Annotated in this window: 924 protein-coding genes, 6 tRNA genes, 1 other RNA gene, 4 pseudogenes and 1 riboswitch (1 of these 936 running past the window's edge); of the genes and pseudogenes, 595 read left to right on the top strand and 340 right to left on the bottom strand. The window is 44.8% G+C overall.

The window, feature by feature from the left end:
• Positions 1-33: 33 nt before the first annotated feature.
• Entirely contained in the window at positions 34-168 is a 135-nt protein-coding gene (locus tag PNUC_RS11175) for a hypothetical protein (protein WP_256205790.1), read from the bottom strand.
• Positions 169-494: 326 nt separating this feature from the next.
• Here PNUC_RS11175 and PNUC_RS10655 point away from each other — a divergent pair, with 326 nt between their 5' ends.
• From PNUC_RS10655 to PNUC_RS10645, 3 genes are all read left to right on the top strand, one after another.
• Positions 495-1,601, top strand: coding sequence for a patatin-like phospholipase family protein (locus PNUC_RS10655; RefSeq protein ID WP_011903894.1), 1,107 nt, complete (start codon positions 495-497; stop codon positions 1,599-1,601).
• Positions 1,602-1,734: 133 nt separating this feature from the next.
• On the top strand, positions 1,735-2,601 hold the full coding sequence (locus PNUC_RS10650; RefSeq protein ID WP_011903893.1) for an ion channel: 867 nt from the start codon (positions 1,735-1,737) through the stop codon (positions 2,599-2,601).
• 14 nt (positions 2,602-2,615) lie between these two features.
• Positions 2,616-3,200 (top strand): uracil-DNA glycosylase family protein, encoded by a 585-nt coding sequence (locus PNUC_RS10645; protein ID WP_011903892.1) that lies wholly within the window; start codon positions 2,616-2,618, stop codon positions 3,198-3,200.
• A gap of 131 nt (positions 3,201-3,331) precedes the next feature.
• Here the strand turns inward: PNUC_RS10645 and PNUC_RS10640 are convergent, their stop codons facing one another.
• Both PNUC_RS10640 and PNUC_RS10635 read right to left on the bottom strand, forming a co-directional pair.
• Positions 3,332-4,186 (bottom strand): DUF6671 family protein, encoded by an 855-nt coding sequence (locus tag PNUC_RS10640; RefSeq protein WP_011903891.1) that lies wholly within the window; start codon positions 4,184-4,186, stop codon positions 3,332-3,334.
• Positions 4,187-4,203: 17 nt separating this feature from the next.
• Positions 4,204-5,163 carry a sodium-dependent bicarbonate transport family permease gene (locus PNUC_RS10635; protein WP_011903890.1) on the bottom strand — a complete coding sequence of 320 codons (960 nt, stop codon included), beginning with the start codon at positions 5,161-5,163 and terminating at the stop codon, positions 4,204-4,206.
• 84 nt (positions 5,164-5,247) lie between these two features.
• On the opposite strand from PNUC_RS10635, the gene PNUC_RS10630 reads away from it, so the two are divergent.
• The 10 genes from PNUC_RS10630 (at position 5,248) to PNUC_RS10580 (ending at position 12,938) form a co-directional block, all read left to right on the top strand.
• Complete coding sequence (locus PNUC_RS10630; RefSeq protein WP_011903889.1) at positions 5,248-6,141, top strand: LysR family transcriptional regulator; 894 nt, start codon at positions 5,248-5,250, stop codon at positions 6,139-6,141.
• 143 nt (positions 6,142-6,284) lie between these two features.
• The gene (locus PNUC_RS10625; protein WP_011903888.1) at positions 6,285-6,704 is read left to right on the top strand and encodes a CHRD domain-containing protein; all 420 of its coding nucleotides are present in this window, start codon (positions 6,285-6,287) and stop codon (positions 6,702-6,704) included.
• A 19-nt stretch (positions 6,705-6,723) separates the two neighbouring features.
• Entirely contained in the window at positions 6,724-7,713 is a 990-nt protein-coding gene (locus PNUC_RS10620) for a catalase family peroxidase (RefSeq protein ID WP_011903887.1), read from the top strand.
• 91 nt (positions 7,714-7,804) lie between these two features.
• Positions 7,805-8,377, top strand: a complete 573-nt coding sequence (locus PNUC_RS10615) for an SRPBCC family protein (RefSeq protein ID WP_011903886.1) — start codon at positions 7,805-7,807, stop codon at positions 8,375-8,377.
• Positions 8,378-8,771: 394 nt separating this feature from the next.
• Entirely contained in the window at positions 8,772-9,533 is a 762-nt protein-coding gene (locus PNUC_RS10610; RefSeq protein ID WP_011903885.1) for a YoaK family protein, read from the top strand.
• 113 nt (positions 9,534-9,646) lie between these two features.
• Positions 9,647-10,297, top strand: coding sequence for a carboxymuconolactone decarboxylase family protein (locus PNUC_RS10605; protein ID WP_011903884.1), 651 nt, complete (start codon positions 9,647-9,649; stop codon positions 10,295-10,297).
• A 560-nt stretch (positions 10,298-10,857) separates the two neighbouring features.
• On the top strand, positions 10,858-11,307 hold the full coding sequence (locus PNUC_RS10595; protein WP_011903882.1) for an EipA family protein: 450 nt from the start codon (positions 10,858-10,860) through the stop codon (positions 11,305-11,307).
• 108 nt (positions 11,308-11,415) lie between these two features.
• Positions 11,416-11,775 carry a DMT family protein gene (locus PNUC_RS10590; protein WP_011903881.1) on the top strand — a complete coding sequence of 120 codons (360 nt, stop codon included), beginning with the start codon at positions 11,416-11,418 and terminating at the stop codon, positions 11,773-11,775.
• A 70-nt stretch (positions 11,776-11,845) separates the two neighbouring features.
• Positions 11,846-12,529, top strand: coding sequence for a haloacid dehalogenase type II (locus PNUC_RS10585; protein WP_011903880.1), 684 nt, complete (start codon positions 11,846-11,848; stop codon positions 12,527-12,529).
• Between the two features lie 10 nt (positions 12,530-12,539).
• A complete protein-coding gene (locus tag PNUC_RS10580) occupies positions 12,540-12,938 on the top strand; it encodes an MAPEG family protein (protein WP_011903879.1) in 399 nt (132 codons plus the stop codon).
• A gap of 86 nt (positions 12,939-13,024) precedes the next feature.
• Here the strand turns inward: PNUC_RS10580 and katG are convergent, their stop codons facing one another.
• Entirely contained in the window at positions 13,025-15,178 is a 2,154-nt protein-coding gene (gene katG / locus PNUC_RS10575) for a catalase/peroxidase HPI (RefSeq protein WP_011903878.1), read from the bottom strand.
• Between the two features lie 202 nt (positions 15,179-15,380).
• Here katG and PNUC_RS10570 point away from each other — a divergent pair, with 202 nt between their 5' ends.
• From PNUC_RS10570 to PNUC_RS10565, 4 genes are all read left to right on the top strand, one after another.
• Positions 15,381-16,424 carry an alpha/beta hydrolase gene (locus PNUC_RS10570; RefSeq protein ID WP_011903877.1) on the top strand — a complete coding sequence of 348 codons (1,044 nt, stop codon included), beginning with the start codon at positions 15,381-15,383 and terminating at the stop codon, positions 16,422-16,424.
• A 54-nt stretch (positions 16,425-16,478) separates the two neighbouring features.
• Positions 16,479-16,628, top strand: coding sequence for a hypothetical protein (locus PNUC_RS11060; protein ID WP_167523322.1), 150 nt, complete (start codon positions 16,479-16,481; stop codon positions 16,626-16,628).
• 74 nt (positions 16,629-16,702) lie between these two features.
• Positions 16,703-16,855: a hypothetical protein gene (locus PNUC_RS11055; protein ID WP_167523321.1), complete on the top strand. Its 153-nt coding sequence runs from the start codon at positions 16,703-16,705 to the stop codon at positions 16,853-16,855.
• Between the two features lie 99 nt (positions 16,856-16,954).
• Positions 16,955-17,917, top strand: coding sequence for a tripartite tricarboxylate transporter substrate binding protein (locus tag PNUC_RS10565; RefSeq protein ID WP_011903875.1), 963 nt, complete (start codon positions 16,955-16,957; stop codon positions 17,915-17,917).
• A gap of 32 nt (positions 17,918-17,949) precedes the next feature.
• On the opposite strand, the gene PNUC_RS10560 is transcribed toward PNUC_RS10565, so the two are convergent.
• The 4 genes from PNUC_RS10560 to PNUC_RS10545 all read right to left on the bottom strand — a co-directional run bounded on the left by PNUC_RS10560 (position 17,950) and on the right by PNUC_RS10545 (position 20,109).
• Entirely contained in the window at positions 17,950-18,720 is a 771-nt protein-coding gene (locus PNUC_RS10560; RefSeq protein WP_011903874.1) for a MipA/OmpV family protein, read from the bottom strand.
• A gap of 34 nt (positions 18,721-18,754) precedes the next feature.
• On the bottom strand, positions 18,755-19,399 hold the full coding sequence (locus tag PNUC_RS10555; protein ID WP_011903873.1) for a histidine phosphatase family protein: 645 nt from the start codon (positions 19,397-19,399) through the stop codon (positions 18,755-18,757).
• A 21-nt stretch (positions 19,400-19,420) separates the two neighbouring features.
• Positions 19,421-19,816, bottom strand: a complete 396-nt coding sequence (locus PNUC_RS10550) for a GNAT family N-acetyltransferase (RefSeq protein WP_011903872.1) — start codon at positions 19,814-19,816, stop codon at positions 19,421-19,423.
• 113 nt (positions 19,817-19,929) lie between these two features.
• A complete protein-coding gene (locus PNUC_RS10545) occupies positions 19,930-20,109 on the bottom strand; it encodes a hypothetical protein (protein WP_048812169.1) in 180 nt (59 codons plus the stop codon).
• A gap of 127 nt (positions 20,110-20,236) precedes the next feature.
• Here PNUC_RS10545 and PNUC_RS10540 point away from each other — a divergent pair, with 127 nt between their 5' ends.
• Positions 20,237-20,470 (top strand): DUF2798 domain-containing protein, encoded by a 234-nt coding sequence (locus PNUC_RS10540; protein WP_011903871.1) that lies wholly within the window; start codon positions 20,237-20,239, stop codon positions 20,468-20,470.
• A 34-nt stretch (positions 20,471-20,504) separates the two neighbouring features.
• Positions 20,505-20,738: a hypothetical protein gene (locus PNUC_RS10535; protein WP_048812168.1), complete on the top strand. Its 234-nt coding sequence runs from the start codon at positions 20,505-20,507 to the stop codon at positions 20,736-20,738.
• A 10-nt stretch (positions 20,739-20,748) separates the two neighbouring features.
• Here the strand turns inward: PNUC_RS10535 and PNUC_RS10530 are convergent, their stop codons facing one another.
• Positions 20,749-22,377: a peptide chain release factor 3 gene (locus tag PNUC_RS10530; protein WP_048812167.1), complete on the bottom strand. Its 1,629-nt coding sequence runs from the start codon at positions 22,375-22,377 to the stop codon at positions 20,749-20,751.
• Positions 22,378-22,435: 58 nt separating this feature from the next.
• Positions 22,436-23,173, bottom strand: coding sequence for a pseudouridine synthase (locus PNUC_RS10525; protein ID WP_011903869.1), 738 nt, complete (start codon positions 23,171-23,173; stop codon positions 22,436-22,438).
• A gap of 101 nt (positions 23,174-23,274) precedes the next feature.
• On the opposite strand from PNUC_RS10525, the gene PNUC_RS10520 reads away from it, so the two are divergent.
• Positions 23,275-24,603: a dicarboxylate/amino acid:cation symporter gene (locus tag PNUC_RS10520; protein WP_011903868.1), complete on the top strand. Its 1,329-nt coding sequence runs from the start codon at positions 23,275-23,277 to the stop codon at positions 24,601-24,603.
• Positions 24,604-24,609: 6 nt separating this feature from the next.
• On the opposite strand, the gene PNUC_RS10515 is transcribed toward PNUC_RS10520, so the two are convergent.
• The 4 genes from PNUC_RS10515 to can are packed head-to-tail and all read right to left on the bottom strand — an operon-like array spanning position 24,610 to position 28,385.
• Positions 24,610-26,028, bottom strand: coding sequence for a serine/threonine-protein kinase (locus PNUC_RS10515; RefSeq protein WP_011903867.1), 1,419 nt, complete (start codon positions 26,026-26,028; stop codon positions 24,610-24,612).
• 7 nt (positions 26,029-26,035) lie between these two features.
• Positions 26,036-26,788 carry a metallophosphoesterase family protein gene (locus PNUC_RS10510; protein WP_011903866.1) on the bottom strand — a complete coding sequence of 251 codons (753 nt, stop codon included), beginning with the start codon at positions 26,786-26,788 and terminating at the stop codon, positions 26,036-26,038.
• A 25-nt stretch (positions 26,789-26,813) separates the two neighbouring features.
• Positions 26,814-27,713: an LpxL/LpxP family acyltransferase gene (locus PNUC_RS10505; protein WP_011903865.1), complete on the bottom strand. Its 900-nt coding sequence runs from the start codon at positions 27,711-27,713 to the stop codon at positions 26,814-26,816.
• Positions 27,714-27,719: 6 nt separating this feature from the next.
• The gene (can, locus tag PNUC_RS10500; RefSeq protein WP_011903864.1) at positions 27,720-28,385 is read right to left on the bottom strand and encodes a carbonate dehydratase; all 666 of its coding nucleotides are present in this window, start codon (positions 28,383-28,385) and stop codon (positions 27,720-27,722) included.
• A 22-nt stretch (positions 28,386-28,407) separates the two neighbouring features.
• On the opposite strand from can, the gene PNUC_RS10495 reads away from it, so the two are divergent.
• On the top strand, positions 28,408-28,704 hold the full coding sequence (locus PNUC_RS10495; RefSeq protein WP_011903863.1) for a DUF167 domain-containing protein: 297 nt from the start codon (positions 28,408-28,410) through the stop codon (positions 28,702-28,704).
• A 15-nt stretch (positions 28,705-28,719) separates the two neighbouring features.
• On the opposite strand, the gene PNUC_RS10490 is transcribed toward PNUC_RS10495, so the two are convergent.
• Positions 28,720-29,622 (bottom strand): aspartyl/asparaginyl beta-hydroxylase domain-containing protein, encoded by a 903-nt coding sequence (locus PNUC_RS10490; RefSeq protein WP_048812315.1) that lies wholly within the window; start codon positions 29,620-29,622, stop codon positions 28,720-28,722.
• Positions 29,623-29,772: 150 nt separating this feature from the next.
• On the opposite strand from PNUC_RS10490, the gene PNUC_RS10485 reads away from it, so the two are divergent.
• Complete coding sequence (locus tag PNUC_RS10485) at positions 29,773-30,138, top strand: hypothetical protein (protein ID WP_011903861.1); 366 nt, start codon at positions 29,773-29,775, stop codon at positions 30,136-30,138.
• A 77-nt stretch (positions 30,139-30,215) separates the two neighbouring features.
• Entirely contained in the window at positions 30,216-30,536 is a 321-nt protein-coding gene (locus tag PNUC_RS10480; protein WP_011903860.1) for an HU family DNA-binding protein, read from the top strand.
• Between the two features lie 75 nt (positions 30,537-30,611).
• Here PNUC_RS10480 and rodA read toward each other — a convergent pair whose 3' ends face one another.
• The 5 genes from rodA to PNUC_RS10455 are packed head-to-tail and all read right to left on the bottom strand — an operon-like array spanning position 30,612 to position 36,185.
• Positions 30,612-31,763, bottom strand: a complete 1,152-nt coding sequence (gene rodA / locus PNUC_RS10475; RefSeq protein ID WP_011903859.1) for a rod shape-determining protein RodA — start codon at positions 31,761-31,763, stop codon at positions 30,612-30,614.
• Entirely contained in the window at positions 31,745-33,652 is a 1,908-nt protein-coding gene (mrdA, locus tag PNUC_RS10470) for a penicillin-binding protein 2 (RefSeq protein ID WP_011903858.1), read from the bottom strand. Before mrdA ends, rodA begins: the two co-directional genes overlap by 19 nt.
• An 8-nt stretch (positions 33,653-33,660) precedes the next feature.
• Complete coding sequence (gene mreD, locus PNUC_RS10465) at positions 33,661-34,185, bottom strand: rod shape-determining protein MreD (RefSeq protein WP_011903857.1); 525 nt, start codon at positions 34,183-34,185, stop codon at positions 33,661-33,663.
• Positions 34,182-35,117, bottom strand: a complete 936-nt coding sequence (gene mreC, locus PNUC_RS10460) for a rod shape-determining protein MreC (RefSeq protein WP_011903856.1) — start codon at positions 35,115-35,117, stop codon at positions 34,182-34,184. The genes mreD and mreC overlap by 4 nt, the downstream gene beginning before the upstream one ends.
• A 24-nt stretch (positions 35,118-35,141) precedes the next feature.
• Positions 35,142-36,185, bottom strand: coding sequence for a rod shape-determining protein (locus PNUC_RS10455; protein WP_011903855.1), 1,044 nt, complete (start codon positions 36,183-36,185; stop codon positions 35,142-35,144).
• Positions 36,186-36,246: 61 nt separating this feature from the next.
• Between PNUC_RS10455 and gatC the strand changes: the two genes are divergently transcribed.
• The 12 genes from gatC (at position 36,247) to PNUC_RS10395 (ending at position 47,568) form a co-directional block, all read left to right on the top strand.
• On the top strand, positions 36,247-36,540 hold the full coding sequence (gene gatC, locus PNUC_RS10450; protein WP_011903854.1) for an Asp-tRNA(Asn)/Glu-tRNA(Gln) amidotransferase subunit GatC: 294 nt from the start codon (positions 36,247-36,249) through the stop codon (positions 36,538-36,540).
• Positions 36,537-38,054, top strand: a complete 1,518-nt coding sequence (gene gatA / locus PNUC_RS10445) for an Asp-tRNA(Asn)/Glu-tRNA(Gln) amidotransferase subunit GatA (protein WP_011903853.1) — start codon at positions 36,537-36,539, stop codon at positions 38,052-38,054. The genes gatC and gatA overlap by 4 nt, the downstream gene beginning before the upstream one ends.
• Positions 38,054-39,523, top strand: a complete 1,470-nt coding sequence (gene gatB, locus PNUC_RS10440) for an Asp-tRNA(Asn)/Glu-tRNA(Gln) amidotransferase subunit GatB (protein ID WP_011903852.1) — start codon at positions 38,054-38,056, stop codon at positions 39,521-39,523. Before gatA ends, gatB begins: the two co-directional genes overlap by 1 nt.
• Before the next feature lie 27 nt (positions 39,524-39,550).
• Positions 39,551-40,225, top strand: a complete 675-nt coding sequence (locus tag PNUC_RS10435) for a DUF484 family protein (protein ID WP_011903851.1) — start codon at positions 39,551-39,553, stop codon at positions 40,223-40,225.
• Positions 40,206-41,207 carry a tyrosine recombinase XerC gene (locus PNUC_RS10430; RefSeq protein WP_011903850.1) on the top strand — a complete coding sequence of 334 codons (1,002 nt, stop codon included), beginning with the start codon at positions 40,206-40,208 and terminating at the stop codon, positions 41,205-41,207. Before PNUC_RS10435 ends, PNUC_RS10430 begins: the two co-directional genes overlap by 20 nt.
• Before the next feature lie 69 nt (positions 41,208-41,276).
• Positions 41,277-42,338: a CobW family GTP-binding protein gene (locus tag PNUC_RS10425; RefSeq protein WP_011903849.1), complete on the top strand. Its 1,062-nt coding sequence runs from the start codon at positions 41,277-41,279 to the stop codon at positions 42,336-42,338.
• A gap of 223 nt (positions 42,339-42,561) precedes the next feature.
• On the top strand, positions 42,562-42,939 hold the full coding sequence (dksA, locus tag PNUC_RS10420; protein ID WP_048812312.1) for an RNA polymerase-binding protein DksA: 378 nt from the start codon (positions 42,562-42,564) through the stop codon (positions 42,937-42,939).
• A gap of 13 nt (positions 42,940-42,952) precedes the next feature.
• Positions 42,953-43,855 carry an acetylglutamate kinase gene (gene argB, locus PNUC_RS10415; RefSeq protein ID WP_011903847.1) on the top strand — a complete coding sequence of 301 codons (903 nt, stop codon included), beginning with the start codon at positions 42,953-42,955 and terminating at the stop codon, positions 43,853-43,855.
• Positions 43,856-43,873: 18 nt separating this feature from the next.
• Positions 43,874-44,524 (top strand): nucleoid occlusion factor SlmA, encoded by a 651-nt coding sequence (gene slmA / locus PNUC_RS10410; protein WP_011903846.1) that lies wholly within the window; start codon positions 43,874-43,876, stop codon positions 44,522-44,524.
• Entirely contained in the window at positions 44,521-45,660 is a 1,140-nt protein-coding gene (gene metX, locus PNUC_RS10405) for a homoserine O-succinyltransferase MetX (RefSeq protein WP_011903845.1), read from the top strand. The genes slmA and metX overlap by 4 nt, the downstream gene beginning before the upstream one ends.
• Positions 45,657-46,250, top strand: coding sequence for a methionine biosynthesis protein MetW (gene metW, locus PNUC_RS10400; RefSeq protein WP_011903844.1), 594 nt, complete (start codon positions 45,657-45,659; stop codon positions 46,248-46,250). Before metX ends, metW begins: the two co-directional genes overlap by 4 nt.
• Positions 46,243-47,568 carry an AmpG family muropeptide MFS transporter gene (locus PNUC_RS10395; protein ID WP_048812165.1) on the top strand — a complete coding sequence of 442 codons (1,326 nt, stop codon included), beginning with the start codon at positions 46,243-46,245 and terminating at the stop codon, positions 47,566-47,568. Before metW ends, PNUC_RS10395 begins: the two co-directional genes overlap by 8 nt.
• Here the strand turns inward: PNUC_RS10395 and PNUC_RS10390 are convergent.
• Entirely contained in the window at positions 47,565-48,347 is a 783-nt protein-coding gene (locus tag PNUC_RS10390; RefSeq protein WP_011903842.1) for an exodeoxyribonuclease III, read from the bottom strand. The two genes, PNUC_RS10395 and PNUC_RS10390, sit on opposite strands and share 4 nt — an antisense overlap.
• A gap of 8 nt (positions 48,348-48,355) precedes the next feature.
• On the opposite strand from PNUC_RS10390, the gene pyrE reads away from it, so the two are divergent.
• Positions 48,356-49,024 (top strand): orotate phosphoribosyltransferase, encoded by a 669-nt coding sequence (gene pyrE, locus PNUC_RS10385; RefSeq protein WP_011903841.1) that lies wholly within the window; start codon positions 48,356-48,358, stop codon positions 49,022-49,024.
• An 18-nt stretch (positions 49,025-49,042) separates the two neighbouring features.
• Here pyrE and dapF read toward each other — a convergent pair whose 3' ends face one another.
• The 3 genes from dapF to PNUC_RS10370 are packed head-to-tail and all read right to left on the bottom strand — an operon-like array spanning position 49,043 to position 51,820.
• Complete coding sequence (gene dapF, locus PNUC_RS10380) at positions 49,043-49,897, bottom strand: diaminopimelate epimerase (RefSeq protein WP_011903840.1); 855 nt, start codon at positions 49,895-49,897, stop codon at positions 49,043-49,045.
• A 58-nt stretch (positions 49,898-49,955) separates the two neighbouring features.
• On the bottom strand, positions 49,956-50,855 hold the full coding sequence (locus PNUC_RS10375) for an LpxL/LpxP family acyltransferase (protein ID WP_011903839.1): 900 nt from the start codon (positions 50,853-50,855) through the stop codon (positions 49,956-49,958).
• Positions 50,856-50,872: 17 nt separating this feature from the next.
• Positions 50,873-51,820 carry a lysophospholipid acyltransferase family protein gene (locus tag PNUC_RS10370; protein ID WP_011903838.1) on the bottom strand — a complete coding sequence of 316 codons (948 nt, stop codon included), beginning with the start codon at positions 51,818-51,820 and terminating at the stop codon, positions 50,873-50,875.
• A 118-nt stretch (positions 51,821-51,938) separates the two neighbouring features.
• Here PNUC_RS10370 and metK point away from each other — a divergent pair, with 118 nt between their 5' ends.
• The 3 genes from metK to metF all read left to right on the top strand — a co-directional run bounded on the left by metK (position 51,939) and on the right by metF (position 55,653).
• Entirely contained in the window at positions 51,939-53,105 is a 1,167-nt protein-coding gene (gene metK, locus PNUC_RS10365; protein ID WP_011903837.1) for a methionine adenosyltransferase, read from the top strand.
• Positions 53,106-53,172: 67 nt separating this feature from the next.
• Positions 53,173-53,278: riboswitch (S-adenosyl-L-homocysteine riboswitch) on the top strand.
• 61 nt (positions 53,279-53,339) lie between these two features.
• Positions 53,340-54,785, top strand: a complete 1,446-nt coding sequence (gene ahcY / locus PNUC_RS10360) for an adenosylhomocysteinase (RefSeq protein ID WP_011903836.1) — start codon at positions 53,340-53,342, stop codon at positions 54,783-54,785.
• Positions 54,786-54,822: 37 nt separating this feature from the next.
• Positions 54,823-55,653: a methylenetetrahydrofolate reductase [NAD(P)H] gene (gene metF / locus PNUC_RS10355; protein ID WP_011903835.1), complete on the top strand. Its 831-nt coding sequence runs from the start codon at positions 54,823-54,825 to the stop codon at positions 55,651-55,653.
• Positions 55,654-55,681: 28 nt separating this feature from the next.
• Here the strand turns inward: metF and PNUC_RS10350 are convergent, their stop codons facing one another.
• Complete coding sequence (locus PNUC_RS10350) at positions 55,682-56,299, bottom strand: 5-formyltetrahydrofolate cyclo-ligase (protein WP_223245985.1); 618 nt, start codon at positions 56,297-56,299, stop codon at positions 55,682-55,684.
• A gap of 154 nt (positions 56,300-56,453) precedes the next feature.
• Here PNUC_RS10350 and PNUC_RS10345 point away from each other — a divergent pair, with 154 nt between their 5' ends.
• From PNUC_RS10345 to PNUC_RS11170, 3 genes are read left to right on the top strand one after another with little or no spacing between them, the layout of a single operon-like run.
• Positions 56,454-58,340, top strand: coding sequence for a lytic transglycosylase domain-containing protein (locus PNUC_RS10345; protein WP_011903833.1), 1,887 nt, complete (start codon positions 56,454-56,456; stop codon positions 58,338-58,340).
• Positions 58,341-58,368: 28 nt separating this feature from the next.
• Positions 58,369-59,277 (top strand): complex I NDUFA9 subunit family protein, encoded by a 909-nt coding sequence (locus PNUC_RS10340; protein WP_011903832.1) that lies wholly within the window; start codon positions 58,369-58,371, stop codon positions 59,275-59,277.
• Positions 59,277-60,407: a polynucleotide adenylyltransferase gene (locus PNUC_RS11170; RefSeq protein WP_011903831.1), complete on the top strand. Its 1,131-nt coding sequence runs from the start codon at positions 59,277-59,279 to the stop codon at positions 60,405-60,407. Before PNUC_RS10340 ends, PNUC_RS11170 begins: the two co-directional genes overlap by 1 nt.
• A gap of 3 nt (positions 60,408-60,410) precedes the next feature.
• On the opposite strand, the gene PNUC_RS10330 is transcribed toward PNUC_RS11170, so the two are convergent.
• Positions 60,411-61,598: a class I SAM-dependent methyltransferase gene (locus PNUC_RS10330; protein ID WP_011903830.1), complete on the bottom strand. Its 1,188-nt coding sequence runs from the start codon at positions 61,596-61,598 to the stop codon at positions 60,411-60,413.
• Positions 61,599-61,623: 25 nt separating this feature from the next.
• Between PNUC_RS10330 and PNUC_RS10325 the strand changes: the two genes are divergently transcribed.
• The 8 genes from PNUC_RS10325 to PNUC_RS10290 all read left to right on the top strand — a co-directional run bounded on the left by PNUC_RS10325 (position 61,624) and on the right by PNUC_RS10290 (position 73,243).
• Positions 61,624-62,445 (top strand): SDR family oxidoreductase, encoded by an 822-nt coding sequence (locus tag PNUC_RS10325; RefSeq protein WP_011903829.1) that lies wholly within the window; start codon positions 61,624-61,626, stop codon positions 62,443-62,445.
• Positions 62,446-62,472: 27 nt separating this feature from the next.
• On the top strand, positions 62,473-62,868 hold the full coding sequence (locus tag PNUC_RS10320; RefSeq protein ID WP_011903828.1) for a dihydroneopterin aldolase: 396 nt from the start codon (positions 62,473-62,475) through the stop codon (positions 62,866-62,868).
• Between the two features lie 38 nt (positions 62,869-62,906).
• The gene (gene ttcA, locus PNUC_RS10315; protein ID WP_011903827.1) at positions 62,907-63,815 is read left to right on the top strand and encodes a tRNA 2-thiocytidine(32) synthetase TtcA; all 909 of its coding nucleotides are present in this window, start codon (positions 62,907-62,909) and stop codon (positions 63,813-63,815) included.
• On the top strand, positions 63,812-65,332 hold the full coding sequence (gene glmU, locus PNUC_RS10310) for a bifunctional UDP-N-acetylglucosamine diphosphorylase/glucosamine-1-phosphate N-acetyltransferase GlmU (protein ID WP_011903826.1): 1,521 nt from the start codon (positions 63,812-63,814) through the stop codon (positions 65,330-65,332). The genes ttcA and glmU overlap by 4 nt, the downstream gene beginning before the upstream one ends.
• On the top strand, positions 65,332-67,164 hold the full coding sequence (gene glmS / locus PNUC_RS10305) for a glutamine--fructose-6-phosphate transaminase (isomerizing) (protein WP_011903825.1): 1,833 nt from the start codon (positions 65,332-65,334) through the stop codon (positions 67,162-67,164). The genes glmU and glmS overlap by 1 nt, the downstream gene beginning before the upstream one ends.
• A gap of 185 nt (positions 67,165-67,349) precedes the next feature.
• Positions 67,350-68,891 carry an efflux transporter outer membrane subunit gene (locus tag PNUC_RS10300; protein ID WP_011903824.1) on the top strand — a complete coding sequence of 514 codons (1,542 nt, stop codon included), beginning with the start codon at positions 67,350-67,352 and terminating at the stop codon, positions 68,889-68,891.
• A 169-nt stretch (positions 68,892-69,060) separates the two neighbouring features.
• A complete protein-coding gene (locus PNUC_RS10295; protein ID WP_011903823.1) occupies positions 69,061-70,200 on the top strand; it encodes an efflux RND transporter periplasmic adaptor subunit in 1,140 nt (379 codons plus the stop codon).
• 7 nt (positions 70,201-70,207) lie between these two features.
• Entirely contained in the window at positions 70,208-73,243 is a 3,036-nt protein-coding gene (locus PNUC_RS10290) for an efflux RND transporter permease subunit (RefSeq protein WP_011903822.1), read from the top strand.
• Positions 73,244-73,289: 46 nt separating this feature from the next.
• Here PNUC_RS10290 and PNUC_RS10285 read toward each other — a convergent pair whose 3' ends face one another.
• From PNUC_RS10285 to PNUC_RS10275, 3 genes are read right to left on the bottom strand one after another with little or no spacing between them, the layout of a single operon-like run.
• Positions 73,290-73,952, bottom strand: coding sequence for a glutathione S-transferase family protein (locus PNUC_RS10285; protein ID WP_011903821.1), 663 nt, complete (start codon positions 73,950-73,952; stop codon positions 73,290-73,292).
• A gap of 28 nt (positions 73,953-73,980) precedes the next feature.
• Positions 73,981-74,523, bottom strand: coding sequence for a flavin reductase family protein (locus tag PNUC_RS10280; protein WP_223245984.1), 543 nt, complete (start codon positions 74,521-74,523; stop codon positions 73,981-73,983).
• Positions 74,492-74,788, bottom strand: a complete 297-nt coding sequence (locus PNUC_RS10275) for a hypothetical protein (RefSeq protein WP_011903819.1) — start codon at positions 74,786-74,788, stop codon at positions 74,492-74,494. Before PNUC_RS10275 ends, PNUC_RS10280 begins: the two co-directional genes overlap by 32 nt.
• Positions 74,789-74,875: 87 nt before the next feature.
• Here PNUC_RS10275 and acuI point away from each other — a divergent pair, with 87 nt between their 5' ends.
• Positions 74,876-75,859, top strand: coding sequence for an acrylyl-CoA reductase (NADPH) (acuI, locus tag PNUC_RS10270; RefSeq protein ID WP_011903818.1), 984 nt, complete (start codon positions 74,876-74,878; stop codon positions 75,857-75,859).
• 8 nt (positions 75,860-75,867) lie between these two features.
• Here acuI and PNUC_RS10915 read toward each other — a convergent pair whose 3' ends face one another.
• The gene (locus PNUC_RS10915; protein WP_080512740.1) at positions 75,868-76,122 is read right to left on the bottom strand and encodes a DUF1289 domain-containing protein; all 255 of its coding nucleotides are present in this window, start codon (positions 76,120-76,122) and stop codon (positions 75,868-75,870) included.
• On the opposite strand from PNUC_RS10915, the gene PNUC_RS10265 reads away from it, so the two are divergent.
• The gene (locus tag PNUC_RS10265) at positions 76,081-77,166 is read left to right on the top strand and encodes an MBL fold metallo-hydrolase (protein ID WP_011903816.1); all 1,086 of its coding nucleotides are present in this window, start codon (positions 76,081-76,083) and stop codon (positions 77,164-77,166) included. The two genes, PNUC_RS10915 and PNUC_RS10265, sit on opposite strands and share 42 nt — an antisense overlap.
• On the opposite strand, the gene PNUC_RS10260 is transcribed toward PNUC_RS10265, so the two are convergent.
• Positions 77,078-77,533 carry a PhaM family polyhydroxyalkanoate granule multifunctional regulatory protein gene (locus tag PNUC_RS10260; protein ID WP_048812164.1) on the bottom strand — a complete coding sequence of 152 codons (456 nt, stop codon included), beginning with the start codon at positions 77,531-77,533 and terminating at the stop codon, positions 77,078-77,080. The genes PNUC_RS10265 and PNUC_RS10260 overlap by 89 nt on opposite strands.
• A gap of 73 nt (positions 77,534-77,606) precedes the next feature.
• On the opposite strand from PNUC_RS10260, the gene PNUC_RS10255 reads away from it, so the two are divergent.
• Positions 77,607-78,671 (top strand): homocysteine S-methyltransferase family protein, encoded by a 1,065-nt coding sequence (locus PNUC_RS10255; protein ID WP_011903815.1) that lies wholly within the window; start codon positions 77,607-77,609, stop codon positions 78,669-78,671.
• Positions 78,668-81,418 carry a methionine synthase gene (metH, locus tag PNUC_RS10250; protein ID WP_011903814.1) on the top strand — a complete coding sequence of 917 codons (2,751 nt, stop codon included), beginning with the start codon at positions 78,668-78,670 and terminating at the stop codon, positions 81,416-81,418. Before PNUC_RS10255 ends, metH begins: the two co-directional genes overlap by 4 nt.
• On the opposite strand, the gene PNUC_RS10245 is transcribed toward metH, so the two are convergent.
• Positions 81,415-81,732, bottom strand: a complete 318-nt coding sequence (locus PNUC_RS10245) for a DUF1840 domain-containing protein (RefSeq protein ID WP_011903813.1) — start codon at positions 81,730-81,732, stop codon at positions 81,415-81,417. The genes metH and PNUC_RS10245 overlap by 4 nt on opposite strands.
• A 35-nt stretch (positions 81,733-81,767) precedes the next feature.
• On the opposite strand from PNUC_RS10245, the gene argS reads away from it, so the two are divergent.
• From argS to PNUC_RS10230, 3 genes are read left to right on the top strand one after another with little or no spacing between them, the layout of a single operon-like run.
• Complete coding sequence (gene argS, locus PNUC_RS10240; protein WP_011903812.1) at positions 81,768-83,495, top strand: arginine--tRNA ligase; 1,728 nt, start codon at positions 81,768-81,770, stop codon at positions 83,493-83,495.
• 35 nt (positions 83,496-83,530) lie between these two features.
• Positions 83,531-84,148, top strand: coding sequence for an SPOR domain-containing protein (locus tag PNUC_RS10235; protein WP_143070088.1), 618 nt, complete (start codon positions 83,531-83,533; stop codon positions 84,146-84,148).
• Between the two features lie 13 nt (positions 84,149-84,161).
• Positions 84,162-84,809: a thiol:disulfide interchange protein DsbA/DsbL gene (locus PNUC_RS10230; protein ID WP_011903810.1), complete on the top strand. Its 648-nt coding sequence runs from the start codon at positions 84,162-84,164 to the stop codon at positions 84,807-84,809.
• Positions 84,810-84,832: 23 nt separating this feature from the next.
• Here PNUC_RS10230 and PNUC_RS10225 read toward each other — a convergent pair whose 3' ends face one another.
• From PNUC_RS10225 to PNUC_RS10205, 5 genes are read right to left on the bottom strand one after another with little or no spacing between them, the layout of a single operon-like run.
• A complete protein-coding gene (locus tag PNUC_RS10225) occupies positions 84,833-85,609 on the bottom strand; it encodes an SDR family NAD(P)-dependent oxidoreductase (RefSeq protein ID WP_011903809.1) in 777 nt (258 codons plus the stop codon).
• A complete protein-coding gene (locus PNUC_RS10220) occupies positions 85,606-86,901 on the bottom strand; it encodes an SAM-dependent methyltransferase (protein ID WP_011903808.1) in 1,296 nt (431 codons plus the stop codon). The genes PNUC_RS10225 and PNUC_RS10220 overlap by 4 nt, the downstream gene beginning before the upstream one ends.
• Positions 86,898-87,683 carry a DUF1365 domain-containing protein gene (locus PNUC_RS10215; RefSeq protein ID WP_011903807.1) on the bottom strand — a complete coding sequence of 262 codons (786 nt, stop codon included), beginning with the start codon at positions 87,681-87,683 and terminating at the stop codon, positions 86,898-86,900. The genes PNUC_RS10220 and PNUC_RS10215 overlap by 4 nt, the downstream gene beginning before the upstream one ends.
• Complete coding sequence (locus PNUC_RS10210; protein ID WP_011903806.1) at positions 87,684-89,072, bottom strand: NAD(P)/FAD-dependent oxidoreductase; 1,389 nt, start codon at positions 89,070-89,072, stop codon at positions 87,684-87,686. It lies immediately after the preceding gene.
• The gene (locus PNUC_RS10205) at positions 89,069-89,650 is read right to left on the bottom strand and encodes a glutathione peroxidase (RefSeq protein ID WP_011903805.1); all 582 of its coding nucleotides are present in this window, start codon (positions 89,648-89,650) and stop codon (positions 89,069-89,071) included. Before PNUC_RS10205 ends, PNUC_RS10210 begins: the two co-directional genes overlap by 4 nt.
• A gap of 91 nt (positions 89,651-89,741) precedes the next feature.
• Here PNUC_RS10205 and rfaE2 point away from each other — a divergent pair, with 91 nt between their 5' ends.
• Complete coding sequence (rfaE2, locus tag PNUC_RS10200; RefSeq protein WP_011903804.1) at positions 89,742-90,230, top strand: D-glycero-beta-D-manno-heptose 1-phosphate adenylyltransferase; 489 nt, start codon at positions 89,742-89,744, stop codon at positions 90,228-90,230.
• Between the two features lie 8 nt (positions 90,231-90,238).
• Here rfaE2 and PNUC_RS10195 read toward each other — a convergent pair whose 3' ends face one another.
• Positions 90,239-91,051, bottom strand: coding sequence for a type III pantothenate kinase (locus tag PNUC_RS10195; protein ID WP_011903803.1), 813 nt, complete (start codon positions 91,049-91,051; stop codon positions 90,239-90,241).
• The gene (locus tag PNUC_RS10190) at positions 91,048-91,836 is read right to left on the bottom strand and encodes a biotin--[acetyl-CoA-carboxylase] ligase (protein WP_011903802.1); all 789 of its coding nucleotides are present in this window, start codon (positions 91,834-91,836) and stop codon (positions 91,048-91,050) included. The genes PNUC_RS10195 and PNUC_RS10190 overlap by 4 nt, the downstream gene beginning before the upstream one ends.
• Positions 91,837-91,873: 37 nt before the next feature.
• Between PNUC_RS10190 and PNUC_RS10185 the strand changes: the two genes are divergently transcribed.
• Genes PNUC_RS10185 through PNUC_RS10155 form a run of 7 tightly spaced genes read left to right on the top strand, consistent with a single transcriptional unit; the run spans position 91,874 to position 96,559 of the window.
• Positions 91,874-92,968 carry a VanZ family protein gene (locus PNUC_RS10185; protein WP_011903801.1) on the top strand — a complete coding sequence of 365 codons (1,095 nt, stop codon included), beginning with the start codon at positions 91,874-91,876 and terminating at the stop codon, positions 92,966-92,968.
• Positions 92,969-92,984: 16 nt separating this feature from the next.
• Complete coding sequence (locus PNUC_RS10180; protein ID WP_011903800.1) at positions 92,985-93,293, top strand: (2Fe-2S) ferredoxin domain-containing protein; 309 nt, start codon at positions 92,985-92,987, stop codon at positions 93,291-93,293.
• Positions 93,294-93,323: 30 nt separating this feature from the next.
• A complete protein-coding gene (locus PNUC_RS10175; protein WP_011903799.1) occupies positions 93,324-94,040 on the top strand; it encodes an alpha/beta hydrolase in 717 nt (238 codons plus the stop codon).
• 17 nt (positions 94,041-94,057) lie between these two features.
• Positions 94,058-94,324 carry a YbeD family protein gene (locus PNUC_RS10170; protein ID WP_011903798.1) on the top strand — a complete coding sequence of 89 codons (267 nt, stop codon included), beginning with the start codon at positions 94,058-94,060 and terminating at the stop codon, positions 94,322-94,324.
• A 9-nt stretch (positions 94,325-94,333) separates the two neighbouring features.
• Positions 94,334-94,978, top strand: coding sequence for a lipoyl(octanoyl) transferase LipB (lipB, locus tag PNUC_RS10165; protein ID WP_011903797.1), 645 nt, complete (start codon positions 94,334-94,336; stop codon positions 94,976-94,978).
• On the top strand, positions 94,975-95,985 hold the full coding sequence (lipA, locus tag PNUC_RS10160; RefSeq protein WP_011903796.1) for a lipoyl synthase: 1,011 nt from the start codon (positions 94,975-94,977) through the stop codon (positions 95,983-95,985). The genes lipB and lipA overlap by 4 nt, the downstream gene beginning before the upstream one ends.
• Complete coding sequence (locus tag PNUC_RS10155; protein WP_011903795.1) at positions 95,978-96,559, top strand: hypothetical protein; 582 nt, start codon at positions 95,978-95,980, stop codon at positions 96,557-96,559. The genes lipA and PNUC_RS10155 overlap by 8 nt, the downstream gene beginning before the upstream one ends.
• Positions 96,560-96,583: 24 nt before the next feature.
• Here PNUC_RS10155 and PNUC_RS10150 read toward each other — a convergent pair whose 3' ends face one another.
• Positions 96,584-96,841, bottom strand: a complete 258-nt coding sequence (locus PNUC_RS10150) for an accessory factor UbiK family protein (protein ID WP_011903794.1) — start codon at positions 96,839-96,841, stop codon at positions 96,584-96,586.
• Positions 96,842-97,104: 263 nt separating this feature from the next.
• Between PNUC_RS10150 and PNUC_RS10145 the strand changes: the two genes are divergently transcribed.
• The 8 genes from PNUC_RS10145 to ptsP all read left to right on the top strand — a co-directional run bounded on the left by PNUC_RS10145 (position 97,105) and on the right by ptsP (position 104,640).
• Positions 97,105-97,941, top strand: coding sequence for a TorF family putative porin (locus tag PNUC_RS10145; RefSeq protein ID WP_011903793.1), 837 nt, complete (start codon positions 97,105-97,107; stop codon positions 97,939-97,941).
• Positions 97,942-97,965: 24 nt separating this feature from the next.
• On the top strand, positions 97,966-98,304 hold the full coding sequence (locus tag PNUC_RS10140; RefSeq protein ID WP_011903792.1) for a P-II family nitrogen regulator: 339 nt from the start codon (positions 97,966-97,968) through the stop codon (positions 98,302-98,304).
• A 13-nt stretch (positions 98,305-98,317) separates the two neighbouring features.
• Complete coding sequence (locus tag PNUC_RS10135) at positions 98,318-99,802, top strand: ammonium transporter (RefSeq protein ID WP_011903791.1); 1,485 nt, start codon at positions 98,318-98,320, stop codon at positions 99,800-99,802.
• A gap of 105 nt (positions 99,803-99,907) precedes the next feature.
• The gene (gshA, locus tag PNUC_RS10130; RefSeq protein WP_011903790.1) at positions 99,908-101,206 is read left to right on the top strand and encodes a glutamate--cysteine ligase; all 1,299 of its coding nucleotides are present in this window, start codon (positions 99,908-99,910) and stop codon (positions 101,204-101,206) included.
• A gap of 28 nt (positions 101,207-101,234) precedes the next feature.
• Positions 101,235-102,176 carry a glutathione synthase gene (gene gshB, locus PNUC_RS10125; protein WP_011903789.1) on the top strand — a complete coding sequence of 314 codons (942 nt, stop codon included), beginning with the start codon at positions 101,235-101,237 and terminating at the stop codon, positions 102,174-102,176.
• A gap of 1 nt (position 102,177) precedes the next feature.
• On the top strand, positions 102,178-102,600 hold the full coding sequence (locus PNUC_RS10120; RefSeq protein ID WP_011903788.1) for a PTS sugar transporter subunit IIA: 423 nt from the start codon (positions 102,178-102,180) through the stop codon (positions 102,598-102,600).
• A gap of 16 nt (positions 102,601-102,616) precedes the next feature.
• On the top strand, positions 102,617-102,886 hold the full coding sequence (locus tag PNUC_RS10115; RefSeq protein WP_011903787.1) for an HPr family phosphocarrier protein: 270 nt from the start codon (positions 102,617-102,619) through the stop codon (positions 102,884-102,886).
• A 2-nt stretch (positions 102,887-102,888) separates the two neighbouring features.
• Entirely contained in the window at positions 102,889-104,640 is a 1,752-nt protein-coding gene (ptsP, locus tag PNUC_RS10110) for a phosphoenolpyruvate--protein phosphotransferase (protein WP_011903786.1), read from the top strand.
• 4 nt (positions 104,641-104,644) lie between these two features.
• Here ptsP and PNUC_RS10105 read toward each other — a convergent pair whose 3' ends face one another.
• Genes PNUC_RS10105 through gpmA form a run of 3 tightly spaced genes read right to left on the bottom strand, consistent with a single transcriptional unit; the run spans position 104,645 to position 107,560 of the window.
• Positions 104,645-105,397 (bottom strand): HesA/MoeB/ThiF family protein, encoded by a 753-nt coding sequence (locus PNUC_RS10105; RefSeq protein ID WP_011903785.1) that lies wholly within the window; start codon positions 105,395-105,397, stop codon positions 104,645-104,647.
• 26 nt (positions 105,398-105,423) lie between these two features.
• Complete coding sequence (locus tag PNUC_RS10100; protein WP_011903784.1) at positions 105,424-106,857, bottom strand: S41 family peptidase; 1,434 nt, start codon at positions 106,855-106,857, stop codon at positions 105,424-105,426.
• A gap of 13 nt (positions 106,858-106,870) precedes the next feature.
• On the bottom strand, positions 106,871-107,560 hold the full coding sequence (gpmA, locus tag PNUC_RS10095) for a 2,3-diphosphoglycerate-dependent phosphoglycerate mutase (protein ID WP_011903783.1): 690 nt from the start codon (positions 107,558-107,560) through the stop codon (positions 106,871-106,873).
• Between the two features lie 22 nt (positions 107,561-107,582).
• On the opposite strand from gpmA, the gene PNUC_RS10090 reads away from it, so the two are divergent.
• From PNUC_RS10090 to PNUC_RS10075, 4 genes are read left to right on the top strand one after another with little or no spacing between them, the layout of a single operon-like run.
• Positions 107,583-107,996 carry a rhodanese-like domain-containing protein gene (locus PNUC_RS10090; RefSeq protein WP_011903782.1) on the top strand — a complete coding sequence of 138 codons (414 nt, stop codon included), beginning with the start codon at positions 107,583-107,585 and terminating at the stop codon, positions 107,994-107,996.
• A gap of 10 nt (positions 107,997-108,006) precedes the next feature.
• Positions 108,007-108,261, top strand: a complete 255-nt coding sequence (gene grxC, locus PNUC_RS10085; RefSeq protein ID WP_011903781.1) for a glutaredoxin 3 — start codon at positions 108,007-108,009, stop codon at positions 108,259-108,261.
• A 24-nt stretch (positions 108,262-108,285) separates the two neighbouring features.
• On the top strand, positions 108,286-108,807 hold the full coding sequence (secB, locus tag PNUC_RS10080; protein WP_011903780.1) for a protein-export chaperone SecB: 522 nt from the start codon (positions 108,286-108,288) through the stop codon (positions 108,805-108,807).
• A 24-nt stretch (positions 108,808-108,831) separates the two neighbouring features.
• Entirely contained in the window at positions 108,832-109,854 is a 1,023-nt protein-coding gene (locus PNUC_RS10075) for an NAD(P)H-dependent glycerol-3-phosphate dehydrogenase (protein WP_011903779.1), read from the top strand.
• Positions 109,855-109,869: 15 nt separating this feature from the next.
• Here PNUC_RS10075 and trmL read toward each other — a convergent pair whose 3' ends face one another.
• Together trmL and PNUC_RS10065 are read right to left on the bottom strand one after the other, a co-directional pair.
• Positions 109,870-110,340, bottom strand: coding sequence for a tRNA (uridine(34)/cytosine(34)/5-carboxymethylaminomethyluridine(34)-2'-O)-methyltransferase TrmL (trmL, locus tag PNUC_RS10070; protein ID WP_011903778.1), 471 nt, complete (start codon positions 110,338-110,340; stop codon positions 109,870-109,872).
• 18 nt (positions 110,341-110,358) lie between these two features.
• Positions 110,359-110,970 carry a ComF family protein gene (locus tag PNUC_RS10065; protein WP_201721400.1) on the bottom strand — a complete coding sequence of 204 codons (612 nt, stop codon included), beginning with the start codon at positions 110,968-110,970 and terminating at the stop codon, positions 110,359-110,361.
• Between the two features lie 74 nt (positions 110,971-111,044).
• Here PNUC_RS10065 and PNUC_RS10060 point away from each other — a divergent pair, with 74 nt between their 5' ends.
• The 7 genes from PNUC_RS10060 to PNUC_RS10035 all read left to right on the top strand — a co-directional run bounded on the left by PNUC_RS10060 (position 111,045) and on the right by PNUC_RS10035 (position 116,735).
• A complete protein-coding gene (locus PNUC_RS10060) occupies positions 111,045-111,926 on the top strand; it encodes a methyltransferase domain-containing protein (protein WP_223245983.1) in 882 nt (293 codons plus the stop codon).
• Between the two features lie 180 nt (positions 111,927-112,106).
• A complete protein-coding gene (gene coxB / locus PNUC_RS10055; RefSeq protein ID WP_011903775.1) occupies positions 112,107-113,264 on the top strand; it encodes a cytochrome c oxidase subunit II in 1,158 nt (385 codons plus the stop codon).
• 40 nt (positions 113,265-113,304) lie between these two features.
• Positions 113,305-114,936 (top strand): cytochrome c oxidase subunit I, encoded by a 1,632-nt coding sequence (ctaD, locus tag PNUC_RS10050; protein WP_011903774.1) that lies wholly within the window; start codon positions 113,305-113,307, stop codon positions 114,934-114,936.
• A complete protein-coding gene (locus PNUC_RS11165; RefSeq protein WP_208974593.1) occupies positions 114,836-115,048 on the top strand; it encodes a cytochrome oxidase small assembly protein in 213 nt (70 codons plus the stop codon). Before ctaD ends, PNUC_RS11165 begins: the two co-directional genes overlap by 101 nt.
• Positions 115,049-115,063: 15 nt before the next feature.
• Positions 115,064-115,645: a cytochrome c oxidase assembly protein gene (locus PNUC_RS10045; RefSeq protein ID WP_011903773.1), complete on the top strand. Its 582-nt coding sequence runs from the start codon at positions 115,064-115,066 to the stop codon at positions 115,643-115,645.
• 8 nt (positions 115,646-115,653) lie between these two features.
• Entirely contained in the window at positions 115,654-115,851 is a 198-nt protein-coding gene (locus tag PNUC_RS10040; protein WP_011903772.1) for a DUF2970 domain-containing protein, read from the top strand.
• Positions 115,852-115,880: 29 nt separating this feature from the next.
• Positions 115,881-116,735, top strand: a complete 855-nt coding sequence (locus PNUC_RS10035) for a cytochrome c oxidase subunit 3 (RefSeq protein WP_011903771.1) — start codon at positions 115,881-115,883, stop codon at positions 116,733-116,735.
• A 52-nt stretch (positions 116,736-116,787) separates the two neighbouring features.
• Here PNUC_RS10035 and PNUC_RS10030 read toward each other — a convergent pair whose 3' ends face one another.
• Complete coding sequence (locus tag PNUC_RS10030; RefSeq protein ID WP_011903770.1) at positions 116,788-117,000, bottom strand: twin transmembrane helix small protein; 213 nt, start codon at positions 116,998-117,000, stop codon at positions 116,788-116,790.
• Positions 117,001-117,014: 14 nt separating this feature from the next.
• Between PNUC_RS10030 and PNUC_RS10025 the strand changes: the two genes are divergently transcribed.
• The 5 genes from PNUC_RS10025 to PNUC_RS10005 are packed head-to-tail and all read left to right on the top strand — an operon-like array spanning position 117,015 to position 121,080.
• A complete protein-coding gene (locus PNUC_RS10025; RefSeq protein ID WP_223245982.1) occupies positions 117,015-117,809 on the top strand; it encodes an SURF1 family protein in 795 nt (264 codons plus the stop codon).
• 2 nt (positions 117,810-117,811) lie between these two features.
• Positions 117,812-118,468, top strand: coding sequence for a hypothetical protein (locus tag PNUC_RS10020; RefSeq protein WP_011903768.1), 657 nt, complete (start codon positions 117,812-117,814; stop codon positions 118,466-118,468).
• Positions 118,468-119,598: a COX15/CtaA family protein gene (locus PNUC_RS10015; RefSeq protein ID WP_011903767.1), complete on the top strand. Its 1,131-nt coding sequence runs from the start codon at positions 118,468-118,470 to the stop codon at positions 119,596-119,598. The genes PNUC_RS10020 and PNUC_RS10015 overlap by 1 nt, the downstream gene beginning before the upstream one ends.
• Positions 119,595-120,488, top strand: a complete 894-nt coding sequence (gene cyoE, locus PNUC_RS10010; RefSeq protein WP_011903766.1) for a heme o synthase — start codon at positions 119,595-119,597, stop codon at positions 120,486-120,488. Before PNUC_RS10015 ends, cyoE begins: the two co-directional genes overlap by 4 nt.
• Position 120,489: 1 nt before the next feature.
• Positions 120,490-121,080, top strand: coding sequence for an SCO family protein (locus PNUC_RS10005; protein ID WP_011903765.1), 591 nt, complete (start codon positions 120,490-120,492; stop codon positions 121,078-121,080).
• Positions 121,081-121,101: 21 nt separating this feature from the next.
• Here PNUC_RS10005 and rpoH read toward each other — a convergent pair whose 3' ends face one another.
• Positions 121,102-122,031 (bottom strand): RNA polymerase sigma factor RpoH, encoded by a 930-nt coding sequence (gene rpoH / locus PNUC_RS10000; protein ID WP_011903764.1) that lies wholly within the window; start codon positions 122,029-122,031, stop codon positions 121,102-121,104.
• 92 nt (positions 122,032-122,123) lie between these two features.
• Positions 122,124-123,014 carry a signal recognition particle-docking protein FtsY gene (gene ftsY / locus PNUC_RS09995; RefSeq protein WP_011903763.1) on the bottom strand — a complete coding sequence of 297 codons (891 nt, stop codon included), beginning with the start codon at positions 123,012-123,014 and terminating at the stop codon, positions 122,124-122,126.
• Positions 123,015-123,077: 63 nt separating this feature from the next.
• On the opposite strand from ftsY, the gene PNUC_RS09990 reads away from it, so the two are divergent.
• From PNUC_RS09990 to PNUC_RS09970, 5 genes are read left to right on the top strand one after another with little or no spacing between them, the layout of a single operon-like run.
• A complete protein-coding gene (locus PNUC_RS09990) occupies positions 123,078-124,445 on the top strand; it encodes a M16 family metallopeptidase (RefSeq protein WP_011903762.1) in 1,368 nt (455 codons plus the stop codon).
• The gene (locus PNUC_RS09985; RefSeq protein ID WP_011903761.1) at positions 124,445-125,782 is read left to right on the top strand and encodes a M16 family metallopeptidase; all 1,338 of its coding nucleotides are present in this window, start codon (positions 124,445-124,447) and stop codon (positions 125,780-125,782) included. The genes PNUC_RS09990 and PNUC_RS09985 overlap by 1 nt, the downstream gene beginning before the upstream one ends.
• Positions 125,783-125,801: 19 nt before the next feature.
• The gene (gene rsmD / locus PNUC_RS09980) at positions 125,802-126,392 is read left to right on the top strand and encodes a 16S rRNA (guanine(966)-N(2))-methyltransferase RsmD (protein WP_011903760.1); all 591 of its coding nucleotides are present in this window, start codon (positions 125,802-125,804) and stop codon (positions 126,390-126,392) included.
• Positions 126,393-126,428: 36 nt separating this feature from the next.
• Positions 126,429-126,926, top strand: a complete 498-nt coding sequence (coaD, locus tag PNUC_RS09975) for a pantetheine-phosphate adenylyltransferase (RefSeq protein WP_011903759.1) — start codon at positions 126,429-126,431, stop codon at positions 126,924-126,926.
• A gap of 17 nt (positions 126,927-126,943) precedes the next feature.
• The gene (locus PNUC_RS09970; protein WP_011903758.1) at positions 126,944-127,210 is read left to right on the top strand and encodes a YfhL family 4Fe-4S dicluster ferredoxin; all 267 of its coding nucleotides are present in this window, start codon (positions 126,944-126,946) and stop codon (positions 127,208-127,210) included.
• Between the two features lie 5 nt (positions 127,211-127,215).
• On the opposite strand, the gene pth is transcribed toward PNUC_RS09970, so the two are convergent.
• From pth to PNUC_RS09940, 6 genes are all read right to left on the bottom strand, one after another.
• Positions 127,216-127,806 (bottom strand): aminoacyl-tRNA hydrolase, encoded by a 591-nt coding sequence (pth, locus tag PNUC_RS09965; protein ID WP_011903757.1) that lies wholly within the window; start codon positions 127,804-127,806, stop codon positions 127,216-127,218.
• Between the two features lie 85 nt (positions 127,807-127,891).
• Positions 127,892-128,533, bottom strand: coding sequence for a 50S ribosomal protein L25/general stress protein Ctc (locus PNUC_RS09960; RefSeq protein WP_011903756.1), 642 nt, complete (start codon positions 128,531-128,533; stop codon positions 127,892-127,894).
• A gap of 135 nt (positions 128,534-128,668) precedes the next feature.
• A complete protein-coding gene (locus PNUC_RS09955) occupies positions 128,669-129,634 on the bottom strand; it encodes a ribose-phosphate pyrophosphokinase (RefSeq protein ID WP_011903755.1) in 966 nt (321 codons plus the stop codon).
• A gap of 54 nt (positions 129,635-129,688) precedes the next feature.
• A tRNA-Gln gene (locus PNUC_RS09950) sits at positions 129,689-129,765 on the bottom strand.
• A gap of 5 nt (positions 129,766-129,770) precedes the next feature.
• Positions 129,771-130,655 (bottom strand): 4-(cytidine 5'-diphospho)-2-C-methyl-D-erythritol kinase, encoded by an 885-nt coding sequence (gene ispE / locus PNUC_RS09945; protein WP_011903754.1) that lies wholly within the window; start codon positions 130,653-130,655, stop codon positions 129,771-129,773.
• Entirely contained in the window at positions 130,648-132,132 is a 1,485-nt protein-coding gene (locus tag PNUC_RS09940; RefSeq protein ID WP_011903753.1) for an outer membrane lipoprotein LolB, read from the bottom strand. Before PNUC_RS09940 ends, ispE begins: the two co-directional genes overlap by 8 nt.
• 35 nt (positions 132,133-132,167) lie before the next feature.
• Here PNUC_RS09940 and mutM point away from each other — a divergent pair, with 35 nt between their 5' ends.
• Positions 132,168-133,004: a bifunctional DNA-formamidopyrimidine glycosylase/DNA-(apurinic or apyrimidinic site) lyase gene (gene mutM, locus PNUC_RS09935; RefSeq protein WP_011903752.1), complete on the top strand. Its 837-nt coding sequence runs from the start codon at positions 132,168-132,170 to the stop codon at positions 133,002-133,004.
• Positions 132,989-134,134 (top strand): A/G-specific adenine glycosylase, encoded by a 1,146-nt coding sequence (gene mutY, locus PNUC_RS09930; RefSeq protein ID WP_011903751.1) that lies wholly within the window; start codon positions 132,989-132,991, stop codon positions 134,132-134,134. The genes mutM and mutY overlap by 16 nt, the downstream gene beginning before the upstream one ends.
• On the opposite strand, the gene rapZ is transcribed toward mutY, so the two are convergent.
• From rapZ to PNUC_RS09885, 9 genes are all read right to left on the bottom strand, one after another.
• Positions 134,079-134,969, bottom strand: a complete 891-nt coding sequence (rapZ, locus tag PNUC_RS09925; protein WP_011903750.1) for an RNase adapter RapZ — start codon at positions 134,967-134,969, stop codon at positions 134,079-134,081. The genes mutY and rapZ overlap by 56 nt on opposite strands.
• Positions 134,970-134,972: 3 nt before the next feature.
• Positions 134,973-135,959: an HPr(Ser) kinase/phosphatase gene (hprK, locus tag PNUC_RS09920; RefSeq protein WP_011903749.1), complete on the bottom strand. Its 987-nt coding sequence runs from the start codon at positions 135,957-135,959 to the stop codon at positions 134,973-134,975.
• A complete protein-coding gene (locus PNUC_RS09915; protein ID WP_011903748.1) occupies positions 135,956-136,417 on the bottom strand; it encodes a PTS sugar transporter subunit IIA in 462 nt (153 codons plus the stop codon). The genes hprK and PNUC_RS09915 overlap by 4 nt, the downstream gene beginning before the upstream one ends.
• 33 nt (positions 136,418-136,450) lie before the next feature.
• On the bottom strand, positions 136,451-136,774 hold the full coding sequence (gene hpf / locus PNUC_RS09910; protein ID WP_011903747.1) for a ribosome hibernation-promoting factor, HPF/YfiA family: 324 nt from the start codon (positions 136,772-136,774) through the stop codon (positions 136,451-136,453).
• A gap of 182 nt (positions 136,775-136,956) precedes the next feature.
• Complete coding sequence (lptB, locus tag PNUC_RS09905) at positions 136,957-137,724, bottom strand: LPS export ABC transporter ATP-binding protein (protein ID WP_011903746.1); 768 nt, start codon at positions 137,722-137,724, stop codon at positions 136,957-136,959.
• Complete coding sequence (locus PNUC_RS09900) at positions 137,721-138,284, bottom strand: LptA/OstA family protein (RefSeq protein ID WP_223245981.1); 564 nt, start codon at positions 138,282-138,284, stop codon at positions 137,721-137,723. Before PNUC_RS09900 ends, lptB begins: the two co-directional genes overlap by 4 nt.
• 10 nt (positions 138,285-138,294) lie before the next feature.
• Positions 138,295-138,936: an LPS export ABC transporter periplasmic protein LptC gene (lptC, locus tag PNUC_RS09895; protein ID WP_011903744.1), complete on the bottom strand. Its 642-nt coding sequence runs from the start codon at positions 138,934-138,936 to the stop codon at positions 138,295-138,297.
• A gap of 3 nt (positions 138,937-138,939) precedes the next feature.
• Positions 138,940-139,512, bottom strand: a complete 573-nt coding sequence (locus tag PNUC_RS09890) for a KdsC family phosphatase (RefSeq protein ID WP_011903743.1) — start codon at positions 139,510-139,512, stop codon at positions 138,940-138,942.
• 29 nt (positions 139,513-139,541) lie between these two features.
• Positions 139,542-140,534 carry a KpsF/GutQ family sugar-phosphate isomerase gene (locus PNUC_RS09885; RefSeq protein WP_011903742.1) on the bottom strand — a complete coding sequence of 331 codons (993 nt, stop codon included), beginning with the start codon at positions 140,532-140,534 and terminating at the stop codon, positions 139,542-139,544.
• Between the two features lie 11 nt (positions 140,535-140,545).
• Here PNUC_RS09885 and PNUC_RS09880 point away from each other — a divergent pair, with 11 nt between their 5' ends.
• On the top strand, positions 140,546-142,528 hold the full coding sequence (locus tag PNUC_RS09880; protein ID WP_011903741.1) for a monovalent cation:proton antiporter family protein: 1,983 nt from the start codon (positions 140,546-140,548) through the stop codon (positions 142,526-142,528).
• Positions 142,529-142,556: 28 nt separating this feature from the next.
• Here PNUC_RS09880 and uvrA read toward each other — a convergent pair whose 3' ends face one another.
• Positions 142,557-145,445 carry an excinuclease ABC subunit UvrA gene (gene uvrA / locus PNUC_RS09875; RefSeq protein WP_011903740.1) on the bottom strand — a complete coding sequence of 963 codons (2,889 nt, stop codon included), beginning with the start codon at positions 145,443-145,445 and terminating at the stop codon, positions 142,557-142,559.
• Between the two features lie 37 nt (positions 145,446-145,482).
• Here uvrA and PNUC_RS09870 point away from each other — a divergent pair, with 37 nt between their 5' ends.
• Positions 145,483-146,667 carry an MFS transporter gene (locus PNUC_RS09870; RefSeq protein ID WP_011903739.1) on the top strand — a complete coding sequence of 395 codons (1,185 nt, stop codon included), beginning with the start codon at positions 145,483-145,485 and terminating at the stop codon, positions 146,665-146,667.
• A gap of 81 nt (positions 146,668-146,748) precedes the next feature.
• The gene (gene ssb / locus PNUC_RS09865) at positions 146,749-147,204 is read left to right on the top strand and encodes a single-stranded DNA-binding protein (protein ID WP_011903738.1); all 456 of its coding nucleotides are present in this window, start codon (positions 146,749-146,751) and stop codon (positions 147,202-147,204) included.
• A 72-nt stretch (positions 147,205-147,276) separates the two neighbouring features.
• Here ssb and queF read toward each other — a convergent pair whose 3' ends face one another.
• Genes queF through ilvA form a run of 3 tightly spaced genes read right to left on the bottom strand, consistent with a single transcriptional unit; the run spans position 147,277 to position 150,571 of the window.
• A complete protein-coding gene (gene queF, locus PNUC_RS09860) occupies positions 147,277-148,104 on the bottom strand; it encodes an NADPH-dependent 7-cyano-7-deazaguanine reductase QueF (protein ID WP_011903737.1) in 828 nt (275 codons plus the stop codon).
• A 17-nt stretch (positions 148,105-148,121) separates the two neighbouring features.
• Complete coding sequence (locus PNUC_RS09855; RefSeq protein ID WP_011903736.1) at positions 148,122-149,039, bottom strand: 5'-nucleotidase; 918 nt, start codon at positions 149,037-149,039, stop codon at positions 148,122-148,124.
• Positions 149,040-149,050: 11 nt separating this feature from the next.
• Entirely contained in the window at positions 149,051-150,571 is a 1,521-nt protein-coding gene (gene ilvA, locus PNUC_RS09850; RefSeq protein ID WP_011903735.1) for a threonine ammonia-lyase, biosynthetic, read from the bottom strand.
• Between the two features lie 134 nt (positions 150,572-150,705).
• On the opposite strand from ilvA, the gene PNUC_RS09845 reads away from it, so the two are divergent.
• From PNUC_RS09845 to rnpB, 13 genes are all read left to right on the top strand, one after another.
• Positions 150,706-154,545 (top strand): DUF3683 domain-containing protein, encoded by a 3,840-nt coding sequence (locus tag PNUC_RS09845; RefSeq protein WP_011903734.1) that lies wholly within the window; start codon positions 150,706-150,708, stop codon positions 154,543-154,545.
• Positions 154,545-154,931, top strand: a complete 387-nt coding sequence (locus tag PNUC_RS09840) for a gamma-butyrobetaine hydroxylase-like domain-containing protein (protein ID WP_011903733.1) — start codon at positions 154,545-154,547, stop codon at positions 154,929-154,931. The genes PNUC_RS09845 and PNUC_RS09840 overlap by 1 nt, the downstream gene beginning before the upstream one ends.
• Positions 154,931-155,674 carry a bifunctional demethylmenaquinone methyltransferase/2-methoxy-6-polyprenyl-1,4-benzoquinol methylase UbiE gene (gene ubiE, locus PNUC_RS09835; RefSeq protein WP_011903732.1) on the top strand — a complete coding sequence of 248 codons (744 nt, stop codon included), beginning with the start codon at positions 154,931-154,933 and terminating at the stop codon, positions 155,672-155,674. The genes PNUC_RS09840 and ubiE overlap by 1 nt, the downstream gene beginning before the upstream one ends.
• A gap of 67 nt (positions 155,675-155,741) precedes the next feature.
• Entirely contained in the window at positions 155,742-156,653 is a 912-nt protein-coding gene (locus tag PNUC_RS09830) for a Tim44 domain-containing protein (RefSeq protein ID WP_011903731.1), read from the top strand.
• 53 nt (positions 156,654-156,706) lie between these two features.
• On the top strand, positions 156,707-157,327 hold the full coding sequence (locus PNUC_RS09825; RefSeq protein WP_011903730.1) for a ubiquinone biosynthesis accessory factor UbiJ: 621 nt from the start codon (positions 156,707-156,709) through the stop codon (positions 157,325-157,327).
• 3 nt (positions 157,328-157,330) lie between these two features.
• Positions 157,331-158,917 (top strand): ubiquinone biosynthesis regulatory protein kinase UbiB, encoded by a 1,587-nt coding sequence (gene ubiB, locus PNUC_RS09820; RefSeq protein WP_011903729.1) that lies wholly within the window; start codon positions 157,331-157,333, stop codon positions 158,915-158,917.
• A 52-nt stretch (positions 158,918-158,969) separates the two neighbouring features.
• Positions 158,970-159,623 carry a DUF502 domain-containing protein gene (locus PNUC_RS09815; RefSeq protein ID WP_011903728.1) on the top strand — a complete coding sequence of 218 codons (654 nt, stop codon included), beginning with the start codon at positions 158,970-158,972 and terminating at the stop codon, positions 159,621-159,623.
• Between the two features lie 16 nt (positions 159,624-159,639).
• Positions 159,640-161,439, top strand: coding sequence for an aspartate--tRNA ligase (gene aspS / locus PNUC_RS09810; RefSeq protein ID WP_011903727.1), 1,800 nt, complete (start codon positions 159,640-159,642; stop codon positions 161,437-161,439).
• 31 nt (positions 161,440-161,470) lie between these two features.
• Positions 161,471-161,929 carry a dihydroneopterin triphosphate diphosphatase gene (gene nudB / locus PNUC_RS09805; RefSeq protein WP_011903726.1) on the top strand — a complete coding sequence of 153 codons (459 nt, stop codon included), beginning with the start codon at positions 161,471-161,473 and terminating at the stop codon, positions 161,927-161,929.
• Positions 161,930-161,938: 9 nt separating this feature from the next.
• Positions 161,939-163,762: an ABCB family ABC transporter ATP-binding protein/permease gene (locus PNUC_RS09800; RefSeq protein WP_011903725.1), complete on the top strand. Its 1,824-nt coding sequence runs from the start codon at positions 161,939-161,941 to the stop codon at positions 163,760-163,762.
• Between the two features lie 9 nt (positions 163,763-163,771).
• Positions 163,772-165,124 carry a glycerate kinase type-2 family protein gene (locus tag PNUC_RS09795; protein WP_011903724.1) on the top strand — a complete coding sequence of 451 codons (1,353 nt, stop codon included), beginning with the start codon at positions 163,772-163,774 and terminating at the stop codon, positions 165,122-165,124.
• A 1-nt stretch (position 165,125) separates the two neighbouring features.
• Complete coding sequence (gene pyrC / locus PNUC_RS09790; protein WP_011903723.1) at positions 165,126-166,184, top strand: dihydroorotase; 1,059 nt, start codon at positions 165,126-165,128, stop codon at positions 166,182-166,184.
• 57 nt (positions 166,185-166,241) lie between these two features.
• Positions 166,242-166,548: RNase P RNA component class A (gene rnpB, locus PNUC_RS10840), an RNA gene on the top strand.
• Here rnpB and PNUC_RS09785 read toward each other — a convergent pair.
• Positions 166,549-166,971, bottom strand: a complete 423-nt coding sequence (locus PNUC_RS09785; protein WP_011903722.1) for an OsmC family protein — start codon at positions 166,969-166,971, stop codon at positions 166,549-166,551. It abuts the RNA gene before it with no gap.
• A 409-nt stretch (positions 166,972-167,380) separates the two neighbouring features.
• Here PNUC_RS09785 and rplM point away from each other — a divergent pair, with 409 nt between their 5' ends.
• The 4 genes from rplM (at position 167,381) to erpA (ending at position 169,834) form a co-directional block, all read left to right on the top strand.
• Positions 167,381-167,809, top strand: a complete 429-nt coding sequence (gene rplM, locus PNUC_RS09780; protein WP_011903721.1) for a 50S ribosomal protein L13 — start codon at positions 167,381-167,383, stop codon at positions 167,807-167,809.
• A gap of 9 nt (positions 167,810-167,818) precedes the next feature.
• Entirely contained in the window at positions 167,819-168,220 is a 402-nt protein-coding gene (gene rpsI, locus PNUC_RS09775; protein ID WP_011903720.1) for a 30S ribosomal protein S9, read from the top strand.
• A gap of 112 nt (positions 168,221-168,332) precedes the next feature.
• Positions 168,333-169,391: an N-acetyl-gamma-glutamyl-phosphate reductase gene (gene argC, locus PNUC_RS09770; protein WP_011903719.1), complete on the top strand. Its 1,059-nt coding sequence runs from the start codon at positions 168,333-168,335 to the stop codon at positions 169,389-169,391.
• A gap of 68 nt (positions 169,392-169,459) precedes the next feature.
• Positions 169,460-169,834, top strand: coding sequence for an iron-sulfur cluster insertion protein ErpA (erpA, locus tag PNUC_RS09765; RefSeq protein WP_011903718.1), 375 nt, complete (start codon positions 169,460-169,462; stop codon positions 169,832-169,834).
• 12 nt (positions 169,835-169,846) lie between these two features.
• Here erpA and PNUC_RS09760 read toward each other — a convergent pair whose 3' ends face one another.
• Positions 169,847-170,974, bottom strand: coding sequence for an anhydro-N-acetylmuramic acid kinase (locus PNUC_RS09760; RefSeq protein ID WP_011903717.1), 1,128 nt, complete (start codon positions 170,972-170,974; stop codon positions 169,847-169,849).
• 76 nt (positions 170,975-171,050) lie between these two features.
• On the opposite strand from PNUC_RS09760, the gene tyrS reads away from it, so the two are divergent.
• On the top strand, positions 171,051-172,283 hold the full coding sequence (gene tyrS, locus PNUC_RS09755) for a tyrosine--tRNA ligase (RefSeq protein WP_011903716.1): 1,233 nt from the start codon (positions 171,051-171,053) through the stop codon (positions 172,281-172,283).
• A gap of 15 nt (positions 172,284-172,298) precedes the next feature.
• On the opposite strand, the gene ruvB is transcribed toward tyrS, so the two are convergent.
• The 10 genes from ruvB to PNUC_RS09705 form a co-directional block, all read right to left on the bottom strand.
• Positions 172,299-173,369: a Holliday junction branch migration DNA helicase RuvB gene (gene ruvB, locus PNUC_RS09750; protein ID WP_011903715.1), complete on the bottom strand. Its 1,071-nt coding sequence runs from the start codon at positions 173,367-173,369 to the stop codon at positions 172,299-172,301.
• Positions 173,370-173,386: 17 nt separating this feature from the next.
• Entirely contained in the window at positions 173,387-173,968 is a 582-nt protein-coding gene (gene ruvA, locus PNUC_RS09745; RefSeq protein WP_011903714.1) for a Holliday junction branch migration protein RuvA, read from the bottom strand.
• Between the two features lie 29 nt (positions 173,969-173,997).
• Positions 173,998-174,516 carry a crossover junction endodeoxyribonuclease RuvC gene (ruvC, locus tag PNUC_RS09740; protein WP_011903713.1) on the bottom strand — a complete coding sequence of 173 codons (519 nt, stop codon included), beginning with the start codon at positions 174,514-174,516 and terminating at the stop codon, positions 173,998-174,000.
• A gap of 6 nt (positions 174,517-174,522) precedes the next feature.
• Complete coding sequence (purH, locus tag PNUC_RS09735; RefSeq protein WP_011903712.1) at positions 174,523-176,103, bottom strand: bifunctional phosphoribosylaminoimidazolecarboxamide formyltransferase/IMP cyclohydrolase; 1,581 nt, start codon at positions 176,101-176,103, stop codon at positions 174,523-174,525.
• Positions 176,104-176,147: 44 nt separating this feature from the next.
• Entirely contained in the window at positions 176,148-176,387 is a 240-nt protein-coding gene (locus tag PNUC_RS09730) for a helix-turn-helix domain-containing protein (protein ID WP_011903711.1), read from the bottom strand.
• A 50-nt stretch (positions 176,388-176,437) separates the two neighbouring features.
• Positions 176,438-177,454: a tRNA dihydrouridine synthase DusB gene (dusB, locus tag PNUC_RS09725; RefSeq protein WP_011903710.1), complete on the bottom strand. Its 1,017-nt coding sequence runs from the start codon at positions 177,452-177,454 to the stop codon at positions 176,438-176,440.
• Positions 177,455-177,606: 152 nt separating this feature from the next.
• The gene (locus PNUC_RS09720) at positions 177,607-178,764 is read right to left on the bottom strand and encodes an FAD-dependent monooxygenase (RefSeq protein WP_011903709.1); all 1,158 of its coding nucleotides are present in this window, start codon (positions 178,762-178,764) and stop codon (positions 177,607-177,609) included.
• A gap of 15 nt (positions 178,765-178,779) precedes the next feature.
• Entirely contained in the window at positions 178,780-180,156 is a 1,377-nt protein-coding gene (gene pepP, locus PNUC_RS09715) for a Xaa-Pro aminopeptidase (RefSeq protein WP_011903708.1), read from the bottom strand.
• Positions 180,143-180,853 (bottom strand): N-acetylmuramate alpha-1-phosphate uridylyltransferase MurU, encoded by a 711-nt coding sequence (gene murU / locus PNUC_RS09710; RefSeq protein ID WP_011903707.1) that lies wholly within the window; start codon positions 180,851-180,853, stop codon positions 180,143-180,145. Before murU ends, pepP begins: the two co-directional genes overlap by 14 nt.
• Before the next feature lie 13 nt (positions 180,854-180,866).
• Positions 180,867-181,868: an aminoglycoside phosphotransferase family protein gene (locus PNUC_RS09705; protein ID WP_011903706.1), complete on the bottom strand. Its 1,002-nt coding sequence runs from the start codon at positions 181,866-181,868 to the stop codon at positions 180,867-180,869.
• Between the two features lie 33 nt (positions 181,869-181,901).
• On the opposite strand from PNUC_RS09705, the gene PNUC_RS09700 reads away from it, so the two are divergent.
• From PNUC_RS09700 to rsmA, 4 genes are read left to right on the top strand one after another with little or no spacing between them, the layout of a single operon-like run.
• Entirely contained in the window at positions 181,902-184,421 is a 2,520-nt protein-coding gene (locus PNUC_RS09700) for an LPS-assembly protein LptD (protein ID WP_048812162.1), read from the top strand.
• A 29-nt stretch (positions 184,422-184,450) separates the two neighbouring features.
• Positions 184,451-185,875, top strand: a complete 1,425-nt coding sequence (locus tag PNUC_RS09695) for a peptidylprolyl isomerase (RefSeq protein ID WP_233424072.1) — start codon at positions 184,451-184,453, stop codon at positions 185,873-185,875.
• Positions 185,850-186,857 carry a 4-hydroxythreonine-4-phosphate dehydrogenase PdxA gene (gene pdxA / locus PNUC_RS09690; protein ID WP_011903703.1) on the top strand — a complete coding sequence of 336 codons (1,008 nt, stop codon included), beginning with the start codon at positions 185,850-185,852 and terminating at the stop codon, positions 186,855-186,857. Before PNUC_RS09695 ends, pdxA begins: the two co-directional genes overlap by 26 nt.
• A gap of 3 nt (positions 186,858-186,860) precedes the next feature.
• A complete protein-coding gene (gene rsmA / locus PNUC_RS09685) occupies positions 186,861-187,637 on the top strand; it encodes a 16S rRNA (adenine(1518)-N(6)/adenine(1519)-N(6))-dimethyltransferase RsmA (protein ID WP_011903702.1) in 777 nt (258 codons plus the stop codon).
• Positions 187,638-187,654: 17 nt separating this feature from the next.
• Here rsmA and PNUC_RS09680 read toward each other — a convergent pair whose 3' ends face one another.
• The 9 genes from PNUC_RS09680 to PNUC_RS09640 form a co-directional block, all read right to left on the bottom strand.
• Positions 187,655-188,389 carry a lysophospholipid acyltransferase family protein gene (locus tag PNUC_RS09680; RefSeq protein ID WP_011903701.1) on the bottom strand — a complete coding sequence of 245 codons (735 nt, stop codon included), beginning with the start codon at positions 188,387-188,389 and terminating at the stop codon, positions 187,655-187,657.
• 7 nt (positions 188,390-188,396) lie between these two features.
• Complete coding sequence (gene gmhB, locus PNUC_RS09675; protein ID WP_011903700.1) at positions 188,397-188,969, bottom strand: D-glycero-beta-D-manno-heptose 1,7-bisphosphate 7-phosphatase; 573 nt, start codon at positions 188,967-188,969, stop codon at positions 188,397-188,399.
• On the bottom strand, positions 188,966-191,104 hold the full coding sequence (gene glyS / locus PNUC_RS09670) for a glycine--tRNA ligase subunit beta (RefSeq protein WP_011903699.1): 2,139 nt from the start codon (positions 191,102-191,104) through the stop codon (positions 188,966-188,968). The genes gmhB and glyS overlap by 4 nt, the downstream gene beginning before the upstream one ends.
• A 31-nt stretch (positions 191,105-191,135) precedes the next feature.
• Complete coding sequence (glyQ, locus tag PNUC_RS09665; RefSeq protein WP_011903698.1) at positions 191,136-192,020, bottom strand: glycine--tRNA ligase subunit alpha; 885 nt, start codon at positions 192,018-192,020, stop codon at positions 191,136-191,138.
• A gap of 60 nt (positions 192,021-192,080) precedes the next feature.
• Entirely contained in the window at positions 192,081-193,556 is a 1,476-nt protein-coding gene (gene lnt, locus PNUC_RS09660; RefSeq protein ID WP_256205796.1) for an apolipoprotein N-acyltransferase, read from the bottom strand.
• A 44-nt stretch (positions 193,557-193,600) separates the two neighbouring features.
• A complete protein-coding gene (locus PNUC_RS09655) occupies positions 193,601-194,440 on the bottom strand; it encodes an HlyC/CorC family transporter (RefSeq protein WP_011903696.1) in 840 nt (279 codons plus the stop codon).
• A 54-nt stretch (positions 194,441-194,494) separates the two neighbouring features.
• Complete coding sequence (gene ybeY / locus PNUC_RS09650; protein WP_011903695.1) at positions 194,495-194,962, bottom strand: rRNA maturation RNase YbeY; 468 nt, start codon at positions 194,960-194,962, stop codon at positions 194,495-194,497.
• Positions 194,952-196,298: a tRNA (N6-isopentenyl adenosine(37)-C2)-methylthiotransferase MiaB gene (gene miaB, locus PNUC_RS09645; protein ID WP_011903694.1), complete on the bottom strand. Its 1,347-nt coding sequence runs from the start codon at positions 196,296-196,298 to the stop codon at positions 194,952-194,954. Before miaB ends, ybeY begins: the two co-directional genes overlap by 11 nt.
• A 67-nt stretch (positions 196,299-196,365) precedes the next feature.
• A complete protein-coding gene (locus tag PNUC_RS09640; protein ID WP_011903693.1) occupies positions 196,366-197,628 on the bottom strand; it encodes a putative Na+/H+ antiporter in 1,263 nt (420 codons plus the stop codon).
• A 58-nt stretch (positions 197,629-197,686) separates the two neighbouring features.
• Here PNUC_RS09640 and PNUC_RS09635 point away from each other — a divergent pair, with 58 nt between their 5' ends.
• Together PNUC_RS09635 and PNUC_RS09630 are read left to right on the top strand one after the other, a co-directional pair.
• Complete coding sequence (locus tag PNUC_RS09635) at positions 197,687-198,097, top strand: rhodanese-like domain-containing protein (protein WP_011903692.1); 411 nt, start codon at positions 197,687-197,689, stop codon at positions 198,095-198,097.
• 37 nt (positions 198,098-198,134) lie between these two features.
• Positions 198,135-198,524: an OsmC family protein gene (locus tag PNUC_RS09630; RefSeq protein WP_011903691.1), complete on the top strand. Its 390-nt coding sequence runs from the start codon at positions 198,135-198,137 to the stop codon at positions 198,522-198,524.
• A gap of 44 nt (positions 198,525-198,568) precedes the next feature.
• Here PNUC_RS09630 and PNUC_RS09625 read toward each other — a convergent pair whose 3' ends face one another.
• Complete coding sequence (locus tag PNUC_RS09625) at positions 198,569-198,856, bottom strand: glycine zipper domain-containing protein (RefSeq protein WP_011903690.1); 288 nt, start codon at positions 198,854-198,856, stop codon at positions 198,569-198,571.
• Positions 198,857-198,900: 44 nt separating this feature from the next.
• On the bottom strand, positions 198,901-199,263 hold the full coding sequence (locus PNUC_RS09620) for a Rap1a/Tai family immunity protein (RefSeq protein ID WP_011903689.1): 363 nt from the start codon (positions 199,261-199,263) through the stop codon (positions 198,901-198,903).
• A 77-nt stretch (positions 199,264-199,340) separates the two neighbouring features.
• Here PNUC_RS09620 and PNUC_RS10980 point away from each other — a divergent pair, with 77 nt between their 5' ends.
• Together PNUC_RS10980 and PNUC_RS09615 are read left to right on the top strand one after the other, a co-directional pair.
• Positions 199,341-199,469, top strand: coding sequence for an ammonium transporter (locus PNUC_RS10980; RefSeq protein ID WP_143070085.1), 129 nt, complete (start codon positions 199,341-199,343; stop codon positions 199,467-199,469).
• 44 nt (positions 199,470-199,513) lie between these two features.
• Positions 199,514-200,038 carry a gamma carbonic anhydrase family protein gene (locus PNUC_RS09615; RefSeq protein WP_011903688.1) on the top strand — a complete coding sequence of 175 codons (525 nt, stop codon included), beginning with the start codon at positions 199,514-199,516 and terminating at the stop codon, positions 200,036-200,038.
• A 21-nt stretch (positions 200,039-200,059) separates the two neighbouring features.
• Here the strand turns inward: PNUC_RS09615 and maiA are convergent, their stop codons facing one another.
• Positions 200,060-200,752 (bottom strand): maleylacetoacetate isomerase, encoded by a 693-nt coding sequence (gene maiA, locus PNUC_RS09610; protein ID WP_011903687.1) that lies wholly within the window; start codon positions 200,750-200,752, stop codon positions 200,060-200,062.
• 89 nt (positions 200,753-200,841) lie between these two features.
• On the opposite strand from maiA, the gene PNUC_RS09605 reads away from it, so the two are divergent.
• Both PNUC_RS09605 and PNUC_RS09600 read left to right on the top strand, forming a co-directional pair.
• On the top strand, positions 200,842-201,471 hold the full coding sequence (locus PNUC_RS09605; RefSeq protein ID WP_011903686.1) for a trimeric intracellular cation channel family protein: 630 nt from the start codon (positions 200,842-200,844) through the stop codon (positions 201,469-201,471).
• 280 nt (positions 201,472-201,751) lie between these two features.
• Positions 201,752-203,422, top strand: a complete 1,671-nt coding sequence (locus PNUC_RS09600; RefSeq protein WP_011903685.1) for an MFS transporter — start codon at positions 201,752-201,754, stop codon at positions 203,420-203,422.
• 53 nt (positions 203,423-203,475) lie between these two features.
• Here PNUC_RS09600 and PNUC_RS09595 read toward each other — a convergent pair whose 3' ends face one another.
• Together PNUC_RS09595 and PNUC_RS09590 are read right to left on the bottom strand one after the other, a co-directional pair.
• The gene (locus tag PNUC_RS09595) at positions 203,476-204,087 is read right to left on the bottom strand and encodes an MOSC domain-containing protein (protein WP_011903684.1); all 612 of its coding nucleotides are present in this window, start codon (positions 204,085-204,087) and stop codon (positions 203,476-203,478) included.
• An 18-nt stretch (positions 204,088-204,105) separates the two neighbouring features.
• Positions 204,106-204,426, bottom strand: coding sequence for a DUF6150 family protein (locus tag PNUC_RS09590; RefSeq protein WP_011903683.1), 321 nt, complete (start codon positions 204,424-204,426; stop codon positions 204,106-204,108).
• Between the two features lie 56 nt (positions 204,427-204,482).
• Here PNUC_RS09590 and PNUC_RS09585 point away from each other — a divergent pair, with 56 nt between their 5' ends.
• From PNUC_RS09585 to PNUC_RS09575, 3 genes are all read left to right on the top strand, one after another.
• A complete protein-coding gene (locus PNUC_RS09585; protein WP_011903682.1) occupies positions 204,483-204,914 on the top strand; it encodes a hypothetical protein in 432 nt (143 codons plus the stop codon).
• A gap of 67 nt (positions 204,915-204,981) precedes the next feature.
• Positions 204,982-205,058 (top strand) — tRNA-Met (locus PNUC_RS09580).
• A 187-nt stretch (positions 205,059-205,245) separates the two neighbouring features.
• Positions 205,246-206,658: a tyrosine-type recombinase/integrase gene (locus PNUC_RS09575; protein WP_011903681.1), complete on the top strand. Its 1,413-nt coding sequence runs from the start codon at positions 205,246-205,248 to the stop codon at positions 206,656-206,658.
• Between the two features lie 392 nt (positions 206,659-207,050).
• On the opposite strand, the gene PNUC_RS11050 is transcribed toward PNUC_RS09575, so the two are convergent.
• On the bottom strand, positions 207,051-207,194 hold the full coding sequence (locus PNUC_RS11050) for a hypothetical protein (RefSeq protein ID WP_161485586.1): 144 nt from the start codon (positions 207,192-207,194) through the stop codon (positions 207,051-207,053).
• Positions 207,191-207,637, bottom strand: a complete 447-nt coding sequence (locus PNUC_RS09565; protein WP_011903680.1) for a DUF6641 family protein — start codon at positions 207,635-207,637, stop codon at positions 207,191-207,193. Before PNUC_RS09565 ends, PNUC_RS11050 begins: the two co-directional genes overlap by 4 nt.
• 144 nt (positions 207,638-207,781) lie before the next feature.
• Between PNUC_RS09565 and PNUC_RS09560 the strand changes: the two genes are divergently transcribed.
• Both PNUC_RS09560 and PNUC_RS09555 read left to right on the top strand, forming a co-directional pair.
• Complete coding sequence (locus PNUC_RS09560; RefSeq protein ID WP_048812160.1) at positions 207,782-208,303, top strand: hypothetical protein; 522 nt, start codon at positions 207,782-207,784, stop codon at positions 208,301-208,303.
• A gap of 146 nt (positions 208,304-208,449) precedes the next feature.
• Complete coding sequence (locus PNUC_RS09555) at positions 208,450-209,025, top strand: hypothetical protein (protein ID WP_011903678.1); 576 nt, start codon at positions 208,450-208,452, stop codon at positions 209,023-209,025.
• 29 nt (positions 209,026-209,054) lie between these two features.
• On the opposite strand, the gene PNUC_RS09550 is transcribed toward PNUC_RS09555, so the two are convergent.
• The gene (locus PNUC_RS09550) at positions 209,055-209,537 is read right to left on the bottom strand and encodes a hypothetical protein (protein ID WP_011903677.1); all 483 of its coding nucleotides are present in this window, start codon (positions 209,535-209,537) and stop codon (positions 209,055-209,057) included.
• A gap of 11 nt (positions 209,538-209,548) precedes the next feature.
• The gene (locus PNUC_RS09545) at positions 209,549-209,743 is read right to left on the bottom strand and encodes a hypothetical protein (RefSeq protein WP_011903676.1); all 195 of its coding nucleotides are present in this window, start codon (positions 209,741-209,743) and stop codon (positions 209,549-209,551) included.
• A gap of 392 nt (positions 209,744-210,135) precedes the next feature.
• Here PNUC_RS09545 and PNUC_RS09540 point away from each other — a divergent pair, with 392 nt between their 5' ends.
• A complete protein-coding gene (locus PNUC_RS09540; protein ID WP_011903675.1) occupies positions 210,136-210,717 on the top strand; it encodes a tyrosine-type recombinase/integrase in 582 nt (193 codons plus the stop codon).
• Here the strand turns inward: PNUC_RS09540 and PNUC_RS09535 are convergent.
• Genes PNUC_RS09535 through PNUC_RS09520 form a run of 4 tightly spaced genes read right to left on the bottom strand, consistent with a single transcriptional unit; the run spans position 210,714 to position 213,151 of the window.
• Positions 210,714-211,118 carry a hypothetical protein gene (locus tag PNUC_RS09535; RefSeq protein WP_011903674.1) on the bottom strand — a complete coding sequence of 135 codons (405 nt, stop codon included), beginning with the start codon at positions 211,116-211,118 and terminating at the stop codon, positions 210,714-210,716. The genes PNUC_RS09540 and PNUC_RS09535 overlap by 4 nt on opposite strands.
• Entirely contained in the window at positions 211,111-211,446 is a 336-nt protein-coding gene (locus tag PNUC_RS09530) for a hypothetical protein (protein ID WP_011903673.1), read from the bottom strand. The genes PNUC_RS09535 and PNUC_RS09530 overlap by 8 nt, the downstream gene beginning before the upstream one ends.
• Before the next feature lie 2 nt (positions 211,447-211,448).
• Positions 211,449-212,078: a hypothetical protein gene (locus tag PNUC_RS09525; protein ID WP_011903672.1), complete on the bottom strand. Its 630-nt coding sequence runs from the start codon at positions 212,076-212,078 to the stop codon at positions 211,449-211,451.
• Positions 212,075-213,151: a hypothetical protein gene (locus PNUC_RS09520; protein ID WP_011903671.1), complete on the bottom strand. Its 1,077-nt coding sequence runs from the start codon at positions 213,149-213,151 to the stop codon at positions 212,075-212,077. The genes PNUC_RS09525 and PNUC_RS09520 overlap by 4 nt, the downstream gene beginning before the upstream one ends.
• 281 nt (positions 213,152-213,432) lie before the next feature.
• Here PNUC_RS09520 and PNUC_RS09515 point away from each other — a divergent pair, with 281 nt between their 5' ends.
• The 8 genes from PNUC_RS09515 (at position 213,433) to PNUC_RS09480 (ending at position 221,758) form a co-directional block, all read left to right on the top strand.
• Entirely contained in the window at positions 213,433-213,966 is a 534-nt protein-coding gene (locus PNUC_RS09515) for a DUF2878 domain-containing protein (RefSeq protein ID WP_011903670.1), read from the top strand.
• A 118-nt stretch (positions 213,967-214,084) separates the two neighbouring features.
• Entirely contained in the window at positions 214,085-215,176 is a 1,092-nt protein-coding gene (gene recA / locus PNUC_RS09510) for a recombinase RecA (RefSeq protein WP_011903669.1), read from the top strand.
• A 4-nt stretch (positions 215,177-215,180) separates the two neighbouring features.
• On the top strand, positions 215,181-215,699 hold the full coding sequence (gene recX / locus PNUC_RS09505; protein WP_011903668.1) for a recombination regulator RecX: 519 nt from the start codon (positions 215,181-215,183) through the stop codon (positions 215,697-215,699).
• Between the two features lie 187 nt (positions 215,700-215,886).
• Entirely contained in the window at positions 215,887-217,056 is a 1,170-nt protein-coding gene (sucC, locus tag PNUC_RS09500; protein ID WP_011903667.1) for an ADP-forming succinate--CoA ligase subunit beta, read from the top strand.
• A gap of 15 nt (positions 217,057-217,071) precedes the next feature.
• Complete coding sequence (gene sucD / locus PNUC_RS09495) at positions 217,072-217,965, top strand: succinate--CoA ligase subunit alpha (RefSeq protein WP_011903666.1); 894 nt, start codon at positions 217,072-217,074, stop codon at positions 217,963-217,965.
• 87 nt (positions 217,966-218,052) lie between these two features.
• Positions 218,053-218,763, top strand: coding sequence for a TerC family protein (locus tag PNUC_RS09490; protein ID WP_011903665.1), 711 nt, complete (start codon positions 218,053-218,055; stop codon positions 218,761-218,763).
• A gap of 117 nt (positions 218,764-218,880) precedes the next feature.
• Positions 218,881-219,393, top strand: coding sequence for a pilin (locus PNUC_RS09485; RefSeq protein WP_011903664.1), 513 nt, complete (start codon positions 218,881-218,883; stop codon positions 219,391-219,393).
• A gap of 79 nt (positions 219,394-219,472) precedes the next feature.
• Entirely contained in the window at positions 219,473-221,758 is a 2,286-nt protein-coding gene (locus PNUC_RS09480; RefSeq protein WP_011903663.1) for a tetratricopeptide repeat protein, read from the top strand.
• 14 nt (positions 221,759-221,772) lie between these two features.
• On the opposite strand, the gene PNUC_RS09475 is transcribed toward PNUC_RS09480, so the two are convergent.
• Entirely contained in the window at positions 221,773-222,747 is a 975-nt protein-coding gene (locus PNUC_RS09475) for a glycosyltransferase family 4 protein (protein WP_011903662.1), read from the bottom strand.
• A 145-nt stretch (positions 222,748-222,892) separates the two neighbouring features.
• Here PNUC_RS09475 and PNUC_RS09470 point away from each other — a divergent pair, with 145 nt between their 5' ends.
• Complete coding sequence (locus tag PNUC_RS09470; protein WP_011903661.1) at positions 222,893-224,464, top strand: tetratricopeptide repeat protein; 1,572 nt, start codon at positions 222,893-222,895, stop codon at positions 224,462-224,464.
• Positions 224,465-224,479: 15 nt separating this feature from the next.
• On the opposite strand, the gene moaC is transcribed toward PNUC_RS09470, so the two are convergent.
• Complete coding sequence (gene moaC, locus PNUC_RS09465) at positions 224,480-224,956, bottom strand: cyclic pyranopterin monophosphate synthase MoaC (protein ID WP_011903660.1); 477 nt, start codon at positions 224,954-224,956, stop codon at positions 224,480-224,482.
• A 32-nt stretch (positions 224,957-224,988) separates the two neighbouring features.
• Here moaC and PNUC_RS09460 point away from each other — a divergent pair, with 32 nt between their 5' ends.
• Positions 224,989-226,677, top strand: coding sequence for a M48 family metalloprotease (locus tag PNUC_RS09460; RefSeq protein ID WP_011903659.1), 1,689 nt, complete (start codon positions 224,989-224,991; stop codon positions 226,675-226,677).
• A gap of 1 nt (position 226,678) precedes the next feature.
• Here PNUC_RS09460 and PNUC_RS09455 read toward each other — a convergent pair whose 3' ends face one another.
• The 5 genes from PNUC_RS09455 to PNUC_RS09435 are packed head-to-tail and all read right to left on the bottom strand — an operon-like array spanning position 226,679 to position 229,980.
• The gene (locus PNUC_RS09455; protein ID WP_011903658.1) at positions 226,679-227,299 is read right to left on the bottom strand and encodes a DUF2946 family protein; all 621 of its coding nucleotides are present in this window, start codon (positions 227,297-227,299) and stop codon (positions 226,679-226,681) included.
• A 9-nt stretch (positions 227,300-227,308) separates the two neighbouring features.
• Complete coding sequence (locus PNUC_RS09450) at positions 227,309-227,743, bottom strand: YybH family protein (protein WP_011903657.1); 435 nt, start codon at positions 227,741-227,743, stop codon at positions 227,309-227,311.
• 22 nt (positions 227,744-227,765) lie between these two features.
• Entirely contained in the window at positions 227,766-228,797 is a 1,032-nt protein-coding gene (gene waaF, locus PNUC_RS09445) for a lipopolysaccharide heptosyltransferase II (protein WP_011903656.1), read from the bottom strand.
• A 46-nt stretch (positions 228,798-228,843) separates the two neighbouring features.
• The gene (locus tag PNUC_RS09440; RefSeq protein ID WP_011903655.1) at positions 228,844-229,032 is read right to left on the bottom strand and encodes a zinc-finger domain-containing protein; all 189 of its coding nucleotides are present in this window, start codon (positions 229,030-229,032) and stop codon (positions 228,844-228,846) included.
• A gap of 24 nt (positions 229,033-229,056) precedes the next feature.
• The gene (locus PNUC_RS09435; RefSeq protein ID WP_011903654.1) at positions 229,057-229,980 is read right to left on the bottom strand and encodes a branched-chain amino acid transaminase; all 924 of its coding nucleotides are present in this window, start codon (positions 229,978-229,980) and stop codon (positions 229,057-229,059) included.
• 193 nt (positions 229,981-230,173) lie between these two features.
• Here PNUC_RS09435 and PNUC_RS09430 point away from each other — a divergent pair, with 193 nt between their 5' ends.
• Genes PNUC_RS09430 through PNUC_RS09400 form a run of 7 tightly spaced genes read left to right on the top strand, consistent with a single transcriptional unit; the run spans position 230,174 to position 237,648 of the window.
• A complete protein-coding gene (locus PNUC_RS09430; protein ID WP_011903653.1) occupies positions 230,174-231,385 on the top strand; it encodes a phosphoglycerate kinase in 1,212 nt (403 codons plus the stop codon).
• A gap of 2 nt (positions 231,386-231,387) precedes the next feature.
• Positions 231,388-232,824 (top strand): pyruvate kinase, encoded by a 1,437-nt coding sequence (gene pyk / locus PNUC_RS09425; protein WP_011903652.1) that lies wholly within the window; start codon positions 231,388-231,390, stop codon positions 232,822-232,824.
• 40 nt (positions 232,825-232,864) lie between these two features.
• Entirely contained in the window at positions 232,865-233,929 is a 1,065-nt protein-coding gene (gene fba, locus PNUC_RS09420; RefSeq protein ID WP_011903651.1) for a class II fructose-bisphosphate aldolase, read from the top strand.
• 7 nt (positions 233,930-233,936) lie between these two features.
• A complete protein-coding gene (locus PNUC_RS09415; protein ID WP_011903650.1) occupies positions 233,937-234,833 on the top strand; it encodes a phosphoribosylaminoimidazolesuccinocarboxamide synthase in 897 nt (298 codons plus the stop codon).
• Between the two features lie 40 nt (positions 234,834-234,873).
• Positions 234,874-235,368, top strand: a complete 495-nt coding sequence (purE, locus tag PNUC_RS09410) for a 5-(carboxyamino)imidazole ribonucleotide mutase (protein WP_011903649.1) — start codon at positions 234,874-234,876, stop codon at positions 235,366-235,368.
• Between the two features lie 4 nt (positions 235,369-235,372).
• Positions 235,373-236,557, top strand: a complete 1,185-nt coding sequence (locus tag PNUC_RS09405; protein WP_011903648.1) for a 5-(carboxyamino)imidazole ribonucleotide synthase — start codon at positions 235,373-235,375, stop codon at positions 236,555-236,557.
• Positions 236,558-236,559: 2 nt separating this feature from the next.
• Entirely contained in the window at positions 236,560-237,648 is a 1,089-nt protein-coding gene (locus PNUC_RS09400; protein ID WP_011903647.1) for an L-threonylcarbamoyladenylate synthase, read from the top strand.
• Here PNUC_RS09400 and dacB read toward each other — a convergent pair.
• Genes dacB through PNUC_RS09380 form a run of 4 tightly spaced genes read right to left on the bottom strand, consistent with a single transcriptional unit; the run spans position 237,594 to position 243,077 of the window.
• Positions 237,594-239,135, bottom strand: a complete 1,542-nt coding sequence (gene dacB, locus PNUC_RS09395) for a D-alanyl-D-alanine carboxypeptidase/D-alanyl-D-alanine endopeptidase (RefSeq protein ID WP_011903646.1) — start codon at positions 239,133-239,135, stop codon at positions 237,594-237,596. The two genes, PNUC_RS09400 and dacB, sit on opposite strands and share 55 nt — an antisense overlap.
• Before the next feature lie 48 nt (positions 239,136-239,183).
• Complete coding sequence (locus tag PNUC_RS09390) at positions 239,184-241,604, bottom strand: ATP-binding protein (RefSeq protein WP_011903645.1); 2,421 nt, start codon at positions 241,602-241,604, stop codon at positions 239,184-239,186.
• A 7-nt stretch (positions 241,605-241,611) separates the two neighbouring features.
• Positions 241,612-242,235, bottom strand: a complete 624-nt coding sequence (locus PNUC_RS09385) for a response regulator transcription factor (protein WP_011903644.1) — start codon at positions 242,233-242,235, stop codon at positions 241,612-241,614.
• Entirely contained in the window at positions 242,235-243,077 is an 843-nt protein-coding gene (locus tag PNUC_RS09380; protein ID WP_011903643.1) for a diguanylate phosphodiesterase, read from the bottom strand. Before PNUC_RS09380 ends, PNUC_RS09385 begins: the two co-directional genes overlap by 1 nt.
• A 315-nt stretch (positions 243,078-243,392) precedes the next feature.
• Between PNUC_RS09380 and PNUC_RS09375 the strand changes: the two genes are divergently transcribed.
• The 3 genes from PNUC_RS09375 to PNUC_RS09365 all read left to right on the top strand — a co-directional run bounded on the left by PNUC_RS09375 (position 243,393) and on the right by PNUC_RS09365 (position 246,149).
• Positions 243,393-243,683 carry a co-chaperone GroES gene (locus PNUC_RS09375; protein WP_011903642.1) on the top strand — a complete coding sequence of 97 codons (291 nt, stop codon included), beginning with the start codon at positions 243,393-243,395 and terminating at the stop codon, positions 243,681-243,683.
• 28 nt (positions 243,684-243,711) lie between these two features.
• Positions 243,712-245,364 (top strand): chaperonin GroEL, encoded by a 1,653-nt coding sequence (groL, locus tag PNUC_RS09370; protein WP_011903641.1) that lies wholly within the window; start codon positions 243,712-243,714, stop codon positions 245,362-245,364.
• A gap of 89 nt (positions 245,365-245,453) precedes the next feature.
• Complete coding sequence (locus PNUC_RS09365) at positions 245,454-246,149, top strand: hypothetical protein (RefSeq protein ID WP_011903640.1); 696 nt, start codon at positions 245,454-245,456, stop codon at positions 246,147-246,149.
• 63 nt (positions 246,150-246,212) lie between these two features.
• Here the strand turns inward: PNUC_RS09365 and PNUC_RS09360 are convergent, their stop codons facing one another.
• Complete coding sequence (locus PNUC_RS09360) at positions 246,213-247,016, bottom strand: DUF5672 family protein (RefSeq protein ID WP_011903639.1); 804 nt, start codon at positions 247,014-247,016, stop codon at positions 246,213-246,215.
• Between the two features lie 13 nt (positions 247,017-247,029).
• Positions 247,030-247,863, bottom strand: coding sequence for a glycosyltransferase family 17 protein (locus PNUC_RS09355; RefSeq protein ID WP_011903638.1), 834 nt, complete (start codon positions 247,861-247,863; stop codon positions 247,030-247,032).
• Between the two features lie 89 nt (positions 247,864-247,952).
• Here PNUC_RS09355 and PNUC_RS09350 point away from each other — a divergent pair, with 89 nt between their 5' ends.
• Positions 247,953-248,792, top strand: a complete 840-nt coding sequence (locus tag PNUC_RS09350; RefSeq protein ID WP_011903637.1) for an alpha-1,2-fucosyltransferase — start codon at positions 247,953-247,955, stop codon at positions 248,790-248,792.
• Positions 248,793-248,809: 17 nt separating this feature from the next.
• Here PNUC_RS09350 and PNUC_RS09345 read toward each other — a convergent pair whose 3' ends face one another.
• From PNUC_RS09345 to PNUC_RS09330, 4 genes are all read right to left on the bottom strand, one after another.
• Complete coding sequence (locus PNUC_RS09345) at positions 248,810-249,601, bottom strand: DUF5672 family protein (protein WP_143070229.1); 792 nt, start codon at positions 249,599-249,601, stop codon at positions 248,810-248,812.
• Between the two features lie 193 nt (positions 249,602-249,794).
• Complete coding sequence (locus tag PNUC_RS09340; RefSeq protein WP_011903635.1) at positions 249,795-251,162, bottom strand: NAD(P)(+) transhydrogenase (Re/Si-specific) subunit beta; 1,368 nt, start codon at positions 251,160-251,162, stop codon at positions 249,795-249,797.
• A gap of 33 nt (positions 251,163-251,195) precedes the next feature.
• Positions 251,196-251,534, bottom strand: coding sequence for a proton-translocating transhydrogenase family protein (locus tag PNUC_RS09335; RefSeq protein ID WP_011903634.1), 339 nt, complete (start codon positions 251,532-251,534; stop codon positions 251,196-251,198).
• 24 nt (positions 251,535-251,558) lie between these two features.
• On the bottom strand, positions 251,559-252,689 hold the full coding sequence (locus tag PNUC_RS09330) for a Re/Si-specific NAD(P)(+) transhydrogenase subunit alpha (protein ID WP_011903633.1): 1,131 nt from the start codon (positions 252,687-252,689) through the stop codon (positions 251,559-251,561).
• Between the two features lie 177 nt (positions 252,690-252,866).
• Here PNUC_RS09330 and mnmA point away from each other — a divergent pair, with 177 nt between their 5' ends.
• On the top strand, positions 252,867-253,979 hold the full coding sequence (gene mnmA / locus PNUC_RS09325; RefSeq protein ID WP_011903632.1) for a tRNA 2-thiouridine(34) synthase MnmA: 1,113 nt from the start codon (positions 252,867-252,869) through the stop codon (positions 253,977-253,979).
• A 75-nt stretch (positions 253,980-254,054) separates the two neighbouring features.
• Here the strand turns inward: mnmA and PNUC_RS09320 are convergent, their stop codons facing one another.
• Entirely contained in the window at positions 254,055-254,669 is a 615-nt protein-coding gene (locus tag PNUC_RS09320; RefSeq protein WP_048812304.1) for a glutathione S-transferase, read from the bottom strand.
• A gap of 95 nt (positions 254,670-254,764) precedes the next feature.
• Between PNUC_RS09320 and purB the strand changes: the two genes are divergently transcribed.
• Positions 254,765-256,144, top strand: coding sequence for an adenylosuccinate lyase (gene purB, locus PNUC_RS09315; protein WP_011903630.1), 1,380 nt, complete (start codon positions 254,765-254,767; stop codon positions 256,142-256,144).
• An 8-nt stretch (positions 256,145-256,152) separates the two neighbouring features.
• Positions 256,153-257,502 (top strand): 3-deoxy-D-manno-octulosonic acid transferase, encoded by a 1,350-nt coding sequence (locus PNUC_RS09310; RefSeq protein WP_011903629.1) that lies wholly within the window; start codon positions 256,153-256,155, stop codon positions 257,500-257,502.
• On the opposite strand, the gene secF is transcribed toward PNUC_RS09310, so the two are convergent.
• From secF to queA, 5 genes are all read right to left on the bottom strand, one after another.
• Entirely contained in the window at positions 257,499-258,473 is a 975-nt protein-coding gene (gene secF / locus PNUC_RS09305; RefSeq protein ID WP_011903628.1) for a protein translocase subunit SecF, read from the bottom strand. The two genes, PNUC_RS09310 and secF, sit on opposite strands and share 4 nt — an antisense overlap.
• Before the next feature lie 3 nt (positions 258,474-258,476).
• Positions 258,477-260,336, bottom strand: coding sequence for a protein translocase subunit SecD (secD, locus tag PNUC_RS09300; RefSeq protein WP_011903627.1), 1,860 nt, complete (start codon positions 260,334-260,336; stop codon positions 258,477-258,479).
• A 25-nt stretch (positions 260,337-260,361) separates the two neighbouring features.
• Positions 260,362-260,688, bottom strand: a complete 327-nt coding sequence (yajC, locus tag PNUC_RS09295; RefSeq protein WP_011903626.1) for a preprotein translocase subunit YajC — start codon at positions 260,686-260,688, stop codon at positions 260,362-260,364.
• A 134-nt stretch (positions 260,689-260,822) separates the two neighbouring features.
• Positions 260,823-261,980 carry a tRNA guanosine(34) transglycosylase Tgt gene (gene tgt, locus PNUC_RS09290; protein ID WP_048812159.1) on the bottom strand — a complete coding sequence of 386 codons (1,158 nt, stop codon included), beginning with the start codon at positions 261,978-261,980 and terminating at the stop codon, positions 260,823-260,825.
• Complete coding sequence (gene queA / locus PNUC_RS09285) at positions 261,977-263,023, bottom strand: tRNA preQ1(34) S-adenosylmethionine ribosyltransferase-isomerase QueA (protein ID WP_011903624.1); 1,047 nt, start codon at positions 263,021-263,023, stop codon at positions 261,977-261,979. Before queA ends, tgt begins: the two co-directional genes overlap by 4 nt.
• A 30-nt stretch (positions 263,024-263,053) precedes the next feature.
• Between queA and recG the strand changes: the two genes are divergently transcribed.
• Together recG and ubiA are read left to right on the top strand one after the other, a co-directional pair.
• Positions 263,054-265,123, top strand: coding sequence for an ATP-dependent DNA helicase RecG (gene recG / locus PNUC_RS09280; RefSeq protein WP_048812158.1), 2,070 nt, complete (start codon positions 263,054-263,056; stop codon positions 265,121-265,123).
• Positions 265,124-265,132: 9 nt separating this feature from the next.
• Positions 265,133-265,996 carry a 4-hydroxybenzoate octaprenyltransferase gene (gene ubiA / locus PNUC_RS09275; RefSeq protein WP_011903622.1) on the top strand — a complete coding sequence of 288 codons (864 nt, stop codon included), beginning with the start codon at positions 265,133-265,135 and terminating at the stop codon, positions 265,994-265,996.
• A 23-nt stretch (positions 265,997-266,019) separates the two neighbouring features.
• Here ubiA and proC read toward each other — a convergent pair whose 3' ends face one another.
• Genes proC through PNUC_RS09250 form a run of 5 tightly spaced genes read right to left on the bottom strand, consistent with a single transcriptional unit; the run spans position 266,020 to position 271,547 of the window.
• On the bottom strand, positions 266,020-266,889 hold the full coding sequence (proC, locus tag PNUC_RS09270; RefSeq protein WP_011903621.1) for a pyrroline-5-carboxylate reductase: 870 nt from the start codon (positions 266,887-266,889) through the stop codon (positions 266,020-266,022).
• Positions 266,886-267,611: a YggS family pyridoxal phosphate-dependent enzyme gene (locus PNUC_RS09265; RefSeq protein WP_011903620.1), complete on the bottom strand. Its 726-nt coding sequence runs from the start codon at positions 267,609-267,611 to the stop codon at positions 266,886-266,888. The genes proC and PNUC_RS09265 overlap by 4 nt, the downstream gene beginning before the upstream one ends.
• The gene (gene glcF, locus PNUC_RS09260) at positions 267,608-268,888 is read right to left on the bottom strand and encodes a glycolate oxidase subunit GlcF (RefSeq protein WP_011903619.1); all 1,281 of its coding nucleotides are present in this window, start codon (positions 268,886-268,888) and stop codon (positions 267,608-267,610) included. The genes PNUC_RS09265 and glcF overlap by 4 nt, the downstream gene beginning before the upstream one ends.
• A gap of 8 nt (positions 268,889-268,896) precedes the next feature.
• Positions 268,897-270,042 (bottom strand): glycolate oxidase subunit GlcE, encoded by a 1,146-nt coding sequence (glcE, locus tag PNUC_RS09255; RefSeq protein WP_011903618.1) that lies wholly within the window; start codon positions 270,040-270,042, stop codon positions 268,897-268,899.
• Positions 270,042-271,547 carry an FAD-linked oxidase C-terminal domain-containing protein gene (locus PNUC_RS09250; protein ID WP_011903617.1) on the bottom strand — a complete coding sequence of 502 codons (1,506 nt, stop codon included), beginning with the start codon at positions 271,545-271,547 and terminating at the stop codon, positions 270,042-270,044. Before PNUC_RS09250 ends, glcE begins: the two co-directional genes overlap by 1 nt.
• 27 nt (positions 271,548-271,574) lie before the next feature.
• Here PNUC_RS09250 and PNUC_RS09245 point away from each other — a divergent pair, with 27 nt between their 5' ends.
• A complete protein-coding gene (locus PNUC_RS09245) occupies positions 271,575-272,144 on the top strand; it encodes a cob(I)yrinic acid a,c-diamide adenosyltransferase (RefSeq protein WP_011903616.1) in 570 nt (189 codons plus the stop codon).
• A 34-nt stretch (positions 272,145-272,178) separates the two neighbouring features.
• On the opposite strand, the gene PNUC_RS09240 is transcribed toward PNUC_RS09245, so the two are convergent.
• Genes PNUC_RS09240 through PNUC_RS09225 form a run of 4 tightly spaced genes read right to left on the bottom strand, consistent with a single transcriptional unit; the run spans position 272,179 to position 279,826 of the window.
• Entirely contained in the window at positions 272,179-273,303 is a 1,125-nt protein-coding gene (locus tag PNUC_RS09240; RefSeq protein WP_011903615.1) for a 3-deoxy-7-phosphoheptulonate synthase, read from the bottom strand.
• 19 nt (positions 273,304-273,322) lie between these two features.
• Complete coding sequence (tldD, locus tag PNUC_RS09235) at positions 273,323-274,813, bottom strand: metalloprotease TldD (RefSeq protein ID WP_011903614.1); 1,491 nt, start codon at positions 274,811-274,813, stop codon at positions 273,323-273,325.
• 25 nt (positions 274,814-274,838) lie between these two features.
• Positions 274,839-275,672 (bottom strand): carbon-nitrogen hydrolase family protein, encoded by an 834-nt coding sequence (locus PNUC_RS09230; protein ID WP_011903613.1) that lies wholly within the window; start codon positions 275,670-275,672, stop codon positions 274,839-274,841.
• Complete coding sequence (locus tag PNUC_RS09225) at positions 275,672-279,826, bottom strand: YhdP family protein (protein ID WP_011903612.1); 4,155 nt, start codon at positions 279,824-279,826, stop codon at positions 275,672-275,674. Before PNUC_RS09225 ends, PNUC_RS09230 begins: the two co-directional genes overlap by 1 nt.
• Before the next feature lie 76 nt (positions 279,827-279,902).
• Here PNUC_RS09225 and glnE point away from each other — a divergent pair, with 76 nt between their 5' ends.
• Positions 279,903-282,716, top strand: a complete 2,814-nt coding sequence (glnE, locus tag PNUC_RS09220; protein WP_011903611.1) for a bifunctional [glutamate--ammonia ligase]-adenylyl-L-tyrosine phosphorylase/[glutamate--ammonia-ligase] adenylyltransferase — start codon at positions 279,903-279,905, stop codon at positions 282,714-282,716.
• Here the strand turns inward: glnE and recN are convergent.
• Complete coding sequence (gene recN / locus PNUC_RS09215; RefSeq protein WP_011903610.1) at positions 282,713-284,383, bottom strand: DNA repair protein RecN; 1,671 nt, start codon at positions 284,381-284,383, stop codon at positions 282,713-282,715. The two genes, glnE and recN, sit on opposite strands and share 4 nt — an antisense overlap.
• 26 nt (positions 284,384-284,409) lie before the next feature.
• The gene (locus PNUC_RS09210; RefSeq protein WP_011903609.1) at positions 284,410-285,315 is read right to left on the bottom strand and encodes an NAD kinase; all 906 of its coding nucleotides are present in this window, start codon (positions 285,313-285,315) and stop codon (positions 284,410-284,412) included.
• A 37-nt stretch (positions 285,316-285,352) separates the two neighbouring features.
• Here PNUC_RS09210 and hrcA point away from each other — a divergent pair, with 37 nt between their 5' ends.
• From hrcA to dnaJ, 5 genes are all read left to right on the top strand, one after another.
• Positions 285,353-286,363 carry a heat-inducible transcriptional repressor HrcA gene (gene hrcA / locus PNUC_RS09205; RefSeq protein WP_011903608.1) on the top strand — a complete coding sequence of 337 codons (1,011 nt, stop codon included), beginning with the start codon at positions 285,353-285,355 and terminating at the stop codon, positions 286,361-286,363.
• Between the two features lie 44 nt (positions 286,364-286,407).
• Complete coding sequence (gene hemH / locus PNUC_RS09200) at positions 286,408-287,508, top strand: ferrochelatase (protein WP_048812157.1); 1,101 nt, start codon at positions 286,408-286,410, stop codon at positions 287,506-287,508.
• A gap of 63 nt (positions 287,509-287,571) precedes the next feature.
• A complete protein-coding gene (grpE, locus tag PNUC_RS09195; protein ID WP_011903606.1) occupies positions 287,572-288,126 on the top strand; it encodes a nucleotide exchange factor GrpE in 555 nt (184 codons plus the stop codon).
• A gap of 147 nt (positions 288,127-288,273) precedes the next feature.
• Positions 288,274-290,208, top strand: coding sequence for a molecular chaperone DnaK (dnaK, locus tag PNUC_RS09190; protein ID WP_011903605.1), 1,935 nt, complete (start codon positions 288,274-288,276; stop codon positions 290,206-290,208).
• Positions 290,209-290,308: 100 nt separating this feature from the next.
• Positions 290,309-291,451 carry a molecular chaperone DnaJ gene (dnaJ, locus tag PNUC_RS09185; protein WP_011903604.1) on the top strand — a complete coding sequence of 381 codons (1,143 nt, stop codon included), beginning with the start codon at positions 290,309-290,311 and terminating at the stop codon, positions 291,449-291,451.
• A 7-nt stretch (positions 291,452-291,458) separates the two neighbouring features.
• Here the strand turns inward: dnaJ and panB are convergent, their stop codons facing one another.
• From panB to PNUC_RS09155, 6 genes are read right to left on the bottom strand one after another with little or no spacing between them, the layout of a single operon-like run.
• A complete protein-coding gene (gene panB, locus PNUC_RS09180) occupies positions 291,459-292,277 on the bottom strand; it encodes a 3-methyl-2-oxobutanoate hydroxymethyltransferase (RefSeq protein ID WP_011903603.1) in 819 nt (272 codons plus the stop codon).
• Positions 292,278-292,294: 17 nt separating this feature from the next.
• Positions 292,295-292,822, bottom strand: a complete 528-nt coding sequence (folK, locus tag PNUC_RS09175; protein ID WP_011903602.1) for a 2-amino-4-hydroxy-6-hydroxymethyldihydropteridine diphosphokinase — start codon at positions 292,820-292,822, stop codon at positions 292,295-292,297.
• A gap of 52 nt (positions 292,823-292,874) precedes the next feature.
• Entirely contained in the window at positions 292,875-294,278 is a 1,404-nt protein-coding gene (pcnB, locus tag PNUC_RS09170) for a polynucleotide adenylyltransferase PcnB (RefSeq protein WP_011903601.1), read from the bottom strand.
• A complete protein-coding gene (locus tag PNUC_RS09165; RefSeq protein WP_011903600.1) occupies positions 294,275-294,955 on the bottom strand; it encodes a histidinol-phosphatase in 681 nt (226 codons plus the stop codon). The genes pcnB and PNUC_RS09165 overlap by 4 nt, the downstream gene beginning before the upstream one ends.
• Before the next feature lie 19 nt (positions 294,956-294,974).
• Positions 294,975-295,730, bottom strand: a complete 756-nt coding sequence (hda, locus tag PNUC_RS09160) for a DnaA regulatory inactivator Hda (protein ID WP_011903599.1) — start codon at positions 295,728-295,730, stop codon at positions 294,975-294,977.
• A gap of 10 nt (positions 295,731-295,740) precedes the next feature.
• A complete protein-coding gene (locus PNUC_RS09155) occupies positions 295,741-296,730 on the bottom strand; it encodes an AI-2E family transporter (protein WP_011903598.1) in 990 nt (329 codons plus the stop codon).
• A gap of 72 nt (positions 296,731-296,802) precedes the next feature.
• On the opposite strand from PNUC_RS09155, the gene purM reads away from it, so the two are divergent.
• Positions 296,803-297,855, top strand: coding sequence for a phosphoribosylformylglycinamidine cyclo-ligase (gene purM, locus PNUC_RS09150; RefSeq protein ID WP_011903597.1), 1,053 nt, complete (start codon positions 296,803-296,805; stop codon positions 297,853-297,855).
• Between the two features lie 10 nt (positions 297,856-297,865).
• Here the strand turns inward: purM and miaA are convergent, their stop codons facing one another.
• Entirely contained in the window at positions 297,866-298,867 is a 1,002-nt protein-coding gene (gene miaA, locus PNUC_RS09145; protein WP_011903596.1) for a tRNA (adenosine(37)-N6)-dimethylallyltransferase MiaA, read from the bottom strand.
• 58 nt (positions 298,868-298,925) lie between these two features.
• Between miaA and PNUC_RS09140 the strand changes: the two genes are divergently transcribed.
• Complete coding sequence (locus PNUC_RS09140; RefSeq protein WP_048812300.1) at positions 298,926-299,564, top strand: VTT domain-containing protein; 639 nt, start codon at positions 298,926-298,928, stop codon at positions 299,562-299,564.
• Positions 299,565-299,602: 38 nt separating this feature from the next.
• On the opposite strand, the gene PNUC_RS09135 is transcribed toward PNUC_RS09140, so the two are convergent.
• Positions 299,603-300,445: a SirB1 family protein gene (locus PNUC_RS09135; RefSeq protein ID WP_011903594.1), complete on the bottom strand. Its 843-nt coding sequence runs from the start codon at positions 300,443-300,445 to the stop codon at positions 299,603-299,605.
• A 5-nt stretch (positions 300,446-300,450) separates the two neighbouring features.
• Positions 300,451-302,004: a murein biosynthesis integral membrane protein MurJ gene (murJ, locus tag PNUC_RS09130; RefSeq protein ID WP_011903593.1), complete on the bottom strand. Its 1,554-nt coding sequence runs from the start codon at positions 302,002-302,004 to the stop codon at positions 300,451-300,453.
• Positions 302,005-302,155: 151 nt separating this feature from the next.
• On the opposite strand from murJ, the gene rpsT reads away from it, so the two are divergent.
• A complete protein-coding gene (gene rpsT / locus PNUC_RS09125; RefSeq protein WP_011903592.1) occupies positions 302,156-302,422 on the top strand; it encodes a 30S ribosomal protein S20 in 267 nt (88 codons plus the stop codon).
• 87 nt (positions 302,423-302,509) lie between these two features.
• Here rpsT and PNUC_RS09120 read toward each other — a convergent pair whose 3' ends face one another.
• On the bottom strand, positions 302,510-302,812 hold the full coding sequence (locus tag PNUC_RS09120; RefSeq protein WP_011903591.1) for a DUF3579 domain-containing protein: 303 nt from the start codon (positions 302,810-302,812) through the stop codon (positions 302,510-302,512).
• Between the two features lie 151 nt (positions 302,813-302,963).
• On the opposite strand from PNUC_RS09120, the gene argF reads away from it, so the two are divergent.
• From argF to ppnP, 3 genes are read left to right on the top strand one after another with little or no spacing between them, the layout of a single operon-like run.
• Positions 302,964-303,911: an ornithine carbamoyltransferase gene (gene argF / locus PNUC_RS09115; RefSeq protein WP_143070082.1), complete on the top strand. Its 948-nt coding sequence runs from the start codon at positions 302,964-302,966 to the stop codon at positions 303,909-303,911.
• A gap of 38 nt (positions 303,912-303,949) precedes the next feature.
• Entirely contained in the window at positions 303,950-305,182 is a 1,233-nt protein-coding gene (locus PNUC_RS09110) for an argininosuccinate synthase (protein ID WP_011903589.1), read from the top strand.
• A gap of 30 nt (positions 305,183-305,212) precedes the next feature.
• The gene (gene ppnP / locus PNUC_RS09105) at positions 305,213-305,518 is read left to right on the top strand and encodes a pyrimidine/purine nucleoside phosphorylase (protein WP_011903588.1); all 306 of its coding nucleotides are present in this window, start codon (positions 305,213-305,215) and stop codon (positions 305,516-305,518) included.
• A gap of 79 nt (positions 305,519-305,597) precedes the next feature.
• Here ppnP and PNUC_RS09100 read toward each other — a convergent pair whose 3' ends face one another.
• Positions 305,598-306,050, bottom strand: coding sequence for a DUF192 domain-containing protein (locus tag PNUC_RS09100; protein WP_011903587.1), 453 nt, complete (start codon positions 306,048-306,050; stop codon positions 305,598-305,600).
• 83 nt (positions 306,051-306,133) lie between these two features.
• Positions 306,134-306,337: a cold-shock protein gene (locus tag PNUC_RS09095; RefSeq protein ID WP_011903586.1), complete on the bottom strand. Its 204-nt coding sequence runs from the start codon at positions 306,335-306,337 to the stop codon at positions 306,134-306,136.
• A gap of 275 nt (positions 306,338-306,612) precedes the next feature.
• Here PNUC_RS09095 and clpS point away from each other — a divergent pair, with 275 nt between their 5' ends.
• The 5 genes from clpS (at position 306,613) to PNUC_RS09070 (ending at position 312,502) form a co-directional block, all read left to right on the top strand.
• Complete coding sequence (gene clpS, locus PNUC_RS09090; RefSeq protein WP_011903585.1) at positions 306,613-306,969, top strand: ATP-dependent Clp protease adapter ClpS; 357 nt, start codon at positions 306,613-306,615, stop codon at positions 306,967-306,969.
• The gene (clpA, locus tag PNUC_RS09085) at positions 306,966-309,272 is read left to right on the top strand and encodes an ATP-dependent Clp protease ATP-binding subunit ClpA (RefSeq protein WP_011903584.1); all 2,307 of its coding nucleotides are present in this window, start codon (positions 306,966-306,968) and stop codon (positions 309,270-309,272) included. The genes clpS and clpA overlap by 4 nt, the downstream gene beginning before the upstream one ends.
• Before the next feature lie 27 nt (positions 309,273-309,299).
• The gene (locus tag PNUC_RS09080) at positions 309,300-309,533 is read left to right on the top strand and encodes a hypothetical protein (RefSeq protein ID WP_011903583.1); all 234 of its coding nucleotides are present in this window, start codon (positions 309,300-309,302) and stop codon (positions 309,531-309,533) included.
• Positions 309,534-309,841: 308 nt separating this feature from the next.
• Positions 309,842-311,251, top strand: a complete 1,410-nt coding sequence (locus PNUC_RS09075) for an aspartate ammonia-lyase (protein ID WP_011903582.1) — start codon at positions 309,842-309,844, stop codon at positions 311,249-311,251.
• A gap of 12 nt (positions 311,252-311,263) precedes the next feature.
• The gene (locus PNUC_RS09070) at positions 311,264-312,502 is read left to right on the top strand and encodes a dicarboxylate/amino acid:cation symporter (RefSeq protein WP_011903581.1); all 1,239 of its coding nucleotides are present in this window, start codon (positions 311,264-311,266) and stop codon (positions 312,500-312,502) included.
• Between the two features lie 22 nt (positions 312,503-312,524).
• On the opposite strand, the gene PNUC_RS09065 is transcribed toward PNUC_RS09070, so the two are convergent.
• Genes PNUC_RS09065 through PNUC_RS09040 form a run of 6 tightly spaced genes read right to left on the bottom strand, consistent with a single transcriptional unit; the run spans position 312,525 to position 319,110 of the window.
• Positions 312,525-313,085, bottom strand: coding sequence for a nucleoside deaminase (locus PNUC_RS09065; protein ID WP_011903580.1), 561 nt, complete (start codon positions 313,083-313,085; stop codon positions 312,525-312,527).
• Positions 313,086-313,087: 2 nt separating this feature from the next.
• Positions 313,088-313,537 carry a dUTP diphosphatase gene (gene dut / locus PNUC_RS09060; protein ID WP_011903579.1) on the bottom strand — a complete coding sequence of 150 codons (450 nt, stop codon included), beginning with the start codon at positions 313,535-313,537 and terminating at the stop codon, positions 313,088-313,090.
• A gap of 42 nt (positions 313,538-313,579) precedes the next feature.
• Positions 313,580-314,791 (bottom strand): bifunctional phosphopantothenoylcysteine decarboxylase/phosphopantothenate--cysteine ligase CoaBC, encoded by a 1,212-nt coding sequence (gene coaBC / locus PNUC_RS09055; RefSeq protein WP_011903578.1) that lies wholly within the window; start codon positions 314,789-314,791, stop codon positions 313,580-313,582.
• 9 nt (positions 314,792-314,800) lie between these two features.
• Complete coding sequence (gene lspA, locus PNUC_RS09050) at positions 314,801-315,289, bottom strand: signal peptidase II (protein WP_011903577.1); 489 nt, start codon at positions 315,287-315,289, stop codon at positions 314,801-314,803.
• A gap of 16 nt (positions 315,290-315,305) precedes the next feature.
• Positions 315,306-318,185, bottom strand: coding sequence for an isoleucine--tRNA ligase (gene ileS / locus PNUC_RS09045; protein ID WP_397428501.1), 2,880 nt, complete (start codon positions 318,183-318,185; stop codon positions 315,306-315,308).
• Complete coding sequence (locus PNUC_RS09040; RefSeq protein WP_011903575.1) at positions 318,160-319,110, bottom strand: bifunctional riboflavin kinase/FAD synthetase; 951 nt, start codon at positions 319,108-319,110, stop codon at positions 318,160-318,162. Before PNUC_RS09040 ends, ileS begins: the two co-directional genes overlap by 26 nt.
• Positions 319,111-319,149: 39 nt before the next feature.
• On the opposite strand from PNUC_RS09040, the gene purN reads away from it, so the two are divergent.
• The 3 genes from purN to PNUC_RS09025 are packed head-to-tail and all read left to right on the top strand — an operon-like array spanning position 319,150 to position 322,564.
• Positions 319,150-319,779 carry a phosphoribosylglycinamide formyltransferase gene (purN, locus tag PNUC_RS09035; RefSeq protein WP_011903574.1) on the top strand — a complete coding sequence of 210 codons (630 nt, stop codon included), beginning with the start codon at positions 319,150-319,152 and terminating at the stop codon, positions 319,777-319,779.
• Positions 319,776-321,335 carry an RsmB/NOP family class I SAM-dependent RNA methyltransferase gene (locus tag PNUC_RS09030; RefSeq protein ID WP_048812155.1) on the top strand — a complete coding sequence of 520 codons (1,560 nt, stop codon included), beginning with the start codon at positions 319,776-319,778 and terminating at the stop codon, positions 321,333-321,335. Before purN ends, PNUC_RS09030 begins: the two co-directional genes overlap by 4 nt.
• 29 nt (positions 321,336-321,364) lie before the next feature.
• The gene (locus PNUC_RS09025; RefSeq protein ID WP_011903572.1) at positions 321,365-322,564 is read left to right on the top strand and encodes a DesA family fatty acid desaturase; all 1,200 of its coding nucleotides are present in this window, start codon (positions 321,365-321,367) and stop codon (positions 322,562-322,564) included.
• 113 nt (positions 322,565-322,677) lie between these two features.
• On the opposite strand, the gene rpmG is transcribed toward PNUC_RS09025, so the two are convergent.
• The 3 genes from rpmG to radC all read right to left on the bottom strand — a co-directional run bounded on the left by rpmG (position 322,678) and on the right by radC (position 323,957).
• Complete coding sequence (rpmG, locus tag PNUC_RS09020) at positions 322,678-322,845, bottom strand: 50S ribosomal protein L33 (RefSeq protein WP_011903571.1); 168 nt, start codon at positions 322,843-322,845, stop codon at positions 322,678-322,680.
• 11 nt (positions 322,846-322,856) lie between these two features.
• Positions 322,857-323,090 (bottom strand): 50S ribosomal protein L28, encoded by a 234-nt coding sequence (gene rpmB, locus PNUC_RS09015; protein WP_011903570.1) that lies wholly within the window; start codon positions 323,088-323,090, stop codon positions 322,857-322,859.
• Between the two features lie 147 nt (positions 323,091-323,237).
• Positions 323,238-323,957, bottom strand: a complete 720-nt coding sequence (gene radC / locus PNUC_RS09010) for a RadC family protein (RefSeq protein ID WP_011903569.1) — start codon at positions 323,955-323,957, stop codon at positions 323,238-323,240.
• A gap of 3 nt (positions 323,958-323,960) precedes the next feature.
• Here radC and PNUC_RS09005 point away from each other — a divergent pair, with 3 nt between their 5' ends.
• From PNUC_RS09005 to PNUC_RS08975, 7 genes are all read left to right on the top strand, one after another.
• Positions 323,961-324,407, top strand: a complete 447-nt coding sequence (locus PNUC_RS09005; protein WP_011903568.1) for an FKBP-type peptidyl-prolyl cis-trans isomerase — start codon at positions 323,961-323,963, stop codon at positions 324,405-324,407.
• 9 nt (positions 324,408-324,416) lie between these two features.
• Positions 324,417-325,352, top strand: a complete 936-nt coding sequence (ispH, locus tag PNUC_RS09000; protein WP_011903567.1) for a 4-hydroxy-3-methylbut-2-enyl diphosphate reductase — start codon at positions 324,417-324,419, stop codon at positions 325,350-325,352.
• Between the two features lie 53 nt (positions 325,353-325,405).
• On the top strand, positions 325,406-326,563 hold the full coding sequence (locus PNUC_RS08995; protein ID WP_397428500.1) for a branched-chain amino acid ABC transporter substrate-binding protein: 1,158 nt from the start codon (positions 325,406-325,408) through the stop codon (positions 326,561-326,563).
• Positions 326,564-326,630: 67 nt separating this feature from the next.
• Entirely contained in the window at positions 326,631-327,566 is a 936-nt protein-coding gene (locus PNUC_RS08990) for a branched-chain amino acid ABC transporter permease (protein WP_011903565.1), read from the top strand.
• Entirely contained in the window at positions 327,559-328,650 is a 1,092-nt protein-coding gene (locus PNUC_RS08985; RefSeq protein WP_011903564.1) for a branched-chain amino acid ABC transporter permease, read from the top strand. The genes PNUC_RS08990 and PNUC_RS08985 overlap by 8 nt, the downstream gene beginning before the upstream one ends.
• Positions 328,647-329,420 (top strand): ABC transporter ATP-binding protein, encoded by a 774-nt coding sequence (locus PNUC_RS08980; RefSeq protein WP_011903563.1) that lies wholly within the window; start codon positions 328,647-328,649, stop codon positions 329,418-329,420. The genes PNUC_RS08985 and PNUC_RS08980 overlap by 4 nt, the downstream gene beginning before the upstream one ends.
• On the top strand, positions 329,420-330,133 hold the full coding sequence (locus PNUC_RS08975) for an ABC transporter ATP-binding protein (RefSeq protein ID WP_011903562.1): 714 nt from the start codon (positions 329,420-329,422) through the stop codon (positions 330,131-330,133). The genes PNUC_RS08980 and PNUC_RS08975 overlap by 1 nt, the downstream gene beginning before the upstream one ends.
• A 22-nt stretch (positions 330,134-330,155) precedes the next feature.
• Here PNUC_RS08975 and PNUC_RS08970 read toward each other — a convergent pair whose 3' ends face one another.
• Together PNUC_RS08970 and PNUC_RS08965 are read right to left on the bottom strand one after the other, a co-directional pair.
• Positions 330,156-331,349: an acetylornithine transaminase gene (locus PNUC_RS08970; RefSeq protein WP_011903561.1), complete on the bottom strand. Its 1,194-nt coding sequence runs from the start codon at positions 331,347-331,349 to the stop codon at positions 330,156-330,158.
• Between the two features lie 61 nt (positions 331,350-331,410).
• Positions 331,411-332,451, bottom strand: a complete 1,041-nt coding sequence (locus tag PNUC_RS08965) for a CDP-6-deoxy-delta-3,4-glucoseen reductase (protein WP_048812297.1) — start codon at positions 332,449-332,451, stop codon at positions 331,411-331,413.
• 27 nt (positions 332,452-332,478) lie between these two features.
• On the opposite strand from PNUC_RS08965, the gene PNUC_RS08960 reads away from it, so the two are divergent.
• Positions 332,479-333,375, top strand: coding sequence for an SDR family oxidoreductase (locus PNUC_RS08960; protein WP_011903559.1), 897 nt, complete (start codon positions 332,479-332,481; stop codon positions 333,373-333,375).
• Here PNUC_RS08960 and PNUC_RS08955 read toward each other — a convergent pair.
• The 3 genes from PNUC_RS08955 to PNUC_RS08945 form a co-directional block, all read right to left on the bottom strand.
• Positions 333,356-335,128: a glutamine--tRNA ligase/YqeY domain fusion protein gene (locus PNUC_RS08955; RefSeq protein WP_011903558.1), complete on the bottom strand. Its 1,773-nt coding sequence runs from the start codon at positions 335,126-335,128 to the stop codon at positions 333,356-333,358. The two genes, PNUC_RS08960 and PNUC_RS08955, sit on opposite strands and share 20 nt — an antisense overlap.
• Before the next feature lie 84 nt (positions 335,129-335,212).
• Positions 335,213-336,715 carry a tripartite tricarboxylate transporter permease gene (locus PNUC_RS08950; RefSeq protein WP_011903557.1) on the bottom strand — a complete coding sequence of 501 codons (1,503 nt, stop codon included), beginning with the start codon at positions 336,713-336,715 and terminating at the stop codon, positions 335,213-335,215.
• Between the two features lie 20 nt (positions 336,716-336,735).
• Positions 336,736-337,194 (bottom strand): tripartite tricarboxylate transporter TctB family protein, encoded by a 459-nt coding sequence (locus PNUC_RS08945; protein ID WP_011903556.1) that lies wholly within the window; start codon positions 337,192-337,194, stop codon positions 336,736-336,738.
• Positions 337,195-337,317: 123 nt separating this feature from the next.
• On the opposite strand from PNUC_RS08945, the gene alaS reads away from it, so the two are divergent.
• The gene (alaS, locus tag PNUC_RS08940) at positions 337,318-339,942 is read left to right on the top strand and encodes an alanine--tRNA ligase (RefSeq protein ID WP_011903555.1); all 2,625 of its coding nucleotides are present in this window, start codon (positions 337,318-337,320) and stop codon (positions 339,940-339,942) included.
• 14 nt (positions 339,943-339,956) lie between these two features.
• Complete coding sequence (locus PNUC_RS08935; protein WP_048812295.1) at positions 339,957-340,184, top strand: sulfurtransferase TusA family protein; 228 nt, start codon at positions 339,957-339,959, stop codon at positions 340,182-340,184.
• Between the two features lie 17 nt (positions 340,185-340,201).
• On the opposite strand, the gene galU is transcribed toward PNUC_RS08935, so the two are convergent.
• Complete coding sequence (galU, locus tag PNUC_RS08930) at positions 340,202-341,092, bottom strand: UTP--glucose-1-phosphate uridylyltransferase GalU (protein WP_011903553.1); 891 nt, start codon at positions 341,090-341,092, stop codon at positions 340,202-340,204.
• A gap of 31 nt (positions 341,093-341,123) precedes the next feature.
• Complete coding sequence (locus PNUC_RS08925; protein WP_011903552.1) at positions 341,124-344,015, bottom strand: valine--tRNA ligase; 2,892 nt, start codon at positions 344,013-344,015, stop codon at positions 341,124-341,126.
• 24 nt (positions 344,016-344,039) lie between these two features.
• On the opposite strand from PNUC_RS08925, the gene PNUC_RS08920 reads away from it, so the two are divergent.
• On the top strand, positions 344,040-346,403 hold the full coding sequence (locus PNUC_RS08920) for a UvrD-helicase domain-containing protein (protein WP_011903551.1): 2,364 nt from the start codon (positions 344,040-344,042) through the stop codon (positions 346,401-346,403).
• Here the strand turns inward: PNUC_RS08920 and PNUC_RS08915 are convergent.
• From PNUC_RS08915 to PNUC_RS08905, 3 genes are read right to left on the bottom strand one after another with little or no spacing between them, the layout of a single operon-like run.
• On the bottom strand, positions 346,400-347,176 hold the full coding sequence (locus PNUC_RS08915) for a BPSS1780 family membrane protein (protein WP_011903550.1): 777 nt from the start codon (positions 347,174-347,176) through the stop codon (positions 346,400-346,402). The two genes, PNUC_RS08920 and PNUC_RS08915, sit on opposite strands and share 4 nt — an antisense overlap.
• Positions 347,173-348,150 (bottom strand): homoserine kinase, encoded by a 978-nt coding sequence (locus PNUC_RS08910; protein ID WP_011903549.1) that lies wholly within the window; start codon positions 348,148-348,150, stop codon positions 347,173-347,175. Before PNUC_RS08910 ends, PNUC_RS08915 begins: the two co-directional genes overlap by 4 nt.
• Positions 348,151-348,189: 39 nt before the next feature.
• Positions 348,190-348,603 (bottom strand): hypothetical protein, encoded by a 414-nt coding sequence (locus PNUC_RS08905; protein WP_011903548.1) that lies wholly within the window; start codon positions 348,601-348,603, stop codon positions 348,190-348,192.
• 82 nt (positions 348,604-348,685) lie between these two features.
• Between PNUC_RS08905 and polA the strand changes: the two genes are divergently transcribed.
• From polA to PNUC_RS08890, 3 genes are read left to right on the top strand one after another with little or no spacing between them, the layout of a single operon-like run.
• Positions 348,686-351,517 (top strand): DNA polymerase I, encoded by a 2,832-nt coding sequence (gene polA, locus PNUC_RS08900; protein WP_011903547.1) that lies wholly within the window; start codon positions 348,686-348,688, stop codon positions 351,515-351,517.
• A gap of 15 nt (positions 351,518-351,532) precedes the next feature.
• The gene (locus PNUC_RS08895) at positions 351,533-352,408 is read left to right on the top strand and encodes a dienelactone hydrolase family protein (protein WP_011903546.1); all 876 of its coding nucleotides are present in this window, start codon (positions 351,533-351,535) and stop codon (positions 352,406-352,408) included.
• A 4-nt stretch (positions 352,409-352,412) separates the two neighbouring features.
• Complete coding sequence (locus tag PNUC_RS08890; RefSeq protein ID WP_011903545.1) at positions 352,413-353,186, top strand: ZIP family metal transporter; 774 nt, start codon at positions 352,413-352,415, stop codon at positions 353,184-353,186.
• On the opposite strand, the gene PNUC_RS08885 is transcribed toward PNUC_RS08890, so the two are convergent.
• A complete protein-coding gene (locus PNUC_RS08885; protein ID WP_011903544.1) occupies positions 353,183-354,013 on the bottom strand; it encodes a sulfurtransferase in 831 nt (276 codons plus the stop codon). The two genes, PNUC_RS08890 and PNUC_RS08885, sit on opposite strands and share 4 nt — an antisense overlap.
• 52 nt (positions 354,014-354,065) lie before the next feature.
• Positions 354,066-355,172 (bottom strand): aromatic ring-hydroxylating oxygenase subunit alpha, encoded by a 1,107-nt coding sequence (locus PNUC_RS08880; RefSeq protein ID WP_011903543.1) that lies wholly within the window; start codon positions 355,170-355,172, stop codon positions 354,066-354,068.
• Positions 355,173-355,334: 162 nt separating this feature from the next.
• Here PNUC_RS08880 and xseB point away from each other — a divergent pair, with 162 nt between their 5' ends.
• Genes xseB through folE2 form a run of 4 tightly spaced genes read left to right on the top strand, consistent with a single transcriptional unit; the run spans position 355,335 to position 359,254 of the window.
• Complete coding sequence (gene xseB / locus PNUC_RS08875) at positions 355,335-355,568, top strand: exodeoxyribonuclease VII small subunit (protein ID WP_011903542.1); 234 nt, start codon at positions 355,335-355,337, stop codon at positions 355,566-355,568.
• A complete protein-coding gene (locus tag PNUC_RS08870; protein ID WP_011903541.1) occupies positions 355,569-356,483 on the top strand; it encodes a polyprenyl synthetase family protein in 915 nt (304 codons plus the stop codon).
• A 16-nt stretch (positions 356,484-356,499) separates the two neighbouring features.
• A complete protein-coding gene (dxs, locus tag PNUC_RS08865; RefSeq protein ID WP_011903540.1) occupies positions 356,500-358,401 on the top strand; it encodes a 1-deoxy-D-xylulose-5-phosphate synthase in 1,902 nt (633 codons plus the stop codon).
• A gap of 25 nt (positions 358,402-358,426) precedes the next feature.
• Positions 358,427-359,254: a GTP cyclohydrolase FolE2 gene (folE2, locus tag PNUC_RS08860; RefSeq protein ID WP_011903539.1), complete on the top strand. Its 828-nt coding sequence runs from the start codon at positions 358,427-358,429 to the stop codon at positions 359,252-359,254.
• A gap of 35 nt (positions 359,255-359,289) precedes the next feature.
• On the opposite strand, the gene tsaD is transcribed toward folE2, so the two are convergent.
• Positions 359,290-360,363: a tRNA (adenosine(37)-N6)-threonylcarbamoyltransferase complex transferase subunit TsaD gene (gene tsaD, locus PNUC_RS08855; RefSeq protein ID WP_011903538.1), complete on the bottom strand. Its 1,074-nt coding sequence runs from the start codon at positions 360,361-360,363 to the stop codon at positions 359,290-359,292.
• A gap of 78 nt (positions 360,364-360,441) precedes the next feature.
• Between tsaD and rpsU the strand changes: the two genes are divergently transcribed.
• The 8 genes from rpsU (at position 360,442) to PNUC_RS08810 (ending at position 371,356) form a co-directional block, all read left to right on the top strand.
• Positions 360,442-360,654 carry a 30S ribosomal protein S21 gene (gene rpsU, locus PNUC_RS08850; RefSeq protein ID WP_011903537.1) on the top strand — a complete coding sequence of 71 codons (213 nt, stop codon included), beginning with the start codon at positions 360,442-360,444 and terminating at the stop codon, positions 360,652-360,654.
• A gap of 116 nt (positions 360,655-360,770) precedes the next feature.
• Entirely contained in the window at positions 360,771-361,217 is a 447-nt protein-coding gene (locus tag PNUC_RS08845; RefSeq protein ID WP_011903536.1) for a GatB/YqeY domain-containing protein, read from the top strand.
• Positions 361,218-361,244: 27 nt separating this feature from the next.
• Positions 361,245-363,182, top strand: coding sequence for a DNA primase (gene dnaG, locus PNUC_RS08840; protein ID WP_011903535.1), 1,938 nt, complete (start codon positions 361,245-361,247; stop codon positions 363,180-363,182).
• Positions 363,183-363,405: 223 nt separating this feature from the next.
• Positions 363,406-365,952: an RNA polymerase sigma factor RpoD gene (gene rpoD / locus PNUC_RS08830; RefSeq protein ID WP_080512739.1), complete on the top strand. Its 2,547-nt coding sequence runs from the start codon at positions 363,406-363,408 to the stop codon at positions 365,950-365,952.
• A gap of 597 nt (positions 365,953-366,549) precedes the next feature.
• Complete coding sequence (locus PNUC_RS08825; protein WP_143070228.1) at positions 366,550-367,305, top strand: hypothetical protein; 756 nt, start codon at positions 366,550-366,552, stop codon at positions 367,303-367,305.
• A gap of 135 nt (positions 367,306-367,440) precedes the next feature.
• Positions 367,441-369,366: an AAA family ATPase gene (locus PNUC_RS08820; protein WP_011903532.1), complete on the top strand. Its 1,926-nt coding sequence runs from the start codon at positions 367,441-367,443 to the stop codon at positions 369,364-369,366.
• A 13-nt stretch (positions 369,367-369,379) separates the two neighbouring features.
• Positions 369,380-369,898: a hypothetical protein gene (locus PNUC_RS08815; RefSeq protein ID WP_011903531.1), complete on the top strand. Its 519-nt coding sequence runs from the start codon at positions 369,380-369,382 to the stop codon at positions 369,896-369,898.
• A gap of 54 nt (positions 369,899-369,952) precedes the next feature.
• The gene (locus tag PNUC_RS08810; RefSeq protein WP_011903530.1) at positions 369,953-371,356 is read left to right on the top strand and encodes a tyrosine-type recombinase/integrase; all 1,404 of its coding nucleotides are present in this window, start codon (positions 369,953-369,955) and stop codon (positions 371,354-371,356) included.
• Between the two features lie 87 nt (positions 371,357-371,443).
• Here the strand turns inward: PNUC_RS08810 and PNUC_RS08805 are convergent, their stop codons facing one another.
• The 4 genes from PNUC_RS08805 to PNUC_RS08795 are packed head-to-tail and all read right to left on the bottom strand — an operon-like array spanning position 371,444 to position 372,969.
• Complete coding sequence (locus PNUC_RS08805) at positions 371,444-371,908, bottom strand: hypothetical protein (protein ID WP_011903529.1); 465 nt, start codon at positions 371,906-371,908, stop codon at positions 371,444-371,446.
• 46 nt (positions 371,909-371,954) lie between these two features.
• Positions 371,955-372,317, bottom strand: a complete 363-nt coding sequence (locus PNUC_RS08800) for a DUF6876 family protein (protein ID WP_011903528.1) — start codon at positions 372,315-372,317, stop codon at positions 371,955-371,957.
• 2 nt (positions 372,318-372,319) lie between these two features.
• Positions 372,320-372,466 carry a hypothetical protein gene (locus tag PNUC_RS11045; RefSeq protein ID WP_161485406.1) on the bottom strand — a complete coding sequence of 49 codons (147 nt, stop codon included), beginning with the start codon at positions 372,464-372,466 and terminating at the stop codon, positions 372,320-372,322.
• Positions 372,467-372,525: 59 nt separating this feature from the next.
• Positions 372,526-372,969, bottom strand: coding sequence for a DUF6641 family protein (locus PNUC_RS08795; protein ID WP_011903527.1), 444 nt, complete (start codon positions 372,967-372,969; stop codon positions 372,526-372,528).
• Between the two features lie 378 nt (positions 372,970-373,347).
• On the opposite strand from PNUC_RS08795, the gene PNUC_RS08790 reads away from it, so the two are divergent.
• Together PNUC_RS08790 and PNUC_RS08785 are read left to right on the top strand one after the other, a co-directional pair.
• On the top strand, positions 373,348-373,869 hold the full coding sequence (locus tag PNUC_RS08790) for a hypothetical protein (protein WP_011903526.1): 522 nt from the start codon (positions 373,348-373,350) through the stop codon (positions 373,867-373,869).
• A gap of 271 nt (positions 373,870-374,140) precedes the next feature.
• Positions 374,141-374,713, top strand: a complete 573-nt coding sequence (locus PNUC_RS08785; RefSeq protein WP_011903525.1) for a tyrosine-type recombinase/integrase — start codon at positions 374,141-374,143, stop codon at positions 374,711-374,713.
• Positions 374,714-374,730: 17 nt separating this feature from the next.
• Here the strand turns inward: PNUC_RS08785 and PNUC_RS08780 are convergent, their stop codons facing one another.
• The gene (locus PNUC_RS08780; RefSeq protein WP_011903524.1) at positions 374,731-375,648 is read right to left on the bottom strand and encodes a hypothetical protein; all 918 of its coding nucleotides are present in this window, start codon (positions 375,646-375,648) and stop codon (positions 374,731-374,733) included.
• Positions 375,649-376,012: 364 nt separating this feature from the next.
• Here PNUC_RS08780 and PNUC_RS08775 point away from each other — a divergent pair, with 364 nt between their 5' ends.
• The 9 genes from PNUC_RS08775 to PNUC_RS08735 all read left to right on the top strand — a co-directional run bounded on the left by PNUC_RS08775 (position 376,013) and on the right by PNUC_RS08735 (position 385,267).
• Positions 376,013-376,387, top strand: coding sequence for a hypothetical protein (locus PNUC_RS08775; protein WP_011903523.1), 375 nt, complete (start codon positions 376,013-376,015; stop codon positions 376,385-376,387).
• 24 nt (positions 376,388-376,411) lie between these two features.
• Positions 376,412-377,431, top strand: coding sequence for a hypothetical protein (locus PNUC_RS08770; protein WP_011903522.1), 1,020 nt, complete (start codon positions 376,412-376,414; stop codon positions 377,429-377,431).
• A gap of 63 nt (positions 377,432-377,494) precedes the next feature.
• Complete coding sequence (locus PNUC_RS08765) at positions 377,495-378,220, top strand: AAA family ATPase (RefSeq protein WP_011903521.1); 726 nt, start codon at positions 377,495-377,497, stop codon at positions 378,218-378,220.
• A gap of 21 nt (positions 378,221-378,241) precedes the next feature.
• Complete coding sequence (locus PNUC_RS08760; RefSeq protein ID WP_011903520.1) at positions 378,242-378,568, top strand: hypothetical protein; 327 nt, start codon at positions 378,242-378,244, stop codon at positions 378,566-378,568.
• Positions 378,569-378,653: 85 nt separating this feature from the next.
• A complete protein-coding gene (locus tag PNUC_RS08755) occupies positions 378,654-379,058 on the top strand; it encodes a hypothetical protein (protein WP_011903519.1) in 405 nt (134 codons plus the stop codon).
• A 277-nt stretch (positions 379,059-379,335) separates the two neighbouring features.
• On the top strand, positions 379,336-379,743 hold the full coding sequence (locus PNUC_RS08750; RefSeq protein ID WP_011903518.1) for a hypothetical protein: 408 nt from the start codon (positions 379,336-379,338) through the stop codon (positions 379,741-379,743).
• Positions 379,744-379,806: 63 nt separating this feature from the next.
• Entirely contained in the window at positions 379,807-380,913 is a 1,107-nt protein-coding gene (locus tag PNUC_RS08745; protein WP_011903517.1) for an efflux RND transporter periplasmic adaptor subunit, read from the top strand.
• Positions 380,913-384,041, top strand: coding sequence for an efflux RND transporter permease subunit (locus tag PNUC_RS08740; RefSeq protein WP_011903516.1), 3,129 nt, complete (start codon positions 380,913-380,915; stop codon positions 384,039-384,041). Before PNUC_RS08745 ends, PNUC_RS08740 begins: the two co-directional genes overlap by 1 nt.
• The gene (locus PNUC_RS08735) at positions 384,038-385,267 is read left to right on the top strand and encodes a TolC family protein (RefSeq protein WP_011903515.1); all 1,230 of its coding nucleotides are present in this window, start codon (positions 384,038-384,040) and stop codon (positions 385,265-385,267) included. Before PNUC_RS08740 ends, PNUC_RS08735 begins: the two co-directional genes overlap by 4 nt.
• 156 nt (positions 385,268-385,423) lie before the next feature.
• Here the strand turns inward: PNUC_RS08735 and cadR are convergent, their stop codons facing one another.
• Complete coding sequence (gene cadR / locus PNUC_RS08730) at positions 385,424-385,822, bottom strand: Cd(II)/Pb(II)-responsive transcriptional regulator (protein ID WP_011903514.1); 399 nt, start codon at positions 385,820-385,822, stop codon at positions 385,424-385,426.
• Positions 385,823-385,920: 98 nt separating this feature from the next.
• Between cadR and PNUC_RS08725 the strand changes: the two genes are divergently transcribed.
• The 14 genes from PNUC_RS08725 (at position 385,921) to PNUC_RS08660 (ending at position 401,183) form a co-directional block, all read left to right on the top strand.
• Positions 385,921-388,101 carry a heavy metal translocating P-type ATPase gene (locus PNUC_RS08725; RefSeq protein WP_011903513.1) on the top strand — a complete coding sequence of 727 codons (2,181 nt, stop codon included), beginning with the start codon at positions 385,921-385,923 and terminating at the stop codon, positions 388,099-388,101.
• Positions 388,102-388,142: 41 nt separating this feature from the next.
• Positions 388,143-388,655 carry a hypothetical protein gene (locus PNUC_RS08720; protein WP_011903512.1) on the top strand — a complete coding sequence of 171 codons (513 nt, stop codon included), beginning with the start codon at positions 388,143-388,145 and terminating at the stop codon, positions 388,653-388,655.
• A gap of 168 nt (positions 388,656-388,823) precedes the next feature.
• A complete protein-coding gene (locus tag PNUC_RS08715) occupies positions 388,824-389,174 on the top strand; it encodes a hypothetical protein (RefSeq protein ID WP_011903511.1) in 351 nt (116 codons plus the stop codon).
• Between the two features lie 71 nt (positions 389,175-389,245).
• Entirely contained in the window at positions 389,246-389,527 is a 282-nt protein-coding gene (locus PNUC_RS08710) for a copper-binding protein (protein WP_011903510.1), read from the top strand.
• Positions 389,524-390,162 carry a hypothetical protein gene (locus tag PNUC_RS08705; protein ID WP_011903509.1) on the top strand — a complete coding sequence of 213 codons (639 nt, stop codon included), beginning with the start codon at positions 389,524-389,526 and terminating at the stop codon, positions 390,160-390,162. Before PNUC_RS08710 ends, PNUC_RS08705 begins: the two co-directional genes overlap by 4 nt.
• A gap of 22 nt (positions 390,163-390,184) precedes the next feature.
• Complete coding sequence (locus PNUC_RS08700) at positions 390,185-390,511, top strand: heavy-metal-associated domain-containing protein (RefSeq protein WP_011903508.1); 327 nt, start codon at positions 390,185-390,187, stop codon at positions 390,509-390,511.
• Entirely contained in the window at positions 390,508-390,903 is a 396-nt protein-coding gene (locus tag PNUC_RS08695; protein WP_201721399.1) for a hypothetical protein, read from the top strand. Before PNUC_RS08700 ends, PNUC_RS08695 begins: the two co-directional genes overlap by 4 nt.
• 844 nt (positions 390,904-391,747) lie before the next feature.
• The gene (kdpF, locus tag PNUC_RS08690) at positions 391,748-391,840 is read left to right on the top strand and encodes a K(+)-transporting ATPase subunit F (RefSeq protein ID WP_048812150.1); all 93 of its coding nucleotides are present in this window, start codon (positions 391,748-391,750) and stop codon (positions 391,838-391,840) included.
• The gene (gene kdpA / locus PNUC_RS08685; RefSeq protein WP_011903506.1) at positions 391,837-393,627 is read left to right on the top strand and encodes a potassium-transporting ATPase subunit KdpA; all 1,791 of its coding nucleotides are present in this window, start codon (positions 391,837-391,839) and stop codon (positions 393,625-393,627) included. The genes kdpF and kdpA overlap by 4 nt, the downstream gene beginning before the upstream one ends.
• Before the next feature lie 18 nt (positions 393,628-393,645).
• Complete coding sequence (gene kdpB, locus PNUC_RS08680) at positions 393,646-395,721, top strand: potassium-transporting ATPase subunit KdpB (protein ID WP_011903505.1); 2,076 nt, start codon at positions 393,646-393,648, stop codon at positions 395,719-395,721.
• 30 nt (positions 395,722-395,751) lie between these two features.
• Positions 395,752-396,321, top strand: coding sequence for a potassium-transporting ATPase subunit KdpC (gene kdpC, locus PNUC_RS08675; protein ID WP_011903504.1), 570 nt, complete (start codon positions 395,752-395,754; stop codon positions 396,319-396,321).
• Positions 396,322-396,326: 5 nt separating this feature from the next.
• Positions 396,327-399,020 (top strand): DUF4118 domain-containing protein, encoded by a 2,694-nt coding sequence (locus PNUC_RS08670; RefSeq protein WP_011903503.1) that lies wholly within the window; start codon positions 396,327-396,329, stop codon positions 399,018-399,020.
• A 19-nt stretch (positions 399,021-399,039) separates the two neighbouring features.
• Positions 399,040-399,732, top strand: a complete 693-nt coding sequence (gene kdpE, locus PNUC_RS08665) for a two-component system response regulator KdpE (RefSeq protein WP_011903502.1) — start codon at positions 399,040-399,042, stop codon at positions 399,730-399,732.
• Between the two features lie 170 nt (positions 399,733-399,902).
• Positions 399,903-401,183, top strand: coding sequence for an MFS family transporter (locus PNUC_RS08660; RefSeq protein WP_011903501.1), 1,281 nt, complete (start codon positions 399,903-399,905; stop codon positions 401,181-401,183).
• 138 nt (positions 401,184-401,321) lie between these two features.
• Here the strand turns inward: PNUC_RS08660 and speG are convergent, their stop codons facing one another.
• Positions 401,322-401,849, bottom strand: a complete 528-nt coding sequence (gene speG, locus PNUC_RS08655) for a spermidine N1-acetyltransferase (RefSeq protein ID WP_011903500.1) — start codon at positions 401,847-401,849, stop codon at positions 401,322-401,324.
• Positions 401,850-402,178: 329 nt separating this feature from the next.
• On the opposite strand from speG, the gene tcuC reads away from it, so the two are divergent.
• Positions 402,179-403,456: an MFS transporter gene (gene tcuC, locus PNUC_RS08650; RefSeq protein ID WP_011903499.1), complete on the top strand. Its 1,278-nt coding sequence runs from the start codon at positions 402,179-402,181 to the stop codon at positions 403,454-403,456.
• A 132-nt stretch (positions 403,457-403,588) separates the two neighbouring features.
• Here the strand turns inward: tcuC and PNUC_RS08645 are convergent, their stop codons facing one another.
• The 3 genes from PNUC_RS08645 to egtD are packed head-to-tail and all read right to left on the bottom strand — an operon-like array spanning position 403,589 to position 406,890.
• Positions 403,589-404,725, bottom strand: a complete 1,137-nt coding sequence (locus PNUC_RS08645) for a MalY/PatB family protein (RefSeq protein WP_011903498.1) — start codon at positions 404,723-404,725, stop codon at positions 403,589-403,591.
• Positions 404,715-405,953, bottom strand: coding sequence for an ergothioneine biosynthesis protein EgtB (egtB, locus tag PNUC_RS08640; RefSeq protein WP_011903497.1), 1,239 nt, complete (start codon positions 405,951-405,953; stop codon positions 404,715-404,717). The genes PNUC_RS08645 and egtB overlap by 11 nt, the downstream gene beginning before the upstream one ends.
• Positions 405,943-406,890 carry an L-histidine N(alpha)-methyltransferase gene (egtD, locus tag PNUC_RS08635; protein ID WP_011903496.1) on the bottom strand — a complete coding sequence of 316 codons (948 nt, stop codon included), beginning with the start codon at positions 406,888-406,890 and terminating at the stop codon, positions 405,943-405,945. The genes egtB and egtD overlap by 11 nt, the downstream gene beginning before the upstream one ends.
• A gap of 95 nt (positions 406,891-406,985) precedes the next feature.
• Here egtD and PNUC_RS08630 point away from each other — a divergent pair, with 95 nt between their 5' ends.
• Positions 406,986-407,267: a DUF427 domain-containing protein gene (locus PNUC_RS08630; protein ID WP_011903495.1), complete on the top strand. Its 282-nt coding sequence runs from the start codon at positions 406,986-406,988 to the stop codon at positions 407,265-407,267.
• Between the two features lie 63 nt (positions 407,268-407,330).
• On the opposite strand, the gene PNUC_RS08625 is transcribed toward PNUC_RS08630, so the two are convergent.
• The 6 genes from PNUC_RS08625 to PNUC_RS08600 form a co-directional block, all read right to left on the bottom strand.
• Positions 407,331-408,098 (bottom strand): ABC transporter permease, encoded by a 768-nt coding sequence (locus PNUC_RS08625; protein ID WP_011903494.1) that lies wholly within the window; start codon positions 408,096-408,098, stop codon positions 407,331-407,333.
• Positions 408,088-409,029, bottom strand: a complete 942-nt coding sequence (locus PNUC_RS08620) for an ABC transporter ATP-binding protein (RefSeq protein WP_011903493.1) — start codon at positions 409,027-409,029, stop codon at positions 408,088-408,090. Before PNUC_RS08620 ends, PNUC_RS08625 begins: the two co-directional genes overlap by 11 nt.
• Before the next feature lie 74 nt (positions 409,030-409,103).
• Positions 409,104-409,178, bottom strand: a tRNA-Cys gene (locus PNUC_RS08615).
• Between the two features lie 147 nt (positions 409,179-409,325).
• Entirely contained in the window at positions 409,326-409,730 is a 405-nt protein-coding gene (locus PNUC_RS08610) for a dihydroneopterin aldolase (protein ID WP_011903492.1), read from the bottom strand.
• An 18-nt stretch (positions 409,731-409,748) separates the two neighbouring features.
• Complete coding sequence (locus PNUC_RS08605) at positions 409,749-410,750, bottom strand: NAD(P)/FAD-dependent oxidoreductase (RefSeq protein WP_011903491.1); 1,002 nt, start codon at positions 410,748-410,750, stop codon at positions 409,749-409,751.
• Positions 410,743-411,372: an alpha-ketoglutarate-dependent dioxygenase AlkB family protein gene (locus tag PNUC_RS08600; RefSeq protein ID WP_011903490.1), complete on the bottom strand. Its 630-nt coding sequence runs from the start codon at positions 411,370-411,372 to the stop codon at positions 410,743-410,745. The genes PNUC_RS08605 and PNUC_RS08600 overlap by 8 nt, the downstream gene beginning before the upstream one ends.
• A gap of 83 nt (positions 411,373-411,455) precedes the next feature.
• On the opposite strand from PNUC_RS08600, the gene PNUC_RS08595 reads away from it, so the two are divergent.
• Complete coding sequence (locus PNUC_RS08595) at positions 411,456-411,860, top strand: MAPEG family protein (RefSeq protein ID WP_011903489.1); 405 nt, start codon at positions 411,456-411,458, stop codon at positions 411,858-411,860.
• Positions 411,857-412,033: a hypothetical protein gene (locus PNUC_RS11040; RefSeq protein ID WP_167523319.1), complete on the top strand. Its 177-nt coding sequence runs from the start codon at positions 411,857-411,859 to the stop codon at positions 412,031-412,033. Before PNUC_RS08595 ends, PNUC_RS11040 begins: the two co-directional genes overlap by 4 nt.
• A 23-nt stretch (positions 412,034-412,056) precedes the next feature.
• Here the strand turns inward: PNUC_RS11040 and PNUC_RS08590 are convergent, their stop codons facing one another.
• From PNUC_RS08590 to PNUC_RS08580, 3 genes are read right to left on the bottom strand one after another with little or no spacing between them, the layout of a single operon-like run.
• On the bottom strand, positions 412,057-412,434 hold the full coding sequence (locus tag PNUC_RS08590) for a DUF4149 domain-containing protein (RefSeq protein ID WP_011903488.1): 378 nt from the start codon (positions 412,432-412,434) through the stop codon (positions 412,057-412,059).
• Between the two features lie 17 nt (positions 412,435-412,451).
• On the bottom strand, positions 412,452-413,312 hold the full coding sequence (locus PNUC_RS08585; RefSeq protein ID WP_011903487.1) for an oxygenase MpaB family protein: 861 nt from the start codon (positions 413,310-413,312) through the stop codon (positions 412,452-412,454).
• A 4-nt stretch (positions 413,313-413,316) separates the two neighbouring features.
• Positions 413,317-413,961 (bottom strand): LON peptidase substrate-binding domain-containing protein, encoded by a 645-nt coding sequence (locus PNUC_RS08580; protein WP_011903486.1) that lies wholly within the window; start codon positions 413,959-413,961, stop codon positions 413,317-413,319.
• Between the two features lie 131 nt (positions 413,962-414,092).
• Here PNUC_RS08580 and PNUC_RS11035 point away from each other — a divergent pair, with 131 nt between their 5' ends.
• Positions 414,093-414,242, top strand: coding sequence for a hypothetical protein (locus PNUC_RS11035; protein WP_155763322.1), 150 nt, complete (start codon positions 414,093-414,095; stop codon positions 414,240-414,242).
• A gap of 8 nt (positions 414,243-414,250) precedes the next feature.
• On the opposite strand, the gene PNUC_RS08575 is transcribed toward PNUC_RS11035, so the two are convergent.
• Positions 414,251-414,796, bottom strand: a complete 546-nt coding sequence (locus PNUC_RS08575; RefSeq protein ID WP_011903485.1) for a DUF4149 domain-containing protein — start codon at positions 414,794-414,796, stop codon at positions 414,251-414,253.
• 35 nt (positions 414,797-414,831) lie between these two features.
• On the opposite strand from PNUC_RS08575, the gene PNUC_RS08570 reads away from it, so the two are divergent.
• The 4 genes from PNUC_RS08570 (at position 414,832) to PNUC_RS08555 (ending at position 418,508) form a co-directional block, all read left to right on the top strand.
• Positions 414,832-415,419, top strand: coding sequence for an RrF2 family transcriptional regulator (locus PNUC_RS08570; protein ID WP_011903484.1), 588 nt, complete (start codon positions 414,832-414,834; stop codon positions 415,417-415,419).
• A 19-nt stretch (positions 415,420-415,438) separates the two neighbouring features.
• The gene (locus tag PNUC_RS08565; RefSeq protein WP_011903483.1) at positions 415,439-416,839 is read left to right on the top strand and encodes a 3'-5' exonuclease family protein; all 1,401 of its coding nucleotides are present in this window, start codon (positions 415,439-415,441) and stop codon (positions 416,837-416,839) included.
• A gap of 122 nt (positions 416,840-416,961) precedes the next feature.
• Positions 416,962-417,564, top strand: a complete 603-nt coding sequence (locus PNUC_RS08560) for a nitroreductase family protein (protein ID WP_011903482.1) — start codon at positions 416,962-416,964, stop codon at positions 417,562-417,564.
• A 125-nt stretch (positions 417,565-417,689) separates the two neighbouring features.
• On the top strand, positions 417,690-418,508 hold the full coding sequence (locus PNUC_RS08555) for an alpha/beta hydrolase (RefSeq protein WP_011903481.1): 819 nt from the start codon (positions 417,690-417,692) through the stop codon (positions 418,506-418,508).
• Between the two features lie 53 nt (positions 418,509-418,561).
• Here PNUC_RS08555 and PNUC_RS08550 read toward each other — a convergent pair whose 3' ends face one another.
• The 3 genes from PNUC_RS08550 to PNUC_RS08540 are packed head-to-tail and all read right to left on the bottom strand — an operon-like array spanning position 418,562 to position 420,824.
• Positions 418,562-419,008: an acyl-CoA thioesterase gene (locus PNUC_RS08550; RefSeq protein WP_011903480.1), complete on the bottom strand. Its 447-nt coding sequence runs from the start codon at positions 419,006-419,008 to the stop codon at positions 418,562-418,564.
• Complete coding sequence (locus PNUC_RS08545) at positions 419,005-420,156, bottom strand: iron-containing alcohol dehydrogenase (RefSeq protein WP_048812148.1); 1,152 nt, start codon at positions 420,154-420,156, stop codon at positions 419,005-419,007. The genes PNUC_RS08550 and PNUC_RS08545 overlap by 4 nt, the downstream gene beginning before the upstream one ends.
• 11 nt (positions 420,157-420,167) lie before the next feature.
• The gene (locus tag PNUC_RS08540) at positions 420,168-420,824 is read right to left on the bottom strand and encodes a DsbA family oxidoreductase (RefSeq protein WP_011903478.1); all 657 of its coding nucleotides are present in this window, start codon (positions 420,822-420,824) and stop codon (positions 420,168-420,170) included.
• Positions 420,825-420,945: 121 nt separating this feature from the next.
• On the opposite strand from PNUC_RS08540, the gene PNUC_RS08535 reads away from it, so the two are divergent.
• Positions 420,946-421,617, top strand: a complete 672-nt coding sequence (locus PNUC_RS08535) for a DUF2461 domain-containing protein (protein ID WP_011903477.1) — start codon at positions 420,946-420,948, stop codon at positions 421,615-421,617.
• Between the two features lie 69 nt (positions 421,618-421,686).
• A complete protein-coding gene (locus PNUC_RS08530) occupies positions 421,687-422,478 on the top strand; it encodes a substrate-binding domain-containing protein (protein WP_048812147.1) in 792 nt (263 codons plus the stop codon).
• A 247-nt stretch (positions 422,479-422,725) separates the two neighbouring features.
• On the opposite strand, the gene PNUC_RS08525 is transcribed toward PNUC_RS08530, so the two are convergent.
• Entirely contained in the window at positions 422,726-423,622 is an 897-nt protein-coding gene (locus tag PNUC_RS08525; RefSeq protein ID WP_011903475.1) for a DMT family transporter, read from the bottom strand.
• Positions 423,623-423,761: 139 nt separating this feature from the next.
• Between PNUC_RS08525 and denD the strand changes: the two genes are divergently transcribed.
• A complete protein-coding gene (gene denD, locus PNUC_RS08520) occupies positions 423,762-424,742 on the top strand; it encodes a D-erythronate dehydrogenase (RefSeq protein ID WP_011903474.1) in 981 nt (326 codons plus the stop codon).
• Here denD and PNUC_RS08515 read toward each other — a convergent pair.
• Complete coding sequence (locus PNUC_RS08515) at positions 424,739-425,539, bottom strand: FadR/GntR family transcriptional regulator (RefSeq protein ID WP_011903473.1); 801 nt, start codon at positions 425,537-425,539, stop codon at positions 424,739-424,741. The genes denD and PNUC_RS08515 overlap by 4 nt on opposite strands.
• A gap of 192 nt (positions 425,540-425,731) precedes the next feature.
• Here PNUC_RS08515 and PNUC_RS08510 point away from each other — a divergent pair, with 192 nt between their 5' ends.
• The 8 genes from PNUC_RS08510 (at position 425,732) to PNUC_RS08475 (ending at position 433,045) form a co-directional block, all read left to right on the top strand.
• Positions 425,732-427,033 carry an MFS transporter gene (locus tag PNUC_RS08510; protein WP_011903472.1) on the top strand — a complete coding sequence of 434 codons (1,302 nt, stop codon included), beginning with the start codon at positions 425,732-425,734 and terminating at the stop codon, positions 427,031-427,033.
• A 66-nt stretch (positions 427,034-427,099) separates the two neighbouring features.
• Positions 427,100-427,999 carry an L-threonate dehydrogenase gene (gene ltnD / locus PNUC_RS08505; protein WP_011903471.1) on the top strand — a complete coding sequence of 300 codons (900 nt, stop codon included), beginning with the start codon at positions 427,100-427,102 and terminating at the stop codon, positions 427,997-427,999.
• A 27-nt stretch (positions 428,000-428,026) separates the two neighbouring features.
• Positions 428,027-429,304: a 3-oxo-tetronate kinase gene (gene otnK, locus PNUC_RS08500; RefSeq protein WP_011903470.1), complete on the top strand. Its 1,278-nt coding sequence runs from the start codon at positions 428,027-428,029 to the stop codon at positions 429,302-429,304.
• A complete protein-coding gene (otnC, locus tag PNUC_RS08495) occupies positions 429,301-429,963 on the top strand; it encodes a 3-oxo-tetronate 4-phosphate decarboxylase (protein WP_011903469.1) in 663 nt (220 codons plus the stop codon). The genes otnK and otnC overlap by 4 nt, the downstream gene beginning before the upstream one ends.
• Positions 429,964-429,977: 14 nt before the next feature.
• A complete protein-coding gene (gene otnI / locus PNUC_RS08490; protein WP_011903468.1) occupies positions 429,978-430,754 on the top strand; it encodes a 2-oxo-tetronate isomerase in 777 nt (258 codons plus the stop codon).
• A 29-nt stretch (positions 430,755-430,783) separates the two neighbouring features.
• Positions 430,784-431,362: a DJ-1/PfpI family protein gene (locus PNUC_RS08485; RefSeq protein WP_011903467.1), complete on the top strand. Its 579-nt coding sequence runs from the start codon at positions 430,784-430,786 to the stop codon at positions 431,360-431,362.
• A gap of 17 nt (positions 431,363-431,379) precedes the next feature.
• Positions 431,380-432,270: a methylglyoxal synthase gene (locus PNUC_RS08480; protein WP_011903466.1), complete on the top strand. Its 891-nt coding sequence runs from the start codon at positions 431,380-431,382 to the stop codon at positions 432,268-432,270.
• A gap of 175 nt (positions 432,271-432,445) precedes the next feature.
• Positions 432,446-433,045 (top strand): copper-binding protein, encoded by a 600-nt coding sequence (locus PNUC_RS08475; protein WP_011903465.1) that lies wholly within the window; start codon positions 432,446-432,448, stop codon positions 433,043-433,045.
• A 150-nt stretch (positions 433,046-433,195) separates the two neighbouring features.
• On the opposite strand, the gene PNUC_RS08470 is transcribed toward PNUC_RS08475, so the two are convergent.
• Complete coding sequence (locus PNUC_RS08470; RefSeq protein WP_011903464.1) at positions 433,196-433,777, bottom strand: histidine phosphatase family protein; 582 nt, start codon at positions 433,775-433,777, stop codon at positions 433,196-433,198.
• Between the two features lie 145 nt (positions 433,778-433,922).
• Here PNUC_RS08470 and PNUC_RS08465 point away from each other — a divergent pair, with 145 nt between their 5' ends.
• The 4 genes from PNUC_RS08465 (at position 433,923) to PNUC_RS08450 (ending at position 437,818) form a co-directional block, all read left to right on the top strand.
• Positions 433,923-434,456: a superoxide dismutase family protein gene (locus PNUC_RS08465; RefSeq protein WP_011903463.1), complete on the top strand. Its 534-nt coding sequence runs from the start codon at positions 433,923-433,925 to the stop codon at positions 434,454-434,456.
• A 111-nt stretch (positions 434,457-434,567) separates the two neighbouring features.
• The gene (locus PNUC_RS08460) at positions 434,568-434,996 is read left to right on the top strand and encodes a DUF2244 domain-containing protein (RefSeq protein ID WP_011903462.1); all 429 of its coding nucleotides are present in this window, start codon (positions 434,568-434,570) and stop codon (positions 434,994-434,996) included.
• Positions 434,997-435,205: 209 nt separating this feature from the next.
• Positions 435,206-437,074, top strand: coding sequence for a carbon-nitrogen hydrolase family protein (locus tag PNUC_RS08455; protein WP_011903461.1), 1,869 nt, complete (start codon positions 435,206-435,208; stop codon positions 437,072-437,074).
• Positions 437,075-437,338: 264 nt separating this feature from the next.
• A complete protein-coding gene (locus PNUC_RS08450; RefSeq protein WP_011903460.1) occupies positions 437,339-437,818 on the top strand; it encodes a hypothetical protein in 480 nt (159 codons plus the stop codon).
• A gap of 557 nt (positions 437,819-438,375) precedes the next feature.
• Here PNUC_RS08450 and PNUC_RS08445 read toward each other — a convergent pair.
• Positions 438,376-439,239 carry a hypothetical protein gene (locus PNUC_RS08445; protein ID WP_011903459.1) on the bottom strand — a complete coding sequence of 288 codons (864 nt, stop codon included), beginning with the start codon at positions 439,237-439,239 and terminating at the stop codon, positions 438,376-438,378.
• 58 nt (positions 439,240-439,297) lie between these two features.
• Between PNUC_RS08445 and PNUC_RS08440 the strand changes: the two genes are divergently transcribed.
• The 12 genes from PNUC_RS08440 (at position 439,298) to scpB (PNUC_RS08390) (ending at position 451,011) form a co-directional block, all read left to right on the top strand.
• The gene (locus tag PNUC_RS08440) at positions 439,298-440,308 is read left to right on the top strand and encodes a CorA family divalent cation transporter (RefSeq protein WP_011903458.1); all 1,011 of its coding nucleotides are present in this window, start codon (positions 439,298-439,300) and stop codon (positions 440,306-440,308) included.
• 142 nt (positions 440,309-440,450) lie between these two features.
• Entirely contained in the window at positions 440,451-440,693 is a 243-nt protein-coding gene (locus tag PNUC_RS08435; protein ID WP_011903457.1) for a hypothetical protein, read from the top strand.
• Positions 440,693-441,385, top strand: coding sequence for a CDP-diacylglycerol diphosphatase (locus PNUC_RS08430; RefSeq protein ID WP_011903456.1), 693 nt, complete (start codon positions 440,693-440,695; stop codon positions 441,383-441,385). Before PNUC_RS08435 ends, PNUC_RS08430 begins: the two co-directional genes overlap by 1 nt.
• A gap of 247 nt (positions 441,386-441,632) precedes the next feature.
• Positions 441,633-443,090: a class II fumarate hydratase gene (locus PNUC_RS08425; protein ID WP_011903455.1), complete on the top strand. Its 1,458-nt coding sequence runs from the start codon at positions 441,633-441,635 to the stop codon at positions 443,088-443,090.
• 39 nt (positions 443,091-443,129) lie between these two features.
• The gene (locus PNUC_RS08420) at positions 443,130-443,510 is read left to right on the top strand and encodes a cupin domain-containing protein (RefSeq protein WP_011903454.1); all 381 of its coding nucleotides are present in this window, start codon (positions 443,130-443,132) and stop codon (positions 443,508-443,510) included.
• 15 nt (positions 443,511-443,525) lie between these two features.
• Positions 443,526-445,028 carry a malate dehydrogenase (quinone) gene (gene mqo / locus PNUC_RS08415; protein ID WP_201721433.1) on the top strand — a complete coding sequence of 501 codons (1,503 nt, stop codon included), beginning with the start codon at positions 443,526-443,528 and terminating at the stop codon, positions 445,026-445,028.
• 31 nt (positions 445,029-445,059) lie between these two features.
• Positions 445,060-446,514: a cytochrome ubiquinol oxidase subunit I gene (locus PNUC_RS08410; protein WP_011903452.1), complete on the top strand. Its 1,455-nt coding sequence runs from the start codon at positions 445,060-445,062 to the stop codon at positions 446,512-446,514.
• A complete protein-coding gene (cydB, locus tag PNUC_RS08405; protein WP_011903451.1) occupies positions 446,504-447,490 on the top strand; it encodes a cytochrome d ubiquinol oxidase subunit II in 987 nt (328 codons plus the stop codon). Before PNUC_RS08410 ends, cydB begins: the two co-directional genes overlap by 11 nt.
• A complete protein-coding gene (locus PNUC_RS11205) occupies positions 447,487-447,618 on the top strand; it encodes a DUF2474 family protein (protein ID WP_080512738.1) in 132 nt (43 codons plus the stop codon). The genes cydB and PNUC_RS11205 overlap by 4 nt, the downstream gene beginning before the upstream one ends.
• 25 nt (positions 447,619-447,643) lie before the next feature.
• A complete protein-coding gene (locus PNUC_RS08400) occupies positions 447,644-448,909 on the top strand; it encodes a threonine/serine exporter family protein (protein WP_011903450.1) in 1,266 nt (421 codons plus the stop codon).
• Positions 448,910-449,038: 129 nt separating this feature from the next.
• Positions 449,039-450,199 (top strand): CaiB/BaiF CoA transferase family protein, encoded by a 1,161-nt coding sequence (locus PNUC_RS08395; protein ID WP_011903449.1) that lies wholly within the window; start codon positions 449,039-449,041, stop codon positions 450,197-450,199.
• Positions 450,196-451,011: a methylmalonyl-CoA decarboxylase gene (scpB, locus tag PNUC_RS08390; RefSeq protein ID WP_011903448.1), complete on the top strand. Its 816-nt coding sequence runs from the start codon at positions 450,196-450,198 to the stop codon at positions 451,009-451,011. Before PNUC_RS08395 ends, scpB (PNUC_RS08390) begins: the two co-directional genes overlap by 4 nt.
• 98 nt (positions 451,012-451,109) lie before the next feature.
• Here the strand turns inward: scpB (PNUC_RS08390) and PNUC_RS08385 are convergent, their stop codons facing one another.
• Positions 451,110-451,412, bottom strand: coding sequence for an HNH endonuclease signature motif containing protein (locus PNUC_RS08385; protein ID WP_227717082.1), 303 nt, complete (start codon positions 451,410-451,412; stop codon positions 451,110-451,112).
• 140 nt (positions 451,413-451,552) lie between these two features.
• On the opposite strand from PNUC_RS08385, the gene PNUC_RS08380 reads away from it, so the two are divergent.
• From PNUC_RS08380 to PNUC_RS10865, 3 genes are read left to right on the top strand one after another with little or no spacing between them, the layout of a single operon-like run.
• Positions 451,553-451,822, top strand: coding sequence for a TIGR03643 family protein (locus PNUC_RS08380; RefSeq protein WP_011903446.1), 270 nt, complete (start codon positions 451,553-451,555; stop codon positions 451,820-451,822).
• Positions 451,819-453,354 (top strand): cryptochrome/photolyase family protein, encoded by a 1,536-nt coding sequence (locus PNUC_RS08375; RefSeq protein ID WP_011903445.1) that lies wholly within the window; start codon positions 451,819-451,821, stop codon positions 453,352-453,354. The genes PNUC_RS08380 and PNUC_RS08375 overlap by 4 nt, the downstream gene beginning before the upstream one ends.
• Before the next feature lie 8 nt (positions 453,355-453,362).
• Entirely contained in the window at positions 453,363-453,524 is a 162-nt protein-coding gene (locus PNUC_RS10865) for a DUF2256 domain-containing protein (RefSeq protein WP_011903444.1), read from the top strand.
• A gap of 22 nt (positions 453,525-453,546) precedes the next feature.
• Here the strand turns inward: PNUC_RS10865 and PNUC_RS08370 are convergent, their stop codons facing one another.
• Positions 453,547-454,242: an SDR family NAD(P)-dependent oxidoreductase gene (locus tag PNUC_RS08370; RefSeq protein WP_011903443.1), complete on the bottom strand. Its 696-nt coding sequence runs from the start codon at positions 454,240-454,242 to the stop codon at positions 453,547-453,549.
• Between the two features lie 61 nt (positions 454,243-454,303).
• Between PNUC_RS08370 and PNUC_RS08365 the strand changes: the two genes are divergently transcribed.
• The 10 genes from PNUC_RS08365 (at position 454,304) to phoR (ending at position 462,556) form a co-directional block, all read left to right on the top strand.
• Positions 454,304-454,705 carry a thiol-disulfide oxidoreductase DCC family protein gene (locus tag PNUC_RS08365; RefSeq protein ID WP_011903442.1) on the top strand — a complete coding sequence of 134 codons (402 nt, stop codon included), beginning with the start codon at positions 454,304-454,306 and terminating at the stop codon, positions 454,703-454,705.
• An 8-nt stretch (positions 454,706-454,713) separates the two neighbouring features.
• On the top strand, positions 454,714-455,268 hold the full coding sequence (locus tag PNUC_RS08360; RefSeq protein ID WP_011903441.1) for a chalcone isomerase family protein: 555 nt from the start codon (positions 454,714-454,716) through the stop codon (positions 455,266-455,268).
• On the top strand, positions 455,268-455,816 hold the full coding sequence (locus tag PNUC_RS08355) for a DUF3833 domain-containing protein (protein ID WP_011903440.1): 549 nt from the start codon (positions 455,268-455,270) through the stop codon (positions 455,814-455,816). The genes PNUC_RS08360 and PNUC_RS08355 overlap by 1 nt, the downstream gene beginning before the upstream one ends.
• Positions 455,817-455,953: 137 nt before the next feature.
• The gene (gene pstS / locus PNUC_RS08350) at positions 455,954-456,976 is read left to right on the top strand and encodes a phosphate ABC transporter substrate-binding protein PstS (protein ID WP_011903439.1); all 1,023 of its coding nucleotides are present in this window, start codon (positions 455,954-455,956) and stop codon (positions 456,974-456,976) included.
• A gap of 72 nt (positions 456,977-457,048) precedes the next feature.
• Positions 457,049-458,035: a phosphate ABC transporter permease subunit PstC gene (pstC, locus tag PNUC_RS08345; RefSeq protein WP_011903438.1), complete on the top strand. Its 987-nt coding sequence runs from the start codon at positions 457,049-457,051 to the stop codon at positions 458,033-458,035.
• On the top strand, positions 458,032-458,898 hold the full coding sequence (gene pstA / locus PNUC_RS08340) for a phosphate ABC transporter permease PstA (protein ID WP_011903437.1): 867 nt from the start codon (positions 458,032-458,034) through the stop codon (positions 458,896-458,898). The genes pstC and pstA overlap by 4 nt, the downstream gene beginning before the upstream one ends.
• Before the next feature lie 56 nt (positions 458,899-458,954).
• The gene (gene pstB, locus PNUC_RS08335; protein WP_048812292.1) at positions 458,955-459,743 is read left to right on the top strand and encodes a phosphate ABC transporter ATP-binding protein PstB; all 789 of its coding nucleotides are present in this window, start codon (positions 458,955-458,957) and stop codon (positions 459,741-459,743) included.
• Between the two features lie 12 nt (positions 459,744-459,755).
• Positions 459,756-460,463, top strand: coding sequence for a phosphate signaling complex protein PhoU (gene phoU, locus PNUC_RS08330; protein ID WP_011903435.1), 708 nt, complete (start codon positions 459,756-459,758; stop codon positions 460,461-460,463).
• Positions 460,464-460,478: 15 nt separating this feature from the next.
• Positions 460,479-461,192 carry a phosphate regulon transcriptional regulator PhoB gene (gene phoB, locus PNUC_RS08325; protein ID WP_011903434.1) on the top strand — a complete coding sequence of 238 codons (714 nt, stop codon included), beginning with the start codon at positions 460,479-460,481 and terminating at the stop codon, positions 461,190-461,192.
• Between the two features lie 65 nt (positions 461,193-461,257).
• A complete protein-coding gene (gene phoR, locus PNUC_RS08320; RefSeq protein WP_011903433.1) occupies positions 461,258-462,556 on the top strand; it encodes a phosphate regulon sensor histidine kinase PhoR in 1,299 nt (432 codons plus the stop codon).
• Here phoR and PNUC_RS08315 read toward each other — a convergent pair.
• Together PNUC_RS08315 and PNUC_RS08310 are read right to left on the bottom strand one after the other, a co-directional pair.
• Positions 462,553-462,753: a hypothetical protein gene (locus tag PNUC_RS08315; protein ID WP_048812146.1), complete on the bottom strand. Its 201-nt coding sequence runs from the start codon at positions 462,751-462,753 to the stop codon at positions 462,553-462,555. The genes phoR and PNUC_RS08315 overlap by 4 nt on opposite strands.
• Before the next feature lie 83 nt (positions 462,754-462,836).
• Positions 462,837-463,313, bottom strand: a complete 477-nt coding sequence (locus tag PNUC_RS08310; protein WP_011903432.1) for an MgtC/SapB family protein — start codon at positions 463,311-463,313, stop codon at positions 462,837-462,839.
• A gap of 432 nt (positions 463,314-463,745) precedes the next feature.
• Between PNUC_RS08310 and PNUC_RS08305 the strand changes: the two genes are divergently transcribed.
• The 6 genes from PNUC_RS08305 to PNUC_RS08285 all read left to right on the top strand — a co-directional run bounded on the left by PNUC_RS08305 (position 463,746) and on the right by PNUC_RS08285 (position 470,248).
• Positions 463,746-464,249, top strand: a complete 504-nt coding sequence (locus tag PNUC_RS08305; protein ID WP_011903431.1) for an arsenate reductase ArsC — start codon at positions 463,746-463,748, stop codon at positions 464,247-464,249.
• A gap of 53 nt (positions 464,250-464,302) precedes the next feature.
• Positions 464,303-465,733: a DUF2252 domain-containing protein gene (locus PNUC_RS08300; RefSeq protein ID WP_011903430.1), complete on the top strand. Its 1,431-nt coding sequence runs from the start codon at positions 464,303-464,305 to the stop codon at positions 465,731-465,733.
• A gap of 95 nt (positions 465,734-465,828) precedes the next feature.
• On the top strand, positions 465,829-467,574 hold the full coding sequence (locus PNUC_RS08295; RefSeq protein WP_011903429.1) for an alkaline phosphatase: 1,746 nt from the start codon (positions 465,829-465,831) through the stop codon (positions 467,572-467,574).
• 17 nt (positions 467,575-467,591) lie between these two features.
• Positions 467,592-468,308, top strand: a complete 717-nt coding sequence (locus PNUC_RS08290) for an MgtC/SapB family protein (protein WP_011903428.1) — start codon at positions 467,592-467,594, stop codon at positions 468,306-468,308.
• A 54-nt stretch (positions 468,309-468,362) separates the two neighbouring features.
• A complete protein-coding gene (locus PNUC_RS10905) occupies positions 468,363-468,575 on the top strand; it encodes a GDCCVxC domain-containing (seleno)protein (RefSeq protein ID WP_011903427.1) in 213 nt (70 codons plus the stop codon).
• 134 nt (positions 468,576-468,709) lie between these two features.
• Positions 468,710-470,248 (top strand): Ppx/GppA phosphatase family protein, encoded by a 1,539-nt coding sequence (locus PNUC_RS08285; RefSeq protein WP_048812290.1) that lies wholly within the window; start codon positions 468,710-468,712, stop codon positions 470,246-470,248.
• 56 nt (positions 470,249-470,304) lie between these two features.
• Here PNUC_RS08285 and PNUC_RS08280 read toward each other — a convergent pair whose 3' ends face one another.
• From PNUC_RS08280 to PNUC_RS08265, 4 genes are read right to left on the bottom strand one after another with little or no spacing between them, the layout of a single operon-like run.
• Positions 470,305-471,228 carry a GNAT family N-acetyltransferase gene (locus PNUC_RS08280; protein WP_011903425.1) on the bottom strand — a complete coding sequence of 308 codons (924 nt, stop codon included), beginning with the start codon at positions 471,226-471,228 and terminating at the stop codon, positions 470,305-470,307.
• A gap of 41 nt (positions 471,229-471,269) precedes the next feature.
• A complete protein-coding gene (locus PNUC_RS08275) occupies positions 471,270-471,674 on the bottom strand; it encodes a diacylglycerol kinase (protein WP_011903424.1) in 405 nt (134 codons plus the stop codon).
• Positions 471,675-471,686: 12 nt separating this feature from the next.
• A complete protein-coding gene (locus PNUC_RS08270) occupies positions 471,687-472,715 on the bottom strand; it encodes a glycosyltransferase family 4 protein (RefSeq protein WP_011903423.1) in 1,029 nt (342 codons plus the stop codon).
• Positions 472,712-473,521: a UDP-2,3-diacylglucosamine diphosphatase gene (locus tag PNUC_RS08265; protein ID WP_080512737.1), complete on the bottom strand. Its 810-nt coding sequence runs from the start codon at positions 473,519-473,521 to the stop codon at positions 472,712-472,714. The genes PNUC_RS08270 and PNUC_RS08265 overlap by 4 nt, the downstream gene beginning before the upstream one ends.
• A gap of 104 nt (positions 473,522-473,625) precedes the next feature.
• On the opposite strand from PNUC_RS08265, the gene PNUC_RS08260 reads away from it, so the two are divergent.
• Together PNUC_RS08260 and ppk2 (PNUC_RS08255) are read left to right on the top strand one after the other, a co-directional pair.
• A complete protein-coding gene (locus PNUC_RS08260) occupies positions 473,626-474,393 on the top strand; it encodes a lysophospholipid acyltransferase family protein (RefSeq protein WP_011903421.1) in 768 nt (255 codons plus the stop codon).
• 50 nt (positions 474,394-474,443) lie between these two features.
• The gene (ppk2, locus tag PNUC_RS08255) at positions 474,444-475,349 is read left to right on the top strand and encodes a polyphosphate kinase 2 (protein WP_011903420.1); all 906 of its coding nucleotides are present in this window, start codon (positions 474,444-474,446) and stop codon (positions 475,347-475,349) included.
• Between the two features lie 4 nt (positions 475,350-475,353).
• On the opposite strand, the gene ppk2 (PNUC_RS08250) is transcribed toward ppk2 (PNUC_RS08255), so the two are convergent.
• Together ppk2 (PNUC_RS08250) and PNUC_RS10975 are read right to left on the bottom strand one after the other, a co-directional pair.
• Complete coding sequence (ppk2, locus tag PNUC_RS08250) at positions 475,354-476,127, bottom strand: polyphosphate kinase 2 (protein WP_011903419.1); 774 nt, start codon at positions 476,125-476,127, stop codon at positions 475,354-475,356.
• On the bottom strand, positions 476,127-476,408 hold the full coding sequence (locus PNUC_RS10975) for a hypothetical protein (RefSeq protein ID WP_011903418.1): 282 nt from the start codon (positions 476,406-476,408) through the stop codon (positions 476,127-476,129). Before PNUC_RS10975 ends, ppk2 (PNUC_RS08250) begins: the two co-directional genes overlap by 1 nt.
• 216 nt (positions 476,409-476,624) lie before the next feature.
• Here PNUC_RS10975 and PNUC_RS08240 point away from each other — a divergent pair, with 216 nt between their 5' ends.
• The 12 genes from PNUC_RS08240 (at position 476,625) to PNUC_RS08185 (ending at position 487,376) form a co-directional block, all read left to right on the top strand.
• The gene (locus PNUC_RS08240) at positions 476,625-476,954 is read left to right on the top strand and encodes an ArsR/SmtB family transcription factor (RefSeq protein WP_011903417.1); all 330 of its coding nucleotides are present in this window, start codon (positions 476,625-476,627) and stop codon (positions 476,952-476,954) included.
• On the top strand, positions 476,951-477,430 hold the full coding sequence (locus tag PNUC_RS08235; protein WP_011903416.1) for an arsenate reductase ArsC: 480 nt from the start codon (positions 476,951-476,953) through the stop codon (positions 477,428-477,430). Before PNUC_RS08240 ends, PNUC_RS08235 begins: the two co-directional genes overlap by 4 nt.
• Entirely contained in the window at positions 477,427-478,473 is a 1,047-nt protein-coding gene (gene arsB / locus PNUC_RS08230; protein WP_011903415.1) for an ACR3 family arsenite efflux transporter, read from the top strand. Before PNUC_RS08235 ends, arsB begins: the two co-directional genes overlap by 4 nt.
• Positions 478,474-478,535: 62 nt before the next feature.
• Positions 478,536-479,426, top strand: coding sequence for a TorF family putative porin (locus PNUC_RS08225; RefSeq protein ID WP_011903414.1), 891 nt, complete (start codon positions 478,536-478,538; stop codon positions 479,424-479,426).
• 159 nt (positions 479,427-479,585) lie between these two features.
• Complete coding sequence (locus tag PNUC_RS08220; RefSeq protein ID WP_161485405.1) at positions 479,586-480,695, top strand: linear amide C-N hydrolase; 1,110 nt, start codon at positions 479,586-479,588, stop codon at positions 480,693-480,695.
• 110 nt (positions 480,696-480,805) lie between these two features.
• Entirely contained in the window at positions 480,806-481,468 is a 663-nt protein-coding gene (locus tag PNUC_RS08215; protein WP_011903412.1) for a cupin domain-containing protein, read from the top strand.
• A gap of 38 nt (positions 481,469-481,506) precedes the next feature.
• Positions 481,507-483,003 carry an acetamidase/formamidase family protein gene (locus PNUC_RS10835; RefSeq protein ID WP_011903411.1) on the top strand — a complete coding sequence of 499 codons (1,497 nt, stop codon included), beginning with the start codon at positions 481,507-481,509 and terminating at the stop codon, positions 483,001-483,003.
• Positions 483,004-483,219: 216 nt separating this feature from the next.
• Entirely contained in the window at positions 483,220-483,633 is a 414-nt protein-coding gene (locus tag PNUC_RS08205) for a hypothetical protein (protein ID WP_011903410.1), read from the top strand.
• 231 nt (positions 483,634-483,864) lie between these two features.
• Positions 483,865-484,491, top strand: coding sequence for a paraquat-inducible protein A (locus PNUC_RS08200; protein WP_011903409.1), 627 nt, complete (start codon positions 483,865-483,867; stop codon positions 484,489-484,491).
• A 77-nt stretch (positions 484,492-484,568) separates the two neighbouring features.
• Positions 484,569-485,138 (top strand): paraquat-inducible protein A, encoded by a 570-nt coding sequence (locus PNUC_RS08195; protein ID WP_208974591.1) that lies wholly within the window; start codon positions 484,569-484,571, stop codon positions 485,136-485,138.
• Positions 485,131-486,747, top strand: coding sequence for a PqiB family protein (locus PNUC_RS08190; RefSeq protein WP_011903407.1), 1,617 nt, complete (start codon positions 485,131-485,133; stop codon positions 486,745-486,747). Before PNUC_RS08195 ends, PNUC_RS08190 begins: the two co-directional genes overlap by 8 nt.
• The gene (locus PNUC_RS08185; protein ID WP_011903406.1) at positions 486,747-487,376 is read left to right on the top strand and encodes a PqiC family protein; all 630 of its coding nucleotides are present in this window, start codon (positions 486,747-486,749) and stop codon (positions 487,374-487,376) included. The genes PNUC_RS08190 and PNUC_RS08185 overlap by 1 nt, the downstream gene beginning before the upstream one ends.
• Positions 487,377-487,431: 55 nt before the next feature.
• Here the strand turns inward: PNUC_RS08185 and PNUC_RS08180 are convergent, their stop codons facing one another.
• A complete protein-coding gene (locus tag PNUC_RS08180) occupies positions 487,432-488,220 on the bottom strand; it encodes a bestrophin-like domain (protein ID WP_011903405.1) in 789 nt (262 codons plus the stop codon).
• A 193-nt stretch (positions 488,221-488,413) separates the two neighbouring features.
• Here PNUC_RS08180 and otnI (PNUC_RS08175) point away from each other — a divergent pair, with 193 nt between their 5' ends.
• The gene (gene otnI / locus PNUC_RS08175; RefSeq protein WP_011903404.1) at positions 488,414-489,190 is read left to right on the top strand and encodes a 2-oxo-tetronate isomerase; all 777 of its coding nucleotides are present in this window, start codon (positions 488,414-488,416) and stop codon (positions 489,188-489,190) included.
• Between the two features lie 44 nt (positions 489,191-489,234).
• Here the strand turns inward: otnI (PNUC_RS08175) and PNUC_RS08170 are convergent, their stop codons facing one another.
• The 4 genes from PNUC_RS08170 to PNUC_RS11030 are packed head-to-tail and all read right to left on the bottom strand — an operon-like array spanning position 489,235 to position 491,217.
• On the bottom strand, positions 489,235-489,630 hold the full coding sequence (locus PNUC_RS08170) for a hypothetical protein (RefSeq protein ID WP_201721398.1): 396 nt from the start codon (positions 489,628-489,630) through the stop codon (positions 489,235-489,237).
• A 23-nt stretch (positions 489,631-489,653) separates the two neighbouring features.
• On the bottom strand, positions 489,654-490,487 hold the full coding sequence (locus tag PNUC_RS08165; protein ID WP_011903402.1) for an FAD:protein FMN transferase: 834 nt from the start codon (positions 490,485-490,487) through the stop codon (positions 489,654-489,656).
• Positions 490,484-491,026 (bottom strand): FMN-binding protein, encoded by a 543-nt coding sequence (locus PNUC_RS08160; RefSeq protein WP_011903401.1) that lies wholly within the window; start codon positions 491,024-491,026, stop codon positions 490,484-490,486. Before PNUC_RS08160 ends, PNUC_RS08165 begins: the two co-directional genes overlap by 4 nt.
• Positions 491,027-491,043: 17 nt before the next feature.
• Entirely contained in the window at positions 491,044-491,217 is a 174-nt protein-coding gene (locus tag PNUC_RS11030; protein WP_155763321.1) for a hypothetical protein, read from the bottom strand.
• Between the two features lie 199 nt (positions 491,218-491,416).
• Here PNUC_RS11030 and PNUC_RS08155 point away from each other — a divergent pair, with 199 nt between their 5' ends.
• Complete coding sequence (locus tag PNUC_RS08155) at positions 491,417-491,761, top strand: DUF1622 domain-containing protein (RefSeq protein ID WP_011903400.1); 345 nt, start codon at positions 491,417-491,419, stop codon at positions 491,759-491,761.
• Positions 491,762-491,846: 85 nt separating this feature from the next.
• Here PNUC_RS08155 and PNUC_RS08150 read toward each other — a convergent pair whose 3' ends face one another.
• The gene (locus PNUC_RS08150; protein ID WP_011903399.1) at positions 491,847-493,724 is read right to left on the bottom strand and encodes a propionate--CoA ligase; all 1,878 of its coding nucleotides are present in this window, start codon (positions 493,722-493,724) and stop codon (positions 491,847-491,849) included.
• Positions 493,725-493,925: 201 nt separating this feature from the next.
• On the opposite strand from PNUC_RS08150, the gene PNUC_RS08145 reads away from it, so the two are divergent.
• Positions 493,926-495,596, top strand: a complete 1,671-nt coding sequence (locus PNUC_RS08145; RefSeq protein WP_011903398.1) for an MFS transporter — start codon at positions 493,926-493,928, stop codon at positions 495,594-495,596.
• A gap of 70 nt (positions 495,597-495,666) precedes the next feature.
• On the opposite strand, the gene PNUC_RS08140 is transcribed toward PNUC_RS08145, so the two are convergent.
• Positions 495,667-496,533 carry a LysR family transcriptional regulator gene (locus tag PNUC_RS08140; RefSeq protein WP_048812144.1) on the bottom strand — a complete coding sequence of 289 codons (867 nt, stop codon included), beginning with the start codon at positions 496,531-496,533 and terminating at the stop codon, positions 495,667-495,669.
• A 150-nt stretch (positions 496,534-496,683) separates the two neighbouring features.
• On the opposite strand from PNUC_RS08140, the gene PNUC_RS08135 reads away from it, so the two are divergent.
• From PNUC_RS08135 to PNUC_RS08115, 5 genes are read left to right on the top strand one after another with little or no spacing between them, the layout of a single operon-like run.
• Positions 496,684-498,186 (top strand): CoA-acylating methylmalonate-semialdehyde dehydrogenase, encoded by a 1,503-nt coding sequence (locus tag PNUC_RS08135; RefSeq protein WP_011903396.1) that lies wholly within the window; start codon positions 496,684-496,686, stop codon positions 498,184-498,186.
• Positions 498,187-498,195: 9 nt separating this feature from the next.
• A complete protein-coding gene (locus tag PNUC_RS08130) occupies positions 498,196-498,972 on the top strand; it encodes an enoyl-CoA hydratase (protein WP_011903395.1) in 777 nt (258 codons plus the stop codon).
• A gap of 17 nt (positions 498,973-498,989) precedes the next feature.
• Positions 498,990-499,886 carry a 3-hydroxyisobutyrate dehydrogenase gene (mmsB, locus tag PNUC_RS08125; RefSeq protein ID WP_011903394.1) on the top strand — a complete coding sequence of 299 codons (897 nt, stop codon included), beginning with the start codon at positions 498,990-498,992 and terminating at the stop codon, positions 499,884-499,886.
• 21 nt (positions 499,887-499,907) lie between these two features.
• Positions 499,908-500,960, top strand: a complete 1,053-nt coding sequence (locus PNUC_RS08120) for an enoyl-CoA hydratase/isomerase family protein (protein WP_011903393.1) — start codon at positions 499,908-499,910, stop codon at positions 500,958-500,960.
• Positions 500,961-500,981: 21 nt separating this feature from the next.
• Positions 500,982-502,133, top strand: coding sequence for an acyl-CoA dehydrogenase family protein (locus PNUC_RS08115; protein ID WP_011903392.1), 1,152 nt, complete (start codon positions 500,982-500,984; stop codon positions 502,131-502,133).
• 102 nt (positions 502,134-502,235) lie between these two features.
• Here the strand turns inward: PNUC_RS08115 and PNUC_RS08110 are convergent, their stop codons facing one another.
• Both PNUC_RS08110 and PNUC_RS08105 read right to left on the bottom strand, forming a co-directional pair.
• Positions 502,236-502,997: an SDR family oxidoreductase gene (locus PNUC_RS08110; protein WP_011903391.1), complete on the bottom strand. Its 762-nt coding sequence runs from the start codon at positions 502,995-502,997 to the stop codon at positions 502,236-502,238.
• A gap of 103 nt (positions 502,998-503,100) precedes the next feature.
• Positions 503,101-503,565, bottom strand: coding sequence for an Lrp/AsnC family transcriptional regulator (locus PNUC_RS08105; RefSeq protein WP_011903390.1), 465 nt, complete (start codon positions 503,563-503,565; stop codon positions 503,101-503,103).
• A 34-nt stretch (positions 503,566-503,599) separates the two neighbouring features.
• On the opposite strand from PNUC_RS08105, the gene aceF reads away from it, so the two are divergent.
• From aceF to PNUC_RS08080, 5 genes are all read left to right on the top strand, one after another.
• Positions 503,600-505,018 (top strand): dihydrolipoyllysine-residue acetyltransferase, encoded by a 1,419-nt coding sequence (gene aceF / locus PNUC_RS08100; protein ID WP_011903389.1) that lies wholly within the window; start codon positions 503,600-503,602, stop codon positions 505,016-505,018.
• A gap of 27 nt (positions 505,019-505,045) precedes the next feature.
• Positions 505,046-507,685 carry an alpha-ketoglutarate dehydrogenase gene (gene mdeB, locus PNUC_RS08095; protein WP_011903388.1) on the top strand — a complete coding sequence of 880 codons (2,640 nt, stop codon included), beginning with the start codon at positions 505,046-505,048 and terminating at the stop codon, positions 507,683-507,685.
• Between the two features lie 66 nt (positions 507,686-507,751).
• Positions 507,752-509,092, top strand: a complete 1,341-nt coding sequence (locus PNUC_RS08090) for an NAD(P)H-dependent oxidoreductase (RefSeq protein ID WP_011903387.1) — start codon at positions 507,752-507,754, stop codon at positions 509,090-509,092.
• A gap of 140 nt (positions 509,093-509,232) precedes the next feature.
• The gene (locus PNUC_RS08085; protein ID WP_011903386.1) at positions 509,233-510,411 is read left to right on the top strand and encodes an ABC transporter substrate-binding protein; all 1,179 of its coding nucleotides are present in this window, start codon (positions 509,233-509,235) and stop codon (positions 510,409-510,411) included.
• Between the two features lie 80 nt (positions 510,412-510,491).
• Positions 510,492-511,355 (top strand): alpha/beta fold hydrolase, encoded by an 864-nt coding sequence (locus PNUC_RS08080; RefSeq protein ID WP_011903385.1) that lies wholly within the window; start codon positions 510,492-510,494, stop codon positions 511,353-511,355.
• Positions 511,356-511,358: 3 nt separating this feature from the next.
• Here the strand turns inward: PNUC_RS08080 and PNUC_RS08075 are convergent, their stop codons facing one another.
• Positions 511,359-512,228: a DMT family transporter gene (locus tag PNUC_RS08075; RefSeq protein WP_011903384.1), complete on the bottom strand. Its 870-nt coding sequence runs from the start codon at positions 512,226-512,228 to the stop codon at positions 511,359-511,361.
• Complete coding sequence (locus PNUC_RS08070; protein WP_143070074.1) at positions 512,225-513,121, bottom strand: LysR substrate-binding domain-containing protein; 897 nt, start codon at positions 513,119-513,121, stop codon at positions 512,225-512,227. The genes PNUC_RS08075 and PNUC_RS08070 overlap by 4 nt, the downstream gene beginning before the upstream one ends.
• A 148-nt stretch (positions 513,122-513,269) precedes the next feature.
• Between PNUC_RS08070 and PNUC_RS08065 the strand changes: the two genes are divergently transcribed.
• Positions 513,270-514,109 carry a class II aldolase/adducin family protein gene (locus PNUC_RS08065; RefSeq protein ID WP_011903382.1) on the top strand — a complete coding sequence of 280 codons (840 nt, stop codon included), beginning with the start codon at positions 513,270-513,272 and terminating at the stop codon, positions 514,107-514,109.
• 46 nt (positions 514,110-514,155) lie between these two features.
• Here the strand turns inward: PNUC_RS08065 and PNUC_RS08060 are convergent, their stop codons facing one another.
• Positions 514,156-514,821 carry a GntR family transcriptional regulator gene (locus tag PNUC_RS08060; RefSeq protein ID WP_011903381.1) on the bottom strand — a complete coding sequence of 222 codons (666 nt, stop codon included), beginning with the start codon at positions 514,819-514,821 and terminating at the stop codon, positions 514,156-514,158.
• Between the two features lie 125 nt (positions 514,822-514,946).
• Between PNUC_RS08060 and PNUC_RS08055 the strand changes: the two genes are divergently transcribed.
• The 8 genes from PNUC_RS08055 to PNUC_RS08020 all read left to right on the top strand — a co-directional run bounded on the left by PNUC_RS08055 (position 514,947) and on the right by PNUC_RS08020 (position 523,194).
• Complete coding sequence (locus PNUC_RS08055) at positions 514,947-516,506, top strand: Rieske 2Fe-2S domain-containing protein (RefSeq protein ID WP_011903380.1); 1,560 nt, start codon at positions 514,947-514,949, stop codon at positions 516,504-516,506.
• A gap of 65 nt (positions 516,507-516,571) precedes the next feature.
• A complete protein-coding gene (locus PNUC_RS08050) occupies positions 516,572-517,546 on the top strand; it encodes a PDR/VanB family oxidoreductase (protein ID WP_223245977.1) in 975 nt (324 codons plus the stop codon).
• A gap of 27 nt (positions 517,547-517,573) precedes the next feature.
• On the top strand, positions 517,574-518,509 hold the full coding sequence (locus tag PNUC_RS08045; protein ID WP_011903378.1) for a ketopantoate reductase family protein: 936 nt from the start codon (positions 517,574-517,576) through the stop codon (positions 518,507-518,509).
• Positions 518,510-518,620: 111 nt separating this feature from the next.
• Positions 518,621-519,424, top strand: coding sequence for an SDR family NAD(P)-dependent oxidoreductase (locus tag PNUC_RS08040; protein WP_011903377.1), 804 nt, complete (start codon positions 518,621-518,623; stop codon positions 519,422-519,424).
• Between the two features lie 124 nt (positions 519,425-519,548).
• Entirely contained in the window at positions 519,549-520,562 is a 1,014-nt protein-coding gene (locus PNUC_RS08035) for a TRAP transporter substrate-binding protein (RefSeq protein WP_011903376.1), read from the top strand.
• Positions 520,563-520,564: 2 nt separating this feature from the next.
• Positions 520,565-522,430: a TRAP transporter large permease gene (locus tag PNUC_RS08030; RefSeq protein WP_048812285.1), complete on the top strand. Its 1,866-nt coding sequence runs from the start codon at positions 520,565-520,567 to the stop codon at positions 522,428-522,430.
• Between the two features lie 145 nt (positions 522,431-522,575).
• Positions 522,576-522,881, top strand: a complete 306-nt coding sequence (locus PNUC_RS08025) for a hypothetical protein (protein WP_011903374.1) — start codon at positions 522,576-522,578, stop codon at positions 522,879-522,881.
• 52 nt (positions 522,882-522,933) lie between these two features.
• Complete coding sequence (locus PNUC_RS08020) at positions 522,934-523,194, top strand: hypothetical protein (protein WP_048812143.1); 261 nt, start codon at positions 522,934-522,936, stop codon at positions 523,192-523,194.
• A 110-nt stretch (positions 523,195-523,304) separates the two neighbouring features.
• Here the strand turns inward: PNUC_RS08020 and ahpF are convergent, their stop codons facing one another.
• A complete protein-coding gene (gene ahpF, locus PNUC_RS08015) occupies positions 523,305-524,885 on the bottom strand; it encodes an alkyl hydroperoxide reductase subunit F (protein ID WP_011903372.1) in 1,581 nt (526 codons plus the stop codon).
• A gap of 100 nt (positions 524,886-524,985) precedes the next feature.
• On the bottom strand, positions 524,986-525,549 hold the full coding sequence (gene ahpC / locus PNUC_RS08010) for an alkyl hydroperoxide reductase subunit C (protein ID WP_011903371.1): 564 nt from the start codon (positions 525,547-525,549) through the stop codon (positions 524,986-524,988).
• Positions 525,550-525,738: 189 nt separating this feature from the next.
• On the opposite strand from ahpC, the gene PNUC_RS08005 reads away from it, so the two are divergent.
• The 4 genes from PNUC_RS08005 to PNUC_RS07990 all read left to right on the top strand — a co-directional run bounded on the left by PNUC_RS08005 (position 525,739) and on the right by PNUC_RS07990 (position 528,974).
• Positions 525,739-526,575, top strand: coding sequence for a hypothetical protein (locus PNUC_RS08005; protein WP_011903370.1), 837 nt, complete (start codon positions 525,739-525,741; stop codon positions 526,573-526,575).
• A gap of 176 nt (positions 526,576-526,751) precedes the next feature.
• On the top strand, positions 526,752-527,567 hold the full coding sequence (locus PNUC_RS08000) for a hypothetical protein (protein ID WP_011903369.1): 816 nt from the start codon (positions 526,752-526,754) through the stop codon (positions 527,565-527,567).
• Positions 527,568-527,612: 45 nt separating this feature from the next.
• Positions 527,613-528,257 (top strand): lipid-binding SYLF domain-containing protein, encoded by a 645-nt coding sequence (locus tag PNUC_RS07995; RefSeq protein WP_011903368.1) that lies wholly within the window; start codon positions 527,613-527,615, stop codon positions 528,255-528,257.
• A 168-nt stretch (positions 528,258-528,425) separates the two neighbouring features.
• Complete coding sequence (locus PNUC_RS07990; RefSeq protein WP_011903367.1) at positions 528,426-528,974, top strand: phasin family protein; 549 nt, start codon at positions 528,426-528,428, stop codon at positions 528,972-528,974.
• Here the strand turns inward: PNUC_RS07990 and PNUC_RS07985 are convergent.
• Both PNUC_RS07985 and PNUC_RS07980 read right to left on the bottom strand, forming a co-directional pair.
• Entirely contained in the window at positions 528,971-529,870 is a 900-nt protein-coding gene (locus tag PNUC_RS07985; protein WP_011903366.1) for a histone deacetylase family protein, read from the bottom strand. The genes PNUC_RS07990 and PNUC_RS07985 overlap by 4 nt on opposite strands.
• The gene (locus tag PNUC_RS07980) at positions 529,867-530,241 is read right to left on the bottom strand and encodes a DUF2237 family protein (protein ID WP_011903365.1); all 375 of its coding nucleotides are present in this window, start codon (positions 530,239-530,241) and stop codon (positions 529,867-529,869) included. Before PNUC_RS07980 ends, PNUC_RS07985 begins: the two co-directional genes overlap by 4 nt.
• Positions 530,242-530,389: 148 nt before the next feature.
• Here PNUC_RS07980 and PNUC_RS07975 point away from each other — a divergent pair, with 148 nt between their 5' ends.
• From PNUC_RS07975 to PNUC_RS07845, 27 genes are all read left to right on the top strand, one after another.
• A complete protein-coding gene (locus tag PNUC_RS07975) occupies positions 530,390-530,827 on the top strand; it encodes a DUF2452 domain-containing protein (protein WP_011903364.1) in 438 nt (145 codons plus the stop codon).
• 34 nt (positions 530,828-530,861) lie between these two features.
• Positions 530,862-531,842, top strand: a complete 981-nt coding sequence (locus PNUC_RS07970) for a quinone oxidoreductase family protein (protein ID WP_011903363.1) — start codon at positions 530,862-530,864, stop codon at positions 531,840-531,842.
• 127 nt (positions 531,843-531,969) lie between these two features.
• On the top strand, positions 531,970-532,377 hold the full coding sequence (locus PNUC_RS07965; RefSeq protein ID WP_223245975.1) for a carboxypeptidase regulatory-like domain-containing protein: 408 nt from the start codon (positions 531,970-531,972) through the stop codon (positions 532,375-532,377).
• A 119-nt stretch (positions 532,378-532,496) separates the two neighbouring features.
• On the top strand, positions 532,497-533,354 hold the full coding sequence (locus PNUC_RS07960; RefSeq protein ID WP_011903361.1) for a metal-dependent hydrolase: 858 nt from the start codon (positions 532,497-532,499) through the stop codon (positions 533,352-533,354).
• Positions 533,355-533,470: 116 nt separating this feature from the next.
• Positions 533,471-533,884: a MarR family winged helix-turn-helix transcriptional regulator gene (locus tag PNUC_RS07955; RefSeq protein ID WP_011903360.1), complete on the top strand. Its 414-nt coding sequence runs from the start codon at positions 533,471-533,473 to the stop codon at positions 533,882-533,884.
• Between the two features lie 36 nt (positions 533,885-533,920).
• Positions 533,921-534,475, top strand: coding sequence for a flavodoxin family protein (locus PNUC_RS07950; RefSeq protein ID WP_011903359.1), 555 nt, complete (start codon positions 533,921-533,923; stop codon positions 534,473-534,475).
• Positions 534,475-535,023, top strand: coding sequence for a cytochrome b (locus tag PNUC_RS07945; RefSeq protein ID WP_011903358.1), 549 nt, complete (start codon positions 534,475-534,477; stop codon positions 535,021-535,023). Before PNUC_RS07950 ends, PNUC_RS07945 begins: the two co-directional genes overlap by 1 nt.
• Positions 535,010-535,588 carry a YceI family protein gene (locus tag PNUC_RS07940; RefSeq protein WP_011903357.1) on the top strand — a complete coding sequence of 193 codons (579 nt, stop codon included), beginning with the start codon at positions 535,010-535,012 and terminating at the stop codon, positions 535,586-535,588. Before PNUC_RS07945 ends, PNUC_RS07940 begins: the two co-directional genes overlap by 14 nt.
• Before the next feature lie 51 nt (positions 535,589-535,639).
• Positions 535,640-536,215, top strand: coding sequence for a YceI family protein (locus PNUC_RS07935; RefSeq protein ID WP_011903356.1), 576 nt, complete (start codon positions 535,640-535,642; stop codon positions 536,213-536,215).
• Between the two features lie 205 nt (positions 536,216-536,420).
• Entirely contained in the window at positions 536,421-537,068 is a 648-nt protein-coding gene (gene ccmA, locus PNUC_RS07930) for a cytochrome c biogenesis heme-transporting ATPase CcmA (RefSeq protein WP_011903355.1), read from the top strand.
• Entirely contained in the window at positions 537,065-537,730 is a 666-nt protein-coding gene (gene ccmB, locus PNUC_RS07925; protein ID WP_048812141.1) for a heme exporter protein CcmB, read from the top strand. Before ccmA ends, ccmB begins: the two co-directional genes overlap by 4 nt.
• The gene (gene ccmC, locus PNUC_RS07920) at positions 537,727-538,497 is read left to right on the top strand and encodes a heme ABC transporter permease CcmC (protein ID WP_011903353.1); all 771 of its coding nucleotides are present in this window, start codon (positions 537,727-537,729) and stop codon (positions 538,495-538,497) included. Before ccmB ends, ccmC begins: the two co-directional genes overlap by 4 nt.
• A complete protein-coding gene (gene ccmD, locus PNUC_RS07915; RefSeq protein WP_011903352.1) occupies positions 538,497-538,685 on the top strand; it encodes a heme exporter protein CcmD in 189 nt (62 codons plus the stop codon). Before ccmC ends, ccmD begins: the two co-directional genes overlap by 1 nt.
• Positions 538,682-539,116, top strand: coding sequence for a cytochrome c maturation protein CcmE (gene ccmE, locus PNUC_RS07910; RefSeq protein WP_011903351.1), 435 nt, complete (start codon positions 538,682-538,684; stop codon positions 539,114-539,116). The genes ccmD and ccmE overlap by 4 nt, the downstream gene beginning before the upstream one ends.
• A complete protein-coding gene (locus tag PNUC_RS07905) occupies positions 539,113-541,032 on the top strand; it encodes a heme lyase CcmF/NrfE family subunit (RefSeq protein ID WP_011903350.1) in 1,920 nt (639 codons plus the stop codon). Before ccmE ends, PNUC_RS07905 begins: the two co-directional genes overlap by 4 nt.
• Entirely contained in the window at positions 541,029-541,559 is a 531-nt protein-coding gene (locus PNUC_RS07900) for a DsbE family thiol:disulfide interchange protein (RefSeq protein WP_011903349.1), read from the top strand. Before PNUC_RS07905 ends, PNUC_RS07900 begins: the two co-directional genes overlap by 4 nt.
• Positions 541,556-542,038 (top strand): cytochrome c-type biogenesis protein, encoded by a 483-nt coding sequence (locus PNUC_RS07895; RefSeq protein ID WP_011903348.1) that lies wholly within the window; start codon positions 541,556-541,558, stop codon positions 542,036-542,038. The genes PNUC_RS07900 and PNUC_RS07895 overlap by 4 nt, the downstream gene beginning before the upstream one ends.
• The gene (gene ccmI, locus PNUC_RS07890; RefSeq protein WP_011903347.1) at positions 542,035-543,222 is read left to right on the top strand and encodes a c-type cytochrome biogenesis protein CcmI; all 1,188 of its coding nucleotides are present in this window, start codon (positions 542,035-542,037) and stop codon (positions 543,220-543,222) included. Before PNUC_RS07895 ends, ccmI begins: the two co-directional genes overlap by 4 nt.
• A 49-nt stretch (positions 543,223-543,271) precedes the next feature.
• Positions 543,272-544,573: a TAXI family TRAP transporter solute-binding subunit gene (locus PNUC_RS07885; RefSeq protein WP_011903346.1), complete on the top strand. Its 1,302-nt coding sequence runs from the start codon at positions 543,272-543,274 to the stop codon at positions 544,571-544,573.
• Between the two features lie 11 nt (positions 544,574-544,584).
• Entirely contained in the window at positions 544,585-545,553 is a 969-nt protein-coding gene (locus PNUC_RS07880) for a Bug family tripartite tricarboxylate transporter substrate binding protein (protein WP_011903345.1), read from the top strand.
• Between the two features lie 31 nt (positions 545,554-545,584).
• Positions 545,585-546,820 (top strand): MFS transporter, encoded by a 1,236-nt coding sequence (locus PNUC_RS07875; RefSeq protein ID WP_011903344.1) that lies wholly within the window; start codon positions 545,585-545,587, stop codon positions 546,818-546,820.
• Between the two features lie 272 nt (positions 546,821-547,092).
• Positions 547,093-548,391 carry an isocitrate lyase gene (gene aceA / locus PNUC_RS07870; RefSeq protein ID WP_011903343.1) on the top strand — a complete coding sequence of 433 codons (1,299 nt, stop codon included), beginning with the start codon at positions 547,093-547,095 and terminating at the stop codon, positions 548,389-548,391.
• 106 nt (positions 548,392-548,497) lie between these two features.
• Positions 548,498-548,938: an HIT family protein gene (locus tag PNUC_RS07865; protein ID WP_011903342.1), complete on the top strand. Its 441-nt coding sequence runs from the start codon at positions 548,498-548,500 to the stop codon at positions 548,936-548,938.
• 67 nt (positions 548,939-549,005) lie between these two features.
• Complete coding sequence (locus tag PNUC_RS07860; RefSeq protein ID WP_011903341.1) at positions 549,006-549,677, top strand: 3-oxoacid CoA-transferase subunit A; 672 nt, start codon at positions 549,006-549,008, stop codon at positions 549,675-549,677.
• A complete protein-coding gene (locus PNUC_RS07855; protein WP_011903340.1) occupies positions 549,674-550,336 on the top strand; it encodes a 3-oxoacid CoA-transferase subunit B in 663 nt (220 codons plus the stop codon). The genes PNUC_RS07860 and PNUC_RS07855 overlap by 4 nt, the downstream gene beginning before the upstream one ends.
• A gap of 23 nt (positions 550,337-550,359) precedes the next feature.
• Complete coding sequence (locus PNUC_RS07850; RefSeq protein ID WP_011903339.1) at positions 550,360-551,532, top strand: thiolase domain-containing protein; 1,173 nt, start codon at positions 550,360-550,362, stop codon at positions 551,530-551,532.
• Positions 551,529-551,930, top strand: coding sequence for a Zn-ribbon domain-containing OB-fold protein (locus PNUC_RS07845; RefSeq protein ID WP_011903338.1), 402 nt, complete (start codon positions 551,529-551,531; stop codon positions 551,928-551,930). Before PNUC_RS07850 ends, PNUC_RS07845 begins: the two co-directional genes overlap by 4 nt.
• Positions 551,931-551,933: 3 nt before the next feature.
• Here the strand turns inward: PNUC_RS07845 and PNUC_RS07840 are convergent, their stop codons facing one another.
• The 5 genes from PNUC_RS07840 to PNUC_RS07820 are packed head-to-tail and all read right to left on the bottom strand — an operon-like array spanning position 551,934 to position 556,275.
• Positions 551,934-552,359 carry a DUF1841 family protein gene (locus PNUC_RS07840; RefSeq protein WP_048812281.1) on the bottom strand — a complete coding sequence of 142 codons (426 nt, stop codon included), beginning with the start codon at positions 552,357-552,359 and terminating at the stop codon, positions 551,934-551,936.
• On the bottom strand, positions 552,352-553,008 hold the full coding sequence (gene nth, locus PNUC_RS07835; RefSeq protein ID WP_048812140.1) for an endonuclease III: 657 nt from the start codon (positions 553,006-553,008) through the stop codon (positions 552,352-552,354). The genes PNUC_RS07840 and nth overlap by 8 nt, the downstream gene beginning before the upstream one ends.
• Complete coding sequence (rsxB, locus tag PNUC_RS07830; RefSeq protein ID WP_011903335.1) at positions 553,008-553,700, bottom strand: electron transport complex subunit RsxB; 693 nt, start codon at positions 553,698-553,700, stop codon at positions 553,008-553,010. The genes nth and rsxB overlap by 1 nt, the downstream gene beginning before the upstream one ends.
• Positions 553,701-553,754: 54 nt before the next feature.
• Positions 553,755-555,044: a polyhydroxyalkanoate depolymerase gene (locus PNUC_RS07825; RefSeq protein ID WP_011903334.1), complete on the bottom strand. Its 1,290-nt coding sequence runs from the start codon at positions 555,042-555,044 to the stop codon at positions 553,755-553,757.
• A gap of 31 nt (positions 555,045-555,075) precedes the next feature.
• On the bottom strand, positions 555,076-556,275 hold the full coding sequence (locus tag PNUC_RS07820; protein WP_011903333.1) for an amino acid aminotransferase: 1,200 nt from the start codon (positions 556,273-556,275) through the stop codon (positions 555,076-555,078).
• 159 nt (positions 556,276-556,434) lie between these two features.
• Here PNUC_RS07820 and uvrB point away from each other — a divergent pair, with 159 nt between their 5' ends.
• From uvrB to sorB, 10 genes are all read left to right on the top strand, one after another.
• The gene (gene uvrB / locus PNUC_RS07815) at positions 556,435-558,591 is read left to right on the top strand and encodes an excinuclease ABC subunit UvrB (RefSeq protein ID WP_011903332.1); all 2,157 of its coding nucleotides are present in this window, start codon (positions 556,435-556,437) and stop codon (positions 558,589-558,591) included.
• Between the two features lie 136 nt (positions 558,592-558,727).
• Positions 558,728-559,297 carry a Fe-S cluster assembly transcription factor gene (locus PNUC_RS07810; RefSeq protein ID WP_011903331.1) on the top strand — a complete coding sequence of 190 codons (570 nt, stop codon included), beginning with the start codon at positions 558,728-558,730 and terminating at the stop codon, positions 559,295-559,297.
• Positions 559,298-559,326: 29 nt separating this feature from the next.
• The gene (locus PNUC_RS07805) at positions 559,327-560,586 is read left to right on the top strand and encodes an IscS subfamily cysteine desulfurase (protein ID WP_011903330.1); all 1,260 of its coding nucleotides are present in this window, start codon (positions 559,327-559,329) and stop codon (positions 560,584-560,586) included.
• Between the two features lie 32 nt (positions 560,587-560,618).
• Complete coding sequence (iscU, locus tag PNUC_RS07800; RefSeq protein ID WP_011903329.1) at positions 560,619-561,005, top strand: Fe-S cluster assembly scaffold IscU; 387 nt, start codon at positions 560,619-560,621, stop codon at positions 561,003-561,005.
• Between the two features lie 18 nt (positions 561,006-561,023).
• Positions 561,024-561,347, top strand: coding sequence for an iron-sulfur cluster assembly protein IscA (gene iscA, locus PNUC_RS07795; protein ID WP_011903328.1), 324 nt, complete (start codon positions 561,024-561,026; stop codon positions 561,345-561,347).
• A complete protein-coding gene (gene hscB, locus PNUC_RS07790) occupies positions 561,325-561,852 on the top strand; it encodes a Fe-S protein assembly co-chaperone HscB (RefSeq protein ID WP_011903327.1) in 528 nt (175 codons plus the stop codon). The genes iscA and hscB overlap by 23 nt, the downstream gene beginning before the upstream one ends.
• 28 nt (positions 561,853-561,880) lie before the next feature.
• Positions 561,881-563,746: a Fe-S protein assembly chaperone HscA gene (gene hscA, locus PNUC_RS07785; RefSeq protein ID WP_011903326.1), complete on the top strand. Its 1,866-nt coding sequence runs from the start codon at positions 561,881-561,883 to the stop codon at positions 563,744-563,746.
• A 30-nt stretch (positions 563,747-563,776) separates the two neighbouring features.
• Positions 563,777-564,115, top strand: coding sequence for an ISC system 2Fe-2S type ferredoxin (gene fdx, locus PNUC_RS07780; RefSeq protein WP_011903325.1), 339 nt, complete (start codon positions 563,777-563,779; stop codon positions 564,113-564,115).
• A gap of 266 nt (positions 564,116-564,381) precedes the next feature.
• Positions 564,382-565,602, top strand: coding sequence for a SorA family sulfite dehydrogenase catalytic subunit (sorA, locus tag PNUC_RS07775; protein ID WP_011903324.1), 1,221 nt, complete (start codon positions 564,382-564,384; stop codon positions 565,600-565,602).
• 10 nt (positions 565,603-565,612) lie between these two features.
• Positions 565,613-565,924, top strand: coding sequence for a SorB family sulfite dehydrogenase c-type cytochrome subunit (gene sorB / locus PNUC_RS07770; RefSeq protein ID WP_011903323.1), 312 nt, complete (start codon positions 565,613-565,615; stop codon positions 565,922-565,924).
• A gap of 55 nt (positions 565,925-565,979) precedes the next feature.
• Here the strand turns inward: sorB and PNUC_RS07765 are convergent, their stop codons facing one another.
• The 8 genes from PNUC_RS07765 to PNUC_RS07735 all read right to left on the bottom strand — a co-directional run bounded on the left by PNUC_RS07765 (position 565,980) and on the right by PNUC_RS07735 (position 572,582).
• The gene (locus tag PNUC_RS07765; RefSeq protein WP_011903322.1) at positions 565,980-566,336 is read right to left on the bottom strand and encodes a Rap1a/Tai family immunity protein; all 357 of its coding nucleotides are present in this window, start codon (positions 566,334-566,336) and stop codon (positions 565,980-565,982) included.
• A gap of 45 nt (positions 566,337-566,381) precedes the next feature.
• Complete coding sequence (locus tag PNUC_RS07760; protein ID WP_011903321.1) at positions 566,382-567,593, bottom strand: DUF3300 domain-containing protein; 1,212 nt, start codon at positions 567,591-567,593, stop codon at positions 566,382-566,384.
• 103 nt (positions 567,594-567,696) lie between these two features.
• Positions 567,697-569,040: a sulfate adenylyltransferase subunit 1 gene (locus tag PNUC_RS07755; protein WP_011903320.1), complete on the bottom strand. Its 1,344-nt coding sequence runs from the start codon at positions 569,038-569,040 to the stop codon at positions 567,697-567,699.
• Entirely contained in the window at positions 569,040-569,963 is a 924-nt protein-coding gene (gene cysD / locus PNUC_RS07750; RefSeq protein ID WP_011903319.1) for a sulfate adenylyltransferase subunit CysD, read from the bottom strand. The genes PNUC_RS07755 and cysD overlap by 1 nt, the downstream gene beginning before the upstream one ends.
• Before the next feature lie 22 nt (positions 569,964-569,985).
• Positions 569,986-570,714 carry a phosphoadenylyl-sulfate reductase gene (locus tag PNUC_RS07745; RefSeq protein WP_011903318.1) on the bottom strand — a complete coding sequence of 243 codons (729 nt, stop codon included), beginning with the start codon at positions 570,712-570,714 and terminating at the stop codon, positions 569,986-569,988.
• Positions 570,711-571,505 carry a sulfite exporter TauE/SafE family protein gene (locus PNUC_RS07740; protein ID WP_011903317.1) on the bottom strand — a complete coding sequence of 265 codons (795 nt, stop codon included), beginning with the start codon at positions 571,503-571,505 and terminating at the stop codon, positions 570,711-570,713. The genes PNUC_RS07745 and PNUC_RS07740 overlap by 4 nt, the downstream gene beginning before the upstream one ends.
• Positions 571,506-571,523: 18 nt before the next feature.
• Positions 571,524-571,688 carry a hypothetical protein gene (locus tag PNUC_RS11025; protein ID WP_167523318.1) on the bottom strand — a complete coding sequence of 55 codons (165 nt, stop codon included), beginning with the start codon at positions 571,686-571,688 and terminating at the stop codon, positions 571,524-571,526.
• A gap of 117 nt (positions 571,689-571,805) precedes the next feature.
• On the bottom strand, positions 571,806-572,582 hold the full coding sequence (locus PNUC_RS07735; RefSeq protein WP_011903316.1) for a ferredoxin--NADP reductase: 777 nt from the start codon (positions 572,580-572,582) through the stop codon (positions 571,806-571,808).
• A 151-nt stretch (positions 572,583-572,733) separates the two neighbouring features.
• Here PNUC_RS07735 and PNUC_RS07730 point away from each other — a divergent pair, with 151 nt between their 5' ends.
• Complete coding sequence (locus PNUC_RS07730) at positions 572,734-573,213, top strand: disulfide bond formation protein B (RefSeq protein WP_011903315.1); 480 nt, start codon at positions 572,734-572,736, stop codon at positions 573,211-573,213.
• Between the two features lie 15 nt (positions 573,214-573,228).
• Here PNUC_RS07730 and def read toward each other — a convergent pair whose 3' ends face one another.
• Positions 573,229-573,774: a peptide deformylase gene (def, locus tag PNUC_RS07725; RefSeq protein WP_011903314.1), complete on the bottom strand. Its 546-nt coding sequence runs from the start codon at positions 573,772-573,774 to the stop codon at positions 573,229-573,231.
• Between the two features lie 178 nt (positions 573,775-573,952).
• Here def and cysK point away from each other — a divergent pair, with 178 nt between their 5' ends.
• The 4 genes from cysK to PNUC_RS07705 all read left to right on the top strand — a co-directional run bounded on the left by cysK (position 573,953) and on the right by PNUC_RS07705 (position 576,588).
• Positions 573,953-574,927 (top strand): cysteine synthase A, encoded by a 975-nt coding sequence (cysK, locus tag PNUC_RS07720; protein ID WP_011903313.1) that lies wholly within the window; start codon positions 573,953-573,955, stop codon positions 574,925-574,927.
• Positions 574,928-575,134: 207 nt separating this feature from the next.
• Positions 575,135-575,488, top strand: a complete 354-nt coding sequence (locus PNUC_RS07715) for a hypothetical protein (protein WP_011903312.1) — start codon at positions 575,135-575,137, stop codon at positions 575,486-575,488.
• Positions 575,489-575,572: 84 nt separating this feature from the next.
• Positions 575,573-576,064, top strand: coding sequence for a peptidoglycan-associated lipoprotein Pal (gene pal, locus PNUC_RS07710; RefSeq protein ID WP_011903311.1), 492 nt, complete (start codon positions 575,573-575,575; stop codon positions 576,062-576,064).
• Positions 576,065-576,081: 17 nt separating this feature from the next.
• Entirely contained in the window at positions 576,082-576,588 is a 507-nt protein-coding gene (locus PNUC_RS07705) for a hypothetical protein (RefSeq protein WP_011903310.1), read from the top strand.
• Between the two features lie 469 nt (positions 576,589-577,057).
• On the opposite strand, the gene lysS is transcribed toward PNUC_RS07705, so the two are convergent.
• The 4 genes from lysS to PNUC_RS07685 form a co-directional block, all read right to left on the bottom strand.
• The gene (lysS, locus tag PNUC_RS07700; RefSeq protein ID WP_011903309.1) at positions 577,058-578,602 is read right to left on the bottom strand and encodes a lysine--tRNA ligase; all 1,545 of its coding nucleotides are present in this window, start codon (positions 578,600-578,602) and stop codon (positions 577,058-577,060) included.
• A 38-nt stretch (positions 578,603-578,640) separates the two neighbouring features.
• A protein-coding gene (prfB, locus tag PNUC_RS07695; RefSeq protein ID WP_143070072.1) for a peptide chain release factor 2 occupies positions 578,641-579,745 on the bottom strand; the annotation gives its coding sequence in 2 pieces (ribosomal slippage) (positions 578,641-579,663 and positions 579,665-579,745; 1,104 coding nt in all).
• Between the two features lie 34 nt (positions 579,746-579,779).
• On the bottom strand, positions 579,780-581,540 hold the full coding sequence (recJ, locus tag PNUC_RS07690) for a single-stranded-DNA-specific exonuclease RecJ (RefSeq protein WP_011903307.1): 1,761 nt from the start codon (positions 581,538-581,540) through the stop codon (positions 579,780-579,782).
• Complete coding sequence (locus tag PNUC_RS07685) at positions 581,537-582,496, bottom strand: hypothetical protein (RefSeq protein WP_227717081.1); 960 nt, start codon at positions 582,494-582,496, stop codon at positions 581,537-581,539. Before PNUC_RS07685 ends, recJ begins: the two co-directional genes overlap by 4 nt.
• A 70-nt stretch (positions 582,497-582,566) precedes the next feature.
• Here PNUC_RS07685 and PNUC_RS07680 point away from each other — a divergent pair, with 70 nt between their 5' ends.
• The 5 genes from PNUC_RS07680 to PNUC_RS07660 are packed head-to-tail and all read left to right on the top strand — an operon-like array spanning position 582,567 to position 588,270.
• A complete protein-coding gene (locus tag PNUC_RS07680; protein ID WP_174249841.1) occupies positions 582,567-583,826 on the top strand; it encodes a lipoprotein-releasing ABC transporter permease subunit in 1,260 nt (419 codons plus the stop codon).
• Positions 583,827-583,830: 4 nt separating this feature from the next.
• Positions 583,831-584,517 (top strand): ABC transporter ATP-binding protein, encoded by a 687-nt coding sequence (locus PNUC_RS07675; RefSeq protein ID WP_143070071.1) that lies wholly within the window; start codon positions 583,831-583,833, stop codon positions 584,515-584,517.
• A gap of 11 nt (positions 584,518-584,528) precedes the next feature.
• Positions 584,529-585,365, top strand: a complete 837-nt coding sequence (locus tag PNUC_RS07670; RefSeq protein ID WP_011903303.1) for a TatD family hydrolase — start codon at positions 584,529-584,531, stop codon at positions 585,363-585,365.
• A 4-nt stretch (positions 585,366-585,369) separates the two neighbouring features.
• On the top strand, positions 585,370-587,850 hold the full coding sequence (locus PNUC_RS07665; protein WP_201721431.1) for a DNA internalization-related competence protein ComEC/Rec2: 2,481 nt from the start codon (positions 585,370-585,372) through the stop codon (positions 587,848-587,850).
• 48 nt (positions 587,851-587,898) lie between these two features.
• Complete coding sequence (locus tag PNUC_RS07660; protein WP_011903301.1) at positions 587,899-588,270, top strand: hypothetical protein; 372 nt, start codon at positions 587,899-587,901, stop codon at positions 588,268-588,270.
• Positions 588,271-588,368: 98 nt separating this feature from the next.
• On the opposite strand, the gene PNUC_RS07655 is transcribed toward PNUC_RS07660, so the two are convergent.
• Positions 588,369-588,445: transfer RNA gene (locus tag PNUC_RS07655), tRNA-Met, on the bottom strand.
• 256 nt (positions 588,446-588,701) lie between these two features.
• On the opposite strand from PNUC_RS07655, the gene PNUC_RS07650 reads away from it, so the two are divergent.
• The 3 genes from PNUC_RS07650 (at position 588,702) to radA (ending at position 592,468) form a co-directional block, all read left to right on the top strand.
• Positions 588,702-590,543, top strand: a complete 1,842-nt coding sequence (locus PNUC_RS07650) for a potassium transporter Kup (protein WP_048812277.1) — start codon at positions 588,702-588,704, stop codon at positions 590,541-590,543.
• 74 nt (positions 590,544-590,617) lie between these two features.
• Complete coding sequence (locus tag PNUC_RS07645; protein WP_223245969.1) at positions 590,618-591,049, top strand: hypothetical protein; 432 nt, start codon at positions 590,618-590,620, stop codon at positions 591,047-591,049.
• Positions 591,050-591,103: 54 nt separating this feature from the next.
• The gene (gene radA, locus PNUC_RS07640) at positions 591,104-592,468 is read left to right on the top strand and encodes a DNA repair protein RadA (RefSeq protein WP_011903298.1); all 1,365 of its coding nucleotides are present in this window, start codon (positions 591,104-591,106) and stop codon (positions 592,466-592,468) included.
• A 12-nt stretch (positions 592,469-592,480) separates the two neighbouring features.
• Here radA and prmB read toward each other — a convergent pair whose 3' ends face one another.
• Genes prmB through dapD form a run of 3 tightly spaced genes read right to left on the bottom strand, consistent with a single transcriptional unit; the run spans position 592,481 to position 595,404 of the window.
• A complete protein-coding gene (prmB, locus tag PNUC_RS07635; protein WP_011903297.1) occupies positions 592,481-593,377 on the bottom strand; it encodes a 50S ribosomal protein L3 N(5)-glutamine methyltransferase in 897 nt (298 codons plus the stop codon).
• A gap of 37 nt (positions 593,378-593,414) precedes the next feature.
• The gene (gene dapE / locus PNUC_RS07630) at positions 593,415-594,566 is read right to left on the bottom strand and encodes a succinyl-diaminopimelate desuccinylase (protein ID WP_011903296.1); all 1,152 of its coding nucleotides are present in this window, start codon (positions 594,564-594,566) and stop codon (positions 593,415-593,417) included.
• 10 nt (positions 594,567-594,576) lie between these two features.
• A complete protein-coding gene (dapD, locus tag PNUC_RS07625) occupies positions 594,577-595,404 on the bottom strand; it encodes a 2,3,4,5-tetrahydropyridine-2,6-dicarboxylate N-succinyltransferase (RefSeq protein ID WP_011903295.1) in 828 nt (275 codons plus the stop codon).
• Positions 595,405-595,578: 174 nt separating this feature from the next.
• Here dapD and smc point away from each other — a divergent pair, with 174 nt between their 5' ends.
• Genes smc through PNUC_RS07605 form a run of 4 tightly spaced genes read left to right on the top strand, consistent with a single transcriptional unit; the run spans position 595,579 to position 602,656 of the window.
• Positions 595,579-599,100, top strand: a complete 3,522-nt coding sequence (gene smc / locus PNUC_RS07620) for a chromosome segregation protein SMC (RefSeq protein ID WP_011903294.1) — start codon at positions 595,579-595,581, stop codon at positions 599,098-599,100.
• Positions 599,101-600,177, top strand: coding sequence for a cell division protein ZipA C-terminal FtsZ-binding domain-containing protein (locus tag PNUC_RS07615; protein WP_223245968.1), 1,077 nt, complete (start codon positions 599,101-599,103; stop codon positions 600,175-600,177).
• 9 nt (positions 600,178-600,186) lie between these two features.
• A complete protein-coding gene (ligA, locus tag PNUC_RS07610; RefSeq protein WP_011903292.1) occupies positions 600,187-602,202 on the top strand; it encodes an NAD-dependent DNA ligase LigA in 2,016 nt (671 codons plus the stop codon).
• A gap of 43 nt (positions 602,203-602,245) precedes the next feature.
• On the top strand, positions 602,246-602,656 hold the full coding sequence (locus PNUC_RS07605; protein ID WP_011903291.1) for a DoxX family protein: 411 nt from the start codon (positions 602,246-602,248) through the stop codon (positions 602,654-602,656).
• Between the two features lie 77 nt (positions 602,657-602,733).
• Here the strand turns inward: PNUC_RS07605 and PNUC_RS07600 are convergent, their stop codons facing one another.
• Together PNUC_RS07600 and map are read right to left on the bottom strand one after the other, a co-directional pair.
• A complete protein-coding gene (locus PNUC_RS07600) occupies positions 602,734-605,331 on the bottom strand; it encodes a [protein-PII] uridylyltransferase (protein ID WP_011903290.1) in 2,598 nt (865 codons plus the stop codon).
• Positions 605,332-605,334: 3 nt separating this feature from the next.
• Positions 605,335-606,234, bottom strand: a pseudogene (map, locus tag PNUC_RS07595) (type I methionyl aminopeptidase); the annotation flags it as partial.
• 205 nt (positions 606,235-606,439) lie between these two features.
• Here map and rpsB point away from each other — a divergent pair.
• The 17 genes from rpsB to PNUC_RS07510 all read left to right on the top strand — a co-directional run bounded on the left by rpsB (position 606,440) and on the right by PNUC_RS07510 (position 622,783).
• The gene (gene rpsB / locus PNUC_RS07590; protein ID WP_011903288.1) at positions 606,440-607,189 is read left to right on the top strand and encodes a 30S ribosomal protein S2; all 750 of its coding nucleotides are present in this window, start codon (positions 606,440-606,442) and stop codon (positions 607,187-607,189) included.
• Entirely contained in the window at positions 607,189-608,073 is an 885-nt protein-coding gene (tsf, locus tag PNUC_RS07585) for a translation elongation factor Ts (RefSeq protein ID WP_011903287.1), read from the top strand. Before rpsB ends, tsf begins: the two co-directional genes overlap by 1 nt.
• Before the next feature lie 196 nt (positions 608,074-608,269).
• Positions 608,270-608,980: a UMP kinase gene (gene pyrH / locus PNUC_RS07580; RefSeq protein WP_011903286.1), complete on the top strand. Its 711-nt coding sequence runs from the start codon at positions 608,270-608,272 to the stop codon at positions 608,978-608,980.
• A gap of 11 nt (positions 608,981-608,991) precedes the next feature.
• Positions 608,992-609,552, top strand: a complete 561-nt coding sequence (gene frr / locus PNUC_RS07575) for a ribosome recycling factor (protein ID WP_011903285.1) — start codon at positions 608,992-608,994, stop codon at positions 609,550-609,552.
• A 24-nt stretch (positions 609,553-609,576) separates the two neighbouring features.
• Positions 609,577-610,350 (top strand): polyprenyl diphosphate synthase, encoded by a 774-nt coding sequence (uppS, locus tag PNUC_RS07570; protein WP_011903284.1) that lies wholly within the window; start codon positions 609,577-609,579, stop codon positions 610,348-610,350.
• Positions 610,351-610,379: 29 nt separating this feature from the next.
• Positions 610,380-611,207, top strand: coding sequence for a phosphatidate cytidylyltransferase (locus tag PNUC_RS07565; RefSeq protein WP_011903283.1), 828 nt, complete (start codon positions 610,380-610,382; stop codon positions 611,205-611,207).
• 5 nt (positions 611,208-611,212) lie between these two features.
• Positions 611,213-612,391, top strand: a complete 1,179-nt coding sequence (ispC, locus tag PNUC_RS07560) for a 1-deoxy-D-xylulose-5-phosphate reductoisomerase (RefSeq protein WP_048812276.1) — start codon at positions 611,213-611,215, stop codon at positions 612,389-612,391.
• 21 nt (positions 612,392-612,412) lie between these two features.
• A complete protein-coding gene (locus PNUC_RS07555; RefSeq protein WP_011903281.1) occupies positions 612,413-613,546 on the top strand; it encodes a M50 family metallopeptidase in 1,134 nt (377 codons plus the stop codon).
• A 68-nt stretch (positions 613,547-613,614) separates the two neighbouring features.
• On the top strand, positions 613,615-615,891 hold the full coding sequence (gene bamA / locus PNUC_RS07550) for an outer membrane protein assembly factor BamA (RefSeq protein WP_011903280.1): 2,277 nt from the start codon (positions 613,615-613,617) through the stop codon (positions 615,889-615,891).
• An 18-nt stretch (positions 615,892-615,909) separates the two neighbouring features.
• Positions 615,910-616,437: an OmpH family outer membrane protein gene (locus tag PNUC_RS07545; protein WP_011903279.1), complete on the top strand. Its 528-nt coding sequence runs from the start codon at positions 615,910-615,912 to the stop codon at positions 616,435-616,437.
• 5 nt (positions 616,438-616,442) lie between these two features.
• Positions 616,443-617,510, top strand: a complete 1,068-nt coding sequence (gene lpxD / locus PNUC_RS07540; protein ID WP_011903278.1) for a UDP-3-O-(3-hydroxymyristoyl)glucosamine N-acyltransferase — start codon at positions 616,443-616,445, stop codon at positions 617,508-617,510.
• A 46-nt stretch (positions 617,511-617,556) separates the two neighbouring features.
• Positions 617,557-618,006, top strand: a complete 450-nt coding sequence (gene fabZ, locus PNUC_RS07535) for a 3-hydroxyacyl-ACP dehydratase FabZ (RefSeq protein WP_011903277.1) — start codon at positions 617,557-617,559, stop codon at positions 618,004-618,006.
• Positions 618,006-618,803 (top strand): acyl-ACP--UDP-N-acetylglucosamine O-acyltransferase, encoded by a 798-nt coding sequence (gene lpxA, locus PNUC_RS07530; protein WP_011903276.1) that lies wholly within the window; start codon positions 618,006-618,008, stop codon positions 618,801-618,803. The genes fabZ and lpxA overlap by 1 nt, the downstream gene beginning before the upstream one ends.
• A 7-nt stretch (positions 618,804-618,810) precedes the next feature.
• Entirely contained in the window at positions 618,811-620,022 is a 1,212-nt protein-coding gene (gene lpxB, locus PNUC_RS07525) for a lipid-A-disaccharide synthase (RefSeq protein ID WP_048812275.1), read from the top strand.
• Positions 620,019-620,609: a ribonuclease HII gene (gene rnhB, locus PNUC_RS07520; RefSeq protein WP_011903274.1), complete on the top strand. Its 591-nt coding sequence runs from the start codon at positions 620,019-620,021 to the stop codon at positions 620,607-620,609. Before lpxB ends, rnhB begins: the two co-directional genes overlap by 4 nt.
• A 5-nt stretch (positions 620,610-620,614) precedes the next feature.
• On the top strand, positions 620,615-621,439 hold the full coding sequence (locus PNUC_RS07515; RefSeq protein WP_011903273.1) for a TrmH family RNA methyltransferase: 825 nt from the start codon (positions 620,615-620,617) through the stop codon (positions 621,437-621,439).
• 42 nt (positions 621,440-621,481) lie between these two features.
• On the top strand, positions 621,482-622,783 hold the full coding sequence (locus PNUC_RS07510) for an alpha/beta fold hydrolase (protein ID WP_011903272.1): 1,302 nt from the start codon (positions 621,482-621,484) through the stop codon (positions 622,781-622,783).
• Positions 622,784-622,797: 14 nt separating this feature from the next.
• On the opposite strand, the gene ppsR is transcribed toward PNUC_RS07510, so the two are convergent.
• Complete coding sequence (gene ppsR, locus PNUC_RS07505; RefSeq protein WP_011903271.1) at positions 622,798-623,625, bottom strand: posphoenolpyruvate synthetase regulatory kinase/phosphorylase PpsR; 828 nt, start codon at positions 623,623-623,625, stop codon at positions 622,798-622,800.
• 106 nt (positions 623,626-623,731) lie between these two features.
• Between ppsR and ppsA the strand changes: the two genes are divergently transcribed.
• The gene (ppsA, locus tag PNUC_RS07500) at positions 623,732-626,137 is read left to right on the top strand and encodes a phosphoenolpyruvate synthase (RefSeq protein ID WP_011903270.1); all 2,406 of its coding nucleotides are present in this window, start codon (positions 623,732-623,734) and stop codon (positions 626,135-626,137) included.
• 83 nt (positions 626,138-626,220) lie between these two features.
• Here the strand turns inward: ppsA and PNUC_RS10900 are convergent.
• From PNUC_RS10900 to smpB, 6 genes are all read right to left on the bottom strand, one after another.
• Positions 626,221-627,581, bottom strand: a protein-coding gene (locus PNUC_RS10900) for an IS3-like element ISPlsp1 family transposase (protein WP_143070014.1) whose coding sequence is annotated in 2 segments (ribosomal slippage) — positions 626,221-627,122 and positions 627,122-627,581 — 1,362 coding nt in all. Because the reading frame shifts where the segments join, the coding sequence is not laid out codon by codon here.
• 98 nt (positions 627,582-627,679) lie between these two features.
• Positions 627,680-628,558 (bottom strand): proteasome-type protease, encoded by an 879-nt coding sequence (locus PNUC_RS07485; protein WP_011903269.1) that lies wholly within the window; start codon positions 628,556-628,558, stop codon positions 627,680-627,682.
• Positions 628,559-628,614: 56 nt separating this feature from the next.
• Positions 628,615-629,412: a transglutaminase family protein gene (locus PNUC_RS07480; RefSeq protein ID WP_011903268.1), complete on the bottom strand. Its 798-nt coding sequence runs from the start codon at positions 629,410-629,412 to the stop codon at positions 628,615-628,617.
• A gap of 18 nt (positions 629,413-629,430) precedes the next feature.
• Complete coding sequence (locus PNUC_RS07475; RefSeq protein ID WP_011903267.1) at positions 629,431-630,408, bottom strand: alpha-E domain-containing protein; 978 nt, start codon at positions 630,406-630,408, stop codon at positions 629,431-629,433.
• Positions 630,409-630,421: 13 nt separating this feature from the next.
• A complete protein-coding gene (locus PNUC_RS07470) occupies positions 630,422-631,834 on the bottom strand; it encodes a circularly permuted type 2 ATP-grasp protein (RefSeq protein WP_011903266.1) in 1,413 nt (470 codons plus the stop codon).
• Positions 631,835-631,974: 140 nt separating this feature from the next.
• Positions 631,975-632,427, bottom strand: coding sequence for an SsrA-binding protein SmpB (gene smpB, locus PNUC_RS07465; protein ID WP_011903265.1), 453 nt, complete (start codon positions 632,425-632,427; stop codon positions 631,975-631,977).
• A 25-nt stretch (positions 632,428-632,452) separates the two neighbouring features.
• Here smpB and PNUC_RS07460 point away from each other — a divergent pair, with 25 nt between their 5' ends.
• The 12 genes from PNUC_RS07460 to PNUC_RS07405 all read left to right on the top strand — a co-directional run bounded on the left by PNUC_RS07460 (position 632,453) and on the right by PNUC_RS07405 (position 643,069).
• On the top strand, positions 632,453-632,884 hold the full coding sequence (locus PNUC_RS07460) for a type II toxin-antitoxin system RatA family toxin (RefSeq protein ID WP_011903264.1): 432 nt from the start codon (positions 632,453-632,455) through the stop codon (positions 632,882-632,884).
• Positions 632,877-633,227 (top strand): RnfH family protein, encoded by a 351-nt coding sequence (locus PNUC_RS07455; RefSeq protein WP_011903263.1) that lies wholly within the window; start codon positions 632,877-632,879, stop codon positions 633,225-633,227. The genes PNUC_RS07460 and PNUC_RS07455 overlap by 8 nt, the downstream gene beginning before the upstream one ends.
• Before the next feature lie 26 nt (positions 633,228-633,253).
• Positions 633,254-634,717, top strand: a complete 1,464-nt coding sequence (gene guaB / locus PNUC_RS07450) for an IMP dehydrogenase (RefSeq protein ID WP_011903262.1) — start codon at positions 633,254-633,256, stop codon at positions 634,715-634,717.
• A 36-nt stretch (positions 634,718-634,753) separates the two neighbouring features.
• Positions 634,754-636,361 (top strand): glutamine-hydrolyzing GMP synthase, encoded by a 1,608-nt coding sequence (guaA, locus tag PNUC_RS07445; protein ID WP_011903261.1) that lies wholly within the window; start codon positions 634,754-634,756, stop codon positions 636,359-636,361.
• Between the two features lie 22 nt (positions 636,362-636,383).
• A complete protein-coding gene (locus tag PNUC_RS07440) occupies positions 636,384-637,181 on the top strand; it encodes a ferritin-like domain-containing protein (protein WP_011903260.1) in 798 nt (265 codons plus the stop codon).
• Positions 637,182-637,190: 9 nt separating this feature from the next.
• Positions 637,191-639,089: a B12-binding domain-containing radical SAM protein gene (locus PNUC_RS07435; RefSeq protein ID WP_011903259.1), complete on the top strand. Its 1,899-nt coding sequence runs from the start codon at positions 637,191-637,193 to the stop codon at positions 639,087-639,089.
• 38 nt (positions 639,090-639,127) lie between these two features.
• Positions 639,128-639,856, top strand: coding sequence for a hypothetical protein (locus PNUC_RS07430; protein WP_201721396.1), 729 nt, complete (start codon positions 639,128-639,130; stop codon positions 639,854-639,856).
• A gap of 28 nt (positions 639,857-639,884) precedes the next feature.
• The gene (queE, locus tag PNUC_RS07425; protein WP_011903257.1) at positions 639,885-640,538 is read left to right on the top strand and encodes a 7-carboxy-7-deazaguanine synthase; all 654 of its coding nucleotides are present in this window, start codon (positions 639,885-639,887) and stop codon (positions 640,536-640,538) included.
• 34 nt (positions 640,539-640,572) lie between these two features.
• Complete coding sequence (gene queD / locus PNUC_RS07420; RefSeq protein ID WP_011903256.1) at positions 640,573-641,037, top strand: 6-carboxytetrahydropterin synthase QueD; 465 nt, start codon at positions 640,573-640,575, stop codon at positions 641,035-641,037.
• Complete coding sequence (gene tadA, locus PNUC_RS07415) at positions 641,038-641,496, top strand: tRNA adenosine(34) deaminase TadA (RefSeq protein ID WP_011903255.1); 459 nt, start codon at positions 641,038-641,040, stop codon at positions 641,494-641,496.
• A complete protein-coding gene (locus tag PNUC_RS07410) occupies positions 641,493-642,437 on the top strand; it encodes an LD-carboxypeptidase (protein ID WP_011903254.1) in 945 nt (314 codons plus the stop codon). Before tadA ends, PNUC_RS07410 begins: the two co-directional genes overlap by 4 nt.
• Before the next feature lie 68 nt (positions 642,438-642,505).
• Positions 642,506-643,069: an SOUL family heme-binding protein gene (locus tag PNUC_RS07405; RefSeq protein ID WP_011903253.1), complete on the top strand. Its 564-nt coding sequence runs from the start codon at positions 642,506-642,508 to the stop codon at positions 643,067-643,069.
• 7 nt (positions 643,070-643,076) lie between these two features.
• Here PNUC_RS07405 and PNUC_RS07400 read toward each other — a convergent pair whose 3' ends face one another.
• From PNUC_RS07400 to PNUC_RS07380, 5 genes are all read right to left on the bottom strand, one after another.
• Positions 643,077-643,946, bottom strand: coding sequence for a 23S rRNA (adenine(2030)-N(6))-methyltransferase RlmJ (locus tag PNUC_RS07400; RefSeq protein WP_011903252.1), 870 nt, complete (start codon positions 643,944-643,946; stop codon positions 643,077-643,079).
• 6 nt (positions 643,947-643,952) lie between these two features.
• A complete protein-coding gene (locus PNUC_RS07395; protein WP_011903251.1) occupies positions 643,953-644,744 on the bottom strand; it encodes a phosphatase PAP2 family protein in 792 nt (263 codons plus the stop codon).
• Positions 644,745-644,749: 5 nt separating this feature from the next.
• Positions 644,750-646,009: a glycosyltransferase family 9 protein gene (locus tag PNUC_RS07390; protein ID WP_011903250.1), complete on the bottom strand. Its 1,260-nt coding sequence runs from the start codon at positions 646,007-646,009 to the stop codon at positions 644,750-644,752.
• Positions 646,010-646,027: 18 nt separating this feature from the next.
• Complete coding sequence (locus PNUC_RS07385; RefSeq protein ID WP_011903249.1) at positions 646,028-647,071, bottom strand: lysylphosphatidylglycerol synthase transmembrane domain-containing protein; 1,044 nt, start codon at positions 647,069-647,071, stop codon at positions 646,028-646,030.
• Positions 647,072-647,135: 64 nt separating this feature from the next.
• Positions 647,136-648,617 (bottom strand): glycosyltransferase family 39 protein, encoded by a 1,482-nt coding sequence (locus PNUC_RS07380; protein WP_011903248.1) that lies wholly within the window; start codon positions 648,615-648,617, stop codon positions 647,136-647,138.
• A gap of 47 nt (positions 648,618-648,664) precedes the next feature.
• On the opposite strand from PNUC_RS07380, the gene PNUC_RS07375 reads away from it, so the two are divergent.
• Positions 648,665-649,477, top strand: coding sequence for a DUF3047 domain-containing protein (locus PNUC_RS07375; protein WP_011903247.1), 813 nt, complete (start codon positions 648,665-648,667; stop codon positions 649,475-649,477).
• Positions 649,478-649,493: 16 nt separating this feature from the next.
• Here the strand turns inward: PNUC_RS07375 and PNUC_RS07370 are convergent, their stop codons facing one another.
• A complete protein-coding gene (locus PNUC_RS07370) occupies positions 649,494-651,770 on the bottom strand; it encodes a heavy metal translocating P-type ATPase (protein ID WP_011903246.1) in 2,277 nt (758 codons plus the stop codon).
• Between the two features lie 51 nt (positions 651,771-651,821).
• Here PNUC_RS07370 and PNUC_RS07365 point away from each other — a divergent pair, with 51 nt between their 5' ends.
• From PNUC_RS07365 to PNUC_RS07300, 14 genes are all read left to right on the top strand, one after another.
• On the top strand, positions 651,822-652,016 hold the full coding sequence (locus PNUC_RS07365) for a heavy-metal-associated domain-containing protein (RefSeq protein WP_011903245.1): 195 nt from the start codon (positions 651,822-651,824) through the stop codon (positions 652,014-652,016).
• 67 nt (positions 652,017-652,083) lie between these two features.
• On the top strand, positions 652,084-652,731 hold the full coding sequence (locus PNUC_RS07360) for a DUF47 domain-containing protein (protein WP_011903244.1): 648 nt from the start codon (positions 652,084-652,086) through the stop codon (positions 652,729-652,731).
• 11 nt (positions 652,732-652,742) lie between these two features.
• Positions 652,743-653,753, top strand: coding sequence for an inorganic phosphate transporter (locus PNUC_RS07355; protein ID WP_011903243.1), 1,011 nt, complete (start codon positions 652,743-652,745; stop codon positions 653,751-653,753).
• Between the two features lie 138 nt (positions 653,754-653,891).
• Positions 653,892-654,980, top strand: a complete 1,089-nt coding sequence (apbC, locus tag PNUC_RS07350; protein WP_011903242.1) for an iron-sulfur cluster carrier protein ApbC — start codon at positions 653,892-653,894, stop codon at positions 654,978-654,980.
• A 6-nt stretch (positions 654,981-654,986) separates the two neighbouring features.
• Positions 654,987-655,520, top strand: a complete 534-nt coding sequence (locus PNUC_RS07345; RefSeq protein WP_011903241.1) for a DUF3305 domain-containing protein — start codon at positions 654,987-654,989, stop codon at positions 655,518-655,520.
• A complete protein-coding gene (locus tag PNUC_RS07340; protein WP_011903240.1) occupies positions 655,520-656,074 on the top strand; it encodes a DUF3306 domain-containing protein in 555 nt (184 codons plus the stop codon). The genes PNUC_RS07345 and PNUC_RS07340 overlap by 1 nt, the downstream gene beginning before the upstream one ends.
• An 11-nt stretch (positions 656,075-656,085) precedes the next feature.
• Positions 656,086-658,176 carry a 4Fe-4S binding protein gene (locus PNUC_RS07335; protein ID WP_011903239.1) on the top strand — a complete coding sequence of 697 codons (2,091 nt, stop codon included), beginning with the start codon at positions 656,086-656,088 and terminating at the stop codon, positions 658,174-658,176.
• Positions 658,173-658,823: a TorD/DmsD family molecular chaperone gene (locus PNUC_RS07330; RefSeq protein WP_011903238.1), complete on the top strand. Its 651-nt coding sequence runs from the start codon at positions 658,173-658,175 to the stop codon at positions 658,821-658,823. The genes PNUC_RS07335 and PNUC_RS07330 overlap by 4 nt, the downstream gene beginning before the upstream one ends.
• Before the next feature lie 115 nt (positions 658,824-658,938).
• Positions 658,939-659,160, top strand: coding sequence for a hypothetical protein (locus PNUC_RS07325; RefSeq protein WP_048812137.1), 222 nt, complete (start codon positions 658,939-658,941; stop codon positions 659,158-659,160).
• A 67-nt stretch (positions 659,161-659,227) separates the two neighbouring features.
• Positions 659,228-662,206 (top strand): formate dehydrogenase subunit alpha, encoded by a 2,979-nt coding sequence (locus PNUC_RS07320; RefSeq protein WP_011903237.1) that lies wholly within the window; start codon positions 659,228-659,230, stop codon positions 662,204-662,206.
• 27 nt (positions 662,207-662,233) lie between these two features.
• The gene (gene fdh3B / locus PNUC_RS07315; RefSeq protein ID WP_011903236.1) at positions 662,234-662,890 is read left to right on the top strand and encodes a formate dehydrogenase FDH3 subunit beta; all 657 of its coding nucleotides are present in this window, start codon (positions 662,234-662,236) and stop codon (positions 662,888-662,890) included.
• The gene (locus PNUC_RS07310) at positions 662,890-663,126 is read left to right on the top strand and encodes a hypothetical protein (RefSeq protein ID WP_011903235.1); all 237 of its coding nucleotides are present in this window, start codon (positions 662,890-662,892) and stop codon (positions 663,124-663,126) included. Before fdh3B ends, PNUC_RS07310 begins: the two co-directional genes overlap by 1 nt.
• A gap of 47 nt (positions 663,127-663,173) precedes the next feature.
• The gene (locus PNUC_RS07305) at positions 663,174-664,235 is read left to right on the top strand and encodes a formate dehydrogenase subunit gamma (RefSeq protein WP_011903234.1); all 1,062 of its coding nucleotides are present in this window, start codon (positions 663,174-663,176) and stop codon (positions 664,233-664,235) included.
• A 4-nt stretch (positions 664,236-664,239) separates the two neighbouring features.
• On the top strand, positions 664,240-664,551 hold the full coding sequence (locus PNUC_RS07300) for a hypothetical protein (protein ID WP_011903233.1): 312 nt from the start codon (positions 664,240-664,242) through the stop codon (positions 664,549-664,551).
• Here the strand turns inward: PNUC_RS07300 and PNUC_RS07295 are convergent, their stop codons facing one another.
• Entirely contained in the window at positions 664,552-665,259 is a 708-nt protein-coding gene (locus PNUC_RS07295; RefSeq protein ID WP_011903232.1) for an ATP-binding cassette domain-containing protein, read from the bottom strand.
• A complete protein-coding gene (locus tag PNUC_RS07290) occupies positions 665,252-665,947 on the bottom strand; it encodes an ABC transporter permease (RefSeq protein ID WP_011903231.1) in 696 nt (231 codons plus the stop codon). Before PNUC_RS07290 ends, PNUC_RS07295 begins: the two co-directional genes overlap by 8 nt.
• 67 nt (positions 665,948-666,014) lie before the next feature.
• Here PNUC_RS07290 and PNUC_RS10895 point away from each other — a divergent pair, with 67 nt between their 5' ends.
• From PNUC_RS10895 to cls, 3 genes are read left to right on the top strand one after another with little or no spacing between them, the layout of a single operon-like run.
• Positions 666,015-666,215 carry a (2Fe-2S)-binding protein gene (locus PNUC_RS10895; RefSeq protein ID WP_080512735.1) on the top strand — a complete coding sequence of 67 codons (201 nt, stop codon included), beginning with the start codon at positions 666,015-666,017 and terminating at the stop codon, positions 666,213-666,215.
• Positions 666,215-666,967 carry an endonuclease/exonuclease/phosphatase family protein gene (locus PNUC_RS07285; protein ID WP_011903230.1) on the top strand — a complete coding sequence of 251 codons (753 nt, stop codon included), beginning with the start codon at positions 666,215-666,217 and terminating at the stop codon, positions 666,965-666,967. The genes PNUC_RS10895 and PNUC_RS07285 overlap by 1 nt, the downstream gene beginning before the upstream one ends.
• Positions 666,964-668,442 carry a cardiolipin synthase gene (gene cls / locus PNUC_RS07280; RefSeq protein ID WP_011903229.1) on the top strand — a complete coding sequence of 493 codons (1,479 nt, stop codon included), beginning with the start codon at positions 666,964-666,966 and terminating at the stop codon, positions 668,440-668,442. Before PNUC_RS07285 ends, cls begins: the two co-directional genes overlap by 4 nt.
• On the opposite strand, the gene PNUC_RS07275 is transcribed toward cls, so the two are convergent.
• Together PNUC_RS07275 and PNUC_RS07270 are read right to left on the bottom strand one after the other, a co-directional pair.
• Complete coding sequence (locus PNUC_RS07275) at positions 668,439-669,623, bottom strand: CaiB/BaiF CoA transferase family protein (protein ID WP_011903228.1); 1,185 nt, start codon at positions 669,621-669,623, stop codon at positions 668,439-668,441. The genes cls and PNUC_RS07275 overlap by 4 nt on opposite strands.
• 12 nt (positions 669,624-669,635) lie before the next feature.
• Positions 669,636-670,805 (bottom strand): acyl-CoA dehydrogenase family protein, encoded by a 1,170-nt coding sequence (locus PNUC_RS07270; RefSeq protein WP_011903227.1) that lies wholly within the window; start codon positions 670,803-670,805, stop codon positions 669,636-669,638.
• A 202-nt stretch (positions 670,806-671,007) separates the two neighbouring features.
• Here PNUC_RS07270 and PNUC_RS07265 point away from each other — a divergent pair, with 202 nt between their 5' ends.
• From PNUC_RS07265 to PNUC_RS07245, 5 genes are all read left to right on the top strand, one after another.
• Positions 671,008-671,511: a YqaA family protein gene (locus tag PNUC_RS07265; protein ID WP_011903226.1), complete on the top strand. Its 504-nt coding sequence runs from the start codon at positions 671,008-671,010 to the stop codon at positions 671,509-671,511.
• A gap of 55 nt (positions 671,512-671,566) precedes the next feature.
• A complete protein-coding gene (locus PNUC_RS07260; RefSeq protein ID WP_011903225.1) occupies positions 671,567-672,343 on the top strand; it encodes a 3-hydroxybutyrate dehydrogenase in 777 nt (258 codons plus the stop codon).
• A 221-nt stretch (positions 672,344-672,564) separates the two neighbouring features.
• A complete protein-coding gene (sodB, locus tag PNUC_RS07255; protein ID WP_011903224.1) occupies positions 672,565-673,143 on the top strand; it encodes a superoxide dismutase [Fe] in 579 nt (192 codons plus the stop codon).
• Positions 673,144-673,176: 33 nt separating this feature from the next.
• Positions 673,177-673,770 (top strand): urate hydroxylase PuuD, encoded by a 594-nt coding sequence (locus tag PNUC_RS07250; protein WP_011903223.1) that lies wholly within the window; start codon positions 673,177-673,179, stop codon positions 673,768-673,770.
• Between the two features lie 180 nt (positions 673,771-673,950).
• Positions 673,951-674,514, top strand: a complete 564-nt coding sequence (locus tag PNUC_RS07245) for a 3-keto-disaccharide hydrolase (protein WP_048812136.1) — start codon at positions 673,951-673,953, stop codon at positions 674,512-674,514.
• Between the two features lie 26 nt (positions 674,515-674,540).
• Here PNUC_RS07245 and PNUC_RS07240 read toward each other — a convergent pair whose 3' ends face one another.
• Positions 674,541-675,371 carry a DsbA family protein gene (locus PNUC_RS07240; RefSeq protein WP_011903221.1) on the bottom strand — a complete coding sequence of 277 codons (831 nt, stop codon included), beginning with the start codon at positions 675,369-675,371 and terminating at the stop codon, positions 674,541-674,543.
• 219 nt (positions 675,372-675,590) lie between these two features.
• Here PNUC_RS07240 and PNUC_RS07235 point away from each other — a divergent pair, with 219 nt between their 5' ends.
• The 3 genes from PNUC_RS07235 to PNUC_RS07225 all read left to right on the top strand — a co-directional run bounded on the left by PNUC_RS07235 (position 675,591) and on the right by PNUC_RS07225 (position 679,745).
• A complete protein-coding gene (locus tag PNUC_RS07235; protein ID WP_011903220.1) occupies positions 675,591-677,870 on the top strand; it encodes a type II and III secretion system protein in 2,280 nt (759 codons plus the stop codon).
• A 75-nt stretch (positions 677,871-677,945) separates the two neighbouring features.
• Positions 677,946-678,761: a hypothetical protein gene (locus PNUC_RS07230; protein ID WP_011903219.1), complete on the top strand. Its 816-nt coding sequence runs from the start codon at positions 677,946-677,948 to the stop codon at positions 678,759-678,761.
• Between the two features lie 159 nt (positions 678,762-678,920).
• Positions 678,921-679,745 carry a hypothetical protein gene (locus tag PNUC_RS07225; protein WP_011903218.1) on the top strand — a complete coding sequence of 275 codons (825 nt, stop codon included), beginning with the start codon at positions 678,921-678,923 and terminating at the stop codon, positions 679,743-679,745.
• A gap of 79 nt (positions 679,746-679,824) precedes the next feature.
• Here PNUC_RS07225 and PNUC_RS07220 read toward each other — a convergent pair whose 3' ends face one another.
• From PNUC_RS07220 to PNUC_RS07210, 3 genes are all read right to left on the bottom strand, one after another.
• Entirely contained in the window at positions 679,825-680,994 is a 1,170-nt protein-coding gene (locus tag PNUC_RS07220; RefSeq protein WP_011903217.1) for an NAD(P)/FAD-dependent oxidoreductase, read from the bottom strand.
• Between the two features lie 42 nt (positions 680,995-681,036).
• Complete coding sequence (locus PNUC_RS07215) at positions 681,037-681,204, bottom strand: rubredoxin (protein ID WP_011903216.1); 168 nt, start codon at positions 681,202-681,204, stop codon at positions 681,037-681,039.
• 61 nt (positions 681,205-681,265) lie between these two features.
• Positions 681,266-681,751 carry a rubrerythrin family protein gene (locus PNUC_RS07210; RefSeq protein ID WP_011903215.1) on the bottom strand — a complete coding sequence of 162 codons (486 nt, stop codon included), beginning with the start codon at positions 681,749-681,751 and terminating at the stop codon, positions 681,266-681,268.
• Positions 681,752-681,903: 152 nt separating this feature from the next.
• Here PNUC_RS07210 and PNUC_RS07205 point away from each other — a divergent pair, with 152 nt between their 5' ends.
• Together PNUC_RS07205 and PNUC_RS07200 are read left to right on the top strand one after the other, a co-directional pair.
• Positions 681,904-682,839, top strand: a complete 936-nt coding sequence (locus PNUC_RS07205; RefSeq protein ID WP_011903214.1) for a hydrogen peroxide-inducible genes activator — start codon at positions 681,904-681,906, stop codon at positions 682,837-682,839.
• A gap of 79 nt (positions 682,840-682,918) precedes the next feature.
• Positions 682,919-684,019, top strand: coding sequence for an alkene reductase (locus tag PNUC_RS07200; RefSeq protein WP_011903213.1), 1,101 nt, complete (start codon positions 682,919-682,921; stop codon positions 684,017-684,019).
• Positions 684,020-684,076: 57 nt separating this feature from the next.
• Here the strand turns inward: PNUC_RS07200 and PNUC_RS11020 are convergent, their stop codons facing one another.
• The 5 genes from PNUC_RS11020 to PNUC_RS07180 all read right to left on the bottom strand — a co-directional run bounded on the left by PNUC_RS11020 (position 684,077) and on the right by PNUC_RS07180 (position 687,037).
• Positions 684,077-684,253: a hypothetical protein gene (locus tag PNUC_RS11020; protein WP_167523316.1), complete on the bottom strand. Its 177-nt coding sequence runs from the start codon at positions 684,251-684,253 to the stop codon at positions 684,077-684,079.
• Positions 684,254-684,268: 15 nt separating this feature from the next.
• Complete coding sequence (locus tag PNUC_RS07195; RefSeq protein ID WP_011903212.1) at positions 684,269-684,811, bottom strand: cytochrome b; 543 nt, start codon at positions 684,809-684,811, stop codon at positions 684,269-684,271.
• Between the two features lie 64 nt (positions 684,812-684,875).
• Positions 684,876-685,067, bottom strand: a complete 192-nt coding sequence (locus PNUC_RS07190; protein ID WP_048812135.1) for a hypothetical protein — start codon at positions 685,065-685,067, stop codon at positions 684,876-684,878.
• A 23-nt stretch (positions 685,068-685,090) separates the two neighbouring features.
• Positions 685,091-685,837 (bottom strand): bestrophin-like domain, encoded by a 747-nt coding sequence (locus PNUC_RS07185; RefSeq protein ID WP_456107039.1) that lies wholly within the window; start codon positions 685,835-685,837, stop codon positions 685,091-685,093.
• 54 nt (positions 685,838-685,891) lie between these two features.
• Positions 685,892-687,037, bottom strand: a complete 1,146-nt coding sequence (locus PNUC_RS07180) for an alpha-hydroxy acid oxidase (RefSeq protein WP_011903210.1) — start codon at positions 687,035-687,037, stop codon at positions 685,892-685,894.
• Between the two features lie 142 nt (positions 687,038-687,179).
• On the opposite strand from PNUC_RS07180, the gene PNUC_RS07175 reads away from it, so the two are divergent.
• From PNUC_RS07175 to PNUC_RS07160, 4 genes are all read left to right on the top strand, one after another.
• Positions 687,180-688,070 (top strand): DMT family transporter, encoded by an 891-nt coding sequence (locus PNUC_RS07175; RefSeq protein ID WP_011903209.1) that lies wholly within the window; start codon positions 687,180-687,182, stop codon positions 688,068-688,070.
• A gap of 74 nt (positions 688,071-688,144) precedes the next feature.
• Positions 688,145-689,074 carry a fumarylacetoacetate hydrolase family protein gene (locus PNUC_RS07170; RefSeq protein WP_011903208.1) on the top strand — a complete coding sequence of 310 codons (930 nt, stop codon included), beginning with the start codon at positions 688,145-688,147 and terminating at the stop codon, positions 689,072-689,074.
• 3 nt (positions 689,075-689,077) lie between these two features.
• Positions 689,078-690,025, top strand: a complete 948-nt coding sequence (locus tag PNUC_RS07165) for a tripartite tricarboxylate transporter substrate binding protein (RefSeq protein ID WP_011903207.1) — start codon at positions 689,078-689,080, stop codon at positions 690,023-690,025.
• 53 nt (positions 690,026-690,078) lie between these two features.
• Positions 690,079-691,227 carry an aminotransferase class V-fold PLP-dependent enzyme gene (locus PNUC_RS07160; protein WP_011903206.1) on the top strand — a complete coding sequence of 383 codons (1,149 nt, stop codon included), beginning with the start codon at positions 690,079-690,081 and terminating at the stop codon, positions 691,225-691,227.
• A gap of 63 nt (positions 691,228-691,290) precedes the next feature.
• Here the strand turns inward: PNUC_RS07160 and PNUC_RS07155 are convergent, their stop codons facing one another.
• Positions 691,291-691,920, bottom strand: coding sequence for an FABP family protein (locus tag PNUC_RS07155; RefSeq protein WP_048812273.1), 630 nt, complete (start codon positions 691,918-691,920; stop codon positions 691,291-691,293).
• A gap of 80 nt (positions 691,921-692,000) precedes the next feature.
• Here PNUC_RS07155 and PNUC_RS11015 point away from each other — a divergent pair, with 80 nt between their 5' ends.
• The gene (locus tag PNUC_RS11015; protein WP_011903204.1) at positions 692,001-692,282 is read left to right on the top strand and encodes a hypothetical protein; all 282 of its coding nucleotides are present in this window, start codon (positions 692,001-692,003) and stop codon (positions 692,280-692,282) included.
• Between the two features lie 14 nt (positions 692,283-692,296).
• On the opposite strand, the gene PNUC_RS07145 is transcribed toward PNUC_RS11015, so the two are convergent.
• Positions 692,297-693,274: a DMT family transporter gene (locus PNUC_RS07145; RefSeq protein ID WP_011903203.1), complete on the bottom strand. Its 978-nt coding sequence runs from the start codon at positions 693,272-693,274 to the stop codon at positions 692,297-692,299.
• Positions 693,275-693,280: 6 nt separating this feature from the next.
• Positions 693,281-694,165 carry an NAD(P)H-hydrate dehydratase gene (locus PNUC_RS07140; RefSeq protein WP_011903202.1) on the bottom strand — a complete coding sequence of 295 codons (885 nt, stop codon included), beginning with the start codon at positions 694,163-694,165 and terminating at the stop codon, positions 693,281-693,283.
• A gap of 64 nt (positions 694,166-694,229) precedes the next feature.
• On the opposite strand from PNUC_RS07140, the gene PNUC_RS07135 reads away from it, so the two are divergent.
• Positions 694,230-695,645 (top strand): MBL fold/beta-CASP domain-containing RNA metallo-hydrolase, encoded by a 1,416-nt coding sequence (locus PNUC_RS07135; RefSeq protein ID WP_011903201.1) that lies wholly within the window; start codon positions 694,230-694,232, stop codon positions 695,643-695,645.
• Positions 695,646-695,655: 10 nt separating this feature from the next.
• Here the strand turns inward: PNUC_RS07135 and PNUC_RS07130 are convergent, their stop codons facing one another.
• Together PNUC_RS07130 and PNUC_RS07125 are read right to left on the bottom strand one after the other, a co-directional pair.
• Positions 695,656-696,393: an ABC transporter substrate-binding protein gene (locus tag PNUC_RS07130; protein WP_048812133.1), complete on the bottom strand. Its 738-nt coding sequence runs from the start codon at positions 696,391-696,393 to the stop codon at positions 695,656-695,658.
• 126 nt (positions 696,394-696,519) lie between these two features.
• Positions 696,520-696,723: a hypothetical protein gene (locus tag PNUC_RS07125; protein WP_011903199.1), complete on the bottom strand. Its 204-nt coding sequence runs from the start codon at positions 696,721-696,723 to the stop codon at positions 696,520-696,522.
• 173 nt (positions 696,724-696,896) lie between these two features.
• On the opposite strand from PNUC_RS07125, the gene PNUC_RS07120 reads away from it, so the two are divergent.
• Genes PNUC_RS07120 through PNUC_RS07110 form a run of 3 tightly spaced genes read left to right on the top strand, consistent with a single transcriptional unit; the run spans position 696,897 to position 699,539 of the window.
• Positions 696,897-697,754 carry an LOG family protein gene (locus tag PNUC_RS07120; protein ID WP_011903198.1) on the top strand — a complete coding sequence of 286 codons (858 nt, stop codon included), beginning with the start codon at positions 696,897-696,899 and terminating at the stop codon, positions 697,752-697,754.
• Between the two features lie 39 nt (positions 697,755-697,793).
• A complete protein-coding gene (locus PNUC_RS07115; RefSeq protein WP_011903197.1) occupies positions 697,794-698,306 on the top strand; it encodes a hypothetical protein in 513 nt (170 codons plus the stop codon).
• A 3-nt stretch (positions 698,307-698,309) separates the two neighbouring features.
• Positions 698,310-699,539 (top strand): BaiN/RdsA family NAD(P)/FAD-dependent oxidoreductase, encoded by a 1,230-nt coding sequence (locus PNUC_RS07110; protein WP_011903196.1) that lies wholly within the window; start codon positions 698,310-698,312, stop codon positions 699,537-699,539.
• On the opposite strand, the gene PNUC_RS07105 is transcribed toward PNUC_RS07110, so the two are convergent.
• A complete protein-coding gene (locus PNUC_RS07105) occupies positions 699,523-700,290 on the bottom strand; it encodes a TerC family protein (RefSeq protein ID WP_011903195.1) in 768 nt (255 codons plus the stop codon). The two genes, PNUC_RS07110 and PNUC_RS07105, sit on opposite strands and share 17 nt — an antisense overlap.
• Before the next feature lie 124 nt (positions 700,291-700,414).
• Positions 700,415-700,804: a group II truncated hemoglobin gene (locus tag PNUC_RS07100; RefSeq protein ID WP_011903194.1), complete on the bottom strand. Its 390-nt coding sequence runs from the start codon at positions 700,802-700,804 to the stop codon at positions 700,415-700,417.
• Positions 700,805-700,909: 105 nt separating this feature from the next.
• On the opposite strand from PNUC_RS07100, the gene PNUC_RS07095 reads away from it, so the two are divergent.
• A complete protein-coding gene (locus PNUC_RS07095; protein ID WP_011903193.1) occupies positions 700,910-701,437 on the top strand; it encodes a hypothetical protein in 528 nt (175 codons plus the stop codon).
• Between the two features lie 47 nt (positions 701,438-701,484).
• Here PNUC_RS07095 and PNUC_RS07090 read toward each other — a convergent pair whose 3' ends face one another.
• Both PNUC_RS07090 and PNUC_RS07085 read right to left on the bottom strand, forming a co-directional pair.
• Entirely contained in the window at positions 701,485-701,706 is a 222-nt protein-coding gene (locus PNUC_RS07090) for a TIGR02450 family Trp-rich protein (RefSeq protein ID WP_011903192.1), read from the bottom strand.
• A gap of 27 nt (positions 701,707-701,733) precedes the next feature.
• The gene (locus PNUC_RS07085) at positions 701,734-702,015 is read right to left on the bottom strand and encodes a hypothetical protein (RefSeq protein WP_143070068.1); all 282 of its coding nucleotides are present in this window, start codon (positions 702,013-702,015) and stop codon (positions 701,734-701,736) included.
• Positions 702,016-702,154: 139 nt separating this feature from the next.
• On the opposite strand from PNUC_RS07085, the gene PNUC_RS07080 reads away from it, so the two are divergent.
• On the top strand, positions 702,155-703,204 hold the full coding sequence (locus tag PNUC_RS07080; protein WP_011903190.1) for a fumarylacetoacetate hydrolase family protein: 1,050 nt from the start codon (positions 702,155-702,157) through the stop codon (positions 703,202-703,204).
• 22 nt (positions 703,205-703,226) lie between these two features.
• Here the strand turns inward: PNUC_RS07080 and PNUC_RS07075 are convergent, their stop codons facing one another.
• Positions 703,227-704,813, bottom strand: coding sequence for a rhodanese homology domain-containing protein (locus PNUC_RS07075; protein WP_011903189.1), 1,587 nt, complete (start codon positions 704,811-704,813; stop codon positions 703,227-703,229).
• Positions 704,814-704,851: 38 nt separating this feature from the next.
• On the bottom strand, positions 704,852-705,826 hold the full coding sequence (locus PNUC_RS07070; RefSeq protein ID WP_011903188.1) for a Bug family tripartite tricarboxylate transporter substrate binding protein: 975 nt from the start codon (positions 705,824-705,826) through the stop codon (positions 704,852-704,854).
• 160 nt (positions 705,827-705,986) lie between these two features.
• Between PNUC_RS07070 and PNUC_RS07065 the strand changes: the two genes are divergently transcribed.
• The gene (locus tag PNUC_RS07065) at positions 705,987-706,175 is read left to right on the top strand and encodes a hypothetical protein (RefSeq protein WP_011903187.1); all 189 of its coding nucleotides are present in this window, start codon (positions 705,987-705,989) and stop codon (positions 706,173-706,175) included.
• Positions 706,176-706,235: 60 nt separating this feature from the next.
• Here the strand turns inward: PNUC_RS07065 and PNUC_RS07060 are convergent, their stop codons facing one another.
• Positions 706,236-706,529 carry a DUF1330 domain-containing protein gene (locus PNUC_RS07060; protein ID WP_011903186.1) on the bottom strand — a complete coding sequence of 98 codons (294 nt, stop codon included), beginning with the start codon at positions 706,527-706,529 and terminating at the stop codon, positions 706,236-706,238.
• A gap of 56 nt (positions 706,530-706,585) precedes the next feature.
• Between PNUC_RS07060 and PNUC_RS07055 the strand changes: the two genes are divergently transcribed.
• Positions 706,586-706,855: a cupin domain-containing protein gene (locus tag PNUC_RS07055; protein WP_011903185.1), complete on the top strand. Its 270-nt coding sequence runs from the start codon at positions 706,586-706,588 to the stop codon at positions 706,853-706,855.
• A 13-nt stretch (positions 706,856-706,868) separates the two neighbouring features.
• On the opposite strand, the gene selD is transcribed toward PNUC_RS07055, so the two are convergent.
• The 7 genes from selD to PNUC_RS07020 form a co-directional block, all read right to left on the bottom strand.
• Positions 706,869-707,933 carry a selenide, water dikinase SelD gene (gene selD, locus PNUC_RS07050; protein WP_011903184.1) on the bottom strand — a complete coding sequence of 355 codons (1,065 nt, stop codon included), beginning with the start codon at positions 707,931-707,933 and terminating at the stop codon, positions 706,869-706,871.
• Positions 707,934-707,960: 27 nt separating this feature from the next.
• On the bottom strand, positions 707,961-708,506 hold the full coding sequence (locus PNUC_RS07045; protein ID WP_011903183.1) for a TlpA family protein disulfide reductase: 546 nt from the start codon (positions 708,504-708,506) through the stop codon (positions 707,961-707,963).
• Positions 708,507-708,534: 28 nt separating this feature from the next.
• Positions 708,535-709,644, bottom strand: coding sequence for a transglutaminase-like domain-containing protein (locus tag PNUC_RS07040; protein WP_011903182.1), 1,110 nt, complete (start codon positions 709,642-709,644; stop codon positions 708,535-708,537).
• A 51-nt stretch (positions 709,645-709,695) separates the two neighbouring features.
• Complete coding sequence (locus tag PNUC_RS07035; protein WP_011903181.1) at positions 709,696-710,976, bottom strand: DEAD/DEAH box helicase; 1,281 nt, start codon at positions 710,974-710,976, stop codon at positions 709,696-709,698.
• A gap of 127 nt (positions 710,977-711,103) precedes the next feature.
• Entirely contained in the window at positions 711,104-711,682 is a 579-nt protein-coding gene (locus PNUC_RS07030) for a cysteine dioxygenase family protein (protein WP_011903180.1), read from the bottom strand.
• Between the two features lie 11 nt (positions 711,683-711,693).
• Positions 711,694-712,122 (bottom strand): hotdog domain-containing protein, encoded by a 429-nt coding sequence (locus PNUC_RS07025; protein WP_011903179.1) that lies wholly within the window; start codon positions 712,120-712,122, stop codon positions 711,694-711,696.
• A 30-nt stretch (positions 712,123-712,152) separates the two neighbouring features.
• Positions 712,153-712,593 carry a GNAT family N-acetyltransferase gene (locus PNUC_RS07020; protein ID WP_011903178.1) on the bottom strand — a complete coding sequence of 147 codons (441 nt, stop codon included), beginning with the start codon at positions 712,591-712,593 and terminating at the stop codon, positions 712,153-712,155.
• Between the two features lie 146 nt (positions 712,594-712,739).
• Here PNUC_RS07020 and PNUC_RS07015 point away from each other — a divergent pair, with 146 nt between their 5' ends.
• On the top strand, positions 712,740-713,321 hold the full coding sequence (locus tag PNUC_RS07015; RefSeq protein WP_011903177.1) for a hypothetical protein: 582 nt from the start codon (positions 712,740-712,742) through the stop codon (positions 713,319-713,321).
• A gap of 82 nt (positions 713,322-713,403) precedes the next feature.
• Here the strand turns inward: PNUC_RS07015 and PNUC_RS07010 are convergent, their stop codons facing one another.
• Complete coding sequence (locus tag PNUC_RS07010) at positions 713,404-713,628, bottom strand: TOBE domain-containing protein (RefSeq protein WP_011903176.1); 225 nt, start codon at positions 713,626-713,628, stop codon at positions 713,404-713,406.
• 30 nt (positions 713,629-713,658) lie between these two features.
• The gene (locus PNUC_RS07005) at positions 713,659-714,483 is read right to left on the bottom strand and encodes a substrate-binding domain-containing protein (RefSeq protein ID WP_011903175.1); all 825 of its coding nucleotides are present in this window, start codon (positions 714,481-714,483) and stop codon (positions 713,659-713,661) included.
• Positions 714,484-714,560: 77 nt separating this feature from the next.
• Here PNUC_RS07005 and PNUC_RS07000 point away from each other — a divergent pair, with 77 nt between their 5' ends.
• The 3 genes from PNUC_RS07000 (at position 714,561) to modA (ending at position 718,090) form a co-directional block, all read left to right on the top strand.
• Complete coding sequence (locus PNUC_RS07000; RefSeq protein ID WP_011903174.1) at positions 714,561-715,583, top strand: substrate-binding domain-containing protein; 1,023 nt, start codon at positions 714,561-714,563, stop codon at positions 715,581-715,583.
• Between the two features lie 37 nt (positions 715,584-715,620).
• Positions 715,621-717,258: an OFA family MFS transporter gene (locus PNUC_RS06995; protein ID WP_011903173.1), complete on the top strand. Its 1,638-nt coding sequence runs from the start codon at positions 715,621-715,623 to the stop codon at positions 717,256-717,258.
• A gap of 73 nt (positions 717,259-717,331) precedes the next feature.
• On the top strand, positions 717,332-718,090 hold the full coding sequence (modA, locus tag PNUC_RS06990) for a molybdate ABC transporter substrate-binding protein (RefSeq protein ID WP_011903172.1): 759 nt from the start codon (positions 717,332-717,334) through the stop codon (positions 718,088-718,090).
• A 5-nt stretch (positions 718,091-718,095) separates the two neighbouring features.
• Here the strand turns inward: modA and PNUC_RS06985 are convergent, their stop codons facing one another.
• Complete coding sequence (locus PNUC_RS06985) at positions 718,096-718,719, bottom strand: FMN-binding negative transcriptional regulator (protein WP_011903171.1); 624 nt, start codon at positions 718,717-718,719, stop codon at positions 718,096-718,098.
• A gap of 35 nt (positions 718,720-718,754) precedes the next feature.
• A complete protein-coding gene (locus PNUC_RS06980; RefSeq protein ID WP_161485404.1) occupies positions 718,755-720,143 on the bottom strand; it encodes a carbohydrate porin in 1,389 nt (462 codons plus the stop codon).
• 199 nt (positions 720,144-720,342) lie between these two features.
• On the opposite strand from PNUC_RS06980, the gene PNUC_RS06975 reads away from it, so the two are divergent.
• The 7 genes from PNUC_RS06975 to PNUC_RS06945 all read left to right on the top strand — a co-directional run bounded on the left by PNUC_RS06975 (position 720,343) and on the right by PNUC_RS06945 (position 727,208).
• Complete coding sequence (locus PNUC_RS06975) at positions 720,343-720,588, top strand: FeoA family protein (RefSeq protein WP_011903169.1); 246 nt, start codon at positions 720,343-720,345, stop codon at positions 720,586-720,588.
• Complete coding sequence (gene feoB, locus PNUC_RS06970) at positions 720,581-722,494, top strand: ferrous iron transporter B (RefSeq protein ID WP_011903168.1); 1,914 nt, start codon at positions 720,581-720,583, stop codon at positions 722,492-722,494. The genes PNUC_RS06975 and feoB overlap by 8 nt, the downstream gene beginning before the upstream one ends.
• Positions 722,495-722,584: 90 nt before the next feature.
• A complete protein-coding gene (locus PNUC_RS06965; protein WP_048812132.1) occupies positions 722,585-723,628 on the top strand; it encodes a fumarylacetoacetate hydrolase family protein in 1,044 nt (347 codons plus the stop codon).
• A 123-nt stretch (positions 723,629-723,751) separates the two neighbouring features.
• Entirely contained in the window at positions 723,752-724,549 is a 798-nt protein-coding gene (locus PNUC_RS06960; protein WP_011903166.1) for a class II aldolase/adducin family protein, read from the top strand.
• 18 nt (positions 724,550-724,567) lie between these two features.
• Positions 724,568-725,377, top strand: coding sequence for a hypothetical protein (locus PNUC_RS06955; RefSeq protein WP_011903165.1), 810 nt, complete (start codon positions 724,568-724,570; stop codon positions 725,375-725,377).
• 110 nt (positions 725,378-725,487) lie between these two features.
• On the top strand, positions 725,488-726,480 hold the full coding sequence (locus PNUC_RS06950) for a Bug family tripartite tricarboxylate transporter substrate binding protein (RefSeq protein WP_011903164.1): 993 nt from the start codon (positions 725,488-725,490) through the stop codon (positions 726,478-726,480).
• A 5-nt stretch (positions 726,481-726,485) separates the two neighbouring features.
• Positions 726,486-727,208, top strand: coding sequence for a haloacid dehalogenase type II (locus PNUC_RS06945; protein ID WP_011903163.1), 723 nt, complete (start codon positions 726,486-726,488; stop codon positions 727,206-727,208).
• A gap of 17 nt (positions 727,209-727,225) precedes the next feature.
• Here the strand turns inward: PNUC_RS06945 and PNUC_RS06940 are convergent, their stop codons facing one another.
• Positions 727,226-728,227, bottom strand: coding sequence for a Bug family tripartite tricarboxylate transporter substrate binding protein (locus tag PNUC_RS06940; protein ID WP_011903162.1), 1,002 nt, complete (start codon positions 728,225-728,227; stop codon positions 727,226-727,228).
• Between the two features lie 72 nt (positions 728,228-728,299).
• Between PNUC_RS06940 and PNUC_RS06935 the strand changes: the two genes are divergently transcribed.
• The 4 genes from PNUC_RS06935 to PNUC_RS06920 are packed head-to-tail and all read left to right on the top strand — an operon-like array spanning position 728,300 to position 730,971.
• Positions 728,300-728,593 (top strand): SemiSWEET transporter, encoded by a 294-nt coding sequence (locus PNUC_RS06935; protein WP_011903161.1) that lies wholly within the window; start codon positions 728,300-728,302, stop codon positions 728,591-728,593.
• Between the two features lie 30 nt (positions 728,594-728,623).
• Positions 728,624-729,316, top strand: a complete 693-nt coding sequence (locus PNUC_RS06930; protein ID WP_011903160.1) for a fumarylacetoacetate hydrolase family protein — start codon at positions 728,624-728,626, stop codon at positions 729,314-729,316.
• Positions 729,317-729,325: 9 nt separating this feature from the next.
• On the top strand, positions 729,326-730,363 hold the full coding sequence (locus tag PNUC_RS06925) for an alpha/beta fold hydrolase (RefSeq protein WP_011903159.1): 1,038 nt from the start codon (positions 729,326-729,328) through the stop codon (positions 730,361-730,363).
• Positions 730,364-730,413: 50 nt separating this feature from the next.
• Positions 730,414-730,971 (top strand): lytic transglycosylase domain-containing protein, encoded by a 558-nt coding sequence (locus tag PNUC_RS06920; protein WP_011903158.1) that lies wholly within the window; start codon positions 730,414-730,416, stop codon positions 730,969-730,971.
• 60 nt (positions 730,972-731,031) lie between these two features.
• On the opposite strand, the gene PNUC_RS06915 is transcribed toward PNUC_RS06920, so the two are convergent.
• Positions 731,032-731,811 carry an enoyl-CoA hydratase/isomerase family protein gene (locus tag PNUC_RS06915; RefSeq protein WP_011903157.1) on the bottom strand — a complete coding sequence of 260 codons (780 nt, stop codon included), beginning with the start codon at positions 731,809-731,811 and terminating at the stop codon, positions 731,032-731,034.
• Between the two features lie 92 nt (positions 731,812-731,903).
• Here PNUC_RS06915 and PNUC_RS11010 point away from each other — a divergent pair, with 92 nt between their 5' ends.
• The 7 genes from PNUC_RS11010 (at position 731,904) to PNUC_RS06880 (ending at position 737,504) form a co-directional block, all read left to right on the top strand.
• Positions 731,904-732,062 (top strand): DUF5993 family protein, encoded by a 159-nt coding sequence (locus PNUC_RS11010; protein WP_155763319.1) that lies wholly within the window; start codon positions 731,904-731,906, stop codon positions 732,060-732,062.
• Between the two features lie 8 nt (positions 732,063-732,070).
• Entirely contained in the window at positions 732,071-732,634 is a 564-nt protein-coding gene (locus PNUC_RS06905; RefSeq protein ID WP_011903156.1) for a disulfide bond formation protein B, read from the top strand.
• Between the two features lie 34 nt (positions 732,635-732,668).
• A complete protein-coding gene (locus tag PNUC_RS06900; protein WP_011903155.1) occupies positions 732,669-733,673 on the top strand; it encodes a tripartite tricarboxylate transporter substrate binding protein in 1,005 nt (334 codons plus the stop codon).
• Positions 733,674-733,722: 49 nt separating this feature from the next.
• A complete protein-coding gene (locus PNUC_RS06895; RefSeq protein WP_011903154.1) occupies positions 733,723-735,429 on the top strand; it encodes a COG3014 family protein in 1,707 nt (568 codons plus the stop codon).
• An 87-nt stretch (positions 735,430-735,516) separates the two neighbouring features.
• Positions 735,517-735,798 carry a YcfL family protein gene (locus PNUC_RS06890; RefSeq protein ID WP_223245987.1) on the top strand — a complete coding sequence of 94 codons (282 nt, stop codon included), beginning with the start codon at positions 735,517-735,519 and terminating at the stop codon, positions 735,796-735,798.
• Between the two features lie 23 nt (positions 735,799-735,821).
• Entirely contained in the window at positions 735,822-736,412 is a 591-nt protein-coding gene (gene lpoB, locus PNUC_RS06885) for a penicillin-binding protein activator LpoB (RefSeq protein WP_011903152.1), read from the top strand.
• A gap of 3 nt (positions 736,413-736,415) precedes the next feature.
• Positions 736,416-737,504 carry a hypothetical protein gene (locus PNUC_RS06880; protein WP_011903151.1) on the top strand — a complete coding sequence of 363 codons (1,089 nt, stop codon included), beginning with the start codon at positions 736,416-736,418 and terminating at the stop codon, positions 737,502-737,504.
• 6 nt (positions 737,505-737,510) lie between these two features.
• On the opposite strand, the gene PNUC_RS06875 is transcribed toward PNUC_RS06880, so the two are convergent.
• From PNUC_RS06875 to trxA, 5 genes are all read right to left on the bottom strand, one after another.
• A complete protein-coding gene (locus PNUC_RS06875; protein ID WP_011903150.1) occupies positions 737,511-738,902 on the bottom strand; it encodes an MATE family efflux transporter in 1,392 nt (463 codons plus the stop codon).
• Positions 738,903-738,906: 4 nt separating this feature from the next.
• Positions 738,907-740,625 (bottom strand): ArnT family glycosyltransferase, encoded by a 1,719-nt coding sequence (locus tag PNUC_RS06870; RefSeq protein ID WP_011903149.1) that lies wholly within the window; start codon positions 740,623-740,625, stop codon positions 738,907-738,909.
• Positions 740,626-740,724: 99 nt separating this feature from the next.
• Positions 740,725-741,072 carry a type B 50S ribosomal protein L31 gene (locus PNUC_RS06865; protein WP_011903148.1) on the bottom strand — a complete coding sequence of 116 codons (348 nt, stop codon included), beginning with the start codon at positions 741,070-741,072 and terminating at the stop codon, positions 740,725-740,727.
• A 154-nt stretch (positions 741,073-741,226) separates the two neighbouring features.
• The gene (gene rho, locus PNUC_RS06860; protein WP_011903147.1) at positions 741,227-742,489 is read right to left on the bottom strand and encodes a transcription termination factor Rho; all 1,263 of its coding nucleotides are present in this window, start codon (positions 742,487-742,489) and stop codon (positions 741,227-741,229) included.
• A 296-nt stretch (positions 742,490-742,785) separates the two neighbouring features.
• Entirely contained in the window at positions 742,786-743,112 is a 327-nt protein-coding gene (gene trxA, locus PNUC_RS06855; RefSeq protein ID WP_011903146.1) for a thioredoxin TrxA, read from the bottom strand.
• 120 nt (positions 743,113-743,232) lie between these two features.
• Between trxA and PNUC_RS06850 the strand changes: the two genes are divergently transcribed.
• The 12 genes and pseudogenes from PNUC_RS06850 to rlmD all read left to right on the top strand — a co-directional run bounded on the left by PNUC_RS06850 (position 743,233) and on the right by rlmD (position 761,960).
• On the top strand, positions 743,233-746,217 hold the full coding sequence (locus tag PNUC_RS06850) for a PD-(D/E)XK nuclease family protein (protein WP_011903145.1): 2,985 nt from the start codon (positions 743,233-743,235) through the stop codon (positions 746,215-746,217).
• Positions 746,218-746,219: 2 nt separating this feature from the next.
• Positions 746,220-749,777: a UvrD-helicase domain-containing protein gene (locus PNUC_RS06845; RefSeq protein WP_011903144.1), complete on the top strand. Its 3,558-nt coding sequence runs from the start codon at positions 746,220-746,222 to the stop codon at positions 749,775-749,777.
• A 101-nt stretch (positions 749,778-749,878) separates the two neighbouring features.
• Positions 749,879-750,700, top strand: a complete 822-nt coding sequence (locus PNUC_RS06840) for a tetratricopeptide repeat protein (RefSeq protein ID WP_201721395.1) — start codon at positions 749,879-749,881, stop codon at positions 750,698-750,700.
• A 58-nt stretch (positions 750,701-750,758) separates the two neighbouring features.
• On the top strand, positions 750,759-751,262 hold the full coding sequence (locus tag PNUC_RS06835) for a DUF1993 domain-containing protein (RefSeq protein ID WP_011903142.1): 504 nt from the start codon (positions 750,759-750,761) through the stop codon (positions 751,260-751,262).
• Between the two features lie 332 nt (positions 751,263-751,594).
• Positions 751,595-753,112 carry a TolC family protein gene (locus tag PNUC_RS06825; RefSeq protein WP_011903141.1) on the top strand — a complete coding sequence of 506 codons (1,518 nt, stop codon included), beginning with the start codon at positions 751,595-751,597 and terminating at the stop codon, positions 753,110-753,112.
• A 9-nt stretch (positions 753,113-753,121) separates the two neighbouring features.
• On the top strand, positions 753,122-754,381 hold the full coding sequence (locus tag PNUC_RS06820) for an efflux RND transporter periplasmic adaptor subunit (protein WP_011903140.1): 1,260 nt from the start codon (positions 753,122-753,124) through the stop codon (positions 754,379-754,381).
• Positions 754,382-757,459 carry an efflux RND transporter permease subunit gene (locus PNUC_RS06815; RefSeq protein WP_011903139.1) on the top strand — a complete coding sequence of 1,026 codons (3,078 nt, stop codon included), beginning with the start codon at positions 754,382-754,384 and terminating at the stop codon, positions 757,457-757,459.
• 2 nt (positions 757,460-757,461) lie between these two features.
• Positions 757,462-758,247 carry a 5'/3'-nucleotidase SurE gene (gene surE, locus PNUC_RS06810; protein WP_011903138.1) on the top strand — a complete coding sequence of 262 codons (786 nt, stop codon included), beginning with the start codon at positions 757,462-757,464 and terminating at the stop codon, positions 758,245-758,247.
• A 29-nt stretch (positions 758,248-758,276) separates the two neighbouring features.
• Positions 758,277-758,900, top strand: a pseudogene (locus PNUC_RS06805) (protein-L-isoaspartate(D-aspartate) O-methyltransferase); the annotation flags it as partial.
• Positions 758,897-759,709: a peptidoglycan DD-metalloendopeptidase family protein gene (locus tag PNUC_RS06800; RefSeq protein ID WP_011903136.1), complete on the top strand. Its 813-nt coding sequence runs from the start codon at positions 758,897-758,899 to the stop codon at positions 759,707-759,709. The pseudogene PNUC_RS06805 and the gene PNUC_RS06800, both read left to right, overlap by 4 nt.
• Before the next feature lie 6 nt (positions 759,710-759,715).
• The gene (locus PNUC_RS06795; protein ID WP_011903135.1) at positions 759,716-760,537 is read left to right on the top strand and encodes a 3'-5' exonuclease; all 822 of its coding nucleotides are present in this window, start codon (positions 759,716-759,718) and stop codon (positions 760,535-760,537) included.
• Entirely contained in the window at positions 760,530-761,960 is a 1,431-nt protein-coding gene (gene rlmD, locus PNUC_RS06790; RefSeq protein ID WP_011903134.1) for a 23S rRNA (uracil(1939)-C(5))-methyltransferase RlmD, read from the top strand. Before PNUC_RS06795 ends, rlmD begins: the two co-directional genes overlap by 8 nt.
• A gap of 332 nt (positions 761,961-762,292) precedes the next feature.
• Here the strand turns inward: rlmD and PNUC_RS06785 are convergent, their stop codons facing one another.
• Positions 762,293-762,994, bottom strand: coding sequence for a Bax inhibitor-1 family protein (locus PNUC_RS06785; protein WP_011903133.1), 702 nt, complete (start codon positions 762,992-762,994; stop codon positions 762,293-762,295).
• Positions 762,995-763,274: 280 nt separating this feature from the next.
• Between PNUC_RS06785 and ndk the strand changes: the two genes are divergently transcribed.
• The 15 genes from ndk to PNUC_RS06710 all read left to right on the top strand — a co-directional run bounded on the left by ndk (position 763,275) and on the right by PNUC_RS06710 (position 780,259).
• Positions 763,275-763,700 carry a nucleoside-diphosphate kinase gene (gene ndk, locus PNUC_RS06780; protein WP_011903132.1) on the top strand — a complete coding sequence of 142 codons (426 nt, stop codon included), beginning with the start codon at positions 763,275-763,277 and terminating at the stop codon, positions 763,698-763,700.
• 34 nt (positions 763,701-763,734) lie between these two features.
• Positions 763,735-764,943, top strand: coding sequence for a 23S rRNA (adenine(2503)-C(2))-methyltransferase RlmN (gene rlmN, locus PNUC_RS06775; protein ID WP_011903131.1), 1,209 nt, complete (start codon positions 763,735-763,737; stop codon positions 764,941-764,943).
• 13 nt (positions 764,944-764,956) lie between these two features.
• Positions 764,957-766,228, top strand: a complete 1,272-nt coding sequence (ispG, locus tag PNUC_RS06770; protein WP_011903130.1) for a flavodoxin-dependent (E)-4-hydroxy-3-methylbut-2-enyl-diphosphate synthase — start codon at positions 764,957-764,959, stop codon at positions 766,226-766,228.
• A 24-nt stretch (positions 766,229-766,252) separates the two neighbouring features.
• Complete coding sequence (gene hisS / locus PNUC_RS06765; RefSeq protein WP_011903129.1) at positions 766,253-767,581, top strand: histidine--tRNA ligase; 1,329 nt, start codon at positions 766,253-766,255, stop codon at positions 767,579-767,581.
• A gap of 59 nt (positions 767,582-767,640) precedes the next feature.
• Positions 767,641-768,300 (top strand): YfgM family protein, encoded by a 660-nt coding sequence (locus PNUC_RS06760; protein ID WP_011903128.1) that lies wholly within the window; start codon positions 767,641-767,643, stop codon positions 768,298-768,300.
• Positions 768,300-769,466: an outer membrane protein assembly factor BamB gene (gene bamB, locus PNUC_RS06755; RefSeq protein ID WP_011903127.1), complete on the top strand. Its 1,167-nt coding sequence runs from the start codon at positions 768,300-768,302 to the stop codon at positions 769,464-769,466. The genes PNUC_RS06760 and bamB overlap by 1 nt, the downstream gene beginning before the upstream one ends.
• Positions 769,463-770,827, top strand: a complete 1,365-nt coding sequence (gene der, locus PNUC_RS06750) for a ribosome biogenesis GTPase Der (protein WP_011903126.1) — start codon at positions 769,463-769,465, stop codon at positions 770,825-770,827. Before bamB ends, der begins: the two co-directional genes overlap by 4 nt.
• Positions 770,828-770,989: 162 nt before the next feature.
• Entirely contained in the window at positions 770,990-771,232 is a 243-nt protein-coding gene (hfq, locus tag PNUC_RS06745; RefSeq protein WP_011903125.1) for an RNA chaperone Hfq, read from the top strand.
• Positions 771,225-772,466: a GTPase HflX gene (hflX, locus tag PNUC_RS06740; protein WP_199920189.1), complete on the top strand. Its 1,242-nt coding sequence runs from the start codon at positions 771,225-771,227 to the stop codon at positions 772,464-772,466. The genes hfq and hflX overlap by 8 nt, the downstream gene beginning before the upstream one ends.
• Entirely contained in the window at positions 772,456-773,967 is a 1,512-nt protein-coding gene (gene hflK / locus PNUC_RS06735) for an FtsH protease activity modulator HflK (protein ID WP_011903123.1), read from the top strand. The genes hflX and hflK overlap by 11 nt, the downstream gene beginning before the upstream one ends.
• The gene (gene hflC / locus PNUC_RS06730; protein ID WP_011903122.1) at positions 773,967-774,836 is read left to right on the top strand and encodes a protease modulator HflC; all 870 of its coding nucleotides are present in this window, start codon (positions 773,967-773,969) and stop codon (positions 774,834-774,836) included. Before hflK ends, hflC begins: the two co-directional genes overlap by 1 nt.
• 20 nt (positions 774,837-774,856) lie before the next feature.
• Positions 774,857-776,020, top strand: coding sequence for an ATP phosphoribosyltransferase regulatory subunit (locus tag PNUC_RS06725; RefSeq protein WP_011903121.1), 1,164 nt, complete (start codon positions 774,857-774,859; stop codon positions 776,018-776,020).
• A 56-nt stretch (positions 776,021-776,076) separates the two neighbouring features.
• A complete protein-coding gene (locus PNUC_RS06720; protein ID WP_011903120.1) occupies positions 776,077-777,417 on the top strand; it encodes an adenylosuccinate synthase in 1,341 nt (446 codons plus the stop codon).
• Positions 777,418-777,477: 60 nt separating this feature from the next.
• Entirely contained in the window at positions 777,478-779,691 is a 2,214-nt protein-coding gene (locus PNUC_RS06715; RefSeq protein WP_011903119.1) for a malate synthase G, read from the top strand.
• A 73-nt stretch (positions 779,692-779,764) separates the two neighbouring features.
• On the top strand, positions 779,765-780,259 hold the full coding sequence (locus PNUC_RS06710; RefSeq protein WP_011903118.1) for a hypothetical protein: 495 nt from the start codon (positions 779,765-779,767) through the stop codon (positions 780,257-780,259).
• On the opposite strand, the gene PNUC_RS06705 is transcribed toward PNUC_RS06710, so the two are convergent.
• Complete coding sequence (locus PNUC_RS06705; RefSeq protein ID WP_201721394.1) at positions 780,246-780,707, bottom strand: hypothetical protein; 462 nt, start codon at positions 780,705-780,707, stop codon at positions 780,246-780,248. The genes PNUC_RS06710 and PNUC_RS06705 overlap by 14 nt on opposite strands.
• Before the next feature lie 125 nt (positions 780,708-780,832).
• On the opposite strand from PNUC_RS06705, the gene PNUC_RS06700 reads away from it, so the two are divergent.
• Genes PNUC_RS06700 through PNUC_RS06680 form a run of 5 tightly spaced genes read left to right on the top strand, consistent with a single transcriptional unit; the run spans position 780,833 to position 784,349 of the window.
• The gene (locus tag PNUC_RS06700) at positions 780,833-782,065 is read left to right on the top strand and encodes an MFS transporter (protein WP_011903116.1); all 1,233 of its coding nucleotides are present in this window, start codon (positions 780,833-780,835) and stop codon (positions 782,063-782,065) included.
• Between the two features lie 10 nt (positions 782,066-782,075).
• On the top strand, positions 782,076-782,759 hold the full coding sequence (locus PNUC_RS06695; RefSeq protein ID WP_011903115.1) for a dienelactone hydrolase family protein: 684 nt from the start codon (positions 782,076-782,078) through the stop codon (positions 782,757-782,759).
• Between the two features lie 23 nt (positions 782,760-782,782).
• Complete coding sequence (locus tag PNUC_RS06690; RefSeq protein WP_011903114.1) at positions 782,783-783,280, top strand: hypothetical protein; 498 nt, start codon at positions 782,783-782,785, stop codon at positions 783,278-783,280.
• 8 nt (positions 783,281-783,288) lie between these two features.
• The gene (locus PNUC_RS06685; protein WP_011903113.1) at positions 783,289-784,014 is read left to right on the top strand and encodes an AzlC family ABC transporter permease; all 726 of its coding nucleotides are present in this window, start codon (positions 783,289-783,291) and stop codon (positions 784,012-784,014) included.
• Positions 784,014-784,349, top strand: a complete 336-nt coding sequence (locus tag PNUC_RS06680; RefSeq protein ID WP_011903112.1) for an AzlD domain-containing protein — start codon at positions 784,014-784,016, stop codon at positions 784,347-784,349. Before PNUC_RS06685 ends, PNUC_RS06680 begins: the two co-directional genes overlap by 1 nt.
• 36 nt (positions 784,350-784,385) lie before the next feature.
• Here PNUC_RS06680 and PNUC_RS06675 read toward each other — a convergent pair whose 3' ends face one another.
• Both PNUC_RS06675 and PNUC_RS06670 read right to left on the bottom strand, forming a co-directional pair.
• Complete coding sequence (locus PNUC_RS06675; RefSeq protein ID WP_011903111.1) at positions 784,386-785,681, bottom strand: APC family permease; 1,296 nt, start codon at positions 785,679-785,681, stop codon at positions 784,386-784,388.
• Positions 785,682-785,798: 117 nt separating this feature from the next.
• Positions 785,799-785,885: transfer RNA gene (locus PNUC_RS06670), tRNA-Leu, on the bottom strand.
• A 157-nt stretch (positions 785,886-786,042) separates the two neighbouring features.
• Between PNUC_RS06670 and rnr the strand changes: the two genes are divergently transcribed.
• From rnr to PNUC_RS06640, 6 genes are all read left to right on the top strand, one after another.
• Positions 786,043-788,430, top strand: coding sequence for a ribonuclease R (gene rnr / locus PNUC_RS06665; RefSeq protein ID WP_011903110.1), 2,388 nt, complete (start codon positions 786,043-786,045; stop codon positions 788,428-788,430).
• Positions 788,431-788,449: 19 nt separating this feature from the next.
• A complete protein-coding gene (rlmB, locus tag PNUC_RS06660; RefSeq protein WP_011903109.1) occupies positions 788,450-789,205 on the top strand; it encodes a 23S rRNA (guanosine(2251)-2'-O)-methyltransferase RlmB in 756 nt (251 codons plus the stop codon).
• 16 nt (positions 789,206-789,221) lie between these two features.
• Positions 789,222-789,407 carry a YgaP family membrane protein gene (locus tag PNUC_RS06655; RefSeq protein WP_011903108.1) on the top strand — a complete coding sequence of 62 codons (186 nt, stop codon included), beginning with the start codon at positions 789,222-789,224 and terminating at the stop codon, positions 789,405-789,407.
• Positions 789,408-789,518: 111 nt separating this feature from the next.
• Complete coding sequence (locus tag PNUC_RS06650; RefSeq protein ID WP_011903107.1) at positions 789,519-790,919, top strand: GntP family permease; 1,401 nt, start codon at positions 789,519-789,521, stop codon at positions 790,917-790,919.
• Positions 790,920-791,024: 105 nt separating this feature from the next.
• Positions 791,025-792,971 carry an acyl CoA:acetate/3-ketoacid CoA transferase gene (locus PNUC_RS06645; protein ID WP_048812128.1) on the top strand — a complete coding sequence of 649 codons (1,947 nt, stop codon included), beginning with the start codon at positions 791,025-791,027 and terminating at the stop codon, positions 792,969-792,971.
• Between the two features lie 61 nt (positions 792,972-793,032).
• Positions 793,033-794,376 carry a metal-dependent hydrolase family protein gene (locus tag PNUC_RS06640; protein ID WP_011903105.1) on the top strand — a complete coding sequence of 448 codons (1,344 nt, stop codon included), beginning with the start codon at positions 793,033-793,035 and terminating at the stop codon, positions 794,374-794,376.
• Between the two features lie 66 nt (positions 794,377-794,442).
• Here the strand turns inward: PNUC_RS06640 and tal are convergent, their stop codons facing one another.
• The gene (gene tal / locus PNUC_RS06635) at positions 794,443-795,420 is read right to left on the bottom strand and encodes a transaldolase (RefSeq protein ID WP_048812127.1); all 978 of its coding nucleotides are present in this window, start codon (positions 795,418-795,420) and stop codon (positions 794,443-794,445) included.
• A 92-nt stretch (positions 795,421-795,512) separates the two neighbouring features.
• Between tal and rpiA the strand changes: the two genes are divergently transcribed.
• Positions 795,513-796,223 carry a ribose-5-phosphate isomerase RpiA gene (gene rpiA, locus PNUC_RS06630; RefSeq protein ID WP_011903103.1) on the top strand — a complete coding sequence of 237 codons (711 nt, stop codon included), beginning with the start codon at positions 795,513-795,515 and terminating at the stop codon, positions 796,221-796,223.
• A 259-nt stretch (positions 796,224-796,482) separates the two neighbouring features.
• On the opposite strand, the gene PNUC_RS06625 is transcribed toward rpiA, so the two are convergent.
• Together PNUC_RS06625 and argA are read right to left on the bottom strand one after the other, a co-directional pair.
• Positions 796,483-796,755, bottom strand: a complete 273-nt coding sequence (locus PNUC_RS06625) for an oxidative damage protection protein (protein WP_011903102.1) — start codon at positions 796,753-796,755, stop codon at positions 796,483-796,485.
• 14 nt (positions 796,756-796,769) lie between these two features.
• Positions 796,770-798,134 (bottom strand): amino-acid N-acetyltransferase, encoded by a 1,365-nt coding sequence (gene argA / locus PNUC_RS06620; RefSeq protein ID WP_011903101.1) that lies wholly within the window; start codon positions 798,132-798,134, stop codon positions 796,770-796,772.
• A gap of 17 nt (positions 798,135-798,151) precedes the next feature.
• On the opposite strand from argA, the gene hrpA reads away from it, so the two are divergent.
• From hrpA to xth, 10 genes are all read left to right on the top strand, one after another.
• Positions 798,152-802,192 carry an ATP-dependent RNA helicase HrpA gene (gene hrpA / locus PNUC_RS06615; RefSeq protein ID WP_143070066.1) on the top strand — a complete coding sequence of 1,347 codons (4,041 nt, stop codon included), beginning with the start codon at positions 798,152-798,154 and terminating at the stop codon, positions 802,190-802,192.
• A gap of 59 nt (positions 802,193-802,251) precedes the next feature.
• On the top strand, positions 802,252-803,289 hold the full coding sequence (locus PNUC_RS06610; RefSeq protein WP_011903099.1) for a YVTN family beta-propeller repeat protein: 1,038 nt from the start codon (positions 802,252-802,254) through the stop codon (positions 803,287-803,289).
• Between the two features lie 9 nt (positions 803,290-803,298).
• Positions 803,299-804,078 carry a polysaccharide deacetylase family protein gene (locus PNUC_RS06605; protein WP_011903098.1) on the top strand — a complete coding sequence of 260 codons (780 nt, stop codon included), beginning with the start codon at positions 803,299-803,301 and terminating at the stop codon, positions 804,076-804,078.
• Positions 804,079-804,081: 3 nt separating this feature from the next.
• Positions 804,082-805,053 carry a sterol desaturase family protein gene (locus PNUC_RS06600; RefSeq protein ID WP_011903097.1) on the top strand — a complete coding sequence of 324 codons (972 nt, stop codon included), beginning with the start codon at positions 804,082-804,084 and terminating at the stop codon, positions 805,051-805,053.
• A 30-nt stretch (positions 805,054-805,083) separates the two neighbouring features.
• On the top strand, positions 805,084-805,953 hold the full coding sequence (locus PNUC_RS06595) for an EI24 domain-containing protein (RefSeq protein ID WP_011903096.1): 870 nt from the start codon (positions 805,084-805,086) through the stop codon (positions 805,951-805,953).
• Positions 805,946-806,809, top strand: coding sequence for a competence/damage-inducible protein A (locus tag PNUC_RS06590; RefSeq protein WP_011903095.1), 864 nt, complete (start codon positions 805,946-805,948; stop codon positions 806,807-806,809). Before PNUC_RS06595 ends, PNUC_RS06590 begins: the two co-directional genes overlap by 8 nt.
• Positions 806,810-807,015: 206 nt before the next feature.
• On the top strand, positions 807,016-808,431 hold the full coding sequence (gene glnA / locus PNUC_RS06585) for a type I glutamate--ammonia ligase (RefSeq protein ID WP_011903094.1): 1,416 nt from the start codon (positions 807,016-807,018) through the stop codon (positions 808,429-808,431).
• 29 nt (positions 808,432-808,460) lie between these two features.
• Positions 808,461-809,579, top strand: a complete 1,119-nt coding sequence (glnL, locus tag PNUC_RS06580) for a nitrogen regulation protein NR(II) (RefSeq protein ID WP_048812264.1) — start codon at positions 808,461-808,463, stop codon at positions 809,577-809,579.
• Complete coding sequence (gene ntrC / locus PNUC_RS06575; protein ID WP_011903092.1) at positions 809,576-811,030, top strand: nitrogen regulation protein NR(I); 1,455 nt, start codon at positions 809,576-809,578, stop codon at positions 811,028-811,030. The genes glnL and ntrC overlap by 4 nt, the downstream gene beginning before the upstream one ends.
• The gene (gene xth / locus PNUC_RS06570) at positions 811,023-811,871 is read left to right on the top strand and encodes an exodeoxyribonuclease III (RefSeq protein WP_011903091.1); all 849 of its coding nucleotides are present in this window, start codon (positions 811,023-811,025) and stop codon (positions 811,869-811,871) included. Before ntrC ends, xth begins: the two co-directional genes overlap by 8 nt.
• A 64-nt stretch (positions 811,872-811,935) precedes the next feature.
• Here xth and PNUC_RS06565 read toward each other — a convergent pair.
• Positions 811,936-812,214, bottom strand: a pseudogene (locus tag PNUC_RS06565) (IS30 family transposase); the annotation flags it as partial.
• A gap of 81 nt (positions 812,215-812,295) precedes the next feature.
• Between PNUC_RS06565 and PNUC_RS06560 the strand changes: the two are divergent.
• On the top strand, positions 812,296-813,582 hold the full coding sequence (locus tag PNUC_RS06560; RefSeq protein WP_011903090.1) for an IS110 family RNA-guided transposase: 1,287 nt from the start codon (positions 812,296-812,298) through the stop codon (positions 813,580-813,582).
• 225 nt (positions 813,583-813,807) lie between these two features.
• Here PNUC_RS06560 and PNUC_RS06555 read toward each other — a convergent pair.
• A pseudogene (locus tag PNUC_RS06555) lies at positions 813,808-814,482 on the bottom strand (IS30 family transposase); the annotation flags it as partial.
• Positions 814,483-814,600: 118 nt separating this feature from the next.
• On the opposite strand from PNUC_RS06555, the gene PNUC_RS06550 reads away from it, so the two are divergent.
• From PNUC_RS06550 to PNUC_RS06535, 4 genes are all read left to right on the top strand, one after another.
• Positions 814,601-815,296, top strand: a complete 696-nt coding sequence (locus PNUC_RS06550) for an outer membrane protein (protein WP_011903088.1) — start codon at positions 814,601-814,603, stop codon at positions 815,294-815,296.
• Between the two features lie 321 nt (positions 815,297-815,617).
• A complete protein-coding gene (locus PNUC_RS06545) occupies positions 815,618-817,339 on the top strand; it encodes an ArnT family glycosyltransferase (RefSeq protein WP_011903087.1) in 1,722 nt (573 codons plus the stop codon).
• The gene (locus PNUC_RS06540; RefSeq protein WP_011903086.1) at positions 817,336-818,589 is read left to right on the top strand and encodes a sialidase family protein; all 1,254 of its coding nucleotides are present in this window, start codon (positions 817,336-817,338) and stop codon (positions 818,587-818,589) included. Before PNUC_RS06545 ends, PNUC_RS06540 begins: the two co-directional genes overlap by 4 nt.
• Positions 818,586-819,206: a hypothetical protein gene (locus tag PNUC_RS06535; RefSeq protein ID WP_011903085.1), complete on the top strand. Its 621-nt coding sequence runs from the start codon at positions 818,586-818,588 to the stop codon at positions 819,204-819,206. The genes PNUC_RS06540 and PNUC_RS06535 overlap by 4 nt, the downstream gene beginning before the upstream one ends.
• A 66-nt stretch (positions 819,207-819,272) precedes the next feature.
• On the opposite strand, the gene PNUC_RS06530 is transcribed toward PNUC_RS06535, so the two are convergent.
• From PNUC_RS06530 to fabI, 7 genes are all read right to left on the bottom strand, one after another.
• Positions 819,273-820,265: a tripartite tricarboxylate transporter substrate-binding protein gene (locus tag PNUC_RS06530; protein ID WP_011903084.1), complete on the bottom strand. Its 993-nt coding sequence runs from the start codon at positions 820,263-820,265 to the stop codon at positions 819,273-819,275.
• Between the two features lie 91 nt (positions 820,266-820,356).
• Entirely contained in the window at positions 820,357-821,205 is an 849-nt protein-coding gene (locus PNUC_RS06525) for an HpcH/HpaI aldolase/citrate lyase family protein (protein ID WP_011903083.1), read from the bottom strand.
• Positions 821,206-821,230: 25 nt separating this feature from the next.
• Entirely contained in the window at positions 821,231-822,607 is a 1,377-nt protein-coding gene (locus tag PNUC_RS06520) for an MmgE/PrpD family protein (RefSeq protein ID WP_011903082.1), read from the bottom strand.
• Positions 822,608-822,631: 24 nt separating this feature from the next.
• A complete protein-coding gene (locus tag PNUC_RS06515) occupies positions 822,632-823,516 on the bottom strand; it encodes an FAS1-like dehydratase domain-containing protein (protein WP_011903081.1) in 885 nt (294 codons plus the stop codon).
• A gap of 27 nt (positions 823,517-823,543) precedes the next feature.
• Positions 823,544-824,497, bottom strand: a complete 954-nt coding sequence (locus PNUC_RS06510; protein WP_011903080.1) for an IS30 family transposase — start codon at positions 824,495-824,497, stop codon at positions 823,544-823,546.
• Between the two features lie 104 nt (positions 824,498-824,601).
• The gene (gene chrA / locus PNUC_RS06505) at positions 824,602-825,930 is read right to left on the bottom strand and encodes a chromate efflux transporter (RefSeq protein WP_011903079.1); all 1,329 of its coding nucleotides are present in this window, start codon (positions 825,928-825,930) and stop codon (positions 824,602-824,604) included.
• Positions 825,927-826,712, bottom strand: coding sequence for an enoyl-ACP reductase FabI (gene fabI, locus PNUC_RS06500; RefSeq protein ID WP_011903078.1), 786 nt, complete (start codon positions 826,710-826,712; stop codon positions 825,927-825,929). The genes chrA and fabI overlap by 4 nt, the downstream gene beginning before the upstream one ends.
• 50 nt (positions 826,713-826,762) lie before the next feature.
• Between fabI and PNUC_RS06495 the strand changes: the two genes are divergently transcribed.
• From PNUC_RS06495 to PNUC_RS06475, 5 genes are all read left to right on the top strand, one after another.
• Complete coding sequence (locus tag PNUC_RS06495) at positions 826,763-828,631, top strand: extracellular solute-binding protein (RefSeq protein WP_011903077.1); 1,869 nt, start codon at positions 826,763-826,765, stop codon at positions 828,629-828,631.
• Positions 828,632-828,642: 11 nt separating this feature from the next.
• The gene (locus tag PNUC_RS06490) at positions 828,643-829,707 is read left to right on the top strand and encodes a microcin C ABC transporter permease YejB (protein WP_011903076.1); all 1,065 of its coding nucleotides are present in this window, start codon (positions 828,643-828,645) and stop codon (positions 829,705-829,707) included.
• On the top strand, positions 829,704-830,729 hold the full coding sequence (locus PNUC_RS06485; RefSeq protein WP_011903075.1) for an ABC transporter permease: 1,026 nt from the start codon (positions 829,704-829,706) through the stop codon (positions 830,727-830,729). The genes PNUC_RS06490 and PNUC_RS06485 overlap by 4 nt, the downstream gene beginning before the upstream one ends.
• Complete coding sequence (locus PNUC_RS06480) at positions 830,726-832,363, top strand: ABC transporter ATP-binding protein (RefSeq protein ID WP_011903074.1); 1,638 nt, start codon at positions 830,726-830,728, stop codon at positions 832,361-832,363. Before PNUC_RS06485 ends, PNUC_RS06480 begins: the two co-directional genes overlap by 4 nt.
• A 136-nt stretch (positions 832,364-832,499) precedes the next feature.
• Entirely contained in the window at positions 832,500-833,144 is a 645-nt protein-coding gene (locus PNUC_RS06475) for a C40 family peptidase (RefSeq protein ID WP_011903073.1), read from the top strand.
• 48 nt (positions 833,145-833,192) lie between these two features.
• Here PNUC_RS06475 and PNUC_RS06470 read toward each other — a convergent pair whose 3' ends face one another.
• Positions 833,193-834,098, bottom strand: a complete 906-nt coding sequence (locus PNUC_RS06470; protein ID WP_011903072.1) for a patatin-like phospholipase family protein — start codon at positions 834,096-834,098, stop codon at positions 833,193-833,195.
• A 151-nt stretch (positions 834,099-834,249) separates the two neighbouring features.
• Between PNUC_RS06470 and scpB (PNUC_RS06465) the strand changes: the two genes are divergently transcribed.
• The 8 genes from scpB (PNUC_RS06465) (at position 834,250) to typA (ending at position 844,887) form a co-directional block, all read left to right on the top strand.
• Positions 834,250-835,014, top strand: a complete 765-nt coding sequence (gene scpB / locus PNUC_RS06465) for an SMC-Scp complex subunit ScpB (protein ID WP_011903071.1) — start codon at positions 834,250-834,252, stop codon at positions 835,012-835,014.
• Positions 835,015-835,020: 6 nt separating this feature from the next.
• A complete protein-coding gene (locus tag PNUC_RS06460) occupies positions 835,021-836,784 on the top strand; it encodes a pseudouridine synthase (RefSeq protein WP_011903070.1) in 1,764 nt (587 codons plus the stop codon).
• A gap of 172 nt (positions 836,785-836,956) precedes the next feature.
• Complete coding sequence (gene rimP / locus PNUC_RS06455; protein ID WP_011903069.1) at positions 836,957-837,448, top strand: ribosome maturation factor RimP; 492 nt, start codon at positions 836,957-836,959, stop codon at positions 837,446-837,448.
• Positions 837,445-838,926, top strand: a complete 1,482-nt coding sequence (gene nusA / locus PNUC_RS06450; RefSeq protein ID WP_011903068.1) for a transcription termination factor NusA — start codon at positions 837,445-837,447, stop codon at positions 838,924-838,926. The genes rimP and nusA overlap by 4 nt, the downstream gene beginning before the upstream one ends.
• Before the next feature lie 13 nt (positions 838,927-838,939).
• Positions 838,940-841,702 (top strand): translation initiation factor IF-2, encoded by a 2,763-nt coding sequence (infB, locus tag PNUC_RS06445; protein ID WP_011903067.1) that lies wholly within the window; start codon positions 838,940-838,942, stop codon positions 841,700-841,702.
• A 20-nt stretch (positions 841,703-841,722) separates the two neighbouring features.
• Positions 841,723-842,091, top strand: a complete 369-nt coding sequence (rbfA, locus tag PNUC_RS06440) for a 30S ribosome-binding factor RbfA (protein WP_011903066.1) — start codon at positions 841,723-841,725, stop codon at positions 842,089-842,091.
• 3 nt (positions 842,092-842,094) lie between these two features.
• Complete coding sequence (gene truB / locus PNUC_RS06435) at positions 842,095-843,003, top strand: tRNA pseudouridine(55) synthase TruB (protein WP_011903065.1); 909 nt, start codon at positions 842,095-842,097, stop codon at positions 843,001-843,003.
• 66 nt (positions 843,004-843,069) lie between these two features.
• Positions 843,070-844,887: a translational GTPase TypA gene (typA, locus tag PNUC_RS06430; protein ID WP_011903064.1), complete on the top strand. Its 1,818-nt coding sequence runs from the start codon at positions 843,070-843,072 to the stop codon at positions 844,885-844,887.
• Positions 844,888-844,946: 59 nt separating this feature from the next.
• Here typA and PNUC_RS06425 read toward each other — a convergent pair whose 3' ends face one another.
• On the bottom strand, positions 844,947-846,128 hold the full coding sequence (locus tag PNUC_RS06425; protein ID WP_011903063.1) for an MFS transporter: 1,182 nt from the start codon (positions 846,126-846,128) through the stop codon (positions 844,947-844,949).
• Positions 846,129-846,184: 56 nt separating this feature from the next.
• On the opposite strand from PNUC_RS06425, the gene PNUC_RS06420 reads away from it, so the two are divergent.
• Positions 846,185-848,539, top strand: coding sequence for a Tex family protein (locus PNUC_RS06420; protein ID WP_011903062.1), 2,355 nt, complete (start codon positions 846,185-846,187; stop codon positions 848,537-848,539).
• Positions 848,540-848,568: 29 nt separating this feature from the next.
• The gene (locus tag PNUC_RS06415; RefSeq protein ID WP_011903061.1) at positions 848,569-849,396 is read left to right on the top strand and encodes a sterol desaturase family protein; all 828 of its coding nucleotides are present in this window, start codon (positions 848,569-848,571) and stop codon (positions 849,394-849,396) included.
• 5 nt (positions 849,397-849,401) lie between these two features.
• On the opposite strand, the gene PNUC_RS06410 is transcribed toward PNUC_RS06415, so the two are convergent.
• From PNUC_RS06410 to PNUC_RS06400, 3 genes are read right to left on the bottom strand one after another with little or no spacing between them, the layout of a single operon-like run.
• A complete protein-coding gene (locus PNUC_RS06410) occupies positions 849,402-850,325 on the bottom strand; it encodes a transglutaminase family protein (protein WP_011903060.1) in 924 nt (307 codons plus the stop codon).
• Between the two features lie 12 nt (positions 850,326-850,337).
• Positions 850,338-852,926, bottom strand: coding sequence for a circularly permuted type 2 ATP-grasp protein (locus PNUC_RS06405; RefSeq protein WP_227717080.1), 2,589 nt, complete (start codon positions 852,924-852,926; stop codon positions 850,338-850,340).
• 35 nt (positions 852,927-852,961) lie between these two features.
• Positions 852,962-856,369 (bottom strand): transglutaminase family protein, encoded by a 3,408-nt coding sequence (locus PNUC_RS06400; protein WP_011903058.1) that lies wholly within the window; start codon positions 856,367-856,369, stop codon positions 852,962-852,964.
• Positions 856,370-856,542: 173 nt separating this feature from the next.
• Between PNUC_RS06400 and PNUC_RS06395 the strand changes: the two genes are divergently transcribed.
• From PNUC_RS06395 to PNUC_RS06360, 8 genes are all read left to right on the top strand, one after another.
• A complete protein-coding gene (locus PNUC_RS06395; protein WP_011903057.1) occupies positions 856,543-857,202 on the top strand; it encodes a glutathione S-transferase family protein in 660 nt (219 codons plus the stop codon).
• A 2-nt stretch (positions 857,203-857,204) separates the two neighbouring features.
• Positions 857,205-857,642, top strand: coding sequence for a cupin domain-containing protein (locus PNUC_RS06390; RefSeq protein ID WP_011903056.1), 438 nt, complete (start codon positions 857,205-857,207; stop codon positions 857,640-857,642).
• On the top strand, positions 857,633-857,968 hold the full coding sequence (locus PNUC_RS06385; protein ID WP_011903055.1) for a hypothetical protein: 336 nt from the start codon (positions 857,633-857,635) through the stop codon (positions 857,966-857,968). The genes PNUC_RS06390 and PNUC_RS06385 overlap by 10 nt, the downstream gene beginning before the upstream one ends.
• A complete protein-coding gene (locus PNUC_RS06380) occupies positions 857,965-859,182 on the top strand; it encodes a polyhydroxyalkanoate depolymerase (protein ID WP_048812122.1) in 1,218 nt (405 codons plus the stop codon). Before PNUC_RS06385 ends, PNUC_RS06380 begins: the two co-directional genes overlap by 4 nt.
• A gap of 15 nt (positions 859,183-859,197) precedes the next feature.
• Positions 859,198-859,413 carry a hypothetical protein gene (locus PNUC_RS06375; RefSeq protein ID WP_011903053.1) on the top strand — a complete coding sequence of 72 codons (216 nt, stop codon included), beginning with the start codon at positions 859,198-859,200 and terminating at the stop codon, positions 859,411-859,413.
• Between the two features lie 47 nt (positions 859,414-859,460).
• Complete coding sequence (locus PNUC_RS06370; protein WP_011903052.1) at positions 859,461-860,360, top strand: pseudouridine synthase; 900 nt, start codon at positions 859,461-859,463, stop codon at positions 860,358-860,360.
• A 77-nt stretch (positions 860,361-860,437) separates the two neighbouring features.
• The gene (locus tag PNUC_RS06365) at positions 860,438-860,755 is read left to right on the top strand and encodes a hypothetical protein (RefSeq protein ID WP_048812121.1); all 318 of its coding nucleotides are present in this window, start codon (positions 860,438-860,440) and stop codon (positions 860,753-860,755) included.
• Positions 860,752-861,594 carry a GGDEF domain-containing protein gene (locus PNUC_RS06360; RefSeq protein WP_011903051.1) on the top strand — a complete coding sequence of 281 codons (843 nt, stop codon included), beginning with the start codon at positions 860,752-860,754 and terminating at the stop codon, positions 861,592-861,594. The genes PNUC_RS06365 and PNUC_RS06360 overlap by 4 nt, the downstream gene beginning before the upstream one ends.
• Here the strand turns inward: PNUC_RS06360 and PNUC_RS06355 are convergent.
• A complete protein-coding gene (locus PNUC_RS06355) occupies positions 861,591-863,231 on the bottom strand; it encodes an FMN-binding glutamate synthase family protein (RefSeq protein WP_011903050.1) in 1,641 nt (546 codons plus the stop codon). The genes PNUC_RS06360 and PNUC_RS06355 overlap by 4 nt on opposite strands.
• 140 nt (positions 863,232-863,371) lie before the next feature.
• Between PNUC_RS06355 and PNUC_RS06350 the strand changes: the two genes are divergently transcribed.
• The 21 genes from PNUC_RS06350 to PNUC_RS06250 all read left to right on the top strand — a co-directional run bounded on the left by PNUC_RS06350 (position 863,372) and on the right by PNUC_RS06250 (position 881,766).
• Positions 863,372-863,755 (top strand): hypothetical protein, encoded by a 384-nt coding sequence (locus PNUC_RS06350; protein WP_011903049.1) that lies wholly within the window; start codon positions 863,372-863,374, stop codon positions 863,753-863,755.
• Positions 863,756-863,780: 25 nt separating this feature from the next.
• Complete coding sequence (locus PNUC_RS06345; RefSeq protein ID WP_011903048.1) at positions 863,781-864,035, top strand: hypothetical protein; 255 nt, start codon at positions 863,781-863,783, stop codon at positions 864,033-864,035.
• 228 nt (positions 864,036-864,263) lie between these two features.
• Positions 864,264-864,596: a hypothetical protein gene (locus tag PNUC_RS06340; protein WP_011903047.1), complete on the top strand. Its 333-nt coding sequence runs from the start codon at positions 864,264-864,266 to the stop codon at positions 864,594-864,596.
• Between the two features lie 28 nt (positions 864,597-864,624).
• A complete protein-coding gene (locus PNUC_RS06335; protein WP_048812120.1) occupies positions 864,625-866,088 on the top strand; it encodes a DUF1800 family protein in 1,464 nt (487 codons plus the stop codon).
• A complete protein-coding gene (locus tag PNUC_RS06330; protein WP_011903045.1) occupies positions 866,085-867,293 on the top strand; it encodes a DUF1501 domain-containing protein in 1,209 nt (402 codons plus the stop codon). The genes PNUC_RS06335 and PNUC_RS06330 overlap by 4 nt, the downstream gene beginning before the upstream one ends.
• Positions 867,294-867,296: 3 nt before the next feature.
• Complete coding sequence (locus PNUC_RS06325) at positions 867,297-867,602, top strand: hypothetical protein (protein ID WP_011903044.1); 306 nt, start codon at positions 867,297-867,299, stop codon at positions 867,600-867,602.
• Positions 867,603-867,862: 260 nt separating this feature from the next.
• Positions 867,863-869,167, top strand: a complete 1,305-nt coding sequence (locus PNUC_RS06320) for a lipase family protein (protein ID WP_011903043.1) — start codon at positions 867,863-867,865, stop codon at positions 869,165-869,167.
• Between the two features lie 667 nt (positions 869,168-869,834).
• A complete protein-coding gene (urtA, locus tag PNUC_RS06315) occupies positions 869,835-871,094 on the top strand; it encodes an urea ABC transporter substrate-binding protein (RefSeq protein WP_011903042.1) in 1,260 nt (419 codons plus the stop codon).
• Between the two features lie 53 nt (positions 871,095-871,147).
• A complete protein-coding gene (gene urtB / locus PNUC_RS06310) occupies positions 871,148-872,731 on the top strand; it encodes an urea ABC transporter permease subunit UrtB (RefSeq protein WP_011903041.1) in 1,584 nt (527 codons plus the stop codon).
• A 2-nt stretch (positions 872,732-872,733) separates the two neighbouring features.
• The gene (gene urtC, locus PNUC_RS06305) at positions 872,734-873,876 is read left to right on the top strand and encodes an urea ABC transporter permease subunit UrtC (protein WP_011903040.1); all 1,143 of its coding nucleotides are present in this window, start codon (positions 872,734-872,736) and stop codon (positions 873,874-873,876) included.
• On the top strand, positions 873,873-874,670 hold the full coding sequence (gene urtD / locus PNUC_RS06300) for an urea ABC transporter ATP-binding protein UrtD (RefSeq protein WP_011903039.1): 798 nt from the start codon (positions 873,873-873,875) through the stop codon (positions 874,668-874,670). The genes urtC and urtD overlap by 4 nt, the downstream gene beginning before the upstream one ends.
• Before the next feature lie 2 nt (positions 874,671-874,672).
• Complete coding sequence (gene urtE / locus PNUC_RS06295) at positions 874,673-875,365, top strand: urea ABC transporter ATP-binding subunit UrtE (protein WP_011903038.1); 693 nt, start codon at positions 874,673-874,675, stop codon at positions 875,363-875,365.
• Positions 875,366-875,370: 5 nt separating this feature from the next.
• Positions 875,371-876,276: an urease accessory protein UreD gene (locus PNUC_RS06290; protein ID WP_011903037.1), complete on the top strand. Its 906-nt coding sequence runs from the start codon at positions 875,371-875,373 to the stop codon at positions 876,274-876,276.
• A gap of 18 nt (positions 876,277-876,294) precedes the next feature.
• A complete protein-coding gene (locus PNUC_RS06285) occupies positions 876,295-876,597 on the top strand; it encodes an urease subunit gamma (protein WP_011903036.1) in 303 nt (100 codons plus the stop codon).
• A gap of 23 nt (positions 876,598-876,620) precedes the next feature.
• Positions 876,621-877,241 carry a HupE/UreJ family protein gene (locus PNUC_RS06280; RefSeq protein WP_080512743.1) on the top strand — a complete coding sequence of 207 codons (621 nt, stop codon included), beginning with the start codon at positions 876,621-876,623 and terminating at the stop codon, positions 877,239-877,241.
• Positions 877,238-877,576: an urease subunit beta gene (locus PNUC_RS06275; protein WP_011903034.1), complete on the top strand. Its 339-nt coding sequence runs from the start codon at positions 877,238-877,240 to the stop codon at positions 877,574-877,576. Before PNUC_RS06280 ends, PNUC_RS06275 begins: the two co-directional genes overlap by 4 nt.
• Positions 877,576-879,279 (top strand): urease subunit alpha, encoded by a 1,704-nt coding sequence (gene ureC / locus PNUC_RS06270; protein ID WP_011903033.1) that lies wholly within the window; start codon positions 877,576-877,578, stop codon positions 879,277-879,279. Before PNUC_RS06275 ends, ureC begins: the two co-directional genes overlap by 1 nt.
• Positions 879,280-879,287: 8 nt before the next feature.
• Entirely contained in the window at positions 879,288-879,884 is a 597-nt protein-coding gene (gene ureE / locus PNUC_RS06265; protein ID WP_011903032.1) for an urease accessory protein UreE, read from the top strand.
• The gene (locus PNUC_RS06260; RefSeq protein WP_011903031.1) at positions 879,874-880,566 is read left to right on the top strand and encodes an urease accessory protein UreF; all 693 of its coding nucleotides are present in this window, start codon (positions 879,874-879,876) and stop codon (positions 880,564-880,566) included. The genes ureE and PNUC_RS06260 overlap by 11 nt, the downstream gene beginning before the upstream one ends.
• A gap of 11 nt (positions 880,567-880,577) precedes the next feature.
• Positions 880,578-881,198, top strand: coding sequence for an urease accessory protein UreG (gene ureG / locus PNUC_RS06255; protein ID WP_011903030.1), 621 nt, complete (start codon positions 880,578-880,580; stop codon positions 881,196-881,198).
• Between the two features lie 304 nt (positions 881,199-881,502).
• Positions 881,503-881,766 (top strand): ATP-binding cassette domain-containing protein, encoded by a 264-nt coding sequence (locus tag PNUC_RS06250; protein ID WP_143070065.1) that lies wholly within the window; start codon positions 881,503-881,505, stop codon positions 881,764-881,766.
• On the opposite strand, the gene PNUC_RS06245 is transcribed toward PNUC_RS06250, so the two are convergent.
• The 5 genes from PNUC_RS06245 to PNUC_RS06225 form a co-directional block, all read right to left on the bottom strand.
• The gene (locus tag PNUC_RS06245) at positions 881,763-882,188 is read right to left on the bottom strand and encodes a lipocalin-like domain-containing protein (protein WP_011903029.1); all 426 of its coding nucleotides are present in this window, start codon (positions 882,186-882,188) and stop codon (positions 881,763-881,765) included. The genes PNUC_RS06250 and PNUC_RS06245 overlap by 4 nt on opposite strands.
• A gap of 5 nt (positions 882,189-882,193) precedes the next feature.
• On the bottom strand, positions 882,194-882,964 hold the full coding sequence (locus PNUC_RS06240) for an ABC transporter ATP-binding protein (RefSeq protein WP_011903028.1): 771 nt from the start codon (positions 882,962-882,964) through the stop codon (positions 882,194-882,196).
• Complete coding sequence (locus tag PNUC_RS06235) at positions 882,961-883,734, bottom strand: ABC transporter permease (RefSeq protein WP_011903027.1); 774 nt, start codon at positions 883,732-883,734, stop codon at positions 882,961-882,963. The genes PNUC_RS06240 and PNUC_RS06235 overlap by 4 nt, the downstream gene beginning before the upstream one ends.
• Positions 883,735-883,736: 2 nt before the next feature.
• Complete coding sequence (locus PNUC_RS06230; RefSeq protein ID WP_011903026.1) at positions 883,737-884,732, bottom strand: ABC transporter substrate-binding protein; 996 nt, start codon at positions 884,730-884,732, stop codon at positions 883,737-883,739.
• 67 nt (positions 884,733-884,799) lie between these two features.
• The gene (locus PNUC_RS06225; RefSeq protein WP_011903025.1) at positions 884,800-885,978 is read right to left on the bottom strand and encodes an amidase; all 1,179 of its coding nucleotides are present in this window, start codon (positions 885,976-885,978) and stop codon (positions 884,800-884,802) included.
• A gap of 47 nt (positions 885,979-886,025) precedes the next feature.
• Here PNUC_RS06225 and PNUC_RS06220 point away from each other — a divergent pair, with 47 nt between their 5' ends.
• The 8 genes from PNUC_RS06220 to PNUC_RS06185 all read left to right on the top strand — a co-directional run bounded on the left by PNUC_RS06220 (position 886,026) and on the right by PNUC_RS06185 (position 893,635).
• Positions 886,026-886,841: an alpha/beta hydrolase gene (locus tag PNUC_RS06220; RefSeq protein WP_011903024.1), complete on the top strand. Its 816-nt coding sequence runs from the start codon at positions 886,026-886,028 to the stop codon at positions 886,839-886,841.
• Positions 886,842-887,041: 200 nt separating this feature from the next.
• Positions 887,042-887,830 carry an ABC transporter ATP-binding protein gene (locus PNUC_RS06215; protein WP_011903023.1) on the top strand — a complete coding sequence of 263 codons (789 nt, stop codon included), beginning with the start codon at positions 887,042-887,044 and terminating at the stop codon, positions 887,828-887,830.
• Positions 887,827-888,642, top strand: coding sequence for an ABC transporter permease (locus tag PNUC_RS06210; RefSeq protein WP_011903022.1), 816 nt, complete (start codon positions 887,827-887,829; stop codon positions 888,640-888,642). The genes PNUC_RS06215 and PNUC_RS06210 overlap by 4 nt, the downstream gene beginning before the upstream one ends.
• A 28-nt stretch (positions 888,643-888,670) precedes the next feature.
• On the top strand, positions 888,671-889,642 hold the full coding sequence (locus tag PNUC_RS06205; RefSeq protein WP_011903021.1) for an ABC transporter substrate-binding protein: 972 nt from the start codon (positions 888,671-888,673) through the stop codon (positions 889,640-889,642).
• Positions 889,643-889,705: 63 nt separating this feature from the next.
• Complete coding sequence (locus PNUC_RS06200; RefSeq protein WP_011903020.1) at positions 889,706-891,007, top strand: amidase; 1,302 nt, start codon at positions 889,706-889,708, stop codon at positions 891,005-891,007.
• Positions 891,008-891,059: 52 nt separating this feature from the next.
• A complete protein-coding gene (locus tag PNUC_RS06195; RefSeq protein WP_011903019.1) occupies positions 891,060-891,878 on the top strand; it encodes a sulfite exporter TauE/SafE family protein in 819 nt (272 codons plus the stop codon).
• 524 nt (positions 891,879-892,402) lie between these two features.
• Complete coding sequence (gene dusA / locus PNUC_RS06190; protein ID WP_071540456.1) at positions 892,403-893,491, top strand: tRNA dihydrouridine(20/20a) synthase DusA; 1,089 nt, start codon at positions 892,403-892,405, stop codon at positions 893,489-893,491.
• Positions 893,492-893,559: 68 nt separating this feature from the next.
• Positions 893,560-893,635, top strand: a tRNA-His gene (locus PNUC_RS06185).
• Between the two features lie 55 nt (positions 893,636-893,690).
• Here the strand turns inward: PNUC_RS06185 and PNUC_RS06180 are convergent.
• Entirely contained in the window at positions 893,691-894,182 is a 492-nt protein-coding gene (locus tag PNUC_RS06180; protein WP_011903017.1) for a hypothetical protein, read from the bottom strand.
• 90 nt (positions 894,183-894,272) lie between these two features.
• On the opposite strand from PNUC_RS06180, the gene PNUC_RS06175 reads away from it, so the two are divergent.
• From PNUC_RS06175 to PNUC_RS06145, 7 genes are read left to right on the top strand one after another with little or no spacing between them, the layout of a single operon-like run.
• A complete protein-coding gene (locus tag PNUC_RS06175) occupies positions 894,273-895,502 on the top strand; it encodes an HD domain-containing phosphohydrolase (protein ID WP_048812118.1) in 1,230 nt (409 codons plus the stop codon).
• 11 nt (positions 895,503-895,513) lie between these two features.
• Positions 895,514-896,338, top strand: a complete 825-nt coding sequence (locus tag PNUC_RS06170; RefSeq protein WP_011903015.1) for a GGDEF domain-containing protein — start codon at positions 895,514-895,516, stop codon at positions 896,336-896,338.
• A gap of 29 nt (positions 896,339-896,367) precedes the next feature.
• Positions 896,368-896,712 carry a diacylglycerol kinase gene (locus tag PNUC_RS06165; RefSeq protein WP_011903014.1) on the top strand — a complete coding sequence of 115 codons (345 nt, stop codon included), beginning with the start codon at positions 896,368-896,370 and terminating at the stop codon, positions 896,710-896,712.
• Positions 896,712-897,413, top strand: coding sequence for a hypothetical protein (locus PNUC_RS06160; protein ID WP_011903013.1), 702 nt, complete (start codon positions 896,712-896,714; stop codon positions 897,411-897,413). The genes PNUC_RS06165 and PNUC_RS06160 overlap by 1 nt, the downstream gene beginning before the upstream one ends.
• Before the next feature lie 6 nt (positions 897,414-897,419).
• Entirely contained in the window at positions 897,420-900,149 is a 2,730-nt protein-coding gene (locus tag PNUC_RS06155) for a glycosyltransferase family 2 protein (protein WP_011903012.1), read from the top strand.
• Between the two features lie 4 nt (positions 900,150-900,153).
• Positions 900,154-903,969, top strand: a complete 3,816-nt coding sequence (locus tag PNUC_RS06150) for a cellulose synthase subunit BcsC-related outer membrane protein (protein WP_011903011.1) — start codon at positions 900,154-900,156, stop codon at positions 903,967-903,969.
• An 11-nt stretch (positions 903,970-903,980) separates the two neighbouring features.
• The gene (locus PNUC_RS06145; protein WP_011903010.1) at positions 903,981-904,355 is read left to right on the top strand and encodes a tetratricopeptide repeat protein; all 375 of its coding nucleotides are present in this window, start codon (positions 903,981-903,983) and stop codon (positions 904,353-904,355) included.
• On the opposite strand, the gene bcsG is transcribed toward PNUC_RS06145, so the two are convergent.
• Entirely contained in the window at positions 904,352-905,896 is a 1,545-nt protein-coding gene (bcsG, locus tag PNUC_RS06140) for a cellulose biosynthesis protein BcsG (protein ID WP_011903009.1), read from the bottom strand. The genes PNUC_RS06145 and bcsG overlap by 4 nt on opposite strands.
• Position 905,897: 1 nt before the next feature.
• Positions 905,898-906,911 carry a glycosyl hydrolase family 8 gene (locus tag PNUC_RS06135; RefSeq protein ID WP_011903008.1) on the bottom strand — a complete coding sequence of 338 codons (1,014 nt, stop codon included), beginning with the start codon at positions 906,909-906,911 and terminating at the stop codon, positions 905,898-905,900.
• A 118-nt stretch (positions 906,912-907,029) separates the two neighbouring features.
• Here PNUC_RS06135 and PNUC_RS10830 point away from each other — a divergent pair, with 118 nt between their 5' ends.
• From PNUC_RS10830 to PNUC_RS11180, 3 genes are read left to right on the top strand one after another with little or no spacing between them, the layout of a single operon-like run.
• Positions 907,030-908,340 carry an HD-GYP domain-containing protein gene (locus PNUC_RS10830; protein ID WP_052294000.1) on the top strand — a complete coding sequence of 437 codons (1,311 nt, stop codon included), beginning with the start codon at positions 907,030-907,032 and terminating at the stop codon, positions 908,338-908,340.
• On the top strand, positions 908,337-909,890 hold the full coding sequence (locus PNUC_RS06125) for a bifunctional diguanylate cyclase/phosphodiesterase (protein WP_011903006.1): 1,554 nt from the start codon (positions 908,337-908,339) through the stop codon (positions 909,888-909,890). Before PNUC_RS10830 ends, PNUC_RS06125 begins: the two co-directional genes overlap by 4 nt.
• A gap of 36 nt (positions 909,891-909,926) precedes the next feature.
• Positions 909,927-911,264 carry an ATP-dependent DNA helicase gene (locus tag PNUC_RS11180; RefSeq protein ID WP_011903005.1) on the top strand — a complete coding sequence of 446 codons (1,338 nt, stop codon included), beginning with the start codon at positions 909,927-909,929 and terminating at the stop codon, positions 911,262-911,264.
• A 7-nt stretch (positions 911,265-911,271) separates the two neighbouring features.
• On the opposite strand, the gene PNUC_RS06115 is transcribed toward PNUC_RS11180, so the two are convergent.
• The 4 genes from PNUC_RS06115 to PNUC_RS06100 all read right to left on the bottom strand — a co-directional run bounded on the left by PNUC_RS06115 (position 911,272) and on the right by PNUC_RS06100 (position 915,181).
• On the bottom strand, positions 911,272-912,861 hold the full coding sequence (locus PNUC_RS06115) for a gamma-glutamyltransferase family protein (RefSeq protein WP_011903004.1): 1,590 nt from the start codon (positions 912,859-912,861) through the stop codon (positions 911,272-911,274).
• Positions 912,862-912,908: 47 nt separating this feature from the next.
• Complete coding sequence (locus PNUC_RS06110; RefSeq protein WP_011903003.1) at positions 912,909-913,901, bottom strand: Bug family tripartite tricarboxylate transporter substrate binding protein; 993 nt, start codon at positions 913,899-913,901, stop codon at positions 912,909-912,911.
• Positions 913,902-914,115: 214 nt separating this feature from the next.
• Positions 914,116-914,841, bottom strand: a complete 726-nt coding sequence (locus PNUC_RS06105) for an LrgB family protein (protein WP_011903002.1) — start codon at positions 914,839-914,841, stop codon at positions 914,116-914,118.
• On the bottom strand, positions 914,834-915,181 hold the full coding sequence (locus tag PNUC_RS06100; RefSeq protein WP_048812117.1) for a CidA/LrgA family protein: 348 nt from the start codon (positions 915,179-915,181) through the stop codon (positions 914,834-914,836). Before PNUC_RS06100 ends, PNUC_RS06105 begins: the two co-directional genes overlap by 8 nt.
• Before the next feature lie 133 nt (positions 915,182-915,314).
• Here PNUC_RS06100 and PNUC_RS06095 point away from each other — a divergent pair, with 133 nt between their 5' ends.
• Genes PNUC_RS06095 through soxA form a run of 6 tightly spaced genes read left to right on the top strand, consistent with a single transcriptional unit; the run spans position 915,315 to position 920,060 of the window.
• Positions 915,315-915,764 (top strand): (2Fe-2S)-binding protein, encoded by a 450-nt coding sequence (locus tag PNUC_RS06095; protein WP_011903000.1) that lies wholly within the window; start codon positions 915,315-915,317, stop codon positions 915,762-915,764.
• Positions 915,765-915,773: 9 nt separating this feature from the next.
• Positions 915,774-917,990, top strand: coding sequence for a xanthine dehydrogenase family protein molybdopterin-binding subunit (locus PNUC_RS06090; protein ID WP_011902999.1), 2,217 nt, complete (start codon positions 915,774-915,776; stop codon positions 917,988-917,990).
• A gap of 57 nt (positions 917,991-918,047) precedes the next feature.
• Entirely contained in the window at positions 918,048-918,470 is a 423-nt protein-coding gene (gene soxX / locus PNUC_RS06085; RefSeq protein WP_223245965.1) for a sulfur oxidation c-type cytochrome SoxX, read from the top strand.
• A complete protein-coding gene (locus tag PNUC_RS06080) occupies positions 918,467-918,952 on the top strand; it encodes a SoxY-related AACIE arm protein (protein ID WP_011902997.1) in 486 nt (161 codons plus the stop codon). The genes soxX and PNUC_RS06080 overlap by 4 nt, the downstream gene beginning before the upstream one ends.
• Entirely contained in the window at positions 918,949-919,278 is a 330-nt protein-coding gene (locus tag PNUC_RS06075; protein ID WP_011902996.1) for a thiosulfate oxidation carrier complex protein SoxZ, read from the top strand. The genes PNUC_RS06080 and PNUC_RS06075 overlap by 4 nt, the downstream gene beginning before the upstream one ends.
• On the top strand, positions 919,275-920,060 hold the full coding sequence (soxA, locus tag PNUC_RS06070; RefSeq protein ID WP_011902995.1) for a sulfur oxidation c-type cytochrome SoxA: 786 nt from the start codon (positions 919,275-919,277) through the stop codon (positions 920,058-920,060). Before PNUC_RS06075 ends, soxA begins: the two co-directional genes overlap by 4 nt.
• Before the next feature lie 3 nt (positions 920,061-920,063).
• Here soxA and purU read toward each other — a convergent pair whose 3' ends face one another.
• From purU to PNUC_RS06050, 4 genes are all read right to left on the bottom strand, one after another.
• Positions 920,064-920,918: a formyltetrahydrofolate deformylase gene (purU, locus tag PNUC_RS06065; protein WP_011902994.1), complete on the bottom strand. Its 855-nt coding sequence runs from the start codon at positions 920,916-920,918 to the stop codon at positions 920,064-920,066.
• Between the two features lie 50 nt (positions 920,919-920,968).
• Positions 920,969-921,337 (bottom strand): hypothetical protein, encoded by a 369-nt coding sequence (locus PNUC_RS10965; RefSeq protein ID WP_011902993.1) that lies wholly within the window; start codon positions 921,335-921,337, stop codon positions 920,969-920,971.
• Positions 921,338-921,349: 12 nt separating this feature from the next.
• Positions 921,350-921,760 (bottom strand): surface-adhesin E family protein, encoded by a 411-nt coding sequence (locus PNUC_RS06055; RefSeq protein WP_011902992.1) that lies wholly within the window; start codon positions 921,758-921,760, stop codon positions 921,350-921,352.
• Between the two features lie 65 nt (positions 921,761-921,825).
• On the bottom strand, positions 921,826-922,746 hold the end of the coding sequence (locus tag PNUC_RS06050; protein ID WP_011902991.1) for a penicillin acylase family protein. 1,539 nt of this gene lie beyond the right edge of the window; only the last 921 of its 2,460 coding nucleotides appear in the window; its start codon lies beyond the right edge, outside the window — the gene reads right to left on this strand; the stop codon is at positions 921,826-921,828.

Below are 922,746 nucleotides of genomic sequence, written 5' to 3'. Positions count from 1 at the left end.
AAAGATGGTTACTGCGAGAAAACTGTTCTTATCTTAATTTGAGCAAGCTTGATTTAGGTAAGTAATTACACCATCTTTAGTAAAACCAATCTTGGCCACATCCAATGTTGATGCGCTTACGACACCGACAAACAATCCAATAACAAACCCGACAACTAAATGTTTCATCCCCATTTTCTTCTCCCACAATTATGTTGTTAGCGGTGAGCCAATACTCTACTTGTGCGCATGAGAAAAACTTGTTCTAAGTCAATTTTCTTGCCAAGAGTAGGTAGTACTTTAGTTGTACTGATGATTTTTAGTACTAAAAAACGCTATGAGGATTTTTATTATTGCGGTGCGTTAAAGAATATTTTTAATATCGACTAAGGATTAGACACCCTTGGCCCTGGCCGATTCCGCCCCAGGCCACCAAGAGACACCAAAACGACCTTCGGGTGGTTTTTTCATTTGTGTGATCTGCTATAAATTGATTAATCATCAATGGAGTTGATATGACCCAATCTTCGCGCCGTAATTTCTTAAAAACATCAGCTATTAGTTCTGTGGCTATTGCTGGGAGCTCTGAGCTTGTTATTGGTTATGCTCAAGCACAGACAAAAACTTCAAAATCCAGCATTGATCAAAAAGCAGCAGAAATATCTAAAAAATTATTTTCTACTGATGGCCTAGCAATACCAATTGCCGACAAGCCCACTGTTTCAAAGCTAGCAAGGGGCTTAGATCGCACAATGGTGCTTGGTGGTGGCGGAGAATATTACATCGCTTGGTATTGTGGATTTTTTCATGGGCTATATGAGGCTGGATTGGATATGGCTCAAATACCAGAAATGGTTGTAGGTACCTCTGCCGGCTCCTACGTGGGATCATCGCTACTATCTGGTGAGTTTTATCGCCTGCGTAAAGAGTTTGATTTTTTTGGAAAGTTCCCGGAAATATTTTCTCAAATAGCGCCGTTGGCGACTCCCAATATTAGCCAGATGAGAGCCGATCAAATTAATATGAGTGCTACTGATGGCAGTATTGAGACACGCAAAATAATTGGTGCCGCCGCCTTAGCCGCTGACAATAAATTAAATAGTAATCACATCGAAAAATTAGCGGGACTATTAACAGGCGATAGCAAAACAAATTGGCCGGCTAGTAGGATGTTTACAACGGGGATAGATTGCTATTCAGGCGAGCGTTTGGTTGTAGGCCAGCAGACTGCCCAAAAAAATAATATTGCTTTAGCACATGGCGCGGCGGCAAGCAGTTCATTGCCAGGAGTTGCTGGACCAACATTATTGGGTCAGCGCTATGTCATGGATGGAGGTATTTGTTCTAATCCTGCCCATGTAGATTTGGTAGCTGGATCCAAGAGGGCACTAATAATTACATTGACAAACGGCTCTACAGGAGCAATTCTGACAACAATTCCACACCCAATTGCCCAAAATATTAAAGACGTTGAGAAAACGGGCACAAAGGTAAAGTGGATTATTGCGGGTACGCCTCCAGGCATCAATCTTCTTGATCCTAAGCAGATTGAAGGCGCGTTACGAACTGGGTATGAGCGCTCAAAAATTGAGGCCTCAGGTATTAAGGCATTTTGGGCGTAGGATTAGCACCCAAGATCCTGGTCCATTCCACCCCCAGGCACCAAGAAACACCAAAATCACCTTCGGGTGGTTTTTTCATTTGCGTCTTAGTGTTTCGAATGTGCTGAAAGACGCTATGGGTTAAGCTATTTCCATGGATAAAAATAATTTCATGACTACGCCTGTTAAGAGATCTTCAAGATCGTTGTTTTCAAATGCGTTTATAGATTTCTACCATTTAGTGGTGCGGATGACATGGCCTCGCTTTTTAGCTTCTTTCGTTGTTATATTTTTAGCAATCAATTTATTTTTTGGTTTTTTATATTCTCTTCAAAGCGACTCCATTGGCGGACTAAAGGGCATTGGGTTTCTAGAATATTTTTTCTTTAGCGTTCAAACCTTAGCGACTATTGGTTATGGAAGCATGTATCCCCAAACACTCTACGGACATATTTTGGTCACTATTGAGGCGATGATTGGGTTGTTAGGTGTCGGCATGTTTGCGGCTCTCGCATTTGCCCGAATTTCATTACCAAGGTCGCGAGTGATTTTTAGTAATACAGCTGTAATAAATAATTTTGAGGGTCAGCCCGCCCTCATGTTTAGAATGGCCAATGAGAGAAACAACCGCATCATTGGCGCTGAAGTAGAGTTGAGTCTGTTCATACAGGAGACCACCAAAGAAGGCCAAAGTATGAGGCGGATATATGACTTAAGTCTAGCCCGTAACCATACGCCTATGCTGGCTCTAACATGGCTTGTGATTCACCCGATTGATGAGAAGAGCCCTTTATCAAAGCTGTCTCAAGAGAATCTATCTAAAGCAGACTTTGCTTTTGTCGCAACCGTGAAGGGTTTGGATGAGACAGTTTCACAAACAATTCATTCCAACCACACCTATACATTTGAAGATATTCGGTGGAATCATCGCTTTGTGGATTTGTATCGTAAAAATGAGTCGGGCAAGAAAGTTCTTATTGATCAGACTTTGATTCACAATACGATAGAAGAAGCAAGATAGCCTAATCTCAATTGATGAGTCAAACCCTCGCCAAGCTCGTTAAAGAAATTCGTTCCTGTAGTTTATGCGCTGATCATCTGCCTTTAGGCCCCAGACCCATTATTCAGGTTGGTAGTTCAGCGAAGATTCTTATTGTTGGCCAAGCCCCTGGTAGCCGAGTTCATGAAACAGGAATTCCATTTAATGATCCTAGTGGCGATAGATTAAGAGAATGGATGGGCATTGATAAAGAAGTGTTTTATGACGAAAAGAAGATTGCTTTAGTTCCCATGGGCTTTTGTTTTCCCGGAACGGGCAAGTCAGGCGATCTGCCGCCCAGGCCAGAATGTGCGGACACATGGCGAGTCAAACTATTAGAGCAATTACCCAATATCAAGCTAACCATCATTGTTGGGCAATATGCTCAAGCATGGCATTTAGACAAAGGCAATAAAGACAATTTGACTGAAACAGTTATGGCATGGAAGAGCTATTGGCCCAAGGCAATTCCTTTGCCACATCCAAGCCCCAGAAACAATATTTGGCTAAAGAATAATCCTTGGTTTGAGGAAGAGGTTTTACCCTCGCTCAGAAGGAAAGTGAAAGCTGTATTGAAGTAGGGTTGGGCATTCTCGGCTCTAGTCGATAGCCCACCTATTGGACTATTTTCTTTTGTAACATGGCGGGGTTGGGCCCGATTAATCTTTGATTTCCCCATCAAAAAGCGTCCTTTAAAACGACAAATCAATATTCAAGGATTGCAGCAATTACACCTTGATGGATCAGCAGATATCTGATTGGCAATTACTACTTCTTTTTTGCAGCCACACCTTACGCATGACCATATATTGGCGACTGGTAAATTTGTAGGCATTCCACAATGAGAGCAAGGCAATCCTTTCTTGGTCTCGGTTATTGCGAAGCCGGGAGATGCGCACTCTGGGCAAAGGCAAACCATTTTCTTGGCTAGATTTTGGGTTGCTTTCAAGATATTTGCCATACGAGTTGGATTAGTGTGTGCCCGTAAATCATTCTCCACAAATACATCACCTTTTTTAGAGAGATTGGTTGCCCAGTCGTATGCCTCTCTCAGCATTTCAATTGTGCCAATTCCTTTGCGGCACTCAAGATGGTATTCATCATCAGGCCTAATTACCAATTGATGACTAGGAAATTGGGCTTCAGATAAGAAGGCAGTAATCTCATCCCAGCTCGATATTTGCTTGCTCGCACTCTGCGCCTCTCCTCCATAAAAACCAGCAATTTCTAGATTGCGAGTGTCATCAACCAAAAGGACTAATTCATAATTCCAAGGAAGTAGTCCTGTGTATGGATCATTTGCAAATGCCCCTTCACTGGCAATGCCTATCTTGGTGTCCGAGAGTTCCATGCCAACTCTGGCCTTCTTTCTTGCGGCATCTAGTTGCGAACCCTGTCTGGGAATATCGCGTGCAAAGGTTCCCAGTCTATCTGTGTCATAGCCTGTGACATGAATGACTTCTAGGCTATTAGTATGCAGTAGTTCGGGACAAACAACAGACTCTTTGCCGTGTTGTGTCAGTAGGCTCGCTTTTAATCCGGCATAGGGCTTGAGATAGTTTGACATATTGAATTTGTAATCCTTTAAGCAAAATAGTTGGCAATCGCACTATAGATGGGAATTCCTAAAATGATGTTCAGGGGAAAGGTGATGCCTAGCGACATTCCCATATACAAAGCAGGATTAACCTCAGGCATGGCATGACGCAGAACCGCCGGTACTGCAATATAAGAGGCGCTTGCCGCAAGAATCATTAATAGAATCGTGTCACCGAGCGGTACATGAAACAGGTGGCACAAACCAAGAGCAATCAGGGCGTGAGTGGGTGGCGCTATGAAGGCATATGCCAGTGTGATGGGGGGCTTTCCTTTGAGTTCGCCAATGCTTCTAGCGGCAACTAAGCCCATGTCTAATAAAAAGAATGCCAATAACCCTTTGAATAAATCAATCGAGAATGGGGCCATGACTTTGTGGCCTGAATCGCCAGATATCAGCCCTACCATCAACGATCCCAGCAGTAGAAGCTGTCCGCCATCGGTAAACGATTCATGAAGCACTTTCGCTAAAGATGTCTGCGAAGCTGTGGTTCCTGAGCGATGTTGCCGAATCCGATTCGCAAGAACAATTGCAATGATGATTGCAGGCGACTCCATCAGAGCCATTGCCGCGGCCATGTGTCCGCCATAGCTAATGCCGCTTTGATCTAATACTTGGGTAGTAGTAATAAAAGTTACCGCACTAATAGATCCATAGGTCGCGGCAATTGCGGCAGCATCCAGTTTATCGAGTTTGTGTTTTAGTAAGTTGTAGCCAAGCAGTGGAATGGCTATAGCTAAAGAGATTGCCAACCCAAGACTAATCGCAATCTCAGGAGTAAATCCTGATTTGTTTAAAGCAAACCCACCCTTTAATCCCAGTGCCATCAGCAGGTACAAGGATAAAAAACGAGAGATTGGTTGGGGGATTTCTAGGTTGGATTTAACGAGTCCAGCAAATATGCCGAAGATAAAAAATAGAATCGAAGGGTCTAGTAAGTTAGTCATGCGCTTTCCTTTAAATTTGATTCTAGGAAAATTAATATATAAAGTAAAATCGGAAATAAGACATTTATATATAGATAAAAACCTATGAATATTACTTTTAGACAATTACGCCTTTTTATGGCTTTAGCGGAGACTGGAAGCGTCAGTGCGGCCGCCCGTAAAGTTCATGTAACCCAACCAACGGCTTCGATGGGGTTGAAGGAGATAAGTGATGTCATTGGGGTGCCCCTCTATGAGGTGGTAGCCAGGAAAGTACATTTAACTCAAATGGGTCACGAGTTAGCCAAAACAGCTAGAGCGATTTCTGGCGAATGGGAATCTTTTGAACAGCAGGTGAATAGCGTCAAAGGATTAACCCGGGGAAAATTAAAAGTAGCCGTGGTGAGCACTGCCAAATATTTCATTCCCAGAATATTAGGTGCCTTTTGTGCGAAGTATCCACAAATAGATATTTCTTTGGAAATCCTCAATCGCGATGGCGTGGTGAAAAGATTGGAAGAGAACTTAGATGATCTTTGCATCATGTCTCAGCCCCCACTTCATATGGATATAGATGACGAAGTGTTTATGCCAAACCCTTTGTTATTGGTTGCCTCAAAAGATCACGTGCTTGCCAAAAAAAAGAATTTTGATATCAGTCTATTAAAGAATGAAAAGTTTATTTTTAGAGAAAAGGGCTCTGGTACCCGAATGACAACAGATGCTCACTTTAAAAGACTGAAGTACAGGCCAGATGTCAGGCTGGAGCTTGGAAGTAACGAGGCAATTAAACAGGCTGTTTTAGGCGGTCTCGGTATAGCCGTTCTTTCTAAGCATTGTTTGGGTGATAAATCTGAAGAAGAGGCTGCCATCTTGAAATGTAAAGAATTTCCCATTGAATCAAGCTGGCATATTGTGAGCCCTAAAGGCAAAAAGCTATCTCCGATAGCTACGATATTTAAGAAGCATTTATCTCAACAGGCTAAAGACTGGAAATAGAGCTGGGCATTCAAGGCCCTGGTAGATTCGGCCTTGGACCACCAAGAGCCTCAGAAACCCACTTTTTTAGACTATTTTTTAATTTAACCAATCAGCCTAATTGTGATAGCCTGAACCTAGAACTAAACCAATAGGAGATGCAAATGAAGATAGCTCATGTTTTGGCAAAAGTTGTTTTGGGATTGTGTGTTGGCGTTGCTTCATTAGCCGCTTCAGCACAGTCAATGAAGGTAACTCTTATTGGCTCTCAAGAGGTGCCTCCAGTGATGACCTCAGCTTCTGGGGTAGGCGCAATCATGGTTGCTCCAGACGGTGCGGTGTCGGGAACCATCACAACGACAGGTATTGAGGGAACCATGGCGCATATTCATGAGGCACCGATGGGTCAAAATGGTCCAGTTATTGTTCCGTTTGCCAAGACTTCAGATAATGTTTGGACTGCCCCCGCTGGTGCCAAATTAACGGATGCCCAGCTCCAAAGCTTGAAAAGCGGCAATCTTTACCTCAATGTTCATAGCGCCACTAATAAATCTGGTGAAATCAGAGCTCAGCTAAAGCCGTAAATATTGAGGCACTAAAAATATGAACCGCGCCAAACTTGGCATTTTTCTTTTCACCGTTCTTTTATCCGGTGGTGGGTTTGCAGAAGAGTCAGTTACCGCCGATCAAGTGGTGACTGGCATTGAGCATCAGTTTGGGGTTACCCCAGGGCAAAGACGAAACCATATCAATGGAGTTTGCGTCGCGGGAAGCTTTGTTGGGAATAAAGCGGTTCAGCCTTATTCCATGTCGCCATTATTTTCAGGGAAAGTCATTCCAGTCCTTGGCCGATTTTCTTTAGCTGGAGGCAGCCTCAAGATTCCGGATACCGCTAAAAACCCTCGTGGAATGGCTTTGGAGTTTAGGCTACCTGATGGGCAAGTTCAGCACTTTACGATGCTTAATGTCCCGGTATTTGGCGCCGCTACACCCGAATCTTTTTATGATGGCGTGGTCGCGAATACTCCTGATCCGGCAACTGGCAAACCAGACCCTGAAAAGATGGCTGCTTATAAAGCTAGTCACCCCGATGCTAAAGCTTTAGGTGAATACTTGGGCAAAAATAATCCTATTGCAAGTTATGCCAATAGTGATTTTTATAGCGTGCACACTTTTAAATTCATTAATAAAAATAATAAGAGTACTTTGGTTCGCTGGCGTTTTGTACCGCAAGATGGCGTGAAGAGATTAAGTGACGAAGAACTTAAAACAGCACCAACTCGTTTTTTAGACCAAGACATTATGAACAAGACCCAAGCAGGCGTGGTCCGTTGGGATATGGTGCTGGTAATTGGTGATCCCATGGATGAGCAAACTAATCCAACAATTTACTGGCCAGTCGATCGTAAAGAAATTAAAGCAGGTGTTTTGGCTTTGACCTCGGCATCACCTCAACAAGGTGGGGCTTGCGAGAAGATTAATTTTGATCCTTTGGCGATGACATCCGGTATTGCACCAACTAATGATCCTGTACTTTTATTCAGATCTCCTGCATATGCCAATTCCTATGCCAAACGATTAACTGGACAGTAATCGCTCACAATAGGCACCCAATACCTCGAGCGCCCCTTAACTCGAGATGTCGTATAAAGCGACAAAATCCATAAGCCCCTAAAATCTATTAATGAAATGGATGTTCACGCTCGTCTTAACCTTCTTTTTCTTTATCTCTCAAAGCTTTGCACAAGAGAATTCCAACCCTTTTGATGTTCAAGTAGGCGTGACGCCTATTGATGGGCGGTTTCATGTCCAGGCAAGCTATTCTGTGCCAATGAATATTTGTAGCGCCTATACTTTTATTACGGACTATGAGGGCTCAAAAAATATCCCAGGAATAGTTGAGGCAAAAGTTATTTCAAGGGTGGGCAATAAGGTACGCGTGTATAGAGTGATAGAAGAGCAAATTCTCTTTTTCCCTATTGAGATGAAATCTACAGTGGAATATACAGAGCTGCCTAATAGATCATTAACTTTTGAGCAGATTAGTGGCGATACCAGATCTTACAAAGGCACCTGGAAATTAGTCGAGGAAAAAGAAAAGACACTATTTAAATACGACGCTCAAATAGAGCCCAACTCAATCATTCCCTCAGCCATCATTGAATATTTTATAAAAAACAGTATGCGAGGCCGATTTGAATCCATGGCACAAAGAGCCAGTGAATATAAACCTATTCAAACTGTAGCCTGTAAATAGTGGGCACACTTTCAGTAAGTATTGGGAAGCCTATTTTTATCTTGTTCTGATTTTTTGAGTTGCCTCGGCAGGCATTGTCACGATACAAAAAAAGGGGGGAATGAAAATTTGGCGATTACTGGCTGTAAGTTAGAAAGCAGAAAAACTTCTTACTTATCGCATCCTCTTATGTCTGCTTGACCATCCCTTCAACTACTTTATAGGATTCATTTCAAAACTAATGTTCTGCAGCACACATGCTCCTTTATTCATGGAGCCTGATGGTTGAGGTTAAGACCTCAATTCTGCTCCCTCCATGCCACAAAGAAGTAAGAAAGCTAACTTTGGGTGTTTTTTTCATAAAGCGACGATCAATATATCGGCAAATAAAGCTCAGTCGTAGAATGTAGCTTCAATGCCAATTCAGTTCATTCAACTTTTAACCAGCACACATAGGTCTCATAAGACCAATATTCAATTGGGCGCCTATATGGCATTCGTTGCTGGTGCGGTAAATGCGGGTGGATTTCTGGCGATTGCTCGTTACACCTCTCACATGAGTGGCATCATTTCTGCGATAGGTGATGATCTAGCTCTCAATGACTTGATTTCTGTTTTGGGCGGCATATCACTTTTGCTTTCATTTCTATTTGGGGCGGCAACTACTGCCATCATCGTTAACTGGGGGCATCGAAGAAAAATTCATAGTGAATTTGCTTTACCCTTATTGGTCGAAGCCATCTTGCTCTTGGTGTTCGGTTTGGTTGGGGCCAACTTGAATCTGTATTTGCCTTTAACTGTTCCAGCAATTGCCCTTCTTCTATGTTTTGTTATGGGCTTACAAAACGCTATTGTGACCAAGGCTTCTAGAGCTGAAATTAGAACTACGCATATGACAGGCGTAATTACCGATATTGGTATCGAGCTGGGTAAATTGATTTATTGGAATAAATCACAAGAGGCCAATCAGGTTAGGTATGTCAAAGCCAACAGGGAGAAACTAACATCCCATCTATTTATTTTTGGCATGTTTTTGATTGGTGGAATTATTGGGGCTGTTAGCTTTAAGAAAGTTGGCTATATTTCAGTAGTGCCCCTGTCCTTTTCTCTTATATTAATAGCGGGCCTACAGATTTATCGAGATATTAGAGTTATCTTGAAAGATCGGATATCTTAGGCGCTGGATGATTCCACCCCGAGACCAAAAGAATTCATAGGACATTAAAAAAGTTAGTCAAGACTGCAATATATTCAGTATCCTCCAGATATATTCATAAAAAGAGAGACAGAATGAAACCAGCCATCATGAGATTGATCCAGATTTGCGCCTTCACTTTAGGAATGGCATCTCTTACTATGGCGCAAACGCCACCCACTCCGGGTGAGCCAAAGCGTTTTCCGCAAATTACCTTAGAGCAACTTCCGCCAGATGCGCGACCTTTGGGCGAAGAAATTATTGCTATCTCAAGCGTTGGATTGGGTGGCCCGTATAACGTGATGCTTAGAAGCCCAGTTTTCGCAGATCGCATGAAACGTTTATTAGATTATTTACGCTTCAATACCTCCCTGCCGACCCGTTTGAACGAGTTTGCCATTCTGATTCAAGGTAAGGTATGGAGTTCTCAGGTGGAATGGTACGCTCATTACCCATTGGCATTAAAAGCAGGCTTGCCTCAGCAGGTGGCTGATGATCTCAAGTCAGGTATTCGCCCAAGAGATATGAAGCCCGATGAGGCAGTGGTGTATGACGTTTCCATGGAAATGATTCAAAATCATCAGATCAGCGATGCATTGTTCCAAAAGTCTAAAGCGATTCTGGGTGAGCAACAGTTGGTAGATCTGGTGGCAGTGAGCGGCACTTATGTCACGGTGGCAATGCTGCTGGCCCTTGGCCAAGAAATGCCGCCCGCAGGCAAACCATTGCCCTTTCCACCGAAGTAAATTAAAAGCATTATTCGTTCCGTCAAAGGTCGCATAGGATCAAATGGGCGTTAGCTAAGCAAAGTGAATAAGCTACTCATTTTTTGTCTTGTGCTTTTTTTGAGCGCCTGTACTAGCCACCAACCTGTGGAGCAAAGCAGAATAGGTGCCCAGGGTGACAAGTTTTGGACTTTAGATTTTTTTCACTTTTATATGGGTAAACAAACCCATACAGAGCGCTTCCAATTTACCAAGAGAAGAGATTGTTTTGATACTTTGTATCAAATGCAGGTCGACTCTAAAAAACAAATCTTTCACAGCGGCGCAGGAATATGTACAAAGCTTTTTGTCGAGGGACAAAAGCGAACCTCAGATGACGTATTGGGATATAGATAGAGCAGCCTTGAGGGTAGGGCTACCCTCTAAGTCCCGGTTGAGTCTGCCTCAGAGCGCTAAGAAGCTCTAAAACTACCTTCTGCCGGTTTTTCATTTGTCTTGCTCGCATAACCGGAGTAAGCTTTAGTTTGCAATATTGCTAATTCCATAATCATTTTATGGACTTCAACAAATGGAGAAGTTATATGACAAGTATTCGCAAGTTCCTTTCCCTGCTAATTTTGGGATTAGCTGTTTTAAGTTTTGGCGCTAGCGCTGCAGACGCCCCTAAAAAGCCATCGGGCACCGTCAGCATTAATGAAACTCAATTTGCTTTAATTGTTGGTGGTAGTACTGGCGGTGGCGTTCTGACTTATCAAGGCAAGAAATATCCATTTAAGATTGGTGGAATGAGTCTTGGGGCTAATGTGGGTGCGTCTAAATTAGCAGCAACTGGTGAGGTATATGACCTAACTGACGTATCTAAATTTCCCGGTACCTTTACCAAGTTAGAGAGCAGTATTACTTTAGGTGGTGGAGTTGGCGGAACTGTTTTGAAGAATGAAAATGGCGTCATCATGCGTCTCACTAGCACTTCTGAAGGTCTGCAATTTAACCTCAGCGCAAGTGGAGTTACCGTAAAGCTTGATAAGTAGTATAGGCGAACCAACCCGGTGGCTTCAACGCTGGGCTGGTGGTAGACACCTAAACCACCTTCGGGTGGTTTTTTCATTTAGATTGGCATAACTCATTAAGATGGGTCTATGCCTAATCCATCTAATTTCTTTGGCCCACTCTCCTTTATTGGACTTTTGGCTCTTTCCAATGTTTTTATGACATTTGCTTGGTATGCCCATCTCAAGAATTTATCTTCTAAGCCCTGGTGGGTTGCGGTGTTTGCAAGTTGGGCAATTGCTTTGCTTGAATATGCTTTTCAGGTCCCAGCAAATAGAATTGGTTATCAATATTTTTCGTTAGGACAACTTAAGATAACTCAAGAGGTTATTACGCTCACCGTATTTGTGCCGTTTGCTATTTTTTATATGGGCGAACCATTTAAGACGGATTACATATGGGCAGGACTTTGCTTATTGGGCGCAGTCTATTTTATGTTTAGAGCTTAATCTCATGTTTGATATAAAAAATGTTGATGAGCATATCGTATAAAAATTTACAAAAAAATTGGGAGACAGCATGTATAAACTCGTAGCCTTTGATGCCTATGGAACATTGTTTGACGTGTATTCCATGGGTCAGTTGGCAGATGAATTATTTCCGGGGCATGGCCAAGCTCTTGCTCTGATGTGGCGCGATCGCCAAATTGAATACACCCGCTTGGTAACTATGAGTGATCCTAATCCCAATGGTAGTAAGCACTACCTACCATTTTGGGAGCTAACCATTCGATCACTTCGATATGTGTGTAAACGAATGGACATAAATCTAACCCCCGATTACGAGAAGCGACTGATGGATCAGTATGCCAAGCTTACTGGTTTTGATGATAGCCTAAATGTGCTCAAGACAATTAAACAAAAAGGTATCTCTACCGCGATTCTTTCTAATGGCAGTAGAGAGATGTTGGCCACGGTAGTGGAAAGTAATGGCTTGAAGCCATACTTAGATAAGGTGGTCACTATTGAAGATGTGCGCCTATTTAAAACTGCGCCCCAAGCATATGAGCTTTTATTAAAAGCATTTCCGGTCAAGAAAGAGGAGATTCTGTTTGTATCCAGTAACGCATGGGATGCTCTAGCGGCCAAATGGTATGGCTTTGATGTGTTCTGGGTAAATCGACTTGGGCATCCATTTGAAGAAATTGGTGATAGCCCAAGCTATGAAGGCAATTCTTTAAGTAGAGTCTTAGAAGTTATCTAAGGAGAAATAAATGCTATTGATCACCTCAATCATCGCAGCCTTTTTAACCATTATTTTTGTAAAGCTTTCTTTTGCTGTGATTGGCCTTAGAAGAAAGAATCGGGTTGGCCTTGGAAGTGGTGGCAACGAAGATCTTGAGCGAGCGATACGAGCTCAGGGCAACTTTGCTGAATATGTTCCTTTTGGGCTGATATTGATAGCCTGCTTAGAGCTTAATGGGGCGCCATGGTGGTTGGTTGCCATCCCCGGCGCTACGCTGATTATTGGGCGCTTGATTCACGCTAAAGGAATGAATGTGCCTCCGCCTGATTTCAGTAAACGCGTATTGGGCATGATGTTTACTTTTGGAACGCTAATTACATTGGTTATTTTGAATTTGGGCTGGGCTGTTTACAAGCTCTTCTTTTAGGCTTCATATTTTTTATTCTTTGATTATTTCTAATCAAAATAAGAGGAGCGATAGCCCCTCTTATTAGCCAAACTAGTCACTAAATATTAATTAAATAAATCTGCATTCATTACTTTAGTCCAGGCAGCAATAAAGTCATTAACAAACTTTTCTTTATTGTCGTCTTGTGCATAAACTTCTGCATAAGCGCGCAAAATTGAGTTGGATCCAAATACGAGATCTGCTCGAGTGGCGGTCCACTTTGTCTTTTCTGTATTTCGCTCAACAATGTCATAACTATTTTGACCTGTTGGCTTCCAAAGGTAGTTCATATCCGTTAGATTGACAAAGAAATCATTGCTGAGCACGCCCTCTTTTTCGGTGAATACACCTTGTTTAGATCCGCCATAGTTTGTTCCCAGTACGCGCATGCCGCCTATAAGAACAGTCATCTCTTGTGCTGTGAGCCCCATCAGCTGGGTACGGTCTAAGAGCAGCTCTTCGGGCGTTACAACATAACTCTCTTTTAGCCAATTGCGAAAGCCATCCGCTAGCGGTTCAAGGACTTCAAAAGACTCTACATCTGTCATTGCTTGAATCGCATCACCGCGTCCTGATGTAAATGGCACCTTCACATCAAATCCACCAGCTTTAGCGGCTTGCTCAATCCCAATATTGCCACCAAGGATGATGGTGTCGGCAATACTAATACCGCACTCTTTACCAATTTTTTCGTAGACTGCAAGCACTCTTGCCAATCGTTCTGGCTCATTGCCCATCCAATCTTTTTGTGGTGCTAAACGTATGCGTGCGCCATTTGCTCCCCCGCGTTTATCTGATCCCCTGAAAGTGCGAGCGCTATCCCAAGCCGTTGTCACCATATCACTCATTGATAGTCCGCTAGCCTTGATCTTGGCTTTAACGGCATCAATGTCATAAGATTTTGGGCCAGAGGGTATGGGGTCTTGCCAGATCAGCTCTTCCTTTGGAACATCTGGGCCAAAGTATCTTGCCTTGGGGCCCATATCTCGATGGGTTAGCTTGAACCAAGCTTTAGCAAACGTTTCTGAGAAATACGCTTGGTCCTTAGAGAATCTTTCTGAGATCTTGCGGTATTCAGGATCCATCTTCAGGGCAATATCTGCATCCGTCATCATCGGCATACAACGGATGGAAGCATCTTCAACATCAACGGGCTTATCTTCTTCTTTAATGTTGATGGGCTCATACTGGTGCGCGCCTGCTGGGCTCTCTGTCAGTTTCCAATCGTAATTAAGAAGCAAATTAAAGTAACCGTTATCCCACTGTGTTGGATGTGTCGTCCAGGCGCCCTCGAGTCCGCTGGTAACGGCGTCTCTGCCAATGCCGCGCGTCTTATGATTCATCCAGCCAAGACCTTGCTCATCAATTGGGGCAGCCTCTGGGGCTGGCCCTAAGTTAGCAGCATTACCATTGCCATGTGCTTTGCCCACAGTATGGCCGCCGGCAGTAAGGGCAACGGTTTCTTCATCATTCATGGCCATGCGAGCGAAAGTCACCCGCATATCTTGAGCTGTTTTTAATGGGTCTGGTTTGCCGTCGACGCCTTCGGGGTTTACATAAATTAAGCCCATCATGACTGCCGCCAATGGATTGCTTAACTCGCGCTCACCCGAATAGCGAGAGCCTTTACCACCACTTTTTTGAAGCCATTCTTTTTCAGAGCCCCAGTAAATGTCTTTTTCTGGATGCCAGATGTCTTCGCGGCCGAATGAGAAGCCGAATGTTTTTAGGCCCATAGATTCATAAGCGATAGTGCCCGCTAAGATCATGAGGTCAGCCCAGCTAATTTTGTTACCGTATTTCTTTTTGATAGGCCACAACAGGCGACGTGCTTTATCTAGGTTGGCATTATCTGGCCAAGAATTGATTGGAGCAAACCGTTGATTGCCTGTACCCGCTCCGCCACGACCATCTGCAATTCTGTAGCTGCCTGCAGAATGCCAAGCCATCCTAATCATTAAGCCACCATAATGCCCCCAGTCTGCCGGCCACCAATCTTGACTATTGGTCAACAGATCTTTCATATCTTTTTTGAGTGCCCCAACATCCAGCTTTTTTAATTCATCTCGATAACTAAAAGAAGAGCCCATTGGGTTTGTCTTTGTATCTTGCTGATGAAGAATGTCCAGATTAAGCGCTTTTGGCCACCAGGCCATCGGGGTTTCGCTTGCTTCAGTATTGGCCCCGTGGGCAACGGGACACATTCCTTTTGACGTCATTTGGACCTCCTTTTAGGTAAAGCAATTTGTTTTGGTAGACCGACAGAATTAGCTTAACTGATAAACCCTTTGTTTGTCTGTGCTACCTTGAGGAGTTATTGTTTAGGGCTTGTAACGCCTATATCTTCAGCCCCAATTTTCTAATAGGCAATAGTAAGATGTGGCAATATAAAAAAATAATTAAAAGTACACAGGAGACATCATGAAAAGCACAACAAAGGTTTTAATGGCCCTAATCGCTTGTATTTCCTTTGGCCAAGCATATGCAGCTGGTCAGATTGAGATGAGTGAATATATGGTACAAAGCGATACCCCGGGAATCTCACTCTATGTTCGCAATAAACATTTAGGCGGGATGAATAAATTTACCGCTGAAAAAACCTTGCTATATGTGCACGGCTCTACTTATCCCGCCGAAACAGCATTTGACTTATCTTTAGGTGGCACATCTTGGATGGAGTACATGGCTGCAAGGGGCTACGATGTTTGGCTTGTAGACTTACGTGGCTATGGAAAATCAACGCGCCCACCAGAGATGGATCAGCCAGCAGACCAAAACCCACCGCTAGTACGAACAGATGTAGCAGTCAGGGACGTCTCTAGTGCAGTGAATTATATTTTGAAAAAGCGCAGCATTAATAAAATGAATTTGCTCGGTTGGTCTTGGGGCACAACCATTATGGGTAAATACACAACTGAGAATAATGAAAAAGTAAATAAGCTGGTTCTCTATGCTCCCCAATGGTTAAGACAAGGCGGCGCACCCCTCACCGACAAGGGTGGTCAATTGGGGGCCTATAGGGTTGCTTCCGTGGCTGATGCAAAAAATCGTTGGTTAACTGGCGTGCCTGAAAACGCAAAAGACAGTCTTATTCCTCAGGGGTGGTTTGAAAAATGGGCTGACGCTACTTTTGAAACAGACCCATGGGGAAAAACCCAGTCACCTAAAAAATTACGCGCACCCAATGGCACTGTTCAAGATGCGCGCGATTACTGGACCGCAGGTATTCCTCTTTATCAGCCCAAAGATATTCGTGTACCAGTGATGTTGGTGCATGCTGAGTGGGATGCTGATTTGCCTAGCTACATGATGTATGAGTACTTCACTAAGCTAGAAAATGCACCTTATAAAATTATGTTGCAAATTAGCGAGGGCACACACACTATCATTATGGAAAAAAATCGCATGCTGATGTTCGCTGGCGTACAAGAATTTTTAGATAGTAGTTTTAAGCCTGAAAAGTAATCAGGGTTAGCTGCACGTTAAAATGAGTATTGATAAGCTCGAAAGGTTCTTGAAATGAAAAGATTGGGATTAATAATTTCTATGGCTTTAGCCATGATGGCTTTGATGGGGTGTCTTGCCAGCACCAAATCTCCGGATGGTGTTGTATGTAAGTCAGGCATACCTGTTGAGAATGAAAACCCAGATTGCACTGGTGGCGGTTAAAGCTCTTGATTTTGGCCCATACTTCATCAGAATCGTGGCAGAATAAGAGACCAATAATGAATGTGCAGGAATATATGAAAAAACTATTTGCGCTTATTTCCGTGTTTGTATTGGCTTTAGGTTTAGCGGGATGTCTTGCAAGCACTACCTCTCCAATTGGATTAAATTGCGATTACAGCAAAGGAATACCAATTCCAGATATGCCGGTGGATTGCCAGGGCCACTAGTCTAGTTAAGACTCAATCAAAACCACCTTCGGGTGGTTTTTTGTTCTCAGAAATAATGGCTGGATATACTGACTGTATGCACAAAAGAAGAGGTGTTGGATGAGTAGATTTTTAAAAATAGCCTTTGCATTAATCGCCTTCATTAATTTTAATTGCGCAATCGCAGACAATGTCTGGCCTACTCACCCCATTAAATTTATTGTTGGGTTTGGTCCTGGCGGCGCAAATGATTTAGTAGCGAGAACAGTAGCGGAGGCTGCTTCAAAGCAGTTGGGACAACCCATCATTGTTGAGAACAAGCCTGGCGCTGGTTCTGTCTTGGGCGCAGACTTTGTAGCGAAAAGTCCACCTGACGGCTATACATTCTTTGTAAGCGCCGGAGGGATTGTGACCAATCCCATGATTAAGGCAAGCATGCCATACAAGGAAGGCGACTTAGTTCCGGTTAGCTTGTTGACTATTAGCCCATCGATTGTTGTGGTTTCTGCAGACTCCAAAATGAATAATCTCAAAGATCTTTTGGCGCTTGCACATGAGCCGAATGGTCTGAATTTTTCCACTGCAGGAACAGGCAGCACTCCACATTTCGTTGCCGAAATGCTCAAGGTAAAAGCTGGCGGAAAATATGAAATCATTCCCTATAAAAGTGGTTCAGAGGGAATGGTAGCAGTCATCTCCAATCAGGTTGATGCTACATCGGAGGCGAGTGTCGTAGTGATTCCACAAATCCAGGGTGGCAAATTAAAGGCGATTGCTTCGACTTGGAATAAGAGAATTGCTGCCTTACCCAATGTACCCACTACTAAGGAGCAAGGTTATCCTGAAGTGCTTATTGGTCACTGGGCTGGAGTCTTTGCTCCCAAGGGTACGCCGGATGCGATCCTGGATAAAATGAACAACGCCATCAATGCAGCCTTGAATAGTCCCAGCGTTCAAGCTCGGCTTACTCCGCAAGGCATTGAGCCTGCGCCAGGTAGCAGAGCATCTTTTTCTAAATTTTTAGCAGATGAAAAAGGACGCTTAAGCCCTATAGTTAAAAGAGCCAATATGAAAGAGGACTAACAAGATAACTTTTGGCATCTTGTTAATTCAGCTTACTTAAATCGATATGCCAGTGCGGCAAAGAGATTGTCTTGAAATGAGCGATTCATGACAGGGCTATTGTTAATGCCGCCGCCCATCCATTTGCGTTTTCCATAAATATTGAAATACCAGTTATCAACTACTGGGATTTCAATCATTAGGCCGGCAATGAGATTACTTGTCGCAGGGGCCGTGTAGGCACTGTAGCCAGTCTGCAATGAATCACTGCCACTAATTCCATAGTAGTAATTAGCATATTGACTCGACTGTCTTTCAACTCCGAGTTGCGGATATAGCGTTACTTTTTTATAAGTTTCGATTTCAGCAAAATAGAGCAACTCATAAAGTGCACCATGTGATTTTCCGAAGTCATGATACGCATTCACAAAAAATCCACCAACTGGCGTTTCTTGAAAGGTGCCTATGCCTAATGGGATGGGGTCGGTACGATTTAGTGTGGCTCCATTAATTGGGGACTTCACTTTATATGAATCTAAGTTTATTTTCCCAATCACTTCTAGATAACCATAACCCATCTTCAAAGTTTTTATACCCACTTCATCTATTCGAACGAAGGCTCGTTTGTAGTCAACAAAGGCATAGGGAAGGGGAAGCGTTTGCACGCCTTCTGTACCAATATGAAGGTTAGTTGTGTAGGTTGCGATTCCTACATCTCCTACCAAATGGTCAGGCAGGCCATCAGGCACATCTTCGTCCGCATATAGCGACGTTGATAGCAGCACAATAAAAAGGCAAACAAGGGTTTTCTGAAAAAGCTTCATGCGCTAATCATGGGTGATTGAGATTGGGCCATTATTAAAGGTCTAGATTATCTAGAGCGAGCCCTTCTAGATGGCTAACATCAGCCCAATTATCTACCTTCCAGGATTGCCCATCATGACTGATCCAGCTCAAAGAAGCATTGGGGACGGATATCGCTTTATCTGCATCTAAGGCTTGATTGCTGGCGATGCGATACATCATATCCAGCGCTCCGCCATGACTGACTAATAAAACAGTTTTGCCCGCATGTTTTAGGCAAATTTGCTCTAAGGCATCTTTGATCCTGTTGGCGAATTGAGCGATACTCTCACCGCCACGTAATTCCTCATGAAGTGATCTTCTCAGGTGCGTATTCCAAAGTTCTGGCTCTAAGTCTGGAGCTTCCTGCGTTGTGAGTCCTTGTAGGGCGCCTAGGTTCCGCTCTCGCAATGCTTTATGGGCAATTGCGGAGACGCCGAACACCTTTTCAATAGCCTGTGCGGTTTGAGCTGCACGTTGTAAATCGCTGGCATAGAGCACATCAAACTGAAGATCAATGGCTTGAAGAGCGCTTGCCATTTGGTTTGCCTGCCGCACTCCTTTTTCATTTAAAGGGATGTCTGTAAAACCTTGGAGACGACGCTCAACATTCCAATCGGTCTCACCATGGCGCACTAAGCAAAAACGGGTTGTAGTCATTTGCTAATGATATAGGGGCAATTATTTTTTATGCGTCCATGCTCTCGGATTGTGTTCAAAGCCAATGTGTTCGTAATATTCGTTTGCATTTGGTGCGGCGAGCAACACTGTCATGCATTCAGGCCCCAAGCGCAACTTTGTCTCAGCAATCAGATGCTTGCCAATGCCGTTTCGTTGATATTGTTGATCTACTGCTAAATCGGCTAAATAGGCCACATAAGCAAAATCAGTCAGCGTTCGTGCAATGCCAATGAGATTTTCACCATCCCAAGCGGTGATGGTAATGTCAGCATGTTTTAGCATTGCCTCAAAAGTATGTTTATTGTGAATGGGACGACGCTCACCAAGGGTTGAGCGCACGTAAAGCGCAATGGCTTCATCTGCAGATATATTCGCATCGTCGCGGTAACTAATCATCTGTTCCTTAAAAGCATGCTCTTGCTACATTCAAGTATTTACATCTTACCTGTACTCGATTAGTACACATTCTGACGGACATAAAAAAGCCCCGAAATATCGGGGCTTGGTATTTACGCCGGAACTTGTTGCTTGTTAAGCGCTCGTAGTATTTTGCCTTTTTCTTTTGCTTTAGTGCTCGTTTCCATGAGTTTGGTGAGCTGTGCAGTATTGAGGGGCCCTAGGCGTGTTTTGCCTGTTTTTGTGAGCATGGGATCGTTTTTGCGGTTTTTTTGATTTTGGCCTACAGCCATTAGTTTTCCTAGAGTGGTGGAATGATGAACCAAAGAGCCGTGCTCAAAAGATCCCCCTAAGTAGGGTGCAGAATAGCGATCACAGTTCAGAATAACAGCTAAAAAGACCAGGCGCTATGATTGAGGGATGATTAATCTTCCGGGTTTTATTTTTTCTCTGGTGATGGGGTTTTTAATGTCCTTAAGCATCACTTTCGCAACCACCTTTGTGCGTGTTGGCAGAGCGGATACTTTCTTCTCTGTGTGGTTTGAAGTATGGTCTGTTGCCTATCCAGTAGCCATCATTTGTATCTTAATTTATCGGCCTATCGCCACCAGGGTAACAAATACATTGCTAGAGAAATTGAGCCGTAGTAATTGATCGCACTACTTCACCAAAAATAAAGGGCCATTAAATGAAAACACCATTACTGACAGTTCTTACGAGCGTGTTTTTAGGGGGATGCGCTGCAGTCTATACCGACGCCTCTGATGCTAACCAAGTTACCTTCTTAAATAGTAGTGGCGAGTCTATGGAGCAATTAACTCAGAAGGCGCAGAACTATTGCGCACAATACGGCAAAACAGCGACTTTCAGAAATGCAGACACCCAATTGGTTGTGGTGTTCGATTGCAAAGTACCACGGTAATAGGCGGTAATTAGCCTGCTAGGTCAGATTGGTATATGAGGCCAGCATGCTCTCTTAAAGCGTGAAATTGAATCGATTCCCAACGTTGCTGAGCAACATCCAATTCTGATTTGTGGGATGCCAAGAAAACTGAAGCGCCTACTACGTCTTCAGCCATGCGATGAATATTTTCTTGAATAAATTTTTTCAGAGCAACGGGATCTTCAGAGCTAACCCATCGAGCTAAGTTATATCGTGCTGGGAGCAAACGCACCTCCGCACCATATTCGGTTTGTAGGCGATGACTGACCACCTCAAATTGCAGTTGACCAAAAGCACCGAGCAGCATTGTTCCACCGGTCATAGGACGAAATACCTGAATAGCGCCCTCTTCCCCAAGCTGCATGAGGCCGGTTCTGAGTTGTTTTGTCCGCAATGGATCTGCTGACTCCACCATGCGGAAGATTTCTGGGGCGAAAAAAGGAAGCCCTGTAAATTGAAGCTGTTCACCTTCGGTGAGCGTATCACCAAGGCGTAACAGGCCATGATTGGGTAAGCCAATAATGTCACCCGGGAAGGCTTCATCCAAAATGTCACGTCTTTGCGATAAGAAAGATAGCGCATTATTGGTACGCGCTTCTTTGCCGTTACGACTAATTTTGAGTTTCATACCGCGCTGAAAATGTCCGGAACAAATTCTTAAAAATGCTACGCGGTCGCGGTGTGCAGGATCCATATTGGCCTGAATCTTAAAAACCACTGCAGAGAATTTATTTTCCGCGGGACTTACTTCGCGCTGCAAGGCCTTACGAGATCCTGGTGAAGGCGCAAGTTCAACCAGTGTATTCAAAATTTCACGTACACCAAAGTTGTTAATAGCTGAGCCAAAGAAAACAGGTGATTGACGCCCAGCCAAAAAGGCTTCGCGATCGAATGCTGGCATTGCCTCTTTAATGAGCTCTACTTCTGCCAGTGCATTTTCTAAATCGCTTCCCAAGCGCTCTTTTAGGGCTGGATCATTGATGTCAACCACAGCATGTGAATCTTCGGTCACGCGGTCTTCACCTGCTTTAAACATGCGCATCCGAGAGTTGGCTATATCAATAACGCCTGCAAAGGATTTGCCCATGCCAACTGGCCAAGTGAATGGCACCACTTCAATTCCTAATGCTGTTTCAATTTCATCCATTAATTCCATGGGCGGCTTTACTTCGCGATCCATCTTATTGATGAAGGTAACGATAGGTGTATTGCGCGCGCGACATACTTCGAGCAAGCGTAGGGTTTGTGATTCCACTCCGTTAGCAGCATCAATCACCATTAATGCAGAATCAACAGCCGTTAATACTCGGTAGGTGTCTTCAGAGAAATCTTGGTGGCCTGGGGTATCTAAAAGATTAATAATGCAGTCACGATATTCCATCTGCATTACTGAGCTAGCTACGGAGATTCCGCGTTGCTTTTCAATTTCCATCCAATCAGAAGTTGCATGCCTGCTCGCTTTACGCGCTTTAACGCTGCCTGCGATTTGAATTGCGCCCGCGTATAGCAGCAACTTTTCAGTGAGCGTTGTTTTACCGGCATCTGGGTGAGAGATGATGGCAAAGCTGCGACGTCTAAGAACTTCTGCGGCTGGAGTACTGGAGGTATTGGTATCGATGGTAATTCTGCGCTTATGAATATCTATTTTGAATGCAATTATAAGCGGGTAAGCCTACTTAGAATTGCTCTTCAGGCCTTACAAAACGCCATTGTCCTGGGGGAAGGGGGCCTAAAGAGATCCGACCTATCCTCACCCGTTTTAATCCTATGACCTTAAGGCCAACCATTTCGCACATGCGACGAATTTGACGCTTACGACCCTCTCGCAAAACAAAGCGCAACTGATCTTCATTTTGCCAGCTCACTTGTGCAGGCTTCAGAACAACGTCGTCAAGTGTGAGGCCATGTCTTAATTTATCTAGATCCTCAAACGAAAGCTTGCCTTCCACGCGCACTAAGTATTCTTTTTCAATCGGACTGTTTTCGCCAATGAGTAATTTAGCAATGCGCCCATCTTGAGTTAATACCAGCAAGCCTGTTGAGTCGATGTCTAAGCGCCCCGCAGGAGCCAAGCCTTTGGTATTAAAGCGTGGGTTTCTACCTTTATCTAGCGGACTAGCAAAGTAATTATCAGGAGTAATTAATGATGCGGCCGGCTGATATTCTTGCTCATCATCAAAATGAGAGATATAACCAACGGGCTTATTGAGGATCACAGTGATGCGTGAGGCTTGTTGCGCCTTTGCTCCAGATTGCAATTCGATTTTTTGATGGCGGTAGGCGCGTACGCCCAGTTCATTCACCACCTCGCCGTCCACGGTGACCAAGCCTTGCTCAATATAGGAGTCAGCTTCACGACGTGAGCAGAGGCCCAGTTCAGATAGTAATTTGGAAACGCGTACTTTTTCTTCCATGAGCCCATTATCGAGCATTAGGCTCATTTCTTGAGTTGGATTAATATCTAGGCTATTGATTCCACAGAGTGTCGAACAACTATTAAATAAAGGAAGACAACATGACTGCCACCTTGAAGAAGCCCCCAATTTATAAAGTCCTTTATTTTCAAGTACTTACGGCTGTTGTAATTGGGGTTTTGTTAGGCCATTTTTACCCTTCCTTGGGCGTAGATATGAAGCCTTTCGGGGATGCCTTTATTAAGGGCATCAAGATGTTAATTGCCCCGATCATTTTTTGTACGGTTGTTCTTGGCATTGCCGGCATGGAAGACATGAAAAAGGTTGGAAAAACAGGCGGCCTTGCGCTTTTGTACTTTGAGATTGTCAGCACAATTGCATTAATGGTCGGATTGGTTGTTGTGAATGTGTTGCAGCCTGGTGCGGGAATGAATATTGATCCAGCAAGCTTAGATACCAAAGGTATTGCCGCTTACACTGGCCCAGGAAAAATGGGGACTACCACTGAGTTCCTACTCAACATTATTCCAAGCAGTGCAGTCGATGCATTTGCTAAAGGTGAAATCTTACAAGTTCTCTTCATTGCAATATTGTTCGGTTTCGCATTACATAAGTTCGGTGGTCGCGGAACAATGGTGTTTGATTTAATTGAAAAAACATCCCATGTTCTTTTTGACATGATTGCCATCATCATGAAATTTGCGCCAATCGGCGCTTTTGGTGCAATGGCATTTACGATTGGAAAATATGGCATAGGCTCATTATTCTCATTGGGTAAATTAATGGGCTCGTTTTATTTAACTTGCTTGCTCTTCGTATTTATTGTTCTTGGGATCATCGCGCGACTCAATGGGTTTAATATTTTTAAATTCGTGCGCTACATTAAGGAAGAGCTTTTAATTGTGCTGGGCACCTCTTCTTCCGAGTCAGTTTTGCCACGCATGATGGAAAAGATGGAGCTTTTAGGTGCTAAGAAAGCCTGCGTTGGCTTGGTGATTCCAACTGGCTATTCATTTAATCTGGACGGCACTTCGATTTATTTAACAATGGCTGCAGTATTTATTGCGCAAGCTACAAATACGCCGATGACCCTCCTACAAGAAGTTACTCTCTTGGCAGTGTTATTGCTTACCTCTAAGGGAGCCGCCGGTGTAACTGGTAGTGGATTTATTGTGTTGGCAGCCACTCTTTCAGCGGTAGGAGACGTGCCAGTAGCAGGCTTGGCAATCATCTTAGGCATTGATCGCTTTATGTCAGAGGCGCGTGCATTGACTAACTTGGTCGGTAACGGAGTAGCTACTATTGTGGTTGCTAAGTGGACAGGTGAATTAGACCAAAAGCAATTAACTCGCGCATTAAATCGGGATGACTGGATTGAGGCTCAAGAGCCAGAAATGATCTTGGATCATCAACAAGACAAAATGCGCTGAGACGTATTAAGTTCTGACAATGTGAACGCTACAGGGGGCTTCTTCGACGATCTTTGTCATAGAAGTTCTCCAGGGCGTTACTTTGTTCGGCAGCTTATGTGATGCGCCAATCAAAATGAGCGAAGCATCGTTATCCTTGGCAAATTCGACGATGCGTGAGGCAGGATCAAGCGCCTCTAGCACGTGATACGAAATACTTTCTGGTGGTAGCTTGAGGGGTTTTGCCCACTCCATGAGCTGAACTAAATGTCCACGCACAATTCCGCTGGCTGTTTCACTTTCGTGATTGCCTTCATAGGTTGGTGTGCTGGCTATGGTGCTAATGCATACCAAGCGACTTTCTGGATAAGCTTGCAATAATTTTTTAGCAGTTTGCTGCATCCGTTCGCGTAAATCTTCGTCGGATTGACGTGTATCTATTGCCGCAATCATCAATGGGGCATCTTGATTGCCCATACTAGGGCGCGGGCTTGGAGAAGGCTCATAGCCGGCAGCCTTAAGCCATTTTTTAAAACTCTCCCAAAAGCTGGGGGGCTCAACTCGCTCACCGCGCTCAGTAATTCTGACTCCTTCGGGGTCACGTAATACCTGCCGAAGTTGAGTGGCGCTTTGGTAGCGATCAGCAGCTCTAGACTCTAGGCAACGCAACACAGCCTCTTGCAGCCAGCGAGGAATTTCTTTACGAATCGCCCGGGGCGGAAAGGGGTCTGCCCACATCCGTTTGCGCAGCCCGCTCATTGACTGGGGGTTGCCAAAGGGAAGCTCCCCAGTCAGCAACTCATACATGATGACGCCAATGGAAAAAATATCACTACGTGAATCAGAGCGAACACCAGCCACTTGTTCTGGAGAAATGTAGGGTGCAGAGCCAATTCCCTTGCGCATTTCTTCTGCTAACAAATCTGGATACCGTGCATGATGAGATAAGCCAAAATCAATCAAGGTCAACTTACCCTTGTCATCAATCAAAATATTCTCGGGTTTGATATCTAAGTGAATGGCATCTTGTGCATGAAGAGATTGAACTGCTTGCGCAAGATCGGCACCAATGCGCACCACCTCATCAATAGTAAATTGCTTGCCTTCTCTAATAAGGTCTTCTAAAGGTCTACCTTCAACCCTTTCCATTGCAATATAGGGGCGGGTAGCCATATTGCCAGAACCCAAATACTTAGGAACATATGGACTTTTAAGTGAACGTAAGATCGTGAGCTCGGTTTCAAACCCAATCAAACTTTCAACGGGTTGGTCTCGTCCAACGCGTGGGATCTTGAGCAAAATCGGAATGTCGATGCCATCTTTGGTTGCAGAGAATAAGCTAGCCATACCGCCTCGGTGCACTTCTTTTCCAAGGACAAAACCATCAACTACCTTGCCTTCTTGGAAGATGTCGTCAACAGCTTCTATATCGGTTTTAAGCACCATGGTTTAATTACTTGCCAGTAATTAAACGAGTGGCTAGATCTTCTGGCAACCCAGCGCGCCGCACTTTTTCGGCCGCGGTATAGTGATCATATGGTGTGCGATGAAACGTTAGCACTTCAGACTCTGGTTCAAACACAGCAAAGCATGCTTCGGGATTTCCATCGCGAGGTTGACCCAATGAGCCAACTACGCCTACCCATTGGCGATGGGGTAATACCGGAATTTCATCACCAGGGTGAGGTGCAAAGCGAATGAGCTTTCCAACCACACTTTGATAAAACAATGCTTGCTCATGTGCGTGCCCTACAAAGGTATAGTTTTTTCCAGAGCTTTGCGCACAACGCCAGGCACTCATACTTTCGGTTACATAATTCCAGTCAGGTGGGTTATATGCAGAGGCATGTACGTAACAAATTTTTTCTTCATTCACCATCAGAGGTAAATTCTTTAAAAATTCAACATGACTATTGTTGAGTTGTGTCTTGGTCCACTCGATTGCTGCATTCGCACTGGCATTCATCTTATTGCGGCTATCTTTAAAAACAGCCTCATCATGATTACCAAGAATTGCGATGGCCTTTTTATTCTCTACTAAAGCTGCTATTCGATCTATCAGTGCTACTGGGTCCGCGTTGTATCCCACTAGGTCCCCTAAAAAGACCATACGGGTAACGCCAAGCTCTTCAGCCTTATCCATGCAGGCATCAAAAGCTTCTAAATTACTATGAAGATCGGCAAATAGCCCAATACGCTCAGTCATCCTCTAATGATAGGACAAAAGTCTTTTAGATAGAAGGGTTATAGGGATTAGGCTCGTTATCTGGACGATTTTTGAAGCGTTTATGAACCCAATAATATTCAGCAGGACGCAAGCGAATTTCTTTTTCAAAGCATTGATTTAGGCGGGCGGTATCCGCCTTAGGGTCGCCACTTGGAAAGTTTTCTAAAGGCGCACTAATTTCACACAGATAACTAGACTCATCTGCCTTTAGGGTGGTTGTCATCATGCATACATCCGCGCCAGTGATTTTTGCTAAGCGCGAAATTGTGGTGATCGTATTTGTTTCGATATTAAAAAAAGGAACAAATTCTGAATCTTTTAGACCCAAGTCAATATCAGGTGCAATGATGATGAAGTCGCCATTACGAATTTCACGAATGATCGCCTTGGCATTTCCTTGTCGATCAATAGAGTTACCCCCAAACCGATTGCGCCATTCAACAATGCGTTTATTGAAGAAAGGATTTTTCATTCTTTGAAAAAATCCTGAGGTGCGAGGCCAGTCCATGCGCTTTGCAAGGGCGCTCAAAATAATGCTGCCCTCTATTCCTGTGAAGTGCATATTGACCAGAATGCGCGGTTTTTGACTAGAAAGATCTACGGCAGATTTAACTTCTATCATGTCATTCAATTGTTTTTCACTCCCAAACCAAATGACACTTTTTTCAACAAGACTACGCCCTAATAAACGCCAGTGTTGTTTGCTAAGACGCTCAACCTCTTCATGACTTAAATTCGGAAAGCAGAGCTCTAGATTTTTTTTGACGACTCGATTTCTATCACCAGGTATTCTTGCCGCAATAAAGCCTAAGCCATAGCCGATGGCGACGAGAAGCTTATATGGAAGTATTGAGAGTAGCTTTAGAAGGGCTACTCCTCCGAAATTCGCAATCGATTTGAACAATTAGCTCTACTCTGAATCGTAACGCTTAATTGATTTAGCGTAACGCTCCTTCATTTCTTCAGAGGAGCTGCTAGACATACCCAAATCATTTACGAGTCCAGTGTCCAGGCGATATGTCCATCCATGAACTGTTAAATCTTGGTCGCGCGCCCACGCGTCTTGAACAATGGTAGTTTCGCAAACGTTTACCACTTGTTCGATTACATTGAGTTCACATAAGCGATCTTGGCGTTTGGCAGTTGGCAACACGTCACCCAAATAGCGCTCATGTTTTTGGTGTACATCTTTTACATGACGTAACCAGTTATCAGCAAGCCCTACTCTTCGGTCGCTCAGCGCAGCATGAACACCCGCACATCCATAGTGACCAACCACTAAAATATGTTTTACCTTAAGAAGATCGATCGCAAACTGAATAACCGATAAACAGTTGAGGTCGGTGTGAACAACAACGTTTGCTACATTGCGGTGAACAAAGAGCTCACCAGGCAATAGATCAACGATCTCATTTGCTGGAACGCGACTATCTGCACAACCAATCCAAAGATATTCTGGCGCCTGTTGGTTAACAAGCCGTTTGAAGAAATCAGGGTCTTTAGCAATCATGCCTTCGGCCCATTCGCGATTGTTTGCGAAAAGGTGTTCTAGGGCTTGAGAATTTTTGTAGGGCATAGTTTAAGTTTAAAGTACTTTAATGATGCCCATTTGGTTAAAACAAACCCCCACCGGAATTACGTTAAATCTGCACTGCCAGCCAGGCGCTAAGGTGACGAAAGTCGTAGGCTTGCATGACGGCTGCCTAAAAATCTCTCTTCAGGCGCCAGCTATAGAAAATAAGGCCAATGAGCTTTTATTGGGGTGGCTTTCAAAGCAGTTAAAAATACCGCAAAAACAAATTCAGTTCATATCAGGACAAAACAGCCGCATAAAACGGGTTGAAATCTGGGGCTCAATTACCCCTGAACAAATTACCCAAATACTTCAACCTTAATTACATGATTTTGAGTTACCAAAAAATAGCCCACAAAATACCTAAAATTAGGACCCATTTTCCGATGTAGTAAACGCGGCGATGTTTTGCTTTCAGCTTTTTTGCCTGAGCTCGCAGATGATAGAAGTAGGTAAATAAGATATTTACAAAACCTACTTTTTCACCAGCTACATTTTGTGAAGCTGCCGCACTCATCACATAACGACCAAACCAACGGTTAATGCATTGCACCACTTTTGTATTTACGGGACGCTCCACATCGCAAAATAAAACAATGCGCTGCTGGTCTGTTTCGTTGGCTGCAAAGTGGATATAAGTCTCATCAAACATCACTGGTTCTCCATCTTTCCAAAAATAGCGCTCACCATCAACCTCAATAAAGCATTTGGGGTCATTTGGGGTCACTAGGCCAATGTGATAGCGTAGGGATCCGGCGTAGGGGTCGCGATGCCTTACCAGCGTTGCTCCTGGGGGCAGGGAGGCGAACATCGCTGCCTTAATCGAGGGAATCGATTTGAGTAAAGCGACCGTCTTTGGGCAGCTATTTTGAGCTGACGGAATGTCCTTTCCGTACCAATAGAGATAAAAACGCTTCCAACCTGTTCGAAAGAATGAATTAAAGCCAATATCGTTATAGCCTGTTGCTACAGTAATTCCGCCATCAGCATTTAATGCAAGCGCTTCTTGGCGAATAATTTCCCAGTTGTCTTGTATCGGCTGCATTTGAGGAAATTCACTTACAGGGATAAAAGCGCCAGCTTTTACTTTTGAAAATAAATAGAGCAATGTATTAATGGGAGCTAAAAGTACCTGATAGTCAGTAAGAGATCTAACTACCCCAAAACGTACCTTACCCCTGAAATACACATAAATTGCTGAGGCAATAAAGATAAAAAAGATGATGTGACGAGCTTGCATGGAATTTGCCATTCAAAAGTAATGCTTATATTTTAATTTGTAAGGAAGTTGCGAATAGACTATTTCTGTAGGATGGTTCCTCATATACTTGAGTGAGCGAATATAGGCACCCACTAAGGGTTTCTTTGGATATGAGACGAGGAAGATCGTATGAATAGCTTTATAAAGTGGCTCTTAAGCCTTGTTTTAATTGGCTTAGTGGGTCTTGCAGCTTATACCTGGGTAATGTTTACTTGGAGTTACGGCAGCGGAGAGCGTGCTGGTTATGTGCAGAAATTCTCCAATCGCGGTTATATCTGCAAAACTTGGGAAGGTGAGTTGGCGATGGTATCGATGCCCGGGACCATGTCTGAAAAATTCTTCTTTACGGTGCGCGAAGATGCTGTGGCGCAAAAAATAAATGCAAATTTAGGAAAAAAAGTGGCTCTTAAATACCAACAGCATATTGGTCTTCCAACTAGCTGTTTGGGAGATACCGAATATTTTGTTTACGATATTACCGTTTTGGATGAATAATCGGTAGGAGCAGTACAAAATTACTTTGTCTTAGCTTTATTTTTGTAATTTTTTGTGGTTAAAATCATGTAAGCGCAATGTGCGCCGACATCAATATTTATAAGGAGCTTCACTTGAACAAAGCCGAACTAATCGCAGCGATTGCTGACGACGCGGAGATCTCAAAAGCCAAAGCAGAATTTGCATTGAATTCAGCTATCGACACAATCATCAAAGCTGTTACTAAGGGTGACTCAGTACAACTGATCGGCTTTGGTACTTTTGCATCTGGTAAGCGTGCTGCACGTATGGGTCGTAACCCAAAAACTGGCGAGCCACTCAAAATTGCTGCTGCAAAAACTGTTAAGTTTTCTGCTGGTAAAGCATTTAAAGATTCAGTTAACAAGCGTAAGAAGTAATTCTTGCTTTGTTGATAAAAAAGCCCGGCATGCCGGGCTTTTTTATTGCTTAGGATTTGAAATAATTCCCCTGTATTAGCTTTGCACTAAACGGCGATGGCGATGAATGCTCATCAGAATGCCAGCCCCAAAACCTAATGTCACTAAAGCAGTTCCTCCATAGCTAATGAAGGGTAATGGGACCCCTACCACCGGTAGTAGGCCACTCACCATGCCGATATTTACAAATGCATAAGTAAAGAAAATTAATGTCACTGAAGCGCCTAAGAGGCGTGTAAATAAATTGGGTGCGCTTGCTGAAATCGCTAAACCTCTTTTGATAAGAGCATAGAACAGCGCAAGCAATATGAGATTTCCGAGAAGGCCAAACTCTTCTGAGAAAACGGCAAACACAAAGTCAGTGTGTTTCTCAGGAATAAATTCTAAGTGCGCTTGCGTTCCCTGGAACCAGCCTTTTCCAAAAAATCCACCCGAGCCAATTGCGATCATGGATTGAATTGTATGAAATCCTTTTCCTAGTGGATCACTACTTGGATCAAGCAAGGTACAGATGCGGTGCTTTTGATAATCATGTACAAATGGCCAAACTACATCATGTGCACAAATGGTTCCACCAAAAATGATGATGAGAAGAATTCCAATTACGCCGATAGCTACAAAAGGCAAAATCCACTTCCAAGGCAGTCCTGCCAAGATGATGACATATAGGCCGGCTGCAAATACAAGTAACGCAGTCCCAAGATCTGGCTGTCTAGCAATTAAGAAAACGGGAATTATCAAAATAATCACGGCTACTGCATAGTCCCAAGATTTTTTTAAGCCCTCACGCTTTTGAAAGTACCACGCCAACATCAGTGGCATTGCGATCTTCATGATTTCAGAGGGCTGAATAACAACCCCAATATTGAGCCAGCGACGTGCGCCTTTTTTAATTAAGCCAAACACCGCCACTGCCACTAATAAGGCTACACCAAGACTATAAATCCAAACGGCACCCATCTCCAACCACTTGGGTGGAATCCGCGAAACAAGCCACATCACTACAAATGACAAAGCAAGGTTGCGAAGTTCATCGGTAATTTGAACGGGAGTATTTTGACTTGCAGATAAGAATGTAAAAAATCCAACTGCCGCCAAGCCAAGAAGAATAAGGCCTAGCTGCCGATCAAGTCCTGAGAAGAGGCTGAAGAAAATAGATTGAATTTTTTTTACGGGGCTCTTTTCCATTCGGGAACCTCCTTAGGCCATTTGCCCTCTATGTAATAGTCCAATGCTTTACGTGCGATCGGTGCTGCATACTGCGCTCCAAATCCAGCATTCTCCACAACCATTGCAATCACGATTGTTGGCTTGTCTGCAGGAGCAAATGCAATATATAAAGCATGGTCACGCAAGAACTCTGCAGTCGCTCCATGTTTGTAATCTTTTGAGTTCAAGCTAAATACTTGTGCGGTACCGGTTTTGCCACCAGCTACATACCCCGCCCCCTGAAATGCTGCCGCAGATGTTCCGGAGCGATTTACTTCTACCATCGCTTTTTTAATAACCTCAATATTTTCGGGATTGAGTTCAATGCGATAGCTTTCTTTTGGGGTAGTAAGCGCCTTGTTGCGGGTAAATGGATCCTCAATAGCTTTGACTAAATGAGGTTTCATCACAACGCCATTGTTGGCGAGATTCGCCATTGCGTGCGCTAGCTGCAAAATCGTAAAGGAGTTGTAGCCCTGTCCAATTCCTAATGAAATGGTTTCTCCTTCATACCATTTCTGCTGCTCTGGTTTTTTAAAGGTATTTTGTTTCCATTCGGTCGAAGGCAAAACCCCCTTAGACTCGCCTTGCAAATCAATTCCAGTGATTTGGCCAAAGCCAAATGGCTTCATGAAGTTCGCAATCATGTTTACACCCATGTCGCGTGCAAGCATGTAGTAATAAGTATCACAAGACTCCACAATAGACTTTTGCATATCTACAGTGCCGTGACCACCTTTTTTATCATCTCGGAATGTGTGGTTACCAAAATCAAAATAACCTGGATCAAAAATAGTTTGTGTCGGCGTACGTTTTTTATTTTCTAAAGCGGCGAGCGCCATGAAAGGTTTGTAAGTGGAGCCCGGCGGATAAATGCCTTTGAGCGGGCGGTTATAGAGCGGTTTTTGCGGAGAGTCATTAAGCTCTTTCCAGGTAACGGCATCAATACCTTCAACGAAGTCATTAGGGTTAAAGTTTGGCTTAGATACAAAAGCCAAAACGTCACCAGTTTCTGGTTCGATCGCAACAAATGCTCCGCGGAAATTTCCATACAACTGCTCGACTAAGTATTGCAATTTAAAGTCGACTGACAGCACAATGTTTTTACCGGGAACTGAAGGTGAGCTGGAAAGAGTACGAACTGGTTTTCCGCCTGCAGTAATTTCAACTTGATCGTATCCGGGTATGCCACGCAAAACACTTTCATAGCTTTGTTCCAGACCAATTTTTCCAACATACTGAATGCCTGGCAAAAATGAAGTCTGCAGTGCGTCAGGATCATCTGCTTTGGAGTTCTCAATTTCAGCCTGCATGCGTTCCTTATCTTTCTGAGAAACGCGACCAATATAGCCAATTAAATGGGACCCCAATTCGTTATAGGGATACTCCCGAAAGCTCCTGGCACGTATTTCTACCCCTGGAAAGCGGTAGCGATTAGCCATAAAACGGGCAGTTTCAGTCTCATTAAGCATCGATCGCAGGGGGATGGTGCCCATATTGCGAGAATCTTCTAAGGAGCGCTTGAAGTTACGGCGATCTCTAGGGGAGATATCAATGATTTCTGAAAGATCATTAATTAACTGATCTACATTACCTTTTACTTCTTCGGCATTCACATCCAGGGTAAGTGCAGAATAATTCCTACCAATCACGATGCCGTTACGATCAATAATGAGGCCGCGGTTTGCTGGAGCAGGCACTAAAGCAATCCGATTACTCTCTGCCAGCAGGGCATATTTGCCATGGCTAACGAGCTGTAACCAAACAAGGCGAGTAATTAATAGCAAAAAACAGAATGTGACAAATAAAGTCGCAATATGAATGCGCTCTTGAAATGAGTCTAGGTCAGCCCTTTTAAAAGAAACCATACAGCTTCTTATAGGGGGCGATTATGGTCAACGTCAATGGGTCGACGTTGCGGGGCTAGCAGAATGCGCGTAGCAAGCGGCCAAAGCATGGCTTCAATAAAAGCTTGAACTGCGCCCGTTAAGGCCCACCAATACAGTTCACCGCTGAGCGCCCAATGTACTAAGACTGGAAATAGCGCCACTAGCAGGAAGACGGGTAGCAAATGAACTGCTTGGGAAAGCACTGTTAGCGCCACAATTCGCCTATGCCAAGAGATGGCTACATACGCAACCAATGAATAGCTAAAGGCGTGCAAGCCTAGTAGATCGGAGTTGTGCACGTCCATCATTAGACCCAGTATGAAAGCGGTAATCACGCTCACATAACGATGTTGGTGAATATTCCAAAAGACCATGCAGATGATGAGCCAGTCGGGTACCCAACCATAGTTTCCAATGGGCAATAGATTTAAAAGCAGCGCACAGAATAAGCTGAAATAAATAAATACCGGATTGACCGGGCGCAGAATATAACCGCTTTGGAAATCGATCATTGCATTCCTCGCGCTCGCGTTTGGCGTCGGCCAGGATTGTTTGTTAAAGGTGCGCCAGTGGCAGACTTAGTATTATTGCTTGCTGCCTTTGCATCAAATTGCGGGTCATATAAAAGAGCTAAGGCTTGGCGGTAGCGATTGACTGCCGCTACAGGAACACAAAAAACATTGGAAGAATTTTTGTCGGCGTTACGCTCGATTTTGCTAATCACGGCCACCGCGAAACCAGGGGGATAAACTCCATCAATTCCAGAGGTTAGCAGGATGTCGCCCACTTCCAGATCGCTCGCAACTGGTAGATAACGAAGTTCCAGAGGGTTGCCGCGTCCTGCGCCAAACACGGCAGCACGCAAACCATTGCGAGCCACTTGCACTGGAACCGCAAAATCCCGATCTTCCAGCAAAGAAACCTCGGCAGAGCGCTCGTATAGGCGTACCACTTGACCCAAAATGCCTGAATCGTTGGCAATAGGGTTGCCTAGCTTAAGGCCATCATTGCTACCGCGGTTTATCACAATGCGTTGTGAAATTGGATTGGGTGGATTAAATAGAATTTCTACTGGCAAAGTTTTAAAAGGAACCTGTTTTTGAAGCGCCATAAGCTCGCGCAGATTTTGGTTTTCCACCATAAGAAATTCAGATTGATTTGCCAGCAAAGAAAGCTCTGCTTGACGAGCCTTCATCACTTGGTTTTCTTGATCAAGAGTTGAGCGCGTGGTGAAATAGTCTGAGCTTGCTTCAAATGCATTGCGCGGCGCCATCATGACATATTCAAGTGGACGCAAAATCCAATTCACATTGTTGCGGATAGGATCGAGTGCTTTGAAACGAAAATCGATCAGCATCAGAGCGATGCTGATCGACAGACAGACAATCAGTTTAAGTAAGGCTGGTATGCCCTGTCTGAAAAGTGGTGGAGCGCTATGTTGCAATTCCCTGGTCGACGTGTAGGTCGCTTACTCGTGCGAGAACACTCCGCCTAACTTATCCATACGCTCAAGAGCGATACCGCAACCGCGGGCAACGCAAGTCAACGGATCTTCTGCTACATGAATTGGCAAGCCAGTTTCTTCAAGCAAGAGGCGGTCTAGGTCGCGCAATAAGGCTCCGCCACCAGTAAGCATCATGCCGCGCTCGGCGATATCGGATGCTAGCTCTGGTGGGATTTGCTCGAGAGCAGCTTTTACAGCAGTCACGATTTGATTCAGTGGATCTGTCAATGCTTCCAAAACTTCATTGCTAGTTACAGTGAAGCTACGTGGAATACCTTCAGAAAGATTGCGGCCTTTAACTTCCATCTCGCGCACTTCTGCGCCTGGAAATGCAGAGCCAATTGTTTTCTTAATCAACTCAGCAGTTTGTTCACCAATCAACATGCCGTAGTTACGACGAATGTAATTAGTGATTGCTTCGTCAAACTTGTCACCACCAACGCGTACTGAGCCTTTGTAAACCATGCCACCTAAGGACATCACACCAACTTCAGTTGTACCGCCGCCGATATCGACAACCATCGAACCAGCTGCTTCAGAAACCGGCAAGCCAGAACCAATTGCCGCAGCCATCGGCTCTTCAATCAAAAATACTTGTGATGCACCAGCACCTAATGCAGATTCGCGAATCGCACGACGTTCAACTTGAGTGGAGCCGCAAGGAACGCAAATAATGATGCGTGGACTTGGCTTTAATAATTTGCTTTCATGCACAAGCTTGATAAATTGCTTGAGCATTTGTTCGGTAATAGTGAAATCGGCAATAACGCCGTCTTTCATAGGGCGAATCGCCTCAATATTCCCTGGAACGCGCCCCAACATGGCTTTTGCCTCTTTGCCGACGGCCAAAATAGTCTTTTTGCCGTTTGGACCACCTTCTTGGCGAATTGCCACCACGGAAGGTTCGTCGAGCACAATACCCCGCTCACGCATATAAATTAAGGTGTTGGCGGTTCCTAGGTCGATGGCTAGGTCATTGGAAAAGTAGCTGCGGAAAAAACCAAACATGATGTAGTGGGAAAATAGAAAGTGTTAATGAAAATATATAGGAATGATACTCTAGCGCCCCATGAAACTTGATGATGTCCAGCGCATTGCGCACCTATCTAGGCTTGAGTTAAATCAGGCAGAAGCTGAGGCAGTTTTGCCTCAATTGCAGGCCATCTTTTCCTTGGTAGAGGAAATGCAGGCTGTTGATACAACTGGTCTTGAGCCGTTGGCTCACCCAATCCTCTTTATACGGGATTTGGCACAGCCTATGCGTGCTGACCAAGTCACCGAAACTGACCACCGTTCCGAAAACATGCAGTCAGCCCCTGCTCAGCAGGAAGGCTACTTCCTAGTGCCAAAGGTGATCGAATGAGTTGGCACAACACCCCTATCGCCTTAATGGCAAAAGCACTTGCTGCAAAAGAGGTCTCTAGCACTGAGTTAACCCAGCACTTCTTGGGCCGCATTGAGGCCGGAAAGCGGTGGAATGCTTATCTTGATGTGAATGCTCACTTAAGCTTAGAACAAGCATCTAAAGCAGATCAGCTAATTTATTCCGGTAACGCCGGCAAGTTAACTGGCATTCCAGTGGCCCACAAAGATGTCTTTGTAACCCGTGGCTGGAAGTCAACGGCAGCATCCAAAATCTTGGTTGGATATCAGAGCCCTTTTGATGCCACCGTAGTTGCCAATCTGGGAATTCCAGATGAAAACAATCCCCATGGCGCTGGCATGGTTTGCTTGGGTAAAACCAATATGGACGAGTTTGCAATGGGCTCCTCCAATGAAAACTCTGCCTTTGGCCCAGTCTTAAACCCTTGGAATGCTGCTCACGTAGCAGGCGGCTCCTCGGGTGGCTCAGCCGCCGCTGTAGCGGCAGGATTGGCCCCAATTGCTACTGGTACTGATACCGGTGGCTCGATTCGCCAGCCAGCCGCATTTTGTGGTCTGACCGGAATTAAGCCTAGTTATGGGCGCGTGTCGCGCTACGGCATGATTGCCTATGCCTCTTCGCTCGATCAAGCGGGCCCTATGGGCAAGACTGCAGAAGATTGCGCCCTGCTGCTATCAGCGATGTCTTCGCATGATCCACGTGACTCCACTTCTTTGGCTGATTCTGGGGAGGACTACGGTCGTTACCTCAATCAATATTGGCAAGAGGGAAGTGCAAACCCTGCAAAACCATTAGAAGGTTTGCGCGTTGGCTTACCAAAAGAATTTTTTGCTGAAGGCTTAGCAAGTGATGTGGCCAAATCAGTGAATGAAGCAGCCAAACTTTTAGAAAATTTAGGTGCCACATTAGTTGAGGTGAGCTTGCCTAAAACCAAGTTATCAATTCCTGTGTATTACGTTTTAGCACCCGCAGAAGCATCTAGTAATTTGAGTCGTTTCGATGGTGTGCGTTATGGATATCGCGCCAAAGAATATCGTGATCTTGGCGACATGTATTCCAAGTCACGTACTGAGGGTTTTGGTGCAGAGGTAAAACGCCGCATCATGATTGGAACTTACGTTCTTTGTCATGGTTACTACGATGCGTACTATCTTCAAGCACAAAAAATCCGTCGCATTATTGCGGCAGATTTCCAGGCCGCATTTAATCAATGTGACGTCATCCTGGGGCCTGTAGCCCCTGATGTGGCCTGGCGTTTGGGTGAAAAATCAAAAGACCCAGTACAAATGTATTTAGAGGATATTTACACGCTTTCAACAAACTTAGCAGGCTTGCCAGCGATGAGCGTTCCCTGTGGGTTTAATGCAAACAACTTACCAATTGGCATGCAATTAATCGGCAACTATTTTTCCGAAGCGCGCCTATTACAGGTTGCCCATCAATATCAGCAAGCCAGCGATTGGCATTTGCGTTCAGCAAGTGAGGTGGCATGATGCAATGGGAAGTTGTTATTGGTCTAGAGACCCACGCACAGTTACAGACACAATCTAAGATTTTTAGTGGTGCGAGTACACGCTTTGGTGCCGAGCCAAATACTCAAGCATGCGCAGTTGATTTGGCGCTGCCTGGTGTACTGCCAGTCCTCAATCGTGAGGCTGTTGAGCATGCCATTCGTTTTGGTTTAGCAGTGAATGCAAAAATTTCGCCAGCGAGTATTTTTGCTCGCAAGAATTATTTCTATCCCGACTTACCTAAGGGTTATCAGATTAGTCAGATGGAAATCCCAGTAGTCGTTGGTGGCCATGTGGAAATTCTGGTTGGTGATGAAGTAAAAGTAGTCGAGCTGACTCGCGCCCATATGGAAGAGGATGCAGGTAAATCGGTCCATGAAGAGGACTTTACTGGCCCTTATGGTGAACCCTCTAGCGGTATTGATTTAAATCGCGCAGGAACACCTCTATTAGAGATCGTGACTGAGCCGGTAATGCGCAGCGCTGCCGAGGCGGTTGCCTATGCCAAGGCCCTGCATGGCTTGGTTGTGTGGCTAGGGGTATGTGACGGCAATATGCAAGAAGGCTCTTTCCGCTGCGATGCTAACGTTTCGGTGCGCCCAAAAGGTCAGGTTGAGTTTGGTACCCGTTGTGAAATCAAGAATTTGAATTCCTTCCGCTTTTTGGAAGAGGCCATTCAGTATGAGGTACGTCGTCAAATCGAATTGATTGAGGATGGTGGAACCGTTGTTCAAGAGACGCGTCTGTATGATCCCGATCGCGGGGAAACGCGCAGCATGCGCAGTAAAGAAGACGCCAATGACTATCGCTACTTCCCTGACCCAGATTTATTGCCAGTAGTGATTGATGATGCTTGGATTGAAGATGTGCGTAGCAAGATGCCCGCACTACCTGCGCAATTGCGTGAACAGTGGCAAAGCGAATTTGGCTTAAGCGCATACGATGCGCAATTGCTGACTCAAGACCGCGATACCGCAAAAGTATTTGAAGAGTTATTAGCAATCGTAGGCAAACCCTTGGCAAAAGCGGCCGCTAATTTAATTACTGGTGAATTCGCTTCTTCTTTAAATCGTGCTGGCATTGCTGCAGCAAATGCACCATTAAAAGCGGAGCATTTAGCGTCGCTTTTGACTCGTGTAGCAGATGGCACTATCTCCCATAAGATTGCCAAAGACATCTTTGCCATTCTGTGGGAAGAGGCTATTGCAGGCAAGGCTATTAGTACAGTTGATCAAGTGATTGAAGCTAAAGGCTTAAAGCAAATTAGCGATAGTGGCGCCATCGAGGCCATCATTGATCAAGTATTGGCGGTTAATCAGAAGTCAGTTGAAGAATTCCGCTCTGGTAAAGAGAAGGCCTTTAATGCGCTCGTAGGCCAGATCATGAAGGCTTCTCAAGGCAAGGCAAATCCCGGTCAAGTAAATGAACTGTTGCGTAAAAAGCTCGGTTAATTAAAGAACACATTTAGAAAGAAATTCATGAGCGCCATCGATCCAAAGCAAGCCGAGCAAGAAGAATTAGTTGCTGAATGGTTGCGCGTTACCCCAGGCTTCTTTGAGCGCTATGCCGATCTCTTTAATGAGATTCGCATTAAGCATCCGCACGAAGATCGTGCGATCTCTTTGCAAGAGCGTCAGATGACCGTATTGCGCACACAAAATCAAGAGCTCAATCGCCGTCTAAGCGAGATGTTGCATTTTGGCAGTCGTAACGATAAAACCCAACAAAGTTTGGTCGCCTGGTTACTGCGTTTAATGAAGGCAAATAACAAGGCCGATGTGGAAGCGGCAATTACCTCGGGCTTGTCAGAAGTTTTTGAGGTGGAGTCGGCACAATTACTATCCCCGAACTCAGCGTTTGGTCCATGGGTAGATACACCTTTATGCGGTTCAGCAAAAGAATTGGCCGCAGCCAGTGTAGATTTACTCGCCAGCCAAACCACGATTGATCCTGAGTGGCAAAGCATGGTGGCTATTGGCCTACCTCTAGGTAAAAGCCTTGACGCCTCTCAATCCCCGGCAGTGTTGTTGCTAGCAAGCAAGGATGAATCGCGCTTTACAGCCGATATGGGTGCTTTCTACTTACGTCAGATCGCTGAATTAACCGCTGCAGCTTTGGATCGTATCCAGGCTTATGAAATTAAAGGCAACTGATCTTCATCCACTCATGCAGGAGTATTTGCATGAGTTGCATGTGTTGCGTCAACTTTCGCCGCATACGCTTAAAGCGTATGGGATGGATCTAAGTGATCTACAAAATTTCGCCCTTGAAGATTCCGTTGAATTATTAAAGGTCAGCAATGGGCATGTGCGCCGATGGGCTGGCCGTTTGCATTCCAAAGGTAAATCCTCTAGAAGTATTGCAAGAGCGCTTTCTGCATGGCGCGGTTGGTATGACTGGCTTACTGAGAAAGATGCGAGACGTGATGCGCGTGCAGGCAAAGTAACCAATAACTTGATTGCTAATCCGGTTGATGACGTCAAGGCTCCAAAGCGTTTGAAGTCTTTGCCTAAAGCCTTATCGGTTGAGCAGGCGCTTGCCTTGGTAAACCAGGCGGTAAAAGAGGCTGAAGAAAAAAAGGATTTGGAATCGATTCGTGATGCCGCGATTATTGATTTGCTCTATTCGTCGGGCTTGCGTCTTTCAGAGTTATTGGGAATAGATGTGATGCAAAGCAAAGATCGCCAACATGAATCAGCTGGCTGGTTAGATTGGGATGCTGCAGAGGTCACCGTTTTGGGTAAGGGCGGCAAACGACGCTCTGTTCCTGTTGGTGTTCCTGCCATGAAATCTCTGGCAGTATGGCGTGAGCTACGAGATGCCGGCAGCTACTCTGAAGAGTCGATTGCTCTCTTTTTATCTGCTACGGGTAAGCGTCTATCGCCACGAACCGTGCAGGCTAGATTACGCACCCTGGCTATGCGAGCAGGCCTTCCTACCCATGTGCACCCTCATATGATGCGCCACAGCTTTGCGAGCCATGTCTTGCAATCCTCGCAAGATTTGCGCGCTGTTCAGGAGATGTTGGGGCACGCTAGTATCGCTAGTACCCAGATTTATACCTCCCTGGATTTTCAGCACCTTGCTCAGGCATACGATAAAGCGCATCCGCGTGCAAAGGCTGGTAAAGGCTGAGGAACTCGGTAAGATAGAAGGTTTCCCGCTTTGGGAACTTATGGCTTTTAGATTTTGATTGGATCATTCATGGCATTAATTCCGGTAACCATTTTGACGGGCTTCTTAGGAAGTGGCAAAACAACATTGCTCAAACACATTTTGACTGAAGAGCATGGTAAAAAAATTGCCGTGATTGAGAATGAGTTCGGCGAAGAAAATATTGACAACGATATTTTGGTTCAGGACAACCAAGAAAATATTGTGCAAATGAGCAATGGTTGTATTTGCTGCACTATTCGTGGCGATCTGGTAGATGCATTAAATGAGCTTTGGGAACAACGCAAAAATAAAAAGATCAGCTTTGATCGCGTTGTCATTGAAACCACTGGTGTTGCCAATCCAGGCCCGGTAGCCCAAACTTTCTTTATGGATGATGACGTTGCCGACCACTATGTTTTGGATGCTGTGGTGACTTTGGTGGATGCCAAACATGGCCAACAACAGCTTAATGAGCATGAAGAGGCTCAACGCCAAGTTGGCTTTGCAGATCAAATTTTTATTACCAAGACAGACTTGGTAACTCCTGCTGAAGTAGATGCATTGCGCAATCGCCTTATGCACATGAATCCTAGGGCACCTATTGCAGGCATTTCTAAGGGTATCGTGCCTTTGAATGCAGTTTTGGACCTCAAGGGCTTCAATCTGAATGCCAAGCTGGACATTGACCCTCATTTTCTCGAGCAAGATGACCACGATCATGCTGATTGTGGTCACGACCATAGTCACGATCACGATCACAGCACCTGCGGTCATGACCACAGTCATGACCACCATCATGGCCATGCAGGCCACACAGACCGCATCCAATCCTTCGTTTTTCGTAGTGATAAACCCTTTGACCACAAAAAGTTGGAAGACTTCTTGGGGGGCATTTTGGAGGTCTTTGGGGAGAAGATGTTGCGCTATAAAGGCGTGCTCTATGTAAAGGGAAGTAACCGAAAAGTCGTGTTCCAGGGCGTTCATCAGATGATGGGCAGCGATTTAGCTGGTCCATGGGGTACTGAGCGTAAGCAAACCCGAATGGTCTTTATCGGTATCGATTTACCTAAGGACACCCTACTGGCTGGGCTTGAGGGATGTTTGGCTTAGCTAGATTCGGGTACAATCCGCCGCCACGGGCAATATTGATGAATATTGATTAAGTGGTAGTAAAAGTTTGGCAGAATGAGGCAATAATGCTTCAAATCTAGGAAAGAATGAAATGACGGTAAAAACAGCAACAAAACCAGCAACTGCGGCAAAAGCTAGCAGCAAAGCTGCGAGCGCCAAAGCCGTAAAAGGTGCGCCACTCACTGAAGCAGAATTGCTCAAGATGTCTGATAAGGACTATATGAATGCTGCCCAGTTGGATTTTTTCCGTCAAAAATTACTCACCCTTAAAGATGACATCTTGAAGAATGCTTCCGAGACAACAGAGCATCTGCGTGAAAATATTTTGGTGCCTGATCCGGCAGATCGTGCAACGATTGAAGAAGAACATGCATTAGAATTGCGTACCCGCGATCGTGAACGCAAGCTGCTTAAAAAAGTAGAACAAGCATTAGCGCGCATTGAATCTAGTGACTACGGTTGGTGTGAAGAAACCGGTGAGCCCATTGGCTTAAACCGTTTAATTGCAAGGCCTACAGCCAATTTATCTCTTGAAGCTCAAGAGCGTCGTGAACTCCGTCAAAAATTATTTGGCGAATAAATTTTAAGTAGCGATGACTAAGCATTTACCAACTATTAGTGATATCTCCCCTTTATTAAAGGCGGAGATTCTTGCTGAAGCGCTGCCTTACATTCGCGCGTATCACGGCAAGACTATTGTGATTAAGTACGGCGGAAACGCGATGGTAGAAGAGCGCCTCAAAGAAAGTTTTGCGCGCGACGTTATCTTGTTAAAACTCGTCGGTATGAACCCTGTAGTGGTTCATGGCGGAGGCCCACAAATTGATGAGGCCTTGAAGAAGATTGGTAAGACCGGTACTTTTATCCAGGGTATGCGCGTAACCGATGAAGAAACCATGGAAGTAGTGGAATGGGTTCTAGGTGGTGAAGTGCAACAAGACATTGTGATGTTGATTAACCACTTTGGTGGCCAGGCTGTTGGCCTCACTGGTAAAGACGGTGGATTGATTCATGCTAAAAAAATGATGATTCCGAGTGATGCAGAGCCAGGTAAAAAAATAGACATCGGTTTTGTTGGTGAAATTGAGGCAATTAACCCTGCTGTTGTTAAGGCCCTCCAAGATGATGCATTTATCCCGGTGATTTCTCCTATCGGTTTTAGTGCAGAAGGTCAGGCTTACAACATCAATGCTGACTTAGTGGCTGGCAAGATGGCTGAAATTCTGCACGCAGAGAAGTTGGTCATGATGACCAATATTCCTGGCGTGATGGATAAAGACGGAAAGCTGCTGACAGATTTAACTGCGCGAGAAATTGATGCACTGTTTGCTGACGGTACGATCTCGGGCGGTATGTTGCCGAAAATTTCTTCTGCATTAGATGCGGCCAAGAGCGGTGTCAATTCAGTGCACATTATTGATGGCCGTATTGAGCATTCCTTATTGTTAGAAATTCTGACCGAGCAAGCTTTCGGTACGATGATTCGCTCTAGATAAGTAGGCATCTAAATAAGCATGCGTGAATCTTTAGATCCAGCAAACATCAACGACAGCAATGCTGACGCTGGTAAAGCTCGTAAGCGACCACGCCCAGGCGAACGCCGTCTTCAAATTCTGCAAGTGCTAGCAGAGATGTTGCAGAACCCTAAGGGTGAGCGGGTTACTACCGCAGCCTTAGCTGCCAAGATTGATGTTTCTGAAGCTGCCTTGTATCGGCATTTCGCTAGTAAAGCGCAAATGTTTGAGGGGCTGATTTCTTTTATTGAGCAAACTGTTTTCGGCTTGATTAATCAGATTAATCAAAAAGAAGAATCGGGTCTTGCGCAGGCACGAGGCATCTTGCAGATGCTCTTGTACTTTGCAGAAAAGAATCCAGGCATGACGCGTGTTTTATTGGGCGATGCTTTATTACAAGAAGACGATCGCTTGCAGGAGCGTATTACTCAAGTGCTGGATCGTGTTGAGGCTTCTCTTAAGCAGGCCCTGCGCATTGCTCAAACCCAAGGTGGTAACTGGGCGCAGCTGGGTCAAGAAGAGGTTAGTATTCGCGCTGCCATGTTGATGAGTTTTGTTTTAGGCCGTTGGCATCGTTTTGCGCGTAGCGGATTTAAGAAGCTCCCAACGGAAGCCTCCGATGTTAGTTTGCGCCTTCTATTGTCAGAATGAGCGAGTTACACCTCTCTAGAAATACCATTCATTTTGCTGAGCCCCTCCCTTTGCAGAGTGGCGCCATGTTGTCTGGCTATGACTTAGTCATCGAAACCTACGGCAAACTCAATGCGGATAAAAGCAATGCAGTTCTGATATGTCATGCATTAAATGCGTCTCATCATGTAGCAGGCCCTAGCCCTGATGATCCTGCTGATATTGGTTGGTGGGACAACATGATTGGGCCGGGCAAGCCTGTAGACACTGATCATTTTTTTGTCATTGGCATTAATAATTTAGGCTCTTGTTTTGGCTCTACTGGGCCAATGAGCATTAATCCGGGAACAGGCAAGCCTTACGGCGCTGATTTTCCGGTGGTGACGGTAGAGGATTGGGTGAATACCCAAGCCCGCCTTGCTGATAAATTAGGTATTCGTAAATTTGCTGCAGTGATGGGTGGAAGTCTTGGCGGCATGCAGGCTATGGCTTGGGCCATTCAATTCCCCAAGCGCATAGACCACTGTGTTGTGATCGCATCTACCCCTAAATTGAGTGCGCAAAACATCGCATTTAACGAAGTGGCACGCAATGCCATTTTGTCTGACCCTGATTTTCACGGGGGAAACTATTACGAGCATGGCGTTGTACCAAAACGTGGTTTGAGATTGGCGCGGATGGTTGGCCACATTACTTATTTATCAGATGACGATATGGCCGAGAAATTTGGCCGCGAATTGCAACGCCCTAATGGCGAGTCTAATGACTATCGTTTTAGTTTCGATGTGGAATTTGAGGTTGAAAGTTATTTGCGTCATCAAGGTGATAAATTCTCAACTTACTTTGATGCCAATACTTATCTACTTATTACTCGGGCCCTAGATTATTTTGATCCATCACGCCGTTATGAGGGCAGCCTCAATCGTGCCTTAGCTGAAGTGCAAGCTAAGTTTTTGGTTGTGAGCTTCTCAACAGATTGGCGCTTCCCGCCAAATCGTAGTCGTGAAATTGTGCAATCTTTGCTGAGCAATAAGAGCGAAGTCAGTTACGCTGAAATCGATGCACCACACGGTCATGATGCTTTCTTATTGGATGATGAGCGATATCACAATCTCGTCAGGGCATATTTCAAGCAAATGCGTGAGGTTCAATCGTGAGTAGCCTGAATAAACGCGCTGACTTTGCGGCTATTGCCAATTGGATTGCCCCCAATAGCCAGGTACTTGATTTGGGCTGTGGCGATGGCAGTTTTTTGGATTTCTTGCACAAACAAAAACCAGTACATGCCTACGGAGTAGAGATTGATGATGCACGCGTTTTATCGTGCGTACAAAAAGGCTTGAATGTCATTCAACAAAATCTTGAAGGCGGATTAGCGCTTTTTGAGGACAACAGTTTTGATACAGTGGTTTTGTCACAGACTTTACAGACTATCCATCAAACTGAAAAAATCTTGCGTGAAGTGGTGCGTGTGGGCAAAGAGTCTGTAGTGTCATTTCCAAACTTTGGCCACTGGTCTCATCGTTTAGCGGTAGGGCTTGGTCATATGCCGGTATCTAAAAGCCTGCCTTATCAGTGGTACAACACTCCTAATGTGCGCGTTCTTACTGTGGCTGATTTTGAAAAGTTAGCGTCTAGTCTTGGGCTAAAAATAGTGGATCAATGCATTTTGCATGAGGGTCGACAAGTCACTTTGCTGCCAAACCTTTTTGGTAGCCTAGCGCTATTCCGCGTACGCCGTGCTTAATAAAGCATTACTGGTGGTTCAATCGTATTTCAAAGACTTTCGGGTTTATCTCGAATGGCCTTGTTTACGCATGCTCTTTTTGGGTTTCTCTGCTGGCTTACCACTCTTATTAATTCTGGGAACTTTGAGCTTTTGGCTTAGAGAGGCGGGGATTGATCGGAGCACGATTGGCTATCTCACTTGGGTTGGATTGATTTATGCCTTTAAGTGGGTTTGGGCGCCTTTAGTTGATCGTTTAAAAATTCCTTTTCTCACCAAGCTCTTGGGTCGCAGAAGAAGTTGGTTGATCTTTGCCCAGGCCCTCATCATTTTGGGTTTGGTCAGTATGTCTACGATGGATCCAAAGTTGGCTCTCAACTCGGTGGTCTGGTGTGCCTTACTCGTTGCTTTTGGTTCTGCTACTCAAGACATTGCATTGGATGCTTTCCGAATCGAATCGGCCAATAGTGATCATCAAGCCGCTTTAGCCGCAACCTATCAAACAGGATATCGACTGGCTTTAATTTGGGCGGGTGCCGGTGTTTTATGGCTCGCCGCACGAGTTGAGACTGGCGGTGGTTACGATGCGAGTGCCTGGCAATTTGCTTATTTATGCATGGCTGGATCAATCGGGGTTGGGGTCTTAACAACCCTGTTTAGTAAAGAGCCAGTTCAATATGAGTTAGCAAAAGCGCGCAATGCCAAAGCATGGCTCTATCAAACATTGGTTGAGCCCTTCGCTGAATTTATTCAGCGCTACCGCTGGCACGCCGTTTTGATTTTGTCTTTGATTGCTATTTACCGAATTAGCGATGTGGTGATGGGCATTATGGCGAACCCGTTCTATGTAGACATGGGCTATACCAAGGATGAAGTCGCCGCAGTCAGCAAAGTATTTGGCGTGGTGATGACTTTAGTCGGAGCCTTTGTAGGTGGTGTACTTACTTTACGCTTTGGTGTATTAAGAATCTTATTTGTTGGCGCCATTCTTTCAGCGGTCAGCAATTTATTGTTTGCATGGCTAGCAACCCAGGGCCATGATTTACATGGTTTGATTTGGGTTATCTCTGCGGACAATCTCAGCTCAGGTATTGCTAGCGCAGCCTTTATAGCGTTCTTGTCATCTCTTACCAATATTCGGTATTCAGCAACGCAATATGCCTTGTTTAGCTCGATGATGTTGCTGTTGCCAAAATGGCTAGCGGGCTTCTCAGGGGTGTTCGTAGATAACTATGGTTATCAGACTTTTTTCTACGGTACAGCGATTATTGGCGCCCCCGTCTTGGTATTAATTTGGCTCACAATCCATTTCAAGATCGTTCAAATCAAGCAAGATTAAAGCTTCCAGTCGTAATCTACCGTGAGTGGTGCGTGATCTGAAAATTTCTCATCTTTGTAGACTGCTGTTTTTTTAGCGCTAGCTGCTATTGAAGGTGTGCTGATGTGATAGTCAATGCGCCACCCCACGTTTTTTGCATAAGCCTGGCCACGATTGCTCCACCAGGTATAGCAAGTTTCTGTTGCTTTAGGTTCTAGCTCGCGATATACGTCAACATATCCCACTTGATCGAAGAGATTGGTAAGCCATGCCCGCTCTTCTGGCAAGAAGCCGGAATTCTTGAGATTACCTTTCCAGTTCTTTAAATCAATTTCATGATGGGCAATATTGACGTCGCCACAGAGAACGATTTCTCGACCAGAATTTTTAAGTGCAATCAGGTGTGGCAAGAAGCTGTCGAGATAGCGATATTTGGCCTCTTGTCGTTCTGGTGAGCTTGAGCCAGAGGGCATGTATACCGAAATCACAGATAAGCCTTTAAAGCGTGCCTCTACATAGCGGCCCTCAGCATCAAACTCTTCATTGCCGTAGCCATATAAGACCTCATCAGGCTTATGGGGTGTATAGATGCCGCAGCCGCTATAGCCTTTTTTCTCGGCATGATGAAAGAAGCCATGGAGGCCATCTGGATTGAGGATGGCGTCCTCTAAATCATCGCGTTGCGCTTTGAGCTCTTGCATGCAGATAAAGTCTGCCTTTTGTTTAACTGCCCATGGCAAGAAGCCTTTTTTGACTGCTGAACGGATACCGTTGAGGTTCGCGGAAATGATGCGTAACATGTAGGCCTATGAGCTCAAATAATTCAAATCAAGATAACTTTATTCGTTTTGCCTTAGAGGCAAAGGTTTTGTCCTTCGGAGAGTTTAAAACTAAAGCAGGACGTCTCTCGCCTTATTTCTTTAATGCCGGTGGATTTAATGATGGTGCACGACTGAGCGCTTTGGGTCGCTACTACGCAAAAGCGTTGCAAGAGTCGAATATTCAGTTTGATATGTTGTACGGCCCCGCATATAAAGGCATCACCTTAGCTGCCGCGACAGTGATCGCATTGGCTGATGCTGGTCTCAATGTGCCTTATGCCTATAACCGCAAAGAAGCAAAAGATCATGGCGAAGGCGGTGTATTGGTAGGTGCGCCCGTTAAAGGCAAAGTGGTCATTATTGATGATGTGATTTCTGCAGGTACCTCAGTACGCGAGTCAGTAGATCTGATTCGTAAGGCTGGAGCTGAACCGACTGCTGTGTTAATTGCCTTAGATCGCATGGAGCGATCAGGGACCGCAGCGGAGATTGGCGCAAAGTCTGCAGTTCAAGCTGTTGAAGAAGAATTTGGGCTGCCGGTGATTTCGATTGCCAATCTCACGGGCGTAATGTCATTCTTAACTGCTTCGAGTGATGTCCAGCTCAGTAATTATTTGCCAGCGGTAAAAGCATATCGAGATAAATACGGCATCTGATTGCAAGATCCGCAGTTCTTAGATTTCAGTTTCGCCTTCGAAGACTGTAGTGGCTGGACCAGTCATGATGACGGGATGTGCCACTTCATCTATAACTCCGCCCCAAACGATCTGGAGATCACCACCACGGGTATGCACCTTCACTGGCGAATCTAATAGGCCTCTGCGGATTCCTGAAACAACGCCTGCACAAGCGCCTGTGCCGCACGCTAGCGTTTCTCCTGCGCCTCGCTCATAAACACGCAACTTGATTTCATTGCGATTGAGCACTTGCAAGTAGCCTACATTCACCTTGTTAGGAAACGCTGGATGTCTTTCAATCGCAGACCCCTCTTCTAAGACGGGCGCGCTATCTACATCTCCAACTACCTGGACTGCATGAGGATTGCCCATGGAGAGAACGCCAACCAGGCTGTCATGAGTTGCTGGCAGATCTATTGGAAGTGCATAAAGCATTTCATGAAACTCTTGCATGCTGGCTAAACCATTTGCATTAAATGGAATAAGGTTGTGATCAAAAATCGGCGCACCCATATCAACTTCTACCTGACCATCTGGATGAGATTTGAGGGTGAGAACGGTATGCGCTACTTCAACGCGTAATGGATTTTTAGATGACAAGCCTTGATCCAAGACGAAACGGACAAAACAACGCGAGCCATTACCACATTGCTCTACTTCCCCGCCATCAGCATTAAAAATACGATAGCGAAAATCAGCATCAGGGCGAGTTGCTTTTTCAACTAATAAGATTTGATCTGCACCAATCCCAAATTGGCGATGTGCTAAGGCTTGCCATTGCTCACGTGTAATTTCACTAAGGTCTTGATCGATGCCATTGAGCACAATGAAATCATTGCCAGCACCATGCATTTTGGTGAAGCGAAGTTTGCGTTTAGCGTTGCCTGTTTGTGTGCTCAAGAAATTCTCATTACTCGTAAAGATTGGGTTCGCCCGGAGGCCTGTGTTTAAAGCGCTTATGAACCCAATAGTACTCTGCGGGCCTTTCACGAACAAGCTCCTCGATGTATTGATTTAAGCGTGCGGTATCTTTTTCAACATCATCGCTTGGAAAGTTTGGCAAAGGTTCGCTAATACGACAGGTATAGCCCTTACGATCTGGGTTAAGTGTAGTGGTCATCAGGCACACCTCTGCCCCACTGAGTCTAGATAGGCGAGATACAGAGGTAATCGTATTGGTTTGAATGCCAAAGAAAGGTACAAATACAGAATCACGAGGACCTAGATCGATATCGGGGGCAATAAAAATAAAGTTACCGGTTTGAATTTCACGAATCAGATCTCGCAAGCGACTTTGCCGTTCAATTGATTTACCCCCAAAACGATTTCTCCACTCAATCATCTTTTGATTAAAGAACGGGTTCTTCATATTTTGATAAAGCCCAGCGCCACGTGGCCAGTCATATTGACTAGCTAAAACAGAAAGAGCCATAAAGCCACCTTCAAGCCCAACAAAGTGTGGGTTGATGAGAAGGCGTGGCTTACGATCGCCCAAGGTGATGGCTGATTCAATCGTCACGATATCAGTGATTTGTTTGCCGCTTCCTAGCCAGATACGGCTTCTTTCTAGAACGCTACGCCCAAATAATTTCCAGTGTTCAAGGGCTAATGCATCGATTTCTTTTTCGCTCAGATTGGGAAAGCACAAACGTAAATTGGTTTTGACTACATGCGTGCGACTATTCGGTATATGGGCAGCGAGCCAGCCTAAGCCGTAACCAACGTGAACAGTAATGGTGTACGGCAAGAAAGCAAATAAGCGCAAGAGATTGAGCGCAAGAAAATTGAAGAGGTTTTGTAACCAGGTCATTTCAAAAAAAGATCTCTTTATAAATTACTTGGAGGTAATTCTGCACCAGTTGGATGCTTGTAGCGGTTATAAGACCAAATAAACTGTTCAGGCGCCACTAACACTGCATTTTCAATAGCGACATTGAGCTCTGCAGCAGCGATAGTGGCATCTTCAGAAAGAGGTGCAAGACGGGTTGCTTGCATTAGCCAGCCTTGGCCAATTTTTTTGCGCTTTGCCGTGAACATCACTACCGGAGTGTTGTTCCGATTGGCGAGTCTTGCGGGCAGCGGTGTTGTATAAGCAGGGCGTCCAAAGAAGGGCACCCAAACACCTTCTCCACCACTGGGTACCTGATCTGGCAGGATCCCGATGGCCTCACCACGTGTCAGGGCCCTTGTCATTTGACGTACGCCATTGAGGTTGGTGGGTACGAAATGCATATTAGGATAGGCCCGACCTTCCTCCACGACTTCATTGAGCCATTCTTGACGTGATGGACGATACAAAATGGTGGCAGGAAAATGTTGAGCTAATACTCGCGGGATGATTTCAAAGCCACCGAGGTGAGGGGTGAGCATGACTAAGCCATGGCCCTCATTGATTGCAGACTCTACTAAATCCCAGTTTTGTACTTCTACTAAACAGAGTGCCTTAGCTGGATTGCGCCAAATCCATAGGCTGTCAGAAAACAGCATGCCTGATGCCCGAACTGCCTCCCAGAGTTTTAAAGGCAGGCAATAAGAAGTGATGACGGCCTCATATTGCGGTCTGAAGAGTGAGCGGTATTGCTTAGAGCCCACATAGGCTAAAAGCCCCAAAAAGGACCCAATGACCTGCACTAGAGCAAGGGGAAGAGCGGCAAGCGTATTGAGGCTGAGCTTGAGAATGAGTTTTCGCACCCCCCAATGATATTCAATGATGCCGAAGGGGCCAAATTTCAATCCAGCTTGATGAAATAGGCCTTTTTCAGATAAAATGGCCACATCGCTGAGTTAAGGCAACTTGCAGGGCGATTCATAAATTCTGCTAAAGCGTCGCCGTTGTGGTTCCTGGCACGTCGAGTTGTCCCAATGATCGTGTTAATTTTTAAAGGAATATGCAATGGCAAACGATTACTTCTTCACCTCAGAATCCGTTTCTGAAGGTCACCCCGATAAAGTAGCAGACCAAATTTCTGATGCAATCTTGGACGCCATCTTGGCCCAAGATCCTACTGCACGTGTTGCAGCAGAAACTTTATGTAATACCGGTTTAGTGGTTCTTGCTGGTGAAATTACTACCCACGCTAACGTTGATTACATTCAGGTAGCACGCAATACATTGCGTGAAATTGGTTACGACAATACAGATTACGGTATCGATTACAAAGGTTGCGCAGTGTTAGTTGCTTATGACAAGCAAAGCCCCGATATCGCACAAGGTGTTGATAAGGCTCATGATGATGGTCTTGACCAAGGCGCTGGCGACCAAGGCTTAATGTTTGGCTATGCATGCGACGAGACTTCTGAGCTCATGCCTATGCCAATTCATTTGTCACATCGCTTAGTAGAGCGTCAATCACAATTGCGCCGCGACGGCCGTTTGAACTGGTTGCGTCCTGATGCAAAGTCACAAGTGACATTGCGTTATGTGGATGGTAAGCCTGACTCAATCGATACAGTTGTTTTGTCAACTCAACACGATGAAGAGATTTCTCTCGAGAAATTGCGCGAAGCGGTTATTGAAGAAATCATCAAACCAGTATTGCCTAAGCATTTAATCAAAGGTGCGATCAATTTCTTGGTTAACCCAACGGGTCGTTTTGTTATCGGCGGCCCACAGGGTGATTGCGGTTTAACTGGCCGTAAGATTATTGTGGATACTTACGGCGGTGCAGCCCCTCACGGCGGCGGCGCTTTCTCTGGTAAAGATCCATCTAAGGTTGACCGTTCTGCTGCATACGCTGGACGTTATGTTGCAAAGAACGTAGTGGCTGCAGGTCTAGCAAGCAAGTGCTTGATTCAGATCTCTTACGCTATTGGTGTTGCTAAGCCAACTTCAGTGATGGTGAGTACATTCGGTACAGGCAAGATTTCGGATGAAAAGATTGCTCAATTGGTTTCAGAGAATTTTGACTTGCGTCCAAAAGGTATCGTGAAGATGCTGAACCTCTTGCGCCCTATCTATCGTAAGACTGCTGCTTATGGCCACTTTGGTCGTGAAGAGCCAGAATTTACTTGGGAGCAAACAGATAAAGCAGCTGCATTACGTGCGGCAGCAGGCCTGTAAGTAGGAAATACGCAGTTTGTAGGTGTATTGAGGCGAAATATGCCGTAATTGTTTACAATTACGGCATACCTTCAAGGAGCGTTGCAAGGATTGCTGAGACCCAGCACTTCCCCAGGCTTGAAGGGAGTGGGCTCCTAAACGGAGTTTGCTAATTGCAACCGCGCTCGCTAACCCATGATTCAATGGCTAGCGAGTTTCTACTCCAGCATTGGATCGTATTTAGCTGGAGCATTAATGAATACCGTATCTGATTTAAATAACTTTGTAGCAACTCGTTGCGCAATTGCTGATATTTCATTGTCCGATTTTGGTCGTAAAGAAATTGCGATTGCCGAGACTGAGATGCCGGGCTTGATCGCCATTCGTGATGAATTTGCTGCACAACAGCCATTACGTGGTGCACGCATTACTGGTTCATTGCATATGACCATTCAAACTGCGGTATTAATCGAGACGCTTGAGGCGCTTGGTGCTGAAGTGCAATGGGCTTCTTGCAATATTTTCTCTACACAAGACCACGCAGCGGCAGCCATTGCTGCTAACGGCACACCAGTATTCGCAATTAAAGGCGAAACCCTCGAGCAGTACTGGGACTTCACCCATCGTATTTTTGAGTGGGCTGATGGCGGTTACACCAATATGATTTTGGATGACGGTGGCGATGCTACTTTGTTATTGCACCTTGGTGCACGCGCTGAAAAAGATCAAGCTTGCTTGAATAATCCAACTAGCGAAGAAGAAACCATTTTGTTTGCAGCCATTAAGAAAAAATTGGCGCAAGATCCAACTTGGTATTCAACACGCTTAGAAAAAGTGAAGGGCGTGACTGAAGAAACTACTACCGGTGTACATCGCTTGTATCAAATGTTTGCCAAGGGCGAATTGAAGTTCCCCGCGATTAACGTCAATGACTCTGTGACTAAAAGTAAGTTCGATAATCTCTATGGTTGCCGTGAGTCCTTAGTTGATGCGATCAAGCGTGCAACAGACGTGATGGTTGCAGGTAAGGTTGCAGTAGTTTGCGGCTACGGCGATGTGGGTAAAGGCTCAGCCCAAGCATTGCGTGCACTATCTGCTCAAGTATGGGTTACTGAAGTAGATCCAATCTGCGCATTACAAGCTGCCATGGAAGGCTATCGTGTTGTAACAATGGATTACGCTGCTGATAAAGCTGACATCTTTGTTTCTGCAACTGGTAACTACCACGTGATTACACATGACCATATGGCCAAGATGAAGAATCAAGCCATCGTTTGTAATATCGGCCACTTCGATAATGAGATCGATGTTGCGGGCATTGAAAAATATAAATGGGAAGAGATCAAGCCACAAGTTGACCATGTGATTTTCCCGGCTGCCAATGGCAAGCCTGAAAAGCGCATCATCATTTTGGCCAAAGGTCGTTTGGTGAATCTAGGTTGCGGTACAGGACACCCTTCTTATGTCATGAGCTCTTCATTTGCAAACCAAGTGATTGCACAGATTGAATTGTGGAATGCAGTAGGTACAGATAAATACCCAATTGGTGTTTACACATTGCCTAAGCATTTGGATGAGAAGGTTGCCCGTTTACAGCTCAAAACTCTCAATGCAGAATTAACTGTGTTATCAGATCAGCAAGCTTCTTACATTGGTGTGACAAAGGAAGGCCCATACAAGGCTGACCACTATCGTTATTAATCTAATTACTGTTCAATAGATATCTAGGCCCAAAATCATGGAATTAAGCGTCGAATTCTTTCCTCCAAAAACACCTGAAGGTGAGAGTAAGCTGCATCTGGTGCGCGAGCGCTTTTCAGAAACGCTCAAGCCATCGTTTTATTCTGTGACCTTTGGTGCCGGTGGATCTACCCAGTCTGGCACATTAAAAGTGGTGAGCGACATTCATGCTGCCGGCGCAGCAGTTGCTCCTCACTTATCTTGTGTTGGTAGCTCACGTGAAAGCGTGCGTGAAATGCTCAAGCAATATCAGGCTTTAGGTGTGAAGCGCATTGTGGCTTTGCGCGGTGACTTGCCATCTGGCATGGGTCAGTATGGCGAGTTTCATCATGCCAATGAGTTGGTGGAATTTATTCGCGCAGAAACCGGTGATTGGTTTCATATTGATGTGGCTGCATATCCAGAAACTCACCCCCAAGCGAAGTCACCGGCAAGCGATGTCGATTTTTTTGTTCAGAAAATTAAAGCTGGTGCTAATTCTGCCGTGACTCAGTATTTTTACAATAGTGATGCGTATTTCCGCTTTGTAGATGAGGCTTATGATTTGGGTGTCACCCAGCCCATTATTGCGGGCATCATGCCCATTACCAATTGCACTCAGTTGTTGCGCTTCTCAGATACATGTGGTGCTGAAATACCACGTTGGATTCGCTTGCGTCTTCAGTCCTATGGCGATGACATTGCTTCCATTAAAGCCTTTGGCGAAGAAGTGGTTACCGACCTGTGCGATCAGCTCTTAACTGCTGGCGCTCCTGGTTTGCACTTTTACTCACTAAACCAAGCAGATGCTGTATTGGCTATTGCGGATAATTTAGATTTAACTAAATAAGTTAAATCAGATGATTTGTAAGGACTGCCTAGCCAAGCAGTCCGGTTTCAGTTAACAAGAGGTCCAGCGGCTCATCATGAGTTTGCGCCGCCCACTGATCATCATTCAGTTTTTGCCAATCAAAGCCCACTCCAATACAAATGAGCTGCGGCTGGTCTTTGCGTAACTGGGCTAGTGTTCTATCAAAATAACCTCCGCCGTAACCTAAGCGCCAGTAGTGGGTTTTGCCATTTAGCATGGAAGATGACCAGCCAACGCAGGGAATGAGGATGCAATCAGGCATGGCCTGTGGCCTTGAGGTGTTATCTGGGTTTGGCTCAGGCACTCCATGTTGGCTTGGAATCAATATATCCCCTTCAGCCCATTGATAAAAATCGAGATGCTTATCAGGGCGAGCATAGGGAAGGCTTATTTGGCGGCTGGAATCGCTATTTGCCCATGCCAGCAGCGTAGGACGTAAATCCACTTCATTTTGAATCGGCCAATAAGCAGCTATTGAACGCAAGGCTTGGCCCCGTGTTGCAAGAAAGTCATTTAGATGACCTATTAAGCAATCTTGTTTTTCACGGTAATTATGCTTAGCCGCAAATTCTTTGCGTTGTAATAGCAGTTCTTGGCGAAGAGTTTTTGGCGAATTACCGTGCATATCGTTCATTATCAGGCGAAAATTAGGAGATATAGTAAACAAATTAGCACCCAGTAAATACGCATAAGGTTAGATAGTGAAAAAGATGTTTCAAGCGCGGAAATACAATTTTTATCAGTGGGCTCAGTTTTTCATTTTGGGGCTGGCGCTGGCCATGCCCAGCGCCTTCGCTGAGAAATTAAAGAAACCAAGTTTGCCAAAGTCTTATGAGAGCAAAGCAGCTCCTGCCGAAATCACCGACACCGATCGGATGTTTATTGATTTACGGGAGGCCGCCAAAAAGAATGATATCTTTCGTACACAGCAGCTTTCTTCAAATTTGGCGAATTATCCATTTGATGACTATGTGGCTTATTTTCGAATTAAGCCGCAATTATTTGACAGTGGCGGTGCGGCACGTGGAGACTACAGTGCTGACTCACAAGTGATTGCCTTCTTAAATCAATATCAAGGTACTGCGTTGGCAGACCGAATGCGCAATGATTGGTTGCTAGTTTTAGGTAAGCGTAAAGATTGGTCGCGCTTTGATATTGAGTATGCCAAGTTTGTATTGGATGATGATACGCAAGTAAAGTGCTATTCACTTTTATCAAAATTGTCACAAGGCGAAAACCCAACTAAGCTAGGTATTGACGCTCGATCAGTGTTGTTGGATCCCAGCTATTTTGGCCAAGCCTGTCAGGAATTGGTACCTTCATTAGTGGCTGCTGGCGGTATGAATCCTAGCGAGGCCAAAGCAATTGGCCGTGCTGCTAGCGAAAAAGGATATGACACGATGGCTCGCCGTCTCGGCGGCGAAGATCCAATTGCAGATGTTGTGAAATCTGCTAAAGCCGATCCATCTAAAGCGTATAAAGATTTTTCACAGAATGCTTCTCGCTATAGCAAAGAGAACCAAGCTGTTGCTTGGGGAGTCATTGGACAATTTTTAGCAAAGAAATTAGATCCTAATGCGGATGACGCCTACCGTTTACAACAAGACCTTGGTTATAACGAGCTACTTTCTGTTGAATCACAGGAGTGGAAGGTGCGTGCCGGCTTACGTGCTAAAGATTGGGTCTTGGTAAAGAATGCCATTGATGGTATGAATCCCGCAGTACGAAGCAAAGATCCAGCATGGACCTATTGGTACGGACGCGCATTAAAAGCCGAGGGCCAAGAGGCTAAAGCGAGAGAGAACTTTGAACTCATTGATGAGCAATACAACTTTTATGGTCAACTTGCACGTGAAGAGTTAGGCAAGTCGAATCATGCGCCTGCACGAACTAAGGTCACTGACCAAGAGATTGATGTAATGGCTAGCCGTAAAGGATTTATTCGCAGTGAGCGTTTATACGCCATGAACCTGCGCTTTGAAGGTAACCGCGAATGGAATTGGGAGCTACGTAATATGTCGGATAAGCAATTGCTTGCCGCAGCGGAATATGCCAAGCGAATTAATTTGTATGACCGTGTTGTGAATACTGCCGATCGTACAAAACAAGAGCATGATTTCAGCTTGCGTTATCCAACGCCCTACCGTGATGAGCTTTCTCCAATTGCCAGGCAGATCGATTTAAACCTAGCTTGGGCTTATGGCTTGATTCGTCAGGAGTCCCGCTTCATTATGAATGCCTCTTCATCGGTGGGTGCTTCTGGTTTGATGCAAGTGATGCCAAGTACTGCTAAGTATGTTGCCAAGAAAATTGGGATGATCAATTACACCAACGATAAGTTAAGTGATACCAACACCAATCTCACTTTGGGTAGTAATTATCTTAATATGGTTTTGATTGATTTGGATGGCTCTTGGGTATTAGCATCTGCGGCATACAATGCTGGACCTGCACGTTCAAAAGCATGGCGAGAAAAATTAAATGGGCCTACTGAAGGCGCTATTTTTGCTGAGACCATTCCCTTTCCAGAGACGCGAGTCTACGTCAAGAACGTGTTATCAAATGCTAATTACTATTCATCTGTATTGAATGGACAGAGTCAATCTTTAAAACAGCGTTTAGGAGTTATTACGCCTAAGGCCGCTACTCCATCTGAATTACCCTAAGCGCTGATATACAGCGAGAAAAGCCCCCATGAAATATGACATTCTTCTGATTGGCGGTAATGGATTTGTGGGGCGCGTAATAGCGGCTCAGTTACAGGCAGCTGGTTATTCGGTATTAATCCCAACTAGCCATGTTGTTGCGGGTCGAGAGTTACGTCTGTTGCCGAAGGTACATCTCGAAGATGCGGATGTTCATGACTTTGATGAATTGCAAAATCTCTGTGGTCGCATTCAGCTAAGAGGGGCAGTCATTAATTTAGTAGGCGTGCTGCATGACAAGGAAGCTCAGCCTTATGGAAAAGTGTTTAAGGCTGCGCATGTAGATCTCCCTAAAAATATTATTACTGCGATGCAGTTGCATGGCCTTAAGCGTTATCTTCATATGAGCGCCTTAGGTGCGAACTCACAGGGGCCATCGATGTATCAGCGTAGCAAGGGCGATGGAGAGTTGGCTGTTAAAGCAAGTTCACTCGATTGGACAATTTTTAGGCCATCAGTCATTTTTGGTGCGCAAGATCAGTTTATTAATTTATTTTCCAAGCTTACTAAATTATTTCCAGCACTACCTTTGGCAAATTATCAGGCGCAATTTCAACCCGTTAGCGTAGATGATGTAGCTAGTGCATTTGTAGGTGCACTGACGATGCCACAAACGATTCATCAAGTCTATGACCTGGTTGGCCCGACTGTTTACAGCATGAAGGAGATTGTGGAATTGGCTGCACGCAAGGTACATACAAAATGCGTCATTATTCCTGTCCCCGCATTTGTTGGATATTTACAGGCATTGGCATTTGAGTTTTTGCCTGGTCCCACTTTGATGTCACGCGATAATATTGCATCAATGCAAGTTCCCAATGTTCTGCCCGTAAATGCAGTAGATGCATTACCTGATGTATTCAAGATAAGTCGACGCAGTCTAGAGGGCATGCGGTAATGAAGATCTATGCCGTCGGCGGCGCAATTCGCGACACCTTGATGAGTTTACCGGTTCACGATATTGACTATGTTGTTGTGGGCTCGAGTGTTGAGGAGATGGTTGCTAAAGGCTTTCGACCAGTTGGTAAAGATTTTCCTGTTTTTTTGCATCCAGACACACAGGCTGAATATGCCTTAGCCCGTACCGAAAGAAAAACAGGTAAAGGGTATAAAGGTTTTCATTTTTATGCTGATCCATCGGTAACTCTAGAGCAAGACCTAGAGCGTCGTGATTTAACCATCAATGCAATGGCGCAAGAAGTGGGGCTAGATGGAACATGGATTGGGCCGATCCTAGATCCCTATAACGGACAAGAGGATTTAGCTGCCAAAGTATTTAGACATGTATCAGATGCATTTGCAGAGGATCCATTGCGTCTTTTACGCATCGCACGCTTTGCTGCTCGCTTTCCAGAATTTAGCGTTGCCGATGAAACGATGATCGCTTTGAAAGCCATTGTTCAATCGGGTGAGTTAGCGGCTTTATCGGCAGAGCGTATTTGGCAAGAGTTAGCCAGGGGAATGACTGCGGCAAAGCCCATGCATATGTTTCAAGTCTTATTGAATACGGGCGCTGCAAAGACTTTCCTGCCGGCCACATTAACCAATCAACTTGCACAAGAAGTATTCCGTGAAGAGTTGATATCTCATTATGAGTTAGTTGGGAATTATTTAGAAGAGCGTTGTGCTGTAACGCTGATGAGGCTACCTTCAAGTGAGATTCGTTCATGGGCAGACTGTGTTCGCATGCCAACAGAGGTGCGTGATTTTTCCGAGATCTTTAGTGAGCTCAATACACTCATCCTGAAAACTACTGAGGGTAAATTTCAGGCTGTTGATGTTTTAGCTTGGTTCAATCGTGCCGATGTTTGGCGTAAGCCAGATCGTGGTCAAGCTTTATTAAGGTTGGCCGAACAATTAGGCCTACCTGTTTCCACCCTGATTCAATCAATGAGAAATGCTCAGGCTATCAATACGGCAGAGATCATTGCTACTGTGGCAGCAGAAGATCGCTCTAACGGTGATCGTATTGGGAGTGCTTTTTGGGCAGCAAGACTGGCAGCGATTTCTGCCGCGCTCCAGTCTTAGTTATTAAAGGCGATTTCTCCCACGCAGACCTGGAAGATCTTCCAGTGTGTAGCCTGGCAATAGAGAGTCTAGATTTTTTGAGAAGGCAAAAGCTTTAAATAATTCACCCATCTCTGCTTCCGACAATAATTTTTGTAATGAATTCGAAATCGGCAAAAAAGTCTCTGGATTGCTTGGGTCACCAATCTCTAAGGCAATATCACCAATGCCGGCATCCAGTAGATAAGCGGCTTGATTGGTGAGATAGACATCATCCGCATTTTCAGTCAGTGCGCTACGAGCAATTTGTGACCACTCCACGTGAGTGGTGATATCACATAAGCCTGGTAGATAAAACGGATCTTGAATTGCGTGATGACGGTGATGTGCCATGAGAGTGCCTTCCAGTCTTTGCGGGTGGTAATACTCGCCTTCAGGAAAGCCATAATCAAAAGTTAAAAACAAGCCAGAGTCTAAATTTCTCGCCACTTGACGCATCCAGTCATTCGCTGGCGCATGAAGTTCGGTGACGTAACTTTCTGAAAAGCTAGCGCTCAATAAACTCTCAGGTAGTAAATCCTGCTCTACCGGAGATCCCGTCTTCCAAATCAGCTTGCCATCATTTAGTGCCACTCCATACCAATACCAAAATCCATTTTGATAAACAATTGCGTCACAAGGAATCGCATCAATGACTTCGTTTGCAAGAATCACTCCCTTGAAATTCTGCGGCAATGCTTTCAACCAGTCACACTGAGTAGATGAGTTCAGTTGATCAACTGTTTTGCTAATGTGTTCTTTTTGACGCTGCGCCAAGTCAGGAGAGATTTCTAGGATGTCGTATCGATCCAGGCTGAAATCGAGGTCATGAAGGCGAGTCAGAATCGAGCTAGCCAATTTGCCCGTCCCTGCGCCAAACTCCAGAATTTGCGTAGGTAGACCCTGTGCTTTGAAGCCTTCCAGTACTGGTAGTAGGGTTGAACAAATCGCAGCCCCAAATAAGGGGCTTAGCTCGGGAGCCGTTGTGAAATCACCCCCTGATCCCAGCTTATGGGCCCCGGCGCTGTAATAGCCCATTGCAGGCTCATATAGGGCCATTTCCATAAAACGGGAAAAGGGTATCCAACCGCCCTCTGAGTTGATCTGAGAGCTTATTTTGGCCCTGAGGAGCTCGCTATGCTCCGTTTCTAGGCTGGTCAAGGTAATATCCATAGCTCGCTAGTCTAAGAGAATTTAATTGAACCCTCGTTCAAACACCCCATCCGAGTATCCAAGAGCGGTTTTAGTGACCGGCGCTGCTAAGCGCTTGGGTCGGGAAATCGCCTTGCAGTTTGCCCGCCAGGGTTGGGATGTAGCCATTCATTATGGGCGCTCTGAGCAGGAAGCTCAAAAAACACTGACTGATATTCAAGGTCTTGGGGTCAAGGTAGCCTTGTTTCAGGCAGACTTGGCCGACGAGGGGAATATTGAAAAGTTATTTTCTGCTGTCACCCAAGAATTTCCACATTTGCATTGCCTAGTAAATAGCGCCTCGATCTTCGAATACGATCGCTCTAATTCCGCTTCACCTCTGACTGCAAAAATCCTGCAGTCCCACATGCAAGTAAACCTGACTGCACCTATCTTATTGTCACAAAAAATGTTTGAGTTTCAAAAGGGTAGGACTGAGAAAAATCCGTCAGCAGATAGTGGCCTTCCTTCTGTCATTCAATTGCTTGATCAAAAGCTGATCAACCTCAATCCTGATTATTTGTCATATACCCTATCTAAGGCTGCGCTTCTGACCTCGGTTGAATTGCTTGCGGTGGATTTTGCTCCGCACCTCAGGGTAGTTGGGCTAGCACCCGGTATCTCTTTACCATCAGGCGATCAAACAGATGATGGTTTTTCTAAAGCGCATCAAATGACGCCGCTAGAAAAATCTTCGACGCCGCAAGATATTGCCAAAGCTGCAATATTTTTGGCTGATGCTAATGCCATTACAGGTACCACCTTATATGTCGACGGCGGACAACATTTACTTCCTTCATCACGTGATGTGATGTTCAAGACAAATTAGAACTAAAACCATACAAAGAAATTATTTATGCACGCAATTCTTTCTCATCCTGCTTTAATTGATTGTCGTCGTTTATTTTTGCGCGACTATGAAATCTATATCAATATTGGGGTGCATGATTTTGAGAAAAAAGCAGAGCAGCGCGTCATTCTGAATGTGGACTTATATATTCCCTTGGCCATGAATACGCCCATGCAAGATCAGCTAGATGAAGTCGTGGATTACGACTTTATGCGCGAAACTATCAAGGCCCGTGCTTCTCAAGGGCATATTCACTTGCAGGAAACCTTTTGTGATGACATAGCAACAGCCATGTTGGTTCACCCGAAGGTATTGGCTGCGCGGGTGAGTACAGCCAAGCCAGATGTGTATCCCGATTGCCATTCTGTCGGTGTTGAAGTGTTTCGCATTAAGCAAGCTTAAAACGCATTGAGAACAGATCAGAAAATAATTAGATAGTTATGGGTGATATTCGTAAAGTCGTCTTCGAAGAAAATAAGCTGGAGAAAAAACTCTGTCGCTTAGTGGGCCAGGCTATTGGTGACTTTGGCATGATTGAAGATGGCGATAAAGTGATGGTCTGCGTATCAGGCGGCAAAGATAGTTATGCCATGCTCGATATTTTGATGAAGTTGCGAGAGCGCGCACCAATTGATTTTGAGATTGTTGCTGTTAACTTGGATCAAAAACAACCAAATTTCCCTGCAGAGACTTTACCTAATTACCTAAGGAGCTTGGGCATTCCTTTTCATATTGAAGAGCAAGATACCTATAGTATTGTGAAGCGCGTAATCCCAGAGGGTAAAACGACTTGCGGCTTATGTTCTCGTTTGCGTCGCGGCATTTTGTATCGCGTGGCTGATGAGCTAGGCGCTACCAAGATTGCTTTAGGACATCACCGTGATGACATTCTTGAAACGCTCATGCTCAACATGTTTTATGCGGGTAAATTGAAGGGCATGCCACCCAAGCTGCGCTCCGATGATGGCAAACATATTGTTATTCGTCCTTTGGCCTACGTTCCTGAAAAATTACTTGAACGATACGCAATTGATATGAATTTCCCCATCATTCCTTGTGATCTATGCGGTAGCCAGCCCAATCTTCAGCGCCAAGTAATGAAAGAAATGTTGCGTGATTGGGAAAAGAAACACCCTGGTCGCGTAGAGAATCTCTTCCGGTCCATGCACCACATCGTGCCCTCACATTTGATGGATGGCGAGGCATTTGATTTCAAAAATCTAGAGATTTCTACTGAGCTATCCGGAATTGCCGCAAGATCGAGTGGCGATCGGGCTATCGATGAGGCAGATTTGGATGAATTGGCTTGTGGAACCATGATTCAGGGGACTTATAATCCCTCTTTATGAATATCGTCATATTGGCTGCTGGGCAAGGAAAGCGGATGAAATCCGCCCTGCCCAAAGTACTGCAAACTTTGGCAGGCAAACCCCTCTTACAACATGTACTCAATACTGCCCTCGCATTGCAGGGCCCAAAGGGTAAAACTGGACCCGTAGTAGTTGTGGGTCATGGTGCCGCTGATGTAAAAACATTCTTACTGAATGTCAGCAAAGAAGATTCTCGGTTTAGCAAAGTGACCACCGCGCTTCAGGCTGAACAAAAAGGTACGGGACATGCTTTATTGCAAGCCTTACCAAAACTAGACGTACAAGAGCCAACTCTAGTTCTCTATGGTGATGTACCGCTTACTAGCGTGAAGACGCTTGGTAAGTTAGCAAAATTAGCTGATGGTGTAAGGGGTCAAGATTCTGCATTGGCATTATTGACTCAAAACCTGAGCAACCCAATGGGATACGGCCGCATTGTGCGTGATGCTGATGGCTCAGTAAAAGCAATTGTTGAAGAGAAAGATGCAACGCCAGCACAGCAGGCCATTGAGGAAATCAATACCGGCATCATGGTGCTGCCTACTAATTCTTTAAAGAAGTGGTTGAAAGCTTTACGTTCAAGCAATGCTCAAGGTGAATACTATCTAACTGATGTGATAGCGATGGCTGTTAAGGATGGTGTTCCGATTCGCACTACACAAGCTGATCATGAGTTTGAAACCATTGGCGTCAATAGCCGTGATCAACTTGCCAGTTTGGAGCGCACACTTCAACTCAATGTTGCCGATCAATTAATGGATGCAGGGGTATCGCTTGCTGATCCGGCACGTATCGATGTGCGCGGCATTTTAGAGTGCGGCACTGATGTAGTGATTGATGTGGGCTGCATATTTGAAGGCTGCGTTACTTTGGCTTCAGGTACAAAAGTTGGGCCTTACTGCATCATTCGCAATAGCGTTATTGGCAAGGGCGTAACGATTCACCCATATAGCCATTTAGATAGCGCTAAGGTTGGTGATCAATCCGTGATTGGCCCCTATGCTCGCCTACGCCCAGGCGCTGACTTGTCCAACGATGTGCATATTGGTAACTTCGTGGAAGTGAAGAATAGCAAAATTGCTGCCAATAGCAAAGCAAACCATTTAGCTTATGTTGGCGATTCCATTGTGGGTTCACGCGTCAATATTGGCGCTGGCACTATTACATGCAATTACGATGGTGTTAATAAGCACCAGACCATTATTGAAGATGATGTTTTCATTGGTTCTGATACTCAGTTAGTAGCACCAGTACGTGTGGGGCGTGGCGCTACTTTAGGTGCGGGTACGACACTAACAAAAGATGCGCCTGCAAATCAATTGACTGTTTCTAGAGCAAAGCAAATTTCATTGCAATGGCAGCGTCCTGTAAAGCAAGAGAAAAAAGTGGCCACGAAAAAGGCGGTAGCTAAGAAGCTAGCCATTAAGAAAGTGACAAATAAGAAGCCTGCCGTTAAAAAATTCGCAGTAAAAAAATCCACAAAGGGTAAAAAATAATGTGCGGCATCGTCGGCGCAGCATCTCATCAAAATATTGTTGATGTATTGGTGGAGGGCTTGCGCCGCCTGGAGTACCGCGGCTATGACTCTTGCGGTTTTGCTGTAATCAATGGCAACGATGCCAAACACCCCATTGAAAGAGCTCGCACCACTGCTCGAGTATCAGAGCTGAGTGAGCAAGGTAAAGATTTTTTCGGCACTCTGGGAATTGCCCATACCCGCTGGGCAACACATGGTAAGCCGGATACACAAAATGCACATCCGCATATCTCCAATAATTTGATTGCAGTTGTTCACAACGGCATCATTGAAAATTATGAAGTTCTGCGCACTGAACTCAGTGCTGCTGGTTATATTTTTACTTCTGAAACCGATACCGAAGTAATCGCTCATTTGATTCATCAGCAATATATTGCTAGTGGTCAAAAGGATATTGCTCAATCCGTTAAGGCGGTGTTACCTAGATTGTTTGGGGCTTATGCCATTGGCGTCATTGCCCAAGATAATCCAAATACTTTGGTGGGCGCGCGCGTTGGCTCACCTCTAGTAGTAGCGCTAGGTGATAAAGAAAATTTCTTGGCATCAGATGCTTTAGCGTTGGCTGGCCGTGCTCACTCCATGATGTATTTGGAGGAGGGTGATGTTGTCGTTCTAAAGGCAGATAGCGTTCAGGTCATTCAACAATCAGGACAATCGGTTGAGCGTGAGCGTAAACCCATGCCTACTCAAGCCGAGTCAGTGGATCTAGGTCCATACCAGCATTACATGCAAAAAGAGATCTTTGAGCAGCCCGGAGCAGTAGGCGATACCCTAGCTAGCATTGCCTCCTTCGGTCCTGAATTATTCGGCGCAAGCCCTGAAGATTGGAGCGCCTTTGATCAGATATTGATCTTGGCTTGCGGAACAAGTTACTACTCTGCCTGCGTTGCTAAATATTGGCTTGAAGATATTGCAGGTATTCCAACACAAGTTGAAATTGCTAGTGAATACCGTTATCGCATCACAGTACCTAATCCTAAAGCTTTGATTGTGGTGGTTTCTCAATCCGGTGAAACTGCTGATACCTTGGCGGCATTGCGCCATGCTAAGAGCTTAGGTCATCGTTTTACTTTGGCTATTTGTAATGTTGCTAGTAGCGCTATGGTTCGAGAAACGGATTGGCATTTCTTGACTAAGGCGGGTGCTGAGATTGGTGTTGCTTCAACTAAGGCATTTACTACCCAACTGTTAGCCCTGTATCTCGTGGCGGTGTCTATAGCGAAACGTGCTGGAAGACTTACTGCAGATAAAGAAAAAGAAATTCTTCGTCAATTGCGTCATTTGCCAAAAGCACTCAATGCGGTGCTCGCACTAGAGCCGCAGATCATTGCTTGGAGTGATGCCTTTGCTAAGTGTGAGAATGCCTTGTTCTTGGGTCGGGGATTGCATTACCCGATTGCCCTTGAGGGCGCACTGAAGTTAAAAGAGATCTCCTATATTCATGCAGAGGCTTATCCAGCTGGTGAGTTAAAGCATGGACCGTTAGCATTGGTAACCGATAAGATGCCGGTGGTCACCGTTGCGCCGAACGATGTTTTATTGGAGAAGTTGAAATCCAATATGCAGGAAGTCAAAGCGCGCGGTGGAAAACTATATGTGTTTGCCGATCAAGATACTGAGATCGTTAATAGTGATGGCATCAATGTGATTCGATTGCCTGAGCACTATGGAAGCCTCTCACCCATTTTGCACGTAGTCCCCCTGCAGCTCTTGGCGTATCACACCGCATGCGCACGCGGCACAGATGTGGACAAGCCAAGAAACCTAGCAAAGAGCGTTACGGTCGAATAAAAATATACTTCAGTGCCGAGAGTTCATTGCGCTTGGCATATTATTTTTTTCATCTGTGGGTTTTACGTTTGACATTTTCATCAAGCTGTGGACAAAATTAGGTAGATAAATCAGGGCGTTACGAAGCCCCGATTGTATTTTTGTGTTCAAATAACTCCTGTAAAAGAGGATATTTGTTGCAATTCATGTTTTCGTCGAAAGCCCTTCTAATTTCTCGTAGCTATTTCTTTCCGTTGATTTGTGCGGGAGTACTTTCTGCGTGCGCGGTAGGGCCAGACTTCAAACAGCCTGACCCACCTAAGACGAGTACCTATACCGAGACCACCTTATCAAAGCAATTGGTTACTGCACCAGGCGTTCCAGGCGGATCTTCACAGGAATTTATTGAGGGTGCTGATATTGAAGCCCAGTGGTGGGAGTTGTATAAGTCACCCGAACTCGATGCTTTGATTAAGAAGGCGCTCGAGCAGAATCCAAACTTAGGCGCTGCAGATGCTGCTCTGCGCGTTGCCCAAGAAAACGTAAACGCACAAATTGGCGGACAGTATTTTCCTTCAGTGAGCGCGAGCGGTTCAGCCACTCGTCAATTGCAACCTTCTGCTATTTATGGATTGCCCTACGGCTCAGATACTTACAACCTATACAACACCTCAATTAATGTGACATATAAGTTGGATGTATTTGGTGGCGCACGTCGTGCAGTTGAAGGTGCAAGAGCACAAGCTGAAGTAGCGCAATATCAGCTAGAGGGCGCTTACCTTTCTTTAACAGCCAATGTAGTGACAGGCGCTGTTAAAGAAGCAGCTCTACGCGCACAGATGCAAGCTACAGAAGAAATTCTGAAAGCACAAACCAATCTGGCTGAGGTTACCGAGAAACAATTAACGATAGGCACAGTATCTAAAGTAGATGTGACATCACAAAGAACTTTGGTTTCTAACTCTCAAGTGGATTTATTCACTTACGAAAGAAACCTTGCATTCGCGCGCAATCAACTCGCCGTGCTCGTTGGTGAGCTGCCAAGCAATGCCAATATTGCAAAATTTGATTTATCCACTTTGCAATTGCCGCAAAAATTACCGCTGTCTGTGCCCTCTAGTTTAGTGCGTCAGCGTCCTGACGTTCGTGCTGCAGAGGCTCAACTGAAAGCGCAGAATGCCTTCGTAGGTGTTGCTACTGCTAACTTATTGCCGCAATTTAATATCACTGGATCGATTGGTTCTGCAGCACTTACTTCAGCTGCATTGTTTGGCCCTAACTCTGCCTTATGGGCAATTGGCGGTGGTATTTTGCAACCACTCTTTCAGGGTGGTCAACTCTTGGCACAACGTCGTGGTGCGATTGCTAGCTATGAGCAAGCTGCATATCAATATCAGGCAACTGTTTTAAATGCATTTCAAGAAGTTGCTAATGCATTACGCGCTCTGGAGACTGGAGCCCAAGCCTTAAAAGCCGCATCTGATGCAGAGCGCTATTCCTATGAAACATTGGACTTGGTTCAGCATCAATATAAATTAGGCACTGCCAGCTATCTAGCAGTTCTCTACTATCAAAATTTGTATCAGCAGGCGAAAGTGAAGTCTGTATCGGCACAAGCAACCCGTTTCTCGGACACGGCCGCCCTATTTGCAGCATTGGGGGGCGGTTGGTGGAATCGTGAGGGCCCTGCTTTCAAACCAAAAGACATAGCGAGCAAAGATCAAAATGAAACTTCTGGAAACAATTAAAAGCAAGCTGATTGCTGCTGTTCTTGCCGCATGGGCATGGACCAAGCTCAAGGCTGTGCAATGGAAATTGCGTGAGAAAGCGATTGCGCTTTGGGAAAAAGCAAAAGCGTTTTGGGCACGCAGGGAGCAGAAATGGCGCAGCTCGAAGGCATACGCAAAGCTCATGGCGATGGAGCCATTGCCACGTCGTATGACCATTATGTTGTGCGGTGTAGTGTTATTGCTTGGCTTAATTTTTTCTTTTAATCAATTGAAGACAATCATGATTAAGCATTTCATATCCGGAATGGGCTTGCCACCAGCAACTGTTTCAACGATGGTTATTGAAACTTCTGAGTGGCAGCCTAAGCTCACTAGCGTAGGTAATGTGCGCGCATTCCGGGGCGTGGAGTTGAGTACTGAAATTGGCGGATTAGTACAAACCGTTCCGATTAAATCAGGTCAAGATGTAAATGAAGGTGATTTACTCATTAAGTTAACTGATGCTTCTGATGTTGCACAACTCAACTCTTTAAAAGCCCTTGCCGATCTTGCAAAAGTCATTAATGAGCGCGATAAACAGCAGTTGGCCATTCAGGCAATTAGTAAAAACGTGTTTGATACCAGCAAAGCCGACGCTAAATCTAAGCAGGCTCAAGTCGAGCAGCAGATTGCTTTAGTCGCTAAGAAGAATTTAAAGGCGCCATTTAGCGGTCGCATCGGCATTGTTTCTATTAACCCGGGCCAATATGTAAATCCGGGCGACAAGCTGTTAACTCTGCAGACCTTAGATCCTATTTTTGTCGATTTCAACTTGCCACAAAATAATGCAGAGCAAATTCAGGTCGGGCAAGATGTGACTGTGACTACTGATGCATTTAAAGATGCGAGCTTTACTGGCAAGATTACTGCGGTAAGTCCCAAGGTTGATACCAATACTCGGAATATTCAAGTAGAAGCGCAGATTGCTAATCCTGATAAGAAAATTCTTCCAGGAATGTTTGCTAATGTAAATATTCAAATTGGTGGCCCCGTAAAACTGCTGACCCTGCCACAGACATCAGTGACCTATAACCCTTACGGCTCAACAGTATTCATTGCTAAGCCTACAGGTAAAAAAGATAAACAAGGTAACCCTGCATTAGAGGCTCAACAAGTATTTGTGACAACGGGTGCAACCCGTGGCGATCAAGTCTCGATTTTGAAGGGTGTTGATGAGGGCGCTACTGTCGTGACTAGCGGACAGTTAAAGTTGAAGAACGGTACTCCTTTGATTATCAATAACAAGGTGCAACCTGCTAACTCACCTAATCCTAAGCCACAGGAATAGTTAGCCCATGAAATGGACTGATCTATTTATTCGCAGGCCAGTGCTCTCGCTGGTGGTGAGTGCGCTTGTCCTGGTGTTTGGCTTGAAGGCGATTGGCTCATTGCCGGTCAATCAATATCCGCAGACGCAAAATGCGATTGTCACGATTACTACTGCCTATTATGGCGCAGATCCAGAGACGATTGCAGGCTTCATTACGCAACCTCTAGAGGCATCTATTGCGCAAGCACAGGGTATTGATTACTTGTCTTCAACTAGCGTGAGTGGTGTATCGACCATCATTGCTACCTTGAAGCTGAATTACGACTCCAATGCGGCATTGACTCAGATTCAGACGCAAATTAGCGCGGTGAAGAACCAACTGCCACCACAAGCACAACAACCTGTTCTTACAGTTCAGGTCGGTCAGTCCACTGCAGCGATGTATATGGGTTTCTACAGTGATGAGATTCCTAATAATGCGATTACCGATTACCTCTTAAGGGTCGTTAAGCCAAAGCTGGATTCAGTTGAGGGTGTGCAGAATGCGGAGATCACAGGAGGTCGTAAATTTGCATTACGCGCTTGGCTAGATCGCGAAAAAATGGCTGGTCTGGGTGTAGGGGCTGATGATGTCTTTAGCGCTATGTCTGCCAATAACTACTTATCTGCAGTGGGAAGCACCAAAGGCGATATGGTTTCTGTCGACTTAGTTGCAGGAACAGACTTACATACATTGGATGAGTTTCGTAAATTGGTCATCAAGAATGATGGCGTTAATATCGTCTACCTTGATCAGGTGGCGACAGTCACTTTAGGTTCGGAAGACTACAACACCAATGTGGCCTTTAGCGGCAAGAAATCGGTATTTATTGCGATCAAAGTTGCCCCACAAGCTAACTTATTGGATGTCGCGCAGCGGGTGCGTGATGTAGTCCCCAGCATTCAGAAGCAACTTCCTATCGGAATGACGGGAAAGATTGTTTATGACTCCACGATATTTATTACCAGCTCTATTGATGAGGTGGTCTCCACTTTGCTTGAAGCCTTATTTATTGTGACGGTGGTGATTTATCTCTTCTTGGGAAGCGTGCGTGCAGTAGCTGTTCCGGTAATAGCAATGCCCCTGTCATTAATTGGCACTTTCTTCTTAATGCAGATTTTGGGCTATTCCATTAATTTGCTTACCCTCTTGGCCTTGGTTCTCGCAATTGGTTTGGTGGTGGATGACGCCATTATTGTGGTGGAAAACGTTGACCGTCATATGAAGGAGGGCAAGTCTCCTTTAGAGGCGTCTTTGATTGCCGCACGAGAATTAGGCGGCCCAATTTTGGCGATGACAGTCGTCTTAATTGCTGTATATATTCCGATTGGATTTCAGGGTGGTTTAACAGGAGCCTTATTTACTGAGTTCGCCTTTACCTTGGCTAGTGCAGTTGCAGTATCGGGTTTGATTGCCTTAACGCTTTCCCCTATGATGTGCTCCCGCATCTTTACTGAAGAGCAAGAGGCCTCTCCGTTTGTGCAAAAGATCGATAAGATCTTTGATAAGGTACACCATAGCTACCAATCGACTCTGCGTGAATTGCTCAGTACCTGGCAAGTCATTATTGTGATGGGGGCAATTTTATTGGGTGGTGTTGCGTATCTCTATTCAACTGCTCGTTCAGAATTAGCGCCTACAGAGGATCAAGGCATTGTCTTGATGCAAGCCTCTGGCCCTCCCAATAGCACCGTGACTCAAATGCAAACGTATGCGGATCAGATTTATGCAATTGCTAGCGCTGAACCCGAATATGAACAGGCATTCCAAATTACCAGTCCAACGTCTAGCTTTGGCGGAATCTTGCTAAAAGACTGGAGCTCACGTAGTCGTAATGCAACCAAGTTCCAAGAAGATATGCAGCAAAAGTGGAATACGATTGCAGGCGCTAGGGTAGCTGCTTTCCAGTTTCCTGCATTACCAGGTGCTCAGGGCTTACCGGTGCAAGTAGTTATTAATACGACTGAGTCCTACGAGCAGCTTAATGAAGTATCTCAAGCTGTTTTAGATAAAGTACGACGGAGTGGCAACTTTTTCTTTGTGGATTCCGATTTAAAGATTGATAAGCCACAAGACGTATTAGTGATCGATCGAGAGAAGGTAGCCGCCTTAGGAATGACTCAGCAACAAGTGGGCTCCGCCCTCTCTGCAGCATTGGGTGGTGGGTATGTGAACTACTTCTCAGTAGCGGGCCGCTCTTATAAGGTAATCCCTCAAGTAAAACAGGTAGATCGCTTAAATCCAGATCAAATCTTGGATTACTACATTCGTACCCCTAGTGGCGCCATGGTTCAAGCGCGCACGATTGCCAGCATCAAACAAAAAGTAGTTCCACAATCGATTAACCACTTTCAGCAACTGAACTCAGCAACGATTTCTGGAGTAAGTACACCATTTATTTCGCAGGCTGACTTGCTGGAATATATGCGCCAGACCTTGAAAGAAGTTGCCCCTAACGGCTACAGCATGGACTACGCTGGACCCTCTCGTCAGTTCATGGCTGAGTCAGGCGGCTTCTTGGTAACGATGTTCTTCGCGATTTTGATTGTGTTCTTGGTGCTTGCTGCGCAGTTTGAAAGCTTCCGCGATCCTATCGTGATCTTGGTCTCTGTACCGATGGCTTTATTTGGCGCATTAATTTTTATTAATTTAGGTTTTACGACGCTTAACGTGTATACGCAGGTCGGTTTGGTAACGCTGATGGGCTTGATTAGTAAACACGGAATTTTGATTGTCGAATTTGCCAATGAATTACAAGAAGCTGGGCGCAGCAAATTAGATGCGATTGTGGAGGCTAGTAGCGTACGTTTGAGGCCTATTCTGATGACCACCGCAGCCATGGTATTGGGCGTCTTACCTTTGGTGATTGCTTCTGGGGCAGGTGCTGCAGGTCGACAGTCGATGGGCATTGTGATCTTTACCGGCTTATCTATTGGTACCCTGTTTACTTTATTCGTGGTGCCTGCGATGTATCTATTTATTGGCGCAGACCATCATCAAAAGAAATTTAAAGAGACTTGAGAAGGCTTTTAAGTTCACACCACTGAATGCGCGTCAACTTAAAACACTACACAACAATATTGAGTTCTTTGTCTGCAAACTCTAGGAAGTGAGTTTGTGTCTCTAGTTGTTTGAGCCAGCGGGTAACATTCTTAAGATCTGCTTTTGGCCCTGTTTTTTCCGGGAAAGCCTGGTGGAGTAAAACCCAGCGATGTACACATAAAGCAAGAGCAATGTCACCAATCTGAAAATGATTGCCCGCACTGAAATCTTGAGTAGCAAGCACTGCATCAAGCAATCCAAATAATTGATTTGCTTCTTGGTAACCCTTTTGAATTGCTTCGTAATTGCGCTCAGCTTCTGGTACGCGTGTCAGACCTAAAAAGGTAGTCCGCAAAGGAGGCCACATAGAGGCCAGTTGCCAATCAAGCCACTTTTCTGAGCTGTACTGACTTTTGACATCTGTTGGAAAGCGTTTCACTTTGTCATGCATACGCACCAGGTAACGCATGATGGTATTGGATTCCCAGAGAACCACATCGCCATCTTGAAGCGTGGGAACTAGGCCATTGGGATTGAGTTTTAGAAACTCAGGGGAGCGATTGATGCCAAATTGAAGGCCTGCATCGATACGTTCAAAATCTTGCCCTTCTTTAAGGCCAAGCTCTGCAAGACACCACAATACCTTTTGGACATTGATGGAACTTTTGCGACCCCATAAACGCATCATGGCATTTCCTTAAATAGATTGAGAGCTTTTAGCCGAATTGAAGTTCAGAAAAATCGAGGCCTAAGAATTTGCTACGTGCAAAGATGAGAGGTTCTTTTTCAGGATGATTTTTTAGATTAATAACTTTGGCAACAATGATGTTGTGATCACCGCCAACGTGGATAGAAACCGTTTCACATTCGTAGTAGGCAACGCAGCCCTCAATTTGAGTAAGGCCGCTGTTTGCTAATTGATGGGCTACACCCTGAAATTGATCTTGCTTCACAGTAGCAAAGTGCATCGCCAAATTTTCTTGGGAGCGTTCTAGTACATGGATCAAATGCTTTTTACCCACATCAACCCAAGGAGTTAAGCGGGAATGTTTTTTAAGGCTCCACAAAATAAGGGGCGGCTCTAGAGAGACTGTGTTGAATGAGCTAATGGTGATGCCATGGGCACTTTGCGCTTCATCCATACAAGTGATTACAGTGACCCCAGTTGCAAATGAAGCGAATCCTTTGCGAAGCTCTTGAGAGGTAAAAGGGGTCATTAGATTGAATTTACTTTGCTTGTGCTGTTGCTTCAGGCTCAATTACTGTTCCTGGAATAGGAATCAGCACTTCATTTTCTTCGGCTTGTACACATTTAAAGCGATATTCCTTGCCTGCCTTGGATATAAAGCTGGCGCCTTGGTAAAAATCATTCTTACAGACATTGGTTGCGTAGTTCATCACATCTTGAGGGGCGGCGCTGGAATTAATTAAGCGCATATTTCCCATAGACATACTGAGCTCTGTGGAATAGCACCCAACTAGTAATGAGCTAGAAATCGCAGTTAAGAGTAGAATTTTTTTCATGGAAACCTCCATAATTGTCAATGCTCGTTAGGATAAACCTATTAGGGAATCATTGTGGGGAAACCACCCCTATTTAAAGGAAGAGACATGTTTAAAGCGATATTAGTAAATAAGGATGAGCAAGGTTATCGGGCTGAGCTCTCGGAAGTAGATGAAGCCAGCCTGCCAGAAGGCGATGTTCGGGTCAAAGTGCTCTATTCCACCTTGAATTACAAGGATGGCCTGGCAATTACTGGTAAAGGACCTGTTGTTAGAAAGTTTCCCCTAGTCCCCGGTATTGATTTTGCTGGTGAGGTTCTGGAAAGCAGTAGTCCCGACTATAAAGTCGGGGATATGGTGCTTCTCAATGGCTGGGGTGTTGGAGAGGGTCATTGGGGTGGACTGGCTCAACAAGCGCGAGTGAAGTCTGAGTGGCTGATACCTTTACCTAAAGGACTTACAGCAAAACAAACCTTAGCAATTGGTACGGCGGGATATACCGCCATGCTTGCAGTAATGGCATTGCAAGGCCATGGTCTAAAGCCAAGCGATGGAGAGGTTCTTGTTACTGGCGCGGCAGGGGGAGTGGGAAGTTTTGCAATTACTTTGCTGCACAAATTGGGCTTTTCTGTGGTGGCCAGTACTGGGCGCGTATCCGAAGCTGAATATTTAAAGAAATTAGGCGCAGCTGAAGTCATTGACCGCGCAAGCTTGTCAGAGCCTGGAAAGCCCCTTGCTAAAGAGCGCTGGGCTGCCGTAATTGATAGCGTAGGTAGTCATACTTTGGCAAATGCGTGCGCACAAACCAAGAGTGATGGCGCTGTTGCCGCTTGCGGTCTTGCGCAAGGAATGGACTTTCCTTCAAGCGTGGCACCATTTATTTTGCGTGGTGTAACTTTGTATGGAATCAATAGCGTCACAGTCCCTCGCGCCAAACGCATTGCGGCGTATGAGCAACTCAGTAAATTATTGGACTTGAAAACTCTTGATGAGATTTCTCATGAAATTACATTAGAGGAGTCAATCAAGTATGCGAAAGAGTTGATGGCTGGAAATGTGCGCGGACGATTAATCGTTGACGTGAATCGATAAGTAAGTACCTATTGGGGAGCTTGGGGTTTGCGTTTAGACAGTTGCGACCAAACCGCAAGCTTTTCCATATTAGATAAATCAGACCAGTCTGCGATTTCATTGAGCGTGCGATAGCATCCTCGACAGTAACCATTTTCGGGATTCATGTCGCATAAGTTGATGCAAGGTGATGGAACTGAAGTCAAAGTAAATCCAAGCGATATATAAATAGATAAATAACGATGAACGCAAAAACACAATCCAGTACTGCGAGTGATATTCATTATCCCTTAGGCGAGAGTTTGCCTGAGATCGGCGCAACCATAGAGGTGGCACCTGGAGTTCGCTGGCTTAGAATGCGTCTGCCATTCGCTTTGGACCATATTAATTTATGGATGCTACGTGACCAAATTGATGGGGTAAATGGCTGGACCATTGTGGATTGCGGCATTGCAAATGATGAAACTAGGGCTGCTTGGGAAGCCATTTTTGCAACGCAATTAGACGGTATGCCAGTGCTCCGTGTGATTGTGACCCATATGCATCCTGATCATGTAGGCTTATCGCAATGGCTTTGTGAAAAATGGAAGGTGCCATTATGGATTTCAATGACGGACTACCTCACCGCTCAATGGCTTAGCTGCAAAGAGGGCGGTGCTGCGATTGGTGCGCGCGCTGGTGGCGGTGGTTCAGCAGACCATTTTCAAAGGCATGGTTTAACCACGCCAGAAGATTTAGAAAAAATTCGGGCGCGCTCGAATTACTACAGCAATATGGTTCCCGGAGTTCCACGCCAATATCGCCGTATTCTTGATGGTGAGTTGATTGAGATTGGCGGGCGAACATGGGAGGTCATCATGGGTTATGGCCACGCCCCGGAACACGCTTCGCTTTTTTGCAAAGAGTTAAATGTATTAATTTCTGGTGATATGTTATTGCCACGCATCTCTACTAACGTCAGTGTTTATGATGCCGATCCTGATGCAGACCCGCTAGGTTTGTATTTGCAATCACTCGACCGTTACTTGCCGTTACCTGACGATGCTTTGGTATTGCCTTCCCATGGCAAGCCTTTTACCGGCATGAAGCCGCGTATTGCCCAGTTAAAAGCCCATCATGATGAGCGTTTGGCAGAAGCGCTCGGCGCATGTAAAAAACCGGCGCATGCTCGAGAGATAGTGCCGGTTTTATTTAAGCGTGAATTAGATATTCATCAACTGACTTTCGCCATGGGCGAAGCTATTGCTCATCTGAATTACCTACTTCGTCAAGGAAAGTTGCGTCGCCAGCTTTGCGAGGACGGCGTGTTGCGGTTTTCCGTGGTTTAGCGCTCGTAGTCCTAGTTTTGGTGCTGGTTTCTTCGCTAGTGCCAGTGGCAGCAGCGCCTGCTGCAGAGACAGCATCACCAAAGGACTTTAGTGCCATCATGGTGGCATGCTGTACCTCTAGACCCTGAATGGTAGATTTCAGGATATTGAGGTTTAGATTTAGCCAATTCTCAACGCTTTTCAGGTCTTTAATGCGTTTTTCAAGTTCGTCTACATCTAGACCAGGAAATGCTGATGCAAAGCCTCCAGCGGCCTTAGAAGCGTCAGCAGTGAAGGGAAATTGCCCAGCCTGACCCGCTGCGCCTTGTCCCCACATGGTTTTAAACATTTCAAGGCTTTGATTGAATTCAGGAATGGTTCCAAACATAAGGGCTCCAGGGTAAATTTAAAGTGGCTTTTCCAATAGAATAAGGGATTCTAGAGATTATTCCCGGCTAACAATGCAATTTAATGGTTTATCCCAGCCCTACACCCGCGGTCAAGCGCTTCCTGAGCTCTTAAAGCAGCGCATCCTCATATTGGATGGCGCTATGGGGACCATGATTCAGCAATATAAATTAGGTGAGGCCGATTACCGCGGCTTACCCACCAATACTCGTTTTGCAGGCCATCCTGGCGATATCAAAGGCAATAACGAATTATTAGTTTTAACTCAGCCACAGATCATTAGCAAAATTCACGAGCAATATTTAGATGCTGGTGCTGACATTATTGAAACCAATACTTTTGGCGCCACATCTGTTGCTCAAGAGGATTACAAAATGGCCGGCTTAGCACGTGAGATGAATGAAGTCTCTGCAAAATTAGCCCGTGCTGCTTGTGAAAAATACAGCACTCCTGACAAGCCACGCTTTGCAGCGGGCGCAATTGGGCCCACACCAAAGACCGCCAGTATTTCCCCTGATGTAAATGATCCAGGCGCTCGTAATGTTACGTTTGATGCTTTGCGTGCCTCTTACCGCGAGCAGATTGAAGGCTTATTTGCAGGTGGTGTTGACTTATTTTTAGTGGAAACTATTTTTGATACGCTCAATGCTAAAGCGGCATTGTTTGCGCTCGATGAATTTTTTGAAGAAACCGGAGAGCGTTTACCAGTGATGATTTCCGGAACAGTAACCGATGCTTCTGGACGAATTCTTTCTGGTCAAACGGTAGAAGCGTTTTGGAATAGTTTGCGTCACATTAAACCCCTCACCTTTGGTTTAAATTGTGCGCTGGGTGCCGCTCTGATGCGTCCATATATTGCAGAGTTGTCCCGAATTTGCGATGCCGCAGTTTCTTGCTATCCCAATGCGGGCTTGCCTAATCCAATGAGTGATACTGGGTTTGATGAGACTCCTGATATCACCTCTAGTCTGGTCGATGGTTTTGCTAAAGACGGCTTAGTCAATTTAGTTGGCGGTTGCTGCGGCACTACTCCGGATCACATTCGTGCAATTGCTAATGCAGTTGCTAAGCGTAAGCCCCGTGCCTTCTATCGTGAAAATACAGAGGAGTCTGTATGAGTCAGATAGATAAAAAATCCGTGCCAGCTATGAAGCTCTCTGGACTTGAGCCATTCAATGTCACCCCAGCTGTTGGCTTTGTCAATATTGGTGAGCGCACCAACGTGACAGGATCTAAAGCATTTTCTCGCATGATTTTGAATAATCAATTTGATGAAGCACTTGCTGTCGCTCGTCAGCAGGTTGAAAACGGTGCTCAAGTCATTGATATTAATATGGATGAGGCAATGTTGGATTCAGAGGCAGCGATGACGCGCTTCTTAAATCTGATTGCTTCAGAGCCAGATATTGCTCGCGTTCCTATCATGATCGACTCCTCCAAGTGGAGTGTTATCGAAGCGGGATTAAAGTGTATTCAGGGCAAGCCAATCGTAAACTCCATCTCCTTGAAAGAAGGAGATGAGCCTTTCCGCAGGCAGGCGCGCCTTATCCGTCGTTACGGTGCAGCTTCCGTGGTAATGGCTTTTGATGAGGTAGGTCAGGCTGATACCTTTAAACGTAAAACTGAAATTTGCAAACGTTGCTATGACATCTTAGTCAATGAGATTGGCTTTCCTGCTGAAGATATTATTTTCGATCCCAATATCTTTGCAATTGCTACTGGTATTGAAGAGCATGACAACTATGCAGTCGACTTTATTAATGCCACGCGTTGGATTAAAGAAAACCTTCCTGGCGCAAAGGTAAGTGGTGGCGTATCGAATGTAAGCTTCTCCTTCCGCGGCAATGACCGTGTGCGTGAGGCTATTCATACAGTGTTCCTGTATCACGCCATCCAGGCGGGTATGGACATGGGTATTGTGAATGCTGGTCAGTTAGGTGTCTATGCCGATCTAGATCCTGAATTGCGCGAGCGCGTAGAGGATGTAGTGCTTAATCGCTTTAAAGAAAAAGATGGCAAGACGCCAACAGAGCGTCTGCTCGATATCGCTGATCAATTTAAAGGTGGTGGCGCAAAACAGGTTGAGAATTTGGTGTGGCGTGAAGCGCCTGTGCGTGAGCGGCTGACACATGCCTTAGTTCATGGGATCACTAATTTCATCGAAGGCGATACTGAAGAGCTGCGTGTAGAGATTATGAGTGCAGGTGGCAGACCTATTGAGGTCATTGAAGGCCCACTCATGGATGGTATGAACGTTGTCGGCGATCTATTTGGTGCCGGCAAAATGTTTTTGCCTCAGGTAGTGAAGAGTGCTCGTGTCATGAAACAAGCTGTTGCGATTTTAATTCCCTATATTGAGGAAGAAAAGCGTCAGCACGTTGCCGCAGGTGGTGAAGCAAAAGCCAAAGGCAAGATTGTGATGGCTACCGTGAAGGGCGACGTTCACGATATTGGAAAAAATATTGTGACGGTGGTGTTGCAATGTAATAACTTTGAAGTTGCCAATATGGGTGTGATGGTTCCTTGTGCTGAAATTCTGAAGCGCGCCAAAGAAGAGAAGGCAGATATTGTTGGTCTCTCAGGTTTGATTACCCCTTCTTTGGAAGAGATGACTTATGTTGCGCAAGAGATGCAACGTGATGACTATTTCCGTGAACGCCAAATTCCATTGATGATTGGTGGCGCAACAACCTCGCGCGTTCATACTGCTGTGAAGATTGCTCCGCACTATGACGGTCCAGTGGTCTATGTTCCTGATGCTTCACGTTCGGTATCTGTTGCCTCTAGCTTGCTTTCTGACGAAAGTGCCAAAAAATTTATTCAAGACTTACGCGATGACTATGTCCGCATTCGTGAGCAGCATGCCAATAAAAAAGCGGCGCCAACTATCTCTTTAGAGGCTGCACGCAAGAATCGAGAAATGATTGATTGGGCTGCTTATGTGCCCGAAAAGCCTAAATTTATTGGCCGTCGAGTCTTTAAGAATTTCGCCTTAAGCGACATAGCTAAATATATCGATTGGACACCATTTTTCCAGACCTGGGACTTGGCTGGCAAGTTTCCGGCAATCTTGGATGATGAGGTTGTTGGCGTTGAGGCACGCAAAGTATTTGAAGATGCACAGGCATTGTTAGATAAGTTAATTAAAGGCCAATGGTTGCAGGCGGATGCAGTAGTCGCTTTCTATCCTGCTAATACGATTGGCGACGATATCGTGTTGTATAGCGATGAAGCACGCCAACATCCTCTCTTTGTATGGCATAACTTGCGTCAACAGTCTGAGCGACCCATTGTGGATGGTGTTCGCAGACCTAATCGTTGCCTTGCTGATTATGTGGCACCAAAAGATTCGGGCGTGGCTGACTATTTAGGTTGTTTTGTAGTTACCACTGGTCACGGCGTAGAAAAGAAAGTTGCTGAATTTCAGGCAAAGCATGATGACTACAGTGCAATTATGTTGAAGGCTTTGGCTGATCGCCTAGCAGAGGCATTTGCTGAGTTGATGCACCATCGTGTGCGTACTGATCTCTGGGGTTATGCGACTGATGAGATTCTGACAAATGATCAAATGATTAATGAAGAGTACCGCGGTATTCGTCCAGCGCCTGGCTATCCTGCCTGCCCAGCCCATGAGGTAAAGCAAGATCTATTGCGAGTTATTGGTTCTGAAGATATTGGTATGACGTTAACTGAATCAATGGCCATGAATCCTGCATCCAGCGTGAGCGGGTTTTATTTGGCTCATCCTGATGCTCGGTATTTCAATGTTGGTAAGCTTTCAAACGATCAGGTGGAAGATCTTGCGAAGCGCCGGGGTCAATCAGTTGAAGATACGCGCCGTCAACTTGCGAGCTTATTGGATTAAACACCCCACATTACTGGTTCGTTTTTTGCTTTAGCTTGCTTCATGAGCTCAAGGAAAGGGTAGGCCCTTTGACCAAGTCGATCTGCTAATTTGGGTTTTTCAGCCAGCTCTTCATTTTCACCTTTTGCTTTGGAGCGCTCCTCAAGATCTTTTAGGATGGCTGTTTCTAGGGAGGTAATGAGTTCAGGCAGTTGCTCTACAGTAAGGATGCCTCTGGGTTCCAGTGGGCGTCCCAAAATATCAAAGATTCTCTTAGTCAGATCGGCCAGCATGATGACATCTGGACCAGCTTTAGAGCGGAATTGATAGATCATTTCGATAGCTTACCACCTGATAAACTCACTTATCTATGTTGCTGACTAATAAAAATCGTTTAATTGAAATGCTGAGTGCTGCCCTTCAGGGCTTGGCTCAGGAGCGTGGCCTGGATGAGGCGCCAACCCCCCGTTTAGAGCGCCCTAAGGCTGTAGATCACGGTGATGTCGCTTGTAATATTGCCCTCCAGCTCTCTAAGCCTTGGAAACTAAATCCGCGGGAGTTGGCCCAGTCTCTAGTCGAGCACTTACAAAAACAGCCTGGTTATGGGGAGCTCATTGCATCTTGTGAAATTGCTGGCCCTGGGTTTATTAATTTTCGTTTGAGCAATGCCGCTAAAACTGCAGTAGTAAGTGAAATTCTGGGTTCTGGAACCCATTTTGGCCAGCTGACACCAGCTTCAGGCCCCGCGGCAAGTGCCATGATCGAATTTGTTTCAGCCAATCCTACTGGACCGCTTCACGTGGGTCATGGGCGCCAAGCTGCTTTGGGTGATGCGTTAGCAAACTTATTGGCAACGCAAGGAACTAAAGTGCATCGTGAGTTTTATTACAACGATGCTGGTGTACAAATTGCCAATTTGGCTCTTTCTGTTCAAGCACGTTTGCAGGGCTTTAAACCAGGCGATCCGCAATGGCCTGAGCAAGCCTATAACGGCGAATACATTGCTGAAATTGCTGCCGCATTTAAAGTATCACCAGATTACAAAGATGATCTTGAGGCGATTCGTAAATTCGCAGTTACTTATTTGCGTAATGAGCAAGATATTGATTTAAAAACCTTCGGCGTTCAATTTGATTGCTATTACTTAGAGTCTTCCTTGTACACCGATGGCAGCGTAGCCCAGATTGTTCAAGATCTTCAGAGCATTGGCAAGACTTATGAAGCAGAAGGTGCTTTGTGGTTAAAGACGACAGATGATGGCGATGATAAAGATCGCGTGATGCGTAAGTCTGATGGTAGCTTTACTTATTTTGTACCAGATGTTGCTTATCATGCCAGCAAGTGGAATCGTGGTTTTCAGAAAGTGATTAATGTGCAGGGTAGTGACCATCATGGCACGATCGCCCGTGTGCGCTCTGGCTTGCAGGGCGTTGCTCAAAAGCGCGGTTGGGATATTCCGAAAACCTATCCCGATTATGTTTTGCACAAGATGGTTACTGTGATGCGTCATGGCGAAGAAGTGAAAATTTCTAAGCGTGCTGGCTCTTATGTGACTGTGCGCGACTTGGTTGAATGGTCTGGTGGCGTTACTTCAGAAATGACTCCAGAAGAGCGTGAGTTGGCATTGCAACGTGGTCGTGATGCTGTACGCTTTTTCTTAATTTCCAGAAAAGCAGATACAGAATTTGTATTTGATATTGATTTAGCATTGCAACAAAACGATGAGAACCCGGTGTTCTATGTGCAGTATGCTCATGCGCGTATCTCCTCTATCCTGCTGCAATGGGACGGAAAGCCTAGTGATTTAGCTGGTGCAGATTTGTCTCTCTTGCAAAGCAAAGCTTCAGATCATTTGTTAAGACGTCTGGCTGAATATCCTGAAGTATTGACGGATGCGGCTGCAGAATTAGCTCCACATGCGCTCGCTTTTTACTTACGTGATTTAGCAGGAGATTTCCATACCTTCTACAACGCAGATCGGGTATTAATAGATGATCCAGCATTGAAATTAGCGCGTCTTGCACTGCTATCTGCTACTCGGCAAGTGCTTCAAAATGGTCTAAGGGTATTAGGGGTCTCTGCACCCGCAAAGATGTAGTAGTAATGTATGAGGTGAAAATGTAAGATGAGGACATGATGAATAAACCGAATCAACAAACTGGCTTCATGAAGCAGGAACAAGACAAGATCCCTAGCGATGCACAATATGGCGGCACTATTTTGGGCTTTATCTTTGGCCTAGCAGTAGGTCTTGGCATTGCTTTCGTTATTGCGTTTTATCTTTCTAAAAATACACCTCAAGAGCGGCCTGGAGTGCGTGCACCGAATCTACCCCTCACCATTAAGCCTTCAGCCGCTCCCACTGAAGGAGAGCCTGCTGCACCAGTAGAACCATTGGACCTAAATAAACCTTTGCAAGGTAAAGCACCTGCCCCAGCTTCGTCGGATCCTATCGGCGATTTAGTAAATGGTAAAAAATCGGCTGATACTGCTGCTACCCCTACACCAAAGACGGAAGCTATTTACTTCTTGCAAGTAGGCGCATTTGCCAAGCGCGCTGATGCGGATGCACAAAAAGCGACGTTGGCAATTCAAGGAATTCAAACGCAATTGAGTGAACTGACCAGCGATGGCAACACTCTTTGGCGCGTACGTACAGGCCCATACAACAGTGTGGATGAGAGTAATGCTGTGCGCGATAAATTAAGTGGTATGGGTATTAAGCCAACCTTGATTAAAACTAGTAAATAAAAAATAATCCATCATGATCTCACTAAGCAAAAGAATTTTTGTTTTCACAACCTTTCTATTTTTAAGTGGCCTTGCAAACGCGCAAGGTCAAAAAATGGAAGAGGGCTTTGACTACCGTATCTTGCAAGCGCCTCAACCAGTAGAGGTCAAAGGGAAGGTCGAAGTTATTGAATTTTTTTGGTATGGATGCCCACATTGTTATGACTTTGAGCCTGACCTGAGTGCTTGGGTGAAGCGTCAACCAAAAGATGTTGTATTCCGCAGAGTGCCAGTGGCATTTCGGGATGATTTTTTGCCGCACAGCCAGTTGTTTTATGCGCTTGAGGCAATGGGCAAAGGTGAGGCAATGAATGAAAAAGTCATGTATGCCATGCATAAAGAAAACAAGCGCTTAATGACTGAGACAGAAATTGCTGATTGGGTTGCCTCACAAGGTATTGATAAGAATACTTTTTTAGCAACCTATCGTTCTTTTGCTGTGGTGTCTAAGGCACGCGCAGCAAAACAATTAACAGAGGCTTATCGCATTGAAGGTGTTCCTACGATTGTGATGCAGGGAAAATATGTCACCTCTCCCTCTATCGCTGGCAGCAAAGCGAAGGCCATTGCCGTAATGGATTATTTGGAAGAAAAAATTCGTAAAGATAAGTACAAGCAGTAAATCTTTACTGAGGAATGCGCTGCTTAGATTTTGACAAAGCGGCGCACAATCCAAAAATACACTGGGTAAGGCAGGATTCTGAGAAACTTCAAGAATCTTGAAAATCGTTTAGGGAAGTGAATATCAAATTCACCTTCTTGTATCCCCTTCAGTATTTCATTTGCAGCTTCTTCGGCACTTATTAAGGCAGGCATTTCAAAGTCATTTTGAGCGGTTGCCTCGGTAGCCACAAATCCAGGAGAAATCATATGAACGCTTACGCCTTCTGGCAGTAAGTCGTAATACAAATTCTCACAGAAATTAATGATGGCGGCTTTACTTGGCCCATAGGCAAGGGCTTTAGGCAGTCCGCTATAGCCTGCAACACTGCCAACGATGGCGATATGCCCACTATGTGCTTTGAGCATTTCAGGAAGTACAAGAGATACTGCGCGCATCGGACCAAGTAAATTGGCATCAATCGTTTGCTCGGCTATCTGGAAATCAAATTGATCAGCACGCAGAGGAACATACATGCCCGATACAAATAGCAAAATATCAATTCCACCCCAGCCATTCAGAATGCAATCGTAAGCTGCTTTTAATTGATCTGTTTGGGTGACGTCTAAGGGAAAAACTAAAGCCTGATTTGTGGAGGCGGATTGAGCAATGACATTTAATCGTTCTACTCGTCTGCTCGAAAGAGCTACCTTTGCACCTGCTTGGATGAGGGCTTTAGCGCAAGCTTCACCAATACCGCTGGAGGCGCCAATAATCCAAACCCGTTTGCTGGCAAACTGATCAACTCCTTTTTGCCTCATGCTTTGATCGCATCCCTAGATGCTGTGTTGGTCTGATGGCTTAATGTGAACTGCACCACATCAATATTACGCTCTGCAAACCCTGCGGCGCAATACATGAGATAAAAATTCCAGAGTCGAATGAAGGCTTCGTCAAATCCTAGTTGACGAACTTCTTGAACTTTTGAATTAAAGCTATCTCGCCATAAGCAGAGGGTTTTGGCATAGTCCACCCCAAATGCAAATTCATTCTCAATCTGAAGCCCGGCCTTTGCGGCACTTGCTTTAAAGCTAGCGCGCGAGGGCAGCATGCCTCCTGGAAATACATATTGCTGAATAAAGTCAGTATTGTGTCTATAGCGCTCGAAGAGTTCTTCAGCAATCACAATGGTTTGTACGCATGCTTTGCCGCCAGTCTTCAGGCATTTGGCAATCGTCTGAAAATATTCAGGCCAATGTTTTTCACCAACGGCCTCAAACATTTCTACTGATGCAATTCCATCAAACCGCTCTTGGCAATCTCGATAATCCTGAAGACGTACTTCGAAGTGTTTGGCATTGGATGTTTGTGAAGACACATTGGCAAGTCTTTTTTCCGCATAAGCTTTTTGCTCGGTTGAAAGAGTAAGCCCAGTAATCGCAGTCTCGTTACGTAGGGCTTCTTCCATTACACCGCCCCAGCCACAACCAATCTCTAAAATATGGTCACCGGGATTGGTATCAAGAGAGGTAAGAATACGTTTAATTTTGGCGCGTTGAGCTTCAGCCAAAGTTTGCTTGTCCCCATCTGAGAACCATGCGCTGGAGTAGCTCATTGTTGGATCAAGCCACAGACTATAAAAGGCGTTACCTAAATCGTAATGTGCATGAATATTCTTACGGCTACCTGCCTTTGAGTTATCACGTAGGCAATGTTTAAGGCGATACAGAATCGATCCAAGCCAACTTCCGTAGATTGCTTTCTCCAGAATGGTGCGATTACGAATCGCTAATTCCAGAATCGCTTTTAGGTTAGAAGTATTCCATTCGCCGCGAATATAGCTTTCGGCAAAGCCAATATCTCCATGGGATAAGAGTTGCTTAAAGAATGACCAGTCCAACACTTGAATGTCGGCGTGTAAAGCATCTGCTGTATTGCCAAATTTATTTACCTCGCCATTCGGTAAAGTAATTGTTAAATGACCACTACGTAGTTGAGACAAGATACCTAAGACAGTTTGTGCGCTAATGGGTACTTGGTTCGTTGAATGTGTTGATTTCTTTGGCCCTGAAAAGTTGAGCCGCGAGAGTAAGGTGTGTCCGGGACGATTCATTTACTGACTTCTAATTCAGGTGGATTTGGCTTTGAATGAAAGGGTACACCTTTTAGCCATAATTTCAATGCCTGCCAATGAATGCGGAAAATTACTCCCCAACTCATCAGGGGGTAGCGCATGAAGGCAAGCAATAAAGCGGATTGGCTTAGTGGGCGACTGGTACCGCTAATACTGGTATGGATGAGTGGGAGTTGGTCTTCATGTAGTTCAATGCGGTAAACAGCATTGTTTTTACTGAGACTATCTTGGGGAAAGAGGAAGCGAAAACGATACTCCCCTTGAACCTCGCAAAACGGAGACACGTGAAATACTTTTTTACTAGTGAGTGTTTCTCCTGAGCGGAGGGGCTCATTAGAATCTTTATGTAATAGATAACAGTGACGTTCTCCAAAAGTATTGTTCACTTCTGCTAGCACCGCAATCACTTGCCCATCTGTTTGAGTGCATACCCAAAAACTCACAGGATTAAATACATACCCCAGAACTTTAGGAAAAGTATGAAGCCAAATTTCACCATCGTCATGATGAATGCCATTGTCTTTTAAGATTTTTTCAATCCATGCCAAGCTATCTGAACCACCCAGCCCATGGTCTTTATCAAAAAAAGAGAATAGACCGCTACGGTTGTCTTTGAGGCCGCGCTCACTTAGAATTTCTGGATGTATTTTGCGAGTACGCATTGGTATAGACAGTGTAAAAACACCATAACCAAATGCATTCGAGGCCGGTCTAAAGCGACGATGTTTCACTACTCCAAAGTTAATCTTTGGCTGATTCATTTATTGCGTATCTTGCTTGGGGATGGATTGAATTGGCAAACGCATGCTCTCAATCAAGGCTTCTGCTACCAGTTCTCCAGAGCGCAATCCATCCTCATGAAAGCCAAATCCAGTCCATGCACCACAGTACCAAATCGAAGAGACGCCTTGAATGAGCGGTAGCTCTTTCTGTGCCTGTATAGCATGCATATCAAATACCGGATGTGAATAGAAAATTTCTTTGTGAACCAAGTTCGGGTCGGGGTCGGTAGAGGGATTTAAGCTCACAATAATTGGTGTATTTTGAAGCTCTTTTGGAAGGGGCTGCAAGCGATTGATTAAATAGTTCACACTGACGTGCTGTTTTGATGATGGCGCAATTCCAGATTTGGCTGTGTAATTCCACGCAGCCCAACAGCGCTTATTTTCTGGAAGAAAGCGGTTATCGGTGTGAAGAATGGCGCGATTTTTTTGATATGGAATTGCTGACAAAATATTTTTTGCTTGAGCGCTCATTCCATGCACAAGGTCTAATGTTTGATCGCTATGACAAGCCATTACTACTTCATCAAATAGGCTTGATCCTGAAGTGCTCACAATTTCGACGGGAGCACTTCCATCCTGGGTAACATTGATACGCAGCGCTGCTTCGCGTCTAATAGTGATGCGATGGTTTTCTAAGGCTTTGACAAGGCGTTTGACGTATTCGCGTGAACCGCCTTGTATCGTCAGCCATTGGGGTCTATTTTGAATCTGCAATAAACCGTGATTGTGGCAAAACCGAATCATGGTTTGGATTGGGAACTCCAGCATCTGCTCGACTGAGCAAGACCAAATAGCGCCAATCATTGGTAAAAAATAGTTTTCTTTAAAGCTTTGGCTAAAGCGATTTCTTTTCAGGAATTGTGCAATCGTTTCATCTGGTTTTGCGTATTGATGCCCCGCGTCTATTTGTTCCTGTGCTAATTTGGTTGCCAAGCGATTAAAGCGCAAGATGTCGTAAGCCATTCTCCAGAACGATGGGGATAGGAGATTGGATCTTTGTCCAAAGAAGGAGTTTAGGTCGTTACCGGCCCATTCAATATTCCGATGCCCATGAGTTTTCTCTGAGGCATCAATAGATACCGAGAAGGACATTTCAGAGGGTGATACTGGGGCCTGAATTTCTTCAAAAAGACGCACCAAGCGCGGATAGGTCTTACGATTAAATACTAGGAAGCCCGTATCAACTCCATGAATTACTTCTTTGCCATCGATAGTGCAAGTCAGGTCTACGGTGTTGCTATGCCCACCTATGTGATCACCCGCTTCATAAAGCGTGATTTCAATACCCGGATGTTGACGTAATGCATAAGCACAGCCTAAGCCAGAGATACCTGCGCCAACAATGGCAATCCGCTTTTTGCTCATTGCGGTTTTTCTTCTAACAATTTTTCAATTTCATTGGTGACGTTGGGGCTAGTAGGTTTCGTCATACTATTAAATGAGTTGACCACTTCGCCATTTCGATTGATGAGGTATTTGTAAAAATTCCACTTTGGCGTAGTGCCCGTCTTAGCGATCAACATTTTAAAAAGTGGGTTTGGATTATTTCCTGATACTACGCTTTTAGCGAACATGGGAAATTTGACGTCATACGTGTTTTTACAAAAGTCAGCAATTTCTTTATTGCTTCCAGGTTCTTGTTGTCCAAAGTCGTTTGAGGGGAATCCTAAAACGACAAAGCCTCGATCTTTATATTTAGCGTAAATTTTCTCGAGACCTTCATATTGGCTCGTAAATCCACAAAAGCTGGCTGTATTAACGACCAAAATGACTTTCCCTTGATATTGGCAAAGATTCTGTGGCGCTTCATCTTGTAGGCGCAAAAAAGTATGAGATAGCAGCGGGCTACAGGCCGGCGCAGCTATAGCGCCCTCCATTGCCACGCCTAGAATAAGAAAGGAGCAGGCAAAGTAAGCCAATTTGGCGAGTATTTTGCGGATCATATTGCCTTTTTTTGTTCGAATATTGAGTACCCAAGTCTAAGACATTATCGGTAATATCGCTTGCACCACACAATGCCATTAATATTGCGTAATGAGCTCTTTACTCCCACCCTCTTTTGAAACAAAAGTGTGTTCCCAGGAGCAGCTTGTGGAACGCATTGCTAAGCTACCAAGACCCCTTGTGTTTACTAATGGGGTTTTCGATATCTTGCATCGAGGTCATGCCAGTTATTTGGCTCAAGCACGTGCACTTGGAGCAAGCTTGGTCGTCGGAGTGAATTCAGATACATCAGTCAAGATGTTGGGTAAAGGCGATGATAGGCCTATTAACTCAGAGGCGGATCGTCAAGCACTATTGGCAGCCTTGGAAAGCGTTGATATGGCTGTTTTATTTACAGAACAAACTCCAGTCAATCTCATCGAAAAAATACGCCCCGATATTTACGTTAAGGGCGGTGATTATGAAATTGACACATTGGCAGAAACCCATTTGGTGAAGACCTGGGGTGGTAAAGCGATTGCGATTCCATTTTTATATGAGCGATCTACAACTACTTTGCTCGGCAAGATTCGCTCTTGATATTTTCTTTAGGGATTATTCAGAAGCCACGCCCAGAGACCTCTTAGCACCAATCCTTCTGAGGGCTCAATCGTGAGCGACTTGAGTTTCCCCAAGCGGTTTATTTCGCTTGCAATCACTTTAGAGTTTCCACCATCAAGCCAAATTCTTTCGACTGGATGATTCAGATCTTTAGCAACATCAATTGCAAATTGAATGGCGCCAAGTTGAGCGGCATCACATCCACCAATAATGGCATCATTTGTGGAACGCCCAAAGCCTAGTGGTGCATCCCCACGAACCGCTAGCGGTAATTGCGCTGTATTGGCTTCCAAGCTTTTTTGCATGAGTCCTAAGCCTGGTAGGATCCAGCCGCCATAGTGCAGGCCATTCGAGCCCAGTAAATCAATCGTAGTAGCGGTGCCGGCATTGATGATGAGAGTATTGCTCTTTGAAAGTGCGCGCGCTCCAATGACAGCAGCTAAACGGTCAGCCCCCAATTTACTAGGGTCTTGATATAACGTGCGTATCCCTTCATAACTACTGTCTCCGCGTAATTGTTTCCACTCGATATCCCCCCATTGTGGAAAAAGGGATTTGAGATTATCAATGGCATCTGCCCCGGCTACACAGCTAAATCCAATAGCATCTGGTTTCGGTAATGTTTTAGCGATGTAATCTGCTAGCTCGGCTTTGTGTTCCGGAGATTGCAGGGATTTGCTGCTAATAGAGCCTGAGTAAGCCCATAACTTTTTTTGTTGATCAGATGGCTTTTGAGAAGATTCAACAGCCGCCCATTTCAGACGGGTATTGCCAACGTCAAATAATAGATAGAGACTCATGGTTTGGCTCGCAAAGATACATCACCGGCATAAACACAGATTGTTTCATGTTCATTCTCTAATAGGAGAGCGCCATTCGCATCAACACCTTTGGCAGTTCCAATAATGGAGTCTTTCCCTGCGCCGGAGATGCAAACCACTTGTCCTGCGTATGCATCCCATCTAGACCATTGCGAATGAAATGATCCAAAGCCAGATTGGGCAAATTGCTTGAAATACCCCTGAAGGGACTCTAACAACTTGATCCACACATATTCCATATCAGGGGGTGTGATCGAACTTGGAAGGAGTTGATCTAGCGAGCCAATCTTTTGCCCCAGCCCCACTTCAATCTCTTTTGCGTTGCGCAAATTAATGCCGATACCCACAATCATCCAAGTGGGGTCGCCGGATTTAGCCTGACCCCCTTCAATCAAAATCCCGCCCAATTTGGCGTTATTAAGCAATAAATCATTGGGCCACTTTAGTCTCAGGCCCGCATCAAAAAATGTGGCCTCCGAAAGATTACAGGCTTGAGCGAGCCCTGAAATCACTGCTAGCCCAACCAATAAACTCAATCCTGAAAGTTCAGCAGGGCTCTGATGGAAGGGGAAGGCCAAAGAAAAGCAGATGGTGTCCTCAGGATTAGCCAGCCAAGTTCTTCCAGCCCTACCTTTGCCCGCAGTCTGTTTGTAAGCGATGCGTGCCACGGGGTCTATAAGGCTGCCAGCTCGCCAACGCTCTAATAGATCGTCGTTGGTTGATCGAGTCTCAGCTACACGCTCAAGAATGCAATTCACAGTCATTTCGCCATTGTAGAAAGGTCTGACCTAGAATTGTGGAATGCAACACAAAGCTCAGCGCCCTCGCAAATTAGTATGGCCTATGCAGGCTATGCCTTTAGCCAGAGTAATTAGTCTTAGTTATGCCTTGCTGATCCTCTATATCAGCCTCAATCCATTTGATTTCGACTTTCAGAATGGAATCGAGGTATGGGCATGGCTTGCCGCCCCATTGCCTCGATTTATCACCCTGTTTGATGTAACGGTCAATATATTGGCCTATATCCCCTTCGGCTTCCTATTGGTTTTTGCTGCCTATCCTCGTTGGCGCAATTTTCGGGCACTTAGCATTGCGTTGGCATTAAGTGCTCTATTAGCATTGGGTGTTGAAACACTCCAGTCATGGGTGCCATCCCGCGTTCCTAGTTTGATGGACTGGTGGGCAAATGTATCTGGCGGTCTATTGGGTGGTTTATTGGCGATTCCCTTGGGCCCGCAATGGTTGTCCGGAACCGCCATTCGGAGACGCTTTGATCAATGGTTTGGTTTGAATTGGGTTGCCTGCGCCTTGTTTCTGCTGTTTCCATGGTCGCAGATTTACCCCCAGAGTTCATGGCTGGGTACTGGTGTTTGGGGCCATGTCATCTTTGGCTCCATAGACTGGGGAACGACTGTAATTAACCAGGTAGCACAAGAAACCTTAATCACTGGCCTATGCTGGCTTGGGGCTGGCCTGTTACTTTCTTTAGGCATGCGTGCCAAGGCACCTCAATGGCAGATTTTGAATGGTTTACTTTACCTTACGGTGCTGCTCAAGACTTTATTTACCGCACTGCAGTTTGGAGTCGAATTCAGTTTTATTTGGTTAACGGCCGGTGCATTCTGGGGAATGCTTTTTGGAACGATTGCATTACGCTGGTCTTTACGTCTTAGCCAAAGAGCTAAGGCCGGCTTAGCTTTGCTATGCCTCATTATCGCTACGGTAGCAATTCATATCTTGCCTGATAATCCTTATTTCATTCTGACTCTGAGACACTGGCAACAAGGACGCTTATTGCATTTTAATGAGCTAATGCAGTGGGTTTCAGTCATTTGGCTGCCTTTAGCTTTTATTTGGATGATGCGCAATTCAGCGGATCTTCGGGTAAAACATTGATGAATATAATTTTTATATGAGCTTTTCACACCACCTATTTTTTTGCTTAAATCAACGAAGCAATGGCGAAGATTGTTGCGATCGACATAATGCATTTGCATTATTTGAATACGCTAAGAACAGAGTCAAAGAATTGGGACTTTCTGGTCCTGGCAAGATTCGCGTTAACAAAGCAGGTTGCCTTGATCGCTGTGCAGATGGTCCGGTGATGGTGGTTTATCCGCAGGGGGTTTGGTATACCTTGGTTGATCAAGATGACGTAGAAGAAATTATTCAATCGCATTTAATCAATGGTCGCCCGGTAGAGCGGCTACAGTTAACGTAGATATTCTTAGTTATTGTTGAAAGTATTCACATGAATAGCCGTACCAAAGTCATTCAGATTGATGGAGTTATTGGGTTAATGGAAATGTCCATTGATCTTCCAGATGAGCTCAAAGCCAACCCTGAGTTTGCTGTGCGTGGCTTAGCACTTGTAGCTCATCCACATCCGCTGATGGGTGGAACAATGGATAACAAAGTAGCACAGACAATGGCGCGTGCATTTAACCAATTGGGCTATGTTAGTGTGCGGCCTAACTTTCGTGGAGTGGGCGGTACTGCTGGTGTTCATGACAATGGTGTTGGCGAATTAGAGGATTTATTGCATGTCACTGATTGGATGCGTACTCCCTCTAGTTGGGCGCAATTCGAGGCCACTGCTAATCAGTCTTGGGTGGCTAATGCGAATACTTTGCCTCTAGTTGTTTCTGGTTTTTCCTTTGGAAGCTTCGTGGGAAGTCACTTAGTACAAAGACTTGCTGAGCTAGGGCGACCAGCAGAACGCTTGGTTATGATTGGTAGCGCAGCAGGTAAGTGGACGCTCGCTTCAGTTCCCGCAGATACCCTAGCAATTCATGGTGAGCTGGATGAAACGATCCCATTGACTGATGTTTTGGATTGGGCGCGACCACAAGAGCTGACTGTCCAAGTTGTACCAGGCGCTGATCATTTTTTCCATCGTCGCTTGCACTGTATTCGCAACATTATTACAAGCGCCTGGTTAGGTATGCCAGATCATCGAAAGAATTAAGAAGGCCCTGAAAAATTATGACCGAAGAAAAATCCCTGATTGAATACCCATCACTTTTTCCAATTAAAGTAATGGGCAAATCAAACCCAGAGTACTTGCCAGCAATTATTCACATTGCTAAACAGTTTGATCCTACATTTGATGAGAGCAAGGTTGAGCAAAGACCATCAAAAGATGGAAACTATTTGGGAATTACTTTGCCAATTACCGCTACTAGCCGTGAACAGTTAGACGAGTTGTATCGCACGCTCTCAACACATCCACTTGTGAGCGTCGTTCTTTAACTTTAGTTGATGACTGTATTGGTTAAACATCTAGGAGTAGTAGATTACGTATCAACGTATGAAGTGATGCGCGCATTCACAAAAGAGCGCAATAGCACTACACCAGATGAAATTTGGATTTTGGAGCATCCACCAGTATTTACATTGGGCCTTGCTGGTGATGCCGGTAATTTACATTCACCAAGCAATCAAATTCCGTTAGTGCAGGTGGATCGTGGTGGTGAGATTACCTATCATGGGCCAGGCCAAATCGTGGTCTATCTCTTGCTTGATTTGAAGCGGCTGGGGATTTTTGTAAAAGAGCTGGTCTCGCGCATAGAGCAAGCCCTAATTAATACTTTGGCTGATTTTGGTTTGGTGGCCGAAAGACGTTCTGGGGCGCCCGGCATCTATGTGTCTCTACAACCTGGTATATCACCCGAATGGATAGGGGCTAAAGTTGCCGCTTTGGGCCTTAAAGTCTCCAAAAGCTGCTCTTATCATGGCCTAGCCTTGAATGTAGCCACTGATTTAGAGGCTTTTGGGCGCATCCACCCTTGCGGGTATGAGGGCTTAAAGACGGTCGATATGCAAACTCTCGGGATCAAGGACAATATAGACACTATTAGCCAAAGGCTTTTGGAGCACCTACAAAAGCAACTCATGCCAACATGACTATCAATAAAACAGACCCCAACAATACTGCGCAAGAGCGTCAAGACATGCAATATGACGCCACTCGCAAACAAAAGTCGAGCGAGAAGACCGCGCGTATTCCAATCAAAATTGTTCCCCTGTCAGAGGTATTAAAAAAACCAGATTGGATTCGAGTTAAAGCGGCATCAGGTAATTCTCGTTTTGCTGAGATTAAAAAGATTTTGCGTGAAAACGAATTGGTAACAGTTTGTGAAGAAGCGAGCTGCCCAAATATTGGTGAATGCTTTGGTAAGGGCACTGCAACCTTCATGATCATGGGTGATAAGTGCACACGTCGTTGCCCATTTTGTGATGTAGGGCATGGCCGACCTGATCCGCTCGATACAAAAGAGCCCGCTAACTTAGCGCGGACTATTGCAGCGCTCAAATTAAATTATGTGGTGATCACCAGCGTTGATCGTGATGACTTGCGCGATGGTGGCGCAATGCATTATGTGGATTGCATCTCGCAATCACGTGGTCTCTCGCCTAGTACTCGGATAGAAGTTTTAGTGCCTGATTTTCGTGGTCGCTTAGATAAAGCTTTAGATATCTTTTCACAGCACGCACCAAAAGGTTTGCCAGATGTGATGAATCACAATTTGGAAACAGTTCCCCGTTTATATAAACAGGCGAGACCAGGGGCGGACTACCTACATTCTTTAAAGTTATTGAAGGATTTCAAAGAGCGCTTCCCTAATATTCCTACTAAGAGTGGATTGATGGTTGGGCTGGGCGAGACGGATGAAGAAATCCTCGAAGTAATGAAAGACATGCGTGACCACAATATCGACATGCTCACGATTGGTCAGTACCTTGCGCCTTCAGGACACCATTTACCGGTTCAGCGTTATGTGCATCCCGATGTATTTAAGATGTTTGAAGAGAAGGCATATGCCATGGGCTTCTCACATGCGGCAGTAGGTGCCATGGTGCGCTCTAGTTACCATGCCGATCAGCAAGCGCACGGAGCAGGTATTGTTTAAAAATGTTTTAAGAATTGGTTGTTTTGCGACACTTGTTTTTTTACTAGCCTGTAGTCCAAAACTTAACTGGCGCAATGTCCAAGCTCCAGACCAACACTACACCGCGCTCTTTCCTGGTAAACCAGAAAAGATGGAGCGTCAACTTCCTTATCAAAATCAAGAGCTCAAGCAATCGCTTGAGGCTATCAAAATTGATGATGATATTTATTCAATTAGCACCATCAAGCTGCCCGCAAATACAGCCTGGGAAGCCTCAAAAATAGTCTTCCAGTTGCAGAGCAATTTGCTTGATAGAGCAAAGGCCTCAGGGGGTATTGCTAATGTTGAAGAGACCACATATCAAACAGTTGATCATCAGAAATTCGCTAGTAAAGATTATTTCATTACATTTAAAGCGAATGAAAAAATCCAGCAAATGATGCGAGTTCGTTGGATTACTCGATTTTCTGGAAATGGTGATGTATGGATTTATCAGATATCAGTGCTGCATACCAATCCAAATTCGGACGATTCAAAAATACTTTTATCTAAAGAAGAATACGAAACTTTCTTTAATGAGTTTTATCCAGATTAAAGTCGAAGACTTCAAGGCGAAGTATTACTGACTTTTTTCTAGGGCCGCCACTTTGGCTTCAAGCGCCTCTAACTTTTCTCTTGTCTTGGCTAGCACTTTAGTTTGCAGTTCAAATTCTTCGCGGGTAACCAAGTCTAGCTTCTGAAAACCTTGGTTCATCATGGCCTTCACATTCTTTTCAATTTCTTGAGCTGGCGAATTTCGGATTGCGTCGCCCACTTTATTTTGCATATCGCTGGCAATGCGTTGGATTTGCTCGAGGATTTCACCTGGTTTTTGCATGATGGGGTTTTCTATTCCTTAGAGAGTTGTATAAAACACACACATTCATATTTTAAGTTGAGACCCAAAAAGTCTGTAAAAAGCCTAGAAATGGCTAAAAAGACCTTAAATTCCCTGATATGGTGCAATATAAAGCACTATAGAGGTGCATAAGCATTATTAAGGGGAATTGGCCGAAATCCTCATTTAGCGCTCCCTTCATGATCACCCCATGCAATTAAGCATTTAACCCATTTTTTATTACAACCAGTAAGGAGTAGTTCATGAAAACTTTACACAAGAAGGCAATGTCAGTAGCTGCAGTCGCATTGTTAAGTGGCTTGGCGTGTTCTTCAGTATTTGCAGAAGAAGCCGCAGCTGCAGCAGAAGCACCAGAAGTTAGCCCCATCACTGCTAACGTAACCGTAACTAATAACTATATCTATCGTGGTCTAACACAATCAGACTACAAGCCAGCCATTCAAGGTGGTTTTGACTACGCTCATGAAAGCGGTCTTTATATTGGTAACTGGAACTCCTCTATTAGCTGGGTTTCTGATCAAGGTCTTGCGAAGAGTGCACCTATTGAGATGGACTTCTACGGTGGTTTCAAAAAGGAGTTGATCGCAGAAGGTTTTGCTTCTGACTTCGGTGTTTTGCAATACTACTATCCAACTTCACAAATTACTGGGACCAACCCAAATACAACTGAGTTGTACATCGCACAAAACGCTACATTTGGCCCAGTAACTGGTTTTATTAAGTTCTCCTATGCCTTGAGCAATACTTTTGCTGCTCCATCTAGTACTGGTTCTAACTACTCTGACATAACAGCCAATTACGATACAGGCTTTTGGGGTATCACTTTAAATGGCCACTTTGGATATCAAAAGATTGCAGGTCAATATATACAAGCCGGACAAGCTTCAGCTAGTTACGCCGACTGGAAATTGGGTTTAACTAAAGACTTTGGCGGAGGTTTATCTGCCTCTGCGGCTTATGTTGGCACAAACGTTAAACAAGGAAGTGGAAATTATTCTGGTGTGTATGCTTATGCAACACCAACCGGCAGAAATATGGGCGGCCAAACAGGTCTAGTTTCTTTGACCAAAACTTTTTAATTATTTCCCTGAACGGAGAAACATATGAAATTAATTACCGCAATCATCAAGCCCTTCAAGCTTGACGAAGTGCGCGAGGCTCTCTCGGAAGTGGGAGTTTCGGGCATTACCGTCACTGAAGTTAAAGGCTTTGGTCGTCAAAAAGGTCACACCGAGTTGTATCGCGGTGCTGAGTATGTTGTTGATTTTTTACCTAAGGTAAAAATTGAAGCTGCTGTTGAAGATGGCATCTTGGAGCGTGCGATTGAAGCAATTGAAAAATCTGCACGTACTGGCAAGATTGGTGATGGCAAGATTTTTGTCTCCCCAGTTGAGCACGTCATTCGTATTCGTACCGGTGAAACCGGCGCGTCAGCACTTTAAAGAGAGGTTCAAAATGTTAACTTGGATGAAACGACTTGTTGCTGGTGGTGCGATGGCCTTGGCTATTGGCGCTACTGGTGTAATAGTGACTTCACCAGCGCATGCTGATGAAGTTAAAAAACCAGCAGTTACTGCTCCTGCCGCAACTCCAGCAGCCGCAGAACCTGCACCCGTTCTTTGCTCTGAAAAGTGCAATAAAGGTGATACTGCCTGGATGATGGTTTGTACAGCGTTAGTGTTGTTGATGACGCTTCCTGGCTTGGCTTTGTTCTACGGCGGCTTAACACGTAGCAAGAATATCTTGTCTATCTGTATGCAATGTTTCATGGTCTTTTCTATGATCACAGTGTTATGGGCTATCTATGGCTATAGCTTTGCGTTCACGGAAGGCGGAGCATTCGTTGGTGGATTAGATCGTCTGTTCTTGGGTGGTATGAATCCAGATTCAGTAGCAGCAACCTTTAGTAAAGGTGTTGTGATTCCTGAATACGTATTCATGGCTTTCCAAGCAGTGTTCGCAACCATCACTTGCTGTTTGATCATTGGTTCTTTTGCTGAGCGCGCTAAGTTCTCTGCAATCTTAGTATTCATGATCATTTGGTTCACATTTAGCTACTTGCCAATCGCTCACATGGTTTGGTTCTGGCCTGGTCCTGATGACATCAAAGATGCTGCATCACTCGAAGCAATTACTGCTCGTGCTGGTTGGTTGTGGCAAAAAGGTGTTCTCGACTTTGCTGGTGGTACTGTTGTGCATATCAATGCTGCGGTCGCTGGTTTGGTTGGCTCCTTTGTTATCGGCAAGCGTTTGGGCTACGGTAAAGAAGCAATGAAGCCACACAACTTAGTTTATGTAATGACTGGCGCTGCTCTCTTGTGGTTCGGCTGGTTTGGTTTCAATGCTGGTTCAGCACTCGAAGCAAACGGTAGCGCTGCATTGGCTTTCGTAAATACTTATTTAGCAACTGCTGCTGCTGTATTGGGCTGGTCTGTAGCTGAGTGGGTTCTCAAAGGCAAGCCTTCGATGTTGGGCGCTGCTTCTGGTTGCGTAGCTGGTTTGGTTGCTATTACTCCTGCAGCTGGTTTTGCTGGCCCAATGGGCTCAATCATTATTGGTTTAATCGCTGGTGTAGTTTGCCTCTGGGGTGTTACTGGTCTCAAGAAGATTTTGGGTTCAGACGATACTTTGGACGTATTCGGTGTTCACGGCGTAGGCGGTATTACTGGTGCATTGTTGACTGGTGTATTTGCTGATCCAGCATTGGGTGGCTCTGGCATTTGGGATTACGTAGCAAATGCAGTTGCTCCTGACTACTCTATTGCTAGCCAATTGTGGATTCAGGCGCAAGGCGTGATTACCACTGTTATTTGGTCAGGCGTAGTTTCTTTCGTAGCCTTCAAATTGATCGATATCGTGATCGGTTTGCGTGTAAAGGAAGAAGAAGAGCGCGAAGGCTTGGATATCAGCTCACATGGTGAGTCTGCTTACGAGTCTTAATCTGTAGATTTACCCCTCACTGGGCGGCTTTGGTTAGCTGCCTAGTTTTAAGCGCGGGATCCTAGGATCCCGCGTCTTTCTTTTAAAAAATCTTACAATGGTGGAATGGTTCCACATCTAATTACTGCCCTAAGTGGCCCTTTGCTCGAATTAGAGTCAAAGGTTCTTGAAGCAACCCCGACGATTGAGCGCTGGTTTAGGCTTGAATGGCAAGAACATACTCCGCCTTTCTATTGTTCGGTCGATCTCCGGAACTCTGGCTTTAAGCTAGCTCCTGTAGATACCAACCTTTTTCCTGGCGGCTTTAATAATTTATCGCCCCAAATGTTGCCTCTGGCGGTTCAAGCTGCAATGGCAGCGATTGAGAAGATCTGCCCAGAAGCCAAAAATTTACTGTTGATACCAGAGCGCCATACTCGCAATACTTTTTATTTGCAAAATATTGCTCGCTTATCTTCTATCCTGCGCCAAGCCGGACTCAATGTTCGACTAGGAACCTTTTCAGAAGAAATTAAAAAACCTACTTGGATTGAGTTGCCTGATGGCAACCGTTTGTTAATGGAGCCTTTGTCTCGCTTGGGTCTTAAGAACCAGCGCTTGGGCTTAAAAGATTTCGATCCTTGCTCTATTTTGCTCAACAATGATTTGTCTGCTGGGATTCCTCCTATCTTAGAAAACATTCATGAGCAGTACCTCTTGCCTGGGCTCCATGCCGGCTGGCATGTGCGTCGCAAGTCTAATCACTTTGCAGCTTATGAAGAGGTGGCAAAGAAGTTTGCTAAGGTGGTTGATATTGATCCATGGATGATTAATCCTTACTTTACAAGTTGCTCGAATATTAATTTCCATGAGCGCAAGGGTGAGGACGAGCTTCAAGCAGCTGTCGAGCAAGTGCTGAAAAAGACTGCAAAGAAATATCGAGAATATGGCATCAAAGACAAGCCGTATGTCGTAGTTAAAGCTGATGCAGGTACCTACGGTATGGGTGTGATGGTTGTTAACGACCCTGCACAACTCAAAGGCTTAAACCGCAAAGATCGTAACAAGATGAGCGTGGTTAAAGAAGGTCTTGAGGTAAGTGATGTATTGATTCAGGAGGGTGTATATACCTTTGAGAAGGTCAATGAAGCCGTTGCTGAGCCTGTGGTGTATATGATTGACCGCTATGTCATTGGCGGCTTCTACAGAGTGCATACAGACCGCGGTCCAGATGAAAATCTGAATGCCCCTGGTATGCATTTTGTTCCGCTCGCATTTGAACAGAACTCGATGCCCGACATGAGTGCTAAGCCAGGTAGTGCGGCGCCTAATCGCTTCTATTTGTATGGTGTTGTGGCCCGTTTAGCTTTATTGGCCTCATCCCTCGAGCTTGAGAGAACAGACCCCGATATGGAAGTTTCCTAAACAGCAGTTGTTACACCCGCTAAAGCCCATGAATCTTTTATTTATTGCCGATCCGCTTGAATCTTTCAAGATTAAAAAAGACTCCACTTTGGCAATGATGCGTGTTGCGCAAGAAGCGGGGCATCATCTGTGGTTTTGTGAAAGCCGCAATATTCTCTGGAAAGAAAATCTTGTAGTTGCCGATTGTCAATCATTGCTTATTAAACCGAGCTCTACTTCTTGGTTTGAGTTAGGAGCTTCAGAGGCGCGTGCATTAAATTCATTCTCTGCAATATTAATGAGAACAGACCCCCCTTTTGATATTGAGTATCTCAATACAACTTGGTTACTATCTGCCGCTGTAAGACAAGGCGCTAAAGTTTTCAATGAACCTGCGGCAGTTCGCGAGCATTCCGAAAAACTAGCTATTACAGAATTTCCTGATTTAATTCCACCAACATTAGTGACACGAGAGCTTGGTGCCGTTGAGGCGTTTCATAAAATTCATCAAGATATTGTGATTAAGCCCTTGGATGGCATGGGCGGCATGGGTGTTTTCCGAGTTGGTCCAGATGGGCTCAATTTAGCTAGCATTGTTGAAACACTTGGCGAGAATGGTGCTCGAACACTCATGATTCAGCGTTTCTTGCCAGAAATTGCACAAGGCGATAAACGGGTACTCCTGATTGGTGGAGAAGTGGTGCCATATGCATTGGCTCGCATTCCACAGGGCAGTGAAATTCGTGGCAACTTAGCCGCAGGTGGCAAAGGAGTTGCTATGCTGCTTACTGAAACAGAAAAACGTATTGCGGAAAAACTTGCTCCAATTCTTTATCAACGTGGTTTATTCTTGGTTGGACTAGATCTCATTGGTGGTTTCCTTACTGAAATTAATGTAACTAGCCCAACTTGTTTTGTTGAAATTACAGAACAAAGTAGCTTCGATGTCCCACAATTTTGGTTGAAAGCACTTGAGAAGGCAGTGTCATAACATGACTGGAATCGTAATCGTTGCACATACCCCCATTGCAAGTTCAATGTTGAATTTTGTAGAGCACACTTTTGGCTCTCTGCCGGAACGCGTTAGGGCGGTAGATATTCCGCCGCATGAAGATACTAAGGCAAGTTTCGATCGAGTGATGAAGGCAGCCTATGGCGTGAATAGCGGTAATGGCGTCCTTATTCTGACCGATGTAATGGGGGCAACCCCCGCAAATGTCGCGTCAAAGTTAGAGTCGCTTGGCCCCTTATCAGGATTAAATGCCCCAATTATTGTGCTCGCAGGACTAAATCTGCCAATGTTGATGCGCTGTATCTCGCATCGAGGTGAAGACTTAGAGGGGCTTGCGCAAAAGGCACTGGCTGGTGGCCAAAATGGAATATTGCGCCTTGGTACCAAGGTAAATCAAGATTAAAAGGAACGGTTAGAGAATGCCAGTTGCTGAAATTGAAATTATTAATAAATTAGGGCTTCATGCAAGAGCCTCGGCGAAGTTATCTCAACTGGCAGCCCAATTTCCTTGTGAAATATTGTTGTCACGTAATGGTCGTCAAATCAATGCCAAGAGCATTATGGGCGTCATGATGCTAGCCGCAGGTATTGGAAGCACGGTAACCCTTGAGACTGTCGGCGAGAAGGCAGATGAGGCGATGCAAGCTCTCACAGCATTAATTAATGACCGCTTCGGAGAGGGCGAATAAGAATGACTTTTGCGCTGCACGGAATTCCGGTATCGAAAGGCATTGCCATTGGCAAGGCTGTTTTGATATCGCGTGCAGCTTTAGAAGTTAGTCATTACTTAGTTGAAGTTGGAAAAGAAGAATCCGAAGTACAAAAATTATTGGATGCATTTGATCAAGTTCGTTTGGAACTAGAGCAGCTGCGCCAGGGATTACCTAAAGATGCCCCACAAGAGATGGCGGCTTTTTTAGATGTTCACGGTATGATTTTGGCTGACCCGGCCTTAGCCGAAAAGCCCATGAAGCTCATTCGTACACAACGTATGAATGCCGCCTGGGCTCTAACAACTGAGCTCAATGACCTGCTTGAGCAGTTTGCAGAAATTGAAGATCCCTATTTAAAAGAGCGAGCTAACGATATTCGTCAGGTGGCTGAGAGAGTCATTAAAGCGCTCAATGCCCAGAAAAAAGATTCTCTAGGTCACACGGATTCTTTCTCGCCAACAGATGTTGATGCTGATTCAATTATTGTGGCTCATGATATCGCGCCACACGACATGTTGCGCTTCAAAGAGCATGCATTTACCGGCTTTGTAACTGATCTAGGTGGCAAAACTTCGCATACTGCGATTGTTGCTAGAAGTATGGAGATTCCAGCGGTGGTTGGTGTTCGCCATGCGAGCGAAATGATTCGTCATGGCGATTGGTTAATCTTGGACGGTGAGCAAGGAGTTGTCGTGGTTGCTCCTGGTGAGCAGTTGCTTGCTGAGTATCGAAAGTTGCAAACACAGGGCTTAAAAGAGGTCCGCAAACTTCAGCAACTCAAGCATGCTCGTACCGAAACCTTGGATCGCGTAGATATTGAACTATTTGCGAATATTGAATTGCCTGAAGATGCAATTCAGGCACTTAAGCTTGGTGCTGTAGGGGTTGGGTTATTTCGCTCAGAATTTTTATTCATGGATCGTAATCAAGCTTTGCCTGATGAAGATCAACAATATCAAGAATATCGGCGTGTAGTCGATTTAATGCATGGGTTGCCAGTCAACATCCGAACTATTGATGTCGGCGCGGATAAGGCCTTAGGCGCAGGTGTCGATGTTTCTCAAACGGGGACATCGCCATTAGGCTTGCGTGCAATTCGTTGGTCGTTAACTGAACCAGAGATTTTCTTAACTCAGTTAAGAGCAATCTTGCGGGCCTCTGCGCATGGCCAAGCTCGCATCATGATTCCCATGTTGGCACATGCTAAAGAAATTGATGAAACGTTCCGCTTGATTGAAAAAGCGAAGCAGCAGTTACATCAACGTGGCCAAGCTTTTAATCCTAATATTCAAGTGGGCGCCATGATTGAGATTCCGGCTGCTGCTTTAGTTCTACCTTTGTTTATTAATCGTTTCGACTTTCTCTCGATTGGTACTAACGATTTAATTCAGTACACCCTGGCAATTGATCGGGCTGATCACGCAGTTGCGCACTTATATGATCCGCTTCATCCTGCGATTTTGAATCTATTAGCTAATATTATTGACCAGGCTAAACGAGCGAATATACCTATCGCTGTTTGTGGTGAGATGGCCGGTGATCCTGCTCTTACTAAATTGTTGCTTGCCTTGGGGTTAACTGATTTCTCAATGCACTTTAGTCAGCTACTGCTAGTGAAGCGGGAGATTTTGAAGGCAAATGTTGGGATGTTAAAAGCGCGCATACCAAGGGTCTTAAAGGCGTATGAGCCAGAGGCTCAAGCAAAAGCCTTGGAGCGTTTATTTTCTTAAAGCCTTAATGGGCTTTGCCGCATACTGAGCATTCAGTGTTGCGCGCAATCCGAATCTCATCAATATTGGTGGCCCGGGCATTCCAGAGCAGCATCCGGCCTACTAAAGGCTCTCCAAACCCAATCAGAACTTGCAGGGCTTGAGCGGCTTGAATCGAGCCAATGATGCCTACGAGTGGTGAAAAGATTCCCATACTAGAGCAGCTCACTTCTTCGAATGTTTCATCGGGAGAGAAGATACAGGCATAGCAAGGTGAAGCTGTGTTTCGCAGATCAAAGACGGTTATTTGACCATCAAAACGTAAGGCTGATCCTGAAACTAGAGGGATTTGATATTGCACGCAGCTTGCATTGATGAGGTGTCGTGTTTGAAAGTTATCAGTGCAATCTAAAACAATGTCTACGCTTGGTAATAAGTCATCCAATATCGACTTAGTGACTTTGGCTTGAACTGTTTGAATGCGAACACCAGAATTGAGTTGGCAAAGAAAGTGTTTCCCAGAATCCACCTTACTTTTTCCAATGCTACTTTCTGTATGCATTATTTGGCGCTGAAGATTGGTTATCTCTACCTCATCATGATCAATGAGGGTGATATGTCCAAGGCCAGCTGCAGCTAGATAGGGTGCTGCAGCACAGCCTAGACCGCCAGCACCAATGACTAGCGCGTGCGAATTAAGAAGCTTCTCTTGACCCTCAACATCAATATCCTCAAGGAGGAGATGTCTTGAGTAACGAAGCAGCTGCTCATCATTCATCGCTAAGCTCCAAATTCAGGAGGGGTTTACTCAAGCTTAGATGAAGAGCGTTTTACTGGCTGACCATTGATATAAGCGACAGCCTGGGTAAGCATGAAATCATCAGCGCTACCCAGTTCTGTTGGCTTCTTGTTTTTCTCTTTCTCTTTTTCTTCAGGAGTTTTCTTCGCATTTTTCTCTTCAATGCGTTGAAGCTCTTCAAGACGACGTTTTTCACGATCAGCAATTAACTTATCTTCTGCAGATTGTTTATTGCGCAAATGCTTTTCACTATCAATTTCACGGGTGATTAAGACATCATCGGGATCACCATCTTTATTTTGGTCAACTGGGATATCTGGCTTAATTCCATAGGCTTGAATCGATTTGCCGCTTGGTGTGTAGTAATAGGCGGTAGTAATTTTTAGTGCTGAATCACTGGTTAATGGGCGTACCGTTTGTACCGAGCCTTTACCAAAAGTAGTTTTGCCAATAATGGTTGCGCGTTTGTAATCTTGTAATGCGCCAGCAACAATCTCAGAAGCAGATGCTGAGTATGCATTGACTAGAACGACCATCGGTATCTTTTTAAACATTTCAGGCACGCCAGCGAGTGGATCACCCGCTTCACCAAGACGATACATGGCAGGAGTGGCATTAAACACCTGCTTAGAATCTGCTGATTGACCTTTAGTTGATACGATAACCGCATCTGCCGGCAAAAAGGCTGCTGCAACGCCAACTGCGCCTTGTAGCAGGCCACCACCGTTGTTACGGAGATCTAAAATAACGCCCTTGAGCTTTGGATCTTGCTTAGCAATTTCAGTTAATTTTTTAGCAAGGTCTGGAACAGTGCGTTCTTGAAAGCTGGTAATACGCACCCAAGCAATATCGTTGTCTAAAATTTTGGTCTTAACAGATTGCACTTTAATTTCTGCACGGGTAATCGTGACAGGAAAACTACGCTCTTCACTTTTACGATATACCGTAAGGGTAATTTTTGTTCCTGGTTCACCACGCATTGTACGAACTGCTTTATCCAAAGACATGCCGCGAACAGGTTTGTCATCAAGGCGGGTGATTAAGTCGCCTGCTTGCAATCCGGCGCGTGCAGCAGGGCTATCTTCAATAGGATTCAAAACTTTAACTACACCATCTTCTGAAGTAATTTCAATTCCTAGACCAGCAAACTTTCCGGATGTCATCTCTTGCATCTCAGCAAAATCTTTTTTATCCAAGAAGGTGGAGTGTGGATCCAAGCTGCTCACCATACCTTTGGTGGCTTCGGTGAGTAGTTTCTTATCGTCAACCGGCTCGACATATTCTTTTTGAATGTAACTGAGGACATTTGCTAAGGTGCGAGCTTCGTCTAGCGGCAACTGAGTACCTTGTTGGGCGGTAGCTGAAAGCTGTATGGTGGCTGTCACACCAGCAATAAGGCCAATAGTAATGAGGGCAAACTTCTTGAGAAATTGACGCATGTTTTCTTTTGCTTTAATCCAAGTAAAAGTGTTGAATAGGCTTGAGGTTGTCATCTAGCTCATAGACTAGTGGAATGCCATTGGGAACATTTACTTCCATAATGGCTTCATCAGACATTTGATCAAGATACTTAATTAATGAACGAATGCTATTACCATGTGCGACTAGTAATACTCTTTTATTTGCTTTGAGTGCAGGAGCGATAGATTCATTCCATAAAGGTAGTACGCGCTCCACGTTGTCTTTAAGACATTCACCAAGTGGAATATCGGATTCATTAAGTTTTGCATAACGGCTATCATTTTTTGGATTACGCTCATCATCTGCCTCAAGTAACGGAGGCCTAATATCGTATGAGCGACGCCAAATGTGAACTTGCTCGTCGCCATATTGAGCTGCCGTTTCTGCTTTATTAAGACCTGTTAGTGCGCCGTAATGACGCTCATTTAGTCTCCAACTGTGAACCACAGGAAGCCACATTAAATCCATAGCATCTTGTACATGCCAAAGTGTGCGAATAGCACGCCGCAAAACAGAGGTGTAAGCCACATCAAATTCATAGCCTGCTTTACGAAGATGTTCACCTGCAGCGAGCGCTTGTTCTGCGCCTTTTGGGGTTAAGTCAACGTCCGCCCAGCCAGTAAAGCGGTTTTCAAGGTTCCAGGCAGATTCGCCATGACGAATAAGGACAAGTTGTTTCATAGAGCCATTCTATAATCCAGTGATGAACTTTCTCACTCAAATTGATAATTTAGCGCTTATTGCCTTACTAGTGGTTTCCGGCATAGCGCTCTTCCTGCCTACATTATCTACGCTTATTCGCGGAAAAGGCTTAACAGCAACTGAAGCCACTATTTGGATAAATCGTCGCAAAGCCTATGTTTTGGATTTACGTCCAGAAGAGGCTTTTAAGGTGGGCCATTTGCCCGGGGCGAAATTGGCTAATGCATCCGCGATTGCGGCTGCAATTGAGGCATTGAAATTGGATCGTAAGCGCCCTGTAGTTTTGGTCTGTGAAACTGGTGCCCAGTCTCGCAAAGCGCTTTCTGAGGTACAAAAACTGGGTTTTCTGGAAGTTGGCGCCTTAGATGGTGGCGTGCAGGCTTGGAAGCTGGCTGCCCTCCCTTTGGTTAAGTGAGCCAATAACTATGCAACAGGTAACGATGTATAGCACTCAGGTTTGCCCATACTGTGTAATGGCTGAAAAACTGCTCCAGAAAAAAGGAGTTAACAATTTAGAGAAAATCTTAATTGACCTTGACCCTGCACAACGTGAAGTCATGATGACGCGTACTGGCCGACGCACAGTTCCCCAAATTTATATAGGTGAGACTCATGTCGGTGGATACGATGATTTAGTTGCTTTGGATCGCGCTGGAAAGCTTGATCCTTTATTGATGTAAAGAACTGATAAAAGAAAGATTGCGATGACTGAAACTACGTCTACAACACCAAAAAATACTGAAAAAGATAGCGCGCCTGAATTTCGTATTCAGCGCGTTTACCTTAAAGATCTGTCCTTAGAGCAACCGAATACCCCCCAGATTCTGCTTGTTGCTGAAGAGCCGCAAATTAAAGTGGAAATTGATATTTCAGTACTGCCTCTAACTGAAGGTCTTTTTGAGGTTGCCGTGATGGGCACCGTTACTGCTGAGGTTGATTCAAAAGTACTCTTTTTGGTAGAAGCCAAACAGGCTGGAATTTTTGAGTTTATTAATATTCCACCTGAGCAGGTAGACCCAATGTTGGGAATTACTTGCCCAACGATTTTGTATCCATACCTTCGCTCCAATATTGCTGATGTGATCAGTCGTGCGGGCTTCCAGCCAATCCATTTGAATGAAATTAATTTCCATGGAATGTACGAGCATCGATTGATGCAGGCTCAAGCTGATGCTGCTAAAACTAGCGGCGGTGCTGATGAAAGCAAAATCATCCTTCCTCATTAAGAGCAAAAGATAAGGTCACGCATCATGAAAGTGACAATCCTTGGTGCAGGTGCTTGGGGAACGGCAATTGCCTCCCAGGCAGCTCGCCAGCAAAGTGCAGGGGATGTTTCTTTATGGTCGCGTGATCCAAGCCAGCTGCTGGAGATTGAGAAAACTGGTGAAAACCAGGCCTATCTCCCAGGCATTAAGTTACCCAAAAGCATCAAGCTAGAAAATGATTTTTCTAATGCAATCCAAAGATTGTCTAGCAATGATCTTTTAGTGATTGCCACTCCAATGTCGGGTCTTTCGCAAACCATTGCTCAAGTTCTCAAGCTAGCAAAGCAGCCCCTCAATATCATTTGGTTGTGCAAGGGTCTAGAACCTAATACATCTTTATTGCCTCATCAGGTAGTTGAACGTGAAAACAGTTTGCATAACCATGGCATTAAACATGCCTATGGTGCGCTTTCAGGACCGAGCTTTGCTCACGAGGTGGGTGCAGGGATGCCCTGTGCATTAACGGTTGCTAGCACATCCACTTCTTTGTGTGAGATTGTGCAAGCTGCTTTCCATCATGGGAATATGCGCATTTATTCAAGCGACGATTTAATTGGCGTGGAATTAGGCGGCGCTGTAAAAAATGTTTTAGCAATTGCAGCTGGTATTGGCGATGGTTTAAACCTCGGTTTAAATGCACGTGCAGCAGTGCTTACTCGCGGACTTGCAGAAATGATGCGCCTCGTAAAGGCTGTTGGTGGAAAGTCTGAAACCTGTATGGGCCTTACTGGGGTGGGCGATTTGATATTGACTGCAACTGGAGACCTATCACGCAATCGAAGAGTCGGTCTGGAGTTAGCCGCTGGTAAATCCTTGCCTGAGATTTTGGCTAATCTTGGGCACGTTGCAGAGGGCGTTCTTTGTGCGGCAGCAGTTGGTGATTTAGCTAAGCGCCTTGATGTTGAAATGCCCATCACTGCAATGATGGGTGACGTTCTCTCTGGTCAACTCACTCCACAAGATGCTGTGAAAAAACTCATGGGCCGTGATCCGAAAATTGAAACTTAAGTTTCTGACGCCTACTTATTTACCACCAGCAAGTCCATTCTGACGCCAAGCTTCATAGACAACAATCGCCACAGTGTTTGATAAATTAAGGCTACGACTATTGTCTTGCATGGCTAAGCGCATTTGATTCATTTTAGGAATCGAGTTGCGCACTTCCTCGGTGATCCCTTTAGTTTCTGATCCAAAAACAAAATAATCATTCGGGGTGTATTTACCCTCATGGAACTTTCCAGAGCCTTTGGTGGTGAGCGTGAAAAGGTGTTGCGGGTCTGGCTTTTCAGTTTCAAGAAAGTGACCCCAATTGGGGTGCACCTTGATGCTGGCAAACTCGTGATAGTCCAGCCCAGCACGACGTAACTTGGCATCTTCCATCGGAAATCCCAAAGGTTCGATGAGATGTAATTTGGCCCCGGTATTTGCGCACAGGCGAATAATGTTGCCTGTATTCGGGGGAATCTCTGGCTCAAATAAAACGATATTAAACATACTAGGATTTTCGCATTATTAGATCTGCTTAGTGGTTCTTAGTAAAACCCAGTTGATGACACGCTTTACATCGCTTTCTTTCAGAATACGAGCGATCTCATTAAGGGTTGCTCCGCTCGTCATGACATCATCAAACACAACGACAGTTTTATCTTTAAGGAAATCCAGGTACTTTGTGTCAATAAAAAACATATTCTGGATTGAATCATGGCGTCCAATGAGAGTGCTCCCGGCTTGCTGTCCTATATTGTGATGTCGCCTTAATGCATAAGGCAATTTTTGAATTGTTTTCCGGGACTCCACCCTTCTGGCTAATTCCCAGCTTTGATTAAATCCGCGTATCTTTAATTTTTCATGACTAAGGGGAACGGGTAACAAGCAATCTGCATATTGCTCTTGTAGATGTGGAGAGAGGATTGCGTTCCAGGCATATGCAAGACCGTGCGCATTAGCTACTCTTTTTTGATACTTGAGGAGGTGTAACGCTGCTTGCAATCTTCCCTCATATCGATCTAGGCAGCAGGTAGCATCAAAATAGGGTGGCTTGATTACACAGTTGGTGCATAGTTGTTTTTGTACTTCTGAACTATGCAGTAAAAGACCGCATTGTTGGCAGCATTCAAAATTCAAGAGGCTTTCTATCCCCAATAGATCTAAGCATTTTTCGCAAATAGGATGTTGTTGATGGTGGCCACAACTAATGCATGCTGTTGGCAAAATCTGTGTTGCAATTGATTGAAAAATATTCTCTAGAAATCGCATGGGGCGCTGAGTATACTGAGCCAATGACCCAGCCCCTGAGATGGTTACAAGACGAAATTGCAGACCGTATGTTGCAAAAATTAGATATCGTTAAATTAAATGTGAAAGACGTGCTTATCGTTCCAGACTTTCCTGGAAAGCATCAAGCTGCTTTCGCAAAGCGTTTTCCTGGGGCGCGTATTTATAGTCTTCATGAAGAGGGTGCATCTCAATCTCAGTTATGGCGATCTAAGGCGTTTCGTTCTTGGAATAGCCTATTTCGCGGGGATGTCACAAGCTCAATGGCAACTTACTTAAAGACGGGCAATTTTGATCTTCCGAATAATTCTGTTGATTTAGTTTTCAGCAATCTACTTTTGCAGGACTTGCCCGATCCAAAACATTTTTTACAAGAGTGTTGGCGTGTATTGCGAGAGGGTGGCCTGATTGCTTTTAGCTATTTAGGTCCCGATACGGGTAAAGAGTTGCGGGCGATGGATTCTGGTGTCCTCAAGCTCAAGAATCTATTAAGTCCTTGGGATATGCACGATATGGGCGATGCCCTCATGGCTGAGCGATTTTCTGATCCCGTGATGGATATGGAATACCTCACTTTGGACTACGAAAAACCTCAGTTGCTACTAGCTGATATTTGCGCCTTGAAATTGACTCATTCTGCCCAGCTTGATCCTACAGAAATGGCAAATTTGCCTCAAAAATTGTCCTTAGAGCTTGTTTATGGACATGCTTGGGCACTAGGAAAGCACCTGGCTCAAGCTAAGGACCATGTTGCTTATATTGATCCAAATCAAATTGGGCGCAAGACTAGGCGAGATTCTGCTTAAGTGTAAGTGCTTACTATCATTTAAACCTCGACCAAGATTGGCTTAGGCTGGGTTATCCCGGTTTGTTGTTGAGCTTAATTAACCCTATAATCACGGCTGGATGTATTGGCTTGACACCGCTTTTTGGGCATTTTGTGGCGCTTTTGGCCACGATGCTCACGACAATAAACAGAGAATAAGATGAATTTATTTGGAAAAGTCACTAGGGCTTCGCTCTATTTAGTAGCAGCCTTTGGCGCTGCATTGGCACACGCATCTGAAAATATGCCGGGTGGCCCTGCTGTCAATCAGCTGAATTTCACGGCTCCAGCAACCAAAATCATGCAAGAAATCCATTGGTTACATTGGATGATGTTGGGGATCTGTGCATTGATTTTTATCGGTGTTTTTGGGGTGATGTTCTATTCCATTTTGAAGCATCGCAAATCACTCGGTCACAAGTCAGCCTCGTTTCATGAGAGCACTACTGTAGAAATTATCTGGACAGTAATTCCTCTGCTCATCGTGATTGGAATGGCTTTGCCTGCGACAAAAACAGTTGTGGCAATGAAAGATACAACCAATTCAGATATCACCATTAAGACTACTGGTTATCAGTGGAAATGGGGTTATGACTATATTAAGGGTGAGGGCGAAGGCATTAGCTTTTTGTCAACCTTAACAACATCTCGTGAGGCGATTAATAACTTAGCACCTAAATCAAATACGTATTTGATGGAAGTGGATAACGAATTGGTTGTACCCGTAGGCAAAAAAATTCGCTTGATTACTACTGCAAACGACGTGATTCACTCTTGGACTATCCCAGCATTTGGTGTGAAGCAAGATGCGATCCCAGGATTCGTTCGCGACACTTGGTTTAAGGCTGAAACTATCGGTACATTCCGCGGTCAGTGTTCTGAGCTATGTGGCGCAGAACATGCTTTCATGCCTATCGTAGTTAAAGTGGTCTCACAGGATGACTATACCGCTTGGGTTGCCGAGAAGAAGAAGGCAATGTCTGCTACTTCTGATGATCCTACTAAGGTTTACACACTGGAAGAGCAAAAAGAGCGTGGCGCAAAAGTATATGCAGCTAACTGCGCAGCTTGCCATCAGCCAAATGGTAAAGGCGCTGGTGCTTTCCCAGCATTGGATGGCAGCAAAGTGGTGAATGGTCCTAAAGCAGGTCAGATCACTATTTTGCTAAACGGTAAAAATGCAATGCCGAAGTGGGGTGGTGTTTTGTCTGATGCTGACATTGCAGCAGTCATAACCTATACCCGCAACTCATGGGGTAATAAAACGGGTGAAGTGATTCAGACTCAAGAAATTATTACCGCAAATGGCGGCAAGTAATCCATTAACCAATACAGATAAAACGAAACCGGAGTAATTCATGAGCACAGTCTCTACTACCCACGATCACGATCACACACACGCACACGATCACGCGCATGATGATCACACGCCACATGGTTGGCGTCGTTGGTTGTTCGCAACCAACCATAAAGACATCGGCACGATGTATTTGATCTTCTCGTTTATTAGTTTGTTGGCTGGCGGAACGATGGCCCTGGGAATCCGTTTGGAATTGTTCCAGCCAGGTTTGCAATTTTTCCGTCCAGAGTTTTTTAACCAATTAACTACCATGCATGGTTTGGTAATGGTGTTTGGCGCGATCATGCCAGCATTCGTTGGCTTTGCTAACTGGATGGTGCCTTTGCAAATCGGTGCGTCCGATATGGCATTTGCGCGTATGAATAACTTTAGTTTCTGGATCTTGCCGGTAGCAGCTACTTTATTGCTTAGTTCATTCTTAGCTCCTGGCGGCGCTCCATCAGGCGGTTGGACTATCTACGCTCCATTGACCTCACAAATGGGCCCTGGCTTGGATATGGGTATTTTTGCACTCCATTTGTTAGGCGCTTCTTCCATCATGGGTTCAATCAATATCATTGTGACCATCTTAAACATGCGCGCTCCTGGCATGACTTTGATGAAGATGCCAATGTTCTGCTGGACTTGGTTGATTACAGCTTACTTATTGATTGCAGTGATGCCTGTTTTGGCCGGTGCAATTACGATGGTTCTAACTGATCGTCACTTCGGCACTTCATTCTTCTCTGCTGTTGGTGGTGGCGACCCAATCATGTTCCAGCATATTTTCTGGTTCTTTGGTCACCCAGAGGTTTACATCATGATTCTTCCTGCGTTCGGAATCATCAGTGAAATCGTGCCAGCATTCTCCAGAAAAACATTGTTTGGCTACAGCTCTATGGTTTATGCAACATCGTCTATTGCGATTTTGTCATTCATCGTATGGGCACACCACATGTTTGCAACAGGTATGCCAGTTACTGGTCAACTGTTCTTCATGTACGCAACAATGTTGATTGCTGTTCCAACTGGCGTGAAGATTTTTAACTGGGTAGCAACAATGTGGCAAGGTTCAATGACCTTTGAAACACCAATGTTGTGGGCCGTTGGTTTTATTTTCGTATTTACTATGGGCGGCTTTACTGGTTTGATCCTAGCAATGGCGCCGATTGATATTGGCTTGCAGGATACCTATTACGTAGTAGCCCACTTTCACTATGTGCTGGTTGCCGGCTCTTTGTTTGCAATGTTTGCTGGCTTCTACTACTGGTGTCCAAAGTGGACTGGCTACATGGCAAATGAAACACGTGGCAAGATCCATTTCTGGGCTTCGATGATTTTCTTTAACATCACCTTCTTCCCAATGCACTTCTTGGGTCTTGCAGGTATGCCACGTCGTTACGCAGACTACCCAACTCAGTTTGCTGACTTCAACGCTATTGCATCCATTGGCGCCTTAGGTTTTGGTTTGTCGCAGGTGTATTTCTTGATATTTGTTGTGTTGCCAGCGTATCGTGGTCAAGGTGAAAAAGCACCTGCAAAACCATGGGATGGCGCAAAAGGTTTGGAGTGGACTATTCCATCGCCAGCACCTCATCACACATTCGAAACTCCACCAAGTGCAGAGCAGTTGCGTGAAGCAGGAATTTAATTCTTCGAAGCAGGCCCTTACTGCCAACAATCGTCGGTTGGGGCTGATTCTATTGAGTATCGCCATTGTGTTTTTTATTGGCATTGTGATGAAGAGAAGTTTGCTGGGTTAAGCCTGCTCGTTCACTATGACAACTCTTCATTCCAATAACCGTCAAATCATGCTCAAACTGCTCATTGCAGCAGTCATGATGTTTGGTTTTGGCTATGCATTAGTCCCCATGTACCAAGCCTTATGTAAGGTTACTGGCATCAATGTGCTTACTAGCAAGAATGATTATGGTGTCAGGGCAATAAGTCCCAATAGAATTGGCAATACTCAAGTCGATTATTCACGTAAAGTGACTATCGAATTTGATTCAAACAGCCGAGGCCCTTTTACATTCAAGCCAGTAAAAAACTTTTTAGAAGTGCACCCTGGCGAGATGACTGAGATTGTGTACGAGGTTACGAATAATTTAGGTCGTACGGTAGAAGCGCAAGCTATCCCTAGTTATGCGCCAAAGAGTGCAACTGAATTCTTTACCAAGTTAGAGTGCTTCTGTTTTCAACAGCAGACTTTGGCGCCTTATGAAATGAAGAGGATGCCAGTGGTTTTTGTGATTGATGCAGGTTTACCTGAGGATGTAAAAACCATTACCTTGTCGTATACCTTCTTTGAGATAGGTGTAGGTCAGCAACCTGCTGGCTCAACCACTCCTAAAACTTAGGGGGCATGATGCAAAAGAAAAAAAGTAGTTTTATGCAATCGATGAAAGCAGTGATGTGGGGCTTTCTAGGTGTGCGTAAAAAAGCAGGTTTGCAGGAAGATGTAGCTACATTAAGTTTTGTTCACATTATCATTGCAGGTGTAGTTGGTGCCCTGATTTTCATGGCTATTCTGCTCTTGATAGTGAAAGCAGTTGTGTCCCATTGATTATTTTTTGATTGAATAGAGAGAATAAGATGTCATCCAATTCAACCCCTTACTATTTCGTTCCTGGACTATCTAGGCATCCTGCTATGGCAGCCGCTGGCTTAGTTGCCTTTGGTTACGGTATGACTGGTTGGGTCAACCATACATCATGGGGTGGAGCTTTAGCCCTAGCCGGAGTGGCCTGGGTCCTGTTCGTTTTGTATCACTGGTTTGGCGACACGATTGCTGAATCTAATGCTGGTAAGAATGGTTTAAACGTCGATATTTCATATCGTTGGTCGATGGCTTGGTTCATCTTCTCAGAAATCATGTTCTTTGGTGCATTCTTTGCAGCTCTCTTTTATGCGCGCAATATTGCAATGCCTTGGATGGGTGATGTTGAGAGTAAGTTGATCTGGCCTAACTTCACTGCAGTTTGGCCAAATGATGGTCCTGCTGGTTTGGTCGAGAAATTTACCACTATGGGCCCATGGCCTGTTCCAACCATCAATACCTTCTTGTTGCTTAGCTCTGGCGTGACGATTACTTTTGCTCATCATGCTTTAGTTGAGAATCATATGAAGAAGGCCATTATTGGCTTAGCTGCTACTGTGGGCTTAGGATTCATCTTCTTATGCTTCCAGGGCTTTGAGTACTACCATGCTTACCATCAATTAAACCTAAAGTTAACCTCTGGTATCTATGGCTCAACTTTCTTCATGTTGACCGGTTTCCATGGCTTCCACGTATTTTTGGGCGGCACTATGTTAGCAATTGTGTTGCGCCGTATGATCCGTGGCGACTTCACTGCTGAGCATCACTTCGCTTTTGAAGGCGCTGCTTGGTACTGGCACTTTGTTGACGTCGTCTGGCTTGGTTTGTATATCGCTGTTTACTGGATGTAAGCAAAATAAAAATCGGGGCTTTAAGCCCCGATTCATTTTTTGGTGCTCTAAATTAGTTAGTTCCTACTTTAATGCCGGTTGATTCGATCAGGCCAAAGTAATGGGCAACAAGAATGCCAATAAATAATGCAATCGATAAGCCGATGCGTAGCATTAACGAATGAACCATTTTGGAGCTATTGCCCCGACCTTTCATCATGTAGTACAGTGCCGAGCCCAGGCTGGCAACAATGATTAGCAACACTACTGGAATAATCCACTTCATTTGATAGCCTTATTTTGAATCACGTAAATAGCCTCTTTACCAATCTAATAGCAAAGCGTCTAGTTGCTACTGTATCAGCCTTGCTGGTGATTGTGATTGGCTGTGCTGCTGGGGTATGGCAGTTAAATAGGGCTGAAACCAAAATTGCTTTGGCCGCTAACTTACTAGCACGCCAACAAATGCCCATCTTGAGTGCGAATACGCAATTCTGGAGTTTGGAGGAGGTACATGAACGTCGTATGACGGCCCGTGGTCACTACCTTCCTCATTCTGCAATTTGGCTTGATAACCGTCCAAGACCGATTCCTGCAGGCGGGGAAGGCAACACTGCCCAAGCAGGGTTTTATTTGTTAATGCCCTTTCAATTAGAAGGCAGGGATGAGGTGCTTTGGATCAACCGGGGTTGGGCACCTCGCAATAATGATCGGCGAGAGACGTTGCCGCCCATTAGCACCCCTCTCAATGTCATTTCTGTGGAAGGCATTGTCTTTGCCCACCCTGGAAAGGTTTATGAGCTCGGCGCAGACAGTAAAGTGCTTGATCCCAACCAGTCTCGGATAGCCCAAAATTTTGATTTAGAACGCGAAGCAAAGTTGCATGGATGGTTGCAGGCGCCTTTTATCTTGCGTCAGGAGGAGTCTGGAGCTCAGGATGGCCTACTGCGAGAATGGGCGCCCCTGACAACCGGAGTCAATCGCCATTATGCTTATGCATTCCAGTGGTTCGCTTTAGCGTTTTCTGGCTTCTTATTTTGGCTGATTAGTGGTCTGCGTCAATACTGGCGCCGTGATGTTGTGAATGGGGATTAAGGGTGAGTGATACAGAGTTGTTGATACCAGCTTCGCAAGCAGATGCTTCTGCGATCAATGCGCGGACCCGTCGCGGTCGCTTGCAAATGCTATTTTTATTGCTAGCGTGTGCAGCCCCAGTCATTGCCTCCTATTTGGCATATTACGTATTTAAGCCCGAAGGTGGAAAGACAAATTTTGGAACCCTCGTGCATCCTACTCAAGCTGCGAACTCTGCGTGGTTTAACGTTCCGCTTCAGGGCAAATGGACTTTGCTGATTGCTCGTCCTGCAGGCGAGTGCCAAATTAAAGATGAGAAATGTATTGAAGCTTTATTTTTGATGCGGCAAGTTAAAGTAGCTGTCGGCAGAGAGAGCGGCCGCGTTCAGTTGTTATGGGTCAATTTGGATGGTAAGCCCGTTGACCCGGAGGTCACTAAAGCTTATGACGAACAGGTAGCTGGATTTAAAGTAGTTCCCCTGCCTACCAGTCCAAAGTTGCAAGCAGAGTTTTTGGCATGGCTGAATAAAGAAGGTGCCGGCGAGCAAATTCAGTTACTTGATCCAAGCCCAGCGAAGATGATGTATTTCCCGGTGACCAATTCTCCAAAAGAATTTGGCGCTATCAAAAAAGATTTAGAAAAGTTACTGCGCTTGAATCATCAAGGCGAGAGCCTGTAATGTCTCAAGTGGCTTTATTCATTGAGCTAGCTGCAATCGCCCTTGTTTTTGCAGGAATACCGCTTGCGTATTTGTGGACGCGCCCAGGTTTCATTTTCTTTCAAAAACTCAATTGGGTCTTGGTCTTTATGACTTTTGATCTGATAGTTTTTGGAGCGTTTACTCGCTTAACGGATTCAGGGCTTGGCTGTCCTGATTGGCCCGGTTGCTATGGCACATCAAACCCTTTTCATGCCTTAAGTGATATTGCGCAAGCAGAACACGCTTTACCAGATGGGCCAGTAACCGTCATTAAAGCGTGGATAGAAATGATTCATCGCTATTTAGCAATGACTGTAGGGACTCTTATTTTGGTTCAAGTGGGACTGGCTTTTAGCAAGGTGAAGACCATGGGTAAGGCACCTCTGATTGGTAGCTTAGGACTTTTGATGTTGGTATGTATTCAGGGTGCATTTGGTGCATGGACTGTTACCCTCAAATTGCAGCCAATCATTGTCACCATTCACTTAATGCTTGCAATTACCTTATTGGCTTGCTTAACCGCTTACGCTCAGCAAGGATGGGTAGATAAAAGTGCAACGGTGCGAGTGATTCGTATACGCCCCCTACCAGCAACCTTATTGCTAGCAGGATTTGTTGTGCTCTTTAGTCAGATCTTTCTAGGGGCTTGGGTTAGTACTAACTACGCTGTATTGGCTTGCCCAGATTTTCCTACTTGTATAGGAGCCTTATGGCCCGATACCAATTGGTCGGAAGGCTTCACGCTATGGCGCCAGTTAGGTTTAAATGCGCAAGGAGACTTTATCTCCCCAGCCGCTTTGCAAACGATTCATTGGGCTCATCGCCTATTTGCTGTTCTAGTATTGATCGTCTTGGGTACATTGGGCTTGAAGGGTTTAAAGGTCACAACTGCAGCTACTCCGGATCTTGGGCGCATATCAAAACTCTTGCTGGGATTGCTCTTGTTGCAGTTAATAACCGGTATTTCTAATGTGGTATTTCAGTGGCCCTTATTGGCTGCTCTATTACATACCGCAGGCTCCGCTGCTTTGGTATTCTGCTTAGTCAGAATGAGTTATTGGGCATCTTGGAAGAGCCCCATTCAGATAAAAAAGACAAAGCCTTTATGAGCACATCCAACTCTTCAATACCTGCATCAATGCCACGGTGGCGTCAATACTGGGTGCTAACCAAACCTAGAGTGACGCAGCTTGCCGTTTTTTGTGCAGTGATTGGAATGTTCTTGGCTACACCCGGCATGGTTCCCTACCCAGTTTTATTTGGTGGAATTGCTGGCATCTGGTTGCTGGCGGGCGCGGCATTTGCAGTCAACTGTTTAATTGAACAAGCGGTAGATGCCAAGATGAAGCGAACTTCTTGGCGCCCCTCTGCGACTGGAGAGGTAACCCCTTTTCACATCATCATTTTTTCAATCATTCTCGGCTCTTTGGGAATGATTATTTTGTGGAATTTCTGTAACCCACTCACGATGTGGCTTACATTGGCAACCTTTGTTGGCTATGCAGTGATTTATACCTGGCTACTCAAGCCCGCCACGCCTCAAAATATTGTGATTGGTGGTCTTTCTGGCGCCATGCCTCCAGCCCTCGGTTGGGCCGCAGTTACCAATGGCTTATCCGCTGAAGCTTGGCTATTAGTTCTCATTATTTTTGTATGGACCCCGCCCCATTTTTGGGCTCTGGCCCTGTATCGTCGTGATGACTATGTGCAGTCGGGTTTGCCGATGTTGCCTGTGACTCACGGCGAACGCTTTACGCTGCTCAATATTTTGTTGTACACCCTAATTTTGATTGCTGCTACCTTACTGCCATACATCTACGGTATGAGTGGCATTATTTATTTAATCTCTGCAATTGTGTTGGGGTTGATGTTTTTGGCTTACGTCATCGCATTATTTGTTTCCTATAGCGATGCTCTTGCGAAGAAGACCTTTCGCTTTTCTATTACCTATCTGTCTTTACTATTCGCAGCTCTGCTCATTGATCACTACTTTCTCTAAGATGAATCTCCATTTTTTGCGTTTTTTTTGTGTTGCCATCATTTGTTGTGTATTGGCTGCCTGTAGCCCTAAACCAGAGTTCAAGAACATTGATATCACTGGCAGCACTTCCTTTGGCAAGGACTTCAGTCTGTTGGATCCCGATGGCAATGTCAGAACCTTGGCCGATTTCAAAGGCAAAGTGGTGGTGATGTTCTTTGGGTATACACAATGCCCTGATGTTTGCCCTACAACGCTTACTGAAATGCAGCAGGTGATGACTCTACTTGGCCCTCAATCAGATAAGGTGCAGGTGCTTTTTGTGACGGTTGATCCTGAACGAGATACCGCTGCTATTTTGAAGCAGTATGTCCCTTCGTTTGATCCACGTTTTTTAGGCTTGCGGCCAGCTGATGATGCGGCTTTAGAAAAAGTGACAAAAGACTTTAAGATTTACTACAAGAAAGTTCCAGGCTCGACTCCAGGTTCTTACACCATGGACCATACTGCTGGCAGTTATGCGTTTGACCCTGAAGGGCGCTTACGCTTGTATATTAAGCATGCCCAAGGACCAGAGACCTTGGCGCATGACTTAAAAGAATTGTTGAAATAAAGAAGAAGGGCAGCACTATTTTTAAGCTGCCTGAGCTTCTAAGAGGCCGCGCATCTTTTTAAGAGCGGCTGTCTCAATTTGGCGCACACGTTCTGCTGAAATGCCATATTCTGCGGCTAAATCATGAAGTGTTTTTGTTCCGTTACCTTCAGCATCCATGGCTAACCAGCGAGATTGCACAATGTTGCGACTACGCTCGTCTAGAGACATCAAGGCTTGATCCAATCTAGGGCCTTGTAGAGCATCCGCCTCTGCGCTGGCAATGCGCGCTGTGGGCTCTTGAGTGTTATCAGCTAGCCATTGAATGGGCGCATACGCGGATTCATCATCGCTGTCATCGCCCTCTAATGCAATGTCTCCACCAGCAAGCCGCATTTCCATTTCTTTAACATCCGAGCCTTTGACATCCAATGCCTTAGCTAGTGCATCTACCTCGCTAGGAGTAAGTGCGCTCAAGGTTGGCTTATTGCTACGTAAGTTAAAGAACAATTTGCGTTGTGCTTTGGTGGTTGCTGTCTTTACTAGGCGCCAATTTTTGAGAATGTACTCATGAATTTCTGCTTTGATCCAATGAATCGCGTAAGAAACAAGTCGTGCACCATTATTTGGGTCGTAGCGTTTGACTGCTTTCATTAGGCCGATATTGCCTTCTTGAATTAAGTCGGCATGAGGAATGCCATAGCCAAGATATTGACGCGCAACTGAAACAACGAGACGGAGATGCGAAAGCACCAATGTCTTCGCTGCATCTACATTTTCAGTGCGACGAAACTCCTGCGCAAGATGTAATTCTTCCGCAGCGCTGAGCATTGGTACGCGATTAACGTATGCAATGTATGAGTCGAGAGTGCCAACCCCAAGAGTCGGCAACATTGGAAATGCAGACGCCGTCGCAGCCTGCGCTACAGGCAGCCTTTGCATAGTCGGTTTGTCGAATTTCTTTTGTACCATTTTTCTTATAAATACGAGGAGTTAATAGAAGTCTATTTTAGCACTCTTGTCAAGAGAGTGCTAATGGTTTATTAATTCTATAAGTTATTGATTTAATTGAATAATTCAGATGAATACTGGTGGGCTGTGAAAGGCACTAAATCATCAATTCCTTCACCTTTGCCTAGGGCTAAAACAGCCGGTTTGGGTTCATCTTTCAGAGTGTGAGCAAGGGCGCAAATGACACCCCCTTTGGCGGTGCCATCTAACTTAGTAACAATGAGCCCTGTAAGTCCCAGGGCTGCATGAAAGGCCTTTACCTGGCTTAAACCATTCTGTCCTGTGTTGCCATCTAGTACCAGTAGGGTGTGGTGAGGGGCGCCAGGAAGCGCCTTGCCAATCACCCGCTTCACTTTTTTGAGCTCTTCCATGAGGTGATCTTGGGTAGCCAGTCGTCCCGCTGTATCAATAATTAAGATGTCACTCTTGCGAGAGTTGGCCGCATGAATTGCATCATGGGCTACGGCAGCTGCGTCACCACCATCTTGAGTGATGACATCCACTTGATTTCTGCCACCCCATTCTTGAAGTTGATTTCTAGCGGCCGCCCTAAAAGTGTCGCCAGCTGCCAGTAATACCGATTTACCTTGAGATTGAAAGAGCTTGCATAACTTGCCAATAGTGGTGGTTTTGCCTGCACCATTCACCCCTACTACCAACCAAACCTCGGGAATATGGATCTTCTGATCTGTAAATAATGGGTTTGGATTTGGTTCTAGTGAACCTAGTAAGGTACTCACTTCTTGTATGAGGAGTGCCTGGAGCTCTTCTGGGCTGGATGCTTTTTCAGATTTTGCAGCTTTACGTAATTTGATAATCAATTGTTCAGTTGTGGGGAGGCCCACATCACTTTGAATGAGTGACTCTTCTAAAGTATCAAACCAAGCTTCATCCGTCTTGCTGGTTTTGAATAGGGATCCGAGGGTTTTACGTAGGCCGAACATAATCGATACAATTTAAACCTTGCATCTTATCAATTTAATTTTTGGGAAATGGTGATTTAGCAGATGCGTTCCAATTTACTCCGAATTTCCTTTGTCCTTCTGTTTTTTGCCCAATTTTCTTGGGCTGCAGGCACTGAACCTGCCGATACCACTGAATACCAATTAAATAATGGTCTCAAATTAATTGTGCGAGAAGATCACCGGGCGCCAACGGTTGCTCACATGGTCTGGTATCGGGCTGGATCAATGGATGAAATCAATGGTCGGACTGGTGTGGCGCATGTGCTTGAGCACATGATGTTCAAGGGTACTGATAAGGTGAAGGCCGGTGAGTTTTCTCGTTTAGTTGCGGCGGTTGGTGGCCGTGAAAATGCCTTTACTAACCGTGACTATACTGCTTATTTTCAGCAGGTGGAAAAATCAAAATTAGATGATGTGATGAAGTTGGAAGCAGACCGCATGTCCAATTTGAACTTTGACGATGCTGAATTTTTAAAAGAAATTCAGGTAGTAATGGAAGAGCGTCGTTTGCGAACGGAAGATAACCCCAGCAGTCTTCTTAATGAATCTTTAATGGCAACTGCTTACATGAGTTCGCCTTATCGTCATCCAGTTGTTGGCTGGATGAATGATTTACAGAATATGAAAGCCTCTGATGCGCGTGACTGGTATAAAGGCTGGTATGCGCCTAATAATGCAACCGTCGTAGTTGCTGGCGATGTCGATCCAAAGCAAGTATTGGCTGCGGTAGAAAAATATTATGGCCCTATCTCCACACATGAGTTGCCGGTTCGTAAGCCACAAATTGAGCCACCTCAAAAAGGAATAAAGCAAGTTCAGGTGAAGGCCCCGGCTGATAACGCTCAGCTGACGATGGCTTGGAAGGTCCCAAGACTTGAGCCTGGCAAGCTAGATGAGGTTGACCCATATGCACTTGAGCTACTCACTGCCGTCCTTGATGGTTATGACAATGCACGCTTAAATCGCACGCTCGTTAAACAAGAAAAAGTAGTCAATGATGTCGGCGTAGATTACGACATGGTTTCTCGTGGACCAGAATTATTTGTAATTAGTACGACGATGGCTAAAGGAAAAACAGTAGAACAAGCTCAGAAAAGTATTCGCAATGCACTTGAGGATTTGAAGAAAGACGGAATATTAGAATCTGAGCTCAAAAGAATTAAAGTCCGCATTTTGTCAGAGCAAATCTATAAGCGAGACTCTATCTTTGGCCAGGCAATGGAAATTGGCAGTACTGAGATGGCAGGATTTTCCTGGAAAGACATCGACTACATGTTGGAAAAAATGCAGACCATTACACCTGCGCAAGTGCAGGCCGTTGCTAAGAAATATTTAGTTGATGAGGGTTTAACGATTGCGGTTTTAGATCCGCAGGCGCGTAAGGCAGCAGCAAGCAAGGAGGGCAAGTAATGATTGCTTCCTATAAAACTATTTCAGTCGTTCTCTTGGTCTTCGGTTTATTTGGCAAGGCTTATGCCATCTTGCCAATTGAACAATTAGATTCCTATAAGGGTGCTAAGGCCTATTTAGTGCAAACCAAGGCCTTACCTATGGTCGATATCGAAGTCAGCATTGATGCCGGGGATCGTTATGATCCTACTGGTAAAAGCGGCTTAGCTGATATGACTGCCGCTCTGATGAATTATGGGGCTCGAGACAATAAAGGCGTTTTAACTGAGGCGCAAATTGCCGATGAAATCGCTGACTTGGGCGCCAATATCGGCCTATCGGTTGGTGATGAGCGAGCAGTTTTACGTATTCGTAGTTTGAGTAGACAAGACTTGCGTGAGCGTGCAGTGCAATTGGCTGCCACCATGCTGAGCGCGCCAACTTACGATCCAAAAATTGTTGAGCGAGAAAAGCAAAGAACGATTACAAATTTACGTGAAGCAGAAACAAAGCCAGAGTTTGTCTTAGATAAACGATTCAAAAAATTAGTATATGGAAGCTACCCATTAGCCAATACGCCAACAGCAAAGTCAGTGGCCGCAGTAAGCGCTAACGATCTAGCGCAATTTCATAAACAGTTTTATCGTGGCGATCGTATGATCGTGAGCATTGTTGGTGATGTTGATCGGGCTCAAGCCAATCAAATTGTGCAGGCATTATTAAATCAAATTCCTGAATCAGGTGCGCCTATTACAAAGCTTCCAGAGTTGGATCGATCGCCTGTAGAGCCATTAGATCAAAGGGAAATTCAAATTCCCTTTGATTCCCAACAGGCCCACATCGCAATGGGTATGACTGCGGTGACTCGTAATAATCCCGATTACTTTCCATTAATGGTGGGGAATTATGTATTAGGCGGTGGCGGCTTTGTGTCACGCCTGATGACGGAGGTTCGTGAAAAGCGTGGCCTAGCCTACAGTGTCTTTAGTTATTTTGCTCCTGGAAAAAGTACCGGTATTTTTCAGGCGGGCTTGCAGACCAAGAGCGATCAGGGCTCTTTGGCTCTTGAAGTAATGAGCTCAACCATTGCACAATTTATTGCTGATGGCCCCACTCCATCTGAACTGGCAGCAGCTAAAGCAAACTTAATGAATGGCTATCCATTGCGGATTGATAACAATCGTAAATTGCTTGATAACGTTTCTTCTATTGCATGGAATGACTTACCACTCGACACAATGGAGGTTTGGACCAAACAAGTCGAGGCAGTCACTTTGGAGCAGGTCAAAGATGCCTTTCAAAAGTATCTTGCAATGGATCGCATGAAAATCGTCATGCTGGGGGCTCAAAATAAATAAGCCGACTAAAGCTCTGAGAGTGGAGTTGCCCAAGAAGATTCGCATTATTGGTGGCAACTGGAGAAGTCGTCTATTAACTGTTCTTGATATTCCCGGTCTGCGTCCAACAACAGATCGTATTCGCGAGACTTTATTTAATTGGCTGGGTCAAGATTTAAGTGGTCTGCGCTGTTTGGATTTGTTTGCAGGAACCGGCGCTTTGGGTTTTGAGGCAGCCTCGCGTGGGGCAAGCTTTGTTGCACTGCTCGAGAAGGATAAAAAAGCCCATGCAAACTTACGAACCAATTTTCAACTTTTGCAGTCTTCTCCTGCCGCTGGCATCGTTGAAATTCTGCATCGAGACAGTCTAGAGTATTTAAAACAACAGACTGATTATTCAAGCCATTTAATTTTTATTGACCCACCTTTTGGTGATGCCCACCTATTGGATTTGGCTGTAATAGAGGCTGCTAGGGTGTGTGATGACTCTGAGGGTGGGGGTATTTACGTGGAATTTCCCTCTAGCCGTCCTCGCCAAGAAATAGAGGCCCTCCTGCCAGGCTGGGATTGTGGAAAATACTTAGAGGCCGGTCAGGTAAAAGCCTGTCTATTTCGGAGTGGAAGAGGCTAAACTCTTGCCTGTAGCTGATAAAGCCTTAGGAGTGTTATGACTGTTGCTGTATACCCCGGAACATTTGATCCCTTTACCCGTGGGCATGAAGATTTAGTTCGTCGTGCTTCTAGTATTTTTAGTGAGCTGATCGTCGGTGTTGCCGATAGCCGCAGCAAGCGTCCTTTTTTCGGGCTGCAAGAGCGTATCGATATTGCTAAGGAAGTTTTAGGTCACTACCACAATGTCAAGGTCGTTGGTTTTTCAGGCTTGTTAAAAGATTTTGCCCGAGAGCACAATGCTCGCGTGATTGTGCGTGGTTTACGTGCCGTATCTGACTTTGAATATGAGTTCCAGATGGCCGGCATGAATCGTTATCTTTTGCCAGACGTTGAAACTTTATTTTTAACCCCATCTGATCAATACCAATTTATCTCGGGCACCTTTGTTCGTGAGATTGCTTCAATGGGTGGTGATGTGAGTAAATTTGTATTCCCATCGGTAGAAAAATGGCTCGTCCAAAAGATTGCCTCTGGCACTCAGCATTCTGAGTAGGGTCGGCGAGTAAAACAATGGCTTTATTGATTACTGACGAATGCATCAACTGTGATGTGTGCGAGCCAGAGTGTCCCAATGATGCAATTTATATGGGTTTAGAGATTTACGAGATCGACCCAGCGAAGTGCACTGAATGTGTCGGGCACTATGATGCACCTCAATGTCGTCAGGTCTGTCCAGTCGATTGCATTCCATTTCATCCTGACTATGTGGAATCTCAAGACCAGTTAATGGCAAAGTACCGTCAATTAACTGCTGCTAAAAAAGCCAATTCAGCTTAACTGAGTTAAGCCTTAGAATGCAGCTCCATCATGGCAGTTTGCGTATCGCCTTTTAAAAATAGCGGCAAAATTTGCAGCCCATTTTCAATACTGGCATCAATCATCTTTTGCTCAGCTAGCTGTGGTCTGCGTAACACATAATCAGCCACATCCATAGGGCGACCATCACCTGCAAGGTCTCGCGGATGCCCAATACCTAAGCGAAGGCGCCAGTATTCTGGCGTACTTAAATGGGCTTGTATATCTTTTAAGCCATTGTGACCACCTGTGCCACCCCCCAACTTCAGGCGTGCAGTGCCAGGCTTCAGATCAAGCTCATCTTGTACTACCAAGATTTCAGCTGGTGTGATTTTATGAAAGCGACACAATGCACCAACCGATTGACCGCTTAAATTCATATAGGTACTTGGCTTAAGTAAAAAGAGATCCTCGCCTTCCCATTTCGCCTTTGCTACTTTTCCATGAAAGCGTTTCTCAGATTCAAAACGTGAATTTAATTGTTTGGCTAAGACGTCCAAAAACCAGAAGCCAGCATTGTGCCGATCTTCTGTATGTTCCTCTCCAGGGTTGCCGAGGCCAACAATTAATTTAGTCATGATGTGAGTTTAAGGATAAAAGTATTTCCGCAAAAAAGAAAACCCGCTTGCGCGGGTCTTCTCTACGCAAAGAATGGGCTAAATATTAAGCCTTATCCTTTGGTGCTTCAGCCCCAGGAGCGGCTGCTGGTGCAGTAGGAGCATCCGTAGGCTCAGCAGCTTTAACCGCTGGGATACGTGCATTGGCAAGTACTGGATTCTCTTGTTCAACATGCAATACCAAAGTAACACCTTTTGGCAATGCGATGTCTTTAGCATGAATACCATGTCCAACTTCAATCTTGGCCAAGTCCACTTCAACAAACTCTGGCAAGTCTGCTGGTAAGCAAGAAACTTCGAGTTCAGTAAGGATGTGGCTGATAACAGCGCCTTGCAATTTCACGGCAGCTGAAGTGTCAGCATTAGTGAAGTGCAATGGAACGCGCATATGAACTTTCTCAGAAGCGGATACGCGCTGGAAGTCAATGTGCAAAACCAATGGCTTAAATGGATGCATTTGGTAATCGCGTAACAACACTTTCTGTGCTTTACCGTCGATTTCCAAATCTAAAATGGATGAGTGGAACGCTTCCTTGCGGAGAGCATGGAACAACGCGTTGTGGTCTAACTCAATGACCAAGGCTGGATCTTTACTACCGTAAACGATTCCCGGAGTTTTTCCGGAATTGCGCAGACGGCGGCTCGCACCCGTTCCCTGTACGCTTCTTTCAAAGGCAACTACTTTCATGATGAATTCCCTAGTGAGGTTAATTTCCGTTCGCGACCAAACAGAAAAGCCTTCAATTATATCGTGGGATAGAAGATTTTTGCCTACAAAAGGCTTAAAACTGCCAAAAACCGGGGTAAAACGATGATTTTTGGCTTATTCGGCAAACATGGACATGACTGAATCACCTTTGCTAATGCGAGAAAGAGTCTCGGCAAGCAGTGGGGCAACAGTCAATTGACGAATTTTGGTGACTTTCATCGCTTCTGGGGTGAGGGGAATAGTGTCTGTAACCACTAATTCATCCAATTCAGACGCTGCAATTCTGGCCACTGCACCGCCTGATAGAACGGCATGGGTGCAATAGGCAGTAACACCCTTAGCGCCACGCTCTTTAAGGGCTTCAGCAGCCTTACAGAGGGTGCCGCCAGTATCGATGATGTCATCCATGATCACGCAATGGCGGCCTTCTACTTCGCCGATTAAGTGCATCACTTCGGAGACGTTGGCTTTAGGGCGACGTTTATCAATAATCGCTAAATCAGTGCCTAATTGCTTTGCCATGGCACGGGCACGTACTACGCCCCCAATGTCGGGAGAGACGATGATGAGGTCTTTTTGGGTCTTCTGTGCCTGTAGATCAGCCAACAGCACTGGAGACGCATAGATGTTATCTACCGGGATATCAAAAAAGCCCTGAATTTGGTCGGCATGAAGATCCATGGTCAAAACACGCTCAATGCCGGCAACCGATTGAAGCATATTGGCTACGATGCGAGCGGAGATAGCCACACGAGCTGAGCGGGGACGACGATCTTGACGAGCATAGCCAAAGTAAGGAATCACTGCGGTGATGCGGCTTGCAGAAGCGCGCTTGAGGGCATCAATCATGATCATGAGCTCCATCAAACTGTCATTTGTTGGAGCACAGGTCGATTGAATGACCACCACGTTTTTGCCGCGAACGTTTTCTTGAATTTCTACTTGGATTTCACCGTCTGAGAAACGTCCTACAAAGGCTTTTCCCATAGGGAGCTTGAGCTCTTTGGCTACTGCCTCAGCCAAAACCGGATTTGCGTTGCCTGTAAATAAAGTCAATAAATCTGCGTTTGTGGAGGACATAGTCTTATGGGATTTGTAGGGTCAAAAGGTTATCTTTGTCGTTTCTACAGTATTTGGCAGGGGAAGAAGGATTCGAACCTTCGCATGCTGGAATCAAAATCCAGTGCCTTAACCAGCTTGGCGATTCCCCTACGGATCAATCTGAAGAAATCAAATTGTAAGCGGGATTTTTATTTAGCCCCCGAACAACCCGACCTATCCACCCCTTAGGAAGACTTTGTAAAAGATTTTCCAGTTTTACGCTATCGGTCTTAGGGTCTAAGACGGCAAAAACGCTACTCCCGGAGCCTGACATACGGGGCGCGGAGCCCGGTAACGCCTGACTAACCCAATCCAAAGCTTGCTTCACTTCAGGACAAATTCGCATCGCTACTGCCTGACAATCATTGATCTGATTTGACAACGGCGATGCAAGAAAGCCATCAATTGTAATCGGAGCATGGTCTCGGGTCAATTCCGGGTCATGAAAAATGCTCACTGTTGGGATAGCTCGGTTGGGAAAAATGACCAGAAAATCCCGATTTTCAAGGGAGATTTCTTGAATTTGTTCACCAATTCCTTCAACAAACGCATTTTGACCAAAAATGAAAAAGGGCACATCTGCCCCCAGTTTCAAACCTAGGTTGGACAGCGTCTTTTTATCTAAATCAAGATTCCAAAGCGTATTTAAGCCTATCAAGGTGCTTGCTGCATCCGATGAGCCGCCTCCCAGCCCTGCCCCCATAGGAATTTCTTTTTTCAAGTCGATTTCAACACCCAAATCTATCTTGCAAAAATCCTTTACTAGTTTTGCAGCGCGCACAACTAAATCTTGTTCTGGTGACACGTCGGGTATCGGATTAATGCGACGAACTTCATTTTCTGGAATCCGTTTTAAGTGAACGGTATCAGTCCAATCAATTAACTGAAAAACAGATTGCAGAAGATGATAGCCATCAGGTCGTTGGCCAACAATGTGCAGAAATAAATTGAGCTTGGCTGGTGAGCGAAGCGTTAAAGACTGTTGAGGCTGTTTACTCATTGGTTTGATCAAAGACAAGACGAATATCTATAGATCCAATATTTGAGCTACGGTTCATCACCAGTTTTTCTAACTGGTTTTTATTGTTCCAGGTGTAGATCAAGCTCCAACCATCTTGAGTAATTTTGCTGACTTGTCCATTGGCATTTCTTTCAACGCTCGCTTCACTACCAGCACGTACTTGACCTTTTAACCAATTTGACAATCCGCGCGCCGGCAGCGGTAGACCAAGAGTATTTTGAACTAAGGTATCTGCATCGATTGCGGTAACGACTTGACCATCACGTTCAAGGCTTGCCTCTCCTGGTGTGATGATAATTTTTGCAACTGATCCGCCAACTGGGTTGCGTATTTCAAGAGTATCTTTTAGATCTTCTTGTATCAAAGTAAAACCACCCGATCCACCTTGATTTTGACTTTCAATCAGGCCGGTTACCTTAACTGCAAAACGCCCATCCCAAGAGCCATTTTGAGCTTGATCTGTATTGGTCCAGTCAGGCTTAAGACGTTTTAATGTTTCCAATAAAACTGGATTATTCGCATCTAACTGTTGCCCTTGACGCCATATTGCTTCAGCTTCTGCTTTGCGATTCATGGTCCATAGTACTTCACCAATATGCGCAGCAATATCTGCTTCAGGTTTTATCTCATAGGCCTGCTGTAATTGTTCTAGAGCAAGAGTATTTTTTCCCAATCGAAAATTAACCCAGCCCAGACTATCTAGAATGAAACCATCCTTTGGCGATAGTTGATGCGCTTTGCTAATGAGTGCAAATGCCTCTGGTAAATTCTGATTGCGATCAGCGAGAGAGTAACCGAGGGCATTTAAGGTATTGGGATCGTTCGGATTAGTGCGCAATATCTCACGTAAGGTTTTTTCCATCACATCTATCCGACCCATTTTTTCGGCAGACATCGCATAGGTATAAAGAAGCGCTGGGTTTTTAGGCATGGGCTTAGCGGCCGAGGCGATTTCATAAAAAGCTCGCATGGCCTCTGTCTCATCTTTGGCTTTGCTCAACAAGGTTTGCAATTGAAGCAAAGTAGCTTCTTGTTGTGCAGGGGTCTCCTTACGAAGCAGTTCAATAGCAGGCTTCACTGCATCAGGCCAACGATTACTTAAAACTAGTAGCGTGACAAACACCTCTTTGGGTTTGATCTCTGAGGGGGGCGAAAGCGCATCCCAGAGTTGTGCGGCTTGCAGCGCTAAATTTGGGGATCCGCCGGCAATTCCAATTTCCATCGCTCTTTGGGCAAGTCGAGGATCTCTATATTGACGGGCCATCTCCATATAAGTGCCATAAGCAAGGCCTGCCTCACCATGCTGCAAAGCCAGTTCGGAGGCAATGACTTCAAATACGGCTTGCCCGGATTGCATCTCATCAGTCTGCGCATTTGCATGACTAGAAAGAAATGTGCTACCAAGTGCCGCCAGGAATAGGCCCTTTAATATGGGTTTTAGTATGAATTTGCTCATAAGCACATTCTAATCCGCGAATCTACAATTGATTTATGCCAGAACTTCCAGAAGTAGAAGTCACTAAATTAGGAATAGCCCCCCACCTTCAGGGGAGGACTATTAGCGCCATCAAGGTAATCGATGGCCGCCTGCGCTGGCCTGTACCCAAAAGCTTACCTCAGATTTTGCCGGGACAGAAAATCCAGTCTATTGCGCGACGTGGAAAGTACTTGTTGTTAGAACTTGAAAAGGGCTGCCTTCTCATCCATCTTGGAATGACAGGAACCTTACGGGTATTACCAAGCTCAGAGCCTCTTAAATTGCATGATCGAGTTACATTTGAATTTGGTCGTTTAAGTTTGCGTTTACATGACCCAAGAAAATTTGGAGCGGTTTTATGGCATCCTAAAATTAAAGGGCCGGTAGAAAGCAATCCACTTTTATTAAAGCTTGGGGTAGAACCTTTTTCATCCGCATTTGAAGGTGAGCTTGGAACAGGGATTTTGTATCAAGCTTCTCGTAAGCGAAGCGTAGCCGTAAAGCAATTTCTTTTAGCGGGTCAAGCAGTTGTTGGAGTGGGCAATATTTATTGTTCTGAAAGTTTGTTTGAGGCAGGTATTCATCCAGCTAAAGCTGCAGGTAAGCTGACACGCCCTCAATGCTCACGACTGGCAAGCGCTGTGAGAAGTATTTTAAAAAAGGCAATAGATGCTGGCGGTAGCACTCTGAAAGACTTTGTGAATAGCGATGGCGATCCTGGCCACTTCACAGTGCAATCTAAAGTGTACGATCGCAAGGGCCTGCCATGTAAAGTGTGCAAAACCCCTATCCAACAGATTGTGCAAGGGCAACGCTCAACCTATTTTTGCCCAGTATGTCAAAAACGGTAATCGATTCTTTTTCAAAAAAACTCATCGCGTGGCATGCCCAGAGCGGGCGCTCTGGATTGCCTTGGCAGGGCAATCGCGATCCTTATGCGGTATGGGTTTCCGAAATCATGTTGCAGCAAACTCAGGTAGCTACTGTTCTCGAGCGTTATCCCCGCTTTATGAAGCGCTTCCCGACGGTTAAAAAACTGGCTGCTGCAGACGTTGATGACGTTCTAGCGGAGTGGGCTGGTTTGGGTTATTACTCTCGCGCAAGAAATTTACATGCGTGCGCACAACAGATTGTTCGAGAATTTGCAGGAAAGTTTCCACAAGATCCTGCGCTACTAGAGCAGTTAAAGGGAATTGGGCGATCCACTGCAGGTGCTATTGCTGCTTTTGCATTTCATGAGCGAGCACCAATTTTAGATGCCAATGTAAAACGAATCTTGGCACGTTTATTTGCAATTGAAGGCGCCATTCAAGATAAAGCAGTCAATGACTCTTTGTGGAAATTAGCTACAGAATTATTGCCTCTAAAGCCGCAAGATATGCCTACCTATACGCAGGCATTAATGGACTTTGGAGCAACGTGGTGCACTTCTCGTAAGCCAGTCTGTTTAAGTGGTGAGAAAAAATGTCCTTTTGCTAAGGACTGTCAGGCAAACCTCAGCGATCAAGTGCTTGCTTTGCCGAAAAAGGTCATCAAGAGTAAATCCCCGGAGTTTGATTGCCATATGTTGTTGTTGCGCTCAGGCAATTCGGTACTACTTCAAAAGCGTCCAGATAAAGCGATATGGGGCGGTCTATGGTCTTTACCGGAATCGCCTTGGGCTCCGAGGGACCTCAGTTTTTTAAAAGAGGAGCTAAGCTCAAGCAATTTATTAAGTCTTACGCTTCCTGAAGAAAAATCAGTCCTTTTTTTGAGAAATTGCACACCCCCAAACAGGGGGTTTTACATCAAACATGTTTTTACGCATCGCTGTCTATGGATGCAGATATGGGAGGTGAATGCAATGAAGACCATCCCATTTACGAATCCAAATTTGAAATGGGTGCCCCTAAAGCAATTGGGCCGCCATGGATTACCGCAGCCAATTAAAGTTTTGTTACAGGGATTGAGTCTAGCTCGCGATGGCGATCTAAAAAATTAAGTTGTAGATCAATCAGATCTTTTTGCGCGCGGAAATGCTCGCTAATTCTATTAACCAAATAGACAGAACGATGTTGGCCACCAGTACAACCAATGGCTACCGTTAAATAGCTTCTTCCATCGGCGATATAGTGCGGTAACCATTTTTCAATAAATTGAATAATGTCACATTCCATGCTGATTACCTCAGGAATTTTTTCTAAGAACTCTTTAACGGGCTTATCGTTGCCTGTTAAGGGTCTTAAGATCTTGTCGTAGTGAGGATTGGGTAGGCAGCGGACATCAAAAACCAAATCTGCTTCACTCGGCACGCCTTTTTTAAAGCCAAACGATTCAAAAACCACCGTCAATCCAGTTGGCTTATCTTTCAGAAGATCTTGAATCCAGGATCTCAGGGCATGAGCAGGAAGACTGCTGGTATCAATGCTATGCGCTTGCGCGCGTAAGGGTTCTAGGAGATTTCGCTCACGATCAATCGCTTCAATCAGTGTTGCTGATTGTGTTTGTTGGGCGCTAGTAGAGAGTGGGTGACGTCGACGGGTTTCTGAGAAGCGTTGCACCAAAGTATTGGTGTCTGCATTGAGAAATACCACTCGAACTTGATGATTGCGGCGAAGGTTTTCAAGTATCGAGGGTAGTTGTGCAATCGATTGTCCACGGCGTGCATCAATAGCTACCGCAACCCGTTCACTATTCTCGCCCTCTAAAGTTTGTATGAGATTTTCCAGCAAAGAGACTGGCAGGTTGTCTACACAGTCATATCCTGCATCTTCAAAAGCCCTCAGGGCTACTGATTTACCTGAGCCTGAGATTCCAGTAATCAGATTAATTTGCATAAGTTAGAGTAAGCGACCCTGTGATTTGATTGAGTCAGACTCTGCATTCATTTGAATCCGCTGTCGCTCTATGAATTCTTTCAAGGTATCAATGCCGCGCAATTGCAAGATGGTATTGCGCACAGCCGCCTCAACGAGCACCGCCAAGTTACGACCAGCCGCCACCTGAATTTTGACTGTTCTAATGGGAATGCCCAATACATCAATATGCTGAGCTTCCAGTGGCAATCTTTCAAATTCACCATCGGTTCTGCGAACCAATTGAACAATCAAGCGTAGTTTTAATTTCCGACGTACAGCTGTTTCACCAAAGATGGTGCGAATATCCAATAAACCCAGACCGCGAACTTCAAGAAGATTGCGGAGAATGACAGGGCAACGACCCTCAATGTAGTCTGGACCAAGCCGTGCAAAGTCCACAGCATCATCAGCCACCAATCCATGGCCACGAGAAATTAGCTCAAGACCCAATTCACTTTTGCCTAAACCAGATTCGCCGGTTAGTAGAACGCCGAGACCCAAGATGTCCATGAATACCCCGTGCATCGTAATTTGAGGGGCGCCAATTTTGGTTAGATAGGTGCGTAAATGGTCAATGACCTCTGCTGCGGAAATATGGGTAGTAAATAATGGTGTGGAAGAGCGCTGGCAAAAAAGCTGCAAATCAGGATCGGCGTTTTTGCCGTCAGCCACAATCACGCACGGAGGGGTTTTTGAAATCAAACTCGCGATTTGCTCTTGCTTTTGTTTGGGTTCAAGTGCTGCATGATAGTCAACCTCTTGGTCGCCAAATATCTGAATACGACTAGGATGGATCAAATTTAAGTGACCCACTAGGTCAGAGCTGGCTGCTGCTGCCTTAACTGCTTCTGGTGGGAATGTGCGCTCAGCACCCTCAAGACCACCAATCCAGGAAAGTTTTAGATCTGAAACGTTGTCATCAAAAATCTGCTGGGCAGTTACTCCATCTAGGAGTAATGGTTGCGTCATTTTGGATTTCCCCAATGTTGCAATAGTTCACATACCTTGACGGGGTCAGTCGCAGAAGATAGTGCCCCACGAGCCTCAGAGTCTGATAGTAGCTGAGCGATGAAAGACAAAATTTCCAAATGCTGTTGCGTGGCTTTTTCGGGAACCAATAAGAAAATAAAGGTAGATACCGACTCACCATCAGGGGCAGCAAACTCGATAGGGTCTTTTAGTCTGATGAAAGCTGCTGCGGGCTGTTTCAGGCCTTTAACACGACCATGCGGTATGGCAACGCCAGCACCAAGTGCTGTGGAGCCTAATTCCTCACGAGCGTTAAGAAAGCTGACAACGGCATTTGCATCGATACCAGTTTGTTTAGCGAAAAGCTCCCCGGCGGCTGCAAATGCATCAGCTCTGTTTTTGGCAGGGCTATCTAATGCAATGCAGTCGGGGGTAAAGAGATTGGTCAGGGCATTCATTACAAATGATTATAGGTGTCCTGACAACTCGGATTACTCAAAATGCTTCTCGTGATGATGATCTTGGATCTTTTCTTTGTGTTTCACGACTTGACGCTCAAGTTTATCGACTACTGCGTCCATAGCGTGGTAAAGATCCGCATTGTGGGCTTCGGCAAATAATTCCTTGCCCTTGAGGTGAAGGGTGATCTCAGCGCTTTGACGAAGACTTTTTTCTTTGGCGTTATCCACGACCAAAAAGGCTGATGCATCAAGGACGTGATCGAAGTGCTTGCGAATTTTGGCTAAGCCGGTCTCAAGATGCGTACGCATGGCTGGGGTAACTTCTACATGACGGCTATTAATTTTTAAATTCATTAGCAACTCCTTTTATCAGTGCTTGCGCATGCTTATACCCGGGGTGCGCAGCGAGCCCCTGTCATTTTTTTAACTGTTTTTTTGGGAAAGTACTTCATGAACCTCCAGCGTATCAGCGAATTTGCCGAAAACCAAGAGGGGAATGCAATTTTTTATTATTTGAATGGGGTTGAGGGCCCTCATTACATCCGGAAATTTTCGCCTAAGTAGACTCTGCGAACGGCATCGTTTTGAATGATTTGGTCTGGCTTGCCCTCTGCCAAAACGCTTCCTTCGCTAATGATGTAGGCGTGATCACAGATGCCCAAGGTCTCGCGGACGTTATGGTCCGTGATCAGAACGCCAATATTACGATCGCGTAGAAAACGAACAATACGTTGAATCTCCCCAACCGCAATAGGGTCAACACCTGCGAAAGGTTCGTCAAGCAAGATGAACTTGGGCTGTGATGCTAGTGCCCTAGCGATCTCAACTCGGCGTCGTTCACCACCAGACAAAGACAAGGCTGGATTATTGCGTAAGTGACTAATCTGGAGTTCGCCTAAGAGCTCATCAAGACGGCTGGCTATTTCCCCTTTGGATAATGGCTTGCCGCCTTGTACTTGAAGTTCTAGTACCGCTTGAATATTTTCTGCAACATTGAGTTTGCGAAATACAGAGGCTTCTTGGGGTAAATAAGACAAACCCATGCGAGCACGCTCATGAATAGGCAAATGAGTAATATCGGTGCCATCTAAAACAATCCGACCACCATCAAGCGGAACTAATCCGACAATCATATAAAAGGAAGTGGTTTTACCTGCACCATTGGGCCCAAGAAGGCCAACTACTTCACCGCACTTCACTTGAATAGAGACATCTTTTACGACTGTTCTTGAGCCATAACGCTTTTGCAGGTTATGGGCGCTAAGTGTAGCTGCGGCGTTTGTTTGGGCTGAATCCATTGTCATTTGTCTAGTGTAGCTTTCCGCCTTGGTGAAAGGATTGCTCTTGCTAAAGGCAGGTCCTCTGGCTTTGCATCTGCAGGAGGTGTTACTCGATAGCGTTCCGTAATGTCGTCGTACTCAATCTTTGTTCCTTGCAATTGATCGAGCATTTGCATATTCAGAGAACGGCGCAGGGAAGCATCGCCGGTAATAGTCAACTGTTCAGTCTTAGCGTTATAGGTTACTTGTGTGCCACGCCCTTGCATAAATTCATCAGCAGGCCCTTCCCTACGTTGTCTGAAGCTAGCGACTGTATCGGAGGTGCCTTTGACTTCAACAAACTCATAGCCTTCAGGGTCGACTTGAATATGACCATCTTCGCCTGTCACAATCATGCTTCCCTTAATAAGCAGAACCTGCCCATTCAGATCGTAGCTTTGCTGAACATCATTGACCGACACCTTTTCTGCCTCGAGAATAATTGGCTTATCTTGATCTGCTTTTTCAGCTTTTGCCAAGCCAGTAAATGCTGCTAAGAGCACTAATAGGCACGCTGATTTAGAAAAATGAAGAGGTTCAAACATGCTCAGCATTTTATTGTGTTCCCCGTGGTGCGCGTTCAATACGCCCCTTCACTTGACCTGATAACACCATGCTTTGTTGGATATTGTCGAATGTACCGCCGTCAGTTGAGGTCATGATTGACATGCCTTGCTCGAGGGTGATGGGTTTATCAGTCTCAATGATGTCGTCGTTAATGAAGACTTTAAAATAGCTTGAGGAGGCTAGCATGCGAAGTGTGGCTGGCTCTGTAGCGCTGGCAGGCTGTGCAGGTCTAAATATCGAAGCATTATCAAATAGCTCCAAAATAGAGAGGTCTCCATCAAGATGACCTGTTTTGGATTTCACAGTCACAGGCGCTTTATCTGGTTGAAATAAACGCATGCGCGGCACTTCAATATCAATCGAAGCGTCATCATCATAGTGAGTGACTTTATTTCCCAGAATTCTATATTTAGTATTACCCAGTTCATTGAGTGCCGAAAGAGAGCCATCTTCAATAATGTAGTCAGGTTCGTGAAGACGAACACGCTCAAGCTGGGATTTTTCTGCGGGGTTATTTTTTTGAACTAGCCAAAAAGTAGCTAGAGTCAACGTGCCCATCAAAATCAGGGGCATCAGCCGTAAAAGACTGCGCCCAAGGGTAACTTTAAGGTGTTGAGAATTTAAAGCCATTAACTAGTCGCGGGCTTTGCTCAGGAGTTTGTCGTATTGATTTTGCGCTTTGAGAATCAGGTCACATACTTCTCTCACAGCGCTATTACCACCAGTATGGATGGTTACATAATGTACATATTCTTTTACGGCCTCATGTGCTTGAGCGGGGCAAATTTTCAAGCCGGCATTTTTCATCATCGCTAAATCCGGCCAGTCATCACCCATTACTGCACAATCGTTTTGAGTAAGGCTAAGTGAATTTAGAACTTGCGCTAAGGCGATTGATTTATTCTCAACTCCCATATGAACATGCTTGATTCCCAGTTCTTCACAGCGTGCTAAAACCATTTTAGAGTTACGGCCAGTAATAATGGCTGTTGCGATTCCGCATTGCTCTAATAATTTGATACCTAAACCATCTTGAATATCAAATGCCTTTAAAGATTCTTTCCCGTCTGCCCCTATCCATACTTGGCCATTTGTTAAAACACCGTCAACATCTAGCACCAGTAGCTTTACGTGAGCAGCACGCTCCCATGCTTGTGGATATTGAGTAAAAGGGTTGGTAGTGTGTGTATTAAAAGCGCTCGGCATGAAGATATGGGAATGGGTTGAGGTGGCTATTAAATAACTTTAGCCGCAAAAAGGTCATGTAAGTTCAGTGCACCCAAAAGATGACCTTCGGTATTGGTTACTACTAAATGATTGATACGATGTTTTTCCATCATCTCAATCGCTTCCTCGGCTAGTAATTCAGGAGGAATAGTTCGTGGGCTAGGGGTAGTGGCATTGCGCAAGGTAACGCTGCCAAGATTAGTATTTTTTTCTAAAAGGCGGCGTAAATCACCATCCGTCAAAATACCAAACACTTTTTGTTGCTCGTCTAAGATGACGACCATACCCATGCGTTTAGACGTCATCTCTAGTAAGGCATCTTGCAGTGAAGCTTGAATCGAAATTTTAGGAGTGTTATCAAAACTACGCATAACCTCGCTGACATGGGCTAACAGCTTACGACCTAGTCTGCCACCTGGATGTGAGCGTATGAAATCTTCAGCCTGAAAGCCGCGTGCATCCAATAAGGAGACGGCTAAAGCATCACCCATTGCGAGTGCGGCAGTGGTGCTGGTAGTGGGTGCGAGATTGAGGGGGCACGCCTCTTTTTCAACGCTGGTATCCAAATGTGCATCTGCTAATTTGGCGAGGGAGGAATTTGGTGCGCCAGTCAGAGCAATTAATTTTGCGCCAGTACGTTTGACGATTGGAACAATTGTTAATAGTTCCTCAGTCTCGCCAGAATTAGAGAGCGCTACGAATACATCATCCCGGGTAACCATTCCCAGGTCGCCATGGCTGGCCTCTGCGGGATGTACAAAGAAAGCTGGAGAGCCGGTTGATGCGAATGTGGCAGCAATTTTGCGAGCAATATGACCGGATTTGCCGATACCTGAAACTACGATTCTGCCTTTGCAGTGGTGTAGCAATTCCACTGCGAGGATAAGTGCATCAGCATTGGCGCCCTCAAGGCGATCGCGCATGGTTTGCAGTGCAGCAGCCTCAATTGTGAGGGTGTCGCGTGCCAGCTTTAGGGTACGTTCACGAGTCTTAGCTATCATCGAGTAAGTATATGCCGTCAGTCCTTCAATTAACTCTCATTCTCTTGGCCTCAGGTGTGGCCGGAGTGGTTATTTTCCGCTATTTTGGCTTACCCCCCATTTTGGGCTATTTGGCCATTGGAGTACTCATAGGGCCTAATGCCCTTGGCTTGGCGAGTGATTCTGCCACCGTCAAGTATCTGGCTGAGTTTGGAGTGGTTTTCTTGATGTTTTCCATTGGTCTGGAATTTAACCTAAACAAGCTGCGGGCCATGCGCACCATCGTATTTGGGCTTGGCGGCAGCCAAGTGATCTTAACCATGCTATTGGCTGTTCCAGCAAGTCTGCTGATGAACTGGATTTACCCGATTTCTTGGCAAGCAGCGATTGCACTTGGTGGTGCTTTAGCCATGTCATCTACTGCCATTGTGACGAAGCTCATTTCTGATCGCTCCGAATTGGAGTCTGAACACGGTCGCAATGTAGTCGGTATTTTGCTGTTCCAGGATTTGGCAGTGGTCTTCTTATTGATTTTGCTCCCCTCATTAGGAAAGAATCCTAAAGACCTATTCGTTGCTTTGACTACAGCCTCTATCAAAATTACCGTTGCATTGACATTGATTTTCTTTATTGGCCAAACTCTCATGAGCCGCTGGTTTAGATTGGTTGCCAAACTGCGCTCACAAGAGCTGTTTATGTTGAACCTTTTATTAATTGTTCTTGGTATGGCAGCCTTAACGGAGCACTTTGGATTGTCTCTTGCTCTAGGCGCATTTCTAGCGGGCATGTTGATTTCTGAGACGCCTTATCGACATCAAGTGGAAGAAGACATCAAGCCGTTCCGCGATGTTCTGTTAGGGCTTTTCTTTGTCACGATTGGCATGCTGCTGGACTTCAACGTCATTCTTGAGCAGTGGATGCTGGTCTTGGTGCTCTTAATTGCCCCATTATTTTTCAAGTTTGGCTTGATTGCTTTGCTCTCTAGAGCATTTGGCTCAAGTCCTGGCATCTCCATTAGAACAGGCCTGTGTCTTGCTCAAGCGGGCGAATTTGGTTTCGTATTGCTGACTCAAATCGACGGCTTGGATTTGATTGATCCTACTTTGAGTCAAGCCGTTCTTGCGGCCATGTTGCTCTCGATGTTTTGCGCCCCATTTTTGGTTGAATACAGCGATCGAATTGCGATGCGCTTTTCCAGCAATGAATGGCTACTGCAATCCCTTGCGCTTACGCGCGTAGCAGCAAAAAGCGTGCGTAATGAAAACCACGTGATTATTTGTGGTTTTGGTCGCTCTGGTCAGAGTTTGGCGCGGATGTTGGATCAGGAAAAAATTCCGTACATTGCATTGGATTTAGATCCGGATCGCGTTAAAGAAGCTGCGGCAGCTGGAGACAATGTCGTCTATGGGGATGCCAGTCGTGAGAACTACTTAATTGCTGCTGGACTTTCTAGAGCGAAAACCGTTGTGATTACCTATGCAGATACTGTTGCTAGCTTACGAGTATTGCATCAGGTAGAACACCTGCGTCCTGGTATGACTGTCTTGGTTCGCACACGAGATGATGCTGATATTGCTAAGTTGCAGGCTGCTGGAGCTACTGAAGTAGTGCCGGAGTTAATTGAAGGCAGCCTCATGATTGCCTCCCATGTTCTTTTGATCATGGGTGTACCGATGCGGAAAGTGGTACGACGCATTACCTCTGCACGTGAAGAGCGATATAGCTTGTTGAGAGGTTACTTTAGGGGTGTAGGTGATGATGTTTTAGGAACGAATGAATCTTGGCGCTTACATTCGATTACCTTATTGCCTCAATCTCAAGCAGTTGGAAAAACGCTGAGCGAACTTCATTTAGAAAATGAAGGCGTTAGTGTTCAGGCAGTTCGTCGCAAAGGGCGTAATGCAGACTATGTAAAGCTAGCTTTAACGCCAGAATTAATCCTAGAGGCCAATGATATTTTGGTGATCTCAGGTAATTCAGAGGCAACCGATATGGCTGAGGCTAAATTACTCTGAGATTTATAAACTAAAAAAGCGTTTTAGTTTATTTTTTCTTTTTGCTGCTCACGATCTTTCGAGTCAATAAAGGTGCTAAATAATGACCAGTGAAACTGAGTTCATTTTTTGCAACATCTTCAGGGGTTCCGGTTGCAATAATTTGTCCGCCACCAGCACCACCCTTGGGCCCAAGATCAATAATCCAATCAGCCGTTTTGATCACATCTAGATTGTGCTCAATGATGACTATCGTGTTACCTTGCTTTTTGAGTGTTTGAATAACAGTCAACAAGAGTTGGATATCGTGGAAATGTAGGCCCGTTGTAGGTTCATCCAAGATGTAAAGAGTGCGCCCTGTATCGCGCTTAGAAAGTTCTAGCGATAGCTTGACGCGTTGCGCTTCACCACCCGATAGAGTGGTAGCACTTTGTCCCAGCTTTACATAACCTAAGCCGACATCTAATAGTGTTTTCAGTTTGCGTTTAACGACCGGCACCGCTTCGAAGAATTCAAAGGCTTGCTCAATGGTCATGGAAAGTACTTCGTGGATATTTTTGCCTTTGTAGCGTATATCCAGAGTTTCACGGTTATAACGTTTGCCATGACATACATCGCAAGGCACATACACATCCGGCAAGAAGTGCATTTCTACCTTAATTACGCCATCGCCTTCACATGAATCACAGCGCCCACCCTTTACGTTAAAGGAGAAGCGCCCGGCTTCGTAGCCGCGCTCACGTGATGCGGGAACGCCAGCAAAGAGTTCTCTGATTGGAGTAAACAGGCCCGTATAGGTGGCCGGATTAGAACGAGGTGTCCTACCAATAGGTGACTGATCAACGCTAATGACTTTATCAAAATGCTCTAGGCCTTTGATCGCATCATGAGCTGCTGGCTCTGCATTGGAGCCATATAAATGTTGAGCAACTGCATGATGCAAGGTGTCATTAATGAGTGTGGATTTACCAGAGCCCGATACGCCAGTCACGCAAGTTAATAAACCTACTGGAATCTTTGCATGAACAGATTGCAAATTATTCCCACGTGCGCCAATAATTTCTAAGAAACGATCGCTTACTGGAATCCGTTTTTCTGGAACGGCAATTGCCTCACGGCCAGCCAGGTAAGCACCGGTTAAGGAATTCAAGTTTGCTTCTACTTCTGCCGGCGTACCTTGAGCAACGACCTCACCACCATGAATGCCGGCACCAGGGCCAATGTCAATTACCCAATCAGAGGCGCGAATCATATCTTCATCATGCTCAACTACGAGAACGCTATTACCAAGATCTCGTAAATGTTTGAGGGTGCCAATGAGGCGATCATTGTCGCGTTGATGTAATCCAATAGAGGGTTCATCTAAAACATACATCACACCCGTTAGGCCAGAGCCAATTTGGGATGCTAGTCGAATACGCTGAGCTTCGCCACCAGAAAGGGTATCAGCGCTTCGCTCTAAAGACAGGTAATCGAGGCCGACATCATTTAAAAAGCGTAGGCGAGCACCGATTTCTTTCACAATCTTGTCGGCGATTTCTCGTTTGGCACCCTTGAGCTCAAGGGTTTCAAAATATTCTTTAGCTTCTTTCAGTGGAAGAGCGCTAATTTCATAAATAGCGCGTGATTGTTTTTTATCACCCACTTTGACAAAACGTGCTTCTTTGCGTAAACGACTGCCTTTACATTCTGGGCAAGTTTGCACATTTTGATAGCGAGAGAGTTCTTCGCGAACCGTCATGGAATCGGTTTCGCGGTAGCGTCTCTCAAAGTTGGCAACAATACCTTCAAAGGCATGTTCGCGAATACTATTTTTGCCACGCTCATTGATATATTCAAATGGAATGGTGACATCACCAGAGCCAAGCAAAATCAAATCTTGCTGTTTCTTATTTAATGTCTCAAACGGTTTCTCAACGTCAAACCCACCATGCTTTGCAAGAGTTTGAAGGAGTTTGAAGTAGAACTGATTACGGCGATCCCAGCCTTTGATAGCGCCAGAAGCTAGTGATAAATCGGGGTGAGCTACGATTCGCTTAGGATCAAAGAAGGACTGGTGACCTAGGCCGTCGCAGGAAGGGCAGGCGCCCATCGGGTTATTAAATGAGAATAAGCGAGGCTCTAATTCTTGTAAGGAATAAGAGCAAACTGGACAGGCAAATTTACTAGAGAAAATCATCTCTTTGCCAGTGTCCATATCCACAATCATTGCCTTGCCATCCGCTAAGCGTAAGGAGGTTTCGAAAGATTCCGCTAAACGTTGTTGAATATCTGGACGAACTTTAATTCGATCAACCACTACTTCGATTGAGTGTTTGTCATTTTTCTTTAGCGTAGGTAATTGATCAACTTCAAAAATCTCTGCTTTAGCAGCGTTGGCTGTACCACCACCTGAGCGAACGCGAAAACGAACAAAGCCTTGTGCTTGTAAATCTTGAAAGAGGTCAACAAACTCACCTTTGCGCTCACTGACTACGGGCGCAAGAATCATGAGCTTAGTGTCTTCTGGCATTGACAATACGGTATCAACCATTTGCGAGACACTTTGTGCCTCTAAAGGAAGGTCATGTTCTGGGCAGTGGGGTGTTCCTGCACGTGCAAAGAGTAAGCGCAAGTAATCATGAATTTCAGTGACGGTACCAACGGTTGAGCGAGGGTTGTGGCTTGTTGCTTTTTGCTCAATTGAAATCGCAGGCGAAAGACCTTCAATCGTATCGACGTCTGGTTTTTCCATGAGTTGTAAAAACTGACGAGCATAAGCTGAGAGGGATTCAACGTAGCGGCGTTGACCCTCGGCATAAAGGGTGTCAAAAGCCAGTGAGCTCTTGCCCGAACCAGAGAGGCCAGTAAGGACGACCAGTTTCTCTCTAGGGATGTCTAGATTGATGTTTTTGAGGTTGTGGGTGCGGGCACCGCGGATCTTGATTTCGTTATTCATGATTTTTTAGCGTAACTTGTTAATATAGCTCTTTCCCATGAATCCTTCTGAACTTCGCTCCACTCTCGCCTTAGCAGGCATTTTTGGCCTCCGTATGCTGGGTCTATTTTTGCTATTGCCCATCTTTAGCATCCACGCCCATGGCCTGCCTGGTGGCGAGCATGCACTTTGGGTGGGCTTGACCTTGGGCATCTTCAATATTGTGCAGGCCTGTTTTTACATTCCTTTAGGCCGTTTATCGGACCGAATTGGGCGTAAACCGGTTGTTTTGTGGGGTCTGTCCTTATTTATTGCTGGCGCCTTGATCTGTGCCGCCAAGGACGATTTGCTCTGGATTGCGATTGGGCGCGGGGTGATGGGTGCTGGAGCGGTCTCAGCGGCCATTTCTGCGTGGGTAGCCGATCTCACACGTGAACAGGTTCGTACTCGAGCGATGGCTTTGGTTGGTGGCAGTATTGCCCTTTCCTTTGCTCTGTCTTTGGTGATCGCTGCCCCCATATATCGCGCAATTAGCCTTAGTGGAATTTTCGTTGTTCTGGCGGTATTAGGCGTTATTGCCATGTTCGTAACGTATTACGTTTTACCCACGAGCAAACCTGAAGTAAGAGTTCAACAAGCTTCATTAAAGGAAGTTTTCTTCCGTCCTGAATTAATGCGCTTGAATCTTGGTGTCTTTGTATTGCATGCCACTCAAGTAGCGATGTTCTTAGTAGTACCTCGTTTGCTAGTTCAAGCAGGCTTACCGCTTTCTTCTCATTGGGAAATTTATCTTCCTGTAGTACTGCTCTCATTTGTCTTTATGGCTCCGGCAATAATTTACGGAGAAAAGAAACAGCAGTTAAGAACAGTGTTGTTAGTTGCGATTGTTTTACTGCTGATTGCTGAAATGATCTTTACACAAGCAAATTCGGTAATGACAATTGCAAGTGCACTACTCGTTTATTTTGTGGGCTTTAATTTACTAGAAGCTTTGCAGCCATCCTTGGTATCTCGATTTGCCAAAGAATCTAAAGGTACCGCTTTGGGTGTATACAACACTACCCAATCGATTGGCCTGTTCTCAGGTGCTGTTATTGGGGGTTATTTAATGGATAGCCATGGTGATTTATCGGTCTTTGCGATGGGCGCAGCCCTCCTAGTTTGCTGGCTTATAATTGCTTGGTCGATGGGCGAAATGCCAACGAGAGCAACAGAATCCAAGGATGTAGCCACGACGACATAGCCGCAGCTCCATTGATTTAATTAAAGCGAGCAGTTTATTTTTTAGTAGTAATAACAGCAGTATTTTTCTTCGGGAGACAACATGGCTTCGGTAAATAAGGTCATCATCGTAGGTAACGTCGGACGTGATCCAGAAACGCGTTACATGCCAAGCGGCGACGCCGTTACAAATATTTCAGTAGCAACTTCAGACCGCTACAAAGACAAACAAACTGGCGAAATGAAAGAAACCACAGAATGGCACCGCGTTGCATTCTTTGGCAAGCTTGCAGAAATCGCTGGTCAGTACCTTAAAAAAGGTTCACAGGTTTATGTTGAAGGTCGTTTGCGCACCCGAAAATGGACTGACGCTAGTGGTCAAGAAAAATATTCCACTGAGATCGTTGCAGAAACTATGCAAATGCTTGGTGGTAAGCCAGTTGGCGGAAGTGGTGATGGTGGCGAAAGCTATGCGCGTTCAAAGCCGGCTGAGCAGTCTGCTCCATCTGCATCGAATGCTGCATCACTTGGTGCAATGGATGACGATATTCCGTTTTAATTATTGATCAAACATCAACTAGTTGTTGTTTGAAAACCAAAACCCCTTCTAGGATTTCCTACAAGGGGTTTTTTATTGGCGCGCATGGCGAGTATTTTCTGGCCATGGGGAGTTGTGATCGGTTCGGAAGGGATTAATATCTAAGCCGCCACGTCTGGTGTAGCGTGCATATACAGAAAGCTTTTCTGGTTTGCACTGACGCTTGATATCGGTAAAGATGGTCTCAACGCAATGCTCATGAAATTCTCCTAATTGCCTAAAGCCAATTAAGTAACGCAATAGACCTTCCTCGAGAATGGGCCTACCTTGATAACGAATCTGCACGCTGGCCCAATCAGGCTGTCCTGTAACGGGGCAATTGGATTTCAGTAAATGGGAAACGAGGCATTGTTCAATCGGACCAAAAGACTCATTCACACCCAGTAGGCTAGGGTCAGCCGGGAGATGTGGATCTATCTCAATATCAAGACGATCCATCAGAATGCCACTCATTTCTTGCATTCCCTTTTTTGAAACGGCTTCAGTCGAATGAATACGAGTGGCGACCTTGCTGCCGGCAACTGCAGATAAGTCCGTGATGAGGCGATCTTTGACTTGACCCTCATCTTCAAAGCGAGCACTGTTTAGGCTGTTGAGATAAAGCTTGAATGATTTGGACTCAATCATGTTGGGTGAGTCAGCTGGGATCTGGAACTCAGCTAGTGCTATTTGTGGTTTACCTTTTTGATTAAGCCAACTCAACTCAAATGCATTCCAAATATCAATGCCCACAAACGGCAATGCTTGTCCCTCTTTAAGCCCTAGTTTCGCGCGGTTTTCAGTGCGGGGAATTGGGAATAGTAAGCTTGGATCATATTGATCCGGATATTGCGTAGATTGTCCGAGAGGTAATGTGGCCATGAGGTTCACTAACTCCGTTATTTGACTGACTTTTTAGGTCTATTAGAAACGCCGGATACTACATGGCCTGTGGGTGCTACCGAAGCTGCTGATTGACAGTGACCCGTTTGATCATCAAAGAAGAAATCAGGTTCGTATTCTCGCAGAAATTCGCTTTTCGACAGGCCGCCCAAGAACATCGCTTCATCAACATCAATACCCCAAGCCATGAGAGTACGAATTGCACGTTCATGTGCGGGTGCAGAGCGAGCCGTTACTAATGCGGTACGAATACGCATACCATTTTCACTAGTAGACCGCTGTAGCCTGTGCAGTGCTTCTAGCAAGGGCTTGAAGGGTCCAGGCGGAAGTGGGATGTCGACCTTTTTGCTTTCATGGTCGACAAATGCCTCTAAACCTTTTTTCTGAAACACTTGTTCAGCTTCATCCGAAAAGAGCACCGCATCTCCGTCAAAAGCAATGCGAATTTCATTTGGATGAGACTCAGCGGTTTTGCTTGATTCTGGAAACACACGGGCTGCTGGAAAGCCTGCATCAATCGTGGCTCGGACATCATCTTCATTGGCAGACAAGAAAAGATTGGCATGTAAGGAGCGAAGATAGTGATACGGTGGACGCCCTCTAGTGAAAACACCTCGCTCTAAATGTAAGCCATGATGCTCAGCTGAGCGGAACACTCTTAAGCCACTCACTGGATCATTGCGGGAGAGGATAACGACCTCTACTCGCTGTTCACCTTCCTCGTTAAAGGCTAATAGTTTTTTGACTAACGGAAAGGCAACTCCCTTTTGAGCTGCGATACCAAGACGCTCAAGCTGTAATTTCATATACGCACTGTCATCGGTTGATTCAAAAATGCGGTTTTCTTCTTCAAAATCAAACAGGGCGCGCGAGGAGATCGCAACTACGAGTTTTCCGGTGAGTGTGTATGACATCTAATGACGTTCTATTTAAGGAAGAGATGGTAGGCAGGATTGTTGGTCTCATCCCAGTGGGGATAGCCAAGACTAGCCAAGAAGTTTTGGAATTTCTTTTGCTCATTCTTAGGAACTTGTAGGCCTACTAGAATGCGACCATAGTCTGCACCATGATTGCGGTAGTGAAATAAGCTGATATTCCAATTGGGCGCCATGCTGGTCAAGAACTTCATCAAAGCACCTGGGCGCTCTGGAAATTCAAAGCGGTACAACAGCTCATCATTTGCGAGTGCTGAATGTCCACCCACCATGTGGCGTAAGTGAGACTTGGCTAACTCATCATGCGTCAGATCGATAGTTGCAAATTTGGCTTTGCGGAAATGCTTGGCAATGACTTCGCTATCACCAGATTTTTGCGTGCTAATACCAACAAAAATATGTGCTTCACTTTGGTTGCCAATTCGATAATTAAATTCGGTAACGTTGCGTTTTCCAAGTAACTCACAAAAGCGCTTGAGTGATCCTCGCTCTTCAGGAATGGTGACAGCAAATACCGCTTCACGGAACTCGCCAACGTCTGCACGTTCAGCTACAAAGCGCAGGCGGCTAAAGTTCATATTGGCTCCACAAGCCACAGCCACTAAAGTTTTCTTCTTAATACGCTTCTTTTCGACGTACTTCTTCATGCCTGCAATAGCTAGTGCGCCTGCTGGTTCAAGGATGCTACGGGTATCAGTGAACACATCATTAATTGCTGCGCAGATTTCATCGGTATCAACGGTGATGATTTCATCAACCACTTTTTTGCAAATGCGAAAGGTTTCTTTGCCTACTAGCTTTACTGCAGTGCCGTCAGAGAATAAACCGACATCTTTCATTTCAATGCGCTTGTTTGCTTTGAGAGATTGGTTCATGGCATCAGAGTCCGATGCTTGAACGCCAATCACTTTAGTCTTTGGGCTCACTGCTTTGATGTATTCACCAATTCCGGAAATTAAGCCGCCACCACCAATTGCCACAAATACTGCATCAATGGGTTTTTCATATTGCGTAAAAATTTCGTGAGCAATGGTTCCTTGCCCGGCAATGACGTCAGGATCATCAAACGGGTGAACGAAGGTGAGGCCGCGTTTTTTACCCAGAACTTCTGAATACTTAAAAGCGTCGCTATAGGATTCGCCGTGCAGAATAATTTCGACCCAAGAGCCGCCACGGGCCTTTACCGCATCAATTTTGACGCTAGGGGTGGTAACCGGCATCACGATGACTGCTTTGCACTTCATTTTGGCGGCAGAAAGGGCTACCCCTTGTGCATGATTGCCTGCAGAAGCAGCAATTACCCCGCGTTTTAGGGCTTCCAAGGGTAAATGGGCCATTTTGTTATAGGCGCCACGCAATTTGAAGGAAAAAACCGGCTGGTTATCCTCCCTTTTCAGTAAGACCTGGTTGCCCAATCGCCTGGTAAGTTCGGGAGCTACTTGGAGCTCGGTTTCTCTAGCTACGTCATAGACGCGAGCCGATAAAATTTTCTTTAAATAGTTCGTTGCCATCCAATGAGCGTACCACGGATGGCCTCTAAGCCCTTAGTTTTGCAAGGGTTTATCTCCAGAGGGAGCGACTTTTACTGTTTCCTGCCACTATCAGGATTGCTCAATTAAAATGCTTATTTATCGAATATGTCGCTATGAATGCTCCACTAGCTTTGAATCAGTTGTTGGACGCCGAGGCGGGATCACCCCGCCTGCGTGAAATTCCCTACAACTACACCTCTTTCTCTGATCGTGAGATTGTTATTCGCTTATTGGGCGAGGAGTCTTGGCGCGTTCTAAATGAGCTGCGCGGCGTACGTCGTACAGGCCGTTCTGCTCGCATGCTATTTGAAATCTTGGGTGATATCTGGGTCGTTCAACGTAACCCGTTTTTGCAAGATGATTTATTGGATAACGCCAATCGCCGTCAGCAGTTGATCGATGCTCTTTGGCATCGTTTGGGTGAGGTAAAAAAACGAAATGTAGGTGACTCTGCAGAACAAGTAGAAGTTTTGTTGAGCGCTGCTTATCGTGCAGTTGAAAATTTCCAAAATGGTTTTAAAGAAGTAGAGCAAATTCGCAAACGTGCGCGCAAAGAATTAGGCCGCCATACAGCAAGTGACAATATTTGTTTTGATGGTATTTCGCGTGCAGCGCATGTGACTGATGCAACCGACTGGCGTGTTGAATTTCCTTTGGTAGTTCTCAAGCCTGACTACGAATCTGAAATTCCTGGTTTAGTAAAAGCATGCGTTGAGTTAGGCTTAACCATTATTCCTCGTGGAGGCGGCACTGGCTATACCGGTGGTGCTATTCCTCTCTATGCAATGTCTGCGGTAATTAACACCGAGAAGTTGCAAGACATCGGTGGAGTGAAATCGAAGCGCTTGCCTGGAATGGATCGCGAGGTATCTACTATCTTTACAGGTGCAGGCGTAGTAACACGCCGTGTATCTGATGCTGCAGAGCACGCAGGGCTGGTCTTTGCGGTCGATCCGACATCGGCTGATGCTAGTTGTATCGGTGGCAATATTGCGATGAATGCTGGCGGTAAGAAGGCGGTTCTTTGGGGGACTGCTTTAGATAATCTCGCTAGCTGGCGCATGGTCGATCCCGAAGGGAATTGGTTGGATATTGAGCGACTCGAGCACAATATGGGCAAGATCCATGATGTAGCAACAGTACGTTTTCAATTAACTTGGTCTGATGGCAATAGTGAACCAGGCGAACGTATTTTAAAAACAGAGCTATTAGAAGTTGAAGGTAAACGTTTTCGTAAAGAAGGTTTAGGCAAAGACGTTACTGACAAATTTTTATCAGGCTTACCAGGTGTGCAAAAAGAAGGTTGCGACGGTTTAATTACTAGCGCAACTTGGGTATTGCATCGTATGCCGAAATATATGCGCACTGTTTGCCTGGAGTTTTTTGGCCAAGCGCGTGAAGCGATTCCAAGCATTGTCGAGATTAAGGCTTACTTAGACGGCTTGAGCAAGCAAGGCGGTCCAATTTTGGCCGGCCTTGAGCATCTGGATGATCGCTACTTGAGGGCGGTCGGTTATTCAACTAAATCTAAGCGCAACAGTTTGCCTAAGATGGTTTTGATTGGCGATATTGCTGGCGATGATGAGGAAGCGGTAGCTGCTGCGACCAGTGAAGTGGTGCGCATGGCGAATTTGCGTGTCGGCGAAGGTTTTGTTGCTGTAAGCGCTGAAGCTCGTAAGAAGTTCTGGTTAGATCGTGCCCGTACTGCCGCCATTGCTCGTCATACCAATGCCTTCAAGATTAATGAAGACGTCGTGATCCCCTTGCCACGTATGGGTGAGTACACCGATGGTATTGATCTTATCAATATTGAACTTTCGCTTAAAAATAAATTACAAGTACTGGATGCGCTTGAATCATTTTTAACTAAGAGCGCATTACCTTTAGGTAAAAGTGATGAGGATTATGAAATCCCAACAGCAGAAATTTTGGGGGATCGTGTTCAGCAAGCTCTGGAATTGATTGCAACCGTACGTGCGCGGTGGGCTGAGTGGCTCATGCAGATGGATACCTATTTCCCGCAATTGCAGAATTACAGCTTGCGTGCTTCATGGAAAGAAGAGGTTCGTTCAGAGCTACGCATTATCTTTGGCGGCTTGGTATTTGAGCCAATCTTGAATGAACTAGAAGCTATCCATAAAAACATTTTGCGTAAGCGCGTATTTGTGGCCCTGCATATGCACGCAGGCGACGGGAATGTTCATACCAATATTCCAGTGAACTCCGATGATTACGAGATGTTGCAAGATGCGCATCGTGCCGTTGATCGGATTATGAAATTAGCTCGCTCATTAGATGGCGTGATTTCTGGAGAGCATGGTATTGGTATTACCAAATTGGAATATTTGACCGAAGCAGAGCTAAAAGACTTCCGCAGCTATAAAAATCGTGTTGACCCAGAGGGCCGTTTTAACAAAGGTAAGTTGATGCCGAATGCTGATCTCAGCATGGCTTACACACCGAGTTTTGGTCTGATGGGGCATGAATCTATCATCATGCAGCAAAGTGATATTGGTGCGATTGCTGATAGCGTTAAAGATTGTTTGCGTTGCGGAAAGTGCAAACCTGTCTGCTCAACACATGTGCCGCGCGCTAATTTGCTTTACAGCCCACGAGACAAGATTTTGGCGACTTCATTATTAATTGAGGCCTTCTTGTACGAAGAGCAAACGCGGCGAGGAGTTTCTATTCGCCATTGGGAAATGTTTGATGATGTGGCTGCGCATTGCACGGTCTGTCATAAATGCTTGACTCCATGCCCTGTCAATATTGACTTTGGTGAGGTGACCATGAATATGCGCAATCTTTTGCGCAAAATGGGTCAGCAGCGTTTTAACCCTGGAACAGCTGCATCGATGTTCTTCTTGAATGCCACTAGCCCAGAAAGTATTAATTTGGCACGCAAGACCATGATTGGTTGGGGTTATAAGTTACAACGCTTAGGTAATGATGTGTTGCGCAAGTTTGCCAAGAAACAAACTGCACACCCGCCAGCAACAGTCGGCAAACCGACCGTAACGGAGCAGGTTATCTTCTTTGTGAATAAGAAGATGCCGGGAAATCTCCCTAAGAAAACGGCACGTGCCTTGTTGGATATCGAGGATGCAAACTACGTTCCAATTATTCGAGATCCAAAAACAACCTCTTCGGATACTGAGGCAGTGTTTTATTTCCCGGGTTGTGGATCTGAGCGTTTGTTCTCTCAAGTAGGATTGGCTACTCAAGCGATGTTATGGAATGTAGGAGTACAAACGGTTCTTCCACCAGGCTATCTATGCTGTGGTTATCCACAACGGGGTAATGGCGACTTTGATAAAGCTGAAAAGATGATTACGGATAACCGTGTCTTATTCCATCGTGTTGCCAATACTTTGAATTACCTAGACATCAAGACTGTGGTTGTCTCTTGCGGGACTTGTTATGACCAGTTGGCTGGCTATCAGTTTGAGCAGATTTTCCCTGGTTGCCGAATTATTGATATCCATGAGTTTTTGGCAGAGAAGGGCGTTAAGCTCTCTGGTGTTACAGGCGTGAAGTACATGTATCACGATCCTTGCCACTCTCCGATGAAGCTTCAGGACCCATTGAAGACAGTGAATGAATTAATTCAGCTGGAAGATGGCAAAGCGATTCAAAAGAATGATCGTTGCTGCGGTGAATCTGGAACTTTGGCTGTGACACGTCCTGACATCTCTACCCAAGTGCGTTTCCGCAAGCAAATTGAAATGGAAAAAGGCGCCAATGATTTACGTAAGGGTGATTTCACTGGTGATGTCAAAGTGCTTACCAGCTGCCCATCGTGTTTACAGGGCTTAACGCGTTTTGATGCCGATAGCGATACCACGGCTGATTACATTGTGGTGGAGATGGCTCAAAAATTGCTAGGTGAAAACTGGATGCAAGAGTATGTTGCTAAGGCTAATCAAGGTGGTATTGAGAGGGTATTGGTTTAATGATTCCAACAAACATTGTGGTGCACCAACACTCAAAAGTATTGGAGCTGTCTTATGACGGCGGAGCTATCTATAAATTACCTTTTGAGTTGCTCAGAGTGTTATCTCCATCTGCTGAAGTGCAAGGCCACGGACCAGGCCAGGAAACATTGCAAACAGGCAAACGTGATGTTGTGATTTCTAGTCTAGAGCCTGTTGGACATTACGCTTTAAAGCCCACTTTTTCAGACGGACATGATTCAGGGCTGTATTCCTGGGACTTCTTATATTTCGTTTGTGAAAATCAAGAACAGTTATGGAAAGAGCATTTAGATAAATTGGCGTTAGCTGGTCTCGATCGTGATGCGCCAATGACAACTAAAGGCCATTCTTGTGGAAGCCATTAATGAGTAAAACCCACTTCGGTTATCAAAGTGTTGATGAGGCAGAAAAAGCCGGCAAAGTTGCTGAAGTATTCCATTCGGTAGCCAGCAAATATGATGTGATGAATGACTTCATGTCATTCGGCCTTCATCGTCTATGGAAAAAAATAACTATTGCTCGTGCTCAAGTGCGTCCCGGCCAAAAGGTTTTGGATATTGCTGGGGGTACTGGTGATCTTGCTGCAGCATTTGCTAAAGCGGCGAACTGGGGAAGCAACCCGGATGCTCAAGTTTGGCTGAGCGACATTAATGCGTCCATGCTTGGGGTCGGTCGCGATCGACTCCTAGATCGCGGTATGGCGTTGCCCTGTGTTCAATTTGATGCAGAAAAAATTCCATTTCCTAATAACAATTTTGATGTTGTGACTGTAGCCTTCGGTTTACGCAATATGACACACAAAGACATTGCATTGGGTGAAATGTGCCGCGTTATTAAGCCGGGTGGCCGCGTGCTAGTTTTGGAGTTTTCAAAGCCAGACGCATTTCTGCAGCCTGTTTATGACGCTTATTCTTTCAAGGTTTTGCCATGGTTGGGTGAAAAAATTGCCCAAGACTCAGAGAGCTATCGTTATTTAGCAGAATCTATCCGCATGCATCCAGATGCGGATACGCTCAAAGAAATCATGTTGGGCGTCGGTTTTGATGAGGTCGAAACCCATAGAATGACAGGGGGCATCGTCGCATTACATATTGGTATTAAGTATTAGTGGATGTATAGTTTTTAAGTGTTTAAAAACTCAAGAAGTACAGTAGTTACTAGATGGGTAAATAAAAATGAAGAGACATTTTTTTAAATCAGTTTTAATCAGCTTGGCTTTAGTGTTTGCATCTGTTAGTTCCGTAGATGCTGCTCGACTTGGCGGTGGTAGAAGTTTTGGCCGTGCCCCAAGCGCCCCTATTCAAAGACAAGCGACGCCAGTCCAAAAACCAGCGCAGCCAGCTCAAGCGCAACCAGCGCCAACTGCGCCTCAAGCTCCCGCGCCTAGTCGTTTTGGCGGCATGGGTGGGATATTGGGTGGTCTTGCAGCGGGCCTAGGGATTGGTTACCTTCTTTCCCATTTTGGCTTGGGAGATGCAGCATCTTCATTGATTACAGGATTATTGATTGCCATGATCGCTGGATTTGTCATTATGTTTTTGATTCGAAAAATACTTCCCGCTTTATCTGGCGCAGGCCAGAATACAAATGTGCCACCAGCGGCTGTACCTCGGAGTAACCTGGATCAGACACCAAGACAGGATCCTGGATTTGCTCCGGCAGCAAATGCATATAGTGGCGTAAGCGCTGCGGATGAGAAGTTTGAGTCCACCATACCCGCAGGTTTTGATGAGCGCACCTTTTTAGAGAACGCAAAACAGTATTTTGTGAATTTACAAAAAGCTTGGGATTTAGGCGATCTGGCTGCTTTGGGTGAATTTACAACCCCAGAAATGTTTGCCACCATTCAGCAGGATTTGGCAGGGCGTAGTGATAGCGCCAATCAGACTGATGTTCTTTCAATTGACGCCAAACTTTTGGGAATTGAGACTAGCGAAGCGCATTATTTTTGCAGTGTGCAGTTCAAGGGCATGATTCGGGAGCAGCCGGGAGCACCAGCAAGTGATTTTTCTGAAATCTGGAATCTGAGCAAGCCAGTAAACGGTCCTGGCGGCTGGGTACTGGCGGGCATCTCTCAGTTGGTTTAAGCTTTAGGTACTTTCCGTTGGAAAACCCGCACTAGTGCGGGTTTTTTACACTTATGAATACATCATTTTCTACAACCCACACCATCGCTGCCGGTGCTGCTTGCCGGGGTATTAATCATGTTTTGAGCTCTGAGCCCTGGGCTTGCACTGAATTGGCGAAGCATTCTGGCAAAACCGTGCTTTTAGAGCTTCCTCTGGGCAAGATGTGTTTTGAGATTAATTCAATCGGATTTTTAGCTGCTGTTAAAGAGGGCGACCATTCCTCTCTTGTATTGGAGGTCTCATCAAAAGCGCTTGCAGAGCTAATGGGCGGTCCTGGAAATTTACGCGAGCAAGCCTTTAAAGCGGTGAAGATTACTGGTGATGCAGATTTGGCGCAGTTGATCGGAAGGCTTGCAGGACAATTACGCTGGGAGTATGAGGAGGATTTGGCTCGCCTAGTGGGTGATGCACCCGCTAACTTCGCAGTGAGAAAAGGGAAAAAATTGATTTCTGCTACTCGCTCTGCGGCAACTGATTTACTAGACAATGTAGTTGAGTATGTCAGTGAAGAAAGAAAAGTGCTTTTAAACCAGCGAGATTTTATGGTTCGTAAAACCGAATTAAATAATTTGCGTGATTCTGTAGATCGTATAGAAAAACGCATTCAACTCTTAGAGCAAAAGGCTAAATAAATCGTGCGTCGAATTGCTCGTCTTTGTTTCATTTTCTTTACCGCTTGGCGTTATGGATTGTTGCCTCTGCTGCGTGACATATTGAGACCTGGAATCAGTCGCGGCGCGTTAACCGTGATTTGCTGGATGTCACCCGGCAGTAATTTGCCAAGAGGGGCGCGTATTCGCTTAACCCTAGAAGCGCTTGGCCCTATTTTTGTTAAGTTTGGACAAGTGCTCTCTACTAGGCGCGATTTACTGCCGGAGGATATTTCGAATGAATTGGCAAAGTTACAAGATCAAGTGCCACCTTTTTCGAATGAAGAGTCACGACGCTTAATTGAAGCGGATTTAGGTCAGCCAATCGAAGACGTATTTATTAGTTTTGATGCCACTCCAGTAGCTAGCGCTTCAGTAGCACAAGTGCACTTCGGCGTTTTGCGTGCGACAGAAAAACATCCTGAATGGGCTCACAAGGAAGTGGCTATCAAGGTACTGCGCCCTGGTATTTTGCCGGTGATTGAAGGTGATCTGGCCTTGATGTATGACTTGGCTAAGGTGATAGAAAAAAGCTCAGAAGATGGTCGCCGCTTAAAGCCACGTGAAAACGTTCGTGAATTTGATACCTACCTACATGATGAGCTCGATCTCATGCGTGAGGCAGCGAATGCTAGTCAGTTACGTAGGTACTTTGTTAATTCCGAGAAGTTAATGATTCCCGAGATGTATTGGGACCTGTGTCATACCAATGTCATCGTCATGGAAAGAATGCATGGCATTTCTATTGGCCGCACCGCGGAATTACACGCTGCAGGGGTCGACTTTAAAAAGCTTGCAGCTGATGGAGTAGAAATATTTTTTACACAAGTATTTGAATATGGTTTTTTCCATGCGGATATGCACCCGGGAAATATCATGATCAGTCTTGAGTCTGATACCTTTGGTCGCTTTATCTCTTTGGATTTCGGCATCGTTGGCGCATTAAGTGAATCAGATAAAAATTATTTAGCTTTAAATTTCTTGGCTTTCTTTAATCGGGATTACCGCCGCGTGGCTGAGTTGCACATTGAATCAGGATGGGTTCCAGCCAATACGCGAGTGGAGGAGTTAGAAGGCGCCGTGCGATCGGTTTGTGAGCCTTACTTTGACCGACCCTTGAAAGAGATTTCTTTGGGAATCGTACTGATGCGTTTATTTCAGACATCACGTCGTTTTAAAGTGGAAATTCAGCCTCAACTCACCTTATTGCAAAAAACGCTCTTGAATGTAGAGGGCCTTGCTAGGCAGCTGGATCCCGATCTGGATTTGTGGAAAACAGCCAAACCGATTCTTGAGAAATGGGTGAGCAAACAGTTGGGGTGGAGCGGCTTAATTGATGGCTTAAAGCAGGAGGCCCCTACTTGGGCCAAAATCTTGCCCACATTGCCGCGCCTCATTGCCGAGAGCATGGCGCAGAATCGACACCAATTAAAAGACCAAAACGGCGAATTGGAGGTTCTAAAAGCCCTTTTGCTGGAAGAAAGGCGGACCCATAAGCTTTTAGTCGGCGCCTTACTCTTTGCTGGTGGTTTTTTGGCTGGAATTTTGATCATCAGCCTAGGCATTCATTAGTCTCTTACCGCTTGGCTACTAACCCGCTAAAATAGCGGGTTAGGTAGAACACATGAAAAAATTCTTTATCGCTGGCATTCTCGTATGGGCTCCCATGGCAGTCACCATTTGGGTGATTACTTGGGGCTTGGGTTTGCTCGATGGCGTTTTTGGTTCTGTAATGCAGGCAATCATCGCTGTTTTCCCGCATCAGTTTGCAGCCGATCTTCAGCATTTCCGCGAATTACCCGGTGTTGGAATTTTGATTGTAGTTTCAGTCATTATTGTTACCGGCGTTATCGCAATTAGTTTTGCTGGGCAGTGGTGGATCAAGGTATGGGATAAATTGGTCAATCGTATTCCAGTAGTGCGCTCAATTTATTCTAGCGTTCAACAAGTTTCTTCTACTTTATTTTCTGGCAGTGGTCAGGCATTTAGTAAAGCCTTATTGATTCGTTACCCCCATTCAGAATCATGGGCGATTGCCTTTCAAACTGGCGCTCCTGCAAAAGAGGTTACCGCTAAATTAGGCGAGGGATATGTCAATGTCTTTCTACCTACTACCCCAAACCCTACCTCTGGTTTTTTTATGATCGTAAGACGCGATCAAACTATCGAACTAGAGATGAGTGTCGAAGAGGCCTTGAAACACATTGTTTCTATGGGTTCTGTTCCACCAAATAATTCTAGTGGCCTGACTGCTCTTGAGTCGCCACCCCATTTTTGATTTATAGGAAATTGTTATGTCAATGCGTAGCCATACTTGCGGCCAAGTTACTGATTCTTTAATTGGTAAAGAGGTCACCCTCTCAGGATGGGTAAATCGTCGTCGTGACCATGGCGGGGTTATCTTTATTGACTTGCGTGACCGTGAAGGTTTTGTTCAAGTTGTTTGTGACCCAGATCGCCCTGAAATGTTTGCGCTCGCTGAGCAGGTTCGCAATGAATTTTGTATCCAGATCAAAGGACTTGTACGTGCCCGTCCAGCTGGAACTGAAAATAATGATTTAGTCAGCGGTAAAGTAGAAGTTCTTTGCCATGGCCTAGTCATTCTCAATGCATCTATAACACCCCCATTCCAAATTGATGATGAGAATTTGTCTGAAACCACTCGACTTACTCATCGCGTCTTAGACTTGCGTCGCCCCCAAATGCAAAAGAATTTACGCTTGCGTTACAACGTGGCAATGGAATGTCGTCGCTATTTAGATGATGCTGGCTTTATTGACATTGAAACCCCAATGCTCACTAAGAGCACACCAGAAGGTGCGCGTGACTACTTGGTACCATCACGTGTACATGATGGTCAGTTTTTTGCTTTGCCACAGTCTCCTCAGTTGTTTAAGCAATTACTCATGGTGGCAGGCTTTGATCGTTACTACCAAATTACGAAGTGTTTCCGTGACGAAGATTTACGCGCTGATCGTCAGCCTGAATTTACTCAGATCGACTGTGAAACTGCCTTTTTAAGCGAATTAGAGATTCGTGAGTTGTTTGAAAACATGATTCGTCATATCTTCAAAAAGACGATGAACGTTGAATTGCCGAATCCTTTCCCAACCATGCCTTATTCCGAAGGTATGGCACGTTTTGGCTCCGATAAACCAGACTTACGCGTGAACTTTGAGTTCACCGAATTAACGGATTTGATGAAAGACGTTGATTTCAAGGTGTTCTCAGGTGCAGCCAATCAAGACGGCGGCCGTGTAGTAGGATTGTGTGTGCCTGGCGGTGCTGGAATTAGCCGTAGCGAAATCGATGACTACACTCAGTTTGTCAGCATCTACGGAGCTAAAGGTTTAGCTTGGATCAAAGTGAACTCTGTCACTGAAGGCCGTAATGGTTTGCAGTCACCAATCGTGAAGAATTTACACGATGCAGCTATCGAAGGTATCTTAAAGCGTACTGGTGCAAAAGATGGCGATATTATTTTCTTCGGCGCCGATAAAGAAAAAGTAGTGAATGATGCAATCGGTAATTTGCGTTTGCGTATCGGTCACTCTGCTTGGGGTAAAGAGCATGGCCTCTTTACTGAAGGTTGGAAGCCATTGTGGGTGGTTGATTTCCCCATGTTTGATTACGATGAAGGCGAAGCCCGCTGGGTTGCCTGCCATCATCCATTCACCAGCCCTAAAGATGAGCACATGCAATATTTAGAGTCTGATCCTGGCAAGTGCTTAGCCAAAGCCTATGACATGGTCTTGAACGGGAGTGAAATCGGCGGCGGTTCTGTACGTATTCACCAAGAGGTTGTTCAAAGTCAGGTATTCCGCGCCCTGAAGATTGGCGCTGAAGAAGCCCAGGCTAAGTTTGGTTTCTTGCTCGATGCACTCCAATATGGTGCGCCTCCTCATGGCGGTATTGCTTTTGGTTTGGATCGCATTGTGACCATGATGACCGGTGCCGAATCTATTCGCGATGTGATTGCATTCCCTAAAACCCAACGTGCACAATGCTTGCTCACTCAAGCTCCAAGCTCTGTTGATGAGCGTCAATTGAAAGAGTTGCATATCCGTTTGCGCCAAGCTGCGCCGGCGGCTTAAAACAATTTAAGCAGCATTTCTTGGTGCTATCTTGAAAATCCCCATTTCGGTTTTAGTAGTTATCTACAAATCAAATGGGGATGTTTTATTAATAGAGCGCGCTGATAGGGCGCGATTTTGGCAATCAGTCACAGGTAGCCTAGATGCGCCTGATGAGGATTTGTCTGTTGCCGCAGCTCGAGAAGTCTTTGAAGAAACTGGCATTGATGTTGATCGATTACCTGATGGCGCATTAAGCAATATGCACCATCAAATTGAATATACGATTTACCCAGAGTGGCGTTTTCGTTATGCACCTGGAATTATTCACAATACCGAACATTGGTTTTCACTGCAAGTTCCTGATGACACCAGTATTAAGTTATCGCCAAGAGAACATGTATCCTATCAGTGGCTTCCCTATCAAGAGGCTAGTAAAAGATGTTTTTCACCGAGTAATGGTCAGGCCATTCAACAAGTGTTTTCAACGAACCCCACTAGAAGCGAATAAGATAGGACGATGAGACATTCATCGGGACATCACCACAGAAGTACTGATTCAAAAACACCTCAACGAGGTGATTGGCGGGTTATTCGCGATCTTCTGCCATACCTTTTGGAGTACCGCTTTAGAGTCATTATTGCGCTGAGCTGTTTGATTGCCGCTAAGGTTGTCAATCTCGGCATTCCGATTGTGATGAAAGAGTTGATTGACGCTTTGGATATCAAAGCAAGCTCACCACAAGCCCTTCTAGTCGTGCCTCTGGGCATTATTTTTGCCTATGGCTTATTAAGAATTTCTGCATCCCTCTTTACGGAGTTGCGTGAGGCCTTATTTGCCAAGGTTACCCAAAATGCAGTTCGTAAGGTAGCGCTTCAAGTTTTTGAACACTTGCATTCCTTAGCTCTAAGTTTTCATCTTGCGCGGCAGACGGGTGGTGTCAGTAGAGATATTGAGCGCGGAACACGTGGTATTCAGTCGCTGATCTCGTACTCGCTGTATAGCATCTTGCCCACCTTGATTGAGTTTTGTTTAGTACTAGGCTACTTCGCCTACTCCTATGACATTTGGTTTGCTGCAATTACTTTGGCAGCCTTGGTTCTATATATTGCTTTTACGATCGTGGTTACTGAATGGCGAACTCATTACCGTCGTACGATGAACGATATGGATTCAAAGGCGAATCAGAAAGCCATTGACTCCCTATTGAACTTTGAGACAGTAAAGTATTTTGGCAATGAGGCATTTGAAGCGGGACGTTACGATGAGAACTTATTGCGTTATCAAGCCGCAGCAGTCAAGTCGCAAAAGACCTTAGCGTTTTTGAATCTTGGACAGCAAATCATTATTGCGACTGGTTTAATGCTGATCCTGTGGCGCGCTACGGTAGGGGTAGTTAATGGAACAATGACCTTGGGCGACTTAGTTTTAGTGAATACCTTGATGATTCAGCTTTACATACCGCTCAATTTCTTGGGAGTGATTTATCGAGAAATTAAACAGTCATTGACTGACATGGATCGTATGTTCTCTTTATTAAATACCGATAAAGAAATTGCTGACTCTCCTGATGCAAAGTCACTCCAAATTCAAAATCGCGGCCATGGCCCAGATGTGCGGTTTGAGCATGTGTCATTTCACTACGAAGCTAAGCGTGAAATTCTTCGCGATATTAGTTTCAATATTCCGGCTGGCACCATTACTGCGGTTGTCGGTCAAAGCGGTGCTGGTAAAAGCACGCTGGCAAGATTGCTGTTTCGTTTTTATGATGTGCAGTCAGGAGAAATTCTGATTGACGGTCAAAATATCCAAGACGTCACTCAAGCTAGCTTGCGCAAAGCAATTGGCATCGTTCCGCAAGATACAGTTTTATTTAATGACACGATTGGCTATAACATCGCCTATGGTGATCCTTCAGCCACGATTGAAGAGGTACAAGAGGCGGCGAGAGCAGCTCAAATTGACGGCTTTATTAAGCGCTTACCAGATGGATACGACACACAGGTAGGTGAGAGGGGCTTGAAGCTCTCTGGAGGCGAGAAACAGCGCGTAGCCATTGCTAGAACACTGCTTAAAAAGCCAGCAATGTTGATATTTGATGAGGCTACTTCCGCTCTAGATTCCAAAACAGAGCGCGCTTTTCAGGAAGAGTTACTCAGTTTGGCCAAAAATCGGACCACACTCATCATTGCCCATCGCCTTTCAACAATTATTCATGCCGACCAAATTTTGGTCATGGAACATGGGCAGATTGTCGAGAGAGGAACCCACATGGAGCTTCTTGCCGCTCAAGGTAGGTACGCCGAGATGTGGCAAATGCAAGAACGCGCTACTCTTGATTAGAATAGCTTCATGACCCAAAACAGTACCCTGCTCTCTCAGATAGCAAGCAAAGAAGCGATTCTCAAAAACGCTTTTGCCGCTGCAGTAGCCGTTGCTGATCCACAAATCATCGTTCCCCAATATTTAGCAAAGATATTTCCAGTTGGGCAAGAGCCAACAGGAAAGTGCCTGGTAGTAGGCGCTGGAAAAGCCAGTGCATCCATGGCTAGTGCACTTGAGGCTTATGCAAAAACGCATTGGCCCCAAGTTAGGTTGGAGGGTGTGGTGCTTACGCGCTATGGCCATAACTCACCAACTAATTGCATCAAGATTGTTGAGGCAGGACATCCAGTGCCTGATCAGGCGGGGATGGATGGGGCAAAAGAAATTTTGGGATTAACAAATCAGCTCAAACAGGGTGATGTATTAATTGCCTTGGTATCTGGCGGAGGATCTAGTCTTCTTACATTACCTCAAGAGGGAATTTCGATTGAAGATATGCGCAGGACTACTGAAGCGCTCTTACGAAGTGGCGCACCCATTGAAGAAATGAATGTAGTACGCAAACATTTATCTGCTATCTTAGGCGGTAATTTAGCTAGAGTAGCTATTGAACGAGGTGCAAGGGTAGAGGCTTTACTGATTTCTGATGTCACGGGCGATTCACCAGCGGATATCGCAAGCGGACCTTGCGCTGCCGACTATTCCACCTATTTAGATGCACTCAATATCTTAGAAAAGTATCGATTAGATGAACAATCGATACCTGTATCGGTACTTAATCATCTCAAGCAAGGCCTGGCAGGGGAAAAGCCAGAAACCTTAAAAGATATTGATCTTGTAAGTGCGCAGGTGGCTAATCATGTCATCGCTACAGCCTATAAAAGCTTAGAGGCAGCTGCTGAGTATGTTCGTGCTCAGGGTTACGATCCCATTATTTTGGGCGATACGATTACTGGTGAGGCGCAAGAGGTAGGTATTGAGCAAGCTGCATTAGTGCGCAACTATCTTGCAAAGGGACTCAATACCCCAAAAGCCATCATCTCAGGCGGTGAATGCACTGTAACCATCCCAGGAGACATCAAAGGTAGAGGGGGTCGTTGTAGTGAATATTTACTCTCTCTCTTTGCTGCATCTAAAGATCTGCCTCACTTGTCTGCATTAGCTGCCGATACCGATGGAATTGATGGTAGCGAAAAGAATGCCGGAGCCTGGTTTGATGGCGTAGTTCGCCAATCTAGCCAGATAGCAGGTCTAGTACCAGACAAATTTTTATCACTGCATGATTGCTATGGCTTCTTTGCAGAATTGGCCGCTTTAGTAGAAACTGGCCCTACACTTACTAATGTGAATGATTTCCGCATCATCTTGCTAGAAAAATAATATGTCCAATGCTCCAACTCAAATTCAATTGATTCAGCCAGACGATTGGCATTTGCATATTCGTGACGGTGAAGTCATGAAGGATGTATTGGCAGATACTGCGCGCCAATTCGCACGCGCCATCATCATGCCTAATTTAAAGCCTCCAGTGACTACTGTAGATTTAGCTAAAGCATATCAAGCGCGCATACAAGAAAATCTCAAATCACTAGGTGTTTCTAGCTTTACACCGTTAATGACTTTGTATCTCACTGACAACACCTCTGCAGATGAGGTTCGTAAGGCGAAAGCTGCTGGAATTGCGGCATTCAAGTTATATCCCGCAGGCGCAACAACGAATAGTGATGCTGGGGTGAGCGATCTTCAGCATTGCCATCTGGCTTTAGAAGCAATGCAAGACGTTGGTATGCCGCTCTTAGTGCATGGTGAAGTAACGAGCCCTGAAATCGATATCTTTGATCGTGAAGCAGTATTTATCGATACAATATTAGAGCCTCTGCGCAAAAAATTGCCTGCACTCAAAATTGTTTTTGAACATATCACTACTAAGCAGGCTGCTCACTATGTGCGTGACGCAGCAACGGATGTTAAGAATACGATTGCAGCAACCATTACTCCACAACACTTGCTAATGAATCGCAACGCAATTTTTTCTGGCGGTATTCGTCCTCACAACTATTGTTTGCCTGTGCTTAAGCGTGAAGAGCATCGCATTGCTTTATTAGAGGCTGCTACTAGTGGTAACCCACGCTTCTTCTTAGGTACGGATAGTGCGCCACATGCCAAGGGTGCAAAGGAGGCTGCTTGCGGTTGTGCGGGTTGCTACAGCGCGTTTAATGCATTGGGTTTATATGCTGAAGCATTTGAGAGTATCGGTAAGTTAGATAAGCTTGAAGGCTTTGCCAGTTTTTTTGGGCCAGATTTTTATTCGCTGCCACGTAATAGCAAAAAAATTACATTAGCAAAGCAAGTTCAAAATATTCCAAATGAATTGCCGCTCGGTGATGACACCATTGTTCCGCTGCGTGCTGGCGAAACCATTGCTTGGTCTTTGGTTTAAAGCTCAAATTAGATCCTTCTTCACTAATTTGCTCTGACTGCGGTAGACTGCAGGCGCAGAGTCAATTGGGCAATCGCCGCCTCTTTATTGAGGGGGAGGAAAGTCCGGACTCCATAGGGTAGGGTGATGGCTAACGGCCATCCACGGTGACGTGAGGAATAGGGCCACAGAGACGAGCGTATTTAGTTACGGTGAAACGCGGTAACCTCCACCTGGAGCAATCCCAAGTATGCAGACGATGAGGCGTCCCGCTGAGTCTGCGGGTAGGGAGCTTGAGCCGTCAGGTAACTGACGGCCTAGAGGAATGATTGCCCCTAGATGCAAATCTAGGCGACAGAATCCGGCTTATCGATTGACTCTGCACTTATTCCGCAATGACTTCGACGCTGTAAGTTAGTTCTGCAGTTTTAGCCAACATGGTTGTCGCTGAGCAATATTTTTCATGTGAGAGCTTTACGGCGCGATCTACCTTTGCCTGATCCAAGTCTTTTCCTTTGACCGTAAAGTGCAAATTGATCTTAGTGAAGACTTTAGGGTCTTCTGTAGCTCGCTCAGCTTGGAGGACCACTTCACAGCCACTAATGGCCTGACGGGCCCTTTGTAGGATTAAAACCACATCAAATGCAGAGCAACCGCCGGCACCCGCTAAAAGCAGCTCCATTGGCCTTGGAGCAAGGTTTCTGCCGCCAGCTTCAGGGGCACCATCCATGTTTACAAGGTGGCCACTGCCTGTTTCTGCAGAAAAAGCCATCCCGTCATTACCTAACCAACTTACTCGACATTCCATTATTAGTGACCCCTAACTTACTAAATTAATCAATATTATCAATAGTTTACCTATTTTTTGGGAAATCAAGTTGCTGCAGAGCAACATAAAAATCTTGATTTTGGTCAATTTTCTTGCATTGCACCATGCATATGGATACAATAACCATATTGGTAGTCAGTCTTATACAAGACTGCGACTTACCTCCCAGTGTCTCCTCCACCCAAACATAGGTGGATTCCAACCCAGGACTCGTTCCTGGGTTTTTTTTGGGTTACAATTCAAGGCTTTACTGAATTACCGAGCCGGTCAGCGGTAATTTGTTGTACCAGTTAAATTGCAGAATCTGCGAGCTTGCAAACATAAGCAGGGCCAAGGTGGACGTAGTTTGGTTGGGGTAATTTTTTTGACTATAACAATTTGAGAAATCATGAAAACTTTTTCTGCAAAATCCCATGAGGTAGTGCATGAATGGTTCGTGATTGACGCTACGGACAAAGTCCTCGGTCGTGTCGCCAGTGAAGTGGCACTCCGTCTACGCGGCAAGCACAAGCCTGAATACACCCCACACGTTGATACTGGCGACTTTATTGTTGTCATCAATTCTTCTAAGCTCCGTGTCACAGGCACAAAAGGCTTGAACAAAATTTATTACCGTCACAGCGGATACCCAGGTGGTATTAGCTCGACTAACTTCGATAAGATGCAAGACCGTTTCCCGGGCCGCGCTTTAGAGAAGGCTGTCAAAGGTATGTTGCCAAAAGGCCCACTAGGCTATGCCATGATTAAGAAATTAAAAGTCTACGGCGACGCCAATCATCCGCATGCGGCTCAACAGCCAAAAGCGTTAGAGATTTAAGGAAACCAAATGGCTATTAATTACGGAAATTGGAATTACGGTACTGGTCGTCGCAAGAGTTCTGTTGCGCGCGTATTCATTAAATCTGGCAAGGGCGACATTATTGTTAATGGCAAGCCTATCGATGCTTATTTTGCTCGTGAAACATCACGCATGATCGCTCGTCAGCCTTTGGCTCTCACGGCCCACTTAACGACCTTTGATATCAAAGTAAACGTTTCTGGTGGCGGTGAAACTGGCCAAGCTGGTGCAGTTCGTCACGGCGTTACGCGTGCATTGATCGACTACGACAACGCGTTGAAGCCAACCCTGTCTAAAGCAGGTTTGGTAACTCGCGATGCTCGTGAAGTTGAGCGTAAAAAAGTTGGTCTGCATGGCGCGCGTCGTCGTAAGCAGTTCAGCAAGCGCTAATTCTTTCAGTCGCTTAAGTTTTATCGAAAGGGTCGCGCAAGCGGCCCTTTTTGTTTCTACAATCTAGGTATTAAAGAAATAAAATTCATCAGTCGGTATTTTGGAGAATGGCATGATTAAAGTTGGCATCGTTGGCGGTACTGGTTACACCGGAGTGGAGTTGTTGCGTCTGTTAGCGCAGCATCCTGAGGTAGAGCTCACTGCAATTACATCTCGCACAGAAGCTGGTATGCCAGTAGCTGAGATGTTTCCATCTTTACGCGGTCGTGTTGCTCTGAAATTTACAACCCCAGATGAAGCAAAGCTAAATGAATGTGATGTGGTGTTCTTTGCAACTCCTCATGGCGTTGCGATGGCACAAGCAAAAGAGCTGCTTGCTAACGGTGTGAAGGTTTTGGATCTGGCTGCAGACTTTCGCTTGAAAGATGTTAAAGAGTTTGCCAAGTGGTATGGCATGGAACATAACTGCCCAGAAATTTTGGCTGAAGCTGTTTATGGTTTGCCAGAAATTAATCGTGATGCGATTAAAAAAGCCCGGGTGGTTGGGTTAGCGGGTTGCTATCCAACCTCAGTTCAGCTGGGTCTTGCACCTTTGCTCTCACCAAAATCCACTGGTGGCAAACACCTTATTGATGGCACTCATATTATTTCGGACTCCAAGTCAGGTACCTCTGGCGCTGGACGCAAGGCTGAAATTGGTACTTTGTTATCTGAGGCAAGCGATAACTTTAAAGCCTATAGCGTTAAAGGACATCGCCACCTACCTGAGATCGAGCAGGGCTTGAAGGCTATTGCTGGTCATGATCAGATCGGTTTAACTTTTGTACCCCATTTAACGCCGATGATTAGAGGGATTCATTCGACGCTGTATGTGCGTTTGACTGAGGCTGGCAAAGATGTTGATTACCAAAAATTGTATGAAAACTTCTACAAGGATGAACCTTTTGTCGATGTGATGCCTGCAGGTAGTCATCCAGAAACACGTTCTGTACGTGGTAGCAATGGCATTCGGATTGCAATCCATCGCCCAGGCGGTGGTGATACTTTGGTGATTTTGGTGGTTGAAGACAACCTGGTAAAGGGCGCTTCAGGCCAAGGCGTGCAGTGCATGAACCTCATGTTTGGCTTGCCCGAGACTACTGGCCTTACCCAGATTGCTGTTTCGCCATAATGACCCTTCAGCAAACTGGACATTAAAAGCCTAAAATAAGACATACCCATTTGATTTAGGAGTGAATCATGACCGAATTAGCTACACAACCTGCACAAGACTTAGCTGAGCCACCAATCCCATTGGTGTTCACGGACAACGCTGCTGCAAAAGTGGCTGACTTGATTGCAGAAGAAGGCAATCCTGAATTGAAATTACGCGTATTCGTTCAAGGCGGCGGTTGCTCGGGTTTCCAATACGGCTTTACATTTGACGATGCCGTGAATGAAGACGACACACTCTTTGAAAAGAATGGTGTTACTTTGTTAGTCGATTCAATGAGCTTCCAATATTTAGTTGGCGCTGAAATTGATTACAAAGAAGACATCAACGGCTCACAGTTTGTGATTAAGAATCCCAATGCAACCACCACTTGCGGTTGCGGATCTTCTTTCTCGGCTTAGGTCATTTAAAAACTAAGCAGGATAGCAAGCGCCTAGAATTCTAGGACCCTTCGCTCCCGTAACGGCTGGCAAATTTGCTGGCCGTTTTTCTTTATGGGCCCATGCAAGCCATGCAAATGCAAGACCTTCAACCAATTGCGGATCAATACCAGCAGCGTCACTGGTAATAATTTCTAGGGGTTTTTTGAAGAAATGCGCTGCTTTCGCTTTAAATAAATTCATCAAGGCATAATTTCTTGCGCCACCGCCACAGACAATCAGCTTCTGGGTTAGCGGGGAATGACGCACTAAAGCATCTAATGCTGAGTGCGCAGTCAAATGCAGCAACGTTGCTTGCACATCTTCGGAAAGATAATTTTCATTCCCCATTTTTTCATGCAACCAATGAAGATGAAAGTCATCCCTACCAGTACTCTTAGGTGGGGTTTTAGAAAAGAATGGATCGCTCAACATCTTTGAAAGTAATGCTTCGTTTGCTTTGCCTTGTAATGCCCAGGCACCATTCTCATCAAAAGCATTTCCTTGATGTTCGTGTATCCATGCATCCATCAGCATATTTCCAGGACCACAATCAAAGCCAGTAACTTCACCATTCTTTGGTAATAGGGTGAGATTAGCAATGCCACCGATATTGAGAATAGCTAGATTTTTATCTTCTATAAATTGCTGCGCATGAAAGGCTGGAACTAATGGGGCACCATGCCCGCCCGCAGCTAAATCCCGACTTCTGAAATCTGCAATGACATCAATACCAGTTTTTTCTGCCAAGAGAGCTGGGTTGAGTGTTTGATGTGTGTAAGCCATGTCACCAAGGTGTGGTTGGTGACGAATAGTCTGACCATGCGCCCCAATCGCGGTGATATCAGAGGATTGGAGTTTGGTTTTGTTTAGTAATTGCATAACAGCTTCTGCGTAGGCTAAGGCCAAGGCATTGCCTGCCTGCTTTTCCCGATGGAGCTCATTTGGACCAGGGCTTTGGAGCTCAAATAAGGCCTTACGGAGCTCAGCCGCGAAAGGGGTGCTGACAGCTTCTACTGCAGTTGCCTCGCCATTAGACCCAATCTTGGCTAGAACAGCATCTATCCCATCTAGGCTGGTACCAGACATTAGACCGATATAGAAGGATTGGGGTTTGATCATGTGGCTCTCAGGAATGCGACAATTATGCTTTAGCAATTTAACTACTAATTTAACTGAATCAGCACCCCGAATCAGCATGACGGCTAAACCAGAACAAAAATATCCCTTGACCCCCGAAGTCTTTGCGGCGCTCGAAGTCACCAAACGTGGCTGTGATGAGCTATTGGTTGAGGCTGACTGGGTGCAGAAGTTAGCTCGTAGCCAAGCTACTAAGACTCCTTTGCGGATTAAATTGGGCTTAGACCCTACAGCCCCTGATATTCATTTAGGTCATACAGTCGTTCTGAATAAATTGCGCCAGTTACAAGATTTAGGCCATACCGTTATTTTTTTGATTGGTGACTTCACTAGCATGATTGGTGATCCATCGGGTCGTAACGCTACGCGCCCTCCATTGACTGCTGAAGAAATCGCCGTCAATGCTGAAACTTACTATCGTCAAGCAAGTATGGTGCTTGACCCTTCTAAAACAGAAGTGCGCTACAACAGCGAATGGTCTGATCCCTTGGGGGCTCGTGGCATGATTCAGTTAGCTGCCAAACATACCGTTGCTCGCATGCTCGAGCGCGATGACTTTACCAAACGTTATCGCAGTGGCGTTCCGATCTCCATTCATGAGTTTTTATATCCACTCATGCAAGGTTATGACTCTGTTGCACTCAAGAGCGATTTAGAGCTTGGCGGCACAGATCAAAAATTTAACCTCTTAGTTGGACGCGAACTCCAGCGTGAACATGGGCAAGAGCCTCAATGTATCTTGACTATGCCACTCCTCGTTGGCTTGGACGGTGTTGAGAAAATGAGCAAGTCCAAAGGGAATTACATTGGCATCAGTGAGCCTGCTGGCGACATGTTTGGAAAGCTCTTGAGTATTTCGGACGATTTGATGTGGGATTACTTCACATTGCTGTCATTCCGTCCGATGTCTGAAATCGATCTCATGAAACAAGAAGTAGCTGCTGGACGTAATCCAAAAGATTGCAAAGTACTGCTCGCCCAAGAAATCGTAGCGCGCTTTCATTCACAAGCTGCAGCAGAAAAAGCTTTAGAAGACTTTAATCATCGCGCTAAGGGTGGGGTTCCTGATGACATTCCAGAAGTAAATCTTTCTGGTGCTCCAATGGGAATTGCTAGTCTTCTGAAAGCAGCTGGATTAGCTCCATCAACATCAGAAGCGATGCGTAACATCGAGCAAAACGGTGTGAAGATTGATGGTGTGACGATCGCTGATAAGCAATTAAAGATTGAAACTGGAGCTTATGTAGTGCAAGTTGGTAAACGCAAGTTTGCGAAAGTGACGCTGAGCTAAGCTGCTGCGATCCGCTTAGATTTCTAGGCTGCCAACTCCGCTAGGTGGCGTTAAGCCAAAGTGCTCATATGCCTGACGGGTCGCTACTCGGCCGCGTGAGGTTCGCTGTAGATAGCCTTGCTGAATGAGGTAGGGCTCTAGAACATCTTCAATGGTATCGCGCTCCTCGCCAATTGCTGCAGCGAGATTATCGATGCCAACTGGACCACCATCAAACTTGTGCAAGATAGCTTCAAGTAATTTTCTATCCATGACATCAAAACCGCTTGGGTCTACATCGAGCATTTTTAGGGCAGCATCAGCCATGGCTTTGGTAATAGTGCCAGTACCCTTTACTTCTGCATAGTCACGCACACGACGTAACAGGCGGTTTGCAATTCGAGGGGTGCCACGCGCACGCTTAGCAATCTCTATCGATCCTTCTGGATCAATGCTTGCTTTTAATAAGCTGGCTGAACGAGTAATAATTTTGGTGAGCTCTTCTGTTGTATAGAACTCAAGTCGCGCGACAATACCAAAGCGATCACGCAATGGATTAGTGAGCATGCCAGCGCGTGTTGTGGCGCCGATTAAAGTAAAGGGCTTAAGATCAATCTTCACGCTACGTGCAGCAGGGCCTTCACCAATCATGATGTCCAGACTGTAGTCCTCTAGTGCAGGGTAGAGAATCTCTTCTACAACTGGAGAGAGGCGATGAATTTCATCGATAAACAGAACATCATTGGTCTCTAGGTTTGTAAGTAAGGCGGCCAGGTCGCCCGGTCTATCAAGGACAGGACCACTTGTTTGACGCAGATTAACACCTAGCTCTCTAGCAATAATATGAGCAAGGGTTGTCTTACCAAGACCTGGAGGTCCAAACAAAAGAACATGATCCAAAGCTTCTTGACGTGCTCTTGTGGCGCTGATGAAAATTTCTAATTGGGCGCGTGCTTTGGTTTGACCAACATACTCATCGAGTTGTTTCGGGCGAAGGGCTCTTTCAAAAACAGCCTCGGTATTACCAGCTGCCCCGCTGACGATGCGGTCATTACCTTCCGGTAAATCTTCTGGAATAGAGCTGAGGTCGTCTGTATGAATTGCCATGCTAAGAGTTTAGTGCTTTAAGGCTTAGATAGATACTTTAGACCCATCCGAATTCCATCGGAAACACTAGTCTCTGGTGGGATTTGCTTCAGCGCTAAAAGCGCTTCTTTTTCGGAGTAACCTAATGATAAAAGCGCTTGCAATACTTCACTAGTTGCTTCAATGGCTTGTGGTTTGCCACCCGTAATACCAAGATCTGGTGCCAGTTTGCCTTTAAGCTCCAAGCAAAGGCGCTCAGCAGTTTTTTTGCCAATCCCAGGCACTTGCGTGAGTCGACCAGCTTCTTGCAAGGCAATTGCTTGAGCCAATTCGTTCACGCTCATGCCAGAGAGAACTGCAAGAGCGGTACGTGAGCCCACCCCACTAATTTTAATTAACTGCCTGAATGCTTCACGCTCAATCTCGGTAGCAAAGCCAAAAAGCTGTTGCGCATCCTCACGTACTTGAAAGTGGGTGAGCAGGGTAATTTTTTGATTTACTTCAGGTAGCTGATACAAAGTGCTCATGGGCACATCGATTTCATAACCAACGCCCTGGCAATCCACCAATAGACGAGGAGGATGAACTGAAACGAGAGTACCTTGAATGCGACCAATCATGTAGTGATCTTAACCTGTGATGTGTATTTTTACTTGCTGCGTTTCTTGGAGGCTAATGCCGAGGTAATTGCTTTTGGTATTTGTGAATGGTGCGCGGCGCAAATAGCCACACCTAATGCGTCCGAAGCATCCGTTCCTGGGGCGCGACTCAGTCGGAGTAGGCGTTTTACCATTTCTTGGACTTGCGGTTTGGCTGCGCGGCCAGTTCCTACAATCGCTTGCTTCACTCTCAAGGCACTGTATTCAGCAACCGGTAGTTTTTCTGAGACAAGGGCTGCGATTACTGCCCCCCGGGCTTGTCCAAGCATCAGGGTTGAGCGTGGATTGACGTTTAAGAAAACTTCTTCAATTGCAGCTTGCTCTGGTCGATAGGTTTCTAGAACTTCTTTAACGCCGGCATAGAGAGCGCCGAGACGCTCTGGCAAGCCTTTGGCAGGATCGCCACTTTCAATCGTCCCTGAAGCTACGTAAGTCAGTTTTTGGCCATCGACATCAATGACGCCAAAGCCAGTAATACGCAATCCCGGGTCGATTCCAATCCACCGCATAGTTAATTAATGGCGGAAGTGACGTGTACCAGTAAAGATCATGGCGATGCCATGTTCATTGGCTGCAGCGATGATTTCATCATCACGCATACTGCCGCCCGGCTGAATTGCACAGCTCGCGCCACCATTCACAACGACATCCAAACCATCGCGAAATGGGAAGAAGGCGTCGCTCGCTACCGCGGAACCTTTTAGGCTTAAGCCGGCATTCTCAGCTTTAATACTCGCCATGCGGGCAGAGTCTACGCGGCTCATCTGGCCCGCCCCAATTCCTAGAGTCATGCCATTGGAGCAATACACAATCGCATTGGATTTCACAAACTTAGCTACACGCCACGCAAACATCATGTCATTCATTTCACTTGGTGTAGGCTGTCTTTGACTTACAACACGCATTTCGTTTTGCAAGACATTTTTAGCGTCTGGTGATTGAACCAAGAGACCGCCACCAACACGTTTAAAGTCAAATGTATTGAATGCATTTCCCAGGGGAATTTCTAAGAGACGTACATTTTGTTTTGCTGCAAAGATTGCTTTTGCTTCATCAGTAAAGCTTGGAGCGATCAGTACCTCTACAAATTGCTTTGAGATCTCTTGGGCAGCAGCCCCATCACAAGGAATATTGAAAGCAATGATTCCGCCAAATGCAGAGCTGGGATCAGTCTTGAAAGCTTTTTGATAAGCCTCAAGCGCTGAAGCACCTACGGCAACACCACAAGGATTGGCATGCTTGATGATGACGCAGGCTGCTGCGCCACCGGAATTACCTGCAAAGCTTTTCACACACTCCCATGCAGAGTCTGCATCCGCAATATTGTTATAAGAAAGTTCTTTGCCTTGCAATTGCTTGTAGTTGGCTAACGCGCCATTGACCGGGTATATATCTTTGTAGAATGCAGCTGATTGATGGGGGTTCTCGCCGTAACGCATCTCTTGAACTTTTTCAAAGGCAAGGTGCAAAGTTTCTGGGTAAGCTGAGCGTGCTTTGTGATCCAAGTCGTCACCCAATGCAGAAAGGTAGTTGGCGATCGAACCATCGTATTGAGCTGTGTGTGCAAATACCTTTTTTGCTAAAGCTAAATTAGTTTTATAAGAAACCACATTTTGATTGGCTTTCATCTCGGCCAACACTGGAGCGTAATCTTCAGGAGAGATCAGCACGGTGACATCTTGATGATTTTTAGCTGCTGCACGCAACATCGCAGGCCCGCCGATATCAATATTTTCTACAGCATCCTCAAAAGAGCAGTTTTCCTTAGCTACAGTTTCATTAAATGGGTAAAGGTTAATCACCAGCATATCGATCGTATCGATTCCATGCTCTTCTAATGCCGCCATATGCTCAGGAAAGTCTCTGCGAGCCAATAAACCACCATGCACCATCGGATGCAAGGTTTTTACGCGACCATCTAGCATTTCTGGAAATTTAGTCAAGGAAGAAACTTCGACTACTGGCAAATTATTTTCAGCCAAGAGCTTAGCGGTTCCACCAGTAGAAATGAGCTTAATGCCTTGCTCATGAAGAGATTTGGCAAAAGGCACGATGCCATTTTTATCGGAAACGGAGAGTAGGGCTGTACGGATCATAATTTTTCGGAAGAATTGTTAATAAGTGACTTAGTGATTGAGGTTTATTTCAAGATTTGATGTTCGACGAGCTTTTTGTGCAAAGTATTGCGATTAATACCAAGGTATTGCGCAGCTAAGGATTGATTTTGTTTTGCATGGTTCATTACTAATTCCAGCATCGGTTTTTCAACTACCGCTAAAACCATTTGATAAATATCATTCGGCGCTGTGCCTTTGAGGTCATCAAGATAGCCCTGAAGCTGGGTTTCTATACATTCGGTAATTGGGTGCTTATTAGTCATAACAATCTATTAATTCTGGAAACTAAAAATAAAATAACAAGACAAAATGGTTAAGCTGCCTCTAAAAAGAGGAGGCGATCAGAATGAGATTTCATTTCATTAAAGTAATCATTCACCATTTGTAATTGGGTTTTGCAGTCATCAGCAGTATTCATGCGCTGACGAAATGCATGGGAGTCTCTTAAGCCTTTGCAATACCAGCCAATATGCTTGCGGGCAGTACGAAGGCCAATGTGTTCACCGTAGAACTCGTAGTGATCCAAGAGATGGGCATTCATAATTGCCTGGATCTCATTGATCTCCGGGGTGGGTAACTTCCCCCCAGTTTCAAGGTAGTGATTAATTTCGCGAAAGATCCAAGGGCGACCCTGGGCAGCACGCCCAATCATGATGGCATCAGCGCCAGTTATCTTTAAAACTTGTTCAGCCTTTTCGGGGGAATGAATATCACCATTTGCTACCACTGGAATATTCACAGAATTTTTTACAGCAGTGATCGTTTCATACTCCGCTTCACCATGATATAAATCAGCGCGAGTACGGCCATGAACAGTCAGCATGGAGATGCCAGACTTTTCTGCAAGCCGTGCAATCTCAATGGCATTTTTATGTTCGCGATCCCAGCCCGTACGAATCTTCAAAGTAACCGGAACGGCATCGGGACCAACACCAACAGCATTTACAACAGCCTCAAGAATTTGTTGCACTAAAGGCTCGTCACGCAATAAAGCGGAACCGGCTGCAACATTGCAAACTTTTTTAGCGGGGCAGCCCATATTGATGTCAATAATTTGTGCGCCATGATCAACATTTATTTTGGCAGCCGCCGCCATCATGGCTGGATCTGCCCCAGCGATTTGAACTGCGATTGGCTTAAATTCACCAATGTGGTTGGCGCGACGCTGAGTTTTCTCACTCTTCCAAAGAAGCGCATTGGAGGCCACCATTTCTGAAACGGCATATCCAGCACCCAACTTTTTACAAAGTTGCCTAAAGGGACGATCAGTTACCCCAGCCATAGGGGCTACAAATAGTCTATTTGCAAGGTCGTGAGGGCCAATCTTCATCTATTGGGGTTTGTTAGGGTGGGGGTATTAAGCGCTGGCTGGAAAGCATGACACTTTAGCACATTCAAGGCTAAATCTGCCTAAAAAATAGGCAGATTACCTGTTCTAGATCAAACGTAGAGGACTTAGATTTTGGAGGCTATATAAGCCTCTTAGCGCCTGCCAAACATCATCTGGCGAGCTAAGGCTGTTTTGACTGGTGGAAGCCACTGAAGGGCTGTTAAAGCTAGTCCTCTAGCCAGCACTACGGGGGCTAGATTAGAAGTAAATACTCGAGCCATGAAATCTGTTAAGCCAATTGTGGTGCTTCGATCTACTTTGCGGCTTTGAGCGTAACTTTCTAAGGTAGCTTGAATGCGAGCTGGATTGTGATCTTTGGGATTCCCAGAAAATAGACCGGCTAATTTTTCAGATAATAAAAAAGCATCTCGCAGACCCAAGTTCAAACCTTGGCCCGCAACAGGATGCAAGGTTTGGGCGGCATTACCGATCCACACTTCATTATTTTTAGTAATTTCTTTGCGATAGTTCAAGCCTAGTTCATATAGACGACGATCTTGAATTTTGAGAAAGCGCCCAATGCGTGAACCAAATTCATTTTGTAATGCCATTAAGAAATCAGCATCACTCAATGCGAGACGTTGTTGCGAAGACTCTGGCGAACCACACCAAACTAGATTAAGAATATTAGATCCATAGTGGCTCGGTAAAACTGCCAACGGTCCCTCGGAAGTAAATCGTTCCCATGCTTGATGGGGTATGGCGCTATCTACCTCAACCAAACCAACCAAAGCGGACTGACCATAATCACGGCCTGACTCAACCCAATCTTGCGTCTTAAATAAACCACCTTCGGCATGCACTACGCACTTTGCATGAATATTGACTTGTTCATCTTCTTTCTCGATATGCTGCCATACAAAATGGGGGCTTTGGGCTTGTAGAGCCCTTAAGGATTGACGCAAAGTCATATGAATATCGCGATAGCGAATGATATGGCCAAGCGCATCTTGTTCTAGCTCTTCACGCGTCATGAGCGCGCGACCAAAGCGCCCTTTTTGGGATACATGCACTCGATAAATGTCTGCATGTTCTTTTGGCCACGCGTTAATCGTATCAAGCAATAGTTTGCTGCCGTGTGAGAGCGCAATTCCTCTGCTATCTGCAGAAGCTAAATCCGCATCATTAACAGGATTGCGATCTAGTAATGTGAGATTGGCATCAGGAAATTTTTGTAAGCACCATGCAGCACAAGCAAGACCAACGGGTCCGCCACCATGAATCAAGATATCGCAAGGAGATGAACTCATTCTTTATTAGGGGTGTTATGCATTTTTCATGAGCGCTTCGATTTCATCTGCTTTCACGGGCACACCGCGAGAAATTAACTCACAACCTGAATCATTAATTACTGCATCATCCTCAATACGAATGCCAATGTTCCAAAAGGCCTTGTCTACGTCATCTGCTGGCCGTACATACAAACCAGGCTCAATCGTAATGACCATGCCACTTCTTAGCACTCTCCACGGCTTGTCTTCCTGATTATTACCCTGAACTACCTCACGATAAGAACCAACATCGTGAACATCCATGCCTAACCAGTGTGAGGTGCGATGCATATAGAAGCGACGGTAAGCCCCAGATTCAATGGCGTTTTCCACTGAGCCCACCTCTGATAAATGCAGAAGCTTCTCATCTAGTAAGCCTTGCGTCAGTACTTTTAATGCGGCTTCATGGGGCTGCATAAAAGTATTGCCTGGCTTAGTCATGGCAATGGCTGCTTCTTGTGCGGCTAAGGTAATGTCATACAAAGCGCGCTGTGGACCAGTAAATGTTCCATTTACTGGAAATGTTCTGGTGATGTCGGAGGCATATCCATCTAACTCACAGCCGGCATCAATTAAGCACAACTCTCCGCTGCGTAATTCGGTTGAGCCAGCACGATAGTGAAGGATGCAGGAATTTGCGCCGCCCGCAACGATACTGTTATAGGCAACACTTTGCGCGCCACTATTGCGAAACTCATGAAGCAACTCTGCTTCGAGTTGGTATTCGCGCATACCGGGTTTACATATCTGCATGGCGCGGATATGTGCGCGGGCGGAGATGGTAGCAGCACGACGCATGATGTCAATTTCATGAGCGTCTTTGAATAAACGCATTTCATGTATCAAGGCTTCAACATCATGTAATTCAGACGGAGGATTTACTCCCGAACGCGCTTGCCCACGGACTTGCTTCATCCAATGCCGCAAACGTCGATCAGCTTCAGCGCTTTCAGCAAGGCGAACATAAATTGCTTCTTGATCGGCTAATAATTCACTGAGCTTTTGGTCGAGATTTTCGTTACTGTATGCGTACTCTAGTCCTAATGTTTCTGGTGCAGCTTCAGGGCCAAGACGAATACCATCCCAAATCTCCCTTTCAAGATCTTTTGGCCTACAAAATAAATGGGACTCTAAATGCAGATCTTTACCATTTTTATTTACCTTTAAAACCAAGGTAGCGCCAGGCTCTTCAAATCCAGTGAGATAAAAGAAATCACTGTCATGACGATATGGAAATTCGCTATCTCGATTGCGAGCCAATTCTGGTGCTGTTGATATCACAGCAATTCCACCACCTGTTTTAGCGATCATTTGTTTTGCTAAAGCATTTCTACGGGCTTGATAGAGGTGGGCGTTATTAATAAGTTGCATTGAGCTCTTGTAATCGTTGTGGTGTACCTACATCGTGCCATGGACCGAGATATTTTTCACCAGTCACTTTATTCTGCCCCATTGCTTGAATAAGCAGTGGCGCCAGCTTAGCCGGAGCTCCAAATTCAAGGTCTTTGAAAAGGTCTTTGTGATAAATCCCAATTCCGGAGAAGGTAAGTTTTTCGGCGCCACTAAACTCGGTATTACTCACAGTGGAATCTTGTAGGTAAAAGTCCCCCTCAGGGTGCTGGACCGGGTTAGGAACCATTAATAAGTGGGCCAAAGGGTTGCTTACGTCTTTGCGCATTTTGTGAATGGTGTCTACAAGCTGAGAAATAGGTAAGTTGGGACTAAAAACATCTCCATTAATGACTAAAAAGTAGTCTTCAGGCGCGATGATGGGAAGTGCTTTACAAATACCCCCGGCTGTTTCCAGTGCGTTTCCCTCAGGTGAGTATTGAATATGGAGTCCAAAATGCTCTCCATTGCCTAGGGCTGCCTCAATTTTTTCACCCAACCAGGCATGATTAATCACTACATCTTGAATCTTTGCGATTGCCAGTGCTTGTAGATGCCATGCCAGTAAAGATTTACCCTGAATACTCAGTAAAGGCTTTGGCAAAGAATCTGTGAGGGGGCGCATGCGCTCACCCCTGCCGGCTGCAAGCAAAAAACAAGGAATATTGACGGTATTCATATTGAGTAATGATTTACTCTTTATTTTGGCGGGTCGATTCTAGAATACGCGCCAAAGGCTTCAACTCGATATAACGGTTGGCACAGGCAATAGCGTATTCAAGTACCAATGGAATATCTTTGAGATAGCCATCTTTACCATCACGATGAAATAATCTCGCAAAAATTCCGAGAACCTTAAGGTGGCGTTGCAAGCCCATCCACTCAAAGTCGCGATAGAACTGACCAAAATCTTCCGGCATTGGTAGCCCAGCTTTACGCCCTTGCTCCCAGAATTTAATGACCCAATCAATCACTCTTTCTTCTGGCCATGCGATATAGGCATCTCTCCAAAGAGAAGATGCATCATAGGTAATCGGCCCATAAACAGCATCTTGAAAGTCAAGTACCCCAGGATTATTGATTTCTGTCACCATCAGATTACGTGAGTGGTAATCACGATGAACATACACTTTAGCTTGTGCTAAATTATTTTCAATAAGGAGATCAAACGATTTCTTGAGTTGTGCTTGTTGCTGTTCATTTAGCTCTATCTGTAAATGTTTTTCCAGATACCACTCAGGAAATAAATCTAACTCACGTTTTAATAATGCTTCATCATAGTTTGGCAAGATATCCGGTTTGCTTGCGAGTTGCATTTTGATCAAAGCATTTGTGGCGTCTTGATAAAGATGATCGGCAGTTTGATCATTGAGTTCTGCAAGATAGGTTTTATTGCCTAAATCATTGAGCAATAAAAACCCTTCCAGAATATTTTGTTCGAGGATTTTGGGGACATGCAATCCCGCGTGTAGAAGCAAAAAATCAACCTGAATAAAGGCATCGAGAGGCTCATGCTGGGGAGGAGCATCCATGATGATCAGGGTCCCAAAATCAGGGTTTTTGGACTCAATCCGAAAATAGCGCCGAAAGCTCGCATCGGCTGAAGCAGGCGCCAAAGTATCAAGATCTAATTGCCAGCTAGGCTGGAGGCCTTTTAGCCAGTTACGTAGGGTGTGTAAGCGAGAGTCAGTCATGGTCGATTCGTATAATAAGGCGGGTCTGGATCCATGAGTCATTATCGCCGTCGCGCCGGCCTTTGCGCCCCTCTTTTTTTGCTGATCTCCCTGCGTGTACTGATGGGGGTGGCATTGCTTCAATTTGCGCTTCCTGGACTAGCCCAAGCGCCCGCTCCCTTGCCCCCAGTTTCCCAGTCTGCTCCCACTTTAGTTTTGTTGCCAGACCGCGGAAATGTTACCGTTCTTAAGGTGGATGATCAGTTGCGAGTGGGTAAACCCATAAGTGATGGCCAAGCGCTCACATTTACTTCTAGCGATACGATTGATGGAGTAGTTGATCGCGATATGCATCTAAAGAGTCGCGCGCAAATACGACGTAATGGCGCGGTTTTAAAGGCTGATGAAATTACATACAACCCTGATACTGATATTGCCGATCTAAATGGTAATGCGGAGTTATCAAAAGGAAATACTACGTTTAAGGGTCCGAAGGGGCAGTTCAAGGTCGATGCACGTGAGGGCTTTATGGAAAACCCCTCTTATGAAATTCGAGATACACATGGAAGTGGTACGGGAAAAAAATTAACCATTCAAAATTCTGATATTTTTGTTTTTGATAAAGCAACCTATACGACCTGCACTCCAGAAAATATGGATTGGTACTTTAGTCTCAGTAATCTAGAAATTGATAACGAGCAAAAAGAAATGACCGGCACAAATGGTGTGATGCATTTCTTTAACGTACCTATTGCTTATGTGCCGTATTTCACCGCACCTACAGGTGGCCAGCGTCGTACAGGCTTGCTTGCGCCGGTTGCCGGCTATAACTCGAATAATGGTTTAGACATCACTCAGCCTTACTACGTCAATATCGCGCCGAATCGGGATTTATTGCTATTACCACGTGAGATGAATCATCGTGGTTTCATGCTCGGAGCCTCTTATCGTTACTTGGATAAAGATTATTCGGGTGTTGCTACTGGCGAGTATCTTCCGTACGACAAACAAACTGGCACCAATCGCTGGAAATACGATTTTCAGCAAAGACAATTATTAGGTGGTGGTGTTGGTCCTGGCGGTGTTCCGTTACCGGGCGCATGGACAGGTTATGTCAATATGGCAAAAGTATCCGACAGTCTTTATCCGACTGACTTTTCTCAAAGTATTGCAGGACAAGTAACGAGCCAGTTTAGACAGGAGATAGGAACAACTAAGCAACTCACCGGAAGTTTGAGTAACTGGACAGTTGGCGCAAAAGCCGCAAGCTTTCAAACATTGCAACCAGACCCAACTAATTTAGTGCAGGCGCCATACAATATCATGCCTAATATAACGGCGGCCTATAACAGTCAGTTGACCCCAACAACCACGGATCCAAGCGGTAAATACGTAGCCTTACCCACAGGCCCTAAAACGACCTTCTCGACTGACTACACTCGCTTTGCTTATGCCTTGGGTAGTAACTTTAATTCGCCCCCACCAGGCGCTTACACGCAAGCAGATAGAACTGTGGTTAAAGGTGCGCTATCGCTCCCTCAAGTTACGCCGGGCTATTACATCACACCGACAGTGAGCTTTCAATCGAATATGTATAGCGCTACAGCCTACACTCCAGGCACACCAAATGCCCAGGGCTTTACTATCCCAACATTAAGCTTGGATTCTGGATTGGCGTTTGAACGAGAGGCTGCAGAGTTGCATGGATTCTTTGGACGCGATATGTTGCTGACAATGGAGCCGCGAGCCTTTTATGCATTCACTCCCTATCAAAGTCAGGCAAATACACCAGTCTTTGATACTGCAGATGCTGGATTCGGCGTGTCACAAATTTTTACTGCAAATACTTTTATTGGTAACGACCGTATTGCGGACTCTAATGCGGCAACACTTGGCTTAACTAGCCGCATGATTGAAGCGAATACAGGGGCTGAGCGCGCAAATGTGACAATCGCTCAGAAGCAGCAGTTCACTGGACAGAAGGTTGGGTTGAATGGAAACATTGTCAACCCAACTACTTACTCAGATACCTTGGGTTCAGCTTCAGTCCGCTTACTAGGTAACTTTAGTGCAGACCTTTTTGGGCAGTACAACACGCAGTTAGATCGTTTTGTGCAAACCACGGTTGGTGCAAGTTGGAGACCAACTCCAGGTAGAAGTCTTAATTTTGGTTATCGAAATGTCTGGACGCCACCCGTGCAGGCTTCTGCTCAAAACAATCAGGTGTACACACCCTCTGCAACTACTACTGACCAATACAATATTTCTGGTCAGTGGCCCCTTACAAAAGAGGTTTCAGTTTTGGGGCGCTGGGGCTACGATGCACTGACCATTAAAACCTTGAACACGATGATTGGTCTTGAATGGATGCGCGATTGCTGGACTTTCCGCGGCGCTTATTCTCAGGCAGTGAATACTTCACTAATTACCACCACCCAGGTGCTTTTTCAGGTTGAATTTAGGGGCTTTGCTAGCGCAGGAAGTAATCCAGTTGATATCATGAAGTTAAATGTTCCTGGATATATGCCTACTTCGAAGCCAATTGCCCCCTCTATATATGAAAGCTATCAATAATGCTGCGTAGTAATTGCCCAATCAAGCTTATGAATTTCATCTTCTTTTTCGCTGCAGTGTTGTTTGCTGGAATTGTGAGTGCTCAGGATGCCTCTAAAACTACCGTGGCAACTGATGGCAAAGTTCGTAATATTGACGGTGTCGCGGCAGTAGTTAATACAGGTTATATCACCCGTAAAGATATTGATGATCGTATTGCAGTCTTAAAAAAACAAGGTACCAAACTACCCGAGGGTGAGGCTTTACGTAAGGTAATTCTTGAGCGCTTGATCTTAGAAAAAATTCAGCTTCAAAATGCTGAGCAAGAAGGGTTTTATGTCAGCAGTAAAGAGTTAGATAAAATCATCGCCGATACTGCTGCAAAAAATAAATTAACCTTTGTCGAATTAAAGGCAAAAATTGAGGCATCCAGTACTTCATTTGAGAAATATAAACAGCAATTGCGAGAAGAGGTCATAGTTAGCCGCTATCGTGAGCGTGAGGTGGATGCCAAAATAAAAATCTCAGATGCTGAAATTGATAACTTTATATCGGAGCGTAATCGTGCGATGCTATCTGGTGTAACGCGCCCCTCACCAAGCGCAAATGGCGGTCCAGAAGAAATTGATGTGGCACAGATTTTTATTCCAGTTGATTCTGGAGCGGGGGCTGGAGCCCAAGCTGATGCTAAGAAAAAAGCGGACTTACTTTTGCGCGAAGCAAAAGGTGACGTAGACTTTTTGCAATTGGGTGCAATGGCTGCAAAAGATAATCCTCAAATTAAATTCCAGGAATTGGGGTACAGGCCGCCTGATAGATTGCCTCAATTGTTTTATGAGGCGGTTAGAAATACAGGAAGCGGACAAGTTGCGGGGGCAGTAGTCAAAAGCCCTGCTGGCTACCACGTCCTTAAAGTTTTAGATCGTCGATCTATGGCTGCTGGCAGTCCACCACCAGCACAAGCTGCTCCCCAGGAGCCTGCTTCTACAACACCTCAAAATATTGCTATTACACAAACTAATGCGCGTCATATCTTGTTGCGAAATCGTCCAGGTTTAAGCGATCAAGATGCTGAAAGACGTCTTCAAGGTTATCGCGATCAAGTTCGCGCCAAGACTGCCGACTTTGGGGATCTTGCAAAAAAATACTCGGAAGATGGATCTGCATCCAATGGTGGAAATTTAGGGTGGATGGGACCAGGCGACCTTGTACCCGAATTTGAACTAGCAATGAATAAACTTCAAATTGGTGAAGTTAGTAATCCCGTCAAAACCGAATTTGGCTGGCATTTAATCCAAGTGATTGAGAGACGTGAAGCTCAGCTGACGGTAGAAAAGCAACGAGAATTCGCTCGTGCAGCGATTCGTTCTAGGAAGTTTGAGCAAGCCTATCAAGATTGGATGCGCGAGTTACGTGATACAGCAACTGTGAAAATCTTGAATGTAGAAGATGCAGCAACCGGTAACTCACGTTAATCTCGTCATAACAACGGGTGAACCGGCTGGTATCGGGCCCGAGATTTCGATTGCAGGAGCACAGGCTTTTTTAGCTGAGCAGCCAGATGCTCGGATTACATTATTGGGGGATGACAATTTATTGCCTCTATCCAGCCAGGAAAAATTGACTTTTGCAGATCGTTTACAGGTTCAGAATATTTCTTTATCTAGCCTTTCCAGTCCAGGCATTCTTCATTCTCAAAATGCTAATTATGTTTTAAAGACGCTGGATCTAGCTGTTGACGGTTGTTTACAGGGGCAGTTTGATGCCATGGTTACGGCCCCCATTCAGAAAAGTGTCATTAACGAGGCCGGCATTCCTTTTACTGGGCATACAGAATATTTAGCGGCGCGTTGTCATGCAAAACGAGAGGTAATGATGCTTTGTGCAACATTACCTTCTGGTTTCTTGGGGCTCAAGTCTGCCAAGGATTTAAGAGTGGCACTTGCAACTACTCATCTTCCCTTGCAACAAGTTTCTGCTGCTTTGAGTTATGAGGTAGTCCTCGAAACTATTCGAGTAGTAGATCACGATCTACGTACAAAATTTGGAATTTCTAAGCCCTTGATTCGTGTTGCAGGATTAAATCCACATGCGGGTGAGTCAGGTTATTTAGGGCGCGAAGAAATAGACTTTATTGCTCCCGCTATTGATGCTTGCAGAAATTTGGGAATTGATGTCCATGGCCCCTTTCCCGGCGATACCATGTTTGATCCTAAATCGCTGCCAAATGTAGACGCATACATTGCGATGTATCACGATCAGGGCTTAGCACCCTTTAAATTTGTTACCTTTGGTAGCGGAATTAATGTCACTTTGGGTTTGCCTATTATTCGCACCTCTGTTGATCATGGCACCGCTTTAGACATAGCTGGTAAAGGCTTGGCAGACTCAGGCAGTATGTTAGAGGCATTGCGTTTAGCCTACCAATTGGCTCTCAACCAAAGAAAAAAGTTATAGATTATGCATCGCGCACGTAAACGCTTTGGCCAAAATTTTCTTCAAGATCAAGGGGTTATTTACTCTATCGTAGCCTTAATCAATCCTAGTCCAGATATGCACATCATCGAGATTGGCCCTGGGCTTGGAGCGCTTACAAGACCATTATTGAGTAGCCTCGATCAACTGGATCTTTTAGAAATTGATCGTGACTTAGTTGCTTATTGGGAAAAAGAAAATCTCAAAGGCTTGAAGGTCATCGAAGGCGATGCTCTTAAATTTAATTTCTTAGAATGGGCGCAGAACTGCGATTCTAAAAAGGGCTTATGTAAGGTAGTAGGTAACTTGCCTTACAACATTTCCTCGCCTTTATTGTTTCATCTGGTTTCTGCTGCCACTCAGATTGACGAGCAGGTTTTTATGCTCCAAGCCGAAGTGGTTGAGCGAATGGTAGCTCCAGCGGGAAGTTCTGATTTCAGTAGGCTCTCGGTGATGTTACAGGCTCGTTATGACATGGAGCTGGTATTGGAGGTTCCTCCTGAAGCATTTGATCCGCAGCCAAAAGTAAACTCTGCAGTAGTGCGAATGATCCCAAGACAGGATTTCAGCTTAACTACCAAGCAGTGGCATGCATTAGAGCAAGTTGTTGCTGCAGCTTTTTCTCAAAGAAGAAAAATGTTACGCACGAATTTGCAGGTATTCGCTGAAAGATTGAAGCTTACTGATATAGAACTTAAAGCGCGAGCTCAGGATATCTCGGTAGATCGTTATATTGAGTGGGCTAGAGTCTTAGTGTCTTAAGTAACTTTGGTTAATCATTACTTGTAAGCGCTAGGATCAATGACCCGCATTTCAGCCTCTATCCAGCCTTCAACTTCTTGCTGTAACTCTTCTCCAGTTTTTCCAGTGGATGTTATTGAAGGTCCGATGGAAAAGATAACCGTACCTGGTTGTTTAAGAAAGCTGTTTTTGGGCCAGCAACGCCCAGCATTATGAGCAATTGGAATAACTAATGCTCCACTAGCACTAGCAAGGCGGGCGCCCCCTTTGCGATAGGGTTTAGTTGACCCGATTGGTGTTCTAGTGCCTTCTGGGAATAACATAATCCACTTACCCTCGCTTAAACGCTTTCGTCCCTGAGTAGCCACAGACAGGGCAGCTGTTTGTTTATTAGAGCGATTGATATGAATCATCTTTAAAAGGGCTAAAGCCCAGCCAAAGAACGGAATCCAAAGTAATTCACGTTTAAAGACAAAGCAAAGTTGTTTTGGCAGTAATGCAATATAGGCAATGGTTTCGTAAGCAGACTGATGTTTACTCAAAATAACTACCGGCTCATTTAATACTGCTTCCATATTTTCCATGCCGCGGATTTCATAATGAATGCCGCATAGATGGGCTAGTAGCCAAATTACCACTTTGTTCCACAAGCCAATGAAGCGATAACGATTCTCTGGACTTAAAAAAGGAAAGGCAAGCACACAGAGTACCGACCAAATGGGTGTGAAAATTAGCAAAAATAAGGCAAAAAGCGTTGAGCGGATAAAGGTCATAAATAGGCTAAGCTTGGTTATCCAGTAGTGTATTTGCAAATGCGAGAAGATTCGCATGAATTTGCGTACCCTCTGGTAAACCCCCTTTGGCTAGCGTCTTTTGGCCTTTGCCTGTAAGCACTAGATGCGGGGAAGCCCCAAGTACTACACCTGCTTGCAGGTCACGTAATGAATCCCCAACAATAGGCACCCCCGATAAAGGAAGAATGTTGTCACTCTTTTTGTACCGCAGAGCAATTTCTTTCATAAGGCCTGGTGCTGGTTTTCGGCAATCACATGCATGTGCATCCAGATGAGGGCAAAAAAAGATGCTATCAATACGACCACCTAAGGGCTGCAATAATTTATCCATTTTGCTATGCATAGCATGTAAATCATTAATAGAGAAATATCCTCTAGCTAAGCCCGACTGATTTGTGGCGATAGTAATTTGGTAGCCCGCTTGATTTAATAGTGCTATTGCCTCTAGGCTTCCTGGGAGCGGCACCCATTCATCAGCCGATTTGACGTAATCATCACGATCTTCATTGATCACACCATCACGATCCAGAATGATGAGTTTGGAAGAGCTAAGGCTCATGCTAACTTGCCGAGATCGGCAACGAGATTCATTTTCTGATGGAGTTGTTGCAAAAGTGCAAGACGGTTATCGCGTAGCTCTTGGTTAGGATCCATCACCATGACATCTGCGAAGAATTGGTCAATTGGCGCACTTAATGCGACCAATGCTTTTAAGAGCTCAACAAATTGACGCTGTTCATACGCGGCATTGAGTGCAGGTGTAATTGCTTCTAGCGCTTGGAAAAGCTCAATTTCAGCAGGAATTTGTAGTAGCTTGCTTGAGCATGCTGTGGGTATAGGGGTGGCGGTTTTCTTGAGAATGTTGCTGATTCGCTTATTGGCAGCAGCAAGTTGAGCTGCTTGTGGAAGCGCATTAAATTCACGAAGAGCACTCAAGCGACCGATTAGATCATTAATTTGAGCAGGGGCTTGACTAAGTACAGCATCAATTTCAGCGCTAGTGAATGGTTTCCCGGCCACAGATTGATCGCGCAAGTAAGCACGTAAGCGGTCGATGATAAATTCGTAGATAGCTGCAGCATCCGCTTTTTCTTGAACTTCTTTTTGAGGAAACTGACTGCGTGCGAGTTCAATTAATTCAGGCAGGCTGAGAGAGAAGTTTTTCTCAAGCAAGAGACGGCAAATACCAAGAGCGTGACGACGGAGTGCGTAGGGGTCTTTATCGCCAGTTGGCGCTAAACCCACACCCCAAATACCAACTAAGGTTTCCAATTTGTCGGCAATTGCCAAAATAGTGCCGGTTTGGGTAGCGGGCAAAGAATCACCTGCGAATCTGGGCATGTAGTGCTCGCTGCAAGCTGCCGCTACTTCAGCAGACTCACCATCGTGGTTCGCATAATAGCGCCCCATAATTCCCTGAAGTTCAGGAAATTCTCCAACCATATCCGTTAATAAGTCGGTCTTAGCAATTTCAGCAGCGCGACTGGCTAATTTGTCATCTACTTGAAGTTTTTGAGCGATTCCAATAGCAATTTCTTGAACACGTTTAGTTCGATCCAATTGGTTGCCCAATTGATTGTGATAAACCACTCTGCCGAGATCTGAAACTCGAGATGCCAGTGAGCGCTTCTGGTCTTGTTGGAAGAAGAAACGGGCATCCGATAGACGGGGCCGAACTACACGTTCATTGCCAGAGATGATCGCATCAGGCTTGTTCGTTTCAATATTAGAAACAACCAGAAAACGATTGCGCAGTTTTCCATGTTGATCAGTCAATGCAAAATATTTTTGATTGGTTTGCATTGTCAAAATAAGGCATTCCTGAGGAACCTCTAGGAACTCTTCATCAAAGTGACATTCATAAATAGCGGGCCACTCAACCAATGCAGTCACTTCATCTAATAAGCTCTCAGGCATTAGTACTAAGTCTGCGCCTGCCGCTTTCAATAGCTGAGTTTCAATTTGGGTACGACGTTTATCAAAGCTTGCCAATACGTTGGCTTGTTTTTCTAAAGTATTTTCATATTGATCAGCGTCAGTAATGGTGATCACACCCGGCGCTAGGAAGCGGTGCCCCTCTGTCTGATTACTTGCATCTATGCCTAGACTGCTCATATTAAGAATGGTGTCTCCGTGCAAAGCAATAATACGATGGGCGGGGCGTGCAAATTGGACATCTGCTAATTGGCCATTTTTTTGTAGCACTTGATAGTGCATCATTTTGGCGATGGGTAATTTACTCAATGTTTGATTGAGAGCTGTTTGAGCGGTTTGCTCGAGGGCCGCACCCTTAGCAATCACATTAAGGAAAAGCGCTTCATTTTTTCCTTCTCCTGCTTTTTCTAGTGTGGATAGGTCGAGATCCGCATAACCTAATGCACTTAATTTTTTGAGTAGAGGTGGCGTTGCTTTGCCATCGGCATCAAAAGCAATGCTAGTAGGGAGTAGTTTTTCACGCACTGGATAGTCATTAGCTTGACTCAGTACGTCAGTAATTTGTACTGCCAATCGGCGCGGTGTTGCAAAGCTCGTAACCTTGGATGATTCTGTAGTTAATCCAGCGGCTTTAAGGGCGCCAAAAATACCCTCACTAAAAGATGTTCCTAAGCGACGAAGCGATTTTGGTGGCAACTCTTCTGTGAAGACTTCAATCAACAAAGTAGCTGATTGAGAAAGTGAATTAGGTGTACTCATAGATAGATTGTGTCGATTTCAGTGCCAGAAATTAGGCTTTAACTTGTCGTTGACACATTGGAAAGCCCAACTTTTCTCTAGACTCAAAGTAGGCCTGAGCAACTGCGCGCGAGAGATTTCGAATCCGGCCAATATAGGCTGCACGTTCTGTAACAGAGATTGCGCCACGGGCATCCAATAGATTAAATGTATGTGCAGCCTTTAGAACCATCTCATATGCCGGTAAAGCCAATGGCACTTCCATCAAGCGTTTTGCTTCACTTTCAAAATTGGTGAAGTTTGCAAAGAGTAGGTCCGTATTGGAATGCTCAAAGTTATAACAAGACTGCTCTACTTCATTTTGATGATAGACATCGCCATAAGAAATGCCATCGGCCCAAACTAAGTCGTACACGTTAGAGCAGTTTTGGATATACATTGCCAAACGTTCAATGCCGTATGTAATTTCTCCTAGAACTGGCTTGCAGTCTAGGCCGCCTACTTGCTGAAAATAAGTAAATTGCGTTACTTCCATCCCATTGAGCCAAACTTCCCAACCTAAGCCCCAGGCACCAAGCGTTGGATTTTCCCAGTCATCCTCAACGAAACGAATATCGTTTTGTTTGAGGTCAAGACCTAAGGTTGCTAAAGAGCCAAGATAGAGCTCTAAAATATTTTCTGGTGCTGGCTTAAGAACTACTTGGTATTGGTAGTAATGTTGCAAGCGGTTCGGGTTCTCACCATAGCGGCCATCCTTAGGACGGCGTGATGGCTGAACATAGGCTGCTTTCCAGGGTTCGGGTCCAATTGCTCTTAAGAAGGTGGCGGTATGTGATGTACCGGCGCCTACCTCGAGGTCGATGGGTTGCAATAGGGCACAACCTTGTTGGTCCCAATAATCTTGAAGTTTAAGAATGATTTGCTGAAAAGTAAGCATGTTTAACCTGGCTAAGCCTTTGATTTTACATGGCTAGCGACTGAAAGCGCTAAAAATGAACTAAAAACGCCTTAGGCGGATAAGGGCCCAGATGAGAAGAAGGCACGAAAAGCTCAGGATGGGTAAATTACCCCAAATGACATAAGGTGTTTTCCCGCTATAGGTCTGCACTTGGGTGTTTAGGGTAGTTTGGGTAAATTCCGGAACAGATTGCAAGACTTTGCCGTTCGAGCTGAGGACTGAGGTGATGCCAGTATTGGTGGCGCGTAAGGCTGGCAATCCTGTTTCAAGAGAGCGTAATTGAGAGAGTCTTAGCTGCTGCATTGGCGCTTGAGATTGACCAAACCACGCAAGATTGGTCATGTTAATTAATAGATTAACGGGTTGCTTGCTTTGGCGAATACGGGTTGCCAGTTCACTGCCAAAAACATCCTCATAACAAATGGTGATTGCAGCATGAATATCCAGTTGATCTTTTCGTACCACTGTTAGAGGCGACTGATCTGCGCCACCTCGCGCAAAGTCACTTAAAGGCACGCGAAATGCATCAATGAACCAACGAAAGCCCAGAGGTATAAATTCACCAAAAGGAACTAAGTGAAATTTGTCATATTGGTAAGGAATTTGATTTGGACTAAGCCCTAATGCACGATTCGTATATTGCATAGTGCCATCGGTATTAACTTCACCAATCAAACCTAACAATACATTGCTTTCGGTATTGCTAGAAAAAGTTTGCAAGTAATTAATGAGGCCTATTGGAAGATTCACTTGTGGCCAGGGGAAGGCGGTTTCAGGAACGACAATCAGATTGGCAGGCGTCTTGATTATTTCTTTTGTGTAGAAATCAATTTGTTGTCCAATAGCTAGAGGATTAAATTTAAGGCTTTGCGCAAAATTCCCTTGAATTAAGCGAACGCTGATTGGTTCACCAAATGGTTTTGTAAAGTTAATTAGTCCTATCGCTTGAGTGAATGCAATAACGCCAACAATAGCAAGGCTACTTGTGAGCCATCGCCCTTTAATTTGAAGTAACTCCCATGAGCACCAGATAGTTAAAAATGTACAAGCTAATCCTCCGAAAATAGGTGCTATTCCGGCAAAGGGACCATTAATCTGCGTTTCAGCAAAGCCCATCCAAGGAAATCCAGTAAATAGATATCCGCGTAAAAAATCCATGGCAACCCAACTGGCAGCCAAAATGAGACCTGATACACCCGATTTTTTAAAGAGGGGGATTGCAAGGCAGGCTATAGAGAAGTAAATAGCCAGGCACGATGACAGCAAAAATACTGCAAGAACGGAGAGTAGGGCATGCATGCCACCAACATCATGCATGCTAATGTAAAGCCACCAAACCCCCACAACAAAATAACCAAGCCCAAATGTAAATCCAGAAAGAGCCTGTTTTTTTATGGGTAGTGCTTCTTGCAAACCTAGTCGCCACCATACTAAAGAGAGGATAGGTATTTGAATCCATCCGCCGTAAGCGAGCTCAGCAGCCACTGCTAGGAGGACCCCTAAGACAAAGAGCAAAATCAAATTCAGGATGCTAAAACTTTGTTTTTGCAAGACGAGACTCAGTCAGCTTTTTTAGAAATTTGGCGGGCTAATAGAATATGAATCTGGCGAGGGTCAGCACGTTGCACCTCAAACTCAATTCCATCAATCTCAATGAGCTCACCCATTTTTGGAACGCGGCCCAAATGTTGAATGACGAGACCGGCTACTGTTTCGATATCTTCGGGCGCAAAATGGGTGCCCAATGTTTCGTTGAATTGCTCTAGCTCTGTAATGCCTTTAACGCGAATATCACCATTATCTAAAGAGATGATGTTATCAGCCTCCTCATCAATATCATGTTCATCTTCGATATCACCAACAATTTGCTCTAGGACATCTTCAATGGTGATAATGCCCGCGACCCCACTATATTCATCAACAACTACAGCTAAGTGATTCCGATTGTCTTTGAAATCGCGCAGTAACACACTCAAACGTTTTGATTCTGGAATAAAAACTGCTGGACGTAACCAGTCTCGAACTTGAAAATCTTTTTCCGTGGAGTGGCGCAGCAAATCTTTGGCCAATAAGATGCCAATCACGTTATCCCGACTTCCTTCAAATACAGGAAAGCGTGAGTGAGCGGCCTCAATAACGGATTTCACGATTTCAGGCAAAGCCAAACCGATATCGATCCAGTCGATCTGAGCGCGTGGCACCAAAATGTCTCGCGCACATAGCTGCCCCACCTGAAAGACGCCTTCAATCATAGAGAGGGCGTCGGCGTCGATTAATCCCTCAGTTTGAGCTTCACGCAGTGTTTCAATCAGTTCTTGGCGACGTTCGCTCGGACTGGTCGGTTGCGGCGACAGGAACTCGGCAAGTCGGTCTAGTAGGGATTTGTTGGGGTCAGGCATGTTGCAAGAATAGCGTAGAAATAAGACAAATTATTAAATGAAGGGGATAGAAATTTATTGTGTTGTTAGGTAGGGGTCCGTAAAACCCAATTTTTTCAGAAGTGCCACCTCTAATTTTTCCATCTTCTTTGTTTCTTTTTCATGTTCGTGATCAAAGCCTTGAGCATGAAGACATCCATGAACGATCAAATGGGCTAAATGTGCTTTTACAGTTTTACCTTGCTCTTTTGCCTCTTTCCGAATCACTGGTAGGCAAAAAATAATATCAGCGCTTAAAGCGCTTTTTGAGTGCTCATAGGGAAATGTCAAAACATTGGTTGCGTAATGTTTTTTTCGAAAGGCTGCATTCAGTTTTTTCCCTTCGGTCGAATTCACAAAACGTAGTGTGAGAAGACCGCTAAGAGGAGTAGCAGCTTTGATCCATTTTTTGATCAAAGCTGAAGAGGCAATTTTCTTAAGGGCTGCTTCAATAGCTGGGCTCGCCGTCTGAATATCAATCAATAGTTTTGAGTTAGATGACATGAGTCTCTACCAATTCACCGCGGAGAGTGTAATTAAGCACCTCAGTAATGCGAATATCTACCATTTCTCCAATCAAGCCGTCGATATTTTGATCTGGCGGGGAAAAATGAATGACTCGATTGTTTTCAGCGCGACCTTGAAGGTTAACTCCGTCTTTAGCTAAGCCTTCAATGAGGACTCTTTCAGTCTTGCCCAACATTTTTTGGCTAATCTGATTTGATTGCCCTTCAATTAACGCCAAGAGAGTTTGTAGACGCTTTAATTTCACTTCGTAGGGAGTGTCATCGCTTAAGTTAGCCGCCGGCGTGCCTGGGCGTGGGCTAAAGATAAAGCAAAAGCTGTTATCGAAATCGAGCTCTTGCACCATTTTTAATAACTTCTCAAAATCGGCATCCGTCTCCCCCGGAAAGCCCACAATGAAATCACTTGATAGCGTAAGGTCAGGACGTACAGCACGCATCTTCCGAATAATGCTTTTATATTCCAAAGCAGTATAGCCACGCTTCATGGCTGACAGAATTGAGTCAGAACCATGTTGGACTGGTAGATGAAGATGGCTTACTAACTTAGGAACCTTGGCATACACATCAATCAAGCGTTGAGTAAATTCTTTAGGATGGCTGGTTGTAAAACGAATCCGCTCTACTCCGGGAATTTCTGCGATGTATTCAATTAACAAAGCAAAGTCTGCAATCTCTTCGGCATCTCCCATTTTTCCAAGATACGCATTGACGTTTTGTCCAAGCAGCACGATTTCTTTTACGCCTTTGCTGGCAAGACCGGCAACCTCGGTTAACACATCATCAAATGGCCTGGAAACTTCCTCGCCGCGGGTATATGGCACTACACAGTAACTGCAGTATTTAGAGCAGCCCTCCATGATGGAAACGTAAGCAGAGCCACGCGTTTGACGGGAGGCTGGGAGGTGATCAAACTTCTCAATCTCAGGAAAGGAGATATCTACTTGAGAGAGACCTGTTTTTCGACGTTGTGCAATGAGATCGCTTAAACGATGTAAGGTTTGGGGGCCAAATACAACGTCTACATAAGGCGCACGACTAACAATTTGGCGGCCTTCTTGACTAGCTACGCATCCACCAACGCCAATTAACATATGAGGTTTAGTTTTTTTGAGCTCTCTTAAGCGCCCAAGATCAGAAAACACTTTATCTTCGGCTTTCTCGCGTATAGAGCATGTGTTTAGTAAAACAACATCCGCATCTTCAGGGGTGTCTGTCATGACCATGCCCTCATCGGCATGGAGTAGGTCCGCCATTTTGCCCGAGTCATACTCGTTCATTTGGCAACCAAAGGTTTTGATATAGAGCTTTTTCATATGCCGTTCTCAGATTTATAGCTGGGGGCGAAGCTCAGATTTTACTGTGAATGCGGCTTTAACCCTATTAAAAAACGCGATAAGCAAAAATAGCCACCACTGTAGGGGGTATAGCGGCAATGAGAAGATGTAATGCAGATACGGCCCCATTGGGAAAGTGATGACGCAAGATTGCAATACCAGCTGGATTGGGTGCATTTGCAATCACCGTTAATCCTCCGCCAGCAACAGCGCCGCCTACCAATGCCAGTTTAAATTCCGGGGAGGTGCCAGTTACCAGTGAGCCTAAATAGGTCAATGCAGCATTATCGGTAATAGCGGTAAGCGCGAGGCTGCCATAAAAGACGGCCGTTGGTTCCATCATGCTCAGGATCGGTTGTAACCACCATCCTTGAAGAGCCCCCAAAACTACTAATCCTCCCAAGAAAAAACCAACTAGTAGAGCTTCTTTCAAAATAAGTGGGCTTTGATGTTTGGGATACGCTGTTGTGTAACCAATAAAGAAAAGTAATAGCCACATAAAAATAATAGGATCATGTGCAAACACTACTACGCCACATAAAAATAACAAGTGCATCAAGATCACTGCAAGGGGTACTTTAGTAGTCGTGCTATTCGTGACAGGTTCAACCAACTGACGATGAAACAGTAGTGTTGCGCCCAACGCATTGATGAAGATGGCAATACTAGATTCAAGGCCAAAATTAGTGAACATAAATGCTGAGCTCCAGTCCCAGGTCGTTGCTACCATGAGAACGGGAGGCGCTGCAAAATTAGTCAGAGTTCCGCCAATAGAAATATTGACAAATAACACTCCGAGCGTGCCAAACAATAATGCTTTAGAACATTGATGGCGGTATACCAAATCTCGTAGTAAGAATGCGGCCAAGGTCATTGCAGCTGGCTCAGTGATGACTGAACCCAAGAGAGGTGTAATGGCAAGCGTTAAAAAATATAAAGCCGGTGCTTTTTTCAGTCGCAAGAGAAATTGAAGTGCCCGCGCTAAGGTATGCAGGAATTGGGTTGACACATAGAGTATCGGTTTGCTTCCAGCCACAATCATGATGGCAAAAACAAATAAAGGCTCAGTAAAGTTGCGTTTATTTAGGAATGCTTTGGCAGTATTGAGGTCATCGTAGAGGCTGATAAAAATAACCAAAATTGCAGCCCAAAAACCAAAAACAATTTCTACTTCACCCAGTAAATGCCAAAGACCGGCATGTCGACGAGACTGGTGAGCGAGAGTTTCAAAATAACCCGTGCAAAAAGTATGCAAAACTGCGATTGCAAAAATAATTGTTGCGCCGAGTTCTGTAGCGGTAAAGTTCATACCAGAATGGTAGCAGGTGTCCCCCTCGTTAACAGCATTGGTGATTTAGGAGATTTTGATGAAATTAAAGATTGGATATCAAGCGCTGATTGATAACGCAATGGAGGCAATTGAGACAATCCCATTGGATAAGGCGCAGGAATTGTTGTCTGACTCAAATGCGGTATTTGTCGATATTCGGGATGTGCGCGAGTTGGAGCGAGAGGGAATGATTCCAAATGCTTTGCATGCCCCGCGTGGCATGTTGGAATTCTGGGTTGATCCCGATAGCCCTTATTACAAGCCGATATTTGGCGAAGGAAAACGCCTAATCTTGTATTGCGCATCAGCCTGGCGTTCTGCTTTAGCTACAGAAATACTGCAAAAGATGGGGGTTCCAAACGTCTGCCACCTGGCTGGCGGATTTAACGCTTGGAAGAAAGCCTCTTTACCTACTGTTGAAAAAGCTTCTAAGCCCCACTCTGGTTAAATAACTACTAAATTGATTCATTAACCTAAGGGTAATCATGAGAAAAGTAACTTCACAATTTGGCGATGGATCATTGCAGCAAAAACTGACAGTCGGTGATCTGCATTTTTTATCGGATGCAGGATTGCAAAATGGGGGTGATGGAGCTGGTCCTAATCCTCATGAATTTTTGGGTGCAGCTTTAGCAGCATGCACTAGCATGACATTAAAAATGTATGCGGGTCGTAAGGCAATGAATCTAGAGAATGCGGTTGTGACTGTTGATATTGAGCGCAACGACGAGGTTGAAAAATTTTCTCGTGATATTCAGTTGATCGGCAATCTGAGTGTGGAAGAAAAAGAACGTTTATTAGAGATTGCTAATAAATGTCCAATTCATAAAGCATTGACAGGGCAAATACAAATAAAAACCCAGCTTGTAAGTTAATACAAGCTGGGCTGTTTTGTTGCTTAGTCTAACGAGCTAACGAATTAGTTAGGCGCATTGTTTGGCTGATTATTTTTGCCAGCGTTGTAACCTGCGTTGTAGTTAGAGCCTTCATTTTTCTTATAAGCATCATAAGCATAACCAGAGGCTGCACCTACAGCGGCGCCACCAACTACACCCCAGATTGGGTTGCCGTGGAATATAGCTGTTCCTACGCCACCTGCAACGGCACCAATAGAGGCGCCAGATAAAGTGCGTTGTTCAGTATTGCTCATACCAGAGCATCCTGTGATTGCTACAGCAGCAGCTGTGATTGCAATAATTTTTTTCATGTCAACTGTTCCTTAAGTATTGTGTATTGGCAGAGTAATGTGGATTATTTCTTGCCACATGGAAAGCGATCAGCCAAAAAGCCTAGGAATACACCAGCTGCAGGTTTGTCAGCGAATTGTTGGTTTTCCCCAGCCCATTTAACAAAGTCACCAATAACAACATCACGTTGTGGCGCTGGTTGTTTTACACAGATAAAAGGTTTTGCGCGTTGTGGGTGACGAGTTACTAAATAAGTGTCATATACGCTAGTGGCATAGCCAACACAGAAGCTACGTGATTCAGGGCTTGCAGGTAATTTGCAAACATTTACCAGCTCTTGGGTGCTGAGCACTTGGATTTTTTCTTGAGCTTGCACAAGGCCTGAAAAGGCGCCAAGAGCGGCTAAAACGACTAGGACTTTCTTCATGGGTTCTCCCTTAAGTGTATGTAATGCGATCATAAACCATTGTGAGAGTGCTTTGGATGTGGGTATTACCTAGGTAAGTGACTAAATTTTGCAGTGCATCGAAGCTCATTGCGGGAATTCGGATGCCTCAAGAAGAGGAATATGAGGGCGCAGATTTAAGTGTGCATCGCATTTCTTCCACACCAGATCGCAAACCGAATTGGTAGCTAGTAAGTCCGGATATGGCGATGATTCTTACCTATAATGAGTCATGGCTATATTTGAACTGGACGGAAATGCCCCTCAACTTGCCCAGGGCGCGTGGGTTGCTGAAAGTGCTGAAGTTATCGGCAGGGTAGAACTGCATCGAAATGCCAATATTTGGCCAAATGTTGTTATTCGTGGCGATAACGATTTAATTCAGATTGGCGAAGGAAGCAATGTGCAGGACGCTTCTGTATTGCATACCGATCCCGGATATGAGCTCATTATCGGCAAAGAAGTTACCGTTGGTCATAAGGTGATGCTTCATGGCTGCCATATTGGCGATGGTAGTTTGATTGGCATTGGCGCGGTTATCTTAAATGGCGCCAAAATTGGAAAGCACTGTCTTGTAGGTGCGGGTGCACTCGTCACTGAAGGTAAAGAGTTTCCTGATAATTCTATGATTTTGGGTTCACCAGCCAAGGTTGTAAAGACGCTGAGTCCCGAACAAACTGCAGGTATGCAAGATATCGCTGGACGCTATGTAAAAAATGCTCAGCGCTATATCAAGACCTTGAAAAAGATCGCCTAATTTTTAGTGCTGACCCCATCACTATTCCTGCAGGCTAATGACGGGATTTGAACCCTCTGCATCAATCTGATTTTCCCAGGAGGCGTTAATAAATGCAGGAAGTTTCATGCATTCGTTAAATATACGCACGATAGTCGGATAGGGGCTTAGATTCATTTTATTGCCGAGCGCATTAAAGACTTGGGGTACTAAGCAAATATCGATCAGCCCGGGTTGTTCTCCTGCTGCAAAGCGACCCACCCTTGGATCAGTACTCAGTTGTTTTTCTAGACTATCCAGACCAACCGCAATCCAATGTTGATACCAGATATCTTTGGCTTCATTCGATACACCAATTTCTTTTACTAAATAACGCAATACTCGTAAATTATTGATGGGGTGTATATCGCTAGTGATATCCATTGCTAGCGATCGAACCCAAGCGCGATCACTAGTACCTTCGGGCAGAAGCGGGGGCTTAGCCTGAACATCATCAAGATATTCAATGATGGCTAGTGATTGGTGAATTTGACAATTCCCATCATCAAAGAAGGGTACTAAATGCGTCGGGTTCTTGAGCGAATATTCTTTGCTAAATTGCTCTCCCCCGCCTTTGCTTAAATGAACGGGAATGATTTCATAATCTATCCCTTTTAAGTTCAGGGCAATACGCACACGAAAGGCTGCGGAACTTCGCCAAAAGCTATAAAGCTTGGGTTTTTTCTGTAGCGTCATTCTTGACCTCTGTGGGATTAATTATTGTCAGTATATTGATGCCTCTTAATTTAGGTTGAAGTTCATTAAAGTGCTTTAGACTTCTCTCTATGGAAGAGATTCAATTTTGGATTGGCATTGTTGCAACCATGGCGTTTGCTGTGACCGGCGTGCTGGCAATCGCTGATCGTGGCGTGGATATTTTTGGCGTGCTCGTTTTGGGTTTAATTACTGCAATTGGTGGCGGAACCATTCGCGACATCATTTTGGAGATTCCTCCATTTTGGTCAGAAAATCAAATTTATGTTTGGCTCGCATTGGCAGCAAGCGTCGCCACTTTTTTTGCTGAATCTTTTTTTACTCAGCCACAAATTTATCGTTGGATGCTATACATCGATGGATTTGGTGCTGCCTTATTTGCTATTCAAGGAGCGACTAAAGCTTGGATGATGGGTTTTGGTTTGCCTGTGGGGCCAGTTATTTTAGGTGTTATTACGGCCATTGGTGGTGGCCTTATACGAGATGTACTGGCTGGTCGTAAAACACTCATCATGTCGCATGAGCTTTATGCAATTCCGGTAACGCTCGGCTGCTCAGTTTATGTGCTCATCCTCAACTTTACGCCGCAATATGCAATTGAGGGCTCTGCCTTTTGCATGCTGGGTATCTTTGCTATACGTGCAGCCGCTATTCATTGGGATTTACACGTTCCCAAAATGTTTATTACTAAAACGCGCTAACTGCACCATCTTTTTAGGGGCTGGAAAACCCAAAAGGAATCGCTTCAAATCCCCCATTTTGGCGCATGGTTATTTTGAGCTTGCTGGATTTGAGGTTGATTTATTAACAGACCTAAGGCCGGGTGTTGTTGCGTCCATATCTTCAGTTGGTAAATTTTTTGGGGAAAACCCCCATCCTTTTGGATGAGTAATTACCCTAACTAGGGGATTTCTTTGATTTTTTTCAAAGCATAATCAACTCGTTGTTATTTATTCCAATAAAAATAGTTAGGAGCTACTGATGTCAACATCAACTAAAGCAGCCCCAATGACCGCCGAAGAGCGCAAAGTTATTTTTGCTTCCTCATTAGGTACGGTTTTTGAGTGGTACGACTTTTACTTGTACGGTTCACTTGCGGCAATTATTGCTAAGCAATTCTTCTCAGGACTAGATTCTGGTTCTGCGTTCATTTTCGCTTTGCTTGCGTTTGCCGCTGGTTTCATCGTGCGTCCATTTGGCGCGTTGGTGTTTGGTCGTTTAGGTGATTTGATTGGTCGTAAATACACCTTCTTGGTCACCATCCTCTTGATGGGTGGCTCAACCTTCATTGTGGGCATTCTGCCTAACTACGCCACTATCGGCGTTGCTGCTCCTGTTATCTTGATCGCTCTACGTATGCTTCAAGGCTTGGCTTTGGGTGGCGAGTACGGCGGTGCCGCTACTTATGTTGCAGAACACGCACCTCATGGTCGCCGTGGCGCATACACCGCTTGGATTCAGACAACCGCTACTTTGGGTTTGTTCCTTTCCTTGCTCGTCATTTTGTTTACCCGTGAATTCACTGGGCCAGACTTTGACGTGTGGGGCTGGCGTGTTCCTTTCATCGTTTCTATCGCATTGTTGGCTGTTTCTGTATGGATTCGTTTATCCATGAATGAGTCACCAGCTTTCAAGAAGATGAAAGAAGAGGGCAAGTTATCTAAAGCACCTTTGACAGAATCTTTTGGTCAATGGAAAAACTTGAAGATTGTTATCTTGGCATTGTTTGGGTTAGTAGCTGGTCAGGCAGTGGTTTGGTATACCGGTCAGTTCTATGCACTGTTCTACCTTACTCAAGTATTGAAGGTAGATCCTAAGACGGCTAACTTGTTGATTGCTGCTTCATTGGTTATCGGTACCCCGTTCTTCGTAGTGTTTGGTAGTTTGTCTGACAGGATCGGCCGTAAAGTCATCATCATGGGCGGCTTGTTATTGGCTGTAATCACTTACATCCCTAACACTCCTGTTTCTGTGTTCAATGCTTTGACTCACTTCGCTAACCCAGCGTTAGAAAAAGCAATGGCAACAGCGCCAGCAACCATTACCGCTGATGTCAACGAGTGCTCCTTCCAGTTCAATCCAACTGGCACAGCGAAGTTCACTAGCTCTTGCGATATCGCAAAACAAGTGATGGCAGCTAACTCTGCTAGCTACACTACTATTCCAGCTCCAGCTGGCAGCGTTGCTGTGGTCAAGATTGGTGATGTAGAGATTCCTGGCTACTCAGCTAAGGGATTGGATCCTGCTGAAGCAAAAGCGAAAGATGCTGAGTTTAAGAAGGCAATTCGTGATGCTTTAACTAAAGAAGGTTATCCAGTTAAAGCAGATCCAGCGCAAATTAACTACTTCGCTGTATTGTGCTTGTTGGTGTACTTGGTACTCCTCGTAACGATGGTTTATGGACCCATCGCTGCGATGTTGGTTGAGATGTTCCCAACTCGCATTCGTTACACCTCTATGTCTTTGCCATACCACATTGGTAACGGTTGGTTCGGCGGCCTCTTGCCAACGATCTCCTTTGCCTTGGTTGCGCAAAACGGTAACATTTACTACGGTCTCTGGTACCCAATCATCATCGCTGCGATGACATTGGTAATCGGTACACTGTTTGTACGTGAAACTAAAGACGTAGATATCTATGCACGTGACTAAGCTTCTTTAGTTAGTTGTAAATAAGAAGCCCGATCAGCAATGGTCGGGTTTTTTTATTCCCATAAATCTTTTTGATTTCGATTGTGTAAGAGCGCTTGATTTTGCTGAGCGATAGAGGTGTTTCTGGGGCCTGGTATTAAAGTAATTTCAGTGCCCGCGGCAAGTAAGCCCCTTTTTATTACACGAAGGTACCAGCCACTAAAGCCCGATTGCAACATGGCCTTAGCTGCGCCCTTGTAAGACAGAGCGGCATTAAATTTGAAGCAAGGTTCTCGTAGCTTTACCACTGAAAATTCGAGACCTCCCATCAAAAGTCTATCTCCAACAAAGACTTCAGTTTCAAGTAAGCCCTCGATAGTAAAGTTTTCTCCAATAGCCCCATGTTGTAAATTGACGGATCTTTTTGTTTCGCGAGTGAGCAACTCATTCCAGAACGCATAGTGCTCTGCTGGATAAACATAAATTGCTTTTTCAATTCCACCATGAACACTCAGATCAGCTTGTTCATCACCCTTTACTCCTAAAATAGTAATTTCAACTGACTGAAGATTTTGGAGGTCACTGATACTCTTCTTGTTAATAGCTGAAGCAACTGATTTGTAGTTGGGGTGATGATTGCCAAACAAGGAAATTACCTTGCCGGTGGAAATAGAAAGAAGTCTCATGAATAGAGGGAATATTTTTTAATAGCGACAGCGTGCATCACTTTTATATTTCGTGAAGTACACAATGAGATCCGCTTCAGATTTGTATTGTGTGTAATAAATGACCGCCCTGGCATCACCCTTATATTTTGTATAAAACCAAACGCCAGGCTCGTTATCGCTTGAATATTGAGTGTCATAGACAATACAGTTCGCTTCAGATGGATATTTAGTAACAAAGACTTTTGCATTGGCCTCTGAGGGGTAATTCGTGATGAAGATTTGAGCGGCAGATGCACGAAAGGGAAGGCAAATGCTCAAAAGCATGATGCTTAAAAAGAATGCGTAAAGTCTTTTCATTGTTAAAGAATATTACGTTTTCTCATTTTTTGGGTGGATTAGACTAATATGATTGCATGATGAAACCTCTTAAAAAGAAAGCCATTTTTGTCCTCACTCAAATGGCATTGTTATTCTTTTGCGCGATCTCAACTCAAACTGCTTGGGCTAAGTGGGAAGAGGAGCGGGACGTCACTACGAATGGCAAAGAAGAATTTGTCTACTATTTCAAGATGAACCCACAGGGTCAAAAATTAGTATTAGATAAGTACGTAAAGCGCCTGATATTTATACGGCCCGATAGGCTTAAGCGTTCGATTAGCCAAATCAAGGTTGATGGGGTAGTGATACCAGTCTCTAGCGATCCTTTCTCTCACTATCCAGAGCAAACAGCGATTACCTTTGAGAATAAGGACGAGGTCTTAAAAAAGCTTTTTTTGGCTAAAACGATTGAATTTAATGTTCGTTATGGTCAAGAGGAGGCTTTAAGCGTTTTTCAGATCAAATAAAGGCTTATTTCGGGTCGATCTAGTTCATTTAGACAGATGAACCCCGATCATTTACAATAGCAAGCTCGGCGAATTAGCTCAGCTGGTTAGAGCGACGGAATCATAATCCGCAGGTCCGGGGTTCAAATCCCTGATTCGCCACCAGAATTATGTTGTAAATCAAAGACTTAGAGCCAAAAACTCTAAGTCTTTTTTTCTTGTTTTTCATTACACACCCATTACACACTTTTTGACTAAAAACCGTACAGGGTATATGCTGTAAGGGCTGGACGGCTATTAAAGTATTACTTAAATAACCCTTTTATCCACCCATTTATCCCTTATACGCACAATGGTAGAACGCAAAGCTACAAGCAAAAGCATCATAGACGGCGAGTTGCTGGTGGTATTGCGTGAAAGAAGTAGCGTGTATCAGTGTCACTACAAGATAGATGGGAAGTGGCAGAGAACCAGTACAAAGCAAAGAGATATTAAAAAAGCGCAAGAAGTAGCTAAAGACATATACAAAGAAGCGCACTGGAAAAAGAAAAACCAAGTAGCACCCATCACACGCTACTTTAGAGATGTAGCTAAAACGGTTGTAAAGAGGCTACAAGACGCTTTAGACAGCAAAGAGGGTAAAGCTGTGTATAGGGACTACATCACAGCTATAAACCGCTATCTGGTGCCTGCGTTAGGAAAATACTATGTAGATAGCATTGACTACAAAGCATTTGCGCATTTTGAAGAGGTGCGTAAAAAGAAGATGAAGGGTAAGGACGCAACCAAAAGTACCCAGCTAACGCATAACGCGGCACTTAATAAAGTATTTGATGAAGCTATATACAGAGGCTATATGGTTGAATCAAACAGATTGGTGCTCAAAGCAAAAGGTAAAGCAAGTGAGAGGCGTGCGGAATTTAGCGTAGAAGAAGTTAAAGCTATGCGTAGTAATTTTGATGCGTGGATTGAAAAAGGTAGGGTTGATACAAGAGAGTTAAGGGCTCTACTAAAAGAGTATGTAGAAATATTACTTGATACAGGCGCAAGGGCTGGTAAAGAAGTATTGGACTTGAAGTGGGCGCACATAGAAATAACAGAAGACAAGGAAATTATTAATACGGGTATTAAGGTGTTGCCTGATGATGTTGATGACAGGGGTTATGAACAGCAAGACTGGAGGCGCAATCGCACAGCCTATATAAAAATACTAACTGGTAAAACGTCAAAAAAGAATGGTGTATTAGAGGGTAGGACAGCTATTGGTAATTTATACACAGTACAGGCATTGGATAGAATAGCGCAACGCAACTATGGGATGACTGCGTTGGAGGTAATACAGAAGTATCCACAAGACGCTGTATTTAGATATAAAGAATATCAAAGTAAGCGCAACAACAAACTCAATACACCTGTTAAGTTGCTACCCCCAACAGATTTAGTAAAATTGTTTAGAGTGTATTTGGAAGAACATAACTTATACATTGACCCTGTTACTGGTAAAGGTCGTCCTCCTTACTGCTTAAGACACACCTACGCAACAATCAAGCTACTACACGACAAAATACCGCCAAACATATTAAAAAAACAAATGGGAACTTCAATACAGATGTTAGAAAAATATTACGATCACATCACTACTAAAAAAGCTGCCAATCAACTGCGTGATGAAGAAAGTAGAGTTTTGATTCAGGCTGGTGGCAAGGTGAATGAAAAGTATGAGTACAGAGAGGTAAAGCGTAGTAAGAATAAAAAAGTATCTTAGCTATACCTCTCATCCCCACATTCATAAAATAAAAATACATATAAAAACCACCAAAAACCCACGCTTTTTGCGTCAAAACACATATTTCACATTTAATAGTTATTGGGGGGTATTAGATTAAAACTGGTGGGGGTTAGGTTCTCAGCTGACGCAAAAAACTGCGCACTAATTTTTTGAGTGGGTAGCTTTGAAAATCTGTTGCTGTGCTTTAGCTACCTTCTGTCTATCTCTCTCAGCTTTATATGCTTGCTTAGCATTATCTTTGTTGCGCTTAAGACTGTAGAGGCGGTACTGCTGTGGGTTCATCGGCTTAATGGGTTTAATAGTAGAGGGTGAGTTAAATTCATAAAAGCGCATACAAGTATTTAACCCAACCCCTACTAAAGCATTACTCACACTTCCGTATAGTTCAGCACATTACCCAATCCATACTGTGCTTCCCCTAACTGCTTTGCTGTGTAAGCGTTCTCCGCATACACAATAGTGTTAGCCGTTTGTGTTTGATTAATGCGTACCCATAGTCTGTATTGCTTCATTTACCAAACCCCTCGCGTGTTGCTGTACTAACCTCAGCTATAGCTTCATCCAGCGCACCATTAAGCACATCAGTTTTCAATGCTATCAAAGTGCTAATCAATTCCTCTCCACTAGTAAGTTCAATACAGTTAGCTTTGGACTTTTTATTCAGCATTAGTGTTTTAGCGCCGTACTTAATAGCTAAATTGATTTTTCCACTATCGCTAATCCAAAACCATTCTTTTACACGCTTAACAGTTTCAACTGTCATCTTTTCACCAGTTTGTTTATTTGTATAAGTCTTTAAGCGTTTGGGTGCGTAAGCATTACCAGCCTGCTTAGCTTCACATAGTTCAATCTGTTCGTGTAACTTAGCTACAAGTTTATTGCGTCTATGTACAACAGGGCTGACAGTTTGATGACGCTTGCTTACTACTAATTTCAAGTTATTTAATGTACTCATTGCTTACTCCTTATGTGTTATATGAGTAATAACTTTAGTTTCAGCAATACAGCTTGGACAACCTGATTTTTCCAGTCTTTTCCCAGCAGAATGTAATAAATCCACAAATAGTTACTCTTTTGTTTGGTTCTGCTAAATAAAAGTATGAAAGCAACAGTAGAAGATATAAGGGACTTTTTGGATAAGCAATCACAGCACATAACGCACTACTTGGTAGCGCACAGCTATTACTTTGCTTATCACAAGGACGCTGTAAGCATTGAGAGAATGACATTTAACTTGCGCAAAGACTTTAGACACGCAAGAAACTGTTTTAACAAAGAACTTTATGGAAACGGCGCAAGACGCAAACCACAATTACTACAACCTTTACTCATACCAACAATAGAAGGCACTAAAGAAATAGCAAACCCACAAATCTCAATTCACTACAACATTTACTTAGGCAACTTACCAAAAATACTGACAACAGAAGATATAAAAACATTATGGACATACTGCTGGGTAGATAAGGCAAAGCAAAAAAACGACATATACATTACAGAACCAGTAGCTAATACTCAATCACACTTATTACATTACGGCACTAAAGAGGCGCAGTTTGGAAATCTAAGCTGTTGGGATTTTGAAAATACTCAAATCCCCCTACAGCGCACTAAACATTGACTGAAGTTGTGTTTAGGTGGTTATGGGCTAAGCATTGGACGCAATGCTTAGTTATATGACTATGGGTTGAAATAATAAAAGTCTTACTTGAGTAATACTTGAAATACTGATAGCCTGAATAGAGATCAAGTAAATGGACGAACGATATGCCTACAGTTTGGGAGCTACAGGTAATAAAGTATTACCAACAATACTGTGAATCTGAAAAAATATTGTTAGAGAAAAATAATTTATTCAAAGCAATGACTTATTTTAAAATTATCAGGAATTTTAATGGGATAGGTAGTAAAGAAAACAAAGAAGAATTTTTAGAAATTATTAATAGCGTTGTAGATAACTCAAAGTTGTCTAGCGAACAAAAATATGTTGAATTATTTAACAAGTTTAAACAACGCTATAACAAGCAATTTATCTCTGCTACATCAAAAATTCTTTGGTTGCGTGACAATAAAGAGCAACATATTATTTTTGATGATAATGCGATTAAAAATGTAATTAAATTACAAGGCAATATCAAAGCAAGTGGATACGAAAAATACTTTATATTTTGTAAAAAATGGAGAGAACTATTCAAAGAAAATGAAAAACAGATTCTGAAATCCACCCAAAGAGTTAAGGAATTTTACTTAGATACACCCTATTTTAGCAGTTCAGACATTGATGTAATGGACAAGCTGTGGTTCAGAATGCGTGTGTTTGATATTTACTTGTGGGGGCTTTAATTTTTGAAGTTGAAATTAAAGTCATTAAATTATGAATTCTCAAATAACTGACAAAGCTCTCCATAGACTTCGGCGCACTCTAAGCGATGCTTATCATTCTGTGCGAGATATTTACCCATTACACTCGTCTCCTCAAACCAGCCAGTATCTCCTGGAATATCGCCAAATAATTTCTCTGTAATGATAGATAAAAGACTTTTAGGTTTAGGTTTTTGATTTTTTATTTCATTGTTATAAATTATGTTTACCAATTGATGAGTTTTAGCATAAGTTTCACTTTCATCTTTTTGTACTATCAGCCTGCCAAGTATGTAACCCAACCTACTAACTAGCTGTGCGTGAGTTTCGTTGCTAAAATTATTTTCAGATGTTGCGTAAAATAACTCCGAAATCTCATTTAAGTATTCCTTACAGTCTCCGCTAAAATTATCATAGCTATTGAGTATGTCTTTTACACCAAAAACAAAACCTCTGTAGTTTTCTACAAATTTATTTTTTTGAGTTTTATTCATAATTTAATTTTCTAAATATTTTTAATGAATTTGGTATTTCCTCGTTCATCATATGTAGTAATAGTTCCATTGCCGCGAACTGTAAAGGTTGATCCTGTGTAGCCCGCAAGCCCGCCACCCGAGGGCACATTTTTAATACATAAAGTCTGACCTTTATCATCATATACATAGATGGTTGATCCTTTTTCCACAGCCATAGCAATCATATTGCCTCCTCAGTTGGTATCTAACAAAAAAATATAAAATTTAATATCATTTCTTTATATTCTTACACAACTTTACTGTCAATAGTGATAGTAAAAATAACACTCAAATCCACGCTATAAACACATAACGCATCACAGCTAACAGCAATACAGCAAAGAACAACTTAAACAGCGCATAGACGCTATACGCAAGTCTGCGTGTTTCTGTAGTCAATAAGCCACAACACCAATAAATACAACAATGTAATGATTTGTATATAAGCATTGGTTTTTGTAACCGCTTGAAATTATTGGAGAAAAAATTGGGGCAAATTGAACAACAAGAGGTAGGAATAGATAAACAAAGAAAACATACTAATGACATACAAAACACTACATACGAGGTAGAAACTATGTCAAAGCAAGCAAAAACACTTACACAGCAAGAACTACGCAGAGTTTTAGATTACACAGCTACACGCAAGCACAGCGTACGCAATCGTGCGCTACTAATGACTACGCACTTAAGTGGTATGCGTGTAGGAGAAGTTGCTAGCTTGCGTAATAGCGATGTATTAGACGCAGAAGGCAATATACGCAACGAGATACGCTTAAGCGCAGAGCAAACAAAGGGCAATGAAGCGAGAGTTGTTTTTGTAAGCGATAAGCTACGCAAGGAGTTGGAGCTATACACACACTTAATGCGTAATGCTTATGTCAATCCAGCACTTAAGTTCTTTTATAGTCAAAAGCGCACTAGCGATGGCTTTACAGCAAACACCCTCACACAATTCTTTCACTATTTGTATAAACGGGCTGGTATTGATGGTGCTAGCTCACATAGTGGTAGACGCACATTCATTACTAACTTAGCTACTAAAGGAGTTGGGGTGCGTGTACTGATGAGCTTAGCTGGACATAAGAACATCAGTACAACGCAGGCTTACATAGATGTAAACGATGATATGAAGCGTAAGGCTGTTGAGTTAATTTAACTTGAAAGGAGTTTGATAAGAACTACTGACTTTTCAAACTCTTTAATAAAATCAAAATCTTTACCGAAGTGCTCTGCTACAGCGAACATATCAGTAATCTCAACATATTGAATTTCGTTATTGACTATTGTGAATCGTACGCCAACTTGAATATCTTTTATTGTCCATCTATATGTAAGCATTAAAGCAGGAACCCAATCACCAGCAGAAATAATATCTGGCTCTATCCAAAATGGAACAAACGCATTACCAAAAATATCCCACTTCTTGTTTAGCGCATCTTTGTCTTTGTTACGGCTGAGTACTAAAGACTCTTTCCAATCATTAAATTTATATGTGGGAAGAATTATTTTAGAAACAAAATCCTTAATGTAGTCCTGTGCCTTGTAAATATTATCCATTACTGCTCTCCAATCGCTCTTTAACAAACCACTCAACCATACTTTTTCTATCTGTTGCGTCTCTCTGTAAGGCACGCATAGTGCTTAGCTTAAGCAACTCTTGCTTAACTCTCTTGCCGTCGTAATCATTACCTAATATAGCCACTAACAAATCTTGTATATCTCTATTCAACTTATACATTTTATTCAGCGTTGCTTTTGTATCAACTAAGTCACCCTCGTCACATATACCTGATTCAATCAGGTATTCAATGTCCTTATTCAGCCCTGTATGTACATCTCTGTAACCTTCTAATACAGTTTCAATAAGTTTTTGCTCGTCACTCATTTTTAACCCCATATTTTTTTAATACAGTTTGTAAATCTTTTATCGCAATACTTCAGTACAACATCTGCCAGCTTGTAGTACAGGGCTTTATCGGCTTTTTTGGTAACACCACCCTTAGTTGCCGTAAAAATTCCGTGTGCGTAAAAGTTTCTTATAGCGAATGCTAAAAATAAAACATCATATGTCTCACCCCTAATAAATTCTTCTATCCTCATCTTTAACTTAGCATCTTCATCTCTTAAGTTATTGCGGACAAAGTCAATTAGACTTTTATTTTTAAGTAACTGCTCAGCTAATTCTTTATTAAGGATAGTATTTTCATTTTTGTCTTTAACATTCTCAATCTCTAACTTCCGAGCCGCATAGATTAAATCTTCATATGCTGTGTATGCTAAAAACACTTTCATACCAGCCTCATAACCAATCAGCGTTCTACCAACTTCCTTTGCGTCAATCCCAATAAAAGATTTAGCTAAGCGATAGCGGTATGGGAAGCGAGATAAGCGTCTTTTTACTTCAGCATTTATTTTTATAGTGCCAGTCTTAAGTTTTTGCTGATAGTCTTTATATGCTGTCGGCATATTGTCATATTTGTTCCATATGTAATCCTCTTTACTTTTTTTGGTAGTCATTTCTTCTTCTTTTTCTCTTTTACAAACTTATCAAAGTCTTGCTGATTCTCAAATAATTGCGCTTGTTGTCTATTAGCCCAATACTCGTCTTGCTTTTGACTCTCTTCATATCCAGCACTAACAAGCTGTTCCCATAATTCATCAGCCCATTTCTTTTCTTCCAAGTCGCTCATCCATTTTTCGTGTTGTTCCAAGTTATTCACTATCACTCTCGCATAGATGTTGAGTATGTGCCTCTCCATTTCAGCATTCACAGGCAACATCATTACTAAGTTCATACTCGCATTGAAGTTATGTCCACCATCTAATATTCTGTAAGCATTACCTAAACCTATCCATAAGTTATCTTCGCTTGTTTGTTTTTCTGCGTGCCACGATGTAGTAGTCCAGCTGTACATTGGCTCTCTTTCTTTTACCTGTATCAAACGCATAATCACATCACGGGCACGAGCCATTCTTTCAGCTCTTGTTTCTTTATTGTTTTCAATGTTGCGCTGATCCTCTACCACTCTCGTCATTGTCTTGTGCTGTACCCAAGCAATGAACTGTTCTTGTTTTATGTTGTTGTAGTCTGCGCCTTCTAATACTTTTGCGTAGTTACTAACTGTTTTTGTGCTTATAGTTGCGCCGCAGATATAGCGCACAACAAGTGAGGCGTTTGGAGTGTTGCTTTGTACTTTTATTCCGTCTCTATATAGCTGATTCCACAGCGCACCAAAAAAGTCATCAGCTAAATCACTTTTAACCACTTCCCTATATACGCTATACGCTTCATTCAGTAATACAAGTAGTAACTCCTCATACTTCTTGTTTAACTTCTCCATCCTTACTTTTGTTGTAGCAAGTCTTCCACCCCAATCCTTCATTACCAACTCATTAGCTGTTTCCGTTTCTTTCCAAACAGCTAACTTATGTTCCTTACTTTGATTTACAAGCGCACTAATTTGTTTTTGCGTTTTAACTGATTTAGGTTTGGTGGCTTTTGGAGGAATTGAACTTTTGACAGCTTTAGTTGCTGTTGTTTTGTTTTTAGCTACCACTTTGCGTGACGCTTGTTTTTTAGCTAAAGCCATATCCCACCTACTGTTTTAAGTAATAGTATGATTATGTACAGGGTGGTTGCGTTATGAAAAAAGTATTACGCAAGTAACACTTTACAAACCAAATATAAGAAGAAAATCATTACACACTTTATTACACACCAAATTAAAGTGCTTAATAATCAAAGACTTATGTGCTTTGGATGTAATCATAATCCGCAGGTCCGGGGTTCAAATCCCTGATTCGCCACCAAATCTAAAGGCCATTGCCCAGCGGCAGTGGCCTTTTTCTTAGGCTGATTCAGTATTGCGTTATGGCTAAATTTTGGAACTTTGCCCTTTTCCAGTTGGGTTGGTTTGCCTGTGTATTGGGGGCTGCTCATCAGAAGGTATTTTGGGCAGTTACAGGAACTCTGGCTTATATCGTATTGCATGCCTGGCATTCACCTTTTCCAAAAGCAGAGACTAGACTCTTACTCAAAGCACTGGCTTATGGGGTGATTACTGACACTCTGATTGTGAATTTAGGGTGCTTGACCTTCCGCGATCCCTGGCCTTCATCCCATTTATCGCCTTTATGGATGTGGGTTTTGTGGGTCTTGGTGGCAACTACTATTAATAAATCTTTAAGCTGGTTGCGGGGTAGACCTGTTCTTGGGGCGGTTTTGGGCGGGATTTGCGGTCCAATGTCTTATGAGGCCGGTATTCGAATGGGGGCTGGAGCCTGGGAGCCGGGAGGTCGAGTGACTGGATTTATCCTCGTAGGAATAGCCTGGGCAATTGCCATACCCCTCTTCTTTTACTGGGATGAAAGCACCACTGAAGACACTTTACTGAAAAATCAGTAAATTCCTTAGAAAAGTCGCTTGCCAAGAGTACTGTTTTTATATACAGTAACTCCTAAGTTGTTAAATAGTAGATAAATCTTCGGGAAAAAGCCCAGTACATAGCGAAAAGGAATAAAAAATGGCCTTGGATGACAAAAGAAAATCAGCCTCCTCAGAATTTGAGGGAATGAGTGGAGACAAACAAAAAGCATTAACTGCGGCTTTAGCGCAAATTGAAAAGCAATTTGGCAAAGGTTCAATCATGAGATTGGGCGACGCTGAAATCAGTCAAGATATTCAAGTGGTGTCCAGTGGTTCATTAGGTCTTGATATCGCCTTAGGAGTTGGCGGTCTTGCACGTGGTCGAGTGATTGAAATCTACGGCCCTGAATCATCAGGTAAAACAACTTTGACATTGCACGCTATTGCAGAAATGCAAAAGCTTGGCGGCACCTGCGCCTTTATTGATGCAGAGCATGCTTTAGATGTTCAGTACGCATCACGTCTTGGTGTTGATGTAAATAATCTCTTGATCTCTCAACCAGATACTGGCGAGCAAGCTTTGGAAATCGCTGATGCATTAGTGCGCTCAGGTTCGATTGATTTGATCGTTATTGACTCAGTGGCGGCCTTGGTTCCTAGGGCTGAAATTGAAGGCGATATGGGCGACTCCTTGCCTGGCCTGCAGGCACGCTTGATGAGTCAAGCCTTGCGTAAGTTAACGGGCGCTATCAAGCGTACAAACACCACCGTAATCTTCATTAATCAGATTCGTATGAAGATTGGCGTGATGTTTGGCTCCCCAGAAACTACTACAGGCGGTAACGCACTGAAGTTCTATGCCTCTATGCGTTTAGATATTCGCCGTATTGGCAGCATCAAAAAAGGTGACGAGGTTGTTGGTAATGAAACTCGCGTCAAGGTTGTGAAGAATAAAGTTTCTCCTCCATTCCGCGAAGCTATTTTTGACATCATGTATGGCGCTGGTATTTCAAGAGAAGGTGAAATCATTGATATGGGTGTTGAGGCCGATATTGTTGATAAGTCAGGTTCTTGGTATAGCTATAACGGTGATCGCATTGGTCAAGGCAAGGATAACGTGCGTGAGTTCTTAAAAGAGAATCCAGCAATTGCTAAAGATATTGAAGCTAAGATCCGCGAGAAACTGGGTGTGAAATCTGGTTCGGCAGTAGTTACTGATGTATTGAGTGAAGAAGAGGAAGTCGAATAATTCGATGTCTGAATTAGGCGGTAAAAAATCCAAAAAAAGCCCGAGTCTCAAAGCTCGGGCTTTGCGCCTTTTATCTCTCCGTGAATATAGTCGCAAGGGTTTGGCTGCTAAATTGGCTGAATCAGAAGCAAGGTGGGATAAGCTGGGTGGTGAGCAGGCCAATCAGACCCCAGAATCAAGGAGCACTCAGATTGAGGCAGTTTTAGATGATTTTGAGGCTCGTGGCTGGCTTTCGGATGAGCGTTTTGCAGAAGCCCTGGTACGCAGGCGGAGCGAGCGTTATGGCATGCGGAAAATCCAGGATGAGCTCGAGAGAGCTGGGGTCAATTCCCAAGAGTCTACTAAGTTACTCGGAGCTCTAAAGGAGACCGAATTTCAGAGGGCCTATGATCTGTGGGCCAGAAAATATGGGCAGCTTGCACAAGACCAGAAGGAGCGCGCACGGCAATATCGCTTTTTGGCATCCAAAGGCTTTGGCTCTGAGGTAGTCTCCAGGGTGATTGGCGGTCACCGTCCGGATTAGGGCAATTACGGATCGGCAAGCGCAATTTGCCGCGTTGCAGCATGCTAGACTTATAAGATCGGTCAAGCCCTCATATTTATTCAAATTTGGCATATTTTGCCATCTACAGTGTAAATAGGAGATCAAGGCAACATCGGTTTTACTTATCCTCATCGCTTGCTAAAAAAGATACCGTTTCGGAGTAATTATGAAAATTCACGAGTACCAAGGCAAAGAACTTCTTCGCCAATTTAATGTGCCTGTTCCTAACGGCATTCCTGCATTTAGTGTTGATGAAGCAGTGAAAGCTGCTGAAAAGCTTGGTGGCCCAGTATGGGTTGTAAAAGCACAGATTCATGCTGGTGGTCGCGGTAAAGGTGGTGGCGTGAAGTTGGCAAGAAGCATGGATGAGGTAAAGAAATACGCTTCTGAAATTTTGGGTATGCAGCTTAAGACACATCAAACTGGCCCAGAAGGTCAAAAAGTAAACCGCCTCCTAATTGAAGATGGCGCTGATATTAAAAAAGAGTATTACTTCAGTATCGTTACAGACCGAGGCACACAGAAAAATGTGATCATGGCTTCTAGCGAAGGCGGTATGGATATTGAGGAAGTTGCTGAATCTCACCCAGAAAAAATTATTAAAGTATTTGTTGATCCAATGGTTGGTTTGACTGATGCAGATTGCGACATCGTTGCCAAAGGTATTGGCGTTCCTGAAGCGTCTATCCCAATGGCGCGCGATGTATTTAAAAACTTGTACAAGACTTACTGGGATACCGACGCTTCATTGGTTGAAATCAACCCATTAATTCTGGAAGGTAACGGCAAGATAAAGGCTTTGGACGCGAAGTTCAACTTTGATCCAAATGCATTGTTCCGTCACCCAGAAATCGTTGCTTACCGCGATATCGATGAGGAAGATGCTGCAGAAATCGAAGCTTCTAAATTTGATCTTGCCTATATTTCATTAGACGGCAATATCGGCTGTTTAGTAAATGGGGCTGGCTTGGCGATGGCTACCATGGACACCATTAAGTTATTTGGTGGCGAGCCCGCCAACTTCTTGGATGTTGGTGGTGGTGCAACAGCAGAAAAGGTAACCGAAGCATTCAAGATCATGTTGAAAAACAAGAGCGTTGAAGCGATCTTGGTAAATATTTTTGGCGGCATCATGCGTTGTGATGTGATTGCTGATGGTGTGGTTACTGCATGTAAAGCAGTGAACTTAACTGTTCCTTTGGTAGTGCGTATGAAGGGCACAAACGAAGAGTTGGGCAAGAAGATTCTTGCAGACTCTGGTTTGCCAATTATTAGCGCTGATTCAATGGCCGAAGCTGCTACTAAAGTAGTTGCTGCTGTTGCCAAAAACAAATAATCCGGGAATTTCAATATGTCTATTTTGATCAATAAAAACACCAAAGTCATTACACAAGGTATTACTGGTAAGACCGGTCAGTTCCATACTGAAAAATGTCAGGAATACGCAAACGGCAAAAACTGTTTTGTTGCTGGTGTAAATCCTAAAAAAGCAGGCGAATCTATTTTTAACATTCCTATTTATGGAACTGTTAAGGAGGCTGCACAACAAACTGGCGCAACTACATCTGTAATCTATGTTCCGCCTCCAGGCGCAGCTGCCGCGATTTGGGAAGCGGTTGAAGCTGATCTGGATTTCGTCATTTGTATTACCGAAGGTATTCCAGTTCGTGACATGCTTGAAGTGCGTAACAAGATGCACGCAAAAGAAGCTGCTGGCGGCAAGAAGACTTTATTGCTTGGACCTAACTGCCCAGGCATCATTACTCCAGACGAACTCAAGATCGGAATCATGCCGGGTCATATTCATAAGAAAGGCCGTATTGGCGTTGTTAGTCGCTCTGGTACTTTGACTTATGAAGCGGTTGGTCAACTAACGGCAATTGGCTTAGGTCAATCTACTGCAGTTGGCATTGGCGGCGACCCAATCAATGGTTTAAAGCACATCGACATCATGAGAATGTTCAATGAAGATCCAGAAACTGATGCAGTCATCATGATCGGTGAAATCGGCGGACCTGATGAGGCTGAAGCTGCACGCTGGTGCAAAGAGAATATGAAAAAGCCAGTGGTTGGCTTTATTGCTGGCGTAACGGCTCCTCCAGGAAAGCGTATGGGCCATGCTGGCGCATTGATTTCCGGCGGTGCTGATACTGCAGATGCGAAGTTGGCTGTGATGGAAGAATGTGGATTTAAAGTGACTAAGAACCCATCTGAAATGGCTGCCTTGCTTAAGGCAATGCTGTAAGTTAAAGAGTAAAGAAAAAGGCGCTGCTAAAACAGCGCCTTTTTTGTAATATGTAGTTTAGAAAAATAAAAAAGTAGGGAGATATTCATGGATTTAGCTGCGTTTACTGACGCCACCTTTTGGGCGGCTCTGTTATCAATCATTGTTGCCAATATTTTATTGTCTGGAGACAATGCGGTTGTGATTGCATTGGCATCACGTAACCTTCCGTCATCACAGCAAAAGAAAGCTATTTTTTGGGGAAGTGCCGCCGCAATTATTTTGCGAGTCATACTCACCGTCACCGCTGTTCAGTTGCTTACACTTCCGTATTTGAAAATCATTGGCGCCATTTTACTGGTCTATATCGGAGTGCAATTACTAGCCGATAGTGATGATGAAGCAGAGATGCAAGGACATTCAAATATCTGGGGTGCAATACGCACAATTTTGGTTGCCGACTTAGTGATGAGCTTGGATAACGTTATTGCGGTTGCAGCAGCAGCTCAAAAGGGCCCGGAAGAAACACGTCTAATTTTATTGATCATCGGTCTTGGCCTATCAATTCCATTAATCATTTTTGGTAGCACCATGCTTTTAAAGGTAATGGATCGTTTCCCTGTAATCATTACTTTGGGGGCTGGCCTATTGGGACTTTTGGCTGGCGGTATGCTGGTTGAGGATCCGGCAATAAAGGATTCAATTCAAGGCGCTATGGAAGATGCCCATATGATCTTTGAGGGGGTTGGGGTAGCGATTGTTATTTTGCTTGGAAATTATTTCAAGAGGAAAAATGCTAGCAAGCAAGGGCTTAACTAACCTTCACTTAAATCAGAAAAGCCGGTTTAAATAACCGGCTTTTTTTATAGCTCACTCACTTGAGTTATAGGGGTATAGACTGGATGATGGGGTATTTAACCACTGGAGCTAAAAGATATGAAGGGCACAAAGAATGCAGTTCAGGACCACCATAAAGAGGCGGGATTTACTCTAATTGAAGTCATGGTTGTTGTTGCAATCATTGGTATTTTAGTTGCGGTTGCGGTGCCGCAATATCAAGACTATATTGCGCGTAGTCGCGTAGTTGAGGGAATGAATTTATCATCTAGCGCCAAACTTGCAGTAACGGAAGCATTTGCGAGTCGAGGGACAGTTCCTATGGATGATGCGACTAATGGGTCGTTTACATTTGCCCCAACACGGAGTGTAAAGCTCATTGAAATAACTCCTTCTGGGGCGATAGCCATCGACTATCAAATTAGTGTTGCTCCAGAGGGCAAAAATACGCTTCACCTCATCCCAACGAATGAGCCTGATGCTAATACCCCGAAACCAGTTGATTTATCAAAGCCAGAAGGCGCCACTTGGGCAGGTGGTTGGTCATGTAGGTCTACCGAAACAAATCTTCTTTCTCAGTTGCTGCCATCCGAATGCAGAATTAGCAAATAATTAGTTTAGATTGAATCCAAATACGGCCGCTATAAGCGGCTGTATCACGCCCACCTATCATTAGTAATAAAATTGCTTTATGAATCCCCAATTACAGATGATGTTGCAACAGGCTTTGCAATCCTTTCAAAATGGAAATTATGAGAGGGCAGATTCCATCTTAGTGAAAATCATTAAAGCGGATTCAAAAAATTTACCAGCACTTCATGTCTTGGGACTCATTAAGGCATCTCAAAAAAAATATCAAGAAGCCGCTGACCTACTGAGCAAGGCCGCACGTTTAAATCCCAACGAAGCATCTATTCAATACAATTTAGCAAAATCTTTAGCAGATTGCGGCTCCTTCCGAGAGTCTATCCCTCATCATAAAAAAGCAGTTGAGTTGATGCCTAATAATCCAGAGGCATTGCTTAATTACGCAATTACATTGGGCGCTTTAGCAAGCTATGAAGAGGCTTTGAATGTTTTGGATAAAGCTATTCTTATTCAGCCAAATTATGCGGAGGCTTTTTTAAATCACGGATTAATCCTTGCGGCACTGAATCGCTTAGAGGATGCAAATATTTCATTTGATTCAGCCATTAGATTAAATCCAAGCTCAAGTGAATCTTGTTTCAACAAAGGCATTGTCTTGACGAAGCTTAACAAGTTAGACGAAGCTCTTAATGCCTATATAAGTGCAATTCACTTAAATCCAGATTATCTTGATGCTTGGTTAAATCGAGGTGTCGTTCTTCATGCTCTTAAGTGCTATGGTGAGGCTATTGATGCTTTCAACATGGTCATCAAATTAAATCCAAATCATTTTCAGGCTTGGTTTAACAAGGGAGCTAGCTTAAAGGAGTTGCAACGTTATGAAGAAGCCCTCATTGCTTATGACAACTCAATTAACTTAAATGTAGAGTATTCAGATGCATGGGTCAATAAGGCGGCAGCTCTCCATGAACTCAAACGGTTCAACGAATCCATAGAAGCCTACCAGCATGCACTAAAGCTCAATCCCAAAATTGATTGGGTTGAAGGGGATCTCCTTCATACCAAGATGAAAGTATGTTTATGGGATGACTTTGACGAAAGTCTTGCAGATTTAATGAGTAAAGTGCGAACAGGCGAAAAAAGCATTACTCCTTTTCCATTATTATCGCTAGTTGATGATGGGTTACTCCAGAAGCAGTGCTCAACTATTTACGCTAATAGTAAGTTTCCGTTGAATGCCAAGCTAGGACCCCTAAATAAACTGCTACAAAAAGAGAGAATTCGTATTGGATATTTTTCAGCTGATTTTAGAAATCATGCAGTATCAGCGCTGACTGCTCAACTGTTTGAACTGCACAATAAACAGAAGTTTGAAATTATTGCCTTTTCATATGGCCCTGATGATCAAAGTCTAATGAGGAATAGATTATCAAAAGCTTTTGATCAATTTTTAGATATCGGTTCTCAGTCAGATATGCAAATAGCCAAGCTTTCTAGAGATTTGGGTATTGATATCGCTATTGATTTAGGTGGGTTTACCACTGACAGTCGGCCTGGTATTTTTTCCTATCGTGCCGCCCCTATACAAGCTGGATACATTGGTTACTTAGGGACCATGGGCGCTAATTACATGGATTATCTGTTTGCAGATAAGACAATCATTCCTCATGAAGCTGAACAATATTACTCAGAAAAAATCGTATATTTGCCAAGTTATCAGGTTAATGATACGAACAGGAAAATATCAGATGAAATTTTTTCCCGCGAGAGTCTAGGGCTACCAAAAGACGAATTTGTATTTGCATGCTTTAACAATAATTACAAAATACTACCGGCAACTTTTAATAGCTGGATGAATATATTGAAGGCCACCCCAAAAAGTGTTCTTTACTTATATGCTGATAATCCTTGGTCTAAAGATAACTTGATGAAAGAGGCTGAAGCAAGGGGTGTAAAGGCGGATAGGCTGATATTTGGCGGCCGAATTGATGCTGATCAGTATCTAGCACGCTATCGTGCTTGCGATTTATTTTTGGATACTGCCCCTTATAACGCAGGGACAACAGCCAGCGATGCCTTGTGGGCGGGCCTTCCAGTTCTCACATTAATAGGACAGTCTTTCCCCAGTCGTGTTGCTTCTAGCCTCTTAAATGCAGTTGGATTACCAGAGCTTGTCACTAGTAGCGCCGCTGAATATGAAATTAGGGCGATTGAGCTAGCTATGAATCCTGAAATGATGTCTGCAATAAAGCTGAAATTGGTAAATAATCAACTTACTACTTTATTGTTTGATACTCCTCGTTTTACTGAGAGCATTGAGGCGGTGTACACCAAAATGTATGGGGACTATCAAAGTAACGTAGGACCCAATCACATTTCTCTCGGTTAGATAAAAAGAATTATTTAAGATTCGTTAACAAGATTAATTAAATCTGATACATTCTTATCAAATTCAAGCATGCCAAACCAGTGAGTAGCGGCCTCTTTTAACCTCATTCTTGCTGCACTATCAGCCCATTGATTTAATAGTAATTTGAAATTGGACCTAAAAGATTCAATAGATGAAGCGTCAAATATCACAATATCTGGAATTAATTTTTTCAATTCTCTATGGGCAGGAATATCACTTAACATTACTGGTACCGCTAGTTGCATAGCTTCAATGGCAACTAAATTTTGTGTTTCGGATACTGCGCAACTGATCACCCCTCGGCTGCTAGCAATTCTATTTTTTGCCTCCAGAGGAGTCAAGTGACCAGTAAAAACAAATTTTTCTAATGAAAGATGCAAAGGTTTAATTGCGCCAACAAAATGGATTTCTGGAAATTCCTCTAAATTCCCTAGGTGGCGAACTAATTGATCTTGACCTTTTCTTGTTTCCCATTCGCCAGAGCAGACGAAATAGGGGCCTTTGTTATCTATAGCAATATTATTGGGTATTTGAACGCAATTTTTAAGTTGGACCTTGAGGGCGGAGGGCATCCACTTTGAAAATTCATCAATTTGAAATTTGGAGGGGAAGGCGACAAATTTGAGCTCATCCAAGCGAAAATTATCAGGAGATTTCCTAATAATGTTAAAAAAGTATTCAGATTCGTGTATCCATGCCAAAACTTTTTTACTAGATTTACCAAAACTGAGGCTTGGGGGTACGGAAATTACAGTATTGGCGATGATTAAATCGTAATCATCTGCCGTATTTTTTTCATGATCAAATAAATTTATTCCAGATTTAATAAATTCAGTTAGTAGTGGTCCCGTTTTAAGTGAGGATATACAGACTTTATGCTCTAAACGAATGAGACTTTTGGCTAACTCTAGTAGAGCTATTGGCGCTCCCGTGTAATCTAGCTGATGGGAGACAAGTAATATATTCATTTAAGTTTTTACTTTTTACGAAGACTGGATTCTAAGACGTAAAAAATGTCTAAGGGTATCTTTTAAGAGTGATGCATGTATTGTATTAGGCGTTACAGTAATTATCTATTTTAATAATTTTAAGTTCTTGAAGTAAGATTCCATTATGAATCCACAGGTAGGTTTTCTTCTTAATAAAGCGCTTGAGGCGCTTAGAAGCTCAAATTTAGATTCTGCTAATTTATATCTGGAGCAGGCTATCAGATTTCAGTCAAATAATCCGCATGCTCTTAGGCTTCTTGGAGTGGTAGCCGCTCAAAGAGGTAAATATACGGAGGCTTTGGAGCATGTCAAAAAATCACTTAAACACCTCCCTAAAAATCCATTGGCTTTAAGTAATCTGGGTAATATTTATTTGGCTTTAAAGCAGTATCAAAACGCTCTTGAAGCTTTTGACCAGTCTATTAAGTTGGATCCAAGCTATTACGAGGTTTGGACTAATAAAGGTAATGTCCTCCATGAGTTAGAGCTATATGAAGATGCTTTGATTTGTCACGATAAATCTATTAGCTTGCAGCCAGGATATCCTGAAGCTTGGACTAATAAAGGTAATTCCTTATATGAGCTTGGCCGCTACGAATTGGCAATAGAGCATCACAATAATGCACTTACTCTTAAGCCAGATTATTACCAGGCATGGACCAATAAAGCCATTGCCCTATTTGAGCTTGGTTTATACGAAGAGGCAATAGAGCATTGTGATAAAGCTCTATTGCTCAATCCTGAATATTCTGAAGCGGAATGGAGCAAATGCTTACCCTTACTCTTGCAGGGTGACTTTCAACGTGGGCTGCCGCTTTATGAGAGCAGATGGAGATCTGGAAAAATTACAGCACCCCAAGATAAAAGAAGCTTTGATAAACCTACTTGGTTTGGGGCTGAGTCACTTCAGGGTAAAACCATTTTGCTTTACGGTGAACAGGGCTTAGGAGACTATATTCAGTTTTGCCGCTACGCTAAATTGGTTTCTGATTTAGGTGCGCGAGTAATCTTAGAGGTGCCTCCCGCGCTGAAGAGTTTGCTTGCAAATTTGGAAGGGGTTTCACAATTTGTTACTAAGGATGATCCACTCCCGGAATTTGATTATCAATGCCCGCTCTTGAGTTTGCCTCTCGCATTTAAAACGAGTATTGAGACCATACCTAATGTAGTCCCTTACCTCAAGCAAGAACAAATCTCAGACAAGTTGCAAGAGTGGACTCATAGGCTCGGTATCCAAACTAAACCACGGGTTGGTTTAGTTTGGAGCGGCAATCCAAGACATAAAAATGATCGCAATCGTAGTTTGCTATTGTCAGAGATGGTTCCTCATCTACCGGATCGATTTGAATATATTAGTTTGCAGAAAGAGGTGCGTGCCGTAGATCAAGCAACACTTGAAGCTAACCCTCAAATCCTCAACTTTGCAGCTGACATACACGATTTTTCTGATACCGCTGCTTTGATTAGGGGGTTAGATTTGGTTATTAGTGTAGATACAAGCGTTGCACACTTGAGTGGTGCACTAGGAAAGAAAACATGGATGCTATTGCCTTATGTTCCTGATTGGCGCTGGATGCTAGAGAGGGCTGATAGCCCGTGGTACCCATCAATGACTTTGTATCGCCAATCAGCGAAGGGCAATTGGGGTGAAGTGCTTAAAAAAATTCATTCAGATCTGATTGAAATGAATCAATAGTTTGTTAAGTTGCCGCTAGGCTAGCTTCCACTCCCCAGACTTCCCACCACTCTTCTCAAGTAGCTTGATGTCGCCCATTACCATGCCACGGTCCACCGCTTTACACATGTCATAGATAGTGAGTAGGGCTACTTGGACTGCAGTCAGCGCTTCCATTTCCACGCCTGTCGGGCCCGTAGTTTCTGCTCTGACTTTACAGCTAATGGTGCTGGTAGTTGAGTCAAGTCGAAATTCTAGGCTGACATGCGTCAAAGCTAATGGGTGGCATAGGGGGATGAGGTCAGCAGTTCTTTTGGATGCCTGGATCCCTGCTATTCGAGCAATACCTAAAACATCACCTTTTTTATGATTCCCGGTTTCAACCATTTTGAAGGTTTCCAGCAGCATTGTAATTTTGCCTGTAGCAATAGCTATTCTATGGGTGGCTGGCTTATCACCTACGTTTACCATGTGGGCTTGCCCGCTATCATCAAAATGAGTTAGTTTATTCATGGGATAAGTTTTACCATATAGGGATGCAAGACATGAAGTTAGATAAAAAACCCTCCTTTTTGTGGCGTTTAGTCACTGCCCAACTAATATTGACCCTGACTTGCTCAGGTCTTTCCCCTACTTATGCAGCCTCAGTAACAGGCGATGTTTCTGTTGAGGGAAATTCAGCAGCTATACAGAATATTGGCCGTGCTATGCAGTCTCCAGACGCGCGACCCACTAATGCGCCAACTAGAACTACCTATACTCAGTCTAATATTGTGTTGCCAGATATGGGTGATCCCGGCGGAGATTCATTAAGTCGCATAGATGAGCGTAAGTATGGTGAGTTAATCATGCGTCAAATTAGGCCGGATCCTGATTATTCAAATGATTTACCGATCTATGATTACCTTAATCAAATGGAGCGACGTTTATTACAGGCTGCAAAGAAAGCTCAGCTGGGTGGTGCTAATGAGCAGGGTAGTGGTGCCTACAATTTTGAATTATTTGCGGTAAAAGATAGCAGCATTAATGCATTCGCATTGCCGGGTGGATTCATTGGTTTTCATACAGGCTTGATTGTCAATGCAGAATCAGACTCTGAAGTAGCTTCCGTAATGGGTCATGAAACTGGCCACGTATTGCAGCGTCATTTAGCCAGGCAAATGGATAAGCAAGCTACCAACACAATGATTGCTTTAGCTGGAGTACTGCTTGGTGCATTAGCTGCATCACGCAATCCTCAGGCCGCGGCTGGCCTTATGCAGGGCGGACAAGCGGTCGCCATTAATAACCAGCTGTCATATTCTAGAGATGCTGAGCGTGAGGCGGATCGTATTGGTTTTCAGATCTTGGATGCCAGTGGTTATGACGTTAATGGCGCCCCAGGATTTTTTCAGCGCTTACAAAAGGCCACTGGAATTATGGACAAGGGAGTACCATCGTATGTTCGTACTCACCCTTTAACAATTGACCGTATTGCGGATATGCAAGATCGTGCACGTACTGTGCCTCCGCGCAATGTACCCACATCAGCTGAGTTTTACTTTATTAAGGCTCGGGCTCGTATGGAACAAGCGGGAACCTCTAGTGGGCTCTACGACTTAAAAAATACTTTTGACAGTTTAAGCAAGCAGCCACAAGCTGGAAAACAAATGGAAGGCTTTTATGGTTTGGCCCTAATTGCTCAAAGACAGGGCAAGTGGGATCAGGCAGAGGCTGATTTGCAACAAGCACGTAATTTAGCGCAAAAATCGAGCGCCCCAGGATCGCCTATTCAGCGCCAAAGCCTTTCTTTGGATATCACCGCTTCAGAGTTGGCGCTAGCTAGGGGTAAAAATGAAGAGGCACTACAAATTGCGCAGACTGCTTTACGTGCATACCCTCAGTCTTATGCGGCTGGCGCAGCCATGATTAATGCTGAATTAAAGTTGGGCAGAACGAACGATGCTATTGCTTGGTTAAAGGCGCGTACAAAATCACAGCCTAATGAGATTGTTTGGTGGGGAATGCTGTCCAATGCTTATGAGAAGGCTAACAATATCCCTATGCGTCACTACGCTCTGGGAGAAAAATATGCGCTTGAAGGTGCATGGCCATCTGCCATTGAGCAATTGAGGATTGCCCGTGCGGCTGGTGGCTCAGATTTTTATCAGGGTTCTAGTATTGATGCTCGTTTGCGCGAAATGCAACGTCAGTATCAAGACGAGCTCAAAGAAAACAAACAATTACCTAGTTAGGTTAGGTAGTAGGCGTGGGACTTTTGATGTAATGAAAGCGCTGACTTAATTCGTTAGAAAGGATGGGGTCTAAGGGCAGCTGTTTTCCATGCCAGGTCCAAGACCCGCCAAAGCTACAAGCTTGTTCACGCAGGATAGCTAATTCAGAAAAATGATCTAGATCGTGATCATGCAGTATCGCCACACTTTGGCATGCTTCATTAACAAAAGACTGTTTTTGATTATTCTCATCAATAGTTTGATGGGTAGACCCAGCAATATAAATATTTCCCTGCTCATCGCTGAATGCTGCGCTGGGTGCAAATGGGGTTTGACATTGGGTGAGGAATTGTGATCCTTCTTGCGCAGGGGTAATACGTACTATCCAAGGTGTGTAATCTAGGGTGACAAACACACGTTGTGGACCATTTTGAAAAAAGTAATTTCCTGCTTGGTCACATGCATAATTTCTGGAGATAAATTCACTTAGGGCGCGATGCACTATGACTTGGCCAGATAAGTGATTTTGCTGGGCGAATTCATCACGCATACGCCATTGCCCACGACGATCTAGTGCAAGCCAGCCAAAACACTCGGGAACATTAGGCCATTTAACTAATGAGCGAAGTACTTGATCATCCATTTCGGATTACTAATGCAATCCGTGAGGTGTAGAAGGAGCGTCAAATGTTTCTTCGGTAGAGTGACTAGCATGTAAGTGTGCAATCCGCCAGCCTTGACTGTCCTGTAAGAGAACCAAGGTGATGTTGAGGAAAAATTCTGCCTCCACTTGATCGGGTCTTAAGTGAACTGCTTCTGTAGTGTCATATATGGCAGCCCCCAGAACTGAATGGCTAATACAAGCAATGGGTTCCAGAAATAAAGGTTGCTTAGCTAGAAGCCTTTCTAGGCCTTCACGAATTTCTGCATGACCGCTCAGGCGATGGCCTTCAGGAAGCACGCAAGTTATAGAGTCATCATCGAGCCAAATATCTAAAGCACCTTTAACATCGCGATGACGAAGTGCATCACGCCAAGCGTCTACTACATCGTCAGCATTGTGAAAGAGTCTAGCTAGTTTGGTCATGGCTCACTTTTCTGGGAAAAGATTACAAGGTGTTTAGTGTAGCCAATACTTGTTCAGGAGAGATGTCTTTTAAGCACTGCAAATGACCAAGGGGGCACTCTTTTTTGTGGCAGGGGCTACAGGGTAGATTTAACCAAATGACTTTAGCCTTGTCTGATAAAGGCGGGGTATGAGCGGGGTCACTAGAACCGAAGATCGCAACTTGCGGGGTTCTGAGTGCGGCAGCAATGTGCATTAAGCCAGAATCGTTACTAATGACTGCTTTAGCCATACCAATTAACGCAATAGCCTCATCTAAAGTGGTTGTTCCTGACCAGTTGTGAATACGAGATGCTTGATTTGCTTGCGATGCAATTTCTTGGGAGATAGCTTGATCTCCTTTGCCCCCAAGAAGAATGATTTGATTAGTAGAGTTTTCCTGTATCAATTCTTGAGCCAATTTGGCAAAGTGATCTGTAGGCCAGCGTTTGCTTGGACCATACTCTGCGCCTGGGCAAAAAATATAAAGTGTTTGAGATGGAATCTTAAGATTGCTTAATTTCTTTTCAACAGACTCTTGCGCAGCTGATGAAACATTGAGTGTGGGGGTGAGCTTGCGTGGTATTGCCTGTTGATCTTCTTGCAACAAACTACTTAGTGCAAGATAGTGCTCTACCATCGGCGGCCGATTTACCTTGCTAGGATTTTCTAGTGCTAAGTTAATCAGGCCAAAACGTAATTCACCTCGATAGCCAATACGAAAAGGAATATTAGCAAGCCATGGAATGAGTGCAGATTTAAAGCTATTGGGCAAGACAAAGCAGGCTTGATATTTTTTCCCCGCTATTTTTTTTGCTAATTGTTTACGCAAATCCCATTGCAATTTTTTATGTTCAAAATGTGCATCTATTACTTCGTTTACCTCTGTGCAAGCCCGATAAATAGGAGCAACCCAAACACTGGCTAGAACATCAATTTTGGAGTTTGGAAATTGGGTTTTGAGGTGAGCCAATAAAGGCTGAGTCATGACGGCGTCCCCAATCCAGTTTGGGGCGATGATCAGAATACCGTGCATATGATGTATCCCGACTCAGCACCTCGCAAAGAGGTGCTGATCAGATTCAATGTCCGTGTGGTTCGGTGCCGGGAATGAGTTTGTACTCAGCGCCACAGTATGGACACTTTGCTTCCCCAGTTTTTGTAATGTCTAAAAAAACGCGTGGATGAGAATTCCATGCCGGCGTATTGCTGGTAGGGCAATGCAATGGCAAATCTTTTCCATCCACCATCACTGTTTGGGCTGCAGTCATATTTAACTTCCTGATCACTAAATATTATTTAACGTAAGTAAGCCACTTTTTGTACTGATCGTTTCTACCGTAGACGGCATCAAAATAAGTTTTTTGAATTCTCTCTGTAATGGGGCCACGCTCACCATCACCAATGGAGCGGTCATCTAATTCGCGAATTGGAGTTACCTCAGCAGCTGTACCTGTAAAGAATGCTTCATCAGCAGAATACACTTCGTCACGCGTTAAACGTTTTTCGCGTACTTCGTATCCCAAATCTTTTGCAATTTGCATTACAGAGTCGCGTGTAATGCCATCTAAACAAGAAGCTAAATCTGGTGTGTAAACAATACCGTTGCGCACCATGAATAAGTTTTCGCCTGAGCCTTCAGATACATAGCCTTCAGTATCTAGCAGCAAAGCTTCATCATATCCATTGGCAGTAACTTCTTGATTAGCCAAAATCGAGTTAATGTAGTAACCCGAAGCCTTAGCCCGTACCAGCGAAGAGTTGACGAAATGGCGGGTAAAAGAAGATGTTTTTACGCGAATTCCCTTGTTCAGGCCATCTTCGCCTAAATAAGCACCCCATTCCCAGGCCGCAATAGCCGTATGAATGGTATTGCCCTTAGGGGAGATTCCGAGCTTTTGCGAGCCAATAAAGATGATAGGGCGGATATAGCAGGCTTCTAGTTTATTGCTGTTAACCGTATCAATAATGCCCTTAGTGATCTCTTCAGGGCTATACGGCATGTTCATTTGGAAGATTTTGGTGCCATTAAATAGGCGTTTTACGTGCTCAGGCAGTCGAAAAATAGCGGTGCCTTGGGGGGTTTTATAGGCACGAATACCCTCAAAAACGCCCATTCCGTAGTGAAGACTATGGGTTAAAACGTGAATATTGGCCTCGCGCCAAGGAATTAGCTTCCCATCGGACCAAATAAAACCATCGCGGTCGGACATCGACATTTTTTCTCTACCTTTGTGTCTGTTAACTCATTGCGGATTAAACGGGGTACTGGGTCAGGTGGTTTTTATGCCTTTTGACTCTCAATGCGTCCAAGTTCTTATTGTAGAGCAGGCAGGGTAAGTCCTTTGGGGTCGTGGGGCTAGACGATTTAGAATGGAGTTTTCCCCTAAACCACCTTAATTAGCCAATCTCATGCCGGAATCTTTATTTAAAGTTAAGCGTTTAACCGATTTAGCCCAATCAGGCCAATTAAAAGGTAAACGAGTACTTATTCGTGCTGACCTTAATGTGCCGCAGGACGAAGCCGGAAATATCACTGAAGACACTCGTATCCGAGCTTCTATGCCTGCTGTACAGATGTGTTTGGATGCAGGGGCTGCCGTAATGGTGACATCTCATTTGGGTCGTCCAACAGAAGGGCAATTTAAACCCGAAGACAGTTTGGCTCCGGTGGCGGATCGAATTGCGGCTTTATTAAATCGCAAAGTTCCATTGATTAGTGATTGGGTTGATGGTGGTTTTGAGGTAAGCCCAGGAGAAATAGTTTTGCTGGAGAACTGCCGCTTAAATGTCGGCGAGAAAAAAAATAGCGATGAGTTAGCAAAGAAAATCGCAGCGCTGTGTGATGTCTATGTCAACGATGCATTTGGTACTGCCCATCGCGCTGAAGCAACTACTTATGGGGTTGCAAAATTTGCGCCGATTGCCTGTGCAGGCCCTTTGATGGCTGCCGAGTTAGATGCTTTAAGTCGAGCGCTCGCTAGTCCAAAGCGCCCTTTGGTGGCGATTGTTGCTGGCTCTAAAGTCTCCTCCAAGCTGACCATCCTTAAGGCTTTATCCGAAAAAGTAGATGAGCTGATTGTTGGTGGTGGTATTGCGAATACCTTCATGTTGGCTAAGGGATTACCCATTGGTAAATCACTCGCCGAGCCAGACTTAGTGGACGAAGCCAGAGAAATTATGGAGCTCATGGAAAAGCGTGGCGCCCATGTACCCATTCCAGAGGACGTTGTTGTTGCTAATGAGTTATCTCCATTGGCCCGTGCGAACCGCGTCGCTGCTGATCAGGTAGCAGAGGACGACATGATTTTAGATATTGGGCCAAAAACCGCGGCACGCTTATCCATCATGTTGGCGCATGCCGGTACGATTGTGTGGAATGGTCCCTTGGGCGTATTTGAGATTGACCAATTTGGTGGTGGAACCAAAATGTTGGCAGCCGCAATCGCACACTCACCTGCGTTCTCTATTGCTGGTGGCGGTGATACTTTGGCTGCAATCGCTAAGTACGGTATTGAAAATCAAGTAGATTACATATCAACTGGTGGAGGTGCTTTCTTGGAATTCCTTGAAGGCAAAACTTTGCCAGCCTTTGCAGTATTGGCCGAACGGGCGAAAGACTAAACATGCTAAGAGCAACCAAAATCATTGCAACCTTAGGGCCTGCCTCAGAAAAGCCTGAAGTGTTACGCGAGATGATTCGTGCGGGCGTAGATGTAGTGCGTATGAATTTTTCACATGGCACTGTAGCGGATCACAAAGCACGTCATGATTTAGTGCGCAGCATTTCTGCTGAGGTAGGTAAAGAAGTCGGAATTATGGCCGACCTACAGGGGCCAAAGATTCGAGTAGGAAAATTTGAAGACAGCAAAATCTTGCTTCAAGAAGGTGAAAAATTTATTTTAGATGTGGCATGCGAGCTCGGCAATCAAGGGCGCATAGGACTGGACTACAAAGAGTTGCCAAATGATGTGAAACCAGGTGACCGTCTTTTATTAAATGATGGCTTAGTGGTGCTGCGTGTTGAGAGCGTCAAGGGCGGTGAGATTTTCACGTTAGTAGAGCAAGGTGGTCCGCTATCCAACAATAAAGGTATTAATCGAGCTGGCGGCGGCTTAACAGCACCAGCATTAACAGAAAAAGATATTGCTGATTTGGATGCTGCGATTGCTATGGGTGTAGATTTTCTCGCTATTAGCTTCCCAAAGGATGGGGCTGATATGGCATATGCGCGTCGTTTAGCTGATGCAGCGAGTGTTAAATATGGAGTTGGCAAAGTAAGAACGATTGCCAAGGTAGAGCGTGCTGAAGCGATTGAGGCTGAAGCCTTAAAGAGCATCATCGCCGAGAGCGATGGAATTATGGTAGCTCGTGGAGATCTCGCTATCGAGGTTGGCAATGCAGCTGTGCCTGCATTGCAAAAGCGCATGATTAAGTGGGCACGCGAAGCCGATAAATTTACAATCACCGCCACTCAAATGATGGAGTCTATGATTAGTGCACCTGTGCCAACTCGTGCAGAAGTAAGTGATGTGGCAAATGCTGTATTAGATGGTACCGATGCTGTGATGTTGTCTGCTGAGTCTGCTGCAGGTTCTTACCCAGTGCAGACAATTAAAGCCATGGCAGAAATATGCATAGAGGCGGAGAAATCTGATCCAGTGAAATTGGATACAGATTTTTTAGATCAAACTTTTGCGCGTATTGACCAGACGATTGCCTTGGGCGCATTATTTACGGCTCACCATTTACACGCTAATGCCATCGCAGCATTGACGGATTCTGGATCTACTGCCGTGTGGATGAGTCGTCACAATATCCATGTTCCGATTTTTGCGCTGACTTCGAAGATCGCAACGCAGCGCGCATTGAGTACTTACCGTAATGTGACTCCAATAGGGCTTGATTACACCAAAGAGCGAGATACAGCATTGCAAGAGGTGGAAACCTGCCTAAAGAAGGCGGGCGCGGTAAAGGCTGGAGATACCGTGGTGTTGACCTCTGGAGAACCCATGGGCGAACCAGGCGGTACCAACAGTCTCAAAATTATTCATGTGAAGTAATGCATTTATTTATTCAAACACTACTAATAAAGAAAACATCATGGCTTTAGTCTCTTTACGACAACTTTTAGATCACGCCGCTGAAAATGGTTACGGCTTACCAGCGTTTAATGTGAATAATTTAGAGCAGGTTACTGCAATTATGGAAGCGGCTAATGAAGCGGATTCCCCGGTCATTATGCAAGCTTCAGCTGGCGCCAGAAAATACGCAGGCGAAGCATTTTTACGCCATTTAATTTCTGCTGCAGTTGAGGCGTACCCTCATATTCCAGTGGTAATGCATCAAGACCACGGTCAAAATCCTGCAGTATGTATGGCAGCAATTAAGAGTGGGTTTACCTCGGTCATGATGGATGGCTCACTCGAGGCCGATGGCAAAACAGTGGCTAGTTATGAATACAACGTAGATGTGTCTAAAGAGGTGGTGAAGTTTTCTCACTCTATTGGGGTTACGGTCGAAGCTGAACTAGGCGTATTGGGCTCCTTGGAAACCATGCAGGGTGATAAAGAAGACGGTCATGGTGCCGACGGAAAAATGACTCGAGAGCAATTACTAACCGATGTGGAACAGGCAGCCGATTTTGTAAAAGCAACCCAGTGCGATGCTTTGGCTATTGCAATTGGCACAAGTCATGGCGCATATAAGTTCAGTAAGAAGCCCACTGGCGATATTCTCGCAATCGATCGCATTAAAGAAATTCATGCGCGCATTCCAAATACGCACTTAGTGATGCATGGCTCCTCTAGTGTTCCTCAGGAGTTATTGGCTGAAATTCGTGAGTTTGGTGGTGATATGAAAGAAACTTATGGCGTACCAGTTGAAGAGATTCAAGAGGGAATTAAGAATGGCGTTCGCAAAATCAATATCGATACCGATATTCGTCTTGCGATGACTGGCGCCATTCGTCGCTACTTTATTGAAAATCCAAGCAAGTTTGATCCACGTGATTATTTAAAGCCAGCTCGTGAAGCTGCAAAGCAAGTGTGTATGGCCCGCTTTATTGCTTTTGGTTCTGCTGGCCAGGCCTCCAAGATAAAGCCAATTCCTCTTGAGAAGATGGCTGAGCTCTACAAGAGTGGTAAGTTAGCTCAGATCGTGAAGTGAGCTAAATATGCCTGCTTTGTATGCTACCTCTATTAAGTCGCTGCCTTTGCTCTCAAAGGGCAAAGTGCGTGATGTTTATGCACTGGGTGATGACAAGCTCTTGATGATCACTACGGATCGTTTATCTGCTTTTGATGTTGTGATGGGTGAGCCCATTCCTGAAAAAGGCATTCTTCTCAATCAAATGGCCAATTTCTGGTTTGATAAGTTAGGAAAAGTCATTCCAAATCATTTAACTGGAATCGATCCTGCGACTGTAGTGCCGGCAGATGAGGTTGAGCAAGTCAAAGGACGTGCAGTGGTTGCTAAGCGTTTAAAGCCAATTTTGGTGGAAGCAGTTGTGCGTGGCTATTTGGCCGGAAGCGGTTGGAAAGATTACAAAGAAACTGGTAAGGTCTGTGGAATCACATTACCTGCTGGCTTAGAGAATGCTCAAAAATTACCAGAACCCATTTTTACTCCAGCAGCAAAAGCCGACGTGGGCGAACACGATGAAAATATTTCTTTTGAAAAAGTCATTGAACTGATTGGCGAGAAACTTGCGAATCAAATTCGTGAGGTCAGCATTCGTCTATATAAAGAGGCTTCTGAGTATGCGGCCACAAGAGGCATCATCATTGCAGATACCAAATTTGAATTTGGCTTAGATGATGCGGGTCAACTAGTCTTAATGGATGAAATTCTGACTGCCGACTCTTCACGTTTCTGGCCTGCCGAAACTTACTATGTAGGGTCAAATCCCCCGTCCTATGACAAGCAATTTGTACGTGACTGGCTTGAGACGGCGCAGGTGAATGGAAAATTGTGGCCTAAAACAGCCCCGGCACCCCAATTACCGGCAGATGTGATTGAAAAGACGGCTCAAAAGTACCGCGAAGCCTTAGCGCGTTTAACTCAGGGATAATAGAGTCCTTAGAAGATATTTAAGGCATTCGGAGAGGTAGATGAGCAAAAAGCCATTAGTCGGAATAGTGATGGGTTCCAATTCAGATTGGGACACCATGCAGCATGCCGCTCAAATGCTAGAGCAATTTGGAATTGCTCATGAAGCAAAAGTGCTTTCTGCACATCGCATGCCTGACGATATGTTTGTATATGCAGAGCAGGCACAGGCTAATGGTTTGCAAGCCATCATTGCTGGAGCTGGTGGCGCAGCGCATCTGCCGGGGATGTTAGCCTCTAAAACGATCGTGCCAGTGTACGGTGTTCCTGTCGCAAGCAAGTACTTGCGAGGTGAAGATTCTTTGTATTCCATTGTGCAGATGCCAAAAGGTATTCCAGTTGCCACCTTTGCTATTGGTGAGGCTGGCGCAGCGAATGCAGCACTACATGTCATTGCAGGTTTAGCTTTGCATGATGCTGAATTGGCTAAACGTCTTGAAGAATTTCGTGTGAAGCAGTCAGATGCAGCACGTTCTATGAATTTGCCGGGATATTAATTACATGGCAGATCGTATGGAACCCATTTTGCCGGGTTCGTATTTAGGAATATTGGGTGGTGGTCAATTGGGAAGAATGTTCACCCAGGCTGCCCAAGCAATGGGGTACAAGGTTTGCGTTCTAGATCCTGGTCCCGATAGTCCTGCGGGCTCAATCGCAGAAAAATTTATTCAAGCGGACTATACAGATTCTGCAGCGCTTAAAGAGATGGCTGCCCTATGCGCCTCGGTGAGTACTGAGTTTGAGAATGTTCCCGCCCAAGCTTTAGATGAATTAGAGTCTTTGGGGGTATTTGTTGCTCCTAGAAGTAGCTGTGTATCTTTGGCGCAAAATCGTATTGCCGAGAAGAAATTTTTAGCTACTTGGAAGTCTGAAACCAATATTGGCCCAGCACCAAACTTTGTCATTGAGCATGACGCTGATATTACGCATGTTCCAGCCAATCTATTCCCTGGCATCTTAAAAACTGCTCGCATGGGATATGACGGCAAAGGTCAAATCACTGTTCACAGCGAAGATGAGTTGACTGTGGCATGGAATAATTTTGGGCGCGTCCCTTGTGTGCTTGAAAAGCGTATGGAATTGGATTTTGAAGTATCTGCACTAGTGGTCCGCGGCTATGATGATGCGGTTGTCGCTTATCCAGTGTCGCAAAATATTCACCGCAATGGGATTTTGCATACTTCAACAGTGCCAGCACCATCACTGAAGCCTGCACAAGAGAAAAAAATTATTGATGCTGCAAAAGCATTGATTCGTAAAATTGATTACGTTGGCGTCCTTTGCGTAGAGTTCTTTGTCTTGAAGAGTGGCGATATCGTTGCTAATGAGATTGCACCAAGACCCCATAACTCTGGGCACTACACCATGGATGCTTGTGTGAGTAGTCAGTTTGAACAGCAAGTGAGGGCCATGGCCCGCCTCCCATTGGGTGATACCCGGCAATTAGCCCCGGTATCCATGCTCAATTTGTTGGGTGATCTTTGGTTTGAAGGCAGTGAGGATTTACCGAAGGAGCCTGCATGGAATAAGGTTCTTGCTCATCCTGATGCAAAACTGCATTTGTACGGAAAGTCTGCCCCTCGCATTGGTAGAAAAATGGGTCATATTAATTGTTTGGGTGAAGCTGTAAATGAGGCTCGCAAGAACTGCGCTGCAGTCGCCGTTGAATTAGGGATCGAGCCCTAGAAATGTCTAGCGATAGTACGGCACTGCAATCTTCAGTAGTGATCAATGAAGCAGTTCAAAGCTTACGAGACGGTGGTCTAGTAGCCTTTCCAACGGAAACAGTTTACGGCCTAGGCGCTGATGCTAAAAATCCTGAAGCTATCAAAAAGATCTTTAGTACCAAGGGTCGCCCCTCCAATCATCCCTTAATAGTGCATTTAGCAGCGCCCGATAGGTTTGATCAGGCACAAGTGGATTGGGTTCCAGTTTTGGCGCCATGGGTTCGGGATTTGTCTGAGGACGCATTAAAACTCATTAATGCATTTTGGCCAGGCCCCCTAACCCTGGTCTTTAAAAAAGATAAAAGCGTATTAAATGAATTAACTGGGGGCCAAGATACCGTAGCCATTCGTGCTCCTGCACACCCCATCGCGCAAGAACTATTGCGTAAATTTAAAGGTGGTGTGGTTGCGCCTTCTGCAAACCGATTTGGAAAAGTATCACCCACTAGTGCGGCAGATGTAAGGCATGAGTTTGAAGGTGTGTTGGATTTAATGGTGTTAGATGGTGGTGATTGTGAAGTCGGTATTGAGTCGACCATCATTGACCTATCTTCTGGAGATAGAGCGATCCTATTGAGGCCTGGCGTTATTACGCCTAGTGTGATTTTGGCGAAGACGGGAATTCGGGTTTATCAGCCGGGCGAGGTATTTAGCGAAACTGAGCTCTTGCCTAAGGTGTCTGGCAGCTTAAAAGCGCATTACGCTCCAACAACCCCTTTACGTCTGTATGCATCAGGACGCGTTTTAGATGCTTTAAGTGAATTTCCAGACACCAAATCACGTGTTGCAGTTGCAGTCTGGGATTCTGAATCGTCCTTAAGTCATGATGGGTATCCATTAGTACACTTTGAAGAGGTTGTTATCCCGAGTGATAGCGCTACATTTGCGAGCCGCTTGTATCGATCGCTGCGAGACTTAGACCAGCAGGATTGGGATTTAATTTTATTTCCTGAACCACCAGTTGGCGAGGAGTGGGACGGCGTTCGAGATCGACTTCAGCGTGCTTGTTTTGGTTCTGGACCGTCTTCAAGCAACCACGTAAGTAATTGATCATGAGCCTCTAAGCCTTTCCAGGCGTTGGGATGATTTATGAAGGAAGTTACTGCATACAATTTTCCAGATTTACTCATCACATAACCAGCAATCGCACGTACATCGGCAAGCGATCCAGTTTTAATTCGTGCCTCTGGTTTTTTCTTTAAATGCAAAAACTTGCGCAGTTGAGTCATCAACCGATTTCTCATAGTGCCGTCAGTGCCAGCGATGGGTAGACTGTTATAAAAGATGTCGCTAATTGGAAGATTACGTGCTGTCAGTAGTAGTTGATTCATTTGATTGGCGGAAATGGCTTCATTGCGTGAAAGGCCAGAGCCATTTTCAATCACTAGCCCAGAAAAGTTCATGCTATTTTGTTTGAGCCAGCTCTGAATCACTAGATCACCGTTAGCGGTCGTAGCTGGCTTCCCCATTTTTTCTAAAGCGAGTGTAAGTAACAGTTGACGTGCCATCACATTATTTGAATACTTATTAATATCCTGGACATCATCTCCCAAATTGATACCCTCGAACTGCAATAGAAGTCTTGCGGCGAGTGGAACGTTTCCACTTTTTCCAGTGGGTGCTTGAGCCCAGGCGCCCCCAGCTAATTCCCAGGCCGCAGCAAAGCCTTGCGTCAAGAAGGTGTTCGCATCCAGTGCAACTACGTTGTAGTTAACCCCTTTGCAGGAACTTGGAAATGTGCCAGAAAACTGCGCAGTAATCGCTTGATCGGTATTGCTACTATTTTCTGGATCTAAATTGAAACGAATATTGCTTTTCCAATTATCACAAGGCTTATCTACCAATTGCATTTGGTTAACCACTTTTAATTGGGAGAGCGCAGGCGAATAACTCAAATCAATAAAGTCAGCGGTACGTGATTTACCAAGCTGAAAGGACAAGGTTCTAAAGGCATAGAGCAAGGGGTCAGGAGATACGTTATAGGCCCGTAAAGATTCGCCATCGATAGTATTGGTTTCCATCACACTTGGAGCATAGGCACTGCGGTCAAAAAATAAATTCCCATCAATTTTTTGAATGCCTAAGCCCTGGAGATCTTTCATGAGTTTGGCTAGTTCTTCTGGAACCAGCTTAGGATCACCAGTGCCTTGAAGATAGATATTTCCCTTGAGCGTGCCTTGGTGGATAACTCCATCCGTATAGACATTGGTGCGCCAACGATATTGAGGGCCTAGAATATCCAAGCTAGAAAGGGTAGTTAGAACCTTCATAGTTGAGGCGGGGTTCATGGCCTCATTAGCGTGCCAATTGAGTAAAGTTTTAGCAACCTGCTTACCTGGGCGGCCAGGCTCTATCTCTATGACTGAAATACTAACGGCATCCAAGGGGATTTGATTGCGCTCAAGGCTATTGGTAATTCCCTTGGGAATGGGGAATGGGTTTGATCCCTCGGCGAAACACGAGAGAGGAATGATTAAGGCGGCAATCCAAAAGATGGCAAGCAGCGGGTTTGTAGTTGGGGTAATTGGCTTACTCATCCCTATAGAATAAACCGTCAAATTGAGAAGTCGAAACTTCTTTAGGAATTACCCATTGGCGTACCTATTTTGATAGCTTTCAATTATTTGATTTTCTCTCTCCAAAATATCAATAAAGGTATTTATTCTTGTCGATAAATCACCACCATTTTTTTCTATAGATTCACAGCTTGCGATAAAACTCCGAGCCTGAAGTAACTGGGCGCCCCCATTTACTTTATGAATAAGGCTAGCAAGAACTGCTTCATCAACTACTCCCATTTTTAGGGTTTCAATGGTAGCTTGGTGTACTTTTTTAATTTCTTCCAAAATGAATGTAACCTGTTTTGGATTGCTTGTTAGTAGATTAGAAAAAGCTTCAAAAGAATACTCAGTCACACACTCTTTCTTTTTTTCATCCATCTCTTGCAACTGGAAATAGCGCGTTAGTTCATTCTCGAGACTAAGCAAGCTGATTGGTTTGATAAGAACTCCATTCATCCCAGCTGCTAAAAATTGGTTTCGGGAATCAAGGGCGTAAATATCGGCGGTTATGCCAATGATGATGAGGTCTTGATACCCTTGCGAGCGAATATGTTTGGCCAACTCAGAACCTTGCATCCCAGGAATGGATTGGTCGGTTAATAACAGATCAAAGTGATTCTCTGAAAGCCTTTCTAGTGCAGTCATGGCGTTATCGCAAACCTTAACCTCAATACCTAAAGCCTGCAATTGCAGGGAGATAATTTGACGGCTTGCAGCATGATCCTCCACTACTAAGGCATGAAGAGAGCATCCTTTTCCAGCATCCCTGGGCGCTAGTTTTCTGATCAGTCTTTTGTTTTTGTCCTTAAAGGAGTTTTGGGGTACGGCAATACTAGTGCGAGGAAATGCCACACAGAAATGAATATTGCTCCCAAACCCAGGAGCGCTTTCAAAATACAGCTGGCTATTCATTGAGCTTACTAAATGATTGGTAATAGTTAATCCAAGACCAGTACCATTTTGCTGCTCGCTATTGCCTGGTACTTGTTCAAACGCCTGAAGAGCAAGTTCTATCTCCTCAGAATCCATACCTACCCCAGTATCAATGATCCTAAATTCAATTAACTGGCCGGCATGATCATCTGCCAAGACGCTAATGGAGAAATAGATTTCTCCATGCTTAGTAAATTTAATGGCGTTACTAATCAAATTTTGCAGAATTTGCCGCAGTCTGAGGGCATCCATCATGAGCACTTCAGCAATCGCTGCATCTTTCGATGTGATCAAGACGAGATCATGCTTCATTGCGACTGCCGAATACCCTGCATGAATATCATCAACAATGTTGTTGAGACAGCAAGGCTCTAGATTTAGTGTCAGTTTCCCTGCTTCTATTTTTGAGAGATCAAGTACTTGATTGAGTATTCCCAAAAGCGATTCAGCAGAGGCATGTGCGCTTTTGAGTAATCTCTTTTCTCGATTAGGGAATTGCGGGCTATTCAAGAGGAGTTCTTGTACGCCTAGGATGGCATTCATGGGGGTGCGTATCTCATGGCTCATTGTTGCCAAAAAGGCTGATTTAGCTGCATTGGCTTTTTCAGCAGCCTCTTTCGAAGAGCTCAAGAGACGAGCCCTCTGTTCCTGAATAGCTTGCCTTTTACGCATGTGCAAAAGTAAAAAGGATCCCCCCAGAAATAAGCCAAAGCTGGAGACCCATGGAAGAAATCTCCAATGGGTTTTAACGGGCTCCGTAGCTTCAAAACCAATTGCAAAAAGTTGTCTAGACTCAATGGGGTCTAAGTTATTTATAAACTCATTCAATATTCTGTGAAAGGGCTCATCAGTGTTGCCAATAAGCCATCGGTATTCAAAAGGTTCTCTACTGAACATTCCATCAACTAGGATGTCTGAATTGCCTAGTTGCTTGATGGCGTAATGGGCTAATCGCATGGGAAGCACTAATGCTTCGACTTCATTTTTGAGAAGTTGAAAAATTAAATTGTCTATATTTACTGAAGTACTTTTTTGGGAGTTGCTAATTGAGGGTGGATTCTCATAGCCACGATCAAAATAGGCAATATTGATGGGTGTGATGACCTTATTTTGGTTGGACCGTTTAGTCAAAATAACATCATGACCCCAAAAGATGGTCTCTGATAAGGTTCCAAATGAGTGATCTCCATTTAAGTGTGGAGGATCAATAATGAAATCAACATCCCCTTTGGCTAATTGATGCAAGCCCTCTGAGTCAGTCTTACGCCAGATTGGTATAAATTCTTGATTGGTAAATTGACTCAGTTTTTTTATCAGAGCATGAAATACACCTGACTCACCAGAATTTGTATTGGTTTCAAGGTAAGAGGTATATTTTTCATGAATACTAAAGCGTACAACAGGGTGTGCATCGATCCATGCTTGCTCCTCGGGACTTAAAGATTGTGCGAGAACTGTTCCACTTAATAACAAGCCAATCAGAAAACCTCCATAAACTATGAATCGATGCATCCCGGGATTAACTTTCGATAATGTTATTTATTCTGCAGAACAGAATTAAATCAGCAATATTATTAATGCCAAGCTTGTCAAAGACCCTTGTTTTATATGTAGCAACCGTTTTATTGCTGATATGCAACAGATCTGAAATTTGCTGATTGGTATTGCCTTTGCCAAGATATTTCATGACTTGTAGCTCTCGGTCTGAGATTAAGGCTAGCTTATCGTTATCTGTTAGCGAGCTGTTGCCATTTTTGCCATGGGTAAAAAAGTTATAACCTTGAGAAATGGCTACGCAGGCTGCCAAGATAACGTCAGCCCCGGCAGTTTTATTTACGAAGCCATGGGCGCCTAGTGAACGAACTCTTCCGCCATAGACGGCCTCATCTAAGCTGGATAAAACAAGCATGCGAATATCTGGATACATCAATCCAATGCGACGAATAACATCAAACCCATCAGTCTTGGGCATATCTAAATCTAAAATGACCATATTTGGATTTACTTCTTTGATGGATCTAAGGCATTCTTCGCCGTTCTGGGCTTGCCCCGCTATTTCAAATAACAACTGGTCTTGCAACATACTTTTGAGTGCCATCAGCATTGCTGGATGGTCATCTACCAACATCACGCGTTTTCTCATTACTTGTCTCCGTTTTGGTTTTGGTGTGGATGAGGGTGCAGCGAAAAAATGGCTTTAGCAAGTCGGCTATCGTTGACCTTTAGTACTTGATGTCGACTGATAGGCGGCATCATTAATCCGCCATAGCAATAATCAAATTGCAAGGTAGCGGCGTTTTCTAAATCTTTAACAAGAGAAATATTGCTCGCATATATTTTTGTTAGTAAATGAGATGAATTTTTGATTTGTGTAATGAGTTCAATTGAAGGCAGATCAGTGCGCAAAGAGCCCATATCTATATGAACACCTTCTAGTTGCATTTCCTCAATCCAATGCAATTGCTCTACCGTTCCTTTAAAATTTAAAAGGTGAAGTAATACACCGAGACGTCTCAAACGTAATAAACCTTCTTTGCATGCCTTTGCTTCATCGGTATTTGGAATGGATGGAATCCCTAGTGCAACCAGACCTACTGGTAGTCGAGAATTCAAAATTAAATCACTCAGTGCATCTATATATTCGCTAGAGGAAATCGCGTGAATCGGGATGGTCAAAATACCGGGTATTAAGCGCCCCGCACGATACCAATAGGCAATCGTATCGAGACCCTCCATAAATAAACGCAGTAATTGCATATCGGAGCTATCAAGAAGCGGCCTAAAAAATGATCCAGTCAGTTTTGTTCCCCCGCAGTTAAAAATAGGTTCATGGCTGATTGCTTGTCGTTTCGACCAGGATTGATGTTCTTCAAGTGCTTGGCTGCTCAAGCCAAGCCAAGGCGCGCCACAGGCGTCGCGTACTTCTTGGAAGGGTTTGTCCTTCCATGCCTTTACAAGCGTGTACAGCCGGGATTTCGGGCTCATCAGCATTCTCCAATCGGTGACTGTCCAGTCTAGGCAGGACGGAATGGAGTAGTAAGGGCTTAAAGCTTATTTATCTGTAGGAAGCCTCCTACGAACTGCTATCTAGTATAGGTAGGGGCTAAATCCTTAAAGAATTTATGGGGATCTGCTCTTGAAATCCAGGGAATCAGACCTATATAATCAGCACTCCCTACATGCGAGTGCTAAAGCAGGAATTTATTACCAAATTTCGCTTACATTCCTTGTACTGAGATTGTAAAGCATTGATTTATATAGTTTTTTAAATAGTTAACACTTACTAACATAGGAGAAGAGATGAATTTGCGTCCCTTACATGATCGCGTAATCATCAAGCGTTTAGATCAAGAATCAAAAACTGCTTCTGGAATCATCATTCCTGATGCTGCTGCAGAAAAGCCTGATCAAGGTGAAATATTGGCAGTAGGTCCTGGAAAACGAGATGAAGCCGGTAAGTTGAACCCACTCGACGTCAAAGTAGGCGATCGCGTGTTGTTTGGCAAATATGCTGGTCAAACCGTTAAGGTCGACGGCGACGAACTCATCGTGATGCGTGAAGACGACATCATGGCTGTTGTACAGAAGTAATTTCGGTATTTAAGAGAGGAATTTAATCATGGCAGCAAAAGACGTTGTATTTGGAGATAGCGCTCGCACCAAGATGGTGGAAGGCGTAAACATTCTTGCTAATGCAGTTAAAACAACTTTAGGACCAAAAGGTCGCAATGTTGTGATCGAGCGTTCATTCGGCGGCCCTACCATCACTAAAGACGGTGTGTCCGTTGCAAAAGAAATCGAACTTAAAGACAAGCTGCAAAACATGGGCGCGCAGATGGTTAAGGAAGTTGCTTCCAAAACTGCTGACATCGCTGGCGACGGCACAACTACCGCTACGGTTTTGGCTCAGTCTATCGTTCGTGAAGGCATGAAGTATGTAGTTTCAGGCCATAACCCAATGGACTTGAAGCGTGGTATCGATAAAGCTGTTACAGCTGCAATCGCAGAGCTCGCAAAAATTAGCAAGCCTTGCACGACCACTAAAGAAATTGCTCAGGTAGGTTCTATCTCTGCAAACAGCGATCATAGTATTGGTCAGCGCATTGCAGAAGCAATGGAAAAAGTAGGTAAAGAAGGCGTTATCACTGTTGAAGATGGTAAGTCTTTAGAGGACGAGCTCGAAGTCGTTGAAGGTATGCAGTTTGATCGTGGCTACCTTTCTCCATACTTCATCAATCAACCAGAAAAGCAAGTTGCTGTATTGGAAAGCCCATACGTTCTCTTGTTTGATAAGAAGATTGCTAACATCCGTGATTTGTTACCAGTACTCGAGCAAGTAGCAAAGTCTGGCCGTCCTTTGTTGATCATTGCTGAAGATGTTGAAGGCGAAGCCTTAGCAACTTTGGTTGTAAACAACATTCGCGGCATTATCAAGACTTGTGCTGTTAAGGCTCCAGGATTTGGTGATCGTCGTAAAGCCATGTTGGAAGACATCGCTATCTTGACTGGCGGAACTGTTATCGCTGAAGAAATCGGCCTGACACTCGAGAAAGCAACTCTTGAGCACTTGGGTCAAGCAAAGCGTATCGAAGTAGGCAAAGAAAATACCATCATCATTGATGGTGCTGGCGATGCTAAAGCGATTGAAGCTCGCGTGAAGAACATTCGTGTTCAGATCGAAGAAGCGACTAGCGATTACGACAAGGAAAAATTGCAAGAGCGTGTAGCTAAATTAGCTGGCGGTGTTGCGGTGATTCGTGTTGGCGCTGCTACTGAAGTTGAAATGAAAGAGAAGAAAGCTCGCGTTGATGATGCATTGCATGCAACTCGTGCTGCCGTGGAAGAAGGTATTGTTCCTGGCGGTGGCGTAGCATTGATTCGTGCTATGCAAGGTATCAAGGGATTGAAAGGCGATAACGCTGATCAAGACGCTGGTATCAGCATCGTATTGCGCGCTATGCAAGAGCCATTACGTACTATCGTTAGCAACGCCGGTGAAGATGCTGGTGTAGTTGTTAATGCGGTACAAGCAAGCACAGGCAATAACGGTTACAACGCTGCTACTGGTGAGTATGGCGACTTGGTTGCTCAAGGTGTTATTGATCCTACTAAGGTAACAAAAACTGCATTGGTAAATGCTGCTTCTGTTGCTGGCCTCTTGTTGACTACTGACTGCGCAATCTCCGAGGCACCAAAAGATGAGTCTGGTGCTGGTGGAATGCCTGATATGGGTGGTATGGGCGGTATGGGTGGTATGGGCGGCATGATGTAATAGCTGTACATTTCCTCAGTCGCTTGACTGTAGAAACTAAAACGCCTGGTTCAAAAGACCAGGCGTTTTTTATTTGGTAAAGTAGAAAAATGACCAAACTATATAAATTAATTCCAAGCTTGTTGATCCTGATTGCAGAGTTAGCAAACTCGCAACCTATTTTCGAAAAAAGCGTATCCAATTTGCGCGATCAACGCTATTGCGAAATCCTTTACGGTAAACGCCATTGGCTAAATTTAGAAGTGAAAGTATTCAATACCCAGGGGCTAAATTTATGTCCTGAGGATCAATGGAAAACCATCACGAAGGAAGAGGTTGCCAAAAAGTATGATGCTTCTTTTGTAGATCTAAATGGCCCACGTTATTGGATGATGGATGAGATTCAGGCGGCTGGTGCCACCGCGAACAATGTCAAAGAATCTTTTGGTGGTATTGAAATGAACTTAAGAGCAACGGTTGATATAGGGCTCTTAAAGCAAATTTTGGGTAGCAAATCATACTCTCCCAATCAAATCAACCGTACAACAAATTTTATCTATAAAGCCGGTAGCCCTATATATGAGTTAGTTGCTCCGGATGGTCAGGTTTATGTGATGCAGTCCTATTCCCAAATTGTTAATCCTAATTTGACCATGAAGGATCTTCCTAATTTAGCAAAGGAACTCAAGTTACCTACAGGATGGGTGTATCGAAGTACTTTGCTAGAGAAGGACCTGTCATTAGTAGCTAACGGCATTGCTTATGTTCTACAAGATAATCTTGCCAATAGCTATCAAAGGCGATAGGTAAAAAATAAAATAAAAAAATGCCCGGTTCGAAAGACTGGGCATTTTTTATTACTGGTAGGTTTAGGCTATATATCGAATGTTGTAGTGGAGCTCTGAAGATAGGTAATTTAACAATTCCTCCTCCCTATGTATGCTTTGCAGTTGATCTTTTGGGATGGTGATTTGAATGGTATTTTCTTCAATAAGCTTACGGGTTTGTCCATGCACCGCTAAGAGGCTAAGTAAATCAATATCGTCATGGAATATTGGTCCCAAATACTCAACAGAGAATTGTTTTGCTAGGTTATTTGGGGCAAATTTGATTCCCAGTTCTTCTAATTGAGGTCTGTAAATACCAGTAAGTTGTACATCTTCATTCTGTAGGATCTGTTCTTCAGAAAAATAGTAGAGTGCGCCATGACAGCTGGGCGCTTTTAAGAATTTCTTGCTACGTAAACTTAAGCCACCATTCTGAATCACTAGTGGAGTTGGATTGGAGGTACCAACCCATTGATAGGCTGGAACGAGCTCGCTGCCAACAAATGCTGCATGGCATGGCCCACCTATATAGTCATAATCAAAATACTCCTTTTTCCAACTTTTTCCATTGATAACCCAGCCGTCGTCCTGAACAATTAAGCAAAATTCAGTTTGAATAAAATTGTGTAACGAGAACATCACAAACAGACTGTATTGGCGATAGTCTAAGGGCAGTATTTCAGTCCAATCTATTTGAGGTGGAAGATTTTGTGGTTTCTGGGTAGACAGAAGGAGGCCCTTGCTACCTGGAAGCTCTTTCATTGATCTTAAGATGGCTGGGATGGCAGATGCCCCATCATTGTGACCAAAAATAGACGTAACTGTGATTGATGTGTAGTCAGGCATGAAATGAAATAAATTAAACCAAACTTTTTTTGATTAAATGCGGAAATTTTTCCATTTCAGCCTTGATATCAGGAGGGTAGTAGCCAAGCGGGTGAAAGGCCCACTCATGATCTGGTCTGCCGAGGTGGTCTATTCCAAGGTTGATGCAGTTTTCTAGATGCTTTAAGTTGTTAATTTCTGCTGTGTTGGTTTCTTGATGTGCAAAAGCATGAATCTTTTCAGATATTTTTTGGGCGCCTCCTAAGTAGGAGAAATGCCAGCCAACACCAGCAACAATTGGAAGCTGCTCACCGACTCTAATTTGGGAGATATTTTGCTTTGTTTTTAAATAAGACGCTTTTGCACAAAATGCATGAATCCATTTGGAGTTGCTTTGACTAATACCTACGCAATTTAAATAATAGTGATGAAATTGCATTTCCATTCTAGCGGCATCTAGCTCATATTGCCCAGATCTAATAAAGTCTGCAAAGGTAGGATTCCATATTTCATCAACGTCGCAGACCATAACCATGTCTTCAGAATTGAGATTTCTTATATAGCTGCCAAGATAGTTTCTTTGCCCCGTCTCGATTTGCCAAGAAGCGGAAGATGGGTTGTAGGCCTCATCTTTTTTGGTGAAATCAAGGTGACTTACATCTGGCTCATACTGAAGAAACGTAATTTTATCTAACCATGGCAAAAATTCACTTTGACGGTCTAGAAAATTGTATTTCTTTGTTTGCCCACTATGAGTAATGTTAGATTCGCATATTACAAACTGGTCTACTTTCTCATAAAGAAGACCCAGTCGAATCTTTAACGTATCAATTTCATTGAAAAATATAAATGCGTCTATTATTTTCATATGAGTTTAATGGGTTTCATAAATCACGGTGCTTTGAAAGTAAATGATAAGCTATCAGGGATTATAAGTTGAGTTAGGAATGCTTTGTAATGATTAGCGTAGAAATGATAGGCCGCCTTGGAAATCATATGTGGCAATATGCCGTATGCCGTACGTTGGCAGAGAGAAATGGCTACGAGTTCCATGTCCCTAGATCTTTTTTGGGCGCAGAATTATTTGACTGCTCCCTTGGTGTTGAGGTTGATCAAACAAAGATGCAATATACAGATAGCTATATGCATAATAGTTTTATGGCGCAGTTTTACAACCCCAATATTATTCACTTACAAGATTTCACAAAACTAGTTGGATTCTTTCAGTCAGAAAGATATATTCTTGAAAATAAAAAAAATATCCAAGAATGGTTTGAGCTAAAAAATCCTAATCTTGAGCTAATTGACAAGTTAAATCTTACAGATGAGGTATGTATCATTAACTTTAGGGGCGGGGACTACAAAGATATTCCGGATGTCTATTTAAGCTCTGATTACTGGAATAATTCAGTTGAGCAAATGAAAAAGCTCCATGACAATTTAAAATTTATCGTTATTACTGATGATGTTGATGCCGCGGAAAAATTATTCCCCGATTTCCCCGCATATCACTTTAGCGTTGCTGAAGACTTTCTAGTAATTACCCATGCGAAATACTTAATCATTGCTAACTCTACCTTTTCTTGGTGGGGGGCTTGGTTAAATAAATTTTGCAAAACGGTGATTGCCCCTAAGTTTTGGATGAGGCATAACCAAAGCAATGGGTGGTGGGCGCCCGGCGAGAGTATTACTAAAGGATTTTTGTATATGGGCAAGGATGGAAAGTTGTATTCCTCAAGCGAGTGTATTGATGAAGTCAATGCGCTTGGCCTTAGTTATTCAAAATTCCCTTATTAAATCCTAATGAAAAATGGCTAAATTTTTTTTTGGGAATATTTTTCTCTAAGCTGAATTAGTGATCCAAAGGGATCGTGAGCTTCTGCTACGAGATTGAGTTTGACCATATTCGGATGTTGAATATGCGTTGTATAAATTTCTCTTAATAAATACTCCATCCCTTGATTTCTAATGCTATGAATTAAGTCTCTCAATGCTGGAGGGGAGCTCATTCTAGCCAGGATTGACCCGATCAATTCAATTAATTGGGACTCTTGTAGGAAAATGGGAAATGTAGCTGGGTAATGGAATCCAAATACATTAGATTTAAATTGCCCATGACTTCCAGCGTCGTATGCAAAATCATTGGCGAGCGCATAAGGAGCAAACTGAATGCCATTCTGTTCAAGTAGCGGCCGGTAATGAGTGCAAATATATTGATCTTCGAGTTGATCATATGGATTCTCAAGATTGATCTTGATGCCTAATTCATTAATCTTATGGGCCAATCGTGCAGATCGTAGGCTAAAGCCACCATTGCCAACCCAGGAACCCTTCGGCGCGCCAATATAGTCATATTTTAGAAACTCATCTGACCATGACATTGGGTTCAATGGAAAACCATCCCATTGAAAAACTAGAAAATGACTTGTTTTAATTAATGAGGGTACTTGTGTAAATAGAATATGACCATATTCATTGGCTGTAGAGAAGGGATCAATTTTGATGAAATTAATCTTTTCAAGCGTGTCAGGCTTTTCATCTGAAAAAACATGAATGGTTTCTAAATTACCTAATCTTTGAACCATCTTAATTGCGGTATTCGACATCTTTTTATCAGGATAAGTGTCAATAATGACCGCAGAGATTTTTACCATAATTCAGAAAATGAAGAGTGTATTGTGTAAGAAGATTTTACAGGCTTAATGCAATGAATAGTTGGCCACCTTTTTATAATGCAAACTATATGAAAAACAAAAAAGGCTGCTAATAGCAGCCTTTTTCAGTGGGCATGTGGGGTGTTTACTCCACTGCCTTAACCATCTCTTCAACCACCTTCTTCGCATCACCGAAGACCATCATGGTTTTATCCATATAGAAGAGTTCATTATCCAAGCCGGCATATCCTGCAGCCATAGAGCGTTTGTTAACGATAATTGTCTTAGCTTTAAAGGCTTCTAAGATTGGCATGCCAAAGATTGGGCTGCCAGGAGTGCGAGCTGCTGGGTTAACAACGTCATTAGCACCAAGCACTAAAACAACATCGGCTTGTCCAAAGTCACTGTTGATATCTTCCATCTCAAACACTTGGTCGTATGGAACTTCAGCCTCAGCCAAGAGTACATTCATGTGGCCAGGCATACGACCAGCTACTGGATGAATTGCATACTTCACAGTAACGCCATGGTGAGTTAACTTTTCGGTTAACTCTTTGAGTGCGTGTTGAGCGCGCGCAACTGCAAGACCATAGCCAGGAACAATAATTACCGTATCAGCATTTTCCATGAGGAATGCCGCATCTTCTGGTGAACCTGTTTTGTAATTCTTTGGGCTACCATCATCGCCACCGCCTGCAGCAGCCTCAGCACCAAAGCCTCCTAACAAAACCGCCAAAATAGAGCGGTTCATGGCTTTACACATGATGTAAGACAGAATGGCGCCAGACGAACCAACGCAAGCGCCAGCAATAATCAATACTGGATTATTCAGGGTAAAACCAATACCTGCCGCTGCCCAACCAGAGTAACTGTTGAGCATTGAAACAACCACCGGCATATCAGCGCCACCGATAGGAATGATTAAGGTCACACCCAATACCAATGCAATTGCACACATTGCCAAGAAGGCTGCGTGGCTATCGCCCATGTAGTAAGCAATACCAGCGCCGACCATCGAAATGGCCAAGATTAAGTTCAGTAAATGTTGACCGGTAAAGCTCACGGGTTTGCCGCTAACCTTTCCAGATAATTTACCGAAAGCAATGACGGATGCAGTAAAGGTAATTGCACCAATGAACGCACCTATGAATAACTCAATCTTCTGAGCGCCGGTATGGTCATGCGCTGGATTAAATACAGCCGCGATCGCAATTAATACAGCCGACAAGCCCACAAAGGAGTGCATCAAGGCAACTAACTCTGGCATCTTGGTCATCTGTACGCGTTTAGCAGCAATAGTTCCAATGATGGCGCCGCCCACAATCGCAACACCAATCAAGGAAATGACTGGTTTGAAATCAGGGATGAAGAAAGTGGTGATGACTGCTAACAACATACCAATCATGCCGAAGGTGTTTCCTTGGCGTGAGGTTGTTGGTGAAGAAAGGCCTCGTAAAGCAAGGATGAACAGCACCGATGAAATGAGATAGGAAATAGCGGTTATGTTTGACATAGTTTTGGTCTCTATATAGTTCTTATTCTGGGTTTATTTAGTTCCAGCCGCATCAGCTTTTGGAGCTTTTTTCTTGAACATTTCAAGCATGCGACGGGTGACCATAAAGCCACCAAAAATATTGATTGAAGCGAGGAATACTGCAACCGCACCAATAATGCTCGTGAGGGTGATTTCATCGCCACCGATTACTTCAGTTTGGAGCAATGCGCCGACGATGATGATGCCGGAGATGGCATTAGTCACCGCCATTAAAGGTGTATGTAAAGCCGGAGTGACGTTCCAAACTACATGGTAGCCAACGAAAATGGCCAATACAAACACGGTAATGTTTTGAACGGTGAGGATGCTTTGAAAGGCAGCGAGATCCATATTGTTTCCTTAGTATTTTTACTATTAGTTTTTGCGGATGGCTTGGCCATCACGACACATTAAGCAGGCGGTAACGATGTCATCATCACTTGGGATAACCAAATTTGCGTCTTTATCCACAATGAGTTTCATAAAGTCGAGTAAGTTACGTGAGTAGAGTGCAGAAGCATCTGCCGCAACCATACTGGCTAAATTGGTATAGCCCACAATCTTCACACCGTTTACATCAATCACTTTATCCGCCTGAGTTAAAGGGCAGTTACCCGAACCGTTATCACCCTTACCTGCAGCTAAGTCGATCACGATCGATCCTGGCTTCATATTAGCGACAGTATCGCTATGCAATAGAACTGGTGGTTTACGTCCCGGAATCAATGCTGTAGTGATTACGATGTCAGCTTGTTGGGCACGCTCTGCAACCAAGGCGGCTTGGCGCTTCATCCAAGCTTCAGGCATAGGACGAGCATATCCGCCAACACCTTGAGCGATCTCACGCTCTTCATCAGTCTCATATGGGACATCAACAAACTTGGCACCCAAGGATTCAATTTGTTCTTTTGCAGCGGGGCGAACATCGGACGCTTCAATTACAGCACCAAGACGTTTTGCAGTAGCAATGGCTTGTAAGCCAGCTACACCAGCGCCCAAGATGAGTATGCGAGCCGCTTTAACGGTACCAGCAGCTGTCATCAGCATTGGCATGAAGCGTTGATATTCGTTTGCTGCAACTAACACTGCTTTGTATCCCGCAATATTTGCCTGAGAAGACAAAACATCCATGCTTTGTGCGCGAGTTGTGCGAGGCGCAGCTTCTAGAGAGAAGGCTGTAACACCTTGTGCAGCCATGGCTGCAATCATGTCGCTATCAAATGGATCGAGCATGCCAAGCAGCACCGCACCGGATTTAATTTGTTTTAGTTCTACTGTTTCAGGTGCGCGTACTTTAAGAACAATCTCGGCACCGAATGCATCTGCAGCGCTACCAATAGTTGCCCCTACAGCCTCATACGCAGAGTCAGGTTGACTAGCTTTTACTCCAGCATCTTTTTGAATCACAACAGTATGACCTTGACCAATTAATTTTTTAACGGTTTCTGGTGTGGCGGCTACTCGAGTTTCCCCGGGCCTTGTTTCCAGCGGCACTCCTATGCGCATGGCATGTCTCCAAAAGCAAAATTTTTCAAAAAATCTATTTTAGTTAAATAGGCCTAATCGCGCCTATTTACTTACTCCTAAGACCGCTTGCTTGGTATTTGCCTAAAAATCTGTGAAATCAGGCTAAGACTTCTACAATATGGTCTGTAAGCTTATATTGAATTTTCGCATTTTTTGATGATCTCGCTCAATTCTTCCTCAATACCATCCTCCCAGACCAAGAAAGTCGTTATTGGCATGTCTGGAGGGGTAGATTCGTCTGTTGCTGCTTGGATGCTCAAGGAACAGGGTTTTGAGGTTATTGGCCTTTTTATGAAAAATTGGGAGGATGACGACAACGATGAGTACTGTTCAGCCCGTCAGGACTGGCTCGATGTCGTTTCTGTGGCCGATATGATCGGAATTGATGTTGAGGCGGTTAATTTTGCTGCTGAGTATCGTGAACGCGTATTTGCCGATTTCTTGTGTGAATACGCTGCTGGTCGTACACCTAACCCCGATGTTTTATGTAACGCTGAGATTAAATTCAAAGCCTTCTTGGATCACGCCATGAGTTTAGGTGCTGATGCGATAGCTACAGGTCACTATGCACGCGTTCGTCATGAGGGTGGCAGGGTGCAGTTATTAAAAGCGGTGGATGCGAGCAAAGATCAAAGTTACTTTTTACATCGTTTAACGCAGCAGCAATTGTCGAAGGTGATGTTTCCACTTGGTGAAATTCCCAAAACAGAGGTCAGAAAAATTGCGGAGCAGATTGGCTTGCACAATGCAAAAAAGAAAGACTCCACTGGAATCTGTTTTATAGGTGAGCGACCTTTTAGAGAATTCTTAAACCGCTATTTACCTCGAGTACCTGGCCCCATCAAAACGCCAGAGGGTAAAACGGTTGGCGAGCACATGGGTTTAGCTTTCTTTACCTTAGGCCAACGTAAAGGCATTGGTTTAGGTGGTAGCCAAGATGGTAATGGCGACGCTTGGTATGTGGCGCGCAAAGATATGGCTAACAACACATTGTATGTAGCACAGGGCCACGAGCACCCGTGGTTATTGGCCAACAAGCTTTCAGCTGTGGATGCAAGCTGGGTATCTGGTGCAGCACCAGAGCCTGGAAGCTATTCCGCTAAGACGCGCTATCGTCAAACAGATTCTGCATGCACTTACATAGCAGATATCGATACAAATAATTTCAGCTTAAGTTTTCCAGAAGCGCAGTGGGCGGTTACCCCTGGACAATCTGCCGTTTTATATGACGGTGATATTTGTTTGGGTGGGGGAATTATTTCTACCTAATTTTTATCTACAAATAGTAGGCGTGAAAAAAGCCAATCAGTTTTGATTGGCTTTTTTAATTCAGCAGCACATTAATTAAGCGGCAGGTGGCTCAGTTTCAATAAAAGAAGGTCGTTGCAATAACTTTTGATGCAGACGATCTAAGTTTAGATATTGCGTTTGCCATTTGATTTCTGGAAAGCGGAACAGTAGATAACCGATTGCGCAACCTACGGCTATATCTGCCAAAGTAATTTGATTGCCATGACACCAGGCATTTTCGCCCAGTTGTTCAGACATTTGACGTAAGGCAGTATCAATCTTGCCCATCTGGCGGTCATACCAAGTTTGGCTTTGCTGCTCCGCTGGACGCAATGTGCGCTCCAAACGGGCCAAAATGCCGGCATCCATAATGCCGTCAGCTAGAGCTTCCCATGTTTTTACTGCGGCACGCTCACGGTTATCAGCAGGAATAAGCTTGCTTACAGGGCTTAAGCCATCAGCATATTCGGCGATTACGCGGGAGTCATATATAGCTTCTCCGTCGTCGGCAATGAGGCAAGGAACCTTCCCCAGGGGGTTGGTAGAGGCGATTTTGGTGTCTGCGGCCCAGACATTCTCCAATTCTAGGTCTACATCGACCTTTTTCTCGTTGAATACAATGCGTACTTTGCGTACATAGGGGCTGGTAAGGGATCCGATTAGTTTCATGGGGTCAAGTATAGCCATCCTATTTGGGGTTTGCTGAACCCCAGAACGCATTAAAATTACCTTTTATTGACATCTTCAATGTAAAGGCAATATCCGTGAGTCAGCCGCTATCTACCCTTAATGCTCTATCCCCGTTAGACGGCCGCTATGCCGGTAAATTGGATGCTTTACGCCCTTGGCTCTCTGAGGCTGCTTTTATGCGTCAGCGTGTATTTGTCGAGATTCACTGGCTTTTGGCGTTGGCGGCAGCTGGATTACCAGATGTTCCAAAAATTAGCGCTGCGGATGAAGCCTTTTTACTTTCGTTACCGGAAAACTTTTCTGATGCTGATGCTCAGCGAATTAAGGATATTGAGGCGGTAACGAATCATGATGTGAAGGCGGTTGAGTACTTCTTAAAAGAGAAGGTAGCCGGTCGACCAGATTTATTAAAGGCAAGTGAGTTCATTCACTTTGCGTGTACCTCTGAAGATATTAATAACACCTCACATGGCTTGATGTTGCGTGGTGCACGCGATGAGGTTCTTTTGCCCCAACTCAGAAAAGTACTTTCAGTATTAACTGAGTTAGCACTTGAGAATGCCAAAGTGCCTTTGCTTTCTCGTACACATGGACAGCCTGCTTCACCAAGTACTTTGGGTAAAGAGATTGCAAATATTGCCAAGCGTTTAGAACGAGCTATCGAATCCATTGCAACAGCACCTTTATTGGGAAAAATGAATGGCGCAGTAGGTAACTACAACGCACACATCTCTGCATACCCTGATTTTGATTGGGAAAATTTCTCAAAAAATGTTGTTGAAAAGCGTCTTGGCTTAACTTTTAACCCCTACACGATTCAAATCGAGCCTCATGATGGTATGGCGCAATTGTTTGATGCGATTGCTCGTGCAAATACGATCCTCTTAGATATGGACCGTGACTTCTGGGCCTATATATCAATCGGATATTTCAAGCAGCGTACTAAAGCGGGCGAGATCGGCTCGTCAACTATGCCGCATAAAGTAAATCCAATTGACTTTGAAAACTCCGAGGGTAACCTGGGCGTTGCAAATGCATTATTGCGCCACCTTGCAGAGAAGCTACCGATCTCTCGTTGGCAGCGTGACCTAACTGACTCAACAGTATTACGCAATTTAGGGCCTGCGTTTGGCCACAGCGTCTTAGCCTATGACAGCGCATTGCGTGGATTAGGAAAGCTAGAAGTAAATCATGCTGCGATTGCTGCAGATTTGGATGAATGCTGGGAAGTATTGGCTGAACCAGTTCAGACTGTAATGCGTCGTTACGGTATCGAAAATCCGTATGAGCAGTTAAAAGAATTAACGCGTGGTAAAGGGATTAATCAAGCAGACTTACAAAACTTCATTCGCGGCTTAAAGATTCCAGAAGATGCAAAAGCGCGCTTATTAGAGATGACTCCATCTTCATATTTGGGTAAGGCGGTCGAGCTGACCGAACGTCTCAAAAAGTGAGTGGGCGCTTGAATTCAGAATACGGGGCACGTCCTCGTTTCTGGTTTGCTGTTTATCAATTGCTATGGCATCTTCTATTGCTTTTGGCATTTGTGCGCTTAGCCTGGCGCTCACGCCATTCTGGAGCTTATCTTCACCACATTCCCGAGCGCTTAGGTTTTGGATATCAAAAGCCAATTACCCAGTGCGCCATTTGGATTCATGCAGTGTCGGTTGGTGAAACCCGTGCAGCTCAGCCGCTCATTGAGGCTTACCTGGCACGTGGCGAATCTATTCTCCTTACCCATATGACTCTAAATGGGCGGCGTACTGGTAAGCAACTCTTTGGCAAAGCCATTAGCGCAGGGCAAATTCAACAGGTTTATCTACCTTATGACATTTGTTGGGCTGTAGAGCATTTTTTGAAGACTTTTAAACCCAAATTTGGCCTCTTTATGGAGACTGAAGCTTGGCCAACAGTAGTTTTTCGTTGTGCTGAAATTGGATTGCCCCTATATCTAGTCAATGCTCGCTTATCTGAAAGAAGTGCGCGACGCGTCAAACAGTTTGGTAAAGCTGGCCGCGCCTTATTCCAAGCCTTTACTGGAATCATGGCGCAAACCGAATTTGATGCAGGGCGTTATCGAAGTTTAGGCGTTCGAAATGTGAGCATTAATGGCAACCTCAAATTTGATGTGCCTCTTGATCCTGAGTTAGTTGGTAAAGGCATTCTTTGGCGGAAAGAAATTCATGCTGAAGGCCGTTTGATGGTGTGTGCTGCCAGTACACGTGACGGCGAAGAAGATATCATTTTGAAGGCTTGGAAAGATTTGCTGCTCAGTAATGCTTTTCAGGTACAACCCTTGCTTTGTTTGGTGCCACGCCATCCCGAACGCTTTGTAGCTGTTGCGGATCAGATTCGCACAGCAGGGCTCACCTTTCGTCACCGCTCTGAATGGCCCAGCACTCCGACAGATAGCTCTAGTCTTGATGTTGTCTTAGGGGACTCAATGGGCGAAATGCCGATGTATTACAGTGCAGCTGATTTAGTCGTGATGGGCGGTAGTCTTTTGCCATTTGGTGGTCAAAACTTGATTGAGGCCTGTGCAGCCGGATGCCCAGTTTTACTGGGTGAACATACCTATAACTTTCAACAGGCAGCGTTAGACGCAATCTCTATTGGTGCTGCTACGCGAATCAAGGGCGACTTGCTACTTGGGAATACGATTGCCTTAATGGAGTCTTTAAGAGACCTTTTATCAAATACCGAAAGGCTATCTCAGATGAGTAATGCGGCTAGAGCTTATTCAATTGAACATCAAGGCGCAACTCAGAGAATTCTGGCTGCCCTTGATCAGCAAAACTTTTCTTTAAATTAAACCCGAGCACCAAAATTCGGGTCATCGTTACGAGCATTATCGTCTGGCTTTTTATCGCCCTTCACTAAATCTTCTCTAGTAACACCAAGCCACATTGCCAGTGCTGCAGCAACGAAGACTGAAGAATAAATACCAAACAAAATACCAATCGTCAGCGCTAAGGCAAAGTAAAAGAGGGTTGGGCCGCCAAAGATCAGCATTGCCAAGACCATCATTTCAGTGCTGCCGTGAGTAATGACGGTACGGCTGATCGTACTTGTAATCGCATTATCAATAATCTCACGGGTGTTCATCTTGCGATACTTACGGAAATTTTCACGAATACGGTCAAAGATCACCACTGACTCATTAACTGAGTAACCGAGTACCGCGAGGACTGCCGCCAATACTGAAAGAGAAAATTCCCAATGGAAGAAGGCGAAAAATCCAAGAATAATTACTACATCATGTAAGTTGGCAATGATGCCGGCGAGGGCAAATTTCCACTCAAAGCGGAAAGATAGATACAGCACAATGCCGATAACAACGAAGATCAACGCCTTAAGGCCATCAATCGCTAGTTCTTGACCGACTTGTGGGCCAACGAATTCAACCCTTTGGAGTTTTACACCTGAAGTAGTCGGATCAAGCACTTGCATTACAGCATTGCTTTGATCTGCAGATGAAATAAGCTTACCTTCAGCATCTTTTTGTAAGGGCAGGCGAATCATCACATCACGTGAGCTACCAAAATTCTGAATTTGCGTATCGGCATAGCCGAGCTTTTCAACCTTAGCGCGAATGGATTCGAGTGGTGCCGTTTGGGGGTAACTTACTTCCATTACCGTACCACCAGTAAATTCGATAGAGAGGTGCAAGCCGTTATGCCAAAGGAAAAAGACGGCCGCTAAAAAAGTAATGAAGGAAATCGCATTCAGCACCAACGCATGGCGCATGAAAGGAATATCTTTTTTGATTCTAAAAAATTCCATGACTTATTTCTCCTGTGGGCGCCAAACTTGGCCGATCGCGAGTTTGGAAATCTTCTTATGTCTGCCATACCAAAGGTTGACGAGACCACGCGAGAAGAAGACAGCTGAGAACATTGAAGTCAAAATACCTAAGCAATGCACTATCGCAAAGCCTTTAATAGGGCCTGAACCAAAAGCCAGCAATGCAAGACCAGCAATCAATGTAGTGACGTTTGAGTCAAGAATAGTGGCCCAAGCTTTATCAAAACCAATGGAGATCGCCATTTGAGGTGAAGAGCCATTACGGAGTTCTTCACGAATACGTTCGTTAATTAATACGTTGGAGTCAATCGCCATACCTAAGGCCAATGCCATCGCAGCAATACCTGGCAAGGTAAGCGTTGCTTGCAGCATGGAGAGGATGGAAATCAGCAGCAACAAGTTGACTGCCAATGCAATAACTGAGAAGGTGCCAAACAATAAATAGTACGCCACCATGAAAATAGAAATTGCTGTAAATCCAATTAAGAGAGATTTAAAACCTTTTTCAATATTTTCAGCACCCAAGCTTGGTCCAATGGTGCGCTCCTCAATAATTTCCATTGGGGCTGCCAATGAGCCTGCGCGCAGTAACAAGGCGAGGTCATTAGCGCTCTCTGTAGTGGGTTGACCCGTAATTTGAAACTTAGCACCGAATTCACTTTGGATAGTGGCAATAGTGAGTACTTCACCTTTGCCTTTCTCAAATAAGATCATGCCCATTGGCTTGCCAATGTTTTCGCGAGTGACTTCTTGCATCACGCGACCGCCGGTAGCATCCAGGGAGATATTCACTGCAGGGCGTTGGTTCTGATCGAAGCCAGCACTAGCGTCAGTAATGTTATCACCGCTAAATATGACGGATTTTTTGAAAACACCCATTTGGTTTTCACCAAAACGGAAGGTATCCGTTCCGGGAGGCGCAGCTTCGCCTACATTGATTCTAGAGACGAGTGGATCTGCAAGACGTGATTCCAGAGTTGCAGTGCGACCAATAATATCCTTGGCACGCGCGGTATCTTGCACCCCTGGTAGCTGAACTACGATACGCTCGGCACCTTGTTGTTGAATAACGGGCTCTTTTACGGCTAATTCATTCACCCGCTTATTGAGGGTGATGATATTTTGTTTGACAGCATTATTTTGAATATCTGCTAAGGCTTTGGGTTTAAATTCACCGAGCAATTTGACCGAACCTGCACCATTTCTGATGATCCAAATGAGATCTGGTTGGGATGTATTTAAAAGGGTACGAGCTGCTTCAGCCTCGTCTGTACTGCCAAAATTTATCGTAATAGAGTCAGGGCTACGATCAATGCCTTGATGGCGAATATTGTTACTTCTTAATTGACTGCGAATATCAGTTGAGAGGGCGGTCACTTTCTTTTGTACTGCACCCTTCATGTCGACTTGTAGCAGGAAATAAACTCCGCCACGCAAGTCAAGACCCAAAGGCATAGGAAGTGCATTGATCGCATTCAACCAGCTTGGTGTGTTCGATAGTAGGTTTAAAGCAATGGTGTAGTTCGGATCGTTTTGATCTGTATTTAGCTTTTGCTGCAAGAGGTCGCGGGCGCGTAGTTGAATATCGGTATTGTTAAAACGAGCCTTGATCGTTCCAACGCTACCAGCACTTTCAAAAAACATCCCTGTAGTACTTATATTTGCATCAGCCAGAATTTTTTCTACACGAGACTGAGTCGCCAAATCAACCTTAATGGTTGGTTTGGCGGACGATACTTGAACCGCAGGCGCCTCACCATAGAAATTGGGTAATGAATAAAGTCCGCCAATTAATAAAGCTACGGCGATGACTAAATATTTCCAGAGAGGATAGCGATTCATATTGAGTTACTTTTAAAGAAACGAATTAAGCAGACTTCAGGGTGCCTTTTGGCAGAACGGTAGTAATGGCGCCTTTTTGAAGTTGCACTTCAGTGCCGGCAGAGATTTCTACTGTAACCACTTGGTCTTTTAAAGCGCTTACTTTGCCGAGGATGCCCCCAACAGTCACTACTTCATCACCAACTGCTAATGCTTCAAGCATGGCTTTAGTTTCTTTTTGACGCTTCATTTGTGGGCGAATCATGATGAAGTACAACACTGCAAACATCAAAATCAAAGGAAGGAAGCTCATTAAGCCACCAGTATCAACACCCCCGGCTGGAGCCTGGGCAAAAGCGTTACTAATCCACATACAAAACCTCCGTTAATTACCAATTGGAAACTGCTTCATTTTTAGGCTTTATAGAGAAAGCCGTAAACCCGCAATTCTAAACTGTATGGGGCTTTGGAGGTGATTTGAGGGGGTTAATCCCCCTTAGACGCTAGTTAATCCTGTCCCGGCTCTACCCCGCGCTGGCGGTTGGCTTTGAATTCTTCCCGATAAGCACTGAAACGGTCCTTGCTTAAAGCCTCTCGAACCTCTGTCATGAGTTGCAGATAGTAAGAGAGGTTATGGATGGTATTGAGCTGGGAGCCCAGGATCTCATTTGCCTTCTGAAGGTGATTTAGATACGATCTGGTGAAGTTTTGACAGGTATAGCAAGCACAAGTAGGGTCAACAGGCCGATCATCATCCTTGTAGCCTGAGTTACGCAGTTTTAGGTCGCCAAAGCGAGTAAATAGCCAGCCATTGCGGGCATTTCGTGTCGGCATGACGCAGTCAAACATATCAATTCCAAGGCTTACCCCCAGAATCAGGTCTTCTGGAGTGCCTACCCCCATGAGATAGTGGGGCATATGTTCTGGCAATTTAGGGGCGGTGAAATTCAAAATTCGCTCAAACTCCGGTTTTGGCTCGCCAACCGATAAACCCCCAATAGCAATCCCATCAAAACCTTGTTGGCTGACGGCATCTAACGAAAATTCTCGTAAATGTTCAAACATGCCACCTTGCACAATTCCAAAGAGTCCGTTTCCAGTATTCAGCTCTCGAAAACGTTTTAATGAGCGATCACCCCAACGCAAAGACATTTCCAAAGAAGCACGTGCTGTTTTTTCTGAAGTGGCCTGCCCCTTAGTTTCATAAGGTGTGCATTCATCAAATTGCATTGCAATGTCACTATTTAAGACTGCCTGAATTTCCATAGAGACTTCTGGCGACATAAAAAGTTTGTCGCCATTAATGGGGGATGCAAATGTCACCCCCTCTTCTGAAATTTTTCTAAGGGCACCCAAACTAAATACTTGAAAACCACCCGAGTCTGTCAGGATGGGTTTGTCCCAGCCCATGAAGCGATGGAGGCCACCATGTTTTTTAATGACATCTAAACCAGGGCGTAACCAAAGATGAAAGGTATTGCCTAAAATAATTTGCGCCTTAGCTTCATTGAGATCACGGGGCGTCATTGCTTTGACTGTGCCATAAGTACCAACTGGCATGAAGATCGGCGTCTGCACACTGCCATGAGGAAGGTCTAACTGACCAAGGCGGGCGGGGCTCTGGGAGTCGCGCGCCAAAATATTAAAGTGAACGGGTTTGGTCATGGCTTTATATTCTCGAGTCGACAAAGGAACATCGCATCCCCATAACTGAAGAAGCGATATTGTTGATTAATAGCATGTTGATAGGCAGAGCGAATGTTGTCTACTCCTGCAAAAGCACTGACCAACATTAATAGGGTGGATTTTGGTAGATGAAAGTTTGTTAATAAACAATCTACTACTTTAAATTGATATCCCGGAGTGATAAAGAGATTAGTTTCCCCGCTGCTTTGCTGACTATTCGCCTGGCTCTCTAAAGCTCTCAGGCTAGTTGTACCAACAGCGATTATTCTGCCACCATTCTTCTTGGTTTTCTCAATTGCTTGTAAAGTTTCTTTCGGAATGGAGAACCACTCATAGTGCATTTGGTGTTTTGAAAGATCTTCTTCTCGCACGGGTGTAAATGTTCCAGCACCAACATGAAGGGTGACTGTTGCTTGATTGACGCCTACATCTTTGAGCTTTTGCAAAATGACTTCATCAAAATGTAAGCCTGCAGTTGGGGCTGCAACTGCCCCTGGATTTTTAGCGACTACCGTTTGATAGCGCTGCGCATCTTCGCCATCAGGTTGATGCTCTATGTAAGGAGGTAAAGGTAGCTTGCCAAAACGCTCAAGTAAGGAAAAAACATGATCGGGAAAGAGAACTTCATAAAATCGACCGTCATAGCCAATCATTTCGACCGAGAAAGTTTCGCCGGACTGATTGTAAATATGCACAGTACTCCCAGTCTTTGGTACCTTAGAGGCTCTAATTTGTACCCAAGCCTGTTTTTCACCGCTGATTCGTTCGATGAGTAGCTCGACATTACCACCGGTCTCCTTTTTGCCATGTAAGCGGGCTGGTATGACCTTGGTGTCATTAAAGACTAATAAGTCCCCAGGCTGAGCAAGGATAAGAATGTCCTTAAACTGGCGATCTACCAAATGGGCGTGATTCATCCCGTCAGCCCTGACCTCTAAAAGGCGGCTATCGGTTCTATTTGCCAAAGGATGCTGGGCGATTAGCTCGGGCGGGAGTTCGTAATTAAAGTCAGAGAGTTGCATAGCATTACCATCAGGTATTGGATTTTAACGATGACATCAAAACAAGCGCCAAATGCACTCCAAAAGATGGGTTTAGATAGCCCAATGGCCCTTGCTTTGCATTTACCTTCTCGTTATGAGGATGAGACTGAGCTTTTAAGTATCGAGGAAGCTATTCATCAGGGACGATTTTCATCAGCCCAGACTCAGGGGGTAGTGATTCGCAACCAGGTTCTATTTCGACCCAGACGACAAATGGTTGTCACCATTGAAGATGAGACTGAAACCCTAAATCTGCGTTTTCTCAATTTCTACCCTAGCCAACAAAAGCAAATGGCAGTTGGTTCGCACATCCGAGTACGTGGTGAGGTAAGAGAGGGCTTCCAAGGCTCGGAGATGGTTCATCCCACTGTCAAAGCGGTGAGCTCAGACACACCCCTCCCAGCAAGCTTAACCCCAGTGTATCCAGCTACAGCTGGTGTGTCCCAAGCTGCTATTCGTAAGGCAGTCAATCTAGCTTTGCGCGATCCAAGCCTGCAAGAAAGCTTGGCTGAATTTTTTCCACATCAATTGATGAGCGAGCTCTTGCCTAGCTACGATTGGCCAAACTTGATGGAGGCTATTACGTATTTGCATCAACCGCCAGCCGACGCAAATACTCAAGCTCTATTGGAACGAACTCATCCTGCATGGAGACGTGTGCAGTTTGAAGAGTTGCTTGCGCAGCAGATCTCCTTGAAGCGTGCGCATGCCATTCGCCGGGGGCGACAAGCTCCAACATTTAGTAAGGAAATTAAAAAAGGTCTAGGTATAGAGGCAGGCCTACTAGCTGTATTACCTTTTAAGTTAACCGCAGCGCAAGCCCGTGTTTGGCTGGAAATTGGTCATGATTTAGCTCAAGCTTTTCCAATGAATCGATTGCTTCAAGGGGATGTGGGTAGCGGTAAGACGGTTGTTGCGGCTTTGGCTGCGGCTCATGTCATGGACCAGGGCTATCAAGCTGCTGTGATGGCACCAACAGAAATATTGGCCGAGCAGCATTATCTCAAAATGAAAGAATGGTTTGAGCCATTAGGTGTCAAGATTGCTTGGTTAACGGGTAGCTTGAAGGCAAAGGAAAAACGACTGGCCCAAGAGATGATTGAGAGTGGGCAGGCCCAACTTATTATTGGCACTCATGCACTCATTCAAGAAAGCGTACGATTTGCGAAATTGGGTTTGGCGGTAATTGATGAGCAGCATCGTTTTGGAGTTCGTCAGCGTTTAGAGATTCAACAACGCGTTGGCTCAGAATTGTTTTATTGCCATCAATTAATGATGTCTGCCACGCCTATTCCTCGTACTCTGGCTATGACGTATTACGCCGATCTTGATGTCTCAGTAATCGATGAATTACCTCCGGGTAGAAAGCCCATCACTACTAAAGTGGTAAAGGCCAGCCGTCGCGAAGAAGTAATTAGTGGCCTCCATAGCTGGCTTGCAAAAGGCTTACAGGCTTACTGGGTTTGCCCATTAATTGAAGAGTCTGAAGTGCTTCAGTTACAAACAGCTGTAGAGAGTTTTGAACAGCTCACACAGGCATTACCAGGCTTTAAGGTGGGCTTAGTTCATGGACGTTTAAAGTCAGATGAAAAAGCTGCTGTCATGGCAGCCTTTAAGGCAAATGAAATTCAATTGCTAGTGGCTACTACGGTGATTGAGGTTGGGGTGGATGTGCCCAATGCTGCTTTGATGGTGATTGAGCATGCAGAACGCTTTGGTTATGCGCAAATTCATCAATTGCGGGGGCGTGTAGGCCGTGGTTCGGCTGATTCTGTGTGTATTCTGATGTATGCAGAACCCTTATCAATGGCTGCCAAAGAGCGCTTGCAGACTTTGCGTGAGACATCGGACGGATTTGTAATTGCAGAGCGAGATTTATCCTTGCGCGGCCCTGGTGAGTTATTGGGGGCAAAGCAATCAGGCGATGCGATGTTGCGTTTCGTAGATTTGCAAAGAGATGCTTGGCTGATTGAATTGGCTCAGAAGGCTGCTGACCGTTTATTGGCAGATCATCGAGAATTAGTTGAGCGTCATCTAGAACGCTGGCTTGGTTCTCGCGCAGAATTCTTAAAAGCATAAAATTAAGCTATGTCTTTGAAAGAACGCTTCACTTCTTACGCTTATTTAATTCGCCTAGATAAGCCTATTGGCACTTTATTACTGTTATGGCCTACCTTGTGGGCTCTATGGCTTGCAAGTTCAGGTACGCCCAGCCTTCAAATGCTGATGATATTTATTGCTGGTACTTTTTTGATGCGAAGTGCTGGCTGCGCCATCAATGATTATGCGGATCGTGATTTTGACCGCCATGTTCAGAGAACAAAACACCGACCAGTGACTAGTGGAAAGATTTCTGGAAAAGAGGCAGTTGTTGTTGCTGGTGTTCTGGCGTTGATAGCCTTTTTACTGATTCAACCATTAAACATTTTTACAAAGGAACTATCAGTACTTGCTTTACTAGTCGCCTTTATCTATCCCTTTACAAAGCGATTTTTGGCGATACCTCAGGCGGTGCTTGGAATTGCTTTTGGTTTTGGTATTCCAATGGCCTATGCAGCCGTTCTAGACTTTATTCCTCTTGAAGCTTGGGTTTTATTTGTCGGAAATATTTTTTGGGCCATTGCCTATGACACCGCCTATGCAATGGTCGATCGAGATGATGATTTACGGCTTGGCCTTCGCACTTCAGCCATAACTTTTGGATCATATGAAGTGTTAGCTATTGCATTTAGCTATGGGGTTTTATTTGTGAGTCAATTATGGGTGGCTCACTTGGCAAGCTTGAGTAATTATTTTTTAATTGGGTGGGGCGCAGCTCTGGGGTGTGCCATTTATCAACTCAAACTAGTTTCTAGTAGAAAACGGGAGGATTGCTTCCTGGCTTTTCGTCACAATAACTGGTTAGGCGGATTCTTATTTCTAGGAATCGTTTTAGGTCTTAGTATTCAATAATAGTCTGAGCTTAAGCGAGAGGTTTAGCTCTGGCCTAGCTCGTCACCCATTGTTTTACCGCGTTGACTTGCGGCATCAATCGCCTTTTCTAAAATCTCGTTCCATCCATGCTGCTTCATGACATCGAGCGCAGCAGCAGTTGTGCCGCCTTTGGAAGTAACCCGTTCGCGTAGCACCCCTGCATGTTCATCGGAGTTATGGGCTAATTGGGTAGCGCCTTCTAAGGTTGCGTAAGCTAATTTACGAGCGGTCTTCTCATCAAGCCCCAGTTTTTCCCCGGCGGATTGCATTGCCTCGATAAAAGCAAATACATAAGCTGGACCACTACCTGAAACAGCAGTAACCGCATCCATCAGGTTTTCTTCTGAAACCCATACGGATTGCCCTACAGCATTACAAATAGTTTCAGCCAAAGTACGATCTGATTGACCTACGGCTGCATCAGCAAATAATCCAGTGATTCCTTTGCCGATGAGGGCTGGGGTATTTGGCATGGCTCGTACACAACGAGTGTGATCTAGCCAGCGACTCATATCCTTTAAGCGAATACCGGCGGCAATACTGAGGATCAGCGGGCCGGGAGCTGAAGCATGTTTGAGTTTGGATGCAAGCCCTTTGGCAACGACATTAAAGTCTTGCGGTTTAATTGCCATCACAACAACATTGTTTTTGCTGAAATCAAAGGCAATGTGATCTAAGGCCCCAATTCCTTGCACTCCATAATCTTCATGAAGCTTTAAGGCTGTACTGGCATTAGACTCAACGACAGAAATTTGATTTGGTTCAAACCCGTTAGCAATCAAACCACTGATAAGGGCGCGACCCATGTTGCCACCACCAATAAAGGTGATATGGGCATTACTATTGTTTTGAATATGTTCTGATGTGCTCATACTGTAATCTTATCGCGCTTCCCAAAAATAGCAGTTCCAACACGAACCATGGTGCTGCCTTCCGCTATTGCCGCCTCTAAATCATCAGACATACCCATAGATAGGGTGTCAAAAAATTGAAATCCAGGTTCTATCGTATGGGTATCGCGAATGCGTTCAAAGCAAGCGCGAACTGTGGCGAAGGCCTCTCGTTGAGCCGCGGGATTATCAGTCGGCGCTGGAATGGCCATCAGGCCTCGCAGAACAACGTGGGGTAATTGAGAGATTGCATTGCATAGTGTTTCGGCTTCGGTGAGAGCAATTCCGCTTTTGCTTTCCTCCTCGCTGACATTGACCTGTACACACAATTGCAATGGTGCCAATTCAGAAAACTCACCACGCTGAGTAGATAGACGTTCAGCAATTTTGAGACGGTCTACGCTATGAACCCAATCAAAATGTTCGGCAACCTCTCTCGTTTTATTGCTTTGTAGGGGGCCAATAAAGTGCCACGTTAACCAAGGGCGTAATTTTGAGAGCTTGAGAATTTTCTCAACCGCTTCCTGGACATAATTTTCGCCAAAGGCAGATTGCCCAGCATGCATTGCCTCTTCAACTGCTGCTGCAGGAAAAGTTTTGCTAACAGCTAATAACTCTACTTCTTCGGGTTCGCGTTTTGCTGCTAATACGGCAAGTTCAATTCGTTCTTGAACTTGCACCAGATTCATGGCGATTTGATTCATTGAGTGCTTGTTGTTTGCCTGCTGAGCAATTGATCGACGATTTCAATCCAATGCACGACTGGGGTGTCCTCTTGTTGAAGATGGGTAATACACCCAATATTTCCTGAGACAACGACCTCAGCACCCGACTCTTCGCAGGCTATATGAAGATTGTTTAACTTATTCTTACGCAGTTGCTCTGATAGCTCTGGCTGCGTTATGGAGTAAGTTCCCGCCGATCCGCAGCACAGATGGCTGTCATTGCATAAACGCACTCCAATACCAATACTTCCCAGCAAACCTTCAACCTTGCCACGAATTTGTTGGCCGTGCTGCAAGGTGCAAGGAGGGTGATAGACCACACCCGGTTTTTGATCAGAGCCCAAAATCTCGACCAATTCATTTTGTAGCTCTGGAAGAATTTCAGCAATATCTTTTGTTAATGCTGAAATCTTTTTGGCTTTAGCTGCATAAACAGGATCATTTACTAATAAATGCCCATAATCTTTGACCATCACACCGCAGCCAGAGGCTGTCATCACAATGGCTTCTGCGCCCGCCTCTACCAGTGGCCACCAAGCATCAATATTTTGCTTGGCATTATCTAAGCTACCCACTTGATCATTGAGGTGATGGCGTAATGCTCCACAACAAGTGGCATTAGGCGCGCTAATTAATTGAATCTTTAGTGCATCCAATACCCGTGATGTAGCTGAGTTGATATTGGGCAGCATGCCAGGCTGGACACATCCCTCTAAGAGAAGCATTTTTCGAGCATGTTGTGCGCTCGGTCTGGCGTAAGGATTGGTGGCTTGATCTAAAACCTTATTTTTTGCCAACGGAATTTTTCGCTGGATACCACTAGGCATCAGTGGGCGTACCAAGCGGCCTATTCCCATGGCGGAATTAAATAAAGCGGGTTTAGTTAAACCTTCTTTGAGAGCCCAGCGAGTGAGGCGTTGCATCAGTGGGCGCTGAGGCGTATTTTCTTCGGCCCATTTGCGGCCTATATCTATCAAGTTTCCGTATTGCACACCGCTTGGGCAGGTACTTTCGCAGTTGCGGCAAGTAAGACAGCGATCTAAATGAAGGCGCGTTTTTTCAGTGGGTTGTTGCCCTTCTGCTATTTGTTTAATGAGGTAAATGCGCCCCCGAGGACCATCGAGCTCATCACCTAGTAGTTGATAGGTAGGGCAAGTAGCCGTACAAAAACCACAGTGAACACATTTGCCCAAAATGCGAGCAGCTTCTATACCTTCTGGGGTATTAGCAAATTGAGGGGCGAGTTGAGTTTGCATATCAATACTTATGGAAGACGTTTGGTGGCAAATACGCCAGCTGGATCAAATGCAGATCTCAGACGTTCTTGGACTATTTCTAGGGCTTTGGTGTGTGTATTTTCAGATAGCAGGGTAAAACGTTGCGCGCTTGGGTTGACATTACTGCCTTGTCTGAACCGAGTCGCATGGCCGCCATGAGCATGGGCTAATATTTTGAGGGTACTGAAGGTAGCATCATCTCCATCGGCCTGAACCCAGCGCTGTTGACCATGCCATTCGAGCACTAGGTCTTCACTTGTCTTGGGAATATCCAATGACCCGCATGCAGCAGGAAGTGCAAGACGATAGAGTGTTTGATTTTCTGCAAGATTGGTAAATACAGAAAGTTTTTGTTCGCGCACATCATTCCAAAATGTTTCAGCTTGGACGGGATCCAGTTCACGCGCATCAACTGATGCACTCATTAATGGAATCGCAGCCTTTACTGCAGCCGAAGCGCCTGCCAGGCGAATGGTTAATTCACCATCACCATCCTTTACTTTGCCTACCCAACAGCTTGCTGATAACGGCAAAGGCTGACCAGCCCATTCATTCAGAATCTTCAGAGCCTTTGCTTGTGAGACATGGCAACGCAGGGTAGCGCTAGCGGCTGGCTTTGGTAAAACCTTGACTGATGCCTCCAATAGAAGAGCAAGAGTCCCTAAAGAGCCTGGTAATAAACGAGAGACGTCATAGCCTGCAACGTTCTTCATTACTTTGCCACCAAAAGAAAGGTCTTGACCCTTACCATCCAAAATGCGGGTACCTAAAACAAAATCTCGGAAGTTGCCAACGGTAATGCGACCTGGACCAGCCAGACCTGCAGCAATAGCGCCACCAAACGTTGCATTCTCACCAAAGTGAGGGGGCTCAAATGCAAGCACTTGATTTTTCTCCTGGAGGGCAGCCTCAATTTCTTTCAGTGGCGTACCAGCACAGGCCGTAATGACTAATTCTTCTGGTTGATATTCCAAAATTCCGGAGTAAGGGCGTGTATCCAACTTGCTGTACTTGTTTACGTTTCCATACCAAGATTTTGTGCCGCCACCTTCAATTGAAAGTGACGTTTTATTTTTACCTGCATTCAGAATCTGTTCACGGAATGCATTGATTTGTGAATTGGATGGATTCATTAGAAGCGCTCCAATTCTGGATGAGGTAATTTGCCGCCGCTGATGCGCATGCGGCCATATTCGGCGCAACGACTTAAGGTTGGGATCGCCTTATCAGGATTCAATAGATGCCCTGGATCAAAAGCGCTTTTCACTCCCCAAAAGGATTCACGTTCACCCTCACCAAATTGCACACACATGGAGTTAATTTTTTCGATGCCTACACCATGCTCTCCAGTGATGGTTCCGCCTAACTCAACACAAGCTTCTAAGATTTCAGTGCCAAATTCCTCTGCACGATGCCACTCTTCCTGGTCTGAACCATTAAATAAAATGAGTGGATGCATATTGCCATCGCCGGCATGAAATACATTTAAGCAGCCTAGGCCATATTTTGTTTCCATACCTTGGATACGCTTTAGCAGGGTCGCGATATGGCGACGTGGAATTGTGCCATCCATGCAGTAGTAATCTGGCGCTAAACGACCTGCTGCTGGAAATGCATTTTTACGCCCACTCCAAAATTTGAGTCGCTCAGATTCATTCTGAGAAATCTGGATACCGCTGGCGCCAGCTTCCTCTAATACCTTAGTCATGCGCTCAATTTCTTCTGCCACTTCTTCTGGAGTGCCATCGGATTCACAAAGCAAAATTGCAGCAGCATCTAAGTCATAACCTGCATGCACAAACTCTTCCACGGCACGAGTAGTGGCCTTATCCATCATCTCTAAACCGGCAGGAATAATGCCTGCGGCAATAATGGCGGCGACAGCATTGCCACCTTTTTCAATGTCATCAAAGCTGGCCATAATGACGCGTGCGAGTTTTGGTTTGGCAACGAGCTTGACTGTAACTTCAGTCACCACAGCCAACATACCTTCACTACCCATCATGATGGCTAGCAAATCTAATCCAGGAGAGTCAGGTGCAAGACTGCCAAACTCAACAATCTCGCCATTCATGAGTACTCCACGAACACGCAAGACATTGTGCAAGGTAAGTCCATATTTCAGGCAATGAACACCGCCTGAGTTTTCATTCACATTGCCACCAATAGAGCAGGCAATTTGTGATGACGGATCTGGTGCGTAGTACAAACCCAAATGACCTACTGCTTCCGAAATGGCAAGATTGCGAACGCCTGGTTGTACAACAGCTGTTCTTGTAAATGGATCAATACTGAGAATTTTCTTGAGCTTGGCTAGTGACAAAACTAGGCCTTGGGATATGGGCATCGCACCACCCGATAGTCCGGTGCCAGAACCTCGAGGCACCACTGGAATATTCATGTCAAAGCAAATCTTCAGGATTTGAGTGACTTGAGCTTCAGTTTCAGGGAGGGCAACTGCCAAAGGCATGCGTCTATAGGCCGCCAAACCATCACATTCATAAGGGATTGTGTCTTCTGGCTCCCAAAGTAGGGCGTGCTCAGGAAGTATCGGTCGCAAAGCGGAGACTAATTTGGACTGAAGTGCGCTAATAGCGGCTATATCGGGGGGCGGGGTCACCATATTCATAACAATCATTTTAGCCATTTACCTATAATTAAGCTTATGGGAAATCGACTATCAAAAATCGCCACCAGAACTGGTGATGCCGGAATGACAGGCCTCGGAGACGGCAGTCGCGTTGAGAAAGACCATTTACGGATATGCGCCATGGGCGACGTGGACGAGTTGAATTCAGAAATAGGCGTTTTGATGTCAGAAGACATTCCTAAAAGCATCGCTGCCGAGCTAGGAGAGCTTTTTTTGCAGGTGCAACATGATTTATTTGATTTGGGTGGCGAGCTGTGTATCCCCAATTACAAACTGCTCAATCCAGAGCATGTGACTCAACTAGATATTTGGTTGGAAAAGTACAACCAGCAATTACCACCCCTGACTGAATTTATTCTTCCAGGCGGAACTCACGCAGCAGCCCAGGCACATGTGTGTAGAACGGTTTGCCGCAGAGCTGAGCGTTCGATTGTGCGTTTAGGTTGGGAAGAGCCTTTATATGATTCTCCTCGTCAATACGTTAATCGTTTATCTGACCTACTCTTTGTTTTGGCCCGCATACTCAATCGCGCTGCCGGTGGTTCGGATGTATTGTGGAAGCACGAAAAAAAAGAGACTAAATAAATTAGTCTCTTTAAGCTAAACGAGAAGCTACTACTTACTTCTTATTGCTTCTACGTTTTTTTACTGCTCCAGCAAGACGCTCCAATACTTTTACAGAGTCATCCCAATTGATGCAGGCATCAGTAATACTTTTGCCATACTCCAAATTGCTAGGGTCATCTTTTCCGGGCGTGAATTTTTGTGCGCCGTCATTCAAATGACTTTCCACCATCACACCAAAGATCTGATGTGATCCAGATTCAATTTGCTGTGCAACGTCGTCGGCCACAATAATTTGACGCTCATGTTTTTTACTTGAATTCGCATGAGATAAATCCACCATCAAGCTGGCTGGAAGCTTTGCAGTTTCGAGCTCAGAGCAGGCTTCCTGTACAAATTTCGCTTCATAATTAGGCTCTTTACCACCACGCAAAATAACGTGGCAGTCTTTATTCCCTTTTGTTTCAACCACAGATACTTGACCGTTTTTATGCACTGACAAGAAATGGTGTGGACGTCCTGCTGCTTGGATAGCGTCGGTAGCAATTTTGATATTGCCATCGGTGCCATTTTTAAAGCCAATTGGAGCGGACAATCCAGATGCAAGCTCACGGTGAACCTGACTCTCGGTAGTGCGAGCACCAATCGCTCCCCAAGAAATCAGATCAGCAATATATTGCGGAGAAATCACATCAAGAAATTCGCTGCCTGCTGGCATACCAAGGCGATTAATTTCCATCAACACTTGGCGAGCTAAACGTAAACCTTCTTCAATACGATAGCTTTCATCCAAGTAAGGGTCATTAATCAAACCCTTCCAGCCAACAGTAGTACGTGGCTTTTCAAAGTACACGCGCATCACAATTTCTAATTCGCCTGCAAAGCGATCGCGCTCTCTCAAAAGACGCTGGCAATATTCGAGCGCTGCTTTTGGATCATGAATTGAGCAAGGTCCAATGATCACTAATAGGCGATCATCTTTTCCATGAATAATGTCCCGAATCTTTTTGCGAGTATTGCTAATTAACGATTCGGTTGGAGTTCCTGAAATAGGAAAGAAACGAATCAAATGTTCTGGCGGAGGCAGAACGGAGATATTGTCAATGCGTTGATCGTCGGTATCCGATGTTTTGTCTACAGCGGAGTACCAATTGGCGGGATTCGTATTTTGTTGGCTCATACGGCTATTTTAAGCCGTATCAGGCGGTACCCCCGACTGTCAGGCTATCAATCCGTAAAGTAGGCTGACCAACGCCGACAGGGACGCTTTGCCCTTCTTTGCCACAAACCCCAACGCCACCGTCTAATTTAAGGTCATTTCCGATCATAGAAACCTGTTTTAGGGACTCCGGACCACTTCCAATAATGGTTGCACCTTTAACGGGGTATTGGATTTTTCCATTTTCGACCCAATAGGCTTCGGATGCTGAAAAGACAAATTTGCCGCTGGTGATATCCACTTGACCACCACCGAAATTGACGGCATAAAGGCCGCGTTTGATGCTGGCTACAATTTCCTGGGGATCATCTTTGCCTGCCAGCATGTACGTATTGGTCATGCGGGGCATTGGTAGGGAGGCAAAACTTTCACGACGCCCATTTCCAGTTAAGGGCATATTCATCAAGCGTGCATTTAAGCTGTCTTGAATGTAGCCTTTGAGGATGCCATCCTCAATCAAGGTTGTGCATTGGGTGGGTGTTCCCTCATCATCAATATTGAGTGAGCCCCTGCGTCCCGAGAGTGTGCCGTCATCAACTACAGTGACCCCTTTGGCAGCCACCCGTTGCCCGATTCGACCGGCAAAGGCGGAGGAGCCTTTGCGATTGAAATCGCCTTCAAGGCCATGCCCAACCGCTTCATGCAATAGAACACCTGGCCAGCCTGGACCCATGACAACAGTCATTGGTCCAGCGGGTGCGGGGCGCGACTCTAGATTGACTAAGGCACCATCTACTGCTTCATCTACATAACGATTAATGAGTTCAGCATCAAAGTAAAGATAGTCATGACGAGCTCCGCCACCAGATGAGCCAGATTCACGCCGACCATTTTGCTCGGCAATCACATGTACCGAAACGCGCACCAGTGGGCGAATATCTGCAGCAAGAAGACCATCAGCTCTTGCCACTAAAACGACATCAAATTCTCCGGCAAGACTTGCCATGACTTGAATGATGCGAGGGTCACGTGCTTTTGCTCGACGCTCAATACTCTCGAGTAGAGCAATTTTTTCTTTAGGTTGCAAGGAGTCTAGAGGGTTGATATCAGAGTAGAGCTTATTGGATAGAGGATTAAATAACTTACTCGCCACTGCTTGCTTACCGCCTTCTGGGCCAATAACGCGCGTAGCTTTTGCGGCCTTGCTTAGTGCTTCTAAGTTGATTTCATCGGAGTAAGCAAAGGCGGTTTTATCGCCATAAATAGCTCTAACACCGACTCCTTGATCAATATTAAAACTACCTGATTTAACGATGCCCTCTTCTAGGCTCCAACTTTCGCTGCGAGTGTGCTGAAAATATAAATCTGCATCATCAAGGCGATGAGAAAACATATGGCCAAAGGTGTGGTGTAAATCTTGCTCGGATAGACCGGTAGGCTCAAGCAAGATGGATTTGGCTAATTTTATTAAGTCTGCCTGCTTTTTGGTTTTTGTCCAATTGGCTGGAAATAGTGCTTCGGGTGCATTCATGTGTATCGGCAGATCTTTCGAGGAATTAAAGTTTGCGATGAGCAAGGGCTGGTAACTGAGAGCGTACCTCGTTTAATTTATCTTTGCTTAAAACTCCAGAAATAAAGCCTTCACCTGCAGGTAAATCACCCAACACTGCACCCCAAGGATCAATCAGCATGCTATGTCCCCACGTGCGACGTTGATTAAGGTGTGTACCACCCTGTGCTGACGCCAAAACATAGCATTGATTTTCAATCGCTCTAGCCCTTAATAAAATTTCCCAATGGGCTTGGCCGGTCGTGTAGGTGAATGCTGCAGGAATGATGTGGCAGTCGACAATACCAAGTGCTCTATACAGCTCTGGAAATCGAAGGTCATAGCAAATGCTTAAACCAAAAGTCCACTCTTGACTATTAATGACCATCTTCAAAAGGCCCGGTGTAGTACCAGCCTCTATTGTTTCCGACTCTTGATAACGCTCTTTTGCAGTCTGAAATCCAAATAGATGAATTTTGTCGTAGCGACTAATAACTTGCCCATTTGGGTCATAGACTAGGGTGGTATTCAGAACTTTGGCCGTGTTTTGAGCTTCTAGTGGAATGGTTCCGGCAACTAAATGAATTTGATTGTCTTGGGCAAAGCCGGCTAGCTTTTCTTGAATTGGGCCGCTTCCAAAGATTTCACGTGCGCGCACTTTGTCTTGATCTTTTAAACCCATTAAACAAAAGTATTCTGGCAAGACAACTACTTGCGCCCCGTCTTGGGCCGCCTCTTGAATAAGGCTGCCTGCAACATTTAGATTTTCCTGAATATCAGGAGTCGATACCATTTGAATAGAGGCAATTTTGAGATCAAGTGAATTTTTTAAAGAGAGCATTAATTTAAGTTGTTAGATGAAGTGCCTTGGTTGTTTAGGGGTGCAGTATTTTGTGGTCTAGGAACATCTGGCCTATTTTGCTCTTTCAGCAACTCTTTATTGCGAATGCTTTCTAAAACCTTTTCATCAATTGGCTGACCTTTTTGGTCAAGGGCTATTACCTCTGGATTTTCCCATGAGCCTTGGACTAAATAGTCCGACTGCAGGCTGCGATTAATTTGCCCACTCACTAAATATTGCCCCACTAGAACACCCAATCCTACGATTGGATTAATAGCAAACGCAGCTAAGGAACCTGCAGTTGCATCAATGCTTGGGTAGATAGCGATACGTAAATCTTGAGTTTGTTTAGGGATGTTGATTTTTCCATTCATAGCTACCCTAGCTTGATCTAAATTCATGGTGAACTGAGTGGTATCGGCAATGCCATTGGCAATGTCAAAAGAGCTATCGATAGATTTAAAAGGCGTACCCTTAGTAACGATGTTGCCCAGCCCACCTTCGATATCCATTGTGGCAAATCTAAATAAGCTTTGAAGGCTAAGCACATCCAATATCTTTGCGCCACTCGAGTTAACTTCCAGTAGACGACCTTTTTCAAGATTGAGGCTTGCTTTGCCGGATAAGGTGTCATAGTTTGGCTGATATGGAGAGCCATCCCACTCCACAGTTGCATTCAGCTTGCCTTGCCCACCTTCAATCGATTTCTGAGGGCTCCAATGGGCTATTAGATGACCGGCATCTTTTATATCCATATCCACTTTTAGCGTGGTGTGATCTACTTCATTTTTAGTGCCACCAATCCATTGTCCGCTAGCAGTCGTGGAGGCTTGGGGATTACTTGTTTGCAATAGATCAACTTTAAAAATATTGTCACTAGTTTTAGACTTCAACTTGACTTGTCCAAGTTGCGCCTTTGACCATGAAAACTCATCAATAATGAGATCCATGCTCGGAATAGAATTGGGGCTCAATTTCGCTTTATTCATTACCACTTTTTGCTTGGAAGCAGTTTTCTCTGGCTCAGTATTTTCAGCGTCAGGGATTAAGAGGCGTGCAAGATGGCCGCCGACAAAACCACTGGGTTGTGCTTTGTTAGCCTGTTGATATTGCACTTGGCCACTGACTAGGGGTGAGTTCAGGCGAAAATTCCATGGACCGTTCTTGTTATTCACTGAGAGATTCACTTCGGGCCATACTCGATCTCCGAGAGTCAGTCTTTTTACTTGCGCTGTAATGAGTAGGTTACCTGGGCTAGTAATTTCGGTTTGAACAGAAGCATTTTTTTTGCTCTGATTATCTAAAAAATCATTCCAGGTATCTAGATTCAGCTCACTACTATTAATATTTAACTGAAACCCTTCTGGCGGCAAAATGGCAGGAGCCCCGATGCCTGCGGCATGACGTAATTTGCTGTCGTTGCCTAACTCACCCTCAAATGAATATAGGTCACCCAACTTACCGGACCAGCTAAAACGATTGACATTTACTTTTTCATCGGCGAAATCTTTGAGAGTCACTCGGCCTGATAGTGGCATACCCATGGGTTTATTTAGGGGCGCAGGTGCGGTGCTCGCCCAGTTGCGTAAATCAAATTTCAGATTTGTTTCGCTGTTCCCCTTGTTAAAGCTAACGGCACCTTCATACGTTGCTGAACCGCTCATACTCTGCAATACAGACGCGAGTTTTAAGTCTGCATCTTTTGCAAGGTAGTCCTTAAGGAAGCTAGCGGCTATGTCACCAGAAATATTAAAAGTGTTGTTATTTTTTGCTTCAGGTGCACTCGAGATTTTAAATGCACCCCCCATGAAGTTAGCGGTCACATCCTCAAATTCTGGATTTGTTTCAGTAATACGAACCCTTCCCTTGAGATTATCAAATGGCGGGGTATCTCCCCATTGAAGATGATTTCCTGGGAAATCTAGCTTGATATCCACTTTAGTATCAGCGTTTCCGGAAAGGGGAATATTGAGACCTAATAACATCTTTGTTGCCCCTGTTATCCGTAGATTTTTTTCAAGGTTATCTATTTTCTTCGCAATAGGCGAGGCAAATACATACTCCAGCATCTGCGGTGCCTCACCTTGCGCTGCGCCACTGACATTCAGGGGCATTTGTTTAGCACTCACGCTTGGAATGTCCGCATGAAAGTTACTTAAGGCAACTTGTTTGTAATTTCCTTTTCCAATATCTATGTCTAACTTTGCGTTTTGCATTGTGATGACACCATTAATATTGGTAAAGGTAGACCAGGTACCTTGATTGGCTGGGAGTAGAGGCATTGGAGTAAAGCTTGCTCCCACAATAGGGAGATTCAATGTGAACTGCCCACTATTGGGTGCAGAGAAAGGGACCCCATTCGGGTCACCTTGAATGTGTAACTCACCCTTTTCTATTGTTCCTGCAGTAAAGGCTTTGCTTAGGTAGGTCCTCGCTTCCTTATCCATTCCTACCGGGAGATATCGATAGGCACTGACTAAGTTTGCCTTGGAAAAATCCATGTCTAATGCCATGAAGTCTGGCTTCTTAGCATCCCCGATGATGTAGTTCAGTTTTAGGGTGGTGTTGATTTCAGGGTTGCTGAGCGCCAAACTCTTGGCGTTTACCACCCATTTACCTCGCTCTTTAGACCAGTTAATTTGACCTTTTGCACGATCTAAAGAAATTTTAGGATCATCCAAAAAGTCATTCATCTCTAATTCAAGATTGTTGGAATTTAATGAGAAACTTCCTTCGTTTTGATTGCCGCTTATAAATCCCGATAGATTGGAGACGCTAGGGATTGAGCTATTGATACCATCAAAACTTAAGTTAATTAATTTGGCGCTGATAGAAAAATCGAGTTTATTGGACTTAAACCAACCTCCTGGGATGTTGAGCGCTGATAGCGGGGACTTGCTCTCCGACCAGTGGATCTCGACATCCTCTAGTTCGCCATCTGCCTTGGAAGCTTTAATCCAGCCATGCACCTTTTTAGAGAGAGGTAGATTTTGAGCAAATAAAGCGACATCCTCTACAGATATCTTGGGTGAAGAAAATCCGAATTCCTTAATCTCTCCATCAGCTCCTGGTGACCGCCAACGAAAAGTCATCGGGCTTAAATGCTCTAGCGCTGCTGTTTTTGGGCTACCCAACTCACTCCATGCAAATGTTTTAGTGGAGATGGAGAGCAGGCCATCATTTGTTTCTTGGCTTAAGTTTGTTTCCAATCTACCCAAGGCAATCGCCTCGGTATCTTTGGAGGTTTGGATAATCAGTTGGTCTGCGGCAACGTAAAACTCTCCACCGTCAGGGTGGCCATTGTCGATTTTGAGTTGGCCATTACTGCTGAGTATTCCCTCAAGCGTCGTCAGGTTGATGCTAAATTGCTGAGAAATTTGTTTCAGATCAAGATCGCTTAGGTTCCAGTAAATAGTGCCGATCCAGTCGCGCCAATTGCCTGCTTGCCCTGCAAGGTGAGGAACAAAACTGACCTTCATCTCTGCTGGACCATTTGCCCAAGGAGTATTTAGGCGAATAGAACCTTCATGTTTGCGAATACCATTGTCTAGAGATAGACTCACAATTTCTACAGAGGTGATAGGTCTCTTATTCTTCTGATCATCCCAAAATAGTTTGGCATTATTTACTTCAATAGAATTTTGTGAGAATAGCCAATTTTCAGCTGAGAAATCATTTGAATTTGAATCGATTGAAATTCCGGCAATACTAATTGCTCCATTGTTATTACGCTGCGCATAAATTTCAGCGCCTTCAAAATGAAGATCGCGAAAGTAGGGTGCTAGGTGATAAAAAGATTTCCAGCTTAATTCCCCATAAATTTTGTTTATCAGCAATAAAGGTTTTGATTTTTCTGCGCTATTAAAGCGAAGTCCTTCTATTTCAAAATTAGGCCAAAGCCCAGTCCATGCCACTTGAAGTTTGTCGATTGATACTTCTGCACCAATGCGGGCACCAATAATTTTTTCGACGGATGCTTTGGATTTTTCAAGTTGCGGCCAAAGTACATAACGCACTCCCAAGTGACCTATCACCAAAAGTGCGCAGACAAGCCCAATCAAAATCAGAATGCGTTTGAGCCAGGCTTTGCCCAACCCTGGGGGACGTTTTGTAAGAACGCGCTTAAGGCGGGGTGGAATGATGTTTTGAAGCATGGCCTCTATTATCCGTCAGGCTCAACTTGATCTCCAAGCCTCAGGAAGTCAATTTATTCGGTATTAAGATGGGGGGATGGATGATTTTTATAAGCAAATTGAGTTTTTAGAGTGCCACTCTAATTACGCCCGCCGTTGGCTCCATGCCAAGCCCGAGTGGATCAATTGGTTAAAAATTCATGGCCCTCAAAAAATTGATTGGCATGGTATTCGTAGTTTGCTTGATGCCTATCGCTTAGATGATCTGGCGTCTGGTGATCAAGAAGCCCTATTCATGGCTAATTTGCGCCTCGCACGACAACAATTAATGCTGTGGATTGCTTTTCGTGACCTCAATGGCATGGCTAGCTTGGACGAGGTCACTCGTAGCCTCAGTCATTTTGCAGAGCTTGCAGTTGCTGGCTCTATTGCCTTTATCCGCGTAGATCTTGAGGCTCGTTTTGGACTACCTTGGAGTTCTAGTACCAATGCGGAAATGCCGTTGATGGTGGTGGGAATGGGTAAGTTGGGCGGCTTCGAGTTGAATTTATCGTCCGATATTGATTTGATATTTTTGTATGAGCACGAGGGTGAGACACGAGGCGGTCCAAAAACCCTATCAAACCATGAGTGGTTTACTCGCATGGGTAAGCGCTTAATTAAGTTGCTTGCTGAACACGAAACCAATGGCTTTGTTTTTCGGGTGGATATGCGACTCCGTCCGAATGGCGATTCTGGTCCCTTGGTATGCAGCTTGGATATGCTTGAAGAATACCTTTTAGTGCAGGGTAGAGAATGGGAGCGCTACGCATGGATTAAAGGGCGTTTGATTTCTCCGCTACCGGGCTCGCATGATTACAACCACTGCGAAAAGGTATTGGAGCAATTAATCCGCCCATTTGTATATCGCCGCCATTTGGATTATGGCGTGATTGCGTCGATTCGGGATTTGCACGCACAAATTCAGCGGGAAGCGGAGAAGCGGTCGTCCGCTCATCTTGGTCGGTCAAATGATATCAAGTTGGGGCGTGGCGGTATTCGGGAAATCGAATTCTTGGCGCAAATGTTCCAGCTCATGCGTGGCGGTACAGATCCTCGTTTTAGGGTGCGACCAACGCTTGAGGTACTCAACTTAATTGAGCGGCGTGGAATATTGCCTAAAGAAGAGGTTCATGCCTTACAAGAGGCCTATGTCTTTTTAAGGCATCTTGAGCACCGCATTCAGGTTTGGGATGATCAGCAGACCCATTATCTGCCAGAGGATCCAGAGATACGCTCTCGTTTGGCCACCTCTATGGCCCCGGGAAAATCTTTGGAAGATCAAACATCGTTTTTGAAAGAGCTAGAGCGGCATCAAAACAATGTAGCCCGTCTTTTCGAAAAAGCATTTTTATTGGATGAAGATGCGCGCCTCGATCTTGCTCCCTTAGATCAAGATTGGCAGCCAGATGCCCAGCTATTTCCAGAGTCTCTATCGCGCTGGCAGGCCTGGATTGCAAGCCCTAAAGCGAAGTTATTGCCAGAAAAGAGTCGGCTGATCTGTGACAATTTGATGCGTAGTGCTGCAGACATTTTGATGGCAGATGATCATTCTTCTTCATTAGACCAAACCTTATTACGTTTTTTTGACTTGCTAGAAGCTATTGCGAGACGCAGTGCCTACTTATCCATATTGGCGGAGTATCCCCGCGCGCTCTTTAATGTCCTCGCCTTGCTCCAAGCATCTCAATGGGGGGCTCAATACCTTACCCTGCACCCCCATTTACTCGACTATTTATTGAACTCGCATACAGAAAGAACTTTGATAGAAAGCCCTGCAGAGTATTGGCGAGAAGTTCAGTCAAACTTGAACATACGCTTAGATGATGTCATGGCTGAAGGTGATGGCTCTGAGCAGGCTATGGATATCTTGCGGGTAACGCATCACACTGAAACATTTATTACCTTGCTCGCGGATTTGGGTATTGGTGTTGACAAGGCTTTACCAGTGGAGAAGGTGAGTGATCATTTATCTGCCTTAGCCGACCTCATTGTGCAAACTACTTTTGAGCGTGTATGGCCTAGCGTAGCTCTAAAGTGCGGACTTCCCCAAGATACTGATCCTCCCTTTGCAGTGATCGCATATGGGAAGTTGGGTGGCAAAGAATTAGGCTATGCCTCTGATTTAGATTTGGTGTTTTTATATCAATCAGGTGAGAGTGATTATGTTGCTCAAGAGGCATATGCCTTGTTAGCCAAACGCATGATTAACTGGTTAACGACATTTACATCGACAGGTAGTTTGTTCGAGATTGATACCCGACTTCGTCCTAATGGGTCAGCCGGCTTTTTGGTAACCAATGCGGAAGCATTTAGGAAATATCAATTGCGGGAAGGTGATAACGCAGCATGGGTTTGGGAGCATCAAGCTTTAACGCGTGCCCGGTATTCAGCTGGTAATCCTGAAGTAGGTCGGGCTTTTGATCAAGTGCGAGCCGAAGTATTAAGCCAGCCACGAGATATTGATGTACTAAGGACTGAGATTTTGGAAATGCGCCGTAAGGTACATGAGGGACATCCCAATCCTAGCGAGGGTTTTGATTTAAAGCATGATTCAGGCGGCATGGTTGATATTGAATTTATGGTGCAGTTTTTGGTGCTCGCCTATGCGCATCAATATTCTCAGTTAATTGGCAACCTTGGAAATATTGCCTTACTACAAATAGCTGGAGAACTGCGGTTAATTGAAAAAGCAGCCGCCCAACAAGTTGGTGATGCTTATCGCTTATTGAGATTACGCCAGCATCGATTGCGTTTAGACGGTGTCGATAAAACCCGTATACATTTGATCGGGGAGTCTGAGTTAGCAGCCGCTAGAAATTCTGTACTAAGTTTGTGGAATGATATTTTCCACGCACCCTCTAATCTCTAATCTTGTTCTAGTAGTTCTCGAGCGTGACGTCTAGTGGTATCGGTGATGGTGGCCCCACCAAGCATGCGAGCAACTTCTTCCACTCGCTCAACCCTGCCCAGGGCTTGAACTTGAGAAATAGTTTTATCACCATTTTGGGACTTGCTTACTTTTAAATGGTGATTACCTTGAGCAGCCACTTGAGGTAAATGGGTGACACAAAGAATTTGATGGGATCGACCCAATTGGTTTAGTAGTTTGCCAACCGTCTCGGCCACAGCGCCACCAATACCAGCATCTACTTCATCAAATATTAAGGTGGGGGTAAATGAGGCTTTGCTGGTAATCACGCTAATTGCCAGGCTAATGCGCGCTAATTCGCCGCCTGATGCTACCTTTGCTAAAGGGCGTGGGGTGCTACCAATATGACCGGCTACCAAAAATTCGATTTGTTCTAAACCAAAAGAGCCACCTTCCGCCAGTGGAGTCAGGGCAATCTCAAGTCGTCCGCCTGCCATGGAGAGATTCTGCATCGCATCGGTAACTAATCCCCCTAATTCTTTTGCAGCTTGACTTCGTTTTTGAGAGAGCTGCTTGCCTAGCTTTAAATAAGCCACCTCTTCTTGTTTGACTTTTTCGCGCAGGGTTTCAATATTTTGTGAGGCTGTCAAAGCCTCTAAACGCTCTGCTGTGTCAGATAGCAAGGTAGGTAAGTGATCTACTTCTGAACGATATTTTTTAGCAGCGCCATATAAAGCTTGCATGCGTTCCTCTACTTGCTCGAGGCGCGCGGGATCTAAATCAATTTTTTGTAAATAGCGATTTAACCCATGAATAGCTTCATCCAATTGAATTTGTGCGCTCTCCAATGATTCGCTAATATCAGCTAAGGCTGGATCATGCGCCGCCAATGCGCCAATATTGCCGCAAACCTTCGATAGAGTTGATTCCAATGAGTTATCGGCATCACTCAAGATTTCGATGGCTTCCTGGCAGCCCCCAATCAATTTGGCGCCATTAGCTAGGCGATCATGTTCGCTTTGGATGGTTGCCCATTCACCACTTTGTGGTGCTAAAGCATTGAGTTCTTCAAGTTGCCATTCTAGGCGCTCACGTTCGCGCTCAATATCTTGACCGGCATTTTCTGCTTGCGTTAAGCGCCGACGGGAGTCATTCAGGGTTTTGAAGGCCTGGGCTACCTCGGAAGCCAAAGGTAGAAGTCCTGCATGACGATCGAGTAATTCACGTTGCGCGCCTCCTTTGAGGAGTAGTTGATGGGCATGCTGCCCATGTATATCAACTAGCTGATCGCCTGCCTCACGCAGTTGAGCCAAGGTCGCAACGCTACCATTAATGAACGCACGACTTCGACCATTACTTTCAACGGTTCTCTTAAGCAGCAGGCTTTGTCCGCCATCTTCAACTGGGAAGCCTTGCTCATCGAGCCATTGGCTAAAGTGGCTGAGCTGTTCGGGGTTAATCTGAAACAGGGCTGATATTTCTGCGCGAGTACTGCCTTCACGAATCTGGCTACTATCAGCACGTTCTCCCAATACGAGACTAAGAGCGTCAAGCAGAATAGACTTTCCAGCACCAGTTTCGCCAGTAAGCACGGTAAAGCCGCTGGAAAAATCTAGCTCAAGTTGGTCAACAATGACGAAATCACGAAGTGAGATGGTTTGAAGCATGTATTAGCGTAGCAAAGAACTCGACATCAGAATGTCGATGGGTATTCATTCCAATGCAACTTCTCGCGCAAAGTTTTGTAGTCACTGTGATTGTTAGGATGAAGCAGGGCAATCGTTTTATCAGATTGACGTACCTCAATTTTGTCACCAGCCTGCAACTCTGTTTGAGATTGCATATCAAAATTAACAATCACCTCAAGTCCATTTACCACTTCAATCACGGTAACGCTATCTTGTGGCAGCACAATGGGGCGATTAGAAAGTGAGTGCGGCGCAATCGGTACAAGCAAGATACCAGCGACATGAGGATGCAAAATGGGGCCACCGGCGGACAGTGCGTAGGCCGTTGATCCGGTGGGTGTGGACACAATCAAGCCATCGGAGCGCTGGTTGTACATGAAAGATCCATTGACGTGTACTGCCAGCTCAACCATTCCGGAAATTCCGGAGCGATTAACAACGACATCATTGAGCGCTAGTGCACGATTAATTTCTTTTCCATCGCGCATCACCACCGCATCGAGCAAGGTGCGCGTATCCGCCTCGTATTCACCCGCAATAATTTTAGGCAAGATGCTCTGTACTGATTGAATCGGAATATCGGTCATATAACCTAGACGGCCCATATTGATTCCGACTAAGGGAACATTGCTGCCCGCCAATTGACGGCCGATACCCAGCATCGTGCCATCACCTCCCAAAACGACAACTAGGTCAATCGTGCCCGCAAAGTCATCTGCAGTTTTCGTAGGGTAGTTGGCTAGCTTGAAGTGGCTTGCTGTTGCAGCCTCAATAAATACCTCGCAACCCAGGCCTGACACCAGCTTAGCTAGATCTTGGAGATGCTCCACAATGCCATCAGCCTGAAATTTGCCGACGAGCGCCACCCGGCTAAAGGCCTTCTTGGTGGAATTTGAGGATGGGCTTAACATATAACGATTAAACCATAGGCATAAAATCCCTTCCACCATGGATGAACGTTCCCGCGCCCTACTAAAAACCCTCATCGAGCGCTATATCGAAGAGGGACAGCCTATTGGCTCGCGCACATTGTCCAGATTTTCAGGTTTAGACCTCTCAGCGGCCACCATTCGCAATGTCATGGCTGATCTAGAGGATATGGGTCTAGTAACAAGTCCACACACCTCAGCAGGCCGTATTCCCACTCCTCGGGGCTATCGTTTGTTTGTCGACACCATGGTGACGGTTCGCCCTTTGGAAGAAATGGCAGCTCGCGAGGTTGAAAAAGGTCTTTTGCCGGACTCTCCGCAGCGTGTTTTGAATTCAGCCGCCCAGATTTTGTCGAACCTCACTCATTTTGCTGGTGTTGTGATGACCCCCAAGCGTGCGCAAGTGTTTAAACATATTGAATTTTTGCGTCTAGGCGAAGGCAAGATTTTGCTCATTATGGTTACCCCAGAGGGTGATGTTCAAAATCGCATCCTTCCTACTACTCAGGATTACACGCCTAGTCAGCTGATAGAGGCCGGCAATTTTATTAATACTCAGTTTGCTGGTAAAAGTTTTGAGCAAGTACGTTTACACCTCAAATCCGATTTAGATAATTTACGTGCAGATATTTCTGGCCTCATGGCATTAGCCCTGCAGAGCGGTGTAGCGGATTACGACATGGGGCGTGGTGATATGGTGCTCTCTGGAGAACGTCGCTTATTAAACGTAGGTGATTTAAGTTCTAATTTAGATAAGCTGCGCAAAATGTTTGACATGTTGGAGCAAAAGTCAGTCCTGATGCAATTGCTAGACGTATCAAGTCATGCGGATGGAATTCAGATTTTTATTGGCGGCGAGAGTGACTTATTGCCTTATGAGGATTTGGCTGTCATCAGCGCCCCATATAGCGTCGATGGCCAGATAGTCGGAACGCTGGGAGTGATTGGTCCTACTAGGATGGCCTACGATCGCGTTATTCCGATTGTTGATATCACTTCCAAATTGTTGTCTGGCGTTTTGAGTTCTTAAAGTATTCATTAGTAAAAATAAATAAAACCATTTACTCGAGAGACATCACCTTGAATCAAAACCCCCACTTACGCACTAGTAAAACTGCAATCCTGTTGTTGAATTTAGGTACACCATCTGCACCAACACCTAAGGCGGTTAGAGCTTACTTGAAAGAATTTCTTTCCGATCCGCGCGTTGTAGAAATTCCACGCATTATTTGGTGGTGCATTTTGAATGGGATTATTTTACCTATTCGTAGTGGTGCCTCCGCCAAGAAGTACGCCTCTATTTGGTTGCCTAAGCTAGGCTCACCATTGATGCACTACTCTCGTTTACAAGCTAAAGAGTTGGGTGAGAAATTTAGCCAACAAGGCCACACTGTTTTGGTGGACTTAGCCATGCGCTATGGTCAGCCCTCAACCCAAGAGGCGCTCAACGGTCTTAAGGCACAAGGGATGGAGCGTTTACTGGTTTTGCCTTTGTATCCCCAGTATTCAGCAACCACCACCGCCTCTAGCTTTGATGAAGTCTTTCGTGTTTTGGGTACTTGGCGCGATCAACCTGAGTTGCGATTAGTGAAGCACTATCACGACAACCCTGCTTACATTGCCGCTCTACGTGATCAAGTATTAAGCAGTTGGGATAAAAATGGACGGCCCGATTTTGCTAAGGGTGATCGCTTTGTGATGTCTTTTCATGGCCTACCTAAGCGCAATTTGATGAAGGGTGATCCATACCACTGCGAATGTTTAAAGACAGGCCGCCTGCTTGGTGAATCTCTTGGCTTAGAGCCTGGGCAATACATTGTTACTTTCCAATCTCGTTTTGGTAAAGCGGAATGGCTCAAACCCTACACTGCATCAACCATTGAAAAATTAGCAAAAGAGGGTTGTCAGCGCATGGATATTTTTTGCCCTGGATTCCCAGCAGATTGCCTAGAAACACTCGAAGAGATCGCCATGGAAGCGTGCGAAACCTTTCTGGAGCATGGCGGTAAGGACTATCGTTATATCCCCTGCTTAAACAGTAACCCCCAGTGGATAGAGGCTCTAAGCGATATTGCGCATGATCATCTCCATGGTTGGCCCTTGGGAGTAGAGTCTGAATCTGATTTAGCCAAGCGCAATGAAAGGGCTGAGCTAGTTGAGAGAACAAAGTCTTGAAATTGAATTGATTGACCCCATATTGCTAAGTAACCATCTTTAAAGAAAAGTAAAATAGCGTCCATGACACAAGAAAATCAAAATCCACCCCCAGAGCAAGAAGATGTCGCTGCTGATCCTCAGGTAAATGAAGCTGCTGCTTCTGAGCCGGCTGCTGTCAAAACTCCAGAACAAGAGATAGCTGATCTCAATCAACAGATTGGTGAGTTGCAGGATAACTTTTTGCGCGCAAAAGCCGAGGGTGAAAATATTCGCCGCCGGGCTGTTGAGGACATTGCAAAAGCGCACAAGTTTGCCATTGAAAGTTTTGCAGAGCACTTGGTACCAGTGACCGATAGTCTTTATGCAGCATTAAGTACAGATGCTGGCGACGCTAAAGCCTTCAAAGAGGGTCTAGAGATTACTTTAAAGCAACTGCTATCTGCGTTTGAAAAAGGTCGCATGACAGAAATTAATCCTGCGGTAGGGGATAAATTTGATCCTCACCACCACCAGGCCATTGCTTCGGTTCCTTCTGAGCAAGACCCCAATACCGTGGTTTCAGTCTTGCAGCGGGGCTATACCGTTGCAGATCGGGTGCTCAGACCTGCTTTAGTGACCGTTAGCGCCCCTAAATAAGGCTTAAATCTCCAAAAAAGCATAAAAAAGGCAGTTTTTCTGCCTTTTTTGCTATTTCGCCCCTTGAATTACCCTTTTTAGACCCCATTTAATGGGTATCGAAATATTCATTAGTACAACAAAACAACTTAATTTTTTGGAGCAATTATGGGAAAGATTATCGGAATTGACTTAGGAACCACAAATTCATGTGTTTCAGTCGTTGAAAACAATGCACCTAAAGTTGTTGAGAACGCCGAAGGCGGTCGCACAACTCCATCAATCATCGCTTACGTTGAAGATGGCGAAGTGTTGGTTGGCGCCCCTGCAAAGCGTCAATCAGTAACAAATCCTAAAAACACAATTTACGCAGTCAAGCGTTTGATGGGCCGTAAATTTACTGATCCAGAGGTGCAAAAAGATATTGGCCTCATGCCTTATTCAATTATTGCTGCTGATAATGGCGATGCTTGGGTTGAAGCGCGTGATAGAAAAATGGCACCCCAGCAAGTTTCCGCAGAAATATTACGTAAGATGAAAAAAACTGCTGAAGACTATCTCGGTGAAGAGGTGACAGAAGCCGTGATTACTGTTCCTGCCTACTTCAATGACAGCCAACGTCAAGCTACTAAAGACGCTGGCCGTATCGCTGGCTTGGATGTTAAGCGCATCATCAACGAGCCAACCGCTGCTGCATTGGCGTTCGGCTTGGATAAACAAGACAAAGTGGATCGCAAGATCGCTGTATACGACTTAGGCGGCGGTACATTCGACGTTTCTATCATTGAAATTGCTAACGTTGACGGTGAGAAGCAATTTGAAGTGCTCTCCACTAATGGCGATACATTCTTGGGTGGCGAAGACTTTGACCAACGCATCATCGATTGGATCATTGCTGAGTTCAAGAAAGAACAGGGCGTTGATTTGAGTAAAGATGTATTGGCCTTGCAGCGTTTAAAAGATGCTGCTGAAAAAGCCAAGATTGAATTGTCCTCTGCACAGCAAACGGAAATCAATTTGCCATACGTGACAGCTGATGCTAGCGGTCCTAAGCACTTGAATTTGAAATTGACTCGTGCCAAGTTGGAGTCTTTGGTAGAGGAATTGATCAACCGTACCGCTGGTCCTTGCTTAACTGCCATCAAAGATGCCGGCGTCAATGTTTCTGAAATTGATGACGTGATCTTGGTTGGTGGTCAAACCCGTATGCCTGCTGTTCAGGACAAGGTAAAAGAAATTTTCGGTAAAGAGCCGCGCAAAGACGTTAACCCAGATGAAGCTGTTGCTGTTGGCGCTGCAATTCAGGGTTCTGTATTGTCTGGTGATCGTAAAGACGTATTGCTCTTAGATGTTACCCCCTTGTCATTGGGTATCGAAACTCTTGGTGGCGTCATGACCAAGATGATTCCTAAGAACACGACGATTCCTACTAAGCATTCTCAGGTTTACTCTACTGCGGAAGATAACCAGCCTGCTGTAACTATTAAGTGCTTCCAAGGTGAACGCGAGATGGCCGCTGCAAACAAGTTGCTTGGTGAATTTAACCTCGAAGGTATCGCTCCTGCACAACGCGGTATGCCACAAATTGAAGTGACTTTTGATATTGATGCTAACGGTATTTTGCATGTCACCGCAAAAGACAAAACGACTGGCAAAGAGAACAAAATCACCATCAAGGCAAACTCTGGTTTGACTGAAGAAGAGATTCAACGCATGGTGAAAGATGCTGAAGCCAATGCTGCTGAAGATAAGAAAGCGCTTGAGCTGGTAACAGCACGCAATACCGCTGATGCCTTGGCTCACTCAACCAAGAAAGCTTTGGAAGAGCATGGTGCTAGCTTAGAAGCTTCAGAAAAAGAAGCGATCGAAGCAGCTCTCAAGGAATTGGATGAAGCTATCAAGGGCAGCGATAAAGAGGCCATTGAAGCGAAGACCGAAGCTTTGGGTAAAGCTAGCCAGAAGTTGGGCGAGAAGGTCATGGCTGCTGAGCAAGCTAAATCTGGCGGTGCCGCACCTGGTGCAGCTCCTGGTGGCGCACAGCAAGCAGCTCCTGATGCTGATGTTGTTGACGCTGATTTCAAAGAGGTTGATGACAAGAAGTAACTCTGAAATCAGACATTCATTAACGTAGTTTTAATGTACTTAAATAACAAGTCGGCCTCGTGCCGACTTGTGTCATTCAGGTTGTTGAGAGGAATAGGCCGTGCCTAAAAGTAAACGCGATTTTTATGAAGTGCTTGGTGTAGCAAAAGGTGCCAGCGACGAAGAACTTAAAAAAGCCTATCGTAAGTTGGCAATGAAGCATCATCCTGATCGCAACCCAGATAGCAAAACATCTGAAGCTCAATTTAAAGAAGTCAAGGAAGCCTACGAAACTTTAACTGATCCCAATAAGCGCGCTGCGTATGACCAATATGGCCATGCTGGCGTTGATCCCTCTATGGGCGGTGGCTTTGGCGGTGGAGGATTTGGTGGCGGCGGTGGCTTTGCCGATGCCTTCGGAGATATCTTTGGCGATATTTTTGGTCAAGGTGGCGGTGGCCGTCATTCTGGCCCGCAAGTCTACAAAGGTTCTGACTTGCGTTACAACATGGATATTTCCCTTGAGCAAGCGGCTGAAGGCTATACAACCCAAATTCGTGTGCCAAGCTGGAGTAATTGCAAACCGTGTCATGGCAGTGGTGCTGAGCCGGGTAGCAAAGCTGAGAGATGCTCCACTTGCGATGGTCACGGTCAAGTTCGCGTGCAGCAAGGTTTCTTCTCCATGCAGCAAACTTGCCCTAAGTGCCGCGGCACTGGTGAGTACATACCAAAGCCATGCAAAACCTGTCACGGCACTGGTAAACATAAAGAACAAAAAACGCTTGAAATCAAAATCCCTGCTGGAATTGATGATGGTATGCGCGTGCGCTCAGTGGGTAATGGTGAACCAGGCCTCAATGGCGGACCATCTGGTGACCTCTATGTAGAGGTGCGTGTTAAGCCACATAAAGTATTTGAGCGTGATGGCAGCGATTTACATGTGCAGATGCCAATCTCATTCGCGACTGCCACTATTGGTGGTGAAATTGAAGTGCCAACTCTATCTGGACGTGTGGAGTTTCCAATTCCTGAGGGCACTCAAACTGGAAAGACTTTCCGCTTGCGCAATAAAGGCATCAAAGGTCTGCGTTCGACTATGGTGGGTGATCTATTTGTGCACGTTATGGTTGAGACCCCAGTGAAATTGACTGAAGAGCAGAAAAAACTACTTCACAAATTTGATGAGAGCTTGAAATCCGGAGGCGATAAACACAGCCCTCAACAAAAAGGCTGGTTTGATGGCGTAAAGAGTTTCTTTAGTTAAAGATTAACTAGCCTGCGAAGCCGTATTCGGGGCTAGGAAACTTACCAGCTTTCACTTCACGCACATAAGCCTTGATGGCTGCCTCGACTGAGTGGTGGCCATCCATAAAGTTTTTAACAAACTTCGGCGGTTTACCGGGGCTGATGCCCAGCATGTCCTGCAGCACTAGAACCTGGCCAGAGCAGTCTGGCCCAGCGCCAATGCCAATCGTAGGAATATGAAGTTCGGCGGTGATTTTTTCACCGAGTGAAGATGGGATCGCTTCAAGAACAGTCATTTGAGCGCCGGCCTCTTGGCATGCAAGTGCTTGTTCAAGCATCAGGGTGGCGGTATCTTTTGATTTGCCTTGAACTTTGTATCCCCCGAGCACATGAACTGATTGAGGTAGTAAACCTAAGTGCGCACACACGGGAACACTTCGCTCTACTAAATATCGAATGACGTCTACTTGCCAGTCTCCACCACCTTCAAGCTTGACCATATCAGCGCCAGCGCGCATGAGTAAGGCGGCAGAATCTAATGCTTGGATGGGGTCGCCATAACTCGCAAATGGCAAGTCAGAAATCAAAAATGCATGGCTATTAGCGCGCGCTACACACTCTGTGTGATAAACCATTTGCTCGACAGTAACCGGCGTAGTACTGGAGTGACCTTGAATGACGTTGCCAAGCGAATCGCCAATCAAGATAGTTTCCACTCCACAACGATTGAGTAATGCAGACATGGTGGAATCGTATGCGGTGAGCATCGAAATCTTTTCACCCTCAGCGTGCATTGCGAGGAGCTTAGTGATTGTGATTGGCTTTTCGCCTTGTAAGTAACCCATGGCGAGAGTTTAATGAATTAATGCGTCGTTTGGCTATAAACGTCTTTTTCCCCGCAATTACAGTTACGGCAGGGTAGTTTTTCGATTCTTTGGTTCGCCACTTTTGGTAAATAGGCTTTGAGCTCGCCTAAATGGGGGAGGAAAAAATCAGGGGCAATCTCCAGTAAAGGAAGTAGCACAAAGGAGCGCTCAATAATCCTTGGGTGGGGTAGTGTTAACTGCGTCTCATTTTGATTGATGCCTTCAAAATGCAAAATATCCAGATCTAGGGTGCGCGGTGCATTCAGATAAGGACGCTCTCGGCCAAACTCTTGTTCGATCGATTGGCAGACATGTAATAACCCGTAAGGTGAGAGTTGAGTATCAATTTCGATAACAGCGTTAATGTAGTCGCCGCCAGTAGCCTCCACTGGAGCGCTTTGATAAAAACAACTTTTAGCTAGGATTTGTAATTCTGAGCGCAAAGCCAAGCAGACAATCGCGTCAGTAATGAGCTGACGTGTGTCACCGATATTGCCACCAAATCCGATATAAGCCCGTGCCATAGGTTTCCAAACTGAAGATAAAACTACTTTACCGAAATTTCTTCAAGTCTGCTTAGCTTGGTGCACCTTCTGAGGGCGCTGCCGATTTCGGCTTTCTTCGTCTCCGCCTTTTAGCCGGTGAGCCCGCTGGATTACCTGTCTCATTTTTAGCGCTTAGCATTAGGGCGTCTTGCCCGTCTGGATCGGCAGCAATAAAGCTTGTCCACCATTCGCCAAGCGCGGGATGTTGTTCTCCGGTCGCACAGCGCAAGAGCATGAAGTCATAACCCGCTCTAAATCGTGGCGATTCAATCAGGCGATATGGGTAGCGACCCACGCGTTTCTCAAAACGGGGCTGCATAGACCAGATTTCTCGCATATCACTCTCAAAGCGACGCTGGATAGTCATTCCCTCGCTTTGCGTGGCGATGGTGTCGTCCATTGCATCATGCAGGGCTGGAATATTAGACATCCCTTTGGCTATATTGGCTTTCCAGTTCTTTAGTAGATCAGGCCATAGCAATGTGGCAAATAAGAATCCTGCAGATACGCTTTTGCCGGACTGAATACGCTGATCAGTATTGGCCAAGGCCAGTTTTACAAAATCATTGGCCCCTTTGGAATCTGCCCCACTGTCCAGGATGTGATCTAACAGAGGTAGTAAGCCGTGATGAAGGCCGGCATCTCTTAAGCCTTGAATAGCCGCCCAAGAATAGCCTGACATCAGGAGCTTCAGAATCTCATCAAAAAGTCTGGCTGAAGGTACGTCATGTAATAGCGTGCCCAGTTTGGCGATTGGGCTGCGTGTATTAGGATCTAAAGCAAAGCCCGTTTTGGCAGCAAAGCGAATTGCGCGCAACATGCGAATAGGATCTTCACGATAGCGTTTAGCTGGGTCGCCAATCATGCGCAAAGTTTTCTTTTGCATATCGGCCATACCGCCGTGATAGTCCAATACCGTTTCAGTACTTGGGTCGTAATACATTGCGTTGATTGTGAAATCGCGACGTGCAGCATCTTCACCTTGCGAGCCCCAGACGTTATCGCGCAATATGCGACCACTTTCTGCTACGTGATCTCCGGCGTTATCCAATAGGGCTCTAAAAGTAGAAACTTCAATAATCTCGGGATGACCTTTACCAAAAAAGGTCACGTGCACAATCTGAAAGCGACGACCAATCAAGCGTGCTTTACGAAATAATCTTTGGACTTGTTCAGGCGTAGCATTGGTGGCCACATCAAAATCTTTTGGCTCAATACCCAGTACGAGATCACGCACAGCGCCGCCAACAATAAAGGCTTCATAGCCAGCCTGTTGCAGGGTATGAGTGACTTTAACTGCGTTTTTAGAAAGCAGGTGTGGATCAATGCGGTGAGATTTTTTTTGGATGCGTTTTGGAGCGCTTGAGTCATGCGTTTGCGAATGCTTGACCATTGGGTCACGACGCAAAATACGTTTAATAAATTTAGTAATCATGCAAATAGCTCGAGAATAGGCCAGTTGCGTAGGCGCGCTTCATTGCGAAGCCGGTCATCTGGATTGGTGGCGACTGGATGGCTTACTTGCTCAAGCAGCGGCAAGTCATTCATAGAGTCGGAATAAAAATAACTGCGCGGTAAGGTATCTAGATTTAATTTTTGCTTGGCTAGCCAAGCCTGAAGGTTCTGAATCTTGCCTTCGCGAAAATTGGGGATGCCCTGAACTTCGCCGGTGTAATTGGCTAAGGGATTATTTTCTTGGGTGGCAGGCTCGGTCGCAATGAGGTGTTCAATGCCAAAGCTTTCTACGATGGGGCGCGTGACAAAGCTATTAGTTGCTGTGATGACGCAACATAAGTCACCTGCATCTTGGTGGCGCTTTACTAAATCTAGCGCTTGTTCACGCAATTGACCATTGATTACTTCATCCATAAATGCGTCATGCCATTCTTTGAGTTGTTCTCGAGAATGCTCTGAGAGAGGCTTTAAAGCAAAACGTAAAAATTCATGAATATCGAGCTTACCTTCTTTGTAGTCCTGATAAAAACGTTCGTTTTGACGAGCATAGTATTCGCTATCGACGACACCGATGCGAGCCAAAAATTGGCCCCACTCGTAATCACTATCGCAGGGTAGAAGAGTATGGTCTAAATCGAAAAGAGCTAACTGGGTCACGAATGGAATATTAAGTAAATTATTTTGGCTGCAAAAGCTCGCGTACAAGAGGCAAGGTTACAGCACGTTTTGTTTCTAGTGAATAAGCATCCAAAGCATCGATTAAGGCCATTAAATTGGGCATATCGCGATAAAAGCGATTTAGCAACCAAGGCAATACATCGGGCGATAAAACGAGACCTCTCGCTTTAGCCGCTTGCTCTAAAGCCTGTATTTTCTCACTATCGTCTAAAAGCTGCGTTTGAAAGACCAAACCCCAGCCCAGGCGGGTTCTCAGGTCTTCGCGTAGCTCTAAGTTGGCTGGCGCTGCTTTGCCGGCCATGAAAATATGAATATTTTTGCTGGCCTGAACACCATTCAGAATACGAAATAAGGCGCCAACTAACCGCTCATCTAGGCGATCCACATCGTCCACCGTAATGACCGATGGCGACTCTGCTTGCGCAAGAGCAGACATTTTTTCTTCTAGTCGTACCCAAGCAGTAGGTTCACTTGGGCTTAAGGAAAAGCATTCAATTCCAGCATTCTGTGCAGCATTATCAATTGCATCTAGTAAATGCGTGCGCCCAGAACCTTCTGGCCCCCACCAATAAATCCATCGATGATTAAGGGGGTTGGTAGATTGTTTACTAGCAACATCTCCCCACGATTTACAAAGCGCATGCAAAGTCGATAACAACGCAAGATCTTTGCTACATAAATAATTATCTAGACTAGCTTTTGGCGAGTGGCTGAGGTCTAACGCAAATTGTTTCGGCAGTGAGGATGTATTCATTACAACAAATTTATTTTTTATACCAATTGCTTTGTGTGTAAACCGACCAAAGATATTGAACCATTACTAAGCTCACTGCACTAATCGGCAAAGCTAGTAGTACTCCAAAAAATCCAAAGAGTTTTCCAAAGAGCAACAAGGCAAATAAAACGACTACAGGATGCAGGCCAATACGCTCGCCCACCAAGCGGGGTGTAAGGATGAAGCCTTCCAGGAATTGGCCTAGTCCATACAAGCCCATCACAGCAACCAATTCTTTTTGCGGTCCAAATTGAAGTAAGGCAGAGATGATCGCTAGAGTAAACCCAATAGTGATGCCAATGTAGGGAATCACAATCATGAGTGCCGTGAAGATGCCCAGTGCAACTGCACCTTTGAGTCCGATGAGGCTCAGGCCAATACTATAAAACGCAGACATGATAGAGATAACAATCACCATCCCATTGAGATACTGAGAAAGTAGTCCATCGGTATGCATTGCTAGATGGTGAATTGTCTCTTGGGCGCGAGGCGGTACTAAATTTTTGATGTACTGAAAGAACTGGGCCCAATCAATTAGCAGGTAAAACATCACAAATAAAATTAGTACAGCATTTACAAATCCAGTAATGACAGAACTTCCAGACATGAGGACCGTATCCAGAGTGGTACTCATCAACTCATCTGCGTTCTCACTAATGTGTTCAGATATTTTTTGAGAGGCAAGAGTTTTGAGATGACCCCAATCCATGTTGATATGAAGGTCGGCCAATTTAGGTCCTAACCATGCTTGAGTGTTCGCAATCCAGGTTGGCAACTGCTCTTTGATCATGGGTACTTCAGTTTTGAGTAGACCAATAAACAGGCTCAATATCGCGCCCACGATGCCTAGGCCAAAAATGATACTGAGGCCAGCAGCCAGCGGAGAAGGCACCCGACGCCTCTCAAGCCAAAGAAAAGCGGGCCTTAGGATATAAGCTAGGATGAAAGCAGCAAGAAAAGGGGTAAAAATTTCGGCCATGACGAGTAATCCTCTAGAATTCAATGATTCTACTGACCTAGTAGCATTTTTTACTAATATTCCAAGCCAGACATGACCTCTTCTACTAATTCCCCATCCCAAGGCCTTTCTTACCGTGACGCCGGTGTTGATATTGATGCGGGGGATGACTTAGTTGACCGTATTAAGCCCTTGGCTAAAAAAACCATGCGGGAAGGTGTTTTGGCTGGAATTGGTGGCTTTGGGGCACTTTTTGAGGTTCCTAAGCGTTATAAGGAGCCAGTATTGGTTTCGGGTACCGATGGTGTTGGAACGAAATTAAGGCTTGCTTTCGAGTGGAATCGTCACGATACGATTGGTCAGGACTTGGTGGCTATGAGCGTGAACGATATTTTGGTCCAAGGTGCCGAACCCCTCTTTTTCTTGGATTACTTTGCCTGTGGCAAGTTGACCGTAGACACTGCTGCAACAGTAGTTGGTGGTATTGCTCAGGGGTGTGAGCTTTCAGGCTGTGCGTTGATTGGTGGCGAGACGGCAGAAATGCCTGGAATGTACCCACCAGGTGAATATGATTTGGCAGGTTTTGCGGTGGGCGCTGTTGAGAAATCAAAAATCATTACCGGGAAAACGATTGTTCCGGGCGATCTTGTTTTGGCAATCGGGTCTAGCGGTGCACATTCAAATGGTTACTCTTTAGTGAGAAAAATTATTGAGCGTGCGGGTGCAAAGCCAAGCGATGATTTAGGTGGCCGCTCATTAGGTGATGTGGTGATGGCCCCGACCGAAATTTATGTCAAACCACTCTTAAAACTCATCTCTGAAATCGATGTCAAGGGAATGGCGCATATCACCGGTGGTGGTTTAGTGGATAACGTTCCTCGCGTACTCCCTGAGAATACTCAAGCTGTACTGCATCGTGATAGCTGGCAAATGCCAGAACTCTTCCGCTGGCTTCAGATGAAGGGTGGCGTTGCCGATGCAGAAATGGTTCGCGTATTTAACTGCGGTATTGGCATGGTGGTCATAGTTGCCCCCGATCAAGCCGACACTGCTATCAAATCGTTAACTGCTCAAGGCTTAAAAGCGTGGACGGTTGGTGAGGTTGTTGAACGTCCTCAGGGCGCGCCGCAGACTATTGTTATCTAAGCTGGTTGTCTTAAACTAAATTACGCTTACAAAAATCTAAGGCCGCCTTTAACTCATTTGGGTTGAAGGGGTCAAAGGTGTTTCTGCCAGTCATCGCACGTAACCAGGTGAGTTGCCGTTTGCCAAGCTGCCTTGTAGCGGCTAGCGACTTGTAGCGCATCTCTTCCCAATCAGTTTGCCCATCAAGATATTCCCAAACTTGACGGTACCCAACCGAGCGAATCGCAGGTAGATCGGCATGCAAAGCTACATTTGCCTTTAAAGTTTTCACTTCCTCAAGTAGCCCACCAACAAGCATTTCATCAAAACGTTTTTCTAAATTGAGATGCAGTCTTTTACGATCACTCGGTTCAAGAGAAACCAGGTTGATCCAGGGAGGTATCACAGAACCTTCTCTACCATCCTCGCTGGGCGATTCAGCTAACAAGGCTGACATTGGCTTGCCCGTAATTTCAAAGACCTCTAGGGCGCGCTGTACCCGTTGGGAATCATTTGGCTTTAAACGTGCGGCTGTTTCAGGGTCAATCTGGGCGAGCTTGGTATGCATCGCTGGCCAACCAAGCGATTTCCCTTCTTCATCTAAGCGAGCCCGAATGTCTGTATTGGCTGGTGGCAGAGAAGAGAGTCCGTGAGCCCATGCCCGCCAATACAACATTGTTCCACCCACGACCACCGGAATATTTCCGCGGCTCCGAATGTCTTCACAGAGTTGTTTCGCATCTTTGGCAAATCGCGCAGCTGAATAGACTTCAGTGGGCTCCAAGATATCAATCAGATGGTGGATTACTGTGGCTTGCTCTTCTTTGCTTGGTTTAGCACTTCCAATATTTAGGCCTCGATAAACCAGCGCTGAATCCATACTAATCAGCTCTACAGTTAAACCAATAGATTGAGCATGCTCGGCAAGAGACATGGCGAGATGGGTTTTGCCTGCACCAGTAGGGCCAACAATACAAAGAATGGGCTTGAAGTCTGGTGACTGCATAGGCTGAATGTAGGGTTCAGTTTGCATACCTGATTATAAGAGCCTGTTAATATCCGCAACAAACCTATATTTGGAGTGCAAGTTGATTGATACCCTTTTGCAATTAAGTGATTTACTGCTGCACATTGACCGACATTTGGATGTGGTCATTCAGCAATATGGTCCTTGGGCCTATGGCTTGTTATTTGCCATTGTTTTTGCAGAAACTGGTTTAGTCGTTGCTCCATTCTTGCCTGGTGATTCCTTATTGTTTATTGCGGGCGCTTATTGCGCTACTGAGCATTTCAATATGTGGACGCTTTGCATTGGCCTACTCATCGCAGCTGTGATGGGCAATACAGTGAATTATTTCATCGGGCGTTGGATTGGAAAGAGAGTGTTTAGCAGTAAGTCACGCTGGATCGATCAGGGCGCCTTATTGAAGACCCATGCGTTTTATGAAAAACATGGCGGCAAGACTATCGTCTTGGCACGCTTTTTGCCAATTATTCGCACCTTTGCACCATTCATTGCGGGCGTGTCTGAAATGAATTTTTCACGCTTTCAGTTGTTCAATATTACTGGTGCGGCTTTATGGGTATTTAGCTTAGTCGTTGCCGGATATTTCTTTGGCAACATTCCCATCATTCGTCAAAACCTCAACGTGATTGTTTTGATTGGTGTGGGTGCAGCAGCTTTGCCAGTGATTCTCGCTGCTGTATATAAAATTTTCCGACGCAAGTAAGAATAAGTTAACGCAAGCAATTTGAGTTAACTTATTCTCTAGTGAAGTTTAGTTTGACTCTCTAGAGTGGCAATGTGCTCGCGAATATCGTTAGCATCTTCCGCTCCAGGAGCTTCGCTCAAATAGCGATGCATATCTGCTAATGCGGGACGGAGGTATTCAAGCTGTGCAAAGATGAGTCCACGATCACGTACTTCTTCAATCGAGTCGGGGAGCAAAATTACCATCCGCTCCTGAATTCCCAGCAGACGTTCCCAACGCTCATGCTCGGAATAGATCATTTTGAGGTTTCTTAGGAAACGCGACAGTATCTCTCGAGGGCTAGAGGCTCGCAAGAAAACGTTTAAGGGAAGACTGAGCTCACCTCGATACCCTTTAGCATCTAGGTAGGGGTCGAGCATTTCTTGTAGCTCATGCTTAGAGAGAGATTCGCCAGTTAATGGATCCATGATCACTTCGCCCTGTTGCAAAGAAATGCGCATCATGAAGTGATTCGGGAATGAAACACCACGAATTTTTAAACCAATTTGTTGGCCTAACTCCATCATCAGAATGGCTAATGAAATTGGCACACCTCTACGGTTTTCTATAACCTGATGTAGATAAGAATTCTCGGGCGCATAAAAATCATTTGGGTTAGGACCAAAGCCTAACTCGTTATAAAAGAAATGCTTCAGAATTTGTAAGCGCTGAATAGGTGAAGTTTCAGGCGTCACACGCAATTTCAGTTTGTTGCCAAGCTCATCTAAGTGATCCAATATGCCCTGCACATCCAAATCCGGATAAGCGTGTTGCGCTACTGCGATGGCAGCTTCCGTTAAAGGGAAGTGTTCATCTTCAGTGACGAGGGAGGTGAAGTAGTCGAGTTGTTGTGTTGGCATACAAGCTATTTTGCATGACGCAAGAATTTTTGCCAGCGAATTCCAACGGCGGCCAGGGCGCTAAAGTAAACCAGGGCTGCCACGCTTAAGAACAAGGCAACCAGGCCAATCCTCGTCCAGGGTTGAGCTTGAAGGGCGATCCAGTTGTAATGATTTGCGCCATAAAAAAGTACTGCGGAGAACGGAATCAGGGCCAAAAATAACTGTCCTAGGTACTTCATCCAAGCGGAGCTAGGTAGTGCCCCGCGCCTATGGAGGCCAATCCAGAGAAGGGCTGCATTGAGGCAGGCACCCGTGCCTACCGATAGGGCTAGTCCAGCATGTCCCAGCCAGGGGACGAAAACAAGGTTGGCTAACTGGGTGGCAACAAGTACCAGTAAGCCAATTTTGACTGGGGTGCGAATATCTTGGCGCGAGTAAAAACCGGGCGCCAAAATCTTTACTAAGATTAGACCAATGAGCCCTACGCCATAGGCTGCTAAAGCGCGTTGAGTCATCAAAACATCAAGCGCATTGAATTTTCCATAGTGATACAGAACTGCAGCCAGCGGCTCGCCAAATAAAAAGAGCGCCATCGCGCTGGGCGCAGCCAATAGGAAAGTCAGCTGCAAACCCCAGATCAACAGTTCACCCGCATGTTCTAAATCATTTTTAGCATTCGCTTTGCTTAGGCTTGGTAAGAGGACAGTGCCCAAAGCAACGCCGAGTAAAGCAGTTGGAAACTCCATTAAGCGATCAGCATAGGACAACCAAGAGACACTCCCAGCCTGTAAGCGTGATGCAATATTCGTATTAATGATGAGGGAGATTTGCGCAACAGATACTGCAAACACTGCTGGCCCCATCAGTTTCATTACGCGTCTTGCCTCGGGGTTCGCGGCGGCAGCCTTGATTGCATCAGGTAGTAAACCGATGCGCGGCAAAAGTCCTAGGCGAGAAAGCGCTGGAACCTGAATGGCTAGCTGCAAAACGCCGCCCAAGAGAACGCCAATACTTAGTGCATAAATCGGTTGCTCTAAATGTGGCGCCAAAAAGATGGCGCTAGTAATTAAGGCGAGATTTAGCAGAACGGGAGTAAAGGCCGGAATGGCAAAGCGATGGAAGGTGTTCAAAATTCCAGCCGACAGCGAAACCATCGAAATCAGACCGATGTAGGGGAACATGATTCTGGTCATGACTACGCTGGCTTCATAAGCCGGGCCACCGCTAAAGCCCGTAGCAATCACCAAAATGAGCAGAGGGGCCCCAATAACCCCTAGTGCTACCGTGAGCAGCAAAGCCCAAAATAAGAGGGTGGCGACGGCATTAATGAGGGTTTGAGCCTTAGTTTGGTCTTCATTTGTGGCAATTTCACCTAAAATCGGGACAAAAGCCTGAGAAAAGGCCCCCTCAGCAAATAGACGGCGCAGTAAATTGGGTAGTCTAAAAGCTACATTAAAGGCATCTGTCCACTCTGAAGCCCCGAAACTACGGGCAATCAGAGTCTCCCGTAGGAGTCCCGTAATGCGGGAAAGCATGGTTAAGCAGCTAACCTTGGCGGCGGCAGAAAGCAAGTTCATGAGCCGATTTTCACCTATTTATTGGACGGCTGGGCTTTTTTGGTCCTTTAAGGTAAAATCTTGGGTTTTGGTGAGCCGGCTTACAAATCTGGCAAGTCCATGAGATTTTTAACTAATCGCAATTTGCAATTTATAGAGGCAAGGTTTAAAGATGGCTAATACAGCACAAGCACGCAAGCGCGCACGCCAGGCAGTAAAACAGAATGAGCACAACTCCAGTTTGCGTTCAAAGCTCCGCACTTCCATTAAGGCAGTTCGTAAAGCAATCGAAACTGGTGATAAAGCAGCTGCAGCGAAAGTATTCGCGGCAACTCAAGCAACAATTGACAAGATCGCTGACAAAAAGATCGCTCACAAAAATACTGCGTCACGTCAAAAGTCACGTTTGTCTGCAGCTATTAAGGCGATGGCAGCGTAACTTAGCAATAGTTTTAGGCTGGTCGAAAAATATTTTCGACCTAAGCCCGCTCCTGATCAGAGCGGGTTTTTGTTTTTAAGGCTAGGTTCAGAGTTTGGGTTCAAACTCGCATGCCTCTTCGATCGGTAGACTGTTGTCTTTGGCAAAGTTCACGACAAAGTCGAGCGCTCTAGGGTCAAGATCACCTAACCTGGTATCGATCACAACGCATTTCACTTTTGCAATGAGCACTGGTCTGACATAGGGCGAATAAGTGAAGCGAGGGTCTCCTGAATCACCGGGAGGGCGAAAAGTAGCCATTACCCCGCAAAGACGCTCCGCCCAATCACTGGGCCGAAATGGTTTGCCAGAAGTTGTAATGCCTTGAATAAAAAGCTTTTTGTAGTTCAAGTTGGCGTAATGATGTTGGTAAGAATAGTATTACTAAGCCCTCTAGCTTAACAGCCTGAGGTAACCGTAAAACGGCTTTAGGTCCTATTTTCGTGCAGCCGAATGCTTTGAGAAAAAAATGCAAGCTAAAACTTTAGTAGAAAGCTCAACTATGACATCTCTGGCAAAGCCTCAAGTGCCTGGTCAGGTGAAGCACTATCTGCAGTTTTCTGACCTCAATCGCGAGGAATACGACTACCTTCTAAAAAGATCAGCTTGGCTGAAGGCCAAATTCAAAAGTTACGAGACTTGGCATCCATTGCATGACCGTACCTTGGCGATGATTTTTGAAAAGCACTCTACCCGAACTCGCCTAAGCTTTGAAGCGGGCATCCATCAGCTTGGCGGCCATGCGGTATACCTCAACACCCGTGACACTCAGTTAGGCCGTGGTGAGCCTGTAGAGGACGCTGCACAAGTGATTTCTCGGATGACTGACATCATCATGATTCGTACCTTCGGCCAAGAGATCATAGAGCGCTTTGCTGCCAACTCTCGAGTTCCCGTGATTAATGGTTTAACGAATGAATTTCACCCTTGCCAAGTATTGGCTGATATTTTTACTTTTGTAGAGGCTCGGGGGCCTATTCAAGGAAAAACAGTAGCCTGGGTGGGCGATGCCAACAACATGGCTTATACATGGCTTCAGGCTGCTGAGTGCTTGGATTTCCAATTGCGCTTCTCTGCACCTGAAGGTTATCAGTTGGACACCTCGCGGTTAACAGCTAAATCCGCAAAATATCTCGCAATATGCTCAGATCCAAAAGAGGCCTGCAAAGGTGCTGACTTAGTTACAACCGATGTGTGGACCAGCATGGGATATGAGGATGAAAATACTTTACGTATGAATGCGTTCCAAGATTGGATGGTTGATGAGGAGTTGATGTCTTTGGCTAAGCCTGATGCGCTCTTTATGCATTGCTTGCCAGCGCATCGCGGCGAAGAGGTTTCCGCAGGCGTTATTGATGGTCCACAAAGCATTGTTTGGGAAGAGGCGGAAAATCGTCTGCATGTACAAAAAGCCCTGATGGAATATTTACTTTGTGGCCGTTTGGATTAAGTAATTTTTTGGTTAATTTTTGGATTGAATAAGAAAATATGTCTGATATTAAAAAAGCAGTCTTAGCGTATTCCGGTGGCTTAGATACAAGCGTGATCTTGAAGTGGCTTCAAGACACCTATGGTTGTGAGATTGTGACCTTTACCGCTGACTTGGGTCAGGGTGAAGAGTTGGAGCCGGCGCGCGCTAAGGCTCTGCAATTTGGCATCAAGCCAGAAAACATTTTTATTGATGATTTGCGAGAAGAATTTGTTCGTGATTTTGTATTCCCGATGTTTCGCGCAAACACCATCTATGAAGGTGAATACCTGTTGGGCACCTCTATTGCACGCCCATTAATTGCTAAGCGTCAAATTGAGATCGCCCGCTTAACCGGTGCTGATGCTGTTTCTCATGGCGCAACAGGCAAGGGAAATGATCAGGTTCGCTTTGAGTTGGGCTACTACGCATTAGAGCCAGGAATTAAAGTGATTGCCCCTTGGCGCGAATGGGATCTACTCTCGCGTGAGAAGTTAATGGCCTATGCAGAAAAGCACGGCATTCCAGTCGAGATGAAACATAAGCAAGGTGGCTCGCCTTATTCAATGGATGCTAACCTTTTGCATATCAGTTATGAAGGCCGTCATTTAGAAAACCCCAATGCTGAAGCAGAAGAGTCAATGTGGCGTTGGACGGTGTCTCCTGAGAAGGCACCTGACGCCCCAGAAATTATTGAAATTGAGTTCCGCGCAGGCGATCCTGTGGCGATTGATGGCAAAGCCTACAAACCCCATGAGTTATTAGCTGAGTTAAATCGCATTGGTGGCAAGCATGGCATTGGACGCCTTGATTTGGTAGAAAACCGTTTTGTGGGCATGAAGAGCCGTGGTTGCTACGAAACCCCTGGCGGCACGATTCTCTTGAAGGCGCACCGTGGCATCGAAAGTATTACCTTAGACCGCGAAGTCGCCCATTTAAAAGATGACTTAATGCCGCGCTACGCTAGCTTGATCTATAACGGCCTGTGGTGGGCGCCAGAGCGTCTTGCGTTGCAAACCCTCATTGACCATACCCAGCAAGCAGTCAATGGCGTTGTGCGTTTGAAACTTTACAAAGGTTCTGTCTCCGTCATTTCACGTGATTCAGCCAATACTTTGTTTGATCAAAATATTGCGACCTTTGATGATGATGGCGGTGCTTATAACCAAGCCGATGCAGGTGGCTTCATTAAGCTCAATGCTTTGCGTATGCGGATTGCTGAAACAGCAAAGCGTAAGCGCGCTCAGAAATAATTCAAACCCCATTCAGACAGGAAATCTCAGATGCAATTTGATCACGTTTCAGTAGGTAAAAAAGCCAATGTATTTTTTGATGGCAAGTGCGTTTCACATACAGTGACATTGCCTAATGGCGTACGTAAGTCGGTTGGCGTTGTGTTGCCAAGTACCTTACGTTTTGACCTAAGTACTAAAGAAATCATGGAAGTTGTCGATGGCACTGCTTTTGTCAGTATCAATGGCGCTCCAGAGCAAGAGTTCAGGGCTGGCCAAAACTGGGAAGTAGAAAAGGGTGGTTACTTCATTATTCGTGCTGAGCAACCAGTGCATTATGTTTGCCACTTTGAATAAGTATCACTAGTTCTAAAGCAAAAACGCAGACTCCAGTCTGCGTTTTTTTATTGCCCAATGAGAGAAGCTCTCTTCGTGCCTATCTCTTGGGTAAACCGCTAATCACCGATCCAGGCACGATCACACGTTCTGAGAACCATTGCTTATTCATCTCTAGGGCATAGCGTACTGCAGCTGTAGGGCAGTGGTTATTGGTAGTTTCAGCCTGCATCTCATCAATGTTCACAATTCTTCCGTCATCCGCAATGAATGCAATTGAAAGAGGAATTTTGGTGTTATTCATCCAAAAGCAATGTCCAGCCTTTTGCTCGAATACAAACAACATGCCTGAGTTCGCTGGCATGTTGGTTCGATTCATGAGGCCCACCTCTCTTGCTTTGGGCGTATCAGCTAGCTCCGCCTGAATTCGATAGATCCCTGTTTTTAATTCAATGGTGGGCAAACCCACATTAACCTGAGCAAAAACCAAACTCGAGGTAATGAAAAATAGGAGGGCTAGGAGAGTGCGTAAAAGCGTTTTAGATATTTGCATATGATAGATTTTAATTGAGCAAATTGCGGGCGAAAAAAAACCCAGGAACAAGTCCTGAGTTTCTCATAATGATCTAAGGACTATTAAGCCGCTTGGATATTGGTAGCTTGCTTGCCTTTAGGGCCTTGGGTAATATCAAACGTTACCTTTTGGTTTTCCTTGAGGGTTTTGAACCCAGGCATAGTAATTGCGCTGAAATGCGCGAACAACTCTTCTTCACCATCATCAGGTTTGATAAAGCCAAAACCTTTTGCATCATTGAACCACTTAACAATTCCGGTCGCCATGCGAACTCCATTACATAAACTTAAAACAACCGTGATGAGGGTAAATACTTTTTAATCAGTCTCGCTCCACAACACGCCTAAATAGAACCTCTCTTGAGGCCTACCCCTGATTGTTTGCCCTTTTTGTAGGGGTGTCAAGGAGTTATATGCACATACCCCCTAGTATTACCCCCTTTTTTTACAGAAAAATGCCCCAATATGGGTTAAAGAGGGATTTTTGCGTGTTTTTCGCAACAAGACCTTAGTTAAATGAAGTTTGGATATCTGTGTTTAGAATGTTTCTCATGAGCCGTAAACCTAAAAATCCCACTACTGGCATCCCTGCCAATCCTTATGCTGAGGACACCATTCTTCTCGAAAAACAAGTCGAGCAGATTAAGGCCCCTTCTATGTATAAGGTTTTGCTTTTGAATGACGATTACACGCCAATGGAATTTGTTGTGATGGTCATTCAGGAGTATTTTAATAAAGATCATGAAACAGCTACACGCATCATGTTGCAAGTTCATTTAGTTGGCAAAGGTATTTGCGGGGTATTTACCCGTGATGTCGCTGCCACGAAAGTGCATCAAGTTATAGAACTCTCCCGCGAAGCGGGCCACCCACTACAGTGCACTATGGAGGAAGCATGATCGCCCAAGAATTAGAAGTGAGTTTGCACATGGCGTTTGTTGATGCGAGAGCATCACGACATGAGTTCATTACTGTTGAGCATTTACTAGCAGCACTGCTTGACAATGCAACGGCCGTTGAGGTTCTCAAGGCTTGTGCAGTCAATATTGCTGAGCTTCGTACCCAATTAAAAAACTTTATCAATGACAATACTCCAGTGGTTCCTGGTAGTGATGAAGTCGATACGCAGCCAACCTTGGGATTTCAGAGGGTGATTCAACGCGCTATCATGCACGTGCAATCAACCTCGAATGGAAAAAAAGAAGTAACCGGTGCAAATGTATTGGTAGCGATCTTTGGAGAAAAAGATTCTCACGCGGTGTATTTCTTGCAACAGCAAGGCGTGACCCGTTTGGATGTAGTGAACTTTATTAGTCATGGCGTTCGCAAAGATCAGTCTGAGCATGTCAAACCAGTTGAGTCATCTCAAGAGACTGAAGAATCTGCGACCTCCGGAAAAGAAAGTCCCTTAGACCAATACACGCAAAACCTTAATGCCTTAGCTCGCCAAGGAAAAATTGATCCACTCATTGGGCGCGAGAGTGAAGTAGAGCGCGTAATTCAAGTGCTTTGCCGTCGTCGCAAAAACAATCCGCTGTTGGTTGGTGAGGCTGGCGTTGGAAAGACTGCTATTGCTGAAGGCTTAGCATGGAGAATCGTCAAAGGTGATGTGCCTGACATCTTGGCTGATGCCACCGTCTACTCTTTGGATATGGGCGCTTTATTGGCCGGTACTAAATATCGCGGTGATTTTGAGCAGCGTTTGAAAAGTGTTCTTAAATCCCTTAAAGATCATGCCCACGGTGTTTTGTTTATTGATGAGATCCACACCTTAATTGGTGCTGGCGCTGCCTCTGGCGGCACTCTGGATGCGAGCAATCTATTGAAGCCTGCGTTGTCTAATGGCCAACTCAAATGTATTGGTGCCACTACCTTTACTGAATACCGCGGTATCTTCGAAAAAGATGCTGCGTTATCTCGTCGCTTCCAAAAGGTAGATGTGGTTGAGCCAACGGTAGATCAAACAGTACAAATTTTGCGCGGTCTTAAATCTCGCTTTGAAGAGCATCACGGCGTGAAATATGCTGCTGCTGCATTGGTGGCCGCCGCTGAACTTTCTTCACGCTATATTAATGATCGCCATTTGCCTGATAAGGCAATCGATGTCATTGATGAGGCTGGTGCTGCACAGCGTATCTTGCCAAAGTCAAAGCAGAAGAAAACAATTGGTCGTCCAGAAATTGAAGAGATTGTCGCCAAGATTGCTCGCATACCGCCACAATCTGTCACCGTGGATGATCGCAGTAAGTTGCAAACCCTGGATCGCGATATTAAGAGCGTGGTGTTTGGTCAAGATCCTGCCATTGAAGCTTTGGCTAGCGCCATTAAGATGACGCGCGCAGGCCTTGGAAAAATTGATCGCCCAATTGGATCTTTCCTTTTCTCTGGACCTACTGGCGTAGGTAAGACTGAGGTGGCTAAGCAGCTCGCTTATATCTTAGGCATTGAACTCTTGCGCTTTGATATGTCTGAGTACATGGAGCGTCATGCTGTGAGTCGTCTGATCGGTGCGCCTCCAGGTTATGTTGGTTTTGATCAGGGTGGCTTATTAACTGAGGCAGTAAATAAAAAGCCGCATTGCGTGTTGTTGTTGGATGAGATTGAAAAAGCCCATCCAGATATCTTCAACATTCTGTTGCAGGTCATGGATCACGGAACTCTTACAGACAATAACGGACGCAAGACAGATTTCCGGAATGTCATCATCATCATGACTACCAATGCGGGTGCTGAGGCGATGCAGAAGTCGACAATTGGCTTTACCAATGCTCGAGAGTCTGGTGATGAAATGGCTGATATTAAGAAGTTCTTCACTCCAGAATTCCGCAACCGTCTAGACGCCATTGTTTCATTCAAGGCCTTGGATGAAACCATCATCATGCGTGTTGTTGATAAGTTCTTAATGCAACTTGAAGAGCAATTGCATGAGAAGAAAGTGGACGCTACCTTTAGCGCTGCTTTGCGCGCTCACCTTGCTAAGCATGGTTTTGATCCATTAATGGGTGCTCGCCCAATGCAACGTATTATTCAAGATACAGTGCGTAAAGCGCTTGCTGATGAGCTGCTTTTTGGTAAATTGGCACAAGGCGGTCATGTCGCTGTTGATATTGATGCGGAGGGTAAAGTGCAGTTAGATTTTGATGCCCCAGCATTGCCAGGCAAGACGTCAAAAGCAGATGCCACACCAGTAGAAGAAATTTAAAATATCAATTACAAACCAAAGGAAAATATGTCTCATCACGATAAATTATTAGAAGCTTTAGAAACGTATAAGGCTGAGAATGAAAAGTTTCAAGTTAAGGGCGTTAAGGCTTCGGCTGCGCGTGCCCGTAAGGCATTGCAAGAGATTGCCGGTTCTTGCAAAGAGCGTCGTAAAGAAATTACCGCTGAAAAAGAGTCTCGCGAAGGTGCTGGCGCTGGTATGTCGCAAGATGCTGCCCGTCACGCCCATGTTCGAAAATAAGACATCGTTGATGTAAATAGCCACCTGCGGGTGGCTTTTTTATTGGCTAAATCGGGCGCAGTCAAAACTGATGGAGATAGAATGGTAAAAAATACTTGGCAAAATCTATGAAAAATCTTGGATGAAATTAATGCACATGCTATTCATGGCGGTGTACCTATATCTGAAGAGGCTGCATACTTTAGTTTTTTAAATGCGATATTCCTGCTTAAACGAAAGCTGGAGGACTCATAGTCCATTTTTTAAGAATATTTTCTTTGAAATGTCGTAGTTGGTGATAAATTGAAGTCATATTAACGGAGACAAGTATGACAAAATCAAGCCGTCCAGAGCATGACTTATTGGGGGATGCCGAGGTGCCCGCCGATGCCTATTGGGGTATCCACACTTTAAGGGCGATTGAAAACTATCCAATCACCGGCATGGTCATTGGCGATTATGCTGAACTCATAAAAGCTTTGGCGTATGTCAAGGAGGCTGCTGCTAAGGCTAATCTCGAGTTAGGCCATTTAGATCCCAAGAAGGCGGAAGCTATTATTGCCGCTTGTCATGAAATCGAATCTGGAGAGCTTCACGATCAGTTTGTCGTAGATGTTATTCAGGGTGGTGCAGGAACCTCCACCAATATGAATGCAAATGAAGTTATTGCAAATCGGGCATTAGAAATATTGGGATATGAAAAAGGGGATTATTCCAAACTTCATCCAATCAATGACGTCAATATGTCGCAAAGTACTAATGACGTTTACCCAACCTCATTACGCCTAGCCACTTGTTTTGCTATTCCCACCTTATTAAAAGCAATGGCATCGCTACGAGAAGCTTTCGCTGATAAGGCTGAAGAATTCAAGGATGTTTTAAAGATTGGTAGGACGCAGCTTCAGGACGCGGTGCCAATGACTTTGGGTCAAGAGTTTTCCACTTATGCAGTGATGATTAAGGAGGATGAGGACCGTCTCAGCGAGGCTATTTCCTTAATTGCTGAAATTAATCTAGGGGCAACTGCAATTGGTACGGGTATTAATACGGATGTTCGTTATTCCAAATGCGCCATAGAGTATTTGCAAAAAATTTCTGGTGTTGACCTCATTGCTTCTCCTAATCTGATTGAAGCAACTCAGGATTGTGGCGCTTTTGTGCAACTTTCTGGTGTCCTCAAGCGAATCGCGGTAAAGCTCTCAAAGATCTGCAATGATCTGCGTTTACTATCTAGCGGTCCTCAGGCTGGACTCAATGAAATTCGATTGCCTGCTAGAGCTGCCGGTTCATCCATCATGCCTGGAAAAGTAAATCCAGTGATTCCAGAGGTAGTTAATCAAATTGCCTTTGAAGTGATTGGTAATGATGTGACCATCACGATGGCGGCTGAGGGCGGTCAACTGCAGCTAAATGCTTTTGAGCCGATCATTGCGCATAGTCTTTTTAAGAGTATTCAGCATTTAACCGCAGGATGTGACACGCTTAAAAATCATTGTGTAGTTGGCATTACCGCTAATCGTGAGGTTTTAGCTGAGCGTGTCCGTACCTCTGCAGGCCTTGCTACTGCCTTAAACCCTTATCTCGGTTATGAGAACGCCACGATGATTGCCAAACGAGCGCTGCAGGAAAATTGCTCAGTGGCAGATTTGGTTCTTGAACTTGGGTTAATGGATAAAGAAACGCTAGATAAAATTCTGAGCCCTGCTGTTCTTACTACTCCAGGCATACAGTCAAAATAAACAAGGAATGTGATGACATCTAAAAAATTAACAAACTTTATCCTTGGGGCAATGCTCTTAGGGATTGTTAGTGGTTATCTTGTTCATGTGTACGGGTCAGCTTCGGGATTCGCCGCAAACTATGTGGAATATATTTCTGTATTAACGGATATCTTCTTAAGATTAATCAAGATGATTATTGCCCCCTTAGTCTTTAGTACTCTAGTGGTTGGCATTGCAAGAATGGGTGATGCCTCGGCTATAGGGCGTGTGGGTCTAAAGACCTTTGCTTGGTTTATTGGTATGTCCTTGGTGTCCATCTTATTGGGCCTATTGATGGTCAATCTTTTGCATCCTGGCATTGGTGTGAATTTGCCTATTCCAGAGGTGACGGCGAATACTGGCTTAGATAAGAGCGGGTTTAACGTGCGTGAGTTTTTCAAGCACATCTTCCCAAGCAGTATTTTTGATGCCATGGGCAAAAATGAAATATTACAAATAGTCGTTTTTGCTATATTTTTTGGCGTTGCTGCGGGTAGCTTTGGGCAAAGGGCTGAGGAATTTATTCGCAATCTAGATATGCTCTCCCATATCATGCTCAAGATTACAAATGCCGTCATGAAGTTTGCGCCATTTGCAGTCTTTGCAGCAGTCTCCTCTGTGGTTGCTGAAAATGGCCTGGCTATTTTGATGACCTATGGAAAGTTTATGGCCAGTTTTTATGGGTCGATTTTGATATTGTGGCTAGTGATTGTTTTAATTAGCTCCATTGTTCTCAAAAGAAGAGCATTCCATCTGGTTTCCATGTTGCGCCAACCGATTTTGTTGGCCTTTAGTACGGCTAGCTCCGAAGCCGCTTATCCCATGACTCTTGAGCAGGTAGAAAAGTTCGGTTGCAAAAATAAGATAGCCTCTTTTGTTCTGCCGATTGGATACTCATTTAATCTTGATGGCTCCATGATGTACTGCTCATTTGCTGCGGTGTTTATTGCTCAGGTATATTCAATTGACATGACGCTTTCTCAGCAGCTCCTGATGTTGCTGGTGTTGATGATCACATCAAAAGGAATTGCTGGAGTTCCCCGTGCTTCCTTGGTGGTGATTGCTGCGACTCTTTCCCAATTTAACTTGCCAGAAGCGGGCGTTTTATTAATTTTAGGGGTAGATCATTTCTTGGATATGGCACGCTCTGCCACTAATGTTTTAGGAAATGGCTTAGCGACAGCAGTCATTTCAAAGTGGGAGGGGGAGCTTGACCCACATGGCTCTTAAAAAAATCCACCCTCGGGTGGATTTATGCATTAATAGGGGTTGTTATCTTCCGGTTGGCAAATAGAGAGTCGCACTCTGCTTCAAGGATGCCGCCCAGTAATTGAGTTTGGCTAAAGTTGTTTCCTTGATTGATTTCTTTGGCACTAAAGGTAAAGATATCAATGCCTGACTTTTTAATGGTGTTGGCTGAACTGCCGTAAACTACGCCCCCTATGCCACTCCAGATGAGGGCGCTCATACACATAGGGCAAGGCTCTCCAGTTGTATACAAAATGAGATTAGCCCAGCCTTGATTACCATGCTGTGCGACATATTGGTTGATGCAAACCATTTCACCATGAAGTACTGGGTTGGAAAAGGTCTTGTTTACGCCTTGTGCAAGAATTTTGCCACTCTTGGAGTTGGTAATTGCTGCACCAAATGGGTAGCTCGCATTTTGTGCAGCGATGGCGATAGCTGCACGCATACCTAATTCATGTTGCGCTAGGGGAACTGAGGCAAGTTCAGTTTTCGCTAGAGCGCTTTGACTTAATAGTCCGAGGCTCAAGCCGCATAGGCAGGTTAATGCACCCCGACGGTTCATTATTAAGTTCTACCCGTACTACCAAAGCCGCCTGCACCACGACTGCTTTCTGTAAATTCTTCTACAACCTTCAGTTCTACCTGTTGAATTGGCATCACTACTAGTTGTGCAAGACGCTCCATGGGTTCGAGCTTAAATGGATTAGACCCGCGATTCCAGGTGCTCACCATCAGTTGGCCTTGGTAATCTGAATCAATTAATCCAACTAAGTTACCCAACACAATGCCGTGTTTATGTCCAAGACCTGATCTCGGTAGAATGAAAGCTGCATAACGTGGGTCTTCTACATAAATAGCCAGACCAGTTGGTACTAAGACTGTTTGGCCCGGCACAATCTCAATAGCCTCATCAATACAGGCACGTAAATCTAAACCAGCGCTACCAGGCGTGCCATAGCTTGGCAATTGATCGCGCATGCGTTCATCGAGAATTTTGACCTGAAGAGATTGCATGAGATTTCCTAAAACGAATAATGAGAAAAAAGTAGTGAGGGTTTAAATTTTCTTGGCTACTAGCTGTATGAGCTGTCGAGCCAATTGCAGCTTTTCAGCTTTAGCGATTTTTTTACTACCATTGGCGTCGATCACAAGTAACTGATTTAAGTCACTACCAAAGGTTTCTGGGCCTATATTGCCGACAATCATCGGGATGCCTTTGCGCTTGCGTTTTTCGTCAGCATGTTTTTCTAGATTAGTGGATTCAGCGGCAAAGCCAATGCAATATGGGTGGGGTTTGCCGGCTTTGGTTTTTACGGACTTGGCAACGTCGAACAGAATGTCTGGGTTTGCAATAAATTCCAAGTTCGGCGCCTCTTTACCTTGGCGCTTAATTTTTTCTTTGGATGGTTTTGCAATGCCCCAATCAGCTACTGCAGCGACTGCAAAAAATAGATCGTAGTCAGTTAAGCTTAAAGTTGCAGCATGCATTTCTTTAGCGCTAATGACGTTGGTTCGGGTAATTTGTCCGGTAGCTTGGAGCGGTGTATCTAGATCACATGGCCCTGCAATTAAATGTACGTGAGCGCCAGCTTCAACAGCAGCCCTAGCGATTGCAAAGCCCATCTTGCCTGAGCTGTGGTTAGTAATACCGCGGACGGGATCGATGGCTTCGAAGGTTGGTCCTGCCGTAATTAAGACTTTTTTACCGGCCAGCGACTTTTTCTGGAAGAAGGCAATCAGTTGCTCTGTAATTTCAGAAGGCTCAAGCATGCGACCCATCCCTGTTTCACCGCAAGCTTGAAAACCGCTTGCGGGACCCAGCAGGGTGACGCCATCTTCCGAGAGTCTTTGTACACTTCTTTGTGTGGCGGCATGCTCCCACATCTGTTTATTCATTGCAGGTGTCACTAGCAGTGGACAATCTCTAGCAAGACAGAGTGTGCTCAATAAATCATCTGCTAAGCCTAGAGAAAGTTTAGCGATGAGATCAGCGCTTGCGGGCGCAACCAGAATTGCATCCGCAGAACGGGATAACTCGATGTGCGCCATATTGTTTGGAACAGTACTATCCCATTGGCTCAAATAAACAGGATTGCCTGTGAGGGCTTGCATAGTGACCGGCGTAACAAATTGTTGTGCAGCCTCAGTCATGACTACTTGGACTGTTGCGCCTTCCTGCATTAATTGACGTGCAAGCTCTGGTGCTTTGTAAGCAGCAATTCCACCAGAAATACCCAGAACGATTTTCTTATTTAAAAGTGATTGCATGGCGCCAGCTTAATGGGATTGAGGAGATTTGCCAAATGACTTATGTAATTCGCCGAAAATAATGAGTACAGCCCCAATGCAAATGGCACTATCAGCAACATTGAATGCAGGCCAATGCCAATTGGCGTAATGAAGATCAATAAAATCCACAACTGCGCCATACATCAAGCGATCTAAGACATTGCCCAGTGCACCCCCTAGGATCAAGCTCAGAGCCACGCAAAGTAAGCCATCCTGTTGATTCTTGCGAAGCATAACCACTATGTAGATGCTCGCTAGCACGCCAAGGAAAGTAAAAAACCAACGCTGCCAACCCGAGCCTTGCGCCAGAAATGAAAATGCAGCACCAGGATTAAAGAGGAGCAACCAATTTAAAAATGGGAACACGGGTTCTGGAACCCCCATTTGGAGATTGGTAAGCGCAAGCCACTTACTCATCTGATCTAACAGTAGAGTGATTGAGGCAATTGCTAGGCAGCGAAGAAATGAGATGCTCATGTAGTCAATATCTCGCTTATGCAAATAAGCGATGATCGCCGTCGCCAAATAGATTGCTAATACAGCGCCCACATAACTCAGGGTGGTCTGAATTTGCGCCCACGTCTGGGGTGTGATGCCAGCATCGCCCACATTTCTTATATTGACTACCACGCACTAATACTTCTAAGCCCGCATTACTCAGTTCAATAGAGGCGCTAGAGGTAATGGTTACAAAGCGTAAATCATTCTCTAGCGAGTGAAGAATTGCAAAGTCCACATCACCCACTTTGATCGTGAGTTCAGCTTGTAGGGATGAGCCCACATTACCAGCTTCACGCTCTACCTCAATTGCTTTAGTAACTTCAGAGCGAATTTCACGAATACGATTCCATTTGGCAAGTAGTTCTTGCGAGTCAGTAATTTCAGGGAAGCTACCAAATTCTTCCATAAAGATAGATTCCGACGCTTGGTTGTCTGAACCGTGTGGAAAGTCCTTCCAGGCCTCTTCAGCAGTAAAAGAGAGGAATGGGGATAACCACTTCAAGAGATTGCGAGTAATGTGAAATAGCGCATTTTGTGCAGCTCGGCGATCAGGAGAATTAGGCGCGCTTGTATAAAGACGATCCTTGATGATGTCTAAATAAAAGCCACCTAAATCTTCAGAGCAGAATGAGAGCATGCGTGCCACTGCTGGCTGGAATTCATAAGCTTTGTAATGGGCCTCAACGTCCTCTTGTAATTGATTTGCTAAGGCAAGTGCATAGCGGTCAATTTCAAGCCATTGATCAACAGGCATTGCATGCTTAGCATGATCAAAGTCAGAAAGGTTGGCTAATAAGAAACGCAAGGTATTACGAATGCGACGATAGCTCTCAGTAACTCGTTTGAGAATTTCATCTGAAATTGTCATTTCACCAGAGTAATCGGTGGATGCAACCCAGAGGCGAATAATTTCTGCCCCTAATTTATCTGCAACTTGCTGGGGTGCGATCACATTACCAACAGACTTACTCATCTTGCGACCTTGACCGTCAACGGTAAAGCCATGGGTAAGCAGAGCTTTGTAAGGAGGCTTACCATCCAACATAGCGCCAGTTAAGAGGGATGAATGAAACCAGCCACGGTGTTGATCTGATCCTTCGAGGTAGAGGTCGGCTAAACGTCCTTGCGGCGTTTCAGCTTCAGCCGTTAGTAATTCATCACGGTGCGAGCCGCGAATCACGTGCCAATGCGTTGTGCCTGAATCAAACCACACATCAAGAGTGTCACGATTTTTTTCGTACTGAGATGCTTCTTCTCCAAGCAGTTCAGCAACTTCCAATTGTTGCCATGCTTCAATGCCACCGGTTTCTACCCGCTTGGCAATTTCTTCTAGAAGTTCTACTGTGCGTGGATGAGGATCACCAGTTTCTTTGTGTACAAAGAAAGCCATCGGCACACCCCATTGACGTTGACGGGACAAAGTCCAGTCTGGACGATTGGCAATCATGCTGTGTAAGCGTTGTTTACCCCATGCCGGGAAAAACTCAGTATTTTCAATTCCGGCTAATGCAGTTTCTCGCAAGCTAGCTTTGCCATCTGTTGGCTTTTTATCCATACTGGCGAACCACTGGGAGGTTGCACGATAGATGATGGGTGACTTATGACGCCAGCAATGCATGTATGAGTGGGTATACGTCTTGTCACGTAAGAGGCTGCCTGCTTCGCGCATTGCTTCAACAATCTTTGGGTTGGCCTTCCAAATGTATTCATTGGCAAAGAGCGGGAGCCATGATGCATAGACGCCGTTACCCATCACTGGATTGAGAATATCTTTATCAGCAAGATTGTTGGCTTTACAAGATTTAAAGTCTTCCTCGCCATAAGCTGGTGCGGAGTGAACAATGCCAGTACCGGTATCGATGGTGACGTACTCGGCTGGATAGATTGGCGAGAGTCTTTTGTATCCCTCATGTAATGATGCCAAAGGGTGCCAAAAAGAAATATTAGCCAATTGACTACCCGTACATGTAGCAATGATTTTTCCTTCGAGGCCATAGTCTTGCAAGCAAGTTTCAACACGGTCTTTGGCCAGGATCAATAACTTGTCGCCAACGTCGACCAATGCATAAATTAATTCTGGATGGACGTTCATCGCTTGGTTAGCCGGAATAGTCCAAGGTGTAGTTGTCCAAATAACGATCTGACCTGGCTTATTCGGTAGTTCGCTCAGCCCAAATGCTTTTGCAAGTTGTGGGCGTTGCGCCTCATCAAACGCAAAGCCGACATCAACGGTAGGGTCAGTTTTATCTTGATACTCCACTTCAGCCTCAGCCAGAGCTGAGCCGCAATCAAAACACCAGTTAACTGGTTTTAGGCCGCGGAAGACGTAACCCTTTTCCCAGATTTTCCCTAGCGCCCGAATTTCATCGGCTTCATTGCGAAAGTTCATGGTCAAGTAAGGGTTATTCCAGTCACCCAACACCCCCAAACGCTCAAAATCTTTTTTCTGTTTATCAATCTGTACTTGGGCATAAGCACGTGCCTTAGCTTGCACTTCGGCAGTAGGCAAATTTTTACCAAATTGTTTTTCAATCTGAATCTCAATTGGCATTCCGTGACAATCCCAGCCTGGAACATAAGCAGAGTCAAAGCCCATTAACCAACGAGATTTGACAATCATGTCCTTCAGAATTTTATTTACCGCATGACCAATATGAATATCACCGTTGGCATAAGGAGGGCCATCATGCAGAATGAACTTTGGTTGATTGGCATGGGCAGCACGAATCTTTTCATACAGTTTATTTTTTTGCCACTGAGCTACCCATTGGGGTTCGCGCTTGGCCAAATCTCCCCGCATTGGAAATGAACTATCTAGTAAATTGACGGGGTAAGTATTTTCTTTTTCAGACATAAGCTTTTTTCTTGAAATAATTTCTGGCGTGCTTTGCATCTGATGCAATAGCTTGGGTAAGGGCGACGAGACCATCATACTTGGCCTCGTCGCGAATCTTTTCTAAGAGTTCGACGGTAATAATTTTTCCATACACATCTTGCTGATAATCAAACACATGGGTTTCCAAAAGAACGCGTCCTTCGTCTTCAACTGTTGGCCGTACACCTAGGCTAGCAACCGCTGGCAGGGCTTTATCTGAGAGTCCCAATACTTGAGCGGTAAAGATGCCAGTAGTTGCCGGTTTACGATGATGAAGATGGTTTGCAACCGCAAGATTTAAAGTGGGGAATCCTAATTGACGACCGAGTTGTTGACCATGAATCACGTGACCAGAAATACTATAAGGTCGTCCGAGTAATTTTTCTGCTTGCAACATATCACCGCTGCCTAATGCATTACGTAGTGCAGAACTAGAAATACGCTCGCCATTTTCGAGTATGGTTTGAATGCTGGAAACTTCAAAGCCATACTTCTCCCCAGCAGCTTTTAAGCTTGCAAAATCACCGGCGCGTTTTGCACCATAGCAAAAGTCATCGCCAATCAAAATCCATTTGGCATTGAGTCGTTTAACAATAATTTCAGAAACAAACTCTTCAGGTGAGAGGCGAGCAAAAGCAGTATTAAAGTGTTCGACAACAACGCGGTCAATTCCTAGCTCTGCCAAAGCAGCTAACTTATCGCGTAAGTTCAAAATTCTGGGGGGCGCCTGCTCAGGGGAAAAGAATTCTTTTGGGTGAGGCTCAAACGTCATGACGCAACTTACCAAGCCTCGCTCGGTGGCGCCATCTACTAATTGCTTTAATAGGGCGCGATGACCCCTATGCACGCCATCGAAGTTGCCGATGGTAAGGGCACAAGCAAGTCCTGCAGAAAACTGGGTGGGGCCACGGAATACGTTCACAAAATCGCTTTCAGGGTAGCCATCAATTATATTGTGGGCATGCTTTCAATCGTTACCTTAATCTCAGGCCGCGGATCCAACTTCGAGGCGATCGTTAAAACTGCTCAAAAAGAGCAATGGCCCGTCAAATTTGCTGGCGTGATTGCCAACCACTCTGCGGCCAAGGGGCTTGATTTTGCTCGCTCACAGGGCATTCCAGCCTATGTAATCGAGCATAAAGAGCATGCAAGCCGTGAGTCCTTCGATGCAGCCCTGATTGAGCAAATTGATGCTCTAGGGGCTGATTTGGTTGTTTTGGCGGGCTTTATGAGAATTTTGACCCCCAGATTTATCCGTCATTTTGAGGGGCGTTTAATGAATATTCATCCTGCCTTGCTTCCAGCCTTTCCAGGTTTACATACCCACGAACGTGCTTTAGAGGCTGGAGTGAAGGAGCACGGTGCTACGGTGCACTTTGTAACAGAAGGTGTCGATGAGGGCCCAATCATCTGTCAGGCCTGTGTACCAGTGCTTGATGGAGATAGTGCCGATACCTTGGCAGCTCGAGTTTTGGCTGCTGAGCATCAGATTTACCCGCGGGCCGTAAAATGGTTCCTTGATGGACGATTGCGAATAGAAGGTAATCAAGTGAAGTTACAACCCCCAGAGTCGCAATTTATAAAATTATGAGTGCAGAACGTCCTCCCCGTAAATCAGGTAGCCGATTGGCGCCACATAAAAGTTACGCTACAAAGTCGAAAGATCCTTTACGTCGTCCCGAGCGTCGTAATGCGAGTGGCAACATCATTGCCCCAGAAGGTCAAAAGAATTTTTCGAATGCTAAAGCTTTGCCTCAGCACGCAATTCACTTGGAGCGATTACTCCCAGAATTACTCAGTTTTGAGCAGCCAGCTGATCGCGTAGTCAGTCGATATTTTCGTGCTGAGCCACAACTCGGTAATCGTGATCGCGCCTTAATCGCTGAGAGTGCTTTTGCTATTCTTCGCCGTAAAAATGAGTTCTCACAATTTGCTGTGAGTGGTGAAGGTTCACAGGCCAGACGCTTGGCCCTATTGGGTTTGCTGTCTGCTCTGTCAGAAGGTGGGTTAGGGTCTGCGAATCGGGCTGAAAGCGCGATTGCTGATTTAGCACACGTTCTCAAGCCAGGTGAGTACGAGTGGTTGCAACGTTTTGCAACAGTCGATCCTGCTGCCCTCAATCCCTTGGTGCGTAATAACTTACCAGAATGGTTATGGGATGCTTTTGGTAAATATCCCGGCGAAGATACTCGCGAAGAATTAGCCAAAGCATTAATGCATCCAGCCCTATTGGATTTGCGTGCAAACACTATGAAAACCACTCGCGAAGAATTGCTTGTGCAGATGAATGCACTAGGTGGTCGTTATCAAGCAATCCCCACTCCTTATGCACCAGATGGTGTACGCATTATGGGTAAGCCCGCCCTGCAAAATACTGCTGGCTTTAAAGCGGGCATGTTTGAGGTTCAGGACGAAGGTAGCCAACTCCTGGCCTATCTGCTCGCTCCAAAGCGTGGAGAAATGGTAGTAGATTTCTGCGCTGGTGCCGGTGGCAAGACTTTGGCTATTGGGGCTTTGATGCGCTCCACAGGACGTCTCTATGCCTTGGATACATCAGAGCGTCGTTTGGCGAATTTGAAGCCTAGGCAGGCTCGTAGCGGCCTTTCGAACGTACACCCTGTATGGATTGATAGCGAAAACGATTCCAAGATCAAGCGTCTGGCAGGAAAGATCGATCGCGTCTTGGTTGATGCCCCTTGTAGTGGAATGGGTACTTTGCGGCGCAATCCGGATCTCAAGTGGCGTCAGACTCCAGAAGGGGTTTTAGAGCTAAACGAGAAACAAATGAACATCTTGTCCTCTGCCAGCCGTTTATTAAAGCCCGGCGGTCGCCTCGTTTATGCAACCTGCAGCCTTTTGCCCCAAGAAAATCAACAAATTGCAGAAGCATTTCTGGAAAAGCACCCCAATTTTGAGGCAGTTCCTGCTGCAGAAGTTCTTAAACCATTGTTTCCAAAGGATAAATTACCTTTGGGCTGCAGTCTTGATAATCCATGGTGGCAATTGTGGCCTCATATTCATGGGACGGATGGTTTCTTTGGGGCTGTTTTTCAGAAAAAAGCCTCTGTTTCTGCCCTAACTGTCGATAAAGATGACGAAAAGTCGGTAAAAGTCAAAAGCAAGAAAGTAGTTAAAGAACTAAAATAGGGTTTTAGATCTTTCTAGGGATACCCTTTTTGAACTCAGCTTCTGTCTCAGGTTTTGATTTATTCCTTAACTGGCTATCCAACGGCTACCTTAACTGGGCTTGGTGGCAAATCGTAGTCTTCACCTTGGTGGTGACGCACATCACGATTGCTGGCGTGACTATCTTCTTGCATCGTTGTCAAGCACACCGTGCCCTAGATCTGCATCCGATCATGTCCCACTTTTTCCGGTTTTGGCTCTGGCTGACAACCGGCATGGTTACTAAACAATGGGCAGCCATTCATCGTAAGCACCACGCCAAATGCGAGACGGTAGATGATCCGCATAGCCCACAAATTTTAGGTATTGGAACAGTGTTGTCTCGTGGAGCTGAGCTTTACAAAAAAGAATCCCACAATCAAGAAACCTTAGACAAATTTGGTCACGGCACACCAGATGACTGGGTCGAGCACAACGTCTACTCTAAATTCTCATGGCAGGGTGTAGCGCTGATGCTCATCATTGATGTGTTCTTGTTTGGCGCAATTGGCCTAACAGTCTGGGCAGTGCAAATGCTCTGGATACCAATTACTGCTGCTGGAATTATTAATGGTATCGGTCACTATCTAGGCTATCGCAATTACGAATGTGAAGATGCGTCCACCAATATTTTTCCTTGGGGTATTTTGATTGGTGGTGAAGAATTGCATAACAACCATCACACCTTTGCAACCAGTGCGAAGCTTTCTAGCAAGTGGTATGAGTTTGATATTGGCTGGATGTACATTCAGATAATGAGTGCCGTGGGCTTGGCCAAAGTGAAGAAGACTTCACCTAAGCCAGTACTTAGTGACTTGCGTCCTGCGGATCAAGGAACACTCGAAGCCATCATCGCAAACCGTTATGAAATTATGGCGCGCTACAGCAAAACACTGCGCAGCTTTTTTAATAACGAGGTACAGCACATGCAAGTGTTGGCGACCCATCTAAAGGACGCTCGCACTTGGCTTGGCAAGGATGAAGCGCATTTAACTGTTGATGAGAAGACGAAGCTAGAAGAGTTGATGGCAACAAATGCACAGTTACGCAAAATGATTGAAATGCGCCGTGATCTGCAAGCGATTTGGGGTCGTTCTAATGCGACAGGCGAGCAACTTGTATCTCAATTACATTCCTGGTGTCAGCGTGCAGAAGATAGCGGCCTTACGAGCTTACGTGAATTCTCTTTAAGGTTACGCCGTTACGCTTAAGCAATAAAGGCGTAATAGCCTCTAAGAATTCTTCTTGGAGGCTTAGACAATAAAAAACCCGCTGATATAGCGGGTTTTTTTTTTTTGCAAGAAACAAGTATTGAATGAATACTTTATTTCAGCTTTGTTTCTTTGTAAGCTACGTGCTTGCGAATAGTTGGATCGTACTTCATGAGTTCCATCTTTTCAGGCTTTGTACGCTTGTTTTTTGAAGTTGTGTAGAAGTGACCAGTACCAGCTGATGACTCTAACTTGATTTTTTCTCTGCCGCCTTTAGCCATTTGTGCGCTCCTTAAATTTCGCCACGTGCACGTAAATCAGACAACACGGCATCGATGCCGTTTTTGTCGATAACGCGCAAACCAGCGTTGGTTAAGCGCAAGCTAATCCAACGGTTTTCAGATTCAACCCAGAAACGACGGTTTTGCAGATTAGGCAAAAAGCGACGCTTCGTTTTATTGTTTGCATGGGATACATTGTTGCCAACCATCGGCTTCTTCCCAGTGACTTGGCAAACTTTTGCCATGACATAACTCCATTAATTGCGAAAAAAGAAGATTGTATCAGTCAAAGACTATTTTCGGCTAGCCCTGAATGGCTTTAGTAAGAGGGATTTAGGGTTAAAGATGCCTAAATAGCTATAAATCTGATAATAAGTTAGTAATTACTATCGTCAATCATCATGATTCATAAGGCCTGATTCAGAAAAAGAGAAAAAACCACTGCTACTCACAATGCAGTGATCTAAAAGTGAAATATCAACCCATTGCAAGGCTTTGAGTAGTGTTTGAGTGAGATCTTGGTCAGCCTGACTAGGTAATGGGTTGCCGCTAGGGTGGTTATGAGCCACGATCAGGGCGCTGGCATTTCTAGATAGGGCTTCTTTGAGAATTTCTCGTGGGTATACGGCTGTTTGGGTGATTGAGCCCCTAAAGAGCTCCTGACACTCAATCAGATGCAGTCTGGGGTCAAGGTATAGGCATAAAAAGACTTCATGGGGAAGGCGGCCAATTTTGCTTTGAAGGTACTCTTTGACATGTCCGGGCGAGGAGAAAATACTGTTTTGAGCAAGACCCTCTTCCAAGCTTCTTTTAACAAGCTCATAGGCAGCCTGTATTTGAGACCATTTCGAAAGGCCCATGCCATGAATGCGAATAAATTCCTCTGGAGTGCTGGCTAAAAGGCGAGGAAGGCTGCCAAAGTAATGCAGCAGATCTTTTGCCAGGGTTACGGCACTCTTTCCTTTAACGCCAACGCGTAAAAAAATTGCGAGCAATTCAGCATCAGTGAGGGCTCGGGCGCCATGGATTCGCAGCTTCTCCCTTGGCTGCTCGCTTTTGGGCCAATTTGGTATCGAGGAGTGCAGATTCGGTGTCGGCCTAGATACAATCACCTTATGACTAAGCTTACTGTTTTGCCTAATTCCTTCTTGACCCTCAACTATCGGCTCACCCTGCCTAGCGGGGAGGATTACATCAATACTTTTATCGATCGGCCTGCGACGGTTTTGATGGGATCTGGACAATTTGCACCTTGTTTTGAAAAAGTATTGTTGGGTCTTAGTGTTGGCGAGAAAAAAAGCGAGTTACTAGAACCCGGAGAAAGTTTTGGCGATCGCAAAGAAGATTTGGTGCAATGGGTTTCTTTGAAAGCTCTTAAAGAAGGTCGCGATGACGATGCAGAATTTAATCCAGGGGATGTGATTGAATTTAATGCGCCTGGTGGCGCGCAATATGCCGGAGTCTTGCAGTCGATTGATGATGAAGGCGCCTGGTTTGATTTCAATCATCCCTTGGCTGGCAGAGCGGTCACGTTCGAAGCCGAGATTGTTGCCATCCTCTAAGGGATAAGAATGTCTGATAACGCAGAAATTTTGATGGCCCAACCCCGTGGTTTTTGTGCGGGCGTTGATCGTGCTATCAATATTGTGAATGAAGCGCTGACCCGTTTTGGCCCGCCAATTTATGTACGTCATGAAATTGTGCACAACGCCTATGTTGTAAATGAGTTGCGTAACAAGGGCGCTGTATTTGTGGATGAGTTGGACGAAGTGCCCAAGGGTGGAATTGTGGTCTTTAGCGCGCATGGTGTTTCGCAAGAGGTTCGTGTAGATGCCGAGGAGCGTGGCTTGCAGGTCTATGACGCCACCTGCCCTTTGGTAACCAAGGTACATTTGGAAGTCATCAAAATGTGTAAAGAGGGCTTTACAGTGTTGATGATTGGTCATGCAGGCCATCCCGAAGTTGAGGGGACTATGGGCCAGGTAAAAGAAGGTGTTTTCTTGATTGAAAAAGTCAGCGATGTGGATACGCTGACATTCCCAGCTAGTGAGAAGATAGCCTTTGTTACCCAGACTACGCTTTCAGTTGATGAGACAAAAGAAATTGTTGAAGCACTCACTAAAAAATTCCCCAATATCGTTCAGCCTCGCAAACAAGATATTTGTTACGCAACGCAAAATCGTCAAGATGCTGTGAAATTTATGGCACCTCAAGTAGAGCTCGTTATTGTGGTTGGTAGTGCGGCGAGTTCGAACTCGAATCGTTTGCGCGAATTATCGGAAAAATTAGGAGTGCCATCCTACATGGTCGATGCGCCTGAGCAATTAAAACCGGAATGGTTTGTAGGTAAAAAACGGATTGGCCTTACTGCTGGGGCATCTGCTCCCGAAAGTTTGGCGCAATCGATTGTGAATAAGATTCAAGAGTTTGGACCAAGACACGTACGTGCCTTGCCTGGAGTAGTGGAAGACATCACCTTCTCACTGCCAAAAAATTTAGTCGACTGAAGTATTGATTCATAACCAAGGAGCTGTAGATGAGTAGATCCAAAGTGAACTTTATGAAGAGTGCTATTGCTTTATCAGCAACAGCATTGATCCTGGCTGGTTGCGGAAAAGGTGGCGATAAGTCAGCAGCTATTCCAGCAGATGCGGTAGAGGTGAAGATTGGTCATGTGGCCCCACTAACTGGCCCGATCGCGCATTTAGGCAAAGACAATGAGAACGGTGCTCGTCTTGCTGTTGAGGAAATCAATAAGTCTGGATTAACCATTGACGGCAAAAAAGTGGTTTTGACTTTGGTGCCCGAAGATGATGCAGAAGATCCTAAAACAGCCACTCAGGTTGCGCAAAAATTAGTGGACGCAAAAGTAGTTGGAGTGGTGGGGCATTTGAACTCTGGTACTAGTATTCCGGCATCTAAGATTTATAGCGATGCTGGCATTACCCAAATCTCCCCTTCAGCTACGAACCCTGACTATACAAAGCAAGGTTTTAAAACGACCTACCGTCTAGTTGCTACTGATGCACAGCAAGGCCCAGCATTGGCAAACTATGTTGCGCATACCTTGAAGGCAAAGACTGTTGCGATCATTGATGATTCAACACAATATGGCAAAGGTTTGGCTGACGAGTTTGAGAAGACAGCTAAAGCGGAAGGCGTTAAGGTGGTTACTCGTGAAGCGAGCAATAACAAGGCGACTGATTTCAAAGCCATTTTGACCAAAATCAAGGGTAGTAAGCCAGACGTCATCATGTACGGCGGCATGGATGCTACTGGCGGTCCGTTAACCAAGCAAGCAGCAGAGCTCGGCATTAAAGCAAAAGTCGTTGGTGGAGATGGTATGTGTACCGAGAAGCTGGCTGAACTCGCTGGCGATGCTGTTGTCAATGTGACTTGCTCTGAAGCAGGCAAGGCGCTTTCTAAGATGCCACAGGGTGCTGATTTCCAAAAACGCTACAAAGAACGCTTTAATTCTGAAGTGCAAATCTACGCTCCATTTACATACGATGCAGTATATGTATTGGTTGATTCTATGAAGCGTGCAAACTCTACAGATCCTGCCAAGATTTTATTGGTTATGCCTGATACCAAAATGAATGGCTTGGTAGGCAATATTGCTTTTGATAACAAGGGTGATATGAAAGAAGGCGTTATTACTTTGTATGACTTCAAAGACAAAAAGAAAACAGTGCTAGATGTAATTAATGTGCAATAAAAATTCAAAAGAGCGCCACATTAGTGGTGCTCTTTTTTATTGCTTAAATTACTCACTCAATTCTTAGATGGATATATTTCTTCAGCAAATTATTAATGGCTTAGTGCTGGGGAGTATTTACGCCTTAATTGCTTTGGGCTACACCATGGTCTATGGTGTTCTGGGCATCATTAACTTCGCCCATGGTGAGGTACTGATGATCGGCGCAATGGTCTCGCTTTCATTATTGCGCTTGATTTTGAGCTGGACAAGCGATTTACCTGGATGGCTAACTCTACTGATTGTTTTGCCTGTAACAATGGCGGTCTGTGCCGGCCTGAGCTACTGGATTGAGCGTATTGCTTATCGACCTTTGCGTAATGCGCCGCGTTTAGCGCCACTGATATCGGCAATTGGTATGTCGATTTTGCTGCAAACGATTGCGATGATGATTTGGTCTAGAAACCCAATGACTTATCCACAGTTATTACCTTCAGCCCCGATTGAGCTCGGGAGTACTGGTGCCACCATTACCGGCAAAGAAATCATCATTATTGTTGTGGCATTACTCGTGATGTGCGGATTGCTGTTCTTGGTTGAAAAAACCAAACTCGGTAGAGCCATGCGCGCCACCGCTGAGCAAACGCAAATTGCCGCTTTGATGGGTGTCAATCCTAATCGCGTAATCTCAATTACGTTTATGTTGGGTGGTGCCTTAGCGGGGTTAGCCGGCGTTATGATTGCGAGTAACTATGGCAATGTCCATTTTTATATGGGTTTTATTCCAGGGTTAAAAGCATTTACTGCTGCCGTCTTAGGAGGCATTGGAAATCTTCAAGGTGCCATGCTGGGTGGATTGCTTTTGGGATTAATTGAGGCCTTAGGTGCGGGCTATATCGGCGAACTGACTGGAGGTGTATTTGGTTCAAACTACCAAGACATCTTTGCTTTCTTGGTATTAATTTTAGTATTGGTATTACGCCCAACTGGTTTGCTGGGTGAGAAGGTATCTGATCGTGCTTAAGAAGATCGCCTCCAACCACTTAAACAAAACTACCTATCTTTGGCTTGGTGTATTGACTTTATTACTATTACCTTGGGTGGTAGGTGCGGCTGGTGGAAATTACTGGGTGCGAGTTCTTGATTTTGCTTTGCTCTACGTCGTTCTGGCATTAGGGCTCAATGTAGTTGTTGGCTTTGCTGGTTTGCTTGATTTAGGGTACATCGCTTTTTATGCTCTGGGCGCGTACAGCTTTGCTTTATTGGCTTCCCCCCATTTGCCTCAACAGTTTGAAGCTGTTGCCGCTGCCTTTCCAGAAGGTATGCATTTTTCACCATGGATGGTGGCGATCTTCGCTATTGTTTTGGCTGCCTTATTTGGGGTTATTTTAGGATTACCAACCCTGCAGCTGCGGGGTGATTACTTAGCAATTGTGACCTTGGGCTTTGGAGAGATTATTCGCATCTTTATGAATAATTTAGACCGTCCGTTAAACCTAACCAATGGCCCCAAGGGAATAACCAAGATTGATCCTTTGCAAGTTTTTGGGATCTCTTTTGCGAAGACCTTGGATTTGGGTTTTGTCAAAATCCCTAGTTTGTATTTAGTGTTTTATTTGTTTCTTGTGTTAGCAACTACGGTTGCATTCATCTGCATGCATTTGCAAAACTCTCGAATTGGGCGAGCATGGGTAGCCATACGCGAGGATGAAATCGCAGCAAAGGCGATGGGTATCAATACTCGCAACATGAAGCTGTTGGCTTTTGCGATTGGTGCTTCCTTTGCTGGTGTTGCGGGCGTTCTCTTTGCGGCCTTTCAGGGGTTTGTTTCGCCAGAGTCATTTACCCTTTGGGAATCTATTGTGGTTCTCGCTATGGTGGTTTTAGGTGGAATTGGTCATATCCCTGGAGTGATTCTGGGTGCAGTGGTATTAGCAGTTTTCCCTGAAGTATTGCGGGGTATCGCCGAGCCACTGCAAAAAGCCCTTTTTGGTCATGTGATTGTCGATGTTGAAGTGATTCGTCAATTAATTTATGGATTGGCGCTGATATTGATCATGTTGTATCGCCCTGGCGGTATTTGGCAAAAGCAGGAAGTGCAGTCATGAGTGCTCACTTACTGTTAGACGTGACCGATGTCTCCAAACGTTTTGGCGGAGTGCAAGCTCTAGATTCTGTAGGGCTTCAAGTGCCACATGGATCCATCGTAGGATTAATTGGCCCCAATGGTGCTGGTAAGACCACCTTCTTTAATGTCATTACCGGGCTCTATCCAGCAGATTCTGGAATCTTTTTATTTGATGGCAAATCGTACTTCCCCCAATCTGTTTCCCAAGTAACTAAAGCTGGTCTAGCCAGAACCTTCCAGAACATTCGACTGTTTGGGGAAATGACTGTGCTCGAGAATGTCATGGTGGGTTGCCACTGCCGCTCAAAAGCCGGACTGCTTGGCGCTATCTTTCGCTTTCCATCTACTAGGCGAGAAGAGCGGGCAATTCGCGATAAATCGCATGCACTACTCGCTTATGTTGGATTAAGCGAATACGCAAACATGCAGGCACGCAATCTCTCGTATGGTCATCAACGTCGCCTAGAAATCGCCCGTGCTTTAGCTACTGAGCCAAAACTATTGGCCTTGGATGAGCCTGCAGCAGGAATGAATGCCACTGAAAAATTGGAATTGCGTGAATTGTTATTGCGTATTCGTGCCGATGGCAAAACAATCTTGCTGATTGAGCATGATGTGAGTTTGGTAATGGGTATTTGCGATAGCCTCACCGTATTGGACTATGGCAAAGTGATTGCCTCAGGTAAGCCAGCTGATGTGCGAGGCCATCCTGAAGTCATTAGAGCGTATTTAGGGCAGGGAGCTGTTTAATGAGCGTCCTACTGAATGTTCGTGATTTAAAAGTTGCCTACGGTGGCATTAATGCCGTCAAAGGCATTGATCTGCACGTCAATCGAGGTGAATTGGTTGCTTTGATCGGCGCTAATGGTGCAGGTAAGAGCTCAACCCTAAAAGCCATTGCGGGTTTGTTAACTCCGGCAGGTGGAGAGATTCAGTTTTTGGATCATCAGACCAATCGCTTGCCTGCCTATGAATTAGTTCAACTTGGTTTGGGTTTGGTGCCAGAGGGTCGCGGCGTATTTAAACGCATGACGATTCTGGAAAACTTACAGATGGGTGCTTTTTTAAAAAAAGACCCTAAGGCTATTCAGCAAAAGTTAGAGGAAGTGTTCTCTTATTTCCCAAGACTCAAAGAGCGTTTATCGCAGCTGGCAGGAACGCTCTCAGGTGGTGAACAGCAAATGGTAGCTATGGGAAGGGCGATGATGGCTGAACCCAAGCTGCTCTTATTGGACGAGCCCTCTATGGGCTTATCTCCCATCATGGTGGAAACCATTTTTGATGTTGTTAAAACGCTTTCGGCAAGTGGTATGACTATTCTACTAGTTGAGCAAAATGCACGCTTAGCTTTGCAGATGGCTAGCCGCGCTTATGTCATGGAGAGCGGCCTCATTACCTTCAGTGGGTCGGGCCAAGAATTACTGCAAGATTCTCGAGTACGTACTGCCTATTTAGGGGAATAAATAAGTAAATGCAGGTGGCGGTTTAAGCTACTTCTTTCAGTAGCTCACGCAACATGCCACACATTTGCAGGATTTCATCGTCGCTCACATTTAATGCTGGCATAAAACGGAGTAAGTTTGGTCTTGGTGAGTTAATTAATAAACCCTCAGGACTACGTTCACGAGCAAGTTCAACAAGTTTGCCGCCGATATCGTTACCTAGCATTAATGCGCGGAGCAAACCTTCGCCACGTTCACCCTCTAGACCAAATTCAGCAGACAGTTCTAATAACTCTAATTTCAGTAATTCCCCTTTAGCTTTAACGCTATCCAAAAAGCCAGGAGCAAGCAATTGTTCAATCACGCTAATACCTACAGCAGTCATGAGCGGGTTGCCGTTGTAGGTACCACCTTGGTCGCCAGGCACAAAGCAAGCAACTGCATCGGTAGCTAAGAGTGCAGCTAGCGGTACTCCGCCACCAATACCTTTGCCTAGGGTCATGATGTCTGGCTTAATGCCATAGTGCTGGTAAGCGAAGAGGGTTCCGGTACGACCGCATCCTGCTTGGACTTCATCACAGATGAGGAGAATGTTGTTTTCCTTGGTGAGCTTGCGTAGCTCACGCATAAATTCTTGGGTTGCGGGAATGACGCCACCTTCACCTTGCACTGGCTCAATCATCACAGCTACGGTTTTATCGGTCACGAGTTTTTTAACGGACTCCAAGTCATTCAAGTCTGCCTTTGGAAAGCCGGCTACTTGGGGAGCAAACATCGTGTCCCAATTGGGTTTGCCAGAGGCGCTCATCGTAGCTAAAGTACGACCATGAAAACTATGATCAAAAGTGATAATTTCAAAGGCACCTGATTTATTCAGTTGACCCCATTTGCGCGCTAACTTAATTGCGCCTTCGTTGGCCTCAGCACCGCTGTTGGCAAAAAAGACTTTGTTAAAGCAGCTATTGGTAGTCAGTAAATTTGACAAGCCAATCATAGGCTCGTTATAAAAAGCAGGACTGGGATTAATGAGCTTTTTTGCTTGCGCATTGAGGGCTTCAATCATTCCAGGGTTGCCATGGCCCAAGCAGTTGACTGCCCAACCTTGTAGGAAGTCTAAATAGCGTTTACCGTTGTTGTCTACTAACCATGAGCCCTTACCTTCAACCATGATTACGTCAGGGCGCGGAGTAATAAACATCACTGAGTGGGTGTCGATGGCTTGTATTGGCTTATTCATACGGTTTCAGGGTGGTAGGTCAAAAGGCGAATGAGGTGTCTATTATCCCGCTTTATCGAATTTAGTTTGCGGCTAAATCAGCTGCGCTAGTAAAGGAGTCGGCAAAGAATTCTTCCTCAGGAAGATGGCATTTTGATGAAAAGTCATTTCGTGCCGCATTGACCATAACGGGGGCGCCACAGGCATAGACCTGAAACTCTGTGAGATCGGGGTGATCTGCCATGACGGCTTGATGAACAAAGCCGGAGCGACCTTGCCAAGCATCTTCTGCCGTTCCATCCGAAATGACGGGCACATATTTAAAGTTCGGCATCTCTTTTTCCCAGGATTGGCAAAGAGAATCGAGATACAGATCAGCAGGACGCCGTCCACCCCAATAAAGGGAAATAGGCCGCTGAATCTTTTTAGCCCGCATTTGCTCAATGATGGATTTAATTGGCGCAAAGCCGGTGCCAGCCGCTAGAAAAATAATGGGCTTTTTAGAATCTTCTCTGAGGAAAAAACTACCAAGCGGGCCTTCAAATCGCAAGATATCTTTTTCTTTCAGTGCAGGTGTTGCGACCCCAAAAACAAAATCAGTGAAGAGGCCGCCAGGCATATGGCGAATATGAAGTTCAAGAGGACCTTCTTGTTCGGGGGCATTCGCAATCGAGTAGGCGCGACGTTGGCCATCCTTGAGTAGGAACTCCAAATACTGGCCAGCCAGGAACTGAAAGCGTTCAGCTGCAGGAAGCTGTAACTTCAAAATAGCTACATCATTGCTAGGCTTGCTGATCTCGTTTACACGACAAGGCACCTTGCGAATAGCGATATCTCCCGATCCTTCTACTTCACGGGCTTCAATGAGTAGGTCAGACTGGGGATGGGCACAGCAAAATAAAATGCCGCCTGCAGTCTCTTCGGTTTTACTCAAAGCATTTTCGCTATGCTGGCCATGGTTGACTTGACCTTCTAGGATCTTACCTTTGCAGGATCCACAGGCCCCATTTTTGCAGCCATAGGGCAGCTTAATCCCTTGGCGCAAAGCGGCTTCCAGAACATTTTCATCTGGAGTAACGGTAAATTGTTTGCCGCTCTTTTTGAGCGTGACCTGATAAGACACTCTCATTCCTTTCAATAAATCGTTACGATGTTACTTATGCAATCTTTTGGTAAACCTTCTGTCCTGATTATTGGCTGCGGTGACATTGGTCTTCGAGTGGCTAAACAGCTATCTCGCAGTCATCGGGTCTTTGCATTGACATCCTCGCCAAATCGCCTTCAGGAGTTGAGGGGGGTTGGCGCTATTCCAATTGTGGGGAATTTAGATCAGCCAGAAACTTTATGGCGTCTTTCAAATTTGGCGCAAACCGTCATTCATTTAGCGCCCCCTCAAAATCATGGAAATCGCGATTACCGAACCCGCAACCTGTTGAGAATTTTAGCCCAAGGGCCCAATACCGTCAGGCGCCTGATCTATATCAGCACTACCGGTGTCTACGGTGACCATCAGGGCGCCAAAGTGGACGAGGCAAGCCCTGTAAACCCTCAAAGTGAGCGAGCCAAGCGTAGGGTGGATGCAGAGCGGACTTTACGCTTATGGGCTCCTGCCCATGGCGTCAGTCTCACTATTTTGCGAGTACCTGGTATCTATGCGGCCGACCGTTTACCTCTTGACCGATTGAAGTCTGGCACCCCAGCGCTGATTCCTGGCGAGGACGCTTATTCAAACCATATCCATAGCGATGATTTAGCAAGACTCGTTTGTGCAGCGGTCTATCGTGGCAAGCCGCAACGAATTATTAATACATGTGATGGTGGTGAAACCAAGATGGGTGACTACTTTGATGAAGTGGCAGATGCATTCGGTTTACAAAGACCCTCCAGATTGCCGGCAAGCGAGTTACAGCCATTGGTAAGCCCCATGCTCTGGTCGTTTATGCGTGAATCCAGACGGGTAACTAATAAGCGCTTACAAGAATTAAAAACCCCGCTACGTTATCCCAGCGTAGCGGATTTTCTGAAAACTATTTCCAAGAATCCTTAAGACCAACAGTCCTGTTAAATACAGGCTTGCCTGGCGCAGAATCATTCTGATCCGCAACGAAATAACCATGACGCTCAAACTGAAAGCGATCTTCTGGTTTTACGTCTTTCATGCAAGGCTCTAAATAGGCCTTGATGGTTTCTTTGGAGTGGGGGTTAATCGTATCCAAGAAATTTTTATCGCCACTATCTGGATGGGGGTCAGTAAAGAGGTGGTCGTACAAACGCACTTCAGCGGGGATTGCTTCAGCCGCGCTAATCCAGTGAATATTGCCTTTTACTTTGTAGTTATTGGATCCAGGTGTGCCACTCTTGCTATCAGGGAAGTAATTGACGTTTACTTGAGTGATATTGCCCTTGGCATCAGTCTCAAAGTCAGTGCACTCCACTACAAATCCATGGCGTAAACGCACGCGACTACCCGGCTGATCACCAATAGGTGGGTAGAGTCTAAAGAAACCCTTCACAGGTTCCTGCATAAAGTCATCCGCCTCAATCCAGAGCTCTTTAGTGAAGTTAAATTCACGATTGCCCCACTCAGGGTGATGTGGATGGCGTGGTGCAGAGCATGCCTCACTGTGAGCGGCATCAAAATTTTCTACTACCAACTTAAGGGGTTTTAGCACTGCAGTAGCTCTTGGTGCTCTTGCCTCTAGATCATCACGCAGAGCTTGATCTAGCGTGCTCATATCAATCCAACTATCGGCTTTCGAAACACCAATGCGTTCGCAAAATAAGCGGATGCTTTCTGGGGTGTAACCACGACGACGGATACCGACAATCGTTGGCATGCGCGGATCATCCCAGCCTTCAACATGCTGCTCTTCTACGAGTTGCAATAATTTACGCTTACTCGTAATGGTATAGGTAAGGTTAAGCCGTGCAAATTCATATTGATGCGGGACTGGGTCCTTGAAGACACCTAATTCTTTTAAGGAATTGACGATCCAGTCATAGAGCGGCCGATTGTTTTCAAACTCTAGCGTGCAAATAGAGTGGGAAACATTTTCTAAGGCATCCGAAATGCAGTGGGTGAAGTCATATAAGGGATAGATACACCATTTACTGCCCGTGCGGTGGTGGTCAGTATGTCGAATACGGTAGACCACAGGATCACGCATCACGATGTTAGGGTGTGCCATGTCAATCTTCAGGCGCAACACATGTTCACCATCTTTGAACTTGCCATCCCGCATCTCGCGGAATAGTTGAAGATTTTCGTCGGGAGTACGCTCGCGGTAAGGGCTATTTTTTCCAACCTGTCCAAAGTTACCGCGGTTGGTGTGAATGTCATCAGCGCTTTGGCTATCGACATAGGCTTTGCTGTTTTGAATCAGAATTTCTGCGAACTCATAGAGTCGATCAAAGTAATCGCTGGCGTGGTAAAGATGAGTACCCCAATCAAAGCCGAGCCATTTCACTGCATCCAAAATACTGTCAGCGTATTCCACATCTTCTTTGACGGGATTGGTATCGTCCAAACGCATATTGCAGCGTGCACCACCCGATTGGTTGTTGTAATCGGCCGCCAAGCCAAAGTTCAAACAAATACTTTTTGCGTGACCAATATGAAGGTAACCATTAGGCTCGGGCGGAAAGCGGGTAATGATAGAGGGAATAGCTTCACCAGCCAAATTCGTGCGCTGTGCAAAAGCCCCACTAGCTAAATCATGATCAATGATCTGGCGTAAAAAGTTGGAGGGCTCGGCGATTGCGCCAGCGGCTGATTTGGTAGGTTTGCTATCTTGGGACATAGCCACATTGTAGAGAAAACCCCCAGCCCATAAAGAAAAAGCCCGCAGATTGCTGCGGGCTCGTTTCTATTGAAGCATTAAACCTTAATCTTCGACGAAAGCCTCTTCACGAGTCTTTTTCACCGCCGGCAAGGTTACCATCACCACCAAAAGGGCAGAGGCAATAAGCAGGCCAAGAGACAGCGGACGGGTAACGAAAGTAGTGAAATCACCGCGGGACAGCAAGAGGGCGCGACGGAAGTTCTCTTCCATCATTGGTCCTAAAACGAAGCCCAAGAGTAATGGAGGTGGCTCACAACCGAGCTTAAAGAACAGGTAACCAATGATGCCAAAGGCGGCTGTAACGTAGACATCAAATACGGTGTTGTTTACGGTATAGACACCAATACAGCAGAAAACCAAGATGGCTGGATACATAAAGCGATAAGGAATCTTCAAGAGTTTTACCCAAATACCAATAAGGGGTAAGTTCAAGAGGATCAACATCACGTTACCAATCCACATAGAAGCGATCAGACCCCAGAACAAAGCAGGGTTGCTGGTCATAACTTGTGGACCAGGCTGAATATTATGAATAGTCATTGCACCGACCATCAAAGCCATCACCGCATTTGGCGGAATACCTAAGGTAAGTAAAGGAATGAATGAGGTTTGGGCAGCAGCATTGTTTGCTGACTCTGGACCAGCTACACCCTCAATCGCACCCTTACCAAACTCATGACTGTATTTGGAGGATTTTTTCTCGACAGAGTAGGCGCCGAAAGATGCCAAGGCTGCTCCTCCGCCTGGCAGGATGCCTAAAATTGAGCCAATAAAAGTACCGCGCAAGATAGAAGGAATCATGCGCTTCACGTCTTCCTTGGTAGGAATCATGGTGGTCATCTTATTGAGGAAGCCTTCATCCTCATCGGTCTTCTCAAGGTTGCCCATGATTTCTGCGAAACCGAATACACCCATAGCAACAGATACGAAACCAATACCATCACTTAATTCAGGGATATCAAACGCATAACGCGATACACCCGAGTTCACGTCAGTACCGATCAAGCCCATCAATAATCCCAATACGATCATGCCGATCGCTTTGATCAGAGAGCCAGATGCTAAGACCACCGCACCAATCAAACCTAAGACCATGAGTGAGAAATATTCAGCAGGTCCAAATTTAAATGCGAGCTGTGAGAGTGGGGCAGCAAAGGCAGCTAACACTAGAGTAGCCACGCAACCAGCAAAGAAGGACCCCATACCAGCAGTAAACAATGCCACGCCCGCTCGACCATTTCGGGCCATTTGATAACCGTCGATCGCCGTCACCACCGAGGAGGTTTCTCCGGGAATGTTGAGCAAAATCGCAGTAGTTGAACCCCCATATTGAGAGCCGTAGTAAATACCGGCCAACATAATCAAAGCCGCGATAGGAGGCAGAGCATAGGTAGCTGGTAAAAGCATCGCAATAGTCGCGATTGGGCCTAAGCCAGGAAGTACGCCAATCAAGGTTCCTAGTACGCAACCAATGAGGCAGTAGAGAAGATTTTGTAAAGTAAAGGCGGTATCGAAACCGAGAGCTAAATTAGCAAATAAGTCCATTTTTTCAGTATCCCGATTCGTTATTGAAGAAAGAAAGGTAGCAATGGGAACTGAAGCTTGAGACCCAAAACGAATACCGAATAAGTAAAGGCAATGAGGAAGATTGCATTAACCAATGTACCCTTCCAACTAAATTCATGACTTGCACTTGCAGACATAAATACCAACACAAAGACGGCCACAATAAAGCCCATCGTCGGTAACAGTATTCCGTATAAAACTACTGAGCCTGTAATGAGTCCGATTACCCTCCAATTGAATGGTGGAATCTTTTCAATCGCTGCTTTGGCGCTGAGAGATTTGATAAGAATAAGAAGGCCTAAAGCAGTCATTACCAGGCCAAGCCAGAACGGAAAATAACCAGGGCCCATTTTGGCGGCCGTTCCCATTTGATATTGGGTGGCCATGTAGGTGAAAAAGAGGCCGATGACCATATACATTAGGCCGGCCCCAAAATCTTTTTGATTGCGGATTTCCAAGTTGCGCTCCTTAAGATCGACTTAGTGTCGATTTATTTATTGATGTTGAAGGATTGTAAGGCAGGAAGGGGGTGTCCTGTCTAGGGTTTGCCCTAGAGGAGTGCCAATGCGATAATTATCCTCATGAAAGTAACCCAAATTCGACAGGCTTACCTGGATTTCTTTGCCCAAAAAGGCCATCAAATAGTCCCTTCTAGCCCAGTGGTGCCAGGGGATGATCCAACCTTGCTATTTACTAACGCGGGAATGAACCAATTCAAGGATGTTTTCTTGGGCTTTGATAAGCGTTCATATACGCGTGCCACTACTGCCCAAAAATGTATCCGGGCTGGTGGTAAGCACAATGACTTAGATAACGTTGGCTATACCGCACGTCACCACACCTTTTTTGAGATGTTGGGTAACTTCTCTTTTGGCGATTACTTTAAGAAAGATGCCATTCAATTTGCCTGGGATTTATTAACCCAAGTATTTGAGTTGCCCAAAGACAAACTTTTAGTAACGGTCTACGCAGAAGATGACGAGGCATATGCTATTTGGAAAGATCAAATCGGTGTGCCTGCAGAACGCATTATTCGCATTGGTGATAACAAAGGAGCACGCTACGCTTCTGATAATTTTTGGATGATGGGTGACACTGGTCCATGCGGTCCATGTACAGAAATTTTTTATGATCATGGCGAGCATATTCCAGGGGGCCCTCCAGGAAGTCCCGATGAAGATGGCGATCGCTTTATTGAGATTTGGAATAACGTCTTTATGCAGTTCAACCGCGATGAAGCCGGTGTGATGCATCCATTGCCTAAGCCCAGCGTAGATACTGGCATGGGTCTAGAGCGTATTGCTGCCGTGTTACAGCATGTCCATTCTAATTATGAAATCGATCTCTTCGTCAATCTCATCAAGGCTGCGAAGGATACGGTAGATGGGGCTGGGGGCGAGAATTGTGATGCTCAAAGCCCCTCATTAAAAGTGATTGCTGATCACATCCGAGCATGTAGTTTCATCGTTGTTGATGGTGTGATTCCTGGTAATGCGGGTCGTGGTTATGTATTGCGTCGTATTGCACGACGCGCTATTCGTCATGGTTATAAATTAGGTGCACGCAAACCTTTCTTCTATCAATTGGTTCCTGCACTCGTCAAAGAGATGGGCGATGCTTATCCTGAGTTGCGTGCTGCACAAGATAAAGTCAGCGAAGTATTGAAGCAAGAAGAAGAGCGCTTTTTCCAAACAATTGCCAATGGTATGGAAATTTTGGATGGTGCCTTAGCAGGTGGAGCGAAAGTGGTTGACGGTGAAACCGCTTTCCGTCTGCATGACACTTTTGGCTTCCCACTCGACTTAACGGCAGACGTTTGCCGTGAGCGAGGCGTAACAGTGGATAGCGAGGGTTTTGAAGTTGCGATGCAAAAGCAACGCGATCAGGCAAGGGCAGCAGGTAAATTTAAGGTTGCCCAAGGCCTGGATTACAAAGGAGTACCAACCCGGTTCCATGGTTACGAGACCCTCAAGCATGAAGGCGCCAAAATTACCGCCCTCTACTTAGATGGCTCAGCAGTCAATTCTGTGAAGGCTGGTGATGCTGCAGTAGTGGTTTTGGATAACACCCCGTTCTATGCAGAGTCAGGTGGCCAGGTTGGTGACAAGGGTGAACTTCGTAATGAGGCAGCCCGCTTTACTGTAGATGACACCTTCAAGATTCAGGCCGATGTATTTGGTCACCAAGGTGAAGTTCTCGAGGGTGAGCTCAAGGTTGGCGATACATTAAATGCCTTGGTTGATATTGCGCTAAGAAACGATACGATGCGCAACCATAGTGCGACTCATATTTTGCACAAAGCTTTGCGTGAAGTCCTAGGCGATCATGTGCAACAAAAAGGGTCCTTAGTTGACGCTAGCAAAACGCGTTTTGACTTTACACACAACGCCCCAATTACCGCTGAACAAATTCGTCGCATTGAAGATATTGTGAATGCTGAAATTTTGGATAACAGTGCTACCTCAGGCAAAGTGATGTCTTTGGAAGATGCGCAAAAAACTGGCGCCATGATGCTCTTTGGTGAAAAGTATGGTGACGAAGTCCGTGTTCTAGAGATCGGTAGCTCTAAAGAGTTGTGTGGGGGTACCCATGTGTCTCGCACAGGCGATATTGGTAGCTTGAAGATTGTTTCTGAAGGTGGTGTCGCCGCCGGCATCCGTCGTGTAGAAGCCGTTACTGGCCAGAATGCTTTGCATTTCTTGCAAGGCTTGGAAGACAAAATCAATGAAGCTGCCACTATCCTTAAAACGCATCCGGGCGATCTGGTAAATCGGGTTGCACAACTGCAAGAGAGTTTGCGTTTAGCAGAGCGCGAGTTGGAAAAAGTGAACTCTAAGTTGGCTGCAAGTCAGGGCGATGAGTTGGCTGGTCAAGCAATAGATGTCAACGGCTTAAAAGTGTTGGCTGCCCGTCTTGATGGCGCAGATGCTGGTGTATTACGCGAAACAATGGATGCACTCAAGGCAAAACTGAAAACTGCTGCAATTGTTTTGGCTTCAGTTCAGGGCGATAAAGTCAGTTTGATTGCTGGTGTAACCGCCGATTCTATTGCTAAGGTAAAAGCTGGCGATCTCGTGAACTTTGTTGCTCAACAGGTGGGCGGCAAAGGAGGCGGTAAACCAGAGATGGCTATGGCTGGTGGTAATGATCCTAGTAAGTTGGGCGCTGCATTGGATGGCGTTAAAGACTGGGTAGCAAGCAAATGACCGAGAGCATCAATATTCCCTTTAATGCGGAAGTCGATGCAATCGGCATGAATTGCCCTTTGCCTATTTTGCGCACTAAGAAAGCCTTAGCCACTATGCAGTCTGGAGAAGTTCTCAAAATTAAAGCGACTGATTCAGGCGCGGCTAGAGATTTTCCAGCGTTTGCTAAGCAAACTGGCAATGAACTAATTGGAAGTGCTACTGAAGGGGATGTTTTAGTCTTCTTTCTAAAAAGAAGATAAGCACCCCCCCTTCATCCTTATTTCAAGGACCAGCTTTTTAAGTATTCTGCAAAATCTTCGCCTACTTCTGGGTGACGCAATGCAAAGTCAACAGAGGCTTTGAGATAGCCCAATTTGCTACCGCAGTCATAACGCACGCCGTCGTACTCATATCCAAACACGGGCTCATCCTTGAGCAAGGCCGCAATGGCATCCGTCAGTTGAATTTCACCACCAGCACCTGGCTTGACATTGCGAATGTGATCAAAAATTTTGGAAGACAGAACATAGCGACCTACAACCGCGAGATTAGATGGTGCATCTGCTGGCTTTGGCTTTTCAACAATGCCATCTAAGCGATAGATGCCTTGTTGCACTTCCTTACCTGAAATGATGCCATAGGAGCTCGATTTGGATGGATCGATCTTCTCAACAGCGAGCACTGAACCCTCTTGCTCTTCATGCACTTTGAGCATTTGCGAAAGCACTGGTGGTTGTCCATCCAAAAGATCGTCGGCCAAGATAATGGCAAACGGCTCATCTCCAACTAATTTTTCAGCACATAAAACTGCATGACCCAAACCCAGAGGTTCAGATTGGCGAATGTAAACGCAATCGACATTGTCGGGCTTAACGCTGCGCACTAGATGGAGTAGGTCTTGCTTATTCTTTGCTTCAAGAGCAGCTTCTAATTCATAAGCTTTATCAAAGTGGTCTTCAATTGCGCGTTTGCTACGACCGGTTACAAATATTAATTCGGTAATGCCGGCAGCAATCGCTTCATCCACTGCATATTGAATGAGTGGCTTATCTACGACATTGAGCATTTCTTTTGGGCTTGCCTTGGTTGCTGGCAAAAAGCGCGTACCAAAACCGGCTACTGGAAAAACTGCTTTAGTGACCTTTTTGGAGCTGAAATGTAATGACATAGTGAATCCGTTCTCTATTCTTTGCTACAGATTATTTGAGGCGCTCTAATTGTGCAACAAGCTTATCGTGGTTTTGCTCAAAGCCGGCAAGACGCTGCTTTTCTTGGGCTACAACCTCAACAGGGGCGCGTGCTACGAAGCTTTCGTTATCAAGCTTGCTACGGGCTTTAGTGATCTCATTGGCCAGGCGCTCGATTTCCTTGCCCAAACGAATACGTTCTGCTACAACATCCACTTCAATCTTAAGTAAGAGTTTGATGTTGCCGACTAGAGCAATTGGGGCGCCTGGAGCATCTTTTTCAAGAGCCGATTCATCGCTATAGACTTTGACTTCGGTTAATTTGGCTAGGGCCATTAAATAAGGAGTCGCTTTTTCTAAGAATGCTTGTGGACCGCAAATCCAAAGGGGTACTTTTTGACCTGGGGGAACTTGCATCTCACCGCGCAAATTACGGCAAGCGTCGACAATTGCTTTCACTTGTGCAACCCATGCTTCACTTGGCTCATCAATCTTTTCTGGCTGCGAAATTGGGTAAGGTTGGAGTGCAATAGTTTGCTTAGTTTGTTGAGCTAGCACTTTTCCAGACTTAGGGCCAACGGTTTGCCAGAGGGTTTCTGTAATAAAAGGAATCAATGGATGCGCCATGCGCAAGATCGTTTCTAAAACACGCAATAGAGTACGGCGAGTGGCACGTTGTTGTGCTGGAGTGCCAGTTTGCAGTTGCACTTTCGCAAGCTCTAAATACCAATCGCAGTATTCATCCCAAACAAATTGATAAATGCCGGTGGCAATATTGTCAAAGCGATAGTTTTGAAAGCCTTTGTCTACTTCGGCTTCTGTTCTTTGTAGCAAAGAAACGATCCAACGATCTGCTGGAGAGAAATCTAAATAACCTTCTGGGCCACACTGGTTATCGCACGGCGCCAAGCCATTGTCTTCATCTCCGCCAGGGCAGTTCATTAAAACAAAACGGGTCGCATTCCACAACTTGTTACAGAAGTTGCGATAGCCTTCACAGCGCTTTTGGTCAAAGTTGATATTGCGACCCAGTGAGGCCAAGGAGGCGAAGGTAAAGCGCAGGGCATCCGTACCAAAGGCCGGAATACCATCCGGAAATTCTTTCTTAGTTTTCTTGCCAATGCTTTCAGCTTGCTTTGGATTCATCAGACCAGTAGTGCGCTTGTTTACTAACTCTTCAATCTTGATGCCATCGATGAGATCAATTGGATCCAGGGTATTACCCTTGGATTTACTCATCTTTTGACCTTCAGCATCACGAACAAGTCCGTGAACGTAAACAGTATGAAAAGGAACTTTCCCCGTGAAGTGGCAGGTCATCATCACCATGCGAGCAACCCAGAAGAAGATGATGTCAAAACCGGTTACCAATACAGAGGATGGTAAGAAATGATTTAGTGCTGGCGTTTCTTCTGGCCAACCTAGTGAGCTAAACGGCACGAGCGCAGAACTAAACCAGGTATCTAATACGTCAGGGTCACGATTAAGTTGACCGGTATATCCAGCAGCTACAGCTTTTGTTTTGGCTTCTTCTTCAGAACGAGCTACAAAGATCTGCCCATCTTCGCCATACCAGGCTGGGATTTGATGGCCCCACCAGAGTTGCCGTGAAATACACCAGTCCTGAATATTCTCTAACCACTGGGTGTAAGTATTAATCCAGTTTTCTGGAACCAGTTTGATATCGCCCTTGGTGACAGCATCTAATGCAGCGCCTGCAATCGATGAGCCTGGTTGATATTGATTGTCTTGACTAGGCTTGGACATTGCCACAAACCATTGGTCCGTCAACATCGGTTCAATAATGGTTTGGGTACGATCGCCTCGAGGCACCATGAGTTTATGGGGTTGCACTTTTTCCAATAAACCAGCGGCCTCTAAATCGGCAACAACTTGTTTGCGTGCAGCAAAGCGCTCTAGACCTTGGTAAGTAGCAGGCGCATTCTCATTAATCTTGGCATCTAAAGTCAGAATGTTGATTAATGGAAGTTGATGGCGCTGTCCAACAGCGTAGTCATTAAAGTCGTGAGCGGGGGTGACTTTCACCACGCCAGTACCAAAGTTCACATCAACGTAGTCATCAGCAATGATCGGGATTTGGCGATCACAGAGCGGCAGGTTAACAAGCTTGCCAATGAGGTGTTTATAACGCTCATCCTCTGGGTTAATCATCACAGCGACGTCACCGAGTAGGGTCTCCGGACGCGTAGTCGCAACGGTGAGATGTCCAGAGCCATCGGCTAAGGGGTAGCGGATATGCCACATAGAACCATCTTCTTCTTCGCTGACAACTTCTAAATCAGACACAGCAGTTCCAAGAACGGGATCCCAGTTCACCAAACGTTTGCCGCGATAAATTAAACCTTGTTCATGCAGGCGGACAAATACTTCCACTACCGCTTTGGACATTTTGCTGTCCATTGTGAAGTACTCTTTACCCCAATCAATCGAAGCACCTAAGCGACGAATTTGACGAGTAATCGTTGAGCCAGAAGTTTCCTTCCATTCCCAAACTTTTTCTAAGAACTTCTCACGACCTAAATCGTGACGAGAAACTTTTTGCGCATCGAGTTGACGCTCAACAACAATTTGAGTGGCAATACCAGCGTGATCGGTGCCGGGAACCCATAAGGTATTTTTGCCTGCCATTCGGGCATGACGCACTAAGCCATCCATGATGGTTTGATTGAAAGCGTGACCCATATGCAGGGTCCCGGTCACATTGGGTGGAGGGAGCTGTATAGAAAAATTGCCTTTACCTTCATCCATGCTTGCATCGGCTATACCTCTGCGTTCCCACTCGGGGCCCCAATAGGCTTCGATCGGGGCGGGTTCATAGGATTTGGCAAGTTCGTCTACTGAACCAGCCGCTGGGGAATTAGGGGTATTTGAGGCATTTGGCATAAGAGGCAAATTATAATTGGGGCGATGTACTCAGACTTGCTCGCGAACCTCAATCCAGAACAGCGCGAGGCAGTAACCCTCCCGCCCGTTAATCCCCATGGCCAAGCCCAATCAGCCCTCATTCTGGCTGGTGCTGGCAGTGGCAAGACACGTGTCTTGACCACACGTATCGCCTGGCTCATCCAAACGGGCCAGGTATCGCCTATTGGGGTTCTGGCGGTGACTTTCACCAATAAAGCTGCCAAGGAGATGATGGTGCGTTTAAGCGCCATGTTGCCCATCAATACTCGCGGTATGTGGATTGGGACCTTTCATGGCCTGTGTAACCGTTTATTGCGGGCACATCATAAAGAAGCGGGTTTGCCATCAACTTTTCAGATTCTGGACACTCAAGATCAGCTTTCTGCCATTAAGCGCCTCTTAAAGGGCTTAAAGGTCGATGATGAAAAGTATCCGCCAAAACAATTGCAGTATTTCATTGCCCATGCCAAAGAACGTGGGCAGCGTGCAAAAGATTTGGCAGTCGGTGATGATTTTCAAGCAAAGATGGCCCAACTATACGGTGCTTACGATGAGCAATGTCAGCGTGAAGGCGTGGTGGATTTTGCGGAATTGTTATTGCGTAGTTATGAACTTTTAAAGCACAGCGAGCCTATTCGTACCCATTACCAAGAGCGTTTTCGCCACATCTTGATTGACGAGTTTCAAGATACGAATGCCTTGCAATACGCTTGGTTGAAATTGTTATCAGGTCATGACGCTAGCCGAGTCAATGTGAGTGGCATGGGCACTAGCGCAGTCTTCGCAGTCGGTGACGATGACCAAAGTATCTATGCATTCCGTGGCGCAGATGTTGAGAACATGCGCCTCTATGAAAAACAGTTTCATCCGCTCTTGGTAAAGTTAGAGCAGAACTATCGCTCGCATGGCCACATTCTGGATACAGCTAATCATTTGATTGCAAATAACTCTGAGCGTTTAGGAAAAAATCTCCGAACTGATGCTGGTCATGGCGAGCCAGTGCGAATTTATGATGCACCAAGCGATCACGCCGAAGCAGCCTGGCTGGTAGAGGAAATCAAAGCTTTAGTAAATAGCGGTATTAAGCGTACTGAAATTGCATTGCTTTATCGAAGCAATGCACAGTCACGCATCATTGAGCATAACTTATTTTCTGCTGCGATTCCGTATCGGGTTTATGGCGGCTTGCGCTTCTTTGAGCGTGCTGAGATTAAGCATGCGCTAGCGTATTTGCGCCTACTTGAAAACCCAAATGATGACACCTCATTCTCTCGGGTCGTTAATTTTCCAACGCGTGGTATTGGCGCCAGATCTATCGAAGCATTACAAGATGCAGCTAGAGCGCAGCAATGCTCTTTGTATTCAGCAGCCTCTTCTCTTGAGGGAAAAGCAGGCGCTACCTTAGGTGGATTTATTCGCTTGGTAGACCACATGCGTGAAGCAACTCGCCACAATACCTTGCCAGAAACGGTCGAGTTTGTAATTCAGCACAGCGGTTTAATTCAGCATTACCTTTCAGAGCGCGAAGGTCAAGATCGCGTAGAAAACTTGCAAGAATTAATTAATGCTGCCACCGCCTTTATTGCTGAAGAGGGATATGGTCAAGATGCTGCCGCAGCTATGCTTCCGGGAGAAAATGCACCTGGTGTCGTAGAAGTCTCACCGCTTGCAGCCTTTTTATCCCATGCTTCTCTAGAGGCAGGGGACAACCAGGCCCAGGCTGGGCAAGATGCCGTGCAATTGATGACGGTCCACTCGGCTAAAGGCTTGGAATTCACGGCTGTCTTTATTACCGGCCTTGAGGAGGGTTTGTTTCCTCATGAAAACAGCATTAATGAACAAGATGGCCTAGAAGAAGAACGACGCCTCATGTATGTAGCAATAACACGTGCCAAAGAGCGCTTGTATTTGTCACACACTCAATCTCGGATGTTGCATGGGCAAGTGCGTTACAACATGCCATCTCGTTTCTTGGAAGAATTGCCATCAGACTCATTGAAGTGGCTGACACCCAAAGCAAAAGACGCACGTTGGGGTGGAAACTCTAGATCGGGTTCAACTTGGCAAGATGGCTATACGCGTCAACGGGAATACGAGTCCAATGATTTCTTTGATTCAGGAAGTGAGCGTCAAAGACCAGTAAAGCGTGTTGGCTCAGCCTCTATGGAGGTGAAGCGTTTAGCATCGCCCCCGCGCGGTGATTACCCGTTCAAAATTGGTCAGAATGTTTTCCATACCAAGTTTGGTGAAGGTCGTGTAACTGGTTTAGAGGGTGTTGATACCGATGCGCGTGCACAAGTAAATTTCAAGCGTCACGGCATTAAATGGTTGCAGTTGAGTATTGCTAAGCTTGCGGCGATCGACTAAACCAGTGCCACTTCATCTTCGGTAAAGCACGCTTTCCAGGTGGCGTAAAACGAACAGTGCATCACTGTTAAGCCTGCTATGGAAATAGGTGCGACGATGAAAGAAGCCGCTTGACCTAAATCCAGGGCGTCTAACAACATGCCAATCGTTAATGGAATGGCGATTAGAACAATACTCCAGATTGCTAGGTAGAAAAAGAATGCAGTGCGGTTAACCCAGCATGCCATCCAGCTAGAAAAAAGTGCCTGCGGAATAGACATGTCTGCCCAAGCAATCAATATTGGAGAGAACCACATCAACATCGCTACCGGAATGTAGAGGATGGCACCAAAGAAAAGAATCAAATAGATTTGGTGCAGTGATTCTGGGGTGATTGGTTTATCACTCGTGATTAGCGGAAGCAGCGCTTCAAAATCAATTAAGAGGCTGAGAATAAAACTCAACACAAGAATCAGTGTTGTATAGATCAACCCTAATTGCAAAATGCGACGACGCACTAACACTCCGGATTGGAGGGCCGCTAAGTAGACTAAGGGGCGAATACGCTCCTTTTGAATTGCTTGACGACAGGCGGTTAAAAATCCAACTGATATAGCGGGCGTAAGCAGTAAGACTACGAATACCCCGATCACCGGAACCATGATCGCTATCTGCGCCACAAAAACATACATAAAAATGAGCATTAAAAATCCCAAAGGATTTTGTTTAAAAAGCCAGATACCTTGTCTAATCCAGGTATAGCCTTCCTTAGGCGCTAACGAGTTCAGTTTCATAGAGAGCGACGACTTAAAAGTATGCGTTCAAAGTGTGTGGGGTCATGTGGGGTGAGCATTTGCGCATCGCGGGGTAAATAAAAATCCCAGAGGCGCGACACCCAAAAACGCAGAGCAGCCGCTCGTAACATGAGTGGCCAACTAGCCTGCTCTTCTTTTGTGAGGGCACGCACGGATTGGTAAGCCTTCATTAATGCTTCATAACGCTCGGGATCTAGATCTTGCTTATTCTCTGCAAGACACCAATCATTTACGGTGACAGCAAGATCAAATAGCCACTTATCTGTACCGGCAAAATAAAAGTCAAAGAATCCGCCTAACTGATCTTGACTGCTATCAGCAGTCCCTTTGGGGTCGAACAGTACATTGTCGCGAAACAGATCGCAATGACTTGCTCCCTGCGGCAGAGCATCGTACGCGCTTGAGCTAAAGAATTGTTCTTGAGCCGCAAGTTCATGGGTAATTAAATCTTTTTGAGCGGTACTTAAGTGAGGAATTACTAAAGGAATGGTTTTTTGCCACCATCCAAGACTACGAAGATTTTCTTGTGTCTTAGAAAAATCTTTTCCGGCTAAATGCATTTTGGCGAGCATCTCCCCAACTAGGGCGCAATGCTTTGCTTCCGGTTGCATTCGGGAGAGACCGGGCAATTTAGTCACAATCGCTGCCGGCTTACCTTTAAGGGTAAATAGAATTTCTCCGCGATGGTTCTCAATCGGCATGGGAACCGGAATACCTTGAAGCGCCAGGTGGCGCATCAGCTCAAGGTAGTAGGGGAGTTGCTCTGCGGATAATCTTTCGAAGATGGTGAGAACGTATTCCTGCTTCTTACCATCTTTGAGTGTATCAAGAAAAAAATTCGAATTCTCAATGCCACCATGAATGCCATGAATTTCGATAGCTTGACCGATGTCGAAATCTTGAGAGATCCATTGGGAGATATCAGACAGTTCGATCGGAGTAAATACAGCCATCAGCAGTTACTAAATAAAGGACGTAAATTAAGTGACGAATTAAAAAGGAATGCTAATGCTCGGCACACTTAAAAGCTCACCTTCGCCTGAGGTTGCAGGGCCAGGCTGAACTGAGTCAGGAGGAGACATCTCATAGCTGGTGTACTTCGTTTTGACTTGCACTTGAGTTGGGCTGTTGGCATCTTTGTACTCAGTAACCTCAGTGCCGGTAGCTTCCTTATGTTGGAAGCTTGGCTTTCGCTTTGCAGGCGCATCGAGGGTGTTTGATGGGCTTACCGTTGGGGCAAGTGGCTGGTTGTTAATTTGATTGAGCTCGGACTGGCTGAGTGCTTGGCTGGTATTCTGAGCTTGTGCTGATCCGAGTCCAAAAAGGCCAAAAACCACTAAAAAGCTCATGAGAGCTAGACCGTGATTAAGGGTTTGGCTAAATAAATTTGTTATAGCATGCATCATTTTTCACCTTTTAAGGCCTACTCAAGGGTGGTTTCCTAACCGGACCTGTAGGCAGTTCACAACTAGATTGTACGATTGCGGTATGACTAAACATAGACTCTTGTTGGTAGACGGCTCTAGCTACCTATATCGCGCCTTCCACGCTATGCCAGACCTCAGAAATGGGGCGGGCGAGCCTACTGGGGCTATATATGGCATGGTCAATATGATGCGCCGGGCTCGATCTGAGCTCAAGGCTGACCATATAGCCTGCGTCTTTGATGCCAAAGGGAAGACTTTTCGGGATGAAATGTACTCTGAATACAAGGCTCACCGCTCCCCAATGCCTGAAGACTTGGTCAAGCAAATTGAGCCGATTCATGCGATGGTCAAAGCAATGGGTTGGCCTGTACTCATGGTTTCGGGTGTAGAGGCGGATGACGTCATTGGAACTTTAGCTTGCCAAGCAACCGAAGCAGGTTGGGAAACCATCATCTCTACTGGTGATAAAGATTTAGCGCAATTGGTAAATCCTTCGGTCACTCTCATCAATACGATGACTAATGAGAAATTAGACATCGAAGGCGTGATTGAAAAATTTGGCGTTCCACCAGAATTGATTGTCGATTATTTATCCATCATTGGGGACACTGTTGATAACGTTCCTGGCGTGCCAAAGGCTGGACCAAAAACTGCTAATAAATGGTTAGCAGAATTTGGTAACTTAGATAACTTGATGGCCAATGCGGATCAAGTTAAAGGCGTTGTTGGTGAAAACTTGCGTGCTAGTTTGACTTGGCTTCCTCAGGCGCGTCAATTAATTACTGTAAAAACAGATTGTGATTTATCACCCCATTTACCGGGCCTTGATGATTTACATGAAAAGTCAGAGGATGCCGCTTTGTTGCGTGAACTATTTGAGCGCTATGCATTTAAGACTTGGTTGCGTGATGTCGAAAAGCAGCTCAATAACCCATCTGATGGGGGTTCTGGGGCTGCAGTCACTTTTGATTTGGCTGGCTCACCCATTACCAATTCCAGCTCTGAAACTGATTCTGGAGAGCTTAAAAGAGTCATCGCTACAGCACCTACTAAAGGGCTAACGCAGCAGACTAGTGATTTGCAAGATGCGATTGAACGTCACTATGAATGTGTAGTTGACGAAGAATCTCTTGAGCGTTGGATGAAGAAAATTGAAGCTGCTGAGTTGACGGCAGTCGATACCGAGACCACGAGCTTAGATGCATTAGCAGCAGAATTAGTGGGGATCTCTTTATCAGTAAAGCCAGGTGAGGCTTGTTACATTCCAGTGGCACATCGCAATGGTGAAGCACAGCTCAGTCGCGAGCTGGTTCTGAAACGCATGAAGTCTTGGTTAGAAAGTTCTAGCCACCTCAAGGTCGGTCAAAACTTAAAATACGACATCCATATATTTGCAAATTACGATATTCATCTAGAGGGAATTGCATTCGACACTTTGCTTGAATCCTATGTGTTGGAATCGCATTTACCTCACAATATGGATAGTTTGGCAGAGCGCCACCTTGGTCTTAAAACGATTCGCTATGAAGAGGTATGCGGCAAAGGGGTTCACCAAATTGGCTTTGATCAGGTGGATCTGCAAATTGCTACCAACTATGCCGCCGAAGACGCAGACATCACTTTGCGCTTGCATTTAGAGCTCTGGCCTCAGATTCAGGCGAGCCCAGGCCTGCTCTATGTCTATGAAAAGATTGAAATGCCAGCAATGTTGGTGCTGGGAATCATGGAGCGCAACGGTATCCGGATCGATTCCGCCTTATTGGCTAAGCAAGGCCAACAGGTGGGTAAACGCCTTTTAGAGCTCGAGGGCGAAATTCACCGGCTGGCAGGCCAACCTTTTAATATTCAGTCCCCAAAGCAAATCGCAGAAATTTTGTTTGGACAACTGGAATTGCCTATAGTTAAAAAGACACCTTCGGGCGCACCTTCTACTGATGAAGAGGTTTTGCAGAAGTTGGCGGAAGACTATCCATTGCCCGCCCGCATTTTGGACTATCGCAGTTTGGCCAAGTTGATGTCGACCTATATTGAAAAACTTCCCCGAATGGCTGACCCTAAAACGGGGCGAATTCACACTAACTTTTCTCAGGCAACTGCAGTTACTGGGCGCTTGGCATCAAGTGATCCTAATTTGCAAAATATTCCGGTGCGCACTGAAGAGGGCCGTCGCATTCGCGAGGCATTTATTCCGGCTGACGGTTGCAAGTTATTGTCAGCCGACTACTCGCAGATTGAGCTGCGCATCATGGCGCATATTGCCGAAGATGAAAATTTATTAACTGCCTTCAAAGAAGGCAAAGACGTCCACCAGGCAACGGCTGCCGAGATATTCGGAATCCCCTTGGATGATGTCAATTCTGAGCAACGTCGTTATGCCAAGGTGATTAACTTCGGTCTGATCTATGGCATGAGTGCGTTTGGTTTAGCGGGTAACTTAGGTATTGAGCGCGCAGCAGCGCAAAACTATATCGCCAAGTACTTTGACCGATATCCGGGCGTAGCTCAATACATGGAACGGACGCGTCTCGAGGCTAGAGAAAACGGTTATGTAGAAACAGTCTTTGGGCGACGTCTTTGGTTGCCCGAAATTAAGGGCTCTAACGGCCCACGCCGTCAAGGTGCTGAGCGTGCCGCGATTAATGCACCGATGCAAGGAACTGCGGCTGATTTGATTAAGCTGGCGATGATCGCAGTTGAGGATTGGTTGGAAAAAGAGCAGTTGAAAACCAAAATGCTGCTTCAGGTTCATGATGAATTGGTATTCGATGTGCCTTTAGATGAGATTGATCTGTTGCAGGCTAAATTACCTGACCTCATGTGCCATGTCGCGCAGTTAAAAGTGCCCTTGGTGGTTAGTATTGGTATTGGCGATAATTGGGAAGAGGCGCATTAACCAGGAGAGATCACTATGAGTGAAAAATCGAGTAACGCACGTAGAGAGTTTATTAAGACGTCTGTCATTGGTGCTACGACCATGGGCGTAGGTTTTGTGGCTGCATCAGACCCTGTGTTGGCCGCCGCCATTGAAACTGACTTTACGGGGCTCAAAGCTGGTGAACAAATGATTCCAGTGGGAAGCTTTCAGTTGCCTGCCTATGTTTCACGTCCTGCTTATGCCAAAGGCTCTTTACCTATTGTCATTGTCGTAAGTGAAATCTTTGGCGTGCATGAATACATTGCTGATGTGACCCGCCGTTTTGCGAAGTTGGGTTATTTGGCGATCGCTCCTGAGTTTTTTACTCGCGCGGGAGATCCCAATGCCTACGGCACTATTGCCGAAATTCAAGCCAATATCGTTGCTAAAACTCCTGATACACAAGTGATGAATGATTTGCAGGCTGCCTTGGTGTGGGCTGGAAAAAATGGTGGCGACCTGAAGCGAGTGGGGGTCACTGGATTTTGTTGGGGCGGCAGAATTACCTGGCTGTCAGCAACCTTGCCACAAGTGCGTGCAGGAGTTGCTTGGTATGGTCGCTTGATTGGCGAGAAGACCGAGGGCAATCCACGTCACCCCGTGGAAATTGCCGCTGATTTAAAAGCGCCAGTACTGGGTTTATATGGTGGCGCTGATACTGGCATCTCCTTGGAAAGTGTCGAGCAAATGCGCGCTGCATTGGCGCAAGCTGCCGCTAAAAATCCCGCTGCGAAAGCCTCTCAAATTGAGGTTTATCCCGATGCACCACATGCATTCCATGCGGACTATCGCGCTAGCTATCGTGAGGGCCCCGCTAAAGATGGATGGGAAAAGTGCATCGCCTGGTTTAAGAAAAACGGAGTAGTGTAATTAAATGACTGTCTTAGAGAGCATCGTATTAATTACTGCGCTAGCTGGTATTACTAGTGTATTAATCGCGGCTACCTTCTCCGTGGGGCTGCTCTCCAAGATGGTGAATAACATGGTGAGCTTGTCGGTTGGCATATTGCTCGCTACTGCACTACTGCATTCACTTCCTGAAGCTTTCAGCATGCCAGGCACCAGCCCACAATTATTATTTGCCACTTTATTGGCTGGCTTGCTTGGTTTCTTCTTGTTGGAAAAAATTGCTTTGCTACGTCATGATCATCACCATGAGGGCGATGGTCATCACCACCATCATGGCCACGATGCAGAAAATGCGGGGCGCAGTGGTTGGATGATTTTAGTCGGGGACGGCATACATAATTTTGTTGATGGTATTTTGATAGCCGCCGCATTTATGGCTGACTTTCAAGTGGGTATCTTCACGGCGATCGCGATCATTGCCCATGAGATTCCTCAGGAGATTGGCGACTTCATCGTTCTTTTGAATGCCGGTTTTTCACGTACACGGGCATTGCTCTATAACTTAATTAGTGGTTTATCGGCGGTAGTGGGCGGTGTTCTCGCTTACTTCTTTCTCGAGAGAGCACATGCTGCAATGCCCTATTTGCTGGTGATCGCTTCGAGTAGCTTTATCTATATTGCGGTCAGTGACTTGATTCCACAAATGCACCGACGCCCGCACTGGGCTGAGTCTTTACGTCAAACCATCTTGATTGCGTGCGGTGTTGGCTTTGTAATTTTGCTGTCTTTATTACATTAAAGCTCTACCGGTCTGCTTGAGTCTGCAGACCATTCGCTCCAACTGCCTGCGTATACGCGTGAGCCTTTTAGTCCAGCAATTTCCATCGCTAGTAGATTGTGGCAAGCAGTGACACCTGAGCCGCATTGATGAATCACTTCAGACGGTTTAATAGGCCCCAAGAATTCAACAAATTCTTTAAAGAGTTGTTCGGCTGGTTTAAATGCCGTTGCCGATAAATTGTCCTTGAAGAAATGATTGAGTGCGCCGGGAATATGTCCCCCCACTGGATCCAAAGTTTCGTTTTGACCATGAAAACGATCATTTGCGCGTGCGTCGATCACTACGTTCTTCTTCGTTTGTAGATTAGCGAGAACTTCATCTACAAGCACTAAGCCCACATAAGGCCTGGCTTCGATGGCCTGAGTCACAGGCTTGGGCTGACGAGGAACTGTGCCCATTGGACCGTTCCAGGAGTCAAGGCCACCATCTAAGACTTGTACGTTGGCATGTCCAGTAGACTTAAGCATCCACCACAGGCGACTTGCATAGACTGAACCTTGTTTGTCATAAGCCACCACTAAGGTATTGGGGGCAATACCTAAGCGGGTTTTGGTCTTGGCCCAGACTTCTGGGCTAGGAAGAGGGTGTCTACCATTGCTGCCGGTTTTGGGTCCAGATAAATCATGATCAAGGTCGACATAGATTGCGCCCGGAATATGACTCTCTTCATAAGATTTTTTACCAATGAGCGGATCGACTAGATCAAAGCGGCAATCACAGAGTAATACATTTTCTCCGCTATTGATGATTTCTTCTAACTGGTTTGCGGTAATTAGAGGAGTCATAGTACTTCCTTTATTTTGGATAGTGATGCGGAGGTATTACATGCTGTTTAAATTATGCGCCTTGCAAGTTCATTGCACGACGGTACCACTCGTGGAAGTGTTGCATACCATCTTCCATTGGGCTTTGATAAGGGCCCACTTCATTAATGCCACGTGCGTAGAGGGCTGCACGACCTTGGTCCATGCGCTCACCAATTTCATCATCTTCAATGCAGGTTTCCATATAGGCGGCACGCTCTGCCTCAACAAACTCACGCTCAAAAAGGGCAATTTCTTCTGGGTAATAGAACTCCACAATATTGCGAGTTTTATTTACGCCCATCGGATGCAAGGTGGAAACGCACAATACGCCTGGGTACCATTCGACCATCACATTAGGATAGTAAGTAAGCCAGATAGCTCCGTGGCGTGGGGCTTTGCCGTCGAACTGGCGAAGGACTGCCTCATGCCAATTGCGATAGGTTGGTGAGCCCGGTGTTTTTAAATCTTTATGAATGCCAACCGTTTGGACGCTATGCCAATCTCCGAATTCCCACTGTAAATCTTCGCAGGAAACAAACTTGCCAAGACCAGGATGAAATGGAACAACATGGTAATCCTCGAGATAAACCTCAATAAAAGTTTTCCAGTTGTAGTTGCACTCGTGCACTTCAACATGATCAAGAACATAACCATCAAATTTGAGATCGTCGGCAACACCCAAGTTCGCTAAATCAGTGCGAACATCGCGTGGACCTTCAAACAGTAAACCTTGCCAATTTTGCAAAGGGGACTTACCTAAATTGAGGCAGGGCTTGTCTTCAAAATGAGGGGCACCTAATAAATTGCCACCTAAGTCATAGGTCCAGCGATGCAAAGGACAAACAATATTGTCAGCTTTGCCACGACCATTGAGCATTAATGCTTGGCGATGACGGCAAACATTGGAAAGGAGTTCTACGCCAGATTCATTGCGAACGAGGATGCGACCTTCGTTTTCAGAGCTTAAGGTTTGGTATGAGCCCATTTCAGGCACCATCAGTTCATGGCCTACGTAGCCAGGGCCTTGCTTAAAAAGCAATTCAATTTCCCGCTGATACAGGTCAGCGTCAAAATATGCCGAAACCGGCAGCTGCAGATTGGACGGCGCAAGCTTCTGCGCGGTAGCCAGATTAGTCATTCTCCCCACCCCCGAAAACGTCAGCCGAAGCTAAGCGGAATAACCAATCCAACCATCGACGGATCGATATTGGAAAGGAAGGGATGGATTATACCCATTCAAGGGGTTTCTCGCTTTAATATGTAGGGCTATCCGTGTGGGAAATACCAAGGAAACTAGCTTATGCCAGCCAAGAAGTCAGAGAGTCAAAAACCCGGTCTTGAGATCACTATTGATCCAGATCTTCGCTATGAGCAGGCAGTGAGAGAGCTTGAAAAGCTGATTTCTGACATGGAATCTGGCAAATTTTCTTTAGAAGAGACTTTATTGGCTTATCAACGAGGTACTGCTTTGCTCAAACATTGCCAGGGTGTACTTGCTCAAGTTGAGCAGCAAGTTCGCGTATTCGAGGCTTAATTGAGCACTGTATTTCAATTTCAGGATTGGGTCATCGCTCATTCGCAGCGTGCTGAATCTGCTTTGGACCGTTTGCTAGATTCTGAAAAAACCATTCCCCATCGTTTGCATGAAGCGATGCGTTATGCGGCGCAAGGCGGAGGTAAACGTATTCGACCTTTATTGGTTTATGCGGCTGGCCAACTTGGTAATTCAATAAATGAACAAGCTGATCAAGAAAAAAATGCGGCCCTAGATGCAGCTGCAGTTGCCATTGAATGTATCCATGCCTACTCATTGGTGCACGATGATTTACCGTGCATGGATGATGATGATTTAAGACGCGGCCGACCTACAGTGCATAAGGCGTTTGATGAAGCGACTGCATTATTAGTGGGTGATGCCTTGCAAACTCGTGCATTTGAGATCTTGGCTAATGCGAAATGCGACGCGAATATCCGCTTAGCAATGATTAGCGCTTTGGCGGCAGCCTCTGGCTCACGTGGCATGGCAGGCGGACAAGCAATAGATCTGGAAAGCGTGGGTAAAAAACTCGATCTTGATGGCTTAAAGCAGATGCACGCTATGAAAACAGGTGCTCTGCTATCTTGTGCAACAGCTTTGGGTGGTATTGCTGCCGGTTTGTCTCCTGCGCAGATGACTCAGTTGCTGGTCTACTCAGAAGCGCTTGGCTTGGCATTTCAGGTGGTTGATGACGTATTAGATGCTACCGCTGATAGTCAAACCTTAGGTAAAACGGCCGGCAAGGACGCTGCGGCAAACAAGCCCACCTATGTGACCTTGATGGGTTTAGACTATGCACAGAAGCAGGCTAAAACATTGCAAGAAACTGCAAGTGCCAGCTTGAAAGAATTTGGCAGTAAATCCGCAGCCTTAAAAGATTTAGCCCTGCTGGTCGTCAATAGAGCTAAATAAGTACCTATAAGATTCAATGACTTTACATTCTATTAATTCACCCGATGATTTAAAAAAGCTGACTCGCGAAGAGCTCCCTGCTCTTGCGGATGAGCTGCGCCAATTTATCTTGGACTCCGTGTCTAAAACTGGCGGTCATTTGTCATCCAACTTGGGGACGGTTGAGTTATCCATTGCCTTGCACTATGTATTTGATACTCCGCGTGATCGCATTGTGTGGGACGTAGGGCATCAAAGTTATCCCCATAAAATTTTGACAGGTCGCCGTGATCAGATGCATACACTGCGTCAGTTCAAAGGCTTATCTGGTTTTCCGCATCGCTCTGAAAGTGAATTTGATGCGTTTGGTACTGGGCATTCATCCACGAGTATTTCTGCAGCGATGGGCATGGCGCGTGCTTTTCAAACCAAAGGCGAGCGACAAGTAGCAGTTGCCGTCATTGGTGATAGCGCCATGACAGGTGGTATGGCATTTGAAGCGATGAACAATGCTGGCGTTTATGACGACTTACCTCTAGTGGTGATTTTGAACGACAACGATATGTCGATCTCGCCAGCGGTTGGCGCGCTCAATCGTCACTTAGCGAGATTATTGAGTGGCAATATTTACTCTGCCACCAAAAAAGGAATTGATAGCGTATTGTCGATTGCGCCACCATTGCGTGAGTTCGCAAAGCGTTTAGAAGATCATGCCAAAGGCATGGTTTCACCATCAACGATTTTCCAAGAGTTTGGCTTTAACTATTTTGGCCCGATCGACGGCCATGATTTAGATGCCTTAATTCCGATGTTGCAAAACGTCCGACGGCTTGCTCTAGAGGGGCGCGGACCCCAGTTCTTGCACGTAGTGACCAAAAAAGGTCAGGGCTATGAATTGGCGGAAGCCGATCCTGTTCTCTATCACGGCCCAAGTAAGTTTGATCCTGAACAAGGCGTTAAAAAATCACTCACCAGTAAAAAGACCTTTACTCAAGTCTTTGGTGAATGGTTGTGCGATATGGCTCATGCAGATCCTCTGTTGGTGGGTATTACTCCAGCCATGCGCGAAGGTTCTGGCTTAGTCGATTTTGAAAAGAATTTTCCCAAGCGTTACTACGATGTGGGTATTGCTGAACAACATGCTGTGACATTTGCAGCGGGTATGGCCTGTGAAGGCATGAAGCCGGTAGTGGCGATTTATTCCACTTTCTTGCAACGTGCCTATGATCAATTGATTCATGATGTGGCATTGCAAGATTTGCCAGTCTTATTTGCGCTAGATCGTGCTGGTTTAGTTGGTGCGGATGGCGCTACTCATGCCGGCGCCTACGATATTCCATTCTTGCGTTGTATTCCGAATATGTTGGTGATGACTCCAGCTGACGAGGCAGAGTGCCGTGACTTGTTAACGACCGCCTTTCATCAGCCGCATCCCAGCGCAGTGCGCTACCCCCGCGGTTCTGGTGTAGGCACCATTCCTTCAACTGAGTTGCGTACCGTGCCATTAGGTAAAGGCGAGATTCGTCGTCAATCAACTGCGCCCTCAGGAGAACGGGTAGCAATTTTGGCATTTGGAACATTACTGTACTCAGCTTTAGAAGTGGCTGAGGGAATCAATGCAAGTGTTGCGAATATGCGCTTTGTAAAACCACTCGATGTAGATCTGATTAAATCCCTAGCGGCTGATCATGATTATTTTGTGACAGTTGAGGATGGTGCAATTCAGGGGGGTGCTGGTAGTGCGTGCTTAGAAGCACTTTCCGCGCTAGATATTCATAAACCCCTACTGCAGCTAGGTCTTCCAGATGTATTTGTCGAACATGGCGATTACCAGCTGCTGATGACCAAGTGTGGTCTCGATGTAGAGGGGATGACAAATTCCATAAAGCAACGTTTTCCAGCGATATTTAGCGCAAATTCAGTCGTTTCAGGCAAGTAAGCCCGTTTTGCTTGAAAATAGAGTCATGAATGACATGAACCCCGCCTTTTTAAAAGCCAGCGCAATGCCGGATGTGCAATCCTCTCGGGACGAGCGCGCACTGCCAATTGAGCAGGTAGGTATTCGTGGAGTACGTCATCCTTTAATGATTCGCAGCAATACTGGAAACTTCCCATCAGTAGGAAACTTTGAGATGGATGTGGCTTTGCCAGCGCATGTCAAAGGGACGCATATGTCTCGTTTCATGGCGTTGTTGCAAAAACAAGATGAAGCGATTGATAGCACTACTGTTGTAGCCCTTGTGCGCGACATGTTGCCTTTATTAGATGCAAAAGAAGGACACGTGCAATTTACTTATACGCATTTCGTGAAAAAAGCGGCGCCAGTTTCCGGCGTTGAAAGCTTGATGGATTACGAAGTGACCTGGATGGCAACTGCCAAGCAAAATGACGCAGGTAGTGTTGAAGTCGAATTGGGTTTGCGTGCGCAAGTTCCTGTAATGAGTCTATGTCCTTGCTCTAAAGAAATCTCTGAGTTTGGTGCTCACAATCAACGCTCACATGTCACGATGACAGTAGTGCTGGATACCCAAACTAAAATGACGGTAGAAGATTTGGTTTCTGCTGCTGAGAGAGAAGCCTCTAGTGAGTTATGGGGTCTATTGAAGCGCCCTGATGAGAAGTGGGTTACTGAGCGTTCTTACAGCAACCCTAAATTCGTAGAAGATTTAGTACGCGATGTCGCTGGACGCCTAAAGGCTGATACGCGTATTCAGTCATTTGTAGTGGATGCTGAGAACTTCGAGTCTATCCACAACCACAGCGCTTTCGCGCGCATCAGTCACAAAAAATAAGAAAACTAAAGTAAAAATAAAGTGTTGGTCTGAATTTATTTCAGATTATTGCTTTGCAAGTCCCAGCGGGGTTTGATATCAAAAGCACCCGATGTATTTGAGCCATTATTTTCAGCCAACATTCGTAGTGCGCCTGCAAATGCAATCATGACGCCGTTATCGGTGCAAAGTTCTAACGGTGGATAGTGCACCTCGAAACCATTGCGAGAAGCTTTCTCATTAAGTGCAGCGCGCAACTGTAAGTTAGCGCCAACGCCACCTGCCAATACCAAATGTTTGCAGCCAGTTTGCTTGAGTGCTTTTTCAGATTTACTGACTAATACAGCTACGATGGAATCTACAAAACTTCTGGCTAAGTCCGCATGAAATTGCGCGATCTCATCAGCACCAACAATATTTTTTTCTGTAAATTTTTTAGTTTGATTAAGCACTGCAGTCTTCAAGCCCGAAAAAGAAAAATCTAAATCACCAGAGTGCAACATCGGTTTTGGAAGATCAAAAATACCAGGCCGTCCTTTTTCTGCAAGCTTGGAAATGGCTGCCCCACCTGGGTAATCTAAGCCTAGTAACTTAGCCGTTTTATCAAACGCTTCGCCGGCTGCGTCATCCAAGGTTTCACCAAGTAGTTTGTATTGACCAATGCCTGAGACTTTCATGAGCTGGGTATGGCCACCAGAAACCAAAAGGGCAATAAAAGGAAATTGCGGGGCAGTTTGGCCTAAAAGCGGGGAAAGGAGGTGTCCTTCGAGGTGGTGAACCCCGATAGAAGGCAAGTTAAGGCCTTGAGCTAGGGATTTGGCAAAGGCGCTTCCTACCAGGAGGGCACCAGCCAGTCCAGGCCCCTGAGTGAAGGCCACAGCATCAATATCGCTTAATTTAAGCCCAGATTGGGCTAAGGACTCATCCAGAAGGGGTAAAACTCGGCGAATGTGATCCCGGGAGGCTAATTCAGGAACTACACCCCCGTAATCTCGGTGCATAGCGATCTGAGAGTGCAAACCTTGCCCCAGAATGCCCTGGAATGCAGGTTTGCCCTCTTCCCAGGGTATGGTGTTGTATAAAGCCACCCCAGTCTCGTCACAAGAAGTTTCTATTCCTAAAACAATCATTTTTTTGCTTTGTCGTGCTAGAATCGCAATTCAGTTAAATTTTTCGATATCTATCGAGCATATACGAGTTAAATAAGTATGACTACAGTCCGCCTCCGCGAAAACGAACCATTTGAAGTGGCATTGCGCCGTTTTAAGCGCACCATTGAAAAGAATGGCCTTTTGACAGACTTGCGTGCACGCGAGTTCTACGAGAAGCCAACGGCTGAGCGTAAGCGCAAGAAGGCCGCAGCTGCTAAGCGCCATTACAAGCGCATTCGCAGCCAAATGTTGCCTAAGAAGCTTTACTAATAGAATTTAAAAGCTCTCTTCACCGAGAAGCTTTAAACCCGCTGACGGTGAAACGCAGCGGGTTTTTGCTTTTTAATCGCCAGTAATCGTTCAATATTCAATACTAGGAAAATGCAATGAGTCTGAAAGATCAAATTACCGAAGATATGAAAAATGCAATGCGTGCAAAAGAAGTGGCACGTCTTGGCACGATTCGTTTGTTATTGGCCGCTATTAAACAGCGTGAGGTAGATGATCGTATTGTGCTCGATGATGCAGCTGTGATTGCAACGATTGAAAAAATGATCAAGCAACGTAAAGATTCTATTTCTCAGTTTGAAAAAGCAGGACGCGATGATTTGGTCGCAGTAGAAGCGGCGGAGATGGTTATTTTGCAAACTTACTTGCCAGAACAGATATCTGATGCGGAAGTAGAGGCAGCTGTGGCTGCAGCAGTGAGCTCTACCGGCGCAGCAGGCCCGCAGGATATGGGTAAAGTGATTGGTGCCCTTAAGTCACAGCTGGCTGGTAAAGCTGATATGGGAAAAGTCTCTGGCTTAGTAAAGGCCGCACTCGCAAAATAAGAGAACTCACCGCATACTCTTAGCCTAATGGCACTCATCCCGCAATCCTTCATTGCCGATCTTTTAAATCGGGTAGACATCGTTGATGTGGTTGGGCAGCACGTGAAGTTAAAAAAGGCAGGCGCAAACTATCAAGGTCTGTGCCCCTTTCATTCAGAAAAATCTCCTTCGTTTTCCGTATCACCAACAAAACAGTTTTATCACTGCTTTGGTTGTGGTGCGCATGGCTCTGCCATCAGTTTCATGATGGAGTATTCCGGTCTAGGGTATGTAGATTCGATTGAAGAGTTGGCGCGTTCTGCTGGTTTAGATGTTCCGCGGGAAGAGCGGGCTGCCAATGACGTAGCCCGCCAACAGCAAGCCATGGCCTTAAGTGAAGTTATGAGTTCTGCCGCAGATTGGTATCGCCAGCAACTCAAAGGCAATACTCGCGCAGTGGAGTACTTAAAAGGTCGCGGCCTTACTGGAGAAATTGCTAAGCGCTACTCATTAGGTTATGCCCCAGATGGTTGGCAAGGTCTTGAGGCCGTATTTGGTCCCTATAGCAATGATGAGGTGGCAAAGACCTTGGTGGAAGGTGGCTTAATCATTCAGGGTGAGCAGGCTGAAGGGGCTCCAGTAAAGCGCTACGATCGTTTTCGCGATCGAGTGATGTTCCCAATTCGTAATCCCAAGGGTCAAACCATTGGCTTTGGTGGACGCATTTTGGATCAGGGCGAGCCAAAGTATTTAAATTCTCCAGAGACCCCTTTGTTCTCTAAAGGCAACACTCTGTACGGTTTGTTTGAGGCAAGACAAGCGATACGCGCGCAAGAATATGTATTGGTGTGTGAAGGCTATATGGATGTGGTTGCTTTGGCCCAATTGGGATTTCCGAATGCCGTAGCAACCTTGGGTACAGCATGTACTGCAAACCATGTGCGGATGTTGTTACGTCAAACTGATCGCATCGTGTTTTCATTTGATGGCGACTCTGCCGGTCAACGCGCAGCGCAGCGCGCTCTTGAGGCTTGCTTGCCGCTCATGTCCGACGATAAAGAAATTCGTTTCTTATTCCTTCCGACTGAGCATGACCCCGATAGTTATGTGCGGGCGTACGGCGCACCAGCCTTTGAAAAAGTCATCAAAGAGGCGATGTCAATTTCTAGTTTCTTTTTCAAGATTGCTAGTGAAGGCCATGAGCTCACTACCCCAGAGGGTAGAGCCCATACGCATCACGCTGCTAAGCCTTTGCTCTTATCGATGCCACCGATTGCACTGCGCACACAAATATTGCGCGAGCTCGCCATTAGAACGAATACCACCCCTGCTGAATTAGAAGCATTTTGTGGTTTAACGGTAGTGCCAGCGCCAGTCCAAAAACAAGCGTATCAACCGACCCAAGCCCGTTCACAAAATAATTTTTCCAATACGGGAAATAGACAGGGTGCACCATGGCAAGCATCTAAAGGTTCAGCAAAACGGGTTGCACAAAATATTGAGCCTCCTAAAGCGCCGACTGATTTAGCAGAACAAATGTTGCGTGTCTTGATACAGTTTCCGCATTTAGGAAAAGCATTGGATGGCAATAAACGCACGCTCGCCTTGAAGGCAGCAGAGCAACGCTCTACTAAAGCGCATGCCCTAATGCAAGATCTTTTATCGCAATGTGATTTAGTGGAGTTGGTACCTGGTGATGCTGGTAAGCCGGCCAGTGTTGGCGCAGGTTCATTTGCAATGTTCCAGGATCAACTGTCTCGTAGCGAGCTCGCACCTTTGTATGAAGTACTCAGAAAACGGGTGATGGACTCAGATTTGGATCTAGATGGAGCGGTGGCGGATCTGGATGGGGCCTTCAAAAAACTGGAACTGACTCATCTCAAGCAGGAAATGACAGAAATCACCCAGCGACTCTCTGGCGGGACTGCAACCGAGCAAGATCGGGCGCGTTACCGTGAATTAGGCGAAAAGCTGAAATTCTCTTAAGAATTATCTGAAATACCCCTAGAAATCCCCTAAAAACACCCCATATTTTTAGGTAAGTCAGGGGTAAAAAAGTCGCAATCGACTATAATCCTCTGTTCCCAAGAAAAAACCGATTTAATTCAGCCACTTGCGCTTTATTTTGAAGAAATTTGGGGTAAGTGGACAACGGGGCTGTGCTTAATCAGTCGAGACCAATAACAGTAATGTGAGTAAGTGCTAATAAATGCCTAATATCAAATCTAAAAAACCAGTCAAACCGACTAAAGTCGCTGCTAAGCCAGTAGCAAAAGCAAAGACTCCAGCAAAACCAGCACCAAAAGCGAAGACTCCTGCTAAACCAGTAGTTAAGGCAAAAGCTCCAGTCAAGCCTGCTAAAGCACCTGCTAAGCCAGTAGTAAAAGCAAAGGCTCCAGCAAAACCAGCACCAAAAGCAAAAACTCCGGTTAAGCCAGTGAAGGCAGCTGCAAAGCCAGCAGCAAAAGCACCTGCTAAGCCGGCAGTAAAAGCAAAGGCTCCAGCAAAACCAGTGAAAGCTGTTGTAAAGCCAGCAGCAAAAGTACCTGCTAAGCCAGTGAAGGCTGCTGCAAAACCAGTAGCCAAAGTTCCTGCTAAGGCAGTAAAACCTGAGGTAAAAGTAGAGCCTGCTAAAAAGGGCAAAGTAGCTGTAGCGCCTAAGGTGGAAAAAGTAGAAGTTGTTAAAGAGCTAAAAGGTAAAAAAGCAAACGAAGTTGAGGTGCTTGTAGAGGTTGTTGAGGAAGAAAAGACACGTGGTCGCAAGGCTAAGGCTGATGCACCTGCTGAAAATGCAGAGCCCGTTTTAACTGACCGTCAAAAAGCCCGTGAGCGTAAAGCAAAAGAAAAGGCGCTCTTAAAAGAATTCGCAGCACAACAGTTGGGTACTGAAGAGCAACAAGAGTTACGTCGTGCTCGCTTGAAGACTTTGATCAAGATGGGTATGTCCAAGGGTTACTTGACCCATGGTGAGATGAATGACGTAATGTCTGACGAGTTATCTGATGCAGATGCATTAGAAACTTTGATCAGCTTGCTCAATGACATTGGCATTACTGTTTACGAACAAGCACCTGATGCTGAAACCTTAATTCTGTCAGACAATACAGAAGCTGCAGCTTCCGAAGAGGAGGCTGAAGAAAAGGCTGAAGCAGCTCTCTCCACCGTGGACTCAGAGTTTGGCCGCACAACTGATCCAGTGCGTATGTATATGCGCGAGATGGGTACGGTTGATTTGTTGACTCGCGAAGGCGAGATCGTCATCGCAAAAAAGATTGAAGCTGGTCTAAAAGACATGGTAATGGCATTAGCTGCATGCCCTGTCACGATTGCAGAAATTATGAGCAACGTAGACAAGATCGCCAGTGGTGAAATGGAAATCGATCAATTTGTTGATGGTTTAGTTGATCCAAATGCTGAAGATATTAAATTAGGGCCTGAAGAACCTGAAGTTGACCCAGATGCAGAAGAGGGTGACGAAGAGGGCGGAGAAGATGAAGGCGGCGGTGGCGGCGGTGCTGCAACAGCTAACGCAAAACAATTAGAAGAACTCAAACAAATCTCCTTAGAGAAGTTTGCAATCGTTCGTGCGCAAGCTGAAAAGATGCGTCGTGCGTTTGATAAAGAGGGATATAACTGCCCTGCATACATTAAAGCGCAAGAAGCGATTCGTGCTGAGTTACTCGGCTTCCGCTTAACGGCAAAGAGTGTTGAAAAGTTATGCGACACCATGCGCTCCCAAGTTGACCAAGTATGGAAGCTTGAGCGTGGCATTGTGAACTTGCTCGTAGACAAAGTCGGCGTGAACCGTGGTGAAGTATTAAAAGACTTTCCTAAGATGTCCATGAATTTAACTTGGACTGAAAAGTTACTCAAAGAGAACAAGCCTTATAGCGCTCTCTTGCAACGTAACGTTCCTGCAATTCAAGAACTCCAGCAGAAATTGATTGATATTCAGACTCGCGTGGTGATTCCACTTCCAGAGTTGAAAGAAGTAAATAAGCAGATGATCGCTGGCGAGAAGCGTGCCCGTGAAGCGAAGCGTGAAATGACTGTAGCCAACTTACGTTTGGTGATCTCTATTGCTAAGAAATACACAAACCGTGGTTTGCAGTTCTTGGATTTGATCCAAGAGGGCAATATCGGCTTGATGAAAGCGGTAGATAAGTTTGAATACCGTCGTGGTTATAAGTTCTCAACCTATGCAACTTGGTGGATTCGTCAGGCAATTACCCGTTCGATTGCTGACCAAGCACGTACGATTCGTATTCCTGTTCATATGATTGAGACAATCAACAAAATGAACCGTATCAGCCGTCAAATCTTGCAGGAAACTGGTCATGAGCCAGATGCTGCAACTTTGGCGCTCAAGATGGAGATTCCTGAAGACAAGATTCGTAAGATTATGAAGATTGCTAAAGAGCCTATCTCTATGGAGACTCCAATCGGTGACGATGAAGATTCTCATTTAGGCGACTTCATTGAAGACGGCAATACATTGGCTCCAGCAGAAGCTGCGTTACATGACTCTATGCGCGATGTAGTGAAAGACGTTCTCGATTCGTTAACACCACGTGAAGCAAAAGTATTGCGTATGCGCTTCGGTGTTGAGATGAGCACTGATCACACTCTCGAAGAAGTAGGTAAGCAGTTCGACGTTACTCGTGAGCGTATTCGTCAGATTGAAGCCAAGGCTCTGAGAAAAATGCGTCATCCAAGCCGTAGCGACAAACTCAAGACCTTCCTCGAAGAGGATTGATCCAAAGACTAACGGGCCTATAGCTCAGTTGGTTAGAGCAGAGGACTCATAATCTAATTAAGTTTTTTGATTTATTAAAATTACTTAATTAAATCAAGCATTTAAGTGTAGTAAAAGTAGTAAAAATTGCTTCTACAGTGCTTCTACACTTTTTAGACCTAATTACTGGCCTAGTGAGTGCAGGAGTACTAGAGCAAGTAATGTGAAGTTTTAGGGCCTATAGCTCAGTTGGTTAGAGCAGAGGACTCATAGCGTAAGTTGTGCCTTGCACGTGGAAACTGTGTAAGGGATGGTGTCAAATTCGGAGAAACCTAAAGACGTTTAAACGAATTGTTGTATTTGCAGTCGAATACACAAATCGTTTTAAACGAATATGGCAACGCCGAGCGAAGCTTCAATGCGAAAGTATTGTTGAACGTGTAGAGACTAGACGGCACCCATCTAAGTTCAGATGTTAAGTTTGAATATGATGAAGGCATAGTCCAGGGAGTAGTGAAAGCTACACAAACCGGAATCCTTTGGTCCCAGGTTCAAGTCCTGGTGGGCCCACCAGAAAAGCAAACCCTCATCAGCAATGGTGGGGGTTTTGTTTTTTAATTGGATAATAAAAAAATGAATATGCAGACAGACCTTCTTCAGCAAATGGAAAGATTTCCATTGAGATTTTGTAAGCCAATTTATTTTGGGTTGACCCCCGGAAAAGATGCAGGAGTATCGATTAATAATGGCACGTCTACTTTATTGCAATATCAAAATAAATTTTTAGCTTTGACGTGTCATCATGTTTTTAAGCACTATAGGAAGAGATTGAGAGAGGAGAGGGAAATATTTTTCTCAATATCAAATGTCCATTTTGATCCTGAAAAGCAGTTGATATATGAAGATGAGGCCTTGGATGTGGTTGCTTTTGAATTGACCGAAGAGCAGGCCTCCATGGTTTCAGAGGGGAGTATTGGTATTGGTGAAGCATTTTTCCGCATCCATGACGGTGATTTAGCAATTGTCAAAAATAATGATTTTGTTGCATACAGTGGATTCCCTGGTGATTTACGTAGACTTGATTCTTATGCGGAAATTAATTTTGGGTCTTATAGCAGTGGGGCGTGCCGCGTGTCTGATATCTATTCAGATTACATTTGCTGTGAGTTTGAAAGAGAGCACTGGATATCAAGCTCTTATGAGCTAGAACCAAACTGTTTAGGCGGGATTAGTGGAGGCCCCGCTTTTTTAATCTGTAGAACCCCAGAAAATATCCAATACTATAAATTTGCTGGCGTAATTTACAAAATGCATGAGTCTACAGAGAGTTTATATATTAGGGCTGCTACTTCATTTCCATTTTTGAAAAATTGAACTTAATTTAGGGGTTGACAGCCCATTTGCTTGATCTAATGGGCTGTGCATTTGAAGTTGGTACGGATTTGATGTCGAGCATATTTTTTATGGAAATTAGAATAAACTTAAGTCACAAAGAGTGGAAATATAAAAATGAAACTTACTAATATTGACATAAAAAACTATAGAAGTATTGATACATTGTCTCTCTCAGTGAGGGACGGCGTGACAAGTGTATTTGTTGGCATGAATGAGTCTGGAAAATCAAATATATTGAAGGCCATCAATTTGCTGGCAAGCAATTCGAAAATATCTAGAAAAGATTGTCGAATGAGCGCAGATCCAGACCAAATAATAGATGAATCATTCGTCAAATTTATATTTCAAATGAATGAAGATGAAATTAATGAAGCATATAAAAAATTAAAATTAAATGTTATTGAGCCGACTTCGGGGAAGTTGATAGTTTCGCTGGGAGATAAGCAAGAATTGTCTTTGCAAGACTTTTTTAATGCAAAAGGTAGACTGCAATATAAGGCAAATATCATTTCCGAGGAGAAGACTCTGCAGTATTTTCAGCTCCCTAAAACAGCAAAAATAATAGGGGAGTGGGGGTATATAGAAAAAAGTGAAATTAATGGGGAGTCCAAGCTCAAAAAAATAGACGATGGCGTTGAAGTTCAGGCAAGTACCGTTGACCTTGTTGAATTAAATTCGATAGAAAATAGATCCGATGCCTGGATTAAGCCTTTAACTCCAGAGAAGTTAAACATAATTGTTGGTGGGGCAATCATTGCTTTGGCTAAAGATTTGTTGCCAGAATCATTGTTGTGGAACTTCGACCCAACTAACATATTGCCAAGTGAAATCGATATTGATGCATTTTCTAAAAACCCTGACAGTTGTGCGCCATTAAAGAGTATTTTCATGTTGGCAGGAATTTCTGATTTAGAGAAAGATCTTCTTGGAGAAAAAATTCTTGGTCAACATCAATTTAAAGCTGTGTTAAAAAAAGTATCATCGGCGGCCACTCAATATCTTAAGAATATATGGCGTGATTACAAAGATGTGAGATTGGAAATTACTCCGAATGGATCTTTAATGACTATATCGGTTGTTGATGATGTAACCGACTTCAGTTTTCAGGATAGGAGCGATGGATTTAAGCGATTTGTTTCACTATTGCTTTTGATTTCTGCAAAAGTAAAAAATGGTGAAATGAAAGACATGGTTCTCCTATTTGATGAGCCAGAAATTAGCCTTCATCCAAGTGGTATTAAAAATCTAAGAGATGAGCTTCTTAGGATGGCTCAAACAAATGCTGTTTTTATAGCGACGCATTCTCCTTATATGATTAATAAAAAAGATTACGATGCAAATTTTGTTGTGAAGAAAGCATCGGAAATTACAAAGGTGTATCAAGGGAGTGAGGAGTCTAGGCTTTATGAGGATGAAGTTTTATATAGCGCACTAGGAGCTTCTATTTTTGAAGTAATTTCCGAAAAAAATATTCTATTTGAGGGTTGGCAGGATAAAAGAATATTTGATCTATACATAAGCGGCCAAAGTAAAGCCATTCGAGACAAATTTAGTCGTGTTGGATCTTGTTTTTCACAGGGCGTTAAGTTGATAAAGAATTTGACTCCTATGTTCCAGGTTGCAAATAGAGAGCTCCTGATCCTTAGTGACTCAGATAAGACTGCCCTGCAATACAGAGATGAACATAATAAGTTTCATGGGCATGGCGAGTGGATAACTTATGCCGATATTTTTGGTAATCCTGAATATCAGATCCCTGAAACTATTGAAGATTTTTATTCTGATGAATATTTTCTTCAAAAAATTTCTGAAAATGCCGTTGAGCTTGGCATAAAGGTGAATCTAGCGGATATAACCTTTCCTGAGGTCGGTAAATTAAATTTTCTTAAGAGCATATTGCACAAACAGGGCATTGAAAGGGATCTCATCAACCCTTTCATTGATTCATATAAATTAAAACTCGTTAATGATTGTGAGTTGAAAAATATTTCTGAAAAGTACAAAAACGTCGTAGATTTTATTAAGTCAAAAATTTCTTGAAATAGACAAGCGAATGAATCAGGACGAAATCAAAGATTTTATTGATAGACAGTCGGCCATTGCCCAAGAAAATTCTCGCATTCGTAAGCTTGTTAAAGGGTATAAGAAATCTACTCCAAAAGTAAATCCTATTTGGGATCATTCTCATGAGTCAATAAGTTATAACGATTTATCCAAGGAAGTTTTGAGTGCTGGACTAGTGATTTTGAGTGCGAACTTTAGTGATGTCTGGAGTGCTTTACATAGACCCGAGGTTTACGAAGCTACTACTTTATGGAAGTCTGGGGCGCAAGGACATAACCCCGCAAATATTGCAAAAGTAATTGAATGCTGGGCGCAAGAAATCAAGTTGTCACCTATTTTTTTGTGCCCCCATGAAAATGGCCTTGCCCTTGTATGCGACGGCAAGCATAGGTTGACGGTGGCTAGGTATATGGGGGCGGAGATCATATCGCTTATGGTTTGTGCCGACAACCTGGCATGGTTTCAGAAATTAATCCCTAATGCCCATTTAGTTTTAAATATCAATTGATTTGCTTCTACAAAATCCGTTGACGTAAACGTTATAAAAATTTAAAGTGTTGTGATGCCTGAAAAGCTCGACAGCACTTACGAAATCTACCCGCGCGAACTGATTCTATACAAGCGCCCATCAAGTACTGTTTGGCAGTGTCGTTATAAGGTAGATGGCAAGTGGCTAATCGCCTCTACTAAATTGCGTGATCAAGCCAAAGCGATTGAAAAAGCAAAAGATCTCAAGCGCATCGCTGAGCTTAAAAAAGAAGCCAATCTTCCTGTTGTCACCAAGAAATTTAGAGATATCGCTCGCTTAACTAAGCAGCGCATGGATGACAAAGCTAAAAAGGGTGAGGCTCCCGTTTCCTACAATGTATACAAACGCATCATTGATGATTTCTTAATCCCTTGCTTGGGCAACAAGAACATCGACAAGATTGATTACGCAGCACTCAAGCAATATGAGCTTGATCGTGCTGAGCTAATGGGTAAAGAGCCTGCCTACAGCACAGTACGAAAACATAACGTTACCCTGAACTACATCTTTGAAGAGGCCATTATTCGTGGCTTTATGACCAGAGCCATGAAGCCCGAGCTAGAGACCACAGGGCGCAAGGGTGAAAACTACGCAACCTTTAGCATTAAAGAGGTTAATGCCATTTTGGCCAACTTCCCAGCGTGGATTTTGCGAGGTAGATCTGAAGCCAAGCGTGAGCAGCGTGAACTCCTTTATGACTATGTCCGCATCTTGATTGATACAGGGGCTAGGCCAGGTAAAGAGCTGCTGAATTTGCAATGGAAAAACATCAAGTACAAGACCAAGATTGTGGATATGCAGCCCCAAGAGACCAATGCAGAAGGTTTCTTGGCTGAAGATGAATCATCCCAAAAGCCCATTGAAGAATATGACGAAGAGGGCAATCTCATTGAGCAAATTGAGTGGCAGCCTACGGTGACCTTATCGGTATATGGCAAGACCAAGGATCGGGACGCCAATGGCTTTGATGAAACCTTCAAGGTGCTAAAAGAGATCGTGGCTCGTAATTACCCAGATGGTAAAACCACCTTGAAGAAGCTGACTGAGAGCAATGATCCCGGTTATGTCTTTAGAACCCGCAGTGGTGGCAAGCTGGGTACATCGCACCATATGTTTGATCGCTTTTTGGATGAACATAATTTGCTGCGTGATCCCAATAGCGGTAAGAAGAGGGTCTTCTATAGCTTCCGTAGTGCCCATACCACCACAGTACTTAATATGGATGGGGTGCCGCTACGAGACATTGCTTTGCAGTTGGGTAATTCACCTGGGATTATTGCCAAGCACTATGACAGGGCTACGGGTGAGGCGATTGCTGAAAATGTACGGGCACCTAAAGCACGAGGGGCGCTGTTTAATAAGATTGAAGTGCCCGAGGTATATCAATCTAAAAAACTTAAGCAGCAGCAAGAAGCTCTCAAGAAGAAGAAATCTTGAGCATCTAATTTCGCATAGTCTCTGTCGTGCCGGTAGCGCACTTTTTTGCGTTATATAGATCCCCAGGACCACCGCTCTGCCGGCTCTCTAGCCTCGTTCTTTGTCCATACTCTTCTGCACTATCGGATCGGTTTTGGCATGGATCATGGCTACTTGACCGCTTGGTAATTCGCGCATACTGGGTGGTAATTTGGCGCTTTGGGGAGGGGACTTGGGTTGGCCGCGTGCAGCTACAACTTTAGTGCCTGCGGGTAGTAGAGTGGGTGCTTTTACAGGTTGATACGCTGGGGTGCCACTTGCGGCAGGCAGGGGTAGTGGCTTGGGTTTTGGTAATGGCTTGGGTGCTGCAACTTGGGTGGGCTGTTTTGCTTTACGAGCTAGGGTACGTGCCTTTTTAGCTACCTCGGGTTTTAGCTTTGTAGCCAGGGGCTTAGGGGCATACTGCGCTGCACGTTGTTTTTGATAAGTGTTTAACGCCTCCAAGGTGCTGGCGTACATAATTTGTTGCAAACGAATCCACTCATCATCACTCAAAAATTCATTCAATCTCATTTGGACTCTCCATTTCTTATATTTAGTTAGGAGAGCTAAATGAGTTTTAGTATTCGCTAGGCAATAGCAGAAACCAGAAGTCACCACTCCAGCAGGCATAGAGGGTAATGGCAGGTAAAGGGAAGTCAGTAAATGGAATGTGCTGGCGATCAAGTACTTTCCCATTGCCGTTATCTAACGCTAGCTCAGCACTACCTCTTGTCACGTTGAGCTTGGCAGATATAAATTCCTCACGTCCTGTAAATTGGGGTAGATAACTAGCTATTGCATCCATTAGCCAATATGCCCCAGCTTCATCAGCTAGATATTTGCAGCCATCTGTAATGACTGTGCTGGGGCTAATGCGGTAATAGTGCTCAGTACCGGTAAATTGGCCAAGCATTGCAGCGTCAAATTCAGAATTTGACATGCTTAGTTAACCTGCACGGGCAAGTGAACCAAATTATCTGCACCATACTGGCCTTTAAGTAAAAAGATTGCATCTGAAACGCTGTTTGCACAGATTCTGGTTTGGACTACAAATCCATTGGCACGGACGTAAGCTGAATAAGTGTTCATGTGATTCTCCTAAAGTTAAAAATGGGCTAGCTGCACGATTGCAAACTAGCCCTGGATCATCATTTCTTAAACGAATTGCGAGTCATCTCGCTTACTTCATTAATTGCTTCATCTAAATCACCGTTTAGTACGGCAGTCTGTAGATTCTTCAGTGTGGCTATGAGTTCATCGCCTGAAGCTAGTTCAATGGCATTAGCCCCTTTTTTATTCAGGGGTAATACTTTGCTGCCGTACTTAAGGGTTAGGTTAATCTTGCCCTCGGGGCTGATGTAGAACCACTGACGTACACGCTTTACTGTGTCCACCGTCATGCGTTCGCCCGTTTGCTTGTTTGTGTAAGTGCGGGTGACTTTGGGTTGATATTGTTCGCCAGATTTTTGGGCTTCACAAAGTGCCAATTGCTCAGCAATCTTGTTAGCCATCTTGTTTCTGCGCAGTACGATTGGGCTAGCTGATACCGGGCGCTTACCTGTTATTAATTTAAGACTTGTTAGGACGGACATTAAAAACTCCTTGTTGTTAGTAGAGTCTTAACGATAGTGTCGGCCTACAAAAGGGTCGACCTGATCTGGCATAGAAAAACAACAGATCAATGAAGCAATAGCTAGATCAATAAGCAATGGGATCGAAATCTTGTGAAACCCAGCGAAAACCAAAGAATAAATTTCATATCTTATCTAGAAGGCATAAATAAAAATGCGAGTTGCTTTGAGTTGCTATGGGTTACTAGGTAACAAGAAGAAACAAAGTTACAAGTAACTAGTTACCAGTTACTGCTTAAGGCATGAAGCGACTAGTAACCCAGACAAGTGACTTCTTTTCTGGGTTTGTGACTAGAGGCAACAAAGCAACCCGCAACTAGACCATATCAGGAGAAAGAGATGGAGACAAAACAAGTAACAAAACAAGAAACAAAAATAGCAGTGCGTTTATATAACAACACAAAGTTCGGAAAAACTTTTGGCAAGGGCATGTATTACAACGCAGTATTTAATGGAACTTTAGACCTTCCACAGCAACACTTAAAGTATTTAATCGATCTAGTGCCATTTACCCAATGGCAACATACAGCTACTACCGATATCGATATGGAGGCACTGGGCATGGTCATTTCCCATTACCAAAAAATCAATATAGATGTCCAGTTCGCCAATCACAGCGAACACATCCTATGCAGCTGGATCAAGCGATTTGATAGTGCGATGTCAAAGCCCAAGGTCATGGGGTTTGTTACGGTGGATTTACGCACCTGCCAATTAACTGTGGCCCTTGTGGATGACAGACATGGATTGGCGTTAAGTGAGAAGTTCCCCATGCGTCCATGCCGGGAAAAAACTGGCAACAGCCCAGATTACTTTTCATCAAACTACGATGCAGACCTTAAACAAAGGATCGCTGCTTAGAGCCGTTTATATTTGGATTTAGTAGTAAGGCAGCCGATTGCATAGATAAAACGCAATTCGGCTGTTTTCTTCATTTGGGCGTAACTGGCTTTGAGATGTATAAATGTAAGCAAATAAGCAAAACCTTATATTTTTCAGCTGATCGTCTCTAAACCATTGTGATCATTGAAGAAATCTCACTAAATACAAGCAGACCTTTTTAGGTCGACTTCACGCACATAAGAAATTACATTGAATGTGTGACTTTTATTTGATTTAGGGAGATTACAAGATGAAACAAGCGAAAACACTAACAGCGCAAGAATTACGCAGAGTTTTAGATCACATAGCGACACGCAAGCATTGCGCTAGAAATAGGGCGATGCTACTGATTACGCATTACGCAGGATTGCGTGTTGCGGAAATGGCTTCGCTGCGCTTTGCAGACGTTGTTGATGCAGAAGGTGCTATTAAAAACGAGATCATGCTGCGTCCAGAGCAAGCGAAAGGCGGTGACGCCCGTACAGTCTTCATTAGTGAGAAGCTTAAAAAGGAGCTGTCTGCCTATATCAAGATCTATACCCCCAATGATCCCCAAGAAAAACTGTTTTATTCCCAGAAGAAAAGCAGTGATGGCTTCAACGCCAATACAGCTACCCAGTTCTTTCACTATCTATATCAGCGAGCAGCTATTCCAGGGGCTAGTAGTCATTCGGGTAGAAGGAGCTTCATTACCAACTTAGCGGCCAAGGGTGTTGGGGTGAGGGTAATCATGGGATTGAGTGGACACAGACAGCTATCTAGTGTGCAGCACTATATAGACTGCAACGACGATCAAAAGCGTAAAGCAGTAGAGCTGATCTAAGCTATTGAGCTAATCGTCTAAAACGAATTGAACTTGGTCTTGTACTTGGTTACGTTCATTGTTTTGGGGCTCTTGGATCCCACGGGTCTTCCAGCGTCACGCTCATAACTACCTAGCATCGCCTCTGGGAACATCTTTTTACTGGGAAATCTTCCGCGGGCAGCATTTTCGGCTACTAAAGATGCTATTTTTACCAGTTGCCGTGCTTTAACGCTTAGCACTCTCTTGTATTCGCTGTCTTTCTCCCCTGGCTTAGATGTCTTTTCATCAACCCTATGAGCAGGAGATAAATCCAATTGATTGGCGATCTTCCAAAGGGGGGTTCCCGCCTTGTACATTGTTAAGGCTTCAAGACCATTAACTAGGGTATCTTCCTGTAGCTTGCTTTTCTCTAGCTTGTAATGTGCCTTATAGGCTTCGGGAAGTGGTACGCCAAACTGAATGGGCGGCTTCCAATGTTGCATATAGAACTGAATTAAATTTTTAATACCTTTTTGAGCTTCTGTCATAGTTAGATTTAAAGGCACTTCAATGAGGAAGGTTGGAACCAATCGGCCGCCTTTGTGTAATGTTCTTACTTCACCAGCCTCCATATAGATCCCCGACACTGCTGGAATTGGCATATCAAAACCATATAAGGATTTTCCTGCTCGTTCCCACCAGTCTGTTTGATCCCCTCCATCGTCGTCCGCTTCGATACTCAAGATATCAAACCAGTCGGCAACCTTATATACGGCCGCCTCGTCTTTGGGTAAATCACCCTTTTTAACCTTCATGCCCCTGTATTTGTCCCTAACGGCCAAATAACTGCTGCTGTGTCTTATATAGGGCACAACAAGGTGGTATCTCCAGTCGGCCTCCACTTCCACTTCATCCGCATTGAACTCAGCCGAAAGCTGCGTTAAGGGCTCTTTAATGCGACTGTTTTTTCTCATAAATGTTAAACGTTGATATTAATAATCAACTTTTAATTTTAACATTAAAAATATTTTGCTGTAATAGCTACATATCGCAGCACTGCTGCCGCTCTTTAACAAATCAGTCGCTTTAAACACGCAATTTCACGCAGTACAGCACTACTTGTATGTAGTTGCTGTGCAGCATTTATTAACGCAGTTGCTAACTAGCGCGGGGGTGCTACATGCAAAAGGCATTAACAACACAGAGCTGTTATTTGCTCGATTCAAAGCGAATGCAGGGATTGGCAGCACAGCGCACTGCTAATAGCGCAACAAACTTATTAACAAACAGTAAAGCAGCACTCAGTAATTTTTTTAAACACATATTGAAAGGTAGCAAATGAAAACAGCACGATTAAACACAAACGCAGCAACAAGCGGCAATACAGCGGCGGCACTGGCTTTAGCAAACATTGTTGCAAGCAAGCAGCAAAGTTTTGAAGCTGAAGCTGAAATATTGTTTTGCAGACAGATGCAAGAAGTTAAAGAGTATTACGACAGCATTAAACAGCGCAGCGATAAAGAAGAGTTGCTGCTGATGATGTTGGCGGAGTTAGATGGGGAGTTGGAGTTTGCGGTAGATGGTGATGGGGAAGTAACGGACGAATGCATTGTTGCACTGTTTTTAACACGCAAATGTACAAGCTTAACGGATGCGCTAGTTAATGCAGCACTAGCAACATTGCAAGACGACGCAGTAGCAGTAACACATTAATTAAAAAAACAAGGAGAAGTAAAAATGGAAGCAACTTTAGTAAACACACAAGCAGTAAACACAGCAGCACAGGCAATAGACATTGAAAAGTTTATGCAAGACACAGGGGCGGAGGTAACGGTTAGCGGTACTTCTGAAGAGCAAGCGCAGCAGGCTTTGCGTGAGCTAGAGAAGGCAAGCATTGGACAAAAGCAAGAATGGTACGACGTGCGAGCGCAATTTATGAGCGATGGCAGCGGTGCTGCTAAGTCTATTGACTTTGAAACGCTTATAGGGGCGGCTGCAATGGGTGATCTGATAACAGAGTTAGATGATCTTGCGGCAGAGTACGGGAAATATCAGCGAGAGCTAAATGTTGCAGAGGCCCGTAGCAATGCATTTTTAAATAGCATTGTGGGCAAGTGCTACGCAAAGTATGACTTGTTCTTGCAGCAGAGTGAGAAGGAGCAAAAGCGTATTTTAAATCGCTTGGATGCATACATGCTGGATCGCAACATTAATGTGACACCAAAAACGTATGTGCTCAGCAAGTTTTTAATGTGCGTATTTATTGGTGCAGATGCTAGAAAAATTAATAGCTACTACTCAGCTATTGCTTACGCAAAAAAGAAAGGCTGCGAACCTGCTGATTTTGCACAATACGTGCAAAATTTTGAAGGGGGCTTAACTGCAATGCGCTTGGCTAATGCAGAAAGCAAAAAATCAAATGGCGCAGGTTCTGCATTACTAACACGTGACGAAAAACTGGTGCAAGCGCAGCAATGGGCAAATGCACGTGAGCTGGCCGTGTTTGACAGTGCAGTCTTAGCGCAAAAAGTGGACGCTACAGCAGGGCAAATCGTGCTCATTGCTACACCTTTATCGGGCGGCAAGTACGCAGTACGTGCTGGGCTTAGCGATAAAGCGGTAGTAAACGCAGCGTTGTTAGCGTTTTACAAGGTTAGCAAAGATGCTATTGCTAACGAACAAGAAGAGCAGGCGCAGGCAAGCGATGTTGACCAAGTAGATCAGTTGGCAGCGCAAGCAGCGGCAATGGCTGAGTAATTTTTAACTAAACAGATTGCTGCGGGGTTAGTTGCCCTGCAGTAATCATTCACTGGAGGTTTTATGCAACCTGATTTTAGTAATTTTGATGAGCAGTTTCAGCCTAAAGTATTGGGCGATGTAGTTTTTAAAGATGCAAAAGCGAAGCAGATGATTGAGGGCTGCATTGCTAAAAATGGCGGCTTTCCTGGATCGGGAAAAAACGGCATTTTGTTATATGGGGATGTGGGGACTGGCAAAAGTGCTTTGGCAAAAATATTGCCCGATTTGATTGAGCAAGCGCATAGTGGACAAGAGGCACAGTTGCCGCAGTATTTTGACATTGCTGCTACGTCAAATCACGCACAAATGATGGTAAGTATTGCTAATCGCTGTAACTTCACACCCATCGATGCATTTCACTATTTTGTATTAGATGAGGTGGATAACTTAACTGGTGCTTATATGCCATCGCTTAAAACCGCGATGAATGGGGGCGGTCAACATGCAGTGTTTATTTTGACAACTAATAATTTGTCAAAAATTGACCGGGCGGTAATTGATCGCTGTCATGTGGTGGATTTCACGGCGGCACCTAGTAGTAATTGGCTTCCTGTTATGAGCAGGGTGCTGAGTTATTACGGGGTATTGGGTATTCCAGATCAAGTGCTAATTGATATAGCTAAAGCTTGCAAGGGGAGTGGTCGAGGCGTACTGAATGCCAGTAAACAAATTGTTAAGCATTACTACGCAAATATCCCTAATCCAGCAACGCTTATACCAACGCAGCCTATAGCAGTAACCATCTAATTCAAAAAAAGGAGAAATATCATGGCAACAAAATTTGTAACTTGGAATATCCAACTACGTCAGCAACATGCAAATAAAGAGGTTGTGCAAAAGCTACAAGAATTTCTTGCTGAAGCAGCTTGGGAGGCTGATTGTGAGGAAGTCGCGTTTATGAATGACAAAGACCACAAGACAGTTCGCATGGGGATTCCTGTTCATGATGATAGCGGGCTTGCTTTGTTAGAGGCGGCTGCATTGATGGGCAGGTGCGAATCTGAATATCAATATTCAAAACTAGACTATGGCTATTGCTTTTGGAAATCTATTAATGCGCTTGATGGCAGCGTGGTTGAGACGGCCCACTTTTAAATCGTTTCAAACGATTTGCGTCTGCAATTAAACATTGCAGACGTTTTTATATGACTAAAGGGAATAAAAATTGAAAAATACAGCAATGAGTGCCTTATACATGGGCAACTATGGTATCAAAACAGCGGTTTTAACAAGCCATGAAAAATTTGGCTTATATATCAGCGGTTATGAGGAGGATGGATTGAATCAGTGGCCTGAATTGCGCAAGCAATATGTATTTGAGCGGGTAAAGGCGCTGTTATTAAAGGAAGATGCGTACTTCAACCAGCATTTAGATCAGGCCGTGAGTGGCAATAAACGGTGGGATAAGTTTTGTGACGATTGCATTGAGTTAGCAACGCTAGATCAGTACTTTTTTGGCAAGCCCATTTTCTTGCTGCATCCAGATAGCTATATGAACGGTATAGCAAGTAACTCTCTGGATCCATTGTGGATGAGTGGACCTGATCTGATCGGTGGGATTCCAGTACTGCGACGAGATCACTAATTCGTTTTAAACGATTTGCCGGTAATTCTCAGGGATTGCCGGCATTTTTTTGTCAAAAATTAATGCTGTAAACATTCCAAATCAATTGGGATGGTGGTTAAGTGGCTGTTTTTAAGTGTACAAGCGACTCTCAAAGTAGGGTTTTTTATTAATTTGAAGGTCTCAAATCGGCCAATTAGGGACAGTTGCCTCCCAAACGAGAGGGATTCTCATTTTAGGTTGTGATTGCTCAAATAATGGTCAATTAGATGAAATATCTCAGGTGTAGAATCAATCTATGCAATTTTTGAGATCAAAACCTCTTCTTTTAGCTGCTTTGCTCCTGGCAATCATATTGCAGGTACTGACACCATTCCTACATGCACATACAGGACGATCAAGTCAGTTTGGCCTTCATCTGCATGTTGCAAGCACCGGATTTGAGTCTGCTAATGCCCCTGAGGTCGGCAAAGTCTATCTCACGAGCGCCACGGAAGAATCTCCTGAGGTAGGCGTACCTACTTCACTTCAAAATGAAAAATTTGACCTCATCGCCTTATGTTTTTATGCGTTAGCCTTCTTTATCCTTGTTTATTCGGCATCTAGTGGGCGACAGATTTATTTTTTTAGTGTAGATAGATTCGCCTATCAAAGGTACGCCCAAAGTTCACCACCCCTTTCTTTGGCTCCACCTCTAGCCCTCTAAATTTCTCTGGCGTGACTTGCTCACGTTTCTTGGATTTAGTTAGCAGTGTTTCTAGAGGTTTTTATGTTTCGTTCCCATATAGTTAGACTTTCCCTTTTCTCGCTGATTTTGAGCGGCAGTCTTCAAGCACAAGAATTTGCACCTAAGTCATTAAAACTGACTGCAAATCAACAGGCAGCAATGGGCGTGAATTTTGCCCAAGCAATTTCTGTTGATTCGGGCTCTGTATTAATTAGCGCTTCAGTCACAGTCCCGCCGGAAAAGCAGGCGATTCTATCCGCGCCTTATCCTGGACAGCTCAGTCAAATGGTTGTGGGTGTTGGTGATCCAGTAAAAGTAGGATCACCGTTGGCTTATTTCACTAGTCCCCAGATGGGCGATTCAAGGCAGAAATTATTAGAAGCCACATCTGATGCTCGTTTGGCTAAAGAAGCCTTGATTCGTGATAACGAATTGTTTAAAGAAGGAATTATTCCTCAATCTCGCCTCAATATTACTAAAGCAAAAGCTGAAAATGCCAATGCCATGTTAATGGCAAGACAGTCGGAGCTAAAGGCCGCGGGGATTAACTTTGATGATCCTAAAAATAAAGAGGCGTTTAAATCTTATGCCACAGGCGCATTGAAGTCGCCAATCCAGGGAACGGTGGTTGAGGCTCATAACCTGATCGGTCAGCGCGTTGATACTGGAACCTTGCTTTTTAGAATTGCTGACATCTCCACTTTGAATCTCGAGATCAATACATCTGGATTTAAAGCTCTCGGAATTCAGCCTGGAGATGAGATTGTGATTGCCTCCCGTAACGCCAAAGCCAAGGTAACCGGAGTATCACAGGCAGTTAGCGCCTCACAGTCAGCAAGAATAAGAGCTGTTGTTGAGGAACGCGGCACTCTGCAGATGGGTGAAGTGGTTACTGCAACTATTCAGGCAAGGCTGAAACCAAAAGTTCAGGATAAAACGTTATGGCAGGTACCCTCAAGAGCGCTTACGAGCTGGAAAGGGCAAAGCGCGATATTCATTCTTTCAGGCACTGGTGTAGTGCTTCAACCCGTATCAGTCATCTCAAGCGATGATGACTTAGCCTCAATTCAGGCGCCGCTATCTAGTGGCGCTAAGGTTGCGGTAACTGGCATTGCCTCTCTGAAAGCGCTTGCGCAGAAGGACGAGTAATGTTTACTAAATTAATTGATGCAAGTTTGCATTTTCGCAAGCTCGTATTGGCAATGGCTATTGCATTAGTGCTCTTTGGTATTCATGCGTGGATGACGTTGCCAATTGATGCCTTTCCTGATATCTCGCCAACCCAAGTCAAAATTATTCTGAAGATTCCGGGGATGACACCTGAAGAGGTTGAGCAGAGAGTAGTTCGCCCAATTGAAATTGAAATGCTTAGCATTCCCAAGAAGCGGATTGTAAGATCGGTATCTAAATATGGCATTGCCGATATCACGATTGATTTTGATGATGGCACTGATATTTATTGGGCACGTCAGCAAATCTCAGAACGTTTAAATGCATTTACAAAAGACCTCCCACCCGGCGCAACTGGTGGGCTGGCACCAATTACCACTCCTTTAAGTGAAATTTATATGTTCACTCTTGAGGGTGAGGGCTTTAGCTTAAGAGATAAACGCACCGTGTTGGACTGGACCATTCGACCTGAGCTTCGAACCATTCCTGGTGTGGCTGAAGTCAACGTCTTGGGTGGGGAGATTTTGACTTACGAAGTAATTCCTGACCCATCTCGATTGGCTGCTCGTGGAATTACGATGGCAGATCTTCGTAAGGCGGTAATGACGAACAATAGTAATGATGGGGCTGGGCGTATTGATCAAGGTGAGGAGACGCTAGTAGTTCGTGTTGAGGGGGCCGTTAAAAAGCTGGACGATGTAAAAAAGATCCAGATCCCAAAAACAAACGGTGGCTCAGTCATGCTTGACGAAGTTGCTACAGTTCACTTGGGGTCGGCCACTCGATATGGCGCCGTGACTAAAGATGGAAAAGGAGAGGCAGTAGAAGGTTTGGTCTTGGGTTTACGCGGCGCTAATGCCCGCCTTCTGGTTGATTCGGTTGAGCAAAAACTAGTTGAGATTGCTCCAAGATTGCCAAAAGGCATGACCGTAAATACTTTCTATAACCGCGGTGAATTAGTATCCCGCGCAGCAGGTACCGTTACAAAGGCTTTACTTGAAGCTACCGTGTTGGTTTGCATCACCTTATATCTATTTTTAGGTGGGTATCGTGCCGCTCTGGTGGTTGCGGCTGTACTTCCGCTCTCAATACTCTCTACGTTCATATTAATGAAGGCATTTGGCCTAACGGCTAACTTGATGAGCTTGGGTGGATTGGCAATTGCTATCGGTATGTTGGTAGATGCCGCAGTGGTGGTAGTTGAAAATGTGGAAACAGCCTTTGCTGATCCCAATACATCAAAAGCATTAAGCAAGACGGAAATCATTTCTATTGCTACTCATGAGGTTGTTAAGCCTATGGTAGCTGGTGTATTTATTATTGCTGTAGTTTTTCTTCCGTTGCTCAGTCTTGAAGGTTTGGAGGGCAAACTATTTTCACCGGTAGCGCTAACTATTGTGATGGCGCTCGCCTCATCCTTATTAATTGCATTTACTGTCATTCCCGCCTTAGCTTCGTTTGTTTTAGAGCGCAAGGCTGATGAAGAAACAAAGTTTATGCGCAAGATTTCAGAGAAATACGTTGAGTGGCGCAATCAGGTATGGGGCAATACCAAGTGGCTTTACAGGGCTTCTGGCATTGGGTTGGGTGTGATGGTAATTCTTTATATGATTGTGGGAAAAACCTTTATGCCTACTCTAGATGAAGGAGACATCTTGGTTCAGCTGCAAAAGCTCCCATCAATATCCTTAAATGAGTCACTCATCATTGATTCTCAGGTGGAGCAGTTATTTTTAAAAGAAGTTCCTGAGATTAAATCCATTGTTGCCAGAGCAGGTTCAGATGATTTAGGTCTAGATCCCATGGGCTTAAATGAAACGGATATGTTTTTAGTGCTCAAGCCTAAAAGTGAATGGTCTGGCAATAAGGATGATATTGCCAATAAGCTCAGGATTGCTTTAGATAACTTTCCTGGATTAGTTTATGGTTTTACTCAACCGATTGAAATGCGTGTCTCCGAGATGCTTACGGGAACCCGCGGTGATGTGGCAATCAAAATCTTTGGCAGTGATTTAGCTGAAATCAATAAGGCGGCACAAGCTATAGCTGGCTCAGTTCGGAATGTTAAGGGTGCAGCTGAGGTAATTGCACCTCGTGCTGAAGGAATGCAGTACTTAAGCCTAAAGATTAACCGTACCGTAGCGGGGCAAGCTGGATTCTCGATTGAGGACTTGCAGCAGCGATTACGCAATCAAATTGAAGGTGAGAACCTTGGGGTGGTATTAGATGGGGTCATTAGAACACCATTGGTACTACGTGGAAATGACTATATACGTACAAGCCCAGAAGCATTTGGCGACTTAATGATATCCGCACCTGATGGAAAATCATGGCCACTAGCATCACTAGCTGAAATTAAGCAAGTAGATGGGCCCATTCGGATTGACCATGAGCAATCAAGTCGCTTTGCTAGCATTCAAGTGTCTGTCGATGGCAGGGATCTAGCAGGATTTGTGAAGGATGCTCAGGCGGCAGTGATTGCGTTGAGCTTGCCTAAAACGATCAATGTGGTTTGGGGAGGGCAGTTTGAAAATCAACAAAGGGCTGCTGCAAGGCTAGCTATTGTGATCCCGATTGCATTGGGGTTAATCTTTGCAATACTGATGGTGACCTTTGGCTCGGCAATACAGGCTGGGATCATATTCCTCAATATCCCTTTTGCACTAGTTGGTGGAGTTGTTGCTTTAACCATCACCGGTCAATATCTTTCCGTGCCAGCGTCGGTCGGATTTATTGCATTACTTGGTATTGCCGTCCTAAATGGCGTGGTGATGGTCACTCACTTTAACGAGCGCCTGGTTAAGGGCGACTCTATGTCTGATGTCATTCACTTTGGTACTGGAAGGCGTTTACGCCCCGTACTGATGACGGCAGTTATTACCGCCCTTGGAATGATTCCACTTCTTTTTGCTACGGGGCCAGGTTCTGAAATTCAGCGTCCCTTAGCGATTGTGGTGATTGGTGGTTTGATCACGTCAACTTTATTAACCTTGCTACTTTTACCAAAGCTCTATCAGCGCTTTGGGGCATTAAAAAATTGGAGTGAGCTTAAAGAAGAAATCCACTTTGATCGTTTAATTGAATCTATTAAGAGGATCAAAAAATGAAAAAATTGATTCTATTTGCTACATTTATTGGAGTTTGTTCTTCAGCATTAGCTAATAATTTATTGCCAACTGATGAACAGGTAAAAAATGCTCTGTATTCCAACCCTAAGATTGGAGCTGCGGATGCGAGAAAGGACTCTTTAAATTACAGGGCTGATGCCATCGCCTCGGGTTCGCAAGAGTTTGTTGTCAGGGGCTCTAGACAAAATCGAAGAGTAACCAATATACCGGGAGCCACAAATTATCAAGAATACTGGGCGGGTATTGAGCGTCCAATCCGTTTTTGGGGTAAAGGCGGTGTTGATGAGAAGATTTCCGATGCCACCAAGTCATTTGCCGGAATTGAGTATGCCGATACTATGCATGAAACCAGCAAGGATCTATTAGCAACCTGGTTTACTTATCTTAAAGCGCTTCAGTCAAGAATTGTTGCCGAGAAAAATAGCCAGCTAGGCGATCAAATTGGCCGGATTGCTCAAGTGCGCTACAAGGTTGGGGATGTAGCTAGATTGGATGCTCAATTAGCAACAGCGGAGCAAGGTAGGCTAAAGGCCTTCTTAGAGCTTGCTAAAGCACAAGAAAGCGTAAGCGGTGAATCAGTCACGCAGAGATACCAAGGCATCGCATTAATTAAGAACTTTAAATGGGATGTAATTCCTAATCTTCAAACTAGGAAGGAATTACTACGTCAACAATTTCTTGAGCGAAGTCATGAATTAAAGCTAGCTAAATCAGATGCTGATCGATTTGATTTGCAAGCTAAACGCAGTGGCTTGGACAGGTTTCCGGATCCAACCGTTGGCCTATATACCGCCAATGAGTTTGGTGGCGCCGAGAGAATTAATGGTGTTAGTTTATCGTTCCCAATATCCGGTAGCGCTCGTTTTTCTAATGCTTCTGCGGCAGCATCTGAAGCAGAAATGAGTCGCCAAAGAGTTATAGAAACTGAGCAACGCATTAGCGTTGAGTTTGAACGCTTATGGTCGCAGATGATGAGTAGAAAAACGGCGGCTGAAACATTGCTAAATTCCGCAAAAAGCCAGAATGATGCTGCGCAGGCGGCTGAAAAAGCCTATGTGCTGGGCGAGGGCACTATCTCAGATTTGATTGCTGCAAGAAAAGCCGCCAATGAGAATCAGTTATCGGCTGACCTTATGCGGCTAGATGCACTGGAATCTTACTATCGTATGCGTTTGGATTTGCACGAGATTTGGGACTTTGATTGATATTCTTTTGGCAATACTTTTAGAGACTAGCCTAGAGTTACTCATGATTAATGAGGTATCTTTAGATGTCTGCTGTGGGTCGGAAGCTGTCCAATGGGATGAACGGACCCGGATGTCTCAACTCGGCCAATAAGAGGCGGTAGTGTCACCTCTTTTTTACTTCACGGGTAGCGATAATTTATTTAAGATCCCGCAGTGTGCTGAGTCCTGATTCGCATGACATTGTTTTCTGAGCAGCTTTAATTGTCGTTCAAGTTGGCGTAGCTCATTAATTCGATTGCTTACACCTTCAATATGAGCATCAAGCAATTCATTTACTGCACCACAGTTTTCATCTGGTAAATCTTTTAAGCGAAGTAATTGACGAACTTCACTTAAGGTCATATCTAGCGAGCGGCAGTGGCGAATAAATGTAAGGCGTTGCAGGTGCTGATCCCCGTAGATTCGGAAGTTACCCTCAGATCGAGCCGGTTTTGCTAACAAACCCTCTTGCTCATAAAATCGAATAGTTTCCACTTGAATGCCTGTGGCTGTTGCTAGTTCACCAATTCTCATTTGACCTCCAAGTTTTTACATTTTTATTCTAATCCCTTGACTCTATAGTTACTATAGGGTGTTAAATGTTCTATGTCTTCATCATTTAGGTTTCCGCTATGAGCGAATGCAATACCTCCTGTAGTTGTTCTGCATCAACTCCTGTGACAAAGGCTTCTGAGATGCCGAGCAAGAATAAGGCCATCTATCGCATTGAAAATATGGACTGTCCAACTGAAGAGGCGCTTATTCGCAAAAAGCTAGCGAGTGTAAGCGGCATTGAGTCGCTGGACTTTAACTTAATGCAAAGGATGCTCACGGTTGGTCACAATCTCAACTCACTTGACGCTATCGAGTCCGCTTTGGGTTCAATTGGAATGCAGGCGGTGCTACAAAGTGGTGAGACTTCTACAAAGGGCGGCTCGATTGAGCCTATGCCTAAAACCAATTGGTGGCCATTAGCTGTTGCAGGTATCACTGCAACCTTGGCTGAAATCATGGAATTGCTGCAACTTGGTAATCAGTGGATTGTCATCACTCTAGTAATCGCCTCAATTGCTTCGGGGGGCCTGACCACTTATAAAAAGGGCTGGATTGCATTAAAGAATAGCAATCTCAATATCAATGCCTTAATGTCAATTGCAGTCACAGGCGCGATGGCGATTGGAAGTTGGCCAGAAGCCGCCATGGTGATGTTCTTATTTACTCTAGCTGAAGTAATTGAAGCCAAGTCATTAGATCGTGCTCGTAATGCGATTCGTGGCTTATTAGACCTCACCCCTGAAACCGCAACCGTTCAGCAAGCCGATGGCTCTTGGGTGCTAACGGATGTAAAGGCTATCGCTTTAGGTGCTTTAGTTCGAGTGCGTCCTGGAGAGCGAATAGCTTTAGACGGCATATTAATAAGTGGTAACTCGGCAGTAAATCAAGCGCCAATCACGGGTGAGAGCCTACCCGTCGATAAGATAGTTGGCGATGAGGTATTTGCAGGAACGATCAATCAGACGGGATCATTCGAATACAAAGTTACTGCAGAAGCGACTCATTCAACGCTAGCTCGAATTATTCATGCAGTTGAAGCAGCGCAAGGAAGTCGTGCGCCCACCCAGCGTTTTGTTGATCAATTCGCCAAGATCTATGCGCCAGCTATTTTTTTGCTTGCGGTGTTAGTCGCTGTTTTGCCTCCATTGTTAATGGCGCAGTCATGGCAGGAATGGATCTATAAAGCATTAGTCATGTTAGTGATTGCCTGCCCTTGTGCTTTGGTGATCTCAACACCTGTAACGATTGTGAGTGGCTTAGCAGCCGCTGCAAGAAAAGGCATCTTAATTAAAGGAGGTGCTTTTTTAGAAGCAGGACGGAGCATGAAGGTCTTAGCGCTCGATAAGACGGGGACGCTCACCTACGGGAAGCCTGCACAAACGGACTTTTTTGTATTAAGTGGCAATGACAAGTATATTCACGAAATTGCTATCAGTCTTGCGGCACGATCTGATCATCCCGTATCTCTAGCAATTGCCCATGCTAATCAAGAGCAAAAGAATGATTTAAAGACTGTGGATAGCTTTGAGGCGATTCTGGGTCGCGGAGTCAAAGGCGTTATTGAAGGTAATTTGTATTACCTTGGCAATCATCGACTGATTGAAGAATTGGGTTTGTGCTCTGATGATATTGAGAATCGTTTATTACCATTAGAGCAGCAAGGCAAAACGGCCGTATTGCTTACCAACCAAACAGAGGTTTTAGCCATTATTGCGGTAGCCGATACTGTTAGAGAAACAAGCAAGCAGGCTATTGATGAGCTTCACCAATTAGGCGTGACTACCATCATGCTCACTGGTGACAATCAGCACACCGCTAAGGCAATAGGTAAACAGGTGGGTGTCGATGAGATTATGGGTAATTTATTGCCTGAAGATAAGCTTAAAATAATTGACAGTCGCCTAAAAAAGGATCCCAATGTAAAGGTAGGCATGGTTGGAGATGGCATTAATGATGCCCCTGCTTTAGCAAGAGCAAGTATTGGATTTGCGATGGGGGCGGCTGGAACCGATACTGCGATAGAGACTGCTGATGTTGCGCTAATGGATGATGATTTACGCAAGATTGCTACCTTTATTCGGCTATCCAAATCAACCGCTCTAATTCTGACTCAAAACATTGTTCTTGCTCTAGGCATTAAGGCTATCTTCCTTGTGCTTACCTTTACAGGGCAAGCCACGATGTGGATGGCGGTATTTGCGGATATGGGTGCGAGCTTGCTAGTGGTGGCAAATGGATTGCGGTTATTAAGAAGCTAGGTGTTAGTTCATATCAAGCAGTTAACTCAAGGAGCACTAAAATGAAAAAGCTAGGATGGGTTGCGATTTTAAGTTTAGGTGTTTTACTAAGTGCGCCCGTTTTGGCGCAAACAGCAGGGGCGGGCACTAAAGCCTCACAGACACAACAAAAAAATGTTGATGTAGCGGAGTTTGATAAGCAAGCCGCTCAAATTCAAGAGAACTTTAAAAAGATGCAACAGCAGATGGATCAGATCCGTGCAACTCAAGATCCGCAAGAAAGGCAAAAGCTGATGCAGGCTCACTGGAGCACAATGCAGGGCAACATGAATATGATGCAAGGCATGTGGGGTTCGGGAATGATGGGTTGTTGTGGTGGTAACGGCGGCATGATGGGTGGACACATGATGGGTCCAATGATGGGCTGGAATGGTATGGGCCCTTATTACTCTAAATTAACACCTGAGCAGTTAAAGCAACGCCAATACATGATGGATCAATACATGGGTATGCAGCAGAACATGATGAACCAAATGATGCAGCAGAACTATATGTGGATGGATCGGTCAAGGTAGCAACTGGCTCGAGAATGGGGGGTGGCAGTTATCGCTTTGTAGCCCATTAGCAAAGGCTAATGCCATGTCGTTTAAAGCGACATGGCAGCTGTTAAAAGATTTCCAACCGTATTTCGTGGTTTTTTGGTGGGAAAAGCAGAATATCCCAAATGTAGCTAGAATCACAACATGCTTCGCGTTTGCCTACTTATCCTGTTAGTTGTCCTATTACCCATTCGCTCTTTTGCGTCTGAGAGTATGGGATTTAGTATGGCTCAGCCAACGCATTCCATGGAAATGATGGCTGATAGCGATGCCAGTCATTGCGAGATGATGCAAAGCTCTAGCAAGCAAGACCCTCAATCTGAGCAACATGACAAACCCACTTGTAATGCCTGCTCCTTGTGTATGGCATTTGCATTTGCGTTGCCATCCATAGCAATGAATTTTAAGCAACTCTCGTATCAATTTGCACAGCAAGAGCCATTATTCGTATATGGCGCACTCTTAGCTCTACCCATCAAGCCACCCATTTTGTAATCCCCCTAGCAGTAGTCCGTCCAAAATTTGGATGGAGTTGTTTATCTAATTAACTTTCCTTTGGGGGAAACATGAAAAAATTTGTATTTGGTATTTTATTTCTCATCACTTCACTGTCTTGGGCGGCGCCTGATTGGACCAAAGCGCAAATAGTCAAAGTAGAGCCTGAGCGTCATCGTATTGTGCTTAAGCATGAGCGGATTCAAAGCATTGATATGGATGCTATGACTATGCTTTTTGATACTGCGCCCAAGTTAAATCTTAAGGGCTATAAAGCAGGTGATCAGGTACGCTTTCAGGTCAAAATCAGTGATGGGGCGCTAGAAGTAGTTGCCCTGGAGAAGGCGCCATGAGGGTATGGCTTGTATTCATAGGCAGTCTTTTGCTCAGCCTTAGCGCTCAAGCCGCGCCAATGGGATTTAAGGATAGCTGGATGACGATGGGTGATTTTAGTAAAACCTTTCGAGAGCAAACAGCCAACTACGCCTTGACTCCTAGAGATGCTATTGGTGTGACTTCGACCTATATGCAAACGAATAACTATTCGCAAACTCAGCTTAATAATGAGCTCACCTACACTCGATTAGTTAAGCGTTGGAATATGCCAGAAGCACAAGCCAATATTTGGTTTATCGGCGGCGTTGGTGAGACTACAGGTAACTACTTTAGCGGCACTAAAGCTACGGTATCCCCTGGCATTCAGGCTGATTATGAGACTACTCGTTTGTATGCTTCAGCTAATGCTCGCATCTATGTGGCTGATGGCATTACCAATAATGTAGTTTCGGCAAGAGCTGGCTTTTCTTTCTATGAAGCGAACTACGATGAGACCCAACCATGGTTGATCGTGGAAGCTAGAAGAATGTCGATGGTATCAACCCAGTATGAAGTCACGCCTATGCTTCGGCTGATCCATAACCGTATTTTTGTAGAGGCAGGGGCGAACCTTCATGGCCAACCCCGCCTGAGCTTTATGTATGTCTACTAAATGAACTAACAAGGATTACAAAATGAAAAAGATTTTTATAGCAACGCTCTTAGCCCTCACTTTATCCCCAGCATTTGCTGTGACTAGCATGAAAGCAACAGTTAATGGCATGGTCTGCGCTTTTTGTGCTCAAGGCATTGAAAAACGGATTTCTAAAATGCCATCAACCAAGGCCGTCTATGTGGATCTCAAACAAAAGACCGTTGTTGTGGAGCCAAAAGAGGGTATGGCTTTAGATCAAAAAGCCATAATTGAGGAAGTCAAGGACGCAGGGTATGACATCGTCAAAGTAGAGTCAGTACCTAAAAGTGTTGCAGAACTCAAAGCAGAACTGGTGGCCAACAAATGATTCCTGAAAAAATGATTGCACCCAAAAGCAATCTCCTTACCAGCGTTGCTACGCTCTTTGCCAGTTCAAGCACTTTAATCTGTTGTGCAATACCAGCCTTATTGGTCGCTTTAGGAGCGGGTGCTACTTTATCCACATTTATCTCTATCTTTCCAAAGATCGTATGGATTAGTGAGCACAAGGTAGAAGTGTTTATTTTTGCGGGAGTGATGCTCTCTATTAGTGGTTATATGCAATGGCGCGGTAGATTTGCTCCATGTCCAACCGATCCCGTATTAAGAGATGCCTGTATGAGAACTCTTAAGGCTTCATTAATCGTTTATAGCCTGAGCTTATTGCTTTATTTAACCGGGGGTTGGTTTGCTTTTGTGCAACCACTGTTTTCAAGTTAAAAATAATAAGTCCATCATTCAAAAGTTCAAACCACCTTCGGGTGGTTTTTCTTTTTATGGCTGCTTTGGGTCGGCAGCAGTCAAAGCTCTTTATTAGAGCAGTATGTCTAAAGCCAGCAAGAAGCAGCTCATAGCAGGCGGTAAATCGTTTTAAACGTATTGCTATGTATTTTGGAATTCAAGCGCAGACAACTCTAACGAACGCGAATTCAAATATGTGATGGGTGCAAATCGTTTAAATGAATTGCTGAAAATTTAAAGCAACACAATGAAAGAGATGCTGTTTAAGTGCAGCTTTAAAACTATTAAATATTAATCTAATAATTTCACAAACTGCTTCTACATTCTCTTCTACACTTTGCTAAATTAACGTCTAAGCTATATTCTATATAGCCATAATAAGAGTTATTCTTCTCATAATCCTTTGGTCCCAGGTTCAAGTCCTGGTGGGCCCACCAATGAAATCAACGACTTAGGGAGAAATTCCTAAGTCGTTTATCTTTCCGTGTAGTCTGTGTGTAGCAAATATCACCACTAAACCCCAATAGATATATGGCTCTAGCTTGGAGCAATCAACTACTTGTTACTCGTGGTTTTTAAGTGCTCAATGACTGCTTTCGGCCATAAGCAGCCATATCCCAGATGACACCTTAAGGCATTATTTTCAGGATTTTTATACAAATCCACTCAAATCTTTATAACTTTTTTACACACTTCTTTATAAGATGAATCCATCTAATTCGATTGAGGTGGATATGAGCTTACTGTTTCTCGGCTGCATTTTTATATTCCTTGCGTTGACCATTGGTCTAGCTAAGGGCTGTGCACGACTAAGGGGTGAAAAATGAACTTTATTCAGATTATTAGTGGCGTAGCTGCTGTATTACTTTTAATTTACCTAGTTGCTGCACTATTAAATCCAGAGGACTTCTCATGAGTACCCATGCCATTTTGACAATCGTTCTTTATGTTGGGGTCTTGCTACTATTAGCTTATCCCCTAGGAGGTTTCATTGATGCCGTGATGAGCGGTCAATCGATTACTTCCAAAAAACCATTTAGATTCATAGAAAATTTTATTTACAAAGTATGCGGCATTGATCCAGCTATTGAAATGAGCTGGTTAAGCTATGCAATTGGATTAATTGCCTTTAACATCCTTGGGGTTTTATTTGTCTTTGGTTTACAGTTATTTCAGGGCATTCTTCCGCTAAACCCTCAGGGTTTAGTAAGCGTTTCTCCAGACTCCTCCTTCAATACTGCAATTAGTTTTGCCACGAATACCAATTGGCAGGCCTACGTAGGTGAGGGAACAATGAGCTATCTCACGCAAATGTTGGGACTTACAACACAAAACTTCCTTTCTGCTGCAAGCGGCATCGTTGTTGTGATTGCGCTTATTCGTGGCTTTGCTAGAAACAGTATTAAGACCATTGGCAATCTTTGGGTGGATTTAACCCGTATTACCTTATACGTGCTGGTCCCTATTTCGGTTGTATACGCAATCTTTCTAGTTGGTCAGGGCTCCATTCAGAACTTTGATGCATACAAAGATGTCAAAACAGTTGAGGTTGCTAAGTTTGATGCGCCTAAGCTTGATGCCGATGGTCAGCCACTAAAGGATGAAAAGGGTGCAGTTTTAACTGGGCCAGCCTCAACAGATCAGCAAACTTTGCCAATGGGCCCAGTGGCCTCCCAAGAAGCAATTAAGATGTTGGGCACCAATGGTGGGGGTTTCTTTAATGCGAATTCTGCACATCCATACGAAAACCCAACGCCCTTATCTAATTTCATTCAGATTCTTTCTATCTTTTTGATTCCAGCTGCATTATGTTTTACCTTTGGTCGCATGGTTAGGGATAAGCGACAAGGTTGGGTAGTACTGGTGACGATGATCTTGATTTTCTTAACAGTAACCTTTGCAGCCGTTCATTTCGAGTCTCAAGCTAATCCAGTCCTTACTAATCTGGGCGTAGACGGGGCCATGGGAAATATGGAAGGCAAGGAAACTCGCTTTGGAATTGATGATTCTAGTATTTTTGCAAGTATCACCACGCTCGCTTCATGCGGTGCAGTCAATTCAATGCATGACTCCTTTATGCCAATGGGCGGCTTTGTTCCACTTTGGAACATGATGCTTGGTGAGGTTGTGTTTGGTGGTGTAGGAACGGGTCTATATGGAATGCTTGTCTTTGCGATTCTTGCTGTATTTATCGCTGGGTTAATGATCGGTCGTACGCCCGAATACCTTGGTAAAAAGATTGAATCCTACGAAATGAAGATGGTTGCAATTGCAATCTTGGTAACTCCTATTTTGGCGTTGGTGGGAACCGCAATTGCAGTGATGAGTGTTGATGGAGTTGCAGGTATTGCTAATCCTGGCGCGCATGGTTTTTCTGAGATTTTGTATGCCTTTACCTCGGCAGCTAATAACAATGGAAGTGCTTTTGCAGGACTCTCAGCAAATACACCTTTCTATAACAGCATGCTAGCAATTGCGATGTGGTTTGGTCGTTTTGGAGTCATTGTTCCGGTTCTCGCATTGGCTGGTGCATTTGCAGCCAAAAAGAAGATAGCGGTAAATGAGGGAACCATGCCAACGCACGGACCACTCTTTATTGTCCTGTTGGCCGGTACAGTGATCTTGGTTGGAGCCTTGAATTACGTGCCAGCCCTTGCTCTTGGTCCCATTGTTGAGCAGTTAATGCTCCCAGTGATTCATTAATTAATCTCGGAGATAAAAATGACTAAAAGAAAATTAGGCATGTTTGATGCCGAGTTAGTTAAACCAGCCATTGTGGATAGCTTTAGAAAGCTAAGCCCCTCAATTCAATGGCGAAACCCAGTGATGTTTGTTGTCTATATCGGCAGCATCCTGACTACATTGTTGTGGATTCAGTCTTTATATGGTGAAGGTGAGGCCTCTTCTAGTTTTATCCTAGGAGTCATGCTTTGGCTTTGGTTCACAGTGCTCTTTGCAAATTTTGCTGAGGCATTAGCGGAGGGTCGTAGTAAGGCTCAAGCAGCATCTCTGAGGGGCTTAAAGAAAGAGACCTGGGCTAAGAAGGTTAAAGCGGCCAATATTCCTGAAAATTGGGATAACCGTCCAGCATCAGAGCTTGTCTCTGCAACACAGTTACGTAAAGGTGATATTTTTATTGCCGAGGCAAATGATGTGATTGCTGCAGATGGTGAAGTGATTGCCGGGGTTGCTTCTGTTGATGAGTCTGCTATTACAGGGGAATCAGCACCAGTCATTCGAGAGTCAGGGGGAGATTTTTCCTCCGTAACGGGTGGCACTCGTGTTTTGTCGGACTGGATTGTGGTTCGTGTAACCGTTAATCCAGGTGAGACCTTCATTGATCGAATGATCTCCATGGTGGAGAATGCGAAACGCCAAAAGACGCCAAATGAAATCGCCTTAACAATTTTATTGGTGGCGCTAACGATTGTTTTCTTGGTGGTGGTTGCAACTTTGCTACCGTTTTCTATGTTTAGCGTTGCTGCAAGTGGTAGCGGATCACCAATTCAGATAACAGTACTCATCGCGCTACTGGTTTGTTTGATTCCTACAACTATCGCGGGCTTGTTGTCTGCAATTGGAGTAGCTGGAATGAGCCGTATGATGGCCGCCAATGTCATTGCAACCTCTGGCCGTGCTGTGGAAGCTGCAGGTGACGTCGATGTGCTCTTGCTAGATAAAACAGGCACTATCACCTTGGGAAATCGCCAAGCATCAAATTTTGTGGCTGCATCTGGAGTAACCGAAGCAGAACTTGCCGATATCGCTCAATTAGCATCGTTGGCAGATGAAACGCCTGAGGGTAGAAGTATTGTTGTGCTCGCCAAGCAAAAATTTAATATCCGGGAGCGGGAAATTAACTCGATTGGTGCGCAGTTTGTGCCATTTACCGCTCAAACTCGTATGAGTGGCGTGGATATGAATGGAGAGCAAATCCGTAAGGGGGCTGCTAGTGCGATTCAAAAGCATATTGAATCTCTTGGAGGCCACTTTCCGCAGGAAGTTCTGAAAGCGGTTGATGACGTATCTCGGCGCGGCAGCACCCCTTTGGTTGTATCTCAAGGTACGCGTGTAATGGGTGTAGTTGAGCTAAAGGATATTGTCAAAGGCGGAATCAAGGAGCGCTTTAATGAACTGCGTCAGATGGGTATTCGCACCATCATGATTACTGGTGACAATAAATTGACTGCTGCTGCAATTGCTGCTGAAGCGGGGGTGGATGATTTCCTAGCCGAGGCAACACCAGAAGACAAGCTTGCTTTGATTCGCAAACATCAATCAGAAGGCCGTTTAGTGGCGATGACTGGAGACGGAACAAATGATGCTCCAGCGCTAGCACAAGCAGACGTAGCTGTGGCGATGAACTCTGGTACTCAAGCTGCTAAAGAAGCGGGCAACATGGTCGACTTGGATTCCAACCCAACAAAGTTAATTGAAGTGGTTGAGACTGGTAAGCAAATGCTGATGACCAGGGGATCATTAACGACATTTAGTATTGCTAATGACGTAGCTAAATACTTTGCCATCATTCCAGCTGCTTTTGTGGCAACATATCCGCAGCTTGAGGCATTAAATGTGATGCATCTCTCAAGCCCGTCATCGGCTATTTTGTCTGCGGTGATCTTTAACGCCTTAATCATTATTTTCTTGATTCCATTGGCACTAAAAGGCGTTACATATAAGCCTTTAGGCGCAGCTGCACTCTTGCGCAGAAATATGACGATCTATGGTTTAGGCGGTCTTATCGCTCCATTTATTGGCATCAAGATCATTGATTTAATTATTTCAGTCATTTGATCGCCAGACGACATATACAAAGGATAGAAAATGAAATCCATCATGAGAAGTTGTTTAGGATTATTTGTTTTGTTAACTGTGATTACTGGTGTTTTATATCCAGTGTTCGTCACAGGATTAGCGAAGACGTTTTTCCCAAGCAAGGCGTCAGGAAGCATTGTTTATCAAGGCGACCAAGCCATTGGTTCAGAGTTGATTGGGCAAAACTTTACTGATGCTAAGTACTTTTGGGGTAGACCTTCTGCAACCGGGCCTCAGCCCTACAATGGCACTGCATCCGGAGGATCAAATCAAGGCCCATTAAATCCAGCCTTGGTGGATGCCGTTAAAGGACGGATTGAGGCATTGCAGAATGCCGATTCTACTAATCAATTGCCAATACCAATGGACTTGGTAACGGCGTCAGCTAGCGGCTTAGACCCTGAAATCAGTCCGCAGGCTGCGCAATACCAAGCATCACGTGTAGCGAAGGCGCGCAAAATGAGTCTTGATAATGTCAATCAGCTGATAGCAGCAAATACACAAGATCGCCAATGGGGAATTTTTGGGGAGCCTCGTGTTAATGTATTAAAGCTTAATCTAGCTTTAGATGGAAATTAAACTGAATGCCTGAGTCACGACCAGATCCCGATCAATTGCTTGCTCAAATACAGAGCCAAGAGATTCAGTCTGGTCGCGGCAAATTAAAGATTTTCTTTGGAGCGAATGCTGGCGTAGGTAAAACATATGCGATGCTATCTGCCGCTCATGAGCAAAGTAAAAATAAGCGAGTGATTGCTGGTGTCGTAGAGACACACGGTCGAAAAGACACTATAGCAATGCTTGATGGCATAGAGGTTTTGCCACTAAAAGAGATTGACTATAGGGGCAAGAAACTCAAGGAATTTAATCTTGACCAAGCTCTGATTGAAAAGCCTGATTTAATCCTCATGGATGAGCTTGCTCATTCAAATGCAGCTGGCTCGAGGCATCCGAAGCGCTGGCAGGATGTTGAAGAGCTCTTGGCGGCAGGTATCGATGTCTACTCCACAATCAATGTGCAACATATTGAAACTCTGAACGATATTGTTGGTGGAATTACGGGGGTTAGGGTTTGGGAAACAGTGCCAGATCATATATTCGACTCTGCAGATGAAGTGGTTTTAGTTGATCTTCCCCCTGATGAGTTATTGCAAAGGCTGAAGGATGGCAAGGTTTACCTTCCACAGCAAGCCGAAAGAGCAACTCAAAACTTTTTCCGTAAAGGAAATCTAATTGCGCTACGAGAATTAGCGCTACGTCGCTCGGCTGATCGTCTAGATGGCGAGATTATTAAATATCGAAAAGATAACTCTGTATCCAATGTTTGGAAAACACGTGAGTCTATATTGGCTTGTATCGGCCCTGGAGATGAGGCAGAGAATGTCATTAGAAGTGCTGCAAGAGTTGCCGCACAACTTCAGATTCCATGGCATGCAATTTATGTTGAAACTCCCAAATTACAAAACCTCTCTCAAAAGTCTAGGGAACGAATTCTGAAAACCATCTCTATGGCAGAGGAAATGGGGGCAAAAGTAGTGACTGTTGGTGGAAATGATGCAGTTGAATCCATTATTAGTTACGCAAGAGAGCACAACCTTTCTAGAGTTATCGTGGGTACTGGTGCCCTTAGTAGATGGCAAATTTGGAGAAGAGCATTTTCAGAGTCAATCTCAAGGCGGGCACCTGATTTAGACATTCTCAAAATTGCTCAAGGTACAAATTCAACTAGCATTGCACGCGATAGCTTTGACATTGAATCTTGGATGTGGCAATTAAAGGCGCCTTGGCAATCCTATGCTTTGAGTTTACTAATTTGCGGTATTGCTGGAGTCGTGGCGACTCCCTTGAATTCGATAGTAGAGTTGCCGAATATTGCCATGCTATTTTTGCTGGCAGTCGTTTTAGTTTCCGTAAAGTATGGCTTGGGCCCATCTTTCATGGCCTCGGCAGTCAATGTACTAGTGTTCGACTTCTTTTTTGTGCCACCGCGTTTTTCATTTTCAGTTTCTGATGCGCAATATGTATTCACGTTTGCCGTGATGTTAGTTGTTGGATTAATTACTGCCAAATTAACTACGGGTCTTACCTATCAAGCTAAGGTCGCCAATAGGCGCGAACAAAGAGTAAAGTCTCTTTATGAGATGTCTAGAGATTTATCGGGCGCCTTAATGCCAGAACAAGTAGCCGAAATTAGCCAGCATTTTGTTGAGATTGAATTCAAGGCTAAATCAATCTTGTTATTGGCTGATGATGATAATCAGCTATCAGAAATCATTATTAATAAAAAATCCAATCTTCAAGCAGACTTATCCATCGCCCAATGGGCTTTCGATAAATCGAAAGAAGCGGGTAATGGGACTGATTCATTGCCGGGTGCGCCTTTGCTATATATACCTTTGCGAGCACCAATGCGCACACGCGGCATTCTGGTGATTGATGCCCCAAGTTCTACGCGTCTCAAATCTCCCGAGCAACGCAGATTACTTGATACATTTGCTCGCTTACTGGCAATCTCATTAGAGCGTATACATTATGTATCAGTGGCTCAAAGCTCAACAGTGCAAATTGAATCTGAGCGCCTGAGAAACTCACTCTTGTCGGCTATTTCACACGATTTGCGAACTCCACTCACGGCGTTGGTTGGGTTGACTGATGCGTTAGAGATGTTGGATGCACCCCTTACTTCTGAGCAAAAAGAGATAGCAGTCCTTTTGCGTGAAAAAGCTTTAAAAATGAGCTCACAAGTAAGTAATTTATTAGATATGGCCCGACTTCAGTCTGGTGCAGTTCAATTAAATAAACAATGGTTTCTGATTGAAGAGGCGATTGGCGCCGCCATCAAGTCTGTTGAGTCGGCGAGTGAAGGTAGGCATATCACAGTAACGTTACCTCCGGATTTGCCGCTATTAAATTTTGATGCAGTGCTGATTGAGCGTGTCTTTATTAATCTTCTAGAGAATGCTTATAAATACACCCCTAAAAACAGTAGCGTATCTATAGGTGCTTCAGTCTCTTCGCCACAGTCTGTCGAGATTTGGGTTCAAGATGACGGACCAGGCCTTCCCAAGGGAAAAGAGGAAGATATTTTTAGAAAATTTGAGCGAGGCAATAAAGAGGGTGCAATTTCTGGTGTTGGTCTGGGGCTCACTATTTGCAGAGCAATCATTGAAGCCCATGGTGGCAAGATCACCGGAAAGACAATGGCTGGTGGTGGCGCACGGTTTACCTTCAGCTTACCTCGGGGTAATCCCCCTAAGATTGATATCGAAGATCAGTAGAAATTGATACAGTAGCTAAATGTCACAGCCTATACCCGTCGCAATCGTTATTGAAGATGAGCCAAATATTCGTAGGCTTATCAGAATGGCATTAGAAGCAGAAAAATTTCAGGTATTTGAGGCAGCCACAGTTTCTCGTGGGTTAATAGAGGCAGGCTCACGTCAGCCGGATGTAGTGTTAGTGGATTTAGGTCTACCTGATGGCACGGGCATTGATTTCATTCGAGATATTAGGACTTGGTCGGATGTACCAATTATTGTGGTTTCTGCAAGAACCCATGAGGATGACAAAATCGAGGCACTTAATATTGGTGCGGATGACTACCTATCAAAACCCTTTAGCCCCGGGGAGTTAGTGGCAAGAGTCCGGGCGCAGTTACGTAGGCGTTCTATGGCGTCAAATAAGGGTGAGACGGTTTTCAAGTTTGGGAATATCAATGTTGATTTGACGACTAGGGTTGTTAAGCGGGATGATGAGCTTTTACATTTAACCCCAATTGAGTACCGGCTATTGTCATTTTTAATAACGCACCCAAATATCGTATTAACTCATAGGCAGCTATTGCTCGGTGTATGGGGGCCTAATGATGTTGAGAATCATCATTACGTAAGGATTTACATGGGAACGCTTCGCAAAAAAATTGAAGATGATCCCGCGCAGCCAAAACATGTGATTACTGAAACTGGAGTGGGGTATAGGTTTCTTTTCTAGCATGACTTAAGTTGAAGTGTCTCTTTGGGTCGTTAGTTGTCATTGATAAAACGAGCGTTACTTTTTAGAGATTTTTTTGATTTAATTCTTTTTTATAAAAAATATCTTTTAATTTGGCTAATATTTATTATTATCCTTAATATTAATTTAAAAATAAATTAGAAGGTCTTATGACATATACATTAGAAGAAAAACGTAAAAGAATATTCGCAATATTTGCAGCATCTTCCGGTAACCTTGTCGAGTGGTTTGATTTTTATATATATGCTTTTTGCGCAATATATTTTGCCCATATATTTTTTCCTACGGCCAACCCTACTGTACAGCTACTCAATACGGCTGGCGTGTTTGCAGCAGGTTTTTTGATGCGACCTATCGGGGGGTGGATTTTTGGGCGTATTGCCGACCGTCATGGCAGAAAAAAGTCTTTGGTAATTTCTGTGATGATGATGTGCGCTGGCTCTTTGACGATTGCGTGTTTACCTGGTTATGACATTATTGGTATTTGGGCCCCAGCCTTACTATTATTAGCAAGGCTGTTTCAGGGTCTTTCTGTGGGCGGGGAGTACGGAACCACAGCGACCTATATGAGTGAAATTGCAATGAAGGGGCAAAGAGGTTTTTATTCATCCTTTCAATATGTCACCCTGATTGGCGGTCAGTTGTTGGCTGTTTTAGTAATTTTAATTCTGCAACAATTTTTAGACGAAAGCCAGCTAAAAGAATGGGGGTGGAGAATTCCATTTGTTATCGGGGCATTTGCGGCAGTGATCGCGCTCTTATTGCGAAAAACTCTCTCAGAGACAGCATCTAACCTATCAGAATTAAACAAGGACGCCGGCAGTATCAAGGCTTTATTTCGAGATCATAAAAAGGCATTTTTTACTGTCTTAGGCTATACGGCAGGGGGCTCCTTAAGTTTTTACACATTCACAACCTATATGCAAAAGTATTTAGTGAATTCAGTGCATATGTCTATAAAGACTGCTAGCGCTGTCATGACTGGATGTTTATTGGTTTATATGTTGATGCAGCCTCTATTTGGGGCCCTGTCAGATCGTATAGGTCGAAGAAATAATATGCTGCTCTTTGGCGGCTTAGGCGTACTTTTTACGATTCCAATTATGGTCGTTCTCCAAGGAGTTTCTGACGCCTGGATAGCTTTTTTGGTTATCACCTTTGCATTGGGGATCGTCAGTTTCTATACGTCAATTGCCGGAATAGTTAAGGCGGAGATGTTCCCTCCGGAGGTCAGGGCTTTAGGTGTCGGCTTGTCTTATGCCATTGCTAATGCAATCTTTGGAGGCACTGCTGAATTTGTAGCTCTAAGTTTTAAAGCAGAGGGATATGAATCAATGTTTTACTGGTATGTCACTGGAATGTTGGGGCTAGCTTTTTTGGTTAGCTTCCGGCTACCAAGAAATGCGCCTTACTTGCTCAATGACCATTGATAGATATAGATCTCGGTTGGATGCGATTGCGACCTTTAAGGTAATATCCTGACGGCCCAACCGGTAATATCAACGACTTAGGGAGAAATTCCTAAGTCGTTTTTCTTTGCCTGCAGCTATGTAAGCAAGTTGTGGACCTCAATTAGATGATTTGGATACAAACTCATTCTGGAAAATCGCCATGCAATAGGCATCGCGATACATACCATCGGCAAAATACTCTTGTCTTAAAAGACCTTCTTCTTTAAAGCCAAGTTTTCTATAGACATTAATTGCCCGTTCATTTTCAGAATCTACAACGAGCGAAAGCTTATGAAGATTTAATATTTTGAAGGCATAGTCCATTGCCAATACCACAGCTTTTGTTGCAAAACCTTTGCCTTGGTATTCTGGGCTGATGATCAGCTGAAATTCAGCGCGACGATGGATGTGGTTAATTTCAACCAATTCAACAAGGCCTACAGACTTATCTCCATGAACTACTACAAAACGACGTTCACTCTGATCATGTATGTGTTTTTCATATAAATCGCTCAGCTCAACATAAGCCTCGTAAGGCTCTTCGAACCAATAGTGCATAACGGATTCATTGTTATCAAGTTCATGAACAAAACGTAAATCTTCCCGCTCTAGGGGGCGCAATCTTAAGGCAGCATTTGCAGTCATTTGTATTTTCCTTTGATAGACATGATAACGAGCCAAAAGCAGACGTCAAATATGGATTGTGATGAATAATGATCTTTGGTGTTTGGATTGAATTCTATTTAAGTCTATGTAATCATAGACTTAGAGCGATTTAGAGGTCGTTTTTCTATTTAAGCCACGAAGTGTTTATGTAACTGCTATGCATCCTGCAAGGCAACCCGTATATAAATGCGCATCTACTGGTGGAACAAAGCGCTGCTTTTAGATTGATGGCTTGGTAGTTTCCCGAAGTGGCTTAAATATCAGTATATTTTCTATAGGCACATCATTTATATAAAGCAAAGGCCGAAATGACCGCTACAGCTAAGCCCCAATCTAAGTTCTCAACAGTAATCCGCGTTACCAGCGGAAACTTTATTGAGATGTATGACTTCTTTTTATTTGGCTTTTATGCCACATATATCTCCAAGGCATTTTTTCCGTCCGATAGTGAGTACGCATCTTTAATGCTGACTTTTGCAACATTTGGCGCTGGATTTTTAATGCGCCCATTAGGCGCCATTTTGCTAGGTGGTTATATTGACCGCATTGGTCGCCGCAAGGGCCTTGTGCTCACGCTGGGCATTATGGCTACAGGAACTGCAATGGTTGCTTTTATTCCAAGCTACGCGACGATTGGCTTGCTAGCCCCTTTATTGGTTTTAGTGGGGCGCTTGCTTCAAGGTTTCTCGGCCGGGGTAGAGCTGGGCGGTGTATCTGTTTATCTATCAGAGATGGCAACGCCTGGACATAAGGGCTTTTATGTCAGTTGGCAATCTGCCAGCCAACAAGTGGCTATTATCTTTTCAGCTGCTTTAGGTTACATCCTCAATGAATCAATGAGTAAAGAAGTGATTGCTGATTGGGGATGGCGTATTCCATTTTTCATTGGTTGCATGATCATCCCTATCGTTTTTCAGATTCGTCGCTCATTACAAGAAACAGAGGAGTTTCTTGCTAAAAAACATCACCCTACTTTTCAAGAAATTATGAGGGCACTTACCATCAACTGGCAATTAGTGGTGTCTGGAATGATGTTGATTGTGATGACAACAGTATCCTTCTATTTAATCACTGTTTATACGCCTACATTTGGCAAGAGTGTGATGAAGCTCTCTATCGTTGACAGTCTGCTCATTACTTTATTCGTTGGTTTATCCAACTTTATTTGGTTGCCAGTGATGGGCGCCTTGTCTGACAGAATTGGGCGATGGCCGATTATGGCTTTATTTTCTGGACTTGCTTTATTTACCGCTTACCCGACTTTAAATTGGTTAGTAGAAAATCCAAGCTACGAACATATGTTGGCTGTTGAACTTTGGCTATCATTTTTGTATGGCAGCTATAACGGAGCAACCATTGTTGCCCTTACTGAAATTATTCCAATTCAAATTCGTACTACGGGATTCTCATTGGCTTATAGCTTGGCCACAGCTCTTTTCGGTGGCTTCACACCATTGGTTTCCACCTGGTTGATTGAGACAACGGGTGACAAGGCATCACCTGGTTATTGGATGGCGATGGCTGGCGGCATGGGTTTAATTGCCACTGCTTTGATCTACAAAGGAATAGTTAAAGCTAAGGTTTGAACGAATAGTAGGGCATCCTGGGCCTAGGTTGAACTTCTAGTGAGTTCACTAAAAATTAAACCCTCATCAGTAATGGTGAGGGTTTTTTCTTTCAGGAATACATTTAATTAATGCTTGTTCCTTGGAGCCCAATTAAGTAAATGCTTTTTGGAAAATGTCTAAGGCCTGATTAACTCGTTTTCTTTGTGTTCCAAAATTGAGCCTCACAAATTGATCGCGGTTAAATTGATTCCCCGGTGAAGTGGCTAGGCCTGCATCCAATAATGCTTGATATGGGTTCTGGTGGCCAAGCTGCGTACAGTCAATCCAAGCAAGGTAACTGCCCTCCATTTTTCCGATACTTAATCCTTTAATTGCATTGATTTTTTCATGAATTAAATCTCGATTACCCCTAAGGTATTGAATTAACTCCTGTCGCCAGGGATCACCTTCTTCTATTGCTGCCATAGTTGCGGTATAGGCCAATAGAGATGGCGCTGCAATTGTTTGATGAAGGCCAACTTGAATTGCCTTGCGCAGGAGCGGATTTTCAGCAACAGCCCATGCAAGACCAATGCCTGGAAAGTTAAACGTCTTATTTAAAGACATTAAAGTAATTGTCTTCTCAGAAATTTCTTTGCTAATACTAGCTAGGGGGATATGTTTTTTGCTCTCATCTAGCACAAGGCCCGCATGGATTTCATCGGAGCAAATCCATAAATCATTCTTAAGGCAAAAGTTACCAAATGTTTGTAACTCTTCTCGAGTAAATACGGTAGAGCCTGGATTTTGTGGGTTGCAAAATAAGGCTAATTTAGTTTTATTGGTAACCAGGCTTGTTAATTCATTACTTGGTAATATCCAGCGCCCATCCTTTAGTTCCAGTCGCATTTCTTGAAACTGCCTACCAGAGCTCGTGCAGGCAAGTCGCAGATGATGGTATACGGGATTAGGAATAAGCACCGCTTCATCGGTCTTAGTTAATTGCTGGACGGCGGTGTAAAGCCCGGATACCACGCTAGGGAGAATGACAATCCAGTCAGGCTCTACTTTCCACTCATATTGATCTAATAAGTATTGAGCAATGACTTGATTGAAATGGCTGGGACCATGTGTATACCCATAGATTCCCTCTTGAATACGTTTGCTTAAGGCATTGATTACGCAGGGTGGTGATTGAAAGTCCATGTCTGCGACCCATAGCGGCAGTACTTTGTCCTGGTCAAAAGTATCCCAGCGAATGGAATCAGTATTTAGACGATTGGTGGGCGCATCAAAATCAAAGACCATCTTTAGCAAGCCTTAAGCCCGTCATTTGCCAACGAGCATGGGTTGGGAAAAAATTTCGATAACTGATTCTGGAGTGATCAGAAGGCGTGTACTCAGAGCTACCTCTGAGAACCATTTGATTGACCATAAATTTACCGTTGTACTCGCCTGCAATTCCGCCCCATGGCTGATACCCGGGGTAAGGATTGTAGTTACTACTAGTCCATTGCCAGACTTTGCCAAAAAGATCATTGCTTGACTCAGGATTTAATCTCGCAAAAGCCTCCCATTCAAATTCAGTGGGAAGGCGGGCACCAGCAAACCCGCTTAGGTTCTGGCTAGCCCAGCGTGCAAAAGCATCTGCTTCAAAATAGCTGATGTTTGATACAGGCGCATAAAGATCAAGTGGTAGATTGCCATTAAGTGAAAATCGTAATAGCTGATCTTGACCTTCTTTGTTCCAATACAGCGGAGCAGAGATCTGTTCTGACTGAAGCCATGCCCAACCTGCATCTAGCCACCATTGGAAATTTTGGTAGCCACCATCTTCAATAAATTGAAGCCACTCTGCATTACTAACCAATCGATTGCCGATTGAGTGAATTTGATTAAAGGCTTGATGTTTAGGCCCTTCATTATCAAAATGAAATTGTTCGCCTTCATAGCCTGTCTCTACCAGCCCACTCATACCTTCTACCCATTGAAAGGGTGCTACAGCAGTCGATATATTCTTGACCAGAGAGGAATAAACCGGGAAAAGCGAGTTATTGGAGAATAGATGATGTAGATCGGTTAATAGCAATTCTTGGTGTTGCTGTTCGTGGTTAATGCCAACCTGAATTAACCAAAGTAATTCTGGGGAATTTTTTGCTTTGATGAGTTTGCAAACGCGATCTTCAATATTCTTGCGCCACTCTAGGACTTCCGCTAGAGAAGGTCGCGTTAAGAGGCCTCTTTTACTGCGTGGGTGCTTATCCCCAATACCGTTGTAATAGCTATTAAATAAAACGGCAAACTCCGGATTCCAGAAAGAAAAGTTGTCTTCAAAAGCCTTGAGTACCATGACCTCATAAAACCAAGTGACATGTGCCAAATGCCATTTAGCAGGGCTAGCATCCTCCATCGATTGGGCTTGACAGTCTTCAGCGCTCAGCCCAACTATGAGGTCTGTTGAGTATTTTCTGGAGCGATGAAATTGCTCTAGTACTTCATTTGCTGAAAGCGATTGAGGAAAGACTTTATTGTGCATAGATTACGGCAAAATAGTTTTTTGGATCAGTCCAGATTTGGGTTTTTTCAAAACCTGCGTCATTTAATAATTGCTGAATAGATTCAATAGTGTACTTGTGAGAGTTTTCAGTATGAATTAATTCACCCTTTTTGAATTCTCTAGAATTTCCGGGCCATGTAACAGTGAGGTCTTCAAGGGCTTCTAAATAAAGCTCAACCCTATTTTCTGCATGATTAATCTTCACTCGATGGCGAAATTGCTCAACCCTAAAATCAGAGTTCAGGTGCAAGTTAATGGATCTCAGGATATTGAGATTGAACGCTGCAGTGACCTTCAGGGGGTCATCATATGCGGCCATCAGAACAGAGTCTTCCTTCATTAAGTCAACGCCAATGAGTAATCCACCAGCATTACCTTGGCTTTTGATTTGGCTCAGGAGGTGAAGTGCTTCTGGTCTAAGGAAGTTTCCGATACTAGAGCCAGGATAAAAAAAGATTCGCTTACTTGTAGCAATAGCGCTCGGAATCAAGAGTTGTTTGGAAAAATCCATACCAATACATTGCATGAGAATGTGCGGGTATTTCCCCTCAAGTTTCTTTACTGCTTCTTCGAGATATTCAGCTGAAAAGTCGATCGCAAGATAGCTTAAGGGCTTTAGCGAGTTAAAAAAGGATTCTGCCTTCTGGCAATTTCCAGCACCCAAATCAATGAGGGTGCCACCGACTCCTATTGCATTAGTAATTTCTGCTTGATGTTGGGAAAAAATATTCTTTTCGGTATTGGTTGGGTAGTATTCGGGCAGCAAGGTAATAGCTGTAAAAAGATGTGACCCTAAGGGATCATATAAAAACTTTGGAGAAATAGAGGCTGATTGAGCTAGCAGGCCTACTTCGATCTCGTGAGCAAAGCCTTTTTTAGTTGTAACCGTAACTTCTAGGGTGCTGAGTGTTTGCATGTATGTTTTATTACAGTATAGGCTCTAAGGTTGTCAGTCTTTATACAGCATAAACAGGAGATTTGCTTTATGCTAAATCCTTACTAGGAGGGCTTATGAAGGCTATTTGGAATGATGAAGTGTTGGCTAATTCAAACGACACTATTGTGGTGGAGGGTAATCATTACTTTCCGTCCAATAGCTTGAATACGCAGTTTTTTAAGAAGTCAGAAAAACACACTGTTTGTTCCTGGAAGGGCACTGCGAATTACTATGATGTAGAGGTAAATGGCCAATCCAACAAAGACGCTGCTTGGTATTACCCTGAGCCTAAATCGGCTGCAAATAACATTGCTGGATACGTTGCTTTTTGGAAGGGTGTACAGGTAACTGACTAACTCTTCATAAGGCGACTATGAATAAACCCTCATCAGCAATGATGAGGGTTTATATTTTGAGGATTACTTTTTAAGACGGTAGCCTGTTTTAAATATCCAAATGACTACCGCAACTGATATGGCTAAAAAGGCAACCGTCATCCCAAGGCTCACCAAAAGGGATACATCCTCTATCCCATAAAAGCTCCAACGAAAGCCGCTGATCAAATAGACAACTGGGTTGAGTAAAGCTACTTTTTGCCAGAAAGATGGCAGGACAGAAATTGAATAAAAGCTACCACCCAGGAAGGTTAGGGGTGTAATGATGAGTAACGGTACGACTTGGAGTTTTTCAAAGCCATCAGCCCAAACACCAATAATAAAACCGATCATGCTAAAAGTAATTGAGGTGATTATTAAATAAAACAACATCCATATAGGATGCTCGACATGAAGCGGGACAAAAAAAGCCGATGTCAACAGAATGATAAGACCCAAGATGATTGATTTGCTTGCAGCAGCGCCAACATAGCCTATCACGATTTCTAGGGGCGATATTGGCGCAGAAAGTATTTCATAAATAGTTCCACTAAATTTAGGGAAATAGATTCCAAAGGAAGCATTAGAAATGCTTTGAGTCAAAAGCGAGAGCATGATGAGGCCTGGCACAATAAATGCGCCATAAGAAATGCCATCCATTTCCGTGATACGAGACCCAATGGCAGAACCAAACACAATAAAGTACAAGGAAGTGGAAATAACAGGGGCAACAATGCTCTGCATTAGGGTGCGGCGAGTACGGGCCATTTCAAAGTTATAGATGGCGCGAATACCATAGTAATTAAGCTTCATGGGTAGTGGCCCCTGAATTTACGAGATTGACAAAGATTTCTTCAAGAGAACTTTGCTTTGTATGTAAGTCTTTAAAAACAATTCCTAAGCTAGCCACTTTTTGCAGCAGTTGTGCAATATTGATATCTTCATCTTTGGAATCAAACCGGTAAGTGAGCTCATATCCGTCTTCTGAAAGACTTAACCCGGTCATCTCAAGCTCCTTAGGAAGGCTCTTTAATAGATTTTGTAGTTCTAGTGTTAATTCTTTTTTGCCTAATTTATTCATCAAGGCTAGTTTGTTGTCCACCATAATCAGTTCGCCACTACGAATGATGCCAATGCGATCTGCCATTTCCTCAGCTTCTTCAATGTAGTGGGTTGTCAGAATGACGGTGGTTCCATTGTCTTTAAGAACTTTGACCAAGTTCCACATGTCCCTTCTGAGGCTGACATCAACCCCAGCAGTAGGCTCATCCAAAAAGAGGATGCTGGGTTCGTGAGAGAGGGCTTTGGCAATCATGACTCTCCGCTTCATACCACCAGAGAGGGTCATAATTTTATTATCGCGCTTATCCCATAAAGATAGATCCTTCAGAATTTTCTCAATGAAGGCTGGGTTAGGGGATTTCCCATAAAGGCCTCGACTAAAGGTCACGGTGTTCCATACAGTCTCAAAAGAGTCCGTTGCAAGCTCTTGAGGCACTAGGCCAATTAACTCCCTAGCTTCGCGGTAATTGTGGATGACGTCCTTGCCATCCACCAATACCTGACCACTTGTGGGACTAACAATCCCGCAAATGATGCTGATGAGAGTGGTTTTTCCTGCACCATTCTGGCCAAGTAGAGCAAAGATTTCACCTTTAGATATCTCTAAATTGATATCTTTTAGAGCTTCAAAGCCAGATTGATAGGTTTTATAAAGATGGGAAATCGAAAGGATATTGATCATATGGGTCAATCATATTGGAAATTGAGCCACAGGGAGTTATCCGTCTTTAGGAGCCTCTTAAATAAAGCTAAATTTGGAGGCGGAAGCCTAGAATCGAACTAGGGTAGTAAGATTTGCAATCTCACGCATAACCTCTCTGCCATTCCGCCACAAGCAAGAGAATAGCCTAATAATTAGAATTAATCTTTGAAGACATCAATTCCTATAAACACTTTCTTAAAACCTATTTCGCAATGAAATTCTTTAAAAAAATTCTTGAGCTTTATGACGAAGTTATAAGTCTTATCAGAGCATACTTACGTTGAGGGTTTAAGGGTTCTCAGGTCATTCAAGATGGTTTGATCTACCGATAGCCGAATGCCAAGCGAGCCAGATCCTGCGCTAACAGGTAACTTCCTGAGGTTAACTTCAAGAGAGCTGATTTCGGGATATTTTGCACAAGCTTGAACTATGCGAGTAATCAATCTTTCTTGGGTTTCATAATGACCATCGCCTGCTAGCCTGTTGATTTCAACTACCAAGGGATCATAGTCAAATACATTCTCCATGACGTCTGCCGAAATTAAGACGAGCGCCGAGTCAATCCACAGTATTAAATCTAAAAGATGTTGTTTAGGGATGATGGCTCCAGGCCCATAAGTTCCAATTTGAGTCTGGAGTTTGAGATCCTTTAATTCGATACAGGCATTTGTTTTCATCATATGTTCTAGAAATTTGGTTTACTTTTGAACTTTTTCAATTTGGCAGGCTAATTGATAGCCACTGAGCCAGGCACCCTCAACCCTGCCCCCATTAAGCCAATCACCGCAAAAGCCTAGCTTGAGGTCCTCATGAAGTCTAAATACTGGAATCGGGTTGGTATGCCCGCTTGCATAGCGCCAGCGATGAATAGAAATTTTAGCTGTGCGGCAATCTAAGCCAAGCTTCGTGGCGCAATCTAGGATGCGCTTCGCTGCCTCATCTTTATCTAGCTCTATCCATTCCTGACTCCAAGTTGGGTTGCAGTGAATTACCCAAGTTTCTAGACCAATTCGTTTCGGCTTAGAGTTATTTCGAGAAATCCAGCTAATACTCTCATTATTGATAAAGGCAGCATCAAACGGGAGATTTAAATTATCTGTAAAGCTTGCCATCACTGTCCAACAACCCTGCATATTCGCATCAATAGTAAATTTTTCAATGGATTTATCTATTGATTTGGTAAGAGCAAGTGCTTGTGGTGCAGGCAGAGCTACAACAAGCCAATCAAATTGCTGGTGAATGTCACCTGACTCTAGGCTGTGAAGCTGCCATTTATTTTGAGCATAAGCAACACGATCAATTGTTTGATTGAATTCAATCGGCAGTGCCTTAGCTAAATGTTTGCCTGGAGAATTCATTGCAGGAATTCCCACGTAGCGATTTTCAGTGGCGGTACTGTCTTGCCATTGATTCGCTTTAAATACCTTTAAGCGGGGATTCCAGATGGCGGCTACTTCAGCATTAATCCATTCCTTGACCTGATTGATGAATAGGGGGTCTCTTGCTGTGAAATACTGAGCCCCATGATCGCCAGACCAGTGATCATTATTGCGCGTGCTCATACGCCCGCTAACTCCGAGGCTCTTTTCATAGAGTTGGACTTGAAAGCCGAGCGCTTTTAATCGAGTGGCACAGCTTAGACCAGCAATGCCGGCACCAATGATGGCAATAGTGGTCTCTTTTGGCTGGTTCTTATGCATTGCTGATGGATATTCGTCTAAAGGTTAAATTGATACGAGGCGTATGAATGGTTTTGGTTTTGAGAAGCGCATGCTGCCAAAATTGTTGAGTAGGTGCGTGCATGATGAGAGCGCTACCATTTTCTAGAAAGAGGGAGGTGGTTGATTTATCTTTTTTGTGCTTAAAAGAAAATTTACGTGCAGAGCCAAGGCTCAGCGAAGCAATAGGGGATTGCGCATCTAACTCTTTTTCATCATCACTATGCCACCCCATGCCATCGGCCCCATCGTGGTAGAAATTAAGTAAGCATGAATTAAATTCTGCCTGGGGCAGTTCCTCTAGTTGCCTTTTAATAATCAGTAATTCTGGCGTCCAGGATTGAGGTTGTTTTTTTACTCCCGAGTAGGTGTAAGTACATTTTGGGTCACCAATCCAAGCCACCTTGCGGCGGGTGCTGATTAATCTCCCAAATATGATGAGTTGATCCGCCTCCCATTGCAGAGACTTTTGCAGTTGATTCAGTAGGTTAAGGCTTTCTACTTCACCTAGAAATTCTGGATAGTAGTTAACGAGCCCCTCTTTAGGTAGTAGATTTGTAGCGCAAAGATCTGAGTCGATGCTAAATAAGGAGCTTTGATTCATCGAAGGATGGGGGTAGCTGCAAGCACTAAATGAATAAAAACCCTAGAATAGCCTCAAATCCACTTTTATGAATTCAGGCCCTCATGAACCAATATATCTATGCATCCTTCATCACTTTGATGACGGTCCTATTAATGATGGGGCTGTTATTTAATGTCGGAAGAGCGCGCGGTAAATACAAAGTTCAGGCCCCGGCCACCAGTGGCAATGAAATGTTTGAGCGCGCCTATCGTATTCAACTCAATACGATTGAAAACGTCCTCCTATTTTTGCCAGCTTTATGGCTCTATGCCATCTTCATTGGAGACAAAGGGGCGGGTGACTCTGGTGTGATTTGGCTGATCGCTAGAGTTTGGTATGCCATTTCCTATCAACTCAATCCCGCTAAACGCGGACTTGGCTTCTTAATTTCCCTCCTGGTGATAGCCGGGCTATGGACGGGAGCTGCATACGGAATATTTACTCAGTTCACAAAGGTTTCAATATGAAAGCCCCTGATAAGCGCTGCTGTGGATCTGGTGTTTGCATTATTAGTGATGCGGGTGAATGCTGGTGCGGGCAGGTCTGGAATGGTGAAAAGATGGTAGCTCCTACCCTGAAAATGCAATCAACCACGCAACAGAAGCCAGAGCAAGATCTAAACAAGCCTAAACCCGACTAGTAGGTTAAGGAAGACTTGCCTTTTTAGGGTGCTTTGATCAAAAGATAGATAAAAGTAATTAACTGAAAGAGGTTAATTACTACGCTGGATCCGTGAAGCCAGTGAAACAATCGGTTGTTACCGCTATCCTTAGCGTTATTAATTTTTCCGGTCAGGTAAAAGAAGGTAAAAGCAAAAAGGACTGCGCAGACAGCAAGTAACAACTTGCTGGTTGAATCTGTCTCTGTAAATACACAGATCAATGTGATTAATCCTAAGGTGGCATAGTATTTTGGGAAAAAGTTTCTAACGTATTTGCTAGACCATTCCACTGGTAGTACCTTAAAAACAGTGGGGGCTACAACAACGGTAAAAAAGAGCATGATGCCGACCATGCCAGATAAAAGATAATTTGTAATCATGATTTCTTTCTAAAAAATTATCCGTAGATTCTACGAAACGAGTGGGCAGCCACACCATCTTTAAGGGCTTCGCGAACGGGCATAGCAATTAAATGTATGCTCTTTTTGACTGCTAAGCGTTCTAAATAACTTGGAACAGTTTTGCCAATCATGGGATATACCCAGTCAGGAAGGTTGAGAAAGCCTGCGCGACTAATGAGTTTGATAAACGGCTTAGCCATCAGGTTTCCCGGAAAGTTCTCAAGCAAATCAATAATGCTCGATGCACGCTTTCCAAAATAAAGCTCTGGAATATATGCCGTAATAGCACTCTCGGTATTGGCATAAGTGCTAGGAAGGTCTTTAGCCCCCATTCTCTCGCCCAAAGATTTCATTTCTAAAAAATATTGATCTTTTTCTTCGGGGCTAATGATTTCCTTGCGGTAGTCTTCAAAAGAGTTCATGAAGCTACGCGTTTCTGTAAGATGTACCCAGGCCAGCAAATGTGGATCTGTAGCAGAATAGGGGTTACCAAATTCATCTAAGCCGGTAATTTTAGCGTGAATGTGATTGACCTTTTCGATCACATTGTTTGCCATCTCAGTAGGGCCGTAGGTAGTTGCTGCAATAAAAAATGCGGTTCTTCCAAGCCGCCCTTTCAGGTCCTCCCTGAAAGAGGAGTGATCCCAAACACCAGCTAAAGCCTGTGGATGCAGGGCTTGTAAGATTAATGAGCTAATGCCACCAATCATCATGGAGATAAAGTCTGCATGCACTTTCCAGGCAATTGATTCAGGGCCAAATAGCCCTCGATCACCTTTTGGTGTTAGGAATGCTATTGGGGGTCCACTACCACCCACCATCTCTCGAATCGTTTTACGAATGAACTCATCTAGCATAGTATTAATGCATCATGACATTTCTTAAATCGTCATCTTCAATAATTTCAGTAATGAGATCGAGCCTGATCCTGGGATTGGTTTGAGCCAGCAAGTGATTCTTTTGCGCTAGCGAGAGTGGCAGTAGTTCGGCAAGACGGTTGGAAACCCAGCCACAATCATCGACCTTAAATGGTTTCTTAAAAGGCGCCTCTCCTAATAGATCCTCGCTTTGAATGACTGAGATGATTTCATCTAATAGCGTAGCAACTTTTTGATGCTCTTCGGGGATTGGAGTAAGTGGATCATTTTCTAAAAGTTCAACTTCACCCATCCAAAGTCCATTAGGTTCTTGTTTGCTATTTATGAGCTTGAAGCGCTGTGTGCCAAATGATTTGGTCATGTAAAGAGCGGGCTGGATAGGGTCGAAATCTTCAATTTGAGCCAGTGTGCCAATTTTGGAAAAGGAAAGAGACACATCTTCTTCATTGGCGTCAGAGTTTTTGATGATGCTCACCACGCCAAACTCTGTCTTTTCTCGCAAGCATTGCTTAATCATGTCGAGATAGCGGGCTTCAAAAATCTTCAGCGCAATCACGCCATCTGGAAAGAGTACGGTACCCAGTGGAAATAAAGGGATTTTTCGAATGGTAGAGGTGGAATTAGTCATTTAATGAATGTAATGGATTTATCTCTTCTTTGCTTTCGCTCAATGGGGCCCTAATAACCTCACTGTTTTTTTGGAGCCAGCACTAAACCCGATTTACGTTTACATTTAAAGCTCAAAACTAGGAGATTCATATGATTCAAAAACTGCGCATCAAGCTTGCTCGCTTGATTCTAGGCAAGCATTGTCCTTGCTATCAAATGGGTTATCACAGTATGGTCGATTTTCAACAACGAACTGCTGACCAGCTGGCCAAAGCTCAAGAGCGCAACAAAATTAAATAACTGCTTGCCTAAGGTGATTTGATATCACTTAGGCGCCATGCAATTAAGACGCTAGTGATAATCTGACCGCAGACCAATAGATATGTAATGCTGTTTAACGTGACAAAGTAGTTTGCAAAAGGCGAGAGCATTACGGGCATACCATCTTGTAGTGCGGTTTCTCTTAAGTAATCCATGCGCGGGATTAGCAAATAGCTTGTAACTACAACGCAAACCATCAACACTAGTGACGGTAAGCGCACCCCTTTCAGCTGAGCTATACCTCTCTTAATCAAGATATTGGAGAGGCTCAAAATGACAAAAGCACATCCCAAAAAGTAATACGAGAGATGCTGAATCAAAAGATGTGCAATCATCCCTGCGGCTTGAGCATCCTCCATTAAAAGATAGGGAATGAAGCAGCTAAGAGCCTGTGCAATCATCGCGCCAGATACCAAGTAAGCAAGCAAGCGTAGTAGGCGGCAGGAGAAGGTGTATTGGCTTTTGGGAACTTCAACCATAGGGTAAAAAGGGTTAATTAATGCGCTGCAGCACAAAGTTTGAATCAGTTTCATACTAGCCTCAATCTAACTTTTATGCCAAATACACCATGGAAGTCACAAAAGCAGTCAAAGTAGCGCTGAACACCCTAGTTGATATCGCAAGTCACTCTAACAAGGGTCAATTAGTAACGGTTCCCGAAATAGCCCAAAGGCTCAATATGTCAATTAGTCGCATTGAGCTGTTGCTGCGACCTCTACGTGAATCAGGACTCGTTATTGGCATCAAAGGACGTACTGGCGGCTATCAACTTTCAAAAGACCCTCGCATCATTACGATTAAAGACATTGTTTTGGCAATGAATAAAATCAAAAAAAGAAAAGTAGAGGTGTCTGATATTGCAAAAGATCTCTATCAGTCACTAGAGGCTTACATGATGAACTGCATTTCGAATGTTACCTTGGCCTCAGCGATTAAAGATTACATACCGCGCTTTAGTGAAGTGCAAACAGCGCCAGAAAGAAAATCTTATTTTCCTGCTGAGTCTGAAGTGAAGGTTAAGGAAGAAAAAAGACCCAAAGGAGAGGTTCAAAAAGTGGTGAAGAGTTCTTTCAAAAAGGTAGAAGAAGTTCCTCGCGGACCTAACTCTATTTTTAGCTTTGCTGACTATCTCAACAGAAACTCACCGGCAAACTAAGGTTGCAAAGTCATTTGACGTGGATATTAATGAGGTCTCGTACCCGGATTTAGCTTTTGTAGACATAGAAACTACTGGGTCTCATTTTGATCGGGATCGCATTACAGAAATTGGCATCAAAACACTAGCTAACGATGGAATTCAGGTGTGGGAACGGTTAATTAATCCCCAAACCTTTATTCCGCAAAATATCCAAAGACTTACCGGCATCTCTCCACAAATGGTGGAAGGTCAACCAAGCTTTGATCAGGTTGCGAAAGAGTTAAAACAAGAGCTTGAGGGAAAAATATTCGTTGCTCACAATGCTCGATTTGATTACGGGTTTATCAAGGCCTCTTTTAAAAGGGTCGGCATCGATTTCAAGCCGAAAGTGTTATGTACGGTAAAGCTTTCTAGATTGCTATTTCCAGAGCAGCCTCGCCATAATCTAGATACCATCATTAACGCCCATGGTCTTCAGGTTAGCGCCCGCCATCGTGCGCTGGGCGATGCAGATTTACTGCTGCAGTTTTGGCGTGTTTGTGAAGCCAAGTTTGGGGCAGAAAAGCTCAATGAGGTGATCAATCAACTGATTGGTAATCCTAGTCTACCGCCGAATATAGATAGAGACTTAATAGACTCCATCCCAGATACTCCTGGTTGTTATATCTTTTACGGCGATAACAAGACGCCACTCTATATCGGCAAGAGTATTTCTTTGCGTAATAGGGTCATGGGGCATTTTCAAGGCGCATTAACACAGCGTAAAGAAATGAAGCTCTCTCTGCAAATTCGAGATATTGATTGGATCGAAACCAGTGGCGAGCTTGGTGCCCTCATTCTTGAGTCTAGGTTGATTAAAGAACGTATGCCTAGTATGAACATTAAGCTACGAAGGTCTAAAGATCTTTGTGGTTGGAGCTTAGTTGAAGATGAGTCGGGAGTTCTTTTGCCGCAACTAGTGACCCACCATCAACTAGCTCCCGGTTTGCAAGAGAATTTATATGGCTTGTTTTATAGCAAACGAGAGGCGCACTCTTATTTAAAGGCAATAGCTAAAAAGCATCATCTTTGCGAGGCATTGCTTGGCCTAGAGAAGAGGGTCGAGGGTAAATCATGCTTTGGTTATCAGGTAAAGCAATGTGGTGGTGCGTGTCTTAACCTTACCCCAATTACTTTGCATAATTTGCAATTAAAGACGGTATTAGAGCTCTTTAAAATACAGGTATGGCCTTATTCTGGACCGATCGCAATTAAAGAGGGTGGCGAGATGATTGTGATTGATAAATGGTGTTATCTAGGTACCGCCATTAATCAAGATGAGCTGTATGAGCTGGCTGAATCTGGTGATGCTGAGTTTGATCTGGATATTTACAAGATAGTTAAAAAAGCCTTATCAGGCGCCTATAAGCAACAAGTGATTCATTTCTCAGCTCAATAAATGTAAATCACAGCACATATTTGCTTATTTGCTAAGACTAGCTACCGTTGGAGCTGCTTTCTGCAGCTTATAAGGAATTTCTATATTCTTTGTCTTTAGTTTGAAATATCACCAAGGAAAAAATGAACACATTTGACGCTATTCGTGAGCGAAGGGCTATTAAGCACTTTGACCCTACCCATCAATTTACCCAGCAAGAGACTGAGCAGTTGCTCGAGCTCGCGATGCAAGCACCATCGTCTTTTAATATTCAGCACTGGCGTTTAGTTAATGTGACTGATAAGGCACTCAGAGCTAAGTTGCGTGAAGCTGCTCATGATCAAGCTCAAGTAACGGATGGATCATTATTATTTGTAGTGACGGTTGATATCAAGGCATGGGAAAAAGATCCCGCTAGATATTGGATTAATGCACCTAAAGAAGCTCAGGATATTTTAGTTCCCTGGATTCATCCTTTTTACTCTGGAAAAGAGCAGTTACAAAGAGATGAAGCAATGCGTTCCGCTGGAATCATGTTGCAAACGATGATGCTTTCAGCCAAGGCGATGGGCTATGATTCTTGCCCTATGGTTGGTTTTGATTTTGACAAGGTGGCCGAACTTATCCATCTGCCAAAAGACTATGCTATTGCTGCAATGTTGGTGATTGGAAAAGGGATCAAACCTGCATGGCCCAAGCCGGGATTTATCCCCAAATCAGAGATGGTGATTGAAAATCACTTCTAAATATAACCACCTTCGGGTGGTTTTTTCATACTCATTTTCTTCAGCAAATTGATCTTGAGTCATTTGATTTCTCCACTTATGATGAAGAATGCTTCTTAATTTAACTGAAATGCCAGGTGTAAACAATGTGGAAAAACCTTACAAAAGATGAGCTTGATAGGGCGTATAACAATTCATTGGCTGTTGCGAATAGCGCCCAGATAGTTGAGGGTTGGATGCAAGCTAGCGATCAGGTGCGAGAGAGCACAAAAGGTGAGCTAGACATTAGGTATGGTCCACATCCAAGGCAGTCATATGATTACTTTTCTGCTGGAGATCATTCTCCCATCATGGTTTATATACATGGCGGTTTTTGGCAGTTCCGCTCTAAAGATGATTTCACATTCATAGTTCCACCTTTAATAGATTTAGGCTTTAGTGTTGCAATGCTAGGTTATAGATTGGCGCCTGATGCAACAATGGAGCAAATTATTGCGGATATACGTACCGGGTTAAGTGCAATTGAAGTTAAGGTTCGGGACGAAAGAGGATCGTTTCCAGGTTTTTATCTTCTTGGATGGTCTGCAGGGGCTCACTTGGTTGCTTCAGTTTTAAATGAGCCCAATGTCAAAGATGGAATTTGTATCAGCGGAGTCTATGACTTAGAACCAATTCGACACTGCTATGTAAACGATCAGTTGCATTTGAATCTTGAAGCTTCTCTGGAGAACTCACCAATTCTAAAAACGAATCATTTTGGAAAAGTGATTGACTTATTTGTCGGTAGTGCTGAGTTGCCGCATATGCAAGGACAAACTACCCAATTTTATGAGTATCGAAAGCAACACTTACAACCAGGTAAATTTCAGTTGTTGAATGGTTTTAATCACTACACCATCTTTGATGAGTTAGTGAGAGCTAATGGAACAATCCATAAAACCATCAAAGACAGAGTGTTAGGCTAATAAGGAGGCTATCTCCAATCCCCACCTCAATTCTGTGAGTGAGGACTGATTCATTAATTTACTTTGACAAGCTGCTGCAAGACGTCGCGAACATCTTGTGGAATTGGGGTTGGTTTATTTGTTATTCGGTCTACGTAAACATGAACAAAATGCCCCATCGCTGAAGCAACATCCTCAGCATTCCTAAAAATGGCAACCTCATATTTCACGCTACTATTACCGAGGTGTGCAACTTTGAGTCCAACATGAATCATATCGGGATAAACAATAGAGGAAAAATATTGGCATTGGGTTTCAATAACCAACCCAATAGTTTCACTTTTTGCTATATCTAAAACATTTCGTTCAATGAGATAGCGATTTACGGCTGTATCAAAAAAAGAGTAGTAAGTAACGTTATTGATATGTCCATAAGCATCGTTATCCATCCATCTAGAATGAACTTCTTCAAACGCTACAAAATCAGCTCGTACTGGAGGGGAGGGTCTTTTGTTGCTCATAAAGCCTCTTTATAAAGATCTGCAGCGTCATTCAATGTGATTTCGCGTGGGCTATTTTGTAGTAAACGTGCCTGAAGCATGGCATCTGCAGCCAACTGGTCTATATCTTCTGCAGTGATGCCGACCTCAACCAATCGTTGTGGCAAACCTAGATCACCAGCTAGGCCACCAAGATAGCTTGCCAATTGAGTGGCTTGCTCAATGGTCGAGCCCTGTAAACCAGGTTTGATAATTTGACCTAGTTCAGCATACATAGTGTGTGCAGCATCTAAATTAAAGCGCATCACAGGTCCCAGCATTAAAGAATTGGAGAGTCCATGGGGAACATGGAATCTGGCGCCAATTGGATAAGCCAATGCGTGTACACCGGCTACTGGTGCATTAGTAAATGCCATCCCTGCAAGACAGGCACCCAACAACATATTTTCACGCGCATCAATGTCATTCCCAGTCTTCACAGCCTTATGCAGATTTCCAGCTAACAAACGCAGTGCTTCTTTGGCCAAACAATCTGAAACGGGATTTTTTAATCGCTTAGTTGTAAATGCTTCAATTGCGTGAACCATTGCATCGATTCCAGTAGCTGCTGTTACATGGGCTGGAAGACCCAAAGTTAACTCAGCATCAAGCAATGCAACATCAGGGAGTAATTGAGGGGAAACTACCCCCTTCTTCTCGCTCTCGCTAACAGTAACTATAGAAATAGTGGTCACTTCAGATCCAGTACCTGCTGTTGTGGGGACCAAGATCAAAGGTAAGCGTGGCCCTTTAGCCATACCTACACCATAGACATCTGCTAATTTTTCTTTACCTGGTGCTAATAGGGCAACTAATTTGGCTACATCCATTGAGCTACCGCCGCCAAAGCCCACAATGTAGTCAGCTTTAGAGGCTTGAGCAGCCTTCACTGCAGCATCAATCACTGAGACAGGGGGGTCAGCCTGAACATCAGAAAAAATCTGTACAGGTAAACCAATCTCCTTAAACTGAGGCATGGCTTTATCGAGTAAGCCAGCAGATAAGACACCTGGATCAGTGACGATCAGTGCAGATTTTCCACCTCTCTCAGCAATTCTCTTGGCCAGATTATTAGCGCCACCTCTTTCTACGAGAATTGAGCGCGTTGAATGAAAGTCAAATTGCATGATTGTGACCTTTGCTAGATTGTTTTATTAATTTGCTCAAACGCATTAACGAAAGCCTCAGGAGGCTGGGCTCCTTGTAATAGGTATTGATCATCAATAATAATCGAGGGAACTGAGCTGATTCCCGCACTGGTATATGTTGCCTCTTCATCCCGCACTTCTTTTGAGTACTCATTGCCCTTGAGTACTTCTTGAGCTCTATCTTTATCTAATCCTGCACGCATCACTGCATCTAATACATTCTCCGGATCATCTAAGCTAACTGCAAGACAAAAGTAAGTATTCAGTAATTCCTTTTTTAGGGCAGCTTGTTTTTGTAGATCGTATTCTTTACCGGCCCAATATAGGAGGCGGTGAGCATCAAAGGTGTTGTACACCCGTTTACGACCATCTGGATGAAATGCAAATCCAGCTTCTAATGCTTTAGTGCGAATATTGGCTTGGTTTACTTTGACCTGTTCTGCAGTTAAGCCGTATTTTTCAGTGAGGTGCTCGATGGCATCTTGACCGCCATGGGGCATCTTTGGGTTGAGTTCAAAGGGGCGAAAGTGGACTTCAAAATTAATCTTGTCGCTTAACTGAGCCATGGCCTGATTGAGATTTCCTAAGCCTACGGCGCACCATGGGCAGGCTACATCTGATACATAATCTATTTTGATGGTTGGTTTCATAAGCTTTATTCTACAGAAGCCATTTTGAATGGTGAAATGATTGGTAAACAAACTTGCCGCAGTAAAAAGACCCAATTTTGGTCCAAATGCAGCTTATTAAACAGGTAAGGTATCTACTTCAATGAGTGACTTTAACGGGTTTAGTCCGAAGGCTTTTCAATTCCTGGAGGATTTAACAGATAACCAAAACAGAGTTTGGTTTGCAGAGCATCGCTCTGAATATGAAGAGTTTGTGCGTGAGCCGATGAAGCGCTTCACTGAGGCGTTATCAAACACGTTATCGAATAAAGACATCCCCTTGTGGGGCGACCCTAAAAAATCGCTTTTTAGAATTAATCGAGACGCTCGTTTCTCTAAAGCAAAGCACCCTTACAACATGCATGCCAGCGGATTATTTACCCGAACTGGCGACAAACACTCTCCTGGTGTTTTATATTTTCGTTTAGACCCATTAGGCAGTAGGTGCGCTGCAGGTTATTTGCAGCCTGAAACCCATATTCTTAAAAAGCTGAGGCAGGGAATATTAGATAACCCGAAGGCTTGGCTATTAATTGAGAAATCGCTTAAGCGAAAAGGCTATGAATTGGATTATTCCCATACATTAGCCCGTATACCGAGAGGGTTTGTTGATGTGCCCAAAGAAATTGAATCGGCCATTAAGCTAAAGGGGTGGATTGTTAGAAAGCAGTTGCCCCGATCTATTATTTGCTCAAAAGGCTTAGTGAACGAAGTAGCAGATTTTGCCAAAGATATGCTTCCTTTATTAAGTTTTGGCTGGCTTCATATCCAGTAGGAAATCATATAATTTATAAACAAGCCGCTTTTATATGCGTCAGCTACTTTTTATGTAATGCGAGAATCAATGCTAATTAGATTAATTAAGAATGCTTTATTGGCTTTCACAGCTAGCCTTCTTTTTTCCGCATCAGTCCTGGCGGCTGATATTCAGGTGATCACTTCTGGTGCATTTGCGGAAGCCCTTAAGGCTTTAGTGCCAGAATATGAAAAACAGTCTCCCAATAAGGTGATTATTTCTTATGGATCGTCCATGGGGACTGCTCCCGATTCCATACCATCAAGATTGTCTAGGGGTGAAAAATTTGATGTATTGATACTCGCATCTCCTGCATTGGATGGATTTATACAGAGTGGCTCAGTCCAGCAGGGGACCCGCGTGGATTTAGTCGCCTCTGTTATTGGCGCCGCCGTGAAGACTGGCGCGCCAAAGCCTGACATCAGCAGTGTTCCAGCCCTGAAGCAAGCTTTATTAAATGCAAAATCTGTTGCATATTCCGCAAGTGCTAGCGGTACTTATTTATCTACAGAGCTATTTCCAAAATTAGGAATTGCAGAGCAAATGAGTAAGACTGCAAAAAAGATATATAGCGAACGAGTAGGCACGGTGGTTGCTAGAGGAGACGCTGAACTAGGGTTTCAACAGGTAAGCGAGCTAATTCCAATACCAGGTATTGATTTCATTGGCGAGATACCCCCTGAAGTCCAGCAAACTGTTTTATTTTCGGCAGGTATAACTAGCAATGATGCAAACATCAAGGCATCAAGAGATTTAATTGCATTCTTGGCATCGCCTAAAGCAGTGCCTACTATTCAAAAGGCAGGTTTAAAACCTGTATTACCGGTACTCCCTTGGTAATATTTCCTCACAAGAAAACGGTCATTATGGTGGTTGTTTTTGCTATTGGTGGATTTGAGATAACTGCCGCACGAGTAATAGCCAAAAAATTGAGTGAGAACATTGGGTAGGTAGTGGTTGTAGATAAAAAGTCTAGTGCCAGAGGCAATTTTGCTCATACTGCAGCAGCAAATGACTCCTTAAATCCCTTTTTAGACGTAGAAAAGAAGTCGATAGATTAATTCGGCTTGAGGGCTATAAAACTTAATTAAGTTTTGACCTTGGCGACTGGCATTCTTTTGCCAATGGCAACCACTACAAGCACGGCGCTAGCAAAGAAGATATTGCTGATGGTAAGGGGTTCGAATACCAAAACGCTCGATAGGGCTAGGGTGCAAAAGGGCTGAAGCAATTGCACCTGTCCGACATGTGATATTCCGCCCATAGATAATCCGGTGTACCAAAATATATTACCGATGTAGGCTGAAAAGATGCTTACAAAGAGCAATGCTAGCCATGCTGGTAATGAAGCATTCATGATTGGTATTGCAGTAACACTCGAATGCATTGCGTAATAAATCGCAATTGGAAGACTGGGTATGAGGGAAATAATTGCTACCCATGAGATCACAGCTATGCCCCCCATCTTTTGGGAAAGGTTACCAGCTTCTGCATAACCGTAAGAAGCAGAGACTGCAGCAAGTAACAAGGCTAGATCACTTAACTGTAAGGCTCCCCCACTTTCTTTAATTGAGAAGGCGAGAACTAAAGCACTACCAAGAATGGCGGTAATCCAAAAGCCGCGTGATGGTCTTTCGCCAAAACGCAAGGTGGCGAATAGAGCAGTCAATAAAGGTGATATTCCTAGAACAATCCCACCATGTGAAGAAGGCAGATCTTGCATCGCAATCGCGATGGAGATTGGAAAGACAAAAGAAATAAGGATGGAAATGATTCCCAGTGTTGGAAGATCACTCTTTTGGGGAAGAGCAATCTTTTTTGCCGCTATATAAATTAAGGCAGCTACACCAGCAATGGCTGCTCGGTAAAAAGAGAGGGGAATCGCACTAAAATCTGGAACGGCTATTTTGGTAGCGGGCAGCGTCATGCTGAAAATGACAACTCCGACTAGACCTAGCCAAATTCCTTTAGTTTCTTTATTCAAAGCACAGTCTCAATATTTTTCTATAGGATGGTTTCCTGAAGTTTACTAAAGGATTACTTGCCATGAACTTTTCGAATCAATAATCAATCCTCTGCTACATTACATTTATTACATTCGATAACAAATAAGAGACAATAAAATGAAAGTATTAGTTACTGGTGGAGCTGGATTTTTAGGGCAAAAACTTGCTAATCAGTTATTAAGTCGTGGGTCTTTAAAAGACTCGGATGGGGCCGAGCAAAAAATTGAGCAACTCATACTGGTTGATGTTGTTAAGGCCAATGATTTTGGCGATTCACGAGTTAAGGTGATCGCTGGAGATATTGCGGATCCTAAGCTCATTCAGGGATTGATTACCCCAGAGATTAAATCTATCTTTCACTTAGCCGCTATCGTTAGCGGCCAAGCAGAGGCTGACTTTGACTTAGGAATGCGAATTAATCTGGATGCTGCACGACTATTGCTAGAGGCTTGCCGCAAAGCGGGGCATAAACCCAAAATTATCTTTACTAGTTCGGTAGCTGTATACGGTGGAGCTCTTCCAGAGATGGTTTTGGATACAACAGCCTTAAACCCTCAATCATCGTATGGCACTCAAAAGGCAATCTGTGAGCTTTTACTTAATGACTTCACTCGCAAGGGTTTTGTAGACGGCAGGGTATTACGTTTACCCACTATTAGTGTTCGCCCTGGAGTTGCTAATAAAGCAGCATCTTCGTTTGCTAGCGGAATCATTCGCGAGCCTTTAAATGGTCAACCTTCCATTTGCCCAGTTTCACCTGACTTGCGTATCTGGTTGTTATCACCCCTTTATGCCATTGAATCTTTGATTACTGGCCATGACTTAGATTCAAGCAAATTGGGCTTGAATAAGTCAATCAATCTTCCTGGTGTTTCAGTAAGTGTTGGTGAAATGATTGAAGCACTACACAAAGTGGCTAGTGAAGAGACTGTTTCTCTCATTTCCATTGAGCCAGATCCAAAGGTAGAGGCGATCGTAAGAAGTTGGCCTGCATCCTGGGATGCCAGCAGAGCTCAAGCATTGGGTTTAAAGTCTGACCCCAATTTTCAAAGTATTGTTGAGGCCTATATTGAGGATGAGCTTAAAGGTAAGAGTTAATCGTGTGGGGTGTTACCCACGATATCTCTGGCTAAGGCGCTACCCTCCTCTTTCCAGAAGCTTCTGTCGGCCAGCTTCAGCCTCTCCGCTGCGTTAATCATGTGGATACTGGCAGCTAGACGTGCTTGATCGGCATCGCCCGAGGCAATGGCAGCAACAATCGCTTCATGTTCTTCTTGTACTTGTTGTGCAAAATCTAACCTTCGGTCTTCATTTGCTCGAGTAACACTAGTTGCTGCTCTGAGCGAATAGGAAAAAGTGTCTACAAACTTCAGCCAATAAGGATTTCCGGTAGCTTGCGCTATCAGCATATGAAAACGGACATCTTCTTCGACACCATTTTGGCCAGCGTCAGTCACCTTTTTAATTTTTCTTAATGCTTCTTCAATATCTGAAAGTTGTCCTGGTGTGCGGCGAATTGCTGCCAACGCGGCAATTTCAGATTCAACACCGCGCCTGACTTCAATAATATTTTGCAGAGCATGAACCGATTGTTCTGCGACTTCATTTACCAACTCAGGATTAGGCTTGAATTTTTCGCCAATAAAGGTGCCGCTACCTTTACGTGATTGCAAAATCTCATCTTTCTTCAGTATTGCAATCGCCTCTCGTACTACTGTTCTGCTGACTTTGAAATGCTTAGCAATCACTGACTCAGAGGGAAGGCGGGTATTGGGATTTAAGTTATCCGCATGAAATTGATTTAGTAGGGTGTTTGCAATCCGCGTCCCAAGATTTCCCGCAGAGAAGTGGGTCTTCTTATTCTCTACATCTGCCAGTTTTAGAAATTGACTCATGAGCGTTTAAATGGATAGTTGTCTACTAAAAATCATAAAAAGTATACAACTTATTAGGGTAAAAGCTAGATCTAAATCATTGACTCCTATATTTTTTGTGATTAGCATGGCTATTAGTAAGTTGTATAAAAGTTGTATATTTTATTAAAAAAATTAAATGCTAATCCAATTTAGCTTTAGAGGGAGACGGTAATGACTGCTACAAGCATGGGCACCCCGAGTGCTTTTGAGGATTTAACTTATAAGAAAGTCGCATGGCGCATCATGCCGCTGCTGATGATCTGTTACATCGTTGCTTACTTAGATCGAGTCAACGTGGGCTTTGCAAAATTACAAATGCTGACTGACTTAGGGTTTAGCGAAGCTGTATATGGCTTCGGTGCTGGCGTATTCTTCTTCGGCTACTTTATCTTTGAAGTTCCCAGTAACATCATCTTGCATAGAGTGGGCGCACGAGTGTGGATTGCTCGAATCATGGTTACCTGGGCGGCAATTTCAGGTGCTTGTATGTTTGTAAGTACTCCCACCAGCTTTTATGTAATGCGTTTTTTATTGGGCTTAGCTGAAGCTGGATTTTTCCCGGGCATCATTTTGTATCTCACATATTGGTTTCCATCGGCACGCCGTTCAAAGATTGTTTCAATCTTCATGGCTGCTATTCCGTTAGCAGGTTTGATTGGCGGACCCTTATCTGGTTGGATTATGGAGTCTGTAGCTGGTGTTAACGGCCTTACAGGTTGGCAATGGATGTTTGTGCTTGAAGCCATTCCAGCAGTCATTTTGGCTGTAGTAGTTTTCTGCTATTTAGATGATGGCATTAAACATGCTAAATGGTTGAATAACGAAGAGAAGGCCATGCTTGCGGCCAATATTGTGGCTGATCAACGTGAAAAAGTAGATCACGGCTCCTTTGGTGCAATCCTTAAAGATGGCCGCCTCTGGCTTGGTATCGTGGTGTATTTCTGTATCGTGATGGGTCAGTATGGATTAACTTTCTTCCTCCCAACTTTGATCAAAACCGCAGGAATTAAAGGCGTCTTAAATATTGGTTTGTTTACTGCAATCCCATACGGAGCGGCAGTGATCTCCATGATCTTCTTTGGTCGCAGATCCGATAAAACCCGTGAACGCCGCTGGCATTTAGTTGTTCCTATGTATATGGGCGTGATCGGTCTTACTGGTAGTGCGCTTGCGGGCACAACAAATACCGAGATTGCAGTTGCCTTCTTAACTTTGGCAGCAGCTGGAGTGCTCTCTGCTACTCCATTGTTCTGGGCATTGCCTACCTCTTTCTTGGCCGGTGCTTCAGCTGCTGCAGGTATTGCCGCAATTAATTCTGTTGGAAATCTCTCGGGCTTCGCAGCACCATTCTTAATTGGTGCTATTAAGGATGCGACAGGCTCTTCCAATATCGGTCTTTACGTAATTTCTGGCGTGCTGGTAATTGGGTCATTTGCAGTATTGAAATTCCCGGCGAAGTTAGTTAATAAATAAGCAATCACTAGATTTAGTGCCATCTGCCATCACGGCGGTGGCACTTTTTATTTAAAAGGTCAGAAAATGAGTTCCCAAGGAATAGCTGTTGGTGTTGTGGGTCTTGGCGCTATGGGTAAAGGAATGGCTGGATCATTGCGCCGTTCTGGTTATAACGTTTATGTAGCCGATGTTCGTAAAGAAGCTGCTGATACATTTGTTGAGGATGGCGGCGTTGCTTGCTCGTCGCCGGCAGAGGTAGCCGAACATTGCGAGATTTTAGTCAGCGTTGTAGTCAATGCTGCGCAAACAGAAGAAGTGCTGTTTGGTAAAAATGGCGCAGCCAATGCGATGAAGAAGGGCTCTGTTTTTGTGATGTGCTCTACAGTGGATCCTAATTGGTCCGTTGGATTGGAGAAGCGTTTAAATGATATGGGGATCCTGTACTTAGATTCTCCCATCTCAGGAGGAGCTGCTAAGGCTGCGTCTGGCGAGATGACTATTATGAGCGCCGGCACTCCGCAGGCATATGCCAAAGTAGGTGGCGCATTAGATGCGATGGCGGCTAAAGTGTATCGTCTGGGCGATAGCGCTGGAGCTGGCAGCAAGGTAAAGATCATTAATCAACTATTGGCAGGTGTACATATTGCAGCCGCTGCTGAAGCTATGGCTTTAGGGTTGCGTGAAGGTGTCGATGCTGCGTCTTTATATGAAGTCATTACTAATAGCGCTGGTAATAGCTGGATGTTTGAGAATCGGATGGCTCACGTTTTAGCTGCAGACTACACACCGCTTTCGGCTGTGGATATTTTTGTTAAAGATCTAGGTTTAGTTCTCGATACCGCAAGAGCCAGCAAATTTCCGCTGCCCTTGAGCTCCACCGCACACCAAATGTTCATGCAAGCATCTACGGCTGGTTTTGGTAGAGAAGATGACTCTGCAGTGATTAAAATTTTCCCTGGAATTGAACTTCCGGGAAAAAAATAAATTAATTAGAAGAAAAGATATTGGGATATGGCTGTTTTATTGGGTTGCATTGCAGATGATTTCACAGGTGGTACAGACCTAGCTGGCATGCTAGTGAAGTCTGGGATGAAAACCATCCAATTGATTGGGGTACCAACGGAACCGGCGCCTCACGATGTTGATGCAGTAGTCATTGCATTGAAATCTAGAACAAACCCAGCGCCTGAGGCTATTGAGGAATCACTGCGTGCTTTAGAGTGGCTAAAGAGTCAAGGATGTCAGCAATTCTTCTTTAAATACTGCTCAACATTTGATTCCACCCCAAAAGGAAATATAGGTCCGGTGGCCGAGGCCTTAATGAAGGCACTTGATACGAAGTTCACTATTGCATGCCCCGCGTTTCCTGCAAATAAGCGCAGTATTTACAAAGGACATTTATTTGTTGGGGATGATCTGCTTAGTGAATCTGGCATGCGCAATCATCCTCTGACACCGATGACGGATTCAAATTTAGTTCGTGTGTTGCAACAACAGGTTCAATCGAAGGTTGGCTTAACCGACTACTCAGTGGTCAAGGGTGGTGCAGGAGTAATTCAAAAGCGCTTTGCTGATTTGCGAAAGGACGGCAATCAGTTCTCTATAGTGGATGCCTTATCTGATATTGATTTATATAGTATTGGAGCCGCTTGTGCCGACCTACCATTAGTCACAGGGGGTTCAGGGATCGCCTTGGGATTGCCGGAGAACTTTAGAAAAAAAGGGCTCCTCAAGATTATTGGTGATGCCAGTAAGCTTGGGACGGTTCGCGGCTTAAAGGCCGTCATTGCAGGAAGCTGCTCTGTTGCCACTCAAGAGCAAGTCAGGGCAATGAAGGAGAAATCCCCAGCGTATTTTGTTGATCCACTTGCCTTAGTCGATGGTAGGGATGTCGTTACTGAGGCGCTCGAGTGGGTTGCTCAAAAAATTGTGAAGGGCCCTGTATTGATCTACGCTACCTCCAGTCCCGAGACTGTCAAAAGTATTCAAGATAAAGTAGGTATAGAGAAGGCTGGGGAGATGGTGGAACATGCTCTGGCGCAAATTGCTAAAGGCCTTATCAAGCTAGGTGTTGGTCAGCTCATCGTTGCTGGCGGTGAAACCTCCGGCGCAGTCGTCAAGGCCTTGGGTATTTCTGGTTTAAGAATAGGCCCTGAAATAGCCCCTGGTGTACCTTGGACTAAAGCCATTTTTACTGAAGTAAATCATGACCCCTTAGTGCTCGCCTTGAAATCGGGTAACTTTGGTAGCCCTCAATTCTTTAACGAAGCATGGGATTACATCCAATGACGTTTTCTATTAATAGCAAGTCAGAAGAATCCAAACACCGCGAACAAATTGTTGAGTTTGGAAAGTCAATTTTTGATAGAGGGCTTACGGCTGGCAGTAGCGGTAATTTGAGTGTGCGCTTGGATGATGGTTGGTTATTAACCCCAACTAATGCTTCTTTAGGAAGATTGGATCCAGCCACCCTGACAAAATTAGATTGGGATGGCAATACTGTCAGTGGTTTGCCGCCCTCTAAAGAAGCGTTTTTACATAGAGCTATGTACAGCACTAGAGGCGGGGCAAAAGGTATTGTGCATTTGCATTCCACCTATTCTGCCGCCGTTTCTTGTATGTGTGGCCTCAATCACGATAGCTGTATTCCTCCGCTTACCCCTTATTTTGTGATGAAGGTGGGGCGTTTACCATTGGCCCCATATCACCGCCCCGGTGATCCTGACTTAGCTGCGGTGATTGAAAAGTTAGCGGCGAAGAATTCTTCTGTATTGCTAGCCAATCATGGCCCAGTAGTTTCTGCCAATTCTCTAGAAGCTGCGGTTAATGCAGCTGAAGAGCTCGAAGAAACAGCCAAATTATTTTTACTCCTGAAAGGTGTTGAAACACGCCCGTTAGATGAGGCGCAGATTCAAGATCTTAAGAAAACTTTCAACCTCGATATTTAAATAAAGGTATTACTATGCCAAAGTTTGCTGCGAATTTGACCATGATGTTTAATGAGCATGAATTTCCAGCTCGTTTTACCGCTGCTGCAAAAGCAGGATTTGAAGCCGTTGAGTTTTTATTTCCCTACGACTATGCACCTACTGAGGTTGCTCAGTGGTTAAAAGAAAATAATCTAAAGAACATTCTTTTTAATCTTCCTCCAGGAGATTGGGCTGCGGGGGAACGTGGCATTGCTGCTTTGCCTGGTCGCGAAGATGAGTTCCGAGCTGGTGTTACAAAAGCAATTGAATATGCCTTGGCTCTAGGCACCCCTCAAGTGCATATGATGGCTGGCTTAATACCTTCAAGCTCTGATTTGGCTCTATATCGCAAGACTTATCTCGCAAATATGAAATTTGCTGCCAAAGAACTGGCTAAGCACAAGCTCAATCTATTGCTTGAGCCAATCAATACACGCGATATGCCTGGGTACTTCCTCAATACCCAGGCTCAAGCACACGAACTTCGCGCAGAGTGTGGGGAACCCAACGTGAAGGTGCAGATGGACTTTTATCATGCTCAAATTATGGAGGGTGATTTGGCAATGACATTTAAAAAGTTCTTTAACGATATTGGACATACTCAAATTGCCAGTGTTCCCAATAGAAATGAGCCGGATGATGGTGAAGTGAATTTCCCATTCATTTTTAAGATGCTCGATGAGATGGGTTATCAGGGTTGGATAGGTTGTGAATATCGGCCTAAGGGAAAAACTGAGGATGGTTTGGCTTGGTTTAAAGCAGCAAAGTAATTTAATAGGTTTGCATACAAGAGGATTAAATGAATTCCAAGAAGATTTTGTTTTTAACTGGTGATTTTGCTGAAGACTACGAAACAATGGTGCCTTTTCAGGCAATGCAAATGGTTGGGCATACCGTTCATGCAGTTTGCCCTGGGAAAAAAGCTGGGGATACCATAAAAACGGCTATTCATGATTTTGAAGGTGATCAAACTTACACTGAAAAGCCAGGCCACTTATTTACACTCAATGCTGCATTTGATGATGTCAAAGTTGCCAACTATGATGCACTGATGATTGCGGGCGGTAGAGCGCCAGAATATCTTCGCATGACACCTAAGGTTCTAGAGGTAATTCAAGAATTTGATAAAGCTAAGAAGCCCATTGCGGCAATTTGTCATGGCGCTCAGTTATTAACTGCCGCCGATGTGATTAAGGGTAAAAAGATTTCCGCCTATCCTGCCTGCGCTGCTGAAGTCACGTTAGCAGGTGCGGAGTACGCCAACATTAATGTTGATGATGCGATTACCGACGGACATTTTGTTACTGCTCCTGCATGGCCGGCACATCCAAAGTGGTTGGCACAGTTCTTAGTGTTGCTTGGAACCAAAATTACTTAATAGGGTGATACGCAGTAATGGTTAATGAAGTTCCAAACTATCGAATCGGCCTAGTTGCAAATAGGGCGCATCAAGACTCTGAAGATGCCACCCTGATTCAACTCTTGAACGGTTCAAAGGCATCAATCACCGAAACTCTGAAACCCCATTTCTCGGTAGTTGGTAGAACGATGGATGCGATGAAGATTTATGATTTATTGCCTGATTACGCTGATATCGAACGCCTTCCTTATGGTCATGATGGTGGCTTGATGCGCCTAGTATCAAGGGTGGTAGACCCAGATCCCAATAAAGCGTTGAATGCAATTATTTACCTGATGGATCCTGTCGACCCTTCATCTGCTTTTCCTGAAGCAGTTGCATTAAAGCGTCAGTGTGTCATTCACGGCAAACCATTTTTATCTACTTTAGCTGGGGCAAGGGAGTGGATAGAGCTTGAGTCTATGAATTTGACTGGGAAAAAGACAAAAGATCTAGATCCATATTTTGCTTATGAGAATCAAGGAATAGCATTAATTGCACATGATGCAATGAAGCCAGAAATGTTGAGGTTAGCTGAAAAGCATTTTGATTTACTCGACCGTTTCAAGGTGCGCTATGCCACTGGCACGACTGGTGGATTACTTAATGAACTGGCTAAGCAAATTAAGGGTAGCAAAGATGGAGAAGGTTGGGTAACTCCGTGTTTAAGTGGTCCCATGGGCGGTGATGCCCAGATTGCAGAATTAGTTCTAGATAGAAAGTGTGGGCGAATTCTATTTTTAGAAGACCCCCACGTTGCAAGGCAACATGAAGCAGATATTCAGCTTCTCGAAAGAGCGGCACGTGTTGTAACTGACTTTGCATCTTGCAATAGCGATAATAAGAGCGCAGATCGTTGGTTAAGCCTTCTATCCCAGAGGGCATAAGGCTAAAAGTTGCTGTCCCCTGACTTAATACCACCTTCGGGTGGTATTTTTTTGAATGCTTCTCTATCGTCAATGAAATCAATTACTTAGATAGAATCTTCCCTGCTGACTTTAATAGATATATAGTAATTAATGTAGTTTTTTATAAATAACTAAAGAAACACTAAGGAGCATTATGAAAAAGTTCATTATTCCTATCGCAGCAACCATTCTTTCATTGCCATATTTAGCAATCGCTCAAAACGCACCTCAAGTTGGGGCGGTAGTAGCTAAGGGACCTAATGAAGTTGCAGCTGCAGATGGTATTCAAATTCAAGGCAAGGTGAAGTCAATCGATAAACAAAACCGTAGCGTAGTTGTTGTTGGTGAGCAAGGCAAAGAAGTTTCATTATCTCTAGGGCCACAAGTCAGAAATTTTGATCAAATTAAAGCAGGGGATTTGGTAACCCTGACTTATGTACAGGCATTGGCCTTAGATTTGCACAAGTCTGTTAATGGCGGCAAATTAGGTCAACCTATTGTTGCAGAAGAATCCGTACGTGCCGCCCCTGGTAGCAAACCAGCTGGTGCAATGGAAAGAACAGTTACGCTGACTGCCAATGTAACCAAAGTTGATCAAAAGACCCAGATGGTGACTTTAAAAGGCCCTAATCGCACAGTAGAGCTCAAAGTGAAGGATCCAGCTGTGTTACAAAAGATCAAAGTAGGTGATCAGGTTGACGCTACTTATACCGAGGCTGTAGCAATCCAAGTAACTGCTGCTCCAGCAAAGTAATGTATTTACGTTTAGCTGCTGCAATTTAAATCTACATAAATCTAAACTGCACTTATAAAGTTTAATAAGTATGTAGCATTGACTCAGGAAGTAAGTCCGAAGAAACCCTCATCAGAAGTGATGGGGGTTTTGTCTTTTGGATTGCCTTAATTAAGACTTTGGACTGGGATAGAGTTGATGTGAGAGATATTTTCCATTCTTGTCGACCTTCACTAAAACCATATCACCAACATCGACTACTTTTCCGGTATAGGCTTGAATGTTGACATGATGAGTGACTAGAATCAGCGGTACTTTTGGGTTGCTATTGAGCTGAGATTGAATGAGTTTTTCTAAATCCTGCGTTTGTTGTTTTTCTAGACTCATATCGTCAAAGAAAGACCCGAGAGCGGGTGAAATGGTGGCCGTTCCCTTATTAAGTAGTTTTGCTGTATCAAGACAGCGACACCAGGGACTACTCATCACCTTTGCTGAAGTAATGCCCTGACCACTTAACCACTCGCCTATCAAAACTGACTGCCTCTTGCCAAGCTCCCCCAAATTTCTTTGGGTTGAGCACTTGTCTAGCTGATAACCTTTAGGATCGCCGTATCCTGGTGCATCAGCATGACGCATGAGTAAAACATGCTGCCCATCAGTTAAGTCGCTAGTGAGGCTTGCATTCGCAGAGGGGGAAAGTAGGCCAATTAAAGCACCTACTACTAGAGGGGTGATTATCCTAATGAGTTTCATGGTTTTTAGATATTTGCATGAGTGTATTCAAGATTAAGCTTTCTTGCAGCACACATTCTCGATTGAATCTTGGGTAAACAGAGCTGATTAAATTGTGTCAAACTGAACTCGTTGCAATACCAAATCCAAACTCAAGGAGTTAGCTATGGGCATGAATCAAAAACAGTTATTGATCGCATTAACCGCTGTGGGAGTACTTTCATTACTTGCTTGCCAATCTATGGAGCAAGGCACCGGTCAAAAAGCAAGTGCAAGCCTAGAGTCAAAGTCAGGATCTCAGGCAAAGGGCGAGGTTAATTTTGTATGGCAAGAGAATGATGTTTTGATTAATGGAAAGTTCTCTGGCCTCAAGCCTAATTCTGAGCAAGGAATTCACGTTCACGAAAAGGGAGACTGCTCTGCGCCTGATGCTACGAGCGCAGGTGGACATTTCAATCCAGAAACAAAAATGCATGGCGTACCTGATAGCGGCATGAATCATGCTGGAGATATGCCCAACATTAAATCGGATGCAAATGGTAACGCAGTATATGCAGCCAAGTTACATGGTTTTGCAGTGAACACAGGATCCAATGGAATTGTCGGCCGCGCAGTTGTTGTACATAAAGATCCGGACGATTACAAAACCCAGCCTGCAGGTAACTCTGGCCCAAGAATTGCCTGTGGAGTGATTAAGTAATTTCAGAGTCATTGTTAATCTGTTTTAAGAAAATCCTCACCCTTATCCTTATATTGATGGGGGCGAGATCATTATGAAGTTCCCAATCATTCTCATGCAGTCCTCTTAAATATGAAACGTTGGCAAATGCGAAGAAACTGCGCTTTGACTCCAAAGCAGCTTCTACAGTTTTATATCGCATTAGTCTGTCTTTCTTTAGTGGTAGCTACAGGTTTCTTTTTGGCTGGCGTTTGGGTGATCCCGATTTTTACAGCAATAGAGTTAAGCGCGGTAACGCTTGGTTTTTTAATTTACTGCAGGCACGCGCTTGATTGTGAAACCATTGAAATTGATGGCACACGGTTAATTGTTAAGAAATTTATTGGATACAAAGAAACCATATATGAATTCAATTCACGATGGGCAAAAATCGAGCCGCCGATTGCCGGCTCCAAAACATTCCACATCATCCAATCTAATTTACGAGTTGAACTTGGCCAGTTTATAAGACACGAGCAGCAGATGGCTTTAATTGCCTCTATACGCCCCCATCTAGGATGATGAATTCATACTGCGGCTATTAAAATAAGAGAGAGCCCAGCGCTAGAGGTTAAAAGAGTATTTATCTCGCTAATTTATTTCTTATAATGTTATGCGTTTTGTAATTAATTTAATTACTGAGTAGCTTGATCTGCAATTATTTTCAGCATCGCAAGCGGTAAAACCAGTCTATATTGTTTGTTAACCTTTATTGAGATGGGCTTCATCAAATGAAAAAGATACTTTATTTCTGCTTCGCATTAGTGGCTTTAAATCTTTCAACAGCTTTTGCTGCGGAAATTAAAGTGGCATCCGTTTCTTTCCACTCGAAGGATATGGCCTATAACATTCCTAAGATGGCTGACATATCAGCAGATGCGGCCAAAAATGGAGCCAAGCTCATTGTTTTTCCTGAAATGGCTAGCACCGGCTTTCTTTATATGACTCTAGAGCAGGCTGGCCCAAACGTAGATACTTTTCCGGGGAAGGCTACTGCAGCTTTTGGTCAAGTTGCCCAAAAATACAATACCTATATTGCTTGGGGCTATATTGAGTTGGATCCTAAAACTGGAGTAGCTTACAACTCCGCCGCGATAGTGGGTCCAAATGGTTTTTCTGGAAATTACCGTAAACACCAGTTAGCTGTTGGTGACGATAACCTTTTCAGAGCCCCTGGCAATATTGGGTTTCCAGTTTTTAATACACCGATTGGAAAAATTGCATTACTAGTTTGTTATGACGACAGCCAATTGCAGTCATTGTTATTACCAGCCCTTAGAAATGCAGACATCATCGCCTATCCAACTGCATCTTTATATAGCCCTGGAGCTGATAACCACACCACTATAGGCTCAATGGCTACATTGCCAGGTTGGATTGGGATTAACGTGGTTGCTGCTGACTCTAGTGGAGTCGATACAGTGGGAGGCAAAGATTTAATAGGCCCTGGGGGTTCCTCTGTTTGGGATGCGCAGGGAAATGTACTGGTGTCCGCATCAGTTACAAACTTCACAGATCCTCAGCAGCCTAAAGTCGTATACGCCACAATTAATACAAGCAAACCCAATCCTCAGCGTGATTTTTGGTTAAAAAATCGTCGCCCCGAACTCTACGCGGACTACAACTTTTATAGACCAACACATGACGGCAATGTGAATAATATATCTGCACAGGTTTCAGCGGTATTGGTTCAGTATGAGCCAAAAACAGGCGCTGTAGAAGAGAACTCTAAAGTAGTTGAAAGGCTGATTAACGAGAAAATTTTAGGTCAAGGTATCAATCTAGCCGTTTTACCATTTAACTCATTCATCGGTAATGAAAAAATCACCAAAGAAAATGTTAGCAAGTTTGCGGAGCCTTTGAATGGCAAGAGTTATAACATCGCATCAAGCTTGGCAAAGAAATTTCAGGTGAACCTACTATTTAGTATGCCTGAAATCACTGACGGAAAATATTATGAAACCGCTATCCTCTTTGATTACACGGGTAAACAAATTGGTCTTTATAGAAAATCGCATCTCAATGACATTGAAAAGACATGGGCAACTGCCGGTAATGAATTGCCTGTTTTCAATTCTTCGATCGGACGCATTGCTGTAGTGCTCAATGACGAGGTGCGTATTCCAGAAGTCACTGATATGTACATGTTAAAGCGCGCCAATTTACTGCTCGTCCCAGTAGCCTATAACCAAAAAGAGTATGGCGGGGATGTCAAGATTCCTAAGGGCTTAATAGCAGAAGAATCTAATAAAGGTATGTTCATTTGGTTCTCAATGGCGCAGCATTCTCAAGCATTTACCCTGGTTGCCAACTATGTCAATGGCGCTCATGGTGATATTGGGCAAAGTGCCCTGTACTCGCTGGTTCCTGAAGAGGGTTTCTACCCACCAAATATTGCGCCTAAAGATAAAGAAGTTGCTCATCAGGTTGTTTTTGCAACCAACCAAAATCTGAATCTTTGGACCAATCAACAGCAGAAGGTTGTGGAAAGAATCTGGTCAGCGGCACTCCCTTTAACTCTAAGCAAAGATAATGATTGCCTTAAGGAATGGCAGCAGAACTCATCAAGCCCTATTGTTTGCAAAGGTATCTACAAATAGATTGGTGATGATGGGCCTTGCTAATTGCGAGGCCTATTTATCTTGAAGTGTGTCTCAGTGAATAAGTAGATTTGCAAAAGAGGTCTAGGATTATTTTCTAGACTCCTTTTTGTTTTTATTGGCCTCGTTTCCTCAGAAGTAATTTTTGCAGATGAGGGCGGGTCTGCATTCTGGCTTTCTAGACATATATATTAGAATGTTTCTTATCTGAATTAGCTCTTTAACTTACATTCATCACCAAGTAAATTTACTTCACATACATATATGTCATCCATCTCAGCCATTGATTTTGTTTTTCAGAATGCAATTCCTCAAACTGCGTTCGGCATTTTTATGATTGGCATAGTATTGGGATTCGATGGCTTTGCGTACGGGTGGACTATTAGATTCTTTAGGGCGAATGTTGGACAGCGTCCTAATCCCTCTATGATTCGAGCAACCTTTTTCTTTATTCTCTGTACGCAGTTACTTGCACTTACTCAATTAGCTTCCATTGTGATTTGGGCTGCAGCCATATTATTGGTTGGAGTTACCCCTGATTGGTTTACTTCAATTCGTCTGAGTGCAAGTAGCTATACAACTTTGGGTGATTTCCCCAGTTCAATGCCTGGTGGATGGCATCTGACTCCGGCTTTTATGGCATTTTCAGGACTCTTTTCATTTGCATGGGCATCATCCTCGATTATTAGCATGCTGAATTCGTTAAATAAGTTCCTGGATGCTGAAAACAAATCAACGGAATGATTCGGGTTTAACACAGGTAGCTAAGCTTCAAATACGCGATGTTCTTGGCGAGGCAAATGAAAAGTAACTCAAGAACTCGATACGATTAATAGTGTCGCGTTTAAAGATAGCAAAATGAACTCTAAGCCTGTATACGACTACACGACTGGTACATCAAATTAATTCTATTATTTAAAATTTGACTTATTGTTGTAACTATTTAAGCGCAAAGTAAGTGATGTCTATGAAGGGGTTCCCGGCAGCTCTTTACTGGTTGTGAGTCTGCTAAGTATGCCTTCATAGGCAACCATTGCTTAGATCTCAAAAAGTTCTAAGTCCTAATCCACCCTTAATCACAGGGCTAGTTATGAAAAGCATTCAAAAATACTTATTAATTGTTTGGCAGACATGGTACGAAGCAAGAATTGCTTATGCAAAGCGTTACACCAAGCATTTGCTTGGAAGTTAGACTAAAAATTGCCAAGTCTTTGGAAGGAGCTTAGTTAATTCCCGCCAAAGACTTGCGTGAATAAATATCTACCTAACAAAGTTATTAATATGTCAGCAGTTACTTGCCATTAAAAACGCCAAGTCACACCGATTTCCGTGCGTGTCGCATTGGTGTCATTAGCAGATAAAACCGTCCCATAATTAGCGGCACTCCTCATAGCTGAAAGGCCAATATCTATATCTTCAGTCGGAGAAAGAATGAGTGCAACAAGCCCGTAAGTATTTAAATATTGCTCGGGTATTGGTGGGTTGGTAGTAGCGCCAATGTCTAGAGCGACCTTCACCCCAGGCCAGAGTGTTAAGACAGGCGCAAAAGACATCAATAGTATATTGGTGCGATTAAGATCCATACTTTGTCCAACTGCATAATTGGTGTTGTAGGGTGAATGCATATAAGACAGATTCACATGCACTTCAAGTGACTCCCAATAACGAGAGGCTATGAAGTTGACTCCATAATTCAAGGCTGCAGATCCTAGTCCATTAACTTGCTGCTGCTGACTAGCTGGAAAAATGAGAGTGGGTTTAACGGCTAGAGCGTAATGATTTTCTTGATCTTCTAAAAAACGCCATTTAAGTCCAATCATTGAGTTTGAAAATCTAGTGTAATTTCCGGTGGGCTGGGTGTAGTAAGTTGTAGCAATAGAAGCCTCTAGGGTTTTGGTAAGACCCCTGGTATACGTAAATGGAAATGCTTTAGCGCTATCCTGTCCAGAGTATTCCTCACCCGGAGTAACAATATCAGTTGGAGTGGCGCTTGTATTGCCATGCCGATTAATAGAGAAAAAATATTGCTCTATTTGATTTCTGCCTGCCTCTACAGTACCCGCATCATCTGTATTTAATGGTTCAAAGGCAACTGCAGATGTTGAAATAAGAAAAAGCAGAAGCAGTATGTATTTAAACAATTGGAGGGCGATAGGGGATTTCAAGCCATTACCTTAAATTGCTCTTATGACAGTCTGATGTCTGCCCTTACAATACCCACCTATGAGCGATCTAACACTGAATTCTTTTCCGATTGATGGCGTAGTTTTTGCTTGGGCAATGACCAGTTCGGGCGAGAACTATGAAATTCCCTTGGATCAGATTACGGAAAAATTAGATGATTCCCAGCAATCTATCTGGTTGCACCTCAATTTAGCCCATTCCCAAGTTCAACGCTGGCTTGATAAAACACCCCTGATCCCTGAGCGTGTTGTAGAGATGATTCATGAGGGGGTGACCCGAAGTCGTTTGGAAAGAATTGAAAAGTTAGACGATTGTTTATTAATGGTGATGAATGATTTTCACCAAGAATTTGGTGTCAAAGAGGGTGAGGCAACATTAGGCACCTTATGGGCCATCCTGACTCCGAGATTGATGATCTCGCTAAGAAATAAGCCACTCAACACCACGGATAAATTAAGGGCCGACCTTAGAGATGGGCAATTACACCCACACTCTGCAATCGAGTTATTTCATGAATTGATCGATTTACGAGCTGAATACCTAAGGACTTTGCTAATACGCCTATCTGAAAAGATGGACGATTTAGAGGAATTATTATTAAAGGGCCGTGAAATTCCAGAACATGAAAATTTAGGTCGAATTCGCATTCATTGCAGTCGCTTACGACGTCAGTTTGCGCCTGAGTTAGTTGCGCTTCATCGATTACAAAAACACTTGCCTTATTGGTTCTCGGCTCAAGATAAAACGAGACTGAGTGATGATTTAGATCTACTATCCTTTTTAGTTCAAGATATTTCTAATCTCTATGACAGGGCGAAGGTATTGCAGGATGAGCAGGCTGCGCACGTAGCAGAATTTAATGCCCGTAACTTACAAGTTTTGTCCATCATGACTGTCATATTTCTCCCAATGACTCTACTAACGGGAATTATGGGAATGAATATGGAAGATTTGCCTGGACTTAAAGGCTCTTTTTATGGGGTGATGATGCTCATGGCTGCTTGTGGTGGCCTTGTCTATGCAGGCCTCAAGTACAAAAAAATTATTTAAACCCTAATTCCCCTCGCCGGAATACTTTGAAAAAATTAGGGTGAGCAATAAGCTTCCGATAATTTAGAGGTCATGAAGATGTAACTTGAAGAGTGGATGATCAAGTTGAAAATCAATACTGGCTAAATTCAAGGAGGTCAAAATGCTAGATCAAGATACAAATGAAAAAATCATATCTTTAAGAAGAATGGCCGCAGAATATTTTCAAAAGGCCGCCTGGAACCAGTTATTGGCCTTAGATAATTATCGAGAGAATAATTATGTTGCCGCAGATCGCTTTGCGCAGCTCTCTTTTGATGATCAAATGAATGCGGTAGAGTTTGCAGAATTGGCTGATGCTGAGTCAGAACTATTAATTGACTTGAGGATGGTGGAGCAGAATTGATGCTGAATGGCAAAAAAGTGTGGGCTAAAGCCTTATTCTTTTTAGCACTTGTCTTTGGCGGACCTTCTCAGGCTGCTCCACTTAATGTTGCAAAAGGTGACATTCTGTTACATATTGTTACTCAGTGTGTTGATCCATCAAAGGCTAATTACTGTGCTAATTGCATGTTGCCGAGAGCAGATGGGGGATGTAGCAATATTAATGAATGCAAAAGCACGAATGAAGTTTGGACCCTCAATCAGAAATATGCAGCCATAAGAGACATTAAGATGTGCGGATGCCCCTCTGATTTCGTACATGGGCTAGCCATACCAAGAGACATAATTACAGGTGTTGAGGATGTAAATCGAGAGGAGGGGATATGGCAATTCGCTTGGGGTATAGGTTTAGAGCGTATTGAATCAGACTCACTTGCATTAGTAGTAAATCCAAAGTCAGAGAGAACTCAGAATCAACTCCATGTGCATATTCTTACTTTGAAAAAAAATGCACGATCAGACTTTGTAAATTATCCTCACGCATACATTCAAAACTTAGATCGGGTATGGAGTACATCTCAAAAGATTGCCGTTTCTCAGGGTTTACCTGATTATGGGATATTGGTCGCTAGAGAGTCTAAGGACCAATATATTGTGGTGGTAACCCCTAAGAGCCCTGAAGCTGCATTCACGGTTTGGAATTGCAGTAAATAATCATGCAAACTAAGCTTTACCTGGGTAAATTCATCATGATGATTACCTCGAATTAAATAAGTTAGAGCATAAGGTTAAATGGCCAAGGGCTAATAATTGCACCATTTTGATGCTGCAGTGGTTAATGGGATTCACATAACTTATGTATTTTTAACCCGTATATTATGGGGATTAATGTCCTTTGCTGTACCACTTGCAGGGCAAGGACTTACGAGACACGCACTATATATAACTAGCGGAAATAATTATGAATGATGAAGTCATCCCAAAAATCCTCGATTTACCTATTGGTTTAAGCGCTACTGGCGTACGGCAAGAATTCGATAGCCTGGGTAATGTAGATGCTCCAGCAAATCGCTATTGGGGCGCCCAAACCGAGCGCAGCTTACATCACTTTAATATCGGTAATGACTTGATGCCTAAAGAGGTTTATCAGGCCTATGGTTATGTCAAAAAAGCAGCCGCCATCGTAAATACTGAGGCCGGAAGACTGCCAAAGTGGAAGGGCGATCTGATTCAAAAGGTGAGCGATGAAGTAATTAGCGGATCTTTAAATAGTGAGTTCCCGTTATATGTATGGCAAACCGGGTCAGGTACGCAATCGAACATGAATGTGAATGAAGTGATTTCTAATCGCTGCATTCAATTGGTTGGTGGCAAATTGGGTTCTCAAGCCCCGATTCATCCGAACGATCATGTAAACATGGGCCAGTCAAGTAACGATACCTTCCCAACTGCGATGCATATTGCCGCATACAAGATGACTGTTGATAAGACCCTTCCTGCGCTTAAGGGATTGCGTGATGCGATTGATAAAAAAGCAAAGCAATGGGATCAAGTAGTCAAGATTGGGCGCACCCATTTAGAAGATGCAACGCCACTAACAGTCGGCCAAGAATGGTCTGGTTATGTTGGCGCACTCGATGATGCGATTGCTGATATTAAGCAAGCGGTTGATGGATTGCTCGCTGTGGCGATGGGCGGAACTGCTGTAGGCACTGGCTTGAATGCACCCGTTGGTTTTGGTGAGGATGTTGCCAAGGTACTTAGTAAGTTGACTGGGTACAACATTCAAACTGCCCCTAATAAATTTACTGCACAGGGCACTCTGGATCGCATGGTCAGAGCCCATGCTGCACTTAAATCAGCGGCAGTCAGCTTATTTAAGATTGCTAATGACCTTCGTTGGTTAGGTTCCGGCCCAAGAACCGGGTTGATGGAAATTAATTTCCCATCAAATGAACCGGGCTCATCTATCATGCCGGGCAAAGTGAATCCAACCCAAGCTGAGGCGATGCTGATGGTCTGTATTCAGATTATGGGATCTGACGTTGCCGTTCAAATGGCTGGTGCTGAAGGTAATTTTGAGCTCAATGCATTCCGTCCTGTCATCATCAATAACTATCTACACTCTGCCTTAATCATGGCGGATATGTGTGATCATTTAAGAGAATTCATGATTGAGGGTGCGGAATTGAATGAAGCACAACTCAAAAAAAATATTGAAAATTCAGTCATGATGGTTACTGCGCTCTCCCCAATCATTGGATATGACCAGGCCTCACTCATTGCTCATTACGCGATCGATAAAGGCTTGTCACTCAAACAAGCGGCCCTGGCCAATGGTGTAACAGAAGACTTATACGATAAGGTAGTTATTCCTATCAATATGACTCATCCGGGCTCGGCTGACGTCAAAAGCTAATTGTTAAAACAGTATTTATTGAATCAAAGGAGATAAACAATGCGTTGTATTCGCTTGTGGACTGATGCGGAAGGCATCTCACGTTTTGAAGAAGGTCGTATTGCTCTTAAAGATGGCGGTACAGTCAATTTTCTTTCAGACAAATTTTCAACCAAGAGTATTTCGTTTGCTGAGACAAAAGCGGGAGAGTCTTTGCAATGGCACAATGCGCCAGCGAAACAATTCGTGATTACTTTACGTGGCACCCTAGATTTTTGGAATAAGGTGGATGAGCACGTTGTTATCACGCCGGGCGATATTTTATTGGCTGAAGATGTTACTGGCCCGGGACATTCTTGGAAATTGATTGGCGACGATCCTTGGCGACGCGCGTATGTCATTTTAGAAACTGATGGCGATCTTGCCTTCATCAAAAATTAAATAAAGAGGCACCACTTGAGTAATCAGAATAATATGACCGAAGTGGATTGCGCATTAGTAGGTGCTGGCATTATGAGCACCACTCTGGGCGTATTTCTAAAAGAGATTAATCCAAATCTATCCATTGAATTGGTAGAGACCTTGGCCAGTGAGGCACTTGAAAGCTCTGGTAGCTGGAATAATGCAGGTACAGGACATGCTGCTAACTGTGAACTAAATTACACGCCCTTAGAGCCAGATGGCACAGTTAATATCTCTAAAGCGTTGGAGGTGAATGTTGAATTTGATCTCTCTAGACAATTTTGGTCTTACCTAGTTAAGAAGGGCGCGATCAAAGATCCATCCTCCTTTATTAATCCAGTGCCACATATGAGTTTTGTTCAGGGTGACGAGCATGTCAGCTTTCTGAAGAAGCGCCATGCAGCAATGAGTGCTCATCACTGCTTTCATGGCATGGAGTATTCAGAGGATCCTAAGCAGATTGCACAATGGGTGCCATTGGTCATTCAGGGTAGAGACCCAAAAGAAAAGATTGCTGCTACTCGAATCATTACAGGTGCCGATGTTAGCTATGGCTCATTGACTAAAAATTTAATGAACTACTTAAAATCTTTAAGCGGATTCAAGGCTTCATTCTTGGAGAAGGTTACGCATTTAAAGCGTGAGGCAGATGGTCGTTGGTGTCTGACTATAGTTAATCAAAAAACTGGTAATACGCGTTATGTGAAAGCCAAGTTTGTCTTCCTAGGTGCTGGCGGTGCAACGTTAACATTGTTACAAGAATCGGGTATTCCTGAGTCTGATGGCTATGCAGGATTCCCAGTCAGTGGAATTTGGTTGCGCTGCGATGATCAGGAAATTGTGAGCCAGCACGAAGCTAAGGTGTATGGAATGGCGGCTGTGGGCTCGCCACCAATGTCTGTTCCGCATATGGACACACGCATTATCGATGGCAAGCGCTCAGTGCTTTTTGGCCCCTATGCTGGTTTCTCGACCAAGTTTCTTAAAACTGGCTCCTACTTTGACTTAATAAAGTCTATTCGCCCTGGAAACATCCTGCCATTGATCGCTGTAGGGCTGACAAATTTTGGATTGGTTAAATATCTAGTTCAGCAAGTCCTGCTAACTAAGAAGGAGCACTTTGATGTGCTCAGAGAGTTTTATCCAAACGTCAATCCAAAAAATTGGTATCTCGAGGTAGCTGGTCAACGCGTACAAATTATCAAAAAAGATAAAGCAAAGATTGGCATTTTGGAGTTCGGCACTGAAATCGTTGAGTCTGCTGATTCATCCATTGTGGCTTTACTTGGCGCATCACCGGGTGCATCAACAGCAGTCTTCATCATGATTAATGTGATTAATAGGATGGAACCTACTGGGTTATTGCCAAGCGACTGGAAGCAGAAGATGCAAAGCATCATTGAATCGTATGGTGATTCTTTAATTACGAACGCTGCGCTTTGCAATAAAGTCCGAGCAGAAACTGCCCCGATATTAGGCCTGCATTACATTCCTTAAGGCGACGAGTGAATTTTAATAAAGAAAATAAATGATGGAATTTTTTGATGCAGTCATGCTTGCACGCATGCAATTTGCATTTACCGTGGGATTCCATATTATTTTTCCTGCATTTTCAATCGGACTAGCAAGCTATCTCGCACTTTTGAATGGGCTGCACCTCTATTCCCAAAAGAATGTCTACCTAGATCTTTTTAATTACTGGATCAAGATATTCGCAGTTGCCTTTGTGATGGGGGTGGTTTCAGGCTTGGTCATGAGTTATGAATTTGGCACCAACTGGAGTGTGTTTTCATTTAAGGCTGGACCTATCATTGGCCCTCTAATGGGATATGAAGTGATGACAGCCTTCTTTTTAGAGGCTGGATTTTTAGGGGTAATGCTTTTTGGTAGAGAGCGCGTTGGCCCTAAGATTCATTTCTTTGCAACCTTAATGGTGGCAATTGGTACATTTATTTCGGCGTTTTGGATTCTTTCGGTCAATAGCTGGATGCAAACGCCAGCAGGTTACTCAATCAATGCGGCTGGTCAATTTGTTCCCGAGGACTGGATCAAAATCATTTTCAATCCGTCTTTTGTGTATCGGTTAGTGCACATGGTCTTTGCGGCCTATATATCTACAGCCTTAGTTATTGCTTCTGTTGGGGCTTTACATTTATTGAGGTTAAATAAATCCGCTGTTGGGTCTGCTGCTGGAACATTTACCCAAGGCTCACGTCAAGCAGTCTGCCTGATGTTTTCTATGGCCTTGTGGATTCTTGCCATCCTTGTTCCGATGCAAATGGAGGCGGGTGATCAGCATGGTCTTAATACATTTAAATATCAACCTAAGAAAATTGCAGCAATTGAAGGGCATTACGAAGATGCAAAGCCTGCCGGACTGATGATATTTGGCATTCCGGATGACAAAAATAGAAAAATGGATTACGCCTTAGAGATTCCTTACTTAGGCAGCATTATTTTGACTCATTCACTAGATGGTGAAATCTTAGGTATGGATACCTGGCCTAGGGATGAAACTCCTCCAATGGCATTGCCATTCTTTGCTTTTCGAATCATGGTCGGGCTCGGTGTAATGATGTTTATTTTAGGAATGTGGAGCTTGTGGCTGCGACATAAAAAAACACTTTACGAAAAAACCTGGTTTTTAAAGTACGCATTAGTCATGGGTCCCGCAGGTTTTATTGCCGTGTTATCTGGCTGGGTTGTTACTGAAGTTGGGAGACAGCCTTATACCGTTTATAACTTGTTGCATACCACTCAATCACATTCACTCTTAAATGCTGCAACCGTTGGTACAACGCTAGTGGCATTCATTACGGTGTATTTTGTACTCTTTGGCATTGGGGTGTATTACATCTTAAGATTAATGAATCAAGGTCCAGCTGGTAGTGAGCTTGCCTCGACTCCAGTTACCCAATCAAAAAATGCAGTGTATGGATCGTATTTGCAAAATGTAGGCAAGGGAGATTCACATGAATCTTGATATCACTTTAATTTGGGGTGGATTGCTCGCCTTTGTTGTTTTGGCCTACATTATTTTTGATGGTTATGACTTAGGTGTAGGTATATTGATTCCACTCATGCGCTCGGACCAGGAGCGGGCTCAGATGCTTAGTTCAGTCAGACTGTGGGATGCTAATGAAACCTGGTTAGTCTTGGGCGGTGGCGGTCTTTTTGCCGTCTTTCCCTTGGCATACTCCATTATTTTTCCGGCGCTCTACCTTCCGCTGATTGGCATGTTGCTCTCACTAGTGATTCGTGGGGTTGTATCTGAATTTCGTTGGCAGAACAAACAAAGCGCCATGATTTGGGACAGTTTATTTTTTGTAGGCTCATTCTTGGCAGCCTGTTTTCAGGGAATGATCTTAGGTGCACTTGTGCAAGGTATTCAGGTAGTTGATCACGCGTATGCGGGTGGACCATTAGATTGGTTGACACCTTTCTCGGTGATGACTGGGATTGCCTTAGCGCTTGGTTATAGTCTGCTGGGAGCTACTTGGCTTGTATTGAAGACAGATGGAGAATTGCAAAATAAAGCTTTCTCACTGATTAAGGTATTGGGCTCTCTGATGGTGTTAATGGTTGGGGTAGTGAGTCTTTGGACGCCATTCCTTAAACAAGATTATTTAAGTAGGTGGTTTGCTTGGCCACAAGCAATTTATGTACTTCCTGTTCCCTTATTATTGGCAGCAGCAATTTTCATTCTCTTTCGGGCGGTCAATAGAAGAAATACTTGGGTACCTTTTGTGGCTACCATCAGCATCTTTCTTCTGTCTTATATTGGCCTGTTAATTAGTATTTTTCCATACGTTGTTCCTGATACGATTACCTTGTGGGAGGCTGCAGCTCCGCTCTCGAGCCAGAAATTTTTGCTTCCAGGAACATTGATTTTGGTTCCCATTATTTTGATCTACACTACATACGCACACTGGGTGTTCTTGAAGGAAGAGAAAGCATGATGAGCAAGCTTAAAAGAGGAAGGCCTACTCTTTTAAAGCAAGTGACTTGGCTTTGTATTATTTGGACGCTTAGCGTTCTTGTACTGGGGAGTGTTTCCCTATTGCTTCGTTCAATACTCAAAAACTGAATTTGATTAAACATAGGTATAGCTAGTGCAAACAATAGTAGAGCCCCTAGAATTTCAGTTGATTCGATCATGCGCTGAAATACTCTTTACGAATGGCCAATCTACTAAAAAATTAGTACATGATTTGCAGTTGATTGCTCGTAAGTTGGGCTATGAGTCAGAAGTCATTCCCTTATGGGGTGGAATTTTTATTGAGCTTGACGGAAATAATGCTACCAAGCCCAGTCGAACACTCATGTTAAATATTCAACCCTCTGGCGTGCAAATGAATAAGGTGAAGTTGGCGACGCTCGTCATTAACCAATTTATTGCGGGCACCTTAACCTTGGAACAGGCAATCCAGGGAATTAAAGAGGTTGATCAAAGCCCCCCATGTTCTTTAATTCGCTTTATTGCAATGTCTGCTATCGGCGCTGCTTCTCTGGGTGTGATCTTTGGTGTGGCAGATCCCAAACTATTATTGCTGGTCATGCTCAGTGCTGGTATTGGTGCGCTACTGAGAAGATTAACGGCAAAAGTATCTTCTAATCTCTACTCGCAAGTCTTAGTGGCCTCCGTTTTTACTGGGGTATTTGGTTCACTAGCGCATGCTTACCAATTTTCTCCAGCAAACGTCTTCCTCTTTCTTTGTCCCTGCATGATTTTGGTTCCGGGACCGCATTTGCTCAATGGTATTTTTGATATTGCTCGTGGTAATGTGGGGATCGGTCAATCACGCTTGACTTATGCCATTACGATTTTATTGGTGATCTGTATAGGTTTAGTGAGCTCACTGGTTTCTCATAACCAGTCCTTAACTCAATACGCAATCACCAGTGACTTGCCGTTGCCATATTACTTACTCGCAGTCTGTGGTGCAGTGGCCGCCTATGGCAGCTTCTTCTCTATGTCTTGGCGAGATATCATCATTCCCGTTTTTATCGGAGCAGTTGCTTTTTTACCTCGTTACTACCTCGCCTTCGTTGATGGTTACTCAGTTGTCATGGGTGTCTTTATTGCCAGCTTGGTTGCTGGATTGATGGCTGCTTTGCTGGCGTCTAAGACCCAGCTCCCATTTGCAGCCTTAGCATTTTCTTCGGTAGTCGCAATGATTCCAGGATCTTATCTTTTTAGAATGGCTGATTACTTATTTAATTTTTATCAAATGGGTGTCAATGCTTCAGCTCAAGAGAGTCTGTTGGCCCTCAATCAAGGTATTACGGCCATAGTCATCGTGATAGCAATTTCTATTGGTGTGATATTCCCAAAATTGTGTGTTGACCACTTTTGGGACAAAAGGCCTAATTCTTAGCCCTCATTACATCTCGTAAGCCCCTTGTTTTTAATGGGGCCGAGTCTCAGGCATGCCCTATTAATCTGTGATTAAATGCAATAGAATAGTATTTAATTCTGAATGTAGTTCTTTTTGTGAAACTTAAACATGTCTAATTCTTCTTTGCTTTCCGGCGTTACTGTTATTGATTTATCTAGAGTACTAGCCGGTCCTTTTTCTACCATGACCCTAGCTAATTTAGGTGCTCGCGTGATTAAGGTAGAAATTCCGGGAACAGGTGACGACTCTCGTGCATTTGGACCATTTCATAACGGCAAATCACTGTACTTCGCATCGATCAATTGCAATAAAGAAAGTATTGCGTTGAATTTAAAAAATCCTGAAGATCGCGCTATTTTTGAGAAGTTGCTTGAGAAGGCCGATATCTTGGTTGAAAACTATCGACCAGGAACGATGGAAAAGCTAGGTTATGGTTGGGGTACCTTGCATGCTAAGTATCCAAAATTAATTTATGGCGCTGCATCTGGTTTTGGTGACAGCGGCCCTTACTCCAAACGTGCTGCGTATGACATGGTGGTGCAGGGTATGGGCGGCGTGTTGAGTATGACTGGCTATCCGAATCAACCTCCTGCTCGCGTAGGTATTTCTATTGGAGATATCACTGCAGGATTGTATTTAACCATTGGCTTAAATGCTGCTTTATACAATCGCACAGTAACTAAAGTAGGCTCAAAAATTGATATCGCCATGCTTGACTGTCAGGTTGCCATTTTGGAGGATGCTATTCCCGCTTATGACAAGACTGGCGAGATCCCAGGCCCATTAGGCACTCGCCATCCTTCCATTGCGCCATTCCAAACCTTCGCTGCAAAAGATGCCAGCATCGTGATCGCTGCTGGTAATGATCATTTATTTGATTTGATGACTCAAGCATTGGCTCGTCCAGATTTATTAACGGATGCGCGCTTTAAGACTAATGAATTGCGTCATGAAAATATTGATGTCTTACAAAAAGAAATGGAAACCACACTTGCTGCGAAGACAGTAGCTGAGTGGTTGGTTGCGTTAAATACGGTCGGCGTTCCTTGTGGTCCAATTAACGATGTCCCTCATGTCATTGCAGATCCACAAGTTGCCGCACGAAATATGGTGATTGAAGTAGATGATCCCGTCATTGGAAAAGTAAAAACTGCTGGTAATCCTGTGAAGGTAGTGGGTGCAGTAGATGAGGTGACCTTAAGGCCTTCTCCCGAGTTGGATGCCAATCGTGCGGCTATCTTGGCTGAATTCGTTGGAGTAGGTAAATGAGTGCACCAATTACCGCGGCGGCACCAAGTTCCGACGCATTAGTGTTGGCGTCTATTGCCAATAGCATTGGCACGATTACCCTCAATAACTCCACACGCCGGAATGCACTTAGTGAAGTTCTATTGGATCAAGTCATAGCTGCTTTAGACGACTTTAAAACTAAAGAGGTTCGAGTGGTGATTTTGCGCGCTTTTGAGGGTGCGACTGTTTGGTCTGCTGGTCACGACATTAAAGAGTTACCTCAGGCCAATCAAGATCCATTGGGGTATTCAGATCCTCTCGAGCGAGCCTTGAGAGCTGTGCGCGCTTTTCCTGCTCCAGTTATTGCCATGGTTCATGGATCAGTATGGGGCGGTGCCTTTGATTTGGTGGCGAGTTGCGACATGATTATTGCGGATGAAACTTGCAGCTTTGCAATCACGCCTGCAAATCTCGGTTTGCCATATAACACTACAGGTTTAATGCATTTCCTTGGACGTCTTCCGATTAATCTTGTGAAGGAGTTGTTCTTCACTGCAGCCCCTATCAAGGGTAATGATGCGTACAAGTGGGGGATTGTGAATCATCTAGTCCCGAGTGCGGAACTAGAAGCATTTACTACGGATTTCGCTACAAAAATTACCAAAAAGGCGCCATTGGCTATTTCAGTGGCAAAAGAGCAATTGCGCATTCTCACTGACTATCAGCCTATTGCTGCACAAATTTTTGAACAGCTCCAAGAGATGCGTCGTACGGTATATGACAGTAAAGATTACACAGAAGGAATTCAAGCCTTCCTACAAAAACGCCCAGCTGTATTTACAGGTAAGTAATCTATAGTACTCAACAGGATATAGGATCATCAATATCCAGATAAGTAAGCCCTCATCAGTAATGGTGAGGGTTTTTCTTTTAAGGCCTAGCTTTGCACTTAACTTTCTTTTAAGCGAGCACTCTTTCTCGACTTTTCATAAAAGTCATTTGGCTTTGTTTTAATCCACTGAATAAATCGCTGCATTTCTGGGTGTTCCTGAAGGGCTGCTGCAGTATTCAATTGCACAGCTAACTCAGTTTCAGTAAAGAGAGCATGAATCTGACAATGACAGATACGGTGGAGATATTCAGTTATTTTCCCGCCCTTTGATTTGGGTACCAGATGATGAGCATCCTTTTGGGATTCTGGAATCAGGCGATCGCAAATAGGACAGATTAATACCAATGATTTCTGGCTCAAGATAGGCTCTCGAGAGATGAGCTTTTGTCTAATTTTTCCTATCATGGAGGGCTAGGTGCTTAAGTGGGTAATCTTTACTGAATGTAATTTGAAAATGGAGGTCTTATGCGAGTTTATTCAATAAGTCTTAAACTTGCACTGTGCCAAAATTCTCACCCAAAACACTCTCTGCTTCAGATATCTCGCGCTTAATAGAAATGGCCTGGGAGGATCGCACCCCATTTGATGCGATAGAGAAGTCTTTTGGATTATCTGAGCCTCAAGTGATTCAATTAATGCGCCATGAGCTCAAGAGAGGTTCATTTGAACTCTGGCGTAAGCGGGTTACTGGAAGAGCAACTAAGCATGTAGCCTTACGCAGTAAGTTAGTAGATCGCGCTTACTGCCCAACCCAATATAAAAATAAATGAAATCCCCTAAAAGGCTGGTCTTAGTTCTTGGCGACCAACTTGACCTAAATGGTGCTGCACTTAAAAAATTAAACTTTGAAACAGATGAAGTGTTCATGGTGGAGTCGATAGATGAGGCGCAGTACGTTTGGTCACACCAAGCCAAGATTGCCTTATTTTTTTCGGCAATGCGTCACTTTGCACGGTCTTTGAGGGCGCTTAAGTACCCGATCACTTATATCGAAAATACACCCTTATCTATTGTTGATGCATTAAAAGAAAAGTTACAGCAAGACAATATTGGGCGCTTGATTTGTATTGAGCCTGGTGAGTGGCGCCTCAAGCAGCAGATAGAAAAATTAGCAAGCGAGTTATCGATTTCACTGGAGATGTGTGAAGATGACCACTTCTTTTGTACACATCAAGAGTTTATAGATTGGACTGCCGGCAAGAAAGAATTGAGGCTGGAGTACTTTTACCGCTTAATGCGCAAGAGACACAATATATTGGTTGATGCTGAGGGTAACCCAGAGGGTGGTCAATGGAACTTCGACCAAGATAACCGTAAGCCCTACCCTAAAAAAGGTCCCGGCATGGTTGATGAGCCAGTCTTGTTTGAGCCAGATGAGATTACGCAAGAGGTGATTGCATTCGTTAAGAGGACCTACCCAAAACACCCGGGATCATTAGAGGCATTTCGTTGGCCGGTAAATCGTGAGCAAGCATTAGAGGCGTTAAATTATTTTGTGGAATATCGTTTACGCAACTTTGGCGTGTATCAAGATGCCATGTGGACTGATACTCCTTATGGCTGGCATTCAATTCTATCGAGCTCGCTCAATCTCAAACTGCTCAATCCTCGAGAGGTCATTGCTGCCGTCCTCACAGCTTGGAAAAAATACGCTCTAGATTTATCAACGGTTGAAGGTTTCATTCGTCAAATTCTGGGATGGAGAGAGTTTGTCCGGGGGATGTACTACCTAGATATGCCGGGAATGGCACAAGATAACTATTACGGACATGAGAGGGCTCTGCCTAAATGGTATTGGGATGGCAAAACCAAGATGGCTTGTATGAAAGATGCGATAGGCCAAACTCTGGAATACGGTTATGCGCATCACATTCAACGCCTGATGGTGACAGGCAATTTTGCTCTCTTAGCTGAAATCCTGCCGTCCGCAGTCTGCGATTGGTATTTAGCAATTTATGTAGATGCAATTGAATGGGTGGAGTTACCCAATACGGCGGGTATGGCTTTGTTTGCAAATGGCGGTCGCTTCACTAGTAAGCCTTACATCGCTAGCGGTGCCTACATCAAGCGGATGAGTAATTACTGCGGTTCTTGTCAGTACAAGCCAGATGTCCGCTATGGTGAAAATGCTTGTCCTATTACGACTTTGTATTGGAACTTTCTCATTAAGCATCGAACTCAGTTTGAATCTAGCCCACGTACACGCTTAATGACGGCCAACCTCAAAAGAATCAGTGATGAAGATCAGGGGCACATTGTGGCGCATGCTGATCAGATCCTTACTCACTTAGACGATCTATAGGGGTGCTGATGGGTGTGACCTTTAAGGGAAACAAGAGTTTTCTTCCTAGCAAGACTTGTGTGGTCTGCAAAAAGGAAATGCCTTGGAGAAAGTCGTGGGCCAAAAACTGGGAATCCGTTAAATACTGTTCCGATGCCTGCCGTAAAAAGGCACCTAAGACCCAGGCTTAGCAATAACTAATTGCCTTGCTATTTACCAGGGTAATTTTTCACCAGCATAAGAAAGAAAGCTTCCTGAATCACCCTGTTGAAGATTTTCAATCACGTTAAACATATCGGCTACTGCATCTTGCGCTGGTCGCCCAATCTGCTCTCCACGAAATGGTTTAGATAGCCTGGAATTGACAGTGCCTGGATGCATGGCAATGAGGGCGACCTTTGACTTAGTGCGAGCGAGCTCTATTGAAGCGGTTTTAATCAGCATATTGAGTGCGGCTTTAGAGGTTCGGTAGCTATACCAGCCACCCAATCGATTGTCTTCAATGCTGCCAACCTTGGCGGATAGCGTGACCATAATGCTGTGTTGAGGATCTAATAGTTTGGAGAAATAACGAATCGTGAGAGCTGGCCCAATGGCATTAATTTTGAGGAGCTCCATCAAGGGCTCAAAACCCAGATCATCCAATTTCTTTTCTGGCATCCACTCACCGCTGTGTAGCACACCAATCGTATTAATGATGAGTTGAAATGGTCCTTGGCTAGCTAGAGCCTCAGCACAACTTTTAATAGATTCAGGATTCTGATAATCCAGCGGATGCTCGGAATGACGATGAACCCCTACAACCCCTGAGCAGGAGGGGTTATTTTTAAGTAACTCCATAAAGGCCAATCCAATCGTGCCAGAAGAGCCGATCACTAAAGCGCGAAAGGGTTTGGGAAGTATTTTCAAGTGAGTGAATTCATTTAATGACCTGTCAGCCAGTTTAGTGAATAAGTCTTACACTTGCTTGATGACCCATGATTTACAAAAACTGACCCTGTATTACGATGGCGCATGCCCTTTGTGCCAGGCAGAAATTTTGTTTCTCACAGGACGCAACCAAGCTGGCCTACTCAACTTTGTTGATATCAACTCAGATCGTTTCGATCCTACAGTTGTGGGAGTTTCATGTGAACAGGCTTTAGCTGCTATGTATGGTCAATATTCTGATGGAGTCTTAATTCAAGGGGCGGCAGTATTTCCTGAGGCCTATCGACGCGCCAACCTTCCTGCTTTAGCCTGGCTATTTTCTAGAAAAGATTTGCAACCCTTTCTTCAATTCGGATATCAAGTCTTTGCCAAAAATCGTCATGCAATTTCTCGAGTGCTTGGGCCAGGGGTCTTGCGTTTGGTTAAAGCGAGAGCTAAGTAGAGCGTCATATGACAGCTCAATCCCTACTCATTCGCTTGTGCGTAATAGCTTGCTTGTTGTCAGGCTCAGCATCTGCGCGCGAGTTAACTTATATAGATGAAGCTCTGAATCCGGCAAGGCTGCAAGGCAGTGGGAAATTAACTTGGTGGGGCTTTCATGTGTATGACGCCACTTTTTATCGAGGCGCTAATTTGAATTCTCCCGAGTTTGCGCTCGATTTGCGTTATCAAAGATCACTCAACGGCAATGCAATTGCCAATAGAACTAGTGACGAGATGAAGAAGCTTGGTGTGCCAGAGGCTCAAGCGCAGAATTGGGGAAAGCAGTTGGCAACCTTTTTGCCTAATGTCGAGCCTGGTCAGAACATCACGGCCATCTATACTCCGAAGCAGGGAACCACGTTTTACTTTGAAGGCAAACCACTTGCTCAAATCCCTGGATCAGATTTTTCTAAAGCATTTTTCGGCATCTGGTTAGATCCTAAAACCAGCGCACCTAAATTACGCGAACAATTATTGGGTCAAAATTGCCCACCACCCTTATTTCAAGAGGCTTGTAATTAATGAAAAATATCCTCAGTAGATTTATCGCAGTATTATTCTGCGCAGGTTTTTTATTGGGTTGCTCTGGGCCTCAAGTTTCTCAATATGCCAATGAAAAACCCACTTTAGATCTCAGTGAGTATTTCTCGGGCACGATTGATGCTTATGGAATCTTTACTGACCGCAGTGGAGCGGTAGTAAAACGCTTTACCGTACTCATTCAGGCGAACTGGAAAGTAGTTGGTGGTAAAAAAGTGGGTACCTTAGATGAAAGCTTTGACTACTCTGACGGAACAAAGCAAAAACGCATCTGGACATTGACAGAGACTGCCCCAGGAAAATATATCGGCAAGGCAGATGATGTGGTGGGAGAGGCTAATGGATCCTCAGCAGGTAATGCGCTCAATTGGGCATATACCTTGGCTCTGCCAGTTGACGGAACGGTTTACAACGTGCAGTTTGATGACTGGATGTATTTGGTCACACCTAAAGTCATGATTAATAAAGCCCAAATGAGTAAGTTTGGGATTAATTTGGGTGAAGTTACCCTGAGCTTCTATAAGCGCTAGGGGTGGCAAAAAACACCATAAAACCCCATTTAAGACCTTAATCAAGGCTGTTTTGGGGGTGTCATAGAGCTGTCATATTCGACCCGTATCGTCCTTGTATCGCGCTATTGCGCATATTCCATTCAAGGACCGATTAAATGAAATCTTTTTTGAAAAAAGCCCTGATTATTGGCGCTATTTCACTTGCTCCTACCGCATTTGCTGTAGAAATGACTGGTGCTGGATCCTCTTTTATTTATCCAGTATTAAGTAAGTGGGCTGAATCATATAAAGCTAAAAGCGGTGACAGCCTGAATTACCAGTCCATAGGTTCTGGAGGCGGTATTAAACAGATTAAAGCTAAAACAGTTGATTTTGGTGCTACTGATGCACCATTAAGTTTTGAAGACTTACAAAGTAATGGCATGGTTCAGTTTCCAGCAATTATTGGCGGCGTAGTTCCAGTTGTTAACATCGAAGGTATTGGCCCAAACCAGTTGAAGCTCTCTGGTGACCTTTTGTCAGATATTTTCCAAGGTTCTGTAACAGACTGGAGCGACAAACGCGTAGCTCTCCTAAATCCAGGCATGAAGATCCCATCTGGTCCGATCACAGTTGTAACTCGTGCAGACGGATCTGGTACTACTGCAATTTTTACTAGCTTCCTTTCTAAAGCAAGTAGCAACTTTAAAGATGCGGTTGGCTTTGGTGCGCAAGTTAAATGGCCTGCAGCTTCTACTGTAAGTGGCAAAGGAAACGAAGGCGTTGCGGCTAACGTTGCACGCATCAAGAACTCAATTGGTTATGTTGAGTATGCTTATGCTAAAAAGAATAACCTGAGCTATACACAGGTTCGCAATGCTGATGGCGTAATAGTATCTCCAACTGCAGAAGCTTTCGCTGCCGCCTCTGCCGGTACAGACTGGTCTAAATTTCCTGGAATGAATACTTTTATTACATATGCTAAAGGTGCTAAAGCATGGCCAATTACAGGCGCAACTTTCGTTGTAGTTTATAAAAAGCCAGAAAATAAATCTCAAGCTGCAGCAGTATTGAAATTCTTTGATTATTCATTCAAAGATGGTAAGAAAGCCGCCTCAGACTTAGATTACGTCCCAATGCCTGACGCAACCGTAGATTACATTCGGAAGCAAGTTTGGTCACAAGTTGAGACTAAATAATTTCTGTTCTAATTTTTCAGATTTGAACGACCCTGTTAATCAGGGTCGTTTTCTACTTAAGATATCCATAGAATGAATGCTTTAGAGACTACCAGTGCTCCAACGCTAATGGCTTCAAAAATTGCGCGACTCCAGAGAATTCAAGATTTTCTATTTCATCGCATTACGCAATTTTTTTCTCTATCGGTATTGTTTGCGTTACTAGGAATTATTGGCTCTTTATTTATTAATGCATGGCCTGCATTAAAAGAGTTCGGCCCCCAATTTTTTATTACTCCTACCTGGGATATTGTGAATGGAGAGTTCGGTGGTTTGATCGCAATTTATGGAACATTAGTTTCTTCAGTAATTGCACTCTTAATTGCTGTCCCACTAAGTTTTGGCATTGCTTTTTTCTTAACAGAAATTTGTCCCCCACCTCTCAGACGCCCTCTTGGAACAGCTGTTGAGTTATTGGCCGCTGTGCCATCCATCATTTATGGCATGTTTGGTTTATTTGTCTTTGCGCCTATATTTGGCGACTATATTGAGCCTGCTCTTCAGGCTACCCTGGGTCAAATTCCCCTAATTGGAATTTTATTTTCAGGGGCACCTAATGGCATTGGTATGTTGTGTGCGGGATTGATTCTTGCTCTCATGATTTTGCCTTTTATTTCTTCGGTCATGCGCGATGTATTCGAGATTGTTCCACCAGTTCTTAAAGAATCGGCCTATGGAATTGGCTGCACAACATGGGAAGTAGTCCGAAATATTGTTCTGCCTTATACAAAGGCAGGGGTCATTGGTGGGGTGATGTTAGGTTTAGGTAGGGCGCTTGGAGAAACCATGGCAGTTACTTTTGTCATTGGTAACGCACAACGAATTTCCCCTTCCCTTTTTGCTCCAGGTAGCTCTATAGCATCCACCCTGGCAAATCAATTTGGCGAAGCAGAGGTAGGTTTACATTACTCATCTCTTTTTGCTCTAGGCCTTGCCTTATTTTTTATTACATTTGTGGTGTTGGCCCTTGCTAAATGGTTGTTAATTAGCATGGAGAAAAAACAAGGGCTGAAATCATGAGTGTGTCTAATAATTTTGACATGGCTGTATTTGCTCGTCGTAAAAGAGTAAATAAAATTGGCCTTGCTCTTTCCATGTTGGCTATGGCTATCGGTATGGCTAGCCTTATTTGGATTTTAAGCATCCTTTTTATTAAAGGATTTTCTGCAATTAATTTGAATATGTTTACTGCGAGCACTCCTGCTCCAGGTACTGAAGGCGGTGGTTTAGCCAATGCTATCGTGGGAAGTCTCTTATTGGTTGGCTCATGCACTTTTATTAGCACGCCTGTAGGTGTGTTAGCTGGTTTATATCTTTCTGAGTATGGCGATCGCAGTAAAGTTGCCTCTCTTACCCGCTTTGTAACTGACATCATGCTTTCCGCTCCCTCTATTGTGATAGGCCTGTTTGTTTACGCCTTATATGTTGCGAAGGTTCAGCATTTCTCTGGCTGGGCGGGCACTGTGGCATTGGCTTTAATCGCTATTCCTGTGGTTGTCCGTACTACTGAAAATATGTTGCGCTTGGTTCCTGGAAGTTTGAGGGAGGCTGCTTATGCATTAGGCACTCCAAAATGGAAGGTGGCCTTTATGGTTACCTTGCGCGCAGCGCAAAGCGGCATCATGACGGGAATCCTATTGGCATTAGCTCGAGTGAGTGGTGAAACTGCGCCTTTGCTTTTCACAGCCTTGAGCAATCAGTTCTTCTCAACGGATATGAATAAGCCCATGGCTAACTTGCCGGTGGTTATTTTTCAGTTCGCCATGAGTCCATACGATAACTGGGTCAGTCTGGCCTGGGGCGGATCCCTTCTGATTACATTTGCTGTGCTTGGCTTAAATATCTTAGCTCGCGTGGTGTTTAGAGAGAAGGTACAGGGATGATGAGCAATATGAAAACAATGTTTGACTTAAATAAGATTGATAGTCAAGGAGTAAGAATGGATACAGTAAGCCAAGAGCCGAAGAATTCGGTAGTGAACGCCATTGAAGTGCGTGACCTTAATTTTTATTATGGCGCCTTTCAGGGTCTAAAAAAGATCAACTTAGATATTGAGCAAGGCAAGGTGACTGCATTCATTGGCCCATCTGGTTGCGGAAAATCAACACTGCTCAGAACACTCAATCGAATGTATGACCTCTATCCAGGGCAACGCGCAGAAGGCGAGATCAATTTTTATGGTCAGAACATTCTAGAGCCAGGCCAAGACTTGAACTTGTTGCGATCAAGAATAGGGATGGTTTTTCAAAAACCAACTCCATTCCCAATGTCTATTTACGAAAACATTGCTTTTGGAGTTCGTCTTTATGAAAAGCTCTCCCGCTCTGAAATGGATGAGCGCGTAGAGTGGGCATTAAATAAGGCCGCTCTTTGGAATGAAGTGAAGGATAAGTTGAATCAGAGCGGTTTATCACTCTCTGGTGGTCAACAACAGCGCCTGTGTATTGCACGGGGTGTAGCTGTGAAACCTTCCGTGATCTTGTTAGATGAGCCAACCTCAGCTCTAGATCCTATTTCAACTGGAAAAGTTGAAGAGTTGATCCATGAACTCAAGAATGAATACACCATTGCTATTGTGACTCATAATATGCAGCAAGCTGCTCGCGTTTCGGACTATACGGCCTATATGTATTTGGGTAGCCTAATTGAGTATGGCAAAACGGACGAAATATTTATTAAGCCTAAGCGTAAAGAAACAGAAGACTATATTACCGGCCGCTTCGGTTAATTGGAGACATTAATGCCAGATAAACACTTATCATCACAATTCGATGCCGATTTAAATTCACTTTCAAGCCGCTTGCTTGAAATGGGCGGTCTTGTGGAGTCACAAATTGCTACAGCGATGCGTGCATTTACGCAAATGGATATTGATACTTGCAATGTCGTGATCGAAAATGAAAAATTAGTAAACGATCTTGAGATACAGATTGATTTGGCTTGCACGGAATTAATTGCGCGCAGACAGCCAACAGCGCGAGATTTACGACTTGTGATGGCGGTATCCAAAGCGATTACTAATTTAGAGCGTGCTGGTGATGAGGCTGAAAGGGTGGCTAAACGTACAAAACGCCTAATAGAGTCTGGCTTACCAAATAACATCAACGTTGCAGAAATTCGTTTGTCGGGTCAGATGGCTATTTCACTCTTGCGCCGCAGTCTTGATGCATTCGCCCGCTTAGATACGATTGCAGCTGCTGAAGTAGTTGAAGAAGACCGTCAGATTGATGAAGAATTTAGGGGTTTTGTACGTAAGCTCATTACCTATATGTCTGAAGACCCCCATTTAATTACTACTGGTCTTGATATGCTGACGATCGCCAAAGCAATTGAACGTATCGGTGATCATGCTAAGAATATTGCAGAGTTTGTGATCTACATTGCTAAGGGTGCTGATGTACGTCACCTACCGCATGAAGATTTAGTTCGTGAAGCCAATAGACCATAATCGGAGCGTCTAATAATGACTCACCGCATACTCATAGTTGAGGATGAGCCATCAATTGCAGAATTGATTGCGATTAATTTGACACATGCAGGGTATAAAGTCGAAAAAGCAATGCAAACGGATATCGCATCGGCAATGATGAAAGATCAATTGCCTAATATGATTATTCTGGATTGGATGTTGCCTGGAAAGTCTGGAGTTCAGTTTGCAAAGGAGCTTCGCTCTAACGAAAGAACCAAGGCCTTACCTATTTTGATGTTGACAGCCAAAAGCGAAGAGTCAGATAAGGTTCTGGGTCTTGACTCTGGCGCAGATGACTATGTCACCAAACCATTTTCACCTAAAGAATTAGTAGCGCGAGTGAGGGCAATGTTGCGTAGACAGATGCCTATCGAAGATACTGGCCCACTTACTGTTGGCCCACTTAAATTAGATCCGAGTTCTCATCGTGTTTTGGCTACATGGCCCAATGCCGAGTCTAAAGCTATTGCTTTAGGGCCAACCGAGTTTCGTTTGCTTCAGTTTTTCATGGCCAACCCTGAGCGCGTTCACTCGCGCGCCAGTTTATTGGATAAGGTTTGGGGTAGTGAGGTCTATATTGAAGAAAGAACAGTAGACGTTCATATCAAGCGTTTACGAGCTGCTCTAGTCCCGTTTGATTGTGACCGCTATATAGAAACCGTTCGTGGCAGCGGTTATCGTATTACTAAGACTCCAACCCAAACTTAAGTCTTCATTAGGCTACATTTTCTGGGAATTTTTATGATTCTTTGGAGATGCTCTAATATGGCAGCATGTTATCAGCGCTAACCCGATTTTCTCTCATTATCTGCATCGGCTTTATTGCTGCGTTTACGGTAATGTCCTTTTGGGGACCAGAGTGGGGTATTGCAGCGGGAATTTCAGTACTCTCTATACCGCTTGTTTATTCCTACATTAACTTAGCGCGCCTTAGAAAATATATTCTTGCTGATTCTGTTGAAAATATGCCCTTACCGAGTGGCTTTTGGGAGGAAGTATTTTTTAGGCTTCAGCGTTTAGTCAGAAATCTGAAACAGAGAATTCGCAGTATTGAGCGGCAACATGATCACTTTATAGAGGCATTCCAAGTCTCACCTAATGGCATATTAATGCTCGATGATAGCGATCAAATTGAATGGTGCAACGATATTGCGGAACAATACTTTGGGCTCATATTCAAACGTGATGTGATGCAGCGAATTAATTTTTTAATTAGACGACCTGAATTTATTCAGTATCTGAATAAGCGCAATTTTGATGAGCCCCTATTAATGGAGCGCATGGGACCCCATGGAAACTTGAGTTTGATGTTGCAAGCTTTCCCATTTGGTCAAAAGCGTCACCTTCTTTTGGTGCAAGATATTACCGATTTGCAAAAAGCCGATGCTATGCGTCGCGATTTCGTAGCCAATGTTTCTCATGAAATGCGCACACCAATTACCGTATTGATGGGCTTTCTGGAGACAGTTCATTCACTTGATCTGAAGAAGGAACAGCAAGATCAATACTTCGACATGATGATGGCTCAAGCGCAAAGAATGAAAAGCTTGGTTGAGGATTTGTTAACTTTGGCTAATCTAGAGTCAAATGCTTTACCTGCCGCCAATACGGTAGTGAAAGTGGAAACCTTGATGGCGCTTCTGAAGAATGATGCTGAGGCACTCTCTCAAGGAAAGCACGCGCTCAATTTTGATCTGGAATCGCCTCAGAATTTAATGGGAGATGAGAGAGAGATTCTTTCGGCATTTAGCAATCTCGTATCCAATGCGATTCGCTATACCCCTGACGTTGGCGCAATTCGCGTGGAATGGAGGGTGAATGATCAGGGGCAAGGTGAGTTTTTAGTAACAGACTCTGGCCCCGGTATTGCATCAGAGCATTTATCTCGGCTTACGGAGCGTTTCTATCGCGTAGACAGAAGTCGCTCAAGAGATACGGGTGGAACGGGATTGGGCTTGGCTATTGTTAAGCATATTGCCAATAGGCACCAGGCTCAACTCCTAATAGAAAGCACTCCTGGGAAGGGCAGTCAGTTTATGTTGCGATTCCCTAAAGAGCGGATTGCCGCTTAATCCTTTTTCTTTTTCTTTTTCTTCTTGGATTCTTTGGGTAACTTATCGGCTTTACCGTTAGCGTAAAGACACCAAACCTTGATTTCCTCGAACAGCTCCACTAGCTCTTCATGAGGTAAGTTTTTTAAGTCCGCTAAACCAATACTGCCCGTCTCTTGTAATTGCTTTACAGCATCTTCATATAGATATTTACTCATATTCATTCAATCCACGGATTAAGTTAGGGCCAATCTTAGCAAACTAATATGACAAATATAGTTTTTTTGGACCTTAAAGGGGCTTAGTCAGGATCGCTAGATACTTCGGAGGCTCGGCGAACCCCAGTGACCCTTGCTATAAGCCTCTCTAACGGCCCCCCGATCACTAGCGTTAACAATATGGCCCCAAGACTAAGTCCGCCCAAGGCAAATTGTCCCGCCCCAAAGGCTGCGCCAATGAGGGCACAAGACCAAATACTTGCTGCTGTAGTGAGGCCAAAGATTTTTTGTGAGCGTTGTTCGCGAATAATGACGCCGGCACCCAAAAATCCGAGACCAGTAATTAACCCTTGCAAAACACGGCTAACGGATTGGGCATCATCCTGAACGAAATCACTAATTAATAGTACGGCCGTTGCTGATCCAATTGCTACTAGGGAGTGGGTTCGTATACCGGCGGATTTATGGTGGAGCCAACGGTTTAAGCCTAATATGGCTCCTACCAGTAATGCTAAACCGAGTCTGAGTGCGATGGTCCCGTATAGATCCCACTGAGCCATACCAATTCCTTTATAAAATCCAATATTTTGTTGTTTCAGTGTATATCAGAGTCATTAATTTGACACATCCTTTCAGTAATCTAAGTGCGCTGGATTAAATGCCGGCCAAGTAAAATGTTTCAAATCTTCTTTTAAAGCCCGGTTCTGCTGGGCTTTTTTTCTTCATTTATTAATAAATCTTACATATAGCAAGAATAAGATTAGTTTCATATACCTATAAAGGAAGTTGAAATAACTATGAATGAAAATCTCGCTAAATATATCTCTTCAGCGTTGAGAAATACTACTATCGATCAAGCAATATACGAATCCATCGAATCAAAATTAACAGTGCGTCACCCATCGAATGATTTGCATAAACCTCAATTTATTGTGGACACTAGATTCTCTCTACGCCTTGAAGAAGTTGCATAGAGGCGATTGATTAATTGAATGAGTAAAAGCTACAACATCCTATTTTTATGTACAGGAAATTCAGCTAGATCGATTTTAGGTGAGGTTTTAGCTACGACTTTGAGTCACGGTCGATTTGTGGGTTATTCAGCAGGTTCTCAGCCTAAGCGTTTTGTTCATCCATTAGCCTTGAAGTTCGCAAGAGGTGTTGGCTATCCACTTGAGAAATTGCGCAACAAAAGCTGGGATGAGTATTGCGTAGAAGGTGCACCACGCATGGATTTTATTATTACTCTGTGCGATTCTGTGGCGGGGGAGTCGTGCCCCTATTGGCCCGGCCATTCCACTAGTGCGCATTGGGGGTTTGCAGATCCTGCCGCTGTCGATTCTGGCGATGAGGCGATGCTTCATGCTTTTGGGCAGGTGGAAATGGGCTTACGTAACCGTATTGAGCTACTGCTGGATCTCCCTCTAGATAAATTAGATCATTTCCAGATAAAAGAGAAATTACAGTCCATTCATCATCGCCTCAAGTTTAGGTAGATCAAAACCCCTAGGAAGGAGTTAAGATTAGCTAAAACCTTGTGAGGAAGTCGATGTCCATTCAGAAACACCCTAAATTCGCCGTCTTAAGATCAGTAGAGTCGTTTAGCAATCCTAGGCCCAGCATTAAAAAGCGCATGGCTGATGGCAAAGTTTTACGAAGAAAGGTCAGCTTTACTCAGCAGGGTGTTTATGAGCCACCAAAAAATCGTATTGATCCAATCACCATTCTGGAGAATCAGGCTAAGACACGTGTTGAGTCCCTAATACCGATTCGTTATGAGCGCATGTTGCAATCCCCTTTTGCGTTTTATCGTGGGGGCGCAGCAATCATGGCTCAGGATTTGGCTAATCAGCCGCGCACCAATATCACTGTTCAGCTTTGTGGTGATATGCATGTATCTAATTTTGGATTATTTGGTACAGCCGAACATCGTCTGGTATTTGGGATCAATGACTTTGATGAAACTCTGCCCGGCAGCTGGGAGTGGGATCTTAAGCGTCTTGTAGCTAGCGCAGTCATCGCTTGCGAAAGTAATGGAGGAAGTAAATCGTTAAGTAAAAAAATTGTGTTACGTATTTGCTCCGAGTACCAAAAGCGAATGGCTCAGTATGCCAAAATGCCTTATTTGGAGTTAGCGCAGGAATTTATTAGCGAAACAGAAATTCGTAAATATTTTTCAAAAGAGCACCAAAAGAAAATTGATATCTATCTAAAAGAGACTAAAGGGCAGGGAAATATTCAGGTATTGCAAAAACTGACTACCCTGGTCGGGAAAGATAGAAAAATTATCAACAAGCCACCATTAATTGAGCATTTCAAAACGAATGCCTATGGGCGACCTCTTCACGCGCTGCTTGATAAGGCTTTGTGTAATTACTCAAGCACCTTGCTGGCCGATAGAAAAATTCTTTTTGAGCGTTATATGTTGAAAGATTTTGCGCGCAAGGTGGTTGGTATCGGCAGTGTTGGAACAAACTGTATGGTGATGTATTTTGAAGGCGATAGCGCTAACGACCCTTTATTTTTACAATACAAAGAGGCTCAAAAATCTGTTTTGAGTCCATACATAGGCGAATCGATCTATAGAGACATGGGTCAGCGTGTCGTGGCTGGACAGAGATTACTTCAAGGTGCTCCAGATATCTTTTTGAACTACGGCTCTATGCAATTTGATATCGACAAAAGCGAGGGATTTTATCTCCGCCAATTGCGCGATATGAAGGGCGGTATAGAGATTGGGCCTAATGGTGTCTCGTTGAAAAATTTTGCTGAGTATGCCAAATTATTTGGTTGGGCTCTTGCACTAGGCCATGCGCGCTCTGGTGATGCAGCTGAAATTGCTGGGTATTGTGGCGAATCTGAAGAATTGAATGAGGCCATGCATTCATTTGCTAGGTCGTACGCTAAACAAAATGAGAAAGACTATGAGTTATTTTGTAAGGCGGTTAAAAGTAAGCGATTAAAGGTTGCAAAGGTATAAATTTTCTTAGGCAATGATTTGTACGTTCGTCATCAAATTGTCATTTGATTGATAGATAGTCTAAGTTGACTCACTTCATCTGCTATTTCTCTACTATGAAAATTTCACAACTCCTTAAGTCAGCCTCATACATTCTTTTTAGCGTTTTAGCTGGGCTGGCTCAAGCAGCGGCGATATACCCGATTGATAAGGCAGCCATTTTGGCTGGATCTAAATTCGATATCAAAATTGAATTTAATTCAGTTGTGAATCAAGATGAAGTTGTACTGGAATTAAACGGTGCACCACTAAATAAAATCATCCCAAATAAGTCTGATTTCATTGCCAACGAAAATGGCAAGGGAAGCTCAATACTCATTCGAGATGTGCAGCTAGCAAAAGCAGGTAACTATCAAATTGTGGCTCGATCACCACAAGAGCGCCTGCAGGTAAATTGGGACGTCTATTCAAGTGGACCTCGTCGCGTAAAGAATGTGATTCTCTTTATTGGTGATGGCATGACGATAGCCAATAGAACCACCGCAAGAGTGCTCTCTAAGGGTATGCAAGAGGGAAAGTATCAGGGTCGTTTAGCTTTTGATGACATGCCTAGTACTGCAATGATTGGTACATCTGGATCTGACTCCCTAATTACAGACTCTGCTAACTCCATGAGCGCTTATACAACCGGACACAAAACAGCTGTGAATGCTATGGGTGTTTATGTTTCTCGCGCTAGCGATAATTTCTCTCATCCAAAAGTAGAAACAATCACTGAGCTTATCAAGCGCAATACTAAGATGTCTGTGGGAATAGTCTCTGATGCTGAGTTAGAGGATGCAACACCAGGCGCAATGGTTTCTCATACAAGACGAAGGGCTGATAAGCAATATATTGCCGATCAGCTTCTAGCTAGTGGTGCAGAAGTTATTCTGGGCGGGGGATCAGCCTACTTTTACCCGCAATCGACTAAAAGCTCTAAGCGTAAAGACGATAAAAATTTGCTTGAAAGTTTTAAGTCTCAGGGTTACCAAATCGCTTTTACAAAACAAGAATTGATCGCAGAATCTGATAACAAAAATACTAAAAAGTTATTTGGAGTTTTTCATCCAGATAATATGGATGGCTCTCTAGACCGCTTATATCTAAAGAAAAATACGGTTGAAGAATACCCAAATCAACCTGACCTTACAGAGATGACGCAATCCGCACTCAACGTGCTATCCAGAAATCCAAATGGATTCTTCTTGATGGTGGAGGCAGCATTGATTGATAAATTCAATCATCCTCTGGATTGGGAGCGCGCAGCGTTCGACACCATTATGTTGAGTAATGCAGTACAAATTGCTAAAGAATTTGCAAAAACGCATCCTGATACTTTAATTATTGTGACTCCCGATCATACTCACAGTGGATCGATCAGTGGCGTGGTGCATGACGATAAGCCGGGACCGTTGCGTGAAAAAGTGGGTATTTATGCAGATGCAGGCTTCCCAAACTATCCTAAGGCTGATACTCAGGGTTATCCAAATCGAATTGATGTCTCAAAACGCATTGCATTCTTTTATGGAAGCTATCCTGACCACTATGAAACGATGCATCCTAAGCTGGATGGCACTTTTATGCCGGCGATAAAGGGTGAGGATGGTAAATATGTTGCCAATCCAAAATATATTCAGCAACAAGAGGATGCCATCCATGTTGGCGGAAATTTACCTTCACATCAAGAATCTGGCGTGCATGCTGCAGACGACGCGGTATTAAATGCATCAGGTCCAGGATCAGAAAAATTTAAAGGGTTTATGGATAACACTGAGGTCTTTAAAGTGATGGTAGAGTCATTAGGCTTGGGATCCAAATAGACTAAAGACCTGCTTTCATGGAATTCGTAAATAACATTAACTATGCCTCGCTGACTGACACCACTATCAGTCTTTGTGCCGCCTTTATCTTGGGCGGACTAATTGGCTTAGAGCGTCAATATCGTCAGCGAACTGCAGGTCTCAGAACCAATATTCTAGTTGCCGTGGGCGCGGCCATATTTGTGGATGCTGGTAATCGTTTAACCGGCCATGACGGTGCTGTTCATATCATGGCTTATGTCGTCTCTGGTATTGGATTTTTAGGTGCAGGCGTCATCATGCGGGAAGAGGGCAACGTCAGAGGCATTAATACGGCGGCTACTTTGTGGGCATCTGGTGCCGTTGGCGCATGTGCTGGTGCCGATTTACTTCTCGAGGCTTCTCTCGCTACGATATTCATTCTTGCGGCAAATACTCTTCTTCGACCTGTAGTGAGTTTTATTAATAAGCAACCTCTAGATACCATTTCAGTAGAGGTTACGAACTCGGTTTATATCATCACGCCAAAACACGCTCAAAAGATTGCTTTAAAGCAATTCATTAAAACATTGGAAGAAGCGGGCTATCAAACGCAAGATGTTGAAGTGCATCAATTTGGAACTGATGATGTGGAGATACAGGCTGTATTAACTGCATCAGCTGTAAATGGAGATGATATGGATCGGTTAATTGCAAAAATTGCCGATCAAGATTTCGTGTCTCAGGCATTCTGGAGTCCTAGTACAACAGATTAAGCCTGTCATTGGCATTGACACAATAGTGAAATATTTTTACCCCATCATGTTAGGGTGAATAAAACTATCCTCGAACTAGAGTCTGTCGTTACCTGTCCCCATTGCCAAGCTTCCGAAGTGATTAAAGTTGAAGCGGGTACCTCTCAGCACTTATATCGTTGCCGCTCCTGTAGCGCCATCCTCAAGCCTAAATCTGGCGACTGTTGCATTCTTTGCAGCTTTGGTGATCGGGATTGCTCAAGTTCTGAGCAGAACTTAGCCGCCTAGTAGAGAGCGTCACCCCAGCCACATAGGCTAGTTGCTGATTTCATCAATGTGTCATGGTTTTTACATAAAATAGACATAATTGATTCAGCTTTCTATTTTTGGGGAATATTTTGGCCAGCAATCCCGCAGATCCTATAACTAATTCCGCAAACCTAGTGGCTGCGGTTGATTTGGGATCCAATAGCTTTCGGATGCTTGTAGCGCAGGCAATAAATACACCATCGGGCACTCAACTTCGCCCGATAGATACCTTGCGTGAGTCAGTTCGCCTTGCGGCCGGCCTGACTGAAAATAAACTCCTTGGTAACGATGCATACCAACGAGGACTTATTGCTATTAGGCGCTTTGGTGAACGAATACGTGGATTTGATCCTGCTAATGTTCGGGCGGTAGCTACCAATACCTTGCGCGTTGCTAAGAATGCCCAGCAATTTGTTGCTGATGCAGAAGAGGCTCTGGGATTTCCTATTGAAGTGATTGCTGGCGTTGAAGAGGCGCGCCTCATTTACATTGGAGCAGCACATGAGGTACCAGCTGTTCAAGGCAATAGATTGGTGATTGACATTGGCGGCGGCTCCACCGAATTTATTATCGGCAAAGGTTACGAGCCAAAGCTTATGGAGAGCCTTTATATTGGATGTGTATCACATAGCCTAAGTTTTTTCCCTAAGGGAAATATTGATACGCATGCCTTCAAAGAGGCTGAGTTAGCCGCTCGTCGTGAAATACAAGTGATTTCAGGGGCATACTTAAAGAGTGGTTGGAATCAAGTCATCGGCTCATCTGGAACGGCTAGGGCTTTGGCAGATCTGATTGCCAATAACAACTTCAATGGGCTTGGTGATGGCTTGACTATGGGTCGCGTCAATGGCGCGAGCGGCTTGATTACCCGTGAAGGCCTTAAGAATCTCAAGAAACATTTACTCAAGTATGAGCATGTTAATCAAGTTGAGTTGATTGGCTTGAAAGACGATCGAAGATCGGTATGGCCTGGTGGCTTGGCTATTATGCTGGCGGCATTCGATGAATTAGGTATTGAAGAAATGGAAGTAACCGATGCTGCTTTACGAAGTGGTGTACTTTACGATTTGCTTGGAAGATCGCAGCATCATGACATGCGTTATGTCACTGTAGAACAATTCATGCAGCGCTACACGGTAGATCGAGAGCAAGCTGATAGAGTGAGTAAATTGGCTACAGAGTTTTTACAACAACTTCCCAAGCCCGAATCAGAGAGCAGGGCGGATAATGTTGCTCTATTGCAGTGGGCAGCTAATTTACATGAAATCGGTTTATCGATTTCTCATAATGGCTATCACAAGCATTCAGCCTATATCGCAGGTAATGCAGATATGCCCGGCTTCTCTAAGAATGACCAAGCTAGATTGGCTGCACTCTTAATTGGGCATACAGGTAAGCTAGGAAAGCTAGCAAACAATCACAGCTTTGAAGACTGGCGCATGTTGTTTTGTTTGCGTCTGGCTCAAGTGCTTTGCCGTGGTAGAAATGACACCAACTTTCCTAAGGTAAAAGTATCCGAGCACGATGGCTCTTATCTCGTAAGTCTCTCTAAGGAATGGGCTGCCAAACATCCATTGACAGAGTTTAGCCTCTTAAAAGAAGCAGCAGAGTGGGACAGAATCGGCCGCTCTTACCAAGTGAGCTTTAAGTAGTAATAAAAAACCACCCCATATTGAGGTGGTTTTTAAAAGCCCGCTCACAATCAAAATTACATTCCTAAAAAATGCTTTGCGTAACGCGGATTAATTTCTGATAGACGCAGCATCGTTAATAAATCAGCAGTATTAAAGTCTGGATCCCATGCTGGAGCGCTGCAGATTTTTGCACCAAGCTTTAAATAACCTTTGATCAGCGGAGGAGGCTGCACCTCAAGTCCTCCATTTAATCTATCCAACGGCAAAGGCAGTCGTGGAAAAGCATGGAATTCTGTTGGTGCCATCTGATCATTGCCTAGTGAGTTATATAAACTCGCTGCAAAGTGACCGCCATCGGCCATGGGGATGCTAGCGCAACCTAGCATGATTTCATAATCATTTTTTTGCATGTATTGAGCCAGACCGCTCCATAGCGCCATAATGACCGCTCCCGAGCGATAGTCTTGATGTACGCAAGATCTGCCTAATTCAACCAATTTAGGGCGCAAATGATCAATGCGAGATAGATCAAACTCAGAATCAGAATAGAGGCGTCCGATCTCTTTTGCTTTATGGGGAGGGAGCACGCGATAGGTTCCAACTACCTTAAGACTATCTTGATCACGAATTAATAAATGGTCACAATAGGAATCGAATTCATCTACATCTAAGCCGTCAGCATTGCTAGGTAAATTAGCGCCCATCTCTTCGGCAAATACTTTATAACGCAGTCTTTGAGCTTCTTTGATTTCGCCTGGCGTGCTTGCCCAAATAATCTGAAATGCAGCTTTCTTAGGCTTGGCAATTTGAATAGCAGGGCTTGGATCAACTTCTCTTAATTCAGCCCTTGTTTTGGTAACAAACTTTTTCCCAAAGAGCTTCTTGGCAACTTTTTTGGAGAGTTTTTTAAGTGTGTTTGATTTACTTTTTTTGAATGGTTTGACTTTCTTGGGTGTGAAAATCTCAAATGAACCAATTGGATTAGGGATATCAGACATAGCTAGCCTCGTGTAGTGAATGTTTTCTCAGCGGAATGCATTTAGACCTTGAAAACCATGGGGATGCAGACAGCAGCCCAGATGAGGGCTGCCACAAATAGGGCAAGCATCACAGCGGCACTACCAAAATCTTTGGCTCGTTTAGAAAGGTCGTGATGCTCAAAAGAAATACGATCGATAGCTGCTTCAACGCTCGAATTAAGTAGTTCAATAACCAGAACCATCATGAGTGAAGAAATGAGAAGGGCTTTCTCTAATAAGCTAATGGGTAGGAGGATAGCAATTGGAGTAAGCAATACAAATAAGGTGAGCTCTTGCCTGAAGGCGCTCTCTTCCAAGAATGCATAAACTAAACCGCACCAAGAATTTTTGGCAGCATGCCAGGCCCTTGCTAGACCTCGGTTTCCCTTGTGGGGATTTTGGTCTATGTGATACGGGGAGTTCATGTACAAGCTTCCTTAGGCTAGCGCAGTAACATGCACTTCTGGTGTCGATACTGGCTTGAGGTGATCTGCAAACTGTACTGAAGCAGCTCTCCAGGAGAATTTCTCTGCATGGGCGCGCGCTACTTCGCGAGGAATTTTTAAAGCCTGCATACAAGCTTCACGCAAATCTTCATTCATCGCTCCGGCATTAGAGTGGCCCAAAACATCGATAGGGCCGGTGACCGGATATGCCGCCACTGGTGTGCCGCATGCCATTGCTTCAAGTAAAACCAGGCCAAATGTATCTGTTTTGCTTGGAAATACAAATACATCTGCGGCTGCATACACTTTTGCTAGTTCATGTTGTTGAAGTACGCCCAAATAATTTACTTCAGGGTATTTTTCTTTGATAGCAGCCATTGCCGGACCATCGCCTACTACCCATTTAGAACCTGGCAATTCAATTTCTAAAAATGCATTGATATTCTTTTCAACGGCAACACGCCCCACGTATAAGAAAATGGGATGCGCAGTGTTTAGTGCTTTGGAGTCTTGAATTTTAAAAATATCAAGATCAACACCTCTTGACCAAAGCACTACATTCTTGAGGCCATACTCTTCAAGATCATTCTTGACAACAATAGTTGGTGCCATGACCGCCATTGATGGACCATGAAACCAGCGAATAAACGCATAGGTAATTGCAAGTGGGATTCCAGTGCGGGCTTTGACATATTCGGGAAAGCGAGTGTGATAAGCAGTAGAAAAAGGTAAGTTGTTTTTTACTGCATAGGCACGAGCTGATAAACCAAGCGGCCCCTCAGTAGCTATATGCATAGCATCAGGAGCAAATTCTTTAATGCGTCTTGCCACCTCTTTGCCAGGAAAAAGTGAAAGGGCGATATCTGGATAGGTTGGGCAAGGAATTGATTTAAAACCAGTAGGGGTAATCATTTCCACTTCATGACCCATTGCGGTTAATTCAGCACGGGTTTGTTTAAGTGTTCGTACGACACCATTAACCTGTGGGTCCCATGCATCAGTGATGATCATAATTTTCATAGCACAGCCTCTTTGATAAGTGATTCAATACCAGGTTGAAGGGTGATTTGGGGGATATCTTCTGGCTCACCCTTGATGTGTGTCCAGTGAATAATTTTGAGTTCGCCGGTATGTGTTTCAACAAGGGCTGTTAGGCTTTCCACCCAATCACCATCGTTGCAATACAAAAGACCATCTATTTCACGAATTTCTGCTTTGTGAATATGTCCGCAAACTACACCATCACAACCTCGTAGGCGGGCTTCTCTCGCCATGATGTGCTCAAAGTCTGCGATATAGCTCACGGCATTTTTTACTTGATGCTTAAGGTATTGCGATAAGGACCAGTACTGCAACCCCATCTTGACGCGCAGCATATTGAAATAGCGATTGACATACAAAATGAAGGAATACAAAGTATCACCAACGTATGCCAACCATTTGGCATATTGCATCACACCATCAAACTGATCACCATGTGTTACCCAAAGGCGCCTACCGTCTACAGTCGTATGAATGACATCTTCTTCTACTTTGACGTCACCAAATGAAAGACCAAAAAACTGCCGAGCACTTTCATCATGATTTCCAGGGATGTAGATCACTTCGCTACCCTTACGCGCTTTACGTAATAGTTTTTGTACAACGTCGTTATGTGATTGAGGCCAGTAGAAAGATTTTTTCAATCTCCAGCCATCAATAATGTCGCCTACTAGATAAAACTTGTCGGCTTCATTGTGTTTCAGGAAATCGAGAAGGTAGTTTGCCTGACACCCTGATGTTCCTAGGTGTATATCTGAAATCCAGATGGCTTTGTAATGCATCATGAAACAGTATTAAGCCTAGGGAGTATGAAAGTAGCATGACAGTTCTAAGTCAGTTTGATGACGCAATCATTTTTTTTGAAACTTGATTTATATTGCCATTTAATATGAAAGCGAATTCTTTAGTTAAAGCATTTAACTGGTTGCGGGTATGGAGTCATGTATTTGGCGGCTTAGCGACGCTCTGCTTTCGATTTCCTTTCATAGGGCAACCCACAAAAAATAAGCTGATTCAAAATTGGTCCATCCATTTACTTTCCATTCTGGGAATTGAATTAAGGCTAAAGAAGGCAGACATATTGCCTGCCGCTCCATTTTTGCTGGCATCGAACCATATTTCTTGGGTAGACATACATGCGATTAATGCATTTCAGCCCATTCGATTTGTAGCTAAGTCAGAGGTGGAGGGATGGCCCGTATTTGGTTGGATGGCAAAACAATTGGGAACCATCTTTATCAATCGCAATAACTCTCGCCATGGCAAGTACATTGCAAACGAAGTAGCTAAGGCGCTTAAAACCCAATCAGTCTGCATTTTTCCGGAAGGAACATCTACAGTAGGTGAGACTGTTCTTCCATTTAAGCCAAATTTATTTGAAGCGGCCGTAATTGCTCAGGTCCCAGTGTATTCCCTGGCAATCTCATATAAATCTGCAGAATCTGGTGAAAGAAGTGACATCCCAGCATTTATAGGCGATATGGGGCTCCTGGAGTCAATATCGAGCATCCTTAGTCATCGAAAGCTCACGGTCGAATTGACCTTTATTCTTCCTTCTGGATCGAGCCCTAGTGCTTCCAGGGATCGAAAATGGTTGGCTCTATACAGTCAAGAGGCCATTTTGGGGCAATTAAAAGGTAATCAACCCCTTATGTAACAAAATTGTCATTTATCCTAGCTATAAATATTGCCTAGGAATGGAAAGTTATGACATCAAAGCATAAGGAAATGGCCGAGTGGTATCGCCGTGCTCAAGAAGAGATTCTGGATAGCATGGATGAAGAGCTTGAAATGGAGCTCGATGATGATCGCCTAACGCCTGATGGTGACAGCCAGTCAGAAATTCCACGCAATGTTTACTTCCGAGAGCTGTTTAGGCTTCAAGGCGAATTAGTAAAGCTTCAAGACTGGGTGGTCGAGAATAAACTTAAGGTTGCTGTCCTATTTGAAGGTCGAGATTCTGCTGGTAAGGGTGGGGCAATTAAGCGAATTACTCAGCGACTCAATCCCCGCGTGTGTAAGGTCGTGGCTTTGCCCGCTCCAAATGAGCGCGAGAAAACTCAGTGGTATTTCCAAAGATATATTTCTCATTTGCCCGCCGGTGGCGAAATCGTTCTATTTGATCGCAGTTGGTATAACCGTGCTGGGGTTGAGAAGGTCATGGGATTTTGTACTGACTATGAATATGAAGAGTTTTTAAGAACGGTTCCTGATCTTGAGCGAATGATGATTAGTTCCGGAGTTATCTTAATTAAGTATTGGTTCTCTATTTCAGATGACGAGCAATACAACCGCTTCATGATGCGTATTCATGATCCGTTGAAGCAATGGAAATTAAGCCCAATGGATTTAGAGGCTAGAAGGCTTTGGGAGGCTTACACCAAGGCCAAGGAAACTATGCTTGAGCGTACGTCTATTCCAGAGGCTCCATGGTGGGTTGTTGCTGCAAATGATAAGAAAAAAGCGCGTTTGAACTGCATTACCCATTTACTGAATCAAATACCGTATCAAGAAATTGATCATCCGGTAATTACTTTGCCTAAACGCGTGCATAACCCAGACTATCTACGCGGACCGGTTCCTCCAGAGATGTATGTCCCTGAGGTTTTCTAAAGCCTTATTTTTCTAGACTTGAAATTTTCCCGTCCCACTTAAAGGTGATCTCTTGATCAACTTTAAGTAGACTTTTGTCTTTACCGGGGTAGTCAACCCTAGAGAGAAGATCTCTGATCATATTGAGGTGGGCCAGCTTTTTATCGTTTGCTCTAACGATTATCCAAGGCGCATCTTTTGGGCTGGTATTTTGTAGCATGTCATTTCGACACTTGCTATAAGCATCCCATTTTTTCTGCGCCTGTTGATCAATAGGGCTAATCTTCCATTGCTTCAGAGGGTCATCTTCTCTAGCTTTAAGACGAACAGCCTGCTCTTTTTTAGAAATATCTAAATAGTATTTCAGAAGGGTGATACCAGAGCTCACTAGGATGGATTCAAAGGGATTAACCGTATCCATAAAGTTTGTGTATTGAGGTTTGGTGCAAAAGCCCATTACTTTCTCAACGCCAGCTCGGTTGTACCAGCTGCGATTGAAGAGAACAAACTCTCCTTTCTTAGGCAATTCAGCGACATAGCGCTGAAAGTACCATTCTGCAGACTCGACATCTGATGGCTTGCCTAGGGCAACTACCCGAGTTTCTCGTGGGCTCAAATGCTCAGTAATGGTCTTAATGGTGCCATCTTTACCGGCAGTATCACGACCCTCGAGGATGACCAGTATCTGATCACCCTTACTAATGAGGCTATTTTGAAGTTTTACTAGCTCTATTTGTAATAAGCGGAGCTGTGAGTCATAGCTAGAGGATTCCAGCTTTACGAGATCTTTTTTCCCCATTAGCTAGCGTCGCTACTGCCAATTGGCTTACTCTCAGTCGCAACCTTTTTAGCAGCCACTTTCTTAGCGGGCGCCTTCTTTGCAACAACTTTTTTCGCTGCAGCTTTTTTCACGGGAACTTTTTTTGCTGCTGGAGACTTTTTAGCAGGAGGTTTTTTAGTGGCAACCTTTTTTTCTAGCTTATCCAATGCTTTAGCAAGTTTGTCGATCAGCTTTTCTCTGTCAGACTCTAATTTGTCGAGCTTTTTAAACAACTGTTTTACTATTTTCTTTTGGCTCATGACTATTCCTAGGTTAGCTTGTAGATGGTTGTATTGATACGTCTATACACGAATCCTACGTTTTAATCGCTCTATTTTCAAGCGTATATGACACTTATATGTCATTTTTATGACATTAATTTCCTGATGAATGCTTTTTAAATTCTGATTAGTTAGTGTCGCTGCCGATAAGTATTGTCATCATTTAGTAATTTATATTTCTATATAATTGGAAATATGAAAAATACAGATGCTATCAAGGCTTTTCTGGCTCTCGGTCAGGAGACACGTTTAAATGTATTTCGTCTGGTTGTGCAGCGCGGTGACGTTGGACTAACACCTAGCGAGATCATTGAAAAGTTGGGTATCCCCAATGCCACATTGAGCTTTCATTTAAAGGAATTGGTAGAAGCGGGATTATTGAACGTCGAGCGCCAAAGTCGGAACCTGATCTACAGTCCAAATGCGCAGCTAGTTGAGGAATTAAGCGGGTTCTTGCTTGAAAACTGCTGCGGCGGTCAATCATGCGCGCCCATTTCTATTGTTAAGAAGGCTAAAGCTAAATGAAAAAATTCAACATACTCTTTTTGTGTACCCACAATTCAGCCCGCTCTGTTTTAGGTGAGGCGCTAGCATCGACTCATCAGAGTGGTAAGTTTGTAGGTTACTCAGCTGGCTCTACACCGGGCACTATGGTAAATCCCTTTGCTAGGGAACTAGCGCTGGAAATGGGTTACGACGAAAGTAAGTTACTTTCTAAGTCATGGGATGAGTATGGTTTACCTGATGCTCCTAAGATGGACTTCATAGTGACCGTTTGTGACAATGCAGCCGGAGAAGTGTGTCCGTTTTGGCCAGGTAAACCTGCTACTGCGCATTGGGGCTTTCCCGATCCATCACAAGTGCAAGGCACTGATGAAGATAAGAGACGCGCATTCCGTGATGTGATGTTTGGTTTAAAAAAACGCATTGATCTTTTGGCTGATTTGCCACTAGACACATTAGATTCACTTAGCTTAAAAGAAATTCACACAAAATCATGAGTCAAGTTACCCAAAAACTGTCATTTCTAGATCGATACCTCACAGTTTGGATTTTCGCTGCGATGGCAGTAGGTATTGGCTTGGGATTTTTTGTGCCGAGTATTGAGGGCTTTATTAATCATTTTCAATCTGGTACTACCAATATTCCTATTGCTATTGGCTTGATTTTGATGATGTACCCACCGTTTGCTAAGGTGAAATATGAAGAATTGCCTGATGTCTTTAAGGACAAGCGAATCTTTGGATTGGCATTCTTGCTTAATTGGATCGTAGCCCCAACCTTGATGTTTTTCTTGGCTATTACCTTTGTACCCAATCAACCTGAATATATGGCCGGACTGATTTTGATTGGTATAGCGCCTTGTATCGCAATGGTCATTGTTTGGAATGATATTGCCAAAGGCTCTACAGAGTATGCTGCAGGCTTAGTCGCATTTAATGCGGTATTCCAAGTTCTATTCTTCAGTCTGTATGCATATTTCTTCCTGACTGTGTTGCCACCATACTTTGGTTTCGCTGGTTCGGCAGTCAATATCACTATCGGTGAAATTGCTAAAACAGTTGCAATTTACTTAGGCGTTCCTTGTGTAGCAGGATTTATGACTCGGTTTGTCATGCTCAAGTTTGTTAGCAAAGAGTGGTATCAAAATATCTTTGTGCCAAAAATTGGCAAGATTACCTTGATTGCTTTGCTCTTCACGATCGTAGTCATGTTTAGTTTGAAAGGTAAGTTAATTCTTCAACTACCAATGGATGTGGTCACTATTGCGATTCCCTTGCTAGTGTTTTTTGTGGTGATGTTTGTATTAACTTTCTGGCTCACTATCAAAATGGGCATTGAGTACAAGCGTTGCTGTACTTTATCTTTTACAGCCTCTAGCAATAATTTTGAGTTAGCAATTGCTGTCGCTATCGCAGTTTTCGGGATTAATTCAGGCGCTGCATTTGCGGCTGTAATTGGCCCCCTGGTTGAGGTGCCGATTATGGTGGGGCTAGTTTCAGTGGCGCTATGGCTTAAAGAGAGGGTTTTTCAGGCGCAATGAACTTATAGATACAATGATGAAGGTCCGTTTCTTGGTAAGCCTTCATTTTGAATATTTTTTCAATGCAATTTCTAAGAGCCTGCTTATTAGGCTCATGCTTACTATTGACTTGTAATGCTCAAGCTCAAAGCGATAGCGACCATACTAAAAAATACAACCCTACTCAGGAGCCGTATACGCTTTTGTGGAATGCCAGCGTTGTATCTGATTACCGATCTAAAGGGATTGATCAAACCTTTGGTTTGCCTGCATTCCAATTTGAGCTAGGTACACTATTGCCAAATAATTTTTATGTTGGTACGTGGAACTCTAATGTCAGTACTGGTGCAGGTTATCCCGGAACCTTTTTGGAGACTGACTTTTTTGCGGGCTGGACTCATGTCATTGATGAATATCACATTAACACTGGACTTTACGGCGTAGTTTTTCCTGGCAGTAATGTAGCAAACTACGTTACCTCTCCGGTGGAGCCTGGCATGTCTAGTGGCTTGGTGCATAACGGCGATGTATTTCTTGCTGTTAGAAAAGGCCCGGTAACGATTCAACAAAATGTCACCTTTACTAATGCTGGAAATATGTTGAGTCCTACTGGACAATCTACCGCCGGATCTGCCTACACCAATCTACTTGGAGTCTTTCCTGTGAGCTCTTGGAATTGGTTGGATGGACAATGGAGTGTTGTTGCACATACTGGTTATCAATTTATCAATAACTATTCTGCAGCAAGTTATTTTGATTGGAAGTTTGGTATTCAAACAAAGCTTGATAAAGCTTGGACGGTTGACTTGCTCTATATACAGACTAATGCCAAGGGAAATTGCAGCATTGCCGCAACTACAGCCCAGCCTTATTGCTATAACAAGTTTCAGAATGCCAGCGGAGTGGGTTCTGGCCCCACTAAAAATGCCGGCGATGCTACAGTGATGTTGAGTATTAAAGTTGCCAATTTCTAAATAACCTGAATAAAGGGCGATTTATGCCCTTTGTATTGATGAAATCAATTATTTAATTCATCGGATAAGGCAGTCTAGAGCGCTTGAGAGCGCCATCATCGCTAATCGTCTTCAATGTTATGATTTTCTATGTAATTGACCTATTCAATGGAGATTGCAGTGAAACAAAAAATAATTAAAAAGATGGTAGCTGCTTCAGTTTCAGCTACCTTGGCTTTTGCTCCAATGGTGAGTAATGCCTGTACTAGTTTCTTATTAAAAGGTAGTGATGGCGGTTCTGTTTATGGACGCACCATGGAATTTGGTATTCCCTTGCAATCACAATTAATGACCATTCCAAGAGCTTACGAGCTCAAGGGGGTCGGTATTGATGGCAACTACGGTACTGGGCAAAGTTGGATCACTAAGTATGCAGTTGCTGGAATGAATGGACTTGGTCTTCCCGAGTTCTTTGATGGCATTAATGAAAAGGGATTGACTGGCGGAATTCTGAATTTTCCTATTAGCGCCTCTTTCCCTGTAGTTACTCAAGCAGAATCGTCTAGTAGCATTAATGCCAGTCAGGTTCTTACTTATGTGCTGAGTAATTTTTCTACTGTCGAAGAAATTAAAGTTGGTTTACGCAGTATTAAAGTAAATGGCGCGAGACTTGCGGTCTATAACAATCAGGTACCTGCGGCACATTACACTTTCCATGATTCCAATGGGAAAAGTATCGTGGTGGAATATCTCAATGGACAATTAGTGATTACGGATAATCCTGTCACTGTGATGACTAATGATCCTCCAATTGGTGATCAGTTGAAAAATATTGGTAATTACTCAAATCTTTCTAAGGTAGAAAAGCCACCACTAGTCATTAATGGTGCTACATTTGCGGCGCCTAGTTCTGGTAGTGGCTTACATGGCCTTCCTGGCGATTTCCTAAGTCCAAGCCGCTTTATTCGTGCGCTCTTCTTATCTGATTCAGTGCCTAAGACCTTTACAACTGCTCAAATGGGCGATGCGGCATGGCATATCTTAGGTAGCTTTGATATTCCTCCAGGCTCAGTAACTTTGCCAGCCAGCAATCCTTATGGTGGTGGTTTAGGCGGCTATGAAGTAACCGAGTGGAGCGTCGTAGCAAATAACAAAGACATGACCTATAACGTCAAGATGTATGAGAACAACAACATCTATACATTTGATCTAAAGAAAATGGACATGAATGCTAAAGAGATTAGGTATACAAAACTGAATCAACCAAAAATAATGATTCCAGTGAACTAGTCTTCTGAATTGACTTAGACGGTATTAAAGAAACCCGCTCAGGCGGGTTTTTCTTTTGAGCGTAAATTCAATTTACTTGCTATTCTTAGGTCTATATTTACTAATTTAAAATGCAACACATGAATATCAATTCAGATTACAGCAAAAAGGTCGTGGTTAATCATCATGACTTACCTTGGATTCCGAGTCCTGAATTGGGTATTGAAAGACGCATGCTGGAGCGTACCGGTGATGAGGTAGCAAAGGCTACTTCTATCGTCTGCTATAAACCGGGCTCTCAATTTCCAATGCATGCCCATGAATTTGGTGAAGAGATATTAGTTTTGGATGGGGTATTTAGTGATGAAACTGGTGACTACCCGGCTGGCACATACATCATGAATCCACCAGGATCGGCACATGCGCCTTTTAGTAAAGATGGATGCACTCTTTTTGTAAAGCTCCGACATCTTGGTCTAGATCAGGTCGAGCGAGAGGTGCTCAATACAAAAACAGCCCCCTGGTATCAAGGAATGGTGCCAGGTTTAAATGTCATGCCACTCATGCAGCAAGGAAGCGGGTCGACTTTAGTTCGATGGGCGCCTCAAACCTATTTCAATCCTCACAAGCATTACGGTGGCGAAGAAATTTTTGTGGTGGATGGTGTTTTTGAGGATGAACACGGTCGCTACCCGGCTGGCTCATGGATTAGAAGTCCTCATATGAGCCTACATCAGCCTTTTAGTAAAGAGGGCTGCACAATTTTTGTGAAGACTGGGCATTTACTAGACTAGTATTGTTTTACATTAACCAATCGTTTGGGCGGTCACTAATGAAATATCCAAAGCTGGCTTTATTAGGGGGCCTCATTATTTTGGCTAGTCCTATTACCCACGCCTTTCCAGATGATGGGTATTCCAGACCTTATCAGCCCATTACTCCAGCCCCTGTTTTTATTCAAGGGCCTCCTGATCAGGCAAATATGCTTGTCAGGCAGCTATCTAATAGCAAAAACAATACCTATATTTTGCCGGCGATACCCTCAACAACCAACTGGGGATATTTCGACGCTGGTGCACCTCCAGCTTTATCAATTAAATCTGGCGACACAGTCATGATTGAAACTCTCCCAGCGGGTGGTGGACAAGTTGCCCCTGGAATTACTGAGGCACAAATTGACTCAATCAATAATGACCCAATGTTTCCTGGTCGCGGTCCGCATACCTTAACAGGCCCCATTTTTGTTGAGGGGGCAAAAAAGGGTGATGTTGTCGCTGTGCATATTAATAAAATTCGCATGCGAAGTTATGCAACAAATAATAGTGCTGCTAAGGCTGGCCTTTTTTATGATCAGTTTCCACCAAAGGTAGATACCTACTATCTCGATAACGAGAAGATGGAAATGCAATTCGAATCCAATATCGTTGTGCCACTATCTCCATTTCCTGGAATATTGGCAGTAGCAAGATCGAAGGAAGAGCAATTGCTTCCATACACCACTATCACTTCATTTAATGAAAAAAATCCACCATCCCCGCAACATTCCGGTTGGTGCGTGAAGATGTCTGGTTCATTAGGGGGAACTATTGGTTGTGACTCCAAACAACCGGGGGCATACGGTGGCAATTTGGATTTGCGCGAGATGACGGTAGGCTCAACTACCTACCTGCCAGTTTTTGTTGATGGTGCTTATATCTGGACAGGCGATTCGCATGCCGCTCAAGGAAATGGTGAGGTTGACTTAGATGCTCTTGAAACAGCCTTTTCTGAATTGAACGTAACGGTAACTTTAATTAAAAAAGAGGATCGTCCAGAGTTTGGGGTTTGGCCTATCGTCGAAACTCCTAATGCATGGATAACTATTGGCTATGATTTGAATCTGAATCAAGCGCTGAGTAATCTAAAAGAAGAAACTGTTCGATTTATTCAAAGCTCTCGCAAGGTAACAAAGCCTGAAGCAGAAGCCATCATGCTAAATAATTGGAATTGCCCGATTTCAGAAGTAGTGAATGAAGTGCTTGGCACTTACTGCATTATTCCTAAAAATATCAATACACAAAAATCTGCTGATATTCCAAAAGAAGACAGCGCTCAATTTTGGGTTTCATATGCAAGCGATCCATCTGATTTAATGGCTGCAATGAAGTCTGCCTCCATGCAATCGATAGTAAAAATGTCCCAGAATCTTTCTATTACTGAGGATCGAGCATATCGATTAGCAACATTTGTTATGGATTGCCGCATCGGGCGTCCTCAGCAGGGGATTTATGAGGTTTCCTGTATGGTTCCAAAAAGCATTCTACGCAATAGCGCTAAAAATAAATCCTGAAGCTAAAAAAGTTAGAAAGAGTGTTTTAGCTATGTGGCTTAATGTTCTTTTATAAATAGATAGCGGCACCGCCCTAAAATAAATTAAAGATAAAAATCGGAGGGTGCTATTTGAGTCTTATTTCTGCTTTAAGGTTTCTGGTTTCCTCGTTTTGGGCTCTATTAAGCGAGCGACTAAATCCAATATAATATTTGCTGTTCTAAGGAAAGAGAAATTATGAAAACTAAATTATTAAGTCTTTTTGCTGTATTTTCTTTGGTTGCTTGTACAGCGCCAGTGACACAACAAGAAGTACAACAAGCACAATTCCCAGCTCAGCCAAAACAAGCTGAGATTGATAAAGAAGTGGCCGCATTCATGAAGGCCAAAATTATGAATCCTGATTCTGCGCAAAAAGAATGTGCCCCTCCACGTAAAGCATGGGCAAGACAAAATGCAGATAAACCAGCTGACTTTGGTTGGATGGTTGTTTGCGATATCAATGCTAAAGACAACTCTGGTAATTTGACAGGCATTAAATCTTATATGATTTTGTTCACCACAAATGGTGTCAAGACTTATGATCCAACTACATTCTTCCTGAATATCAACGAACACGTCCAGTTCTTGGATTTGATTGGCAAGAAGTAAGAAGTTTTATTAGCGCTAAAAGAAAAACCACCTACGGGTGGTTTTTTAATTTTGGATGATACAAATCGGCATAATTTCTGGATTTCACGATTTATTACAATTTCGCTACATAGCAGGGTGACTTATGGCTTTCCCTTATGGATCTGGAGATGCCCATTTTATGGTCTTCTGAACTAAAATAAATCATGAATAAATATTGGCCTACCAATTTATTGTTTGGATATACATAGCATGGGATTCAATGAAATCTTAGTATGTGATCAATGTGATCTATTGTTGGATGAAATTCCGCTAGAGCCAGGAGGCAAGGCCGCATGTTCTCGCTGCGGCAATATTTTGTACCGCAATAAACCTAATGGCTTACGACTGAGTTTAATGTTCTCGCTCACAGGCGCCGCATTGTTTCTAGTATCGAATTATTTCCCCATCGTTACTATTGATTCGAATGGGCTGAGCAATTCCACTACATTGTTGGATGCACCATATCGGTTGGTTCACGATGGAATTCCAAGCATTGCCGCCTTAGTATTTGCTACTACATTTCTAATGCCAGCACTTGAAATTCTCGCTTTAATTTATTTGTTATTTCCCTTAAGTTTAGGACGCTTACCCCCGGGATTTTCATATGCGTTTCGATTAGTGCATTTTGTAAAGCCTTGGTCAATGATTGAAGTATTTATGTTGGGCTTGCTAGTGACGATTACTAAGCTCAATGCATTTGCATCAGTGGTCCCAGATATAGCTTTAGGATCTTTTGTGTTCCTCATGTTTACGGTGACTGCTGCTGCAGCTAATTTTGATCCGCATAGTTTTTGGAAGCAGATCGAAATTGTCAAAGCTTCGCAAGGAAAAATATGATAACCGGCGCCTCTCGCGGAATAATAGGGTGTGATACTTGTGGCCTTGCTCAACGGGAAGCTCCCGAGGGTCCACATATGGAGTGTGCACGCTGTGGCGCTGATATGCATATACGTAAGCCCGATAGCATTACCCGCACCTGGGCATTAGTCATCGCAGCCTATGTATTGATTATTCCAGCCAATTTGATGCCAGTAATGGCTACTGGCTCTCTCTTTGGCACCGAAAAAGATACGATTTTTGGCGGGGTGGTGTATTTGTGGACTTCAGACTCACAGGTGCTAGCTATCATCCTATTTTGCGCCAGTATCATCATCCCATTCGCCAAGTTATTTTCTTTAACTTTCCTCTTGATTTCAGTGCAATTACGCTCGACCTGGAAACCTAGAATGCGTGCGAAACTCTATCGTATGGTGGAGGCAATCGGGCGCTGGTCGATGATTGATGTCTATGTTGCTACTATGCTTACTGCGCTCGTACAATTTGGTAACTTAATGTCGATTCGGGCGGGTGGTGGTGCAATTGCTTTTGCAACAGTAGTAGTCCTGACAATTTTTGCTGCAAAGAGTTTTGACCCCCGGATAATATGGGATGCCGCGGGCCTTTCAAATAATAACGAGATGATTGCTGAGGAATTGCATGTCTGACACAAATCAAGGGCCTGAGCTTCCTAATTTGCCTTCTGCTATTGCGCACGGTAGCAGACGTTGGGCGCCTCAAATTATTTGGATTATTCCAATTATTGCTGTAGTAGTGGGTCTTAGTCTCATGTACAAGGCTGTGGTTGATCATGGCCCCACCATTACTGTTGCATTTAAGACGGGTGACGGCATTACCGCCGGTAAAACCTTCGTGAAATTCAAAGATGTCAATATTGGATTAGTGAAGACTGTGGAATTGTCAGAAGACCATCAACAAGTCATTGCAAAGATTCAACTGGATCAAGGTGCGGCTGATTTTGCCAAAGAAGATACGCGGTTCTGGATTGTTCGTCCACGTATTAGCGCTAATGGTGTTTCGGGATTAAGTACTTTATTAGATGGACCATTTATTGCGGCTGATTTAGGGAAGTCAGAGGCTACTCGTGAGCATTTCGTCGCTCTTGAGGTGCCCCCGATTCTCACAGGAGATAGCCCAGGTAGAGAGTTTATCTTGCGAGCGCCTACCTTAGGATCCCATAATGTTGGCACGCCAGTATATTTCCGACGCATCTCCGTTGGTCAGGTGATTGCTAATGATTTGGATAAAGATGGCAAGAGTGTCTCTATCAAAATCTTTATTAATGCGCCCTATGATCAATACGTTATCAACAACACTCGCTTTTGGAATGCTAGTGGCATTGATGTCACAGTTAATGCATCCGGTGTGCAATTACAAACCGAGTCTTTGATTGCAGTTATTGCTGGTGGCATAGCATTTGAGGCCCCGCAACGCCACACAGATCCTCAGAATCTTATTGCTGGAGATGACAAGCAGTCTGATTCCTCTGGGCTGCCCAAGGAGGGCAATCTTTTATCTGATCGCGCTAAGGCAGATACTGTATTTACCTTATTCGATACTCGCCTTATCGCTATGAAGCAGCCTGATCTGCGCTCTCAACGTTTTGTCATTAACTTTAAGAGTTCAGTTCGTGGCCTGTCTGTAGGAGCCCCAGTTGAGTTCCGGGGTATGAACTTCGGTGAGGTAGTAAATATCGAAACTGCAATGGATCCAAAAACTCTTGAAATCATTCAGCCGGTAGAAATCTTCCTTTACCCTGATCGCTTGCAAGTTCGCTCTATTAAAACTGGCAAGATATTACCACCCCCAACTAATGAAATAGAGCGCTTACAAGCCTTAATCAAAAAAGGAATGCGCGCACAATTGCTTACGGGTAGTTTTTTAACGGGTCAGAAATATATTGGTATCGATATTTTCCCTAATGCGCCTAAGTACACTTTAGATTTATCTCGCAACCCACTGGAATTACCAGCTATACCAAATGAGCTTGATGATGTAGAAAAGTCGCTGACTAGCGTGATTAAAAATACAGATAAGCTAGTCAAAAAACTAGACAATCAAATCATTCCACAGTTCGATAAGACGTTGAAGAATGTTAATACGATGACAGATGGAGATTCTCCGCTACTAATCGATATGCGTGATTCCTTGCGTGAAATCACTAAGGCTGCAAATTCTGTAAAAACTTTGACGGATATGCTTGATCAACAGCCTCAGTCAATAATATATGGCAAGCCAACACAGGAGTCTAAGTAATGAGATTGATCTTCAGTCCCCTATTGATTTCCTTATTGCTGTGGGGTTGTACCTCTCCTAAAACCTCTTATTACAAGTTAAATGCTGAGCCCATTCCTGTAATGACATCAGTTAGCAATAAGATGCGCATCATGGTTGGTCCGGTAAGTGTGCCTGCACGCATGGATCGTCCGCAGCTAGTGACTCAAGCTGCTGGTAGTGAAGTAGAGGTGTATGAGTATCACCGCTGGGCAGGATCTCTTAAGGGAGATGTAGGTAGGGTAATCTCATCAAACATAGCCCGTAATTTAGGCGCCCCTAATGTTTGGAATTTTGCACAAAGTACCCAAGCTCAATATGACTACCAAGTATTGATTGACGTTCAAAATCTAGAGAGCGTACAAGACGGCGATGTTGTAGTGGATGTATTGTGGACTATTAAGCCTTCAGCACCGGTTATAAAAAATCAAGCTCAAAGCGCCCGAACTAAGTGTGTACCACAAGAAATTATGGGTCGTTCTTTGGTGCGTGAACCAGTTTCTGGAAGCGGTTTTGATGCCTTATTAAGCGCACAAAGCCGCGCCTTTTCTAAGGTGGGCGATGATATTGCTAGGCGATTCAGTGAAAGCGAATGTCGATCACCTACATAAGGGAGTCGACCTAATTCTTTTATGAGGCCCCAAGCGGGCCTCTTTTGCTATGACTTTAATCGTTTGAAATGGGAATGAGCTTGAGTGACTCTTCCAGCGATTGAGGATTAATAGGATTCATCCCGCGATAAGGGGAGATATTGAGATAGAGAAAAAGCATGGTTGAGCTGATGCAAAGAGCCCCCATGATTAATGTAATTCGCATTGCCCTTGGACTTTTAAGCTGGAGCAATCCAACCGTCATCATCAACAGGAATGAAAGAACAAATACAGAAGGCCATCTCGAGAAATTGGTAGAGTCATATGCCAAAGAAAGTCTTTGAAGTCTCTCATGACGCAGGATATCAATGGTCGATAAAAGATGCCCTTCAATTGAGCTACGCTGATTGATTTGCATAGCAATCGTATTAGCTACATTATTCAGATTCTCAAACTCAGCAAGCGCTACCGTTTTCCCAATAGGATTTTCACTTTTCATCGCTGGCCATTCTTTGTTTAACACTGTACTTACATAGTTCTTTGTAGCTAGATTGAGACTTTTACCATCAAGCGGCGGTAGCGTAGAGGCGATGCTTGTTAGCGTTCTTACTGCAGTAGATTCATTTACGAGGCTTGAATTAGCAGAAACATGGCTATCCCAGATTGATGAGGATAGTGTTGATATTGATAGCCCAAATAAAAATGCAGGTACGGTAATAAATGAAACTGCGATACCTTCGGAATTTTTAAACCAATTTGACAGCGGAGATTTCTCTAGAAACCAGGTAATAGCAAATACTGAACACGCTGCAAGGGCGACCATGATTGCTATAAATTGAAAATCCTGAATGATGAAATTTTCCATAAGTTATATCCGGGGCTTTTTTGAGAAATTTAGTAACATTAATTATAGGATGAGGATTAAGACGCTATACGTATAGGCTAGGCTACATTTTGAGAGCAAAAAAGACCTAGAAAACGCTACTCTTTGAATTTACATACAATGCTACTAGAACTTGCTTATAGCCCCTTCTCCATATTGCAATAAGGAAACCCAGATGCCTCAGTTTGCCGCTAATTTATCAATGATGTTCAATGAACACGAGTTTCCAGCTCGATTTCCTGCCGCTGCTAAAGCAGGCTTTAAGGCTGTCGAATTTTTATTTCCTTATGACTACTCGCCAGCAGAAGTGGCGCAATGGCTTGAAGAAAGCCATCTTCAGAATATCCTTTTCAATCTACCTCCGGGAGATTGGGCTGCTGGTGAAAGAGGTATAGCAGCGCTACCTGGTCGTGAAAAAGAGTTTCGTAAGGGTGTCGATAAGGCAATTGAATATGCTTTGGCACTGGGCACCCCGCAGCTTCACATGATGGCAGGAATAGTTCCGGCTGATGGAGATAAGGCAGCTCACCGCAAAACCTATCTTGCCAGTATGAAATATGCTGCTCAAGCCTTAGCTAAACATCAGCTTAATTTATTGCTAGAGCCGATCAATACTCGAGATATGCCCGGATATTTCCTGAGTACGCAAGCTCAGGCTCATGAGCTGCGAGAAGAGTGCGGAGAGCCAAACGTTAAAGTGCAGATGGATTTCTATCACGCTCAAATTATGGAAGGTGATCTTGTGGAAACATTTAAGAAGCACTTTAAAGATATCGCGCACACTCAAATTGCTAGCGTCCCCAAAAGAAATGAGCCAGATGACGGCGAGATTAATTACGAATACATTTATAAGCTATTAGATGAGATGGGATATCAAGGCTGGATTGGTTGTGAATATCGCCCTAAAGGTAAAACAGAGGATGGTTTGGGTTGGTTAAAACCTTATCTTTGAGTCGATTTACCCATAATTTAGAAGTGTTAATAACACCTCAGTCCTTATTTTCGCAATGCTCTATTAATGGCGTGGTATATAAAAATGCCAAAGAAGGTTAGCCCAAGAATCCAGTGTATCAATTCACTGCCTTCATGCAATTCTTCTGGTCCATAGTAGAGCAGCATCGCAGTAATGACTAAGACAAGCAAGAGGATGAGCTGAAAAACCCCGCTGATTAAGTTCTTCTTGGCCTTTAGTCCTGCTTTGATGTGAAATGGGAGGATTGCGCCAAAAGCGATTAAGGTTATTGCTGCTGATACCCCATGAATGATCAAAATATTGCGATTTCCTAAGGTGGCGCGTGAAATCTGAAATTCATGGCCAAGCAAGAACGAGATGCCAGAGATGGAACAGATGCAAAACACGCTAATTGTGAACAATCGCTGCCATGTAGGCATTTTTCCAAGACTGTGGTTTTTCATTATGCAATACGAATGGCATGAGCAAAAAATTGAGAAAAGCAGGGATGAGCACTATTTTTTGAAATCGCTAAGATTTTGGTTAGCGCATCTGCATATATACATTCAGGCGCAATCACCGAATAGGATTCTGTAAAGTGAATCTGTTTCATGTTCATGGGGTCAACTATTGGGCTCCTCGATGAACTGCTTGTGGTATCGCTGTAATAGAGACCAGTGCTAGCTATAGCTCCATCTTGTAGAGAGCCAATAAAAATGAGTTCTTTGGGCTTGGAAGGTGAGCGAATCTGTATCTCATAGGGAAAGGCTCCGAAGACTCTCATATCGCCACCGGCATTGACTAGTCCTGAGTCAGCTTGTGTAGCTTTTAAAGCCTCAATAGCTTTATCCACCGCAAAACCCTTTGCTATTCCTCCAAGATCAATTTGCATAGGCTTAGTAGAACTCACTAGATTAGGAGTTTCGAGGATGACATCCGTAAGTCCTCCCCAGATCTGATGTGGCACGTTCCGGTGCATTGGAAGAAGTCCAGCTTCAACTAACTTGCTGCCAATGCCACAATCAAATATTCCCAAAGAGGCTTCATGAATTTCTTTAGCAATACTAAGGACCTCGAAAGTCCACGGATGTATTGCAAGTACTTCTAAGTGAGCGCGAGCATTAATTTTGGATAGCTCACTATCGGAATCATGAAATCCCATTAAGTCTTGTACTAACTCAATGGCAGAAAATGCTGTGTCAATGCATTCATTCAATTCAAATGAATCGAATTTCCCCGAGGTAATTTCAGCTCTTATCTCAACATAAGTGCCCAATAGGGGTTTACAGCGAATCATTTTGACTTGGGTTTTAATGCCAAGTCGTACATCACCATAATTCTTTTGACGCCGTCAGTCAGGTGTTTGCATGAGAGGGTGGCACCAGAAATATTTTGAATATCTTTCTTCAGTTTGATGGCGTCATTTGCATTTTTGCCAATAAATTGTTTGCGCCAGCTTTCATCTGCAACTTCGTAGCCATAGGACTCGACATATTCCATGATCTCGATGTTTTGTACTGTGCCATTGGGCGAGATACCAACTGCATAGGTAATCATTTCGTGCTTACCCACTACTTCGTCTACTATGAACCAGCTGCCATCAGCAGCCTTCCAGGTTCTATCCCCGTTAAAGGGGTGTCTTACACTGGAAGCGGACTGCATCTTATCCTGAGTATCTTCAGTCAGAACCACTGAGTACTTGGTTAATTGTTTATTAGGAAAAATGAGTTTTTGAGCTTGTTCTGCTGAAACATAAATCTTGGCATGAGCATAGATTGGCGCACTTGCAATTGCAATACCCGTGGTGATCCATAGAGGGTTGGGGTTCCACTTCATATGAAGATCTCAATTCTTCAAATAATCAATAAGGCATTTGCTTCACTGCAAAGCTCTTGAATTTCGGGATCACTTTCTTTGAGTTCGGACAGGGCATCAAACATCATCATTGCCCTTTGTCGTGCAATAGGGCAATCCGTAGTTTGAAATCTCACCATATGCGTTAATGCGGCAACTAACAAGTTTTGCATTTGCGTACACTCCTTTTATAAAAATCCTGGTAAATATTAATAAGAATGGTTCTCATTAATATACCACTAATGAGAACCATTCCTATTTGTAGGGTGAAGGATGTAATCAATTTTCCTGTTAGATTGCTTTTAAGAGGGTCCTTCAACAAGCTTAGGTAGTATTAGGGGATTCCAGTTTTGTTAAATAAAGGCTGTAACCATGAATCAAATTGAAATCATCAAAGAAGTTAGTGATGTGATGGATGCCCTAGGAGTAGGTGTTGTCTCTGTAGGTGTGTTGTGGGGACTCATTTTCTTTATTAAGAATCTTGCTACTCAGACTGCAGACGTTGCCTACAAAGTTTTTCGCGTTCAAATTGTGCGTTCACTAATCTTGGGTTTAGAAGTCTTAGTTGCTGGGGACGTCATTCGGACAGTTGCTCTCAGCCCTACCTTAACGAGCGTGGCTGTTTTGGGTGCAATCGTTATGATTCGATGCTTCTTGAGTTGGTCTCTGACTTTGGAGATTGATGGTCGCTGGCCGTGGCAGGGTAAAACTGATTAATACTGCCGAGTTGGTTGAAATAAACACAATATAAATAAGACCCCAATCTTGGGGCCTTATTTATTGGAGAGCGATATTGAAGTTATTACCTTCTTTGATTAATTGCTTCTTGGATTTGATCTAATACAGTTTTATCTTCGATGGTACTAATGTCGCCTAATTCTCTGCCTTCAGAGATAGCTTGAAGTGCACGTCGGACAATCTTTCCCGAGCGTGTTTTAGGCAAAAGATTCACGAGATAAATTTTTGCTGGGCGCGCTAAGGCTCCCAATTTGGCGTCCACAATTTTCATCAATTCAGATTCAATTTCTGGTGCGTTTGAACCATCTTTTGTGACCACAAAGCCAATAGGTACCTGACCTTTGAGTTGATCCTCAATACCAACTACCGCTACCTCAGCAACATTGGTGTGACTAGATAGGCACTCTTCGATTTCACGTGTACCGAGTCGATGACCTGCAACGTTAATTACATCATCTGTTCTACCAAGAATAAAGAAATAGCCGTCCTTGTCTTTGATGCCCCAGTCAAAAGTGGAATAGGTCATCTTGCCTGGAACGGTTTCCCAATAAGTACTTACGAAACGCTGGTCATCACCCCAAACAGTTTGCATGCATCCCGGAGGAAGCGGCCCTTCGATTACAACAACACCTTTCTTATCTGGACCCAACTCTTCGCCAGTACTTTCATCTAATAGTTTGAGGTTATATCCAAACACGGGTACACCAGGAGAGCCAAATTTATGAGGCATGACTTCTACGCCTCTTTGAATTGCCATCATTGGCCATCCGGTTTCAGTTTGCCAATAGTTGTCAACAACAGGTTTTTTGATGCCCTCATGAATCCATGTTGCAGTGGGTTCATCTAATGGTTCCCCAGCCAGGAACAATAAGCGCAATGAAGACAAATCATATTTACTGAGGTAAGCGGGATCTTGTTTTTTAAGAACCCGAATTGCTGTTGGTGCAGTAAACATCACAGTAACTTTGTATTTTTCAACAAGCTGCCACCAAATACCTGGGTCAGGACGTAATGGGGTGCCTTCATACATGATTGAAGACATGCCATTAATGAGGGGTCCGTAGATAGTGTAGCTATGGCCTACTGCCCAGCCCACATCTGAGGCAGTGAACATCGTCTCTCCTGGTTGCCCGCAAAAGATGTATTTCATTGAGGCAGCAAGGGCTACTGCATGTCCACCAGTGTCCCGTTGAATGCCTTTGGGTTTTCCGGTAGTTCCTGAGGTATACAGAATGTAAGAGGGGTGAGTTGCATCTACCCACTCAACAGGCACTTTGTCATCAAGATGTTTTTGATGTTCAGTAGCGTAATCCAGATCTCTTCCTGTGACTGTTGTAAAAGCTAGTAAGCCACGATTCACAATTAATACTTTTTTAGGCTTGTATTTAGCAAGCTCAATGGCCTCATCTAGCAATGGTTTGTAGGGAACCGTTTTTCCTGCGCGCATACCTGCCTCAGCAGTAATAATTACCACTGGTTCAGCATCATCAATACGGGTTGCCAGGCTGTGTGAGGCAAAACCCCCAAAAACAACTGAATGAATTGCTCCTAATCGAGCACAGGCCAGCATTGCAAATGCCGCCTCAGCAATCATTGGCATATAAACCAGTACTCGATCGCCTTTGTTAACCCCATTCGCTTTCAGAATGGCTGCCATCCGATTCACTTCCGTGTACAACTCTTTATAGGTATACGTTTTTTCTTGGTCTGTTTCTGTAGAAACCACAATGAGGGCGATTTGGTCGCCACGAGTCGCGAGATGCCGATCAATCGCGTTGTAGCAAAGATTGGTTAGGCCACCCTTAAACCATTTTGCAAATGGGGGGTTGGAATAATCCAGCACTTCTGTATAGGGCTTTTCCCAGTGGATTAGTTTGGCCTGCTCATCCCAAAATTTTTCTGGATTTTCAATAGAGGACTGATGAAATTCTTTATATGACATACGTTCTTTCTGACTTACAAACCCTATACGGGTAATGGTTGTATTTTCTAGAATGAGTGTAAGGGGTTTAGATGAAAGATAAAGCTTCGGGATAACCCTAGATACTTTTATTAAGGATTTCCCTAGTTCCTCTTCAATTGGGATTATTTATATAGATAATGCATTTGTTATATCTTGATCATCATTAAACAGGGGCTACTAATGTCTACAGCGCATAAAGCTACTCCGATGACTGCCGAAGAGCGCAAAGTTATTTTTGCTTCCTCATTGGGTACGGTCTTCGAGTGGTACGATTTTTTCCTCTACGGTTCACTTGCGGCAATTATTGCTAAGCAATTCTTCTCAGGGCTAGATTCTGGTTCTGCGTTCATTTTCGCTTTGCTTGCGTTTGCCGCTGGTTTCATCGTGCGTCCATTTGGCGCATTGGTGTTTGGTCGCTTAGGTGATTTGATTGGTCGTAAATACACCTTCTTGGTCACGATTTTGATTATGGGCGGCGCTACGTTTGTTGTTGGTTGCTTACCAAACTACGCCACTATTGGCGTTACTGCCCCTGTAATTTTGATTTCCTTGCGTATGCTTCAAGGTTTGGCTTTGGGTGGTGAGTACGGTGGTGCCGCTACTTATGTTGCAGAACATTCCCCCGCTGGCAAACGCGGTGCTTACACCTCATGGATTCAAATGACGGCCACTATTGGTCTGTTCTTATCTTTACTCGTGATTTTGTTTACCCGTGAATTCACTGGCCCAGACTTTGACGTGTGGGGCTGGCGTGTTCCATTCCTAGTATCAATTGCCTTATTGGCTGTTTCTGTATGGATTCGTTTGTCCATGAATGAGTCACCAGCCTTTAAGAAGATGAAAGAAGAGGGTAAGTTATCTAAAGCACCTTTGACAGAATCTTTTGGTCAATGGAAAAACTTAAAAGTCGTGCTTTTGGCGTTATTTGGCTTAGTAGCTGGTCAAGCAGTGGTTTGGTATACCGGTCAGTTCTATGCACTGTTCTACCTTACTCAAGTATTGAAGGTAGATCCTAAGACGGCTAACTTATTAATGACAGCTGCTTTAGTTATTGGCACACCATTCTTCGTAGTGTTTGGTAGCTTGTCTGACAAGATTGGCCGTAAAGTGGTGATTATGAGTGGCTTGTTATTGGCAATTATTTTATACATCCCCAATACACCGGTGTCCATCTTTAACGGCATTACTCACTTCGCTAACCCAGCGTTAGAAAAAGCAATGGCAACAGCGCCAGCAACCATTACTGCTGATGTCAACGAGTGCTCCTTCCAGTTCAATCCTACAGGTACCTCTAAATTCACTAGCTCATGCGATATTGCCAAACAAGTGATGGCCTCTAACTCTGCTAGTTACACTACTATTCCAGCTCCAGCGGGCAGCGTTGCTGTGGTCAAGATTGGTGATGTAGAGATTCCTGGCTACTCAGCTAAGGGACTGGATCCTGCTGAAGCAAAAGCGAAAGATGCTGAGTTTAAGAAGGCAATTCGTGATGCTTTAACTAAAGAAGGTTACCCAGTTAAAGCAGATCCAGCACAAATGAATTATGTGATGTTGGTTATTTTGCTTAGCATTTTGGTAATTTTGGCAACTATGAGTTATGGACCCATCGCTGCAATGTTGGTTGAGATGTTCCCAACTCGTATTCGTTACACCTCTATGTCCTTGCCATACCATATTGGTAACGGTTGGTTCGGCGGCCTCTTGCCAACGATCTCCTTTGCCTTGGTTGCGCAAAACGGTAACATTTACTACGGTCTCTGGTACCCAATCATCATCGCTGCAATGACATTGGTAATCGGTGTTCTGTTTGTACGTGAAACTAAAGATGTAGATATTCTCAACATGGATTAAATTTATTTTTAATGCGAAAAAAGCCTGGTCTATTTGGCCAGGCTTTTTTTCTGATCCCCTGATTGAAGTTTTACCCTGAAGCCTCTTTTTTAAGGCAATCCCATACCAAATTCATCCGATCCACTTTCTTGTACTCATTGGGCATCATCATCCAAAAGCTGCGAATAATACGAATATCTTTTGGAAGAATTTCTTGCAGACCATCCTGGGCTTGCACCATAAAGCTAGGAAGTACCGCTACACCAAGCCCAACGCGGGCTGCCTGGAGCTGAGATTGGATACTCGTACTCCGAAAAGAAATTTGTTTTGGTTTGCAAATTTCATCTAAATAGCTGAGCTCTTTGCTAAATAGCAAATCATCGACATAGCTAATAAAGGTTTGCTTATCTAAATCACCACGCGAGAGTATGGCTGGATTAGACGCCAGATATTCGTTGGATGCGTAGAGCTTAAGTTCATAGTCTCTTAGTTTGGTAACGAGATAGGGACCACGAGTTGGTCTTTGTAGCGTAATGGCGATGTCAGCTTCTCTGCGTGATAAGTTAACGATACGCGGAAGGGATAAGAGGTCGATTGATAGACGAGGAAATTTTTTACTTAACTCGTACAAAATAGGGCCAACAATAAAAGTACCAAATCCTTCAGTGGCACCCACTCGAACCGTTCCGCTTATTTCGGTGTTTTCAGAGCCAATGTTTTTGCTAATGCCATTAATTTGCTGCTCCACCTTATGAGCAATGTTTTGTAATTGCATTCCTGCTTCAGTGAGCTCAAAACCAAGGTTGTTGCGGCTAAATAATTGCACACCCATTTCCCGTTCCAGAGCCTGAATGCGTCTAGAAACAGTGGTGTGGTTTACCCCTAAAGAACGGGCCGCCACAATTAATCGCCCATCTTTTGCAAGCGCCAAGAAATACTGCAAATGATCCCAATTCATTGAATTCATTAGAGGTTATTTATCCTATTTGGGGTTTTATTATGTGCATAAATGCAGATTGAACTTGCAATTAACATTGTTGTCAATACATTTTTATGAAGTTATTCTTTGTGAATAGTCTTTTTACTGATTCATTCAAAGGAAATAGCCATGTCCACAAATCCTCCACAAATTCCTCTTTTTATTAACGGTCAACTAGTTCAATCCAACACACAAGAATGGCGCGATATCGTTAATCCAGCGACGCAAGAAGTATTGGCGCGAGTCCCGTTTGCAACTGCTGATGAATTAAATGCAGCTGTTGCAAGTGCTGCTAAGGCATTTACGACTTGGAAAAAAACGTCGATTGGTGCAAGAGCGCGTATCTTTTTAAAGTACCAGCAACTCATTCGTGAAAATATGAAAGAGCTTGCAGCGATTTTGACTGCTGAGCAAGGCAAAACTCTGGCTGATGCTGAAGGTGATGTCTTCCGCGGACTTGAGGTTGTTGAGCATGCTGCTGCAATTGGAAATCTCCAATTGGGTGAATTTGCAAATAACGTGGCTGGCGGTGTGGATACCTATAGTCTCTTACAGCCTATTGGCGTGTGTGCAGGTATTACCCCATTTAATTTCCCGGCAATGATTCCATTGTGGATGTTCCCAATGGCAATTGTGACTGGAAATACTTTTGTTTTGAAGCCATCCGAGCAAGACCCAATGGTTACTATGCGATTAGTTGAGTTGGCTGCTGAAGCTGGCGTACCTCCAGGTGTACTGAACGTGATACATGGTGGAGAAGCAGTAGTTAATGGTATCTGCGATCATCCAGTTATCAAAGCCGTCTCCTTTGTGGGATCAACTCGTGTAGGAACACACGTTTATAACCGCGCTACGCTGAGTGGCAAACGCGTTCAATGCATGATGGGTGCAAAAAATCACGCCATCATCATGCCTGATGCTAACAAGGAGCAAACTTTAAATAATTTATTAGGCGCTGCATTTGGTGCCGCTGGTCAGCGTTGCATGGCTATTTCAGTAGCCATCATGGTGGGTGATGCTAAGAACTGGATGGCAGATTTGGTGGCTAAATCTAAGACACTTAAAGTGAACGCTGGTGTAGAGACTGGCACTGATGTTGGCCCATTGGTTTCTCAAAGTGCCTATAGCCGTGTAAGTAGTTTGATTGAAAAGGGTGCTGCTGAAGCAAAGTTAGAGTTAGACGGAAGGACGGTAAAAGTTGTCGGATACGAAAAAGGCAACTTTGTTGGCCCAACTATCTTCTCTGATGTCAAGCCTGGTATGACCATTTATGAACAGGAAATTTTTGGACCTGTACTATGCGTGAGCTTTGCCAAAGATATTGATGAGGCAATTGCCATGATTAATAAAAACCCGAACGGCAACGGTACTGCAATCTTTACCCAATCTGGGGCTGCAGCGCGTAAGTTTCAGGAAGAAATCGATATTGGCCAAGTGGGTATTAATGTGCCCATTCCAGTGCCAGTCCCCATGTTTTCCTTTACCGGCTCTAGAGCATCTAAACTAGGTGACTTAGGTCCATACGGTAAGCAGGTTATTGCTTTCTATACTCAAACTAAAACGGTTACCGCCCGTTGGTTTGATGATAGTTCTGCTTCCGCTGGAGTAAATACCACTATCAGCTTGAAATAAAGAGGCTTTATGACTTACGAAAATATTATCGTTGCTAAACATGGCAAAGTTGCTCTCATCACACTCAATCGCCCAAAGGCATTGAATGCATTGAGCCCCGATCTCACTCGTGAATTGGGGGAGGCCCTTGATGTTCTCGAGATAGATCCAACAGTTGCGGCTGTCGTATTAACTGGTAGTGAAAAAGCATTTGCGGCTGGTGCCGATATTAAGGTCATGAAAGACTGGTCTTACATGGATGTCTATAGTGCTAACTTTATTACTGCTACCTGGGAGCGCATTGCTAAGTTTCGCAAGCCAACCATTGCTGCAGTAGCGGGTTATGCACTGGGTGGTGGTTGCGAGTTAGCGATGATGTGTGATTTTATTATTGCAGCGGATAATGCTAAATTTGGTCAACCTGAAATTACTATTGGTACGATTCCAGGGGCTGGTGGTACACAGCGTTTAACCCGTCTCATTGGTAAATCCAAGGCGATGGAAATGGTGTTGACTGGCCGCATGATGGATGCTGTCGAGGCTGAGAGGGCTGGCTTAGTAACGCGCATTGTTCCTGCTGATCAACTCATATCCGATGCCTTGAAAACTGCAGAGAAGATTGCCTCGATGTCTATGCCCATTGCGATGATGGCGAAGGATGCTGTGAATAGGGCGTATGAAGTTTCATTAAGCGAAGGCATTCATTTCGAACGACGTCTCTTCCACTCGACTTTCGCCACCGAAGATCAAAAAGAAGGTATGAACGCTTTCTCAGAAAAACGTCCACCAGTATTTAAAGATAAATAAGCACTCAAGGAATCAAAATGAAAATTGGATTTATTGGTCTAGGTAATATGGGTGCCCCAATGGCACGCAATCTTTTAAAAGCAGGTCATGAGTTAACCGTCTTTGACGTGGTGCAATCAAATGTGGATGCATTGGTTGCTCACGGTGCTGGCAAAGCAAAAGCGGCAACTACACCGGCTGCAATCTTAAAAGAGGGTGTTGAAGTCATTGTTACGATGTTGCCTGCTGCGCAGCACGTGAAATCTGTTTATCTGGGTAATGATGGCATTCTGTCTGGAAATGTAGATGGCGTAATTCTGATTGATTCCTCAACCATTGATCCAATGTCTGCTCGCGAAGTGGCTAAAGCGGCTGCCGCTAAAAAAGCGCTGATGTTAGATGCTCCAGTATCTGGCGGTACTGGTGGTGCTGAAGCAGGAACCCTGACTTTCATGGTGGGTGGAGAAGAAGGCTTGTATGCCCAGATGCAGTCTTTGCTGCAGGCAATGGGAAAAAACATTGTGTATTGCGGGGCAGCTGGTAATGGTCAGGTCGCTAAAGTAGCTAACAATATGTTGTTGGGTATTTCCATGATTGGCACTGCCGAAGCAATGGCTTTAGGTGTGTCATTGGGAATGGATGCCAAAGTGTTGGCTGGCATCATCAATACCTCTAGCGGACGTTGCTGGAGTTCTGATACTTACAATCCCTATCCAGGTGTTTTAGAAAATGTACCTGCATCACGTGGGTATACCGGTGGATTTGGTTCAGATTTGATGTTGAAAGATTTAGGTTTGGCTACGGAAGCGGCTAAATTAGCAAAACAGCCAGTACCGCTTGGTAGCTTAGCTCAACAGGTATATCAAACCTTTAGCTTGCAAGGCAATGGTGGTCTGGATTTTTCTGCAATTATTAAACTCTTTACTAAGAAATAAGCTATACGCAGGATCTACCCAATGAGTGATGAAATACTATTTGAGAAAAAGAGTGGTCTTGGCCTGATTACACTGAATCGACCTAAGGCATTAAATGCCTTAAATTATTCAATGATTAAACTTTTGCATCAAACCCTCAAAATATGGGCAGATGACTCTGAGGTTTTAGCGGTATTGATACAAGGTGAAGGCGAGAAGGCTTTTTGTGCTGGGGGCGATATTCGTAGTATTTACGAAAGCATTACTTCTGGAGGTGATGAGCATGCCCACTTCTTTCGTGATGAATATGCGTTAAACGAATACATCTATACCTACCCAAAACCCTATATCGCCTTAATGAATGGCTATGTAATGGGCGGAGGAATGGGTATTTCTCAAGGCGCTGGCTTTAGAGTCGCCACTGAACGCTCTAAGATCTCGATGCCTGAAGTGGTGATCGGCTACTTTCCGGATGTCGGTGCGAGTCACTTTCTCTCCAAATGTCCTGGCAGTATCGGCGAGTATCTAGCACTCACAGGCGTTACGCTAGATGCTGAAGATGCCTTCTATGCCAATCTAGTAGATTGGATTTTGCCTGCCGAGAAAATTGGTAACTTCATTGAGCAACTCCAAAATCTGCAGGGGGATATTTCAGCATCATCACAGGTAGTCGATATTTTGCACAGCTTAGGTGGACGCAATACGCCAATCAATGCTGCACTTGCTGAAAAACACCCACTGATAGACAGTATTTTTTCTCTACCAAGGGTTGAGCAAGTGATTGCAAAATTAGAGCAAGTTGCGCCCAATGGCCCAGCCTGGTTAGCAGAAACTACCGAGTTGATGAAGAAGCGTTCACCCATTGCCATGGTTGGCGCTCTAGAAACGATTCATCGTGGTAAACATCTTTCTATTTCAGAGTGCTTTGGGATGGAGCTGGCTTTATCTGCTCGCTGGATTGAAGTGGGTGATTTTGTAGAGGGTATTCGAGCTTTGATTATTGATAAAGATAATTCTCCTCAATGGGCTTACACCCTTCCAGAACTGAATGAACAAAAAGTACAAAGCCTGTTTCCATTACTAAGCAAGTATTGATTATCAAAAAAGGATATTTCTATGGCATTTCTTGAACTTTCAGAGGAGCAGGTTATGGTTCAGGATATGGCAAGAGACTTTGCCAAAAATGAACTTGCACCTCATGGTGAGCGCTGGGACCATGAAGGCTGGATAGATGATGCCGTGATTGCCCAGATGGGTGAGTTGGGCCTATTGGGTATGGTTGTCCCGGAAGAATGGGGTGGCGCTAATGTAGACTATATTTCTTATGCTTTAGCGGTAGAAGAGATCTCTGCAGGCGATGGTGCAGTAGGGGCCATTATGAGTATTCATAACTCGGTTGGTTGCGGACCGATTCTCAAATATGGTAGCGAGGCACAAAAAGAAGCATGGCTTCATGAGTTGGCTTCAGGCAGAGCGATAGGATGTTTTTGTTTGACTGAGCCTCAAGCAGGGTCAGAAGCTAATAATTTGAAAACAAGAGCAGTACTTAAAGATGGTTCTTGGACTCTGAATGGTTCAAAGCAGTTTGTCAGTAATGGCAAGCGCGCAAAACTAGCCATTGTTTTTGCGGTAACAGATCCTGAGTTGGGAAAAAAAGGAATCTCCGCTTTTTTAGTTCCAACTGATACGCCAGGATTCATTGTTAATCGAGTGGAAAAGAAATTGGGTATTCGCGGCTCAGATACCTGTGCGATTACCTTAGATAATTGCGTGATTCCGGAAGAAAACATCTTAGGGCCACGCGGTAAGGGCCTTGCGATTGCCTTGTCTAATCTTGAGGGTGGCCGCATTGGTATCGCTGCGCAAGCTTTAGGTATTGCACGCGCTGCATTTGAGTCTGCCCTGAAATACTCTAAAGAGCGTATTCAATTTGGTGTTCCTTTAATTGATCATCCGCCAATCGCTCACTTTTTGGCAGATATGCATACTCAAATAAATGCAGCTCGGTTGCTTATTCTGCAGGCGGCGAGTATGAAAGAGCGTGGCTTACCTTGTTTATCAGAAGCTTCTCAAGCGAAATTATTTGCTTCAGAGATGTCTGAAGTAGTTTGTTCTAAAGCCATTCAGATTTATGGGGGGTATGGATATCTTGAAGACTACCCAGTTGAGCGTTATTACCGAGATGCTCGTATTACTCAAATTTATGAAGGTACTAGCGAAATCCAGCGCCTATTAATTGCCCGCACTTTGAAAGATGCGGATTTTTAAAGTAGTGATCGTGTCGGTCACCTAGTAGTATAGAAAATACCAACCCGACGGTTGGCATTATTTTCTTCATCTTAAGTTGCAGACAAGAGGCTGGCTATAAATTTAGCCTCTTCCTACAAACGGCATATTGGTAGCCATAATAGTCATCGAAAGAATATTGCTCTCGAGAGGAAGTTGGGCCATGTGCAAAACAGCCTGACCCACATGGTCTACATCCATTCGGGGCTCAACCTTAATCGACTGGTCAGCTTGCATGATGCCTGCTGCCATGCGTTCCGTCATTTCGGTTGCTGCGTTACCAATGTCAATTTGGCCACAAGCAATATTGAACGGACGGCCATCAAGTGAAATAGTTTTTGTTAGTCCACTAATGGCATGTTTAGTAGCGGTATAAGGTGCTGACATTGGGCGTGGAGCATGTGCAGAGATAGAGCCATTGTTAATAATTCTGCCGCCTTGCGGTGATTGCGCTTTCATCATGCGAATTGCTTCTTGTGAACACAGAAATGCACCTGACAAATTGGCATTGACGGCATCCATCCATTGTTCATATGTGAGGTCTTCCATGGGGATAGCAGGAGCACCAATACCGGCATTGTTAAATAGCACATCAATACGACCAAAACGCTCCTTAAGAGCTGCAAATAATTTCTTCACTTGCTCAGGCTTACCTACGTCACAGGCAAATGCAAAACAATTATCTTGATTGCCGCCAATAGTTTCCATCGCCTTTTGAAGCTTATCTAGATTGCGACCAGTTAATACGACTTGATAGCCACCTTGAAGTAGAGCCTTAGCAGCCGCCCTTCCAATGCCAACACCAGCTCCAGTAACCAAGGCTACTTTGTTATTTTTCTGACTCATTTCATTCTCTCTTAATTATGTCTCAACGGTCTCAATGATTTTATATTTTTTCTAAATAAGACGGTAAGTCTACGCTAAAAATAAAATCATGTTTTACGTGAACTTATTTTGGTAATGGTAAAGCAGTCTTATAACGTACCTGCTTTAGTGCGAAGCTAGACCGAATTTTTTCAATGCCAGAAATTGGCGTGAGTTGTTCTAGGATAAATTTCTCCAATGCAGCCATATCAGCTACAGCTACTCGAATGAGGTAATCACTATCGCCGGTCATGAGATAGCATTCCATGACCTCATCATGCTCAGAAATCCGCTGTTCAAATTCTGCCAAAGCTTCTTTAGATTGCTCCTTAAGACTGATTGAGATAAAGACATTCAAGCCAAGACCTAAAGACTTGGGGTCTGCGAGTGCAACGTAATTGCGAATGACTCCCTTATCTTTCAGTGCCTTGACGCGCATGAGGCAGGGGGAGGGTGATAAATGAACCCGTTTTGCTAGCTCTACATTGCTATGTGAGCTGTCATTTTGTAGTTCATTTAATATTTTGAGATCAATCGTATCTATCTTCATAAAATTCCATAAAAAGCTTATTTATAAGCATATTATGCTTATAAAAGCGTTTTATAGCCAATATTTAGCATCCTATTTGGCAAAAAATACTCCAAAATTAGCCTCATATTTATTACTATTAGGCATTGGAGCGGCTTTGGCGATTGAGATTCTTGTTCCCGATATAGGGGACTATCAAAACATCCCTGTGATTGAGGTATTGGTACAAGTGGGTGATCAGATTGAGAAAGAGCAATCTATTTTGACCTTGGAGTCCGATAAGGCAACTATGGATGTGCCGTCTTCTCATTCGGGAATCGTGAAAGAAATTAAGGTCAAGATTGGCGATCTACTTTCTCAAGGGAAGTCAGTCATCGTCCTGGAGGATGGCCTACCATCTGATGCTACAAGCAATGAATCTGAGCATATCTCGCAAAGCACTATTGAAGTCATCAATAAAGCAAAGACCAATGAACTCTTGACTATCGATGGGTCTCGAGCAGAGTCCTCTAAAGAAATCATTTCAAGTTTGGTCAGCAATGACCCTAATGATGAAAGTCGAGAAGCATGGGCAAGTCCTTCCGCGAGAAAGTTCGCCCGTGAATTTGGTGTGGATCTACAAAAAGTAAAAGGCAGTGGAATAAAAGGCCGGGTGACGAAAGAAGATATTCAGCTATTGATTAAAAGTACGATGTCCACTATTGGGGCCAATACTGAAAGGGCTTCCGCGGGAATTTCAGGAATGGATATCTTGCCTTGGCCAAAGGTGGACTTCAGCAAATTTGGCTCCATAGAGAGGGTCGCACGCTCGCGGATTCAGAAAGTATCGGCAGCCAATCTTGCTCGCAATTGGCTCATGATTCCAGCGGTAACTTATCACGATGATGCGGATATTACTGATCTGGAGAAATTCCGCAGCGACCTCAATAAAGAGGGTAAAAAAGATGCGGTGAAGATTACCCTGCTGGCTTTCCTAATTAAGGCAGCTGTAGCTGCCTTAAAGAAATACCCTACTTTCAATGCTTCACTTGATGGTGAGGAATTGATCCTTAAAAAATATTGCCATATTGGCTTTGCAGTCGATACCAATATTGGATTGGTGGTACCGGTGATTCGCAATGCGGATCAAAAAGGGATTTTAGAGATTGCTAAAGAAACCGCAGAACTTGCCCAATTAGCGCGTGACGGAAAGCTTAAGCCAGAGCAAATGCAGGGAGCTAGTTTTACGATCTCTTCCTTAGGGGGTATAGGGGGAACTTACTGTGCTCCCATCATTAACGCCCCAGAAGTGGCGATATTAGCCGTCAATAAGTCCGCCATAAAGCCCGTCTGGGATGGTGCCGAGTTTATTCCTCGCTTGATCTGTCCGTTATCCATGACTGCTGATCATCGTGTAATTGATGGCGCTTTAGCTACCCACTTCACTACTTATTTAGCTCAGCTTTTAGCTGATTTTCGCAAAGTGCTCTTGTGAGTGCAATGACTCGCATAGGAAATTCGAATGAACGCCCCTGACATAAAAAAATACTTTAATTCGGAACAACTTGATACGGATCCTACTGAAACTGCGGAGTGGACTGAGGCTTTTCAGGATTTGCTGGCTAATAGTGATAGTGAGCGCGCCAAATTTATATTAAATAACCTAGTTAAGCTTGCCAATAAAAATCAAATTAATTGGGTTCCTGATTTAGTAACGCCTTATATCAACTCCATTCCGGTTGATGAGCAACCTGAATTTCCTGGAGACTTAGCTACTGAAGAAAAGCTAGCATCTCTCATGCGATGGAATGCGCTTGCGATGGTGGCAAAAGCAAATGAAGCCTATGGAGAACTTGGCGGTCATATTGCTAGCTATGCAAGCGCTGCCGACTTATTTGAAGTTGGCTTTAACCACTTTTTCCGTGCTAGAACAGAGGGCGGTGATGTTAAAGATCGTGGCGATCTAGTGTTTTTTCAGCCTCATAGTGCGCCAGGAGTTTATGCACGCGCTTATCTCGAGGGCAGGTTAACTGAAAATGATCTTGCGCACTATCGACGTGAGATTACTGCGCCTGATTCAGGCGCGCGCGGTTTATCTAGTTACCCACACCCATGGCTCATGCCTGACTTTTGGCAGTTTCCAACGGGTTCAATGGGTATAGGTCCAATTAGCTCGATTTACCATGCGCGTTTTATGCGCTATCTGACTGATCGTCAATTATTGGATTGCACTACTCGTAAGGTATGGGGAGTATTCGGCGACGGTGAGATGGACGAGCCTGAGAGTATGAGCGCTCTTACATTGGCTTCCCGCGAAAAGTTGGATAACTTGGTTTGGGTGGTGAACTGCAACTTACAACGCTTAGACGGACCAGTTCGAGGTAACGGCCGAATTATTGATGAGCTTGAAAAGTTATTCCGTGGCTCGGGTTGGAATGTTATTAAATTGGTCTGGGGTAGTGACTGGGATGGACTCTTTGCAAGAGATACTACTGGCGCATTGGTGAAAGCTTTTGCTCAGACAGTTGATGGGCAGATGCAAACTTTTGCTGCAAAAGATGGGAGTTTTAATCGCAAAAACTTTTTCGGTCAAAACGAGGAATTGGCACGCCTAGCTCAAGGTATGACAGATGAGCAGATTGATAGATTAAAACGGGGTGGTCATGATTTAGTCAAAATCTATGCTGCATATCATGCGGCGGCTAATCACGTAGGACAACCGACAGTTATTTTGGCGCACACCAAAAAAGGATACGGTATGGGGAATGCAGGTCAAGGCAAGATGACCACTCATAGTCAGAAAAAGTTAGATGACGAAGCCTTAATTGAATATCGCAATCGCTTTAATTTGCCTCTGACTGACGAGCAAGCAACAAGCCTGACATTCTTTAGACCGGATGAGGACAGCGAGGAGCTTCAATATTTAAAACAACAACGCAATCAGTTGGGCGGACAGCTTCCTAAACGCTACTCTGATTGTGAGAAGTTAAATGTTCCTGATATTGAGTCTTACGCCGCATTTGCACTCAAGGCTGACGATAAAGAAATGTCCACCACCATGGCTTTTGTTCGCATGCTGGGTAATTTACTCAAAGATAAGACTTTGGGACCAAGAGTAGTGCCGATTGTTGCTGATGAAGCACGTACATTTGGTATGGCCAATTTATTTAAACAGGTTGGCATCTACTCCAGTGTTGGACAGCGCTATGAGCCAGAGGATATCGGCTCAGTCTTGAGTTATCGCGAAGCATTAGATGGTCAAATATTGGAAGAGGGCATTAGTGAGGCTGGTGCAATCGCCAGTTGGACTGCGGCTGCTACGAGTTATAGCGTTCACGGCATTGCGATGCTACCTTTTTATATTTATTACTCGATGTTTGGGTTTCAGCGAATTGGCGATGCCATTTGGGCTGCAGCCGATCAGCGGGCAAGAGGGTTCTTATTGGGAGCTACTTCAGGTAGGACTACTTTAGGTGGGGAAGGATTGCAGCATCAGGATGGTAGTAGCCAGCTAGTTGCCGCTACCATTCCTAATTGCAAAGCATATGACCCTGCATTTGCTGGCGAGCTAGCAGTGATAGTTGAACAAGGTATGCGAGATATGTTGGTAGAGCAAAAAGACTTGTTCTACTACATCACCTTAATGAATGAAAACTATGCTCAACCAGATTTACCTGCGGATGCTGCTGAAGGAGTTATTCGTGGAGCATACCGATTTAAAACTCTCATAGCTGAGAAGAGTGCAAAAGAGAATTGGGTGACTTTATTAGGTTCGGGCGCCATCATGACTGAAGTTTTAAAGTCTGCCGATTCTTTGGTAAAGCAGGGAATTAATGTTGATATTTATAGCGTAACTAGTTGGAGTGAACTGTCTAGAGATGGTAAATCTAAGGAGCAGGCAGCACACAGTCAAGGTGCCAAAGCAGAGCCATCCTATGTTCATCAGCTTTTGATGGAAAGTCATGGCCCTATCATCGCAGCTACTGACTATGTACATGCTGTTCCAGAAAGTATTCGTGCATACATTCCTGAAGGTAGGTCTTATATCACTTTAGGTACCGATGGCTTTGGAAGAAGCGATACTCGTGCTGCATTACGCGATTATTTTGGTGTTGATGCAGAGAGCATTAGCAGGGTATCTACTCAAGCCTTAAAGCAATAATTGAGAGAAGCTTCCCTTATGATGAGCTCACAATTTTTATTATTCAAATTATTGGAGATTTTGTAGATGTCCCTTATTCAGAAGTTGAAGGCGCGTGCTGCCAATAACAATCCTGTGCGTGTAGGTGTGATTGGAGCAGGCAAGTTTGGTTCGATGTATCTTTCCCAGGCACCTCGTACTCCCGGCATACATTTAGTAGCCGTTGCCGACTTATCTCCAGCGCGTGCAAAAGAATCATTGGCTCGTGTAGGTTGGGATACACCTCGTTATAGCGCTACATCAATGCAAGATGCTGCTAAATCAGGCGCTACTTTTGTGACTGATGATGCAGAAAAGATGATTGCTAGTGAGTACATCGACATCGTGATTGATGCTACCGGGAGTCCAGCTGCTGGTATTCGTCATGCATTGCTTTGTTTTGATCATCGCAAACATATCATTATGGTCAACGTAGAGGCTGACGTGTTGGCTGGCCCATTGTTAGCGCGTAAGGCAGCAGAGGCTGGGGTCATTTACTCCATGGCTTCTGGTGATCAACCAGCTCTCATTGCTGAACTAGTTGATTGGGCTAGAACGATTGGCCTTGAAGTAGTGTGCGCTGGTAAGGGCACTAAGTATTTGCCTATCTATCACCAGTCCACTCCAGATACTGTCTGGGGGCACTACGGATTTTCTGAAGAGCAGGTGGCTGGTGGCGACTTTAATGCACAAATGTTCAACTCATTCTTGGATGGCACTAAATCAGCGTTAGAAATGGCGGCAGTATCGAATGGTTGCGATTTAACGCCTCCAAGCAATGGCTTGGAATTTCCACCTTGCGGGGTTGATGATTTACCGCACATCTTTCGCCCCATATCTGAGGGTGGAATTCTGAAGCAAAAAGGAACTGTAGAGGTAGTCTCTTCAGTTGAAAGAGACGGTCGCCCAGTATTTAGAGATTTACGTTGGGGTGTATTTGCAGTGTTTGAGGCACCGAGCCAATATGTTATTGATTGCTTCTCGCAATATGGCTTAAAGACCGATAGCACTGGTAAATATGCAGCAATGTATAAGCCTTATCACCTTATAGGCTTAGAACTTGGTATCTCAGTTGCGAGTATTGCCGTACGTGGCGAAGCTACAGGCGCTACAGGTGATTGGAGGGGTGATGTGGTTGCCACCACTAAGCGTGCACTGAAAGCGGGCGAAAAATTAGATGGAGAGGGCGGTTTTACCGTTTACGGCAAACTCATGACAGCTGCTGATTCCTTAAAACTCGGCGCTCTACCAATTGGTCTGGCACACAACATGGCTCTGAAAAGAGATATTCCTGCGGGAAAACCAGTTTGCTGGAGTGATGTTGACTACGATGCCACTAAGCAAGCAATAGCGTTCCGTAGGGAAATGGAAACAGTATTTGGTAAATAGCATTCGTATTTTTAAGTTCGGGCTAGCGTTATCCCTAGCTTAAGAAGGTTTTTTGTTCTTGTAATACCTGTAATATGATTTTCACTAAAACTAGTAGCAAAGAAAGTTGTAATTAAAACAACATTAAATTAGGAGACAGTATGAAGATTCGTCATCACATTTATGTAGCAGCAATTGCTGCAATGCTTACAACAGGGGCTTATGCTGAAGACATTATTCTTGGAGTGCAAGGACCCTATACAGGAGGCTCATCTTCAATGGGCGTCAGTAATCGTGCCGGCATTCATATTGCAGTGAATGAAATCAATGCTGCAGGTGGAATAATCGGCAAGAAAATTGTCCTAGTTGAAAGGGATGATGAGGCGAAGAATGAGCGTGGCGTTCAAATTGCACAAGAATTTGTGAATAATGCAAAAGTTGTAGGGGTATTAGGGTTTGTTAATACCGGCGTGGTTTTAGCCTCTTCTCGCTTTTATCAGGATGCAAAAATTCCTGTAATAGGAATGCCATCAGGATCAGTTGTAACCCAACAATTTCCCAATGCTCCTGAGAATTATATTTTCCGTATTGCTGCGAGAGACAGCCTCCAAGCGCCAATGATCGCAAAGGAAGCCGTTGAAAAGCGAGGCTTCAAAAAGGTTGCCATTCTGGCTGACTCTACCAATTACGGCCAGTTAGGTCGTGAAGATATGGAAAAAGCATTAAAGGCATATGGCGTCACTCCAGTGGCAGTTGAGAAGTTCAATATTGGTGATGTGGATATGACCTCTCAATTGCTCTCTGCAAAGAGTGCTGGTGCAGAAGCCATTCTCACTTATGGAATTGGTCCTGAGTTAGCTCAGATTGCTAATGGTATGGCGAAATTGGGTTGGAAAAAACCCATGATTGGTAGCTGGACTTTGTCAATGTCTAGCTTTATCGATACAGCTGGTAAAAACGGTGACGGTGCGATCATGCCGCAGACTTTTATTCAGATTGGCAACACGCCTAAACGTAAAGCCTTTATTGATGCTTACTTAAAAGATTACAAGCCTAAAAACGGGTTAATGCCTTCCGCAGTTTCTGCTGCACAAGGTTACGACTCCGTATATATCTTGGCGGCAGCTATCAAACAAGCAAATAGCACCGATGGACCAAAAGTATTGGCTGCCTTACAAAACCTTAATGAGCCAGTTCCTGGCGTGATCACTACTTACGTGAAACCTTACAGCGCAACTGACCATGAGGCAATTGAAGCTAAAGATATTGTGATGGGTGTTATTGAAAATGGTCGCGTTCAATACCTCAATGCAGAGGATGCCAAAACTAAAAAGATGTAATGCTCTGAAATATACATGTATTGCTAGAAAGACGCCGCTCCTCAGCGGCGTCTTGCTTTTAATTATCAACAGAACAAACTATGACTATTCAATATATTCAAGCCAACAAACTCCAATTTGCCTATCAGGAATACGGAGATGGTCCGTTAGTTATTTTGCTGCATGGTTTTCCAGATATCGCCACCACTTGGAGTCATCAGGTGCCTGCGCTTGTTGCTCAGGGATATCGAGTGGTAACACCTTATTTGCGTGGTTATACCCCCACTGAAATTCCTGAAGGTGGGTTTTATGACAAAGCTACTTTGGTGGAAGATATTGCGGGTCTGATCAAAGGGCTTTCTGGCGGTAAGCCAGTTCATCTCGTTGGGCAAGACTGGGGTGCAATCATTGCTTACGCGGTATTGGCCGCATATCCTGAATTAATTTCTCGAGCAGTTGTCATGGCAGTGCCGCATCCAGGCCAGGTGACCGAAAGCCTGGTGAATCCAAAGCATATTCATCGATCATTTCATTGGTGGTTCTTTCAGCTACCAGATTTGCCAGAGAAGGCCATCTTAGCGAATGATCAAGCATTCATTGATTACCTATGGGCGTATTGGACAATTCCAAGTCATCGTGATGAGGAGCATATTGTTGCAGTGAAGGAAACATTAGAAAAACCTAGGGTACTGTCAGCAACTTTGGCTTATTACCGTGCAATGTTTGATGTCTCTAAAGCAGATCCTGCTTTGACGGCTGTAAGAGAAAAAATGACTCGTCTAATTCAGGTACCAACATTGGCACTTTGCGGTCGTGAGGATCTGCGAGCAGAACTCATGCTCGAGCAGTCACAGTATTTCACTAATGAATATGAATTCAAGCTCGTAGACAATGCAGGACATTTTTTGCATCGCGAACAACCCGAGGCAGTAACTCGGCTGATTATTGACTGGCTTAAGAGGTAATGCCTAAACCTTATTGGGATCCTCTATGCCTGTAGAGCGATGATTCCAGATTAGCCAGATACCTGATGCAGCAATGAGAATCATGCCAACCACGCTTAGTCTATCTGGCAGCTGTCCAAAAATGAGGTAGCCATAACCTACCGCCCAAATCAATTGCAAAAAGACTAGGGGGGTGAGTTTGTATGGGCGCATTTGATAGAAGGCCAGCACGACAAGTAAGTGGGCAAGACCGCCTAAGAAGCCTAACAATCCAAATAAAACATATTCGTATACAGGCAAAGTCGGTAGTGGATCGGAATAAGGAAGCAAGGCGGTAGAGACAATGAGGCCAACGATGCCACTGTAAAAAAACGTGGTGTATGCCGAATCCCGGATGAGCTTTCGGGTATAGAGCTGAAAGATCGCATTGAGAAATGCCATCATCACAAGCAACAAAGCTGCCAAATGAAAAATTGCAGATCCTGGTCTGGCAATAAAAAGGATTCCTAAGAATCCAATTCCAGCGACCAACCATTCCTTTAAACCAACACGCTCACCCAGCATTGGGCCCGATAGAATTGCTACCCAAATTGGCGCAGTAAAGGTAATTGAGGATGCTTCTGCTAATGGCAACCAATTAAGCCCCGCAAAAAATAAAGTGGCAGAGGCAACTAATAAACAGGATCTAAATAGCTGTAGACCCAAATGATGGGTGCGCCAAAAATCTTTGCCTAGGAAATACCATGCAATTGGAGCTGCGAGTAATAGCTGACCAAAAAATCGAGACCATACTACTGCAATGAGATTGGTATCTTGAACGAGAATCTTGGCGATGGCATCTACAGTAGAAAAACAAATCCCACTCAAGATAAACAAGAAGATTGGTGAATTCACTCTGTAACTACCCCTGCCTTAGCGCAAATCCATTCTTTAAATAACTTAATTTTTTGATTGTTCTTGGTGTTTGACCTAAAAGATAAAAAATGGGTTCTATCCATCGTTGGCAAAAAAACGCCTGCGCCAATTTCTACTAATTCACCACGCGACATCTCTTTTTCTGCAAAGCGAGTGCTTTCCAGTACGACCCCAATGCCATCTACAGCGGCAGATACCGAGAGAGCCGCACGATCAAAGGCGATTTTTCTAGTAGAAAGATTCTTGAGGTGATTCATCTCGAACCACTGCTCCCAACTATGGTGATTGAGCGAAGACTCGATAAGCGTTAATTTGCTCATCAATTCTTCAACCGGAATACTGGGGTCAATGATTTCGGGTGAGCAAAGCGGCGCAATTTTTTCTTCTCCCAAGGAGAGAGAGGTAATCCCAGGGCCTTCATGGGAAAATTGATAAGAGATTGCAATATCAATCTCTTGATTACGCAATAAATCAACGTAGTCTGCACCCGAGGTTAGGCGAATAGTGATATCGGGATTATCTTTAATGAATTCGGGCAATCTTGGGCTTAACCACTTTGCCGCAAAACTAGGCGAACAATGCAAGGCAAGCACTTGTGAACTAGGCGCCAGGGTGACTTCATTACAAGCCGCTTCAATTACATCAAATACTCTTGAGAGTGAATCTAGTAGTCGTCGTCCCTCTGCCGTTGGTTCTACTCTGCGGTTCTGACGCAAAAACAATGGTTTACCAAAATACTCTTCAAGCTCGCGAATCTGATGGCTGATAGCAGACTGGGTTAGGTGCAACTCTTTTGCCGCAAGCGTAAAGCTTTCTAGGCGCGCTGCGGCCTCAAAAGCCCTTAATAAGACATAATTTGGAATTTTTCTCATGTAAATAAAGTATATATGATTTATATTCATGTATATATGAATAGTTATCGTTTGTCAAAACGTTCAGAAAAGCCCATGATGGCTGTTAATTTGTGAGTTGATATAGACGCTCACTCTAAATGCATATTTACTAAGAAGAGGAATGATCATGGCTGAAGTAATGGAGAAAGCGCGCAAATTGGATTTGGGCGGAAGAGAGTCCATTTATCAACCAGAAGATGAAAATCTCATCTTTCCTTATCAGCCTAAATTCAAAAGCTTTGCTGAAGAGCGTCAACACCTCAAAGAGCGCTTGGTTGCTGCATGTCGTGCGTTTGCTTTGGAAAAATTTGATTATGGATTTGCGGGACATTTAACTGTACGCGACCCAGAGCATCCTCATCTTTATTGGACGAACCCCATGGCCGTGCACTTTGACCAAGTTAAGGTGTCCAATCTCATTTTGGCGGATCATGAAGGTAATATTTTAGAAGGGAAGCATGCATTAAATCGCGCAGGCTTTGTATTGCACGCAGCAGTACATGAAAAGCATCCCGATATTGTGGCGATGTGCCATGCCCATACTGTTTATGGAACCGCATTTGCTGCTCTTGGTAAGCCATTGGATCCAATCTCTCAAGATGCAGCGGCATTTTATGAGGACCATATGGTCCTGTCTGAACAAGCAGGACAAGTTGCTGTTGAAGATAATTCAGGTTACAACGTTGCAGGATCATTGAAAAAAGTGAAGGCGATTATTCACCGTAATCATGGCTTGTTAACAGTAAGCCGTCACAGTATCGAGGCTGCCGCGTTTTGGTTTATCGCTTTAGAGCGTTGCTGCAAACAACAGATGATTGTTGAAGCTACTGGCATTAAGCCTAATATGCTTAGTCCTGAGGTGGCCCGCTACAGTCGTGAACACGTTGGTAGTGAATATATTGGGTGGCTTCATTTCCAGCCAATCTGGGGTTATTTAAAAGAAAACCAGCCGGATATGTTTGCTTAAAAACTGTGCAAGAGTCGATAAAAAATCCCAGTTATGCTGGGATTTTTTAATGGTTCGTTAGAACTTCGCTCAGTTGATGAATCAGATTTTTTCTAGCTCGCATTGCATGCAATTCTGAAAGTTCTGCAGCTTTTTTTTCATCCCCATTTTTAATGGCATCAGCAATTGCTTGGTGTTCATCCCAAATAGCTGATCGTTGTGATGATTGCAATACAGCCCCCATGACTCTGCGTAGATGAACCCAGTGTAAGTGCGCGCTTTTTGCAATTAGTGGATTTTCAGAAGCTTCATAAATAGCGCTATGAAAGGCCATGTCAGCATCAATTAAGGCCTTAACATTGCCTTTCTCTGAAATGGCGCGCCCGTTCTTAATTAGGGCAGGGTCAATAATGCATTTCTTTTGGGCTGCTAGTTTTGCAGCTAGAGAATCGAGTGCGCCACGTATTTCATATAACTTATCAATCCATTCAATATTTAATGCTGTAACTTGCAAGCCCCTTCCGGGAGCATCTTCCACAAAACCATCATTTTTTAGCATTCTGAGTGCTTGCAGAACGGGCAAGCGCGAGACATTCATTTGCTCAGCAATTTCTTCCTGAGTAATGCGAGTCCCTGGCGGTAGTGAGCCGTCACTAATCGCGTCAAGTAAGGCCTTGTACACCGCCTCGACATAGTCTGTTCTAGCGGGAAGTTTGTTTAGTTGAGAAAGCATTAATTTGGGGTTTAAAGGTTCTTAATAGGCGAGTTTTACACAGTGCATGCATTTAAAAAGCATTATATACTCTGTATACAGTATACGGAATACATAGAATAGTCAAAAAACAGGAGACCCTAGTAATGACGATTAAGCAAGAGCAAGCGGAAAAGAAGGTTGGTGCAACAGCTGGAACAACAGCAAGCCCCAAGAAATTAGTGCCATTTGGTGGTTACTACACCAACAAAGTTCCTGGCCATGATCCAGAATTGACTGAAGTTGGCCCCGGTACTCCAATGGGTGAGTACATGCGTGGTTTCTGGCATCCCGTTTGCATGTCAATTGAGCTTACTGATACACCAAGGTTTTTGACGATCTTAGGCGAAGAGTTAGTAGCATTTCGCGATGGCAGCGGTAGCGTTGGTGTATTGCATGCACATTGTGTACATCGCGGTGCTTCACTTGAGTATGGTTTGATTCAAGAGCACGGAATTAAGTGTTGCTACCACGGCATGGTGTTTGACGTTGATGGTACTTGCCTTAATGCGCCCTTCCCAAAAGGTGAAGAAGCTGAGGCTGAAAAATACGCTTGCTCAATTCAGCAGGGTGCATATAAAGCTTTTGAAAAAAATGGTTTGGTCTTTGCTTACATGGGTGCTCCAGATAAAGAGCCGCCATTCCCGGAGTGGGAGTCAGACTTTACTGTTGCAGAAGGTGACGAGTTAGTTCCTTATAGCAATTTCCAACACTGCAATTGGTTGCAAGTGCAAGATAATGCAGCAGATAATTTCCACACAGCTGAATTGCATGCCGCCAAAAACGTGGTGGGTGGACACTATCAGGGCACTACGTTTGATGAAGTGGGCGCCCCAACAATGGAGGTGCACCCTGATATGCAATTCGTGCCGATCCACGGCGGTCGTGGCCTTGCTTGCTCAGGTGCGCGCCGTGTAAACAACGAAAAATTATTTATTCGTGTTCAGCATCAAGTGCTACCAAACTTAAGTTTGCATGCATATACGTCTGAAGATGGTTCAAACAAAAAATTATTCAGTCGCTTCCATATTATTCGTTGGACTGTTCCAGTCGATGACTTTAATAGCAAGATGATTGGTTGGCGTGTCATGGGTCCTGGTATTGATACTCGTGGTATTGGTCAAAAAGAGCTAGTAGGCTATGAGTCCATTGACTTTTTAGATGGTCAGGTTGCATTACGAAGGGCTGAGCGCTTTGGCAATCACACGATTAACGATATCGTGGAGATTCCTGCTGATCACAGATCAAGGCCTAATTACAAGATGGCCCAATATGCGCCTGGTGACTATGAGGCAATTATTAGTCAACGGCCCATTGCTGTTCATGCGTTAGAGAACCCTACTAAATTTGATGCGGGCCCATACCTCTTTAGAAAAATGTTGCGTGATGCCGTGCGTGGATCTAATCCAGCAGCTAGTGCAGAGGCATTTTCTGAGTGGCTAAAAGATTTCGGTGGAGCGCCAAATAGCTACTGTTCTGGAAATGTATTTGAATTACCTATTGCCGCAACAACTGAAGAAGAAATTGCGCAAAGACGCTTTGTTGCTAAAGGAGTGATTGCTATCCTCACGGAGAGTGAGCAGTACAAAGGCAAAGAGCGCATTGAGTTTGTTAAGAGCAAGATGGAAGAGCTTGAGCAGACTGCAAAAGCACAATTTAAGCATTAATCAAAGTATTGGAAGGGATAGATTGGGCTTGCAGCCTATCTCTTTTTATGGAGCGAGACAAAAAAGTGACTGACAATAAATTACTTCACTTAAAAATAAAACAAATCCGCCAAGAAGCTAGTGGAATTCATTCCTATGAACTAGTTTCTGAGGATGGAAAAGCATTGCCATCTTTTGATGCAGGTTCACATATTGATTTACATTTACCTTCGGGTAGTATCCGCCAATACTCTTTAAGCAACGATCCTGCTGAAACCCATCGTTATGTAGTCGGTATATTGCGAGATGAGCAAGGCCGTGGCGGATCAAAAGAAGTTCATCAGGCGCTCAGGGTGGGTGATTTTCTTGCTGTAAGCCGCCCTCGCAATCATTTTCATTTGGATGAGTCTGCGAAAAAAGTTATTTTGTTGGCGGGGGGAATTGGAATCACCCCCTTAAAGTCGATGGGGCATCGCCTCAAGTCTTTGGGGATTCCCTTTGAATTACATTACTGCGCACGTGCCCAAGAAAATATTGCATTTCCGCAAGATCTCCAGAATTTATCTGATTCAGGGGAAATTCAGTTTCATTTAGATGACGGTATTCCTGGAAATGGATTGAATATTTCTGAAATGATTGAGGATCTCGAGTCTGGGGCACATTTGTACTATTGTGGACCGGCTGGATTTATGAAGGCATGCGCTCAAGCTGCAACAAAACGCAGCGATATTCACGTGAATTGTGAGCACTTTAAAGCCCCAGAAAAAGAGGCTGGCCAAACCGAAGTTAAATCAGATGTTAGTGAATTGGCGATTCAAATTCAGAGCACTGGTCAAAAAATAACGCTTTCGCGCTCAGAATCCTTGATTGATGTTTTGGCTAAATTGGGCGTTGAGGTTTCAACTTCCTGTCAATCTGGCTTATGTGGAACCTGTAAAACTCGCTATATCAGCGGTGATGTGGAGCATGGCGACTGTATTTTGAGTGATGCGGAGCATACAGAGTATTTAACGCCATGCATCTCCCATATCAAAAGTGGAACATTGGTTCTCGATTTATAAACTACATTTTTAATAGACTTTAATCCTTTGTCAAAATATCAAAAGATCTATGTATTAGGTGCAGGCGCAGTGGGTTGCTTTTTTGGAGGCATGCTCGCTCGTGCAAAGCATGATGTCACTCTGATTGCTAGAGTTGATCGCGCAGAGGCGATCAATGAATTGGGTTTGGAAATGGACTGCAAGTCATTTCAAGAAGTCATCAAAGTGAAGGCAAGTAGCGATCTTTCTCTACTAAGAGATGCCGATCTCGTCCTGTTGAGTGTGAAATCTCCGGATACAGAAAAAACAATTCAAGATATTGCTTCTGTATTACCAAGTCATGCAGTTATATTGAGTTTGCAAAATGGAGTGGCTAATACTCAGATTGCATCCGGTCTCATTTCCAATCCAATATATCCAGCAGTGGTCTATGTAGCAGCGGGGATGAATGGTCATAGAACCATGAAACATCATGGGCGTGGAGAGCTTTTGGTGGGCAGTCTTCAGGAGATAACACCGCCCGACCAAGAAAAGCTCGCTGGTATTTGCGCATTATTCGAGAGCTCAGGGATACCTTGTGCGATTACCGCTCAAATTAAAAGGGATATGTGGCTCAAGTTTTTGGTGAATTGCAGCTACAACGGAATTTCTGGAATTGGACAAATTACCTATGGTGAGATGGTGCGGGTACCGGAGATTATTCAACAGATTGATGGTATTACCCATGAATTTATCAAGATTGCTGCTTTAGAGGGGGTTCTGATTTCAGAAGCTGAGGGCAGAGAAGCAAATGAATTGATCGCATCGACCATGGTAACGCAGCGCTCTTCGACTGCTCAAGATCTTGCCAGGGGCAAAAAAACAGAGATTGATTTTCTCAATGGCTATATTGTGCAGCTCGCTAAAAAATATGGTGTTGAAGTGCCGTATAACCAATCAGTCTATGCTTTGATAAAGATGCTAGAACGAGCTCAACATAACTAATCCCGCTTGTTATGACATCGCTGAAAGGTACAATTTAGACTCTACAGTTTATGCAAACAAGGTATTGGATTAATAACAATCATTAATTTCCAAGAGATAAAGTATTCAAATATGAATAACAAGGATTCAAACAAACGTCATGTTGCCGTTGTCACTGGTGGTGCTCGCGGAATTGGTTTAGGAATAGGCAAATGGTTTTTGCGCCATGGATATCAAGTTGCCTTGCTCGACATTGATAAAGTTACTCTCGATAAAACAATGCAATCTATTGGCTCTGAAGATGTTATTGGCATTCATTGCGATGTGTCTAAGCCACAAGAGGTTGAAAAAGCATCTCAAGAGGTATTGGCTCAATTTGGTCATGTAGACGCACTGGTCAATAACGCAGGAGTTGCTGTATTTAAGCCGGTATTGGAAACCTCATTTGATGAATGGCGCACAGTTCTTGGAACCAACTTAGATGGCGCATTTATTTGTTCACAAGTATTTGGGCGATCAATTGTTCAAAACGGTGGGGGCGCGATTGTGAACATCGCTTCTATATCAGGTTTGCGAGCTAGCACCCTCAGGGTTGCTTATGGCACCAGTAAAGCTGCATTGATTCAATTGACAAAACAATACGCTGTGGAGTTAGGTAATCTCAATGTACGTGTCAATGTCATTGCCCCAGGCCCAGTTGAGACTGAAATGGCAAAGCTAGTTCATAGCGTGGCCATCCGGACGGATTATTACGACGCCATTCCCCTGGGTCGCTACGGCACCGTAGAAGAAATGGCGAATACAGTCGGCTTTTTATGTAGCGAGCAAGCCGCTTTTATTAATGGGCAAGTAATCGCAGTGGATGGAGGCTTTGAGGCAACTGGGGTTGGCTTGCCTACCCTGCGCCGCAATGGGGCGCCCGCTAAGGCCTATTAATTTGGTGTTTTCCCTTGATTTTGGCTTATTAATTAAAATTGAGCGGTATATTAAGCACCAGAATGAATAGCTAAGATCTTTGCTATTTAAAAAATAAAAAATGAATAGATTAAATGGAGATGAAATGACATACACAAGACGTGACTTTATGAAGCATGCGGGTATTGCAGCATTACCTTTGGTAGCTGGCAACGCGTTTGCACAAACTGCAGAGTTCAATATGAAATTTGGTAGTAATTTACCTGCTACCCATCCATTGAATATTCATGCATATAAGATGGCCTCAAAAATTAAAGTGGAAACAAAGGGTCGCGTCGATATTCAAGTTTTTCCTTACAACCAATTGGGTAACGATACCGATATGTTGTCTCAGTTGCGTTCAGGCGCTTTAGACTTCATGACTTTATCTCCATTGATCTTGGGTTCACTTGTGCCGCAAGCTCAGATCAACGGTGTAGGCTTTGCCTTCAAAGATTACAAACAAGTATGGGCCGCAATGGATGGTGAATTAGGTGCTTATGTTCGCCGTCAAATCGCCAACACAGGAACCATTTTTGCTTTCGATAAGATTTGGGATAACGGTTATCGTGAAGTGACTAATAGCGTTCGCCCAATCAACAAGCCAGATGATTTAAAAGGTATTAAGTTACGTACGCCTCCTGGCCCGATGTGGGTTTCTTTATTTAAGGCCTTGGGTGCAGCTCCAACCCCATTGAATTTTGCAGAGGTGTATTCAGCACTTCAGTCAAAAGTGGTAGATGGACAAGAGAATCCTCTGGCGATTATTTATACCGCCAAACTTTATGAAGTTCAAAAATATTGCTCTATGACCAATCATATGTGGGATGGCTATTGGTTTATGGGTAATAAGAAGTTATTTGAACAATTGCCGCCAGATCTACAAGTAATCGTTACCCGTAACGTGGCGGAGTCAGCGGTCCTGCAGCGTGCCGATGTTCGTAAGATGAATGATGGCTTGCAATCTGAATTGAAGGCTAAGGGCATGGCGGTGAACGATACCAATCCAGACCCTTTCCGTGAAAAACTTCGTCAAGCTGGTTTTTATTCCGAATGGAAGGCTAAATTTGGCGATGAGGCATGGTCTCTACTTGAAAAATATGTAGGCAAGTTAGCGTGAGTCTGCCGTCCTTAGAAAATGAACCAGTACCTACTGGTTCAATAGCCAAGGGCGCTGTCTGGTTGGAAACCATTGTTGCTACCCTCGTTCAATGGGTAGCAGCAGGTTTGGTCTTAGCTTGTATTGGCATTTTGTTTTCCGGGGTGGTGGGGAGGTATGTATTTAACTCCCCGCTCATTTGGTCAGATGAGCTTGCTTCCATTTTATTCTTATGGCTAGCGATGATTGGTTCGGTCATTGCTTTAAAGCGTGGTGAGCATATGCGTATGACGGCTTGCATCAGCAAGCTCACTCCACATAAGCGAATGTATTTCGAGTCATTCGGGATTTTGGCCTGCTTCTTTTATCTGGCCATCATTCTTCGTCCTGCATATCATTTTGCTCTAGATGAATTAATTGTCACTACGCCGTCTTTAGAGATCTCCAATCTTTGGCGCGCTGCAGCCATCCCTTGTGGCGTGATCTTGATGATGTTCTTTTGTCTCTTCCGCTTAGTCAGGATTGGTAGCGTAAAAGTGATTGCAGCGAGTACTCTGTTGATACTGGCAGGCTTCGCTATTTTTTACTATTGTTCTCCCTGGTTTGCAGGGCTTGGAAAATATAATTTACTGATATTTTTTGTTGGTGTCGCTGGCATCAGTATTTTGGCCGGAGTGCCAATTGCCTTTGCCTTTGGCTTGGGGACGGTTGCGTATTTGGGATTGAGTACGCATATGCCTCTATCAGTAGTGATTGGGCGTATGGATGAAGCAATGTCTCATATGGTCTTGCTGGCAGTACCTTTGTTCGTCTTCTTGGGTCTTCTGATGGAGATGACCGGTATGGCTAGGGCAATGATTGCTTTTCTAGCTTCAATGCTTGGACACGTTCGAGGCGGCTTATCGTATGTCTTGGTTGGTGCAATGTATTTGGTATCCGGCATCTCTGGGTCTAAGGCAGCTGACATGGCAGCAATTGCTCCAGCACTCTTTCCTGAAATGAAGAAGACAACTCCACCGGGTGAGTTGGTTGCTTTATTGGCAGCAACTGGCGCGCAAACAGAAACAATTCCACCAAGCTTAGTGTTGATTACGATTGGCTCTGTAACTGGTGTATCGATTGCAGCGTTATTTACAGGTGGTATGTTGCCGGCCTTGATCTTGGGGTTAATCTTATGTGCATTAGTTTGGAGGCGTAATCGTCATGTCCAGATTACTGTTACCAATCGTCCTAAAGCTAGTGAAATATTCAAGCTATTTTTCATTGCCTTTCCAGCGCTGGCTCTGCCGTTCGTCATTCGTGCTGCTGTAGTAGAAGGAGTGGCTACAGCTACCGAGGTATCAACAATTGGTATTGTTTACGGCTTGGTATGTGGCGTATTGGTTTATAGGCAATTTGATCTTAAGCGGATTGTGCCTATGTTGATTGATACAGCATCTTTATCGGGCGCGATTCTATTAATTATTGGCGCTGCTACTGGGATGGCCTGGGGTCTAACGCAATCCGGTTTCTCTCAGGTGGTTGCGCAAATCATGACTGACCTTAATGGCGGCCCCCATTTATTTTTATTCATCTCCATTATTGTGTTTGTGATTTTGGGATCCGTTCTTGAAGGTATTCCGGCTATTGTGTTATTTGGACCATTGTTGTTCCCTGTTGCTCGTCAATTAGGTATTAATGAGGTCCATTATTCAATGGTCGTGATTTTGGCTATGGGTATTGGTTTATTTGCCCCTCCTTTGGGGGTTGGCTATTACGCTGCTTGTGCCATTGGCAAGGTTAACCCAGATGAGGGCGTTAAACCAATCATGGGTTATTTAGTTGCACTAGTGATCGGCACTTTGATCGTGGCATTTGTCCCATGGATTTCTACTGGATTTTTGTCATAAAGCCACATTAGCTTTAAAGAGTTTTTAACTAATACCAGCTTCCCAGCTGGTATTTTTTATTAAGACCCCGTCAACTCCGGCATTCCTATGGACGTTGTAGGAGTAAGAGCTTAGAAAAGTCTCTATACATTGGTAGGGGGTAAAGATGAAAAGAATTCTTGTTTCCTTGGTGGTCGCCGTAACTCTATTCAGTTCAGTTAGCTCAGCAAATGCGCATGGATGGAGAGGGGGCTATGGGGGTGGCTGGCATGGCGGTTGGGCTCCTTTTGCGGTTGGTGCTGTTACAGGTGCCGTAGTTGCTGGTGCATATTACCGACCTCGCCCTATTTATTATGGTCCGCAGGCTTACTATTACCCCCAGCAAAACGTGGCTGCCTTTTGTCCAGAAAATGGCTTGTACTATCCGCAAACCCAGGCTTGCCCTAGTGGCTGGCAAAGAGTAATGAATTAGTAGTTAAGAATATTTCCCACTGCGTATAGAATGTCCAGATGGACCTTTGCGCATGAAATACATTCTTTTGATCTCTTCTGCTATGTTGGTACTCATGGGTTGTTCGGCAGAGCAGACAACACCTCAATTGACTATCCACGATGCAATACCCAGTAATTCAATTAGCGTAGACGATCCCATGCAAATCGCCGGTGCATTAGAGGTAGCAAAAGAGAAATGTAAATCAGAAGGCGGAAATTTAATTGTGATTGATACCCGCTCTCCAGGTGTTACTTATGGAGCAGTGAGGTATACCTGTATCCCTGGAAAATAAGTAGCCCAAGCACTTTTCAAAGACCAAGCAATTTGAATGCTTAACTAAATAAAAAACCCAGAGACTGATCTCTGGGTTTTTTATTGCTACTCGGCATACCCCATGTAGATTTAAGCTGCCACTTTTACCGGAGCCTCTTCGCTTACAGAATGGCGGATGAGGTAATCAAATGCTCCTAATGATGCTTTTGCACCTTCACCCATTGCAATAATGATTTGCTTGTAAGGAACGGTAGTGCAATCGCCGGCTGCAAATATACCGGGAACAGAGGTTTCGCCTTTGGCATCAACCATCACCTCACCACGTGGTGAGAGTTCAACAGCACCTTTTAACCACTCAGTGTTTGGCAATAAACCGATTTGTACGAAGATACCTTCTAGTTCAATTGCATGCTCTTCATTGCTGATGCGATCTTGATAGCGCAAGCCATTTACTTTACTGCCGTCACCCAATACTTCTTTAGTGAGGGCGCTCTTGATAACGGTCACATTCGGTAGGCTAGCTAGTTTTACTTGCAATACAGCGTCTGCGCGAAGCTGACTGTCAAATTCAATGAGGGTAACGTGACTTACTAGACCGGCGAGGTCAATAGCTGCTTCTACACCAGAATTTCCGCCGCCGATTACGGCAACACGTTTACCTTTAAAGAGTGGTCCATCGCAATGCGGGCAATAAGCAACCCCTTTGTTGCGATATTCTTGTTCACCAGGAACATTCATCTCTCTCCAGCGTGCGCCAGTGCTTAAGATAACGGACTTGCTATTTAACACTGCGCCGTTTGCTAACTCAACTTCAATCCCGTTAGCGGTCTTACGCAGTGCATTAGCGCGCTGCAGATTCATAATGTCAACTTCGTAACTCTTGACGTGTTGCTCTAAAGCCTGAACAAGCTTAGGACCTTCTGTGTGCGAAACAGAGATAAAGTTTTCAATTCCTAAGGTATCCATTACCTGGCCACCAAAACGCTCAGCAACGATACCGGTGCGAATACCTTTACGAGCAGCATAAATAGCGGCAGCAGATCCAGCAGGGCCACCGCCAATGACGAGAACATCAAAGCTATCTTTGGCATTGAGTTTGGCGGCCTCTTCCTCTGAGCTTCCAGTATCGAGTTTGGCAACAATTTCTTCTACGCCCATTCTGCCTTGGCCGAATACTTCACCATTGAGAATGACGGTTGGTACGGCCATAATTTGATATTGATCTACTAGACCCTGAAAGAGGGCGCCATCAATCATTTCATGTTCAATCTGTGGATTTAATGCAGCCATGAGATTGAGGGCTTGCACAACATCTGGACAGTTATGGCATGACAAGGAAATAAATGTCTGAAACTTAAATTGACCATTCAAAGTCTTAATGCGTGCAATAACATCTTCTTCAACTTTTGGTGGGTAACCACTGGCTTGCAAAATTGCTAGGATGAAAGAGGTCATTTCATGACCCATTGGCAATCCAGAAAAGGTAATGCGCGCATCACTACCAGACTTGCCAACAGTAAAACTCGGAACATGGCCGCTCTTACCATCTGTTTGGAGGGTGATCTTCTCAGACTGCTCAGCAACTTCAGTGAGGAGTTCAAGCATTTGCGCTGAGGAAGGGCTGCTATCTAAGCTAGCTACAAGAGTGATCGGATCTACGATCTTTTCGAAGTACGCTTTTAATTGGGTTTTGAGATTGGTATCTAACATGATTGCATCCTTGGTATTTATTTCAGTGAGTCTATTGGGCAGGATCTAGTCCTCTCCAATAGACTCTCCGGAGAGAGTCTGATTGGTTGGAGATGCTTACTTAGATCTTGCCTACGAGGTCTAAAGATGGAGTCAATGTAGCTGCGCCTTCTTTCCATTTCGCTGGGCAAACTTCACCTGGGTGAGCAGCTGTGTACTGAGCAGCTTTGAGCTTGCGCAATGTTTCAGATACATCACGTGCGATTTCATTGGAATGAATTTCTGCAGTCTTGATGATGCCTTCTGGATTGATGATGAAAGTGCCACGCAATGCCAGACCTGCTTCAGGAATATGTACGCCAAAAGCATTTGTCAATGTATGTGTTGGATCGCCAACGAGTGGGAACTTCGCTTTACCAACAGCAGGTGATGTCTCATGCCATACTTTGTGTGAGAAATGCGTATCGGTAGTGATGATATAAACTTCTGCGCCCATTTTTTGGAATTCAGCATAGTTTTCTGCTGCATCTTCAATTTCAGTAGGGCAGTTAAATGTAAAAGCTGCTGGCATGAAAATAAAAACTGACCATTTGCCTTTAATGCTCTCGTCGGTCACGGTTACGAACTTGCCATTATGGAAAGCTTCGGTTTTGAATGGTTGAACTGCAGTATTAATGATTGACATAGGGTGCTCCTGTTTTGGTTAATGAATATCTAACAACTTGAGCAATTTTGGACCTTGTCTCTATATTTGTCTAATGAATAAATTAGATATTTATTATCGATTTATTCGATATACAGTTTGAGGCTATTTTTCAGGGGTATTGAGGTACTTATAGGCAATCTGAGGCTTCATTTAATATGACTCCTTCTAATGAAGATTTCGAGCATACCCCTTCCAATTCCGTTGAAATGCTGCCTCGTCATGTTTTTATGGGCGCTTATTTCTATGGCTCATGCTGAAGATCTTCTTGTTCCGATTTCAAAATTTAACAACGATTCGCAAAAGCTCTCTCCCGATTCCGTCTTGGAGTTCTGGGGATACCATGAATACGATGGAAGTGACAATTACCAAAATACTCTCAAGCTGCGTTTTTATACCCCGCTTGAAGTTGGAGACTGGCGAGGAAGATTTCGCTTGGATACATCAGTCGCATCGGACTACAACTCAACTACCTCACCGAATAATGCAACGCAATTTACAACTGGACCCACTCTTATTACAGTTTGGGGCCAAAACCAAACTTTTTTAAATCCCCTGAATGCCCTGGTTGGTGCGCGCGTGGTCTTTCCTTTTGGGAATAACAACCAGTGGGCTGCCGGCCCTCAATTGAGTTGGTCATTCACGCCCCAGATTGATACCCTTCTTCACGTTGCCGATTTTTCTCCTTTGATTCGTTACATGTATGGCTTTTGCGCAAAAAATAATAATTGCACTGGTACTTCAAATCAGACACCCTTAAAGAGAAATCTCGAGCTCTATCCCACTGTGGGATTTCGATTGGGCCCAGCGACGATGCTACGCTTATTAGATGAGAACGGGATCATTTACAACTCCGCTGGAGGTGGCTGGTTTGTGCCTATCGACGCCATGATTACCCATCGCTTGAGCAGTAATCTTGAAGTAGCTATTGGAGCGAGTAAGCAAGTAATCCAAACTTTTCAGCAATACGACTGGATGGCTTACGGCAAGATTTCTTGGAATTTTTAGTCCCTGCAGGTTAATTGCGGGATAGATAGCCACAATCCAGGCCTTTTTCTCCTGATTTTGCATATAAAAAGTATCGCTAAAAGCTATACTAACGGCCTTGCCCATGTGTTGAGTTGGCATATTTTTTGACATCAGGTCAAAAGCTTTTTTCCGGATATATCTATTTAAAACCAAGAATGATGAATAAGAAAATTTTTGCTCCAATTCTTACGGTCTGCGCAATTCTCCTGTCTATAGGGATCGCTCATGCCGATGAAAATTTGAGCCCAATCCCAAATATTTCTGATCAATGGCGTTTTGAGGTCACCCCTTATGCGTGGTTGCCTACCATTGGTTCTACCTTAAGTTATAACGATCGTTATGTAACAACTGCAAGCCTTGATGCCAATAAGGTGCTAAGTAGCTTGAAATCTGGTGCAATGATTGCTGGAGAAGCGCACTACGGAAATTGGGGGGTAATGGGGGATTTCATTACTGCAACCCTGCAAAAATCAGGCACCATTCCCATTACCATTCCGCCAGGTTCGCCGGCAACTCTTGCCGATAAAGGCACAGTACAGTCAACGATTTTGACTGGTGCAGCCACTTACACGCTCTTTAGAAATCAAAACGCATATGTTGATGGTTTGGTTGGTGCTCGCTGGGTCGGTATGACCGCTACTTTAAATCTAGCCCTTAATGGAACGGCTGACAAGCTCAGCGATTCCAGTGCTATGTCAACAGTGGATCCTATAGTCGGCTTTAAAGGGCGGTACCGTATAGCTGACTCTACCTGGTATATCCCAATTTATGGTGATATTGGTGGTGGAGGGGGTACAACCAATATGACCTGGCAGGGAATTCTTGGTGTGGGGAAAACTTTTGAGAAATGGTTGGATGTTTCTCTCGTCTATCGCGGCCTGTATTACGACATGAGGGGTGGCAGCAACAATGGCCTGTTGCAGAAAACGACCTTTCAAGGCCCCCAATTGTCTGCAACATTTAACTTCTAATGTTTCAGGACATATTCTTTCTATTTAATAACCAATCGAGTTCAAATGAAATTTAAATCTATTCTTAGCTACGCTATTGCAGCATTGTCTGCGGCATTCATTCTCTCTGGATGCCAATCTACTGGCGCGGATGGTAAGCCGCTCACTCCAGCCGAAATCATTCAGAAGCGTGATGCCACTATGCAGATGTCAACAACTGGCTTAGATGCTTTGCTGAAGCAGAAGCCGGATGTGAAGAAAGAAATTGATGCAGCTGCAGGCTATGCAGTGTTCGATACTTCTAACTACAACATCGTTTTATTGGTACTCGCTCGTGGCGAAGGTGTTCTATTTGATAAGCGCCGTAAAAATCCAATCTTTATGCAAGCTGTTAAGACGGGTGAGGGTGTTGGCGCTGGATATCAAAAACAATATCAAATTATCATCTTTAAAAATACAACCGCTATTGATCAATTCTTATTGGCTTCTGTTGCAGGACAGCAGGGCGGTGTAGATGTAGAGGCAAATTTCTCTGCCGGTTCTGGTGGCACCATTCGCTCATTTAATCCTGAGATTACCTTCTACACAGTAGGTCTTTCTGGATATGATTTGCAAGCCAACTACGGTGGCGCGCTATTTTTGGTTGATCAGCAATTAAATGATGCGGCAACATTAGCAAGCCTTCCCAAGAAAAAGCCAGCAACTAAGTAATTTCATTAGACGGCAAGCCTTTTTGCCATAAAACCCCAGTTAGCAATGACTGGGGTTTTCTTTTTGGGGCTTTGACGGATTTCTACTGGTATTCCTCTATGGCAACCCCTCATAACGAGAGTAGATTGAGGACGTAAGTAGCGTATCTATCACCCTGAAAGGTCTTATATGAGCAAAAAATCCATGGATATTCCGATGATGGCGAGTCAACAAAAAGTAGTCGATGCCGGTCAAGCGGTAGGGCGTGTGGCTATGGAAAGCGCCCAAGCAATTGCGAAAATTAATCAACAGGCCGCTCAAGAATTTGCTGCACAAATTCAAGCAAGAATGTCAGAGCTAATGAAGACACAAGATCCGAAAGCTGCTTTTGACTATGTACATGCAGAAGTATTGCAAGAGGCTGCTAAAGAGGTGACGCAATATCACCAACAATTATTAGATGCTCTAAAAAGCGGTAATCAAGAATTGGTTGATATTGCTGAAGAGCTGATTCAGTCTTCTAAGGCGGATCTGATTCATTTTGTAAATGATGCGACTAACAATGCACCCATGGGTAGTGAAGCTTATGTTTCAGTATTTAAAACATCATTTAATAATGCCTTACAAAACTTTGAAATGATCCGCGCAGCAATGGCGGATTCATTTACGAACTTTGAGCAGAGCGTTGAAAACGTCTCCAATCTTGCTTCACCCAAGACTTCTAAAAAGAAATCTTAGTAAAGCCCCTGAAATGCCACAGCGGTTTGAATGGTTTGGAAATGAATATCCACAGTAGAGTCTATTTCCTTGCCATAACCGCCTGCCATCGAGAAAGCAACGGATAGTTTGCGGTCTAGTGCAAACTGAAAGACAGTTTCATCTCGTTGGCGCATGCCCTCCTTGCTTAAATTAAGTCTTCCCAGTCGATCCCCCTCGTGAGGATCTGCGCCTGCTAAGTAAATAATGCAATCTGCCTTAAAGCGGGACTCAAGCTCCTCAAGAGCTTTGCATAAAGCATTTAAATACAGCTTGTCCTCACAGCCATCCGGCAGCCCTAGATCTAAATCACTTTGCTCTTTTTTAAAAGGAAAGTTGTTTTCCCCATGAATAGATAAGGTAAAGATAGAGGGGTCGTTTTGTAAGATGGCGGCAGTGCCATTGCCTTGATGAACATCTAAGTCAATTACAGCAATTTTTAAATGGGGGCTGATCTCTTTTTGGAGTGTCCGCGCAGCGATTGCTGAGTCATTAAATACACAAAATCCACTTCCTATTGCCCGATAGGCGTGATGGGTTCCGCCTGCCAGGTTGGCGGCAATGCCTTCCTCTAAAGCAGTCTTGGCAGCGGCTACCGTAGCTCCAGCCGAGCGTCGTGAGCGCTCAACCATTTTTACGCTCCAAGGAAAGCCAATTTCTTTTTGTTCTTGTGGGCTGAGTTTTCCCTCAATCACTTTAATGAGGTATTGGGGATCATGGCAGTACAGAATTTGAGTATCGCTAGCGGCGGGCGCCTCGATTGTCTCTACTGAAGACAGGGTGCCCACTAAATCTCGCAGGCGTGAATATTTCTCCATTGGAAATCGATGTCCTGTTGGCAGGGGTAATACAAAGTGATCTGAGTAATAGGCCTTCAAGATTCACTCGAATATTGTTCCAGCAAACTTAAAGATACCTTTTCCAATGCTTTGATATTAGTGCTCTCTAACTTCACTAGAGGGGCGCAATTCGCTTCAAGCGCTTCGAGCCAACGATTGATACACAGGCACCATTGATCGCCGGCAATGAGACCTGGAAATTGGTATTGAGCCACTGGGGTGATCAGGTTGTTCCCTCTAGCAAGGCTAAATTGCAAAAAATCATTCGTCACAATGGCGCAAATGAGATGACTTCCTGCATCTTCTGCATTGGTTTTGCAGCAGCCATCCCTAAAAAATCCAGTTAAGGGATCAAAAGAGCAGGGCACTAATGGTTGCCCTAAAACGTTGAGCGTCACTTCTCTATTCATGTAATCTTTCTGTAATGGCGCTTTCTGATTGTGCAGTGTATTGATAAGCGGGTGTTCGGCAAAAGTTTCCCTTTTGTGTCACACTTTCTTCACCTAAACAGCTTGCTAAATCTAATTTTGCAATAAAACCAGAGTTCACGGGCAATCCATGAGAATCGAAGATACCGACCCAGCAAGACACGCGGGAATTGAATACCCAATGGAGGTTGGCGCCCCTGTATTTGCTCCAATCAAAGTAGTCGAAGAAAAAGATAAGGCTGTTAATGTTGCGCGCCAAAATGCGAAGCAAGAATACGAGCGCATTATGGAGCAGGCTGAAGTATTGATGAAACAGGCAAGAGCATTACAAGCAAGGTTAGATGCGACGGAAATGGTGCATGGCGCTAAATTTGGCTTTAATCCTATTCATGGAAAAATTTACCACTTGTATTACGACAGCAGAAACGCTACGAATGTCCTGATTCAAAATGGGCCTAAGGAGTGGAGTTGCGGTATTCCTGATGGCTGGACTTATTCCATGGCAGTAAAGAAGTTAGGTGACAGTACTTGGGCGGTGATAGAGGAAGAAAACGCCCTTGTTGTATGATATTTTTCTTAATCTAAATATAAATAGGTGATATGTGACAAAAGCCAGGGTAGTGAGTCTAGATAAGCTAGGCAGTGCAGATGTAATTCAATTAATCGACAAAGAGTTACCAGCGCCATCAAAAGGTGAAGTGCAGATTCGTCAAACCGCAATCGGCTTTAACTTCATCGACGTTTATCAGCGCTCAGGCGTTTACCCACTAGAACTGCCAACTGGTCTTGGGCATGAGGCTGTAGGGGTAGTAGAGACATTGGGTGACGGTGTTACTGGATTGAAGGTTGGTGATCGCGTCATGTATATGAATGCCGGCATTGGTGCTTATGCAAGTGCACGTAATGTACCTGCGGATAAATTGGTTCCAGTCCCAGATCATGTTTCGGATGAAGTTGCTGCAGCAGTTTTCTTCAAAGCGATGACAGCTCAGTATCTCGTTCAAAAAACCTACAAAGTAAAAGCTGGCGATGTTGTTCTGGTTCATGCGGCTGCTGGTGGTGTTGGCCAGATTTTGGCTGGCTGGGCAAAAGCACTAGGCGCCTTTGTAGTGGGCACTGTTGGATCTCCCGCAAAATTTGATGCAGCGAAAGCTGCTGGTTGCGATGCGGTAGTGGATTACTCCAATCCAAATTGGGTTGAGGAGGTTCTCAAAGCAACTGGTGGACGCAAAGCTAATGTGGTCTATGACTCAGTGGCTAAAGATACCTTCTTAGGCTCTTTAGATTGCACTGCTCCATTTGGTACGGTCGCTCTTTTTGGCGCTGCATCAGGACCTGCTCCTGAAATTCAGCCAGAAATTTTGAACAAGAAGGGCTGTCTGTTTTTAACAAGACCTTCTGTATTCCCGCATAACGCGACTGCTGCTTTGTTGCAAGAAAATGCGCGTGCAGTATTTGATGCGATTGCTCAAGGTTACGTCAAGGTGCAAATCGGCGCTAAGTTTCCTTTGGAACAAGCTGCAGATGCTCACCGTGCAGCTGAAGGTAGAAAAGTATCGGGCGCAATTGTATTAATTCCTTAATACTTACCAAGAGCTTAGTATTACCTGGCCCCGCCAATGCGGGGCTTTTTTATTGTCGTTTCTGGCTGTAATATGGAAGAGAACCTGCATCTACCTTTATGAAGAAATAGTTAATATGAAAACCTTAATGAAGTACGCCCTTCAAGTGGCCCTCTACGCTTTTCTGATTTCAAGTGGATTTGTTTCCGCACAAATTCCGGATACGGAATATTCGGAGGGTATTTCTTACATTAGTGGTGGGGTAGGTGAAGGCGAGACGACAGCTATTTTGGCTGAGGCTAAGCAATGGCCCCTGACATTAGAACTTTCTCAACTTGAAAATGGTCGGGGTGTGTGGATATTTGGGGTCAAGATCAAAGTAATGAATACCAAAGGGAAGGCTGTTTTTGATGCCATAGCTGATGGTCCTTACATGCTGATTAATCTCGAGCCAGGAGACTATGCCATCGAGGGAAGTTATCAAGAGGTGACTCAAAAGAGGGTGGTGAGCATCAAAGCAAATTCTTCCCAAAAGATTTCTATATTTTGGAAGTAAAGCTGAGAACCTTGCCTTGTTGGGTAACGAAATTGTTGCAACGCCGCACAAGATGGGATTTCTAATTTCAGATATAGTTTTCCCATCGACATAAATACAAAAATATAGGAGGCAGTGAGATGGTAAATATTCTTAAGAAGCGTGCATTTGGCGGCGCTATCTTGGCAGCCCTGCTGTTGGCTTCAAGCGCGTACGTAGGGGCGCAAAGTGCTCCAGCTGCTGGCGCACAGGGAAAGACAGAATTGCTATGGTTTGGTCAGGCCGGTTTCCGTATCAAAACCCCTCAAGGCAAGATGATCCTGATTGACCCATGGATTACCGGTGGACCTAAAACACCTCCAATGTATAAAAACGATTTAGCAGCGATTGGTCCGATTGATCTTTTGCTGGTAACTCATGCCCACGTTGATCATCTTGGTGATGCGCCTACTATTGCCAAAACTAATAATACGAAGTTGTATGGCCCTGCCGATATGGTGACCCCCCTTACAACCTTAGGCGTCTTACCAGCGGAGTTGGGTTATCGTTTTAATAAGACTGGTCAAGTAACACCTTTACCGGGTATTAAAGTTACTGCAGTTCAAGCAGAGCATTCTTCTCTATTAGTTTGGAAAAATCCCGCTACTGATAAGTTGGAGTCACATCCTGCTGGTGAGCCAATGGGTTACATCATCGAACTTGAGAATGGTTTCAAGATTTGGCATATGGGCGATACCGGATTATTTAGTGACATGAAATTTATTAGCGAACACTACAAGCCGGATTTAGTGCTGATTCCTATTGGCGGTAATTTCACTATGGCGCCTGATGATGCAGCTTATGCACTTCGCACTTGGGTGAAGCCAAAAATGGTGATACCAATGCATTACAACTCCAACCCAATGACCAAGGGGACATTGGCAGAGTTTCAGGCGGCTATGAAAGGCAGCAACATTAAAGTCATCCCCATGACCGAAGGCGAAACGGTTCAGTTCTAAGGTTTACTTGGATTGAAGCTAAAACCCCACATTTATTGTGGGATTTTTTTTGACCCGCTTGATATTAGTTCGTACTAGTACTAAACTAGTTCTAACTAGTACTTTTAATCTACCCAATGAACTTTTTACCAACCCTGCGCAGCCTGGTGTCGACCTATCAAGCGTTTGAGCATTACTCTGCGCCCAATGTAAAGGCATTGGGGCTGACGATGACCCAATTTGATGTGATAGCCACCTTGGGTAATCAGCCACCTATGACTTGCAAAGAGTTGGGCGAGAAAACCCTAGTTACTAAGGGAACTTTGACCGGTGTGTTGGAGCGCCTACAGACAAAAGGCATTTTGGAGAGGAAGATTAATCCAGAAGATGGTCGTAGTCAGATGATCGGATTGACAGAAAAAGGGCAGAAGTTGTTTGAAAAAGTATTTCCAGAACACCTAAGGCATCTTGATAGAGCATTTAAAAATTTATCAGCAGAGCAACTAAAGCAAGTTGAAGATTCATTAAGTCTATTGAAAAACATTTTTTAATTAAGTTTTTATTAAACATTACTCAAGGAGAAACGCATGACTAAAGTAGCGGTCGTATTTCATAGTGGCTATGGTCACACAGTAAAACAAGCAGAGGCTATTGCCAAAGGCGCTAATGGTACTCTGGTGGCAATTGATGCTGAGGGCAATATTACTGATGCTCAATGGGTAACGCTAAATGAGGCCGACGCGATTGTTTTCGGCTCTCCAACCTATATGGGGACTGTGAGTTGGCAATTTAAGAAGTTCGCTGATGCGAGCTCTAAACAATGGTTTTCACAGCAGTGGAAAGATAAGGTATTCGGCGGCTTTACCAATTCCGCAACTATGAATGGTGACAAACATTCCACCTTGCATTATTTCTTTACCTTAGCAATGCAGCACTCTGGATTATGGGTCGGAACAGGCTTAATGCCATCCAATGCAAAATCAGCCAAGCGCGATGATGTGAACTATGTTGGCTCATCTGCTGGCGCAATGATGACAACACCGTCCGATGCAAGTGCTGATGAAGTAAATCCTGGGGATTTGGAAACGGCGCGTTTGTATGGTGAACGTATAGCCAAGATTACTAAGCAGTTGCGTGGCTAATGACTAATACACGATATTCGACTATCGCCATCCTGTTGCATTGGGTCATGGCAATCCTTGTTTTAGTTACATGGTCTATTGCGATCGTGGTAAGCGATTTGCCATTAAGCCCTACTCGAATCACTGGGCTGAGTTGGCATAAATGGCTGGGCACCACCATCTTTTTCTTGGTGCTTGTGCGTATCCTTTGGCGCCTGACCCATCCAGCCCCCGCTCTCAAGACAAGCATGCCCGCTTGGCAAGAAAAAGTCATGCAATTAACCCATTTAGCCCTGTACCTCCTGATGCTGGCTATTCCAGTGGTTGGCTGGTTAATGAGTTCTGCTAAAGGCTATACCGTTAATTATTTCGGCCTTTTTGAATTGCCTGATCTGGTTTCTCAAGATAAAGCACTGGGCCATCAATTAAAGGAAGTACATGAATTTTTGGCAAATGGTTTAATGGCTTTGGTTGGCTTACATGTTTTGGCTGCATTAAAGCACCAATTTGTTGATAAAGACCATTTACTCAGTCGGATGTCTTTTAAAAAGTCGCATGATGAAAAATAAACTTATTAGTACATTCTTTATTGCAACACTTTCTGTCTTAACCATTTTTTCAAGCAGTCTTTGTGCTGCTGAATATACGGCTATTGACCTGGGTAAAAGCAAAATTACTTTTACTAGTAAATTGATGGGCTCAAAACTCTCGGGTAGCTTTGGAAAGTTTTCTGGAAAAGTAGTTTTTAATTCGGATGAACCAGAAAAAGCCAAAGCCAACTTGGTGATTGACCTTTCTAGTTTTAATGCTGGTGGCGAAGAGTTGCAAGACGAAGCAAAAGGTAAGGATTGGTTCAATACTAAGCTTTATCCAAGCGCCAATTTCGTTTCAGAATCTGTGAAGGTGGTTAGCAGCGGTAACCTTGAAATACACGGCTCGCTTACCATGAAAGGTAAGTCTGTCCCAGTACTTGTGGCTGCTAAGTATCAAGCTCAAGGCAAACAAATGGTATTCGATGCCACTTTTCAGCTATTGCGCCTGGACTATGCCTTAGGTACAGGAACGTGGTCTGATACAGCAGCCGTGGCAAACGAGGTGCCGGTTAAGGTCATTCTCGTGCTCAATCAAAAATAACTTTATTAAGCAACCTATTTTTTTATTACATTTTTTATATCGGAGAAATACATGAAATCTAAATTACTTATCGCCTTATTTGCTGCAGTAGGCATTGCTACTTCTGTTTACGCAGCACCAACTACTTACACTGCTGATGCAAATCACACATTTGCGCAATTTGAATATAACCATTTAGGTTTTTCAAATCAGACTAGCCGCTTTAATAACGTAACCGGCACCGTAACAATTGATCAGGCTGCAAAAAAGGGAAGTGCGGATATCACTATTGACACCAAGTCAGTCGATACTGGATCAACTGTTTTTAATAGTCATATTCAGAGCGAAGATTTTTTATCTACGACACAATTTCCAACGGCAACCTTTCAATCGAATGACATAATTTTTAAAGGTGATAAACCCGTTGAATTGAAAGGTGTTTTGACGCTCAAGGGTGTAAGCAAGCCAGTGACCTTAAAAGTAAGTAATTTTGAGTGCAAAAAGCACCCAATGACTGGCGCTGACTATTGCGGCGCTAATGCAGTGACTAAGGTAAAACGTACTGAGTTCAATATGGGTAAATATGCTCCGAATGTAGGCGACGATGTCACTATTACGATTGCTATCGAGGCAGCCAAAAAAGAGTAATTCAAGGAGAAGGCTGGATATCTCAGCCCAATCTCAGGAAAAACCACCTTCGGGTGGTTTTTATTTACCTTCGTACTCGTTTATAATGCTGTAAGCAATTGAATTAAAAGAGAATATTCTTAAAAAATCGATTTCAGCGGGTTTGACAGTCCTTGGGGGCTCTTGGACAATGCTTGAGGCGGTTTGATTCAAGCCTAAACCACTCATGACAGCCAATATTTCTCCAACTATCAGCAAAACCAGTGCAGCGCTAGAGGCGCTTGCTTTGACCTGTGTCCGTGGCGAAAAACAGCTATTTGCTGACTTAAGTTTTCAGGTTAGCTCTGGAGAATGCCTGCATGTCCGCGGGGAGAATGGTGTAGGTAAGACGAGTTTATTGCGTTTGCTGACAGGTTTATCCAAACCGGAGTCTGGAGATGTGCTCTGGAATCAGCAATCGATTTCCTCAGAGTCTCAGACTTATCATCGCGACTTACTATTTTTGGGACATCGAGATGCACTCAAGGAAGACCTCACCGCTTTAGAGAATTTAAAAATGTGTGCCGCTATCGATGACGTAGTGCTTTCGGATGAAAATGCCATGGCAGCTTTACGCCGTTTTGGCTTACGCGGTCGCGAGCATTTACCTGTTCATTGTTTATCAGCGGGTCAAAAGCGTAGGGTGCTGATGGCTCGCTTGGTAACACGTCAAGCGCGCTTATGGATTTTAGATGAGCCATTTAATGCGCTCGACATCCATGCAGTAGCAGAGCTAGAGACTCTCATTACAGCTCATTTGATGCTGGACGGAATAGTGATCTTGACTAGCCATCAGCCTATAAATCTATTGAACTTAAAGGTGCTCGATTTATGAGCGGCTTGTTAGCGATGATTCATCGTGATCTTCTCTTGGTTATGCGCCGCAAGAGCGAAGTATTGACGGCCTTGTTTTTCTTTGTGGTGGTTACGAGTTTGTTTCCTTTGGGTATCGGAGCTGACGCAGCTTTATTACGCAAGGTTGCCCCAGGGGTAATCTGGGTTGCCGCACTGCTATCGACTTTATTAGGCTTGCAGAGAATGTTTGCGGCTGACTACGCCGACGGCGCCTTGGAGCAAATCGCTTTATCTCCTCAGCCTATGGTCTTGCTCGTGACTGGAAAAATCATTGCACACTGGATGGTGTGTGGGCTACCGTTGGTAATATTGGCCCCTATTATTGGCATACAGTTTGATTTAGGGACTAACTCCTTATATGTATTAATGGCGACCTTGTTATTAGGTACCCCAGTATTGTCCTTATTAGGCTCTATCGGCGCTGCTCTGACTCTCGGGGTAAGGGGTGGCAGCGTACTGATGAGCTTGTTGATTCTCCCTCTATATATCCCTGTATTGATTTTTGGCGCTGGTGCCGTCTATGCGCAAAGTGTTGGGTTAGAAACCTCCGGTCATTTTTCCTTGCTCGGCGCGTTATTAATTTTGGCTTTAGCATTTGTACCTTGGGTCAGCACTGCTGCTGTAAAGATCGCAATTGAATGAGTAATGTGAATAATTTTTCGAATAGCCGTTTGATTAACTGGTTTAAGTTATCCAGTCCTAGCACCTTTTATCCAGTTGCTGGAAAGCTGATCCCCATTTTTTGGATCTTAACTGCGCTCTTCGGTATTGCTGGTCTTTGGGTCAGTTTTTTTGTTGCACCAGTAGATGCGGTGCAAGGACAGGGTTACCGCATTATCTTTATTCATGTCCCCGCATCTTGGATGTCCATGTTTATTTATTTGGTGATGGCAATGTGGGCTGGACTAGGCCTTGTATTTAATACGCGTCTATCAGCGATGATGGCGCAAGCATTAGCACCGATTGGTGCTTGGATGACATTCATATCCTTATGGACCGGGGCCTTTTGGGGTAAACCAATGTGGGGTGCTTGGTGGGTGTGGGACGCGCGCCTCACATCTGAATTAATTTTGCTGTTTCTATATTTGGGCTTTATTGCCCTGCAAGCTTCTATTGATAACCCAAGAAGAGCTGATAAGGCGGGTGCTATTCTTGCTTTAGTTGGCGTGGTCAATATCCCCGTTATTTATTTTTCAGTGAAGTGGTGGAATACCTTGCACCAAGGCGCCTCTGTTTCTTTGACAAAATCCCCTGCGATGGCTCAAACCATGCTCTTAGGAATGTTATTGATGGCGCTGTGTTTCTGGATGTATTCGATTGCAGTTGGATTAATGCGAGTACGTACCATTATTTTGGAGCGTGAATCCCATACCGATTGGGTGAGACAATTGGATGAGGTAAAAAATTAATGTGGAATAGTCCTGAAGAGTTTTTGGCAATGGGTGGCTACGCACTGTATGTGTGGAGCAGCTTCGGCGTTTGCGCGGCTGTATTATTAATAGAGCCCTTATCTATCCGTGCTCGCAATAGGGTCATTATTCGTAGACTTCAACAAGAGCGTTTAGCTGATCAGTTTGATAAAGAGGGTGGCAATTGAAGCCTAGACATAAGCGTGCCCTGATGATTGTTGCAGCCCTCGCGGTGATTGGTATTGCAGCACTCCTGATTCTGAATGCACTCAATAGCAATATCGCTCTTTATGTCACTCCAAGCGATGTGGTTGCTGGTAAAGCGCCACAAGGCCAAGCTTTTCGAATTGGCGGCTTGGTGAAGGAAGGCTCTTTGAAGCGCGACGGATTAACGGTGCACTTTGTGATTACCGATTTAGTAAAAGACATCCCTGTTTCTTATACCGGTATTCTTCCAGATTTATTTAAAGAGGGTAAGGGCGCAGTAATACAAGGAAACCTCAATCCCCAAGGTGAATTTATTGCTAGCGAAGTATTGGCTAAGCATGATGAAAATTACATGCCACCTGAAGCAAAGCATGCTCTTGAGCAGGCGCAAAAAAATGGAAGCGCTAAATGATTCCTGAGTTTGGACATTACGCACTCATTCTGGCTCTATGCATCTCCTTAATTCAGGGGGTATTACCTTTGCTCGGAGCGCATTATGGTCGCCGTGAATGGTTGGTATTGGCTAGACCTGCTGCCCAAGCCTTATTTTTATTATTAGCGATTGCCTTTGGAATCTTGGCATGGAGTTTTTACGTTAATGATTTTTCTGTGCTTTATGTAGCCGAGCACTCTAACTCCCAATTGCCGGTAATTTATCGCTTAGGGGCGGTCTGGGGCGGACATGAAGGCTCGCTACTTCTGTGGATCTTTTTATTAAGTACCTGGACTATCTTAGTGGCGCAACTCTCTAAAGCTTTAGACGAGTTCATGGTGGCACGAGTGATTGGTGTCTTAGGTTTGGTTGCTAGTGGTTTATTGCTATTTGTTTTAACTACTTCCAATCCTTTTGAGCGTTTACTGCCTGCAGCGCAAGATGGCCGTTCACTAAATCCTTTATTGCAAGATCCCGGATTAGTGTTTCATCCGCCAATGCTCTATATGGGATACGTCGGTTTTTCAGTGGCCTTTGCTTTTGCTATTGCGTCATTGTTATCTGGCCGATTGGATGCCGCTTGGGCTCGCTGGTCTAGACCTTGGACCACTGCAGCGTGGGTATTTTTAACTCTCGGTATAGCACTGGGTTCTTGGTGGGCTTATTACGAATTGGGTTGGGGTGGTTGGTGGTTTTGGGATCCTGTAGAAAACGCTTCATTTATACCTTGGCTGGTCGGCACCGCTTTATTGCATTCATTGGCGGTTACTGAAAAGCGTGGTGGCTTCAAAAGCTGGACAGTGTTACTGGCGATCACTGCGTTCTCACTCTCTTTATTGGGAACATTTTTAGTGCGCTCTGGGGTACTCACTTCAGTGCATGCCTTTGCAACTGATCCACGACGCGGTATTTTTATTCTGATTTTTCTTTCCTTGGTGGTGGGTTCTTCATTAACCCTCTATGCATGGCGAGCACCTAAAAGTTCCTTGGGCGGCAAATTTAATTTGAGCTCAAGAGAGACTTTTATCTTGCTAGGAAATGTATTTTTAGTAGTGTCCGCAGGCTCAGTACTGCTAGGAACGCTCTATCCATTATTAATTGATGCATTACACCTTGGGAAGATTTCAGTAGGCCCCCCGTATTTCAATAGCGTATTTGTGCCGATCATGGTTCCCTTGTTGGTTCTCATGGGAATAGGCCCTTGGACTAATTGGAAAAATACTAATCTAATCCTTGTGATTAAGCGCCTTTGGTTAGCAGGATTAGTTGCAGTAATTGCTGGAGTGCTGATACCACTAATCATGGGCCAATTTACTTGGCTTGCCGGGCTTGGTTTTCTACTAGCATTTTGGGTCATTGCTTCCGGATGTATGCAGATTGTTCGTCAGGCCAAAGCAGGCAAGCCAACGCGTTCATTTATCGGTATGCAAATAGCTCATCTCGGGATTGCCATCTTTGTGATTGGCGTCACGATGGTAGGTGCTTATCAAGAGGAAAAAGATGTTCGCATGTTGGCTGGTGAATCGGTGACTGTTGGTGGATATCAAATTCAGCTCCAAGGCGTTAATCCTGTAGCCGGACCGAATTACAAAGCGATACGAGGTAGCTTTTTATTGAGCAAGGATGGCGTTGCCCAAGCAACCCTAAACCCTGAGAAGCGTAGCTATTTTTCTTCTACGATGCCCATGACTGAAGCGGCAATCAATGCAGGCTTAACCAGAGATATTTATGTTTCTTTGGGTGAAGAACTCGACGATAAATCTTGGGCTGTTAGGGTTTATTACAAGCCGTTTGTTGATTGGATTTGGGGCGGATGTTTATTGATGGCCTTGGGTGGTGTTTTGGCGATATCCGATAAGCGCTATCGCATCAAATTAAAAAGAGTGGGTTCATGAAACTGAAATTTCTGATCCCTTTATTACTATTTGTGATCTTGGTAGGTTTCTTGGCGATTGGTTTGAACCGCGATCCCCATGAACTGCCTTCTCCATTAATTGGTAAGCCTGCACCCGCTTTTCAAGTTCCGCAGTTAGAGCAAGCTAACAAAACCTTCTCACCAGAAAGCCTCAAGGGCCAAGTTTGGATCCTCAACGTTTGGGCATCTTGGTGTGTTGCATGTCGTGAAGAACACCCTATGTTGCTTCAGTTGTCTAAGGCACAAATTGCGCCGTTGATTGGCTTGGATTACAAAGATCAGCGTGATGATGCGCTAGCGATGTTGGCTAGACAAGGTAACCCGTACACACTCTCCGCATTTGATGGTAATGGGCGCGTAGGCATTAATTATGGGGTTTATGGTGTGCCAGAGACTTATGTGATTGATAAGGCTGGAATTATTCGCTTCAAGCAGATCGGCCCTATTACTACTGAGATCTTGCACCAGAAAATCTACCCATTAATCAATGAGCTTAAAAAATCATGAAGCAATTTTTTTTCATGCTCATTCTTGCGGTTGGTATGCAGTTCGCTAGCGCTAAAGATGCTGTTCCATTGGCAGAAGATCCGGTAACGGAGCAACGGTTGATCAGCATTTCCGAGGAAATGCGCTGCTTAGTTTGTCAGAACGAATCCTTGGCTGGATCTCGTTCAGATCTGGCAAATGATCTTCGTGCCGAGATTCGCACCCTGATTCGTGAGGGTAAGACAGATGATCAAATTAGGTCATTTATGGTTGAGCGTTATGGTGATTTTGTTTTGTATCGTCCTCCTGTAAAGCCTATAACTTGGCTGCTCTGGATAGGACCATTTGTCATTTTGGCATTTGGGATCGCCGGTTTACTGATTTACTTGCGCCGTCGCAATGCTCTGGTAGCACCCAAAACACTGACTACTGATGACAATAAAAAAATTGATGACTTACTCAATGCTATTGCACCAGATGATGGGGATAAAAAAGCATGACTAGTTTCTTGATCGCCGCTTTCTTATTGCTGGTCTTAGTATTCGTATTGCTGCTCAGGCCATTTATTTATGCTGGCAAAGATGAGGGAACCTCACGTCGCCAAATGAATGCTGCAATTTATCGTGACGAACTTGAGAAGCTTGAGACTGAATGCATCGCAGGTGCTATTAATGTCCAAGAGTATGAGATGAGTCATGCGGAAATGCGCCAACGTCTTTTTCAGGATACGACCGAGGAGGATGACCGGGCCACCATGGGGTCTCCAGCCAAGACGGTGATTGGCATCTGCATCTTCATTACATTGATTTCAGTTGGACTGTATATTTTCTTAGGGGATGGCGTGCGGGTTGCGCAACAGGCATCTCAAAAGCCGGTGTCTCAAGAAGCGGTACAAAAAATGGTGGCTGAATTTGCTGCCAAGATGGAACAAGATCCAGATAATTTAAAAGGGTGGGCTATGTTGGCGCGCTCTTATCGGATCTTAGGCCGCACAGAAGATGCTGCAAAAGCCTATGGGCGTGCTGGAACCTATCTGGATTCAGATCCAGAGCTATTGGCTGAGTATGCCGATACCTTGGCAACCATTGCCAATGGCAATTTTTCTGGCAAGCCCTTGCAACTAATTAATCAAGCACTAAAGATCGACCCGAATAATTTCTTAGCGCTTTGGTTATCCGGAACGGCATCGTATACCTCTGGTAATTACAAGGCAGCAGTACAAACTTGGGAAAAACTATCTAAACAATTACCCCCTAATACTGACGAAGCTCGTGCTATTGAGGGCTCAATTGCCGAAGCGCGAACCAAAGGCGGACTATCCGCTCCAGCAGTAGCATCAACTGGAAAAGGGATTAGTGGCGTAGTGGAGTTATCAGCTGAACTTAAGTCTAAAGTGAAACCAGGTGATGTTCTGATGGTGATTGCGCGTCAACCGGGTGAGCGGATGCCGGTAGCCGTTCTACGTGAATCTGCTGCCGAGTTTCCAATGCGCTTTGCTTTAAATGATGCTTTGGCCATGAATCCCAATCAGCCGCTTTCAAAGCTGCCTGAGGTTACGCTTGAAGTGAGAATATCTAAAACTGGAATGGCTAAGCCTGAGGCTGGAGATTTGCTGTCTTCTCCGCAGACTGTTAAGGTTGGCGCTAATCAAGTGCATTTGATTGTTAATCAAGTTCGGCAGTAGTTTGTGCGCGAGCTTGTTGCTTAATTCATATTTGAACAAGAGAAGTACTATGACATCATTAAAAAAATATCTCTACAACCCTTTTGCATTGGTCATTGGATTCTGCGTTCTATTAATTTCTATTTTTGCAGTGCTTTGGATCTTAGTTCCGCCTCCACCAAAAGTCATTGAGGTGGCTACTGGTTTTCCAACGGGACTGTACTACCAGTTTGGTGAGCGTTTAAAGGCCGAGGTGGCTAGCGAGGGTGTGACCTTAAATGTCAAAGCAACCGGTGGCACTATTGATAATTTGGCCTTATTAGCTGATCCCAACTCAGGCGTTAACTTTGCAATGGTGCAAGGAGGAGTCGCTGATGTTTCTAAATATCCGCATTTGGTCTCTATAGCGGGTATGTTTTATGAGCCGGTTTGGGTTTGGTATCGAGAGTCTGCATTCAAAGCTGATGGCGGCCGCTTACAAGTTCTCGGTCAGCTCAAAGGAAAGCGCGTGGCCATAGGCAATGAGGGAAGCGGCACTCTAGCCCTATCTACTGCATTGCTTAAGGCTAGCGGAATTTCCGAAGACCAATTACACACTCAAAGACTCAAACCTGATCAGGCTCTAGAGAAGCTATCTAAGGGCGACTTGGACGCTGTATTTATTGTGGCTGCTGCCGAGGCACCAGTGCTTGATAAGTTTTACCAAATTCCCGGCATTCATGTGATGAGCTTTGATCAAGCAGACGCTTATACGAGAAACATGCCTTACTTATCTAAGGTAACCGTTCCACGTGGATTATTAAGTATTGAATATGATCTACCACGCCAAGATATACAAGTAATCGCACCAACTGCAACATTAGTCACTCGTGACAATGTCAGTCCTGCCATGATTTCCTTAATGTTAAGTGCCTCTTACGATATTTTGAAATCGTATTCGCGTTTACAAAAGGTGGGGGAGTTTCCATCTAGTTCGGGAATGGATTTTCCGCTTCACGTTGATGCTGAAATTTATCTCAAGGATGGACCATCATTCTTGCATCGCCACTTACCATTTTGGACTGCGGTCTGGGTAGGGCGTTTTGCGAAGATTGTCATTCCTTTGCTCGTGATTTTTATCCCCCTCTTTACTTATGTCCCAACGGCGAAGAACTTTTTATTACGCTTAAAGCTTGCTCGCGTTTACGCAGAACTGCGAGAAATTGAAAAAAATGCCCATAACCCAGCTATGCGGGATAAGAACTTTAAGGATTTGGAAGCGATTGAAAATCGAGTTGGCAATATCAAAGTTTCGATGATGGATTCAAAAGAACTTTATGACCTTAAGGGGCATGTAGGAGATGTACGTGCGCGCTTAAATCTTCATGCTTAATGGGGATAGCTATGAATAAGAAAAAGATTAGAGGGGTAGCTTTCTTTTTCGGGATCAGTCTTGCGGGTTTGGTATTTGCCCAGGCTTATCCAAGTAAGCCCATCTCTTTAGTCGTTCCCCAAACAGCAGGCGGTACCAATGACATTGTTGCCCGTTTGATGGCACCCGCTTTTGGCGAGGCTATTGGCTCTTCTGTGATCGTAGAGAACAAGCCAGGTGCTGGCGGCAATATTGGAACCCAAGGCGTAGCGCGTGCTCCCAAAGACGGATACACCCTGTTGCTCACGATTAACAGTGCACAAGCTATTAATCCCGCTCTCTATAAGAACCCTGGATTTGATCCAATTAATGATTTCATTCCGGTGTATTACATTGGCGCCACCCCTTACGTTTTGGTTTCTCCACCAGGATCTCCATATAAAACACTTGCTGAAGTCGTTGCGGCAGCTAAAAGGAAGCCTGGTGAACTGTCTTATGCTTCAGCGGGAAATGGAACGATCAGTCATTTGCTGGGTGCGATGTTAAATACGAGCGCGGGTATTGATATGCAGCACATTCCCTACAAAGGGGTTGCTCCGGCAATTAATGATGTATTGGGTGGTCAAGTGCCACTGGCTTTCGCAAGCCTACCTTCTGCCTTAAATTACATTAAGGCAGGTAAGTTACAAGCTATTGCCATTAGCTCTGCTAAACGCTCTAGCGCTGCCCCAGAAATTCCAACGATTGCAGAAACTTATCCCGACTGTGTGGGTGAAGTCTGGGTTGCATTGTTCGCGCCTATAGGTACCCCAGCTGCAGTAGTCAAGAAAATACAGTCTGCGATGGATAAAGTAATGGCAAGTCCTGAGGTTCGAGAAAAACTGGCTGCGCAAGGATTGGATTTGAGTCCAGTTACCCCATCCAGGCTCGTTACCTTGCTTAAAGATGAGTTAGCTAAGTGGGTCAAAATTGTGAAGGCCTCTGGGGCGCAGCTCGATTAAATGATGACGTAGACTGCCATACAATAAGCACATGACTGTTGCGCAAATCAGGCGTGCCAGTGATGTCCGGGTTATTGGTCTCATTAGCCTGGCGCACGGTAGCTCACATTTCTTTCATTTAGTTCTTCCACCCATGTTTCCATGGTTGAAGAATGAGTTTGCTCTTAGCTATGCAGAGCTCGGTTTACTCATGTCGATTTTCTTTGTGGTGTCTTGCATAGTGCAAGCCGCATCTGGATTTTTAGTCGATCGGATTGGGGCAAGACCAGTCTTATTTGCCGGTGTGGCTCTCTTATCGCTTGCTGGCCTCACGTATTCTCAAAGCACTGGCTATTCGATGCTTATCTTGGGTGCTGTGATTGCGGGTTTAGGTAATGGTGTTTTTCACCCAGTGGATTACACTTTAATTAACCATAAAATTTCACCTCCCAATTTACCTTATGCCTATTCCATGCATGGAGTAACGGGGTATTTGGGGTGGGCTGCTGCTCCAGCCTTTATGGTCGGGATCGCACAGTTGTCTGATTGGCGGATGGCCTTTCTCTCAGCAGCTGCTCTAGAAGCCCTGATACTTTTGATTCTTTGGTTAAATAAGTCTCAACTCATTGATGATGTAAAAGAGCGGCATGCACAGTCTCATGCTGATGAACAAGCTATTAACCCTGGTGGTGCCCCAGCTAGTGCTTTTGCATTTCTAAAGCTGCCAGCAGTGTGGTTATGTTGGATATTCTTTTTCTTTAGCATGGCTTCTACTTCTAGTCTGCAATCATTTGCACCTAGCGGACTCTTTAAAGTCTATCAAATTCCAATCGACGTAGGAAGTTATTTCATTACGTTGTTGGCGCTAGGAAGTGCTGGTGGCGTCTTATTCGGTGGATATTTAGCAGCTAAGTTAAAGGCGCCTGAACGTATCGTGAGTTCTTGTTTGTCGGTGACAGTGGTGATGTGTTTGCTGCTTGCAACAGGAATGGTTTCTGCGGAAATAATTCCATTCATCTTTTTCGCGCTTGGCTTTGGTTACGGTGTCGTTGCACCTTCGCGTGATCTATTGGTAAAACTAGCTACCCCTAAGGGGGTATCGGGTCGTGTTTATGGAATTGTTTATTCCGGTATTGATTTGGGCGCAGCGGTCGGCCCATTTATCTTTGGTTTCTTTATGGACGCCGGACTTCCAAAGGCCTTATTTATTGGTATTGCCATCTTCCAGATAATGATTATTCCGACGGTCTTTAAGGTGTCCTCAAACACTGTATCCAAAGCGGTCTAAATTACGGGTAATTAATTTCATCATATGAAATGTCATTACGCTGCGTAAAATGCGGTGCAATATCAGCCCAATTGGTTTATTCCAAGTGATGAATATTCATTCCGCATTATAAAAATGTAATTCTAAGTAATTGAATTTTATGAACTAAATAATTTAGAAAATTTTCTGATTTGCTCTTGCTAGGTTTTATTTAGCATCTAAACTCTTATATAAGACATAAGACTTAAATGTCTCAATATTTCGAAGTACTTGTTTAACTTAGGGAGAAAAACATGGCAGATCGCAAAGCAGAAATCGCAGCGTTACAAAAAGATTGGGACACCAATCCACGCTGGAAAGGTATTACTCGTGGTTATACGGCTGAGGACGTTGTACGTCTTCGCGGCTCATTGAAGATTGAGCACACTTTAGCCAAGCATGGCGCAGAGCGTCTATGGGAATTGGTTAATAACGAAGCTTACGTTAACTGTTTAGGTGCTTTGACTGGTGGTCAAGCAATGCAACAAGTTAAAGCTGGCGTACAAGCAATTTATTTATCTGGTTGGCAAGTGGCTGCTGACGGTAACTCATACGCAGCGATGTATCCAGACCAATCTTTATATCCAGTAGATTCAGTTCCTAAAATGGTTGAGCGTATTAATAACTCATTCCAACGTGCTGACGAAATTCAAACTGCAAAAGGTATTCAGCGTGGCGATGCTGGCTTTATCGAATATTTCGCGCCAATCGTTGCTGATGCTGAAGCAGGTTTCGGTGGCGTATTGAATGCATTTGAGTTAAGCAAGGCATTGATCAAGCAAGGTGCTGCTGGCGTTCACTTTGAAGACCAATTGTCTTCAGTGAAGAAGTGCGGTCACTTGGGTGGTAAGGTCTTGTTGCCTACATCTGAATCAGTTCAAAAATTGATCTCTGCACGTTTGGCTGCAGACGTAATGGGTACTCCGACGATCATCTTGGCCCGTACCGATGCTGAAGCTGCCGACTTGTTGACCTCAGACTACGATGAGAATGACAAGCCATTCTTGACAGGCGAGCGTACTCCAGAAGGCTTCTACAAAACACGTAAGGGCTTAGATCAGGCGATCTCCCGTGGTCTCGCATACGCTGCTTACGCAGATATGGTTTGGTGTGAAACAGGTACTCCTGATCTGGATTTTGCTCGTCAGTTTGCTGAAGCAATTCGTGCGAAGTTCCCAGGAAAGATGTTGGCATACAACTGCTCACCTTCTTTCAACTGGAAGAAAAACCTGGATGACGCAACAATTGCTAAATTCCAACGTGAGTTGGGCGCGATGGGTTACAAGTATCAATTTATTACTCTCGCTGGTATCCACTCTATGTGGTACAACATGTTCGACTTGGCGCAAGACTACATGCAACGCGGTATGACTGCCTACATCGAGAAAGTACAAGAGCCAGAATTTGCAGCACGTGATCGTGGATACACCTTCGTTTCACATCAGCAAGAAGTTGGTACTGGTTATTTCGATGATGTAACAACAGTTATTCAAGGTGGTAAGTCTTCCGTAACGGCCTTAACTGGTTCTACTGAAGAAGAGCAGTTCCACTAATTAGAATCCCTAAGTAGTCTGTAGTAGCAGTAGTACCCATACTGCCGCGGCATCTAAATTACCCCACAAGGGTGACTTAGATGCCGTTTTCGTTTACATTCTTCCCATGACTAATTGCGTACTGTGTAAAGAAGATCTCACACCTTCCGAAGGTGAGCTTATTTGGCGTGGAGATTACTGTCGTGTCATCTTGGTAAATGATCCGGATCTGCCTGGTTTTTGCAGGGTCATTTGGAATCATCATGTCGCTGATATGTCTGATCTCACCTATGGAGAGCGGGATCACATCATGTCTTTGGTGTTTGCTGTCGAAGAGGCTATTCGAGATGTGATGGATCCAGACAAGATTAATTTGGCTGCCTTGGGTAATATGGTGCCTCATATTCATTGGCACGTGATTCCACGCTATCAAGATGATGCCTACTTCCCTGGTTCTGTGTGGTCCGTAAGAACCCAAGAGACCGCTAAGGCGACCTTAGAGTCTAGAAAGGCTCTGGCAGCAAAGCTCCCCAATGCAATTCGCTCAGCAATTTCTCAAATGCATTAAATTAGTGGTAAATCAGCAAAAAGCTGAATAGTAGTACCCATAATAAAAAAATAGATGGAGACTTGTAGTGATACAAAAAATTATTCCCGGCGTGGCTGATGCTGTGCGGGATATTGCCAGTGGTTCAACCATTTTGGTTTCAGGTTTTGGGGGTGCTGGCTCACCGATGTTCTTATTGGACGCTCTTGCGGAGCAGGGTGCTAAAGATCTCACCATCATCAGCAATAATGCGGGCAACTCCGGCATTGGCATCTCTAAATTAATTGCTAGAGGTCAGGTTAAAAAGATGGTTTGCTCCTTTCCGCGTCAGCCAGAATCAGGCGCCTTTGATGACTTGTATCGCGCAGGAAAAATTGAGTTGGAGCTAGTGCCACAAGGAACGCTTGCTGAGCGTATTCGGGCGGGTGGTGCCGGTATCGGTGGTTTTTATACTCCTACCGGATTTGGTACGGAGCTTGCCATAGGAAAAGACACTCGAGTGATTGATGGCGTGAATCATATTTTTGAATTTGCCATTAAAGCCGACTACGCCCTTATTAAGGCGGATAAAGGTGATCGTTGGGGCAATCTCACTTATCACCGTACAGGTCGTAACTTTGGTCCTATTATGGCCACCGCTGCGAGTTGCACTATTGCACAAGTTAATCAAGTGGTTGAGTTGGGAGAATTGGATCCCGAGGTCATTGTGACTCCAGGCATTTTTGTTAAACGTATTGTGCTTGCTGGAGCAAAGTCATGATTGATCTTTCTAAGGTGCAAAAGCGAACAACAGCAGATATTGCCAAGCGCATTGTTCAAGATATTCCAGATGGTGCTCATGTCAATTTGGGGATTGGTCAGCCTATGACGATCTCTAACTACCTACCATCCGATAAAGAAATTTTGCTGCATTCGGAAAATGGCCTCCTTGGTATGGGCCCTTTGGCTCAGGGTGATGAGATTGATGAAGAACTGGTCAATGCGGGCAAGCAACCTGTCACCATGCTTCCAGGCGCATCACTATGCCATCACGCGGATTCTTTTGTGATGATTCGAGGCGGGCATATTGATATCTGTGTCTTAGGTGCTTTTCAGGTCTCTGTAAAAGGGGATATCGCCAATTGGCGCACTGGCGACCCTAAGGCGATTCCAGCAGTTGGTGGTGCAATGGATCTAGCCCTTGGCGCTAAAAAATTATTCGTGATGATGGAGCATTTAACAAAGTCAGGCGAATCTAAGTTGGTATCTGAGTGCACTTATCCATTAACAGCCTTAGCTGCGGTCGATTGCATCTATACAGATCTCGCAACCATTGAAGTCACCCCAAAAGGTTTGCTCGCTGTTGACTGGATAGATGGTTTAAGTTTTGAGGAATTACAAGAGTTAAGCGGTGTGCCGATGCTTCAAAAGTCTGCATAAAGCAATTCAATAAAGGAAGAGTTATGTCTGTTGCCTCAAATGCTTGTATCGCAGGAATATATGAGCACCCCTTACGAGTCGCCCCTAACCATACCGTAGCCCAACTTCATGCCGAGGTAGCACGCGGTGCTTTATTGGATGCTGGCTTAACCTTAGATGATGTCGATGGTTATTTTTGTGCGGGCGATGCGCCTGGTATGGGTCCCGTATCGATGGCGGATTACTTAGGGTTAAAAAAACTCAAGTATCTCGACTCAACCGATACTGGAGGCTCCTCCTACTTAACCCATGTGAACCATGCTGCTCGTGCAATTGCAGCTGGTCAATGCAAGGTGGCATTAATCACCTTAGCAGGACGTCCTAAGTCTGAAGGTTCTAGCGGTACACAAGTCCGTAGCCAATATGCGAGTGCGCCCGACTTTGCTTTTGAGAAACCGTACTCCCCAGCACCTTTAAATACGTATGCAATGTGCGCGATGCGTCATATGTATGAGTTTGGTACTACCAGTGAACAATTGGCTTGGATCAAAGTCGCTGCGTCTCATCATGCGCAACATAATCCCAATGCTGCATTAAAAGACGTTCTCACTGTTGAGGATGTGCTGAACTCGCCGATGATTGCTGATCCATTGCATCGTGCAGATTGTTGTGTCGTGACCGATAGCGGTGGGGCATTGGTTGTGGTTCATCCCGACATTGCTAAAACCTTGAAAAAGCCAGTAGTGACAATGATGGGCGCCGGTGAAACCACCAAAGGCCAAATGGGAGGTAAGGTTGACCTGACTTACTCAGGTTTAGCATGGGCAGCTCCATTAGCCTTCAAAGAAGCAAAGCTCACTCCAGAGCAAATTCGTTACGCCTCTATTTACGATAGCTTCACTATTACTGTATTGATTCAGCTTGAGGACCTTGGCTTTTGTAAAAAAGGTGAGGGCGGAAAGTTTGTGGAAGGTGGCCAGCTCATTTCTGGGCAAGGAAGGCTTGCTTTTAATACCGATGGCGGGGGCTTATGCAACAACCACCCCGCTAATCGTGGTGGAATGACTAAAGTCATTGAGGCAGTAAGACAATTGCGTGGTGAAGCGCATCCAGCAGTGCAAGTTCCGAATTTAGAGTTTGCTTTAGCTTCTGGAATTGGTGGTGCACTCGGAACCCGTCATGGCGCAGCAGTATTAATTATGGGGAGAACACAATGAGTCAAGAAAAACAGGAACATCGTTTACCAAGCCCCATTAGCAACCCTGAAAATACAGTATTTTTAGAGGCCGCTCAAAATAATCAGTTAGTGCTGAAGCATTGCAACGCTTGCAAAGAGGTGCATTACTATCCTCGCACTATTTGCCCCCATTGCGGAAGCGATGACACAACTTGGGTTAATTCTGATGGAGTGGGTGAGATCTATTCTTATACGGTGATGCGACGCGGAGTGGAAGTTCCATTTGCAATGGCCTATGTACGTCTTACAGAGGGAATCTCTTTGCTAACGCATTTGACCAACTGCGATTTTGATTCGATTCGAGTAGGGCAAAAAGTAAAAGTCATTTTTCAAGAAACTCAAGATGGGCAAAAGACCCATCTCTTTGAACCTCTTTGAGACTTAAACCAGCCGCTTTAATGCTTCGAGATAATTCTCGGGATTGAGTGGCTGGCCTTCTCTTTGCGCTTCCCACATCACTTGCCCCAAGCATTCCATCATCAAGTGCTGTGCTTCATGCTCAGAACCCAATTTCTTAGATAATTTTTCCGCTATTTCTTTAATGCCCGGCGGTTGATTGATAGAGATTTGTTCGCTAATGGAGAGATGCATCGAGAGATGTAAAAACGGATTGGTTTCGCCACGTTCAGGTGTGTAATCTTGTCCTAGCGCCCCTTCAGGATCCCCTAGCAAGGCATGATATTCAGGATGCTCCGTCATCCAATCACCCGCCAAGGTTTCCATAGGATCCAGAATATGATTTTCTGTTTTCTTTTTCCAGGTATCACAGAAAAAACGCCGTACTTCTTCACGAGTTGGGTTAAATATCGCCACGAACTTTTCCTTTACCAGTTTTTTGTTTAAATCCACAGAGTGGTTCAACAATGCATTGTGCACACTCAGGGCTGCGAGCCTTGCAGGTATATCTTCCATGCAGAATAAGCCAATGATGTGCATCTTGTAGATACTCTTTTGGTACCCGCTTGAGCAATTGCTCTTCTACTTTTAAAACATCTTTGCCAGGGGCTAGCCCAGTTCGATTAGAAACGCGAAAGATATGGGTATCAACAGCCATTGTGGGTTGACCAAACGCCGTATTCAAAATGACGTTGGCTGTTTTACGGCCTACGCCTGGTAGTGCCTCTAGTTCTTCCCGTGTTTCGGGTACTTGGCCAGCATGTTTTTCTAGCAGAAGACGGCAAGTTTCTTGAATATGCTTACCCTTGGAATTAAATAGGCCAATGTGCTGAATATAAGGACGGACACCTTCTTCGCCAAGATCTAAAAGGGCTTGCGGGGTGTTGGCAATCTTAAATAGTTTGCGGGTACCTTTGTTTACCGAGACATCCGTTGCTTGGGCAGATAGTAGTACGGCAATTAGCAATTCAAAAGGTGAACTGTATTCCAATTCTGTTTCTGGATTTGGGTTATTCGCCTTTAACTGCTCAAAAAATGCGCGGCGCTTTTCTAAGTTCATCATTTTTTCAGTTGTGCTCTGGCAATCGCTGCAGCAATAATGGCGCGCTTACGCTCTTTTTCATTTTCTTCATCAATCGAGGACGGTTGTTCTGCATTAACTGCCGCTAATTTGGCCTGAGCCTTTTTCGCAAGTCGTTCATCATTATCTTTTTGTTCGCGATCTAGCCTTAATTCTCGTTCGTTGTAACGTTCGCGAGAGAGATGGGCTAACTCAGGAGACCAGGCATCCCAGCCAGTGGAGCTACCAGTGACATTGATCATGCTGATGCAATCAACCGGACACGGTGGAATACAGAGATCACAGCCTGTACAACAAGCATCTAAAACGACATGCATTTGCTTAGAGGCGCCAATGATGGCATCAACTGGACAGGCTTGAATGCATAAGGTGCATCCAATGCATTTTTGGGGGTCAATGAATGCAACTGCTCTAGGGCGCTCTTCGCCACACTCAGGGTTGACGTAGGGATGAAGATCAAATGCATCCTGGGGATAAATGGGGCTGAGAATGGCGCTCAAGCGTTTGACGCCTTCAACCCCTCCTGGAGGACAGCGATTTGGAAGTACATCTCCTTGTGCCATGGCTTCGGCGTAAGACCGACAGTCTGGGTAACCGCATTTAGTGCATTGGGTTTGCGGAAGAACATCATCTAGGCGATTGCTTAATTCTTGCGCCTGGATAGTCTTCATCAATCAGTGGGTCTTAAGTAAATGAGAGACGCTGAGGTCTCTCATTATCTTGATTTACTTCGCGTCTAACTTTGGTAGGCGCGCTTTGGTTTTTCTTTGGGCCGGATGATGTTCACGAATAAAGGATTTAATTTTTGGATAAACCTTTTCACGCCAACGACGACCAGCAAAGATGCCGTAGTGACCAGCACCAGCAACTTCATAATGATCTTTATGCTCTTTTGGAATACCTGCACATAAAGCATGTGCTGAGCGGGTCTGACCACTGCCAGAAATATCATCCAACTCACCCTCAACTGTGAGAAGTGCAGTCTTCTTAATATCTTGAGGCTTCACTAATTTTCCAGAAACTTCCCATGTACCATTTGGTAATGAATAGTCTTGGAATACTGTTTTGATGGTGTCTAGATAGAATTTGGCATCAAGATCTAATACCGCGTTGTACTCATCGTAGAAGCGAATATGTGATTCAGCATCTTGCTCATCACCACGCACCAAGTTCTGGAAATAATCCCAGTGAGACTGCAAGTGGTTTTGTGGGTTCATGGCAATAAAGCCAGTGTGTTGCAAGAAGCCTGGATACACGCGACGGCCTGCTGCTGGGTAATTTGGTGGCACGTTATAAATCACATGACTCTCAAACCACTCATGTGATTTTTGTTCGGCTAAGTTGTTCACCGCAGTAGGTGATTTACGAGCATCAATCGGACCGCCCATCATGATCATGGATGCAGGCGTTTTCTCACCAGCAGAAGCCATCAAAGAAATTGCGCCTAATGTGGGTACTGTTGGTTGGCATACGGAAATGACGTGCAGATCTTCTGCGCCAATCGTGCGAATAAATTCTTGAACATAGTGCACATAGTCATCTAAACCAAATTCACCATCTTCAAGTGGAACTAGGCGTGCATCAATCCAGTCGGTAATGTAAACCTTGTGATCTTGCAAAAGGGTGCGAACGGTATCACGCAATAATGTGGAGTGATGTCCAGACATGGGCGCGACCACTAAAACAACCGGATCTTCTTTAAGCTTTTTGATGACTTCAACATCATCGGAGAAACGCTTGAAGCGAACTAAGTTGCAAAACGGTTTTGCAACAGCCGTTCTTTCATGAATAGCTACTTCACGGCCATGCGCCATCACTGAGCGAATTCCAAACTCTGGCTTTTTGTAGTTTTTACCTAAGCGATAGAGTAATTCATAGCTGGCCGCTAAACGCTCTGAACCGGGAACCTTGGAGGCTGGGTTTGAAGCATTAATAAAAGCTTCTGAGGCTGCGCGCGCCCATGAGCTTACTGGTTGAAGTAAGGCTTTTTGAAATTCATGTAACTGATATAGCATGGTGCCTCCGGTAAATCGATATAACCGCTTGTTACGCTAAGACGCGGGCGATTGCTTTAGCCACTTTATCAATATTTTTAGTATTGAGGGCTGCCACACAAATGCGTCCAGTAGAGAGGGCATAAATGCCATCTTCTTTCTGTAAGCGCTCTACTTGCTCAGCTGTTAAACCTGAGTAAGAAAACATTCCGCGTTGCTTTTCAATGAAAGCAAAGTCTTGCTTGACGCCTGCTTCAGCTAGCTTTTTAACTAGACCTTGGCGCATCGCTTTAATACGGTCACGCATCTCTGCCAACTCATCTTCCCAAAGCTTACGTAGCTCAGGTGAGTTCAACACAGCAGCTGCAATAGCAGCACCATGGGTTGGCGGATTGGAATAGTTGGTACGAATCACGCGCTTTAATTGTGAAAGCACGCGAGTTGACTCATCTTTGCTTTGGGTCACGATAGACAGTGCGCCTACGCGCTCGCCGTAGAGTGAGAAAGACTTAGAGAATGAGCTTGAAACAAAGAATGACATTCCAGACTCGGCGAAGAGGCGAACAGCAATACCATCTTGCTCAATACCAGCTGCAAAGCCTTGGTATGCCATATCTAAGAATGGAATCAAACTTTTGTTCTTGCAAATATCGATCACTTGACGCCATTGCGCTTCTGTAATGTCAGCACCAGTAGGGTTGTGACAGCAAGCATGCAAGAGCACGGTCGTGTTTTTAGGAAATGACTCCAATGACTTCACCATGCCATCAAAATCTACACCGCGAGTTTTGCCATCAAAGTAGGTGTACTCCACCACTTCAAAACCAGCAGATTCAAAAATGCCGCGATGGTTTTCCCAAGTAGGATTGCTGATTGCGCAAGGTGCATTTAAATTCAAACGTTTAATAAAGTCAGCACCAACGCGCAATGCACCTGTACCACCTAAACATTCAGCAGTAACAACGCGACCATCTTTAATCAGGGCAGACTCTGCGCCGAATAATAAGTTTTGCACCGCGCTGTTGTATGGGTTTGGACCTTCAATAGGAATGTAGCTGCGTGGGGAATGCTTCGCGACGATCGCTTCTTCAGCCTGAATGACTGCTTTTAAAAGCGGTACCTTGCCTTCATCGGTGTAATACACGCCCACACCTAGATTTACTTTGTCTGCACGTTGATCGGCAACGTAGGCTTCTGTGAGGCCGAATATCGGATCTTTAGGGGCTAATTGGACTGAGGCAAACAGGGTCATTTGAGGTCTGAAAAGGTGGTTAAGAGGTATTTTTACTATTAATTGACGTTAAATTGAGCTTAATTGTCGGTTTTTGAGGCCAGATTCAACTATTTCCAAATAAAAACGGCAAAATCATTGTTTGTACAAAATTCGCTGTGATGAAATCTCACAGGTGAAATGATAGCCGAGATGCCCCCTAAGTCGCCGAAAACTGCTTCAAATTCATTGCCTAAAGAAGAGGCAAAAAAGCCGGTCGCCGATCCATTGGGCGAGGCAGGTCATGACCTAGATCCTGCTAAATTCGTCACCTTTCCGGACTCTCCTTACCATCTTTACCAGCCTTTCCCGCCTGCAGGGGACCAGCCCCAGGCGATTGATGCCTTAGTTGAGGGCATTGAGGATGGGTTGACCTTTCAGACGCTGTTGGGGGTTACGGGCTCGGGAAAGACCTTCACGATGGCTAATGTGATCGCTAGGACGGGGCGTCCAGCCATCATTTTTGCCCCAAATAAGACCTTGGCGGCCCAGCTTTATAGCGAATTTCGGGAATTTTTCCCTAGAAATGCGGTTGAGTACTTCGTGAGTTACTACGATTACTACCAACCAGAGGCCTACGTTCCCCAGCGTGACCTCTTTATTGAAAAAGACTCTTCTATTAATGAGCATATTGAGCAGATGCGTTTGTCTGCTACTAAGAGTCTTTTAGAGCGTCGCGACGTCATCATTGTTGCTACGGTTTCTGCAATCTACGGCATTGGTAATCCGGGCGACTATCACAGCATGGTGATGACGCTGCGTCCCGGTGACAAAATGAGTCAACGTGATATTTTGATGCGTCTGATTGCGATGCAGTATGACCGCAATGAAACGGATTTCAAGCGCGGCGTATTTCGAGTACGTGGCGATACGATTGATATTTTTCCTGCTGAACATAATGAGTTGGCAGTGCGAGTTGAATTGTTTGATGATGTAGTGGAGAGCCTGCAATTTTTTGATCCACTCACTGGAAAAATTCGCCAGAAGATTCCACGCTTTACTGTTTACCCAAGTTCACATTACGTCACCCCTCGTGAAACAGTTCTCAAGGCAATTGAAACTATCAAAGTAGAGTTACGCACTCGCTTGGATGAATTTGTTAAAGATGGAAAGTTGGTGGAAGCACAGCGCCTAGAGCAGCGTACGCGTTTTGATTTAGAAATGCTCAATGAGCTTGGATTCTGTAAGGGGATTGAGAACTACTCTCGCCACCTATCTGGGGCCGCCCCAGGCGAAGCACCGCCTACCTTGGTGGACTACCTTCCCAATGACGCCTTGATGTTTTTGGATGAAAGTCACGTCTTAATTGGCCAGCTCAATGCGATGTATAACGGCGATAAATCTCGCAAACATACCTTGGTTGAATTTGGATTTCGCTTGCCTTCAGCAATGGATAACCGCCCATTGAAATTCACTGAATTTGAAACCAAGATGCGTCAAACCATTTTTGTTTCTGCAACACCAGCTGATTATGAAAAGGCGCACCAAGGACAAGTGGTTGAGCAAGTAGCAAGACCAACCGGATTGGTTGATCCTGAAATTGAAGTCTTGCCTGCAAGTACACAGGTAGATGATTTACTCAGTCAAATTCATGAACGCGTTAAAGTTCATGAGCGGGTGTTAGTGACCGTGTTGACTAAGCGCATGGCTGAACAATTAACGGACTACCTTTCCGACAATGGTGTGAAGGTGCGCTATGTGCATTCGGATATCGATACGGTAGAGCGCGTTGAAATTTTGCGTGACTTACGTTTAGGTGTGTTCGATGTGCTGGTGGGTATTAATTTATTGCGTGAAGGTTTGGATATTCCAGAGGTTTCTTTAGTGGCCATTTTGGATGCTGATAAAGAGGGCTTCTTACGATCTGAGCGCTCATTAATTCAGACCATTGGCCGGGCAGCCCGAAATGTACGCGGCAAAGCCATCTTGTATGCAGATCGGATTACCGACTCCATGAAACGTGCGATGGGAGAGACCGAAAGGCGCCGCACTAAGCAAATTGCCTTTAATAAGCTGCATGGAATTGAGCCAAAAGGGGTGAAAAAGCGGATTAAAGACATTATTGACGGTGTTTATGACGTCAAGGAGAAGCGCCATGAGATGCAAACTGAGCAGGAGCGGGCTCGGTACGAGGATATGGGCGAGAAGGACTTAGCCGCTGAAATCAAGCGTTTAGAGAAGCAAATGAACTCTGAGGCCAAGAATCTCGAGTTTGAAAAGGCTGCCAGCACCCGTGATCGCCTAACCAAGGTCAAAGAAATGGCCTTTGGCGCTAGATCAAGAGATTCCATCTCTTAATTCCTGGCTGGCTTTGGGGATTTTTGGGATAATTCCCGAGCAGATTACTGGGGCATATGGTAAAGTTGAGTGGAATGGTCGGGTATTACCCGCCTGACTGTTAGCTGTCCATAACAATCCATTACCAAGGTGACATATGAGACTTACAACCAAAGGTCGTTTTGCAGTAACCGCAATGATAGATTTAGCCCTGCGTGAAACGCATGGCCCTGTAACTTTGGCTGGAATTAGCCAAAGACAAAAGATTTCCCTTTCTTACCTCGAGCAGTTGTTCGGCAAATTGCGCCGCTTCAACATCGTAGAGAGTACTCGTGGACCTGGGGGTGGATATACCTTAGCGCGGCCATCTAATGAGGTGAGTGTTGCAGACATCATCGTGGCTGTTGATGAGCCCTTAGATGCTACCCAATGTGGTGGCAAAGGAAATTGTCATAGCGAAGAAGACACTCATGGTCGTTGTATGACACATGATCTGTGGAGCAACCTCAACTCCAAGATGGTGGAGTACTTAAGTTCAGTGAGCTTAAAAGATTTAGTGCAGCAGCAAGAAGGGCGCGGTATTGTGATTCAAGATATGCGCCAAAAGAAAATGAAAGTTGACGGTGTAAAAGCGGAAAAGCCAGCTCCTGCATTGGCAGCAAAAAAAGAGATTGCACCAAAAGCGCATTTAGTTAATTCTGTTTTTAATTTGGTGCGACAAACCTAGTAGTTCTTTAACATACCTATAAGCAAACCATGAACGCACCACAAGACATTCCACAACAACCGGTTCCTATGTTTAGCCCTAAACACTTTCCTGTGTATATGGACTATTCCGCTACAACGCCGATTGATCCTCGCGTGGTCGATAAAATGCTGCCTTACTTGCGCGAGCAATTTGGTAATGCGGCTTCTCGTAGCCATGCCTATGGCTGGGCTGCTGAGGAAGCTGTTGAGTGGGCGCGTTCAGAGGTTGCCCAGTTAGTTCATGCTGATCCAAGAGAGATTGTCTTTACTAGCGGTGCTACTGAAAGTATTAACTTGGCCCTCAAAGGCGCTGCGCACTTTTATAAAGAGCGTGGCAATCACATCATCACCGTTAAAACAGAGCACAAGGCAACCTTAGATACTTGTCGTGAGCTCGAGCGCGAAGGTTTTGAAGTGACTTATTTGGATGTATTGCCAAATGGATTAATTGATTACGCTCAGCTTGAGGCTGCCATGAAGCCAGGAACTATTTTGGCTTCGGTAATGTATGTCAATAATGAAATTGGTGTAGTGCAAGATATTCCTCGCATTGGCGATCTCTGCCGTTCGCGTGGTGTCATTTTTCATGTGGATGCAGCGCAAGCAACCGGTAAGGTTGAGATTGATTTAGAAAAAATCAAAGTTGACCTCATGAGCTTTTCTGCTCATAAGACTTATGGGCCTAAAGGCATTGGCGCTTTGTTTGTGCGTCGCAAGCCACGTATCCGTATTGAGGCGCAGATCCATGGTGGTGGTCATGAGCGCGGTATGCGTTCTGGCACCTTGGCAGTTCACCAGATCGTTGGTATGGGTGAAGCATTCCGCATTGCCCGGATTGAGATGGCCGAAGAAAACAAACGTATCCGTGCCTTACGTGACCGTTTGTTAAATGGCTTGAAAGATATTGAAGAGGTCTATGTCAATGGCGATATGGACAACCGTGTTCCCCATAACCTGAATATTAGCTTTAACTATGTTGAAGGTGAATCCATGTTGATGGCCCTGAAGGATTTAGCAATCTCTTCTGGTTCAGCCTGCACTTCTGCCTCTTTAGAGCCCTCATATGTGTTGCGCGCCTTGGGCCGAAATGATGAGTTGGCACACAGCTCTATTCGTTTTACCTTGGGTCGTTTTACGACTGAAGAAGAGGTGGATTTCACAATCAAGTTGGTAAAAGAAAAGATTGCCAAGTTGCGCGAGTTATCTCCTTTGTGGGAAATGTACAAAGATGGAATCGACATCAGCACGATTCAATGGGCAGCACATTAAAAGCAATATAGAAAAGTTAAAGAGGAAATACCATGGCATATAGCGAAAAGGTCATTGACCACTATGAAAACCCCCGTAACGTTGGCTCATTCGAAAAGGGTGACGATAGCGTAGGTACAGGAATGGTCGGCGCGCCAGCATGCGGCGACGTCATGAAGTTGCAAATTCGTGTGAACGATCAAGGCGTGATCGAAGATGCGAAATTCAAAACCTATGGCTGCGGCTCTGCGATTGCTTCTTCGTCATTAGTTACTGAATGGGTTAAAGGAAAGACCTTGGATCAAGCGCTCGAGATTAAGAACTCCTTGATTGCTGAAGAGTTGGCTTTACCTCCAGTAAAAATTCACTGCTCTATCTTGGCTGAAGATGCTATCAAAGCTGCAGTGGCTGATTACAAAGAAAAGCATCCAGCTCAATAAAGCGGAGCAGAAAAAATCATGGCAATTACCTTAACTGACAAAGCTGCAAAGCACGTTAACCGTAATCTAGAGAAGCGCGGCAAGGGTTGTGGACTCCGATTAGGTGTTCGCACCACCGGCTGCTCTGGTTTGGCCTATCAATTGGAATACGTAGATGAGCCTGCTCCTGAGGATCAGGTTTTTGAGTCCAATGGCGTTAAGGTATTTATCGATCCAAAGAGCTTGGCTTACTTGGATGGAACGGAATTAGATTTTGTACGCGAGGGTTTGAACGAGGGATTTAAGTTTCAAAATCCAAACGTAAAAGATGAGTGTGGTTGTGGCGAATCATTCCGCGTCTGACGATTACTTTCGTTTCTTTGGATTAAATCAGCAATTCACCATTGATTTGCCTGCCTTAGATCAGGCATATCTTGCAATACAGAAAGAAGTTCATCCAGATCGTCATGCTCGTGGCAGTGAAACGGATCAACGCCTCGCCATGCAAATGGCCACTCTAGCCAATACCGCTTTTCAAACTCTAAAAAATCCCATACAGCGTGGCTTATATCTATGCCAACTTCATGGTGTAGACGCAAAGCTAGAAACTAATACTGCAATGCCAGCAGCTTTCCTTATGAAGCAAATGGAATGGCGCGAGAATCTGGATGAGCAAGCAGAAGATTTGCCAGCTCTAGAGTCCTTGATGGCTGAGGTTGAGCAATCTAAGACTGATACCCTTGCTGAGATTACTCAAGCCATCGATGGGGCTAAAAATTATCAGCGCGGAGCAGAGCTTTTGCGCGGCTTGTTGTTTATCGATAAGTTTGCCGTTGAGCTTGATGACACTATTGCGGCCCTGATTTAGGCCATACACCAGCTAAACTCTATCTCCTATGGCTTTATTACAAATTTCAGAACCCGGTAAGTCACTAGCGCCTCACCAGCGCCGTATTGCTGTTGGCATTGATTTGGGCACGACCAATTCATTAGTGGCCATTGTTCAAGATGCTTTACCAAAAGTGTTGCCTGACGAACAGGGGCGTGAACTACTTCCTTCGGTTGTTCGTTATTTACCCAATGGGCGAACCCAGGCGGGTTTTGAAGCGCTTGAGAGTGTAGTGATTGATCCCAAGAATACGATTCTTTCAGTAAAGCGTTTTATGGGGCGCGGCATAAGCGATGTTGAGAATATTGAAAGTGCTCCCTATGACTTTGTTGATCAGCCTGGCATGCTTAAGCTGAGAACAGTTGCTGGTGACAAAAGCCCTATTGAAGTTTCCGCTGAAATCTTAGCGCGTTTACGCCAGCTAGCCGAAGATTCTGTTAATGATGACATCGTTGGCGCTGTGATTACAGTTCCAGCCTATTTTGATGATGCGCAGAGACAAGCAACCAAAGATGCTGCTAAGTTGGCTGGTATTGAAGTGTTGCGATTGCTTAATGAGCCTACTGCCGCAGCGATTGCATATGGCTTAGATAACGCTACAGAAGGTGTGTACGCAGTTTATGACTTAGGTGGCGGTACTTTTGACATCTCCATATTGCGCATGAGCAAGGGTGTCTTTGAAGTACTCTCTACTGGTGGCGACTCTGCCTTAGGTGGAGATGACTTTGATCATCGCTTGTATTGCTGGGTAATCGAGCAAGCCAAGTTGCCCCCATTGTCGATACATGATCATCGCACCTTATTGCAGGCATGTAAGCATGCCAAAGAGTTGCTGAGCCATAACCCACTGGCACGAGTTCATGAGACGCTAGCAGACGGTACAGTAGTCAATGTCGGTATAAGCCAAGCTCAGTTATTTGAGATTACACAGAACTTAGTGAGTAAGACCTTGGTAGCCTGCAAAAAAGCATTACGCGATGCTGGTTTAAAAGCAGAAGATATTAAAGGCGTTGTGATGGTGGGTGGCTCCACGCGGATGCCTAATGTGCAGCGCGCTGTAGGCGAGTTGTTTGGTACAAAGCCCTTAAATAATCTCAATCCAGATCAAGTGGTTGCCTTAGGTGCTGCGATGCAAGCAGACTTATTGGCTGGTAATCAAAGTAAGGATGACGAGTGGTTGTTGTTAGATGTCATTCCGCTTTCACTTGGCATTGAAACCATGGGTGGCTTGGTAGAAAAAATTATTCCTCGCAATACTCCTATCCCAGTTGCTAGAGCGCAAGATTTCACCACCTTTAAAGATGGTCAAACTGCATTAGCAATTCAGGTGGTGCAGGGTGAACGCGAATTAGCGCAAGATTGCCGCTCCTTAGGGCGCTTTGAGTTGCGCGGTATTCCACCGATGGCAGCCGGCGCAGCCCGTATTCGGGTGACTTTCCAGGTCGATGCTGATGGCCTTTTATCGGTAAGCGCTACGGAAATAGGTTCCGGCGTGAAAGCCTCTATCGATATTAAGCCTTCCTATGGTTTAACTGATGGCGAGATTACTCGTATGCTTCAAGAAGGTTTCTCATCAGCAAAAGAAGATTTATTGGCAAGATCGTTGCGTGAAGAACAAGTGAGTGCACAGCGCTTATTAGATGCAGTGCAAACAGCTTTAAGTACGGATCGCGCATTACTTAATGAGCAAGAGCAAGCAGCCATTGATCAAGAGATGGCTCAGTTGCAAAAGATTTTGAATGAAGAAACTGATAGTTCAGTTGTTCGCAAAGCAGTTGATCACGCCGCTAAAGCAACCGATGAATTTGCCCAAAAGCGTATGAACGCTAGTATTCAAAAAGCACTATCTGGCAAGAATGTTGCTGAGATTTAAATCAATCCATAAAAATACGTAAAAATAATCATGACTCAAATTGTTGTTCTTCCCCATAGTGAGTACTGCCCTGAAGGTGCAGTTGTTGAAGTGGCGCCGGGTACTTCGATTTGTGAGGCACTATTAGAGAATGACATTCCCATTGAGCATGCATGCGATATGGTCTGCGCATGCACTACCTGCCATGTGATCGTAAAAGAGGGCTATCAGAGCCTCAATCCACCCGATGAAAACGAGGAAGACTTGCTTGATCGTGCTTGGGGCCTGAACCCACAATCGCGTCTTTCATGCCAAGCGATAGTTGCCAGGGATGATTTGGTGATCGAAATCCCGAAATATTCAATTAATCACGCTAAAGAGAACCATTAACGCACCAATATGATGCATTGCGCCCCTGGGGGATGCAATAGACAAATAGTCATAGAGTTCCGGGGATTAATATGAACTTGTATTTCATTCTTTAGGTAGTACCTCCAAAAAATCTTTTAAGCCACCCTCCGGGGTGGTTTTTCTTTTGGACATTTCAATTGTCAATGTGTGCATCATCATTCAAGTATGGCGAGGGTTTTTCCTCATATAGACATAGTTAATAGAAGATATGCTGATAGAAGAAAAATATGGTGGAGGAGATATCCATGAATTCAGAAAACTTTACAAATAGACGTAAGGTCATAACGGCTGCTCTTGCAGGTGGCGTAAGTTCTTTATTGCCATCTTGGGCAAGTAGCGCAGAGATGATTAATATGCCAATGGCTTACGGGGAAAGAGAATTAGTAGCATTCCCAGGAAAAAAGCCAATGATTGTTTTAACATCTCGGCCGCCTCAACTGGAGACACCATTTAAGTATTACGATCAACATGTGATCACGCCAAATGATGAATTTTTTGTGCGATATCACATGGCTGGCATCCCCACTTCAATTGATCCAAACACATACAAATTAAAGGTAGGTGGAAATGTAGAGAAGCCTTTAGAAATTTCCCTCTCTGAGCTTAAGAAGAATTTTCCTTCACAGCGAATTGTTGCGGTAAATCAATGCTCTGGTAATAGTCGTGGTTTATTTGAGCCAAGAGTAAATGGCGGACAACTTGGTAATGGCGCGATGGGTAATGCTGCTTGGGTTGGCATCTCATTAAAAGATATCTTGAATGCTGCAAATCCAGGAAAGGGATCAAAGCAAGTGACCTTTAATGGCCTGGATCAGCCAGTGCTGCCTAGTGATTCTGATTTTGTAAAAGGCTTGGATATCGACCATGCAATGGATGGCAATGTCATGGTTGCGTATCAAATGAATGGAACAGATATTCCATTTCTCAATGGATACCCAATTAAGTTAATTGTTCCTGGCTATTATGGAACTTACTGGGTAAAGCACCTGAGTGAAATTCAGGTGGTCAATGACGTCTACAACGGTTATTGGATGAATCCAGCGTACCGAATTCCAGATAACGACTGTAATTGCGTGGAGCCAGGAACAGCGCCATCAAAGACGATCCCCATCAACCAATTCACCATTCGCTCTTTCATTACTAACTTTACTAACAGCAGTATCGTCACTGTTGGTAAACCAGTCCAAGCCAGGGGGGTTGCTTTTGATGCTGGTTATGGCATTAAAAAGGTATTGTTCTCACAAGATAATGGGCAGAATTGGGTTGAGGCTAGATTGGGGCAAGATTTAGGACGCTTTTCATTTAGAGAATGGCGCGTTGAATTTACTCCAAAACAACAAGGTGTTCTGGACTTAAGGGTTCGCGCATTTAATCACGCAGGACAAGTGCAGCCGATGACGGCTACATGGATGCCAGCGGGCTATATGCGTAATGTGGTTGAGACAGTTCAGATCAATGCGGTGTGAGGAGCTGAAAATGAAAAAATTAATTCTTGTTTCAGCTGCAATAACTATTTCAGCCTTTTCTCAGGCAAAAACCATTGAAATGCCTGCTGACTCAGTAGTTTGGCGCAAATCTGATTTGCCGGGATATCAGCTAGTGATACAAAAGTGCACTACATGTCACTCTGCTCACTATGCTGAATACCAACCGCCCAATACTGGCGTTGGTTATTGGAACACTCAAGTCTTGAGAATGAAAAATGTTTTCAAGGCTCCCATTACAGATGAAGAAGTACCAATCATCGTTCAATATTTAAATCAAACCTATGGGGCCAACAGAAAATAGGAGATTGATCAAACAAAAAAGCCGCTCTTAATAGAGCGGCTTTTTTTAAAGATATTTACTTCTTATTACAAGGAAAGCGTCCGGCTAAAAAGCGCAGGATCGTATCAGCTGCAGGATCATTGGCGTACTTAGGGTTAGCATCTGACCACTGCACGTACTCTTGAATCACTTCTTTACGGGTTGGTGCAGGTTGTTGAACGCAAATAAAGTCTGGAGCTGTTTTTGGATTACGGGTTACTAGATAAGTGTCATACACCGCTTGTCCGTAGATTTCGCAGGTGATGAAAGTGCCATCTTTACCTTTGCAATCTTTAATGAGTTCTTGAGTGCTGATGGCAGTTGCAGCCTGAGCAGTAGATGTAATACCTAAGGCCAATACTGCAAAAGAGATCAATGCTAAAAATTTCTTCATGATTATTCTTTCTGATAGTTCTAAGTAAGTTTGATTTTTAAAAGATTAACGACGACCGCGAAAGCCACCACCGCCACCACCAAAGTGTTCGCCACCGCCACCAATGTGCGCGCCACCCCCGCCAAAACGATCATCACCACCATTAAATTTAGCGCCACGAGCATCGCCAAAGCCGCTAGAGTCATTTCGGAAATTACTTTGTCCGCCATTACGATCGCCTAAATTACGATCTCCATCACGGCTTGCATCTGGGCGATCTACATCGCTACGGTTGTTGCCAGCGCGGTCACTACCATTGTTGCCGCCGCGATCACCGCCATTGAGACCATCTTTTTGGAGGTTTTGACGTAATTGATCGCGTTCTGCATTTTGGTTTCCGCCGCTAATATTGGCATTGCGACGTTGCTGATCGGGTTTCCAGTCACTGGTGCCACGACTGTTTCCAGACCAATTGCGATTGGTGTTTCTATTGAAGTTGTTGTAGGTGTTGTTGTTCACGGTAAGTGAATTGCCGCCACCATATCCGCCACCCCAATGACAGCCACCCCAGAGTGCAGCACCTACTGCCATACCGACACCAAAGGACAGTAAGGCTGTGCCAGCTACATATCCTGGTGGATAGTAAGTGTATGGAGGGTAGCTTGGGTAAGGCCATGCGCCATAAACTACAGTCGGGTTGTAGGCCGGCACATAAACAATCTGTGGGTCAGCAGGCTGAATCACGATTGCTTGGCTGCTGCCACTACCCTGTGTTGAAACTGTTTGCTGTTGAGTGGACTGCAGTGCACCTGATTGTTTTGCCTTAGCGCGCAATGCCTGAATCGCAGCCATTGTGTCTGATTGTTGGGCTAATACGGCGTTGCCTAATTTTTGGGTCCAGCTAAGTTGGGAGCCCATCATTTGTAAAGCTGATGGAAATGACACCAAGGATTTAACGCTGGCATCCCAGGTTTGCTGCTGCAATGCGTTATTCAGTGGATTGCCTTTCAGATTCTTGTTCGCGTTTTGCCAGTTAGCAGCTTCAGCGACCTCAAGAGGGTAGGTGGATGCCATCAATACTTGGGATAACAGTGAGTCTGGATAAAGCGCTATAGGTGCTACCAATGACTCTAGTTGGGCTTGTGAAAGCTTGGCGGCTTGCTCCTGACTGCTATTTTGAGCATAAGCTACTGGCACTATCGCTGGAATGCTGAGTGCGGCAGTTAAAAGCCCTGCTAATAAGCGCGATGGAAGCCCCGCTTTTTTAGATACCTGCATGGCATCTCCTATAAATGAACGATGTAATGATTCTACCTAAACTGGCTTAGTTCAATAAAAAAGCCCCATCAAGATGGGGCTCGTTCAGTTCCGTTACCTATTGTTACTGGGCAATGGCCTCACGAATCATGCCAGCAGCAACCGTGTGATTGGTGGCTTCATCGATCAAAATAAAAGCACCCGTTTTTTGGGATTGATCAAACGAATCTGCAGCAATCGGCTTTTGTAAGATGAAATCCACTCTTCCAATTTCATTGGTGGAGAGAGCATGCACATCACTAGCTTGTGAAAGGGTTTGAACATCCAATACTTGCTGAATATTTTTTACCTTTGCACCAACGGTATTGGTAGTGTGACGCAATGCATATTTGCGAGCCAAAGAAAGTGGCTCGCTATCAAGCCAGCATAAGTCAGCAGAAATTTGCTTACTTAACACTGGTGGCTTGGCATCATCAGCACTAACAAATAAACAACCACGTGAGACGTCAATGTCTTCTGCCAGTTGAATAGCAACAGCTTGACCAGTTTCTGCAGACTCAACCGCATTGCTACCGTTAGTCTGTTCGCGATTAGAGCGATTACCGAGATAGATTTCTGTCACAGTTGCTTCAGAGCCACCGGGAAGTACTTTAATTTTCTGGCCTTTACGAATGCTGCCAGACTCAATCTCACCTAGGTAGCCACGGAAGTCATCAGAAGCGCTACCGTCTTGACGGGCTACGTATTGGACTGGGAAACGCAATGCCAGCTTCTCGGATTCAGGGCTGGTATCTAAACTTTCCAACCACTCCAACAAGGTTGGCCCTTGGTACCAAGGGGTGTTCTTGCTAGCGGTCACCACATTAGCTCCCAACAATGCAGAGATCGGAATTAATGTTCGCTTAGGTAAACCAATTTTTTGGGTCAAGTCTTCAATCGAAGCTTTAATGGTGTTGTAGACCTTCTCATCAAAGTCAAATAAATCCATCTTGTTGATGGCAAAGACAACGTGACGCAGGCCTAATAAATGCACGATTGCCGCATGACGCTTAGTTTGAGCCAAGAGAGTAGCGGGCGTAGTGCTCAGATCAACGCGAGTGGCATCTACCAAGATGACGGCAACATCAGACTGGGAGGCGCCAGTAACGAGATTGCGCGTGTATTGCTCGTGCCCTGGGGCATCTGCAACAATGAACTTTCGTTTTGGTGTGGAGAAGTAGCGATAAGCTACGTCAATAGTGATGCCTTGCTCACGCTCTGCCTCTAGGCCGTCAGTCAATAAGGCTAAATCTACGCCAGCATCCGATGAAGTTACGCGAGCATGTTTGGTTTTAGAGAGTGACTCCAATTGATCTACCAAAATAGACTTGGTGTCATAAAGCAGGCGACCAATTAAAGTGCTCTTACCATCATCTACGCTACCAGCAGTAATGAAGCGCACCACGTTTTGATGTTGATTAGTAGTCATCAGAAGTAACCTTCTTTCTTGCGGCGCTCCATTGAGGCCTCGTTAGTTTGGTCATCCATGCGGGTTGCGCCACGCTCAGTAATTTCAGTAATGGCGGTTTCTGCAATGATGTCAATTGGATTGGCGGCTGTGCTCAATACGGGGCAGGTGCAGCTAATGTCGCCAACGGTACGAAAGCGTACGCTCAGGATCTCGCTGATATCACCAGGCGCCTTCGGCGTAACGTCAGTTACTGGCACTAACAGATTATTTTTCTTAACTACTTCACGCTTGTGGGTGTAGTAGATGCTAGGAAGCGCTAGATTCTCACGGGCAATGTATTGCCAGATATCGAGCTCGGTCCAATTGGAGATTGGGAACACGCGCATATTCTCACCCTTGGAGATACGGGCGTTATATAGGTTCCAGAGTTCTGGGCGCTGTGCCTTTGGATCCCATTGGCCGAATTCATCGCGGAACGAGAAGATGCGCTCTTTAGCACGAGCTTTTTCTTCATCACGACGTGCGCCACCCATGAGGGCATCAAATTCATATTCAGCAATAGTCTCTAAAAGCGTTACTGCTTGAGCAGCATTGCGAGAATCTGTTTCTTTGCGTAAACGTACCGTGCCTTTTTTGATGGAGTCTTCAACATGACCCACAATCAATTTCACGCCAGTATTTTTAACAACATCATCACGATATTGAATGACTTCAGGATAGTTATGGCCTGTATCGATATGCAAAATAGGGAAGGGCAACTTGACTGGGCGATCGCCAAACTGGAAAGCCTTGCGTGCTAAATGAAACATCACGATAGAGTCTTTACCGCCCGAGAAAAGCATGGCTGGATTAGAGCATTGCGCTACTACTTCACGAATGATGTAGATAGATTCTGCTTCAAGCCAATCTAGATGGTCATCTAGTAATTTTTGTTCTTGCATTCTGTAAGTCGTTCTTAGTTAATTATTTATTGACGTGTAAACCACATTCTTTGCTGTCGCTTTGTAGCCACCACCAGCGACCAGCACGAATGTCTTCACCTTTTTTGACTTGACGTGTACAAGGCTCACAGCCAATGCTGGGGTAGCCTTTGAGGTGTAGCGGATGAATTGGTACGTTTTCTTGCTTGATGTAAGCCCAGATATCAGATTCAGTCCAATCAAATAATGGATTGAACTTGGCAATACCTCTTGCGTCATCTAATTCTTCAAAATTGAGTTCGGTGCGCGTAGTAGATTGCTCACGTCTTTGACCGGTAATCCATGCATCCGCTCCTATTAGCGCAGCGTTCAAAGGTTTAATTTTGCGTGCTCCACAACACGCTTTTTTAGGCTGTTCCCCATCGTAAAAGCCATTCATGCCATATTGATCAATAAAGGCTTGAACATCGCTTTCTTGTGGATATACTTTTTCAATGGCTACACCGTAATGATCTTCGGTAGTCTTCACCATATCTACGGTTTCTTGATGAAGGCGTCCAGTAGCAAGGGTGAATAATTTAATTGGTGCTTGTGCTTTGGAGATAGCATCTGTCACCACCATATCTTCAGCAGCCAAACTGGTCGCAAAGCGCACATCAGAAAAGCGCTTAGAAATATCTTGAAGGCGTTGCTTGAGGGTGGCGGATTTCTCGGCAAGCTCAGCTGGTGTCAGATTGCTTGCTGGTATTGACCAAAATTCTGGAGTAATCATGAGCAAACTAATTTAATCCCAACCAAAAATAATGTTGCGGCAAGAGTGGTCCTGGTTGTTCGTTCGGATAAGGTGCTTGAAAGTTTAGCTCCCAACCAGATCGCTGGAACGGATCCGAGTAATAAGCCAAATAACAAATCAAAATGCACGTTACCAAGCCACCAATGACCTATACCAGCTAATGCTGTCAAAGGAACTGCGTATGCGATGTCAGTTCCGGCAACTTGTGCAGGTTTAAGATGAGGATAAAGAACCAAAATTAAGGTTGCACCTATAGCACCTGCACCAATGGATGAAATGGTTACTAATACGCCAATTACAGCACCCACAGTAATAGTTGCTACCTTTAGCCTCGATCCACTCGGTAGTAAAGTTGGATTCTGTTGAACCCAATGTAATATCTTTCCTCTAAACAGCAAAGAGAACGCTGTGAGCAGGACAGATACACCAATAGACAGGCTAATTAAATGATTAAAGCTTTTAGAAACGGGGCCGACAAATTTGAGGACCAGAATAGATAGCACTGCTGTAGTTAGGCTTCCTATGCAGAGTAAGCGCACGATATCCCAACGTACATTTCCATGAAGTCGATGAGCGACAGTGCCAAAGCCTTTGGTAATTGCTGCAAATGCAAGGTCGGTTCCAACTGCCGTAGTTGGAGCAACGCCGAAAATAATCGTCAGCAAGGGAGTCATGAGTGAGCCACCACCTACACCAGTCATGCCAACTAATAGGCCTACCAATGCTCCAGAAATAATAAATTGCGATGACTCTTGAAAAAATTCCAACATTACATAACTCCGGTGTTTTTAGGCAAAAGACTGCTCAAACTCTTCAAGCTTGATTGTGTTCATGAGAAAGAGGATTTGACGTTGGAAGCTTTTGCGTTCTTGAACCATGTCATGAGGCAGGCGATCATGTTCACGAAGTAACTTCGTAATGACAGGGTTGTAATGCTCGCGTACCGGTGACATACCTGATTTTCCTTGATAAATGCCTTGTTAAGAACAATTTACCAAGATAGCTATATATCCACAAGGAATATATAGCGATACTTAAATTACTTTTGGTTATAAAGAACTGGCGAGACCTTATTTTTCTACGAATGCACGTTCGAATACATAGTCACCCATCTGGCCCAGGCTTAGAGAGACCTTGAAGCCTTTAGCATCCAGCATTTCAGAGGTTTCTTTGAGCATAGAAGGGCTGCCGCAAATCATGGCGCGATCTACTGCTGGATCAAGTGGTGGCAAACCAATATCTTTAAATAGTTGACCAGATTCAATTGCGGTTGTGAGGCGTCCGGTATGTTTGAATGCTTCGCGGGTCACTGTTGGATAGTAGATCAGTTTTTCACGAATGAGTTCGCCTAGGTATTCATCTTGAGTGAGTTCATCTCTGATGTAGTCAGCGTAAGCCAATTCGCTTACTAAACGTACGCCATGAATCAAAACCACTTTTTCAAACTTCTCGTAAGTTTCAGGATCACGAATGATGCTCATGAATGGCGCTAAGCCAGTGCCGGTGCTAAATAGGTAGAGATGTTTTCCAGGGTTCAAGTCATCTAACACTAAGGTGCCAACAGACTTTTCGCTCACCAAAATGGGATCACCCACTTGAATTTTTTGTAAACGGGAGGTGAGGGGGCCGTCTTGCACCTTAATGCTCAAGAACTCTAAATGCTCTTCGTAATTTGGGCTGGCAACGCTATAAGCCCTAACCAAAGGTTTGCCTTCAACTTCAAGGCCAATCATCAAGAAGTGCCCACTACGAAAACGTAGACCTTTGTTTCGGGTAGTGGTGAAACTAAATAGAGTGTCGTTCCAGTGGTGAACGGTGAGTACGGTTTCGGTGTTGTAAGCGGCCATAAAAGCTTTATAAATTTTGCAAAAGTATGATTATCCTCATAATTTGCCTGTTTTCAGGCTCCTTATTGGATTAACTTTTTATATCTAATGGACTTTTAGTAATAAAGCTTGGTTTTATAGGGTTTAGGCCGCATCAGGCTATTATTTCGTTATGAGCAAATCCCAATACCTATACCTTTCTTTATTGAGTCTCGCCTTAGTGGCATTTGCGGTAATACTGCAGCAGGTCGGTTACCAGGGCGTAAGTTTTTTGCCCTGCCCCTTATGCATTTTGCAAAGAGTAGGCTATTTAGGTATCGCCATCTGCTGTATTTTGGCAGTCGGCGTTCAGCCATTAAGAAAGTTTTTTCATGGGCTAGCCATTATTGCTGCAGGATATGGGTTGTCTGTGGCCGCACACCAAGTATGGCTGCTTTCGCATCCAGAAAGCTCCTGCGGCATCGATCCTTTAGAAACTTGGATTAATCAATTTCAGTTGGCTCAAGGACTGCCATGGCTATTTAAAGCAGATGGATTGTGTTCTGCGCAGTTGCCATCAATTTTGGGCTTACAAGTACCAGAATGGTCTTTGCTTTGGTTTGGTATTTTCTTGGCGGTGTTGCTAGTTACTTTTTTTCGCAAGCAAAAATAAGAAACGATTTTTTTCTTATTCAGCAGGCGGAGCATCACGTAATTCTGGAAAGAGAACATCGGTGAAGCCAAAGTTTGTGAAATCCTTCACCCGCATTGGAAATAGTTTCCCGATTAAATGATCACATTCATGCCGCACTACCCGAGCATGAAAATCTTCCACCGTTCTGTCGATAGATTGGCCGTAACGATCAAAGCCTTGATAGCGTATTTTGGTGTAGCGCGGTACTTTGGCACGCAAACCTGGTACTGAAAGACATCCTTCCCAATCTTCCATACTGATATCACTTAGCGGTGTGATGATGGGATTAATCAAAATGGTCTCGGGAACTTGCTCAGCATCTGGGTAGCGAGGATTTTGATCAAAGCCAAAAACCACTACTTGCTGGTTGACTCCAATTTGAGGCGCAGCAAGTCCGGCGCCATTCACGGCGTACATAGTTTCCAGTAAATCGTCGATCAAGGTTTGGATTTGTTGAGACGAGATTAATTTCGGATCTACTGGCTTTGCTATTTCCAGTAAGCGTGGATCGCCCATACGTAAGATTGATTGAATTGCCATGGTTCATATTAATGGAAAGAGTGTATGGGCCCTCATTTAGGTCTTATTTACAGCGTAAAGTGCTATATCGCTTTTAGTAATTAGATTATTCCTAGAGCTTGTTTTACAAAAAGATACTCTTGCCATAAGATGTAATGCGTTTGCTATCGCTCACCCCTTTCTTTTTGTAGGAATAAAAATGACTTACTTTACTGATAACTCTCAAACTATTGGACGCACTCCTTTGGTACGCTTAAATCGCGTTACTGATGGTGCGAAGGCGACTGTACTTGCCAAAATTGAGGGCCGTAATCCAGCATTTTCCGTGAAATGCCGTATTGGCGTAGCGATGATTAATGATGCACAAGAAAAAGGTCTCTTAGGCCCAGGCAAAGAACTGGTAGAGCCGACTAGTGGCAATACTGGTATTGCCTTGGCCTTCGTTGCCGCTGCTCGTGGTATTCCATTGACTTTGACTATGCCTGAAACGATGAGTATTGAGCGTCGCAAGTTATTAACCGCGCTCGGTGCCAAGATTGTGTTGACTGAAGGGCCTAAGGGAATGAATGGCGCAATAGCTAAGGCGAAAGAGATTGCAGAATCAGATTCTAATAAATATGTATTGCTACAACAATTTAGTAATCCAGCGAACCCAGCCATTCATGAGAAAACGACTGGTCCAGAAATTTGGGAAGACACTGATGGCAATATTGATGTGTTTGTAGCTGGTGTGGGAACTGGCGGGACAATTTCTGGAGTGGGTCGTTATCTTAAAAATACCAAGAAGAAAGCAGTTGAAATTGTTGCTGTAGAGCCAACTGGTAGCCCAGTGATTACTCAAAAGCTGAACGGTGAAGAAATTAAACCTGCCCCACATAAGATTCAAGGTATTGGTGCTGGCTTTATTCCAGATAATTTGGATTTATCAATAGTAGATAAGGTAGAGCAAGTGAGCAATGAGGAGGCGATTGAGTTTGCGCGCCGCATTGCTAAAGAGGAAGGTATTTTGGTGGGGATTTCATGTGGTGCCGCAGCGGCAGTAGCGGTGCGCTTGGCCAAAAAGCCTGAGTACGCCGGCAAGACTATCGTAGTGGTGCTTCCAGATGCTGCTGAGCGTTACTTAAGCTCAGCCTTGTTTGAAGGTGTGTTTGATGAAAAAGGTTTGCCGGTATAAGTCCAGATAATTCAAAAATTCTTGTGCTAATTGTTTTATCTCGACCCAGATAGTCAAAATTTAAAAGAGGGCCTTTGGCTCTTTTTTAGCTTTAGCGGCAGAGGTGATGAGTCTATTTGATCTGTAGGTTGGCATTAATGGGAGTAATTTATTGAGGTGGAAGCCTATAAAAAGACAAATCAAGCAATAGGGTATAGAATCTGAGCCATGTTGCCTCGTAGCAAAACACTCGTTCTAGTAGCCTGCCTTTTCTTGCTTGCATTTAAGGTGGCTGCATCAAGCATTTTTGTTCAGGCTGCCATTGAACGGGCAGAGCTTGCTGGCTCTTATGCCAATCAATCAATATCTCAGCAAGCGCATGACAGTAGTGAATCGGCAGATGACAAGCAGCAGGTTCACACAATGTATCTCCTGAGTCATGTAACTGCAAATATCAGCGAAGTTAGCGTTGCGTTATTTCTTCCACCTATTACAGCCACCAAGTTTTCTATTCCAAATGAAGTTTTGTTTACGCAAAACTTTCCCGACACAGCATTTAAGCCCCCTAAAGTCAAAGCCTAATCTTCTTAGGTGGAACATGCTCATGCATGTATGTTCCTTTGTAATTTGGTTGCTAACCTGTAGCCATGCTTGGGAAATAACATCATGTTTAAATTTGTAAAAGTATTGCCTTTGGCAATATTGGTTTTATTTATGTCTGCGTGTAGTAGCGTTAAGTTAGACGACACCAATGGAGTCGCCTCTGTAAATGGTGGAAGTTCTATGACTTACGATCCAATAAGTGACCCTAGGTCTAGTGTTTACAATAAGCGTTCAATCTATTTTGATTTTGATAGCTATACCATCGACCCAAAATATGCTTCAACGGTCTCAGCACATGCCTCTTACTTAAAATCATTTCAAAAGCAAAAGGCGTCGATCATTATTCAAGGCAACACCGATGATCGCGGAACTGCTGAGTACAACTTGGCTCTCGGTCAAAAGCGATCTGAGGCGGTTAAGAAAGCTTTGCTTGTACAGGGCGTTAGCGAGTCTCAATTGGAGTCGGTGAGCTTTGGAAAAGAAAAACCAGCTAATCCAGCCCAGACAGATGCGGCATTCCAAGAAAATCGCCGCGCTGATTTTGTCTACCAATAGTTTAAAGAGGTTATTTAATGAAAAATATTTATAAATTTAGCTTGATGGGGATCACCCTTCTAAGTGGGTGTGCGGGAAACGTGGCGTCTCCTAATGCAATCCAAAAACCAATGGCGGCAACCACTCCAGTTCATTCGGTGGCTGTAGCAAAGCGGCTCAATGAATGTATTGTGAGAACAAATCAAAGTTCAGATGCATTGTTGGTGGACGCTCAAATCCTTGCCATTACAAGAAATAATCCTCATGCTAAAGCACTTTTTAGTTCGTCCGATAAATTAACGAATCAGCAGGCGGTTGCTCTAACCAATTACTTGGCTGAAGCAAATACGTGCCGTCCAATTGCTGTAGAAGGTCTCAGCCCTGAACTACTCTCCGTCTATCAGGATTTCTTTAAAAAAATTGATGGTGTTTATGCAGATCTGATCGCTAGAAAAATCACAATTGGAGTGGCTAATCAAGAAAGGCAATTGCTCATACAGGATGCTCATATAAAACGGTTGGCTATTCAAACTAAAAAGAGTTAGCGGGACAGAGCTATGGCTAGATATAAATTTGTATGTCGATCCTGTCAGTTTGAGTGTATTAGCGGGATAGGGAGAGAAGTTGGTCTTCACTCATCTAGAGTGACGATGGTTTGTAAATCATGCTCAACGATTGAAGCTTATACGGTAGCTCATCCCGGGAGTAGAAATACTGAAATCAGTGTGCTGCCAGTATGTACTAGCTGCCATGTTAGTGCCCATCTTTTGGAATGGGATGGCCTTACTTGTCCTCATTGCAAGATGAGTATGAGGGCCTTGGGAGGGGATGTAGATGCAGAGAAACGATTTAAGTATTGGTAGCCATTGGTAAGCGAGGCCTACACTCATGCGGATACTTGCTAAAGGCGTTATTAAAACCACCTACGGGTGGTTTTTCTTTATGCTCAATACTATCTAATACGGCGTTTTCCGCTGTTTATAAAAAATTACTAAGGTATGCCATGAGCAAGAGTTATTCTTCTTCGCGACGCAAATGTGGGAAGAGAATGACGTCACGAATATTTGGTGCATCAGTGAGAAGCATGACCAAGCGGTCGATACCAATACCGCAACCACCCGTCGGAGGCATACCGTATTCTAGGGCGCGAATGAAGTCATGATCAAAATACATAGCCTCCTCATCACCCGCTTCTTTTTGCTCTACTTGCTTGCGGAAACGATTGGCTTGATCTTCTGCATCATTTAACTCGGAGAAACCATTAGCAATTTCGCGACCAGTAATAAATAGCTCAAAACGCTCTGTAATACCTGGGCGTGTATCAGATTCACGAGCCAGCGGGCTTACTTCAATTGGGTAATCAATGATGTAGGTTGGTTCCCATAGATGCGATTCTGCGACCAGCTCAAACAAGGCCAATTGCAAAGCGCCAATACCCGCATTCTTGAGGGTGGGGGAATCTGGATTCTCACCACCTTTTTTCAATTCTGCGCGAATGAAGTCTGCATCATCTAACTGGATAGCTTCATAGCTCTTACCAGATTGAGCGCAGTACTTGAGGATGGCTTCATTAATCGTCAAGCGTTGGAATGGTTTACTGAGATCCAATTCACGACCTTGGTGAGTTAGAACTGCAGTGCCTTGGGCATCGACTGCGGCTGCACGAATGAGGCCTTCAGTGAAATCCATGAGCCAACGGTAATCGGTATAGGCTGCGTAGAATTCCATCATCGTAAATTCTGGATTGTGGCGCGGGCTCACACCTTCGTTACGGAAGTTGCGGTTAATTTCAAAGACACGTTCAAAGCCACCAACTACCAAGCGCTTTAAGTAGAGCTCAGGAGCGATACGCAAGAACATTTGCATGTCGAGCGCATTGTGGTGCGTGATAAATGGTTTTGCAGTGGCGCCACCAGGAATAGGGTGGAGCATTGGCGTTTCGACTTCCATGAAGTCAGCATCAAGCATATGGCGACGCAATGAAGCGATCGCATTACTACGTGCTTTAAAAGTATTGCGACTTTCTGGATTCACAATTAAATCCACATAGCGCTGGCGATACTTAGTCTCTAGGTCTGAGAGGCCGTGGAACTTATCTGGCAATGGGCGCAAGGACTTGCTGAGCAGGCGTAAATTGCTGCACTCTACTGATAATTCACCTTTATTGGTCTTAAAGAGATTGCCTTCAGCCGAAATAAAATCACCCATATCCCAGTGCTTAAAAGCCCCGTGGGTATCAGCGCCGCTAATTTCATCATTAATATAAAACTGGATTTGTCCGCTGCGATCTTGAATCGTTGCAAAGCTGGCTTTACCCATGACGCGCTTAAGCACCATGCGGCCGGCTACTTTGACGTGAATTTTCTTGGCAGCAAGCTCTTCTTTAGTGAGGCTGTCATAGTGCGCGTGTAAATCAACGGCCAAATGGGTTGGTACAAAATCATTTGGAAAGGCGATGCCATTCTCACGAAGCTTAGCGAGTTTTTCACGACGCTCTGCAATGATGTGATTTTCATCAACTACTTCGGTAGCTGGGGCTGGATTCGTTTTATCGTTCATATTTTTTAACTAGTAGTGCTATTGCGGTAATGAGGTAATCAAACGCCTTGTTTCAGGCTGGCTTCAATAAAGGCGTCAAGATCACCATCCAATACTTTCTGGGTATTTGAAATCTCAACGTTAGTACGTAAATCTTTAATACGGCTTTGATCTAAGACGTAAGAGCGAATCTGATGACCCCAGCCTACATCGGTCTTACTGGCCTCTAACTTATCTTGCTCAGCGCGACGCTTTTGCATCTCATGTTCATAGAGGCGTGACTTAAGCATAGTCATCGCTTCTGCGCGGTTGCGGTGTTGACTACGGTCGTTTTGACACTGCACCACGATTCCGGTTGGAAGGTGGGTTAAACGAACGGCTGAGTCGGTTTTATTAATATGCTGTCCACCGGCACCAGACGCACGGTACGTATCAGTGCGGATATCAGCTGGATTAACGTCAATCTCAATAGAGTCATCAATCTCTGGATAAACATAGATAGATGCAAATGAAGTGTGGCGACCATTTGAGGAATCAAATGGAGATTTACGTACCAAGCGATGTACTCCAGTTTCTGAGCGCAGATGACCGTATGCATATTCACCATCGACTTTAATCGTGGCACTCTTAATGCCAGCAACGTCACCATCAGACTCTTCAAGGATTTCAGTTTTGTAACCTTTGCGCTCGCAATACTTTAAGTATTGGCGATACAGCATGCTTGCCCAGTCACAGGCTTCGGTCCCGCCAGCACCTGCTTGAATGTCGATAAAGCAATTACAGGAGTCCATCTCATTGTGGAACATCCGGCGGAACTCTAAGTCACCAATCAGCTTGCTATAACTTTGGACATCCTGCTCAATGGCAGCAATCGTTTCAAAATCACTTTCTTCTTTTGCCATATCGAAGAGTTCGATGGCGCCAGTGATATTGGTATTGAGATCAGTCAGAGTGGCAACAACGCCATCGAGCAATTTCTTTTCCTTGCCCAGGGCTTGCGCTTTTTTTTGATCGTCCCAGATTGTGGGATCTTCCAGAATTGAATTAACTTCGGTAAGGCGACGTGACTTTACGTCGAAGTCAAAGATACCCCCGAAGTGCTTGCTCACGGGTGAGCAGATCGGACAAGGTATTCGAAATAATGTTTAGTTGTTCAGCTTCCATCCCCTGATTATAAGGGGGTTATTACCCTGGACCCTTAGGCGCTGGCTGCCTCATCATGGGCTTCAATCATCAGTTGTATGTGGGCTTGGCCTTGGTAGCGGTCGGTCACGAGGCGATAAGCCAATTTAGCTTTGGCTGGCAGGCTCTGAGTACGGTTAAACCAAACAGCAGTAATTGGTTTGGCGTTTGCAGCAAGTTCGGACGCCCCAATCGGGCGAAGCATGAGGCGAAGATGCTTTTCTTTCATAAGACTTTGTTGGGTAACCTCAAATTCCCCATAAAAAACTGGCTGAGGGAAGCCTTGGCCCCAGATTTCTTCAGCAAGCAGGTCGCCAATTTCTGGGGTGAATTCTGACGGGGCTAACGCTCCATCATGAATATGTTTGCGCTCTAGTAATTCATCGGTCAGCAAATCATTTGCCACATTCTGAAACAGGGCGTCAAACTTTTCAAAATCACTTTTGCGGATCGTTAATCCGGCGGCCATCGCATGGCCACCAAATTTAAGAATGAGTCCTGGCTCACGTTTAGAGACAATATCAAGGGCATCCCGGAGATGCAAGCCAGTTAGTGAGCGACCAGAGCCACGTAACTCTTCACCGGTAGCGCCCGCAGCAGGAGCGAAGACAATTGCTGGACGGTTAAAACGTTCTTTTAAGCGTGAGGCAACAATTCCAACAACCCCTTGGTGCCACTCGGGATGCCACATGCAGATGCTGGATCTTTGGTCCATGCTTCCCGCTAGTTGATCTTCTGCTAGGTGCGCGAGGGCAGTTTCTTGCATTCCACCTTCAATCACACGACGCTCACGATTAATGCGGTCAAGTTCTTGTGCTAACGCCATTGCCTCATCGGTGCTATCTGTCAGCAGTAAGCGAATTCCTAAAGTCATATCAGCTAAGCGCCCAGCAGCATTGAGTCTGGGGCCGATAGCAAAGCCCAAATCAAAGGTATTGGCTTTGCGCGTATCGCGTGTGGCTGCTTGAAACAATGCCTGTATACCGGGCTGCGATATTCCCGCACGAATCCGTTTTAATCCATTGGAAACTAATACGCGATTGTTGCGATCTAATTGCGCAACATCGGCAACCGTACCTAGTGCCACTAAATCTAGAAGGTTTTCTACTTTAGGCTGAGTCTCATTAGTAAATTTTCCACGCTGACGTAATTCTGCTCTGAGCGCCACTAATAAATAAAACATCACGCCGACGCCAGCGAGCGCTTTACTGGGAAAGCTACAACCTGGTTGATTAGGGTTGACGATAGCCGTTGCTTTTGGAAGACGATCACCAGGTAAATGGTGATCGGTAACAATGACCTCCATGCCAAGTTCGCGAGCTCTATCGACACCTGCTTCACTGGCAATACCGTTATCGACAGTAATGAGATATTTCGGCTTAGGGATTTGCTGCGCTGCTAACTCAACTACTTCTGGAGTTAATCCGTAGCCCATGGTGAAGCGATTGGGAACTAAAAATTGAATGGGTGTGTCTGGACCACCTAACATCCGCAACCCTCGCAGACCTACAGCGCAAGCGGTAGCGCCGTCACAGTCATAGTCTGCGACGATTAGCATCGGTTCTTTTTTCTCGAGAATATCCGCCAGTAAAGAAGCAGTGCTCAAGCAGTTTTTTAGCTCTTTAGGGGAGATTAAATTTCTCAACTCCAAAGAGAGATCTTCTGGAGACTCTAGGCCGCGTGCTGCGTAGAGTCTTGCAAGCAGAGGATGTAAGCCGCTTTGCTGTAGCCATGTGGCTGTGCGCTCAGAAAAGGGGCGATGAGAAAACTGACTCATGAGGCGATGATGTCTTTCCAGCTCAAGGGTGTTGCTTTTTTCCAGAAGGCCCAAGATTTTTGATGGAGATCTTTAGTAGTGAAGATGCGCTCACGTTTTTTCCCATTCGGAAAATCAATCAGCAACAGCTCGTCGATGTGTTTATTGTTTAACGCTTCTTTGATAATGGGCCATATTGCCTCTGGGGCCGGGAGCCAAGCAAATGAGCCTGCAAAGCTCTCAGACCTAAGGTCTTGTGAATATGGAATATGAAGAAGCTTAGCAATTCCAGCCAGTAATGGGTGTTGCCCATAAATATGATTCGATTGTTTTACAAGCTGCGGTACATGTGCGTCGCTTAACTTACCGATGCCACTAATCCATACAGAGTTAATGCTTGGTAAACCACGTTGTTCACGCTCTTCATTTACGGGACCAATATGCCAAAGCATTTGAATTTCATTTTGAAGTTTGCGCCAGCGTTTAGCGATTCCTTCTTCATGGGTATCGCGCGGCATCCACCAATCAATATTGCGTCCTTGTGCTTGATCAACGCTGTAACTGGCCAGACTGGCAAAAGGGCCTGCTGGAATAAACCAGTAATGCTGATCATGAAACAGAATGGGATTTTGAAAGTCTTCCTCAATAAAAGGTAGGGCGGCTTTTAGAAGCTGATCTGATTCAGAATCAGTCAGATCTACTTGATTTTGGCCAAGGAGAACCAGATGGTCTCGGGTGGCATGAAAATGAACGGGCTGTAAGCAAGCGATGACTTGCTGGGGATCAATCGCTTGGGAGGATTCCCCCAATAGTAAAACGGGAGCAAGTGGCGCCGCATCACCCAATAAGAAGCGCTCATGCGGAAGTCCTTTGAGCGGGCGGTCTTCGCTGAGGTTGTCATCCAGGGCGTCATCCCCTGAAATCATCAGGGTAAAGCGCTTTAAAGCACTTGGGACTGTTTGAGAATTCTGTGTCATTCCCCTGATTTTAGGTGGCATTTAGATATTCCATCAGATTGCGCTCGCAATTGTCTAAACTGTGACTATGTTGAGACTACCTATCGAGCTAGAAATTGGCTTACGCTATACCCGCTCCAAGCGCCGTAAGACGGTTGGAAAGCATGATGGCTTCCTTTCCTTTATTTCTGGGATTTCTACGGCGGGCATTGCTTTGGGTGTCGCTTCCCTGATTGTTGTTCTTTCGGTCATGAATGGATTCCAAAAGGATGTACGCGATCGGATGCTATCCGTTCTTTCGCATGTGGAAATTACTGCTCCTGATGGATTGGCTAATTGGGAGCCCTTGGCCTTAAAAGTGGCTGCACAACCTCACGTAGTGGGCGTAGCTCCTATGGTTGCCTCACAAGGTTTATTGAGCCGCGACAATGTTATGCGGGGTGTTGCTATTCGAGGAGTCTCTCCAAGTGAAGAAGGTAAAGTTTCTGACTTACCTAAGCAATTTGTGGCTGGCTCTATTAATGATTTAACGCCAGGTGGTTTTGGTGTAGCGCTAGGCGCGCAGTTAGCCGCATTAGTTGGTGCACACGTTGGCGATCGCATTAATTTAATTGTTCCTGAGAGTGATTTAACTCCGGCCGGTGCAATGCCGCGGATGCGTACATTACAAGTTGTAGGCATTGTAGATAGCGGTCATTACGAGTTCGATAGTTCTTTGGCGATCATGCATTGGAAAGATGCAGCGGCTTTATTACGTCTGCATGACCCCTCAGGCTTACGCGTTAAGGTGGACGATATGCAGCGGGCGCCAGAGGTGGCTAATGAGTTGGCAGCAGTAGTGCCCCAGGCCTTATGGGTGACAGACTGGTCACGCTCAAATCGCAATTGGTTTGCAGCCGTCCAGACTGAGAAAAAAATGATGTTCATTATTCTTACCTTAATTATTGCTGTTGCTGCATTTAACTTGGTTTCAACGCTGGTGATGACGGTTAATGAAAAACAAGCGGATATTGCTATTCTTAGAACGATGGGCGCGAGCCCTGGATTAATTCAAAGAATATTTTTAGTACAAGGTTTAGCTATTGGCCTCTTAGGATCTTTAGCGGGCGTTGGTTTAGGTTTATTAATCGCACTCAATATTGATGTCATTGTTCCAACAATAGAAGCGATCTTCCGCGTGCGTTTCTTGCCACGTGATGTGTATTTCATCAGCGAGCTTCCATCCGACGTGAGGTTGAATGATGTTGTTACCGTTGGCTTGATGGCCTTTGGATTATCTGTGCTCGCAACGCTGTACCCAAGTCGTCGCGCAGCCAAAGTACAACCTGCGGAGGCCCTACGCTATGAGTAAGGATATGAATTCATTTGTTTTGGTGGCCAAGGGTTTGGTGAAGACTTATGGCCAAGGACCTACTGCTGTGGATGTTCTCAAGTCGGTTGACTTAGAGGTATCCCTATCTGAGAAGGTGGCCATTGTTGGATCATCTGGCTCTGGAAAAAGTACGCTTTTGCACCTCTTGGGCGGTCTTGATACCCCAAGCGCCGGTTCCGTGATGTTGGCGGGCTCCAACCTCAGTACATTATCCGTTGCAAAGTTGGACCGCCTGCGCAATCACAGTTTGGGCTTTATCTATCAGTTCCATCATCTTTTGGATGAATTTAGTGCAGCAGAAAACGTTGCTTTACCGTTGCGTATTCGTGGGCTAAGCAATGAAGAGTCCATGGATCGTGCTAGCAAAATACTTAAGGCCGTTGGTTTAGCCTCACGAGAGTTGCATACGCCTGGTGAGTTATCTGGTGGCGAGCGTCAACGGGTTGCGGTTGCTAGAGCGCTCGTAGGTAATCCTGCTTGTGTGCTGGCTGATGAGCCTACCGGGAACTTAGATACCGAAACTGCCGATGGGGTCTTTGATTTGATGTTGGATATTGCGCGTGAACAAGGTACTGCTTTTGTCATCGTGACCCATGACCCAGTCCGCGCTAAACGTTGTGACCGTATTTTGCATTTAGAGCGTGGAGTATTAAAGACCTTTTCTCAATAGGCAACGGCTCTATGTGGATAGATACTCATTGCCATTTAGATGCACCTGAGTTTGCGCCGAATTTACCTGCAGTGATTGCTGCTGCCAAAGAACGGAATGTCAAAGCCATCCTGCTGCCTACCGTAAGAGCTGCTGACTGTCAGCACGTTAAGGCGCTTGCCGCTTTGTATGGGAATGAGATCCCAGGCTTGGTATATACCTTGGGCATTCATCCTTTATATAGCGCTCAAGCTAATGAAAGTGATCTCGAGATTATTGAACAACAAGTTCAACAGTCATTATCTGACTCTCGATTTGTTGGAATTGGTGAGATAGGCTTAGATTATTTTGTTGAAGGCTTAGATCCACATCATCAGGAGTGGTTGTTTCATGCCCAGCTAGATTTGGCTGAAAAATATCAGCTTCCAGTCATCTTGCATGTTCGTCGCTCACAAGATGCCACACTAAAAGCCTTACGTCGTCGAAAAATGAATGGGGGCATTGCCCATGCATTTAATGGCAGCTTTCAGCAAGCCGAGCAATTTATAGAACTTGGATTTAAGTTGGGATTTGGTGGGGCAGCCACTTATCAGCGCGCTTTACAGATTCGCAGATTGCTATCTGATTTGCCTCTTGAATCCATTGTTACTGAAACAGATTCTCCGGATATACCTCCTGCATGGTCAAAAGAAGAAGGGTTGTCGTTCAATGAGCCAGCCTTCTTGCCGCGTATTGCACATGAGTTAGCTGCAATTCGGGGGATTAGTCCTGAAGATTTTTCTGAAGCTGTTTGGCGCAATGCCATGAAAGTATTGCCGCGTTGGTTAGCGCTGTGTTCTGCTAACCCAGAACTACCCCTAGCTTCTTAATTTCTTGCGTTTTTCTATTGCGGCGTTTATCGCCGGGGGCTCGCTCCTTTTCTTTTTGCCACAAGTCCCCAATGATTGGATGATTGGCTGCATAGTGGTAGGCGCTTTTTCAGTCGGCGCTTTATATACAAAACCTCAATCTTCTCTACTTCGATATGCAGCGTTTGGGGCGTTATTTTTTGCTCTTGGATTTGCTTGGAATGCACGCTATGCAGAAATTCGTTTAAAAAATATCTTAGTACCTGAATTAGAGGGAAGAGAATTTACCGTCGAGGGAAGGGTGAGCGCACTTCCGCAGAGCAATCCCTCAGGCGCTAAATTTGCATTTGAAATCGATCAAGCATGGTCAGGTAGTGAGCTGCTTGAAAATTATCCCAAGCGGATTTATTTAAGTTGGCAGCCGGCATGGAGAAATGCTCAGGAGATACCTGAGATTATTCCAGGACAGCGCTGGAAGCTAAAAGCCAAACTAAAGCGCCCTTATGGAGCGCTGAATCCGCATACTTTTGACTTTGAGCGTTGGGCATTCCATCAAGATTTTGGCGCCACTGGATCCGTGAGGTCTGGAGAGCTGCTGCTAGCTAAGGAGATTGGTTGGCTAGAGTTTGAATTACAAATGGAATTGGCACGATGGAAGTTGCGCCAGAAAATTGAAACACTGCTACCAACTGATGCGCGCTATGCAGGAGTGATGATTGCGCTAGTGATGGGGGACCAAAATGCGATACCTCAGGATGATTGGTATGTATTTAATGCGACTGGTATTGGGCATTTGATTTCCATATCTGGATTGCATGTCACGATGTTAGCTGGTGTAGGGGCTGCGTTTGCTGCTTTTTTCTGGCGACGAGGTAGTTGGCCACTTCGTATTCCTGTGGGTAAGTTCGCTGCCGCTGCTGGTTTTTTGACAGCATTTATTTATGCCTGGTTGGCAGGCTTTCAAATACCAGCGCAAAGAACAATGTACATGGTTGGTGTGGTGGCTTTTGCACTTTGGTCTGGTAGAAATCCAAGAGCATTTGATATTTGGTGGTGGGCGTTAGCCTTTGTATTGGTGATAGACCCAATGGCGCCTTATACACCCGGCTTTTGGCTGTCATTTGGTGCGGTTGCTGCAATTTTATTTGCTATGGGTGATTCTGCAGGCTTGATCGGCATTCCCACTGGTAAAGAATTGGAAGTTCACTGGGTAGCCAGACTATCGCAGGCTTTTCGTGAAGCTTGTCGTGTACAAGCAGTGGTCACAATTGCACTCTTACCCTTCACCTTGTATTGGTTCTATCAGGTATCCGTTGTATCGCCAGTTGCTAATGCGATTGCTATTCCCTTGGTGAGCTATATCGTGACACCGCTAGCTATTTCAGGGGCATTACTTCCAGATTTTATTGGCCGATGGCTATTGCTCCTTGCACATATATCGATGGAGTATTTAGCAATTTTTCTAGAGTGGTTGGCATCCTGGAAATGGGCGGTAGTTTGGTCTCAACAACCAGAATGGTGGTTATTGTTGCTATCAGGCACTGGCATTATTTATGCCATAAGACCCGGAAATTTAGCGAATGATTGGCAGCTAAGGTCTGTTTGCTTACTAATACCTCTACCACTACTACTCGTAGCATTTAATCCATTTATGAAGTCTCTAGATCCGGGGGAATTTAAAGCAACCGTTTTAGATATTGGACAAGGCACTTCGGTATTAATCGAAACAGCGAATAAAAAATTACTTTATGACACCGGTCCTATGCAAGGTAAAAAAGATGATGCCGGCAAGCGAGTCATTCTTCCGTATTTGCGAGGAAGAGGGATTAATAGAATCAATCGAATGGTTATTAGTCATAGCGATAGTGATCACGTTGGCGGGGCAACTTCACTTCTAAAGCAAATTCAATTTGATTCAATGCTGGGATCCTTGCCCAGTAATAATGCTTTGCTGAATAATTTACAAACTCGAAAAATTCCTAGCATTCCTTGTCGATTCAGGCAGCGTTGGATTTGGGATGGCGTAGAGTTTTTGATTTGGCATCCCCATGAGGAGACTCTTTTTCAGGAGCAGTACACGGGCAAGCCCAATGAGATGAGCTGTGTTCTTGAGGTGCGAAACAGTACTACCTCCTTCTGGCTTACTGGCGATGTGGAGAAGCAAGGAGAAGCTGAGATGGTAAGTCGATTAGATGAATCGGCATTGAATCAAATTGGTGATCGCGAGATCATTTTTATGGCACCACATCACGGAAGTAAAACCTCCTCATCTTTAGAGCTACTTCAAGTGTTGAGCCCTAGTATTGCATTTGCCCAAAATGGATATCGGAATCGATATGGGCATCCTCATCCGACCGTTACAGCTCGTTATGAAGCCTTGCAAATCCCGTTTTATCAAACACCGACAACGGGCGCTCAAGTATGGGTATTTGAAAGAGGAAAAAAACATTCCCCTCTCTTTTGGAGGCATGATATAAAACGTTTATGGCATCGAGAGGGTAATTAGTGGGGCGCATTCTCGATTAGCCAGTTATGAAATAAAGGGGTTATTCAAATGAAGAAGTTACTCTCACTATGTTCCTTTGTTGTCGTTGTATCTGTTGGTTGTGCCGGAGCAAATGTTCGTCCATTAGTAGACATGAAGGGTGTAAATGAGTCTGCTTATGAAACAGATTTGCAGGAATGTCAGGCTTATGCGCAACAGCAATCTGGTATGGGTGGTACTGCCGCAAAAGGAGCCGGTGCTGGCGCTGTGGTGGGTGGACTCCTTGGTTTGGTAACGGGTGGCAATAAGTCGGGGATTGCACAGGCTGCAGGTGCTGGCGCAGTCATTGGTGCCGCAGGTGGTGCTTATTCCGGAAATCAGGGTCAGGAAGCGGTTGTGAAGCGGTGTTTAAGCGGCCGGGGCTACAAGGTTTTGAACTAATTAACCCTAATAAGTTTGAAAAGCCCGTCTTTACGGGCTTTTTTATTGCCCAGAAAAGCAAAAAGCCCTTAATAATTAAGGGCTTAGTACGTAATTCTTGGTTGCGGGGGCAGGATTTGAACCTACGACCTTCGGGTTATGAGCCCGACGAGCTGCCAGACTGCTCCACCCCGCGTCTGAAGCTGAAATTCTACCATTTTTTGAGGCTCTCTGTCGAGGTATTCCTGCAAAAGACGCATAAATAAGGGGTTTTTCACTAAAAATTCCAAATTTAATGAGCGCTTTTAAGGAGTAACATATCGCCACGCAACATCACGCTAGGAATAGTTATGTCAGTGAGCAATCCAGAGTTTTCAGAGTCATCCATATTAAGACCTGTTGAGATCTCGAGGCAAACACACCCCCACAAAAAGGGAGCCTCAATTGCACTCATGTTCGCAGCTATCGGCATTGTGTTCGGCGACATTGGTACCAGCCCTCTCTACGCTCTTAAAGAATGCTTTAGCCCAGATCATGGCATTCCATTTTCGGCTGATGCAGTCTATGGGGTAATCTCCATGGTGTTCTGGGCATTTGCGATTGTGGTGTCGCTCAAATATGTACTGTTCGTAATGCGCGCCAATAACCATGGTGAAGGTGGAATTTTGGCGTTGATGGCGCTTGCCTTAAGAACAGCTCCAAATGGTTCGAAGCGTTCCTTGTTGATCATCATGGCCGGTGTTTTTGGTGCCTGTATGTTTTATGGTGATGCCATTATTACTCCGGCAATCTCGGTCCTTTCGGCTGTTGAGGGGTTGGAGGTGATCTCTAGCGATCTCACCCGATTTGTGTTGCCAATCACCGTACTGATCTTGGTGATTCTATTTTTCATTCAGAAGACCGGTACTGAGGTAGTTGGCAAGCTCTTTGGCCCCATCATGATGGTGTGGTTTATTACGATTGGATTGATGGGCCTACATCAAGTCATTCAGAACCCTGCCATATTCGCCGCTGTTAATCCAATGTTTGCTATTCGTTTTCTGATTGAGCATTCGTTGCAAGGATTTATTGTTCTCGGAGCTGTGTTTCTGGTGCTGACTGGGGCAGAGGCTTTATATGCTGATATGGGTCACTTTGGCATCAGGCCGATTCGTATGGGCTGGTTTTTCATTGTGATGCCTTGTCTATTACTCAATTACTTTGGCCAGGGTGCAATGTTTTTAGCTAACCCAGAGACTATTAGTAATCCATTTTTCTTAATGGTTCCCGAGGTATTTGTATTTCCATTGGTAATACTAGCTACAGCTGCAACAGTGATTGCATCCCAAGCGGTGATCTCCGGTGCTTTTTCAATGACCAGCCAAGCAATTTTGCTTGGCTTTGTACCACGCATGAAAGTACGCCACACATCTGATCGAGAGATTGGGCAAATTTATATGCCCTTTGTGAATTGGACTTTGTTATTCCTAGTGATTGTTGTGGTGTTGGCATTTAAGAAGTCAGAAAACTTAGCCGCTGCCTATGGCATCGCCGTGACTACGACCATGATTGTCACTACATTATTAGCGGCTATCGTGATGAGGGTGGTCTGGCGCTGGAATACGATATTAGTGACATTGGTCATCGGCGCTTTCTTGACCGTTGATTTAGCTTTTTTAACAGCTAACCTCCTAAAGATTATGGAGGGTGGTTGGTTTCCACTTTTGCTTGGAGCAATCTGTTTTTTATTTTTGATGACTTGGTATCAAGGGCGTAAGTTGCTGCGTCAAAATGCAGTGAATAATGGTATTGAGCTCAAGGGCTTTATCGATGCATTGATGCAGCACCCCCCACATCGTGTCGAAGGAACTGCATTATTTCTGACGGCTCATGTGGATTACGTGCCAGTTTCTTTCTTGCATAACTTAAAACACAACCATGTACTGCATGAAAGGGTATTTTTCCTAAAAGTGAGTATCTGGGATGTTCCTTATGTAAAAGACGAGGAGCGAATTACTCTACGTGATATGGGAAATGGCATCTATGTAGTGCGCGCAGTGTATGGATTTAATGAGACGCCAGATATGGGGCAGATTATTGAATTGATTGAAAAATCAGCTGATTTGAAATTTGACATGATGAACACCTCATTCTTCCTATCTCGCGATACGATTGTCTCTACTGAGATTCCAGGAATGGCTATGTGGCGTGAGCGTCTGTTCTGCTGGATGTATCAAAACGCAGGCCGTCAGTCTGACTTCTTCAAAATCCCAGCAAACCGCTTGGTTGAGTTGGGCGCTAAGGTGGAAATTTGAGGAAGAGTCTTTCTCTTCGCTTCAAGATATTTCTTGGAGTTTTTCTGATAGCCACTTCCTTGAGTGGGGTAGCCTTGGCTACCCCTGCCGAAGAGGCTCAATTGGATCAGCTTGATAAGATAGAGCAAGAATTGGAGTTACAGCGCGATTGGGCTAAATACCGTTGGGGTAAAGCTTCTGCAGAGTGCTATCAAAATTACTGGGTAGATTATTGCTTGCGTAGCGCAAGAGCGGATTATCGTAAAGAGATTGATCCAATTGATGATCAAGAGCGCGCTTTGCATGAAGTGCAAAGAAATGTCCGTAAAAGCGTTAAAGATCAGGACGACAAAAAACGAGCTGCAGAACGCGCCTCTCCTGAAAAAGCCGCTGAACGTGCTGATAATCAACGCGAATTCGATGAAAAGCAAAAAGCGGCTGCAGCTAGAGCTGCTGATTTAGAGCAGCGTCGTAAAGATGCGCCAAAACGCGCTCAAGAAAATAAAGCGGGTACTCAGCTAGACTAAAGCCGCTTGTTATTCTCTTATAACCATCCATCAATTTAATTCATTAGGTTTCTCTTGGCTAAAGTCAAAACGATTTATATCTGCCAGTCCTGTGGTGGCACCTCTGCTAAATGGCAAGGTCAGTGTCCCTCATGCCAAGCTTGGAACACTCTAGAAGAGGGTTTGCCAGAGACCACTTCGAATGCGCGTTTTCAGTGTTTGGCACAATCACTGCCAAGGCAAAAATTGTCGGCCATTACTGCGGAAGATTTGCCGAGATTTAGTACTGGAGTAGAAGAGTTTGACCGCGTCTTAGGTGGCGGATTGGTGCCCGGTGGAGTAGTTCTTTTGGGTGGTGATCCCGGCATTGGTAAATCTACTTTACTGTTGCAGGCTTTAGCTGAGATGAGTTCTGCTGGTATGAATGTTCTCTACAGCAGCGGTGAAGAATCTGCGGCTCAAATTGCACTTCGTGCAAAACGGATTGCCTTGGATGCACCTCAATTAGAAGTGTTGGCGGAAATTCAGTTAGAAAAACTCATTTCGATTATGGATACCGTCAAGCCACAAGTGTTAGTGGTCGACTCTATTCAAACCTTGTATTCAGAAGTATTAAGTTCTGCACCGGGATCCGTTGCTCAGGTCAGAGAGTGCGCAGCGCAATTAACTCGAGCAGCTAAATCGAGTGGAATTTGTGTATTGATGGTTGGACATGTCACTAAAGATGGACATTTGGCGGGCCCTCGTGTCTTAGAGCACATTGTTGATACCGTCCTTTATTTTGAGGGCGATACTCACTCTTCTTTCCGCCTAGTTCGCTCTATCAAGAATCGTTTTGGCGCAGTAAATGAGTTGGGCGTTTTCGCGATGACCGAAAAAGGTTTGCGCGGAGTCACCAATCCTTCGGCTATATTCCTGTCACAGCACGAACAGATGGTGCCGGGCGCTTGTGTGTTGGTTACGCAAGAGGGTAGTAGACCGCTTTTAGTCGAAATTCAGGCTTTAGTAGATACAGCACACGTTCCAAACCCGCGGCGTTTAGCGGTTGGTCTAGAGCAAGCGCGTTTGGCAATGTTGTTAGCAGTTTTACATCGCCATGCTGGCATCGCCTGTTTTGATCAAGATGTTTTCTTAAATGCGGTAGGTGGAGTCAAAATTTCTGAGCCCGCCGCTGACTTAGCGGTGCTGCTTGCTATTCAGTCATCTATTCGTAATCGTGCTTTACCTAAAGAGTTGATTGTTTTTGGTGAGGTAGGTTTGGCTGGAGAGATCCGTCCTTGCCCGCGCGGGCAAGAGCGCTTAAAAGAGGCTGCTAAGTTGGGTTTTACCGTTGCCATTATTCCAAAAGCAAACATGCCCAAGACCAAAATACCTGGATTGAAAGTGATTCCGGTAGAGCGAATTGATCAGGCTATCGCAGCAGCTGCCGAACTTAATTAACAGCTTTACTCATTAACGCAAATCTTCTGCTTGAATTAGTAACACTTGCTCTTCCCCAGCAGATACCTCCATCCAGATAGCAGGTATTTGTGGAAAAGCTTTTTTGAAGTTCTCATACTCGTTTCCAATCTCAATCAGAATAGCGCCGCGCTCTGACAGATAGTCGGGGGCTTGAGTAATGATGCGTCGAATTAAATCCATTCCATCTTCACCGCCAGCTAATGCAAGTGCTGGCTCGGCGTGATATTCCGCTGGAAGCGCATTCATGGATGTGGCGTTCACATACGGCGGGTTGCAAATGATGAGATCAAATACATTGTCTTCATTCGGCTCTGGTATGGCATCCCATAGGTCGCCGTCAAAAAGTTCTATTTGCGATTTCAAGCCATGACGGTCTACATTGCGGGCTGCCACGGAGAGGGCGGGCATGCTAATGTCGCAAGCGCTTACATGAATATCGGGGCAAGACAGAGCCAATAAAATTGCGAGAGAGCCATTGCCGGTGCAAAGATCCAGTGCATTGCCATCCGCTGGTAACCAAGGTTCTAATGAGCCATCAATAATGAGTTCAGCTATCCAAGAGCGTGGAACAATACTTTGCTCGCTGCAGAAAAATGGCACACCCATGAGCCAAGCTTCGCCCAAGATGTAGGCAAGCGGCTTGCGGGTAGAAATTCTGGTGTCAGCAACAGCGGATGCTTTTAGCTGCTGATCGGCAGATATTTGATCTTCTAAGTGATTCAATGCTTCTGTGGGGCTCAGATCGAGTTGTTTGCTAACAATCCACAGCGCTTCGCTTTGCGCATCGATTGCGCCATGCCCGTAATGCAAATTTGCCGCCGCTAGTTTTTGTGCAATCTGGTTAATGCACTGGTCTACTGTAAAAGCTTGTTGAGGCTCAGGGTCCATGATGGAGGGGCTTTAGGAAAAAAAGAGGACGCGCAAATTAAGCAATCAATTGCTCAAGTGTCTTGCGATAGATATTTTTAAGTGGAACTACGTCATCCACAATGACGCACTCATCAATTTTGTGACTGGTTACATTGAGGGGGCCAAATTCCACAACTTCTTTGCAAATCTTGGCGATAAAGCGACCATCGCTGGTGCCGCCAGTAGTAGAAAGCTCGGTATCGATCTGGGTTTCGGTCTTAATAGCCTTGCGCAATGCGCCAGCCAAATCACCATCACCTGTGATGAATGGGCTGCCACCTAATACCCAGTTAATTTCAAAATCGAGACCGGCATTCTTGAGAATAGATTCAAGACGTTCGCGTAATTGCTCTGGCTTACTTTCAGTAGAGAAGCGGAAGTTGAAATCAATCGTCAATTCACCAGGAATCACGTTATTCGCACCTGTACCAGCGTGAATATTTGACATCTGAAAACTGGTAGGCTGAAAATATTCATTGCCTTTGTCCCACTCAGTTTCTACTAAGGCAGTAATTGCCGGTGCGGAGAGATGAATGGGGTTCTTGCCTAAGTGCGGGTAAGCGATATGCGCTTGAATACCCTTAATTTTTAACTTGCCCGAGAGTGATCCGCGACGACCATTTTTTATCATGTCGCCCAGTTGATCAACTGATGTCGGCTCGCCGATTACGCAGTAGTCCAAGCGTTGCTGGTGCTTTTGTAAGCGCTCACACATGATGACTGTGCCATCGTTCGCAGGACCTTCTTCATCACTAGTAATCAAGAAAGCAATTGCACCTTGATGATCTGGATGCATAGTTACAAATTCTTCAGTAGCCACCACAAACGCCGCTAAAGAAGTTTTCATATCAGCCGCGCCGCGACCATAAAGCATGCCATCGCGAATAGTTGGCGTAAAGGGATCGCTGGTCCACTTTTCTAAAGGGCCAGTAGGCACCACGTCAGTATGACCGGCAAACATCAAGACTTTGCCTTGATCGCCGGCTTTGCCTTTTTTGATTGCCCATAAGTTGGTGACTTGAAAATTTTCTGGTCCACTCACAACGCTCTCTGTATGAAAGCCAATCGCTTGTAGTCTTTTGGCAATTAAATCTTGGCAGCCACCATCGGCTGGCGTTACAGAATGGCAAGCAATGAGAGCTTCAGTTAGCTCGAGAGTGGCGCTCATAGATTTTTATTTAATCGCGTAGGAGTTCATTGATGGCTGTTTTAGCTCTGGTTTGCGCATCGACTTTCTTGACGATGATTGCAGCATAGAGACTGTACTTTCCGCATGCTGAAGGCAGGGATCCAGGAACAACCACTGAGCCAGCTGGAACACGTCCGTAATGAACTTCGCCAGTTTCGCGATCGTAAATTTTGGTGCTTTGACCAATATAAACGCCCATAGAGAGAACGGCATTTTCTTCAATGACAACGCCTTCAACTACTTCAGAGCGTGCGCCAATAAAGCAGTTATCTTCAATAATGACTGGTCCAGCCTGGATTGGCTCCAAAACTCCGCCAATACCAACGCCACCAGAAAGGTGAACGTTTTTACCGATTTGAGCGCAAGAACCAACCGTTGCCCAAGTGTCCACCATGGTGCCTTCGCCTACATAGGCACCAATATTGACGTAGGAAGGCATCAAAACAGCGTTTTTGCCGATAAATGAGCCTCGACGAGCTACGGCGGGGGGTACTACCCGAAAGCCGCCAGCAGCAAAGTCAGCTGCTGTGTAGTTTTCAAACTTACTAGGAACCTTGTCATAAAACTGGGTATAGCCACCAGCGCCCATAGGTTTGTTGTCTTCTAGGCGGAAAGAAAGCAAAACGGCTTTCTTAACCCATTGATTTACCTCCCACTTTCCGACATCGCGGCGCTCAGCAACGCGAATAGTGCCTGCATTGAGGCCCTCCAGAACTGCATTTACGGCGCTACGGATGTCCGCGGGAGCGCTTTCTGGCGAGAGGTTTGCGCGGTTTTCCCAGGCTTGTTCAATGATGCTTTGTGGTGATTGGCTCATGCTTTTCAGTTAACTATCAGATTGTTAAGGGATTTTGTCCCTGGAGGTAGATTTATCATTATATCGATGGGGCAAAAACGCGTCCAAGTAAGCTCAAGCTTGCTATCATCTTCCCACTTTAGCTTTATATTTTTACCCCTTTTTTGAACCCCTTTTTTCCCTGCAAAGTACGCCGTGCAACTGAAATCCATCAAACTTTCCGGCTTTAAGTCTTTCGTAGACCCAACCCATTTTGAAATGCCTGGCCAATTAATTGGTGTTGTAGGTCCAAACGGTTGCGGAAAGTCGAACATTATTGACGCAGTACGTTGGGTTTTGGGTGAATCCCGCGCTAGTGAATTACGCGGTGAGTCAATGCAGGACGTTATTTTTAATGGTTCTGGATTGCGTAAGCCTTCTGGCCGTGCCAGTGTCGAACTCATTTTTGATAACACTGAGGGGCGCGCTCAAGGTCAATGGGGAGCTTTTACAGAATTAGGTATTAAACGTGTTTTGACGCGTGATGGAAATTCTAGCTATTACGTAAATAACCAAGTAGTACGCCGTAAAGATATCCAAGATATTTTCTTGGGTACCGGTATGGGTCCACGAGGTTACGCCATTATTGGCCAGGGAACAATTAATCGCATTCTGGAATCTAAGCCAGAAGAGTTGCGTGTTTTCTTGGAAGAGGCAGCAGGTGTTTCTAAATATAAAGAGCGCCGCAAAGAAACTGCTTCACGCCTAGAAGATACTGCTGAAAATTTAACTCGTGTTGAAGATATCTTACGAGAGCTTGATCAGCAATTAACTCGCTTAGAAAAACAAGCGACAGTAGCCGAGCGTCACGCAGAGCTTTCTACGCAAATGAAATCGCAGCAACAACTGCTTTGGTTTGTTCGACAGACTGAAGCTGGCAAAGAGCAAGAGCGTCATGCTAATGGCATCCGCGATACTCAAGTGAATTTGGAAGAACAGACCGCAAAGCTACGTCACGCCGAAGCCGAGCTCGAAACCATGCGTACCCAACAGTACGCATTGCAGGATAAGGTTTCTGAAGCGCAAGGTGAGCTCTATCAGACCAATGCCGATGTGAGTCAAGTTGAATCACAAATCCATTATGTGCAAGAAGCGCGTCAACGTTTGCAACAACAAACGCAAGACTTACAAGCGCAATTACAGCGCTGGACAGTTCAAGAAACTGATGCAGCACAAGCGCAGCGGACTGCTGAACATGAATTGAGTTTAGCTTCCGAAAAGGAACAAACTTTATTAGCTGATTTAGGTAGCCAGCAAGAACAGATGCCAGGTCGTGAAGAAGCGTATCAAGCTTCTGCGCGCGAACTCAATCATGCGCGTGAAAGTTTAGCCTCTATCGAACAACGTTTAGCCAGTTTGGGTGAACGTATTCGTGCAATGTCAGCACAAGCCGATGAATTAAAAGGGCGCGAAGCACGTCTCACTGGTGAGTTGGATGGTATGCGTCGCCCAGATGCGGATGCTTTACAAATGGCGATTGACCGTCATGCTATGGCGCAACGCAAAGTAGAAGAGGCTAAGCAGCGTGCTGGCGAGACACAACAGCGCGTTCCAGCTGCTGATGAAGCCCGCAATGCCGCGCAGCAAAAAATTCAAAGTGCAAATCAAGATTTGGCTCAGACCGAAGCAAAACTTACCGCGTTAACTGCTTTGCAGGCTAGTGTCCAAGCCCAAGGAAAGATTGGCCCGTGGCTAGAAAGCAAAGGGCTCAAAGAAAGTAAGCGCCTATGGCAAGAGCTGAAGGTTGAAAGCGGCTGGGAAGCCGCGCTGGAATCCGTTTTACGTGAGCGTTTAGCTGCAGTAACAGCTAAAAGCGTCCAAGAAACTTTGGCTTTGGCCAACGATGCTCCACCAAGCCGCTTAGCTATTTTGCTTGCAGAAGACATTACACCTGCACACACTTCAGCACCTGCGGACTTCACTCCTCTATTAAGTCGAGTGCAAAGCGCCGGTGGCGCACGATTAACATCTGTATTGCAAGAGTGGTTAGATAATATTTATATCGCAAGCAGTCTTGAGGATGCCTTGCATCGTCGCGAGAAGTTGCCAGCAGGCGGTGCATTTGTTACTCAACAGGGCCATTTAGTCAGTCGCGTTAGCGTGCAGTTATACGCGGCCGATTCAGAGCAGGCTGGTATGTTGGCGCGGGCTCAAGAGATGGAAAGTCTCGAGAAGCAATTGCGTGCGCAACAATTAATGCAAAGCGAATTGAAGGGCGATCTTGATCAATGTGTCGCTAATTATCAAGCTGCACATCAGGCTGCTGAGCAAGCGCGTATCAATGCCGAGCATGCAGTTCAAGAGGCGCATGGTTTTGAAGTAGAGAGAATGCAGTTGACTCAAGCTGAAGAGCAATACAGTCAACGCGCCGCACAAATACAGGGTGAGCTAAGTGAATTGCGCCAGCAAATGGAACAACTAGCGCTTAACCAAGAGCAGTCTGCTGCTGAATTGCTTGAGTCTGAAGAATCTAAACAAGGCCTCCAAGAGGCGTTGTCTTTCGCTCAAGAGAAATTAGAGATGGCAACGCAAGAGCGCGATCGTTTGCGCGAGTCCTTACGCATTGCTGAGATGGCTGCCCAAGAAGCTGCATTTGCTTCACGTTCATTGCAGCAACGTATTGCGGATTTACAGCGCGACCAAAGCACCGCACGCAATCAGATCATGGAGATTCAGGACAAGCATGATCAAGCAACACAAGAGTTGCAGGCTTTAAGTGATGAAGAAGCGCAAGATAAATTGCAAGGCTTGTTGTTGGCTCGCAGCGCACGCGAAGCTGCTTTGGCAAATGCCCGCACAGAACAAGACGCTTTATTGCATCAATTACGTGAGGCTGATGAGGCGCGTTTGCAGGTAGAGCGAAGCTTACAGCCGATGCGTGACAAAGTAGTTGATTTGCAATTACGTGAGCAGGCTGCCCGTTTGAATTTTGAACAGTTTGCTACCTTGTTGTCCGACGCTGAAGCCGACCTCATCGCTCTTGAAGCAAATTTCAGCTCTGATCTTAAAGTAGGCGCCTTACAAAGCGAAGTAACCCGTCTAAATACTGAAATTCAGTCTTTAGGCCCAGTCAATATGGCTGCTTTGGATGAGTTGTCTAGTTCCCGTGAGCGTAAGCAGTTCTTAGATGCGCAATCTGCCGACTTGAATGAAGCGATGCAAACCTTGACTGATGCGATTGCCAAGATTGATGCAGAGACACGCGATTTATTGCAGGGTACCTTCGATCAAGTAAATACCCATTTCGGAAAATTATTCCCAGAACTATTTGGCGGTGGCCACGCTGAGTTGGTCATGACAGGTGAAGAAATCCTAGATTCTGGCGTTCAAGTGATGGCTCAACCTCCAGGCAAGAAAAACAGCAGTATTTACTTGCTCTCAGGTGGCGAAAAAGCCTTGACTGCTATTGCACTAGTGTTCTCGCTCTTCCTTTTGAACCCAGCGCCGTTCTGCTTGCTTGATGAGGTGGATGCTCCATTGGATGATGCAAATACCTTGCGCTATGCGCAGCTAGTTGCCAAAATGTCAGACAAGACGCAGTTTTTGTTCATTTCTCATAACAAGATCACTATGGAAATTGCCCACCAGTTAATTGGTGTCACGATGCAAGAGCAGGGTGTTTCCCGCATTGTTGCGGTGGACATCTCTTCAGCTGTCTCTATGGTGGAGGCTGCTTAAGTGTACGTTGAACAAATCATGACGATGTTGGGTTTGTCTGATTTGCAATTCGCGTTGGCAGCGATTGGTTTATTGATTTTGGTTTTAGTGGGCATTATTAATTTTAAATACGCTCATGCTCGTCGAAAAGCTCGAGAGCAAGGTGAGTATTCTGTTGATGGTCGATTTGCTCGTGAGCCTAGCTTCGGCTCAGGATTTGCTGATGGAAATTCTTCCGAAAGAGCGGAACCCAACTTTGGGGATCCACTTTCTTCAGTCCCGGCTATTCCAGAGAAATTTATTATTGATCCACGTATTGATTGTGTGATCACCCTCCGATTTGATGAAAGTATTTCCGGCTCTGAAATTTTGCAAGAGATTAATGCTTGGGGTGATTTAAAAGCACAGGCATTTGCACGTTGGATTTGTGAAGGCCTTAATGCTGATCAGGATGCGGTCGAGGAATGGGAAGAATTAAAGCCTGAATCTACTTATTCAGAAGTGCAATTGGCAATTCAGTTGGCTAGTCGCCATGGCCCGATTGGGGTGCTGGAGTTATCTGACTTTTGCTCACGTGCCCAAGCGCTCGCTGATATCTTAGGATGTCAAATTGATATGCCGAGCGTCAGCACTATGCTGGAAGGCGCTAGAGAGTTGGATGCAATTGCCGCAGAAAGCGATATTCAACTCAGCATCAATGTATTGTTTGATGAGCCTTGTCCATGGGGAAATTTTGATGCTTTGATGCGTCAACGTGGTTTCAAGTTAGCGCGCAATGGCAGGCATTATGAGTATTACAGCAATGGCACACTCATTTTTAATAGTGCTGATTTAGATCCGAATAAGCCGGTCACTCAGATGACCTTGCTATTGGAAGTTCCTTTGGTAGCACATGAAGAGCGTGCTTTTGAAAGAATGCTGGGAGAGGGCGTTGAAGTTGCCCAAGCTGCGCACGGACGTTTAGTAGATGACAATGGTATTAACTTAAGTGAAGCTGCAGTCATCAGTATCCGTCAGCACCTCGATGTCCTTTATGCCAATCTTGAGAGGTCAGGCATAAGCGCTGGCTCTTCTACCGCTAGCAGACTCTTTAGTTAAGGAATCACCTTGTCGTCTAATAGTCCGACAAATTTAGCGGATCGCTATGCATTTTTGCAAGCCGAGCTCGCTCGCTTAGAGCATGCCTACTATGTTCTTGATAATCCCTTATTGCCGGATATCGAATACGACCGTCTTTATCGCGAATTATTGGATATTGAGGCTGCACACCCACAATGGGTTACCTCAGAATCTTTGTCTCAGAGGGTTGGTGGGACAGCTCTAAAAGAATTCGATTCGGTGACTCATGCGGTCCCTATGCTGTCTTTAAATAACGCATTTGAGGATTCAGAGTTGATTGCGTTTGATAGACGCTGCCGCGAAGCCTTGCATGTTGAGCATGTTGCTTATGCTGGTGAATTAAAGTTTGATGGGTTGGCTATTTCTCTTCGTTATGAGAACGGCACACTAGTCACAGCGGCCACTCGCGGCGATGGAGCAAGCGGAGAAGATGTCACTGCTAATATCAAAACCATCCGCGCCATTCCCTTGAAATTGACGGGTAAGAACATTCCCGAGATATTGGAGGTTCGCGGCGAAGTTTTTATGTACCTTAAAGATTTTGAGAAAATGAATCGACAGGCTGCAGAGCTAGGCGAGAAAGAATTTGCTAATCCCCGCAATGCGGCAGCAGGTAGTTTGCGTCAATTAGACTCTAAAATTACTGCTAAGCGGCCGCTGTCATTTTTTGCTTATGGCTTAGGTGCTTTAGAGCCTCAGTCTTGGTTGCCCAAAACTCACGAAGAGTTGCTCAATGCTTATGTGGAATTAGGCTTGCCAGTATGTTCTGAGCGCAGAGTGCTGCACTCAGTGGAAGAGATTCTTGCCTTCTATAACGAGATTGGTGCCAAACGCGATTCTTTGCCCTATGACATTGATGGGGTTGTATACAAGGTCAACTCATTTGCCGAGCAAGCTAAGCTCGGTTTTGTATCCAGGGCCCCACGTTTTGCATTAGCGCATAAATACCCAGCTCAAGAGGCATTAACGACTGTGCTGGGGATAGACGTTCAGGTTGGACGAACTGGTGCAATTACTCCAGTCGCTAGACTTGCTCCAGTCGAGGTTGGTGGGGTAACGGTAACTAATGCAACGCTTCACAACGAAGATGAGGTGAAGCGTAAGGATGTTCGTATTGGAGATACAGTATCAGTGCGTCGTGCTGGCGATGTAATTCCTGAGGTGGTGTCTGTAATAAAAGAGCGTCGTCCATCTGATGCTAAAGAATTTGTTATGCCAAGCCGTTGCCCTGTATGCGATTCTCATATTGAGCGATTAGCTGATGAGGCTGTCGCGCGTTGTAGTGGCGGCTTATTCTGTGGTGCGCAACGTAAACAAGCACTCATTCATTTTGCACATAGAAGGGCTTTAGACATTGAGGGTCTTGGTGAAAAGATTGTTGATCAGCTGGTAGATCAGAATCTGGTGAGAACGCCTGCCGATCTATATAGACTAGGCTTTACTGCCTTGGCTAATTTAGAGCGAATGGGCGAGAAGTCTGCTGATAATCTGATTCAGGCTATTAACCAATCTAGAAACACTACCTTAGCGAGATTTATTTTTGCCCTGGGCATTCGTCATGTGGGTGAGACAACCGCCAAAGATCTAGCCAATCATTACCAATCCATGCATGCCTTAATGGATGCAAGTGTGGAAGAGTTATTGACAGTTAAAGATGTTGGCCCAGTCGTTGCAGATTCCATTACAAGCTTTATGCAAGAAGCTCATAATCGAGAGGTAATTGAACAACTCCTAGCTTCCGGAATGCAGCTTTCTGTAGAAGAAAAAATCATCAGCGCAGCAGTTTTTGGTAAAACATTTGTTCTGACTGGCACCTTCCCAACGATGACGCGTGATGAAGCTAAGGATCTTTTGGAAAAAGCAGGAGCCAAAGTGGCCGGCTCGGTTTCTAAGAAAACCGACTATGTTGTTGCTGGAACAGATGCCGGTAGCAAACTTGCTAAAGCAGAAGAGTTAGGTGTCCCAGTAATTGACGAAGAGGAAATGCTAAATTTATTAAAGTAACATCTAGCGTTGTAGTTATTTTCAAAAATTTATAAAGGATCATATGAATAAGTTTCAAAGCACAATCAATTTAGTTGGCCGCATCGCTATTGCGACCTTATTTTTACCTGCTGGCATTCAAAAATTGATTGGGATCGAAGGTACTATTGCCTATTTTGGATCTTTGGGGCTTCCAGCTCTCGCCATTTTGGTTTGGGTAGTTATTGCTATCGAAATTTTAGGAGGCCTTGCTTTAATTCTTGGCTATCACACACGTGTTGTTGCCCTTGGGTTGGCAATCTTTACATTGGGTGCAAGTATTGTTGGCCATCCATTTTGGGCAGCGCCACAAGATGCAGCGTTTATTGCACAACTTTTATTCATTAAAAATATGGCCATTTTGGGCGGCTTATTGGTCTTGTCTTCATCTGGTGCAGGTTCCTTTAGCTTAGATGCCCGCAAAAGTAAGGCATAAATAACGATTTACCTTTTACATGAAGCAGTAAAAAACCACCCTAGGGTGGTTTTTTTATTTAGCTAAATAAAAAACTCTTACGCGCCTAATGCCTCAAGTAGCTCTGTCTCCAATTGAATCTGTAACTTAGGATTCTTACCTAAGTTGGCGGCATCCAATAAGAGAATATCTTCGACTCTTTCGCCTAAGGTATTAATCCTGGCGGTATGAATGGATACTTGGTGTTTTGCAAGCACCCTAGATATTGTGTAGAGTAATCCAGTGCGATCGCTTGCTGACAGGGCGAGCGTGTAATATCTGCCGCGATCATCGGGAACCATGTGCACCCGTGGCTGAATTGGGAATGTACGTGATTGTCTAGAGAGTCGGCCCATACTTGGATTAGGTAGCGACTCACTATTGGTTAGTGCTGCGGTTAATTCAAATTCGACTAGCTGAATAATATCGCGATAACTTCCGCCTTCATCAACTAGATTGCTGCCAGAGATCTGGAAGGTATCTAAAGCGTAACCATGGCGTGTTGTATGAATACGGGCATCCCAAATAGAAAAGCCATGCCTCTCAAAGTAAGCGCAGATGCGTGCAAACAGATCTTCTTGATCTTTTACATACACTGCAACTTGTAAGCCCTCGCCAATGGGGGATAGCCGTGCTCGCACAATAGGCTGGTCGCTATGTACTTTGTTGTAAAGATGGCGAGTAAGCCATGCGATATCAGAGGAATCTTGTCTTAAGTAGAAAGCAACGTCTAGTTGTTTCCATAGGTCTTCATAGAGCTCGTCATTGATGCCATAGAGGCGCAATTTAGCGCGAGACTCTTCTTGGTGCTGCGCTAATTCCGAAGAGGCATCAGGCTTCGCTCCACCCAATACTCTCAGTGTTGCGCGATAAAGATCCTCTAGCAATTTACCCTTCCAGGCATTCCAGACCTTGGGGCTTGTGCCACGCACATCTGCAACTGTTAGTAAGTAGAGTGCCGTGAGATGGCGCTCATCGCCCACCTTTTTAGCAAATGCTCTAATGACTTCTGGGTCAGTAATATCTTGTTTTTGAGCAACTTGACTCATCTTGAGATGCTCTGCCACAAGCCATACTAAAAGTTCGGTATCTTTCTTATCTAAGCCATGATCTTTGGCAAACTTACGTGTGTCCGCTTTGCCAAGTTGTGAGTGATCCCCACCACGTCCTTTAGCGATATCGTGGAATAGTGCGGCAATCACCAATAACCAAGGTTTTTCAAAGTGGGCAATCAAGCTACTGCAGAATGGAAATTCATGAGTGTGCTCAACTACCATGAAGCGGCGGACATTGCGTAACACCATCAAAATATGTTGGTCGACTGTATACACATGAAATAAGTCATGCTGCATCTGGCCAACAATTTTTCTGAAGGCGGGCAGGTAGCGACCTAAAACGCTACTGCGGTTCATGAGCTGGAATGCGCGACTGACGCCTTCTGGCTGTTTCAGAATCTCTATAAAGAGCGCCCGATTGATAGGGTTAGATCGCCACTTGCTGTCCATTTTTTGGCGGGCGTTATAAAGCGCCCTAAAAATGGTGGCAGATAAGCTTTTTACATTGGGAGTTTGAGCAAATACCAAGAAGGTGCGCAATATCTGCTCAGGATGTTTTTGATAAAGCTGCGGATCAGTAATATCTAATACACCTTGTCTTTCAATGAAAAACTCATTTCCCTCACCAGGAATGGGAAGAATCGTTTTTGACTCTTGTGGGAAAAGTAGGGCTTCTATATTTTGCAAAAGCACATCATTTAACTGAGTGACCGCTTTGGCCGCCCAGTAATAACGGCGCATGATCGCCTCACTAGCCTGGCGCGAGGACTCTTCTTGGATGCCCATAGCCCCCGCCAGAGCAGCTTGCAGGTCGAATGCGAGTACGTCTTGGCGGCGACCGGCTAGTAGATGAAGATTCGCGCGTAGGGTTTCTAAAAAACGCTGATTACGGTTTAACTCAGTTAATTCTCTCTGTGTTACTAGCCCAGCTTGATTTAAATCTTTAAAGGTATCCCCTAGCAATGCCGCTTTACTTACCCATGTAATGACCTGAAGATCTCGCAAGCCCCCCGGACTTTCCTTGCAATTAGGCTCTAATGAGTAGGGCGTATTTTGATATTTGTAATGGCGCTGTATTTGTTCTGCTAGCTTTGCTTGAAAAAAAGCTTTCGGATCCATAGCTGATTCAAAAGCGCCAGCAAATTCTTTGAAGAGCTGCTTCTTACCGCAAACGAGTCGAGCTTCTAAAAGTGAGGTACGGACAGTGATATCTTGCTCGGATTCGGAGATGCATTCTGAAACGGTTCTAACGGAAGAGCCGATCTCCAAACCGGTATCCCAACAGCTAGCAACAAATTGTTCAACTTGCTTAGACAAAGCTTGAGCCAATTTTTCATCCGCAGGGAGCAGTATCAGAATATCAATATCAGAGTAAGGAAATAAAGCCCCTCTACCAAAGCCCCCAACCGCTACTAAAGTAGCTTCATTATTTAAGCCGCAACTACTCCATAGGTGACTCAAGAGTTGATCGCCTAACTTAGAAAGTTGTTTTGTTAGCTTTCTAACTACTTGGGTTTGGCGAAACTCAGCATAAGCAAGTTCACGAGCAGCGCGTAAGCTAGCTGCATCAGTGATATTGCTTACTGCCTGAGGTTTACTCATATTTTAGGTATTAATTGATGCGGGTCTAAAAGAAAGATTTTTGACGCAATCTGGCGGTGGATTACTACCCTCAGACCAGGTTAATACCTCTACACCGGTAGGAGTGACTAAGAGCGTATGTTCCCACTGTGCAGACAAGCTGCGATCTTTAGTTTTGACAGTCCACTGATCAGGCATTGTGCGAATTTCACGTCGACCTGCATTGATCATAGGCTCGATGGTGAAAGTCATACCAACTTCAAGCTTCTCACCAGTACCAGGTTTTCCGTAGTGAAGAATTTGTGGATCTTGATGAAACACTTTTCCAATTCCATGACCGCAGTACTCACGCACAATGGAGTAACCCGCTTTTTCTGCATGTGTTTGAATCACGTGACCAATGTCACCTAAAGTGGCGCCTGGTTTCACTTGAGCAATGCCAAGCCACATACATTCAAAAGTGATTTGAGTAAGACGTTTCGCCATTACAGAAACATCTCCCACCATAAACATGCGACTGGTATCACCGTAATAGCCATCAGGTGTGATGACAGTGATATCTAAATTAACAACATCGCCGCTTTTGAGAATTTTGTCTCCAGGAATGCCGTGGCAAATAACATCATTTACCGAAGTGCAGATAGATGCTGGAAAAGGAGGGTAGCCTGGTGGTTGGTAGTTCAATGGAGCGGGGATGGTCTTTTGGACGTCACGCATATATTCATGGCAAATGCGATCCAGTTCACCTGTGGTGATGCCTGCTTTTACATGGGGTGCCACATGATCCAATACTTCGCTAGCCAAACGGCCGGCCTCACGCATCCCTAGGATGTCTTTTTCTGCTGTAAATACACTATTCATGCCTTGATTATCAACGACTTGGAGATTTTTATCTGGCCTGTTTTGCCTAAAATTTAGGCAATTACCCCATTTTTGAGGTCTTGAAGGCTGATTTAGCCCTTTTCCCTCTTAAAGTGGTTAAGTATAGGGGTGGCTAGGTCATTGATATTTAAGCTATAATTTTGGTCTCAGGTCTATTTTGGACTTGAAATCGCAAGTTGAGCCTTCCAGGGTGGCGTTTTTTAGCGCAGCTAGGACTCAACTTTAGAACCAACCCTTAGGAGAAGTTATGTCAGTAACAATGCGTCAGATGCTGGAAGCCGGTTGCCATTTTGGTCACCAAACACGCTTCTGGTCCCCAAAGATGGCCCCTTTTATTTTCGGTCATCGCAATAAGATCCACATTATCAACTTGGAAAAAACATTGCCAATGTTTCAGGATGCCCTGAAATTTGCAAAACAAGTTGCTTCTAATCGTGGCACGATTTTGTTTGTTGGTACTAAGCGTCAATCACGCGAGATCATTGCTGAAGAAGCTGCTCGTGCCGGTATGCCTTATATCGATAGCCGTTGGTTGGGCGGTACGCTCACTAACTTTAAAACTGTTAAAGGTTCACTCAAGCGTTTGAAAGATATGGCAGTTGCTAAAGAAGCAGGTGATTGGGAGAAGCTTTCCAAAAAAGAAGCTTTGACCAATGACCGCGATCTCGATAAGTTACAAAAAGCACTTGGCGGAATTCAGGATTTGAATGGCGTTCCTGATGCAATTTTCGTTGTGGACGTTGGCTATCACAAGATTGCTATTACTGAAGCTAACAAGTTAGGTATTCCAGTAATCGCTGTTGTGGATACCAACCACTCACCAGAAGGTGTTGATTACATTATCCCTGGTAACGATGACTCTAGCAAAGCTGTTCTTCTCTATGCGCGTGGCATTGCTGATGCAATCCTCGAAGGCAAAGCAAATTCTGTTCAAGAAATTTTGACAGCCGTTAAAGAGGGTGAAGAAGAGTTTGTTGAAGAAGGGAAAGCTGAATAATGGCCGCTATTACCGCTGCAATGGTTGGCGAGTTACGCGCCAAAACTGATGCTCCGATGATGGAGTGCAAAAAAGCTTTGACCGAGGCTGATGGTGATATGGCTCGTGCAGAAGAAATTCTGCGTGTAAAGCTTGGTAGCAAAGCGGGTAAAGCTGCTTCTCGCGTTACTGCTGAAGGTATCGTTGCTACTGCAATCAATGGCAGCACTGGTGCATTGCTAGAAGTGAACTGCGAAACTGACTTCGTTTCTAAGAACGATGACTTCTTGGCATTTGTAAATGACTGCGTGAAGTTGGTTGCTGAAAAGAACCCAGCTGACGTTGCTGCATTGCTCGCATTGCCTTTGAATGGCCAAACTGTTGATGAAGTTCGTAGTGCCTTGATCGGTAAGATCGGCGAGAACATCATGCCACGTCGCTTCAAGCGTTTTACTGGTAGTAATAAGTTGGTTTCTTACCTCCATGGCACACGTATTGGTGTGATGGTTGAGTTTGAAGGTGACGATACTGCTGCTAAAGACGTTGCTATGCATATTGCTGCAATGAAGCCGGTAGCCTTGTCTATGGCTGACGTTCCTGCTGAATCAATTGCGATTGAGCGTAGCGTTGCTGTTCAAAAGGCTGCTGAATCTGGCAAACCACCAGAAATCGTCGAAAAGATGGTTGAAGGTTCTATTCAGAAATACCTCAAAGAGGTTTCTTTGTTGAACCAAACTTTCGTTAAAAACGATAAGCAAACTGTTGAGCAAATGCTCAAGGCCGCAAATACAACTATCAAGGGTTTCACAATGTATGTTGTAGGCGAGGGCATTGAGAAGCGTCAAGATGACTTTGCTGCTGAAGTAGCTGCTCAAGTAGCTGCTGCATCTAAGGCAACTGCGTAATTCAGTAGTAATTCGGCTGGTTTAGGGCTTGCCCCAGCTAGCTGGCAGTATCCCAAGGGCATAGAAACCTTAGTTTCTGTGCCCTTTTCTTTGATCTTTACCAAGACCTTTATAATTTGGCTGAGATATTAAAAAGTGCTTAAAGATCAATAAGCTAAGTAAGTTAATTGCTTAGCAAATTACGGAAAATAAAAATATGCCAGGTTACAAACGCGTCCTCCTCAAACTTTCTGGTGAAGCCCTGATGGGCGATGATGCTTTTGGCATCAATCCGATCACTATTGATGCCATGGTTGCTGAAATTGCCCAAGTTGTGAATAGCGGTGTAGAGCTCGCTATAGTGATTGGTGGCGGCAATATTTTCCGCGGGGTAGCAGGAGGAGCGGCGGGCATGGATCGTGCAACTGCTGACTACATGGGTATGTTGGCCACCATGATGAATTCGCTCGCTTTACAAGATGCACTTCGTCAAAAAGGTGTTGAAGCGAGAGTTCAATCTGCTCTTCGAATGGACCAAGTAGTTGAGCCGTACATTCGTCCGCGCGCAATTCGCGCGATGGGTGAAGGCAAAGTAGTGATCTTTGCAGCGGGTACGGGTAATCCATTCTTTACTACCGATACAGCTGCTGCTTTGCGTGGTGCTGAGATGGGTGTAGAGATCATGCTCAAAGCCACTAAGGTAGATGGCATCTATAGCGCTGATCCAGTAAAGGATCCAGCAGCGACTTTATACAAGACCATTACATTTGATGAAGCTTTAATTAAAAACCTACAAGTCATGGACGCAACTGCTTTTGCGTTGTGCCGTGATCGTAAATTACCAATCAAAGTCTTTTCGATTCTCAAGCCAGGCGCATTAATGCGTGTAGTGCAAGGTGAGTCTGAAGGTACTTTGGTACACGTTTAATAGGAGGCCTGATGTCTGCAGCAGAAATTAAAACCAATACCGATCAAAAGATGCAAAAGTCTCTTGAGTCATTGAAATCCAGTTTGGCAAAGATCCGCTCTGGCCGCGCCAATCCAGGAATACTGGAGCACATTCATGTTGATTACTATGGCAATCCAACACCGTTAAGCCAAGTAGCCAGTTTGGGCTTAGCTGATGCCCGAACTATTAATGTTCAACCATTTGAAAAGACCATGGTTGCCGCAGTAGAGAAGGCGATCCGTGATTCTGATTTAGGCTTAAATCCGGCTTCTCAAGGCACTGTTATTCGTGTTCCTATGCCAGCTTTGACTGAAGAGCGTCGCCGTGAGCTCACTAAAGTAGTAAAGAGTGAAGGTGAAGATACCAAGATTGCCGTGCGCAATTTACGCCGTGATGCCAATGAGCACCTCAAGCGTTTAACAAAAGATAAAGAAATTTCTGAAGATGAAGAGCGTCGTGCTACTGATGAAATTCAGAAGATGACTGACAAAGCGGTAGTAGACATCGACAAGATTATTGTTGAAAAAGAAAAAGAGATCATGACGGTTTAGGCCAGTCTGAATCGATTGATTTTGATGAGCAAACACCTTAGTTCAACCCAGGCAATCCCAGAGGTTAATGCTATTCCACGCCACGTGGCGATCATCATGGATGGCAATGGACGCTGGGCAAGTAAGCGATTGATGCCACGGGTTGCCGGGCATTCTGAGGGCTTGGGCGCAGTCAGAAAAATTGTTCAAGAATGTCGTAAGGTGGGCGTTGAATATCTTACTGTCTTTGCATTCAGCTCTGAAAATTGGCGTCGTCCACCCGAAGAGGTGGGCTTTCTGATGAAGTTATTTTTGAAATCCCTCAAAGGCGAGGTTTCACGTCTAGCTGAAAATGACATCTCCTTGCGTTTAATTGGTGACTTAAGTCGCTTCGATTCTGCTATTCAAGAGATGGTGCAGTTTTCAGAACAAAAAACAGCAGAATGTAAGGCGCTGACTTTTACTATCGCTGCAAACTATGGCGGTCGTTGGGATATTTTGCAGGCGATGCGTCGTTGCTTAGCTGCAAATCCTGATATGAAGCCTGAAGATATATCGGAAGAATTGCTACAACCCCATCTTTCTATGGCATATGCTCCAGAGCCTGATTTGTTTATCCGCACGGGCGGTGAGCAGCGAGTGAGCAATTTTTTACTATGGCAACTCGCGTATACCGAGCTGTACTTTACTGATGTACTTTGGCCAGACTTTAATGAGGCTGAATTACACAAGGCATTTGATTGGTTCAGTCAACGCGAACGCCGATTCGGGCGGACTAGTGCTCAGCTTGCATCGCAAGCGATGAGTGACGCAGTTTGATGTTGCTTGTTCACTAAAGTCATCTCACCATGTTAAAAACCCGCATAATTACTGCCCTTGTTTTACTGGCGGTACTTCTGCCCATTCTATTTTTACTGCCAGCCGTTTATATCGGCGCATTCTTCCTAGTGGCGCTGTTGGCAGCCGCCTGGGAGTGGAGTTGTTTGCTTGCTCCCGAGGCTAGGCGCGCTGCATGGCTTTACGCATTCTTTTGCTTGACCATCATTCTCTTCTTATTGGGCATGCAAAATACGGCATGGCAGTTTTCATTGCTGATATCCGCAGTGCTGTTTTGGTTCTTTATCGCCCCTTTTCTGCTTGCTAAAGGAATGAATCTTTCGCTCCAAAAATTGCGACCATTCTATGCTGTGCTTGGGCTGATTGTGTTGCCGGCAACTTGGTTTGCATTGGCGTTTTTGCGCGAACTGGGATTGGTTTTTCTTTTGAGCAGTATGGCATTGGTATGGGTTGCTGATATTGGCGCGTACTTTGTTGGCAAGGCTTTTGGTAAACGAAAATTGGCTATTCAGATTAGCCCGGGGAAATCAGTTGAGGGAGCCATCGGCGGATTAGTGCTTTGTTATGTCTACGCCTTGCTCTGCGTTATGTATTTACCCTTTGAATCAACCTTGTTTGGCGCTTGGGCGATTCGCTTTGGTTGGGTGCCCATGTTCCTGATGGTTACCTTATTATGCGCATTCAGTATTTTTGGCGATCTTTTTGAGTCCCAATTAAAACGTTTGGCTGGAGTTAAAGACAGCAGCAATTTATTGCCTGGGCATGGTGGGGTTTTAGATCGTGTAGATGCATTAATTCCAACAATGCCTATTGCCGCCTTACTTGCTGGGTTGGTGTGATGGCGATGCGGCAGGTTGCCATACTCGGCTCAACGGGCTCTATTGGGGTCAACACCTTGGATGTCATTCGTGCTCATCCTGCTCGTTTTAATGTAGTTGCCCTTACGGCTGGAAAGCAAATCGAGCTCTTGGCTCAGCAATGTGTTGAATTTAAACCCATGATTGCGGTTGTTAGCGAAGCGGGGGATGCTGCTCGCCTGGAGAAGATGCTGCTTGAGCAGGGGGTTTCTACGCAAGTGATGTATGGTCCAGATGCCTTAGTGAGCGCTGTTACTGAGTCGTCTTGCGATACGGTAATGGCAGCTATAGTCGGGGCAGCTGGGTTGGTGCCAGCATTGGCTGCAGCAAAAGCAGGTAAGCGAGTTTTGCTGGCCAATAAAGAAGCTTTGGTGATGTCGGGCAATTTATTTATGCAAGCCATGAAAAGTGGCGGTGGTGAGTTACTTCCGATTGATAGCGAACATAATGCGATCTTTCAATGCCTGCCAAATGAATTTACTAAGTCAACGCACAATGGTCTTGGCGTTGAGGAGCTGTGGTTAACTGCTTCAGGTGGACCATTTCGCAGTACGCCTATTGAACAGCTGGCGGCCATTACTCCAGAGCAGGCTTGCGCTCATCCCAATTGGGTAATGGGCAGAAAAATTTCCGTTGATTCAGCAACCATGATGAACAAAGGCCTTGAAGTGATTGAAGCTTTTTGGTTGTTTGGTTTGCCACTTGAAAAAATTAAAGTATTAATTCATCCACAAAGCGTGGTGCATTCAATGGTGCGTTATCGTGACGGCTCAGTATTGGCGCAATTAGGACAACCTGATATGCGCACTCCTATTGCCTATGGGCTAGCTTGGCCAGAGCGTATTGAGGCCGGGGTTGCCCCATTAGATTTAGCGCAGTTGGCGGCCCTGAATTTTTCAGAGCCTGAATTAGCGCGCTTCCCATGCCTCTCTCTTGCGTTTGCGGCAGCCAAAGCTGGCGGTACTGCTCCGGCAGTACTTAATGCCGCGAATGAAGTGGCAGTAGCCGCTTTCTTGGATGCTGGTTTACCGTATTTGCAAATACCTCAAGTGGTTGAGAAAACCCTAGATGCAATTGCTGTCACCAATGCGGATTCGTTAGAAACCATCTTGGCTATTGATGCTCAAGCCAGATCAGTGGCTCATGACTTGATGCGTCAGTATTAAAAAATAATCTTAGGCTTATCTTTGCAAGCACTTATCACTCTTGGCGCTTTTCTAGTTACTCTCGGGGTACTAGTGAGCTTTCATGAGTTTGGCCATTTTTTAGCAGCGCGTGCTTGTGGAGTGCGGGTCCTGAGATTTTCGATTGGCTTTGGTAAACCCTTTTTTACCTATCAAGCAAACAATAAAACTGAGTGGACATTGGCCCCGATTCCTCTTGGGGGTTATGTGAAATTATTGGATGGGCGCGATCGTACTCAGTCTATTAGCTTGGTTGAACAATCAGAAGCCTATGATTACAAACCCTTGTGGAAAAGATCGCTGATTGTTGCAGCGGGGCCTTTTGCTAATTTTTTCCTGGCTATCCTCCTTTTTGCCGGCTTATACCTCTCAGGGGTCCCTCAATTGCCGGCTGTTTTACAAGCTCCCCCTGAGAATTCAATAGCGGCTCAATTGGACCTTAGGGCGGGGGATCAGGTGCTGGGATGGCAGCAGCTGGATTCTGGGGTTAAATCTGTGCCCCTTTCTGGTGAATTTAAGTCCATCCCCAGCTGGAATGCTCTGCGTTGGAGGCTAATGGATGCTCTAGCCGGCGAGTATGGCTTTGAGCTTGAGATGCTTGGGCCTGATGGCCAGCGCTTCACCAAAGTTTTTTTGGCTGAAGATTTACCCCGCCTGAGTCCTGATGCAGACCCCGTAGCTAAATTGGGCATTTTGCCGGTAGCCACCCCTTTGGCGGGCTGGAAGGAGCTGAAGTTGGGGCCTATCGACGCAGTGTGTTTTGCGGCAGAAAGGGTTTATCTGATTAGCAAGCTTTCCGTAAGGGTAATGGCTGGCATCGTTACAGGAAAGACATCTTTTAAACAGCTCGGGGGGCCACTGAGTATTGCGGACATGGCCGGTAAGACTGCACAGGTTGGCTGGCAGCCTTTTTTGGCATTTTTAGCACTAATGAGTATCAGTATTGGAATATTAAATTTGCTACCTTTTCCCATGCTTGATGGGGGTCAGCTCCTGTATGATGCATGGGAGTTGGTCGCTGGTAAGCGGATTTCAATTTCAAGGCAGGAACAGCTCCAAAAAGCGGGCTTTTTCTTATTGATTTTTATTTCCCTGCTGGCCTTGTTTAACGATTTACAACGCTATTTGTCGCCTTGAATTTTCTGATCTTATCTTCCTCGATTTTTGCTCGTTTATTTGCTCAATTACTGCTGATTTTGGCTGTGATGTTCAGCGTCAATGCGCATGCAGCAGACTCCTTTGTGGTGAAGGATATTCGGGTTGAAGGTTTACAGCGCGTAGAGCCAGGAACGGTATTTAGTTATTTGCCGGTTCAAGTGGGTGACACCTTTAACGAAGAAAAAAGTACCGAAGCTATTAAGGCTTTATATAGCACTGGCTTTTTTAGGGACGTTCAAATTCAGGCGCAAGGTAATGTATTGATCGTCATTGTCGAAGAGCGCCCAACTATTTCACGTATCGAGTTCACCGGGATGAAGGAATTTGACCCGGACTTAGTGAGAAAGTCTTTGAAGGCTGTTGGTGTAGCAGAAGCTCGTTTTTACGACAAGGCGCTTATTGATAAAGCTGAGCAAGAATTAAAGCGTCAGTATGTTGGTAAAGGGATGTTTGCGGCAGAGGTGGTGGCTACTGTTACCCCGCTTGAGCGCAATCAGGTGGCCGTTTATTTCAATATTGATGAAGGCCCGGTTGCCAAAATTCAAGAAATTAACTTTATTGGCAATGAAGAGTTTAGTGAGAGCACACTCAATAGCCAAATGCAGTTAAAGACGGGTGGATGGTTATCTTGGTATAGCAAGGACAACCAGTATTCCAAGCAAAAGCTGACAGCCGATTTAGAAAGTATTCGCTCTTATTATTTAAATCGAGGCTATCTCGAATTTGTGATTGAATCCACTCAGGTTTCTATTACCCCTGATAAAAAAGGCATCTTCCTCACCATCAGCATTCGTGAAGGAAAAAAATTCACGGTGAAGGATGTTCGTCTGGCTGGTGATTTATTGGGTAAAGAATCTGAGTTTATGAAGCTGATCACCCTTAAACAGGGCGATACTTACTCATCGGCTAAACTCACAGAAAGCACTAAGGCAATTGCCGAAGTATTAGGAACGTATGGCTATGCTTTTGCAACAGTAAATCCTCAGCCAGATGTGCGTCGTGACTTAGCAGAAGTTGATCTCACCTTGGTGATTGATCCGGGGCGCCGTATTTATGTTCGCCAAGTGGCCATTAGTGGAAATGCAAAAACACGTGACGTAGTCATACGACGTGAAATGCGTCAATTTGAAAGTTCTTGGTTTGACAGCGATAAGATTGAGCTATCAAAGAAGCGTTTAGGTAGGTTGGGCTACTTTACCGAGACTGATATTGCCACAGAAGATGTTCCGGGCTCTCCAGACCAGGTTGACGTGAACGTAAAGGTCACAGAAAAGCCAACAGGAGCCATCACTCTGGGCGCAGGCTTTTCCTCAACTGAGAAATTAATTTTATCTGCTGGTATCAATCAAGATAATGCGTTCGGCACCGGAACAGCCATCGGCTTGAATATGTCATTAGGAAAAATTAATCAGAATTTAACGCTGTCAAACTATGACCCGTATTTCACTGAAGAGGGTATCAGTCGTTACACTGATTTGTACTATAGATCTTCAAAGCCGCTTTATTACATTGGCGATCCAGATTACCAAATTAAAAACGTGGGCTCAAATATTAAATTTGGTGTTCCGTATACAGAGGTCGATCGCGTATTTTTTGGTACTGGTTTTGAAGCCTTCCAAATTAATACAACTTCTAATACCCCTATTCCGTATTTAAATTATGCGCAAAGTTATGGCGTCGCTGCTCCTGGCTATCCAGCCACCTTAAACACTTATAACGTTCCAGTAACTGTAGGTTGGTCGCGCGATGGGCGAGATAGTGCTCTAATTCCCTCGGAGGGTTCTTTAGAGCAGCTGTCTGGTGAGGTTGGTACTCCGGTTGCCAATATGAATTTCTATCGTGTGTACGGGCAATATCAAAAGTATCACTCTTTTTCCAAGGGAAATATCTTGTCCTTTAATGGCGAGGTTGGATATGGTCAGGCTTACGGTAGCAATCCCTTCCCAATTACTAAAAATTACTATGTTGGTGGTATTGGATCGGTACGCGGTTATTCCCCCGGTTCCTTGGGTCCGCAGTATTACAACACGAATACTGGGTCTTATCAGCCTACCGGTGGTCAGTCAAAGATCGTGACGAATATTGAGTACACGGTGCCTGTGCCTGGGTCCGGAACTGACAAAACGTTAAGAGCCTTTACCTTTATCGACGGCGGTAATGCTTTTGGTCAAAACCTGAACCTAGTCTTAAGATACTCCTATGGTTTGGGTATATCATGGATATCACCGTTAGGACCACTGAAGTTTAGTTATGGTATTCCGTACAAATCTCAGCCAACGGATAACATTCAACGTTTGCAGTTCCAGGTTGGAACAGCGTTTTAATTGTTCAAGGAAAGTTTTATGAAGTTTTCAAACTCTTCAAAATGGATTCAGGTTGGCTTGGTTGCCATGGCAAGTGCTTTTATCGCGCCGCTAGCATTTGCTCAAGATGCGGGAACGCGCGTCGCTGTTGTGAACTCAGAAAAAGTATTTAATGAGTCTAACTTGGCCAAAGCAATGCAAACTCGTTTGCAAAATGAATTTACAAAACGTCAGGACGAGTTACGCAAAAGCGCTGAAAAGATTAAAGCCGCAGCCGAAAAGCTTGACCGTGATGGTGCTGTAATGAGTGAAGCAGAGCGTTCACGTCGTCAGCGCGAATTGGCTGATCAAGACCGCGAATTGCAACGTAAGCAACGTGAATTTACAGAAGATTTAAACCAGCGTACATTTGAAGAGCGCGCCAAGATTGCTGAGAAAGCAAACTTAGTCCTCAAGCAAATTGCTGAACAAAGAAAGCTTGACATCATCGTTCAAGAGGCTGCTTATGTTAATCCTAAGGCCGATGTAACTGATGATGTTATCAAGGCCTTAAATAGCCAAAAATAAGTCTTATGCTTACCGCCATTGAGCTGGCCAATCAGTTTCAAGCAAGCTTGGTGGGGGAAGCCTCCACAGTTTTTAATGGTTTAGCACCCCTTGAGCGGGCGCAATCAAGCCAAATCTCCTTTTTATCGAATCCTCTCTACCGTAAGCAAGCCGCCGACAGTAGCGCTGGCGCTTTAATTGTTAGCAAAGCAGATTTAGAATTTTTACAAGCCAATCCAGGAACTCATTCCTCTGGACGAGTCTATTTTGTTGCTAAAAATCCCTATGCTACTTTTGCAAGAGTTGCGCAATATTTTGCTCGGCAAAGCGCCCCCATATATGAACCGGGTATTCACTCTGCTGCAGTGGTTGACCCAAGCGCTAGCATTCCAGCCTCCTGTCATATTGGTCCGTTTGTACGTATAGGTGCTGGCGTTAAGCTTGGAGAGCGCGTTGCAATTTTAGGCAATACTTTTGTTGCAGAAAATTGTGACATCGCTAGCGACACTTTAATTTATCCGGCGGTATCACTTTATTTTGGCACGCAAATTGGTGAGCGTTGCATTATTCATAGTGGAGCCGTCATTGGTGCTGATGGCTTTGGGTTCGCCCCTGATTTTTCTGCGACTGGTGGAGAGTGGGTAAAAATTCCTCAGACTGGTAATGTAGTTATCGGAAGCGATGTAGAGATTGGAGCATCAACGACAATTGATCGTGGGGCTATGAGTGACACCATCATCGGCTCAGGTAGCAAAATTGACAATCAAGTGCAGATCGCACATAACGTAGTAGTGGGCAATTGCTGCGTGATTGCGGGCTGCGCTGCAATTTCAGGGAGCACCAAAATTGGCAATTTCTGCATCATTGGTGGCGCCGCTAATTTTGCTGGCCATCTAACGATTGCTGATAGAACAACGGTTTCTGGCAATACTTCTATTATTCGCTCGATTACAGAGCCTGGTCAGCATTACACCGGCGTCTACCCATCAATGCTTCATGGGGCCTGGGAAAAAAATGCGGCGATCTTGCGTGGACTCGATAAAATACGCCAACGCCTGCGTTTATTGGATAAAAACAAAAGTACGGAGTCTTAAGGCTCTTTTGGCATTTAATGAATTAATAACTTTGAGCAGGTAATGTATGAGTAACCCTATCGCGATTGATATCCACAAAATTTTGCAGTTATTGCCACATCGCTATCCATTTTTACTGGTAGATCGCGTTCTGGAAATAACGCCTCGCGAAACCATTACCGCCTTAAAAAATGTCACGATGAATGAGCCATTCTTTCAGGGGCACTTTCCTGATTTCCCGGTGATGCCTGGAGTATTAATTATTGAGGCGTTAGCTCAAACAGCTGCATTGCTAACATTTTCCGAAGAGCGTGCTGAAGATGCAATTTATTACTTTGCTGGTATTGATGGTGCCCGTTTTAAAAAACCAGTACTTCCCGGTGATCAATTGATTATGACTGCGAGGCTAGAGCGTGGTCGCGCAGGTATTTATAAGTTCGCAGTTCAGGCAACTGTGGATGGTGAAATCGCTGCAGAAGCCAATATTACTTGTGCGGTACGTTCGAAAGGCGCGTAATGACTCGGATTCATGCATCTGCTGTAGTTGATAGCAAAGCTGAACTCGCAAGTGATGTTGAGGTTGGCCCGTTTTCCGTCATTGGACCCAACGTCAAAATTGGTTCTGGCACCAAAGTGGGATCCCATACTGTCATAGAGGGTCATACCACTATTGGCAAAGAAAATACATTTGCACACTTTGCGGCAATTGGTGGACCACCACAAGATATGAAATATCGTGGTGAGCCAACTCAGCTTATTATTGGTGATCGCAACACGATTCGTGAGTTCACCACTATTCATACTGGAACCTCACAAGACCTAGGTATTACTCGTATTGGTAACGATAACTGGATCATGGCATATGTGCACATTGCACATGATTGTCAGGTGGGTAATCACACCATTTTTTCGAGTAATGCCCAAATTGCTGGACACGTTCAAGTAGAAGACTGGGCCATTATGGGTGGTATGTCTGGGGTGCATCAATTTGTGCGTATTGGCCAGCATGCAATGTTGGGTGGTGCTTCAGCATTGGTTCAAGATATTCCGCCATTTGTGATTGCTGCTGGAGATAAGGCATCTCCACATGGCATCAACGTAGAAGGTTTAAAGCGCCGCGGGTTTTCAAGTGAAACAGTTACAGCTTTGCGTCAAGCTTACAAAGTTCTTTATAAAGATGGGCTCAGTTTTGAGGACGCTAAAGTAGAAATTCAGAAGATGGTTGCCGCCAGCTCAGGCGACCAAGCGACTGCCGATAAGCTCGCGCAGTTCCATGATTTTATTGCTGCCTCTACGCGCGGCATTATTCGCTAACGATCGGATTACTTTGCCAAAGTTAGCTTGTGTAGCTGGCGAGCCTTCTGGTGATTTATTAGCCGCGCCAGTTCTGAGCGCCTTAAATCAAATTCCAGATATGGCGGGCCTAGAGGTCTACGGCATTGGAGGCCCAAGGATGCAAGCCCAGGGCATGCACTCCGATTGGCCTATGGAAACACTGAGTGTTCGTGGGTATGTAGAGGCCATTAAGCAGCTTCCCGCCATCTTGAAACTTCGTAAAGAGCTGATTGCCAATCTTCTAGGTGAGGGTCGTCCTGATGTCTATTTAGGTATTGATGCCCCCGACTTTAATTTAGGGGTAGAGCTGCAATTACGAAAGGCCGGAATCCCTACCTTGCATTTGGTGTCTCCATCTATTTGGGCATGGAGAGCGGGGCGTATCAAAAAGATTTCTCAAGCAGTGGAGAGAATGCTGTGTATTTTTCCATTTGAAACCGAGATTTATGATCGTGCTGGAGTAGCCTCTACTTATGTGGGCCATCCTTTGGCAAGTGATATTCCACTTGAACCCAACACACCAGCAGCAAGAATAAAACTGACGCACACTTTAAATCTTTCTGAGGGCGCATTAGAGGGAATTGCAGTTGCAGTTTTACCGGGTAGTCGTGGATCTGAAATTGAACACATTGCGCCGATATTTTTCCAGACAATGGAATTATTAGCGGATCGCCTTCAAGGACAAACGTTGAATTTCTTAATCCCTATTGCGACACCTCGCTTGCGTGAGCCGCTTGAGCAGTTGTTAGAGAAAACTAGAAAGCAGTATCCCGATATTCGAATTCATTTGATTGATGGCATGGCAGATGAAGTATTGGAAGCTTCTGATGTTGTGTTGATTGCCAGTGGAACCGCGACATTACAGGCGGCATTGTGGAAAAAACCCATGGTGATTTCTTATAAAGTGCCTTGGTTAACGGCGCAAATTATGAAGCGACAGGGTTATATGCCTTATGTCGGCCTACCTAATATTTTGTGTGGAGAATTTGTGGTGCCTGAATTGCTACAAGATGATGCTACTCCCGAGAAATTGGCAGCCGCTGTCCTCAATTGGTTAGACCATCCTAGTAAGGTTGCTGAGTTGAAGGCACGTTTTGCAAAAATGCATGAAACCTTACGCCGACCAACGGGATTATTGGTTGCACAAGCTGTTGCCCAAACGATTGCTAATGGCCGCAAGAATAGAGTGAGTGCATGAACATGATTTGGGTCTGTGGCGTAGATGAGGCGGGTCGTGGCCCATTGGTTGGCGCAGTAGTCGCTGGCGCTGTTGTATTAGATCCAGAGAACCCTATTGAAGGTTTAAAAGACTCAAAAAAGTTAAGCGCCGTACGCCGTGAATTTCTATATGAACAAATCATGGAAAAGGCCAAGGCTTGGGGTGTTGGCGAGGCGAGCCCAACAGAAATTGATAGCATTAATATTCTTCAGGCAACGATGTTAGCGATGCGCCGGGCCGTTGAAGACCTTGCCGCTCGCCTTGGTGAGTGGCCAAGCAAAGCCCTAATTGATGGAAATCGCTGCCCTGAATTGTCAATTGCTGCCGAAGCCATTGTGAAGGGCGACACAAAAGAACCAGCGATTTCTGCTGCATCTATTGTGGCGAAGGTCACGCGTGATCGCCAGATGATTGCTTTGCATGAACAGCATCCTCAATATGGTTTTTCCCAACATATGGGCTATCCTACAGAAGCCCATTTTGCTGCGTTAAAACAATATGGGGTATGCACTGAGCACCGAAAAAGTTTTGCGCCCGTACGAAGAGTGCTTGAAGGTAGTTTTTAATTCATATGAACTTCGATCTCATTACATCTAAAGACAATGCTTTATTTAAAGAGGTTCGGCTGTTGCAAGCTACTGGCTCAAAAGGTCAAAAAGCAAGGTTAGCTTGTGGACAAGCCCTACTTGAAGGTATTCATCTGGTACAAACATGGCTAGGGGATCCAGGTCTGAAGATCTTATTTACCTCTGAGGTGGGTTTAAAGAATTCTGAAATTGCACAAGCAGTGTATTCACATCTCGAGATTTGCCCAGATACCAAGGTTTATCAATTAGATAGCGCCCTATGGGATTTATTAAGTGAACTAGTGAATGCGCCGCATCTTGCTGGTTTGCTTGATCTTCCAAAATCCAGCTTGGCTCCATCCCAATCCATTGCTACATTGGCGGGTGATGTTGTGATATTGGATCGCGTGCAAGATGCTGGCAATGTAGGCTCTATTTTGCGAACCGCAGCAGCTGCTGGCTTTACTCAAGTGTTGGCTTTGTCTGGCTGCGCACATCTATGGTCTAACAAAGTCTTGCGCGCCGGTATGGGTGCACACCGTTTATTGGATCTCTATGAAGGTTGGTCTAACCAACAAGTGTTGAGTGCTGTAACGGCACCTCTATTGGCCGCCACTGCAGATGCAAAATGTGATCTATTTTCTTTAAAGAATGATTTACTGCACCCAGTTGCATGGGTCATGGGGAGCGAAGGCCAGGGCGTGTCTGAAGATCTCCTGGCTCAAGCTAAAGGCATCTCCATTCCTATAGATCCTCGAGTGGAGTCATTAAACGTATCGACTGCCGCAGCTATTTGTCTATTTGAGACGGTGCGAGTCAGAAGAGGGTAGGCTAACCTTTCTATTTAAATTTTAATTCCTAAGGGAGTAGTCATGAAACGTTTTGGATGTGCTTTAGTTCAGACTCTTGTCTGCAGCCTATTCATATCGATGAGTGCTATGGCCACCCCCTCGATACCACCCTTTTATGTTGCCTCATCTCAAATTAGGCCCGAAGGAAAGCTCGGTCAAGTTGTCAAAAAAGAAAAAATAGCTACAGAAATTGCTGGTGCACAGGCTTGGCGGATTGCTTATATTTCTTCTGATGTGAATAATCTCAAAACCATTTCCACTGGCTTATTGATCGCACCCATTGGTCAGGCACCTAAGGGCGGACGACCGATTGTTTCTTGGTCACATGGCACAACAGGCAGCGCACAGAATTGCGGCCCCTCTCAACAAATTAATCCAGCAGTACCTCTAAATGAATACTATCTAATGAATGGTAATTCTTGGGAGGATTATGGAGTTCTTTCTTTGGCTGAATTAATCAAAGAAGGATATGTTGTTGTAGCAACTGACTATCAAGGTCTTGGTGGTGGCGGTAAGCATCAATATGCAGTTGGGCAAACTCAGGGTCGTGATGCGATTAATGCTATTCGGGCTGCTGGCTCCGTTAAGGAGGCTGGTGCCGGTAAAAAAGCTTTGTTATACGGCTGGTCTGAGGGCGGTTACTCCGTTCTTTCTGCTGGTGGATCTAAGGAATACTTAGCGCAAACTGGTACTGCTTTTGATGGCATTGAACTAGTGGGTGTTGTCGCTTTATCTCCAGTTAACCTCTCGGGTGTTGCTCAATACGCCATGATGAGTAGTAGTGATAATGTAGATCAGGCCATGGAGAAAATTACTGCACCGCTTTCACAAAACATTTTTTTATGGGGTCATCTAGCAGGGATGATGTATGGCATGCAGGCGGCCTATCCGGAAAAGTTACAGCTTACTGATTGGTTTACGCCTGAAGGTGCTGCGGTGTTTGATCAACTTTCCAACAATAAATGCTTCCATGTATTGAGTGATGCATTGACCTATAGTTACGGAGATAATTACAAATCCCTAGTGAAGTCAGTGCCGATCAATACTCAAGCTTGGATTGAGGTAATGATTACCGGCGGTATACCCAATAACGCTCCTGCGGTGCCAGTGCTAGTGTTTCGTGGAACTAAAGACGCGGTTCCCAAGCCGATGGTCGATATCTATGAAGCTCAGATGTGCAAAATGGGTGGCAATATACAGCATATAGAGTTGGATGGGGCAACTCACTTCACTAGCCCATTAGAGGCGCAGCAAACTTTCTTACCCTGGATCAATGATCGGTTCGCTAATAAACCTCTGGCTAATCGATGTCCGCAAAACTAAATGCGCCAATCTTCCTATCCTAGGATGGTTCTGTCTGACTTGATCGCTTGAAGCACGGTGGTGGCAATTTCTTCAATGGATTTGCTAGTAGTGAGCACCCATGGAATAGATTGCTTTTTCATCATCGCAGTGGCTTCATTAATTTCATAGCGACAGTTTTCTAATTTAGCGTAATTACTGCCCGGTCTGCGCTCATTGCGAATCTCCGAGAGACGTTCTGCATCAATCATCAGGCCAAAGATTTTCTGGCGATAAGGGATTAAATCTTTTGGTAGCTGCCCGCGTTCAAAGTCCTCGGGAATGAGGGGGTAATTGGCGGCTTTTAATCCATATTGCATTGCCAAATAAAGGCTAGTTGGGGTTTTGCCAACCCGTGAAATACCAACCAAAATGACATCTGCCTCAGCCAGGTTTTGATTGGATTGACCGTCATCATGGGCTAGTGAATAGTTAATAGCCTCGATACGGTTTTTATAGGCCTCAGTGTCGGCATTATGGTGAAGGCGGTTCATGGCATGGGTGGATTTCATACCCAGGGCGGCCTCTAAAGGCGCTACAAAGGTCTGGAACATATCCAAAATGAGCCCGTTGGCCTTAGCGACTATGGCATTGAGCTCAGAATTCACCAAAGTTGTGAAAACAATAGGTTGCCCCCCATAGTTACCGGCCGCTTGGTTGATGCTTTTGACTGCGTCATGCGCCTTATCAACGCTATCCACAAAAGGTACACGAATGTGCTTAAAAGTGGCCTCAAATTGAGCCAAAATCGACTGACTGAAGTTCTCGGCCGTGATGCCGGTGCCATCAGAGACGATAAAAACAATGCGGGTTTCAGTAGACATCGATTTGGCCTAAAAGTTGGGGTCAGCACTACAATAGAATCATATTAAAGTATGCCCCATTTTATGTGGCCGCTAGACCAGTTTCCTTATCTTTTGAGAGTATTTTATGTCCAACCAACAGCAACAAAATAGTAGCGTGGCAGATGCCTATGTTTTGCCTTTTGAACAACTCCGAATGACTGATGTTGAATCAGTTGGCGGTAAGAATGCTTCTTTAGGCGAAATGATTTCTCAGTTGGCTTCCACTGGTGTTCGTGTACCAACTGGTTTTGCAACCACTTCCTTAGCATTCCGTGATTTCTTAAAACACAATAATCTGACTGAGCGCATTCAACAGCGTTTAGAAGGTCTCAATATTGATGATGTTCGCGCTTTGGCTCAGGCTGGAGCTGAGATCCGAAATTGGATTGAAACTGCCCCCTTTCAGCCTAAGCTTGATGAAGAAATTCGTAAAGCATTTGCTGTACTAGATGATTCAGGCAAAGGCTCATTCGCAGTGCGCTCTTCAGCAACTGCCGAAGATTTGCCGGACGCTTCTTTTGCTGGCCAACAAGAAACATTCTTGAATGTTGAGGGCATTGATGATGTTCTCAAGAAAATTCGCGAAGTGTTTGCCTCACTTTATAACGACCGTGCAATTTCTTATCGCGTCCATAAAGGTTTTGCCCACGCTGAAGTAGCCTTATCTGCTGGTATTCAGCGGATGGTGCGCTCCGATCTGGGGGCAGCGGGCGTGATGTTTACTTTGGATACTGAGTCTGGCTTTGAAGATGTTGTCTTTATTACCTCTAGCTATGGTTTAGGTGAGACAGTGGTGCAGGGCGCAGTGAATCCTGATGAATTCTATGTCTTTAAAACGACATTAGCTCAAGGTAAAAAGGCAATTATTCGCCGTGCTTTAGGCTCTAAATTAATTCAGATGCAATTTGCGCCAAAGGGTTCCGCTGAAAAAGTGCAAACAGTAGATGTCACACCAGAAAAACGCAATCGCTTCTCATTGGAAGATGACGACATTACTGAGTTAGCTAAATACGCTGTCATTATCGAAAAGCACTACGGTCGTCCAATGGATATCGAATGGGGTAAGGATGGCCAGGATGGCCGTATTTATATTCTTCAAGCACGTCCAGAGACTGTTAAGAGTCAAGCAGCTGGCCAAGTAGAAATGCGTTACAAGCTCAAAGGTAGCTCTAAAGTGTTGGCCAAGGGTCGTGCGATTGGTCAAAAAATTGGCGCCGGCCCTGTTCGCATCATTCGCGACCCAAGTGAAATGGATCGTGTACAGCCTGGCGATGTGTTGGTGGCTGATATGACTGATCCTAACTGGGAGCCAGTGATGAAGCGCGCTTCCGCAATCGTAACCAATCGCGGTGGTCGTACTTGCCACGCGGCGATCATTGCCCGTGAATTAGGTGTACCAGCAGTAGTTGGTTGTGGCGATGCAACTGAACATTTACAAGATGGCATGGTGGTAACTGTTTCTTGCGCGGAAGGTGATGAAGGCCATATCTATGATGGTTTGATCGAAACTGAAGTCACTGAAGTATCTCGTGGCGTATTGCCAGAGATTCCAGTCAAGATCACCATGAATATTGGTAATCCTCAGCTGGCTTTTGATTTCTGCCAAATTCCAAATGCAGGTGTTGGATTGGCGCGTCTAGAGTTCATTATCAATAACTATATTGGCGTGCATCCACGTGCAGTGCTTGAGTATCCTAATATTGATCCCGATCTCAAGCGTGCGGTTGAAAGCGTTGCTCGTGGTTATGCAAGTCCACGTCAGTTTTATGAAGATAAATTGGTTGAGGGTGTAGCAACCATTGCCGCTGCTTTTTATCCAAAACCGGTGATCGTCCGTTTATCTGACTTTAAGTCAAATGAGTACAAGAAGCTGATTGGCGGATCACGCTACGAGCCAGATGAAGAGAATCCAATGCTGGGTTTCCGTGGCGCGTCTCGTTATGTGTCTGAAGAGTTCGGTGAAGCCTTTGCCCTAGAGTGCGCAGCAATGAAGCGTGTACGTGAAGATATGGGCTTGGACAACGTTGAAATCATGGTTCCTTTTGTACGGACCACTAAGCAGGCTGAGCGCGTCATTAATATGATGGAAAAGTTCGGCTTAAAGCGTGGCGTGAATGGTTTGCGCCTGATCATGATGTGCGAAATCCCATCCAATGCAATTTTGGCTGATCAGTTCCTTGAGTATTTTGATGGATTCTCTATTGGTTCGAACGACATGACTCAATTAACATTAGGTCTTGATCGTGACTCCGGTATGGAGCTGCTCGCAATTGATTTTGATGAACGTGATCCAGCGGTTGAATTCATGATTGCCCGCTCAATCGATGCTTGCCGTAAGCAAAACAAATATGTCGGTATCTGCGGCCAAGGCCCTTCCGACCATCCTGACTTTGCACGCTGGTTGGTAGAGAAAGGTATTACTTCTATCTCACTCAACCCAGATAGCGTTGTTGCTACATGGGAAATGTTAGGTAAGAGCTTAAAAGCTTAAAGTAGTACGCGCTATAAGTATTGCCAGTAGTAAATAAAAAGGCCTAGATTATTGAACTGACCCCCAAAAGTTGGACGGTTTAGCTAGGTTAGCACGAGGGATTGAGTTCGGTATTGCACCGGACTCAATCCTTTTAGTTTTTGTTTGATCCGATCATGGTTGTAGTAGTGGATATATTCATGCAGCCCTTGTTTAAATGATTCAATAGTCTCAAACCTCTTCGGATAGAAGAACTCGGTTTTCATAATCCCAAACCAGTTCTCCATCACGGCGTTATCTAAGCAATTACCTTTTCTAGACATGCTTTGAGTAACACCTTGTTTCTTTAAGGCTTGTTGATAAAACCCCATCTGATATTGCCAGCCCTGGTCTGAGTGCAGCATCGGCTTATCAGCCTGCTTGAGATGTTTAAAAGCGCTGCTAAGCATGGTAGTCACCATACTCAGTTGAGGCCGATCACCAATCTCATACGAGATGATCTCTTGGTTATAAAGGTCTAGGATGGGTGAGAGATAGACCTTTTGCCCCCTGATGCTGAACTCCGTTACATCAGTGACCCATTTTTGATTCGGTTTACTTGCTCTAAAGTTGCGCTCTAGCAAATTGGGGGCCGCCTTACCAACCCCTCCTTTGTAGGACTGATAGCGCTTAGGCCTAACCATAGACCTGAGTCCAAGTTGCCCCATGAGCTTTTGTACTGTCTTGTGATTGAGGTATTGCCCCCGATTGCGAAGCTCTAAATGGACTCGCCGGTAGCCATAGCGACCCTGATGGGTATTGAAGATGGCCTTGATCTCGATCTTGGCATTGGCATGGGGGTCAGTATTACTACTGGCTTTTTGCCAGTAGTAATACACGCTTTTAGGCATTTGGGCTGCCAGCAAAATAACTTGCAATGGATGGTGTTGCCTTAACTCAGTGATGACTTGGGCTTGTTCTTGCTTGCCAAGTGCTTTTGCTGGGCTAAGGCTTCGAGCTTTTTTAGGTAAGCGTTCTCCACTTCCAAATACTGCGCTTTGCGCAGTAACTCTTCATGCGTAAGTGAGGTTAAGGGCTTGGCAAGCAAGGCCTTAATATCGCTAGGTTTTGACATGGGTGGCCGTCCCTTGGGTTTTGGTTCTAGGGCTGTAATACCACCTTCATTGTAGAGGCGTTGCCATGCTAGTACTGAGCTTGGTGCTGGGATATTGAAGTGGGTTGCCGCTTGGTTCACCGAGAGCTGATGTTGTTCCATGTGCTGCAAGACGGATAACTTAAAAATACTGGAGTACTGGATGGCACTTTTATTCAAACTCTTTTGACCGTGAGCCTTAAAAGCATGAACCCATTTGCGCACATAAGCGTATTTAACGCCAAATTGATCCCCAATGTTTTTAAAGCCACCCTTACCGGAGAGATAATGCTGTATGACTGTTAACTTGAACTCTTTGCTATATTTGGACATGAAAACTGCACCTGATTAGGTTGGACGGATGTCCAACTTTTGGGGTGCAGTTCATATCTCTAGGCCTTTTGCTTTTGATGAAGCTTCTATTGAGTGACTTATTTAGATCTGGTTTTTGAGGCCGGCTTCTTTTTTGTTTTAACAGCAGTAGTGGTACGTTTCTTGGCCACTACTTTACCTGCAATAGGCTTATTCACTGGCACCACACCCATTTTTTTGGCAGGCATCGAGATTGCCGTAGATTTATTGGCGCCACTCCAGCTTGGCTCCGCAATGGAATTAAAGGCTTCACGGAGTTTCTCGCCCCATAGGCGGTGAATCATGGCGAAGTAGGGGTTGGCATCGTCTAGCGTCACCAATTTGGTGGCTTTGAGGGAATCCTTCTCATAAACCAGCATATCCAATGGCAGACCCACCGAAATATTACTTTTTAAAGTGGAGTCCATAGAGATTAATGCGCATTTAGTGGCCAAATTAAGCGGGGTATCAAAGTTCAGTACGCGATCCAAAATTGGCTTGCCGTACTTGGACTCACCAATCTGAAAATAGCAAGTCTCTGGGGTAGATTCAATGAAGTTCCCAGCTGAGTAGATATTGAATAAGCGTGGCTTCTCACCCTTTACTTGGCCACCAAAAATCATATTGCAGTTGAAATCAAGACCTGCTTTTTCAAGCGCTTCATGATCGCGTTCATGCACTTGCTTGATTGCGTCCCCAACGATGACAGCAGCTTCATAAGAATTTTTGGCCGTCCAAAGGTTCTTGCCATGAATTAGCTGACCTTGAAGAAGAATTTCTTTGACCGATTGGGTAATGGCTAAATTGCCAGCGCTCATCAGAGCAAAGAAGCGATCTTTGTCCTTTTGGAACAAAGTCATTTTTCTAAAAGTGCCAATTTGATCTACCCCGGCATTAGTGCGGGTGTCTGATAAAAAAACCAGACCGTCTTTTAGGCATAGCCCAACACAGTACGTCATACCCTTACCCTCTCCAATAATTTCTTGGAATTATCGCTTAATTGCCCAAGAGGGTCTTACACAATTTGCTGAATCGAGATGGTAGCGCTGAGCTCTTCACCGCCACCGCCTGAGCGCACTCCTTTAACTGGAGCGGCTGAGTAATAGTCTCGACCAATAGCAAGGCGGATATGGCGAGAGTCACTCAAACATGCGTGTGTGACGTCTACGCTAGTCCAGATACCCTTTTCTAGATCACTGCAAAAATCAATCCAAGCATGACTTGCTAAATTGGGAGAATCTTCTGCAAAGAAATAACCGCTGACATAGCGTGCTGGAATATTAGAGGCTCTACATAAGCCCAACATAATATGAGCATGATCTTGGCAGACACCCGATTTCATAACAAAAGACTGGGCTGCTGTGGTGGCAAAATTGGTTTGGCCAGGAGAGTATGCGATTAAGCCTTGAACTGCCTCAGCAAGTTTAAGTACTTGGTCAACTGAATTTTTCTTTGGAATGCTATAGGAGAAATATTCCAACATTTCATCTGTAGGTTCAGTGAGATTAGTTTGCTGCAAAAGGTAGTATGGTGAAACTGCTTTTGCATCATCGATGAATTCATGAGCATCTTGCGTATGCACTTCACCTTCAGCCTCAATCATCATCGATGTGTAAGGGGTTTCTTGGGCAAAGACACTGCAGGCATTGCCAAACGTATCAATTGAATTTGATGCTTTAATCGGCGTACCAATTTTCCATTTGTCGATTTGTTGGCCAGCTGTTGTAGGAGGCGTTAGACGCAACTCTTGGATGGAGTAGCGCACTGGTGTTTCATAGCGATATTCAGTGCGATGGCGAATTTTTAGGTGCATATATTCTTTTAAAGGCGCTTAGGCCACTGCTAATGGGATGAGATAAGCATTACTGAACTCATCGGCGATGTGGTTAATGCGCTCTAAGAAAGCCTCTATGAACTCTTCCAAGCCTTGTTCGAATACCTCGTCAATATCAGAGTAATCCAAACTAGCCTTTAGCTTGCCTAGTAAACGCTCGATTTCTTTGGATTGTTGATTCTTTACTTCTGACATCAAGGTGATCAATTCGTTCACACAACATACCAATGAGCGAGGCATTTGCTTATTAAAAATGAGCAATTGAGCAACCTGCTTAGGGGTTACTTGATCAGAATAAATTTGACGATAAATTTCAAAGGCGGAAACAGAGCGAAGTAAAGCTGCCCAATGGTAAAAATCAAAGAATTCACCATCGGTGCCATCTTCAGTGGTTTTATTTGAGCTCAAGACTTTGAGGGAGGCTTGATCCTCATACTTAGTTTCTAGAATACGTGCGGTATTGTCGGCACGCTCTAACAGGGTGCCAATATTAATAAAGTAGAAAGCTTCGTTTTTCAGCATCGTGCCATGCATAACGCCTCTAAAGAGGTGGCAACGATGCTTCACCCATTCAAGTAATCTACTTGGGTCGGCTTGATGTCTAGCTTCAAGGATTCGTTGTAGCTCTAGCCAGGTTGTATTTTGGGTTTCCCAAACTTCTGAAGTAATTTTTCCGCGAATGACGCGCGCATTTTCACGGGCAGCATATAAGCAAGAAACGATGCTTGAGGGATTGCTAGTTTCATAAATCATGAAATCCAATACATTCTCACGATTGACTACATCATATTGGCTGAGAAAAGCATCTTCTAGTTTAGAAATAGTCAGAAGCTTCTTCCAGCTTTGCTCTAAGAACTCGGTGGGTTGTGGCAATAGGGACGTTTGATGGTTCACATCCAGCATGCGAGCAGTATTTTCTGCGCGCTCGGTGTAACGGGCCATCCAGTAAAGACAATCAGCGGTACGACTTAACATGTTTACTCTTTCCTTATTCCTCTAATACCCAGGTATCTTTAGTACCACCACCTTGAGAGGAGTTCACTACTAAAGAACCTTCTTTGAGGGCAACCCTAGTCAATCCGCCGGGAACCATTTTGATGGTCTTTCCAGAGAGAACAAAAGGCCGCAAATCAATATGCCTTGGTGCTACTCCAGACTCCACAAATGTTGGGCAGGTAGAGAGCGCTAAGGTTGGCTGCGCAATGTACTTGTCTGGATTGGCAAGCAAGTGCACTCTAAATTCTTCTATCTCGGCTTTGGTTGAGGCTGGGCCGACCAACATGCCATAACCACCTGCGCCATGGGTTAGTTTGACAACGAGCTTATCGAGATTGGCTAATGTATACGCCAAATCATCTGGCTTACGGCATTGGAACGTGGGGACGTTATTGAGAATGGGTTTCTCACCAAGGTAAAACTCAATCATCTCGGGAACGTATGGATAAATCGATTTATCGTCGGCGATACCGGTGCCGATAGCATTAGCCAAAGTCACGTTACCAGCGCGATGAGCCGAGAGTAGGCCTGCAACACCTAAGGTTGAATCTGAGCGGAATGCTAGGGGATCCAAAAAGTCATCATCTACCCGGCGATAAATAACATCAACGCGCTCTGGGCCTTGCGTAGTGCGCATAAAGACTTGTTCGTTTTTAACAAAGAGATCTTTACCTTCTACCAATTCAACGCCCATTTGCTGAGCAAGGTAGCTGTGTTCGAAGTAAGCCGAGTTATACATACCCGGCGTAAGCACAACAACGTTCGGTTTTTTAACATCATCTGGTTTAACCGACTTCAGACACTCCAATAATAAGTCTGGATAGTGTTCCACTGGAGCAATGCGATATTTTTGGAAGAGGTCCGGGAAAAGACGCATCATCATTTTGCGATCTTCAACCATGTATGAAACACCAGAAGGTACACGTAAGTTATCTTCTAAAACGTAGAACTCACCTTCACCCGCGCGCACAATATCAATACCTGCAATTTGTGCATAGATGTCGCGTGGCACGCTCACATTGCGCATCTCTGGACGATATTGCGCATTGTTATAAATTTGTTCAGCAGGAACGATACCTGCTTTAATAATTTCTTCTTCGTGATACACGTCATAGATAAAGCGATTGAGCGCTTTGACGCGCTGACGTAATCCCGCCTCAAGTTGTTCCCACTCTTTGGCAGTGAAGATGCGGGGTACTTGATCAAATGGAATAGTTCTTTCTGAACCCAGGTCGTCGCCATAAACCGCAAAAGTGATACCAACACGCCTAAAGATCAGGTCGGCCTCAGCGCGTTTGAGACCCATGAGGGTGTCACTTTGCTCTTTCAGCCAGTTGTGAAAAATTTGGTAGTGTGGACGCGATTTACCTGCTGCGTCGAGCATTTCGTCATAAGGCAATTTCATAGATATAAAACTAATGCCTTTTGTGAGACTAAATTTAGTGAATTGAAGCAGCTTGGTGCTATATTGCACCAATTTAGTGCATTAATGCTCTGATGAGGCTTTATTAGCCCTTGAGCAAGTCTACGCTACTTTGTTTTACCTCAGGCGTTGAGGTCGCCCCGAGCAATTCGACCTTTTTGGACTTCCCATTCCCGCTCTTTCGTAGCTGCGCGCTTGTCATGCTGCTTTTTACCGCGCGCCAGACCAATTTCACACTTCACATTACCTTTGGTGAAGTGCAAGTTGAGTGGGACCAGGGTATAGCCTTTTTGCTCCACTTTGCCGATCAGTTTGCGTATTTCAATGGCATTTAATAGGAGCTTCCGAGTGCGGGTACTGTCTGGAACAATATGAGTAGAGGCCGATAGTAGTGGGGTGATATGGCAGCCAATCAGGAATAGCTCCGCCTTGCGAATCACCACATAGGCTTCCTTGACGTGCACACGACCTGCGCGGATGGCTTTTACTTCCCAGCCTTCTAGCACAAGCCCAGCCTCAAACCGCTCCTCGATAAAATAATCAAAGAAGGCTTTTTTGTTATCGACGATACTCATATTTATTTAGCTTCCAAGATCGATTATGGCAGACGTCTACAAGACCGTTTTAATTGGCCAGTCAGCCGACCGTATGTACGGTTTAGTGACCGATGTGGCCCGTTATCCCGAATTCCTGCCCTGGTGCGGTGGGGTGGAAATCTTTGAGCAAACTGAAACCATCCTGGATGCCAAAATCAACATCCATTTCAAGGGCATTAACCAGTACTTTCATACCCGGAACGTGAACCATCGTCCAGAAACTATCGATATGGTTTTTGTAGACGGGCCCTTTAAGCACTTTTCAGGTCAATGGAACTTTATTCCACTAAAAGAAGATGCCTGTAAGGTGGAGTTCAAGCTGCACTGGGAGTTTAAGAACGTCATCCTGGATAAAATCATTGGCCCCGTATTTGGTCATATCGCCGGCACTTTTGTGGATTGCTTTGTAAAGCGTGCTGAAGATCTCTATGGATAAACGCGCGCTCAATATCTGGATTTGTGATGCTAGGCAGGGCGCCCCAGTACTAAAGCAATTTCAACTCATGATCCCTCAAGAAGAGCTTGCCACTATCGGTTTGGCCCTAGTCAAGGCCGGTTTAGCTCAGAGTCAGGATGACCCGGTTTTGGCTAGAAAAGGCTGTTTTGGTGTCTTTGGCAAGCGTAAAGATTGGGATAGCCCCATTTATGAGGGTGATCGTCTAGAGCTCTACTCACCTCTGTTAATCGATCCTAAGACAGTAAGGCGTAAAAAGGCAAACCAGAATCAGGATGCCAAATTCCAGGCTGCCGCAGCCAAAAGAAGGGCCAGGAGGCTATAATCGATTTTTGTGACTAGGGGTTTTGCATGCGACTCATTCAAAAAGCACTCACTTTTGACGATGTGCTCCTCGTACCGGCTTATTCTTCGGTACTCCCTCGAGATGCCAGCTTGGCAAGTAAGTTAACTCGAGATATTTCACTCAATACACCGCTCGTATCTGCTGCTATGGATACTGTTACAGAAGGTCGATTGGCAATTGCCATGGCCAGCGAAGGCGGTATTGGCATCATTCATAAAAACTTAACGCCAGCAGAGCAAGCACGAGAAGTAGCTAAAGTAAAACGCTATGAATCTGGTGTTTTGCGCGATCCGATTACCATCGGCCCAGATGTGACTTTGCGTCAAGTGATTCAACTTTCTCGCGAACATGGTTTCTCAGGATTTCCAGTACTCACTGGTAAAGAAGTGGTTGGGATTATTACCAACCGCGACTTGCGTTTTGAAGAGGATTTAGACGCACCAGTAAAAACGAAGATGACTCCGCGCGAGCGCTTGGTAACAGTAAAAGAAGGCTGCTCACTCGAAGAGGCAAAGCGCTTAATGAGTCAGCATCGCCTTGAGCGAGTGCTAGTTGTTAATGATCGTTTTGAATTACGCGGCTTGATTACTGTAAAAGATATCTTGAAGGCAACTGAACATCCAAACGCTTGTAAGGATGGCGAAGGTAAGTTGCGTGTAGGAGCTGCTGTTGGCGTAGGTCCAGATAATGATGAGCGTATTGAACTTTTAGTACGCGCTGGTGTCGATGTGGTTGTAGTTGATACGGCGCATGGCCATAGCCAAGGCGTATTAGATCGCGTGAAATGGGTCAAGAAAAACTACCCACATGTACAAGTTATTGGTGGAAACATTGCTACAGGTGATGCTGCTAAAGCATTGGCCGATCATGGTGCTGATGGCGTGAAAGTAGGTATTGGCCCAGGCTCTATTTGTACCACCCGTATTGTTGCCGGTGTTGGTGTTCCACAAATCACTGCGATTGTGAATGTAGCTACCGCCTTAAAAGGCACTGGAATTCCATTGATCGCCGATGGTGGAGTGCGTTACTCTGGTGACGTTGCGAAGGCGTTGGCAGCGGGTGCAAGTTCAGTCATGATGGGCGGTATGTTCGCCGGCACAGAAGAAGCTCCTGGTGAAGTTTTCTTGTACCAAGGCCGCTCTTATAAAAGTTATCGCGGTATGGGTTCTTTGGGCGCGATGGCTGATGGATCTGCTGATCGTTATTTTCAGAGCGATATTGTTGCTAATGCAGAGAAGCTTGTTCCTGAGGGTATCGAAGGTCAAGTGCCATACAAGGGAAGTGTGCTGGCAATCTTGCATCAACTGACTGGTGGTATTCGTTCCTCCATGGGTTATCTCGGATGCAAAACGATTGCTGAGTTGCATGACAAAGCCAATTTTGTGGAAATCACTTCGGCAGGCGTACGCGAGTCGCACGTTCATGATGTGAAAATCACGAAGGAAGCACCGAATTACCACATTGATTAAGAAATAAAAGCAGGCTGAATTTAAGGTAATCCTTCCGTGCACGACAAAATACTGATTCTCGACTTTGGTTCGCAAGTTACTCAATTAATTGCAAGACGTGTGCGAGATGCACGCGTGTATTCAGAGATCCATCCCTACGATTGTGATCCAGAGTTCATCCGCAAATTTATTCAGGAACAGGGCGGTAAAGGCATCATCCTCTCTGGCGGACCTAATTCAGTTACTGAAGATGGCAGTCCTCGTGCCCCTCAAATCGTATTTGAGCTAGGCGTACCCGTTCTCGGCATTTGTTACGGTATGCAAACCATGGCAACCCAGCTAGGTGGCGCTGTCGCTTCGGCGGAGTCTCTTGGTAAAGCTCGCGAATTTGGATATTCGGAAGTTCGTGCTCATGGGCACACTAATTTACTTAAAGGCATCCAGGATTTTTCTACCAGCGAAGGCCATGGCATTCTGAAGGTATGGATGAGTCATGGAGATTCAGTAACCGCATTGCCTCCAGCATTTAAGTTGATGGCTTCAACCGAGTCTTGCCCAATAGCGGGTATGGCCGATGAAGATCGCCGCTTTTATGCATTTCAGTTTCATCCAGAAGTTACGCACACTATTCAAGGCACGGCGATCATTGAACGCTTTGTCCATGAAATTTGCCATTGCAAGCCTGACTGGGTCATGGGTGACTACATTGCTGAAGCGGTAGAGCATATTCGTAAACAAGTCGGAGATGAAGAAGTCATACTCGGTTTATCTGGTGGCGTTGACTCGAGTGTTGCTGCAGCGTTGATCCATCGGGCAATTGGCGATCAACTCACTTGCGTGTTTGTGGATCACGGTTTGCTTCGTCTCAATGAAGGCGACATGGTCATGGAGATGTTTGCACGTAACCTGGGTGTGAAAGTGATACGCGTTGACGCTGCATCTACCTTTATGGGTAAGTTAACTGGTGTTGCTGACCCAGAAGCAAAGCGCAAAATTATTGGTAAAGAATTTGTAGAGATCTTCCAAAGCGAATCTGGCAAGATTGAGAATGCCAAGTGGCTTGCGCAAGGCACTATTTATCCGGACGTGATTGAGTCTGCTGGTAAGGGTAAGAAGGGCGCACATACTATTAAGAGTCATCACAACGTTGGCGGCTTACCTGAAGATATGCATCTAAAATTGCTTGAGCCATTGCGTGAGCTATTTAAAGATGAGGTGCGTGAATTAGGTGTTGCTTTAGGTCTTCCACGTGAGATGGTTTATCGCCATCCCTTCCCAGGCCCTGGTTTGGGAGTGCGCATCTTGGGTGAAGTGAAAGCAGAATTTGCTAGCCTGCTCCAGCGCGCAGATGCTATCTTTATTGAAGAGCTACGCAATACGATTGATGAAGTGAGCCAAAAATCTTGGTATGACTTAACAAGTCAAGCATTCGCGGTCTTCTTGCCGGTTAAATCTGTTGGCGTGATGGGTGATGGCAGAACATATGAATATGTCGTTGCACTCAGAGCTGTACAAACGCAAGACTTCATGACAGCGCATTGGGCCCATTTGCCGCATGAGTTGTTGGGCAAAGTTTCTAATCGCATCATCAACGAAGTGCGTGGTATCAATCGAGTTGTTTACGATATCAGCGGAAAACCGCCAGCAACAATCGAGTGGGAATAGGCGTTTAAGCCTTCCAATACCAATGCTTGAGTTACGAGAAGCTTCACTCGCAATCCTGGCGAGCGCTGATGCACAGACTAAGATAAGTCAGTTACTTCATTTGTTTGATGAATATCAGCAACAAAAAATTGCCTTAGATATTTCTCGTAAGCTTGATTCGCAAGCACTGACACTCCCTGGGCGACCATTAAAACCAGAGTTAGTCTTACCCAAGTTAGTTCCCAAGAGAAGAATGGATACGCCAGAAGGTAGGGCTGGCTTATTGCACTCACTCGCTCATATTGAATTCAATGCAATGAACCTGGCGTTGGATGCTATCTGGCGCTTTCCAGATATGCCCAAGAATTACTACGAGGATTGGGTTAAGGTTGCCAAAGAAGAGGCCTACCACTTTAGCTTGGTGAATGAACATTTGCGCTCGCTTGGATTTGCCTACGGCGATTTTCCGGCTCACAATAGCTTGTGGGAGATGGTTGAGCGAACCACGGATTCCGTAATGGCCAGAATGGCGCTTGTTCCAAGAACCATGGAGGCTAGAGGTTTGGATGCTGTGCCCATGATTCGTGATCGCTTCAAACAAATCAAAGAGACTAGAGCGGTTGAGATTCTGGAGGTCATTCTCCATGATGAAATTGGGCATGTGCTTATCGGCAATCGCTGGTTTAATTTCTTATGTGACAGGGAAGGCGTTTCTGCAATTTCTACTTATAGAGAATTGGCAAGCAAATATCGTGCGCCTGTTTTAAAGGGGCCATTTAATCTAGAGGCTCGCAAGCAGGCTGGTTTCACGGCCGAAGAATTGAGCCTCCTTGGAGCTTAGTCAATCAGCATGAAGGTCCTAAGCCTCATCCCGCCAATGACACAGCTGAATACGCCGTATCCATCTACGGCTTATCTCACTGGATTTTTGAGATCACGCGGCGTTGATGCTGTGCAAGAAGATTTGGCTCTGGCATTGGTATTGAGCTTTTTTACTCCCGAGGGTTTGGCTCAGGTGCGCGCAAAAGCGAAAAGTCTGCCTGAGGAAGTGCGTACCGCTAGTGTCAATTTCTTTCTAGATTATTTTGCTGAATATCAGTCAACCATTGCTTCGGTAATTGCATTCTTGCAGGGACGAGATAGCACCTTAAGTCACCGCATCAATAGCCGGGAATTTTTACCAGAAGGGCCGCGCTTTCAATCTCTTGAAGCCTATGACGATGAAGAGACGGGAGATCCACTGGCTTGGGCGTTTGGTGCTTTAGGCTCACACGATAGGGCACGTCATTTGGCGACCTTATATCTAAATGATCTCTCTGATGTTTTGCGAGATGCAGTAGATGATCGCTTTGAGTTTGTACGCTATGCGGAATCTCTTGCAAGTAATCAGCCTACTTTCACGCCCTTGGCAAATGCATTAAAGGAAAAACCGAGTCTATTAGATTTGTGCTTACAGGAATTAAGTCTGGCGTCAATCAGAAAGCACAACCCCGACTTGGTATTGTTATCAGTACCGTTTCCTGGTGCGATGTATGCGGCCTTACGCATAGCGCAATGCATTAAAAAATCAGACCCTAAAATCAACATTGTCTTGGGTGGTGGGTATGTGAATACCGAGCTGCGTGAGTTAAAGGATGCCCGGATTTTTGATTACGTAGACTTCATCACCTTAGATTCTGGCGAAAGACCTTTGCTTGCCTTACTGGAACATCTTGAAGGTAAGCGCTCAGCTGATCGCTTGGTCCGCACCTTTATTCGCGATGAAGATCGTAACGTGCGTTACATCGCCTGGCCAGAGCCAGATGTGCCGTTTGAGGAAGTTGGGACTGCAACTTGGGATGGTTTGCCACTCAACTCCTATCTATCCTTACTAGATATGCTTAACCCAATGCATCGCCTGTGGAGTGATGGCCGTTGGAATAAATTAACAGTTGCACACGGTTGTTATTGGAAAAAGTGTAGCTTTTGCGATGTGTCGCTTGATTACATTTCTCGCTATGAAACTGCTTCGGCCTCTTTGTTGGTGGATCGCATCGAGCACATCATTACAGAAACAGGTCAAACTGGATTCCATTTTGTAGATGAGGCAGCACCGCCAAAAATCCTTAAAGCACTGGCTGAAGAACTCATTCGTCGTAAGGTAGTTATTTCTTGGTGGGGCAATATCCGCTTTGAAAAAACATTTACACCAAAGCTGGCTCAATTATTAGCAAGGAGTGGATGTATAGCAATGTCTGGGGGACTAGAGGTTGCTTCCGATAGATTGCTGGCGTTAATGAAGAAGGGCGTTTCAGTGGATCAGGTAGCCCAAGTCACCAAAGGCTTTTCTGACGCCGGTATATTGGTGCATGCTTATTTAATGTATGGATTTCCAACGCAAACTGTGCAAGAAACCGTGGACTCATTAGAGTATGTGAAGCAGTTATTTGAGAATGGCTGCATTCAAAGCGGGTTCTTTCATCGCTTTACTTGTACCGTTCACTCTCCTGTGGGTCAAAATCCAGAGGAATACGGAATTGAGCTGCAACCTTTGCCTGAGATTACATTTGCTAAGAATGATGTAGGCTTTATCGATCCTACTGGCGTTGATCACGACATATTAGGCTTAGGTCTAAAAAAAGCGATTTATAACTATATGCATGGTCTTGGTTTTGAGGTGAAGGCAGACGTTTGGTTCGCAGATTTAGGTATGCGCATTCCAAGAACTTCCATTGCTTCAGATCATATAGCTAGAGCCCTCTATAGCTAGGCTTATGGTAATTGATGAACTTCAGATAAATGATTGAGATGACAATGAAATTTTTACAAATAAATATCTTGCGAAAATTATGGCTACTAGTATTAGCCATCCCATTGGTTGGTTGCATCTCTTCTCAACCCTTTCCTCAGGGTGTTGTGCTAACTCCACCAACTCCAACCCCAGTAATGCGAGCGCCAAAAGTAGGGCAAGAATGGGTTTATCAGGTCCGCAATATATTTAATCAAGAGATTCTTGACGTAGTTACTGAGAAAGTAGTTTCAGTTGGTAAAGAAATTCGGATTGCACGCACTGGATTAAAGGCAGGCCCACTAGATGATGAAATTCAGTCTCCTTGGGGGCATGTCATTCAAGATCCGCATTGGAAACCTACGCAAAAATTTGAACAGGCAATTCCATTGTGGCCAGAGCAGTTAGTGCCGGGATGGAGCGGTTTTTATCGAACCCGTTACCAAGTGCCTGGTTATCCAGACTCCAGTTACTACTGGGGTTTGAATATCAAGGCAATTGAATGGGAGAGGATTACTGTCCCGGCAGGAAGCTTTGCGGTCTTACATTATCAAAGTGAAGCCCCATATTTTGAGTCTAATGATCTCTTTAGGCTTGCCAACTACCGCTTAGATGATTATTGGCTTTCACCAGAAATTGGCCGTTGGGTGATACGTAGGGATTATGGGCGCTATATAACCGCTGGCGTTTATTGGTCGAATGCCTACTGGGAAGACTATTTACAGTGGGAGCTAATCTCCTGGAAGTAAACAAAGCGCTTAAAATAGCTCCATTGCTATGTATACCGTAAAAGAAATCTTCCCAACCCTTCAGGGTGAAGGCGCTCACGCTGGCCGAGCCGCTGTATTTTGTCGTTTTGCTGGCTGTAACTTATGGAGTGGGCGAGAAGAGGATCGGGCAACTGCTATTTGCCAGTTTTGCGATACCGATTTTGTAGGCAGTGATGGTTTAGGCGGTGGCAAGTTTGAAACTGCAAATGATTTAGCGAATGCCATTGAGCTTGCATGGAAAAGTACTTCTGCTGGTCCTCAACAGCGTTACGTTGTCTTTACTGGTGGTGAGCCACTTTTGCAATTGGATGAAGTGCTCATAGAAGTGCTCCACAAAAAAGGCTTTGAAGTGGCAATCGAGACCAATGGAACACTGAAGGTACCTAAGGGAGTCGATTGGGTATGTGTGAGCCCTAAAGCTGGAGCGGAATTGATCGTATTACAGGCAAACGAAATGAAATTGGTTGTTCCTCAGAACGGGCATGAGTCTCTGGAACAATTAATGGGCCGCTTTGAAAAAATGGACTATCGCAATCGCTTTTTGCAACCCATGGATGGTCCGAACCTCAAAAGCAATACAGAGTTAGCGGTGGGGCTGTGCCAAAAGCGCCCATTGTGGAGATTAAGTATTCAATCCCATAAACTGATTGGAATTCGATAACTGGGTATATCCCACTATTTAAATGAAGTGCTGAATGACAAGTAAACAACCAATCCTTTCCATTACCCGTCGCCTTGAGTTTGATTCGGGTCACCGCATCCCCAATCACGACGGGCAATGCAAGCATTTGCACGGGCATCGTTATGCGATCGAAATCACATTGACTGGAGAAGTCGCCGATCATCCTGGTAAAGCTGACGATGGCATGGTCTTGGATTTTGGCGACATCAAGCGTTTAGCAAATCAATATATTGTAGAGCCTTGGGATCATGCTTTTTTAGTAGCCAAAGAGGATGCGGGTCTTGTCGCTTTCTTGGGAACTTTGCCTAATCACAAGACAGTGATCATGGAACACGTACCCACTGTTGAAAATTTAGCGCATGCTGCCTTTACTATCTTGAAGCCTGTTTTTAGTAAAGCTTTTAGTGGTCGTCTTGAGTTATCCATGATTCGTCTCTATGAAACTCCCAATTGCTGGGCTGATGTTAATCACGCTTAAATGAGCCAAGCAGAACTTGATCAACAGTTTATGCAGCAAGCGATTGAGCAGGCAAAACTAGCTGCTCTTGCTGGTGAGGTTCCGGTGGGAGCAGTGGTAGTGCGAGATGGCAAAGTCATCTCTAGCGCATTTAATAAACCAATATCCACTCACGATCCGAGCGCACATGCGGAAATGCTGGCTTTACGGGCAGCTGCTCAGAGTGAAGAAAACTACCGTTTGCCTGGCACTACTTTATATGTCACTCTTGAGCCGTGCGTTATGTGCTCCGGTGCAATGCTCCATGCTCGCCTGGATCGGGTGGTTTATGGCGCGGCTGACCCAAAAACAGGGGCCGCTGGAAGTGTTTTCGATGTATTCTCTTCTAAGCAAATCAATCATCAAACGAGTGTCGAAGGTGGGGTGATGGGCGAAGAGTGTGGGCAGTTGCTGCGTAACTTCTTTAAGGAGCGTCGTTGAAATCGATTCACCTTGTGGCCCCTTCGGGAGCAAGCTTGGATGAAAAAAGTCCCTTAGCAGGGATTGCTTGGCTTGAGGGCCAGGGATTTTCTATTCATAATCCCCAGTGTGTTCATCGTGTGCATGAGCGTTTCGCTGGAAGTGATGAAGAGCGTTTGCGCGAGCTGAACGAGATATCTTCTTTAGACCCTCAATCTGTCGTAATGGCGATGCGTGGTGGATATGGAATTCATCGGCTCCTCCAGAACATTGATTGGTCATCCATCAGTAAGGCTGTAGATCACGGTTTACAGATCTGCGGTCACAGTGACTTCACTGCATTTGAGTTGGGATTGCTAGCCAAAACTGGTGCAATGAGCTTATCTGGTCCTATGCTCAATTTCGATTTCGGAAGAATGGATGAGGGCGGCGTTGCTGTTACTCCGGATACCTTTATGTGGAAGCATTTCTTGTACGCTATTCAAGAGCACAAGTTAGACTGCACAATATCTGCAGCGCAATCCTTTTTGGGTGAAAACACTTCCCAGTCCATTACCGGCATACTTTGGGGTGGCAATTTAACTGTCTTGGCCTCATTAATAGGAACGTCTTACTTACCATCATCAAAGCAAACACAGGGTGGAATATTATTCTTGGAGGATGTCAATGAACATCCTTATCGCCTGGAAAGAACCTTGATGCAGTTGCTTGATGCCGGTGTACTAGCTGGACAAGCCGCGGTTCTATTGGGTGGTTTCTCGGCTTATCGTCTATACGATAACGATAAAGGCTATACCTTAGAGCGCGCAGTGGAAGCCATTCGTCAGCGCTTGCCACAATCCATTCCGATCATCACGGATTTACCCTTTGGTCATCAATCTAATAAGCTAACATTACCGGTTGGTGCTGAGGCGACCTTAGATTACAACTCCACCAGCTTTACCTTAAAATCCAACTGGTAGGCATGCAGCTTAAACAATTTCTACCAAGAAGCATTCTTCTTATATCGCTTTTATTTTCAGGAACTGCAATGGCAATCGAAGAGCCAAAATATACTGTTCTAGAAAAAACAATCCCATTTGAATTGAGATCATATGCGCCAATGATTTTGGCTGAGGTTCAGGTGGATGGTGATTTGGATGAGGCCTCGAGCCAAGGATTTCGATTAATAGCGGCTTATATCTTTGGCCAGAATCGGGTCAGTGAAAAAATTGCGATGACCGCTCCTGTTGCCATTGAAGAACAATCCGTAAGTTCAAAAATTGCAATGACAGCCCCAGTCAATATTGAGGGTAATAGCGGTCAATGGACAGTTTCTTTTGTGATGCCTAGCGAATACACCATGGAAAGCATTCCTAAGCCACTCAATTCAAAAGTAGTCTTGAGGCAGATACCGACTGTTAAAAGGGCGGTAGTCCAATTTTCTGGGTTTTATAACAACGCAAAAATAGCAGAGAGAACCGTGGAGCTTGAAGAGTGGATGAAGACTAAAGATCTTCAAGCTATAGGGGTACCTAAGTTTGCACGCTATAACCCGCCTTGGACGCTTCCTTTTTTACGTCGCAACGAGATCATGATCGATGTTCGTGACTAAATGGCTCTTAGGCCTCAAAGCTTTTCAGTACATATTTCGCCCCAGCATCAACTCCTAATGCTTTGACAAGTACTGGCAATGCTTCGTCTAGATGTTTTTCTAGTGTCCACGGAGGGTTGATGATAAACATTCCACTGGCTTGCAATCTTCTTTCGCCGGGTGCATTTTCAACCCGTAATTCTGTATGAAGCCATGAGCGTTTATGGGTAGCAGCAATCTTTTTCAGATGATCTGGAAGTGAAGCAGATTCTCTTCTGGAGAGAATGGGATACCAGATGGCATAACAGCCTGTGGCAAATCGCTGTAAGGCCTCTTCCATAGCATTTTCTAGGTATCGATAGTCTTGCTTATCCTCATAGGAAGGGTCTATCAGCACCAGGCCACGTCTGCTCGGCGGCGGCAACAAACCCTTGAGCCTACTAAAGCTGTCTGCAGCATAGACATCGATTTGCTTGGCCTCTTTGAGCTCGCCAATATTGTGGCGAAGAATATCAATCTCTTTAGGGTGGAGCTCAAATAATTTCAGGCGATCTTGAGGTCTCAGCAGTCGTGCGATGATGAACGGAGATCCAGGGTAAGTATTGAGTTCTTCCCCAGTATTTTCTGCTTGAATCATTTCTAAATATTTTCTAATACTCTCTGGCGTCTCAGAATTCTTCCCAAAAAATTGACTGAGGCGAAAGATGCCGCCTTCGGCCTCTTTGCTAACGGTTGCAAATCCGTCTACTAGACTATAAATTCCTGCGCCTGCATGAGTATCAACAATTGTTAGAGCCCCTGGCTTTTCTTGTAAATACTCTACCAAATGAATCAGGGTCAGATGCTTCAATATATCGGCATGGCTGCCTGCATGAAAAGCGTGTCGATAGCTAAACATAAAGCCTTAATCTAATGGGTTGAGAGTTTTGGCGAACTGTGCCCTAACAAACAAAATTAAGGTAATGAAAATAATAGCAATGGAAGCGTACTGCAAAGGCAGGTTTAATTCCAAATCCATGATTTGAGTGTAATGCGCATAGATGGCAACTATTCCACCTACTGCAATCAGTCTTGGCCAGGGGCAGTATGGCGTGAGCTTTTCAGCGGGGACTCTATGCGCTAAAAGGGCTCCAATCATTCCACACCACAAACCAAATCCCGCACCACCCAATACATCGGTAGGCCAATGAGCACCTACTGCATTGCGAGAGAGGCCCACTAAGGCGGCTAATATAAACATGAGAGATACATAAGTACGTTTATTTTTCTTGCATGCAAAATAGATTGCACTTGCCACTGCGAAGGCGGTCAATGTATGTCCAGATGGAAAAGCATTATGGAGTAAGGGCCCTCCAACACGGTGAAAGCTATCCATCTCGAGAAGGCCTGCGGGTCTTGGGAGGCTAAAAATATTTTTAAGAACAGTGCTAGCTACCGCTGCCAATGCACCAGCAAAGATAGCTGAAGTCAGTAAACGTGGTGCCAATAAGAGAAGTGGAAAAGCAAATGCAAATGCACCCCAGCCATTGCCTAGAAAAGTTAACCAAGCCCAGAGCGTATCTGGGAATGATTGGGTAAAGTGATTAATAAATAAAAATGTACTACTTTGAAGCTCGCCAAAATAGATGGCGCCTGCCAGTGATAATGGAATTAGGGGAATGAACCAAGCGGTAGACGGGATGACCTTATTGCTCATTCAGTTCAGCGACCCTTTACCTTATCAGCATCGTTTAACTGAACTATGACTTTTTCTAAAACTTGATCGACGGTAATGGCCTGCATGCAAACGTTATCCTGACACGGTGTTTTGCGATGATTGGCTGCGCTAACACAAGGAGAGCAAGCAAGATTGGCAGTAATTGCAATGGAGTTCCCAACAGAGCCATAGAGTGCTGGAGTTTCGGGTCCAAATAGTACAACGGTACGTAGTGGAGTAACAGCTGAGAAATGTCCGGGGCCTGAATCATTCGTCACCATCACATCAGAGAGGGTATACAACGGAGGTAATTCTGCAAAGCTGACTTGCCCAGCAAAATTTAAGGCATTTTTGACATTTGCTACTGCTCTTACTTTGTCTACATAGACAAACTCAGCAGGAGAGCCGGTGATCAATATTAAATCTTCTGGATACCGCTGATGGACTGCTTGGATGAGCTCAGAGAATCGCTGTTGTGCCCAGCGACGTTGCGGCAAGAGATCGCTTGCATTCGGGTTAATCAAAATCAGGCGATTTTTTCCATGCTCGTAAGGAATATTGGCTTCTTTCGCCTTTTTCTCAATACGTACCCGCACCTTTTCTAATACTTCGGGATGAATCACTGCTTGCTCTAATCGCACTTCTGAATCTGCAATATGAATTTTGCTAAATGGAACTTCAATCTCTCGAGCAAAAGCGGCATGTATTAAAGAGAGAAAGTTTTTGGTGATATGAATATGGGGGTTGTAATGCACCTTGCGGGTGAGCATAAAACCCCGCCACAATCCCTCACCATGAAAGATGTGATAGCCCACGCGACGTCTTGCTCCGCATAGGCCAGTGAGAAGGGCGGTAAAGCGTGAAAACAATTCCAAATCAATTACGGTATCAATACGCTTCCAACGGGCGATCCAAAGAAAACGGACGGTATCCTTAATAAGGCTACCCAAGCTTGAAGAATCAATCGTAAAAATATTCTCAGGCTTGACAGTATTTAACAGGGTCAAACTAGCGCGATTACTTTTAAAGATCAGAAAAAATAATTCAGCGCCACGTGCTTGTGCGTTGCGCATAGCTGGGTCAACCAAAATGGCGCTACCCATTTCAGAGAGTTCAATAAAAAGTAATCTCTTAGGTGTTTGTGGCCCGCGATTGAAGATATTTTTAATGCTATCAATCAACGCGACTACTGGGCTGGCGATGGCGCAAAGTGGCACACCAACCCAATGATCGATAGCACGCATAGTGTTGACGCTAATAGTCATAATGAGATTCCGAAAGAATTATTTTCGTTTTAATAAGTAGTATGCACCCGGCAATACTGAAATCACCGTAATAGCGCCGTAACTAATAGAAGCTAACACGGTGAGCGAAGGATTAACCCCCCACAGTGCTAGTACGGAAGATAGGGTTGCTTCACGTAAGCCCCAACCAGAAATACTAATGGGCAACATCAGCAGCAGACTCAGCGCGGGTAAGCCAATCATTAGGCCTTCAATAGGCGCATCCACGCCGTACGCTTTTAAGCAGAACATCAATGTGAGGATGGTCAAAAGGTGAATGCCAATGGCCAAGAGAGCTTGCGCGATATTGTTAGGCCATGCAAATGCAAGTTTGATTCCTGGCATTGCATTGTCCATACGCAAACGGACAAGAAATTTTTGTAAAAGCGCTTGACTGGGTTGCCAAGCTAGAATGAAGGCAATCACTACGCCAGCAAAGAGCATTACTGCGGCTACTGCATAGCCTAAGTCTTGCCCCCATGCAGCCAACGTGGCACCGCCTAAGATCAGGCCGATACCACCCAGTAAATTATTACCAGCCAATCCTAATAATCGATCTACTACAACCATGGAAAAACTCAGGCGTAATTTTGGATTGGCATGCTCAAGGTCAACAGAGTGATGCAGCTCTTTATCCAACTCTGTTGTTTCGGTGAGATTGCCTTTAGTAGTCAAGTGAGTTGCTGTAATGGCGCGATAACTATCTCCCCCTAGAGTACTTGGTAGACCTTGATTGATGAGCCCCCCGGTAAAGTACAAGGCAATATAAGAGAAGATGCGACGAGGAAAGCCTACAGTCTGCATAAATAAACCCCAGCGATAGCCGCCGCAAATAAAAGCAAGCGTCATGGTCGCTAAAGCTGCTAAAAACCAAAGTGGCTGCATTTTGATATGGGAATCAAACAATGTGGTCCAGTCAATGCCGCTAGTCGCTTTCCAAAGCAGGGCAATTGATAGCAGGATGCGGATGTACGGCCAGGCGCGCTTGAGAATTGATTTCCACCCGGAAGGGGATTTTGGGGTGGAATGGGCTGGTGAACTCATAGGCGTAAGGATAATGCTTTAGACGCCTAAGGTCTTGAATTTGGGTGTATTACTCCCTTAAACCCTAGTCCTGCCAGTTACTACAAAGGCTAAAGTCAAACGTGGAAAGACTTTGACCCAATCGCTTGATTTCTAGTGACTCTAGTGGGGCGCAATGTTCGAAGCCATTTTTACTCCTAATGGGAGGGGAAAACGACATTCCAGACCAGTTCACTAGGAGGATATTTGCCCCTTTGGGTAGCTTGCCAAACCAGAGGTCAAATTGGTCTTGGCGATCATCCAGCACAAACACAGGAGTTGGTCTTGCGTACCAAGCAGCGCGACTACCTAAGGTCCAGTTTTGTACGGCTATGCCGCTTGCTTTATTTGCTTTCGATAATTGAGCTGCTTTTTCACCAGCCAATTTCCAGCCATAGAGATCTGCTATCGGGTTGGACTTCACTAGATCAGAGTTAATCCCTCCAGACAAAACAAATCCAAAGCCGATGAAACAGAGAGCAAGCTGAAAAATAAATAGAAAACGGATTAAGCGATGTTGTTGAGCTGTCCATGCTTTCGCCAATCCAATTCCCGCGAAGGGGGCAAGACAAAACCACGCAGGCGAAGTCCAATGAGGAAGGCCACCACCACCCGAGAGGCCAGTAAAAATTGCAAAGGGAATGACAAAAAATCCCAACAGACTTAGTAGCGCAAGCTTGGTGGTCTGAAGACAATTTTTCAGAAAGAGAAATGCACCTAGAACAAGAAGAGGTCCATATACCAAGATCTGCACCCCAATGTAAGCGGCTAATCTGCGCCACAGCCAGCTACTGCCAGCCCCGTGAGCGATTTGATATTTGAAGGAAATCCAGTCATTGACGTAATTCCAATACAACACTGGAGTGATGAAGGCGAGAGCAATGAGAGCGGCAAACCAGAACCCCGCTTGACTGATCCAAACCTTACGGGGAGCGCTTATAAATACAAATAAAAGTGCAATCGCAGTAAAGGCGGCGGTGTACTTGCTAAGACCAGCTAGGCCCAATAAAACTCCAGTGAGCACCCAATCGGCCAAAGTGAAATGATCTTTAATGAGCCAGCGCAAAGCCATCCACATCAATCCGAGGCTAAGAGGTATTAGTAAGGTGTCGGGTAATAGTCCGATTGCCAATACATGGGGTATAGGGGCAGCGATGACGGCAAGTACTGCCATCAGGCCACAGGTATTTGGCGAGGGAAGCGCGCTAGTTAGATAGCCTGCATTTCGGCCTTGTATCAGGTGATGCACCTCGAGCGTTACTTGATAAACCAAATAACAAGAAAGTATCCATAGTAATTCTGGAATCAGGCGAATTAGCCCTTCAGAAGATGTGAGCGTTACAAGAGGCCACTGAATCCAGCCTACTAAAGGCGGATGATCAAAATAACTCCAAGCTAAATGTTGCGCATACAAGGCGTAATGAGCTTCATCTACAGAAAACTCGATTGAAAATCCCAAGGCAAAATGAACAACAGCTGCTATGCAGACGCAGATTACTGCCCAGCTTGATGGGGATTGGTGGCGCATTATTCAATTTTAGACTCACTTAAAGAATTCTTTGGGACAATCGATACATGTTTAAGTCTATTTTTCTTTCTCTGCTTGTCTGCACGGCAATGATTTTGAGTGGTTGCGCAGGGTTTGGTGGTGGTACCGTTCAGGACGAGTCTGGAAAAGCATTCAATGCCGATCAAATACCCGCCCAAGATGAGCTTCCTAAATTTTCCGTAGAAACTGCACGGGAAGGCATGCCAAACGGCTGGAATTTTTACCGTATAGCACCTTATAAAAAGAATACCGTTTACCGCCTGGAAAATTACCAAGGCAGAACCGTGCTAAGTGCAAATTCTCAAACGTCAGCATCTGGATTAGCGGTCAAGTTACGTCCTCGTCAAGCAAATAACCTGTGGTTGAAATGGGAGTGGAAGGCAACTGGTGCAATGCCGGCTGCCGATAATGCAAACGGATATCAAGATGACGCGCCATTGCGAATTTTGGTTGCGTTTGATGGTAATAAATCAAAATTGCCATTAAAAGAAAAGATGAACTTTGAAATGGCCAACTTAATCAGTGGTCAGGAAATGCCTTATGCCACTCTGATGTATATCTGGTCAGGTAAGGGCCAAGTTGATTCGATTATTCCGAATGTGCATACATCACGCGTCAAAATGATTGTTGTGGATTCGGGTTGGGAAAATTTGGATGAATGGCGTCATCATCAACGCGACCTAGCTGCTGACTATAAGCGCGCTTATGGCGAAGCTCCAGGTGAGGTGATTGGAATTGCACTACTAACCGATACCGACAACACAAAATCTGAAACTCGAGCGTTTTACGGTGACATTGAGCTGGTGCGCAAAGGCCCTGATAAGAGCGCTAGCAAATAAGTTTAAGTTGCTTTTATCAGACCTGACCTGGGCGCCAGCGCTTTAATAAAAGGGCATTACTGAGTACGCAAAAGCTAGAAAGAGCCATTGCACTGCCAGCTAGCATGGGCGAGAGATAGCCAAGCGCTGCTAATGGGATCCCGGTGGCATTAAAAATAAATGCCCAGAAAAGATTTTGCTGAATTTTTTGCCAAGTCCGCTTAGAGATATCGATTGCATCAGCAACCAAACTGGGGTCACCTCGCATTAAAGTAATTCCTGCTGCCTGCATGGCGACATCCGTACCCGTAGACATCGCCATTCCAACATCAGCAGCAGCTAAGGCTGGGGCATCGTTGACGCCATCACCAACCATCGCAACCCATTGACGGGAATGATCTGCATCAGCAGATTGGAGTTTACGAATAATCTCTGCTTTATTGCTTGGCATGATTTGCCCAAATACCTCATCTATACCAATTGAATTTCCGACACGATTTGCTGCGGCCGAGTTGTCGCCCGATAGCATGACAGTGCGGATGCGCAATTGATGCAAGGCTTTAATGGCTTGCTGAGCGTTACTTTTTAATTCATCGCCAAACGCAATGATGGCAATTGGCGTCTCGGGTATGTCTTTGCTCATTAACACAGAGACAGTTTGCCCGGCCTCTAAACACGCTTGGGCTTTCTGAGCGATATTGCCAGTTTCTAAACCGGCATGTAAAGAGGCAACGCTTTGCAAACTCAGGTTTTGCTTAGACCATGGACCTGAGTTTGTCTTGCCTGTAATACCTACCCCTGGAATGGCTTTGCTCTCCGTGGGTGGGAAGGGAGATATCCCCGCTTCTTTTGCAGCATCTAATAGGGCTTTGGCCAAGGGGTGTTCGCTGCCCAACTGCAAACCTGCTGCCGTAGCCAGAATATCGCTCCGATTGAATTTTTCTGAAAGCGGAATTAACGATAGCAAGCGAGGCTTACCAATCGTGAGCGTTCCTGTTTTATCAAAAGCTACGATATTGAGTCGATGCGCTTGCTCGAGCACTTGAGGATCTTTAATTAAGATGCCAAAGCGTGCTGCCACTCCTGTTCCTGCCATGATCGCTGCAGGCGTTGCTAATCCAAGGGCGCAAGGACAGGCGATGACGAGAACAGATACTGCTCGGAGAATCGCAATTGCAGCAGAGTCTAAATAAAACCAATTCACCAATCCAGTAAGTAGTGCAATGATCAGAACGCTGGGCACAAAAATTGCGCTGACTTGATCCACTAATTTTTGAATCGGCGCCTTCTGCGTTTGAGCATCTTCCACTAAGGTAATTATTTTTGAAAGAACGCTCTCAATACCAACTGCTTGGGCGTCAACGACAATGACCCCCTCACCATTGAGCGATCCACCAATGACCTTATCCTCAAGTGTTTTTTTAACTGGCTCACTTTCACCGGTAAGAAGTGATTCGTCTATATGGCTTGAGCCAAAGAGGATTACGCCATCAACTGGTATACGTTCGCCAGGTAATACTAATATTCGATCCTTTGCGAAAACTTGGTCCAAAGCTAATTCTCGATATTGATCCAAGAAAGCATTTCCTTCAATCACTGCTTCGGGCAAGAGAACCTTAGCCTGTTCTGGCCAAAGTTTTTGCAAGGCACGAATTGCTTCGCTGGTTTGTTGTTTTGCTCTTGCTTCCAGCCACTTACCTAGAAGCACCATGCAGATGATGACTGAGGATCCCTCAAAATAGAGTTCGTGATTAGCATGGGGTGAAGCCACCATGAGATAGACGCTTAAGCCGTATGCCGCACTCGTGCCAAGAGCCACCAATAAATCCATATTGCCTGCGCCAGCTAATACGGATTTAAAACCCGCCTTATAGAAGCGCCACCCAAAAAAGAATTGCACTGGGCTTGCTAGCAATAGTTGCCATTTCGGCGAGAGCGACCAATGTATGCCGAATGGCATTAGCAGCATCGGTAAAAAAAGTGGGGCAGATAGAGTAAAGCTGAGTAAAACGCGACCTAGCCCGTCGGAGCCCCAAAGGGCCTGCTGGGGCTTGATCTCGCTTTTTCCATTGGGGGTACTTATTTTGGCGTCATATCCCGTTTTCTGAACTGAGGCGATGACTGAATTGATTGTTGTCTCAGCACCCGTTTGTAGGCGTATTTTTGCTTGTTCTGTTGCTAAATTGACGCTGGCAGCCTCAACACCCGGGGTCTGATTTAAGGCTTTTTCAACCCTGCCAACGCAGGAGGCGCAGGTCATCCCGCCAATATCTAGAGTAAAAAGGTGCGAATTTGTCTCTTTTGGGGGGCTCATATAGAAGATAATCTACTGCATACCAACAGAATTGAGTGCAAAAGGGTGGATATGTTGAATTTAAAAGTATCTGGGATGACCTGTGGAGGTTGTATTAATGCAGTAACCCGAGCAATTCAGGCTCAAGACCCAAGCGCCAAAGTGGCAGCAGACTTGGCTGCGCAAACCGTAGCACTGGAGACCACCTTAACCCTGGCTCAAGCAAGTCAGCTGATAACAGAGGCCGGCTTTCCAGTTCAGAATTAAAGCTTTGTTTAGAATGTCGGCAAATCTAACAAAACCCGTATTTTTTGTTCCCAAAGGATCGTGATTTATGTTCTTCAGCAAATTAATGCCTCACGATGGTAATTTCTTCGTATTATTCAATGAGCATGCTGGGCATATCGTTGCCGCTTCAGAATCTTTTTTAAAGTTCGTCGAGCATTACAACGATGAAGTGTTGCGTGCAAAATATACGCAGGAAGTTGATAAAGCTGAACATGCTTGTGACGATGTGGTGAAAGAAGTGCATCGCCGTTTACACAAGACTTTTATTACTCCAATCGATCGCGATCAAATTTTCTCACTCATCAATACGATGGATGATGTAGCCGACCTATTGCAAAACGGTACCGAGGCAATGCATTTGTATGATGTTAAGCAAATGACAGCAGAAATGATTCAAATGGCTGAGCTTTGTAATCAGTGCTGTATCAGTATGAAAAATGCAGTTGCTACCTTAAAAGATATTTCTGATCCTGAGGTTGCAAAAGCTGCATTAAAAACTTGTGATGAAATCGATCATTTAGAGTCTAATGCTGACCGCCTTTTATCTACTGCGATCACACGTTTATTCCGTGAGGACATCGAGGTGCGTGAGCTCATTAAATGCCAGCGCATTTACGAGCTGCTTGAAGAAGTTACTGATAAATGCGAGGATGTTGCCAATTTGGTTGAAGGCATCGTTCTTGAAAATTCTTAAGGCGAATTAAGTTGCCAACGATAGAGGTAGCCTTTTGGGTTGTAGCGTTACTGGTAGCGCTAGCTCTCGCATTCGACTTCATGAACGGATTTCATGATGCTGCGAACTCTATTGCAACCGTTGTATCTACGGGCGTTCTAAAGCCACAACAGGCAGTCGTATTCGCTGCCTTTTTCAATTTCCTGGCTATCTTTATTTTTCATTTGAGTGTTGCTGCTACAGTGGGTAAGGGAATCGTTAATCCAGCCGTCGTTGATTTACATGTCATATTTGGCGCTCTGGTGGGTGCGATCATTTGGAACATAGTGACTTGGTATTACGGGATTCCCTCCAGCTCTTCACATGCATTAATTGGCGGCTTAGTGGGGGCGGCGCTTCCTAAAGCTGGCTTAGATGGATTGGTTTGGTCCGGTATTTTGAAAACCGTTTCCTTCATCTTTATTTCACCTTTTGTGGGCTTCCTTCTAGGCTCATTGATGATGCTCCTCGTATCTTGGGTGTGTCGTAACGTTACCCTGTCGAAAACGGATCGTTGGTTCCGTCGCTTGCAATTAATTTCTGCTGGCGCATATAGTCTTGGGCATGGTGGTAATGACTCCCAAAAAACCATCGGTATTATTTGGTTGCTATTAATCATCACTGGTTACACCGATGCTAGTGCAAGCATGCCTCCCGCGTGGACCATTATTTGCTGCTACATCGCGATTGCAATGGGTACGATGTTTGGCGGTTGGCGGATTGTCAAAACAATGGGTCAAAAATTAACCAAACTCAAGCCAGTGGGTGGTTTTTGCGCAGAGACGGGTGGGGCAATTACTTTATTTGCTGCTACTGCACTGGGTGTTCCAGTATCGACTACCCATACAATCACCGGGGCTATTGTTGGTGTGGGCTCCACCCAAAGAGCCAGTGCTGTTCGTTGGGGCGTAGCTGGAAACATCGTTTGGGCTTGGATCTTCACGATCCCAGCCACCGCATTAATGTCTATGTTGGTTTACTACCTCAGCTTATTGATTTTCTAATTATGCAAGGCAAGATCAACCGATCTTGTCCCAAGCAATTTTTCGCTGGTACGGTTAACCTATCTGCTATTCAATTAAAAATAATTTGTAGCGCCCTAGGAATGCAATATTCGGGGCGCGATCCTAAAGGAGAAGGTAGTGTCGGTTACTGCAGAAGTTGTTCAAGGGGCATTAAAAAGCTTAATTGATCCCAATACAAAAATAGATTTTGTTACGGCAAAAAATGTCAAGAACCTTAAGGTAGAAGATGGCGATATCTCCTTGGATATTGTTTTAGGATATCCAGCAAAAAGCCAGTTTGATGGTATTCGCAAGGTGATCATTAACTCTTTGCGTGAATTGCCCGGAGTTAAAAATGTGAGCGTGACTATGACTAGTCAAATCGTGGCGCATGCGGTGCAACGTGGCGTGAAGCTATTGCCTGGAGTGAAAAATATTATTGCGGTTGCCAGCGGTAAAGGTGGAGTGGGTAAATCCACAACGGCCGTTAACTTAGCCTTGGCTCTTGCGGCTGAAGGCGCGCAAGTGGGAATCTTGGATGCAGACATCTATGGTCCTAGTCAGCCAATGATGCTTGGCATTACTGGCAGGCCAGAGTCTGTTGAAGAAAATACTATCGAACCGATGGAAGGTCATGGACTTCAAGCTAGCTCTATTGGATTTTTGATAGATGAAGATGCGCCGATGGTTTGGCGTGGTCCCATGGTGACCTCTGCGTTAGAGCAATTACTTCGTCAAACACGCTGGCGTGACTTGGATTACTTGATTGTCGATATGCCACCTGGAACTGGAGATATTCAGTTGACCTTATCTCAAAAAGTACCCGTCACAGGATCCATCATTGTGACCACTCCCCAAGACATTGCATTGCTTGATGCGCGCAAGGGATTAAAGATGTTTGAAAAGGTGGGGGTTCCTATTATTGGCATTATTGAAAATATGAGCACTTATGTTTGCCCAGGCTGTGGTCATGAAGAGCACATCTTTGGTGCTGGCGGCGGTGAAAAGATGTGTAAAGAGTATGGCGTAGAGTTTTTGGGTGCTTTACCTTTGAATCTTTCCATACGCGAGCAATCTGATGCTGGACGTCCTACCGTGGTGGCTGACCCTGATGGTGCTATCAGTGCAATTTATAAAAACATTGCTAGACAAATCGCCATTCGCGTTGCTACTCTATCTAAAGATATGAGCAGTAAGTTTCCTAATATCGTGGTTCAAAATACCTGAGGACTTATGCGCTTTGCAGTATTGATGCGTAAACAAAACATCGATAATCCATGGATATCTTATCGCTGGGTTCCGCAGGAGGTGTTGCCTGATTTTGGTCAATTTAATAGCACTGCTGATAATTCGATCTCGGGCAAATTCTTGGAGCGAGATGAAGATGGCGAATCTTGGCTATTTACTGGCTATGAGTTAAATCTTTTTCCTGATGAGGCAGAGGGCTACTATCTCAATATCTCTGCAACGACTCCCTGTTGGTTTGTGATGTGGCGACTAGAGGAAGATATGGAGCGCTATATAGACTCACAATCCCTCCCTCTAGCAAGGTCTGAAGTAACCATAGCTGTTCCTCATCGTATTTGTGTCAGTTATAACGAGGCAGGTCGACTTCTTGATGGGGGAGAGTCAGTAGATACTGTGACGATGTCTGCAGAACACGCCTCTTGGTTGGAAGAGTATGTCAGCGAGAATTATCGTCCTGAGCCTAAAAAGAGGCATCGACCTGCATCATTTAAGGGTGCTGAGCGCACAGCGGAGGACTGATGGCTGATGGTTTTTTAAGTCGCTGGTCTCGCCGCAAGTTGGTTCAACAAGATGAGTCAATTGATCGAGATAAAGAACTTGCCAAGCCTTCTGAGGATATAACACCTCAGGTTGAAGACGCCATTCCTCCTGCCTCGCTAGAGGACGTTGAAAGGATTGATTCATTAGCCCCCGACTTCTCCGCTTTTATGAAGCCCGATGTTGATCCTCAAGTTCAGCAGGCAGCACTTAAGAAGATGTTTACGGATCCGCACTTTAATGTGATGGACCGCCTCGATATTTATATTGATGACTATTCCCAACCCGACCCTTTGCCTATGGGCATGTTGGAGAGAATGGCGCAAAGTGAAATGCTGAATCTTTTCCGCAAGACGGACAAGGGTGCTGATGAGTCGGCTAATCCAGTCAACTCAAAAGCCGCCACAACAGAGTCTGAACCGACTGCTATAGAGGCTCCTATTCAAACTGATTTAACATCCACACCTGTAGCGTCGCAAGAAAACCCGGCGATGATGGATGTGGTGCCATTAGAGTCAGATAAGAAAAAAACCTAAGAAGGTTGTGAATGAGTCAAAAATTAGTATGTAACTGCAATGGAACGATGCCTTTGGATGCAAAGGCATTAGGAGTTCCAGTGCATCATTCCCTATGTAGACAAGAGGTTGGCTCTTTCTTAAAAGCGCTCGATGGCTCAGATTCTTTAGTGATCGCCTGCACTCAAGAAGCTGCTTTATTTGGTGAGTTAGCCGATCAGGCAGACAAGCCGTTGGTCGCGCCATTACGTTTCGTCAATATTCGCGAAGTAGCCGGTTGGACTCAAGAGGCAAAAGCATCCGGCCCCAAGATTGCAGCTTTACTCTCCTTGGCAGACATGCCGGAAGCTGAGCCGGTTCCCGTAGTCAGCTATGAAAGCGAGGGAAGGCTTTTAATCATAGGTTCTGGCTCTCAAGCAATTCCTTGGGCGGAGAAGTTGAGCGCCTCATTGGATGTTTCTGTGCTCTGTACGGAGCCTGGCGAATTACCGCTTGCACGTAATTACCCAATTTATAGCGGTAGTGTTAGCAAATTAGATGGCTACTTAGGTAATTTCTCAGTTGACTGGGATTTGCAAAATCCGATTGATCCTGAAATGTGCACCCGCTGTGGCGCTTGCGTAGAAGTTTGTCCTGAGGGCGCAATTGATCTTTCATTTCAAATTAATTTAGATAAGTGCAAGTCGCATCGTTCCTGTGTAACTGCCTGCGCTAGCATTGGCGCCATTTCTTTTGATCGAGCAGACCGTAAGCGCAATTCTGAATTCGATTTAATTTTGGATTTACGGCTAGATCCAAAAATGCGTATGAGTCAAACGCCACAAGGTTACTTTGCACCCGGTAAAGACCCTTTAGAGCAGGCTTTAGCAGTCAATCAATTACAAGAAATGGTCGGCGAGTTTGAGAAACCCAAATACTTTGTCTACAACGAAAAAGTATGCGCACATGGCCGAAATGGAAAAGTAGGTTGCAATGCATGTATAGACGTATGTTCCACTGGCGCCATTAGTTCTTTATTTAAAGGCGGTCAAGGCAGTGTTGAGGTTAATCCTAACCTCTGCATGGGTTGTGGTGCCTGTTCAACTGTATGTCCCTCTGGAGCGATGCGCTATAACTATCCAAGCGTGCCGCATCAAGGAAAAGAATTAAAAACGTTAGCTACGGTATTTAATGCTGAAGCTAAAAAAATCAATCAGACATTGGCCCCAAGCCTGCTTTTGCATAGCTTGAAGGTCGGCACTCAATTGATTGATGGTTTAGGGCGATCTGCTCATGTACTGCCAAAGCAGTTTGAGGGCCTACCTTCATTTGCCATTCCTTATGGTATCGAGCATATCGCCTCTACTGGCCTTGAGTTTTGGCTAGGCGCCTTATCTTATGGTTTTGGCGAAGTGATCTTATTGTTAAGTGGTGAGGAAGATCCTGCTTATCGTGCAGCGCTTGAAGAACAAATCCATCTAGCAAATGCCATTCTGAGTGCTTATGGATTTGATGCGCGCATTCAGTTGATGGCAGCTCAATCTGCGGATGATCTCTCGGTGATTTCAAAAGCGATGGGAGCTTTGCGTCAACGCGGTGCACTTCACTCTATTTGTACCCCTGCAAGTTTTAGCTTTTCAAATCAAAAGCGCGAAACGCTAGAGGCGGTACTCGAGCATTTGCAAAAGCAAGCAAAGACGCCTTTACCAGCCGCCGGTGTTGCCCTACCAAAATCGTCTTTAATAGGCAGTCTTGCCATCAATAAAGATGCCTGCACTTTATGTATGTCCTGCGTCAGCAGCTGTCCTGAAGGGGCTTTATTGGATAACCCCGACGAGCCCATACTGTCATTTATTGAAAAGCAGTGCGTCCAATGCGGCATCTGTGTGCAAACTTGCCCTGAGCATGCGTTGACCCTTGACCCGCGCTTGCAAACCATTGAAGAGCGCAAGAAAAAGACTGCACTCAATGAGGCCCAAGCCTTCCATTGCATTAGCTGTGGAAAGCCGATTGGCACAAGCAAGATGATCGATCTCATGCTGGCGAAGTTGGGAGCGCATGGCGCTTTTGCTGGTCCAGCATTAGATAGACTCAAAATGTGTGGTGATTGCCGTGTGGTAGATATGGTGAAAAAAGAAATATGACCGAATTAGAGAAAGAAAACGATACAGAGAGCTTGTCAACCGAAGTGGGGGATATTGGATTACCTGAGGATCTTGCAAGATCAGACCTATATGGTTTGATTGCCCGGTTTTTTCATCTTCCGCCTGATCAAGAATTATTAGATCAAATTGCTGCAACAGCTGAGCAGCAAGATACTGCTGATGAAGCGCCATTAGCCCAGTTTTGGATGGACGTAGTTGAGGTGGCAAAAAATAACCCAGCCAAGGCTTGGCACGACGAATTTGACTTGAACTTCATCAGTGTGGGGCGGCCAAACGTGGTGCTAAATGCTTCCTTTTATTTGGCTGGCCATCTGAATGAGCGGCCTTTAGTCAATATTCGCAAGGCATTAGAGGAATTTGGCCTAGAGTCTGCCCAAGAAGTTACCGAGACGGAAGACCATATTTCAGCTCTCTGTGAGGTGATGCGGTATTTGATTGCTGGGGACGATGTCGAGATATCAAACCTTACAAACCAAAGGGTTTTTTTCAATGAACACATCCGCCCTTGGTATGACGAATTGTGCTATGCAATCGAGGGCATTCCTGAGATGCATCTTTACCATCCGGTTGCCGCGCTAACCCGAGAATTTCTGGCCATTGAGGGGCAGAGTTTTGACATGATTTAATGCTGCGCTGCATCAAATGGAAATCCCCTATAACTGTTTGTTACACCGATATGTCAAAAGTGCAATAAGCGATTAAACTTGATCGCAATCAAGAATAATTAAACAGGAGCATGCCGTGAGTACTAAATCCAAGGTAGCTGTAAGCGAAGAAAATAAACCATCACGCCGTAAGTTCTTTATTGGTGCAGGAGCCACTGTAGGCGCTGTAGCTTTGGCATCTCAAACTCCAGTTGGTAAAGCGGTGATCCAAGAAATCGGCAGCACCGTTAAAGGTAAGGGCGACGATAAAACGATGACCGCCCACATGCGCAAATATTACGAAACCACCATGCTCTAAAAGAGTGCTTTCCATTATTACTTTACTGACATCAAATAAATAAAAAATACTTTCTCAGGGACAACATATGAGTCTGACTCGTAAATCCAACACCCCCCAAAGCAGTCGTTCTGCATCACGTCTTATCGGTAGTTTGTCACGTGGCCTTAAAGCCGCAGTACCAACCATGGATCGCAGAACATTTTTAAAGCGCTCCGGAGTAGGGGTTGGCGCTGGTATCGCTGCTAGTCAACTGAGCTTGGTACAAAAAGCAGTTGCCGAGCCAAGTAAAGCAATGCTAGATGGCAAAGGCAAAATAGAGGTTAAGAGAACGATCTGTACCCACTGTTCAGTAGGTTGCGCAGTTGATGCTACGGTTGAGAACGGTGTCTGGGTACGTCAAGACCCAGTGTTTGATTCGCCAATCAATATGGGCGCACATTGCGCTAAGGGTGCTGCCTTGCGTGAACATGGTCATGGTGACTATCGCTTACGTTATCCAATGAAGTTAGTTGATGGAAAGTACCAGCGTATTTCATGGGATCAAGCACTTACTGAAATCACTGCGCAAATGAAGAGTATTCGTGAGAAATATTCTCCCGATGCCATGTTCTTTGTAGGCTCTTCAAAGCACAATAACGAACAATCGTATTTATTGCGTAAATGGGTTTCGTTCTTTGGAACTAACAATACAGACCATCAGGCTCGTATTTGCCATTCCACTACCGTTGCAGGTGTAGCTAATACCTGGGGCTATGGTGCGATGACCAATAGTTATAACGACATGATGAATTCAAAGGCGGCTTTATATATTGGTTCAAATGCTGCTGAAGCTCATCCAGTCTCCATGTTGATGTTGCTGCATGCTAAAGAAAATGGCTGCAAAGTGATCGTTGTTGATCCTCGATACACTCGTACCGCCGCGAAGTCAGATCAATACGTTCGTATTCGTTCAGGAACAGATATTCCATTCTTGTTTGGTGTGCTGTATCACATCTTTAAAAACGGCTGGGAAGACAAGAAGTACATCAATGACCGCGTCTATGGAATGGACGAGATTCGCAAAGAAGTGATGGAGAAGTGGACCCCAGCCGCTGTTGAAGAGGCCTGTGGAGTTCCAGAAGCGCAGGTATATCAAGTTGCGAAAACCATGGCGACCAATAAACCAAGTACTGTAGTTTGGTGTATGGGTCAAACTCAGCACACCACTGGTAATGCCATCGTTCGCGCCTCTTGTATTTTGCAATTAGCACTTGGCAACATTGGAAAATCTGGTGGCGGTACAAATATTTTCCGCGGACACGATAACGTTCAGGGAGCAACTGACGTTGGTCCAAATCCAGATTCATTGCCAGGTTATTACGGTTTAGCCGCAGGAGCTTGGAAGCACTTTGCAACTGTGTGGGGTGTTGATTACGAGTGGATCAAAGGGCGTTATGCCCCAGACATGATGGAAAAGTCTGGAACAACGGTTTCTCGTTGGGTAGATGCTGTTCTAGAAAAGAACGACATGATTGACCAGCAAACCAATGTGAAGGGTCTGTTCTTCTGGGGTCATGCACCGAACTCGCAAACACGCGGTCTAGATATGAAGCGTGCGATGAATAAGTTAGATCTTTTGGTGGTGGTGGATCCATTCCCAAGTGCAACTGCGGCGATGGCAGCAATGCCTGGAGCAGAGAATGATCCGCTGAATAAAAATCGTAATGTGTATCTCTTGCCAGCCACAACTCAGTTTGAAACCAATGGTTCGGCTACTGCATCCAATCGTTCCCTCCAATGGCGCGAAAAAGTGATTGATCCATTGTTTGAGTCGGTACCTGATCACGTGATCATGCAAGCATTTGCAGATCGCTTGGGTTTTGGCCAAGAGCTCTCACAAAATTACAAGATGCTCAATTCAAAGTTTGCCGGTAAGCAATGGCGTGAACCGCAGATTGAAGATATCTTGCGTGAAATCAATCGCTCCTGCTGGACTATTGGTTACACCGGCCAAACTCCTGAGCGCTTAAAAGCGCACATGAGAATGGTTGCGACATTTGATCCTAAGACCTTGAAGTCTCGTGGCGGTGTTGACCCAGTAACTGGTTATGACACCACTGGTGACTACTATGGCTTGCCTTGGCCTTGCTACGGCACTGCCGCCATTAAGCATCCAGGCTCACCAAACCTCTATGACACTAGTAAAAGTGTGATGGAGGGTGGTGGTAACTTCCGTGCAAACTTCGGCGTTGAGCGTGATGGTAAGAGTCTCTTAGCTGCTGATGGCTCTTATTCTAAGGGTTCGGCCATTACAACTGGTTACCCAGAGTTCGATCACGTTCTTGTGAAAAAGCTTGGTTGGTGGGATCAATTGACTGACGATGAAAAGAAACTGGCTGAAGGTAAAAACTGGAAGACTGACTTGTCTGGTGGTATTCAGCGTGTTGTTATGAAGAATGGATGTCATCCGTTCGGAAATGCTAAAGCACGTGCAGTCGTATGGAACTTCCCGGATCCAATTCCAATTCACCGTGAAGCGCTTTATAGTACAAACGCTCCGATGATGCGCAAGTACCCAACGATTGACGACAAGAAAAACTTCTGGCGTCTACCAACCCTCTATAAGACTGTTCAAAATCAAAACTTGAACCAGAAGCTATATGAGAAGTTCCCAATTATTCTGACCTCTGGTCGTTTGGTTGAGTACGAGGGTGGTGGTGACGAAACTCGTTCTAATCCTTGGCTAGCAGAACTTCAGCAAGAAAACTTTGTGGAGATTAATCCTAAGGCAGCAGCAGATCGCGGAATTCAGAATTGGGATTATGTGTGGGTTAAATCACCGACTGGGGCCAAGATCAAAGTGCGTGCTTTAGTTACTGAGCGTGTAGATCAAGGAACTGCATTTGTGCCATTCCACTTCGCTGGCTGGTGGCAGGGTGAAAACATTCGTAAGTACTATCCAGAGGGTGCCGCGCCAGTAGTTCAAGGTGAGGCAGTCAATACGGCGACTACTTATGGTTACGACATGGTGACGATGATGCAAGAGACAAAAACCACTATGTGCCAAATCGAAAAATTTGCCTAAGTCAAAAAATAAGGTCAGGAGAACACAATGGCAAGAATGAAATTTATCTGTGACACTGAGCGTTGCATTGAGTGCAATGGCTGTGTAACTGCTTGTAAGAACGAAAACGAAGTACCTTGGGGTGTAAATCGCCGCCGTGTGGTTACAGTAAATGACGGAATCATTGGTCAAGAAAAATCAGTTTCAGTTGCTTGTATGCACTGTACTGATGCTCCTTGTATGGCTGTATGTCCAGTAGATTGTTTCTACCGCACTGATGAAGGCGTTGTGTTGCACGATAAGGATATCTGTATCGGTTGCGGTTATTGCTCCCTTGCTTGTCCGTTTGGAGCGCCACAGTTTGAAACTAAGGGCGCCTTCGGCACACGCAGCAAGATGGATAAATGTACCTTCTGTAGTGGTGGCCCAGAGGAGAATGGTAGCGTTGCAGAGTTTGAGAAATATGGTCGCAACCGTTTAGCAGAAGGTAAGTTACCCCTTTGTGCTGAAATGTGTTCTACCAAGGCCTTGATTGGTGGAGATAGTGAAGTGATCTCTAGTATCTTCAATCAGCGCGTAACCACTCGTGAGAAAAACGGCAAGTACCCTGGTGGGCAAGCATTTGGCTGGTCTACTGCATATGGCGGTCCAGGTACAGCAGAGCCAACTCCAACACCTGCAGACAAAATTCCAGGAGCTCAATAATGAAAGCCAATTTTAAGATTCTGCTTTTATGTCTCTCACTAGCCACTGTCTTGTCTGCTTGCTCAGAGCCTCCAGAAATTGCAGCCAAGGTTGCTAAGCGTCCAGACGTTGCTCCGTATATGGGGGCAAATGATGGCTTTATGACTAAGGGTTGGACTCCAGGCAATCAAGCAAGCTGGACTGAGGCGATTAACAACCGCAATCAAAATCAAAATGAATACAGTCGCGTTAAGTGATCATCTAAACAACAATAAATAAAACGAATACGTTTAAGGACCTCTGTATGAAACGATCATTTTCTAAAGTTCTTCGCACTTTGATAGTGGCTGCTGGTTTGTCTCTAGCTTTAGCGAGCGGCATGAGTCTGGCTGAACGTGCGCCGATGGCGCCATTGCCATCTGCTAGTGGGGTAGATATTTCACCATCATCGATTCCAGCAAATCCAAATGCCCTAGCTAACGGAACTCAAGCCCAATCTCAACCAGCTAATCCCTCTATCTTTATTGCGCCCAATAGTGATCCGCAGAACTACGTCAGCATTCCAGACAAGCAAGCGGGCGTATTAATTCAGCGTGCTGGCCAACAGTGGCGCGTGATTCGGAATGGCATCATCACTGTTTACGGTGGCTGGCTTTTGGCAATTGCATTCTTCGGTATCGCCGGCGTATATACGCTTAAGGGTTCGGTCAAGCTTCATGAGCCACTTTCAGGGGTCATGATTAAACGTTTCAGTGGTTTTGATCGCCTTGTTCACTGGGTAATGGCATTTAGCTTCTTGGCATTGGCCTTTACCGGTCTAATGATTTTGTTCGGTAAGTATTTTGCAATGCCGTTAATGGGCGGGGTAGCGTACGGCTCATTCTTGATGGTATGTAAAAACATCCATAACTTTACTGGCCCGTTATTTACATTAAGCATTGTGATTTTCTTCTTGCTGTTTGTAGGAAAAAATATTCCAGAAAAAGGTGACCTCCAGTGGATGCTCACATTTGGTGGCATGTTCAGTGGTAAGCATGTTCCAGCTGGCTTTTTCAATATGGGTGAAAAGTTCTGGTTCTGGTTTGGTATGACTTTTCTTGGCTTGCTAATTTCCGCTTCTGGTTTTGTGCTCGATATGATTGTCCCATTCATGCAGATTGAGTACCTCCGCGGAACAATGCAGATTGCCAATATGATTCATAGCAGCGCCGCTATCTTAATGACGGCAATGGCGATGGGACATATCTACATCGGTACTATCGGAATGCAAGGATCTATTGATGGCATGAAGACGGGCTACGTTGATGCTACTTGGGCTAAAGAGCACCATGAAATTTGGTACAACAAAGTGGATAAAAAGGGATAAAGCCATGAAAAAGATCATTGCTTTTGTATTTTGCGCATTTGCAGGCACATCAGTTTTTGCAACGCTGCCTCCGTTAAGCCCTGAAGCGCAAGAAGCGGCGAATTTAGTTAAAGCTAAAACCGCTTATGGCGATAAGGTTGCGGCATATCAACTATGCCAGGCGCAAAACCGCGTTGCCGATAAATTTAGAGTCTCTGGAACGCCTGCGCCTGCTGCATGTGTAGCACCTCCGCCATTTGTTCCGCCGGTAGCTGCCGCATCTGCACCAGCCGCGCCTGCTGCACCAGCAGCTGCTCCAGCGACTGCAGCTAAATAATTAATCTATGAGTAGTTCTTGAGCTAGATAACGTTTGGCAGCAGATGTTTGTGGATTGGAAAAGAAGGGGCCCACGGGCCCCTTTTCTTTTACCTCGCCTTGATCAATAAAGAGAACGTACTGAGCCAGTCTTTGAACTTGAGCAAGCAAATGAGAAGAGAAGACTACGTCTACATTGGAATTTTTAAAATCCCGAACTAATTGCTCTACTTGTTCCGTAGCCTGAGGATCCAAATTCGCAGTGGGCTCGTCCAGCAACATTAAGTTCGGCTTTAGCAAGAATGCTCGTGCAAGACAGATTTTTTGCCTCTCACCGGCAGAAAGCTTATGTGCTGGACTGGAAGCCAACGCACTCAAACCTACCTGATGAATAGCTTGATCAATTTGGCTGGAAGTAATTGATGGATCAGCATCGGTTGCCATGCTGATATTCGTCCTGGTAGATGCCTTAATCATTGGCGTGTGATGCAGTACCAGTGCAGTTTTGGGCAGGAAGGAGTAGTGAATACTGCCGGTATCTGGTTTGACCAGCCCATCCAACAGCTTGAGAAATGTGGTCTTACCAGCTCCATTGGGGCCAATGCATGCTGTGATGCGATCAGTGGGAATGATGGCATGTGGAATATTGAGAATGGTTCGATCATTACTCTTAACCGTAATGTCTTTGAGCTCAATAAATCGAGTAAATTGTTCGTTCGCATTAACCATAGCGACGCTCCGCAACTTGACGAAGGCTAAAGGTAAATAAGTTCGCAATCAGCACGGTGGACATCAGGACAATTCCTAGGGCAAGAGCTAGAGGAAGGTCGCCTTTGCTTGTTTCTAGAGCAATAGCAGTTGTCATAGTTCTTGTGGAGTGATCGATATTGCCACCGACAATCATGACAGCGCCAACCTCAGAAATTGCTCTCGCTAGTCCTGCTAAAAGAGCGATTGTTAGCGAGAACCGACAATCCCAAATAAGCCATTTATAACGAGCAAGCACTGGTAGCCTGAGGCTAAGAAAAGAATCGCGGTGAATCTTCCAGGAGTCTTCCAAGATTTGGCGGCTCAGGGCGGCTACTAATGGGGTTGTGAGGAGGATTTGCGCCAGAATCATACCCTTCACAGTGAACAGCCAGCCAAATGCTCCCAGTGGTCCTGTGCGCGATAGGAGTAGATAGACCAAAACTCCAATGATCACAGTCGGCACACCCATTAGGGTATTTAAGATCACCACAATCAGCTTTTTTCCGGAAAATTGCTCGGTAGCCAAAAGAGCACCTATCGGCAATCCAAGTAGAGTGGAAAAGAGGAGGGCGGTGGCGCTAACCTTTAAAGAGACCAAAACAATTCCCAAGACTCCATCGTCTAGATGGGTCAGGAGGGCAATCGCGTCTTGAAAGGCAGTCAACATGGGGTTGATTCTATCAAGGCAGTGGCAAAATAAGCCTAATGAGATCCATTTCCCTGATTTTTGACTTATGGCTGAAGTAGTTTGCCTCTGTAACGAGGTCTTAGATGACGACCTACGTGAATATCTAGATGCCCATCCCATCGATTCTATCGATGAACTGAGGGAGCAGGCCTCTATTTGCAATAAATGTATGCAATGCCAAGAATTGGTTGAGGCTGAAATTTATCTTGCTCGCGTTAGGCGCCAGCGGGCAGCAGGTCAGTTTTGATGGATCAAAACAAGGGTTCACGTTTCACAGTAATGAGCATGAATGTTCATAAGGGTTTATCACCTCTGCATCGCCATTCGACGATTTATCAATTGCGCCAAAGAATGCGTACTCATTATCCAGACTTATTGTTTTTGCAAGAATTACAACAGGAACATCGAGGTCGCTTGCAGCGTTTCGGGCAGTGGCCACTGACAGAGTTAACCCACTTCCTCTCTGAAGATTTCTGGCGTGACTGGCATTATGGAAAAAACTCGGAGTATCCCGATGGACATCATGGCAATGCCATTCTCTCTAGGCATCCCTTAAGCAAGGGAAATAATTACGATATCTCGGCTTATCGTTTTGAGAAACGCGGCCTGTTGCATAGCGTGACTCAGCTAGATGGTGTTAGTCAATCCATCCACTGTTTTTGTGTGCATCTAGCTCTCTTTGAACGCGGCAGGGAGCGTCAGCTCACTGAAATTATTCGCTATATAGAAGAGCTGACAGGTGATGCGCCTACGATTGTCGCTGGCGATTTTAATGACTGGCGCAACCGCATTAGCGCGCCAATGCGTGAGGCTGGGTTTAATGAAGTGTTTGAGGTCCTAACTGGCGCCCCGGCTAGAACCTTCCCTAGCATTAGACCAATGTTGGCTATGGATCGTATTTATGTCCGAGGCTTTAAGGTGCATTCTGTAGAGATATTGCACGAATGGCTGAAGTTATCGGATCACCTAGGAATTACTGCAGAATTGGAACTTAAATGAATAGCTTAACTACCTTTTTAATAAAGCATGCCTTTGATATAAATATCAGCTGGCTTGTATTAATCCACTTTTTATTAGTCACCATTTTCATTGGCGTCATTATTTCTGTTAGAAGACCAGTCGGTGTTGCGTTTGCTTGGATTTTTATTGTGATGACTTTTCCAATAGTCGGAATTAGTTTGTATATTCTGATTGGCGATCGACCAGTTGGTCGGAGTTTGACTCGAAAAATTAAACGCATGAATCAGGAGTACGCCCAAATCACGGAAGATATGCGAAGGGATTATGCGGGGGAGAGGCAGAAGATTCCCGTTGAAGCCCGTGCATTAAGTTTATTAGCAGAGACAAAAAATGGAACACCAGTAGTTTCTGGTAATAAGCTCGAACTGCATACAAATTCTTTAGAAATTCTTCAGCTCTTTATTGATGAGATTGATCGTGCTAAAGCAAGTCTTCATATGGAGTTCTATATTTGGGCTCTTGGAGGTGATGCTGATCGAGTCGGTGAAGCGGTTATTGCAGCAGCAAAGCGTGGTGTCAAATGCCGGGTTTTATTGGACTCTTTGGGGAGTAAAGATTGGTTTAAATCAAGTTGGCCAGGCCGCTTTCGTAATGCAGGGGTTCAAGTAACCGAAGCTTTGCCTATCCAGATCGGCCGTTTTCAATTTAGACGGGCAGATATCCGTCTGCATAGAAAAATATTTGTGGTTGATGGCGCAATTGTTTGGACTGGCAGTATGAATCTGGTCGATCCACGCACCTTTAAGCAAGATTCGGGAGTGGGCGAGTGGGTAGATGCGATGGTGCGCGTTGAAGGACCGGTCGCCGCTCAGTTTGAACTTACCTTTTCTTTTGACTGGAGTGTAGATAACCCAAAAATTACGCATTTCGATGATCGTGTGCCACCAATCGCGCCTTATGAAGGTGGGGCGATTGCCCAAGAATTGGCTTCAGGTCCCGTAAGTCGAGATGATATTTTGTATCAAGTCATGCTTTCTGCAATCATTGATGCGCGTGAAGAGCTAACCATTACCACTCCCTATTTTGGTCCTGATGATGGTTTATTGCAGGCCATGATGGCATCAGCCAGGCGGGGTGTTAATGTGACTTTGATTGTTCCTAAGTTAAATGATTCAACCTTAGTTGCTTGGAGTAGCAAAAGTTATTATGAAGATCTTCTGGATTCAGGAGTCAAGATTGCCGAGTTTCATGGGGGCTTACTTCATACCAAGAGCTTACTGGTTGATGGCCGAACTGCGATCTTTGGTTCAGTGAACTTTGATCAACGTAGCCTGCGCCTCAATTTTGAGATTAGCTTGATTGTTTATAACGAAGAATTCTGTACTCAATTAAAGCAGTTAATCGAGTCATATCTAAAGCAATCAGACTATTTAGATTCCAAAGCATGGGCCCAAAGACCAAGATGGCATCATTACTTGGAGAATGCCGCCCATCTTACTTCGCCGCTGCTTTAAATCGCCCCGCTTGCGCGCATCTCGGCAATATTAGAATCGTTTAAACCAATTTCTTGGAGGATTGACTCAGTATGCTGACCTACTGCCGGAATGGCATCCATTCGGTACTCATAACTATTGTTTAATCCGGGCGGCAGGAGCGCTGGAATGCTTCCTGCTGGCGTATCGACTTTAGCCCAGCGATTGCGGGCTTGCAATTGCTCATGCTTCCACAGGCCGTGCATATCATTTAATCGAGCATTGGCAATCTGCGCTTTTTCTAATCTGGCGATCAGCTGTTCAGTGCTTAATGTTTTGAAGCATTGATCAATGATGGCCAAGAGCTCAACCCGTTTTTCATTGCGCTTGAAGTTTTTATCAAAACGCTCATCTTGAGCAAGTGCTGATTTTTCAAGAACCACTTCACAAAATTGAGTCCATTCACGCTCATTCTGTAGGCCAAGCATTACAGTCCCACCATCCCCAGCTTTAAAGGGGCCATAAGGATAGATGGTGGCATGCGAGGCGCCATTGCGCGGAGGTGGTTCGGCACCTTCATATGCGTAGTACATCGGAAAACTCATCCACTCACCTAAAGATTCGAGCATGGATATATCAATGACTGAACCCTTACCCGTTTTGCCTCTTTGCAGGAGTGCCGCCAAGATATTGGTATAGGCATACATACCCGCAGCAATGTCAGCTATGGAGTTTCCCGCCTTGCTTGGGGTTTCTGGAGTACCCGTAACCGATAAGAAACCAGCCTCGCTTTGGATCAGTAAGTCATATGCCTTCTTATCACGATAAGGACCATTATTGCCATAGCCTGAGATATCACACAGAATCAATTTCGGATTCTCTTTTTGCAGTAAATCCGCAGTCAGGCCCATGCGGGCAGCTGCGCTAGGCGCTAAGTTTTGCACCAATACATCAGCCGTTTTCAGCAGGGTTTTTAATGCTGCTAATGCAGCTGGCTGTTTTAGATCTAGGGTTAAGCTTTCTTTAGAGCGATTCACCCAAACAAAATGAGATGACAGACCTTTCACTTGTTTATCGTAAGCCCTTGCAAAATCACCACTACCGGGCCGTTCTACTTTAATTACTCGAGCACCTAGGTCTGCCAGTTGACGGGTACAGAAGGGCGCTGCAATCGCGTGCTCAAGTGATACAACGGTAATGCCATCTAAAGGACGTATGCTCATATTAGGCACTTCTTAAAAAGACCTTGGTAGACCAAGAATGTGCTCGGCAACATAGGAATAAATTAAATTCGTTGAAATGGGAGCAACTTGGTAAAGACGGGTTTCTCTGAACTTTCTCTCTACGTCATATTCATTGGCAAATCCAAAACCACCATGCGTCTGAAGGCAGACGTTGGCAGCTTCCCAGGAGGCTTTGGCCGCGAGAAACTTGGCCATATTCGCTTCTGGCCCACATGGCTGATGGTTATCAAATAATTCACAGGCCTTAAAGCGCATGAGATTAGCAGCTTCAGTTTCAATATAGCTATCCGCAATCGGGAACTGAATCCCTTGGTTTTTTCCAATAGGGCGATCAAAGACAACTCGATCATTGGCATAACGTCTAGCGCGATCAATAAACCAATAGGCATCACCAATACATTCTGCAGCGATAAGAGTGCGCTCTGCATTGAGGCCATCAAGAATATATTTGAAGCCTTGACCTTCGGTGCCAATCAAATTCTCTACAGGGATTTCTAAGTTATCAAAGAAGACTTCATTAGTTTCGTGATTCACCATATTGGCAATTGGTCTGACTTCCATGCCTTTACCAATCGCATCTTTGAGATTGACAATAAAGATCGACATACCTTCTGATTTGCGTTGGACTTCACTGATAGGTGTGGTGCGGGCCAATAAGATCATCAAATCGGAATGCTGGATACGAGAGATCCAAACCTTTTGACCATTGACTACATAATTGTCACCTTTTTTTACCGCAGTAGTTTTGAGTTTGGTGGTATCAGTACCGGTTGAAGGTTCGGTTACCGCCATACTTTGAAGGCGTAATTCACCGGCGGCAATCTTAGGGAGGTACATTTTTTTCTGGGCTTCTGAACCATGGCGCAGCAGGGTACCCATGTTGTACATCTGACCATGGCATGAACCAGAATTACCGCCAGAGAAATTGATCTCTTCCATGATGACAGAGGCTTCTGCTAGACCAAGGCCAGAACCACCATACTCTTCCGGAATGAGAGCTGCTAACCAACCCGCTTTTGTCATGGCATCTACAAAAGCCTCGGGATAATCGCGCTCGTGATCGATTTTTTGCCAGTAAGCCGAATCAAAGCTACCGCAGAGGTCTCTGAGGGCCTCGCGCATGTCTTGAAATTGATCCGGCTTGGGAATGGGGTGATTCATAAAAGTCTCGTTTTATAGGAATAATGATATTTTTAGCTACTCAGCCTTTAGTTTAAGCAAGATTTGCAAAATGAGGGAGCTGGTAGAAAACGGGCAAAATAGACCGATCAACATGGATTAAAGCCCCATGAAAAGCGAAATAGAAATATAGGTCGAAAAATGCAAAAAAATATCAACCAATCATCATGAAAATACTCGCTTAATGGAGCATGCACTTCAGCATTTTTTTGCGTGGTTTGAAATGCCTTCGGTGGGATTGCCCGCTGTTTTTTTAAGCGCATTCATTTCGGCAACCTTATTGCCCGTCGGTTCAGAACCCATTCTTTTTGGGTACATTTCGCTTAATCCCCATCTCTACTGGGTTGCCATCATAGTGGCAACAGTGGGTAATACCCTTGGCGGTATGTTGGATTGGGGGCTTGGATTGCTCGCGCGCAAGGGAATGAAGTCTGTTGGTGAGCCCAAAGATCATCGTCTAAAGCGCTTGCTAAGCAGTTGGGGGCCAAAAATGCTCTTGCTCTCATGGCTCCCGGGGTTTGGAGACCCGCTTTGTTTGGCTGCTGGATGGTTAAAGCTAGCTTGGCAGCCATGCCTGGTTTATATGTTTATAGGCAAACTAATGCGTTATCTGACCTTAACCTGGCTATTAACATTGGTCCCGGACAGTTATTGGCACCAATTAGGTCATTGGTTGCATCTGATCTAAGAATGCTCGTTGTATCCTATGTTTTTTATTCCTTAATCCCCCTGAGAGTATTGATATGTCGACATTAAAAGGTAAAACAGCATTAGTAACTGGTTCTACTAGCGGTATTGGTCTAGGTATGGCGATTGCACTAGCTAAGCAGGGCGCCAACATCATGGTGAATGGCTTTGGTGAAAAAGATGATGCCCTTGCGCAAATTAAAGCCTGTGGCGTTGAGGTTGACTACCACGGCGCGGACATGAGCAAGCCAGCTGAAATTGAAGATTTAATTAAGCAAACAGAAAAACGTTTTGGCTCATTAGATATATTGGTGAATAACGCAGGTATTCAATACACCGCCAACATCGAAGATTTTCCTGCGGATAAATGGGATGCCATTATTGCCATCAATTTGAGTTCTGCGTTTCATACAACGCATCATGCTCTGCCTGGAATGCAAAAACGCAATTGGGGCCGTATTATTAATATTGCATCAGTGCATGGCTTAGTAGCGTCAACACAAAAGGCCGCGTATGTCGCGGCAAAACACGGCATCGTTGGACTCACCAAGGTAACCGCTTTGGAAAATGCGCGTACCGGTATTACTTGTAATGCAATTTGCCCAGGCTGGGTTCTCACTCCATTAGTTCAAAAACAAGTTGATGCCCGCGCAGAGCGAGATGGCGTTTCAAATGAAGCAGCAAAAATTGCGCTCGTTTCTGAAAAACAACCTTCTGGACAATTTGTGACCCCTGAGCAATTGGCTGCTTTGGCTGTATTTTTATGTGGCCCAGACGCCTCTGAAGTCCGTGGGGTAGCCTGGAATATGGATGGTGGCTGGACTGCCCAGTAAGAGTCTTTATTAGCAGGATTTGAGCGCCAGGTGGCAAGGTCACTTGGCGTTTTCATTTGTAAATAGGGCATAGGCTGTCTATTTCATTGGGCCCACATGGATTTATCCCGCCAAAAATCCCTTTATTCGCATGAATGATCGAAAAAGCCAGAATAGTCTATAGTTACATCAAATATATCTTATGTATTTGTTATTAAACGTATTTTTAAAAGGAATAAATAATGGAACATACATTACCTCCGTTGCCATATGCTCTAGACGCACTTGCGCCCCACATTTCAAAAGAAACACTTGAGTATCACTACGGCAAGCATCATCAAGCTTACGTTACCAACTTAAATAATTTGATTAAGGGTACAGAGTTCGAGGCTTTGAGTTTGGAAGACATTATTAAAAAATCTGCTGCTGGTGTTTTTAATAATGCTGCCCAGGTATGGAATCACACCTTCTATTGGAATAGCTTAAAGCCAAATGGTGGTGGAGCTCCTACAGGCCCTTTGGCTGATGCGATTAATGCTAAATGGGGTTCATTTGATAAATTCAAAGAAGAGTTTAATAAGTGCGCAGTAGGTACATTCGGTTCTGGTTGGGCATGGTTGGTTAAGAAGGCTGATGGTAGTTTGGATTTAGTATCTACCAGCAATGCAGCAACACCATTAACCACGGATGCAAAACCGCTACTCACTTGCGATGTTTGGGAGCATGCCTACTATATTGATACTCGCAATGCACGCCCAAAATACTTGGAAAACTTTTGGAATGTAGTGAATTGGGATTTTGCGAGCAGTAATTTTGCATAACCGAATCAATATCAAAAAATAGGAAATTTAATTATGGCTTCAATTTTGACTTCATTGGGACGTACAGTATTAGCTGGCTTTGTGCTCCTCATTTTGATTATCTTTGCCTTAGGCGGTAACTTTAGTTCTGCTGAATTACCATTTATTTTCCGTTGGTTGCACGTCATGTTTGGCGTGATGTGGATCGGTTTGCTCTGGTACTTCAACTTTGTGCAAATTCCTTCCATGCCTAAGATTCCTGATGAGCAAAAACCAGCTATTGGTAAAGTCATTGCGCCTGCAGCGTTATTTTGGTTCCGTTACGCAGCACTGTTCACTGTATTGACTGGTTTAATCCTGGCAACTTTGAATGGCTACGCACACCAAGCCTTCACATTACAGGCGCCATTCCGAGCAATTGGTTTAGGCATGTGGATTGCTCTTATTATGGCGATTAATGTTTGGTTCATCATTTGGCCTAATCAAAAACGTGCCCTTGGTATCGTTCCAGTTGAGGCTGATGTAAAGGCTAAATCTGCACGTATAGCAATGTTGACTTCACGCTTGAACACAATGCTTTCTATCCCAATGTTGTTCTTGATGGTTGCTCAATCCCATAACACGACTTGGTTTGTGATTGTTTCTTAATCCAGGCAGCATAAGCGTTACTAAAAAGGCCCGCTACTGCGGGCCTTTTTGTTTCTATCGTTCTGGGCCTCACCAATGCCTATGTAGATGCTATACACTTATTTCCATAACTCAGCGCCTATGCTTAAAAACACTTCCTTCTTTAAAAGCCGTATTGCATATTGTTATTTAATAGGCGTAATGGCTTGCTCCCCCCTGTTTGTATATGCGCAGGCAATCATTACTACTCTCGGTACGCCCATTCCTTTATTTAATGGCGCTGATCTGGGTGCGTTTGACCACAATAAAGATAGAAATGGAAATGCAAATTGGCTGATTATCAATAATGAGATCCAAGCAACGCAAGGTCACAGCTTATTGGTTTCACGTTTAAGTCTGCCGGATTTTCAACTTGATTTTGATTATTGGGCCTCTGACAGTACTCAGGCAACGGTATTCTTTCGTTGCGCAAATCCAGACGCCGTGAATGCTGACACTGCTTATGAAGTGACTTTAGTTAATCAATCGAAAGATGTGGGCGCCAGTTCAATTTTGCTGCTTAATAAAGTAAAGCAGTCAAAGGTGGCTAATCAATGGAACCATATACGTATCAGCGCCATTGGAACCGATCTATCAGTAACATTAAACGGAGTAACTCATCATGTTCGAGATACCCGATTTAGTAATGGCCCATTAGCAATTAACTATATAAGTGGCGAGCTTCGTGTAAAAAATATTTTTCTCACCATCCCCGGGAGATGGTGAGAAATTTAACTGGGCTTAATTAAAACTTATTTTTTGGCATTCAGAAGATTCTTTACTTCTTGCTTTAAAACATCCTCCGGAACTGCACCTGCGAGTACATTAAATGCGCCAGTTTTGTGATTAACGAGAATGACGCCTGGAGTCCCGCTAATGCCTGCATTCATGCCATCCTCCAAATCAGCGCTAACTTGCTTGGCGACTGCCTCAGATTGCATGCAGGTGCTAAATTTATCGGTATCCAAACCTTGCTCTTTAGCCAAGGCCAATAAAGGGTCTACGCCATTAACGCTTGGCATGCCTTGAGCATTTGAGCGTGTATTTTTGAATATGCCTTGAGCATATTTCCAGAAGGCATTGTTACCGCCTTGTTGAGCGGCGCAAGCTGCAGCAATTGCTTCTTTTGTTGCAACCGGGTCATGAAAGGAGAGTGGAAAATTTCGCCACACTAGATTGACTTGATCTGGCATCGAATCAACCACTTTATTTGGGATATCTCCAAACTGTTTGCAAAATGGGCACTCAAAATCGGAGTATTCAATAATGGAAATGACTGCATCTGGTTTTCCATAAATGAAGTCATTTTTGACATCCACTGCTCGGGCATTTTTTGCCATGGCTACTTTTTGGGCCTCTTCTTTTTGCTGTTTAGCTTGGGCGGCATTGATTTGTTTTTGGCGATAGCGCTCAATTCCTCTATCAATTGCGCGATCCAAGGCCCCTGATTTTTCAAGACTCTGAATAATCTGCTCCGTCGTTGGGGTGGAGCTAGGCGTCTGGGAGTAAGCAATATTGAGTTGCAGACTCAGGGTCAGCGCGCCAATCAAGAGCAGGGCTGATTTAAAGGTAGTTTTAGACATAATTACGCGAGTTTATTGAGAATTTTTGAGTATAAAGCGGTATTTATACTTGGACTGGCGGGGCTCAATATAAGTGTAATTTAGATTAGGGCCTTATTCCTGGGGGAAGTAGTTATGTCGCTTTAACCACATAAGTGGCTGCTTTTATTCAACTTTTTAGTTATAAGAAGTTAGAATATGCTAGGTCTGTCCCATTTTGTTTGAACTGAAACTACATTAATGCTTAATCCTCGATTTTTTCTGAAGTCTGCCATTTTGTTAGCTTGCTTCACCATTCTTGTTGGCTGCACGGGCATGGGCGGTAGGAGTTCACAAGCAAGTCTGATGGGCGGTATTGGATCGGGTCAAAAAATAGCTCCCCCAAAGCAAAATATCACCCATGAGTTGGTGAAGCAGGGCATTGAATACCTACGTGAGGGCGATTATGAAAGCGCACAAAAAGTATTCAGCGCCGCAGTAAAGATGAGCCCAAGTAATTCATCAGTACACCTCTTAAACGGCATCAGCTACCATTTGCAGTATTTGAATAATGCCGCCGATAACAAAGAGTTGGCAGAAACTGCTTATGGCCTTGCAGCCTCTTTGGACAATACAGATACTTTGCCGCTCATTCAATTGGGTCGACTTCATATTGATTCGAGAGAGTATTCAAAAGCCAGCAGAGATTTTATTAGCGCATATGCAATCAGCCCTTCGAGTCAGGATGCTCTATTCGGTCTCTTGCAATCATCCTTATGGCAAAAAGATTTTAAGACCGCACTTTGGGCTGGCGACAGTTTAAAAAAGCTCAATACTACGAATGTTGATCAATTGCGATTAATGACGTTGATGTATGCGGCTGTTGGAAAAACTACTGAATCTAATCTCAACTTAGATGCCTATGCAAAAGCAAACGCTGAAAACCCTAAAGAGATTGCCCAATTAAAGCAACAAGTTGCTTACATCGGTACGCAGTTAAGTTATCTCAAGTCCATGGATTTAGATGTTGCTCAAAATCCTGCAAGTCTCAATAGCCCAGCAAGTCCTGCGGCCCAAAAGGGCAAGATGATGAAGGTTGTAGGTGGGGCAGGAGTAGTTGTTGGTAGGGGCGGTAACAATAACAATGGCAATAACACGGGGACAACCGGTCGGAGTAGTACTTCGAGAGCAGGGGTAGTGGGTGCTTACGGTAGCAATCAAAATAGCGATGATTCCAGTGATGATGGTTCATCAGGCTCTTCAGGTTCATCCGGCTCTTCCGGTACCTCAGCCAGTCCAACTTCCCAGCCAAACGCTGCAGCCGCTCCAGTCACCAGCGGGGGTGGGGGTGGAACGTATTCAGCAGTATCGATGGCTAATCAGCAGCAGCGTTGGTTTGATTGCGATACCAAGCCTGGATTGGGTAAGGCGCCCGGGGAAAGTTATGGTGTTCCGGTTGGCGGAACCAGCGGGGATCAGACACTTTATTTGGAGCCTTTACCTAGCCCCTGTAATTCCGCTAAGCCTCCTAAGATGGCCTCTATTGATGCAGTATTAATTCGAACGATTGACAACCAAAGTAGTTCGTATGGAATTAACTTGTTGACTGGCTTAACCATGTTTGCGGGAAGCCAATCATTTCGAAGTACAGGTTCAGTGGGTGGAAGCAGTGTTAGTGGTGTCGTTCAAAACAGCGTCATCGGTATTGGTACCGCAACCAGCGCAACTATTAACAGCGTGAGTGGTTTGGTCAGTTACAGCTTGAATATCGCTAACTCAACCTCAAGTAATTCACAGGTTATCGCAAGACCTACATTAACAGCGCTTGATCGTATTCCTTCTACCTTCTACTCAGGCGCAGTGATTACTGCGGGCCTGAATGGGGGTGGTGTATCTGGCGCTCAAATTACCAATATTCCTACCGGCGTCAGTCTATCTGTGACTCCAACCTTTGTGGACGAAGAGTCCATGATGTTGGCTGTCAAAGTTTCCCGCTCTTACGTTACCTCCCAAAATGCGGGTTACGGTGGATTTAATGCGAGTGTTTCACAAGATCAACATGCTGTCACAGCAAACGTCAAGATTAAGTATGGAGAGACGTTGATTCTGGATGGGCTATCCTCTCGTGCGGTTTCTGGTCTACAGGACGGTGTTCCGGTGCTTCAGGATATTCCAATTATCCAGTACTTCTTCAATCAAAAACAACAACAACAATATTCCGAAAATGTGGTGGTGTTGGTCACCCCTAGAAAAGTTCAAACTGAAGAAGAGATGTCAAAAACTGCTAACAGTCCTGGCAAAGATCAGCCTCTCACTCCAAAAGAAAAGAGTGTTTACGGAGCCCTGAAGATTTATAAGCAAATTGCCTCAGATTCAGATAGCAATTTAGACGATACCTTGCTTGCCCTGGATCGGGACAGTAATTACTTTAGAAGTTTTGCGTCCTCGGCCTTAAATCAGAATCTTGACGGCTGGGTGAGTGAGCCCAAAATCAATAAATTTTTCGATGACGCTGCAACTACGCTTTACTTCACTAGGTAAATTCATCATTGTTTAGACCTCATTCTGACTGATCTTCAATTTGTTCAACCATTTAATAAGCAAAGGTTGCTTGGAATGTTAAAAAAATTCATATTCGCTATTTTTCTTGGGTCTTTAAGCCTGGCTTCCTTGGCCCAAAATGACCCAAACTTAAGAGATCGGGTAGAGCAACGCGTAGATAACCGTTCAAATGGTGGTGTGCGTCAAGATGGAGCAAGTGACCGCACTAAAAGCGTTGATGACACAAAGCGTGATGGCTCGGTTAGAGGTATTACAAGAGATGGTTTTGCTATATGTGCTGGCGAATTTGCGCTTTGTGCCTCATCTACCTGTAAGCCAACCGGCAAAACAATTACCGTTCAAGAAGACGGCGGCAAAACTTCTAAGCAATATCCAGAAGCGGTCTGTAAATGCCCAGTTATCACCCCTGAAATTGCCCAACAGAATGGTGAGCCTCTAGTTGGTATCGCGGGCCTCAATGAAGGAAATATGAAAGGCTCTTGCCGTTCACCAGGCGCTGGAAAAGTCTGGTCGTATTTCTCTCTAAATATCAAAACGTATCCTCAAGAGCAACCTGATGGCAAATTCATGATTCTCTCTGGCCCTATTAATACAAAAAATGGCGGACCCACCACTTCCAGTGGTCAGAATTGCTCGGCCAAAGGGCCTGCTCAAGGTTCTAACTGCTGGAGCTACATCTGCACAATTGATCCAAATAGGACGAATGGAGTTATGACGGCTACATGTCGTTGCCCATATGGAGAGGGTGTATTTGGGCAAAAAGCCAAAGGTGATCGTGGTTATATAACTTACGCTGGAAGTACTTGGAATGACCCGGCGGCGGCATGCAAAATGTTGCCAGTAGGATTCCCGGATCAACTGTTACAGTAACTCGCCCCCATTTATTGTTCAGTTCATTTTGACTTCAACCTAGATCTCCAGGTTGAAGTCAATTTTGCTTTTAAGACCACCAACCATAGCTATGTATTGTTTTTCGATATTTAAAAAATATTAAATTGAAGTATGTTTGTTTACCCTCTGGAGAAACCGATGAAAAAAGTCTTATCTGCAGCAGTAATCCTGCTGAGCATTGTCTGCACATCATTTTGGGGCTCTGCCAATGCAGCCTCTATCGACCTGGGTGCGACCCCTCTAGTGTTAGCCCAAGTCGATACGAGGGGCGATCTCCGAGATAGGGTTGATACGAGGTCTAACGATGGAGTGCGCCGTGATGATCGCAATTCAAATGACTATGCTTCCCGCGCCTCTAGAGGTGTTGGTAAACAAGGTTTAACGGAGTGTAGTGGTGATTTTGCTTATTGCGGAGCTTCTACTTGTAAGCCTACAGGTAAGAAAATCAAAGTGGATCAGGACGGCGGAAAAACAACCAAAGAATACGAAGAGGCTGTTTGTACATGCCCGATCATTACTAGAGAAATGGCTGTCCAACAAGGTGTTGCGTTGCATGGTTTAGCAGCCGTCAATGAGGGCAATATGAAGGGCTCATGTCAGCCTCCTTCAAAAGGTACGATCTGGTCTTATGCTGAGCTAAAGTTACCAGAATGGCCACAACAAAGTGCTGGTTGGAAAACTTTAGCCCCAATAGGTCAAGAATGCCCAGTCGGCAGCAAAACAGTTAATTGTTGGGATTACTTATGCACTATTGATCCTAAGCCAACTGCGAATGGCGTTAAAACGGCGACTTGTCGTTGCCCAATTAATGAAGGTGTTTTTGGTCATCCAGCTGGTGGCAATGAGGTCTATTTCACAGCTGCCGGGGGATACTTTGGTCAAAATGGTGGTGATAAATTAAAGCAATCAGATGCTTGCAAAATGTTCCCTGTTTCAGGACCGATTCCGCAACCAAACCAGTAGTAAGATATTGCTGTAACAGTTTGAAAAAAACCCGCTACTCTAATGGATAGCGGGTTTTTCTTTGGTTGGCTAAATGTATTTACCCCAATATCGCTGGCAACTCTTTCGTCAATGCACCTCGTTGTGCGGTAGCTGTGCCCATCAAAACAAACCCCAAAAGTTTTCCATCGCTAGATTCAAAACGGGCTTCAAGGCCACCCTCAGTGGAGATGGTTTTCCATTCTCCTGTGGCGCCCTTAGCCGGCGGAGAAACAATGGTTGCGAGCGCTGGTGTTTTGACCATGACAGGCATGGCGGGATACGTCAGCGCTGTAGGTTGTCCTGTAAGCGTTACCGCTAATGCTCTGGCAGCTTGCATGATAGGCATGACATAAGGAAGTACAAGGCCTTCAACCTCTGCACAATCGCCAATCGCATAGACATTGTCGATATTGGATTGCAGCTCTCGATTCACTTGTATACCAAGCCCAGTAGCAATACCGCAGGCTTTAGCTAGGGCTATCCTTGGCTTTAAGCCGACTGCAGAGAGCACAACTTCGCTAGAGATGCTCTCACCATTGGCTAAGGTGATTTTTAGTTCATCACCGTTACGCTCAATGGTTTGCACTGTGGTGCCAAAGTGCCAACAAACGCCTATAGCACTGAGCTTGGATTGTAAATCTTTGGCTGCAGTCTCGGGAATGAGGCGGCCCAATACTTGGGGCGCTAGATCAATGACATCAACCTCAAATCCGCCAAGTGCGAGGTCATTGGCAAATTCACAGCCAATCAAGCCAGCACCTAAAATCGCCACCCGCTTTTTGCCGTTAAGCGCCTCTCGAAACTTTGCATAGTCCTCGAGGTCATTCACCGTAAGGACTTCTTGAGCGGCATTGCCTTGAAGAGGGATGCGTATTTGGTCGGCACCTAAGGCCAAGACCAATTTTTCATAAGCAATCTCACCCTTGCTGGAAAGAATCACTTTTTTGGCAGTATCAATAGCGCTGACATCGGTCTCAGAGTGTATTGTCACTTCAAGTTGAGAGGCCATAGTTTCTGCTGTACTCGAAATGAGTTGAGTAGCTTCTTTTTTCCCAGCCAAGGCAGTGGATAGCATAGGCTTGGAGTAAAAATATCCAGGCTCGCGCGTGACTAAAGTAATGGGGGTGGCTTTGTCTAACTTTCGAATTTCACGAATGAGGGTGTACCCAGCCAACCCACTGCCAATAATGACAATTGCGGAAGAGGATTGATGTGAGGTTTGATCCAAAGCTAGGCTCCTTTTTTAAAGCAGTGGTGAGGAATGATTGGTTTAGCTTACCTGAACCATTTCAAAGTCAGATTTTGCTACTCCGCAGTCTGGGCACTCCCAGTCTTCTGGAATATCGGCCCAGGCTGTTCCTGCAGCAATTCCTTCATCCGGTAAGCCTTTTGCTTCGTCATATATGAAGCCACAAACGATACATTGCCAAGTTTTCATGATGATTCCTTCAATAATGGGTTTATTTTAAATTTAGTTGAGTTTTATTTCTTGCCGGCACTTATTGGGCTGCATGAACCTTTGCTTTTTCCAGAGCCTGTTTGTAATGGTTTGCATGCCGCTCTTCGACATTGGCTAAGGCTGCAAAACGTTTCGCTGCTTTTGCTAATACCGCCTGAAATTGCTCCGCATGCTCTTTGGATTCGGCAATTTGCTCATCAATTTCTTGAATAGCGGCCGTATTCCCTTCGTCCACTGCAGTTTTGCGGAAGGAGGGATACATTTCCGTATATTCATAGGTTTCACCTTCGATCGCAATTTCCAATGCACGTGTTGGTGTGATAGAGCTGGCTGGATAAAGCAGATCTAAGTGCCCAAAAGCATGCATAACCTCTTGATCGGCAGTGGCTTCAAAAATCTTTGCTGTTTCTTCATCCCCAGCAGCGCGCGCCAACTTGGCGAAATAGCGATACTTAATATGGGCCATAGATTCACCGGCAAAAGCAGATTCTAGATTTTGGATAGTTTTAATTTCTGGGCGTGCCATGATTTATTTCCTTTCATCAACATTAAAAAGTTTGCTGAGTTTGCAAAACTATTTATTAGCTCAACCATGTATCTGATTCTGTACTTGATTTATTAATCAGTCCAATAGATAGTTATGATATTATTAATCTAATTATTCGATAAGGAGTGGTGATGGCGTATCTACCGTCATTGAAGCAATTAACGTATTTAGTGGCTTTAGCTAAAGAGCTCAATTTCACTCGTGCTGCAGAGTCGTGTTTTGTAGGGCAATCAACTTTAAGTGCCGGCTTAAAAGAATTAGAAGATGGGCTTGGTATTCATTTAGTTGAACGGGATCGGCAAAATGTGTCGATCACTCCAGCGGGGCAAGAGGTGCTCGAGCGTGCGAAAACTATTTTGGCTGCCTCCCAGGATTTAGTCGAATATGCCGGCGCCTCCGGAAAGCCGATGACTGCAACTATTCGATTGGGCGTCATTCCGACAATTGCACCTTTTTTGTTACCGATTGTTTTACCGGAAGTGCGTAAACGGTTTCCTGATCTCAAAATTACTTTGAGAGAAGATTTAACGGCTAATTTGTTATCAAGAATGGCTGAGCATAAATTGGATTTTGCGTTGATTGCATTGCCTTATGACACCAGCGGCTTACTTGTGGAGGAGTTATTCGATGATGACTTCTGGTTGGTTGCTAGGGCTGGTGATCCAGCATTAAAAGGAAAGGAAGTAACCTTGCCGGCCAAGATGGCTGAGAGACTATTGCTCCTAGAAGAAGGACACTGCTTAAGAGAGCATAGTTTACAAGCGTGCAAGAAAGCCGATATACGCAAGGCTGAAGGCATGGAAGCAACCAGCTTGCTGACCTTATTGCAAATGGTGGAGTCAGGCTTAGGCATAGCATTGCTACCTGAGATGGCTGTGAAAAGTAGTCTCTTAAATAGCACTGAGTTAGTTGCTAAAGCCTTAGCATCACCAGCACCAAAAAGGGTTATTGCACTAGTTGCCCGTGCTTCAACTGCACACGCCCAAGAATTTATTGCGCTCTCAAAATGTATTCGAGAAAGGTTTAGCGCCCATCTAAAGAATGCGCCTGCACGCCAAGAGGTATAGCGGCTGGTAGCTTATGCAAGATGATGTAAAAATGGTTACAGTATGTTAGTAAGTTCACTTTTTTAAAGAAAAATATTCTATGTCCGGTAAAGAAATCATGTTCACTCCAGTTAACCTGGGATCGCTTCAACTAAAGAACCGCCTCGTAATGGCGCCTCTTACTCGAATGCGCGCTGTTGCTGGTGATGTGCCAAACCCATTAGCCAAAACGTACTATGGGCAACGAGCTAGTGCTGGACTCATTATTACCGAGGCAACTCAAATTTCTCCGCTCGGCATGGGCTATCCAGCGACGCCTGGAATTTATTCTCCAGAACAAACTGCTGCCTGGAAGGAAATCGTAGAGGCAGTCCACGCTAAGGGTGGAACGATTGTTGCGCAGCTGTGGCATGTAGGTCGTATTTCTCATTCATCATTGCACCCAGAAGATGGGGTACCTGAAGCGCCATCAGCGATAGCTGCAGCCGGCCAGACATATGGCGCCGATTGGAAGCTCCATGACTATGAAGTTCCTAAAGCGATGAGTTTGGATGATATTGTTCGTCTTTTAAAAGAGTTTGAGCTTGCTGCTCGCAATGCTAAAGCAGCTGGCTTTGATGGTATTGAAATTCACTCTGCTAATGGATATTTGCTGGATCAATTTTTGCAAGATAAAACCAATCAGCGCAATGATCAATATGGTGGATCCATCGAAAATCGCTTACGTTTACTAGGCGAAGTCATTGAGGCTGTCAGTAAGGTATTTACAAGCGATCGAGTAGGGGTGCGTTTATCGCCTTATGGTACCTTCAACGATATGTCTGATAGTGATCCAGTTGCCTTATTTACTGCAGCAATTAACAAGTTAAACGCTTATGGTTTGGCATATGTACATATGATTGAGCCTAGGGCAACCAGTGCTGGCGGTGGCGAGCAAGTGAACGAAGGTGCACCCATTACTTCAGAGTTATTTCGCAAAGCCTATCAAGGTAAATTTATTACTGCAGGTGGTTACGACCAGGCCATGGGCGAGAAAGTGCTGGAAGAGGGAATGGCCGATGCAGTAGCTTACGGACGCTTGTACATCTCTAACCCAGACCTACTCGAGCGCTTTGAGAAAAACGCCCCATTAAATCCTTATAACCGAGCTACTTTTTATGGTGGTGCTGAGGTGGGCTATACAGATTACCCAAGCCTATAAGCCATTCACTGTTTAGGGATAACTACTATCAGGCCTCACCTCTTTGGATGTGGGGCCTTATTTTTTGCTGTTGGGGTCATTGAATATGCCAAAGTGATTGGCTATCAATAGTAGAGCAATAGAAGCGCAGCCTAATGCAAAAAATTGCCACTGGTGCAATATCGCAGTACCTACCACCGTCATGAGTGCTGTCCAGCTGATTACTAGCTTTGCTTTTTTGGAGAGGGGCTTCATCTTTGAAATGCCTTTTTAATGTGAAGGTTTTATTTTATTCAACATACGACGCAAGGTGTCATCTTTTAATAGATAGTGGTGCCATAAGCCAGCAAGCGCATGCAAGCCAATCAAGAAGTAGAGTGCATTACCTAGCCACTCATGAGACTCTTTAAATATTTTTTTGATGTCTGGGTTTGGTGAAATCAGCTCTGGCCAAGCCCAGCTTAAGAAGTGGACTTCTTTACCACCAGCCTGCAGGAAAATAAATCCCATAATCGGCAAAGTAAGTAGTAGCAAATAGAAGGTCCAATGAAGACCTTTAGCCAAGACTAGCAAGGGCTTATTGAGGTTCAAGGGTTTGGGCGCACCGTATTTAAGGCGTACACATAATCGGATAGCCATTGCGATAAAGATCAGTTGACCTAAGAAGCTGTGAACAGTTTTGCAAAGCTCTCGTGGCTCGCTACCCCTAGGAAACTGCCCTTTAAGCTCAATTACACCCAGAGCTAGTATTACAAGCGTAAAAATGAGCCAGTGAAAAAAAATAGATGCAGGGTGATAGTACTTGCGCGACATACAGTAATTATTTGAACTTGATAATCACATCATAAAGATTTGATTATCAGTATTGCTATCAGGGCTAATTAATCAACCTGACTTTAGCGCTCAATTCATTTGCCGAACCTCTTTTATCCAGCTCAGAAAGTCGGAGGGCTTCGATTTCGAAATCCAGTTGACCCGGATGAAATTCCTCATCATTTCTAAGGTGAACAACATAAGTCCAAACTAACTCTTTACCCCGGTTTTTGAAAACATCTACTACACGTTTCATTTTTACCGCCTATAAAAAAGCGCTTAATTGGCTTTAGCAGATGGCGCTAAAGAAGGAGTCTTCTGGCTTAATGATTCTTGCAGAACCAATAGATTACGGGGTTTTATGCGAATAATGCCGCCTCTTGGACTATCAATATCCGCTATTAAGAAGAAAGATACGGAGATAACAAAGGGAAACATGAGAAAGAGCCCAATATTCTTCTTAAAATTTCTGGCCCCATAACCAACTAACAAATTGGCGCAGATAGCAATGGCCATCATCAGTGTCCATGCGGGCTGTGGGATACGATTCCACCAGGATGCCTGCGTGTATCCCTGAGAGTTAATGACATCATTCATGCCTGATACAACTAGAGCGATGATTGGGGTCTGTTGCTTTTGAGCCTCTGGAAGAATTCCATCCCATAACGCCTGTTGTAAGTCATTTGTATTTTGACGTATCTCTTGAACTTTTTCCGGGTCTTGTTTGCTGTAAAACAGAATGCGTTGCTCGAGATATTGTTCTAGCAGGTCTTTGGTTTGCTTGGCAGTTTTACTTGGGAGCAAATCGGCCCTGAGGTATTCCGTGCCAATAGCGTTAGCCTCAGCTTCTTCCAACACCTTTCTATCGTCATAGCGCTCAATGGCCATCGAGAAGGTGAATCCAATGATTAAGCCAAGTAGAGTCAGCGTAGCGGTTTGGATGATTCCCAAATCAGTGGACGTTTCAGCATCTTTTGGATGATATCGATTGAGAGCCCAATGACCGAGCCAAATCGATAAGACCAGAACTAGGAAACTGACGCCAAAAACGGCGCTAGGGTAGTTGGTGAAATGTGTAATTTAAAAAGTCCCTGGATACAAGATGTCTTTAGTCACATTTTGGATATCGCGGTGGCCCGTAAAGGCCATGGTGATATCGAGTTCGTTATGGATTAGTTCGAGGCACTTAGTGACGCCAGCCTCACCCATAGCACCCAAGCCATACAGAAAAGGGCGCCCAATCATTGTTCCGCGAGCGCCTAATGCCCAAGCTTTTAAAACATCTTGGCCAGAACGAATGCCACCATCCATCCATACTTCAATGTCATTGCCAACGGCATTCACGATGCCAGGAAGGGCTTGGATACTGGAAACGGCCCCATCTAATTGCCGGCCTCCATGGTTTGAAACGATTAAAGCGTCAGCACCTGAATTGGCAGCAAGACGTGCATCATCTTCATCCAAAATTCCCTTGATGATGAGTTTGCCACCCCACAATTTTTTAATCCATTCAACATCGCCCCAATTGAGGCCTGGATCAAATTGCTCAGCCGTCCAGGAGGAGAGTGATGACATATTGCCCACACCTGTAGCGTGACCCACAATATTGCGGAAAGTTCTGCGAGGTGTCATGGCCATACCTAAGCACCAGCGGGGCTTAGTTGCCATATTGATCATATTGGCAATAGTGAGCTTAGGCGGAGCAGATAAACCATTTTTTAAATCTTTATGACGTTGCCCCAAAATTTGCAGATCTAAAGTTAAGACTAAGGCCGAGCATTTCGCAGCTTTAGCGCGCTCAATGAGGCGTTCAATAAAGCCACGGTCTTTCATGACATAAAGCTGAAACCAAAATGGCTTAGTTGTTTGTTCTGCAACATCCTCGATTGAGCAAATACTCATTGTGGATAAACAGAAGGGCACTCCAAATTTTTCAGCAGCTTTCGCGGCAAGGATTTCTCCATCAGCGTGTTGCATTCCAGTAAGTCCGGTTGGAGCAAGTGCAACAGGCATCGCAACTTCTTGTCCCACCATGGTGGTTTTGGTGGTGCGATTGGTCATGTTGACAGCTACACGTTGACGTAGCTTAATTTTCTGAAAATCCGATTCATTGGCACGATAGGTTGATTCTGTCCATGAGCCTGAATCAGCGTAGTCATAAAACATCTTTGGGGTACGTTTTTTGTGGAGAACCCGCAAGTCTTCAATATTGGTAATGATTGGCACTATTTATCCTTCTTTTGATGCATTTTAAGTCCAGCACTTGCCTAATTAAGCTCTATCTTAGCAATACCAGGCAATTGTTTCTACAATGCTACGTTAACCCTAATATAGAAGCTTTTAACAGCCCCTTTCATACAGCGTCCGAATGACTAAGCTAAGTCTTGCAACCGTTGCCTATCTGCTCATTTCTACATCTTTGTGGGCAGGAAATGCAATTGCTGGCCGTTTGCTGGTGGGAAGCATCTCGCCTATTACTCTGAGTACTGTTCGTTGGGGTTTGGCTGCCTTATTGTTATTGCCCTTAGGCTGGCGTGTTTTTAAACCGGGCAGCGCCTTATGGCAGAACAAAAAGCGCTTTATATTGCTTGGATTGTTTGGGGTTGGTAGTTATAACGTTCTGTTGTATTTGGCTTTGCAAACTTCTACTGCTATTAATGTGACGCTCATAGGGGCAAGCATGCCAATTTGGATGCTCATCATTGGCGCTGCTTTTTATCAAGTAAAGCCCAAATTTCTGCAATTAGTTGGAGCCTCCATTTCCATCGTGGGTGTCGGCGTAGTGCTCACTAGAGGCGACCTTACCAGCCTTCTATCAATGCAGGTGGTTATTGGCGACCTATTGATTATGTTGGCGACCATTTTATGGGCGGTGTATAGCTGGATGATCAGTCGTCCAGGAACTAGTACAGAGCGCCAATGGCCGTGGGCTGAGTTCTTGATGGCTCAAGTTTTTATTGGCTTTTTGTGGACTAGTTTTTTTGATGGTTTCGAGATTGCTTCAGGTCATGCATTACTGAATCTCAACGTATGGACTGCAACTTTAATTTTGTTTGTCGCAATAGGACCCTCTTTGATTGCTTATCGTTGCTGGGGCCTTGGTGTAAGCAAGGCTGGCCCTACGGTGGCCGCTTTTTTTGCCAACTTTATCCCACTCTTTACGGCGCTTTTCTCAGCAGCCTTGTTGGGAGAACCACCGGCCTTATTTCATGGCCTTGCATTTGGTTTGATTGTGGCGGGAATTATTATTTCTTCTTAGAGCCTTAGTTGTAGTAAGGTATCTCCTCGACGAAATAAGAACATCGACTTTTACAAAAATATAGAAAATAAATTATGAGACTCATTACATTTACTCGTTTAGGATCCAGCATTGCTGAAATTGGCGCTCGCTTACCTCTGGATGCTGGCGATCGCATCCTCCCTTTTGTGGATGTTGCTAAAAAACTGGGAATGAAGCAGTTTCCATCGGATATGAAAACGTTTTTACGCTCTGGTGACGAGGTGATGAATCAAGCAAAATCTTGGGTTGCATCGAATGGTGATCATTCTGATTTATTGCTCGATGCAAATACTATTACTTATTTACCTCCAATCATGGATGCTGATAAGTTTTTATGCGTTGGCAAAAACTATCGCACGCATTTAGAAGAGTTAAAGCGCACGAATTTGATTAAAGAAATACCGCAAGAGCCAACCTCTTTTATTAAGCTCAATTCTTGCTTGTCAGGCCACAATGCCACAGTAGTTCGCCCCAAGGGAATTACGAAACTAGATTACGAGCCTGAGTTGGTATTTGTAATGGGTAAAAGAGCTTTGGGGGCTAAAAAATCTGAAGCAATGGATTACATAGGAGGTGTCACGATCCTCAATGACTTAACGTGTCGTGACCTTCAGTTACGCGAAGTGGCATCAGGTTCTCGTTTTTGGACGGGTAAAAATATTCCCGGTTTCGGACCCTTAGGGCCAGAAATTATCACTATCGATGAGATCCCGAATCCATATGACTTATGGATGACTTGTTCTGTAAACGGTGAAGAACGCATGCGCGTAAATACGCAGGATCAAATTTGGAAAATATCTGACATCCTAGAGCACTTCTCTCGTTTTATTCCCATTGAAGCGGGTGATATGTTTTCTACTGGTGCACCTGGTGGCGTGGCGGTCGGTAAAGAAAATGCAGAAGCGTTATATTTAAAGCCCGGCGATGTGGTGGAATGCGCTATTGACGGAATTTCAACATTACGCACTACTATTGCGGAATAGCAAATGAAGCGCTATCTATTTTGGATTTTTCCGCTTCTTGTTTTGCTGCCCCTTAACCCCTTGACCGCTATAGCGGCTGATGTCTTTCCGGCTAAGTCAGTCAAAGTAATTGTTCCTTTTCCACCTGGCGGTGGCGCTGATACTTTAATTCGATTGCTCGCACCATCAGTTGGTGATATTTGGAAGCAGGCTTTAATCATTGAAAATCGTCCAGGGGCAAGTGGTCTCATTGGTGCTGAAGCAGTTGCACAATCTCCTGCGGATGGGTACACCTTATTGATGGGCTCGACAGCCGCCGTCACTGAAAAAAATATTGCCCAGTTTTCACCGGTTGCACTGGTGTCTGCTTCACCATATGTGGTGACGGTCTCACCCGCATTAAATATCACCTCAATCAAGGCATTAATTGCTTACGCCAAAGCCAATCCTGGTCAGGTGCGTTACGGCTCTTCGGGCCCGGGATCGGCATCGCATTTGGCTGGCGAGTTGTTTGCCTCAATGGCGGGGGTGAGCATGCTGCATGTTCCTTATAAAGGTACTGGACAGGCTTTGACGGATTTACTAGCAGGACACATTGATCTCATGTTTGCGCCGGCTCAAACGGTAATGCCTCAAATTGAATCTGGGAAACTGTTGGCTTTAGCTCAAACAGGCTTAAAGCGTTCAGAAGCTTTGCCAAATATCCCTACAGTAGCTGACTCAGGTTTGCCTGGTTATAGTGCTGTAGGCTGGTTTGGTTTATTTGCACCCGCTAAAACCCCTAAGGTAGTGACGCAAAAAATCAATCAAACGGTCATGACAGTCCTGGCTCAAGAGAAGGTTCGGAAGGCCATGTTGGAGCGGGGAAGTGACCCTGCCCATGGAAGTCCTGAGGACTTTGCAGCGTTTCTGCGCTTAGATCAGGCTAAATGGGCCAAATTGATCAAAGAAAACAAGGTTGCAGTGCAATAAAACCTTAAATCAGTATCATTTAGGGCTGATTACAGAAACCCCAGGAAATTACTATGCCAGGCTTACTTCCCAATGTTGATCCAGATGGATTATTAGAGTTCTCGGTTGTTTACACCGACCGCTCTTTAAATCACATGTCTGAAGAATTTAAGCGCGTGATGGTCGACATTTCTAGTGTTTTAAAAGATGCTTATAACGCCAGTTCTGCAGTGATTGTTCCGGGTAGCGGCACTTTTGGAATGGAGGCGGTTGCCCGCCAATTTGCCAATAACGAAAAATGCTTGGTTTTGCGTAACGGTTGGTTTAGTTATCGTTGGACGCAGATTTTTGATTTGGCTCATATTACGAGCGATGTTTCTGTTATCAAAGGCCGTCAATTAGAAAATTCAGCACAGGGTGTATTTGCCCCAGCGCCAATCGAGGAAGTCGTCGCTTTCATTAAGAGAGAAAAGCCAGCAGTAGTATTTGCGCCGCATGTGGAAACTTCTGCCGGCATCATCTTGCCTGATGACTACCTCAAAGCGGTTGGTGAGGCAGTGCATTCTGTGAATGGTTTGTTTGTATTGGACTGCATTGCCTCCGGTGCAATGTGGGTCGATATGAAAGCTTGCAATGTCGATGTATTGATTACAGCCCCACAAAAGGGTTGGAGTAGCTCCCCATGCTGCGCGTTAATCGCTCTTGGTGAGCGGGCGCGTGAGCGTATCGATGCCACACAAAGCAGCAGCTTCTCTATGGATCTGAAGAAGTGGTTGCAAATTATGGAAGCCTATGAAAAAGGTGGACATGTGTATCACACCACTATGCCAACAGACGCATTGAAAATATTGCGTAATGTTATGAAAGAAACGCAGGCCTTAGGCTTTGCTGCTTTGAAAGCTAAACAAGTAGAGCTAGGTACTAAGGTGCGTGATTTGTTGGTATCTAAGGGCTATCACTCAGTTTCAGCTAAGGGCTATCAAGCCCCGGGTGTGGTGGTGAGTTACACCAAAGATCCAGATATTCAATCTGGCAAGAAATTTATTGCCTTAGGTTTGCAGACTGCTGCTGGAGTTCCATTGCAGTGTGATGAAAGACCTGATTTCCGTACATTCCGCATTGGCTTATTTGGTTTAGAAAAGCTAGCTCATGTTGATCGTACTGTTGGGCACTTAGCTGCAGCCTTAGAAAAAATTACCGAAACTGAAGCACAGCCTGCCTAATCATTTTTTCTCTGCAATAAAAAGGCCATCAGATGATGGCCTTTTTATTTGTACTCGCACTACTTAACGTGCCAAGGGGTTAGGGGTGGCTTCACCAATCTTGCGTAAGGTGTTGGTATCAACGTGATGGAATAGCTCTATGTGATCTTTGATTTTCATCACAGTATCTTGTTCATATGACCAACTTTGATCATCATGAATAGTGACTTGAATCCGATATTCCACCGTGCGAAATGCATAGTTCAGAAAGGGGTTAGAGGAAATGCCGGCAGATGGATCTCCCTCTTTGGCTAGCAGCTCAAATTGCTTGGCATGGGCATCTGCTTTGCCACATGCCATTGTGATCATGCCGCGGGGAATAGTGAGCGTATGTATGACGTTTCCAGTGGCCGGCTCCCATAGCCAATAGCCCACTTGGTCATGATAGGTTTTGACTTGATCTGGCTTGGTGATATGGGTGTGATACCTCAAGCCATAAAACAATTGAGGGCCATTAGTTTGGGGGTCAACTGGCTGAAGTTCAATGCGCTCGACATAGGCTTGTTTCTTGGGGCCAGCCGCTTTTGGCTTTACATCCATTCCCCGAATACCCTCCCAAATCCCGGCCATGCCGGTGAGGGGGCCTAGGTTGCTGAGAGTGTCTACTGAGTAGCCTTGAGGCTCAGTAAAGATATCTTGGGGAAATTCATTCATGAGCAACTTTCTTAAAAAAGGCATTTATATTAATTTTTTGAGTATTATTAAATTATCCACAAACCTTATTGGAGAATTGCATGATTTCTCGTATCGCCCGCTTAAGCTTAGCCACACTCATTTCAGCCGCTATCGGTATTTCACCTATTTCCGTAATGGCTGCTGATCCAGCCCCAGCACCTGCTGCTCCAGTCGCTGCACCTGCCGCCGCTCCAGCTGCTGCACCTGCTGCTGCCCCAACAGATAAGGCCGCACAGAAAAAAGCGAAGAAGCAAGCTAAGAAAGAAAAGAAAGCAGAGAAAAAAGCAAAGAAAAAGTCCAAGAAAAAATCTAAAGCTGCAGCAGAAGCCGCCGTTCAGTAATCTTGAATCCTCAATTAATTGAGGATTTTTGCATCATCTACGTCACTAGATTCATTTGAGTCTGGTGACTTTTTCTTTGGCGGATCACTACGAACTAGTAGCCACATCGCAGCGATCACTAAAGTCATGCCGCCTATTTGCATCCAAGTGACTGGTTCTGACAAAATGAGATAGCCCATAAAAATGGTAGACACAGGACCGAGTATTCCCGCTTGAGCTACCAATGGCGAGCCAATTCGGTTGATGGCTATCATGATGAGTAGCATTGGAATAACAGTGCACAAACTTGCATTGAGTAAGCTGAGCCAATAAATTGGGGCTACTTGGTTAAAGATAGCGCTTGGGTCGTAGATGGTGGATTGAGCTATGCTTAAGACCGCCGAGGCAGAGCTGGCATAGACTACAAGGCGAACGCTGCCAATGCGGCGAACCATCTCTCCAGAGCCGATCATGTACATGGCATAGCTGCAAGCACTAGTAAAGACGAGCAGCATCCCCAACCAAGCATGAATGCCCGTGGAGCTTGCATCCTGAATGAATACCACTGTCACACCTAAATATCCAACGACTAGTGCATACCACTGCATTCGAGTGATGGGTTTTTGCAAAACAAAATAAGAGATTACCAAGACAATCGTTGGCGTCAGATACAGAACAATGCGCTCTAGACCAACTGAAATATATTGCAAGCCTAGAAAATCGACATAGCTAGACAAGAAATAACCTAGAAACCCTAAGAAAAATAATTTTCCACGATCGAGCCATGTAAGTGGACTCATCTGTTTGCGACGTGACTCCCACCAGTAGATGCTCCAAAAAAGAGGGAGTGCCATGAGCATGCGCAAGGCAATCAGCGTTTCAGCATTCGCGCCATATCCAAAAGCAAGCTTGACCAAAATCGCTTTTCCCGAGAAGAGCATCGAACCCACTCCGGCCATGAGGATGCCGTAGAGGTAACGTCGATGATGATGCGCTGCGCTGGCTGATTGCATAACGCTTTATAACAGCTTATTTAGCAGGCTTCTCATCTCCATAATCGTTTCTGAGGGGGTTAAGCCAATGGGTCCAACCCCTTTTTCCACGAGACTATCCGCTGCAGTCGCGTGAAGTTGAACGGCAATGCCCGTAGCCTCCCAGAGATTGAGCTGATGGCATACGCCTTGGGCTGCAATAGCGGTAATGGCACCGGTAAGGATGTCCCCCATGCCGCCTGTCCCCATTCCAGGATTGCCTTCCATGCATTGAGTCACTGCATGCTGAGGGGATGCAATGAGGGTGTGCTGACCTTTTAAAACCACAATGGATTGGGTCTGATTTACTAATGCATGAATTGCTTCTTGTCGGTCTTCTTGAATTTTGGCTGAGCTACTGTGCAGAAGTCTCGCTGCTTCACCAGGGTGCGGGGTAATCACGGTCATTTCTGGAAATTGCTGATTACGGTGTTGCAACAAATTCAATAAATCTTCAGAGTCCGCTATGCAATTTAATGCATCTGCATCAATGATGAGCGGTACCTTCGGAAAAGAGAGTACAGCCTTTATCCACTCAATTGCTATGGGTGAGCTACCTAAGCCGGGGCCAATCGCAATCACATCTGGATCCTGCTTGATAAGAGCGTCATGAGCCTGAGTGGAGGCAAGCCGAATCATCAGCTCTGGCTGATTCGCATCTGCGTGCGCAGAAGAGGGGTCAAACATTTCCAAAATAGTCCAACCTGCCCCCAGGTGTAAACAAGCATTACCAGCAAGGACTAATGCACCTGCCATTCCTGGTGCACCCCCAATCAGGATCGCTTTGCCAGCATCTCCTTTGTGTTCAGCGGGGCCACGCTTTAAGCGAGTCGCCAAATCAAAGCAGTTTAAGTTCATTGGTGTAGAGGTCATACTAATAGTATCGCTCTGATTAAGGGGATATTGAAAGCATTCTCAGGAGGAGTATTCTGATCGTATGAAGATTCAGTTTTTTGGGGCTGCTGGTGAAGTTACCGGGTCAAGACATTCGGTTGAGGTGATGCTGTCTGGCAAGCCAAGGCACTTCATGGTGGACTATGGGCTTTTCCAAGGCGGTCGTGAGGCCAATACTAAGAATTTAGAACCACTTCCTTTTGCAGCGAAGGACATTGAGTTTGTAGTTCTGACTCATGCGCATATTGATCACAGCGGCTTATTACCCCGTTTATGCGCCCAAGGTTTTAAGGGGTCCATATACTGCACCCCGGCCACGTATGAGCTACTTAAAATTTTATTGCCAGATAGCGCTCACTTGCAATTGGCAGATCTAGAGCGCGCAGAGCGAAAAATGAAAATGGGTAAATGGCGTGGTGAGATGCCATTTGCGCTGTACTCAAGAGAAGAAGTGGAAATGACTCTGGCGCAATTTGAAACGGTGGAATATGGTCAGATTCACGAGATCACTCCAGGTATTAAATTGGAATTTCGAAATGCAGGACATATATTGGGTTCTGCGATTGCTGTGTTAGATATTCAAGAAGATGGCGCCCAGAAAAAACGTTGTGTGTTTTCGGGGGATATCGGGATGAAGGGTAAGGTGTTGATGCCTGACCCGGATTTGATCTCTGAAGCAGATGTTGTGCTGATTGAATCTACCTATGGTGACCGTTTGCATCGAAGTTTAAGTGAGACTGAGGAGGAATTAGTGGAGGTAATTTCCTCTACGATGGCCGCCAAGGGCAATATAGTTATCCCCGCTTTTGCGGTTGGTCGCACACAAGAGATCTTATTTCTCCTGATTGATTTAGTCAGAAAAGAAAAACTACCGCATTTAGCGATTTGGGTAGATTCACCTATGGCTACTGCTGCTACTCACTTAACGCATCATTTCTTTTCTCAGCTCGATGCACAGTCACAAGCTACATTTCAGTGGTTTCAAAACCATCCAGAGGCACTCGATTTACGCTTCATTGCTGACGTAGAAGAATCTAAAGCCTTAAATAAGATTAAAGGCGGGGCAATTATCATTTCTGCTAGTGGAATGTGTGATGCCGGACGTATTGTCCATCACCTTGCCAATAATTTGCCGCGCTCTCAAAATGCAGTCATCATTACTGGCTTTCAAGCATATGGAAGTCTTGGCCGGCAACTAGTTGATAAGGTAGAGAAGGTTCGATTGTTTGGTGAGGAAGTCTTAGTGAAGGCTTCCATTCACACCATCGGTGGGCTCTCGGCCCATGCTGATCAAGCAGGCCTACTGGATTGGTTAAGGGGCTTTAAAAAGCCGCCTAGTAAAGTATTTGTTGTGCATGGTGAACCTGAGTCTTCAACAGCTTTCGCAAGCTGTATTCGGGATCAACTCAATTGGAAAGATGTTATTGTTCCCGAGCGTCTACACACATACGATTGTTGAAATTAGCGATTTACTCAGCCACTTTCGCACCTTGAATTTGATGTTTCTGCATTGATGCTGCTACAAATCCAGATTGTTTTAATTCAGCAATGGTTTCGCTTAAGTAAGCGGTAGCACTCTCATAATTGGCTCGGGCTTTCGGAATGCCAATTGCTTGGTTAATCACCATAAAGCGACCGGGCAGCATCCGCAAACCCTGATATCGTTTGGCATCACTCTCTAGTTGTTGCTTAACGCCAGCTGCAACATTGCCTTTGCCCGACATAAAGTCATCAATTACTGCTTGAGAGCTTGCTACTCGAAGTAGTGTGGCCCGTTGAATTTCTCGCGTGAGATAAAGATCATATGCACTTCCTTTGCCGACGACGATTTCATTATTGGGCGCATCTACTTCTTCGTTATTCTTAATGGGAGAGTTGCTCTTCACCATATAGGCGCCTTCAATCTGAATATATGCCGGTGTATAGCTGATATCGGCACCTCTTACTGGATCGATGGCGACAAAGACTAAATCAATCTCACCAGACTTCACGCCATCTACTGTGGCACCCGCCGTTTTAAAGGGGATTAGCTTCACAGGGAGGCCAATACGCTTTCCAATTTCTTGGGCAATATCGATTGTGATGCCATTGAGCTGATGCGTATTTGGATTTTCATTAGCTAGGATAGGATTGCCTAAGTTAATACCCACTCGTAACGTTCCGGTAGGTGCAAATGAAGAGATGAGGGTGGGATCAATGGTTTTCATAGGGGGCGATGTTTGGCTAAAACTAGATTGAATTAGACAGAGCGAAAAAAGAAAGAAAAATATTTTTTTCATCAGGTAAATGTAAAAAACCGCGGAGGACCGCGGTTTTCGTTTGACTATAAGGTATTACTTCTTGGCGTCAGCTGCAGGTGCTGCTGCTGGTGCTGTTGGAGCTGCTGGAGGAGCATCTTTTTTAGCTTCTTCTACATGTGTTGCTTCGGCGCCATGTTTCTCGCCGCTCATATCAACGTTACCGTCGCCCTTAAGGAGTAAATAGGCAGTGGCACCAATTAACACTAGCACCATAATGATGATCGAACGGTTGCTCATGAAATATCCTTCGGTTTGGTTGTAATTACATCAATATTAACTCTAGTTAGGGATGTGGTAAATCCATGGGAACCCCAACTATTGATTTCCTATAGTTGAACTAGGTATTAATACTAGGAAATTGTGTATCAAGGGTAAGATGACAGCACAACATCACGTTTTAAGGCAAGGATATGAGCCCTAAGCTCCCCATTAATAACGCTCAAACGATTACAGACTTCTTGAATCTTCACAAGAGTGAAATCTCAGAGGAGACCTCTGACGAATCGTATCGATTTGCCTTTGATGATGAAGCTTTTTTAGCTCGCAGGGAGACTATAGGAATTCGGTTTGAGTTGGAATTATTAAAGCCCGAAATCCTTTTAAAAGAACATGGGATTGAGCACACAATAACGGTATTTGGATCTACCCGTTTTGTTAGTCGTGAGCACGCCTTGGAATTGGAAAAAAATGCCAAGACTCCAGAGGAATTAAGTACGGCGCATAAAGCGCTACTGCATAGTGCTTACTATGAGTCTGCTCGAGATTTTGGCGCAATAGTAGCCCACTACAACGCCACCCAAGACAATAAATCAAACAAGCTTCATATTTGTACTGGCGGTGGTCCAGGAATTATGGAGGCCGCTAATCGCGGTGCTTTTGAAGCAGGGGATCAGACAATTGGTTTTAATATCAGCCTGCCCAGAGAACAACATCCCAATTCCTACATTAGCCAAGGTTTAAGTTTTCGTTTTCACTACTTTGCCTTACGCAAGATGCACTTCATGTTACGCGCCAGAGCAATCGTTGCTTATCCCGGTGGTTTTGGTTCTTTTGATGAGTTGTTTGAGGTATTGACCCTCATGCAGACTCACAAGGTACTTCCCATTCCTGTCATTTTGGTTGGGGCGGGCTATTGGAGAGAAATGATCAATTTCAAGCGTATGGTGGAGTTTGGCGTGATTGACGAAGCAGACATGCAAACCATTCATTTTGTGGAGACTGCCCCCGAGGCCTGGAAAATCATCAAGGACTGGTACCAGCTTGGCTAAATTTGTGGGTAGTCGCCTGTAAAATAGTCAAAATTAGCTATGAACCCAATACCAGTCACCATCGATTCCTCTTTAGATCTACCGGCCTACTTTGTCGGGGCAGTAATCTTGCTGCTCATTATGGTTTTTCATGGGCTCATGCTACTTCAAATAGCGAAGCGATATGAGGTAAAAACATTTCTCTATTTGGCTGAAAAGAAATACTCCGCTGTAGCTACCTGTTTTTATATTAGCGTTTTCTGTCTTTTTGTAACCCACATTAGCGAAATTCTGATTTGGGGAATTTCTATATACGCGTTAAAACTACTACCTTCTTTAGGTCAGTCTATTTTATTTAGCGGCAGTACTTATACCGCGATGGGCTTTATGGAGGATATTCTTCCGGTTGGCTGGAAGATGTTGGCAGTCATCATTGCTTTTTCAGGAATGTTTGCATTCGCGTGGACTGCATCAGTCATGATTTCAATGACGAAAAATTATCGCCAAGCCTACACTAAGCTGCATATGAAAAAACTCAATATTGCTTCTGAAGTAATTGATCGTTTTGAGTGAAGTATGAGTAAAACATGGGATGCCATCATCATTGGTGGTGGTGCAGCTGGTTTATTTTGCGCAGGGGTAGCTGGCCAGTTAGGTAAAAGAGTTCTTGTCCTAGACCACGCGTCAGTATTGGGTGAAAAGATTCGTATCAGCGGAGGGGGCCGCTGTAATTTCACTAATTTACATAGTAGCCCCGCAAACTTTCTTTCACTCAACTCGCATTTCATCAAGAGTGCTTTGGCGCGTTACCCTTCCAGTGAGTTTATAAAGCTCGTGAATGCTCATGGGATTAATTATCACGAGAAACATCAAGGGCAATTATTTTGCGATGATTCAGCAATGCAAATTATTGAAATGCTCATGACAGAATGTAAAAAGGGTGGAGTCAAGATACGCTTTCCAGTGACCGTAGAAAGTATTGCGCAAGATGCTAGCGAATGGCTTATTCATACAAGCGACGGAGTTGAAAAAACCAAAGCGGTAGTAATGGCTACCGGTGGGTTACCAGTCCCGGCGATTGGAGCCAGCGCGTACTCATTGGATATTGCAAAACAATTTGGGTTATCAGTGGTGGATCCGCGACCTGCTTTAGTGCCACTATCTTTTACAGCAGAGACCTTTGGGAATTTAAATGATTTAGCTGGCTTAAGTGTTCCTGTCAGAATTGCTGCGGGTTCAAAAGGTCACCGTTATGGGGCTTGCCGTTTTAATGAAGATCTCCTGTTGACTCATAAAGGATTATCTGGCCCCGGAGTGCTTCAGGCTAGTAGCTATTGGGTCGAGGGTGAGCCAATTCATATTGACTGGTTAGGCGCTATAGAACGACCAGGTGGATTTAACTGTGATGTACTTTTCAATAACGATGAAAATCGCCTGAAATCAGCTGAAACTATTCTTGCGTCTGTTTTGCCGCAGCGATTGGCAAAAGCATTTGCTGAGCAAAAAAATCTCATGGGTCGCAAATGGGCTGAGGTCTCAAAAAAAGATCGGCAGGCACTCAAAGAGCTGATTACTAATTGGTCTGTGAAGCCAGCGGGTACGCTTGGATGGAAAAAGGCTGAAGTGATGTTGGGTGGCGTCGACACTAAAGAGTTAGATAGTCAGACGATGATGGCTCGCAACTATCCTGGACTATTCTTTATTGGAGAATGCGTGGATGTCACTGGACACTTGGGCGGCCATAACTTTCAGTGGGCTTGGGCAAGTGGCTTTGCTTGCGCACAGGCGCTTAATTCTTTTTCTTAAGCTTTTTCTTTTCACGCGCACGAATGTTCAAGAGCTCTACTGAGAGTGAGAAAGCCATTGCCACATACACATACCCCTTAGGAATATGAACTCCCATCCCTTCTGCTATGAGTACAACACCCACGACCGTTAGGAAGGAGAGGGCTAGTACTTTAATAGAGGGGTGATGATGGACAAAGTCGCCAATAGGCTTGGCAGCAATAAGCATGATGAGGACAGAAGCCAGAACAGCAGCAATCATGATGCTAATTTGATCGACCATGCCTACAGCGGTAATCACGCTATCGAGTGAAAAGATGATGTCGAGTAACCCGATTTGTAGAACAGAGCCCATAAAGAGGGCAAACATTGATTTACTCGAATCTGCTTTGCCTGCACCAGCATCTGCTTCGTCTTCTTCACCTACTTCTACTTCGGCATAGATTTCTTTTGATGCTTTCCAGATAAGGAAAAATCCACCCAACAATAGAATGAGGTCTCTACCGCTGATAGCGTGATCGAATGCCGTAAAGAATGGGTGAGTAAGACCCATTACCCACGAAAGACTCAGTAACAATAGAATGCGAGTGAATAAGGCAAATAGAAGACCAAAGCGACGCACCTTTTCTCGAATCTCGATTGGTAAGCGATTGGCAATAACGCTAATAAAGATGATGTTATCTATGCCAAGAATAATTTCCAAAGCGGATAGCGTGAAAAAAGCAACCCAAGCATTGGGGTCGCTTAAGAGTGGTAAAAAACTATCGGTCATTGTCTATTTCGCTAAAGTGGCTTTAGGGTAAAGTGTATCTAAGTAAATAAAGTAGACCATGGTATGTATAAGCCCACACAATTTATCTGGACATTACTCTTGGACTGACTAACTTGAGCTATTTTTAATTGGGCTGATTTCTCATCCAATTTGCTGTGTTGAAAAAAGACTCTTCTAGTTGTTTGGCAACATTACCTTCGATGCCGCATTCTTCCATGGCTTGATACATACAAGCCAACCACTGATCCCGCTCTAAAAGTCCAATCTTAAAAGGGAGGTGTCGTGCACGTAGCATTGGATAGCCGTATTTGGGTGAGTAAATATCAGGCCCTCCCATCCAGCCTGTGAGAAAGAATTTGAGCTTTTCTCTTGAGTTAGAGAGATCGGGGGCATGCATAGCGCGCAACTCCTTATATTGGGGCTCCAGATCCATTAAGTCATAGAAGCGGCCCACCAAGGTATCTACTTGGTCAATGCCGCCAATAGCCTCAAAAATAGTTTGTCGCTCACTCATTCCCGTATTTTAATGCTGGAATTCGGGGGAATTGGCAGTTTGGCTATTTCGGTATAGAGTTAATAGGAGAAACCTCATCAACCCTATATTTACAGGAGCGTAAAAATGGATGCGAAAGATTTTCAAAAATGGCAACAAGAGAAAGCCAAGGAGTTGTTTGATTACTCCCACAAGTTATTGGATGCAGCTAAGCAGTTAAGTGAACATCATGTTGCAGAAATTGAGTGGGGTATTAAAAATGCATTAGATAGCGCTAAATCTGCCGCTAAGAATGATCTCAATACTCTAAAAGACTTACAGCAAGAAGCTACAAAAGAAGCTGCCAAGCGCGCAGCAGCTTATCAAAAGAAAGTGAAGTCTGTCTTAAAAGATATTGGTGAAAGCGCTGCGGATGAGACTGAAAAGCATCTTGAGAAAGTTCGCCATTCATTAGTAAATTGGCTGGAAGACGCGGAGAGCAAGGTCCCAGCCCATGCTGATAAGTTATCAAAGGTTGTGAATGAAATGTCTGCTACCGGCCAAAAGATGTTTAAAGAGGGGCGTCGCATCGTGAATCAAGTGGCAGAAGCGGCTGAAAAAAACATTGATGATTTAGTAAAAAAATCTCCAGGATCAAAAAAGAAGAGCGATTAATCTCTTCTCAAACCAATAAAACCGCCTTGTTGTACTAGGGCGGTTTTTTATTTCCAGCCCTGTAGCCAAAGTGAACTATCAGTGAGTTCACGCCATGCAATTTGGGTAACTTGCTTGGTGAAGACTGCCTCAATTTCTACCCACTCAATCTTTTCATTGGGCGGCTCTGGAAGAATCACTTTACTAACCAAAAAATGCTTTTGCTTGGCGATCGGTTTCACCGCAGTCCATTTTGTGAGCAATAACTTTTTAGGGCTTAATCTGTTCATGAATTCAGGCTGGCAATAGTTCACAAGCTAAAGGGCTGTGCATTGATATTCTTGGCCATCATTTATCAGTAATCCTGAAGACGGAGTGAAGATAATAGGGGATTGTTCAGTCTGAGCTGAGCATTTAGGGGCAAAGTAGCTTTGGGTTCCCAAACTTCCGCAATAGTCTGAGCGAGCTCCTTTAAATTCCATTTGAGCCTTTTTTAGCACCATTGGTATTTTGGCCTCGGCTGGTGTGCTGCAGTTCCAGGTGGTGTAGGTATCTCGCTCACAGGCGCAAAGCCCCAATACGATTAGGGCGTAGGTCATCAGGCGAATATAAGGCATCGCCTAAGCATAGCGAAGTTTTCAGTATTCTGCCCAAGACTCTCATTTCGTATTAATATTTATGGCAGATTGTTCTAGAAAGAACGACTAAAAATAAATTGATATTCTTTAAGGAGACGCTGTGGATACAAATCGAAGAGATGCACTGAAATTGGGTGCATCCGCTGCCTTGAGTGGCATGCTCATTTCTAATGCTGTTGCTGCTCCAGATGAGCGTCAACCTATTGTGGTTGAGCCATTAACTGGCAAGGCAGGTTTCCGAGTTGCCAACTATTTACCAAGGATGGGCGCAAGTTCCAGATTAGGTTTAGTCACTAATGATGGCTTAGTAGTGGATATCCCAGCTGAAGCTGCACGCCAAAAAATACAACTGACGTTTGATCCTACTTCAATGATTTCTTTGGCGGGTTCAGGCAATCAAGGCTTACTTCAATTAGCTGCGATCTTTAAAAATCGTGGATCCAATTTAGCAAACGTAAACCAAGTGATCTTGTTATCACCCATTCCTAAGCCTCAAGCCAATATTTACTGCGTAGGTTGGAATTACTTAGATCATTTTGAAGAAGGCCTAAAGCATCGCGCTGATACTGCGGTTAAAGAGTATCCAAAGGTACCCGTGCTTTTCACTAAGGGCACTCAAACAATGAATGGGCCATTCGACAACATTCCTTATGATGCTGGTATCTCTACCATGATTGACTGGGAAGCAGAGCTGGCTGTCGTCATTGGCAAGAAGGGAAAAAATATCTCGGAAGAAAATGCAATGGATTATGTCTTTGGTTATTCAGCTTATAACGACACCACTGCGCGCGATATTCAGCAAAAGCGTCAGTCCGGTCAGTGGTTTAAGGGTAAGAGTTTGGATGGCCATGGACCTATGGGCCCATGGGTTGTGACTGCGGGCGGAGTGAATTTGGATGACACACGCATTATTTGCAGTGTGAATGGTGTAGAAAAACAAAACGCCAGCTATAAGCAGATGTATTTCAAAATCCCCGCCATTATTGCTGAACTTTCTCGTGGTCTGACTTTATTGCCTGGCGATATTATCGCCACTGGCACACCTTCTGGTGTAGGTGCCGGAAGAACTCCTCAAGAGTTCATGAAGCCGGGCGATATGATGGAAACTAATATCACCGGCATCGGTATTTTGCGCAATAAGATTGGCTGATCAATAAAGCTAAGGCAAGGATTTAAAGAACCCAAAAGTGATGGGTTCCATCCTTGCCTAGTTGTTCTACCAAACCAAACTCCCAATCAAGATATGCCTGCATTGCTGCAGGATCTACGCTAGTCCCCTCATAGGGACGTTTATAGCGATCTAAAGGAGATGAGGCTAAGTGACTAGGCCCTTTTTCTAGCTCTAGCCCTGCTGCCAACCATGCTCCGTTCCCACCCTCTAAAACCACAACATCTGATTTAGTTAGCGCTTTCAATTCTTGCGCGACAAAATAGCTCAATTGGTTTGGGGTGCTCGTTAGTACGTAACGATCGACTTGCGGAATTTTTTCGACTGCATCGGCAAGTTGTGAACGTAAGGCATACCAACTTCCAGGGATATGGCCTTTGACATAATGAGCGTGAGTACTGAAATCCACTACGATCGTATTGCTATCCAGTTTTAGCCAAGCAGATAAGGTTTGTGCATCGACAGTCTCTACCGTGGGCAGAGGGGGAAGCGGTGGATTCCATAAACCTTTTTCAGTAAGCTCAGAAGCTTTAATATCGTCGAGCACATACACATCCCATGCCATTTGCGCCAACCAAGATGCTGGCATATTGGCACGTACGCCATTGCTTGGATCTGTCAAAACAATACGCGCACCTCGAACTGGAGCAACCATTTCTGTTTCTTGAACTAGCTGGCCGCCTGGAACAGAGCGAAAGCCAGGAAGATGGCCAGCTTCATATTCTTCGGGAGTGCGGGTATCAAAAAAGTAGGTGGTGCGATCAGATTGCGTCTTCCATATGTCTAGGTCAGCAATACTTGCGCGTTTCACGCCAGCTCGATCAGCAACGCTGCGTGATCGCTCTGCTGCTTCTTTTGCAGTACCCGAATCTACCTCTGTAAATTTGCGAGTTTGTCCTTTATCAAGCTCTTGTCCAGCTAAAGTCCAACCAATCGTCCCATTACGCAAAGCATTTACTTCATTCGGTATTCCAGCGTTAATTAAAGATTGGGTACCAATAATGCTGCGCGTTCTGCCAGCGCAATTGACGATGATCTTAGTTTTAGGGTTGGGTACTAATTCGGGGAGGCGAAGTACAAGCTCTGCACCAGGAACGCTGATACCAGTTGGAATGCTCATGGTGTTGTATTCATCAAAGCGTCGTACATCTACGACTACGACATCCTCTTTTGCATCAATCAACTGCTTTACTTCTTGAGCCGATAAGGAGGGTGTGTGGCGTTTAGTCTCAACTAGCTCACCAAAGGACTTGCTGGGGACGTTGACGTCTTTAAATACTTCGCCACCTGCCGCTTTCCAGCCCTGTACTCCACCTACAAAAATGGAGACATCGCTATACCCAAGGTCAATAAGTTTTTGTGCTGCTAGCAAGGAATAGCCCTCACCATCATCAAGAGTAACTATCGAGATATTCTTTTTTGGCAACTTTCCAAATGCATCAATTTCAATGCGAGCGAGTGGGAGATTAGCGGCAAATAAAGGGTGTTCCTGAGCGTGAGGATCTTCCTCTCGAACATCTAGTAATGCAATCTCTTCTTTATTGAGAAGTTTATTGCGCACAAAAGCATAGTCTTTAGTTTGAATACTCATACTGTCTCTTTAATTATTTTTTAAATTATTCCAGCCGATTAATCCAACTTAGCACCGGATTGTTTTACAACCTCTCGCCAACGAGTGATTTCTTGATTGATGTAATTCGTTAACTCTGGTCGAGTCATTTTAGGAACTGTTGCACCCATACTTGCCCAGCGCTCTTTGATCTCAGGTGAGGCTAAGGCTATTTGAACCTCTGCACTCATTTTATCAACGATATCTTTTGGAGTGCCCTTAATCGCCCAAAGCGCGTACCAACTGGAGACCACAAAATTTGAGATCCCTAGCTCTTGCGCGGTGGGTACATTCGGAAAGGCTTCGCTACGTTTGTTGCTTGCGACAGCGACGGCGATGAGCTGTCCGCTTTTAATAAATGGGGCAGCGCCAGCCAGGGTATCAAACATCATGTCGACTTGACCCGCGACAACATCTTGCAATGCTGGACCGGTGCCACGATAGGGAATATGGGTGATGAACAATTTATTATTCATCTTAAACAGTTCGCCAGTTAAATGTTGAGATGTGCCATTACCGGTAGATGCATAGTTATATTTACCTGGGTTTTTTCGAATCTCTTCGATGATGGATTTCAAATCATTTTTTGGAAATTTATTAGGATTGACAACAATCACATGAGGAACGCTTCCGATGATGGCAATCGGTTCAAAATCTTTGGTGATGTCATACGATAAATTCGTATACATACTCGGTGCGATGGAGTGATGAACTGCGCCCAGTAGCCAGGTATATCCATCAGGTGCCATTTTTGCAGCTACGGCCGCGCCTAAGGTTCCGCCAGCACCACCACGATTGTCGACAACAATAGAGTCGTTTAACTGGGTGGAAAGCTGCTTGGCCAAGGGGCGACCAAAAGCGTCGACTGCCCCACCTGGGGGGAAGGGGTTAATAAAGGTAATAGGGCGATTTGGGGCCGGCCAAGAGGTATTTTGGGCAAGCGCCACCAACGAAAAGAGTCCTGCAGCGATAAAAACGAGGATATTTCTGATCATTTTGGGTATTTTTGTTGGATTTCGTTTAATTCTCTTATTTTGGCCGAACTAGGCTTTCTAAGAGTTATCCCTGATTTAACAGACGATTTTCTGGACTTTTTATGGGGATATACTGATTTCGTTGTTGGTAAGTATATTTATTCGATTAATAGGAGACAAGATGTCACAACACGATACATTGTTGGCCGCATTTGAAGCATACAAAGCGGAGAACGAAAAGTTCATTGAAAAAGGTATTAAGGCATCAGCAGCACGTGCTCGTAAGGCCTTGCAAGAAATTGCTGGTGCATGCAAAGAACGCCGTAAAGAGATTACTGCTACAAAAGAAGCAATGGAAGCTAAGAAGTAATTTTTAGACTATTGATTTCTAAGCCTAGCTTTATACGAGCTAGGCTTTTTTTACGCCAATTTATATTGCAACCCCAAAAAGAGTGAGCTTCATTGCTTTGTTGCGAATCGATACAAGCGCTTGGTATTCAGGGCTATGTGCCCAAGCATGAGCTAGTGCTTGAGTGGGGAAATGTAATTCCACAAATGCACTAAAGGCACCGCAGCATAGCTCGTTCCAAAATATTTCAGTAACGGTTCCTCGAGATTGTATGGAGCCTTGATAAAGCTCAACGGTGTTGCCAACCTGAGCGCGGTAAAGCTCAAAGGCCGATTGATCTTGGAGCTCAATTAAACCCAGCACCCTAATAGTCATGTATACCCCAGTATTCTCTTTGTGCAAATAGCGTATATCCAAGCTAAAGTGATAGCATGAACATAGCACAATTTATTTCTATGCTGCATCAGGATGGATATCCAGAGCCTCTTGAGGTGAAACGTGAGCCCCTAGGGCAGCTCGGTGACCACACCCATCCATTTGAAGTAAAGGCTTTAGTGATCGAGGGCAGTATTGAACTAGTTGTGAATGGAATCCGGAAGCAATATCTCTCAGGAGACATCTTTCATCTTGGATTTGAAGAGCTTCATTCTGAGTTGTATGGCCCCCAGGGTGTTCGCTATCTTGTCTCTAGAAAAGAGTAAAGCGGGAAAGTTCCTAAGCAGAGATCACAACATGTTTATTTTGTAGCTTGCTCATTTGCCCAATGACGCGGGCGCCTAAAAATTGATGCTGGCTAAAGATATTTAAAACATTTTGAACGCTATCAGGACTGCAGGAAACCAGAAGGCCACCGCTAGTTTGAGGATCCGTCAGCAAGGCACGCTGCGCGATTGTGAAATCTGCAGGTAAACCAATCTTGTCACCATAGCTTGCCCAATTACGATCAGATGCGCCAGTAATGACGCCGTCATCTGCCAAAGTTTGCACATTGGAAAGTAGGGGAACTTGGCTCCAGTCGATATGGGCCGTACATCCAGATCCTTTTGCTAATTCCAGGGTATGCCCCGCAAGACCAAAGCCTGTGACATCAGTTAGCGCATGAACACCCGAGAGTTTAGCTAATTCAGGGCCTGCTGAATTGAGCTTGGTCGTGTTGGCGATCATCTCGCGATATCCCTCGGGTCCTAGCAAATCTTTTTTCAAGGCGGCAGATAAGATGCCGACACCAAGAGGCTTGCCTAAAATCAGTACATCGCCAGCTTGGGCGCTTGCATTGCTTTTTATATTCTTTGGATCTACTAGGCCTATTGCGACTAAGCCATAAATAGGCTCGACTGAATCAATTGTGTGACCACCAGCAATTGGAATTCCAGCGCTACGGCAGGCCTCAGCGCCACCTTCTAAAATACGAGCAATCGTTTTATTGGATAGCACTTTAATTGGCATACCCACTAATGCAAGTGCAAACAGGGGTGTGCCACCCATCGCATAAATATCGCTAATCGCATTGGTCGCAGCAATTTTTCCAAAGTCGAAGGGGTCATCCACAATCGGCATGAAAAAATCTGTTGTTGCAACAATTGCTTGCGATTCATTAATTTGATAAACCGCAGCATCATCTGCAGTTTCAATGCCAATGAGTAATTCTTTTGGAAAAGGCAATTGCGGAACACTCTGCAAGATGTCAGAAAGAACGCCAGGGGCAATTTTGCAGCCACAACCCCCTCCATGTGAGAGAGAGGTCAGGCGTGGTTCGCTGCTAGGTGTTTCTGTATTCATACCGCAAGGGTATCAGAAGGCATGGTCTTATTGGCGCAAAAGGACTTCAATCTTCCCCTTCACCTCGTTGCTATCGACGTTCTCAATCGCCCCGATCCAGACGCCTTCAATTTTTCTCGTTTTACCAACTAAAAATGAGGTTGGCAGGCCGCGGGCTTTCCAGGATTTATAGGCAATACTATTTCTATCTTGAAGAATCTCAATCCCATTTTCTGGCAAGCCATTGCCTTTGAGGAACTGGGTAATACGAGGCTTCATTTCTGCTAGGTTGACCGCTAAAACAACTAAGCCTTTAGCTTGATAGTTCTCTTGAAGTTGAATGAGCTCAAAAAACTCTTCACGACAAGGTTCACACCAGCTCGCCCAGAAATTGACTATAACGACCTTGCCTTTTAAAGCGTTAAGGTCGACCGCTTTGCCTGCCAGGTTATTGAGTTGCAGTGGTGGGGCTTGGGTCAGACCTGCCTCAGAAGCTGGGCGCCATTGTGCAACAGCCTCATTGCTGATGGTGACATTCAAAACAAAAGCCAGCGCTAGAAAAAAACGTAATGCTGGCTTATTGATGATGGTCATGCTCAAGCCATTCAATCATAGAGAATCATTAACCGATCCGACGGCTAGTAATTTTGTATTTGAAATTATCTGGGTCTAGTGAATCAAAGCGACCTTCAGTATTTTCTGCTTGTGGGTACATCAAGAAAGGAATATCACCTTTGCTGCCTAGCTTGGATCCTGGCAATGCAATATCGTGATCATAGTTGTATGCCATCCAATTCATTTCCCAGTTGCCAAATAAGTACTCACGAATCGCCAATACTTTAGGGTCGTTCACTGCCAAGCCACCTGTTTCTTCTAAGATCACTTTACGAACGTCTGCTGGATCGACTGGAACCCAACCATAACCATTTGCATAGAACTCTGCGCGGCAGTGCTGTGCTTTGGTGATATCGCCTGATTTACCAAGGCTCTTATAGCCACGTGCAGAATCGGCAATACGAATACCGTAGACATCACGGGCTGGAATACCAGCTGAACGCGCTAAGGCGACAAAGACAGCATTGATATCGGCACACTTGCCTCCCAGATTATTGGTTTCCAGCATCAACTTCACATCACCTTGACCGCAACCGCGAGTTTTAGGATCACGATGAGTGTTATCTACAACCCAGTTGTAGATGGCTTTTGCTTTTTCTACATCAGTAGCATTTGCAGGGGTATTAGCAAGCGCTTCCTGTGATTTAGTTTTCACAATGCCATCAGTGGGAAGGTATTTTGTAGATCGAGTCCAAAAACGCTGATCTTCTCTTGAGAGCTTTAGTGCAGGGCTAGGGGGGGCCATTTCTAAATGGCGGTTGAATGTACTTACCAAGATAGAAACTTTGACACTATGGTTTGTTGCAGATTTATCCCATTTAGTCCAAAGCATGCGCGCTTGTTTATCTGGCGTCTCGTAAATTTGGTTTACTGCTTTAGGATCGCTTGCTTCAGATCTGATGGCTAATGTTTGGAAGTAATTAGTGTCCAATACCAGGGGTAATGGAATCCAAGATTCTGCAGCCCCATTTGGCGACTCTAAATTCACTTCGGTTACGATTTCGTAAGTAGTCCATCCGACAGGTGCTTGCGCAAATACAGAAGAGATAGGCGATAGCGCAGGAATAGCCAAAGCTCCGGCAATTGTTTTTAGGGCTGAGCGGCGGGTAGTAGTCATGGTATTTCCGGTATGTTTATTTAAACAGTGAGGGATATTTTAGCTAAGCGATTAGCGGTTAAATGATCTTTTAGGTGGGCTGCTGCGTTTAGCGGGGGCCTTTTTGGCTGGTGCGCCACCAGATCCTGCTACTTTTGGCCTTCTGGATTGTTGATGTTGTTGGCTACGCAACTGAATAGGCTGAGCAATTGCATTCGGATCAGGCTCAAAACCTGCAATAACTTCTTGCGGTAATTTTTGCTTAATGAGTTTTTCGATATCTCTAAGCATTTGATGTTCGTCTACGCAGACTAGAGATACTGCAACACCATTTGAGCCAGCGCGTCCGGTACGGCCAATACGATGCACATAGTCTTCAGAAACATTTGGCAAATCGTAGTTCACCACATGGGGTAGTTGGTCGATATCGATTCCGCGTGCAGCGATATCGGTAGCCACCAATGCTGTGAGCTTTCCTGCCTTGAAATCTGCCAAAGCTTTAGTGCGTGCGGTTTGGCTTTTATTGCCGTGAATCGCCATGCTCGTAATGCCATCTTTTTCTAACTGAGTAACTAGCTTATTGGCTCCATGCTTGGTGCGCGTAAATACAAGAACTTGTTTCCAGTCGTTGGACTTGATCAAATGAGCCAGCAAAGGATGTTTTTGATTTCTATCGACTGGATGAATCAATTGTGCAATAGCTTCATTAGCACTATTACTTCGCGCCACTTCAATGAGCTCAGGCTTATTCAATAGGCCATCGGCAAGCGCTTTAATTTCAGTAGAGAAGGTTGCTGAGAACAGGAGGTTTTGACGTTGCTTAGGCAACGCAGCCAATATCTTTTTAATATCGCGCAAGAAGCCCATGTCTAGCATGCGATCCGCTTCATCTAAAACCAAGATCTCAATATCGTTCAGTGAAACACATTTTTGAGACATGAGATCTAGCAAGCGACCTGGGGTAGCAACCAAAATATCAAGACCTGCTGCAATGGCTTTGATTTGGGGATTTGCACCAACGCCACCAAAAATGACTGTTGACTTTAAGCCGGTGTACTTGCCATAAGTAACGACGGATTCTTGTACTTGGGCTGCTAACTCACGTGTAGGAGTCAAAATCAGAACGCGCAACACACGCTTTCCTGAGCTTGCCTTGATAGAGCTTAGGCGTTGCAATATAGGAAGCGTAAAGCCAGCAGTCTTGCCTGTGCCAGTTTGTGCTGCAGCTAAGAGATCTCCGCCCTTGAGTACTGCAGGAATGGATTTTGCTTGAATGGGGGTGGGGCTGGTGTAACCCTCTTCTGCAATGGCGCGAAGAATGGGTTCAGATAAACCGAGATCAGTAAATAACATAGGGGCCAATAATGTATTGACCCGTATTCAATTAAACGACTATCCCGGTCAATGGGGTGAGCTGCTACGCTAAAGCGTTTGCAGTAAGAACCTCTATTTTAAGCCATTGCGCCAAAAAGCTAGTGAATTACGCGGGATTCCATAAGTTTGGAACAACCGTATTTGCGTATCCCGAGATAAAGGACTTCTCTGCGCCGGTCAGTGGATCGAATACAGAGCGATGGATACGAGCAATATTTCCACCGTATACATGGATGCTGATTGAAGTTTTGTCGGTCAAAGTGTTCTCTACTACATGAATATCGTGTGTATTAGGTGAGACTGTATCAACGTGCCCTGGAGGTGAAACGCTACCCATACCAGCTTTAAGACTGCCATCTGCCTGAAAATAATAGGGTGTTCCTTTTTCTTCGCCACGCAGTTGCCCGATCATGCCCCAAACAGTGTGATTGTGAACAGGCGTCTTTTGGCCAGGACCCCATACAAAGCTCACAATCGAAAAGCGGTCTAATGGATCGGCAAAGAGCAAGTATTGTTGGTAATACTGAGGATGGGGTTTAGTAAATTCTTCTGGCAACCAATCATCCGCTGAGATCAGGGTCTCTAGCAGTTTTTTGCCTCGAGTAAAGATGATCTCTTCACTAGGCTTTTCTTCTAATAAAAGACTGAAGCCCTTAACAAAGTTTAATAATTTTCCGTCGGACATGGGGCACCTTTTTATTCTGCAAGAAATAACCAATCGGGAAATGCTTTTGGTTTGAGAGTAGTAGAGTCTAAACAAACGATATTGATTAAAGCGCTAGCGATCACTTCTAGCTCCTCAGTATCGGCGCCGACAACCTTGCGCTGAGCGGTTTGCTTGACAGCAACATGTGTGCGTCTACGTTGCTCAATGACTTGGTTGATATAGAGGATGTCGTCAAGACGGCCAGGCTTGTGAAAGTGCATAGAGAGTTCTCGTACCGGGAGCAAGATACCGAATTCATTGATGAGCTTAGTAGGGCTCAGGTCACGTTGAGCCAACCATTCAGCGCGACTACGTTCAAAGATATCGAGATAGCGGCCGTGATAAATAAAGCCAGCAGCATCGGTATCCGCGTAACAGACACGATGAACGTAGGGAAAGGGAGTAGTAGGTGATGTCATGGCGATCAGCGAATTCGTAGGGCAATCAAGTTATGCGGACAGTAGAAGAATCATATTACGATGAGCAATACCCGCCTCTTGATACTCTGGACCTTCTGGAAGAAAACCAAGTTTTTCATAAAAGGCGATGGCAGTTATCTGGGCATGCAGAATGATTGAAGTGGAGCCTTGCGTTTTAGCGAGCTGAATTAACTCTTTTAAAATGCGCTGACCAATGCCATTTCCTCGATATTTAGCTAAGACTGCCATGCGGCCAATTTGCATAGATTGATTCCCAAGACTCACCAATCTAGCAGTACCTACGCAATGCCCATTTTGATAGGCCAGTGCGTGCATTGCAGCCTCATCCTGCTCATCGACTTCAAGCTCATGCGGTACTCCCTGCTCCCGAATAAATACCTCCTCGCGGATGGGGTAGGCTAGGGTGCAAGCTTGAGACCAGGGTAGGGTAATTATTTCTAATAATTTCAATGACTTAGAGTTTAGCAGTGGCTTATTCGGAATGTATAAGGCTAATTTACCAAATAAGCCAGATTAAATGATTCTGGCATGGTTACAATGATTGCGAGGCGCTGGTTAAGGCCCATATCCAATCCTTCATTTATCTAGGAGTTATCTTGAAGAAATCTTTACTCGCTGGTTTATTCGCCGTTATTGGCCTTTCTTTTGCTGTTTCAGCATTTGCTCAAATGCCTGCAAAAATGTTGCCTTTAGCTGCTGAAGTAGTTGTATTGTCTGCAACTGTTGACTCTGTTGACGTTAAAAAACGTACTGTTGTATTGAAAGATGCAAACGGTAATTTGGCGCAAATGAACGTTGCTAAATCAGTAAATGATTTGGACAAAGTTAAAAAAGGTGACGTATTTTTGGTTGAAAACGCACAAGCGATTGCAGTTGGTCTGACTGCTGCTCCTAAAGGTGCTAAGCCAGGTGTTTCTGGTGTTCGCTCTGTAGTGCTTGCTGGCAAAGGCGCTGCTAAGCCATTTGAAGAAGTTACTGAAACTGTTTACGCATCCGTAAAAATCGATACGATTGATACAAAAACACGTCTTGTAACATTTACATTACCAAGCGGCGAGAAACAAAAAGTTAAAGTTGACCCAAGCGTTCTCGGTCTTGAGAAATTCAAAGTTGGTGATGACGTAATCGTTGAGTATGTTGACGATACTGTTATCGGCTTTGCAACTCCTAAGAAGTAATTAGCATTCTTGCTGGGACTTATTCCAGTGAAAATAAGAAGCCCGCTAACGCGGGCTTTTTTAATGGGCAAAACCTGAGTAATTAAGCGCTTTTGGCAATCATGACATCAGAAGCTTTAATCACTGCCCAGGCTTGATCGTCTACCTTGAGTCCAAGCTCATCTACCGCTTCATTGGTGATAGAGGCTGTCACAATATGACCCCCGCCAATATCCAACTTAACGTGTGAGGTGGTTTGACCCATTTTGAGTTCAACTACTTTTCCGTTGAGGGTATTACGAGCGCTAAGTTTGACCTTAAGTTCCATGAGTTCTCCGTCTAGATTGATTTAATTAATTCATTTTCCAGCATTTGGAAAGAAGAGCTGTTCTCCATCAATCTTGTAGCTAGCAATGACGTCTTGTCCGCCCTTAGAGATCAACCAGTCAATAAATGCTTGGCCTTCCACTTTCTTTACGTTGGGGAACTTCGCTGGATTCACCAGCATCACACCATACTGATTGAAAAGCTTAGGATCCCCCTGAACCAGAATGACTAAATCACCGCGGTTTTTGAAGCTAAGCCAAGTTCCTCTGTCTGCAAGAATGTAGCCATTCATGGCTGAGGCGGTATTTAGAGCGGGACCCATACCTGACCCAGTCTCTTTGTACCAAGATTGGTTCGGTGTAACGGCAATCCCAGCATCTTTCCAGTAGCGTAGTTCGGCAGCATTCGTGCCGCTTTTATCGCCGCGAGAAATAAATGGTGCTTGAGCAGCGGATATCTTCTGAAACGCCGCTTGAATGTCTTTTCCACCACCAATTTTTGCTGGATCTGATTTCGGCCCAATCAAAATGAAGTCGTTATACATCACCTCATAGCGTTTAGTTGAATAACCTTCTTTTACAAAAATTTCTTCGGCAGGCTTGTCATGAACAAAGACAACATCTGCATCACCTCGACGTCCAATATCTAATGCTTGCCCAGTTCCAACGGCTACTACTTTGACATCGATACCAGATTTCATTTTAAAAATAGGCAGGATATAACCAAATAATCCGGATTGCTCAGTAGATGTGGTTGAGGAGACGACGATGCTTTTTTCTTGCGCTAAGGCAATCGGACTAGCGAGAGTGGCAGCAATCAGAATGCTTGAAAAGAGGGTGGAGAGAAGTTTCTTCATGGAGTGCACCAAATGATTAATTAAGTTAATATCATCGCATATATCTTTTAACCACTTGAATATGCAAAAAATTACATATGCAAATTGAAGTTTGTCCAATACTTGTGTTTAAAGACTCGCTTGGGGGTAAAAACTCCATCGACCTTAATTGGCTTGCCCGGTTACTGGACGATATCGGCAATGGTTCCTCATTGGTGGAGGCAAGCAAAAAATCAGAGATGTCTTACCGCGGGGCTTGGGGAAAATTAAATGAGGCTGAGGATGCTTTGGGCATTCCACTAGTTGTACGAACTAAAGGGCATGGATCAAAGTTAACTGAGTTTGGAGTTTTTTTAATTCAATTTATTCATCAAATGCAAGTTGGCTACAGAGATTCAGGGCAAATGCATCAGAATATATTACTCAAGGAAATAAAAAAATTCCAAAAAACTGAGAGTGTTAAGTGGAAATTTTTATCCAGCAGTGACTCGATTATTCAAAAAGCAGTTGGCGAGGTAAAGGGTATTGATTTAAAAATCGCAGGATCAGGCGAGTCATTAGAGAGGTTGCTTAACAACGAAGCACATATAGCTGGATATCACGTCTCCGACGAAAAGAGCTCCAAAGCAATACATCATCGTTTGTCGAAAAATGATATTGAAATATTTCCAGTAATGAGACGCGTTCAGGGTTTAATGGTTAAGAAGGGCAACCCGCTCAATATCCGAACTATTTATGACTTGGTTAATCGTAAGGTGCGCTTTATTAACCGTCAAATCGGCTCAGGTACAAGATTGCTATTCGATACCTTATTGCTCATCGAAGATATTGCTCCATCTGAGATCAATGGCTATTTGCAAGAAGAGTTCACGCACTCGGCAGTGGCTAATGCCATTCTGGCTGGAAAGGCGGATGTCGGTCTTGGGGTTAAAAATATCGCAATTGAAAATGGCTTGGGATTCATCCCCTTAAGAGATGAGGTGTTCTTTGTGGCCATGAAAAAAGAGATGTTGGCTCAATCTGAGGCATCAAAGCTGATTCGAAAAATTCGTAGCTACTCTAGTGAGACACCTGGGTACAAAGCTATTAGCTTAAATCGTCAAATTGCAGGGTGGTTATAAAAGTAGTCAAAAAAGCAGCAATAAAAAAGGAGGCAGTATGTTTCATCTATTAGATAAAGAACGCACTATTGCAGGCCCAGGCTTTAATCGCTGGCTTGTTCCACCAGCGGCACTAGCAATACATTTGTGCATTGGTATGGCGTATGGCTTCTCCGTATTCTGGCTGCCATTATCCAAAGCCTTAGGAGTTTCGCAGGGTGGTACAGAAGCCATTAAATGTGCTGCTGATGTTGGTTTCTTTGCACAACTCTTTACAACTAGCTGCGATTGGCAAATATCTACGCTTGGTTGGATGTACACCATGTTTTTTGTGCTGCTTGGTTCTTCTGCTGCCCTTTGGGGTGGCTGGTTAGAGCGTGCAGGCCCACGTAAAGCCGGCGTTGTTGCTGCATTCTGTTGGTGCGGCGGCATGCTGTTCTCAGCATTGGGGGTTTATCTCCATCAGTTTTGGATGATGATTCTGGGTTCAGGTGTGATTGGTGGTATCGGCTTGGGTCTTGGCTATATCTCTCCAGTGTCCACATTGATTAAATGGTTTCCAGACCGTCGCGGTATGGCAACGGGTATGGCGATTATGGGCTTTGGTGGCGGTGCGATGATTGGTTCACCACTAGCCGCAAACCTCATGAAGTATTTTGCTACCCCAACCAGTGTTGGTGTGGCGCAAACATTTGTTGTAATGGCATTGGGTTACTTTGTTTACATGATGGCTGGTGCATTTGGTTACCGCATTCCGGCTAGTGACTGGAAGCCCGCTGGTTGGACTCCACCAGCAAGTCAAGCCAATAACGCCATGATTACGAGCCGTAGTGTAAACGTTAAAAAAGTATGGGGCATTCCACAGTTCTGGTTGGTATGGATGGTTCTCTGCATGAACGTTTCTGCTGGTATTGGGGTGATTGGTATGGCTTCACCAATGTTGCAAGAAGTATTTGCAGGTAGCTTGATTGGCGTTACTCAAACTTTCACAGAGCTTGATAAGACTCAGCTCACTGCTATTGCAGGTGTTGCGGCTGGTTTTACTGCATTGTTGAGCCTCTTTAACATTGGCGGTCGCTTCTTCTGGGCCAGTTTGTCTGACAAGTTAGGTCGTAAGCTCACCTACATTATTTTCTTTGTGCTGGGTGGCGTTCTTTACTTCAGTATTCCAAGCAGCGCGGCAGCTGGCAATCTGCACTTATTTGTTGGTGCCTTCTGCATCATCTTGAGTATGTATGGCGGCGGCTTTGCAACCGTTCCTGCATATCTTGCCGACCTGTTTGGTACGCAAATGGTAGGGGCAATTCATGGTCGCTTGTTAACTGCATGGGCTACTGCCGGCATCTTGGGTCCAGTTGTAGTGAATTACATGCGCGACTATCAGTTGAGCTTGGGCTTACCACGTGCACAGGTATACAACCAAACGATGTATATCTTGGTGGGCATGCTGGCGATTGGATTAATTTGTAATTTGATGATTCGTCCAGTGGCCGATAAGTGGTTTATGACTGATACTGAACTAGCTGAAGAGAAAAAGCTGGCCCATGAGAAAGCGCTTGATTCAGTGGTTAAAGGCGCGGGTGGTAATGAGCATACTTCTGCCGCAGCTGTTTACTTAGCTTGGGCTGCCGTTGGAGTTCCACTTGCTTGGGGTGTGTATAAAACCTTCTTAAGCGCTTTAAAGTTGCTAGCATAAAGAGGTAGCAAGTTTATAGAGAATCGACCCTAATTAGGGTCGATTTTTTTATCTATCCACTAGAATTGTCCCAATGAAATCTGTACGCTTCCTCACTTACCTATCCTTTTTGCTTTTATTTGCCAATATTGCCTTGGCGCAGAGTCCGGCCGTTGCTGTCGCAGCCAATATGAAAGATGCATTCAGCGAGATAGTTACAGTATTTCAAGCAACAGGTAAGCCGGGGATAAGGGTTGTATACGGATCTTCCGGTAATTTCACGGCGCAAATCATGAATGGAGCCCCATTCAATCTATTTATTTCCGCAGACGAGCATTTTCCATTGGAGTTATATAAGAATGGCAAAACGGTCGATGAGGGCAAGGTTTATGCCATCGGCAAATTGGCGATCATCACAAAAAATTCAAGCGGCATTCTGCTAGATGGTGATAAAGCATCTTTAGTTAAGGCAATAAATAAGGCCAATAAGATTGCTATCGCTAAACCAGAATTGGCTCCTTATGGAAAAGCTGCTGTTGAGTATTTGAAAGCAGAAGGGCTATGGGAATTAGCTAAGGGTAAGTTGGTTTATGGCGATAACATTGGTCTTGCAACGACCTATGTTGTTACTGGTGCTGCTGACTTGGGTTTTACCGCTCTTTCTCTTGCAAAGTCTGCGGAAGTATCCAGAGATACCAATTACTTGCCTTTAAGTGATCAGTTGTATGAGCCTATTAAGCAGAGAATGGTCTTGATGAAGGGTGCTCCTACTGAGGCTGTTGAGCTCTATCAGTTTATGCAGGGCTCAACCGCTAAAGCTATCTTACGAAAATACGGTTACACCACTCCTTAACCGTTTTAATTGGGCTTCATGTATTTGAGCATCTCATGAAGCGCTTCTTGTGGAGATTGCTTTAGCTCATCTACAACTGCAGCGTAATCTTCGGCTGGACGGTTTTGGCTGAGCTTAAATTTTCCGACTATATTCTGAATATCTATCTCAATGCCTACGATGGCCTTAAGCATCATCTGCACATATTCCTCTGGCGCGTCATCGAGCTTCCAGTCAGATTGATAGGTGGGCTCATGAATATTGGTCATCTGCGCCACATGACTTCTAAGCCACTGAGGATCTTCTATTAATTTAATATTGCCCTCAATATGAACTACTGCATAGTTCCATGTTGGCACTACTTTCCCGGTTTCTTTTTTGGATGGATACCAAGCGGGGGTGACATATGCATTTGGACCATTGAATACTGCTGTTACTGCTGTAGCCTTGCTCGTAGCAATTTTTGATAGTGGATTCGTTTTGGCGATATGACCATAAAGTTTAGTTTTGTCTGCGCTTAACATGAGGGGCAGATGATTAATCTCCAGATGGCTATCTAGATTTCCAACCAATGTAGCAAGTGGGTACTCAGAGATTAGCTGTGCTAGTAAGGCTGGCTCTATGACTGCAAAGTGTTTCGGCAGGTACATGAAATAGGTGCTCTAGTGAACAAGACACCCATATCTTACATCTCTATATGGGCTCTTAATCCAAAGAAATTCACTGGGCCACGTGCTGAGTTATAGGCTGGATTGGCTATGCGTTGGTAATCCGCTGAAATATAGAGTTCTTTATACACTTTGGCGCTATAGAAGGTTTCAAGAATTTGTTCTGTTTTATAGCTCAGGTTGCCATCCCCAATAAAAGGGGACATGCCACCCAGTTGCAGATAGGTCCTTTGAATTGGGGCGATTCCGTTCACCGCAAAACCTAGGCCTACGCAGTCGTTAGGTCTCGACCAGCTAGCACCTTTAATGCTGACGCCACCAGACAAAGAGCGGCTAATGTCAACCGTTTGCGTTTCCGAGTTGCCTGGGTTCCAGCTCCAACGACCAAATACCCCAATGTCTTCTGAAATGGACTGTTCAAAATTGAGGCCATATCCCCAAGAGCTTTGGGCGGCAAGACGAGTATTGGTGATATCGGGGGTGGAGTTAGTTTGTTGGGCAATATCTACAGCACTTTGGTAGTTGCCCATAAAAGCATGCTGTTGATAGTAGAGTGCACGCACCGCGCCAGCTTTACCCCAAAGTTCATGCTCATGAGTTAATTCAATCTGATTTCCATAATCCTGGGTCAAGCTGTAATCAAGCTGAGCGGTATTCGGAATAGTTGGCATTGCCAAGCGAGCCATTTTTAAGATCCAGTCCTCTTGATACCACTCAGCTACAACACCATAGGTATAGCCCTTGCTGTCTGCAGCATAGCTATAGGCACCCATGGAAAAAATGGCAAAGTTTTGAAATTGGGTACGAGGATCATGGCTATAGCTGTTTTGATCGAAAAAGTCTAAAGTTGCAAACTTGCCATAGCTCACTACAAGCCTGTTTTTATCTACGTTGCCTGCCAGTTGATTTGGAGCGCCTTCAATATGCTCCTTACCGCCGCCAAGCCCAAAGGTTTGTCTAATAAATGCGCGGGCAGTGTAATAGATAGGCGGTGCATAAGATCCTTTCTGCAACTCGCCATTCTGAAATCCGCCCAAGCCAACAAGTTGTCCGTTAAAGGGGGTTCCCTCAAACATCTCTGGATTCCAATAGACTTCTGCGCCTTCCCAAAGTCTTGCCCCCAAGAAAGCAGTTGCGCTGAAGGTGTAGCTCTTCCCGCCACCCCCTTCAGATTTATTTAAAAGACTATTTTGTCCGTAGTAGGGTGAATTGAAATTATTTTTTTGCTGAACAATATACGTAGACTGACCATGAATACTCCATTGCTCAGTTTCACCTTCATCTGCATTAGGTGCATCTATTTCTGGCTGATCACTAACAGGTGCCACTGCAAGTAGGATTGGTGTGTCGCTCACCGGAGCTTCTGCATGTGCAGACAAGAAAGTCCACAGGACAAAAAGGGTCACAAGTAGACCTTTCAGTAGGCATAAATTGATATTGATGCCGAATCTGTAAGAATCCTTGCGGTAGGTCAAAACCTCAAATTTTCCTTGTGAGATCATGTAGTTGGCTGTACTTAAGGTGCTTTGTAAATGAGAACTATTCTCAATTATAAAGTATATAATGAGAATCGTTCCTATTAATTGATAAAAGTGACAGTCCTCCATGCATTTGGACCAGGTTGATTTAGATGCCATTTACCGCGTTTGCACGGTAAATGCGCCCAAAGGTGCTCCGCAAATTAAGGGGCAGCTGGAAGATATTGGATTTCTTCCGGGTGAGCAGGTCACTTTATTGCGCAAAGGCTTACTTAAAAAAGGTCCGTATTTGGTCCGCATAGGCGCCTCTACTTTTGCCTTACGCAAATCTGAAGCACGCATGATCGAGGTCGAACCGATAACGCATGTCTGAATCAAAAGTCCATTTTTTTTCTAATGAGCCATTGGTCGCTTTATTGGGCAATCCCAATTGCGGAAAGACAGCCCTATTTAATTTGCTGACTGGTAGTCGTCAAAAGGTCGCTAATTATTCTGGCGTTACGGTTGAACGCAAAGAGGGCCGTCTTGCTCTCGACTCAGGAAAAAATATTCGCATTCTGGATTTACCAGGCGCCTATAGTCTTTACCCAAGATCTTTGGATGAACGCGTTACTTGTAATGTGTTGTTGGGTAGGGCGGAAGGGGAGAAACGTCCTGATTTAGTGTTATGCATCTTGAGCGCCATGAATTTGCGACGCAATCTTCGCTTAGTTCTTGCAGCAAAGCGCCTTGGTCTGCCTTGTATTGTCGTGTTGAATATGCTGGATATCGCCAAGCGTCAAGGGCTCCAGATTGATACTGAGGCGCTTTCTAATGAGTTAGGCCTACCTGTCCTGACTAGTATTGGCATTCAATCGAATGGTGCGGATGAAATCAAAGCCCATCTCTCGCAGTTGGATTGGCGCAATCTCAATAGCTTACGTACCGGCACCTCAGATGCTACCTTAGAAAATGTGGCTTCACATATCGCGCATTCTGAATCTGACAACGTTCAAGTACAAAGAATTTTGCAGAACTTGCATTTAGATGAAATCATTCCCGATCATTTCACTGATCGCCTAGATTCGGTTTTGCTGCATCCCGTTTTTGGCCCCATCATTTTGGTTGCCCTTCTATTTTGCATTTTCCAGGCAGTATTTAGTTGGGCCACCTTTCCAATGGAATTGATTAAGACCTCCGTTGAATACCTTGGCACTCAAATCGGCGAAGTCTTGCCCAATATATGGTTACGTAGTTTGCTCATCAATGGCATCTTGGCTGGCCTTGGTGGAGTAGTAATTTTCTTGCCCCAGATTTTGATATTGTTCTTCTTCATTCTGTTGCTCGAAGAGTCTGGCTATCTTCCAAGGGCGGCTTATTTATTGGATCGCGTGATGGGATCGGTTGGACTTTCTGGCCGCTCCTTTATTCCGCTGCTATCGAGCTTTGCCTGTGCAATTCCTGGAATTATGGCTACTAGAAGCATCTCGAATGCGCGAGATCGTTTGGTAACCATTCTGATTGCGCCAATGATGACTTGCTCAGCGCGTCTACCGGTATATGCCTTATTAATTTCTGCGTTTATCCCAGAACAAAAGCTATGGCTGGGAATTGACTTGCAGGGACTCGTTTTATTTTTACTATACCTGGCGGGTATCTTGGGCGCCATGGCAGTAGCTTGGATCTTGAAGCGCTTTACCAGCGAGCAGTTCAGGATGAATGCCCTGATGATGGAGTTGCCTAGTTACCACTTACCGCGCTTAGGCAATCTGGCAATCAGCCTATGGCAGCGTGCAGAAATCTTTTTGCGTCGGGTCGGAGGCATCATTCTGATTATGACCGTGGGCCTCTGGATTTTATCTAGCTTCCCACTTCCGCCTGAAGGTGCCACACTCTCCCCAATTCAATATAGCTTTGCCGGCATGTTGGGGCAGGGCTTAGTGCATATCTTCTCGCCCATTGGCTTTAATTGGCAAATCAGTATTGCTTTGGTTCCAGGGATGGCCGCACGAGAGGTGGTTGTGAGTTCATTAGCAACGGTTTATGCCTTATCTAGCTCTACAGCAGATGCTGCTGACGCCCTCATCCCGCTGATTTCTTCAGGCTGGTCTCTAGCAACAGCCCTTTCCCTATTGGCATGGTTCGTTTTTGCTCCCCAATGCCTATCAACAATCGCTGCGGTCAAACGCGAGACCGGTGGCTGGAAAATACCGGTCATTATGTTGAGTTACTTGTTTGGCTTGGCTTATCTTGCCTCCTTTATCACCTACCGAACCGCAATTTTCTTTGGCTTAGGTTAGTCATTCCTCCTATTTGCTGCACCACCGCATAAATAGCTGCAGTAATATGCCTTTTGTAGTTAAAACAAATAACAACATTAGGAGATTAGGATGAGTTCTCGTCGTGAATTTATGAAAACTGCTTCAGCAGCTGGCGCTGGTTTAGTTGCGGCCTCTACTATGGGTGTGATGCAAGAAGCATCTGCTCATCCCACTTCTGTGTGGGGTGGCGAAGTTTATACGGGCCCACGTGAAATGGTAAAAAATAGCAAAATTCTATCCATCATGAATGCTGATGGCACAGAGACCCTCGGTGTTGTTACCCCTAAGGGCGTAATTGATGTAAGGGCAGTAGCAAAGAAAATGAAAATTGCAGCCCCTGTCACTTTGGATCAATTACTGCAAGAAGGTAATGCCCAGGGATTTAACAAAGTGGTTGCTAGCGCAGATCAATCTGGCGTACCTTATTTGCAGGAGTCCAATATTACTTTTGGCCGCTTGTTTAAGAGCCCTGGCAAGATTGTTTGTGTTGGTTTGAACTATCGCGCCCATGCAGACGAAGTGGGAATGGTCCATCCTCGCGTGCCACCATTATTTAATAAGTACAACAATAGTTTGGCGGCGCATAACTGCTTGTTACAAATCCCACCACCATCAGTATCTTATAAGCTTGATTATGAAACTGAGCTTTTAATCGTGATCGGCAAACAGATGCGTAATGTACCTGAGTCTGCTGCCCTTGATTATGTTGCCGGTTACTGCACTTCAAATGACTTTTCATCTCGTGACTTGCAGTTGGAGTTACCGAGTGGTCAGTGGATGATTGGAAAAACCTTAGATCAATATGCACCTATCGGGCCTTATTTTGTGACTGGAGATTTGGTGGGTAATCCAAATAATCTTCAGGTAAAAACCTGGGTGAATGGTGAGTTACGTCAAAACTCGAATACATCTGACTTTATTCACAACACACAAAAGATGCTTTCGTATATCAGCACCTATTGGGCTTTAGAGCCAGGTGATATTGTCTTTACAGGCACTCCACAAGGAGTAATAGCAGGTATGCCAAAAGATAAGCAGGTCTGGCTGAAAAAGGGCGATAAAGTGGTGAGTTCTGTAGAGAAGTTGGGCGAGTTGAAGTTCACCCTTGCTTAAATAGATTTACTAGTAAGCAGTCAGTATCTAACTGTAGCAATGAAAGCCATCATCACGATGGCTTTCATTATTTGAGTAATGATTTTGTTCTCTTTTAATTTTAATAATGTATTAGGTAAAAAAATGAAGCGATTATTCAGCCTTGCAGTTTTTTTGATGGTTACACATACCCATGCTGCAAGCGTCCAAGAGCAAATGGAGCAAAATCCTGCTGTCAAGGCTGCAGTTGAAGAGCTAGTTTTAGCAAACCATATTTTGTATGATCAGAATGCTGTTGATGGCTATGGTCATATTAGTGTGCGTAATCCAACCAACCCAAACACATTCTTTTTGGCCAGGAGTGTAGCCCCTTCAGTCGTGCAGGTGGACGACATCATGGAGTTTGATATGAATGGCAAAGCTCTGAATGGGGATACACGAGTTGCTTATGGCGAGCGCTTTATTCATAGCGGTATTCTTAAAAACCGTCCCGATATTAATTCTGTTATTCATGGCCATGCAGCATCCACCCTAACATACGGATTGACGGGGACAACTTTAAAGCCGGTCTATCACATGAGCGCATTTTTAGGTGAGGGCGCTCCTATTTTTGAGATTCGGAATTTTGCTAAGCCAAACCCAGATACCGATATGTTTATCAGCAATGTTGAGTTGGGTAATGATTTGTCGCAAACCATGGGTTTGCAGTACTTTGTCTTGATGCGCGGTCATGGGTACGCAGCAGGAGCAGATTCTATTAAAAAGGCGGTATTTAGAGCTGTTTATGCCATTCAGAACGCCAGTATCCAGGCTGAAGCAATGAAGATGGGACAAGTTCAATACCTCACACCAGGCGAGGCAGTCATCGCGCAGGAAACGATTGAAAAGACAATCAACCGCCCATGGCAGTTGTGGAGTGAGCGCGTCAAGAAAACGCAATAATTGTTAAACTTCTGCATCATGCAGAAGCTAGCACCCCCATCCTTTTTATTGCCAAGACGAATTCTGCAGTTAGTCCTGGTATCAGGATGCTTGTTGTTCACTCCCTCAATCTCTATGGCGGTGTTGCAGGATGAGATTCAGGTTTACGATGATGAGATCAACGACAAGGGTAAAGCTAGCCTAGAGCTTCATGTAAACAATACCCCAAACGGAATTCAAACGCCGTCTTATCCTGGTGAAGTTACGAACAATAACGGTACTCGCGTCACTCCCGAGTTTGCCTATGGCCTCGGCCATGATTTAGAGGCCGGGCTCTATATTGCTTACGTTAACTACAATAGTAAGTTTCAATATGCCGCAACCAAAGTTCGCATGAAATGGCTTCCGATACGAGAAGATAAGGGCGATAGTTTTTTTGCGGGACTGAATATTGAACTTGCTAACGTTCAGCCGCAATTTGAGGAATCCAGATATAACAGCGAAGCTCGCTTTATTATTGGCAAGCACTTTGATGAGTGGTTATTTTCTTTCAATCCCGTTGTTGGGATGCCGCTTTCACAGCCCTATGTTCATCAATCACCTTATTACAGTACGGCCACACGTTTATCCCGTGAGGTTTTACCCGAATTAGCCTTGGGCGTGGAGTATTACTCCAATGTCAATCAACTTGGCCAGCCCATTAATTATCAAAATACCCAGCAACTGGGTTTTTTGATGATGTACTACGAGGGTAACCCCATCTCTTTTCAGGCCGGGGTGGGGAAGGGCTTTTCTAATAGCACTGACTCTCTCACCCTAAAAGCAATTTTCTCTATTCCGCTGAACTAGGAAAAGTCAGTACTCGGGTATTGCGCACAATCCTCAATATATGTTTAATATTGAGTCAATGGGTTATAAAACCCAAATATAACTATTACAGACTTTAGTCGGAGACACTTATGATTAGCTTTTATGCGTTGACGCGCGCTTGCGTGATGAGTTTTTCTGCGCTGGCATTATTGCCATTTATATCTCAAGCAGTGAATGCTGCCGCACCATTTCCAAATAAGCCAATCAAAATTATTGTTACTGCATCACCAGGTGGCACAACAGATATTTCTGCTCGAGCTTTATCTGATATCTTGGGTAAAGAGTTGGGTCAAAGCGTCATCATCGAAAACAAAGCAGGCGGCGCCGGTATTATTGGTATTCAAGCATTACTCGCTGCCCCACCAGACGGTTACACGATGGCGATGGGCAATATTGGACCCAACGCAATTAACTACAGCCTCTATAAAAACTTGCCATACAAAATGGAAGATATGGAGCCTGTAACCATCGTGATTGCTAATCCCAATGTTTTGGTGGTGAACTCTGATTTTCCGGCAAAGACTGTGGGCGAATTGGTGGCAATGGCTAAGGCTAATCCAGGTAAGTATTCTTTTGCCTCATCTGGTCGGGGTCAGTCAATTCACATGTCAGGCGAATTGCTCCGCTTACAGGCGGGAATTGATGTAATCCACGTACCTTACAAGGGCGCAGGCCCAGCTCTTGCCGATCTACTGGGCGGTCAAGTGACGATGATGGTGGATAACTTGCCGAGTTCAATGTCCTATATCAAGGCGGGTAAGCTAAGGGCATTGGCAGTTACTAGTAAAAACAGAGTTGCAGAATTACCAGATGTGCCTACGATGATGCAATCGGGCTTTCCTAATTTTGAAGTCACTGCATGGTTTGGTTTATTCGTTCCAGCAGGTACCCCAAAGCCAGTAATTGACAAACTTTATGTTGCTGTAAAGAAGGCGCTTGAAACTCCAGAAATCAAGCAACGCTGGAAAGATCTTGGTGGTTGGGCGGTTGGTGATACACCAGCTAATACCAAAATATTCATTGCTGCTGAAAAGAAAAAATGGGAACAGGTTGCACAGCAAGCCAAAATAGAGGCTGAATAATATTTATGCATACAAATTTACTTTCTAACAAACTACTTCCTAAGGTACTCGCATTTGATGTCTTTGGAACGGTAGTCGATTGGCATGGCTCGATTGCTGCTGAAGTAGCTCGCTTAAAAATACCAGTTGATCCTAATGTATTTGCGAGCGCCTGGCGAAATGGTTATAAGCCTGCTATGGCTAGAGTGCGCTCAGGCGAATTGGGTTGGACCAAGATAGATGATTTGCATAGGCTAATTCTTGACCAAGTTCTCGATCAATTTAGCATTCATTCGCTCAACGAAGCTCAAAAAGTTGATCTCAATTTGGTTTGGCACCGCTTGCAGCCATGGTCAGACTCAGTTGAAGGCTTGTGTAAGCTTAAGCAACATTTCACGATTGTGACTCTGTCGAATGGCAATTTAAGTCTCTTGGCCAATATGGCTAAGAACGCAGGCTTACCTTGGGATTTGATTCTATCTGCCGAAGTCTTCCGGCATTACAAGCCTGACCCTGAAACCTATTTGGGGGTGGCTGCTACATTTGATGTAAAGCCAGGAGAAGTGATGCTAGTTGCTGCACATAAGGATGATTTAGTGGCAGCCCATGCCTTGGGATTACAAACTGCCTTTATAGAGCGCCCCAAAGAGTTTGGACCCACCCATCAACGTGATGACATGCATCGAGAAGATTGGGTGGATTACCATGCGAGCGATTTTAAAGATCTTGCTAAGCAGTTATCTCTCTAAGACGGTAGCGATTAAGCTTAATCTGGTTTGATATTTGAATCCTTAATGACCTTGTTCCACATGGTGAGCTCGCGAGAAATGCGCTTGGTAGATTCTGCAGGATTTAAGTAGTTCACATAGACACCAGCAGCAAGCATGCGCTCTTGTACATCCGGACGCTGCAAGATTAATTTGATATCACTACTGAGTTTATCGATGATGGGCTTAGGCGTATTAGCAGGCGCTTCAATCCCAAACATGCTGACAACATCAAAGTTAGGTAGACCAGTTGCCTCAGTCACCGTTGGCACGTCAGGAAGTTGGCTAATACGCTTGGCTGTTGTTACTGCCAATGGCCTTAACTGACCGGCTTGAATAAATTGCAAAGCTGCGGGTACGGTTTCTGACATACACAATACTTGGCCGCCTACCAAATCGGTCATTGCCGGACCGCTACCTTTATAGGGCACATGAAGCAGATCAAGGCCTAGTTGATAGCGAAACATTTCCATGGCGAGTCGCTGCGGTGCGCCAGCACCAGAAGAGGCAAAGGTGAGCTTTCCTGGATTGGCTTTAGCGTAAGCAATGAACTCCTTCATATTCTTCACGGGTACTGAAGGATTTACAACGAATACCAATGGCACTACACCAACAATCGCAACTGGGGTGAAATCTTTCTCTAGGTTGTATTTGATTTTGTCTTTATCTAAATAGGCATTAATAGAGTGTGATGTAAGAGCACCCATGAGTAGGGTATATCCATCTGCCGGGGATTTGGCAACCATATCAGCGCCAATATTGCCGCTGTCTCCTGCACGGTTATCTGGAATAACCTGCTGACCAATTGTTTTGGAAAGCTCTTGAGCCATGATCCGCCCAATCACGTCAGTCGCGCCACCTGGGGGGTAGGGGATGACCAGACGAATCGGCTTATCTGGATAATTTTTGATGGACGCATTGCTGCTTTGCGCAAATACGGGGGTAGACATCACTGTAGCGCACAGGGCGATAACAATCCATTGGGTAATTATTTGTCTCATGATCTCTTTTTATAGGTTTAAATGCTTGTCCATTATCAATGAAATTGGACGTTAGCCAACTACAATTTACCTATGAATTTCCCCATTAATTTGCAACCTCACCATATTGAAATCATCGGTTATTGCGCTGCATTCTTAACTACGATTGCATTTTTGCCGCAAGCAATCCAGTCGTGGCGTACTCGTGACCTATCGGGAATCTCTTTGGGTATGTATTTCTTATTTACAGTTGGGGTTGGCTTATGGCTAGTCTATGGCCTCATTATTGAGAAATGGCCCTTAATTGTGGCTAATGCTTTGACCTTTGCTTTAGCTCTCAGTATCTTGTTATTGAAATTGCGTCATACTTCTAATCATCGTAAATAAAGCAATATTGAATTTCACAGAAAGGTTTTTATGAGTTCAGCATATGTAATCGAGCCACCAGCACAAATCTCCTTGCCGGTCACTGGTGATGCGCGACGTTTTGCCGTGAATCGAATTTACTGTGTTGGTCGCAATTACGCTGATCATGCGCGAGAGATGGGTCATGACCCAGACCGAGAGCCGCCATTCTTTTTTATGAAGCCAGCCAATTCCATTGTGACGGATGGAAAAAATATGGCCTATCCTGCTTTATCAAAAGACGTTCATCATGAAATCGAGATGGTAGTAGCAATTGGTAAGGGTGGTTCCAATATTCCCGCAGATCAGGCGCTCGATCACGTATATGGTTACGGTGTCGGTTTAGATATGACAAGACGCGACTTACAAGGCGAAGCAAAGAAGATGGGCCGTCCATGGGATACGGGTAAGGCCTTTGATCAATCTGCCCCTTGTGGTGAGATTACACCTGCTAGTCAGTGCGGTCACCCAAGTAAAGGTGCGGTGAAGTTATTAGTCAATGGTGAAGAGCGCCAAGTAGGCGATCTCAATCAACTCATTTGGAATGTGCCAGATACGATTGCTTACTTATCTACTCTGTTTACTCTAGAACCCGGAGATTTGATTTTCTCTGGAACTCCAGCAGGTGTTGGTCCCGTGAAAAAGGGTGATGTTTTAGAGGGCAGTGTTGAGGGATTGGCGAATTTAACAATCACCGTAATTTAATACGCCAGCATGTCCTTCATTAGAGCCATTCTTATTGCTTGTGCGCTGCCGCTAATATTGGCGGCATGCGCAAGCACAGAGCCACCTTCTAATACTGTATCTGCAAGTTTATATAAAGATGCAGCTCCTTTAGATTTGCGTCTCAGTAATTTGCCTTACCCCTATCCTGTAAAAGAATTTCAGACTCGTTTGCAAGGGCAGGCTGTCACGATGGCTTATATGGATGTAAAGGCGGTCGGTAAGCAACGGGGTGTGGTCCTGTTATTTCATGGAAAGAATTTCTCAAGTGATTATTGGGCCCCCACTATCATAGGCTTAACGCAGGCGGGCTATAGAGTCATTGCCCCAGATCAAATTGGCTTTGGTAAATCATCCAAGCCGAATGTTTCATATCATTTTGATAACTTGGCAGCCAATACCAAGGCTTTATTGAATGCTCTGCAGATTAATCATGTCTCTGTCATTGCTAATTCTATGGGCGGCATGTTGGGCATTCGCTTTTCCAGGCTCTATCCACAAACAGTACAAAAGCTTGTACTTGAAAATCCACTTGGTTTAGAGGATTACAGCAAAGATATACCTCCCCAGGATAATGACAATTTATTAAAGCTGGAAATGGCTCAAACAGAAACGAGTTATCGACGCTTTCTACAAAGCTACTTTCCCAATTGGAAGTCAGGGTATGAGAAGTTTGTAGAGGTTTATGTACGCGTACAAAAAGGGCCGGACTATCCTGCTTACGCACAAACTTCAGTCTTAACTTATCAAATGATCGCTGAAAAACCAGTTGTGAACGATTTACCTTCTCTTCAGATGCCGGTACTGTTAATTATTGGACAACAAGACCGCACCGTTTTCGGAAGGCGCTTTGCACCCCCCGAAGCGGTCAAATCTTTAGGCAACTTTCCGGAGTTAGGAAAAAAAGCTCAGAAAGTAATTCCGAATGCAACCCTAGTGCCAATTGACAATGTGGGTCACGTTCCTCATGTTGAAGTGCCAGTGCTCTATGTAAATACCGTTGTGCAATTCTTAAATCAACCGCAGTAATTCTATTGATTGCTAGATTGCTCTAGACGCCAATCAGCCCCCATATCGCGATGATTATTTCTAAAGTCCCTTATAGAGTCGCCTTGGTTTTCTTCGGGGGATTTCTCATCCTCAGTAGCACCTTGGCTAAGGCTTCTTATATAGAGAAGTGCTTGCGCAATGAGCAGCCTGATCGGCATTGCGCACAAATACAAGCCAATATGGAGCGCTGGACTGATAGCATTAATGAAGCTGCGGATAAAGTTAGCATTGATCCTTTATTACTAAAAGCAGTAGTCGGTATTGAGTCTCACTTTAATGACAGCGCCCACTCACGTTCAGGCCCTGTCGGGCTGGTCCAAATATTACCGGCCACCGCATCCAAGTTAGGGTTCAGCAAAGAGCAACTCAAAAATCCAGAGATGAATCTAGAGGCGGGGGCTACTTATCTCAAGGTACAAGAAGCCCAATTTCATGATAATTATTTGGCAGTTGTAGCTTACAACTTAGGTGGAAGAACAACATCTCCAAATAAGAGGGCTCAGCACCATGCTCATGCCTATGCCAAAGAAGTGATGTCTCTCTTTGACTATTTCCAATCACAAGGAAATGGCAATCCAGCTAACTAAGGGTAGGTTGAGTAACCGCAGCATGAATTCCAAGTAATTGGCTTTCAAAGCTTAGCAGTCCTATTTGCCAGTCCATTTCGGTGGACGCCCTTCAAGGAAGGCATTAACACCTTCTTTGAAGTCTTTGCTGTTATAGGTCTCACGCATGAGATCCGTACAGTCAGGTAAGTTGTTTTGTAATATGCGCGCTAAAGTGAGTTTGCTGGCCTTTTGAGTAATGGGGGCTAGTGCAGCCATCTTCTGGGCTAAAGCATCAGCTGCTTGAGATATCTCTGAAGCTTCAATGGTTTGATAGAGATAGCCAGTTACCAGAAGTTCTGGCGCCTTAATCAACTCGCTAGTGAGCAGCATTTTTTTCACCATCGGAATGCCCAGGTGTGCACTTATCCATGCGAGATTACTCGGCGACAAACAGTTTCCTAGAGTACGTGCAACTGGAATGCCAAAGCGTGCTTCGGGTGTAGAGATTCGGAAGTCACAAGCGGTTGCAATTAATAAACCGCTGCCAACTGCCAAACCCTCTATTAGGGCAATGGTGGGAATAGGCAGGTGTTGTAAAGAATGAAAAATGTTATCAACTGCAGTCTCATAGGCTTCATCTTCTTGCAAGTCTACGAATTGTTGAATATCACTTCCAGATACAAAAGCTTTATCTCCGGCGCCTCTAAAGATGGCTACCCGAATCTCTGAGTTCTTGGCGATTGAGTCACAAATATCCTTAAGCTCTTCATACATAGGCCAAGTCATGGCATTACGTGCTGCAGGATTATTAAATGTGATGTGAGCAATTTTCCTGCTGATCTCAAGCTCAAGACAGGGTGGAGTGGGCTGGGTAGTCATAGATGCATTCTAATCATAGTCAAAAGACCATTCTCTAGGCCCTGATTTCTGAATTTGCTAGAGGAAAAGGCATCCTGCGCTAGAATTCTGATATGTATATGTTTCTCCCTTTTCTGACTGCTTTTATCGGACTGATCTTGGTCTGGTTTGAGAAGCGCTTGGCGGGCCTGACAGTCTTGGCAATTACGGTAGCTATTCTCATGATTTGGTTCCGCTTTCATGCCACATCACATCTCAATATCAGTCTCTAAGCAATATCGTGAGTAGACATTCATTTCCATCGCTCGCTGCTCTTGGCAATCAACTGGCTTTGTTGGCGGTAATTGGCGTCCTGTCTTATGCATTTGTTGATCAACTCTATTTTGGTGAATTGCCTTGCCCGCTTTGCTTAATGCAGCGAGTTGGATTTGTCATTATTGGATTTGCCTTGGTACTCAATATTCGTTGTGGTGCTCACTCTGCGCATTACGGCTGGGCCATTTTGGGTGGACTTGTAGGTATGACGGTTTCTCTACGCCAGGTTTTCTTACATATTCTTCCTGGCGATAAAGGATTCGGCGCTACTTTTCTAGAGTTGCATTTTTATACTTGGGCTTTCGTTGGCTATATGGGCTTATTAGCTGGCCAAGCCATTTTGTTAATGCTGCCTAATCGTGAGGTGCGCTCACGCACCTGGTTTGCTAATGCCTTAGTGATTATTTTTATTTTGCTAGTGTTCGGCAATCTACTCTCTACACTACTAGAGTGCGGCTTTGGTCCTTGTGCTGATGACCCAGTCAAATACGATGGGTGGCTTTGGTTGCGCTCACGATTTGGTTTTTAAAGTTCTGCCGCTCAATCCCTGATTGGGCTTCAATATGATGCAACTTACTCAAGCGATTAAACGCTTTGCTCTGATTTGGTTTATCGCTGCAGGGGTACTGGTTGCCCATGCTCAAAGCAAGCCGCCAAGCCTTCCTAATTGGCCCAAGCAAGCCATTCGAATTATTGTGACCTTTACTCCCGGCGGTGCCCCAGATATTTTGGCTCGAGTATTGGCGGAAAGCTGGCAGCAAACCCTAGGGGTAGCAGTCTTGGTAGAAAACCGTCCCGGCTACGGTGGAAATATTGGTGCGGATTTAGTAGCCAAGAGTGAGCCAGACGGCTATACCTTACTCATTGGTACAGTAGGTATTCATGCGATCAATGGATCGCTGTATGAAAAAATGTCTTTTGATCCAGTCAAAGACTTCACACCGATTAGTTTTTTGGCAAGCACACCAAATGTACTGATTGTGAATAAGAAATTGGGTGTCAATAATTTACATGAACTCATTGAGCTTGCTAAAGCAAAGCCCAATCAACTCACTTTCGGCTCTTCGGGTGTTGGCACTTCGCTGCACATGTCGGGTGAATTGTTTAAAGAAATGGCGGGTATACAAATTCGTCATATTCCATACAAGGGGCGGGCGCAATCTTTGCCCGACGTTATCAGTGGACGCATTTCGATGCTCTTTGATAACTTGTCATCCTCCTTGCCTTTGATTAAAGCGGGTGAGGTGCAAGCTTTGGGGGTGACTACTTTAAAGCGCTCTCAAGCTGCCCCTGAAATCCCCACTTTTGCCGAGCAGGGGCTACCCGGTTTCGAGGCAGTTTCCTGGTTCTCATTAATGGCGCCAGCCCATTTACCCCCAGTAATTCAGAATCAATTAAATCAATTAACTCGCCGCACATTAAGCAATCCCGATGTTAGAGCGCGTCTGTTGGCCGGCGGTCTGGAACCAGCCCCTGGAAGTCCCAAAGAGCTTTCTCAGTTGATTGCGATGGAATCAGCTAAATGGAGTAGGGTGGTTCAGCAATCCGGTGCAAAATTAGATCAGTAAACACCTCTTTTCTTGTCAGCCTAGTCCTTCTTGGGGCGTTATATACGGTATGAGTAGCACCCTTCCTTTGGGATTACCCAATTTGCTTAAATTTTCAGCAATAGACTTAGCTAAATTCAGCTGCATTCTGGCGATTTGCTTGCTTACTGGCTGCGCAACGCAAACCCAGCAGATCAAGATGAATGAGTCTAAAGAGCAATTTAAGAATGGAGATTTGCAAGGCTCAGCAAACGCGATTGAAAGCGCCTTTAAAGACAAAAACACCCTCTATTACCTTGAGATGGGTGAAGTTCAACGTTTGCAGGGAACATCTCAAATTCCCAACAGCACAAAAAATTTACGCATTGCAGATCAACAAGTAGATCAATGGGAAATTGACACGCAGGAAAAGTTAAAGCGCTCATTCTTTAATACCAGCGCTTATTTTTTATCTGAAGGTTTTAGTAGTGACTACGATCCCAAGCCTTATGAAATTACACTCTTAAGTCAAACGCTCGCATTGAATCATCTCTCTCAAGGAAATTGGAGTGATGCGATGGTGGAGGCCAAGAAAATGGCTCAGCGAGAAAAAGTGATTGAACAACTGATTCAAAGTAAAGTATCTGCAGTTACTCAAGCTCAACAAGAGCAGCAGGCTAATCCACAAACTCAAGGTTCTACAAGTCGTATCCAAGAAATTAGTGGCTACCCCATTAATTTATTGGATGATCCAGAAACTCGCAGTCTCAAGAATTCTTATCAAAACCCTGCAGCCTACTATTTGTCAGGCTTTATTCATGAATCACAGGGAGAAGCCAGCTTGGCAGCGCCAGGCTATCGCTTGGCAATCGAATTACGCCCATCAGTCAACTTTTTTAAAACCAGCATTGCTAAATTGGATTCCAATATTGCCAACCAGAGTAAGAAAAGTTTTGCCGATACTTTGATCATTATCGATACTGGTTATTTGCCAAAAATTGTTCCCCAACAAATTAGTCAGTCCTTTGCCATTGGCGGAAGCAGAAAGTTAGTCACTCTGACTTTCCCGGTGATTGAAAGATCTACCGAGCGATATACGCCAACCCAAGTTCAGATAGGCGATAAAGTAGCTAATCCAGAGTTGGCTGCAAATATCGAGGCAATGGCAAGAAAAAATCTAAGCGATGAAATGCCTGGTTATGTATTAAGAGCCTCATCGAGGGCGCTGACATCTTTAGCCGCTCAATATGCAGCAGATCGCGCAGCCCAACAGGCAGCTAATCGCAATAATCACAACAATCAAAACAACCCTACTGCCGCTATTATTGGAGCAATAGCATCCATGATTACTGGGTATAGTCTGCAAGCGATTAATGTTACCGATGTCCGCCACTGGTCTACGTTGCCCGCCCAGACTTATATGGCCAGAATGGGGTTACCAATTGGTGCAAATGTGCTGAAATTCACATTGCCTTCAGGGGTTGTTCAAAGTCAGACGATTAATTTGGTTGGCGGATATAACGTCGTGTATATCCGCATGTTCAGAAATAAAGCGACTGTTCTAGTTTCTAATGATCCAAGTGCACTACCTGTAAAAGCAGCGCCTACCACCCCTGTAGCACCCGTTCCTAACCCGACAACAGAGGTGGTTTCTGCTGCTAAGCCCACTCTTATAGAGGCACCTTTAACAACTACCCCGGTAGAGCCCATTCCAAACCCTGCTAGCGGTAAGATGGAAGGGGTGAAGCCTTATGAGCCCCCTAGTTTGCTCAATAGTGTTCAGCAGCTTTTTAATTAAGAGAGAATTCGGATGAAAAAATACCTCACCATCATATTGACGACCTTGGCATTAGCAGCTTGTAGCTCTAATCCCTCCATGAAAGAGATGACGGTAAGAATGGGTGATACCGACAGTATCCAAATTACCGATATGCGTAGCATTACACGTAACGGTGTATTAACTGCACAAGTTACCATTCAAAACGACAGTAAATCAAACCTCGTAGCCTACCGTTTTAAATGGCTCGGGCAAAATGGTATGACTGTCGCCGATGAAGAAGCTTGGAAGCCAGTAACAATAGGCAAAGGACAGACCACCGTTATCATGGGAATTGCACCAACACCAGATGCAACCGATTTCCGATTTGAGTTAAACCAGTACAAATGATCACTGCACACTAAAGACTAATTATGAAAATTTCTCATCAAACTTTCCGTCTCTCTGTACTTTCCGTGACTATGGGCTTGTTGGTTGCTTGCTCTGGTCCACAGGTGCGCTATGGTGATGCCAAGCAAGTTGAAACTGTGAACGCGGACTACGGCTCAACAGACCTTCAGATGATTGCTGAAGCGATGACTAGATCATTACTCCAATCTAAAGCCATCTCGGGCAGTAAAGATGCCCCGATTGTGACTTTGGCTGATGTGAAGAACAAGACCTCTGAATACATTGATACTCGTGTGATCACCGATAAGATTCGCACGCAATTGCTCAAGAGTGGCCAGGTCCGTTTTGCAGTAAGCGTTTCTGAAATGCAAAACCAAACTGAAGAGCTGAAGCGTCAAAATCAATCTGGCCTCTATAAGAACAGCACAATTTCTAAAACTGGCAATATGCAGGGTGCGCAATACCGCATTGAAGGATCTATTGCATCCATTGTTAAAACCAATAAAGACGTAAAAGATGTTTATTACGTGTTTAATTTAAATCTCATCAATAATGAATCTGGCCTCATTGAGTGGGCTGATGAAAAAGAAATTCGTAAAACGGCTACGCGTTAATTGATGGATCAACATGATCAAAAAGGTGTCATAGTGCAAATTTCTAAGTTAACGGTTTTATGTTGTGCTAGCGCAAGCTTTGCCTTACTTCTGGGCTGCGCCTCTAAGCCTCTAGTCCAGCCTGAGCAGGCAATTGTGGGACAAGTGCCCGCAGACCCCCCTAAAAATCCTGTGATTAATGCTGAAGCACTGAAGACGGAATCGAAATCGATTGCCGTCACGGATATTTACTTCAAAAAAGAAGGTAAGAACCTCACTTACATTGAAGAAACCAGAACCACTAGCGATAACAACACGAACTCGGTCATTACTCCAAAAGTCATTGAAGTAGATGCAGACAAAGCGAACGCTTCTGCTTTGACGGGTGGTCCCAACTCTTCAGCCCTGCCTGTGAAATTTACCAATCTGGCTGACCCCAGTGCAACAGCGCCAGGAACAGCTGTGCCTCCAACTCCCGCGCAAGATCCTGCGGTATCAAATAGCTCTTCGACTGCCTCGAGTGCGAATACTCAGACCCAGAAGAAGTCTGGCTACCAATCAAATGTTGAATACGGCGAACTGCGTTACTTGGCCAATCCCATCCGCGGGCTTTTGATCAAGTCTGGCTATAAAGTAGTTCAAGCTAAACCATCAGTCGCAGTTCCCAATCAAGGTGATGAGTATTTTGATATCGTTAAGCGGATTAAGGCTGGTGATTTTGGTGATGCTAACTATGTTCTGTATGGTGTCTTAGCTGAAATTTCGGTAACTGATAATGTGGATGATATTCCTGGCACTAAATCTACCTCTCAGCAAGTCGCCCTAGAAGTAACAGTGGACTTTAATGTGGTCGATACCCAAACCAATCAAATTGTTGCTTCTTTCATCGCATCGGGCGATGGCAAAGAAGTGCGCATTGACGGCAAAGACAATAACTTTAAGCCCAGCATGGCAAAGTTAATGAAGTTAGCTTCTCTTGATTTAGCTGAAGACGTTCGCAAGCATTTGGCCGATCAAAACTTCATTACCAATAACCCAGGATCTGCAGGCCAGATGCGTAATTTAAAAAGACGTTTGGATGATGATCCAGCTACTTTGAAGGTTTATAAGTAAAGCGACCTAAGCCTCTACCGGCGGATGTGTTTTCTCATAGCGCTCCGCCGTTCTTCTGAAAAGATAGAGTAGCAAGCAAGCGGCTAAGCCTAAGCTAATACTATTGCCAGCCCAGAAGCCATTGGCACCTTGTAAAAAGGTGGGGGTATTTCCAAATACATTGAATCCCATCAAATAGCCGCCGCCAAGCCCTACACCCCAGAGTGAGCCGGCATAAATCAGCATTGGCCAGAAGGCAATACGATAGGCTCGCAGAATAAATGCAGCAGTCACTTGCAGTGCATCAAATACTTGGTAGAAGGCGATAAACAAAAATAGCGGTATGGAAAATACTTTAATCTCAGCTGGTGGATCGTAGAGATCGAGTAGTTGCATGCGGAATATCCAGACAGCAAAGCCTATCGTGATACACAAAGCAGTTGTAAAAAATACAGATGACCAGCCAATTTCTTCGGCACGCTCAGGTTTATTAGCCCCAATCGATTGGGATACTAAAGTCATTGTTGCAATAGAAAGGGAGAGGGGCACCATATAAATGACCGTTCCCATGTTTGCCACAATTTGATGCCCAGCTAAGGCAGTTGTACCTAAGCGCGCAATAAATAAAGACATGAAAGTGAATGAAGTCACTTCAATTAAATAACTAAAGCCAATCGGCGCTCCTAGTTTGAGCAAAGTCCAAATACGATGCCAGTCAGGAAGGCTAAAACGTTCAAAGATACGGAACGGATGATAGAAGCGATCGAAAAGAACAAACCCCAAAGTCATTAAAAGCCATGACCAGTTGATAATCACAGTAGCCACGGCACAGCCTGGGCCACCCATGCCTTCAATGCCTAGACCACCGTATATAAAGAGTAGGTTCAATGGAATCTTTAATCCCAAACCAATTATTTGCACTACGGTAATAACAGCGGGACGGGATACTGCGTTATGGAGCGCCATTAGCACGCGCATACCCATGCTCGCAGGCAAGCCTAAGGCCAATATATTGAGATAGAGGCGTGCCTTGCCTTCTATCTCCGGACCCACATGGGAGATGGACAGTAGATGATCGGCGTTGAGTAAAACAAAGCATCCTAAGACTGCTAGGCCAAAAGCAAGCCAAGTGGCTTGCCTTACTTCTTCTCCAATCTCATCAAATCGTTTGGCCCCAAATAATTGCCCAGCAATGGGAGCTAAGGCGGAGATGACACCAGTTAAACCAACATAGATGCTGATAAATATCGCTGAAGCCATTGCAAGCGCTGCAAGATCATCCGCAGAGTAGCGTGCTGTCATTGCGGTATCTAGTACGCCAAAAGCGATAACTGCTAATTGACCAATGAGTAAAGGCCCAGCTAATTTGAGTAAAGCAGGGACGTCCTCGCGTAAGCGCGATAGCTTAAAGTGCAGCATTGATTTATTCCGGAATGACTTCGTAAAGCCGTAAGCGTTCGTCACGATCAGCTGCGCGACGGTCTTCCCAGAGAAGATTAAGTTTCTTATTGTTCAGCTGCGCATAGGCCTTAGCTTCAGTTTGGTTATGCGTCAGCATCCAAGGACAGTTGGGGTCATCACGCAAAGGGAGTTTGGTGAAATAGTCAAAGGAGGCCAATTGCGCCATACCAATATTGCTGGTATTGATGCAGCCAGCACCTGGCGGTACTACTTGTGAGAGGCGCGCAGACACGGGGCGATAGGTTTTGGCGTAGTTAATCGTCGGTAGCCATAAAGTCATCAGGAGAACCCACATTAAGGTGGTGCCTGACGCAGAAATGATCAGGCAGCGCCAAATTTCCTTAGGGGCACGCGATGTTCTCCAGCGAACGATCGCCAACCATACGCCGGTAATGGCTAGTGCCACGATGAACGCGAGCCAATTGAACTGACTTTCAAAGCCTGGCAATAGGCGCGTGATGTTAGCTGCAGTAGTCTCAGGGTAGCCTGTAATTTTTGCTAGCCAAATAATCCAAATCGCTAATGCAATCAAGGTAAAGCTAAACATGGCAAGCCAGTCAATAAAGCTAATCACACTACGTTTCAAAATCGGCAAGCTAAATGCTGCAATGATCGAAAGGCTTGGTATCAAGATCATCAGATCATGCTCATTCGCCTCAAGACGAAAAATTACATAGATCAAGCTGCCAATAAATAAACTGAGGGGAATGCAAAGATGTGGTGCACGCCATGCGCCTGCAGCCTTGACTCGACCCCAGTGGGCTAAAGAAATCATTGCTAGCGGCCACACAGGCCATGCGTAAGCCCAGAAATTAATACTTAAAAACCCAAGCGATTCTAGTGAAGGAGTGGAGCGCATCTCGGGAGTATTGCGCCAACCTTCTTCTGCGATATGGCGCCATTCTGTTGGTAGACCAGCCAAATACCAGATGATCGGCCAAAGCGCAAAGCCGATTAAGCCTAAAACAGTACTTGCTAATGTCCAGCGAAAGCGTAACTTAGCATTACTTGCAATGACGGCGATGATCGTGGAGGTAACAATGATTAGGCTTAAGGTGAGGTTGCTCGATAAAGCCACAATCGTGATGCCTAGACCTGTCCATAGACCGCCTTGCCAAGGCTTATCTAAGCCGCGCACAGTGCCGTAAAGAACAATACTGATGCCCATCAGTTGCGCCATCATTGGTGTGGTTTCATGCGCGCGCTGAGCGAGGCCAACGCAAGCCAAGAAGATGAGCAAAGCGCCATCAGCCAACGTCATCCCATAGCTTTTTAAATCAGGCTGTCCACCCATTGCTAGCGCCATAGGCTGAACTTCGCGCCGACGACCTAATAAGTAAGTGGCATACCAAATAGCCAGTGCAGCAGAGAAAAAGCAAATCGCTGAATATAAGCGAGCAGCATTTGCAGCGCCAATATACTGACCAAATAATTCGATGAGACCAGCACCCATCCAGTAAGGAAGTGGGGTGCCTAAAGAGATGTTGCGACCTGCTAAGTGAGGGACGACCCAATCAATCGAGTTACCACGAAATAGAGACCACATACCGCCAAAGCCAATGGCATCTTCATTTTTCCATGGATCACGAAAGAAGAGGCCAGAAAAACCATATACCAATGTCAGCGCAAAAATAATAATGCGCGGGATCGATTTAGTGGCGGCGGCGGTGAGTTTGACCATGTACTTTTCAATGTAAAGCAAAAAATAAAAAAGGCAGCAAACGCTGCCTTAATTATCTCGCAGGGAAGGTATTTTCCATACCCCGCGATTAGAAGGGAATTAAGCCTTCTTTTTAGCTGGCTTTTCAGCAGCTTTAGCTTCTGCAGCAGCTGCTTTTTTCTCAGCAGTTTTAGCAGCGCCATCACCGGAAGCTTTAGCAACCGCTTTTGTACCGAATTTCTGACGGAATTTCTCAACACGACCAGCGGTATCCATGATTTTCTGGGTACCAGTGTAGAAAGGGTGTGACTCAGATGAAGTCTCGATCTTGGCCAATGGATATTCATTGCCATCTTCCCACTTGATTGTCTCTCTAGTAGACATGGTGGAGCGAGTCTTGAAGCTGAAGTTGTTAGAAACGTCTACAAAGACGATTTCACGATATTCGGGGTGAATGCCAGGTTTCATTATGAGTCCTATGAGCGGGTAGCCGTTTAAGTTAAAACAACCTAAATACTTTCCCAAGTTAAAAGCGGTAAAGGCGAAATTATGCCATGAAATCAACAACAAAGCGCATCTTTAGGGTCTAAAAAGGGCTAAAACAGCCCCCTAGACCCCTAAATTAGCCTCCGCGACGCATTAGGTCGAAGAATTCGCCATTGTTTTTGGTGGATTTGAGCTTATCTACGATGAAGTTCATCGCTTCGATGTCGTCCATATCGGCCAGTAATTTACGTAATACCCAGATCTTCTGGAGATTCTCAGCCTTCACTAAGAGTTCCTCGCGGCGGGTGCCTGACTTATTAAGATTAATCGATGGGTAAACACGACGCTCAGCTAAGCGACGTTCAAGGTGCACCTCCATATTGCCGGTACCTTTGAACTCTTCGTAGATGAGGTCATCCATACGGCTGCCTGTTTCAATCAAGGCGGTAGCGATGATGGTCAATGAGCCACCTTCTTCAATATTACGAGCGGCACCGAAGAAACGCTTTGGACGTTGCAATGCATTGGCATCCACACCACCAGAAAGTACTTTGCCTGATGAAGGAACAACGGTGTTGTAGGCGCGTGCTAAACGGGTAATCGAGTCAAGCAAGATGATGACATCTTTACCCATCTCTACTAAGCGTTTTGCTTTTTCAATCACCATCTCAGCAACTTGAACGTGGCGAACTGCTGGCTCATCAAAAGTAGAGGCAACAACTTCACCGCGAACAGAGCGTTGCATTTCAGTCACTTCTTCAGGACGCTCGTCAACGAGCAAGACGATCAAAATAGCTTCAGGATTATTTGCTGCAATTGCATGAGCAATGTGCTGCATCATCACCGTCTTACCAGACTTCGGTGATGCCACGATCAGTCCACGTTGGCCGTAACCGATTGGGGAGATCATGTCGATGATGCGGCCAGTCAGATTCTCTTCTGCCTTGATGTCACGCTCTAGGCTAATTACACGGTTAGGGTGCAATGGCGTTAAGTTTTCGAACATGATGCGGTTCTTAAGGGCTTCTGGAGCCAAACCGTTAATCTTATCCACCTTGACCAATGCAAAGTAACGTTCACCATCTTTTGGTGTTCGCACTTCACCTTCAACGCTATCACCAGTATGTAAGTTAAAGCGGCGGATCTGCGCTGGGGAGATATAAATATCATCGGGTGAAGCCATATAAGAGGCTTCAGGAGAACGCAAGAAGCCAAAGCCATCTGGCAACACTTCTAATGTACCGTCGCCGAAAACAGTTTCACCAGCCTTCGCGCGTTTCTTCAGAATCGCAAACATCAGTTCTTGTTTGCGCATCCGTTGGGTATTTTCAATCTCCAGACTTGCTGCCATTTCGAGCAGGGCGGATACGTGGAGGACTTTGAGTTCAGTTAATTGCATGTGGTTCTCTGGTGTAAATAATGAGGTGTGTAGAAGCTAGATAAATTGAATTTATTTTTGGGGTTTGCCGTCGTGATGAAGATCAGACAGATGTGAAAAACAGAATTTGGATTTTGCTAAGAAAGGGGGAGGTAAATTACTGAAAAATCGGAGCACTTCTTAGTGCGTTGAATTACTTGTTAGAGTGATACTACACCATATTTGACTGGACACAAGTCAACTAAAACCCCTAATTAATGTGGCCAAAAGCCAATGGAGACCACAGGCTCATTTGCTGAACCTGTGGCATGAGACTCTTAGATATTGCTATCAATGAAAGCGCTAAGCTGGGATTTAGCCAGGGCGCCTACTTTTTGAGCAGCTACGGTGCCATTTTTAAAGAGGATAAGTGTAGGAATGCCACGAATATTAAATTGGGCAGGTACACCTTGGTTCTCGTCAACGTTCATTTTTGCGATTTGCAATTTGTCGCCATACTCACCGGAAAGCTCTTCCAGGATGGGGCCAATCATTTTGCAAGGACCGCACCACTCGGCCCAGAAGTCGAGCAGAACAGGTTTATCGGACTTGAGGACGTCTTGTTCGAAGGAGGCGTCAGTTACATATTTAATGCCGGCACTCATGAAAATTCCTTATTTAGGCTTATTTAGTTATAACGTTACAGCGCTTATATTAGCAATAAGCGAAACATTCTGCTCAAAAATGAAAATTAGACGTAAAACTATCATCCAACATACAGATTAATGTCTCAGCCATTTCCGATGCTTACTGAACAGCAACAGCCATATAGCTGGGCTATCACGCCTAATGCTGGTGCTCTGAAGGAACTCGCCAATGGAATTTGGAATTGTGCAGTGCAAACTAATCAACGCCCCTTAGTGGTGCTTAGTACGGCAGGACCTTTAATGGGGGTGAGAAGGGCGCTGGAAGTATATCGTCCAGCCGACTTACCCAATCACCTTGCCTTTTTGCCTCAAGTCATTAGTTTTCAAGATTGGCTGGAGGCTGCTCCAGGCGCATGGAAGTTTCCAAAAAAACAATCTGATCTAGAAAGGTGGTTAGGTGTTTACTCCACTCTGCGTAAGCACCCCGATCTTCAGGCATGGTTTAAAGCTGAGAGTGAGACGGGCGCATGGGGTCTTGCTCAAGCAATCGTGAAGGCGTGCGATACCTTATCGAAGGCGGTAAGTCCACATCTTCAAAAACAGATTCATGTATTCATGCAGCAGTATGAAAGCGATCAAGATCAGCAGAACAAGATAGGTGAAGTTTGGGGGCGTGAAGTTCAAACGTTGCTAGATGCCACTATTCAAGAAGCATATCGTGGCATGGCGCGTAAGGTGGTAGACCAAGAGGCAAACGTATTGCTTACTTTCTGGCGTTATACCGCCAGTGTGAGTGACCCCGCTTTTCGCAATCAGTTTGCGATTGCAGCCCACCTTCATGCACTTGCACAAGCGCAAGCAGTCCATCAAGCGCGACCATTAATTTGGGTTGAAACCGCAGATCCCACTCCAATTGATCAAGAAATTATTGCTGATTTACTTCATCAATATGCTCAGCTTGCACCCGCAATAGAAGTCAAGATGGATTGGAGCGCTGTGGGTTTGTGGCCCGAAGCAATACAGGGCGGTGACAAGTCAACGCAAGCTGTCCAGAATGTGCATCATGCTCAGATTGAAGGTTGGAGACTAGTTTCTGCAAAACGATTTGAAGAGCTGGCATGGACTGCAGCAAAAACAATTGAGCAGCATCTGATTGATGGCAAAACCAATTTAGCATTAGTAGCTCAAGACCGTTTAGTTGCCAGAAGGGCGCGCGCCTTGTTGGCTAGGTTAGGGCCTGCATTAAATATTGCTGATGAAACTGGCTGGAAGCTTTCTACTACCCGCGCTGCTGCTGCACTCAATAGTTGGCTAGAGTTAATTCAGTCACCTAAAGATGGGCCAAGCGTCAAAGTTCTACTTGAGTTCTTGCAAAATCCTTTTTTAGATATTGAAAAAATCCTGAATCGAGAAAAAGATTTCTGCATCGGATTGATTGCAGAGCTTGAAGATATTTTGATGGCAAGTAAAGCGGAATCCGGATGGACTACTTTTTATTTAGCCATCGAGCGCGCACAGCAATATGCCGTTAAAACTGCGTCTGCTATACCAAGCTCAGCTTTGTTAGAGCTCTTGCAGTTCGTCAGAGAGCGTCATCATGAGTGGTCAAAACTAAAGGTTGATTGCAATAAAGCTTATAAGCTTTTACAGGCCAATCTGCAGGCCACTGGCATGGCGACTAGCCTAGAAAAAGACTCTGCTGGTAAACAGTTATTAGAGGTCTTGAAGAGTTTTGATTTGCATCGCCCCGACCATCAACTGACTGTAATGCGTTTGAATGAATGGCTCAGCTTGATCAAAACGGTAGTGGAGGGTGCTAGCTATCAAGAGGAGGGTGGGGATGCTAGGGCCAATTTGAGCATTCTGCCTCTAAGCTCTGCCCGTTTAAGAGAATTTGATGCCATCGTATTGGTGGGTTGTGATGAGCAGCAGCTTCCAGCCTATTCTGAGCCGCCTTTATTTTTTTCGGATGCCTTAAATCAATTGCTCAAGACATCTACCATTGAGATGCAATTTGTGCAGCAAGCAAGAGATCTTTCTCAGTTATTGGTTTCATGTAGCCAAGTCGATTTACTCTGGCAAAGTAAAAGTAAGAATGGAGAACCTTTAAGACCTTCCGCTTGGATTCAACGCTTACAAAGTAAAGTTGATTGGCATGCGCTGAGCCCTCAAATACAGAAGCGGGTATTTGAGCCCAACCCGATTGACATGGCAGTAGCGCATTTTGAAGAAGATTTGCCTATGCCGCTTTCAATGAGTCCTAGTGCTTATAAGGCATTGCGTGATTGCCCTTATCGCTATTACGTTCGCAGCTTATTGGGCTTGCGCAAAATAAAAAGTGTTGACGAAGGATTTGATGCATCGCTAGCCGGGCAGACCTTGCATCAGGTTTTGAAATCCTTCTATCACTCGCTGAAAACGGAAGAACATAAAAATCCCAATCTTAAAACGCAAGATGAGGAGCGGCACGAATGGATGGAGGCTCGTCTCAATATGGAGTCTGAGCAAGAGTTCGCCCCTTTAATTGAGGGTGATGCGAGGGTAATGGGGGCCTTACGCGATTGGCAAAAGCAAATCCCGAGCTTTATTGACTGGCAATTACAACGCGAGCAAGCAGGATGGCAGTATTTTGATGGCGAACTAAAGGTAGGTTTTGATTTACCTTTTGCTGATATCGATGGCAATTTCAAAACCATTCGTATTGAAGGCTTTGCTGATCGATTTGATATTCATATTGACGATAGCAAGCTTGCTTCAGTAATTGATTATAAGAATCAGCGTTTCGAGCGAGTTAAGCAGCGTGCCGAACATCTATTAGATGATCCGCAACTATTAATTTATGCGCGCGCAGCGAACGAGTCTCAAGAAAATCACAAGTTGCTTGGGCGTCAAGTAAAACAAGCCGAGTGGGTTGCTTTAAAAGCAGACCTCTCAAAAGAGGCGCAAAAGGCTGCTCGCTCGCAAGAGGTTCAAGAGATGCCTGAGATGATGATGCAATTTTCAGCGCAAATTACCGAAGATGTACAGGGTCTTTGGTCTAAAAAACCAATGCAAGCTTTTGCACCCGAAGGCGTTTGTCAGTATTGCGAAGCTCGCGGTATTTGTAGGAAGGGGTTTTGGTAAATATGCCATCAGACCCAAATCAGGCTATGAGCAAGGTTCTTAGTGAGGTAGAAAAGCAAGCCTATTCTGAAAGCTTAGCTTGCGATCCTCATCAGTCAGTGATTGTTTCTGCATGCGCAGGCAGTGGAAAGACCTGGCTATTGGTGGCACGCATGGTGCGTCTCTTGCTTGATGATGTGAAACCGCAAGAAATATTAGCGCTGACATTTACTCGTAAAGCTGCGCAGGAAATGCGTGATCGTTTGTATGGTTTGCTTGAACACTTTTCAAAAATAGATGATGACTCCTTAATGCAGGAGCTAATCGCCAGAGGTTTGAATGTTGATCAAGCGCGATCCTATTTGCTGAAAGCCAAAGCACTTTATGAGGAGGTACTCGCAAACCCCCAGCCAATTGTGATTGACACCTTTCATGGCTGGTTTGGTAGATTGCTTGGTGCCGCTCCAGTTTCCCTGGGGATCCAACCAGGCTTTACATTGCGCGAGGACGCTAAACGTCTGCAGTCAGAGTGTTTAGATGATTGGTGGGGAAATCTTCCCGCCGAGCACAAGGGTCATTATGACGTCCTACTCAAGCACTTAGGTTCACACGAGACCCAAAAACTCTTAATGGGAAAAGCAAGTCTCTTTAAGCAAAGAGGTGCTTGGAATTTTTATACAAAAGATTGCATTCAAAAAGGCATCAGCCCCGTAGATCGCTTAACGCAAGTTTTGCATCGCCTCCATCTTCCCAATCCATTAATGGTTTTATGGGACGCCTCCAATGCTTTAGAGGATTTAAGATTCTTGGCTAAATGCTTTGCTAATAGCAGTTCGCAGGACAGTGATCTATTGGAGTATTTACTTCCTGCAATTGATTGCAAAGAGCAAGGCGGAAGCGTCATGGATGTGGCAAGTACTTTGCAAACTACATTCTTAACTAAAGATCTAAAGTACCGCAGTAATAATGACAAAGCTTTGGGGGCTCTGCAAAAGTACCTTGATGCAGAGGGGCTGTCAGATCGTGTAGCCGAGCATATTGCAATAAAACAATCATGGGGCCATTCCTTTGAAGCCTATTTGTTGTGGCAAGCTGAGCAGGATGTATTGGCAATCAATCAGGCTTGGTTTGCTTTGAATCAATCCATGATGGCTCACGCCAGCGCCAAAAAAGAAAATATGCGGGTCCGTGATTTTGATGATCTGGAGATTGGTGTAAGCACCTTGATGGCAGATGCAGCGAATGCAGCCTATCTACAAGCCCGTTTAGATGCAAAGTACAAGCAAATCCTCATTGATGAGTTTCAGGACACAAATCCATTGCAGTGGCAGATTTTGCGTGCTTGGCTAGCAGGCTACAGCGCAGGCGATGACAAGCCCAAAGTATTTATAGTGGGCGATCCAAAACAGTCAATTTATCGTTTCCGCCGCGCTGATCCTAGGTTGTTCGAAAGTGCAAAGCAATTTTTGCATGAGGAGTTAGGTGCGGTTTATATCGAGCAAGATAAAACCCGCCGCAATGCCCCAGAAATTAACCAAGCTGTGAATCGAATATTTACAGACGAGCAGATTCCGCCGGAATATCCATATTCAAAACAAGAGACTCTCTGGACTTCACCAGTGCTGGATAGACCCGGTGATGCCTATGCTGAGCAAGGTGAGGTATTTCTTCTTCCTTTAATTCCCTATGCTGAGAAATTGGAAGAAGTGCGTGAAGGAAGCGCATTTGATAAAGCAATTGCTGATCCAGGGCAGACTAATGCAGCCATCCAGCGATATCGAGAGGGACAAGCTCTTGGTCGCCTCATTAACCATCTTCTCAAAACCCGAAAAGTACCGGATCAAGCGGATGGTAAAACAGTCTGGCGTGCTGCGCGAGCAAGTGATTTCTTGCTGTTGGTTAAGCGACGCCAATTCTTAACGGAATATGAAAGAGCATTGCGTGAAGCAGGGCTTGCCTATGAAAGCTCACGCCTAGGCGGCTTATTAAATACTTTGGAAGTAGATGATCTGATTGCCTTATTGACGGTGTTGGTTACTCCCCGTCATGATTTACCGTTGGCCCAAGTCTTACGTAGTCCTATCTTTAACTTTACTGAAAAGCAAATGCAAAAGCTTGCTGTGGCGATGAATGCTGATCAATATCGCTCATGGTGGGACGCGTTACAAGATAGTCAAGACGCTCAATTACAAACCGCTGCTCGCTATTTAAAGCATTGGCATCTTTTAGGTGAGCGTTTGCCGGTGCATGACTTATTAGATCGCATCTATCAAGAGGGTGATGTACGCATTAAATACGCCGCCATATGTCAGGAGATTGACCGTCCACAGGTGTTGGCTAATTTAGATGCCTTCTTGGAGGTCGCGCTTGATCAAAACGGCGGTCAATATCCCAGCTTAAGTCGATTTATTCAGGAAATTAATGCCAAGCGACGTGGCGATGATGATGAAACCCCAGACGAAGGGGATGTTGACGCTACCGGTGATGAAAATTTAGTCGAACTTAACGGCGAAAATGACATGTCGGAGGAGGATCAACAGCAGCGTGTTCGCATGATGACGATACATGGCGCTAAAGGTTTGGAGTCACCGTTTGTCATATTGTTAGATGCCAATAATACCGACGCCAATGTTGACTATAGTGGTGTCTTGATGGATTGGGCGCCGCATGAACAAAGTCCATCCCACCTGTCTTTATTTACCTCTAAGACTCTAACTAGCCCTCGACTAGAGTTAATCGAAGCGGAAAAGAGCATTGGTGAAAATGAAAACTGGAACTTGCTCTATGTGGCGATGACCCGCGCACGCCAGGGCCTCTGGATTAGTGGAGATGCGCAAAAGCCGACGAAAAATAATCCAGATGGTCTCGATAAATCCTCCTGGTATGGCAAAGCGAGTAATGCCGGTATTCCAATTGCAGTGGTTCCAGTAGGAATGGAGCATAAAGAGCCCGCGCACTTAACTAAAGACGGCGCTCATGAGTCCGCTATAGAAGACTTTGTCTTAAATTGGCTACCCGCCATTCAAAATCATGATCAATTGCTAAGCGATATTGAAGGCGGGCAAACACTTGAGGTGTTTGTCGGGGGCGACAAACAAGTCGATGAGCCGGATCCAGAGATTTTGGAGGAGGGCAATCACTTCCATCAATTACTAGAGATGATGACTGCACAAACTAGCGCGCCTCTGATGCAAGCTATGCCTAGCAAACAAGAGATTGTCGATTGGTTGGGTATTCATGAAGATCATGCTGAGCAGTTAATCAAGCGTGTAACAGCGGTATTGGAAACGCCTGCATTAAAGAAATATCTGACTGATGGAGCCTGGGTGCAGGCCTGGAATGAATTGGATATAGCCTCTCAAGATGGCAAGAGCTACCGCATGGATCGCTTAGTAGAGTTTGATACCCATTTGGCCATCATTGATTACAAGTTAACTATTCCACCTGAGGGAAGTGAGCAGTACGAAAAATACTGTAAACAACTGGCAAACTACCAAAAGGTATTGGAGCACATTCGCTCGGATAAGCCCAGCAAGGCTTTTTTAATCTCCTCGCTTGGTGAGTTAAAGCAGCTTCTTTGAGGCCCTTGAATTTCGTCCTAAAGCCCTCATATGGCTAGGGAATGATAAAAGTTCCTAAACTAACGATAATGAAATTCGCAGCATAAATTGCATAAGGAGTCATGATGAAGATGCGCCATGTATTGAATGTGTTTATTGGGCTATTTGCCAGTGCCGTGTTACTGACTAGTAACGTAGCCTTTGCTGAACCTACCTTACCTGAGGTGTATCAGGCTATTGAATCTGGGCAACTTGCCAAAGCAGATTCCATGATGCAAGAGGTCTTAAAAAATCACCCGAATAGTGGCAAGGCCCATTACATCGCCTCTGAACTTTATCTGAAAGAGGGTAAATTAGACGCAGCCAGAAATGCATTTGTGCAGGCAGAAAATTTAGCGCCTGGTTTACCATTTGCGCAACCAGAATCAGTGCAAAAATTGCAAGCACAATTACGAGCCGGCGCAGCGCCAGTCAGCACAGCAAATACTGGTGCTAGTTCAATTTTCACTAGCCCACTCTTTTGGATATTGATTGCCATTCTGATTGTGGGCGTGATGTTCTTTATGAAAAATCGCAATCGCCCTGATGCCGTTCAAGTCTATAACGCTCCCAATGCAAATGGTCCTTATCCCGGCGCCCCCGGCGGCTATCCTCCTGGCTATCCTGGCGCACCAGCATCTGGTATGGGCGGTGGACTGATGGGTAGCTTGGCTACGGGCGCAGCGCTCGGTGCCGGTATGGTGGCCGGTGAAGCCTTGGCAAGCCGTTTAATGGGCGGAGGCCAACATTCAAACCCTGGAAATATTAATAATGATTTCAATCAACTCGGCGGTCAAGTAGATGCGGCTAACTTTGGAGTGAATGACGCTAGTTCCTGGGATGATGGCGGCGCAAGCTCTTGGGATGATGGCGGTGGCGGCGGTGATTTTATGAGCGACGTTTAAACAAATTATTTAGAAAAGTAGCAAAGTAACTAACGCAAAGAAAGCGAAGATAGCAACGATGGCAATATCAATGTACCAAGCATCAATTCCTCAGTTAAAAAAGATGCTGAGCAATCTTTCTGTCATCCTTAAAAAGGGTGAAGAATATGCAAAGACTAAGAACGTAGATGAAAAAGTGTTGGTTGAGGGCAGACTGTTTCCGGACATGTTCCCGCTTTCAAAGCAAGTGCAAATTGCATGTGACCAAGTTAAAAATGGCATGGCTCGTTTAGCGGGTGTTGAGCCACCGAAGTTTGATGACACCGAAGTGACTTTTGCGCAGCTGCAAGAGCGTATCGCCAAAACGATTGCTTTTGCTGAGAGTATTCAGCCTGCGCAAGTTGATGGCACTGAGGCCAAAGAGATTAAATTCTCTATTAAAGAGTGGAATTTTGAGTTTGTTGGAGAGCAGTACCTGCTTACCTGGATCATTCCAAACTTTTATTTCCACATCACAACTGCATACAACATCCTCCGCCACAATGGCGTAGAAATTGGGAAGTCTGATTACCTAGGGGGCTAGTAGCACCCCATTTAAGGGGTTAAAATCACCTCATGGAGTATTTTTCTGAAATCCTTGAGGTGGTTTATCCCTGGTTCTTTCGAGCCAGTTTGCACCTATCAAACGCCTTCTTGGACGATCCAGCGATTCTGGCCTTCGCCTTTTGCTAGGTAGCGCTTCAGCGCTGTCAATTATTATCTTTAGAATCAATAAGATAGCAATTGTCAATAATTCGACTTTTCCATTTTGTACCCTATAATCCTTTAAACCCCCTAAAGCGGTAGCTAGATATCTCGAAATCAGCATTAGGGGCTAGAAAAACAGCATTTATATTGATTTAGAGGCAGCCGCTTTTGTTGATTCTCGGCATACGTAAAATTAGCGCATTATTTCCAATCAAAAGACTCGCTTTTGCTCTATGCGCTTCTTCTTTTTCTGCCGCAGTTTTTTCACAAGTCGGCGAAATTCCCCCTGCAAAGGTCACCGTTCAGGGTGGTGATACTTCCTTAGCTGTGCCGCCATCGATTGGGTCTCAACTGAGCTCGCAAGAGCAACCAAGTAAAGCATCAGAATTGTTTGCGCCAGTAACTAAGGCCAATACGCCGAAAATTTATACCAAGCCAGCTGCTTCAGGCCCTGCTGAAATGGATTTACGTCAACTGTGGAATGAGCTGAAAATAAATAACCCCCAGCTTTCCTCTTTGCGCGAATCTTATTTGGCAGCAAAAGCAACAGTGCCGCAAATTGCTGCGCCGGCTAATCCGCAAATTGGTTTAGTGTGGTCAGGCATGCCAGTAAATTCCCCATTTGCACTAGGCGGAGCCAATGCGCCTTCTACTCAGTACCCTAATGGCATTAGTAGTAACAATGCAATTTCTATTGCCCAACCATTTCAGTTTCCTGGCAAAAAGAGTCTGGCGGCAGACATTGCCAACACCAATGCTGATGCATTATTAGCGCAGTCAGAAGTTGCATACCTGCAATTGGGCGCGCAACTCTCCAGTCTTTACTACAACGCTCTAGCGGCGCAAAAGCAATTGCAAGTTTTAAAAGAGTCTGTGATTCGCCTGGAGATGATTAAGAATGTCGCAAAAGCACGCTACGCAAACAATGCTGCTGCTTACGTTGAGTATTTAAATGCGCAGGTTGCTCAAAGTGCTGCTGAAGCAGATCAATTTAATTTAGAGCGTCAATTGCAGGTTTCGATAAACAATATCAATACTTTAGTTGGTCGTCATTCTCGTGAAAAATTGGTGCTGCGTGCAGATGTGAATCGTGCTTTAACTAAAGTGCCAACATTAGTTGAGCTGGAAGATTATGCCGAAAGCAGTCATCCGGCTTTAAAGAGTTCTGCCTTACAGCTTGAAGCTGCACGTAAAGGTGTGGACTTAGCAAAGAAAGCCTACTTGCCGGACTTCCAGGTGATTGGATCTTCTTATACTCCGCGCGGCCCTTTCTCGGCGAATAACGGCGCACTATTCTATCAATTTGAGTTAGATCTCATTATTCCTTTGTACTTTTTTACTAAAGAAAAGTACGGCGTTGAGCAAGCGCAGCGCAATCAAGCCTCTGCAGAAGCTGGCGATATCTCCAATAGGCAGCAAATCGTCTTGGCAGTGAACACTGCATATGCAGCTTATGAGCAAGCCAAAAGGCAAACTCAATTCTTGAGGGAGCGCCAGGTACCTCAAGGTGACGCCGCCTATAAAGTAGGCCTAATTCAGTATTCAAATAATGGTCAAGGATTTAATGATTTATTGACAGCCCAAACCCAGTTGCGTAGCTTGGAAGTGCAATTGGCTTTGGCGGAAGCAAATCTCATGCAGGCAGAAGCAGTATTGCTCGTGACTGCTGGCAAAGAGCCTTATTAAGGAGTTGTTTTGAAGGACAAGATCACCACCATCCTAAAGCGGGCTTACGAAGAGGCTAAGCAATTACCAAATCGTTTTAAAGCTCGTGTTGAGGCAAATACAAATGAGATTCATCGATCTTACTGGGCTCTCCCACCGGAGACGCGTGCTCGACTGCGCTTAGTTATTATTTGCATCTCTATTTTGATGCTCGGCATCGTCATTGGGTTGTTTGTGAATGTGAACCGCCCAGTTAAATTGGAGAAAAGTGATAAGTCACTAAAAGTAGAGAGCTCTGGCGTAATGGAGTTAAAGCTCCCGGGCCTTAATTTAAATCCAAATATTTATGTATTCAGTGAGGCTGTTAAATCAGATGTGCCGGTTGAGCTAAATATGCCCGGCCGATTAACTTTTAATGCTGAAAAATCTAAGGTGATTTCTGCTCGAGCAGCCGGTCGAGTTGAACGTATTGTTGCTTTTGATGGGGCGCAGGTCCAAGTAGGCTCCCCTGTTTTAGAAATGTATAGCCCCGATTTCATCTCTGCCGAACAAGAATATTTATTGTCTTCAAAAACTACCAAGATTTTAGAGGGCAATAAGGCCTTGGGTGACTTGCTTTCTGATTCACGTATTACGCAAGATGCGGCCGCTAACCGTATCCGTAATCTAGGTGCTGGGGATGGGGAAATTAAGAACCTAGAAAGAACTGGTAAAACTCAAACTAACCTAGTAGTGCGTTCCCCAATTGACGGGGTTGTAGTCAAGCGTGCAGTAGAGCCAGGTGCATTTGCCAATATAGGTGATGTATTGGCAACCTTGGCCGATCCTAAAGCTCTCTGGTTCTTGGGTAATGTTTATGAACAAGACATTGCCAAGATTCAAAAAGGGCAAACTATTATTTTACGTACTGAAGCTTACCCAGATAAGGTGTTTACCGCACGAGCAAACTTTATTGCGCCAACAATCGATCCGGATACTAGAGCTTTAGTCATTCGCTGCGATGTTGATAATCCTGAGGGCTTGCTGCGCCCCGATATGTTTGCCTCTGGAAAGTTACAAGTAGGGTCTAGCCAGGCAGTTGTTTTGCCTCAAACTGCCATTGTGCGTGTCCGTGAGATGCGCTATGTCATTATTAAAACGGCCTCAGATACTTATAAGCGGTTTGCAGTGAAGGGCTTTGATTTGGATGGCAAACAATTTGCCGTTACTGAAGGGGTGGAGCCTGGTATGAAAGTATTAACTGATGGCGCAGTCCTGTTGAATGACCGATTCGCCAAGCAGGAGGAGTAATTGAGTTTCGCAACGAATTTTCTAAGAGGTGTTTTAGACAAGCGCATACTAATCCTATTTGCCTCTGCGGTACTTTTATGCTTGGGAGCATACAGCCTAAAGCAGCTGCCTATTCAGCCTTATCCAGGTGTAGCGCCATTAACTATCCAAGCAATTTCTCAGTGGCCAGGACGCAGTACTACTGAAGTAGAACAACAAGTTACGATTCCAGTAGAAAATGCTTTAGCAGGTATTCCAGGGGTTAAAGCATTTCGCTCCGTTTCTTTATTTGGACTTTCTGTTGTCACGCTAAAATTTAATGACAATGCTGACCCCTTTAAGGTTCGGCAAATTTTTATTTCTAATTTGGGAAATGTAACTTTTCCGCCGGGCGTAAGCTCAAGTGTGAGCCCTGATTCAGATGCTACTGGCGAAATTCTTCGCTATCAAGTGAAATCAGACTATGCATCCCCCACTCGTCTAAAGACTTTGCAAAATTATGAGATCTACAAAGAGCTCAAACAAACTCCAGGCATTGCAGACGTTTCCTCTTTTGGCGGTAAGGTTCGTCAGTACAACGTAATCGTTCGACCCGAAAGCCTGCAATCCAAAAATATCACTATTTCTCAGTTAATTGATGCCTTATCGAAGGCAAATGACAACACTGGAGGCGGCGTATTGCCAAGTGGTGAACAGCAATTTGTGGTGCGTGGGGTTGGCCTACTGAAGAACTTGGACGATATTAGAAGAGTGGTTGTTGCTGTCAACAACGGCGTTCCTGTTCGCATTGGTGATGTGGCCACAGTTGAAATTGGAAATGCTCCCCGCTTGGGTTTGTTCCAGTTTGATGAAAATCCAGACTCGGTTGAAGGAATTGTGTATTTACGTCGAGGTGAGAATGCCTCAGAAGTATTAGCCCGCGTTAGAGAAAAGATTGTCACGATCAATGCCCATGTATTGCCGCCGGGCATTGAGGTTAAGCCTTTTTATGATCGCCAGGTTCTCTTAGATATCACTGTGGGCACTGTTAAGCACACCATGTTTTTTGGCATCACTATGGTTTTGGTTTTGCTTTACATATTCTTGGGTAATTTCCGGGCTGCCGCTGTCGTTGCAGCAGTTATTCCCCTGGCGCTGTGTTTTTCTTTCATCATGATGTACATATTTAATGTACCAGCCAACTTGATTTCTTTGGGTGCGATTGACTTCGGGGTGATCGTAGATGCAGCTGTAATCATTACGGAAAATGTGATGCGTCACTTGGAAGAGGGCGGAAAGCGCTTGAATCAAAGCATTATTTTGGCGACTGCTGAAGTGCAAAGGGCTATGGTGTATTCCACCAGCATCATTATTGTTGCTTACTCACCATTATTTTTAATGGGTGGTGTGGAGGGGATTATATTTAAGCCGATGGCCTTTACGATGGGCTTTGCCTTGATTGCCTCGATTGTTCTGAGTCTCACCTTCTTACCCGCATCGATTTCTTACGCGTTCGGTGAAAATTTCCATCATCAACCGCCTAAGTTTATTACTTGGATACTCGACCATTACAAGCCCTTATTGCGGCGCTTAATGGATCACCCTCGTCACGTCATTACTGTTTCTATTTTGGTGCTTGGCGTTACCTTAATTAGTGCAACTCGTTTGGGTACTGCATTTTTACCCACCTTAGAAGAAAATAACATTTGGCTTCGTGTTGTCCTGCCAAATACTGTTGATTTAAATTATTCAATTAGTGTTGCCAATCAGTTGCGAGAGACATTCACAAGGCAGCCTGAGATAGAGCGAGTGGCTGTTCAAATTGGTCGCCCAGATGATGGAACTGACTCTACTGGAGTATTTAATCAGGAGTACGGTCTTTATCTAAAGCCTCCTGAGCTGATGCCGAAGGGGTCTAGTAAGGCAGATCTATTGAAGCGCTTACAGGGTGAGCTGGAGCGCATTCCTGGGATTTCATTTAGTTTCTCTCAATACATTCAGGATAACGTGAATGAGGCTCTGTCTGGGGTGAAGGGTGAAAACTCTGTCAAGATTTTTGGAACAGACTTAACAATTCTGAACACAAAGGCGCATGAGGTCATTGCCCAATTAAAGAAAGTGCGTGGCATTGAGGACGAAAGCATTCTGAAGGAGCTGGGTCAACCAACTTTAAATATTCAGATTGATCGCGATAAGGCAGCGCGATATGGGGTAAATGTGGCCGATGTGCAAACTGTAGTTGCTAATGCCATCGGTGGGGCCCCAGTTTCTAATTTCCTGGAGGACGAAAAGACGTTTGGCATTGCTGTGCGTTTAAATGAAGATAGTCGAAATGATTTGCCTGATATTGCCAATTTACTGATTGACACTCCTGTTGGCTCCAGAGTGCCTTTGGGGATGGTAGCAAATGTAGAGCTTACAGATGGTCCATTCTTTATATATCGGGAAGCCGGTAAGCGTTACATTGCGGTTATTTTCAGCGTGCGTGATCGAGATCTTGGTAGCGCAGTCGAAGATGCCAAATATTTAGTCGAGAAGAATGTAGCGCTACCTGCAAACTATTCGATAGCCTGGGATGGTCAGTTTAATCAGATGAAGGCGGCGCAACAAAAATTAATGGTCATCATTCCGCTCACGCTGGTGGCAATTTTCTTGTTGTTGGTAACTGCCTTGGGTAACTTCCGAGATGCGGTGATTGTTCTCATCAATGTCCCATTTGCAGCCATCGGCGGAATTATCGCCCTGCATCTTGGTGGCGAAACGCTGAGTATTTCTGCTCTATTTGGTTTCTTATCTTTATTTGGTATTGCCATTCAAGACGGCGTGATTCTGATTTCTTATATCAATAAGACGGTAGCTGAAGAGCATGGTGCTATGAAAGATGCCATGGTTGATGGCGCAGCTTTACGTGTTCGACCTGTTTTAATGACTGCGATGTTAGCGGGCTTGGGTCTCTTGCCTGCCGCCTTGTCTCATTCAATTGGTTCTGAAGCACAGCGCCCATTAGCCCTCGTCATTGTAGGCGGCATGGTAACCACTACTATTCTCACGCTCTTGGTGTTGCCGGTGATTTATGCGGCAATGAGGGGTCGTGGCAAACATAAACCAGGAATCGTTTAATCATGTCAAAGCAACCCCATATCCTGGTTTCCAATGACGATGGTTACCTAGCTCCTGGTTTATTGGCTTTAGTGAATGCGGTTCGTCCCTTAGGTCGAATTACAGTGATTGCCCCCGAGCAAAACCATAGCGGAGCATCTAATTCACTCACGCTATCTAGGCCACTATCGATTCATCGAGTAGCTGGTGGCGAACGTGATGGCTTTTTCTTCGTCAATGGCACTCCTACCGATTGCGTTCACGTTGCGATGACTGGTTTCTTGGATGAAAAGCCAGACTTAGTCATCTCTGGAATCAATCAAGGCGAGAACATGGGTGAAGATACGCTTTACTCAGGTACGGTGGCTGCAGCGGTTGAAGGGGTCATGTTTGGTGTACCCGGCATTGCTTTCTCGCAAATAGATCGTGGCTGGAATCGAATTGAGGATGCCGCTAAAGCAGCACATGATGTTGTTGCGCAAATGTTAGTTTCCGCCTTGGCTCGTACAGAAGGTACTGCAACATTACTCAATGTCAATATTCCAAATCGTCCTTATGCTGACCTTTATCGCTGGCGCGTAACCCGTTTGGGAAACCGCCATCACTCCCAACCAGTAGTGGTACAAGATAGCCCGCGTGGCGAAAAAATTTATTGGATTGGTGCTGCCGGCGAAGTAAAAGAAGGCTCTGAGGGTACCGATTTTCATGCGATTGCCGAAGGATGTATTTCGATTACGCCGATGCAGTTGGACTTGACGCATCATGCGCGCTTAGCAGCGATGCGAGCAAATGGCTGGGATCGCGGTTGAAGGCTCCCACAGAACGCTTTGCTGCCTATCGCCAGGCTCTAGCAGCCAAGGTCCATGCTAGTGGCGTGAAACATGGCAAGACTTTAGAAGCCATCGCGACCGTTCCACGTCATGCATTTATGGACCCCGGTTTGCATGCGCAAGCTTATGAAGATACCGCTCTGCCAATAGGCCATGAGCAAACAATTTCAAAACCCTCTGTAGTTGCTCGTATGATTGAGTTATTGCACAAGCCAAGACATAAGCTAGGCAAAGTTTTAGAAATCGGGACCGGTTGTGGGTACCAAGCTGCGGTATTAAGTTTGCTTGCGGATGAGGTTTATACAATCGAACGCATCCGGCCATTGCATGACATGGCTAGAGCTAAGCTTCGACCTTTTCGTATTAATAACCTGCGCCTCATTTATGGCGACGGAATTTTGGGATTACCCCAAGCCGCACCGTTCGACGGGATCATTTTGGCTGCGGCTGGTCTCGGTATTCCTGATGCCTTAATGGATCAGTTGGCTATTGGAGGCCGATTAGTTGCCCCAGTTGCCAAAAATGAGAATGAACAGCAACTGGTGGTAGTAGAGAGAATGAGTTCTCAGCGCTATCAAAGAACTGTACTGGACGGGGTCTTTTTTGTCCCCTTACAATCAGGGGTAGTATGAGATCTATATTGAATCCAATGTCCAACGTCATGCCAAACACTGTTTCTAAAAGTCTCTTGATTTTGTTCCTGACCGCATCTTTGATGCTGACAGTGGGTTGCTCTACACCTCGCACGAAGCCTGCAAGCGTTACAGACCGCAGTGGCGGATCTAGCGAACCTGCACCTCCTGGCTACTATCGGGTGAAAAGGGGTGATACCTTGGCACGCATTGCCTTGGATAATGGTCAAGCGCCTCGAGATGTTGTGCAGTGGAACAAGGCTATTAATCCAAGCTTTAATCCAAACATTATTGAAATTGGCGATTTAATTTTGATTAAAGCACCGGCTGGTTCTAAGCCAGTAAAAGTGGCTGAGAAAGTAACTGAGAAAAAGCCAATCCCTGTAACCGATAAAGCAGATGTACCAAGCCCTACACCGGAGCCCACTAAATCAGAAGTAGTTGCAGAGCCAGGTATTCGATTGTCTTGGCCAGCTAAAGGTAAAGTCACTGATGACTTTAGTGATAAAAATAAAGGTATTGATATTGCTGGAAAAGTGGGTGAGCCAGTCTTAGCTGCTTCGGATGGCAAAGTGGTTTATGCCGGCAACAGTTTGCGTGGTTACGGCAATTTAGTCATTGTTAAACATGACAATACGTATCTCACTGCCTATGCACACAACAGTAAGCTTCTAGTAAAAGAGGGTGATACGGTTCGCAAAGGTCAAAAGATTGCGGAGATGGGCGATACCGATACGACTTCTGTAAAGCTCCATTTTGAGTTGCGTGTAAACGGCAAGCCAGTAAACCCTACACCGTACTTGCAGTAAGCGCCTATGGCCACCGTACTGGTATTTGATATTGAGACCATTCCGGATGTTGCTGGCCTACGTCGTCTGGAAAGTTATCCGGATACTTTAAGTGATGCTGAAGTAGCTGCTCAAGCTATGACTGAGCGAGCAGCCAAAACCGGCAGTGAATTTCTGCCTCTATTTCTGCAAAAGATCGTTGCCATTTCTTGTGTGATTCGTAGAACTACGAAAGAGGGTTCGCCTCAAATTAAAGTAGGTACTTTAGGTACGCCGCAAGATGATGAAAAAGTCTTAATTCAAACCTTTTTTGATTTGGTTGAGAAGTACACCCCTCAATTGGTTTCTTGGAATGGCAGTGGTTTTGATTTACCAGTATTGCACTATCGTGCCCTAGCGAATCATGTTCAAGCGCCACGTTATTGGGAAATGGGTGAGAGCCAAGAATCCGATAGTCGAGAATTCAAATGGAATAACTACATTAGTCGCTATCACATGCGCCATCTAGATATGATGGATTTGCTGGCTAAATTTAATGGCAGAGCCAATGCTCCTTTAGATGGCCTAGCTAAGCTCTGTGGCTTTCCTGGCAAGATGGGAATGGATGGCAGCCAAGTTTGGCCTGCTTACCAAGAAGGAAAGATTAACGATATTCGTCGTTATTGCGAAACCGATGTGGTCAATACCTATCTCATGTACTGCCGCTTTCAATTGCTCCGTGGTGGCTTTTCATTAGAGGAGTACCAAGAGGAGATCGCTTTTGTGAAGGCCTATCTTGAAAAAGAAGCCAAGGAGCCTAACGGTGGGCAGTGGCAAGAATATCTTCAAGGTTTTGCAGCGGATGCGTAGAGGTGAAAAGCCGGTCAATATTGAAGTGACTGAGCCTATTCGAGTCGAATCTCTTGATCTTGATGCTCAAGGTATTGCGCGCATGGCGCCAAATGAAGAAGGGGCCGCTGAGGGCCATAGTGGGAAAGTCATTTTTATCCAAGGCGCTTTGCCAACCGAGTTGGTGACGTACACGATTACTCGAGACAAGGCGCGCTTTAGTAAAGCAAAAGTACTCGATATCTTAAAGCCTGCAGTTTTTAGGGCTGAACCTAAGTGCAAGGCGTTTGGTGTGTGTGGTGGTTGTACGATGCAGCACTTAGATATTCGGGCTCAGGTTGCTATGAAGCAGCGTGTATTAGAAGATGATCTGCAGCACTTAGCAAAGTTAAAGCCACAAGAAATTTTGCGTCCCATGGGTGGGCCTACCTGGGAGTATCGACATCGCGCCCGTTTAAGCGCTGTTAATCGCTCGATTAAAAAAGGTACCGTCCTCATTGGTTTTCATGAGGGCAAGAGTGGCTATGTTGCTGATATGACTGCTTGTGAAATTTTGCCTAAGCATGTTTCTAATTTATTGCCGCAGTTAAGAACATTAGTAAACGGCTTATCCATTGTTGATCGCATGCCACAAATAGAAGTGGCAGTAGGTGAACCAGAAGACCCAAATTCATTGGATCCCAAAAAAGCGAGGCCAGTAACAGCCTTGGTCTTTCGAAACCTGAAGCCCTTAACCCAGGATGATGAGCAGCTTTTAAGATCCTTTGCAGACGAACATCAGGTTTGGATTTGGTTACAACCCAAGGGGATTGAAACAGTAGCGCCGTTTTATCCTGAAACAGGCAAGTTGTGCTATCGCTTGCCGGAGTTTGAAATCGAAATGCCGTTTATGCCGGCTGACTTTACTCAAGTGAATCACTTGATGAATCGTGCATTGGTTAGTAAAGCGATTCGTTTGTTAGAAGTAAACCCCAGCGATCGAGTCTTAGATCTATTTTGCGGTATTGGTAATTTCACCTTACCGCTCGCTAGAAAAGCAAAAACAGTATTGGGTATTGAAGGGTTAGAAACTCTTACCACTAGGGCCAAAGCAAATGCTGTGCACAATGGATTAGCGGATAAGGCGAGCTTCATGCGAAGTGATTTATTTGAAGTAACGCCAGACACAATTGCATCATGGGGTAAAGCGGAGCGCTGGCTCATGGATCCACCACGTGAAGGTGCAATGGAAATTTGTAAGGCACTTGCAGAGTTACATGAAGAGGATAATCTATTGTTGCCGCAGCGAATTGTGTATGTATCTTGTAATCCCAAAACCTTAGCCCGTGATGCTGAAATCTTATGTCATCAGGCTGGTTACACACTCCAGAGCGCGGGGGTAGTCAATATGTTCCCCCATACCTCCCATGTTGAATCCATGGCAGTTTTTGACCGTTCTGAGTAAGACTGTGTCCTAAGTTGGTGCAAATAGGGCACCGCTTTGGATTCTTCCTGCAATTCAAGTGCATTCAAGTTCTGAAATAGGTCTTATAGAAGAGTAGATTGAAATTGTACAGTCGACTAAGGCTGTTAACGATTCAACCTACTAGTTGGAGAACATCATGAAAGCCTCGGATAGTTTTGCGATCTTGTTAATTTTGATTGCACTTTCTTACGCAGTGAGTATGTTTGTAGCGAACTAATTCATTCGTTTACCAATTCATCTCATTGGAGGGTAATCAATAAAAAAGGCGCCCGCAGGCGCCTTTGAGAAGTAACTAACTTAAAAATTGTTGTCTAGTCTCTGTTACCACCAACAATACCCAAGAGGGCAAGCAGGTTTGTAAAGATGTTGTACACATCCAAGTAAATAGCCAAAGTAGCCATGATGTAGTTGGTTTCTCCGCCGCTGATGACGCGCTGAACGTCAACCAGGATGAAGACGGAGAAGATCGCAATAGCAAGCACCATCACGGTCAACATCAAGGCGGGCAACTGGAGCCAGATGTTTGCAACAGATGCAAGGATTAATAACAGAACACCCACCATCAAGAATTTACCAAGACCTGAGAAGTCACTTTTGCTTACAGTGGCAATCGTGGCCATGGTGGCAAAGATTGCAGCAGTACCACCAAAAGACAGCATGATCAGGGTCGCACCATTGCTGTAACTGTTGAGGGTAAAACCAATCAGACGGGACATCATGATGCCCATGAAGAAGGTAAAGCCCAGCAAAAGCAACACACCTACACCAGTGTTTTTGTTCTTTTCAATTGCCCAGAAGAATCCAAAGGCGACAGCCATAAAGACGATAAAGCCCATAAATGGACTACCGGCAAAAAGGTTTAGACCCATTGCTACGCCAAGCCATGCACCAATGACTGTTGGCACCATGGAGAGGGCCAGTAATGCATAGGTATTTCGAAGTACGCGGTTGCGAACCTGGATATTGCTAATCGAGCTAGATTGCCCAAAGCCGTAAGAGTTCAGATCACTCATATTGACTCCTTCTTTTTAATTAAACTCATGAGCCCATGAAGGGCTGTTGACAGTAAGTATAGACAAAACACCCCAATTTCAAGTTTAGGAGCAAAAAGACTACAGCTTGAGGGGTTATGCCTTGTAAATTCAAGGGCTTAGCCTAGCCCCTATAGGGGTAAATACGGTCAGGCATTGTATAATTCGGGGGTCGTTGAAGTAGGGCGGGGCATGGAGTCCTTTTAGGATTCTTGCGGCGCCTATTCAACAAATACCTTTGAAATCACTATTGGAGTCTTGCATGGCAATTGAACGCACCCTTTCTATTATCAAACCTGATGCTGTTGCTAAGAACGTCATCGGCAAAATCTATGACCGTTTCGAATCAGCTGGTTTAAAGATCATTGCCTCCAGAATGGCGCATTTGTCACAAAATGAAGCTGAGCAGTTCTACGGTGTGCATAAAGATCGTCCTTTCTTTAAAGATTTGGTGAGCTTCATGATTTCTGGTCCAGTCATGATTCAAGTATTGCAAGGCGAAGGCGCCATTGCTAAGAACCGCGATTTGATGGGCGCTACTGATCCTAAGAAGGCAGATAAAGGCACTATTCGTGCTGACTTTGCTGACAGCATTGATGCTAATGCAGTACATGGTTCTGACGCTCCTGAAACAGCTGCTGTGGAAGTTGCTTTCTTCTTCCCTGGCATGAATGTTTTCAATCGTTAATTTTATAAACCTATTTAATTTATAAGTAGGCGCATTGACCTCCCCGCGCGTAAATCTCTTAGATTTTGACGCTGACCAAATGGCAGCGTATGTCGCGGGGTTGAATGAAAAGCCCTTTAGGGCAAAACAACTCATGCAATGGATACATCAACGTGGTGTATCCGACATTAATGACATGAGTGATTTAGCAAAAAGCTTTCGAGCAACTTTGCTCGATAAAGTAGAAGTCCTATCTCTCCCCGTAATTAAAGATGAACATGCTACAGACGGCACACGCAAGTGGTTGCTGGATGTCGGCGCCGGTAATGCGGTTGAATCCGTATTTATTCCCGAGGATGATCGAGGTACATTGTGCATCTCTTCTCAGGCAGGCTGTGCTGTCAATTGTCGTTTTTGCTCGACAGGCCGCCAAGGCTTTTCACGTAATCTCACCTCAGGTGAAATCATTGGCCAACTCTGGTTTGCAGAGCATCTTTTGCGCAACGATCCCGAGGCTATTCGCAGAATTGAAAAATATCCCACCCCAGGCTGGGAGCACACTGGACGTGTCATTTCCAATGTGGTGATGATGGGTATGGGTGAGCCTTTACTGAACTACGACAATGTTGTTTCTGCATTGCGTTTAATGCTCGACGATAGAGCGTATGGATTGTCTCGCCGTCGTGTCACAGTATCTACATCAGGTGTTGTGCCGATGATTGATCGTCTAGCGCAAGATTGTCCAGTTGCCTTGGCAGTTTCATTGCATGCGCCTAACGATGCCTTGCGAGATCAGTTGGTTCCTCTAAATCAAAAATATCCATTGCGTGAATTGCTTGATGCCTGTGAGCGCTACTTGCCATTTGCACCAAGAGATTTCTTGACCTTTGAATACTGCATGCTTGACGGCGTTAATGATTCGGATATTCAGGCGAAAGAATTGGTTCGCTTGCTGAGAAATATTAAGTGCAAGATCAATCTCATTCCATTTAATCCTTTTCCTGAATCTGGGTTAAAGCGTTCATCGGCTCAGCGAGTCAATGCCTTTGCTGGCATTCTGTTAGATGCTGGAATGGTAGCCACTGTGCGTAAAACACGCGGCGACGATATTGCCGCTGCGTGCGGTCAGTTGGCTGGCGATGTTGTTGACCGTACTCGTGTGCGTGAGCGCGATATACATAGCGCTGAGATCGAAATTGCAGAAGTAGAGTCTGATGTACAACCTAACGAGCAGCCAATTGAATGGCTCAAAAAGTTAACTTAAAAATTTAACCTCGATGAGCTCGAATAATTCTTTACCAAAGTTACCATTAGGACCATCCCCTAAGAGAGCAACACGTCAAGCAACGGTTGCCTGGAAAACAAACGTTATTACGGTTGGTGGCAACGCGCCAGTCCGCGTGCAGTCTATGACAAATACCGATACTGCCGATGTAATTGGCACTGCGATTCAAGTAAAAGAATTGGCTCGCGCTGGTTCAGAGATGGTGCGGATTACTGTAGATACGCCAGCTGCTGCGGCAGCCGTGCCTTACATTCGTGAACAGCTAGACAAGATGGATGTGTTGGTGCCGTTGATTGGCGACTTTCATTACAACGGCCATACTTTATTAAATGATTTTCCAGAGTGCGCTAAAGCACTCTCCAAATATCGCATCAATCCAGGCAATGTGGGTAAGGGCGCTAAGCGTGACCCACAATTTGCGCAGATGATTGAAGTGGCCTGCAAGTACGACAAGCCAGTCCGCATTGGTGTGAATTGGGGTAGCTTGGATCAAGAGCTGTTAGCGAGCATTATGGATAGCAACGCAGCACTAGCTACCCCAAAGACAGCTCAAGAAGTCATGATCGAAGCATTAATTCAATCGGCCTTGCAGTCTGCAGAAAAAGCAGTAGAGCTGGGTATGAATCCAGACCAAATTTTGCTGTCTTGCAAGGTGAGTAATGTGCAGGACTTGGTAGCTGTTTATCGCGATCTCTCACGTCGCTCTGATTACCCGCTCCATTTAGGCTTAACTGAAGCAGGCATGGGAAGCAAAGGGATTGTTGCTTCGACAGCAGCTATGGGTATTTTGTTGCAAGAGGGTATCGGCGATACGATTCGAGTGTCATTAACCCCTGATCCTGGCGCGCCACGTGAGAACGAGGTGATTGTTGCTCAAGAGATTTTGCAAACCATGGGATTACGTAATTTCACACCAATGGTTATTGCCTGTCCAGGTTGTGGCAGAACAACTAGTACGACATTCCAAGAGTTAGCAGCCAATATTCAGTCCTATTTGCGCCAACAGATGCCGGTTTGGAAAAAGACCCATCCTGGTGTGGAAGAAATGAATGTGGCTGTGATGGGCTGCATTGTCAACGGCCCCGGCGAGAGTAAGCATGCCAATATAGGTATTTCTTTGCCGGGAACGGGTGAAACACCCGCCGCCCCCGTATTTGTCGATGGTGTCAAAGTAAAAACATTGCGCGGCGAAAACATTGCGCAGGAGTTTCAGGTGATTGTTGATGATTATGTGAAACAGAACTACGCAGCAAAAGTTGACTAAAGCCACGCTAGAACAAGAATAAAAATGACTGATCAAAACAAACCAGAAAAAGTCCAGAAGACGCAAAAAATAAATGGCGTGCGCGGCATGAATGATTTGCTGCCAGCAGATGCTGCGCATTGGGCACACCTTGATCATGTGCTACGCGATTTAACCCGTGCCTATGGCTATGAATTTTTGAGAACGCCCATTGTTGAGGCAACAGCAGTATTTCAACGCGGTATTGGTGAAGTCACCGACATTGTTGAAAAAGAAATGTATTCCTTTGAGGATCGATTAAATGGTGAGCAACTCACTTTACGTCCCGAGGGAACAGCTGCAGTAGTACGCTCTGTAATTGAAAATAATTTACTGTACGAAGGACCAAAGCGCCTTTGGTATACAGGCCCTATGTTCCGTCATGAGCGTCCACAGCGCGGTCGTTATCGTCAATTTCATCAGTTCGGGATTGAGGCCTTAGGTTTTGCAGGTCCTGATATTGATGCTGAGATCATCTTGATGGGTCAACGTCTTTGGGATGAATTGGGTCTTAAAGGGGTTCGTCTAGAAATTAACTCCCTAGGGCAAGCCAATGAGCGCGCTGAACATCGTGCAGCCTTGATTAAATATTTCGAGAAACATCAATCTCAATTAGATGAAGATTCACGACGTCGCCTTCTTACCAATCCTTTGCGTATTTTGGATTCTAAAAATCCCGAAATGCAGACATTAATTGACGGTGCACCACAGCTATTAGATTTTTTGGGTGAAGAGTCGCTCAAGCACTTCAATGCAGTACAAGCCTTACTAAAAGCAAATAATATTCCGTGCAAGATTAATCCTCGTTTAGTTCGTGGACTCGATTACTACAACCTCACCGTGTTTGAATGGGTGACTGAAGAGTTGGGCGCACAAGGAACTATTGCAGGCGGTGGTCGTTATGATCCCCTGATTGAGCGTATGGGTGGTAAAGCTGCCCCTGCTTGTGGTTGGGCAATGGGAATGGAACGGGTTTTAGAGTTGATGAAGGTTTCTGGTTCTTTACCAGAAGCCCAAGCTCAATGCGATATTTTTGTATTGCATCAGGGCGGAGAAACCTTGACTGCAGCAATGATTATTGCTGAGCGTTTGCGTAGCGCTGGAATCGATACCATCCTTTTTTGCCCTCCAGATGGTCAATCTGCCAGTTTTAAGTCGCAAATGAAGAAGGCAGATGCTAGTGGTGCTGCTTTTGCTGTGATTATTGGGCCTGATGAACTGGCCAAAAATGAAGCTCAACTCAAAGACCTAAGGGGTACCGGGGAGCAGAAGTCTGTCCCGCTGGATGAGGTCCTGGGAGCAGCAATTGATGCCTTAGTAGGCGCCTCCGAATAGAATAAGACTAGTAAACAACTGAATTAGCCTTTAATTACTAATAATTACCCTGGATTGACATGCCTTTAGACCTAGAAGAACAAGAACAGTTAGACCAATTTAAAGCGTTTTGGCAAAAATACCGTAACTTGATTACTGGGGTGGCGACTGCTGCTTTGTTTGCTTATGCTGCCTACAGTGGATACCAGTGGTGGCGTAATAACCAAGCTCTTGAAGCATCCAAGCTTTATGAAACGATGGTCAGTGCGATTGCTAAAGGCGATAAGGAGCAGACTTTGCGTGCTGCTGACGACTTGCAAAAAGACTTTGGTCGTACACCATATGCTCCGATGTCGAGTTTGGTTGCCGCCAGAATTGCGGCGGACGCTGGGGATAGTGCCAAGTCATTAGATTATTTACGCTGGACTGCTAAGAACGCATCCAATGAGGGATATTTAGCTTTGGCAAAAATGCGTTTGGTCTCTCAGTTAATTGAGCGGGGCAGCGAGAAGGATTTTGCTGAAGCAGATCAAATTCTAAAAGATAAGCCAGTTGCTGGATTTGAGGCGCTATGGCTTGAGCGTCGCGGCGATTGGTACTTGGCTCAAAAGAATATTCCTGAAGCCAAGAATAGTTATCAAGCGGCGTGGAAAAAATTAGACCAAGATAAAGAATTTCCAGAAGAGGCGCGTCGCCTATTGAAGGTGAAGTTGGATGCCGTTGGAGGAGTTGCTCAGTGATGACTACAGGGATAAAGGCGATGAAGCGTTTACCAAAAATACTGTGCAGTACTTTATTGATTGGTACTGCTGCACTTGCTTTAGTAGCATGCTCTGGAAATTCACGGGTACGTCAACCAGCAGCTTTGGTCCCAGTCTCTAATCAGTTTGATTTACAGCCTGTTTGGTCTACTAGTATTGGCTCCTCAGAGCCCTATAACTTTCATCCTGTAGTGGCTGGAGATGCTGTATACGTTGCTTCACACAGTGGCAATCTAGCGAAGATCAATTTGCAGTCAGGCGCCAAGGCATGGGAAGTTTCTGTTCCAGAAAATCTGGCTGTTGGTCCGGGATCCGATGGTCGAACCACAGTCGCTGTAACCACAAAGGGCCTTGTTTATGCCTATGACGACACCGGTAAACCGTTATGGAATGTCGGTGTAGGTAGCGAAGTCTTAAGTGAGCCTGTAGTTGCTTCTGGCATTGTGGTGATTCGCACTCTAGACAATCGATTTGTTGGCTTAGATGCCCAAACGGGTGCGCGTAAATGGATTTACCAGCGCCAACAATCTGCTCTCTCATTACGAGTTGGATATGGCATGCTGCCAATCAACAATGAAGTGATTGTGACTGGTTTTGCTGGTGGACGTTTTGGCATGATCGCGATTGCCAATGGCGGATTGATTTGGGAAACACCGGTATCTTTCCCTAAAGGATTTTCAGAAATTGAACGCTTAAATGATGTGTCTGCTAGACCTAGCATGGAAGGCGACACATTGTGTGCAGTGTCTTATCAAGGGCGAATTGGTTGTGCCCAAGCGCGTACCGGCAATCTTTTGTGGTTTAAGGATTATTCAAGTTATACCGGAACCGCTCAAAGTCCTGAGCTTGTATTTTCAGCCAATGAAAAATCGTATGTCACCGCTTTTGCAACCAAAGATGGCACTCAGGTCTGGGAAAACGTTCAGATGACTTTCCGCGATGTGGGTGAACCGCTCGCAATTGGCAAGGTATTACTCATGGGTGATGCGCAAGGTTACGTGCATGCACTTTCACAGGCGGATGGCAAGATGCTTGCGCGTATCCGTCACGATAGCAGTCCAATCACAGCCGCCCCGATTGCAGTAGGCGGTCTCATCTTGATTCAATCTCAAGGTGGAAAAATAGCGGCGTACAGTCCAAAATGAATCCAGTCATCACTATTGTCGGGCGCCCTAATGTTGGGAAGTCCACACTCTTTAATCGCCTCACACGTTCGCGTGATGCTTTAGTTGCCGATTTTTCAGGCTTAACGCGAGATCGCCACTACGGTAAGGGCCGCATTGGCGAACGTGCTTTTATTTGCGTTGATACCGGCGGTTTTGAACCAGTAGCAAAGACCGGCATTGTGGCCGAGATGGCCAAACAAACAAAACAAGCCGTTGCTGAATCAGACATTGTGATTTTCTTGGTGGATGGCCGACTTGGAATGGCTCCGCAAGATCGCGTGATTGCTGATTTCTTGCGCAAGACTGGTCGACCAGTCATTTTGGCAGTCAATAAAACTGAGGGCATGCAATCCGGTATTGTTACTGCAGACTTTCATGAGCTTGGTTTAGGTGAGCCTTTCCCAATCTCTTCAGCGCATGGTGATGGCGTTAAAGGCTTGATCGATGATGCACTCGATTCATTGGGAATTGCAGAACCCGATGAAGATGAATTAGCGAACGATCCTAATCGTCCAATGAAGATTGCTGTAGTGGGGCGTCCAAACGTGGGTAAGTCCACATTGATTAATAAGTTAATCGGTGAAGAACGCGTTATTGCATTTGACATGCCAGGTACTACTCGTGATGCCATCGAAGTTCCTTTTGAGCGCAATGGCAAGCCGTATATCTTGGTTGATACTGCCGGCTTGCGTCGTCGTGGCAAAGTATTTGAAGCGATTGAGAAATTCTCAGTAGTGAAAACCTTGCAAGCAATTGCAGATTGCAATGTGGTGATCTTGATGTTAGATGCGCAGCAAGATATTTCTGAGCAAGATGCACACATTGCTGGCTTTATTGTTGAAGCAGGGCGAGCGCTTGTAGTGGCTGTTAATAAATGGGATGGTCTTGATGCTTACGTTAAAGAGCGTGCGCGTTTAGAGATCGCCCAAAAACTTCGTTTCTTGGACTTTGCAAATGTCCATCCGATTTCTGCTAAAAAAGGTACTGGCCTCAAAGACCTCTTTAAGGATGTGGATGCAGCCTATGCAGCTGCTATGGCTAAGTTGCCAACCCCACGTTTGACTCGTATCTTGCAAGAGGCGATCGAGCATCAGCAGCCTAAACGTGTCGGCATGGGCCGCCCTAAATTGCGTTACGCGCACCAAGGTGGTATGAATCCCCCCATTGTGGTAATTCATGGCACATCACTGAGTGGCGTGACCGATAGCTATAAGCGCTATTTAGAAGGCCGTTTTAGAGATGTCTTTAAGTTACGCGGCACCCCCTTGAGAATTCAAATGAATACCGCCAAGAACCCTTATGTTGATGCGGATAAGGGTAAAAAGGGCAAAAAGCACTAATTTTGAGATAAGCTTTTGTTCTTAAGCTACATTTGGGCTTGATTTTTAGTAGATTAGGCCCAATATAGCTGTAATAGAGTTGTGTATTGAAGGTAAGTACTTAATAAAAAAAGCAAGACTCCCAAAATAAAACAAAGCAAGTAAAAGCAAATAAGGAGCAGTATGAATAACAATAAAATTCAATTACTACAGGATCCATTTCTGAATGCATTGCGTAAAGAGCATGTACCTGTTTCCATCTATCTTGTGAATGGTATTAAATTGCAAGGCAATATTGAATCGTTTGATCAATATGTTGTGCTTCTGCGTAATACCGTGACGCAAATGGTCTATAAACACGCAATTTCCACGATTGTTCCTGCTCGTGCAATTGACTTTCGTTTAGAAGAAGCCAGCCCTGTATAAAACTGGAGTAGATGCGGCACGCGCTGTCCTGGTTGGCGTAGATACAGGACGCGAAGATTTTGCAGATAGCATGGCCGAACTCAGTCTCTTGGCTGATAGCGCCGGCTCCATACCCACAGCCAGTGTCATTGCTCGTAAAGGTAGGACAGACCCCGCCTTATTTATCGGCTCCGGAAAGGCTAATGAGCTCAAGAAGGTGATGGAAGAACAAGAAGCCGAATTAGCCATCTTCAATCACCCTTTATCTCCAACGCAGCAACGAAATCTAGAGCGTCATATTGGTCGACATGTGATGGATCGCACCGGTTTGATTTTGGATATCTTTAGTCAACGGGCACAAAGTCATATTGGTAAAACTCAGGTTGAACTCGCGCAGGTTCGATATCGCATGTCACGTTTAGTAAGAGCGTGGAGTCATTTGGAACGTCAACGAGGCGGTATTGGTGTGCGTGGTGGTCCAGGTGAAACGCAGATGGAGTTGGATCGCCGGATGCTAGCGACCAAAGCAAAGCGTTTAGAAAATGAATTGGAAAAACTTCAGCGCCAACAACGCACCCAAAGAAGGGCGCGCAATCGTAAGGATGTGTTTTCTGTATCCTTGGTTGGATACACCAATGCCGGAAAATCAACCTTATTTAACGCCTTAACTAAAGCGGGCACCTATGCTGCCGACCAGCTTTTTGCCACTCTCGATACCACTTCTAGGAGAGTTCATTTGGAGGGGGTGGGGTCGATTGTGGTGTCAGATACCGTAGGATTTATCCGAGATTTGCCCCATCAATTGGTAGAGGCCTTTAGGGCAACTTTGGATGAAACCATTCATGCTGACCTGATTCTGCACGTAATTGATGCCTGTAGTCCAGTTGCTAGGGAGCAAAAGGCCGAAGTAGAGGCTGTTTTAGAAGAAATTGGGGCAGATGACATCCCTCGGATCGAGGTGATGAACAAGATTGACTTGATGCCGCAAACCTTTACTCGGGGTGCGGTTTTGGAGCGTGATGGGCAGGGCTTCCCAAGCCAGGTTTTCCTATCCGCCCAGACGGGCTTAGGCCTCGATTTACTCAGGTCAGCCCTAGCGGAATGCTCTCAAATGACTGATAGAATAAGGGTCGAACACAACCGTGCCAAGAAGCAAATGGCCCCGGACGAGTTTTTAGCCCCTTTACCCGAACGACCAGAAACAGCTGAATTTAACCCTATTCCCAATCGAAGTTATCTTTCTAATGACACGTAAATTTCTCGGCCTATTTTCGGTCAATGATCCAGGTTGGGGCAATAACCCCAATACCGGTGGATCTAAAGATGCCAAAGATGGGCAGGGCAGTGAACAAGCTCCAAAAGTAGATCCAGATCCAGCGACTTCACCAAATAAGCAGCCTTCCGGTCAGCCATCTAAACCAGATGGCCCTCCTGATCTCGATGAATTATGGCGGGATTTTAATGACCGATTAGCGGGCATTTTTGGTGGCAAGAAAAAACCGGGTGATGCTGCAAGTAGACCGACTAGTAAGCCAAATAGCTCAGATATTCCTCCTCCCTCAGAGCGTGGCGGAAATGGTGGCGGTAGCAATGGCGGACCTTCAGCGCCGAACTTCAATTTCACAAACCCATTTAGTTCCAAGAGCGGCTCATTGGTCGCAATTGCAGCCGTCTTCTTTATTTGGGTATGCAGTGGCTTCTTCATTATTCAAGAAGGTCAAGCCGGAGTCGTTATGACTTTTGGAAAGTACGATTACACCGCTAAGCCAGGCATTAATTGGCACCTGCCTTGGCCGATTCAGTCAGCTGAAACGGTCAACCTTTCTGGGGTACGCTCAGTTGAGGTGGGGCGTCCTACTTTGATTAAGGCAACCAATCAAAAAGATTCTTCAATGTTGACTGAAGATGAAAACATTATTGATGTTCGCTTCGCTGTGCAATACCGCTTAAAAGATCCAACAGATTATCTATTTAATGATCGTGATCCTGATGCAGCGGTTGTTCTTGCAGCAGAGACGGCCGTGCGCGAGATCGTTGCTCGTAGCAAGATGGATACCGTTCTCTACGAAGGGCGCGAAAAGATCGGGATAGATTTAGCGGCCTCCATTCAGAAGATATTGGATAGTTACAAGACAGGCATCTATGTCACTAGCGTCACCGTACAAAATGTACAGCCACCAGAACAAGTGCAGGCAGCTTTTGATGATGCAGTGAAGGCTGGTCAAGACCAAGAGCGTCTAAAGAGCGAAGGGCAGGCCTATGCCAATGACATCATTCCCCGTGCTAAGGGAACTGCAGCTCGCTTAATTCAGGAGGCTGAAGGCTATAAGGCACGAGTTGTGGCAACGGCAGAGGGCGACGCAGCTCGCTTTAAGCAAATTTTGGTGGAATACTCTAAAGCTCCCCAAGTCACTCGTGATCGGATGTACATCGATACCATGCGTGAGATGTACACCAACGTCACTAAGATTTTGGTTGATACCACCAAGAGCAATAATCTCTTGTTTTTGCCGCTCGATAAAATCATTGCGCAAGTGAGCGCTGAGAGTTCGCAGGCAGCGAACACTCAAGTGACTCAAGGTAGTGCCACAACCCCAACAGGTTCTGTCACTGTTGGCGGAGCAACTGGAACCACTGCTCCTGCAACTACAAGCACATCGACTGCACCAGCATCCGCCTCTAGCAGCACTCCAGCGATTGAAAAAACAGTTGATAAGCGCGATGGTTTGCGTAGTCGTGATCGGGATTCTCGTTAATGAATAAGAATCGCCTGATTGCTGCTGGTATCGCCTTCATTGCCTTGATCTATGTGCTTTCTTCAAGCATTTTTATTGTTGATCAACGCATGTTTGCGGTCGTGTTCTCATTTGGACAAATCGTACGCGTGATTGAGCAGCCTGGATTGCAGATTAAATATCCAGCGCCATTTGAGAGTGTGCGCTTCTTTGATCGCCGTATTTTGACAATCGATAATCCAGAGGCAGAGCGCTTTATTACTGCCGAAAAGAAAAACCTATTGGTCGACTCGTATGTGAAGTGGCGTATTGTTGACCCGCGCAAGTTCTTCATTAGCTTTAAGGGTGATGAGCGTTTAGCACAAGATCGTCTTACTCAGCTGGTACGTTCGGCTTTAAATGAAGAGTTCACTAAACGCACTGTACGTGAGTTGATTTCTGAGCAACGTGAAGAGGTGATGCAGGGTATCCAGAAAAAAGTAGCTGTTGATGCTTCGGACATTGGTGTTGAGATTGTCGATGTTCGTTTAAAGCGAGTTGACTTGCTGGCAGAGATTAGTGATTCGGTATATCGCCGTATGGAGGCGGAGCGTAAGCGCGTAGCAAATGAATTGCGCTCTATGGGTGCCGCAGAGTCTGACAAGATACGTGCGAATGCAGAGCGTCAACGCGATACGATTTTGGCTGAGGCTTATCGTGATGCACAAAAAATCAAAGGAGCCGGGGATGCCAAGGCAACCGCGCTTTATGCTGAGGCATTTGGGCGTGATCCCCAATTTGCTCAGTTCTATCAAAGTCTTGAGGCCTATCGCAATTCCTTTAAGGATAAGAAAGATGTGATGGTGGTTGAGCCTAACGGCGAGTTTTTCAAGTACCTGCATAAAAAATAAGAAAGCGAATATTCCCAATCATGAACCGTTGGTTACTTCCTGAAGATATTGCAGATGTTTTGCCGGCTCAAGCGCGCAAGGTAGAGACTTTACGTCGCGCCATCTTGGATCTTTATCAGTCCTATGGTTATGAGCTTGTCGCTCCTCCTATCTTGGAGTTCTTAGATTCTTTATTAACTGGAACTGGCTCAGATCTTAATTTACAAACATTTAAGTTAGTGGATCAGTTATCAGGCCGCACTCTCGGCCTACGTGCGGATATCACCCCACAAGTAGCCCGTATTGACGCCCATCTCTTAAATCGTGCTGGCGTAACTCGTCTTTGCTATGCTGGTTCAGTAGCGCAGGCTCTTACACCTGTTGGTGGCTCTTCACGTGAGCAATTGCAATTAGGTGCTGAGATATATGGTTGCGCTAATGGGGAAGCGGATTTCGAGGCGATTACCTTATTACTAAAGACTTTGGATCTTGCTGGATTAAAGAAGGTCTATTTAGATCTCTCTCATGCTGGCATCTTGACCGGCATCCTAGAAGGGCAGCAGCTTGATAAAGAATCCATTGAAACTTTATATGGCTTATTGCAGAGCAAAGATCGCCCTCGCCTAAGGCAGTGGGCGACTTGCTTACCGGCAAAATTAGCCGCAGATCTACTTGCTTTGACTGAGCTCAATGGTCCTTGTACTGAGGTTATTGCCAACGCGAAAAAGGTATTGCCAAGGCATGCAGCAGTTGACCAAGCTCTAGCTGATTTAGAGTGTGTCGTATCTGCTGCCTCTAAATCATTAAGTGGCGTAGAGCTCAGCATTGATTTAGCGGATTTACGGGGTTATCAATATCACAGCGGTGTGATGTTTGCGGCCTATGTAGACGGATTGCCGCAACCAATTGCAAGAGGAGGTCGCTATGACCAAGTCGGTAAGGCATTCGGTCGTTCACGTCCAGCAACTGGTTTTTCATTAGATTTGCTGACCTTAGCTGGTTTATCGCCACTGAACTGTCGCAAGCTAGCAGTGCTTGCTCCTTGGATTGATGATGCAGACCTTAATCAAGTCATTGCAGATTTGCGTAATCGTGGTGAGGTAGTCATTCAGGTGCTTCCTGGTGAAGTGCTTGAGGCTGCCGAGTATGAATGTGATCGAGAGTTGGTAAAGCAAGGCAACTCTTGGGAATTGAAGAAGAAATAAAGCAGCGCAGTAAAGCAATTATTCATTTTTTGTAATTATCTTTTTGGATTTTTAATATGTCTTCAAAGCAGCAAGCTCAAGGTCGTAACGTCGTTGTCATTGGCACCCAATGGGGTGATGAGGGTAAGGGTAAGGTGGTTGATTGGTTGACCGATCATGCACAAGCCGTAGTTCGCTTTCAGGGTGGACATAATGCTGGCCACACTTTAATCATTGGCGATAAAAAAACGATCTTGCGCTTGATTCCTTCAGGAATCATGCACAAGGATGTCATTTGCTACATCGGTAATGGTGTGGTTTTGTCGCCTGAGGCGTTATTTAAAGAGATTGGTGAACTAGAAGCTGCTGGTTTGGATGTTCAATCGCGCTTAAAGATTTCAGAAGCAACCACTTTAATTCTGCCGTACCACGTTGCAATTGATCATGCCCGCGAGAAAAAACGCGGTGAAGCAAAGATCGGTACAACTGGCCGTGGTATTGGCCCAGCCTATGAAGATAAGGTAGCTCGTCGTGCATTGCGCGTGCAAGATTTGTTCTATCCAGAAAAGTTTGCCGAGCAATTGCGTGAAAACTTGGAGTATCACAATTTCATGCTCACGAATTACTATGGTGCAGAGCCTGTGAATTATGAAAAGACGCTTGCTGAGGCAATGTCTTATGCTGAGCGCCTTAAGCCGATGGTGGTTGATGTATCGAGTGCTTTGTATGCCGCTGAACAAGCAGGACAAAACCTCTTGTTCGAAGGCGCACAAGGCACTTTACTCGACATCGATCACGGTACTTATCCATACGTTACCTCTAGCAATTGCGTAGCAGGAAATGCTGCCGCTGGTTCAGGTGTTGGTCCTGATTCTTTGCAATATATTTTGGGAATTACAAAAGCTTATTGCACCCGCGTTGGTGCTGGACCATTCCCAAGTGAGTTATATGATCACGATAATCCAGCAAGACAAGACCCAATAGGCGTTCGCCTAGCTGAAGTAGGTAAAGAATTTGGATCCGTCACTGGCCGTCCCCGTCGTACTGGTTGGTTAGATGCGGCAGCGTTAAAGCGTTCTATTCAAATTAATGGCTTGTCTGGTCTGTGCATTACTAAATTAGATGTACTTGATGGCTTGGAAACGATCCGTTTATGTGTAGGCTACAACTTAGATGGCAAGAAATTAGACGTATTGCCACGTGGCGCTGAATCTGTGGCGCGTTGTGAGCCAATTTATGAAGATTTCCCAGGCTGGAAAGGCACCACATTCGGTATCCGTGAATGGGAAAAATTGCCTGTAGAAGCCCAGAACTTCTTGCGCCGTATCGAAGAAGTGGCTGGAAAACCAATTGCCATGGTCTCTACCGGTCCAGAACGAGATGAAACGATCTTGCTCCAGCATCCTTTTCAGGATTGATGGAAAATAATCGATTAACCCTATTTATTAACTTTTGTATCAAAAATTAAGGTTTTGAACATGACTGCGCGCACTACCTGCAATAGCCTTCAAGTGGCAACCCCTCTATACCGTTTTATTGAAGACAAAGTCCTTCCAGGAACTGGAATTAAGAGTGCTGACTTTTGGAAAGGCTTTGATGAAATTGTTAAAGACCTCACCCCTAAAAATGAAGCATTGCTAGCTAAGCGCGATCGCATTCAGGTGGACTTGGATAAATGGCATCAAGCTAATCCTGGCCCAATTAAAGATATGCCTGCTTATCGCAAGTTCCTAAAAGAAATTGGGTACTTAGATGATGTTCCAGGAAAAGTATTGGGCACTACCGAGAATGTGGATGATGAGTTGGCATTGCAAGCTGGCCCACAACTCGTGGTTCCAGTTCTCAACGCGCGTTATGCATTAAATGCGGCCAATGCTCGTTGGGGTTCTTTATATGATGCTCTGTACGGCACTGACGTACTTTCTGAAGAAGACGGCGCTACAAAAGCGGGCGCATACAACCCAATACGTGGTGCGAAGGTTGTAGCCTTTGCTCGCAATTTCCTGGATCAGTCCGCCCCTTTGGCTAAAGGCTCTCATCGCGATGCCGTTTCATATACGGTTGATGGCAATAAATTATCAATCAAGCTCAAGGATGGCAGCACAACAGGCCTGGCAGATGAGAAACAATTCGTAGGCTACCAGGGCGATGCGGCTGCGCCCAGCTCAATTTTGTTGCGCAATAACGGTGTGCATATTGATATCGAAATTGATAAGAGCAAAACGATTGGCTCAGGCGATCCTGCTGGTATTAATGACGTAGTACTCGAAGCAGCACTCTCTACCATTTTGGATTTGGAAGACTCTATTGCTGCAGTAGATGGCGATGACAAAGTGCTGGCCTATGAAAACTGGCTTGGCATCCTAAAAGGTACTTTGGTTGAAGAGGTAAGTAAGGGTGGAAAAACTATTACCCGTGCCTTGAATCCTGATCGCAAGTACAAGGCAGGTATTGGTGCCGTAAATGCAAAAGATGGAGTTGTGACTTTGCATGGCCGCTCACTCTTGTTCCTTCGTAACGTTGGCCACCTCATGACCAACCCAGCAATCATCACTGGCGAAGGCAAAGAGATTTACGAAGGTATTTTGGATGCAGTAGTTACAGTATTGATTGCGTTGTACGACATTAATCGTCCAGCGACTCAGGCTATTGGAAACACACGTAAGGGTTCTGTTTATATCGTTAAACCAAAAATGCATAGCCCTGAAGAGGTTGCTTTTGCAGGCGAATTGTTTGGACGTGTTGAGAAATTGTTAGGCTTACCAGCCAATACAGTGAAGTTAGGCATCATGGATGAAGAGCGTCGTATGAGCGCCAACATCAAAGCAGCAATTGCAGCGGCTGGTGCACGCGTAGCCTTTATTAATACCGGTTTCTTGGACCGTACTGGCGACGAAATGCACACCTCTATGTATGCGGGCCCAATGATTCGCAAGGGCGATATGAAAGCCAGCAAATGGTTATCCGCTTATGAGCGTCGCAATGTGTTTGCAGGTCTAGACTGTGGTTTACGTGGTCGCGCCCAAATTGGTAAGGGCATGTGGGCTATGCCAGACTTGATGAAAGCCATGGTTGAGCAGAAGATCGTTCACCCGAAAGCAGGTGCAAATACTGCTTGGGTTCCATCACCAACAGCTGCTACTTTGCATGCGCTTCATTACCACCAAGTCAATGTAGCGGAACTCCAAAAAGAAATGGAAAAGGTTGATACGGCAGCGGAAGCTGAAGCATTGCTGAATGATCTCTTAACGATTCCGGTAGCAGAGCAAGCAAATTGGTCTAAAGAAGAAATTCAACAAGAATTAGATAACAACTGCCAAGGTATCTTGGGTTATGTAGTTCGTTGGATTGATCAAGGCGTTGGTTGCTCCAAGGTTCCTGATATTCATAACGTTGGCCTCATGGAAGACCGCGCTACATTGCGTATTTCCAGTCAGCATATTGCAAACTGGCTATTGCACGGCGTTGTTACTGCCGATCAAGTCAACGAGACATTGCAACGTATGGCTAAAGTGGTTGATGGGCAAAATGCTGGTGACTCTTTGTACAAGCCTATGATGCCCCATTACAAAGATTCTTACGCTTATAAAGCTGCAAGCGACTTGATTTTCAAGGGTCTCGAGCAGCCCAATGGCTACACAGAGCCTTTGTTGCACGCTTGGCGCTTAGAAGTAAAGAAGGCGAACGCATAGTCATTTAAATCTGATGCTTCATTAAAATGGATTTGCCCAAAAAGCAAATCCATTTTTTATTGGGCAATCTCTTATGTTTAGTTTTTTAAATCCTTTCTCTAAATCCCATAGTCACTTCCCATTTCAACTGAATGATGGGGGAAGGGATGCTGCCGGCTTTAAGGGAGGAGCAGGGGACTGTGTTGTGAGATCGATTGCGATTGCTGCTAAGCTACCTTATATCCAAGTCTATGAGGATCTGCGTGATGCCAACGCGCGTTATGCTGAAAAAAGAAATGATCGCTTGGCGAAGCGCTTGAATGAAAAAGGCTCATCGCCGCGTAATGGCAATCACCGTAACGTATTTCATGATTACATCTTGAGTCATGGATTTGAGTGGGTGCCCACCATGAAAATTGGGGCAGGCTGTCAGGTGCATCTGAGACCTGACGAGTTGCCCTCAGGAGTACTGATTGTGAAAGTCTCGAAACACCTCACGGCAGTGATTGATGGTGTTATTCAGGATACGCATAACCCCTCGCGTGGAGGAAGTCGTTGCGTTTATGGGTATTACATTAAGAAGAACTAAGGTCTTTTTGGCCGTACTTCAAATTCCATGCGTTTTTATAAGTATTAGTCATGCCAATCATGACGGACGTTGTCCATGCCAGACAAAATAGACCTGAAAAAGAAATAAAGAAGGCTAAGCTTTTCCATCCCATGGGAAGTGTATCTGGAACAAAACCCACGGTGGTATAGCAGCTGCCCGCAAATAATAAAGCATGAACAGAATCATCCATGAGGCCCAATCCCGTTATAAAAAAACACCAAATGATGATTTCACAGATATGCATTAAGGCGATAAAGAAAAAGGAAGCATAAAAATGCATAAATACGTAGTTATATCGCCCTAGCCTTAAGTGTTTATTTGCCTGCTTTTCAAAGCGCATGATGATGTGATTGATGGCAACACCGTGATACATTAGGACGAGAATGAGGCCCAGTATTCCAAAAAAGACCTCAACTATCAGAGGCATTATGGGGAGACCCAGTACGGCTGTCTGAGATATTGATTCTGGAGGGATTAGCATATATTAAGAGCCTGCAAGTATTTGTATCAAGGGGGATAATGTCATATTGACTAAAGCATGTAAAGAAAACCTTGACACAGCAATCCCACCTTTTTGAATCCACCAAACAGGAGCGCTTTTTTCTCCTCGCGTTATCTGGAATTCAATTTACCCATATTCTGGACTTTATGATCATGATGCCTTTAGGGCCTCAGTTCATACAAGCATTGTCCATTAACACTCATCAGTTTGGCTTGTTACTTTCCTCTTATACTTTTGCCGCTGCAATCGCAGGAGTGTTTGCAACCTATTACATCGATCGGTTTGAGCGTCGTACGCTTTTACTTCGCTTGTATATATGCTTCATTATTGCGACAGTAGCTTGCGGCTTTGCACCCAATTACCATACTCTATTTTTTGCACGCGCCTGTGCGGGAGCATTCGGTGGAATATTGGGCTCACTGGTGCAGACCATTGTTGCCGATTCGATTCCCTTTGAGCGCAGAGGAAAGGCCCTGGGAACAGTGATGGCCGCATTTTCTGTTTCAACAGTTGCCGGAGTTCCGCTCAGTTTATTTTTAGCCAATCACATTAGTTCTTTGGGTTGGCGTGCGCCATTTATGTTTATTGGGCTCATATCTCTTTTGATTCTCTATATCGCCTATCGCAATATTCCACAGATCTCTGGGCATTTACATCATGTGCAGGAGGGGAGTCGGTTTAAACAAATTTATGAGGTATTGATTGCCCATCGCCATTTACGCGCCTTTTTGTTCATTGGCTTGGTGATGATGACTGGTTTTTCAGTTATCCCTTATATCGCCCTATATCTCACTGCCAATGTGGGTGTTGCTAACTCCTACATTTCGCTCATCTACCTTTGCGGTGGTGTGGCCACCCTCATGAGCTCAAGGTTTATTGGCCATATGGCGGATAAGTTTGGCAAAGTAAGGGTGTTTCAAGTCTTAGCAATTATTAGTCTGGCACCCATATTAATCACTACCAATCTCGGCCCTGTTCCTCTGTGGATTGTCTTAATAAACCAAACGGCATTCTTTATTTTGATCTCTGGCCGTATGATTCCAACGATGGCTATCGTAAGTCAAATGGTAGAACCCAAGATTCGAGGAACATTTATGAGTCTCGTTGGCTCAGTTCAAATGTTAGCCTCGGGTATAGCCTCGGTAGTAGCGGGTGCCGTGGTTACTATTGCAGCAGATGGCAAGATGGAGCATTACAACTTAGTTGGATATGGGGCAGCAGTGTGTGGCTTGCTCACATTCTGGCTGGTAGGATATATTCATTCCGATACAAAAAAAGCATAAGAAAGCAGACATGATTGAATACAAAAGACCAGATGGTCAATCCGTTAAAGGATATTTAGCGCAGCCCGCGAGTGCAGAAAACGCCCCTGGCGTAGTCGTGATTCAAGAGTGGTGGGGCTTAGATGACGAAGTGAAATCGGTAGCCGATCGTTTAGCGGCAGCGGGATATCGTGCACTGGTACCCGATCTTTACCGGGGTAAGTTGGCTTTAGAAGCCAAAGAGGCAGAGCACCTCATGGGTGATCTGAACTTTGGCGATGCAGCGGGTCAAGATATTCGTGGCGCAGTGCAATACCTGAAAGCTACTGGCAGTAAAAAAGTGGCCGTCACAGGATTTTGTATGGGTGGTGCTTTAACCGTTTTAGCTGCTTGTAATGTTCCAGAGCTAGATGGCACAGTGGTTTGGTATGGTTACCCTCCGTTGGAGTATGTCGACGCAGCAGCTATTCAGAAACCGATGCTCGCACATTGGGCCACTCATGATGATTTCTTTGCCATATCTGGGGTGGATCAACTCGAGGCAAAGTTAAAAGAGGCTGGTGTAAATTATGACTTTGAGCGCTATGACGCTAAGCATGCTTTTGCTAACCCTAAGTCTGATTCTCGTGGGCTCCCCCCATTGCAGTACAACCCAGAAGCTGCCAAGTTGGCTTGGGAAAGAACTTTTGATTTCTTGAAAAAGAATTTGGCCTAACTTTACTTTTAAATTCATTCACGATGCACCTCTTTTCAGAAAACCTCGCACTAGAAATTGCTTCTTACTACCGTAACCTTGCTTTGGCTCACGGCGTGATTCCGAAGATCTTTACCTTGGTGAATGGTGATGGTGACCAATACCTTTTCTTTGTTGATGACCTCAGGATGGAAAAGGAAGAAGAGGATCAGTTTTTGTCCTATATTGTTCAGGCACATGACGCAGTTTCTTATGCCCGAGGTACCTTAGTGATTGTTCAAAAGCATGAGCAGTTCATCGAGTATGCGGTAGTGGATAAAGACGATGAGCAGGCGATTGTTTGCTCAGCAGAGTTGACACGCGATATAGACGACAAGCCAATCGGTTTAACGGAATTTGAAAAGACAATGGTTAAAAGAGAGTCGATTGTATTTGGAAGGCTCTACGATCCTATTGAGCTTTCTGAAGCCAAGGTTGAAGATTTTGAAAGCCTCTGGGAGGAGATGAAATCTAAGATTTTGCACAGAGAAATGGGAATCTAGTTATTAGAATGACCTCGGAACAGAAGCGGGCCTTTATAGAAGGCTTTAAAGAGATGTCACGGTTCGGTGTGACGATTCTCACTTGGGGGTTTGTGACTGGTATTGCCATGGCCAAGTCTTCCCTGACGGTACACCAAGCTTTGACAATGAGTCTTTTAGTTTATGCGGGGTCATCCCAGTTAGCAGCACTTCCGCTAATCACAGTAGGTCTGCCGATCTGGATGATATTAATCACCTCTTTTATGGTGAATCTACGCTTTGTTATTTTTAGCTTGGGATTGCAAGCCCATTTTTCATATTTACCCATGTGGCGCAGAATTCTTCTGGGTTATATGACTGCTGACTTTAGTTATTTCTTCTACATTAAACGTTACCCCACACCGCAATCCACTTCCGAGCGCCATGCCGATAAAGACCATGTCCGTTTGTATTGGTTAATCGGAATGCAGTTTTCTAATTGGGCGCTATGGCAAGTAGGATCTATTGCAGGAATTTTCTTGGCTAGCCAAATTCCGAATAGCTGGGGGTTAGAGTTTGCAGGTGCCATTGCTTTATTGGCAATTATTATCCCAATGCTGGATCGAGCTGCTGCACGTTGGGCGGCACTAGCTGCTACCGTCGTTGCGGTGGCTACTTATGGTTTGCCATTTCGGTTAAATATTGTTTTAGCTATTGTGGCTGCATTAATAGTAGGGATGGTCACCGATCGCACCCCTAGGTGGGTTGCGCCTTAATGCAAATTGATCTCAATATTTATTTATTGATTATTGGCATGGCTTGGGTAACTGCATGGTCAAGAAGCTTCTTTTTGATTTTGGGCGAGCACGTAAAGGTTCCGGATTGGGCGCTAGAGGCAATTCGTTTTGCGCCTTTGGCGGCAATGGTAGCAATTTTGGCTCCGGAGATTTTTTTGCCGGCTAGTGCTAGTAGCGTTGCCCAATTTAATCTCAGGCTGCCAAATATTTGGGGAGGCGTGGCGGCCATCATTGCTTTTTATTTGACACGAAAAATGCTCATTACCTTGATTGTTGGTATGGGTGTTTTTACCGCAGCCAGATTTTGGCTATAACTCACATAAGCTGAGTAACTCAGACTAAGCCCAGCATTACTTTCCCCGATATTTTCTGGATACTGCCTCTAGTGCAAAGGAGCCTATAAGCGCACCGATCAATGCAATGGCACTTCCGGGTGCGGTTTCAACAACATTAATAAAGAGCGTGATGAATAGTCCTAAGTTGATGATGATCGCTGCCCAAAGTGGCCAAAGCTTTGCGCCGGTTTGTTTGCGCACTTTTATGTGGCCGGCAGTGATTGCTGCATAAACGAGCAAGAAAGCTAGACTAGCCATTTTCCCGACTACATCTAAAGGAAAGGCGCATACCAACACAACCACAATTAGCGCTGAAATAGTTAAGGCCCGCATCTGTGTTTTTAAAACGGTATTACCCAAGGTTTTAGAAATAGAAACTTTGCTTGCCATGTCCGCAGCAATATTCGATGCGGCAAAGATAGTGGCGTTTAGTGCTGCTGCACATGCCAATAATGCAGAGGCGCCAATCACAACAAAACCTGTTCTTCCGGTAACCATTTCAGCAGCATCGGCTAAAACATGACCATTAAACGCAATCATTTGAGCTGGGGTCAGTAAAAGCTCAGTTGCAGTACTGACTAGGAGGTAGGCAAACGTTACTAAAATGAGCGCAGAAAACATGGCTAGCGGCAATTCTTTTTGTGGCTGCGCCATTGCGTTAGAGGAGTTGGTTACAACCCCAAAGCCTTGATAGTTGATATACAGAATGCCGGTTGCGATAGCGATGCCATTGATCGACCAATCTGACCAATGGAACATGGCGCCGCTAGAAGCATGTATGCCTTTTGCAGAAAATATCAATAGGGCTATGACGACAAAACCAATGGCAACAGTTTCCGCTCGACCAACAATACTCGTGCCTAATAAATTGATGCCAGCACAAAACACCACAATAGCAGCCCCAACCATTTTGACTTCAAGCGGTGATAGCGGGTTCCCTAATAAAGTATTTGCATACTCTGAAAAGCCGGCTGCATAAAGAGCTGCGGCAATCAAGTAGGCGATATATTGAAAAATATTGAGGCCGCCAGAAATGACGCCGGGACCAAAGCACATCACTGTGAAAGTCGCGCCGCCACCACTACTTGGAAAAGTGGCACCTAATTTGGCATAGGAGTAGACCGAAAATGAGGCGGCTATGGCTCCAATTAAAAAAGCGATAGGTATATGTGTGCCAGCATGAACGCTCGCAGTGCCTAGAAGTGAAAATAGCCCAGCACCCATCATGCCGCCGATACCTAGGGCAGTAGCTGAAAACAGGCTAATTTGGGAGGCTTTTTTGCTCGGTTTTTTAAGGAGAGCGGTATTCACAGGATCTTCGGAGTTTCTTTACGGCAGATGATGGGATTCTATTATGCAGGCTGGCAGATTAAGCGGGGGGCTTGCATTCGAGCGTATTGACCTCATATAAGGTCTAGTAAAGGTGTTTGGTGCCCAGGAAGGGACTCGAACCCCCACAACCTTACGATCGCCAGCACCTGAAGCTGGTGCGTCTACCAATTTCGCCACCTGGGCATGCCTCTATTATAGAGGGATGGGCGTTTTAGGGCTTATTTGAGCTCAATATGGCTTTTTCTCTTCAGACTTGGTGGTTTGATACAGTAGTCTTATTCATAACAAAAACAGATATCACTAGATATATAGATAGGGCATGTATTGCCGAAGGAATTAAATGCGTAAAGCAAAAGACTTGATGCCGCGTGAGGCTGACCGATTAGGAACAGTTCAGGGGCATCGAGATGGATTTGGATTTGTTATTCCCGATGATGGTGGTGAAGATATTTTTCTCTCCGAGAGAGAAATGTCACGCGTCATGCATGGCGATAGAGTCAATGTCAGAGTATTAGGAACAGATCGACGAGGCCGTCCGGAAGGGCAAATTGTTGAGGTAGTTCTGCACGCTAACAAAGTGGTGATCGGTCGTCTCTTAAATGAGAATGGTGTATTAATTGTTGCGCCAGAGGATAAACGTATTGGCCACGATATTTTGATTCCACCTAAAGGCCAAGGTGTCGCCAAATTAGGGCAAGTAGTTAGCGTTGAAATCATTGATTACCCAGATAGCTATCGCCAGGCGGTAGGTCGTGTAGTTGAGGTTTTAGGTGAGATTGATGATCCCGGAATGGAAATCGAAATAGCGGTACGTAAGTATGGCGTTCCTCATGAATTCTCAGCAGCTGCCTTAAAAGAAGCGGCAGCATTGCCAGATACTGTGCAGCAGGGGGACTTAGAGGGCCGCGTTGATTTACGCGACGTACCTCTAGTGACGATTGATGGAGCAGATGCGCGTGACTTTGATGATGCCGTCTATTGCGAGCCAGTAATGTATGGGCAAACTAAGGCTTGGCGTTTAATTGTCGCGATTGCCGATGTTTCGCATTACGTTAAGCCTGGACAACCATTGGATGACGAAGGCTTATTGCGTGCAACCTCCGTTTACTTCCCGCGCCGCGTTATCCCGATGCTCCCAGAAAAGATCTCCAATGGTCTTTGCTCTTTAAATCCTGGGGTTGATCGCCTTTGCATGGTCTGTGATTCTGTAGTGGACAACAATGGCATCGTATTGGCATACCAGTTCTATCCAGCAGTCATGCATTCGGCTCAGCGCTTTACCTATGACACTGTTTGGGAAATTCTCTCCAACAGTAAAGGGCCAGAGGCTACGCGCTTTGCACAGTTCCGTCCTTTATTAACGAATCTATATTCTCTTTACAAAATTTTATTGGCTGCTCGTGAGAAGCGTGGCGCAATTGAGTTTGAAACGACTGAGACCCAAATTATTAGCAACGAGCTTGGCAAGATCTTACGTATTGAGCCGCGCATTCGTAATGATGCACATCGCTTAATTGAAGAATGTATGTTGACTGCAAACGTTTGTGCAGCTGACTTTATTGATAAGAACAAGCATCTCAGTTTGTACCGTGTACACGGTGAGCCTTCAGAAGAGAAGTTGGTGACTTTGCGTCAGGTGCTGAGAACTTCAGGCCTTTCTCTAGGCGGTGGCGACAAACCAAAGCCGCGTGACTTTGCTAAATTGATTCGGGAGATTAAAGATCGTCCGGACGCCAATATGCTGCAATCGGTTGTTCTACGGGCAATGCAACAGGCGATGTACCAGCCAGATAATGAAGGCCACTTTGGCTTGGCTTATCCCGCTTACTCACATTTCACGAGCCCAATTCGTCGCTACCCAGACTTGTTAACTCATCGAGTCATCAAATCGATTCTGCAGAAAAAGCCTTATGTACCGGTCTTGCCGCCTAAGGTTCCGCTTAACCTTACCTTGCCACGCAAGGGTAAGGGTCGTGAGAACGCAGTTAATGCCAAGAAATCTCAAAGCGATGCAAAAGCTGGTGCAGCAAAGGGTGTAAAAGTTCCCAAAGGCGCCAATGCCGCTTTACCAATTTGGGGTCAGCTGGGCGTACATTGCTCATCAAATGAGCGCCGTGCTGATGAAGCATCGCGCGATGTCGAGGCATGGTTGAAGTGCTATTACATGCGCGATCATTTGGGTCAAGAGTATTCCGGCACCGTTACAGGTGTTGCCAATTTTGGATTATTCATTCAGTTGGAAAATCTCTTTGTAGAAGGCATGGTTCACGTAACCGAGTTGGGTGGGGACTACTTCCAATACGATGAGGCTCGTCAAGAATTGCGCGGTGAGCGTACAGGTATTCGTTACCGCTTAGGTGATCGCCTACATGTATTGGTCAGCCGGGTTGATTTAGATGCGCGCAAAATTGAATTTAGTTTAGTTAAAAGTTTTGGCGCAGAAGGGGGCGGTGGATCTTCTGGTCGACGTCAGGTGTTATTAGCTGCCGATACTGGTAGACCCAATAAGAAGGCTGCCCCCAATAAAAGTAGACCTGCCCATAAAGCACCCCAAAAACCAAGCGGCATTAATGTGAATGCAGCTAAATCGGCGGGGACTTTGGGTGCCAACCAATCCAAGAGTCAGGCAAGTCGCAAGAGCAGCAAGGCTGCTAAGCCAAGTCGCCCTGTAGGCAAACCCGCTGGTAGCAAGCCGCCTGTTCGCAGTACCAAAGCGCGCCGTAAATAAAAAAAGTGATTTAAAAAAGATGAAACAAATATTAGTGGGTTTTCATGCGGTTCAAGCGCGCTTACGCGTTGACCCAGATAGTTTGAAGTCGGTGTATTTTGATCCCAGTCGTCGCGATCGACGCATGGGAGATTTCTTAAAGCAAGCCGAAGAGATTTTGGGAGAGCGTTTGCATGCAGCTGATGCAGAGCGTCTTCATAAATTAGCGGGTCATGATCGACACCAGGGAGTGGTCGCTCTTGCAGAAAAAATCACTGTTGCTCGCACCATCACTGAAGTGGTGGAAGATGCAGAGAGTGCTCAGAAGAAACCATTGTTCTTGGTTTTAGATGGTGTGACTGATCCCCATAACTTTGGCGCCTGCTTACGTGTTGCCGATGGTGCCGGCGTCGATGCGGTAGTCATTCCTAAGGATCGCTCTGCCTCTATTAATGCCACTGTCAGTAAGGTATCTAGTGGAGCTTCTGAGGTCATACCCGTTATTACCGTAACCAATCTTGTGCGTAGCATGAAAGAAATGCAAGAGGCGGGTGTTTGGTTGGTGGGTACCGATGATGAAGCTGAGAAATCTATCTACGATCTTGATCTTACCGGTCCTATCGCTATTGTGATGGGGGCTGAAGGTGAGGGTATGCGTCGTCTAACCCGTGAAACCTGTGATGAGCTCGTACGCATCCCTATGCAAGGTGTAGTAGAAAGCTTGAATGTTTCTGTAGCAAGTGGCGTATGCTTATATGAAGCGCTTAGACAGCGTCTTACTAAAGTAGCGAAGTAACTCTAAGGGGGTTCTTATGAAATGCAATGTTGGTCACACAGAACGCGTTGTACGTATGACCGTAGGTGTAACGCTGATGGGATTAGCCGGTTTTGGTATCACTGGCCCCTGGGCATGGATTGGCATACTTCCATTATTGACAGGCATGATTGGTAACTGTCCTGCATATACCTTGCTAGGTATTAATACAGCTAAAAAATAAGCCTAAGAATGTGGCGGCACTATCGAATGGCGGAGGGTTAATACTTATTTAGCTTAAGCAATTGAGCTTTATGATCAAGATACTTGCTGAACCATTATTTAAGGTAGTTAGATGACCCTTCTAATCGTAGTTGCCGCTTTAGTTTTCCTGATGTTTGTAGCTTATCGCGGCTATAGTGTCATTCTTTTTGCTCCCATTGCCGCCCTTGGCGCGGTGCTCTTAACCGATCCCACTTTAGTAGCCCCGATGTTTACCGGCTTATTCATGGATAAGATGGTCGGCTTTGTGAAAAGCTATTTCCCAGTCTTTTTATTAGGCGCAGTATTTGGAAAAGTGATCGAACTTTCGGGTTTTTCTAAGGCCATCGTTTCTTCAGTAATCAAGATAGTGGGGGCTAAAAGAGCCATGCTCTCTATTGTCTTAGTCTGCGCTCTATTGACCTATGGTGGTGTCTCACTATTTGTAGTTGTTTTTGCGGTGTATCCATTTGCTGCCGAACTCTTCCGCCAAGGTGATATTCCAAAGCGCTTAATACCCGGCACGATTGCATTAGGGGCATTCACCTTTACGATGGATTCATTGCCTGGAACCCCTCAAATCCAAAACGTGATCCCCACATCCTTTTTCAAGACAAATATTTATGCTGCGCCAGTATTGGGCATTATGGGGTCCATCTTTATTTTGACGCTGGGTATGTTTTATTTAGAGTGGCGTCGCAGATCTGCTCAGAAGTTAAATGAAGGTTATGGTACCAACCACATCAATGAGCCGGTAGCTTTTGATTTAACTGAAAAGCTTACCAATCCCTTAATCGCTGTTCTTCCTTTGCTCATAGTGGCATTTGCCAATAGGATCTTTACCGATTGGTTGCCAAAGGTTTATGGAGACACTGTTTCATTTATACCTGCTGTTATTGGAAGCCCCGCTCCAGTTGTTCAGGAGGTCGGAAAAATTTCTGCAATATGGGCTGTCGAGGGTGCATTGCTGCTGGGTATTCTGACCGTTATTTTGTTCGCACACAAACGTATTTTTGAAAGTTTTGCTGAGGGCTCTAAAGCGGCGGTAAGTGGCGCGCTTCTTGCTTCGATGAATACAGCTTCTGAATATGGTTTTGGGGCTGTGATCGCTGCACTACCTGGTTTCTTAGTTGTTGCCGATACTCTTAAGTCCGTACCTAACGTCTTGGTAAACGAAGCTGTGACCGTCACAGCCTTAGCGGGAATAACTGGTTCCGCTTCAGGAGGTTTAGGCATTGCTTTAGCTGCGATGTCCAATTTCTTTATTCAAGGAGCGCAAGCGGCAGGCATCTCAATGGAGGTTTTGCACAGAGTTGCTTCCATGGCGAGCGGCGGCATGGATACTCTCCCACACAATGGTGCAGTAATTACATTACTTGCGGTTACCGGCCTATCCCACAAAATATCTTACAAAGATATTTTTGCCATTACTTGTATTAAAACAATGGCAGTATTTTTTGTTATTGCTACGTTTTATTTAACTGGTTGGGTCTAAACAGTCAGCGCATCAGGCATTTGACCATCTAATTTATAACTCGAGGATTTTTTGCCCCATTCACATCTATCACCCTTATTGCATGCGGGTAGTTCCGGAAAAATTATGGCGGCCCATGAGGCTGTGCAACTAATTCAGGATGGGGATACCATCGCCACCGGCGGCTTTGTGGGAATTGGATTTGCAGAGAATATAGCCGTTGCTCTTGAAGATTTATTTTTAGAGGGGTTGAAGTCACCTCTTGAGCATCAAGGGGGACCAAGAAATTTAACCTTGGTATATGCAGCTGGCCAAGGCGATGGAAAAGATCGAGGCCTTAATCATTTGGCTCACCCCGGCTTAGTTTCTCGTGTCATTGGTGGTCATTGGGGATTAGTGCCCAAATTACAAATGATGGCAATCAGCAATCAAATACAAGCGTGGAATTTGCCTCAAGGGGTTATTTGTCACTTATTTAGAGATATCGCGGCTGGCAAGCCCGGAACCTTGACTCATGTTGGGCTTGGTACATTTGTTGATCCACGTTTTGGTGGTGGAAAGCTCAATGAAAAGACGGTAGAAGATTTGGTGGAGTTGGTCAAGATTGGTGGCGAGGATTATCTTTTTTACAAGGCATTGCCCATTAATGTCGGCATCATTCGTGGGACGAGCGCTGATCCTGATGGCAATATCACCATGGAAAAAGAAGCGCTGACCTTAGAGGCTTTAGCAATTGCTATGGCTGCTCATAATTCTGGCGGCATTGTGATAGCGCAGGTTGAGCGGATTTGTGCTGCCGGCAGTCTTAATCCTCGGCAAGTAAAAATTCCAGGGGTATTGGTTGATTGCGTAGTGGTTTCAGAAAAGCCTGAATACCATATGCAAACTTTTATAGAGCCATACAACCCTGCATTTTCTGGTGAAATACGAGTTCCGCATTCCACTCGTCAAGATATGCCTTTAGATTCTCGTAAAGTCATTGCCCGTAGAGCGGCAATGGAATTGCGACCAAATGATGTAGTTAATCTAGGTATTGGGATGCCCGAAGGAGTTTCGGCAGTAGCAGCAGAAGAAAATGTGACCGATCTATTCACGCTTACGACTGAACCAGGCGTGATCGGAGGAATTCCTGCGAGCGGCCTAAATTTTGGTGCCGCAGTCAATACTCAGGCAATCTTAGATCAGCCTTACCAATTTGATTTTTATGATGGTGGAGGATTGGATATTGCCATTTTGGGGTTGGCCCAAATGGATGAAAGCGGGAATTTGAATGTATCTAAGTTTGGCGATAAGTTAGCAGGAGCAGGTGGGTTTATTAATATCTCCCAAAATGCCAGAAAAGTTGTATTTGTTGGCAGCTTTATGGCAGCAAAGTCACATCTTGTTATAGCCCATGGAAAGCTGGTAATTGAGCGTGAGGGTATGGGGAATAAATTCGTCAAAGAGGTCGAGCATCGCACATTTAGCGCTGAGCAATCTTTGAAAAAAGGGCAAGAGGTCATCTACATTACCGAGCGTTGTGTCTTTAAGCTCACCCAAGAAGGTGTTGCGCTGATCGAAATAGCGCCTGGTATCGATCTTGAAAAAGATATTCTTAAAAAAATGGATTTTCAACCCTTAGTTGATGCCCATCTCAAGTTGATGGATCAACGCATTTTCTATCCAGAAACTATGGGTTTACGTTCTGAGCTGCTAGATATTCCCTTTGGTGATCGATTCATCTATGACCCACTTAAAAATATCCTCTTCGTCAATTTAGAAGGCTTCATGGTACGAGCGGATGCAGATGTTGAAAATATCCGCAGGGCAGTAGAAGAGGCTTTAAAAGCTATTCCACATAAAGTTGCCGCAATTGTGAACTATGACCGTTTCGATATCAGCCCAGAGTGGATTGATCGCTACGCAGATATGGTTAAATGCTTAGCAGATCGTTTTTATAGTGAAGTTACGCGTTATACGTCGAGCACTTTCTTGCGAGCTAAGCTTAATGAGGCACTAAAAAAACATTCTGTAGATCCTAAGATATATGAAACGCTGATGGATGCACGCGGTCATCTAGATGTTTCAAAATAGATCTCCCTCTAGATTTTAAAAAGCGCTACCCAATATTCCAATGTAATTAAAAAGAGTAATTATGAAAACCATAGCTAAATCCCTATTTGTTTTAAGTACACTGACTGCCGCGCTTTCTTGCCATTCTCAGGCGGCACCAAAGACCGCAACGCTCTATGAAAATGTACGAGTGTTTGATGGTACTTCAGAGAAATTAACACCCCCAATCAATGTATTGGTAGTTGGGAATGTGATTCAGACTATTTCAGTTAAACCTATTCAAATTCCGAGCGGCACAACTGCTACCTTTATTGCAGGTGGTGGTCGTACGCTGATGCCGGGTTTAAGTGATGCGCATGCCCATCTTTATATTGCTGGCGTTACAGCAGATCAAATTATTGTTCCAAATCCAGATATAGCATTTTTAGATAAAGTTGCTTCAGAACAGGCACAGGCCATGTTGATGCGCGGCTTTACCACTATTCGAGACATGGCAGGCCCTATTTTTAGAGTTAAGGATGCTATTGATCAAGGCAAGGTAATTGGACCGCGTATTTATCCAAGCGGCTCGATGGTTTGTCAAACCTCTGGACACTGCGACTTTACTCCACCAGAACAATTACCGCGTAGCTTCGGAGGGCCTTTGACACCCCTTGAGCAAGTACGGTTCTCATCCATTGTGGATGGACGTGCACAGGTTTTAACGGCAACACGGTTTAATTTGCGCAATGGCGCCACTCAAATTAAGTTGGCTACTAGTGGTGGTGGCGAGTCCCATATGGACCCGCTTTATGTGAATGAATTTACTTCAGACGAAATTAAGGCTGCTGTTGAGGCGGCGACTGATTTTGGAACTTATGTATCAGTACATTCGTATACGCCGCATTCTGTACGTCGCTCAATTGATGCCGGCGTCACAGTGATTGAACATGGTCAGCTCTTGGATGAAGCAACAGTCAAGTATATGGCCGATAAAGGTATTTGGTTGAGCACCCAAGTCTTTGATGAGGCTGGCCCATCCTTTCCACCTGACGTACGCGCAAGAAAGCATGAGCTGGTACTAAACCAGGGCAATGTGTGGAGATGGGCTGTAAAAAATAATGTCAAGTTAGCCTGGGGAACAGATTTATTGTTTGAGCCGCAAAATATGTACATGCAAAATACTGAGTTAGTTGAAATGAAACAGTTCATGACTCCGGCTCATGCTCTTAAGATTGTGACTCACGACAATGCTCAGCTTTTTGCCTTATCGGGTAAGCGTAACCCTTATACAGAAGGTAAGTTGGGGGTAGTGCAAGAGGGTGCTTATGCAGATTTACTGTTAGTTGACGGTGACCCTACCGTTAATCTCGACATCATTGCCGATCCTCAAAAGAACTTCCGCGTCATCATGAAAGACGGAACTATTTACAAAACTACTCTGTAGTTCTAGGCTGTAAGATATCAAATAAAAAAACCCGCTTCGGCGGGTTTTCTTTTTGGCGCTAAATGGTTATTTAGCTAGGAGCGCCTCTAATTTCTCTGTATCAATGCAGAAGTTACGAATACCTTCCGCTAACTTTTCTGTAGTCATTGCATCATTATTGAGTTGTAGGCGGAAACTGGATTCATCTAACTTAAGGGCTGTTATTCCTTCGGCAGTCAATGCAGCCTTCGCATTGATCGGATCTAATTTTTTATCAACGCTAGCGCCGCTCGCTTGAAGATCAGCCAATAGCTCTGGGCTAATAGTTAATAGATCACAACCAGCTAGCTCAAGGATTTGGCTGGTGTTACGAAAGCTAGCACCCATGATTTCAGTAGGGATACCAAAGTGTTTGTAGTAATGAAAAATGCGCTTTACTGAAGTGACGCCAGGATCATTTTCACCGCCATTATTGATATCATTCCAATTGGCTCCCAACTTTGCCTTATACCAATCAGTAATGCGCCCCACAAAAGGGGATATTAATTTGGCGTTCGCAGCACCACAGGCTGCAGCTTGAACTAATGAGAACAGCAAAGTCATATTGCAGTGGATGCCGTCAGCTTCTAATTCTTTAGCGGCGGCAATTCCTTCCCAAGTGCCTGCTAGTTTGATCAAAATACGATTGCGATCAATCCCATGAGATTCATAAAGGGCAATAAGATGTTTTGCTTTTGCAATAGTTGCTTTGGTATCGAAAGAAAGCCGGGCATCGACTTCAGTAGAGACGCGGCCAGGAACGATTTTTAATATCTCCAAACCAAAAGCCACCAAGATGTAATCCACTAAATCGGTAGTGCTCATTCCGGGGTGAGCCACCTTAACTGCGTTCACTAGAGACTGGTAATTGCTCTGCTGAGCCGCCTTCAAGATTAAGGAAGGGTTGGTGGTGGCATCTTGAGGTTGAAAGGCCTGCATGCGCTCAAAATCACCTGTATCGGCAACGACCGTAGTGAGTTTTTTCAGTTGCTCTAGTTGGTTTTGGGTTGAAGTAGCACTATTCATGGGCTTGGAGGCAGTTCTCAAATGGTTTTTTCTGAATATCATATGATAGATGGATTAACTATTCAGTTCCAGTAAAGGCCTTTGGTAAAGCAATGAATCAAGATCAACTTAAGAAAATGGTGGGTGATGCGGCACGTGATGAGGTATTAAAGCTGCCTGCTGGACAAATATTAGGCGTTGGTACAGGTTCAACGGCTAATTGTTTTATTGATGCCTTAGCTCCTCACAAAGATCATTTTGCGGGTACTGTGTCTAGTTCCAATGCCACTACCGAGCGCCTACTTAAGCATGGATTCAAAGTGTTGGATCCCAACGATGTTGTTAGCTTACCCGCTTATGTCGATGGTGCAGATGAAATTGATCCTCAGGGCCACATGATTAAAGGTGGCGGCGGGGCTTTAACCCGTGAAAAGATTATTGCATCTATGGCGCAGCAATTTATTTGCATCTGCGATTCGTCAAAGCAAGTGCCTGTTTTAGGTAACTTCGCTCTCCCGGTAGAAATTATTCCGCTTGCAAAAGGTGTTGTCACGCGTGAGCTAGAAAAGCTTGGCGGGAAAGTCACTTTACGCTTGGCTAAGTCTACTCGTGCAGATTTAAACCAAACACCGAGTGAGCCATTTGTAACCGATAACGGTGGGTGGATACTAGATATCGCTGGACTACAGATCGCTGACCCTTTAAAGATCGAGAGTCAAATCAATCAAATCGCTGGTGTAATCACAGTGGGCTTATTCGCCAAAGAAAAAGCAAACATTTTGCTGGTGAGTAATGCTGCTGGCGTAGATCGCATCGTACTTTAGGAATAAAAAAACCCGACGGGGTATGCCCATCGGGTTATTTGCCGTGGTATCCACGGCGTAGACGCTCGGAAGGTATTTAGTTCCTTAGCCTATAAGTACATAGATGTACTTATTTGAAGTGGCTTTCGCCAATGTAGCGGGACACTCAAACTGCCTCACTACGATTACATCCTATGCCTGCAAATTCAGAGTGTCAACAGCTATAAACAATTTTTATCAATTTATTTATGCTGTACCGCAATACCCAACATACGGCCAATTATTCGGCTTCAGGAACGTAACCTTGCGCCATATCCGCGCCACCTTCAAAGAAGTACTTCTCAACTTGCTTTAATAGGTATTGACGTGCACGAGGATCAGCCATATTGAGGCGATTTTCATTAATTAACATGGTTTGTTGTTTTAACCAGGCAGCCCAAGCTTCTTTAGATACTTGATTCCAAATCTTTTTACCAAGTTCGCCTGGTAGTGGAGCAAAGTCCATTCCTTCTGCTTCTTTATTTAACTTAATACATTGAACCATGCGTGCCATCTGTAATGCCTTTCTTATAAATCTTTAGTTAAAACCATGGACTTGCGGTCCCAGTTGTAAATTTGTTTTCTTTCTTCTGGTAGATCATCTACCGTGGCACGTTTAAAGCCGCGCTTCAAAAACCAATGCTCTGTTCTTGTTGTGAGAACAAATAATTTTTTGATGCCTTCTTGCTTCGCGCGCATCTCAATGCGTTTGAGCAAACGTTCACCATCCCCCGAGCCTTGTACATCAGGATCAACAGCTAAACAGGCGAGTTCACCTACGCCATTGGGGAAGGGGAAGAGGGCAGCGCAACCGAAAAGAACACGATCATGCTCAATCACTGAGAATCGTTGAATATCCCGTTCGATGACATCTTGGCCGCGTGCAGCCAAAATACCCTCATCTTCAAGAGGCATGGTCAACTGCAAGATGCCGCCAACATCATCTTGGCTAGCTTCACGCAAATTCTCAATGTCGGAAGAGGCTAGCATCATGCCGATCCCATCATGCGTAAAGAGTTCCTCAAGTAAAGCGCCATCTTGATTTGAAGGCAAGAAGTGAACACGGCTAACACCGGCACGAATGGCTTTACCCGCAATATTCAGTAAGCCCTTCATTCCAATCTCCATCTCTTTATTCTGGCTCACATATTCCTGGAGCTGTGGTAAAGAAAGCTCGGTGATGATGTCACCTTCGGCATCTTTCAGGCCTGGGTAAGGGCTTAAGAAAATGAGCTTATCCGCCTTGAGAGCAGCAGCGGTCGAGGCTGCTACATCCTCATAGGCTAGATTGAAGGCCTGGCCTGTTGGTGAAAAACCCAAAGGTGAAAGCAGCACAATTTTGTTGCTATCTAAAGATTGCTTGATAGAAGAGGAATCTACTTTTCTGACTAAGCCGGTATGAATGTAATCGATTCCTTCAACAACGCCTACTGGCATAGCGGTAATAAAGTTTCCGGAAATCACCGAAATGCGTGATCCTGCCATTGGGGTGTTGGGTAGGCCACGACTAAATGCTGCTTCGATATCGAGGCGCAATTCACCAGCGGCTTCTTTAACGCACTCTAAAGCGGCAGCATCAGTAATTCGATAGCTGTGCATTGTGCTCTTGCCAAATTTGCTCTTAATCTTGCGCAGCATAAGCTGCTCTTCAATCTGCGGGCGAATACCGTGTACCAATACGATGCGCATACCCATAGCATGCAGCATGGCGATATCCTCAATCAGGTTCTCTAAGCCGATTTCTTGGACGAGTTCACCTGCAAAAGCGATAACAAAGGTCTTTTCTCGAAAGCTATGAATATAGGGCGCAACATCGCGCAACCAGCCCACAAATGGGAAATTGGAGGCAGATTCTTCGGCGCTGGGCGCTAGGTTTGGTGCATTTGTCGGCATAGTGAGAAAATTATAGGGTGCAAGAGCCTATAAACCAACAAAAACCCAAAGTTATCTCACAGCCTGTGCCTGCCTCCAACACCCGGCGCAAGCTAGAAATCCGCTTTCCGGAAGAATTACCTGTCTCAGGTCAGCGTCAGATCATCAAGGATGCCCTGCAGAGCCACCAGGTAGTGATCGTATGCGGTGAGACGGGTTCAGGTAAGACCACCCAGCTTCCAAAGATCTGCCTAGATCTGGGTCGTGGGACGATCAATGGCGGCAAGCTAATCGGCCACACACAGCCTCGCCGAATTGCAGCCACTGCCACAGCAAAGAGAATTGCTCAAGAGCTAGGCTCTCCTATTGGTCAGGATGTGGGCTACCAAGTACGCTTTGCTGACAAGACTAGTCATAGCGCTTCAATCAAGTTGATGACTGATGGCATCTTGCTGGCTGAAACTCAGCGCGATCCTCAACTACGTGCCTATGACACACTCATTATTGATGAGGCTCATGAACGTAGTCTCAATATTGATTTCTTATTAGGTTATTTGCGCCAGCTGCTGCCCAAGAGGCCAGATCTTAAGCTGATCATCACCTCAGCAACCATTGATGCCCAGAGATTTGCAGAGCACTTCGCCATAAATGGCAAAGTCGCACCAGTCATTGAAGTGAGCGGCCGTTTGTTCCCAGTAGAGCAGCGTTACTCACCCTTGGAACCAGACGCTAAACCTGATGGTAAAAAGGCATCCAAGGCTGCCAAGGAAATTTCGGATGCGGTGACAGAAGAGATTGCGAGCTTATGGCGTGAAGGTGCCGCTGGTTCAGGAGATGTGCTGGTTTTTTTACCGGGCGAACGTGAGATCCGAGATTGCGCGGAAGCTTTGCGCAAGGACCACGTGTTGCAGCAACGCTTTCACCCAGAGATTTTGAGTTTGTTTGCCCGTCAATCGGTTGCGGAGCAAGAAAGAGTATTCAGCCCAGGAAATGGACGCCGCATCATTTTGACGACCAACGTTGCCGAGACCTCTTTAACCGTTCCTAATATTCGTTATGTCATTGACAGTGGCTTGGCACGGGTAAAGCGCTACTCCTATCGCAATAAGGTAGAGCAACTCCAGATTGAGTCCATCTCTCAAGCGGCGGCCAATCAAAGGGCAGGCCGCTGCGGTCGTGTCTCGGATGGTATCTGCGTACGTCTCTATAGTGAGCTGGATTATCAAAGCCGCTCTCAATTTACCGACCCTGAAATTCTGAGAAGCTCTTTGGCTTCAGTGCTTCTACGTATGAGTTCATTGCGTTTGCCTAAGATTCAACACTTTCCTTTTATTGATAAACCTTTAGGAAGAGCGATTGCCGATGGTGTGCAACTTCTAGATGAGTTGGGCGCCATTGAATTTGACGAATCTGAGCCGGCAGATGGAAAAGATATTAACAATAGCTTTAAGCTCACCGCCATTGGTAAGCAATTAGCAGATTTACCGCTTGACCCCTGTATTGGCAGAATGCTTTTAGCGGCAAAAGAACAGAACGCCTTAAAAGAAGTGACCATTATTGCTTCTGCATTAGCTACGCAAGACCCTCGCGATCGCCCCATGGATCAAGCTACGGCGGCAGATCAAGCTCATTTGCAGTTTGCGGATGAACGCTCAGAGTTTTTGAGTTTCGTTAAGCTGTGGAATTGGTATCAAGATGCTTTGCAACATAAGCATAGCAATCGTCAGCTAGAGACTCTCTGTAAAAGTAAATTTCTGTCACCGCGCCGTCTGCGTGAGTGGCGTGATATTCATGGTCAGTTGCACACGATGTTAGGCGAGAAGGGCTGGAAAGAGAACGGCTTAGCTGCAACTTATGAGCAGGTACATCTATCCCTGCTAACGGGTTTGCTTGGTTATGTTGCCAAAAAAGAAGAGGATGAAAAATCCCAAGACCGCAATAGCAAAACCGGCGGGTATGTTGGCGCACGTGGGATTCGCCCCTTTATTTGGCCGGGATCAACGATAGGTAAAAAGGCAGGCGCCTGGATTCTGGCTGGTGAGCTACAAGAAACCAATCGCATGTATGCACGCACGATTGCCAAAATAGAACCCCAATGGGTGGAACGAGTTGCTGCACATCGCCTGATCAAATCCCTCAGTGATCCATTTTGGGACAACCGCCAAGGTGAGGTCATGGCCTTTGAGAGGGGCACTTTATATGGCTTACCCATCTACCATGGTCGCCGAGTCCGTTATGAGCCCCATAACCCCGATGAAACGAGAGAATTATTTATTCGCCAGGCTTTAGTGCAAGAAGAGATGTTTGGGCGCATGGATACTCCAGCACTTCAGCGAGAGACCGAAACAGATGCCAAGAAAAAGTATCCCAATCTCTTTAACTTCTTTTGGCATAACCGTCGACTTATTAAAGAAATTGAAGCGCTAGAGCATCGCTCGCGTCGCCCTGATGTATTGGTAGATGACGATCTACTCTTTGCCTTTTACGACTCCAGAATTCCAAAAGAGGTGCGTAGTCGTGAAAGTCTCAAAGCATGGTTTAGTAAAGACCCTGAATTAGATAGTCAGCTCCGCTTAGAAAAAGCCGATTTGATGCGACATGAAGCGGCTGGTATCACAGTAGATCGTTATCCTAAAAATATGTTGGTAGGTGGTGCACAGCTCAGTCTGACTTATCACTTTGAGCCCGGCAGCCCTAAGGATGGTGTGACGCTAGTCGTTCCTTTGACCCAACTAAATCAGGTGGATGGCCGCCGTTGTGAATGGTTAGTGCCTGGCATGTGTGAGGAAAAGGTTCATCTATTGCTTAAATCATTGCCCCAGAAGTTACGACGTCACTGTGTGCCGCTACCCGATTATGCAAAATCTTTTCTTGAGCGAAAACTAGAAGAGAAGCAATTTGGAGTAGGCGACTTTCTAGATAGCCTCATTAGTGACATCCGCAAAGAGCGCGGGCTCGAAATTAAACGTACAGACTTTAGGCCTGAATCTTTGCCGCTGCACTCATCAATGAACTTTCGCCTCATTGACGAACATGGCCGTCAGTTGGAGGTAGAGCGTAACTTATCTCGCTTGCGTTCCGAGTATGGTGAGACGGCCCGTAGCGCCTTCCAGGCAATAGCCCAAGAGACTGCGCAAGTAGAGTTAGGTGTTGAGCCTACCCAGAAGGCTGGCAGTAACAGCTCTAACGAGGCTAATGCCCGCAAGGTAGAGCAGGGCGGCTATCGCGCATGGGAATTTGGTGAGCTACCTGAAACTTTAGAGATTCAAAAAGGCAACAAAACTTTATTTGGCTATCCCGCTTTAGTGGACCGTATCGATTATTGTGATCTAGAGGTATTTGATGATCTGCTGGAGGCTCGTAAACAGCATGCTTTAGGATTGCGTCGCTTGTTTGCGTTGAGTAATAAAGATACGCTCAAGGCATTACAAAAACAGTTGCCCGGCATTCGAGAATTGGGATTGCTTTTTATTAATGTCGGTTCAGTAGAAGGTTTAATAGATCACATTCTCAATCTTGCACTCGAGCGTGCGTTCATGGGTGAATCCCTTCCAGTAAACGCCGAACAATTTACAGAGCGATTGCAAGCAGGTAAACCTAGGTTAGCGCTGATTGCCCAAGAGATTTCTCGTCATGCTTTAAATGCATTGCAGGCCCATGCAGATCTTCAGAAAAAGATAGCCAGTGCAAAAGCCGCCTCACCAAGTGCTTATGCTGATATTCAAGCGCAGATGCAGGGATTAATCTTTCCGAAGTTTGTGGCTGATATACCTTATGCCCAATTGGTTCATGTGCCACGGTATTTAAAAGCGATTGCGATGCGAATTGATAAATTACGCTCTAACCCGAGTCGCGATGCTCAGTGCCAGAAAGACTGGGAATCCGTTGCACGTCCATGGCAAAAGCTCATGCAAGGAAATAAAGGGGCTGCTTCGTATGCAATGACTGAAGACCAGGCCTTAACTGATTTTCGATGGCAGCTAGAAGAGTTACGGGTAGCTTTATATGCTCAGGAGCTTAAAACACCAACCCCTATGTCCTTAAAGCGTCTCGAAAAGGTTTTAGCCAGCTTGCGCTAGATCAAATCCATTGATGCTTAGAGGGCTTTTAAAGCCTTCCAATTGCTTACAATAGAGGGATGTATACATTTAACAAGATTAGAGGATTTCGCATACTTGCGACTTCCGCTGTATTTGCTCTTCTGTTGGCGAATCAAAATGCTTTTGCACAGGCTGGCAACCCTAGTTCCCCTTCAAATCCTGCCGCACAACCAAAGTTAGCGGTAATTCTGAATTCGGGTGCAGCCTCTGTCAGTCTGATTGATATGAATACACGCGAAGTGGTTAAAACCATTCCCGTTGGTAAAGAGCCCCATCACTTGATGATGACGCCGGATCAAAAAACCCTATTGATTGCAAATGCTGCCGGTAACGATGTTGTTCTCATGAATCCTACTACTGGTGAGTTAACCGGCAAGATTCCAAACATCATTGACCCATACCAAATTGGCTATTCACCGAATCACAAGTGGTTTATTGCAAATGGTAATCGCTTGGATCGTGTAGATATTTATTCTGCTGATAGCGCTAATCTGAAATTAGTTAAAACTCTTAAGTTACCTAAAACACCAAGTCACATTGCCTTTACATCGGATAGCAAAATTGCTTTTATTACCTTGCAAGATTCTAGTGAGTTGGCAGCAATTGATCTAGAAACACAAAATGTCTTGTGGGTAATACCCACTGGAAAAGTGCCCGCTGGTTTGTGGATGACTCCTGGCGATCAATATTTATTGGTTGGCATTACTGGCGAAGATAATGTACAAGTATTTGACTGGAAAAATCGCAAGGAAGTAAAGCGAATCTATACAGGTAAGGGCGCGCATAACTTCCGTCCACTTGGGGATAAGAAGCATGTATTTGTGAGTAACCGTATTGGTTCTACGATTAGCTTGATTAATATGCAAACCCTAGAAAAGGTGGGAGATATTACTGGCTTGCCAGCCGGCCCGGATGACATGGAGATCACGCCAGACGGCAAGACCATGTGGGTCACTTTCCGTTTCTCGAAAAAGGTTGGCGTAATTGATATCCCATCAATGAAGTTGGTGGCCGTTATTCCGGTTGGTAAATCACCGCATGGTGTGTTCTTCACTCCAAGAGCAGGATGGGAGTAAGAGCTCGGAATGAGTCATACAGTTTTTATCCGTATTGCAGCCGTGCTTTTGCTCGGCTTTTTTTCCTTTGGAATTAGTGCTCAGACGCCTGCGTGCAATAAAACGGTTTACCTCACTTTTGACACCGGCAATATGTCAGTTGCACATAAAGTGGCGGAAATACTGAAGCGCCAAAATGTAAAAGCAACTTTTTTTCTCGCCAATGAAAAAACTTTTCGAGGTGACTTCGCCTTGGAAGACTCATGGAAGCCATTTTGGCAAGAGTTGGCTCATGAGGGTCATCACTTCGGTAGCCATACCTATGATCATGATTACTTTGTGAAAGATGGCCCTAAGGGTGCGGTGTATGAAAAGCCGCAGTTTGGTCCAAAGGCGGGGGAAACCATTCTCTACAACGAAGCGATGATGTGTAAGCAAATTCGTCGTGTAGATCAACGCTTTCAGGAAATGACAAATCAGCCCCTACAAAGAATCTGGCGTGCACCTGGTGGAAAAACCTCGCCTACATTAATTCGGATCGGCGATTTATGTGGTTACCAACATATTGGCTGGGCACCCGCTGGTTTTTCAGGTGATGAACTCAATTCTGATCGTTATCCGAACGACGTTTTATTAGCAAAGACCAGTCGAGATCTGGCTGATGGGGATATTACGATGGCTCACCTAGGTATTTGGTCTCGGAAGGACCCATGGGCCCCAGCTGTTTTGGAGCAGTTAATTGCTAATCTCAAGGGTCGCGGGTTTTGTTTTGGCTTACTGCCCAAAAATCCTACTAATCCATCAAAATAAGACATGGATTTCAACGCCATCACTTCAGCAATCTCTAGCGCTTATGGAAGTGCTCAGGAGTGGATTTTTGCCGCGATCGTAGGACCTATTCTTTATCAGTTTGATTTAATGTCATGGGCAGAAGATGCGTTCGACGGAATAGATTGGTTTTTATTTGGTTGCGTACAGATTTTCTTAATCATGATTGTTTTAAGGGTGTGGGAGCGCATTGCCCCTGCGGAAACTCAAGAACGGTTTTCCTCTTCTAGTAAGGCAGATCTTTTTTATACTTTTTTTCATCGCCTAGGAATATTTCATGGCTTGATGTTTATTGCACTTTCAGGATTCTTTTTTGAGCTAGATTCCATCCTGCATGACTTTCGCTTTGATCGTCTCAATGTAGAGTCATGGTGGCCTGGGGTGACCTCCATTCCTGTAGTGAGTTTTGTGATTTATCTCATCTTGCTCGATTTTGTTGATTATTTGTATCACCGCGCTTCACATACGTTTAATTGGTGGTGGCAGTTACATACCTTGCACCATAGTCAAACCGTTATGACTGCTTGGTCAGACAATCGCAATCACGTATTAGATGACATCATGCGCACGACCTTGATGGCTTTCTTCGCGCTATTGTTTGGAGTATCTCCCGGTCAATTCATCATGCTGATTGCATTAAGTCAATTTATTCAGAGCTGGCAGCATGCCAATATCAAGGTTCATCTTGGTGCCGCAAGATTTGTATTGATTTCACCGATGTATCACCGCCTGCACCATGCGGTAGGTTATGGACATGAAGCAATTGGTAAGCCAGGTGTTTTGGGTGGCTGTAACTTTGGGATTTTGTTTCCTTGGTGGGATATGCTTTTTAGCACTGCAATCTTTCCAAAAGAGGTTTACCCCACAGGCGTGCGAAACTTAACTGTGTCTAATAATGTGATTACTCAGCAGTGGCAAGGTTTGGTACGTTCCGTTAAAGAATTATTGCCCAAATAAACACGTCTCTGAGCGTGTAATAGGAGTTTTATGATCGGATTGCAACAGGTGGTGAAGTCTTTTGGGTTAGCGCTCGTAGGAACGATGCACCCCAGAATGCTCTGGCTCAGTTTGCGACCATTTTTGATCGTGTCAATTTTGTGGGGATGTCTGATTTGGTTGACGTGGACGCCCGCCTTAGAAATGCTGAGCATCTTTCTTACTAATTCCATCTTTACCAGTTGGATTCAAGACGGGTTGATTTGGGCTGGCTTTGAAAATGCGAGAGCATGGATTGCCCCTTTATTTTTTGTAATGCTGATCATTCCTTTGATCACCATTAGTCTCTTAGTTTTTATTGCTTTTACTACCGTGCCTGCAATCGTGAATATTGTTGCAAGACAGGCCGGGTATCAAGGCCTAGAAATTAAACGGGGTGGGGGCTTTTGGGGAAGTCTGGTTTACACACTTTGGTCTGCTTTGCTTTGTTTGGTCTTGGTGATATTGACGCTACCGGTTTGGTGGTTGCCACCCCTCGTAGCAGTATTGCCTCCGCTACTTTGGGGATGGTTAACCATGCGCCTCATGTCGTATGACGTGCTGGCGAAACATGCGAGCTCCCAAGAGCGAGATTTATTATTGGAAAAATACCGTTGGCCCTTATTGTGTATGGGTATAGCCTCAGGCATGCTGGGCGCAGTTCCTACCTTCTTTTGGGCTACTTCAGCGCTAGCATTGGTTTTGTTTCCGATTGTCAGCTTTGTGGCGTTGTGGATCTATTCCTTAATTTTTGTCTTTGCTGCCTTATGGTTTAGTCACTTCTTGCTCGATGCATTAAAAACATTGCGCCAACAAGAATTGGATAAAGCCTTAACAGTAGAAACTCGTGTAATTGATTTGGAGCTTCCGTACCATGGTTGATGCATTGAAAAAAGTGGTAATTGATGAGCCGGCAAGTGATGCTAAAGCGGCTAGGCGTTTTGGTTTGATCGTGATTGGCGACGAAATCTTGTCGGGACGCCGTCAAGACAAGCACATGGCTACTTTGATTGATTTATTAAACGAAAGAGGCCTGAGCCTTGCATGGGCAAAATATGTTGCTGATGATCCAGAGCAAATTACTGCCACTCTCAAAGAGAGTTTTGCAAGTGGTGACGTGGTGTTTAGTACGGGCGGTATTGGTGCCACTCCAGATGATCACACGCGTCAGTGTGCGGCGCTTGCATTAGGAACTAAAACAGAATTGCATCCTTCTGCGCAAGAGTTGATTGCTGGCCGCATTCAATCGATGGCCGAAGGTGATCCGATTAAATCTGATCTGAATACTCCAGAGAATCAACATCGCTTCAAGATGGGGGAGTTTCCCATTGGTAGTGAAATTATTCCCAATCCCTATAACCAAATTCCGGGTTTTCGGATCAAAGAGCATCACTTTGTACCGGGCTTCCCAGTGATGGCAGCGCCGATGATGGCTTGGTGCTTAGACACCTATTACAAGGATTTATTCCATCAAGAAAATAAGGTGGAGAAGAGCTTTATTGTTCCCAAGGGCATTGAGTCCACCTTAACCCCGCTGATGGAGAATATTGAGGCCAATTTCCCTGGGGTAAAGGTGTTTAGCCTGCCCTCCGTAGGAGACGCCTCTAAGGACGGCGTTTACGCCCAAAGACACATTGAACTGGGTATTAAAGGCAATGCCAATTTGCTGGAAAGCGCCTGGATTGCCTTGCGAGCTGGCACTCAAGAGCTGGGTTATGAGATTCACGATATCACCTGAGTCTAATTTGCACTAATCTAGTGCAAAAAGGATATTTTCAGGCTATAAAACGGGTAATTGAGCACTTAAACAGTGCAATAATGATCATTCCCTGTTGTTTGCTTCAGTAAATTAGATACATCCGTTAGGCATGTTGAATGCCTGGAATGAACAAGGGTGTATGCCTTGCTTAGGAATTCCAAATTTAGTTAATAGAGGAGATTTGCATGACGAAGACCGTCGCTGATGTGATGAAGTTGGTTAAAGAGAAAGAATGTACATTCGTTGATTTCCGCTTTGTAGATACAAAGGGTAAAGAACAGCACACGACAGTTCCTATCTCTGCTTTTGACGAAGATAAATTTGAGAGCGGTCATGCATTTGACGGTTCTTCTATTGCCGGCTGGAAAGGTATCGAAGCTTCTGACATGTTGTTGAGACCAGATCCAACAGCTGCTTACATTGATCCATTCTATGAAGAGCCAACCTTGGTTCTCACATGTGACGTTATCGAGCCAGCTGATGGCAAAGGTTACGATCGCGATCCACGTTCTATCGCTAAACGCGCTGAAGCGTATTTGAAGAGCACCGGTTTAGGTGATGCTGCTTACTTTGGTCCAGAGCCAGAATTCTTTATTTTTGACGGCGTTCGTTGGGGTGCCGACATGCAGGGTTGCTTCGTGAAGATTGATTCCGAAGAAGCTCCATGGTCATCTGGCGCAGAAATCGAAGGTGGTAATACTGGTCACCGTCCAGGTAAAAAAGGCGGTTACTTCCCAGTAGCACCAGTAGATACATTCCAAGATATGCGCTCTGAAATGTGTTTGATTCTCGAATCATTAGGAATTCCAGTCGAAGTGCATCACCATGAAGTTGCTGGTCAAGGCCAAAACGAATTGGGTACTAAGTTCAGCACATTGGTACAACGCGCTGACTGGACTATCTGGCAGAAGTATGTCATTCAAAACGTAGCGCATGCTTATGGCAAGACAGCAACATTTATGCCTAAGCCAGTGGTTGGCGATAACGGTTCTGGTATGCATGTTCACCAATCCGTTTGGAAGAATGGTGAGAACTTGTTTGCTGGTAATGGTTACGCAGGCTTGTCAGAATTCGCATTGTTCTATATTGGCGGCATCATTAAACACGCTAAGGCATTGAACGCGATTACTAACCCAGGCACAAACTCATACAAGCGTTTGGTTCCAGGCTTTGAGGCCCCAGTGAAATTGGCCTACTCTGCACGTAACCGTTCAGCTTCTATTCGTATTCCACACGTTCCAAGCCCTAAGGGCCGTCGTATTGAGACTCGCTTCCCTGATCCATTAGCTAACCCATACTTGGCATTCTCTGCCTTGTTGATGGCGGGTCTGGATGGCGTACAGAACAAGATTCATCCTGGCGACGCTGCTGACAAGAACTTGTATGACTTGCCACCAGAAGAAGATGCAAAGATCCCAACTGTTTGCGCGAGCTTGGAAGAGGCATTGGATGCATTGAAGAAAGATCACGAGTTCTTGACTCGCGGTGGAGTATTTACTGAATCTATGATTGATGCTTATATCAATTTGAAGATGGAAGATGTCACACGTTTCCGTATGACTACACATCCAATCGAATTTGATATGTACTACTCCCTGTAAGCGAAGGAAAGAACTTGAGCGCAGGAAAATTGCGCAATTCGTTCAAGGGAGCAGCTTCGGCTGCTCCTTTTTTTCCGACATTGCTCGATCAAATGCCCAATGCCATCGTGGTTTTTGAGGCCCAGAACCAACAATTGGTTTATGTGAACCAGTCTGCTGAGTCAGCACTCGATCTTTCGCGTAAATCACTTGAGGGTCAATCTGTGCATGATTTATTTGGTGAGAATGAGGCACTTGCAAGCATGATTAGCGAAGTCAGTCATGGCCATGTAGCCACTCAACGTCAAGAAATGTTGTTGCATTCAGTACCAGGAAGCATTCATCAAGGCACTGTCCCAGCTCATGTTGTCATCGCTTCCCTTGAGGATCCTAGTTTGATCATGATGGAATGGTTTCCAATCGATCAGCAGTTGCGTAGTGAGCGCGATGAACGTGTAACACAACAGGTTGAAGCAAATAAGCAGTTAATGCGTAATTTGGCGCATGAAATTAAAAATCCCTTAGGGGGTATTCGTGGGGCTGCTCAATTATTAGAGTTTGAGCTTTCTGAAAAGGGCTTACATGAATATACCCAGGTCATTATTAAAGAGTCTGACCGTCTACAGAGTTTGGTTGATCGCCTTTTAGCGCCGCACCGCAAGGCCCATGTCATTGAGGCTTTTAATGTACATGAAGCCTTAGAGCGTGTGCGTAGTTTGGTGTTAGCGGAATTCCCTAAAGGCTTGCGAATTATTCGCAACTATGACACCAGTCTACCCGATGTCATGGGGGATCGCGAGCAATTGATTCAGGCAACCCTCAATATTGTTCATAATGCTGCGCAAGCACTCTCCGAGGAGATTCGTTTGGGTGTTGCGCAGATTGAATTAAAGACCCGGGTAGCGCGTTCCGTCACGATTGCTAAACATCGCTATAAGTTAGCCATGGATTTACATGTAATTGATAACGGGCCGGGGATTCCGGAAGAGATTATTGAGCGTATCTTTTTTCCATTAGTTTCAGGGCGCGAAGGAGGTAGTGGTTTAGGCCTTACTTTGGCGCAAACTTTTGTTCAACAGCACCAGGGATTTATCGCATGCGATAGTCGCCCAGGCCGTACTGATTTTCATATTCAAATTCCATACCGCAAGCAGGAGAAAACATCATGAAACCAATTTGGATCGTCGACGATGACCAATCTATTCGTTGGGTTTTAGAAAAGGCTTTAGCGCGAGAGAATATTCCGCATAAGAGCTTTTCTAACCCAAATGATGTGCTTAATGCCTTGGAAAAAGAAACCCCACAGGTACTGATTTCAGATATTCGTATGCCTCGCGGGAATGGCTTGGATTTGCTGCAGCACGTTAAAGCTAGCCACCCACAATTACCAGTCATCATCATGACTGCGTACTCCGATTTGGATTCGGCTGTCTCTTCCTTTCAGGGTGGTGCATTTGAATACCTCACTAAACCCTTTGATGTAGAAAAAGCAGTTGAGCTAATTCATCGTGCAGTAGAGCAGGGTATTCGTAGTGAGTCAGGCTCCAAGGAAATGGCCGGTTTTAGGTTAAATGACGCAGAGATTATTGGCCAAGCACCTGCGATGCAAGAAATATTTCGCGCTATTGGCCGCTTAGCGCAGTCTCATGCCACCGTATTAATTACCGGTGAGTCTGGGACTGGGAAAGAATTGATTGCACATGCTTTGCATAAACACAGCCCGCGCGCTAAAGGTCCTTTTGTTTCATTGAGTACATCAGCAGTACCAAAAGATTTGCTTGAGTCTGAATTATTCGGACATGAGCGTGGTGCCTTCCCCGGTGCCCAAGCTTTACGTCGTGGTCGCTTTGAGCAGGCTGATGGTGGCACACTATTTTTAGGTGAGGTTGGTGACCTCCCATTTGATTTGCAAACAAGACTCTTGCGCGTTTTAACTGATGGTCATTTCTATCGCATTGGCGGTCACGATCCTATTAAGGCAAACGTGCGCATTATTGCCTCGACACATCAAAACCTAGAGAGTCGTGTTGCTGCAGGTTTATTCCGGGAAGATTTATTACATCGCTTGAATGTCATTCGCCTAAGAATGCCATCGTTGCGTGAGCGTAATGAGGATATTCCCATGTTGGCAAGGCATTTTATGCTGGCATGCGCTAAATCTTTGGGTGTAGAACCTAAGAAATTATCAGACGAGGTTTTGAAAGAGATGAGCGCCATGCCTTTCTCTGGAAATGTACGTCAACTGGAAAATTTATGCCATTGGCTAACGGTGATGACACCAGCTAATATCATTGGCTTGAGCGATTTACCGGCAGATATTGTTGCGCAGGCTAGCGAATTACCTATCGCTACATCGCAGGGTGAATCTTCAGTTGGCGCTACAGTGGTTAGCAAGACTGCCCCTGGTGATTGGGAAGCGGGTCTTGGTCGTTTGGCTGTCAAAATGCTTCAGGATGGCGATAAAGAGGTTTTCGATGCTTTATGTTCGCGTTTTGAAAAAGCCGTATTGCTAGCAGCTCTAGAGGTTACTCGTGGCCGTCGAGTCGAGGCGGCTCAGCGATTAGGTATCGGTCGCAATACCATCACACGAAAATTACAGGAATTGGGGATAGATGACTGATTCAATTCGAATCGCCGCATGGAATGTGAATTCCTTAAAGGTTCGCCTTCCACACGTTATTCGGTGGTTAAAAGATCAGGAACAAGCAAACCAGCCAATTGATGCACTTTGCTTGCAAGAACTTAAACTCACTGACGACAAGTATCCCCATCAAGAACTAGAAGACGAAGGTTATGTCAGCTTGGCAGCAGGACAAAAAACCTATAACGGTGTAGCCATTATTGTTCGCAAAGCTGCATTGGCACCAATTGCATCTGATGAATCAACCACTTTCTTAAAACAGGCCAGAAATATTCCTGGTTTCGAAGATGAGCAGCAGCGCATATTGGCTGCCACGATTCCATTTGCAGGAATGCAGCCTATTCGTTTGATTTCGGCGTACTTCCCTAATGGACAGTCCCCTGATAGCGACAAGTTTGCGTACAAGCTCAATTGGATGCAGTCATTAGAAGACTGGCTCGTGCAAGAGTTACAAAGTAATACTCGCTTAGCTTTATTGGGGGACTTTAATATTGCTCCGGCCGATGCAGATGTACATGATCCAAAAGCGTGGGAAGGCCAGAATTTAGTTTCTCCTCCAGAGAGAGCTGCATTTGAATCGCTCATTAAATTAGGCTTGTGCGATTCTTTTAGGATATTTGAGCAAACACCTAAGACTTACAGCTGGTGGGATTACCGCATGATGGGCTTTAGAAGAAATGCCGGTATGCGGATAGACCATATCTTGCTCAGCGACCCCCTAAAAGAAAAATGCAGTGCCAGTTTTGTTGATAAACTTCCCAGAAGTTGGGAGCAACCTTCTGATCATGCCCCCGTTGTCGCAGAGATCGCAAAGGAGTAGCTATTGAGATGTCTGTATTAGTTTGTCAAACCAAAAAATATCTACTTTAATTCCTATCGTAGATTCAAACACGAAGTGCAACACGGTTTAAAGACTGCATAAATACTTCATTGGGGGTTTTAAATCCTAATCGTTTTCTAGGTCGGTTGTTTAAACGGTCTTGGATCATTCTAAGCTCCTTATCGGTCACAGTAGATAGCGGTCTCTTTTTGGGGATGTATTGCCGCAATAGACCATTGAAGTTTTCATTTGATCCACGTTGCCAACTAGCAAACGGATCCGCAAAGTACGTCGTTGATTGAAGAGCTGTATCAATCCTGGCGTGCTCGGCAAATTCCTTGCCGTAGTACATGCAGAATGGTAGTCAGCCGCAGCAATTTAAGCCATGCTGGTGATTGCGAGATCATCAATAAGGAGTATTGCTATGGCTGACCACTTAAACAATAAACCCTTTGGGGCATGGATTGCAATCGATATTGCCAAGGACTTTAATGCCGTGTTAAGCGAGACCAAGGCGGGTAAAAGGCAGCATTTTCGGATGGCTAATTCTGCTGCCGATCATGATCGTTTTATTGCTTTTCTAAAGAGCTTACCGCCGCCTTGCATTATTGGGTTTGAGGCAACCGGCAATTACCACCGCGCATTAGGGCATCGCTTGGTAGCGGCGGGGTTTGAAGTCTGTTTTATTTCCTCGGTAGCGAGCGCCCGGTATCGGGAGGTGATGTTCAACTCCTGGGATAAAAATGATCCCAAGGATGCTGCAGTGCTTTTAGAGCTGCTTAAGCAAGGGATTACTCAACGTTATGTTGACCCATTAATTGCAGGGCATCATGATCTCCAAGAGTTATCTAAAACCTACTATCAAGTGACCTTGAGTCGCACGCGCCTGCAGCATTCCATCCTCACTCATTACCTGCCTTTGTATTTTCCGGAGATGGGTAAATGGTGGAACAGTACTCGCGCAGACTGGTGGATTAATTATCTTTTGCGCTTCCCCATCCCTAGCGCAGTAACGAAGCACTCTCAAGAAGCGTTTTGCGAGATTGCCAGCCCTGTCATTGGCCGCAAGGTTAATAAAGCGGCTAAGCTTATTGAGCTCTATGAGACCGCCTTGCATAGCATTGGACTACCTGTTGAGGCAGATTCCTTGGCTTGCAAAACCTTTCAAATACAACTGAGACGCTATCAAGAGATCAATGCTTGTCGCAAGCAATTAGAAGAGACGGCTCAAGCAGTATTGGCCGATAACCCGGACTCTGCCATCTTGCAAAGTGTTCCGGGGATTGGCCCGATTAATGCCCTAACGATTCTGGCGGAAGGCGGGGATCTACGTCGCTTTAGCCATCATCGTCAGTTCTTGAAGTATTGTGGGTTTGATCTAGCCAAAAATCAATCAGGCAACTATCGTGGTCAAGAACAAATCTCCAAACGAGGTAATGCGCGTTTACGTTTGGCGTTATGGATGGCAGTGAACACTGCTATCGCTCAACCAGAAAATAGTTTCCAGCAAAAATATAGCCGCTATATTAAAGGCGCACCACAGGATAAGGATTTACAGCGCAAGGCTAGGACTGCGGTGGCAGCGAAGATGGCGCGTGTAGTGTATGGATTAGTGAAGTCAAAACAGATGTATCAAGGTTACTATGAAAAAGCTTTACCCAGTGGATCGATCCCTCTCTGTAGGGCCGTAGAGGCCGCAAGGACCTCGTAGATAATGTTTGGACCTTCCACTGGGACCTCAGATTGTTTTAAGTAGGGTAAAGACCAAAACGTGAAGTGGCGGATCTTGTGTTCATTATGGTTAATCGGGACCCCTGATTTATTTGTGGAAGTGACCGTTTGGGTATAGACAAGTAGTAAGTTTGATTTTTTAACTGCAAATTGCAGTTACGGTATGGCTTTGCCTATCGCTGGAAAAAGTTCTTGCATTTAGTACGTTGTCAAAAGTCAGGGTTTTAACGAGTGGGGTCACGGCGTTTAATTTAGTGATGATGGCGCTACTGACTAAATCCGACGTCTTGTTCTTGACCTTAGCCAAAACGACATAGCCACTCTTGCGCTCAACCAAGGTCACAACAGCTTGCCTGTGGGCCGCTCCAATTACAGTATCGCCTTCCCAGTGGCCGACTTGGGATCTTGTCTCAATGTGCGCTGGGCGCTCACTGATCGGCCGCCTACCTACTATTTGGCCTCTGCGATCACGGCCGCTGGCATAGCGTTTCTTGCGCTTTTTTTGGCAACGCAGCTGCTGGTAAAGATTGCCGCCAGCGGCTTTATCGGCGTAGACATGGCGGTAGATGGTCTCATGACTAATGCCAACCTGATTGGCAATTTGGACGGGGCTCCACTGAGCTAAGAGGCAATCCACTGTCTGATTCCATTGATCGGCTGTTATTTGGGCGGCATTACGGCAGCCTAATGAGCGTTCTTCTGCCAACAGGCAGGCTTGCTTGGGACGGTAACCTTTGAGCCCCGTATTGCGAGCAAGCTCTCGGCTAATGGTCGACTTATGCCGATCCATCAGTTGGGCTATTTGAGTTTGGGTTTTTCCGTCTTTCATGAGGATATAAATCTGATATCGTTCAGTTTGGCTAAGGTGTTGATAGGTCATGGCTACTTTGACTTGCAGGTCTAGAAGCTTTGGATACTAAAACATCCTTAGCCTCCTTAACTAGTTGTTCAAAGTTGCACTTCGTAGTTGAATCCACCTATCATTTTTAGGCTCCAAAATGAAATATTTATTTTTCGTAATCTTATGTATTTTGTCTCTCAGCGCTCATGCCCAATCTACCGATGGTCAAAAAAGAAGTTTTGAAGGATTCTACGGTCAGATTGGTGTAGGGTATCAAATAACTAACATCACTTATTCTGGGGTAGTTCCTGGGGCGCCCAGTAACATCAGCCTTGCTCCTGGCTCAGGCCCTTCTTATGGTATTACGGGGAATGTAGGTGCTGGCTATACCTATTCTATAAATGATAGATTTACTATTGGAGCGGGTGCTGAGTATTACCCGGTAGTAGGGCCTCCAGGAAATTACACATTAACCTCCTGCACTCCTAGTTGCAGCACTGGAAACGGAAGTTATCACACGCAAAATATGTATAACCTATTTGTTGCTCCGGGAGTGACCTTAGGCGAAGATGGCTTGGCCTACTTAAAGGCTGGCTATACCCGTGCTTCAGTGAAAACCATGGTGCAAGGAGCACTACCGATTGGCGGCACGGTCTCGAATCCACTAGGCCCATCTTTTGGTATAGGGTACAAGCAATATCTTTCTGGAAATATTTATGGTTTTGCTGAGTATAACTATTTGATTTATCAAAAGACGACCACCCAATTTCAGGGTACTGGCGGGCTAACGCTGTATAACTCAAATCAGTCTTCTGTTCAAAATTTAGTTCTTGGGCTTGGGTATAAGTTTTAAATAGTGTTGTGCTTTCTGCTCCTTATTTTTTCAAGCCTGAGTTACTTTATGTATCGTCAGTTCATTTATATCGGTCATTTTTTTAATTTGAGCCTTGAATATTCCTATAAGGGAAAGATCGGCCCTAATTATTTTGAGGCTGAATTAATTTCTTTCGGAAAGTCCTTTTAGGGTGGATTCTTAAGGGTACTGGTGGATTAAATAACTTGATATTTGCCCATCAAACAATATTTGGCATGGGAGGATGGTCACCTGAGATATTTCACCCCCTTTTATTGGCCTTTCTTGGGTCTATAAGGCCAAGACCTATAAACTAGTGGTATGCGCAGTTCCTTTACCCTTCGTTATGCACTCCTTAGCTTGGTTTTAGCTATATTCGCCTATTGCTACGGCTTGGATAGCCGCTTTGCCCCTAAAAACGGTGATGAATATCCTTACATGCATATCGTGAGGATGACTGCAGATTCAGGCCATTGGTTGCCACTGCAATCACAGATGGATGGCATCAAAAATACGAAGCCACCATTAATCTTTTGGCAGGGTATAGCTAGTACTTATTGGGCAAGCGATTGGACTTTATTCAATTTACGTTGGCCTAGCGTTCTCTATACAGCGCTGACCTCATTTTTTTTATTTTTAGCGGTTCGACGATTTAGCGGTAAAACGCACACTGGATTGTTGGCTGGATTAGTCTGGCTCTCCTTTTTTGCGACCTACCGTTATGGGCGCCCATTTCTTACTGACCCTCCTGAGGTTTTCTGGATTAGCCTGCCATTTTTTGCATTACTGTATTGGGGTAAATGCGCGTTTGAATCTAAATTATTTTTTCCTGTTCTAGCAGGACTTTGTTTTGGTTTAGCACTCTTTGCAAAATCATTTGCTTATATTGTTCCGGCCACTGTTGCTTTAGGTTTGTACTTTTGGTATTGGCGCGATTGGAGTATTAAAAAAGTTCTTACACTTGATCTTTACAAGCTGCTCATGATTGGCATCTTGGCTTTAGGCGTTTTTAGCCTTTGGTTTGCTCTAGACCCACAGCCTGAGGCTGTTTGGAAGGAGTTTGTCTTGGGTGAGAATGCCGGAAAATTTGCAGCACGTAGCTCAAATTACTTGCTCGATTTAGTGCGAGGTGGCGATAGTATCTGGATGTTGCTTCTCACGACGTTAACTAATGCAGGCCTCTTTTCATTCGTGCTTCTATCGACTTTGATTCAAGCATGGCGTGAGCGCCGTTTTTTATCTGCGCAAGAAGTCCTTCTATTTTTATTGATCGGCGCTTTCTTATTGGTATTTAGTTTGCCTAGTCAGCGTTCAGGTCGTTATCTATTACCGGTGATGCCAGCATTTGCTGCTGTAATTGCACTGCACTGGGAGCGCTTGCCCTTGTGGGGATTTCGGATTGCGTTGATTTTGCAATTTGTCGTCTTAGCAGTCTTAACGTACTTAGGAGCTAATTTAGAATTCTCCAAATTTGCAGTCGATTCAGTAGCTTGGACATATTCTTACGCGCACTGGATATTGATGGGGGCGGCTTTAATAGTCACTGTTCTTGGCTTAGCAAGACCACAGCAGTGCAAGGCCTTCGCTCTCATGAGCTGTTTCCTGCTCTATTGCGCATTAACGAGCAGTTTAAGCCCTCTAGAGGGTCAGTTGGGACGTTACTCTGCTCAGACTATTACTCAAGTAAAGGACAAGGATATCTGGATTCCCTGTGACTATCGCGCTAAAGATGAAGAGTACGGATTACTATTACCAGGGGCTCATCTTCATGGCTACTTAGCTAAGGACGCCGGTAATGTCGGTGAACTCATTGGCACTTATCCTGTGGTGGCCGTTCACTCGCCATTGGGGGTAAAGCCCGAAATCTGTGAGTCTTGCCAAATTGTGGGTCAACGCATGGAAATGCGTGCCCGCCATTCTGATGAAGAGATTAAATTAATGCTGCAAGGTCAGATAGGCGAACATCTTTTTGTTACTGAGTATTTAATTTCTACTCCCGTATCAAATCCTGAGTTACTGAATGTGAAGGATGTCTGTAGATGAGTCGTGTCATCGCCTTATGTTTTTTATTGCTAGCTGCAGTGATCGGATTTTTGCATCTAGATAGTCGTCCAGTATGGGCACCGTTTATAGACACTGAAACAATAGTGACCGAGATCGAGGCGGAATCACCATTAATCACTAAAGTAAAAGGCAGCAATAAATCTGATCCCATTGCTTCCAAGCCCCAGTTCAATTGGCTGCCTGATACAGGGACTAGTTCCGTACACGCTGCTTCGTTAATTGCTTTAAAGGATGGTGGAATTCGTGCTTTCTGGTTTGCTGGCAGTCGAGAGGGCGCTCCAGATGTAGTGATCAACACCTCCGCATTAGACAAGTCTGGCAAGTGGAGTGCACCAGCAGTTGTGATGGACAGGGTGACAGCGGAAAAGGGCTTGGGTCGCTATATTGCCAAGCTGGGTAATCCAGTTCCCAGTAGATTGGCTGATGGGCGGCTGCAATTATTTTTTGTCACTGTGTCGCTTGGTGGGTGGGCAGGTAGTTCAATCTCGAGTGTCATTTCAGAAGATGAAGGTTTATCTTGGGGTAAGCCACAACGACTGATTAGTTCGCCATTGCTGAACTTGAGTACGCTCGTGAAGTCACCCGCATTGCAATTTACTGATGGTCGACTGGGATTGCCTGCTTATCATGAGTGGATAGGACGCTTTGGCGAGTTCTTACGTATCGAAGGTGCGCAGGTAATTGATAAGCGCAGAATGAGCTCGGGGCGTAGCGCTATTCAGCCGGTAGTATTTGTAAATAGTGCTCAAGACGCATCAGCTTATTTCCGTCAAACCAGGAGTGCTGGCTTGGCTAAACATATTCCTGTGAGTCAGACGCAGAATGCTGGCCAATCTTGGCAAGCCGCTGGCGATCTAGAGATCGCTAACCCCAATTCTGCGGTTGCGGGATTGACTTTATCTAATGGCGCCCGTTTGTTGGCTCTCAATAATATTGAAACCGGTCGCCATCGTTTGGTGCTGATGATGAGTGATCCCAAATCGGGTCAATGGCATGTAGTCGATGTGCTGGAAAATGATGAAGCATTGCCTGATGATCAACGTAAAGAATATTCCTATCCTTATTTATTAAGTGCTAACGGCAATGATGCCCACTTGGTCTACACCTGGGATCGAAAAAAAATACGCCATGTCTATTTATCTGCCCCATGGCTTGAAAATGCATTTAATCAATTGCCTCGCCAGTCTGTAAGCGAGTCTAGTGCTGCTGGTCAGGAGGTGCAACAATGAATTCCTTGATGCCAATCTTTCCGTTGGTAGAGATGTCAATGACTTGTGCGCTTGTAATCATTTGGATTCTTCAAAAAGCCTCTCCACAAGATTTTCCATTGGCACTCAAGGTGACTCTGCTTGTAGTGCTGGGCAACCTCTTTTTCTGGCCTCTAGGCTTTTCATTGGAGTTGCCGTTAGTAGCCTATGTCCGAGGCATGGTGGGCGATCTGAGCATAGTGACCACATTATTGCTGTGGTCTGCAGTTCTCCTTAGTACTAAGCCAGCGCCAACAAGCTTTAAGGCATTCATTGTGATCGTTGCGATTATTTTCTATCCCCTGGCTTTAGGCTTTGGAATGACAGATCCATATGCGTGGGGTTATGCCTCTCTACCATTTTTGATTGCAGTGTTACTCATTGCCTTGATATGTGGCTTAGGAAATTGGAGTAGGGGTGTTTGGATTATTGCCATTGCGATTATCGCCTGGGCAGCGCATTGGCATGAGTCAGCAAACCTATGGGATTACCTGCTTGACCCACTTCTGGCGATCTGGGCAGTCGCTGCATTGATTGCCATGATTTATCAAAAGCGTAGAGACAAGGCGCGCTCGGGCTACCTATTTAGAGCAGGTTAAGTATTGCAATCAGAAAACAATAAAGCCAGCTCGATGCTGGCTTTATTGTTGAAGAGCTAGACCGTTTTAGTCAGCGTATGCTCCGGCTTTACGAATCACAGGACCCCATTTATTGATTTCTGCTTCGAGGTGATCTTTAAGGCCGCTTGGCGTTCTCTTTGCAGGTGGAGCGATTTCAATATTAGACTCAGCCAAACGCGTTTTAACCTCTGGATCATTTAAAGCGACATTCAAAGCTTTATTAATTTTAGCGACGACTGCTGGAGGGGTGCCTTTAGATACATACATGCCATGCCACACTCTCACTTCAAAGCCTTTGAGGCCTTGTTCATCCAGTGTTGGTACGTTTGGTAGTGCTGGCAAACGTTTAGGAGTGGTAACACCGTAAGTTTTCACTAAACCATCTTTAATGTAAGGAATGGTTTGAGTAGTTTGATCGCACAGTAAATCCACTTGACCGCCTAAAAGGTCGGTTAAAGCTGGACCAGTACCCTTATAAGGAACGGTAGTGAGCTCAACACCTTCGCGAGACATAAACAAAAGGCCGCACAATTGAGAAACTGCGCCAGGACCAGCATTGGCTAGTGTCACCTTCTCTTTATTGACCTTAATGTAAGCCTCTAACTCTTTAAAGTTATTTGGTGGAAAGTTTTTGCGGCCTAAGAGCACCATTGGAACATCCACTACTTGACCGATGTATTCAAAATCCTTCATAGGATCAAATGGAAGCTTTTTGTATAACGCAGGTGCAGTTGCCATTCCCATGTGATGGATAAAAATCATATAACCATCTGGATTGGAGCGTGCTACCCGAGTAGCTGCAATGGTGCCACCAGCACCAACTGTATTTTCAACAATGACTGTTTGACCTAATTCTTTACCCATAGGAACTGCGATGAGACGAGCAACAGCATCAGTGGGGCCACCAGCAGAGAAAGGAACTACCAAAGTCACTGGTTTATTTGGGTATGGATCTGCAGCCAACGCGCTCTTATTACCAAGCAGGGTGGCGGCGGCGATGAGGCATAAACTGGTTAATAAGGATTTACGAAATTTCATTTTTAGTCTCGAGTATTAATTATTGAAAGCGTGCCTGGCAAACTTGTAACGCTTATTTTGCCAGTTTTTGGATCAAAATGAAGTAAAAGTTTTATTGGTGTTTACCAGCAACAGCAAGCGTTCTTTTGGCTAGCAAGACCACGGGACGGTCAATCATTCGTCCATCTAGCTTCGCTACACCACCGCTAGAGGCCTGATCGGCCTCGACCACTCTTTGGGCCCAGCTGAGTTCTTCTGCCGTAGGCATAAATGCCGCTTGCACAGCTGCCACTTGTATGGGGTGTATGCATAGCTTCCCACCAAAGCCGATGCGTTTAGCGCGCTCTGCATCTTGAGTAATACGGGGTAGATCATCAGTAGATGGTGTAACCCCATCAATAGGAGGGGCAATTTGAGCGACACGCGAGGCCAACACAATTTGATATCGAGCAAACTGTAATTCAGATTCTTGTGCGTCGCACACCATGCCCAGGTCAGCTTGTAAATCTAAATTTCCCAGAGCAAGACGGAGTACTTGGTTAGCGTTAGCAATTTCGCGCAGACAATCCAATCCAATGGCACTTTCAATCATCGGAATAATGGCAGTGTTAGGTAATATCATTGCGGCACCATTAATCTGATCGAGTGATTCACTTTTCGGAATTAATAAGCAGCCCACTTTTAACTCTTGCGCCAAAATCAAATCTTTGGAATAGAACTTTGTGCCGGGGGCATTCGTTCGAATGACTAAGTGCTTCTTTTGTTCATCCGAAAAATTTGGCCATGCCGTGCGAATTGCATCTCTGGCAGCTTCTTTATCTTCTTCTGCGACCGCATCCTCTAAATCTAATACCACGCCGCTTGCACCACTCTCTAGCGCCTTGATAAAACGTTCCGGGCGAGTGCCAGGAACAAATAAAAAATTAGTACTAAAGCCTAAAGACGTTTCTAGTGGATTCATATGGACTGGTAAATAGGTTTTTTAATTAAGCTTGTGGAAGCAATGGACCCATCTTGACCTCTTTGCGGATATTCCACAAGCGATCAATGGCCTTTTGCATTTCTTCTGGGCTGGCGCCTTTGCTATAGGCTGCCAGACGCATTGCCTTATCAGTAAGTTCTGCACGAGTCAGTGAATTACCTGGATCGCCCTTAGGCTCATCAATGCGACCATCTAATATTTGGCCAGTATGGAGATGTACTTTGACTTTACAGGTCCAACGTTGTGGATAGGCGGCATCTACTTCTGGATCTAAAGTCATCGTCACGCGATCTCGAAATGCACAAATGGCTTGATCATGAAAATGCTCATCAAATTCTTGCAGACCAGCAAATCGATAATAAGCAACCAATGCTAATACTGTACCCATGGAAAACTTCGATTGGTGAACTGTATTAGGGTTGGTCACAGGACCTAATACATCAATTGCACCTTGATGAACGAAGGTGTCTACTTTAGCAATGTCATCCGCATGAAGATGGTTGCTAAGCATGACTTGCAGTAAGGCATCAGCCGCTGGGTGTGTATGACGACAAGAGGCGTGATATTTAAAGCTAGTTTCTGCGATGGCCCAGCGAGCGCCTAAGCGATCAGTGAGCTTGCTAGGATCAGCATCGTTTGACATGCCGGCAGCCAAACCTTGCTTACCCTCAAGAATATGCTGGGCTCCAGTAAAGCCAGCTTGCGAAATATAGGCTGACATTAAACCGGTCGAAGCAGCATGCGCTGTATGGAGTTGCTTGGAGTCAGCAGCGTCGCGTAAAAATTCCCATAAGCCAGCAGATTGCGTTCCAGCCGACCCAAAAGCATGCAGCATTTGTTCGGGATTGAGCTTGAGCAAGCGTCCAACAGCGGCGGCTGCAGCAAGCGTTCCCGCTGTGCTGGTAGTGTGAAAAATCTTGTAGTGTGAGCGACCTAAAAATTCACCAACACGTATACCAACTTCATAACCAGCAATAGCGGCCAATAAAAACTCTTTGCCTGAGGCACCTATCGCTTGCGCGCAAGAGAGCGCAGGTGGAAAGACAACAGTTGCCGGATGAAAAACTGAGCTGTTATGAAGATCATCTTGTTCAACCACATGTGAGGCTGCAGCATTAGCCATGGCCGCAAAAAATGGGCTACTCGTTTTGCGAGAGGAGATGATTTCGGAGGGGCCTCTATGTACATCATTAAAGCCGCCCATATTTTGCGCAAATTGAGTAATGATTTCTACAGCCCGTGCTCCTTTGCCTGCAACCGCAGAACCAAACCAGTCGACCAATAAATCTTCAGCGCGTTCGATAACCTCAGGGGGGATATCCTCCAGTTTTAATTGAGAGGCAAAGGTAGCAAGTTCTCGGGATAAGTGTGCAGAGGTCATAGTCAATTGATTAGAGGGGTGAACTTAGGCTAGCACTGCACTAGCCTGCATTGTTAGCCAGCCTTCATGATCTTGTGCCCAGATTGAAATGGTTTTACCTGAAAGGTCTTTTTCTAAATCAGGTTTGGCGCTAACTTTAAAGATATTGATATCGAAAGTAGGGCGAATGGCGCGGAACTCAAAACTTTTCAGCTTAGAGTCGGGAATACTTTGCCGCACCAAGTCCACTAAGAGTGTGGCAATGAGAGGTCCATGCACAATTAAACCGGGATAGCCTTCAACTTCTGTGACGTATTTACGATCGTAATGAATACGATGGCCATTAAACGTTAATGCTGAATAACGAAAGAGTAAAACGTCATCTGGTGTGATGGTCTTTGTCCATGCGGCATCGCTTGGTGCAGGAGTAGGGGCGACAGGCTTGTCATCTGGTTCTGGTGCATCACGATACACAATGTCATGCTCTTCAGTAATAGCCAAACCATTCTGATTGGAGATGTCATGTTTAACTAGGACAAAAATTAAGTCGCCGGTTCGACCCGCTTTATGAGTAACCGATTGAATGGTTGACACTCGCTCAATCTCATCACCCACGGAAAGTGGCGCAAGCCATTTAATACGACTGCCTGCCCACATGCGACGCGGTAGTGGAACCGGAGGCAAAAATCCACCACGTTTAGGATGGCCATCGGGGCCAATATCGGATTCTCGTGCATGCGGTAAAAAATAGAGCCAATGCCATAGCTCAGGTAAAAAAGTTCCTTTGCTTGGCTCTGGGTCGACGCGATCCAAGGTGGCTGATAAAGCACGTACTGGTGCAGCGGTGACGGTATCAGAAAGGGATTCTGTTTTACCAAGCCACTCTTGAAGATGGGTGATGGTTTGAGGTTCGATTCGCATAACTTCCATTATGCCAATCTTAAGAACAACGTAGATTCAAACACGAAGTGCAACACGGTTTAAGGACTGCATAAATACTTCATTGGGGGTTTTAAATCCTAATCGTTTTCTAGGTCGGTTGTTTAAACGGTCTTGGATCATTCTAAGCTCCTTATCGGTCACAGTAGATAGCGGTCTCTTTTTGGGGATGTATTGCCGCAATAGACCATTGAAGTTTTCATTTGATCCACGTTGCCAACTAGCAAACGGATCCGCAAAGTACGTCGTTGATTGAAGAGCTGTATCAATCCTGGCGTGCTCGGCAAATTCCTTGCCGTTGTCAAAAGTCAGGGTTTTAACGAGTGGGGTCACGGCGTTTAATTTAGTGATGATGGCGCTACTGACTAAATCCGACGTCTTGTTCTTGACCTTAGCCAAAACGACATAGCCACTCTTGCGCTCAACCAAGGTCACAACAGCTTGCCTGTGGGCCGCTCCAATTACAGTATCGCCTTCCCAGTGGCCGACTTGGGATCTTGTCTCAATGTGCGCTGGGCGCTCACTGATCGGCCGCCTACCTACTATTTGGCCTCTGCGATCACGGCCGCTGGCATAGCGTTTCTTGCGCTTTTTTTGGCAACGCAGCTGCTGGTAAAGATTGCCGCCAGCGGCTTTATCGGCGTAGACATGGCGGTAGATGGTCTCATGACTAATGCCAACCTGATTGGCAATTTGGACGGGGCTCCACTGAGCTAAGAGGCAATCCACTGTCTGATTCCATTGATCGGCTGTTATTTGGGCGGCATTACGGCAGCCTAATGAGCGTTCTTCTGCCAACAGGCAGGCTTGCTTGGGACGGTAACCTTTGAGCCCCGTATTGCGAGCAAGCTCTCGGCTAATGGTCGACTTATGCCGATCCATCAGTTGGGCTATTTGAGTTTGGGTTTTTCCGTCTTTCATGAGGATATAAATCTGATATCGTTCAGTTTGGCTAAGGTGTTGATAGGTCATGGCTACTTTGACTTGCAGGTCTAGAAGCTTTGGATACTAAAACATCCTTAGCCTCCTTAACTAGTTGTTCAAAGTTGCACTTCGTAGTTGAATCCACCCAATATTTAATTGATGAGCGTGGCTACAAAGTAGACCAATAGACCGGCTAATGCTGAGCCACCCAGCACAGGAATAACCCCTTTTTGGAGCTTAAACAGAGCCAGCCCAGCCAACCCACAGATCACCATGGAGACCCATGAGATGGAACCACCTAGGCCATGAGGCAAGAAGACGTGATAAGCAAAGAAGAGCCCCAGATTGGCAATTACACCAACGACTGTAGCAGTAATTGCGGTCAGTGGCGCTGTAAAAGCAAGCTTTCCATGGGTAGACTCAATAATGGGGCCACCTACCAAGATAAAAAAGAAGGAAGGCAGAAAAGTAAACCAGGTAGCTACACAGGCACCCAGTACGCCGAACCAAAATGGATTGCTGTAGCCAATCAGATGCTGTATGTGTCCGGCCAGGTAACCTACAAAGGCAACCACCATGATGAGTGGGCCGGGCGTAGTTTCACCAAGTGCAAGACCATCCATCATTTGACCGGCGCTAAGCCAGTGAAAATGATCGACTGCACCTTGATAAACATAAGGGAGGACTGCATACGCACCCCCAAAAGTGAGGAAGGCTGCTTTAGTAAAGAACCAGGCTAATTGTGGATAGAGCGTTTTCCAGCCAAAGAATCCAACCAGTAAACCAACGGGAATAAGCCAGCAAGTCAGAGCAACTGCGCTGTGTAGCAATGTTTTCTGATATGAAAATTGTGCATGCTCAGGAGTTGGAGTGTCATCATCAATAATGGCTGCACCTAAATGGGTGCCTTGAATTTTGCCATGTGAATGGGTTTGCTGAAAATATTCTGGGTAGCGCTTACCACCCCAAATGCCAACAGCAGCAGCAATCAAAACAATGAGCGGAAACGCTAAGTTCAAAACAAAGATCGCCAGAAAGGATCCTAAAGCAATCCATTTAAGGGCTTGATTGTGAATGGTGCGTTTACCAATACGGACTGCAGCGTGCATCACTATCGCAGTAATGGCTGGCTTGATGCCAAAAAAGATTGCTGCTATCCAGGGTACCTGACCAAATGTGAGGTAAATCCAGGAAAGCGCAATCAGAATCAATAACGAAGGGAGAACGAATAAAGTGCCAGCAAGAATACCGCCCCAACTCCGATGCATGAGCCAGCCAATGTAGGTAACCAGTTGCTGTGCTTCTGGACCCGGCAACAACATGCAGTAATTTAAGGCATGTAAAAAGCGCCGCTCTGAAATCCAGCGACGCTTTTCAACTAACTCTTGGTGCAGTACAGCGATTTGTCCAGCGGGCCCACCAAAACTAATAAAGCCTAGTTTGGTCCAGAATTTGAGGGCCTCACGAAGTGGTACGCTCAAACCTCATCCATTCCACCAACCACTTGGCTAAAGCCGTTATCCACATAAATGATTTCAGCAGTAATACCATTTGCTAAATCAGACAACAGAAACGCGGCTGTATTGCCAACGTCGTCAATGGTAACGTTTCGACGCAATGGTGCAGTTTGCTCAACGGCTTCAAGGATTTTTCCAAAGCCTTTAATGCCAGAAGCAGCCAAGGTTTTGATCGGGCCAGCAGAAATACCGTTCGCACGAATACCTTTAGGACCTACAGAGCCAGCAAGGTAGCGAACAGAAGCCTCGAGTGATGCCTTCGCTAAACCCATCGTGTTGTAGTTGGGAACATTTTTCATAGATCCCAAATAGGTCAATGTGAGCAAAGAGGATTTATCGCGCAACATTGGTAATGCTTCTTTAGCCATTGCAGGAAAGCTGTAAGCAGAAATGTCATGGGCGATTTTGAAGCCTTCACGAGATAGACCTTCTAAAAAGTCGCCAGCAATTGCTTCGCGCGGAGCAAAGCCAATCGCGTGGACAAAACCGTCAAACTGAGGCCAAGATTTAGCTAGATCCTTAAATAGGGCACTAATTTGTTCATCACTGCCAACATCACAGTCAAAAATCAGTTTTGTGTTGAATTCTTGTGCAAAATCGACAATACGACTCTTAAAGCGCTCACCTACGTAGGTAAAGGCGAGTTCAGCACCTTCGCGATGGCAGGCTTTGGCGATACCATAGGCGATGGAGCGGTTGGAGAGGAGGCCGGTAATGAGGATTTTTTTGCCGGAGAGAAAGCTCATGTTGAGTCCTTTGCTTCAAATATGATTTGCTATCTACAATTGTTGCATATATGCCGACCCCAAACCCTTTTCACCAATTTACCCAATTCTTGCTATTAGCCTTACTGGTAGGGCTTGAGAGTAATCTGGCCCAGGGTGCTCAGGGAATCGCCCAGTACGGTAAGCCCAAGTATGCAGAGGGATTTACCCATTTTGATTACGTAAACCCCAACGCCCCCAAAGGCGGAACATTAACTTTGCCTAATCCAGGCCAAAGAAATAGCTTTGATAAGTTCAATCCGTTCACCTTGCGTGGGATTACTGCCCCTGGAATTGAGTTGATGTTTGAGTCCTTAGCCGAGGGGAGTGCGGATGAGGTTTCTAGTATTTATGGATTAGTAGCTGATGATATTCAAGTGGCTAATGATCATAAATCAGTCACTTTTCATATTCGCAACGAAGCAAAATTTTCTGATGGAAGTCCAGTCTTAGCCGCTGATGTGAAATACAGTTTTGATACCTTGATGAGCGGTAAAGCCCACCCCCGTTACAAAACGACTTTTGCTGATATCAAAGAAGCAGTCATACTTTCTGATCGTTCTATTCGTTTTGATTTTAAAAATAACAATACTGAGTTGCCTATCTTGGCAGGCACCTTCCCAATCTTTTCTCGTAACTGGGGCAAGCAGCCGGACGGCACCATTATTCCATTTGAGAAGCTCGCCTTTGAAACCCCAATCGGCAGCGGTCCTTATTTGATTGAATCTTTTAAGGCTGGTAAGTCTATTGTTTATAAAAAGAATCCTCAGTATTGGGTGAATCAACTCGAGAAGCCTTTAAATCTGCGTGTCGGTTTTTACAACTTTGAGCGTGTGTTGTACAAGTTGTATAGCGACGATGCAGTTCGCCTTGAGGCCTTTAAAGCTGGTGAGTTCGATGCTTTGGTGGAGTATCGCGCCAAGATCTGGGCTAAAGGATATGTAGGCAGCAAGTTTGAAAACGGCACCTTACTGAAAAAAGCATTTTTAAATCACAACGGTGCTGGCATGCAGGGCTTTGCCATGAATGTACGTAGGCCTTTATTTCAGGATCCCCGGGTACGACAAGCATTGGGTTATGCATTGGATTTTGAATGGCTGAATCGACAGATCTTCTTTGATCAATACAGCCGTATCAATAGTTACTTTACTAATAGTGATCTCAGCGCTAACTTTGATGGACCTCATAAACCAACTGATGCTGAACTGAAGTTATTAAAGCCATTAAAAGCGCAATATCCACAATGGGTTCCGGATGGAGTCTTCGGGCCCATGCCAGCTGCACCATCTACCAAGCCGCCTAATAGTCTGCGCCAAAACTTACGTCAAGCGAGAGATTTACTAATGCATGCAGGCTGGCAATATCGCGATGGCGCTTTGCGCAATGAAAAGGGTGAGCCATTTCGTTTTGAGATTGTGGAAGACGGCGGATTCTTTTTGCGGGTGATTTCTTCTTATGTACGCAACCTCGAAAAGCTGGGAATACAGGTTGATATTCGTACGAGTGACTTTGCTTTGCACCAAAAGCGCATGAATGAATATGACTTTGATATGACTACTGTGCGTTTTCAGGATTCACAAAACCCGGGCAATGAACTGTGGGATCGATTCGGCAGCCAAGCAGCCAAAGAAAAAGGCTCCGATAACGTCATTGGCATTCAATCTCCCGTGGTAGATGCTTTGGTGGATTCCATCACTAAGGCAAAGAATCGGGATGAATTGCGCACTGCAGCGCGAGCCTTGGATCGCGTCTTGTGGAATAGTTACTACGTTGTGCCGCAATGGTACAACCCAACCCATCGGGTCGCATTTAGAAAAGAAATGCGCTATCCCGAGCCTCCCTTGTATTACTCTGCAGAGGCTTGGATTATGCAAAACTGGTGGAAAGAAGAGTCTAAATAATGCAAGGACAAATGCGCACCTACATCTTTAAGCGTTTGCTGCTGATGATCCCAACGCTTTTGGGTGTATTGACCTTGACTTTTGCTGTTGTGCAATTTGTGCCTGGTGGACCAGTAGAGCAAATGGTGCTCGAGTTAAAGGGCAAGGGAAGTGCCGCGGTAGGAGGCTCAGAATCTTCTGGAGGCGGTGCTACATATCGTGGTCGCCAAGGAGTGGATGCACAGCGACTCGAAGAGGTGAAAGCCTTGTATGGCTTTGATAAGCCACCATTAGAGCGTTACTTCATGATGTTGGGTCGCTTCGCGCGCTTTGATTTAGGGCAGAGCTACTATCAACACGAAAGCGTCTGGCGCTTAGTAGTTTCTAAATTGCCTGTTTCTATCAGTATTGGTTTGTGGACATTCTTTATTACGTACTTGGTGTCTATTCCACTGGGTATTGCAAAGGCGGTTAGAGATGGCTCTCGTTTTGATTCTGTCACGAGCACGATGATCTTAGTCGGTTATGCCATCCCAGGATTTGTACTCGGCGTCTTGCTACTGGTGATTTTTGGTGGTGGTAGTTTTTTGCAAATCTTTCCCCTGCGGGGCCTCACGTCAGATAATTGGAGCGATCTTAGTCTGATAGGCAAGGTAATGGACTATTTATGGCATCTGGTTTTACCTATTACCGCTTCAGTACTGGGGAGTTTTGCAGTTGTCACCATGCTCACCAAGAACTCATTTTTAGAAGAGATTCGTAAGCAATACGTTTTAACAGCAAGGGCAAAAGGATTGGCTGAGAGACAAGTGCTTTGGAAGCACGTCTTCAGAAATGCCATGCTCCCTTTGGTAACCGGCTTTCCGGCTGCTTTTATTGGCGCTTTTTTTACGGGTTCCTTGCTAATCGAAACCTTATTCTCTTTAGATGGACTTGGTTTGCTCTCTTATGAATCCGTCATGCGACGCGATTACCCAGTAGTGTTTGGAACTTTGTATTTATTTACCTTAATTGGTTTATTTACTAAATTAATTTCTGATCTTTGTTATGTCTATGTTGACCCGCGTATTCAGTTTGGATCTGGGGGCGGCTCATGAGTCGCTGGCAACGTTTTAAACATAATCGCAGAGGTTATGCCAGTCTGTGGTTATTTGTCGTGCTATTTGGCCTATCACTTTGTGCAGAGTTAATTGCTAACGACAAACCTTTAGTCGTTCATTATGACGGTCATTTTTACTTCCCTATTGTCCAGAATCAACCAGAGACTGTTTTTGGTGGCGACTTTGCTACTCCAACTGATTTCTTGGATCCCGATATTCGCAACAATATTACTAGTCATGGAAATTGGGCTATCTATCCGCCAATTACTTATAACTATGAGACGCTAAATTACTTTTCACAGGTACCCAATCCTGCGCCACCCTCATGGCAAAACTGGTTAGGAACTGATGATCGCGGTCGCGATGTGCTATCGCGTTTAATTTATGGCTTTCGTTTATCGATTCTGTTTGGCTTAGCGCTCACCATTGTGGGGGTGAGTGTGGGGATTATTACAGGATCACTAATGGGGTTCTTTGGCGGTAAATTCGACTTAATTTCCCAAAGACTGATTGAGATCTGGTCAGCAATGCCAGAGTTATATCTATTAATTATTTTCGCATCCATTTTTAATCCAAGCGTTTCATTGCTGATCATTTTGTTGGCTGCTTTTGGTTGGATGGGCTTATCAGATTATGTACGCGCTGAATTTTTCCGTAATCGCTCGTTAGAGTATGTCAGAGCAGCTCGCGCTCTTGGTCTAACCAATTTGCAAATTATGTGGCGTCATATTCTGCCAAACAGTCTGACCCCAGTCATTACCTTTTTGCCGTTTCGCATGAGCGCGGCAATTCTGTCTTTAACCAGCTTAGACTTCTTGGGCTTGGGTGTTCCGCCTGGTACGCCCAGTCTCGGTGAGCTGCTTTCTCAGGGCAAAGGCAATCTAGAGGCATGGTGGATTTCTCTTTCTACGTTTGTTGTCTTAGTAACAACATTGTTATTGTTGACCTTTATGGGTGAGGCCTTACGTGATGCCTATGACTCTCGTAAGGCGGGCTTAATGAGTGGAGGGCGCTCATGAGTTTGCTGCGTTACGAAGACTTGTGTATTTCTTTTGGATCCGGACGGCGAGAAAAATTTGCTGTGAACCATCTCAATTTGGAGGTTGGCATTGGTGAGCGGGTAGCTTTGGTAGGTGAATCAGGTTCCGGCAAGACGCTGACTGCGCTGGCACCCTTAAGACTTGAGCCAGAAGGTGCAAAGGTTTCTGGAAAAATTCTGTGGAATCAAAAAGATGGCAAGGGGGAAGTCGATCTTCTCTCGCTGCCTATTCAAGATATACGGGAAATCCGTGGACGTGAAATCGCTATGGTGTTTCAAGAGCCGATGACAGCATTAAACCCCTTGTTTACTATTGGCAATCAAATTATTGAAGCAGTGCAAATTTATCAGCCACTGATTTCAAAGTCTGACTGCACTGATGCGGCGATTGATCTTTTGAAAAAGACCGGCATTCCAGAGCCTGAGCGCCGTTTTTATTCCTACCCGCACCAACTATCGGGGGGTCAACGTCAACGCGCTATGATTGCAATGGCTTTGGCTTGTAAGCCACGCCTTTTGATTGCCGACGAGCCTACAACGGCCTTAGATGTGAGTTTGCGTTTGCAAATTCTGGATTTGCTCAAAGAGTTGCAAGAAGAATCTAAAGAGCATGGCGGCATGGGAATTTTATTAATTACCCATGACCTCAATTTGGTAAAACATTTTGCCCAGCGGGTAGCCGTACTTAATCAAGGTAACTTGATGGAGGCTGGCACCACTAAACAAGTATTTGAGCATCCTACTGATGTCTACACTCGTGCCTTAGTTAATAGCGAGCCAGTACGTGATTTGGCGCCCGTCATTCCTTTGGCGCCAGTACTATTGCAAACAGAGGCGCTTTCGGTGGCTTATCCAAGCTCTGAATCAAGCTCTTGGTTCAAAAAGACACCAGCCCACAAGGTCCTAAAAAAGGTGAGCTTTACGCTTAAGCAGGGTCAAACCATTGGCGTCATTGGAGAGTCGGGTTCGGGTAAGACTACTTTAGGCATGGCGGTGCTAGGTTTATTGGGCGATTCATCTGCAGAGGTCAGTGGCAGTGTTGACGTGCTCGGTCAAGATTGGCAAACATTAAAACCGGCGCAGCGTCGTGCAATGCGCTCTAGCTTGCAGGTGATTTTCCAAGATCCATTTGGATCTTTATCGCCTCGCATGAATGTCATGCAAATCATCTCGGAGGGATTGGACGCCCATTTTCCAAAGTTAAGTTTGGTTGAGCGTGAATCACGGGTGGTGGATATGCTCAAGGAGGTTGGTTTAGATCGATCTGCTTTAACACGCTATCCCCATGAATTTTCTGGTGGCCAACGCCAACGCATTGCAATTGCACGTGCATTAATCTTACGTCCTCAAATATTGGTGTTAGATGAACCCACCTCAGCATTGGATGTCTCGATTCAAAAACAAGTGCTGGCTTTGTTATCTGAATTGCAAAAAAAATACAACCTCGCCTACCTCATGATTAGTCATGACTTAGCGGTTATTCGGGCGATGTCCCATGAGGTCATGGTGCTCAAGGAGGGAAAGGTGGTGGAGTTTGGGGATACCGAAACCCTCATCAAGCATCCACGCCAGACTTATACGAAGGAGTTATTTGCTGCGGCAGAACTGACATAAATAAAGCTCAAACTTGCGCTAAATGGTCTAATTTGGTGCATTAGCACCGAGATAATGCAAAAATAGCTTTATAAACAATGACTTAAGGCTATAGTCAAGACTTGGTTAATTAGGGGTTCTTTGTTAAACTGAGACGATGTCATTAAAAAAAGCACTACTTACACCTGCGCTAGGTTTATTCCTGGGCCTAGTTGTTTCCATGCCCGCCTTCGCTTCTGATGCTGCGGATGCAGCTGCCGAGACGGTTGTTCCTAAAGAAAGCATGTTCCAGGCAGGGCGCGCTTACATTGCCCGAGTTTCCGATCGTTTGGCTGATACCGTTTCCGGAAAATCAGAAGAATTAATAAATCGCGCCATGGTAGTGATTGGTGTGCGTTATCGCTGGGATGCTGAATTGCCACAGTCTGGTTTGGATGGCAGCAGTTTCGTTGGCTATGTCTTTAAAGATAAATTGGGTTTCTTGTTGCCACGTAAAGCAACCCAGATGAGCCGTGTTGGAAAGCCTATTACTCGTGATGAGTTGCAGCCTGGTGATCTTGTATTTTTTAATACCATGCGCTTAACTTTTTCACATGTGGGTATCTATGTTGGCGACAATAAATTTATTCACTCGCCATCAAAGGGTACTAATGTGCGCGTTGATGACTTAGGCAGCTTGTATTGGGATAAACGTTTTGATGGTGCGCGTCGATTAGACGGCAGCGACAATCTCAATGACTCTGAACGTCAAGATTTGTTAAACGAAGTCAACAATCTAAAACGTCAATCTCCTAGTCTCTAGGAATCGCGCTTGTGGTGAGCACCATCAAGCCTCTTAGCCTTAAGATCGTTAGCCCCTCAGTTTTTCCTTAATTAAAGCCATTTGTTCCTGAGTGGCTACTTCACCAGCAAGAATCGCTGCATTTCTGGACTTGAATTCCCCGCTACTCATCTGCCTCAGCTGCGGCTGAATCACAATATCAGCACTCTTTAATTCATATTGGTTGATGCTTCGCTGCATGATGGAAATCGTTTGCTGTAATACACCAAAGGTTCCACTGGCATCTTGATGAACTGGTTCAGAGGAAATGTTGACTGCAATCACTAGGGTGGCACCCATCTGTCTTGCGTAACTCACTGGCACTGGTGCCACTAATCCACCGTCAACATATTCTTTGCCATTGATGACTGCTGGTTGAAATACGCCGGGTACGCTGCACGAAGCGCGTACCGCTAAACCGGTATTGCCAGTGCGAAAGAGAACGCCTTTGCCCGACTGCAATTCAGTGGCAACAACTCCTAGCGGAATGCGCATTTGTTCAATCGTTTTATTTTGCACTTCACGATTGACCATATTTTGTAGGGCATCGCCTTTAATGAGTCCCCCAAAGCGACCTGCAAAAGGGAGTCCCCAGTCCGCTATCGTCGCTTCGTCGAGATTGAGGGCAAGACGGTTCATGTCATTTCCATTGAGGCCTGAAGCGAGAAGGGCGGCAATCACGCTTCCGGCGCTACTACCCACAACGATATCGGGGCGAATGCCTTGAGCTTCAAGAGCCTTGATAACGCCGATATGGGCAAAGCCACGGGCCGCTCCTGCACCCAAGACTAGGCCTATTACGGGTTTTTTGCTTCCCATGAGGCTGCAAGAACTTAATCCGCCGGCACCTACTAAAGCACCTAGACCCATGCCTAAGCCTATTAAATTACGGCGCTGTATGGATGGGCGAGGAGATTTTGATGAAATTTTGTGCATGTGGCTATTGTATTGAGCCTACCTTATAATGGGCAAACGGTGAGCGAAAAGGACTTCGTTTCAGCGCGGACAGCTTGATGAGATGGATTGTCCGTAGTAGCTAGAAAACACCCAACCCATTACTGAAATACATTTTTAAAGCCTATTCAGGATGAATCCTGATAGCCAGACTCTTATGGACGATCACAACAAGCGCGTTATTGAAGCAGCCCTCCTCTGCGCGCAGGAGCCACTTACAGTTGCTGACTTGTCACGCTTATTCATTGAGGACATCACTACAGCTGATATCGATGAGGCCTTGGTTGAGATTCAGCGTACCTGGGATGACAGGGGAATGGAGCTTGTACATATTGCGACAGGCTGGCGTTTTCAGAGTCGACTCTCGATGCGTGAATATCTAGATCGCCTTACTCCTGAGAAGCCTCCAAAGTACTCACGTGCCGTGATGGAGACCTTAGCAATTATTGCTTATCGTCAACCGGTTACCCGGGGTGAGATCGAAGAAATTCGTGGTGTGGCTGTGAGTAGCAACGTGATGAAGCAGTTAGAAGATCGTGGTTGGGTAGAAGTCATTGGACACAAAGAAACCATTGGTCGACCTGGTTTGTATGCCACTACCAAACAATTCTTAGATGATTTAAGTCTGACGAATTTACAAAGCCTGCCGATCTTGGAAGACGCAGCACCAATGGCTGCAGCAGAGCAATTAGGTCAAGCAGTGATGGAATTTGATCCGTCAGCAACCGTAGAAACCGTCATCATTGATGCGGATGCTCAAGAAATTAGTGAAGTAGAAGAAGCTGTATTAGAAGTGATCTCTGAAGAAGTGGTAATAGAAGAAATAGAAGAAATCATCATCGAAGTTACTGAAGAAGTTACCCCTGAGTCTGAAGACCATTCAGACGAAACAAAATAATAATTAATGACAAGCTCCAACGAAAACGATTCATCCCCGGTAGTAAATCCATCGGCAACCCCATCCCACGCGGACACAACACCATCAAATTCTGATGGTGCCAAGACCGAAGGTGGAGAGCGTGGCGAACGTCGCCCCCGTCGCCAAGGCGCGGGAGGCAGTAAACACCCGTTCAATAAAAAGCGCCCCTTTAACAAGGATCGGCCACGTCGTGAGGGCGGTGAAGGTAATGGTCCACGCGAAGGCGGTCATAACCAGGGCAATAACCAATCCTCCAAATTAGTCCCCAACCCGGCTGAGAGTGAAGCCTTATTTGCTTCAGTGGTGTCCGGTGAATTCGATGCCGCTTTAGATGCTCCTGAGGTTGAGGAAGTAAAGAATCTTGATGGTGTGAATGAGAATGAAATCTCTCATCAGACTGGTGCTGAGCGTCGTGCGCAACGCGTGCGTCACGATGAAGATGCTGATATGCCAAGTGATGACGAGATGAGTAGCTTGCAATTTGCAAACGTCGATGATCTTCCGCTGAGTTTGCGTGATGAAGTATGGTCAGACCTCGATGGTTTGGATGATGATGCTGACGATGAAGATACTGTTAAGTTACATAAGGTTTTAGCGGATGTAGGCATGGGATCACGTCGCGATATGGAAGACTTGATTATTCAAGGACGCGTATCAGTCAACGGATTGCCAGCGCATATTGGCCAACGCATTGGACCAACAGATCAAGTGCGTATTAATGGCAAGCCAGTACATCGCAAGATTCAGACTAAGCCGCCGCGCGTGATTATGTATCACAAGCCTGCTGGCGAAATCGTCAGCCAATCAGATCCAGAAGGTCGTCCAACTGTATTTGATCGTTTGCCAAAGCCACGTCAAGGCCGTTGGATCGCAGTAGGTCGCTTGGACTTTAATACCGAAGGTTTGTTGCTGTTCACCACCTCTGGTGAGTTGGCCAATCGTTTGATGCATCCGCGATATGGTGTTGAGCGTGAATACGCTGTGCGCATTCTGGGTGACTTGAGTCAAGAAAACACAGCACTATTAAAGAGCGGTATTACGCTCGATGATGGCCAGGCTAAATTCCTGCGTCTAGCCATGGGTGGTGGTGAGGGCGCTAACCGCTGGTACCACGTTGCATTAAGCGAAGGCCGTAATCGCGAAGTGCGTCGTATGTTTGAAGCCGTTGGTCATACAGTATCTCGTTTAATCCGAACTCGTTATGGCATTTTCTTATTGCCTCCACGTTTACGTCGTGGCAAATGGGAAGAGATTGAGGCTGGCGGCATTTACAACTTGATGAAGTCTGCAGGCCTAAAAATGCCACAACCGTCAGACAAGGGTCGTAGCCCCAATCCAAATAATCGTGATCGTCGCCCCGCAGGTGAGGATTTCCAGCCGGATCCAATGCAAACCTCAGTTTCTTACTGGGGTTCGCGTGACGCCTTAACCCTTGCTAGCGGCCATAACGGTCTCACGCATCAAAGCAGGGGCGGTAAACCAGGTGGCGGCGGTGCTGCTAGCGAAGGGCGCGGTCCTTTCCGGGGCCGTACTCAGGGTGGCAGGCCAGGACAAGGTGCTGGCCAAGGCGGTCAGGGTGGCCAAGGTCAAAATCGCAATAAGGCCAAAAAGGTGCATCATGGCCAGTCTGCTTTTGTGACTGGAAACCCTCAAACACCGGGTAATGGCCCTAAACGAAGCGCCCCCAAAGGGAGAAAACCCTTCAATAAAGGCCCTAGAAAGCCCCGTAATCCTGGCGAAAGCTTCTGATTTCTAACAGATTTCTCTAAAATCGGCTATAATTTTGGTCTTGCAGCATGTATGTGTTGCAAGTGTTGTTACCGACTGATGTTGCGATCAACGTAAGTCGGCCTGTTCTGAATTTCGAGAATATGGGCTTTGAAGCCCATTTTTTTTTGCCATTTTGGTATGAGGGGAAGTTGTGAGAGATCAGCAAATCATCGCTGCCGAGCTGGAAAACTTAGGTTACACGCTAGTTGAGATTGAGCGTGAAGCCGGCGGTTTACTGCGCGTCACAATTGAAAACCCGGATTACGAGCGCTTGATTTCTGTTCTCGATTGCGAGAAGGTGAGTCATCAGTTGAGCTACGCCTTGCCAGTTGAAAATATTCCTTACGAGCGCTTAGAGATTTCCTCTCCTGGTTTAGATCGCCCAGTGAAGTCTGCGGCCGATTTTGAACGCTTCACTGGAATGGAAGTGGATTTGAAGTTGCGTGTTGCTGCAGGTAACCGCAAAAATTTTCGTGGTGTATTGCAAGGTTTGTTGAGTGGTGAGTTGAATTCACCAGATGCAAAGTTTGGTTTGTTGTTTGAGGGCGCCGATGGCGCCGAGTCTCAATTGGAGTTTTCTTTAGCCGAGGTCGATAAGACTCGGTTGGTCCCTGTTATTGATTTCAAAGGAAGAAAGTCATGAGCCGAGAAGTTCTCATGTTGGCAGACGCCCTAGCGCGTGAAAAGAACGTTGATCAAGCTATTGTGTTCGAGGCGCTCGAAATGGCGCTAGCATCGGCCACTAAGAAGCGTTATGCAACTGAAGATGTAGATATTCGTGTTTCCATTGACCGTGAGTCTGGTGAATACGAAACCTTCCGACGTTGGTTGGTTGTTCCGGATGAGGCAGGTCTTCAAGAGCCTGATAAAGAGATTTTGCAATTCGAGGCAAAAGAACAACTGTCAGATATTGAGGTTGGTGACTACATCGAGGAGCAAATCGAATCTTTAGCTTTTGGACGCATTGGCGCGCAAGCTGCTAAGCAAGTGATCTTGCAACGTATTCGTGATGCTGAACGTGAACAGATTTTGAACGACTACCTTGAGCGTGGCGAAAAAGTCATGACTGGTACTGTCAAGCGTGCTGACAAAAATGGTTTGATTATTGAATCAGGTCGTGTTGAAGCATTGCTTCGTCGCGATCAAATGATCCCTAAAGAAAATTTACGTTCCGGTGACCGTGTACGCGCATACATCCTTAAAGTGGATCGCGAAGCACGTGGCCCACAAATCGAACTCTCTCGTACTTGCCCAGACTTCTTGATCAAGTTGTTTGAAAACGAAGTTCCAGAGATGGAGCAGGGCTTACTAGAGATTAAGGGCGCAGCTCGTGACCCTGGTATCCGTGCCAAGATTGCTGTTATTACTTATGACAAGCGCATCGACCCAATCGGTACTTGCGTTGGTGTACGCGGCACTCGTGTGACTGCAGTACGCAATGAAGTTGCTGGTGAGGCAGTGGACATTGTGTTGTGGTCTGAAGATCCAGCGCAATTCGTGATTGGTGCTTTGGCTCCAGCTCAAGTATCTTCAATCGTTGTTGACGAAGAGCGTCATGCGATGGATGTGGTTGTTGATGAAGAGAATTTGGCTATTGCGATTGGCCGTAGCGGACAGAACGTTCGTTTGGCGAGCGATTTGACGGGTTGGCAAATCAACATCATGACTCCTGAAGAGTCTGCTGAGAAAACTGAAAAAGAAGCATCTTCTGTACGTCAATTGTTTATGGACAAATTGGACGTTGACCAAGAAGTGGCTGATATTTTGATTGAAGAAGGCTTTAATACGTTAGAAGAAGTGGCCTACGTACCATTGTCTGAAATGTTAGAGATTGATTCATTCGATGAAGATACTGTGAATGAGTTGCGTACACGCGCACGTGATTCTTTGTTGACGATGGAGTTGGCAAAAGAAGAGCGTATTGGCGAAGTGTCACAAGACTTACGTTCCTTAGACGGAATGACTACAGAATTGATTGCCAAGCTTGCTGACAATCAAGTACATACCCGTGACGACCTTGCTGAACTAGCTGTTGATGAGCTGGTTGAGGCGACACAAATTGACGAAGAAACTGCGAAAACGCTCATCATGAAAGCGCGCGAACATTGGTTTACTTCATGAGAGGAAGTAGTGCATGGCAACAACAGTAAAAGTACTCGCTAAAGAATTAAAACGTACCGCGCCAGACCTCTTAGAGCAGTTGAAGGCGGCCGGTATCGAAAAAGGTTCTGAGGACGATAGCATTACCGAAAAGGACAAAACTGTTCTGCTCGAGCATTTGCAAAAAGAACATGGCAGCGCTGAGACTGGCGCACGTAAGAAGATCACCTTAATTAAGCGTGAGAATTCTGAAATTCGTCAGGCAGATTCTGCTGGTCGTACACGAACCGTGCAGGTAGAAGTGCGTAAAAAACGCGTGCTTGTGAAGCGTAGTGATGAGGCAGCGGCTCTAGAAGTAGAAGAGGCGCCGGCAAAAGTAATTGCACCTACAGAGCCAGTGAAATCTATTCTCTCTGCTGAGGAATTAGAAAAGCGTGCAGCTGAAGCAACTCGTCAAGCCGAGTTATTGGCTCGTCAAGAAGCGGAAATGAAAGCGGCTGAAGAAGCGCGTCAAAAAGAAGTGGCTGCTCCAGTTGTTGAGAAGGAAGAAAAGCCTGTTGACAATGCTCCTGACGCAGCCGCTACTGCAGCTGAGAAAAAAGCAACTGCTGATAAGGCTGCTAAAGATTTAGCTGCTACTAAAGAAAAAGAGTTGGCCGATATTCGTGTACGTCGTGCAGCTGCAGAAGCGGAAGCTTTGGCAATTCGCGACATGATGAGTGCACCTGCCCGTGTTCTAAAAGCGCCAAGTGAAATTGCTGCTGAAGAAGCGAAAAAAGGCACATTGCATAAGCCAGCAAAACCTGAAGGTGCTGATGATAAGAAAAAGGCTGTCGCTAAAGTTGGCGGCAAGACTATCAAGTCTGCTGAAACTTCATCAACCTGGCAAGAAGAAGGCGCCAAGAAACCTGGTGGTCTGAAGACTCGCGGTGATTCTTCTGGCGGTGTTGGTGGTTGGCGCTCAGGCGGTGGTCGCAAGAAGCAACGTCAAATTGCTGAGGCCAATGTCGATACTAATTTCCAAGTCCCAACTGAACCGGTGGTTCGTGATGTTCATGTTCCAGAAACCATTACTGTTGCTGAGTTAGCTCATGCAATGGCAGTGAAGAGTGCGGAAGTAATTAAGTTATTGATGGGCATGGGTCAGATGGTTACCATCAACCAAGTGCTCGATCAAGATACAGCGATGATCATCGTAGAAGAGATGGGCCATACAGCCCACGCTGCTAAGTTAGATGATCCTGATTTAGATCTGGGTACTGATGGTCATGATGCAGAGTTATTGCCACGTCCTCCTGTAGTTACTGTCATGGGTCACGTTGACCACGGTAAAACTTCGCTGCTCGACAAAATTCGCGCAGCTAAAGTTGCTACAGGCGAAGCTGGCGGTATTACTCAGCACATCGGCGCTTACCATGTGGAAACACCTCGCGGCATGATTACCTTCCTGGATACTCCAGGTCACGAAGCCTTTACGGCAATGCGTGCTCGTGGTGCGAAGGCAACCGATATTGTGATCTTAGTAGTTGCAGCCGATGATGGTGTGATGCCGCAAACTAAAGAGGCGATTCATCATGCATTAGCTGGTGGCGTACCTATTGTTGTGGCAATCAATAAGATTGATAAGCCTGAAGCCAACTCTGAGCGCGTGAAAACAGAATTAGTCGCTGAGCAAGTCGTTCCTGAAGAATACGGTGGCGATGTGCCATTCATTCCCGTATCTGCAAAAACTGGCGAAGGCATTGATGCTTTGTTAGAAAACGTATTGTTGCAGGCGGAAATTTTGGAGCTGAAAGCGGCTAAAGATGCGCCTGCACAAGGTTTGGTGATCGAAGCCCGTTTAGATAAGGGTAAGGGTCCTGTTGCAACCATATTGGTTCAGTCAGGCACGCTCAAGCGCGGCGATATGTTGCTAGCGGGTTCAACCTATGGTCGTGTACGCGCCATGTTGGATGAAAATGGCAAGCCATGTAACGAAGCAGGCCCATCTATTCCGGTAGAGATTCAAGGTTTGGGTGATGTTCCGGCTGCCGGTGAGTCAGTTCAGGTGGTTCCTGACGAGCGCAAGGCTCGTGAGATCGCACTCTTCCGTCAAGGTAAGTTCCGTGATGTGAAGTTGGCTAAACAGCAAGCATTCAAGCTTGAAACCATGATGGAAAACATGGAAGAGGGCGCTGTTGAAGCTAAATTGTTGCCTGTGATTATTAAGGCTGACGTACAAGGTTCTCAAGAGGCTTTGGCGCAATCATTAATGAAACTCTCTACACCAGAAGTGAAGGTTCAAATTGTTCACGCAGGTGTTGGTGGCATTACTGAAACCGACGTGAACTTGGCTGTAGCTTCTAAAGCGGTCATTTTTGGCTTTAACTCTCGTGCAGATGCAGCAGCACGTAAGTTGGCCGAGAACAATGGCGTTGACATCCGTTATCACAACATTATTTATGACGCAGTTGATGAAGTGAAGTTAGCCTTGAGCGGCATGTTGACTCCAGATAAGAAAGAAGAAATCACTGGTCTCGTTGAGATCCGTCAAGTCTTCTTAGTATCTAAAGTCGGCGCAATTGCCGGTTGCTTGGTCGTTGACGGTATCGTTAAACGTACATCAAGCGTTCGACTCTTGCGTGACAATGTTGTTATCTGGACTGGCGAACTCGACTCTCTCAAGCGCTTTAAAGATGATGCTAAAGAAGTTCGCGCCGGTGTTGAGTGCGGCCTGTCATTAAAAGGCTATAACGATATTAAAGAAGGTGACCAACTTGAAGTGTTTGAAGTGACTGAAGTCGCCCGTTCACTCTAAGCAAAGTCGACTGCCGAAATATGCATAAAACTAGCCCTCATCGCAACCAGCGTCTCGCCGATCAAATTCAGCGAGACCTGGCCGAACTGATTCCACGTGAATTGCGTAGCACAAGCTTGGGTTTAATTACCCTGCAAAGTATTGAGCTTTCTCCAGACTTAGCCCATGCCAAAGTATTTTTTACGGTTTTAGGTGCTGAGCCTGAGCATGCATTAAAAGCTTTGCAAGAAAAAGCAGGTTATTTGCATTCATTGTTATTCAAGCGTTTGCATATTCATACTGTGCCAACATTGCATTTTCACTATGACAGCTCAGTAGAGCATGGCATTGAAATGTCTCGATTGATCGATCAGGCTGTAGAGAGCGATCAACAAGACGAGAGCAAATAACCAATGTCTACGCGTATCGATGGCGTAGTGTTGCTGGATAAACCCGCCGGAATGAGTTCCCAAGGTGCGGTTACTGCAGTCAAACGCGCCTTCAATGCTGACAAGGCTGGTCATACAGGTACTTTAGATCCTATGGCGACTGGCTTGCTGCCCATTTGCTTGGGTGAGGCTACTAAGTATTCTCAGGACTTATTAGAAGCCGATAAGACTTATATTGCTCAAGTGAAATTCGGCTCGCGTACTGATACAGGTGATGCAGAGGGTCTCATAATTGAAGAGCTTCCATTACCCGCATTTGAAAATGATGCGGCATTGCTGAAATTATTGGAATCCTTATTGCCAAAGTTTACTGGCCTAATCTCTCAAGTGCCCCCAATGTATTCCGCTTTAAAGCGAGATGGCAAACCTTTATATGAGTACGCACGTGCTGGTGTGGAGTTAGAGCGTGCGCCACGTGATATCACCATCCATAAAATTCGTTGGACGAATGTTCAATGGCCAGAGGCTACATTAGAAGTAAGCTGTAGTAAGGGTACTTATATTCGTGTTTTGGCTGAAGATCTTGGTAATGCTTTAGGTTGTGGCGCACATTTAGTGGGCTTACGCCGAACTGAAGTAGGGCATTTAACCTTGGATCAATCTTTCACAATTGAATCGATTCAAAATGGCGGAAAAGATAGTTCTAGTTATATCTTGCCGGTAGATGCTTTATTGCAGACCTTGCCTCATCTAACAGTTGATGAGCAACAGGCAAAACGTTTGGAAATGGGTCAGCGGGTACCGTTAAACCTTCCCTCCATTGAAGCTTTAGTGCGTATTTATCGCGCTACTGCTGCACCCCATAACTTTATTGGTACTGCGGATTGGCGCTCGGGAGTATTACATCCCAAGCGCTTGATTTCTCAGGCTTAGCAACAAGCTTTATTAACTGAATTCTTTATAAACCCTTTTACTTATCTTTAACTTTAGAAGCTTCACATGACTAAACGCGCACTTCGTAACATCGCTATCATCGCCCACGTTGACCACGGTAAAACAACATTGGTTGACCAACTCTTGCGCCAATCAGGCACATTCCGCTCGAATGAAAAAATGACCGAACGTGTCATGGACTCAAATGACTTGGAAAAAGAACGTGGTATTACTATTTTGTCCAAGAACTGTGCAGTCGAATACGACGGCACACATATCAATATCGTAGACACACCGGGACACGCCGACTTCGGTGGCGAAGTAGAGCGTGTGCTCTCTATGGTTGACGGTGTTTTGCTCTTGGTTGATGCAGTTGAAGGCCCAATGCCACAAACTCGTTTTGTAACCAAGAAAGCACTGGCTCTTGGTTTGAAGCCAATTGTTGTAATCAACAAGGTAGACCGTCCAGGCGCACGTTGTGATTACGTAATTAATGCCACTTTTGAATTGTTTGACAAGTTGGGAGCTACGGAAGAGCAGTTAGACTTCCCGATCATCTACGCTTCAGGTTTGAACGGCTATGCTGGCTTGACGGAAGATGTTCGCGAAGGTGATATGCGTCCATTATTCGATGCTGTTTTAGAGCATGTACCTGTCCGTGATGATGATCCAGATGGTCCTTTGCAATTTCAGATTTCCTCAATCGATTACAACAGCTATGTTGGTAAGATTGGTGTTGGCCGTATTAGTCGTGGCCGAGTCAAGTCAGGCATGGAAGTAGTATGTATGAATGGCCCTGATGGTGTGCCATTTAAAGGCCGTATTAACCAAGTATTGAAATTTAAAGGTCTTGAGCGTGAAATCGTTGATGAGGCAGTTGCTGGCGATATCGCATTGATTAATGGTATTGAAGAGTTAGCGATTGGTACTACTGTTTGTGCAGTGGATAAACCTGATCCATTGCCAATGCTGAAGATTGATGAGCCTACTTTGACCATGAACTTTATGGTAAATACGAGCCCATTGGCTGGTCGTGAAGGCAAGTTTGTGACTAGCCGCCAGATTCGTGAACGTCTTGATCGTGAATTGAAGGCCAATATGGCTTTGCGCGTTCGCGAGACTGATGACGATACCGTATTCGAAGTTTCTGGTCGTGGTGAGTTGCATTTGACGATTTTGGTTGAAACGATGCGTCGTGAAGGCTATGAGATGGCGGTTTCCCGTCCACGCGTAGTATTCCACGAAGAGAATGGTGTCAAGATGGAGCCGTATGAGAACTTAACGGTTGACGTCGAAGATGCTACTCAAGGTTCCGTAATGGAGGACTTAGGTAAGCGTAAGGGTGAATTACAAGACATGGTGAGTGACGGCAAAGGTCGTACCCGTCTTGAGTACCGTATTCCTGCACGTGGCCTGATTGGCTTCCAAGGCGATTTCATGACTATGACTCGGGGTAACGGTTTAATGAGTCATACATTTGATTCTTATGCGCCTGCAAAAGATGGCATCTTGGGTGAGCGTCATAACGGCGTATTGATCAGTCAAGATGATGGCGAGGCAGTTGCTTACGCTATTTGGAAGTTGCAAGATCGTGGTCGTATGTTCGTAAAACATGGTGATCCTGTTTACGAAGGCATGGTGATTGGTATTCATAGTCGTGACAACGACTTAGTTGTGAATCCGATTAAGGGTAAGCAATTAACTAACGTACGTTCTTCAGGTACTGACGAAGCAGTTCGCTTGGTAACACCAATTGATTTGACTTTGGAGTATGCAGTTGAATTCATTAGCGATGATGAATTGGTTGAAGTCACGCCAAAAAGCGTACGGATTCGTAAGCGCCACCTCAAGGAGCATGATCGTAAGAAGGCTTCCCGCGAGTAAGAGTTAGTTTGAGTATCTTTACTCTAGCGTCATAAATAAGCCACCCTAGGGTGGCTTATTTATTCGGTAAGGAAAAAGATCAAGCCTAGCGCTGGAAATGCAAATCCAAGCCAAGCTACCAGACTCCATCCACCATATATGTAGGCGACGCTGGCAATACCAGACCCAATTGCACCACCCGCAAAGAAGATGGCCATATAGAGCGCATTTAAACGACTTCTTACTTCTGCGCCCAACAGGTAAATAGTGCGCTGACCTAAAACGACATTGCTTTGCACTCCTAAATCTAGCAATATTGCTGATACAACTAGTAGTGCTAGTGACCCAGAGTTGCCCGCTAGTAAAGCTAAGAGAAAGGCGCCAGACCCTATTGCCAAAGAAAATAGGGTGGTGATCTTGGTGTGTCCGCGATCAGCTAATCTTCCTGCAATAGGTGCTGCCAACACTCCAACTGCACCAGCAAATGCAAAGAACGCGATTCCCTGTTGGGTGAGGTTGAATGGTGGGGCTGAAAGTAATATTGGGGTGATTGTCCAAAATAGGGTGAAGGAGGCAAATAGACTGGCTTGATAAAGTGCGCGACGTCGTAAGATGGGTGTATCCCTTAAGAGCATCCAAAGTGAACCAATTAGTGAAAAGTAACTAACCTTAGATTGGGGCTTGCGAATAGGTAATAAAATCCACAAGATGATTGCAAATACTATTAATAGTATGGCCGAAGCACCAAAAACGGTTCGCCAGCCAAATGAGTCAGCCACTAGGCTTGCTATAGGCCTAGCCAACATAATGCCGAGCAATAAGCCGCTCATAATGCTGCCGATAGTGCTCCCCCTTTTTTTCTCCGGAGTCATATTGGCGGCAATCGGTAAGAGCATTTGAACCGCCACAGAGCCAATTCCAATAAGGCATGCAGAAATTAAAAACCAGGTTGCTGTTTGAGACAACGTGGCCATCAATAAGGCAATGATTGCGCCACAGATTGTAAGAACGACTAATTTACGATTTTCGAGAAGATCTCCAAGCGGGACTAGGAGCATTAGCCCTGTGCAATAGCCTAGTTGAGTCAGGGTAACAATGAGGCTGGCAGCTGACCCATCCAGGCCAACTTCGAGGGCAATGAGGCTAATAAGGGGTTGGGCGTAATAGAGGTTGGCAACCATTAGGCCGCAGGCGCAAGCGAACAAAAATACCATCCATCTTGGCATCGAATTTTGAGGGTCTGCTGGTGGGATTGGATTCATCGGGATAGTTTATTCTCTATCTTTTAAATGCGCTTACAACCACTTTAGAAGTATTTATGCTCCCATCGATTGAACAACGTCTTGCCCTAGAACTTTCTGCTAAACCCAACCAAGTGGCTGCTGCAGTTGCTTTATTGGATGAGGGTGCAACGGTACCCTTTATTGCCCGTTATCGTAAAGAGGCAACTGGGGGGCTTGATGATGTGCAGTTGAGATTATTAGAGGAGCGTCTAACTTATCTGCGTGAGTTAGAGGACCGCCGCAAAACTATTGTTACTTCAATCGAAGAGCAGGGCAAGATGACTCCTGAGTTGCTTAAAGCCATTATGTTGGCTGAAGATAAAACACGCTTAGAGGATTTGTATCTACCGTATAAGCCAAAACGCAGAACCAAGGCTCAAATTGCTTTGGAGGCTGGCCTAGAGCCCTTGGCAAATGATCTATTGGCTAACCCAAATCTAAATCCAGAAGCAGAGGCTGCCAAATATCTTAAGGAAGCTTTTAAGATTGAGGAGACCGAGAACCCTGGTGTGCCTGATACCAAAACTGCACTAGAGGGTGCGCGACAAATCTTGATGGAGCGCTTTGCTGAGGATGCTGCTCTAGTTCAATCATTAAGAACTTATTTGCAAGATCATGGCGTAGTTGAGTCCAAGGTGATTGCTGGTAAAGAACAAGAGGGTGAGAAGTTTTCGGATTACTTTGATTATTCTGAATCTATCAAGGCAATTCCTTCGCATCGTGCCCTAGCTTTATTTAGAGGGCGCCGCGAACAGATGTTGATGGTATCTTTGCGTTTGGATAGCGAAGAAGAAAAGCCTAAATGGGATTCCCCACACAATCCTTGTGAAATGCGTATTGCTACGCATTTCAAGATTAAAAATGATGGCCGTCCTGCCGACCAATGGCTTGCAGATACAGTACGCTGGACATGGCGTATTAAATGCTCACTCCACCTAGAGACTGAACTCATGACCGCCCTCAGGGAGCGCTCTGAAGCCGAGGCAATTCATGTGTTTGCGCGCAATCTCAAAGATCTTCTCTTGGCTGCGCCAGCTGGTCCACGGGTGACTATTGGTTTAGATCCTGGTATGCGAACTGGTGTCAAGGTGGCAGTAGTAGATGCGACTGGAAAAGTAGTGGATACCGATGTCATTTACCCACATCAACCCAAAAATGATTGGACTGGCTCACTTCTAACCTTAGCCAAGCTTGCTGAGAAACATCATGCTACATTAATTTCTATTGGCAATGGTACCGCCTCGCGTGAGACAGATAAATTAGCGCAAGATTTGATTAAAGCAAAGCCAGAACTTGGTTTAACCAAGATAGTGGTTTCAGAAGCGGGCGCTTCTGTCTATTCAGCTTCTGAATATGCATCTAAGGAGCTTCCAGGAATGGATGTTTCTTTGCGTGGCGCGGTGTCAATTGCACGCCGTTTACAAGATCCTCTAGCTGAGTTAGTAAAGATTGATCCCAAGTCGATTGGTGTTGGCCAATATCAGCATGATGTCATGCAAACGCAATTGGCAAAATCCTTAGTCGCAGTCGTGGAGGATTGCGTCAACGCGGTTGGTGTCGATGTTAATACCGCCTCAGCGCCATTGTTATCTAGGGTTTCAGGACTTTCCAGCACGGTAGCTGAAGGTATTGTTGCCTATCGCGATAGTAAGGGTGCATTCAAATCCAGATCTGATCTGAAAAGTGTTCCACGCTTAGGTGATAAAACTTTTGAACAGGCCGCTGGCTTTTTGCGCATCATGAATGGTAATGATCCATTAGATGCTTCTGCAGTACATCCAGAGTCTTATCCCTTGGTGGAAAAAATTCTCAAAGATATTAAAAAAGGCGTGAAAGAAGTCATTGGCGATGCCAGTTTACTTAAGTCACTTTCACCAGAAAAATATGCTGACGGTCAATTTGGTTTACCTACAGTGACTGACATCCTCAAGGAATTAGAAAAGCCGGGTAGAGACCCACGACCAGAATTTACCACTGCTACCTTTAAAGAGGGTGTCGAGAAAATAAGCGATCTCAAAGCGGACATGATCCTCGAAGGTGTAGTGACTAACGTGGCCGCTTTTGGTGCTTTCGTGGATATTGGTGTTCATCAAGATGGCTTGGTACATATTTCCGCCTTATCTAATACGTTTGTGAAGGATCCACATACCGTTGTCAAAGCGGGCCAGGTAGTGAAGGTAAAAGTTCTTGAGGTAGATGAAAAGCGCAAAAGGATAGCCTTGACAATGCGTCTTTCAGATGAAGCGCCAAAAGCGGGATTTAAACCTGAACAGCGAGCCCCAAATCGACCCAAGGGGGCGGAAGTCAGAAAGCCTCAAGAAGATAGACGCCAACAGTCAGCGCCGATGAATAATGCCATGACGATGGCCTTAGCCAAGCTCAAAAAGTAAGACTTTGATACCTGAATTAAGATACGCAAATGGAACAATTTCTTAACAATAAGCAGCTCCTCATTTTCTTGCCGGTGGTTGCATTGGCAATCATTCTTGAATCGCTGATTTATAAATGGCGTTATAAGAAATCTTACCCATGGATTGAGAGTGCGACTTCACTAGGGGTTGGCCTTGGACATCAAATAACAGGGATCATTAATCGTTTATTGATTCAAGGGCTGATGGCTAGTTTTATTTGGCAGTACCGATTGTTTACTGTGCCCGATGAGTGGTGGACATACCCTGCGTTATTTATAGGCCTAGAATTTTGTTACTACTGGTATCACCGGGCTTCACATGAAGTCTTTTTAATGTGGGCTACGCATAGCACTCATCATTCTCCCAATGAAATGACGCTTTCTGCTGCCTATCGCTTAGGTTGGTTGCCATTTCTGTCTTTTACTTGGATATTTTTCTTTCCCCTAGTCTTAATTGGGTTCTCACCTGTAGCGGTATTTACGGCACTTTCTCTCAATTTAATGTATCAGTTTTGGCTGCATACCAAGTTGATTCCAAGTTTAGGATTTTTAGAGGGCATTATTAATACCCCGTCGGCTCACCGTGTGCACCATGCAAGTAACCCCATGTATCTCGATAAGAATTATGGTGGAGTTCTGGTTATATTTGACAGAATGTTTGGAACCTATATAGCTGAAGATCCCAATACAGAAATTGTCTATGGACTGACACATCCGAACTACTCAAAGAATCCTGTGAATGTAGTCTTTAAGGTTTGGAAGGACTTGATAAGAGGAGTCATTCAAAAGCCGACACTGCGTGAGAAGTTAAAGCTGATCTTCTCTCCACCCCAATAAGAAATCTATTGCTCAATTGGCATTACAGTCACAGCGACATCCAATGTGTGATCAGCGCCACCATGGATCACGCCGCGAATAGGGGAGACATCGGCATAGTCCCTTCCCTGAGCTAAATGGACATAATCATCACCAGGGGTTTCATAACCCCAGCGATTATTGGTTGGATCTAGGTCGCACCACATTCCCTCTGACAGCTGCCCATCTTCATTAATGCTTGGGATATAAATAGATGCCCACGCATGGGATGCATCACCGCCAATCAGGCGCGCCTGTCCGGGTGGTGGGTTTGTGAGGATGTAACCACTGATATATTTTGCTGGAAGCCCAATGCTACGCAATGAGGCAATCAAAATATGTGCAAAATCCTGGCATACCCCTTGCCGTTTATTTAATGCCTCAAGTGCTGGTGTGCCAATATCAGTACTCTTACTGACATAGTGAAATTCACCATAGATGCGCTGAGTCAGATCTATTGCAGCCTCTAAGATTGGCCTTCCGCTGGTAAAGTTTGCTCTCGCAAATTCGGCAAACTCTGCACGTAGGGCAATAAAAGGGGAGGTAAATAAAAATTCGGAAGCCGCGTCCCACTGAGTATTCGAGTGATAGCGAAAGTATTCGCGTACAGACTCCCAGGGTGGGGTATTTTCGGGATCGGGCCCCATCTGCACGTTTTCATTTGTCTGTATCAATGACTTGGCTGTAATTCGAAGTTCGCTATGTCTATTTTGCAGAGAGAAAAAAGTGCGCACATTCCCATAATCATCCAGGCTTTCATCGCTCCAGGCAGGGTTGGGGTAGATCAAGAGCCGTGTTTTTAAAACCTGCTGTGATTTTTGTGACGCCGGCTTGAGGTGGGCAAAATGTTGTGCAACCTCTACGTTAGGATCGTAAGAGTAATGAGTATCGTGAGTAATTTCTAGCAGCATGATATTCGAATATTAAAATTGCACGCTGTATTCATTAGCGTGGATTAACGTAAAGTAGCGCGCGCCAATGGCATCAGAAACATTCCAGGCTGATTGTGATGTGGCATACAAGCAGTTTCGTAATTCGAAGAAATTACCATAACCATCAACAGAAGATAGCTTATACAAATCATAATCTTGAAGATTGGTCACACTTCTTGTTAATTGATCTGGATTATTGCGCTCGGTGCCAGCTAACTTTGATAGTCGAGCACGTAGAGCTTTACTAACCCATGCCAATGAGCGAGGGTTTTCATCATCGAGCACCAATAAACTGATTAGCGGTGCAATTTCGCGGCTCTGCTGATGCTGGGCATGGAAGGTAATCGTACTATCGAATAGATTCAATAAAGCGGTATAGCCAGAGCTATCAGAATTCGGATTGTTTAATAGACCTGCTTGGATTGCAGAATCTAAAACTGTCGTTAGAAACGATAAGCGCTCAATATGACGACCAATAGAAAGCAATTGCCAGCCGTCATCGCGAGTCATTCGGTCGGTTTGCGCCCCTGTAATAGCGGCCAGTGAGCTACTCGCTTGCTTGAGCGCATCAATCGCTAGCGATGAGGAAAAATCATGAAAGGAGTTGGCTTTATGGCAGTCTTGCTCAAACTGATCAATGCAATGATTAATCGTGCTCCATTGTTCTGTAGAAAGCCGTTCCCGAACATTGGAGGCTGTGCGCTTCATGGCGTTGAGATTAAAGCCAACGCTAGTGACATTCTCTGACGCGTTGAGTGAGTGCACTAAGGTGCGCTCAAATATCCGATGACGAATATCCCCTTGATCAAAGTTACTAGGAACACCATCAGGTACTAAACCATAGTGATGGCAAAGATTCTCTAGCCAGGACCATAGCGATCGAGAAGGAGTGTATTCGCTATTAATATTTTCAAGGTAGAGTTTCGCGAGCCGCAGGATATTCTCACTTCGCTCGGTATAACGGCCAAACCAATATAAGTTTTCCGCAGCGCGACTTGTCACCATACGCTTGCGCAGAAGTATTTCTTTATTTGGCGCTACTTGCTGGGTATGGTTCTCTTGATTTGCATTGGATTGCTGGGTTTGAACCCAAACATCTGCGCTACTACCACCTCGTTGCATGGAGGCTACCCCAGAGTTGTTGCCGGCAATGCGTGCAAGTCCACCAGGTAATACTTGCCAGCTATCAGCACCATTGCTAAGGGCAAAGACCCGCAACATATATGAATGGGGTTCAATTAAAGAAGCATCATTTAAATTAAAAGCATTGAGCCAGGTTGGCATCTGTGCCAGCGGAATGTAGGTTTGAACAGTATGTTCATCTGGCTGACGCGTAATGCGACCCACCCATTGATCTAACTGGGCTTGTGATAATTCACCGCCTAAGGCAGATTCATAGTTCTGGTGCCCGCTACCGTTGGGGTAGGTCGGCTTAATAGCGCTGTGGCCGAGATTGGGAATGGCAGCTTCAAGAGCTGCTCTTTCTCCGCACCACCAAGTATCCATTGCTGGTAATTGAATTTCTTCCCCAAGCAAGTGTTCGCTAATAGCTGGTAAAAATCCCAGCAAAGCAGGGGATTCCAAGAAGGCTGATCCAGGGGCGTTAGCAAGAATGACATTGCCTGCGCGAATGACTTGCATCAAGCCAGGCACCCCCAAAGTCGAATCTGAGCGTAACTCTAGCGGGTCTAAGAATTCATCATCTAGACGCTTGAGTAGGATATCTACTGGCTCTAATCCACGTACAGTTTTTAAATAAAGGCGCTGGTCACGGACAGTTAAATCACCGCCCTCAACTAGAGTTAAGCCTAAGTAGCGTGCCAGATAGGCATGTTCAAAATAGGTTTCGTTATAAGGACCAGGAGTCAGTAGGGCAATGTGCGCATTTGAACCTGCTGGGCTTTCAAGCTTTAGGGCATCAATTAAATCGCGGTAGGCATTTGCCAGTGGAGTAATTTGCATCGCTTCATAGGCTGCTGGAAATTGGCGCGCAATGAGATTACGGTTTTCCAATAAGTATCCAAGGCCCGATGGTGCTTGAGTACGTTGCGATAGCACAGACCACTTCCCATTGGGGGCTCTAGCTAAATCAAAGGCAATGATGTGCAGATGTTTGCGATTATTGAGTTTGGCGCCATGCATTGATCTTAGGTAGCCTGGATGCCCATAAACCAATGCAGGTGGAATATAACCTTCTTTCAGAAGTGTTTGAGGGCCGTAAATATCCTGGACTATGGCTTCTAATAAACGAGCACGTTGCAAAACCCCTGATTGAATTTCTTGCCAAGACTCAGTATTAATGATGAGGGGAAATAAATCCACAGACCACGGGCGTTGTGGGCCAAACTCATCGGCATAGACGTTATAAGTAATGCCGTTTTCTCTGACCTGACGATCAAGCTCTAAAGTGCGCTGATCTAAGTCAGAGAGTCCAGAAGGTTCCAGTTGATCAAAAAATGTTTTCCAATGTGGCAATAGCTCTGAGCCATTCCCGCGCAACTCGTCGAAATGCCCCTCACTCGCCTTAGGTGCTAGGCGAGTGATCTCATCCACAAGAGAGGGGTTGGTTATAGATTTCAAAGGGCTGGCTTGAGATGCGTCCACAAGCTATTGTCTCATCGACGCATATCTAGTGTGAATGGAAATTCACGGCTAGCTGGAAGGTCAATGTTGGCCTGCACCCCTTCAACTTTTCCAGGTGTATGACCCATCCTGAAGAAGCGCGATAGACGTCTACTTTCAGCCTCATAGGCGTTGACTGGGAAGGTATCGTAATTCAGTCCGCCCGGGTGAGCTACATGGTACTGGCAGCCTCCAACTGAACGCTTCATCCAAGTATCAATGACATCAAACGTCAAAGGCACGTGGACTCCAATACTAGGGTGGAGACTGGAAGGTGGATTCCAGGCTTTGTAACGAACTCCAGCGACATATTCGCCGGCTACCCCAGTAGGTTGTAGTGGTAAAGCTTCACCATTACAGGTCACGGTATAGCGACTTTGATTGAGTCCAGTAACCCGCACTTCAATCCGCTCAATGGAAGAGTCTACATAGCGGGCAGTTCCACCTGCTGAATTTTCTTCGCCCATCACGTGCCACGGCTCAAGTCCATTACGTAGGGTAATTTCTGTACCCATGGTTTGTATTTTGCCGATCAATGGAAAGCGGAATTCTAAGTGCGGAGCAAACCATTCAGGCTTGAAGTCATAGCCATGCATCTGCATTTCTTCAATCACATCATCAAAGTCCATCTTGATAAATGTTGGTAATAGACAGCGATCATGGAGTTCGGTTCCCCAACGAGTTGCCGGAGCAACATAGGGTTCATCCCAGAAGCGTGCAATTAAAGCCCGAATGAGAAGTTGCTGAACAATACTCATATGTGCATGCGGAGGCATTTCAAATGCACGCAGTTCAAGCAAACCCAATCGCCCGGTTTGACTATCGGGCGAATACATCTTATCGATACAGAATTCACTGCGATGCGTATTTCCGGTCACATCAATCAAGATGTTGCGTAAAGTACGATCAACTAGCCATGGCGGCATACTTTGGCCATACTTTTTGCGATTCTCCTGAATTTCTTTTAATGCAATCTCGAGTTCATAGAGTTGGTCATTACGAGCCTCATCAACGCGTGGAGCCTGGCTTGTAGGGCCAATAAACATGCCGCTAAAGAGGTAGCTCAAGCTAGGGTGGTTATGCCAGTACAAAATCAAACTGGCTAAGAGTTCAGGCTTACGTAAAAAAGGACTATCTATTGGGGTTGCACCACCCATCACAAAGTGATTGCCACCACCGGTTCCGGTATGCCTTCCATCTGTCATAAATTTCTCGGCAGATAAGCGCGATTCAAAGGCTGCCTGATATAAAAATTCGGTATGGGAAACCAATTCATCCCAATTGTGTGCTGGATGAATATTGACTTCAATCACACCCGGATCTGGTGTGACTTGTAATAATTTGAGACGTGGATCTCGTGGAGGAGGGTAACCTTCAATCACAATTTGGAATTGCAATTCTTCAGCGGTAGCTTCGATTGCCTCTAATAAGTTGAGGTAGTCTTCGATGCGCGCCAATGGGGGCATGAATACGTAGAGCGCACCGTTTTTACCGCCATGTTTGTTTTCAGCATCAGGCCCATTGGAGCGCATAGGGTCACGGGTCTCAACACACAATGCTGTTCTCGTAATCCATGCTGCGGATTCTTGTCGCTGTGGATGGCGAACTTCTTGTGATTGACTCCAAATAGTCTTCCCAACGCCAGGATTCTTGCTGGTGCCAGCTCTAGTGACGCCTGGTTGTTGATGAACTACGGGTGCAACTGCCTGTAACGGCGGTCTTGGAGCAAAAGGATCTTGCTCAATCATGTAGGGATAGTCAGCTTTGTTAGTCCAGGGCAATGAATCTAGGGGCAGGCGGTAGCCCATCGGAGAGTCGCCAGGCAATAGATACAGTCGATCTTCGCGATACAGCCAAGCTCCTGTTTTCCAAGTGGTGTCAAAGTAACTTTGACCCTTATCGGCCTCAATTGGCAATACATAACCAATCACAGAATCCAGTTTTTGCGTAAAGACCCGCTTCAAGCGAGTGCGCTCCATTTCATCATCTAAATTCGATTTAAAAGGATCTACGTTTACGGGTAATTTTGATTCTCGCCATAGGTAATAAAACACATCCTCGTAGGCAGGCTCAATAAATTGATCTGATAGGCCTAAATTTTTAGAGAGGGTATGTACAAACTTCTCTGCATCTTTGCTGGTGTACATGATGGGGTCGCGCTCATCAGCAAATAATTTAGGGTTTTTCCAAATGGGATGTCCGTCAGCCCTCCAATAAATCGAAAGAGCCCAGCGAGGAAGTTGTTCACCTGGATACCATTTTCCTTGGCCGAAATGTAAGAAACCGCCATCGCCATATTCTTTGCGTAGACGTTCTACTAGTTCCGTTGCATATCCCCGCTTAGTGGGTCCAAGTGCATCCAAGTTCCACTCACGTTCATCACGACCATTGACGGAAACAAAGGTAGGCTCACCACCCATCGTTAAACGCACATCGCCTGCTTCTAATTGCTTATCTACCTTATACCCAAGATCTACAATGGCTTGCCATTGATCTTCTGTGTAAGGCTTAGTAACACGAGGTGATTCATAAATACGAGTCACTTCCATCGTGTGCTTAAATTCCACTTCACATGGATCTACGCCACCCTCAATTGGGGCTGCTCCAGAAGGCTCGGGAGTACAAGCTACCGGAATATGACCCTCACCAGCAAAGAGACCTGAGGTCGGATCTAAGCCGATCCAGCCTGCACCTGGTAAGTAGACTTCACACCACGCATGCAAGTCAGTAAAGTCAACTTCAGTACCACTAGGCCCATCAAGGGCTTTGACATCAGGCTTTAATTGAATAAGGTAACCGGAAACAAAGCGCGCTGCCAAACCGCTCAAGCGTAATAAGTTCACCATTAGCCAGGCTGAATCTCGACAAGATCCACTCGCTAAATCTAAGGTCTCATCTGGAGTCTGAACCCCGGGTTCCATGCGAATGGTGTAGTTAATATCTTGATGAACTTTTTGATTAAGAGCCACTAAAAAATCAATCGTGCGCCGCTCGCTGCGATCAACTCCCTTGAAATACTTATTCAAAGTCGCATTGCGCATTCTTCCCAAATAAGGTCGTAATTCTTTTTTAAGTTCAGAGTTGTAAGTGAAGGGGTAGTTCTCCGCATCTGGCTCTAAAAAGAAATCAAATGGGTTGTATACCGCCATCTCGGTAACCAGATCAACGGTTACTTTAAATTTCTTAGTCTTTTCGGGAAAAACTAAACGGGCTTGATAGTTGGCGTATGGGTCTTGTTGCCAATTAACAAAATGGCCTTCCGGCTCAATCTTTAAGGAATAAGAAAGAATGTGACTGCGGCAATGGGGGGCGGGTCGCAAGCGCACTACTTGCGGGCCAAGCTCGACCAAGCGGTCATAGTCATATTCGGTAACGTGGTGTAGGGCGGCGTGTATAGACATGAATCTAGTCTATGGCTAAGTGGCTTATGCACCTTATTGCGGCGCACAAGAGTAGTGCTTAAAAAGGCCATTACGCCCAATAATGGGTAAAACACGTCAAAAACAGGGCATATCAGGGATTTAGCCTGATTCAAAGGGAATAAGTTGTAGTTGCACCCCTTTTGAAAGCGAATATGTCTAAGAACACCACCTTGACGATTAGTAGCAAAAATTACTCTTCATGGTCTTTGCGTGGTTGGCTAATCTTGAAATTATCCGGACTGCCTTTTCAAGAAATTGCTGTTCATCCGGATGATGTTGATAACAGAGCAGAACTATTGTTACTTTCACCGTCAATTTTGGTGCCTAGACTCGACCATGATGGTTGTAAGGTCTGGGACACCATGGCTATTGGTGAATATCTCAATGAATTAAATCCCAAAGCCCATTTGCTTCCTAAAGATCCAGCGGCTAGAGCGCATTGCCGATCCATCTGTGGAGAAATGCATTCAGGATTTTCAGCGTTGAGAGCATCTTTGCCGATGAATATTAAAGGCAAATTTGCCTCCTTTAAGGTTTGGTCAAAAGCCCAAATTGACATCAATCGAATTTTGGTGATTTGGCAAGATTGCCTCTCCACATACGGTGGTCCTTTCTTATTTGGGAAAGAGCCCACTTTGGCTGATGCCATGTTTGCACCAGTCGTTACCAGATTCCTGACTTATCACGTAGAGCTAGATGCTGCGAGCGCGCGTTATTGCGAACACATCATGGCAATGCCAGAGATGAAGGAGTGGGTGATGGGCGCCCTTGAAGAACCCGATGACATTGAAGAACTTGAAGTGGAGTTTTAATCATGAATGCACCAGAAAAGCTTAAAAGTGATACCCATTTTTCTCATATAAAACCAGCAGATACACAGTTTCTACCTGGCGGCTTGAGGGATTTCTTTTTATATCGTGATCTTGGCGTCGCTAAGGCCACTAATGGCAAGGTAATTGCTCATCTGGTAAAGGCAAACAAGCCCCCAGTTGATGGAACCGGTTGGCATTACCATGTGGCCGATTTTCAAATCGTCATCATGAATAAAGGTTGGGCGAAATTCATGTACGAAGATAAGGTTACATTGGTAGAGGCCGGCGATGTAGTGCATCAGATGCCGGGTATTACCCATTACCTATTTGATTACTCGCCAGATATGGAGTACTTAGAAATCGTTGGCCCTGCTGACTTTGGAAGTGTGCCCGTATCAGTCGGCCCAGCAGAAGTTCCTGGAGTTACTCCATGGAAGTAATCAAGACTAATCCACTTGCGTCTGATTTCACTGTGCTATTTCAGCGCATCATGATGCTTGCCGAAGAGCTTGATGGTTTACGAGAGTATTACCGCGCCCTGTATCAGAAGATTGAGTCAGGGGAGCTTACATCAAATGATGGTGATCTTGATCTTTTGAAGACATTCAACGTCGCAGGATTTGTTAATTTATCAATCGTTTCTGCACGCGCAGCACAAACAGCTGCCATTATCGCGAATGATGTGTCTTTGAGTCGGGTCTTTGATCCGACACTAAAGACTACTGAGCGCGCATTACGTCATATAGAAAGCGGTGCACATAGATGATGTACAAGGCATACCAAACATTTGCCAATTTGCATAACCCAGTTCGTCTTTTTGCTAGGGCGTCAGAGCGAGTCTCCAATAATTGGTTTGGAAATTTCGCCCTAAATCCCATGCAACGGTTGGCTGCTCATTATGAGCAAATTTCATTGCTGGGTTTTACGCATACTCGACCAGATTTTAAAATTCATTCTGTCTTGGATTCGTTTGGGGTAGAGCAAGCGGTATCTGAAGACCTTATCTATTCAACCCATTTTTGCAATCTTGTACGATTTTCTAAGTCCGGCGTAGAAGGTCAACCAAAAATTTTGCTTGTTGCCCCCATGTCTGGTCACTTTGCAACTTTATTAGCAGGTACCATTAAGACCTTGCTGCGCGATCATGATGTGTATGTAACAGACTGGCTCAATATCCGAGACATTCCATTGAGTTGTGGTGAGTTTGATTTTGATTCTTATGTTGAGCACATCATTAACTTTTTACAAGTGATTGGACCCCAAACCCATTTGATGGCGGTCTGTCAGCCCACGGTTGCTTGCTTAGCGGCAACGGCGATTATGTCCGAGGATAAAAGCCCCTATGCTCCAGCTAGTCTGATTCTGATGGCAGGGCCCGTCGATGTTAGTCAAAGCCCTACCAAAGTGAATGAGTTGGCTACAAGTAAACCGATATCCTGGTTTGAAGAAAAGTTGATAGGTGTGATTCCACGGCAATTTAATGGTACTGGGCGTAAGGTCTACCCAGGATTTTTGCAATTAATGGCATTCATGAGTATGAATCCCGAGAGGCATGCGGATTCATTTAAAAAGCTCTATGAATATCGTATTAACGGTGAAACTGAAAAAGCAGATGTCATTCATGATTTTTATGAAGAGTACTTTGCCATTATGGATTTGTCAGGGCCGTTTTATCTTGAAACGATTCAAAAGGTATTCATGGATCGTGATCTCGCAGTAGGAAAATTAACCTATCAAGGTCGTTTAGTGAATCCTAAATTGATCAAGAAAACTTTCTTGCTCACTGTAGAGGGGGAGCGGGATGACATTTGCGGTATTGGCCAAACCCTGGCTGCACAAGATCTTTGCAGTGGTCTCCCTGGTTATATGAAATCCCATCATTTGCAGGCCGGCGTAGGTCACTATGGTGTATTTAATGGCAAACGCTGGGATACCCAGATTTATCCCGTAGTTCGTAATCATATTCAGTCGGCTCTTTAGATCACAGGAGGCATTATGTACGTCTATGTCACTCGCAATATCATCGCCAGAATGCGTCGCAATGATGGCACTGATAAAGGTTGTTTTCCCCTGAACCCAGGAAAGTACGAGGCTAATAAGACGAATGATGGTGCTCTTGAGATTCTTCAGGATGTGGGTGAGCCTGTTTATCTCTTACCATTCATTTGGTGGGAAAAGATGGAGTTAGGCGACATCTTGATCGCTGCATAAGCGAGATCACTTAAAATCAACAGCACCAATCAATCATATGGGGCTGTATGAAAGTCAATTCGGAGGGGGTCTCTGCATCGCGGGTTTATCTGCCGGCTGACCAGACTTATGCGAATTTACTTGAATTTTTTACAAGTCAATTTCCCCATATAGACCCAAGTGAGTGGACCGCACGCTTCGATGAGGGCTTGATCAAAACGCTAGATGATCAGCCATTACTATCAAGTGATGCTTATCGACCTAACACTCACCTCATTTATTTCAGGCGTTTAGCAAGAGAGCCAGAGATTCCATTTGAAGAAGAGATTCTTTATCAGGATGAGCATATTCTTGTGGCAGATAAGCCCCATTTTCTGCCAGTCACCCCAAGTGGTCTTTACTTGCATCAAACTTTACTAAATCGCTTGAAGAAAAAAACTGGTATTCAAACATTAAGCCCAATTCATCGAATTGATCGAGATACTGCCGGCCTAGTAATTTTTTCGATTAACCCATATGAGCGAGCCAATTATCAAAATTTATTTCGTGATCGTACCGTTACCAAGGTGTATGAGGCAATTGCACCTTACTCAAAAGAGCTCGCAAACAAGCTGCCACTGACTTACCGTAGTCGTCTAGAAGAGTCGGAGCACTTTCTACAGATGCAAGAAGTGGAGGGCGAGGCCAATGCTGATACCTATATTGAGCTACTGGAGGCATCTGAACCCTGGGCCCGCTATTGCCTCGGCCCTGGAAGCGGCAAAAAGCATCAATTGCGCTGCCACCTTAATGCTTTGGGGGCGCCAATTAAACATGATCAAATTTACCCAGTCCTGACCCCTTATCAGGAGTACGACCTGGATTTTTCCAAACCATTGCAGCTTTTGGCGAAGGAAATCGCCTTTAAAGACCCCATTAGCGGTGAATTTAGGTCATTTATTTCTAAAAGGGTGTTATTGCCTTTCTAGGGAAATGCACCAAAATAGATTACATTATTTATAAATGATAAGTATTAAGGTTATTAGCTTTAGAGATAATATGCGGAATGCTTTCAAAATATCGCTATCGCTGGCTATTAAATAGATTGAGACATCAACCGTCTTGGCTGGAGGAGTGCAATCCCGATTTGATTACTGAGTACTCAAAAGCTACGGGTGCAAAAGTCATGTATCGATTAAATAACTATCCGAAGTGCCCGCAGCTCAATCGCGATTTGGGAAAGTTAGTGCAGCATAAGTTTCTTGCGCGAAAGCGGTCCTATCTTTATGACCTTAACGGTTTTATGGTGTCGCCACGCGCTACCTACGTTTATCGACCTACGCCTGTAGCTGCTAACACGATTACCTGGGTTGATCGGGAATGAACCAATATAACGATAACGTTGCCCCTTTTATTGTTAAGCCGAAGGTAGCAGTCCTATTGGGGTTTGGTTTGCTTTTTTTAATTCTATTTCTCGATATCCTCTCGCCCGATGATTACCGATTTGTTTTGCTCTACTTATTTCCAGCAGCAATCATTGCATTAAACGCTAAGTCAAAAAAGGTAGTTATCCTAGCCTTTACTCTTACATTCTTATTCGAAAATTATTTTCTTCATAGGGATGGTTATTATCCGCTCTACTTTACCAAGATAGAGATATTTAACTTAGTAATACGTTTTCTTTCCACTCTATTAATTATGTGGCTTGCAAGGTCACTGCGTCGCAGTCAGTTGCGCGTTAATTTCCTCGCAAACACCGATTCATTAACGGGTTTATGGAATAGGCGATGGGCCCGTATTGCCATTGAGCAGTCGCTTGCCAAACTAGAAGATCGTCGCGAAACGTTTTCTATTGCCATGATTGACGTAAATGATTTTAAAAAGATTAATGACTTACAAGGACACGCAGTAGGAGATCAGGTGCTAACCAAAGTTGCCCATCTATTAATGGAATTTTCATCTGAGGTTGTCTCTTGTTGTCGACTAGGAGGCGATGAGTTTTTGATCATTGCCCAAAATTATGATGAGTTAAAAATGAAAAGACTCTGCGGCGATATTGAGCGAGAGGTAAACCAAGAAATGCAAAAAGCAAACTATGCAGTTTCTTTGAGCATTGGCTCGGTTACATATTCAAAAGCTTCAGCCTCTGTTTCAGAAGTTCTCCATCAGGTTGATTTGGAAATGTATCAACACAAGATGGAGATTAAAAGTGCTAGGGCCTAACCCTTAATGGCCGCGAAACTACTGGCCTGAGACTTATGCCAATACATTCCAAATACTCTTGGTAGGTTCAAGGCAGGATCAATTGTTTCAGAATTGAGTAAGAGCCCTGCAGGCATCTCCGGTAACAGGAAGGACAGAAGTCTTACCTCATTCTTGTTGATGCGTCGGACAATATGCGGCGCATCAATTTCACCTGGGTGATGTAATCCTGCTGCTTCCACCAACTCTTTAAGTGTCTTGAGTGTTTCTCTATGGAAATTAAAGACGCGATCTGCTTTATTGGGAACAACTAAAGCTTTTTGACGTACAGGATCTTGAGTGGTCACACCAGTAGGGCAGAAGCCGGTATTACAAACTTGGGCCTGTATGCAGCCAATAGCAAACATAAAGCCACGGGCACTATTACACCAGTCTGCACCGAGTGCAAAAGCTACCGCCATATCAAATGCGCTAATAATTTTCCCCGAGCAACCAATTTTAATTTGGTCACGAAGATTGACGCCAATCAAGGTGTTGTGAACTAAGCGCAAGCCTTCTTGTAGTGGAGTACCAACGTGATTCGTAAATTCAACCGGAGATGCACCGGTGCCACCTTCGGAACCATCCACAACAATAAAGTCAGGATAAATATTGGTTTCCAACATGGCTTTAACAATGCCAAACCATTCCCAAGGGTGACCAATGCATAACTTAAAGCCGACAGGTTTGCCGCCAGATAGATCGCGCAATTGCTTCACAAAGTGCATCATTTCTAGAGGTGTCGAAAAGGCGCTGTGCGAGGAAGGGGAGATGCAGCTTTCGCCTTCTTTCACGCCGCGGGCTGCTGCGATCTCCGCAGTCACTTTAGGCCCAGGCAGAATGCCGCCATGGCCAGGTTTTGCACCTTGGCTAAGCTTGATCTCCACCATCTTGACCTGAGGATCTACGGCATTTTGAGTATATTTTTCAGCATTAAAAGTGCCGTCTTGATTGCGGCAGCCAAAATACCCAGAGCCAATTTCCCAAATCAAGTCACCGCCATAAACGCGGTGGTAGTGAGAAATCGATCCTTCGCCTGTGTCGTGTGCAAAACCACCTTGCTTAGCACCAAGATTGAGTGCCAGAATTGCGTTGGCACTCAGTGAGCCAAAACTCATTGCTGAAATATTAAAGATACTTGCAGAGTATTTTTGTGTGCAGTCCTTGCCGCCAATTTCTACTCGGAAATCATGGCTTGGTAAATGTGTAGGCACTAAAGATTGGTTAATCCACTGATAGCCAGGGGCCATCACATCTAAGGTCGTACCAAAAGGAATTTGATCGGGAACCGCTTTTGCTCGTGAATAGACTAGGGTGCGCTGTTCTTTAGAGAAAGGCGTCTCATCGTTATCCCCCTCAATAAAGTATTGGCGAATCTCGGGGCGAATAAATTCGAGCATGAAACGTAAGTGCCCAATGACTGGGTAGTTACGTAATATGGCTACCTTTGTTTGCATCCGGTCGTAAATTCCGACAATAGCAAGAAAGCTAAAGATGGCTAAAAAATAGGGGGCCAGCGGATGAAGCTTTAAGCTGAAAAAAGAGATCACCACTCCAACAAAGCAGAGGGTAAAGGGTATAAAGCGAATCGGCAGGATTCTATTTTCTGAAGAGGCCATAAAGTACCTAAATATAGTGATGATCAGTGTGCGAACTTAATACTACATCCAACCATTTGACTTAAATCAACTGAGATGTTGGATCCCCCTTCTAGGTAGGGTATTCTGAGGGGGTAGTCTTTATTCAAAATAGGAAGAATATGTCATTAAATCACGCAGTTATTTGGATCGATCACAAAGAAGCGCACGTCATTTTTTTGAGTGCGGATGCCAGCGAAGCTGAAATCATCGGAAGCAAATCCACTCATTCACATTTGCACCATAAGGCTGGAGAAGTGGGTAGTGGAAGACTAGCTTTAGATTCTAAATATCTTCATTCAGTGATTCAGGCTGTTAATGAATCTAAAGAGATTTTGGTGCTTGGGCCAGGGTCTGCAAAATTAGAATTAATCAAGCATGCTCACCACCATGATTCTAAGGTTGCTGCAAACATTGTTGGTGTTGAAACTATTGACCATCCTACTGATAAAGAAATTCTGGCGTATGCACGCAAGTTCTTCTATAAAGTAGATCAAATGTTGTAATTCTGAACTTCATAGGACGATATCAATGAGCAAAGAAATTCTCGATTCTGACGGACTCCCAGGTCACGATTATTTTTTAGATGCAGTCAATCATATTGATGATGCTGTAGCTAACAATACGATCGCTGCAGGCGCCGCTAAAGGACTTGTCTATAGCCTAGTGGAAACATTGGGAAGTATGGTTGGTGATCCGGATTTACCAAGCCACTTAAAGTCTGGCTATATGGGTGCTCTGGATTTAGCGGTTGAACTAGAAGCAAAGTTATCTAAATTGCGTTAAGCACTGCTTGATGTATGAATTGATTTTAATAAGGGCAACTTAGGTTGCCCTTATTGCTTTAATGCGGTGCACCATTAATCCCGCATTACAGATATTTAATATTTAAAATGCATTCCATCTACGCTGTTTTACTTCATGCCTGATTCACATGAACTTAAAAAGTAAAAGTAGTCAACCTTGACCTTGTCTAAGCGTTATATTGATATATCAACGAGAAAGGTGGGTAATATGAATTCAAAGTCCTATTCCTCTGTAATATTGGCTGCGTCACTAATCTGCTTCGGTAGTGTAAGTTATGCTGAAAACTCTAAGTGGGAACAGAATCATCCTCGCCGCTCACAGGTGAATGAGCGTTTAGAGAATCAAAATCGACGCATTACAAATGAAGTGAAAAGTGGGGAAATGAGTAAATCTCAAGCTCAGGCCTTAAGACAAAACGATAAGAACATTCGCCAAGAAGAGCGCAATATGGCCTCGCAAAATGGTGGGCATATCACTAAGACTGAGCAGAACACCTTAAATCAACAGCTAAATCAAAACAGTGCTGCCATAGGGAAATAAAAATTTATCTTATAAAAAGGCGCTGAAATTGAATAGTGATTTCAATCAAGTGCTTCTTCGGGAGCGCTATCCTGCGGGAAAGTTCAAGGATGGCAAGGATTATCCCGCTGTAGATGAACTAAAGCCTTTGAGCTTATTAAATGCCAGTATTTCTACTTTATTTCAATATACGGGTAAAGATGAGTTAATGCCTCCACCAGAGAGGTCTCGCCCCAGAAAAGAAGTTCAAGCTGCTGCTTTACTAAACGCTATTCAGTCAAAAAGTTATTGGGAAGAAGAGTGGGTTGGTTTTTGGAGAGATCATTTCTCAGTTTATGGATACGAACAAAACGTTGGGGCATTTTTACCTCATTGGGAAAATGAAGTAATTCGCAAGAATGCTTTTGGAAATTTTCGGCAATTTTTAGAGGCTTCTGCTACTCATCCATGCATGCTCTATTACCTCAATAACAAGAGTTCTCGTGCAGGTAGCGCCAATGAGAATTACGCTAGAGAGTTATTTGAGCTACACACTCTGGGGAGGGATGCATACCTCAACAATCTTTACGCACAATGGCGTGAGGTTCCAGGGGCTCTGCAAGGAAAACCCAAGGGTTATATAGATCAAGACGTATATGAGGCTGCTAGAGCATTTACTGGTTGGACTGTGGAAGACGGGACTGGTATCGGTGGCGGCCAAAGCCTTCCAAAAACTGGGCAGTTTATTTATTTAGAATCCTGGCACGATAACTACCAAAAGCGAATTCTCGCAACTGAATTTGAGCCCTATAGTGGGCCCATGAAAGATGGCAAGAAGGTATTGGATTTATGTGCATCTCATCCTGCCACTGCACATCATTTAATGCGCAAGTTAATCAAGCGCATGATTAACGATGAGCCATCAGAAAAAATGATTCAAAGTGCTCAAGCAGTATTTATCGATCATCGAAACTCCCCAAATCAACTGAGCATACTTTCTAAGCATGTAGCAAAGTTAGCATCAACCATCCCCGAACAGGGGCGTCAAAAAGTCAGAAAACCAATGCGCCTTGCTGCGGCTTTTATTAACGCAGTGAATCTCCCTTTCGATATTTCTGAAGGGAAAATTATGGGTCAGGTTGAATCTGCTGGTCCAGCTCTGTATGGTTGGGTTTCTCCCGAAGGCCCCCCTGATGGTTTACAGTGGAATTTATCCGCTGCTTACTTAAGGCAGCGGATGAATCTCATTCAAGGCCTCTCTGAAAATTGGTGGGGAACTGGTGAGTGGAATCCCTTTAGTGATCTTCCGCCTGGGCCAACTTATAGTCAACTTTTATCGCGCTGGGAAAAGCCTTTATTTGGACGTCCTAGACCTGAGCTTTCTGAGGCGCTGACTTGCTCACAAGGCTTGACTGGTTTTGAGCGTGTAAGTGATATCAAAGTGGCAAGAAAAATGGTTGGATATCTCGCTTGCTCCCCCTCATTTCAGACTGAGGCAATAGAGCCAGATTTTTCTGCGGGGGAGAGAGCATGAACTTAAATCACTTGCCCCGCCGTGATTTTTTAAAGTTGGGTTTGGCTGCGTCTTTTGCCGGAATTGGGGATTTTGTTTTTTCCCAAGACCTAAAAAAGTCAGGTACCGTATTAATGGCTCCACAAATGTCTCATCCCTTCATTGTGGTATTTCTAAGAGGCGGCGCTGATGGTCTATCGATACTATCCCCGTTAAATGATGAGAACTTTACTGCCGCAAGGCCCCCCGAGATGCGCTTTGGAGTTGATATCAGCAGCGGGAAAGTTGAATTAGGAAATACAAGTTTTTATTGGCATCCTGAAGCGGCACCATTAGCAAGCCTATATACAGACAAGAAGTTAATAGTCTGGCCGGCAATCGGCATCTCTGATGAAACTAGATCTCATTTTGAGGCACAAGAAATCATGGAGCGTGGCGTTGGCTCACTTAATGCATTACCCGATGACTTGGGCTGGATGGCTAGACAGATTATTACTAAAGATCGATTTCAAAAAAACTCAGTGCCATTGTTTGCTGGCAATAATAATTCTCCAAGATCTATGCAGGGTGCTCATAGAGCTATAGCTGTTCGCGATCTTCAAAATGGAATTGCCTTACCAAACGGTAATGGTGGCTTTAATGCAGTGAGCGCCTTATGCAATGTAGATGCAAATACTCCCGCTGCACCCTGGATGAAAGATCACCTCAGTAATTTGGATTTTATTAATCAGACCCTTACTAAAGGGCTTGCCAAACCTTCTTCATATGAGGGTTCTGGTAAAACCCCATATCCCAATGCCGATCCAGGCGTGGGTTTACGCTCAGTTGCTAGGTTGATCGATGCCAATGTTGGATTGCAGTATGCGTGGGTAGATCAATCTGGATGGGATACTCATGAAAATCAACCCGGAAGACTGAATGGGCAGATTAAAAATTTGAGCCTAAGCCTAGCGGCTTTCGCTCAAGATATGGAAGCAAAAAGACAACCCTATACCTTGGTGATGATGACCGAATTTGGACGACGCTTACGTAGTAACCGAAGTAATGGCACGGATCATGGACACGGTTCTCTCGGGCTTATTCTTGGAAGTAAAGTACCTGGCGGTCAAGTTATGGGGCAATGGCCGGGACTTAGCACCAGTTCATTGGATAGGGGTGTTGATCTAGCGGTAACAACAGACTATCAAAATTTTTTAAATCAGGCGTTTAGCTATCAGAAGGTTTAATTTATGCGTATCACTCTAAGGACGTTATTTGCATTCTTTTGCTTTCAATCTCTTGGACTCGTATACGCGAATGACAATCTAGTGGATGCTGATAAAGCGAGTGCAATTCCAGTTCAAAAAAATTCTTCAGTTGTGAGTGGTGCCAGCAAAGAGGATTCAGCCGCTAACCCTGAGCAATTTCCCTCAATGAGTAATGCTGATAAACAAAAGGCTCCCAAAGATACCAGCCTAAACCTCACCGGCAACGGTGGCTCAACCAATCGTTCGGCTGGCGGTAATGCAATGCTCCGCAAGCGCTTTACGTTTTAGGTGAGTCAGACATTGTTGAAACTTTGTTTTAGTGTGGGTTTTTTATTGGACCCAAAAAATGGGGGCAACATGTTAATCAATATCAAATCTTGAAGCGGCAGGGTGACTGAGGGGTTGAGCGTCTCAAATTGGCTTGGTGGGTCTAGGCGTCTCAAATCGGCCAGTAAGGGCCAACTAAATTATCCTAATGTGAGCGCTATGAAAGCCTTTAGAGCTAGTGTTTAATAATGGTTCCTTAATCATACTTAACCATCTGGACTATGAAACAGATTGCTTGTTTTTCAGTTTTAATGCTCGGTTTTCTCCTCAGCATTTTTTCTTTTGCCGTATGTGCTGAGCCGCCCATGCAGCCTTTTTATGCTGCCGTCATGAAGATGGCTCCCGAAGGTAAATTAGGGCAGGTAATCAAACAGGAGGAAGTTGTAACGGCTGTTAAGGGAGCTCAGGCTTGGAGAATTGCTTATATTTCATCGGATGTAACTGGCCTTAAAACTATTGCCACTGGTTTAGTTGTTGCTCCTACGAGCCCTGCACCAATGGGTGGCCGACCAGTGATGTCTTGGGGACACGGGACAACTGGCACGGCTCAAAATTGCGGGCCTTCTCAAATTTTTAATCCTGTAGTTCCTTTGAACGAGTATTTTTTACTTGGAGGAAATTCATGGTCAGATTATGGAATTCCGGCCATCGAAGAATTCATTAAGGAGGGATATATCGTAGTTGCAACCGACTATCAGGGCTTAGGCGGCGGTGGTAGACATCAATACACAATTGCCACTTCCAATGGCATGGATACCATAAATGCTGCACGCGCAGCAGGTTCTATGAGTGAAACAGGGGCCAATAAAAAGACCTTGATTTATGGCTGGTCAACAGGCGGTGGTGCAGCAATTGCGATAGCGGGGATGCCTGACTACATCAATCAAACAGGTACGGCTTGGGATAACCTTGATGTCATTGGCTTTGTTGCTTTAGCTCCAGAGGATATTTCAATATTAGTACCTCCAGGAAAACTAAATCAGGCTGCTGCGGATAAATACTTCGCAGATTCTCAAAAGATGTTTTTAAATAATGTCTTTAATTTCACGCATACAGCAATGTTCTACTGGGGCACCCAAGCGGCTTTCCCTAATCTCAAGTTGACCGATCTCTTTATGGATGAGGGTGCTAAGGTTGTTAATGAGATTTTGGACAACAAATGTATGCATGCTTCAAGTGATACTTTTAACTTCTTATATGGTTCAAGCTACGCAACTCTCTTGAAGAAAAAACCATCAAATACTTTAGCGTGGACAGAGGCAATGTTAAAAGGCGGCGTCTTATCTGTGAAGCCTCTTGCTCCTGTGCAGATTTATTTTGGATCAAAAGATACAACCGTTCCGCCAATCATGCATAAGATATATCAGGAGCAAGTATGTAAATTGGGTGGTAATGTTGGGAGAATGCAGTTGCCGGGTGAGCAGACTCACTTTACAACTCCCGGGGTATCCAGGCCATTCTATTTGTCTTGGATCAAAGATCGTGTAGCTGGTAAGCCCTTAGCAAATGCTTGCCCTAAATCTTGAATGATTTAAAGAAAATTACTTAGCAAATAAAGGGCCACTTTCAGGTGATTTTTCTCCCGTCGTCTGCTTGCTTTTTCTTTTCCAAAAACATTTCTCCTAAGCGCTCTAGAGATCAGGGTTTATTTGACCTCTTGCTAAAACAAACTAAAATAATGAGTAATAAATATCGATAAAAAGTGTCCGTGGAAAATCAAAATAAGAAGAGATTAGCTGTTGCTCCAATGATGGATGGGAGCGATATAGTTATTTGAGCCATACGTATAAAGGATGCTGCTCTAAAAAAACCAATTTAGGGTAAATTTAGGGCAAATGCCAATCTTACTTTTTTAGTCAACATCAAGGAATATCTCTTTTTATTCGCGTACAAAATGAAATTGTGCTGTAGTTAAATTTATTTCATAACGTATCTATGACATTTCATCTTTCTGGTTGTATGAGAGCTGGCGTTACAAATGACTCTCTTGTGGACCACACTTCGGGGTAGTTTTTAATTACCCGCATTCAAAGACCGCTAGTTAGCGCGTATTTTGGGAATTAATGGCACTTTCTTGGTGCATAAGCCCCATGGTAGTGATTTCTTTTATTTGCACCATCTTGAAACATCCTCTAATCATTTCAGGCGGTAGGTATGTGTGCCCATCTGATTAATTTACTCAAGAGGTGAGAGATGAAACGTAGATCAATTTTGAAGTTATCAGCATTAGCAGCGGCTTTAAGTTTTGCAGGCTTTAGTCATTTAGCAATAGCTCAAAGCAAAGAACCAATTAAGGTCGGTATTTTGCATTCCTTGTCTGGAACCATGGCAATTTCTGAAACATCACTAAAAGATATGGATTTGATGGTGATTGATCAGATTAACAAGAGTGGTGGTGTTTTAGGTCGCAAGCTTGAACCAGTAGTCGTTGACCCAGCCTCAAATTGGCCATTATTTGCAGAGAAGGCGCGACAGCTCTTAACTAAAGATAAGGTTTCGGTTGTTTTTGGTTGCTGGACTTCTGTCTCACGTAAATCTGTATTGCCGGTCTTTGAAGAACTCAATGGCTTGCTCTTTTATCCCGTGCAGTACGAGGGCGAAGAAATGTCTCGTAATGTGTTCTATACCGGTGCTGCACCAAACCAGCAGGCTATTCCAGCCGTTGAGTACCTAATGAGCAAAGAAGGTGGTGGCGCTAAGCGCTGGGTTCTCTTGGGAACTGACTATGTCTACCCACGCACTACAAATAAAATCTTGCGCGCTTTCTTGCATTCAAAGGGCGTAAAGGATGATGATATTCAAGAAACTTACACACCATTTGGTTTCTCTGATTACCAGACTATTGTTGCCAATATAAAGAAATTCTCCCAGGGCGGTAAGACTGCGGTTGTATCTACCATTAATGGCGACTCAAACGTTCCTTTCTATAAAGAGTTGGGTAATGCTGGCTTAAAAGCTAAAGATGTTCCAGTAGTAGCATTTTCTGTTGGCGAGGAAGAGCTACGCGGTGTTGATACCAAGCCCTTGGTTGGTCAGCTAGCCGCATGGAACTACTTCATGTCCATTAAGAATCCAGTTAACGACGAATGGAAAAAACAATGGGCAGCTTACTCTACCGAGAAGAAACTTCCAGGCGCAAGCAAGCCTTTGACTGATGACCCAATGGAAGCAAGCCGTACTGGTATCTTGATGTGGAAAGCGGCCGTTGAAAAAGCAGGAACTACTGATGTTGATGCTGTGCGTAAAGCAATGATTGGCCAAAAACTCAACACTCCAAGTGGTTATCTTGAAGTGATGGGCGCTAATCACCATTTATCTAAGCCAGTTATGATCGGCGAGATCAAGGCGGATGGCCAGTTCAATGTGATTTACAAAACTCCTACAGCTATTCCAGCTAAGCCTTGGAGTCAGTACATCGACGGTAATGCAGGCAAGCCTGATTCAGTACAGTAATTTTCAATAGGATTTCCCTCCCTCATTTGAGGGAGGGCTTTCAAAACTTATTTATGAAATTCCCATTTTTTTCAAAACTAATCTTTTCGGCTATTTGTATTTTTGCTTGCGGGATTACTTTTGCAAAAATTAGCGTTGGAGATTTAAAGCCCCTATTTACTGATAACTTTGACGCCAAAGTTAAGGTTGTTCAGAGCCTATCGAAAGAGGGTAGCCCTGAGGCATTAGACATTCTTCAGGCTTTAAGTTCTGAAAGTCTTTTCTTGTCGCCACAGGGTGTTGTTATTCAAAAAGGCGATCAGCATATCGATCCTTTGACCGGACAAGCTGCTTCTGTAAAGTCAGAAGAGCTGCAAGATGTAGTTTTGAATAATCAATTGCGCGGTAAAGTAGATAACGCATTGCTGGGTTTACAGTTAGCGTCCACAGATCCTCAGATTCGCGCAAAGGCTATAGATGCGTTAATTAAAGATCCTGAGCCAGATACCTTTCCTCTAGTAGAAAAATTGCTTATTTCTGAGCAGGATCCCGCACTAAAGCCAAAAGTAGAAAAGCTTTGGGCCCTTCTAGCTTTGCAATCTGATAACCAAGAATCCAAATTAAAAGCTATCGAGCTACTTGGTGATAGTGGTGATCCGCAGGTTGCTGCATTACTGGCGCCTTTAGCAAAAGAGGGCGGTCCAGTGCAGGAGGCAGCTGAAAAAGCGATAGCCAAAATTAAGAAATCGGAGTTTAGTGGCGAAATTCTTGGTAATGTGATTGCTGGTTTAAGTTATGGAAGTGTCCTATTGCTTTGCGCTCTTGGCTTGGCCATTACTTACGGCTTAATTGGGGTCATTAACATGGCGCATGGTGAGTTCCTGATGGTCGGTGCTTACGCAACTTATGTTGTACAAGGATTTTTTAGGCAATATGCACCAGGTTATTTGGACTGGTATTTATTATTTGCCTTACCGGTAGCCTTTTTATCTGCAGCACTCGTTGGCATATTGATCGAAAGAACGGTGATCAAATTTTTGTACGGTCGCCCCTTGGAAACCTTGCTAGCTACATTTGGCGTAAGCTTGCTCATGATCCAGATGACAAGGACTATTTTTGGGGCACAAAACGTTGAGGTCGCTAACCCAATTTGGATGTCTGGTGCTATGCAGGTATTACCTAATTTGGTTGTACCTTATAACCGCATCATTATTTTTGCTTTTGCGATTGCAGTAGTGATCGTCACTTGGCTAGTTCTGAATAAAACTCGTCTAGGGCTTTTCGTTAGAGCAGTTACACAGAATCGCACTATGGCCGCGTGCGTGGGTGTCAAAACAGTTCGTGTGGATATGTATGCCTTTGCATTTGGTGCTGGCATTGCAGGCTTAGGGGGTGTTGCGCTTTCTCAGATTGGTAATGTTGGACCTGACTTGGGCCAAAGTTATATTGTTGATTCTTTCATGGTAGTTGTCCTAGGTGGCGTTGGTCAGCTTGCAGGTACTATTTATGGTGCATTTGGGCTGGGCATCACAAGCAAGCTACTTGAGCCTTTCATTGGCGCTGTACTGGCTAAGATTGCCATCCTGATATTCATCATTATCTTTATTCAAAGACGTCCCCAAGGCCTCTTCGCGTTAAAAGGCAGGAGCGTTGATTAATTATGGATATTAAAAAACTTGCCCCTTCTTCAAGCTTTAGCTTAAAGGTTCCTGAGCGGGAATCGATTCTTAGTAAGCGCGCTTATATTGCTTTGGCTGCATTGACGCTTTGTGTATTAATTGGGGTGCCGATATTCTCCTTGGTGGTGCCAGAAACAAGTATGTTTTTTATGTCTGCCTATGCGCTAAGCTTGATTGGTAAGATCATGTGCTTTGCCATTGCGGCATTAGCACTGGATTTAGTTTGGGGCTATTGTGGAATTTTGAGTTTAGGCCATGGCTTATTTTTTGCCATTGGTGGATACATTATGGGTATGTACCTGATGCGTCAGATTGGCACAGAGGGCGTCTATAAAAGTGAATTGCCTGACTTTATGGTTTTCTTAGACTGGAAAGAATTGCCTTGGTTCTGGAAGGGCAGTGAGCATTTTGGGTGGATGCTGTTAATGTTAATTCTGGTGCCGGGTGTTATTTCCTGGGTGTTTGGGTATTTTGCCTTTCGCTCAAGAATTAAAGGGGTTTACTTCTCGATCATTACTCAGGCCTTAACGTACGCTGCCATGCTTCTTTTCTTCAGAAATGAAACAGGGTTTGGTGGCAATAATGGTTTCACGGACTTTAAGCGGATATTGGGTTACTCCATCAGTGCCCCAAGCACTCGAGTCACTCTTTTCATTGTTACCTTCTTAGTCCTGTTGGGCAGTTTTATTCTTTGCCGAGCCCTGGTGACCTCAAAAATGGGAAGGGTGATTACAGCGGTACGGGATGCAGAATCTCGTCTGATGTTCTGTGGATACAACCCCTTAGGCTACAAACTCTTTATTTGGGTTCTATCTGCCATCTTATGCGCCATTGCTGGAGCCTTATTTGTTCCGCAGGTGGGCATCATTAATCCTGGAGAGATGTCTCCTACCAATTCGATTGAGATGGCAATTTGGGTTGCGGTGGGCGGACGGGGTACTTTGCTGGGTCCAATTATTGGCGCTTTTGCGGTGAGCGGGGCTAAGAGTTTCTTTACCACTAACTTTGCAGAATATTGGCTGTTTTTCCTAGGAATGATGTTTGTATTAGTAACCTTATTTCTGCCAAATGGATTGCTGGGTATCTATCACAAATTCTTGGTTAAGAAGGGTGGGTCAAAATGAGCGCTCACTTTCTTGAAAAGGGAATCGATACTTCTCATACTGGAATCCTCTATGTAGAAGATTTGTCGGTCAATTTTGATGGCTTTCAGGCCATTAATAAATTGTCATTAACGATTGATGTCGGCGAACTGCGCTGTGTGATTGGGCCCAATGGCGCTGGTAAGACAACCTTAATGGATGTTATTACCGGTAAAACCCGCTCTGCCATTGCCGATATTGATGGCTCTGTCTATTTAGGTTCGACCATTGATCTGATGACGATGAACGAGCCACAAATTGCTCAGATTGGGGTGGGTCGAAAATTCCAAAAGCCCACGGTATTTGAGCAACATCCGGTTTGGGAGAATCTTGAATTGGCGATGGCTGGAGATAAATCATGGCATCACTCCTTGATTGCTAAAGTGGATATTGAAGGACGCCAACTAATGGAGGCTGTGCTGGCCCTGACTCAGCTTGAATCAGAGGCTTATCGTCAAGCCGGCCTTCTATCGCATGGTCAAAAGCAGCGCTTAGAGATTGGTATGCTTTTAATGCAGCAGCCCAAGCTGTTATTGCTTGATGAACCCGTTGCAGGGATGACAGATGAGGAAACTATGCGCTTGGCTGAGCTTTTAAATTCATTGCGTGGTCAGTGCTCGATGATGGTAGTTGAGCATGATATGGAATTTGTTGCTGCTTTAGCGGGCCCAAAAGGTAAGGTGACTGTATTGGCCGAAGGTTCAGTTCTAGCCGAAGGCACTTTGGATGAAGTGAAGCGTGATGAACGCGTAATCGAATCGTATTTAGGGCGTTAATCATGCTTATCGTCAAAGATCTCAATCAATATTATGGTGGAAGCCATATTTTGCGTAATGTGAATTTTGAAGTCCCCAAGGGTCAATTAACCAGTTTGCTTGGGCGTAATGGCGTTGGCAAAACCACTTTGCTCAAATCGCTTATGGGTGTGGTGAAAGTAAAGACTGGCTCGATTGCTTGGGATGGAAAAGAATTGGCCAATCTACCCCCGTGGTCTCGGGTGGACGGTGGATTTGCCTATGTTCCTCAAGGTCGAGAAATTTTCCCAAGACTCACAGTCGAAGAAAACCTGCTCATTGGGGCAGCAAAATTCTCAAGCCCAAAAAATATCCCTGGATATATCTACGAGCTATTTCCAATTCTGTCGGATATGAAGGCGCGTCGGGGCGGTGATTTATCAGGAGGCCAACAACAGCAGTTAGCAATTGGGCGTGCATTGATGTCTCAGCCAGAGTTGATCATTTTGGATGAGCCTACCGAGGGTATCCAGCCATCTATCATTCAGGATATTGGGCGCTGTCTTCGTAAATTAGTTGATGAGATGGGTATCACTGTTTTATTGGTAGAGCAGTATTACGATTTTGCAAAAGAGCTCTCAGATAACTATATTGTGATGCGCCGCGGTGAAGTCGTCGCGCAAGGCAAAGGTGCTGATATGGATCTGAATGGTGTTCAGGAGATGATTTCGGTTTAAAGTGGATGCTGAATTCACTGAAATGGTTTAACCACATGTTTTTGGCTCCAGATAACGCAGTAAAGCAGCTATTCAGGTCTCTAAGCCCTAGTTGGATGGCTAAGCTGAGCCTATCTTATGAGCGCACCCCCATTGGTACTGTCCTTAAGAAAAGTTTGCATGAGGGACCACTGCGAGTCCAGAAAGCCTTGTACCCAGAAGGCGACGATATCTGTCACACAGTCATCATTCACCCGCCAGCAGGCATCGCAGGGGGTGATACTTTAGATATCCAGGTTGCAGTTGGCAAAGGTAGTCATGTAGTCCTATCCACTCCAAGTGCCACTAAATGGTACAAATCATTTAAAAATCCTGCGACCCAAAATGTTCAATTTGAGCTTGGTGAGAATGCAAAATTAGATTGGCTACCCCAAGAGAATCTTTTTTTCAAGGGTGCAAACTCGAACCTTATTACCAAGCTAAATCTTCCGGCTAGTGCTTCCTTTATTGGTTGGGATGCCTTAATGCTGGGCCGTCACGCCTCTGGAGAGGAGTGGTCAAGCGGGCATATACATCTATTGAATGAAATACGTCGGGATGGACAGTTAATTTGGATTGAAAATGGCCATATTGATGCCGAGGATCCATATTCAAAGTCACTGCCTCAATTGGGTTCATGGCCCGTATGTGCAACTTTATTGGCACTAGGACCTCAGTGCTCCAATCATTTAGCGGAAAACCTTTCTGAAATGATGCCGTGGACCAATTCAATAAGAGCCGGTGTAACGTTAATGCCGCAAGGGATAGTAATAGTGCGTGCTGTCTCGATAGATATTGAGATGGCTAGAAATTTTATGATTGATGTTTGGTCCAAATTAAGACCAATCATTCATGGTGTGCCAGCTCAGCCATTACGGCTTTGGGCTTCTTAGGATTGTTATAGGTGAGATATGGAATTAACTCCACGCGAAAAAGATAAATTACTAATATTCACAGCAGCACTCCTAGCGGAGCGAAGAAAGGCTCGAGGCCTCAAGTTGAACTATCCGGAATCTGTCGCTTTAATTAGCGCTGCGATTATGGAGGGTGCTCGCGATGGCAAAACTGTCGCACAACTGATGCACGAAGGACAAACGATACTAGGTCGCGAAGATGTAATGGAAGGGGTACCAGAAATGATTCAAGATATTCAGATTGAGGCAACATTCCCCGATGGAACAAAATTAGTCACAGTTCATAATCCGATTGTTTAGGAATAATAAAAATGAATCTTCATATGAAAAAAATATCGTTAGTTTTTACTGGATTGATTGGGGCGCTATCTTCAAATTTGGTTTATGCCCACCCAGGACATGAAACTTCGGTTAGTTTTCTATCGGGCCTAATGCATCCATTTAGTGGCTTTGATCATTTTTTAGTTATCGTGCTCGTAGGATTTTGGAGTGCTTTCATGCTAAAAAAAATCTGGCTTGGGCCTTGTGTTTTTATACTAGGCATGTGTCTTGGGGTATTTTCTGGCCTAAGTAATTTACCCCTTAATATCTTTGAATTTGGAATCGCTACTTCTGTAATTGCAATGGGATTATTGTTGCTCGTACAGCGCCAATACTCCAATAATGCAATCCTCTCCTTAATTGGCTGCTTTGGAGTATTTCATGGGTTTGCCCACGCTGCATTATTTTCAAATGGATCCCTTGGAGCCTCCTTGGTAGCACGAGATATGGCCGGCTTGATTTTGGCGACAGGGATCTTGCATTTATCAGGCGCTCTATTGGTCAAGCTCCTTAGGGACAAGACGGCGATCTTTGCAAGAGTGACTGGATTTGCTAGTGTTATATACGGCTGGGTATTAATCAGTCAGCTTTCCTTTGCACTGCTTGGCGGAGCATCGACATGAGTACACCATCAAGTGCAAATAGCCAACGCTTTATTCCAGGGCAGATGTTTGTAGAGCCTGGAGATGTTGAGTTGAATGTTGGCCGAAAAACACTTTCAATTCAAGTCTCTAATAGTGGCGATCGTCCTATTCAAATCGGTTCCCATTTTCACTTCTTTGAAGTAAATGATGCCCTGTTATTTGATCGCGATAAAACGAAGGGCATGCGATTAAATATTGTTGCAGGCACTGCTGTGCGTTTTGAGCCAGGCCAAAAGCGCACTATTGAGCTTGTAGAGGTGGCTGGCGATAAGAAAATTTATGGCTTTGCTGGCCGAATTATGGGAGTGGTGTAATGGCTAAGGTTAGTCGTCAAGCCTATGCAGAGATGTTTGGGCCTACTACTGGTGATCGCCTGAGGCTGGCTGATACCGGCCTCATGATTGAGGTTGAAAAAGATTTCACCGTTTATGGTGAGGAAGTGAAGTTTGGTGGCGGCAAAGTGATTCGTGATGGTATGGGTCAAAGTCAACGCGAATCAAAAGACTGTGCTGATACTGTGATCACTAATGCTGTGATCATTGACCATTGGGGAATCGTTAAGGCTGATATTTCGATTAAAAATGGGCGCATTTCAAATATTGGTAAAGCAGGCAATCCCGACATTCAGCCTGGTATTACTTCCGTTATTGGTCCTGGTACTGAAATCATTGCGGGTGAGGGGATGATTGTGACTGCGGGTGGAATAGATACGCATATCCACTTCATATGCCCGCAGCAAATTGAAGAAGCATTAATGTCTGGCGTGACCACTATGATCGGTGGTGGCACTGGGCCTGCAACAGGAACTTTTGCAACGACTTGCACTCCTGGTCCTTGGCATATTCAGAGAATGTTGCAATCTATTGATGCTTATCCAATGAATATTGGTTTGCTAGGCAAGGGCAATGCAAGTTTGCCGGGTGGATTGCGTGAACAAGTGGACGCTGGGGCAATTGGACTGAAGTTGCATGAGGACTGGGGCACCACTCCTGCCGCAATCGATTGTTGTTTAGGTGTGGCTGACGATACAGACACCCAAGTGGCCATTCATACAGATACTCTGAATGAATCCGGTTTTGTTGAAACAACCTTGGCAGCCTTTAAAGGTAGAACCATTCACACTTACCATACCGAGGGTGCTGGAGGTGGTCATGCCCCAGACATTATTCGCGCTTGCGGGGAATCCAATGTCTTGCCATCCTCAACAAATCCTACTAGGCCATTTACGGTCAATACATTAGACGAGCATTTGGATATGTTGATGGTCTGCCATCATTTAGATGCCTCTATTGCCGAAGATATTGCTTTTGCAGAATCGCGCATTCGTCGTGAAACAATCGCTGCTGAGGATATCTTGCATGACTTAGGCGCATTCTCGATGCTTTCATCAGATTCACAGGCGATGGGACGTGTGGGTGAAGTGATTATTCGTACCTGGCAAACTGCTGACAAGATGAAGGCGCAGCGTGGTTTACTTCCTGGGGATACAAACCGTAACGATAACTTCCGAGTCAAGCGTTACATCTCTAAGTACACCATCAATCCCGCCATTACCCATGGCATTTCTCATGTAGTTGGGTCTATTGAGGTGGGAAAGTATGCGGATTTAGTTTTTTGGAAGCCTGCCTTCTTCGGCGTGAAGCCTTCATTAATACTAAAAGGTGGATCTATTGCGGCAGCGGCTATGGGCGATCCAAACGCATCTATTCCAACGCCACAGCCCGTTCATTACCGCAATATGTTTGCGGGCATAGGCCAGGGGATTCGTCATAGCTCTTTAACTTTTATTTCTCAATCCGCTATGAATGCCAATATTCGCGATGCTTATGGATTGGAGAAGCAAGTTGAGGTGGTAAAGAATTGTCGATCCATCACCAAGGCAGATATGATCCACAACGATTGGCAGCCAAATATCACCGTAGATCCAGAAACTTACCAAGTGATAGCGAATGGCGAACTATTAACTTGTGAGCCAGCTAAAGTATTGCCGATGGCCCAACGATATTTTTTGTTTTAGGAAAAATAATGTCAGAACCAATTCGCGTTGAGAAAATCATCCCCAAAGGACAAGGCTTAGCCAAAGCAGTTATTGCTAGAGCGCTCGAACTAAAGTTGCCATTTGAGATACGCAATAAAAGCCGTTTTTCAGAAACACTTTCCGATGGTCGCGAGGCACACTTTTTTCTACCTAGAGGTAATGTACTTGTCGATGGGGATATTTTAGTTGCAGATGATGGCTCAATGATTAAAGTTTCTGCTGCTAATCAGCAGGTAGTTACGATCGCCTCTAACGACGCCCATCAGTTAATGAAGGCGGCATATCACCTTGGAAATCGCCATATCCCAACTCAACTCGGCAAAGGTTTTTTACGCATTGAACCTGACTCAGTGCTTGAGGTAATGATTAGGCAATTGGGCTTAGAGGCTATACATGAATTGGCGCCATTTGAGCCTGAAACTGGAGCTTATGGCGGAGGGCATCGACATAGTCATGCCGAGACATTTGATAGTGACTATGCCTTAGCTCAGAAAGTGTATGCGGAACATGAGAAGCCACATGTTCATGGACCTGGTTGCTCTCACCATCATCACGGCGATCATGATCATCCACATGAGCATTGATCTAAACGAAATCACTGCATTGATGCAGTTGGCATCACCTGCATTGCCAATTGGTGGGTATAGCTATTCTCAAGGCTTAGAGGCCGCCATTGATTCCGGCATAGTAAAGGATGCCTCTACTGCAGAAGCATGGATAAAAGATGTATTTCTAGGAGTCTTTGCTAGATCTGAAGCCCCACTTTGGCTTCTCAGTTACAAGGCATGGGCTAAAAATGATGTTGATTCAGTTCATAATCTGAACGACTATTTCTTAGCCAGTCGCGAAACCTCAGAGCTCAGATCAGAAACTGAGCAGATGGGTTGGTCTTTATTGCAAATTGCTCAGTCTTTGGGTTGGGGTGGTGAATGCCTCACTCAATTATCTGCAATCAAACCTTTATCATTGTTGACGGCCCATAGCTATGCATCTTTTTATCTCAATATACAGGCAAAAAACGGGCTTGCAGCTTATGCATTTTCTTGGATAGAGAATCAAGTTGCCGCTTCTTTGAAAGCAATTCCATTAGGTCAGGTTGCGGGACAACAAGCCTTAACAAAGATCCGCTTGCTTGTGCCTGAAATGGTTCATGAGGCAGAACAAAGGGCAAATTCAGGATTATCAATGGTGGATAATTTTTCACCCATGTTGGCAATCCTATCTTCAAGACATGAGACGCAGTACTCTCGATTATTCCGTTCGTAAAAAAAGAAATTATGAGAACTAAAAAAAATCCTCCCTTAAGAGTTGGCATTGGCGGCCCTGTTGGTTCAGGTAAGACAACTTTGCTTGAGATGCTTTGTAAAGCAATGCGTGCTAAATATGACTTAGTGGTCATTACCAATGATATTTACACTAAAGAAGATCAACGCTTGCTTACTGTTGCCGGTGCACTAGAGCCAGAGCGAATCATGGGGGTAGAGACGGGTGGATGCCCACATACCGCTATTCGAGAAGATGCTTCAATTAATTTAGAAGCAGTAGATCGCATGCAAAAGCAGTTTCCTGACGTTGATATTATCTTTATAGAATCAGGTGGCGATAATTTAGCAGCAACCTTTAGTCCAGAACTTTCCGATCTGACGATTTATGTAATTGATGTTGCTGGAGGGGAGAAAATTCCTCGTAAGGGCGGTCCTGGAATTACTCGTTCTGATTTATTAGTGATTAATAAAACTGACCTTGCGCCATACGTTGGGGCTTCACTTCCAATCATGGAATCAGATGCTAAAAAGATGCGAGGTGAAAGACCCTTCATCATGGGCAGCGTTAAATTAGGTGATGGATTAAATGAAATTATTAAATTCATTGAGCAAAAAGGCTTGCTTGTTAGTTAATTAATAAAGTCGATAGTCTCAACTTTTTTAAAACAAACTAAAATAATCAGTAATAAATTATTGATAAAAAGTGTCTGTGGAAAACAAGAAAAAGAAGAGATTGTGCACTGCACCAATGATGGATGGGGGCGATATAGCCATTTGAGCCATATAAATAAAGGCTCTAGCTTTTAAAAATTCAATTTAGGGTAAATTTAGGACAAAAATTTAATGCCTTATTTTGGTGTAAAAATTCCTTACATCTAGGCGTCCTAAGGAGTTTTTATCAAACTAGCCAAGGGCGGTTATCGGCCAATAAGAGGCGATGATGTCAGCGCCAAACCTACTCCTCTTAGGTGAGCCGTCTTTAGGTCTTGCCCCTAAGCTAGTGGCTGAGGTTTATCGGGTAATCCAAAAAATTGCAGGTGAGGGTGCGGAGCTGATGGTATTGGATCAATTTGCAAAAACTGTATTGCAGATTGCTGATCGTGGATATGTATTTTCTTCTGGAAAAATTACTCTAGAAGGAAATGCGTTAGACCTGCTTCAATCAGAGGAAATGATTAGCGAATATTTGGGAGAAGGTTAATCCGTCTTAACAAAGGTCAAAATACTACGCTGTAGACCTTTGTCCACCCAATTAGGCATGACGCGCCAAGTAGTCAAGACGCGAAGATGATTCTCTTTGATTTCGAATTGACGCCTTTGCTCAGTATTGACCCAATCAGGCTTCCAGGCAACCTGAACACTCGTGATCCACTCATTGCCTTCAATGCGATAGGTTCCCGCATAGGAAACTAAGCTATTTAATAGTTCAGCGCTATCCTCGCTACTTGAGGCTGGCTTTCGATCCTCACCAGTTAGCGTCACCATGACATGGTTATTTTCTGTGATGCAGATGAATCCAGTCGGCTTCTTTCCTAGAGGATGAAAAAAATCGCCCGTTTCTTGTACTTCTACTTCGTAGGAAAATAATTTCCATATTCCTACAAGTGCTTGATTGCTTTTCATGAGGCTTATTTTCGCATTTCTGCTTGAAAGATTTCAAGGGCTTTTGACTTGATCTGAATGAAATCAGGATGACTTACTGCTTCAGGAAGACGTGGTTTTGGCATATCAAAATATAAAAGAGAGGCAATCGCCGTTGGTCTTCTTGTAAGAAGCAAAATTTCATCGGCCAGAAAGACTGCATCTTCAAGATCATGGGAGACGATCATCATTGTTGTACCGGTGGTAATGTTCGCCTCTTGCAGTTTTTCTCTTATAAAGAGCGTCATTTCAAAGTCTAAGGCTGAGAACGGCTCATCTAAGAAGAGTATCTCTGGCTTAGGCGCTAAGGCCCGCATGATTGATATGGTTTGCTGTTGTCCACCAGAAAGCTCATAAGGGTATAGATCCAGATTGAAGCGTATTTCAAATAGCTGAACTAATTCTTCAACGCGAGCACTTACTTTAGCCTCGCTCATTCCAGTCCGCCTTAGCGGATAGGCTATGTTGTCCCGGGAACTCATCCATGGAAATAGAGCGTCTCTGTAGTTTTGAAAGACATACCCAATCTTAGTATCTTTTAAATCTTTTCCATCAAACAAGACCTGACCGGAGTCATAGGGCATTAGCCCTGCGATCATATTAATAAGAGTAGATTTTCCGCAACCATTAGGCCCAAATATAGAAATAATCTTTCCATACGGAATTTCAAGGTTAAAGTCTTTGTAAAGAGTTGCACCACCAAATTCCTTGCATAAGTTCCCAATAGTGACGTGCGTGCGTGGCGGATTTTGGCTCATGCTTTTCCGCTCCAGTGGACTAACTTCGATTCAGTTGCCATAAAGATTAAATTAAGCGCGTAACCAAGGGCGCCGGTAATGAGGATTGAACTATACATATCTTTGATATTAAAGACTTGCTGGGCATCGATAATTCGGTGCCCAAGACCAGCTTCAGACCCAATGAACATCTCGGCGACAATCACAATAACTAGCGCTAGGGATACACCAGTCCTAAGTCCTACAAAGGTTTGAGGTAGGCTTTCCATTAGGAGTACGTCTTTAAAGATATGGAAATTGCTGATGCCCATAGTCTTGGCTGCCATAACCCGGGTTTTCTTGGCATTCATTACACCATAGGCGCTATTAAAGAGAATCACAAGCACGGCTGCAAAGGCGGCGATAGCAATTTTATTAATATCAGTAATTCCAAAGATCAACATAAACAACGGAATCAGTGCCGAAGATGGTGTTGATCTGAAAAAATCAATTAAAAATTCAACACTTCTGTAGGCTGGGACTGAACTACCTAAAATGACCCCAAGAGGAACCCCGATTACGCACGCAATTAGAAATGCGTAGAAAGTGCGAAGTACAGTCGCCCATAGGTCCTTAAAAATTGCCCCCGTAACAAATAGGTGGCCCATGTATTCAAAGGTTGCATTCGGAGCAGGCAGTAACGTTGGTGAAACCCACTTCGCCGAGAGCGTTAGCGACCAGAGTAGATAAAGCAGGACCGGCCCAATAAAGGGAAGCACCATGAATAGGTGCTTGCGATGATTCAAATTCATTATTAGGACTGCTTGTAGATAAGTGTTAGTGCCGATATAGGTTTTTCAAAAACTTTACGCTCGGTAAATACATCAAATAGTCGTTGCAATGCCTTTACATCAGCAGCTTTCACTTCGTTATATTGGATGTATCCGCTAATTGGCACCTCTTTGGCTAAATCGCCGTCAATCGCTGTATAGCCTTTTAGATATTGATTGGCAGCCATACCCTCTTTGCGAACATACTCAACGCCCCCTGCATACCCTTTAATAAATCCATTAATTAAGTCCGCTTTTTCTTTTAGCGTCTTAGAGGTGAGTGCAGCTGCGCCGCCTATCCAAGGAAGGTTATCGCCTAAAACATATTTTGATACCACTCCTGCGCCAATTGAGCGTGAGATTTTTTGTTGTTTTCCAATGACTGCAGTTGGCTCTAGTACATAGGCCCCATCAATTTGACCGGCCACTAAGGCCGGTAGGATTTGGGCGATAGGCAACTCAATGACTTGAGCATTAGTCGCTCCCGCGCCTGCTAGCACTGCCTTAGCGAGGGTGACATTATTGATTCCGGGACCACAGGCAACTTTTTTCCCGGCAAGCTCAGAAATCCCCTTAATACTGGAGTTAATTGGAACGATAACCTGGTCCAGGATATATTTTTCGTTTGCGTAGTTCATGCAAGTGAATTTAATGGAACCCGGTGATTGTGCATCAGCTAATGCGAGTGCTGTGATAGCTACCCCGTTTGCGCAACCATCAATCCTGCCTGCAATCATGGCCTCTACTACCTGATTTGGGCTTGCAAACTTCACGGCCTCTACATTTACTCCTGCTTGTTTGAAGAGACCACGATCGACGGCAGCATAAAAAGGTAGGCCGGCTGCAATGGGCCAATATCCAATTAATAACTTCTTTTCTTGTGCTTTTGCACTTAGGCCGATAGATCCCATGGCCAAGGCAAGGCTAGATTTGATGCCGAGCACCAGTGTGTCGCGTCTAGAGAATTTTTTTGAGTTCATGCATCCATTCCTTTAAGTAATGTATGCATCCTAAGGCTATCTTATAGGTATTAACGATTACTATTCTTCATGTTGGTGCATAGATTTCACCTAAAAGTGACATGTCCATATTTTGCTTGGCTAGGATGGATACTCCAAATGGTGCATCTTGAATGGTAAGCAAGGGTAGTGTTACTTGTGGGAGGCCACATAGGCCAGCGATACAAAGCAATTGAAAACTATTTTTTCTAAAGTCATCAAATTCTTTTGCGCTTGAGTCCAAGCGTGGCGCTATATCAAAAACAGTGGGAAGTATTAGATAAGTATTTTCGGAAAGCAGTTGAGCCATCTTGGCAATGACTTTTTCTCGGTCAGAACGAGCTTTAATTTTTTGATCCTCAGTGATAGAGCGCGCAGCCTCAAAGCGATCTTTGACTCCAGGCCCCATCTCGCTGAGATGTTCGGATGCCCAATTACCATGCTGTTCCCAGATTTCTCCAGCTTGAATAATTCTAAATGTCTCTGCCCAATCTTTGAGCTCGCAGTTGCCGATCTCAACGGTAGGAATTTGAGTTCTTCCCAGTCGGAGTGAGATAGCTTCTTGTGCCTGTTTGCTAAGGCTGGGGGGTAATAAGTCAAATGCCTCTTTTAAGAAAAAGTAGGATGCGCTGGCGTTCCTTGTCCGACTTTCATTAAAAAGAACTTCTCCCACCTTCAAGAGGATTTCTGGATCTCGTGCAAACCAACCTAAAGTATCGAAACTTTTTGCTAGTGGACGAGCTCTCTCAAGGCTAATACGCCCATGTGTAGGGCGGAAACCATATATACCGCAGAAGCTAGCCGGAGCTCTAACAGAACCCCCAGTATCTGAGCCTATAGCAAAGTCAACTAGGTTAGCAGCAACTGCAGATGCTGATCCGCTAGAAGATCCTCCTGGAACTCTGTTGGGGGCGACAGTATTTAAGGGTGTACCGTAATGCGCATTCATTCCTAGAATGCTATAGGTTAGTTCGTCAGTATGAGTCTTCCCAACTAATGATGCGCCAGCATCTACAAGGCTTGAGATAAATGTAGCCGTCTCAGTAGGAATGGGATGGGAGTTCAGCCAGGCAGGGCTCCCAAATGCTGTTGGTATATTGGCAATGTCAAAAATATCCTTTACCCCAAAGGTTAAATCTTTTAGCGGACCTGATTTTGTCGAAAGTATCTCTATCGGAGCATCTACACAAAAGGCTCGGGCTGTATCGCGTTTAAAAATTGTGGGCATAATGGACCAATAAGTAAGTGATTGAATTTATCCTAGGAGTGTAGGGCATGTGGAAAAATTTTTCTAAAGAGAATTTAGATAAGGCTTACAACAATTCTTTAGCCGTTGCTAATAGCGCAGAGATCGTGCGGTCATGGGTTCAGTCTAGTATCTCGGCCAAGGAAAAACTACCTGGGGATTGTGATATTTCTTATGGAGATACCAAATTTCAATCTTTCGATTTTTTCTCCGCGGGAGACAATGCTCCCGTTATCGTATTTCTGCATGGCGGGTTTTGGCAGATGCGGTCTAAGGATGACTTTACTTTCGTTGCTCCCCCATTGGTTCAGGCGGGTTTTAGCGTGGCAATGCTCGGGTATCGTTTGGCGCCTTATGCCAATATGCATGAAATTGTTCAGGATGTAAGGGGCGGTCTAAAAGCAATTGGCGTCTACATGAATAAGAAACAGATGGTTCCTCAAGGTCTATGGCTAATAGGCTGGTCTGCGGGCGCCCATCTTATATCAATGGTTCAGGATGAAGAGTGCGTCCTTGGGGGTACTGCAATTAGTGGAATTTACGATTTAGAGCCAATGAGGCATTGCTATATCAATGAAAAACTAGCGCTGGATGAAGGGACTTCATTAAAGAATTCACCAATTTTGCTTCAGCAAAATACGTCCAGGCCCCTAGATATCTTTGTAGGTGGCTCTGAATTGCCAGAGATGCAAAGGCAGTCGCTTGATTTTTCTGCCTATAGAAATTCAACTGAGGCGGAGGGTATTTTTAAAACCATCCCCGAAAAAAATCACTACACAATACTAGATGAACTGACGGATAAAAATGGAGAGATATTTAAAGCTTTAGTCAGTCGTTTAATTTAATTATTAATCATTCAAATAAAAAAACTACCTAAGGGTAGTTTTTTTATTTGAACTAGGTAGTGGATTCATAGTGCGCACCACATTGATGAATGCTGCACTTTTATCGATGATTGCGCACTAAATTAATGCAGCTATATTCACTAGTGATGTGACTCTATGTAAGTATCAACCCCAATAAAAATATTTCATGGAGATTGATAGTGAGTATTCCTGTAGTGCAACTTTCATTAGATTCAATACACAAGTCATTTTCTAGTAAAGATGGCCCAGTCCCAGTTCTTAATGGACTTACATTTGATGTGATGGAGCAAGATTTTTTAAGCATCATTGGGCCGAGTGGGTGTGGAAAGTCAACTATTTTTAATATCATTGCCGGGCTCCTCGAGGCTGATAACGGAAATATGATCTATCGAGGCAGCAAAATTCAAAGCCTCAGAGGTAAGGTTGGTTACATGATGCAAAAAGACCTGCTTTTCCCATGGCGCACGGTTCTTGAAAATGTCATGCTTGGATTGCGTGTTCGGGGCGAGGATGATGCCAATGGGGTTGAGAAGGCAAGGGACTATCTCAATACCTTTGGGTTATCCGGTTTTGAAAAATCCTACCCTCAGACTCTTTCGGGGGGAATGCGTCAGCGCGTTGCACTGATCCGCACTCTTTTAATGGACCCCGACATCCTATTGCTAGATGAGCCATTTTCGGCCCTGGATTATCAAACTAGACTCTACCTTGAGAGTGTTCTGCTAGATGCTGTAGCAAAGTTTAAAAAGACAGTCATCTTGGTTACCCATGATATTGATGAGGCTGTAGCCTTATCTAAGCGGGTTGTTGCGCTAAGCGGTAGACCCACGGTAGTGAAAAATGTGCATCAAATTGATATTGAACGCTCATCTCCAATCGAAGCTAGATCACACAAAAATTTTGGTGAATATTTTCATCTACTTTGCTCTGAGTTAGATATTCAAACCAGAAAGGATGAATTGGTATGAGCCGCGAAAAGAAAACAATGAGCCAAATGCTCGATACAGGTTTTGGAAAGTCACTTATTCAGATTTTATCGGTTGTGATTTTTTTCGCCATTTGGCAAATCCTAGCGGAATTTGGATTTATCTCCGAATTTCTAGTTGGAACCCCTTTTGGGATATGGAAAAGATTCATTGCGAGCGTGATGGATTACTCCATCTTCATTGATACGGGTTATACGCTTTGGGAGGCTTTATTGGGCTTTGTGATTGGTACGCTTGTTGGTACTAGTATTGGGTTGCTCCTATGGTACTCAAAATGGATTTCCCAGATTGTGGAGCCATTCATTGTTGCTATTAATAGCGTTCCCAAAATTGCATTAGCTCCCATTATTCTGCTTTGGTTTGGAACGGGCTTAGGTGCTAAGGTCGTATTGGTTGTCTCTATGACAGCAATCATTGCTCTCATTGCAGCACATCAGGCCACCAAAGAAGCCGATAAAGATTTGCAATCATTACTTTATTCCATGGGCGCTGACCGCAAACAAATATTTCGCCAGGTAGTTGTTCCTTCTTCAATGCCGGCGATTGTTTCTAACTTTCGCATCAATGTAGGCTTTGGATTGGTTGGTGCAGTTGTGGGTGAATTCATTTCATCAAAAGCCGGCTTAGGGCATATGATTTACAACGCTTCAAGCTTGTATGAACTCAATTCTGTTTGGGTTGGATTATTCATGTTGATGATTGTTGGTTTCTTTTTATATCACGGCATTGATTCATTGGAGCGCTTCTTATTCCCATGGCGCAATGATTCTGGACGCACACAAATTCGGATGTAATTTTTTATTAATCTCACGGAGGTTTTTCATGAAATCGATTTACAAAAAGCTACAAGTAACGGTTGCTGCAATAGCTATTGCTGGCATGTCGTTTAGTGCTGCCGCAGAAGTAAAAACAGTCACTATCTCTCAGGCATTTCAGTCAATGTTGTATCTACCTCTTTATGTCGCAATTGATAAAGGCTTCTTTAAAGACCAAAGCTTAAGTGTGATTAAAGAAACTGCTGGATCTCCTACTGCAGCTTTATCTTCAGTTCTTTCAGGAAGTTCACAGTTTTCAATTCATGGTCCAGAATGGACTGCTATTGCCGCTTCAAAAGGCGCCAATGTCGGAATTATTAGTAATGCTGTTAACGGCGCAGCTGTATGGATTGCAACAGCTCCTGATGTGAAATTTACGAATATTAAGGACATCAAGGGTCAAAAAGTAGTTACCGGTTTAATGCCAACGACTAGTACCTCCTTGTTCCTTAAGTTGCTCAAGGAAAATGGCATGAGTGATAAAGATATCGATATGATCCAAGTTCCTCTAGGTACAGAACCTGCGGCGCTATTGGGTGGTCAGGCAAAGGTAGCGGTGTTGTATGAGCCAGGCCTAGATCAAGTGGCGATCAAAGGAATGAAGGTTGTTTTAGGTTTCCCAAAAACTTATGGCGCTTATGCTTTCTCATCCATTACTGCAATGAAGACAGTAGATCCTGTAGCTGCTCAGAGAATGGTTAATGGTATGGAAGTTGCACTTCGTTACATGGCTAAAGATCCTAAAGGTACTATCGAGATTGCTAAGAAGGAGTTTCCAACACTTGATCCACAAGTTGTTGAAAATGCGGTAACTCGTATGATGAATGAGAACGTATTTCCTAAGAGTGTTCAAATTACACCGGCAGCTCTCAAGATTGCAATGGATACACAAATTGCTTTAGGTAACCTAAAGGAGCAACCTGTATTTGAAAACTTTATTAACGAAACCTATATTCAAAACGCTTTGAAATTGAAGTAATCGCTATTATTAATCCACTTGGGGCGTATTTTTACGCCCCATTTCTTTGAATAAATTAAAAATATGAAAAACACAATTGGACTGACTGAAGCTTGTAACTTAATTTCTGCCGATCAATTAAAACCTATAGATTTTTTGCAAGTCTGTTTTGATAGGGCAAATGAAGCGGAGCCCGTTCTTAGGGCCTTTGTTTCAAGAGCCTCATTAGGTTCTATGGCTCAGCAGATAAAAGCTGGTCCACTCTCAGGAATTCCAATTGCCGTTAAAGATATTGTTAATACTGTTGATCTTCCAACGACTAATGGGTCACCCATCTATAAAGATAAGACTCCCTCTGAAGACGCTGCAATTGTTAAAAAAATTCGCAGTCTTGGCGGCATAATATTTGGTAAATCAGTAACGACTGAGTTTGCTTGGCGTAATCCAGGACCAACAACAAATCCAGTTAATGCTGAATATACCCCTGGGGGGTCCTCTAGTGGATCAGCAGCATCCGTTGGTGCGGGGATAGTGCCATTAGCATTAGGCTCACAGACTCAGGGCTCAATTATTAGACCGGCAGCATATTGTGGGGTAGTGGGGTACAAGGCAAGCTATGGTGCAGTTTCTAAGTCTGGAGCTCACGCCTTATCTTATTCGCTTGATCACATTGGGTTTTTCACGCGGTCAGTTGACGATATGGCGTTTGCTTTTAATAATTTAAAAAATAGTGATTTATCTGACCCAGAATTAATAGTTATTCCAGATTTGGTCTTTGGCGTAAAGAAAGAGTTGCTTATGCTGGACAAGCCAAGGATTGCATTGCTTGAGACCCCGCTGGACCATATGATGTCTGATGATCAGAAGCAAGCTTTAAATTTAGCCGCCCAGAAACTTGAAGAATCAGGTGCTATCGTTCAGAAGCTATCTTTGCCCCAAGAGTACTGGGACGCGATCCAAGCAATGAATCTTATTTTGGAGTCAGAGGCTGCAGAAATACATGCGCATCATACTGAGCATGTGAATGATTTACTTAGCGTCCATATTCAAGAGTTGGTTGCAAGAGGTCTAAAGCATAGCGCTCCTGCCTATGTTGCCGCAAAGTTCTTACAAAAAAATCTACGCAATTCTATCGCCACTTACTTTGATAGCTTTGATGCATTCTTAATGGCCCCGGCAAGTGGAGAGGCTCCCAAGAGTCAGGTATCTACTGGCGATCCAATCTTCTGTGCCCTCTGGAGCTTTTTGGGAACCCCTTCAATTACGATTCCTGCCGGTGAGTCAAGGAATGGTTTGCCACTAGGCATTCAGCTTATTGGAAACTATAGATGTGATGCTAAGTTACTCAGTGTAGCTAAATTTTCTGAGTCCGCTCTAGCGAAGTAATATTTACATGCCCTATCCTCTTAAGCTTTTCTTACTCTTTGTGGGGTGAGGCATGTCAATTGTTGATATAGCTTGGTTGATGCTAGGTGGAAGCCTATCTGGATTTTTAGCGGGCCTATTGGGAATTGGAGGCGGAGTAATTTTAGTTCCGCTTATGATTCTGATATTTGGCCGTTTGGGCTTTAATGAAAATATTCTGATGCATATGGCAATTGCTACAGGTATGGCTAGCGTGTTATTTACTACTTCTTCGGCCGTAATGGCTCATCAGAAACGCGGCAATATTAATTGGAAACTAGTTATTGCCTTATCCCCCGGCCTTGTCTTGGGAGCAGTAGTTGGGGGCGGCAAATTTTTTGATGTCATTAATGGGGCTTGGCTATCGCTAGGATTTTCGATTTTTATGCTTTATTCATCCACCCAAATGATTCTGAATAGGTCTCCTCATGCTGCACGAGCTTTGCCTGGAACCTTTGGGCTCTTTGCTTTTGGTGTGTTGACGGGTGTGATTGCGAGTCTATTGGGTGCGGGCGGCGCTTTTATTACAGTCCCATTTATGATTTGGTGCAATATCAAACCTCATAATGCAATGGCCAACTCCTCGGGCTTAGGTTTTCCAATTGCTGCATCATCTACATTGGGTTATATCTATGGAGGTTGGGGTAATGCATCTTTGCCTGAGTACTCTCTTGGCTATGTGTATGTACCCGCCTTATTGTGCATTGTTATTACGAGCATGCTTGCTGCACCGCTCGGGGCAAGAGTGGTGAGCAAATTAGAGGCGCCTAGATTAAAGCGTATTTTTGGATTCACCCTTTTTCTTGTTGCATTATTCATGCTCAATGAAAGTAGAAAGGCGTTTGGGTATTAAGGGGGCTCTCTTAATTTTCTCCCCCAAATCATAAGGTCTAGCAGAAGATTTAAACAAGACTAGGGGATAGTGAATGCGTTTTTTTGAATTGTTTGCATCTGCTAAAGAAAAGGCCCCTGAAATTTTATTAAGGGTATTTATATAACTGGTGGGCCGGGCGAGATTCTAACTTGCGACCAACGGTTTATTGATCCGATGCTATGAGATGCTATGAGATGCTAAGGGATCGTTGGTCCTTGCCAGGCAGTTACGGACAAATGGTCTATAGATCTGTTGCTCTGCAATGTCTTCTCTGGGTCGAAAGCAGTCGCTTCAATAATCAAAAGTACGATGAATTTAGGACAAATTTAGGACAAATTTCTCTGATAGTTCTTAGAAATATCCAAATAATTAGAGTGACTTGTATTTTTCGTGATTCATTTTCCTTTGCACAAACATTTCTCTTGATGACGCTAGAGATGAGGTTTTATTTGGCTTCTAGCCAAAACACACTAAAATAATCAGTAATAAATTGTTGATAAAAAGTGTCTGTGGAAAACAAGAAAAAGAAGAGATTGTGCACTGCACCAATGATGGAATGGACTGACCGCCATTGCCGCTCTTTTCATCGCGCACTAACTACAGAGGCAGTTCTCTATACCGAAATGGTAACAACGGGGGCGCTGATGCACGGCGATGTACCACGTCATTTGGATTACTCGCAAGATCAACATCCAGTGGTATTGCAGTTGGGTGGTTCAGAGCCAAATGATTTAGCTCGGTCTGCTGAATTAGCTCAGCAGTGGGGCTACGACGAAATTGATTTGAATTGTGGTTGTCCCTCAGAGAGGGTTCAACGGGGTGCCTTTGGTGCCTGCTTAATGGCTGAGCCAAAACTGGTAGCTGATTGTGTCAAGGCAATGCAGAATGCAGTAGATATTCCGATTTCAGTAAAGCATCGGCTAGGATTAGATTCAATGGATGCCGCTAATTCAGAAAAAGATTATCAGTTCGCGCTGGATTTCATCATGGCCGTAGCTGATGCTGGTGCCAGTCAGGTGACGATTCATGCGCGCAATGCAGTGCTTAAAGGTTTATCGCCTAAAGAGAATCGTAGTAAGCCGCCATTGCGTTATGAGGTTGCCGCCAAGCTTCGCTTAGATGCGCAGAAGCAATTTCCCAATCTAAAAGTTTTACTCAACGGCGGTTTAGAAAGCAATGATCAGATTGCCGGTCATTGGCATGACTTTGATGGATTTATGGTGGGAAGGGCGGCATATCATTTTCCGGCAATGCTCTTGGGCTGGGATGACATGATCAATACCAATGGCGATGCTGCAGGTTATCTTTTTAGCGAGACTGAATGGCATCGCATACAAATTGCTTTAGTAAAACAAGTGCAATCATGGTTTGATGAGTGCCAAGCCAAAGGTAAGCCTTTCTATATTGGCGCATTCACAAGACATATCCTAGGTCTCGCTCATGGCAGGGCAGGTTCACGGTATTGGCGCCAAAGACTGTCTGATCACCACGCTTTGGCCAAGGTGCAAAGCAAAGCAGCTATATTGGATTTCTTTATCGATGCAAGCTTAACCCTAGGGGATTGGGCCGCTTTTGACTTCGAAAGCGCCTAACTGAGACTGTTGAAGGGGTGTTTTTGACAGGTTTTTGAGCAAAAAGCTATAATCTATGGTCTTCAGTGGCGGACGTAGCTCAGTTGGTAGAGTCCCAGATTGTGATTCTGGTTGTCGCGGGTTCGAGCCCCGTCGTTCGCCCCACCGAATTCTGTGAAAAAAGCCCCTAAAAGGGGCTTTTTCTCATTATGAATCCCTTTTACTTTTTGTTACGAGCTGATCTGGCGGATTCGGCGGCAAGATTCGACATCTTCACTGCTTCAGCCGCTGCAATTGCTGCTCGTTTGGTGGCCTCAGCCGCCTCGGCTGAGGCCAAAATGGATGACTCTTCAGCCTGATGTGCAACCGCAGCTGCAGCTGCAGCAGCAGCTGCGGCAGAGGCAGCAGCTGCCTCTATAGCAGCTTCGGCTGAAGCGGCAGCCGCATCAGCAGCAGCCTCAGCGGCATCCACTATTGCCTCAGATGCGGCTAGCTTTGCTGCAGTGGCACAATTTTTAGCAGATAAGGAGGCCTTTTCAGCGGAAATTGCTGCTCTTTTGGCGGCCTCTAGGGCGCTTGAGGTGAGAGCTTTTAGTGTTCCCAAAGCCTCTGAATATCGGGCGTTTACTATGATGTAGCCTTGGCGTAAATTGCTTACCTCAGATTCAAGGCTAATTAACTTTGAATAAATCTTTTCAATATCATCTTTCATATGCCCTTAGTGGTGAGTCTCTTCTTTGAGGATGTGCTTATTTATTATTAATAGCAAGGTTTTTATAACTTTTAGATCGATAATTAAGCCATGAAATCAAAGTCTCAACTTGCAACCATACCGTCTACAAAGACTGCAATTCGCGAAGAGATGGAAAAGCGAGGTTGGGCCTTATCAGCCTTATCTGAAGCTGCAGCGGCATTAGCTCGCTCTAATTCGACCGGGATATTAATACAAGAGGTTTGTGAGGCAATTGCAGCCCAAGGACCATATGTACTTGCTTGGGTTGGTTGCGCAGAGGACGATGCATTTAAAACAGTAAAAGTTGTAGGTGCAGCAGGTAAGGCCTCGGGTTATATCAAAGACATCGTAGTGAGCTGGTCTGAGTCAGAGCTAACAGGTAGAGGCCCGGGTGGATCCTGTATTCGTAACAACAAAACCAGCATTATTGTCGATGGAGAAATTGATCCCGGCTTTATTGCTTGGCGTGAACGTGCGCGAACATTTGGCATTCGTTCGGTAATATCTTGTCCAATTCCAGACGGTATTACTGGAATGCCATTTGGTGCATTGCTTGTTTATTCAAAAATACCCAATACATTTGGTATTGCAGAAGTGCAATTATTTGAAAGTCTTGCAAAAGAAATTGGTTTTGGTTTGCGGTCAATTGAACGTCAACACAAGTTGGATGACCAGATTCATGAAAAGCAATTAATACAAGAACGCCTCGCATCTTCACTGCGGGCCACAATTGAAGCGATGTCCAAGACCATGGAGTGGCGCGACCCCTATACAGCGGGGCATCAAAAACGGGTAGCAATGATTTCTATGGCCATTGCTCGTATGCTTGGCTGGGAGAACGAGCGGATTCAGGCGCTATATATGGCTGCAATGGTGCATGACATCGGTAAGATGGCGGTACCTTCAGAGATACTTACTAAGCCATCTCGCCTGACTGATTTAGAAATGCAGATGGTTCAAGGTCACGTGGAAGCGGGCTATCAGATACTTAAAGATATTCCGTTTCCTTGGCCGATTGCAGAAATGGTTCATCAGCATCACGAGCGTTTAGATGGCAGTGGCTATCCAAATAAATTGAAGGGTGATCAAATTTGTGAAGAGGCAAAGGTGCTGGCGGTTGCTGACACCATCGAAGCCATGGCAACACATAGACCTTATCGTCCTGCAAAAGGTTTGGTTGCGGCAATGGAAGAGATTAAGGCTGAGGCAGGCCAAAAATTAGATCCCAAAGTAGTTGATGCTGCATATCAATTGCTTGAGGGTGACAATGAACTGCAAAAAATCATAGACACACAGTAACGGCATCAAAAATGTATATAGCAATCTTTTTTTATGTCCTAGCAATAATCTTGCAGCTATTTGCTGCCAGCTATGCAGCCACTATATTTTTTAAGTCTGCAGCATTTCGCAAGTCCAGCGGGGTCTTAGCATTGGGGCTGCTCCTCATGACTGAGCGACGGATTGAGCCCTTAATCGAGATGTATCAATCCCAGCAATACAGCATCGATGAAGCAATTTTTTCCCTCGTAATATCAAGCCTGCTTTTATTGGCGATGAGCCAAATTAAAAAGTTAATAGCCTTGCTTGAGGAGCAGAACTTTATCCTAGATCGGACTTCCAAGACCGATTCCCTAACGCAGGCTACAAGTCGTCCCGAAACCTTTAATAGGGCGGAGCTAGAAATTGAAAGAGCATTGCGTAGCAATATTCCAGTCGCCTTTCTCATGCTCGATATTGACCACTTTAAGAAAGTGAATGATCAATATGGCCATCCTGCAGGAGATCTGGTTTTACAAAGCCTTACAAAATATTGTCAAGGGGAGTTGCGGGTAGTTGATATATTTGGTCGCGTAGGTGGGGAAGAATTTCTAATTGTGTTGCCTGAGAGTTCAGAGGCTTTGGCCTTTGATGTTGCAGAGCGCCTGCGTAAAAAAATTGCTTCTTCCGTTGCGGTGGTGGTTGATGGGCATGAGGTGTTTATTACGGTAAGTATCGGCATTGCCATTTTTGATCCCGTCCTTAACGGGGAAATTCGCCCTAAAGTCATATTAAATTCTGGCTATAAGCGGGCTGATGAGGCCCTATATTTGGCAAAATCTAATGGTCGAAATCGTACTGAATCTTGGAGTTGCTAGTTGTTTAGCCGATTAATTATTGGAAAGTAATGCAAAAAAATAAAAACTTATTCGCAGCAACTAGTAATGCTATTAATGGAATAAAAGAGTTAATTAAGGAAAATTCTGCTAAGAGAGAGTTGTTTCTAGTTTTCATAGCTATTGGATTTTTCTGCTACAAGCCTAATGTTTATACCGTTTTAATTGCAGTTTTATCTTTGGTTCTCTTGGCAGTTGAGGCCTTAAACACATCCATTGAGAAAACTTGTGATCTGATTACCTTGGATGAGCATCCCGAGATTAAGAAGATCAAGGATTTGGGTGCCGCAGCAGTCATGATTATTGTGCTAGCCATTGTTTTAATCTTTATTCGGTACTTATCGCCATTCTTTTAATGAGTGAGTTTTTAGCTGCCTTTCAAGTACATCGCATTTCTCGATTTGAGGAAGGCGATCGATTGCCCCTAGGTGCAGGCTCTGGTGATACACCTATTGATGCGATCTTGGGGCTCATCAAACAAACTACGCAGAAATTCCATGGATTTCCACTAAAAAGTGCACCTGCAAAAACGATTTACACCTTTTCGAGCTCGGGTGATGCCTTAAATGCTTCTATTGCCATTCAAAAAGAGTTGGATGCATTAAACGCAAAAAATTATTTAGCCCCCATCAATCTGGTCACTATTGGGATTGTTTCTTATACCAATCCCTTTACTAACTTAAGGGAAGATGAGCGTTCGGTCGAGTTAGCTAGTTTTTTAGCTGAGTCTGCTGGAGTGGGCGAGCTTTATTTATCAGAAGGGGCTTTAAATGCTTTATCAGATCGCGAGTCCTTACAGTGTCGATTCAGTCGGCAATTGATTCGTACCGGTGAAGATTGGGCCTTGAATGCGTTTGAGGTTTACTGGAATCCTACGGAAGTGGAGTTAGGTAAATTAAAGCTGGACCCCAATATTGTTGATTTAGATATCCAGCCAATTCGTTCTTTTGGTCTCAAGCTGGTATTTACAGTTTTGTTGCTCTTTTTTGCTGTGCTAGTGATGACTGTAGGCATCGAGCCAATGTGGCTGTATTTCGTTCAGTTGATATATCGGTAAAAGCAGATGCAAGATCGCCATTCAAAAATCAATGCTAGCCTTTTCTTATTTGCAATAGGTATTTGCTTAACTATCTATTTTTCTGAAGAGCTACTCAATTTTGGTGGCCAGTTATATCTTGGCTGGGGTTCTTTTTTCATTATTTATTTGATGTCCAAGGTAAAGCATTTTCGTAACCAACCTTGGCGCTCAATTTTTATCGTTCTAGCATTATTTGTTAGTTGCCGCTACATCGCATGGCGCATCTTTGACACCTTGATATATACCGGCTTCTTTGACTTTATTGGTATGGCCTTACTGTTTCTGGCTGAGCTGTATGGGTTCACCCTGTTTTTGCTGGACATGTTTGTCAATTTCTCCCCGATATCAGACGACATCATTCCCTTGTCCAAAGAAGAATCATTGTTGCCAACAGTGGACATCTTTATTCCTACCTATGATGAATCAGAGGCAATCGTCCGTATGACGGTGACGGCAGCTACCCAAATTAACTACCCTAAAAATAAGCTCAATATTTATATATTGGACGATGGGGGTACTCACGCCAAACGACGAAGCAAGGAATCTGGTGCCAAAGCTTGGCGTCGCCACTATAGCTTAAGAAGACTTGCCAAAACTCTTGGGGTACATTACCTCACTCGAGAAACTAACCAGAAAGCCAAAGCTGGAAACATAAATCATGCCCTGCAACATACCAGAGGAGATTTAATTCTCATTTTGGATTGTGATCAGGTGCCTACTAAAGATATCCTCCAAAACACAGTAGGGCAGTTTTTAAGTGATCCTAAGATGTTCTTGGTTCAGACTCCGCATTTCTTTATCAACGAGACGCCAGTCAACAATGTGATTACCGGCATCTCTAATCGCCCCGATGAAAGTGAAATGTTTTATAGAAAAATTCAGCCGGCCATGAATTTTTGGAATGCTGCTTTCTTTTGTGGTTCTGCAGCAGTATTGAGAAGATCATGCCTCATGGAAGTAGGCGGTATAGCCATTAAGACAATTACGGAGGATTGTGAAACTTCACTCATCCTGCATGCACATGGCTATAACAGTAGTTATATCAACAAGCCAATGATTTGTGGGCTTTCTCCTGAGACCCCTTCGGACTATTTAACTCAACATTCACGTTGGGCCAAGGGGATGTTACAAGTGCTTATGCATTACAACCCCTTATTTATGAGGGGGCTCAGTCTTCCTCAGCGGCTCGCCTACTTTGCCTCCTCCTATTCTTGGTTATTTGGCTTTGCTCGCTACATCTTCTTCTTGGCCCCATCTGCTTTCTTAATATTGGGTCTGAATGTATATGCGGCCAATTGGCATGAAATGGTAGATTTCACGGTTCCTTATGCCTTAAGTATTTTGGTGGTGATCTCTTATTTCTTTGCTGGTTCGCGCCAAATATTCTTCTCAGAGATCTACGAAACTGTTAAAGGCTTCAGAATGATTCGGGAGTTGATGCCAGTCTTATTAAACCCTTGGAAGCAAAAGTTTTTGGTAACCCCCAAAGGGAAGACTCTTGAGAAAGAGCAGTTGAGTTGGGATGCTTTTCCTTTATTCGTTTTAATCACCATTAACGGCATTTCTATTGCCATCGCGGCAATTCGCTGGAATTTAGAGCCGATATGGCATGAAAACATCATCATCACTGCAATTTGGTGTTGTATCAATATATGGCTTGGTCTAATGTCTCTTGGGGCTTTCTGGGAGAAGCGTCAGATTCGTGCTTATTACCGAATTAGCGGCGGCGGTACCGTCCTCGTCAAGGCCCTAGGTAGTTCTGATCAAGTGTCTGTTGAGGTTGTTGACATTTCTGCTGGTGGAATTGGTTTCAAATTACCTCTATCAACTGAGCTTAAAGCGGGTGATCAAGTTACTTTAGATGCAGCTGACAGTTATGGGAATGCATATCAATTTACAGCGACGATTGTTCGTATGCAAAAAGAGGGCGATCATTTTTTCTGTGGCACCCAATTTCCCCCAGAGAAAATTGCCAGCCCCGAAGCTATTGCTTATGTTTACGGAGATAGCGGTCGTTGGCAAAGGGTATGGGATGAAAGTGCGGAACTCAAGCAATCCAAATTACAGCTATATTTATTAACAAAATTAGGTTTAAAGGCTGTCCGAGAAAATTCAGCGGGATACTTCACTTATATTGCCAAGAGTGTTGGCAAATTCATAGTGATGCTATTTAACCCTTATGTTTGGTTCTATGCGATTACGGGCGTGGCTAGTTGGACAATCTACTTACTTTACCTGGCAATTGTTTATACAATTAGCCTGGCTGACCATCAGGAGGCACGTAAGTTTCCACGCTTACGTGCCGGTGAAAAAATGACAATTTATTTCCCGAAACTAGATGCAACTTTAGTGGGTTGGGGATTTGATATTTCTCTTACTGGCGTTGGAGTTAAGGTGGGCTTGCCATTTTCTATTCATGATAATGAATTAGTAGAAATTTCAGTGCGTGGAGTCACGCGTCGTGAGCATCGTATGGATTGCATCATTAGGCGCGTCATTAAAGATGGTGATGAAGTGATTCTCGGCGCTGAATTTATTGTAGATAACAGTAACTTCTTTAAAATCGTAAGCTTTGTTTATGGGCAGGGAACTAAGATGGTCTTTGCCTTAGCTGTAAGCAATCTGAGAAGAATTCTGTCGTATCTCTTCTTTATCGGAGAAGTTACAGACGATCGAAAGCAGCATGCCGAGTTAAAAAAAGAGATAGCGAAGTAATTCTTTGAAACCTATAGCCAAACTATCTCGCTTTAGTCTTGCCTTGCTGATTTGCTTGTGGGCTGGTAGTGCTTTGGCTGCTGACGATGGTTTGAGTAGGCAAGAGAATATGGAGGCCCGTCGCACACTGACACAGGCAACCATCCTTCTCAAAAGTGGAAAACCAGCCGAGGCTCATGCACTCCTAAAAGAGAAGTTTCCTAAAGGACCGCCTGATGGGGATTTGGCTGTGGGGTATTACCGAATTATTGCTAGTACTCCTGGGGGTTGGGATGAGGCTCGTGCAGGCTTAGAGGTGCTTGTTAAGTCCGATCGGAAGAATGTGCAATACGCCTTGGCCTTGGATGCATTGCTAGGCTCGAAAAAAGCAACCCGTGACGAGGCGTTTAGTAACCTTGCCGCTCTATATAACGTACGCAAAGTAGATAAGCAGCGTGTGCTTCAAGTTTGGCGGGAGGCGCTCAATGCCCAAGAGCCTGGAACCGACCTTATTCCTTATTATGAAGATTACTTAAGGATTGATCCCCACAATCAAGAAATTACAGGGCGTTGGCAAGCAGAAAAAGAAGTTTTACTGGAACGCAATCGAATTGCTAATGATCCCTTGTTACGCCGTCGCCAAGTGGGATTAGATCTTCTGGATAAAGGCGATATTGCAGCAGCAGAGCAGCCTTTGCAGGACACGCTTAAAGCGCTACCAAATGATTATCTTGCCTTGGGCGGCATGGGCGTAATTCGGATGCGGCAAGGTCGCTACGAAGAAGCTATTACATACTATCAAAAAGCATTGACGCTGAATCCCGAAAATAGCGGTAAGTGGAAAAGTTTGATCTCTACCAGTCAATATTGGATGCAGATACATCAAGCTGAAGAGGCTCGAGATAAAAAGAACTTTCCGCTAGCACTTGAAAAGATTCGGGCAGCGATTGCTCTTGAGCCTCAGGGTGCCGAGGCGATTGCAGTCCTAGGAACCATTGAGGATGATCGGGGTAATTCTCGCGAAGCAGAGAAGCAATTTCGTGAAGCGTTGAACATCGAGGCGGACAACGGCATTGCTATTCGGGGCCTAGTGCAACTATTAATTGATAGCGGCAAACAAAAAGAAGCTTTAGCCCTGATTAATGCTCAAGCACCTCAAAATAGTCCTGAAGGTAAGCGTTACGACTACCTACGGGTCAAAATATTGAGCGCGCAAGCCGATGACTTCATTGCTAAAGGCCAGCGTGATGAAGCAATTGCATATCTTCTGCAGTCATTGAAGCTTGAGCCACTAAATCCTTGGCTACGGTTTAAGTTAGCAGGTGAATATGAGGATGGGGGTTTGCAAGATAAGGGTCTTAGCTTGATGAAGGAGGGTCTCAGGCTGGCCCCTAATGATTCAGAGATGATTAACGCAAACGTCCTTTACTTACTCAGTATTGATCAGTCTGAAGAGGCATTGCTATTGCTGAAAGCGAGTTTGGCAAAACCCGCCCTGGCAAATGCCTCATTACGTTTAACTTATGCGGATGTCTTAAATCGACTAGAAAGAGATGATGAGCTCAAACCAGTCTTGGAACAACTTCGCAAAGCACCCCTGACTGGTGAAGAGAAGGGTAAATATGCTCGTATCGATCTCGATTATGAAATTCGACAGGCTTTAAAAGCGGGTGATACCAATACAGCCATTGCTTTATTAAATAAGGCTGTAGAGCTTGAGCCAGACGACGTATGGTTACGACTCGATTTAGCGCGCCTGTACGCCAAAATAAATCACCCTAAAGATGGAATTGCGTTGTTTGATCAGTTTGTCAAAAAACATCCCAATAATGTTGAGGGTTTATATGCCTATTCACTGTATTTGTCGGGTTTAGATCAAAATCAGGCTGCCTTGAAAGTCCTAGAACAGATTCCTTTGGCCGATAGAACGCCCAAAATCAGCCGCTTTCAAAGAAGTGTTTGGCTAGATCTGCAATTGGCTCAGGTAAATATACTCAATGCCCAAGGTAAGCAGGATGAGGCAGCTGCTCGCCTCACCTCACTTGAGGCCGAGGTATCCAATGACCCGGATCTCTCTGCATCAGTAGGAACATCTTGGGCGTCGATTGGTAAGCGTGAACAAGGCGATGCTCTTTTTGCAAAAATTCAGGAGCAAAACAAAATACTTTCTATAAATTGGCATTTACGTTATGCCAATTACTTATTCAACAATGATGAAGGTGATGCCTTTAAAAAACAGATGCAGTATCTTGCTAGTCAAAAATTAAACCCTGGACAGATACAAGATTTTGCAGATTTAAAGCAGGCCTCCGAGCTACAAGATATCAATGTGATGATTCGTTCTGGCGATATTAAAGAAGCCAATCAGCTTTTGCAGCCTTTGATGACGTCTTCCCCGAATAATTACAAAATGATGTATCTCGATAGCCAGATACAAAGAAGGGAAGGTTATCTAGATAAGGCAATTGATATTGAGCAGCGCGCTTTAGCCTTATCGCCAGTGCCTCTTTCTAATTACCGGAGCCTATCGACACTCAAGCCAACTAACTCTTCTGCGCAATCGCTGACTATGAATAGCAATGCGAATACCACCACAAACTTAAAAGAGGGTGTTTCGGTATTTCACATTGAGCCACCAGTGTTGGAGCCCTCGGCAGTCGCATCTGGCAGCGCTTATCAATATAAGCAAATGGCGGACATGCTGGATTTGCGGACCAATTGGATTGATGGAGCAGTTGACTATCTTTCGTTGAACGGAACGCCTGGTCAGTCCCAATACAGGGCCAGCGAGATTCCTTTGGAATGGAGGATGCCATTGCGCTCTGATGAAAGAATGACCTTCCGCGCTGATCAAGTCAACATTAATGCTGGAACCATTGCTGCAGGCAATACTACTTTTGGCACATTAGCGGCTTGTGGAGCTAGCTGCCCTACCTCATTCTCCAATCAATCTGCCTCAGGTACAGCACTTAACGTAGGTTATGAGAAGCAAAACTTTAAGGCTGACATAGGCACAACGCCGCTTGGATTCTTGACGCAAAACTGGATCGGCGGAATAAAGCAAAAAGGCGATTTTGGACCCTTAGGTGTTTCATTAGAGCTATCGCGACGGCCCATGACGAGCACGATGCTCTCTTATGCAGGAGCGCGTGATCCTGTCACCGGAAATATCTGGGGCGGAATGGTCGCTACTGGCGGAACTCTTAGTATGAGTTTGGATCAAGGTGAAACGCTTGGGGGCTGGGCTTTCTATAGAGCACGTAGCCTTACCGGAACCAATGTGCAAAGTAATAGTGACAACCAATTTATGGCTGGACTTAACTGGCGCATCATCAATGAAACGGATCGCCAACTTACAAGTGGTCTTACTGGAATGCTGTGGGGCTTCAAGCAAAATTCGGGAGAGTTTACTTATGGGCAGGGTGGTTATTACAGCCCACAGAGTTACCGCTCAGCAACTTTACCCTTGAGTTGGTCCCAACGTTTTGCACGCCTCTCTTATGTCTTGAGCGGGTCGGTATCCACCAATTGGTCTCGCACAGATGCAGCGCCATATTTTCCGACTAATCAAGCTTATCAAAATGCTGCAAATGCTAACAATGGAGGAGTGCCTCAGTATTACTCCGCCAGTTCTGGCCCAGGTAGCGCCTATTCTCTCTTAGCTGCTTGGGAGTATCAACTTACCCCATCTGTATTTGTAGGTAACCGCCTGAAGTTGGAACGCTCGCCTTACTATGCGCCTAATAGCTTTGTCTTGTATGTTCGTATTGCTCTCGATGAGACCGCACCCCACCCAGTGCCTTTACAGACTCAACCTGTTATTCCAACGTCGCATTTTTGATATAGAAAAATATGACTAAGCGAACCATCATTTCTTCTATATTTATAGCATTCGTTGTGTGCCTTAGCTTTACTGTCAATGCGCAGCCTATACCGAATGCGCCAAAGTTTGATCCCTATCTTCCCGGGGAATTAAACGAAAGGGCTCTTTACGCATTACAGGCGAATGATGTAGAGACGGCATTAATTCTTTTGGAGAGGGCGTTTCGTCTAAATCCAAATAGTCCTGATATCAAGGCAAATCTCAATGTGGTCCGCAATATCGCCCAGCAAGGAGCATCAGTGAGCGTTACCGGTGAGGTAATTTATCTTGACCCTTTAGGAAATTCTGCCAGCACTGAAAAAGCAGTTGATATCCCAGCGCTTTGGCCAGAGACTAAACCTTAATTTCCGGTATCAAATAAATTCCAGTTGATATCGTTGGAGCGGAAGTAGTAAGAGGCGCCAAATTTCATAATCACAGAATCTTCATTCTCAGCTACAAAGCGGGTAGAGGGAAGATCTTTCAAATAAGCCTCTAAGTTGCCGGTACTTGCTCCAAAGGGAGGTTTGGCAACAAACTTTGATATCAATTCTGATGTTGCTAAATAACTTGTAGGTTGATCAATTCTATTTGTCTTGAAGGGGCTATCTGACTTATTGGTCAGCATGATCCCAACCGGGATGTTGGTGACATTAGGGCTTGGAATCTCCCGCATACCGACAATTTCATTCTTATTGCGGCGAATAGCTGCCCCATGCTCCGGTATAAACACAATCACTACTTGGCGGCCGGAGTTATTCACTTTAGTGTAGAAGCGATCAACATCTTCCAGTAGCTTATGTAGTCTACGAGAATACGTTTCAACACTATTTTCTAGTCTTGCTCCATCTAGGGCACGATTACCATCATGCAGGGTGATCGTATTGTAAAAAAGGGCCACTCGCTCAGCGGGTAGCTTCATCCGCGCATCCCACCAATTAGATAGCACTGAATAGTCTTCGTAAACCTGCGATCCATCAAAGGCCCTTAAGTAAGGTGTAGCCTGTTTATTGTCAAAGAGGGGAGCGCTCAGACCACCATCAGTCCGAATTTCCTGTAAAAGATCGCCGTACTTACCATCATGATTTAAGGCGAACTGCGTTTGAAATCCAGCAGTTTTGAGATTATTGAAAAGTAAAGAGTCCTCAACTGGTTTTTTATATAAATCTCTTTGATCTTGTTGACCGCGGCTTGCGCGCAACAAGCGAATGATCGATGGCCCGCTATAAGAGGAAGCTGAATTAAAGCTAGTAAATAAATAGTGAAAGCGTTTAAAGAGGGGATTATCTTCTTCCTTGACGTATTTCAGGTCATCCCAAGCGAGTGAGCAAACGTTGATGACCAAGATATCAAAGGCTTGTCCACTGGCCTTTTGTGAGCGATTAAAGCCGGTGCGCCCAGATTCTTCAACAAAGAAGCCATCTAATGATTCAGTCAACACTGCATCACTCGGAATGCCAATCACTTGACCATCTGAGTCATAAGCCTGCATGCTGGAATTGGAGTGAAACGGCAAAAGGACACTGAAAATAGCCAGCATTGCAATTGTCGTCATGCGAATTTTTTTGGATAGTGCGTAATAGATCACAAATGACACTGCTAACGCTACAAGGATCCGCCAATCTAAGATGCGTCCCAATAATTCAATATAGTAATTAAAGCTAAATCCCAGCAACTGATCCAGCTTGGCAATGATATTTCTCAATGGTGGCAACGGGCTATCGAAGTAAAAAAGAATGATGCCAATAGGAATTGCTACCCATCGCTTTATTTGAAGAAGCCGTGGGCGTGCATGAGAAAAAATTAAAGCCAGTGCAAACGCCAGATTGACGAAGAAATGAAAATTAATATATCCCGTATAAAACAGAATAATTTTGATCAGAAAATAAAATGCCCAAAGTCCCATATTATTTTTTTAGATCCTCGACAGCAGACTTTGTAAATAGATAGAGCATGGAGGAGTAATAGCCTTCTGTAGGATCAAAGTTCGGGAGTTGGGCTAAATCAATCTGAGGGTAGGAAAGGGTGAGGGCAGCGATACTGTGAAAGCCCAATGATGCATTGTACGTTCCGATATCCCCGGTCTTAAGGTCAACCCAGGCCGGTAGGAATTCTTGCCCCTGAAATGAGCTCCAAAAAGATTGAAAAGGCTTCATATTCGAGTTGCCAGCCTGATTCCCCCAAATAAGATACAAGGGGATACGGACTGCATCGTAGCCAAAGCGGTTTCCATCGGTTGGAGTGCTAATGCCATCCTTATACATTAGCCAATCAGGCGGCAACTTCCATTTTCCATATTGCGCTTGCTCAAGTAAGCGCAGTCCAGTCAATTGAAGCTCATTCCATTCTGGCGCTGGATCGAGAACGGCTAACTCGGTAATTGCAGGAAAAACCCAGTACGACAGATTGAGCTTGAGGCCTTCTGGTTTTTCAAAGCCAAATGCTCCTGGAAGAATGACCGTACCAAAGTTCGTTTTACGTATGAGTTTTTCACGAATTGATTGACTAATTTGTAAGGCATAAAAAAGGTAGCGTGGTTCTTGCCAACGCGTATAGGCTTGAGAGAGGGCCCAGGCGATAAATAGATCACCATCACTTGCATTATTAGTATCCATCACACCTTGAGTGGGGGACCAGCTCCAGGCGAGTAACTTATCTTCTCGAACTTGAAGATTGTGCTGCGTCCAATTCCAGACGAGTTCAAATGTTTGGGGATCATTATTTTTAACCGCAAGGAGCATTGCTACTCCTTGACCCTCGGTATGACTCATTCCATCCTGACCGCTATCAATTACTCGGCCATTCTGGATGTACGCATTTTTAAACTGTTGCCAATCTTGATCTGCACAAATTGCATTACTGGAGATTACCCCAAGGGCTATAGTCACAAGCCAAGATCGAAGTAATGGGGAAAAAGTCATCGGAATGATTGAATCTTAGATATTGGGTAACACGAATCTCGCGGGAGGAAAGACGGGTATAAGGGTTATATTATGGAGTATCGGCTTATATATAGCCTATTTTTCATTAGTTTATTGAATGCAGTTAGCAAACCAAACCTTTTACCTTGCCATATTCATCGTCCTCATTGGATTGATGGCCCGATTCTTGGCGAATAGGGATGAAGATCGTGCTCAATTCAGGGTCACTCATTGGCCTATGGGCTTAAGCCTTTTAGCGCTGTCTATGTTGTGTTATTTTGCTGCCCCATGGGGCGGTAGGGTTGTTTTAGCTGTTGCTAATTTATCCCTGATCGCAGGGATGGCCAATATTTCTTTATTGTTTAGCTATTGGAATGGCTCTTTAAAGCAAACAAGTAAGCTCGCTGCTGGGATCATCGTTGTTAGCACTTCGATAGCTTATATTTACTTACTGCGTGTTGGTGAAACGCACGAACGTATTCATTTAATGAATATAGTTCTAGGCCTCTTTTGCATTTGGCAGATTGCAGTGTTGAGTCAGCTAGTGAAGAAAGATGATGCCTATCAAATTAAATTATTACTTGGCGTTGAGTTATTTCAGCTTGGTACTCGTATTACCCGTTCATTATTGGCGTTTAGCGAAGATAATCATCCTGGAACGCTTTATTTAGAGGATGGCTGGGCTTTTGCATTACGTATTGGCGCGATACTTTCTATTGCCACTATTTGCAGCTTGATCACTAATTATTACCTCGAAAAGCTATGGCATGAATATAGAAAAAGCTCTCATGCGATTGAAGATGTGATGCTTAATAGTCTAAATGCACTCTCGATGGTGCGTGACAACGAAACTGGTAACCATATCCTACGTACGAAAAACTATGTGCGGGCACTTGCTGAGAGATTGCACTCATGTGGGATATATATAGATGAGTTATCCACCAAAACAATTGAAGACATCGTTAAAGCAGCCCCATTGCACGACATTGGCAAGGTGGGCATTCCTGATGAAATTTTGAAAAAGCCAGGAAAACTCAGTGATGAAGAGTGGGTGACCATGAAAACCCATACCAATCTAGGTCGGGATGTTCTCAATTCCGCCAAACAAAAAGATGCAAGAAACACCCATGTCTTAGATGCCGCAATTCAGATTGCTGGAGGCCATCATGAGTGTTGGGACGGTTCAGGCTATCCGCTTGGACTTAAGGGCCCTGAAATTCCTTTGGCGGCTAGGTTGATGTCCTTAGCAGATACCTATGATGCTTTAGTGAATGAGCGGGTTTACAAGGGAAAGTGGTCGCATGAAGAGGCCTGTTCAGAGATCGCTAGACTAAAAGGCGTGCGTTTTGACCCGCGTATTGTCGAGGCCTTTATTCAGGAAAAAGACAATTTCTTGAGAATCTCCGAAATGTATGGAGACTCCGCATGACGATTAGCTTCGAAGCAGACTCTAATGTTCGGCGCAACTCCCGCCTTATCCTGGGAGCATCGATTGTTCTAGCCATCATATTCGTGATTAATGCGGTAATTTCAGGATATCTACTGCGCCGAAATACGATGGAGGATCGCGCTGATCAGCTAGCGACCTTAACATTAATTTTGGCTGAGCATACCTCTCAAATTATTTTTTCGGCTAATACCGTTCTGAAAAGTATTGATGATGTCGTCGTGGTAGCAAAAATTGATAATGAGAAAAGCTACCGAGAGTTTGCCTCCAATAAGAAACAATTCGAACTGCTTGAAGAAAAGACTAAATCCAACCCCATATTGGATGTCACCACCTTTGTAGGGGACGATGGCAAGGTACTGAATTTTTCTAGATCCTATCCAGCACCAGAAATTAATTTAGCGGATCGGGATTATTTTATTTATCTAAAAGATCACAATAGCCCTGATACGTTTTATAGCGTTCCCGTAAGAAATAAGGGAAATGGCAAGTGGATGTTTTATTTGGCTCGTAGAGTGAATGGCAAACATAACGAGTTCTTAGGCTTGATATTGGTTGGTGTTTCAGTAGAGGTATTCTCCACGCTATATGAGCGAATTGGAGAAAATCTAGGTAATGGCTCATCCATTACCTTGTACCGAGGTGACAAAACACTGTTGACCCGCTGGCCTTTTGCTGACGATTTGATAGGTAAGGTCAATACCAATACTCTAATTGAGCAATCATTGGCTGAAGGGGAAAATTCTAATGGGGTGATCTTTACGGATTCCACTGGCTTTACGAGGCAAAATACAGCCCCTGTTCCGAGAGTGATCTCCTATCGTCGGGTGACTGATTTCCCTTTTATAGTCGGCGCTGTTGTCCCTGAAACTTTATATCTTTCCAAATGGTACAAGAATGGCTCAGGAGGTCTAGTTGCTAGCGCTCTTAGTATCCTGGTTTTATTTATCGGAACGTATTTCCTGCTGACTACTTATCGTCGGAATGCAGAAAATGAATATCATGCTCACCATGATGTTTTAACGAAGTTGCCTAATCGCACATTATTTTCAGATCGACTGTCCAATGCTATTGCAGCGTGCAAGCGTAATCAAGAGGCCTTGGCCATTCTGTTTATCGACCTAGATAACCTCAAAACGATTAATGATATCCATGGGCATACCGCCGGTGATTTGGTGTTGACCGAGGTGTCTGCCAGAATGCGCCAATGTTTGCGTGATTCTGATACCGTCGCTCGTATCGGCGGTGACGAGTTTGTAGTCCTTCTTCCTGGTGTTGGTACCGAAGAGACTGCGGTGATGCTGGCTGAAAAAATTCGTACGGCACTTATCCTGCCAATAGACCTAGGTGGAAGCGCTATCACTACAAGCGCAAGTATTGGTGTGGCTTTATATCCCGCTCATGGTTTAAACGATGCTGATTTGATGAATAGTGCGGATGTGGCTATGTATGAGGCTAAATCTAGTGGCCGTAATGCAATCAAGGTCTATGGTAAAGATTTGGTAGCCAATATCTTTCGGGACATTTCTTGATTTGAGCCGATCAGTCAATACATGAAACAATAGGGGATGTCGAGCTCCACCCCCCAATCCTCAGAAATTGAAATAACCCCTGACTATCAGGCAGTCATTGAGGCTATTGAGCGTCATGACCCCTATATTTTTGTCAGCGGCAAAGCGGGCACTGGAAAAACGACTTTAATTGGCTACTTACGAGAGACTATTCCTGGCAACGTAGTAGTTGTTGCACCTACAGGGGTTGCTGCATTGCAAGTTAAAGGAGTGACTATTCATTCCTTCTTTAGATTGCCCCCACGCTTAATCTTTCCTGAAGAAGACATTAAGCCGTTACGTGATAAGCGCCTCTATAAAGATATTCGCTTGCTCATTATTGATGAGATATCCATGGTGCGCGCAGATGTGGTCGATGCGATGGATTTGTTCTTGCGGGAAAATGGTCCGCAAAAGGGCAAGCCATTTGGTGGTATCCAAGTGATGTTTGTTGGTGATTTATTTCAGCTCCCGCCGGTTGTGTCGAGTGCAGACATGCAAGTGCTTTCAGATCGTGGTTATGAGGGGCCATACTTCTTTTGTGCCATGGCCTTGCATCGCAAAGAAGTCACGATGGTGGAATTATCGAAAATCTTCCGTCAAAAGGATGAGCACTTTGCAGGCTTGCTAAACCGTATTCGCATTAATCAGGACGTGGATGAAGCTATCGACACTCTGAACGCACAGTGCTACAGAGACAATGCCGAGGTAGATGAGCAAATGATCACCCTGACAACTACTAACGCTAGGGCTGACCAGATTAATGGTACCGGCTTGCGGGCAATTACCGCAGAGGGCAAGGTATATAACGGCAAAACCACTGGTAAGTTCAATATTGATGAACGCAACTTACCATCACCTAACAATTTAGTGCTGAAGGTTGGAGCTAAGGTGATGTTTACTGCTACTGACCCGGGTTTTCCAAAGCGCTGGGTCAATGGCACGATAGGGGTAGTGCGTGAGCTATTGCCAGATAAAGTCAAGGTGATGGTGCAAAACGGCCCATACTCCAATACCGTTGAGGTAATTGGCCATCAGTGGGAGTCCTATCGCTACGACCATGACATGATGTCAGGAAAAATCTCCCCCCAAATTATTGGCACCTATGTGCAGATCCCATTAATGTTGGCCTGGGCAGTAACCATTCATAAGAGTCAAGGCAAAACGCTTGATAAGGTTAAGGTCGATCTCTCATCTGGCGCATTTGCATCAGGGCAGGTCTATGTAGCGCTTAGTCGCTGCAAAACAATTGAAGGGATCTCTCTTCAAAGGCCGATTGAGCCAAGAGACGTGAGTTGTGATCAAGAGATCAAACGTTTCTATCTCAATTGCTTACCAACAGCAGATAAAAACTAGCCTTTCTTTAAAAGCCTGCAGCTAATCCATCTCGGCGGTGATCGCTGCCAGCGATAAAAGCTGAGTGAACATCTTCAGTCAATTTAGCAATTGCTTGAGCGCTTCCAAAGTCTAGGCTATTCGTTGGCTGGACTGCCACTTCATGACCAAGCGCCCTTAAACCATCAACCACTCCTTGGGGCATCGCAGCTTCAACTGTCAGTTTGCCAAGATCATCAATACGCCAACGAGGGGCATCAGAGCAGGCTTGTGGGTTCAGGTACTCATCTACAAAACGCATCACAAACTGGATATGACCTTGAGGTTGCATATTGCCGCCCATCACACCAAAAGCCATCGATGGCTTACCATCCCTGGTGAGAAAAGCGGGAAGAATAGTGTGGAAGGGCCGCTTACCTGGTGATACTTGGTTCGGGTGGCCTTCTTGTAAGCTAAAGCTCATGCCGCGGTTATGAAAGGCGATGCCACCTGGCGCAACTACACCTGAACCAAAGCCTTTAAAGTTAGACTGAATATAAGAAATCATCATGCCGGATTCATCGGCGGCGCATAGATAAACAGTGCCGCCAGAGTGGGGATCACCTGCGCTATAGGTGCCCGCTTTTTGATGATCAATTAATACGGCGCGAGTCGCCAAATAATCGCGATCTAAGAGCGAAGTTACCGGTACTTGCATTGAGCGCGCATCTGATAGATAGGTGTAGACATCCGCAAAAGCCAGCCTCATTGCTTCGATCTGCAAATGAATACGTTGCGCAGAATTTGCGGGATATTGTTTTGCATTGGCTGCTTGCAAAATCCCTAAAGCCATTTGGGCTGCAATACCAGAGCCATTGGGGGGGATTTCATGAAGGGTGTATTCGCCATAATCAAATGCTAGAGGTTCGACCCAGTCTGGCTTGTTGTCTGCAAAGTCTTGCATCGTCAAACAACCACCAGTAGCCTGAGCAAAGTCCACCATACTTTTTGCAAGAGGACCTTTGTAAAAAGATTCGCCTTCAGTGTCAGCGATCTCGCGCAAAGTTTTTGCCTGCGCAGGGTAGCGCCAGAGTTGACCAGCTGTAGGCGCTTTGCCATCAATCAAAAAAGACTCAGTAAACCCAGGTTGATTTTTTAGAATCGGAATGGCTTCACGCCATTGACGTGCAATTACCGGTGAAACTGGAAAACCATTCTCCGCATAATCAATGGCGCGTTTAAAGAGTTGCGCAAAAGGCAGTTTGCCGAATTTACGCGAGAGCTCAATCCAACCAGAAACCATGCCTGGAACAGTCACGGTATTCCAACCAATCAGATCCATTGCCGCTTTGCCAGAAAAGTATTCCGGAGTCCAGGCGGCCGGAGCGCGACCAGAGGCATTCATGCCATGGAGTTTTTTGCCATCCCAAATCAAGGCAAAGCCATCGCCCCCTAAGCCATTCATGGTGGGCTCAACAACGGTCAGTGTGATTGCGGTTGCTAAGGCGGCATCTACGGCATTGCCACCATTTTGCAAGGCCTCAATACCCGCTTGAGTGGCTAAAGGCTGTGAGCTGGCTACGGCATTTTTAGCGAGGACTGGGGCGCGGCCGCCACCAAAGGGAGGGGAAATCAACATAGTTCTAATCTATTCAATAAGGTAATGCACTTAACGGTCATGAGTACTTAATCAAGTTTAACGTTTGCAGACTTGACGATCTTCGCCCATTTATCTTGTTCGCTTTGGGTAATGATCGCCAGTTGCTCTGAATTGGCAAACTGGAGATGTATCCCTTGGTTTGCTAAGCGTGTTTTAAAGTCTGGGTTGGTCAAAATCTTCCGTATTTCTTTTTCTAGTCTTGCGGTAATCAGGGGTGAGGTGCCCTTGGGTGCGAAGATGGCATAAAAATTCTCCACATCAAACTGCTTCATTCCATCTTGTCCTAAGGTCGGCACGTTAGGTAACAGTGGTGAGCGTTCTGGGGCAGCAATAGCGATGGCGCGGAGTTTGCCACTCTGAATATGGGGTAATGATGCCGTCACACTATCGAACATCATGAGGGTATTGCCTGCAATTAAATCAGGCAATGCAAAAGAGCTGCCTTTGTAAGGGACGTGAGTTCCCGTTGCGCCAATGCGCTGCATGAACAAGGTGGCCTCCAAATGGGAGAGACTGCCATTGCCTTGAGAGGCGTAATTGAAGTCTCCCTTTTTGGATTTAATAAAGGCAATCAGCTCAGGCAAATTTTTAGCGGGCACTGAGGGGTTGACTACGATCAAATGCGGAATAGTGCCCACTAATGCGATAGGGGCAAAGTCTTTAGTCAGCTCTGCGGGAGGATTTTTGAAGAGGGATTGAGAGATCGATTGGTTGGTTAATGCACTAAACAGAAGGGTGTAGCCATCGGGCGAAGCCTTAGCCGTAGCGCCCAAGGCAATCATTCCGCCGGCACCGGGTTTGTTTTCAATCACGACAGCCTGGCCAAGTGCCTCACCAAGGGGAACAGCAATTGCGCGCGCAAATGCGTCAGTAGACCCACCCGCAGGAAAGGGGAGGATCGCCGTGATGGGTTTCTTGGGCCAATCTGTGTCGGGGGCTGCCAAGCTAATTTTGCATAGACTACCCGCCAATAACGCTCCAATCATTAGGCGGCCTAAATAACGTTTTTTAATGTTCATTTCAATCTTCTTTAAGTGATAGGCCTATCGTATTGGAAAAGCGCTCATTACACGGTCTTATTTGTATTGGCATTTAAAGATGCCCATCTTTGTAAACGAGTTTAGAGGGTTGGCAGCCATGAGTAAAAGTTGTTGGGGGTTTATCGCCCGTCATTGGTGCACCATGCCCAATTCTGAATGCGGACAAGGTCAGGGCTAAGGTTGGATGAGTTGACTAATTAAACAGGTGGTAGAGAGTCGGAATGGCTACTGCGCTAATCACGCCATTCATACCCATGGCTAAACTAGCATAGGTTCCCGCTTCTGGATGAATGCTAAATGCTCGCGAGGTGCCGATTCCATGTGCGCCAATGCCGATGGCAAAGCCTCTTTGCCACCACGCTTTCATGCCTAAGGCATTGAGCACAAAAGGCGCCAAGATAGCACCTAGAATGCCGGTGATGACTGCAAATATTGCCGTTAAGGTTGGTGACACGCCAATACGTTCTGCAATACCCATGGCAATCGGCGCTGTCACTGATTTGGGGTACATCGCACCAGTAATACTGGAATCCGCCCCCAAAAAGCTGGCGATGCCTACAGCACTAAAGATAGAGACTAAGCCGCCCGTACAAAGCGAGGCTATCAACGGAATGGATCTTCCTTTAAGACTGCTCAAGCCGCGGTATATCGGTATCGCAAGAGAAACGGTTGCAGATCCCAGTAGGAAATGAATAAATTGAGCGCCCTCAAAGTAAGTGGAGTAGGGCATCTCAATGGTTTGAATGAGGGTAGCCACAATCAAAATAGCAATGGCTACAGGATTGGCCAGGGGATTTTGTTTTGAGTGCTTATATATCGTCAATCCAATTTGATAAGCGGCCAAGGTAATGAAGAGAGCAAATAAGGGGCTACCAGAAAGGTAAACCCAAATTTCTACAATGGAATGTTTTTCATTCATCTTTTGCTTCCTTGCTCAAAAATCGCACCACTACAGCGCTTGAGCCTATTGTCAGAATGACGCTCAGAACCAAGGCGCTGACGATGGCAAGGGCGTTGGCTTTTAATTGGGGAAGGAACAGCACAACACCGACAGCGGCGGGGACGAAGAGAAGGCCAAAATATTGACTAAAGCCATCAGCAACCAGCGCTAATTCCGGGTTAATCCCTTTGCGTAAGACTAGCCAGAAAACAAGGAGCACTAGTCCTATCACTGGCCCGGGCAGAGTGGGCAATAGAAACTTGGAAATGAGCTCCCCAAGACTTTGAAAAAGAAGGATTTGTACTAAGCCTGAAATCATCACCTGATCTTACAGGCTCCCATTTATGTTGCGATGCAATAACTGATTTTTTGAGTAAGATAAACACACGAAAAAGCTAGGGTTTTTATATAAATCCCTAATTCAAAGAATAAGAATTTTTAGGAGAGTAAAAATGGCCGAATTAAACGTCAATGGCAAGAAGTACAAGGTAGATGTTGATCCAGATACTCCCTTGCTGTGGGTGATTCGTGAACAAATCGGATTAACTGGTACCAAATATGGATGTGGTGTTGGTCAATGTGGTGCTTGTACGATTTTGTTTGAAGGCCAAGCCATGCGTAGCTGCTCCTTGCCGGTTGCAGCAGCCGAGGGTAAAAAAATCGAAACGATTGAAAGCTTGGAAAAAAGTGGGCAATTATCAAAAGTACAAAAAGCGTGGGTTGATAACCAAGTGCCTCAGTGTGGCTACTGCCAATCTGGCATGGTAATGGCGACTACAGCGCTATTGCGTAACAACCCAAAGCCAACCGATGCACAAATTGATGAGTCGATCACCAATATTTGTCGTTGCGGCACGTTCCAACAAGTACGTGCAGCTATTCACGCTGCGAGCAAGGCATAAGGGGAAAACATGACTACTACTATTAATACTTCCCGCCGCCATTTTGTTATTGGCTCTAGCGCTATCGCCACAGGCCTCGCTATTGGTTTTGATTTCACATTCATGTCCGCAGCCAATGCTGCAATGGGTGCTGGTACTACCGCGATGGCGCCCTTATCCACTCCTGAAATTGGGGTTTGGGTTGTCGTTAAGCCTAACGACGATGTGGTTGTTCGTATCGTGCGCTCAGAAATGGGTCAAGGAACCATCACTGGTTTGGCCCAGATGGTTGCTGAAGAGCTTCAATGTGACTGGAAAAAAGTTTCCTATGAATATCCATCGCCAGCAGAAAGTTTGCTACGTAAACAAGCTTGGGGAAGTTACTCCACTGGTGGTAGCCGCGGTATTCGTACATCAGAGCAATATGTTCGTAAGGGCGGCGCAGCAGCACGCATGATGTTGATTCAGGCAGCTGCTAATCAATGGAATGTTCCTGCTTCTGAATGTGTTGCTGTTGATAGCGTGATTACCCATACTCCTTCGGGGCGTAAAACTACTTTTGGAAAAGTATCGGTAGCCGCTTCCCAATTACCTGTGCCAACTGATACCCCATTAAAAGATCCAAAAGAGTGGAAATTGATTGGAAAGCCAGTTAATCGTATTGACGGCACATCAGATAAAGTCACTGGTCGACAAGTCTACGCAATTGACTTAAAGATGCCAGGAATGTTGGTTGCCACTATTAAGCAGTGCCCGGTATTTGGTGGCAAGGTGAAAGCCTACGATTCTGCTAAAGCAATGAATGTAAAGGGCGTTAAAAAAGTAGTGCAAGTTGGTGATAATGCTGTTGCCGTTATTGCTGATACATTTTGGCATGCAAAAACGGGTCTTGAGCAAGTAAATATTACCTGGGATGAAGGGGCAAATGCCGCTGTTTCTAGTGCGTCAATTAAGAAGAATCTAGAAGAAGGCTTAACTGCGGATGATGCTTTTGTTGGTAGCGCCAATGGTGATGTAAGAGCTGCTTTTGCAAACGCATCTAAAACAATGGAAGCAACATATTTCTATCCATTTTTAAGCCATGCAACATTAGAGCCGCAAACTGCTACTGCGAAGTGGACACCCGAGATGTGTGAAGCATGGGTTCCAACACAAGATGGTGAGGCATCATTGGCTGCACTGATAGCAGCATCCGGTTTACCAGCTGAAAAATGTAATGTTTATAAAGTCAACTTAGGTGGAGGCTTTGGCCGTCGCGGGGCTTTTCAAGACTTTACTACTCAAGCGGTAAACATTGCCAAGCAAATGCCAGGCACCCCCATTAAGTTAATTTGGACTCGTGAAGAAGATATGACGCATGATCACTATCACCCGGTGATGATGTGCAAAATGTCTGCATCCATTGATAGCAAGAAAAATGTTACTGGTTTGAATATGCGCTTATCCGGCCAATCCATCTTGGCCGCCGTTCGCCCAGCGGTAGTAGCCTCTAATAAAGGCAAAGATCCTGCGGCGTTTCAAGGTCTTGACGAGACTGGAGAGCATGGCATCACCTATACATTCCCGAATTTAAATATTGATCATGCTATGCGTAATACCCATGTCCCTCCAGGTTTCTGGCGTGGTGTGAACGTCAATCAGAATGCTATCTTCCTTGAGACTTTTATGGATGAGTTGGCAGAAACTACAGGTATGGATGCTGTAGAGTTCCGTCGCAAGCATATGCAAGATTATCCACGGGCGATTGCTGTTTTGAATGCAGTGGCAGATGGCATTGGCTGGACTAAGCCTGCAACCCCTGGAGTATTTAGGGGTGTCGCACAGATGCATTCTTACGGAAGCTATGTCGCTGCGGCTTGTGAACTTTCTGTAAAGAATGGCAATGAGGTAAAAATTCATCGCATCGTCGCCGCAACTGATCCTGGTTATGCAGTTAACCCAGCGCAAATAGAGCGTCAGGTTGCAGGCTCATTTGTCTATGGCTTGTCTGCTTTGTTTGAAGAAGAGATCACCATTGAGAATGGCGCAGTGGTACAAAAGAACTTTGATACCTTTAATTCGATTCGTCTATCTCAAATGCCCAAAGTTGAAACTATCATCATCCAAGGTGGTGGCAAAGAGTGGGGTGGAGTTGGCGAGCCAACGATTGCGGTTGCTGCGCCAGCAGTACTCAATGCTTTCTATCGTGCAACAGGTCAGCGTCTGCGTACGGTGCCTTTGAAAAACAGCGGCATCAAGCTGGTTTAACGATCAAAGTATTGTGAAACGACGTTTATGAGAAGGGGGCGCGCATTAGCAGTACTCATGCTAGTCGCCCTCAATCTCAGTCAGGTAGCAGCACAAGGTAATTCGAGCATTGTTGCTGGTGAGATTACAAACCCTTTAACTGCAAGTCCTGGGGATCCGTTACGCGGTCGTACCATTGTGGCGAGTCGTCAAACTGGTTTATGTCTTTTATGCCATAGCGGGCCATTTCCGGAAGAGCGTTTTCAGGGCAATTTAGCGCCAGAACTCAGTCAGAGTGTTGCGCGTTATACGGTGCCGCAACTGAGAGCCAGAATAGTGGATGCAAGTTACTTTAATTCACAAACAATCATGCCAGCGTATTACCGTACCGAGCATTTAAATCGCGTTGCTCCTAAGTTTGCAGGTCTCACTATTCTGAATGAGCAAGAGATTGAAGATGTAGTAGCTTTCTTAGCAACCTTAAATACTAGCAAGCCATGATGAAGCCAAAATTGATCTGCCAAAGCAATCGCCGCCAGTGGCTGAAGCAATTCCAAAAGATCGGTGTATTTGCGCTGGGAGCATGGCTTAGTCCATTAGCCGTATTTGCCAAAAAAGCAGATGCAGCGAAAGCCATTCAAGAAATCACTGGTGGCAAATCAGTGCAGGATGGAAGGGTAACTTTAGTTATTCCACCACTTGTAGAGAATGGCAACCTCGTTGTACTCAAGGTAAGTGTAGATAGCCCCATGACAGCAAATGATTATGTGAAATCCATTCACGTTATTGCTGAAGGCAACCCTTTTCCCAATATATTTACGGCCTACCTCACGCCAAGATCTGGAACTGCTACTTTAACTACGCGCGTTCGTTTGGCAGATAGTCAAACAGTTTGGGCAATCGCACAAATGAATGATGGTAGTTTTTGGCAAGGACATGCTGATACTTTGGTGACACTTTCAGCCTGTACGGAGTTGGTATGAGTAAAACATCACGCACCTCGATTACGATGCCATCCAGCGCAAAAAAGGGCGCGATTATTGAAATTCGTGCCATCGCGCAACACGACATGGAGTCCGGCTTTCGATATAGCGAAGGCGGTAAGGTAATTCCGCGCGATATTATTCGCATCTTTACTTGTACATATAACGATGTGGAAGTATTTAAGGCCGACTTTTATCCTGGTATTGGGGCAAATCCATTAATTATTTTTACTACCATCGCTACAGAAACAGGGACTCTAGAGTTCAAATGGTCTGGTGATGACGGCTACGAAGCTTTGAATCAAGCGCATATTACGGTTTCATGAGGCAATCGTTTTACCTCAAACTCCTCATTGGGATCTTTCAGCTTAGTCTTAGTGCTATCGTTTTAGCAGGCACGCAGGCCGAGGTAAAAAAACCTCAATCCAGCTATGAACTGATGTCTGCTGAAAATAAGGCCATGCAAGATGACCCTAGCCTTAACCCAGCAATGTTTTGGCTCGGTGATGGTGAGGCTTTGTGGAATGCTCCCACTGGTCAAAAAAATATCTCCTGCGCAAGCTGCCACGGTGACGCAAAAAAATCGATGCGGGGCATAGCTACTCATTTTCCAAAGGTCATGGGTTCTAAGCTGCAGACATTGGAGGGGCAAATCAATCAATGCCGTGTTGGTGCACAACAGGCGCCAGTCCTCATCTATGAGAGTAAGGAACTGCTGTCGCTGACTGCTTATATTGCAAATCAGTCAAAGGGCATGCCGATAGTAGTTAAAGAAACCGCGCAAAACAAAGTTGACTTGAAAAAAGGTCATGATTATTTTTACGAGAGAATGGGTCAACTCAATTTATCGTGCGCTCAATGTCATGAAGACAGGGCTGGTCTGAAGTTGGGAGGTAGCCCCATACCGCAAGGCCATCCCAATGCCTATCCTATTTATCGCCTGGAATGGCAGACTTTGGGGTCTTTGCAGCGCCGCCTGCGCAATTGCATGAGCGGAGTAAGGGCTAAGCAGTTTGAATATGGTTCACCAGAGATGGCCCAGCTCGAATTATTTCTCGCGTGGCGAGCGCGAGGACTACCCCTAGAATCTCCAGGGGTGAGGCCTTAAGCCTTAGTCAGAAAAGACGACTGAGGTTGCGCCATTAATTAATACGCGGTCATGTAGGTAATAGCGAAGCGCACGTGACAACACAGTGCGCTCCAAATCTCTGCCTTTGCGTACCAAATCTTCGGGTGTATCCCCGTGAGTGACTCGAGTAACGTCTTGCTCAATGATGGGGCCTTCATCCAAATCGCTGGTAACAAAGTGGGCGGTTGCGCCAATCAACTTGATGCCACGAGCATGTGCTTGGTGGTAGGGTTTTGCACCCTTAAAGCTTGGTAAAAAGGAGTGGTGTACGTTGATGCATCGTCCTGATAACTCGGATGATAAGTTATCCGACAGAATTTGCATATAACGAGCCAAGATCACCATATCTACTTTGTTATCGGCAATAATTTCCAAGAGCTTGGCCTCTTGCGCAGGCTTAGTCTCGGCAGTAACAGGTAAATGGTAGAAGGGGATATCTGCAAAATCTATGCTGGCATAGACCTCACGTGGGTGATTGGAAACAATCCCGCAAATAATCATCGGTAGCTCACCGATACGCCAGCGATATAAAAGATCAACTAAGCAATGATCTAATTTGGAGGCCATGATCAGAACGCGTTTGAGATCTTTTACTGCACGCAAATCCCAAGTCAGTTCAAAGCGCTTAGCAATTTCTATAAATCCAGATCTGAGGGTATTACCGTCAGTCGGGCAACTAAAGCTAACGCGCATGAAAAATTGTTTAGAGGCTTTGTCATCAAACTGTTGTGCCTCTTCAATATCTCCGCCAGCCTGAAAAATATAAGTTGATACCGCAGCAATAATGCCGGGCTTATTAGGGCAGGTGAGAGTGAGGTAGTAGTTTTCTGTTGTCATTGCTTTATTTCTATAAAGATTGCTCGTAATGCCTAATTTTAGTCGCTTACCTAGTTTTTGGGTTTCGTTGGTATGGCGACTAGATCATCGGGTCCAGGTAATGGTGTGCTGTAGTCGGTAAAGTTAGGGATGGGAATCTCTTCGCAAATAGGTTTAGACCCCAAGGCATTCCAAAAATGGCACTCTTTTTTGGTGGCTGCTGATGCCGCATGCTCTAGAGGGGATTTACCGGTTACAGCGGAAGAGGCCAAACTAGCCGCTGTGCTGGGGTTGGCTACTGCGACAGTAACTACAGCAGTGCCCGCTGAAGTTGCTGCTGTAGTGCCAGAGCTACCTAGTGCGGCTAGGGGTGCAAAGCACCCTTGTGTCGCTAAGGGGGCTGTAAAAATGAAAAGCCAAATCCAGAACTTTGGCCGCATTACTTGAGGGTTTTATTTCTTTACGCAAACAACGTTAAATACACCAGCAGGCCAGGATTCATTGATGATCTGTTCGAATTTGCTATCTGGAGTTTTGTTGTCACTCACCATTGTGCCCGTACCCTTTGGCCCGGAAAATTCTTTGTACTCAACAGGACGATAGCTCACAGTAGGGCAGTTGTATTCATTAATGCCAACAATAGAATTCACTGTTTTTTTATTGGTTGGATTAACACCAGGCTTCTTGAAATCCAACATTGACAAAATTTGTGCATTTTCACCAACGTCTTGAATAGTAGCTAGGTCAACATAAACAACCATGGCTTCGTTGGAGCCTAGCTCTTTCCATTCTGCGTGTGCATTACCAATAACTGCCAAAGAGAGGAGTGCTGCAAGGGTTGCTGAGAGAGTAGTTTTTTTCATATTGAGTCCTTCAAAAAATGGGTGTGTTTCTATGGGGTTATTTTAAACACCCTAAGCTACAAAGCTTATTTATTCATTAATTCTAAGGTGCGAGTGCTCTTTTCGGGCTTCATCTGCAATGGCAGGTATTCATTTTTGGCCCATAAAGGATTCATATTGCGGTAAAGCTTGCTTTGGACCCAGCCAGATTGACCGGATTGGTAGATAAATAGAGACTTCTCAAGATCGGATAGGTCGTAAATAGTGCGCATGCTGGGTGCTTGCATGGTTTGATAACGAGTATTGGTTTCCCCCAATTCAAGTCTGCCAATATTGATTGTGAAACCATCACCAGGAACTTCGGTAGATATATTAAAAAAATCCCCCAGAATAGCTACCTTACTTAATGGACGATGCTCGGAAACAGCAATATGCGCGTTGCCCCATTTCCATTTGGTGGGATCGTTGCCATATTCTTTACTCAAATAGGTAAGAGCCTTATCAAACGCGTTGCTAGAAGAATCTAGGCAGCTTTCTATTTGCGTTGTTTTGGGATCATCACACCAAGGACTATCTGGATTTTGAGTGAGCCTGATGAGTGGTTCACGAAAATTTCGTGCACCATAACTATCCGTGAAAATCTTACCCAGTCTAGAAAACAAATTACGAGTCAGTTGATCCGCCCAAGCATTAAAGATGAGTGCTGAGGCACTGTCTAACTGCATACTGCCGTTAAAGTCTTTGGTGATCTCAAGCGCTTGTTTACCGAGTGGGTGTGTTGGTTGGCTAGATTTAAATAATTCTAAAAGTGGCGTGGCTCCTAGCGATAGGACATCTCCTTGCATTGCCTTCATTGAATTGAGGTCATGCGTAGGTTTTGCTTGAATGAGTTCTTTAATTCGTTCATAGCGCGCCGGCAACTCCCAGTCGGCCGTTAGAGGGTTGGGGTCGTTAGATGCAATGATTCTTTGGTTCGCTGTAGCAATCCAGCCTTGCTCAGGATTATT

Source organism: Polynucleobacter asymbioticus QLW-P1DMWA-1 (assembly GCF_000016345.1).
GTDB classification, from domain to species: Bacteria; Pseudomonadota; Gammaproteobacteria; order Burkholderiales; family Burkholderiaceae; genus Polynucleobacter; species Polynucleobacter asymbioticus.
The sequence above is the reverse complement of the archived record's forward strand: the minus strand, read 5'-3'. Positions and strand labels throughout refer to the sequence as shown.

Bases quoted from the DNA above. Each gene is read 5' to 3' on its own strand.
- ccmI (WP_011903347.1), top strand. From the start codon at position 542,035: ATGACTAGTTTCTTGATCGCCGCTTTCTTATTGCTGGTCTTAGTATTC.
- PNUC_RS07055 (WP_011903185.1), top strand. From the start codon at position 706,586: ATGAACATAGCACAATTTATTTCTATGCTGCATCAGGATGGATATCCA.
- PNUC_RS08955 (WP_011903558.1), bottom strand. From the start codon at position 335,128: ATGTCCCAAGATAGCAAACCTACCAAATCAGCCGCTGGCGCAATCGCC.
- pyk (WP_011903652.1), top strand. From the start codon at position 231,388: ATGCTAAGAGCAACCAAAATCATTGCAACCTTAGGGCCTGCCTCAGAA.
- lysS (WP_011903309.1), bottom strand. From the start codon at position 578,602: ATGAACGATAAAACGAATCCAGCCCCAGCTACCGAAGTAGTTGATGAA.
- PNUC_RS09565 (WP_011903680.1), bottom strand. From the start codon at position 207,637: ATGAGTACATTAAATAACTTGAAATTAGTAGTAAGCAAGCGTCATCAA.
- def (WP_011903314.1), bottom strand. From the start codon at position 573,774: ATGGCAATTCAATCAATCTTACGTATGGGCGATCCACGCTTACTGGAA.
- lpxA (WP_011903276.1), top strand. From the start codon at position 618,006: ATGACTCGGATTCATGCATCTGCTGTAGTTGATAGCAAAGCTGAACTC.
- PNUC_RS10480 (WP_011903860.1), top strand. From the start codon at position 30,216: ATGTGCGCCGACATCAATATTTATAAGGAGCTTCACTTGAACAAAGCC.
- ispH (WP_011903567.1), top strand. From the start codon at position 324,417: ATGTCTGATAACGCAGAAATTTTGATGGCCCAACCCCGTGGTTTTTGT.
- PNUC_RS06160 (WP_011903013.1), top strand. From the start codon at position 896,712: ATGAGTGAGTTTTTAGCTGCCTTTCAAGTACATCGCATTTCTCGATTT.
- PNUC_RS09375 (WP_011903642.1), top strand. From the start codon at position 243,393: ATGAATTTGCGTCCCTTACATGATCGCGTAATCATCAAGCGTTTAGAT.
- metF (WP_011903835.1), top strand. From the start codon at position 54,823: ATGGAATTAAGCGTCGAATTCTTTCCTCCAAAAACACCTGAAGGTGAG.
- PNUC_RS07030 (WP_011903180.1), bottom strand. From the start codon at position 711,682: ATGTCCGACGGAAAATTATTAAACTTTGTTAAGGGCTTCAGTCTTTTA.
- PNUC_RS10830 (WP_052294000.1), top strand. From the start codon at position 907,030: ATGCAGTTAGCAAACCAAACCTTTTACCTTGCCATATTCATCGTCCTC.
- PNUC_RS10205 (WP_011903805.1), bottom strand. From the start codon at position 89,650: ATGATCCGCAAAATACTCGCCAAATTGGCTTACTTTGCCTGCTCCTTT.
- PNUC_RS06110 (WP_011903003.1), bottom strand. From the start codon at position 913,901: ATGAACATTAAAAAACGTTATTTAGGCCGCCTAATGATTGGAGCGTTA.
- PNUC_RS09435 (WP_011903654.1), bottom strand. From the start codon at position 229,980: ATGTCGATGTCCGACCGCGATGGTTTTATTTGGTCCGATGGGAAGCTA.
- PNUC_RS10145 (WP_011903793.1), top strand. From the start codon at position 97,105: ATGAAAACTTTACACAAGAAGGCAATGTCAGTAGCTGCAGTCGCATTG.
- PNUC_RS06515 (WP_011903081.1), bottom strand. From the start codon at position 823,516: ATGGAAGTTATGCGAATCGAACCTCAAACCATCACCCATCTTCAAGAG.
- PNUC_RS06460 (WP_011903070.1), top strand. From the start codon at position 835,021: ATGACAAGCTCCAACGAAAACGATTCATCCCCGGTAGTAAATCCATCG.
- PNUC_RS08310 (WP_011903432.1), bottom strand. From the start codon at position 463,313: ATGGCTCAGTGGGATCTATACGGGACCATCGCACTCAGACTCGGTTTA.
- PNUC_RS09460 (WP_011903659.1), top strand. From the start codon at position 224,989: ATGAAGTTAGATAAAAAACCCTCCTTTTTGTGGCGTTTAGTCACTGCC.
- PNUC_RS08260 (WP_011903421.1), top strand. From the start codon at position 473,626: ATGAAAGCGAATTCTTTAGTTAAAGCATTTAACTGGTTGCGGGTATGG.
- PNUC_RS06320 (WP_011903043.1), top strand. From the start codon at position 867,863: ATGAAACAGATTGCTTGTTTTTCAGTTTTAATGCTCGGTTTTCTCCTC.
- PNUC_RS08920 (WP_011903551.1), top strand. From the start codon at position 344,040: ATGTACTCAGACTTGCTCGCGAACCTCAATCCAGAACAGCGCGAGGCA.
- PNUC_RS10620 (WP_011903887.1), top strand. From the start codon at position 6,724: ATGAACCGCGCCAAACTTGGCATTTTTCTTTTCACCGTTCTTTTATCC.
- PNUC_RS07330 (WP_011903238.1), top strand. From the start codon at position 658,173: ATGACCGAATTAGAGAAAGAAAACGATACAGAGAGCTTGTCAACCGAA.
- bcsG (WP_011903009.1), bottom strand. From the start codon at position 905,896: ATGGGACTTTGGGCATTTTATTTTCTGATCAAAATTATTCTGTTTTAT.
- glyS (WP_011903699.1), bottom strand. From the start codon at position 191,104: ATGAGTACACCTAATTCACTTTCTCAATCAGCTACTTTGTTGATTGAA.
- typA (WP_011903064.1), top strand. From the start codon at position 843,070: ATGACTAAACGCGCACTTCGTAACATCGCTATCATCGCCCACGTTGAC.
- otnK (WP_011903470.1), top strand. From the start codon at position 428,027: ATGGCTGTTTTATTGGGTTGCATTGCAGATGATTTCACAGGTGGTACA.
- PNUC_RS07090 (WP_011903192.1), bottom strand. From the start codon at position 701,706: ATGAACAGATTAAGCCCTAAAAAGTTATTGCTCACAAAATGGACTGCG.
- PNUC_RS07370 (WP_011903246.1), bottom strand. From the start codon at position 651,770: ATGAGCCCCCCAAAAGAGACAAATTCGCACCTTTTTACTCTAGATATT.
- PNUC_RS06080 (WP_011902997.1), top strand. From the start codon at position 918,467: ATGATGAAGCCAAAATTGATCTGCCAAAGCAATCGCCGCCAGTGGCTG.
- secF (WP_011903628.1), bottom strand. From the start codon at position 258,473: ATGGAATTTTTTAGAATCAAAAAAGATATTCCTTTCATGCGCCATGCG.
- PNUC_RS08130 (WP_011903395.1), top strand. From the start codon at position 498,196: ATGACTTACGAAAATATTATCGTTGCTAAACATGGCAAAGTTGCTCTC.
- gatB (WP_011903852.1), top strand. From the start codon at position 38,054: ATGCAATGGGAAGTTGTTATTGGTCTAGAGACCCACGCACAGTTACAG.
- dapE (WP_011903296.1), bottom strand. From the start codon at position 594,566: ATGAGCGCCACTCTCGAGCTAACTGAAGCTCTCATTGCTTGCCATTCT.
- PNUC_RS07455 (WP_011903263.1), top strand. From the start codon at position 632,877: ATGGATAAACGCGCGCTCAATATCTGGATTTGTGATGCTAGGCAGGGC.
- PNUC_RS06470 (WP_011903072.1), bottom strand. From the start codon at position 834,098: ATGCACAAAATTTCATCAAAATCTCCTCGCCCATCCATACAGCGCCGT.
- secD (WP_011903627.1), bottom strand. From the start codon at position 260,336: ATGAATCGCTATCCTCTCTGGAAATATTTAGTCATCGCCGTAGCTTTA.
- lpxD (WP_011903278.1), top strand. From the start codon at position 616,443: ATGCTTACCGCCATTGAGCTGGCCAATCAGTTTCAAGCAAGCTTGGTG.
- PNUC_RS06180 (WP_011903017.1), bottom strand. From the start codon at position 894,182: ATGAAAGATGATATTGAAAAGATTTATTCAAAGTTAATTAGCCTTGAA.
- phoU (WP_011903435.1), top strand. From the start codon at position 459,756: ATGCCAGATAAACACTTATCATCACAATTCGATGCCGATTTAAATTCA.
- PNUC_RS09155 (WP_011903598.1), bottom strand. From the start codon at position 296,730: ATGGCCGAAATTTTTACCCCTTTTCTTGCTGCTTTCATCCTAGCTTAT.
- PNUC_RS07270 (WP_011903227.1), bottom strand. From the start codon at position 670,805: ATGAATCACCCCATTCCCAAGCCGGATCAATTTCAAGACATGCGCGAG.
- PNUC_RS07375 (WP_011903247.1), top strand. From the start codon at position 648,665: ATGTTTAAGTCTATTTTTCTTTCTCTGCTTGTCTGCACGGCAATGATT.
- PNUC_RS06935 (WP_011903161.1), top strand. From the start codon at position 728,300: ATGAATTTCCCCATTAATTTGCAACCTCACCATATTGAAATCATCGGT.
- PNUC_RS06715 (WP_011903119.1), top strand. From the start codon at position 777,478: ATGACTGCGCGCACTACCTGCAATAGCCTTCAAGTGGCAACCCCTCTA.
- rapZ (WP_011903750.1), bottom strand. From the start codon at position 134,969: ATGCAAATTAATCTGATTACTGGAATCTCAGGCTCAGGTAAATCAGTA.
- ntrC (WP_011903092.1), top strand. From the start codon at position 809,576: ATGAAACCAATTTGGATCGTCGACGATGACCAATCTATTCGTTGGGTT.
- ptsP (WP_011903786.1), top strand. From the start codon at position 102,889: ATGACTTTTGCGCTGCACGGAATTCCGGTATCGAAAGGCATTGCCATT.
- PNUC_RS08065 (WP_011903382.1), top strand. From the start codon at position 513,270: ATGGCTGAAGTAATGGAGAAAGCGCGCAAATTGGATTTGGGCGGAAGA.
- PNUC_RS06100 (WP_048812117.1), bottom strand. From the start codon at position 915,181: ATGATTTCAGGCTTAGTACAAATCCTTCTTTTTCAAAGTCTTGGGGAG.
- uvrB (WP_011903332.1), top strand. From the start codon at position 556,435: ATGATAGCCGAGATGCCCCCTAAGTCGCCGAAAACTGCTTCAAATTCA.
- PNUC_RS06940 (WP_011903162.1), bottom strand. From the start codon at position 728,227: ATGAGACAAATAATTACCCAATGGATTGTTATCGCCCTGTGCGCTACA.
- PNUC_RS06590 (WP_011903095.1), top strand. From the start codon at position 805,946: ATGGTTGATGCATTGAAAAAAGTGGTAATTGATGAGCCGGCAAGTGAT.
- PNUC_RS09430 (WP_011903653.1), top strand. From the start codon at position 230,174: ATGCCGGAATCTTTATTTAAAGTTAAGCGTTTAACCGATTTAGCCCAA.
- PNUC_RS09900 (WP_223245981.1), bottom strand. From the start codon at position 138,284: ATGTTTGAACCTCTTCATTTTTCTAAATCAGCGTGCCTATTAGTGCTC.
- PNUC_RS06490 (WP_011903076.1), top strand. From the start codon at position 828,643: ATGCGCACCTACATCTTTAAGCGTTTGCTGCTGATGATCCCAACGCTT.
- PNUC_RS11180 (WP_011903005.1), top strand. From the start codon at position 909,927: ATGTCGAGCTCCACCCCCCAATCCTCAGAAATTGAAATAACCCCTGAC.
- PNUC_RS07290 (WP_011903231.1), bottom strand. From the start codon at position 665,947: ATGTTGACTGCCTTTCAAGACGCGATTGCCCTCCTGACCCATCTAGAC.
- PNUC_RS08610 (WP_011903492.1), bottom strand. From the start codon at position 409,730: ATGATGAAAACAAATGCCTGTATCGAATTAAAGGATCTCAAACTCCAG.
- PNUC_RS10225 (WP_011903809.1), bottom strand. From the start codon at position 85,609: ATGAGGCAAAAAGGAGTTGATCAGTTTGCCAGCAAACGGGTTTGGATT.
- PNUC_RS08645 (WP_011903498.1), bottom strand. From the start codon at position 404,725: ATGGTCTTTGATTTTGATGCGCCCACCAATCGTCTAAATACTGATTCC.
- PNUC_RS08800 (WP_011903528.1), bottom strand. From the start codon at position 372,317: ATGTCAAATTCTGAATTTGACGCTGCAATGCTTGGCCAATTTACCGGT.
- PNUC_RS07440 (WP_011903260.1), top strand. From the start codon at position 636,384: ATGCTTGAGTTACGAGAAGCTTCACTCGCAATCCTGGCGAGCGCTGAT.
- rnr (WP_011903110.1), top strand. From the start codon at position 786,043: ATGCGTAAAGCAAAAGACTTGATGCCGCGTGAGGCTGACCGATTAGGA.
- PNUC_RS10550 (WP_011903872.1), bottom strand. From the start codon at position 19,816: ATGATTAGTTACCGCGACGATGCGAATATATCTGCAGATGAAGCCATT.
- PNUC_RS07305 (WP_011903234.1), top strand. From the start codon at position 663,174: ATGAAACGATCATTTTCTAAAGTTCTTCGCACTTTGATAGTGGCTGCT.
- PNUC_RS09830 (WP_011903731.1), top strand. From the start codon at position 155,742: ATGAAGAGACATTTTTTTAAATCAGTTTTAATCAGCTTGGCTTTAGTG.
- PNUC_RS09695 (WP_233424072.1), top strand. From the start codon at position 184,451: ATGAATTTCATCTTCTTTTTCGCTGCAGTGTTGTTTGCTGGAATTGTG.
- PNUC_RS10535 (WP_048812168.1), top strand. From the start codon at position 20,505: ATGAAAACACCATTACTGACAGTTCTTACGAGCGTGTTTTTAGGGGGA.
- ttcA (WP_011903827.1), top strand. From the start codon at position 62,907: ATGGGTGATATTCGTAAAGTCGTCTTCGAAGAAAATAAGCTGGAGAAA.
- PNUC_RS08435 (WP_011903457.1), top strand. From the start codon at position 440,451: ATGCTAGATCAAGATACAAATGAAAAAATCATATCTTTAAGAAGAATG.
- PNUC_RS07820 (WP_011903333.1), bottom strand. From the start codon at position 556,275: ATGACCCTGTTTGCCTCAGTCCAATTAGCCCCTAAAGATCCGATATTC.
- PNUC_RS07095 (WP_011903193.1), top strand. From the start codon at position 700,910: ATGGATGCGAAAGATTTTCAAAAATGGCAACAAGAGAAAGCCAAGGAG.
- PNUC_RS07365 (WP_011903245.1), top strand. From the start codon at position 651,822: ATGTTGAATTTAAAAGTATCTGGGATGACCTGTGGAGGTTGTATTAAT.
- phoR (WP_011903433.1), top strand. From the start codon at position 461,258: ATGTTATCAGCGCTAACCCGATTTTCTCTCATTATCTGCATCGGCTTT.
- ispC (WP_048812276.1), top strand. From the start codon at position 611,213: ATGCGGCAGGTTGCCATACTCGGCTCAACGGGCTCTATTGGGGTCAAC.
- PNUC_RS09880 (WP_011903741.1), top strand. From the start codon at position 140,546: ATGCCGTCAGTCCTTCAATTAACTCTCATTCTCTTGGCCTCAGGTGTG.
- pal (WP_011903311.1), top strand. From the start codon at position 575,573: ATGTTTAAATTTGTAAAAGTATTGCCTTTGGCAATATTGGTTTTATTT.
- PNUC_RS08910 (WP_011903549.1), bottom strand. From the start codon at position 348,150: ATGGCTGTATTTACTCCGATCGAACTGTCTGATATCTCCCAATGGATC.
- PNUC_RS06345 (WP_011903048.1), top strand. From the start codon at position 863,781: ATGAGCAAAGAAATTCTCGATTCTGACGGACTCCCAGGTCACGATTAT.
- bamB (WP_011903127.1), top strand. From the start codon at position 768,300: ATGACTACAGGGATAAAGGCGATGAAGCGTTTACCAAAAATACTGTGC.
- coaBC (WP_011903578.1), bottom strand. From the start codon at position 314,791: ATGCAATCACTTTTAAATAAGAAAATCGTTCTGGGTATTTCTGGTGGA.
- PNUC_RS09600 (WP_011903685.1), top strand. From the start codon at position 201,752: ATGTCAACATCAACTAAAGCAGCCCCAATGACCGCCGAAGAGCGCAAA.
- purU (WP_011902994.1), bottom strand. From the start codon at position 920,918: ATGACAACAGAAAACTACTACCTCACTCTCACCTGCCCTAATAAGCCC.
- PNUC_RS09800 (WP_011903725.1), top strand. From the start codon at position 161,939: ATGAGACATTCATCGGGACATCACCACAGAAGTACTGATTCAAAAACA.
- PNUC_RS11170 (WP_011903831.1), top strand. From the start codon at position 59,277: ATGAAGATCTATGCCGTCGGCGGCGCAATTCGCGACACCTTGATGAGT.
- PNUC_RS08060 (WP_011903381.1), bottom strand. From the start codon at position 514,821: ATGCTTTCTCAACTAAACAAACTTCCCGCTAGAACAGACTATGTCGAG.
- PNUC_RS09385 (WP_011903644.1), bottom strand. From the start codon at position 242,235: ATGAGAAAACGCGTGATGTTGGTAGATGACCATCCAGCAATGCTGATG.
- sorA (WP_011903324.1), top strand. From the start codon at position 564,382: ATGAATTCAGAAAACTTTACAAATAGACGTAAGGTCATAACGGCTGCT.
- PNUC_RS09455 (WP_011903658.1), bottom strand. From the start codon at position 227,299: ATGGATGATCAAGTACTTCGCTCATTAGTTAAATGGCCTAATGTTCCC.
- PNUC_RS07340 (WP_011903240.1), top strand. From the start codon at position 655,520: ATGGCTGATGGTTTTTTAAGTCGCTGGTCTCGCCGCAAGTTGGTTCAA.
- PNUC_RS09210 (WP_011903609.1), bottom strand. From the start codon at position 285,315: ATGTTAAGCCCATCCTCAAATTCCACCAAGAAGGCCTTTAGCCGGGTG.
- prmB (WP_011903297.1), bottom strand. From the start codon at position 593,377: ATGGACCCTGAGCCTCAACAAGCTTTTACAGTAGACCAGTGCATTAAC.
- PNUC_RS07865 (WP_011903342.1), top strand. From the start codon at position 548,498: ATGACTAATTGCGTACTGTGTAAAGAAGATCTCACACCTTCCGAAGGT.
- PNUC_RS08205 (WP_011903410.1), top strand. From the start codon at position 483,220: ATGAAAACTAAATTATTAAGTCTTTTTGCTGTATTTTCTTTGGTTGCT.
- PNUC_RS08820 (WP_011903532.1), top strand. From the start codon at position 367,441: ATGAAACTTACTAATATTGACATAAAAAACTATAGAAGTATTGATACA.
- rsxB (WP_011903335.1), bottom strand. From the start codon at position 553,700: ATGAAGACTATCCAGGCGCAAGAATTAAGCAATCGCCTAGATGATGTT.
- PNUC_RS07035 (WP_011903181.1), bottom strand. From the start codon at position 710,976: ATGTTATTTACTGATCTCGGTTTATCTGAACCCATTCTTCGCGCCATT.
- PNUC_RS07670 (WP_011903303.1), top strand. From the start codon at position 584,529: ATGTGGATAGATACTCATTGCCATTTAGATGCACCTGAGTTTGCGCCG.
- PNUC_RS11175 (WP_256205790.1), bottom strand. From the start codon at position 168: ATGAAACATTTAGTTGTCGGGTTTGTTATTGGATTGTTTGTCGGTGTC.
- PNUC_RS10525 (WP_011903869.1), bottom strand. From the start codon at position 23,173: ATGGAAGAAAAAGTACGCGTTTCCAAATTACTATCTGAACTGGGCCTC.
- sodB (WP_011903224.1), top strand. From the start codon at position 672,565: ATGGAACATACATTACCTCCGTTGCCATATGCTCTAGACGCACTTGCG.
- aceA (WP_011903343.1), top strand. From the start codon at position 547,093: ATGGCAGATCGCAAAGCAGAAATCGCAGCGTTACAAAAAGATTGGGAC.
- PNUC_RS06340 (WP_011903047.1), top strand. From the start codon at position 864,264: ATGAATTCAAAGTCCTATTCCTCTGTAATATTGGCTGCGTCACTAATC.
- PNUC_RS06420 (WP_011903062.1), top strand. From the start codon at position 846,185: ATGCTCCCATCGATTGAACAACGTCTTGCCCTAGAACTTTCTGCTAAA.
- PNUC_RS09340 (WP_011903635.1), bottom strand. From the start codon at position 251,162: ATGTCAAACATAACCGCTATTTCCTATCTCATTTCATCGGTGCTGTTC.
- waaF (WP_011903656.1), bottom strand. From the start codon at position 228,797: ATGCACGGTATTCTGATCATCGCCCCAAACTGGATTGGGGACGCCGTC.
- PNUC_RS06375 (WP_011903053.1), top strand. From the start codon at position 859,198: ATGTACGTCTATGTCACTCGCAATATCATCGCCAGAATGCGTCGCAAT.
- PNUC_RS08815 (WP_011903531.1), top strand. From the start codon at position 369,380: ATGAATCAGGACGAAATCAAAGATTTTATTGATAGACAGTCGGCCATT.
- PNUC_RS08235 (WP_011903416.1), top strand. From the start codon at position 476,951: ATGAAAAAATTCAACATACTCTTTTTGTGTACCCACAATTCAGCCCGC.
- PNUC_RS06890 (WP_223245987.1), top strand. From the start codon at position 735,517: ATGACGGTAAGAATGGGTGATACCGACAGTATCCAAATTACCGATATG.
- PNUC_RS08575 (WP_011903485.1), bottom strand. From the start codon at position 414,796: ATGAAACTGATTCAAACTTTGTGCTGCAGCGCATTAATTAACCCTTTT.
- PNUC_RS06900 (WP_011903155.1), top strand. From the start codon at position 732,669: ATGATGCAACTTACTCAAGCGATTAAACGCTTTGCTCTGATTTGGTTT.
- PNUC_RS06690 (WP_011903114.1), top strand. From the start codon at position 782,783: ATGCACCTCTTTTCAGAAAACCTCGCACTAGAAATTGCTTCTTACTAC.
- PNUC_RS06090 (WP_011902999.1), top strand. From the start codon at position 915,774: ATGACTACTACTATTAATACTTCCCGCCGCCATTTTGTTATTGGCTCT.
- ccmB (WP_048812141.1), top strand. From the start codon at position 537,065: ATGAGCGGCTTGTTAGCGATGATTCATCGTGATCTTCTCTTGGTTATG.
- mdeB (WP_011903388.1), top strand. From the start codon at position 505,046: ATGAACGCCCCTGACATAAAAAAATACTTTAATTCGGAACAACTTGAT.
- PNUC_RS08425 (WP_011903455.1), top strand. From the start codon at position 441,633: ATGAATGATGAAGTCATCCCAAAAATCCTCGATTTACCTATTGGTTTA.
- rpiA (WP_011903103.1), top strand. From the start codon at position 795,513: ATGAATCAAGATCAACTTAAGAAAATGGTGGGTGATGCGGCACGTGAT.
- PNUC_RS10605 (WP_011903884.1), top strand. From the start codon at position 9,647: ATGAAACCAGCCATCATGAGATTGATCCAGATTTGCGCCTTCACTTTA.
- PNUC_RS09400 (WP_011903647.1), top strand. From the start codon at position 236,560: ATGTCTAGCGATAGTACGGCACTGCAATCTTCAGTAGTGATCAATGAA.
- PNUC_RS07390 (WP_011903250.1), bottom strand. From the start codon at position 646,009: ATGACTATTAGCGTCAACACTATGCGTGCTATCGATCATTGGGTTGGT.
- PNUC_RS08510 (WP_011903472.1), top strand. From the start codon at position 425,732: ATGACTGCTACAAGCATGGGCACCCCGAGTGCTTTTGAGGATTTAACT.
- bamA (WP_011903280.1), top strand. From the start codon at position 613,615: ATGTTCAGCGTCAATGCGCATGCAGCAGACTCCTTTGTGGTGAAGGAT.
- PNUC_RS10435 (WP_011903851.1), top strand. From the start codon at position 39,551: ATGAGCGCCATCGATCCAAAGCAAGCCGAGCAAGAAGAATTAGTTGCT.
- PNUC_RS06075 (WP_011902996.1), top strand. From the start codon at position 918,949: ATGAGTAAAACATCACGCACCTCGATTACGATGCCATCCAGCGCAAAA.
- PNUC_RS09095 (WP_011903586.1), bottom strand. From the start codon at position 306,337: ATGGCGACCGGAATTGTTAAGTGGTTCAATGATGCAAAAGGTTTTGGC.
- PNUC_RS10115 (WP_011903787.1), top strand. From the start codon at position 102,617: ATGCCAGTTGCTGAAATTGAAATTATTAATAAATTAGGGCTTCATGCA.
- yajC (WP_011903626.1), bottom strand. From the start codon at position 260,688: ATGTGGATTAGTAACGCTTTTGCCCAGGCTCCAGCCGGGGGTGTTGAT.
- folE2 (WP_011903539.1), top strand. From the start codon at position 358,427: ATGAATGACATGAACCCCGCCTTTTTAAAAGCCAGCGCAATGCCGGAT.
- PNUC_RS10615 (WP_011903886.1), top strand. From the start codon at position 7,805: ATGAAATGGATGTTCACGCTCGTCTTAACCTTCTTTTTCTTTATCTCT.
- PNUC_RS10005 (WP_011903765.1), top strand. From the start codon at position 120,490: ATGAATCTCCATTTTTTGCGTTTTTTTTGTGTTGCCATCATTTGTTGT.
- truB (WP_011903065.1), top strand. From the start codon at position 842,095: ATGTCTACGCGTATCGATGGCGTAGTGTTGCTGGATAAACCCGCCGGA.
- dnaG (WP_011903535.1), top strand. From the start codon at position 361,245: ATGGCACTCATCCCGCAATCCTTCATTGCCGATCTTTTAAATCGGGTA.
- mrdA (WP_011903858.1), bottom strand. From the start codon at position 33,652: ATGGTTTCTTTTAAAAGGGCTGACCTAGACTCATTTCAAGAGCGCATT.
- PNUC_RS07485 (WP_011903269.1), bottom strand. From the start codon at position 628,558: ATGACGTACTGTGTTGGGCTATGCCTAAAAGACGGTCTGGTTTTTTTA.
- egtD (WP_011903496.1), bottom strand. From the start codon at position 406,890: ATGCAAACACTCAGCACCCTAGAAGTTACGGTTACAACTAAAAAAGGC.
- ccmC (WP_011903353.1), top strand. From the start codon at position 537,727: ATGAGTAATGTGAATAATTTTTCGAATAGCCGTTTGATTAACTGGTTT.
- PNUC_RS06480 (WP_011903074.1), top strand. From the start codon at position 830,726: ATGAGTTTGCTGCGTTACGAAGACTTGTGTATTTCTTTTGGATCCGGA.
- PNUC_RS06870 (WP_011903149.1), bottom strand. From the start codon at position 740,625: ATGGTCAAACTCACCGCCGCCGCCACTAAATCGATCCCGCGCATTATT.
- PNUC_RS10975 (WP_011903418.1), bottom strand. From the start codon at position 476,408: ATGAGCCAAAAGAAAATAGTAAAACAGTTGTTTAAAAAGCTCGACAAA.
- PNUC_RS09540 (WP_011903675.1), top strand. From the start codon at position 210,136: ATGTCAAAGCAAGCAAAAACACTTACACAGCAAGAACTACGCAGAGTT.
- PNUC_RS10965 (WP_011902993.1), bottom strand. From the start codon at position 921,337: ATGCGGCCAAAGTTCTGGATTTGGCTTTTCATTTTTACAGCCCCCTTA.
- purH (WP_011903712.1), bottom strand. From the start codon at position 176,103: ATGATCCGTACAGCCCTACTCTCCGTTTCCGATAAAAATGGCATCGTG.
- PNUC_RS07405 (WP_011903253.1), top strand. From the start codon at position 642,506: ATGGCAATCGAAGAGCCAAAATATACTGTTCTAGAAAAAACAATCCCA.
- PNUC_RS08085 (WP_011903386.1), top strand. From the start codon at position 509,233: ATGAAGATTCGTCATCACATTTATGTAGCAGCAATTGCTGCAATGCTT.
- PNUC_RS08780 (WP_011903524.1), bottom strand. From the start codon at position 375,648: ATGAGAAAAAACAGTCGCATTAAAGAGCCCTTAACGCAGCTTTCGGCT.
- PNUC_RS09360 (WP_011903639.1), bottom strand. From the start codon at position 247,016: ATGCCTGACTACACATCAATCACAGTTACGTCTATTTTTGGTCACAAT.
- pyrH (WP_011903286.1), top strand. From the start codon at position 608,270: ATGCCAGGTTACAAACGCGTCCTCCTCAAACTTTCTGGTGAAGCCCTG.
- PNUC_RS10015 (WP_011903767.1), top strand. From the start codon at position 118,468: ATGTCTCAAGTGGCTTTATTCATTGAGCTAGCTGCAATCGCCCTTGTT.
- PNUC_RS06170 (WP_011903015.1), top strand. From the start codon at position 895,514: ATGTATATAGCAATCTTTTTTTATGTCCTAGCAATAATCTTGCAGCTA.
- PNUC_RS09620 (WP_011903689.1), bottom strand. From the start codon at position 199,263: ATGAAGAAAGTCCTAGTCGTTTTAGCCGCTCTTGGCGCCTTTTCAGGC.
- recA (WP_011903669.1), top strand. From the start codon at position 214,085: ATGGCCTTGGATGACAAAAGAAAATCAGCCTCCTCAGAATTTGAGGGA.
- murU (WP_011903707.1), bottom strand. From the start codon at position 180,853: ATGAATACCGTCAATATTCCTTGTTTTTTGCTTGCAGCCGGCAGGGGT.
- PNUC_RS07160 (WP_011903206.1), top strand. From the start codon at position 690,079: ATGCCAGGCTTACTTCCCAATGTTGATCCAGATGGATTATTAGAGTTC.
- fba (WP_011903651.1), top strand. From the start codon at position 232,865: ATGGCTTTAGTCTCTTTACGACAACTTTTAGATCACGCCGCTGAAAAT.
- PNUC_RS08120 (WP_011903393.1), top strand. From the start codon at position 499,908: ATGAGTGATGAAATACTATTTGAGAAAAAGAGTGGTCTTGGCCTGATT.
- aceF (WP_011903389.1), top strand. From the start codon at position 503,600: ATGCTTATAAAAGCGTTTTATAGCCAATATTTAGCATCCTATTTGGCA.
- rpsI (WP_011903720.1), top strand. From the start codon at position 167,819: ATGGCTATTAATTACGGAAATTGGAATTACGGTACTGGTCGTCGCAAG.
- smpB (WP_011903265.1), bottom strand. From the start codon at position 632,427: ATGAGTATCGTCGATAACAAAAAAGCCTTCTTTGATTATTTTATCGAG.
- PNUC_RS07470 (WP_011903266.1), bottom strand. From the start codon at position 631,834: ATGAAATTGCCTTATGACGAAATGCTCGACGCAGCAGGTAAATCGCGT.
- PNUC_RS07065 (WP_011903187.1), top strand. From the start codon at position 705,987: ATGTCACAACACGATACATTGTTGGCCGCATTTGAAGCATACAAAGCG.
- PNUC_RS07190 (WP_048812135.1), bottom strand. From the start codon at position 685,067: ATGAAACGTGTAGTAGATGTTTTCAAAAACCGGGGTAAAGAGTTAGTT.
- kdpA (WP_011903506.1), top strand. From the start codon at position 391,837: ATGAGTACCCATGCCATTTTGACAATCGTTCTTTATGTTGGGGTCTTG.
- PNUC_RS08040 (WP_011903377.1), top strand. From the start codon at position 518,621: ATGAATAACAAGGATTCAAACAAACGTCATGTTGCCGTTGTCACTGGT.
- PNUC_RS10545 (WP_048812169.1), bottom strand. From the start codon at position 20,109: ATGGCTGTAGGCCAAAATCAAAAAAACCGCAAAAACGATCCCATGCTC.
- purM (WP_011903597.1), top strand. From the start codon at position 296,803: ATGACCTCTTCTACTAATTCCCCATCCCAAGGCCTTTCTTACCGTGAC.
- PNUC_RS08180 (WP_011903405.1), bottom strand. From the start codon at position 488,220: ATGGAAAATTTCATCATTCAGGATTTTCAATTTATAGCAATCATGGTC.
- PNUC_RS07755 (WP_011903320.1), bottom strand. From the start codon at position 569,040: ATGACTACTAATCAACATCAAAACGTGGTGCGCTTCATTACTGCTGGT.
- mreD (WP_011903857.1), bottom strand. From the start codon at position 34,185: ATGATCGATTTCCAAAGCGGTTATATTCTGCGCCCGGTCAATCCGGTA.
- PNUC_RS07145 (WP_011903203.1), bottom strand. From the start codon at position 693,274: ATGCAATCAGCCAGCGCAGCGCATCATCATCGACGTTACCTCTACGGC.
- PNUC_RS08605 (WP_011903491.1), bottom strand. From the start codon at position 410,750: ATGCATAAGAACCAGCCAAAAGAGACCACTATTGCCATCATTGGTGCC.
- PNUC_RS09390 (WP_011903645.1), bottom strand. From the start codon at position 241,604: ATGCATCGATTCATAGTTTATGGAGGTTTTCTGATTGGCTTGTTATTA.
- PNUC_RS08555 (WP_011903481.1), top strand. From the start codon at position 417,690: ATGTGGAAAAACCTTACAAAAGATGAGCTTGATAGGGCGTATAACAAT.
- infB (WP_011903067.1), top strand. From the start codon at position 838,940: ATGGCAACAACAGTAAAAGTACTCGCTAAAGAATTAAAACGTACCGCG.
- kdpC (WP_011903504.1), top strand. From the start codon at position 395,752: ATGAAATCCATCATGAGAAGTTGTTTAGGATTATTTGTTTTGTTAACT.
- PNUC_RS10295 (WP_011903823.1), top strand. From the start codon at position 69,061: ATGGAGCCATTGCCACGTCGTATGACCATTATGTTGTGCGGTGTAGTG.
- PNUC_RS08170 (WP_201721398.1), bottom strand. From the start codon at position 489,630: ATGCCTACATGGCAGCGATTGTTCACAATTAGCGTGTTTTGCATCTGT.
- iscA (WP_011903328.1), top strand. From the start codon at position 561,024: ATGGCAATTACCTTAACTGACAAAGCTGCAAAGCACGTTAACCGTAAT.
- PNUC_RS11045 (WP_161485406.1), bottom strand. From the start codon at position 372,466: ATGAACACTTATTCAGCTTACGTCCGTGCCAATGGATTTGTAGTCCAA.
- PNUC_RS07115 (WP_011903197.1), top strand. From the start codon at position 697,794: ATGAACCCAATACCAGTCACCATCGATTCCTCTTTAGATCTACCGGCC.
- PNUC_RS06880 (WP_011903151.1), top strand. From the start codon at position 736,416: ATGGATCAACATGATCAAAAAGGTGTCATAGTGCAAATTTCTAAGTTA.
- dksA (WP_048812312.1), top strand. From the start codon at position 42,562: ATGTCTGATAAGGACTATATGAATGCTGCCCAGTTGGATTTTTTCCGT.
- PNUC_RS07475 (WP_011903267.1), bottom strand. From the start codon at position 630,408: ATGTTAAGTCGTACCGCTGATTGTCTTTACTGGATGGCCCGTTACACC.
- PNUC_RS08375 (WP_011903445.1), top strand. From the start codon at position 451,819: ATGAAATCCCCTAAAAGGCTGGTCTTAGTTCTTGGCGACCAACTTGAC.
- modA (WP_011903172.1), top strand. From the start codon at position 717,332: ATGAAATCTGTACGCTTCCTCACTTACCTATCCTTTTTGCTTTTATTT.
- PNUC_RS10640 (WP_011903891.1), bottom strand. From the start codon at position 4,186: ATGTCAAACTATCTCAAGCCCTATGCCGGATTAAAAGCGAGCCTACTG.
- PNUC_RS09245 (WP_011903616.1), top strand. From the start codon at position 271,575: ATGGGAAATCGACTATCAAAAATCGCCACCAGAACTGGTGATGCCGGA.
- gshA (WP_011903790.1), top strand. From the start codon at position 99,908: ATGGTTCCACATCTAATTACTGCCCTAAGTGGCCCTTTGCTCGAATTA.
- PNUC_RS07855 (WP_011903340.1), top strand. From the start codon at position 549,674: ATGATTGATCTTTCTAAGGTGCAAAAGCGAACAACAGCAGATATTGCC.
- tgt (WP_048812159.1), bottom strand. From the start codon at position 261,980: ATGACCAAACCCGTTCACTTTAATATTTTGGCGCGCGACTCCCAGAGC.
- PNUC_RS08925 (WP_011903552.1), bottom strand. From the start codon at position 344,015: ATGCCAAATGCCTCAAATACCCCTAATTCCCCAGCGGCTGGTTCAGTA.
- PNUC_RS07165 (WP_011903207.1), top strand. From the start codon at position 689,078: ATGAAGCGCTATCTATTTTGGATTTTTCCGCTTCTTGTTTTGCTGCCC.
- PNUC_RS06350 (WP_011903049.1), top strand. From the start codon at position 863,372: ATGTCATTAAATCACGCAGTTATTTGGATCGATCACAAAGAAGCGCAC.
- PNUC_RS07105 (WP_011903195.1), bottom strand. From the start codon at position 700,290: ATGACCGATAGTTTTTTACCACTCTTAAGCGACCCCAATGCTTGGGTT.
- PNUC_RS07260 (WP_011903225.1), top strand. From the start codon at position 671,567: ATGTCGACATTAAAAGGTAAAACAGCATTAGTAACTGGTTCTACTAGC.
- PNUC_RS09825 (WP_011903730.1), top strand. From the start codon at position 156,707: ATGAATACATCATTTTCTACAACCCACACCATCGCTGCCGGTGCTGCT.
- PNUC_RS06535 (WP_011903085.1), top strand. From the start codon at position 818,586: ATGAATTCCTTGATGCCAATCTTTCCGTTGGTAGAGATGTCAATGACT.
- PNUC_RS10040 (WP_011903772.1), top strand. From the start codon at position 115,654: ATGCAAAAGAAAAAAAGTAGTTTTATGCAATCGATGAAAGCAGTGATG.
- PNUC_RS07740 (WP_011903317.1), bottom strand. From the start codon at position 571,505: ATGTTGGAATTTTTTCAAGAGTCATCGCAATTTATTATTTCTGGAGCA.
- groL (WP_011903641.1), top strand. From the start codon at position 243,712: ATGGCAGCAAAAGACGTTGTATTTGGAGATAGCGCTCGCACCAAGATG.
- glcF (WP_011903619.1), bottom strand. From the start codon at position 268,888: ATGCAAACTCAACTCGCCCCTCAATTTGCTAATACCCCAGAAGGTATA.
- PNUC_RS09700 (WP_048812162.1), top strand. From the start codon at position 181,902: ATGAGTCATTATCGCCGTCGCGCCGGCCTTTGCGCCCCTCTTTTTTTG.
- PNUC_RS06610 (WP_011903099.1), top strand. From the start codon at position 802,252: ATGTATACATTTAACAAGATTAGAGGATTTCGCATACTTGCGACTTCC.
- PNUC_RS07000 (WP_011903174.1), top strand. From the start codon at position 714,561: ATGCAAATTGAAGTTTGTCCAATACTTGTGTTTAAAGACTCGCTTGGG.
- moaC (WP_011903660.1), bottom strand. From the start codon at position 224,956: ATGAATAAACTAACTCATTTTGATGATAGCGGGCAAGCCCACATGGTA.
- ltnD (WP_011903471.1), top strand. From the start codon at position 427,100: ATGAGTTCCCAAGGAATAGCTGTTGGTGTTGTGGGTCTTGGCGCTATG.
- PNUC_RS08420 (WP_011903454.1), top strand. From the start codon at position 443,130: ATGCGTTGTATTCGCTTGTGGACTGATGCGGAAGGCATCTCACGTTTT.
- PNUC_RS06260 (WP_011903031.1), top strand. From the start codon at position 879,874: ATGAGCATTGATCTAAACGAAATCACTGCATTGATGCAGTTGGCATCA.
- PNUC_RS06850 (WP_011903145.1), top strand. From the start codon at position 743,233: ATGTCTCAGCCATTTCCGATGCTTACTGAACAGCAACAGCCATATAGC.
- PNUC_RS08135 (WP_011903396.1), top strand. From the start codon at position 496,684: ATGTCCACAAATCCTCCACAAATTCCTCTTTTTATTAACGGTCAACTA.
- urtB (WP_011903041.1), top strand. From the start codon at position 871,148: ATGAAATTCCCATTTTTTTCAAAACTAATCTTTTCGGCTATTTGTATT.
- PNUC_RS06395 (WP_011903057.1), top strand. From the start codon at position 856,543: ATGTCTAAGAACACCACCTTGACGATTAGTAGCAAAAATTACTCTTCA.
- PNUC_RS06145 (WP_011903010.1), top strand. From the start codon at position 903,981: ATGACTAAGCGAACCATCATTTCTTCTATATTTATAGCATTCGTTGTG.
- PNUC_RS08475 (WP_011903465.1), top strand. From the start codon at position 432,446: ATGAAAAAGTTCATTATTCCTATCGCAGCAACCATTCTTTCATTGCCA.
- PNUC_RS08225 (WP_011903414.1), top strand. From the start codon at position 478,536: ATGCAATTTCTAAGAGCCTGCTTATTAGGCTCATGCTTACTATTGACT.
- gatC (WP_011903854.1), top strand. From the start codon at position 36,247: ATGAAACTTGATGATGTCCAGCGCATTGCGCACCTATCTAGGCTTGAG.
- PNUC_RS10630 (WP_011903889.1), top strand. From the start codon at position 5,248: ATGAATATTACTTTTAGACAATTACGCCTTTTTATGGCTTTAGCGGAG.
- ureC (WP_011903033.1), top strand. From the start codon at position 877,576: ATGGCTAAGGTTAGTCGTCAAGCCTATGCAGAGATGTTTGGGCCTACT.
- rsmA (WP_011903702.1), top strand. From the start codon at position 186,861: ATGCATCGCGCACGTAAACGCTTTGGCCAAAATTTTCTTCAAGATCAA.
- PNUC_RS06725 (WP_011903121.1), top strand. From the start codon at position 774,857: ATGAACCGTTGGTTACTTCCTGAAGATATTGCAGATGTTTTGCCGGCT.
- PNUC_RS07600 (WP_011903290.1), bottom strand. From the start codon at position 605,331: ATGAGTAAACCTCAGGCAGTAAGCAATATCACTGATGCAGCTAGCTTA.
- PNUC_RS06795 (WP_011903135.1), top strand. From the start codon at position 759,716: ATGGCCACCGTACTGGTATTTGATATTGAGACCATTCCGGATGTTGCT.
- soxA (WP_011902995.1), top strand. From the start codon at position 919,275: ATGAGGCAATCGTTTTACCTCAAACTCCTCATTGGGATCTTTCAGCTT.
- PNUC_RS10560 (WP_011903874.1), bottom strand. From the start codon at position 18,720: ATGAAGCTTTTTCAGAAAACCCTTGTTTGCCTTTTTATTGTGCTGCTA.
- fabZ (WP_011903277.1), top strand. From the start codon at position 617,557: ATGAGTAACCCTATCGCGATTGATATCCACAAAATTTTGCAGTTATTG.
- PNUC_RS09720 (WP_011903709.1), bottom strand. From the start codon at position 178,764: ATGAGTTCATCTCCTTGCGATATCTTGATTCATGGTGGCGGACCCGTT.
- PNUC_RS11010 (WP_155763319.1), top strand. From the start codon at position 731,904: ATGTATATGTTTCTCCCTTTTCTGACTGCTTTTATCGGACTGATCTTG.
- glyQ (WP_011903698.1), bottom strand. From the start codon at position 192,020: ATGCTTACTTTTCAGCAAATCATTCTTAAACTTCAAGATTATTGGGAC.
- pstB (WP_048812292.1), top strand. From the start codon at position 458,955: ATGGATACAGTAAGCCAAGAGCCGAAGAATTCGGTAGTGAACGCCATT.
- trmL (WP_011903778.1), bottom strand. From the start codon at position 110,340: ATGTTTAATATCGTTTTATTTGAGCCAGAGATTCCCCCGAATACAGGC.
- PNUC_RS06685 (WP_011903113.1), top strand. From the start codon at position 783,289: ATGACCTCGGAACAGAAGCGGGCCTTTATAGAAGGCTTTAAAGAGATG.
- PNUC_RS07955 (WP_011903360.1), top strand. From the start codon at position 533,471: ATGAACTTTTTACCAACCCTGCGCAGCCTGGTGTCGACCTATCAAGCG.
- queF (WP_011903737.1), bottom strand. From the start codon at position 148,104: ATGGCCACATTACCTCTCGGACAATCTACGCAATATCCGGATCAATAT.
- PNUC_RS06950 (WP_011903164.1), top strand. From the start codon at position 725,488: ATGATTAGCTTTTATGCGTTGACGCGCGCTTGCGTGATGAGTTTTTCT.
- PNUC_RS06875 (WP_011903150.1), bottom strand. From the start codon at position 738,902: ATGCTGCACTTTAAGCTATCGCGCTTACGCGAGGACGTCCCTGCTTTA.
- ppk2 (WP_011903419.1), bottom strand. From the start codon at position 476,127: ATGGGGAAAAAAGATCTCGTAAAGCTGGAATCCTCTAGCTATGACTCA.
- maiA (WP_011903687.1), bottom strand. From the start codon at position 200,752: ATGACGCTACAGAAAAAACCCAAGCTTTATAGCTTTTGGCGAAGTTCC.
- rplM (WP_011903721.1), top strand. From the start codon at position 167,381: ATGAAAACTTTTTCTGCAAAATCCCATGAGGTAGTGCATGAATGGTTC.
- PNUC_RS07045 (WP_011903183.1), bottom strand. From the start codon at position 708,506: ATGACCATCATCAATAAGCCAGCATTACGTTTTTTTCTAGCGCTGGCT.
- queD (WP_011903256.1), top strand. From the start codon at position 640,573: ATGACAAGTAAACAACCAATCCTTTCCATTACCCGTCGCCTTGAGTTT.
- clpA (WP_011903584.1), top strand. From the start codon at position 306,966: ATGATCGCCCAAGAATTAGAAGTGAGTTTGCACATGGCGTTTGTTGAT.
- PNUC_RS10255 (WP_011903815.1), top strand. From the start codon at position 77,607: ATGCAATTTAATGGTTTATCCCAGCCCTACACCCGCGGTCAAGCGCTT.
- ppk2 (WP_011903420.1), top strand. From the start codon at position 474,444: ATGACATCAAAGCATAAGGAAATGGCCGAGTGGTATCGCCGTGCTCAA.
- PNUC_RS09065 (WP_011903580.1), bottom strand. From the start codon at position 313,085: ATGAACCGTCGGGGTGCATTAACCTGCCTATGCGGCTTGAGCCTCGGA.
- PNUC_RS10595 (WP_011903882.1), top strand. From the start codon at position 10,858: ATGACAAGTATTCGCAAGTTCCTTTCCCTGCTAATTTTGGGATTAGCT.
- PNUC_RS06055 (WP_011902992.1), bottom strand. From the start codon at position 921,760: ATGAAAAAAACTACTCTCTCAGCAACCCTTGCAGCACTCCTCTCTTTG.
- PNUC_RS10175 (WP_011903799.1), top strand. From the start codon at position 93,324: ATGAATAGCCGTACCAAAGTCATTCAGATTGATGGAGTTATTGGGTTA.
- queA (WP_011903624.1), bottom strand. From the start codon at position 263,023: ATGCAACTCTCTGACTTTAATTACGAACTCCCGCCCGAGCTAATCGCC.
- PNUC_RS08165 (WP_011903402.1), bottom strand. From the start codon at position 490,487: ATGATTCGCTGTAAACCCCTATTGGGCACTTATGTTGAGATAAGAGCT.
- PNUC_RS07980 (WP_011903365.1), bottom strand. From the start codon at position 530,241: ATGAATAGAGAAGTGACGCTCAACGTTTTAGGGCAACCATTAGTGCCC.
- glnE (WP_011903611.1), top strand. From the start codon at position 279,903: ATGGATGATTTTTATAAGCAAATTGAGTTTTTAGAGTGCCACTCTAAT.
- PNUC_RS06195 (WP_011903019.1), top strand. From the start codon at position 891,060: ATGTCAATTGTTGATATAGCTTGGTTGATGCTAGGTGGAAGCCTATCT.
- PNUC_RS06135 (WP_011903008.1), bottom strand. From the start codon at position 906,911: ATGACTTTTTCCCCATTACTTCGATCTTGGCTTGTGACTATAGCCCTT.
- PNUC_RS07515 (WP_011903273.1), top strand. From the start codon at position 620,615: ATGAACTTCGATCTCATTACATCTAAAGACAATGCTTTATTTAAAGAG.
- rodA (WP_011903859.1), bottom strand. From the start codon at position 31,763: ATGGAAAAGAGCCCCGTAAAAAAAATTCAATCTATTTTCTTCAGCCTC.
- recG (WP_048812158.1), top strand. From the start codon at position 263,054: ATGACATCAAAACAAGCGCCAAATGCACTCCAAAAGATGGGTTTAGAT.
- PNUC_RS09515 (WP_011903670.1), top strand. From the start codon at position 213,433: ATGGCTAAATTTTGGAACTTTGCCCTTTTCCAGTTGGGTTGGTTTGCC.
- PNUC_RS08660 (WP_011903501.1), top strand. From the start codon at position 399,903: ATGACATATACATTAGAAGAAAAACGTAAAAGAATATTCGCAATATTT.
- PNUC_RS09795 (WP_011903724.1), top strand. From the start codon at position 163,772: ATGACCCAAAACAGTACCCTGCTCTCTCAGATAGCAAGCAAAGAAGCG.
- PNUC_RS09595 (WP_011903684.1), bottom strand. From the start codon at position 204,087: ATGAGACTTCTTTCTATTTCCACCGGCAAGGTAATTTCCTTGTTTGGC.
- sucD (WP_011903666.1), top strand. From the start codon at position 217,072: ATGTCTATTTTGATCAATAAAAACACCAAAGTCATTACACAAGGTATT.
- iscU (WP_011903329.1), top strand. From the start codon at position 560,619: ATGGCATATAGCGAAAAGGTCATTGACCACTATGAAAACCCCCGTAAC.
- hscA (WP_011903326.1), top strand. From the start codon at position 561,881: ATGGCTTTATTACAAATTTCAGAACCCGGTAAGTCACTAGCGCCTCAC.
- PNUC_RS11015 (WP_011903204.1), top strand. From the start codon at position 692,001: ATGATTTCTCGTATCGCCCGCTTAAGCTTAGCCACACTCATTTCAGCC.
- ssb (WP_011903738.1), top strand. From the start codon at position 146,749: ATGGCTTCGGTAAATAAGGTCATCATCGTAGGTAACGTCGGACGTGAT.
- PNUC_RS07745 (WP_011903318.1), bottom strand. From the start codon at position 570,714: ATGATTACTCCAGAATTTTGGTCAATACCAGCAAGCAATCTGACACCA.
- PNUC_RS06285 (WP_011903036.1), top strand. From the start codon at position 876,295: ATGGAATTAACTCCACGCGAAAAAGATAAATTACTAATATTCACAGCA.
- PNUC_RS08795 (WP_011903527.1), bottom strand. From the start codon at position 372,969: ATGTCCGTCCTAACAAGTCTTAAATTAATAACAGGTAAGCGCCCGGTA.
- gpmA (WP_011903783.1), bottom strand. From the start codon at position 107,560: ATGAAACAACTTGTCCTTATTCGTCATGGCGAATCTGCCTGGAACCTT.
- PNUC_RS07265 (WP_011903226.1), top strand. From the start codon at position 671,008: ATGGAGCATGCACTTCAGCATTTTTTTGCGTGGTTTGAAATGCCTTCG.
- PNUC_RS07995 (WP_011903368.1), top strand. From the start codon at position 527,613: ATGAAATTTAAATCTATTCTTAGCTACGCTATTGCAGCATTGTCTGCG.
- PNUC_RS09335 (WP_011903634.1), bottom strand. From the start codon at position 251,534: ATGGATCTCGCTGCCTTTCAAAGCATCCTCACCGTTCAAAACATTACC.
- PNUC_RS06965 (WP_048812132.1), top strand. From the start codon at position 722,585: ATGAGTTCTCGTCGTGAATTTATGAAAACTGCTTCAGCAGCTGGCGCT.
- PNUC_RS09625 (WP_011903690.1), bottom strand. From the start codon at position 198,856: ATGAAAAAAATTATTGCAATCACAGCTGCTGCTGTAGCAATCACAGGA.
- ctaD (WP_011903774.1), top strand. From the start codon at position 113,305: ATGAGCACAGTCTCTACTACCCACGATCACGATCACACACACGCACAC.
- hflK (WP_011903123.1), top strand. From the start codon at position 772,456: ATGACACGTAAATTTCTCGGCCTATTTTCGGTCAATGATCCAGGTTGG.
- PNUC_RS07140 (WP_011903202.1), bottom strand. From the start codon at position 694,165: ATGACCTCTACACCAATGAACTTAAACTGCTTTGATTTGGCGACTCGC.
- PNUC_RS08315 (WP_048812146.1), bottom strand. From the start codon at position 462,753: ATGAGTAAATATCTATATGAAGATGCTGTAAAGCAATTACAAGAGACG.
- PNUC_RS08755 (WP_011903519.1), top strand. From the start codon at position 378,654: ATGAGTGCCTTATACATGGGCAACTATGGTATCAAAACAGCGGTTTTA.
- PNUC_RS06475 (WP_011903073.1), top strand. From the start codon at position 832,500: ATGTCATTAAAAAAAGCACTACTTACACCTGCGCTAGGTTTATTCCTG.
- ubiE (WP_011903732.1), top strand. From the start codon at position 154,931: ATGAGTAAAACCCACTTCGGTTATCAAAGTGTTGATGAGGCAGAAAAA.
- ureE (WP_011903032.1), top strand. From the start codon at position 879,288: ATGTCAGAACCAATTCGCGTTGAGAAAATCATCCCCAAAGGACAAGGC.
- PNUC_RS07875 (WP_011903344.1), top strand. From the start codon at position 545,585: ATGACTGTTGCGCAAATCAGGCGTGCCAGTGATGTCCGGGTTATTGGT.
- lipB (WP_011903797.1), top strand. From the start codon at position 94,334: ATGACTGTATTGGTTAAACATCTAGGAGTAGTAGATTACGTATCAACG.
- dapF (WP_011903840.1), bottom strand. From the start codon at position 49,897: ATGCATGGTGCTGGCAATGATTTCATTGTGCTCAATGGCATCGATCAA.
- PNUC_RS10555 (WP_011903873.1), bottom strand. From the start codon at position 19,399: ATGACTACAACCCGTTTTTGCTTAGTGCGCCATGGTGAGACCGATTGG.
- ybeY (WP_011903695.1), bottom strand. From the start codon at position 194,962: ATGTCATCTAACTCAAAACTATTGATTGATATTCAGACGGCGAGCCCA.
- PNUC_RS10285 (WP_011903821.1), bottom strand. From the start codon at position 73,952: ATGATGCGTTTATGGGGTCGCAAAAGTTCCATCAATGTCCAAAAGGTA.
- lpoB (WP_011903152.1), top strand. From the start codon at position 735,822: ATGAAAATTTCTCATCAAACTTTCCGTCTCTCTGTACTTTCCGTGACT.
- rlmD (WP_011903134.1), top strand. From the start codon at position 760,530: ATGCGTAGAGGTGAAAAGCCGGTCAATATTGAAGTGACTGAGCCTATT.
- PNUC_RS08360 (WP_011903441.1), top strand. From the start codon at position 454,714: ATGACAGCTCAATCCCTACTCATTCGCTTGTGCGTAATAGCTTGCTTG.
- PNUC_RS09840 (WP_011903733.1), top strand. From the start codon at position 154,545: ATGATTCCAACAAACATTGTGGTGCACCAACACTCAAAAGTATTGGAG.
- PNUC_RS07320 (WP_011903237.1), top strand. From the start codon at position 659,228: ATGAGTCTGACTCGTAAATCCAACACCCCCCAAAGCAGTCGTTCTGCA.
- ruvC (WP_011903713.1), bottom strand. From the start codon at position 174,516: ATGCGGTGGATTGGAATCGACCCGGGATTGCGTATTACTGGCTTTGGC.
- PNUC_RS09520 (WP_011903671.1), bottom strand. From the start codon at position 213,151: ATGGCTTTAGCTAAAAAACAAGCGTCACGCAAAGTGGTAGCTAAAAAC.
- PNUC_RS09470 (WP_011903661.1), top strand. From the start codon at position 222,893: ATGAATCCACAGGTAGGTTTTCTTCTTAATAAAGCGCTTGAGGCGCTT.
- PNUC_RS08765 (WP_011903521.1), top strand. From the start codon at position 377,495: ATGCAACCTGATTTTAGTAATTTTGATGAGCAGTTTCAGCCTAAAGTA.
- PNUC_RS07075 (WP_011903189.1), bottom strand. From the start codon at position 704,813: ATGAGTATTCAAACTAAAGACTATGCTTTTGTGCGCAATAAACTTCTC.
- ppsR (WP_011903271.1), bottom strand. From the start codon at position 623,625: ATGTCTACTGAAACCCGCATTGTTTTTATCGTCTCTGATGGCACCGGC.
- PNUC_RS10625 (WP_011903888.1), top strand. From the start codon at position 6,285: ATGAAGATAGCTCATGTTTTGGCAAAAGTTGTTTTGGGATTGTGTGTT.
- PNUC_RS08810 (WP_011903530.1), top strand. From the start codon at position 369,953: ATGCCTGAAAAGCTCGACAGCACTTACGAAATCTACCCGCGCGAACTG.
- kdpF (WP_048812150.1), top strand. From the start codon at position 391,748: ATGAACTTTATTCAGATTATTAGTGGCGTAGCTGCTGTATTACTTTTA.
- lptC (WP_011903744.1), bottom strand. From the start codon at position 138,936: ATGGCTTTAAATTCTCAACACCTTAAAGTTACCCTTGGGCGCAGTCTT.
- PNUC_RS10265 (WP_011903816.1), top strand. From the start codon at position 76,081: ATGAACGCAAAAACACAATCCAGTACTGCGAGTGATATTCATTATCCC.
- PNUC_RS09785 (WP_011903722.1), bottom strand. From the start codon at position 166,971: ATGGAATGTCGAGTAAGTTGGTTAGGTAATGACGGGATGGCTTTTTCT.
- PNUC_RS09940 (WP_011903753.1), bottom strand. From the start codon at position 132,132: ATGAGCAAATTCATACTAAAACCCATATTAAAGGGCCTATTCCTGGCG.
- PNUC_RS08290 (WP_011903428.1), top strand. From the start codon at position 467,592: ATGGAATTCGTAAATAACATTAACTATGCCTCGCTGACTGACACCACT.
- PNUC_RS08355 (WP_011903440.1), top strand. From the start codon at position 455,268: ATGAAAAATATCCTCAGTAGATTTATCGCAGTATTATTCTGCGCAGGT.
- PNUC_RS06095 (WP_011903000.1), top strand. From the start codon at position 915,315: ATGGCCGAATTAAACGTCAATGGCAAGAAGTACAAGGTAGATGTTGAT.
- PNUC_RS10045 (WP_011903773.1), top strand. From the start codon at position 115,064: ATGACAACTCTTCATTCCAATAACCGTCAAATCATGCTCAAACTGCTC.
- rbfA (WP_011903066.1), top strand. From the start codon at position 841,723: ATGCATAAAACTAGCCCTCATCGCAACCAGCGTCTCGCCGATCAAATT.
- rnhB (WP_011903274.1), top strand. From the start codon at position 620,019: ATGAACATGATTTGGGTCTGTGGCGTAGATGAGGCGGGTCGTGGCCCA.
- PNUC_RS08090 (WP_011903387.1), top strand. From the start codon at position 507,752: ATGTCCCTTATTCAGAAGTTGAAGGCGCGTGCTGCCAATAACAATCCT.
- PNUC_RS06520 (WP_011903082.1), bottom strand. From the start codon at position 822,607: ATGACCTCTGCACACTTATCCCGAGAACTTGCTACCTTTGCCTCTCAA.
- PNUC_RS08300 (WP_011903430.1), top strand. From the start codon at position 464,303: ATGTCCATTCAGAAACACCCTAAATTCGCCGTCTTAAGATCAGTAGAG.
- PNUC_RS08515 (WP_011903473.1), bottom strand. From the start codon at position 425,539: ATGAGTCAATTTCTAAAACTGGCAGATGTAGAGAATAAGAAGACCCAC.
- lipA (WP_011903796.1), top strand. From the start codon at position 94,975: ATGACTATCAATAAAACAGACCCCAACAATACTGCGCAAGAGCGTCAA.
- PNUC_RS08975 (WP_011903562.1), top strand. From the start codon at position 329,420: ATGAGCGTCCTACTGAATGTTCGTGATTTAAAAGTTGCCTACGGTGGC.
- PNUC_RS10455 (WP_011903855.1), bottom strand. From the start codon at position 36,185: ATGTTTGGTTTTTTCCGCAGCTACTTTTCCAATGACCTAGCCATCGAC.
- PNUC_RS07240 (WP_011903221.1), bottom strand. From the start codon at position 675,371: ATGTCTAAAACTACCTTTAAATCAGCCCTGCTCTTGATTGGCGCGCTG.
- PNUC_RS08275 (WP_011903424.1), bottom strand. From the start codon at position 471,674: ATGAACTCCCCGTATCACATAGACCAAAATCCCCACAAGGGAAACCGA.
- ilvA (WP_011903735.1), bottom strand. From the start codon at position 150,571: ATGGCAACGAACTATTTAAAGAAAATTTTATCGGCTCGCGTCTATGAC.
- PNUC_RS07245 (WP_048812136.1), top strand. From the start codon at position 673,951: ATGGCTTGCTCCCCCCTGTTTGTATATGCGCAGGCAATCATTACTACT.
- PNUC_RS06175 (WP_048812118.1), top strand. From the start codon at position 894,273: ATGAAATCAAAGTCTCAACTTGCAACCATACCGTCTACAAAGACTGCA.
- PNUC_RS06720 (WP_011903120.1), top strand. From the start codon at position 776,077: ATGTCTTCAAAGCAGCAAGCTCAAGGTCGTAACGTCGTTGTCATTGGC.
- PNUC_RS10835 (WP_011903411.1), top strand. From the start codon at position 481,507: ATGAAATATCCAAAGCTGGCTTTATTAGGGGGCCTCATTATTTTGGCT.
- PNUC_RS07120 (WP_011903198.1), top strand. From the start codon at position 696,897: ATGAGCCCTAAGCTCCCCATTAATAACGCTCAAACGATTACAGACTTC.
- PNUC_RS10590 (WP_011903881.1), top strand. From the start codon at position 11,416: ATGCCTAATCCATCTAATTTCTTTGGCCCACTCTCCTTTATTGGACTT.
- PNUC_RS08485 (WP_011903467.1), top strand. From the start codon at position 430,784: ATGAATTCCAAGAAGATTTTGTTTTTAACTGGTGATTTTGCTGAAGAC.
- denD (WP_011903474.1), top strand. From the start codon at position 423,762: ATGAAAGTATTAGTTACTGGTGGAGCTGGATTTTTAGGGCAAAAACTT.
- hfq (WP_011903125.1), top strand. From the start codon at position 770,990: ATGAATAACAATAAAATTCAATTACTACAGGATCCATTTCTGAATGCA.
- mmsB (WP_011903394.1), top strand. From the start codon at position 498,990: ATGAAAATTGGATTTATTGGTCTAGGTAATATGGGTGCCCCAATGGCA.
- fdh3B (WP_011903236.1), top strand. From the start codon at position 662,234: ATGGCAAGAATGAAATTTATCTGTGACACTGAGCGTTGCATTGAGTGC.
- argS (WP_011903812.1), top strand. From the start codon at position 81,768: ATGTTGCTGACTAATAAAAATCGTTTAATTGAAATGCTGAGTGCTGCC.
- PNUC_RS09555 (WP_011903678.1), top strand. From the start codon at position 208,450: ATGCCTACAGTTTGGGAGCTACAGGTAATAAAGTATTACCAACAATAC.
- PNUC_RS10170 (WP_011903798.1), top strand. From the start codon at position 94,058: ATGACCGAAGAAAAATCCCTGATTGAATACCCATCACTTTTTCCAATT.
- PNUC_RS07975 (WP_011903364.1), top strand. From the start codon at position 530,390: ATGAGAATCGAAGATACCGACCCAGCAAGACACGCGGGAATTGAATAC.
- tsaD (WP_011903538.1), bottom strand. From the start codon at position 360,363: ATGATTGTTTTAGGAATAGAAACTTCTTGTGACGAGACTGGGGTGGCT.
- PNUC_RS09135 (WP_011903594.1), bottom strand. From the start codon at position 300,445: ATGCCAACACAACAACTCGACTACTTCACCTCCCTCGTCACTGAAGAT.
- xth (WP_011903091.1), top strand. From the start codon at position 811,023: ATGACTGATTCAATTCGAATCGCCGCATGGAATGTGAATTCCTTAAAG.
- PNUC_RS07510 (WP_011903272.1), top strand. From the start codon at position 621,482: ATGAAACGTTTTGGATGTGCTTTAGTTCAGACTCTTGTCTGCAGCCTA.
- ppsA (WP_011903270.1), top strand. From the start codon at position 623,732: ATGTCCAACCAACAGCAACAAAATAGTAGCGTGGCAGATGCCTATGTT.
- PNUC_RS08950 (WP_011903557.1), bottom strand. From the start codon at position 336,715: ATGGACTTATTTGCTAATTTAGCTCTCGGTTTCGATACCGCCTTTACT.
- PNUC_RS09265 (WP_011903620.1), bottom strand. From the start codon at position 267,611: ATGAATCAAATCGCCATGAATCTGGTGCAAGTTCAAGAACGAATTGAA.
- PNUC_RS08025 (WP_011903374.1), top strand. From the start codon at position 522,576: ATGAAAAGAATTCTTGTTTCCTTGGTGGTCGCCGTAACTCTATTCAGT.
- PNUC_RS07200 (WP_011903213.1), top strand. From the start codon at position 682,919: ATGTCCGGTAAAGAAATCATGTTCACTCCAGTTAACCTGGGATCGCTT.
- PNUC_RS10135 (WP_011903791.1), top strand. From the start codon at position 98,318: ATGTTAACTTGGATGAAACGACTTGTTGCTGGTGGTGCGATGGCCTTG.
- PNUC_RS07945 (WP_011903358.1), top strand. From the start codon at position 534,475: ATGACTAATACACGATATTCGACTATCGCCATCCTGTTGCATTGGGTC.
- PNUC_RS09890 (WP_011903743.1), bottom strand. From the start codon at position 139,512: ATGCCGAGCGCTTTTAATACACACACTACCAACCCTTTTACTCAATAT.
- PNUC_RS10580 (WP_011903879.1), top strand. From the start codon at position 12,540: ATGCTATTGATCACCTCAATCATCGCAGCCTTTTTAACCATTATTTTT.
- PNUC_RS08365 (WP_011903442.1), top strand. From the start codon at position 454,304: ATGACCCATGATTTACAAAAACTGACCCTGTATTACGATGGCGCATGC.
- PNUC_RS09075 (WP_011903582.1), top strand. From the start codon at position 309,842: ATGACAAAATCAAGCCGTCCAGAGCATGACTTATTGGGGGATGCCGAG.
- ftsY (WP_011903763.1), bottom strand. From the start codon at position 123,014: ATGTTCGGCCTACGTAAAACCCTCGGATCCCTATTCAAAACCAGCAAG.
- PNUC_RS07825 (WP_011903334.1), bottom strand. From the start codon at position 555,044: ATGCTATATCAGTTACATGAATTTCAAAAAGCCTTACTTCAACCAGTA.
- gatA (WP_011903853.1), top strand. From the start codon at position 36,537: ATGAGTTGGCACAACACCCCTATCGCCTTAATGGCAAAAGCACTTGCT.
- PNUC_RS07235 (WP_011903220.1), top strand. From the start codon at position 675,591: ATGCTTAATCCTCGATTTTTTCTGAAGTCTGCCATTTTGTTAGCTTGC.
- PNUC_RS08745 (WP_011903517.1), top strand. From the start codon at position 379,807: ATGTTTCGTTCCCATATAGTTAGACTTTCCCTTTTCTCGCTGATTTTG.
- PNUC_RS08595 (WP_011903489.1), top strand. From the start codon at position 411,456: ATGAACCAATATATCTATGCATCCTTCATCACTTTGATGACGGTCCTA.
- glmU (WP_011903826.1), top strand. From the start codon at position 63,812: ATGAATATCGTCATATTGGCTGCTGGGCAAGGAAAGCGGATGAAATCC.
- PNUC_RS10570 (WP_011903877.1), top strand. From the start codon at position 15,381: ATGAAAAGCACAACAAAGGTTTTAATGGCCCTAATCGCTTGTATTTCC.
- PNUC_RS08625 (WP_011903494.1), bottom strand. From the start codon at position 408,098: ATGAAGCTTAATTACTATGGTATTCGCGCCATCTATAACTTTGAAATG.
- argA (WP_011903101.1), bottom strand. From the start codon at position 798,134: ATGCCGACAAATGCACCAAACCTAGCGCCCAGCGCCGAAGAATCTGCC.
- PNUC_RS08895 (WP_011903546.1), top strand. From the start codon at position 351,533: ATGAGTGAAAAATCGAGTAACGCACGTAGAGAGTTTATTAAGACGTCT.
- PNUC_RS08905 (WP_011903548.1), bottom strand. From the start codon at position 348,603: ATGATGCATGCTATAACAAATTTATTTAGCCAAACCCTTAATCACGGT.
- PNUC_RS07735 (WP_011903316.1), bottom strand. From the start codon at position 572,582: ATGGCCGCTTACAACACCGAAACCGTACTCACCGTTCACCACTGGAAC.
- phoB (WP_011903434.1), top strand. From the start codon at position 460,479: ATGACTCACCGCATACTCATAGTTGAGGATGAGCCATCAATTGCAGAA.
- PNUC_RS10495 (WP_011903863.1), top strand. From the start codon at position 28,408: ATGATGCCCATTTGGTTAAAACAAACCCCCACCGGAATTACGTTAAAT.
- kdpE (WP_011903502.1), top strand. From the start codon at position 399,040: ATGTCACAGCCTATACCCGTCGCAATCGTTATTGAAGATGAGCCAAAT.
- PNUC_RS10035 (WP_011903771.1), top strand. From the start codon at position 115,881: ATGTCATCCAATTCAACCCCTTACTATTTCGTTCCTGGACTATCTAGG.
- PNUC_RS10120 (WP_011903788.1), top strand. From the start codon at position 102,178: ATGACTGGAATCGTAATCGTTGCACATACCCCCATTGCAAGTTCAATG.
- PNUC_RS08460 (WP_011903462.1), top strand. From the start codon at position 434,568: ATGAAACGTTGGCAAATGCGAAGAAACTGCGCTTTGACTCCAAAGCAG.
- PNUC_RS08770 (WP_011903522.1), top strand. From the start codon at position 376,412: ATGGAAGCAACTTTAGTAAACACACAAGCAGTAAACACAGCAGCACAG.
- PNUC_RS08600 (WP_011903490.1), bottom strand. From the start codon at position 411,372: ATGAATCAAAGCTCCTTATTTAGCATCGACTCAGATCTTTGCGCTACA.
- PNUC_RS10510 (WP_011903866.1), bottom strand. From the start codon at position 26,788: ATGACTGAGCGTATTGGGCTATTTGCCGATCTTCATAGTAATTTAGAA.
- PNUC_RS11050 (WP_161485586.1), bottom strand. From the start codon at position 207,194: ATGAAGCAATACAGACTATGGGTACGCATTAATCAAACACAAACGGCT.
- PNUC_RS06410 (WP_011903060.1), bottom strand. From the start codon at position 850,325: ATGCTGCTAGAAATTACTCACGATACTCATTACTCTTACGATCCTAAC.
- PNUC_RS09330 (WP_011903633.1), bottom strand. From the start codon at position 252,689: ATGCGCATAGGAGTGCCGCTGGAAACAAGGCCCGGGGAAACTCGAGTA.
- PNUC_RS06845 (WP_011903144.1), top strand. From the start codon at position 746,220: ATGCCATCAGACCCAAATCAGGCTATGAGCAAGGTTCTTAGTGAGGTA.
- pyrC (WP_011903723.1), top strand. From the start codon at position 165,126: ATGTCCAATGCTCCAACTCAAATTCAATTGATTCAGCCAGACGATTGG.
- PNUC_RS09605 (WP_011903686.1), top strand. From the start codon at position 200,842: ATGGAAGAGATTCAATTTTGGATTGGCATTGTTGCAACCATGGCGTTT.
- PNUC_RS07880 (WP_011903345.1), top strand. From the start codon at position 544,585: ATGAATAAGAAAAAGATTAGAGGGGTAGCTTTCTTTTTCGGGATCAGT.
- PNUC_RS07565 (WP_011903283.1), top strand. From the start codon at position 610,380: ATGTTAAAAACCCGCATAATTACTGCCCTTGTTTTACTGGCGGTACTT.
- PNUC_RS07730 (WP_011903315.1), top strand. From the start codon at position 572,734: ATGAGCAAATCCCAATACCTATACCTTTCTTTATTGAGTCTCGCCTTA.
- PNUC_RS10290 (WP_011903822.1), top strand. From the start codon at position 70,208: ATGAAATGGACTGATCTATTTATTCGCAGGCCAGTGCTCTCGCTGGTG.
- PNUC_RS06680 (WP_011903112.1), top strand. From the start codon at position 784,014: ATGCAAATTGATCTCAATATTTATTTATTGATTATTGGCATGGCTTGG.
- PNUC_RS07380 (WP_011903248.1), bottom strand. From the start codon at position 648,617: ATGCGCCACCAATCCCCATCAAGCTGGGCAGTAATCTGCGTCTGCATA.
- scpB (WP_011903071.1), top strand. From the start codon at position 834,250: ATGAATCCTGATAGCCAGACTCTTATGGACGATCACAACAAGCGCGTT.
- PNUC_RS09615 (WP_011903688.1), top strand. From the start codon at position 199,514: ATGGCTATATTTGAACTGGACGGAAATGCCCCTCAACTTGCCCAGGGC.
- PNUC_RS09250 (WP_011903617.1), bottom strand. From the start codon at position 271,547: ATGATTGTTATGAATATGGTGACCCCGCCCCCCGATATAGCCGCTATT.
- PNUC_RS10260 (WP_048812164.1), bottom strand. From the start codon at position 77,533: ATGTTTGGAACCATTCCTGAATTCAATCAAAGCCTTGAAATGTTTAAA.
- PNUC_RS09915 (WP_011903748.1), bottom strand. From the start codon at position 136,417: ATGAATGCCCTGACCAATCTCTTTACCCCCGACTGCATTGCATTAGAT.
- PNUC_RS09030 (WP_048812155.1), top strand. From the start codon at position 319,776: ATGAGTGCAGAACGTCCTCCCCGTAAATCAGGTAGCCGATTGGCGCCA.
- recX (WP_011903668.1), top strand. From the start codon at position 215,181: ATGTCTGAATTAGGCGGTAAAAAATCCAAAAAAAGCCCGAGTCTCAAA.
- PNUC_RS08305 (WP_011903431.1), top strand. From the start codon at position 463,746: ATGAGTAAAAGCTACAACATCCTATTTTTATGTACAGGAAATTCAGCT.
- ppnP (WP_011903588.1), top strand. From the start codon at position 305,213: ATGCAATTTGATCACGTTTCAGTAGGTAAAAAAGCCAATGTATTTTTT.
- dut (WP_011903579.1), bottom strand. From the start codon at position 313,537: ATGCAATCTCTTCAGGTCAAAATTCTCGATGAACGCATGCGCGATCAA.
- PNUC_RS07810 (WP_011903331.1), top strand. From the start codon at position 558,728: ATGAGACTTACAACCAAAGGTCGTTTTGCAGTAACCGCAATGATAGAT.
- PNUC_RS10185 (WP_011903801.1), top strand. From the start codon at position 91,874: ATGCAACACAAAGCTCAGCGCCCTCGCAAATTAGTATGGCCTATGCAG.
- ispE (WP_011903754.1), bottom strand. From the start codon at position 130,655: ATGAGTAAACAGCCTCAACAGTCTTTAACGCTTCGCTCACCAGCCAAG.
- PNUC_RS07900 (WP_011903349.1), top strand. From the start codon at position 541,029: ATGAAACTGAAATTTCTGATCCCTTTATTACTATTTGTGATCTTGGTA.
- PNUC_RS06115 (WP_011903004.1), bottom strand. From the start codon at position 912,861: ATGTTGATTTCCCCTCCCTTTGGTGGCGGCCGCGCCCCAGTCCTCGCT.
- PNUC_RS06605 (WP_011903098.1), top strand. From the start codon at position 803,299: ATGAGTCATACAGTTTTTATCCGTATTGCAGCCGTGCTTTTGCTCGGC.
- PNUC_RS08705 (WP_011903509.1), top strand. From the start codon at position 389,524: ATGAGGGTATGGCTTGTATTCATAGGCAGTCTTTTGCTCAGCCTTAGC.
- tldD (WP_011903614.1), bottom strand. From the start codon at position 274,813: ATGAATGCACCCGAAGCACTATTTCCAGCCAATTGGACAAAAACCAAA.
- PNUC_RS06600 (WP_011903097.1), top strand. From the start codon at position 804,082: ATGGATTTCAACGCCATCACTTCAGCAATCTCTAGCGCTTATGGAAGT.
- PNUC_RS11020 (WP_167523316.1), bottom strand. From the start codon at position 684,253: ATGAAGCCCCTCTCCAAAAAAGCAAAGCTAGTAATCAGCTGGACAGCA.
- PNUC_RS09760 (WP_011903717.1), bottom strand. From the start codon at position 170,974: ATGATCAAACCCCAATCCTTCTATATCGGTCTAATGTCTGGTACCAGC.
- PNUC_RS10090 (WP_011903782.1), top strand. From the start codon at position 107,583: ATGAACTTTCTCACTCAAATTGATAATTTAGCGCTTATTGCCTTACTA.
- PNUC_RS07905 (WP_011903350.1), top strand. From the start codon at position 539,113: ATGATTCCTGAGTTTGGACATTACGCACTCATTCTGGCTCTATGCATC.
- PNUC_RS09380 (WP_011903643.1), bottom strand. From the start codon at position 243,077: ATGAGCCCGAAATCCCGGCTGTACACGCTTGTAAAGGCATGGAAGGAC.
- PNUC_RS08995 (WP_397428500.1), top strand. From the start codon at position 325,406: ATGAAGAGTGCTATTGCTTTATCAGCAACAGCATTGATCCTGGCTGGT.
- PNUC_RS11025 (WP_167523318.1), bottom strand. From the start codon at position 571,688: ATGTCACCGGTACGCGAGCATTACAACCCTGTCATTACGAAGTTACTT.
- PNUC_RS08805 (WP_011903529.1), bottom strand. From the start codon at position 371,908: ATGAGATTGAATGAATTTTTGAGTGATGATGAGTGGATTCGTTTGCAA.
- PNUC_RS08450 (WP_011903460.1), top strand. From the start codon at position 437,339: ATGTCATCCATCTCAGCCATTGATTTTGTTTTTCAGAATGCAATTCCT.
- PNUC_RS06540 (WP_011903086.1), top strand. From the start codon at position 817,336: ATGAGTCGTGTCATCGCCTTATGTTTTTTATTGCTAGCTGCAGTGATC.
- PNUC_RS06705 (WP_201721394.1), bottom strand. From the start codon at position 780,707: ATGCCTCTGATAGTTGAGGTCTTTTTTGGAATACTGGGCCTCATTCTC.
- PNUC_RS08070 (WP_143070074.1), bottom strand. From the start codon at position 513,121: ATGAGAAAAATTCCAAATTATGTCTTATTAAGGGCTTTTGAGGCCGCA.
- PNUC_RS06365 (WP_048812121.1), top strand. From the start codon at position 860,438: ATGCTTTCAAAATATCGCTATCGCTGGCTATTAAATAGATTGAGACAT.
- PNUC_RS10540 (WP_011903871.1), top strand. From the start codon at position 20,237: ATGATTAATCTTCCGGGTTTTATTTTTTCTCTGGTGATGGGGTTTTTA.
- PNUC_RS08215 (WP_011903412.1), top strand. From the start codon at position 480,806: ATGCAACACATGAATATCAATTCAGATTACAGCAAAAAGGTCGTGGTT.
- PNUC_RS10195 (WP_011903803.1), bottom strand. From the start codon at position 91,051: ATGAGTCTCTATCTATTATTTGACGTTGGCAATACCCGTCTGAAATGG.
- PNUC_RS07460 (WP_011903264.1), top strand. From the start codon at position 632,453: ATGGCAGACGTCTACAAGACCGTTTTAATTGGCCAGTCAGCCGACCGT.
- PNUC_RS08530 (WP_048812147.1), top strand. From the start codon at position 421,687: ATGCTAATTAGATTAATTAAGAATGCTTTATTGGCTTTCACAGCTAGC.
- miaA (WP_011903596.1), bottom strand. From the start codon at position 298,867: ATGCAAACTGAACCCTACATTCAGCCTATGCAGTCACCAGACTTCAAG.
- PNUC_RS06235 (WP_011903027.1), bottom strand. From the start codon at position 883,734: ATGAATTTGAATCATCGCAAGCACCTATTCATGGTGCTTCCCTTTATT.
- ahpF (WP_011903372.1), bottom strand. From the start codon at position 524,885: ATGTTAGATACCAATCTCAAAACCCAATTAAAAGCGTACTTCGAAAAG.
- metK (WP_011903837.1), top strand. From the start codon at position 51,939: ATGGCAAACGATTACTTCTTCACCTCAGAATCCGTTTCTGAAGGTCAC.
- dapD (WP_011903295.1), bottom strand. From the start codon at position 595,404: ATGAGCCAATCACCACAAAGCATCATTGAACAAGCCTGGGAAAACCGC.
- metH (WP_011903814.1), top strand. From the start codon at position 78,668: ATGAGTCAGATAGATAAAAAATCCGTGCCAGCTATGAAGCTCTCTGGA.
- PNUC_RS10330 (WP_011903830.1), bottom strand. From the start codon at position 61,598: ATGGATATTACCTTGACCAGCCTAGAAACGGAGCATAGCGAGCTCCTC.
- PNUC_RS07125 (WP_011903199.1), bottom strand. From the start codon at position 696,723: ATGAGCAACCGTTCGATCATCATTATGGTGCTAGTGTTAATTGGTGCC.
- PNUC_RS06625 (WP_011903102.1), bottom strand. From the start codon at position 796,755: ATGGCACGCATGGTTCAATGTATTAAGTTAAATAAAGAAGCAGAAGGA.
- PNUC_RS10140 (WP_011903792.1), top strand. From the start codon at position 97,966: ATGAAATTAATTACCGCAATCATCAAGCCCTTCAAGCTTGACGAAGTG.
- PNUC_RS06510 (WP_011903080.1), bottom strand. From the start codon at position 824,497: ATGACCTATCAACACCTTAGCCAAACTGAACGATATCAGATTTATATC.
- PNUC_RS07005 (WP_011903175.1), bottom strand. From the start codon at position 714,483: ATGAAGAAACTTCTCTCCACCCTCTTTTCAAGCATTCTGATTGCTGCC.
- PNUC_RS06125 (WP_011903006.1), top strand. From the start codon at position 908,337: ATGACGATTAGCTTCGAAGCAGACTCTAATGTTCGGCGCAACTCCCGC.
- coaD (WP_011903759.1), top strand. From the start codon at position 126,429: ATGACTGTTGCTGTATACCCCGGAACATTTGATCCCTTTACCCGTGGG.
- rpsB (WP_011903288.1), top strand. From the start codon at position 606,440: ATGTCAGTAACAATGCGTCAGATGCTGGAAGCCGGTTGCCATTTTGGT.
- lptB (WP_011903746.1), bottom strand. From the start codon at position 137,724: ATGACAATGGATTCAGCCCAAACAAACGCCGCAGCTACACTTAGCGCC.
- guaB (WP_011903262.1), top strand. From the start codon at position 633,254: ATGCGACTCATTCAAAAAGCACTCACTTTTGACGATGTGCTCCTCGTA.
- PNUC_RS09490 (WP_011903665.1), top strand. From the start codon at position 218,053: ATGGATTTAGCTGCGTTTACTGACGCCACCTTTTGGGCGGCTCTGTTA.
- PNUC_RS08140 (WP_048812144.1), bottom strand. From the start codon at position 496,533: ATGAATTGGGATCATTTGCAGTATTTCTTGGCGCTTGCAAAAGATGGG.
- PNUC_RS06390 (WP_011903056.1), top strand. From the start codon at position 857,205: ATGAATGCACCAGAAAAGCTTAAAAGTGATACCCATTTTTCTCATATA.
- PNUC_RS08145 (WP_011903398.1), top strand. From the start codon at position 493,926: ATGTCTACAGCGCATAAAGCTACTCCGATGACTGCCGAAGAGCGCAAA.
- folK (WP_011903602.1), bottom strand. From the start codon at position 292,822: ATGGCACGGGCTTATATCGGATTTGGTGGCAATATCGGTGACACACGT.
- PNUC_RS07310 (WP_011903235.1), top strand. From the start codon at position 662,890: ATGAAAGCCAATTTTAAGATTCTGCTTTTATGTCTCTCACTAGCCACT.
- pdxA (WP_011903703.1), top strand. From the start codon at position 185,850: ATGCAGCAACCGGTAACTCACGTTAATCTCGTCATAACAACGGGTGAA.
- mutY (WP_011903751.1), top strand. From the start codon at position 132,989: ATGTCAAAAACGGTAATCGATTCTTTTTCAAAAAAACTCATCGCGTGG.
- PNUC_RS10515 (WP_011903867.1), bottom strand. From the start codon at position 26,028: ATGGTGCTTAAAACCGATATAGAAGCTGTTGACGACATCTTCCAAGAA.
- PNUC_RS07210 (WP_011903215.1), bottom strand. From the start codon at position 681,751: ATGGCACGCCCAGAAATTAAAACTATCCAAAATCTAGAATCTGCTTTT.
- PNUC_RS08395 (WP_011903449.1), top strand. From the start codon at position 449,039: ATGTCTAATTCTTCTTTGCTTTCCGGCGTTACTGTTATTGATTTATCT.
- PNUC_RS06105 (WP_011903002.1), bottom strand. From the start codon at position 914,841: ATGAATGAAAAACATTCCATTGTAGAAATTTGGGTTTACCTTTCTGGT.
- PNUC_RS06915 (WP_011903157.1), bottom strand. From the start codon at position 731,811: ATGACTACCCAGCCCACTCCACCCTGTCTTGAGCTTGAGATCAGCAGG.
- PNUC_RS08160 (WP_011903401.1), bottom strand. From the start codon at position 491,026: ATGAAGTGGAACCCCAACCCTCTATGGATCACCACGGGTATTGCAATT.
- hflC (WP_011903122.1), top strand. From the start codon at position 773,967: ATGAATAAGAATCGCCTGATTGCTGCTGGTATCGCCTTCATTGCCTTG.
- PNUC_RS09225 (WP_011903612.1), bottom strand. From the start codon at position 279,826: ATGCTTCAAAACATCATTCCACCCCGCCTTAAGCGCGTTCTTACAAAA.
- PNUC_RS07025 (WP_011903179.1), bottom strand. From the start codon at position 712,122: ATGACATCACCTACTACTCCCTTTCCCTACGTTCATCGTGTCTGTTAC.
- PNUC_RS07070 (WP_011903188.1), bottom strand. From the start codon at position 705,826: ATGATCAGAAATATCCTCGTTTTTATCGCTGCAGGACTCTTTTCGTTG.
- PNUC_RS10235 (WP_143070088.1), top strand. From the start codon at position 83,531: ATGATGAATAAACCGAATCAACAAACTGGCTTCATGAAGCAGGAACAA.
- urtD (WP_011903039.1), top strand. From the start codon at position 873,873: ATGAGCGCTCACTTTCTTGAAAAGGGAATCGATACTTCTCATACTGGA.
- PNUC_RS10230 (WP_011903810.1), top strand. From the start codon at position 84,162: ATGATCTCACTAAGCAAAAGAATTTTTGTTTTCACAACCTTTCTATTT.
- PNUC_RS09855 (WP_011903736.1), bottom strand. From the start codon at position 149,039: ATGTCATACACACTCACCGGAAAACTCGTAGTTGCGATCTCCTCGCGC.
- PNUC_RS09705 (WP_011903706.1), bottom strand. From the start codon at position 181,868: ATGACTGACTCTCGCTTACACACCCTACGTAACTGGCTAAAAGGCCTC.
- PNUC_RS07950 (WP_011903359.1), top strand. From the start codon at position 533,921: ATGACTAAAGTAGCGGTCGTATTTCATAGTGGCTATGGTCACACAGTA.
- PNUC_RS09590 (WP_011903683.1), bottom strand. From the start codon at position 204,426: ATGAAAAGACTTTACGCATTCTTTTTAAGCATCATGCTTTTGAGCATT.
- PNUC_RS06655 (WP_011903108.1), top strand. From the start codon at position 789,222: ATGAAATGCAATGTTGGTCACACAGAACGCGTTGTACGTATGACCGTA.
- PNUC_RS09630 (WP_011903691.1), top strand. From the start codon at position 198,135: ATGAGAAAAGTAACTTCACAATTTGGCGATGGATCATTGCAGCAAAAA.
- glcE (WP_011903618.1), bottom strand. From the start codon at position 270,042: ATGAATCCATCCAATTCACAAATCAATGCATTCCGTGAACAGATTCTG.
- PNUC_RS08270 (WP_011903423.1), bottom strand. From the start codon at position 472,715: ATGAAAATTATGATCATCACTGATGCATGGGACCCACAGGTTAATGGT.
- urtC (WP_011903040.1), top strand. From the start codon at position 872,734: ATGGATATTAAAAAACTTGCCCCTTCTTCAAGCTTTAGCTTAAAGGTT.
- PNUC_RS06525 (WP_011903083.1), bottom strand. From the start codon at position 821,205: ATGAATCCACTAGAAACGTCTTTAGGCTTTAGTACTAATTTTTTATTT.
- glmS (WP_011903825.1), top strand. From the start codon at position 65,332: ATGTGCGGCATCGTCGGCGCAGCATCTCATCAAAATATTGTTGATGTA.
- PNUC_RS10865 (WP_011903444.1), top strand. From the start codon at position 453,363: ATGGGTGTGACCTTTAAGGGAAACAAGAGTTTTCTTCCTAGCAAGACT.
- rpoH (WP_011903764.1), bottom strand. From the start codon at position 122,031: ATGGTACAAAAGAAATTCGACAAACCGACTATGCAAAGGCTGCCTGTA.
- PNUC_RS10320 (WP_011903828.1), top strand. From the start codon at position 62,473: ATGCACGCAATTCTTTCTCATCCTGCTTTAATTGATTGTCGTCGTTTA.
- tsf (WP_011903287.1), top strand. From the start codon at position 607,189: ATGGCCGCTATTACCGCTGCAATGGTTGGCGAGTTACGCGCCAAAACT.
- galU (WP_011903553.1), bottom strand. From the start codon at position 341,092: ATGTCATTACATTTCAGCTCCAAAAAGGTCACTAAAGCAGTTTTTCCA.
- PNUC_RS07715 (WP_011903312.1), top strand. From the start codon at position 575,135: ATGTTGCCTCGTAGCAAAACACTCGTTCTAGTAGCCTGCCTTTTCTTG.
- PNUC_RS06155 (WP_011903012.1), top strand. From the start codon at position 897,420: ATGCAAGATCGCCATTCAAAAATCAATGCTAGCCTTTTCTTATTTGCA.
- PNUC_RS06975 (WP_011903169.1), top strand. From the start codon at position 720,343: ATGCATTTGGACCAGGTTGATTTAGATGCCATTTACCGCGTTTGCACG.
- PNUC_RS10105 (WP_011903785.1), bottom strand. From the start codon at position 105,397: ATGAATGATGAGCAGCTGCTTCGTTACTCAAGACATCTCCTCCTTGAG.
- speG (WP_011903500.1), bottom strand. From the start codon at position 401,849: ATGACTGCAAATGCTGCCTTAAGATTGCGCCCCCTAGAGCGGGAAGAT.
- PNUC_RS10350 (WP_223245985.1), bottom strand. From the start codon at position 56,299: ATGCACGGTAATTCGCCAAAAACTCTTCGCCAAGAACTGCTATTACAA.
- PNUC_RS10180 (WP_011903800.1), top strand. From the start codon at position 92,985: ATGAGCTTTTCACACCACCTATTTTTTTGCTTAAATCAACGAAGCAAT.
- cysK (WP_011903313.1), top strand. From the start codon at position 573,953: ATGACTTACTTTACTGATAACTCTCAAACTATTGGACGCACTCCTTTG.
- PNUC_RS08200 (WP_011903409.1), top strand. From the start codon at position 483,865: ATGGGATTCAATGAAATCTTAGTATGTGATCAATGTGATCTATTGTTG.
- PNUC_RS07650 (WP_048812277.1), top strand. From the start codon at position 588,702: ATGTTCGCAGCTATCGGCATTGTGTTCGGCGACATTGGTACCAGCCCT.
- PNUC_RS08465 (WP_011903463.1), top strand. From the start codon at position 433,923: ATGGGCATGAATCAAAAACAGTTATTGATCGCATTAACCGCTGTGGGA.
- PNUC_RS08880 (WP_011903543.1), bottom strand. From the start codon at position 355,172: ATGACTAATCTGGCTACCGCGCAGAAGCTTGCGCCGTCCAATCTGCAG.
- PNUC_RS08890 (WP_011903545.1), top strand. From the start codon at position 352,413: ATGACTGTCTTAGAGAGCATCGTATTAATTACTGCGCTAGCTGGTATT.
- PNUC_RS08240 (WP_011903417.1), top strand. From the start codon at position 476,625: ATGAAAAATACAGATGCTATCAAGGCTTTTCTGGCTCTCGGTCAGGAG.
- PNUC_RS08560 (WP_011903482.1), top strand. From the start codon at position 416,962: ATGAACACATTTGACGCTATTCGTGAGCGAAGGGCTATTAAGCACTTT.
- gshB (WP_011903789.1), top strand. From the start codon at position 101,235: ATGAATCTTTTATTTATTGCCGATCCGCTTGAATCTTTCAAGATTAAA.
- PNUC_RS08000 (WP_011903369.1), top strand. From the start codon at position 526,752: ATGATGAATAAGAAAATTTTTGCTCCAATTCTTACGGTCTGCGCAATT.
- PNUC_RS08775 (WP_011903523.1), top strand. From the start codon at position 376,013: ATGAAAACAGCACGATTAAACACAAACGCAGCAACAAGCGGCAATACA.
- sorB (WP_011903323.1), top strand. From the start codon at position 565,613: ATGAAAAAATTAATTCTTGTTTCAGCTGCAATAACTATTTCAGCCTTT.
- PNUC_RS06550 (WP_011903088.1), top strand. From the start codon at position 814,601: ATGAAATATTTATTTTTCGTAATCTTATGTATTTTGTCTCTCAGCGCT.
- PNUC_RS08265 (WP_080512737.1), bottom strand. From the start codon at position 473,521: ATGATGCATTACAAAGCCATCTGGATTTCAGATATACACCTAGGAACA.
- PNUC_RS06325 (WP_011903044.1), top strand. From the start codon at position 867,297: ATGCGTATCACTCTAAGGACGTTATTTGCATTCTTTTGCTTTCAATCT.
- PNUC_RS10520 (WP_011903868.1), top strand. From the start codon at position 23,275: ATGACTGCCACCTTGAAGAAGCCCCCAATTTATAAAGTCCTTTATTTT.
- cysD (WP_011903319.1), bottom strand. From the start codon at position 569,963: ATGCAAGAACAAAAATTACTAGATGACCATCTAGATTGGCTTGAAGCA.
- ispG (WP_011903130.1), top strand. From the start codon at position 764,957: ATGAGCTCGAATAATTCTTTACCAAAGTTACCATTAGGACCATCCCCT.
- PNUC_RS06385 (WP_011903055.1), top strand. From the start codon at position 857,633: ATGGAAGTAATCAAGACTAATCCACTTGCGTCTGATTTCACTGTGCTA.
- PNUC_RS06290 (WP_011903037.1), top strand. From the start codon at position 875,371: ATGCTGAATTCACTGAAATGGTTTAACCACATGTTTTTGGCTCCAGAT.
- tcuC (WP_011903499.1), top strand. From the start codon at position 402,179: ATGACCGCTACAGCTAAGCCCCAATCTAAGTTCTCAACAGTAATCCGC.
- PNUC_RS08550 (WP_011903480.1), bottom strand. From the start codon at position 419,008: ATGAGCAACAAAAGACCCTCCCCTCCAGTACGAGCTGATTTTGTAGCG.
- PNUC_RS08570 (WP_011903484.1), top strand. From the start codon at position 414,832: ATGGAAGTCACAAAAGCAGTCAAAGTAGCGCTGAACACCCTAGTTGAT.
- PNUC_RS06695 (WP_011903115.1), top strand. From the start codon at position 782,076: ATGATTGAATACAAAAGACCAGATGGTCAATCCGTTAAAGGATATTTA.
- PNUC_RS08960 (WP_011903559.1), top strand. From the start codon at position 332,479: ATGTTACTTATGCAATCTTTTGGTAAACCTTCTGTCCTGATTATTGGC.
- PNUC_RS06530 (WP_011903084.1), bottom strand. From the start codon at position 820,265: ATGAAATTTCGTAAATCCTTATTAACCAGTTTATGCCTCATCGCCGCC.
- PNUC_RS06960 (WP_011903166.1), top strand. From the start codon at position 723,752: ATGAAGCGATTATTCAGCCTTGCAGTTTTTTTGATGGTTACACATACC.
- nth (WP_048812140.1), bottom strand. From the start codon at position 553,008: ATGAACTTAGAAAAGCGCCGCGCATTTTTTGAGCAGTTAAAGGCGAAT.
- PNUC_RS10210 (WP_011903806.1), bottom strand. From the start codon at position 89,072: ATGAGCAAAAAGCGGATTGCCATTGTTGGCGCAGGTATCTCTGGCTTA.
- PNUC_RS07850 (WP_011903339.1), top strand. From the start codon at position 550,360: ATGTCTGTTGCCTCAAATGCTTGTATCGCAGGAATATATGAGCACCCC.
- PNUC_RS06925 (WP_011903159.1), top strand. From the start codon at position 729,326: ATGTCCTTCATTAGAGCCATTCTTATTGCTTGTGCGCTGCCGCTAATA.
- PNUC_RS09575 (WP_011903681.1), top strand. From the start codon at position 205,246: ATGGTAGAACGCAAAGCTACAAGCAAAAGCATCATAGACGGCGAGTTG.
- rpmB (WP_011903570.1), bottom strand. From the start codon at position 323,090: ATGGCAAAAGTTTGCCAAGTCACTGGGAAGAAGCCGATGGTTGGCAAC.
- rpmG (WP_011903571.1), bottom strand. From the start codon at position 322,845: ATGGCTAAAGGCGGCAGAGAAAAAATCAAGTTAGAGTCATCAGCTGGT.
- pth (WP_011903757.1), bottom strand. From the start codon at position 127,806: ATGACTAAATTAATTGTTGGCCTCGGCAACCCTGGAGAGGAACATACA.
- PNUC_RS08195 (WP_208974591.1), top strand. From the start codon at position 484,569: ATGGAGTGTGCACGCTGTGGCGCTGATATGCATATACGTAAGCCCGAT.
- ccmA (WP_011903355.1), top strand. From the start codon at position 536,421: ATGACAGCCAATATTTCTCCAACTATCAGCAAAACCAGTGCAGCGCTA.
- proC (WP_011903621.1), bottom strand. From the start codon at position 266,889: ATGAGCACATCAGAACATATTCAAAACAATAGTAATGCCCATATCACC.
- PNUC_RS10565 (WP_011903875.1), top strand. From the start codon at position 16,955: ATGAGTAGATTTTTAAAAATAGCCTTTGCATTAATCGCCTTCATTAAT.
- otnI (WP_011903468.1), top strand. From the start codon at position 429,978: ATGCCAAAGTTTGCTGCGAATTTGACCATGATGTTTAATGAGCATGAA.
- PNUC_RS06640 (WP_011903105.1), top strand. From the start codon at position 793,033: ATGAAAACCATAGCTAAATCCCTATTTGTTTTAAGTACACTGACTGCC.
- PNUC_RS07940 (WP_011903357.1), top strand. From the start codon at position 535,010: ATGATGAAAAATAAACTTATTAGTACATTCTTTATTGCAACACTTTCT.
- katG (WP_011903878.1), bottom strand. From the start codon at position 15,178: ATGACGTCAAAAGGAATGTGTCCCGTTGCCCACGGGGCCAATACTGAA.
- PNUC_RS06355 (WP_011903050.1), bottom strand. From the start codon at position 863,231: ATGGCCTCTTCAGAAAATAGAATCCTGCCGATTCGCTTTATACCCTTT.
- PNUC_RS07040 (WP_011903182.1), bottom strand. From the start codon at position 709,644: ATGACTACTACCCGCCGCTCAGCCCTAAAAACAATTGCCGGAGCTTTG.
- purN (WP_011903574.1), top strand. From the start codon at position 319,150: ATGCTTTCAATCGTTACCTTAATCTCAGGCCGCGGATCCAACTTCGAG.
- dnaK (WP_011903605.1), top strand. From the start codon at position 288,274: ATGGGAAAGATTATCGGAATTGACTTAGGAACCACAAATTCATGTGTT.
- PNUC_RS06400 (WP_011903058.1), bottom strand. From the start codon at position 856,369: ATGTCTATACACGCCGCCCTACACCACGTTACCGAATATGACTATGAC.
- PNUC_RS06895 (WP_011903154.1), top strand. From the start codon at position 733,723: ATGAGTAGCACCCTTCCTTTGGGATTACCCAATTTGCTTAAATTTTCA.
- lspA (WP_011903577.1), bottom strand. From the start codon at position 315,289: ATGAGCATCTCATTTCTTCGCTGCCTAGCAATTGCCTCAATCACTCTA.
- PNUC_RS06220 (WP_011903024.1), top strand. From the start codon at position 886,026: ATGTGGAAAAATTTTTCTAAAGAGAATTTAGATAAGGCTTACAACAAT.
- PNUC_RS10215 (WP_011903807.1), bottom strand. From the start codon at position 87,683: ATGAATCAGCCAAAGATTAACTTTGGAGTAGTGAAACATCGTCGCTTT.
- PNUC_RS06800 (WP_011903136.1), top strand. From the start codon at position 758,897: ATGAGATCTATATTGAATCCAATGTCCAACGTCATGCCAAACACTGTT.
- PNUC_RS07175 (WP_011903209.1), top strand. From the start codon at position 687,180: ATGACTAAGCTAAGTCTTGCAACCGTTGCCTATCTGCTCATTTCTACA.
- PNUC_RS06250 (WP_143070065.1), top strand. From the start codon at position 881,503: ATGATGTCAGCGCCAAACCTACTCCTCTTAGGTGAGCCGTCTTTAGGT.
- argF (WP_143070082.1), top strand. From the start codon at position 302,964: ATGACATCTCTGGCAAAGCCTCAAGTGCCTGGTCAGGTGAAGCACTAT.
- PNUC_RS08540 (WP_011903478.1), bottom strand. From the start codon at position 420,824: ATGAAACCAACCATCAAAATAGATTATGTATCAGATGTAGCCTGCCCA.
- PNUC_RS08735 (WP_011903515.1), top strand. From the start codon at position 384,038: ATGAAAAAATTGATTCTATTTGCTACATTTATTGGAGTTTGTTCTTCA.
- clpS (WP_011903585.1), top strand. From the start codon at position 306,613: ATGTTTCTCATGAGCCGTAAACCTAAAAATCCCACTACTGGCATCCCT.
- PNUC_RS08430 (WP_011903456.1), top strand. From the start codon at position 440,693: ATGCTGAATGGCAAAAAAGTGTGGGCTAAAGCCTTATTCTTTTTAGCA.
- PNUC_RS08980 (WP_011903563.1), top strand. From the start codon at position 328,647: ATGAGTGCTCACTTACTGTTAGACGTGACCGATGTCTCCAAACGTTTT.
- PNUC_RS07225 (WP_011903218.1), top strand. From the start codon at position 678,921: ATGAAAAAAGTCTTATCTGCAGCAGTAATCCTGCTGAGCATTGTCTGC.
- PNUC_RS07360 (WP_011903244.1), top strand. From the start codon at position 652,084: ATGTTCTTCAGCAAATTAATGCCTCACGATGGTAATTTCTTCGTATTA.
- PNUC_RS08720 (WP_011903512.1), top strand. From the start codon at position 388,143: ATGAAAAAGCTAGGATGGGTTGCGATTTTAAGTTTAGGTGTTTTACTA.
- PNUC_RS08105 (WP_011903390.1), bottom strand. From the start codon at position 503,565: ATGAAGATAGATACGATTGATCTCAAAATATTAAATGAACTACAAAAT.
- PNUC_RS06920 (WP_011903158.1), top strand. From the start codon at position 730,414: ATGATTATTTCTAAAGTCCCTTATAGAGTCGCCTTGGTTTTCTTCGGG.
- recJ (WP_011903307.1), bottom strand. From the start codon at position 581,540: ATGAGTCAGTTTTCTCATCGCCCCTTTTCTGAGCGCACAGCCACATGG.
- PNUC_RS08020 (WP_048812143.1), top strand. From the start codon at position 522,934: ATGAAATACATTCTTTTGATCTCTTCTGCTATGTTGGTACTCATGGGT.
- PNUC_RS08670 (WP_011903503.1), top strand. From the start codon at position 396,327: ATGCCTGAGTCACGACCAGATCCCGATCAATTGCTTGCTCAAATACAG.
- egtB (WP_011903497.1), bottom strand. From the start codon at position 405,953: ATGCACAATAAAGTCTTTCCTCAATCGCTTTCAGCAAATGAAGTACTA.
- PNUC_RS07990 (WP_011903367.1), top strand. From the start codon at position 528,426: ATGAGCAAAAAATCCATGGATATTCCGATGATGGCGAGTCAACAAAAA.
- PNUC_RS07215 (WP_011903216.1), bottom strand. From the start codon at position 681,204: ATGAAAACTTGGCAATGTATCGTTTGTGGCTTCATATATGACGAAGCA.
- PNUC_RS08695 (WP_201721399.1), top strand. From the start codon at position 390,508: ATGATTCCTGAAAAAATGATTGCACCCAAAAGCAATCTCCTTACCAGC.
- PNUC_RS09680 (WP_011903701.1), bottom strand. From the start codon at position 188,389: ATGACCTTTATCCGCTCAACGCTTTTTGCCTTATTTTTGCTAATTTTC.
- rpsT (WP_011903592.1), top strand. From the start codon at position 302,156: ATGGCTAATACAGCACAAGCACGCAAGCGCGCACGCCAGGCAGTAAAA.
- PNUC_RS06245 (WP_011903029.1), bottom strand. From the start codon at position 882,188: ATGAAAAGCAATCAAGCACTTGTAGGAATATGGAAATTATTTTCCTAC.
- PNUC_RS09955 (WP_011903755.1), bottom strand. From the start codon at position 129,634: ATGTCCTCCACAAACGCAGATTTATTGACTTTATTTACAGGCAACGCA.
- cls (WP_011903229.1), top strand. From the start codon at position 666,964: ATGAATAGCTTAACTACCTTTTTAATAAAGCATGCCTTTGATATAAAT.
- rpoD (WP_080512739.1), top strand. From the start codon at position 363,406: ATGCCTAATATCAAATCTAAAAAACCAGTCAAACCGACTAAAGTCGCT.
- PNUC_RS07130 (WP_048812133.1), bottom strand. From the start codon at position 696,393: ATGAAAACCATTGATCCCACCCTCATCTCTTCATTTGCACCTACCGGA.
- hisS (WP_011903129.1), top strand. From the start codon at position 766,253: ATGACTGATCAAAACAAACCAGAAAAAGTCCAGAAGACGCAAAAAATA.
- PNUC_RS10375 (WP_011903839.1), bottom strand. From the start codon at position 50,855: ATGACCTGGTTACAAAACCTCTTCAATTTTCTTGCGCTCAATCTCTTG.
- PNUC_RS10610 (WP_011903885.1), top strand. From the start codon at position 8,772: ATGCCAATTCAGTTCATTCAACTTTTAACCAGCACACATAGGTCTCAT.
- PNUC_RS09080 (WP_011903583.1), top strand. From the start codon at position 309,300: ATGTCTCATCACGATAAATTATTAGAAGCTTTAGAAACGTATAAGGCT.
- PNUC_RS11205 (WP_080512738.1), top strand. From the start codon at position 447,487: ATGATGAGCAAGCTTAAAAGAGGAAGGCCTACTCTTTTAAAGCAAGTG.
- PNUC_RS08295 (WP_011903429.1), top strand. From the start codon at position 465,829: ATGAAAATTTCACAACTCCTTAAGTCAGCCTCATACATTCTTTTTAGC.
- PNUC_RS10060 (WP_223245983.1), top strand. From the start codon at position 111,045: ATGCTGTTGGCAAAATCTGTGTTGCAATTGATTGAAAAATATTCTCTA.
- PNUC_RS09535 (WP_011903674.1), bottom strand. From the start codon at position 211,118: ATGGATAATATTTACAAGGCACAGGACTACATTAAGGATTTTGTTTCT.
- purE (WP_011903649.1), top strand. From the start codon at position 234,874: ATGAGCAAAAAGCCATTAGTCGGAATAGTGATGGGTTCCAATTCAGAT.
- erpA (WP_011903718.1), top strand. From the start codon at position 169,460: ATGACCGAATTAGCTACACAACCTGCACAAGACTTAGCTGAGCCACCA.
- PNUC_RS06205 (WP_011903021.1), top strand. From the start codon at position 888,671: ATGAAATCGATTTACAAAAAGCTACAAGTAACGGTTGCTGCAATAGCT.
- PNUC_RS10390 (WP_011903842.1), bottom strand. From the start codon at position 48,347: ATGTTACGCATCATTTCCGCGAACCTCAACGGTATCCGTTCAGCAGTC.
- pepP (WP_011903708.1), bottom strand. From the start codon at position 180,156: ATGCAACTTATTAATAACGCCCACCTCTATCAAGCCCGTAGAAATGCT.
- rho (WP_011903147.1), bottom strand. From the start codon at position 742,489: ATGCAATTAACTGAACTCAAAGTCCTCCACGTATCCGCCCTGCTCGAA.
- mnmA (WP_011903632.1), top strand. From the start codon at position 252,867: ATGATCTCGCTCAATTCTTCCTCAATACCATCCTCCCAGACCAAGAAA.
- frr (WP_011903285.1), top strand. From the start codon at position 608,992: ATGTCTGCAGCAGAAATTAAAACCAATACCGATCAAAAGATGCAAAAG.
- pstS (WP_011903439.1), top strand. From the start codon at position 455,954: ATGAAATCTTTTTTGAAAAAAGCCCTGATTATTGGCGCTATTTCACTT.
- pcnB (WP_011903601.1), bottom strand. From the start codon at position 294,278: ATGATTACTAAATTTATTAAACGTATTTTGCGTCGTGACCCAATGGTC.
- PNUC_RS06955 (WP_011903165.1), top strand. From the start codon at position 724,568: ATGCAGAAGCTAGCACCCCCATCCTTTTTATTGCCAAGACGAATTCTG.
- PNUC_RS09320 (WP_048812304.1), bottom strand. From the start codon at position 254,669: ATGAAACTAATCGGATCCCTTACCAGCCCCTATGTACGCAAAGTACGC.
- PNUC_RS07430 (WP_201721396.1), top strand. From the start codon at position 639,128: ATGACAATGAAATTTTTACAAATAAATATCTTGCGAAAATTATGGCTA.
- PNUC_RS10275 (WP_011903819.1), bottom strand. From the start codon at position 74,788: ATGAAAAAAATTCTACTCTTAACTGCGATTTCTAGCTCATTACTAGTT.
- PNUC_RS11030 (WP_155763321.1), bottom strand. From the start codon at position 491,217: ATGCAAAACTTGTTAGTTGCCGCATTAACGCATATGGTGAGATTTCAA.
- murJ (WP_011903593.1), bottom strand. From the start codon at position 302,004: ATGAACTTGCTTTCTGCCGCCGCCAAGGTTAGCTGCTTAACCATGCTT.
- PNUC_RS10645 (WP_011903892.1), top strand. From the start codon at position 2,616: ATGAGTCAAACCCTCGCCAAGCTCGTTAAAGAAATTCGTTCCTGTAGT.
- PNUC_RS07100 (WP_011903194.1), bottom strand. From the start codon at position 700,804: ATGAGTGAGCGACAAACTATTTTTGAGGCTATTGGCGGCATTGACCAA.
- PNUC_RS07400 (WP_011903252.1), bottom strand. From the start codon at position 643,946: ATGTTTAGCTATCGACACGCTTTTCATGCAGGCAGCCATGCCGATATA.
- PNUC_RS08440 (WP_011903458.1), top strand. From the start codon at position 439,298: ATGAGCGATCTAACACTGAATTCTTTTCCGATTGATGGCGTAGTTTTT.
- acuI (WP_011903818.1), top strand. From the start codon at position 74,876: ATGTTTAAAGCGATATTAGTAAATAAGGATGAGCAAGGTTATCGGGCT.
- PNUC_RS07385 (WP_011903249.1), bottom strand. From the start codon at position 647,071: ATGAGTTCACCAGCCCATTCCACCCCAAAATCCCCTTCCGGGTGGAAA.
- PNUC_RS07605 (WP_011903291.1), top strand. From the start codon at position 602,246: ATGAATAAGTTTCAAAGCACAATCAATTTAGTTGGCCGCATCGCTATT.
- PNUC_RS08885 (WP_011903544.1), bottom strand. From the start codon at position 354,013: ATGACTCCTCTAATTACCGCAAACCAGTTAGAAGAAATCATCAATAGC.
- uvrA (WP_011903740.1), bottom strand. From the start codon at position 145,445: ATGAATAACGAAATCAAGATCCGCGGTGCCCGCACCCACAACCTCAAA.
- PNUC_RS10655 (WP_011903894.1), top strand. From the start codon at position 495: ATGACCCAATCTTCGCGCCGTAATTTCTTAAAAACATCAGCTATTAGT.
- PNUC_RS06240 (WP_011903028.1), bottom strand. From the start codon at position 882,964: ATGAGCCAAAATCCGCCACGCACGCACGTCACTATTGGGAACTTATGC.
- PNUC_RS08725 (WP_011903513.1), top strand. From the start codon at position 385,921: ATGAGCGAATGCAATACCTCCTGTAGTTGTTCTGCATCAACTCCTGTG.
- PNUC_RS09885 (WP_011903742.1), bottom strand. From the start codon at position 140,534: ATGATAGCTAAGACTCGTGAACGTACCCTAAAGCTGGCACGCGACACC.
- PNUC_RS08785 (WP_011903525.1), top strand. From the start codon at position 374,141: ATGAAACAAGCGAAAACACTAACAGCGCAAGAATTACGCAGAGTTTTA.
- PNUC_RS06865 (WP_011903148.1), bottom strand. From the start codon at position 741,072: ATGAAACCTGGCATTCACCCCGAATATCGTGAAATCGTCTTTGTAGAC.
- alaS (WP_011903555.1), top strand. From the start codon at position 337,318: ATGAAAGTAACCCAAATTCGACAGGCTTACCTGGATTTCTTTGCCCAA.
- slmA (WP_011903846.1), top strand. From the start codon at position 43,874: ATGCGTGAATCTTTAGATCCAGCAAACATCAACGACAGCAATGCTGAC.
- PNUC_RS07345 (WP_011903241.1), top strand. From the start codon at position 654,987: ATGCGCTTTGCAGTATTGATGCGTAAACAAAACATCGATAATCCATGG.
- sucC (WP_011903667.1), top strand. From the start codon at position 215,887: ATGAAAATTCACGAGTACCAAGGCAAAGAACTTCTTCGCCAATTTAAT.
- PNUC_RS08630 (WP_011903495.1), top strand. From the start codon at position 406,986: ATGAAGGCTATTTGGAATGATGAAGTGTTGGCTAATTCAAACGACACT.
- PNUC_RS08155 (WP_011903400.1), top strand. From the start codon at position 491,417: ATGAATCAAATTGAAATCATCAAAGAAGTTAGTGATGTGATGGATGCC.
- PNUC_RS07155 (WP_048812273.1), bottom strand. From the start codon at position 691,920: ATGAATGAATTTCCCCAAGATATCTTTACTGAGCCTCAAGGCTACTCA.
- PNUC_RS07765 (WP_011903322.1), bottom strand. From the start codon at position 566,336: ATGAAGAAATTTTTAGCATTGATCTCTTTTGCAGTATTGGCCTTAGGT.
- urtE (WP_011903038.1), top strand. From the start codon at position 874,673: ATGCTTATCGTCAAAGATCTCAATCAATATTATGGTGGAAGCCATATT.
- PNUC_RS06495 (WP_011903077.1), top strand. From the start codon at position 826,763: ATGCCGACCCCAAACCCTTTTCACCAATTTACCCAATTCTTGCTATTA.
- PNUC_RS09530 (WP_011903673.1), bottom strand. From the start codon at position 211,446: ATGAGTGACGAGCAAAAACTTATTGAAACTGTATTAGAAGGTTACAGA.
- PNUC_RS08055 (WP_011903380.1), top strand. From the start codon at position 514,947: ATGACGATTAAGCAAGAGCAAGCGGAAAAGAAGGTTGGTGCAACAGCT.
- dacB (WP_011903646.1), bottom strand. From the start codon at position 239,135: ATGAGTAAGCCAATTACCCCAACTACAAACCCGCTGCTTGCCATCTTT.
- PNUC_RS10100 (WP_011903784.1), bottom strand. From the start codon at position 106,857: ATGCGTCAATTTCTCAAGAAGTTTGCCCTCATTACTATTGGCCTTATT.
- PNUC_RS07335 (WP_011903239.1), top strand. From the start codon at position 656,086: ATGAGTCAAAAATTAGTATGTAACTGCAATGGAACGATGCCTTTGGAT.
- PNUC_RS10895 (WP_080512735.1), top strand. From the start codon at position 666,015: ATGGCTGAAGTAGTTTGCCTCTGTAACGAGGTCTTAGATGACGACCTA.
- PNUC_RS08535 (WP_011903477.1), top strand. From the start codon at position 420,946: ATGAGTGACTTTAACGGGTTTAGTCCGAAGGCTTTTCAATTCCTGGAG.
- PNUC_RS07935 (WP_011903356.1), top strand. From the start codon at position 535,640: ATGAAATCTAAATTACTTATCGCCTTATTTGCTGCAGTAGGCATTGCT.
- PNUC_RS06380 (WP_048812122.1), top strand. From the start codon at position 857,965: ATGATGTACAAGGCATACCAAACATTTGCCAATTTGCATAACCCAGTT.
- hda (WP_011903599.1), bottom strand. From the start codon at position 295,730: ATGAATACATCCTCACTGCCGAAACAATTTGCGTTAGACCTCAGCCAC.
- fabI (WP_011903078.1), bottom strand. From the start codon at position 826,712: ATGAGCTTTCTCTCCGGCAAAAAAATCCTCATTACCGGCCTCCTCTCC.
- PNUC_RS10300 (WP_011903824.1), top strand. From the start codon at position 67,350: ATGTTTTCGTCGAAAGCCCTTCTAATTTCTCGTAGCTATTTCTTTCCG.
- ndk (WP_011903132.1), top strand. From the start codon at position 763,275: ATGGCAATTGAACGCACCCTTTCTATTATCAAACCTGATGCTGTTGCT.
- PNUC_RS06930 (WP_011903160.1), top strand. From the start codon at position 728,624: ATGAGTTCAGCATATGTAATCGAGCCACCAGCACAAATCTCCTTGCCG.
- PNUC_RS07275 (WP_011903228.1), bottom strand. From the start codon at position 669,623: ATGAGCATACGTCCTTTAGATGGCATTACCGTTGTATCACTTGAGCAC.
- PNUC_RS10030 (WP_011903770.1), bottom strand. From the start codon at position 117,000: ATGAAGTGGATTATTCCAGTAGTGTTGCTAATCATTGTTGCCAGCCTG.
- ureG (WP_011903030.1), top strand. From the start codon at position 880,578: ATGAGAACTAAAAAAAATCCTCCCTTAAGAGTTGGCATTGGCGGCCCT.
- scpB (WP_011903448.1), top strand. From the start codon at position 450,196: ATGAGTGCACCAATTACCGCGGCGGCACCAAGTTCCGACGCATTAGTG.
- PNUC_RS06710 (WP_011903118.1), top strand. From the start codon at position 779,765: ATGTTTAGTTTTTTAAATCCTTTCTCTAAATCCCATAGTCACTTCCCA.
- gmhB (WP_011903700.1), bottom strand. From the start codon at position 188,969: ATGAGCCTTAGCTCTTCCAAACTCATCATTCTGGATCGTGATGGTGTG.
- PNUC_RS09545 (WP_011903676.1), bottom strand. From the start codon at position 209,743: ATGATTGCTATGGCTGTGGAAAAAGGATCAACCATCTATGTATATGAT.
- queE (WP_011903257.1), top strand. From the start codon at position 639,885: ATGTATACCGTAAAAGAAATCTTCCCAACCCTTCAGGGTGAAGGCGCT.
- PNUC_RS10075 (WP_011903779.1), top strand. From the start codon at position 108,832: ATGAAAGTGACAATCCTTGGTGCAGGTGCTTGGGGAACGGCAATTGCC.
- PNUC_RS06985 (WP_011903171.1), bottom strand. From the start codon at position 718,719: ATGTACCTGCCGAAACACTTTGCAGTCATAGAGCCAGCCTTACTAGCA.
- selD (WP_011903184.1), bottom strand. From the start codon at position 707,933: ATGAATACAGAAACACCTAGCAGCGAACCACGCCTGACCTCTCTCTCA.
- aspS (WP_011903727.1), top strand. From the start codon at position 159,640: ATGTCAATGCGTAGCCATACTTGCGGCCAAGTTACTGATTCTTTAATT.
- PNUC_RS06545 (WP_011903087.1), top strand. From the start codon at position 815,618: ATGCGCAGTTCCTTTACCCTTCGTTATGCACTCCTTAGCTTGGTTTTA.
- fdx (WP_011903325.1), top strand. From the start codon at position 563,777: ATGACTCAAATTGTTGTTCTTCCCCATAGTGAGTACTGCCCTGAAGGT.
- hprK (WP_011903749.1), bottom strand. From the start codon at position 135,959: ATGACGCAACCATTACTCCTAGATGGAGTAACTGCCCAGCAGATTTTT.
- dusB (WP_011903710.1), bottom strand. From the start codon at position 177,454: ATGAAGATTGGCCCTCACGACCTTGCAAATAGACTATTTGTAGCCCCT.
- PNUC_RS09355 (WP_011903638.1), bottom strand. From the start codon at position 247,863: ATGAAAATAATAGACGCATTTATATTTTTCAATGAAATTGATACGTTA.
- coxB (WP_011903775.1), top strand. From the start codon at position 112,107: ATGAATTTATTTGGAAAAGTCACTAGGGCTTCGCTCTATTTAGTAGCA.
- PNUC_RS09005 (WP_011903568.1), top strand. From the start codon at position 323,961: ATGACTAAGCTTACTGTTTTGCCTAATTCCTTCTTGACCCTCAACTAT.
- nusA (WP_011903068.1), top strand. From the start codon at position 837,445: ATGAGCCGAGAAGTTCTCATGTTGGCAGACGCCCTAGCGCGTGAAAAG.
- PNUC_RS08710 (WP_011903510.1), top strand. From the start codon at position 389,246: ATGAAAAAATTTGTATTTGGTATTTTATTTCTCATCACTTCACTGTCT.
- PNUC_RS07395 (WP_011903251.1), bottom strand. From the start codon at position 644,744: ATGAGCAATAAGGTCATCCCGTCTACCGCTTGGTTCATTCCCCTAATT.
- PNUC_RS10635 (WP_011903890.1), bottom strand. From the start codon at position 5,163: ATGACTAACTTACTAGACCCTTCGATTCTATTTTTTATCTTCGGCATA.
- PNUC_RS07895 (WP_011903348.1), top strand. From the start codon at position 541,556: ATGAAGCAATTTTTTTTCATGCTCATTCTTGCGGTTGGTATGCAGTTC.
- PNUC_RS07545 (WP_011903279.1), top strand. From the start codon at position 615,910: ATGAAGTTTTCAAACTCTTCAAAATGGATTCAGGTTGGCTTGGTTGCC.
- PNUC_RS08845 (WP_011903536.1), top strand. From the start codon at position 360,771: ATGAGTCTGAAAGATCAAATTACCGAAGATATGAAAAATGCAATGCGT.
- PNUC_RS09100 (WP_011903587.1), bottom strand. From the start codon at position 306,050: ATGCAAATATCTAAAACGCTTTTACGCACTCTCCTAGCCCTCCTATTT.
- PNUC_RS09525 (WP_011903672.1), bottom strand. From the start codon at position 212,078: ATGACTACCAAAAAAAGTAAAGAGGATTACATATGGAACAAATATGAC.
- PNUC_RS06330 (WP_011903045.1), top strand. From the start codon at position 866,085: ATGAACTTAAATCACTTGCCCCGCCGTGATTTTTTAAAGTTGGGTTTG.
- der (WP_011903126.1), top strand. From the start codon at position 769,463: ATGAATCCAGTCATCACTATTGTCGGGCGCCCTAATGTTGGGAAGTCC.
- PNUC_RS06200 (WP_011903020.1), top strand. From the start codon at position 889,706: ATGAAAAACACAATTGGACTGACTGAAGCTTGTAACTTAATTTCTGCC.
- PNUC_RS11165 (WP_208974593.1), top strand. From the start codon at position 114,836: ATGGCGCAAAAGGTTTGGAGTGGACTATTCCATCGCCAGCACCTCATC.
- PNUC_RS09990 (WP_011903762.1), top strand. From the start codon at position 123,078: ATGCGTTCCAATTTACTCCGAATTTCCTTTGTCCTTCTGTTTTTTGCC.
- PNUC_RS07285 (WP_011903230.1), top strand. From the start codon at position 666,215: ATGGATCAAAACAAGGGTTCACGTTTCACAGTAATGAGCATGAATGTT.
- kdpB (WP_011903505.1), top strand. From the start codon at position 393,646: ATGACTAAAAGAAAATTAGGCATGTTTGATGCCGAGTTAGTTAAACCA.
- grxC (WP_011903781.1), top strand. From the start codon at position 108,007: ATGCAACAGGTAACGATGTATAGCACTCAGGTTTGCCCATACTGTGTA.
- rfaE2 (WP_011903804.1), top strand. From the start codon at position 89,742: ATGAGCTCTTTACTCCCACCCTCTTTTGAAACAAAAGTGTGTTCCCAG.
- PNUC_RS08740 (WP_011903516.1), top strand. From the start codon at position 380,913: ATGTTTACTAAATTAATTGATGCAAGTTTGCATTTTCGCAAGCTCGTA.
- metX (WP_011903845.1), top strand. From the start codon at position 44,521: ATGAGCGAGTTACACCTCTCTAGAAATACCATTCATTTTGCTGAGCCC.
- PNUC_RS06645 (WP_048812128.1), top strand. From the start codon at position 791,025: ATGGCGGCCCATGAGGCTGTGCAACTAATTCAGGATGGGGATACCATC.
- cadR (WP_011903514.1), bottom strand. From the start codon at position 385,822: ATGAGAATTGGTGAACTAGCAACAGCCACAGGCATTCAAGTGGAAACT.
- PNUC_RS07435 (WP_011903259.1), top strand. From the start codon at position 637,191: ATGAAGGTCCTAAGCCTCATCCCGCCAATGACACAGCTGAATACGCCG.
- soxX (WP_223245965.1), top strand. From the start codon at position 918,048: ATGCTAGTCGCCCTCAATCTCAGTCAGGTAGCAGCACAAGGTAATTCG.
- cyoE (WP_011903766.1), top strand. From the start codon at position 119,595: ATGAGCACATCCAACTCTTCAATACCTGCATCAATGCCACGGTGGCGT.
- ahpC (WP_011903371.1), bottom strand. From the start codon at position 525,549: ATGTCAATCATTAATACTGCAGTTCAACCATTCAAAACCGAAGCTTTC.
- PNUC_RS11035 (WP_155763322.1), top strand. From the start codon at position 414,093: ATGATTCAAAAACTGCGCATCAAGCTTGCTCGCTTGATTCTAGGCAAG.
- PNUC_RS06650 (WP_011903107.1), top strand. From the start codon at position 789,519: ATGACCCTTCTAATCGTAGTTGCCGCTTTAGTTTTCCTGATGTTTGTA.
- PNUC_RS06835 (WP_011903142.1), top strand. From the start codon at position 750,759: ATGGCAATATCAATGTACCAAGCATCAATTCCTCAGTTAAAAAAGATG.
- PNUC_RS11060 (WP_167523322.1), top strand. From the start codon at position 16,479: ATGAAAAGATTGGGATTAATAATTTCTATGGCTTTAGCCATGATGGCT.
- PNUC_RS07660 (WP_011903301.1), top strand. From the start codon at position 587,899: ATGAAGAAGTTACTCTCACTATGTTCCTTTGTTGTCGTTGTATCTGTT.
- PNUC_RS06840 (WP_201721395.1), top strand. From the start codon at position 749,879: ATGATGAAGATGCGCCATGTATTGAATGTGTTTATTGGGCTATTTGCC.
- PNUC_RS09110 (WP_011903589.1), top strand. From the start codon at position 303,950: ATGTCTGATATTAAAAAAGCAGTCTTAGCGTATTCCGGTGGCTTAGAT.
- PNUC_RS07675 (WP_143070071.1), top strand. From the start codon at position 583,831: ATGAATTCATTTGTTTTGGTGGCCAAGGGTTTGGTGAAGACTTATGGC.
- PNUC_RS08190 (WP_011903407.1), top strand. From the start codon at position 485,131: ATGTCTGACACAAATCAAGGGCCTGAGCTTCCTAATTTGCCTTCTGCT.
- PNUC_RS08915 (WP_011903550.1), bottom strand. From the start codon at position 347,176: ATGAAACTGAACTCGTTAGCGCCTAAGGAAGGCTATACCTGGATTAGA.
- PNUC_RS07705 (WP_011903310.1), top strand. From the start codon at position 576,082: ATGAAAAATATTTATAAATTTAGCTTGATGGGGATCACCCTTCTAAGT.
- PNUC_RS08585 (WP_011903487.1), bottom strand. From the start codon at position 413,312: ATGCTAGATGAGTTCATTCGTAAAACGATTCGAGAGATGGTGGGTGGT.
- PNUC_RS08700 (WP_011903508.1), top strand. From the start codon at position 390,185: ATGAAAAAGATTTTTATAGCAACGCTCTTAGCCCTCACTTTATCCCCA.
- argC (WP_011903719.1), top strand. From the start codon at position 168,333: ATGATTAAAGTTGGCATCGTTGGCGGTACTGGTTACACCGGAGTGGAG.
- PNUC_RS10650 (WP_011903893.1), top strand. From the start codon at position 1,735: ATGGATAAAAATAATTTCATGACTACGCCTGTTAAGAGATCTTCAAGA.
- PNUC_RS06165 (WP_011903014.1), top strand. From the start codon at position 896,368: ATGCAAAAAAATAAAAACTTATTCGCAGCAACTAGTAATGCTATTAAT.
- PNUC_RS08760 (WP_011903520.1), top strand. From the start codon at position 378,242: ATGGCAACAAAATTTGTAACTTGGAATATCCAACTACGTCAGCAACAT.
- PNUC_RS09070 (WP_011903581.1), top strand. From the start codon at position 311,264: ATGACATCTAAAAAATTAACAAACTTTATCCTTGGGGCAATGCTCTTA.
- PNUC_RS06280 (WP_080512743.1), top strand. From the start codon at position 876,621: ATGAAAAAAATATCGTTAGTTTTTACTGGATTGATTGGGGCGCTATCT.
- PNUC_RS09415 (WP_011903650.1), top strand. From the start codon at position 233,937: ATGCCTGCTTTGTATGCTACCTCTATTAAGTCGCTGCCTTTGCTCTCA.
- recN (WP_011903610.1), bottom strand. From the start codon at position 284,383: ATGCTTCAAACCATCTCACTTCGTGATTTCGTCATTGTTGACCAACTT.
- feoB (WP_011903168.1), top strand. From the start codon at position 720,581: ATGTCTGAATCAAAAGTCCATTTTTTTTCTAATGAGCCATTGGTCGCT.
- PNUC_RS08035 (WP_011903376.1), top strand. From the start codon at position 519,549: ATGACATACACAAGACGTGACTTTATGAAGCATGCGGGTATTGCAGCA.
- PNUC_RS08480 (WP_011903466.1), top strand. From the start codon at position 431,380: ATGGTTAATGAAGTTCCAAACTATCGAATCGGCCTAGTTGCAAATAGG.
- PNUC_RS10915 (WP_080512740.1), bottom strand. From the start codon at position 76,122: ATGAATATCACTCGCAGTACTGGATTGTGTTTTTGCGTTCATCGTTAT.
- PNUC_RS08115 (WP_011903392.1), top strand. From the start codon at position 500,982: ATGGCATTTCTTGAACTTTCAGAGGAGCAGGTTATGGTTCAGGATATG.
- PNUC_RS09985 (WP_011903761.1), top strand. From the start codon at position 124,445: ATGATTGCTTCCTATAAAACTATTTCAGTCGTTCTCTTGGTCTTCGGT.
- PNUC_RS10585 (WP_011903880.1), top strand. From the start codon at position 11,846: ATGTATAAACTCGTAGCCTTTGATGCCTATGGAACATTGTTTGACGTG.
- PNUC_RS07760 (WP_011903321.1), bottom strand. From the start codon at position 567,593: ATGCAGGTATCTAAAAAAGCGGGGCTTCCATCGCGCTTATTAGCAGGG.
- PNUC_RS09845 (WP_011903734.1), top strand. From the start codon at position 150,706: ATGAATGCTCCACTAGCTTTGAATCAGTTGTTGGACGCCGAGGCGGGA.
- uppS (WP_011903284.1), top strand. From the start codon at position 609,577: ATGAGCAAACACCTTAGTTCAACCCAGGCAATCCCAGAGGTTAATGCT.
- PNUC_RS07965 (WP_223245975.1), top strand. From the start codon at position 531,970: ATGAAGTACGCCCTTCAAGTGGCCCTCTACGCTTTTCTGATTTCAAGT.
- PNUC_RS09585 (WP_011903682.1), top strand. From the start codon at position 204,483: ATGATGAAACCTCTTAAAAAGAAAGCCATTTTTGTCCTCACTCAAATG.
- PNUC_RS07685 (WP_227717081.1), bottom strand. From the start codon at position 582,496: ATGACACAGAATTCTCAAACAGTCCCAAGTGCTTTAAAGCGCTTTACC.
- mutM (WP_011903752.1), top strand. From the start codon at position 132,168: ATGCCAGAACTTCCAGAAGTAGAAGTCACTAAATTAGGAATAGCCCCC.
- PNUC_RS06275 (WP_011903034.1), top strand. From the start codon at position 877,238: ATGAGTACACCATCAAGTGCAAATAGCCAACGCTTTATTCCAGGGCAG.
- xseB (WP_011903542.1), top strand. From the start codon at position 355,335: ATGCCAGCCAAGAAGTCAGAGAGTCAAAAACCCGGTCTTGAGATCACT.
- tyrS (WP_011903716.1), top strand. From the start codon at position 171,051: ATGACGGCTAAACCAGAACAAAAATATCCCTTGACCCCCGAAGTCTTT.
- PNUC_RS07480 (WP_011903268.1), bottom strand. From the start codon at position 629,412: ATGCACCTAAAAATTCGCCATCGCACTGAATATCGCTATGAAACACCA.
- PNUC_RS06370 (WP_011903052.1), top strand. From the start codon at position 859,461: ATGAAAGTCAATTCGGAGGGGGTCTCTGCATCGCGGGTTTATCTGCCG.
- PNUC_RS06360 (WP_011903051.1), top strand. From the start codon at position 860,752: ATGAACCAATATAACGATAACGTTGCCCCTTTTATTGTTAAGCCGAAG.
- PNUC_RS08280 (WP_011903425.1), bottom strand. From the start codon at position 471,228: ATGTCTGATATCCCTAATCCAATTGGTTCATTTGAGATTTTCACACCC.
- PNUC_RS06560 (WP_011903090.1), top strand. From the start codon at position 812,296: ATGGCTGACCACTTAAACAATAAACCCTTTGGGGCATGGATTGCAATC.
- otnI (WP_011903404.1), top strand. From the start codon at position 488,414: ATGCCTCAGTTTGCCGCTAATTTATCAATGATGTTCAATGAACACGAG.
- ccmD (WP_011903352.1), top strand. From the start codon at position 538,497: ATGTGGAATAGTCCTGAAGAGTTTTTGGCAATGGGTGGCTACGCACTG.
- PNUC_RS06760 (WP_011903128.1), top strand. From the start codon at position 767,641: ATGCCTTTAGACCTAGAAGAACAAGAACAGTTAGACCAATTTAAAGCG.
- PNUC_RS08005 (WP_011903370.1), top strand. From the start codon at position 525,739: ATGAAGATTTCGAGCATACCCCTTCCAATTCCGTTGAAATGCTGCCTC.
- PNUC_RS10430 (WP_011903850.1), top strand. From the start codon at position 40,206: ATGAAATTAAAGGCAACTGATCTTCATCCACTCATGCAGGAGTATTTG.
- PNUC_RS07195 (WP_011903212.1), bottom strand. From the start codon at position 684,811: ATGTCGCGCAAGTACTATCACCCTGCATCTATTTTTTTTCACTGGCTC.
- glnA (WP_011903094.1), top strand. From the start codon at position 807,016: ATGACGAAGACCGTCGCTGATGTGATGAAGTTGGTTAAAGAGAAAGAA.
- PNUC_RS07295 (WP_011903232.1), bottom strand. From the start codon at position 665,259: ATGGTTAATGCGAACGAACAATTTACTCGATTTATTGAGCTCAAAGAC.
- PNUC_RS08970 (WP_011903561.1), bottom strand. From the start codon at position 331,349: ATGAATAAGCCAATACAAGCCATCGACACCCACTCAGTGATGTTTATT.
- PNUC_RS06425 (WP_011903063.1), bottom strand. From the start codon at position 846,128: ATGAATCCAATCCCACCAGCAGACCCTCAAAATTCGATGCCAAGATGG.
- cydB (WP_011903451.1), top strand. From the start codon at position 446,504: ATGAATCTTGATATCACTTTAATTTGGGGTGGATTGCTCGCCTTTGTT.
- PNUC_RS07205 (WP_011903214.1), top strand. From the start codon at position 681,904: ATGGCGTATCTACCGTCATTGAAGCAATTAACGTATTTAGTGGCTTTA.
- PNUC_RS08150 (WP_011903399.1), bottom strand. From the start codon at position 493,724: ATGTCATATAAAGAATTTCATCAGTCCTCTATTGAAAATCCAGAAAAA.
- PNUC_RS09635 (WP_011903692.1), top strand. From the start codon at position 197,687: ATGAAATTAAAGATTGGATATCAAGCGCTGATTGATAACGCAATGGAG.
- miaB (WP_011903694.1), bottom strand. From the start codon at position 196,298: ATGAAAAAGCTCTATATCAAAACCTTTGGTTGCCAAATGAACGAGTAT.
- PNUC_RS09450 (WP_011903657.1), bottom strand. From the start codon at position 227,743: ATGACCAAACTAGCTAGACTCTTTCACAATGCTGACGATGTAGTAGAC.
- PNUC_RS07250 (WP_011903223.1), top strand. From the start codon at position 673,177: ATGGCTTCAATTTTGACTTCATTGGGACGTACAGTATTAGCTGGCTTT.
- can (WP_011903864.1), bottom strand. From the start codon at position 28,385: ATGCCCTACAAAAATTCTCAAGCCCTAGAACACCTTTTCGCAAACAAT.
- pstC (WP_011903438.1), top strand. From the start codon at position 457,049: ATGAATGCTTTAGAGACTACCAGTGCTCCAACGCTAATGGCTTCAAAA.
- PNUC_RS08990 (WP_011903565.1), top strand. From the start codon at position 326,631: ATGGATATATTTCTTCAGCAAATTATTAATGGCTTAGTGCTGGGGAGT.
- pstA (WP_011903437.1), top strand. From the start codon at position 458,032: ATGAGTGTGTCTAATAATTTTGACATGGCTGTATTTGCTCGTCGTAAA.
- PNUC_RS09730 (WP_011903711.1), bottom strand. From the start codon at position 176,387: ATGACTAATAAGCACCCAATTACCGAATGTATAGAAACCCAGCTTCAG.
- PNUC_RS10245 (WP_011903813.1), bottom strand. From the start codon at position 81,732: ATGATCTATCAATTCCGCTCTAAAGCTGGTCCAGATGTCATCATGCTG.
- PNUC_RS09480 (WP_011903663.1), top strand. From the start codon at position 219,473: ATGAATCCCCAATTACAGATGATGTTGCAACAGGCTTTGCAATCCTTT.
- PNUC_RS08455 (WP_011903461.1), top strand. From the start codon at position 435,206: ATGAAAAAGATACTTTATTTCTGCTTCGCATTAGTGGCTTTAAATCTT.
- PNUC_RS08715 (WP_011903511.1), top strand. From the start codon at position 388,824: ATGCTTCGCGTTTGCCTACTTATCCTGTTAGTTGTCCTATTACCCATT.
- PNUC_RS07805 (WP_011903330.1), top strand. From the start codon at position 559,327: ATGAACGCACCACAAGACATTCCACAACAACCGGTTCCTATGTTTAGC.
- rpsU (WP_011903537.1), top strand. From the start codon at position 360,442: ATGACTACAGTCCGCCTCCGCGAAAACGAACCATTTGAAGTGGCATTG.
- PNUC_RS09970 (WP_011903758.1), top strand. From the start codon at position 126,944: ATGGCTTTATTGATTACTGACGAATGCATCAACTGTGATGTGTGCGAG.
- tal (WP_048812127.1), bottom strand. From the start codon at position 795,420: ATGAATAGTGCTACTTCAACCCAAAACCAACTAGAGCAACTGAAAAAA.
- PNUC_RS09960 (WP_011903756.1), bottom strand. From the start codon at position 128,533: ATGAAAGTAGTTGCCTTTGAAAGAAGCGTACAGGGAACGGGTGCGAGC.
- PNUC_RS08185 (WP_011903406.1), top strand. From the start codon at position 486,747: ATGAGATTGATCTTCAGTCCCCTATTGATTTCCTTATTGCTGTGGGGT.
- PNUC_RS07110 (WP_011903196.1), top strand. From the start codon at position 698,310: ATGAGTAAAACATGGGATGCCATCATCATTGGTGGTGGTGCAGCTGGT.
- urtA (WP_011903042.1), top strand. From the start codon at position 869,835: ATGAAACGTAGATCAATTTTGAAGTTATCAGCATTAGCAGCGGCTTTA.
- PNUC_RS08590 (WP_011903488.1), bottom strand. From the start codon at position 412,434: ATGATTACAAATTATCTTTTATCTGGCATGGTCGGCATCATGCTCTTT.
- PNUC_RS10340 (WP_011903832.1), top strand. From the start codon at position 58,369: ATGAAATATGACATTCTTCTGATTGGCGGTAATGGATTTGTGGGGCGC.
- PNUC_RS08580 (WP_011903486.1), bottom strand. From the start codon at position 413,961: ATGACTAATTCCACCTCTACCATTCGAAAAATCCCTTTATTTCCACTG.
- PNUC_RS09560 (WP_048812160.1), top strand. From the start codon at position 207,782: ATGAAAGCAACAGTAGAAGATATAAGGGACTTTTTGGATAAGCAATCA.
- PNUC_RS10485 (WP_011903861.1), top strand. From the start codon at position 29,773: ATGAATAGCTTTATAAAGTGGCTCTTAAGCCTTGTTTTAATTGGCTTA.
- PNUC_RS06415 (WP_011903061.1), top strand. From the start codon at position 848,569: ATGGAACAATTTCTTAACAATAAGCAGCTCCTCATTTTCTTGCCGGTG.
- PNUC_RS06595 (WP_011903096.1), top strand. From the start codon at position 805,084: ATGATCGGATTGCAACAGGTGGTGAAGTCTTTTGGGTTAGCGCTCGTA.
- surE (WP_011903138.1), top strand. From the start codon at position 757,462: ATGTCAAAGCAACCCCATATCCTGGTTTCCAATGACGATGGTTACCTA.
- PNUC_RS07845 (WP_011903338.1), top strand. From the start codon at position 551,529: ATGAGTCAAGAAAAACAGGAACATCGTTTACCAAGCCCCATTAGCAAC.
- PNUC_RS09345 (WP_143070229.1), bottom strand. From the start codon at position 249,601: ATGTCGAATACCGCAATTAAGATGGTTCAAAGATTAGGTAATTTAGAA.
- PNUC_RS06485 (WP_011903075.1), top strand. From the start codon at position 829,704: ATGAGTCGCTGGCAACGTTTTAAACATAATCGCAGAGGTTATGCCAGT.
- PNUC_RS06945 (WP_011903163.1), top strand. From the start codon at position 726,486: ATGCATACAAATTTACTTTCTAACAAACTACTTCCTAAGGTACTCGCA.
- PNUC_RS06785 (WP_011903133.1), bottom strand. From the start codon at position 762,994: ATGAGTGATCTGAACTCTTACGGCTTTGGGCAATCTAGCTCGATTAGC.
- trxA (WP_011903146.1), bottom strand. From the start codon at position 743,112: ATGAGTGCCGGCATTAAATATGTAACTGACGCCTCCTTCGAACAAGAC.
- PNUC_RS09405 (WP_011903648.1), top strand. From the start codon at position 235,373: ATGGCAGATCGTATGGAACCCATTTTGCCGGGTTCGTATTTAGGAATA.
- PNUC_RS09475 (WP_011903662.1), bottom strand. From the start codon at position 222,747: ATGAATATATTACTTGTCTCCCATCAGCTAGATTACACGGGAGCGCCA.
- PNUC_RS09485 (WP_011903664.1), top strand. From the start codon at position 218,881: ATGAAGGGCACAAAGAATGCAGTTCAGGACCACCATAAAGAGGCGGGA.
- PNUC_RS10425 (WP_011903849.1), top strand. From the start codon at position 41,277: ATGGCATTAATTCCGGTAACCATTTTGACGGGCTTCTTAGGAAGTGGC.
- PNUC_RS07135 (WP_011903201.1), top strand. From the start codon at position 694,230: ATGAAGATTCAGTTTTTTGGGGCTGCTGGTGAAGTTACCGGGTCAAGA.
- PNUC_RS07170 (WP_011903208.1), top strand. From the start codon at position 688,145: ATGAGACTCATTACATTTACTCGTTTAGGATCCAGCATTGCTGAAATT.
- PNUC_RS09550 (WP_011903677.1), bottom strand. From the start codon at position 209,537: ATGAATAAAACTCAAAAAAATAAATTTGTAGAAAACTACAGAGGTTTT.
- PNUC_RS10345 (WP_011903833.1), top strand. From the start codon at position 56,454: ATGCCCAGCGCCTTCGCTGAGAAATTAAAGAAACCAAGTTTGCCAAAG.
- PNUC_RS09365 (WP_011903640.1), top strand. From the start codon at position 245,454: ATGACCAAACTATATAAATTAATTCCAAGCTTGTTGATCCTGATTGCA.
- PNUC_RS07010 (WP_011903176.1), bottom strand. From the start codon at position 713,628: ATGGAACTTAAGGTCAAACTTAGCGCTCGTAATACCCTCAACGGAAAA.
- PNUC_RS06995 (WP_011903173.1), top strand. From the start codon at position 715,621: ATGTTTCATCTATTAGATAAAGAACGCACTATTGCAGGCCCAGGCTTT.
- PNUC_RS07960 (WP_011903361.1), top strand. From the start codon at position 532,497: ATGGTAAATATTCTTAAGAAGCGTGCATTTGGCGGCGCTATCTTGGCA.
- PNUC_RS09240 (WP_011903615.1), bottom strand. From the start codon at position 273,303: ATGAGCCAACAAAATACGAATCCCGCCAATTGGTACTCCGCTGTAGAC.
- PNUC_RS06230 (WP_011903026.1), bottom strand. From the start codon at position 884,732: ATGAACTCAAAAAAATTCTCTAGACGCGACACACTGGTGCTCGGCATC.
- PNUC_RS08620 (WP_011903493.1), bottom strand. From the start codon at position 409,029: ATGATCAATATCCTTTCGATTTCCCATCTTTATAAAACCTATCAATCT.
- PNUC_RS09655 (WP_011903696.1), bottom strand. From the start codon at position 194,440: ATGCCTGACCCCAACAAATCCCTACTAGACCGACTTGCCGAGTTCCTG.
- pyrE (WP_011903841.1), top strand. From the start codon at position 48,356: ATGAGCTCAAATAATTCAAATCAAGATAACTTTATTCGTTTTGCCTTA.
- PNUC_RS07085 (WP_143070068.1), bottom strand. From the start codon at position 702,015: ATGACCTACGCCCTAATCGTATTGGGGCTTTGCGCCTGTGAGCGAGAT.
- PNUC_RS09350 (WP_011903637.1), top strand. From the start codon at position 247,953: ATGATTAGCGTAGAAATGATAGGCCGCCTTGGAAATCATATGTGGCAA.
- hrcA (WP_011903608.1), top strand. From the start codon at position 285,353: ATGGATGAACGTTCCCGCGCCCTACTAAAAACCCTCATCGAGCGCTAT.
- PNUC_RS10150 (WP_011903794.1), bottom strand. From the start codon at position 96,841: ATGCAAAAACCAGGTGAAATCCTCGAGCAAATCCAACGCATTGCCAGC.
- PNUC_RS10490 (WP_048812315.1), bottom strand. From the start codon at position 29,622: ATGCAAGCTCGTCACATCATCTTTTTTATCTTTATTGCCTCAGCAATT.
- PNUC_RS07230 (WP_011903219.1), top strand. From the start codon at position 677,946: ATGTTAAAAAAATTCATATTCGCTATTTTTCTTGGGTCTTTAAGCCTG.
- PNUC_RS09440 (WP_011903655.1), bottom strand. From the start codon at position 229,032: ATGACTGCAGCCCAAACAGTGATGGTGGATGGAAAAGATTTGCCATTG.
- grpE (WP_011903606.1), top strand. From the start codon at position 287,572: ATGACACAAGAAAATCAAAATCCACCCCCAGAGCAAGAAGATGTCGCT.
- PNUC_RS09815 (WP_011903728.1), top strand. From the start codon at position 158,970: ATGAAAAAATTCTTTATCGCTGGCATTCTCGTATGGGCTCCCATGGCA.
- PNUC_RS10190 (WP_011903802.1), bottom strand. From the start codon at position 91,836: ATGACTGTGAATTGCATTCTTGAGCGTGTAGCTGAGACTCGATCAACC.
- secB (WP_011903780.1), top strand. From the start codon at position 108,286: ATGACTGAAACTACGTCTACAACACCAAAAAATACTGAAAAAGATAGC.
- PNUC_RS08110 (WP_011903391.1), bottom strand. From the start codon at position 502,997: ATGAGTCAGAAAAATAACAAAGTAGCCTTGGTTACTGGAGCTGGTGTT.
- PNUC_RS08790 (WP_011903526.1), top strand. From the start codon at position 373,348: ATGGAGACAAAACAAGTAACAAAACAAGAAACAAAAATAGCAGTGCGT.
- arsB (WP_011903415.1), top strand. From the start codon at position 477,427: ATGAGTCAAGTTACCCAAAAACTGTCATTTCTAGATCGATACCTCACA.
- PNUC_RS09230 (WP_011903613.1), bottom strand. From the start codon at position 275,672: ATGCTCTCTTTAAAAAATTCACTTGATCTCAAAATTGCCTCTATTCAA.
- PNUC_RS06210 (WP_011903022.1), top strand. From the start codon at position 887,827: ATGAGCCGCGAAAAGAAAACAATGAGCCAAATGCTCGATACAGGTTTT.
- PNUC_RS07885 (WP_011903346.1), top strand. From the start codon at position 543,272: ATGACATCATTAAAAAAATATCTCTACAACCCTTTTGCATTGGTCATT.
- PNUC_RS08410 (WP_011903452.1), top strand. From the start codon at position 445,060: ATGATGGAATTTTTTGATGCAGTCATGCTTGCACGCATGCAATTTGCA.
- panB (WP_011903603.1), bottom strand. From the start codon at position 292,277: ATGGGTTACTTACAAGGCGAAAAGCCAATCACAATCACTAAGCTCCTC.
- PNUC_RS09870 (WP_011903739.1), top strand. From the start codon at position 145,483: ATGAATCCTTCTGAACTTCGCTCCACTCTCGCCTTAGCAGGCATTTTT.
- PNUC_RS06225 (WP_011903025.1), bottom strand. From the start codon at position 885,978: ATGCCCACAATTTTTAAACGCGATACAGCCCGAGCCTTTTGTGTAGAT.
- PNUC_RS09640 (WP_011903693.1), bottom strand. From the start codon at position 197,628: ATGAACTTTACCGCTACAGAACTCGGCGCAACAATTATTTTTGCAATC.
- hpf (WP_011903747.1), bottom strand. From the start codon at position 136,774: ATGAATTTAAAAATTAATAGCCGTCATGTAGAAGTTACCCCAGCCATG.
- rlmB (WP_011903109.1), top strand. From the start codon at position 788,450: ATGAAACAAATATTAGTGGGTTTTCATGCGGTTCAAGCGCGCTTACGC.
- PNUC_RS10220 (WP_011903808.1), bottom strand. From the start codon at position 86,901: ATGAATCGTCCCGGACACACCTTACTCTCGCGGCTCAACTTTTCAGGG.
- argB (WP_011903847.1), top strand. From the start codon at position 42,953: ATGACTAAGCATTTACCAACTATTAGTGATATCTCCCCTTTATTAAAG.
- ruvA (WP_011903714.1), bottom strand. From the start codon at position 173,968: ATGATTGGTCGCATTCAAGGTACTCTCGTTTCAGTTCATCCTCCTCGT.
- ruvB (WP_011903715.1), bottom strand. From the start codon at position 173,369: ATGGCAATTCATACAGACGACCTCAGCTCTATTCCAGAAGATTTACCG.
- PNUC_RS08080 (WP_011903385.1), top strand. From the start codon at position 510,492: ATGACTATTCAATATATTCAAGCCAACAAACTCCAATTTGCCTATCAG.
- ubiA (WP_011903622.1), top strand. From the start codon at position 265,133: ATGTCTTTGAAAGAACGCTTCACTTCTTACGCTTATTTAATTCGCCTA.
- dxs (WP_011903540.1), top strand. From the start codon at position 356,500: ATGACTTTACATTCTATTAATTCACCCGATGATTTAAAAAAGCTGACT.
- PNUC_RS07060 (WP_011903186.1), bottom strand. From the start codon at position 706,529: ATGACTATTAGGGTGCTGGGTTTAATTGAGCTCCAAGATCAATCGGCC.
- ahcY (WP_011903836.1), top strand. From the start codon at position 53,340: ATGAATACCGTATCTGATTTAAATAACTTTGTAGCAACTCGTTGCGCA.
- PNUC_RS11040 (WP_167523319.1), top strand. From the start codon at position 411,857: ATGAAAGCCCCTGATAAGCGCTGCTGTGGATCTGGTGTTTGCATTATT.
- otnC (WP_011903469.1), top strand. From the start codon at position 429,301: ATGACGTTTTCTATTAATAGCAAGTCAGAAGAATCCAAACACCGCGAA.
- PNUC_RS11055 (WP_167523321.1), top strand. From the start codon at position 16,703: ATGAAAAAACTATTTGCGCTTATTTCCGTGTTTGTATTGGCTTTAGGT.
- PNUC_RS07300 (WP_011903233.1), top strand. From the start codon at position 664,240: ATGAAAAAGATCATTGCTTTTGTATTTTGCGCATTTGCAGGCACATCA.
- PNUC_RS08470 (WP_011903464.1), bottom strand. From the start codon at position 433,777: ATGAAACTCATTAGGATAATCACCCCTCTAGTAGTAGGTGCTTTAATT.
- tadA (WP_011903255.1), top strand. From the start codon at position 641,038: ATGAGCCAAGCAGAACTTGATCAACAGTTTATGCAGCAAGCGATTGAG.
- polA (WP_011903547.1), top strand. From the start codon at position 348,686: ATGACTAAACATAGACTCTTGTTGGTAGACGGCTCTAGCTACCTATAT.
- PNUC_RS08750 (WP_011903518.1), top strand. From the start codon at position 379,336: ATGCAATTTTTGAGATCAAAACCTCTTCTTTTAGCTGCTTTGCTCCTG.